The sequence below is a fragment of the Streptococcus sp. KHUD_017 genome (assembly GCF_054861245.1).
Window position 1 is genome coordinate 252,686 of record NZ_CM142175.1, and the last position, 922,746, is coordinate 1,175,431.

The 922,746-nt window shown below is 39.0% G+C and carries 879 protein-coding genes, 26 tRNA genes, 3 rRNA genes, 1 other RNA gene, 16 pseudogenes, 2 riboswitches and 5 other annotated features (2 of these 932 only partly in view); of the genes and pseudogenes, 602 read left to right on the plus strand and 323 right to left on the minus strand.

Translation table 11 applies throughout. The annotated features are described in order from the left end of the window. The 4 genes from ACVAMZ_RS01210 to ACVAMZ_RS01225 all read left to right on the plus strand — a co-directional run. A protein-coding gene (locus tag ACVAMZ_RS01210) for a response regulator transcription factor (protein ID WP_461684807.1) crosses the window boundary here: on the plus strand, positions 1-778 show its 3' portion. The gene continues 509 nt to the left of window position 1, outside the view; the window shows 778 of its 1,287 coding nt (coding positions 510-1,287); its start codon lies off the left edge, out of view; it ends in the stop codon at positions 776-778. A 61-nt stretch (positions 779-839) separates the two neighbouring features. After that, complete coding sequence (locus ACVAMZ_RS01215) at positions 840-1,370, plus strand: ABC transporter permease (protein WP_254730071.1); 531 nt, start codon at positions 840-842, stop codon at positions 1,368-1,370. Positions 1,371-1,445: 75 nt separating this feature from the next. Further along, on the plus strand, positions 1,446-1,913 hold the full coding sequence (nrdI, locus tag ACVAMZ_RS01220; protein ID WP_006154931.1) for a class Ib ribonucleoside-diphosphate reductase assembly flavoprotein NrdI: 468 nt from the start codon (positions 1,446-1,448) through the stop codon (positions 1,911-1,913). Positions 1,914-1,982: 69 nt separating this feature from the next. Further along, on the plus strand, positions 1,983-2,192 hold the full coding sequence (locus ACVAMZ_RS01225; protein WP_178894530.1) for a hypothetical protein: 210 nt from the start codon (positions 1,983-1,985) through the stop codon (positions 2,190-2,192). A gap of 32 nt (positions 2,193-2,224) precedes the next feature. On the opposite strand, the gene ACVAMZ_RS01230 is transcribed toward ACVAMZ_RS01225, so the two are convergent. Both ACVAMZ_RS01230 and argS read right to left on the minus strand, forming a co-directional pair. After that, entirely contained in the window at positions 2,225-2,473 is a 249-nt protein-coding gene (locus tag ACVAMZ_RS01230) for a MarR family transcriptional regulator (RefSeq protein WP_178894531.1), read from the minus strand. A 281-nt stretch (positions 2,474-2,754) separates the two neighbouring features. Next, positions 2,755-4,446, minus strand: a complete 1,692-nt coding sequence (gene argS, locus ACVAMZ_RS01235; protein ID WP_414275128.1) for an arginine--tRNA ligase — start codon at positions 4,444-4,446, stop codon at positions 2,755-2,757. Positions 4,447-4,599: 153 nt separating this feature from the next. On the opposite strand from argS, the gene argR reads away from it, so the two are divergent. Then, entirely contained in the window at positions 4,600-5,046 is a 447-nt protein-coding gene (argR, locus tag ACVAMZ_RS01240; RefSeq protein ID WP_178894533.1) for an arginine repressor, read from the plus strand. 46 nt (positions 5,047-5,092) lie between these two features. Further along, positions 5,093-7,627: a DNA mismatch repair protein MutS gene (gene mutS, locus ACVAMZ_RS01245; protein ID WP_461684808.1), complete on the plus strand. Its 2,535-nt coding sequence runs from the start codon at positions 5,093-5,095 to the stop codon at positions 7,625-7,627. Positions 7,628-7,666: 39 nt separating this feature from the next. Here mutS and ACVAMZ_RS01250 read toward each other — a convergent pair whose 3' ends face one another. After that, entirely contained in the window at positions 7,667-8,125 is a 459-nt protein-coding gene (locus tag ACVAMZ_RS01250; RefSeq protein WP_414272876.1) for a DUF3021 domain-containing protein, read from the minus strand. After that, entirely contained in the window at positions 8,122-8,562 is a 441-nt protein-coding gene (locus tag ACVAMZ_RS01255) for a LytTR family DNA-binding domain-containing protein (RefSeq protein WP_461684809.1), read from the minus strand. The genes ACVAMZ_RS01250 and ACVAMZ_RS01255 overlap by 4 nt, the downstream gene beginning before the upstream one ends. Positions 8,563-8,904: 342 nt before the next feature. Between ACVAMZ_RS01255 and rpsL the strand changes: the two genes are divergently transcribed. From rpsL to ACVAMZ_RS01315, 12 genes are all read left to right on the plus strand, one after another. Next, positions 8,905-9,321, plus strand: a complete 417-nt coding sequence (gene rpsL / locus ACVAMZ_RS01260) for a 30S ribosomal protein S12 (protein WP_001142333.1) — start codon at positions 8,905-8,907, stop codon at positions 9,319-9,321. A gap of 19 nt (positions 9,322-9,340) precedes the next feature. Continuing rightward, positions 9,341-9,811: a 30S ribosomal protein S7 gene (gene rpsG, locus ACVAMZ_RS01265; protein WP_000087873.1), complete on the plus strand. Its 471-nt coding sequence runs from the start codon at positions 9,341-9,343 to the stop codon at positions 9,809-9,811. A 320-nt stretch (positions 9,812-10,131) separates the two neighbouring features. Further along, positions 10,132-12,213, plus strand: coding sequence for an elongation factor G (fusA, locus tag ACVAMZ_RS01270; protein WP_225749971.1), 2,082 nt, complete (start codon positions 10,132-10,134; stop codon positions 12,211-12,213). A gap of 113 nt (positions 12,214-12,326) precedes the next feature. After that, positions 12,327-16,721, plus strand: coding sequence for a PolC-type DNA polymerase III (locus tag ACVAMZ_RS01275; protein WP_414278419.1), 4,395 nt, complete (start codon positions 12,327-12,329; stop codon positions 16,719-16,721). A gap of 37 nt (positions 16,722-16,758) precedes the next feature. Then, positions 16,759-17,436, plus strand: a complete 678-nt coding sequence (locus ACVAMZ_RS01280) for a hypothetical protein (RefSeq protein ID WP_414278418.1) — start codon at positions 16,759-16,761, stop codon at positions 17,434-17,436. 13 nt (positions 17,437-17,449) lie between these two features. Then, a complete protein-coding gene (locus tag ACVAMZ_RS01285) occupies positions 17,450-17,602 on the plus strand; it encodes a hypothetical protein (RefSeq protein WP_223140520.1) in 153 nt (50 codons plus the stop codon). Positions 17,603-17,622: 20 nt separating this feature from the next. Next, entirely contained in the window at positions 17,623-18,864 is a 1,242-nt protein-coding gene (locus ACVAMZ_RS01290) for an aminopeptidase (protein ID WP_461684810.1), read from the plus strand. A 9-nt stretch (positions 18,865-18,873) separates the two neighbouring features. Next, positions 18,874-19,104 (plus strand): GlsB/YeaQ/YmgE family stress response membrane protein, encoded by a 231-nt coding sequence (locus ACVAMZ_RS01295; protein ID WP_045763100.1) that lies wholly within the window; start codon positions 18,874-18,876, stop codon positions 19,102-19,104. A gap of 141 nt (positions 19,105-19,245) precedes the next feature. Then, entirely contained in the window at positions 19,246-20,154 is a 909-nt protein-coding gene (locus tag ACVAMZ_RS01300; protein ID WP_461684811.1) for a LysR family transcriptional regulator, read from the plus strand. A gap of 28 nt (positions 20,155-20,182) precedes the next feature. After that, the gene (queA, locus tag ACVAMZ_RS01305; RefSeq protein WP_461684812.1) at positions 20,183-21,220 is read left to right on the plus strand and encodes a tRNA preQ1(34) S-adenosylmethionine ribosyltransferase-isomerase QueA; all 1,038 of its coding nucleotides are present in this window, start codon (positions 20,183-20,185) and stop codon (positions 21,218-21,220) included. Between the two features lie 185 nt (positions 21,221-21,405). Then, a complete protein-coding gene (locus ACVAMZ_RS01310) occupies positions 21,406-21,969 on the plus strand; it encodes an ABC transporter substrate-binding protein (protein WP_461684813.1) in 564 nt (187 codons plus the stop codon). A gap of 86 nt (positions 21,970-22,055) precedes the next feature. Beyond that, entirely contained in the window at positions 22,056-22,259 is a 204-nt protein-coding gene (locus ACVAMZ_RS01315; RefSeq protein WP_461685185.1) for a hypothetical protein, read from the plus strand. Here ACVAMZ_RS01315 and ACVAMZ_RS01320 read toward each other — a convergent pair. The 4 genes from ACVAMZ_RS01320 to ACVAMZ_RS01335 form a co-directional block, all read right to left on the minus strand. Further along, the gene (locus tag ACVAMZ_RS01320; RefSeq protein WP_461684814.1) at positions 22,252-23,130 is read right to left on the minus strand and encodes an SDR family NAD(P)-dependent oxidoreductase; all 879 of its coding nucleotides are present in this window, start codon (positions 23,128-23,130) and stop codon (positions 22,252-22,254) included. The genes ACVAMZ_RS01315 and ACVAMZ_RS01320 overlap by 8 nt on opposite strands. Position 23,131: 1 nt before the next feature. Next, positions 23,132-23,968 (minus strand): alpha/beta fold hydrolase, encoded by an 837-nt coding sequence (locus tag ACVAMZ_RS01325; RefSeq protein ID WP_461684815.1) that lies wholly within the window; start codon positions 23,966-23,968, stop codon positions 23,132-23,134. 13 nt (positions 23,969-23,981) lie between these two features. Then, entirely contained in the window at positions 23,982-24,986 is a 1,005-nt protein-coding gene (locus tag ACVAMZ_RS01330) for an NADP-dependent oxidoreductase (protein WP_060955224.1), read from the minus strand. Positions 24,987-25,063: 77 nt separating this feature from the next. Continuing rightward, positions 25,064-25,495 carry an Rrf2 family transcriptional regulator gene (locus tag ACVAMZ_RS01335; RefSeq protein WP_461684816.1) on the minus strand — a complete coding sequence of 144 codons (432 nt, stop codon included), beginning with the start codon at positions 25,493-25,495 and terminating at the stop codon, positions 25,064-25,066. Positions 25,496-26,144: 649 nt separating this feature from the next. Here ACVAMZ_RS01335 and ACVAMZ_RS01340 point away from each other — a divergent pair. Both ACVAMZ_RS01340 and ACVAMZ_RS01345 read left to right on the plus strand, forming a co-directional pair. Further along, complete coding sequence (locus ACVAMZ_RS01340) at positions 26,145-27,434, plus strand: hypothetical protein (protein ID WP_075229763.1); 1,290 nt, start codon at positions 26,145-26,147, stop codon at positions 27,432-27,434. A 9-nt stretch (positions 27,435-27,443) separates the two neighbouring features. Beyond that, positions 27,444-28,532, plus strand: coding sequence for an AI-2E family transporter (locus tag ACVAMZ_RS01345; RefSeq protein ID WP_461684817.1), 1,089 nt, complete (start codon positions 27,444-27,446; stop codon positions 28,530-28,532). A gap of 662 nt (positions 28,533-29,194) precedes the next feature. On the opposite strand, the gene ACVAMZ_RS01350 is transcribed toward ACVAMZ_RS01345, so the two are convergent. Next, positions 29,195-30,340, minus strand: coding sequence for a low temperature requirement protein A (locus ACVAMZ_RS01350; protein ID WP_225749989.1), 1,146 nt, complete (start codon positions 30,338-30,340; stop codon positions 29,195-29,197). 163 nt (positions 30,341-30,503) lie between these two features. After that, positions 30,504-31,346 (minus strand): aldo/keto reductase, encoded by an 843-nt coding sequence (locus ACVAMZ_RS01355; RefSeq protein ID WP_369088049.1) that lies wholly within the window; start codon positions 31,344-31,346, stop codon positions 30,504-30,506. Between the two features lie 102 nt (positions 31,347-31,448). Here ACVAMZ_RS01355 and ACVAMZ_RS01360 point away from each other — a divergent pair. Further along, a pseudogene (locus ACVAMZ_RS01360) lies at positions 31,449-31,790 on the plus strand (T6SS immunity protein Tdi1 domain-containing protein); the annotation flags it as partial. A 531-nt stretch (positions 31,791-32,321) separates the two neighbouring features. On the opposite strand, the gene ACVAMZ_RS01365 reads toward ACVAMZ_RS01360, so the two are convergent. The 3 genes from ACVAMZ_RS01365 to ACVAMZ_RS01375 form a co-directional block, all read right to left on the minus strand. Then, a complete protein-coding gene (locus ACVAMZ_RS01365) occupies positions 32,322-32,837 on the minus strand; it encodes a DUF308 domain-containing protein (protein ID WP_461684818.1) in 516 nt (171 codons plus the stop codon). Between the two features lie 350 nt (positions 32,838-33,187). Next, positions 33,188-33,260, minus strand: a tRNA-Lys gene (locus ACVAMZ_RS01370). 262 nt (positions 33,261-33,522) lie between these two features. Then, complete coding sequence (locus tag ACVAMZ_RS01375; protein WP_075565769.1) at positions 33,523-34,794, minus strand: replication-associated recombination protein A; 1,272 nt, start codon at positions 34,792-34,794, stop codon at positions 33,523-33,525. A 115-nt stretch (positions 34,795-34,909) separates the two neighbouring features. On the opposite strand from ACVAMZ_RS01375, the gene ACVAMZ_RS01380 reads away from it, so the two are divergent. The 4 genes from ACVAMZ_RS01380 to ACVAMZ_RS01395 all read left to right on the plus strand — a co-directional run bounded on the left by ACVAMZ_RS01380 (position 34,910) and on the right by ACVAMZ_RS01395 (position 37,651). Beyond that, on the plus strand, positions 34,910-35,380 hold the full coding sequence (locus tag ACVAMZ_RS01380) for a DUF3013 family protein (RefSeq protein ID WP_461684819.1): 471 nt from the start codon (positions 34,910-34,912) through the stop codon (positions 35,378-35,380). Between the two features lie 9 nt (positions 35,381-35,389). Further along, a complete protein-coding gene (locus ACVAMZ_RS01385) occupies positions 35,390-35,818 on the plus strand; it encodes an NUDIX hydrolase (RefSeq protein WP_461684820.1) in 429 nt (142 codons plus the stop codon). 137 nt (positions 35,819-35,955) lie between these two features. Continuing rightward, complete coding sequence (prmA, locus tag ACVAMZ_RS01390; protein WP_461684821.1) at positions 35,956-36,906, plus strand: 50S ribosomal protein L11 methyltransferase; 951 nt, start codon at positions 35,956-35,958, stop codon at positions 36,904-36,906. 1 nt (position 36,907) lies between these two features. Continuing rightward, positions 36,908-37,651: a 16S rRNA (uracil(1498)-N(3))-methyltransferase gene (locus ACVAMZ_RS01395; protein WP_075229768.1), complete on the plus strand. Its 744-nt coding sequence runs from the start codon at positions 36,908-36,910 to the stop codon at positions 37,649-37,651. Between the two features lie 51 nt (positions 37,652-37,702). On the opposite strand, the gene ACVAMZ_RS01400 is transcribed toward ACVAMZ_RS01395, so the two are convergent. Then, a complete protein-coding gene (locus ACVAMZ_RS01400) occupies positions 37,703-38,671 on the minus strand; it encodes a hypothetical protein (RefSeq protein WP_461684822.1) in 969 nt (322 codons plus the stop codon). Positions 38,672-38,862: 191 nt separating this feature from the next. Here ACVAMZ_RS01400 and ACVAMZ_RS01405 point away from each other — a divergent pair, with 191 nt between their 5' ends. Beyond that, entirely contained in the window at positions 38,863-39,525 is a 663-nt protein-coding gene (locus tag ACVAMZ_RS01405; RefSeq protein ID WP_195183590.1) for a hypothetical protein, read from the plus strand. Positions 39,526-39,817: 292 nt separating this feature from the next. Here ACVAMZ_RS01405 and ACVAMZ_RS01410 read toward each other — a convergent pair whose 3' ends face one another. Further along, positions 39,818-40,582: a (S)-acetoin forming diacetyl reductase gene (locus ACVAMZ_RS01410; RefSeq protein WP_074324540.1), complete on the minus strand. Its 765-nt coding sequence runs from the start codon at positions 40,580-40,582 to the stop codon at positions 39,818-39,820. A 246-nt stretch (positions 40,583-40,828) separates the two neighbouring features. Here ACVAMZ_RS01410 and ACVAMZ_RS01415 point away from each other — a divergent pair, with 246 nt between their 5' ends. Further along, complete coding sequence (locus ACVAMZ_RS01415) at positions 40,829-40,933, plus strand: oligoendopeptidase F (protein ID WP_414293983.1); 105 nt, start codon at positions 40,829-40,831, stop codon at positions 40,931-40,933. A 40-nt stretch (positions 40,934-40,973) separates the two neighbouring features. Here ACVAMZ_RS01415 and ACVAMZ_RS01420 read toward each other — a convergent pair whose 3' ends face one another. Next, positions 40,974-41,363, minus strand: a complete 390-nt coding sequence (locus ACVAMZ_RS01420) for a nuclear transport factor 2 family protein (protein ID WP_281137490.1) — start codon at positions 41,361-41,363, stop codon at positions 40,974-40,976. Positions 41,364-41,514: 151 nt separating this feature from the next. On the opposite strand from ACVAMZ_RS01420, the gene ACVAMZ_RS01425 reads away from it, so the two are divergent. Continuing rightward, complete coding sequence (locus tag ACVAMZ_RS01425; protein ID WP_414268785.1) at positions 41,515-41,862, plus strand: winged helix-turn-helix transcriptional regulator; 348 nt, start codon at positions 41,515-41,517, stop codon at positions 41,860-41,862. A 144-nt stretch (positions 41,863-42,006) separates the two neighbouring features. Beyond that, positions 42,007-42,675: an MIP/aquaporin family protein gene (locus ACVAMZ_RS01430; RefSeq protein WP_461684823.1), complete on the plus strand. Its 669-nt coding sequence runs from the start codon at positions 42,007-42,009 to the stop codon at positions 42,673-42,675. A gap of 87 nt (positions 42,676-42,762) precedes the next feature. Here ACVAMZ_RS01430 and trxA read toward each other — a convergent pair whose 3' ends face one another. The 3 genes from trxA to ACVAMZ_RS01445 form a co-directional block, all read right to left on the minus strand. Then, positions 42,763-43,077 carry a thioredoxin gene (gene trxA, locus ACVAMZ_RS01435; protein ID WP_001029584.1) on the minus strand — a complete coding sequence of 105 codons (315 nt, stop codon included), beginning with the start codon at positions 43,075-43,077 and terminating at the stop codon, positions 42,763-42,765. Positions 43,078-43,091: 14 nt separating this feature from the next. After that, positions 43,092-43,313: a DUF4649 family protein gene (locus tag ACVAMZ_RS01440; RefSeq protein ID WP_006150880.1), complete on the minus strand. Its 222-nt coding sequence runs from the start codon at positions 43,311-43,313 to the stop codon at positions 43,092-43,094. A 94-nt stretch (positions 43,314-43,407) separates the two neighbouring features. After that, entirely contained in the window at positions 43,408-43,788 is a 381-nt protein-coding gene (locus ACVAMZ_RS01445) for a MarR family winged helix-turn-helix transcriptional regulator (RefSeq protein ID WP_461684824.1), read from the minus strand. Positions 43,789-43,969: 181 nt separating this feature from the next. On the opposite strand from ACVAMZ_RS01445, the gene ACVAMZ_RS01450 reads away from it, so the two are divergent. Together ACVAMZ_RS01450 and ACVAMZ_RS01455 are read left to right on the plus strand one after the other, a co-directional pair. Beyond that, on the plus strand, positions 43,970-44,344 hold the full coding sequence (locus tag ACVAMZ_RS01450) for a CidA/LrgA family protein (RefSeq protein ID WP_004250774.1): 375 nt from the start codon (positions 43,970-43,972) through the stop codon (positions 44,342-44,344). Then, a complete protein-coding gene (locus ACVAMZ_RS01455; RefSeq protein WP_461684825.1) occupies positions 44,341-45,036 on the plus strand; it encodes an LrgB family protein in 696 nt (231 codons plus the stop codon). Before ACVAMZ_RS01450 ends, ACVAMZ_RS01455 begins: the two co-directional genes overlap by 4 nt. Positions 45,037-45,105: 69 nt before the next feature. On the opposite strand, the gene ACVAMZ_RS01460 is transcribed toward ACVAMZ_RS01455, so the two are convergent. From ACVAMZ_RS01460 to ACVAMZ_RS01470, 3 genes are read right to left on the minus strand one after another with little or no spacing between them, the layout of a single operon-like run. Next, the gene (locus ACVAMZ_RS01460; RefSeq protein WP_320693612.1) at positions 45,106-45,870 is read right to left on the minus strand and encodes a hypothetical protein; all 765 of its coding nucleotides are present in this window, start codon (positions 45,868-45,870) and stop codon (positions 45,106-45,108) included. Positions 45,871-45,885: 15 nt separating this feature from the next. Next, positions 45,886-46,581, minus strand: a complete 696-nt coding sequence (locus ACVAMZ_RS01465) for an ABC transporter ATP-binding protein (RefSeq protein WP_004250779.1) — start codon at positions 46,579-46,581, stop codon at positions 45,886-45,888. A 3-nt stretch (positions 46,582-46,584) separates the two neighbouring features. Continuing rightward, complete coding sequence (locus ACVAMZ_RS01470; RefSeq protein WP_006149409.1) at positions 46,585-46,950, minus strand: GntR family transcriptional regulator; 366 nt, start codon at positions 46,948-46,950, stop codon at positions 46,585-46,587. A 142-nt stretch (positions 46,951-47,092) separates the two neighbouring features. On the opposite strand from ACVAMZ_RS01470, the gene nrdR reads away from it, so the two are divergent. The 24 genes from nrdR (at position 47,093) to ACVAMZ_RS01590 (ending at position 82,642) form a co-directional block, all read left to right on the plus strand. Beyond that, complete coding sequence (nrdR, locus tag ACVAMZ_RS01475) at positions 47,093-47,566, plus strand: transcriptional regulator NrdR (RefSeq protein ID WP_004250782.1); 474 nt, start codon at positions 47,093-47,095, stop codon at positions 47,564-47,566. Further along, positions 47,567-48,736 (plus strand): replication initiation and membrane attachment family protein, encoded by a 1,170-nt coding sequence (locus ACVAMZ_RS01480; protein WP_461684826.1) that lies wholly within the window; start codon positions 47,567-47,569, stop codon positions 48,734-48,736. It begins immediately after the preceding gene. Next, on the plus strand, positions 48,737-49,633 hold the full coding sequence (gene dnaI, locus ACVAMZ_RS01485; protein ID WP_461684827.1) for a primosomal protein DnaI: 897 nt from the start codon (positions 48,737-48,739) through the stop codon (positions 49,631-49,633). Next, entirely contained in the window at positions 49,630-50,343 is a 714-nt protein-coding gene (locus tag ACVAMZ_RS01490) for an NADPH-dependent oxidoreductase (RefSeq protein WP_461684828.1), read from the plus strand. Before dnaI ends, ACVAMZ_RS01490 begins: the two co-directional genes overlap by 4 nt. 13 nt (positions 50,344-50,356) lie before the next feature. After that, positions 50,357-51,667, plus strand: a complete 1,311-nt coding sequence (gene der, locus ACVAMZ_RS01495) for a ribosome biogenesis GTPase Der (RefSeq protein WP_004250788.1) — start codon at positions 50,357-50,359, stop codon at positions 51,665-51,667. A gap of 192 nt (positions 51,668-51,859) precedes the next feature. Further along, positions 51,860-52,699, plus strand: a complete 840-nt coding sequence (locus ACVAMZ_RS01500; RefSeq protein ID WP_461684829.1) for a TPM domain-containing protein — start codon at positions 51,860-51,862, stop codon at positions 52,697-52,699. Positions 52,700-52,737: 38 nt separating this feature from the next. Next, positions 52,738-53,331, plus strand: a complete 594-nt coding sequence (locus tag ACVAMZ_RS01505; protein WP_049495363.1) for a LemA family protein — start codon at positions 52,738-52,740, stop codon at positions 53,329-53,331. Between the two features lie 179 nt (positions 53,332-53,510). Then, positions 53,511-56,024 carry a preprotein translocase subunit SecA gene (gene secA, locus ACVAMZ_RS01510; protein WP_461684830.1) on the plus strand — a complete coding sequence of 838 codons (2,514 nt, stop codon included), beginning with the start codon at positions 53,511-53,513 and terminating at the stop codon, positions 56,022-56,024. An 80-nt stretch (positions 56,025-56,104) separates the two neighbouring features. Then, positions 56,105-57,136 (plus strand): 3-deoxy-7-phosphoheptulonate synthase, encoded by a 1,032-nt coding sequence (locus tag ACVAMZ_RS01515; protein WP_461684831.1) that lies wholly within the window; start codon positions 56,105-56,107, stop codon positions 57,134-57,136. Between the two features lies 1 nt (position 57,137). Next, positions 57,138-58,169, plus strand: coding sequence for a 3-deoxy-7-phosphoheptulonate synthase (locus ACVAMZ_RS01520; protein WP_461684832.1), 1,032 nt, complete (start codon positions 57,138-57,140; stop codon positions 58,167-58,169). Between the two features lie 45 nt (positions 58,170-58,214). Beyond that, a complete protein-coding gene (gene acpS, locus ACVAMZ_RS01525; protein ID WP_025173302.1) occupies positions 58,215-58,577 on the plus strand; it encodes a holo-ACP synthase in 363 nt (120 codons plus the stop codon). After that, a complete protein-coding gene (gene alr / locus ACVAMZ_RS01530; protein ID WP_414275105.1) occupies positions 58,567-59,670 on the plus strand; it encodes an alanine racemase in 1,104 nt (367 codons plus the stop codon). Before acpS ends, alr begins: the two co-directional genes overlap by 11 nt. Positions 59,671-59,694: 24 nt before the next feature. Beyond that, positions 59,695-61,710 (plus strand): ATP-dependent DNA helicase RecG, encoded by a 2,016-nt coding sequence (recG, locus tag ACVAMZ_RS01535; RefSeq protein ID WP_461684833.1) that lies wholly within the window; start codon positions 59,695-59,697, stop codon positions 61,708-61,710. Positions 61,711-62,020: 310 nt separating this feature from the next. Continuing rightward, entirely contained in the window at positions 62,021-63,004 is a 984-nt protein-coding gene (locus ACVAMZ_RS01540) for an acetylxylan esterase (protein WP_461684834.1), read from the plus strand. Positions 63,005-63,354: 350 nt separating this feature from the next. Then, on the plus strand, positions 63,355-67,062 hold the full coding sequence (locus tag ACVAMZ_RS01545) for an SIALI-17 repeat-containing surface protein (protein ID WP_461684835.1): 3,708 nt from the start codon (positions 63,355-63,357) through the stop codon (positions 67,060-67,062). A gap of 291 nt (positions 67,063-67,353) precedes the next feature. Continuing rightward, positions 67,354-68,052, plus strand: a complete 699-nt coding sequence (locus ACVAMZ_RS01550; protein ID WP_414254029.1) for an N-acetylmannosamine-6-phosphate 2-epimerase — start codon at positions 67,354-67,356, stop codon at positions 68,050-68,052. Between the two features lie 116 nt (positions 68,053-68,168). Next, the gene (locus ACVAMZ_RS01555; RefSeq protein ID WP_461684836.1) at positions 68,169-69,485 is read left to right on the plus strand and encodes an ABC transporter substrate-binding protein; all 1,317 of its coding nucleotides are present in this window, start codon (positions 68,169-68,171) and stop codon (positions 69,483-69,485) included. A 236-nt stretch (positions 69,486-69,721) separates the two neighbouring features. Continuing rightward, on the plus strand, positions 69,722-70,588 hold the full coding sequence (locus tag ACVAMZ_RS01560; RefSeq protein WP_053092415.1) for a carbohydrate ABC transporter permease: 867 nt from the start codon (positions 69,722-69,724) through the stop codon (positions 70,586-70,588). Between the two features lie 16 nt (positions 70,589-70,604). Continuing rightward, complete coding sequence (locus tag ACVAMZ_RS01565) at positions 70,605-71,444, plus strand: carbohydrate ABC transporter permease (RefSeq protein WP_004250812.1); 840 nt, start codon at positions 70,605-70,607, stop codon at positions 71,442-71,444. A gap of 442 nt (positions 71,445-71,886) precedes the next feature. After that, positions 71,887-72,339 carry a NanQ anomerase/TabA/YiaL family protein gene (locus ACVAMZ_RS01570; RefSeq protein ID WP_263394386.1) on the plus strand — a complete coding sequence of 151 codons (453 nt, stop codon included), beginning with the start codon at positions 71,887-71,889 and terminating at the stop codon, positions 72,337-72,339. Between the two features lie 20 nt (positions 72,340-72,359). Continuing rightward, positions 72,360-73,010, plus strand: a complete 651-nt coding sequence (locus ACVAMZ_RS01575; protein ID WP_461684837.1) for a YesL family protein — start codon at positions 72,360-72,362, stop codon at positions 73,008-73,010. Positions 73,011-73,173: 163 nt separating this feature from the next. Beyond that, entirely contained in the window at positions 73,174-74,091 is a 918-nt protein-coding gene (locus ACVAMZ_RS01580) for a dihydrodipicolinate synthase family protein (protein ID WP_414259700.1), read from the plus strand. A 15-nt stretch (positions 74,092-74,106) separates the two neighbouring features. After that, on the plus strand, positions 74,107-74,991 hold the full coding sequence (locus ACVAMZ_RS01585; RefSeq protein WP_461684838.1) for an ROK family protein: 885 nt from the start codon (positions 74,107-74,109) through the stop codon (positions 74,989-74,991). A 310-nt stretch (positions 74,992-75,301) separates the two neighbouring features. After that, a complete protein-coding gene (locus ACVAMZ_RS01590) occupies positions 75,302-82,642 on the plus strand; it encodes an alpha-L-fucosidase (RefSeq protein WP_461684839.1) in 7,341 nt (2,446 codons plus the stop codon). 112 nt (positions 82,643-82,754) lie between these two features. Here the strand turns inward: ACVAMZ_RS01590 and ACVAMZ_RS01595 are convergent, their stop codons facing one another. Then, entirely contained in the window at positions 82,755-83,606 is an 852-nt protein-coding gene (locus ACVAMZ_RS01595) for a MurR/RpiR family transcriptional regulator (protein WP_303407270.1), read from the minus strand. Between the two features lie 192 nt (positions 83,607-83,798). Here ACVAMZ_RS01595 and pbp2b point away from each other — a divergent pair, with 192 nt between their 5' ends. The 8 genes from pbp2b to rpsI all read left to right on the plus strand — a co-directional run bounded on the left by pbp2b (position 83,799) and on the right by rpsI (position 91,528). Beyond that, on the plus strand, positions 83,799-85,841 hold the full coding sequence (gene pbp2b / locus ACVAMZ_RS01600; protein ID WP_461684840.1) for a penicillin-binding protein PBP2B: 2,043 nt from the start codon (positions 83,799-83,801) through the stop codon (positions 85,839-85,841). A gap of 10 nt (positions 85,842-85,851) precedes the next feature. Continuing rightward, complete coding sequence (gene recR, locus ACVAMZ_RS01605) at positions 85,852-86,448, plus strand: recombination mediator RecR (RefSeq protein WP_045613513.1); 597 nt, start codon at positions 85,852-85,854, stop codon at positions 86,446-86,448. Between the two features lie 166 nt (positions 86,449-86,614). Further along, positions 86,615-87,658, plus strand: a complete 1,044-nt coding sequence (locus tag ACVAMZ_RS01610; RefSeq protein WP_461684841.1) for a D-alanine--D-alanine ligase — start codon at positions 86,615-86,617, stop codon at positions 87,656-87,658. A 53-nt stretch (positions 87,659-87,711) separates the two neighbouring features. After that, the gene (locus tag ACVAMZ_RS01615) at positions 87,712-89,085 is read left to right on the plus strand and encodes a UDP-N-acetylmuramoyl-tripeptide--D-alanyl-D-alanine ligase (protein WP_461684842.1); all 1,374 of its coding nucleotides are present in this window, start codon (positions 87,712-87,714) and stop codon (positions 89,083-89,085) included. Then, positions 89,072-89,683 (plus strand): NUDIX hydrolase, encoded by a 612-nt coding sequence (locus tag ACVAMZ_RS01620; RefSeq protein ID WP_368910763.1) that lies wholly within the window; start codon positions 89,072-89,074, stop codon positions 89,681-89,683. Before ACVAMZ_RS01615 ends, ACVAMZ_RS01620 begins: the two co-directional genes overlap by 14 nt. A gap of 120 nt (positions 89,684-89,803) precedes the next feature. Next, on the plus strand, positions 89,804-90,511 hold the full coding sequence (locus tag ACVAMZ_RS01625; RefSeq protein ID WP_368910762.1) for a YwaF family protein: 708 nt from the start codon (positions 89,804-89,806) through the stop codon (positions 90,509-90,511). 159 nt (positions 90,512-90,670) lie between these two features. After that, positions 90,671-91,117 carry a 50S ribosomal protein L13 gene (gene rplM / locus ACVAMZ_RS01630; RefSeq protein WP_002876943.1) on the plus strand — a complete coding sequence of 149 codons (447 nt, stop codon included), beginning with the start codon at positions 90,671-90,673 and terminating at the stop codon, positions 91,115-91,117. An 18-nt stretch (positions 91,118-91,135) separates the two neighbouring features. Next, positions 91,136-91,528 (plus strand): 30S ribosomal protein S9, encoded by a 393-nt coding sequence (gene rpsI, locus ACVAMZ_RS01635; protein WP_002893764.1) that lies wholly within the window; start codon positions 91,136-91,138, stop codon positions 91,526-91,528. 107 nt (positions 91,529-91,635) lie between these two features. On the opposite strand, the gene ACVAMZ_RS01640 is transcribed toward rpsI, so the two are convergent. The 9 genes from ACVAMZ_RS01640 to ACVAMZ_RS01680 form a co-directional block, all read right to left on the minus strand. Then, positions 91,636-92,856 carry a site-specific integrase gene (locus ACVAMZ_RS01640; protein ID WP_461684843.1) on the minus strand — a complete coding sequence of 407 codons (1,221 nt, stop codon included), beginning with the start codon at positions 92,854-92,856 and terminating at the stop codon, positions 91,636-91,638. A 41-nt stretch (positions 92,857-92,897) separates the two neighbouring features. Further along, entirely contained in the window at positions 92,898-93,167 is a 270-nt protein-coding gene (locus tag ACVAMZ_RS01645) for a helix-turn-helix domain-containing protein (RefSeq protein WP_268713972.1), read from the minus strand. A gap of 7 nt (positions 93,168-93,174) precedes the next feature. Further along, positions 93,175-93,969, minus strand: a complete 795-nt coding sequence (locus ACVAMZ_RS01650) for a rolling circle replication-associated protein (RefSeq protein WP_461684844.1) — start codon at positions 93,967-93,969, stop codon at positions 93,175-93,177. Positions 93,970-94,136: 167 nt separating this feature from the next. Further along, positions 94,137-94,868: a metallophosphoesterase gene (locus ACVAMZ_RS01655; RefSeq protein ID WP_461684845.1), complete on the minus strand. Its 732-nt coding sequence runs from the start codon at positions 94,866-94,868 to the stop codon at positions 94,137-94,139. Positions 94,869-94,884: 16 nt separating this feature from the next. Continuing rightward, complete coding sequence (locus tag ACVAMZ_RS01660) at positions 94,885-95,199, minus strand: hypothetical protein (protein ID WP_033680730.1); 315 nt, start codon at positions 95,197-95,199, stop codon at positions 94,885-94,887. Between the two features lie 95 nt (positions 95,200-95,294). Further along, positions 95,295-96,614 (minus strand): FtsK/SpoIIIE domain-containing protein, encoded by a 1,320-nt coding sequence (locus tag ACVAMZ_RS01665; RefSeq protein WP_461684846.1) that lies wholly within the window; start codon positions 96,612-96,614, stop codon positions 95,295-95,297. A 74-nt stretch (positions 96,615-96,688) separates the two neighbouring features. After that, a complete protein-coding gene (locus tag ACVAMZ_RS01670) occupies positions 96,689-97,159 on the minus strand; it encodes a hypothetical protein (RefSeq protein ID WP_461684847.1) in 471 nt (156 codons plus the stop codon). A 12-nt stretch (positions 97,160-97,171) separates the two neighbouring features. Further along, positions 97,172-98,038, minus strand: coding sequence for a hypothetical protein (locus ACVAMZ_RS01675; RefSeq protein WP_461684848.1), 867 nt, complete (start codon positions 98,036-98,038; stop codon positions 97,172-97,174). A gap of 79 nt (positions 98,039-98,117) precedes the next feature. Further along, a complete protein-coding gene (locus ACVAMZ_RS01680; RefSeq protein WP_461684849.1) occupies positions 98,118-98,513 on the minus strand; it encodes a hypothetical protein in 396 nt (131 codons plus the stop codon). A gap of 721 nt (positions 98,514-99,234) precedes the next feature. Here ACVAMZ_RS01680 and ACVAMZ_RS01685 point away from each other — a divergent pair. From ACVAMZ_RS01685 to glmS, 33 genes and pseudogenes are all read left to right on the plus strand, one after another. Beyond that, positions 99,235-99,537 (plus strand): TMEM175 family protein, encoded by a 303-nt coding sequence (locus ACVAMZ_RS01685; protein ID WP_004240734.1) that lies wholly within the window; start codon positions 99,235-99,237, stop codon positions 99,535-99,537. Further along, complete coding sequence (locus ACVAMZ_RS01690; protein ID WP_000397556.1) at positions 99,462-99,803, plus strand: hypothetical protein; 342 nt, start codon at positions 99,462-99,464, stop codon at positions 99,801-99,803. The genes ACVAMZ_RS01685 and ACVAMZ_RS01690 overlap by 76 nt, the downstream gene beginning before the upstream one ends. 13 nt (positions 99,804-99,816) lie before the next feature. Next, positions 99,817-100,140 carry a potassium channel family protein gene (locus ACVAMZ_RS01695; protein ID WP_001253404.1) on the plus strand — a complete coding sequence of 108 codons (324 nt, stop codon included), beginning with the start codon at positions 99,817-99,819 and terminating at the stop codon, positions 100,138-100,140. Beyond that, positions 100,137-101,178 (plus strand): annotated as a pseudogene (locus tag ACVAMZ_RS01700) (DUF389 domain-containing protein). Before ACVAMZ_RS01695 ends, ACVAMZ_RS01700 begins: the two are co-directional and overlap by 4 nt. 487 nt (positions 101,179-101,665) lie before the next feature. Next, positions 101,666-102,256, plus strand: a pseudogene (locus tag ACVAMZ_RS01705) (IS256 family transposase); the annotation flags it as partial. A 180-nt stretch (positions 102,257-102,436) separates the two neighbouring features. Then, positions 102,437-102,715, plus strand: a complete 279-nt coding sequence (locus tag ACVAMZ_RS01710) for a DUF6110 family protein (protein ID WP_002893755.1) — start codon at positions 102,437-102,439, stop codon at positions 102,713-102,715. 1 nt (position 102,716) lies between these two features. Continuing rightward, positions 102,717-104,780 (plus strand): heavy metal translocating P-type ATPase, encoded by a 2,064-nt coding sequence (locus ACVAMZ_RS01715; RefSeq protein ID WP_002893754.1) that lies wholly within the window; start codon positions 102,717-102,719, stop codon positions 104,778-104,780. A gap of 299 nt (positions 104,781-105,079) precedes the next feature. After that, entirely contained in the window at positions 105,080-105,694 is a 615-nt protein-coding gene (locus tag ACVAMZ_RS01720) for a CadD family cadmium resistance transporter (protein ID WP_084972499.1), read from the plus strand. An 11-nt stretch (positions 105,695-105,705) separates the two neighbouring features. Beyond that, on the plus strand, positions 105,706-106,044 hold the full coding sequence (gene cadX, locus ACVAMZ_RS01725) for a Cd(II)/Zn(II)-sensing metalloregulatory transcriptional regulator CadX (RefSeq protein WP_461684850.1): 339 nt from the start codon (positions 105,706-105,708) through the stop codon (positions 106,042-106,044). Between the two features lie 43 nt (positions 106,045-106,087). Next, a complete protein-coding gene (locus ACVAMZ_RS01730) occupies positions 106,088-106,222 on the plus strand; it encodes a hypothetical protein (protein WP_002889641.1) in 135 nt (44 codons plus the stop codon). Between the two features lie 69 nt (positions 106,223-106,291). Next, complete coding sequence (locus ACVAMZ_RS01735) at positions 106,292-106,576, plus strand: hypothetical protein (protein WP_014334291.1); 285 nt, start codon at positions 106,292-106,294, stop codon at positions 106,574-106,576. A 541-nt stretch (positions 106,577-107,117) separates the two neighbouring features. Further along, on the plus strand, positions 107,118-107,528 hold the full coding sequence (locus ACVAMZ_RS01740; RefSeq protein WP_461684851.1) for a hypothetical protein: 411 nt from the start codon (positions 107,118-107,120) through the stop codon (positions 107,526-107,528). After that, complete coding sequence (locus tag ACVAMZ_RS01745) at positions 107,521-109,209, plus strand: DUF2974 domain-containing protein (protein WP_461684852.1); 1,689 nt, start codon at positions 107,521-107,523, stop codon at positions 109,207-109,209. The genes ACVAMZ_RS01740 and ACVAMZ_RS01745 overlap by 8 nt, the downstream gene beginning before the upstream one ends. Continuing rightward, positions 109,190-109,504: a hypothetical protein gene (locus ACVAMZ_RS01750; RefSeq protein WP_461684853.1), complete on the plus strand. Its 315-nt coding sequence runs from the start codon at positions 109,190-109,192 to the stop codon at positions 109,502-109,504. Before ACVAMZ_RS01745 ends, ACVAMZ_RS01750 begins: the two co-directional genes overlap by 20 nt. Before the next feature lie 13 nt (positions 109,505-109,517). Then, positions 109,518-109,826: a hypothetical protein gene (locus ACVAMZ_RS01755; protein WP_461684854.1), complete on the plus strand. Its 309-nt coding sequence runs from the start codon at positions 109,518-109,520 to the stop codon at positions 109,824-109,826. A gap of 205 nt (positions 109,827-110,031) precedes the next feature. Then, positions 110,032-110,319: a WXG100 family type VII secretion target gene (locus ACVAMZ_RS01760; RefSeq protein ID WP_461684855.1), complete on the plus strand. Its 288-nt coding sequence runs from the start codon at positions 110,032-110,034 to the stop codon at positions 110,317-110,319. Between the two features lie 69 nt (positions 110,320-110,388). Then, positions 110,389-113,418, plus strand: a complete 3,030-nt coding sequence (esaA, locus tag ACVAMZ_RS01765) for a type VII secretion protein EsaA (RefSeq protein ID WP_461684856.1) — start codon at positions 110,389-110,391, stop codon at positions 113,416-113,418. An 11-nt stretch (positions 113,419-113,429) separates the two neighbouring features. After that, complete coding sequence (gene essA / locus ACVAMZ_RS01770; RefSeq protein ID WP_461684857.1) at positions 113,430-113,894, plus strand: type VII secretion protein EssA; 465 nt, start codon at positions 113,430-113,432, stop codon at positions 113,892-113,894. A 63-nt stretch (positions 113,895-113,957) separates the two neighbouring features. After that, positions 113,958-114,197 (plus strand): EsaB/YukD family protein, encoded by a 240-nt coding sequence (locus ACVAMZ_RS01775; RefSeq protein WP_461684858.1) that lies wholly within the window; start codon positions 113,958-113,960, stop codon positions 114,195-114,197. Next, positions 114,198-115,469 carry a type VII secretion protein EssB gene (essB, locus tag ACVAMZ_RS01780; protein WP_461684859.1) on the plus strand — a complete coding sequence of 424 codons (1,272 nt, stop codon included), beginning with the start codon at positions 114,198-114,200 and terminating at the stop codon, positions 115,467-115,469. Positions 115,470-115,489: 20 nt separating this feature from the next. Beyond that, the gene (gene essC, locus ACVAMZ_RS01785) at positions 115,490-119,890 is read left to right on the plus strand and encodes a type VII secretion protein EssC (RefSeq protein ID WP_461684860.1); all 4,401 of its coding nucleotides are present in this window, start codon (positions 115,490-115,492) and stop codon (positions 119,888-119,890) included. A gap of 15 nt (positions 119,891-119,905) precedes the next feature. Continuing rightward, positions 119,906-120,274, plus strand: coding sequence for a chemotaxis protein (locus tag ACVAMZ_RS01790; RefSeq protein WP_254724900.1), 369 nt, complete (start codon positions 119,906-119,908; stop codon positions 120,272-120,274). Positions 120,275-120,287: 13 nt separating this feature from the next. Continuing rightward, positions 120,288-122,393: a hypothetical protein gene (locus ACVAMZ_RS01795; RefSeq protein ID WP_461684861.1), complete on the plus strand. Its 2,106-nt coding sequence runs from the start codon at positions 120,288-120,290 to the stop codon at positions 122,391-122,393. Between the two features lie 2 nt (positions 122,394-122,395). Continuing rightward, positions 122,396-123,346 (plus strand): hypothetical protein, encoded by a 951-nt coding sequence (locus ACVAMZ_RS01800; protein ID WP_461684862.1) that lies wholly within the window; start codon positions 122,396-122,398, stop codon positions 123,344-123,346. Between the two features lie 32 nt (positions 123,347-123,378). After that, entirely contained in the window at positions 123,379-123,774 is a 396-nt protein-coding gene (locus ACVAMZ_RS01805; protein WP_461684863.1) for a hypothetical protein, read from the plus strand. A gap of 146 nt (positions 123,775-123,920) precedes the next feature. Next, entirely contained in the window at positions 123,921-124,907 is a 987-nt protein-coding gene (locus ACVAMZ_RS01810; RefSeq protein WP_461684864.1) for a hypothetical protein, read from the plus strand. Further along, a complete protein-coding gene (locus tag ACVAMZ_RS01815) occupies positions 124,904-125,299 on the plus strand; it encodes a hypothetical protein (protein ID WP_461684865.1) in 396 nt (131 codons plus the stop codon). Before ACVAMZ_RS01810 ends, ACVAMZ_RS01815 begins: the two co-directional genes overlap by 4 nt. A gap of 192 nt (positions 125,300-125,491) precedes the next feature. Next, the gene (locus ACVAMZ_RS01820) at positions 125,492-126,064 is read left to right on the plus strand and encodes a DUF6287 domain-containing protein (RefSeq protein WP_004250888.1); all 573 of its coding nucleotides are present in this window, start codon (positions 125,492-125,494) and stop codon (positions 126,062-126,064) included. A gap of 210 nt (positions 126,065-126,274) precedes the next feature. Next, entirely contained in the window at positions 126,275-126,961 is a 687-nt protein-coding gene (locus ACVAMZ_RS01825) for a helix-turn-helix domain-containing protein (RefSeq protein WP_461684866.1), read from the plus strand. Between the two features lie 3 nt (positions 126,962-126,964). Continuing rightward, complete coding sequence (locus tag ACVAMZ_RS01830; RefSeq protein WP_461684867.1) at positions 126,965-128,380, plus strand: Y-family DNA polymerase; 1,416 nt, start codon at positions 126,965-126,967, stop codon at positions 128,378-128,380. Then, positions 128,377-128,739, plus strand: a complete 363-nt coding sequence (locus ACVAMZ_RS01835; protein WP_461684868.1) for a hypothetical protein — start codon at positions 128,377-128,379, stop codon at positions 128,737-128,739. Before ACVAMZ_RS01830 ends, ACVAMZ_RS01835 begins: the two co-directional genes overlap by 4 nt. Next, a complete protein-coding gene (locus ACVAMZ_RS01840; RefSeq protein WP_461684869.1) occupies positions 128,732-129,025 on the plus strand; it encodes a DUF5960 family protein in 294 nt (97 codons plus the stop codon). The genes ACVAMZ_RS01835 and ACVAMZ_RS01840 overlap by 8 nt, the downstream gene beginning before the upstream one ends. 249 nt (positions 129,026-129,274) lie before the next feature. After that, positions 129,275-131,083 (plus strand): glutamine--fructose-6-phosphate transaminase (isomerizing), encoded by a 1,809-nt coding sequence (glmS, locus tag ACVAMZ_RS01845; protein WP_461684870.1) that lies wholly within the window; start codon positions 129,275-129,277, stop codon positions 131,081-131,083. A gap of 32 nt (positions 131,084-131,115) precedes the next feature. Here the strand turns inward: glmS and ACVAMZ_RS01850 are convergent, their stop codons facing one another. Further along, positions 131,116-132,591 (minus strand): M protein trans-acting positive regulator PRD domain-containing protein, encoded by a 1,476-nt coding sequence (locus tag ACVAMZ_RS01850; protein WP_461684871.1) that lies wholly within the window; start codon positions 132,589-132,591, stop codon positions 131,116-131,118. Positions 132,592-132,743: 152 nt separating this feature from the next. Next, a complete protein-coding gene (locus ACVAMZ_RS01855) occupies positions 132,744-134,228 on the minus strand; it encodes a DUF1846 domain-containing protein (RefSeq protein ID WP_178894609.1) in 1,485 nt (494 codons plus the stop codon). Positions 134,229-134,377: 149 nt separating this feature from the next. Here ACVAMZ_RS01855 and ACVAMZ_RS01860 point away from each other — a divergent pair, with 149 nt between their 5' ends. The 60 genes and pseudogenes from ACVAMZ_RS01860 to ACVAMZ_RS02155 all read left to right on the plus strand — a co-directional run bounded on the left by ACVAMZ_RS01860 (position 134,378) and on the right by ACVAMZ_RS02155 (position 179,976). Then, entirely contained in the window at positions 134,378-135,988 is a 1,611-nt protein-coding gene (locus tag ACVAMZ_RS01860; protein ID WP_461684872.1) for a glycoside hydrolase family 13 protein, read from the plus strand. A 170-nt stretch (positions 135,989-136,158) separates the two neighbouring features. After that, the gene (locus tag ACVAMZ_RS01865) at positions 136,159-138,126 is read left to right on the plus strand and encodes a peptide ABC transporter substrate-binding protein (RefSeq protein ID WP_461684873.1); all 1,968 of its coding nucleotides are present in this window, start codon (positions 136,159-136,161) and stop codon (positions 138,124-138,126) included. A 161-nt stretch (positions 138,127-138,287) separates the two neighbouring features. Continuing rightward, positions 138,288-140,246: a peptide ABC transporter substrate-binding protein gene (locus ACVAMZ_RS01870; protein WP_461684874.1), complete on the plus strand. Its 1,959-nt coding sequence runs from the start codon at positions 138,288-138,290 to the stop codon at positions 140,244-140,246. Between the two features lie 195 nt (positions 140,247-140,441). Continuing rightward, positions 140,442-141,890 carry an LCP family glycopolymer transferase CpsA gene (gene cpsA / locus ACVAMZ_RS01875; RefSeq protein ID WP_461684875.1) on the plus strand — a complete coding sequence of 483 codons (1,449 nt, stop codon included), beginning with the start codon at positions 140,442-140,444 and terminating at the stop codon, positions 141,888-141,890. Between the two features lies 1 nt (position 141,891). Next, on the plus strand, positions 141,892-142,623 hold the full coding sequence (cps4B, locus tag ACVAMZ_RS01880; RefSeq protein ID WP_461684876.1) for a capsular polysaccharide biosynthesis protein Cps4B: 732 nt from the start codon (positions 141,892-141,894) through the stop codon (positions 142,621-142,623). Between the two features lie 8 nt (positions 142,624-142,631). Further along, positions 142,632-143,324 (plus strand): CspC family polysaccharide chain length determinant protein, encoded by a 693-nt coding sequence (locus ACVAMZ_RS01885; RefSeq protein ID WP_461684877.1) that lies wholly within the window; start codon positions 142,632-142,634, stop codon positions 143,322-143,324. Between the two features lie 10 nt (positions 143,325-143,334). After that, positions 143,335-144,036 carry a tyrosine-protein kinase gene (locus tag ACVAMZ_RS01890; protein WP_461684878.1) on the plus strand — a complete coding sequence of 234 codons (702 nt, stop codon included), beginning with the start codon at positions 143,335-143,337 and terminating at the stop codon, positions 144,034-144,036. Positions 144,037-144,051: 15 nt separating this feature from the next. Continuing rightward, positions 144,052-145,422 (plus strand): sugar transferase, encoded by a 1,371-nt coding sequence (locus ACVAMZ_RS01895; RefSeq protein WP_461684879.1) that lies wholly within the window; start codon positions 144,052-144,054, stop codon positions 145,420-145,422. 4 nt (positions 145,423-145,426) lie between these two features. Beyond that, positions 145,427-146,212 carry a LicD family protein gene (locus ACVAMZ_RS01900; protein WP_461684880.1) on the plus strand — a complete coding sequence of 262 codons (786 nt, stop codon included), beginning with the start codon at positions 145,427-145,429 and terminating at the stop codon, positions 146,210-146,212. Between the two features lie 19 nt (positions 146,213-146,231). Beyond that, positions 146,232-146,954: a WecB/TagA/CpsF family glycosyltransferase gene (locus ACVAMZ_RS01905; protein ID WP_461685166.1), complete on the plus strand. Its 723-nt coding sequence runs from the start codon at positions 146,232-146,234 to the stop codon at positions 146,952-146,954. Further along, positions 146,929-148,014 carry a glycosyltransferase family 4 protein gene (locus ACVAMZ_RS01910; protein ID WP_461684881.1) on the plus strand — a complete coding sequence of 362 codons (1,086 nt, stop codon included), beginning with the start codon at positions 146,929-146,931 and terminating at the stop codon, positions 148,012-148,014. Before ACVAMZ_RS01905 ends, ACVAMZ_RS01910 begins: the two co-directional genes overlap by 26 nt. Next, the gene (gene wecB / locus ACVAMZ_RS01915) at positions 148,011-149,099 is read left to right on the plus strand and encodes a non-hydrolyzing UDP-N-acetylglucosamine 2-epimerase (RefSeq protein ID WP_414272939.1); all 1,089 of its coding nucleotides are present in this window, start codon (positions 148,011-148,013) and stop codon (positions 149,097-149,099) included. Before ACVAMZ_RS01910 ends, wecB begins: the two co-directional genes overlap by 4 nt. A 5-nt stretch (positions 149,100-149,104) precedes the next feature. Next, positions 149,105-150,070, plus strand: a complete 966-nt coding sequence (locus ACVAMZ_RS01920) for a glycosyltransferase family 2 protein (protein WP_195184119.1) — start codon at positions 149,105-149,107, stop codon at positions 150,068-150,070. A 6-nt stretch (positions 150,071-150,076) separates the two neighbouring features. Continuing rightward, a complete protein-coding gene (locus tag ACVAMZ_RS01925) occupies positions 150,077-151,492 on the plus strand; it encodes a flippase (RefSeq protein ID WP_195184118.1) in 1,416 nt (471 codons plus the stop codon). 217 nt (positions 151,493-151,709) lie between these two features. Further along, positions 151,710-152,858 (plus strand): polysaccharide polymerase, encoded by a 1,149-nt coding sequence (locus tag ACVAMZ_RS01930; protein WP_195184117.1) that lies wholly within the window; start codon positions 151,710-151,712, stop codon positions 152,856-152,858. Between the two features lie 126 nt (positions 152,859-152,984). Beyond that, on the plus strand, positions 152,985-154,082 hold the full coding sequence (glf, locus tag ACVAMZ_RS01935) for a UDP-galactopyranose mutase (protein WP_461684882.1): 1,098 nt from the start codon (positions 152,985-152,987) through the stop codon (positions 154,080-154,082). Positions 154,083-154,097: 15 nt separating this feature from the next. Then, the gene (locus tag ACVAMZ_RS01940; protein ID WP_461684883.1) at positions 154,098-155,153 is read left to right on the plus strand and encodes a galactofuranosyltransferase; all 1,056 of its coding nucleotides are present in this window, start codon (positions 154,098-154,100) and stop codon (positions 155,151-155,153) included. 395 nt (positions 155,154-155,548) lie between these two features. Next, positions 155,549-156,740: pseudogene (ftsA, locus tag ACVAMZ_RS01945) on the plus strand (cell division protein FtsA); the annotation flags it as partial. Beyond that, complete coding sequence (locus tag ACVAMZ_RS01950; RefSeq protein ID WP_461685167.1) at positions 156,716-156,916, plus strand: cell division protein FtsA C-terminal domain-containing protein; 201 nt, start codon at positions 156,716-156,718, stop codon at positions 156,914-156,916. The pseudogene ftsA and the gene ACVAMZ_RS01950, both read left to right, overlap by 25 nt. Positions 156,917-156,932: 16 nt before the next feature. Next, complete coding sequence (gene ftsZ / locus ACVAMZ_RS01955) at positions 156,933-158,186, plus strand: cell division protein FtsZ (RefSeq protein ID WP_461684884.1); 1,254 nt, start codon at positions 156,933-156,935, stop codon at positions 158,184-158,186. A 5-nt stretch (positions 158,187-158,191) separates the two neighbouring features. Continuing rightward, a complete protein-coding gene (locus ACVAMZ_RS01960) occupies positions 158,192-158,863 on the plus strand; it encodes a YggS family pyridoxal phosphate-dependent enzyme (protein WP_049495979.1) in 672 nt (223 codons plus the stop codon). Positions 158,864-158,872: 9 nt separating this feature from the next. Then, the gene (locus ACVAMZ_RS01965; RefSeq protein WP_461684885.1) at positions 158,873-159,421 is read left to right on the plus strand and encodes a cell division protein SepF; all 549 of its coding nucleotides are present in this window, start codon (positions 158,873-158,875) and stop codon (positions 159,419-159,421) included. Next, positions 159,421-159,681: a YggT family protein gene (locus tag ACVAMZ_RS01970; protein ID WP_004254129.1), complete on the plus strand. Its 261-nt coding sequence runs from the start codon at positions 159,421-159,423 to the stop codon at positions 159,679-159,681. Before ACVAMZ_RS01965 ends, ACVAMZ_RS01970 begins: the two co-directional genes overlap by 1 nt. Further along, entirely contained in the window at positions 159,678-160,463 is a 786-nt protein-coding gene (locus ACVAMZ_RS01975; protein WP_461684886.1) for a YlmH family RNA-binding protein, read from the plus strand. The genes ACVAMZ_RS01970 and ACVAMZ_RS01975 overlap by 4 nt, the downstream gene beginning before the upstream one ends. A gap of 8 nt (positions 160,464-160,471) precedes the next feature. Continuing rightward, the gene (locus tag ACVAMZ_RS01980) at positions 160,472-160,726 is read left to right on the plus strand and encodes a DivIVA domain-containing protein (protein ID WP_461684887.1); all 255 of its coding nucleotides are present in this window, start codon (positions 160,472-160,474) and stop codon (positions 160,724-160,726) included. A gap of 16 nt (positions 160,727-160,742) precedes the next feature. Further along, positions 160,743-161,549: a DivIVA domain-containing protein gene (locus ACVAMZ_RS01985; RefSeq protein WP_461684888.1), complete on the plus strand. Its 807-nt coding sequence runs from the start codon at positions 160,743-160,745 to the stop codon at positions 161,547-161,549. 255 nt (positions 161,550-161,804) lie between these two features. After that, positions 161,805-164,597 (plus strand): isoleucine--tRNA ligase, encoded by a 2,793-nt coding sequence (gene ileS, locus ACVAMZ_RS01990; RefSeq protein ID WP_461684889.1) that lies wholly within the window; start codon positions 161,805-161,807, stop codon positions 164,595-164,597. A gap of 101 nt (positions 164,598-164,698) precedes the next feature. After that, positions 164,699-165,067 (plus strand): hypothetical protein, encoded by a 369-nt coding sequence (locus tag ACVAMZ_RS01995; protein WP_303407598.1) that lies wholly within the window; start codon positions 164,699-164,701, stop codon positions 165,065-165,067. A 132-nt stretch (positions 165,068-165,199) separates the two neighbouring features. After that, positions 165,200-165,892 (plus strand): phosphoglycerate mutase, encoded by a 693-nt coding sequence (locus ACVAMZ_RS02000; protein ID WP_000240128.1) that lies wholly within the window; start codon positions 165,200-165,202, stop codon positions 165,890-165,892. Positions 165,893-166,012: 120 nt separating this feature from the next. Then, the gene (gene rpmG / locus ACVAMZ_RS02005; protein WP_001809375.1) at positions 166,013-166,165 is read left to right on the plus strand and encodes a 50S ribosomal protein L33; all 153 of its coding nucleotides are present in this window, start codon (positions 166,013-166,015) and stop codon (positions 166,163-166,165) included. Positions 166,166-166,174: 9 nt separating this feature from the next. After that, entirely contained in the window at positions 166,175-166,351 is a 177-nt protein-coding gene (gene secE / locus ACVAMZ_RS02010) for a preprotein translocase subunit SecE (RefSeq protein ID WP_004254104.1), read from the plus strand. 49 nt (positions 166,352-166,400) lie between these two features. Further along, the gene (nusG, locus tag ACVAMZ_RS02015; protein WP_461684890.1) at positions 166,401-166,937 is read left to right on the plus strand and encodes a transcription termination/antitermination protein NusG; all 537 of its coding nucleotides are present in this window, start codon (positions 166,401-166,403) and stop codon (positions 166,935-166,937) included. A 110-nt stretch (positions 166,938-167,047) separates the two neighbouring features. Next, positions 167,048-167,119 (plus strand) — tRNA-Glu (locus ACVAMZ_RS02020). Positions 167,120-167,348: 229 nt separating this feature from the next. Then, positions 167,349-168,897: ribosomal RNA gene (locus tag ACVAMZ_RS02025) — 16S ribosomal RNA — on the plus strand. Positions 168,898-168,947: 50 nt separating this feature from the next. Continuing rightward, positions 168,948-169,020: transfer RNA gene (locus ACVAMZ_RS02030), tRNA-Ala, on the plus strand. A gap of 125 nt (positions 169,021-169,145) precedes the next feature. After that, positions 169,146-172,048 (plus strand): 23S ribosomal RNA (locus tag ACVAMZ_RS02035). A 77-nt stretch (positions 172,049-172,125) separates the two neighbouring features. Continuing rightward, a 5S ribosomal RNA gene (gene rrf, locus ACVAMZ_RS02040) occupies positions 172,126-172,241 on the plus strand. The 16S, 23S and 5S rRNA genes sit together here with 19 tRNA genes alongside, the layout of an rRNA operon. A 4-nt stretch (positions 172,242-172,245) precedes the next feature. Further along, positions 172,246-172,318 (plus strand) — tRNA-Val (locus tag ACVAMZ_RS02045). A gap of 2 nt (positions 172,319-172,320) precedes the next feature. Further along, a tRNA-Asp gene (locus tag ACVAMZ_RS02050) sits at positions 172,321-172,393 on the plus strand. Between the two features lie 18 nt (positions 172,394-172,411). Next, a tRNA-Lys gene (locus ACVAMZ_RS02055) sits at positions 172,412-172,484 on the plus strand. Positions 172,485-172,489: 5 nt separating this feature from the next. Then, positions 172,490-172,571 (plus strand) — tRNA-Leu (locus ACVAMZ_RS02060). Between the two features lie 12 nt (positions 172,572-172,583). Beyond that, positions 172,584-172,656: transfer RNA gene (locus ACVAMZ_RS02065), tRNA-Thr, on the plus strand. A 27-nt stretch (positions 172,657-172,683) separates the two neighbouring features. Next, positions 172,684-172,755 (plus strand) — tRNA-Gly (locus ACVAMZ_RS02070). 7 nt (positions 172,756-172,762) lie between these two features. Then, a tRNA-Leu gene (locus ACVAMZ_RS02075) sits at positions 172,763-172,848 on the plus strand. Between the two features lie 11 nt (positions 172,849-172,859). Next, positions 172,860-172,933: transfer RNA gene (locus ACVAMZ_RS02080), tRNA-Arg, on the plus strand. A gap of 14 nt (positions 172,934-172,947) precedes the next feature. Next, positions 172,948-173,021, plus strand: a tRNA-Pro gene (locus ACVAMZ_RS02085). A 5-nt stretch (positions 173,022-173,026) separates the two neighbouring features. Beyond that, positions 173,027-173,100, plus strand: a tRNA-Met gene (locus ACVAMZ_RS02090). 13 nt (positions 173,101-173,113) lie between these two features. Continuing rightward, positions 173,114-173,187 (plus strand) — tRNA-Ile (locus ACVAMZ_RS02095). A 10-nt stretch (positions 173,188-173,197) separates the two neighbouring features. After that, a tRNA-Ser gene (locus ACVAMZ_RS02100) sits at positions 173,198-173,287 on the plus strand. A gap of 14 nt (positions 173,288-173,301) precedes the next feature. Beyond that, positions 173,302-173,375 (plus strand) — tRNA-Met (locus ACVAMZ_RS02105). Between the two features lie 4 nt (positions 173,376-173,379). Then, positions 173,380-173,452, plus strand: a tRNA-Phe gene (locus ACVAMZ_RS02110). Between the two features lie 17 nt (positions 173,453-173,469). After that, positions 173,470-173,540: transfer RNA gene (locus ACVAMZ_RS02115), tRNA-Gly, on the plus strand. A 32-nt stretch (positions 173,541-173,572) separates the two neighbouring features. Next, a tRNA-Ile gene (locus ACVAMZ_RS02120) sits at positions 173,573-173,646 on the plus strand. Between the two features lie 6 nt (positions 173,647-173,652). Further along, positions 173,653-173,740, plus strand: a tRNA-Ser gene (locus ACVAMZ_RS02125). Between the two features lie 163 nt (positions 173,741-173,903). Then, positions 173,904-175,040: a DUF4767 domain-containing protein gene (locus ACVAMZ_RS02130; RefSeq protein WP_461684891.1), complete on the plus strand. Its 1,137-nt coding sequence runs from the start codon at positions 173,904-173,906 to the stop codon at positions 175,038-175,040. 149 nt (positions 175,041-175,189) lie between these two features. Continuing rightward, positions 175,190-175,894 carry a hypothetical protein gene (locus ACVAMZ_RS02135; RefSeq protein ID WP_414272018.1) on the plus strand — a complete coding sequence of 235 codons (705 nt, stop codon included), beginning with the start codon at positions 175,190-175,192 and terminating at the stop codon, positions 175,892-175,894. A gap of 419 nt (positions 175,895-176,313) precedes the next feature. Then, positions 176,314-176,763, plus strand: coding sequence for a MarR family winged helix-turn-helix transcriptional regulator (locus tag ACVAMZ_RS02140; protein WP_461684892.1), 450 nt, complete (start codon positions 176,314-176,316; stop codon positions 176,761-176,763). A 16-nt stretch (positions 176,764-176,779) separates the two neighbouring features. Then, positions 176,780-177,745: a zinc-binding dehydrogenase gene (locus tag ACVAMZ_RS02145; protein ID WP_461684893.1), complete on the plus strand. Its 966-nt coding sequence runs from the start codon at positions 176,780-176,782 to the stop codon at positions 177,743-177,745. Then, complete coding sequence (locus tag ACVAMZ_RS02150) at positions 177,738-178,466, plus strand: ATP-binding cassette domain-containing protein (protein WP_461684894.1); 729 nt, start codon at positions 177,738-177,740, stop codon at positions 178,464-178,466. Before ACVAMZ_RS02145 ends, ACVAMZ_RS02150 begins: the two co-directional genes overlap by 8 nt. After that, entirely contained in the window at positions 178,459-179,976 is a 1,518-nt protein-coding gene (locus ACVAMZ_RS02155) for an ABC transporter permease/substrate-binding protein (protein WP_461684895.1), read from the plus strand. The genes ACVAMZ_RS02150 and ACVAMZ_RS02155 overlap by 8 nt, the downstream gene beginning before the upstream one ends. A gap of 72 nt (positions 179,977-180,048) precedes the next feature. On the opposite strand, the gene ACVAMZ_RS02160 is transcribed toward ACVAMZ_RS02155, so the two are convergent. Genes ACVAMZ_RS02160 through ACVAMZ_RS02170 form a run of 3 tightly spaced genes read right to left on the minus strand, consistent with a single transcriptional unit; the run spans position 180,049 to position 181,445 of the window. Further along, positions 180,049-180,384 (minus strand): glucuronide permease, encoded by a 336-nt coding sequence (locus tag ACVAMZ_RS02160; RefSeq protein ID WP_461685168.1) that lies wholly within the window; start codon positions 180,382-180,384, stop codon positions 180,049-180,051. A 35-nt stretch (positions 180,385-180,419) separates the two neighbouring features. After that, entirely contained in the window at positions 180,420-180,890 is a 471-nt protein-coding gene (locus tag ACVAMZ_RS02165) for an HXXEE domain-containing protein (RefSeq protein WP_070458035.1), read from the minus strand. 15 nt (positions 180,891-180,905) lie between these two features. Further along, entirely contained in the window at positions 180,906-181,445 is a 540-nt protein-coding gene (locus ACVAMZ_RS02170; RefSeq protein WP_461684896.1) for a TetR/AcrR family transcriptional regulator, read from the minus strand. Between the two features lie 132 nt (positions 181,446-181,577). Between ACVAMZ_RS02170 and ACVAMZ_RS02175 the strand changes: the two genes are divergently transcribed. After that, complete coding sequence (locus ACVAMZ_RS02175; protein WP_461684897.1) at positions 181,578-182,474, plus strand: cation diffusion facilitator family transporter; 897 nt, start codon at positions 181,578-181,580, stop codon at positions 182,472-182,474. Between the two features lie 79 nt (positions 182,475-182,553). Further along, positions 182,554-183,591, plus strand: coding sequence for a zinc-binding dehydrogenase (locus ACVAMZ_RS02180; protein ID WP_461684898.1), 1,038 nt, complete (start codon positions 182,554-182,556; stop codon positions 183,589-183,591). Positions 183,592-183,658: 67 nt separating this feature from the next. Here the strand turns inward: ACVAMZ_RS02180 and ACVAMZ_RS02185 are convergent, their stop codons facing one another. Then, positions 183,659-184,660, minus strand: a complete 1,002-nt coding sequence (locus tag ACVAMZ_RS02185) for a LacI family DNA-binding transcriptional regulator (protein ID WP_424848085.1) — start codon at positions 184,658-184,660, stop codon at positions 183,659-183,661. A 168-nt stretch (positions 184,661-184,828) separates the two neighbouring features. Here ACVAMZ_RS02185 and ACVAMZ_RS02190 point away from each other — a divergent pair, with 168 nt between their 5' ends. From ACVAMZ_RS02190 to ACVAMZ_RS02200, 3 genes are all read left to right on the plus strand, one after another. Continuing rightward, on the plus strand, positions 184,829-186,007 hold the full coding sequence (locus tag ACVAMZ_RS02190; protein WP_461684899.1) for a galactokinase: 1,179 nt from the start codon (positions 184,829-184,831) through the stop codon (positions 186,005-186,007). A gap of 18 nt (positions 186,008-186,025) precedes the next feature. Beyond that, positions 186,026-187,507, plus strand: coding sequence for a UDP-glucose--hexose-1-phosphate uridylyltransferase (locus ACVAMZ_RS02195; protein WP_461684900.1), 1,482 nt, complete (start codon positions 186,026-186,028; stop codon positions 187,505-187,507). A gap of 69 nt (positions 187,508-187,576) precedes the next feature. Beyond that, on the plus strand, positions 187,577-187,981 hold the full coding sequence (locus ACVAMZ_RS02200; protein WP_045763132.1) for a PaaI family thioesterase: 405 nt from the start codon (positions 187,577-187,579) through the stop codon (positions 187,979-187,981). A 106-nt stretch (positions 187,982-188,087) separates the two neighbouring features. Here ACVAMZ_RS02200 and ACVAMZ_RS02205 read toward each other — a convergent pair whose 3' ends face one another. From ACVAMZ_RS02205 to ACVAMZ_RS02215, 3 genes are all read right to left on the minus strand, one after another. Further along, positions 188,088-188,672 (minus strand): helix-turn-helix domain-containing protein, encoded by a 585-nt coding sequence (locus ACVAMZ_RS02205; RefSeq protein ID WP_461684901.1) that lies wholly within the window; start codon positions 188,670-188,672, stop codon positions 188,088-188,090. Between the two features lie 170 nt (positions 188,673-188,842). Further along, entirely contained in the window at positions 188,843-189,229 is a 387-nt protein-coding gene (locus ACVAMZ_RS02210; RefSeq protein WP_461684902.1) for a bleomycin resistance protein, read from the minus strand. A gap of 11 nt (positions 189,230-189,240) precedes the next feature. Beyond that, the gene (locus tag ACVAMZ_RS02215) at positions 189,241-190,068 is read right to left on the minus strand and encodes an exodeoxyribonuclease III (protein ID WP_461684903.1); all 828 of its coding nucleotides are present in this window, start codon (positions 190,066-190,068) and stop codon (positions 189,241-189,243) included. A 262-nt stretch (positions 190,069-190,330) separates the two neighbouring features. Here ACVAMZ_RS02215 and ACVAMZ_RS02220 point away from each other — a divergent pair, with 262 nt between their 5' ends. The 12 genes from ACVAMZ_RS02220 (at position 190,331) to trpA (ending at position 203,965) form a co-directional block, all read left to right on the plus strand. Continuing rightward, positions 190,331-192,076 (plus strand): ABC transporter ATP-binding protein, encoded by a 1,746-nt coding sequence (locus ACVAMZ_RS02220; protein WP_461684904.1) that lies wholly within the window; start codon positions 190,331-190,333, stop codon positions 192,074-192,076. Continuing rightward, positions 192,066-193,808 carry an ABC transporter ATP-binding protein gene (locus ACVAMZ_RS02225; RefSeq protein WP_461684905.1) on the plus strand — a complete coding sequence of 581 codons (1,743 nt, stop codon included), beginning with the start codon at positions 192,066-192,068 and terminating at the stop codon, positions 193,806-193,808. The genes ACVAMZ_RS02220 and ACVAMZ_RS02225 overlap by 11 nt, the downstream gene beginning before the upstream one ends. A gap of 106 nt (positions 193,809-193,914) precedes the next feature. Next, the gene (locus ACVAMZ_RS02230) at positions 193,915-194,607 is read left to right on the plus strand and encodes a sugar transferase (RefSeq protein WP_004251491.1); all 693 of its coding nucleotides are present in this window, start codon (positions 193,915-193,917) and stop codon (positions 194,605-194,607) included. A 39-nt stretch (positions 194,608-194,646) separates the two neighbouring features. Next, a complete protein-coding gene (locus ACVAMZ_RS02235; RefSeq protein WP_461684906.1) occupies positions 194,647-195,873 on the plus strand; it encodes a DegT/DnrJ/EryC1/StrS family aminotransferase in 1,227 nt (408 codons plus the stop codon). A 60-nt stretch (positions 195,874-195,933) separates the two neighbouring features. Beyond that, positions 195,934-196,165, plus strand: a binding site (T-box leader). Positions 196,166-196,227: 62 nt separating this feature from the next. Beyond that, positions 196,228-197,406, plus strand: coding sequence for a tryptophan synthase subunit beta (trpB, locus tag ACVAMZ_RS02240; protein WP_060956118.1), 1,179 nt, complete (start codon positions 196,228-196,230; stop codon positions 197,404-197,406). Then, positions 197,403-197,628, plus strand: a binding site (T-box leader). Its footprint overlaps the gene before it by 4 nt. 71 nt (positions 197,629-197,699) lie before the next feature. After that, on the plus strand, positions 197,700-199,061 hold the full coding sequence (gene trpE, locus ACVAMZ_RS02245) for an anthranilate synthase component I (RefSeq protein ID WP_461684907.1): 1,362 nt from the start codon (positions 197,700-197,702) through the stop codon (positions 199,059-199,061). Then, positions 199,058-199,624, plus strand: a complete 567-nt coding sequence (locus ACVAMZ_RS02250) for an aminodeoxychorismate/anthranilate synthase component II (protein WP_461684908.1) — start codon at positions 199,058-199,060, stop codon at positions 199,622-199,624. Before trpE ends, ACVAMZ_RS02250 begins: the two co-directional genes overlap by 4 nt. Positions 199,625-199,634: 10 nt before the next feature. After that, positions 199,635-200,639 (plus strand): anthranilate phosphoribosyltransferase, encoded by a 1,005-nt coding sequence (gene trpD / locus ACVAMZ_RS02255; RefSeq protein WP_316108495.1) that lies wholly within the window; start codon positions 199,635-199,637, stop codon positions 200,637-200,639. After that, positions 200,636-201,403 (plus strand): indole-3-glycerol phosphate synthase TrpC, encoded by a 768-nt coding sequence (gene trpC / locus ACVAMZ_RS02260; RefSeq protein ID WP_461684909.1) that lies wholly within the window; start codon positions 200,636-200,638, stop codon positions 201,401-201,403. The genes trpD and trpC overlap by 4 nt, the downstream gene beginning before the upstream one ends. Continuing rightward, positions 201,390-201,989: a phosphoribosylanthranilate isomerase gene (locus tag ACVAMZ_RS02265; protein WP_461684910.1), complete on the plus strand. Its 600-nt coding sequence runs from the start codon at positions 201,390-201,392 to the stop codon at positions 201,987-201,989. Before trpC ends, ACVAMZ_RS02265 begins: the two co-directional genes overlap by 14 nt. Continuing rightward, positions 201,967-203,190, plus strand: coding sequence for a tryptophan synthase subunit beta (trpB, locus tag ACVAMZ_RS02270; protein ID WP_414314480.1), 1,224 nt, complete (start codon positions 201,967-201,969; stop codon positions 203,188-203,190). The genes ACVAMZ_RS02265 and trpB (ACVAMZ_RS02270) overlap by 23 nt, the downstream gene beginning before the upstream one ends. Next, a complete protein-coding gene (trpA, locus tag ACVAMZ_RS02275) occupies positions 203,183-203,965 on the plus strand; it encodes a tryptophan synthase subunit alpha (protein WP_461684911.1) in 783 nt (260 codons plus the stop codon). Before trpB (ACVAMZ_RS02270) ends, trpA begins: the two co-directional genes overlap by 8 nt. On the opposite strand, the gene ACVAMZ_RS02280 is transcribed toward trpA, so the two are convergent. Continuing rightward, positions 203,937-204,596, minus strand: a complete 660-nt coding sequence (locus ACVAMZ_RS02280; protein ID WP_461684912.1) for a prepilin peptidase — start codon at positions 204,594-204,596, stop codon at positions 203,937-203,939. The two genes, trpA and ACVAMZ_RS02280, sit on opposite strands and share 29 nt — an antisense overlap. Positions 204,597-204,666: 70 nt before the next feature. Between ACVAMZ_RS02280 and ACVAMZ_RS02285 the strand changes: the two genes are divergently transcribed. From ACVAMZ_RS02285 to ACVAMZ_RS02320, 8 genes are all read left to right on the plus strand, one after another. Further along, complete coding sequence (locus ACVAMZ_RS02285; protein WP_458635751.1) at positions 204,667-205,122, plus strand: GNAT family N-acetyltransferase; 456 nt, start codon at positions 204,667-204,669, stop codon at positions 205,120-205,122. 86 nt (positions 205,123-205,208) lie between these two features. After that, the gene (gene truA / locus ACVAMZ_RS02290; protein ID WP_461684913.1) at positions 205,209-205,958 is read left to right on the plus strand and encodes a tRNA pseudouridine(38-40) synthase TruA; all 750 of its coding nucleotides are present in this window, start codon (positions 205,209-205,211) and stop codon (positions 205,956-205,958) included. Beyond that, positions 205,948-206,721: a bifunctional hydroxymethylpyrimidine kinase/phosphomethylpyrimidine kinase gene (locus ACVAMZ_RS02295; protein WP_461684914.1), complete on the plus strand. Its 774-nt coding sequence runs from the start codon at positions 205,948-205,950 to the stop codon at positions 206,719-206,721. The genes truA and ACVAMZ_RS02295 overlap by 11 nt, the downstream gene beginning before the upstream one ends. Next, a complete protein-coding gene (locus ACVAMZ_RS02300; RefSeq protein WP_461684915.1) occupies positions 206,699-207,166 on the plus strand; it encodes an ECF transporter S component in 468 nt (155 codons plus the stop codon). Before ACVAMZ_RS02295 ends, ACVAMZ_RS02300 begins: the two co-directional genes overlap by 23 nt. A 51-nt stretch (positions 207,167-207,217) precedes the next feature. Further along, positions 207,218-207,442 carry a YqgQ family protein gene (locus tag ACVAMZ_RS02305; protein WP_024053574.1) on the plus strand — a complete coding sequence of 75 codons (225 nt, stop codon included), beginning with the start codon at positions 207,218-207,220 and terminating at the stop codon, positions 207,440-207,442. Between the two features lie 5 nt (positions 207,443-207,447). Then, positions 207,448-207,828 carry a rhodanese-like domain-containing protein gene (locus ACVAMZ_RS02310; RefSeq protein WP_004251440.1) on the plus strand — a complete coding sequence of 127 codons (381 nt, stop codon included), beginning with the start codon at positions 207,448-207,450 and terminating at the stop codon, positions 207,826-207,828. A gap of 92 nt (positions 207,829-207,920) precedes the next feature. Then, positions 207,921-208,148, plus strand: coding sequence for a DUF4190 domain-containing protein (locus tag ACVAMZ_RS02315; protein WP_225750069.1), 228 nt, complete (start codon positions 207,921-207,923; stop codon positions 208,146-208,148). Positions 208,149-208,339: 191 nt separating this feature from the next. After that, positions 208,340-208,585 carry a hypothetical protein gene (locus tag ACVAMZ_RS02320; protein ID WP_225750070.1) on the plus strand — a complete coding sequence of 82 codons (246 nt, stop codon included), beginning with the start codon at positions 208,340-208,342 and terminating at the stop codon, positions 208,583-208,585. A gap of 34 nt (positions 208,586-208,619) precedes the next feature. Here ACVAMZ_RS02320 and ACVAMZ_RS02325 read toward each other — a convergent pair whose 3' ends face one another. Beyond that, positions 208,620-209,345 carry a pseudouridine synthase gene (locus tag ACVAMZ_RS02325; RefSeq protein WP_461684916.1) on the minus strand — a complete coding sequence of 242 codons (726 nt, stop codon included), beginning with the start codon at positions 209,343-209,345 and terminating at the stop codon, positions 208,620-208,622. Between the two features lie 161 nt (positions 209,346-209,506). On the opposite strand from ACVAMZ_RS02325, the gene typA reads away from it, so the two are divergent. Then, complete coding sequence (gene typA, locus ACVAMZ_RS02330) at positions 209,507-211,348, plus strand: translational GTPase TypA (protein ID WP_214261560.1); 1,842 nt, start codon at positions 209,507-209,509, stop codon at positions 211,346-211,348. A gap of 19 nt (positions 211,349-211,367) precedes the next feature. Next, the gene (locus ACVAMZ_RS02335) at positions 211,368-211,616 is read left to right on the plus strand and encodes a DUF3165 family protein (RefSeq protein WP_461684917.1); all 249 of its coding nucleotides are present in this window, start codon (positions 211,368-211,370) and stop codon (positions 211,614-211,616) included. 64 nt (positions 211,617-211,680) lie between these two features. Here the strand turns inward: ACVAMZ_RS02335 and ACVAMZ_RS02340 are convergent, their stop codons facing one another. Next, positions 211,681-212,649 carry an aromatic acid exporter family protein gene (locus ACVAMZ_RS02340; RefSeq protein WP_461684918.1) on the minus strand — a complete coding sequence of 323 codons (969 nt, stop codon included), beginning with the start codon at positions 212,647-212,649 and terminating at the stop codon, positions 211,681-211,683. Positions 212,650-212,866: 217 nt separating this feature from the next. Between ACVAMZ_RS02340 and ACVAMZ_RS02345 the strand changes: the two genes are divergently transcribed. The 22 genes from ACVAMZ_RS02345 (at position 212,867) to ACVAMZ_RS02450 (ending at position 234,450) form a co-directional block, all read left to right on the plus strand. Then, complete coding sequence (locus tag ACVAMZ_RS02345) at positions 212,867-213,433, plus strand: mechanosensitive ion channel family protein (RefSeq protein ID WP_247922231.1); 567 nt, start codon at positions 212,867-212,869, stop codon at positions 213,431-213,433. Positions 213,434-213,484: 51 nt separating this feature from the next. Further along, complete coding sequence (locus ACVAMZ_RS02350; RefSeq protein ID WP_414256766.1) at positions 213,485-214,390, plus strand: magnesium transporter CorA family protein; 906 nt, start codon at positions 213,485-213,487, stop codon at positions 214,388-214,390. Positions 214,391-214,406: 16 nt separating this feature from the next. Then, the gene (locus ACVAMZ_RS02355; RefSeq protein ID WP_414256542.1) at positions 214,407-214,934 is read left to right on the plus strand and encodes a YqeG family HAD IIIA-type phosphatase; all 528 of its coding nucleotides are present in this window, start codon (positions 214,407-214,409) and stop codon (positions 214,932-214,934) included. Between the two features lie 2 nt (positions 214,935-214,936). Continuing rightward, a complete protein-coding gene (gene yqeH / locus ACVAMZ_RS02360) occupies positions 214,937-216,043 on the plus strand; it encodes a ribosome biogenesis GTPase YqeH (protein ID WP_461684919.1) in 1,107 nt (368 codons plus the stop codon). Between the two features lie 209 nt (positions 216,044-216,252). After that, the gene (gene yhbY / locus ACVAMZ_RS02365; protein ID WP_000060171.1) at positions 216,253-216,564 is read left to right on the plus strand and encodes a ribosome assembly RNA-binding protein YhbY; all 312 of its coding nucleotides are present in this window, start codon (positions 216,253-216,255) and stop codon (positions 216,562-216,564) included. 51 nt (positions 216,565-216,615) lie between these two features. Next, positions 216,616-217,245, plus strand: a complete 630-nt coding sequence (locus ACVAMZ_RS02370; protein WP_461684920.1) for a nicotinate-nucleotide adenylyltransferase — start codon at positions 216,616-216,618, stop codon at positions 217,243-217,245. Beyond that, positions 217,245-217,838 (plus strand): bis(5'-nucleosyl)-tetraphosphatase (symmetrical) YqeK, encoded by a 594-nt coding sequence (yqeK, locus tag ACVAMZ_RS02375; RefSeq protein ID WP_461684921.1) that lies wholly within the window; start codon positions 217,245-217,247, stop codon positions 217,836-217,838. The genes ACVAMZ_RS02370 and yqeK overlap by 1 nt, the downstream gene beginning before the upstream one ends. Next, a complete protein-coding gene (rsfS, locus tag ACVAMZ_RS02380; protein ID WP_461684922.1) occupies positions 217,839-218,192 on the plus strand; it encodes a ribosome silencing factor in 354 nt (117 codons plus the stop codon). A gap of 205 nt (positions 218,193-218,397) precedes the next feature. After that, positions 218,398-219,138 (plus strand): class I SAM-dependent DNA methyltransferase, encoded by a 741-nt coding sequence (locus tag ACVAMZ_RS02385; RefSeq protein WP_461684923.1) that lies wholly within the window; start codon positions 218,398-218,400, stop codon positions 219,136-219,138. A gap of 9 nt (positions 219,139-219,147) precedes the next feature. Beyond that, on the plus strand, positions 219,148-220,245 hold the full coding sequence (locus tag ACVAMZ_RS02390; RefSeq protein WP_461684924.1) for a nucleotidyltransferase: 1,098 nt from the start codon (positions 219,148-219,150) through the stop codon (positions 220,243-220,245). 216 nt (positions 220,246-220,461) lie between these two features. Continuing rightward, positions 220,462-222,075, plus strand: a complete 1,614-nt coding sequence (locus ACVAMZ_RS02395; RefSeq protein WP_461684925.1) for a ribonuclease Y — start codon at positions 220,462-220,464, stop codon at positions 222,073-222,075. 136 nt (positions 222,076-222,211) lie between these two features. After that, a complete protein-coding gene (gene gmk, locus ACVAMZ_RS02400) occupies positions 222,212-222,838 on the plus strand; it encodes a guanylate kinase (RefSeq protein WP_000775049.1) in 627 nt (208 codons plus the stop codon). 24 nt (positions 222,839-222,862) lie between these two features. Continuing rightward, complete coding sequence (gene rpoZ / locus ACVAMZ_RS02405; RefSeq protein WP_004251389.1) at positions 222,863-223,177, plus strand: DNA-directed RNA polymerase subunit omega; 315 nt, start codon at positions 222,863-222,865, stop codon at positions 223,175-223,177. Positions 223,178-223,261: 84 nt separating this feature from the next. Then, a complete protein-coding gene (locus ACVAMZ_RS02410; RefSeq protein ID WP_254723942.1) occupies positions 223,262-225,652 on the plus strand; it encodes a primosomal protein N' in 2,391 nt (796 codons plus the stop codon). Positions 225,653-225,663: 11 nt separating this feature from the next. Further along, the gene (gene fmt / locus ACVAMZ_RS02415) at positions 225,664-226,599 is read left to right on the plus strand and encodes a methionyl-tRNA formyltransferase (protein WP_461684926.1); all 936 of its coding nucleotides are present in this window, start codon (positions 225,664-225,666) and stop codon (positions 226,597-226,599) included. Further along, entirely contained in the window at positions 226,592-227,905 is a 1,314-nt protein-coding gene (gene rsmB, locus ACVAMZ_RS02420) for a 16S rRNA (cytosine(967)-C(5))-methyltransferase RsmB (protein ID WP_070677774.1), read from the plus strand. Before fmt ends, rsmB begins: the two co-directional genes overlap by 8 nt. Before the next feature lie 15 nt (positions 227,906-227,920). Then, entirely contained in the window at positions 227,921-228,658 is a 738-nt protein-coding gene (locus tag ACVAMZ_RS02425; RefSeq protein WP_036759242.1) for a Stp1/IreP family PP2C-type Ser/Thr phosphatase, read from the plus strand. Then, positions 228,655-230,532 carry a Stk1 family PASTA domain-containing Ser/Thr kinase gene (pknB, locus tag ACVAMZ_RS02430; protein WP_461684927.1) on the plus strand — a complete coding sequence of 626 codons (1,878 nt, stop codon included), beginning with the start codon at positions 228,655-228,657 and terminating at the stop codon, positions 230,530-230,532. The genes ACVAMZ_RS02425 and pknB overlap by 4 nt, the downstream gene beginning before the upstream one ends. Positions 230,533-230,618: 86 nt before the next feature. Further along, positions 230,619-231,377 (plus strand): threonine/serine exporter family protein, encoded by a 759-nt coding sequence (locus ACVAMZ_RS02435; protein WP_461684928.1) that lies wholly within the window; start codon positions 230,619-230,621, stop codon positions 231,375-231,377. Between the two features lies 1 nt (position 231,378). Then, positions 231,379-231,828 carry a threonine/serine exporter family protein gene (locus tag ACVAMZ_RS02440; RefSeq protein ID WP_461684929.1) on the plus strand — a complete coding sequence of 150 codons (450 nt, stop codon included), beginning with the start codon at positions 231,379-231,381 and terminating at the stop codon, positions 231,826-231,828. Between the two features lie 175 nt (positions 231,829-232,003). After that, positions 232,004-233,176, plus strand: a complete 1,173-nt coding sequence (locus ACVAMZ_RS02445; protein ID WP_461684930.1) for a hydroxymethylglutaryl-CoA synthase — start codon at positions 232,004-232,006, stop codon at positions 233,174-233,176. Continuing rightward, positions 233,176-234,450 carry a hydroxymethylglutaryl-CoA reductase, degradative gene (locus tag ACVAMZ_RS02450; protein WP_461684931.1) on the plus strand — a complete coding sequence of 425 codons (1,275 nt, stop codon included), beginning with the start codon at positions 233,176-233,178 and terminating at the stop codon, positions 234,448-234,450. The genes ACVAMZ_RS02445 and ACVAMZ_RS02450 overlap by 1 nt, the downstream gene beginning before the upstream one ends. 35 nt (positions 234,451-234,485) lie before the next feature. On the opposite strand, the gene ACVAMZ_RS02455 is transcribed toward ACVAMZ_RS02450, so the two are convergent. Together ACVAMZ_RS02455 and ACVAMZ_RS02460 are read right to left on the minus strand one after the other, a co-directional pair. Continuing rightward, complete coding sequence (locus tag ACVAMZ_RS02455; RefSeq protein WP_461684932.1) at positions 234,486-235,451, minus strand: LacI family DNA-binding transcriptional regulator; 966 nt, start codon at positions 235,449-235,451, stop codon at positions 234,486-234,488. After that, on the minus strand, positions 235,432-236,886 hold the full coding sequence (locus ACVAMZ_RS02460) for a sucrose-6-phosphate hydrolase (protein ID WP_461684933.1): 1,455 nt from the start codon (positions 236,884-236,886) through the stop codon (positions 235,432-235,434). Before ACVAMZ_RS02460 ends, ACVAMZ_RS02455 begins: the two co-directional genes overlap by 20 nt. 365 nt (positions 236,887-237,251) lie before the next feature. Here ACVAMZ_RS02460 and ACVAMZ_RS02465 point away from each other — a divergent pair, with 365 nt between their 5' ends. Continuing rightward, positions 237,252-239,156: a sucrose-specific PTS transporter subunit IIBC gene (locus ACVAMZ_RS02465; RefSeq protein ID WP_461684934.1), complete on the plus strand. Its 1,905-nt coding sequence runs from the start codon at positions 237,252-237,254 to the stop codon at positions 239,154-239,156. A 140-nt stretch (positions 239,157-239,296) separates the two neighbouring features. Then, positions 239,297-240,184 (plus strand): fructokinase ScrK, encoded by an 888-nt coding sequence (gene scrK / locus ACVAMZ_RS02470; RefSeq protein ID WP_461684935.1) that lies wholly within the window; start codon positions 239,297-239,299, stop codon positions 240,182-240,184. A 122-nt stretch (positions 240,185-240,306) separates the two neighbouring features. On the opposite strand, the gene ACVAMZ_RS02475 is transcribed toward scrK, so the two are convergent. After that, a complete protein-coding gene (locus ACVAMZ_RS02475; protein WP_461684936.1) occupies positions 240,307-241,557 on the minus strand; it encodes a cation diffusion facilitator family transporter in 1,251 nt (416 codons plus the stop codon). A gap of 270 nt (positions 241,558-241,827) precedes the next feature. Between ACVAMZ_RS02475 and ACVAMZ_RS02480 the strand changes: the two genes are divergently transcribed. The 14 genes from ACVAMZ_RS02480 to ACVAMZ_RS02545 all read left to right on the plus strand — a co-directional run bounded on the left by ACVAMZ_RS02480 (position 241,828) and on the right by ACVAMZ_RS02545 (position 259,073). Continuing rightward, the gene (locus ACVAMZ_RS02480; RefSeq protein WP_461684937.1) at positions 241,828-244,512 is read left to right on the plus strand and encodes a cation-translocating P-type ATPase; all 2,685 of its coding nucleotides are present in this window, start codon (positions 241,828-241,830) and stop codon (positions 244,510-244,512) included. A 106-nt stretch (positions 244,513-244,618) separates the two neighbouring features. Next, a complete protein-coding gene (locus ACVAMZ_RS02485) occupies positions 244,619-245,029 on the plus strand; it encodes a peptide deformylase (RefSeq protein WP_036759218.1) in 411 nt (136 codons plus the stop codon). Positions 245,030-245,148: 119 nt separating this feature from the next. Beyond that, positions 245,149-245,313 carry a hypothetical protein gene (locus ACVAMZ_RS02490; protein WP_006155852.1) on the plus strand — a complete coding sequence of 55 codons (165 nt, stop codon included), beginning with the start codon at positions 245,149-245,151 and terminating at the stop codon, positions 245,311-245,313. 234 nt (positions 245,314-245,547) lie between these two features. Further along, positions 245,548-246,270, plus strand: coding sequence for a peroxide stress protein YaaA (yaaA, locus tag ACVAMZ_RS02495; RefSeq protein ID WP_454378475.1), 723 nt, complete (start codon positions 245,548-245,550; stop codon positions 246,268-246,270). 287 nt (positions 246,271-246,557) lie between these two features. Beyond that, complete coding sequence (locus ACVAMZ_RS02500; RefSeq protein WP_461684938.1) at positions 246,558-247,844, plus strand: homoserine dehydrogenase; 1,287 nt, start codon at positions 246,558-246,560, stop codon at positions 247,842-247,844. Between the two features lies 1 nt (position 247,845). Beyond that, the gene (thrB, locus tag ACVAMZ_RS02505) at positions 247,846-248,715 is read left to right on the plus strand and encodes a homoserine kinase (RefSeq protein ID WP_303942503.1); all 870 of its coding nucleotides are present in this window, start codon (positions 247,846-247,848) and stop codon (positions 248,713-248,715) included. Between the two features lie 124 nt (positions 248,716-248,839). Next, a complete protein-coding gene (msrB, locus tag ACVAMZ_RS02510) occupies positions 248,840-249,778 on the plus strand; it encodes a peptide-methionine (R)-S-oxide reductase MsrB (protein ID WP_461684939.1) in 939 nt (312 codons plus the stop codon). A gap of 204 nt (positions 249,779-249,982) precedes the next feature. Continuing rightward, positions 249,983-251,707 (plus strand): ABC transporter ATP-binding protein, encoded by a 1,725-nt coding sequence (locus ACVAMZ_RS02515; protein WP_461684940.1) that lies wholly within the window; start codon positions 249,983-249,985, stop codon positions 251,705-251,707. A 1-nt stretch (position 251,708) separates the two neighbouring features. Next, positions 251,709-253,457, plus strand: a complete 1,749-nt coding sequence (locus ACVAMZ_RS02520) for an ABC transporter ATP-binding protein (RefSeq protein ID WP_461684941.1) — start codon at positions 251,709-251,711, stop codon at positions 253,455-253,457. 121 nt (positions 253,458-253,578) lie between these two features. Continuing rightward, positions 253,579-254,838: a TRZ/ATZ family protein gene (locus ACVAMZ_RS02525; RefSeq protein WP_254804195.1), complete on the plus strand. Its 1,260-nt coding sequence runs from the start codon at positions 253,579-253,581 to the stop codon at positions 254,836-254,838. A gap of 178 nt (positions 254,839-255,016) precedes the next feature. Further along, positions 255,017-256,112, plus strand: a protein-coding gene (gene prfB, locus ACVAMZ_RS02530) for a peptide chain release factor 2 (protein WP_461684942.1) whose coding sequence is annotated in 2 segments (ribosomal slippage) — positions 255,017-255,088 and positions 255,090-256,112 — 1,095 coding nt in all. Because the reading frame shifts where the segments join, the coding sequence is not laid out codon by codon here. Positions 256,113-256,127: 15 nt separating this feature from the next. After that, the gene (ftsE, locus tag ACVAMZ_RS02535) at positions 256,128-256,820 is read left to right on the plus strand and encodes a cell division ATP-binding protein FtsE (RefSeq protein WP_004251332.1); all 693 of its coding nucleotides are present in this window, start codon (positions 256,128-256,130) and stop codon (positions 256,818-256,820) included. Then, positions 256,813-257,739, plus strand: a complete 927-nt coding sequence (ftsX, locus tag ACVAMZ_RS02540) for a permease-like cell division protein FtsX (RefSeq protein ID WP_004251331.1) — start codon at positions 256,813-256,815, stop codon at positions 257,737-257,739. Before ftsE ends, ftsX begins: the two co-directional genes overlap by 8 nt. 179 nt (positions 257,740-257,918) lie before the next feature. Next, a complete protein-coding gene (locus ACVAMZ_RS02545; protein ID WP_461684943.1) occupies positions 257,919-259,073 on the plus strand; it encodes an MFS transporter in 1,155 nt (384 codons plus the stop codon). Positions 259,074-259,114: 41 nt separating this feature from the next. Here the strand turns inward: ACVAMZ_RS02545 and ACVAMZ_RS02550 are convergent, their stop codons facing one another. After that, on the minus strand, positions 259,115-259,735 hold the full coding sequence (locus ACVAMZ_RS02550; RefSeq protein WP_195183990.1) for a TVP38/TMEM64 family protein: 621 nt from the start codon (positions 259,733-259,735) through the stop codon (positions 259,115-259,117). A gap of 155 nt (positions 259,736-259,890) precedes the next feature. Here ACVAMZ_RS02550 and ACVAMZ_RS02555 point away from each other — a divergent pair, with 155 nt between their 5' ends. The 22 genes and pseudogenes from ACVAMZ_RS02555 to ACVAMZ_RS02660 all read left to right on the plus strand — a co-directional run bounded on the left by ACVAMZ_RS02555 (position 259,891) and on the right by ACVAMZ_RS02660 (position 287,599). Continuing rightward, positions 259,891-262,881, plus strand: coding sequence for a type I restriction endonuclease subunit R (locus ACVAMZ_RS02555; RefSeq protein ID WP_461684944.1), 2,991 nt, complete (start codon positions 259,891-259,893; stop codon positions 262,879-262,881). Positions 262,882-262,902: 21 nt separating this feature from the next. Continuing rightward, positions 262,903-263,754 carry a macro domain-containing protein gene (locus tag ACVAMZ_RS02560; RefSeq protein ID WP_461684945.1) on the plus strand — a complete coding sequence of 284 codons (852 nt, stop codon included), beginning with the start codon at positions 262,903-262,905 and terminating at the stop codon, positions 263,752-263,754. Positions 263,755-263,766: 12 nt separating this feature from the next. Continuing rightward, on the plus strand, positions 263,767-266,457 hold the full coding sequence (locus ACVAMZ_RS02565) for a DUF4062 domain-containing protein (RefSeq protein ID WP_461684946.1): 2,691 nt from the start codon (positions 263,767-263,769) through the stop codon (positions 266,455-266,457). Then, on the plus strand, positions 266,450-267,538 hold the full coding sequence (locus ACVAMZ_RS02570; protein ID WP_461684947.1) for a restriction endonuclease subunit S: 1,089 nt from the start codon (positions 266,450-266,452) through the stop codon (positions 267,536-267,538). Before ACVAMZ_RS02565 ends, ACVAMZ_RS02570 begins: the two co-directional genes overlap by 8 nt. Positions 267,539-267,566: 28 nt before the next feature. Next, on the plus strand, positions 267,567-268,763 hold the full coding sequence (locus ACVAMZ_RS02575; protein WP_414258810.1) for an HAD family hydrolase: 1,197 nt from the start codon (positions 267,567-267,569) through the stop codon (positions 268,761-268,763). Between the two features lie 28 nt (positions 268,764-268,791). After that, positions 268,792-268,980, plus strand: coding sequence for a P-loop NTPase fold protein (locus ACVAMZ_RS02580; RefSeq protein WP_461684948.1), 189 nt, complete (start codon positions 268,792-268,794; stop codon positions 268,978-268,980). Between the two features lie 108 nt (positions 268,981-269,088). Continuing rightward, the gene (locus ACVAMZ_RS02585) at positions 269,089-270,570 is read left to right on the plus strand and encodes a P-loop NTPase fold protein (protein ID WP_461684949.1); all 1,482 of its coding nucleotides are present in this window, start codon (positions 269,089-269,091) and stop codon (positions 270,568-270,570) included. An 18-nt stretch (positions 270,571-270,588) separates the two neighbouring features. Next, positions 270,589-271,344 (plus strand): hypothetical protein, encoded by a 756-nt coding sequence (locus tag ACVAMZ_RS02590; RefSeq protein WP_461684950.1) that lies wholly within the window; start codon positions 270,589-270,591, stop codon positions 271,342-271,344. Between the two features lie 45 nt (positions 271,345-271,389). Further along, on the plus strand, positions 271,390-272,991 hold the full coding sequence (locus tag ACVAMZ_RS02595; protein ID WP_461684951.1) for a type I restriction-modification system subunit M: 1,602 nt from the start codon (positions 271,390-271,392) through the stop codon (positions 272,989-272,991). An 80-nt stretch (positions 272,992-273,071) separates the two neighbouring features. Next, a complete protein-coding gene (locus tag ACVAMZ_RS02600) occupies positions 273,072-273,476 on the plus strand; it encodes a YbgA family protein (protein WP_461684952.1) in 405 nt (134 codons plus the stop codon). After that, positions 273,460-273,828, plus strand: coding sequence for a TIGR02328 family protein (locus tag ACVAMZ_RS02605; RefSeq protein ID WP_461684953.1), 369 nt, complete (start codon positions 273,460-273,462; stop codon positions 273,826-273,828). Before ACVAMZ_RS02600 ends, ACVAMZ_RS02605 begins: the two co-directional genes overlap by 17 nt. 332 nt (positions 273,829-274,160) lie before the next feature. Continuing rightward, a pseudogene (locus ACVAMZ_RS02610) lies at positions 274,161-274,454 on the plus strand (helix-turn-helix domain-containing protein). Between the two features lie 345 nt (positions 274,455-274,799). Further along, on the plus strand, positions 274,800-277,049 hold the full coding sequence (gene metE, locus ACVAMZ_RS02615) for a 5-methyltetrahydropteroyltriglutamate--homocysteine S-methyltransferase (protein ID WP_461684954.1): 2,250 nt from the start codon (positions 274,800-274,802) through the stop codon (positions 277,047-277,049). Between the two features lie 62 nt (positions 277,050-277,111). Further along, positions 277,112-277,972: a methylenetetrahydrofolate reductase [NAD(P)H] gene (gene metF / locus ACVAMZ_RS02620; protein ID WP_096408101.1), complete on the plus strand. Its 861-nt coding sequence runs from the start codon at positions 277,112-277,114 to the stop codon at positions 277,970-277,972. 361 nt (positions 277,973-278,333) lie between these two features. Further along, positions 278,334-280,556, plus strand: coding sequence for a polyribonucleotide nucleotidyltransferase (gene pnp / locus ACVAMZ_RS02625; protein WP_461684955.1), 2,223 nt, complete (start codon positions 278,334-278,336; stop codon positions 280,554-280,556). Positions 280,557-280,570: 14 nt separating this feature from the next. After that, positions 280,571-281,188, plus strand: coding sequence for a serine O-acetyltransferase (cysE, locus tag ACVAMZ_RS02630; protein ID WP_004251281.1), 618 nt, complete (start codon positions 280,571-280,573; stop codon positions 281,186-281,188). A 34-nt stretch (positions 281,189-281,222) separates the two neighbouring features. Beyond that, positions 281,223-281,984, plus strand: coding sequence for a nucleoside phosphorylase (locus ACVAMZ_RS02635; protein ID WP_004251278.1), 762 nt, complete (start codon positions 281,223-281,225; stop codon positions 281,982-281,984). A 43-nt stretch (positions 281,985-282,027) separates the two neighbouring features. Then, the gene (cysS, locus tag ACVAMZ_RS02640) at positions 282,028-283,371 is read left to right on the plus strand and encodes a cysteine--tRNA ligase (protein ID WP_461684956.1); all 1,344 of its coding nucleotides are present in this window, start codon (positions 282,028-282,030) and stop codon (positions 283,369-283,371) included. After that, entirely contained in the window at positions 283,364-283,750 is a 387-nt protein-coding gene (locus ACVAMZ_RS02645) for a Mini-ribonuclease 3 (RefSeq protein ID WP_461684957.1), read from the plus strand. The genes cysS and ACVAMZ_RS02645 overlap by 8 nt, the downstream gene beginning before the upstream one ends. 2 nt (positions 283,751-283,752) lie before the next feature. Further along, a complete protein-coding gene (locus ACVAMZ_RS02650) occupies positions 283,753-284,622 on the plus strand; it encodes a helix-turn-helix domain-containing protein (protein ID WP_461684958.1) in 870 nt (289 codons plus the stop codon). Between the two features lie 112 nt (positions 284,623-284,734). Then, positions 284,735-285,865, plus strand: a complete 1,131-nt coding sequence (locus ACVAMZ_RS02655) for an ABC transporter ATP-binding protein (RefSeq protein ID WP_004251267.1) — start codon at positions 284,735-284,737, stop codon at positions 285,863-285,865. A 66-nt stretch (positions 285,866-285,931) separates the two neighbouring features. Further along, on the plus strand, positions 285,932-287,599 hold the full coding sequence (locus ACVAMZ_RS02660) for an alpha-glucosidase (RefSeq protein ID WP_369606893.1): 1,668 nt from the start codon (positions 285,932-285,934) through the stop codon (positions 287,597-287,599). Positions 287,600-287,926: 327 nt separating this feature from the next. Here the strand turns inward: ACVAMZ_RS02660 and ACVAMZ_RS02665 are convergent, their stop codons facing one another. Next, on the minus strand, positions 287,927-288,205 hold the full coding sequence (locus ACVAMZ_RS02665; protein ID WP_461685169.1) for an LPXTG cell wall anchor domain-containing protein: 279 nt from the start codon (positions 288,203-288,205) through the stop codon (positions 287,927-287,929). Beyond that, positions 288,194-289,486: pseudogene (locus ACVAMZ_RS02670) on the minus strand (zinc carboxypeptidase); the annotation flags it as partial. The pseudogene ACVAMZ_RS02670 and the gene ACVAMZ_RS02665, both read right to left, overlap by 12 nt. On the opposite strand from ACVAMZ_RS02670, the pseudogene ACVAMZ_RS02675 reads away from it, so the two are divergent. From ACVAMZ_RS02675 to dtd, 3 genes and pseudogenes are all read left to right on the plus strand, one after another. Then, positions 289,481-289,741 (plus strand): annotated as a pseudogene (locus ACVAMZ_RS02675) (TOBE domain-containing protein); the annotation flags it as partial. The pseudogenes ACVAMZ_RS02670 and ACVAMZ_RS02675 overlap by 6 nt on opposite strands. Positions 289,742-289,884: 143 nt before the next feature. Further along, the gene (locus tag ACVAMZ_RS02680; RefSeq protein WP_004251252.1) at positions 289,885-292,101 is read left to right on the plus strand and encodes a RelA/SpoT family protein; all 2,217 of its coding nucleotides are present in this window, start codon (positions 289,885-289,887) and stop codon (positions 292,099-292,101) included. 30 nt (positions 292,102-292,131) lie between these two features. Beyond that, positions 292,132-292,575 (plus strand): D-aminoacyl-tRNA deacylase, encoded by a 444-nt coding sequence (gene dtd / locus ACVAMZ_RS02685; RefSeq protein ID WP_461684959.1) that lies wholly within the window; start codon positions 292,132-292,134, stop codon positions 292,573-292,575. Positions 292,576-292,654: 79 nt separating this feature from the next. Here dtd and ACVAMZ_RS02690 read toward each other — a convergent pair whose 3' ends face one another. The 5 genes from ACVAMZ_RS02690 to ACVAMZ_RS02710 all read right to left on the minus strand — a co-directional run bounded on the left by ACVAMZ_RS02690 (position 292,655) and on the right by ACVAMZ_RS02710 (position 296,685). Continuing rightward, entirely contained in the window at positions 292,655-293,305 is a 651-nt protein-coding gene (locus ACVAMZ_RS02690) for a metal-dependent transcriptional regulator (protein ID WP_461684960.1), read from the minus strand. A gap of 238 nt (positions 293,306-293,543) precedes the next feature. Then, the gene (gene tpx, locus ACVAMZ_RS02695) at positions 293,544-294,038 is read right to left on the minus strand and encodes a thiol peroxidase (RefSeq protein WP_373114755.1); all 495 of its coding nucleotides are present in this window, start codon (positions 294,036-294,038) and stop codon (positions 293,544-293,546) included. Between the two features lie 118 nt (positions 294,039-294,156). Next, positions 294,157-295,086, minus strand: coding sequence for a metal ABC transporter substrate-binding lipoprotein/adhesin PsaA (gene psaA, locus ACVAMZ_RS02700; protein WP_254730474.1), 930 nt, complete (start codon positions 295,084-295,086; stop codon positions 294,157-294,159). A 31-nt stretch (positions 295,087-295,117) separates the two neighbouring features. After that, entirely contained in the window at positions 295,118-295,966 is an 849-nt protein-coding gene (locus ACVAMZ_RS02705; RefSeq protein WP_006148893.1) for a metal ABC transporter permease, read from the minus strand. Next, positions 295,963-296,685, minus strand: a complete 723-nt coding sequence (locus tag ACVAMZ_RS02710) for a metal ABC transporter ATP-binding protein (protein ID WP_006148892.1) — start codon at positions 296,683-296,685, stop codon at positions 295,963-295,965. Before ACVAMZ_RS02710 ends, ACVAMZ_RS02705 begins: the two co-directional genes overlap by 4 nt. 180 nt (positions 296,686-296,865) lie before the next feature. On the opposite strand from ACVAMZ_RS02710, the gene ACVAMZ_RS02715 reads away from it, so the two are divergent. Beyond that, positions 296,866-298,758 (plus strand): M13 family metallopeptidase, encoded by a 1,893-nt coding sequence (locus ACVAMZ_RS02715; protein ID WP_461684961.1) that lies wholly within the window; start codon positions 296,866-296,868, stop codon positions 298,756-298,758. Between the two features lie 38 nt (positions 298,759-298,796). Here ACVAMZ_RS02715 and ACVAMZ_RS02720 read toward each other — a convergent pair whose 3' ends face one another. Beyond that, positions 298,797-299,426, minus strand: coding sequence for an MBL fold metallo-hydrolase (locus tag ACVAMZ_RS02720; RefSeq protein WP_461684962.1), 630 nt, complete (start codon positions 299,424-299,426; stop codon positions 298,797-298,799). A gap of 104 nt (positions 299,427-299,530) precedes the next feature. Continuing rightward, positions 299,531-300,607: a DUF2974 domain-containing protein gene (locus tag ACVAMZ_RS02725; protein ID WP_223333176.1), complete on the minus strand. Its 1,077-nt coding sequence runs from the start codon at positions 300,605-300,607 to the stop codon at positions 299,531-299,533. Between the two features lie 95 nt (positions 300,608-300,702). Between ACVAMZ_RS02725 and ACVAMZ_RS02730 the strand changes: the two genes are divergently transcribed. From ACVAMZ_RS02730 to ACVAMZ_RS02750, 5 genes are all read left to right on the plus strand, one after another. After that, positions 300,703-301,380: a response regulator transcription factor gene (locus ACVAMZ_RS02730; protein WP_000548968.1), complete on the plus strand. Its 678-nt coding sequence runs from the start codon at positions 300,703-300,705 to the stop codon at positions 301,378-301,380. After that, positions 301,373-302,347 carry a sensor histidine kinase gene (locus tag ACVAMZ_RS02735; protein WP_461684963.1) on the plus strand — a complete coding sequence of 325 codons (975 nt, stop codon included), beginning with the start codon at positions 301,373-301,375 and terminating at the stop codon, positions 302,345-302,347. Before ACVAMZ_RS02730 ends, ACVAMZ_RS02735 begins: the two co-directional genes overlap by 8 nt. 434 nt (positions 302,348-302,781) lie before the next feature. Then, positions 302,782-303,540, plus strand: coding sequence for an ABC transporter ATP-binding protein (locus ACVAMZ_RS02740; RefSeq protein ID WP_006152604.1), 759 nt, complete (start codon positions 302,782-302,784; stop codon positions 303,538-303,540). Position 303,541: 1 nt separating this feature from the next. Further along, positions 303,542-305,533, plus strand: a complete 1,992-nt coding sequence (locus ACVAMZ_RS02745; RefSeq protein WP_461684964.1) for an ABC transporter permease — start codon at positions 303,542-303,544, stop codon at positions 305,531-305,533. A gap of 682 nt (positions 305,534-306,215) precedes the next feature. Beyond that, on the plus strand, positions 306,216-307,265 hold the full coding sequence (locus ACVAMZ_RS02750; RefSeq protein WP_461684965.1) for a DUF389 domain-containing protein: 1,050 nt from the start codon (positions 306,216-306,218) through the stop codon (positions 307,263-307,265). A 289-nt stretch (positions 307,266-307,554) separates the two neighbouring features. Here the strand turns inward: ACVAMZ_RS02750 and ACVAMZ_RS02755 are convergent, their stop codons facing one another. From ACVAMZ_RS02755 to ACVAMZ_RS02780, 6 genes and pseudogenes are all read right to left on the minus strand, one after another. Then, on the minus strand, positions 307,555-307,749 hold the full coding sequence (locus ACVAMZ_RS02755; protein ID WP_303407027.1) for a hypothetical protein: 195 nt from the start codon (positions 307,747-307,749) through the stop codon (positions 307,555-307,557). 158 nt (positions 307,750-307,907) lie between these two features. After that, positions 307,908-308,132 (minus strand): hypothetical protein, encoded by a 225-nt coding sequence (locus tag ACVAMZ_RS02760; RefSeq protein ID WP_461684966.1) that lies wholly within the window; start codon positions 308,130-308,132, stop codon positions 307,908-307,910. A 348-nt stretch (positions 308,133-308,480) separates the two neighbouring features. Next, positions 308,481-309,026: a DUF6609 family protein gene (locus ACVAMZ_RS02765; RefSeq protein WP_303407029.1), complete on the minus strand. Its 546-nt coding sequence runs from the start codon at positions 309,024-309,026 to the stop codon at positions 308,481-308,483. Positions 309,027-309,114: 88 nt separating this feature from the next. Then, positions 309,115-309,624 (minus strand): annotated as a pseudogene (locus ACVAMZ_RS02770) (DNA alkylation repair protein); the annotation flags it as partial. An 8-nt stretch (positions 309,625-309,632) separates the two neighbouring features. After that, the gene (gene thrS / locus ACVAMZ_RS02775; RefSeq protein ID WP_461684967.1) at positions 309,633-311,576 is read right to left on the minus strand and encodes a threonine--tRNA ligase; all 1,944 of its coding nucleotides are present in this window, start codon (positions 311,574-311,576) and stop codon (positions 309,633-309,635) included. Positions 311,577-311,894: 318 nt separating this feature from the next. Next, positions 311,895-312,266 (minus strand): hypothetical protein, encoded by a 372-nt coding sequence (locus tag ACVAMZ_RS02780; RefSeq protein ID WP_263393348.1) that lies wholly within the window; start codon positions 312,264-312,266, stop codon positions 311,895-311,897. Positions 312,267-312,471: 205 nt separating this feature from the next. Between ACVAMZ_RS02780 and rpsO the strand changes: the two genes are divergently transcribed. From rpsO to ACVAMZ_RS02815, 7 genes are all read left to right on the plus strand, one after another. After that, positions 312,472-312,741 (plus strand): 30S ribosomal protein S15, encoded by a 270-nt coding sequence (gene rpsO / locus ACVAMZ_RS02785; protein ID WP_001018251.1) that lies wholly within the window; start codon positions 312,472-312,474, stop codon positions 312,739-312,741. A 620-nt stretch (positions 312,742-313,361) separates the two neighbouring features. Beyond that, positions 313,362-314,408: a FecCD family ABC transporter permease gene (locus ACVAMZ_RS02790; protein WP_461684968.1), complete on the plus strand. Its 1,047-nt coding sequence runs from the start codon at positions 313,362-313,364 to the stop codon at positions 314,406-314,408. Between the two features lies 1 nt (position 314,409). Next, the gene (locus ACVAMZ_RS02795; RefSeq protein ID WP_461684969.1) at positions 314,410-315,165 is read left to right on the plus strand and encodes an ABC transporter ATP-binding protein; all 756 of its coding nucleotides are present in this window, start codon (positions 314,410-314,412) and stop codon (positions 315,163-315,165) included. Between the two features lie 18 nt (positions 315,166-315,183). Continuing rightward, positions 315,184-316,194 carry an ABC transporter substrate-binding protein gene (locus ACVAMZ_RS02800; protein WP_461684970.1) on the plus strand — a complete coding sequence of 337 codons (1,011 nt, stop codon included), beginning with the start codon at positions 315,184-315,186 and terminating at the stop codon, positions 316,192-316,194. Beyond that, positions 316,175-316,870 carry an alpha/beta hydrolase-fold protein gene (locus tag ACVAMZ_RS02805; RefSeq protein WP_461684971.1) on the plus strand — a complete coding sequence of 232 codons (696 nt, stop codon included), beginning with the start codon at positions 316,175-316,177 and terminating at the stop codon, positions 316,868-316,870. Before ACVAMZ_RS02800 ends, ACVAMZ_RS02805 begins: the two co-directional genes overlap by 20 nt. 152 nt (positions 316,871-317,022) lie before the next feature. Next, positions 317,023-318,366, plus strand: a complete 1,344-nt coding sequence (locus tag ACVAMZ_RS02810; RefSeq protein WP_461684972.1) for a DEAD/DEAH box helicase — start codon at positions 317,023-317,025, stop codon at positions 318,364-318,366. 237 nt (positions 318,367-318,603) lie between these two features. Further along, positions 318,604-319,983, plus strand: a complete 1,380-nt coding sequence (locus ACVAMZ_RS02815) for a VWA domain-containing protein (protein ID WP_461684973.1) — start codon at positions 318,604-318,606, stop codon at positions 319,981-319,983. 136 nt (positions 319,984-320,119) lie between these two features. Here the strand turns inward: ACVAMZ_RS02815 and ACVAMZ_RS02820 are convergent, their stop codons facing one another. After that, entirely contained in the window at positions 320,120-320,329 is a 210-nt protein-coding gene (locus ACVAMZ_RS02820; protein WP_461684974.1) for a hypothetical protein, read from the minus strand. Positions 320,330-320,699: 370 nt separating this feature from the next. Here ACVAMZ_RS02820 and pezA point away from each other — a divergent pair, with 370 nt between their 5' ends. From pezA to ACVAMZ_RS02850, 6 genes are all read left to right on the plus strand, one after another. After that, positions 320,700-321,176, plus strand: coding sequence for a type II toxin-antitoxin system antitoxin PezA (gene pezA, locus ACVAMZ_RS02825; RefSeq protein ID WP_461684975.1), 477 nt, complete (start codon positions 320,700-320,702; stop codon positions 321,174-321,176). Further along, positions 321,176-321,928 (plus strand): type II toxin-antitoxin system toxin PezT, encoded by a 753-nt coding sequence (gene pezT, locus ACVAMZ_RS02830; RefSeq protein WP_461684976.1) that lies wholly within the window; start codon positions 321,176-321,178, stop codon positions 321,926-321,928. The genes pezA and pezT overlap by 1 nt, the downstream gene beginning before the upstream one ends. A 131-nt stretch (positions 321,929-322,059) precedes the next feature. After that, positions 322,060-323,082 carry a nucleotidyltransferase domain-containing protein gene (locus ACVAMZ_RS02835; protein WP_461684977.1) on the plus strand — a complete coding sequence of 341 codons (1,023 nt, stop codon included), beginning with the start codon at positions 322,060-322,062 and terminating at the stop codon, positions 323,080-323,082. Positions 323,083-323,090: 8 nt separating this feature from the next. Next, positions 323,091-324,857 carry a ThiF family adenylyltransferase gene (locus ACVAMZ_RS02840; protein ID WP_461684978.1) on the plus strand — a complete coding sequence of 589 codons (1,767 nt, stop codon included), beginning with the start codon at positions 323,091-323,093 and terminating at the stop codon, positions 324,855-324,857. Next, a complete protein-coding gene (locus tag ACVAMZ_RS02845) occupies positions 324,835-325,299 on the plus strand; it encodes a Mov34/MPN/PAD-1 family protein (protein WP_461684979.1) in 465 nt (154 codons plus the stop codon). The genes ACVAMZ_RS02840 and ACVAMZ_RS02845 overlap by 23 nt, the downstream gene beginning before the upstream one ends. Before the next feature lie 7 nt (positions 325,300-325,306). Then, positions 325,307-326,161: an acyltransferase gene (locus ACVAMZ_RS02850; protein ID WP_461684980.1), complete on the plus strand. Its 855-nt coding sequence runs from the start codon at positions 325,307-325,309 to the stop codon at positions 326,159-326,161. Between the two features lie 928 nt (positions 326,162-327,089). Here ACVAMZ_RS02850 and guaA read toward each other — a convergent pair. Further along, a complete protein-coding gene (guaA, locus tag ACVAMZ_RS02855; protein WP_371500619.1) occupies positions 327,090-328,652 on the minus strand; it encodes a glutamine-hydrolyzing GMP synthase in 1,563 nt (520 codons plus the stop codon). 140 nt (positions 328,653-328,792) lie between these two features. On the opposite strand from guaA, the gene ACVAMZ_RS02860 reads away from it, so the two are divergent. Together ACVAMZ_RS02860 and metK are read left to right on the plus strand one after the other, a co-directional pair. Continuing rightward, a complete protein-coding gene (locus ACVAMZ_RS02860; protein WP_024054207.1) occupies positions 328,793-329,491 on the plus strand; it encodes a GntR family transcriptional regulator in 699 nt (232 codons plus the stop codon). A 236-nt stretch (positions 329,492-329,727) separates the two neighbouring features. Then, positions 329,728-330,918 carry a methionine adenosyltransferase gene (gene metK, locus ACVAMZ_RS02865; protein WP_461684981.1) on the plus strand — a complete coding sequence of 397 codons (1,191 nt, stop codon included), beginning with the start codon at positions 329,728-329,730 and terminating at the stop codon, positions 330,916-330,918. Between the two features lie 46 nt (positions 330,919-330,964). Here metK and ACVAMZ_RS02870 read toward each other — a convergent pair whose 3' ends face one another. From ACVAMZ_RS02870 to ACVAMZ_RS02890, 5 genes are all read right to left on the minus strand, one after another. Then, a complete protein-coding gene (locus ACVAMZ_RS02870) occupies positions 330,965-331,597 on the minus strand; it encodes a GNAT family N-acetyltransferase (protein ID WP_461684982.1) in 633 nt (210 codons plus the stop codon). A gap of 172 nt (positions 331,598-331,769) precedes the next feature. Beyond that, positions 331,770-332,069 carry a DUF1827 family protein gene (locus ACVAMZ_RS02875; protein WP_004253819.1) on the minus strand — a complete coding sequence of 100 codons (300 nt, stop codon included), beginning with the start codon at positions 332,067-332,069 and terminating at the stop codon, positions 331,770-331,772. 63 nt (positions 332,070-332,132) lie between these two features. Continuing rightward, positions 332,133-332,582, minus strand: coding sequence for an NUDIX hydrolase (locus ACVAMZ_RS02880; protein ID WP_006152478.1), 450 nt, complete (start codon positions 332,580-332,582; stop codon positions 332,133-332,135). 89 nt (positions 332,583-332,671) lie between these two features. Further along, complete coding sequence (locus tag ACVAMZ_RS02885) at positions 332,672-334,921, minus strand: ATP-dependent Clp protease ATP-binding subunit (protein ID WP_461684983.1); 2,250 nt, start codon at positions 334,919-334,921, stop codon at positions 332,672-332,674. Between the two features lie 239 nt (positions 334,922-335,160). Next, positions 335,161-335,391 (minus strand): DUF1797 family protein, encoded by a 231-nt coding sequence (locus ACVAMZ_RS02890; protein WP_004253825.1) that lies wholly within the window; start codon positions 335,389-335,391, stop codon positions 335,161-335,163. 202 nt (positions 335,392-335,593) lie between these two features. Here ACVAMZ_RS02890 and ACVAMZ_RS02895 point away from each other — a divergent pair, with 202 nt between their 5' ends. The 6 genes from ACVAMZ_RS02895 (at position 335,594) to ACVAMZ_RS02920 (ending at position 347,281) form a co-directional block, all read left to right on the plus strand. Next, positions 335,594-336,277, plus strand: coding sequence for an amino acid ABC transporter permease (locus ACVAMZ_RS02895; protein ID WP_461684984.1), 684 nt, complete (start codon positions 335,594-335,596; stop codon positions 336,275-336,277). Then, positions 336,277-337,011: an amino acid ABC transporter ATP-binding protein gene (locus ACVAMZ_RS02900; protein WP_414272124.1), complete on the plus strand. Its 735-nt coding sequence runs from the start codon at positions 336,277-336,279 to the stop codon at positions 337,009-337,011. The genes ACVAMZ_RS02895 and ACVAMZ_RS02900 overlap by 1 nt, the downstream gene beginning before the upstream one ends. Before the next feature lie 132 nt (positions 337,012-337,143). Continuing rightward, entirely contained in the window at positions 337,144-338,001 is an 858-nt protein-coding gene (locus ACVAMZ_RS02905) for a bifunctional methylenetetrahydrofolate dehydrogenase/methenyltetrahydrofolate cyclohydrolase (protein ID WP_414275454.1), read from the plus strand. A 236-nt stretch (positions 338,002-338,237) separates the two neighbouring features. Continuing rightward, positions 338,238-345,476, plus strand: a complete 7,239-nt coding sequence (locus ACVAMZ_RS02910) for an SIALI-17 repeat-containing surface protein (protein WP_461684985.1) — start codon at positions 338,238-338,240, stop codon at positions 345,474-345,476. A gap of 128 nt (positions 345,477-345,604) precedes the next feature. Continuing rightward, positions 345,605-346,429, plus strand: coding sequence for a phosphate ABC transporter ATPase (locus tag ACVAMZ_RS02915; RefSeq protein ID WP_461684986.1), 825 nt, complete (start codon positions 345,605-345,607; stop codon positions 346,427-346,429). 3 nt (positions 346,430-346,432) lie between these two features. After that, positions 346,433-347,281 (plus strand): NAD(P)H-hydrate dehydratase, encoded by an 849-nt coding sequence (locus tag ACVAMZ_RS02920; protein ID WP_461684987.1) that lies wholly within the window; start codon positions 346,433-346,435, stop codon positions 347,279-347,281. Between the two features lie 23 nt (positions 347,282-347,304). Here the strand turns inward: ACVAMZ_RS02920 and ACVAMZ_RS02925 are convergent, their stop codons facing one another. Beyond that, positions 347,305-347,490 carry a hypothetical protein gene (locus ACVAMZ_RS02925; protein ID WP_461684988.1) on the minus strand — a complete coding sequence of 62 codons (186 nt, stop codon included), beginning with the start codon at positions 347,488-347,490 and terminating at the stop codon, positions 347,305-347,307. A 121-nt stretch (positions 347,491-347,611) separates the two neighbouring features. Between ACVAMZ_RS02925 and ACVAMZ_RS02930 the strand changes: the two genes are divergently transcribed. From ACVAMZ_RS02930 to pyk, 15 genes are all read left to right on the plus strand, one after another. Next, positions 347,612-350,062 (plus strand): bifunctional DnaQ family exonuclease/ATP-dependent helicase, encoded by a 2,451-nt coding sequence (locus tag ACVAMZ_RS02930; protein ID WP_461684989.1) that lies wholly within the window; start codon positions 347,612-347,614, stop codon positions 350,060-350,062. 33 nt (positions 350,063-350,095) lie between these two features. Next, the gene (locus ACVAMZ_RS02935) at positions 350,096-351,319 is read left to right on the plus strand and encodes an FtsW/RodA/SpoVE family cell cycle protein (RefSeq protein ID WP_461684990.1); all 1,224 of its coding nucleotides are present in this window, start codon (positions 350,096-350,098) and stop codon (positions 351,317-351,319) included. A gap of 10 nt (positions 351,320-351,329) precedes the next feature. Further along, positions 351,330-351,878: a DJ-1 family glyoxalase III gene (locus tag ACVAMZ_RS02940; RefSeq protein WP_178894762.1), complete on the plus strand. Its 549-nt coding sequence runs from the start codon at positions 351,330-351,332 to the stop codon at positions 351,876-351,878. A gap of 110 nt (positions 351,879-351,988) precedes the next feature. Continuing rightward, on the plus strand, positions 351,989-352,552 hold the full coding sequence (locus tag ACVAMZ_RS02945) for an HAD family hydrolase (RefSeq protein ID WP_461684991.1): 564 nt from the start codon (positions 351,989-351,991) through the stop codon (positions 352,550-352,552). Positions 352,553-352,566: 14 nt separating this feature from the next. Beyond that, positions 352,567-354,513 carry a DNA topoisomerase (ATP-hydrolyzing) subunit B gene (gyrB, locus tag ACVAMZ_RS02950; RefSeq protein WP_414272132.1) on the plus strand — a complete coding sequence of 649 codons (1,947 nt, stop codon included), beginning with the start codon at positions 352,567-352,569 and terminating at the stop codon, positions 354,511-354,513. 80 nt (positions 354,514-354,593) lie between these two features. After that, the gene (ezrA, locus tag ACVAMZ_RS02955) at positions 354,594-356,321 is read left to right on the plus strand and encodes a septation ring formation regulator EzrA (RefSeq protein WP_461684992.1); all 1,728 of its coding nucleotides are present in this window, start codon (positions 354,594-354,596) and stop codon (positions 356,319-356,321) included. A gap of 115 nt (positions 356,322-356,436) precedes the next feature. After that, positions 356,437-357,831, plus strand: coding sequence for a peptidoglycan-N-acetylglucosamine deacetylase PgdA (gene pgdA / locus ACVAMZ_RS02960; RefSeq protein WP_461684993.1), 1,395 nt, complete (start codon positions 356,437-356,439; stop codon positions 357,829-357,831). A gap of 88 nt (positions 357,832-357,919) precedes the next feature. Continuing rightward, positions 357,920-358,050 (plus strand) — a sequence feature (ribosomal protein L20 leader region). A gap of 15 nt (positions 358,051-358,065) precedes the next feature. Next, entirely contained in the window at positions 358,066-358,596 is a 531-nt protein-coding gene (gene infC, locus ACVAMZ_RS02965; RefSeq protein ID WP_004253871.1) for a translation initiation factor IF-3, read from the plus strand. A 33-nt stretch (positions 358,597-358,629) separates the two neighbouring features. Further along, positions 358,630-358,830: a 50S ribosomal protein L35 gene (gene rpmI / locus ACVAMZ_RS02970; RefSeq protein ID WP_003003453.1), complete on the plus strand. Its 201-nt coding sequence runs from the start codon at positions 358,630-358,632 to the stop codon at positions 358,828-358,830. Between the two features lie 49 nt (positions 358,831-358,879). After that, positions 358,880-359,239, plus strand: coding sequence for a 50S ribosomal protein L20 (gene rplT, locus ACVAMZ_RS02975; protein WP_000124830.1), 360 nt, complete (start codon positions 358,880-358,882; stop codon positions 359,237-359,239). A 58-nt stretch (positions 359,240-359,297) separates the two neighbouring features. Continuing rightward, positions 359,298-359,678 (plus strand): lactoylglutathione lyase, encoded by a 381-nt coding sequence (gene gloA, locus ACVAMZ_RS02980; protein ID WP_461684994.1) that lies wholly within the window; start codon positions 359,298-359,300, stop codon positions 359,676-359,678. A gap of 209 nt (positions 359,679-359,887) precedes the next feature. Then, positions 359,888-360,319: a hypothetical protein gene (locus tag ACVAMZ_RS02985; protein WP_461684995.1), complete on the plus strand. Its 432-nt coding sequence runs from the start codon at positions 359,888-359,890 to the stop codon at positions 360,317-360,319. 157 nt (positions 360,320-360,476) lie between these two features. Beyond that, entirely contained in the window at positions 360,477-363,578 is a 3,102-nt protein-coding gene (locus ACVAMZ_RS02990; protein ID WP_461684996.1) for a DNA polymerase III subunit alpha, read from the plus strand. An 81-nt stretch (positions 363,579-363,659) separates the two neighbouring features. Further along, positions 363,660-364,667, plus strand: coding sequence for a 6-phosphofructokinase (gene pfkA / locus ACVAMZ_RS02995; protein WP_303407130.1), 1,008 nt, complete (start codon positions 363,660-363,662; stop codon positions 364,665-364,667). A gap of 65 nt (positions 364,668-364,732) precedes the next feature. Beyond that, positions 364,733-366,238, plus strand: a complete 1,506-nt coding sequence (pyk, locus tag ACVAMZ_RS03000) for a pyruvate kinase (protein WP_414311952.1) — start codon at positions 364,733-364,735, stop codon at positions 366,236-366,238. Positions 366,239-366,545: 307 nt separating this feature from the next. On the opposite strand, the gene ACVAMZ_RS03005 is transcribed toward pyk, so the two are convergent. Together ACVAMZ_RS03005 and ACVAMZ_RS03010 are read right to left on the minus strand one after the other, a co-directional pair. After that, positions 366,546-366,618, minus strand: a tRNA-Thr gene (locus ACVAMZ_RS03005). Between the two features lie 106 nt (positions 366,619-366,724). Then, complete coding sequence (locus ACVAMZ_RS03010; RefSeq protein ID WP_371500661.1) at positions 366,725-367,474, minus strand: lysophospholipid acyltransferase family protein; 750 nt, start codon at positions 367,472-367,474, stop codon at positions 366,725-366,727. A gap of 131 nt (positions 367,475-367,605) precedes the next feature. Between ACVAMZ_RS03010 and ACVAMZ_RS03015 the strand changes: the two genes are divergently transcribed. The 5 genes from ACVAMZ_RS03015 to galE all read left to right on the plus strand — a co-directional run bounded on the left by ACVAMZ_RS03015 (position 367,606) and on the right by galE (position 373,742). Then, a complete protein-coding gene (locus ACVAMZ_RS03015; RefSeq protein WP_414277583.1) occupies positions 367,606-369,942 on the plus strand; it encodes a cation-translocating P-type ATPase in 2,337 nt (778 codons plus the stop codon). 101 nt (positions 369,943-370,043) lie between these two features. Continuing rightward, positions 370,044-370,721, plus strand: coding sequence for a tRNA (adenine(22)-N(1))-methyltransferase (locus tag ACVAMZ_RS03020; RefSeq protein ID WP_461684997.1), 678 nt, complete (start codon positions 370,044-370,046; stop codon positions 370,719-370,721). Beyond that, entirely contained in the window at positions 370,708-371,505 is a 798-nt protein-coding gene (locus ACVAMZ_RS03025) for a Nif3-like dinuclear metal center hexameric protein (protein ID WP_461684998.1), read from the plus strand. The genes ACVAMZ_RS03020 and ACVAMZ_RS03025 overlap by 14 nt, the downstream gene beginning before the upstream one ends. Before the next feature lie 16 nt (positions 371,506-371,521). Further along, a complete protein-coding gene (locus tag ACVAMZ_RS03030; protein ID WP_461684999.1) occupies positions 371,522-372,619 on the plus strand; it encodes an NAD(P)/FAD-dependent oxidoreductase in 1,098 nt (365 codons plus the stop codon). Between the two features lie 103 nt (positions 372,620-372,722). Next, positions 372,723-373,742 carry a UDP-glucose 4-epimerase GalE gene (gene galE, locus ACVAMZ_RS03035; RefSeq protein WP_414277086.1) on the plus strand — a complete coding sequence of 340 codons (1,020 nt, stop codon included), beginning with the start codon at positions 372,723-372,725 and terminating at the stop codon, positions 373,740-373,742. A 250-nt stretch (positions 373,743-373,992) separates the two neighbouring features. Here galE and ACVAMZ_RS03040 read toward each other — a convergent pair whose 3' ends face one another. Next, positions 373,993-374,196 (minus strand): ferredoxin, encoded by a 204-nt coding sequence (locus tag ACVAMZ_RS03040; protein WP_461685000.1) that lies wholly within the window; start codon positions 374,194-374,196, stop codon positions 373,993-373,995. A 45-nt stretch (positions 374,197-374,241) separates the two neighbouring features. Between ACVAMZ_RS03040 and ACVAMZ_RS03045 the strand changes: the two genes are divergently transcribed. From ACVAMZ_RS03045 to pdxT, 6 genes are all read left to right on the plus strand, one after another. After that, entirely contained in the window at positions 374,242-374,724 is a 483-nt protein-coding gene (locus tag ACVAMZ_RS03045) for an SAG1386/EF1546 family surface-associated protein (protein WP_414311957.1), read from the plus strand. An 8-nt stretch (positions 374,725-374,732) separates the two neighbouring features. After that, positions 374,733-375,404, plus strand: coding sequence for a (d)CMP kinase (gene cmk / locus ACVAMZ_RS03050; protein ID WP_461685001.1), 672 nt, complete (start codon positions 374,733-374,735; stop codon positions 375,402-375,404). Between the two features lie 138 nt (positions 375,405-375,542). Then, positions 375,543-375,881, plus strand: coding sequence for a zinc ribbon domain-containing protein YjdM (locus ACVAMZ_RS03055; RefSeq protein ID WP_461685002.1), 339 nt, complete (start codon positions 375,543-375,545; stop codon positions 375,879-375,881). Between the two features lie 2 nt (positions 375,882-375,883). Beyond that, entirely contained in the window at positions 375,884-376,516 is a 633-nt protein-coding gene (locus tag ACVAMZ_RS03060; protein ID WP_461685003.1) for a Pr6Pr family membrane protein, read from the plus strand. A 139-nt stretch (positions 376,517-376,655) separates the two neighbouring features. Next, positions 376,656-377,531, plus strand: a complete 876-nt coding sequence (gene pdxS / locus ACVAMZ_RS03065) for a pyridoxal 5'-phosphate synthase lyase subunit PdxS (RefSeq protein WP_006153788.1) — start codon at positions 376,656-376,658, stop codon at positions 377,529-377,531. Continuing rightward, a complete protein-coding gene (gene pdxT, locus ACVAMZ_RS03070; protein ID WP_004253909.1) occupies positions 377,532-378,104 on the plus strand; it encodes a pyridoxal 5'-phosphate synthase glutaminase subunit PdxT in 573 nt (190 codons plus the stop codon). A 31-nt stretch (positions 378,105-378,135) separates the two neighbouring features. Here pdxT and trhA read toward each other — a convergent pair whose 3' ends face one another. Further along, positions 378,136-378,783, minus strand: a complete 648-nt coding sequence (trhA, locus tag ACVAMZ_RS03075; protein WP_004253913.1) for a PAQR family membrane homeostasis protein TrhA — start codon at positions 378,781-378,783, stop codon at positions 378,136-378,138. After that, a complete protein-coding gene (locus tag ACVAMZ_RS03080) occupies positions 378,773-379,228 on the minus strand; it encodes a DUF1836 domain-containing protein (protein ID WP_004253915.1) in 456 nt (151 codons plus the stop codon). Before ACVAMZ_RS03080 ends, trhA begins: the two co-directional genes overlap by 11 nt. A 134-nt stretch (positions 379,229-379,362) precedes the next feature. On the opposite strand from ACVAMZ_RS03080, the gene ACVAMZ_RS03085 reads away from it, so the two are divergent. From ACVAMZ_RS03085 to trxB, 7 genes are all read left to right on the plus strand, one after another. After that, on the plus strand, positions 379,363-379,863 hold the full coding sequence (locus tag ACVAMZ_RS03085) for a GNAT family N-acetyltransferase (RefSeq protein WP_461685170.1): 501 nt from the start codon (positions 379,363-379,365) through the stop codon (positions 379,861-379,863). Continuing rightward, complete coding sequence (locus ACVAMZ_RS03090) at positions 379,856-380,386, plus strand: methylated-DNA--[protein]-cysteine S-methyltransferase (RefSeq protein WP_461685004.1); 531 nt, start codon at positions 379,856-379,858, stop codon at positions 380,384-380,386. The genes ACVAMZ_RS03085 and ACVAMZ_RS03090 overlap by 8 nt, the downstream gene beginning before the upstream one ends. Next, complete coding sequence (locus tag ACVAMZ_RS03095) at positions 380,380-380,736, plus strand: Spx/MgsR family RNA polymerase-binding regulatory protein (protein ID WP_461685005.1); 357 nt, start codon at positions 380,380-380,382, stop codon at positions 380,734-380,736. The genes ACVAMZ_RS03090 and ACVAMZ_RS03095 overlap by 7 nt, the downstream gene beginning before the upstream one ends. Positions 380,737-380,892: 156 nt before the next feature. Continuing rightward, entirely contained in the window at positions 380,893-381,693 is an 801-nt protein-coding gene (locus ACVAMZ_RS03100; protein ID WP_461685006.1) for an amino acid ABC transporter permease, read from the plus strand. Beyond that, a complete protein-coding gene (locus ACVAMZ_RS03105) occupies positions 381,693-382,436 on the plus strand; it encodes an amino acid ABC transporter ATP-binding protein (protein WP_461685007.1) in 744 nt (247 codons plus the stop codon). Before ACVAMZ_RS03100 ends, ACVAMZ_RS03105 begins: the two co-directional genes overlap by 1 nt. A gap of 79 nt (positions 382,437-382,515) precedes the next feature. After that, positions 382,516-382,740 (plus strand): DUF4059 family protein, encoded by a 225-nt coding sequence (locus tag ACVAMZ_RS03110; RefSeq protein ID WP_461685008.1) that lies wholly within the window; start codon positions 382,516-382,518, stop codon positions 382,738-382,740. Between the two features lie 65 nt (positions 382,741-382,805). Beyond that, positions 382,806-383,717, plus strand: coding sequence for a thioredoxin-disulfide reductase (gene trxB, locus ACVAMZ_RS03115; RefSeq protein ID WP_461685009.1), 912 nt, complete (start codon positions 382,806-382,808; stop codon positions 383,715-383,717). Positions 383,718-383,749: 32 nt separating this feature from the next. On the opposite strand, the gene rlmB is transcribed toward trxB, so the two are convergent. Together rlmB and def are read right to left on the minus strand one after the other, a co-directional pair. Continuing rightward, positions 383,750-384,478, minus strand: a complete 729-nt coding sequence (rlmB, locus tag ACVAMZ_RS03120) for a 23S rRNA (guanosine(2251)-2'-O)-methyltransferase RlmB (RefSeq protein WP_414258893.1) — start codon at positions 384,476-384,478, stop codon at positions 383,750-383,752. A 44-nt stretch (positions 384,479-384,522) separates the two neighbouring features. Beyond that, a complete protein-coding gene (def, locus tag ACVAMZ_RS03125; protein WP_006151109.1) occupies positions 384,523-385,134 on the minus strand; it encodes a peptide deformylase in 612 nt (203 codons plus the stop codon). Positions 385,135-385,293: 159 nt separating this feature from the next. Here def and ACVAMZ_RS03130 point away from each other — a divergent pair, with 159 nt between their 5' ends. From ACVAMZ_RS03130 to ACVAMZ_RS03150, 5 genes are all read left to right on the plus strand, one after another. Beyond that, positions 385,294-386,613 carry a CapA family protein gene (locus ACVAMZ_RS03130; RefSeq protein WP_461685010.1) on the plus strand — a complete coding sequence of 440 codons (1,320 nt, stop codon included), beginning with the start codon at positions 385,294-385,296 and terminating at the stop codon, positions 386,611-386,613. A 24-nt stretch (positions 386,614-386,637) separates the two neighbouring features. Beyond that, entirely contained in the window at positions 386,638-387,465 is an 828-nt protein-coding gene (locus ACVAMZ_RS03135) for an HAD family hydrolase (protein ID WP_461685011.1), read from the plus strand. A 1-nt stretch (position 387,466) separates the two neighbouring features. Beyond that, complete coding sequence (locus ACVAMZ_RS03140; protein WP_461685012.1) at positions 387,467-388,102, plus strand: SGNH/GDSL hydrolase family protein; 636 nt, start codon at positions 387,467-387,469, stop codon at positions 388,100-388,102. Positions 388,103-388,162: 60 nt separating this feature from the next. Next, positions 388,163-388,510, plus strand: a transfer-messenger RNA (tmRNA) gene (ssrA, locus tag ACVAMZ_RS03145). 314 nt (positions 388,511-388,824) lie between these two features. Continuing rightward, entirely contained in the window at positions 388,825-390,159 is a 1,335-nt protein-coding gene (locus ACVAMZ_RS03150) for an Nramp family divalent metal transporter (RefSeq protein ID WP_461685013.1), read from the plus strand. A 79-nt stretch (positions 390,160-390,238) separates the two neighbouring features. Here ACVAMZ_RS03150 and ACVAMZ_RS03155 read toward each other — a convergent pair. Next, positions 390,239-390,326: transfer RNA gene (locus ACVAMZ_RS03155), tRNA-Ser, on the minus strand. A gap of 161 nt (positions 390,327-390,487) precedes the next feature. Between ACVAMZ_RS03155 and ACVAMZ_RS03160 the strand changes: the two genes are divergently transcribed. The 6 genes from ACVAMZ_RS03160 to ACVAMZ_RS03185 all read left to right on the plus strand — a co-directional run bounded on the left by ACVAMZ_RS03160 (position 390,488) and on the right by ACVAMZ_RS03185 (position 412,360). After that, positions 390,488-391,228 (plus strand): DeoR/GlpR family DNA-binding transcription regulator, encoded by a 741-nt coding sequence (locus ACVAMZ_RS03160; protein WP_461685014.1) that lies wholly within the window; start codon positions 390,488-390,490, stop codon positions 391,226-391,228. Further along, complete coding sequence (pfkB, locus tag ACVAMZ_RS03165; protein ID WP_461685015.1) at positions 391,225-392,136, plus strand: 1-phosphofructokinase; 912 nt, start codon at positions 391,225-391,227, stop codon at positions 392,134-392,136. The genes ACVAMZ_RS03160 and pfkB overlap by 4 nt, the downstream gene beginning before the upstream one ends. After that, positions 392,133-394,088 carry a fructose-specific PTS transporter subunit EIIC gene (locus ACVAMZ_RS03170; protein ID WP_461685016.1) on the plus strand — a complete coding sequence of 652 codons (1,956 nt, stop codon included), beginning with the start codon at positions 392,133-392,135 and terminating at the stop codon, positions 394,086-394,088. The genes pfkB and ACVAMZ_RS03170 overlap by 4 nt, the downstream gene beginning before the upstream one ends. Before the next feature lie 88 nt (positions 394,089-394,176). Next, complete coding sequence (locus tag ACVAMZ_RS03175) at positions 394,177-396,516, plus strand: DNA translocase FtsK (RefSeq protein WP_461685017.1); 2,340 nt, start codon at positions 394,177-394,179, stop codon at positions 396,514-396,516. Positions 396,517-396,844: 328 nt separating this feature from the next. Next, on the plus strand, positions 396,845-403,696 hold the full coding sequence (locus ACVAMZ_RS03180) for a SpGH101 family endo-alpha-N-acetylgalactosaminidase (RefSeq protein ID WP_461685018.1): 6,852 nt from the start codon (positions 396,845-396,847) through the stop codon (positions 403,694-403,696). Between the two features lie 153 nt (positions 403,697-403,849). Next, positions 403,850-412,360, plus strand: coding sequence for an SIALI-17 repeat-containing surface protein (locus ACVAMZ_RS03185; RefSeq protein WP_461685019.1), 8,511 nt, complete (start codon positions 403,850-403,852; stop codon positions 412,358-412,360). Positions 412,361-412,505: 145 nt separating this feature from the next. Here the strand turns inward: ACVAMZ_RS03185 and ACVAMZ_RS03190 are convergent, their stop codons facing one another. Next, on the minus strand, positions 412,506-412,907 hold the full coding sequence (locus ACVAMZ_RS03190; protein WP_006153423.1) for a DUF6556 family protein: 402 nt from the start codon (positions 412,905-412,907) through the stop codon (positions 412,506-412,508). Between the two features lie 136 nt (positions 412,908-413,043). Here ACVAMZ_RS03190 and ACVAMZ_RS03195 point away from each other — a divergent pair, with 136 nt between their 5' ends. The 10 genes from ACVAMZ_RS03195 to ACVAMZ_RS03240 all read left to right on the plus strand — a co-directional run bounded on the left by ACVAMZ_RS03195 (position 413,044) and on the right by ACVAMZ_RS03240 (position 423,191). Next, on the plus strand, positions 413,044-414,186 hold the full coding sequence (locus ACVAMZ_RS03195; protein WP_461685020.1) for a cysteine desulfurase family protein: 1,143 nt from the start codon (positions 413,044-413,046) through the stop codon (positions 414,184-414,186). Positions 414,187-414,194: 8 nt separating this feature from the next. After that, on the plus strand, positions 414,195-415,409 hold the full coding sequence (gene thiI / locus ACVAMZ_RS03200) for a tRNA uracil 4-sulfurtransferase ThiI (protein WP_461685021.1): 1,215 nt from the start codon (positions 414,195-414,197) through the stop codon (positions 415,407-415,409). 135 nt (positions 415,410-415,544) lie between these two features. Next, a complete protein-coding gene (locus tag ACVAMZ_RS03205; RefSeq protein ID WP_178894803.1) occupies positions 415,545-416,369 on the plus strand; it encodes an alpha/beta hydrolase in 825 nt (274 codons plus the stop codon). Between the two features lie 21 nt (positions 416,370-416,390). Continuing rightward, positions 416,391-417,131, plus strand: coding sequence for an esterase family protein (locus tag ACVAMZ_RS03210; protein ID WP_195184241.1), 741 nt, complete (start codon positions 416,391-416,393; stop codon positions 417,129-417,131). A 12-nt stretch (positions 417,132-417,143) separates the two neighbouring features. Then, positions 417,144-418,310: an ATP-grasp domain-containing protein gene (locus tag ACVAMZ_RS03215; protein ID WP_461685022.1), complete on the plus strand. Its 1,167-nt coding sequence runs from the start codon at positions 417,144-417,146 to the stop codon at positions 418,308-418,310. Positions 418,311-418,467: 157 nt separating this feature from the next. After that, positions 418,468-419,373: an aquaglyceroporin Gla gene (gene gla, locus ACVAMZ_RS03220; protein ID WP_461685023.1), complete on the plus strand. Its 906-nt coding sequence runs from the start codon at positions 418,468-418,470 to the stop codon at positions 419,371-419,373. A 164-nt stretch (positions 419,374-419,537) separates the two neighbouring features. Further along, complete coding sequence (locus tag ACVAMZ_RS03225; protein WP_414293681.1) at positions 419,538-420,071, plus strand: YutD family protein; 534 nt, start codon at positions 419,538-419,540, stop codon at positions 420,069-420,071. 16 nt (positions 420,072-420,087) lie between these two features. Then, positions 420,088-421,173, plus strand: a complete 1,086-nt coding sequence (gene rlmN / locus ACVAMZ_RS03230; protein ID WP_004253810.1) for a dual-specificity RNA methyltransferase RlmN — start codon at positions 420,088-420,090, stop codon at positions 421,171-421,173. Position 421,174: 1 nt separating this feature from the next. After that, complete coding sequence (locus ACVAMZ_RS03235) at positions 421,175-421,648, plus strand: VanZ family protein (RefSeq protein WP_049494596.1); 474 nt, start codon at positions 421,175-421,177, stop codon at positions 421,646-421,648. A 1-nt stretch (position 421,649) separates the two neighbouring features. Beyond that, positions 421,650-423,191, plus strand: a complete 1,542-nt coding sequence (locus ACVAMZ_RS03240) for an ABC-F family ATP-binding cassette domain-containing protein (protein ID WP_049494597.1) — start codon at positions 421,650-421,652, stop codon at positions 423,189-423,191. Positions 423,192-423,293: 102 nt separating this feature from the next. Here ACVAMZ_RS03240 and ACVAMZ_RS03245 read toward each other — a convergent pair whose 3' ends face one another. The 8 genes from ACVAMZ_RS03245 to ACVAMZ_RS03280 form a co-directional block, all read right to left on the minus strand. Further along, the gene (locus ACVAMZ_RS03245) at positions 423,294-424,583 is read right to left on the minus strand and encodes a hypothetical protein (RefSeq protein ID WP_461685024.1); all 1,290 of its coding nucleotides are present in this window, start codon (positions 424,581-424,583) and stop codon (positions 423,294-423,296) included. 107 nt (positions 424,584-424,690) lie between these two features. Further along, the gene (locus ACVAMZ_RS03250) at positions 424,691-424,930 is read right to left on the minus strand and encodes a zinc-ribbon domain-containing protein (protein WP_414293675.1); all 240 of its coding nucleotides are present in this window, start codon (positions 424,928-424,930) and stop codon (positions 424,691-424,693) included. A 25-nt stretch (positions 424,931-424,955) separates the two neighbouring features. After that, positions 424,956-425,762 (minus strand): peptidylprolyl isomerase, encoded by an 807-nt coding sequence (locus ACVAMZ_RS03255; protein WP_461685025.1) that lies wholly within the window; start codon positions 425,760-425,762, stop codon positions 424,956-424,958. A 65-nt stretch (positions 425,763-425,827) separates the two neighbouring features. Next, positions 425,828-426,646 carry an HAD family hydrolase gene (locus ACVAMZ_RS03260; RefSeq protein ID WP_414272454.1) on the minus strand — a complete coding sequence of 273 codons (819 nt, stop codon included), beginning with the start codon at positions 426,644-426,646 and terminating at the stop codon, positions 425,828-425,830. 13 nt (positions 426,647-426,659) lie between these two features. Further along, positions 426,660-427,403, minus strand: coding sequence for a DeoR/GlpR family DNA-binding transcription regulator (locus ACVAMZ_RS03265; protein WP_461685026.1), 744 nt, complete (start codon positions 427,401-427,403; stop codon positions 426,660-426,662). Between the two features lie 112 nt (positions 427,404-427,515). After that, on the minus strand, positions 427,516-427,725 hold the full coding sequence (locus tag ACVAMZ_RS03270) for a hypothetical protein (protein ID WP_461685027.1): 210 nt from the start codon (positions 427,723-427,725) through the stop codon (positions 427,516-427,518). A 199-nt stretch (positions 427,726-427,924) separates the two neighbouring features. After that, positions 427,925-428,149 (minus strand): helix-turn-helix transcriptional regulator, encoded by a 225-nt coding sequence (locus ACVAMZ_RS03275; RefSeq protein ID WP_042769224.1) that lies wholly within the window; start codon positions 428,147-428,149, stop codon positions 427,925-427,927. Between the two features lie 2 nt (positions 428,150-428,151). Further along, complete coding sequence (locus ACVAMZ_RS03280; RefSeq protein WP_461685028.1) at positions 428,152-428,748, minus strand: hypothetical protein; 597 nt, start codon at positions 428,746-428,748, stop codon at positions 428,152-428,154. Positions 428,749-429,217: 469 nt separating this feature from the next. On the opposite strand from ACVAMZ_RS03280, the gene rpsP reads away from it, so the two are divergent. From rpsP to ACVAMZ_RS03315, 7 genes are all read left to right on the plus strand, one after another. After that, positions 429,218-429,490 (plus strand): 30S ribosomal protein S16, encoded by a 273-nt coding sequence (gene rpsP, locus ACVAMZ_RS03285; protein ID WP_004253064.1) that lies wholly within the window; start codon positions 429,218-429,220, stop codon positions 429,488-429,490. Between the two features lie 19 nt (positions 429,491-429,509). Then, positions 429,510-429,749 (plus strand): RNA-binding protein KphA, encoded by a 240-nt coding sequence (gene kphA, locus ACVAMZ_RS03290; RefSeq protein WP_000379617.1) that lies wholly within the window; start codon positions 429,510-429,512, stop codon positions 429,747-429,749. A gap of 42 nt (positions 429,750-429,791) precedes the next feature. Beyond that, complete coding sequence (locus tag ACVAMZ_RS03295; RefSeq protein WP_049494604.1) at positions 429,792-430,124, plus strand: MazG nucleotide pyrophosphohydrolase domain-containing protein; 333 nt, start codon at positions 429,792-429,794, stop codon at positions 430,122-430,124. A gap of 96 nt (positions 430,125-430,220) precedes the next feature. Further along, positions 430,221-431,003: an alpha/beta fold hydrolase gene (locus ACVAMZ_RS03300; RefSeq protein WP_247921944.1), complete on the plus strand. Its 783-nt coding sequence runs from the start codon at positions 430,221-430,223 to the stop codon at positions 431,001-431,003. Between the two features lie 36 nt (positions 431,004-431,039). Next, positions 431,040-431,558: a ribosome maturation factor RimM gene (rimM, locus tag ACVAMZ_RS03305; RefSeq protein WP_461685029.1), complete on the plus strand. Its 519-nt coding sequence runs from the start codon at positions 431,040-431,042 to the stop codon at positions 431,556-431,558. Continuing rightward, positions 431,548-432,267: a tRNA (guanosine(37)-N1)-methyltransferase TrmD gene (gene trmD, locus ACVAMZ_RS03310; protein WP_461685030.1), complete on the plus strand. Its 720-nt coding sequence runs from the start codon at positions 431,548-431,550 to the stop codon at positions 432,265-432,267. Before rimM ends, trmD begins: the two co-directional genes overlap by 11 nt. 12 nt (positions 432,268-432,279) lie before the next feature. Beyond that, entirely contained in the window at positions 432,280-432,618 is a 339-nt protein-coding gene (locus ACVAMZ_RS03315; protein WP_004253071.1) for an ATP cone domain-containing protein, read from the plus strand. A gap of 29 nt (positions 432,619-432,647) precedes the next feature. Here ACVAMZ_RS03315 and ACVAMZ_RS03320 read toward each other — a convergent pair whose 3' ends face one another. Next, positions 432,648-432,968, minus strand: a complete 321-nt coding sequence (locus tag ACVAMZ_RS03320) for a hypothetical protein (protein WP_049494608.1) — start codon at positions 432,966-432,968, stop codon at positions 432,648-432,650. Positions 432,969-433,060: 92 nt separating this feature from the next. Here ACVAMZ_RS03320 and ACVAMZ_RS03325 point away from each other — a divergent pair, with 92 nt between their 5' ends. Beyond that, on the plus strand, positions 433,061-433,276 hold the full coding sequence (locus ACVAMZ_RS03325; RefSeq protein WP_006145796.1) for a YdbC family protein: 216 nt from the start codon (positions 433,061-433,063) through the stop codon (positions 433,274-433,276). Between the two features lie 48 nt (positions 433,277-433,324). Here ACVAMZ_RS03325 and ACVAMZ_RS03330 read toward each other — a convergent pair whose 3' ends face one another. Together ACVAMZ_RS03330 and gor are read right to left on the minus strand one after the other, a co-directional pair. Further along, positions 433,325-433,864: a biotin transporter BioY gene (locus tag ACVAMZ_RS03330; protein WP_461685031.1), complete on the minus strand. Its 540-nt coding sequence runs from the start codon at positions 433,862-433,864 to the stop codon at positions 433,325-433,327. A 139-nt stretch (positions 433,865-434,003) separates the two neighbouring features. Further along, positions 434,004-435,350 (minus strand): glutathione-disulfide reductase, encoded by a 1,347-nt coding sequence (gene gor, locus ACVAMZ_RS03335; protein ID WP_461685032.1) that lies wholly within the window; start codon positions 435,348-435,350, stop codon positions 434,004-434,006. 241 nt (positions 435,351-435,591) lie between these two features. Between gor and ACVAMZ_RS03340 the strand changes: the two genes are divergently transcribed. The 16 genes and pseudogenes from ACVAMZ_RS03340 (at position 435,592) to ACVAMZ_RS03415 (ending at position 448,318) form a co-directional block, all read left to right on the plus strand. Beyond that, positions 435,592-436,779: an efflux RND transporter periplasmic adaptor subunit gene (locus tag ACVAMZ_RS03340; protein ID WP_461685033.1), complete on the plus strand. Its 1,188-nt coding sequence runs from the start codon at positions 435,592-435,594 to the stop codon at positions 436,777-436,779. Beyond that, on the plus strand, positions 436,763-437,464 hold the full coding sequence (locus ACVAMZ_RS03345) for an ABC transporter ATP-binding protein (RefSeq protein ID WP_060955929.1): 702 nt from the start codon (positions 436,763-436,765) through the stop codon (positions 437,462-437,464). The genes ACVAMZ_RS03340 and ACVAMZ_RS03345 overlap by 17 nt, the downstream gene beginning before the upstream one ends. A 1-nt stretch (position 437,465) precedes the next feature. Continuing rightward, the gene (locus tag ACVAMZ_RS03350) at positions 437,466-438,725 is read left to right on the plus strand and encodes an ABC transporter permease (RefSeq protein WP_461685034.1); all 1,260 of its coding nucleotides are present in this window, start codon (positions 437,466-437,468) and stop codon (positions 438,723-438,725) included. A gap of 133 nt (positions 438,726-438,858) precedes the next feature. Then, positions 438,859-440,856 carry a methionine--tRNA ligase gene (gene metG, locus ACVAMZ_RS03355; RefSeq protein WP_461685035.1) on the plus strand — a complete coding sequence of 666 codons (1,998 nt, stop codon included), beginning with the start codon at positions 438,859-438,861 and terminating at the stop codon, positions 440,854-440,856. A gap of 255 nt (positions 440,857-441,111) precedes the next feature. Next, positions 441,112-442,038, plus strand: a complete 927-nt coding sequence (locus ACVAMZ_RS03360; protein ID WP_461685036.1) for an aldo/keto reductase — start codon at positions 441,112-441,114, stop codon at positions 442,036-442,038. Positions 442,039-442,190: 152 nt separating this feature from the next. Further along, positions 442,191-443,225 (plus strand): annotated as a pseudogene (locus ACVAMZ_RS03365) (DNA/RNA non-specific endonuclease). A 106-nt stretch (positions 443,226-443,331) separates the two neighbouring features. Next, entirely contained in the window at positions 443,332-443,568 is a 237-nt protein-coding gene (locus tag ACVAMZ_RS03370; protein WP_000141913.1) for a DUF2829 domain-containing protein, read from the plus strand. Next, complete coding sequence (locus ACVAMZ_RS03375; RefSeq protein WP_461685037.1) at positions 443,561-444,259, plus strand: 3-oxoacyl-ACP reductase; 699 nt, start codon at positions 443,561-443,563, stop codon at positions 444,257-444,259. Before ACVAMZ_RS03370 ends, ACVAMZ_RS03375 begins: the two co-directional genes overlap by 8 nt. Before the next feature lie 36 nt (positions 444,260-444,295). Continuing rightward, on the plus strand, positions 444,296-444,631 hold the full coding sequence (locus ACVAMZ_RS03380) for a hypothetical protein (RefSeq protein ID WP_414253798.1): 336 nt from the start codon (positions 444,296-444,298) through the stop codon (positions 444,629-444,631). An 18-nt stretch (positions 444,632-444,649) separates the two neighbouring features. Continuing rightward, on the plus strand, positions 444,650-445,069 hold the full coding sequence (locus tag ACVAMZ_RS03385) for an SMI1/KNR4 family protein (protein WP_461685038.1): 420 nt from the start codon (positions 444,650-444,652) through the stop codon (positions 445,067-445,069). An 18-nt stretch (positions 445,070-445,087) separates the two neighbouring features. Next, the gene (locus ACVAMZ_RS03390; RefSeq protein WP_461685039.1) at positions 445,088-445,429 is read left to right on the plus strand and encodes a DUF7716 domain-containing protein; all 342 of its coding nucleotides are present in this window, start codon (positions 445,088-445,090) and stop codon (positions 445,427-445,429) included. A 58-nt stretch (positions 445,430-445,487) separates the two neighbouring features. Further along, positions 445,488-445,859 carry an Imm51 family immunity protein gene (locus tag ACVAMZ_RS03395; protein ID WP_461685040.1) on the plus strand — a complete coding sequence of 124 codons (372 nt, stop codon included), beginning with the start codon at positions 445,488-445,490 and terminating at the stop codon, positions 445,857-445,859. A gap of 50 nt (positions 445,860-445,909) precedes the next feature. Further along, the gene (locus ACVAMZ_RS03400) at positions 445,910-446,515 is read left to right on the plus strand and encodes a DUF6707 family protein (protein WP_461685041.1); all 606 of its coding nucleotides are present in this window, start codon (positions 445,910-445,912) and stop codon (positions 446,513-446,515) included. 39 nt (positions 446,516-446,554) lie between these two features. Beyond that, positions 446,555-447,055, plus strand: a complete 501-nt coding sequence (locus ACVAMZ_RS03405; RefSeq protein ID WP_461685042.1) for an NUDIX hydrolase — start codon at positions 446,555-446,557, stop codon at positions 447,053-447,055. Then, complete coding sequence (locus ACVAMZ_RS03410; RefSeq protein WP_461685043.1) at positions 447,033-447,881, plus strand: putative PEP-binding protein; 849 nt, start codon at positions 447,033-447,035, stop codon at positions 447,879-447,881. The genes ACVAMZ_RS03405 and ACVAMZ_RS03410 overlap by 23 nt, the downstream gene beginning before the upstream one ends. Beyond that, entirely contained in the window at positions 447,878-448,318 is a 441-nt protein-coding gene (locus tag ACVAMZ_RS03415) for an ASCH domain-containing protein (protein ID WP_461685044.1), read from the plus strand. The genes ACVAMZ_RS03410 and ACVAMZ_RS03415 overlap by 4 nt, the downstream gene beginning before the upstream one ends. A 189-nt stretch (positions 448,319-448,507) precedes the next feature. Here ACVAMZ_RS03415 and ACVAMZ_RS03420 read toward each other — a convergent pair whose 3' ends face one another. Beyond that, positions 448,508-450,286 carry an LPXTG cell wall anchor domain-containing protein gene (locus ACVAMZ_RS03420; protein WP_461685045.1) on the minus strand — a complete coding sequence of 593 codons (1,779 nt, stop codon included), beginning with the start codon at positions 450,284-450,286 and terminating at the stop codon, positions 448,508-448,510. Positions 450,287-450,511: 225 nt separating this feature from the next. Between ACVAMZ_RS03420 and ACVAMZ_RS03425 the strand changes: the two genes are divergently transcribed. The 3 genes from ACVAMZ_RS03425 (at position 450,512) to ACVAMZ_RS03435 (ending at position 455,172) form a co-directional block, all read left to right on the plus strand. Beyond that, on the plus strand, positions 450,512-453,058 hold the full coding sequence (locus ACVAMZ_RS03425) for a M1 family metallopeptidase (protein WP_461685046.1): 2,547 nt from the start codon (positions 450,512-450,514) through the stop codon (positions 453,056-453,058). A gap of 115 nt (positions 453,059-453,173) precedes the next feature. Further along, positions 453,174-453,845, plus strand: a complete 672-nt coding sequence (locus ACVAMZ_RS03430; protein WP_461685047.1) for a response regulator transcription factor — start codon at positions 453,174-453,176, stop codon at positions 453,843-453,845. Continuing rightward, positions 453,838-455,172 (plus strand): sensor histidine kinase, encoded by a 1,335-nt coding sequence (locus ACVAMZ_RS03435; protein ID WP_461685048.1) that lies wholly within the window; start codon positions 453,838-453,840, stop codon positions 455,170-455,172. The genes ACVAMZ_RS03430 and ACVAMZ_RS03435 overlap by 8 nt, the downstream gene beginning before the upstream one ends. Positions 455,173-455,198: 26 nt before the next feature. Here ACVAMZ_RS03435 and ACVAMZ_RS03440 read toward each other — a convergent pair whose 3' ends face one another. Beyond that, positions 455,199-455,474 (minus strand): DUF3270 family protein, encoded by a 276-nt coding sequence (locus ACVAMZ_RS03440; RefSeq protein ID WP_461685049.1) that lies wholly within the window; start codon positions 455,472-455,474, stop codon positions 455,199-455,201. Between the two features lie 329 nt (positions 455,475-455,803). Here ACVAMZ_RS03440 and ACVAMZ_RS03445 point away from each other — a divergent pair, with 329 nt between their 5' ends. The 6 genes from ACVAMZ_RS03445 (at position 455,804) to deoD (ending at position 461,393) form a co-directional block, all read left to right on the plus strand. Beyond that, positions 455,804-456,733, plus strand: coding sequence for a peptidase U32 family protein (locus tag ACVAMZ_RS03445; RefSeq protein WP_461685050.1), 930 nt, complete (start codon positions 455,804-455,806; stop codon positions 456,731-456,733). Between the two features lie 104 nt (positions 456,734-456,837). Further along, positions 456,838-457,521, plus strand: a complete 684-nt coding sequence (gene rpiA / locus ACVAMZ_RS03450) for a ribose-5-phosphate isomerase RpiA (RefSeq protein WP_461685051.1) — start codon at positions 456,838-456,840, stop codon at positions 457,519-457,521. Positions 457,522-457,544: 23 nt separating this feature from the next. Next, positions 457,545-458,756: a phosphopentomutase gene (locus ACVAMZ_RS03455; RefSeq protein WP_461685052.1), complete on the plus strand. Its 1,212-nt coding sequence runs from the start codon at positions 457,545-457,547 to the stop codon at positions 458,754-458,756. A 1-nt stretch (position 458,757) separates the two neighbouring features. Continuing rightward, positions 458,758-459,318 (plus strand): DUF1697 domain-containing protein, encoded by a 561-nt coding sequence (locus ACVAMZ_RS03460; protein WP_461685053.1) that lies wholly within the window; start codon positions 458,758-458,760, stop codon positions 459,316-459,318. Further along, positions 459,315-460,124, plus strand: coding sequence for a purine-nucleoside phosphorylase (locus ACVAMZ_RS03465; RefSeq protein WP_461685054.1), 810 nt, complete (start codon positions 459,315-459,317; stop codon positions 460,122-460,124). The genes ACVAMZ_RS03460 and ACVAMZ_RS03465 overlap by 4 nt, the downstream gene beginning before the upstream one ends. A 558-nt stretch (positions 460,125-460,682) precedes the next feature. Further along, entirely contained in the window at positions 460,683-461,393 is a 711-nt protein-coding gene (deoD, locus tag ACVAMZ_RS03470; RefSeq protein ID WP_025173256.1) for a purine-nucleoside phosphorylase, read from the plus strand. Between the two features lie 92 nt (positions 461,394-461,485). Here the strand turns inward: deoD and ACVAMZ_RS03475 are convergent, their stop codons facing one another. From ACVAMZ_RS03475 to coaA, 3 genes are all read right to left on the minus strand, one after another. After that, positions 461,486-461,998, minus strand: a complete 513-nt coding sequence (locus tag ACVAMZ_RS03475; RefSeq protein ID WP_461685055.1) for a DNA topology modulation protein — start codon at positions 461,996-461,998, stop codon at positions 461,486-461,488. Between the two features lie 65 nt (positions 461,999-462,063). Then, positions 462,064-462,312, minus strand: a complete 249-nt coding sequence (gene rpsT, locus ACVAMZ_RS03480) for a 30S ribosomal protein S20 (protein WP_006148721.1) — start codon at positions 462,310-462,312, stop codon at positions 462,064-462,066. A gap of 52 nt (positions 462,313-462,364) precedes the next feature. Continuing rightward, positions 462,365-463,285, minus strand: a complete 921-nt coding sequence (gene coaA, locus ACVAMZ_RS03485) for a type I pantothenate kinase (protein WP_006148720.1) — start codon at positions 463,283-463,285, stop codon at positions 462,365-462,367. 123 nt (positions 463,286-463,408) lie between these two features. Between coaA and ACVAMZ_RS03490 the strand changes: the two genes are divergently transcribed. From ACVAMZ_RS03490 to ACVAMZ_RS03530, 9 genes are all read left to right on the plus strand, one after another. Beyond that, a complete protein-coding gene (locus ACVAMZ_RS03490) occupies positions 463,409-463,687 on the plus strand; it encodes a 1,4-dihydroxy-2-naphthoate prenyltransferase (RefSeq protein ID WP_254724063.1) in 279 nt (92 codons plus the stop codon). A 107-nt stretch (positions 463,688-463,794) separates the two neighbouring features. Continuing rightward, positions 463,795-464,385: a class I SAM-dependent methyltransferase gene (locus tag ACVAMZ_RS03495; protein ID WP_134805404.1), complete on the plus strand. Its 591-nt coding sequence runs from the start codon at positions 463,795-463,797 to the stop codon at positions 464,383-464,385. Continuing rightward, positions 464,382-465,665, plus strand: coding sequence for a pyrimidine-nucleoside phosphorylase (locus tag ACVAMZ_RS03500; protein ID WP_461685056.1), 1,284 nt, complete (start codon positions 464,382-464,384; stop codon positions 465,663-465,665). Before ACVAMZ_RS03495 ends, ACVAMZ_RS03500 begins: the two co-directional genes overlap by 4 nt. Before the next feature lie 17 nt (positions 465,666-465,682). Continuing rightward, positions 465,683-466,345: a deoxyribose-phosphate aldolase gene (gene deoC, locus ACVAMZ_RS03505; protein ID WP_461685057.1), complete on the plus strand. Its 663-nt coding sequence runs from the start codon at positions 465,683-465,685 to the stop codon at positions 466,343-466,345. Then, positions 466,332-466,721: a cytidine deaminase gene (locus tag ACVAMZ_RS03510; RefSeq protein WP_004253174.1), complete on the plus strand. Its 390-nt coding sequence runs from the start codon at positions 466,332-466,334 to the stop codon at positions 466,719-466,721. The genes deoC and ACVAMZ_RS03510 overlap by 14 nt, the downstream gene beginning before the upstream one ends. Positions 466,722-466,811: 90 nt before the next feature. After that, positions 466,812-467,867, plus strand: coding sequence for a BMP family lipoprotein (locus ACVAMZ_RS03515; RefSeq protein ID WP_049495883.1), 1,056 nt, complete (start codon positions 466,812-466,814; stop codon positions 467,865-467,867). Positions 467,868-468,007: 140 nt separating this feature from the next. Then, complete coding sequence (locus ACVAMZ_RS03520) at positions 468,008-469,537, plus strand: ABC transporter ATP-binding protein (protein ID WP_223332861.1); 1,530 nt, start codon at positions 468,008-468,010, stop codon at positions 469,535-469,537. Beyond that, on the plus strand, positions 469,537-470,595 hold the full coding sequence (locus tag ACVAMZ_RS03525; protein ID WP_461685058.1) for an ABC transporter permease: 1,059 nt from the start codon (positions 469,537-469,539) through the stop codon (positions 470,593-470,595). The genes ACVAMZ_RS03520 and ACVAMZ_RS03525 overlap by 1 nt, the downstream gene beginning before the upstream one ends. Positions 470,596-470,597: 2 nt before the next feature. Next, on the plus strand, positions 470,598-471,554 hold the full coding sequence (locus ACVAMZ_RS03530; RefSeq protein WP_461685059.1) for an ABC transporter permease: 957 nt from the start codon (positions 470,598-470,600) through the stop codon (positions 471,552-471,554). Between the two features lie 30 nt (positions 471,555-471,584). On the opposite strand, the gene plsY is transcribed toward ACVAMZ_RS03530, so the two are convergent. After that, complete coding sequence (plsY, locus tag ACVAMZ_RS03535; protein ID WP_461685060.1) at positions 471,585-472,226, minus strand: glycerol-3-phosphate 1-O-acyltransferase PlsY; 642 nt, start codon at positions 472,224-472,226, stop codon at positions 471,585-471,587. Positions 472,227-472,442: 216 nt separating this feature from the next. On the opposite strand from plsY, the gene ACVAMZ_RS03540 reads away from it, so the two are divergent. The 30 genes and pseudogenes from ACVAMZ_RS03540 (at position 472,443) to ACVAMZ_RS03685 (ending at position 499,914) form a co-directional block, all read left to right on the plus strand. Then, positions 472,443-473,084 (plus strand): amino acid ABC transporter permease, encoded by a 642-nt coding sequence (locus tag ACVAMZ_RS03540; protein ID WP_316108454.1) that lies wholly within the window; start codon positions 472,443-472,445, stop codon positions 473,082-473,084. A 10-nt stretch (positions 473,085-473,094) separates the two neighbouring features. Then, positions 473,095-473,724 (plus strand): amino acid ABC transporter ATP-binding protein, encoded by a 630-nt coding sequence (locus ACVAMZ_RS03545; RefSeq protein WP_371608010.1) that lies wholly within the window; start codon positions 473,095-473,097, stop codon positions 473,722-473,724. Between the two features lie 9 nt (positions 473,725-473,733). Next, complete coding sequence (locus ACVAMZ_RS03550; protein ID WP_461685061.1) at positions 473,734-474,576, plus strand: amino acid ABC transporter substrate-binding protein; 843 nt, start codon at positions 473,734-473,736, stop codon at positions 474,574-474,576. Between the two features lie 147 nt (positions 474,577-474,723). Continuing rightward, positions 474,724-476,667: a DNA topoisomerase IV subunit B gene (gene parE, locus ACVAMZ_RS03555; protein WP_045615111.1), complete on the plus strand. Its 1,944-nt coding sequence runs from the start codon at positions 474,724-474,726 to the stop codon at positions 476,665-476,667. A gap of 273 nt (positions 476,668-476,940) precedes the next feature. Beyond that, positions 476,941-477,039, plus strand: a pseudogene (locus ACVAMZ_RS03560) (YkvA family protein); the annotation flags it as partial. Positions 477,040-477,157: 118 nt separating this feature from the next. Next, on the plus strand, positions 477,158-477,700 hold the full coding sequence (locus tag ACVAMZ_RS03565; protein ID WP_254729791.1) for a hypothetical protein: 543 nt from the start codon (positions 477,158-477,160) through the stop codon (positions 477,698-477,700). Beyond that, positions 477,690-478,212 (plus strand): annotated as a pseudogene (locus ACVAMZ_RS03570) (aminoglycoside 6-adenylyltransferase); the annotation flags it as partial. The gene ACVAMZ_RS03565 and the pseudogene ACVAMZ_RS03570, both read left to right, overlap by 11 nt. A gap of 91 nt (positions 478,213-478,303) precedes the next feature. After that, a complete protein-coding gene (locus ACVAMZ_RS03575; RefSeq protein WP_254729793.1) occupies positions 478,304-478,678 on the plus strand; it encodes a GNAT family N-acetyltransferase in 375 nt (124 codons plus the stop codon). Positions 478,679-478,744: 66 nt separating this feature from the next. After that, positions 478,745-478,963: pseudogene (locus ACVAMZ_RS03580) on the plus strand (GNAT family N-acetyltransferase); the annotation flags it as partial. A 16-nt stretch (positions 478,964-478,979) separates the two neighbouring features. Then, positions 478,980-479,801, plus strand: coding sequence for an aminoglycoside 6-adenylyltransferase (locus ACVAMZ_RS03585; protein ID WP_461685062.1), 822 nt, complete (start codon positions 478,980-478,982; stop codon positions 479,799-479,801). Between the two features lie 326 nt (positions 479,802-480,127). Further along, entirely contained in the window at positions 480,128-482,608 is a 2,481-nt protein-coding gene (gene parC, locus ACVAMZ_RS03590) for a DNA topoisomerase IV subunit A (protein ID WP_461685063.1), read from the plus strand. A 126-nt stretch (positions 482,609-482,734) separates the two neighbouring features. Continuing rightward, positions 482,735-483,757: a branched-chain amino acid aminotransferase gene (locus tag ACVAMZ_RS03595; protein ID WP_247921418.1), complete on the plus strand. Its 1,023-nt coding sequence runs from the start codon at positions 482,735-482,737 to the stop codon at positions 483,755-483,757. A gap of 21 nt (positions 483,758-483,778) precedes the next feature. Next, positions 483,779-485,746, plus strand: a complete 1,968-nt coding sequence (locus ACVAMZ_RS03600; RefSeq protein WP_461685064.1) for a peptide ABC transporter substrate-binding protein — start codon at positions 483,779-483,781, stop codon at positions 485,744-485,746. Between the two features lie 34 nt (positions 485,747-485,780). Further along, a complete protein-coding gene (locus ACVAMZ_RS03605; protein WP_371499633.1) occupies positions 485,781-486,470 on the plus strand; it encodes a DUF969 domain-containing protein in 690 nt (229 codons plus the stop codon). After that, complete coding sequence (locus tag ACVAMZ_RS03610) at positions 486,467-487,390, plus strand: DUF979 domain-containing protein (protein ID WP_461685065.1); 924 nt, start codon at positions 486,467-486,469, stop codon at positions 487,388-487,390. Before ACVAMZ_RS03605 ends, ACVAMZ_RS03610 begins: the two co-directional genes overlap by 4 nt. A 13-nt stretch (positions 487,391-487,403) precedes the next feature. Further along, positions 487,404-488,048 (plus strand): pyroglutamyl-peptidase I, encoded by a 645-nt coding sequence (gene pcp, locus ACVAMZ_RS03615; RefSeq protein WP_461685066.1) that lies wholly within the window; start codon positions 487,404-487,406, stop codon positions 488,046-488,048. Between the two features lie 125 nt (positions 488,049-488,173). Beyond that, positions 488,174-488,404, plus strand: coding sequence for a DUF2969 domain-containing protein (locus tag ACVAMZ_RS03620; protein ID WP_314946179.1), 231 nt, complete (start codon positions 488,174-488,176; stop codon positions 488,402-488,404). A gap of 49 nt (positions 488,405-488,453) precedes the next feature. Further along, positions 488,454-488,534 (plus strand) — tRNA-Tyr (locus ACVAMZ_RS03625). A gap of 9 nt (positions 488,535-488,543) precedes the next feature. Continuing rightward, positions 488,544-488,615: transfer RNA gene (locus ACVAMZ_RS03630), tRNA-Gln, on the plus strand. Positions 488,616-488,774: 159 nt separating this feature from the next. Further along, positions 488,775-489,977, plus strand: a complete 1,203-nt coding sequence (gene rpsA, locus ACVAMZ_RS03635) for a 30S ribosomal protein S1 (protein WP_006145742.1) — start codon at positions 488,775-488,777, stop codon at positions 489,975-489,977. An 85-nt stretch (positions 489,978-490,062) separates the two neighbouring features. Beyond that, positions 490,063-490,560 carry a GAF domain-containing protein gene (locus tag ACVAMZ_RS03640; RefSeq protein WP_461685067.1) on the plus strand — a complete coding sequence of 166 codons (498 nt, stop codon included), beginning with the start codon at positions 490,063-490,065 and terminating at the stop codon, positions 490,558-490,560. Next, positions 490,560-492,224, plus strand: coding sequence for a DNA polymerase III subunit gamma/tau (gene dnaX, locus ACVAMZ_RS03645; RefSeq protein ID WP_461685068.1), 1,665 nt, complete (start codon positions 490,560-490,562; stop codon positions 492,222-492,224). The genes ACVAMZ_RS03640 and dnaX overlap by 1 nt, the downstream gene beginning before the upstream one ends. 22 nt (positions 492,225-492,246) lie before the next feature. Next, positions 492,247-492,441 (plus strand): DUF3272 family protein, encoded by a 195-nt coding sequence (locus tag ACVAMZ_RS03650; RefSeq protein ID WP_004253242.1) that lies wholly within the window; start codon positions 492,247-492,249, stop codon positions 492,439-492,441. Between the two features lie 152 nt (positions 492,442-492,593). Beyond that, positions 492,594-493,364, plus strand: a complete 771-nt coding sequence (gene sufC, locus ACVAMZ_RS03655) for a Fe-S cluster assembly ATPase SufC (protein WP_000114489.1) — start codon at positions 492,594-492,596, stop codon at positions 493,362-493,364. A 27-nt stretch (positions 493,365-493,391) separates the two neighbouring features. Beyond that, positions 493,392-494,654, plus strand: a complete 1,263-nt coding sequence (gene sufD, locus ACVAMZ_RS03660) for a Fe-S cluster assembly protein SufD (RefSeq protein WP_461685069.1) — start codon at positions 493,392-493,394, stop codon at positions 494,652-494,654. A gap of 10 nt (positions 494,655-494,664) precedes the next feature. After that, positions 494,665-495,891: a cysteine desulfurase gene (locus ACVAMZ_RS03665; protein ID WP_414277687.1), complete on the plus strand. Its 1,227-nt coding sequence runs from the start codon at positions 494,665-494,667 to the stop codon at positions 495,889-495,891. Further along, complete coding sequence (gene sufU / locus ACVAMZ_RS03670; RefSeq protein ID WP_049503779.1) at positions 495,878-496,318, plus strand: Fe-S cluster assembly sulfur transfer protein SufU; 441 nt, start codon at positions 495,878-495,880, stop codon at positions 496,316-496,318. Before ACVAMZ_RS03665 ends, sufU begins: the two co-directional genes overlap by 14 nt. A 57-nt stretch (positions 496,319-496,375) precedes the next feature. Continuing rightward, a complete protein-coding gene (sufB, locus tag ACVAMZ_RS03675) occupies positions 496,376-497,788 on the plus strand; it encodes a Fe-S cluster assembly protein SufB (protein ID WP_004253255.1) in 1,413 nt (470 codons plus the stop codon). Positions 497,789-497,807: 19 nt separating this feature from the next. Then, positions 497,808-498,377: a hypothetical protein gene (locus tag ACVAMZ_RS03680; RefSeq protein ID WP_074324184.1), complete on the plus strand. Its 570-nt coding sequence runs from the start codon at positions 497,808-497,810 to the stop codon at positions 498,375-498,377. A 139-nt stretch (positions 498,378-498,516) separates the two neighbouring features. Continuing rightward, positions 498,517-499,914: an APC family permease gene (locus ACVAMZ_RS03685; protein ID WP_074324183.1), complete on the plus strand. Its 1,398-nt coding sequence runs from the start codon at positions 498,517-498,519 to the stop codon at positions 499,912-499,914. A 28-nt stretch (positions 499,915-499,942) separates the two neighbouring features. Here the strand turns inward: ACVAMZ_RS03685 and pbp3 are convergent, their stop codons facing one another. Continuing rightward, positions 499,943-501,184 carry a D-alanyl-D-alanine carboxypeptidase PBP3 gene (gene pbp3 / locus ACVAMZ_RS03690; RefSeq protein WP_461685070.1) on the minus strand — a complete coding sequence of 414 codons (1,242 nt, stop codon included), beginning with the start codon at positions 501,182-501,184 and terminating at the stop codon, positions 499,943-499,945. 105 nt (positions 501,185-501,289) lie between these two features. On the opposite strand from pbp3, the gene ACVAMZ_RS03695 reads away from it, so the two are divergent. The 13 genes from ACVAMZ_RS03695 (at position 501,290) to ACVAMZ_RS03755 (ending at position 512,931) form a co-directional block, all read left to right on the plus strand. Beyond that, complete coding sequence (locus tag ACVAMZ_RS03695) at positions 501,290-502,390, plus strand: AI-2E family transporter (protein WP_461685071.1); 1,101 nt, start codon at positions 501,290-501,292, stop codon at positions 502,388-502,390. 199 nt (positions 502,391-502,589) lie between these two features. Beyond that, a complete protein-coding gene (gene tuf, locus ACVAMZ_RS03700) occupies positions 502,590-503,786 on the plus strand; it encodes an elongation factor Tu (RefSeq protein ID WP_004253262.1) in 1,197 nt (398 codons plus the stop codon). Between the two features lie 270 nt (positions 503,787-504,056). Next, the gene (gene tmk / locus ACVAMZ_RS03705; protein ID WP_461685072.1) at positions 504,057-504,695 is read left to right on the plus strand and encodes a dTMP kinase; all 639 of its coding nucleotides are present in this window, start codon (positions 504,057-504,059) and stop codon (positions 504,693-504,695) included. Continuing rightward, the gene (locus ACVAMZ_RS03710; protein ID WP_461685073.1) at positions 504,692-505,576 is read left to right on the plus strand and encodes a DNA polymerase III subunit delta'; all 885 of its coding nucleotides are present in this window, start codon (positions 504,692-504,694) and stop codon (positions 505,574-505,576) included. The genes tmk and ACVAMZ_RS03710 overlap by 4 nt, the downstream gene beginning before the upstream one ends. A gap of 35 nt (positions 505,577-505,611) precedes the next feature. Beyond that, positions 505,612-505,929, plus strand: coding sequence for a DNA replication initiation control protein YabA (gene yabA, locus ACVAMZ_RS03715; protein WP_004253267.1), 318 nt, complete (start codon positions 505,612-505,614; stop codon positions 505,927-505,929). A 2-nt stretch (positions 505,930-505,931) separates the two neighbouring features. Further along, complete coding sequence (rsmI, locus tag ACVAMZ_RS03720; protein WP_461685074.1) at positions 505,932-506,810, plus strand: 16S rRNA (cytidine(1402)-2'-O)-methyltransferase; 879 nt, start codon at positions 505,932-505,934, stop codon at positions 506,808-506,810. A gap of 78 nt (positions 506,811-506,888) precedes the next feature. Next, positions 506,889-507,842, plus strand: a complete 954-nt coding sequence (locus ACVAMZ_RS03725; RefSeq protein WP_461685075.1) for a hypothetical protein — start codon at positions 506,889-506,891, stop codon at positions 507,840-507,842. A 157-nt stretch (positions 507,843-507,999) separates the two neighbouring features. Beyond that, positions 508,000-509,334 (plus strand): methylenetetrahydrofolate--tRNA-(uracil(54)-C(5))-methyltransferase (FADH(2)-oxidizing) TrmFO, encoded by a 1,335-nt coding sequence (gene trmFO / locus ACVAMZ_RS03730; protein WP_461685076.1) that lies wholly within the window; start codon positions 508,000-508,002, stop codon positions 509,332-509,334. 83 nt (positions 509,335-509,417) lie between these two features. Continuing rightward, on the plus strand, positions 509,418-510,155 hold the full coding sequence (pyrH, locus tag ACVAMZ_RS03735) for a UMP kinase (RefSeq protein WP_004253279.1): 738 nt from the start codon (positions 509,418-509,420) through the stop codon (positions 510,153-510,155). 8 nt (positions 510,156-510,163) lie between these two features. Continuing rightward, positions 510,164-510,721: a ribosome recycling factor gene (gene frr / locus ACVAMZ_RS03740; protein ID WP_006152642.1), complete on the plus strand. Its 558-nt coding sequence runs from the start codon at positions 510,164-510,166 to the stop codon at positions 510,719-510,721. A gap of 60 nt (positions 510,722-510,781) precedes the next feature. Continuing rightward, a complete protein-coding gene (gene cvfB, locus ACVAMZ_RS03745; protein ID WP_461685077.1) occupies positions 510,782-511,636 on the plus strand; it encodes an RNA-binding virulence regulatory protein CvfB in 855 nt (284 codons plus the stop codon). An 8-nt stretch (positions 511,637-511,644) separates the two neighbouring features. Further along, the gene (locus ACVAMZ_RS03750) at positions 511,645-511,860 is read left to right on the plus strand and encodes a YozE family protein (RefSeq protein ID WP_001232087.1); all 216 of its coding nucleotides are present in this window, start codon (positions 511,645-511,647) and stop codon (positions 511,858-511,860) included. Between the two features lie 84 nt (positions 511,861-511,944). Further along, positions 511,945-512,931, plus strand: a complete 987-nt coding sequence (locus ACVAMZ_RS03755) for a PhoH family protein (protein ID WP_461685078.1) — start codon at positions 511,945-511,947, stop codon at positions 512,929-512,931. A gap of 49 nt (positions 512,932-512,980) precedes the next feature. Here ACVAMZ_RS03755 and ald read toward each other — a convergent pair whose 3' ends face one another. Beyond that, positions 512,981-514,093 (minus strand): alanine dehydrogenase, encoded by a 1,113-nt coding sequence (gene ald / locus ACVAMZ_RS03760; RefSeq protein ID WP_461685079.1) that lies wholly within the window; start codon positions 514,091-514,093, stop codon positions 512,981-512,983. A gap of 176 nt (positions 514,094-514,269) precedes the next feature. Between ald and ACVAMZ_RS03765 the strand changes: the two genes are divergently transcribed. The 13 genes from ACVAMZ_RS03765 (at position 514,270) to ACVAMZ_RS03825 (ending at position 526,150) form a co-directional block, all read left to right on the plus strand. Then, positions 514,270-514,839 carry a GNAT family N-acetyltransferase gene (locus ACVAMZ_RS03765; RefSeq protein WP_461685080.1) on the plus strand — a complete coding sequence of 190 codons (570 nt, stop codon included), beginning with the start codon at positions 514,270-514,272 and terminating at the stop codon, positions 514,837-514,839. A gap of 66 nt (positions 514,840-514,905) precedes the next feature. Then, positions 514,906-515,556, plus strand: coding sequence for a helix-hairpin-helix domain-containing protein (locus ACVAMZ_RS03770; RefSeq protein ID WP_461685081.1), 651 nt, complete (start codon positions 514,906-514,908; stop codon positions 515,554-515,556). Continuing rightward, entirely contained in the window at positions 515,540-517,744 is a 2,205-nt protein-coding gene (locus ACVAMZ_RS03775; protein ID WP_461685082.1) for a ComEC/Rec2 family competence protein, read from the plus strand. The genes ACVAMZ_RS03770 and ACVAMZ_RS03775 overlap by 17 nt, the downstream gene beginning before the upstream one ends. Positions 517,745-517,867: 123 nt before the next feature. Continuing rightward, the gene (locus tag ACVAMZ_RS03780; protein ID WP_000169115.1) at positions 517,868-519,154 is read left to right on the plus strand and encodes a peptidase U32 family protein; all 1,287 of its coding nucleotides are present in this window, start codon (positions 517,868-517,870) and stop codon (positions 519,152-519,154) included. A gap of 13 nt (positions 519,155-519,167) precedes the next feature. Continuing rightward, the gene (locus tag ACVAMZ_RS03785; RefSeq protein ID WP_049495748.1) at positions 519,168-519,479 is read left to right on the plus strand and encodes a CHY zinc finger protein; all 312 of its coding nucleotides are present in this window, start codon (positions 519,168-519,170) and stop codon (positions 519,477-519,479) included. Positions 519,480-519,709: 230 nt separating this feature from the next. Continuing rightward, the gene (locus ACVAMZ_RS03790) at positions 519,710-519,910 is read left to right on the plus strand and encodes a F0F1 ATP synthase subunit C (protein WP_001054551.1); all 201 of its coding nucleotides are present in this window, start codon (positions 519,710-519,712) and stop codon (positions 519,908-519,910) included. Positions 519,911-519,942: 32 nt separating this feature from the next. Beyond that, positions 519,943-520,659, plus strand: a complete 717-nt coding sequence (atpB, locus tag ACVAMZ_RS03795) for a F0F1 ATP synthase subunit A (protein ID WP_461685083.1) — start codon at positions 519,943-519,945, stop codon at positions 520,657-520,659. A gap of 18 nt (positions 520,660-520,677) precedes the next feature. Next, positions 520,678-521,172 (plus strand): F0F1 ATP synthase subunit B, encoded by a 495-nt coding sequence (gene atpF, locus ACVAMZ_RS03800; protein WP_049495741.1) that lies wholly within the window; start codon positions 520,678-520,680, stop codon positions 521,170-521,172. Further along, positions 521,172-521,708, plus strand: a complete 537-nt coding sequence (locus tag ACVAMZ_RS03805) for a F0F1 ATP synthase subunit delta (protein ID WP_254729864.1) — start codon at positions 521,172-521,174, stop codon at positions 521,706-521,708. The genes atpF and ACVAMZ_RS03805 overlap by 1 nt, the downstream gene beginning before the upstream one ends. 14 nt (positions 521,709-521,722) lie before the next feature. Then, positions 521,723-523,228 carry a F0F1 ATP synthase subunit alpha gene (atpA, locus tag ACVAMZ_RS03810; RefSeq protein WP_004253321.1) on the plus strand — a complete coding sequence of 502 codons (1,506 nt, stop codon included), beginning with the start codon at positions 521,723-521,725 and terminating at the stop codon, positions 523,226-523,228. Positions 523,229-523,243: 15 nt separating this feature from the next. After that, the gene (locus ACVAMZ_RS03815; protein WP_004253324.1) at positions 523,244-524,122 is read left to right on the plus strand and encodes a F0F1 ATP synthase subunit gamma; all 879 of its coding nucleotides are present in this window, start codon (positions 523,244-523,246) and stop codon (positions 524,120-524,122) included. A gap of 191 nt (positions 524,123-524,313) precedes the next feature. Beyond that, positions 524,314-525,720 (plus strand): F0F1 ATP synthase subunit beta, encoded by a 1,407-nt coding sequence (atpD, locus tag ACVAMZ_RS03820; protein ID WP_004253325.1) that lies wholly within the window; start codon positions 524,314-524,316, stop codon positions 525,718-525,720. A gap of 10 nt (positions 525,721-525,730) precedes the next feature. Beyond that, positions 525,731-526,150, plus strand: a complete 420-nt coding sequence (locus tag ACVAMZ_RS03825) for a F0F1 ATP synthase subunit epsilon (RefSeq protein WP_006148659.1) — start codon at positions 525,731-525,733, stop codon at positions 526,148-526,150. A 44-nt stretch (positions 526,151-526,194) separates the two neighbouring features. Here ACVAMZ_RS03825 and ACVAMZ_RS03830 read toward each other — a convergent pair whose 3' ends face one another. Beyond that, on the minus strand, positions 526,195-527,208 hold the full coding sequence (locus ACVAMZ_RS03830; protein ID WP_461685084.1) for a lactonase family protein: 1,014 nt from the start codon (positions 527,206-527,208) through the stop codon (positions 526,195-526,197). 187 nt (positions 527,209-527,395) lie between these two features. Between ACVAMZ_RS03830 and ACVAMZ_RS03835 the strand changes: the two genes are divergently transcribed. The 4 genes from ACVAMZ_RS03835 (at position 527,396) to ACVAMZ_RS03850 (ending at position 531,171) form a co-directional block, all read left to right on the plus strand. Then, complete coding sequence (locus ACVAMZ_RS03835) at positions 527,396-528,559, plus strand: AI-2E family transporter (protein ID WP_461685085.1); 1,164 nt, start codon at positions 527,396-527,398, stop codon at positions 528,557-528,559. After that, on the plus strand, positions 528,549-529,781 hold the full coding sequence (locus ACVAMZ_RS03840; protein ID WP_461685086.1) for a tetratricopeptide repeat protein: 1,233 nt from the start codon (positions 528,549-528,551) through the stop codon (positions 529,779-529,781). The genes ACVAMZ_RS03835 and ACVAMZ_RS03840 overlap by 11 nt, the downstream gene beginning before the upstream one ends. Before the next feature lie 170 nt (positions 529,782-529,951). Beyond that, on the plus strand, positions 529,952-530,788 hold the full coding sequence (locus tag ACVAMZ_RS03845; protein WP_461685087.1) for a DegV family protein: 837 nt from the start codon (positions 529,952-529,954) through the stop codon (positions 530,786-530,788). Positions 530,789-530,895: 107 nt separating this feature from the next. Next, the gene (locus ACVAMZ_RS03850; RefSeq protein WP_004253345.1) at positions 530,896-531,171 is read left to right on the plus strand and encodes an HU family DNA-binding protein; all 276 of its coding nucleotides are present in this window, start codon (positions 530,896-530,898) and stop codon (positions 531,169-531,171) included. A gap of 212 nt (positions 531,172-531,383) precedes the next feature. On the opposite strand, the gene ACVAMZ_RS03855 is transcribed toward ACVAMZ_RS03850, so the two are convergent. Next, the gene (locus tag ACVAMZ_RS03855) at positions 531,384-531,626 is read right to left on the minus strand and encodes a type B 50S ribosomal protein L31 (RefSeq protein WP_004253349.1); all 243 of its coding nucleotides are present in this window, start codon (positions 531,624-531,626) and stop codon (positions 531,384-531,386) included. A 92-nt stretch (positions 531,627-531,718) separates the two neighbouring features. Next, a complete protein-coding gene (locus ACVAMZ_RS03860) occupies positions 531,719-532,657 on the minus strand; it encodes a DHH family phosphoesterase (protein WP_254724103.1) in 939 nt (312 codons plus the stop codon). Positions 532,658-532,760: 103 nt separating this feature from the next. Between ACVAMZ_RS03860 and ACVAMZ_RS03865 the strand changes: the two genes are divergently transcribed. The 7 genes from ACVAMZ_RS03865 to ACVAMZ_RS03895 all read left to right on the plus strand — a co-directional run bounded on the left by ACVAMZ_RS03865 (position 532,761) and on the right by ACVAMZ_RS03895 (position 535,616). After that, positions 532,761-533,204 (plus strand): flavodoxin, encoded by a 444-nt coding sequence (locus ACVAMZ_RS03865; protein ID WP_461685088.1) that lies wholly within the window; start codon positions 532,761-532,763, stop codon positions 533,202-533,204. A 115-nt stretch (positions 533,205-533,319) separates the two neighbouring features. Next, positions 533,320-533,586 (plus strand): chorismate mutase, encoded by a 267-nt coding sequence (locus ACVAMZ_RS03870; RefSeq protein ID WP_461685089.1) that lies wholly within the window; start codon positions 533,320-533,322, stop codon positions 533,584-533,586. Continuing rightward, positions 533,583-533,957 (plus strand): fluoride efflux transporter CrcB, encoded by a 375-nt coding sequence (gene crcB, locus ACVAMZ_RS03875; RefSeq protein WP_461685090.1) that lies wholly within the window; start codon positions 533,583-533,585, stop codon positions 533,955-533,957. The genes ACVAMZ_RS03870 and crcB (ACVAMZ_RS03875) overlap by 4 nt, the downstream gene beginning before the upstream one ends. Further along, on the plus strand, positions 533,951-534,280 hold the full coding sequence (gene crcB / locus ACVAMZ_RS03880; protein WP_461685091.1) for a fluoride efflux transporter CrcB: 330 nt from the start codon (positions 533,951-533,953) through the stop codon (positions 534,278-534,280). The genes crcB (ACVAMZ_RS03875) and crcB (ACVAMZ_RS03880) overlap by 7 nt, the downstream gene beginning before the upstream one ends. Before the next feature lie 118 nt (positions 534,281-534,398). Continuing rightward, a complete protein-coding gene (gene rplS / locus ACVAMZ_RS03885) occupies positions 534,399-534,746 on the plus strand; it encodes a 50S ribosomal protein L19 (protein ID WP_001068670.1) in 348 nt (115 codons plus the stop codon). Between the two features lie 42 nt (positions 534,747-534,788). Beyond that, a tRNA-Arg gene (locus ACVAMZ_RS03890) sits at positions 534,789-534,860 on the plus strand. 153 nt (positions 534,861-535,013) lie between these two features. Continuing rightward, the gene (locus tag ACVAMZ_RS03895; protein ID WP_414312041.1) at positions 535,014-535,616 is read left to right on the plus strand and encodes an AbiV family abortive infection protein; all 603 of its coding nucleotides are present in this window, start codon (positions 535,014-535,016) and stop codon (positions 535,614-535,616) included. 46 nt (positions 535,617-535,662) lie between these two features. On the opposite strand, the gene yidA is transcribed toward ACVAMZ_RS03895, so the two are convergent. Next, positions 535,663-536,469 (minus strand): sugar-phosphatase, encoded by an 807-nt coding sequence (yidA, locus tag ACVAMZ_RS03900; protein WP_414312042.1) that lies wholly within the window; start codon positions 536,467-536,469, stop codon positions 535,663-535,665. Between the two features lie 12 nt (positions 536,470-536,481). Then, a complete protein-coding gene (locus ACVAMZ_RS03905) occupies positions 536,482-537,786 on the minus strand; it encodes an HD domain-containing protein (RefSeq protein ID WP_461685092.1) in 1,305 nt (434 codons plus the stop codon). Between the two features lie 72 nt (positions 537,787-537,858). Here ACVAMZ_RS03905 and ACVAMZ_RS03910 point away from each other — a divergent pair, with 72 nt between their 5' ends. After that, a complete protein-coding gene (locus tag ACVAMZ_RS03910) occupies positions 537,859-538,236 on the plus strand; it encodes a YwiB family protein (protein ID WP_461685093.1) in 378 nt (125 codons plus the stop codon). Positions 538,237-538,415: 179 nt separating this feature from the next. Here the strand turns inward: ACVAMZ_RS03910 and ACVAMZ_RS03915 are convergent, their stop codons facing one another. Together ACVAMZ_RS03915 and ACVAMZ_RS03920 are read right to left on the minus strand one after the other, a co-directional pair. Next, the gene (locus tag ACVAMZ_RS03915) at positions 538,416-539,498 is read right to left on the minus strand and encodes a DEAD/DEAH box helicase (RefSeq protein WP_461685094.1); all 1,083 of its coding nucleotides are present in this window, start codon (positions 539,496-539,498) and stop codon (positions 538,416-538,418) included. Then, a complete protein-coding gene (locus ACVAMZ_RS03920; RefSeq protein WP_414286564.1) occupies positions 539,495-540,472 on the minus strand; it encodes a Gfo/Idh/MocA family protein in 978 nt (325 codons plus the stop codon). Before ACVAMZ_RS03920 ends, ACVAMZ_RS03915 begins: the two co-directional genes overlap by 4 nt. Before the next feature lie 146 nt (positions 540,473-540,618). On the opposite strand from ACVAMZ_RS03920, the gene ACVAMZ_RS03925 reads away from it, so the two are divergent. The 10 genes from ACVAMZ_RS03925 to sdbB all read left to right on the plus strand — a co-directional run bounded on the left by ACVAMZ_RS03925 (position 540,619) and on the right by sdbB (position 548,160). Continuing rightward, a complete protein-coding gene (locus ACVAMZ_RS03925; protein ID WP_461685095.1) occupies positions 540,619-541,302 on the plus strand; it encodes a YoaK family protein in 684 nt (227 codons plus the stop codon). Between the two features lie 280 nt (positions 541,303-541,582). Beyond that, entirely contained in the window at positions 541,583-541,897 is a 315-nt protein-coding gene (rplU, locus tag ACVAMZ_RS03930; protein WP_000109141.1) for a 50S ribosomal protein L21, read from the plus strand. Between the two features lie 15 nt (positions 541,898-541,912). Next, a complete protein-coding gene (locus tag ACVAMZ_RS03935; protein WP_000613699.1) occupies positions 541,913-542,257 on the plus strand; it encodes a ribosomal-processing cysteine protease Prp in 345 nt (114 codons plus the stop codon). Positions 542,258-542,273: 16 nt separating this feature from the next. Continuing rightward, positions 542,274-542,567: a 50S ribosomal protein L27 gene (gene rpmA, locus ACVAMZ_RS03940; RefSeq protein ID WP_000916509.1), complete on the plus strand. Its 294-nt coding sequence runs from the start codon at positions 542,274-542,276 to the stop codon at positions 542,565-542,567. A gap of 212 nt (positions 542,568-542,779) precedes the next feature. After that, the gene (locus tag ACVAMZ_RS03945; RefSeq protein WP_074324155.1) at positions 542,780-544,039 is read left to right on the plus strand and encodes a UDP-N-acetylglucosamine 1-carboxyvinyltransferase; all 1,260 of its coding nucleotides are present in this window, start codon (positions 542,780-542,782) and stop codon (positions 544,037-544,039) included. 17 nt (positions 544,040-544,056) lie between these two features. After that, complete coding sequence (locus ACVAMZ_RS03950) at positions 544,057-544,608, plus strand: GNAT family N-acetyltransferase (protein ID WP_006145664.1); 552 nt, start codon at positions 544,057-544,059, stop codon at positions 544,606-544,608. Beyond that, entirely contained in the window at positions 544,601-545,878 is a 1,278-nt protein-coding gene (gene spxR, locus ACVAMZ_RS03955) for a CBS-HotDog domain-containing transcription factor SpxR (RefSeq protein WP_036757618.1), read from the plus strand. Before ACVAMZ_RS03950 ends, spxR begins: the two co-directional genes overlap by 8 nt. A gap of 15 nt (positions 545,879-545,893) precedes the next feature. Continuing rightward, positions 545,894-546,754 carry a methionyl aminopeptidase gene (locus ACVAMZ_RS03960; RefSeq protein WP_045763436.1) on the plus strand — a complete coding sequence of 287 codons (861 nt, stop codon included), beginning with the start codon at positions 545,894-545,896 and terminating at the stop codon, positions 546,752-546,754. Positions 546,755-546,876: 122 nt separating this feature from the next. Continuing rightward, a complete protein-coding gene (gene ccdA2 / locus ACVAMZ_RS03965; RefSeq protein WP_070677276.1) occupies positions 546,877-547,584 on the plus strand; it encodes a thiol-disulfide oxidoreductase-associated membrane protein CcdA2 in 708 nt (235 codons plus the stop codon). 12 nt (positions 547,585-547,596) lie between these two features. Then, positions 547,597-548,160 (plus strand): thiol-disulfide oxidoreductase-associated lipoprotein SdbB, encoded by a 564-nt coding sequence (sdbB, locus tag ACVAMZ_RS03970; RefSeq protein WP_461685096.1) that lies wholly within the window; start codon positions 547,597-547,599, stop codon positions 548,158-548,160. A 62-nt stretch (positions 548,161-548,222) separates the two neighbouring features. Here the strand turns inward: sdbB and ACVAMZ_RS03975 are convergent, their stop codons facing one another. Then, positions 548,223-549,209: an L-lactate dehydrogenase gene (locus ACVAMZ_RS03975; RefSeq protein WP_049496516.1), complete on the minus strand. Its 987-nt coding sequence runs from the start codon at positions 549,207-549,209 to the stop codon at positions 548,223-548,225. Positions 549,210-549,405: 196 nt separating this feature from the next. Between ACVAMZ_RS03975 and gyrA the strand changes: the two genes are divergently transcribed. From gyrA to ACVAMZ_RS04120, 29 genes are all read left to right on the plus strand, one after another. Next, a complete protein-coding gene (gyrA, locus tag ACVAMZ_RS03980; protein ID WP_461685097.1) occupies positions 549,406-551,874 on the plus strand; it encodes a DNA gyrase subunit A in 2,469 nt (822 codons plus the stop codon). Continuing rightward, a complete protein-coding gene (locus tag ACVAMZ_RS03985) occupies positions 551,874-552,623 on the plus strand; it encodes a class A sortase (RefSeq protein WP_461685098.1) in 750 nt (249 codons plus the stop codon). Before gyrA ends, ACVAMZ_RS03985 begins: the two co-directional genes overlap by 1 nt. 287 nt (positions 552,624-552,910) lie before the next feature. After that, positions 552,911-553,987: an aspartate-semialdehyde dehydrogenase gene (locus ACVAMZ_RS03990; protein WP_461685099.1), complete on the plus strand. Its 1,077-nt coding sequence runs from the start codon at positions 552,911-552,913 to the stop codon at positions 553,985-553,987. A gap of 280 nt (positions 553,988-554,267) precedes the next feature. Then, positions 554,268-555,203: a 4-hydroxy-tetrahydrodipicolinate synthase gene (gene dapA / locus ACVAMZ_RS03995; RefSeq protein ID WP_461685100.1), complete on the plus strand. Its 936-nt coding sequence runs from the start codon at positions 554,268-554,270 to the stop codon at positions 555,201-555,203. A 107-nt stretch (positions 555,204-555,310) separates the two neighbouring features. Continuing rightward, on the plus strand, positions 555,311-556,168 hold the full coding sequence (gene dprA, locus ACVAMZ_RS04000) for a DNA-processing protein DprA (protein WP_461685171.1): 858 nt from the start codon (positions 555,311-555,313) through the stop codon (positions 556,166-556,168). Positions 556,169-556,288: 120 nt separating this feature from the next. Next, on the plus strand, positions 556,289-558,376 hold the full coding sequence (topA, locus tag ACVAMZ_RS04005) for a type I DNA topoisomerase (protein ID WP_461685101.1): 2,088 nt from the start codon (positions 556,289-556,291) through the stop codon (positions 558,374-558,376). Positions 558,377-558,484: 108 nt separating this feature from the next. Then, complete coding sequence (locus ACVAMZ_RS04010) at positions 558,485-558,844, plus strand: YbaN family protein (RefSeq protein WP_045614983.1); 360 nt, start codon at positions 558,485-558,487, stop codon at positions 558,842-558,844. Between the two features lie 92 nt (positions 558,845-558,936). Beyond that, a complete protein-coding gene (locus tag ACVAMZ_RS04015) occupies positions 558,937-559,569 on the plus strand; it encodes a copper homeostasis protein CutC (protein ID WP_178894938.1) in 633 nt (210 codons plus the stop codon). Between the two features lie 43 nt (positions 559,570-559,612). Further along, positions 559,613-560,269: an MmcQ/YjbR family DNA-binding protein gene (locus ACVAMZ_RS04020; protein ID WP_178894939.1), complete on the plus strand. Its 657-nt coding sequence runs from the start codon at positions 559,613-559,615 to the stop codon at positions 560,267-560,269. A gap of 314 nt (positions 560,270-560,583) precedes the next feature. After that, positions 560,584-562,146, plus strand: coding sequence for a 2-isopropylmalate synthase (locus tag ACVAMZ_RS04025; RefSeq protein ID WP_461685102.1), 1,563 nt, complete (start codon positions 560,584-560,586; stop codon positions 562,144-562,146). An 11-nt stretch (positions 562,147-562,157) separates the two neighbouring features. Continuing rightward, positions 562,158-563,195 (plus strand): 3-isopropylmalate dehydrogenase, encoded by a 1,038-nt coding sequence (gene leuB / locus ACVAMZ_RS04030; RefSeq protein ID WP_461685103.1) that lies wholly within the window; start codon positions 562,158-562,160, stop codon positions 563,193-563,195. Beyond that, on the plus strand, positions 563,192-563,461 hold the full coding sequence (locus ACVAMZ_RS04035) for a DUF1294 domain-containing protein (RefSeq protein ID WP_461685104.1): 270 nt from the start codon (positions 563,192-563,194) through the stop codon (positions 563,459-563,461). Before leuB ends, ACVAMZ_RS04035 begins: the two co-directional genes overlap by 4 nt. A gap of 3 nt (positions 563,462-563,464) precedes the next feature. Continuing rightward, entirely contained in the window at positions 563,465-564,847 is a 1,383-nt protein-coding gene (leuC, locus tag ACVAMZ_RS04040) for a 3-isopropylmalate dehydratase large subunit (RefSeq protein ID WP_461685105.1), read from the plus strand. 10 nt (positions 564,848-564,857) lie between these two features. Then, positions 564,858-565,451, plus strand: coding sequence for a 3-isopropylmalate dehydratase small subunit (leuD, locus tag ACVAMZ_RS04045; protein WP_461685106.1), 594 nt, complete (start codon positions 564,858-564,860; stop codon positions 565,449-565,451). A gap of 23 nt (positions 565,452-565,474) precedes the next feature. Further along, on the plus strand, positions 565,475-566,254 hold the full coding sequence (locus ACVAMZ_RS04050; protein ID WP_461685107.1) for an L-threonylcarbamoyladenylate synthase: 780 nt from the start codon (positions 565,475-565,477) through the stop codon (positions 566,252-566,254). Positions 566,255-566,406: 152 nt separating this feature from the next. Further along, positions 566,407-568,314 (plus strand): McrB family protein, encoded by a 1,908-nt coding sequence (locus tag ACVAMZ_RS04055; protein WP_461685108.1) that lies wholly within the window; start codon positions 566,407-566,409, stop codon positions 568,312-568,314. Next, complete coding sequence (locus ACVAMZ_RS04060) at positions 568,301-569,596, plus strand: McrC family protein (protein ID WP_461685172.1); 1,296 nt, start codon at positions 568,301-568,303, stop codon at positions 569,594-569,596. Before ACVAMZ_RS04055 ends, ACVAMZ_RS04060 begins: the two co-directional genes overlap by 14 nt. A 182-nt stretch (positions 569,597-569,778) precedes the next feature. Further along, positions 569,779-570,762: a GMP reductase gene (gene guaC / locus ACVAMZ_RS04065; protein WP_045614972.1), complete on the plus strand. Its 984-nt coding sequence runs from the start codon at positions 569,779-569,781 to the stop codon at positions 570,760-570,762. Next, positions 570,756-570,852: riboswitch (purine riboswitch) on the plus strand. (Overlaps the previous gene by 7 nt.) A 75-nt stretch (positions 570,853-570,927) precedes the next feature. Beyond that, positions 570,928-571,509, plus strand: coding sequence for a xanthine phosphoribosyltransferase (locus ACVAMZ_RS04070; protein WP_178894947.1), 582 nt, complete (start codon positions 570,928-570,930; stop codon positions 571,507-571,509). Continuing rightward, on the plus strand, positions 571,509-572,768 hold the full coding sequence (locus tag ACVAMZ_RS04075; RefSeq protein ID WP_461685109.1) for a nucleobase:cation symporter-2 family protein: 1,260 nt from the start codon (positions 571,509-571,511) through the stop codon (positions 572,766-572,768). Before ACVAMZ_RS04070 ends, ACVAMZ_RS04075 begins: the two co-directional genes overlap by 1 nt. A gap of 93 nt (positions 572,769-572,861) precedes the next feature. Continuing rightward, on the plus strand, positions 572,862-574,820 hold the full coding sequence (gene ligA, locus ACVAMZ_RS04080; protein WP_461685110.1) for an NAD-dependent DNA ligase LigA: 1,959 nt from the start codon (positions 572,862-572,864) through the stop codon (positions 574,818-574,820). Positions 574,821-574,927: 107 nt separating this feature from the next. After that, positions 574,928-577,210, plus strand: coding sequence for a type I pullulanase (gene pulA, locus ACVAMZ_RS04085; RefSeq protein WP_461685111.1), 2,283 nt, complete (start codon positions 574,928-574,930; stop codon positions 577,208-577,210). A 284-nt stretch (positions 577,211-577,494) separates the two neighbouring features. Beyond that, a complete protein-coding gene (locus tag ACVAMZ_RS04090) occupies positions 577,495-578,535 on the plus strand; it encodes a DMP19 family protein (RefSeq protein ID WP_263393520.1) in 1,041 nt (346 codons plus the stop codon). 375 nt (positions 578,536-578,910) lie between these two features. After that, on the plus strand, positions 578,911-580,839 hold the full coding sequence (gene glgB, locus ACVAMZ_RS04095) for a 1,4-alpha-glucan branching protein GlgB (protein ID WP_461685112.1): 1,929 nt from the start codon (positions 578,911-578,913) through the stop codon (positions 580,837-580,839). After that, positions 580,829-581,971, plus strand: coding sequence for a glucose-1-phosphate adenylyltransferase (locus ACVAMZ_RS04100; RefSeq protein ID WP_461685113.1), 1,143 nt, complete (start codon positions 580,829-580,831; stop codon positions 581,969-581,971). Before glgB ends, ACVAMZ_RS04100 begins: the two co-directional genes overlap by 11 nt. Continuing rightward, on the plus strand, positions 581,961-583,100 hold the full coding sequence (glgD, locus tag ACVAMZ_RS04105) for a glucose-1-phosphate adenylyltransferase subunit GlgD (RefSeq protein ID WP_254729937.1): 1,140 nt from the start codon (positions 581,961-581,963) through the stop codon (positions 583,098-583,100). The genes ACVAMZ_RS04100 and glgD overlap by 11 nt, the downstream gene beginning before the upstream one ends. After that, the gene (gene glgA / locus ACVAMZ_RS04110; protein WP_461685114.1) at positions 583,097-584,530 is read left to right on the plus strand and encodes a glycogen synthase GlgA; all 1,434 of its coding nucleotides are present in this window, start codon (positions 583,097-583,099) and stop codon (positions 584,528-584,530) included. The genes glgD and glgA overlap by 4 nt, the downstream gene beginning before the upstream one ends. A 62-nt stretch (positions 584,531-584,592) precedes the next feature. Next, positions 584,593-585,234, plus strand: a complete 642-nt coding sequence (serB, locus tag ACVAMZ_RS04115) for a phosphoserine phosphatase SerB (protein WP_461685115.1) — start codon at positions 584,593-584,595, stop codon at positions 585,232-585,234. A gap of 18 nt (positions 585,235-585,252) precedes the next feature. Beyond that, positions 585,253-586,368, plus strand: a complete 1,116-nt coding sequence (locus ACVAMZ_RS04120) for a glycerate kinase (RefSeq protein WP_461685116.1) — start codon at positions 585,253-585,255, stop codon at positions 586,366-586,368. On the opposite strand, the gene ACVAMZ_RS04125 is transcribed toward ACVAMZ_RS04120, so the two are convergent. Beyond that, positions 586,365-586,808 (minus strand): DUF1694 domain-containing protein, encoded by a 444-nt coding sequence (locus ACVAMZ_RS04125; protein ID WP_461685117.1) that lies wholly within the window; start codon positions 586,806-586,808, stop codon positions 586,365-586,367. The two genes, ACVAMZ_RS04120 and ACVAMZ_RS04125, sit on opposite strands and share 4 nt — an antisense overlap. A 162-nt stretch (positions 586,809-586,970) precedes the next feature. Between ACVAMZ_RS04125 and eno the strand changes: the two genes are divergently transcribed. From eno to lacG, 22 genes are all read left to right on the plus strand, one after another. Then, positions 586,971-588,275, plus strand: coding sequence for a surface-displayed alpha-enolase (gene eno, locus ACVAMZ_RS04130; protein ID WP_006151137.1), 1,305 nt, complete (start codon positions 586,971-586,973; stop codon positions 588,273-588,275). 177 nt (positions 588,276-588,452) lie between these two features. Further along, positions 588,453-589,793, plus strand: a complete 1,341-nt coding sequence (gene xseA, locus ACVAMZ_RS04135) for an exodeoxyribonuclease VII large subunit (protein ID WP_461685118.1) — start codon at positions 588,453-588,455, stop codon at positions 589,791-589,793. After that, complete coding sequence (locus ACVAMZ_RS04140; RefSeq protein WP_461685119.1) at positions 589,771-589,983, plus strand: exodeoxyribonuclease VII small subunit; 213 nt, start codon at positions 589,771-589,773, stop codon at positions 589,981-589,983. The genes xseA and ACVAMZ_RS04140 overlap by 23 nt, the downstream gene beginning before the upstream one ends. Continuing rightward, entirely contained in the window at positions 589,980-590,855 is an 876-nt protein-coding gene (locus tag ACVAMZ_RS04145; RefSeq protein ID WP_263393528.1) for a polyprenyl synthetase family protein, read from the plus strand. Before ACVAMZ_RS04140 ends, ACVAMZ_RS04145 begins: the two co-directional genes overlap by 4 nt. Beyond that, a complete protein-coding gene (locus ACVAMZ_RS04150) occupies positions 590,848-591,663 on the plus strand; it encodes a TlyA family RNA methyltransferase (RefSeq protein WP_461685120.1) in 816 nt (271 codons plus the stop codon). Before ACVAMZ_RS04145 ends, ACVAMZ_RS04150 begins: the two co-directional genes overlap by 8 nt. After that, on the plus strand, positions 591,656-592,087 hold the full coding sequence (locus ACVAMZ_RS04155) for an arginine repressor (RefSeq protein ID WP_004253525.1): 432 nt from the start codon (positions 591,656-591,658) through the stop codon (positions 592,085-592,087). Before ACVAMZ_RS04150 ends, ACVAMZ_RS04155 begins: the two co-directional genes overlap by 8 nt. A gap of 6 nt (positions 592,088-592,093) precedes the next feature. Further along, positions 592,094-593,761, plus strand: coding sequence for a DNA repair protein RecN (gene recN, locus ACVAMZ_RS04160; RefSeq protein ID WP_461685121.1), 1,668 nt, complete (start codon positions 592,094-592,096; stop codon positions 593,759-593,761). After that, complete coding sequence (locus tag ACVAMZ_RS04165; RefSeq protein ID WP_461685122.1) at positions 593,762-594,490, plus strand: metallophosphoesterase family protein; 729 nt, start codon at positions 593,762-593,764, stop codon at positions 594,488-594,490. It abuts the gene before it with no gap. Positions 594,491-594,571: 81 nt separating this feature from the next. Beyond that, positions 594,572-596,395, plus strand: a complete 1,824-nt coding sequence (lepA, locus tag ACVAMZ_RS04170; RefSeq protein ID WP_461685123.1) for a translation elongation factor 4 — start codon at positions 594,572-594,574, stop codon at positions 596,393-596,395. 90 nt (positions 596,396-596,485) lie between these two features. Next, a complete protein-coding gene (locus tag ACVAMZ_RS04175; RefSeq protein ID WP_461685124.1) occupies positions 596,486-597,097 on the plus strand; it encodes a hypothetical protein in 612 nt (203 codons plus the stop codon). A gap of 188 nt (positions 597,098-597,285) precedes the next feature. Beyond that, on the plus strand, positions 597,286-597,762 hold the full coding sequence (locus tag ACVAMZ_RS04180) for a PTS sugar transporter subunit IIA (RefSeq protein ID WP_461685125.1): 477 nt from the start codon (positions 597,286-597,288) through the stop codon (positions 597,760-597,762). A gap of 40 nt (positions 597,763-597,802) precedes the next feature. Beyond that, positions 597,803-598,108 (plus strand): PTS sugar transporter subunit IIB, encoded by a 306-nt coding sequence (locus ACVAMZ_RS04185; protein WP_006151856.1) that lies wholly within the window; start codon positions 597,803-597,805, stop codon positions 598,106-598,108. 49 nt (positions 598,109-598,157) lie between these two features. Further along, positions 598,158-599,633 (plus strand): PTS galactitol transporter subunit IIC, encoded by a 1,476-nt coding sequence (locus ACVAMZ_RS04190; RefSeq protein WP_461685126.1) that lies wholly within the window; start codon positions 598,158-598,160, stop codon positions 599,631-599,633. A 95-nt stretch (positions 599,634-599,728) separates the two neighbouring features. Next, entirely contained in the window at positions 599,729-600,622 is an 894-nt protein-coding gene (locus ACVAMZ_RS04195) for an aldose 1-epimerase family protein (RefSeq protein ID WP_461685127.1), read from the plus strand. Positions 600,623-600,881: 259 nt separating this feature from the next. After that, positions 600,882-601,307: a galactose-6-phosphate isomerase subunit LacA gene (gene lacA / locus ACVAMZ_RS04200; RefSeq protein ID WP_000029280.1), complete on the plus strand. Its 426-nt coding sequence runs from the start codon at positions 600,882-600,884 to the stop codon at positions 601,305-601,307. A 29-nt stretch (positions 601,308-601,336) separates the two neighbouring features. Next, positions 601,337-601,852, plus strand: a complete 516-nt coding sequence (lacB, locus tag ACVAMZ_RS04205; protein ID WP_001216925.1) for a galactose-6-phosphate isomerase subunit LacB — start codon at positions 601,337-601,339, stop codon at positions 601,850-601,852. A gap of 10 nt (positions 601,853-601,862) precedes the next feature. Next, a complete protein-coding gene (locus tag ACVAMZ_RS04210) occupies positions 601,863-602,792 on the plus strand; it encodes a tagatose-6-phosphate kinase (RefSeq protein WP_461685128.1) in 930 nt (309 codons plus the stop codon). A 1-nt stretch (position 602,793) separates the two neighbouring features. Continuing rightward, the gene (gene lacD / locus ACVAMZ_RS04215; RefSeq protein WP_368910195.1) at positions 602,794-603,774 is read left to right on the plus strand and encodes a tagatose-bisphosphate aldolase; all 981 of its coding nucleotides are present in this window, start codon (positions 602,794-602,796) and stop codon (positions 603,772-603,774) included. Positions 603,775-604,005: 231 nt separating this feature from the next. Next, positions 604,006-604,842 (plus strand): PRD domain-containing protein, encoded by an 837-nt coding sequence (locus ACVAMZ_RS04220; RefSeq protein ID WP_414266268.1) that lies wholly within the window; start codon positions 604,006-604,008, stop codon positions 604,840-604,842. A 34-nt stretch (positions 604,843-604,876) separates the two neighbouring features. Beyond that, positions 604,877-605,194 carry a PTS lactose/cellobiose transporter subunit IIA gene (locus ACVAMZ_RS04225; protein ID WP_247912375.1) on the plus strand — a complete coding sequence of 106 codons (318 nt, stop codon included), beginning with the start codon at positions 604,877-604,879 and terminating at the stop codon, positions 605,192-605,194. Then, positions 605,194-606,885 carry a lactose-specific PTS transporter subunit EIIC gene (locus ACVAMZ_RS04230; protein ID WP_461685129.1) on the plus strand — a complete coding sequence of 564 codons (1,692 nt, stop codon included), beginning with the start codon at positions 605,194-605,196 and terminating at the stop codon, positions 606,883-606,885. Before ACVAMZ_RS04225 ends, ACVAMZ_RS04230 begins: the two co-directional genes overlap by 1 nt. A gap of 213 nt (positions 606,886-607,098) precedes the next feature. Continuing rightward, positions 607,099-608,505, plus strand: a complete 1,407-nt coding sequence (gene lacG / locus ACVAMZ_RS04235) for a 6-phospho-beta-galactosidase (RefSeq protein WP_461685130.1) — start codon at positions 607,099-607,101, stop codon at positions 608,503-608,505. Between the two features lie 39 nt (positions 608,506-608,544). Here lacG and ACVAMZ_RS04240 read toward each other — a convergent pair whose 3' ends face one another. The 4 genes from ACVAMZ_RS04240 to nrdH form a co-directional block, all read right to left on the minus strand. Further along, on the minus strand, positions 608,545-609,312 hold the full coding sequence (locus tag ACVAMZ_RS04240) for a DeoR/GlpR family DNA-binding transcription regulator (RefSeq protein ID WP_461685131.1): 768 nt from the start codon (positions 609,310-609,312) through the stop codon (positions 608,545-608,547). A 130-nt stretch (positions 609,313-609,442) separates the two neighbouring features. Further along, positions 609,443-610,405, minus strand: a complete 963-nt coding sequence (gene nrdF / locus ACVAMZ_RS04245) for a class 1b ribonucleoside-diphosphate reductase subunit beta (protein WP_006148574.1) — start codon at positions 610,403-610,405, stop codon at positions 609,443-609,445. A 137-nt stretch (positions 610,406-610,542) separates the two neighbouring features. Further along, a complete protein-coding gene (nrdE, locus tag ACVAMZ_RS04250; protein WP_461685132.1) occupies positions 610,543-612,702 on the minus strand; it encodes a class 1b ribonucleoside-diphosphate reductase subunit alpha in 2,160 nt (719 codons plus the stop codon). Between the two features lie 69 nt (positions 612,703-612,771). After that, positions 612,772-612,990 carry a glutaredoxin-like protein NrdH gene (gene nrdH / locus ACVAMZ_RS04255; protein ID WP_036757515.1) on the minus strand — a complete coding sequence of 73 codons (219 nt, stop codon included), beginning with the start codon at positions 612,988-612,990 and terminating at the stop codon, positions 612,772-612,774. Positions 612,991-613,350: 360 nt separating this feature from the next. Here nrdH and ACVAMZ_RS04260 point away from each other — a divergent pair, with 360 nt between their 5' ends. The 3 genes from ACVAMZ_RS04260 (at position 613,351) to udk (ending at position 616,112) form a co-directional block, all read left to right on the plus strand. Further along, a complete protein-coding gene (locus tag ACVAMZ_RS04260) occupies positions 613,351-613,614 on the plus strand; it encodes a phosphocarrier protein HPr (protein WP_000146952.1) in 264 nt (87 codons plus the stop codon). Positions 613,615-613,618: 4 nt separating this feature from the next. Further along, on the plus strand, positions 613,619-615,352 hold the full coding sequence (gene ptsP / locus ACVAMZ_RS04265) for a phosphoenolpyruvate--protein phosphotransferase (RefSeq protein ID WP_036757512.1): 1,734 nt from the start codon (positions 613,619-613,621) through the stop codon (positions 615,350-615,352). Positions 615,353-615,473: 121 nt separating this feature from the next. Continuing rightward, entirely contained in the window at positions 615,474-616,112 is a 639-nt protein-coding gene (gene udk, locus ACVAMZ_RS04270; RefSeq protein WP_004253618.1) for a uridine kinase, read from the plus strand. A gap of 34 nt (positions 616,113-616,146) precedes the next feature. Here the strand turns inward: udk and ACVAMZ_RS04275 are convergent, their stop codons facing one another. The 3 genes from ACVAMZ_RS04275 to coaB are packed head-to-tail and all read right to left on the minus strand — an operon-like array spanning position 616,147 to position 617,946. After that, positions 616,147-616,710 (minus strand): ECF transporter S component, encoded by a 564-nt coding sequence (locus ACVAMZ_RS04275; RefSeq protein ID WP_049496359.1) that lies wholly within the window; start codon positions 616,708-616,710, stop codon positions 616,147-616,149. After that, entirely contained in the window at positions 616,694-617,245 is a 552-nt protein-coding gene (gene coaC / locus ACVAMZ_RS04280) for a phosphopantothenoylcysteine decarboxylase (protein WP_225750295.1), read from the minus strand. The genes ACVAMZ_RS04275 and coaC overlap by 17 nt, the downstream gene beginning before the upstream one ends. A gap of 14 nt (positions 617,246-617,259) precedes the next feature. Continuing rightward, positions 617,260-617,946 (minus strand): phosphopantothenate--cysteine ligase, encoded by a 687-nt coding sequence (coaB, locus tag ACVAMZ_RS04285; RefSeq protein WP_461685133.1) that lies wholly within the window; start codon positions 617,944-617,946, stop codon positions 617,260-617,262. A gap of 141 nt (positions 617,947-618,087) precedes the next feature. On the opposite strand from coaB, the gene ACVAMZ_RS04290 reads away from it, so the two are divergent. From ACVAMZ_RS04290 to ACVAMZ_RS04300, 3 genes are all read left to right on the plus strand, one after another. Next, a complete protein-coding gene (locus ACVAMZ_RS04290; RefSeq protein ID WP_461685134.1) occupies positions 618,088-619,287 on the plus strand; it encodes a hypothetical protein in 1,200 nt (399 codons plus the stop codon). Further along, on the plus strand, positions 619,268-620,743 hold the full coding sequence (locus tag ACVAMZ_RS04295) for a hypothetical protein (RefSeq protein ID WP_461685135.1): 1,476 nt from the start codon (positions 619,268-619,270) through the stop codon (positions 620,741-620,743). Before ACVAMZ_RS04290 ends, ACVAMZ_RS04295 begins: the two co-directional genes overlap by 20 nt. A 169-nt stretch (positions 620,744-620,912) precedes the next feature. After that, positions 620,913-622,583 (plus strand): formate--tetrahydrofolate ligase, encoded by a 1,671-nt coding sequence (locus ACVAMZ_RS04300; RefSeq protein ID WP_461685136.1) that lies wholly within the window; start codon positions 620,913-620,915, stop codon positions 622,581-622,583. 83 nt (positions 622,584-622,666) lie between these two features. Here the strand turns inward: ACVAMZ_RS04300 and lysS are convergent, their stop codons facing one another. The 5 genes from lysS to ACVAMZ_RS04325 all read right to left on the minus strand — a co-directional run bounded on the left by lysS (position 622,667) and on the right by ACVAMZ_RS04325 (position 627,149). After that, positions 622,667-624,157: a lysine--tRNA ligase gene (lysS, locus tag ACVAMZ_RS04305; protein ID WP_254804051.1), complete on the minus strand. Its 1,491-nt coding sequence runs from the start codon at positions 624,155-624,157 to the stop codon at positions 622,667-622,669. Positions 624,158-624,292: 135 nt separating this feature from the next. Next, entirely contained in the window at positions 624,293-624,919 is a 627-nt protein-coding gene (locus ACVAMZ_RS04310) for a histidine phosphatase family protein (RefSeq protein ID WP_461685137.1), read from the minus strand. After that, positions 624,916-625,401 carry an aminoacyl-tRNA deacylase gene (locus tag ACVAMZ_RS04315; protein ID WP_461685138.1) on the minus strand — a complete coding sequence of 162 codons (486 nt, stop codon included), beginning with the start codon at positions 625,399-625,401 and terminating at the stop codon, positions 624,916-624,918. Before ACVAMZ_RS04315 ends, ACVAMZ_RS04310 begins: the two co-directional genes overlap by 4 nt. After that, the gene (locus ACVAMZ_RS04320; protein ID WP_225750300.1) at positions 625,401-626,243 is read right to left on the minus strand and encodes a DUF368 domain-containing protein; all 843 of its coding nucleotides are present in this window, start codon (positions 626,241-626,243) and stop codon (positions 625,401-625,403) included. Before ACVAMZ_RS04320 ends, ACVAMZ_RS04315 begins: the two co-directional genes overlap by 1 nt. Before the next feature lie 105 nt (positions 626,244-626,348). Further along, on the minus strand, positions 626,349-627,149 hold the full coding sequence (locus ACVAMZ_RS04325; RefSeq protein WP_461685139.1) for a glycoside hydrolase family 25 protein: 801 nt from the start codon (positions 627,147-627,149) through the stop codon (positions 626,349-626,351). A gap of 157 nt (positions 627,150-627,306) precedes the next feature. On the opposite strand from ACVAMZ_RS04325, the gene glmU reads away from it, so the two are divergent. The 6 genes from glmU to ACVAMZ_RS04355 all read left to right on the plus strand — a co-directional run bounded on the left by glmU (position 627,307) and on the right by ACVAMZ_RS04355 (position 633,106). Further along, entirely contained in the window at positions 627,307-628,686 is a 1,380-nt protein-coding gene (gene glmU, locus ACVAMZ_RS04330; protein WP_461685140.1) for a bifunctional UDP-N-acetylglucosamine diphosphorylase/glucosamine-1-phosphate N-acetyltransferase GlmU, read from the plus strand. Between the two features lie 9 nt (positions 628,687-628,695). Next, on the plus strand, positions 628,696-629,241 hold the full coding sequence (locus ACVAMZ_RS04335; RefSeq protein ID WP_414277784.1) for an NUDIX hydrolase: 546 nt from the start codon (positions 628,696-628,698) through the stop codon (positions 629,239-629,241). An 11-nt stretch (positions 629,242-629,252) separates the two neighbouring features. Next, positions 629,253-629,564, plus strand: coding sequence for a cell wall synthase accessory phosphoprotein MacP (gene macP / locus ACVAMZ_RS04340; protein WP_045614892.1), 312 nt, complete (start codon positions 629,253-629,255; stop codon positions 629,562-629,564). A 10-nt stretch (positions 629,565-629,574) separates the two neighbouring features. Further along, on the plus strand, positions 629,575-630,270 hold the full coding sequence (locus ACVAMZ_RS04345; RefSeq protein WP_049496322.1) for a 5'-methylthioadenosine/adenosylhomocysteine nucleosidase: 696 nt from the start codon (positions 629,575-629,577) through the stop codon (positions 630,268-630,270). 120 nt (positions 630,271-630,390) lie between these two features. After that, positions 630,391-632,679: a DNA helicase PcrA gene (pcrA, locus tag ACVAMZ_RS04350; protein ID WP_461685141.1), complete on the plus strand. Its 2,289-nt coding sequence runs from the start codon at positions 630,391-630,393 to the stop codon at positions 632,677-632,679. A gap of 166 nt (positions 632,680-632,845) precedes the next feature. After that, positions 632,846-633,106, plus strand: a complete 261-nt coding sequence (locus tag ACVAMZ_RS04355; protein ID WP_006150712.1) for a SemiSWEET family transporter — start codon at positions 632,846-632,848, stop codon at positions 633,104-633,106. 47 nt (positions 633,107-633,153) lie between these two features. On the opposite strand, the gene ACVAMZ_RS04360 is transcribed toward ACVAMZ_RS04355, so the two are convergent. Further along, a complete protein-coding gene (locus ACVAMZ_RS04360; RefSeq protein ID WP_461685142.1) occupies positions 633,154-633,963 on the minus strand; it encodes a Cof-type HAD-IIB family hydrolase in 810 nt (269 codons plus the stop codon). A gap of 117 nt (positions 633,964-634,080) precedes the next feature. On the opposite strand from ACVAMZ_RS04360, the gene rexB reads away from it, so the two are divergent. The 7 genes from rexB (at position 634,081) to ACVAMZ_RS04395 (ending at position 646,411) form a co-directional block, all read left to right on the plus strand. Further along, positions 634,081-637,332: an ATP-dependent nuclease subunit B gene (gene rexB / locus ACVAMZ_RS04365; RefSeq protein WP_461685173.1), complete on the plus strand. Its 3,252-nt coding sequence runs from the start codon at positions 634,081-634,083 to the stop codon at positions 637,330-637,332. Continuing rightward, on the plus strand, positions 637,329-640,979 hold the full coding sequence (gene addA, locus ACVAMZ_RS04370; protein ID WP_461685143.1) for a helicase-exonuclease AddAB subunit AddA: 3,651 nt from the start codon (positions 637,329-637,331) through the stop codon (positions 640,977-640,979). Before rexB ends, addA begins: the two co-directional genes overlap by 4 nt. Before the next feature lie 89 nt (positions 640,980-641,068). Then, positions 641,069-641,566 (plus strand): YkgJ family cysteine cluster protein, encoded by a 498-nt coding sequence (locus ACVAMZ_RS04375; protein WP_254804038.1) that lies wholly within the window; start codon positions 641,069-641,071, stop codon positions 641,564-641,566. Between the two features lie 191 nt (positions 641,567-641,757). Beyond that, complete coding sequence (locus tag ACVAMZ_RS04380) at positions 641,758-642,801, plus strand: glycosyltransferase (protein WP_461685144.1); 1,044 nt, start codon at positions 641,758-641,760, stop codon at positions 642,799-642,801. After that, positions 642,798-643,709, plus strand: a complete 912-nt coding sequence (locus ACVAMZ_RS04385; RefSeq protein WP_461685145.1) for a phosphodiester glycosidase family protein — start codon at positions 642,798-642,800, stop codon at positions 643,707-643,709. The genes ACVAMZ_RS04380 and ACVAMZ_RS04385 overlap by 4 nt, the downstream gene beginning before the upstream one ends. Beyond that, the gene (locus tag ACVAMZ_RS04390; RefSeq protein ID WP_461685146.1) at positions 643,684-644,109 is read left to right on the plus strand and encodes a hypothetical protein; all 426 of its coding nucleotides are present in this window, start codon (positions 643,684-643,686) and stop codon (positions 644,107-644,109) included. Before ACVAMZ_RS04385 ends, ACVAMZ_RS04390 begins: the two co-directional genes overlap by 26 nt. A gap of 217 nt (positions 644,110-644,326) precedes the next feature. Beyond that, the gene (locus ACVAMZ_RS04395; RefSeq protein WP_461685147.1) at positions 644,327-646,411 is read left to right on the plus strand and encodes a glucosaminidase domain-containing protein; all 2,085 of its coding nucleotides are present in this window, start codon (positions 644,327-644,329) and stop codon (positions 646,409-646,411) included. A gap of 156 nt (positions 646,412-646,567) precedes the next feature. Here ACVAMZ_RS04395 and ACVAMZ_RS04400 read toward each other — a convergent pair whose 3' ends face one another. Then, positions 646,568-648,505: an Ig-like domain-containing protein gene (locus ACVAMZ_RS04400; RefSeq protein WP_461685148.1), complete on the minus strand. Its 1,938-nt coding sequence runs from the start codon at positions 648,503-648,505 to the stop codon at positions 646,568-646,570. Between the two features lie 552 nt (positions 648,506-649,057). On the opposite strand from ACVAMZ_RS04400, the gene ACVAMZ_RS04405 reads away from it, so the two are divergent. From ACVAMZ_RS04405 to ACVAMZ_RS04595, 39 genes are all read left to right on the plus strand, one after another. Continuing rightward, the gene (locus ACVAMZ_RS04405) at positions 649,058-649,219 is read left to right on the plus strand and encodes a hypothetical protein (RefSeq protein WP_000623739.1); all 162 of its coding nucleotides are present in this window, start codon (positions 649,058-649,060) and stop codon (positions 649,217-649,219) included. Positions 649,220-649,221: 2 nt separating this feature from the next. Further along, complete coding sequence (locus ACVAMZ_RS04410; protein ID WP_461685149.1) at positions 649,222-650,049, plus strand: replication initiator protein A; 828 nt, start codon at positions 649,222-649,224, stop codon at positions 650,047-650,049. Between the two features lie 371 nt (positions 650,050-650,420). Then, entirely contained in the window at positions 650,421-650,759 is a 339-nt protein-coding gene (locus tag ACVAMZ_RS04415; RefSeq protein WP_084937291.1) for a hypothetical protein, read from the plus strand. Positions 650,760-650,857: 98 nt separating this feature from the next. Further along, a complete protein-coding gene (locus ACVAMZ_RS04420) occupies positions 650,858-651,088 on the plus strand; it encodes a YdbC family protein (RefSeq protein WP_324031325.1) in 231 nt (76 codons plus the stop codon). Between the two features lie 5 nt (positions 651,089-651,093). Then, a complete protein-coding gene (locus ACVAMZ_RS04425; RefSeq protein WP_084937294.1) occupies positions 651,094-651,318 on the plus strand; it encodes a hypothetical protein in 225 nt (74 codons plus the stop codon). 21 nt (positions 651,319-651,339) lie between these two features. Then, positions 651,340-652,071 (plus strand): type IV secretion system protein, encoded by a 732-nt coding sequence (locus ACVAMZ_RS04430; RefSeq protein WP_206284535.1) that lies wholly within the window; start codon positions 651,340-651,342, stop codon positions 652,069-652,071. Between the two features lie 45 nt (positions 652,072-652,116). Beyond that, complete coding sequence (locus tag ACVAMZ_RS04435) at positions 652,117-652,536, plus strand: lactose transporter (RefSeq protein WP_206284534.1); 420 nt, start codon at positions 652,117-652,119, stop codon at positions 652,534-652,536. A gap of 70 nt (positions 652,537-652,606) precedes the next feature. Continuing rightward, the gene (locus ACVAMZ_RS04440; RefSeq protein ID WP_193431237.1) at positions 652,607-652,963 is read left to right on the plus strand and encodes a PrgI family protein; all 357 of its coding nucleotides are present in this window, start codon (positions 652,607-652,609) and stop codon (positions 652,961-652,963) included. Beyond that, the gene (locus ACVAMZ_RS04445) at positions 652,917-655,283 is read left to right on the plus strand and encodes a VirB4-like conjugal transfer ATPase, CD1110 family (protein WP_461685150.1); all 2,367 of its coding nucleotides are present in this window, start codon (positions 652,917-652,919) and stop codon (positions 655,281-655,283) included. The genes ACVAMZ_RS04440 and ACVAMZ_RS04445 overlap by 47 nt, the downstream gene beginning before the upstream one ends. Positions 655,284-655,294: 11 nt before the next feature. Continuing rightward, positions 655,295-657,880, plus strand: coding sequence for a phage tail tip lysozyme (locus ACVAMZ_RS04450; RefSeq protein WP_461685151.1), 2,586 nt, complete (start codon positions 655,295-655,297; stop codon positions 657,878-657,880). A 17-nt stretch (positions 657,881-657,897) separates the two neighbouring features. Further along, positions 657,898-658,524 (plus strand): hypothetical protein, encoded by a 627-nt coding sequence (locus tag ACVAMZ_RS04455; RefSeq protein ID WP_049550425.1) that lies wholly within the window; start codon positions 657,898-657,900, stop codon positions 658,522-658,524. A gap of 24 nt (positions 658,525-658,548) precedes the next feature. Then, on the plus strand, positions 658,549-658,812 hold the full coding sequence (locus tag ACVAMZ_RS04460) for a hypothetical protein (RefSeq protein ID WP_049550426.1): 264 nt from the start codon (positions 658,549-658,551) through the stop codon (positions 658,810-658,812). Next, on the plus strand, positions 658,796-659,734 hold the full coding sequence (locus ACVAMZ_RS04465) for a hypothetical protein (RefSeq protein WP_461685152.1): 939 nt from the start codon (positions 658,796-658,798) through the stop codon (positions 659,732-659,734). Before ACVAMZ_RS04460 ends, ACVAMZ_RS04465 begins: the two co-directional genes overlap by 17 nt. A gap of 59 nt (positions 659,735-659,793) precedes the next feature. After that, positions 659,794-660,726: an LPXTG cell wall anchor domain-containing protein gene (locus ACVAMZ_RS04470; RefSeq protein ID WP_461685153.1), complete on the plus strand. Its 933-nt coding sequence runs from the start codon at positions 659,794-659,796 to the stop codon at positions 660,724-660,726. A 52-nt stretch (positions 660,727-660,778) separates the two neighbouring features. Then, complete coding sequence (locus tag ACVAMZ_RS04475) at positions 660,779-661,318, plus strand: hypothetical protein (RefSeq protein ID WP_461685154.1); 540 nt, start codon at positions 660,779-660,781, stop codon at positions 661,316-661,318. Then, entirely contained in the window at positions 661,319-663,160 is a 1,842-nt protein-coding gene (locus ACVAMZ_RS04480) for a VirD4-like conjugal transfer protein, CD1115 family (RefSeq protein ID WP_461685155.1), read from the plus strand. A 66-nt stretch (positions 663,161-663,226) separates the two neighbouring features. After that, the gene (locus tag ACVAMZ_RS04485; protein WP_461685156.1) at positions 663,227-663,571 is read left to right on the plus strand and encodes a hypothetical protein; all 345 of its coding nucleotides are present in this window, start codon (positions 663,227-663,229) and stop codon (positions 663,569-663,571) included. Continuing rightward, a complete protein-coding gene (locus ACVAMZ_RS04490) occupies positions 663,568-665,295 on the plus strand; it encodes a DNA topoisomerase (protein ID WP_461685157.1) in 1,728 nt (575 codons plus the stop codon). Before ACVAMZ_RS04485 ends, ACVAMZ_RS04490 begins: the two co-directional genes overlap by 4 nt. Next, on the plus strand, positions 665,296-668,664 hold the full coding sequence (locus ACVAMZ_RS04495; protein ID WP_461685158.1) for a PBECR4 domain-containing protein: 3,369 nt from the start codon (positions 665,296-665,298) through the stop codon (positions 668,662-668,664). A gap of 65 nt (positions 668,665-668,729) precedes the next feature. Beyond that, the gene (locus ACVAMZ_RS04500) at positions 668,730-668,990 is read left to right on the plus strand and encodes a transcriptional regulator (protein ID WP_461685159.1); all 261 of its coding nucleotides are present in this window, start codon (positions 668,730-668,732) and stop codon (positions 668,988-668,990) included. Positions 668,991-669,196: 206 nt separating this feature from the next. Then, a complete protein-coding gene (locus ACVAMZ_RS04505) occupies positions 669,197-669,568 on the plus strand; it encodes a plasmid mobilization protein (protein ID WP_461685160.1) in 372 nt (123 codons plus the stop codon). 6 nt (positions 669,569-669,574) lie between these two features. After that, positions 669,575-671,212 carry a helical hairpin domain-containing protein gene (locus ACVAMZ_RS04510; RefSeq protein ID WP_461685161.1) on the plus strand — a complete coding sequence of 546 codons (1,638 nt, stop codon included), beginning with the start codon at positions 669,575-669,577 and terminating at the stop codon, positions 671,210-671,212. Between the two features lie 440 nt (positions 671,213-671,652). Next, positions 671,653-672,237, plus strand: coding sequence for a recombinase family protein (locus ACVAMZ_RS04515; protein ID WP_084937317.1), 585 nt, complete (start codon positions 671,653-671,655; stop codon positions 672,235-672,237). A gap of 122 nt (positions 672,238-672,359) precedes the next feature. Beyond that, positions 672,360-673,157: a ParA family protein gene (locus ACVAMZ_RS04520; RefSeq protein ID WP_000771877.1), complete on the plus strand. Its 798-nt coding sequence runs from the start codon at positions 672,360-672,362 to the stop codon at positions 673,155-673,157. Positions 673,158-673,247: 90 nt separating this feature from the next. Further along, positions 673,248-673,490, plus strand: a complete 243-nt coding sequence (locus tag ACVAMZ_RS04525) for a hypothetical protein (RefSeq protein ID WP_000863487.1) — start codon at positions 673,248-673,250, stop codon at positions 673,488-673,490. A 69-nt stretch (positions 673,491-673,559) separates the two neighbouring features. Next, positions 673,560-674,399: a Fic family protein gene (locus ACVAMZ_RS04530; RefSeq protein ID WP_461685162.1), complete on the plus strand. Its 840-nt coding sequence runs from the start codon at positions 673,560-673,562 to the stop codon at positions 674,397-674,399. Positions 674,400-674,545: 146 nt separating this feature from the next. Further along, on the plus strand, positions 674,546-675,898 hold the full coding sequence (locus ACVAMZ_RS04535; protein ID WP_461685163.1) for an ISLre2 family transposase: 1,353 nt from the start codon (positions 674,546-674,548) through the stop codon (positions 675,896-675,898). A 386-nt stretch (positions 675,899-676,284) separates the two neighbouring features. Beyond that, positions 676,285-676,977 (plus strand): pyrimidine 5'-nucleotidase PynA, encoded by a 693-nt coding sequence (pynA, locus tag ACVAMZ_RS04540; RefSeq protein WP_461685164.1) that lies wholly within the window; start codon positions 676,285-676,287, stop codon positions 676,975-676,977. A gap of 64 nt (positions 676,978-677,041) precedes the next feature. Further along, complete coding sequence (locus ACVAMZ_RS04545; RefSeq protein WP_414277123.1) at positions 677,042-677,797, plus strand: DUF4336 domain-containing protein; 756 nt, start codon at positions 677,042-677,044, stop codon at positions 677,795-677,797. Positions 677,798-677,808: 11 nt separating this feature from the next. After that, positions 677,809-678,462, plus strand: a complete 654-nt coding sequence (locus ACVAMZ_RS04550; protein ID WP_461685165.1) for a uracil-DNA glycosylase — start codon at positions 677,809-677,811, stop codon at positions 678,460-678,462. Between the two features lie 9 nt (positions 678,463-678,471). Continuing rightward, positions 678,472-678,936 carry an NUDIX hydrolase gene (locus ACVAMZ_RS04555; protein ID WP_461684149.1) on the plus strand — a complete coding sequence of 155 codons (465 nt, stop codon included), beginning with the start codon at positions 678,472-678,474 and terminating at the stop codon, positions 678,934-678,936. A 12-nt stretch (positions 678,937-678,948) separates the two neighbouring features. Next, on the plus strand, positions 678,949-680,217 hold the full coding sequence (locus tag ACVAMZ_RS04560; RefSeq protein ID WP_461684150.1) for a dihydroorotase: 1,269 nt from the start codon (positions 678,949-678,951) through the stop codon (positions 680,215-680,217). A 43-nt stretch (positions 680,218-680,260) separates the two neighbouring features. After that, a complete protein-coding gene (locus tag ACVAMZ_RS04565) occupies positions 680,261-681,601 on the plus strand; it encodes an MATE family efflux transporter (RefSeq protein ID WP_461684151.1) in 1,341 nt (446 codons plus the stop codon). 181 nt (positions 681,602-681,782) lie between these two features. Next, positions 681,783-682,751, plus strand: a complete 969-nt coding sequence (locus ACVAMZ_RS04570) for a thiamine pyrophosphate-dependent dehydrogenase E1 component subunit alpha (protein WP_036757432.1) — start codon at positions 681,783-681,785, stop codon at positions 682,749-682,751. A gap of 16 nt (positions 682,752-682,767) precedes the next feature. Further along, positions 682,768-683,760 carry an alpha-ketoacid dehydrogenase subunit beta gene (locus tag ACVAMZ_RS04575; protein ID WP_006152177.1) on the plus strand — a complete coding sequence of 331 codons (993 nt, stop codon included), beginning with the start codon at positions 682,768-682,770 and terminating at the stop codon, positions 683,758-683,760. Positions 683,761-684,298: 538 nt separating this feature from the next. Next, a complete protein-coding gene (locus ACVAMZ_RS04580; protein WP_461684152.1) occupies positions 684,299-685,342 on the plus strand; it encodes a dihydrolipoamide acetyltransferase in 1,044 nt (347 codons plus the stop codon). A gap of 38 nt (positions 685,343-685,380) precedes the next feature. After that, positions 685,381-687,084 carry a dihydrolipoyl dehydrogenase gene (gene lpdA, locus ACVAMZ_RS04585; protein ID WP_414290780.1) on the plus strand — a complete coding sequence of 568 codons (1,704 nt, stop codon included), beginning with the start codon at positions 685,381-685,383 and terminating at the stop codon, positions 687,082-687,084. 58 nt (positions 687,085-687,142) lie between these two features. After that, entirely contained in the window at positions 687,143-688,132 is a 990-nt protein-coding gene (locus ACVAMZ_RS04590; RefSeq protein WP_461684153.1) for a lipoate--protein ligase, read from the plus strand. A 109-nt stretch (positions 688,133-688,241) separates the two neighbouring features. Continuing rightward, the gene (locus ACVAMZ_RS04595) at positions 688,242-688,883 is read left to right on the plus strand and encodes a hypothetical protein (protein WP_461684154.1); all 642 of its coding nucleotides are present in this window, start codon (positions 688,242-688,244) and stop codon (positions 688,881-688,883) included. Positions 688,884-688,968: 85 nt separating this feature from the next. Here the strand turns inward: ACVAMZ_RS04595 and xerS are convergent, their stop codons facing one another. The 17 genes from xerS to ACVAMZ_RS04680 form a co-directional block, all read right to left on the minus strand. Continuing rightward, positions 688,969-690,039: a tyrosine recombinase XerS gene (xerS, locus tag ACVAMZ_RS04600; protein ID WP_263393573.1), complete on the minus strand. Its 1,071-nt coding sequence runs from the start codon at positions 690,037-690,039 to the stop codon at positions 688,969-688,971. Positions 690,040-690,416: 377 nt separating this feature from the next. After that, entirely contained in the window at positions 690,417-692,486 is a 2,070-nt protein-coding gene (locus ACVAMZ_RS04605) for a zinc-ribbon domain-containing protein (RefSeq protein ID WP_461684155.1), read from the minus strand. Between the two features lie 10 nt (positions 692,487-692,496). Continuing rightward, complete coding sequence (locus ACVAMZ_RS04610; protein ID WP_461684156.1) at positions 692,497-693,219, minus strand: hypothetical protein; 723 nt, start codon at positions 693,217-693,219, stop codon at positions 692,497-692,499. Further along, positions 693,212-694,873: a hypothetical protein gene (locus ACVAMZ_RS04615; protein ID WP_461685174.1), complete on the minus strand. Its 1,662-nt coding sequence runs from the start codon at positions 694,871-694,873 to the stop codon at positions 693,212-693,214. Before ACVAMZ_RS04615 ends, ACVAMZ_RS04610 begins: the two co-directional genes overlap by 8 nt. Beyond that, entirely contained in the window at positions 694,873-696,726 is a 1,854-nt protein-coding gene (locus tag ACVAMZ_RS04620; RefSeq protein WP_461684157.1) for a hypothetical protein, read from the minus strand. The genes ACVAMZ_RS04615 and ACVAMZ_RS04620 overlap by 1 nt, the downstream gene beginning before the upstream one ends. A 13-nt stretch (positions 696,727-696,739) precedes the next feature. Next, on the minus strand, positions 696,740-697,996 hold the full coding sequence (locus tag ACVAMZ_RS04625; RefSeq protein WP_461684158.1) for a site-specific integrase: 1,257 nt from the start codon (positions 697,994-697,996) through the stop codon (positions 696,740-696,742). Positions 697,997-698,893: 897 nt separating this feature from the next. Continuing rightward, entirely contained in the window at positions 698,894-700,267 is a 1,374-nt protein-coding gene (locus ACVAMZ_RS04630; protein WP_445285042.1) for a sensor histidine kinase, read from the minus strand. Further along, complete coding sequence (locus ACVAMZ_RS04635; protein WP_414342111.1) at positions 700,258-700,917, minus strand: response regulator transcription factor; 660 nt, start codon at positions 700,915-700,917, stop codon at positions 700,258-700,260. Before ACVAMZ_RS04635 ends, ACVAMZ_RS04630 begins: the two co-directional genes overlap by 10 nt. 25 nt (positions 700,918-700,942) lie before the next feature. Next, entirely contained in the window at positions 700,943-701,680 is a 738-nt protein-coding gene (locus ACVAMZ_RS04640) for a lantibiotic immunity ABC transporter MutG family permease subunit (RefSeq protein ID WP_445285043.1), read from the minus strand. Then, positions 701,681-702,424, minus strand: a complete 744-nt coding sequence (locus ACVAMZ_RS04645; protein ID WP_414342107.1) for a lantibiotic immunity ABC transporter MutE/EpiE family permease subunit — start codon at positions 702,422-702,424, stop codon at positions 701,681-701,683. Beyond that, a complete protein-coding gene (locus ACVAMZ_RS04650) occupies positions 702,414-703,130 on the minus strand; it encodes a lantibiotic protection ABC transporter ATP-binding protein (RefSeq protein WP_414342105.1) in 717 nt (238 codons plus the stop codon). The genes ACVAMZ_RS04645 and ACVAMZ_RS04650 overlap by 11 nt, the downstream gene beginning before the upstream one ends. Positions 703,131-703,376: 246 nt before the next feature. Next, positions 703,377-703,724 carry a hypothetical protein gene (locus ACVAMZ_RS04655; RefSeq protein ID WP_414342103.1) on the minus strand — a complete coding sequence of 116 codons (348 nt, stop codon included), beginning with the start codon at positions 703,722-703,724 and terminating at the stop codon, positions 703,377-703,379. Positions 703,725-703,920: 196 nt separating this feature from the next. Further along, the gene (locus tag ACVAMZ_RS04660; RefSeq protein ID WP_414342101.1) at positions 703,921-704,427 is read right to left on the minus strand and encodes an EXLDI protein; all 507 of its coding nucleotides are present in this window, start codon (positions 704,425-704,427) and stop codon (positions 703,921-703,923) included. A 604-nt stretch (positions 704,428-705,031) separates the two neighbouring features. Continuing rightward, positions 705,032-705,697 carry a PIN domain-containing protein gene (locus ACVAMZ_RS04665; protein ID WP_414342099.1) on the minus strand — a complete coding sequence of 222 codons (666 nt, stop codon included), beginning with the start codon at positions 705,695-705,697 and terminating at the stop codon, positions 705,032-705,034. Beyond that, positions 705,694-706,527, minus strand: a complete 834-nt coding sequence (locus ACVAMZ_RS04670) for an ImmA/IrrE family metallo-endopeptidase (protein ID WP_314794897.1) — start codon at positions 706,525-706,527, stop codon at positions 705,694-705,696. The genes ACVAMZ_RS04665 and ACVAMZ_RS04670 overlap by 4 nt, the downstream gene beginning before the upstream one ends. A gap of 8 nt (positions 706,528-706,535) precedes the next feature. Next, positions 706,536-706,868, minus strand: coding sequence for a helix-turn-helix transcriptional regulator (locus ACVAMZ_RS04675; RefSeq protein WP_414342097.1), 333 nt, complete (start codon positions 706,866-706,868; stop codon positions 706,536-706,538). Positions 706,869-707,530: 662 nt separating this feature from the next. Further along, positions 707,531-707,758, minus strand: coding sequence for a zinc-ribbon domain-containing protein (locus ACVAMZ_RS04680; protein WP_178895009.1), 228 nt, complete (start codon positions 707,756-707,758; stop codon positions 707,531-707,533). Between the two features lie 152 nt (positions 707,759-707,910). Between ACVAMZ_RS04680 and ACVAMZ_RS04685 the strand changes: the two genes are divergently transcribed. Further along, a complete protein-coding gene (locus tag ACVAMZ_RS04685; protein WP_178895010.1) occupies positions 707,911-708,933 on the plus strand; it encodes a hypothetical protein in 1,023 nt (340 codons plus the stop codon). 505 nt (positions 708,934-709,438) lie between these two features. Continuing rightward, positions 709,439-709,762: pseudogene (locus ACVAMZ_RS04690) on the plus strand (transposase); the annotation flags it as partial. A 514-nt stretch (positions 709,763-710,276) separates the two neighbouring features. Here the strand turns inward: ACVAMZ_RS04690 and ACVAMZ_RS04695 are convergent. The 8 genes from ACVAMZ_RS04695 to ACVAMZ_RS04730 form a co-directional block, all read right to left on the minus strand. Next, complete coding sequence (locus ACVAMZ_RS04695) at positions 710,277-711,020, minus strand: CPBP family intramembrane glutamic endopeptidase (protein WP_178895011.1); 744 nt, start codon at positions 711,018-711,020, stop codon at positions 710,277-710,279. A gap of 61 nt (positions 711,021-711,081) precedes the next feature. Continuing rightward, positions 711,082-712,632 carry a ClC family H(+)/Cl(-) exchange transporter gene (locus ACVAMZ_RS04700; protein WP_178895012.1) on the minus strand — a complete coding sequence of 517 codons (1,551 nt, stop codon included), beginning with the start codon at positions 712,630-712,632 and terminating at the stop codon, positions 711,082-711,084. A 15-nt stretch (positions 712,633-712,647) separates the two neighbouring features. After that, positions 712,648-713,427 (minus strand): ribonuclease HII, encoded by a 780-nt coding sequence (locus tag ACVAMZ_RS04705; protein WP_178895013.1) that lies wholly within the window; start codon positions 713,425-713,427, stop codon positions 712,648-712,650. Then, positions 713,414-714,265 carry a ribosome biogenesis GTPase YlqF gene (gene ylqF, locus ACVAMZ_RS04710; protein WP_036754008.1) on the minus strand — a complete coding sequence of 284 codons (852 nt, stop codon included), beginning with the start codon at positions 714,263-714,265 and terminating at the stop codon, positions 713,414-713,416. Before ylqF ends, ACVAMZ_RS04705 begins: the two co-directional genes overlap by 14 nt. A gap of 148 nt (positions 714,266-714,413) precedes the next feature. After that, the gene (pta, locus tag ACVAMZ_RS04715) at positions 714,414-715,388 is read right to left on the minus strand and encodes a phosphate acetyltransferase (protein ID WP_178895014.1); all 975 of its coding nucleotides are present in this window, start codon (positions 715,386-715,388) and stop codon (positions 714,414-714,416) included. Between the two features lie 15 nt (positions 715,389-715,403). After that, entirely contained in the window at positions 715,404-716,303 is a 900-nt protein-coding gene (locus tag ACVAMZ_RS04720; RefSeq protein WP_461684159.1) for an RluA family pseudouridine synthase, read from the minus strand. Further along, entirely contained in the window at positions 716,300-717,118 is an 819-nt protein-coding gene (locus ACVAMZ_RS04725) for an NAD kinase (protein WP_414261846.1), read from the minus strand. Before ACVAMZ_RS04725 ends, ACVAMZ_RS04720 begins: the two co-directional genes overlap by 4 nt. Then, complete coding sequence (locus ACVAMZ_RS04730) at positions 717,102-717,773, minus strand: GTP diphosphokinase (RefSeq protein WP_036754017.1); 672 nt, start codon at positions 717,771-717,773, stop codon at positions 717,102-717,104. Before ACVAMZ_RS04730 ends, ACVAMZ_RS04725 begins: the two co-directional genes overlap by 17 nt. A 133-nt stretch (positions 717,774-717,906) precedes the next feature. Between ACVAMZ_RS04730 and ACVAMZ_RS04735 the strand changes: the two genes are divergently transcribed. The 8 genes from ACVAMZ_RS04735 (at position 717,907) to ACVAMZ_RS04770 (ending at position 723,215) form a co-directional block, all read left to right on the plus strand. Continuing rightward, a complete protein-coding gene (locus tag ACVAMZ_RS04735) occupies positions 717,907-718,476 on the plus strand; it encodes a CYTH domain-containing protein (protein ID WP_247921518.1) in 570 nt (189 codons plus the stop codon). Positions 718,477-718,598: 122 nt separating this feature from the next. Beyond that, positions 718,599-719,549 carry a ribose-phosphate diphosphokinase gene (locus ACVAMZ_RS04740; protein ID WP_214261923.1) on the plus strand — a complete coding sequence of 317 codons (951 nt, stop codon included), beginning with the start codon at positions 718,599-718,601 and terminating at the stop codon, positions 719,547-719,549. A 15-nt stretch (positions 719,550-719,564) separates the two neighbouring features. After that, positions 719,565-720,680, plus strand: coding sequence for a cysteine desulfurase family protein (locus ACVAMZ_RS04745; protein WP_461684160.1), 1,116 nt, complete (start codon positions 719,565-719,567; stop codon positions 720,678-720,680). A gap of 5 nt (positions 720,681-720,685) precedes the next feature. After that, positions 720,686-721,033, plus strand: a complete 348-nt coding sequence (locus ACVAMZ_RS04750; RefSeq protein ID WP_461684161.1) for a DUF1831 domain-containing protein — start codon at positions 720,686-720,688, stop codon at positions 721,031-721,033. 9 nt (positions 721,034-721,042) lie between these two features. Continuing rightward, positions 721,043-721,258, plus strand: coding sequence for a DUF4649 family protein (locus ACVAMZ_RS04755; protein ID WP_004252933.1), 216 nt, complete (start codon positions 721,043-721,045; stop codon positions 721,256-721,258). Positions 721,259-721,340: 82 nt separating this feature from the next. Continuing rightward, on the plus strand, positions 721,341-721,982 hold the full coding sequence (locus ACVAMZ_RS04760) for a redox-sensing transcriptional repressor Rex (protein ID WP_461684162.1): 642 nt from the start codon (positions 721,341-721,343) through the stop codon (positions 721,980-721,982). A 15-nt stretch (positions 721,983-721,997) separates the two neighbouring features. Further along, positions 721,998-722,687, plus strand: a complete 690-nt coding sequence (locus tag ACVAMZ_RS04765) for a gamma-glutamyl-gamma-aminobutyrate hydrolase family protein (protein ID WP_414268213.1) — start codon at positions 721,998-722,000, stop codon at positions 722,685-722,687. 51 nt (positions 722,688-722,738) lie between these two features. Continuing rightward, positions 722,739-723,215, plus strand: a complete 477-nt coding sequence (locus tag ACVAMZ_RS04770) for a hypothetical protein (RefSeq protein ID WP_461684163.1) — start codon at positions 722,739-722,741, stop codon at positions 723,213-723,215. A 2-nt stretch (positions 723,216-723,217) separates the two neighbouring features. Here ACVAMZ_RS04770 and radC read toward each other — a convergent pair whose 3' ends face one another. Further along, positions 723,218-723,898, minus strand: coding sequence for a RadC family protein (radC, locus tag ACVAMZ_RS04775; RefSeq protein ID WP_414268215.1), 681 nt, complete (start codon positions 723,896-723,898; stop codon positions 723,218-723,220). Positions 723,899-723,961: 63 nt separating this feature from the next. Beyond that, positions 723,962-725,242, minus strand: a complete 1,281-nt coding sequence (locus ACVAMZ_RS04780; protein WP_414268216.1) for an O-acetylhomoserine aminocarboxypropyltransferase/cysteine synthase family protein — start codon at positions 725,240-725,242, stop codon at positions 723,962-723,964. Positions 725,243-725,433: 191 nt separating this feature from the next. Here ACVAMZ_RS04780 and ACVAMZ_RS04785 point away from each other — a divergent pair, with 191 nt between their 5' ends. Beyond that, a complete protein-coding gene (locus tag ACVAMZ_RS04785) occupies positions 725,434-726,129 on the plus strand; it encodes a VIT1/CCC1 transporter family protein (RefSeq protein ID WP_461684164.1) in 696 nt (231 codons plus the stop codon). Positions 726,130-726,185: 56 nt separating this feature from the next. On the opposite strand, the gene ACVAMZ_RS04790 is transcribed toward ACVAMZ_RS04785, so the two are convergent. The 3 genes from ACVAMZ_RS04790 to ACVAMZ_RS04800 are packed head-to-tail and all read right to left on the minus strand — an operon-like array spanning position 726,186 to position 729,083. Then, positions 726,186-726,458 (minus strand): PspC domain-containing protein, encoded by a 273-nt coding sequence (locus ACVAMZ_RS04790; protein ID WP_414268221.1) that lies wholly within the window; start codon positions 726,456-726,458, stop codon positions 726,186-726,188. Positions 726,459-726,517: 59 nt separating this feature from the next. Continuing rightward, positions 726,518-726,967, minus strand: a complete 450-nt coding sequence (locus tag ACVAMZ_RS04795; RefSeq protein WP_414268222.1) for a SprT family protein — start codon at positions 726,965-726,967, stop codon at positions 726,518-726,520. Then, on the minus strand, positions 726,954-729,083 hold the full coding sequence (locus tag ACVAMZ_RS04800) for a Tex family protein (protein WP_414268223.1): 2,130 nt from the start codon (positions 729,081-729,083) through the stop codon (positions 726,954-726,956). The genes ACVAMZ_RS04795 and ACVAMZ_RS04800 overlap by 14 nt, the downstream gene beginning before the upstream one ends. A 155-nt stretch (positions 729,084-729,238) precedes the next feature. Here ACVAMZ_RS04800 and ACVAMZ_RS04805 point away from each other — a divergent pair, with 155 nt between their 5' ends. The 3 genes from ACVAMZ_RS04805 to ACVAMZ_RS04815 are packed head-to-tail and all read left to right on the plus strand — an operon-like array spanning position 729,239 to position 731,088. Then, the gene (locus ACVAMZ_RS04805) at positions 729,239-729,370 is read left to right on the plus strand and encodes an SPJ_0845 family protein (protein WP_000268695.1); all 132 of its coding nucleotides are present in this window, start codon (positions 729,239-729,241) and stop codon (positions 729,368-729,370) included. After that, positions 729,371-730,276, plus strand: a complete 906-nt coding sequence (locus ACVAMZ_RS04810; protein ID WP_461684165.1) for a permease — start codon at positions 729,371-729,373, stop codon at positions 730,274-730,276. Then, positions 730,273-731,088 carry a TIGR03943 family putative permease subunit gene (locus tag ACVAMZ_RS04815; protein ID WP_461684166.1) on the plus strand — a complete coding sequence of 272 codons (816 nt, stop codon included), beginning with the start codon at positions 730,273-730,275 and terminating at the stop codon, positions 731,086-731,088. The genes ACVAMZ_RS04810 and ACVAMZ_RS04815 overlap by 4 nt, the downstream gene beginning before the upstream one ends. Before the next feature lie 140 nt (positions 731,089-731,228). On the opposite strand, the gene ACVAMZ_RS04820 is transcribed toward ACVAMZ_RS04815, so the two are convergent. The 19 genes from ACVAMZ_RS04820 to ACVAMZ_RS04910 all read right to left on the minus strand — a co-directional run bounded on the left by ACVAMZ_RS04820 (position 731,229) and on the right by ACVAMZ_RS04910 (position 746,213). Then, complete coding sequence (locus ACVAMZ_RS04820; RefSeq protein WP_461684167.1) at positions 731,229-731,642, minus strand: type II toxin-antitoxin system death-on-curing family toxin; 414 nt, start codon at positions 731,640-731,642, stop codon at positions 731,229-731,231. Then, entirely contained in the window at positions 731,639-731,875 is a 237-nt protein-coding gene (locus ACVAMZ_RS04825) for an AbrB/MazE/SpoVT family DNA-binding domain-containing protein (RefSeq protein ID WP_000260607.1), read from the minus strand. Before ACVAMZ_RS04825 ends, ACVAMZ_RS04820 begins: the two co-directional genes overlap by 4 nt. A gap of 63 nt (positions 731,876-731,938) precedes the next feature. Then, complete coding sequence (locus ACVAMZ_RS04830; protein WP_461685184.1) at positions 731,939-732,061, minus strand: hypothetical protein; 123 nt, start codon at positions 732,059-732,061, stop codon at positions 731,939-731,941. Between the two features lie 8 nt (positions 732,062-732,069). Continuing rightward, positions 732,070-732,846: a nucleotidyltransferase domain-containing protein gene (locus ACVAMZ_RS04835; RefSeq protein WP_461684168.1), complete on the minus strand. Its 777-nt coding sequence runs from the start codon at positions 732,844-732,846 to the stop codon at positions 732,070-732,072. A 109-nt stretch (positions 732,847-732,955) separates the two neighbouring features. Beyond that, positions 732,956-733,831 carry an N-carbamoylputrescine amidase gene (gene aguB / locus ACVAMZ_RS04840; RefSeq protein WP_461684169.1) on the minus strand — a complete coding sequence of 292 codons (876 nt, stop codon included), beginning with the start codon at positions 733,829-733,831 and terminating at the stop codon, positions 732,956-732,958. 9 nt (positions 733,832-733,840) lie between these two features. After that, entirely contained in the window at positions 733,841-734,926 is a 1,086-nt protein-coding gene (gene aguA / locus ACVAMZ_RS04845; RefSeq protein WP_461684170.1) for an agmatine deiminase, read from the minus strand. After that, complete coding sequence (gene nspC / locus ACVAMZ_RS04850) at positions 734,923-736,050, minus strand: carboxynorspermidine decarboxylase (RefSeq protein ID WP_461684171.1); 1,128 nt, start codon at positions 736,048-736,050, stop codon at positions 734,923-734,925. Before nspC ends, aguA begins: the two co-directional genes overlap by 4 nt. Further along, on the minus strand, positions 736,050-737,309 hold the full coding sequence (locus tag ACVAMZ_RS04855; RefSeq protein ID WP_461684172.1) for a saccharopine dehydrogenase family protein: 1,260 nt from the start codon (positions 737,307-737,309) through the stop codon (positions 736,050-736,052). The genes nspC and ACVAMZ_RS04855 overlap by 1 nt, the downstream gene beginning before the upstream one ends. Then, the gene (speE, locus tag ACVAMZ_RS04860; RefSeq protein ID WP_461684173.1) at positions 737,306-738,166 is read right to left on the minus strand and encodes a polyamine aminopropyltransferase; all 861 of its coding nucleotides are present in this window, start codon (positions 738,164-738,166) and stop codon (positions 737,306-737,308) included. The genes ACVAMZ_RS04855 and speE overlap by 4 nt, the downstream gene beginning before the upstream one ends. Beyond that, positions 738,167-739,621: an aminotransferase class I/II-fold pyridoxal phosphate-dependent enzyme gene (locus tag ACVAMZ_RS04865; protein ID WP_461684174.1), complete on the minus strand. Its 1,455-nt coding sequence runs from the start codon at positions 739,619-739,621 to the stop codon at positions 738,167-738,169. It abuts the gene before it with no gap. Between the two features lie 704 nt (positions 739,622-740,325). Continuing rightward, entirely contained in the window at positions 740,326-741,342 is a 1,017-nt protein-coding gene (locus tag ACVAMZ_RS04870; protein WP_461684175.1) for a hypothetical protein, read from the minus strand. After that, positions 741,335-741,802, minus strand: a complete 468-nt coding sequence (locus tag ACVAMZ_RS04875; protein WP_461684176.1) for a hypothetical protein — start codon at positions 741,800-741,802, stop codon at positions 741,335-741,337. The genes ACVAMZ_RS04870 and ACVAMZ_RS04875 overlap by 8 nt, the downstream gene beginning before the upstream one ends. Positions 741,803-741,845: 43 nt before the next feature. Further along, a complete protein-coding gene (locus ACVAMZ_RS04880) occupies positions 741,846-742,640 on the minus strand; it encodes a DUF4261 domain-containing protein (RefSeq protein ID WP_461684177.1) in 795 nt (264 codons plus the stop codon). Positions 742,641-742,688: 48 nt separating this feature from the next. After that, on the minus strand, positions 742,689-743,186 hold the full coding sequence (locus tag ACVAMZ_RS04885) for a hypothetical protein (protein ID WP_461684178.1): 498 nt from the start codon (positions 743,184-743,186) through the stop codon (positions 742,689-742,691). 19 nt (positions 743,187-743,205) lie between these two features. After that, positions 743,206-743,751 carry a hypothetical protein gene (locus ACVAMZ_RS04890; protein WP_461684179.1) on the minus strand — a complete coding sequence of 182 codons (546 nt, stop codon included), beginning with the start codon at positions 743,749-743,751 and terminating at the stop codon, positions 743,206-743,208. A gap of 17 nt (positions 743,752-743,768) precedes the next feature. Further along, entirely contained in the window at positions 743,769-744,251 is a 483-nt protein-coding gene (locus tag ACVAMZ_RS04895; RefSeq protein WP_461684180.1) for a hypothetical protein, read from the minus strand. An 18-nt stretch (positions 744,252-744,269) separates the two neighbouring features. Beyond that, on the minus strand, positions 744,270-745,121 hold the full coding sequence (locus tag ACVAMZ_RS04900) for a CbrC family protein (protein WP_461684181.1): 852 nt from the start codon (positions 745,119-745,121) through the stop codon (positions 744,270-744,272). A gap of 132 nt (positions 745,122-745,253) precedes the next feature. Next, on the minus strand, positions 745,254-745,658 hold the full coding sequence (locus tag ACVAMZ_RS04905; protein WP_247921539.1) for a hypothetical protein: 405 nt from the start codon (positions 745,656-745,658) through the stop codon (positions 745,254-745,256). A 48-nt stretch (positions 745,659-745,706) separates the two neighbouring features. Beyond that, positions 745,707-746,213 (minus strand): YfbM family protein, encoded by a 507-nt coding sequence (locus ACVAMZ_RS04910; protein WP_461684182.1) that lies wholly within the window; start codon positions 746,211-746,213, stop codon positions 745,707-745,709. Positions 746,214-746,332: 119 nt separating this feature from the next. On the opposite strand from ACVAMZ_RS04910, the gene ACVAMZ_RS04915 reads away from it, so the two are divergent. Continuing rightward, on the plus strand, positions 746,333-747,352 hold the full coding sequence (locus ACVAMZ_RS04915; protein ID WP_461684183.1) for a hypothetical protein: 1,020 nt from the start codon (positions 746,333-746,335) through the stop codon (positions 747,350-747,352). A 30-nt stretch (positions 747,353-747,382) separates the two neighbouring features. On the opposite strand, the gene ACVAMZ_RS04920 is transcribed toward ACVAMZ_RS04915, so the two are convergent. The 11 genes from ACVAMZ_RS04920 to ACVAMZ_RS04970 form a co-directional block, all read right to left on the minus strand. Then, positions 747,383-748,189, minus strand: a complete 807-nt coding sequence (locus tag ACVAMZ_RS04920; RefSeq protein WP_461684184.1) for a hypothetical protein — start codon at positions 748,187-748,189, stop codon at positions 747,383-747,385. A 48-nt stretch (positions 748,190-748,237) separates the two neighbouring features. Next, positions 748,238-748,549, minus strand: coding sequence for a hypothetical protein (locus tag ACVAMZ_RS04925; protein WP_000422664.1), 312 nt, complete (start codon positions 748,547-748,549; stop codon positions 748,238-748,240). Positions 748,550-748,553: 4 nt separating this feature from the next. Beyond that, entirely contained in the window at positions 748,554-748,736 is a 183-nt protein-coding gene (locus ACVAMZ_RS04930; protein ID WP_178895047.1) for a hypothetical protein, read from the minus strand. Positions 748,737-748,750: 14 nt separating this feature from the next. Next, on the minus strand, positions 748,751-749,635 hold the full coding sequence (locus tag ACVAMZ_RS04935) for a DUF4300 family protein (RefSeq protein ID WP_461684185.1): 885 nt from the start codon (positions 749,633-749,635) through the stop codon (positions 748,751-748,753). 174 nt (positions 749,636-749,809) lie between these two features. Next, positions 749,810-750,331 carry an RDD family protein gene (locus tag ACVAMZ_RS04940; RefSeq protein WP_461684186.1) on the minus strand — a complete coding sequence of 174 codons (522 nt, stop codon included), beginning with the start codon at positions 750,329-750,331 and terminating at the stop codon, positions 749,810-749,812. A 39-nt stretch (positions 750,332-750,370) separates the two neighbouring features. Further along, positions 750,371-751,252 (minus strand): diacylglycerol/lipid kinase family protein, encoded by an 882-nt coding sequence (locus ACVAMZ_RS04945; RefSeq protein WP_461684187.1) that lies wholly within the window; start codon positions 751,250-751,252, stop codon positions 750,371-750,373. 45 nt (positions 751,253-751,297) lie between these two features. Then, a complete protein-coding gene (locus ACVAMZ_RS04950) occupies positions 751,298-751,684 on the minus strand; it encodes a hypothetical protein (protein ID WP_461684188.1) in 387 nt (128 codons plus the stop codon). 256 nt (positions 751,685-751,940) lie between these two features. Next, complete coding sequence (locus ACVAMZ_RS04955) at positions 751,941-752,183, minus strand: phosphohydrolase (protein WP_461684189.1); 243 nt, start codon at positions 752,181-752,183, stop codon at positions 751,941-751,943. Positions 752,184-752,288: 105 nt separating this feature from the next. Continuing rightward, on the minus strand, positions 752,289-752,855 hold the full coding sequence (locus ACVAMZ_RS04960; protein WP_461684190.1) for a hypothetical protein: 567 nt from the start codon (positions 752,853-752,855) through the stop codon (positions 752,289-752,291). Between the two features lie 100 nt (positions 752,856-752,955). Then, complete coding sequence (locus tag ACVAMZ_RS04965; protein ID WP_414274681.1) at positions 752,956-753,210, minus strand: hypothetical protein; 255 nt, start codon at positions 753,208-753,210, stop codon at positions 752,956-752,958. A gap of 126 nt (positions 753,211-753,336) precedes the next feature. Then, on the minus strand, positions 753,337-753,834 hold the full coding sequence (locus ACVAMZ_RS04970; RefSeq protein WP_461684191.1) for a hypothetical protein: 498 nt from the start codon (positions 753,832-753,834) through the stop codon (positions 753,337-753,339). 269 nt (positions 753,835-754,103) lie between these two features. Here ACVAMZ_RS04970 and ACVAMZ_RS04975 point away from each other — a divergent pair, with 269 nt between their 5' ends. The 3 genes from ACVAMZ_RS04975 to ACVAMZ_RS04985 are packed head-to-tail and all read left to right on the plus strand — an operon-like array spanning position 754,104 to position 756,429. Continuing rightward, positions 754,104-754,898: a MerR family transcriptional regulator gene (locus ACVAMZ_RS04975; RefSeq protein WP_461684192.1), complete on the plus strand. Its 795-nt coding sequence runs from the start codon at positions 754,104-754,106 to the stop codon at positions 754,896-754,898. Between the two features lie 2 nt (positions 754,899-754,900). Next, positions 754,901-755,716 carry an ABC transporter ATP-binding protein gene (locus ACVAMZ_RS04980; protein WP_414259136.1) on the plus strand — a complete coding sequence of 272 codons (816 nt, stop codon included), beginning with the start codon at positions 754,901-754,903 and terminating at the stop codon, positions 755,714-755,716. Beyond that, positions 755,713-756,429 (plus strand): ABC transporter permease, encoded by a 717-nt coding sequence (locus ACVAMZ_RS04985; protein ID WP_461684193.1) that lies wholly within the window; start codon positions 755,713-755,715, stop codon positions 756,427-756,429. Before ACVAMZ_RS04980 ends, ACVAMZ_RS04985 begins: the two co-directional genes overlap by 4 nt. A gap of 227 nt (positions 756,430-756,656) precedes the next feature. Here ACVAMZ_RS04985 and ACVAMZ_RS04990 read toward each other — a convergent pair whose 3' ends face one another. From ACVAMZ_RS04990 to ACVAMZ_RS05005, 4 genes and pseudogenes are all read right to left on the minus strand, one after another. Then, entirely contained in the window at positions 756,657-757,472 is an 816-nt protein-coding gene (locus tag ACVAMZ_RS04990) for an ADP-ribosylglycohydrolase family protein (protein ID WP_414259139.1), read from the minus strand. Positions 757,473-757,493: 21 nt separating this feature from the next. After that, complete coding sequence (locus tag ACVAMZ_RS04995; protein ID WP_461684194.1) at positions 757,494-758,279, minus strand: alpha/beta fold hydrolase; 786 nt, start codon at positions 758,277-758,279, stop codon at positions 757,494-757,496. A gap of 256 nt (positions 758,280-758,535) precedes the next feature. Next, complete coding sequence (locus ACVAMZ_RS05000) at positions 758,536-759,027, minus strand: phosphoribosylanthranilate isomerase (RefSeq protein ID WP_461684195.1); 492 nt, start codon at positions 759,025-759,027, stop codon at positions 758,536-758,538. A gap of 88 nt (positions 759,028-759,115) precedes the next feature. Next, positions 759,116-759,868: pseudogene (locus tag ACVAMZ_RS05005) on the minus strand (lysostaphin resistance A-like protein). Positions 759,869-760,292: 424 nt separating this feature from the next. Between ACVAMZ_RS05005 and ACVAMZ_RS05010 the strand changes: the two are divergent. Genes ACVAMZ_RS05010 through ACVAMZ_RS05025 form a run of 4 tightly spaced genes read left to right on the plus strand, consistent with a single transcriptional unit; the run spans position 760,293 to position 761,537 of the window. Further along, a complete protein-coding gene (locus ACVAMZ_RS05010) occupies positions 760,293-760,538 on the plus strand; it encodes a hypothetical protein (RefSeq protein WP_001813542.1) in 246 nt (81 codons plus the stop codon). Further along, on the plus strand, positions 760,535-760,870 hold the full coding sequence (locus ACVAMZ_RS05015) for a DinB/UmuC family translesion DNA polymerase (RefSeq protein ID WP_000806926.1): 336 nt from the start codon (positions 760,535-760,537) through the stop codon (positions 760,868-760,870). The genes ACVAMZ_RS05010 and ACVAMZ_RS05015 overlap by 4 nt, the downstream gene beginning before the upstream one ends. 12 nt (positions 760,871-760,882) lie before the next feature. Then, complete coding sequence (locus ACVAMZ_RS05020; protein ID WP_000567222.1) at positions 760,883-761,251, plus strand: hypothetical protein; 369 nt, start codon at positions 760,883-760,885, stop codon at positions 761,249-761,251. Then, a complete protein-coding gene (locus tag ACVAMZ_RS05025) occupies positions 761,238-761,537 on the plus strand; it encodes a DUF5960 family protein (protein WP_001072467.1) in 300 nt (99 codons plus the stop codon). The genes ACVAMZ_RS05020 and ACVAMZ_RS05025 overlap by 14 nt, the downstream gene beginning before the upstream one ends. Positions 761,538-761,654: 117 nt before the next feature. Here ACVAMZ_RS05025 and msr(D) read toward each other — a convergent pair whose 3' ends face one another. From msr(D) to ACVAMZ_RS05090, 13 genes are all read right to left on the minus strand, one after another. After that, entirely contained in the window at positions 761,655-763,118 is a 1,464-nt protein-coding gene (msr(D), locus tag ACVAMZ_RS05030; RefSeq protein ID WP_000420313.1) for an ABC-F type ribosomal protection protein Msr(D), read from the minus strand. Positions 763,119-763,237: 119 nt separating this feature from the next. Then, positions 763,238-764,455 (minus strand): macrolide efflux MFS transporter Mef(A), encoded by a 1,218-nt coding sequence (mef(A), locus tag ACVAMZ_RS05035; protein WP_000417519.1) that lies wholly within the window; start codon positions 764,453-764,455, stop codon positions 763,238-763,240. Between the two features lie 385 nt (positions 764,456-764,840). After that, complete coding sequence (locus ACVAMZ_RS05040; RefSeq protein WP_000873143.1) at positions 764,841-765,011, minus strand: hypothetical protein; 171 nt, start codon at positions 765,009-765,011, stop codon at positions 764,841-764,843. 514 nt (positions 765,012-765,525) lie between these two features. Then, positions 765,526-766,881, minus strand: a complete 1,356-nt coding sequence (gene rlmD / locus ACVAMZ_RS05045; RefSeq protein ID WP_461684196.1) for a 23S rRNA (uracil(1939)-C(5))-methyltransferase RlmD — start codon at positions 766,879-766,881, stop codon at positions 765,526-765,528. 74 nt (positions 766,882-766,955) lie between these two features. Beyond that, a complete protein-coding gene (locus tag ACVAMZ_RS05050) occupies positions 766,956-767,930 on the minus strand; it encodes a DUF1002 domain-containing protein (protein WP_461684197.1) in 975 nt (324 codons plus the stop codon). 81 nt (positions 767,931-768,011) lie between these two features. After that, complete coding sequence (locus ACVAMZ_RS05055; RefSeq protein ID WP_461684198.1) at positions 768,012-768,614, minus strand: lysozyme family protein; 603 nt, start codon at positions 768,612-768,614, stop codon at positions 768,012-768,014. Continuing rightward, on the minus strand, positions 768,614-769,588 hold the full coding sequence (locus tag ACVAMZ_RS05060) for a nucleoid-associated protein (RefSeq protein WP_006148471.1): 975 nt from the start codon (positions 769,586-769,588) through the stop codon (positions 768,614-768,616). The genes ACVAMZ_RS05055 and ACVAMZ_RS05060 overlap by 1 nt, the downstream gene beginning before the upstream one ends. Before the next feature lie 6 nt (positions 769,589-769,594). After that, positions 769,595-770,851 (minus strand): serine hydroxymethyltransferase, encoded by a 1,257-nt coding sequence (gene glyA, locus ACVAMZ_RS05065; RefSeq protein ID WP_461684199.1) that lies wholly within the window; start codon positions 770,849-770,851, stop codon positions 769,595-769,597. After that, positions 770,848-771,294: a GNAT family N-acetyltransferase gene (locus tag ACVAMZ_RS05070; RefSeq protein WP_461684200.1), complete on the minus strand. Its 447-nt coding sequence runs from the start codon at positions 771,292-771,294 to the stop codon at positions 770,848-770,850. Before ACVAMZ_RS05070 ends, glyA begins: the two co-directional genes overlap by 4 nt. 1 nt (position 771,295) lies before the next feature. Next, positions 771,296-771,898, minus strand: coding sequence for an L-threonylcarbamoyladenylate synthase (locus ACVAMZ_RS05075; protein WP_461684201.1), 603 nt, complete (start codon positions 771,896-771,898; stop codon positions 771,296-771,298). After that, entirely contained in the window at positions 771,882-772,718 is an 837-nt protein-coding gene (gene prmC / locus ACVAMZ_RS05080; RefSeq protein WP_461684202.1) for a peptide chain release factor N(5)-glutamine methyltransferase, read from the minus strand. Before prmC ends, ACVAMZ_RS05075 begins: the two co-directional genes overlap by 17 nt. Beyond that, on the minus strand, positions 772,718-773,797 hold the full coding sequence (gene prfA, locus ACVAMZ_RS05085; RefSeq protein WP_006148466.1) for a peptide chain release factor 1: 1,080 nt from the start codon (positions 773,795-773,797) through the stop codon (positions 772,718-772,720). Before prfA ends, prmC begins: the two co-directional genes overlap by 1 nt. A gap of 2 nt (positions 773,798-773,799) precedes the next feature. Further along, a complete protein-coding gene (locus tag ACVAMZ_RS05090; RefSeq protein ID WP_461684203.1) occupies positions 773,800-774,384 on the minus strand; it encodes a thymidine kinase in 585 nt (194 codons plus the stop codon). A 121-nt stretch (positions 774,385-774,505) separates the two neighbouring features. Between ACVAMZ_RS05090 and ACVAMZ_RS05095 the strand changes: the two genes are divergently transcribed. Next, positions 774,506-774,688, plus strand: a complete 183-nt coding sequence (locus tag ACVAMZ_RS05095; RefSeq protein WP_001117401.1) for a 4-oxalocrotonate tautomerase — start codon at positions 774,506-774,508, stop codon at positions 774,686-774,688. 126 nt (positions 774,689-774,814) lie between these two features. Further along, positions 774,815-776,188, plus strand: coding sequence for a tRNA uridine-5-carboxymethylaminomethyl(34) synthesis GTPase MnmE (mnmE, locus tag ACVAMZ_RS05100; protein ID WP_461684204.1), 1,374 nt, complete (start codon positions 774,815-774,817; stop codon positions 776,186-776,188). Between the two features lie 445 nt (positions 776,189-776,633). Here the strand turns inward: mnmE and hemH are convergent, their stop codons facing one another. Further along, the gene (gene hemH, locus ACVAMZ_RS05105; protein WP_461684205.1) at positions 776,634-777,728 is read right to left on the minus strand and encodes a ferrochelatase; all 1,095 of its coding nucleotides are present in this window, start codon (positions 777,726-777,728) and stop codon (positions 776,634-776,636) included. 154 nt (positions 777,729-777,882) lie between these two features. Here hemH and pepT point away from each other — a divergent pair, with 154 nt between their 5' ends. Next, entirely contained in the window at positions 777,883-779,106 is a 1,224-nt protein-coding gene (gene pepT / locus ACVAMZ_RS05110; RefSeq protein ID WP_461684206.1) for a peptidase T, read from the plus strand. Positions 779,107-779,132: 26 nt separating this feature from the next. Here the strand turns inward: pepT and ACVAMZ_RS05115 are convergent, their stop codons facing one another. From ACVAMZ_RS05115 to ACVAMZ_RS05170, 12 genes and pseudogenes are all read right to left on the minus strand, one after another. Beyond that, complete coding sequence (locus ACVAMZ_RS05115; RefSeq protein ID WP_461684207.1) at positions 779,133-782,585, minus strand: pneumococcal-type histidine triad protein; 3,453 nt, start codon at positions 782,583-782,585, stop codon at positions 779,133-779,135. Positions 782,586-782,592: 7 nt separating this feature from the next. Continuing rightward, positions 782,593-783,522: a metal ABC transporter solute-binding protein, Zn/Mn family gene (locus ACVAMZ_RS05120; RefSeq protein ID WP_461684208.1), complete on the minus strand. Its 930-nt coding sequence runs from the start codon at positions 783,520-783,522 to the stop codon at positions 782,593-782,595. A gap of 227 nt (positions 783,523-783,749) precedes the next feature. Then, on the minus strand, positions 783,750-786,215 hold the full coding sequence (locus ACVAMZ_RS05125) for a pneumococcal-type histidine triad protein (RefSeq protein WP_461685175.1): 2,466 nt from the start codon (positions 786,213-786,215) through the stop codon (positions 783,750-783,752). 297 nt (positions 786,216-786,512) lie between these two features. After that, a complete protein-coding gene (locus tag ACVAMZ_RS05130; RefSeq protein WP_461684209.1) occupies positions 786,513-787,472 on the minus strand; it encodes a hypothetical protein in 960 nt (319 codons plus the stop codon). 122 nt (positions 787,473-787,594) lie between these two features. Next, the gene (locus ACVAMZ_RS05135) at positions 787,595-788,506 is read right to left on the minus strand and encodes a bifunctional riboflavin kinase/FAD synthetase (RefSeq protein ID WP_247921571.1); all 912 of its coding nucleotides are present in this window, start codon (positions 788,504-788,506) and stop codon (positions 787,595-787,597) included. Between the two features lie 54 nt (positions 788,507-788,560). Beyond that, positions 788,561-789,544, minus strand: coding sequence for a dihydroorotate dehydrogenase (locus tag ACVAMZ_RS05140; RefSeq protein WP_461685176.1), 984 nt, complete (start codon positions 789,542-789,544; stop codon positions 788,561-788,563). Continuing rightward, the gene (locus tag ACVAMZ_RS05145) at positions 789,507-790,307 is read right to left on the minus strand and encodes a dihydroorotate dehydrogenase electron transfer subunit (protein ID WP_461684210.1); all 801 of its coding nucleotides are present in this window, start codon (positions 790,305-790,307) and stop codon (positions 789,507-789,509) included. The genes ACVAMZ_RS05140 and ACVAMZ_RS05145 overlap by 38 nt, the downstream gene beginning before the upstream one ends. 248 nt (positions 790,308-790,555) lie before the next feature. Beyond that, on the minus strand, positions 790,556-791,245 hold the full coding sequence (locus tag ACVAMZ_RS05150) for a sugar phosphate nucleotidyltransferase (protein ID WP_461684211.1): 690 nt from the start codon (positions 791,243-791,245) through the stop codon (positions 790,556-790,558). 116 nt (positions 791,246-791,361) lie between these two features. After that, positions 791,362-791,760, minus strand: a pseudogene (locus tag ACVAMZ_RS05155) (EamA family transporter); the annotation flags it as partial. Continuing rightward, a pseudogene (locus ACVAMZ_RS05160) lies at positions 791,750-792,615 on the minus strand (choline kinase). The pseudogenes ACVAMZ_RS05155 and ACVAMZ_RS05160, both read right to left, overlap by 11 nt. A 12-nt stretch (positions 792,616-792,627) precedes the next feature. After that, positions 792,628-793,650: a ribitol-5-phosphate dehydrogenase gene (locus ACVAMZ_RS05165; protein WP_461684212.1), complete on the minus strand. Its 1,023-nt coding sequence runs from the start codon at positions 793,648-793,650 to the stop codon at positions 792,628-792,630. A 4-nt stretch (positions 793,651-793,654) separates the two neighbouring features. Then, a complete protein-coding gene (locus ACVAMZ_RS05170; protein WP_461684213.1) occupies positions 793,655-794,362 on the minus strand; it encodes an IspD/TarI family cytidylyltransferase in 708 nt (235 codons plus the stop codon). 320 nt (positions 794,363-794,682) lie between these two features. On the opposite strand from ACVAMZ_RS05170, the gene ACVAMZ_RS05175 reads away from it, so the two are divergent. Continuing rightward, entirely contained in the window at positions 794,683-794,982 is a 300-nt protein-coding gene (locus ACVAMZ_RS05175) for a YbaB/EbfC family nucleoid-associated protein (RefSeq protein WP_461684214.1), read from the plus strand. 40 nt (positions 794,983-795,022) lie between these two features. Here the strand turns inward: ACVAMZ_RS05175 and ACVAMZ_RS05180 are convergent, their stop codons facing one another. The 23 genes from ACVAMZ_RS05180 to ACVAMZ_RS05290 all read right to left on the minus strand — a co-directional run bounded on the left by ACVAMZ_RS05180 (position 795,023) and on the right by ACVAMZ_RS05290 (position 813,867). Beyond that, the gene (locus ACVAMZ_RS05180) at positions 795,023-796,786 is read right to left on the minus strand and encodes a glycerophosphoryl diester phosphodiesterase membrane domain-containing protein (protein ID WP_461684215.1); all 1,764 of its coding nucleotides are present in this window, start codon (positions 796,784-796,786) and stop codon (positions 795,023-795,025) included. Positions 796,787-796,794: 8 nt separating this feature from the next. Further along, on the minus strand, positions 796,795-797,385 hold the full coding sequence (locus ACVAMZ_RS05185; protein ID WP_461684216.1) for a 3'-5' exonuclease: 591 nt from the start codon (positions 797,383-797,385) through the stop codon (positions 796,795-796,797). A 69-nt stretch (positions 797,386-797,454) separates the two neighbouring features. Then, positions 797,455-797,946, minus strand: a complete 492-nt coding sequence (locus ACVAMZ_RS05190; protein WP_004252719.1) for a DUF536 domain-containing protein — start codon at positions 797,944-797,946, stop codon at positions 797,455-797,457. A gap of 194 nt (positions 797,947-798,140) precedes the next feature. Next, positions 798,141-799,019 carry a tRNA pseudouridine(55) synthase TruB gene (truB, locus tag ACVAMZ_RS05195; protein ID WP_461685177.1) on the minus strand — a complete coding sequence of 293 codons (879 nt, stop codon included), beginning with the start codon at positions 799,017-799,019 and terminating at the stop codon, positions 798,141-798,143. Between the two features lie 216 nt (positions 799,020-799,235). Beyond that, positions 799,236-800,201: a hypothetical protein gene (locus tag ACVAMZ_RS05200; RefSeq protein WP_461684217.1), complete on the minus strand. Its 966-nt coding sequence runs from the start codon at positions 800,199-800,201 to the stop codon at positions 799,236-799,238. 116 nt (positions 800,202-800,317) lie between these two features. Next, a complete protein-coding gene (locus ACVAMZ_RS05205; RefSeq protein WP_461684218.1) occupies positions 800,318-800,884 on the minus strand; it encodes a hypothetical protein in 567 nt (188 codons plus the stop codon). 157 nt (positions 800,885-801,041) lie between these two features. After that, positions 801,042-801,497 carry a DUF5085 family protein gene (locus tag ACVAMZ_RS05210; RefSeq protein ID WP_461684219.1) on the minus strand — a complete coding sequence of 152 codons (456 nt, stop codon included), beginning with the start codon at positions 801,495-801,497 and terminating at the stop codon, positions 801,042-801,044. Between the two features lie 22 nt (positions 801,498-801,519). Beyond that, positions 801,520-801,948: a hypothetical protein gene (locus ACVAMZ_RS05215; RefSeq protein WP_414259173.1), complete on the minus strand. Its 429-nt coding sequence runs from the start codon at positions 801,946-801,948 to the stop codon at positions 801,520-801,522. Next, entirely contained in the window at positions 801,941-802,666 is a 726-nt protein-coding gene (locus ACVAMZ_RS05220; protein ID WP_461684220.1) for a hypothetical protein, read from the minus strand. Before ACVAMZ_RS05220 ends, ACVAMZ_RS05215 begins: the two co-directional genes overlap by 8 nt. 30 nt (positions 802,667-802,696) lie before the next feature. Next, the gene (locus ACVAMZ_RS05225; protein ID WP_461684221.1) at positions 802,697-803,407 is read right to left on the minus strand and encodes a hypothetical protein; all 711 of its coding nucleotides are present in this window, start codon (positions 803,405-803,407) and stop codon (positions 802,697-802,699) included. Between the two features lie 30 nt (positions 803,408-803,437). Beyond that, positions 803,438-804,148 carry a hypothetical protein gene (locus ACVAMZ_RS05230; RefSeq protein WP_461684222.1) on the minus strand — a complete coding sequence of 237 codons (711 nt, stop codon included), beginning with the start codon at positions 804,146-804,148 and terminating at the stop codon, positions 803,438-803,440. A gap of 98 nt (positions 804,149-804,246) precedes the next feature. Next, positions 804,247-805,008, minus strand: a complete 762-nt coding sequence (locus ACVAMZ_RS05235; RefSeq protein ID WP_461684223.1) for a hypothetical protein — start codon at positions 805,006-805,008, stop codon at positions 804,247-804,249. A 44-nt stretch (positions 805,009-805,052) separates the two neighbouring features. Next, a complete protein-coding gene (locus tag ACVAMZ_RS05240) occupies positions 805,053-805,166 on the minus strand; it encodes a DUF4176 domain-containing protein (RefSeq protein ID WP_461684224.1) in 114 nt (37 codons plus the stop codon). After that, positions 805,166-805,972, minus strand: coding sequence for a hypothetical protein (locus ACVAMZ_RS05245; protein WP_461684225.1), 807 nt, complete (start codon positions 805,970-805,972; stop codon positions 805,166-805,168). Before ACVAMZ_RS05245 ends, ACVAMZ_RS05240 begins: the two co-directional genes overlap by 1 nt. A gap of 3 nt (positions 805,973-805,975) precedes the next feature. Next, entirely contained in the window at positions 805,976-806,791 is an 816-nt protein-coding gene (locus tag ACVAMZ_RS05250) for a hypothetical protein (protein WP_461684226.1), read from the minus strand. An 11-nt stretch (positions 806,792-806,802) separates the two neighbouring features. After that, complete coding sequence (locus ACVAMZ_RS05255) at positions 806,803-807,600, minus strand: hypothetical protein (protein WP_195184436.1); 798 nt, start codon at positions 807,598-807,600, stop codon at positions 806,803-806,805. Next, positions 807,593-808,843, minus strand: coding sequence for a glutamyl-tRNA amidotransferase (locus tag ACVAMZ_RS05260; protein ID WP_461684227.1), 1,251 nt, complete (start codon positions 808,841-808,843; stop codon positions 807,593-807,595). The genes ACVAMZ_RS05255 and ACVAMZ_RS05260 overlap by 8 nt, the downstream gene beginning before the upstream one ends. Next, a complete protein-coding gene (locus ACVAMZ_RS05265) occupies positions 808,840-810,114 on the minus strand; it encodes a DUF2130 domain-containing protein (protein ID WP_461684228.1) in 1,275 nt (424 codons plus the stop codon). The genes ACVAMZ_RS05260 and ACVAMZ_RS05265 overlap by 4 nt, the downstream gene beginning before the upstream one ends. 80 nt (positions 810,115-810,194) lie before the next feature. Further along, positions 810,195-810,992 (minus strand): formate/nitrite transporter family protein, encoded by a 798-nt coding sequence (locus ACVAMZ_RS05270; protein WP_368909736.1) that lies wholly within the window; start codon positions 810,990-810,992, stop codon positions 810,195-810,197. A gap of 255 nt (positions 810,993-811,247) precedes the next feature. Next, a complete protein-coding gene (locus tag ACVAMZ_RS05275; protein ID WP_461684229.1) occupies positions 811,248-812,045 on the minus strand; it encodes a formate/nitrite transporter family protein in 798 nt (265 codons plus the stop codon). Between the two features lie 70 nt (positions 812,046-812,115). Next, complete coding sequence (locus ACVAMZ_RS05280; RefSeq protein WP_461684230.1) at positions 812,116-812,754, minus strand: hypothetical protein; 639 nt, start codon at positions 812,752-812,754, stop codon at positions 812,116-812,118. A 66-nt stretch (positions 812,755-812,820) separates the two neighbouring features. After that, on the minus strand, positions 812,821-813,237 hold the full coding sequence (locus ACVAMZ_RS05285) for a hypothetical protein (protein ID WP_461684231.1): 417 nt from the start codon (positions 813,235-813,237) through the stop codon (positions 812,821-812,823). 120 nt (positions 813,238-813,357) lie between these two features. Then, the gene (locus ACVAMZ_RS05290) at positions 813,358-813,867 is read right to left on the minus strand and encodes a QueT transporter family protein (protein ID WP_461684232.1); all 510 of its coding nucleotides are present in this window, start codon (positions 813,865-813,867) and stop codon (positions 813,358-813,360) included. Further along, positions 813,865-813,962: riboswitch (PreQ1 riboswitch) on the minus strand. (Overlaps the previous gene by 3 nt.) 28 nt (positions 813,963-813,990) lie before the next feature. Between ACVAMZ_RS05290 and ACVAMZ_RS05295 the strand changes: the two genes are divergently transcribed. The 3 genes from ACVAMZ_RS05295 (at position 813,991) to ACVAMZ_RS05305 (ending at position 815,052) form a co-directional block, all read left to right on the plus strand. Then, positions 813,991-814,425 (plus strand): GtrA family protein, encoded by a 435-nt coding sequence (locus ACVAMZ_RS05295; protein WP_414293333.1) that lies wholly within the window; start codon positions 813,991-813,993, stop codon positions 814,423-814,425. A gap of 70 nt (positions 814,426-814,495) precedes the next feature. Then, positions 814,496-814,873: a large conductance mechanosensitive channel protein MscL gene (mscL, locus tag ACVAMZ_RS05300; protein WP_195184293.1), complete on the plus strand. Its 378-nt coding sequence runs from the start codon at positions 814,496-814,498 to the stop codon at positions 814,871-814,873. A 107-nt stretch (positions 814,874-814,980) separates the two neighbouring features. Next, positions 814,981-815,052: transfer RNA gene (locus ACVAMZ_RS05305), tRNA-Arg, on the plus strand. 42 nt (positions 815,053-815,094) lie between these two features. Here the strand turns inward: ACVAMZ_RS05305 and ACVAMZ_RS05310 are convergent. Beyond that, positions 815,095-816,996, minus strand: a complete 1,902-nt coding sequence (locus ACVAMZ_RS05310; RefSeq protein ID WP_195184292.1) for an ABC-F family ATP-binding cassette domain-containing protein — start codon at positions 816,994-816,996, stop codon at positions 815,095-815,097. 152 nt (positions 816,997-817,148) lie between these two features. Between ACVAMZ_RS05310 and ACVAMZ_RS05315 the strand changes: the two genes are divergently transcribed. Further along, positions 817,149-818,867, plus strand: a complete 1,719-nt coding sequence (locus ACVAMZ_RS05315) for a phospho-sugar mutase (RefSeq protein WP_461684233.1) — start codon at positions 817,149-817,151, stop codon at positions 818,865-818,867. A 111-nt stretch (positions 818,868-818,978) separates the two neighbouring features. After that, positions 818,979-819,326 carry a thioredoxin domain-containing protein gene (locus ACVAMZ_RS05320; RefSeq protein WP_461684234.1) on the plus strand — a complete coding sequence of 116 codons (348 nt, stop codon included), beginning with the start codon at positions 818,979-818,981 and terminating at the stop codon, positions 819,324-819,326. Positions 819,327-819,360: 34 nt separating this feature from the next. Here ACVAMZ_RS05320 and ACVAMZ_RS05325 read toward each other — a convergent pair whose 3' ends face one another. The 4 genes from ACVAMZ_RS05325 to mutY all read right to left on the minus strand — a co-directional run bounded on the left by ACVAMZ_RS05325 (position 819,361) and on the right by mutY (position 823,442). Beyond that, positions 819,361-820,170, minus strand: a complete 810-nt coding sequence (locus ACVAMZ_RS05325) for an MBL fold metallo-hydrolase (protein WP_461684235.1) — start codon at positions 820,168-820,170, stop codon at positions 819,361-819,363. Between the two features lies 1 nt (position 820,171). Beyond that, complete coding sequence (gene vicK, locus ACVAMZ_RS05330) at positions 820,172-821,521, minus strand: cell wall metabolism sensor histidine kinase VicK (protein ID WP_461684236.1); 1,350 nt, start codon at positions 821,519-821,521, stop codon at positions 820,172-820,174. Continuing rightward, positions 821,514-822,218: a response regulator YycF gene (gene yycF, locus ACVAMZ_RS05335; RefSeq protein WP_004252689.1), complete on the minus strand. Its 705-nt coding sequence runs from the start codon at positions 822,216-822,218 to the stop codon at positions 821,514-821,516. Before yycF ends, vicK begins: the two co-directional genes overlap by 8 nt. Before the next feature lie 66 nt (positions 822,219-822,284). Continuing rightward, positions 822,285-823,442: an A/G-specific adenine glycosylase gene (gene mutY, locus ACVAMZ_RS05340; RefSeq protein ID WP_004252687.1), complete on the minus strand. Its 1,158-nt coding sequence runs from the start codon at positions 823,440-823,442 to the stop codon at positions 822,285-822,287. Positions 823,443-823,613: 171 nt separating this feature from the next. Between mutY and ACVAMZ_RS05345 the strand changes: the two genes are divergently transcribed. After that, positions 823,614-825,893, plus strand: a complete 2,280-nt coding sequence (locus tag ACVAMZ_RS05345; protein ID WP_461684237.1) for a Xaa-Pro dipeptidyl-peptidase — start codon at positions 823,614-823,616, stop codon at positions 825,891-825,893. 49 nt (positions 825,894-825,942) lie between these two features. Here the strand turns inward: ACVAMZ_RS05345 and ACVAMZ_RS05350 are convergent, their stop codons facing one another. The 38 genes from ACVAMZ_RS05350 to ybeY form a co-directional block, all read right to left on the minus strand. After that, a complete protein-coding gene (locus ACVAMZ_RS05350) occupies positions 825,943-826,104 on the minus strand; it encodes a hypothetical protein (RefSeq protein WP_049495146.1) in 162 nt (53 codons plus the stop codon). Positions 826,105-826,113: 9 nt separating this feature from the next. Next, positions 826,114-827,424: a GTPase ObgE gene (gene obgE, locus ACVAMZ_RS05355; protein WP_033630851.1), complete on the minus strand. Its 1,311-nt coding sequence runs from the start codon at positions 827,422-827,424 to the stop codon at positions 826,114-826,116. A 76-nt stretch (positions 827,425-827,500) separates the two neighbouring features. Further along, complete coding sequence (locus tag ACVAMZ_RS05360) at positions 827,501-827,635, minus strand: DUF4044 domain-containing protein (RefSeq protein ID WP_000863850.1); 135 nt, start codon at positions 827,633-827,635, stop codon at positions 827,501-827,503. 21 nt (positions 827,636-827,656) lie between these two features. Then, a complete protein-coding gene (locus ACVAMZ_RS05365) occupies positions 827,657-827,848 on the minus strand; it encodes a PspC domain-containing protein (protein WP_006148426.1) in 192 nt (63 codons plus the stop codon). Positions 827,849-827,874: 26 nt separating this feature from the next. Then, a complete protein-coding gene (locus ACVAMZ_RS05370) occupies positions 827,875-829,191 on the minus strand; it encodes a glycosyltransferase family 4 protein (protein ID WP_461684238.1) in 1,317 nt (438 codons plus the stop codon). Positions 829,192-829,199: 8 nt separating this feature from the next. Beyond that, the gene (locus tag ACVAMZ_RS05375) at positions 829,200-830,243 is read right to left on the minus strand and encodes a glycosyltransferase family 4 protein (protein WP_016465929.1); all 1,044 of its coding nucleotides are present in this window, start codon (positions 830,241-830,243) and stop codon (positions 829,200-829,202) included. Positions 830,244-830,352: 109 nt separating this feature from the next. Further along, entirely contained in the window at positions 830,353-830,682 is a 330-nt protein-coding gene (locus tag ACVAMZ_RS05380) for a metal-sulfur cluster assembly factor (protein WP_006145447.1), read from the minus strand. Positions 830,683-830,699: 17 nt separating this feature from the next. Next, positions 830,700-831,809, minus strand: a complete 1,110-nt coding sequence (rpoD, locus tag ACVAMZ_RS05385) for an RNA polymerase sigma factor RpoD (RefSeq protein ID WP_004252673.1) — start codon at positions 831,807-831,809, stop codon at positions 830,700-830,702. Positions 831,810-831,811: 2 nt separating this feature from the next. After that, positions 831,812-833,572: a DNA primase gene (gene dnaG, locus ACVAMZ_RS05390; protein WP_461684239.1), complete on the minus strand. Its 1,761-nt coding sequence runs from the start codon at positions 833,570-833,572 to the stop codon at positions 831,812-831,814. Between the two features lie 426 nt (positions 833,573-833,998). Next, positions 833,999-834,484: a hypothetical protein gene (locus ACVAMZ_RS05395; protein WP_461684240.1), complete on the minus strand. Its 486-nt coding sequence runs from the start codon at positions 834,482-834,484 to the stop codon at positions 833,999-834,001. Positions 834,485-834,720: 236 nt separating this feature from the next. Continuing rightward, complete coding sequence (locus tag ACVAMZ_RS05400; RefSeq protein WP_461684241.1) at positions 834,721-835,218, minus strand: hypothetical protein; 498 nt, start codon at positions 835,216-835,218, stop codon at positions 834,721-834,723. A 38-nt stretch (positions 835,219-835,256) separates the two neighbouring features. Further along, positions 835,257-835,361: a TipC family immunity protein gene (locus ACVAMZ_RS05405; protein ID WP_461684242.1), complete on the minus strand. Its 105-nt coding sequence runs from the start codon at positions 835,359-835,361 to the stop codon at positions 835,257-835,259. Positions 835,362-835,377: 16 nt separating this feature from the next. Then, positions 835,378-836,001, minus strand: a complete 624-nt coding sequence (locus ACVAMZ_RS05410; RefSeq protein WP_461684243.1) for a TipC family immunity protein — start codon at positions 835,999-836,001, stop codon at positions 835,378-835,380. 135 nt (positions 836,002-836,136) lie between these two features. Beyond that, positions 836,137-836,847: a TipC family immunity protein gene (locus ACVAMZ_RS05415; RefSeq protein ID WP_461684244.1), complete on the minus strand. Its 711-nt coding sequence runs from the start codon at positions 836,845-836,847 to the stop codon at positions 836,137-836,139. Between the two features lie 86 nt (positions 836,848-836,933). After that, positions 836,934-837,656 carry a TipC family immunity protein gene (locus ACVAMZ_RS05420; protein ID WP_461684245.1) on the minus strand — a complete coding sequence of 241 codons (723 nt, stop codon included), beginning with the start codon at positions 837,654-837,656 and terminating at the stop codon, positions 836,934-836,936. A 267-nt stretch (positions 837,657-837,923) separates the two neighbouring features. Then, the gene (locus tag ACVAMZ_RS05425; RefSeq protein ID WP_461684246.1) at positions 837,924-838,682 is read right to left on the minus strand and encodes an ABC transporter ATP-binding protein; all 759 of its coding nucleotides are present in this window, start codon (positions 838,680-838,682) and stop codon (positions 837,924-837,926) included. Then, positions 838,679-839,545, minus strand: a complete 867-nt coding sequence (locus ACVAMZ_RS05430; RefSeq protein ID WP_036752806.1) for an ABC transporter permease — start codon at positions 839,543-839,545, stop codon at positions 838,679-838,681. Before ACVAMZ_RS05430 ends, ACVAMZ_RS05425 begins: the two co-directional genes overlap by 4 nt. Before the next feature lie 60 nt (positions 839,546-839,605). Next, on the minus strand, positions 839,606-840,604 hold the full coding sequence (gene trpX / locus ACVAMZ_RS05435) for a tryptophan ABC transporter substrate-binding protein (RefSeq protein WP_461684247.1): 999 nt from the start codon (positions 840,602-840,604) through the stop codon (positions 839,606-839,608). Between the two features lie 132 nt (positions 840,605-840,736). Further along, positions 840,737-840,955, minus strand: a binding site (T-box leader). A gap of 94 nt (positions 840,956-841,049) precedes the next feature. Then, on the minus strand, positions 841,050-843,875 hold the full coding sequence (ppc, locus tag ACVAMZ_RS05440; RefSeq protein ID WP_461684248.1) for a phosphoenolpyruvate carboxylase: 2,826 nt from the start codon (positions 843,873-843,875) through the stop codon (positions 841,050-841,052). Positions 843,876-843,898: 23 nt separating this feature from the next. Beyond that, positions 843,899-845,110: a cell division peptidoglycan polymerase FtsW gene (gene ftsW, locus ACVAMZ_RS05445; protein ID WP_461684249.1), complete on the minus strand. Its 1,212-nt coding sequence runs from the start codon at positions 845,108-845,110 to the stop codon at positions 843,899-843,901. A 212-nt stretch (positions 845,111-845,322) separates the two neighbouring features. Continuing rightward, the gene (gene prsA, locus ACVAMZ_RS05450; protein ID WP_049495122.1) at positions 845,323-846,291 is read right to left on the minus strand and encodes a peptidylprolyl isomerase PrsA; all 969 of its coding nucleotides are present in this window, start codon (positions 846,289-846,291) and stop codon (positions 845,323-845,325) included. A 73-nt stretch (positions 846,292-846,364) separates the two neighbouring features. Beyond that, positions 846,365-847,078, minus strand: a complete 714-nt coding sequence (locus tag ACVAMZ_RS05455) for an O-methyltransferase (RefSeq protein ID WP_053092431.1) — start codon at positions 847,076-847,078, stop codon at positions 846,365-846,367. Position 847,079: 1 nt separating this feature from the next. Continuing rightward, complete coding sequence (pepF, locus tag ACVAMZ_RS05460; RefSeq protein ID WP_461684250.1) at positions 847,080-848,882, minus strand: oligoendopeptidase F; 1,803 nt, start codon at positions 848,880-848,882, stop codon at positions 847,080-847,082. 18 nt (positions 848,883-848,900) lie between these two features. Further along, positions 848,901-849,857, minus strand: coding sequence for a competence protein CoiA (locus tag ACVAMZ_RS05465; RefSeq protein WP_461684251.1), 957 nt, complete (start codon positions 849,855-849,857; stop codon positions 848,901-848,903). A gap of 82 nt (positions 849,858-849,939) precedes the next feature. Continuing rightward, on the minus strand, positions 849,940-851,088 hold the full coding sequence (locus ACVAMZ_RS05470; RefSeq protein WP_461684252.1) for a PDDEXK family nuclease: 1,149 nt from the start codon (positions 851,086-851,088) through the stop codon (positions 849,940-849,942). 189 nt (positions 851,089-851,277) lie between these two features. Continuing rightward, positions 851,278-852,138, minus strand: coding sequence for an SAM-dependent methyltransferase TehB (gene tehB, locus ACVAMZ_RS05475; RefSeq protein WP_461684253.1), 861 nt, complete (start codon positions 852,136-852,138; stop codon positions 851,278-851,280). A 14-nt stretch (positions 852,139-852,152) separates the two neighbouring features. Next, the gene (smpB, locus tag ACVAMZ_RS05480; protein WP_461684254.1) at positions 852,153-852,620 is read right to left on the minus strand and encodes an SsrA-binding protein SmpB; all 468 of its coding nucleotides are present in this window, start codon (positions 852,618-852,620) and stop codon (positions 852,153-852,155) included. Continuing rightward, complete coding sequence (gene rnr / locus ACVAMZ_RS05485) at positions 852,583-854,925, minus strand: ribonuclease R (protein ID WP_461684255.1); 2,343 nt, start codon at positions 854,923-854,925, stop codon at positions 852,583-852,585. Before rnr ends, smpB begins: the two co-directional genes overlap by 38 nt. Positions 854,926-855,019: 94 nt before the next feature. Then, positions 855,020-855,253 carry a preprotein translocase subunit SecG gene (gene secG, locus ACVAMZ_RS05490; protein WP_000282517.1) on the minus strand — a complete coding sequence of 78 codons (234 nt, stop codon included), beginning with the start codon at positions 855,251-855,253 and terminating at the stop codon, positions 855,020-855,022. A 39-nt stretch (positions 855,254-855,292) separates the two neighbouring features. Continuing rightward, positions 855,293-855,442: a 50S ribosomal protein L33 gene (gene rpmG, locus ACVAMZ_RS05495; RefSeq protein WP_007519517.1), complete on the minus strand. Its 150-nt coding sequence runs from the start codon at positions 855,440-855,442 to the stop codon at positions 855,293-855,295. 83 nt (positions 855,443-855,525) lie between these two features. Next, on the minus strand, positions 855,526-856,119 hold the full coding sequence (gene coaE, locus ACVAMZ_RS05500) for a dephospho-CoA kinase (RefSeq protein ID WP_461684256.1): 594 nt from the start codon (positions 856,117-856,119) through the stop codon (positions 855,526-855,528). Beyond that, on the minus strand, positions 856,119-856,943 hold the full coding sequence (gene mutM, locus ACVAMZ_RS05505; protein ID WP_461684257.1) for a DNA-formamidopyrimidine glycosylase: 825 nt from the start codon (positions 856,941-856,943) through the stop codon (positions 856,119-856,121). The genes coaE and mutM overlap by 1 nt, the downstream gene beginning before the upstream one ends. Positions 856,944-856,955: 12 nt before the next feature. Next, positions 856,956-857,474 (minus strand): restriction endonuclease subunit S, encoded by a 519-nt coding sequence (locus ACVAMZ_RS05510; RefSeq protein ID WP_461684258.1) that lies wholly within the window; start codon positions 857,472-857,474, stop codon positions 856,956-856,958. Continuing rightward, a complete protein-coding gene (locus ACVAMZ_RS05515) occupies positions 857,467-858,654 on the minus strand; it encodes a restriction endonuclease subunit S (RefSeq protein ID WP_461684259.1) in 1,188 nt (395 codons plus the stop codon). The genes ACVAMZ_RS05510 and ACVAMZ_RS05515 overlap by 8 nt, the downstream gene beginning before the upstream one ends. After that, a complete protein-coding gene (locus ACVAMZ_RS05520; protein ID WP_461684260.1) occupies positions 858,642-860,723 on the minus strand; it encodes an HsdM family class I SAM-dependent methyltransferase in 2,082 nt (693 codons plus the stop codon). The genes ACVAMZ_RS05515 and ACVAMZ_RS05520 overlap by 13 nt, the downstream gene beginning before the upstream one ends. A 56-nt stretch (positions 860,724-860,779) precedes the next feature. Further along, positions 860,780-861,679: a GTPase Era gene (era, locus tag ACVAMZ_RS05525; RefSeq protein WP_414293296.1), complete on the minus strand. Its 900-nt coding sequence runs from the start codon at positions 861,677-861,679 to the stop codon at positions 860,780-860,782. A gap of 17 nt (positions 861,680-861,696) precedes the next feature. Beyond that, positions 861,697-862,092 (minus strand): diacylglycerol kinase family protein, encoded by a 396-nt coding sequence (locus tag ACVAMZ_RS05530; RefSeq protein ID WP_263393703.1) that lies wholly within the window; start codon positions 862,090-862,092, stop codon positions 861,697-861,699. Further along, positions 862,073-862,570, minus strand: a complete 498-nt coding sequence (gene ybeY / locus ACVAMZ_RS05535; RefSeq protein WP_461684261.1) for an rRNA maturation RNase YbeY — start codon at positions 862,568-862,570, stop codon at positions 862,073-862,075. The genes ACVAMZ_RS05530 and ybeY overlap by 20 nt, the downstream gene beginning before the upstream one ends. A gap of 104 nt (positions 862,571-862,674) precedes the next feature. On the opposite strand from ybeY, the gene ACVAMZ_RS05540 reads away from it, so the two are divergent. Both ACVAMZ_RS05540 and ACVAMZ_RS05545 read left to right on the plus strand, forming a co-directional pair. Beyond that, positions 862,675-864,327: an Rqc2 family fibronectin-binding protein gene (locus ACVAMZ_RS05540; RefSeq protein ID WP_461684262.1), complete on the plus strand. Its 1,653-nt coding sequence runs from the start codon at positions 862,675-862,677 to the stop codon at positions 864,325-864,327. 62 nt (positions 864,328-864,389) lie between these two features. After that, complete coding sequence (locus ACVAMZ_RS05545) at positions 864,390-865,250, plus strand: YitT family protein (protein ID WP_461684263.1); 861 nt, start codon at positions 864,390-864,392, stop codon at positions 865,248-865,250. A gap of 58 nt (positions 865,251-865,308) precedes the next feature. On the opposite strand, the gene nox is transcribed toward ACVAMZ_RS05545, so the two are convergent. Further along, on the minus strand, positions 865,309-866,688 hold the full coding sequence (nox, locus tag ACVAMZ_RS05550; protein ID WP_461684264.1) for a H2O-forming NADH oxidase: 1,380 nt from the start codon (positions 866,686-866,688) through the stop codon (positions 865,309-865,311). A 318-nt stretch (positions 866,689-867,006) separates the two neighbouring features. On the opposite strand from nox, the gene ACVAMZ_RS05555 reads away from it, so the two are divergent. From ACVAMZ_RS05555 to ACVAMZ_RS05565, 3 genes are read left to right on the plus strand one after another with little or no spacing between them, the layout of a single operon-like run. After that, positions 867,007-867,927, plus strand: a complete 921-nt coding sequence (locus ACVAMZ_RS05555) for an FAD:protein FMN transferase (RefSeq protein WP_263393708.1) — start codon at positions 867,007-867,009, stop codon at positions 867,925-867,927. Between the two features lie 34 nt (positions 867,928-867,961). Then, positions 867,962-868,567 (plus strand): NADPH-dependent FMN reductase, encoded by a 606-nt coding sequence (locus ACVAMZ_RS05560; RefSeq protein ID WP_461684265.1) that lies wholly within the window; start codon positions 867,962-867,964, stop codon positions 868,565-868,567. 17 nt (positions 868,568-868,584) lie between these two features. After that, complete coding sequence (locus ACVAMZ_RS05565; RefSeq protein ID WP_461684266.1) at positions 868,585-869,826, plus strand: NAD(P)H-dependent oxidoreductase; 1,242 nt, start codon at positions 868,585-868,587, stop codon at positions 869,824-869,826. Between the two features lie 81 nt (positions 869,827-869,907). Here the strand turns inward: ACVAMZ_RS05565 and ACVAMZ_RS05570 are convergent, their stop codons facing one another. From ACVAMZ_RS05570 to rplJ, 10 genes are all read right to left on the minus strand, one after another. Then, a complete protein-coding gene (locus tag ACVAMZ_RS05570; protein WP_000187071.1) occupies positions 869,908-870,165 on the minus strand; it encodes a DUF896 family protein in 258 nt (85 codons plus the stop codon). A 29-nt stretch (positions 870,166-870,194) separates the two neighbouring features. After that, the gene (gene glyS, locus ACVAMZ_RS05575) at positions 870,195-872,231 is read right to left on the minus strand and encodes a glycine--tRNA ligase subunit beta (protein WP_461684267.1); all 2,037 of its coding nucleotides are present in this window, start codon (positions 872,229-872,231) and stop codon (positions 870,195-870,197) included. Positions 872,232-872,437: 206 nt separating this feature from the next. Next, positions 872,438-873,355 carry a glycine--tRNA ligase subunit alpha gene (gene glyQ / locus ACVAMZ_RS05580; protein WP_461684268.1) on the minus strand — a complete coding sequence of 306 codons (918 nt, stop codon included), beginning with the start codon at positions 873,353-873,355 and terminating at the stop codon, positions 872,438-872,440. A gap of 211 nt (positions 873,356-873,566) precedes the next feature. Continuing rightward, a complete protein-coding gene (locus tag ACVAMZ_RS05585; RefSeq protein WP_461684269.1) occupies positions 873,567-873,938 on the minus strand; it encodes a GFA family protein in 372 nt (123 codons plus the stop codon). A gap of 291 nt (positions 873,939-874,229) precedes the next feature. After that, the gene (locus ACVAMZ_RS05590) at positions 874,230-874,652 is read right to left on the minus strand and encodes an SMI1/KNR4 family protein (RefSeq protein WP_461684270.1); all 423 of its coding nucleotides are present in this window, start codon (positions 874,650-874,652) and stop codon (positions 874,230-874,232) included. A 112-nt stretch (positions 874,653-874,764) separates the two neighbouring features. Beyond that, entirely contained in the window at positions 874,765-875,151 is a 387-nt protein-coding gene (locus ACVAMZ_RS05595; RefSeq protein WP_461684271.1) for a barstar family protein, read from the minus strand. 372 nt (positions 875,152-875,523) lie between these two features. Then, a complete protein-coding gene (locus ACVAMZ_RS05600) occupies positions 875,524-876,282 on the minus strand; it encodes a hypothetical protein (protein ID WP_461684272.1) in 759 nt (252 codons plus the stop codon). 249 nt (positions 876,283-876,531) lie between these two features. After that, entirely contained in the window at positions 876,532-876,861 is a 330-nt protein-coding gene (locus ACVAMZ_RS05605) for an immunity protein Imm33 domain-containing protein (RefSeq protein WP_461684273.1), read from the minus strand. A gap of 135 nt (positions 876,862-876,996) precedes the next feature. After that, positions 876,997-877,365 (minus strand): 50S ribosomal protein L7/L12, encoded by a 369-nt coding sequence (gene rplL / locus ACVAMZ_RS05610; RefSeq protein ID WP_001196964.1) that lies wholly within the window; start codon positions 877,363-877,365, stop codon positions 876,997-876,999. 76 nt (positions 877,366-877,441) lie between these two features. Next, on the minus strand, positions 877,442-877,942 hold the full coding sequence (rplJ, locus tag ACVAMZ_RS05615) for a 50S ribosomal protein L10 (RefSeq protein ID WP_001287274.1): 501 nt from the start codon (positions 877,940-877,942) through the stop codon (positions 877,442-877,444). A 38-nt stretch (positions 877,943-877,980) separates the two neighbouring features. Continuing rightward, positions 877,981-878,116, minus strand: a sequence feature (ribosomal protein L10 leader region). 640 nt (positions 878,117-878,756) lie between these two features. On the opposite strand from rplJ, the gene ACVAMZ_RS05620 reads away from it, so the two are divergent. Together ACVAMZ_RS05620 and ACVAMZ_RS05625 are read left to right on the plus strand one after the other, a co-directional pair. After that, positions 878,757-879,284: an ECF transporter S component gene (locus tag ACVAMZ_RS05620; protein WP_074324877.1), complete on the plus strand. Its 528-nt coding sequence runs from the start codon at positions 878,757-878,759 to the stop codon at positions 879,282-879,284. A 10-nt stretch (positions 879,285-879,294) separates the two neighbouring features. Further along, entirely contained in the window at positions 879,295-879,810 is a 516-nt protein-coding gene (locus tag ACVAMZ_RS05625; protein ID WP_461684274.1) for a 3H domain-containing protein, read from the plus strand. Here the strand turns inward: ACVAMZ_RS05625 and ACVAMZ_RS05630 are convergent. The 7 genes from ACVAMZ_RS05630 to uvrB all read right to left on the minus strand — a co-directional run bounded on the left by ACVAMZ_RS05630 (position 879,807) and on the right by uvrB (position 884,995). Continuing rightward, positions 879,807-880,274, minus strand: coding sequence for an 8-oxo-dGTP diphosphatase (locus tag ACVAMZ_RS05630; RefSeq protein ID WP_045615811.1), 468 nt, complete (start codon positions 880,272-880,274; stop codon positions 879,807-879,809). The genes ACVAMZ_RS05625 and ACVAMZ_RS05630 overlap by 4 nt on opposite strands. Positions 880,275-880,286: 12 nt before the next feature. Beyond that, positions 880,287-880,727, minus strand: a complete 441-nt coding sequence (locus ACVAMZ_RS05635; protein ID WP_461684275.1) for a hypothetical protein — start codon at positions 880,725-880,727, stop codon at positions 880,287-880,289. A 2-nt stretch (positions 880,728-880,729) separates the two neighbouring features. Beyond that, positions 880,730-881,230, minus strand: coding sequence for a hypothetical protein (locus ACVAMZ_RS05640; protein ID WP_461684276.1), 501 nt, complete (start codon positions 881,228-881,230; stop codon positions 880,730-880,732). Then, a complete protein-coding gene (locus ACVAMZ_RS05645) occupies positions 881,227-881,778 on the minus strand; it encodes a hypothetical protein (RefSeq protein ID WP_461684277.1) in 552 nt (183 codons plus the stop codon). Before ACVAMZ_RS05645 ends, ACVAMZ_RS05640 begins: the two co-directional genes overlap by 4 nt. Next, on the minus strand, positions 881,775-882,401 hold the full coding sequence (locus ACVAMZ_RS05650) for an NAD(P)H-dependent oxidoreductase (RefSeq protein WP_461684278.1): 627 nt from the start codon (positions 882,399-882,401) through the stop codon (positions 881,775-881,777). Before ACVAMZ_RS05650 ends, ACVAMZ_RS05645 begins: the two co-directional genes overlap by 4 nt. A gap of 93 nt (positions 882,402-882,494) precedes the next feature. Beyond that, positions 882,495-882,992 carry a GNAT family N-acetyltransferase gene (locus tag ACVAMZ_RS05655; protein ID WP_254724286.1) on the minus strand — a complete coding sequence of 166 codons (498 nt, stop codon included), beginning with the start codon at positions 882,990-882,992 and terminating at the stop codon, positions 882,495-882,497. Between the two features lie 14 nt (positions 882,993-883,006). Beyond that, positions 883,007-884,995, minus strand: coding sequence for an excinuclease ABC subunit UvrB (gene uvrB, locus ACVAMZ_RS05660; protein WP_461684279.1), 1,989 nt, complete (start codon positions 884,993-884,995; stop codon positions 883,007-883,009). A gap of 179 nt (positions 884,996-885,174) precedes the next feature. On the opposite strand from uvrB, the gene ACVAMZ_RS05665 reads away from it, so the two are divergent. The 3 genes from ACVAMZ_RS05665 (at position 885,175) to zwf (ending at position 888,995) form a co-directional block, all read left to right on the plus strand. Continuing rightward, the gene (locus tag ACVAMZ_RS05665) at positions 885,175-886,620 is read left to right on the plus strand and encodes an amino acid ABC transporter substrate-binding protein/permease (protein WP_461684280.1); all 1,446 of its coding nucleotides are present in this window, start codon (positions 885,175-885,177) and stop codon (positions 886,618-886,620) included. Then, positions 886,620-887,360 (plus strand): amino acid ABC transporter ATP-binding protein, encoded by a 741-nt coding sequence (locus tag ACVAMZ_RS05670; RefSeq protein WP_049494477.1) that lies wholly within the window; start codon positions 886,620-886,622, stop codon positions 887,358-887,360. Before ACVAMZ_RS05665 ends, ACVAMZ_RS05670 begins: the two co-directional genes overlap by 1 nt. Before the next feature lie 147 nt (positions 887,361-887,507). Further along, the gene (gene zwf, locus ACVAMZ_RS05675; protein ID WP_461684281.1) at positions 887,508-888,995 is read left to right on the plus strand and encodes a glucose-6-phosphate dehydrogenase; all 1,488 of its coding nucleotides are present in this window, start codon (positions 887,508-887,510) and stop codon (positions 888,993-888,995) included. Positions 888,996-889,034: 39 nt separating this feature from the next. On the opposite strand, the gene ftsY is transcribed toward zwf, so the two are convergent. The 7 genes from ftsY to rnc form a co-directional block, all read right to left on the minus strand. Next, positions 889,035-890,393, minus strand: a complete 1,359-nt coding sequence (gene ftsY / locus ACVAMZ_RS05680; protein WP_461684282.1) for a signal recognition particle-docking protein FtsY — start codon at positions 890,391-890,393, stop codon at positions 889,035-889,037. A 3-nt stretch (positions 890,394-890,396) separates the two neighbouring features. Further along, a complete protein-coding gene (locus tag ACVAMZ_RS05685) occupies positions 890,397-891,215 on the minus strand; it encodes a Cof-type HAD-IIB family hydrolase (protein ID WP_074324881.1) in 819 nt (272 codons plus the stop codon). Beyond that, positions 891,215-892,006 (minus strand): Cof-type HAD-IIB family hydrolase, encoded by a 792-nt coding sequence (locus ACVAMZ_RS05690; RefSeq protein WP_070678093.1) that lies wholly within the window; start codon positions 892,004-892,006, stop codon positions 891,215-891,217. The genes ACVAMZ_RS05685 and ACVAMZ_RS05690 overlap by 1 nt, the downstream gene beginning before the upstream one ends. 121 nt (positions 892,007-892,127) lie before the next feature. Continuing rightward, positions 892,128-892,706, minus strand: a complete 579-nt coding sequence (locus tag ACVAMZ_RS05695; protein WP_461685178.1) for an HD domain-containing protein — start codon at positions 892,704-892,706, stop codon at positions 892,128-892,130. A gap of 180 nt (positions 892,707-892,886) precedes the next feature. After that, positions 892,887-893,546: a trimeric intracellular cation channel family protein gene (locus ACVAMZ_RS05700; protein WP_070678091.1), complete on the minus strand. Its 660-nt coding sequence runs from the start codon at positions 893,544-893,546 to the stop codon at positions 892,887-892,889. An 89-nt stretch (positions 893,547-893,635) separates the two neighbouring features. Continuing rightward, entirely contained in the window at positions 893,636-897,175 is a 3,540-nt protein-coding gene (smc, locus tag ACVAMZ_RS05705; RefSeq protein ID WP_461684283.1) for a chromosome segregation protein SMC, read from the minus strand. Then, entirely contained in the window at positions 897,166-897,864 is a 699-nt protein-coding gene (gene rnc, locus ACVAMZ_RS05710; protein ID WP_461684284.1) for a ribonuclease III, read from the minus strand. The genes smc and rnc overlap by 10 nt, the downstream gene beginning before the upstream one ends. 153 nt (positions 897,865-898,017) lie before the next feature. Between rnc and ACVAMZ_RS05715 the strand changes: the two genes are divergently transcribed. From ACVAMZ_RS05715 to ffh, 3 genes are read left to right on the plus strand one after another with little or no spacing between them, the layout of a single operon-like run. Then, entirely contained in the window at positions 898,018-898,350 is a 333-nt protein-coding gene (locus ACVAMZ_RS05715) for a putative DNA-binding protein (protein ID WP_414253518.1), read from the plus strand. A gap of 2 nt (positions 898,351-898,352) precedes the next feature. Continuing rightward, on the plus strand, positions 898,353-898,568 hold the full coding sequence (locus tag ACVAMZ_RS05720) for a 2-oxoglutarate:acceptor oxidoreductase (protein WP_414253517.1): 216 nt from the start codon (positions 898,353-898,355) through the stop codon (positions 898,566-898,568). Positions 898,569-898,585: 17 nt separating this feature from the next. Next, positions 898,586-900,151, plus strand: a complete 1,566-nt coding sequence (gene ffh / locus ACVAMZ_RS05725) for a signal recognition particle protein (protein ID WP_461684285.1) — start codon at positions 898,586-898,588, stop codon at positions 900,149-900,151. A gap of 25 nt (positions 900,152-900,176) precedes the next feature. Here ffh and ACVAMZ_RS05730 read toward each other — a convergent pair whose 3' ends face one another. From ACVAMZ_RS05730 to ACVAMZ_RS05755, 6 genes are all read right to left on the minus strand, one after another. Further along, on the minus strand, positions 900,177-901,067 hold the full coding sequence (locus tag ACVAMZ_RS05730; protein ID WP_461684286.1) for an RluA family pseudouridine synthase: 891 nt from the start codon (positions 901,065-901,067) through the stop codon (positions 900,177-900,179). Further along, positions 901,057-901,518, minus strand: a complete 462-nt coding sequence (gene lspA, locus ACVAMZ_RS05735) for a signal peptidase II (RefSeq protein ID WP_414253514.1) — start codon at positions 901,516-901,518, stop codon at positions 901,057-901,059. Before lspA ends, ACVAMZ_RS05730 begins: the two co-directional genes overlap by 11 nt. Then, a complete protein-coding gene (locus ACVAMZ_RS05740) occupies positions 901,515-902,423 on the minus strand; it encodes a LysR family transcriptional regulator (protein ID WP_414259283.1) in 909 nt (302 codons plus the stop codon). Before ACVAMZ_RS05740 ends, lspA begins: the two co-directional genes overlap by 4 nt. Positions 902,424-902,573: 150 nt before the next feature. After that, on the minus strand, positions 902,574-903,179 hold the full coding sequence (sodA, locus tag ACVAMZ_RS05745; protein WP_461684287.1) for a superoxide dismutase SodA: 606 nt from the start codon (positions 903,177-903,179) through the stop codon (positions 902,574-902,576). A gap of 69 nt (positions 903,180-903,248) precedes the next feature. Then, entirely contained in the window at positions 903,249-904,286 is a 1,038-nt protein-coding gene (holA, locus tag ACVAMZ_RS05750; protein ID WP_461684288.1) for a DNA polymerase III subunit delta, read from the minus strand. 32 nt (positions 904,287-904,318) lie between these two features. After that, positions 904,319-905,254, minus strand: a complete 936-nt coding sequence (locus ACVAMZ_RS05755; RefSeq protein ID WP_303405080.1) for a dihydroorotate oxidase — start codon at positions 905,252-905,254, stop codon at positions 904,319-904,321. A 228-nt stretch (positions 905,255-905,482) separates the two neighbouring features. Between ACVAMZ_RS05755 and gdhA the strand changes: the two genes are divergently transcribed. Then, positions 905,483-906,829, plus strand: coding sequence for an NADP-specific glutamate dehydrogenase (gene gdhA / locus ACVAMZ_RS05760; RefSeq protein ID WP_461684289.1), 1,347 nt, complete (start codon positions 905,483-905,485; stop codon positions 906,827-906,829). Positions 906,830-906,912: 83 nt separating this feature from the next. Here the strand turns inward: gdhA and alaS are convergent, their stop codons facing one another. The 14 genes from alaS to ACVAMZ_RS05830 all read right to left on the minus strand — a co-directional run. Beyond that, the gene (gene alaS, locus ACVAMZ_RS05765; protein ID WP_461684290.1) at positions 906,913-909,531 is read right to left on the minus strand and encodes an alanine--tRNA ligase; all 2,619 of its coding nucleotides are present in this window, start codon (positions 909,529-909,531) and stop codon (positions 906,913-906,915) included. 16 nt (positions 909,532-909,547) lie between these two features. After that, the gene (locus ACVAMZ_RS05770; protein ID WP_461684291.1) at positions 909,548-910,033 is read right to left on the minus strand and encodes an LURP-one-related/scramblase family protein; all 486 of its coding nucleotides are present in this window, start codon (positions 910,031-910,033) and stop codon (positions 909,548-909,550) included. Between the two features lie 296 nt (positions 910,034-910,329). Then, positions 910,330-911,619, minus strand: a complete 1,290-nt coding sequence (gene csm6 / locus ACVAMZ_RS05775) for a type III-A CRISPR-associated CARF protein Csm6 (RefSeq protein ID WP_461684292.1) — start codon at positions 911,617-911,619, stop codon at positions 910,330-910,332. 16 nt (positions 911,620-911,635) lie between these two features. Continuing rightward, the gene (gene csm6 / locus ACVAMZ_RS05780; RefSeq protein ID WP_461684293.1) at positions 911,636-912,793 is read right to left on the minus strand and encodes a type III-A CRISPR-associated CARF protein Csm6; all 1,158 of its coding nucleotides are present in this window, start codon (positions 912,791-912,793) and stop codon (positions 911,636-911,638) included. Then, positions 912,790-913,872 (minus strand): type III-A CRISPR-associated RAMP protein Csm5, encoded by a 1,083-nt coding sequence (csm5, locus tag ACVAMZ_RS05785; protein WP_461684294.1) that lies wholly within the window; start codon positions 913,870-913,872, stop codon positions 912,790-912,792. Before csm5 ends, csm6 (ACVAMZ_RS05780) begins: the two co-directional genes overlap by 4 nt. Continuing rightward, positions 913,869-914,774: a type III-A CRISPR-associated RAMP protein Csm4 gene (csm4, locus tag ACVAMZ_RS05790; RefSeq protein ID WP_461684295.1), complete on the minus strand. Its 906-nt coding sequence runs from the start codon at positions 914,772-914,774 to the stop codon at positions 913,869-913,871. The genes csm5 and csm4 overlap by 4 nt, the downstream gene beginning before the upstream one ends. A 1-nt stretch (position 914,775) precedes the next feature. Beyond that, positions 914,776-915,438, minus strand: a complete 663-nt coding sequence (gene csm3 / locus ACVAMZ_RS05795) for a type III-A CRISPR-associated RAMP protein Csm3 (RefSeq protein WP_461684296.1) — start codon at positions 915,436-915,438, stop codon at positions 914,776-914,778. After that, entirely contained in the window at positions 915,435-915,815 is a 381-nt protein-coding gene (csm2, locus tag ACVAMZ_RS05800) for a type III-A CRISPR-associated protein Csm2 (RefSeq protein ID WP_461684297.1), read from the minus strand. Before csm2 ends, csm3 begins: the two co-directional genes overlap by 4 nt. Then, positions 915,816-918,110, minus strand: a complete 2,295-nt coding sequence (gene cas10, locus ACVAMZ_RS05805; RefSeq protein ID WP_461684298.1) for a type III-A CRISPR-associated protein Cas10/Csm1 — start codon at positions 918,108-918,110, stop codon at positions 915,816-915,818. After that, entirely contained in the window at positions 918,091-918,822 is a 732-nt protein-coding gene (gene cas6, locus ACVAMZ_RS05810) for a CRISPR-associated endoribonuclease Cas6 (RefSeq protein WP_461684299.1), read from the minus strand. Before cas6 ends, cas10 begins: the two co-directional genes overlap by 20 nt. Before the next feature lie 1,253 nt (positions 918,823-920,075). Then, positions 920,076-921,146 carry an ABC transporter substrate-binding protein gene (locus ACVAMZ_RS05815; protein ID WP_461684300.1) on the minus strand — a complete coding sequence of 357 codons (1,071 nt, stop codon included), beginning with the start codon at positions 921,144-921,146 and terminating at the stop codon, positions 920,076-920,078. Beyond that, positions 921,143-921,916 (minus strand): ABC transporter permease, encoded by a 774-nt coding sequence (locus ACVAMZ_RS05820; protein WP_458636128.1) that lies wholly within the window; start codon positions 921,914-921,916, stop codon positions 921,143-921,145. The genes ACVAMZ_RS05815 and ACVAMZ_RS05820 overlap by 4 nt, the downstream gene beginning before the upstream one ends. Then, positions 921,913-922,719, minus strand: a complete 807-nt coding sequence (locus tag ACVAMZ_RS05825) for an ABC transporter permease (protein WP_000754116.1) — start codon at positions 922,717-922,719, stop codon at positions 921,913-921,915. The genes ACVAMZ_RS05820 and ACVAMZ_RS05825 overlap by 4 nt, the downstream gene beginning before the upstream one ends. Then, a protein-coding gene (locus tag ACVAMZ_RS05830; protein ID WP_036754586.1) for an ABC transporter ATP-binding protein crosses the window boundary here: on the minus strand, positions 922,700-922,746 show its 3' end. 1,111 nt of this gene lie beyond the right edge of the window; 47 of the gene's 1,158 nt are visible here — the last part of the coding sequence; the start codon falls outside the window, past its right edge — the gene reads right to left on this strand; the stop codon is at positions 922,700-922,702. The genes ACVAMZ_RS05825 and ACVAMZ_RS05830 overlap by 20 nt, the downstream gene beginning before the upstream one ends.

The following is a 922,746-nucleotide window of genomic DNA, read 5'->3' on the forward strand; positions in this document are numbered from 1 at the left end:
TCTCGGTCAGGACTGGCAAATTGTGATTGCGGACCAGAAATTCAACGGTTTACTCGTTCTGCCTTTTGGGGCACCTTATCAGGCCAACTTTGAGAAATGGAAATTTAATGTAGAAAAAGCACTTTTCTATGGAACTGTAAACCTCGATCAGTCTGAAAGTCTCTTCTCATATTATGAACCCATCTATCGGGTGATTATCCAGGGAAATCTTCAGCAGATTATCGATGAGTTAAACCTACTCGAGAAGATTGTGCTAGAAAACACACCGAGGGTATCCATCACCAAGCAACTCTTTACTCAGTTTGTTATGGATGTCTTCCATCTCTTCGAGCATCTGAAAGCAGACGACATGACAGATATTGTCAAGAGGATTCATGCTATTACTAACTTTGAAGACTTAGTGGCTTATACAAAAGAAACCTTGACGTCCTTCTTTGGTCAATACCGCATGAATGAAAATGTCGTCAGTGTACTCGAAGTCATTGGAAGAGACTATAAAAAAGAGCTTTCTCTCAAGGATATCAGCAAGGATCTCTTTATCAATCCTGTTTATTTAGGTCAGTTAATCAAGAAGGAAACCAATTCAACCTTCGCTGAGCTTCTCAATAAGCAACGTATCAAGGCGGCCCAGCAACTCTTACTATCTACAAATGATAGTATTGAGGACATTTGCTATACGGTTGGTTACAGTAATGTAGGCTATTTCTACAAGGTCTTTCGAAAACTATGTGGAAAGTCTCCTAAGGCCTACCGCAAGCAGATTGAAGTCACCCTCTAACTTTTGTCTTCCATCTTAAAATATGCTATAATAAATTCAAAAATATGAGGAGGTTGCTTTTATGAAAAAGAAACCAATCTATCTATGGGTTTTATTGGTGTTATCAGCGATTAGTTCATTCTTGGCAGTAGTTGGAATACTCACTCCAGTACCTAGTAAGGACGCCCTTCGTGCTAGCCAAGAAAATGTTGGGACACTTAGTGCTCAACAAATAGAAGATGCTGTTAACTATGCCCACCAAGTGTCTGAGTCATCTCACTCTATTTTTAACACGATACTCATTATTCTATCTGCTATCCTAGTTGTAGTAGCCTTTGTTTTCTTAATTCGTAAGAACTTACAGTTGGCAAACTACACTTATGTTGGATATGCCTTGCTAGCCATTGTTGGACTAGTCCATGACAATATGAATCTACAAGATGCTATGCAATTGATTAAAGATGACACCCTTCGTTTAGGAATGGAAGTCATGTCAAAAGTAACCACTATCATATTCATCGTCATCAATGTTATCTTTTTGGGAATCGTCTTTTATAAAATATGGCGTCAGCAAAAAGAACTAACAGAATCTCAAGAGGAAGAACTCGCCTAAGAGTTGACAAAGGATAACTATCAAGATACAATCTTGGTAGTTATTTTTTTGGATTCGAGAAAGAGGGAGGAAAAGATGAAAAAAATTTCCTTAGTTTATATCAGTCTGAGCGGGAACACGGAGAGTTTTGTGACACGTTTGAAAGCTTATTTGTTGGAGCAGTATGCGAATATTGATGTGGAAAAAATTCATATTAAAGACTTGGTCAAGGAAGGAGAAGATTTCTTTGAGATGACCAATCCATATGTGGCTTTTCTACCGACTTACCTAGAAGGTGGCAATGGCGTTGACAATGGAGATGTGGAAATCTTGACCACTCCAGTAGGTGACTTTATTGCTTATGGTGACAATGCTAGCAAGTGTTTTGGTGTCGTAGGATCTGGGAATCGTAACTTCAACAACCAATACTGTCTAACTGCAAAACAATACAGTCAACGCTTTGGTTTTCCAGTCCTGGCTGACTTTGAGATGCGCGGCATGCTAGGAGATATCAAAAAGGTTGCAGGGATTATTGCAGACTTGTATGAATTAGAAGCTTTATAAGAGGCTAGATTTTCTGAGGAAGAGTTTTATTCTATGGATAAAGGATTTACTTCAAAGGGGACAATCGAAATGAGTAAACTACAGAGATCATTTTTAAAGTATATAAAACGCAAACCAAGCTTCAAGGATATTATGCTATGCAGTGCTTTGTTGCTCTTGGCAATTAGTCTGATGATGTTTTCTGATAAAATTTTTGATGAAGATGCGGCACCATTTGGAACCATGGTATCCTTAGGGATTGTTATCCTGGTAGAAATCTTAGCTGTCAGAAATAAATAAAAAGACTCGAGAAATGGTATCTCGAGTTTTTCTTATTTGCGAATTTCGTCAACGATTTCTTTTGAAATGGGAATTCCTAAACGGTAACCTTTGTTAATGTAGTCAATGACATCATTGATGTTTTCTATCGTTTGGATTTTCTCTTTGATAGTTGCACGAAAAGCTTGATCTTTCAATAGTTGGTTCTGAAGCAGTCTTTGAAGTTTCTCTTTTTCATATTTGTTGACAAGAAAGAGAAAAAGAAGACTGATAACAACTAGAATATAAGCATACTGGCTCATAAAAATTCTCCCTAAGTGATAAAGAAGTAGGTGGTAAGATAAAAGCAAAGTTTTTCACTTTTTGAGTGATGATACTGTAAAGCGCCTAGCCAAAGCCCGAATAGGATTTGGCGTTAGTTACTTAGCTTGCTTAGTAATAAATTAAATTAATAGATCACGACATGCATCCAAATAAGTCGATATTATTTATTTGGATGCATTAGTAAGGCGTTTAGGCAAATCGCCCGATAGCGATTGCCGTCAAGAGACTAGGAACTTTAGTTTCAGTCTCTTGTAACGAATCACATCTTATCTGGCGCCTCTACACCCAACAGACGAAGCGCTTCTTTGAGGACAACTGCTGTTGCATAGCTAAGGGCTAGACGGCTGTCACGTTCTGGACTTTCATCTAAGATACGAGTGTGGGCATAGTATTTGTTAAAGGCTTGCGCTAAGCTGATTGCAAATTTAGCGATGATAGAAGGCTCGTAGTTATCAGCTGCACGTTTAATAATACGTGGGAAGTCTTGGATTAGCTTGATGATTTCCCAGCTTTCAGCATCGTTCAAGCTATAGTTGGCACCTGCTTCAGGTTTGAAATCGGCTTTACGCAAGATTGATTGGATACGAGCGTAGGCGTATTGAACATAAGGGCCGGTCTCCCCTTCGAAGGATACCATAGCTTCAAGGTCGAAGTCATATCCATTTGTACGGTCAGTTTTAAGGTCATAGAATTTAATGGCCCCAACTCCAACAGCATGAGCGACCTGGTCTTTGTTTTCAAGTTCTGGATTTTTGGCTTCGATCTGCGCTTTAGCACGGCTGATGGCTTCTGCTACAGTTGGTTCTAGCAAGATAACATTCCCTTTACGAGTAGAAAGTTTTTTCCCTTCTTTTGTAACCAAGCCAAACGGAACATGGACAATATCTTGGCTCCAATCGTAACCCATCTCTTGCAAGACAGCCTTGAGTTGTTTAAAGTGAGCAGATTGTTCTTGACCAACGACATAGATAGATTTGGCAAATTGGTATTCGTTTTTACGGTAAAGGGCTGCAGCCAAGTCACGTGTGATGTATAGAGTTGCGCCGTCAGATTTCTTGATAAGAGCTGGGTGTTCAATTCCATATTTTTCAAGATTAACAACTTGGGCACCTTCTGATTCGACTAATAGTCCTTTTTCAGAAAGGATGTCTACAACTGCATCCATTTTATCATTGTAGAAAGCTTCTCCGTTATAGCTGTCGAATTCAACTTGTAGCTCATTGTAGAGACGGTTAAATTCTACCAAGCTTTCATCGCGGAACCATTGCCAAAGAGCGAGAGCTTCCTCATCACCGTTTTCAAGTTTGCGGAACCATTCGCGTGCTTCTTCATCCAAGCTTGGATCGTTCTCAGCTTCAGCATTAATGCGGACATAGAGTTTGAGAAGTTCATCAATTGGATGTGCTTTGACAGCTTCTTCATTGCCCCATTTCTTGTAGGCAACAATCAACATCCCAAACTGTTTCCCCCAGTCTCCCAAGTGGTTGACCTTGACAGTTTTATAGCCGATTTTTTGGAAGATATGTGACAAGCTATCTCCGATAACTGTTGAACGAAGGTGACCGATTGAAAATGGTTTAGCGATATTAGGGCTAGACATGTCAATGACAACATTTTCTTGATTGCCAATCTCTTGGTCAGCGTAGTGCTCTTTTTCAGTGATAACGTTTTGTAGAACTTGATCAGAAATGGTAGCCTTATCAAGGAAGAAGTTGACGTAAGGACCTGTTGCTACAACCTTTTCAAAAGCTTGACTATTGATCTTTTCAGCGATGTCAGCAGCAATCATTTGAGGAGCTTTACGTTCGACCTTTGCCAATGAGAAGGCAGGGAAGGCGATATCTCCCATATCTGAGTTTTTAGGTGTTTCTAGTAAATTTAAAATAGCCTCTTGGTCCAGGCTATCAATGACGCTAGCCAACTCGCTAGCAATCAATTCTTTTGTATTCATTTAGTGCTCCTTTAGGGCTTTTCTACTATTTTATCACAATTTACTACATTTTTTTTGAAAGAAGAGATATTTTTTGAAATATCCAGTTTTTTTGATATAATGTTCTTACTAAAAAAATGTAAAATGTAATAAATATGCAATCGAAAGGATCTTATGAGAAAAAGAGAACGTCATCAGCTCATCAAGCGAATGATTACAGAAGAAAAATTAGGCACTCAAAAAGAAATCCAGGATCGATTGGAAGCTTGTAATGTCTTTGTGACACAGACGACCTTATCCCGTGATTTGCGAGAGCTTGGCTTAACCAAAGTTAAGAAAAACGATGTTGTTTACTATGTGCTAGCAAATGAGACAGAGAAGATTGATCTGGTCGAATTCCTTTCACATCACTTAGAGGGTGTTGCAAGAGCCGAATTCACCTTGGTTCTCCACACTAAACTTGGAGAAGCATCCGTTTTAGCCAATGTAGTAGATTCAAATAAAGATGAATGGATTTTAGGTACTGTTGCCGGAGCGAATACCTTGTTGGTTATCTGTAAAGATCAACATGCAGCCAAAGTCATGGAAGAACGCTTGCTAGAGTTAATGGAAGATAGATAAGGTCTTGAGAGCTTCTCTCAGGACTGTTTTTACAAGGAGAGAATGAATGACTACTGAAAAATTATCACCGGGTATGCAACAGTATGTGGATATCAAAAAGCAATATCCAGATGCTTTTTTGCTTTTTCGTATGGGTGATTTTTATGAGTTATTTTATGAGGATGCAGTCAATGCTGCCCAGATACTAGAAATCTCATTGACCAGTCGTAATAAAAATGCTGAAAATCCTATTCCCATGGCTGGTGTTCCTTACCACTCTGCCCAACAATATATCGATGTTCTAGTGGAGCGTGGCTACAAGGTTGCTATAGCTGAACAGATGGAAGATCCCAAACAAGCTGTCGGCGTTGTCAAACGTGAGGTTGTCCAGGTTATTACACCAGGGACAGTGGTTGATAGTAGTAAGCCAGATAGTCAAAACAACTTTTTGGTAGCCATTGATCGTGATGGGGCTCAATATGGTTTAGCCTACATGGACCTAGTAACAGGTGATTTTTATGTAACGGGGCTATCGGACTTTTCTCTAGTCTGTGGTGAAATCCGCAATCTCAAGGCCAGAGAAGTGGTGATTGGTTACGAATTATCTGAAGCGGAAGAACAGATTCTCAGTCGTCAAATGAATCTAGTCCTTTCCTACGAACAGGAAGCATATGAAGACCTTCATCTGTTGGGTTCAGGATTGGCGCCTGTTGAACAAGTTGCTAGCAGTAAACTACTCCAGTATGTTCATCGGACGCAGATGAGAGAGTTGAATCACTTAAAACCTGTTATTCGTTATGAAATCAAAGATTTCTTGCAGATGGATTTTGCGACCAAGGCTAGTCTGGATTTGGTTGAAAACGCTCGCTCAGGCAAGAAACAAGGCAGTCTTTTCTGGTTGCTAGATGAGACTAAAACTGCAATGGGGATGCGTCTTCTACGTTCTTGGATCCAACGTCCTTTGATTGACAAGGATCGTATCGTAGAACGTCAGGAAGTTGTACAAGTCTTCCTGGATTATTTCTTTGAACGCAGTGATTTAACGGAAAGCCTCAAGGGAGTCTACGATATCGAACGTCTGGCTAGTCGTGTATCTTTTGGGAAAAGCAATCCTAAAGACCTCTTGCAACTAGCGACTACCTTAGCTAGTGTTCCACGAATCCGCGCAATCTTGGAGGGAATGGAGCAACCAGCCCTCGCCTATCTGATTGAACAACTGGATGCGATTCCTGAGTTGGAAAGTCTCATTAGCGCAGCCATTGCTCCGGAAGCTCCTCACGTGATTACCGAGGGTGGTATTATCCGAACGGGCTTTGATGAGACCTTGGATAAATACCGTCGTGTACTGAGAGAAGGGACCAGCTGGATTGCTGAGATCGAGGCCAAGGAAAGAGAAAACTCTGGCATCCATACGCTCAAGATTGACTACAATAAAAAAGACGGCTACTATTTCCATGTGACCAACTCGCAGCTAGGCAACGTACCAGTCCACTTTTTCCGCAAGGCTACGCTGAAAAACTCTGAGCGTTTTGGGACAGAGGAGTTAGCACGTATCGAAGGTGAAATGCTAGAGGCGCGTGAGAAGTCGGCTAATCTTGAATATGAAATTTTCATGCGTATCCGTGAAGAGGTTGGTAAGTATATTCAACGTCTGCAAGCCCTAGCCCAAGGGATTGCGACTGTTGATGCCTTACAAGGACTAGCAGTGGTAGCTGAAAATCAACACCTGATTCGCCCAGAGTTTGGGCAAGAGTCGCGGATTGATATCCAGAATGGTCGTCACGCAGTCGTTGAAAAGGTCATGGGAGCCCAAACCTATATTCCTAATAGTATCCAGATGGATGAAGACACCAGCATCCAGCTGATCACAGGACCTAACATGAGCGGGAAGTCAACCTATATGCGTCAGTTGGCAATAACAGCAGTCATGGCACAGATGGGGTCTTATGTCCCTGCAGAAAGTGCCCGCTTGCCAATCTTTGATGCAATTTTTACCCGTATTGGGGCGGCAGATGACTTGGTTTCAGGCCAATCTACCTTTATGGTAGAGATGATGGAAGCTAATAATGCCATTAGTCATGCGACAAAGGATTCCTTGATTCTTTTTGATGAGCTAGGCCGTGGAACCGCAACTTATGACGGCATGGCTTTAGCCCAGTCTATCATCGAGTACATCCACGAGCATATTGGAGCCAAGACTCTTTTTGCGACGCACTACCATGAATTAACCAGTCTGGAAGCTAGTCTTGAACATCTAGTAAATGTACACGTGGCTACGCTTGAGCAAAATGGTCAGGTCACTTTCCTTCATAAGATTGAACCAGGTCCAGCAGACAAATCGTACGGTATTCACGTTGCTAAGATTGCAGGATTGCCAGCAGACTTGCTAAAAAGAGCGGATGCGATTCTAACTCAACTAGAGAGCCAAGGTCAGGAAAATCCAATTTCTATCAATCAAAGGAATGTTGTCAATGAGCAAATGTCTCTCTTTGATGAAAAGGAAGAAAATCCTATCCTAGCAGAATTGGCCCAAGTAGATGTGTACAATATGACACCGATGCAAGCCATGAATCTCTTATTAGAGCTAAAACAAAAATTATAAGCAAAAACCCACTCCGTTTTGTGAGTGGGTTTTTAGGTCTTATTTTTTCTTAGCCAATAATTGGTTGATATGGGCAACCTTCTTTGATTCTCTCTTGTAGAGAACGACCCAGATGATGAGGTAGACGATTGCAAACTCTGGGATGAGTTGGAGGATGAAGAGCCAGTTTAATGGGAACCAGCCTGCTAGGATTGCTAAAGGTACAAAGCCTAGTAGCATGAGGAAGAAGTGAGTGACAGTCGCACGAAGAAGGCTCCAATCTTGAGCGAATAGACGGCTACCAAAACTAAAGAGAACTCCAATAGCTGCCCAGATAACCGTAGAGTAAAGCAAGACTAGAGAACCATGGACTTGATGCTCTCTCATGAATTGACCAACGGGCGATTCATAGCTTAGAGGTGCGTAGTAGCTTGGCGAATAGATAAAAGAAAAGATAATAGATAGGGTGAGGCCAATGAGGATACCAGTTGTGGCATCGTGGAATACTTGTTTTTTCATAGTTCTAATTTCTCCTTAATGGTTTTGAGGTAACGGCGAGATGAGTAGGTAAAACTTTCGTTTTTTAGATAAATTTCAATCAAGCCGTTAGAGGTTAGTTTTAGATGACTAATTGCATCAATGTTGACAATTTCCGATTGGGAAATTTGGATAAAGGAAGCAGGTAGAATTTCACTTGCTTGGTAGAGACGAATGTCGAGAGCATAGATTCGACTGTCCGTTTCAGCCAAGACTTTACGATTCTCGATGTAAATCCGTTGAATCTTTTGAATTTCGATAAGAAAAACCTGATCTTGAAATTTTCCTTTAAGTGTTTCTTTTTGATCTAGCGATTGAACAAAGTCTTGAACTTTTTGAACTCTAGGGGACAAAGTTGGTGCTTCTATGATGATTTGTTCTTCAATATACTGCAGATCAATGTCGAGTTTGACTTTCATAATTTCTCCTTTATCTAGTTGTAATAGAGATCTCTTACTTACAAGTCTATTAAACACCATTTTTTTGACAATTACAAGAAGCTTTGTCTATGTGGTCGGTTGAAGAGTCTATCTGGTAGGTGACCGTTTTCAAAGAGATTTTAGAGTAAAGAAGTCAAAAAATAAGAAGAAATATATTGACAAAAATAGAAAAAAAGTGGTACAATGTTAGACGGTACTTTTTACTTTTGGTCTCTCAAGAGTGTACAGGGACGTGCTGACAAATGTTGCAAAAGTACACACAGATGATAGCTGTCACCAAGTGTATCATCACCAAAAATAAAAAAACACAGGAGAATGTAGATGCCTACAATTAACCAATTGGTTCGCAAACCGCGTAAATCAAAAGTAGAAAAATCTAAATCACCAGCTTTGAACGTTGGTTACAACAGTCATAAAAAAGTTCAAACAAACGTTTCTTCACCACAAAAACGTGGTGTAGCAACTCGTGTTGGAACTATGACACCTAAAAAACCTAACTCTGCCCTTCGTAAATTTGCTCGTGTACGTTTGAGCAACCTTATCGAAGTTACTGCCTACATCCCAGGTATCGGACACAACTTGCAAGAGCACAGCGTGGTGCTTCTTCGCGGTGGACGTGTAAAAGACCTTCCAGGGGTACGTTACCATATCGTCCGTGGTGCACTTGATACTGCAGGTGTTAACGATCGTAAACAAGGCCGTTCTAAATACGGTACTAAACGTCCGAAAAAAGCATAAGGAAAGGGGATAAAGAGAAATGAGTCGTAAAAATAGAGCTCCAAAACGTGACGTATTGCCAGATCCGCTTTACAATTCACAACTAGTTACTCGTCTTATCAACCGCGTTATGCTTGACGGTAAACGTGGTACAGCTGCTTCAATCGTTTACGGTGCTTTTGAACAAATCAAAGAAGCTACTGGTAACGATGCACTTGAAGTATTTGAAACAGCTATGGAAAACATCATGCCTGTACTTGAAGTACGTGCACGTCGTGTTGGTGGATCTAACTACCAAGTCCCAGTTGAAGTTCGTCCAGAACGTCGTACAACACTTGGACTTCGTTGGTTGGTAACAATCGCTCGCCTTCGTGGTGAACACACAATGCAAGACCGTCTTGCAAAAGAAATCTTGGATGCTGCTAACAACACTGGTGCAGCAGTTAAGAAACGTGAAGACACTCACCGTATGGCTGAAGCTAACCGTGCCTTCGCACACTTCCGTTGGTAATAAAATGATACCAAGAGCGGCAAAGGCCCAAGGCAAAAATAGGAAACTGATGCAGTGTTCCGTGAACACAAAGCAGTTTATCTTTTTTGCACCGGGCCTCGCTCGGGTTCAAATCAGTTAACTTGAGCTTTTAGCCCGGGTTCAATTGAGCTAATATCGGCTAACTAACTTTAGCCCGAGTTCAATTCAACTTCCCATCTCACAAGTTGAAACCAACTAAACAAGATAAACATTGAGAACGGGTGGGTCCTGCCTATCCGTTTTTATTGAAATCGTGTTATAATAGAATAGAAATAAAAAATATAGGAGAAACAAACCTCATGGCACGCGAATTTTCACTTGAAAAAACTCGTAATATCGGTATCATGGCTCACGTCGATGCTGGTAAAACAACTACAACTGAGCGTATTCTTTACTACACTGGTAAAATCCACAAAATCGGTGAAACTCACGAAGGTGCGTCTCAAATGGACTGGATGGAGCAAGAGCAAGAACGTGGTATCACTATCACATCTGCTGCGACAACAGCTCAATGGAACAACCACCGCGTAAACATCATCGACACACCAGGACACGTGGACTTCACAATCGAAGTACAACGTTCTCTTCGTGTATTGGACGGTGCGGTTACAGTTCTTGACTCACAATCAGGTGTTGAGCCTCAAACTGAAACAGTTTGGCGTCAAGCAACTGAGTACGGGGTTCCACGTATCGTATTTGCCAATAAAATGGACAAAATCGGTGCTGACTTCCTTTACTCAGTAAGCACACTTCACGATCGTCTTCAAGCAAATGCACACCCAATTCAATTGCCAATCGGTGCTGAAGATGACTTCCGCGGAATCATTGACTTGATCAAGATGAAAGCTGAAATCTATACTAACGACCTTGGTACAGATATCCTTGAAGAAGATATTCCAGCTGAATACCTTGAACAAGCTCAAGAATACCGTGAAAAATTGGTTGAAGCAGTTGCTGAAACTGACGAAGAATTGATGATGAAATATCTCGAAGGTGAAGAAATCACTAACGAGGAATTGAAAGCTGGTATCCGTAAAGCGACTATCAACGTTGAATTCTACCCAGTACTTTGTGGTTCTGCCTTCAAGAACAAGGGTGTCCAATTGATGCTTGATGCGGTTATCGACTACCTTCCAAGCCCACTTGATATCCCTGCGATCAAAGGTATCAACCCAGATACTGAAGAAGAAGAAACTCGTCCAGCATCTGATGAAGAGCCATTTGCAGCACTTGCCTTCAAGATCATGACTGACCCATTCGTAGGTCGTTTGACATTCTTCCGTGTTTACTCAGGTGTTCTTCAATCAGGTTCTTACGTATTGAATACTTCTAAAGGTAAACGTGAACGTATCGGACGTATCCTTCAAATGCACGCTAACAGCCGTCAAGAAATCGACACTGTTTATTCAGGTGATATCGCTGCTGCCGTTGGTTTGAAAGACACTACAACTGGTGACTCATTGACAGATGAAAAAGCTAAAATCATCCTTGAGTCAATCAACGTTCCAGAACCAGTTATCCAATTGATGGTTGAGCCTAAATCTAAAGCAGACCAAGATAAGATGGGTATCGCCCTTCAAAAATTGGCTGAAGAAGATCCAACATTCCGCGTTGAAACTAACGTTGAAACTGGTGAAACAGTTATCTCTGGTATGGGTGAGCTTCACCTTGACGTCCTTGTTGACCGTATGCGTCGTGAGTTCAAAGTTGAAGCGAACGTAGGTGCTCCTCAAGTATCTTACCGTGAAACATTCCGCGCTTCTACTCAAGCACGTGGATTCTTCAAACGTCAGTCTGGTGGTAAAGGTCAGTTCGGTGATGTATGGATTGAATTTACTCCAAACGAAGAAGGTAAAGGATTCGAATTCGAAAACGCAATCGTCGGTGGTGTGGTTCCTCGTGAATTTATCCCAGCGGTTGAAAAAGGTTTGGTAGAATCTATGGCTAACGGTGTTCTTGCTGGTTACCCAATGGTTGACGTTAAAGCTAAGCTTTACGATGGTTCATACCACGATGTCGACTCATCTGAAACTGCCTTCAAGATCGCTGCATCTCTTGCACTTAAAGAAGCTGCTAAGACTGCACAACCAGCTATCCTTGAGCCAATGATGCTTGTAACAATCACTGTTCCAGAAGAAAACCTTGGTGATGTTATGGGTCACGTAACTGCTCGTCGTGGACGTGTAGATGGTATGGAAGCACACGGTAACAGCCAAATCGTTCGTGCTTACGTTCCACTTGCTGAAATGTTCGGTTACGCAACAGTTCTTCGTTCTGCATCACAAGGACGTGGTACATTCATGATGGTATTCGACCACTACGAAGATGTACCTAAGTCAGTACAAGAAGAAATCATTAAGAAAAACAAAGGTGAAGAATAATTCACCGTCACTTTAAAAGAAGTCACTTTGTGGCTTCTTTTTCTGTTTGGTAGAAATAGCTAAAATGGCCTCAAATATGGTAAAATAGAAGGAGTATATTGTGAGGAAAATGGATGTCAACCACTTTTGAAATTTTAATGAATCAGTTGGGAATCCCCGCTGACATAAGAAATCATGAGGCCTTCTCCCAGGCTGAAATTGAACAAGTTATTGTACACAAGCAAAGTAATATTTGGGAGTTTCGTTTTGTCTTTGAGAATATCCTCCCCTTTGAACTCTTTTTAGCGTTGAAGAAGGGATTGAAAGAAGAATTTTCAAAAACAGGAAATCAAGCGACTTTCAAAATTAAAACGAAAGATCAAGATTTTTCAAGAGAGCTTTTACAGGCCTACTATCGGGAGGCTTTTTCAGACGGGCCTTGTTCTAGCCAAGGATTTCGGACCATGTATCAGGATTTTCAAGTCCGATTTGAAAATGATCAGTTGATTATTGAGGCTTCTGAAGCAGCAGATACAGAACATTTTAGAAAAAACCACCTACCAAATCTTAGCAAACAACTTGAGCTCTTTGGTTTTCCTAAGTTTACATGCCATTTAGAGAAAAATGAACATTTGACCAAGGAAGAGCAAGAAGCTTTCCATTTGGAAAATCAAATGATTGTTCAGGCTGCTAATGAAGAAACACTTCGGTCCATGGAACAGTTGGAACAGATGGCGCCACCACCTCCAGTAGAGGACAAGCCTGTCTTTGATTTTCAAGCTAAGAAGGCAGCTGCCAAGCCAAAACTAGAAAAGGCAGAAATTACTCCAATGATTGAGGTCAATACTGAGGAGAACCGTCTGGTCTTTGAAGGAGTTGTCTTTGATGTTGAGCAGAAGGTGACTAGAACAGGTCGTGTTTTGATTAACTTCAAGATGACCGACTATACATCTAGCTTCTCCATGCAAAAATGGGTCAAAAATGAAGAAGAAGCTCAGAAATTTGACATGATCAAGAAAAATTCTTGGCTTCGTGTTCGTGGGAATGTTGAAATGAATAATTTCACGCGAGACTTGACCATGAATGTGCAAGATGTGCAGGAAGTTGTCCACTATGAGCGTAAAGACTTGATGCCAGAGGGAGAACGTCGGGTTGAGTTCCATGCGCATACCAATATGTCGACCATGGATGCTCTACCTGAAGTCGAAGAAATCGTTGGAACAGCAGCCAAATGGGGACATAAGGCAGTAGCAATCACAGACCACGGGAATGTTCAATCCTTCCCTCATGGCTATAAGGCAGCTAAGAAAGCTGGTATCCAGCTGATCTATGGGATGGAAGCCAATATCGTTGAAGACCGTGTTCCTATCGTCTATAACGAAGTGGAGATGGACCTTTCTGAAGCTACCTATGTAGTCTTTGACGTGGAAACGACAGGACTTTCAGCTATCTATAATGACTTGATTCAAGTTGCGGCTTCTAAGATGTATAAGGGTAATATCGTCGCTGAATTTGATGAATTTATCAATCCTGGGCATCCTTTGTCAGCCTTTACGACTGAATTGACTGGAATTACGGATGACCATGTAAAAAATGCGAAACCTTTAGTTCAAGTTTTAAAAGAGTTCCAAGAATTTTGTAAGGATACCGTTCTTGTAGCCCACAATGCAACCTTTGACGTTGGCTTTATGAATGCCAACTATGAACGTTATGGACTGCCCAAAATCACTCAGCCTGTCATCGATACGCTAGAGTTCGCAAGAAATCTCTATCCTGAATACAAGCGCCACGGTCTAGGACCTTTGACCAAGCGTTTTGGAGTTGCCCTAGAACACCACCACATGGCCAACTACGATGCGGAAGCAACTGGCCGTCTGCTCTTTATCTTTATCAAGGAAGTGGCAGAAAAACACGGTGTGACAGATTTGGCACGATTAAACCTTGATTTAATCAGTCCAGATTCGTATAAAAAAGCTCGTGTCAAGCATGCGACCATCTATGTGAAAAATCAGGTGGGCTTAAAAAATATCTTTAAGCTGGTTTCTCTCTCAAATACCCAGTATTTTGAAGGAGTTCCACGAATTCCACGTACGGTTCTGGATGCCCATCGAGAAGGTTTAATCTTGGGATCGGCTTGTACGGAAGGAGAAGTCTTTGATGCAGTCGTGTCACAAGGAGTAGATGCGGCAGTCGAAGTAGCTAAATACTATGACTTTATCGAGGTGATGCCTCCGGCTATCTATGCACCTCTGATTGCCAAGGAGCAGGTTAAGGATATGGAGGAACTCCGCACCATCATCAAGAGCTTGATTGAGGTTGGAGAGCGCCTTGGGAAACCCGTTCTGGCGACAGGAAATGTCCACTATATCGAACCTGAGGATGAGATTTATCGTGAGATTATCGTACGAAGTCTAGGTCAGGGAGCTATGATTAACCGGACTATCGGCCATGGAGAAGCTGCCCAACCAGCTCCGCTACCAAAGGCACATTTTAGAACGACCAATGAAATGTTGGACGAATTTGCCTTTCTAGGAGAAGATTTGGCTCGTAAGATTGTCATTGAAAATACCAATGCCTTGGCAGAAATCTTTGAGCCTGTGGAGGTTGTAAAGGGTGATTTGTACACGCCTTTCATTGACAAAGCCGAAGAAACAGTTGCTGAATTAACCTATAAAAAAGCCTTCGAAATCTATGGGAATCCACTCCCAGATATCGTTGATTTGCGGATTGAAAAGGAATTGACCTCTATCTTGGGGAATGGTTTCGCCGTGATTTATCTGGCTTCACAGATGCTAGTGCACCGTTCCAACGAACGAGGTTACTTGGTTGGTTCCCGTGGGTCTGTTGGATCTAGTTTCGTTGCGACCATGATTGGGATTACCGAGGTCAATCCGCTCTCGCCTCACTATGTCTGTGGCCAGTGTCAGTACAGTGAGTTTATCACAGATGGTTCTTACGGTTCAGGATTTGATATGCCAGATAAAGACTGTCCTAACTGTGGGCACAAGCTCAGCAAGAATGGACAGGACATTCCTTTCGAGACCTTCCTTGGTTTTGACGGGGACAAGGTTCCCGATATCGATTTGAACTTCTCAGGGGAGGACCAGCCGAGTGCCCACTTGGATGTTCGTGATATCTTTGGGGAAGAATATGCTTTCCGTGCAGGAACGGTAGGTACGGTGGCTGCTAAGACAGCCTATGGATTTGTCAAGGGTTACGAGCGTGACTATGGTAAATTCTACCGGGAAGCCGAAGTAGAGCGCCTAGCCCAAGGAGCTGCTGGTGTTAAACGGACGACTGGTCAGCACCCAGGGGGAATCGTTGTTATCCCTAACTATATGGATGTCTATGATTTTACTCCAGTGCAGTATCCTGCAGATGATGTGACTGCTGAATGGCAGACCACTCACTTTAACTTCCACGATATCGATGAGAACGTCCTTAAGCTTGATGTCCTGGGACATGACGATCCGACCATGATTCGGAAACTGCAGGACTTGTCTGGGATTGATCCTAATGAAATTCCTATGGATGATGAAGGCGTGATGGCCCTCTTTTCAGGAACTGATGTTCTTGGGGTGACTCCTGAGCAAATCGGTACACCGACGGGGATGCTGGGGATTCCAGAGTTTGGAACCAACTTTGTACGTGGGATGGTAGACGAGACGCATCCGACGACTTTTGCAGAGTTGCTTCAGCTCTCAGGTCTATCCCACGGTACCGACGTATGGTTGGGAAATGCCCAGGACTTGATTAAGGCTGGAATTGCGGACCTATCAACCGTTATCGGATGTCGGGATGACATCATGGTTTACCTCATGCACGCTGGTCTAGATCCAAAGATGGCCTTTACCATCATGGAGCGAGTGCGTAAGGGAATGTGGCTCAAAATCTCTGAAGAAGAGCGTAATGGATATATCGAGGCCATGAAGGCTAATAATGTCCCTGAGTGGTATATCGAATCTTGTGGGAAAATCAAGTACATGTTCCCTAAAGCCCACGCGGCTGCCTACGTTATGATGGCCCTTCGTGTGGCCTACTTCAAGGTTCACCATCCGATTTATTATTATTGTGCTTACTTCTCCATCCGTGCCAAGGCCTTTGATATCAAGACCATGGGTGCAGGCTTGGATGCTATCAAACGCAAGATGCAAGAAATTGCTGAAAAGCGCAAGAACAATGAAGCTTCTAACGTAGAAATTGACCTTTACACAACACTTGAAATCGTCAATGAGATGTGGGAACGTGGTTTTAAATTTGGCAAGTTAGACCTCTATCGCAGTGATGCGACTGAATTCATCATAGATGGAGACACCCTCATCCCACCGTTTGTCGCTATGGATGGTCTAGGAGAGAACGTTGCCAAGCAACTGGTTCGTGCTCGTCAAGAGGGAGAATTCCTCTCTAAAACAGAACTCCGCAAGCGTGGTGGGCTCTCATCAACCTTGGTTGAAAAGATGGATGAGATGGGGATTCTCGGAAATATGCCAGAGGACAACCAGTTGAGTTTGTTTGACGATTTGTTTTAATAGTTTGAAATGTCTTATGTAGGTTTGAGGTTAGTTAATGATGCTAAAGAAAAACAGAGCAACACCTTGGAAACCAGGGAAAGTTATTTCCATACGCTTGCGAAATGGCGTTTACGTATTAGCACAAATGGTGCGTGATCCCTATCTGGTATTTTTCAACCATTTTAACGAAGAAAATAACTGGAAGGGAGTGACCTTGAAAGAGGAAGATATCCTTTTTTGTAAAGCAGTTACTCGTCAGTTTCTACGCTATAGTTCTGTAGCGATTGTCAAAGAAATTAACCCCCTGTTAGATTATGGACTACCCAAAGAATGGATCTATAGCCATATTGGAGGGCATCCTATTACTGTTTCGGTAAAGGGACGGGAGCGCCAAGTAGCTGGTTTTGGTCGACGCTGTTCTTTAGTTCTAGCGGATAAGGACAGTGGTCAACCGGAGGATAATCCACTTATGGGCCTCTTCCAAGCTTATATCATACCAGATATCAAAGAACAGGATTGGGAACGAGTAGGTCAGGCTGAACACATGTCCATTGAAGTATTTCCAACACTCAATGAGCGTCTCTACCTTTGCTATCTTTATGGGAAAAATATAAATCCAGAACAAGATATCTCTTTGGGAAAGCCCCTGCTTGATGACTATGAAACTTATGTAGATATCCTCACTAACAGCCCAGAGGCTCGACGTCTCTATCTAGGAGAGTACGAAGAATAAGAAAGGACTTTTGATGAAACTCAGAATTTTTGCGGAAGACAAACCTGCTCAAAAGGTTTTTGAATATCAGTTAGAGCTTGCTGATCAGACAATTCTTCTATCGACAGCACTCTTGTCGGGTGCTATTGCTTTAGCAGGATTATTTTCTGCTTTGAAAGAAAAATAAAAATAGAAAAGAGAAACAAGATGGTTTTACCGAATTTTAAAGAAAATCTAGAAAAATACGCTAAGCTTTTGGTTGCAAACGGAGTGAACGTGCAACCTGGTCACACTCTGGCTCTCTCTATCGATGTGGAGCAACGTGAGTTGGCTCACTTAATCGTCAAAGAAGCTTATGCACTTGGAGCGCACGAAGTTATCGTTCAATGGGCAGATGACTTTGTAAACCGTGAGAAATTCCTCCACGCGCCAATGGAGCGTTTGGACAATGTGCCAGAATACAAGATTGCTGAGATGGACTACCTTCTTGAAAATAAAGCAAGTCGTCTCGGTGTTCGTTCTTCTGACCCAGGTGCCTTGAACGGAGTGGATGCTGAAAAGCTCTCAGCTTCTGCTAAAGCTATGGGAATTGCCATGAAGCCAATGCGTATCGCAACTCAATCTAACAAGGTTAGCTGGACTGTAGCAGCCGCTGCTGGACTTGAGTGGGCTAAGAAAGTCTTTCCAAATGCTGCGAGTGACGAAGAAGCAGTGGATCTCCTTTGGGACCAAATCTTCAAGACTTGCCGTATCTACGAAGAAGATCCAGTTAAGGCTTGGGAAGAACATGCAGCTATTCTCAAGAGCAAGGCGGAAATGCTCAACAAAGAACAATTCTCAGCTCTTCACTACACTGCTCCTGGAACAGACTTGACACTTGGCTTGCCTAAGAATCATGTTTGGGAATCTGCCGGAGCGATCAATGCTCAAGGCGAAGGTTTCTTACCAAATATGCCAACAGAAGAAGTCTTTACAGCCCCTGATTTCCGTCGCGCAGATGGTTATGTAACGTCTACAAAACCTCTTAGCTACAATGGAAATATTATCGAAGGCATCAAGGTGACCTTTGAAAATGGTCAAATCGTTGATATCACAGCTGAAAAGGGTGACCAGGTTATGAAGGACCTCGTCTTTAAGAATGCTGGTGCGCGTGCCTTGGGTGAATGTGCCTTGGTTCCAGATCCAAGCCCAATTTCACAGTCAGGTATTACCTTCTTTAACACTCTTTTCGATGAAAATGCTTCTAACCACTTGGCTATCGGTGCAGCCTATGCAACGAGCGTTGTTGGTGGAGCAGAGATGAGTGAAGAAGAGCTGGAAGCTGCAGGACTTAACCGTTCAGATGTTCACGTCGACTTTATGATTGGTTCCAACCAAATGGATATCGATGGTATTCGTGAGGATGGAACACGCGTACCACTCTTCCGTAATGGAGATTGGGCAATTTAAGGAGAAACTATGCTTGGAAGTATGTTTGTCGGTCTTTTGATCGGACTATTAGCAGGAGCTATCACCAATCGTGGAGAACGGATGGGATGCTTCGGGAAAATGTTCCTCGGTTGGATTGGTGCCTTTCTAGGACAATTACTCTTTGGTTCTTGGGGGCCAAGCCTAAGCGGTACAGCCATTATCCCATCAGTTTTAGGAGCCATGATTTTATTAGCCATCTTCTGGGAAAGAGGAAGCTAGTTTTAACTTGCTAGAACAGATAAAGAGGTTGGAAATCTTCCAACCTCTTTTTTATGAACTGCAAAAAGACTGATATGCGACTAGTTTGGCTTTCAGTGACTGGTTCTTTTTATATTGCGTCAAGTATGGTACAATAAAAACATGAGAATTCAACAATTACACTATATTATCAAAATCGTAGAGACTGGTTCCATGAATGAGGCTGCCAAGCAACTTTTTATTACACAACCTAGTCTATCAAATGCCGTTCGTGACCTAGAAAATGAGATGGGAATTGAGATTTTTATCCGCAATCCTAAGGGAATCACCCTCACACGTGATGGGATGGAGTTTTTATCCTATGCTCGTCAGGTTGTCGAGCAAACTCAACTTCTAGAAGAACGCTATAAGAACCCAATCGCTCATCGCGAGCTTTTTAGTGTGTCTTCGCAGCACTATGCCTTTGTGGTTAATGCCTTTGTTTCCTTGCTCAAGAAAAGTGATATGGAAAAGTACGAGCTTTTTTTGCGTGAAACCAGAACTTGGGAAATCATCGATGATGTCAAGAACTTCCGTAGTGAAGTAGGGGTCCTCTTTTTAAATAGCTATAACCGAGATGTTCTTTCGAAGATGTTGGATGATAACCATCTCGTTGCCCACCATCTCTTTACAGCACAGCCCCATATCTTTGTCAGCAAGTCTAACCCTCTTGCCAAAAAAGACAAGGTAAAGTTGGCAGACCTAGAAGACTTCCCATACTTGAGCTATGACCAAGGAACCCATAATTCCTTCTATTTCTCAGAAGAGATTTTGTCTCAGGAACACCACAAGAAATCCATCGTGGTTAGTGACCGTGCGACCTTGTTCAATCTCTTGATTGGTTTAGACGGCTATACCATTGCGACAGGTATCCTCAATAGTAATCTTAATGGAGACAATATTGTTTCGATTCCACTAGATATTGATGATCCCATTGAACTGGTTTATATCCAGCATGAGAAAACTAGCCTATCTAAGATGGGTGAACGCTTCATCGAGTATTTGCTTGAAGAAGTTCGTTTTGATAAGTAATTTGAATAAATGAGAAGAGAAAAGAAGAATGACGACATTAAATACAAATGATTTTGACTTTCACTTGCCGGAGGAATTGATTGCTCAGACTCCTTTGGAAAAGCGCGATGCCTCTAAACTCTTGATGGTCAATCGTAAAACAGGGGAATTTCAAGATCGCCATTTTCACTCAATTATTGAAATGCTAGAGCCAGGTGATGCCCTGGTTATGAATGACACCCGCGTTTTGCCAGCTCGACTTCATGGTCAGAAGGAAGAAACAGGTGGTCACGTTGAACTCTTGCTCTTGAAAAATACAGCAGGAGACGAATGGGAAGTCTTGGCAAAGCCAGCTAAGCGTCTCAAGGTTGGTACCCGTGTTGTCTTTGGGGATGGTCGCCTAAGCGCAGTCGTGACCGAGGAATTAACCCATGGTGGCCGTATTGTTCGCTTTAAGTATGAGGGAATTTTCCTAGAAGTGCTTGAAAGTCTGGGAGAAATGCCTTTGCCTCCTTATATCCACGAAAAGTTGGATGACCGTGAACGGTACCAGACCGTCTATGCCAAGGAGAGTGGTTCAGCCGCTGCTCCGACTGCAGGACTACATTTTACCAAAGAACTACTAGAAGAGATCCGGCAAAAAGGAGTTCACCTAGTCTACTTGACCTTGCACGTTGGTCTTGGTACCTTTAGACCAGTTTCAGTCGATAATCTAGATGAACACGAAATGCACTCAGAGTTTTACCAATTATCTGAGGAAGCCGCTTCGACCTTGCGTCAGGTCAAGGAAAATGGTGGCCGTGTCATTGCTGTGGGGACAACTTCTATCCGTACGCTCGAAACCATCGGAAGCAAGTTTGATGGTCAAATCCAAGCCGACTCTGGCTGGACCAATATCTTTATCAAACCGGGCTATGACTGGAAGGTTGTGGATGCTTTTTCTACTAATTTCCACCTGCCTAAGTCTACCTTGGTCATGCTTGTTTCTGCCTTTGCAGGCCGTGAATTGGTCCTCGAAGCTTACCAGCATGCTATCGAGCAAAAATACCGTTTCTTTAGCTTTGGCGACGCCATGTTTATCTACTAAAAAACGAGCAAATCAAAACTAGAAATAAAAGGGCTAATTCCTACTTGGATTAGCCTTTTTCGATGTATGATAGCTGTTGAATTAAAGCAAAATAAATGATACACTGAAGACTACGAGACAGCCGTCAAATATATGCAAAATCTGATGAGCTACTTTTATCTTTGTCTATTCCAAAGGAGATTTTTATGAAAAACAAAACATTGCGCTATACGAGCCTATCAGTTCTGACCTTGTTGACTGCCTTGACCTTGGCTGCCTGTGGTGGAAAGACTGACAAGAACACTTCAGCTTCAAACCAAAAGGAAACAACAAGCAAGATGACTACAGAGTCCGCAAGTAAAACTGAAGCAGGCCAAAAAGAGGAGCAGAAGTCAGAAACAAATAGTGCGACAGAAGCTACAACCACTCAAGCAGAACAAAAGGAAGATAAGCAAAAATCACAAGAGGCTTACGCTAAGTTTGTAGGGACTTGGGAAAACTACGCGGGAACCACTGCAACAGTCACAGCGGATGGAATCGTGACCATTCAAAGCTCAAAAGGCACCTTTAAATATGAGATGGACAAAGTAGAGGAGAAGGACGGTTACTATTTGACAGGAATTCATCTTGTTGGTGGTGGAGAAGGAGCACGCCTTATCTTTACCCCAGCAGGCGTAGCAAATGAATTAACTGGTACGGATGGTAGCCAAGACGTCTTGGCAATCGGCCAATCTGTAAGCGACAAAGATAGTCTTTTTTACCGTAACTAAGAATACCAGTAAGAAGTAAGGGTGTAGAAACGTCCTTGCTTTCTAACCAATTTAAAATATAACAAAGGAAATAGAAAGAGGTAAAGGTGTTTTTTCTAGGACGCCGTCGTGTCTTTATCGGCGAATGCAATGGACAGGCTGTTTATTATGACCAAAAGACAGGAGAGGCTTTAGCTGCTCCAAAGAGTGTCTTGCTCAATACTGCAGGCGCTCGTGACACGAATTCCTTTATCCCTGAATTGGTAGTTCTCTTTCTAGCAAAATGGAAAGAGAATTTTTTTTCTAATTAAGCAGAGCATATTTCTGTTTAAACAACTCAATTTTATCATTGCAGTAATTGATTAAATCTTGTGCTTTTTCAAATGTGTAGCCTTTTTCAGATACAGACTTGACTTTCTTTTCATCAAAATAGTAGCCAGTCAAGCCCCTGACTTCCTCTGATAAGGTGAGATAATAGCCTGTTTCGATTCCCTGATCTAGATCTTTCGAGAGAGACTTCATCAGGCGTCCGAAGAGAGACTTTTTTGTCTTTTCATCACTAGAATTATTCCCCAAGTTAGTCGAGATAAGACCTGGATGGTAGGCATTAATAGTGATATTTGAACCTTTTAAAAAGAAATCTCTTGCTAGATAGCGTGTCATCCAAATAGTGTAAAGTTTGGAATTATTATAGGCCAATCCTGGATTGTATTCTTTCTCAAATCCAAAGTCCAAATCCTTGACCTTGGCAAAATGATGCATATAGGAAGAAGTATTAATGACACGACCGTCAACCGATTTTTCTAACAAGGGGCTTAGCTCAGTTGTTAACAGATAGGGAACGAGAACGGATAACATAAAAGTCAACTCGACATTTTCAGCACTCGCTTTTCGTTCTTTTCCCGCATACAGTCCTGCATTGTTAAACAAAACATCGATACTTTGAAAGTCACGCTTGATTTCCCCTACAAATCGGTAAACATTATCTAATTTTGAAAAATCTGCCAAGTAGCTCGAAACTCTGCCACTCAAGGAAACGGCTCGAACCTCTTGAAGCGCCAATTCCAGCTTTTGAGGATTTCGTCCATGAAGGATAACCTGATGGCCTTCACTGGCTAATTTCTTTGCCAAGTGCTTTCCAATGCCATCCGTAGCACCTGTTATTAGAATGGTTTTGACCATCTTAGTCCTCCAAGAAAGCAATGAGTTCTTTTGAGAATTCCTCTGCATATTGAAAGATCGAACCGTGACCAGCATTTGGATAGATGATAAGCTTACTATCGTTTATTTTCTCATGCATATCATAAGAATTTTCTGTTGGAACCTGCATATCCTTGTCGCCGTTGACGATTAAGGTTAATTGGGTGATAAATCTTAGGTCGTCTTGAGAATCTTTCCCCCAACGTTTAATAGCTTTGAGTTGAGTCAAGAAACCAGGCACACTCATGTCTTTGTCCGCAAATTCCTTGGTGCGCATCCCCATTCGTCCGAGAACTTTCAAGGCTTCGATTTTTCCTTGTTCATTATGGTTATAGAAGATATAGCGTTTAGGATCGATGCGCTCGAGTCCAGCTTTAAACATATAGTTAAATGTTTTCCCTGTGACCTTATCGACCTCTTTTCCACCTCGAGGTCCTGTTCCTGCCAAGATGAGACGGTTGACCAAATCAGGCTTGATTCGGACCATTTCTTGGGCAATCATGCCTCCCATAGAAAGACCTAGGAGATTGATTTTATCGTAACCAAGGGATTTTACAAAGGCAATTGTCTGCTCAGCCATTCCAGGAATGGTTGGGGCCACTTTTCCTTGACTGGCTCCCACACCAGGAAGGTCGACCACAATCACATGGTGCTTTTCAGCAATCAAGTCCAAAAGTTTTGGATCCCAGTTGTCGAGGGTTGCTGCCAAGTGGACCAGCATCAGAAGAGGTAGTTTTGATTTGCCTTTGCTGAGTTCGCGATAGGCAATTTTGTTCCCTTCAACAGTGATGTATTGATTTTTAGTTGTAAGATATGACATTGTCTTTTCCTTTTTATTTCTTAAAGCTGAGGACAGTTTTTCCACGTGAGCGACCATTAGCGACCTTGTCTAAGGCGCTATTCACTTCTTCAAATGGATAGACTGTATCGATAGATGGCTTGATTTCTAATTTGCTAAAGAGGTCAGCTACCTCTTGTAATTGAGCACCATTGCTTTCCACAAAGATAAAATGGTAGTGAACGCCGTATTTGTCAGCCATCTTATCAAATTTGCGACCAGCTAAGCCAAGAATCATCTGTTTCCATTTTGGCAGGTTCATGCGTTTGGCAAAGTCACCATTTGGCATAGCACGGAGGGAAACAAGCTGACCACCTTTTTTCATGATAGACATTTGTTTTTCAGTCTCAGCGCCACCAAGGGTATCGAGGACATAATCAACCTGGCTAACAGTTTTTGTATAATCCTCTGTTTTATAATCGATAAAGCGGTCTGCTCCTAGGTTCAATACACGCTCAGCGCTATCTCCAGCCCCATTGGTAATGACCTTCAAACCTTTAGCCTTAGCAATCGGAATGGCCATACCGCCGACACCGCCTGTACCACCAGAGATAAAGATGGTTTTGCCAGCTTGAGCCCCCATGAGTTCTAAGGCTTGCATAATGGTTAAGGCAGTCAAAGGAACAGCAGCGGCTTCCTCGTCAGACAGATAGTCTGGAACCTTGGCTAGAGCCTGACTATCGACAGCTACGTATTCTGCAAAGGCACCAATATGATTAAGTGGTAAACGCCCAAAAACTCGGTCTCCGACTTTGAGATTTTTGACTTGTCTACCTGTCTCTTCAATGATACCGACCACTTCATTTCCAGCAGTTTGTGGAAGTTTGTAAGGGACGATCACCTTTACTTCACCACGGGAAATCATGTTATCCAGAGGATTAACACCAGCTGCGGTGACTTTGACCAAAACTTCTTTGTCTGTGATGCTTGGTTTTGCGATTTCTGTGATGTTTAGTGTGATATTGTTTTTGTTATAAGTAGTATGTTGTGCGACTTTCATTGTCTACCCTTTTCTATTTTTTGTTGTATCCGATAGAGATACAAGCATAGTCTTTTTAAAACGGATCTGCATGCAAATCAGTTTCGTTTTTGTTTGGCATCTTTATAAAGATTGTTAATGACATCTTCTAAGGTTTGCTGGGCTAGTTCCTTCTCAAGTTGAGCTTCAGCGCTAGCAAATAGTGGCGAAATGGCAGCTTGAATATGTTTCCCTACTGGGCAATCCGGATTGCTATTTTGGTGAACGGGAAATAAGCTGATGTGGTTGACTTCTTGTGTGGAAAAATAAATCTCAAGTAAGGTCACTTCCTTTGGGGACTTACTGAGTTGATAGCCTGTTTTTCCTTGATGGGAAGTAATTAAGCCAGCGTTTTTCAATAAGGCAATCACCTTACGAATATAACTAGCGTTGGTTCCGACGCTCTCAGCCAGAGCTTGTGAACTTAAGGTATCCTTGCTCTCGCTAATCATGGTTAGGATATGTAAGGCTACTGAAAATTTTGTATCCATATAAACTCCTTTGGATAACTTGTATCTAATATGAGAACAAGTATATCACAAATAAAATGAAAAGCAAGACTTTTGTTTTAAATTTTTAAAATATTTTTGAAGAGTGTCATCAGATTAGAGATGTCTGGAAAGGCAGTTCATAAAAAATAGTGAGATAAACTTGTTTTAAAGAAACAGCATCTCCCCTCTCTGCTTGATCAAACATATCTTAGTTTGTGCCTAGTAAACTTTGTTTAATAATCTAATTATATGTTATTTCATTCCGTTTTTTTGTTCTTTTCAAAGCGTTATGAGGACTTGAAACTTCTTTTATGATTTTTAATTAGTAAAATGTTGAACTATAGTGAGTATTGTGTCATAATAGATAGTATATAAATCATTAATAGAATAGAAATAATATTTTCTTACCTTTACAAGTAGTATTGGTTATACATTTTTTCGTCGCAATTGTGTCTATCTCTCGAGTTTAGCTAGTTTTTATAAGCTCTGTTTTCGAATCAATAAAACAAATTTCAGAAGTGCAAAAGACAAGATGGTGACATTGCTACAGTCAGTCGCCATGTCTTGCTGGCACAGGCTGTTTGTGCCGTCAGCTATTTACCAGTCAATTTGATCAAAGGGCTTAATTATTATTTTTGAAAGGTCTTTTATGGAAAAAATTCTTTCTTTAGGTCTGACAGGTAAGAAATTACTTGTTCAGGGTTTCTTGTTTGTTCTGCTAGGTCTTATCTTGATGGTCACGGGAACTTGGTTGCCAGTGACGGTTATTCGACTGGTTCTGTTTTTAGCTTGGATAGCAACGGTCTTAGATTTAGTATTACGTATTTTCAAAAAAAGTCAGTCAACGGACACCTTGGGAGTTGCACTGGTTAAATTGTTAGTGATGGGATATTTGCTAGGCTCGAATCTTGCTACTGATGTGCCAATTTATATTTTGGCTCTTGTGATTGGAATTTCTCAGATTTTTCATGCTAGTATCAACCTTGTCACCTATGTTCTCTACCGCAAAAACAAAATTCGACCTCGTTTTCGTTTCTTACTAGATGGTCTCGTACTAGTTTTTCTTGGTGGGACTAGTCTTTTGTCCTCTACGGGAAATTCTGTCTTTCAACTCTTTGTTTTAGGGGCTTATTTTTGCCTTTATGGTGTGTCCAATATCCGTGACGGTTTCTTATTTGAAAAGGAAATTGGGAAAAACCATCTCAAACGTCGTGTCAGAATGAGCTTACCTATTGCCCTAGCCGCTCTCATCCCTGCAAGTACTTTAGCAAAAATCAATAAATTCATGCAGGAAAATGCTGATGAGGAAGAGGAAATCTATCTTGGAATGGTGAAGTTTGGTAAGACAGCAGATCTTGAAATTTTCGTTCATACAGCGGAGACTTCTCTATTTTCAGCTATTGGTCATGTGGACCTTTGTTATCAAGGACGTGTGATTTCTTATGGAAACTATGATCCGTCATCTGAGACCTTATTTGGTATGGTTGGAGATGGTGTTTTATATTTTTGCGACCGTGATAAGTACATTGACTTATGTAAACGGGAGAGTCAAAAAACGCTATTTGGTTACGGAATAGATTTGACACCGGAAATGGAAGAAGCGGTTCAGGAAAAATTAGCTGAATTAAAACAACTAACGATTCCTTGGGAGCCAAGCGCAGATAAAATTAAAACGGAAGATGGTAAGGAAGACTACACCTACGCTTATAAAATCAGACATGAGACGGATGGGGAACTTTATAAATTTATCAAATCTAAGTTTAAATCCTACTTTGTCTTATCTACAAACTGTGTGCTCTTGGCTGATACCATAGTCGGTCAGGCTGGCACCGATATCCTCTCACCCAAAGGATTTATCGCTCCAGGAACTTACCAAGCCTACCTTAATCGAGAGTTTGAAAAACCAAATAGTATAGTCGTATCTAAACATGTTTATTAAGGAGAATTTATGAACTTAGTAAAAAAATACACCCCGTTAATACTTTTTATAGGGCTGGTTGCTCTTGTAATTCTGAATGCATCGAGCTTTATATCAGGAGCAATCTCTCTCTTTGATGTAATATCAACCTTGATTTATGGTGCTGTTATTGCTTTTGTGCTCAATGTTCCCATGAAAAAAATTGAACAGTACTTAGTTAAATTGAAGGTAAAGGCAGAGTTGCGTCGTCCGATTGCCATGGTACTTGTTTTCCTAGCTCTTATCTTAATCGTGATTGCTCTTTTGGTTTTGGTGCTGCCAACCCTAGCCCAGACTATTAGTCAGCTGGGAACAGTCCTTTCAACAGTCCTTACTCAACTTGGGAAATTGCTAGGCAGCTCGGAATTTGTAACCAAAGACATGTTGTCAACTATCGTATCAGGAATTCAGGGACAGTCTAGCTCTATTAGCCAAGCTTTGATAGGTTTTTTATCAGGTCTGACTAGTAATATCGGCAATATTTTTTCAAGTTTGATGAATGCCTTTTTGATTATAGTCTTCACCTTTTTATTTTTATCCAGTAAGGAACATTTGGCAGCGATGACGAGTCGACTTCTAAAAGTTTTTCTTCCAGAGAAGGTGGTGATAAAGTTGGCTTACATCGGACAAATAGGACTAGAAACTTATGATCAGTTTTTGATGAGTCAGCTGATTGAAGCAGTTATCATAGGAGTTATGATAGCGGTTGGTTACAGCGTGTTTGGGATACCCTATGGAGTAATGACAGGTATCTTTGCAGGAGTGCTATCGTTCATTCCTTATGTAGGGCCTATGATTGCTTGTGTTGTGGGAGCGATTTTTATCTTCACAGTGAGTCCTACTCAAGCCTTACTTTCTCTTCTTCTATATCAAGTTATACAGCTGATTGAAGGAAACCTTATTTATCCTAGAGTTGTAGGTCAGTCTATTGGTTTGCCAGCCCTTTTCACGCTTGCGGCTGCTAGTATTGGAGGCAATCTCTTTGGCTTACTTGGGATGATATTCTTTACACCCATATTTGCTGTTATCTATCGATTGGTTAAAGAATTTGTCGTTGCAAAGGAAAATCAGGTAGATTGAGAAAGACTGAATTTAATAAGATATACTAAGAAGAGAGTGAAAGATTCTCTTCTCTTTTATTTCTAAATGACTTGCTCTTGTTCTGTTGCGAAAATTTATGAATTCATAATAGCCCATTTTAATCTCTATGCGGATTGGCCATGTAATATGGGCACAAATTAGTATAGTTTAGTTAATTATAGACTAGCTCTGTACTGTAAAAAACAGTTGGTCTTATCAAATATTGCTAGCAATTGATTGAGAATAAATGATAAGTTTGATAAGGTTGGAAAACCTTTATAATGATTTGCTACAAAAAGTTATTTGACATCAAAAAAGCCTTGAAATCAAGGCTTTTTCCTGTTGTTTAGATGCCCCCTGCATGAATTTGTAAGAACTTTTCATATTGAAAATAAACAAAAGTGTTGAAATATAGCTGATTTTAGGGAAATACTTTTAGGTGTTTTCAATGTCAGGATTTAAAAATGGGGCAAAAGTGGGGCAAAAACGAATGACTCACATTTGGTTTGAAAACCTATAATACCTAATGATTATGCCATACTAGATATATAGTGTTGTTATAAATAAATGTCAGTGCGAGTTCAAATCGGAGGATAAAATGGAAAAACAAATTAATGAAAAAAAAGCCTTGGTTCCCAAAGCTTTTTAATGTTATAAACTCATTAAAATATCCCCCAGTTAGATTTGGAATATTTTTTATTCTGTGTCATATAAAAATAAATAAAATGAATGGTTATAGCTAGAGCTAAAATGGTTGTTATACTCACTACTATTATAGGATTAGAAGCAAAGATTAAAGAGAGAATCAAGGCAGCCAGATAGAGTGTCGCTTGGACACAGTAGTAACTTTTCGAATAGCGAAGATAGTGTTTGTTATGGGGCCCATTTACTAGGACAGCAGCTTGAAAGAGGCCAAATCCGATATAAGAGAAGCTGGTTGCAAAGAGACGATTAGCTTCAGGATTCAGAAGAAAACTCATCGATACAGTCATCATCATAAGCCCAATGAAAATAGGATAGTGACTGTAAATTAGAAATAGCCCCTTTTGATTAGATTTTTCATCAATAGCATGGTCGAATTGACCAAAATAAAACAAGAACAGAGAAATCATAATAATGAAATAAAGAACCGAATAAATCGAGAAATTCTCGATTGTAAAGAAGTTAGCTAGCTCCGTAATCATCTCTCCAAACATAATAATGACAAGAAGGGAGATGCGCTCGATTAAATGGGGGAGATTTACCTGGTAATGCTTATCTTTATTAAGCAAGATACTTGGCATAATAAATGTTAGCAGAATACTAGCAAATAAGACAGAGACTCCAACGTAAATAGGAAGAAGAGCTGCTAAATAGACTCCTAAACTTCCTAGACCTGTTATCCATAGAAAACCTTTGATACTTTCCCGATGAACATCATCGGTTGATTTTCTAAAAAATTCAACCAAATATTGAAAAAATAAGGTAAGGGTTAATGTACCAATAGCCCAACAGAGATAATGAAAATATTGTTGCCAATCAGGTCCAATCATATTGGCTATAAAGAGTAAAATTCCCATTTTGATAAACATGATTACTATGTTAAATAAAGAGTTCTTTCCATAGCGATTGGTATAATCGGTTTGAATCATCCAGGAATCGATGAGAAGCAAAGAAGCAATGAAAAAATCAAGGAAAGAATTCCAAGTCAAAATACCGTTATGAAGATGGTCAATTAAAGTAGTTACTTTTGAAATTGCAAAAACAAAAACTAAGTCATAAAAAAGTTCTGAAAATTCTACACGTTTATGCTTAATAAGAGTTGTCATATTAATATCTTTCTACTTTAGAAATACAATACATTATAACAGAAAATGGTAATGAAAGAAAAGGATATGCTTAAATAATTTCATGTGGCGCGAATTGTCAAAATCTTGACTTCTTTTGTCATTTACTTGAAAAAGCAACCCTGACGAGTTGATTAAAATCCTATTAAAAATTAACTTTGTCAGGATCATCCTGAGTTTTGATGCCTTGAATCTTATCCAAGACCGCCATATCTTCCTCTGATAAGTCGAAGCCGAAGATATCCAAGTTAGCTTTTATATTTTTAGGTGTCACAGACTTAGGTAGTGGCAAGAAACCTTTTTGAAGGCTCCAACGCAGAGCAACTTGTGCTACAGATTTACCGTTACGTTCAGCCACTGCTTCAACATCTTCATTTCCAAAAATACCACCTGTACCTAGTGGACTATAGGCTTCAAGAAGGATATCGCGCTCTTGGCAATAGGCAACTAAGTCTTCTTGGTCACAACCTGGAGCCAAGAGGATTTGATTGACATGTGGAACAATTTCAGCTGTTTCAATAAGAGCTTCTAGGTGATGTTGCATAAAGTTAGACACACCGATAGCGCGCACCTTACCTTCTTTGTAAGCTTCTTCCATAGCCTTCCATGCACCCGCATTGCCAGCCTTCCAAGCATCATTCTCACGAAGCGCCTTTGGATTAGGCCAATGGATAAGCAAAAGATCCAAATAATCCACACCAAGTCTTTCGAGAGACTCATCGATAGAAGTCTTAGCCAACTCGTAATCGTGCTTATCATTCCAAAGTTTGGTAGTTAGGAAAATATCCTCACGTGCCAAATCACTATCAGCAATCGCCTTACCTACAGAAACTTCGTTACCGTAAATTTGTGCGGTATCAATATGTGTGTAACCCGCCTTAAGTGCGAAGCTAACGCTGTTATAGGCTTCTTCGCCTTCAGCAATTTGCCAAGTTCCAAAACCAATTTTAGGAATAGTAACCCCATTTGCAAGTGTATATGTTTCCATGATTTTCACCTTTTCTTTTTTTAATAGTACTATCTTAAATAAGATAAGGCAAAAATGCAAAGATTTGCTACGGCTATTATTATGAATAGTTCCTTACTTCTTTTTCCGATGTTCGTAACAGCCTTTGGAGATATTATTACTTGGGAAGAGAATGAATTTGTTGGTATTGTAAAATACAATCTTCAAAACTGCGACATTATTATCAAGAGCTTGAAATATTTTCTTCAGTATTTAGATAACTCATATGTGACTGATAACTTTGAACTGGATTTATATAGACAGGCTGTGTTAAAAGATGGTCCCTTGTCTTATAACCAATGTTTCGGTTTTGTTCCTTTACTAGCATTAGGTGCCTTTAAAGATGTGGAACATATGGATAAGCTAAAAACCTTGGAGCACATTTATCTCATGTACCAACTTACAGGCGGAGTAATGGACGATTGATAATAAGTAATCACCGTGAGGTGTTTTTTTCTATTAAATCGAGGTGTTAGATAAATAGCGAGTCTTTGATGAGAGTCGCTTATTTTGTGAATATAAACTTTTTGGTACAAAAAACAAAATGACAAGCAAAAAAGCCTTATAAATCAAGGCTTTTTCCTGTTGTTTAGATGCCCCCTACATGGATTTGTAAGAACTTTTCATATTGAAAATAAACAAAAATGTTGAAATATAGCTGATTTTAGGGAAATACTTTTAGGTATTTTCAATGTCAGGATTTAAAAATGGGGCAAAAGTGGGGCAAAAACGAATGACTCGTATTTTGTTTGAAAACCTATAATACCTAATGATTATGCTATTCTAGATATATAGTTTTGTTATAAATAAATGTCAGTGCGAGATCAAATTGGAGAATAAAATGGAAAAACAAATTTCTACGCAGAATGGAATGCGAAAAAGTGATAATTAAAGAGACAAAAAAGCTGAGAATATGATTTCCCAGCTTTTTTGAATGCGATAGAAATAGCAACTAGACTATTTACGAAAGGCCTCAATAATGTAGGTGAAGCCAGTAACTAAAACTGAAAAGGCAATGACATAAACGACAAAGACACCTGTAGCCACTGGATTGAACAGAATCACTAGACCTAGTAAAAATTCAAGCAAGGCTACCCACGTGATATTGCTACCAATAATAGGGAAAATCAATCTTAGACGATTGCCTTTAAAGAAAGCAATAATGGCTTCTACAATTAACCAAATTCCTACAATGGTCGGAATGACGACCGGCAGGGTCACAAAGCCATAAGCAACGAGGTAAAGAGCTAAGAGAAGACTAACAAATCCTTGGAAAAGATAAACAGGTGAGCGAAGCTCTTTTGGTGCAGAGAAATAGCCTAAAATAGCTGCTATAGAAGAAACCAGTAAACCAAATGAAATCCACCAGCTGTAAGCAACAAGATTAGCTACTGGGTCTGTAAATAGAAAGAGTGCTAAAAGGACAAAAATAACTCCTGCAAGGAATAGCGATAAACGATTAGAAAATTTCATTTCAAGACCATCCTGTTATATAGTATAGTTTAATAGTAAAAATATTATACACCTTTTTAGAGGAAATATCAATAAACTAAATGGAAAATTTGGAAGTTTCAGTCTGATTCATGAAAAGAAAATCAGTTTTTATTATTTTGAAAATAAAAAGAGAAGATAAAATTTGTCTTCTCTACATGAAAATATTGTATGGCATCAAAGCAAAAGTAACTGGCTTTACACTATTTGTTAAGATGTAATTTGATTCAAAAAGAAAAGATAGATTTAAAAGTGGGGCAAATGATGGGGCAAATCAGTTACAGACAAGCAAAAAAGCCTTGTAAATCAAGGCTTCTTCCTGTTGATTTAGATGCCCCCTGCAGGACTCGAACCTGCGACCCATAGATTAAGAGTCTACTGCTCTACCAACTGAGCTAAGGAGGCAAATAAAAAGCTGTATTGGTGCCGAAACTTCACGGTTTGTATTGAACCCGCGCAATTAAGCAGGTGGGCAACTCGCTCTAACTGAAGCTGTTTCCGTGTGAGACGGCCTACATGCTGTTAGAAGACTTTTGTTTCCCTAATAATACAAAAAATAGTCGGTCAACACTTAAATGTGAAGTCGTACACCACAGCGTTTCTATGATTATATGATACCACTTTTTCAAAAAAAATCAAGGGAAAATTAAAAATTTTGAAAAGGATTTCATAAGTTTCGTAATTTATCAATGGTTTCCTTGCGTTGAGCCAGGGCCCGTTCGTATTTTCCACTATCTTCTGGAGAAAAGTAGTGGTGGTCACGGATTTTTTCTGGTAGGTATTCTTGCTTGACCCAGTGACCAGGATAATTATGTGGATAGAGATAATTTTGGGCGTTACCTAATTCCTTGCTGCCGCTATAATGTCCATCTCTCAAGTGACGTGGAATCGGCAGATGCCCCGATGTTTTTAGGTCAGACAAGGCCTTATCTATAGCCACGTAGGCTGAGTTGGATTTTGGAGAAAGGGCCAAATCAATCACAACATTGGCAATGAGGATGCGGGCTTCGGGGAATCCAATCCTCTGTGCTGCATCCAAAGCAGTTACGGTATGAATCTGAGCTTCGGGATTGGCTAGGCCGATATCTTCATAAGCAATCACAGTCAAACGACGAGCTAGGCTAGGAAGGTCACCCGCCTCTATCAAGCGAGCAGCATAGTGGAGACTAGCATCGACATCGGATCCACGGATGGATTTTTGCAGGGCAGATAGAACATCATAGTGTCCGTCTCCATCCTTGTCCATAGTGATGTAGTTTCTCTGAAGACTATTTTCCATGATGTCGAGCGTAATGTGACGGACACCATCATCATTTTCTGGAGTGGAGAGAACTGCCAAATCAAGCGAATTGAAGGCAGAACGGAGATCTCCATTGGTAGATGTTGCGATAAAATCAAGGGCATCATCATCTAACTCAACAGGGAAATCAAAGCCTCGTTCAGGGTCAGTCAGGGCGATTTGAATGGCTCCTTTAACATCTTGGTTAGATAAGGGATCCAACTCAAAAATCTGAACACGACTGCGGATGGCTGGAGTGACAGAAAAGAAAGGATTTTCAGTTGTCGCCCCGATCATGATGACTAGACCACTTTCTAAGAGAGGAAGGAGGAAGTCTTGTTTCGTCTTGTCAAGACGATGAATCTCATCTAGTAGCAGTACAAGGCCACCTGAGAATTTAGCTTCCTCAGCGATTTCTTGGAGACGTTTTTTACTATCAACAGTGGCATTGAAGGTCCGAAAAGCATACTTGGTCGTTCCAGCGATGGCCGAGGCAATACTGGTTTTACCAATTCCTGGAGGTCCGTAGAGGATCATAGAGGATAGGCGATTGGCTTCCACCATACGGCGGATAATCTTGCCAGGTCCAACTAGATGCTCCTGACCGATGACCTGGTCGATGGTTTTGGGGCGCATACGAAGCGCGAGATTGTCTGGCATAGCAGTCCTTTCTAACATGGATTTTCTGATACGAATGTGGTAAGATGGTAGTATCTATTTTAGCATATTTCCGAGTATTCGGGGCGATTGAAGAGTCGTATAGAAAGAGGACAAAATGGCAGCATATGGATTTTTAGATGTTTTACAAGAAGAGTTGGATAAGAACTTTCCTTTTGATTATGAGATTAGCTGGGACAAGCGCAATCATGCGGTTGAAGTGAGTTTTCTATTAGAGGCACAAAATGCTGCAGGGGTGGAGATGTTAGATGAAGACGGAGAGGTTTCGTCAGATGATATCCTTTTTGAAGAAGCGGTACTTTTTTACAACCCTGCCAAGTCAACAGTTAATGCAGAAGACTATCTCACAGTCATCCCTTATCTGCCCAAGAAAGGCTTTTCTCGTGAATTTTTAGCTTATTTTGCGCTATTTCTTAAAGATACTGCAGAGGTTGGACTAGATGCTCTCATGGACTTTTTGGAAGACCCAGAAGCAGAAGAATTCGTCATGGAATGGAACCAAGAAGTCTTTGAAGAAGGGAAAGCAGGCTTGGAAGAGGGAGAATTTTATCCTTATCCGAGATATTAGGAGTCTAGCATGGAAATAGAACTTACTGATTTCCAAGGTTGCAAGATTGCTCTATTTTGCGGAGATAAGCTACTGACCATCTTGCGTGATGACAAGGAAAATATCCCTTGGCCCAATATGTGGGAGTTGCCGGGTGGTGGTCGTGAAGGGGACGAAACTCCTTTTGAATGCGCAGCGCGTGAAGTTTTTGAAGAGTTAGGGATTCATCTAACTGAAGATAACCTGCTTGGGAGTAAGGTCTACCCAAGTATGCTTTTTGAGAGGAAGCAGTCGGTCTTTATGGTTAGTCAGTTAAGTCAAGAACAATTTGACAGTATCGTCTTTGGAGATGAAGGCCAGGGCTATAAATTGATGAGCATTGATGAATTTCTTGGCTCAGATAAGGTTGTACCTCAGTTGCAAGAGAGATTAAAAGATTATTTAAAAGTAAGTGATTAGAAAGGACGGTTCGGTTAAATTTCTAAACTGAACCCGCCCTAAACACTGTGCCAAAAAGATAAACTTCTCTTAAACATAAGTGTCTTAAGAGAGTTTCCTATTTTGGCTTTGTGTTTTATGGGCTTGGTATCTTAATTATGGAAACATGGCAAGAGTTAAAAGTAACGGTTAAGCGTGAGGGGGAGGAGCTAGTCTCTAACCTCCTGATTGAGCTAGGCGCCCAAGGGGTTGCAATCGAAGACAGCATGGACTATGTGGGTAATGTGGACCGCTTTGGTGAGATTTTCCCAGAGGTCGAGCAACAGGAAGAAGTCGTGGTGACAGCCTATTATCCTGAAACGGTTGATGTAGCAGTGGTTGAGGCAGACTTACAGGCTCGCTTAGCAGAATTGACGGATTTTATGGACTTGGGAGAAGTCAAGATGGGGACAACTGCCTTGGCTGAGGAAGACTGGGCGGATAATTGGAAGAAGTATTATGAACCGGCCCGCATTACCCATGACTTGACCATCGTGCCGTCATGGACGGATTATGAGGCGACGGCGGGAGAAAAGATTATCAAGTTGGACCCTGGCATGGCCTTTGGGACAGGTACGCATCCAACCACTAAGATGAGTCTTTTTGCCTTGGAGCAGGTTCTCCGCGGTGGGGAAACGGTGCTAGATGTGGGGACTGGTTCAGGGGTTCTTTCCATTGCTAGCTCACTTCTGGGTGCCAAGGAAATTTTTGCTTATGATCTCGACGATGTAGCGGTTCGTGTCGCTCAGGAAAATATTGAGCTCAATCCTGGTATGGAAAATATCCGTGTGGCGCCAGGTGATTTGCTTAAGGGTGTGGAGATTGAGGCAGATGTTATCGTGGCTAATATCTTGGCGGATATCCTCATTCATCTGACGGATGATGCTTATCGCTTGGTCAAGGATGAAGGCTATCTCATCATGAGTGGCATTATCAAGGACAAGTGGGACATGGTCCGTGAGTCGGCAGAAGCAGCTGGATTCTTTCTAGAAACACACATGATCCGAGGGGAATGGAATGCCTGTGTTTTCAAAAAAACGAAGGATATCTCTGGTGTGATTGGAGGCTAGCATGCAACAGTATTTTGTAAAAGGTTTGGCTAGTTCCCCTGTCACTATCGAGGACAAGGAAACCAGCAAGCACATGTTTCAAGTTATGCGCTTGAAAGAGGATGACCAAGTGACTCTAGTCTTTGATGATGGGATCAAGCGTTTGGCGCGCGTGCTAGATGTCGAGGCTCGTCAGTTTGAATTGGTTGAAGAACTAGCTGACAATGTAGAACTGCCAGTCCAAGTGACCATCGCTTCAGGCTTTCCCAAGGGGGACAAGCTGGAGTTTATCACTCAAAAGGTGACTGAGTTAGGTGCTAGTCAAATCTGGGCCTTTCCTGCCGATTGGTCAGTTGCCAAGTGGGATGGCAAGAAATTGGGTAAAAAGGTTGAAAAACTAGAAAAAATCGCCCTTGGAGCAGCCGAGCAAAGCAAGCGAAATCTTGTCCCAAGTATTACCCTTTTTGAGAAAAAAGCAGACTTTCTAGCTCAGCTGGACCAGTTTGACCGCATCGTGGTAGCCTACGAAGAGTCGGCTAAAGAAGGAGAAAGCGCTGCTCTTGTACAAACTGTAAGTGGTCTTGAAAAAGAAACTCAGTTGCTCTTTATCTTTGGTCCAGAAGGCGGTCTTTCACCTGCGGAAATAGAAGATTTTGAAGCCAAAGGAGCTGTTCTGGCAGGACTTGGTCCTCGAATTTTGCGAGCAGAAACAGCACCGCTTTATGCCCTATCAGCTATTAGTGTTTTGCTAGAATTGGAAAAATAAGAGACTATGAAAAAATCACCTAGAAAAGGTGATTTTTTGTTATGATAAAGCTTACTCAAATTTTCCTTTATTGGCTTCATTTGAAGCCTTCATGCTAATTTGTAAAAGGTTGGCGAGATTTTCATTATCAAGGCTAGCATCTCCGTTGCTATCAACTTTTATCGCTAGATAATGTGGATTTCGATCAAGATAGTCCATTCCTTCTAAATCTACGTAATTGTCTGCATTAAAATCAAGAGCGGCCAATCGATATACAAAACGAATATTCATGGCTTTAGCATAGTCTGTTTCAAGAACCTTTTGTTGTTCTTCCACCAGTCCTTGAAAGAAATCGAAACTGGCTGTGTGATAAGAGGCTTTCACTTCGTATTGGTAGGTGTCTACAGCTGGGGACATAAATTTCAAATAAACCATGTCACCTTCTACTTTATAATCTTCAAGAGTATAGGCTCCGGCTTTTCCTAGAGCATTGGTGTTGACCTTAAAAAACATTGGTGCATAAATTTTGAGAGGATATTTTTCTCCCTTATACTCAAAGACCGTATCATTTGAAAAATTCGGACGGATTTTAGTTAACTCAGGGACTAAATATTCGTTCCAAACCTTATCAAATAACTCTTCTTGATTGCTAGCACCCGCTGCTTTCACAACTAGGTCAAGATTTTCTTGATTGACAAAGACGGCATCCACTAATTTGAGGGCTGTTTGAACCTTAGGCTCCGAAATTTCCTTTTTCTTTTTTTCAAGATTCTCAGCTGCTTCTTTAGTACGGTCTAAAGTTTTATTAAATTGACTGCCACTGTTGGTTTCAACAAAGGTTCTCTCATAGTTCGTAGGTTCAACTTTGGCATTCCAATCAAATGAAGCAGCAGGACCAGTTACATCTTTCTTATGGTATGTGGAAGCCTGATTATTTGAATTATTTGTAGAACTAGTAGATGGCTTTGATGAGCAAGCGCCAAGGGCTAAAGCTAGTGTTGTCACACAAGCTAGGCAACAAAGTCTAAACGATTTTTTCATACATTTCTCCTTTAAGTAATGCTTGTTATTCACTGCCTATTATATCATGACTTTTAGGATTACAGTGCTTTAAAATGAATTAGACAGGGATTCTACGTGAGCGAGGGAACAGTCATATCAGTCTTTTATGATATACTATATGGGAACTACGGTTAGTTGTTTAATTGAATGTTATAAATAAGGAGAAGGTTATGAAAAAACGCATATTTCTCACAATAGTACTTTTAGGAGGATTGATCATGATAGGATTGGCAGGGTGCGGAGAAAATAAGAACAGTCGAGAATGGATTGAGAACAAAGTCTCTGAGATCAGTCGTGTCTATCCAACCGAGAATCTATTTGACTTGTTTAAGCAATTTCCGGAAGGGTTCAAAGTAAATCAAGTATATATAAAACGTGGAACCTATATTATAGAGATAACTTTACAAGGAGATAGTAGTAACCAAACAATTTCTGGAGTTCTAACTAAGACACGTGCTTCTGAAGATATTACTGAAAAGCCCGAAGAAACTATAAAAGTAGATTATATTAACGGGGAATTTATCTTTTCTGATGAGAAGAAGGCGAAAGAACTGTGGCCTTTTGATGGATTTTTATTTCAAAAGTTAACAGTTAATCACTCTTTTCTATCTTCATTGTCTATGAAATCTAAAAATTATAATGGTAATAATGGGGCATTTGATATTGATTATTTAGTTCGGAATCAAACTATCAATCAGTATTTTAAAAAAGATGAAAATGAACAAGCAACATTAAGTTTTGGAAGCTCATACCGAAACGACGATTATTACTATTATTCAATAACTGTTCACTATGATAATGTTTATACATTTATAGAAACGGTATCGAATTAAAAGGAAATAAAATGAAAGATGAAAAATATGTGAACAGTGGAATTGCTACTTTAGATGCAGCAAATATTACTTTTGATGATTTTGAGATGCCCTTTCCTTTGCAAAAAAATGGATATCCAAACTGTTCCTAATCTTGTGCTCTATTAAAACAGGGCAAATCACACTATTTAGAGCAGAGAGTATTCCTAGTCTTGATGAAAGATTAGTTTAACTAACACAAAATGACTCTGGAAATTGGAATCATAGAGATGATAAAAGAGGTTGGATTATTTTCCAACCTCTTTTTTTTATCTTAATGGAATTGCATACCACCATCGACGATAATGGTTTGACCTGTAATGTAGTTTGAATCTGGTCCAGCAAGGAAGCTAACAGCTGCAGCGACATCTTCTGGCTCAGATAGGCGTTTCAATGTAATATCTTTTGCGAATGTTTGCATACCCCATTCGTCGTCTTTTCCTGCATTTTTCCCAACTTCGTGAGCGATATCATACATCATTGGTGTTTTAACGATACCTGGAGCATAAGCGTTAACAGTGATGCCTGAATCAGCTAAATCACGCGCCAATGTTTGAGTAATGCCACGAACAGCGAATTTTGTACCACCATAAACAGTCAAGTTTGGATTTCCAACAACACCTGCTTGAGAAGTAGCATTGATGATTTTACCACCGTGACCAAGTGCTTTGAATTGAGCTTGAGCAGCTTGTGCTCCCCAGATTACCCCACCGACGTTAATAGCAAAGGTACGATTGAACTGTTCTTCTGTAATCGTATCTAGAGGTGTAGTCGGAGCGACACCAGCGTTGTTTACCACAACGTTTAAGTCTCCGAAATGGTCTACAACTTTTTGGAAAGCTGCAGCAACCTCTGCTTGTTTAGACACATCAGCCACAACAGCAAAAGCCTTGTCTGCTGACAATTCAGCAACTGCTTTTTCGGCTGTTTCAGCATTGTAGTCTAATACTCCAACCTTAAAACCATCTTGGACCAAGCGTTTTGCGATTGCAAAACCGATTCCTTGACCTGCACCTGTAACAATAGCTACTTTAGACATATGATTCCTCCTTTGGTATCCGTGATACCATTTCAACGTTCATAAAAGAACAGCAAAGGGTTATAAGTGAGTTGTGATAGACTCTAAAAGAAGTCCTATCGCTTTTTAGTATACAACTTTGTGAAATTTGTGTCAAACAAAGACTGGTTTTGGAAAAAATTAACCCTCTAAGAGTGAAAAAACTATCTGAGACTGGAGCTGAAGACTGGCTCAATCTCCTCAAATCAGGTGCCACTTGAGTCTGCTATGATTATCGGAGCAGATATCTCAACTAATAAACCTCTCCGCGATACCATTCAGTTCTTGTCTAATACTGTTGATAAGATTATCGCCTACAGTGCTGAGTTATGAGTATAAGCAAAACAGATTGGATTTTTCCAATCTGTTTTGCTTATCCCCAAAAGCTATCTTCTTCAGCTTGATCTGAAGAGAAGAGCCAAACTTCTTTGATTTTCCCGTCTTCAATACGGAAGAGGTCAATCCCGTTCATATTGAGTTCAGTACCATCAGCCCGTGTTCCAAGAAAAGTAACATTAGCTGCGATTAAATCCTTATTGTCAGAAACCCAATTTGTTATCACCTTAAAGGTTCCATTAGTTTTCTCAGCAAATGTAGCTAGGTGAGTTCCTAGCTTGTCCTTACCAACAACTGTACCAGATATACTATGAGTACCAGGTTGATGCCAGACAATATCGTCTGCCATCGTTTCAAAGACACCAGGAAAGTCACCAGCAATTAGAGCTTGGTTATAAGTATTGAAAATTTCTAAGTTTGTTGACATATCTATTCTCCATTTCTTTTTTATGATATAATTGTAACAGTTACAATCAAAAAAACAAGTAGACACTTTTTCGATAGCTGGTATCAAAAGTAGTACTATTATTGATACTAAAAGATTAATTTTTTTTAAAAAAATAGAAAGAAGATATTTTATGCCAAATAAAGTGAGTGAGTATGGTATTTGTCCATTTGCGACAACGCAGAGGGTTTTAACGGGGAAATGGGCACTGGTAATCATTTATCAGTTGAGTACGGGTACTAAACGATTTAAAGAATTGCAGAGATTATTGCCTGGGATTACTCAAACTATTTTGACACGTCATCTCCGTCAATTAGAAAAGGATAAGATTATTCAACGAAAGGTCTATGCAGAAGTTCCCCCACGAGTTGAGTACAGCTTAACAGAAATGGGACAGGAATTCAGAGTTGTTTTAGATGCTGTCGAGAAATGGGGTCTGGATTATATCAAGTTGCTAAATGCTAGTGAGATAAGCGACTGATAAGCTCTATAGAGGAAATGTATTTTTCTGTTTAATTCCTCAATTAAAAGATAGTAAGGTAAACCATTATTTTCCAAGCACATTTCTTGAAACCCTTTCCTTCTTCTGATAGACTAATACATAGTTTGAAAAAGGAGACTTATCATGAAAAAATTTGTTGCTGAATTAATCGGTACTTTTATGCTTGTGTTCATCGGAACAGGAGCTGTTGTTTTTGGAAATGGTGTTGAAGGACTTGGGCACCTTGGGATTGCTCTTGCCTTTGGTTTAGCAATCGTAGTCGCAGCCTTCTCAATCGGAACTGTTTCAGGTGCTCACTTGAACCCAGCTGTTTCTATCGCTATGTTTGTGAACAAACGTTTGTCATCTTCAGAACTTGTAAACTACATCCTTGGTCAAGTAGTTGGTGCTTTCCTTGCATCTGCTTCTGTATTCTTCCTCTTAGCGAATTCAGGTATGTCAACTGCAAGTCTTGGTGAAAATGCCTTGGCAAACGGAGTAACTATCTTTGGTGGTTTCTTGTTTGAAACAATCGCAACATTCTTGTTTGTTTTGGTTATCATGACTGTAACATCAGCAAGCAAAGGTAATGGCGCAATCGCTGGTTTGGTAATCGGTTTGTCATTGACAGCTTTGATCCTTGTTGGATTGAATATTACTGGTCTTTCAGTAAACCCAGCTCGTAGCTTGGCTCCTGCTGTATTGGTAGGTGGCGCAGCTCTTCAACAAGTTTGGATTTTCATCCTTGCACCAATCGTTGGTGGAGTTCTTGCAGCCCTTGTTGCTAAAAACTTCCTTGGAACTGAAGAATAATTGAAACTCTAAAAACCTACTCTTCACATTGGAGAGTAGGTTTTTTATATATTCAAATCCCCCACATGAGAAGTGGGGGATTTGTGATTAACTCAATTCAGCAACGATGGCTTTGATTTGTTCTGCAGTGTGGACACCAGCCACTTGTTTAACCACTTGTCCATCTTTCTTGAAAAGAAGAGTAGGGATAGACATAATGCCGAATGAACGAGCTGTATTCGGATTTTCGTCAACGTCCATTTTAACGATCTTCAAGACATCTTCTGAAAGTTCTTCAGACAATTTGTCCAAGATTGGACCTTGCATACGACATGGGCCACACCAAGTAGCCCAGAAGTCTACCAAGACCAATCCGTCTTTAGTTTCTTGTTCAAATGTTGCATCTGTAATTGCTTTTGCCATAGTATTTCTCCTTTTTAGTTATATTGGCTTAAATCTTGTTTCATGAGATAGAAGAAAACATCCCCATAAGTCCCATGGTAGTCCAGAACATGACCATTGTAGGTTAGTTTTTGGACAGGGTAATAGTCTGCGACACCAATCAGGCAGGCATGTTGAGAACGTTCAAATTCTTCGTATGACTCGAAGGTCATTGTTCTCTCTTGCTTGCTGGCATCCAGATAAGTGATTTCAATCATAGGATTCTCCTTTGCTAAATCATGTCTTCATTTTACTCCTTGGAAAAAGGAATGTCAAGAAAATTGATTGCGCACGCAAGTTTTTTTGAAAAATTTAGAACAACCAGTCTGCTTTTGTAGATAGGCTTTCTTCAACAGCTTTTTGTAAGTAGGCGAGAGTCGTCTGTCCTTCGCTAGTGAGGCAGATAAAACTAGCTCGCTTGTCCTGATCGCAGCATCTCCGACTAAGTAAAGCACAGTTTTTTTCTTCTAGGCGTGCCACCATACGTGAGACAGCACTTGGGCTCAGATGGAGTTTGTCAGGCAGGTCGATCTGTCTCAAAGATTTTTCTTGAGATTGATTTAAAAAGTGCAAGAGATAAAATTCCTTGAGCGTAAGACTCTGTTCACTCTGCTCGGCGATCGTTTGTTCTAAAATAGCTTCTAATTCTACTTGTCGGCGGTTGAAGTCAAACCATTTTTCTAAGTAAGTCACGTCAATCTCCTTTCTTCTATAATAGATGTAAATGGATTTTTGCATCTAAGATGCTTGCGCACGCAATTAGTATACAACTTTTTAGATGAGATAGCAAGAAGGATGTTTCTTGTGTATTTCCTTGAAATTTTCTGAAAAAGTAGTAAACTGGTATGCAGAAAGTCTATTTGTGGAGTAAACGATGAAGTTATATGTTCAGTTAATGATTCTCTTTGTCATTTCACTGATTGGTGAGGGAATCTCTAGCTTTTTCCATTTGCCTATCCCTGGAAGCATTATTGGTTTGATTATTTTATTTTTAGCCTTGCAGTTCAAGTGGTTGCGGGTACGTCATGTCAACATGGTTGGGAATTTTCTCCTGGCTAATATGACTATTCTATTTTTGCCTCCTGCAGTTGGGATTATGGAGAAATTTGATGTGATTGCTCCCTATTTATTGCCCATTGTCTTGATTGTCTTTTTCGCGGCGGTTATCAATATTATCCTAATTGCGCTGGTAGTTCAGTTTATCAAGAAGCGTTATGAAGGAGATTACGAAGAAAGAGGTGCCAAATGAGCGAATTTGTATCCAATCCACTGTTTGGGATAGCCTTGTCCATTCTGGCTTACCTTGGAGGCATGATTATCTTTAGAAGGTATCCTCACCCTCTGACAACTCCCTTACTCTTAGCGACTTTATTTATCATTGCTTTTCTAAAATTGACGGGTATTTCTTACGCTGCTTATTATGAAGGTGGGGTTTATCTTAATAACTTGATAGTTCCTTCAACAGTAGCCCTAGGGATTCCTCTTTATAAGAGCTTTCACCTTATGAAGCACCATGTTAGAAGTATTTTACTCAGTAGTTTCCTAGCGGTTGTTGTGAATACCACTTTTACGGCTTTAGTTGCAAAATTCTTCGGTATGGATTTCTTCTTGGCGATTTCGCTTTTCCCAAAGTCTGTAACGACGGCCATGGCAGTTGGAATTACGGATAAGCTACAAGGGATAGCGACGATTACCTTGGTAGTTGTGGTAGCAACTGGCATTTTGACTAGCGTTATTGGACCAACACTTTTAAAATGGCTCAAGATTGACGACCCAGTAGCTGCTGGTCTTGCTCTTGGAGGAACTGGTCACGCAGTTGGGACTGGAACAGCTTTTAGCTATGGACCAGTTGCAGGTGCTATGGGAGGACTAGCCATCGGTGTCACCGGTATTCTCTATGTATTTGTAAGTCCCATAGTAGCAGGTTTGATATTGAGTTAAAAAATAAGAATGTTATATTTCCTTGTGTAAAAAGAAGCCCCTAGCTTTATTTGCTAGGGGCTTCATTCATTATTGTAAGTTTACTTTGTTCTTTAATATATAGTAGGTTCCGAGATAAAAGATAGCTATGAAAATGAGTTCTTCAACAATGCTTACGCTTGCTCCCATATAGAAATTATCATTAAATCCTACAAGTGAATTGACATAGAAGTTAGCACTGGTATTGAAGAAGACTTCTATAACTCCAATGACGATTCGGATACCAATGTAGGCTGCAACAGCGAGTGCAGTACGATATTCATTGAAAAGTTGTCCGATGGATATGGCCAAGTAAATGCAGAGGATCCCTGAAATTGTACTAAGCAGGAAGGATAAGACAGTAAGACCAAAGCCTGTAAAATGTTCTCCAACAAATGATAGAAGAGTAGAAAGTTGAACTTCATAATAATTTGTTGACAGTAGGATAATATAGATACATAGGAGTAAGACAGCAGTGCTAAACATCGACCAGATAAAAGCACCGATTAGTTTGGCTGTGATGATATGGTGTTCAGAAACTGGCAAGGTTAAAGTCAGATAGCCTTGTCGGTCATAGACACTTCCTTTGAATCGTTTAATAATCAAGAAGATAGTTGAAATCACAAGTGTAACCATCAAACTACCAAAGACAGTAGATAGAAAAACAAGTAGAACAGATAGATTTTTTTCAGGTAGTTTGATTAAGGATTGTGTCTGTACCCCGATAAGGGCAGAAAGGATGATCACAGCACCATAGAGGGCTAAATACCACTTGTTAACATTTTTAAATTCATAACGAACTAAATTCCAAAACATAATAATCTCCTTTATCTAGGCTTTGAATTCATGACGGAAGAGCTGGTCGATTGACTCACCTGACTCATAACGAATATCATCCACATTTCCTTGACGGACGACTTTTCCGTCCTTGAGGAAAATAATCTCATCCAAGATTGGTTCGATGTCGGAAATCAAGTGAGTTGAAATCAAGACAGTCGAAGTTGGAGAGTAATTGTTGATGATGGTGTTCAAGATGTAGTCACGAGCTGCGGGATCGACACCACCGATAGGTTCGTCAAGGACATACAAACGAGCATCACGACTCATGACAAGGATCAACTGAACTTTTTCTTTGTTCCCTTTTGAGAGTTTCTTGAAACGGCTATTCTCGTCGATACCAAGGTCACGAAGAAGACCTTGAGCACGTTCCAGATTAAAATCTTTATAGAAGGTCTTGAAAAAGGTAAGAGCTTCTTTGACCTTCATCTGTTCGTTGAGATAGGTCGTATCAGGTAGATAAGAAACGATAGCCTTAGTTGCAGGACTTGGTTCCATGCCATTGATGAGGATACGCCCTTGCTCTGGTTGGAGTAAACCGTTGATTAGTTTAATCAGGGTTGTTTTTCCGGAACCGTTTGGGCCAAGGAGACCCACAATCTTTCCTGCCGGGATTTCAAGGGAAACATTTTGAAGAGCAGGGCTTGCTCCATAGAATTTTGAAACATTTTCAAACGTTAACAAGGTCATAGTCTAAACTCCTTCAATATAATCTCTCAAAACAGTTGGTAGTTCTTCTTTTTCATAGCCAAATTCTACCATGCCTGTTACAAACTGCTGCAGTTGTTCTTCAGATAGTTGTTTCCGGGATTGGAGGATTAGGTCCAAATCCTCGGTGACAAAACGCCCTGCAGTCCTCTTGGTGTATACGAAGCCTTCTCTTTCTAGGTCGGATAGGGCACGTTGGATGGTATTAGGATTGACGCCAGCCTCACTAGCCAGTTCTCTGACAGTTGGAAGTTGTTGGTTGGGTTCTAGTTTATGAGAAACGATTTGCAGTTTGATCTTATCCATTATCTGCAAATAAATGGGTTTGTTGTTATCAAATGTCCAGGACATCACGGTCTCCTTTCAACAATTTCCTTTTGTGTCACTTAAATAATACAACTAAACAAAAAACTTGTCAAGCTAAAAGGAGAATTATTTTGGGAATTGCTTAAAAAATGGTATAATGAAAAGAAAACGACAAGGAGGGGAAGGCATGCGTTGTCCAAAATGTGGCGCTACAAAATCAAGTGTTATCGATAGCCGTCAGGCTGAAGAAGGAAATACGATTAGAAGAAGACGTGAGTGCGAAGAGTGTCAACATCGTTTCACAACCTATGAACGAGTTGAAGAGAGAACACTGGTAGTTGTCAAAAAAGATGGAACTCGAGAACAATTCTCAAGAGATAAAATCTTTAATGGAATTATTCGTTCAGCTCAAAAACGTCCGGTGTCTAGTGATGAGATTGGTATGGTGGTCAATCGTATCGAGCAAAAACTCCTCAGTCGCAATGATAATGAAATTCAAAGTGAAGATATTGGTTCTCTTGTTATGGAAGAGTTGGCTGAACTAGACGAAATCACCTACGTTCGTTTTGCTAGTGTTTATCGTAGCTTTAAAGATGTGAGCGAGCTCGAAAATCTTCTCAAACAAATTACGCAATCTTCAAAGAAGAAAAAGGAAAAATAAATGAAGCCTAATGATCGTTTTTCTTTTCTAAAGAATAATCGGGTGTCGCAAGATCCCACAACTTTGGTGCAGTGCTACCTCCCGATTATCGGTCAGGATGCGCTGAGTCTTTACCTTTATACCTTAGCTTTTTGGGATGATGGACAAAAAGAACACCTGTTTGCAGCTATCCTCAACCACCTCAATTTTGGGATGGACAGACTCTTAAAGGCTTTTAAAATCTTAACAGCCTTCAATTTGGTTACCCTCTATCAAAAGGGTGACGGCTATGAACTTGCTATTCATCCAACACTTTCTCAATCTGACTTCTTGCATCATACAGTGTATCGTACTTTGTTGGAGAAAAGGATTGGCGATACAGCAGTTTCTGATTTACGTCAAGAGGCTGCAGACGGAGAAGCTTTGACGGTTCATTTGAGTCAGGCCTTTCCAGAGATAGAAGAATTGGCTAGTCATGATGAGACACCAGTAAAAGCTGATTTTAAAAATGATTTTGATTTGGAGCATTTTCGTCAGCTCATGGCGAGAGATAATCTCCGTTTCCAAGATGAACAGTCAGATGTTTTAGAGTTATTTAAAATCGCTGATGAGAAAAAATGGACCTGGTTTGAGACCTATCAGCTAGCAAAAGGAACAGCAGTTTCTCAAGTCATTTCTATCAAGCGTATGCGTGAAAAATTAGCGCAAGAGTCTGTTTCATCGGATTTTAGTCCTAAGGAAGCGACCATTATCCGAGAAGCTAAAAGTAAAACGGCCCTAGAATTTTTAGCGGGAATCAAACAAACCCGAAATGCAGGAATTATCCAATCTGAACGCGATTTGCTAAAACAGATGGCAGACCTAGGCTTGCTTGATGAAGTTATCAATGTCGTTATACTTTTGACCTTCAACAAGGTTGATTCGGCCAATCTCAATGAAAAATATGCCATGAAAGTGGCCAATGATTACTCTTATAACAAAGTCAGAACTGCTGAAGAGGCTGTGCTTCGAATTAGAGAAAAAAATCAAAAGGGGCAAGAATCAAAAACAGCGAAGACAAGCCAGGCAAAAACCAATGTTCCTAAATGGAGTAATCCAGAATATAAAAACACGTCATCAGCTGAGGAATTGGAAGAAATGGAACGCCAAACCCTAGAATTATTAGCGAAATTAGATAATGGAGGTGAATAGATGGAAAGTGTAGGAGATGTGCTAAAAGGTCATCCCAGCCGTTTTCAATACCAGGACCTGGTCCATCAGATTGTAAAAGATCCTGATGTTGCGGCTTTTATCCAGAAGGAATCTCTCAGTCAAGAGGAATTGAATCGTAGTATCTCTAAGTTTAACCAATACATCACCGAGCGTGATAAGTTCCTTCGCGGAGATACAGACTATATCGCGCGTGGTTACAAGCCTATCCTGGTCATGAACCATGGTTACGCAGATGTATCCTATGAGGAAACTCCGGAACTGATTGCGGCTGAGAAAGAAGCGGCGATTAAGAAGCGTCTTAACTTAATTAATTTGCCATCTAGCCTGAAAAATGTCAGTTTTTTAGATGTTTATCGTGATGATGTTGCTCGTTTAACTGTTTTAAACAAAATGATAAAATTTGTTAATGACTACCCAAACAACTTAAAAGGTCTCTACCTCTATGGAGACTTTGGAGTTGGGAAGAGCTTTATGGTGGCTGCCCTAGCCCATGATTTGTCTGAAAAACGTGGTGTTTCATCTACCCTTCTTCATTATCCGAGCTTTGTCATTGATGTCAAAAATGCTATCGGTGATGGGAATGTTAAGAATTTGGTGGATGAAATTAAGCAAGCTGAAGTTTTGATTTTTGATGATATCGGTGCTGAGCAATCAACACCTTGGGTACGTGACGAAGTCTTGCAAGTCATTCTCCAATATCGTATGCAAGAAGATTTACCGACCTTCTTTACTTCAAATTTCAGTTTTGAAGATTTGGAAAAACATTTTGCCAAAGGCAAGAATGGAAATGATGAAACCTGGGAAGCCAGACGTGTCATGGAGCGTATCCGTTATTTAGCTGAAGAAACAAGATTAGAAGGAGAAAACCGTCGATGACAGAAACAATTAAATTAATGCAGGCTCATTCGTCAGTTCGTAGATTTAAGGAGCAAGAGATTCCTCAAGAACACTTGAATGAGATTTTGAAAGCTGCCCAAATGGCTTCTTCTTGGAAAAATTTCCAATCTTATTCTGTGATTCTAGTCAGAAGTCAAGAAAAGAAAGATGCTCTTTTTGAGCTGGTTCCTCAGGAAGCGATTCGTCAGTCTGCTGCTTTCCTTCTCTTTGTAGGAGATTTAAACCGTGCAGAAAAAGGGGCTCGTCTCCATACCGATACTTTCCAACCTCAAGGGGTGGAAGGACTCCTCATTACTTCAGTAGACGCAGCCTTGGCTGGGCAGAATACCTTGCTTGCGGCAGAAAGCCTTGGCTATGGTGGAGTAATCATTGGTTTGGTGCGTTACAAATCTGTTGAAATAGCAGAATTGTTCAACCTTCCTGACTATACCTACCCAGTTTTTGGGATTGCACTCGGTGTGCCGAACCAAAAACATGATGTAAAACCAAGATTGCCACTAGAGAATGTTGTTTTTGAGGAAGAATACCAAGAACAAACAGCTGAGGCTATTGAAGCCTATGACCGTGTGCAGACCGAATATGCAGGAGCTCGTGCGACTACCACTTGGAGTCAACGTCTTGCAGAGCAATTCGGTCAGCCTGAACCAAGCTCAACTAGAGAAAATCTTGAACAAAAGAATTTATTGTAGAAAGTGAGAAAACATGGCCTTACCAACTGTTGCCATCGTAGGACGTCCCAATGTTGGGAAATCAACCCTGTTTAACCGTATTGCAGGGGAACGCATCTCAATCGTAGAAGATGTCGAAGGAGTGACACGGGACCGTATCTATGCTACTGGTGAATGGCTCAACCGTTCTTTCAGTATGATTGATACTGGAGGGATTGATGATGTTGATGCTCCATTTATGGAACAAATCAAGCACCAGGCAGAGATTGCCATGGAAGAAGCTGATGTCATCGTTTTTGTAGTTTCCGGTAAAGAAGGCATCACAGATGCTGACGAATACGTAGCCCGTAAACTATATAAAACTCATAAACCTGTTATCCTTGCAGTTAACAAGGTTGACAATCCGGAAATGAGAAATGATATCTATGATTTCTATGCTCTTGGATTGGGAGAACCATTGCCAATTTCATCTGTGCACGGGATTGGTACAGGGGATGTATTAGATGCCATCGTCGAAAATCTTCCACATGAAGTCGAAGATGAAAATCCAGATGTCATTAAATTCAGCTTGATTGGTCGCCCGAATGTCGGAAAATCTAGCTTGATCAATGCCATTTTGGGAGAAGATCGCGTAATTGCCAGTCCTGTTGCTGGTACAACTCGTGATGCCATTGATACACATTTTACAGATGCGGATGGCCAAGAGTTTACCATGATTGATACGGCTGGTATGCGTAAGTCTGGTAAAGTCTATGAAAACACAGAGAAATACTCAGTCATGCGTGCCATGCGAGCTATTGACCGTTCAGATGTAGTCTTGATGGTCCTCAATGCCGAAGAAGGCATCCGTGAGTATGATAAGCGTATCGCTGGATTTGCCCACGAAGCTGGTAAAGGGATGATCATCGTAGTCAATAAGTGGGATACTCTTGAAAAAGATAACCACACCATGAAAAACTGGGAAGAGGATATTCGTGAACAGTTCCAATATCTACCTTACGCACCGATTATCTTTGTTTCGGCTTTGACCAAGCAACGTCTCCACAAACTTCCAGAAATGATTAAACAAATCAGCGAGAGTCAAAATACCCGTATCCCATCAGCAGTCTTGAATGATGTCATTATGGATGCTATCGCCATCAACCCAACACCGACAGACAAAGGGAAACGTCTTAAGATTTTCTATGCGACTCAAGTGGCAACTAAACCACCGACCTTTGTGATTTTTGTCAACGAAGAAGAGCTCATGCACTTCTCTTACTTGCGTTTCTTGGAAAATCAAATTCGCAAGGCCTTCGTCTTTGAAGGAACGCCAATCCATCTGATCGCAAGAAAACGAAAATAAAATGATAAAAAGAAGAAGGTTTACAGACCTTCTTTTTTGTAGAGGATACCAAGAGCGTAGATCTAAATTTGTCATCAAATTAACATCATTTTCCTAGTCCTTGTCACAGTTTTGTAATGGAAACGTACTTTCTTTGTAAGATTCAAAATGCTATAATGCTCTAAACAATTTTCCTTGCATAAGGAGGTTATTATGAAAAAAGATAGATTGTTAAAGAATCCTTTCTTGGTGCGTCTACTTGGATTGCTGATGGCATTTTTCTTCCTATCAGCATTCACTGCACCTGAAAAACCAGACTATGGTATCTATGACCCAAATCATTATTTGACAGAGGAAGTAGTTACTCAGATTCGTGATTTGAATGAAACTAATAGTCAAAAGGCAGAAAAGCTTCAAATAGGTGTCTATATCGTAGATAGTCTGGAAGGAGAAAGCATTGAAACAGTGGCTAATGAAACTGCCAGGGCTTGGAAGATTGGCTATTCAGGAGATAATTTTGGAAGTCTCATTGTAGTAGCCGTTCAAGACCGTAAATCAAGAATTGAAACCAGTAATAACACCGCCATTAGAATAACGGACTATCAAACCAAGCAGATCTTGGCAACCAGCCGTACAGATTTTAAAACTGGTGACTATGGTAAAGGAATTCTAGCGATTGCCAAAGGCTTGGACAATCAGTTTTATAGAGGAAGTGGAACATTTCCATCTGATGACTCCTCTGATATCAAACGTTATTCTGATAGCATCAGTGGTAAAAAATCGAGTCGCAATAGTAGCTCGTCTAGTCATCGTAAGAACAGTGACCCTATGGACAATGTGTTTGGAGTCGGGATAATCATTTATTTCATTATCGTATTTATAGCCATTATTAGAGGAGGAGGCGGCGGACGAGGAGGAGGTTCCTCTGACGGAGGATGGTGGTTTAGTGACTCTTCCGACTCAGGTTCTTCTTGGTCCGACTCAGGATCAGACTCTTCTAGTAGCTGGGACGGTGGTGGCTTCGATGGCGGTGGATCATCCGATGATTGGTAATGTTCGTGCAAAAATTAAGGAAATAAGTAGGTTTAGATATGAAAAATAAAGGAATTATTTATGTGTTGGGCATTTTGCTGGCTATTATCTTGCTTGGCGGTTGCTCAGTAGTAGGCACTTATAACGGACTTGTCTCTGAACAAACCAAGGTCGAACAAGCGCAAGCTGATGTAGCGACAGCTCTTCAACGTCGTTCTGACTTGATTGGAAATTTGGTAGAGTCTGTAAAAGGCCAGATGAACCATGAGACAGAGGTTTTCACCAAGATTGCGGAAGCTCGTGCTAAAATTGGGAATGGCTCCGTAACTTCAAAAGAAAATCAAGAGGCTCAAGGAGAGTTGAGTTCTGCCATCTCACGCTTAATCTCCTTAACAGAAAATTATCCAGAACTCAAGAGCAATCAGAATGTGGAACAACTTATGACAGAACTGGCTGGAAGTGAAAATCGGATATTTGTAGCCCGCAAGGATTACAACAAAGTGGCAACAGAATACAATCAAAAATTAAGAAGCTTCCCAACAGTTCTTTTCGCCAATATGATGAACTTTAAAGAGGCAGAAACCTTTAAAGAAAGCGAAGAAGCTAAGACAGCTCCAAAGGTTGACTTTGGCAATTCTACAACCAAAGAATAGTCTTGAAATTTCTAAAAGAAAATCAATGATTAGCAATAGTTTGAACATTTACAAAAAAAGGCTCTAAATGAGCCTTTTTTAGCTTGTATAAACACGGATTCTTTCTTGAAAAAGCTGGGCAAATATGCTACAATAAAAAGAACATTCTAAAATATTCAGAATTTAAAGTAAGGAAAAAAATGGCAAATTTATTAAAAACAATCATCGAAAATGATAAAGGGGAACTTCGCCGCTTAGAAAAGATGGCTGATAAAGTCCTCAAATACGAAGATGAAATGGCTGCTTTGACAGACGAGCAGTTGCAAGCTAAGACAGAAGAATTTAAGCAACGTTATCAAAATGGTGAAACGCTCGATCAACTCTTGTACGAAGCCTTTGCGGTTGTACGTGAGGGAGCTAAGCGTGTTCTTGGACTCTTCCCATACAAGGTTCAGGTTATGGGTGGTATCGTTCTTCACCACGGTGACGTTCCAGAAATGCGTACAGGTGAAGGGAAAACCTTGACAGCGACAATGCCGGTATACCTTAATGCCCTTTCAGGAAAAGGTGTACACGTAGTTACGGTCAATGAATATCTAACAGAACGTGACGCGACTGAAATGGGTGAGTTGTACTCATGGCTTGGTTTGTCAGTAGGGATCAACTTGGCTGCGAAATCTCCAATGGAGAAAAAAGAAGCTTATCTCTGTGATATTACTTACTCAACGAACTCAGAAATTGGTTTTGACTATCTTCGTGACAACATGGTTGTTCGTGCAGAGAACATGGTTCAACGTCCGCTCAACTATGCCTTGGTCGATGAGGTTGACTCTATCTTGATCGACGAAGCTCGTACACCATTGATTGTTTCAGGAGCTAATGCAGTTGAAACAAGCCAACTTTACCATATGGCTGACCACTTTGTGAAGTCTTTGGATAAAGATGACTATATCATTGATATTCAGTCTAAGACAATCGGTTTGTCTGATTCAGGTATTGACAAGGCTGAAAGCTTCTTCAAACTAGAAAATCTTTATGATATCGAAAATGTGGCTTTGACTCACTTTATCGACAACGCCCTTCGTGCCAACTACATCATGATTCTTGATATTGACTATGTGGTTAGCGAAGAACAAGAAATCTTGATTGTCGACCAATTTACAGGTCGTACCATGGAAGGTCGTCGTTACTCTGATGGCTTGCACCAAGCGATTGAAGCTAAAGAAGGTGTGCCAATCCAAGATGAAACTAAGACATCAGCATCGATTACCTACCAAAACCTTTTCCGTATGTATAAAAAATTGGCAGGTATGACAGGTACTGGTAAAACAGAAGAAGAAGAATTCCGCGAAATTTACAACATCCGTGTTATTCCAATTCCTACTAACCGTCCGATCCAACGTATCGACCATTCAGACCTTCTTTACGCTAGTCTCGATGCAAAATTCAAGGCTGTCGTTGAAGATGTTAAGGCGCGTTACCAAAAAGGTCAGCCTGTCTTGGTAGGTACTGTTGCCGTTGAAACCAGTGATTTTCTTTCTAAAAAATTGGTTGAAGCAGGCGTACCTCACGAAGTATTGAATGCTAAGAACCACTACAGAGAAGCGCAAATCATCATGAATGCTGGTCAACGTGGTGCTATCACTATCGCAACCAACATGGCCGGTCGTGGTACCGATATTAAGCTTGGTGAAGGTGTTCGTGAGCTTGGTGGACTTTGTGTTATCGGTACAGAGCGTCATGAGAGCCGTCGTATCGATAATCAGCTTCGTGGACGTTCAGGTCGTCAAGGTGACCCAGGTGAGTCACAATTCTACTTGTCGCTTGAAGATGATTTGATGAAACGTTTTGGTTCAGAACGTTTGAAAGGTGTCTTTGAACGTCTTAATATGTCTGACGAAGCCATCGAATCTCGTATGTTGACACGTCAGGTCGAAGCAGCGCAAAAACGTGTTGAAGGAAACAACTACGATACTCGTAAACAAGTCCTTCAATATGACGATGTCATGCGTGAACAACGTGAGATTATCTACGCGCAACGTTATGATGTCATCACTGCAGATCGTGACTTGGCTCCTGAGATTCATGCTATGATTCGTCGTACGATTGGACGTATTGTAGATGGCCATGCTCGTTCTAAACAAGATGAAAAACTCGAAGCAATCTTGAACTTTGCGAAGTACAATTTGCTTCCAGAAGATTCAATTTCACTTTCAGACCTAGAAGGTTTATCAGATCAAGCTATCAAGGATGAACTTTACCAACGTGCATTGAAAGTCTACGATAGCCAAGTTGCGAAGCTTCGTGACGAAGAAGCTGTGAAAGAATTCCAAAAAGTATTGATTCTACGTGTAGTTGACAACAAATGGACAGACCATATTGATGCCCTTGATCAGTTGAGAAATGCTGTTGGTCTTCGTGGTTATGCCCAAAACAACCCTGTCGTGGAATATCAAGCGGAAGGCTTCCGTATGTTTAATGATATGATTGGTTCGATTGAGTTTGATGTGACTCGCTTGATGATGAAAGCACAAATTCATGAACAAGAACGACCACAAACCGAACATCATATTAGTACGACAGCAACTCGAAATATTGCTGCTCAACAGAAAAATCTTCCAGCTGATTTGGACCTCAGCCAAGTAAAACGTAATGACTTGTGCCCATGTGGATCTGGTAAGAAATTTAAAAACTGTCACGGTAAACGACGTTAAGAACGACTAATTTTCAGGCGGATGCCTAGTGAAAAGTGAATTTTCGCTTGGCGTCCGTTTGCTTTATAAGGAGATGAATAATGGTATTTACAGCAAAAAGCCCTAAAATTAATATTGATGAAGTTCGTAGTTTGTCTAAACTAGAAGGACAAGTACTTGCGAACAAACTCCAACGTGATCAAGAGCTTGAAGCAATTATTCGTGGGGAAGACCAACGTATTTTGTTGGTAATCGGTCCTTGCTCGTCTGACAATGAAGAGGCCGTTCTTGAGTATGCTAAGCGTTTGTCAGAACTTCAGGAAGAAGTCAAAGACCGCGTCTTTATGGTCATGCGCGTCTATACTGCTAAACCACGTACTAACGGTGACGGATATAAGGGCTTGATTCACCAACCAAATGCCAAAGAAGCACCTAGTCTCATCAATGGGATCAAGGCAGTTCGTCATTTGCACTACCGTGTTATTTCTGAAACAGGAATGACAACAGCAGATGAGATGTTGTACCCAGAGAATCTTCCTTTGGTAGATGATTTGATTTCTTACATGGCAGTTGGAGCCCGTTCGGTTGAAGACCAACAACACCGTTTTGTAGCTAGTGGAGCAGATTTTGCAACAGGTTTTAAAAATCCAACCTCTGGGAATCTCAATGTTATGTTCAACGGTATTTATGCGGCTCAAAACAAGCAGAGTTTCCTTTTCTTAGGGAAAGAAGTCGAAACTACTGGAAATCCTTTATCTCATGCTATTCTCCGTGGAGCTCTTAACGAGTACGGGAAAAACATTCCAAACTACTACTACGATAATTTGATGGATACTATTGCTCAGTATGAAAAGATGGGACTTGAAAATCCATTCATTATTATTGATACCAACCATGATAACTCAGGTAAACAGTATATGGAGCAGATTCGTATCGTTCGTCAGACTCTGATTAACCGTGATTGGAATGAAAAGATTAAAAAATATGTCCGTGGTTTCATGGTTGAGTCTTATCTAGAAGACGGTCGTCAAAATGAACCAGAAGTCTTTGGAAAATCTATCACCGATCCATGTCTAGGATGGGAAAATACTGAAGCTCTTGTTCGCGAAATCTACCAAAGACTAGGAGAATAATATGGCATTTATCGAGAAAGGTCAAGAAATCGATATTGAAGCGATTAAGGCGGAAACACAGCTATCTGCAGAAGCCTTGCAACATAAGGAAAATCGTGATCAAGAATTAGCAGATATCCTTTCAGGTAAGGATGATCGTATCCTTTTGGTCATTGGGCCTTGTTCGTCTGATAATGAAGAAGCAGTACTTGAGTATGCTCGTCGTTTGGCAGACTTGCAGAAAAAAGTGGCGGATAAGATTTTCATGGTTATGCGTGTATATACTGCAAAGCCACGTACCAATGGAGATGGCTACAAGGGCTTGGTTCATCAGCCAGATACTTCGAGGGCTCCAAGCTTGATTAATGGTTTGCAGGCTGTTCGTCAACTTCATTATCGAGTGATTACAGAAACCGGATTGACTACAGCAGATGAAATGCTGTATCCAGCCAATCTGGTCTTAGTTGATGACTTGGTGAGTTATCATGCAGTAGGTGCGCGTTCAGTAGAAGACCAAGAACACCGTTTTGTAGCTTCGGGAATTGACGCACCAGTAGGGATGAAAAACCCAACTTCTGGGAATCTATCTGTGATGTTTAATGCCGTTTATGCAGCACAAAACAAACAAACCTTTCTCTTTCATGGCCAAGAAGTTGAAACCTCAGGAAATCCCTTGGCTCACGTCATCCTTCGCGGTGCTTTGAATGAATACGGGAAAAATGAACCTAACTTCTACTACGAAACTCTTCTAGATGCTATTGGACGTTACGAGTCTATGGGGCTCGAAAATCCCTTTATCATGATTGATACCAACCATGATAATTCAGGGAAACAATATATGGAGCAAGTTCGAATTGTTCGTCAATCTTTGCTCAATCGTGACTGGAATGAAAAAATCAAGAAGACAGTTCGAGGCTTCATGATTGAATCCTACTTAGCAGATGGTCGCCAAAACCAGCCAGAAATCTTTGGACGTTCCATTACAGACCCATGTTTAGGATGGGAAAACACAGTTGCCTTGGTAGAAGAAATCTATACTACCTTAACAAAATAAGTGAAAAGGATGGAGTTGGGGGTATCTCAACTCCTTTTGATAAAAATGATAGTTGGACACGGAATTGATATTGAAGAATTAGCTTCCATACAAAATGCAGTTGAAAAAAGAAAAGGTTTTGCCCAGCGTGTCTTGACAGACAAGGAAATGGAGCGCTTTTCCAGTCTCAAAGGTCGCAGACAGGTCGAGTATTTGGCTGGTCGTTGGTCAGCTAAAGAGGCTTTCTCAAAGGCTATGGGAACGGGAATTGGGAAGTTGGGCTTTCAAGACTTGGAAATCTTGAACAATGAAAGAGGAGCTCCCTACTTCAGCAAATCCCCGTTTTCAGGAAAAGTTTGGCTATCAATCAGCCATACAGATCAGTTTGTGACAGCTAGTGTTATTTTGGAGGAGAATCATGAAAACTAGTCCACATAGACCAACTAAAGCCCTCATCGATCTGGGAGCTATCCGCTACAATATCCAACAAATGGGAGCGCACATTCCCAAAGATACCCTCAAATGGGCAGTTGTAAAAGCCAATGCCTACGGACACGGAGCGGTAGCTGTTGCAACAGCCATTCAGGATGATGTTGACGGCTTTTGCGTTTCGAATATTGATGAAGCCATCGAACTCCGTCAGGCAGGTATCGCTAAGAAGATTCTTATTTTGGGAGTATCTGAGGTTGAATCTCTTTCACTGGCTAAGGAGTATGCTATTACCTTAACAGTGGCAGGATTGGGATGGGTCCAGAAACTCATAGCTACAGAGCCAGACTTAGCTGGTTTAACCGTTCACCTTAAGATTGACTCAGGTATGGGACGAATTGGTTTTAGAAGTGCAAGCGAGGCCGCACAAGCTCAAACTTTACTCAAGGAACATGGAGCAAATGTTGAGGGAATCTTTACCCATTTTGCAACTGCAGATGAAGAGTCAGATAGCTACTTTAAACAACAGTTGGAATGTTTCAAGGGAATAATCGCAGGCTTGCAAGAAGTCCCTGAACTAGTCCATGCGAGTAACTCCGCAACTACTTTATGGCATGCGGAAACGATTTTCAATGCTGTTCGCATGGGGGACTCTATGTATGGTCTCAATCCAAGTGGACAAGTTTTAGAATTGCCTTATGAACTAAAACCAGCCCTGACTTTGGGAACAGCCATCGTTCATGTCAAAACAGTAGAGGCTGGAGCTTGTATGGGCTACGGAGCGACCTATCAGGCAGACAGTGAACAAGTTATTGCCACCTTGCCAATCGGTTATGCGGATGGTTGGACACGAGATATGCAGAATTTCTCAGTGCTGGTGGATGGACAATTGTGCCCCATTGTAGGGCGTGTATCCATGGACCAAATCACCATTCGCTTACCTAAGCTTTACCCATTGGGTACCAAGGTAACTTTAATTGGCTCAGACGGTGACAAGGAGATTACTGCAACAGATGTGGCAGTCTACCGAGGAACGATTAATTATGAGGTAGTTTGTCTCCTCAGTGATCGAGTTCCAAGAGAATATTATTAAGAAACAGAAGGAAAGGAGAGGAGCATGAATTTACATCAACCCTTGCATGTCTTGCCTGGTGTGGGACCAAAATCTGCAGAGAAATATACCAAACTAGGAATTGAAAACCTGCAAGACCTCTTGCTTTACTTTCCTTTCCGTTATGAAGATTTTAAGACCAAGCAGGTGCTAGAGCTAGAAGACGGTGAGAAGGCAGTCCTGTCTGGTCAGGTGGTGACGCCAGCTAGTGTTCAGTATTATGGTTTTAAGCGCAATCGCCTACGCTTTAGCCTCAAGCAGGGGGAGGTTGTGTTTGCCGTTAACTTCTTTAATCAACCCTACCTGGCTGATAAGATTGAGCTAGGAGCGACTCTAGCTGTCTTTGGCAAGTGGGATCGTGCTAAGGCTAGTCTAACAGGGATGAAGGTTTTAGCCCAAGTGGAGGACGACCTTCAACCAGTCTATCGTCTCGCACAAGGTATCAGTCAAGCAGGACTTGTTAAGGTCATCAAGACCGCCTTTGATCAAGGACTGGATCTCTTGATAGAGGAAAATCTCCCTCAGTCTTTGCTAGATAAATACAAACTCATGCCCCGAAGTCAGGCTGTGCGTGCCATGCATTTTCCCAAGGCTTTGGCAGAATACAAACAGGCCCTTCGTCGAATCAAGTTTGAGGAACTCTTTTATTTCCAAATGCAATTACAGACCCTCAAGTCTGAAAATAAGGTTGATGGAAGTGGTCTGGTCTTGAATTGGTCCCAAGAAAAACTAAGGGCAGTAAAAGAAAAGTTACCCTTTGCTCTGACCCAAGCCCAAGAAAAAAGCCTGCAAGAAATCCTAACAGATATGAAGTCGGACCATCACATGAATCGACTCTTACAAGGGGATGTTGGTAGTGGGAAGACAGTGGTTGCAGGTCTTGCCATGTATGCTGCTGTAACGGCAGGGTATCAGTCTGCCCTCATGGTTCCTACAGAGATCCTTGCAGAGCAACATTTTGAAAGTCTAGAAAGTCTCTTTCCTGATTTGAAACTAGCTCTCCTAACAGGTTCATTAAAAGCTGCAGAAAAACGTACGGTTTTGGAAACTATTGCTAAGGGTGATGTTGATGTAATTATCGGTACCCATGCCCTTATACAGGATGGGGTGGACTATGCTAAACTCGGTTTGATTATCATCGACGAGCAACACCGTTTTGGAGTCGGACAAAGGCGTATTTTACGTGAAAAAGGAGAAAATCCAGATGTCCTCATGATGACGGCAACTCCCATTCCACGAACCTTAGCCATCACAGCCTTTGGAGATATGGATGTTTCCATTATTGACCAGATGCCAGCTGGACGTAAGCCAATCGTGACACGTTGGATTAAGCATGAGCAACTGCCACAGGTTTTGACTTGGTTGGAAGGTGAGATTCAAAAAGGTTCTCAAGCCTATGTTATTTCGCCCTTGATCGAAGAATCTGAAGCCCTGGATCTTAAAAATGCCATTGCACTCTCAGAAGAGTTGACGACTCATTTTGCAGGGAAAGCAAAAGTTGCCCTCTTACATGGAAAGATGAAGAGTGATGAAAAAGACCAGATTATGCAGGAATTCAAAGAGAGAAAGACAGATATCTTGGTTTCTACAACGGTTATCGAGGTCGGGGTCAATGTTCCAAATGCAACAGTCATGATTATCATGGATGCTGATCGCTTTGGACTTAGTCAACTTCATCAACTTAGAGGTCGTGTCGGTCGTGGGGACAAGCAGTCCTACGCAGTTCTAGTGGCCAACCCAAAAACTGATTCTGGGAAAGACCGCATGCGTATCATGACAGAAACGACCAATGGTTTTGTCCTTGCAGAAGAAGATTTGAAAATGCGAGGCTCTGGAGAAATCTTTGGGACCAAACAGTCGGGTCTACCAGAGTTTCATGTAGCTGATATCATCGAAGACTTCCCAATCCTTGAGGAAGCTAGAAAGGTAGCAAGCTATATCAGTTCTCTCCCTAACTGGCGAGAGGATCCAGAGTGGCACATGATTGCCTTACATCTAGAAAAGAAAGAATATCTGGATTAAGCATTTTCTAAGATAATATTAAGTTTGCTTTTAGGGTGAGTATCTATACTAGAGTCATCAAAAAGAAACGAGGACTCTCTCATGACAATTGAAGTAAATTACCAAAAGACATTTCAAAAGGAAATTCAACCTTCTCCTAAATACTAAGAAAAGAGCGAAATCGCTCTTTTTTATTTTTTTAAAACTACTTTCAGAGGGATTCTTGCAGGGGTCAGACATTAAATCCACTTTCCGTTTCCCTTTCTTTCTTGCATTGCTTTCCCATATGTGCTACAGTTATGATAACGGTTACAAAGTAAAGGAGGGTTTTATGAGAAATCCAGCATTAGTAGAAGAAATGAAAACATATAAAGGAAGAGATGAAGTTCCACAGGATTTTGATGCTTTTTGGGATGGTGAGATTGACAAGGTTTTGGTCTTGCCAGATTACCAACTAGAGGAACGTGATTTTCATATTCCAAATGTTAAGTGCTATGAGTTAACCTTTAAAGGTACACGTGATGGCCTTGTCTATGCGCGTGTGGTCTTACCAAAATCAGATAAGAAAGTACCAGTTATTTTCCACTTCCATGGCTATATGGGACGTTGTTGGGATTGGACAGATATGCTAGCCTTTACCGTCGCTGGTTATGGGGTTGTATCGATGGATGTTCGTGGGCAATCTGGTTACTCACAAGATGGCTTGCGTTCGCCTCTCGGAAATACAGTTAAGGGGCAAATCATCCGTGGTGCAGTAGAAGGAAAAGAGCAACTCTTCTATAAGGATGTTTATCTTGATATTTATCAATTGATTGAGATTGTAGCTAGTCTCCCGCAAGTAGATGAAGAGCAGTTGGCTAGTTACGGAGCTTCGCAAGGAGGAGCGCTGGCTTTAGTGGCTGCAGGGCTCAATCCACGTATCAAGCGAACAGTTGCCATCTATCCATTCTTGTCAGACTTTAGACGAGTGCTAGAAATTGGCAATACCAGTGAAGCCTATGATGAACTCTTCCGCTATTTTAAGTTTCATGATCCATTCCATGAAACAGAAGAACAAATCATGGAGACGCTTGGTTATATTGATGTGAAAAACCTTGCCCATCGCATTAAAGGTGAGGTGAGAATGATTACAGGGCTTGATGACGATGTCTGCTATCCAATCACCCAGTTTGCCATTTACAATCGTTTGAGTTGTGAAAAGAGCTATCGTCTCATGCCAGAATATGCCCACGAAGCTATGAATGTCCATGTCAATGACCAGGTTTACAACTGGTTGTGTGGTAGTGAGATTCCCTTTACCTATGTAGGTCATTAAAAAAATGAAAAATAGCCCTGCTAAAACAGGGCTTTCTTTGTTGAGGAGTAAAGAAAGTAGTTTCAAAAAGTTTGAAACATAGAAATATATCTGAAAGTAAATTCTATTATAGATTACTAAGGCTAAAACTTGGAATATTTATTATATAATAAGTGTAGTATCAATTTGAAAGGAGTAAAATTGTTGCTTGCTTTAAGATATAAAGTAGAAAAATGCAACAGAAATTCAGATGAAAAGAATGGGAAAAACCCATCAACAATACAGTTTCTTTCTTGCTCAAAGCCCTAGGGGCAAAAATTTTTAAGCAAAAAAGAAAGCGCTTTATTTTTGTGGAAAATGGAAGGAAATATATGACACAGAGAGATTTTGAACGGAAACAACGTTTTGGGATTAGAAAATTTACAGTAGGAGCTGCATCAGTAGTCATTGGGGCAGTTGTTTTTGGTGCTTCACCAGTTTTAGCTCAAGAAGCTCCAGCAACCAGTGGTGAAACAGCTGGACAAGCTTTGCCAGAATTGCCAAAAGAAGTAGAATCAGGAAATCTAGCTAACCTTGATAAGGAACTTGCTGATAAGTTGGCAAAAGCGACGGATAAAGGAACTGAAGTAAACCGTGAAGAGCTGAAAGCAAACCCAGGTTCTGAAAAACCGACAGAAACTGAAAACCCGACAGGAACTGAAACTCCAGCAGAGACTCCAGCAGCTGAAACTGAGAATGAGGAAGTTGGTAGCGTCCCACGTGACTTCTACGCAAGAGAATTAGAAAATGCCAATGTTGTCGTTGAAAAAGAAGATGTAGAGACCAATGCAACAAATGGTCAACGAGTTGATTTGAATGATGAACTTGATAAACTGAAAAAACTTCAGAATGCTACCGTTCATATGGAGTTTAAGCCAGATGCATCTGCTCCACGTTTTTACAACCTCTTCTCGGTTTCTAGTGATACCAAAGTAAATGAGTATTTCACTATGGCCATCCTTGATAACACAGCTATCGTTGAAGGTCGTGATGCAAATGGAAACCAATTCTATGGTGATTATAAAACTGCTCCTTTGAAAATTAAGCCAGGTGAGTGGAACTCTGTAACCTTTACAGTTGAAAGACCAAATGCTGACCAACCAAATGGTCAGGTTCGCGTCTATGTAAATGGTGTCTTGTCGCGCACAAGTCCTCAGTCTGGTCGCTTCATCCAAGACATGCCAGATGTTAATCATGTACAAATCGGAACAACAAAACGTACAGGCAAAAACTTCTGGGGTGCTAATCTTAAAGTCCGTAATCTAACTGTTTATGATCGTGCCCTTTCTCCAGAAGAAGTTAAAAAACGTAGCCAGTTCTTTGAAAGAGGTGAATTGGCGAAAAAACTTCCTGAAGGTGCAGAAGTAACTGAAAAGTTAGATGTATTTGAAGGTGGTGTGAACCGCAAGCCAAATAAAGATGGTATTGCAAGTTACCGTATACCTGCACTTCTAAAGACAGATAAAGGTACCTTGATTGCCGGAACGGATGAAAGACGCTTGCATCACTCTGACTGGGGTGATATTGGTATGGTCGTTCGTCGTAGTGATGACAATGGAAAGACATGGGGAGATAGAATTACCATCTCTAATCCTCGTGACAATGAGAAAGCTAAAAATCCAGAATGGCCATCACCAGTTAATATTGACATGGCTTTAGTCCAAGATCCGAAAACCAAGAGAATCTTCTCAATTTATGATATGTTCCTCGAAGGGAAGGCAGTATTCTCTCTACCAGGGAAAGCACCACAAGCCTATGAGCAAATCGGTGATAAGGTTTACCAAGTCTTGTACAAACAAGGTGATGCGGGACGTTATACTATCCGTGAAAATGGTGAAGTTTTTGACCCTGAAAATAGAAAAACAGAATACCGTGTTGTAGTTGATCCTAAACAACCAGCTTATAGCGATAAGGGTGATCTATACAAGGGTGAAGAACTAATTGGCAATGTCTATTTCGAATACAGTGACAAGAATATCTTTAGAGTTTCAAATACCAACTATCTCTGGATGTCTTATAGTGATGATGATGGGAAAACATGGTCTGCACCTAAAGATATTACATACGGTATTCGCAAGGACTGGATGCACTTCTTAGGTACTGGACCTGGTACAGGGATTGCCTTGCACTCAGGACCTCACAAAGGTCGTCTCGTTATCCCAGTCTATACTACAAATAACGTATCTTACTTGAGTGGTTCTCAGTCTTCACGTGTTATTTACTCAGATGACCATGGTGAAACTTGGCAAGCAGGTGAAGCAGTCAATGATAACCGTCCAGTAGGTAACCAAACAATTCACTCTTCAACTATGAATAATCCAGGTGCTCAAAATACTGAGTCAACTGTTGTTCAGTTGAATAATGGGGATCTCAAACTCTTCATGCGTGGATTAACAGGAGATTTGCAGGTTGCAACAAGTAAGGACGGTGGAGCAACTTGGGAAAAAGATGTAAAACGTTATGCGGATGTTAAGGACGTATACGTTCAAATGTCTGCTATTCATACTGTACAAGATGGTAAGGAATATATTATCCTCAGCAATGCAGGTGGGCCAGGACGTTACAATGGTTTGGTACACTTGGCGCGTGTGGAAGCTAATGGGGATCTAACTTGGCTTAAACATAATCCAATTCAAAGTGGTAAATTTGCCTATAACTCATTGCAAGATCTTGGGAATGGTGAATTTGGCTTACTTTATGAACACGCAGATGCCAATCAAAATGAATATACTTTGTCTTATAAGAAATTCAACTGGGATTTCTTGAGCAAAGATATGGTTGCACCAACTAAAGCAAAAGTAAAAAGTGCAGTAGATATGGGTAACAATATTGTTGCACTAGAATTTGATTCAGAAGTCTTGGTAAACCAAGCTCCTGTTCTTAAATTAGCGAATGGAAACCTAGCAACCTTCTTAACTCAGTACGATACAAAAACACTGCTATTTGTTGTCAAAAAAGAAGATATTGGCCAAGAAGTTACAGAATTAGCTGGTGGTGCAATTGAAAGTATGCATAATTTACCAGTTAGCCTTGAAGATGCAGGAATCCCTGGTGGAATTAATGGTAAAGAACCTGCCATTCATGAAGTTCCAGAGTTCACTGGAGGTGTCAATGGTGACGAAGTGGCAGTACATGAAGTTCCAGAATATAATTCAGTGGAGACCTCAAAAGGGGAACCGGCAGTTCATGAAGTCCCAGAATTCGAAGGTGGCGTAAATGGCGAAGAGGCAGCTGTAACAGAGACACCTGAGTATACAGAAGCTATTGGAACAGCAGGTGAGGAACCAGCACCAACTGTAGAAGTCCCAGAATTCGAAGGTGGCGTGAATGGTGAGGAAGCGGCTGTAACAGAGACACCTGAATATACAGAAGCTATTGGAACAGTGGGCGACGAGCCAGCACCAACAGTAGAAGTTCCGGAATCCACAGGTGGCGTAAATGGTGACGAAGCAGCTGTAACAGAGACACCTGAGTATACAGAAGCTATTGGAACAGCAGGTGAGGAACCATCACCAACTGTAGAAGTCCCAGAATTCGAAGGTGGCGTGAATGGTGAGGAAGCGGCTGTAACAGAGGCACCTGAGTACACAGAACCTAGTGCAACAGTAGGTGACGAAGCAGCACCAACGGTGGAAATCCCAGAATTCGAAGGTGGTGTCAATGCAGTCGAAGCTGCAGTTCATGAGCTTCCAGAATTCACAGGCGGAGTAAATGCAGTTGAAGCGCTCAAAAATGAGCTTCCAGAATTCACAGGTGGAGCAAATGCAGTTCAAGCGCTTAAGCATGAACTTCCAGAATTCACAGGCGGAGTAAATGCAGTCGAAGCAGCCAAGAATGAACTTCCAGAATATAAGGGTGAAGAAAAACCACTTGTCACTTTAGTGGCACAGCAAGATAAGACATATCAAGCTCCAGCAGCACAACCACAACAACCAATCCTCCCAGCAACAGGAAGTGAGGTTTCTACTCCTCTAGTATCTGTAGGAATGGTTGGAATGCTTCTCGGCTTGTTTGGAATGGTTAAGAAAAAAGAAGATTAATGGCAACATTGAATCTAAAAAGTCTCTATAAAAAGGTTTAGACTTATATTAGAAGAGTCTGTAACGTTCATTCGTTACAGGCTCTTTTGTTTGCAGAAAGCGAAGATTCTAGTGGAAATAAGCGGATGAAAGGAGAATTTAACTCGGGCAGTTCTCCCTGAAACTACTTTCAGGAGATTCTGTTTCATAAAATTGTTTTGAAACTTCAATCTATTCTAGTACAAGTTCTTGAAAGCGCTTTAAAAATGATATATAATAGGCTCATAAGAAAAAAGAAAAGGAGGAAAGTAGATGCCACAGATCAGTAAAGAAGCTTTGATTGAGCAGATTAAAGATGGAATCATCGTTTCTTGTCAGGCACTTCCTCATGAACCGCTTTATACAGAAGCGGGAGGTGTAATGCCCTTGCTAGTCAAAGCGGCTGAGCAGGGTGGAGCAGTCGGTATCCGAGCAAATAGTGTTCGGGATATTAAGGAAATCAAAGAGGTCACAAATCTTCCGATTATCGGAATTATCAAACGTGATTATCCACCACAGGAACCATTCATCACTGCTACTATGAAAGAAGTTGATGAACTAGCGGCTCTAGATATTGAGGTGATTGCTCTTGATTGTACCAAGAGAGAACGCCATGATGGCTTGGGAATTCAAGAATTCATCCGTCAAATCAAAGAAAAATACCCAAATCAACTCTTGATGGCTGACACAAGTACCTTTGAAGAAGGGCTTACAGCAGTTGAAGCAGGAATTGACTTTGTTGGAACAACCTTGTCAGGCTACACATCTTATAGCCCGAAATTGGATGGTCCAGACTTTGAATTGATTAAGAAACTTTGTGATGCAGGAGTAGACGTCATCGCAGAAGGTAAGATTCACACACCAGAACAGGCTAAGCAAATCCTAGGTTACGGAGTGCGAGGCATTGTAGTTGGTGGCGCTATTACTAGACCAAAAGAGATAACGGAACGATTTGTTGCGGGTCTCAAATAAGACAATTAAAACACGAGGAGAGTGGTTGATTAGTAAAACAAAATGTAAACGTATACAAAGTTGTCAATACTCATTATCCGTTTCGGATACGCTTATCATCATTTAGGAGAATACTAATGAAATTTAGAAAACTAGCTTGTACAGTACTTGCGGGTGCTGCTGTCCTATCTCTTGCTGCTTGTGGCAAATCAGACGCTAAAAAAGACGCTGCAAGTGATGCAGGACAAACTGAAATCACTTGGTGGGCTTTCCCAGTCTTCACTCAAGAAAAATCTGGTGACGGTGTAGGAACTTATGAAAAATCTATCATCGAAGCTTTCGAAAAAGCAAACCCAGATATCAAAGTTAAACTAGAAACAATCGACTTCAAATCTGGTCCAGAAAAAATTACGACAGCTATTGAAGCTGGAACTGCTCCAGATGTACTTTTCGATGCACCAGGTCGTATCATTAATTACGGTAAAAATGGTAAATTAGCTGAATTGAATGACCTCTTTACAGATGAATTTGTTAAAGATGTTAACAATGAAAACATCATCCAAGCAAGTAAGGCTGGTGATAAAGCATACATGTATCCAATCAGTTCTGCACCATTCTACATGGCTATGAACAAGAAAATGTTGGAAGATGCTGGTGTAGCTGACCTTGTTAAAGAAGGTTGGACAACTGATGATTTTGAAAAAGTCTTGAAAGCACTTAAAGATAAAGGATACACTCCAGGTTCATTGTTCAGTTCTGGTCAAGGGGGAGACCAAGGGACACGTGCCTTCATCGCTAACCTTTACGGCGGTTCTGTAACAGACAAAGAAGTTACTAAATACACAACTGACGATCCTAAGTTCGTCAAAGGTCTTGAAAAAGCAACTAGCTGGATTAAAGATGGTTTGTTGAACAACGGTTCACAATTTGACGGTGGAGCAGACATCCAAAACTTTGCAAACGGTCAAACATCATACACAATCCTTTGGGCACCAGCTCAAAACGGTATCCAAGCTAAATTGTTGGAAGCAAGTAAAGTTGAAGTGGTAGAAGTTCCATTCCCATCTGATTCTGGTAAACCAGCTCTTGAGTACCTTGTAAACGGATTTGCAGTATTTAACAACAAAGATGAAAAGAAAGTTGCTGCTGCTAAGAAATTCATCCAATTCATCGCTGATGATAAAGAGTGGGGTCCTAAAGACGTAGTTCGTACAGGTGCCTTCCCAGTTCGTACTTCATTTGGTAAACTTTACGACGATAAGCGTATGGAAACTATCAGTGGTTGGACTCAATACTACTCTCCATACTACAACACAATCGACGGATTTGCTGAAATGAGAACTCTATGGTTCCCAATGCTTCAATCAGTATCTAATGGTGACGAAGAACCTGCTGCAGCTTTGAAAACATTCACTGAAAAAGCGAATGAAACAATCAAAAAAGCAGCTAAATAATAAGCCCTAAATAAAAGTAAAATCCCCCCTTTTCCCTGTGCACCTCTGTGTACGAAAAGGGGGAGTTTTGTTTAAAAAATGTAAGGAACTGACAGGTCAAAATTAAAATGAAGTTCTTACATAGGCTTTTCTTGGAAAAAATTTCATTTTGATTTTACATCAATGTCAGACAACAATCAAAAAAACAAAAACTATTTGAAAGTGAGGTGCCGACTGTGAAAGTCAATAAAATTCGCATGAGAGAAACAATTGTTTCTTATGCCTTCTTAGCACCAGTATTAATCTTCTTTACCGTCTTTGTCCTAGCTCCAATGATCATGGGATTCATCACTAGTTTCTTTAACTACTCGATGACTAGCTTTGAGTTTGTGGGACTTGACAACTACATCCGCATGTTTAAAGACCCTGTCTTTACAAAATCTTTGATTAATACCGTAATCTTAGTTATCGGATCTGTACCAGTCGTTGTACTCTTCTCACTATTTGTGGCATCACAAACTTACCAACAAAATGCAGTTGCTAGATCCTTCTATCGTTTCGTATTCTTCCTTCCTGTTGTAACAGGTAGTGTTGCCGTAACGGTTGTATGGAAATGGATTTATGATCCTCTATCAGGTATTTTGAATTTCGTGCTTAAGTCAAGCCATATCATTAGCCAAAACATTTCTTGGTTAGGAGATAAAAACTGGGCTTTGATGGCGATTATGATTATTCTTTTGACAACATCAGTTGGTCAGCCAATCATCCTTTACATCGCTGCAATGGGTAATATTGATAACTCTCTTGTTGAAGCGGCGCGTGTCGACGGAGCAACTGAGTTACAAGTTTTCTGGAAGATTAAATGGCCAAGCCTTCTTCCAACAACTCTTTATATCGCAATCATTACAACAATCAACTCATTCCAGTGTTTCGCTTTGATTCAGCTTTTGACTTCAGGTGGTCCAAACTACTCAACAAGTACACTTATGTACTACCTATACGAGAAAGCTTTCCAATTGACTGAGTATGGCTATGCCAATACTATTGGTGTATTCTTAGCAGTTATGATTGCAATTGTCAGCTTTGTTCAATTTAAAGTACTTGGAAACGACGTAGAATATTAATAGAAAGGAGACAGCTATGCAATCTACACAAAAGAAACCTTTAACAGCTTTCACTGTTATTTCAACCATCTTCTTGCTTTTATTGACTGTACTGTTTATCTTTCCATTCTACTGGATTTTGACAGGTGCATTCAAATCACAACCGGATACCATTATGATTCCACCGCAATGGTTCCCTAAAGCTCCAACAATGGAGAACTTCCAACAATTGATGGTGCAAAACCCAGCCTTACAATGGATGTGGAACTCAGTCTTCATTTCATTGGTAACAATGTTCTTGGTTTGTGCAACTTCATCCCTAGCAGGTTATGTATTGGCTAAGAAACGTTTCTATGGACAACGCATTCTCTTCGCTATCTTTATCGCTGCCATGGCTCTTCCAAAACAAGTTGTCCTTGTACCATTGGTACGTATCGTCAACTTCATGGGAATCCATGACACTCTTTGGGCGGTTATCTTGCCTTTGATCGGATGGCCATTTGGGGTCTTCCTCATGAAACAGTTCAGTGAAAACATTCCAACAGAATTGCTCGAATCTGCTAAAATCGATGGATGTGGTGAGATTCGTACTTTCTGGAGCGTAGCCTTCCCTATTGTGAAACCAGGATTTGCAGCTCTTGCAATCTTTACCTTCATCAATACATGGAATGACTACTTCATGCAGTTGGTTATGTTGACATCTCGTAACAACTTGACCATCTCACTCGGGGTTGCGACTATGCAGGCTGAGATGGCAACTAACTACGGTTTGATCATGGCAGGGGCTGCTCTTGCAGCTGTGCCAATCGTAACAGTCTTCCTTGTCTTCCAAAAATCCTTCACTCAAGGTATTACTATGGGAGCCGTTAAAGGTTAATACTCTGCGAAAATTGAATATAGTACAATCTGTTTATCAGTATGCAGAAGTATAGTTGATAGACTAAGAGAATACAGGATATATAAGTGTCTACAAAATGGAGAGGAGTTAGTTGCTTCACGAAGTTTTGTTAGACACTTATAAACTTAATTTTTGACTTTTTAGATACTATTTAGAATAGTTATTTCCCATCTTAGTGGTATTCAAGATAAGTATGTTGTACTTATCTTGGACGGAGTTTTTGAGAGTAAAATAGTTCGGGGAACTATTTTAGCCTGAGCCTAGAAATGAATGAGCGAGGAGTTCAAAAATTAGGTCTTTCATTTCATGGTTTTCTAAAATCATCCACTGGATAATTTAACCTTCCGTCCGCACTATTTAAGGGAAATTATAAAAAGATAAATCAAATTGGAAATAAGCATCAGAAGCGAAGGAAATTACTATGATTTTTGATGATTTAAAAAACATTAGCTTTTACAAGGGAATTCACCCAAATCTGGACAAAGCTATAGATTATCTCTATGAGCATCGTAAGGATACTTTTGAATTAGGTAAATACGATATTGATGGGGATAAGGTCTTTCTAGTTGTGCAGGAAAATGTTCTCAACAAAGAAGAAAATGATCGCTTTGAGCATCATAAAAACTATGCAGATTTGCATTTGTTAGTTGAAGGACATGAGTATTCTAGCTACGGTTCTCGCATCAAAGATGAGGCTGTAGCCTTTGATGAAGCCAGTGATATTGGCTTTGTTCATTGTCACGAACAATACCCACTTTTGTTGGGATATCACAATTTTGCAGTTTTCTTCCCAGGAGAACCTCATCAGCCTAACGGTTATGCAGGTATGGAAGATACAGTTCGCAAATATTTATTTAAAATTTTAATCGATTAGTCAGTTAGGAGGAGCAAACAATGGCACATAAAGGATCTGGATTGATAAAAGCGGCATTCGATACGGATAACTTTCTGATGCGTTTTTGCGAGAAGGTTTTAGATATTGTGACGGTGAACCTACTCTTTGTTGTGTCTTGTTTGCCTATTGTGACTATTGGAGTAGCTAAAATCAGTCTCTATCAGACAATCTTTGAAGTGAAGCGCAACCGTCGCATTCCTGTTTTCAAAATCTATATTAGAGCCTTCAAGCAAAATTTGAAATTAGGTTTTCAGTTAGGTTTGCTGGAATTAGGAATCTTTTTGATCAGTGTGGTTGACTTATCACTATTTTGGAGTCAAACTGGTGTTGCCTTTCAACTCATTAAAGCTATTTGTTTGGGAATTCTTATATTTTTAACACTAGTTATGTTGGCTAGCTATCCAATTGCTGCACGCTATGAATTAACTTGGAAAGAAGTGCTCCAAAAGGGCTTACTTTTGGCAAGTTTTAACTTCGTGTGGTTCTTCTTGATGCTTGCGATTATTTTGTTAATCATTATGCTTCTCTATCTATCAGGCTTTACTCTAGTGCTTGGTGGTTCAGCATTTCTACTCTTTGGCTTTGGTCTTCTTGCCTTTTGCCAAGCTGGATTAATGGAAAAATTGTTTGCTAAATATCAAGCAGATTGAAAATAATATGAAACTACTTTCAAACAAGAAAAGCTATGGGAGATGAATAGAAATTAAAATCTAAGTGGCTGAGATGTATTGAAAGCGCTTTTTACAAGGTGTATACTAAAATTGTAAAAAATCAACTGCTCAAAGCAGAAAAAAGAAATCTTAGGAGAAATCTATGTCAGATTTAAAAAAATATGAAGGTGTCATTCCTGCCTTCTACGCATGTTATGATGATGCAGGTGAAGTTAGCCCAGAACGTACTCGTGCCTTGGTGCAATACTTCATTGATAAAGGTGTTCAAGGGCTTTATGTCAACGGTTCTTCAGGTGAATGTATCTACCAAAGCGTAGAAGACCGCAAATTGATTTTGGAAGAAGTCATGGCAGTAGCTAAAGGCAAGTTGACTATCATTGCTCACGTGGCATGTAACAATACTAAAGACAGTATCGAACTTGCTCGCCATGCTGAAAGCTTGGGAGTAGATGCTATCGCAACAATCCCTCCAATTTACTTCCGTTTGCCTGAGTACTCAGTAGCAAAATACTGGAACGACATCAGTGCAGCAGCACCAAATACAGACTATGTTATCTATAACATTCCTCAATTGGCAGGAGTTGCTTTGACTCCAAGTCTTTACACAGAAATGTTGAAGAACCCACGTGTGATTGGTGTTAAAAACTCTTCAATGCCAGTTCAAGATATTCAAACTTTTGTTAGTCTTGGTGGCGAAGATCATATCGTCTTTAATGGTCCAGATGAACAATTCCTCGGTGGTCGTCTCATGGGTGCTAAAGCTGGTATTGGTGGTACTTATGGTGCTATGCCAGAACTCTTCTTGAAACTCAACCAATTGATTGCAGATAAAGACCTAGAAACAGCGCGTGAATTGCAATATGCAATCAACGCTATCATTGGTAAATTGACTGCTGCACATGGAAACATGTACGGTGTTATCAAAGAAGTCTTGAAAATCAATGAAGGGCTTAATATCGGATCAGTTCGTTCTCCACTTACACCAGTGACCGAAGAAGATCGTTCAGTTGTAGAAGCAGCTGCTCAATTGATTCGTGAAACTAAGGAGCGTTTCCTCTAATCAACAGGAGGCTTTATGACTAATTTCGTTGCAATTGATATTGGTGGAACTAATATCAAATACGGTTTAATTGACCAAGATGGACAACTTGTAGAGTCTAACGAAGTAGCGACTGAGGCTCATAAGGGTGGTCCACACATCTTACAGAAAACAAAAGATATCGTAGCTAGCTATCTAGAAAAAGGACAAGTGTCAGGTGTAGCCATTTCCTCAGCGGGAATGGTTGATCCTGATAAGGGTGAAATTTTCTATGCTGGTCCACAGATTCCAAATTATGCCGGAACCCAATTTAAAAAGGAAATTGAAGCTAGCTTTAATATTCCTTGTGAAATTGAAAATGATGTCAACTGTGCAGGGCTTGCTGAAGCTGTCTCTGGTTCAGGAAAAGGTGCAAGTATTACTCTTTGCTTGACAATTGGGACTGGTATCGGTGGTTGCTTAATCATTGATGGACAAGTTTTCCATGGCTTTAGTAATTCTGCCTGTGAGGTTGGTTATCTGCACATGCAAGATGGAGCTTTCCAGGATTTAGCGTCTACGACAGCTCTTGTTAAGTATGTAGCAGACGCACATGGAGATGAAGTGGAACAGTGGAACGGTCGCAGAATTTTCAAAGAAGCTACCGAAGGCAATAAACTCTGCATGGAGGGGATTGACCGTATGGTGGATTACCTTGGTAAGGGTCTCGCAAATATTTGTTATGTTGCCAATCCAGAAGTTGTCATCCTTGGTGGTGGTATCATGGGGCAAGAAGCAATTTTGAAACCAAAAATCCGTAAGGCTTTGAAAGATTCGCTTGTTCCAAGCTTGGCAGACAAGACTCGACTTGAATTTGCCCACCATCAGAATACTGCTGGCATGCTCGGTGCTTATTATCATTTCAAAACCAAACAGTCCTAAATTGGCTTTGCCAATTTAGGGTTTTTTGGCAGGAAAAAAGCTAGGTAAAAGTTTAATAAAACTTTGGGAACCCTTGCATTTCTTGGGATAATATAGTATATTTATTATACTGAGAAATCTCGAAAAAGCGGTTGTAAAATCAAGTCATTTTTTTATTCAGAAAAATGTAAGCGATTTCTAAAATGAATTTAAACAGAAGATAAGAGTGGGAGGAAGAAGAGTTTTAAAGTAGGTACTGAGAAATAAGATTGTCGCCAGAGAAACTGGGCTCTTGCAGTAGCTGACTGCTTTTGTTCATTAGGAGAATTTGATGAAACAGTATTTTTTTGAAAGAAGTCGTATATTTAGTATTCGTAAACTAACGGTTGGTGTAGCCTCTGTGGCAGTTGGACTGGCTTTTTTTGCATCTGGAAATGTTGCCGCTAACGAAGTTGTGACAGAGCCAAAACTGGAAGTAGAAGGTCAAGCAAAAGAAGTAATCGATGTTGATAAAGAAAAAGCGGAAGCAGTTAAGGAAACTAAAGAAGTAGTGAGTCCTGTTAATGAAGAAGTTGCTAAACAAGCAGCTCCTGCTATAGAAAAAGTAACAGAAGAGGCTAAAACTACTGAAGAGGCTGGAGATTTACTTCCAGAAGAAATTCCTGACCGTGCTTATCCTGATACGCCAGTGAAAAAAATTGATACTTCAACTATTGTATCAGAAAAGGATAGCCCGAAAGTAGAAACTAAGAGTATTCTAAAAGCTGAAGAAGCAAGTGCAACTGGAGGAGAGAAAGAAAATAGAGCCATTATCAATGGTGGTCAGGATCTCAAACATATTGACTATGAAGGACAACCAGCTACATCTGCGACTATGGTTTATAGCATTTTTAGCTCTCCACTTGCAAATGGTGGAAAGCAGGATTATCTCAATTCTGGCTCTGGTATCTTTGTTGCACCAAATATTATCTTGACAGTAGCACACAACTTCTTAGTCAAGGATGCGGATACCAATGCGGGATCTATCCGTGGTGGTGATACTGCTAAATTCTACTACAATGTTGGTTCAAATAGTCCCAAGGTAAGATCTTTGCCAAACTCAGGAAAGACGGTTATTTTCAAGGAAAAGGATATCCATTTTTGGAATAAAGATAAGTTTGGTGAAGGTTACAAGAATGACCTAGCCTTGGTCGTAGCACCTGTTCCACTTCAAATCGCTAGTCCAAATAAGGCCGCAACCTTCACTCCTCTGGCAGAGCATCGGGAATACAAAGCTGGAGAACCTGTTAGTACCATTGGTTATCCTACAGATTCAAGCTCACCAGAATTGAAGGAGCCGATTGTTCCAGGACAGTTGTATAAGGCTGACGGTGTTGTTAAAGGTACTGAAAAATATGATGATAAGGGAACAGTAGGTGTTACCTATCGTTTGACTTCTGTATCAGGCCTTTCTGGTGGCGGTATTATCAACGGTGATGGCAAAGTCATCGGAATTCACCAACGTGGTACTGTTGACAATATGAACATTGCTGAAAAAGATCGTTTCGGAGGAGGTTTGGTCTTGTCTCCAGAACAACTAGCTTGGGCTAAAGGCATCATTGAAAAATACGGTGTCAAAGAAGGCTGGTATCAAGGTGACAACGATAATCGCTATTACTTTGATTCAAAAGGACAATTACTCAGAAATACCACAGCTGTCATCGGTGGAAACAAGTATGCCTTTGATAATAGTGGACTTGCTACCCTAGTTGAAGGTGTTGACTATGGTCGTGTAGTTATCGAACATGTGGACCAAAATGATAACCCAGTCAAAGAAAACGATACTTTTGTAGACAGGGCAGAAGTTGGAGCACAATTCAATTATAACTACAAATCGGAAATTGAAAAAACAGATTTCTACAAGAAGAATAAAGAAAAATATGAGATTGTTTCAATTGGTGATTCTCCAGTCAATAAACAATTGAAAGACGCTTGGGATGAGGATCATAGTGTTGTGAGCAAGGCTCCCGCAGGAACTCGTGTCATTAAAGTAGTCTATAAAGTTAACAAAGGTTCCTTTGAGGTTCACTATCGCTTGAAAGACTCTAATAAAGAGTTAATAACTGCAGATGTGGACAATAACGAAGGCAAGGAGTACGATGTTTCCTTTGTTCATAGATTCCAAGCTAAAGAAATTGCAGGTTATCGTGCAGTCAATGCAAGTCAAGAAGCAACTATACAGCATAAAGGGGTGAATGACGTTATTTTTGAATACGAAAAGATTGAAGATCCAAAACCAGCAACTCCTGTAACTCCAGTGGTTGATCCAAAAGATGAAGAAACAGAAATTGCTGCTTACGGTCCACTTCCAAGCAAGGCTCAATTGGACTACCATAAAGAAGAATTGGCTGCCTTCATCCACTATGGTATGAATACCTATACTAACTCTGAGTGGGGGAACGGTAGAGAAAATCCTCAAAACTTTAACCCGACTAACCTTGATACAGACCAGTGGATTAAGACATTGAAGGACGCTGGATTCAAACGAACAATTATGGTTGTTAAACACCATGATGGATTTGTAATCTATCCTTCTCAATATACAAAACATACCGTAGCTGCTAGTCCATGGAAAAATGGTAAGGGTGACCTTCTTGAAGAAATCTCAAAATCAGCAACTAAGTATGACATGAATATGGGTGTGTACCTATCACCATGGGATGCAAATAATCCAAACTATCACGTGAATACTGAAAAAGAGTACAACGAATACTACCTTAACCAACTCAAGGAAATCCTTGGCAATCCTAAATACGGGAATAATGGTAAATTCATCGAAGTATGGATGGACGGTGCGCGTGGTAGTGGAGCTCAAAAAGTAACCTATACCTTTGACAAGTGGTTCGAGTACATCAAGAAAGCTGAAGGGGATATCGCTATCTTCTCTGCTCAACCGACAAGCGTACGTTGGATTGGTAATGAACGTGGGATCGCTGGAGATCCAGTTTGGCATAAAGTCAAGAAAGCTAAAATCACCGACGATGTGAAGAATGATTATCTCAATCATGGAGATCCAGAAGGAGATATGTACTCAGTTGGTGAAGCAGACGTTTCTATCCGTTCAGGTTGGTTCTACCATGACAATCAACAACCAAAATCAATCAAAGATTTGATGGATATTTACTTCAAGTCTGTTGGTCGTGGAACGCCACTTCTACTCAATATTCCACCAAATAAAGAAGGTAGATTCGCAGATGCAGATGTCGCCCGCTTAAAAGAATTCCGAGCAACCTTGGATCAAATGTATGCGACTGACTTCGCTAAGGGTGCAACAGTTACTGCAAGCTCTACTCGTAAGAATCACTTGTATCAAGCAAGCCACCTAACAGATGGTAAGGATGATACCAGCTGGGCACTAGCAAATGATGCTAAGACAGGTGAATTTACTGTCGATCTTGGTCAAAAGAGACGCTTTGACGTAGTCGAACTCAAAGAAGATATCGCTAAAGGTCAACGAATCTCTGGGTTCAAGGTTGAAGTTGAACTCAACGGTCGTTGGGTACCATACGGTGAAGGATCAACTGTTGGTTATCGTCGCCTTATCCAAGGTCAACCAGTAGAAGCACAAAAAATTCGCGTGACCATTACTGGTGCACAAGCGACACCTATTTTGACAAACTTCTCTGTTTATAAGACACCAAGCAGTATTGAGAAAACAGACGGCTACCCTCTAGGATTGGATTACCATTCAAATACAACAGCTGATAAAGAAAATACAACTTGGTATGACGAATCTGAAGGTATTCGCGGAACATCTATGTGGACAAACCAAAAAGATGCAAGTGTAACCTACCGTTTCAACGGAACTAAGGCTTATGTCGTATCTACAGTGGATCCAAACCACGGTGAAATGTCAGTTTACGTAGATGGTCAGAAGGTTGCAGACGTGCAAACCAATAATGCAGCTCGTAAACGTAGCCAGATGGTTTATGAAACAGGTGATTTGGCTCCAGGTGAACATACCATCAAACTTGTTAACAAGACTGGTAAACCTATTGCGACTGAAGGTATCTACACTCTTAACAATGCCGGCAAAGGTATGTTTGAGATGAAAGAAACAACTTATGAAGTTCAAAAAGGTCAACCGGTTACTGTAACCATTAAGCGTGTTGGTGGTAGCAAAGGAACAGCAACAGTCCATGTTGTAACAGAACCAGGAACAGGGGTTCATGGTAAAGTGTACAAGGACACAACAGCTGACTTGACTTTCCAAGATGGTGAAACTGAGAAAACAATCACGATTCCAACGATTGACTTTACAGAGCAAGCTGATTCAATCTTTGACTTCAAAGTGAAAATGACTAGCGTTTCTGATAATGCCCTCCTTGGTTTTGCTTCAGAAGCTACGATTCAAGTGATGAAGGCAGAACTACTCCAAAAAGACCAGACAAGCTATGACGATCAAGCAACTCAGCTTGACTATAGCCCAGGTTGGCACCGTGAAACCAATTCATCAGGTAAATACCAAAACACTGAGTCTTGGGCATCATTCGGTCGATTGAATGACGAGCAAAAGAAAAATGCTAGTGTAACAGCCTACTTCTACGGAACAGGTCTTGAAATCAAAGGTTTTGTTGATCCTGGACATGGTATCTACAAGGTTACTCTAGATGGTAAAGAACTTGAGTATCAAGATGGTCAAGGAAATGCCACTGATGTAAATGGCAAGAAGTACTTCAGTGGTACAGCAGCTACACGTCAAGGCAATCAGACTCTCGTTCGTTTGACTGGACTCGAAGAAGGTTGGCATGCTGTGACCTTGCAATTGGATCCAAAACGTAATGATACTACGAGAAATATTGGTATCCAAGTTGACCAGTTCATCACTCATGGTGAAGATAGTGCTCTTTATACCAAAGCAGAGTTAATTCAAGCCATGAAGAGCTGGAAGGATGAATTGGCTAAATTTGACCAAACAAGTTTGAAGAACACTCCAGAGGCGCGTCAAGCCTTCAAGTCAAACTTGGATAAATTATCTGAGCAACTTTCAGCAAGTGAAGCCAATGCACAAGAAGTTCTGAAGACAGCAGCAGCTTTACAAACAATCCTTGATAAGGAAGAAAATTATGGCACAGATGATACGCCAACACCAGATCAGCCAGAAGAACCAAACTATGACAAGGCTATGGCAAGTCTGACCGAAGCGATTGAAAGAAAAACAGCTGAGCTCGGTGATGACAAGGAAGCTAAGAAGAAGCTAGTTGCACTAACAGAGCAAGCCTTGGCAGCCATCCAAGAAGCTAAGACTCAGGATGCGGTAGATAAGGCCTTGCAAGCAGCTTTGGCATCTATCAACAGTCTTCAGGCGACTCCGAAAGAGGAGCCGGCTCCAGAAGAACCAAAACAGCCAGAAGAACCAAACTATGACAAGGCTATGGCAAGTCTGACCGAAGCGATTGAAAGAAAAACAGCTGAACTCGGTGATGACAAGCAAGCTAAGAAGAAGCTAGTCGCACTAACAGAGCAAGCCTTGGCAGCCATCCAAGAAGCCAAGACTCAGGATGCAGTAGATAAGGCCTTGCAAGTTGCTTTGGCATCTATCAATGAGCTTCAAGCGACTCCGAAAGAGGAACCAGCTCCAGAAGAGCCAAAACAGCCGGAGGAGCCAAGTAAGCCAGAAGAGTCTAAAGTTGACTACCATAAGGCAATTGCAGATTTGACTGAAGCTATCGAGAAAAAAGCAACAGAACTTGCCGATGATGTAGCTGCTCAGGAAAAACTCGTTGAACTAGGAGAACAAGCTCTTGCAACTATCCAAGAAGCGAAGACCCAAGATGCTGTTGAAAAGGCCTTGCAAGACGCTTTGGTATCCATCAATAAGCTTCAAGCAACTCCAAAAGAGGAGCCAGCTCCAGAAGAACCAACACAACCAGAGGAGCCGGCAAAACCAGAAGAACCAAGCAAGTCAGAAGAACCAACACAGCCAGAGGTACCAAGCAAACCAGTAGAGCCTAAGCTTGACTACGATAAAGCTATGGCAAGCTTGTCCGAAGCCATTAAAAGTAAAACAGCTGAGTTGGGTGATGACAAGGAAGCTAAGAAGAAACTAGTTGAACTAGCAGAACAAGCCTTAGCTGCTATTGAAGAAGCCAAAACTCAGGATGCAGTAGATAAGGCCTTGCAAGCAGCTTTGACATCTATCAACAATCTTCAGGCGACACCAAAAGAGGAACCAGCTCCAGAAGAGCCAAGTAAACCAGAAGAGCCTGCAAGACCAGAGGAGCCAAGCAAACCAGAAGAGTCTAAGATTGACTACGATAAAGCTATGGCAAGCTTGTCCGAAGCCATTAAAAGTAAAACAGCTGAGTTGGGTGATGACAAGGAAGCTAAGAAGAAATTAGTTGAACTAGCAGAACAAGCCTTAGCTGCTATTGAAGAAGCCAAAACTCAGGATGCAGTAGATAAGGCCTTGAAAGACGCTCTGACATCTATCAACAATCTTCAGGCGACACCAAAAGAGGAACCAGCTCCAGAAGAGCCAAGTAAACCAGAAGAGCCCGCAAGACCAGAGGACCCAAGTAAGCCAGAAGAGGAAGTGAAACATTCAAATCTTCCAGCTGAAGGTGTTAAAGAATTGAGTGTAACTCAACCAAGCCTTGAAGTAACGACAGAGCCGATTGCCTTCAACACTATTCGTCGTGAAAATTCTCTTCTACCTAAAGGTAAGGAAAAAGTCGTTTCTGAAGGAAAAGACGGACAAGTAACGACCTATGTAGAAGTTGACGGCAGCGTTCGTAAAGTTGTTAAGGTTGAACGTGAGGAAGCTCAAGACCGCATCGTTGAAGTCGGTACTCAAGAAGGAACTGCTATGCCGACAGAAGGCGTTATGAATTTGGACTTTAATCTACCAAATCTAAAAGTAGAGAAAGAACCAATCGCCTTCAAGACTGTTCGCCGTGAGAATGCTGATTTAGCTAAAGGTAAGGAACAAGTTGTTTCTGAAGGAAAAGACGGACAAGTAACGACTTATGTAGAAGTCGATGGTGACAACCGTAAGGTTCTTAAGGTTGAACGTGAGGAAGCCCAAGACCGCATCGTCGAAGTTGGAACCAAGGAAGAAAGTCCATCAACTGATAGCACATTGAAGGTCTTGAAAGATTCATCAACAAACTTGAAACTGATTGCTCGAGAAGGGGACCTCAATGGTGGTTCTGTTCTAGAGGTCGATAAGGTTGCTAACCAGGTCTTGGAAGGTCGCCGTTTCGATGCTTATCAAATTCAATTGAAGAATGAGAAAGGAGAACTTGTTCAATTGAAAGGTGCAGCCCTTGTTCAAGTTGCTGTGGCGTCTGATGTAGCCAATGTCTATGCTATGAATGCAAATCAAGAATTGCAGGAAGTGAAGTTTGAACAGAAAGGTTCAGCACTTGAATTTGTAGCTCCACACCTAGGTGTCTATGCGGTAGTCTACAAGGATGCAGCTCAACCAAGTGCACCAGCAAATGTAGAAACTCCTGCTCCACAACCTATGGGAGAAGATAAGCCTTTAGCAGAAGCGAAGGGAACTGTAGCAGATTCTGCTAGCAAACAGTTGCCGGCAACAGGAGAAGAAGTAAGTTCAGCTCTCTTGCCTGCCCTCACTCTTGTTTCAGGAATGATGCTATTCTTCTTCAAAAAAGATATGAAGGATTAGCAGAGACTAAATCAAAGAAAGTGTTTTAAACACTAAAAAAGGGAGTCCCATAGTGGACTCCTTTTTGTGGGGAAAAATATTTTAAATAGAAAACCCTGAATGGTTTTCAATTTCAGGGCTTTCTATGTCTTGTGTTTCTACGATAACCATTCAATCTATTATTCTCCCAATAGCTATTAAAGATTTTTTCTTTACTTTCGCGATCGATCTCTAGGAAATAAGCGTAGAGTAAATCAATGATAATCAGCATTGGAATCTGAGCAGAAATTCGTTGAATATAAGATGCTTGGTTTTGGCTTGCGACCAAAATGGTTTCTGTAAATGCTTTAGTATCCTTATTCGGTGAACTTGTAAATAGAACTGTCTTAGCTCCCATATCCTGGGCATCTAATAAACTATCGATGATGGACGGTGTTGTTCCTGAGAGGGAAAAACCAAAGACCAAACATTTTTCATCAATGATACTAGTCGTCCAGGCAAAACCGTCTGGATCTGTTAAGGCTTCACAGACGACACCCAATCTCATAAAACGTAGCTTCATCTCACGTGCGACTAGACCAGAACTCCCAGTTCCGAAAAAATACACTCGTTCTGATTGTTCAATCATCTGAGCTACACGTTCCAACTGCTCATCGTCAATCAATCCTTGAGAAATTTCTCGCACATTTGCATAGCTTCTGAGAACTCGTTGAGTCAAAGGGTTCATATCCTGTTGAGGAGCAGAAAGAGTGTCTTTTTGTTGTTGATATTTGAAGATGAATTCTCGATAGCCCTTAAAACCACACTTCTTGGCAAAACGAGTGAGCGCCGCCTGGGAAATATGAAGTTTTTGCGTGACTTGTTGAGAGGATAAGTCATCGTTTATGGTATCTGCCTGCAGAAAATAGCGAGCAATTTCTTGCTCTAAATCGGTCATTTCTTCAAAGTGAAGCTCAATGATTGTAGAAATATCTTGCTTATTCATGGGACTCCTTTGATAGCTATTTGCCAGAACTTATTTGATAAATCTAACAAATAAAATATCGCTCACTTCCATTATATCATAGAAAATAATTTTTGGACCAAAAAGGGAAAGTCTTTTCTTTTTCCATAATTTTCTACCTAAATTATGGTACAATGAAGAGTGTGATTTTGATTAGAAATGAGATTGATGTGTATGAGAAAATTCAATAGCCACTCGATACCGATACGGCTTAATTTGTTATTTGCAATCGTCATTTTGCTTTTTTTAACAATTATTGGCCGTTTGCTTTATATGCAAGTTCTTCATAAGGATTTTTATGAAAATAAACTAGCTTCTGCTAGCCAAACTCGAGTAACCATGGGTTCCGCTCGTGGAGAAATTTATGATGCAGCAGGAAAACCTTTAGTCCAAAACACCGTTAAACAAGTTGTTTCCTTTACACGAAGCAACAAGATGACTGCGGCTGATTTGAAGGATATTTCTAAAAAATTGTTGACTTATGTCACAGTCACTTCTCCAGAGTTGACGGACCGACAAATGGCAGACTACTACTTGGCGGATGCCGAAACTTATAAGAAAACAGTTGAAGCTCTTCCAAAAGATAAACGGTATGATTCAGATGGCAATCAACTTTCTGAATCTGAACTCTATAACAACGCTGCTAATAGTATTGCAGCTAATCAGATGGACTATTCCGAGGATGAAAAGAAGGCCATCTATCTCTTTAGCCAGCTCAATTCAGTTGGAAATTTTGCTACAGGAAATATTCAAACAGATCCTTTGAGTGATACACAGGTAGCTGTAATTGCTTCTGCTTCAAAGGAATTGCCAGGTATTTCTATCTCTACCTCATGGGATCGAAAGGTCTTAGAAACTTCTCTTTCATCTATTGTCGGAACTGTTTCTAGTGAAAAATCAGGCCTTCCTGCAGAAGAAGTAGATGCTTATTTGAAAAAAGGCTATTCGCTCAATGACCGCGTCGGGACTTCCTATCTTGAAAAACAATACGAAGAAGTCTTGCAAGGGAAACGGACCGTCAAGGAAATCCATTTGGATAAGCATGGAGACATGGAGAGCGTAGAGAATATAGAAGAAGGTAGCAAGGGAAAAAACATCAAATTAACCATTGATTTGGCCTTCCAAGATAGCGTAGACAGCCTCTTGAAGAGTTATTTTAATTCTGAACTTGCAAATGGTGGTGCTAAATACTCAGAAGGTGTTTATGCAGTAGCCCTTAATCCTAAGACAGGTGCTGTATTGGCAATGTCAGGAATGAAGCACAATGTAGAGACTGGAGACTTGACACCAGACTCACTAGGAACAGTGACCAATGTTTTTGTACCAGGGTCTGTCGTTAAGGCGGCAACCATCAGTTCTGGTTGGGAAAATGGGGTCTTGTCAGGCAACCAAACCTTGACAGACCAACCAATCGTCTTCCAAGGTTCTGCCCCTATCAATTCCTGGTATACCCCTTATTACGGTTCCTTTCCGGTTACAGCCGTTGAGGCTCTAGAATATTCATCTAATGCCTACATGCTTCAAACTGCGCTAGGAATGATGGGTCAGACCTATCAACCAGAGATGACAGTCAAAACCAACCAACTGGATTCTGCTATGGGTAAACTTCGTGCTACCTTTGGAGAGTATGGACTAGGAGTTTCTACTGAGATTGACTTGCCAGATGAATCGACAGGATTTATCCCCCAAAAATTTGACTTGGCTAATTATTTAACTAATGCTTTTGGCCAGTTTGATAACTACACACCGATGCAATTAGCCCAGTACGTTGCAACTATTGCTAACAATGGTGTTCGTCTAGCTCCACATATTGTCGAGGGAATATACGACAACAATGATAAGGGTGGCCTTGGGGAATTAATCCAAGCAATAAATACCAAGGAAATCAACAAGGTCAATATTTCTGAATCAGATATGGCAATCTTGCACCAAGGATTTTACCAAGTATCGCATGGAACTAGTCCCCTAACGACAGGACGGGCGTTTTCAGATGGCGCCACTGTTTCTATCAGTGGTAAGACCGGTACAGCTGAAAGCTATGTAGCTGGTGGTCAAAAAGCTAATAATACCAATGCCGTGGCCTATGCTCCAACAGAAAATCCTCAAATTGCAGTTGCAGTAGTCTTTCCTCATAATACCAATTTAACCAAAAATGTTGGGCCAGCAATTGCTCGCGACATTATCAATCTATACAACCAACACCATCCAATGAATTAGAAAGGAAGCCATGCTTTATCCAACACCTATTGCTAAGTTGATTGACAGTTATTCCAAACTTCCTGGTATTGGGATCAAGACAGCAACCCGTCTAGCCTTTTATACTATTGGAATGCCGGATGATGACGTCAACGAATTTGCTAAAAATCTCCTTTCAGCTAAAAGAGAGTTGACCTATTGTTCTATCTGTGGACGTTTAACCGATGAAGATCCCTGTTCTATCTGCACAGATCCAAGTCGGGACCAAACAACTATCCTCGTCCTAGAGGATAGTCGAGATGTAGCTGCTATGGAAAATATTCAGGAATACCATGGGTTATACCATGTATTGCATGGGTTGATTTCACCCATGAATGGAATTAGTCCGGATGATATCAACCTTAAGAGTCTTATGACTCGTCTTATGGACAGTGAAGTTTCTGAGGTCATCGTAGCCACCAATGCTACTGCTGATGGTGAAGCGACCTCTATGTATATCTCTCGACTTCTCAAACCTGCAGGGATTAAGGTTACTCGTCTAGCGCGAGGTCTAGCAGTTGGAGCTGATATCGAATATGCGGACGAAGTAACGCTCTTAAGAGCTATCGAAAATCGTACAGAACTCTAGTCTGTAAGATTAATGATAGAAGCAATTAGCTAGTAGATAAGATTTTAAGAAACATAGAGACTGGATTTGTTTTTAATCCAGTCTCTTTTTTGCTATTCAAGTTTAAAAAAAGAGACAAATGTGATATACTAAAGAGCAAGTATTCTAGTAGAAATAGGACAATCATATGAAACAAACAATTATTTTATTATATGGTGGACGCAGTGCAGAACGTGAAGTGTCTGTATTGTCAGCTGAGAGTGTCATGCGTGCGGTCAACTATGATCGTTTCGCAGTCAAAACCTTCTTTATCAGCCAGTCCGGTGATTTCATCAAAACCCAAGAATTTACCCAAACTCCTGGCCAAGATGAACGTCTTATGACCAATGAAACGATTGATTGGGACAAGAAAGTTGCTCCAAGTGCCATCTACGAAGAAGGAGCTGTTGTCTTTCCAGTTCTTCATGGACCTATGGGAGAAGACGGTTCCGTTCAAGGTTTCCTAGAAGTCTTGAAAATGCCTTATGTCGGTTGCAACATCTTGTCTTCAAGCCTTGCTATGGACAAAATCACGACTAAACGTGTCTTGGAATCTGCTGGGATTGCCCAAGTCCCTTACGTAGCCATTGTTGAAGGAGATGACTTGACTTCTAAGATTGCAGAAGTTGAGGATAAATTAACCTACCCAGTCTTTACCAAACCATCCAATATGGGTTCTAGTGTCGGTATTTCTAAGTCTGAAAATAAAGAGGAACTCCATCAAGCTCTCGAGCTTGCCTTCAAGTACGATAGCCGTGTCTTGGTAGAACAAGGAGTCAATGCGCGTGAAATCGAGGTCGGTCTCTTAGGAAACTATGATGTCAAGAGCACGCTACCTGGTGAAGTTGTCAAAGATGTAGCCTTCTATGACTACGAAGCAAAATACATCGATAACAAGATTACTATGGATATCCCAGCCAAGATTAGTGATGAAGTAGTAGCAGTCATGCGTAAAAATGCAGAAGCCGCCTTCCGTGCTATTGGTGGACTTGGTCTATCACGTTGTGACTTCTTCTACACAGATAAGGGAGAAGTTTTCCTAAACGAGCTCAACACTATGCCAGGATTCACCCAATGGTCTATGTATCCCTTGCTTTGGGACAATATGGGTCTTCCTTACCCAGAACTAATTGAGCGTTTGGTTGATCTTGCTAAGGAAAGTTTTGACAAGCGTGAAGCGCACCTATTGTAAAGACAGACATAAGGGCGGGGAAGGACTCCTTGCCCCTTTTTAAAGGAGTAAACATGAAACTTACGATTCACGAAGTTGCGCATGCCGTCGGTGCAAAAAATGATGTGACAAGCTATGCGGATAACCCGTTAGTCAAGGCAGAGTTTGATAGTCGCTTGATTGGAGCTGGGGATCTATTTGTGCCACTCAAGGGGGCGCGTGATGGTCATGACTTTATTGAGACGGCTTTTGAAAACGGTGCTGCTGTAACCCTGTCAGAGAAGGCAGTAGCAGGTCATCCTTACATTTTAGTAGAGGATGTTTTGACAGCCTTTCAAGCTCTTGCAGCTTATTACCTTCAAAAGACAGGAGTAGATGTCTTTGCTGTTACAGGTTCAAATGGGAAGACAACGACCAAGGATATGTTGGCTCATTTGCTTTCTACAAGCTACAAAACCTACAAAACGCAAGGAAATTACAATAACGAGATTGGCCTCCCTTATACGGTTCTCCATATGCAAGATAATACTGAAAAGCTGGTCTTAGAAATGGGGCAGGATCACCTAGGAGATATCCATCTTTTATCTGAACTCGCTCATCCAAAGACAGCTATTGTAACCTTGGTTGGAGAAGCTCATTTAGCCTTCTTCAAGGACCGTTCTGAGATTGCCAAAGGAAAATTGCAAATCGCTGATGGTATGGAGAAGGGGGCCTTACTGTTAGCACCGGTTGATCCCATTGTTGAGGATTATCTACCTGCTGACCAAAAAGTGGTTCGTTTTGGCCCAGGTGCAGAACTCGAAATTACAGAATTGATTGAGCGTAAGGATAGCTTAACCTTCAAGGCTAATTTCTTGGAGCAAGCCCTTGATTTGCCAGTAACTGGTAAATACAATGCGACCAATGCCATGATTGCATCTTATGTAGCTCTTCAAGAAGGAGTGACTGAGGAGCAAATTGGTCAAGCCTTCCAAAATCTTGAATTGACCCGCAATCGTACCGAGTGGAAAAAAGCTGCCAATGGAGCAGATATCTTGTCAGATGTCTACAATGCTAACCCAACAGCTATGAAGTTGATTTTAGAAACTTTCTCTGCCATTCCAGCCAATGAAGGTGGCAAGAAACTCGCAGTTCTGGCAGATATGAAAGAACTTGGAGACCAGTCTGTTCAACTCCATAATCAGATGATTTTGAGCATTTCACCTGATGTACTTGATACCGTTATTTTCTACGGTGAAGACATTGCTGACTTGGCTCAGTTAGCTAGTCAAATGTTCCCAATTGGTCATGTTTACTACTTCAAGAAAACAGCTGAGGAAGACCAGTTTGAAGCTATGGTTAAGCAGGTCAAGGAAAGTCTTGGTGCACATGACCAGATTTTGCTTAAAGGTTCGAACTCTATGAATCTAGCCAAGCTAGTAGAAAGTTTAGAAAATGAGTGCAACTGATTTCGCTAAAGCTATTCAGAGAATGTTGGCCATTACTGACACTGGACTGACCTATACCAAGGATCCTTTTGAGCGTGAACGTTATGAGGATTTACGGCAGATTTTATCAAGTATCTTGCAGGATCAAACAGAGCTCGATCAAGAGGAATTGACTGCAATTTTAAAACCAACAGGTAGCTATGCAACTCCCTTGATGGATGTGCGGGCATGGATTGTTCAAAATCAGAAGATTTGCCTGGTTAGAGGACAAGGAGAGGATACTTGGGCATTACCTGGTGGCTTTGGCGAGGTAGGATATTCTCCCAAGGAAAATATCCGAAAAGAAGTTCAGGAAGAAACAGGATTTTCGGCAGAAGTAGGTTCTTTATTGGCGGTTTTTGATACCAACCGCTTTCAACTTCAGAACAAACAGTATGCCAAGTTCGTTTTTGACTGTCAGTTATTGGATGGACAATTTCAAGAAAATCAAGAAATTGCAGAACTTGAATTTTTTGATATCAAGAATCTCCCACCCCTATCTGAAAAACGGATAACCCAAGAACAAATGGAAATTCTATGGCAGGTTTATCAGGGTGAGCGGGAACAATATGTCGATTAGAAGCTTTGCTTTATATTAAGATCGACAGTTTCTTTTACACAAAATTATAAGAAATAAATGTAAGCTAGGCTCTATAGAGATGAGTAAGAGGCCTGCTTATATGAAAATGAGGAAAGTTACATGAATGTTTGGGATGCTTTATTTAGCACGCAGCCGACGGAGCCACCCCGATTTGATCTTCTTTGGTATGGAAGTCTATTTAGTTTATTGGCATTGACTGTATTTCTTGCCTATCGCTATGGTGATAAAAAAGTTTGCCAACGATTTTTCCAGATTTTACAGGCTCTGCAGTTAATCCTGCTCTACGGTTGGTATTTGGTCAACCAGATGCCTCTAACAGAAAGTCTGCCCTTTTATCATTGCCGTTTAGCAATGTTTGTAGTGCTTTTGACCCCGGGTGTCTCTAGAGTCAAACAGTATTTTGCTGTTCTCGGAACCTTTGGGACTTTGGCGGCCTTTGTTTATCCAGTGCCAGATCCCTATCCCTTCCCCCACATCGCTATCCTGTCCTTTATTTTCGGGCACTTAGCCCTCTTTGGAAATTCCTTGATTTATCTTTTGAAGGACTATGATGCTAGCTTATTGGACTTCAAACGAATCCTAATCATCACATCTTCGCTTAATGCGCTGATCTTTGTGGTTAATCTAATGACGGGTGGAGATTATGGCTTTTTGACAAAACCACCATTGGTTGGAGACCACGGTCCTTTGATCAATTATTTAGTCGTTACCCTATTCTTGACTTTCGCCATTTACATAGTCTCTAAAGCTTTTCAGACCATGCTTGAGGAGAAGGGTGAAAGAAGATTACGAATCTGGCAGAAATAAAAAAATATTTTCCCAACCGCTTGACTTTTATCTGAGAATTTTGATACAATAGTAGGCGGTATTGTTTACCCCATTTGTAAGGCCCCGGAACCTTTCAAATAACTTGCGGACCGGAACATCCGCCCTGTAAACAAAAACGACATTCATATAGGAGAAATCATGAACAAAACTACATTCATGGCTAAACCAGGCCAAGTAGAACGCAAATGGTACGTTGTTGACGCAACTGATGTACCTCTTGGACGCCTTTCAGCAGTTGTTGCTAGCGTGCTTCGCGGAAAAAACAAACCAACATTCACACCTCACACTGATACAGGTGACTTCGTAATCGTTATCAATGCTGAAAAAGTTAAATTGACTGGTAAAAAAGCAACTGATAAGATCTACTACACTCACTCAAACCACCCAGGTGGATTGAAATCAATCTCTGCTGGTGAACTTCGTTCTAAAAATGCAGTACGTTTGATCGAGAAATCAGTTAAAGGTATGCTTCCACACAATACTCTTGGCCGCGCTCAAGGTATGAAATTGAAAGTATTCGTTGGAGCTGAGCACACTCACGCTGCACAACAACCAGAAGTTCTTGATATTTCAGGACTTATCTAAGGAAAGGAACAATAAAGTATGTCACAAGCACAATATGCAGGTACTGGACGTCGTAAAAACGCTGTTGCACGCGTTCGCCTTGTTCCAGGAACTGGTAAAATCACTGTTAATAAAAAAGATGTTGAAGAGTACATCCCACACGCTGACCTTCGTCTTGTAATCAACCAACCATTCGCAGTTACTTCAACTGCAGGTTCATACGACGTTTTCGTTAATGTTGTAGGTGGTGGATACGCTGGTCAAGCAGGAGCTATCCGTCACGGTATCGCTCGTGCCCTTCTTCAAGTAGACCCAGACTTCCGCGATTCATTGAAACGCGCAGGACTTCTTACACGTGACTCACGTAAAGTTGAGCGTAAGAAACCAGGTCTTAAGAAAGCTCGTAAAGCATCACAATTCTCAAAACGTTAATCAATACGATTATATCAACGTTTCAAAGCACTCACAGGTTTGCCCTATGGGTGCTTTTTTCTATGCTTTCTACGAGAATTTGCCCTAAAAATTGCCCTAAATTTGCACTATTCATTTTTAATGTGTTGATAGGCGACATGTCCAGCAGATAGGGGAACAACGTTTGAAGTATTGACATAAGTCTTGGTTGTAATCGTATCACTATGGGTTAATGCTTCTGAGATAGCTTCTAAGCTCATACCAGCTTTCTTAGCAAGTGTCGCTCCTGTATGTCGCAATTTATGCGGTGTAGCGTGTTTTAACTTTGGGTGTCGCCTTTTTACGGAGTTCATTTTGTTATTGAGATAATCAACATGTAGAGGGCTATTTACATTACCTTTCGTATCTATATAGGTAAAGACTAGTTGATCAGGTGTTTGCATTATACCAAATTTCGCTAACTCGTATTTCTGTTGTTTTTTCCATTCTGAAAGAAGTGATACAAGGTAATTAGGAATTGAAAAAATTGTTTTCTTATTTCCTTTTGTTGACTTTACATTCTTGTATTTGTCAAGTGCATGTCTTAAGTCAATTTGAGCATTTTCCAAGTCTATATTTTTCCAATGTAGAGCATAGGATTCTGATTTTCTATCGCTCAGAATAAAGGTTGTAAAGAATAGGACATAATCTTTCAGTGATAATTTATCGTTCTCCAAATCTTCTCTAAAAGCATCAAACCAGTCTTGTAAATCTTCACTAGACAGATATAGATCTTCCTCATTTTTAGCTTCTTGGAGTTTTAGCTTTTTGGTGTCTTTAATTCGTTTAATTGTCTTGGATAATCGATTTGATTCTATATACTCTAATTCTTCAGCCCAATCGAAAATTGAGTTTACATAGCTTCGAATAACCTTGAAATTAGCATACTCTTCAGCTTTAGCAGTCATTAAGTTTAGGACGACTTGCTTATTCTGATTTAGAAAATTGATTGAATAATTGCCGAACATTGGTAAGATATGCTTTCTAAAAACAGTTTCAGTATTATCAATAGTAACTTGAGTTGGAGGCTTAGTTGTTGAAGTTGTTTGACCAGCTTTGTATGAATCCCACCAAATATTATTAAAGAACTCAGAGAATAGAATATCACTGGTTTTAGAAAGTGGTATATCTTCACCACTTTCAAGTTGATGTATCTTAGTTAAAATCTCTAGTTCAGTTTCTTTAGCCTCCTTTCTTGTTTTATATCGTTTAACAAAGTGATTCCCTTTAATCCCCATTTTAGATCGGATTTCTTTAGGTATATACACTTTAAGATTGTAAGTGTTACTATTTGTTTTTGTAACAGCCATGATGTTCTCCTTTTACGAGCCAGGATATATCATTAGAGATATTATAGCATAGCTTTTCTACAAAGCCATTTATCAATCTCATTTTTATTGAATCGAACAGTCTTACCAATTTTAATAACGGGAAGACCTTTTTGTATCCAGCCATCTAATGTGTTGTTAGAAATACCTAGATATTGGCAAGTTTGTATTTTGTTGAGATAAGGGCTATCTAGTCCCAAATCTTCTTTGAAATGAGAAATCTCATGTTGCAAGAGTTTAGTAATCATCGACTGTATTTCTTGAACTTGTTCTGTTGGTAGAATGACTTGCATTTCTTCGTTACTCCTTACTTAACTTTATTTTTTTGTATTTGACTTTATTATCAATTAAGTGTCCATTACGGAATACTTTGCTAATATAGTTGCTTTCAAATAGGATATCTTCATTTTTAACAAGGTCATCTAAAGATTCACTTGTAAAAAATTTTATCTCTTCAGGCTTTTGTAAATTACGAGAAGAATAAAAAGCCTTTTTTCCTAGACTCTCTAATAATTCCTGTCCTATGCCTTTTTCCATGTATTTTGCAACATAACGGCCAGCATTAGAAGAATCATCTAAGCTATTTAGTTTGTTTATCCGAACTGCACCTAATCCCCAAATTGTCAATAATTCTTTATGAGGGATAAATGGAAAAGAAAAAAGGAGAATGTGTGCATGCCACGCTCCCCTTTTTTGTCGTTCTAATACTGCAATATATTTAATAAGTCTTTTTTTGGAATGGTATATGTGATAGTTTAAACGTTTAATAAATTTATCAAAAAGTAAATTAAATTCATATCTGTTTTGTATATTTTCTTTAGTAGTAAGGGTAAGGAAACTAGTTCTTTCATCAAAATTTGTATCTATTAGGCGTTGAAGTTTCCATTTAGAATTTTTACGAGTATTAGAAATTCTTTTTATTCGTTCATCTTGTTCAGCAGTTGTGAGTTCTTCAAAAGTTCTACGTTTCTTCTTTTCTTTTAATGAAATGTGTTCTTCATCAATTTGAGTAGTGTCATTTGAAAAAATTGGAGATTCGTATTCCCATATTTCAAGGTACGAAGAAGTTCGGATAATTTTGCGATTGTAAGTCACAAAATCATCTCCTTTTCTCGTAATGTTTGCTTATATAATAAATAAACTAGGAGGAGCAAAGCTCCTCTGCACTTCTATCATGTGTTTCTAGGCATCGCTCCACTAAACACGCTTCCAGCTTGCCGACCTCCAGTCGGCAGTTTTGCCTAAGAGCACATGATTAAAAGTTATAGAAAGTGATATTTCTTAGTAATTGTATCATAGCAAAGAACAGGTATTGTTTTGCTATGATTTACATCACCGTCAATGAAGTAATGGCTTTTACTATCAAAGTAAATTTTACCTTGGTAAGTTTTATTTTTAGCTACTTCCCAAGAAGCAACATGACCGGAAATAATATCTTTTAAAAAATCACCAATAGTAATAGGAAATTTATTTGTAAATATCTCAGGACTCGTTAGCTCTTTCCAAAATTTGCCAGCTTCTTCATCAATACCAGCATGAACAAAAATTTGGGTATCAGTTTCATAATAACGTTTATCCTTATATCGTTTTTTTAACCAGTTTATGAATGGGATGAACTTGATATTATTTTTAATTTCATCTCTAACACCTGTTTCAAAGTTGTTAGGATTCGATTTTAAGATATAGTCCAATTCCTCTAGAGAGAAGAAACTCTTTATTGTTTCTGGAAATGCAGAAGAAGTAGGCTTTTCTAAAATCAACCAATCATAAAACCATTCTTCATGATTTCCTAAAAGAGTAATAATTTGATTAGAATAAAGTTCCTCAAGTTCAATTATTTTTGAAATAACTTGAAAAGATTGAAGTCCATTGTCAATATAGTCTCCGATTAGAATAAGACGGTTATTTTTATCAGATAGATCTACTTTACTGAGAGCGCATAAGAACTCATCTAGGTAACCGTGTATATCAGATATTGCAAAAAGTTTAGTCATAAATAGTATCACCGAATTATTTAGAAATAGGGACTACATCGTTACAAGAAAACCATAAATTCCCGTTAAATTGTCCAACTGTTAAATTAGATAATTTAATGGGGCATGTTTTTTTATCTGATAATAATTGAGGAGTAGCCGTAGGAGATAACGTATTAACTTTTATCTGGATCATTTCCATAAAGAAATCAGAATCCTCATCTTGAATTGAAACATTAAGACGTAGTGCTACAGGTTTATTTGTTTCTCTGTCTAAAACTTCTGTATATCCTTTTACTGCCACGAATTTATTTCCTAATAATTCTGGTTTAAGAAAATCGTTAATTTTCATATAATACCTCGTTTCTTTTTGTCATCGCTTAAGCGATGAGGAATAGATATTTTTGCTGAAAATCTATTGAATTTAAGCAAAAATATCTATTGAAATCATTTTGACTTTGTTATGTATAATTGTAGTTCTTTTATAAAATCGAATTGCGTTGTATCAAGATAAGGACTTTCCCAATATTGAGCTTTTTCTTTCCCTGAGCCCTGCATATAAAGATATCCTGCTCCTTTTTCTTCAATAGATTTAAACTTGTCAGGAGTAGCCGTGCCAAATACCATGCGGTATCCCTCTATTGAGTTTTCTCCTAAAGCTATCCTCAGTCCTAAATTATCTCTAAGATCAGTGTTTAGAGTTTCAGCTCTCATTTGTTGAGCAGATATAAGAATAAATACTCCTGCTTGTCGACCTAGTAGGATAATTTGTTTGATACCGTCCATTACTTCGGTGATAACTTCTTTAGATTTTTTATCTGTTGCTGAAGCTTGAAATGCTCCCATCTCATCAAATATAAGCCATACTGGTTTAAAGCCATGGTCGGCAAAATTTGAACCGTAATGAAAGTTTTCACGCATGGTTTGATATCGTTCCTGCATTTGTTCAACTACCAAACGTACAATACGAGCAATATTATTGGGAGTTGTAGCTACATATTTATCGCTTAAATAATGAGATAAACTACCTAAATCACTGTTCTTGGGATCTGCAATATATAGTGTTGAGTTTCTTTTAAGAAGCTCAATAATTAAGAAAGATATAAATATAGATTTTCCACTACCTGTACCACCTGAAACTAAAATATGAGGACATTTTATAGGATTATAAGTTATATCGTATCCTAAGTCTATATCAAGATTATCTATCTCTTTTTTATGACTGTGGGGTGATAATATTAGTCTATCAGGTTTCTTGTAATAAAAGTGATATTCCACAATGTTAGGATGATTAATTTTTTCTTCTAGTTCAAGTTCGAGAACTCCGGCTAATACATCATCAAGTGTTTGAACCTTTTTACTAAATTCGTCACCTCTGATAAGAGCTTTAATAATAATACGACCGTTTTGATTATCTAATTCATATTTTAAAATCGCGCTTCTGATTATTTTTTCGTAACCTGAATTATCCATTTCCGAAGTGTAGAGATGATTTGTATATAAAACAAATAGTAAGCTTTCTCTGATAATTAAATCAAAATCTAGAACGTATCTAAAATCTTTTAATGTATTATTTATTTTATAGATTGCTAGAATACTAAGGACGATACAGAGGATTTGAATAAAAGCAGGTGCTCTAATACTTACTATTAAACCTAATAAAGCAAAGATAGAAAAGACAATTATTATCAGATGTAACCATTTTAAACGTGAACTTGTAATAACATAATTTCTTTTTAAGTTAGCTTCTTTTTTTAGTTTAAACATAAACAAACTCTTTTCTAGTAGTAAAACAACTATACAAATATTTATATAAGGAACCTAAGCAAGATCTGCTTAGGTTATTGTTGTGTCTTCCAATAGGAATATACAACAAGTTTAATGATGTAGCTAAGTCTTGGTAATCTAGTAGCGCCATCTTCTTTCATTAAATGATATCGAAATTCATCAAGACCATTTAGAACATTTTCATCTAAATAGAGTCTAGGGGTTACTGATGTTTCTAGACTAGGATTGATATTTTTGATATCTTTTTCCATTTCTTGACGTAGTTTTTGCCATTTGTCAATGGAGTAATGTTTTGTGTTTCTATATGCTTCTTCAATTACGCTTCCAATAGAAGCTTTCAAAACAATATTGAAAGATACACCATTTAATTCATCGTAATGATTTGATAGAAGTGTTTGTTCTAGTGTACTTAGAAAATTATTTTGATTTAGTTCTTTGATTTTACGTTCTTTATTTTGAATAAGCTCGTCTATCCACACTTTAGCTTCATATGCAAGACGAACACTTTTATATACTCTGACCATAAATCCTCCTTTTTAAAATTCGTTAGAAAATTTTATTGTATCCATATTTTCAATTTCTTTATAGAAATTGAAATCTTTTTGATCTAATTGATCACAGATTTGTTTAATAATAAATTTACCTCGTTCTTCAATTCGCTCATTGACTTTTTTGAGGAAAATTGGAAAATCTGTTTCTTTAGGTAAGAGCTTGTCATCATGATTATCCCAAAATAAATCTACGTTATAATCGCTATTAACATATGGTTGAAGATAGTACATCTTTATGAAGTTTGGCCATGCTTCAGGAGATAAAATATTTAAAAATTCTTGAAGTGACATTAAAGTAATGTCCCAGTAGTCATATAGGCACATGCCTCGGCCGCAATTCATCCAGTTAGGTAAAACAGTGAAATTTCCAATTGTATGAGTCAATTCTGCAAATTTTTCAAAATTATCTTTATTTTGACTCATAATATCAAATTTTTGGTAATTCTCATTATAGTATAAAATTGTGTATTGTTTATTTAGATATTCTTTAGGGTTAATACCAATTTCTTTATATACTTGATCACGATTTGAACTTTTCATAATAGCTTTAGTAAAAGTAGTTGAAAAAGAATTTATAGTTTCTCCTCTAATGATACTATATTGTGACTCTTGCCATCCCAAAAGTTTATATAGATAGAATGCTTCCTTATCGCAGTCGGCAGATTCACCAATTCTGTCTGTTGCTCGAAAAATAGTAGGATTAGTAAGTTCATTATTTCTATATTTTAAAAAGTTTGTTATACTATCTGATGTTAGTTTATCAGAATAACAATTTTTAAAATCCCATTCCCATGGTTTGATATTATTTTCGTCACAATATTTCAACCAATCAATAACTTCTTGATGTTCCATAAGTTTTTCCTTTCAGTTTTATTACGGTAATATTTAATTTTGAGAATCTTAAGCGATTGTTTGAAGAGTATTTTTTACTTTATGATGATCTAGTGCTTACAGCGTAAATGTATGCTAAATAATTGGCGAAATCTCCCTGGCGTTGTCGATCTTCTGTAATTTTATCAAACCAGCTAGTATTTCCTCCTGTAGATTCGATTTCGCTTTTTAGTGCATTCAATTGTATGATGAAAGCATTATGAGAAGAGGTTCTAAGAGTTCCATGCTTATCTTGTTTTTCTTTTGATACTGTTGCTGATTTGACACGAATCTCAGTATACTCTGCAGCTAACTCAATCAACATTGTCCAGTCATCGAGAAAAATTGGATCTTTTATGTCAAATGAACTAATTAGTTCATTATAAATCTTATGTGCATCTTCAAAAGTCAAAGCAGTTTTCTCTTGAAGAAAATCTGAGTAGGTAGAAATTTCCATAAGTAACCTCTCTTTGAAAAAAATAATTTGTCTAACTACGACTATACTTTCATTGTAATCTTATTTGAAAATAAAGTCAAGGATTTTTGTAAGTTTTTTAGCAAAAATTTTTTCAATAGTGATGTATAACTAGTACTGGTTGATTTCACTAGTTAGGGCAAATTTCTGAGATATCTGACTCGTATTTTTTTATTTGATAAAAAAATTTGCCCTATTTAAATGAAATTATTTAAAAATAGATAAAATTTAATTGATAATTGAACGTAAAAAAGTCCTTGTTTATAACTATTTGCGACACTTTATTTTAACAGTTAGCCAAACCAGGCTTGAAAAAAGCTCGTAAAGCATCACAATTTAGTAAACGTTAAAACTTATTTAAACTTATTGAAAGCATTTCGTATCAAAAATACGGGATGCTTTTTCTGTTCACCCCAAATTTTTGTAACTAGGTGATACTTGAAATTAATACAAATTTGGTTGTTTTTGATAAATCTAAGCAACACTAAATGATGAAGTGAAAGGGGATGAATCTTTGATAGTATTCATTTATTGTGAAATATGATATATTTATTAATTAGATGGATGAATACTTCTAGAGTTAAATATAGCATAATAGGGACAGACTTTTTGGTTTATTTTTGTTTGTAGTCGGATTATGAAAGAATATCCAATATTATGCGATAAGATAGAATGTTACAAAAAAGAAAGGGGATGCAATCCGATGAAGAAAGACAGATTAATTGTATTGACAGATGCTGTTCTAGCAATTATTATGACCATCTTGATTTTAGAGTTAGAAAAACCAACAACACCAAGTCTTGAAGCTTTTTGGGATTTACGGCAAAATTTCTTTGCTTGTTTTCTTTCCTTTTTCTGGTTGGGATCGTTATGGATGGCACTAAACACATTATGGGAAAAGGTTGAGAAAATTTCCTCAGAAATTATTTGGTGGAATTTGTTTCTACTCTTGGAGCGGCAGGAGTTCTCTTTGGAGAATTTCATGCCATCCAAGATACCAGTCTGAATGATGTGGTGGACCGGATCTATATAAATGTCAAGGATTTACCGTTTCAGTCCTTGGGAGCTTTAGCTAATATCCTGTCTGATGTTAAGAAGGGACTGATTCAAGACAGTCATATCTGGTCTTTCTTCCAGTCATTTTTCAAACAATATCAGTTGATAATCAGCTTAAATCAGATCTATCAGTTTGTCTATCTTTCTCTGATGGAGATCATGTCCTATCTTCACTTTGATTATTGGAAAAAACGGCTCGGTCAGGAGCTAGTATGAATAAGGAGAACAAATGAGACGTTTAAAAATGTTATGGCATATTATACAGGTTACGGGTTTTACTCGGTTTGCTCTGAGTTTTGTGACCTTTGTTTTTGGGTCAGGAGGCGTGCTTTTCCTAGTTGAACCTGCTATCACAAATTACGGAGACGGTCTTTGGTATGCTTTTGTGACTTCGACGACTGTCGGCTACGGGGATCTCCTAGCTGTGACCTTGATTGGAAGGATTACCAGTGTCTTCTTGACGATTTATGGGCTCATATTTTTTGGCTGTTTATCAGCTGTTATTATTAATTATTATACCGATTTAAATAAGGAAAGAGGAGAGGACAAATGACTGCCAATTATTCAACACGGGAATACCGTGAGAAATTATACGATGACCTTCATGTTCGATTGAGAGATACAGCGATTTTGATGTGTGCAATTTTTATTGCCTCTATCGGTCTAAATATGAATTCAACAGCTGTTATTATTGGAGCCATGTTAATTTCACCTCTCATGACACCGATTGTTGGACTGGGATTCGGTTTAGCTATTTTTGATACGCGTTTAATCAAGCAATCTCTAGAGGTTTTATTGACTCAAGTGTTGGTCAGTTTGCTTGTCTCGACTCTGTATTTCTCCCTTGTCTTATGCAAGTAGCGAGTTGATCGCACGAACCTCTCCAACCATTTGGGATGTTCTCATTGCTATTGCTGGTGGGATTGCTGGTGTGATCGGTTCAAGGAAAAAAGAAGCAAACAATATCGTGCCAGGAGTAGCCATTGCTACAGCTTTGATGCCGCCTATCTGTACTGCTGGCTATGGTTTAGCTAATGGGAATGTACGATTTTTATTGGGGGCTCTCTATCTTTTCTTGATCAACTGTGTCTTTATCATGCTAGCCAACATTGTTGGAACAAGAATTTTGATGAGAAAATCTCCTTTAACTTCATTTAAAGAGCTGAGCATTAAAATGAGAATTGGCTTGATTTCTTTGATTGTATTGTTGATTCTTCCAGCTAGCTATTCGGCAGTTACTCTGACAATAGAACAAGCGCGCAAAGAAGGGATCAAACAGTTTGTAGGAAAAGAGTTCGCCAATTATACGGTTATTAATCAAGTCTACAAGTCAAGTAACAATGAATTGGTCTTGACGGTTGTTGGAGATCCGATTTCAGAAGAAGAATTAGAAACACTCCACCAAAAACAAGCCTCTTACGGTATTCAATCTGTTCAATTGAAAGTGAATCAAGTTCAGAACTCGCCAACATTAGATAGTGAAGCGACCAAGGAATTTTATGAAAACATTGACAAGTATATTGATCAAAAACTCTCTGAAAAAGATTCACAAAACGATCTCGTAAAAGAAAATGAAGCAGACAAGGATTGAGGACAATGAACTGAATCGGTTTTTACGCCGTGTTTTTCTTGTATCTTCCTCTTTCTTACTTATAGCAGGTTGTTTTTGCTTGAATAAGAAATAAATTAGAAGTTCTATCATCTAAGAAAAATGATGAAAAAAATCATTTAACTAATGGTGTGAACGTTTAGTGTTTATCAGCTCCATTCTCTGTAATTTTGGGGGTAAAATCCACACCATTTAGATAAAAATAGTTGAATTTGATTGGAAAAACGCTTTTATAAAAGCGGAGAAAAGTCTTGATATTACGCTGTTTTTAGTCCAACTGAAATTCATACTTTCCAAACCAGGCTTGAAAAAGGCCCGTAAAGCATCACAATTTAGTAAACGTTAATTCGTTACTGGACAGCAGAATACAAACGAAAACACTTTGCATCTTGCAAGGTGTTTTTTTCTATGAGAACTGGCGGTGCGCAATTAGGATAGCTCTAGCGACTTTAGTCGCATAGAGATATGCTATGCACAGTTGCCTCAAGAAAACAATGCTTCTTGGTCCACCCTGTTAGACAAGCTTCAAAACCAAGGAATCCAACAGATTTCTCTTGTAGTTACAGATGGCTTTAAGGGGCTTGAGCAGATTATCAGTCAGGCTCACCCATTAGCTAAACAACAATGTTGCTTAATTCATATTAGTCGAAATCTAGCTAGTAAAGTGAAACGAGCAGATAGAGCGGTTATTCTGGGGCAATTTATAATGATTTATCGTGCTGAAAATTTAGAAATGGCAGGACAAGCTTTAGAGGACTTTCTCGCCGAATGGAAACCAAAGTATAGGAAAGTCATGGAAAGTCTGGAGAAGACGGATAATCTTTTAACTTTTTATCAGTTTCCCTACCAGATTTGGCACAGCATGTATTCGACAAACCTCATTGAGTCTCTTAACAAAGAAATCAAACATCAAACGAAAAAGAAGGTTCTTTTTCCTAATGAGGAGGCTCTGGAACGTTACTTAGTTACGTTGTTTGAAGATTATAATTTCAAGCAAAGTCAACGAATCCATAAAGGGTTTGGTCAATGTTCTGATACACTTGAAAGCTTATTTAATTAACACTCCGTAACTCTACTTAAGTGTTTACACATAATTATTGACAGTATCAAAAAATAAAGTATATTGTTTTCATCATAATATAATTAAATATCAGTATAGAGAATTTTATCTATATATCAGATATCAGCAATTGCTTTTGCTGTCATTTTTCGCTACAATAGTTACAAGGAGGAAATAAACATGTTAAAAGAAGTATTAAACGTCGCAAAAGTTGCGAAAAAATCATCTCTCTTCTTAGGAGGGGTAGCATTTGGGACGCTTGGCTTGAAAGTCTTAGCAAGTAAAGAAGCTAAGAAAGGCTATTCTAAGGCCTTGGCTAAAGCTTACAAATTGAAAGATGGACTGGATGCATCTGTTTCTGTTGTAAAACAACACGGTGATGATGTTTTACAAGACGCTAAATATTTATACGAACAGGAAAAGAAAGAAGAACAATTAGATAGCCTGACAGGTGAATAATATGTCTTTTAAAGTGCTACACAGAGGATATCAACATATCCGATTATCGTCCTCGTTTTCACTGACCTTGGATATTCAAGATTATCTTCGTTCCTTGGCTAAAGATGAAAAAGGGATCGACTCTATTCAGTTTTATATGGATCAGCAGCACTTTACTCTACGTATGAAAGAAGGCTTCTCTGTATTAGAAAATGCAGAGGCCTTTTTAAAAAAAATTGACAAGGGGAAAGTTTCGGACTTGATGACTCTTCCCATTCGTAGAGAAGAGAGTGCTTATTCAATTGTATCGGGTGCAGCGATTAAGCGTTTGCTGTTTCGAAGTTTTGTACCCTACCCTATTCGTTATATTTGGACTTGTTATCAGGCTTTGGGTTATGTCAAAGAAGCCTATCAAACTTTAGCGCGCAAGGAACTAACCATGGAGGTCTTGGACTGTTCGGCCATTTTGTTGTCCTTGTTTATGAACCAATCCAAGACAGCTAGCAACATCATGTTTATGCTTGATTTGGGTAATCATCTGGATCAGTGGTCTTTAAAAAAAACAGCAACAGATTTGGAACAAAGCCTTCTTGCTAAAGAAAGTGATGTTTTCTTAGTGCGGGGAGACATGGTCATCAGCATCAAGAGTTCTGATGTTCAAGTAGGTGATGTATTAGTTGTCTCCCAAGGTAATGAAATCTTGTTTGACGGCCAAGTGGTTTCAGGATTAGGCATGGTCAATGAGAGTTCCTTGACTGGAGAGAGCTTCCCTGTTGAAAAGAAAGAGGGAGATTCTGTATGTGCGAATACTGTTTTGGAAACAGGAGAGTTAAGAATTCGTGTGACTGATAATCAGATAAACAGTCGTATTTTGCAACTCATCAATCTGATGAAAAAATCTGAAGAGAGTAAGAAGACAAAACAACGTCATTTTATTAGGATGGCAGACAAGGTTGTAAAATATAACTTCTTAGGTGCTGGTTTGACTTATCTGTTAACAGGTTCGTTTTCAAAAGCCATTTCCTTTTTATTGGTGGATTTTTCATGTGCTCTAAAAATATCCACACCTGTAGCCTACCTTACGGCCATAAAGGAAGGTCTAAATCGAGAAATGGTTATTAAAGATGGTGATGTATTAGAAAAATATCTGGAAGTGGATACTTTCTTGTTTGATAAAACGGGTACCATCACGACGAGTTATCCTTTGGTTGAAAAGGTTCTTCCTTTCGGAGATTATACTGAGAAAGATATTTTAAGAATAAGTGCATGTTTGGAGGAACATATCTATCATCCTATTGCCAATGCAATTGTTAAACAAGCTGAAATTGAAGGCATTGAACACGAAGAAATGCATGGCAAGCTTCAGTATGTTGCAAGCAAAGGGATTAAATCGCAAATTGATGGTCAATCGGTTGTCATTGGAAATTATGTACTAATGCAAGACGAACAGGTAAGAATTAGTTCTGAGCAGCTGGCCTTGATTGAGCAATATAAGACTCATTACAATTTATTGTTTTTGGCTTATAAGAAAGAATTAATTGGGATGTTTTGTATCCACACTCCCTTGAGAAGCGAGGCGAAAGTTGCATTGAAAAAGCTAAAGCGCCAAGGGAAAAAACTGATTCTGGCAACTGGTGATACGTTGGCTAGAACAGAAGAGTTGGTTAAAGATCTGCCATTTGACAACGTTTATACTGATTTAAAACCAGATGGTAAGTTTCAGTTGGTTCAGGAATTACAGAAAGCTGGCCGAACTATTTTGATGGTTGGAGACGGGTTAAACGACTCTGCTGCCTTGACGCTTGCAGATATTGGGGTTGTGATGAATGAAAGTGCTGATATTTCTAAGCAGATGAGTGATATTTTATTATTAGATAATCGTTTAGATTTCTTCGAGGAATTGAATTCTTTATCTGAATCGTTGCAGAAATTAATTCAAAGAAATATTCAAGAAACAGTTGTAATAAATGGAAGTTTAATTGGATTTGGGTTGTTAAATTGGTTAAGCCCATCTAATCTTTCGATATTGCACAATCTGACTACTTTAAGAATCGTCCTTCGTAGTCTTTCTATTAAAAGTAGGTAAGAGACCGAGAAGCTGAGGTTATAAAAACTAAAAGGAGTTGTCTCATTTGAGAATAACGGCTCTTTGTCAACTGTAGTGGGTTGGTGGAAAATTATACCCTGGAGAGGACCAAATTGGTTCTCTCCTTTTAAATATTGAAAAAACCATTGGCAGTGGACATACTTTAAGACTGTATATTTCTGAAACTAGTTTCACAATACAAATATTGACATGCAATTATTAATTGGTGGATTTTAAGTTGACATCTACAAAGTTTAATGTTAAAATACATTCAAAAATATATTTGAATGAGGTGTTTTATGATTCAAAATGTTGTTACTTCAATAATCCTATATTCTGGGACAGCCGTAGACTTACTTATTATCCTAATGTTATTTTTTGCCAAAAGAAAAAGCAGAAAAGACATCATTAACATCTATTTAGGACAATTTCTAGGCTCTGTTAGTCTAATATTGCTAAGTTTACTTTTTGCATTTGTCTTAAATTATATTCCTAGTAAAGAGATTTTAGGTTTGCTCGGTTTGATTCCAATTTTCCTAGGACTCAAAGTTTTGCTTTTAGGAGATTCTGATGGAGAAGCTATTGCAAAAGATGGTTTGCGCAAAGATGATAAAAACCTGATTTTTCTAGTCGCTATGATTACTTTTGCAAGTTGTGGTGCTGACAATATTGGTGTTTTTGTCCCATATTTTATTACCTTAAATTTAGCGAATTTGATAGTGGCTTTACTTACTTTTCTAGTCATGATTTATCTCCTGGTTTTTTCTGCCCAAAAATTGGCACAAGTCCCTTCTGTTGGAGAAACTTTGGAAAAATATAGCAGATGGTTTATTGCCGTTGTTTATTTAGGATTGGGGATGTATATCCTGATTGAAAACAACAGCTTTGACATGCTAAGGACTGTGTTCGGTTAGGAGAAAAAATTATGAAAAAAGATAGTATATGCCAAGTGAATATTATAAATCAACAAAATGTTACAACCGCAACGAACTACCTTGAAAAGGAAAGAGTCCAAAAATCACTTCGTATTTTATCAAAGTTTACCGATAATAAACAGATAAATATCATCTTTTATCTTCTTGCTGTTGAAGAACTCTGTGTCTGTGATATAGCCTGTTTACTAAATCTCAGTATGGCATCTGCCTCCCACCATCTTCGTAAACTAGCCAATCAAAACATCTTGGATACTAGAAGAGAGGGGAAAATTATATATTATTTTATAAAAGATGAGGAAATCAAAGACTTTTTTAATCAACTAGGATAACAACTATTTTTACTACTTTTCCATGATTATAGGGAGATTATATATGAAATTTTTTGATGAAAATTACTCACAAGAAATACCTACTCGTATTAAATGTTTAAGAAAAAAGTATAATTTAAAGCAAAGCGACCTAGGTAATGCAGGTCAAGTTAGCCAAGTTGAAAAGGGAGGAATTTGAAAGAATTTGTATCTTTTATTTTTTGTTTCATTTATGCCCTATGCTACTGGAATCGTTAGTAGTCATTTCATGAATCATACGGCACAGCTCTTTTATGGACTGATCGTTATTGTTTCAACGGTAGCAAACTGGTTTTTACATAAAGTAATTGATAAACCCAATATAGATCAGAAAGAATTACTTGAAGCTACCGCACAATATAGGAAGTTATTGATACCTGACCTAATAATTAAAGGAGTGGGATTGATTCTGTCCTTAATTCTCTATCCTCCGATTATGATGTATAGTGTTTTAATTGCGGCATTTTACATCATAACTTTAAAAACACTATCCGAAAAAAGAGTGAATAACTAAAAAACGGTGACCAAAGTTAGGTGTATTATTTTAATGCTTAGAGACCTAAACTATTCCCTATTTTAAAAATATTGATTCAGATTTTATGAAATTAAAAAGTAGATATTGTTCAGAAAATCCTTGATATTACGCTGTTTTTAGTCCAACTGAAATCCATACTTTCCAAACCAGGTCTTAAGAAAGCTCGTAAAGCTTCACAATTTAGTAAACGTTAATTCGAAAGAATTACGATACTTACAAAGAGCACCTTTCGGGGTGTTCTTTTTTATGCTTCCATACTAAATTGGTGCAATTGACACAGTTGTTGCGACTTTAGTCGCTTACAAATGTGGCTGCAACCTGACAAAGTCAGTTGCCTCAAAACTTTAATCAATACGATTATATCAACGTTTCAAAACACTTCATGGTTCACACCATGGGGTGTTTTTTTGATGATTACAGAAATTTGACTTCACTGCTCGCCACTATTGACATAGATTGCTTAGAAATTTTTATATTCATGATATAATATACTTAGATTCCACTATATAGGAGGAAAGAGATGAAAAAACGTACTTTACTTTGGCTGGTTTTAGTCCTTGTAGTATTTGGAGGAGGCGCATGGATGGCACAAGAAACAAATTTATTCCTAAGCCCACGGGCTAAGCAGTTGGCTTATCTAAAGGAACATGAAGAGGAAATGGCGAACTTCGTTAAATCTTGGAATTCAAAAGTTGAGAGTGTCCAGTTTGATTGGGATAGTATGAAGGTTGGTCAGATAGGAAATGGAACTCCTCAAGGCGGAGGTTATATGATGACAGTGAACGGTAGAATCAATAATAATAAGGATACTCAATTTACATTAGGTTTTCCACTAAAACGTAATTTAAATGAAATCCCTGAGAAACTTGTTATTATTCAAATGCAGCCTATAAGGATTTTACGCGATGGTGGGTGGTTCTTATATGAGTAATAGTAACTTAAAAACTTTTGATAATTTTTATGCAGATTTAGCACAAGCTGCCTACACTTTTCGACCAAGTAATTTTCCACCACAAAATAATTCGGGAGAATTCAGAGAATTTGATTTCTCAAATGATGTATATATGTTGGATGAGGATGGTAATGTAAAAGAAATCACTCCCGGAGGCAAACATCTTCCTCATGGTGGTAAAGTTTACTTGCAACCGGATCCTGAGTTGCGAGATACTTATAAAGTCACATCGACACCAGTTCCGGATACGAATGGGATGAGGCAAGATACTCACCACAAGCGCTATCAAAAAGGATTGTTAACTGATGATGAAGCTGGTTTTAGTGCCTACTACTTAACGGATACGCCTACCTTAGGGTCAGATACTACGAAAACCTATATGACCATCCGTGGAAGTGATGCTATCAGTATGGAGAATTGGAATGACTGGGTTGACAATGATGCGAAGTTTGCCCTTAACCATATCCATATACCGCAAGCCAAGTTAGCGACGGTAGGTATGAAAGCTAAAATCGCAGAGATGCATGAAAAAGCTCCGCTTGCTACGATGGACATCACAGCTCACTCCCTAGGAACCATTGTCTCTGCGCAAGGGATCGCTGGACTCACTGATGAAGAACTGAAGAAAATCGGCAAAGTTGTTCTCTTTGACGGTCCAGATACGACAAAGAGCTTAAAGAAAATGGGCCTCAGTGATGAGAAAATCCAAAAGATTAGCGAAAAAATCGAGTACTATGTCAATCCTTTCGATATCGTGGGCATGCTCAATCGTGAGCACACCATTACCAAATTACCTGGGGATTCCGATGAACCCCTCAAAAAACCAGTCGGTAAAGTCAATGTCCTTGTCCCCTTGCACTATACCCAGATTTCTGATCCGGAAAGTTCCCATGACTTTGGTGTTTTCCAATCGGATGGAGAGGGGAACTTATTAACTGCTTCAGAGGACTTTCACCCAGAATTGCTCAGGGCAGGTGAAAAGCTAGCTCGGTTGATTGCGACATCTTTGGATTCTCTCAGGGCTTTAGGAGTTGACGAAAATGTAGCAACTAATGTTTTAAATTCCATTATGAGAGGTGAGTTTAAAATAAAGGCAGCTATTGGTTATGCCGTTTACGAGAATTTTACAACTGAATATAGTAAAATCGTCGAAGAAGCCCGTCAGGAATCTATAAAGTGGGATCGTGAGGCTATTCCTCGTTATCAGGAACAACTGAGAAACGGCAATCTTTCAGGAAATCAAAGAATCTTGGTTCGAGCTCAACTGCTTCAGACAGCAGCCCAATTGGCGAATTTTGATATGGAAGATAAAGTTAAAAATGTGAAAACCTTACTTTTAGATGCTAAGGAAGATATTCAAAACATGGTAAAAGAAACAAGACAGACAGCGTTTGACATGGTTGGATACTTGTCAAGTTCAGAAGTTACGAATCTACTTTCTGGATTTGATACTGCAAATTTTTGGGATCAAGGCGTTGCGAATGATACGGAGACAGCAGCAACATCCTTCCTGACACAAATTGAGCAACTGGGGGAAAGCTTGGTTAAAGCTAGTGGCACCTTTAAGACCATAGATACAGATAGTGCTGAGGATTTTAATAATCTATTGGCGGATGTAAAACAAACATGGAGGGGGAAAAATGTTAGTCCTAACGGATGAGGATACTTTAATTACAAGAGAGCAACTCGACAGAGGCTTCAAAGAAAGAATGAAAGAACAAGAGCGGCAAGCAGTCAGGGCCTTGGTAACTGCAAAAGAGTTGTCAATCCTTGCTAAAGGAGCTGAGTTAGCTAAAGAGTTGCAAGAAGCAGCTACAGATATGAAAGAGTATGCTTCTAAGACCTATGTGAACAATATTAAGGGTGGATTTGAGGGGAAAGCGGCAGATGCAGCCGAAACTTACTTGACGCAGACCTTGCAAACACCTACTTTACAAAGTCCAATCAAAAACTAGGAGAAAACTCGTCATGGATAAAAAGGAACTTCAGGAACTAGAGGATGAGCATAATCGTAAATTGCGAGGCTTAGAGCGTTTGGAGATGGATTTAGATGACTATTATCACAAATTTAGCAGGGAAACAGATATGCTCCTAGAGGAACTTTCCAATGCTTGTAAAGATAATAATTTTGCTGAAATCCAACCTTATATTTACGAAATAGAGAACAATTTGGACAGTTATCATCAAGAATATAAGAATCATATTGAGGATGTATTAGAGGCTCGATATCGGGAGAATAAAAACTATTGCAAACAAATGGAAGAAAGAAAAGTCTAAAATAGTTTGTAATAAAATAAGTTGGTTTCTATAGTTTTTAGTTAGAAACAAAAAGTAAGTATGCAAAGAAAAACTGTCAATCGATAGTTTTTTTCGTTTGTGCCAAAATAATTAAAATAAAACAGTATAAAAATGAATAAATGCTTGCAACCGTCAGCATTTATTGATATAATAAACCTATAAAACTAATTTAAAGGAGTTCCACATGGCTTTAATTCAATTAACAACAGAAGAACTACGTACTTCTGCTCAGAAATACACTAATGGTGCTGAGGAAGTGAGACAAGTGCTTCGTACATTGAGTCAAGAACAAGATACTATTCGCGACAACTGGAAAGGTTCTGCTTTTGAGAGTTTTGATCAACAATTTACAGAATTGTCTCCAAAAATTGAGGAGTTTGCTGCTTTGCTCGATGAAATTAATGCACAGTTGAATAAAGTTGCTGAAATTGTTGAACAAAATGACCAGGATCTTGCAGCACAAATTCATTAATTTGTTATAAGTGGCTTTAGGAGGGCGAGAGCCTTCCTATTTTTGTTATGGAGATGATTAAAAGAAAAAATGGGAAAGAATAAGATTTTTAAATATGTAGGAAGTAGTCTGTTAGCACTATTATTGCTCGCTTCGATGATTTTTTTGAATCTGTCTGTTCAAAAAAATACTACTATTAGCAATGAAAGCAATCAAAAAGCAAACCAACAGACTAAATTAAATGTGGCTATCGTAAATGAAGATAAGCCCGTATATATGGATACGAAAGAGTATAATCTAGGTGCGAGTTATGTAAAAAACATTGAGCGGGATAATTCGCAAAATTGGTTCGTTGTACCTCGCGGAACAGCAGATGCTGGATTAGAAAGTGGGAAATACCAACTAGTTTTAACGATTCCTAGTGACTTTTCTGAGAAAGTATTGGATATCAATAAGATTAATGTAGACAAGACCATTATCAATTATAAGATCAATGCACAAGGAAATTTGCAGGTTGAGAATGATGCCAATAAACTAGCAAAAGATATTGTAGCAGATCTGAATAGCCAACTAGTAGATATGTATATGGCTAGCATTTTGAGTAATCTTTATACTGCACAAAAAAATGTCCAAGCTAGCTCACAGATACAAGCGACCAATATCGGAAGTTATCGTACCAACTTATATGGGACAGCTATCAACTCGAAAAATCTTTTTCCAACTCTTTATAGCATGTCTAGTTCTTCAGTAGAATCAAACAATGCTTTAAAGACAGGTTTGGAAAGCTATACGCAAATTTTTGACCGCTATGATGTCTCACAGACTGCTTATGGTAATAAAATTGCTGACTTGCTTAAAGCTAGGGGTTCCGAGAAGGAAAATCATGCGGATGTTATTACGAGATTAATCGGTCAGAGTCACATAGAAGTTCAGAATCAAATTGAAACTTATAAGAAATTAATTGACGCTCAAGGTAGTCTGACTTCTAATATAGATGGAACAACAGCCTCTTCTGATGGTACGTCATCAGGAGTTGGACCTTCCTATAAAACAGTAGCAGAAAACATCAGCAAAGAAATTGATGCACTACAAACTAATTTGACTGAAGAACGAACGAAGTTTGAAAATCATAAGAAGGATATTAATAACTTTATTGATGAAAAATTAGTGGCTTATTACGGAACAACTGAAAAGGGTAACATCACTCTAGCGCAATTCCTAGACAAAGCTGAAAACAAGGATCTAGAAAATGCTGAGAAAACCATTGTAGATTTGTTGGGAACTGCAATATCTGAATTGCCAGCAGAAGATTTTAGTGGAAAAGTATTTGATGGTTTTGGAATTTCACCTGTAACAATACCTTCCCTAGACTATAGCAAATTAAAAAGTTTAGGCACACCTAGTGGGGCAACAACTCTAACGGATTTGAAAAATCTGGAAAGTCAAGCCATTACAAGTACAACTCCTGTAGGTACAACGGGTACAAAAGCCAAAGTTTCATGGAAAGCCGAGACAGGAGTAACTGTTGTATCAGTTACTTATGAAGGCACTCCATTAGTTCTTGGTCAAGAAATTGATTTGAAGACTGGTGGGACCTTCAAAGTAGTGTACAATGTTACGGAAACATCTTCAGCTGCAACTCCAGATCCGACTCCAACTCCAGCTCCAGCTCCAACATCTACACCAAAATCAATCGATATTTCATTGAATGATGTTCAAGCAGTTAGCGCTCCGGTGGATGTGGCAAATGTTCAAAAAGCTGCGGTTTCTTACGGACAAAAGGTTCAGAAAATAGAGTCTACTTATCAAAAAGTGGATTCACTATTAAAAGCACATAATGCTATTAAAGAATTGCGAAACAGTAATGTTTCTACAGCTTTAACAAATATTTGGTACGAAGCGATTACTTCAAATTTGAAGAAATATGAAGATAGTCTATCTACTCCTGCCAGTGCTACAGATACGGATGGTGCTAAGGACAAAGTGGATAAGGCCTTAACAAAATTGACTGAGTTGAAACCTGTATTAGAAAAAAATGTGCAAGATGTCTTGGATACAAACAAGGAGTTGGATACCAAAATCCAGGACCAACTTGAGAAGTACAAACAGTTAGAAAAGGAACTAGAGAATTTGGAAAAAGCTCAAGCAGACGGAAATACTGCTTTTGAGACTACTAATACGCAATTGACAACTCTAAATACTGATTTTGCAGCTCTGTTAGCAGAAACAGCAGGTGTAAAGACTTCTTCTCAAAGCAATGTGAAGGCGGCTGAATCAGTGAATGAGACTTTGAGTAATTTTAACCGTGAATTATCAAATGCGCAAACTAGCACTGAAAAACTTTCGCAGGATGCTGATTCGTTGATGACCCAATTTAACGAGGAATTAACAGCCAATGGCAACTTTGTTGAATCTTTCTTGAAAGTTTTAAATAATGCTTATGAAAATGGAGTGCCAAATGAAGTCTTGCTCAATTTCCTATCAAATCCAGTTGCGCAAAATTCATCTTCTGTAAAAGCAACAGTTAATGTATATCGTCCGTTTACATGGATTCTACTTTTGGAAATTGTGAGTCTCTTTACAGCTTATCTCTTTGCAACTCAAAACATTATTCGTAAGGTTAAAGATAAATTTAAGTTGGATAAACTACATGATACAGATTTTGTGACTGTAACGATCTTATCTGCGCTAAGCCTTGTTGTTGGACTAGTCGTTGGTATCGTTTCAAATATTCAGCTACAAGTTGGTCGTGAGTACCAACCATCATGGGTTTTATTAATTGTTTTAGCGGGATTCGTGCTGATTCAAGGACAATATTTCTTACTGAAACATTTTCGTGTAATTGGTATGGGGCTTGCCTTCTTTATGATGATTAGCTTTGTGTACTTATCAAATGCTATCGGTACAACAGCTAGTCTAACAGGCTTCCCAGCATTTATCAAAAACCTTAATGTTTTATCAATATTAGAAGGCTTACTCTCAGGATATTTTGATGGACACCCAGCCACAATTATAGTTTTTGTCGCAACGATTTTTGTGATAGCAATTCTAATTGTTATGAACGTTTTTATCAAAGCAGGAAGTTTGTGGTTTCAAGTAAATCAAACTGAGAAAGTATAGAAATTAAGAATATGAAAAAAGTATTTCTTTTGCTTCTTACCTTGATAGCGTCTGCAGTAGTTTCAACAGCTACTGCAGATGATATAAAGGATAATAGTCTGCAGCTTGATGATTCTCGACTTGAGAAGAAAGAAGGATTGAAGTTTGGTATTCAGTCCGAACAAGTCAAAGACCTTTTTAATGAAGCGACTCAAAAGAAGTTGCAGGAGATGCAACATTATCAAGAAGAACAGTTGATCACAGAAAGGGGACAACTGTTTTCTGCTATACAGGGACCAGTAAAAAATAATTTGCAAGAACAACTATTTCAACCAAATTCCGGAAAATTATCTAAATTTCAAACAAATTTAGATAAGGGTACTGGAGGAGAATTGAATAATTTTATGCCAGAGATGTTCTATGTAGGAGTCGTTCTATTGCTGATGGGTGTCACTGGTTTGATGAGTTACCGAGTGATGGCAGATAATTTGGATTGATGTTTTAACCGTTCGTCCAAGAAACATAGAAAAAGGATAAATCAGACAGGAGATACAAAAGTAATGGAGCAACATATCAATATTACCCTGCGGTTGAAAGATAGGGATGTGGATGTTCGAATTCCCCGAAAGATTGAAGTACGTCGTCTAATCCGAGAAATTGATACGATTTTTAATCCAGGAATAAAGCGAAAAAAATACCAATTAAGAATAGTCAATAAAGGTTTGTTGATTGATGAAGGAAAATATCTGTCTGATTATCCAATGACGACAGGAGATTTAGTAGAAATTGAGGAAATATAGGTGACTGAAGAAAAATTTGTATTTGGTGGACAACCATTTATCTATGAAAAAAGTGAAACTACCTGGGAATTAAAACTTAAACGTTCAGATGTAGCTAGTCAAGATCTACGAGAGCTTTTGTTGTTGGATTTACACCATCCATTGTTTTTGGAGCAATCCATGGTATCTGATGAGGACAGTGTGACTTTTTCTTACCAAGTAGAGCCTTATGGATTAAGTTATGATGAAGTGAAGAACCGTACAATCTCAGAGAGAATTCGTTTGGCTCTAAACGTTTTTAGTCTAGAGGGAGCTTTAGAGTTACCGGTAACCTTTCTTTTGCATCCATTGAATCTGTTTATTACGAAAGATGCACAAGCTAAAATTGCTTATCGTGGAATTCCAGATTTGATGGTTCCTCAGGCTATATCTCCAGAAGATTTTCTACGTCAAGCCAAGTGTTTTACAGTAACTTTATTTACCGATTTGGACTTTATGGATCTCTACAATGGTTCTCTGGAACTAGAAACTTTACCAGATTTCCTAAATGATTTGTGCCAAGCTAATGATATTGCATCTGCAGTTTCAATTCTTGAAAAATATTATGTCGAGAAATACACGAAAGAACAGGCTGATTTGGTATTGGTTCCAAGTAGAAAACATCGTGTTTTTAAGTTGGCTACAATCTGGTTGTCAGCTAGCGTAGTTTTGTTGGCCATTCCACTTATTTATTTGATTTTTGTGCAAAATCCATTCAAAGAAAAGATGCTACAGGCTGACACTGCCTTTATAAAAGTGGATTATAGTGGGGTTATTACGGAACTGGAGGGTGTTACTCCGTCTAGTTTACCAAATACTCAAAAGTATGAACTGGCATACTCTTATATTCAGGGATTGGAATTTTCTGATGACCAAAAGAAAGTCATTTTGAATAATGTGACTCTCAAGTCAGATGAACTTTATTTGACTTACTGGATCCAAATTGGGCGCAACCGTTTTGAGGAAGCTCTCGATATCGCTAAACGGATTAATGATAGTGACTTGATTCTCTATGCGTTGACTCAAGAAATCAAGCAAGTTCGAGAAGATGATAAGCTATCAGGAAAAGATCGTGAAAGTAAGTTGAATGCATTGGAGAGTGAGTACAAGAAATACTGGGATAGTCGAAGTCAGTTATTGACAAATGATTCTAGTGCTAACAAGTCCACTACTACAAATCAACAAGATAAGACTTCTGAAAGTAAGCCTTCTTCGGAAAAGAAATCTAGTCCTAGCACTTCCTCTAACAATTAAAGGAGACCAAGAGAGAAATTATGAAAAAACAAATCATTTTCTACAGCCAAGGTCTACGTTATGAAGTAGAATTAGGTACGGATAAAACTGTCTTGATTGGTGCAACTGAAAAGGCTCAAGTCTATCTTTCACAACAGGAGATGCCAATTCAACTAAAAGTTGACGGTGACGAAGTGTTTTATCAGTATGGTGACGAAGTAGGCCTACTGAAAAATGCTCTAAGTTTGGGGGTAGTTGTCTTTTATCTCCGAGAAGGAGAAACAAAAATTTATGATCTTTTGGATTTGTCAGAAATTCAGATAGGTTCTCATAAGGGTGCTCTTATTACTCTAGATGCAGAGATTGAGCTATTATTGCAGAAAACTCAAAATCAATGGATTTTGACTCGAATGCAAGGGGAGTTCTATAGAAATAATCATTTGGAGCAAAACGATCAACAACTAATTAGTTTTGGAGATGAATTGAGTTTAGGAGCGGTGACAATTAAACTCTATCCAGATGAGATTTGGATTCAAGGGCCAGCTCAAGTTGGGAAACAATTGACATTGAGAGAGCCATCGCGTTATGCCTTTTATGAAGAGTATCCTGATTATCATCGTTCGCCAAGAATCATCTATCGTGGTAGTGAAGATAAAATCTTGATAAACCCTCCAGGTCAGGAACCAGTTAAACCTAGTGACGAACTATTGAAATTGATCATTCCTCCTCTTATGATGATTGGGGTAACAATCCTGATTACTTTGATTCAACCTCGAGGAATTTATATTCTTGCGACAGTAGGGATGTCGATCACCACAATGATTTTCTCTATCCGAGGCTTTTTCAAAAATCGGAAAAAGTACAAGGCTGATAAAAAAGAGAGAATTGATCTCTATCACCTTTATCTAAAGGACAAGGCCATGGAATTGACTCGTCTGGAGCGGGAACAAAAAGAAGGGATGAACTACCATTTTCCAACTGTTTTGGAGTTGACTGACCTCGTTGAGAGTTATAATCACAGGATCTATGAAAAGACCCCCTTGCACTTTGACTTCCTTTATTATCGTCTAGGATTAGGAAAACTCCCAACTAGCTATGAGTTAAATTATGGGCAACGAGAACGAAGTGGGAAGAAAGATGCTTTAGAGGAAGAGGGATACGCCCTCTATAGTCGACATAAAAAAATCCCGGATATGCCGATTCCAGCCAATCTAAGCCATGGGCCGGTGGGGTATATTGGTCCAAGAAATCTAGTTTTAGAACAACTTCAGTTGTTGGTCATGCAGATAGCTACTTTCCATTCTTATCATGATGTGCAATTTATCACCATCTTGCCTGAAGAGGAAAAAGAACAGTGGTCTTGGATGCGTTGGCTTCCACATGCCAAACTTCAAGAGCTCAATGTGCGAGGATTTGTATACAATCAACGGACACGTGACCAGGTTCTCAATAGTTTGAATCAAATCTTGAAACTACGTCGTAGTCAAAAGGAAGAAACATCACATAAAGAAAGTACACTTTTCCACCCTCATTACGTAGTTTTAGTGACAGATGAAAAGCTAATATTGGACCATGTCATTATGGAATTCTTTACAGAAGACCCAACAGATTTGGGTTGTTCTCTCGTTTTTGTAGAGGATGTGATGAGCTCTTTGTCTGAAAATATCCAGACAGTGATCAACATCAAGGACCGCAATACAGGACAACTTGTCATGGAAGAAGGAGTTTTGAAAGAAACAGACTTCCGCTTGGATCATTTTCCAGTCGATTATGACAAGGAGCGCATTGCTCGAACCTTGGCACCTCTCAATCACCTTCAAAATCTCAAGAGTTCGATTCCGGATTCAGTTACCTTCATGGAAATGTATGGAGCAGAAACATTTGAAGACTTGCAGGTATCTAGCCGCTGGGAAAAGAACGCGCCTTACAAGAGTTTGGCTGTTCCGATTGGTTTACGAGGTCAAGGCGATCTGGTTCAACTCAATCTTCATGAAAAAGCTCATGGTCCTCATGGTTTGATTGCAGGGACGACTGGTTCAGGGAAGTCAGAGACCATCCAATCCTATATCCTGTCTCTAGCTGTTAATTTCCATCCTCATGATGTGGCTTTCTTGCTGATTGACTATAAGGGTGGTGGGATGGCCAATCTCTTTAAAAACCTACCCCATCTCTTGGGAACTATCACTAACTTGGATGGTGCCCAATCCATGCGTGCTCTAGCTTCAATCAATGCAGAGATCCATCGTCGTGAGCGACTCTTCAGAGAATTTGAAGTTAATCATATCAATCAATATCAGAAGAAATTTAAAAATGGAGAAGCGAAAGAACCTCTCCCTCATCTCTTCCTCATCTCTGATGAATTTGCGGAGCTCAAGGCCAACCAGCCAGACTTTATCAAGGAGTTGGTATCTATCGCTCGGGTCGGACGTTCTCTAGGGGTCCACTTGATCCTAGCAACTCAAAAGCCATCAGGAGTAGTAGATGATCAGATCTGGTCCAACTCACGCTTTAAGATTGCCCTCAAAGTGGCGGACCGCTCTGACTCGAATGAAATGCTTCATACGCCTGATGCAGCTGAAATTACGCAGACTGGACGCGCCTATCTGCAGGTCGGAAATAACGAAGTCTATGAACTCTTCCAGTCAGCATGGTCAGGAGCAGATTATCAGCCAGAAAAAGATGATATGGGGATTGAAGACCACACCATCTACCTGATCAATGAATTGGGACAATATGAAATCTTAAACGAAGACTTATCGGGCTTAGAGGATGCGGATGAAATCAAGGAAGTTCCGACAGAGTTAGATGCGATTGTGCACAACATTCAACTCATGTGTGAAGAACAAGAGATTCCTCCAGTACCGCAACCATGGTTGCCTCCGCTCAAAGAGCGAATTACGCTTGAGGAGTTAGAAGAAGTGCAACCGACAGTAGCCTGGGAACAAGAGAAACCACTCTCTGTCCTACTTGGAATGGCAGATATTCCACAGGCGCAGAAACAGGAAGCTGTCTCTATCAATCTCGCCAAGGACGGACATGTCCTTCTCTATGGAAGTCCGGGTACTGGGAAAACGACCTTCCTTCAGTCTGCAGGTATGGACTTGGCTCGTAAGTTCAGTCCGAAGGACCTGACTATGTACTTGATGGACTTTGGAACCAATGGTTTGGCTCCACTATCTAAACTTCCGCAGGTGGCTGATACCATGCTTTTGGACCAAACGGAGAAAATCTCTAAATTTGTACGAATCATGGAGAAAGAACTTAATCGTCGGAAGAAACTTCTCTCTGACTATGGCGTTGGGACCTTGGAACTCTACCGTCAGGCCAGTGGTCAGAAAGAACCAGCTATTGTCATTCTTTTAGATAGCTATGAAGCGATCAAAGAAGAGGCTTATGAGGCGGAACTCTTCAAACTCCTAGTGAGAATTTCCCGTGAAGGTCTCAGCATCGGAGTTCACCTCTTGATGACAGCTGGCCGTCAGACAAACCTGCGAGCTCAGCTCTACTCGAACTTCAAGCACCAGTTGAGCCTGCCACAGAATGAAGCGAGTGAAGTGCGTGTGATTGTGGGAGCTACACCACTCGCCATGACCATGGAGGACATCAAGGGACGTGCGCTTATCAAACGTGAGGAAGTCGATGTCATTCAGTTGGCACTCCCAGTTTCTGGAGCCAATGACACCCAAGTCCTCAATAACCTCCGCCAAACAGTCGCTTCCCTCCAAGAAGCTTGGACAGGACAACGTCCAAGTGCCATTCCGATGGTGCCAGAGGAGTTGACAGAGGCAGACTTCTATAGCCGAGCCAGCGTGCAGACTGCCTATGAACATGGACTCGTGCCATTAGGACTTGACTTGGAGACAGTTGAGCCCGTTACTTGGAACCTAGCTAAAGGAAATCTTCTCTACCTAACAGATAAAGAAGAGCAGATGACAGCTTTGGTGAAACACATTGCCAAAGGAAAACAAAAAGTTATCGTCTTGGCACCGAAGTATCATAATTTGCCTGAAATGGAAGGTGTGACGATTCTCGCAAGTCCAGAGGAATATCTAGAAGGCTTAGATATGATGGAGTTCAAGATTCAGGAACGTTTAGAAGGCAAACAGCGAGAACACGTCGCAACAGTAGTTGTTTACAATTTAACTGAATTGGTGGGAGAATTAAACTCAGAAGCACTTGAGGCTTTGGCTTATGTCCTAGATAAAGGAATTCGAGCTGGATATGGTTCAATTGTAATGAGTTCGTCGTTGATTACTAAACACATTGATGTGGTTTCAAAGGCAGTTCGTACCTATAAGCAGGCTATTGTAGCACTTCGATTAAGTGATCAATCAGTTCTGACAGTAACCAACAGACCTGTTCGTGAGCCGCAATTAGAAGAGCAAGAACACTACTATGTTTCCGATGGGTTAGCAAGTAGAATGAAAGTATTAATGATATAGAAAAGGAGGATAGCTATGGCTAAAGATATTGAAACTATTATAGCGTTGACCAATGCCTTGTATAGCGCTACGTCAGTAACAAGCCAAGCGGCTAGTAGGAAAGCAGAATTAGAAGCAGAACGTAATAATGTTCAAAAGCAGTCTACAGATATCTGGACAGTCTCGTCATTGTCATCTTATATTGCTGGTGAGAAGTATGATGATGAAGAAAAACAAGAACGACAAGATTTGGACAAATTAGAGAAAATGCTGTCTGAAAAAAAGAATGAGATTTTGTCTTTGCTGGATAGTAAGATTTCGGAAGCAGAATCAAATTTACAAAGTGCTCAGTTGGCAGAATCAAATGCCCGGTATGCCTTAAATATGGCTTTAAATGGCAACTAGAAAGGATAGGTAGATGTCGATACAAGTGAAAAATATAGCTGGTTTAAACAGCTATGGAACTAGTATTCATACTTTTGGCGGTCGTTTTGACGAAGCGGCGAGTGATACAGTCCGAGAGTTTAATACTAGCCTTGAAGGTGAAAAGGCAGAGGCCATTAATGCATTCTTTGAGAAGTTGAATAAGATACAAACAACGGTATTTAAAGATGCTCCTAAAGATATCATGACCTATGGTCAACAAGTTTTCACCTTTACGGGAGAATTGAAAGGTCTGGGTTTTTCTACCTTAGCTTATACAGATGATGAATCAATAACAACTTTAACGAACTCTTTGGAAGGTCAACAACGTGATGAGATTAATGGAGTGAAAAGTAAAGTGATACAAACACTCCAGCAAGCCGTTGATGTATTGGGAGAAGGGGATGCCACGATTTCTAATTTTGATCCCACAGTTGAAAACTTGATTTTAGAAGAAGTGAAGCTTAGAAAGGAAACACATGAGGGAATTAAAACTACTCATGAAACTTTAGAGAAAGCTGTTACTAATTCAGGAGAGCGCTTTGAAGCTTTAACAACGATGACTCAAAATGCTAAGGCAATAACTTCTATTCCAGCTTTAAATATTTTGGATGCTATCCAACGAGGTGACTTAAGACAGGATAATGTCAATTATCTTGATGCGGCTTATACCTCTGATGATGTTGAAATCATAAAGGTTTTAATTTCTGAATCTAGATATAAGACAAAACAAGACTTTTTTGAAAAATTAGCTAGGGCGAAAGTAGATAAAGCTAGTATCCCAACAACGATGCTAGTTGCTAGTCGTCTAGAAAAAGCTGCTGATAAAGGTGAAGTTGATGGCTTAGGGGCATTCTTTGAGGTTCTTTCTAATCGAGATGTGAAAGAGGTTCAAGTCTATACAGCGAAATTATCATCTAGTATTGATACTATTGTAGATGGTATTAATGCCAAGGGGCAATCGTTGAGAAAGCCTATGCCAAAAAACTACAATAGTGAAGAGTATCAAGAATGGTTAAATAACGAAGAAGGGGTTAAAGAACGCTTAAAAGCATTAAAGGAAAGCTCCGTTCGCTATGGTCGTCTAAATAATATTTTAACGTATATGAATACTGAAAAAATTGGAAAGGATACCATAACAGTTAAAGATGTCGCCCAAGAAAATGGGAAGACTGGTGACTATACAGCGACGATTACACGAAATATTAAAGCAGGAAGTTTTGCCTCTTCGAAGACTGATGGTGAATATACCTTTACAGTTATAGGAATAGACCATAAGGACGGCTCTGAAACGATTAGTGTAAGTAGTTATAAGGAGAAGAGTCAGATTGGTAATTTAGATACAATGGAAAAACTTAAAGCACAAAAAGAGCGCTTATGGGTGGAATCGGCTTATAATACAACTAAGAACATTGTATCTATGAATCCAGTTACAGGTTTCTTTTGGGATATGGTAGAAGCAGCAGCGACAACCAAAGAGGATAAAAATCTACTTGCTGATGTAGCTAAAAATGGTACAAAGGCACTGAGTGAAACTGATTTCAAAAAATATAAGGCTCTAAAAAATGCTGGTTCGCATGTTGTTGGTGGCGTCATTGAACATTTTGAAAAAGCTCAAAAGATTCAAGAAGAGTTGGAAAAAACTGATAAAGCTCTTTTGAGTCAAGAAATGGATGTTGGTGGTACCGCCATAAAAGAAGGAAATCGCTATAAGCATATTTCTGGTCAAACTCGTTATGACTTCGAGGCCAATCTTCGGATGGCAGACCTCCAGCAGAATGGGATGAAAGGTTATTATTTCCGTAAGATTTTAAAGGAAAACCCAGGTGATATAAAAGGAGCAGTTAATGATTTAGAAATTCTAGAAAAAAAATTGAATGCGATTGAACCATCAGGGGACTATACAGAGGAAGTGAAATCTCTTTTCAGTGGAGACGGTAGCATTTCTCCTGTGCAACTGGGGGGAGAAAAGCTCGTCAAAGGATTGAGAGAATTTGAAAATGTAACACAAAATATTAAAGATTATAATTTTAATTATGATGATTATGGTAAGAATGAGGATCTTTATTTCAATCATTTAGTTGGAATAGGAGGGAACTAATAGTGAACAAACAAGTATTTAAGAATCGGAAGGTCATCTGGTCACTCCTTCTTCTTTTTCTAGTCGTAACGGGCTCTTGTTTCTTACTTTTCTTAAAGCCCGGTCAACCCCAAAAAGAAAAAGAGTATAGAATGAGAACTGCTATGGGAAAATCAGACTTTCAACTATTTGGAGATAAGAATCAATATGTTCTTGCACCTACAAACAAAGGGAGTTTCTTTGTCAGTAAAAAATATGCGATCACTGATGAATATAAGTTCTTTTTAGAAGAGGATAAAATTAACATTCCTCATCACCAGAGGGAGGGAGAGTATTGGAATTTAGTCCTATATAATTTAGACGAGAAGGGATTGCCAGAGCGAAAGATAGACCTGTATCAGGCAGTGCGAAACTACAATCAGAAAAGCATTCCTAGAAATCTGCTCGACTCCTATTACGTTGAGGACACTCACTACTTTGGGTTAGAAATTGTAGATTTATCGGATGAAGAAAATCCAATTTATAAATATGCCTATCTCAATGTGGAGACGGAAGAAGTGGTTGAACTTCCAAAAGATACCAAGTTTGGAATGGACTCTCATATTATTGATACGGAAAGAGCGACAAATTTTGATAAAGTCTTGGATTCTAAGGGTTATTTTCCTCCTTCAAATGAGATACTTGCAGATAATTATGAAGGGAGCATCCCAGACCCTAATATCAACCTCTATAGCCTTTATCCAGATATACAAGATAAACTCATCAACCAGAATTGGTCACTTTATGTCCGTACAGATAAGGTTACTCCGGATGAGTGGTTTGACACCCTTCTTCATTGGTTCGCCCCAAAAGGGGAAGATATCCTCACTGTTTATGGACGTAATGATGATGGGAAAGCCTCAGATGTTCAGATACATAACAGCCAAGAGGCGAATGCCTGGTTGGAACAACATCCAGTCCTTCGGAAAATATAAGAAGGTTGTTAGAAATGATGGAGTGAAATTGAATGAGTAATAAGAAAATTAATCCAGATAATCTCAGCCGGGTGAATGGTGCATTTAAGGATATGAGTGGAGAGTTAGAACATAACGTTTCGGATCTCATTTCTTCAAGTGCCACGGAAAAGCTTCAAGCTGCGACCGATGGTATTAAGAAACTCTCTAAGGAAATGGTGGAGACGATTAGTTCCTTAGATGAGTATCTTGGGGCGGTTGGCGAGGCTTTTAAAAGCGCAGATGCGAGTATGGCTCAGTCCATCGGTCAGAATATGTATACGAAAGCTCCTGAGTCACGAGCAGAACGTAGAGAGCGCTATATCCAAGGAGGAAAAGATTCCAAGGAACGCCACCATCGAAGAAAAATGGCTGATATCGCAGAGAATCAATACAAAGATTTTCCATAATTATAGGAACTCACCTGAATTTATGTTCAGGTGGGTTTCTTTTGTATTTCTCTTCTTCTCACGGTATTACTCATATGGTATAATGGATTAAGGATTAAAACGTATTAAGGATTAAAACGTATTAGGAAATACTTAGGAGAATCATTATGAAAAAATATAGGAAAAGAATACTAATCATTCTGGGAGTTTTAAGCCTCTTAGTCATAACGGGATCTTGTTTCTTTCTTCTCTTGAAGCAAAGTCAGAAACCCAAAGAGCTAGAGTATTTAATGCGAACTGCCAGGGAAAAATCAGATTTTCAACTATTTGGAGATAAGAACCAATATGTCCTTGCGTCTAGAAATAAAGGTAGTTTCTTTGTCAGTAAAACATATGCGATCACAGATGAGTACAAGACTTTTATAGTGAAGGAAGAAGGGAAGATACATGAAACACCTCATCTTCAGATGGAGGGAGAGTATTGGAATTTAGTCCTATATAATTTAGACGAGGAGGGATTGCCTGAACGAAAGATTGACCTTTTTCAGGCAGTGCGAAGCTACAATCAGAAAAGCGTTCCTACAAGACTGATTGACTCCTATTACGTTGAGGACACTCACTACTTTGGGTTGAAAATTATAGATTTAACGGATGAAGAAAATTGGGTAATCAGAACAGTCTATCTCAATGTGGAGACGGAAGAAGTAGTGGATTTTCCAAAAGATACAAAGTTTGGAAGGAACTCTGATATAATCGCTACCGCAAGAATAACAAACTACGATAAGGTTCTAGACTCTAAGGGTTATATTGGTCCTTTGAATGAGATTGTCACAACTAGGTCTGAAGGGCAGGTCCCAGACCCTAACATCAACCTCTACAGTCTTTATCCAGACATCGAAGATAAACTCATCAATCAGAATTGGTCGCTTTATGTCCGTCCAGATAAGGTTACACCGGATGAGTGCTTTGACACCGTGTTACACTGGTTCGCCCCTAAGGGAGAAGACCTTCTAACCGTTTATGGACGTAATGATGATGGGGAAGCCTCAGATGTTCAGATTCATAACAGCCAAGAGGCAAATGCCTGGTTGGAGCAACATCCTGCCCTTCGAAATATAGACTATTATAGACCAGACGGGAGTGATAAAGAGTGAGTAATAAGAAAATTAATCCGGATAATCTCAGCCGAGTGAATGGTGCATTTAAAGATATGAGTGGCGAGTTAGAACATAACGTTTCGGACCTCATTTCTTCAAGTGCGACGGAAAAAATAGGAGCTGCGACAGATGGTATTAAGAAACTCTCTAAGGAAATGGTGGAGACGATTAGTTCCTTAGATGAGTATCTTGGGGCGGTTGGTGAGGCCTTTCGAAGCGCAGACGCGAGTATGGCTCAGTCCATCGGTCAGAATATGTATACGAAAGCTCCTGAGTCACGAGCAGAACGTAGAGAGCGCTATATCCAAGGCGGAAAAGATTCCAAGGAACGCCACCATCGAAGAAAAATGGCTGATATCGCAGAGAATCAATATAAAGATTTTCCATAATTATAGGAACTCACCTAAATTTATTTCAGGTGGGTTTCTTTTATTAATGGTGTGAACTTTTTGGTAAAATCTAGCTCAATTTGTGTATTTTTAGGGTAAAATTCACACCAATAGTCTTTGTCTTATACAAATTCTTCCTAGTATGAATTTAGTATGATATAATTAAATACGAATAATTTAAAGGAGTTATAAATGAAAATAGGAAAAGGCATCAATTGGATTTTGATTCTGTTTAGTTGCTTAAGTGCTATAGTACTGATAAGTTTTGTGTTCTTCTTTAATCATAAGAAGCAAGATGCAGAAGTAGTGAATGCCACAACGGAACAGGTTTCTACTACTAGTACGGCTACGACTAGTTCGACAACCACTAGTTTAACGACTACCCAAGATAGTGTTACGACTACTGAGGAAAAACTCTCGACACAAGAAGAGCAAACGAATGCTAAATCACAAAAAATAGATGAGCAAGCCATTCTAAATGGAGATTTCTCGACTCTAGTTGGAACATGGAGAAATGGACTTGGGCAAGAGTTTACATTCGATAAAAATGGACTAGTAAACAGTGGAAACATTGAAAAAAAGAGAATGGGTAGCCATGGAACGATTGAATTCAGCATTAGAGATGGTATCTCAGGCTATGGAATGAGTATTTATCCTGCTGGACTTATTATGGATGGGTTAGATACTGATTTAACTAAAAATAGGCTTATTGCTGGTCAAGCAGCTCCAACCAGATCAGAACAAGTTTTTTATAAAGTAGACTAAATGATTAACCATCTCATCAAATTTGAGATGGTTTTCTTTTTTATTTGTGAGTCATGATCATTTTATGAAGGTGAAGTAAACAGGGTTTAAAGTTGGATTTTTCCACTAGACATTCGTCTACTTTTTTTATATAATAAAACTAAACCAAAATGGTTGAATTTTGAAAATAGAGTCAACCTATGATGAAAACATCACGCTAGGAGGTAAGTCATGTACCAACCAGAAAAACTCAAGGCTCGGAGAAAAGAGCTAAAGCTAACACAAAAAGAGATTGCAGAGCGACTTGGGATTAGTTTTCAGGCTTATTCGGCTTGGGAGCGTGGAGTCAAGGAGCCTTCCGAAGAAAAGGTTGCTCAGTTAGAAGATCTTTTAAAAGTACCAAAAGGCTATTTTACCCAAATCGAAATTGTCCGTCTCTATAATAGCCTCTCTAATCAAGGGAAAGAGAAGGTGGTGGTCTATGCTCGCGATCTGGCTCAAGAAGAACAAGCCAAGAAGGTGACGGGTATGCCAGAAAAACTTTTCGAGTATCATGTTTATGAACGCATGTCGGCTGGTATCGGTGCTTCGGTTTATGATGATCGTAACTTTGATACGGTTTATTTCAATGAAGAACTGGCTCATGATTTTGCTTCCTGGGTATCAGGGGATTCTATGGAGCCCAAATATCAAAATGGTTCCGTGGCTCTGATTCGAGAGACCGGATTTGATTACGACGGAGCAGTTTATGCAGTGGTTTGCAATAACCAGACCTATATCAAACGAGTCTATCGAGAAGAGGATGGCTTGCGTCTGGTCTCTATCAATCCTAAATACAAGGATATCCTCATTTCTTACGAAGAAGATCCGCGGATTGTGGGCATTATCGTAGGTAACTTTGTACCCATGGAGGGATAGTCTATGGGCTACTTTGATTATTCCAGAGAGCCCAAAAGTGATATTGCCTTTGTCGATATGAAGTCCTTTTATGCCAGTGTTGAGTGTGTGGAAAGAGGACTCCATCCCCTTAAAACCTCCCTTTGTGTTATGAGTCGGGCGGATAATTCTGTTGGGCTTATTCTTGCCTCCTCGCCTATGTTTAAAAAGGTTTTTGGGAAAGCAAATGTAGGCCGTGCCTATGACCTCCCCTTCGATATCAAGACGCGTAAATTTTCCTACTATAATGCCAAGAAACAAGGCTTACGGACAGATCCGGACTATGTGAAATTTATCGAAGATTGGGCTCGGGTGACCGTCATTGTCCCTCCTCGGATGGATAAGTATATCGCAGTCAACATGGAAATTCAGCGCATTTTCCAGAATTACGGCAGTCCAGATGATATTTATCCTTATTCGATTGATGAAGGATTTATTGACCTAACCAGTTCGCTCAATTATTTTGTTCCGGATCAGCAGATTTCTCGCAAAGATAAGCTAGATATGCTTTCGGCTCGTATCCAGAGAGATATCTGGCGGCAGACCGGGATTTACTCGACAGTCGGTATGTCGAATGCTAATCCTCTGCTTGCTAAGTTGGCCTTGGATAATGAAGCCAAGCACACACCGACCATGCGAGCCAATTGGTCTTACCAGGATGTGGAAGACAAGGTCTGGTCTATTCCAAAGATGACCGACTTTTGGGGGATTGGGCATCGGATGGAGAAGCGCTTGAATAGTTTGGGGATTTATTCAATTAAGGAATTAGCCAATAGCAATCCTGATGTCCTGAAGAAGGAGCTTGGTCAAGCTGGACTACGCTTGTGGTTTCATGCCAATGGAATTGATGAGAGTAATGTTCATAAGCCCTATAAAGCCAAATCTCACGGCTTGGGCAATTCGCAAATTTTACCGAGAGATTATGTCAAGCAGCGAGACATCGAAATTATCCTTCGAGAGATGGCTGAACAGGTGGCTGTCAGGCTTCGGCGGGCCAGAAAAAAGACGACAGTGGTGTCTATCCATCTTGGCTTTTCTAAGCAGGAACAAAAACGCTCCATCCATACCCAGATGAAGGTGGAGCCAACCAATAACACCAGTATTTTGGTCGGGCATGTCCTGCAATTATTCCATAGCAAATATACTTCTGGGGCTGTCAGGAGTGTTGCCGTTAGTTATTCAGGTTTTTTGGATGAATCCTTTGCGTTGATTTCCCTTTTTGATGATGTTGATAAAGTAGAAAAAGAAGAAAGGCTCCAGACTGCCATTGATTCCATTCGAGAACAATTCGGCTTTACTTCCCTTTTGAAGGCGACTGCCTTAGAGGATGCATCGAGAAGTATTGCCAGAAGTAAGCTCATCGGAGGGCACTCTGCTGGAGGATTAGATGGATTGAAATGATTGATCGTTCTTATTTGCCCTTCCAATCCGCGAGGGACTATCAAGATCCAGGCATGCAGAAGTGGATGGGCTTTTTTCTATCGGAGCATACGACCTCGCTCAGTGCAGAAAAAAATCGTGTCGATTTATCAACAGATTTGAATCCAGTCGAGAAGTTGTTGCTACTTTCCCAGCTCTACGTTGGACGCCTAAAAGGCTCTTTTGTGGTCAAGGAGAAAAATCATAAAAGCACGATATTGGGTGAAGTAAGAGAATTATCTCCTCAAGAAATCTCTATTAGCACGGATGAAGGCTATCGATTAATCAGGGTAGATGATATTCTCACAATCCAACTTTGTCAGGAGGAAGTTGATGACTAGAAAAGAGTTATATGAAAACAAATTGCAGATGGATTATTTTTCAGATGACTACATTCGTTTTGAGGAAGACTTTCAAAAATACTCTGCCATGAATGTACCCTTGACTTTCTTGATTGATGATATCCTACGAACCATGGCCATTAACCAAAAGGACTACTTTGTCTTAAACAAGGAAAATGCCAAGGACGGAAGGGAACATCGATTTTATTTTAGAGTGAAGATGGAAAAAGATTGTCCACGAACTCGGACTTATGCTTATCTTGGATTTGTGCGAAATCATCAGTAAAGATTCTTGTCTTAGATATATGTTGTTGCAACAATAACAATACAAACAACTATCATTCCTAGCCGTTCAAGAGCTATTTCTTGAATGGTTTTTTGTTTGCTGTTTAAAAACAATTGAACTATACCAATTTTTATTCTTGACAAGTAAAAGAAACAAGTATATACTGTTTTCACTGATTCTAAAAACAGAAAATCAGACTATACCAATTTCGATAAGGAGAAAGCACAGCTTGTCTGTGTCGTATATACTATGTGTGGAATTGTTGGTGTTGTTGGAAACTCAAATGCAACTGATATTTTGATTCAAGGACTTGAAAAACTCGAATACCGTGGTTATGATTCGGCTGGAATTTTTGTTCTAGGTGGTGCTGAAAGCCATCTGGTCAAGGCTGTTGGTCGTATTGCAGAATTGTCTGCCAAGACAGCAGGCGTTGAGGGGACAACTGGTATCGGACATACTCGTTGGGCCACTCACGGGAAGCCAACAGAGGACAATGCTCACCCGCACCGCTCTGAGACAGGACGTTTTGTCTTGGTGCACAACGGGGTGATTGAAAACTACCTTGAAATCAAGGAAGAATACCTTGCGGGTCACCACTTCAAGGGACAAACAGATACAGAAATCGCCGTTCACTTGATTGGAAAATTTACGGAAGAAGATGGCTTGTCAGTTCTTGAAGCCTTCAAAAAAGCTCTTCACATCATCCGTGGTTCTTATGCCTTTGCTTTGATCGACTCTGAAAATCCAGATGTCATCTATGTTGCCAAGAACAAATCACCTCTCTTGATTGGTCTTGGAGAAGGCTACAACATGGTCTGCTCAGACGCCATGGCCATGATTCGTGAAACTAACCAATACATGGAAATCCATGACCAAGAATTAGTAATTGTGAAAGCTGATAGTGTCGAAGTTCAAGATTATGATGGGAATAGCCGTGAGCGTGCTAGCTATACAGCTGAGCTTGACTTATCTGATATCGGTAAGGGGACTTATCCTTACTACATGCTCAAGGAAATCGATGAGCAACCAACAGTTATGCGTAAGCTCATCCAAGCCTACACAGATGAGGCTGGTCAAGTTGTCGTAGATCCAGCTATTATAAAGGCTGTTCAAGACGCGGACCGCATCTACATTCTTGCAGCTGGAACTTCTTACCATGCAGGATTTGCTTCTAAAAAGATGCTAGAAGAATTGACGGATACGCCGGTTGAACTGGGTATCTCCTCAGAGTGGGGGTACGGTATGCCACTTCTCAGCCAGAAACCACTCTTCATCTTTATCAGTCAATCTGGTGAAACAGCGGATAGCCGTCAGGTTTTGGTTAAGTCCAATGAAATGGGGATTCCAAGCTTGACAGTGACAAACGTGCCAGGATCAACGCTGTCACGTGAAGCTAACCATACTATGTTGCTTCATGCAGGTCCTGAAATTGCCGTAGCATCAACCAAGGCTTATACAGCCCAAATCGCAGCCCTTGCCTTCCTTGCAAAAGCGGTTGGTGAAGCAAATGGCAATGAAAAAGCCAAAGCTTTCGATTTGGTTCATGAGTTGTCTATCGTGGCTCAATCTATCGAATCAACCCTTTCCGAGAAAGAATTGATTGACGCTAAGGTTCGTGACCTTCTTGAAACAACACGCAACGCCTTTTACATCGGACGTGGTCAAGATTACTATGTGGCTATGGAAGCTAGTCTCAAACTCAAAGAGATTTCTTACATCCAATGTGAAGGTTTTGCGGCTGGAGAACTCAAGCATGGAACCATTGCCTTGATTGAAGAGGGGACACCTGTTTTGGCCCTCTTGTCAGACCCAGTTCTAGCCAACCACACTCGTGGAAATATCCAAGAAGTGGCAGCGCGTGGTGCTAAGGTCCTCACCATCGCAGAAGAAAATGTTGCCAAAGATACAGACGATATCGTTCTTACGACCGTACACCCTTACCTCTCACCAATCTCAATGGTCGTACCAACGCAATTAGTCGCTTACTTTGCAACCCTACACCGTGGACTCGATGTGGACAAACCACGTAACCTTGCTAAGTCTGTAACGGTAGAATAACAAAAAAGTCTAGTTTAACTAGACTTTTTTTATTATAAATCTTGCATGGAAATCTTATTGAGTTCGTTGACAACTTGCAGAATAGATAGTCGGCTAATGTTCATGATTCGCTTATTATTAATTTCTTTAATATCAAAATTAGTGATAATAGCGTCATAGTCACTTTGCCTAATTTCTTCGATATTTAGGGTTTCTTTATCCCAAGTTTCATACTGGATGTTATTTGCAGTATGGAATTCGTATAGAGATATCAAGAATTCTGGATGAGCAAAGTCATACTCACTGAGAACTAAGACTTTGACTTTCTTTTTATGTTCAAATAATTGATCTGTAAGCCCCTCTGCGTGGGTAAATAGGGTGTAGATTAGGTGAGAAAGAGCAGGTATCTTCTCCTTTTGTCCCATAATATTCTTATAGCGCATCATTTCAAAGACGGTTGCTTCATAAAAATTAGGGAAGAATTTTTTAATCTTTCCAAGTGTATAGTCTTTATTTTGTGAAATGATCGATTCGGAGTTGATTTCTCTTCGCTCAAGCAAGGCAGTGTTATGCAGATTCCAAATCAAGGTATCCGTATTTGAAAATTGAACACCAAATCTTCGAGTCAAGTTGTCCAGAATGTCTCGTGCAGCATGATAGGACAAATTAACTTTTTCGTCAGATTGACGAGCAGCTAGAAAGTCTTCGACTGTGAAGAAGAGGCTAGGTTCAGCAAATGGACTGAAGATTTGATAGAGATTTTCCGGATTGATATCAATGTTAAGTCCTTGGGCCAATTCTTGTAACTGATGCTGAAAATCGGGTAGTTGGTCGAAAATAGGATTTAACCAGGAAATGTTTTGTTCGGATAACTGAACGAAATATCCTCTCTTCATTCGGTGCAAATCGACTGTAGCCTGTGTTCGGATTTGGTAAAGATTTTGATATTTTGCAGGGAATTTCGCCAAATTGATGAAGAAAGAAACAAAATCATTAATATTCTCTTCCTTAACCTCCTCAAAGGGCCAGTCCAGAAAATTATAAGCTTCGTGGAAAAATTGGGAGAAGAAAAATCGAATATCTTTTTCATCTCCAATGATAGATATTGGGGTTACCTTGAGCTTAAAGCGGTAAGTTCCATCAAGTGTCTTATTGATATCCGCAATTTTCTTTCGCAAGGAAGGAAGGGAAATATCCAAAGATTCAGCAAGATGCTCATAGGTAAAGGGGCTGTCCAAAAGGAAAAATGCTTTTAAAATTTGAAAATATTCAGACGTCTGTAAAAAATATTGGTAAATTCGCTCAATGCCATTATTTTTCGTATTCACCATCATTATCCCCGCAGTTGAGTGTCGAATATCAAAATCAGGAAAGATTTCACGTAATTCTTTGATATCACTTTTAATGATGCGAGCATTGTGTCCAATGGTTTTAGATAAATCATCTAGGTAAATCCAGTCAGGATTTTCAAACAAATATTCTAAAATCTTTAATTGCCTTTGCTCTTTTTGACTGAGTAATTCTCTCATTTTTAATAAACTCCCGAAGTAATGTTAGAATAATTAGAAAAGAAGATAGTCGGAAATCGTCAGAATCATAAAATAAAGTCACCCCTTAAGAGAGATTCGAAATCTATCGAAGAGGGGTGATACTTGATAAGAAGTTCTTACTAGTTTTCAATCTACTTACGATATAAACGGTCGTATTGGTAGTAGGGATCAAAGGTTACGTTAATTCCCAATTTACGGAGAACATTCTTATCTTCGTCCGTTAAGATGATCGTAGAATGAGCTTCGCTACCTTTGAGATTTCCGAGTTCTTTCATAGCACGGTCTGCATCAGGATTCTGCATAGCTGTAATTGCAAGAGCGATGAGAATCTCATTAGAATGAAGACGTGGATTGCGACTACCTAAGTGATTAATTTTCAAACCTTGGATTGGTTTCACCACTTCTGGTTCAATTAATTTTGTTTCGGCATCGATGTTAGCTGACTTTTTGATTGCATTGATCACAGCAGCAGCTGTTGGACCAAAGAGTTCCGAGTTCTTACCAGTGACAATTTCACCAGAAGGTAACTCAAGTGCTAGAGCGGGTCCATCTGTTTCTTCAGCTTTTTGTCGAGCAGCAACAGCTACCTTACGGTCAGCTGGTGTGATGCCGAGATCATTCATGAGAAGTTCGATTTTCTTGACAGCAGACTCAGCAACTTTTTCGGCTTTAAAGTCGAGAACTGTTTGGTAGTAGCGACGGATAATCTCTTGTTTTGATGCTTCAATTGCAGCATCGTTATCAGTGATTGCAAAACCAACCATATTTACACCCATGTCAGTTGGAGATGCATAAGGAGATTCACCCAAGATACGTTCGAGCATACGCTTAAGAACAGGGAAAATTTCGATATCACGATTGTAGTTGACTGTAGTTTCTCCATAAGTTTGGAGATGGAATGGGTCAATCATATTGACATCGTCAAGGTCTGCCGTAGCAGCTTCATAGGCTAAGTTAACCGGATGATGGAGAGGGAGATTCCAAACTGGGAAGGTTTCAAACTTAGCATAACCAGATTTGATGCCATTCAGTTGGTCGTGGTACATGTTAGACATACAAGTTGCCAACTTACCTGAACCAGGTCCAGGAGCAGTCACGACAATTAAATTGCGACTAGTTTTGATATAGTCATTTTTCCCCATACCTTCAGGAGAGATGATATGATCCATATCTGTCGGATATCCCTTGATTGGGTAGTGGAGATACGAGTCAATCCCATTTTTTTCTAATTGATTACGGAAGGCATCAGCTGCAGGTTGACCAGCATATTGGGTAATAACCACAGAGCCAACAAAGATACCAAGTTCGTTAAATTTATCAATCAAACGAAGCACTTCTTGGTCGTAAGAGATACCCAAGTCACCACGAGCTTTTGAGTGCTCGATATTGCTAGCGTTAATGGCAATGACAACCTCGACTTGTTCTTTCAACTCTTGCAAGAGTTTGATTTTGTTATCCGGCTCATATCCAGGAAGGACACGGGCGGCGTGGAAATCTTCCAACATCTTGCCCCCAAACTCCAAGTATAGTTTGCCGTCAAATTGATGAATACGCTCCAAAATATGGTCGCGTTGTAAGTTTAGATATTTTTCAGAACTAAAAGCTTGTTTTTTCATTTTTTTACCTCTGTTTTCTATTATATAAAAAAAATAAAAGATAAGAAACTACAGAGTAATAAAAGTAAGAAAAAAGATAGAGCAAACGCTTGCACAAATCATAAAAAAAGTCTATGATGGAGTAAAGTTAAGTTAAAAGAGGTGAAAAGATGCAAGAAAAATGGTGGCATAATGCAGTTGTCTATCAAGTTTATCCAAAAAGTTTCAAGGATAGTAATGGAGATGGGTTTGGTGATTTACCCGGAATAACTAGCAAGTTAGACTATTTAGCTAAGCTTGGGATCACAGCAATTTGGCTTTCGCCTGTCTATGATAGTCCTATGGATGATAATGGTTACGATATTTCAAATTATCAAGACATCGCTTCTATCTTTGGAACCATGGAAGACATGGACCAGCTGATCGCTGAAGCCAAAAAACGAGATATTCGAATCATCATGGACTTGGTTGTCAATCATACCTCAGACGAGCATGCCTGGTTTATCGAAGCGCGTGAAAATCCTCAAAGTCCCGAACGTGACTACTATATTTGGCGAGATAAACCCAATGATTTAACCTCTACTTTTAGTGGTTCTGCTTGGGAATACGATGAAAAGTCTGGTCAATATTATCTGCACTTTTTCAGTAAGAAACAACCAGATCTCAACTGGGAAAACGAAGAGCTCCGTCATAAAATCTATGAGATGATGAATTTCTGGATTGATAAAGGGATTGGTGGATTCCGTATGGACGTTATTGACATGATTGGGAAGATACCTGACCAGAAGGTTGTCAACAATGGTCCCATGCTCCATCCCTATCTCAAGGAGATGAACAAGGCAACCTTTGGCGACAAAGATTTGTTGACTGTTGGTGAAGCCTGGGGAGCAAATCCAGAAGAGGCCAAGCGTTATTCAAATCCAGAAGGTCAAGAGTTATCTATGGTCTTCCAGTTTGAACATATCTGTCTTCAGTATCAAGAAGGACAACCTAAGTGGCATTACCAAAAAGAGTTAAATGTAGGGAAATTAAAAGAGATTTTCAACAAGTGGCAGACAGAATTGGGGGTTGAAGATGGTTGGAATTCCCTCTTCTGGAACAACCATGACCTTCCACGAATCGTCTCTATCTGGGGCGACGAAGACAAATACCGTGAGAAATCAGCTAAGGCTTTTGCGATTTTACTTCACTTGATGAGAGGGACGCCCTATATCTATCAAGGTGAAGAAATCGGTATGACCAATTTCCCATTTGAAAGCTTGGAGCAAGTAGAAGATATTGAATCTATCAACTATGCCAAAGAAGTGCTAGAACAAGGTGTACCGCTAGAGCAAATTATGGATAGCATTCGTGTGATTGGACGTGACAATGCGCGTACCCCAATGCAGTGGGACACGACAGATTATGCTGGTTTTTCAAGTGCAAAACCTTGGCTATCAGTCAATCCAAACTATGCGAAGATTAATGTAGAAGAGGCTTTAGCAAATCCAGATTCTATCTTCTATACCTACCAAAAACTAGTTCAGCTACGCAAGGGAAATAGCTGGTTGGTTCAAGCTGACTTTGAGTTGCTAGAAACAGCTGAGAAAGTCTTTGCCTATATCCGTAAAGAAGGAGACCGTCGTTTCCTAGTGGTAGCCAATTTATCCAACCAGCAGCAAGAGTTTACAGTAGAAGAGCCAGTCAAGTCTATCTTGATTGAAAATACCTCAGTAGAAGATGCTTTAGAGAAACAACTCTTGGCTCCTTGGGATGCTTTCTGTGTCGAATTAGCTCATTAGACCTAAAAAAAACTCAAGTATCTAAGATGCTTGAGTTTTTTCTAAAATAAGTGTAGAAATTTCTTTAAAAAATATTAGTTTGAATTTTCTAAAAAATTCCATGAAAACCCTTGCTTTTATATAAAAATAGGGTATAATGGTGAAAAATAGTATTTTAAAGGAGAATACCGATGAAATCGAAAAAGTGGCTTGCAATAGCAGGGATAACGATGAGCGCAGCTCTTCTTTTGGCAGCTTGTGGCAAGACTGAGAAAAAAGCAGATGCTCCGACAACATTTTCATACGTATATGCCATCGATCCGACAACATTGGACTATAGCATTACTAGTAAAAGTTCAACATCAGACGTCATCGCCAACTTGGTTGACGGACTTTTGGAAAATGACAAATACGGGAACTTGATTCCGTCGCTTGCTGAAGATTGGTCAGTCTCACAAGACGGCTTGACTTATACTTACAAGCTACGTAAAGGTGTCAAATGGTATACTTCTGAAGGAGAAGAGTACGCTGAAGTCAAGGCCCAAGACTTTGTGACTGGCTTGAAGCATGCTGCAGATGGTAAATCAGATGGCTTAACACTTATCCAAGACTCTATCAAAGGTTTGGCAGAGTATGTTAGCGGTGAGACAAATGACTTCTCGACAGTCGGTGTCAAAGCAGTGGACGATTATACAGTTGAGTATACCTTGAACAAGCCAGAAAGTTTCTGGAATTCTAAGGTGACAACAGCGACTATGCTCCCAGTTAATGAAGAATTCCTGAATTCTCAAGGTAAAGATTATGGTGCAGCAACACCTTCAGGTATTCTCTATAATGGACCATATATTTTGAAGAACTTCACTTCAAAATCAGTGATCGAGTACGAAAAAAATCCAAATTATTGGGATAAAGACAATGTTAAGATTGACCACGTCAAATTGACTTTCTACGATGGATCTGACCAAGAATCATTGATTCGTAGTTTCTCATCAGGAGCTTATACAACAGCTCGTCTCTTCCCAACAAGTTCAAACTTTGATTCAACTAAGCAAGAATACGGGGATAAGATTGTCTATAGTCCGCAAGAAGCGACCAGCTATTACTTTACTTTCAACGTGAATCGTCAGTCTTACAATAAAACAGCAAAGACAGATGAAGCGCAAAAGACTTCTACTAAAGAAGCCCTTCTCAATAAAAACTTCCGCCAGGCAATCAACTTTGCTCTTGACCGTCATTCTTACTCTGCTCAGATGAATGGTGAAGAAGGAGCGGACAAGATTATCCGTACCAGTCTTGTACCTTATGACTATGTTCAGGTTGGTGAAAAGACCTTCGGTGAATTGGCTCAAGAACAACTGGTAACATACGGAGACCAGTGGAAAGATGTGGCTTTGACAGATGGTAAAGACACTATTTACAATCCAACAAAAGCAAAAGCTGCCTTTGAAAAAGCCAAGTCAGAATTGCAAGCCAAGGGCGTAACCTTCCCAATCCATTTGGATATTCCAGTTGAACAGACAGATGTCATTGCTGTTCAACAAACCAACTCCCTCAAACAATCTGTCGAAGCAGCGCTTGGAACTGAAAATGTTGTCATCGATGTGCTTCAAATGACAGATAATGAGAAAATGAGTATTACATCTCAAGCCAAGGTTCCTTCTCAAAAAGACTATGACTTGAATGGAACTGGTTGGGGACCAGACTATCAAGATCCAGCTACCTATCTAAATATCTTGGATGCTAAGAAGGGTTCTGCCCTTAAACACTTGGGTATCACAAAAGGTAAAGATCCAGAAGTCATGGCTCAAGTTGGACTTGATGAGTACAAGAAACTCTTGGATGATGCAGCATCAGAAACAACAGACCTTAACAAACGCTATGAAAAATATGCTAAAGCACAGGCTTGGGTATCTGATAGTTCACTTCTCATTCCTGTAGCATCTTCAGGAGGTTCTCCTACAGTTAGTCGTACAGTACCATTCTCGAAAGCCTACTCTCAAGTTGGTATCAAGGGAGATCCGTTTGTATTTAAAGGTCTAGAGTTGCAAAATGATATTGTAACCACTAAAGAATACGAAGAAGCTCTCAAGAAATGGCAAAAAGAGAAACTTGAAACAAACGCTAAATATCAAAAAGAGTTAGCGAACCACGTTAAATAATCTTAAACAACGATGAAAGAAATCTTGATTTTATGCGGGATTTCTTTCTTTTTTTCATATACTGACGAGAGGGCAAATAATTAAATAACTTTACTTTTAGGGTGAAATTTGATAAAATAGACTTATGTCATAAAACCTAACATTTAAGGAGAAAATGAATCATGAAACTCAAAAAACGACTGATTGGAGCGGGGCTGACGCTTGCCGCGGCGGTCTTATTGACAGCGTGTGGGAAGTCAGCATCAGATGTTAAAACCTACTCGTCAACATTTGGTGCCGACCCGACAACCTTCAACTACCTGTTGGACTACTCTGGTGACAATACTAATGTTATTACCAACTTGGTAGATGGGTTGCTTGAAAATGACAATTATGGAAATCTCATTCCTGCTCTTGCAGAAGATTGGAGTGTTTCAAAGGATGGTTTGACTTACACTTATAAACTTCGTCAAGATGCAAAATGGTTCACTGCTGACGGGGAAGAATACGCCCCAATTAAAGCACAAGATTTCGTCACAGGTATCAAGTATGCAGCTGATAATAAGAGTCAAGCTCTCGATTTGATTCAGAACTCAATCAAGGGATTAGATGATTATGTGACAGGCGCAAATGCTGACTTTTCAAATGTTGGTGTGAAAGCTGTAGATGATTACACTGTCCAATACACTTTGACACGTCCAGAACCATTCTGGAACTCTAAAACAACTAATAGTATCCTCTTTCCAGTCAATGAAGAGTTCTTGACTTCTAAAGGTAAAGAATTTGGGGAATTGAAACCAGACAGCATTCTCTACAGTGGTCCTTATTTGTTAAAAGATTTCACATCAAAATCATCACTTGAGTACATGAAGAACCCTCATTACTATGACCAAGAAAAAGTGACGATTGAAAGAGTTAAGTTGGCTTATGTTGATGGTTCTGACCAAGATATGACAATCCGTAATTTCGAAAGCGGAGCCTACTCGTCTGCTGGTGTTTACCCAAATAGTTCAAACTTCGCTAAGACTAAGGAAAAATACAAGGACAACATCGTCTATAGCTTGCAGGATGCGACTTCTTGGTACTATAATTTTAACGTTAATCGCCAAACATACAATCATACAGCTAAGACTAGCGATGAGCAAAAACAAGCTACTCAAGCTGCAATTTTAAATAAAAATTTCCGTCAAGCAATCAACTTTGCCATTGACCGTACAGCCTATTCGGCTCAGTCTAATGGAGAAGAAGCGGCTAAAAACACTCTTCGTAACACACTTGTGCCACCAACATTCGTGCAAGTAGGTGACAAGACTTTCGGTGAGACAGTTTCATCTAAGTTGGTAAACTACGGTACACAGTGGTCAAATATGAATCTTGAAGACGCTCAAGACGGCTATTTCAATAAAGAAAAAGCACAAGCTCAGTTTTCAGAGGCTAAAAAAGAACTAGAAGCACAAGGTGTAACCTTCCCGATTCATTTGGACTTGCCTGTAGACCAAGTTAACAAAACCTTGCTTCCAAAGATTCATTCGCTGAAACAATCTGTCGAATCAACTCTTGGGGCAGAAAATGTAGTGATTGATGTCGTTCAAATTTCAACAGAAGACTATGCCAATGCGACATTCCAAGCGCCAACCATAGCTGATCATGACTATGACTTGAACTTGGATGGTTGGTCTGCAGACTACCAAGATCCATCGACTTATCTTAATCCTTTCAACGCTGAGGATGGATTCTATCTCAAGATTTTAGGACTTGATCCAAGCAAGGATACTGATAAGATTACAAGTATCGGATTGGACCAATATACTCAAAAATTGAAAGCGGCAGATGCAGAAAATACAGACGTAGCCAAACGTTATGAAAATTATGCAGACGCACAAGCTTGGCTGATTGATAGTTCGCTATTGCTCCCTGTAAATTCAAACGGTGGTGGAGCTTCAGTAACACGTGTGACACCATTTACACGAGCTTACTCACTTGTCGGAATCAAAGGTACTGGAAGTAACTACAAGTACATGAAATTGCAAACCGATGTGGTAACAACTGCTCAATTTGACGAAGCTAAAGCCAAATGGGAACAAGAACGTAAAAATTCTGTCGAAAAGAGTCAAAAAGAATTCGAAAGTCACGTTAAATAATAAAAAATAGAGCTTTTAAATAGCTCTATTTTTTATTATAGTTGTATTTTGGAAACACAAAAGGCATCAAAAACAATAATAAACATAAGCAACGAAAATACTTTCCGATAAGTAAGCACTTCCTTAACTAGTATGGATAGCCTTGAGAGACAATTTATGATATAATTAACTTAAAATGTTTAGAAGAGGTATTTCATGAAAAGTAGACGCATTAAAAAAGGTAAATCTAGTAAGTTTCAGCAGAGTTTAAATGTAGGTTTGTTGCTAATCTATGCTGTTCTAGCTTCTTTTTTATTGTTTTTGATTTTTAAATATCAGATTTTAGCGGTCAGTTATTTTAATATTATCTTGGCAGTGGTTTTAGTGCTCGTAGCTTTATTATCCCTCTTGTTGATAGTCAAGCGCAAAGCCAAGATTTTCACTTTGATAGTGCTATTGCTCTCAGTCTTATTCGGCTCGGTAGCTTTGGTAGCTGTAAATCGATTTATAGGACTCGCCAATCAATTCAATGCAACGTCAAATTATTCAAGTTACTCTATGAGTGTGGCAGTACTTGCAGACAGTGAGATTAATAACGTTTCTCAATTATCCAGTGTAACAGCTCCTACTGGAACAGATGCTGAGAATATTCAAAAATTGATAGATGACATTAAAACAACTCAAAGCAAGGAATTGACAGTTGAGGAAGCATCTTCTTACCTAGCATCCTATAAGAGTTTGTTAGATGGAGAAGCCAAAGCAATTGTCTTAAACAGCGTTTTTGAGAATCTGATTGAACAGGAATATCCTGACCATGCTAAAAAGATTAAGAAAATCTATACTAAGGATTTGACAAAGAAAGTGGAAGCACCTAAGGTTGCTACAGGAAATTCTTTCAATGTCTACATCAGTGGGATTGATACCTATGGTCCTATCAGTTCTGTTTCGCGCTCAGATGTCAATATCATCATGACCGTAAATCAAGATACCAAGAAGATTCTCTTGACGACAACTCCACGAGATGCCTACGTTCCTATCGCGGATGGCGGGAATAACCAAAATGATAAGTTGACGCATGCGGGTATCTATGGCGTAGATGCTTCTATCCATACCTTAGAAAATCTTTACGGTATCGACTTGAACTACTATGCTCGACTTAATTTCACCTCTTTCTTGAAGCTGATTGACCTTCTTGGAGGTGTTGATGTCTATAATGATCAAGAATTCACATCGCGTCATGGGCAATACCATTTCCCAGTCGGAAATGTTCATTTGGATTCTGAGCAAGCTTTGGGATTTGTTCGTGAACGCTATTCGCTTGCCAATGGTGACGGTGATCGTGGTCGTAACCAACAAAAAGTCATTGCGGCGATTATCCAGAAATTAACCACGGCAGAATCCTTGAAAAACTATGACAGTATCATTCAAGGTTTGCAGGATTCAATCCAGACCAATATGCCACCAGAAACAATGGTTAGTCTTGTCAATACTCAGTTGGCAAGCGGTGGGAAATATACCGTCACCAATCAAGATTTGAAAGGGACTGGACGTATGGGTCTTCCGTCTTACGCCATGCCTGATAGCAATCTTTACATGTTAGAAATCGACCCAACAAGCTTGGAAACTGTTAAAGCAGCCATTAAGGCTACCATGGAAGGAAAATAAGATGATTGATATTCATTCACATATTGTTTTCGATGTTGACGATGGACCTAAAAATAGAGCTGAGAGCAAGGCTCTCCTAGAGGAAGCTTACGCACAAGGTGTTCGAACCATTGTTTCCACCTCTCATCGTAGAAAAGGGATGTTTGAAACACCAGAAGACAAAATTGCAGCTAATTTTAGTGAAGTTAAACAGTTGGCTCAAGAAATCGCACCGGATTTGAATATCGTGTACGGAGCTGAGATTTATTTTTCTAGCGATGCTTTAGAAAAATTAGAAAAAGCTTTAATTCCACGGATTAATGACACACGCTTTGCTTTGATTGAGTTTAGTATGAATACGCCCTACAGAGACATTCATAGCGCTTTATCCAAAGTTCTCATGTTAGGGATTACACCTGTGGTTGCTCACATTGAGCGCTATCACACCTTGGAAAATGATGAGAAAAAAGTAAGGGAGCTCATCAATATGGGCTGCTATATGCAGATTAATAGTTCGAGTGTATTAAAGCCACGACTATTTGGTGACACCTACAAATTTATGAAAAAGCGTGCTAGGTATTTCTTGGACAAGGATTTAGTACATGTAGTGGCTAGCGATATGCACAATTTGGATAATCGTCCGCCTTATATGAAAGAAGCTTATGAGCTCATTGCTAAAAAATACGGAGCAGGAAAAGCTCGTGAGCTTTTTGAAACAAACCCATCAAACATTATAAATGACCAACTAATTTAGGAGAAATTATGAAAGAACAAGACAAAATTGAAATTGATGTACTGCAATTAGTAAAAGTACTATGGAAACGAAAATTTGTTATCCTGGTGGCTGCATTAGTAGCAGGTTTAGTAGCGTTTGCTTATAGCTCATTTGTGATCAAGCCTCAGTATACCAGTACTACCCGTATCTATGTCGTCAATCGTAACCAGGCAGATAAGCCGGGATTGACTAACCAAGATTTGCAGGCGGGTGCTTACCTGGTAAAAGACTACCGTGAAATCATCCTCTCTCAGGATGTACTTGAAAAAGTAGTAGCTGATCAAAGTTTAACCATTGATGCAAAAACTCTTGGGAAAAAAGTTTCAGTAACAGTTCCTGCAGATACTCGTATCGTATCCATTTCAGTTCGAGATGGCAAGCCTGAAGAAGCAAGTCGTATCGCCAACGCTCTACGAGAAGTAGCGGCTCAGAAGATTATTTCAGTAACGCGAGTGTCAGATGTAACGACACTTGAGGAAGCAAGACCAGCAACATCTCCATCTTCACCAAATATTCGTCGAAACACAATGATGGCTACTGTAGCAGGTGTAGGATTTGTTGTAATTATCGTACTTTTAGTCGAATTATTAGATGATCGAGTGAAACGTCCAGAAGATATCGAAGAAGTGATGCACCTCTCACTTTTGGGTGTTATTCCAAATCTTGAGAAATTAAAGTAAAGAGGGAAATATGGCAAAGTTAGAATTATCACAACAACGATTAAACTCTGTAAAAAAAGCTGAAGAGTATTATAATGCGCTACGTACTAATATCCAATTGAGTGGAGATGGGCTCAAAGTGATTGCACTTTCTTCGGTTAGACCTGGAGAAGGAAAGTCGACAACTTCAACCAATATTGCCTGGGCTTTCGCGCGTGCAGGCTATAAGACGCTTCTTATTGATGCCGATATTCGTAATTCGGTTATGTCAGGTGTCTTCAAATCCAGAGAAAAAATTACAGGTTTGACAGACTACTTGTCAGGAACCAAAGATTTATCCCACGGTTTGTGCGAAACAAACGTAGAAAACTTGTTTGTCATTCAATCAGGAGCCGTTTCACCAAACCCAACTGCTCTTCTTCAAAGTGAAAAATTTGAAGCAATGATTGAGACCTTGCGCAAATACTTTGACTATATCATTGTAGATACAGCCCCTATCGGAGTTGTCATTGATGCAGCGATTATCGTACAAAAATGTGATGCCTCTATCCTGGTGACTGAAGCTTCTGCAACAAAACGGAGAGAAGTTCAAAAAGCTAAAGACCAGCTAGAGCAAACAGGAACACCATTCTTAGGAGTTATTCTGAATAAATTTAATATTAAACTTGAAAAATATGGTACTTACGGTACATATGGCGGATATGGGAATTACGGTGCCTACGGTAAAAAATAAGTTTAGGGAGGAAGTATGGAAGGAAGGGGTTTCTACAACGTAACTTTAGCGTTTTTACAGAGTATTCTGGTCAGTATATTAGCTTATATACTAATCTCTGTATCTGAAACAGAAATTGTTGCAAAAACGGTTTTTGTTCTGTATTTTCTTCATTTTGCAGCTTTCTATATCAGTGGCTACGGTAAGGATTTTTTTAAACGCAGTCAATCCGTCGAATTGATAGAGATAGTAAAATACATCATCTTTTTTGCATTGCTGATTAGTTTTTCTAGTTTTTTCCTGAAAGACCAATTTGTTATTTCAAGGCGTGGTATGATTTACTTCCTATCTTTGTACGGAGTGTTTAATTATATCCTGAGTTTTGTTATCAAAAAATATTGGGTGCAGTTTAATCACAATTTAAAAGGAAGTCGTAAAATTATTTTGATTACTGCGACATCTCGAATTGAAAAGGTGATTGATCGCTTATTGAATGCAAATGACGTTTTTGGGAAACTTGTCGCTGTAAGTGTACTAGATAAACCGGAATTTAAACATGATAAAGTAACGGTTATTCCTCGAGAATATCTCATTAATTATGCAACCCATGAGGTAGTAGATGAAGTGTTTGTAAATCTACCTAGTGAAGATTATGATATTGGTAGCATTATTTCTCAATTTGAAACGATGGGGATTGATGTTACAGTTAATCTAAATGCTTTTGATAAAAATTTAGGTCGAAACAAACAAATTCATGAGATGGCTGGTTTGAATGTAGTAACTTTTTCTACAAATTTATATAAACCTAGTCATATCATTGCCAAGAGAATCATTGATATTCTTGGTGCTATTGTAGGACTAATTATATTTGGTCTTGTAAGTATAGTTCTTGTTCCAATGATTAGAAAAGATGGTGGACCAGCAATCTTCTCTCAAACCCGAGTTGGTAAAAATGGTCGCTATTTCACATTTTATAAATTCCGTTCCATGAGGGTAGATGCGGAAGAAATCAAGCAGCAATTGATGGACCAAAATACTATGCAGGGTGGGATGTTTAAAATGGACAATGACCCTCGTGTTACAAAGATTGGACACTTTATTCGAAAGACAAGTTTGGATGAATTGCCCCAATTTTGGAATGTGTTGATTGGCGATATGAGCTTAGTAGGAACTCGACCTCCAACGGTTGATGAATACGAAAAATACACACCTGAACAAAAACGTCGATTGAGTTTTAAACCAGGTATTACTGGTCTGTGGCAAATTAGCGGTCGAAGCGGCATTACTAATTTTGATGATGTTGTCAAACTTGATGTAGCCTATATCGATGATTGGACTATTTGGAAAGATTTCGAAATTTTATTAAAAACAATAAAAGTAGTGTTGATGAGAGATGGAGCAAAGTGATTCTATGAATAAAGTGAGAGAGATTCAATTAGGAGAGTTAACCCTTTTAGAAAGTTATATCGATCTTTGTAAAAGGCATGATTTGCGATATTATGCCTTGGGTGGGACTTTACTCGGCGCTATTCGTCATAAGGGTTTTATCCCATGGGATGATGATATGGATTTAGGAATGCCCAGAAAAGATTATGAAAAATTCTTATCAATCTGTGAGCAAGAGCTACCTGAAAGTGTTATTTTAAGACTTCACGACGATAATCTGGGGAATACCTCGATTATGGATACGTCAATCCAAATCCAATTTGGGAACGAATGGTGTAGTCCTTTTATTGATATCTTTCCTTTAGATGGTTATCCAGAAGATGGTTTTCACTACTGGTTGCATACAAATAAAATCAAACTTTATCGTGCCTTGTCTAAAATTTCTGTCATCGATCGTTTGCATGAGAGAGATAGGGGTTCGTTCGAAAATGCAATTGTGAAAATTTCAAAACTCTTTAAATTAAATAAGCTCTTAAACACTTCAAAAATTAACAAAAAATTACAAAGTATCATTAAACAATATGATTACGAGACTAGCACTATGGTAGGAAATGTTTTAGGTTCATACCGCGAGCGAGAACTCGCAAGAAAAGAAGTCTTCGGGGAACCGCAATTACTAGAGTTTGAAAACTTACAAATTAGTTGTCATGCAAATCCAGACGAATATTTGACAAAGATATATGGTGATTACATGCAACTACCAAAAGAAGCTGAGCGTAAGGGTCATTTTGAGTCTACGTGGGGAGATTAAATTGAATAGTTTTAATTTAATGGGGGTCAGAATTGACCCCTTAACAATGGACGAAACTGTCCAAGCTGTTGAAAAATTTGTTCTTGAGCAACGCCCACTCCATCTAATGGGGGTGAACGCAGACAAAATTAATCAATGTCAGACAGATGAATCTATTAAAAAGATAGTGAACGATTCTGAAATCATTAATGCAGATGGAGCTTCAGTTGTTCTAGCTTCTCGCTTTTTGGGTTATCAAGTTCCTGAGAGAGTTGCTGGGATTGATTTGATGCAAAAGTTGCTCCATTTAGCCAATGAAAAGTCATATTCGGTTTATTTTTTTGGTGCCAAGGAAGAAGTTTTAATAGATATGTTGGAAATCTTTAAGAAAGATTATCCAAATTTACGAGTCCTTGGACATCGTAATGGTTATTTTTCTGAAGAAGATGAATATGGTATTCAAGAAGATATTCGAGCAAAAAATCCGGATTTTGTTTTTGTCGGGATTACTTCTCCTAAGAAAGAATACATTATCCAAAAGTTCATGGATCATGGTGTAAATTCGGTATTTATGGGAGTTGGAGGTAGTTTTGACGTCCTGTCTGGTCATATCCAACGAGCGCCTCTCTGGATGCAAAAATCAAATCTTGAGTGGTTGTTCCGCGTGGCAAATGAACCGAAACGCCTCTTTAAACGGTATTTCGTAGGAAATGTCACTTTTATTAAGCGAGTTTTAGATGAAAAACGGAAGTCGAAAAAATAATATTTTACATATTTCACGTACCATGGATATCGGTGGTGCGGAACGAATTGTCTACCAGTTGAGTACGGACTTGAAAGATGAGTTTGATAGTGTCCATGTGGCGTCTACTGGTGGGCTTTGGGAGAGTGAGCTTGCTACTCAAGGGATTCAACATCATAAAATTTTAGATATCGATAGTAAAAATCCTTTGACAGTATTAAAGCTTCTCTTTAGCATTCACCAGATTATCAAACAAAAAGGGATAACAATAGTTCATACTCATCATCGGATGGCTGCTTTTTATATCCGTTTATTAAAACTTGTTCATCCAAAATTGATACACGTTTATACAGCCCACAATGTCTTTAAAGATAAACTGCCTCTATATGGATTTGCTTTAAAAAATGCTAAAAGTGTGGCAGTGGGAGAAGCTGTAAATAAAAACTTAAAAGAAGATGTAGGTATTACTGATAGCAGGGTTATTTATAATGGAGTCGTTTTAAAAGAAACGGATGACCAGGTCGATGAGATTATCAGTTATGGTGGGATTAAACTTGGCTGTATTGCTAGGTTATCTGAGCAAAAAGGCTTGACTTATCTCCTTGATGCTATGTCTTTACTGACTATTAAGGATATTCGATTATTTATCGTTGGTGAAGGTGAGCTTCGAGAAGAGTTGGAAAACAAGGTTAAAGAACTAAATCTTCAAGATTCGGTAATTTTTTTAGGATATCGCAAGGATATCGTCGAATGTATCAATAGTTTTGATTTTTGTGTTTTGCCTTCAGTATTTGAAGGATTTGGTTTAGTTGCCATTGAGGCATTTATGAATAGTAAAACCTTAGTTGCGACGGATATACCGGGATTAAACGAAGTTGTAACAAATAAAAATGGGGTTTTAGTCCCAGCAAAAGACCCTGCTGCTCTAGCATCTGCTATTGATAAATTAGCTACAGATGCAACACTAAGACAGGAACTTGCTAGCCAAGCAAAAAAAGACTATGAAAACAGATTTAGTTATCCTATGTTTTTGGAAAACTATCGAGCATTGTATAGAGAAATACAGGGAGAACCAAAATGAAAAAAGTAATGTTGGTTTTTGGGACACGTCCAGAAGCAATCAAAATGTGTCCGTTAGTAAATGAGTTGAAGGAAAATGATTCAATCAAGACTATTGTCTGTGTAACTGGACAACATAAGGAAATGCTGGAGCAAGTTTTAGATGTCTTTAAGGTCGTTCCAGATTATGATTTGGGGATTATGAAGGCCAATCAAACTCTCTTTACAATTACGACTAGTATTCTAGATAAGATTCAAGCTGTGCTTGAACAAGAAAATCCTGATATCGTTCTTGTTCACGGTGATACAACTACGACTTTTGCTACGGCTTTAGCTGCATTTTATATGGGTATCAAGGTTGGGCATGTGGAAGCAGGTTTGCGAACTTATAATCTTCAAAGTCCGTTCCCTGAAGAATTCAACCGCCAAACCACTTCCATTATTGCAGATTATAATTTCGCCCCGACAGAAGTTGCAAAGGAAAATCTGCTAAAAGAAGGAAGAGAGAATATTTTTGTAACAGGTAATACCGTTATTGATGCTTTGAAGACAACTGTCCAGGAAAATTATGACCACCCAATTTTAGAATGGGCTAAGGACAGTAAGTTGATTATGTTGACAGCTCACAGACGTGAAAATCTTGGGCAACCAATGGAGCATATGTTTAATGCTGTTAACCGTATTTTAAATGAATTTGAAGATGTTAAGGTTGTATACCCAATTCATAAAAACCCTAAGGTTCGAGAGTTGGCCAGTAAAGTATTTGGGGATAATGAACGCATGAAAATTATTGAACCTTTAGAAGTCATCGATTTCCATAATTTCATGAACCAAAGCTACATGATTTTAACAGATTCTGGTGGTGTGCAGGAAGAGGCTCCATCCTTAGGGAAGCCTGTTTTAGTCATGCGAGATACAACAGAGCGTCCGGAGGGGATTGCTGCTGGAACATTGAAATTAGTGGGTACGGACGAAGAAAATATTTACTCTAATTTTAAACTTCTTTTAGAAAACCAAACAGAATATAACAAGATGAGTAAGGCTAGCAACCCATACGGAGATGGAAAAGCTTGTGAAAGAATCGTCGATATTATTTTGGAAGGATAGGGATAATGGATAAGGTTTCTATTGTTGTACCTGTGTACAATGTTGAAGACTGCCTGAGTTATTGTGTAGAAAGTCTACGACAACAGACCTATAAAAATATAGAAATTATACTGGTAGATGATGGTTCTACAGATTCTTCAGGAGAAATTTGTGACCAATATGCTCGAGAAGATGAGCGTATTAAAGTACTTCATATTGATAATGGAGGTCAATCTCGTGCCAGAAATATTGGAGTCCAAGCATCATCTTCTGATTGGATTATGTTTTTAGATTCTGATGATTATTACGATTTAAAAGCCGTCGAGTATTTAGTTGCTTTGAGAGATAAATACGTAGTCGATTTAGTCGTCACGTCAATTGTTGAAGTACGAAATTATCAAACAGAATTGAATACTGACGACATTTCTCTTGAAAATAGTGAGAAATTAGATCGTTATACAGGCCTTGTTCGTATGTTTTACGGAAATAGTGTTGGAACACATCCAGGTGGTAAACTCTATAAGAAAGAGATTTTACTTCAGTATCCTTATCCAGAGGGAATGATATACGAAGATTTAGCGATGGCTTACGAGCATATTCATTACTGTACTGAAATTGCGGTTGGGTATAGAAGTGTTTATAAATACTACCGACGCATGGGCAGTACTGTTAATTCGAAGTACAGTGAACGTCTCTTAGATTTTTACAAGGCCATGGAATGGAATAGAAGTTATATCGAACGAGACTATCCTAATGATAAGGAAATGAGAAGAGCTTTAAATGTCCGCTACGTCTTTAATGGTCTACATGTTGTCCATGCTATGCTCAGTTCAGATATGTATTTGGATGTCAATAAAATCAGAAAAGAATACACTAGATATTTTAACGATATTATTCCTAATCCAAATACAACAGGGAAAAATAAAGTGAAATACTTGATGCTTTTGGTTTCTCCAAAACTGTATGAAAAAATTAGAGAGAAGATGGGTTAGGTAAGAATGAAGGTTTTAAAAAATTATGCATATAATCTCTCTTACCAACTACTAGTCATAATTCTTCCAATTATAACGACACCTTATGTGACCCGGGTATTTAGCTCAAATGATTTAGGGATATACGGCTACTTTAATTCAATTGTTACCTACTTTATTCTTTTAGCTACTTTAGGTGTTGCCAACTACGGAACAAAAGAAATTTCAGGCCATAGGAAGGATATCGGGAAAAACTTTTGGGGCATATATACCTTGCAACTTGGTGCCACAATCCTTTCAATCACCTTATACATTATCGTGTGTCTCTCTTTTTCATTTATGCAGAATCCAGTTGCATATATTTTGGGATTGAGCTTGGTATCTAAGGGGATGGATATCTCCTGGCTCTTCCAAGGATTGGAAGACTTTCGTAAGATAACGGTTAGAAATATTACTGTCAAACTTGTAGGTGTTATTTCGATTTTCTTGTTTGTTAAATCAGCAAACGATTTATATTTATATGTTTTTTTGTTGACTATATTTGAGTTGCTGGGGCAGTTGAGCATGTGGTTGCCAGCTAGAGAATTTATCGGGAAACCACATTTTGATTGGACCTATGCTAAACAACACTTGAAACCAGTTATTCTCTTGTTTTTGCCTCAAATAGCTATTTCGCTATATGTTACTTTGGATCGTACTATGCTAGGAACATTAGCTTCAACTAAAGACGTCGGGATTTACGACCAAGCCTTAAAATTGGTCAATATTTTGCTTACACTAGTGACTTCATTAGGAAGTGTGATGCTTCCTCGTGTTGCCAATCTCCTATCTACTGGAGATCACAAGGCTGTAAACAAAATGCATCAGATGTCTTTCTTAATATACAATTTAGTCATTTTTCCTATCATTGCAGGAGTGTTGATTGTTAATGATGATTTCGTCCAATTTTTCTTAGGACAGGATTTCCAAGATGCTAAGTATGCGATAGCAATTATGATTTTTAGAATGTTCTTTATTGGTTGGACAAATATTATGGGTATTCAAATATTGATTCCACATAATAAAAATAAAGAATTTATGATTTCGACAACAATTCCAGCTATTGTGAGTGTCGGTTTAAATTTATTATTACTACCTAAATTAGGTTACATCGGAGCAGCCATTGTTTCTGTATTAACAGAAGCTTTAGTATGGGCTATTCAACTATATTTTACAAGAAACTATTTAAAGGAAGTGCCTTTTCTTGCTTCGACAGTTAAAATTATAGGAGCATCAGCTCTCATGTACGGTGTACTATTCGTTGTAAAAACTACAGTGAATTTTACGCCTGTTATAAATGTTATGGTATTTGCTGTAATAGGAGCGGTGATTTACATTTCTCAAATACTATTCTTAAAAGTAATTAGTCCAAAAGAGTTGAAACGGCAGTTATTGAATAAGTGACATTGTATGGAATAAATAAGAGATCTCAGTAGCTTATAGTTTTATTGTGAAATAAACTCTTGTAAAGATTAAATTCGCTTTGGTTGATTAAATAGTTAGGAAAGGGAGGATAGAAGAGTATAAGTGAACTAGGGGATTAAAGAAATACTATTTTTCTCATTCAATTCGATATTTCTTTTTCTTATAATTCACCCTGTATGATTCTTTTTCAAAAAATATGATAAAAATTAAATTTGAAAACTTACTAGTCAGCATTGTTGTATCTGTAGTGGTGTTTTTTAATACCATATCAACTACGATGCTGGATAGGACTTTTTTTCAAGTTAAACTAAATTTCCTATTTTTAGTTGTATTGCTTTTAGGGCTTCGTTTTTTACATAAAATGCGGGTCTCATACAAATATCTAATATTTTCTATTCTATTGTTGCTTTCGGGGATTTTAGTGTATTTTCAAACGAATAGGCTTAATTTTCTAGTCTATTCGCTGCTACTAGTCCTCTTGGTTAATGTGGATATGAAAGTAGTTTTGAGGAACTATGTAATTGTAGCTGGTGTTCTTGTAGTTGGAGTTTTTCTTTTATCGCTGGTTGGCATTGTTCCTAACCTGCAATATAATCGTGCGGGTGTTATTCGAAATTCGTTTGGGTTTATTTATCCTACCGACTTTGCATCACATTGCTTCTATCTATTTATAGCAATTTCTTATCTTTTAAAAGATAAATTGATATGGTCCAGAACTCTGTTTGGCTTCTTGCTATCAGCTTTTATTATAAAATACTGTGATGCACGTTTAAATGCTTTGTCAATCTTGTTAGCGACAGTTATTTTTACATATTTTTATTATAGCAAGGGGAAAAAATTAAAAATATTTGCCTTGCTACCTTATTCGGCTGTTGTATTCGCTTCAGTTGTTACCTATTTATCATACAAGTTTTCATGGTCTGATCCATTTTTAGTATCGATAAACAAATTAATTACGGGAAGGCTGGCTCTAGGCAGGAATGCATTTACTACATTTGAAGTGCATCTATTTGGGACTAGAAACGTTCAATTTATCGGATCAGGTGGAAAAACAGAATCTGTAATTGGGTATAACTATGTGGATTCTTCTTATGTGCAGATGTTGTTTACATATGGAATAGTTCCTGTAGTCCTATTGATCGTAATTTATGTTGTCGCCTCGAGAAAACAGTATAAGGATGGTCAATATTTATTCGTTGCGATTTTATCATTGATTGCTTTTAACTGTATGATTGAAGCCTTTTGGTTTGTTCCTACATATAATATATTCATGTTTTTGCTATTTACAACAAATACCTTTAGCAAAAAAGAATCAAATGATATTGTTGCATCAAATGAGACTTAGCTCTAGTACAAAATTTTAGGCGGGTCTAATACATGAAATGATACCTTTCTAAAAAAGTAACTAACCTTTGCTGATCCTGAGTCGGCATTAATAAGAAATTGTAGAGTTTATTAACGGAGTTTTAATATGTATGACTATTTAATCGTTGGAGCAGGTTTGTCTGGAGCAATCTTTGCACACGAAGCTACAAAACGTGGCAAAAAAGTAAAAGTGATTGACAAGCGTAATCACATCGGTGGAAATATCTACTGTGAAAATGTTGAAGACATAAATGTCCACAAGTATGGTGCCCACATTTTCCATACTTCTAACAAAAAAGTGTGGGACTATGTGAACCAGTTCGCTGAATTCAATAACTATATCAACTCACCAGTGGCTAACTACAAGGGCAACCTCTACAATCTTCCTTTCAACATGAATACCTTCTACGCTATGTGGGGAACTAAGACACCACAAGAAGTCAAGGATAAGATTGCAGAGCAAACGGCTGACATGAAAGATATTGAGCCTAAGAACTTGGAAGAACAAGCTATCAAGTTGATTGGTCCGGATATCTATGAAAAATTGATCAAGGGCTATACAGAAAAGCAATGGGGACGTTCTGCAACAGACCTTCCTCCGTTTATCATCAAGCGCCTTCCAGTGCGTTTGACCTTTGATAACAACTACTTTAACGACCGTTACCAAGGGATTCCAATCGGTGGCTACAATGTCATCATCGAAAACATGTTGGGCGATGTAGAAGTAGAACTTGGGGTTGATTTCTTTGCTAATCGTGAAGAGCTGGAAAAATCAGCTGATAAAGTTGTCTTTACAGGGATGATTGATCAGTACTTTGACTACAAACATGGTGAGTTGGAATATCGTAGTCTTCGTTTTGAACACGAAGTCTTGGATGAAGAAAATCATCAAGGAAATGCCGTGGTCAACTACACAGAGCGTGAGATTCCTTATACTCGTATCATTGAGCATAAGCACTTTGAGTATGGTACACAACCTAAGACAGTTATCACACGTGAGTACCCAGCCGATTGGAAACGTGGAGACGAACCATATTACCCAATCAACGATGAAAAGAACAATGCCATGTTTGCTAAGTACCAAGAAGAGGCAGCCAAAAATGACAAGGTCATCTTCTGTGGACGCCTAGCAGACTATAAATACTACGATATGCATGTGGTTATTGAGCGTGCTTTGGAAGTCGTAGCAAATGAATTTGATTGAAAGAAACAGTGATTCATGAAGTATTTTCTAAAAGAAGAATTTTTAAAAGATTCTGGCGCTCGAAACGCCGGGAATAAGGCTAGAAATGATGTCGAGGAGATCGTCAAACGAGAAGGTTATCAACCTTTGTTGTTAACAGTTGATGATTGGTATCATATGGGAACCGTTAAAGCCCAACAACACAAGGCGAAAGCTCTAGCTCAAGCTTTCTCTCAGTTGAAATCAGGGGATCAATTATTGATTCAATTTCCCATGCTCCACCATAGTTTTTTCACCACTCGCTTGGTAAGAAAAATCCAGCGGAGAGGGGTGAAAGTTTACTTTATTATCCATGATTTGGAAGCTTTACGATATGCTAATTTGGATACAGTACCTTTAAAACATAAGATTCGAGTTCATCTTCAAGAATCAAGTTTGTTGAAGATAGCTGATGGAGTGATTGCCCACAACCCGGTTATGAAATCTGTTTTAGTGGATAAGGGAATTGAGGGAGATAAGATTGTTAGCCTAGGCATTTTCGACTATCTGATTCCAGATTTCCAAGAGAAGAGCGGTCAAACAAAAGACCAGCCGATGATTGTGGCAGGTAATTTGGCCCAGGAAAAAGCCGGTTATCTTTATACTCTTCCAGAAGCGCCAGCCTATAACCTCTATGGTGTAGGTTTTGACGAGAGCAGAGCTCTTGCGAATGAGACCTACTTTGGTTCTTTTCTACCAGATGAGCTTCCTGCAGCCCTTGAGGGTGGTTTTGGACTAGTCTGGGATGGGGATAGTGCTGAGACATGTAGTGGTGTATTCGGAGAGTACCTCCGTTATAACAATTCTCACAAGGCATCCCTTTATTTAGCATCTGGATTCCCGCTTATAGTGTGGAAACAGTCTGCCTTGTCTCGTTTTGTGCTTGAGAATGGCTGTGGGATTGCAGTAGAATCGCTTCATAATTTAAAAAACACGATCGAAAATCTATCAGATGCAGATTATCAAGAATTGGTTGCTAATGCAAAAAAAATTGGTAAAAAAATACGAGATGGTTTTTATCTAATCAGTGCTCTTAAAAAGTTAATAAAATAAGAAGTCTTTTTGACTTCTTATTTTTGTTACAAAGTTAATCATTCTAGTATAAAAGTTAAAAAAGAAGTGATCTATTTTTAGGGACAATTTAAGTGTTTCATCTTAACGTAAAATTGAAATGAACTTGGCATGAAAATGCTTGGAAAAATATAATGGATTACATCGCATTTTTCAGCTTTCCTGACATTTTCACACTGTTTTTTATAAAAAAAATAAAAAAGAGGGACTTGTAATGGAATATTAAAATAAATTTAATGAAAAACCTTCGATAAAATCACAAAAAATTAGGCACGAATCGGATTTTTGTGATATAATATTCTGTGAATAGCTATGCCTTCTTGTAGCTGTTAAAAAATCAAAGTGTGAAACTTGGAAGATAGAGAGGACGCAATGTAATGACTAGAAATGGTTTCTTTACAGGCTTAGATATTGGAACAAGCTCAATTAAGGTGTTAGTTGCTGAGCTTGTAGATGGTGAAGTAAATGTAATCGGTGTTAGTAACGCCAAAAGTAAAGGTGTCAAGGATGGGATTATCGTTGACATCGAGGCCGCAGCGACGGCTATCAAATCTGCTATTTCTCAAGCAGAAGAAAAAGCAGGGATTTCAATCAAATCAGTAAATGTTGGACTTCCAGCAAACTTGTTGCAAGTGGAACCAACTCAAGGAATGATTCCTGTAACATCAGATACAAAAGAAATTACAGATCAAGATGTCGAGAATGTTGTCAAATCAGCTTTGACTAAGAGCATGACACCTGATCGTGAAGTGATTACGTTTGTGCCAGAAGAATTTGTAGTAGACGGTTTCCAAGGTATTCGTGACCCTCGTGGTATGATGGGTGTTCGGTTGGAAATGCGTGGACTTCTCTATACAGGTCCAAGAACCATTCTTCACAACCTTCGTAAAACTGTAGAACGTGTTGGAGTTCAAGTCGATAACGTGATTATTTCACCACTTGCAATTGTAAACTCTGTTCTTAACGAAGGCGAACGTGAGTTTGGAGCGACTGTTATTGATATGGGTGGTGGCCAAACAAGTGTTGCTACTATCCGTAATCAAGAGCTTCAATACACAAATGTTTACCAAGAAGGTGGCGATTACGTCACGAAAGACATTTCAAAAGTTCTTAAAACTTCTAAGAAGATTGCAGAAGGTTTGAAGCTCAACTACGGTGAAGCTTATCCGCAACTTGCAAGTAAAGAAACTTTCCAAGTTGAAGTGATTGGTGAAGTAGAACCTGTTGAAGTTACAGAAGAATACTTGGCTCAAATTATTTCAGCTAGATTAAAACATATCTTTGAACAAATCAAACAAGATTTGGAAAGAAGACATCTGTTGGACTTGCCAGGTGGTATTGCTCTGATTGGTGGAAATGCTATTCTACCAGGTATCGTTGAGCTTGCCCAGGAAGTACTTGGAGTTCGTGTGAAACTTTATGTTCCAAACCAAGTGGGTATCCGCAATCCTGCATTTGCTCATGTAATTAGTTTGTCTGAATTCGCTGGAAGCCTTACAGAAATTAATGTTTTGGCTCAAAGAGCTATCAGAGGAGATCAAGTTTTGCGTCAACAACCAATTGACTTCAGAACTTCAAGTCAGGAAAAACCTGCAGCTTCTCAACGTTCAGTGTTTGGTACAACTTCAACTGAATCAGCAGAACCAACTTATGCTGCTGACTCAGCAACTTCAACTCAATCAGAAGAAAAACCAAAATTGACTGAGCGATTCCGTAGCTTAATCGGAAGCATGTTTGATGAATAGGATAGAGGAATAAAATATGACATTTTCATTTGATACAGCAGCAGCACAAGGTGCAGTAATTAAAGTAATTGGTGTCGGTGGTGGCGGTGGAAACGCCATTAACCGCATGGTTGACGAAGGCGTTTCAGGTGTTGAGTTCATCGCAGCCAACACAGATGTACAAGCCTTGAGCAGTACAAAAGCTGAAACAGTTATCCAACTTGGTCCAAAATTAACTCGCGGACTTGGTGCTGGAGGACAGCCTGAAGTTGGTCGTAAGGCTGCTGAAGAAAGCGAAGAAGTAATTACTGAAGCTATCAGTGGTGCAGATATGGTCTTCATCACTGCTGGTATGGGTGGTGGTTCTGGTACAGGTGCTGCACCAGTTATCGCTCGTATCGCTAAAGGTTTAGGTGCTTTGACTGTCGGTGTTGTGACACGTCCATTCGGTTTCGAAGGAAGCAAACGTGGCCAATTCGCAGTGCAAGGGATCAACGAACTTCGCGAACATGTTGATACTCTCTTGATTATCTCAAACAACAACTTATTAGAAATTGTTGACAAGAAAACGCCACTTCTTGAAGCTTTGTCTGAAGCAGATAACGTTCTTCGTCAAGGTGTTCAAGGGATTACAGATTTGATTACAAATCCTGGTTTGATCAACTTGGACTTCGCAGACGTGAAGACAGTAATGGCCAATAAAGGAAATGCCCTTATGGGTATTGGTATCGGTAGCGGAGAAGAACGCGTTATTGAAGCGGCTCGTAAAGCTATCTACTCACCACTTCTTGAAACAACTATTGATGGAGCAGAAGATGTTATCGTTAACGTAACTGGTGGTTTGGATATGACTTTGATTGAAGCAGAAGAAGCTTCTGAAATCGTCAATCAAGCTGCTGGACATGGCGTAAACATCTGGCTCGGTACTTCTATTGATGAATCAATGAAAGATGAAATCCGTGTAACGGTTGTTGCTACTGGAGTTCGTCAAGATACAGTCGACAAAGTTGTAGCGCCACAACCAAGACAAGCGTCATTCCGTGAACCAGTAAAATCTGGTCATACTCACACTTATGATCGTCATTTTGATTTGGCAGAAACAGCTGAACTTCCAACTCCTTCACAACGTCATACTGAAGCACCTAAAACATCAGCTTTTGGTGACTGGGACTTGAGACGTGATTCAATTGTTCGTCAAGGTGAATCAGTCGTATCTCCAGTTGAGCGTTTTGAAACACCAGCTTCTGACGAAGACGAGTTGGAAACACCACCATTCTTTAAAAACCGTTAATAGAGATGGATTTAAAAGAAAATACAAATCAGGTATTTCAACAGGTTACAAAAGCAATTCAAGAAACCGGCCGTGAAGACGGTTCGGTTTCTGTAATTGCCGTAACAAAATATGTTGATATTGCAACTGCAGCAAATTTGATTGACCAAGGAGTCAAACACATCGGTGAAAACCGTGTTGACAAATTTCTTGAAAAATATCATGCTTTAAGTGATAAAGATGTTACTTGGCACTTGATTGGTAGCTTACAAAGAAGAAAAGTCAAGGATGTTATTCCTTTTGTTGATTATTTTCACGCTTTAGATTCTTTGAAATTAGCCCAAGAGATTCAAAAACGTGCCGATCGAACAGTTAAATGTTTTTTGCAGGTCAATATTTCTGGAGAGGAAAGCAAGCATGGTTTTTCAAAAGAGGAACTATTGACAGTCTTGCCAGACTTGTCTAGCTTGGATCAAATCGAGTATGTTGGTCTCATGACCATGGCTCCCTTTGAGGCCCAAACAGAAGAGTTGCAAAAAATTTTTAAAGAAACGCAAGAGTTGCAACAATACATTCGTGAACAACAATTCCCCAATATGCCAATGACAGAACTAAGTATGGGAATGAGCCGTGACTATAAAGAAGCGATTCAGTGTGGCTCAACTTTTGTTCGAATTGGTACAGCATTTTTTAAATAGGAAATAATCATGTCATTAAAAGATAAATTTGATAAATTTATAGATTACTTTACAGAAGATGGAGATGAAGTTGCTTCAGAAGTTGTAGCTGCACAACCTGAACGTTCACTAGCTTCGGTTCCTCAAAAAAGAAAATTGCCACAGCAAGCTGCTGCTCAAGATTCTTCTTCAGTCGAAGCAAAAGAGAAAAATATTACAAAACTTCATGCCCGTCAGCAACAACTAGCAATTGAAAGCCATCACTCTACTGAAAAAGTAACCATCGATGTTCGTTACCCACGCCGTTATGAAGATGCAACAGATATTGTTGATTTGTTGGCTGGAAATGAAAGTATCTTGATTGACTTCCAATATATGACAGAAGTTCAAGCTCGTCGTTGTTTGGATTACTTGGATGGAGCACGTCATGTCCTTGCTGGTGAGTTAAGAAAAGTAGCGAACACAATGTATCTTTTGACACCTGTTGGTGTTGTGGTAAACATTGAAGATATTCGTTTACCTGAAGAAGCTCAAAGCGAAGAATACGACTTTGACATGAAGAGAAATAGAGTACGTTAATGTTTCTAATAATTCGTTTTATCCAAAATGCTACAGATATCTATTCACTGATACTTGTAGCTTTTGCTCTATTATCATGGTTTCCAAATGCCTATAACACACAGTTGGGGAAATTTTTAGAGACTTTGTGTAAACCAATTCTTGAACCTCTAAAACGTCTACCTCTTCAAATCGCAGGTTTGGATTTCTCTGTTTGGATAGCTCTAATTCTCTTGCGCATGATTAGTCGCTATCTTATCAATTTGCTAGTCATATTATGAGCAAGGAACTTTACCAACATTTCGCAACGGAGGATATTCCATTCATCGATAAGGGCTTGGAATGGTTGAATCAAGTCGAGGAGCACTATGCACCGATTTTATCTCCTTTTATAAATCCTCACCAAGTATTTATCTTGGAAACTTTAGGAAATAATAGAGGGGTAAAAGTCTTCTCTAGTACGAGTTATATCTCTTCGGAATACGCTAGGGTTATTTTAGCGCCCGAATACTTCACGCCAAGTTTGGAAGATTTTGAAATGACCTTGCTTGAGATCGTGTATCCCAGCAAGTTTCAGCAACTGACCCATTCAAAGATATTGGGTACAGTTCTCAATCGATTAGGTATTGACCGTAAGTTATTCGGAGACATTCTGGTGACAGAAGATAAAGCCCAAATTATTGTCGATCGAAGATTTACCACTCTTTTCCAAGATGGAATTCAAAAGATTTCCAAGTTGCCTGTAAGTTTAGTAGAACGTCCTTTTTCAGATATGATAGAATCCAAAGATGACTATCAAGAAAAAGAAGTCTTGGTTTCAAGTCTTCGTCTGGATACCTTCTTATCTAGCATATTGAAATTATCTCGTTCCCAAACTTCGGCTCTGGTTGAAAAAAAATTGGTTCAAGTCAACTATCATATAGTTGAAAAATCGGACTATCTGGTAAAAATTGGTGATTTAATCAGCGTCAGACGCTTTGGTCGAATTATCTTGCTTAAAGAAAACGGTCAAACCAAAAAGGATAAGAAAAAATTAACAGTCCAGCTACTATTAAGCAAGTGAGAATAAACATGTCGATTACACCACAAGATATTGTTGATAAAGTTTTTTCAACAAAATTCCGAGGCTACGATAAGGAAGAAGTTGACGAATTTTTAGATAAGATTTATATTGACTACGAGGAGTTGGTCCGTTACAAGGATGAGACAGAACGCTATATTAAAAGACTAGAAGAACGTCTTTCCTATTATACGAATGATATTCCTAAGAGAACAGTAACAAACGAGCAGGAACCAGAAGCAATTAATGATTCTATTTTTTATTAAATAAGTGAGGAAAAATATGCCAATTACATCGTTAGAAATTAAGGATAAAACCTTTGGTGTTCAGTTTAGAGGTTTTAACCGTGAAGAAGTTGATGAATTTTTAGATATTGTTGTTCGTGACTATGAAGATTTAGTTCGTAGTAATCATGAAAAGGATCAACATATCAAAAATTTAGAAGAGCGTCTATCTTATTTTGACGAAATCAAAGATTCGTTGAGCCAGTCAGTTTTGATTGCCCAAGACACAGCTGAACGTGTAAAACAAGCTGCGAATGACCGTTCTAATAACATCATTAAGCAGGCTGAGCAAGATGCTCAACGTTTACTTGATGAAGCTAAATACAAAGCCAATGAAATTCTGCGACAAGCTACAGATAATGCTAAAAAAGTTGCTGTAGAAACTGAAGAGTTGAAGAACAAGAGTCGCGTCTTCCACCAACGTTTGAAATCAACTATCGAAAGCCAATTGGCTATTGTTGATTCTTCAGATTGGGAAGAAATTTTGCGTCCGACTGCAACTTATCTTCAAACGAGCGACGAAGCATTCAAGGAAGTCGTTCAAGAGGTTCTAGGTGAAGATGTATCTTCATATCATGATGAAGAACCAATTGACATGACTCGTCAATTTTCTCCAGAAGAAGTTGCAGAACTTCAAGCGCGTATTGAAGCAGCTAACAAAGAATTGTTAGAGGCTGAACAAGCTGCTGAAGAGTCAACTGAAGTTGAAGTTCAGCCAGTTGCTGAAACTCCTGTTGAACCAGCACATGAGGAAGGATCTCAAGATGATGCTGACACTCAACAAGAATCAGTTCTAATTTTATAAGAATCTCATTAGAGAACAAGAATTTATCAAACACATTTCTAGCGAGTAGGAGATGGTGGAAGTCCTACAATCCCTGTTGGTAAATTTATCCTCTCTTAGTATCAAATCTGAAAATAGTAAGATTTGACGTTGCCCACGTTACGGGAAAAGAGGGAAAGAGACTAGGTCTTTTTCCGAACAAAGGTGGTACCACGATTTTCGTCCTTTTTGCGAGTCGTGGTTTTTATATTGTCAATTTACATTAAAGGAGCACTAATGAAACTTAAAGAAACCCTCAATCTTGGAAAAACAGAATTTCCAATGCGTGCCGGTCTTCCTACCAAAGAGCCAGTTTGGCAAAAGGAATGGGATGAAGCTAAACTTTATCAACGTCGTCAAGAATTAAATGAAGGAAAACCGCATTTCACGCTTCATGATGGCCCTCCGTATGCCAACGGGAACATCCACGTAGGACATGCCATGAACAAGATTTCTAAAGATATCATTGTTCGTTCTAAGTCTATGTCAGGATTTTACGCACCATATATTCCAGGTTGGGACACTCATGGTCTGCCAATTGAGCAGGTTTTGGCAAAACAAGGTGTTAAACGTAAAGAAATGGACTTGGTTGAGTACTTAAAACTTTGCCGTGAATACGCTCTGTCTCAAGTAGATAAACAACGCGAAGACTTTAAACGTTTGGGTGTTTCTGGTGACTGGGAAAATCCATATGTAACACTGACGCCTGACTATGAAGCAGCGCAAATCCGTGTCTTTGGTGAAATGGCTAATAAAGGCTATATCTACCGTGGAGCGAAGCCTGTTTACTGGTCTTGGTCATCTGAGTCAGCCCTTGCTGAAGCGGAAATCGAATACCATGACCTGGTTTCAACATCACTTTACTATGCCAACAAGGTCAAAGATGGCAAAGGTGTTCTAGATACTGATACTTATATCGTTGTTTGGACAACAACTCCGTTCACCATCACGGCTTCTCGTGGTTTGACTGTTGGTGCGGATATTGATTACGTCTTGGTGCAACCAGCTGGCGATACTCGTAAGTTTGTGGTTGCTTCAGAATTGTTGAACAGCTTGTCTGAGAAATTTGGTTGGGCAGATGTTCAAGTTTTAGCTACTTACCGTGGTTCAGAATTGAACCAAATTGTGACAGAGCACCCATGGGATACAGCAGTAGATGAACTCGTTATCCTTGGTGACCACGTTACAACAGACTCCGGTACTGGTATCGTCCATACAGCCCCTGGTTTTGGTGAGGATGACTACAATGTCGGTGTTGCCAATGGGCTTGAAGTTGCTGTGACTGTTAACGAGCGCGGGATCATGATGGCCAATGCTGGTGCAGAGTTCGAAGGTCAATTCTACGACAAGGTTGTGCCAACAGTTATTGAAAAACTTGGTGATTTACTTCTTGCTCAAGAAGAAATCTCTCACTCCTACCCATTTGACTGGCGTACGAAAAAACCAATCATCTGGCGTGCAGTTCCACAATGGTTTGCATCTGTATCGAAATTCCGTCAAGAAATCTTGGACGAAATTGAAAAAGTCAAGTTCCACTCAGAGTGGGGTAAAGTCCGTCTTTACAACATGATCCGTGACCGTGGTGACTGGGTTATCTCACGTCAACGTGCTTGGGGTGTGCCACTTCCAATCTTCTATGCAGAAGACGGAACACCAATCATGACAGCTGAAACCATCGAGCATGTAGCTCAACTCTTTGAAGAACATGGTTCAATTATCTGGTGGGAACGTGATGCCAAAGACCTCTTGCCAGAAGGATTTACCCATCCAGGTTCGCCAAATGGTGAGTTCAAGAAAGAAACAGACATCATGGATGTATGGTTTGACTCAGGTTCGTCATGGAATGGTGTCGTGGTTAACCGTCCAGAACTCAAATATCCAGCAGATCTTTATCTTGAGGGTTCCGACCAATACCGTGGTTGGTTCAACTCATCACTCATCACCTCTGTAGCTAACCATGGCGTCGCACCATACAAACAAATCTTGTCGCAAGGTTTTGCTTTGGATGGTAAAGGTGAGAAGATGTCTAAATCTCTTGGAAATACCATTGCTCCAAGCGATGTTGAAAAACAATTTGGTGCGGAAATCTTGCGTCTCTGGGTAACCAGTGTTGATTCAAGCAACGACGTGCGTATCTCAATGGATATCTTGAGCCAAGTCTCTGAAACATACCGTAAGATACGTAACACCCTTCGTTTCTTGATTGCGAACACATCTGACTTTAATCCAGCTGAGGATGCAGTCGCTTACGAAGAACTACGTTCAGTTGACAAGTACATGACCATTCGCTTTAACCAACTTGTTAAGACCATTCGTGACGCTTATGCAAACTTCGAGTTCTTGACAATCTATAAGGCTTTGGTGAACTTTATCAATGTTGATTTGTCTGCCTTCTACCTTGATTTTGCCAAAGATGTTGTCTACATCGAAGGTGCAAAATCTCTTGAACGCCGTCAAATGCAAACTGTCTTCTATGACATCCTTGTCAAAATTACTAAGCTCTTGACTCCAATTCTTCCTCATACTGCGGAAGAAATCTGGTCATATCTTGAGTTTGAAGCAGAAGACTTCGTTCAATTATCAGAGTTGCCAGAAGCACAGACATTTGCGAACCAAGAAGAAATCTTAGACACTTGGTCAGCTTTCATGGACTTCCGTGGTCAAGCGCAAAAAGCCTTGGAAGAAGCTCGTAATGAAAAAGTGATCGGTAAATCTCTTGAAGCTCATTTGACAGTTTATCCAAATGAAGTAGTGAAGACTCTTCTTGGCGCAGTGGATAGCAATGTTGCTCAACTCTTGATTGTTTCAGAGTTGACCATTGCAGAAGGTTCAGCTCCAGAAGATGCAGTGGCCTTCGAAGATGTTTCCTTCACTGTTGAACGTGCAGCTGGTGAGGTTTGTGATCGTTGCCGTCGTATAGATCCAAGTACAGCAGAACGTAGCTACAACGCAACCATCTGTGACCACTGTGCAAGCATCGTAGAAGAAAACTTTGCGGACGCAGTAGCAGAAGGATTTGAAGCTAAATAGTCTAACAAAAATACAGGAGAAATTCCTGTATTTTTTTAAAAAATAAAAACTTTAATAAAAATATGGTATAATATACCTTATTAAAATAAAAGGAGATATTTATGAAGACAAAAACACTAGCACAAGTAGATGGCTTTATTGGTATTATTGCAGGGGCAATTTTAGCTTTCTTACCAATTTTTATGGTATTTCTTGCAGCTATTTCTGAAGACGAAGATGCTGCAGGGCTTATTTTGGGAATTATTTTCGTTGTATTTTCTTTAGTGAAAATTGCAACCCTCATTCTTGGAATCCTCTCACTTGTCTACTATAAGGATGACAATCGTATTTCACTAGCACCATCGATTCTATTTATCGTTGGATCTGTAGTCGCCTTGATTCCTTTCCTTGGGTGGATTGGTGGAATTGTCCTTGTCATTGGTGGGGCTTTGTACCTAGCAAGCTTGAAACAATTTAGAATTGAAGAATAAATTATTTTTTAGGGAAGAGTCCATGAGCTCTTCTCTTTTTCGTTGATTTTAACTAGCTTTTTTGTGAAAAATTGTGTAAAATAGAATAGATAAACGAGGGCAACCTCGAAAAATAAAAGGAGAATCCAACTAATGGTAAAATTGGTTTTCGCTCGCCACGGTGAGTCTGAATGGAACAAAGCTAACCTTTTCACAGGATGGGCTGACGTAGATCTTTCTGAAAAAGGTACTCAACAAGCTATCGATGCTGGTAAATTGATCAAAGAAGCTGGTATTGAATTTGACCAAGCTTACACTTCAGTATTGAAACGTGCAATCAAAACAACTAACCTTGCACTTGAAGCATCTGACCAACTTTGGGTTCCAGTTGAAAAATCATGGCGCTTGAACGAACGTCACTATGGTGGTTTGACTGGTAAAAACAAAGCTGAAGCTGCTGAACAATTTGGTGATGAGCAAGTTCACATCTGGCGTCGTTCATACGATGTATTGCCTCCAGCAATGGATCGTGATGATGAGCACTCAGCTCATACTGACCGTCGTTACGCTTCACTTGATGACTCAGTAATTCCAGATGCTGAAAACTTGAAAGTGACTTTGGAACGTGCCCTTCCATTCTGGGAAGACAAAATCGCTCCAGCTCTTAAAGATGGTAAAAACGTATTCGTAGGTGCACACGGCAACTCAATTCGTGCCCTTGTAAAACACATCAAACAATTGTCAGACGACGAAATCATGGATGTGGAAATTCCTAACTTCCCACCATTGGTATTCGAATTTGATGAAAAATTGAACGTAGTTTCTGAATACTACCTTGGTAAATAATGTAAAATAGAGTCTAGGATTATTCCTAGGCTTTTTTATTTTAAAAATAGGAAAATGCAGAGTGCAATTTAACTTGTCAAAGACAGGGATTCTTGTTATAATAGATAAGATGGAGGCGCTATGGCACTTAAAAAAGCAAGTTTAGCCTGTGCGGTTTGTGGTTCAAGAAACTACTCAATTAAAATTAGTGGGAATCCAAAACCGACTCGCTTAGAAGTAAATAAATTTTGTAAACATTGTGGTAAATACACAACACATCGAGAAACGAGATAGGAGATAAGAATGGGTTTTATTAAGGATATCTTTACACTTCTTAAAGATACAACTTGGCCAACTCGAAAACAAAGTTGGGTAGATTTCAAATCTATCATGGAATACACTGCCTTCTTTGTTGTCATCATTTATATTTTTGACCAGTTAATCGTTAGCGGATTAATCCGATTCATTAACATTTTTTAAGATAGTATAAATAGGCTGAAAGAAGTTTACCATTAAGAAAGGAAAAAAGATGGATAGTTTTGATAAAGGATGGTTTGTCCTACAAACATATTCTGGTTATGAAAATAAAGTAAAAGAAAATCTCTTGCAACGTGCACAAACATATAATATGTTGGATAATATCCTACGTGTGGAAATTCCAACTCAAACTGTACAAGTTGAAAAAAATGGGAAGAGAAAAGAAGTTGAAGAAAATCGCTTCCCAGGATATGTCCTTGTAGAAATGGTTATGACCGATGAAGCTTGGTTTGTGGTTCGTAATACACCAAACGTTACGGGATTTGTCGGCTCACACGGAAACAGATCTAAACCAACTCCGCTTTTGGAACAAGAAATCAGAGATATCTTGGTATCAATGGGACAAACGGTTCAAGAATTCAATATCAATGTTGAAGTTGGTCAAACAGTTCGAATCATTGATGGTGCCTTTACTGATTACACAGGAAAAATCACTGAAATTGATAATAACAAAGTGAAAATGATTATTTCAATGTTTGGTAATGATACTGTAGCAGAAGTAAACTTGAATCAAATTGCTGAATTGTAATAGCAGGTACTAATCTACTTGTAAATCTCGAATCCTGTTGACTAATTTTTAAAAAACTAGTTGACAAGATTGTAAAAGTGTATATAATAGAAAGAGTTGAAAAAGCTCAGGGTCCGTTGGTCAAGGGGTTAAGACACCGCCTTTTCACGGCGGTAACACGGGTTCGAATCCCGTACGGACTATGGGTGTATCGCGGTTAATGGAAATAGGATTTAAAAAAAGTTAAAAAAACCTGTTGACAGAGAAAAGTGACTGTGATATACTAATATAGTTGTCGTAAGCGCGACAAAGACCTTTGAAAACTGAACAAGACGAACCAATGTGCAGGGCACTATAACATTAAGTTGTAGTACTGAACAATGAAAAAAACAATAAATCTGTCAGTGACAGAAATGAGTGAGAACTCAAACTTTTAATGAGAGTTTGATCCTGGCTCAGGACGAACGCTGGCGGCGTGCCTAATACATGCAAGTAGAACGCTGAAGGAAGGAGCTTGCTCTTTCCGGATGAGTTGCGAACGGGTGAGTAACGCGTAGGTAACCTGCCTGGTAGCGGGGGATAACTATTGGAAACGATAGCTAATACCGCATAACAGTAGATATCGCATGATAACTACTTGAAAGGTGCAATTGCACCACTACCAGATGGACCTGCGTTGTATTAGCTAGTTGGTGAGGTAACGGCTCACCAAGGCAACGATACATAGCCGACCTGAGAGGGTGATCGGCCACACTGGGACTGAGACACGGCCCAGACTCCTACGGGAGGCAGCAGTAGGGAATCTTCGGCAATGGACGGAAGTCTGACCGAGCAACGCCGCGTGAGTGAAGAAGGTTTTCGGATCGTAAAGCTCTGTTGTAAGAGAAGAACGAGTGTGAGAGTGGAAAGTTCACACTGTGACGGTATCTTACCAGAAAGGGACGGCTAACTACGTGCCAGCAGCCGCGGTAATACGTAGGTCCCGAGCGTTGTCCGGATTTATTGGGCGTAAAGCGAGCGCAGGCGGTTAGATAAGTCTGAAGTTAAAGGCTGTGGCTTAACCATAGTACGCTTTGGAAACTGTTTAACTTGAGTGCAAGAGGGGAGAGTGGAATTCCATGTGTAGCGGTGAAATGCGTAGATATATGGAGGAACACCGGTGGCGAAAGCGGCTCTCTGGCTTGTAACTGACGCTGAGGCTCGAAAGCGTGGGGAGCAAACAGGATTAGATACCCTGGTAGTCCACGCCGTAAACGATGAGTGCTAGGTGTTAGACCCTTTCCGGGGTTTAGTGCCGTAGCTAACGCATTAAGCACTCCGCCTGGGGAGTACGACCGCAAGGTTGAAACTCAAAGGAATTGACGGGGGCCCGCACAAGCGGTGGAGCATGTGGTTTAATTCGAAGCAACGCGAAGAACCTTACCAGGTCTTGACATCCCTCTGACCGCTCTAGAGATAGAGTTTTCCTTCGGGACAGAGGTGACAGGTGGTGCATGGTTGTCGTCAGCTCGTGTCGTGAGATGTTGGGTTAAGTCCCGCAACGAGCGCAACCCCTATTGTTAGTTGCCATCATTCAGTTGGGCACTCTAGCGAGACTGCCGGTAATAAACCGGAGGAAGGTGGGGATGACGTCAAATCATCATGCCCCTTATGACCTGGGCCACACACGTGCTACAATGGTTGGTACAACGAGTCGCAAGCCGGTGACGGCAAGCTAATCTCTTAAAGCCAATCTCAGTTCGGATTGTAGGCTGCAACTCGCCTACATGAAGTCGGAATCGCTAGTAATCGCGGATCAGCACGCCGCGGTGAATACGTTCCCGGGCCTTGTACACACCGCCCGTCACACCACGAGAGTTTGTAACACCCGAAGTCGGTGAGGTAACCTTTTAGGAGCCAGCCGCCTAAGGTGGGATAGATGATTGGGGTGAAGTCGTAACAAGGTAGCCGTATCGGAAGGTGCGGCTGGATCACCTCCTTTCTAAGGATAAGGAATGCACATTGGTCTTGTTTAGTCTTGAGAGGTCTTGTGGGGCCTTAGCTCAGCTGGGAGAGCGCCTGCTTTGCACGCAGGAGGTCAGCGGTTCGATCCCGCTAGGCTCCATTGGTGAGAGATCACCAAGTAATGCACATTGAAAATTGAATATCTATATCAAATAGTAACAAGAAAATAAACCGAAAACGCTGTAGTATTAATAAGAGTTTATGACTGAAAGGTCAAAAAAGTAAGGTTAAGTTAATAAGGGCGCACGGTGGATGCCTTGGCACTAGGAGCCGAAGAAGGACGTGACAAACGACGATATGCCTTGGGTAGCTGTAAGTAAGCGATGATCCAGGGATTTCCGAATGGGGGAACCCAACAGGTACTACCTGTTACCCATATCTGTTAAGGATATGAGGAGGAAGACGCAGTGAACTGAAACATCTAAGTAGCTGCAGGAAGAGAAAGCAAAAGCGATTGCCTTAGTAGCGGCGAGCGAAACGGCAGGAGGGCAAACCGAAGAGTTTACTCTTCGGGGTTGTAGGACTGCAATGTGGACTCAAAGACTATAGAAGAATGACATGGGAAGGTCAGCCAAAGAGAGTGAGAGCCTCGTATTTAAAATAGTCTTTGTACCTAGCAGTATCCTGAGTACGGCGAGACACGTGAAATCTCGTCGGAATCTGGGAGGACCATCTCCCAACCCTAAATACTCCCTAGTGACCGATAGTGAACCAGTACCGTGAGGGAAAGGTGAAAAGCACCCCGGGAGGGGAGTGAAATAGAACCTGAAACCGTGTGCCTACAACAAGTTCGAGCCCGTTAATGGGTGAGAGCGTGCCTTTTGTAGAATGAACCGGCGAGTTACGATATGATGCGAGGTTAAGTTGAAGAGACGGAGCCGTAGGGAAACCGAGTCTGAATAGGGCGCTTTAGTATTATGTCGTAGACCCGAAACCATGTGACCTACCCATGAGCAGGTTGAAGGTGCGGTAAGACGCACTGGAGGACCGAACCAGGGCACGTTGAAAAGTGCTTGGATGACTTGTGGGTAGCGGAGAAATTCCAAACGAACTTGGAGATAGCTGGTTCTCTCCGAAATAGCTTTAGGGCTAGCGTCGACATCAAGATTCTTGGAGGTAGAGCACTGTTTGGGTGAGGGGTCCATCCCGGATTACCAATCTCAGATAAACTCCGAATGCCAATGAATTATGGTCGGCAGTCAGACTGCGAGTGCTAAGATCCGTAGTCGAAAGGGAAACAGCCCAGACCACCAGCTAAGGTCCCAAAATAATTGTTAAGTGGAAAAGGATGTGGGGTTGCACAGACAACTAGGATGTTAGCTTAGAAGCAGCTATTCATTCAAAGAGTGCGTAATAGCTCACTAGTCGAGTGACCCTGCGCCGAAAATGTACCGGGGCTAAAACAATTTACCGAAGCTGTGGATACCTTTATAGGTATGGTAGGAGAGCGTTCTATGTGTGGAGAAGGTGTACCGTGAGGAGCGCTGGAACGCATAGAAGTGAGAATGCCGGTATGAGTAGCGAAAGACAGGTGAGAATCCTGTCCACCGTAAGACTAAGGTTTCCAGGGGAAGGCTCGTCCGCCCTGGGTTAGTCGGGACCTAAGGAGAGACCGAAAGGTGTATCCGATGGACAACAGGTTGATATTCCTGTACTAGAGTATGTAGTGATGGAGGGACGCAGTAGGCTAACTAAAGCAGACGATTGGAAGTGTCTGTCTAAGCAGTGAGGTGTGAATTGAGTTAAATGCTTAATTCTATAACATTGAGCTGTGATGGGGAGCGAAGTTTAGTAGCGAAGTTAGTGACGTCACACTGCCAAGAAAAGCTTCTAGCGTTTAAACATACTCTACCCGTACCGCAAACCGACACAGGTAGTCGAGGCGAGTAGCCTCAGGTGAGCGAGAGAACTCTCGTTAAGGAACTCGGCAAAATGACCCCGTAACTTCGGGAGAAGGGGTGCTGACTTTAAGTCAGCCGCAGTGAATAGGCCCAAGCAACTGTTTATCAAAAACACAGCTCTCTGCTAAATCGTAAGATGATGTATAGGGGGTGACGCCTGCCCGGTGCTGGAAGGTTAAGAGGAGTGCTTAGAGGTAACTCGAAGGTATGAATTGAAGCCCCAGTAAACGGCGGCCGTAACTATAACGGTCCTAAGGTAGCGAAATTCCTTGTCGGGTAAGTTCCGACCCGCACGAAAGGCGTAATGATTTGGGCACTGTCTCAACGAGAGACTCGGTGAAATTTTAGTACCTGTGAAGATGCAGGTTACCCGCGACAGGACGGAAAGACCCCATGGAGCTTTACTGCAGTTTGATATTGAGTGTCTGTACCACATGTACAGGATAGGTAGGAGTCTATGAGATCGGGACGCTAGTTTCGAAGGAGACGATGTTGGGATACTACCCTTGTGTTATGGCCACTCTAACCCGGATAGGTGATCCCTATCGGAGACAGTGTCTGACGGGCAGTTTGACTGGGGCGGTCGCCTCCTAAAAGGTAACGGAGGCGCCCAAAGGTTCCCTCAGAATGGTTGGAAATCATTCGCAGAGTGTAAAGGTATAAGGGAGCTTGACTGCGAGAGCTACAACTCGAGCAGGGACGAAAGTCGGGCTTAGTGATCCGGTGGTTCCGTATGGAAGGGCCATCGCTCAACGGATAAAAGCTACCCTGGGGATAACAGGCTTATCTCCCCCAAGAGTTCACATCGACGGGGAGGTTTGGCACCTCGATGTCGGCTCGTCGCATCCTGGGGCTGTAGTCGGTCCCAAGGGTTGGGCTGTTCGCCCATTAAAGCGGCACGCGAGCTGGGTTCAGAACGTCGTGAGACAGTTCGGTCCCTATCCGTCGCGGGCGTAGGAAATTTGAGAGGATCTGCTCCTAGTACGAGAGGACCAGAGTGGACTTACCGCTGGTGTACCAGTTGTCTTGCCAAAGGCATCGCTGGGTAGCTATGTAGGGAAGGGATAAACGCTGAAAGCATCTAAGTGTGAAACCCACCTCAAGATGAGATTTCCCATGATTTTATATCAGTAAGAGCCCTGAGAGATGATCAGGTAGATAGGTTAGAAGTGGAAGTGTGGCGACACATGTAGCGGACTAATACTAATAGCTCGAGGACTTATCCAAAGTAACTGAGAATACGAAAGCGTAAGGTTTTCTTGGAATTTGATAGATATTCAATTTTGAGTAGGTATTACTCAGAGTTAAGTGACGATAGCCTAGGAGATACACCTGTACCCATGCCGAACACAGAAGTTAAGCCCTAGAACGCCGGAAGTAGTTGGGGGTTGCCCCCTGTGAGATATGGAAGTCGCTTAGCTCGAGGGAGTTTAGCTCAGCTGGGAGAGCATCTGCCTTACAAGCAGAGGGTCAGCGGTTCGATCCCGTTAACTCCCATAGGTCCCGTAGTGTAGCGGTTATCACGTCGCCCTGTCACGGCGAAGATCGCGGGTTCGATTCCCGTCGGGACCGTAATAACGAAAGTTATTTGACTCGTTAGCTCAGTTGGTAGAGCAATTGACTTTTAATCAATGGGTCACTGGTTCGAGCCCAGTACGGGTCATATTTGCGGGTTTGGCGGAATTGGCAGACGCACCAGATTTAGGATCTGGCGCTTAACGGCGTGGGGGTTCAAGTCCCTTAACCCGCATAATAGAAATCAGCCGGCTTAGCTCAGTTGGTAGAGCATCTGATTTGTAATCAGAGGGTCGCGTGTTCAAGTCATGTAGCCGGCATTTTTTTTAATATAAACCAGAGTCGATGCGAACGTAGTTCAGTGGTAGAACACCACCTTGCCAAGGTGGGGGTCGCGGGTTCGAATCCCGTCGTTCGCTTATAGAGGCCGGGGTGGCGGAACTGGCAGACGCACAGGACTTAAAATCCTGCGATTGGTAACGATCGTACCGGTTCGATTCCGGTCCTCGGCATATATTGAAGAGCACCCTTAGCTCAACTGGATAGAGTACCTGACTACGAATCAGGCGGTTAGAGGTTCGACTCCTCTAGGGTGCATTAAACATTTAATTCGGGAAGTAGCTCAGCTTGGTAGAGTACTTGGTTTGGGACCAAGGTGTCGCAGGTTCGAATCCTGTCTTCCCGATTGATGGCGGTGTAGCTCAGCTGGCTAGAGCGTCCGGTTCATACCCGGGAGGTCGGGGGTTCGATCCCCTTCGCCGCTATAATGATCTTGTTGGACCTTTAGCTCAGCTGGTTAGAGCTCTCGGCTCATAACCGAGTGGTCGTAGGTTCAAGTCCTACAAGGTCCATTGGAATGATGGAGGATTACCCAAGTCCGGCTGAAGGGAACGGTCTTGAAAACCGTCAGGCGTGTAAAAGCGTGCGTGGGTTCGAATCCCACATCCTCCTTTATTTATTATTAACGCGGGATGGAGCAGCTCGGTAGCTCGTCGGGCTCATAACCCGAAGGTCGTAGGTTCAAATCCTGCTCCCGCAATATTGGCTCGGTAGCTCAGTTGGTAGAGCAATGGATTGAAGCTCCATGTGTCGGCGGTTCGATTCCGTCTCGCGCCATATTTTTATATATTTATGCGGGTGTAGTTTAGTGGTAAAACTACAGCCTTCCAAGCTGTTGTCGCGAGTTCGATTCTCGTCACCCGCTTTGAACTTTGTTCATTACCAAGTTTTTAACTTGGGCGCGTAGCTCAGGTGGTTAGAGCGCACGCCTGATAAGCGTGAGGTCGGTGGTTCGAGTCCACTCGTGCCCATTAATAGGAGAATTACTCAAGAGGCTGAAGAGGACGGTTTGCTAAATCGTTAGGTCGGGTAACCGGCGCAAGGGTTCGAATCCCTTATTCTCCGTAATGAAAGAGCTTTTTAGCTCTTTTTTTATTTTCCCATTTTTCATATTTTAAATTAGTTATTGTTTTTTAAGTTTTATTCTTTTATGTTAAAGTTTTTTATATTTGATATAATGTAAGAGAGATTTAAGCATTATTTTTCTGTAACTACTAAGGAGAATGCTATGGAGAATAAAAAAGTATTAGGATCTTTCTTTGTTCTTGTTCTAAGTTTATTTACATTTGGTTGTAGGAGTCAAAATGTTGAAATTTCTAGTAAGGATAGCAGCTTATCGTCTTCTACTAGTCAGTCTACAACGAATGAATCATCTAAGAAAGATTATAAAGAATTATACAAGCCGATTTTTGATGATTACCAAAAAATTCTTTCTACACCTAAGGATACAGCTAAAATTCTAGATCTTTATAAAAATCTGAATACAACTGATCGGCCTATTGATAGTTGGGCACTTGAAAATGCAGTTTATCAAGCGGATAAGATGCGCTATGTCTATACAGATCTTAATCAAGATGGTGTAGAGGAATTGCTAATCGGTGTTGAGCAATCTAGTGGTGGTTATTTTATTTCGGGGCTTTATTATTTAGTAAATGAGAAACCGGTACTTCTAGCAGAAGGTTTTGTAGCAGGTCATGGTGGTGCTAGAAATGCTATGAATATCTATCAGAGCGGTGATATCTTAGAATTAAGTTGGTCCTCTGGAACAGGTGAAGGTAGAGGAGTGCTGTATCATCTAAATGTAAATCGGCAAGCTGCAAGTAAACTACAAGAACAGGATATTCGAGTTCCTGGGAATAAAAGTTTGCACTCTGACTTTGGTAAGACAGAAGCCGAATTAATGAACTTCAAGCAACTATATTGGCAGAAATTTGAAAGCTCTACTAGCACGACAATTTCGGGAGAAAAGCAGAAAGCACCATGGAATCCCAACAAATCTGCCAAACTAGAAGCTTTTATAAAGGGCTGGGGAGAAAGACTAGGACAACCCAATTACCAAAAGGGAATCGCAGGAGGAGATGTGGGGGCTGACCATCTCTATACACTTAGGGATGATGGACCAAGTGAGAAAATGAATGCTGAGTATACGGATACAGGTCTAGGAAATGCCCAGTACCGAATTGTAGAGCGTTATAGTAATTGGGATAAATACCCAGATGTGCATAGTTACTTCTTTGCGATAACTAACACAGGAGAAACGATTGTTTTTCATTCACCAACGACAAATGGTGGAATCATGTACTTAAAACCGACAGAAAATACAGAGATCCAAGCAGAGTTTAAACGTTTGGTAGAAGAAGAGTAAAAGAAAAAGAGTTTAGTTTTGACTAGACTCTATTTTTTAATATCTCTTTCTATCATTTTCATACTCTTTGAGTATTTAATGGTATACTAGGGTTACATAAAATTATAAAGTATTATTTGATGATAGTATAATTTAGGAGAATATGATCTATGATTAAAGGTGTAAAGTTTCGTAGTATTTTTTATAGATATGTTTTATTTATAATTGTTTTGTTTTTTCTAGGCTTTAATCAAATTGTTGGTCGAGGATTTCAAACGATAACATTTTATGATTACACTTTTAGTTTTGATCAAACACAGTTAGTGTATTTCCTTCTTTTATTGCTTTTACTTGGTATCGGCATACATTTTCTTTTTCCTTGGAAATTTTATATTACACAGGAGGGTATTTACCTTAGAAGATTTGATTTATTAGTTCCTTGGAGTGATATCAGTGGAGTTTCCCATGTTTGGATTAACAAAGCGAGTAATTTTAGCAGAGGGCTTGTTTTTTATAACAATAAATGTTTAGTTTTCTATCGCCATGATTACAAGCCAATTTGTATCTATAATATTTCTATATTGGCTTTATTTGCTGTCAAACTCTTTAATCCTCAGATAAAGACGAATATCTTATCGGCTAGTTTTGCTACGGGTTTCAATATTCTATTGAATACATCAATTGTCTGTTACCTTTACTTTCTTGATTTAAAAACTCTTAGTTTTAGTTATTTTTTACTTTTTTGCTTACTCTACTTTATAAAAATTTTTATCATTCCTTTATGCTTGGTTTCTAGTCAAAATTCTAAGTATGGTCCTTATCTGGTCCATAGTAGTTTCTTTAAGAGGAATGCTTCAGATGTGATTCATGTTTAATTTTATAAAAATGATGACTTTCTACTTTTGGGTAGGAAGTTTTTTATTATTTCTATATCGAAATAGTTTACAGATGAAGGTTTTCTTTGACAATGTAATTCAAATAGCTGCGAGGGTTTAGCTTTGTTTAGCCGATCTTGTGCTCATGCAGGAGCACAAGACAGGTTAGGACAAAGGCCTTTAACCTATATTCCGCACAGGAGAAATTGGCTTTTCAAATGAAGAGGTAGCCAAGAGATGGTTATACAGTTTCAGAACTAACTCCCTGATATGACAGTTGTACTCAATATTTTTATGGATTTTAATTATGAGATTTATTCAGACTTATTAAAAAAACATTTCTATATCGAAATAATTGACAGTTGAAAGGGAAAGAGGTAGAATATAGAAAGTTCGATATAGAACAAAAAGGAGACAAAATGGACAAGATGTTAGGTGGCTATCAAGCTCTACAGATTCGCTTGTTGAATGGTCGTATCTTTCAAAAACTCTTGAGCAAGGAACCAGATTCTCAATACAGAAGTGAACAGGGAAAAATTTTAGCGATTTTGTGGAAGCAAGAGTTGGGGTGTGCTACTGCGACCGATATCGCTCTTGCGACGGGTCTAGCCAATAATACATTGACCAGTATGGTTAAGAAATTGGAAGAACAAGGTTTGGTCACGATTCAACCTTGCACGCAGGATAAAAGAAAAAAATATATCTCTTTGACAGACCTCGGTTGGGCACAAAAAGAAATTGGAGACCGTGTCAGTTGGGAACTGGGAGAGATTTTCTACCAAGGATTTTCCAATCAAGAAATTAGAGAATTTGAAGCCTATCAAGAGCGTATTATCACAAATCTAAAAGCTAAAGAAAATGAGATGTAAAAAAGAGGAATACCTTATGAAAGCAGTTGTTGTAAGAACTCCAGGTGGGCCAGATGTATTAGAAGTTGTCGAACGACCAAAACCAGTCCTGAAGGCAGGTTGGACCTTGGTGAAAATTCAAGGATTTGGTATCAATCACAGTGAAATTTTTACCCGTCAGGGTCTATCACCGTCAGTTCAATTTCCTCGAGTTTTGGGGATTGAATGTGTCGGTCTTGTGGAAGAAACGACTCGATCGGATTTGAAGATTGGACAGCAAATCATTTCCATTATGGGGGAGATGGGGCGAGCCTTTGACGGTGGTTATGCCGAGTATGTCTTGCTCCCTGATAGCCAAGTTTATCCAGTAACTAGCAATCTCGATCTGGAGAGTCTGATTGCCCTTCCTGAGACCTATTACACAGCTTTTGGCTCTTTTCTTAATCTCAAAATTGAGGAGAAAGATTGCGTGTTAGTTCGCGGAGCAACCAGTGGTGTAGGAATTGCTTTTGCTAAACTGCTTAAAGGAAAATTTCCTGAGATTCACTTGGTAGGAACTAGCCGAAATTTAGCCAAGGAAGGTCAATTGAAGGCGGTTGGATTTGATCATGTGATTTTGGAGAAGGATGGCGTTTTGCAAAGTGAGGAGTCTTTCACAAAAATTCTAGATCTAGTGGGACCTCGCCATATCAAAGATAGTATCCATCACTTAAGTGAAGGAGGAATTATCTGCTCTTGTGGTCAATTAGGTGGCCAGTGGACCTTGGCTGATTTTGATCCAATTGTTGAATTGGCGAAGAATGTTTATTTAACGACCTTTTATTCGGGGACTGTTTCAAATGAAAAACTCCAAGAGTTGATTGATTTTGTGGAATTGTATCAAGTGGATGTCCGGCCTGAGAAGGTTTATAGGCTAGAAGAGATACAAGAAGCGCACACCTATCTTGAAAGTATCCAGTCCTTCGGGAAAGTAATTGTGAAAATTGAGGAAGAATATGATTGAATATAAAAATGTAGTCCTGCGCTACACGGATAAGGACATTTTAAAAGATGTCAATCTCCGTATTGAAAATGGAGAATTCATGGTGCTAGTGGGTCCTTCAGGATCTGGTAAGACCACCATGATTAAGATGGTGAACCGACTCTTGGAGCCGACAGATGGCAATATCTATATGGATGGAAAACGCATTAAGGACTATGATGAACGGGAGTTACGTCTCAGTACCGGCTATGTCCTCCAAGCCATTGCCCTATTTCCTAACTTGACGGTTGCGGAAAATATAGCTCTCATTCCTGAGATGAAGGGCTGGAGCAAAGAGCAAATCGCTTCTAAAACAGAAGAACTCTTGAACAAGGTAGGCCTGCCTGCTGCAGAGTATGCTCATCGGTTACCAAGCGAGTTATCTGGTGGGGAGCAACAGCGGATTGGGATTGTACGGGCCATTATTGGGGAACCCAAAATTCTATTGATGGATGAGCCGTTTTCAGCTTTGGATGCCATCTCTAGCAAGCAGTTGCAGGCTCTTACCAAAGATTTACATAAAGAATTCGGTATGACCACCATCTTCGTAACACATGATACGGACGAGGCCTTAAAATTAGGGGATCGAATTGCAGTTTTGCAGGATGGAGAAATTCGCCAGGTCGCAGAACCTGAAACAATTTTACAAGCGCCTGCGACAGACTTTGTAGCAAACTTGTTTGGAGGTAGCCTTCATGTCTAATTTGATTTCAACCTTTCAAGAGCGATTTAGTGAATGGGTAACAGCTCTAGGACAACACTTACAATTATCTCTTTTGACCTTATTGGTCGCTATTTTTCTGACCATCCCACTTGCGGTTTATCTAAATGGTCACAAAAAAGTAGCGACCTGGGTGCTACAAGTTGCAGGTATCTTCCAGACCATTCCTTCAATGGCTTTGTTGGGGCTCTTTATTCCTTTCATGGGGATTGGAACCTTACCAGCCCTCACAGCCCTTGTCATTTACGCTATTTTCCCGATTTTAGAAAATACAATCACAGCCCTGAATGGCATTGATCCTAGTCTTGAGGAGGCAGGGATTGCTTTTGGGATGACCAAGTGGGAGCGACTCAAGAAGTTTGAAATTCCACTTGCCATGCCTGTCATTGTATCGGGGGTTCGAACAGCGACCGTTATGATTATTGGGACAGCGACTCTAGCAGCTCTTGTGGGAGCTGGTGGATTGGGCTCCTTTATCCTTTTGGGAATTGATCGTCGGAATGCTAGTCTCATTTTAATCGGAGCAATCTCATCAGCCATCTTGGCCATTCTCTTTAATGTCATACTCAAATGGTTGGAAAAGGCAAAGTTGCGTACGATTGTTTCGACCTTTGCTGTCATGGTCCTTGGTTTGGGAGTTAGTTATGTTCCAAGCATGATTCCACATAATGAGAAAGATAATCTCGTCATTGCTGGGAAGTTAGGACCTGAACCTGAGATTCTCATGAATATGTATAAACTTCTCATCGAAGAAAATACGGATATGACGGTGACGGTTAAACCCAATTTTGGGAAGACAGACTTTCTTTACCAAGCGCTGAAAAAAGGGGATATTGATATCTATCCAGAATTTTCTGGAACAGTGACAGAGAGTCTCCTCCAATCATCTCCACAAATTGGGCATGACCCAGAAAAGGTTTACGAGGTGGCTCGTGATGGTATTGCCAAACAGGATCAACTAGCCTTTCTTAAACCCATGGCTTATCAAAATACTTATGCTATAGCAGTTCCTAAAAAAATTGCGCAAGAATATGGGCTTAAGACGATTTCAGACTTGAAAAAAGTAGAAGGACAGCTCAAGGCGGGATTCACTCTGGAGTTTAATGACCGTGAGGATGGAAACAAGGGCTTGCAGTCTGTTTATGGATTGAATCTCAATGTGGCAACCATGGAGCCAGCTCTTCGCTATCAAGCCATCCAGTCAGGGGACATTCAAATTACAGATGCTTACTCAACAGATGCTGAAATTGCTCGCTATGATTTAGTGGTTTTGGAGGATGATAAACAACTCTTCCCTCCTTATCAGGGAGCACCGTTGATGAAGGAAGAATTATTGAAAAAACATCCAGAATTGGAAGCAGTCCTCAATAAACTAGCTGGTAAAATCACCGAGAGCCAGATGAGTCAGCTCAACTATAAGGTTGGTGTGGAAGGCCAATCAGCTGAAGAAGTGGCACGTGAGTTTTTGGTGCAAGAAGGGATTCTAAAGTAATAAATTCTCAAAGGATTATTGGATTAGTTGATACTCTTAACAGTAAATAAAAAAGGATCAGACGGTCCTTTTTTATTGTATCAAGACTAACAAGATAGTAAGAACCAGTGCGATTCCAATTCGAATAAGATGGTGGGCTGGATGAAAGTTTTCTTTTCGTTTGCCATTCCAATAGGCTCCGTAGCAAATCAAACCACAACCAATCAGCCAAATGAATAAAGCAACAATCGGCAAAAGGAAGTAGAGGATGAGAGATAAGGTCGCAAGGCAACTTCCTATGAACAGAAGTCGATTTCCTAGAGTGTTCTTGCCCTTTATTAATTCTGAAAGGCTGGCCAATAAATGAACAAGAGGAAAGGCAAGGGCTAAGAAGGTTGTGATGATGCTAAAAATAAGATAAAGTGAAATAGATGTTTCCTTTCTAGGATATGATTGCCTGAGTGCTATTTTTTATGACTGATTTTATGAAGAATCATAAATGAAACTACAAGATTTAAAATGATAACCAACAAGGTAAAAAGAGAGTAACCATAAAGTATAATTGGAAATTCATTTTTGAGATTGCATAGAGAAAACAAGCTCGTTAAAATGCCCGTTAACAAGCCAGGCACATATTTTCGAATAACGACTGTCTGAATCAGATGTCCGAAAACATGGTAGATATAAGCAATTACAATGGTTGCGTAAATGGTATAGTTGTTAAACCAGTAACTAAGGAAAAGCGAAAGAAGTAGGATCAAAAATTGCTCTAAGACAATAGCATTGAAAGCAAAAGGCGTGTAATAAGAAAGGATTAGATTATCTGGAAACTGCGCTGATATTTTTTTGACAAAGGATGGCATCCAAACGATTTCTTCGAGTTCGTGAAGCATGAATAGTGATGGAAATAGAAAATAAAATTGCACGCTGGTCATTGAAAATACTCCTTTCTAGTTCGAGCCCACTTTTAAAATCTCCAAATAAAACTGAATCACTTCTTGTTCGTTATAAGCTTTTCCTTTTTTCAACCACCAGCTGAGGGTTTCAATGAAGTGGCTGACGACAAAGTGTTGAAGATAGGAGGATGGAATCTTGGGATGAACTGTTTGCAAGTCTTTTGCGACCATGGGGTAGACGTGGTGTTCTAACTCTCTGTGTAATTGACGGAGGAAGTAGTCATTTTTAGAGAAAAGAAGACTGGTGACGTGGTCCTGGTTTTTCTTGAAATGTGAAAAGATATGGGCCAAATAAGCTTCTGTGGATATATTTTTCTCGCGTTCAAAAAGATGATGAAAGAGATAACGGCAGAGCTCATCTAGGAGTAATTCTTTACTTTCATAATGGCTATAAAAGGTGGAACGACCGACATCTGCTAGGTCTATTACCTCCTGAACGGTAATCGTTTCAAAACTTTTTTTATTTAGTAATTGTAAAAAAGCAGTATAGATAGCTTTTCGAGTCTTGGTAATGCGACGGTCTTGACTAGTCATATGGACACTTTGAACAAACTGTTCAGTAGCTTACAAAGTAAACAGTTTGCTCCTATCCTTTCTGTAATGAATGTTAGATAATGATAATGAACAGGATGTTCATGAATCTATTATATCAGAGGAAACAGGATTATGAAGACAAAACATGCAGTTTGGTTAGCTTTTTTCTTAAATTTGAGTTATGCTATTGTAGAGTTTATCGCAGGAGGAATTTTTGGTTCCAGTGCGGTTCTTGCTGACTCTGTCCATGATCTTGGAGATGCAATCGCAATTGGGGTATCAGCCTTTCTTGAAACTATCTCCAATCGTGAAGAAGACAGCCACTATACCTTGGGTTACAAACGGTTTAGCCTTCTAGGTGCCTTGGTAACGGCTGTGATTCTCATGACAGGGTCCGTTTTGGTCATTTTGGAAAATATAACAAAACTCTTTCATCCACAAGCGGTCAATGATGAAGGAATCCTCTGGTTAGGAATCATTGCTGTTAGCATTAATGTGCTAGCAAGTCTAGTAGTTCGTAAGGGAAAAACCAAGAATGAGTCTATTTTGAGCCTGCACTTTCTGGAAGATACTCTGGGTTGGGTGGCAGTTATCCTGATGGCCATTGTCCTCCGATTTACCGACTGGTATATTCTGGATCCGCTCTTATCTCTTGTCATTTCGATCTTTATTCTCTCAAAGGCTATTCCACGTTTTTGGTCTACACTCAAGATTTTCCTAGACGCCGTGCCAGAAGGAGTGGATATCCAGCGAGTAAAGAGTGATTTGGAGCAACTGGACCACGTTGCTAGTATCAATCAGCTCAATCTCTGGACCATGGATGGTTTGGAAAAAAATGCCATTGTCCATGTTTGTCTAAAAGAAATTGAACAGATGGAGCTTTGCAAGGAATCGATTCGAAGCATACTCAAAGATTGTGGTTTCCAAAATATCACCATTGAAGTTGATGTAGACCTAGCAACTCACCAAGCCCATAAGCGCAAGGTTGAGGAGTTGGAAGTAGATAAAAATCATGAACATCATCATTAATGAGATGTAGTATAAGTGAGCGAAAGCTTCATAAATAGTGTATACTTGAAATAAGTTAGATACAGAGAGGTAAATGCTTATGAAATCAGCAGTTTATACCAAGGCAGGTCAGGTAGGTATTGAGGAAATCAAGCGTCCAAGCATTCAAGAGGCGGATGATGTTATTATCCGTGTGGTTCGTGCTTGTGTTTGTGGTTCAGACCTATGGAGTTACCGAAATCCAGATATTAAAGCGGGTCACAAAAATAGTGGACACGAAGCAATTGGAATCGTTGAAGAAACTGGAGAGGCCATTACAACAGTCAAGCCCGGTGATTTTGTGATTGTACCATTTACTCATGGCTGTGGGGAATGCGACGCTTGTCGTGCTGGATTTGATGGTTCTTGTGACAATCATATTGGAAATAATCTAGGAGGAAATTTCCAAGCTGAATATCTCCGTTTCCACTACGCTAATTGGGCACTTGTGAAAATTCCTGGTCAACCTTCAGATTATAGCGAAGGCATGCTCAAGTCACTTTTGACACTTGCTGATGTCATGCCGACCGGTTACCATGCAGCGCGTGTGGCTAATGTGCAAAAAGGCGACAAAGTTGTCGTTATTGGGGATGGGGCTGTTGGTCAATGTGCTGTCATTGCAGCTAAGATGCGTGGCGCATCCCAAATTGTCCTTATGAGTCGCCACGAAGACCGTCAACAAATGGCCTTGGAGTCAGGCGCGACAGCAGTCGTAGCTGAGCGAGGAGAAGAAGGAATTGCCAAGGTACGTGAAATTCTTGGCGGAGGAGCAGATGCAGCACTTGAGTGTGTTGGTACTGAGGCTGCTGTTGAGCAAGCACTGGGTGTCCTTCATAATGGCGGTCGCATGGGATTTGTAGGAGTTCCACATTATAAGAATCGTGCACTTGGTTCAACCTTTATGCAAAATATCTCTGTTGCAGGTGGAGCAGCTTCTACGACAACATACGATAAACAATTCTTGCTCAAAGCTGTCCTTGACGGTGATATCAATCCAGGTCGTGTCTTTACTTCAAGTTATAAACTGGAAGATATTGACCAAGCCTATAAAGATATGGATGAGCGCAAGACTATCAAGTCTATGATTGTGATGGATTAAAAAAAGAAAATCCTAATAGAGAACTGAAAAGCTCTTATTAGGATTTTTTTATGTTCAAGTGTTGTACTTAATGCAAGGTACTTTCTCTTAACGTCAGTTTGGTTCCAAGCATAGTGAGGCTTGGAATTTTACGGCCGTGAAGGACTTCTCTGTTCAAAATATCCATTCCTGTGCGTCCCATTTCTTCGGTGTAGACTGAGATACTGGAAAGGGGTGGGAACACTTGCTTGGTTAGAATGGTATCATTAAAGGAAATAATGCTGACGCGCTCCGGTATGCTGATGCTGGCTTCTTGAAGGGCGCGAAGGGCACCAATGGCCAAGCTATCACTGGCTGCAAAAAAGGCTTGTGGAAGCTTCTCTCCTAATTTTTCGATAGCTTCTTTCATTAAATCATATCCAGATTGGGCAGTAAATAGTCCTTGGAAAATGAATTTCTCGTTATAAATTCCCTTTTCTTGTGTATAGGATTTAAAGTAACCTAAGCGTTTGTCTGCGATGACTTCTTCTTGGTCAGTAGTAGTTTCAAGGCCGGATAAGATACCAATCTTCTTAATCCCGTGGTCTGTAAAGTAATCGACTACCTGTCTAACAGCATTATTAAAATCTGTAATGACACAGGTGTGTCCCAAGGCTATGGTGTCACTATCTAGAAAAACTAGAGGTTTTTGATATTCTTCAAATGATGCAATCTGTGCTTGGCTAAATTTTCCAATACAAAGAATTCCAATGACTTCTTCGCTAAGCGTAAAAGGTTGATCATTGAAATAGCGTAAGATTTCGTAATCTAATTCTTGTGCCCTATTTTCGATTCCTAGTCGAATCTGGTAGTAGTAGAGGTCTTCCAACTCACCTTGTTCGCTGACCCATTGGATAATGGCAATCTTTTGTTTCAGTTTGTGACTTTCGCCTGTTTTGAGATGTTTGGTATAACCTAGTTCTTCGGCGACAGTTAAAATACGATGTCGGGTTTCTTCTGTGACAGATAGACTCTGATCGCGATTGAGGACACGGGATACAGTTGCGATTGAGACAGAGGCTAACTGAGCAATATCTTTGAGTGTAGCCATAATTCCCCTCCTTTTTAGGTTATTATAGCATATTTTTCTATCTTTTTACTCATAGTTTAGTAAAATATCGGTAAAAATGTTGACCAAAGCAAAACCCTTGGGTACAATAGAAGAAAACGATTACAGGATAAACTTTTTTACCTAATATTTCGTAAAAGGAGAATTCATATGACACAACATCTTACTGCTGAAGCACTTCGCAAGGATTTTCTTGCTGTTTTTGGTCAAGAAGCAGACCAAACCTTCTTTTCACCAGGGCGCATCAACTTGATTGGAGAGCATACTGACTATAACGGTGGACATGTTTTCCCAGCAGCTATCTCACTAGGAACTTATGGAGCAGCACGCAAGCGCGATGACCAAGTGTTGCGTTTCTACTCAGCAAACTTTGAGGACAAAGGCATTATCGAAGTTCCTCTGGCTGACCTTAAGTTTGAGAAGGAGCACAACTGGACTAACTATCCAAAAGGTGTCCTACATTTCTTGCAAGAAGCTGGTCATGTGATTGATAAAGGGTTTGATTTCTATGTCTATGGGAATATCCCAAATGGTGCGGGTTTGTCTTCATCTGCATCCTTAGAGCTTTTGACAGGTGTCGTGGCAGAATACCTCTTTGACCTAAAATTGGACCGTCTAGACTTAGTTAAAATCGGGAAATTGACAGAGAACAACTTTATTGGGGTTAATTCTGGTATCATGGACCAATTTGCTATCGGTATGGGGGCAGATCAACGTGCCATTTATCTGGATACAAATAGTTTAGAATATGACTTGGTTCCCCTTGATTTGAAGGACAATGTTGTTGTTATCATGAACACTAACAAACGCCGTGAACTAGCAGATTCTAAGTACAATGAACGCCGCGCTGAGTGTGAAAAAGCAGTAGAAGAACTCCAAGTGGCCTTGGACATTCAAACCTTGGGTGAATTGGATGAATGGGATTTTGATGAATATAGCTACCTGATCAAAGACGAAAATCGTTTGAAACGTGCGCGTCATGCCGTTCTTGAAAACCAACGTACACTTAAAGCACAAGCGGCTCTTCAAGCGGGAGATTTGGACAAGTTTGGTCGTTTGATGAATGCATCTCACGTTTCTCTTGAGCACGATTACGAAGTAACTGGCTTGGAATTAGATACCCTTGTTCATACAGCTTGGGCTCAAGAAGGTGTTCTCGGTGCTCGTATGACAGGAGCAGGTTTTGGTGGTTGTGCAATCGCCTTGGTTCAAAAAGACGCTGTTGAGTCCTTTAAAGAAGCTGTAGGCAAGCACTATGAAGAAATCGTTGGTTATGCTCCAAGTTTCTATATCGCTGAAGTGGCAGGTGGAACTCGCATCCTTAAATAGTCAGAAGGAGGTTTTCTAGTGACCTTAGTAGAAAATTTTGTGACCAAAGTCATTGCAGAAAGTAGCTTTGAAGAGTTGGATCGGATTTATCTGACCAATCGTGTTTTAGCGCTGGTGGGAGATGGAGTTCTTGAAGTTGAGACTGACCAAGACGATTTGATTGACCTCAAAGATCAGCTTGTCGAGGAAGCCGTTCGATTGGGAACGATTGAAGTTAGTCAGGCTGCACGTGAGATTCTCGGTGCAGACCTCATGGACTTGGTAACACCTTGTCCAAGTCAGGTTAATCGTGACTTTTGGAACACCTATGCCCAGTCACCAGAGCAGGCAATTGCAGATTTCTACCAACTCAGTCAGAGAAATGACTACATCAAACTGAAGGCTATCGCAAAGAATATTGCTTATCGTGTACCGTCTGACTACGGTGAACTAGAGATTACCATCAATCTCTCGAAGCCTGAAAAGGATCCAAAAGAGATAGCGGCAACTAAGTTGGTCAAGTCGAGCAACTATCCTCAATGTCAGCTCTGTATGGAAAATGAAGGCTACCATGGTCGTGTCAATCATCCAGCTAGAAGCAATCACCGGATTATTCGTTTTGATATTTCTGGGCAGGAGTGGGGATTCCAGTATTCGCCTTATGCGTACTTTAATGAGCACTGTATTTTCTTAGATAGCCAACATCGTCCCATGGCCATCAGTCGTCAAAGTTTTGAGCGTTTGTTAGCAATTGTAGAGCAGTTTCCGGGTTACTTTGCTGGTTCGAATGCTGATCTACCAATCGTGGGTGGTTCCATTCTGACGCACGATCATTATCAAGGTGGGCGACATGTATTCCCGATGGAAGTGGCGCCTTTACAAAAGAGCTTTACCTTTGAAGGTTCTGAATCTGTCAAAGCAGGAATTGTTCAGTGGCCTATGTCAGTGATTCGATTAACGTCGGATTCAAAAGACGATTTGACCAATCTTGCTGAGAAAATCTTACTGGCTTGGCGCCAATACTCAGATCCAAGTGTACAGGTCTTGGCAGAAAGTAATGGAACACCGCATCACACTATCACACCGATAGCCCGTAAGCGAGATGGGCAGTTTGAGTTGGACTTGGTTTTGAGAGACAATCAAACATCTCCAGAGCATCCAGATGGTATCTATCATCCCCACAAGGATGTCCAACATATCAAGAAGGAAAATATCGGCTTGATAGAGGTTATGGGATTGGCTATCTTGCCACCACGCTTGAAGGAAGAAGTGGAGCAAGTAGCAGCTTACCTGGTTGGAGAGGATGTTCTAGTAGCAGATTATCACCAAGAATGGGCGGATGAATTGAAAGAATCCCATCCTGGATTGACTGACAAAGACCAAGCTCTTAATATCGTCCAAGAATCTGTTGGAAAAATCTTTGCTCGAGTTTTGGAAGATGCAGGAGTTTACAAGCAAACAGAAGAAGGACAAGTTGCCTTTATGCGCTTTGTGGAGCAGGTTGGGATTTTACCTGAATAAGTGCTTCTCTCTTGCGTAGAGTCTTGAAAAGTAGTATCATAGTGTCGTTTGAAATATCAGGAGGAACGTATGAAAGATTTTCACTTTGACGCTATATCTGCCTTTGAAAACTACGAAATTGAAAAAATGAGAGACGGTCACGTGGTGGTGACAACAAAAGTAGTGGATTCCTCACTCAACTACTATGGGAATGCCCATGGAGGCTATCTCTTTACCCTATGTGACCAAATCAGTGGTCTTGTGGTGATTTCGCTAGGATTAGACGGGGTGACACTCCAGTCTTCTATCAACTACTTGAAAGCTGGAAATCTAGGGGACATTCTTACTATCAAAGGAGAATGTGTCCATCATGGACGCACCACTTGTGTCGTCGATGTTGATATCACCAACCAAGATGGCCGAAATGTCTGCAAGGCAACCTTCACCATGTTTGTCACAGGACAACGATCTGAAGATAGACAGGTGAGGATATAAATTAAAATGAGTAGATAGTTACGCCCTAAAAAACCAGAGTGTGTTCACTATCCACAACTCTATAAATTTTAATACATTTAAAAAGCGAGGTCTGATGACTTCGCTTTTATTTGATAGTAAGTAAGAGCCAATAAAATAGCAGAGCAATAGCGCCAATTCCAAGGCCAAATAGAATGGGAAGGATGATTCTTTGGTAGGGAGCCTTACCCCTTTCTTCAGCTTCTTCAATCTCGCTAAGGTTACGTCCTTGAACATAGGCGACAATCTGTCGATAGGTGCGAAGATTATGCTGTTTCTTGAATTTTTCAATGCGTAGGGCGTAGAACATAGCGATAGCAAAAATCAAGCAACTAATAGCGATACCATACCAATCCAAATAAAGAATTAAGGGTATGCTGATGATAGGAAAACCAAATAGCAGTATGCTAAAGATTATTCCATCTTTTTGATAACGTATAAATTCTTGGTCGTGAATAATTTGTTTCATAGTTTCCAAATCTCCTTTTACTAGTTTGTCTAATGACACTTCAAAGACCTTGCTCAGCAAGAGTAGGTTTTGAATATCAGGGTAGGTCGCGCCACGCTCCCAGTTGGAAATGGATTGGCGACTGACAAAAATTATTTCAGCTAAATCATCTTGAGATAAATTTTTCTTTTTACGATAGTGCTGGATTTGTTTTCCGACTTGCATAAAATTTCCTCGCTTTCTGATTTCATTCTACTCAATTATACAAAAAACGGCTATCAAAGTTCTTTGACATATAGATTTCATAGGTTTTAGCAAAGGTTTTGGTCACTGGATTTACAGGTATGTCAATTCATGTTTACCTACTGAAAAAGAGGCTATCAGCCCCCTTTTTCTTATTCACTAAATCTTAAAAAATAGCCATCTGGATCTAAAACTGCAAATTCATGAGGATAGATATATTGTTCACCAACTCGAAATTCTCTTTTAGTCAAATGACGATGAATAGGATAGTTAGACTCGATTACTTTCTGATAGAGTCTGGGGACATCCTTGATACCAAAGGAAATATTGACACCGCGCCCGAAAGGATAAGTCAGTTGGGCTAATTCTTCTGCGCTGCCTTCTTCTAGCATAAGTTGGCAGTCTTCAAGCGAGAGGAAGAGAAATTTTTCTTCTGGGCGCTCGTATTCAATGGTGAACCCCAGTAAATCACAGTAGAAGGAGCGAGATTTTTCTATATTCGAGACCATAAACTCGGGAATAACGGCGTTGTAGTTCATAAAGAAAATCCTTAAAGTTCAATCTCCAAGACAATCGGTGTATGGTCTTGGCGTGCTCCTGAATCAATCATGTCTGACTTGGTAACCTTGTCTGCTACACGGTTACTTGTGAGCCAGTAGTCGATTCTCCAGCCTGTGTTATTGATTTTTGAAGTCTTGCTGCGTTGTGCCCACCAAGTGTAGCGTTCTGGAACCTCTCCATGGATATGGCGGAAGGTGTCTGTAAATCCTTTCGCCAAGAGGTTTGTAAATCCTTCACGTTCTTCGTCTGTGAAACCTGGTGAACGGCGGTTGCTGGCTGGGTTAGCAAGGTCAATTTCCTTGTGGGCAACGTTGTAGTCCCCAGTTGCTAGGACAGGCTTTTTCTTGTCTAGTTCAGCCAAGTACTCCGCATATTTGACATCCCAGATTTGACGTTCTTCCAAACGTTTGAGGCCATCACCAGCATTAGGTGTGTAGACCTGAGTCACGAAAAATGTATCAAATTCAAGAGTGATGATACGACCTTCGGAGTCCATGGTAGATGGTGCACCGATTTCTGGGAAGCTGATGCTTGGAGTGAGTTCTTTCTTATAGAGAAACATGGTTCCAGCATATCCTTTACGAGCAGGCTCTTGAGAGGAACGCCAAGTATTTTCATATCCAGGGAAGAGTTCTTCTAACACCTCGAGATGTTTCTTTGTAGGTCCTGTAGCTGAAAGCTTGGTTTCTTGGATGGCGATGATATCAGCGTTTTCAGCAACCAAGGTTTGGAGGACGTCTTGTGACAATTTGGCACGCGCAGAGTCGCTCGTGAGTGCAGCGTTTAGGGAATCAATATTCCATGAGATCAATTTCATAATGTTTACCTTTTCATTCAGATTATAGACAATATTATACCAGAAAAAGCGGTAATTCCCCAGCGTATAGTTTGAAAAATCCAGGTCATTCCTATATAATAAAGAATGATTTATGTAAAGGAATGAAAATGAATGAAATGTTTCTCCTATGAATATCTTTATTGATGAGTATGACAACGTTCAAGTAAGTGTTGTCACCTATGAATAAGAAAAACCTGAGGTAGTCGCCTCAGGTTTACATTTGTCATTAGAAAGGAATACTATGTCCATCATCCAAAAACTCTGGTGGTTTTTTAAATTAGAAAAACTCCGTTACTTAGTTGGAATTGTAGCTTTGGTTTTGGTTTCTGTACTAAACCTCATCCCACCTATGGTCATGGGGCGCGTGATCGATGCCATTACTTCTGGGCGATTAACACAAGATGAGCTCTTGCTTCATCTCTTTTATCTCCTGCTAGCTGCTTTCGGGATGTATTATCTGCGTTACGTTTGGCGCATGTATATCCTAGGGACCTCCTACCGACTTGGGCAAATCATGCGTTCAAGACTATTTGAGCATTTTACAAGGATGTCTCCTGCTTTTTATCAAAATTATCGAACTGGGGATTTGATGGCTCACGCAACCAATGATATCAATGCCCTGACTCGTTTAGCAGGTGGTGGTGTCATGTCGGCAGTGGATGCCTCAATTACAGCCTTAGTGACTCTCTTGACCATGCTCTTTAGTATTTCTTGGCAGATGACCTTGGTTGCCATTCTGCCCTTGCCATTTATGGCCTATGCGACTAGTCGTCTGGGGAGAAAGACCCATAAGGCTTTTGGCGAATCGCAAGCAGCCTTTTCTGAACTTAATAATAAGGTTCAGGAGTCTGTATCAGGTATCAAGGTAACCAAGTCCTTTGGCTATCAGTCTGATGAATTGGCATCTTTCCAGGAGGTCAATGATTTGACCTTCCAAAAGAATTTGCAAACCATGAAATATGACAGTCTCTTTGACCCCATGGTTCTGCTCTTTGTTGGTTCTTCTTATGCCTTAACTCTCTTGGTAGGTGCCTTTATGGTGCAAGCAGGACAGGTAACTGTCGGAAATCTAGTCACCTTTATCTCTTACTTGGACATGTTGGTCTGGCCTTTGATGGCGATTGGTTTCCTCTTTAATATCACTCAGAGAGGAAAAGTATCCTACCAACGAATTGAGAGTCTCTTGTCTCAAGAATCACCTGTGAAAGATCCAGAATCTCCACTGGACGGGATTGAAAATGGACGCTTGGACTATGCTATTGAAAGTTTTGCCTTTGAAGACGAAGAGACACTGAAAGATATACACTTTAGTCTCGAAAAAGGTCAAACGTTGGGCTTGGTTGGACAGACGGGTTCAGGGAAAACTGCTTTGATTAAGTTGCTCCTGCGTGAGTATGACGTTAACCAAGGGGCTATTTATCTAAATGGTCACGATATTCGAGCCTATCGACTAGCTGACTTGCGTAGTTTGATGGGATACGTTCCACAGGACCAATTTCTCTTTGCTAGTTCTATCCTAGATAATATTTATTTTGGAAATCCTGACCTACCTTTCTCTGCAGTAGAGAAAGCAACTCAGTTGGCTCAAGTCTATCAAGACATTCAAGCCATGCCTGAGGGATTTGATACAGTTATCGGGGAAAAAGGTGTCAGTCTATCTGGTGGACAAAAGCAACGTCTGGCTATGAGTCGGGCTATGATTTTAAATCCTGATATCTTGATTTTAGATGATTCCTTGTCAGCTGTAGACGCCAAGACAGAGTTCGCGATCATCGATAATCTCAAGGAAACTCGCAAAGACAAAACGACTATCATCACTGCCCATCGTCTCAGTGCAGTTGTTCATGCAGATTTGATTTTGGTCATGCAGGATGGTCGCATCATTGAACGAGGTAGGCATGAAGACTTACTAGCCTTGGATGGTTGGTATGCCCAAACCTACCAGTCTCAACAGTTAGAAATGAAAGGAGAAGAAGATGCGGAATAAACAAGAACAATGGGCTGTATTGAAGCGTTTGTTGTCCTATCTTAAGCCCTATAGTCTCCTAACCTTTTTAGCCCTTGCTTTTCTCCTCGCGACGACTGTTGTTAAGAGTGTTATCCCCTTGGTAGCTTCGCACTTTATCGACCAGTATCTAAACAACCTTAATCAGCTTGCTGTTACAGTTTTGCTAGTTTACTATGGTCTCTACATTCTTCAAACTATTGTCCAATATGTGGGGAATCTCCTTTTTGCGCGCGTGTCCTACAGCATCGTTAGAGATATCCGACGTGATGCCTTTGCCAATATGGAGAAGCTAGGCATGTCTTACTTTGATAAAACGCCTGCAGGTTCTATTGTCTCTCGTTTGACAAATGACACCGAGACTATCAGTGATATGTTTTCGGGAATCTTATCTAGCTTTATCTCGGCAGTCTTTATATTCGTGACGACCCTTTATACCATGTTAGTTTTGGACTATCGTCTGACTGCTTTAGTATTGCTCTTTCTACCTTTGATTTTCCTTTTGGTTAATCTCTACCGTAAAAAATCGGTCAAGGTCATTGAAAAAACCAGAAGTCTACTGTCAGATATTAACAGTAAGCTGGCAGAAAATATCGAAGGAATTCGTATTATTCAAGCCTTTAACCAAGAAAAACGCCTGCAAGAAGAGTTTGATGAGATAAACCAGGAACACCTAGTCTACGCTAACCGTTCAGTAGCCTTGGATTCTCTCTTTTTACGCCCAGCTATGAGTTTGTTGAAGCTGTTGGGGTATGCGGTTTTGATGGCTTACTTTGGCTATCGCGGACTTTATCTAGGAATAACGGCAGGAACTATGTATGCCTTTATCCAGTACATCAACCGTCTCTTTGATCCGCTCATCGAGGTAACGCAAAACTTTTCTACTCTTCAGACATCCATGGTGTCAGCAGGTCGTGTTTTTGCACTCATCGATGAGACCAACTATGAACCGGTCCAAGAAAATGGCCAGGCTGAGATTCAAGAAGGGAATATTCGTTTTGAACATGTGTCCTTCTCTTATGATGGAAAACACCAAATTCTCGATGATATTTCCTTTACTGTCAATAAAGGTGAAACCATTGCCTTTGTTGGACATACAGGATCGGGAAAATCTTCTATCATCAATGTTCTGATGCGTTTTTATGAATTTCAGTCTGGTCAAGTTCTCCTAGATGGTGTGGATATTCGAGAGTATAGTCAAGAGGAACTGAGAAAAAACATCGGTTTGGTTCTACAGGACCCCTTCCTCTATCATGGAACCATTAAGTCCAATATCGCCATGTACCAAGATATCAGCGATGACCAAGTCAAGGCTGCAGCAGAATTTGTCGATGCAGATTCCTTCATTCAAGATCTTCCTTTAGGTTATGATGCCCCTGTATCTGAGCGTGGTTCGAGTTTTTCAACTGGTCAACGTCAGCTTCTTGCCTTTGCTAGAACTGTTGCCAGTCAACCTAAAATTCTGATTTTGGATGAAGCGACAGCCAATATCGACTCTGAAACAGAAGCTCTGGTCCAAAATTCCCTAGCTAAGATGAGACAAGGTCGGACAACCATCGCCATCGCCCATCGCCTTTCTACCATTCAAGATGCTAATTGTATCTACGTTCTTGATAAGGGACGAATCATTGAGAGTGGAACCCACGAGGAACTCCTAGCATTGGGTGGAACCTATTACAAGATGTATAGTTTGCAGGCAGGGGCTCTTTCCTAAGGAAGAATTCCTTTAAAACACAGATTTCTTGCACTGCCTCTTTCATTTTGTGGTATAATGTAGAATGTTAATAAAGATTATATATAAAAAACAGAGGAGAATGTGCATGCTGAAATGGGATGAGCTACCTCAAGAAATGCAATTGAGCGAGGTAAAACCATACTACCAGCTTGTGTCTAGAAGAAAAGGCTCACTGATTTTCAAGCGTTGTCTAGATTTGTTTCTAGCCGTAGTCTTGTTAATCTTGACCTCCCCCTTATTTCTGATTCTAAGCATCTGGATCAAGCTAGATAGCAAGGGTCCAGTTATTTACAAGCAAGTGCGGGTAACCCAGTACAACCGACATTTCAAGATTTGGAAATTCCGGACCATGGTGACGGATGCAGATAAAAAAGGAAGTCTAGTAACTTCTGCAAATGACAGTCGTATCACTAAAGTTGGAAATTTCATTCGACGTGTTCGTTTGGATGAATTGCCGCAATTGGTCAATGTCCTAAAAGGAGAGATGTCTTTTGTCGGAACGCGCCCAGAAGTACCACGCTACACAGAGCAGTATAGCCCTGAAATGATGGCTACCTTGCTCTTACCTGCAGGGATTACATCGCTTGCTAGTATTAACTATAAGGATGAGGATGCCATCATCAGTCAAATGACTGCAAAAGGTATGACTGTTGACCAGGCTTATGTGGAAAGAGTCCTTCCAGAGAAAATGCACTTTAACCTAGCCTACCTACGTGATTTTAATTTCTTCGGAGATATCAAAATCATGTTTCAGACTGTAGTTGAAGTTTTAAAATAAAGTAGTCACAAGAGTGAATACAGTAAAAGGAGTAAAACAATGACAAAATATAATATTCCATTTTCACCACCCGATATTACCGAAGCTGAAATTGTTGAAGTAGCCGATACCCTTCGTTCTGGTTGGATCACAACAGGTCCAAAGACAAAAGAACTAGAGCGTCGTCTGTCCGTCTATACTCAAACGCCTAAGACAGTCTGCCTCAACTCTGCAACAGCAGCTCTTGAATTGATCTTGCGCGTGCTTGAAGTAGGGCCTGGCGATGAGGTCATCGTTCCAGCTATGACTTATACAGCATCATGTAGTGTCATCACTCACGTAGGTGCGACACCAGTTATGGTTGATATCCAAGATGATACCTTTGAAATGGATTATGACAAGCTTGAGCAAGCTATTACTGAGAAGACTAAGGTTATTATCCCGGTTGAACTTGCAGGGATTATCTGTGACTATGACCGTTTGTTCCAAGTTGTAGAAAAGAAACGCGACCTCTTTACAGCTGCTAGCAAGTGGCAAAAGGCCTTTAACCGTATTGTGATTGTATCTGATAGTGCCCACGCTTTGGGTTCAACCTACAAGGGACAACCAGCCGGTTCAATTGCAGACTTCACATCATTCTCTTTCCACGCGGTTAAGAATTTTACAACTGCTGAGGGAGGAAGTGCGACTTGGAAAGCAAATCCAGCGATTGATGATGAAGAAATGTATAAGGAATTCCAAATCCTATCTCTTCATGGTCAAACAAAAGATGCTCTTGCTAAGATGCAATTGGGTTCATGGGAATACGATATCGTAACACCAGCCTACAAGTGCAACATGACGGATATCATGGCTTCACTTGGTCTAGTTCAGCTAGATCGTTATCCTGGCTTACTACAACGTCGTAAGGATATCGTGGATCGCTATGACCATGGATTTGCGGGAACTCGGATTCACCCATTGGCTCATGAGACAGATGCAGTTGAATCTTGTCGTCACCTCTACATCACCCATGTAGAAGGAGCAAATCTCGAACAACGCAACCAAATTATTCAAGAATTGGCCAAGGCAGGAATCGCAAGTAACGTCCACTACAAACCACTTCCGCTTTTGACAGCCTATAAGAATCTTGGCTTTGACATGGCAGATTATCCGCGAGCTTATGCCTTCTTTGTAAACGAAATTACACTGCCACTTCACACGAAATTAACAGATGAAGAAGTAGACTATATCATTAAAACTTTTGTCAGAGTTTCCGAAGAAGTTCTAGGCGCTTCACAAAAATAATTAAAAAAATTAGTAAAAAATGAATGAAAACGGTTGACAAAGAAAAAGCAATAACATATAATTAACTCAACAAATCAGAAAAGTAATTATTTTAGATCTTCAGGGAGCCTGTGGTTGCTGCGAACAGGTGGTTGAAAATAGTGAAATTGGGCTGATTTGAAAAAATGAATTTGAAACAATGAAAATTCGGTGCGCACACCTTACAGTGCAACTTGTTGTTAGACAAGGCAGAGATGTAAAGGGGATATTCTCTTTACAATTGAGGTGGTACCGCGTTACGAACGCCCTCACATGGAGTAGATTCCGTGTGTGGGCTTTTTCATATTTTGGAATAATGGAAAAGAGGAAAAATTTATGACAACTAAAGGATATTTTGGACAATTTGGTGGTAGTTTTGTACCAGAACCAATTCAGGTTTTGCTAGATGAATTGGAAGTGACTTTTGAAAAATACAAGGACGATCCAGAGTTTTTAGCTGAGTTTCGTCATTACTTGAAGGATTATTCAGGTCGCGAGACACCGCTATATTATGCAGAGAGCTTGACAGAGCACCTAGGTGGAGCTAAGATTTATCTCAAGCGTGAAGACCTTAACCACCTTGGATCTCACAAACTTAATAATGTTTTGGGTCAAATCCTTCTAGCAAAACGCATGGGTAAAAAGCGTGTCATTGCTGAGACAGGAGCTGGCCAGCACGGTGTTGCGACAGCTGCAGCTGCGGCCAAATTTGGTATGGCTTGTGACGTCTATATGGGGGCAGAAGATGTGGAGCGTCAACGTCTCAATGTCTTCCGCATGGAGATGATGGGAGCAACTGTTCACGCAGTTGAAACTGGAACTCGTACCCTGAAGGATGCGGTTGATGCAGCCTTTGGAGCATGGATGAATGACCTTGAAGCCTTCTACGTTTTAGGTTCTGCTGTAGGCCCTCACCCTTATCCAACGATTGTTCATGAATTTCAAAAAGTCATCAGTGAAGAATCACGTCGTCAAATCTTGGAAAAAGAAGGGCGTCTACCAGACTACGTCATTGCCTGTGTGGGCGGTGGTTCTAATGCCATCGGTGCCTTTTCACAGTATGTAGCTGATGAAGAAGTAAAATTGGTTGGGGTAGAAGCTGCTGGTCATGGTTTAGATACTGACAAACACGCAGCAACTATGACCAAGGGTAGTGTCGGAATTGTCGATGGAATGAAGACCTATGCAGTCTTTAAGGAAGATGGAGAGCTCGCGCCAGTTTACTCTATCTCAGCAGGTTTGGACTATCCAGGGGTCGGTCCAGAACATGCCTTCTTTAAAGACTCTGGTCGAGTAGAATATGTAGCAGCGACCGACGAAGAAGCTGTTCAAGCCTTGCTTTTATTAAGCAAAACAGAAGGAATCATCCCTGCAATTGAAAGCTCACATGCTATCGCTGAAGCAGTCAAACGCGCACCAAAACTAAGTAAAGATGAGATTATCATCATCAATGTCTCTGGTCGTGGAGACAAGGACGTAGCTGCCATTGCAGACTACCTTGAAGCTAAAAAATAAAAGATGGAAAATATACAGGGATTTCTCTCACAGAGAGCTTGTGGTTGCTGAAAACAAGCAGAGAAAGCTGTAAGGTTGGGTCCATCTGAAATGAGAGAAGAAAACATAATTCTCAAGGGAGTGCCCTTTATCGCACAACCTGTTACAGGAGCTATCTGAGACAGGAATGAGAGATAGGAGAAATCCTATAATTGAGGTGGCACCGCGAATTTCGTCCTCACGCAAGTTATTTTGCGTGGGGATTTTTTGTAGAATAAACACGGGATTTAAGAAGAACTGAAAGGGAAATTACAATGGAACGAATCATTCATGGAGATGTTTTATCACCAATCTTGGCTTATATGCGTTTGAACGGACAACACAAGGTCATACTTGAAAGTATCCCAAGAGAAAAAGAAAATGCTCGTTTTTCTATCTTAGCCTATAATCCAGTTTTTGAAATTAAGTTCGAGAATGGAGTTCTTTATCAAAATGGGCAAGTGATTGATCGTGATCCCTTGGATTTCCTTTATGAAGTAACTCATAAGAGTCAGCACCATTCAGAACTACCCTTTGGTGGTGGAGCTATTGGCTTTGTTGGCTACGATATGATTTCTCTCTACGAAGAGATTGGCCAGCTCCCTGAGGATACGATTGGGACACCAGATATGCATTTCTTCGTATATGAGAGTTATATAGTTTTTGACCATAAGAAAGAAAAAATTCATGTCATCGAGGATGCTCTCTACAGTGAACGTAGTAATGAAGAACTAGAAGTGGCTTTAGATCAGGTTTTAGAAGAGTTGAAAATCCCTGCTCCAAATGAATTTGAAGATTTGGACGTTTCTCCACTTCAGTTTAGACCACATATTGCACCTCAGAAATTTGAAGAAATGGTAGAAACAGCTCGCGACTTGATTCGCAACGGAGATATGTTCCAATGTGTGCTCAGTCAGCGCTTCTCCGCAGAAGTAACTGGAAATTCTTTTGACTTCTACAGAAATCTCCGAGTGACCAATCCATCAAATTACCTCTACTTTTATGACTTTGGAAATTATCAAATTATCGGTGCCAGTCCTGAGAGCTTGGTTTCCGTCAAAAATGGCATTGTGACAACCAATCCAATTGCAGGTACACGACCTAGAGGTACCAATGATGAAGAAGACGCAGCTTTAGCAAATGACCTACTCTCTGATGAAAAGGAAACAGCAGAACACCGAATGCTAGTGGACCTAGGACGCAATGATATCGGTCGAATTGCTGAAACAGCAAGTGTCCAAGTAACCAAGTATATGGAAGTGGAACTTTTCCGCTATGTCATGCATTTGACCAGCGTGGTTAAAGGACGTTTGTTACCAGAACTGACTGCCATGGATGCCTTAAAAGCGACTCTTCCAGCAGGAACAGTATCGGGGGCCCCTAAGATTCGTGCTATGAAACGCATCTATGAGTTGGAAACAGAGAAGCGAGGCGTCTATGCAGGAGCTATCGGTTACCTTTCAGCAACTGGAGACATGGACTTTGCCATTGCAATTCGAACCATGATTCTTAAAAATAAAACAGCCTACGTGCAGGCAGGTGCAGGAATTGTTTATGATTCCATTGCTCAAAATGAATACCAAGAAACCATTAACAAAGCTAAATCTATGACTAGAATGGGAGAACTAAGACCATGATTTTATTGATTGATAATTATGATTCATTTACCTATAACCTAGCCCAATACATTGGGAATTTCGCAGAAGTTCATGTTTTGAGAAATGATGATCCACATCTTTATGAACATGCTGAAAAGGCAGATGGATTAGTTTTCTCTCCTGGTCCAGGTTGGCCAGCTGATGCTGGGAAAATGGAAAAAATGATTCGTGATTTTGCAGGTAAGAAACCGATTCTAGGGATTTGTTTGGGGCACCAAGCCATTGCAGAAGTATTTGGTGGTAAGTTGGGCTTGGCTCCTAAAGTTATGCACGGTAAACAAAGCCAGATTCGATTTGAGACTCCTTCAGTTCTCTATCAAGGAATTGAGGATAATCGTCCAGTCATGCGTTACCACAGTATTTTAATTGAAGAGATGCCAGAAGAGTTTGAAGTGACAGCTCGTTCGACAGATGACCAAGCTATTATGGGGATTCAACACAAAACCTTGCCGATTTATGGCTTGCAGTATCATCCAGAAAGTATTGGAACGCCAGATGGCCTATCTTCTATTCAGAATTTTATCGAGAAAGTTGTAAAGTGAGGAAAATAAAATGAAAGAAATTATTGAAAAATTAGCGAACTTTGAAGATTTATCAAGTGTTGAAATGACAGATGTGATCGAACGTATCGTAACAGGGCGAGTGACAGAAGCACAAATCGCTTCACTCCTTTTAGCCCTCAAGATGAAGGGAGAAACACCTGAAGAAAGAACAGCCCTCGCTCAAGTCATGAGAGGACATGCTCAACACATTCCAACCAACATTCAAGATGCTATGGATAACTGCGGTACAGGTGGAGATAAGTCATTTAGCTTCAACATTTCTACAACTGCAGCCTTTGTCTTGGCAGGTGGTGGCATCCACATGGCCAAACATGGAAATCGCTCTATTTCTTCTAAATCTGGGTCAGCAGATGTCTTGCAAGCTTTGGGAATCAATATTGACCTTAAACCATCACAATTGGGTAAGGTATTTGACCAAACAGGAATCGTCTTTCTCTTTGCCAAAAACATGCACCCAGCCATGAAATACATTATGCCAGCTCGTTTGGAGTTGGGAATTCCAACTATCATGAATTTGACAGGACCGCTCATCCATCCGATGGTTTTGGAAACACAGCTTCTAGGAATCAGTCGTCCTGAACTTCTGGAAAGTACTGCTCAGGTTTTGAAAAACATGGGTCGCAAACGTGCCATTGTAGTAGCTGGTCCAGAAGGATTGGATGAAGCTGGTTTGAATGGTACTACCAGCATTGCCCTTCTTGAAAATGGTGAAATCACTTTGTCAACCTTTACCCCAGAAGATTTGGGAATGGAACGTATTGCCATTGAGGACATTCGTGGTGGAAATGCGCATGAGAATGCAGCCATCCTTGTTAGCGTTCTTAATAACGAACCAAGTCCATTCTTGGAAACAACAGTCTTAAATGCTGGCCTTGGTTTTTATGCCAATGGTAAGGTAGATAGTATTAAAGATGGAGTTGAAATGGCACGCCAAGTGATTGCTAGTGGTAAGGCCCTTGAAAAACTCAGACTATTACAGGAGTATCAAAGATGAGCCAGGAATTTTTATCACGTATCCTAGAGCAAAAGGCGCGTGAAGTTGAAAAGATGGAACGAGAGGAACTTCAGCCCCTGCGAGCAAGCTATCGCTTAGCTGAATATTTGAAAAATCATCAAGAACGTCTGCAAATCATTGCTGAGGTCAAAAAGGCAAGTCCAAGTCTAGGTGATATCAATCTCGATGTGGATATCGTACAACAGGCCCAGACTTACGAGGCTAACGGCGCGGTTATGATTTCTGTTCTGACAGATGAGGTTTTCTTTAAAGGTCATTTGGATTATCTGCGTGAGATTTCCAGTCAGGTAAACATTCCTACGCTCAACAAGGATTTTATTTTCGATGAAAAGCAAATCATCCGTGCTCGCAATGCAGGTGCGACAGTTATCTTACTCATCGTCGCAGCCTTGTCAGAAGAACGACTCAAGGAGCTTTACGACTATGCGACAGAGCTTAGTTTAGAAGTGTTGGTTGAGACCCACAATTTAGCTGAACTAGAAGTGGCCCACCGTCTTGGAGCTCAAATTATTGGTGTCAACAATCGCAATTTAACAACCTTTGAAGTCGACTTGCAGACAAGCGTAGACTTGGCCAAACACTTTAAGGATGATTGCTTCTACATTTCCGAATCTGCTATTTTTACAGAGGAGGATGCAAAACGTGTTGCACCATACTTTAACGGAATTTTAGTAGGAACAGCCCTCATGCAAGCAGAAGATGTAGCCCAGAGAATCAAGGAGTTGCAGATTGACAAAGGTTAAGATTTGTGGACTATCGACCAAAGAAGCCGTAAAAACAGCTGTGTCGGCTGGAGCAGACTACATTGGTTTTGTCTTTGCTCCTAGCAAAAGACAGGTGACCTTGGAACAAGCAGCAGAGCTGGCAAAGCTCATTCCTGTCAACGTTAAAAAAGTTGGAGTATTTGTTTCACCCAGTCGGGCAGAACTGTTAGAAGCGGTAGATAAAGTTGGTTTGGACTTTGTACAAGTTCACGGTCAGGTAGTAGATAAACTATTTGAAAATTTACCTTGTGGCAGTATTCAAGCTGTACAAGTAGATGAGAATGGGCATGTACCCAATTCTCAGGCAGACTATCTACTCTTTGATGCTCCTATTGCAGGGAGTGGACAAACCTTTGACTGGGGGCAACTGGATACGACAGAACTAGCCCAGCCTTTCTTCATCGCAGGTGGGCTAAATGAAGACAATGTAGCAAGAGCAATTCAGCATTTCTCTCCCTTTGCAGTAGATGTATCAAGCGGAGTAGAAACAGACGGACAAAAAGATCATGAAAAGATTAGAAGATTTATAGAGAGGGTTAAGCATGGTATATCAAGAACCAAATAAAGAGGGATTTTACGGGAAATTCGGTGGACGCTTTGTCCCAGAAACATTGATGACAGCAGTATTGGAATTGGAAGAGGCTTATCGTGAAAGTCAGGCAGATCCAAGTTTCCAAGAGGAGTTAAACCAACTATTGCGCCAGTATGTAGGTCGTGAAACTCCTCTTTACTACGCAAAAAACTTGACCCAGCATATCGGCGGAGCCAAGATTTACCTTAAACGTGAAGACCTCAACCATACAGGCGCCCACAAGATTAACAATGCTTTAGGACAAGTTCTCCTCGCTAAACGTATGGGCAAAAAGAAAATTATTGCTGAAACAGGTGCTGGTCAACATGGTGTGGCAACTGCAACAGCTGCGGCACTCTTTAACATGGAATGTACCATCTACATGGGCGAGGAAGATGTCAAACGCCAAGCCCTCAATGTCTTTCGTATGGAACTTTTGGGTGCCAAGGTAGAGGCTGTGACAGATGGTTCACGCGTGCTCAAGGATGCAGTCAATGCAGCCCTTCGTTCTTGGGTGGCAAATATCGATGATACCCACTATATCCTTGGTTCTGCCTTGGGGCCCCATCCTTTCCCAGAAATTGTTCGTGATTTCCAAAGTGTTATCGGACGAGAAGCCAAGCAACAGTACCGTGATTTGACAGGTGAAAATCTGCCAGATGCTCTAGTAGCCTGTGTTGGTGGTGGCTCTAATGCCATCGGGCTCTTCCATCCATTTGTGGAAGATGAGTCAGTGGCTATGTATGGAGCTGAAGCAGCAGGACTAGGTGTGGATACAGAGCATCACGCAGCTACCTTGACCAAGGGTCGTCCAGGTGTTCTTCACGGTTCGCTTATGGATGTGCTCCAAGATACTCATGGTCAAATCTTAGAAGCTTTCTCAATTTCAGCAGGTTTGGACTATCCAGGTATCGGTCCAGAGCATTCCCATTACCACGATATCAAGCGTGCGACTTATGTGCCAGTGACAGATGAGGAAGCCTTGGAAGGATTTCAACTTTTGTCTCGTGTGGAAGGAATTATCCCAGCTTTGGAATCTAGCCATGCCATCGCCTTTGCGGTGAAATTGGCCAAAGAACTTGGCCCAGACAAGTCTATGATTGTCTGCCTATCAGGTCGTGGGGACAAGGATGTAGTTCAAGTTAAAGACCGCTTGGAAGCAGACGCAGCAAAGAAGGGAGAAGCTCATGTCTAAGGCACTAACAGAAAAATTGAACGCTATAAAAGCGACTGGAAAAGGAATTTTCGTTCCCTATATCATGGCTGGAGACCATGAAAAAGGTTTGGATGGTCTTGCTGAAACAATTCACTTTTTTGAAGATTTGGGAGTGTCTGCTATTGAAGTGGGAGTTCCTTTCTCAGACCCAGTTGCAGATGGTCCAGTTATCGAAGAAGCAGGCTTGCGCAGTCTAGCTAGTGGTACTTCTACACAGGCTCTAGTTGAAACTTTGAAGACTATTGAAACAGAAGTTCCACTTGTTATCATGACCTACTTTAACCCCCTCTTTCAGTACGGTATTGAGAAATTTGCCAAAGACCTTTCTGATACAGCGGTTAAGGGATTGATTATTCCAGACCTACCTCATGAACATGCTAATTTTGTAGAGCCCTTCTTGGCAGGTACAGACATTGCTTTGATCCCACTTGTCAGCTTGACGACAGGAATGGAGCGTCAAAAAGAACTCATTGAAGGGGCAGAAGGTTTTGTTTATGCTGTTGCCATTAACGGGGTGACAGGGAAAGCAGGTAATTACCGAGATGACTTGGACAAGCACTTGAATCAACTTCATCAAGTGGCAGATATTCCAGTCTTGACAGGTTTTGGTGTATCCACACAGGCTGATGTAGAACGCTTTAATGCAGTATCAGATGGCGTCATCGTCGGTTCCAAGATTGTTAAGGCTCTACATGAAGGACAAGTAGCAGAAATCGCTGACTTTATCAGACAAGCAGTAGTTTACCAAAAATAATCATACAAGCAGCCAGCAAGAGGAAAGGCACAAAAGGTAGTCTTTCCTTTTTCTTTAATAGGAGAAAGGCTAGAATGCCAGTTGTGGAAGCAAATTGAATTAAAATCAGCATTTCGGTTAGGCTAAAAATAAGTGCACAAGAGGCCAGAAAGAGAAAATCACCTGCACCTATGCGGATATCGATAAAGTGAGCCAAAATTCCCAAGATAAGAAAGAAAACCATGATTAGATTCCAACTAGAGCAAATCATGAGGATTAAGTGAAATATTAGCCAGACGATTAAGGGGTATTCTTGATGTCGAAAGTCATAGATTCCCAAAGTTAAACCGGCAGTGATTAGGATGACTTGACTCAAGGTTAGAATTTTCCAAGAAAAAGCTAGAAAGAGCAGTCCCGAGCCTAACTCAAAGAAAGCATACCAGAAAGGATATCGTACCTTACAATAGCGACAGCGAAAGCGCCCAATTACTTGAGAAACAATTGGAATCAAATCCAGAGGTCTCAAAGGAGTCTGACAAGAATCACAGTGACTTGCAGGAAATACGATGGATTGTTCAGGAAAGCGATCAATGACCAAGCCTAGAAAGGAAGCAAGAATCGTTCCAACAAGAAAAAAGTAAAGATGAATCATACTTATTTATTCGGAAAAAATAAGAGAAAGAGTATAATAGTTGGATATAGGAGAAGTTATAGGAGCAAATATGAAAATTCACTTTGAAAAAGGACTTCAGTTAGAAAATGCCAAACTCATTTGTCAGTGGTCTAATGCTTTGGGAGAAAGTTTTCAGAAGCAATGGATGGGGCCAAAGATTTCTTATCCCTTGATTACCCAATCCTTGCAAAAGATGGAAGGGATTTTTTCCATTTTTGTTGGAGAAGAGTTTGTAGGCGTCATCCAGAAAATCAGGTTAGAAGACAGGAATCTTCATATCGGGAGATTTTTTATCAATCCTCAGAAACAGGGGCAGGGGTTAGGTAGCCAGGCTTTAAGGAAATTTGTTAGTTTGGCCTTTGAAAATGAAGACATAGATACTATTTCTCTAAATGTCTACGAGGCAAATCAAACAGCTTACAATCTTTACCAAAAGGAAGGATTTGAAATCGTTCAAATGGTTGAAGTACCTATACGAAAATACATCATGAAAAAGGTCAGATAGAACATAAATAACTTCGAGGAACTGTCCCCTTACAATTTTTAATTCTCAAACTTGTTGCAGAGAAATTTTCTTGATAAAATAGATACATGACTAGATATAAAGCTGTAATTTCCTATGATGGCTATGCTTTTGCTGGTTTTCAGAGGCAACCACACGCGCGTAGTGTCCAAGAGGAAATTGAAAAAACTTTAACAAAATTAAATAAAGGGCAGGGCATTACCATCCATGGTGCAGGACGAACGGATAGTGGTGTTCATGCGCTAGGGCAGGTTATCCACTTTGATCTTCCCTATCAGATGGATGAGGAAAAGCTTCGCTTTGCTCTCGATACTCAAAGTCCTGAAGATATAGATGTCATTTCGATTGAAATTGTGGCTGATGATTTTCATTGCCGTTATGCTAAGCATAGCAAGACCTACGAGTTTATCGTGGATAGAGGGCGTCCTAAAAATCCTATGAGACGTCATTATGCCACCCACTATCCCTACCCACTAGATGTGGAACGCATGCAAAAGGCTGTAAAGAAATTAGAAGGAACCCATGATTTCACCGGTTTTACTGCTGCCGGAACCAGTGTGGAGGACAAGGTAAGAACGATCACGGAAGCCAGTCTTAGGGTTGACGAGACCGGTCAATTTTTGACCTTTACTTTCTCTGGCAATGGCTTCCTCTATAAGCAGATTCGAAATATGGTTGGGACCTTGCTGAAAATTGGTAATAACAGAATGCCGATAGAGCAGATTGACCTGATTTTGGAGAAAAAAGACAGACAGTTGGCAGGTCCAACTGCAGCACCCAATGGTTTGTATTTGAAGGAGATTCGTTATGAAGAATAATCGTATTTTAGCACTTTCAGGAAATGATATTTTCAGTGGTGGTGGACTAGCTGCTGACCTTGCGACCTATACTTTAAATGGTTTACATGGTTTTGTAGCTATGACTTGCTTGACTGCTTTGACGGAAAATGGTTTTGAGGTCTTCCCAACAGATGAGACTATTTTCCAACAACAGCTGGATAGCCTCAAGAGCGTAGACTTTGGAGGAATTAAGATTGGTCTCTTACCGACTGTTGGTGTTGCTGAGAAAGCTCTTAACTTTATCAAGGAAAGCAAAGGAGTTCCAGTGGTATTGGATCCAGTTCTCGTTTGTAAGGAAACGCACGACGTTGCTGTCAGCGAGCTCTGTCAAGAGTTGATTCGTTTTTTCCCTTATGTGACTGTCATTACACCCAATCTACCTGAGGCAGAATTGCTAGCAGGCCAAAAGATTGAAACCTTGGACGATATGAAGGCTGCAGCTCAGAAGTTATATGACTTGGGTGCACCAGCAGTCATTATTAAAGGTGGGAATCGCCTCAGTCAAGATAAGGCATTAGATGTATTTTATGATGGAAAGAACTTTACAGTTTTGGAAAATCCTGTTATTGAAGGACAAAATGCAGGTGCTGGTTGTACCTTTGCCTCAAGCATTGCTAGTCAGTTAGTCAAGGGAGAGGAGCTATTACCAGCGGTTGAGAGTTCTAAAACCTTTGTTTACCGTGCTATCGCACAAGCAGATCAATATGGAGTAAGACAGTATGAAGCAAACCAAAACAAGTAAAATCGCGCTATTATCAATACTGACTGCCCTATCGGTAGTTTTAGGTTATATTGTCAAAATCCCAACCCAAACAGGAATCTTAACTCTTTTAGATGCTGGTATCTTTTTCACTGCTTTTTATTATGGAAAACGAGAAGGAGCTATTGTGGGAGGTCTAGGAGGTTTCATTATTGACCTGATCTCAGGCTATCCTCATTGGATGTTCTTCAGCTTGCTTTTCCATGGTTTGCAGGGTTACTTTGCAGGTTTTAAAGGAAAATGGAAGTGGCTTGGATTAGTTTTGGCAACTTTTATCATGGTAGCCGGTTATGCATGTGCGACTTCTTGGATGAAAGGTTGGGGTGTAGCTCTGACAGATATTCCTCACAATTTGTTGCAGAATTTTGTTGGAATGATTGTTGGGTATCTTCTCTATCAGAGTATTAAGAAAATTAGTAAGCAGTAAAAAGGAAGTCTTCCCTGGGAACTATTGAAAAAAATCTGATTATTTGCTAAAATGAAAGCTATGAAAACACTCTACGATGTGCAACAATTTCTCAAACAGTTCGGCATTCTTGTCTATATGGGCAAACGTCTTTATGACATTGAATTAATGAAGATTGAACTATCTCGAATCTATGATGCTGGTTTGATGGATAAACTGGATTATCTAGAGGCGGAGGCTGTTCTTCGTAGAGAGCACAAACTAGAATTAGACTATTTAGAAAAAAATGGAGATTAGATATTATGGTAACTTGGGTATTATGGGGACTTGTAGTGGCGATGTTGGCATGGATGGGATACAACTATCTTCGTATTCGCCGTGCAGCAAAAATTGTAGACAATGCAGAGTTTGAATCTTTGATTCGTACAGGTCAGCTAATTGACTTGCGTGAGCCAGCTGACTTCCACAGAAAACATATCCTCGGAGCTCGTAATATTCCTTCAAATCAATTGAAGACAAGTCTTGCAGCTCTTCGCAAGGATAAACCTGTCCTTCTATATGAAAACCAACGTGCGCAACGTGTAACCAATGCAGCACTTTTCTTGAAAAAACAAGGTTTCTCAGAAATTTATATCCTTTCTTACGGATTGGATTCTTGGACAGGCAAGGTTAAGACTAGCTAACAATGTGAAATCAAGTTGTCACATATGTTTAATATAAAGTTTTAGCTTTTTGTGATATAATTAATTTGTATTAAATTTAAGGAGTTTTTATTATGCAAGAAAAGAAAAAAGCATCACTTGTTTTAGGTATCCTATCTATCGTCCTTGGTTTGTTATCTCCAATCGTAGGTCTTGTTTTGGGTATCATTGGTCTTGTCTTGGCTAATTCGCACGAAAAACAATCTGGACTAGTGTATAAAACAGAAAAAATTCTCAATATCGTAGGGCTTGTCATTTCTGTACTTAACTGGATTGCAGCCCTCGTAATGATTTTTGGTTAATCAAAAACAAAAAAGCTTTATGTTTAAAGCTTTTTTTGTTTTATCCACTTTTCGTTAAGTGGTTTTTAATCATTTTTAATTTTTTTTGGTTCAGGGACAGGTTTTCATAGTTCTAAAACTTGTTACCTAATAGATAAATCCGGTTTGTATGGTATAATGAATGCGTAATAAGTTTAAGGAGATTTTAGAGCATGCAAGAAAAGAAAAAAGCATCACTTGTTTTGAGTATCCTGTCTATCATATTTGCCTTTGGATTTCCAGTGTTAAGTATTATTTTTGGTATTTTTGGTTTGATCTTGGCTAATTCACATCAAAAAGAGTCTGGACTAGACTATAAGACAGAAAAAATTCTCTCTATTTTAGGGATTGTGTTAGGGATTGTGATTTCTGCACTTATCTGTATCGTACTTATCTCACAACTTTCGGGAATTCATTAAAACAAAAAAGCTTTAGTTTTAAAGCTTTTTTATTTTATCCACTTTTCTCTAAGTAGTTTTTAATAATTTTCAATTCCCCTTGATTCAAGGGTCGGTATTGACCTTCTGCTAGGTCAGGATCTAATAGAAAATCTCCGAACTGAACTCGTTTGAGGGCAGTGACCTTGACACCAACTGAGAGAAACATTTTCTTGACCTGGTGAAATTTTCCTTCAGAGATGGTGATGGTGGCTCTACTGTGGCTAGGACTTGAGGCTAGAATTTTAAGCTGAGCAGGTTTACAGACGGTTCCATCAAGAAAGACAATCCCATTTTTGAACTGCTGGATGTGATCTGGTGTGAGCAAGCCGTTCACCTCAACTTGATAGGTTTTATCGACATGATATTGAGGATGAAGGAGTTGAAAACCTAGAGGGCCATTATCTGTTAGGAGGAGCAGCCCTGTCGTATCTCTATCCAATCGACCAATAGCGTATAGCTGATCCGACTGGAGATGTTGAGGTAGTAAGTCCATAACCGTTGGGAGCTTCTTGTCCTTGCTTGCTGTCACGACACAATTTGGTTTGTGAAGCATGAGATAGGTGTGCTCATATCCTTGGATTTTTCTACCCTGAAAAATCAACTCTTGTAATCCCGTATCAACATTCTGTGCAAGGGATGTAGCAGGGACTCCATCTATTAAGATTTCTTTTTTGATAAGAGCCTGTTTCATGGCTTTTCGACTGATTTTTTCCTGGGCTAATAAATTATCTAAACGCATACCAGCCTATCTTATCACAAGTCGGGATTTTTGAAAAGAAAAGAGAAGTCATGAATTTTCTTTTGAAAACATTTACACTTACTTGAGTTAAGTCATTTGCTTAAAATTGTGGTATAATCGTTCAGTTAGAAAATAAATTTTTGAATATAACAGAGGAAATCATGACAAAATTAAGAGAAGATATCCGTAATATCGCGATTATCGCCCACGTCGACCACGGTAAAACAACCCTCGTTGACGAATTATTGAAACAATCTGAAACTCTTGACGCGCGTACAGAATTAGCTGAGCGTGCAATGGATTCAAACGATATTGAAAAAGAGCGTGGAATTACCATCCTTGCGAAAAATACAGCCGTTGCCTACAACGGAACTCGTATCAACATCATGGATACACCAGGACACGCGGACTTCGGTGGAGAAGTTGAGCGGATCATGAAAATGGTTGACGGTGTTGTTTTGGTCGTAGATGCTTACGAAGGAACAATGCCTCAGACTCGTTTTGTTTTGAAAAAAGCCTTGGAGCAAGATCTTGTTCCGATCGTTGTGGTTAACAAAATCGATAAGCCATCAGCTCGTCCAGCAGAAGTAGTAGATGAAGTTTTGGAACTTTTCATCGAACTTGGTGCAGATGATGATCAGCTTGACTTCCCAGTAGTCTATGCTTCAGCAATCAACGGAACATCTTCATTGTCAGATGATCCAGCCGACCAAGAAAAGACTATGGCGCCAATCTTTGATACCATTATTGACCACATTCCAGCTCCAATCGATAACTCAGATGAGCCACTTCAATTCCAAGTGTCTCTTCTTGACTACAATGACTTTGTTGGTCGTATCGGTATCGGACGTGTCTTCCGTGGTACTGTTAAGGTCGGAGACCAAGTTACTCTTTCTAAATTGGATGGTACAACCAAGAACTTCCGTGTTACAAAACTCTTTGGTTTCTTTGGTTTGGAACGTCGTGAAATCCAAGAAGCTAAAGCTGGTGATTTGATTGCCGTATCAGGTATGGAAGACATCTTCGTTGGGGAAACAATCACTCCAACAGATGCAGTTGAAGCTCTTCCAGTTCTTCACATCGACGAACCTACTCTTCAAATGACCTTCTTGGTTAACAACTCACCATTTGCTGGTCGTGAAGGAAAATGGGTGACTTCTCGTAAGGTTGAAGAGCGTCTTCAAGCAGAATTGCAAACAGACGTATCTCTTCGTGTAGATCCAACAGACTCACCAGATAAGTGGACAGTTTCAGGACGTGGGGAATTGCACTTGTCAATCCTCATCGAGACTATGCGTCGTGAAGGTTATGAGCTTCAAGTATCTCGTCCAGAAGTTATCGTCAAAGAAATCGATGGTGTGAAGTGTGAGCCATTTGAGCGCGTGCAAATCGACACACCAGAAGAATACCAAGGATCTGTTATCCAAAGCCTTTCTGAACGTAAGGGTGAAATGTTGGATATGATTGCAACAGGTAATGGTCAAACTCGTTTGGTCTTCCTAGTTCCTGCGCGTGGTTTGATTGGATACTCAACTGAGTTCTTGTCAATGACTCGTGGTTACGGGATCATGAACCATACCTTCGATCAATACTTGCCATTGATTCCAGGGGAAATTGGTGGACGTCACCGTGGAGCCCTTGTTTCGATTGATGCTGGTAAGGCTACAACTTACTCTATCATGTCTATCGAAGAACGTGGTACTATCTTTGTTAACCCAGGTACTGAGGTTTACGAAGGAATGATCATCGGTGAAAACTCTCGTGAAAATGACTTGACTGTTAATATCACGAAAGCAAAACAAATGACTAACGTTCGTTCCGCTACTAAGGACCAAACAGCGGTTATCAAGACTCCTCGTATCTTGACTCTTGAAGAATCACTTGAGTTCTTGAACGACGATGAGTACATGGAAGTAACGCCTGAATCTATCCGTTTACGTAAGCAAATCCTCAACAAGGCAGAGCGCGAAAAAGCAAACAAAAAGAAAAAATCAGCTGAATAAGAGCTAGAAAGAGATAAAGATGGTCTATCTAATCATAGGGATTTTATTACTCTTACTCTATATCTTTGCGACACCTCAAAGTATCAAGGGGACGGTCAATGTTGTAATATTAGTCTTTGGACTTGTTGCCCTCGTAATCTTGTTGCTCTTGTCTGCCCTGCAGATTTTCCAACTTCCAGCAGAAATCTTTATTACATTGGGAATGCTGGCTCTTACTTACTTTAGTTTGAGAGATATCAGTCTCATGTCGATTCGAAAAAAGCACTAAAATTAATTCGAATTTAAAAATAAGAAAAAACTTCTATTAGCAACTAAGTTGCCGATAGAAGTTTTTATTTGTCACTATTATTGTCAGAATAACGGTTGTAGAAATCTACTTTTATCTGGATAAAATGTTCTAATTCGCGAAAGAGTTGTAGAAGCGTAGCCCGTGTCTCAAACTCTTCTCTAGTTTTAGGGAGAGAGCGATTGCGAAACACCTCTAGGTAGCTCTCAATATCATTCAATAAGTTGTAGGCTGGATTTGTTTGACTCAGTTGGCTAGCTGTTTTTGAAAAGAGTTGAGCAACAATCAAACTCTCACTAGCGGCTAGTTGGCATGTGTTAATCTGTTGAGCCATATTTCTTAAGATACGCGTTTGTCTTTGTCGCATCTCAAAGTAGTGAATATGATAATCTGTCTGGTGAAAGAGATGGTCAGAGTGATCGAGATAAACTAGCTTAAGAGCATCCTCAAGTAGTTGATCAAGTTCATTTACAAGTTGAGCCTGATTACGGCCATCTCCTCTTTTCAGATAGTAAGAAAGCCGTAGAAGAACATCCCTGAGTTTTTCTTCAACAAGAGTATGATAATGTTGAATTTCTTTTTCTCGTGAAGGCATATAGAGATTGATTAGAAGTGCAAAGCCAGTACCAATCAGGAATAATAGTAATTCATTCACTAAAAGAACTGGAGAAGTTGATTGTTGGATTAATAGATGGCTAACCAAGACGCTACTTGGAGTAATCCCAATTTCCCAACCGAGTTTATAGGCTAGAGGAACGTAGATTGCTAAGTAAAGCCCAAAGCTCCAGATATGATAACCAGTTAGTTGAAAGGCGATAACACCGATTGTCAGAGCTAGCAAGGTTGAAAAAAGTCTATTACGAGCTAGTTTGATAGTGCTTCTTCGCGTATCAGATAGACTTAAGATAGCAATGATACCAGCTGATACAGCTGATGACAAATCAAAAAAGTAGGCTAGTAAACAAGCAAAACAAGTTGCTAGGACTAGTTTTAAAGTACGTTGTGTGATAGACATAGAATACTTCCTTGAGATAAATGCTTTAAAGTTTTAGTAGTAGGTAAGGTAGAAAGGTCTATTCCAAGAGAGTTATTGAGAAAATAATTTGTTCTCCATGTAGTGGTTTGATTATAGTATAAATATGCTTTGAAATCAAGTCTATGTATGTTTGATAGACCTTATGAAGCCAGATACAACTTCGTTTTGTGGTATAATAATTAGAAAGGAGTTTTACATGCAAGAATTTTTTAAAAGTTATTTTAATAAGCTAGATTTAACAACGGTATTTGAGAATCTTTTAACGAAAGTGATTTCTCTTTTAATTTTATTTGTGCTATTTTACATAGCTAAACAGCTTCTCCATGCAGCTGTCAAGAGAATTGTGAAGCCTTCACTTAAGTATTCAAATCGTGATGCAGGACGACAAAAGACAATCTCGCGTTTATTAGAAAATATTTTTAATTACACCCTTTATTTCTTTTTAGTTTACTGCATTTTGTCTATCCTAGGACTACCTGTATCCAGTTTACTAGCTGGTGCTGGGATTGCCGGGGTTGCAATTGGTATGGGAGCCCAAGGTTTTTTGTCGGATGTTATTAATGGCTTCTTTATCCTCTTTGAACGCCAGTTGGATGTAGGGGATGAAGTTGTTTTGACAAATGGTCCCATTACTGTATCGGGAAAAGTAGTTAGTGTCGGAATTCGAACCACTCAACTAAGAGGTGAAGACCAGGCTCTCCACTTTGTTCCCAACCGTAATATTACCGTGGTTAGCAATTTTTCAAGAGATGAGTTGAACTGAAATTTTACTTGATTTATGGTACAATAGAGGGAGTTTGACAGAGGAGAAATGATGGTTTTAGATAAACAATTAGGAAATGGTTGTACCTGGATAAATCTTGATATCGAAAAAATTAAAAATCTTGAAGATTTATCTGAAATCTATGGTTTGGATAAGGAAACCATCGAATATGCTCTGGATAGAAATGAAAGAGCCCACATGGATTATAACCGTGAGAATGGGACTGTGACCTTTATTTATAATGTCCTTGACCTAGAAAAAGACAAGGAATACTATGAAGCCATTCCCATGACCTTTATCGTTGAAAACAAACGAATGATTACCATCAGCAACCATAAGAATGCTTATGTCATTGATCAGATGTTAGCTTATCTGGATAGCCATGAAATTATTTCAATTTACAAGTTTCTCTTTGCTGGTTTAGAGATTATCAGTAACGCTTATTATCCTGTAATTGAAGAGATGGATAAAAGTAAGGACGTAATTAGTGCCTTGCTACGTCAAACTACAACAAAGAAAAATCTCTTCGCCCTCTCTGACTTGGAGACTGGTATGGTTTACTTGACAGCAGCAGCAAAACAAAATCGACTCCTCTTGGAACATATCCAGGGCCATGCTCTTTATCGGAGATTTAATGATGTCGAACGAGAGCAGTTTGATGATGCGATGATTGAAGCCCATCAGTTGGTGTCTATGACAGACTTGATTTCTCAAGTCTTGCAACAACTCTCAGCTTCTTACAACAACATCCTAAACAACAACCTGAATGATAGTTTGACAATTTTGACTATTATCTCCGTCTTACTAGCAGTACTTGCGGTTATTACAGGTTTCTTCGGAATGAATGTTCCTCTACCATTTACAGAAGAGCCAAATGCTTGGATTTATATTTTAATGACTAGCTTGATTTTATGGGCGGCCTTATCTCAATGGCTGAAGAAAATTACTAGAAAATAAAAGAAAAGGAGCCAAAATGGTGATTGAAAACTACATGCCAGACTTTGCTGTAGAAGCAGTTTATGATTTGACAGTCCAAAGCCTGAAAAACCAAGGGATCAAAGCTGTTTTGGTGGATTTGGACAATACTCTGATTGCTTGGAATAACCCTGACGGGACTCCAGAGATGAAACGATGGTTGCATGACCTTCGTGACGCAGGGATTCGCATTATTGTAGTCTCAAATAATTCTAAAAAACGTGTCCAACGAGCAGTTGAAAAATTTGGGATTGATTATGTCTACTGGGCTTTGAAGCCTTTTACTTTCGGGATTGATCGTGCTATGAAAGAATTTCACTATGAGAAAAATGAAGTCGTCATGGTTGGGGATCAGCTCATGACAGATATTCGTGCAGCTCACCGTGCAGGAATTCGCTCGATTTTAGTTAAACCCTTGGTGCAGCACGATTCCATCAAAACGCAAATCAACCGCGCTCGTGAGCGCCGTGTTATGAAACAAATCACTGAAAAGTACGGGCCTATCACATATAAAAAAGGAATCTAACTATGGAAGAAATTCTCTGTATTGGCTGTGGAGCAACCATTCAGACGACAGATAAGAACGGTCTAGGCTTTACGCCTCAGTCAGCACTCGAAAAAGGTTTGGAAACTGGTGAAGTTTATTGCCAACGTTGTTTCCGTCTTCGTCATTACAATGAAATCACAGATGTGCAACTGACGGATGATGATTTCTTAAAACTCTTGCACGAGGTGGGAGACAGTGATGCCTTGGTGGTCAATGTTATTGATATCTTTGACTTTAATGGCTCTGTTATCCCAGGTTTACCACGTTTCGTGTCAGGTAATGATGTGCTCTTGGTTGGAAATAAAAAAGATATCTTGCCTAAGTCAGTTAAACCAGGTAAGATTAGTCAATGGCTCATGGAACGTGCCCACGAAGAAGGTCTACGTCCTGTTGATGTCGTTCTGACTTCAGCCCAAAACAAGCATGCTATCAAGGAAGTCATTGATAAAATTGAGCATTATCGTAAGGGTCGTGACGTCTATGTAGTTGGGGTTACCAATGTTGGGAAATCAACTCTTATCAATGCTATTATCCAGGAAATTACGGGTGACCAGAACGTCATCACAACCTCACGTTTCCCAGGGACAACCTTGGATAAGATTGAAATTCCGCTCGATGATGGTTCTTATATCTATGATACACCGGGAATTATCCATCGTCATCAGATGGCCCACTACTTGACGGCTAAAAATCTCAAGTATGTCAGTCCTAAAAAGGAAATCAAACCTAAAACCTACCAGCTCAATCCTGAGCAAACCCTATTTTTAGGTGGCTTAGGACGCTTTGATTTCATTGCAGGAGAAAAGCAAGGATTTACAGCTTTCTTTGACAATGAACTCAAACTTCATCGTACCAAGCTTAAAGGAGCGAGTGCCTTTTATGATAAGCACCTGGGAACCCTTCTAACACCACCAAATAGCAAAGAAAAAGAAGATTTTCCAAAACTGGTCCAACATGTCTTTACTATCAAAGATAAGACAGACCTCGTTATCTCAGGACTAGGCTGGATTCGTGTAACAGGAACTGCCAAAATAGCCGTCTGGGCCCCAGAAGGCGTCGCAGTCGTCACACGAAAAGCCATTATTTAAAATAAAATCACTGAGCGAACAAAGTGAGCTCATGTAGAGATAGTTATTGCCGTGGTGTGATTGCCAATCTACAGATTGGCAAGGGGCGCAATTGAGACCTAGGCTCAATTGTGAGGTCAGGAAATCCATTTTTCAAAGATGAAATCTTTGGGAAATTAGTTCCGACCGTACCCCACCACCTAAAATAACTATCAAAAAAGGAAGAAATTATGTCATTAACATCGAAACAACGTGCCTTCCTCAACAGCCAGGCACACACCCTCAAACCCATCATCCAAATCGGGAAAAATGGACTCAACGACCAAATCAAAACCAGCGTTCGTCAGGCACTTGACGCCCGCGAATTGATCAAGGTTACTCTCTTGCAAAACACAGATGAAAACATCCACGAAGTAGCTGAAATCTTGGAAGAAGAAATCGGTGTGGATACAGTCCAAAAAATCGGTCGTATCTTGATTTTGTATAAGCAATCAAGCAAGAAAGAAAATCGTAAGATTTCTAAAAAAGTTAAAGAAATCTAAGCATATACTCCCAAAAACTGTATTTTACAGAAGATTAAAGGAGATTAGCCTATGGCAATCGATTTATTAACTCCCTTTACAAAAGTGGAGTTAGAGCCAGAAATCAAGGATAAAAAACGCAAGCAAGTTGGAATCTTAGGGGGAAATTTTAACCCTGTTCACAATGCTCACCTTATCGTGGCAGACCAAGTGCGCCAGCAGTTGGGATTGGATCAAGTTCTGCTCATGCCTGAATACCAACCACCTCACGTAGACAAAAAGGAAACCATTCCTGAACATCACCGTCTCAAGATGCTTGAATTGGCTATCGATGGAATCGAAGGTTTAGCTATTGAGACCATCGAGCTGGAGCGTAAAGGTATTTCCTACACCTACGACACCATGAAGCTTCTAACAGAGAAGAATCCAGATACAGATTACTATTTCATTATCGGTGCAGATATGGTAGACTATCTGCCTAAATGGTACCGAATTGATGAGTTGGTGGAACTAGTTCAGTTTGTAGGGGTTCAACGTCCACGTTACAAGGCAGGGACTTCTTATCCAGTCATCTGGGTAGATGTGCCTCTCATGGATATTTCATCCAGTATGGTACGTGATTTCATTGCTCAAGGTCGCACACCTAACTTTCTCTTGCCAAAACCAGTGCTAGACTATATTGAGAAAGAAGGGCTTTACTGATGGCATACCAAGACTATATCAACTGTTCGCGTGAAGAATTGTTGGAAAAAATGGCAGAGCTCCTACCTGAAAAACGTCTAACCCATTGTCTGGGTGTAGAGCGTGCAGCCATAGAATTGGCTCAGCGCTTTGGTGTGGATGTTGAGAAGGCAGGTCTAGCGGGTCTCCTTCATGACTATGCTAAAAAGCTATCAGATCAAGAATTTTTAAACTTGATAGATCGTTATCAACTTGACTCTAATCTAAAAAACTGGGGTAATAATGTCTGGCATGGAATGGTCGGTATCTACAAGATTCAGGAAGATTTGGATTTGAAAGATTCTGAAATCCTACGAGCTATTGAAATCCATACAGTTGGAGCTGATCAGATGACGGACCTTGATAAGGTTATCTACGTCGCAGACTACATCGAGCATAATCGTGCCTTTCCAGGAGTGGACCAGGCGCGTGAGATTGCAAGTTTGTCACTCAATAAGGCAGTAGCTTATGAAACAGCTCGCACTGTGGAGCATTTGGCTCGCCAGGGATTACCTATCTATCCCCAAAGCCTTGAAACCTATAACGCCTATGTACACTATTTGAAAGAGGACTAAATGAACGAAAAAGAATTACTAGAACTAGTCGTGAAAGCGGCTGATGAGAAACGTGCAGAGGACATCCTCGCACTTGATGTACAAGAATTGACCAGCGTGACGGACTACTTTGTTATCACTAGCTCTATGAATAGCCGTCAATTGGACGCTATCGCTGAAAATATCCGTGAAAAAGTAGCTCAAGCTGGCTTTAAAGGTAGTCACGTTGAAGGCGATGCAGCTGGTGGCTGGGTCTTACTTGACCTTGGTGGAGTCGTTGTGCATATCTTCTCAGAAGAAATGCGTGCCCACTATAACCTAGAAAAACTATGGCATGAGGCGGATTCTGTAGACTTATCTGCAACCTTGGCCTAGTAGATGAACTCAGTTGCAGTCAACTGGGTTTATTTGCTTAATTTAGAAGAAAATCGTTAGAAAGGTGAGAGCGTCGTGTTTGGTAATGTTGAAACTGAACACGAGCTAAAAACTGTGAGAAAGAGAATTACTTCCTTTGTATCTGATGATACGGCAGAAAGATACTTATTTTCTCTTCGTTTTAAACGCTCTTTGTATCTTAATAATGGCAACATACGAGACTTTTGCGGCTGTTTACGATGCTGTGATGGATGATAGTTTATACGATAAATGGACGGATTTTTCCCTCCGTCATTTGCCAAAGACTAAGGAGAGAAAGAAACTCTTGGAATTGGCTTGTGGGACAGGCATCCAGTCCGTTCGCTTTTCTCAAGCAGGTTTTGATGTGACTGGGCTTGATTTAAGTGCGGATATGTTGAAGATTGCTGAGAAGAGAGCGGCTTCAGCCAAGCAAAAGATTGACTTTATTGAAGGCAATATGCTGGATTTGTCCAAGGCGGGGAAATACGATTTTGTGACTTGCTACTCGGACTCAATCTGTTACATGCAGGATGAGGTTGAAGTCGGGGATGTCTTTAAAGAAGTCTATAATGCCCTCAATGAAGATGGGGTCTTCATCTTTGATGTGCATTCGACCTACCAGACAGATGAAGTCTTCCCAGGTTATTCTTATCATGAAAATGCGGAAGATTTTGCCATGCTCTGGGATACCTATGAGGATGCAGCACCACATTCCATCGTGCATGAACTGACTTTCTTTATCAAAGAAGCGGACGGTTCCTTTAGCCGTCATGATGAAGTGCATGAGGAGCGCACTTATGAAGTCTTAACCTATGATATTCTGCTGGAGCAGGCTGGTTTCAAGTCCTTTAAACTCTTTGCGGACTTTGAAGACAAGGAACCAACAGAGACTAGCGCCCGTTGGTTTTTCGTCGCACAGAAGTAGGAGAATATCATGACCATTACAGGTATTATCGCGGAGTTCAATCCCTTTCATAATGGCCATAAATACCTGCTGGAACAGGCAGAGGGACTGAAAATCGTTGCCATGTCTGGGAATTTTATGCAGCGCGGAGAGCCTGCTATTGTGGACAAGTGGACACGGGCTCAAATGGCACTAGAGAATGGGGCGGATTTAGTTGTAGAATTGCCCTTTTTAGTCAGTGTTCAAGCGGCGGACTTTTTTGGTCAAGGTGCAGTGGCTATCTTGGATCATTTGGGGATGGATACCCTAGCCTTTGGGACAGAAGAAGTTCTGGATTACCAGCAAATTGCTAACCTATATACAGAGCGTGGTCAAGAGATGGAACTCTTCATGGAAAACTTACCGGATTCTCTTTCTTACCCTCAGAAAACCCAAGCCATGTGGAAGGAATTTGCAGACCTTGATTTTTCAGGTGATACGCCCAATCATGTCCTTGCTCTTGCCTATGCCAAGGCGGTAGCAGGGCGAAAGATCAAGCTTCATCCAATTCAACGTCAGGGAGCAGGTTACCATTCTGTGGACAAGGATGTTGACTTTGCATCTGCAACAGCCCTCCGTCAGCATCAAACAGATCAGAATTTTCTAGAGCGTTTTATGCCTTCTGTTGAACTTTTTGAAAATGCTAGTAAGGTGAGTTGGGAAGATTATTTTTCACTCTTACGCTATCAAATCTTGTCAAATCCTGACCTAACTAACATTTATCAGGTCAATCAAGAAATGTCGGTGCGCATCAAGGATGCTATTAAGACAGCTCAGTCTGTGGAAGAATTAGTCGAGATAGTTGCTACCAAACGCTACACCAAAGCGCGTGTGCGACGCCTCTTGATCTATATCTTGGTACAAGCTAGAGAAAGTGACCTGCCAGAAGCCATTCATGTCCTTGGTTTTACCGAAAAAGGAAGACAACACCTTAAAACTCTTAAGGAGCAGGTTAATCTAGTTAGCCGAATCGGTAAAGAACCCTGGGATGCTATGACTCAAAAGGCAGACCAGATTTATCAACTGGGACACCCTAGTGTCGTAGAACAAAATTTTGGCAGAGTGCCAATCAGAATCGAAACAAACTAAGTCTACTGAAAGGTAGGCTTTTTTTAGTTTTTTGCAAGAAAATTCTTTTAAAAAATAGTTAGGTTTAAGAAGCTTATTTTACTAAGGAAAATGAAGATATTGCTTCTAAAAATAACTAAAACAACTTCCATTTAAGGTTTGTTAAAAATATTTTTTTGTGGTAAAATGTATAAGAATGCATGTCATTCAGATAAACAAATAAATTGAGGTAAAAACATGGAAATTATGACAATTGTTATAGTTGTTTTTGCCGTCATCATTGGTTTAGTCATTGGATATGTCAGCATCTCAGTCAAGATGAAATCATCACAAGAGGCTGCAGAGTTGATGCTTTTAAATGCTGAACAAGAAGCAACTAATTTACGAGGACAAGCTGAGCGCGAAGCGGATTTATTACTAAATGAAGCCAAGAGCGAAAGCAAATCCCTTAAAAAAGAAGCACTATTGGAGGCTAAAGAGGAAGCCAGAAAATACCGCGAAGAAGTGGACGCTGAATTTAAGTCGGAGCGTCAAGAACTCAAGCAAATCGAAAGTCGTTTGACGGAGAGAGCTACGAGCCTTGACCGTAAAGACGATAATTTGACGAACAAAGAAAAAACACTTGAACAAAAAGAACAAAGTATTTCTGATAGAGCAAAAAACCTTGATGCACGTGAAGAGCAACTAGAGGAAATTGAAAAACAAAAGCAAGCTGAACTTGAGCGTGTCGGAAGTCTGACCCAGTCAGAGGCAAAAGATATTATCTTAGCTCAAACAGAAGAAGACTTGACCAAGGAAATTGCTAGCCGAATTCGTGAGGCGGAGCAAGAAGTCAAGGAACGTTCAGATAAGCTTGCTAAGGATATCCTGTCCCAAGCCATGCAGAGAATTGCTGGTGAGTATGTAGCTGAGTCTACCAACTCGACAGTTCATCTGCCTGATGATACTATGAAAGGTCGTATCATTGGTCGTGAAGGTCGTAACATCCGTACTTTTGAAAGTTTGACAGGGGTTGATGTCATCATTGATGATACGCCAGAAGTGGTAACCTTGTCAGGTTTTGATCCTATCCGCCGTGAGATTGCCCGTATGACGATGGAAACCTTGCTTAAGGATGGACGAATTCACCCAGCTCGTATCGAAGAGTTGGTTGAGAAAAACCGTCAAGAAATTGATAACAGAATTCGTGAATATGGTGAAGCTGCAGCCTATGAAATCGGTGCACCAAACCTTCACCCAGACTTGATGAAGATCATGGGTCGCTTACAGTTCCGTACTTCATACGGACAAAATGTCTTGCGACACTCAATCGAAGTGGCTAAGTTAGCTGGTATTATGGCTAGCGAAATTGGTGAAAATGCAGCTCTTGCCCGCCGTGCAGGATTCCTTCACGATATTGGTAAAGCCATTGACCGAGAAGTAGAAGGTAGTCACGTTGAGATTGGTACTGAATTAGCTCGCAAGTACAAAGAGCATCCAGTTGTGATTAACACGATTGCTAGTCACCACGGAGATGTAGAGCCTGAAAGTGTGATTGCAGTTCTCGTTGCTGCGGCGGATGCCTTGAGTGCTGCTCGTCCAGGAGCCCGTAGCGAATCACTTGAAAGCTACATCAAACGTCTCCATGATTTAGAAGAAATCGCTAATAGCTTTGAAGGAGTTCAAAATAGCTTTGCCCTTCAAGCAGGTCGTGAAATCCGAATCATGGTAAATCCAGGTCAAATCAAGGACGACAAGGTCACAATCTTAGCTCACAAAGTTCGTGAGAAAATTGAAAGCAACCTCGATTACCCAGGAAATATCAAGGTAACCGTGATTCGTGAACTTCGTGCAGTTGATTATGCAAAATAAATAAGAAAGAGCAGTTGAAAAATTACTGCTTTTTTGTTACACTAGATAGAAAGATTGTAGTAAGCAGAAATGCCTTCACAAAGAGAATTCTGAATGAATTTTCAAGGCATTTCACAAACTATCCAAAGGAGACATCATGGCAGACCGTGGCTTACTAATCGTTTTTTCAGGTCCTTCAGGAGTTGGAAAAGGAACGGTTAGACGAGAAATTTTTGAGAGTTCTGAAAACCAATTCCAATATTCTGTATCTATGACAACGCGGGCGCAACGTCCAGGTGAAGTAGACGGAGTTGACTATTTCTTCCGTACGCGTGAAGAATTTGAAGAATTGATCCGTCAAGGACAGATGTTAGAGTATGCAGAGTATGTAGGTAACTACTACGGAACTCCTCTGACTTATGTTAATGAAACCCTTGATAAAGGAATCGATGTCTTTCTTGAAATTGAAGTGCAGGGAGCTCTTCAGGTTAAGAAAAAAGTTCCAGATGCTGTCTTTATCTTTTTGACACCACCAGATTTAGAAGAATTGCAAGACCGTCTCGTTGGTCGTGGTACAGATAGCGCAGAAGTGATTGCACAGCGTATTGAAAAAGCCAAAGAAGAAATTGCTTTGATGCGTGAGTATGACTATGCTATTGTCAATGACCATGTTCCTCTTGCTGCAGAACGTGTTAAACGTGTGATTGAAGCAGAACATTTCCGCGTCGATCGTGTCATCGGTCACTACCAGGATATGCTACCAAAGTCTCCAACTATTCGATAAACTATAGAAAACAGGTACAAACAAATGATGCTTAAACCCTCTATTGATACCTTGCTTGACAAGGTACCATCAAAATATTCACTCGTAATCTTGGAAGCAAAACGTGCTCACGAATTAGAAGCTGGAGCAACTCCAACACAAGAATTCAAATCTGAAAAATCTACACTTCGTGCCTTGGAAGAAATTGAATCAGGGAATGTAACCATCCACCCAGATCCAGAAGGGAAACGCGAAGCTGTTCGTCGTCGTATCGAAGAAGAAAGACGATTGAGAGAAGAAGAAGAAAAGAAAATCAAAGAGCAAATCGCGAAAGAAAAAGAAGAAGGTGAAAAAATTTAAGGTTGGGGGGACTCAATCTTATTTTTTCTATTGCAAGAATACTCAATCAATTGAAACGATTTAAGTAGAGAAGGAGGTGAGGATATGGCTATTGCAAAAATTATTGTGGATGTTCCCTTGATGCAGACTGACCAACCCTATAGTTACAAGATTCCTGAAGAATTTAAAGACATGCTGGAAGTTGGTATGCGGGTTCATGTGCCTTTTGGGAAGGCCAATCGCTTGATTCAGGGAATTGTTCTTGGAATGGAACAAGAATCGGAAATGGCAGATGAAGACTTGAAAGAAATTGCTGAAGTGCTGGATTTTTCTCCTGTCTTAACGAAGGAGCAACTCTGGCTGGCCGAAGAACTACGTAAGTCAGTTTTTTCATACAAGATTTCTATTCTAAAAGCTATGCTTCCGGGATTTTTGAATTCTAGCTATGATAAAATCCTCTATCCTCTGGAAGGTTTGAGTCAGAAAGACAGAGACCGTTTATTCGCTTCGCAAGAGTCCTTAGCATTTTCATCACTTGATTTGAAAAAGCAGGCCGAGATGATGCGATTGACTCGAAAAGGACTTTTGAAGTTAGAGTATCAGGCTATAGACCAGAAGAAGGTTAAAACACAGTCTTGGATTCAAGTGAATCTTGACAAATTAGAAAAGCTAGAAATCTCAAACCGTGCCAAGAAGAAATTGGAACTGCGAGATTATTTATTAGCACATCCAGAAAGTACTCCTTTGGCTGCTTTGTTAGAACATTACTCTCGGCAACAAATCAATTTCTTTGTGGAACAGGGTGCTTTGACGATCCTTCAAAAAGAAGTACAACGTTCAGCTGCCTACTTTGAAGGAATCGAGTCAAATCAAGCCTTAGAGTTAAACCCAGAGCAAAAACTAGCCTGTGAGGCGGTTGTTGGAGCGATTGGGAAGAAACACCCTCCATTTCTCCTTCAAGGAATCACAGGAAGTGGGAAAACCGAGGTTTACCTACAGATTATCCAAGGTGCCTTGGATATGGGAAAAACAGCGATTGTTCTAGTTCCGGAAATCTCTCTGACACCTCAAATGACAGAGCGCTTTATTGCTCGTTTTGGTGAGCAAGTTGCCATCCTCCACTCAGGCTTGTCCAATGGTGAAAAGTATGATGAGTGGCGCAAGGTGGAGCGTGGAGATGCTCAGGTAGTTGTTGGGGCCAGGTCTGCTATTTTTGCACCTTTGAAAAATTTAGGTGTTATCATTATTGATGAAGAGCATGAGGCTAGTTATAAGCAAGATAGCAATCCTCGCTACCATGCTAGAGATGTGGCTCTTTTACGTGCCCAGTACAATCAAGCTGCCCTAGTCCTTGGTTCTGCAACACCGAGTCTAGAAAGCCGTGCGCGTGCTGGTAAGGGTGTTTATCAACATCTACGTCTGACTCAACGGGCAAATCCTTTGGCAAGTATTCCTGAGGTTCAACTGATTGATTTCCGTGATTACATCGGGCAGAATGAAACATCAAACTTTACACCACCACTGATTGAGGCAATTCAAGATCGGCTGGATAAAAAAGAGCAGGTTGTTCTCATGCTCAATCGTCGTGGTTATTCTAGCTTTGTCATGTGCCGGGAATGTGGGACCGTGGATACCTGTCCCAACTGCGATATTTCCTTGACGCTGCATATGGATACTAAGACTATGAACTGTCATTATTGTGGTTTTACGAAGGAAATTCCACATGTCTGTCCAAACTGTCAGAGTCGTAGCATTCGCTATTATGGAACGGGGACACAGAAGGCTTATGATGAGCTAGCGGAACTCTTTCCAGAGGCACGCATTCTACGCATGGATGTGGATACAACTCGTAAAAAGGGCAGTCACCAAGCTTTACTTGAACAATTTGGCAATGGTGAAGCGGACATATTGCTAGGAACCCAGATGATTGCCAAGGGCTTGGATTTTCCCAATGTGACCTTGGTTGGTGTTCTCAATGCGGACACAGCCTTGAACCTGCCTGATTTCCGTTCTTCTGAGAGAACCTTCCAACTCTTGACCCAGGTGGCAGGTCGCGCCGGTCGTGCTGAAAAGGCTGGACAGGTTTTGATTCAGTCCTATAATCCTCAGCATTATGCCATTCGGTTCGCCAAGGATCAGGACTACGAAGGTTTCTATGCCTATGAAATGGGCATCAGACGTCAGTTGGGTTATCCACCTTATTATTTTACTATTGGAATCACCTTATCTCATAAAAAAGAAGAAGAGGTTCTTAGACGTGCTTATCAAGTCATGGAGATTTTGCGGTCAGGTTTATCGGATGCTAGTGTAATTCTAGGTCCGACGCCAAAACCTATCGCTCGTACTCATAACCTCTACCACTACCAAATTTTGATTAAATACCGTTTAGAAGATGAGTTGGCTTCGACCCTTAATCAGGTCTTAGCCCTAACTCAAGAACGTGAAAATAGCGAACTTCGTCTCAGTATTGACCACGAACCGCAACAATTTTTATAGAAGGAGAAAAGATGACAAAACTAATCTTTATGGGAACTCCCAATTTTTCAGCAACTGTTTTAAAGGGGCTTTTGTCAGATGACCGCTACGAGATTGTAGCGGTTGTGACTCAGCCAGACCGGGCTGTCGGCCGTAAAAAAGTTATTCAGGAAACCCCAGTTAAAGAAGCTGCCAAAGAGGCAGACCTACCTATCTACCAACCAGAAAAATTATCAGGTAGTCCAGAAATGGAAGCTATCATGAATTTGGGAGCTGACGGGATTGTGACTGCAGCTTTTGGACAGTTTCTCCCAAGTAAACTCCTTGATAGCATGGATTTTGCAGTCAACGTTCACGCCTCCCTCCTTCCCAAACACCGTGGTGGAGCTCCTATCCATTATGCCTTGATTCAAGGTGATGAAGAAGCAGGAGTAACCATTATGGAAATGGTCAAGGAAATGGATGCAGGAGACATGATTTCTCGTCGCAGTATTCCCATTACTGATGAGGACAATGTTGGAACTTTGTTTGAAAAATTGGCCATTGTTGGGCGTGATTTGCTTTTGGATACTCTACCTGCTTATATAGCTGGCGAGATTCAGCCTCAACCGCAAGATCCAAGCCAAGTAACTTTCTCACCTAATATCAAACCAGAGGAAGAAAAATTGGACTGGAACAAGACCAACCGTCAACTCTTTAATCAAATCCGTGGGATGAATCCATGGCCAGTTGCTCATACCTTCCTCAAGGGAGAACGCTTCAAAATCTATGAAGCCTTGCCTGTAGAAGGGAAGGGGAATCCGGGTGAGATTATTTCCATCGGTAAGAAAGAATTGATTGTCGCGACAGCAGAAGGAGCTCTATCTCTCAAACAGGTTCAACCAGCAGGAAAACCTAAAATGGACATTGCTTCCTTCCTCAACGGTGTTGGACGAAGTTTGGCTGTAGGAGAACGATTTGGTGACTAAAGTAGAAACGGCTAGAAACTTAGCCTTAAAGGTGCTAGAGGATGTCTTTGTCAATCAAGCCTACTCCAATATCGCCTTAAATAAACACCTTAAGGGAAGTCAACTGTCAGCAACTGACAAAGGTTTGGTGACAGAGCTTGTTTATGGAACCGTAGCTCGTAAACTAACTTTAGAATGGTATTTGTCTCACTTTATTGAGGATAGAGACAAGCTAGACAGCTGGCTCTATGTTTTGCTTCTCATGAGCGTCTATCAACTCCAATATTTGGATAAGCTTCCTGATCATGCAGTGGTCAATGAAGCGGTAGAAATTGCAAAACTTCGTAAAAAAGGTAGCGAAAAACTGGTCAATGCAGTCCTTCGCCGTATCTTGCGTGAGAGCTTGCCAGATATTGCCAGTATCAAGCGTAAGAACAAGCGTGATTCTATCGCCTACTCTTTGCCAGTGTGGTTAGTTTCTAAGCTCAAGGAAGAGTATGGAGAAGAGCGAGCGCAAGCGATTTTTGAAAGTCTATTAAAACGTAATAAAGCCAGTATCCGGGTGACAGATTTGAGCCGAAAAGAGGAAATTAAAGCTCTGCTTGATGCAAGTGATTCTGCTTTATCAGCTTCTGGTCTGGTCAAAGAACAGGGGCATTTTGCGGGTCATGACTTGTTTGCTGAAGGGGCTATTACTATCCAGGATGAGTCTAGTCAACTGGTTGCTCCAACTCTTGATTTACAAGGAGAGGAGCAGGTTTTGGATGCTTGTGCAGCTCCAGGTGGGAAAACAGCCCATATGGCATCTTATCTCACGACAGGTCAGGTAACAGCTCTGGATCTCTACGACCACAAACTCACTTTGATTCAAGAGAATGCCCAGCGTTTAGGTGTAGCAGACCGTGTTCAAACACAAAAATTGGATGCCCGAAAGGTTCACGAGTTTTTTGGTAAGAATCAATTTGATAAGATTCTTGTTGATGCCCCTTGCTCAGGGATTGGTCTATTACGTCGAAAACCAGATATCAAATACAACAAAGACACTGCTGACTTCGCGTCATTACAGGAAATTCAGTTGGAAATATTAGGTAGTGTTTGTCAAACGCTACGTAAAGGTGGTATAATAACTTATAGTACCTGCACTATTGTCTCTGAGGAGAACTTTCAAGTGGTTCAAGCATTTTTAGAAAGTCATCCAGAGTTCGAGCAGGTTAAACTAGAACACGAATGCAAGGATATCCTAAAAGATGGCTGCATCCTCATTACTCCTGAATTGTATGGAAGTGATGGATTCTTTATTAGCCAATTTCGTAAGATATCCAATTAGGAAGGAACTGACACAATGGAGATTTCATTATTAACAGATGTGGGTCAGAAACGTACAAATAATCAAGACTATGTCAATCTTTTTGTCAACCGTGCCGGTCGCACGATGATTATCTTGGCTGACGGGATGGGAGGACACCGCGCAGGTAATATTGCCAGTGAGATGGCAGTTACGGACTTAGGTGTTGCCTGGGTAGATACTCAGATTGATACCGTTAATGAAGTTCGTGAATGGTTTGCAGAACATCTAGAGATTGAAAATCAAAAGATTTACCAATTAGGTCGAGATGAAGCATATAAGGGAATGGGTACAACTCTAGAAGCCCTTGCAATCATTGATAACCAAGCCATCTATGCTCATATTGGCGATTCTCGTATCGGATTAGTTCGTGGTGAAGAATACCATCAATTAACGAGTGACCATTCTTTGGTGAATGAATTGCTCAAGGCAGGTCAATTAACACCTGAAGAAGCTGAAGCACATCCACAAAAGAATATTATCACACAGTCTATCGGACAAAAAGATGAGATTCAACCTGATTTAGGAATTGTAAGCTTGGAACCTGGTGACTATATCGTTATGAACAGTGATGGTCTCACGAATATGATTTCAGGAAGTGAAATCTATGACATCGTGACAAGTGATATTTCACTTGAAGACAAGGCGGCAACCTTAGTACGTTTTGCAAACAATGCCGGAGGGCTTGATAACATTACTGTTGCCTTGATTGCGATTGAGGAGGAATCAAAATGATCCAGATCGGCAAGATATTTGCCGGACGATATCGGATTATCAAACAAATTGGCCGTGGAGGGATGGCAGATGTCTACCTGGCCAAAGATTTGATTCTGGATGGGGAAGAGGTAGCGGTGAAGGTCCTGAGGACCAACTACCAAACGGATCCAATCGCTGTTGCACGTTTTCAGCGTGAAGCACGTGCGATGGCGGACCTAGATCATCCTCATATCGTTCGAATTACGGATATCGGTGAAGAAGACGGTCAACAATATCTAGCTATGGAATATGTAGCTGGGCTTGACCTCAAACGTTATATCAAAGAACACTACCCTCTATCAAACGAGGAAGCTGTTCGTATCATGGGTCAAATTCTCTTGGCTATGCGTTTGGCGCATGCAAAGGGGATTATTCACCGTGATTTAAAACCTCAAAATATACTCTTGACTCCTGATGGAACCGCAAAAGTTACTGACTTTGGGATTGCAGTGGCCTTTGCAGAAACCAGTTTGACACAGACCAACTCCATGTTGGGTTCTGTTCACTATCTATCACCTGAGCAGGCGCGTGGTTCTAAGGCGACCATACAGAGTGATATTTATGCAATGGGAATTATTTTCTTTGAAATGTTGACGGGTCATATTCCATATGATGGAGATAGTGCTGTTACGATTGCACTTCAGCATTTCCAAAAACCACTTCCTTCGGTCATTGCAGAAAACCCATCTGTGCCACAATCCTTGGAAAACGTGGTTATAAAAGCGACAGCTAAAAAGTTAACAGACCGTTACCAAACGGTTTCAGAGATGTATGTTGACTTATTGAGCAGTCTTTCTTATAACCGTCGAAATGAACCAAAGCTGGTATTTGAAGATACAAGTAAAGTTGACACAAAAACCTTACCGAAAATTTCACAATCTACTTTAACAGCGATTCCTAAAGTGCAACCAAAGGAAGAAAGTCCTCAGAGCCAAAAGCCGACTCAAAAGGCAACTAGTAAAGAAACTGTTGCAAAACCAGTCAAGAAGCGTCGTTTTAAAGCGAGGTATTTAGTGCTTTTGGCTAGCTTTATACTTGTTTTGGCTTCTCTCTTTTGGATAGTATCCAAAACACCAGCAACTGTTGAAATTCCAAATGTTGCAGGACAAACTGTAGCAGAAGCTAAGGAAAAACTTAAAAAAGCTAATTTTGAAATTGGCGAGGAAAAGACTGAAGCTAGTGATACGGTAGAAGAAGGCCGAGTGATTCGAACGGATCCAGATGCTGGTTCGTCTCGTAAAGAAGGTATTAAAGTCAATCTCATTATCTCTTCAGGTCAGCAATCCTTCAAGCTTGAAAATTATGTTGGTCGTAAATCAACAGATGTTATAGCAGAATTGAAAGGGAAAAAGGTTCCTGAAAATCTCATCAAGGTTGTTGAAGAAGAATCAAGTGAAACAGAGGCAGGCCTTGTTATGAAACAGAGCTTGTCAGAAGGAACCACTTATGATCTCAGTAAGGCGACAGAGATTACTTTGACAGTAGCCAAGAAGGTAACAAGCGTTCCTATGCCAAGTTATATTGGATCAAGCCTTGAATTTACCAAGAATAACTTGATTCAGATTGTAGGTGTAAAAGAGGCTAATATTGAAGTGGTAGAGGTCTCAACAGCTCCTGAAGGAACTGCTGAAGAGACTGTAGTTAGTCAAAGTCCAAAACCAGGTGAAGGTGTAGATTTGAATAAAACTCGGATTAAGATTTCTATCTATAAGCCGAAAACAACTACGACAACAACAAATCCTTCACAAGTAAATCCAAATCGTGGAGAGACAACACCACAGATTAGAGAACCTCAAACTACTACAGCTCCATCATCTAATGTTCCGTCTGAGAATCATAATGGTGATCACTAATCAATCTTTGTCACAGTTTTTGTGGCAAAGATTTTTTTTCCTTAAAATTTATGATAAAATAAAAGAAGTTTAAAAAGGAGGGGAACATGGACGAATCAAGAAAACTGAACGCAGTTATTGATCTCATTATGCTAGCAGGAACGATTCTGCTTCGCAATGGCTCTGAAATTTATCGTGTCGAAGATACTATGATTCGGATTGCACATTCACAAGGCATTATGGATTGTAATGTTTTGGCCATGCCTGCAGCCATTTTTTTCTCCATTGAGAACACAAATATCTCTCGAATGAAACGAGTGACTTCCTCTTCCTATAATATTGAGAAGGTTTGCGATGTCAATCAGATTTCACGGCAGCTTGTATCAGGGCAGCTTGATTTGGAGACAGCCTTTATCCGACTCAAAGAATTGAATACCAAGCCCTCACCTTATACCAATGTTCAATTGACGGTTGCGGCGACCTTTAGTGCTCCCTTCTTCTCGATCATGTTCGGGGGTAATGCCTACGATGCCATTGGTGCAGGAGTAGCAACCATCTTTGCTTTCACCTGTTCTCTTTACGTAGAAAAATTTATCCGTATTCCCTTTATGACAGCTTTTGTAGGAGCTCTTGTTTTTGGTTTGATTGCACAATTTTGGGCGCGCTATTCTGGCTTTCCTTCTACAGCTGATTTGGTCATTGCAGGTGCGGTTATGCCATTTGTACCGGGAATTGCTCTGACTAATGCTGTTAGAGATATTATGACCAATCACATTAACTCTGGTATGAGCAAGATGTTTGAATCCTTGCTGATTACCCTTGCCTTAGGGGCTGGAACATCAGTCGCCCTCGTACTCATGAACTAATATGACTCTAACAACATTTTTATTGCAGGCTCTAGCTAGTCTGCTAGCTATTATCACTTTTTTAATCGTTTTAAACGTCCAACGTTCTATGCTCATTCCTGGTGGAGTTTTGGGAATGTCAATCTGGCTGCTCTATCTAATACTCAAGGAGCCAACCAATGTTATTTTGGCGACCTTTATTGCCGCTGTAATTGGTTCTTGTATCAGCCAGATTATGAGTATTATCTATAAAACACCAGCCGTTGTGTTTGCTTTAGCCATCTTGGCTCCGCTAGTACCAGGGTATCTCTCCTATCGAACAACTTCCTTCTTCGTTACAGGTGACTACGGTCATGCCATTTCTAGTGCCATGCTAGTCATGATGTTGGCCCTTGTTATCTCCATTGGAATGGCCAGTGGAACAGTTTTGTTGAAATTGTATCATTATCTCAAAAAGAATCGAGCTAGCTAAGACTCGATTTTTTATGGCTCTTCAGTTCAGTTTGTTAGAGTATCCTAAAATGAGATAAACTTTTAAAAATGAACTTGATTTGGGGAATCAAGTCTTTTTTCGCTCATTTGACCTCAATTATGATAAAATAGAGGTGAACGAATTTTTACAATGAATGATAAAAATAGAGGTAAATATGAAAATCGGTATTGATAAGATTGGTTTTGCGACCAGTCAATACGTTTTGAAATTACAAGATTTAGCAGAAGCTCGAGGGACTGATCCTGAAAAATTGAGTAAAGGACTCCTTTTAAAAGAATTGAGTATTGCTCCGTTAACAGAAGATATTGTGACCTTGGCTGCTAGTGCAGGAAATTCTATCCTGACTGAAGAAGATAAGCAAGAGATTGATATGGTTATCGTAGCGACAGAATCAGGAGTCGATCAAAGTAAGGCAGCTGCGGTTTTTGTACACGGTTTGCTTGGAATTCAACCTTTTGCTCGTAGTTTTGAAATCAAGGAAGCTTGCTATGGTGCAACTGCGGCTCTTCACTATGCTAAGTTACACGTAGAAAATTCTCCAAAATCAAAAGTGTTGGTACTAGCTAGTGATATTGCAAAATATGGTGTCGAAACTCCTGGTGAACCAACCCAAGGAGCAGGCTGTGTTGCCATGTTGATTAGTCAAAATCCACGTGTTATGGTCTTCAACAACGATAACGTTGCGCAGACTCGTGATATCATGGACTTTTGGCGTCCAAATTATTCAACGACACCGTTTGTGAATGGAGTATATTCAACACAGCAGTATTTGGATAGCTTAAAAACGACTTGGGAAGAGTACCAAAAGCGTTATGATTGCGACTTGAATGATTTTGAAGCTATTTGTTTCCATTTGCCATATCCAAAGCTAGCTCTCAAGGGATTGAAAAAAATTCTTGATAAATCTCTACCTCAAGAGAAAAAGGATTTATTCCAAAAACACTTTGATGAATCCATTGTTTATAGCCAAAAGGTTGGAAATATCTATACGGGTTCACTCTTTTTAGGGCTCTTGTCTCTTCTTGAAAACTCTGATAGTCTCAAGGCAGGAGACAAGATTGCTCTCTACAGCTACGGAAGTGGTGCTGTATCTGAGTTCTTCAGTGTGGAACTGGTTGAAGGATACGAGAAACAGTTACAGAAAAATCGTCTAGAGCTGCTAGATCAACGTCAAGCTTTGACTGTTGCGGACTATGAACGAATCTTTTTTGAGGAAACAAACTTGGATGAGACAGGTTCTGCAACCATGTCAGGCTATGAAGGACAAGACTATGCTCTGGTTGAGATTGTAGAACACCAACGTCGCTACAGCAAGGTTGAAAAATAATGAAAAAAAATTGGAATGGATTTGCTAAAAAATCAGCCCAAGAGCGCCTAGAGCTAGTGAAGTCTCAGGCGCTTACTTCTATAGAGGCGCAGGAAAGTTTAGACCGGAATGAAAATCTCAGTCTAGAAATTGCGGATCAACTGAGTGAAAATGTAGTAGGAACCTTCTCACTCCCTTACTCAGTAGTTCCAGAAGTGTTGGTAAATGGCCAAGAGTACACAGTTCCTTATGTAACAGAAGAACCATCCGTCGTTGCTGCGGCTAGTTTTGCTAGTAAGATTATCAATAGGTCTGGTGGTTTTAGTGCCCATGTTCATCAAAGACTAATGATTGGTCAGGTTGCTCTTTATCAGGTTCCAGATAGGGATAAAGCATGTCAGGCTATTTTGAGTCAGAAAGCAGAGCTACTCGAACAAGCAAACCAAGCCTATCCATCTATTGTCAAACGTGGTGGTGGAGCCAGAGAGCTAACAGTTGAGAAAATTTCTGGTGAGGCTGACTTTTTAGTGGCTTATCTCCATGTGGATACTCAGGAAGCCATGGGAGCTAATATGCTCAATACCATGCTTGAAGCTTTAAAACCAAGTCTAGAGGCTCTAAGTCAAGGGCAAAGTTTAATGGGAATTCTATCCAACTACGCAACAGATTCTCTAGTAACTGCAACTTGTCGGATTGCCTTTCGTTATCTGAGTCGCCAGAAGGATGAAGCACGTGAACTAGCAGAAAAAATGGTTTTAGCCAGCCAGTTTGCTCAAGCAGATCCTTATCGAGCAGCTACTCACAATAAGGGAATCTTTAATGGAATCGATGCTCTCTTGATTGCTACTGGAAATGATTGGCGGGCTATTGAAGCGGGAGCACATGCCTATGCCAGTCATGATGGTTCCTATCGAGGCCTTAGTCGTTGGACGATTGATTTGGAAACAGAGGAACTCGTAGGAGAGATGACCATGCCCATGCCTGTTGCTATGAAAGGTGGTTCAATTGGTCTCAATCCTCGTGTAGTCCTCAGTCATGAGTTGCTAGGTCATCCGTCTGCCAAAGAATTGGCTCAAATCATTGTTTCAATCGGTCTCGCTCAAAACTTTGCAGCTCTTAAAGCTCTTGTCAGCACAGGAATTCAGCATGGACACATGAAACTTCAAGCGAAGTCACTGGCCCTCCTTGCAGGAGCCACAGAGGCTGAAGTGCCTAAGTTGGTAGAAAGCTTGATTGCTGAAAAAACTTTTAACTTAGAAAAAGCACAAACTCTTTTGAAAAAATTAAGATTATAAGAAAAACTCAGACTGATTCAGTCCGAGTTTTTTGTTTAAATACTTTTACCTGGTAAGAGACTAACTGGCAAGAAATAACCAGTGGTAGCAACCTCTTTGCCTTCAATTTTTTGTAAGAGCAAATCAACTGTTAGGCGAGCAATCTCTTCCAAGGGTTGTTTAATGGTAGTGAGGTGAGGGTAGAAATTCTCGATAAAATAAGTCCCGTCATAGCCGATCACTTTGAGTTTTTCAGGAACAGAGAGACCAAGCTCCTGAGCAATTTTAATAACCAAAATAGCAGTCAAATCATCAGAGGCGAAAATCGAATCTGGTTTTTGTTTGGTCAAGATATTTTTAATTTCCATTTCCTTACGAAGGGGTGAAAAGTCACTGGAAACATTGATAATAGGAGCCTTTGGCAAGATTGAAGCAAAACCAGCATGACGAAGTCCAGTTGGTGAATTGGAGTTGTCATTACCTGTAATCATAATGATAGACTTGGCTCCGGTTTTAGCCAAGGTCTGAGCAGCTAGGACACCGCCAGCATAGTTATCAGAAGAAACGACAGGTATGTCTGGTGATAGGTTACGGTCAAATGAAATGATTGGAGCGGTTACGCGATTGTAATCCTCAATCCCAAGGTTATGACTTCCCGAAATGATGCCGTCCACCTGATTAGCTTCTAGCATTTCGATGTATTCGCGTTCTTTTTCTGAATCATGCTCACTATTACAGATGATGGTCTTGTAACCTTTTTTGAAGAGTTCGTGTTCCAATTTGTCAATCAATTCAGCATAGAACACATGGCTGATTTTAGGGAAAATCAAACCGATTAACTTGGCTGATTTTCCTTGAAGACTTCGAGCTAAGTTATTGGGTTTATAGCCCAGCTCACGCATAGCATCATTAACCTTTTGAATGGTTTTTTCTGACAGATAACCCTTTTTGTTGATGACACGTGAAACAGTAGTAGGGCTGACGCCAGCTAATTTTGCGACATCAGTTAGTTTTGCGACCATATTCTAATTCGTAGTATGTTCCAGTTGGGTTTCCAGATTTAATGAGGATTCCATTTTGATCTTCGTGAGGGAAGACACGACCAGAAAATACCTTTTCTCCTTTATTGATGAAAATTTCAAAGACAGAGTTGTCGATGAAGATATTGACAGTAGTTGCTTGATTAGTAACTGAGCAAGAGCGAGTAGTTCCAAATTCTTGAGCATATTGCTCACCTGCTTGGCTGCGGTCAACAGTAACTTGGCCATTGACAAGGTCAAAATTGATAGATAGCCCCTTGCCATCTTTATTAGCAAAAAGGACAATTTCGCTTTGACTATCGGCTTCTAAGTTAAGTTCAAGTTCGTAGGTGTTTTTGGTTTCAGAACGATTTGAAAATTCCTCTCTTGAAGCTCGGAGGTCCTGGATAGCTGCTAAAGGGTACTGATAGAGTTTGCCATCCTTGATTGTAAGTTCCTTGACTAATGAGAAGGTTCCTTGGTGATCAAAGCGATCAGATGGATAAGAAACATCTGGTAACCCAAGCCAGCTGACTGCCAGGGCTCGACCATCAGGAGCGTTAAAGGCTTGAGTAGCATAGGCTTCGAAACCATAGTCTAGATTGTGTAGTTCAGACACATCTACCATTTTGGCATTTTCAGGGTCAAAGGAAGCCCCAATTTTATACATATTTGGAAAGATATTATCGTAGTCTAGAACTTTCTTATCCAATCCTTGTGGGCAGTAGAGAAGGACAGGTTGTTCTCCGACAAAGACAAGATTTGGGCACTCCATCATATAAGCAGTGCGGTCATTGTTGAAGTCAAGGTCTCCGACTTCTTGCCAGTTTGTATAATCATTATCGATAGCCTTATAGAGACGGACAAAACCTTTTTTGTCCAAATCTTGACCACCAACGATAGCGTAGTATTGTCCTTTAAAGTTAAAAATCTGTGGATCGCGGAAGTGGTCAGTAGCATCAGCTGGTTGATCAATCAAGATTTTATCAATCTTTTCGATTTTTCCATCCTTATCCATTAAGGCACCGATTTGATAAGGGTGACGTACCCAGTTTTCGTCACGGACATTTCCTGTATAAAATAGGAACAAGTTATCGCCAAACTGCATAGCAGATCCAGAGTAAGCACCGTGGCTATCCAGAGGAGTATCAGGTAATATTTTTACACCTGTTTCAGTAAAGTGAACCAAGTCGTCGCTTTCAAGCTGAACCCAAGATTTCAAACCGTGAGCTGCACCAAAGGGGAAATTTTGGTAAAAAACAACCCATTTGCCATCAAAATAAGAAAAGCCATTTGGATCATTAAGGAGTCCTTCTTTTGGCTCAATGTGATAGCTGACGTGCCATGGGGATTGTGCCATCTTTTCTTGGATTTCTTTTCTTTCTTCTTGTGTCCAATCTTCATAGCGTCTATAACGACGCTCGGTAGTCCATTCCATTTATATTCCCTCCATAAATTCTACTATCTTTATAGTAAACGTTTCCTTATAAAAAAGCAAGTCTTTTATATCGAATTTAAGAAAAAAATGTCAAACGATTGACAGATAATTAGAAGCCTATTTTTATGAAAATTAATGAAAATATGAAAGTTTTTGAAAATATTCACATAAAATCACGTAGAAACAGGCGTTTTTGAGACGAATTTATCAAGAAAGAAGCAAAAACTATCAAAAATTTTAACAATCAAAAAACTTTTTCTGCAAAACGCTTGACATATTTTTGAAAGATGATAAAATAATACTCGTAGGGCGAGTAAAATCGCTTTCAAACAAGAACAAATTTTTTTATAAGGAGATTTTTGCAAATGACCAATACAGAAATTGCAAAAAAAGTCATCGAAGCCTTGGGTGGACGTGAGAACGTCAACAGTGTAGCTCACTGTGCGACTCGCCTCCGTGTGATGGTGAAAGATGAAGCGAAAATCAATAAGGATGCTATCGAGAACTTGGAAAAAGTTCAAGGTGCTTTCTTTAACTCAGGTCAATACCAAATCATCTTTGGTACTGGTACAGTAAACAAGATGTACGATGAAGTCGTAGCTCTTGGTTTGCCAACTTCATCTAAAGATGAGATGAAAGAAGAAGCAGGCAAACAAGGAAATTGGTTCCAACGTGCTATCCGTACTTTCGGTGACGTCTTTGTACCTCTTTTGCCAGCAATCGTTGCTACTGGTTTGTTTATGGGAATTCGTGGGGCTATTGTTCAAGATCAAGTTTTGGCTTTGTTTGGAACAACTGCAGAAGCTTTTAAAGCAACAAACTTCTATACCTATTCAGTTGTTTTGACAGATACAGCTTTTGCCTTCTTCCCAGCCTTAATCTGTTGGTCAGCCTTTCGAGTCTTCGGTGGAAATCCATTGCTTGGTTTGGTTCTAGGATTGATGATGGTAAACTCATCCTTACCAAATGCCTGGGCTGTGGCCTCTGGTGACGCTCAACCAATCCTCTTCTTTGGTTTTATCAAAGTTGTCGGCTATCAAAACTCAGTTTTACCAGCCTTCTTCGTTGGTTTGACTGGTGCTAAACTAGAAAAGTGGCTCCGTAAGCGTATTCCAGATGTATTAGATTTACTCCTTGTACCATTCTTGACTTTCTTAGTAATGTCTATTTTGGCCTTGTTTGTCATTGGACCTGTATTCCACGAAGTTGAAAGCTATGTCAAAGTCGCTACTGTTTGGTTGCTCAGTCTTCCAATGGGTCTAGGTGGATTAATCCTTGGTGGTGTTCATCAGGTCATCGTTGTTACAGGTGTTCACCATATCTTCAATCTCTTGGAGGCTAACCTTGTTACTTCTACAGGTTCAGATCCTCTTAATGCTATTATTACAGCAGCTATGACTGCTCAACTTGGAGCAACGCTTGCTGTTGGTGTAAAAACAAAGAATCCCAAAATTAAAGCTCTTGCCTTCCCAGCTGCACTTTCTGCTGGACTTGGTATCACTGAACCAGCTATTTTTGGTATCAATCTTCGCTATGGTAAACCGTTTATCATGGGGCTTATCGCCGGTGCTGCTGGTGGTTGGTTAGCAAACATTCTAGGTTTGGCAGGTACTAGCTTTGGTATTACGATCATTCCTGGAACACTTCTCTATATCAACGGTCAACTCCTTAAGTATGTCTTTATGGTCTTAGTTACAACTGCCCTTGGTTTCGGTTTGACATATGCTTTTGGTTACAAAGAAGAAACAGAAGTTGTTGAAGAAACAGTTTCTGAAGAAACTACAGTGGTAAATGAAGAAGTACCAGCAACTCTTCAAGACGAAACAATCCAAACACCAATCGTTGGTGATGTTGTTGCTCTTTCAAATGTGAATGACCCAGTATTCTCAAGTGGAGCTATGGGACAAGGTATCGCCGTGAAACCTAGCCAAGATGTTGTTTATGCACCAGCTGATGCTGAAGTAACAATCGTCTTCCCAACTGGCCATGCTTATGGATTGAGAACAGCTAACGGTGCTGAAATCTTAATTCACGTTGGTATCGATACTGTTTCAATGAACGGTGAAGGATTCAATCATAAAGTTGCCCAAGGTGACAAGGTTAAAGTTGGAGATGTTCTTGGAACATTTGACTCAGCTAAGATTGCCGCTGCAGGACTTGATAATACAACTATGGTTATCGTAACAAACACTGCAGACTTTGCTTCAGTAAATCCAGTTGCTTCTGGATCAGTTGCTAAGGGTGACGCAATCATCGAAGTTAAAGCTTAATAAATCAAAAAAACGAACAAATGTCATGTTTGTTCGTTTTTGTTTAAATGGTAAAATTTACAGAGAAAAAACTAAAAAATAGAGCCGTTTTCAATCTTAAAATATGCTATAATAGAGAAAATAAATACAAGAGGTTTATCATGACAAAACTATACGGAAGCTTGGAAGCGGGCGGTACAAAATTTGTCTGTGCTGTCGGTGATGAAAACTTTAATATTGTAGAAAAAACACAATTTCCAACAACAACTCCTATCGAGACAATCGATAAAACCATCGAGTTCTTCTCAAAATTCGATAATCTTGCAGGACTTGCCATTGGTTCATTTGGTCCAATCGATATCGATAAAAACTCAAAAACTTACGGATTTATCACAACAACTCCAAAACCTAACTGGGCAAATGTAGACTTGCTCGGTGCCCTTCGTCGCGCTTTAAACGTGCCAATGTATTTCACGACAGACGTAAACAGTTCTGCGTACGGTGAAGTGGTCGCTCGTAATAATGCCGGCGGTCGTATCGAAAACTTGGTTTATTACACTATCGGTACAGGTATTGGTGCAGGTGTTATCCAACGTGGCGAGTTTATTGGCGGTGTTGGTCACCCTGAGATGGGTCATTATTATGTAGCTAGACACCCAATGGATATTGAAAAAGAATTTAAAGGTGTTTGTCCTTTCCATAATGGATGTTTGGAAGGTTATGCAGCTGGTCCAAGTTTGGAAGCTCGTACAGGTGTTCGTGGGGAAAACATTGAACTCAATAACTCTGTCTGGGATGTTCAAGCATACTACATTGCTCAAGCTGCAGTGAATGCGACTGTAACTTTCCGTCCAGATGTCGTTGTCTTTGGTGGTGGGGTTATGGCTCAACAACATATGCTTGACCGTGTACGTGAGAAATTCACAGCCCTACTCAATGGCTACCTACCAGTTCCAGATGTACGTGACTATATCGTGACTCCAGCTGTTGCTGGCAATGGTTCAGCTACACTAGGAAATTTTGTTCTTGCTAAGAGCGTTGCAAAATAAGAATAAAAAATTAGAGGCTGGGACAAAAAGTCCTAGCCTCTTTTTGATGTTGGATTGTCGAGCAAGACGCAGTGGTTGAGTGGGCTCTACTACGCTGATTTCATCTACTTTTACAGCCCTACTCAACTGTGCGGAGGTGGGACGACGAAATCGAATTCTAACGAATTACCGATTTCTGTCCCACTCTCTTTTTCTATTTTCGTTTCCTGATGGAAAATATTTTGCCAAGTCTCGTGGCGACGCCAGATGCTGGTATGAATGGTATCACCGACTTGGTAGCGGATGAGTTTAGTCTTTTGGCTGATAGAGGTTAAATGAAGCTCCTTGATAGCAGAGGTTAATTCTTTTTCAGCCGTATAGGCATCCTTGTCCAGTTCTTGTCCGTCCTGGCGAATATAAATGAAGTCTTCTGCAAGTAATTCCTCCAGTTGATTTCCTTGGTCAATTAGTTGCTCTCTCATGAGCAATTTTTTATAGACATTATCTAGAATTTCATCCTCAGGGATTGGTGCTGGTTCGATATGAATGTCTGTATCAAAGACACCAAATCGATCTGATAACATTGATTCAACCTGGTCCGCAATTTCATGACTTTCATAAACAGAGAGATCTGGGTTCATTTCCAGAGTAATGTCCAGATAAATGTTGCTTCCGTAAGTACGACCGCGTTGAGATTTGACCTTGCTAATCTTAGGAATTTCCATGATAGCTTTTTGGTAATCTTCGAGCAAGTGTTCATCAAAACCATCAGAAAGGCTGAAGGATGACTCGATAAAGATATCATAAGCAGTTTTAAGAATAAAGAAGGTAATGATAATCGCGACCAACTTATCCACGATTGGATAGTTGAAGCTACTAGCCAGGATAGCAATAGAAGTTCCAAGAGATGTTACAGCATCTGATAAATTATCCTTAGCGGCTGCCTTGAGGGCCTTTGATTTAGCTTGCTTACTCAGATGGGTATTGTAGAGATAAACGGCAAACATGATGATAGCAGAGATGACTCCCAGAGTCGCACCAAGTGGGTCAATGACCGTTTGTTCTCGGCTGAGTATCTTTTGAATGGTGTCCCGTAGAACATCAAAACCAACGTAAAACATGATGATGGAAGTGATGAGACTTGCCAAGTCCTCTATTTTCCAGTGGCCGAAGCGATGATCTCTATCTGCCGGTTGGCGAGCCAAACGAATCCCGATTAGAAGGGCCACGTTTCCGACGATATCTGAAACGTTGTTAAAACCATCGGCCACCAAACTGGATGAATGGAGGAGGTGGCCAGTTGCTAGCTTAGCTGCAGACAAGAATAGATAGGTCAAAATGCTGATAATGGCACCACGCTCAGCCAATTTTAAGTTTGAAACCGATTGATTCATCTAACTCCCTTTCTAGCACTATCGTATGTTTTCATTATACTGGTTTTCCAAGGAAAATTCAAATGTGGGAAGTAAGTTAAATACACCTCAAAACTTGAAAACTTTTGAAATTCTGATATAATAGAACTACTCAAGGGAGTAGCTGGCGGTTAACCGCGATAGTGTCGTCATTACGAATTATTTCCGGCACTATATTAAACAGCGAGACTTGTTTTTTTAAAAAACAGGTCTCTTTTTTTGTAAAAAGAGGCCAAAAAGGAGGAGACTGTTTTGTCAAAAGAACAAAATAAAGACTTGTTTTACACACAGACCTCAGAAGAAGTCCTAAAGAACTTGGACTCATCTATCGAAGGTTTGTCAACTGCTCAAGCTCAAGAACGACTATCGACTTATGGTCGTAATGAGTTGGAAGAGGGCGAGAAACGTGGCCTACTAGCTAAATTCCTTGATCAATTTAAGGATTTGATGATTATCATCTTGCTTGCGGCAGCGGCACTTTCTGTGATTACAGAAGGAATGGACGGTCTAACGGATGCCATTATCATCTTGGCCGTTGTTGTCTTGAATGCTGCCTTTGGGGTTTACCAAGAAGGGCAAGCAGAAGCAGCCATTGAAGCTCTGAAAAATATGTCTAGCCCGATGGCTCGTGTTCGTCGTGATGGTCATGTGATTGAGATTGACTCAAAAGAATTGGTCCCTGGGGACATCGTCTTGCTTGAAGCGGGAGATGTAGTGCCTGCCGATATGCGTTTGCTTGAAGCGGCGTCTCTTAAAATCGAAGAAGCTGCTCTTACTGGTGAGTCTGTACCGGTTGAAAAAGATGTGACAGGACTTGTTGAAGCAGATGCTGGTATCGGAGATCGTGTTAACATGGGTTACCAAAACTCAAACGTAACTTACGGTCGTGGTATTGGTGTCGTGACCAACACTGGTATGTACACAGAAGTTGGTAAGATTGCAGATATGTTGGCTAATGCCGACGAAACAGAAACACCATTGAAGCAAAGCTTGGAACAATTATCTAAGGCCTTGACTTACTTAATCATTGTTATTGCAGTGATTACTTTCTTGGTTGGTGTCTTTGTTCGTGGCGAACATCCATTAGAAGGCTTGATGGTGGCGGTTGCCCTTGCGGTTGCTGCGATTCCAGAAGGGCTTCCTGCCATTGTAACTATCGTTCTATCTTTGGGAACTACAACACTTGCCAAACGTAATTCGATTGTCCGTAAATTGCCAGCTGTTGAAACTCTTGGTTCAACAGAAATCATTGCATCTGATAAAACAGGTACTTTGACCATGAACCAAATGACGGTTGAAAAAGTTTATACCAACGGTCAATTGCAAAGCTCGGCATCTGAAATTGCTGCTGATAACAATACCCTTCGTATCATGAACTTTGCCAATGACACCAAGGTGGACCCATCTGGCAAGCTGATTGGTGATCCAACGGAGACAGCTCTTGTACAGTTTGGTTTGGACCACAACTTTGATGTTCGTGAAGTCTTGAAGGATGAGCCACGTGTGGCTGAATTGCCATTTGACTCAGACCGTAAACTCATGTCTACCATTCATAAAGAAGCTGACGGTTCATACTTTATCGCTGTTAAGGGTGCTCCTGACCAATTGCTCAAGCGCGTGACTCGTATTGAAGTTAATGGGGAAGTTCGTCCAATCACAGAAGAAGACAAGAATGCTATCCTTGCAACCAACAAAGATTTGGCTAAACAAGCCCTTCGTGTTTTGATGATGGCTTATAAGACAAGCAACGAAATCCCAACCTTGGAATCTGAAATTGTTGAATCTGACCTCATCTTCTCTGGTTTGGTCGGCATGATTGACCCTGAGCGCCCAGAAGCTGCAGAAGCTGTCCGAGTCGCTAAGGAAGCAGGTATCCGTCCAATCATGATTACGGGTGACCACCAAGATACAGCGGAAGCTATTGCCAAACGTCTCGGAATCATCGATCCAAATGATACAGAAGACCATGTCTTCACTGGTGCTGAGTTGAATGAACTCACTGATGAAGAATTCCAAAAAGTCTTTAAGCAATACTCTGTCTACGCGCGTGTATCTCCTGAGCACAAGGTTCGTATCGTGAAAGCATGGCAAAAAGAAGGTAAAGTTGTTGCCATGACTGGTGACGGGGTCAACGATGCGCCATCACTTAAGACAGCTGACATCGGTATCGGTATGGGGATTACAGGTACAGAGGTTTCTAAAGGAGCTTCAGATATGGTCCTTGCTGATGATAACTTTGCAACCATTATCGTAGCGGTAGAAGAAGGACGTAAGGTCTTCTCAAATATCCAAAAATCCATCCAATACCTCTTGTCTGCTAATATGGCTGAAGTTTTCATCATCTTCTTTGCAACATTGTTAGGTTGGGATGTGCTTCAACCAGTGCATCTTCTCTGGATTAACCTGGTAACAGATACGCTACCAGCCATCGCCCTTGGTGTGGAACCTGCTGAACCAGGTGTCATGACCCACAAACCTCGTGGTCGTAAGTCTAACTTCTTTGATGGTGGTGTCTTCGGAGCAATCATTTATCAAGGGATCTTCCAAACCATGCTGGTTCTGGGTGTTTATGGTTGGGCTCTTCTCTTCCCAGAGCACCAAAGTCATACTGAAATCCATGCGGATGCCCTTACCATGGCTTTTGCAACTCTCGGTTTGATCCAATTGCTCCATGCCTTTAACGTTAAGTCGGTTTACCAATCAATCTTTAAAGTGGGACTCTTTACCAACAAGACCTTTAACTGGTCTATCCCAGTTGCCTTTGTCCTCTTTGTGGTGACGATTTTAGTTCCTGGATTTAATAATCTCTTCCACGTGTCACACTTGAGTTTGACTCAATGGATGGTGGTCGCCGTAGGAGCACTTATGATCGTGGTCCTTGTTGAGATTGTTAAAGCAATCCAACGAGCACTTGGAAAAGATAAAAACGCTATTTAAACAATTATGAAAAGTCATCTTCGGATGGCTTTTTGCTTTTATATATGGTAAACAGAGATTGATTTTATGCTATAATCAAGTTGAGAAAAAGATGGAGGAATAGTAGTTGGAAAAGAAAATTGTAAAAGATATCTTGTTTTTGTCGCAGGTATCCCAGCCTGCTAGTCAGGAAGATTTACCCCTAGCAAAGGATTTGCAGGATACCCTATTGGCTAACCGAGAAAGCTGTGTTGGACTAGCGGCCAATATGATTGGGGTACAAAAACGTGTCATTATTTTTAATATCGGAATGATTCCCATGGTTATGTTTAATCCAGTTCTCAAATCTTTTGAAGGACCATACGAGACAGAGGAAGGTTGTTTGTCTTTGACAGGTGTCAGACCTACAACTCGATATGAAAAAATTACAGTAAGCTACAGAGACATCCATTGGCAAGAGCAGACCATTACCCTGACGGGTTTTCCTGCTCAGATTTGTCAGCATGAATTGGATCATTTAGAAGGGATTGTCATATAGGCTTTGTATCCTAGAACAGGGTACATCCTTCAAGCTTAAGGAAACAAACTCGTTTTTCTTGCACTCTTGTTTGAAATTTGTGATAATGAAAGAAAGAATAATAAATGGAGGACAGTCAAATGGGATTTTATCTGATGATTGGTTCGATGTTGCTTGGTCTTTTTGCTTTGAAGATAGGATTTTCTCATCTAAAGGAGAAAAAGTTTAATCTGTCATCTATCTTGGCAAGCTGCCTTGGGACAGCACTAGTTCTCTTTGCAATCTGGTTAGGATTGCCAAAATAAGGAAAGAAGAGGCTGGGACAAAAGTCCTAGCCTCTCAATTGTCTTTGGATTGTCGAGCAAGACGCAGTGGTTGAGTGGGTTATATTACGCTGATTTCATCAGCTTTTATAGCCCTACTCAACTGTGCGGAGGTGGGACAACGAAATCGAATTCTAACGAATTACCGATTTCTGTCCCACTCTCTTTTAAGCTCAAATCCTTGGTAGTCCTAAAAAAATATGCTACACTAACACTATGAAAATTCTAATCCCAACCGCAAAAGAAATGAACACCGAAATCCCTAGTTTAGAGGCTAAACCATTGCGTCCTGAAAGTCAGGCAGTGCTGGATGAATTGGCGACATACTCTGCCCAAGAACTGGAGAGTTTTTACAAAATATCTGCCGAAAAAGCGCAAGAGGAGTATGACCATATCCAGGCCTTGAAAAATGAAACTGCGACAAACTATCCAGCCTTGCACCTCTTTGATGGACTCATGTATCGCAACATCAAACGGGACAATCTAACCAAGGCGGAGCAAACCTATCTGGAGGAACACCTCATGATAACGTCAGCTCTTTATGGTGTGATTCCAGCCTTTGAACCGATTGCGCCTCACAGACTGGACTTTTTGATGAAACTAAAAGTCGCTGGAAAAAGCTTGAAAAGTCATTGGCAGGTGGCCTATGAAGAGTCGATGAAGGGTGAAGAACTAATCTTTTCACTCTTGTCTTCGGAGTTTGAAACTGTCTTCCCTAAAGAAATCCGTGAGAAAATGGTGACCTTCAAGTTTATGGAAGAGCGAGATGGAAAACTAAAAATCCACTCAACCATTTCTAAAAAAGCTAGAGGAGCTTTCTTAACAGCCTTGATGGAAGGTCAGGTAACCTCGGTTGAAGAGATTAAAAAGCTCAGCTTTGCGGGTTTCAGTTATCGAGAAGACTTGTCGAGTGATAAGGAATTGGCTTTTGTGAAATAGATAGAAAATAGAGAGAGTGGGACAGAAATCGGTAATTCGTTAGAATTCGATTTCGTCGTTCCACCTCCGCACAGTTGAGTAGGGCTGTAAAAGCTGATGAAATCAGCGTAGTTAGAGCCCACTCAACCACTGCGTCTTGCTCGACAATCCAAAGGCAATTGAGAGGCTAGGACTTTTGTCCCAGCCTCTTTTTGTGATTTGGTGTTCCTATTTTTAGTTTAGAATGGTAGGAATTTTCTCACAATTTTGGTATAATAGGACTATTAGAAAATTTCGAGGAGACAAACATGTCAGTTAAGATTGCTTTACTTGGATTTGGTACAGTAGCCAGTGGTGTGCCATTCTTGCTAAAGGAAAATAAAGAAAAAATTGTTCAAGCAGCCCAGTCAGAAATTGAAGTAGCTAAAGTTTTGGTCAAAGACGATCAAGAGAAAGCCCGCTTGCTTGAAGCAGGAAATGATTTTAATTTTGTAACAAATATCGATGAAATCTTGTCAGACAAAGACATCACTATTGTTGTTGAGTTGATGGGGCGTATCGAACCTGCTAAAACATTTATTACTCGTGCTTTAGAAGCCGGGAAACACGTCGTGACAGCTAACAAGGATCTTTTGGCAGTCCATGGTGCAGAATTGCTTGAGGTAGCCAAAGCTCACAATGTTGCCCTATACTATGAAGCAGCTGTTGCAGGAGGAATCCCAATCCTTCGTACCTTGGTTAACTCACTAGCATCAGACAAAATCACACGTGTTCTTGGTGTTGTCAATGGAACATCTAACTTCATGATGACCAAAATGGTAACAGAAGGCTGGTCTTATGAAGATGCTTTGGCAGAAGCCCAACGACTTGGCTTTGCTGAAAGCGACCCTACCAATGACGTTGATGGGATTGATGCGGCCTACAAGATGGTCATCCTTAGTCAGTTTGCTTTTGGGATGAATGTCAAGTTTGAAGATGTGGGTCACCAAGGAATTCGCAATATCACTCCAGAAGATGTAGCAGTAGCTCAAGAGCTTGGTTATGTTGTGAAATTAGTTGGTTCTATCGAAGAAACGGCATCTGGTATTGCTGCTGAGGTTACGCCAACATTCCTTCCTAAAGAACATCCACTTGCGAGCGTTAATGGTGTTATGAATGCAGTCTTTGTAGAGTCTATCGGTATCGGGGAGTCTATGTACTATGGACCAGGTGCTGGTCAAAAACCAACTGCAACAAGTGTTGTGGCTGATATTGCCCGCATCGTTCGTCGTTTGAATGATGGAACAATTGGAAAAGCCTTTAATGAATACAGCCGTCCAGTAGTCTTGGCTAAGCCAGAAGATGTCAAAGCTAACTACTATTTCTCAATCTTGGCTCCAGACTCAAAAGGACAAGTCTTGAAATTGGCTGAGCTCTTTAATGCAGAGGATATTTCCTTCAAGCAAATCCTTCAAGATGGTAAGCAAGAAGGCAAGGCTCGTGTTGTCATTATCAGCCATAAGATCAACAAGGCGCAGCTTGAAAATATTACAGACGCTTTGAAGGCGGTAGCCGAGTTTGAACTTCTCAACACCTTCAAGGTTTTAGGAGACTAAGATGAAGATTATTGTACCTGCTACAAGTGCCAATGTGGGTCCTGGCTTTGACTCGGTTGGTGTAGCTGTAACCAAGTATCTAGAAATTCAGGTTTGCGAGGAACGTGAAGAATGGATGATTGAGCACCAATTAGGCAAATGGATTCCACGTGATGAACGTAATCTTTTGCTGAAGATTGCTCTACAAATTGTTCCAGACCTCCAACCTAGACGTCTGAAGATGGTCAGTGATATTCCGCTTGCGCGTGGACTAGGTTCATCGAGTTCGGTCATCGTTGCTGGGATTGAGCTGGCAAATCAACTCGGAAACTTGAAGCTAAGCAAACATGAAAAATTACAATTGGCGACTAAGATTGAAGGGCATCCTGATAATGTTGCACCAGCTATCTATGGAAACCTCGTCATTGCCAGTTCGGTAGAAGGTCAGGTTTCAGCTGTTGTGGCGCCTTTCCCAGAGTGTGCTTTTCTAGCTTATATTCCAAACTATGAATTGCGAACTCGAGATAGTCGTGGTGTCTTGCCTAAGAAACTCTCTTACAAGGAAGCCGTTGCGGCAAGTTCTATCGCCAATGTGGCTATTGCAGCCCTACTGACTGGAGATATGGTCAAAGCAGGCCAGGCGATTGAGAGTGACCTCTTTCATGAGCGTTACCGTCAAGAACTGGTGAGAGAATTTGCGACGATCAAGAAAGTTGCTAAGAGAAATGGTGCTTATGCAACCTACTTGTCTGGTGCTGGTCCGACTGTTATGGTCTTGGCTGATCCTGACAAGATGCCTAAGATTAAGGCAGAGCTTGAAAAGCAACCTTTCAAAGGCAAGCTTCATGATTTGCAAGTAGATACACAAGGCGTTCGCGTCGAAGAAAAATAAATAGAACAATAGGATGTGGAAACTCTCTAGTAGAGGGCTTCCTGTCCTTTTTTTGAAAATGAAACATGGGATATGAAATGATTCCCAGTTTTGTCGACCGACAGACGGTCAAGGAGGATTTGAAATGGCAGAAATATATTTAGCAGGCGGTTGTTTTTGGGGCTTGGAAGAATACTTTTCGCGTATTTCTGGAGTGCTGCAAACCAGTGTTGGTTATGCCAATGGTCAGGTAGAAACCACCAATTATCAACTGATTAAAGAAACAGATCACGCAGAGACTGTGCAAGTCTTCTACGACGAAAAGGTGGTCTCGCTTCGTGAGATTTTACTCTATTATTTCCGAGTTATTGATCCTTTATCTGTCAACCAACAAGGGAATGACCGTGGTCGTCAATACCGTACAGGGATTTATTACCTAGAAGAAGCTGATCTACCAACGATCAATACAGTAGTTCGTGAACAAGAACTCCTCATCGGTCGTAAAATAGCAGTGGAAGTGGAGAAGCTTCGCCACTATATCTTAGCTGAAGACTATCACCAAGACTACCTCAAGAAAAATCCTGGTGGTTATTGCCATATCGATGTGAGGGATGCTGAGAAACCACTGATAGATGCCGCCAACTATGAAAAACCGAGTCAGGCAGTTTTACGAGAAAGTTTATCAGAAGAGTCCTACCGAGTTACCCAAGAGGCTGCGACGGAAGCTCCCTTTAGCAATGCTTATGACCAAACTTTTGAAGAAGGAATTTATGTCGATATCACGACTGGTGAGCCCCTCTTCTTTGCCAAGGATAAGTTTGCCTCAGGCTGTGGTTGGCCAAGTTTTAGCCGTCCTATTTCCAAGGAACTCATTCATTACTACCAGGACTTGAGTCATGGTATGGAGCGAATCGAAGTCCGTTCACGTTCAGGGAATGCTCACTTGGGGCACGTCTTTACAGATGGCCCTCGTGAACTAGGTGGTCTCCGTTACTGTATCAATTCTGCATCCTTACGATTCATTGCTAAGGGTGAAATGGAGAAAGCTGGCTATGGCTACCTGCTTCCATATTTGAATAAGTAGAAAGAGAGAGTGGGACAGAAATCGGTAATTCGTTAGAATTCGATTTCGTCGTCCCACCTCCGCACAGTTGAGTAGGGCTGTAAAAGCTGATGAAATCAGCGTAGTAGATCCCACTCAACCACTGCGTCTTTCTCGACAATCCAAAGACAATTGAGAGGCTAGGACGTTTGTCCCACTCTCTTCATTTTGGAATAGAAGGGACACATGAAACAATTACTTTCTTACTTTAAACCCTACCTCAAGGAGTCTTTCCTAGCACCCTTGTTTAAGCTGCTAGAAGCTGTTTTTGAACTCTTGGTTCCCATGGTGATAGCAGGTATTGTTGACCAATCTATCCCTCAAAAAGATCAGGGCCATCTGTGGATGCAAATGGGACTCCTCTTTGTGTTTGCAGTTATTGGCGTCCTAGTTGCCCTAGTTGCCCAGTTTTACTCAGCCAAGGCAGCAGTCGGCTTCACCAAGGAGTTGACCAATGACCTCTATCGTCATATTCTCTCCTTGCCCAAGGATAGTAGAGACCGTTTGACGACTTCGAGTTTGGTGACGCGTTTGACTTCAGATACCTATCAGATTCAGACAGGGATTAATCAATTCTTACGCCTCTTTTTAAGAGCGCCTATTATTGTTTTTGGTGCCATTTTCATGGCTTATCGCCTCTCGCCTGAATTGACCTTCTGGTTCTTGGTCATGGTTGCCATTTTGACCCTTGTCATTGTCGTTTTATCACGCTTGGTCAATCCTCTCTACAGTAGTTTGAGAAAGAAAACTGACCAGCTAGTTCAGGAGACGCGCCAACAGATACAAGGGATGCGTGTGATTCGTGCTTTTGGCCAAGAAAAACGAGAGATTGAGAATTTCCAACGACTCAATCAAATCTATACGACTATCCAAATGAAAACAGGCTACTGGTCTAGTCTCTTGACCCCCTTGACCTATTTGATTGTCAACGGAACTTTGCTGGTGATTATCTGGAATGGTTATCTTTCTATCCAGGGAGGATGGCTCAGTCAGGGAGCCTTGATTGCCCTGATCAACTATCTCTTACAAATTTTGGTAGAGTTGATTAAACTAGCCATGCTGATTAATTCACTCAACCAGTCTTATATATCAGCTAAGCGTATTGAGGAAGTCTTCGCTGAAAAACCTGAAGATATTCATACTGAACTTAAGGCAGGAAGGGTTTCTGGAAATCAAGTTTTACACGTCCAAGACTTGACCTTTACTTATCCAGATGCAGCTCAGCCTTCGCTAAGGGATATTTCTTTTGATATGCAGCAAGGAGAAATTCTTGGGATCATCGGAGGAACTGGTTCTGGTAAGTCAACCTTGGTACAGGTTTTACTTGGTTTGTACAAACCAGATAAAGGAACAGTGGGCCTCTATCAGGCTGGACATGGCTCTCGGGATCTGGCTCAATGGCGGTCCTGGATGGCCTATGTCCCTCAAAAGGTTGAACTCTTTAAGGGAACTATCCGTTCCAACTTGACTTTGGGTATGGAAGAGACAGTCTCTGACCAAGAACTTTGGCAGGCTTTGGAAATTGCTCAAGCCAAGGACTTTGTTAGTGAAAAGGAAGGGCTCTTGGATGCAGAAGTCCAAGCAGGCGGCCGTAATTTCTCAGGTGGTCAAAAGCAACGCTTGTCGATTGCCCGAGCAGTTTTGCGCCAAGCGCCTTTTCTCATCCTGGATGATGCGACTTCGGCTCTTGATACCATTACTGAGTCCAATCTTTTAAAGGCCATTCAGGAAAAATTGCCAAATACCAGCTTGATCCTAATTTCACAACGAACTTCTACCTTGAAGATTGCAGACCAGATTCTTCTTTTAGAGAAGGGTCAACAATTAGCACTTGGTAATCATGAAGATTTGATGGAGACCAGTCAAGTCTATCGTGAAATCAATGCTTCCCAACATGGAAAGGAGGATTAGAATGAAAGGCAAACATGCAAGTCAAACCCTCAAACGATTGGCGAAAGATTTAGCAAGTCATCCCATCCTCCTTTCCCTGGCTTTCTTGGGTACTATTGCTCAGGTAGCCTTATCAATCTATCTACCAATCTTGATAGGACAGGTGATTGACCAAGTCCTAGTCGATGGTTCATCCCAGCTATTTTGGCAGATTTTCCTCCAGATGATTTTGGTGGTCATTGGAAATACGCTGGTACAATGGGCCAATCCTCTCCTCTATAATCGACTGATTTTCTCCTATACCAGAGATTTACGGGAGAAAATTATTGAAAAACTCCATCGCCTCCCGATTGCCCTTGTAGATAGACAAGGTAGTGGAGAAATGGTCAGCCGTGTAACGACAGATATCGAGCAGTTGGCAGCGGGTCTGAATATGATTTTCAACCAATTTTTCATAGGAGTTTTGATGATTTTAGTCAGCATCCTTGCTATGCTCCAAATCCATCTATTGATGACTCTCTTGGTTCTGCTCTTAACACCTCTATCTATGGTCATTTCACGCTTTATCGCTAAGAGATCCTACCATCTCTTTCAAAAGCAGACAGAGACTAGGGGGATTCAGACTCAGTTGATAGAAGAATCGCTCACCCAACAGACCATTATCCAGTCCTTCAATGCTCAGGAAGAATTTATCGAGAGACTTCATGAGGCAAATGACAACTACGCAGGTTATTCTCAGTCGGCTATCTTTTATTCATCGACAGTCAATCCTTCCACCCGTTTTGTTAATGCCCTCATTTATGCACTACTAGCTGGTGTTGGAGCCTTGCGCATCATGGCGGGTTCTACTTTGACGGTTGGGCGTTTAGTGACCTTTTTGAACTATGTGCAGCAGTACACCAAGCCTTTTAATGATATTTCATCAGTCTTAGCCGAGTTGCAAAGCGCCTTAGCTTGTGCAGAACGTGTTTATGCTATTCTAAAAAGTCCAGAAATTACAGAAACTAGTTTTAAAGAATTGAATAGCGACCAAGTCAAGGGAGCTATTTCCTTTAAACATGTTTCTTTTGGTTACAATCCTGAAAAGATCTTGATTAAGGATCTGTCTATTAATATTCCAGCCGGTAGTAAGGTTGCTATCGTTGGACCAACGGGTGCTGGGAAGTCTACCCTTATCAATCTCCTCATGCGTTTTTACCCGATTAACTCAGGAGATATTTTGCTAGACGGTCATTCTATTTACGACTATACTAGAGCATCTCTTCGACAACAGTTTGGGATGGTGCTCCAAGAAACTTGGCTCAAGCAGGGAACCATTCATGACAATATTACCTTTGGTAATCCTGATGCTAGCCGAGAGCAGGTTATTGCAGCAGCCAAGGCAGCAAATGCGGATTTCTTTATCCAACAATTGCCACAGGGATATGATACCAAGCTTGAAAATTCAGGGGAATCCTTGTCTGTTGGTCAAGCTCAGCTTTTGACCATTGCCCGCGTCTTTCTAGCCATTCCTAAGATTCTGATCTTAGACGAGGCGACTTCATCCATCGATACCCGGACAGAGGTGCTGGTTCAGGACGCCTTTGCCAAACTCATGAAAGGACGGACAAGCTTTATCATCGCCCACCGTTTATCGACCATTCAAGATGCTGATTTGATTCTTGTCTTGGTCGATGGAGATATTGTCGAATATGGCAATCATGAGGAACTCATGACGAGAAAAGGCAAATACTATCAAATGCAGCAAGCAGCAGCTTTTAGCCCAGAATAAATGGGAAAGCCATTATAATGTCAATGAACAAACAAGAAAAGTTGCCTTCGGGTGACTTTTTTGTTACAATAGCTAGAAAAATTATCCCGTATGAATACTTATATAGAAAAGGAGCCTAGGGATGAAAGTCTTTCAGCATGTAAATATCGTGACTTGTGACCAAGATTTCCACGTCTATTTAGATGGGATTTTAGCTATTAAAGAATCCCAAATCGTCTATGTCGGTCAGGAAAATCAAGAGATTCTTAAACAAGTAGATCAAATCATAGACTATCAGGGTGCCTGGATTATGCCTGGCTTGGTTAACTGCCATACTCACTCTGCCATGACAGGCTTGAGAGGCATTCGTGATGATAGCAATCTCCACGAATGGCTGGAGGACTATATCTGGCCAGCAGAAGCAGAATTCACACCAGAGATGACCACAAAGGCTGTCAAAGAGGCGCTAACAGAGATGCTCCAGTCAGGAACGACAACTTTCAATGATATGTACAATCCTAATGGAGTGGAGATAGAAAAGATTTATGAGGCAGTCAAGGCATCCAAGATGCGTTGCTATTTTTCTCCAACCCTCTTTTCTTCAGATGTGGAGACGACGGCTGAAACTATAGCCAGAACTCGATCTGTTATCGAGACAATCAAAGGCTATCAAGACCCAAATTTCAAGGTGATGGTGGCTCCTCATTCGCCCTACAGTTGTAGTCGAGATTTGCTGGAGGCAAGTCTTGAGCTAGCAAAAGAAGAAAACATTCCTCTTCATATCCATGTTGCAGAAACACAGGAAGAGTCAGGCATTATCCTGAAACGCTATGGCAAACGCCCATTAGCCTTTCTGGATGAGCTTGGCTATTTGGACCATAAAGCTGTCTTTGCCCATGGTGTGGAGTTAAATGAAGCAGAGATTGCCCGCTTGGCAGATTCGCAAGTCGCTATCGCCCACAATCCTATCAGCAACCTCAAATTAGCCTCAGGGATTGCACCAGTCGTCCAACTTCAAAAAGCAGGAGTAGCAGTTGGTATTGCGACGGACTCAGTTGCGTCTAACAATAACCTGGATATGTTTGAGGAAGGGCGGACTGCAGCACTCTTACAGAAAATGAAGAGTGGCGATGCCAGCCAATTTCCGATCGAAACCGCCCTCAAGGCCTTGACAATCGAGGGTGCTAAGGTGTTAGGAATGGCAGATGAGATTGGTAGTTTGGAAGTCGGCAAGCAAGCTGATTTCCTCGTCATCCAACCCAAAGACAAAATCCATCTTCAGCCTCAAGAAAACATGCTGTCTCACCTCGTTTATGCCGTCAAATCCAGTGATGTTAATGATGTCTATATCGCTGGTGAGCAAGTCGTGAAAGACGGTCAAGTGCTGACTGTTAACTTGTAAAAAGTAGTATAAATTTACGAAATCTCATAGGAAATTTCTTGTGAGGTTTTTAAATTTTTGCTAGAAATAAGGTCAGTAGATGTCTTGCAAAATATATTGATACTAAATTAGAAAAACACCGATTAGATAAATAAAAAAAATTATGGTATAATAAAACGATACAATTAAAGGAGTATGTATGGACATTTCAGAAATTCGTCAAAAAATTGACGCAAATCGTGAAAAATTAGCTTCTTTCAGGGGGTCTCTTTGACCTCGAAGGTTTAGAGGAAGAAATTGCCATTTTGGAAAACAAAATGACAGAACCTGATTTTTGGAACGATAATATTGCGGCCCAAAAAACGTCGCAAGAATTAAACGAACTCAAAAATACCTATAATACCTTCCACAAGATGGATGAGTTGCAGGATGAAGTTGAGATTTTACTGGACTTTTTGGCAGAGGATGAAACCGTTAAGGATGAGTTAGTTGAAAAACTCGATGAGTTAGATCAGATGATGACTAGCTACGAAATGACCCTTCTCTTGTCAGAACCCTATGATCACAACAATGCCATCCTTGAAATCCATCCTGGTTCAGGGGGGACAGAGGCTCAAGACTGGGGCGATATGCTCCTTCGTATGTATACTCGCTATGGAAATGCCAAAGGCTTCAAGGTCGAGGTCTTGGACTACCAAGCAGGTGATGAGGCAGGAATCAAGTCAGTAACCTTGTCTTTTGAAGGACCAAATGCTTATGGTCTTCTCAAGTCAGAGATGGGAGTTCACCGTTTGGTCCGTATCTCACCATTTGACTCTGCTAAACGTCGCCACACCTCATTTACTTCTGTAGAAGTGATGCCAGAGTTGGATGATACCATCGAAGTTGACATCCGTGAGGATGATATCAAGATGGATACCTTCCGTTCAGGTGGAGCAGGTGGACAAAACGTCAACAAGGTTTCAACAGGTATCCGCTTGACTCACATTCCGACAGGGATCGTCGTAGCATCAACCGTCGACCGTACTCAGTACGGAAACCGTGACCGTGCTATGAAGATGCTTCAGGCAAAACTCTACCAGATGGAGCAGGAAAAGAAAGCTGCTGAGGTAGACTCGCTCAAGGGTGAGAAAAAGGAAATTACATGGGGAAGCCAAATCCGCTCCTATGTATTTACTCCTTATACAATGGTAAAAGACCATCGTACAAACTTTGAAGTAGCGCAAGTAGATAAGGTAATGGATGGAGACCTGGATGGTTTCATCGATGCTTATCTGAAATGGCGTATCAGTTAAAAGAAAGGAAGTCACATGTCAATCATTGAAATGAGAGATGTTGTCAAAAAATACGACAACGGGACAACAGCCCTACGTGGCATCACTGTAAATATCGATGCAGGAGAATTTGCCTACATCGTAGGACCTTCAGGTGCTGGTAAATCAACTTTTATCCGTGCCTTGTATCGTGAGGTCAAAATCGACAAAGGAAGCTTGCAAGTTGCAGGTTATAACCTGGTTAAGATTAAAAAGAAAGATATTCCGTTCTTGCGTAGAAACGTTGGAGTAGTCTTTCAGGATTACAAACTTTTGCCAAAGAAAACCGTTTATGAGAACATTGCTTACGCCATGGAGGTTGTTGGTGAAAGTCGTCGTAACATCAAAAAACGTGTTATGGAAGTCTTGGACCTTGTCGGTTTGAAACACAAGGTTCGTTCATTCCCAAATGAACTTTCAGGTGGTGAGCAACAACGTATCGCCATTGCGCGTGCTATCGTAAACAATCCTAAGGTTTTGATTGCCGACGAACCAACAGGAAACTTGGACCCAGATAACTCATGGGAAATCATGAACCTCTTGGAACGTATCAATCTTCAAGGGACAACTGTTTTGATGGCGACCCACAACAGCCAAATCGTAAATACCTTGCGCCACCGCGTTATTGCCATCGAGAATGGTCGCGTGGTACGTGATGAAGCGAAAGGAGAGTACGGATACGATGATTAGTAGATTTTTCCGCCATCTGTTCGAAGCTTTAAAGAGTTTAAAGCGTAATGGATGGATGACCATTGCTGCGGTCAGTTCAGTAATGATTACCTTGACCTTGGTTGCTATCTTTGCTTCAGTTATCTTCAATACTGCGAAATTAGCAACTGATATTGAAAACAACGTCCGCGTCATGGTTTATGTTCGTAAAGACGTTGAAGACAACAGTGAAACCATTGTAAAAGAAGGCCAAACAGTCACGAACAATGACTACCACAAGGTCTATAACGCCCTTAAAGCTCTGCCAGCCGTTAAAAATGTAACCTTCTCAAGTAAAGAAGAGCAGTACCAAAAGCTGACTGAAACTATGGGTGATGAGTGGAAGGTATTTGAAGGAGATGCAAACCCTCTTCATGATGCCTACATCGTAGATACCAATTCACCAAGTGATGTAAAACCTGTAGCTGAAGAAGCTAAGAAGATTGAAGGTGTCTCTGAAGTTCAAGATGGTGGTGCCAATACCGAACGTCTCTTCAAGTTGGCTTCCTTCATCCGTGTATGGGGATTGGTCATCGCAGGACTCTTGATCTTCATCGCAGTCTTCTTGATTTCAAATACCATCCGTATTACCATCATTTCACGTAGCCGTGAAATCCAAATCATGCGTTTGGTTGGTGCCAAGAACGGTTATATCCGTGGCCCATTCTTGCTAGAAGGTGCCTTTATCGGATTGTTGGGAGCAGCTCTTCCATCAGCATTGGTTTACTTTATCTATAACCGAGTGTTCCAATCTGTCAACCCATCCTTGGTTGGTCAAAACTTATCTTTGATTACACCGAATACCTTTATTCCATTGATGATCGGTCTCTTGTTCCTCATCGGAATCTGTATCGGTTCACTTGGTTCAGGAATCTCAATGCGTCGATTCTTGAAAATCTAAGTCACATAACTGGATAAAACACATAAAAAAGTGGGATGTCATCAAGACTTCACAGCTCTTGATGCCCCGCTTTTTCTTTTGGTCTTGGTGCTCATTCGCTTGCCAATTTTGGGTAAAGAGTGTATGATAGGAAAGGACCTTTTTACTAATATGAAAAATGAACAATGAATGAGGAAAAGATGAAACAATTTTTGGAAAAAGTGAGTATACTCTCCCTATCGTTAGTATTGATCACATCGTTTTCAATTTCGAGTGCCCTACCTGCCATGTTTGACTATTATCAGGGCTATTCGACTGGTCAGGTCGAACTCTTGGTCAGCCTCCCATCCTTTGGGATTATGGCCATGCTTTTATTAAACGGAGTTCTAGAGCGTATTTTTCCTGAACGCCTCCAGTTGACCTTGGGACTCTTGATTTTATCCATCAGCGGAACAGCACCTTTCTGGTATCAGGGTTATTACTTTGTCTTTGCGACACGCTTGCTATTTGGACTTGGAGTTGGGATGCTCAATGCCAAGGCCATCTCAATCATCAGTGAACGTTACCACGGCAAAACTCGTATCCAGATGCTTGGTTTTCGTGGATCTGCCGAAGTCGTAGGAGCCTCTATCTTGACGCTGGCAGTCGGTCAGCTCTTAGCCTTTGGCTGGACAGCAACCTTCCTAGCCTATGCCGCTGGCCTAGTGGTTCTCGTACTCTTCCTTCTATTTGTCCCTTACAACAAGGAAGAAATTCACGAATCCAAGCAACAGACAGAAGAAGCAGCGAAACTGACTCGTTCCATGCTCCAATTGATTTTCTTCCTTGCTATTGCAGCCGCAGTGATTGTATGTACCAATACGGCCATCACCTTCCGTATCCCTAGTCTCATGATTGAGGCAGGATTTGGAGATGCTCAGTTGTCCAGTTTGGTACTTAGTGCCATGCAGTTGATTGGGATTCTAGCTGGAATCAGTTTTTCTTTCCTGATTTCGACCTTCAAGGAAAGACTTCTATTGGTCGCTGGTGTCACTTTTGGTATCGGGCAAATCATCATTGCTCTTTCCCCTTCACTCTGGGTGGTGGTTGCAGGTTCTATTCTGGGAGGCTTTGCCTACAGCATCGCTCTGACGACAGTCTTTCAGTTGATATCTGAACGAATTCCTGCAAAACTCCTCAACAAAGCAACTTCCTATGCTGTTTTGGGATGTTCTTTTGGAGCATCATTAACACCCTTCGTTCTTTCAGGGATTGGCTTGGTGACTATGAATGGTCGAATGACCTTTATCATTCTAGGAGCATGGATGATTGCTACATCAGTGCTTGTTTCCCTTTTATTAAAAAAAGAAGCCTAACAAAGAAAAACTCAAGGATTCATCCTTGAGTTTTTTGTCTATTAGCCAAACATCTGCCAAAAGTAATCGATGATGTAGGTCAAGCCATAGGTGTAAACGACCAGGGTAAAGGGTTTGGTCAGGATGATAATGGTCATATACCGCTTGAAGCTCATCTTGGTCAGAGCAGCCAACATACAGAGAAAATCAGCTGGACTAACTGGCCAAATCATCATAAAGATAAAGAAACGGTCAAAGCGATTGCCCTCATCTAACCAACCGATATACTTGTCATAGGTGCGCTTGCTGACCATGGACTGAACAAAGGGTGCTCCGTAGAGACGCACTAAGTAAAAGATGATGGCACAACCAATAACAATGCCGATATAGTTGTAAATGGTCCCGATGATATGCCCGTAGATAAAGACACCTGCAACGGAGGTCAGAGCACCTGGAATGATAGGAACAACTGTCTGCAAAATCTGTAAAAAGATAAAGAGTGGTGGCCCCCAGATACCCGCCTGTTGTATAAAGGCAGATAGGGTTTCCTTAGAGTGCAGGATACCCGCCTGATAGGCCCAGATACAGAATATTACAGTACCAACTCCACCGACGATGGAGGAAATATGAATGGCTTGCTGTAGAAGGGGAGAAACAGCTTTCATTTCTTTCTCGTGTGACATGTAAACTCCTCTTGTGTAGTATGATTCTACTATACCATATTTTAGGGAGAAAGACTAGATGGTTTTTGGGAAGGAAGTAGGATCTAGAAGGCGTTTTCTGTCTGGGATATGATATAATAATAGGAAGAATGCGGTTTCCAAAAGGAGAAATATAGATGCAGGTAAAACCAGAACTGGAAATAGAAAAACAACTGATTAACCAGCTGGTAACTGGTGAAAGTCAATGGACTTATAGAGAAGACCTAAAAACAGAAGAACAACTATGGGACAATTTCTTTGAGAAACTAGCCCAAAACAACGTTGCTCTGCTAGCAGACCATCCCTTGACTGAGCAGGAGAAACGCCAGATTCAGAACCAACTCAACTTTGTCAGCTACTATGATGCTGCCAAGTGGTTGGTCGGAGAAAATGGCATTGCCAAAGTCGAGGTTCAAAGAGAAGATGCGAGCCTAGGTACCATCCGTTTGTCAGTCATTTGGAGAGACAATATCGCAGCAGGAAAGTCTAGCTACGAAGTTGTCAATCAAGTCCAAAGAGAAAAAGTAAATCCTCTGGACCAAGACCGTAGATTGGATGTTACTCTTCTCATCAACGGCTTACCCATGATTCAAATCGAGCTCAAGAGTTCCCAAGCAGCATTCATAGATGCCTTTCATCAGATTAAAAAATATGACCGTGAAGGGAAATTCCGTGGTATATACTCTAGCTTGCAGATGTTTGTTGTGACTAACAAGGTTGATACTCGCTATATCGCTGCAGCTCGTGAAAATAAACTCAACAAGCAATTTCTAACCAAGTGGGTGGATAAGGACAATCATCCTGTGACAAACCTGACTAGCTTTGCCCACGAAGTCCTTTCTATCCCTCGTGCCCACCAGATGGTCATGCAGTATTCTGTCATTGATGATAGCAAGAAATCTCTCATCCTCTTGCGCCCCTACCAGATCCATGCTATCGAAGCGGTGCAGGAAGCCTCTCGCCAGCAAGCATCAGGCTATGTTTGGCATACGACAGGTTCAGGGAAGACCTTGACTTCTTATAAGGTGGCGAGGAACCTCCTTCAAATTCCTTCTATCCAAAAGACGATTTTTGTCGTTGACCGTAGGGACTTGGACCAACAGACTACATCATCCTTCCTCTCTTATGCGACCAATGATGTCATCGATATCGATGAGACGGACAATACACATGATTTGGTCAAGCGCTTAGGAAGTAATGATAAACGTGTCGTGGTGACAACCATCCAGAAAATCACTACTATGATGCGCAAGTTTGACCAAGGTCTTTACCAACGAGATGCGGACAAAATCAAGGGACTCCGAGTGGCCTTTGTCGTGGATGAATGCCACCGTGCCGTGACACCACAAACACAAAAAGACATTAAAGCCTTTTTCCCTCAGTCTCTCTGGTATGGTTTTACAGGCACCCCCATCTTTAAGGAAAATAAACGCCAGCAAGTCGGCGACCTAGCCCAAACTACCCAGCAACAGTATGGAGACCGTCTCCATGAGTATACAGTCAAGGAAGCCATCCATGACGGAGCTGTCTTAGGCTTTAAGGTGGATTATCGCAATACCCTCATCACAGATCAGGCTGAAAACGACATACCTGATACGGTCTACGAAAATGAGGAACACATGCTGGAAGTCTTGGATGCTATTATCAATAAATCCCGCCAACAGCTAGGCTTCCAAAAAGGAGTGGGCAATACCTACAATGCCATCCTGACGGTCAAGTCTATCCCTCAAGCTCAAGCCTACTATGACCTTCTCAAAAGAGTCAAGGATGGTCAGACACGGGTCAAGGTATCTGAGAGAGTCAAGATGGTTCTTCCAGACTTTCCAAAGGCGACCATCACCTACTCTGTCACTGAAAATGAAGAAGAGTCAAGAGCCAACCAAGACCACATGAAGCAGGTCTTAGAGGACTATAACCAAGAGTTTGATACTCACTTTACTATGGCGGATCTGCGTGGCTTTAACACGGATGTCAATAACCGCCTTGCCCGTAAGCAAGACAAGTATCTCTATCGCAATGAGCAGTTGGACTTGGTTATCGTGGTCAATCGTCTCTTAACAGGATTTGATGCACCTTGTCTATCGACCCTCTTTATCGATCGTAAACCAATGCAACCGCAGGACTTGATTCAGGCCTTTAGTCGAACTAACCGTATCTTTGATTCTAGTAAGACCTATGGTCATATCATTACTTTCCAAAAGCCTATAGCCTTTAAGGAAGCAGTGGATAATGCCCTCAAACTCTACTCAAATGGTGGAGAAAATGATGTCCTAGCTCCTAGCTGGGAAGAGGAAAAGAGAAACTTTTTGAGAAGTTGTAGTGACTTCCAAAATCTCATCACAGATGACCCTGTAGAAGGACTCCAACTCGAACAAATCTCTACGCCACAGTTGAGAAAAATCGCCAAGGCCTATCAAGGATTTGATAAATATCTAGCTTCTATCCGAGTGTATAAAGAGTATGATGAGGACGAAATTTACGCCCAAACGGGACTCAGTGCAGAAGAGTTAGAAGTTTATCTTGGTTTTTATAAAAATATCCTAGCAGAATTGAAAAGTCGTTCTGACGATGATAACGACGATGATGGACCTTTTGATATCCACTATGAACTAGAGTCTATCCAAGTGGATGAGATTAACTATGCCTATATCCTGACCCTGATCCAAAGCCTGCTCGAGCAAGAGCAGAGTCCGGAAAAGAGTCTCAGCGCACAAGACAGAGAAGCGGTGGATACTTATATCCAAAGCCTTGAGAAAACCAATCCAAATCTGGCACAGATCATCTCAGAGCTTTGGCAAGAAGTACAGGCAAATCCTGACCGCTACAGAGGGCAATCCATCGCCAATATCCTTGACCAGATGATTGAAGCAGTCATCCAGCAGCATATCCAAGACTTTAGTAAGAACTGGTATATCGGTGAAGATGAACTCCGCTACTATGTCAATCACTACCGTAAGGGAGCGAAAAAACAACTAGGAGAAAGTCAACTGACCAAGAGTCAGCGCTACAAGGACTATAAAGTTGAGGTGACAGATGCCCTCAACCCACTCTTATATAAAAAACAAATCAAAGAAGCCTATACCCAACTGATCGAAGAAGTGATTGAGCCGTTGAGGGTTGGGAGATAGGAGAAGGGAAGTAAAATTCATTTGATAAAAAAATCATTTAAATTATCGTACAAGTATTTTTTTAGTTTTTTATCCTTGTTATCATTATTGGCGACTTTCATAAATATCAGTGATATTTATGAAAGTAATAATCTAATAAGCCATATATTTAAAGTTATAATAACTTTTTTTGTATTATATTTCTTAAGCTTCGCTTGTGCATTTTTATATTGCTATTTCAAAAGGAGAGTAATATATTTTAAATATAATAAATTTGAAGTTTCAGGAACATATGGGAATATCCTGGATTATATTGGGGATAGTAAAGTTAATTTAATAGTACCTGTAAATAGTTGTTTTGATACTAAAATAGATGATTCACTTATTTCTACCAATTCACTTCATGGACAAGTTATTAAATTTTTATACGATAATAATTTAGTATCACAGACAGAACTTGATAAGAAGATTAAGCATAGTTTGAGAGAACAGAATATATCACCAGTAAATATTGGTAATGATGTAAAACAAGGTGGAAAATCGGTTGGAAATTATAAAAGGTACCCTATCGGAAGTACTGCTTTTGTGGATATTGGTAACGTTAGATATCATTTTATAGCATTATCTATTATAGAAAATAATAAGAATGCTAAAACTAGTAATCAAGATTATCTTATAGTTTTGAATGCAATAGTTGATAATTGTTTTAGGAATTCTAATGGTAATCCGATATATTTACCCTTGGTTGGTTCTGGTTTGTCAAAACTGAATTATAATCATCAGCAACAATTAGAATTTATGGTTAAATACTTCATGCTACGTAAAACAAAATTAATATCTGATGTCGAAATCGTAATCCGAGAGGAAGATGGAGATACAATTTCTATATTATAATTTAGGTGAGAGATGAGTACGAATAAGGTAAAAGATCCGCTTATAGTTTTTATTAGTTCTAAATGTGATGGTAAGTATAGAGAGATGCGTAAAAGACTCTCTAAACTTATTAATGATTCGCCTTTAATGAATTCAATTTGTTATGAAGAAGAGGGAAGTCGCAGTGTTAAATCGGAGGAATTTTATGTAAATCATGTAAAGTCTTGTGACGTATGCTTGATTATAATTGATAATGAAGATGGAATCAGTTCTTCGGTTTTAAAGGAAATTGACACTGCAAAGAGGCATAATAAAAAATGTTTATATTTCTTTTGTACTGAAAATTCTAGTGAAAAGACTCAATTGCAGGAAGATCTTTTTGCAAAAGTAAAGTTTTCAGAAATAGCAGTGTTTGAACAAATCCCGGAAATAGTAATAGACTCAATTACTGGAGATATCATTGATTATTATCGTTATAGAGATAGTGATACTGTCGATTACAAAATTTCTGACATCAATACTGATAAGTATTCTTCAACAATTCTTGATATTTCAAAAGAATCAAAAGTGTTATGTGAATATCTTTTCAAAATATTTCAGTTGAACTTCTCACAAGATGAAAATAAATTATCAAACATTGAGCAAGAGATAATAAAGTTTTTTCAATTTGTTTTTAATAAACATAAATTCTTAGAAATTAATTTTGAAGTTCTAGAGGAGTATTTTGTTTCAAAAACTGAAGAGGAATCAAAAGAAATCCTAACTCAAAGATTCAATGCTTTAAAGTTATACTTTAGGGGTGATCTAAATGGTGCAATATCCATTCTATCTGATAGTTTAGTGAAAGCAACTAAAGATGTAAATATTCCAAAATGGATAGTTAACAATATAGCAATAGATTTAAGAAATGTTCAAAATGAGAAAGGGAATTATGAAAATAGATGGTCAATTTCAAATATTGGTCAGGAGTATATAAATAATTCAAAAGAGCCTCTTTACTTTCCATTGTTAGATAGAAGAGAGAAAATGTTTTTTGAGCAAATAGACAAATTTCAAGCAGATAATTTATATTCAGAATCTGTAAAAAGTTATAATCTATGTAATATCGGCCTATTTCAATGGATATCGGAATCATTTATTTTATCATTGGGTTATGCCTCTATTACTCATATACAATATGCAAAAATTTTGATGAAAGTGCTTTTAAGAACACTTACCGAAATGTATGATGATTATGAATTTAAAATAGAATTATTTGTCTTAGCAGTAACTTCTTCGGACAAAGAACTAGCGAATTTCTTACTTAAATCTAAACAGGTAATAGGTACAATTGGTTCAGAAGAGATTGAGTATACCATAGGATTGATTCGTAATATTGAATTTTTCAATAATCGTTTGCGTTCTCAATGCTACTTATTACGTTATTTTTCAGATTATATAAATGATTCTATAATTTCTTCGTTCCTTATGGAATTTAAAGGAGAAGTCATAAAATGGTTGAATCAAGATAATCGTGAGTTGAACTTGGAAAAGCCAATTTTTGATGCTTTAAAAAAGGTAATAACACGTTTTAATTATGAAGATACTGTTGTAATTTTAAACATAATTTTTGAAAAAAAACTAATTCGGTTTTATGATAGCGCATTTTCTCTATTATGTAGAATGGACTATCGTTGGCTAACAAACCAAACTCAGAAAAAAGTTGGAAATTATTTTATATTTAAAAATAATGAATATCAATTAGATGCATATGGAAGTTATAGCAATGCTTTGATAAATTATGTAAGAAATTCTACTATTGATAATGCCAATTTATTAAGGTATATTGAAGAGAATAATTCTGTATTAATGGAAAAAATCAATCTTGAGTTGGAACACAATACTGTTCCAGAAAAATATATTGATAAATATATTGAGGATATAATCAGTTATAATAGAACTCAAGGAGAAAATGGGATATTCACATTTTCGGCAGTAAATAATTTCCAAACAATATTTAATATTATTAAGATAGATAATGTAAAATTATCTGAAGAGATCTTTAATAGACTTATTGAAGTTTGTAAGCAGACTATTATTTCAAATAATCAAATATTAAGTGATAAATATTCTTCATTTAACCTTTTATTTCAAATTTATTTTTCTCAAATTCATGACCATAATTGGGAAAAACTAACAGATGTATTTCAATCAAATAGAAATACATTACTAGTACATAGTGATTTAACTGACGAAAATCCAATTATTTTATCTATTCAACTGAATGTAATGAAAAGTATTTGTGATGGTAACTATAATCTTGTTATTAACGATATACTTAAACTATCTGATGAAAATATATTTGAAATTAAGAGGCTAGTGTCGTTCCTACAAACAATTTTCGAATTTAATAAGTTTTCTCCGAATAATGAATTTATTATGTTTTGTACTTATTTTTGTTTAAACATGACCAAACATTATTCTAGAAATATTAAGATGAATGCAACAGATTTGTTGATTAAATTAACTAAATATGAAATAGTTAATCAGATTATATTAAATCAACTATCAAATATGATGGATTGTTCTAACTCCGATATCAAGCTAGTTATAGTAAAAAATATAGATAAAATTATTTCAAATGGTGATTATAAAGAATATATTATAGAGAAGGCAAAATTAGATAATCACTATTTAGTAACTAAGTATGCAAATGAATATAGAATGGAAAATTCTAATGAATAATTTTAAAATTCCCAAAATTAGATTTAACAGATTTGAGAGTACTTGGGCAGAAAATAGAATTGCAGATATAGTTAAAATATCTGCTGGTGGTGATGTAGATAAAGAAAGATTGAAGGAAAGTGGGAAATATCCCGTTATTGCGAATGCTTTGACAAACAAAGGAATCGTTGGATTTTATGACGATTATAAGGTGAAAGCTCCAGCAGTGACTGTTACGGGTCGTGGAGATGTTGGATATGCAGTAGCGAGACATGAAAATTTTACACCAGTTGTTAGACTTCTGACTCTTCAATCAGATAATATTGATGTAGATTATCTTGAAAATCAGATTAATTCTATGAAAATTTTAAATGAGTCTACGGGTGTTCCTCAATTGACAGCTCCTCAACTTGGGAACTATAAAGTGTATCATCCTGAAATTGAAGAACAATCCGCCATCGGCTCCCTATTCCGCACCCTCGACGACCTTCTGTCTAGCTACAAGGACAATCTTGCTAACTACCAATCTCTCAAGTCGTCCATGCTCTCCAAGATGTTTCCCAAAGCTGGACAGACAGTTCCTGAGATTCGTCTAGATGGATCTGAAGAGGACTGGAAAAGGAAGAGTTTATCAGAGGTTTGTACTATTAATTCTGGTAGAGACTATAAACATTTAAAGAATGGGGACATTCCTGTATATGGTACTGGTGGTTACATGCTTTCTGTAAATGAAAAATTATCTGATGAGGATGCTATAGGTATTGGAAGAAAAGGAACTATAAATAAACCATATTTATTATCAGCACCTTTTTGGACAGTAGATACTTTATTTTATGTTATATGTAAAGTAGGATATGACCTGAATTATCTTTTCTTAATTTTTCAAAAAATTCGATGGAAGAAATTTGATGAATCTACAGGTGTTCCAAGTTTGTCTAAAAAAACTATTGAAAAAGTAGTTTCAAAATTTCCATCTTATGAAGAACAATACGCTATTGGCACCTATTTCTCAAACCTCGATAACCTCATCAACTTACACCAAGAAAAAATTACTCAGCTAGGAACACTGAAAAAGAAACTCTTGGAGAATATGTTTATCTAACATTTATATTTACAGAAAGGGGTTAACCATGCCAGACACAACTTTTAAACGTGAAAAGAAAACAGACAAACCGGTTATTGCACTTTGCTATGATTTTGATAAAACTCTATCTCCAGATGATATGCAAGCTCAAGGATATATCCAAACAGTACAACCAGAAGGAAGTGATGTAATTGGTGATTTCTGGAAAGAGTCAAATAGTCGTGCTGCAGCAAACAATATGGATAAAAACCTTGCTTATATGTATACCATGAAGAAAAAAGCACGTGGACAAATTGTTTTTACGAAAGAAAAGCTTGCGGATTATGGTTCTAAAGTAGCATTATTCCGAGGCGTTAAGGATTGGTTTAAGCGCATTAGAGATTATGGAGCAAAAAGAGGTATTATTATCGAGCATTATATTATTTCTTCTGGTTTGAAAGAGATGATAGAAGGAACATCAATTGCGAAAGAGTTTAAAGAACTGTATGCAACATCATTCTATTTTGATGAAGACGGAGTAGCTGTTTGGCCTGCTCAAGTAGTGAATTATACTAATAAGACACAGTTTCTTTTCCGTATTTCAAAAGGAGTACTTGATGTAAATGATGATGCTGTTAATGATTCTTTTGCACCTGATGAAATCAGAGTTCCTTTTCGGAATATGGTTTATCTAGGGGACAGCGATACGGATATTCCTTGTATGAAATTGGTAAATTCTCAAGGCGGATATTCTATAGGTGTTTTTAATCCAGATGAAAAAGATAAAGTGAAGGCGAAAAATAAAGTCTATAAAATGATGCGGGATAATCGTATTTCTTATTTTGCCCCTGCAGATTATTCGGAAGGTAGCGAGCTTGATGAACTAGTGAAATTGATAATTGATAAAACTGTGTACAACGAAAAATTGTACAAGAAAAAGTATATTAATCAGAAGGAAGCTATTGAACAAGAAAAACCAAGAGAAGAACAGGAGAAAATAGACTTGATCAACTCTTTGGAAAGTAGCGCTAGTTTCAAAAGTACTCATGCTATTATCGAGAAATTATCAAAAAATACTAGTTGGAAACCAGAAGAAATAGAAGATCTCTTAGAAATTGCAGTGGAAAATACACAGGTATTACATATTTTGAATGACCAAGATATTAAAAAGTTTTACCAGTATCTAATTGAACAACTCGGTAGCAATACTGATGAGTTAATTAGAGACAAAGTTGAAAATATTCAACAAAAATTTGAATCATAAATTCTAGACAAGAATATTTAGGTGAGTTATGACGGAGAATAATTTAATAGAACTAGATAAAATTGATACCTCAACTGCGGCGCAAAATTTTGCAAATTTATTAAAAGAGAATAAGACATATTTTCTTAATGGTCCCTGGGGATCAGGTAAATCTAGTTTTCTTAAAGAAGTTGACGATACAAACCAAATCAAACTAGTTACCATTGATTTTTGGTGATTAAATGACAGTCGCTCGACTCTAGAAACAGTTTTTGCGAAGCTACATCCATATGTTTACTGGGGACTTAGATTAATTGTAATTCTATGCATTGCATTATCAATCCTAATGACTAATGTAGTTGATTTGGGTCTAAGTGTTCTTGTACCTACTTGGGTTATATTGAGTGCAGGAGTGGTTGCTTTAATAGTTGCAATCCATCAGTTTTTGAAAATAAAATCAGATGGAATTTATAGTTGGTTGTTGACGAAAAATTATCCTTCGTTTACGAAGACAGTCTTAGTAGTTGATGACTTTGATAGAATGACCATGGAACAGCAGGAAGCAAGTTATAAACTGTTTAGTTTACTCAAAGGAAAACTTCCGATTATTTTTATTGGAGATATAGATATAATTCATCGAAATGAGAGTAATTATCTCTCAAAAATTATTGATCGACGAATTGAGCTACCATTTGTTCTCCATCCTACAAAAATATGGACTGATTATTTCGAACAATTGGAAAAGAGGCTAGAAATAAAGCTTTCTGATAGATTTAAGAGGGTGTTCATAAAAGATGAAAGAAATTTACGAGACAGAGAACGCTTTAACGATTATGTTAATCTGGAATTGATAGGACGTAATAAAGAGAAATATGTTCAAATTGAGCAACAACTAGTTGTCATATATCTTTTTCTATATTATCCAAGATTTTATGAAAGTTTAAAGACAGATAAAGGATTTATTAAATTAGATTCTAATAAACAGTTAATAAAGGAACTTCATAATATATTGTTTGAAAAAAATAATTCATATCCAAGTTGTTATCTTTCAAATAGGGAAGGATACCTTATAAATGAAGTACCATCAAATAGACGCACTGAAGAATTGATTCAGATTATTGATGAGGAACAACAACTTTCTAATGAAATTTTACTTTCACAGAATGATTTCCTAGATTTTATCAATGGAGAATACGAAAAACTAACAAATCAACAACAAGATTTATTGTTTTCAAACGCTTTAAAATTATCTACTCATAGTGAAGATAACCTGCTAGTAAATCTTATTATACAAAAGGAGGTTAAGACTAAAATTCCTGAATATAGGATAGGGACTCAAGATGTGGATATTGAATTAGTTAGAAAGACTTATTTTTTTGTAGAGAGTGTTTTAGGTAAAGCAGATGTAAGCGAGATATTCTGTTTTATTTTCAAACATAAAATTTTTAGGTATCAAGATATGGTAGGTCTTGATATAGGATTAAGTCCTTACAATAAAGAATTCTCGTCATACAGGTGGAAATATATAATAATAATGATGCACTTGTATGAACTAGATAAAAAACTTCAATATTATGATTGGGACAATACTATCTGGGGAGCCATAATTAAACTAAGTACAGAAGAGTTCCTCCGTTTTTGGCTAGAATTTGGATTTATAAGTAATAAAGATCAGAATAAACCTGGGTATGATTCTAAAAATAAAGAATATATTTTTGTAAAAGATTTTGACACTTATGCTGACGAAGCAGATATTATTTTCTTAAAAGGAAGTATTAAGGAAAGATTAAACAAACTTGAAAAAGAAGGATTCAAATTCGAAGATTAAAAGATAAAAGGAGCATTCATGGTATCTGTAACACAACGTATCAAAGAAATTAACCAACCTCGAGGTGGCTACTTGCCCATCAAGTTATTTTCAGTAGAGCAGTTCGAAGATCACAGAGTTCTGAATCCTGTAGAGTCTGTATCTCCTAGTTTAGTGGGGATTTGTGTGGACTACTTAACCCGTTTTATGAAAGGGGCAGAAGCCAGTGATGCTTTCAGAATATCTCTCATGGGAGCTCATAAGGTTGGCATGGGAGACCTAGCAGAAGCACTTCTTGATTTGGTGACAGGATTGGATGATTTATCGATAGAAAGTGCGTGTCGTTTGGTTTCTTTTGATGTCGTTTTTCGTGCGGGGATTAAGTATTATAAGCCTTTTGAGGAAATTTCAGTGGATGCCGAAACGATAGAGAATATTTGTATCATGGTGGAGCGAAGCCTTTGTTTCTTTGATTTCTATGGTCCTTTGGTGAAAGATGGCTTTAACTTTCTTGGAGGTTATACAGATACGATTGACAAGGGTGATGGAGATTTTCTTACCAAGGATACACTGTGGGATTTTAAGGTGACTAAAACAGCTCCAAATAAAGACCATACGCTACAAGTCCTTGTATACTATATCATGGGTTTACATTCCTATGATCCTGACTTCCTATCTATCGAAAATCTTGGATTTTATAACCCTCGAAAAAATATCGTTTATCAACTTCCTGTCTCTGATATTCCTTTAGATTTGATTCAAACGATTGAGAATGAAGTGATTTGTTATAAATGATTGCTTGTTTAAAAAAATTAATTGCAAAACTTAGAAAGAAACACTATGGAAACAACACAAACGTCCCAGTCGCTCTACCAAGCCCTGTGGAACTCAGCGGATGTTCTCCGCTCCAAGATGGATGCTAATGACTACAAGTCCTATCTCTTGGGCATGGTCTTTTATAAGTATCTGTCAGACAAGATGCTCTTTTTCGTGGCGGAGACTATGGAAGAGGGGACTGATAGCCTTGAGGATGCTCTTGAGGTCTATCGCAACTACTACGAGGATGCGGAGACCCATGAGGATCTGGTCTCTGTCATGAACGATGAGCTCAACTATATCATCAAGCCAGACTTGACCTTTACAGCTCTGGTAGCACGTGTTAATGAGGGGACTTTCCAGCTAGAAGACTTGGCTCAAGGTTTTCGTGATATTGAGCAGAGTGACGACCTCTATGAAAATCTCTTTGAAGATATCGACCTCTACTCTAAAAAGCTAGGGGCAACTCCACAAAAGCAAAACCAAACGGTAGCAGCAGTCATGAAAGAGTTGGCTGTACTAGATGTGGCTGGTCATGCTGGCGATATGCTGGGGGATGCCTATGAGTATCTAATCGGTCAGTTTGCGACTGACTCGGGCAAGAAAGCTGGTGAGTTCTATACGCCTCAGCCTGTTGCCAAGCTCATGACTCAGATTGCCTTTTTAGGTCGTGAAGACCAGGAAGGTTTTACCATCTATGATGCGACTATGGGATCCGGCTCTCTCTTGCTCAATGCCAAGAAATACTCTCATAAACCGCAAACCGTTGTCTACTTTGGTCAGGAGCTCAATACTTCGACCTATAACCTAGCTCGGATGAACATGATTCTACACGGCGTTCCTGTTGAGAATCAATTCCTACACAATGCCGATACACTGGATGAAGACTGGCCAACTCAAGAGCCGACCAACTTTGATGGGGTTCTCATGAACCCTCCATACTCTGCCAAATGGTCAGCAAGTTCTGGCTTTATGGCTGACCCTCGTTTTTCTCCTTTTGGGAAACTGGCGCCCCAATCCAAGGCTGATTTTGCCTTTCTCCTACATGGATATTACCACCTCAAGCAGGATAATGGAGTTATGGCCATCGTCCTTCCCCACGGTGTTCTCTTCCGTGGAAATGCGGAAGGAACCATTCGTAAGGCCTTGTTAGAAGAAGGGGCTATTGACACAGTTATCGGTTTACCTGCCAATATCTTCTTTAATACCAGCATTCCGACTACGGTTATCATTCTCAAAAAGAACCGTACCAATCGTGATGTCTACTTTATCGATGCTTCTAAGGAGTTTGATAAGGGGAAAAATCAAAATATCATGACGGATGCCCATATCGAGAAGATTCTGGAAGCCTACAAGTCTCGTGAGGAGATTGATAAGTTTGCCCACCTAGCAAGCTATGAAGAAATCGTCGAAAATGATTATAACCTCAATATCCCTCGCTACGTAGATACCTTTGAGGAAGAAGAAGTAGAGCCATTGACAGACATCGTCAGCAAGATTAACAAGACAAATGAAGAAATCCAAACCCAAACGGCTTCATTGCTTGAAATGCTCAACCAACTCCACGGAACTACACCGGAAGCCGATGCTGAACTCAAAGAGTTTTTGAAAAACTTTAAAGGGTGATAGGCTTAATTGATTCACTCATTTTATAAAATAACTTTGTTTCCGTATTTCCTGGGAACTAGTAGAAAGTTAGGAGAAATATGGAAAACAACAACCAACGTGCCCTTTGTCAGCACCTCTGGGCGGAAAACAAATACCTTGTTTTGAGCCATTCCAGCAATATTTACAAGGACATTCGCCAGTATCTTAAGCAAGAAGTGGTAGAAGTAAGTCAGGTTCAAGAGATGATTGACCGTGCTTGTCAGATTCCAGAGCACAGGGGTCAGGTTTGCAATGCCTTCCAGCATATTTGGGGCTATTTTAAAAAGCAAGCTAGCCTTGATGAACGCAAAGACTATATGCTCTTGTTGGATCGCTACCGCTTTGCTCAAGCTTCCAAGGAGGACTTGATTGCTAGGACTAGAGACTTGCTTGAGCGTTATCCAAATGTATATCTGCAACATTCTACCTTGCTGAAAGGAGACTCCCATGAGACTTTGGCATGAGGCTTTGATTTCACAACTTCCCCGTCCTCAGCTCTTGGGGCAACATCGAGAGTGTTGTACCCTTCGTGGCAATGGCTGGGGCAGAAAGCATGCGACGGTGGACTATGTCTTTACCCACTCGCCCTATCGTCTCTATGCCTATCATGACTTGATCATGGAGGAGATGGCTAGCCGTGGCTACAAGGTCAGCCCAGAGTGGCTGGACAAGAACTACCGCGGCAAGACCTGCCCTCCTTATCAAGACTTAGCAGAGGAAAAGCTGAACAGTCCTATCTATAGCGAGCATGACCATGCCTACTATGAGGAGTGTCTGGCAAATCTCCGTGACAAGGGGATAGAGTTGGAGTATTAGTAAGGATGATTTCCAATGGTTAACTCTTTTCGTATTTTTCGAATAATAAAAATGAGAGAGTGGGACAGAAATCGGTAATTCGTTAGAATTCGATTTCGTCGTCCCACCTCCGCACAGTTGAGTAGGGCTGTAAAAGCTGATGAAATCAGCGTAGTAGAGTCCACTCAACCACTGCGCCTTGCTCGACAATCCATAGAAAATTGAGAGGCTAGGACTTTTGTCCCAGCCTCTTCTTTTTATAAGTATTTGAATTTACTTTTAATAACTTTTGAGTTATAATTTTAAAAAAGCCAAGCGTGAACTGAAGGACTTAAAAGAAAGAGGGTTAAGTGATGAAAAATAGAGCCATTGGGAGTAATTGGAAGGATGTCCGGTCAGAACTCTTCACCAAGGAGGAAATCCTTGAAAGTGATATGCGAGTGGCAATCATGAGTGAATTGATTGAGGCTAGACGTGAGTAAGGAATTAGTCAGAAAAAGCTAGAAGAGCTCAGTGGAGTGAGCCAGCCTGTTATTGCTAGGATGGAAACAGGTAAGACTAGCCCTCAGTTAGATACCGTCTTAAAAGTTTTAGCCAGTTTAGGCAAGACACTAGCAGTCGTTCCACTTGAACAGGAAAAAGGTTGATAGGGATGAAATGACTTTGTTTGCTAAAATCATCCACTGGATAATTTTACCTCCCGTCCGCACTTTTCAAGGGGAATATCAAAATGAAGAAAAAGACCTATAGTCTTTTCTAATACCAAGCCATAGTCAGCTGTCAATTTACTATTATTTTACGATGATCTAGCAACCTTGAAAGGCAACTAATCTACATCTATCAAAGGATTTGGGGAAACTTCTCTAAATCTTTTTTTGTCTTTTAAATCGAGATATAGTTTCAAACTATATCAAAGCCTAATTTTTTACAATTATACAGACAGTTTCTTTTCTGTTAAGATAGTTTCAACAACAATTTTTGGAGGACAAAACATGTCAACTACAATTATCGGTTTCCCTCGTTTGGGTGAATTCCGCGAATTAAAATTTACAACTGAAAAATACTTTAGAAAAGAAATCTCAGAAGAAGAACTCTTGGCTGCTGCTAAAGAATTGCGTGCGAAACACTGGAACATCGTCAAAGAAAAAGGTATCACTGAAATCCCATCAAATGACTTTTCTCACTATGACAACTTCCTTGATGCTGCTTTCCTTTTCAACGTAGTTCCTGCATCTGTTCAAAACTTAGAATTATCTGATCTTGAACGTTACTTTGCTTTGGGACGCGGTTACCAAGGAGAAAAAGGGGATGTTCGTGCCCTTCCGATGAAGAAATGGTTCAACACTAACTACCACTACATCGTTCCTAAATTTGAAAAAGACACTCAAGTAAAATTGGCTGGTCACAAGATTTTCGATGAGTTCCAAGAAGCAAAAGAACTTGGCCTTAACACTCGTCCTGTCCTTGTAGGTCCATTCACTTTCCTTCAATTATCAGACTATGAAGAAGGTGTGAAAGCAGAAGACTTCGTAGATAGCTTAGTGGCTGCTTACCAAGATGTTTTTGCTAAATTGGCTGAACTTGGTGCGACTCGTATCCAACTCGATGAAGCTGCTCTTGTCAAAGACTTGACTGCTGAAGAAAAAGCTCTCTTCTTGAACCTCTACAACAAGCTTTTGGCTGACAAAAAAGGTCTTGAAGTTTTACTTCAAACTTACTTCGGAGACGTTCGTGACGTCTATGCTGACCTTGTGAAATTGCCAGTAGATGCGATCGGTCTTGACTTCGTTGAAGGTAAGAAAACTCTTGAACTCGTTAAAGGTGGCTTCCCAGCTGACAAGACTCTTTATGCAGGTATTGTCAATGGTAAGAACATCTGGCGCAACAACTATGAAAAGAGCTTGGCTGTTCTTGAGCAAATTCCAGCTGAAAACATTGTTTTGACAAGCTCATGTTCACTTCTTCATGTGCCATTTACAACTGCTAACGAAGAATTTGAACCAGCTATCTTGAACCACTTTGCATTTGCAGTTGAAAAATTGGATGAGATCCGTGACTTGGATGCTATCCGCAATGGTCAAGGTGCAGAAGCTCTTGCTGCTAACAAAGAACTCTTTGCGACTGAACGTGTTGGTGAAAATGCGGAACTTCGTGCTCGTATCGCAGGATTGACTGACGCAGACTACACTCGTTTGCCAGCCTTTGCTGAACGTGAAGCTATCCAAGAAGATGCCTTCAAACTTCCAGCTCTTCCAACAACAACCATCGGTTCATTCCCTCAAACTAAGGAAGTTCGTGCGAAGCGTTTGGCCTTCCGTAAGGGTGAATTGTCACAAGAAGAATACGATGCCTTCCTTGCTGAAACCATCGACGAATGGATCAAGTGGCAAGAAGAAGTAGGATTTGACGTACTTGTACACGGTGAATTCGAGCGTAATGACATGGTTGAGTACTTCGGTCAAAACTTGTCAGGTTACCTCTTCTCTAAGAATGGTTGGGTACAATCATACGGTATGCGTGGGGTTAAACCACCAATCATCTGGGGTGATGTGACTCGTCTCAACCCAATCACTGTGAAATGGTCTAGCTACGCACAAAGCCGTACGGACAAACCTGTTAAAGGTATGTTGACTGGACCTGTTACCATCCTTAACTGGTCATTCCCACGTGAAGACATCTCTATTAAGGATTCTACTCTTCAAATCGCTCTTGCAATCAAGGATGAAGTTCTTGACCTTGAAGCTGCAGGTGTTAAAATCATCCAAATCGACGAGGCTGCTCTTCGTGAGAAATTGCCACTCCGTCGTAGCGACTGGTACGAAGACTACCTTGACTGGGCTATTCCAGCCTTCCGCTTGGTACACTCAACAGTAGCACCAGATACACAAATCCACACTCACATGTGTTACTCAGAATTTACAGATATCATCCCAGCTATCGACAACATGGATGCGGACGTTATCTCATTTGAAGCTAGCCGTTCAAATCTTGAAATCTTGGACGAACTCAAAGCTCAAAACTTCCAGACAGAAGTGGGCCCTGGAGTTTACGATATCCACTCTCCTCGTGTGCCTAACGAAGGCGAAATCGACCACACCATCGAAGCCATCCTTGCTAAAGTACCAAGCAAGAAAGTATGGATCAACCCTGACTGTGGTTTGAAAACACGTGGTATCCCAGAAACGAAAGAAAGCTTGATCCGCCTTGTAGACGCTGCGAAAGCTGCGCGTGAGAAATTGTAAGAAAAGACAATTCTCTCTACACGGTTGATCAGTAAGAAATCAACTAGAAAAGGTTCATACATATGTCACGTCAAACACCGTCCCTCTCATTTGAAGTTTTCCCTCCAAACCCAGAAGTAGGCAATGACAAAATTATCGCAGCCCTGAAAGACATGCAGGGCTTGGCGCCACACTTCATCAGTGTGACTGCTAGTAATAATAAATTTAATATCAAAGAGACGACGGTTCGTTTGGCAGACTATATCCAAAATGACTTGGAGATTCCAACCATTGCTCACTTGCCAGCTATCTATTTGACTAAGGATAAGGTGGCTGAGACCATTGCGGATTTGGATAAAGTTGGTGTTCAGAAAATCTTGGCTTTGCGTGGGGATATCATTCCAGGTGTTGAGCCGCAGAAGGATTTCCGTTACGCAACAGACTTGATTGAGTTTATCACTGAACAGGCACCACACTTTGATATTGTTGGAGCTTGTTACCCAGAAGGGCACCCGGATTCGCCAAACCAAATCTCAGATATCCAAAATCTTAAGAAAAAAGTGGATGCAGGCTGCTCAAGCCTTGTCACTCAGCTATTCTTTGACAATGAGCGTTTCTACGATTTCCAAGATAAGTGTACCTTGGCTGGAATTGATGTTCCCATTCATGCAGGGATTATGCCAATCCTTAACCGTAACCAAGCGCTTCGTCTCTTGAAGACTTGTGAGAATATCCATCTCCCACGTAAATTTAAGGCTATCTTGGACAAGTATGAGAATGACCCTGAGTCACTCAGAGCAGCAGGACTTGCCTATGCCGTAGACCAAATCGTGGACTTGGTAACGCAAGACGTAGCAGGCGTGCATCTCTACACCATGAACAACGCAGACACTGCTCAGTACATCCACCAAGCTACCCATGCCTTGTTCAATCATCAACCTTAAAATAATCAAAAGCAAACCATTCTTCTTTTCATAGCAGAATGGTTCCTTTTTTATAGAAAAGACCGTACTTTTTAAGAAAAATATGATAAAATAGACTCTGTACGTACTTGATACAAAGATGAGGGTATAAACGATGTTTAAGCAGTCTTAATCTTATATCAAAGAGATGTAAGGTAAAGAATCAGACCTAAAGTATTTTCGGAGTTGAACACGGGCTAAATCCCTAGTGAAAAAGATAGATTTCCTGATGTGCATCGCACACTGCGTCAATCTCCTATTTTCATACGGGATTCTTAACGCCCTTTGTATCCTGATTTTTGTAGGCAAGGCGTATAATTTTATCAATCCAAAGGGGATTAAAATGACAAAACATGTGTTTCAAACGACTTTTGCGGGTCGTGAGTTGATCGTAGAGACTGGTCAGGTTGCTAAGCAAGCAAATGGCTCTGTTGTGGTACGTTACGGTGAGTCAACTGTCTTGACTGCTGCCGTTATGTCTAAGAAGATGGCAACTGGGGATTTCTTCCCGCTTCAAGTCAACTACGAAGAAAAAATGTATGCGGCTGGGAAATTTCCTGGTGGCTTTATGAAACGTGAAGGACGTCCTTCAACAGATGCAACTTTGACAGCGCGTTTGATTGACCGTCCAATCCGTCCAATGTTTGCGGAAGGTTTCCGTAATGAAGTGCAAGTCATCAATACTGTTCTTTCTTACGATGAAAATGCATCTGCACCAATGGCAGCTATGTTTGGTTCATCATTGGCCTTGTCTATCTCAGATATTCCGTTTGATGGCCCAATCGCTGGGGTACAAGTGGGTTACGTCGATGGCCAAATCATCATCAACCCAACGCAAGAACAAGCAGAGCAATCGCTTCTTGAATTGACAGTAGCCGGTACTAAGCACGCTATTAACATGGTAGAGTCTGGTGCCAAAGAATTGTCAGAAGAAATCATGTTGGAAGCCCTTCTCAAAGGACATGAAGCTGTCAAAGAATTGATTGCCTTCCAAGAAGAAATCGTTGCGGCAGTTGGTAAAGAAAAAGCAGCAGTTGAATTGCTTCATGTAGATGCTGAATTGCAAGCCGAAATCATCGCAGCCTACAACAGTGACCTTCAAAAAGCAGTCCAAGTAGAAGAAAAATTGGCTCGTGAAGCTGCAACTCAAGCAGTGAAAGACCAAGTAACAGCAGTTTATCAAGAAAAATATGCAGATCACGAAGAATTTGACCGTATCATGCGTGATGTGGCTGAAATCTTGGAACAAATGGAACACGCAGAAGTGCGCCGTTTGATCACAGAAGACAAGGTTCGTCCTGATGGTCGTAAGGTCGATGAAATCCGTCCTTTGGATGCGGTTGTTGACTTCGTTCCCCGTGTGCACGGTTCAGGTCTCTTTACTCGTGGACAAACTCAGGCTCTTTCTATCTTGACTTTGGCACCAATGGGTGAAACGCAAATCATCGATGGTTTGGATCCAGAGTACAAGAAACGCTTTATGCACCACTATAACTTCCCACAATACTCTGTAGGGGAAACTGGACGTTACGGTGCTCCAGGTCGCCGTGAAATTGGTCACGGTGCTCTTGGGGAGCGTGCTCTTGCTCAAGTATTGCCAAGCTTGGAAGAATTCCCATATGCGATCCGTTTGGTAGCAGAAGTCTTGGAATCAAATGGTTCTTCATCTCAAGCATCTATCTGTGCGGGAACACTTGCCCTTATGGCTGGTGGTGTGCCAATCAAGGCACCAGTAGCAGGGATTGCTATGGGTCTCATCTCAGATGGTAACAACTATACAGTATTGACAGATATCCAAGGTTTGGAAGACCACTTTGGAGACATGGATTTCAAGGTTGCAGGTACTCGCGATGGGATTACAGCCCTTCAAATGGATATCAAGATCCAAGGGATTACTGCAGAAATCTTGACTGAAGCTCTTGCCCAAGCCAAGAAAGCTCGTTTTGAAATCCTTGATGTGATCGAAGCAACTATTCCAGAAGTTCGTCCAGAATTGGCTCCAACTGCACCGAAAATTGATACTATCAAGATTGATGTTGATAAGATTAAGATTGTCATCGGTAAAGGTGGAGAAACCATCGATAAGATCATCGCTGAAACAGGCGTTAAGATTGACATCGACGAAGAAGGTAACGTATCTATCTACTCTAGCGACCAAGATGCTATCAACCGTGCTAAAGAAATCATTGCTGGTTTGGTTCGTGAAGCCAAAGTGGACGAAGTCTACCATGCCAAAGTTGTTCGTATCGAGAAATTTGGTGCCTTTGTCAACCTCTTTGACAAGACAGATGCCCTCGTACACATCTCTGAAATGGCTTGGACTCGTACTAACAATGTAGAAGATTTAGTTCAAATTGGTGATTTTGTAGATGTGAAGGTTATTAAGATCGATGAAAAAGGTCGTGTAGATGCTTCTATGAAAGCACTCTTGCCACGTCCGCCAAAACCTGAACGTTCAGAAGAAAAAGGGGATAAAGGTCATCGTCATGGCGATCGTCCTCGTCACCACCACAAGGACCACAAACCTAAGAAAGAAACTACAGAAACACCAAAAGACTCAGAATAAGAAAGGAGAAATGTATGGGATGGTGGCGTGAAACCATTGATATCGTAAAAGAAAATGATCCAGCGGCCCGCACTACCTTGGAAGTCTTGCTGACTTATCCTGGTGTCAAAGCCTTGGCTGCTCACCGTCTCTCTCATTTTCTCTGGAAACATGGCTTTAAGCTTTTAGCTCGTATGCACAGCCAGTTTTGGCGTTTTTGGACGCAGATAGAGATTCACCCTGGTGCTCAGATCGAATCAGGTGTCTTTATTGACCATGGAGCAGGACTTGTGATTGGGGAGACAGCTATCGTTGAAAAAGGTGTTCTTCTCTACCATGGGGTTACTCTTGGTGGGACAGGTAAGGATAGTGGCAAACGCCATCCGACCGTTCGTAAAGGAGCGCTCATTTCTGCTCATGCCCAAGTCATCGGACCTGTAGAAATCGGTGAAAATGCTAAAGTCGGTGCAGCTGCAGTCGTTGTGGCAGATGTTCCTAGTGATGTGACGGTTGTCGGCATTCCTGCTAAGATTGTTCGAGTTCACGGGCAAAAGGATGAACCAACCATTCACGAAGTCGAAGAAAAACGTGAATACTACGTCAATAAACTTGAGCATGCTAGAGAAGCCAGTCACAGGTCGTCTGGTTTGTAATGAGAAGTGACTCTTTAATTAGGAGGTTAGGCCGATGCTATTAGAAGAATTTGAAAATGTACCTGCTGTTATCGAGCCAACTGATCGAAGCCTCCTTAGTGGTGGAGAAATCTGTGATACGATTATTTTATCTTTTAATGGAGAAATCGTTGAACGAGTAAAGCAGTTTGAAGATGTTTACGAAGGTGGCTATCTAACCAATCTAAATGGTAGATTTCCATGGTATATCTATGAAAAAGATGGGAGTAAGGTAGCAGTTGCTATAGCTACGATTGGAGCCCCGATGGTTGTTGGACTCTTAGAAGAACTCAAAGCAAGAGGATTTAAGAACTTTATTGTTTTGGGTTCTTGCGGAGTTCTAGATAAGTCTATTCAGGCAGATAAGATTATCTTACCAAGTTCAGCTCTACGTGATGAAGGTACAAGTTACCATTACGCTCCTGCAAGTGATGAAATAGCTTATGATGAAACTCTACTCTTAACCATAGAAGAAGCTTTAAACAAATCTGATATTGAGCACATTCGAACAAAGGCTTGGACCACAGATGCTTTCTATCGTGAAACAGCTGATAAGGTCAAACGTAGACTAGCAGCAGGTGCGACTGTTGTAGATATGGAAGCCTCAGCAATCATGGCTTGGGCACAATTTCGACAAGCAAAAGTTTATCAATTTTTTTATACAGCTGATTATGTTGACCATCATAATCATGAGTGGGATGCAAGATACGAAGAAAGAAAAGCAGATGCTATGACTTTCTTTGAGATAGCATTAGTAATTGCTAGAGAGTTGGATTGAAACGACTCTTTACGATAAACAAGACACAGAAAGGAGTCAGTGAGTGATTAAAATCTATGACACCATGTCTCGTGATTTGCGAGAATTTGTCCCAATCGAGGACGGCAAGGTTAAGATGTATGTCTGTGGGCCTACAGTTTATAACTATATCCACGTGGGGAATGCCCGCTCAACGGTAGCTTTTGACACGATTCGTCGCTACTTTGAATACCGTGGCTATGAGGTTGCTTATATTTCTAACTTTACAGATGTGGATGATAAGATTATCAACCGTGCCAAGGAAGAAGGTATCACACCTCAGGAAGTAGCGAACAAGTATATCGCTGCCTTCCGTGAAGACGTGACGGCTCTTGGTGTTAAGCCTGCGACTCGTCATCCGCGTGTAGTGGAGTTTATGGCGGATATCATCCGCTTTGTCTCTGACTTGATTGAAAAAGGCTATGCCTATGAGAGTCAAGGGGATGTCTATTTCCGTGTGGAAAAATCCCACAACTACGCTAAGTTAGCCAATAAAACCCTAGAAGACTTGGAGCTAGGAGCTTCAGGTCGGACAGACGAAGAAACAGCTCGCAAGGAAAATCCGGTAGATTTTGCTCTTTGGAAAGCAGCCAAACCAGGTGAGATTTCTTGGGACAGTCCTTGGGGTCCTGGTCGTCCAGGCTGGCATATCGAATGTTCGGTTATGTCAACGGAGATTTTGGGTGATACTATCGATATTCATGGTGGTGGTGCTGACCTTGAGTTTCCACACCACACCAACGAAATTGCCCAGTCAGAAGCTAAAACAGGCAAGACCTTCGCCAACTACTGGATGCACAATGGCTTTGTCAATATCGACAATGTCAAGATGTCTAAGTCTTTGGGAAACTTCATTACGGTACACGATGCTCTCAAAACTATCGACGGTCAAGTATTACGTTTCTTCTTTGCGACTCAGCACTACCGTAAGCCTATCAATTTTACGGAAAAAGCAGTGCGTGATGCGGAGACTAATCTCAAGTATTTGAAGAACACCTATGAACAACCTTTTACTGGAACTGTAGATGCTCAAGAGTTACAGGTATTTAAAGATAAGTTTGTAGCGGCCATGGATGAGGATTTTAATACAGCTAATGGAATCACAGTTGTCTTTGAGATGGCTAAATGGATCAACTCAGGTAACTATGATGCAACTGTCAAGGAAACTCTTGCAGCTATGTTAGAAGTCTTTGGTATTGTTTTTGTCGAGGAAGTTTTGGATGAAGAAATCGAAGCCTTGATTCAAAAACGCCAAGAAGCGCGTGCCAATCGTGATTTTGCGACAGCTGACCAAATCCGTGACCAACTAGCTGCTCAAGGGATTAAGCTACTGGATACCAAGGATGGAGTGAGGTGGACACGTGATTGATGTCAATCTCATTAACGGGATTGCTCTAGCCTTTGAAGGAGATGCGGTGTATTCTATGTATATTCGTCGCCACCTCATCCTAAGAGGTATGACCAAGCCCAATAAACTCCACCAAGAGGCAACCAAGTATGTGTCGGCCAAGGCTCAGGCACGCTTGATTTCCCTTATGTTAGAAGAAGAAGTCCTAACGGAAAAAGAAGAAGAAATCTATAAACGGGGTCGCAATACCAATAGTCATACCAAGGCAAAGAACGCAGATGTTGTTACCTACCGTATGTCTACAGGTTTTGAAGCGGTCATGGGTTATCTTCATATGACCGAAAATGTGGAGCGCCTAGAAACCTTAATTTCTTGGTGTATCCAAAAAGTGGAGGGCTAGGAATGATTGCAAAAGAATTACTAGATTGGTTTCCACAAGCTCAAATCGTAGATCAGCCAATTGATAAGGAAGGTTTTCTTACGCTGCCAGTTTCCTCGCAACAGTGGATTTTACTGGAGGAAATTGGACTAAGTGAACGTGAGAAACAGTTGGTGGCTCTCTTAACCCAGCAGGAACAAACCATCTCTTTAAATCCTTGGTATAGTTATTTGATTGAGGGCAAGGGACAAGCACCGCAAAGTTTTAAAAAGCTACAAGTTGTCTATTGTCACCTTTCCTATTACCAACAGGAAAACTTGACTTCTTGGTTGGATATGATGAGAACCCTCTTTCCTAATTGCGAGACAGTGCTTCAGGTGGGAGCTCAGGATTACCTGTTTGTTCTCCAACAGGACAAATACACTTCTGTTCGGTCTATCTTAACAGATACCTTGGAAGCCGTAGAGTATGACTTTGGGGTTCGCTTATCCATCATGCTGGGCCAGGTTTGGTCGCAAACAGGGAATCAAAGTTTGACAGATCTCATCAAAGCAGAACGTGACTTGTTCAAAAATTGGTGGCGACAAGGACACCAAGGATTCCATACTTTTTCTCAGCTCTACCTTTGGAGTATGGGTGAAAAAATGGTGGATCTTGGTTTGATAAAAGATTATCTCCACCAGATGATTTTGGATCAGGATCAAATTCAGGAAATCATTCTCTCCTTATGGGAAAATAGTGCAGTCCTAACTAAAACAGCACAACAGCTCTATCTACACCGCAATTCTCTCCAATACAAGATTGATAAATGGGAAGAGTTGACAGGGCTTCAGTTGAAAGAATTGACAGATTTGACCTTGTGTTATCAGTTGATTTTACCAGATATTATTTAAAGTTTTGTGCAAGTTGCACAGAACTTTTTTATTTTTTTGGTCATCTTGCCATAGAAATGTAAAGCGTTTTCATCTATAATAAAACTATCAAAAATTAAAGGAGTTCACCGAAATGGTAGAATTAAATCTTAAAAACATTTACAAAAAATATCCAAACAGCGAACACTATTCAGTTGAAGACTTCAACTTGGACATCAAAGACAAAGAATTTATCGTTTTCGTAGGACCTTCAGGATGTGGTAAATCAACTACTCTCCGTATGATTGCAGGTCTTGAAGATATCACAGAAGGTACTGCATCTATCGATGGCGTTGTTGTCAATGACGTAGCTCCAAAAGACCGTGACATCGCCATGGTATTCCAAAACTACGCTCTTTACCCACACATGACTGTATACGATAACATGGCTTTCGGTTTGAAATTGCGTAAATACAGCAAAGAAGACATCGACAAACGTGTACAAGAAGCAGCTGAAATTCTTGGTTTGAAAGAATTCTTGGATCGTAAACCAGCTGACCTTTCTGGTGGTCAACGTCAACGTGTTGCCATGGGTCGTGCGATTGTCCGTGATGCTAAGGTATTCTTGATGGACGAACCTTTGTCAAACTTGGATGCGAAACTTCGTGTATCTATGCGTGCTGAAATTGCTAAAATCCACCGTCGTATCGGAGCTACAACTATCTACGTAACTCACGACCAAACAGAAGCGATGACACTTGCAGACCGTATCGTTATCATGTCAGCTACTAAAAACCCTGCTGGTACTGGTACTATCGGACGTGTTGAACAAATCGGTACTCCTCAAGAAGTTTACAAAAACCCAGTTAACAAATTCGTAGCAGGATTCATCGGAAGCCCAGCTATGAACTTCATCAACGTAAAATTGATCGGTGACCACATCGTTGGTGACGCCTTTAACTTGAAAGTTCCAGAAGGTGCTTTGAAAGTTCTTCGCGATAAAGGTTACGAAGGTAAAGAATTGATCTTCGGTATCCGTCCAGAAGATGTGAACGCAGAACCTGCTTTCCTTGAAACATTCCCAGAATCAGTTGTGAAAGCAACTATCTCTGTATCAGAATTGCTTGGTTCAGAATCTCACCTATACTGCCAAGTTGGTAAAGATGAATTCGTTGCTAAGGTTGACGCACGTGACTACTTGCAAGCTGGTGCAACTGTGGAACTTGGATTTGACTTGAACAAAGCTCACTTCTTTGACGTAGAAACTGAAAAGACAGTTTACTAATACCTACTGACACTGTAGAGACTGATACGATATGTCTCAGTCTCTTTCATTTTAAGGAGACAAAACATGGAAAAAGACTGGTGGAAGGGGAAGGTCGCTTATCAGATCTACCCAAAAAGCTTTAAAGATAGCAATGGTGATGGCGTTGGGGATTTGAAAGGAATCACGAAGAAACTCGATTACCTTCAAAACTTAGGAATTGACATTCTCTGGTTATCGCCTATTTACAAGAGTCCGTTTATTGACCAGGGCTATGATATTTCAGACTACTATGCCATTGATCCTATTTTTGGAACTATGGAAGATATGGAGGAGCTAATTGCTGAAGGTAAGAAGCGGGGCATTTCTATCATTATGGACTTGGTGGTTAACCACTGCTCCAGTCATCACGAGTGGTTCCAAAAAGCTCTAGCGGATCCAGATGGCCCTTATGCGGACTACTTTTACTTCATCGAAAGTGACAAGGAACCCAACAACTGGGAAAGTTACTTTGGAGGCAGTGTCTGGGAACCAGTTCCTGGCACCAACAAATACTATCTCCATTCTTATCACAAGGATCAGCCAGACCTTAATTGGCAAAATCCTGTCTTGCGCGAAGAAATTTACAAGATGATCAACTGGTGGTTGGACAAGGGAATTGCGGGCTTTAGGATCGATGCTATTATCAATATCAAAAAAGATCTAGAATGGCGTTCGCTTCCGTCTGATCGCGAAAATGGCTTGGTCCCAGTACTGGAGTCTCTAGTGAATGCCCAATCGATTGAACCTTTCTTGCATGAGTTAAATGAGCGAACCTTCGCCAAGTACAATGCCTTCACAGTAGGGGAAGTGTTCAATGAAACCGACGAAGAGTTGCATTTCTTCATTGGAAAAGATGGCGTCTTCTCTTCCATCTTTGACTTCAAGCAAACCTGCTTGGGGCAGGAAGGAAAAGGCTGGTTTGACCATAGTCTTCCAACAGCAGATGAACTCAAGGAAAGTATTTTTCAAGCGCATGAGCGCGCGGATAGCATTGGGGTGCTCTCGACCATTATCGAGAATCACGACGAGCCTCGTGGGGTGTCCCACTATATTGCAGAAGGTCCAGTAAACGATACCAGTAAAAAAGCCCTGGGAACCATTCAGGTTTTGCGTAAGGGAATTCCTTTTATCTACCAAGGCCAAGAAATTGGGATGGAAAACCAAGTCTTTGAATCGGTGGAGGACTTTGATGATATCGCAACCATCAATGGCTACCACGTCGCGAAAGAAGCTGGTTTAAGCGAGGAAGAAGCCTTGGCCGCGATTGCCAACTACAGCCGGGACAATGCGCGGACACCCATGCAGTGGTCAGCGGAGCCAGGATTGGGCTTTAGCGATGGAACAGCCTGGTTGATCAGTCCCAAACCAAATGTTGCCATCAATGTGAAAGATCAAGAAAAGGATCCAAATTCCATCTTGAATTACTATCGCCAGTTGACGGCCTTGTATCGCCATCCCCTTTATGGAAATACCATCCGATTCGGAGATATGATCCCAGCGTATCGGGACCGTGAAAACATCATCGCCTTTGAACGCCGTGGGGACAAGCGTCTCTTGGTTGTCAGCAATTTCCAAAATCGCCAGGCCACCTTGGAGTTGCCAGCTCCGATTAAAACAGTCGTTTTAAATAATACAGCAGGATTATTCCAAGAAGGAGACCAAGTGCTAGAATTAGCTCCTTACCAAACGGTTGTGTTGGAATTGGTGGAATAAGGAGAAACTTTGCATCAGTGTTAGGATTTAATGTAGAATAGTATGTTCATTAAATATTCTGGAGAACATTATAAAAGTTTTCTATACTTTAGAATCAGTCAAGTATAAACTGAAACTTTCCGCTGTGAGAAAAGTGTTTGAAACATTATTGTTTCAAACACTCGGGAGTTTTGAGACCTTAGGCTCAAAACTAAGTCATGGAACTTCGAAGAAGTTCGCTGACGTCCGTACTCACCTAAGGAAAGTTTTGAAAGATATTTTATCTCCAAAAAGAACCTTCGCGTCTGCGAAGGTTCTTTTCGTGTCATCCAAGTCTAAACCTGGAACTTACTCAACTTCTTTCTTTTTCAAGAGGAGGAAGCCTCCGCTAACGGCTAACAAGAAGCCTGAAAGAATGAAGTGTGCGGTTGTGTCTTCTCCAGTTTGTGGCAATTGTGCCTTAGCTGGACTTTCTTGGAAGCTTTGTCCTACTTGGTAAGTCAAAGCTTGCACGCTTTCTCCATTTTCCACAGTTGTTTCTTTTTGTGGAAGGAGCACTTTAGGAGTGTCCTTCTTGGCCAAGATTGGCTGTGGATTGCTTGTTTGGTTATGAATTGGAACTACCACTTGATCTGGTTCTTTAGCTGGAACGTAATCCATCAAGCTTGCCAACTTGCTGCCAAAGATCGCATTGGTTACCCAGCGGAAGAAGTGGACAGGGTGTTGACGGTTGGTTGGATTTCCTGCATAGACAAAGAGTGGTTGTCCCATCAGTTCTCCAGAGATGGCCATGACTTTGTTAGCCAGAACATCGTTATGTGGCCACCAACCTGCAATATAATAATCGCTTGGAGCGATGCTCATCAAGGTCTTGAAATGCTCTGGAACCTTTTCAATCCAGTTTCCTGAGTTGGAGTAGAAGAGGGTATTCTTCTTGTATCCGCTGGTCAATGGATCCTGATCATCAATGATCGCTTTCATCAAGCCTTCGTAGTCACTACCGCCTTTTAGTTTTTCAGCGTCAAATCCTGTAAGAACTCCCAATTTTTCCAATTTTTGCATGGCTTCCCCGCCAATGACAAGGGTTGGTTTCTTGCCAAAAATGGAAGCGTCAAAGCGATTGCTTTCCAAAATAACAACATCCGCTTCTTCTGGCGTATTGACGATTTGGAAGCCTAATTTTTCAAGGACCAAACTAGTATGAGCAGGCGCATCTACTCCAGCCCAATTATAGTGGTAGTTTGGAGAGTAGACCTTCATCGGTTTCAAGGTTGGGCCACTAGGCACCTTGTAGAGGGCATCACCATAAATGGCATAGTTTGGTAGGAGCGAAGCAAAGGTATCGCGGTCAACGATGTAGCCATCATCTGTTAGGTAGACAGATTTTCCTTGTGCAATAGCCTGGTTGACAGCTTTAACGGCACTGGCTGAGGTATTTGCGATCACATAGTAAGGAGCTTTTGGATCGATCTCAGAGGTACGAGTGGCGCGGGTGGTGGTGACTTCTCCTAATTTTCCGTTGAAAAGACCATCCGCAAAGACAGGTTCGGACTTGAACCCTCTCATATCTGGGAAGTTTACCAGCAACTCTGCGTACATAGCAGCCCAGGCAGATTCGTTGGAACCCTTGTAGAGAATGTGGTTAGCATAGCCACGTTTGGCTTGGGCCATGTCAATGACTAAGTCCCCTTTTTTATAGTTGCCAATATCTTCTTTGAGTTCCTTGACGAGGACACCATTGCGTTTGAAGTAGTCGATCATATTGAAGGCTTCTTGGGCATCGTTGTCTTTGTCGAGGCTCATTGGGATGACGTAGTAGTCTGGGAAGAATTTCGGACGACCATTTTTCACACGTCCAACGATTTCTCCATTTGGGCCGACCAGTTCATTTTCGGCTTTTGGATCTTCGGTATCCGTCCAGAAGACGTGAACGCAGAACCTGCTTTCCTTGAAACATTCCCAGAATCAGTTGTGAAAGCAACTATCTCTGTATCAGAATTGCTTGGTTCAGAATCTCACCTATACTGCCAAGTTGGTAAAGATGAATTCGTTGCTAAGGTTGACGCACGTGACTACTTGCAAGCTGGTGCAACTGTGGAACTTGGATTTGACTTGAACAAAGCTCACTTCTTCGATGTAGAAACTGAAAAGACAGTTTACTAAGATAGATTTGAATAAAACAACACTACTAGAGTTTTTCTAGTAGTGTTTTTTATAAAGTTTAGAAACTCGGATAGAAGGAGACTTTACTAGTTTTCTTATTGACTAAAAAGTGTTAAAATGGTAGGAAGAACTGGAGAGTATGCATGCCAAAAGAAGTAATTTATTCTGGCGATGAAGTCGTCGCTTTAACGCAAAAATATTTATCGAAAGAAGATGTGGCTTTTGTCCATAAGGCCTTGGTTTATGCTGTAGAGTGCCACAGTGGCCAATATCGTAAATCAGGCGAGCCTTACATTATCCACCCTATCCAGGTAGCAGGTATCTTGGCTAAGCTCAAGTTGGACGCTGTCACTGTTGCCTGTGGTTTTTTGCATGACGTGGTAGAAGACACAGATGCTACTTTGGATGATTTAGAGCGCGAGTTTGGCCATGATGTTCGAGTGATTGTAGACGGTGTTACCAAGCTTGGTAAGGTCGAATACAAGTCTATAGAAGAGCAGTTGGCTGAGAATCACCGCAAGATGCTTATGGCCATGTCAGAGGATATCCGCGTTATCTTGGTCAAGCTCTCTGACCGCCTGCACAATATGCGTACCCTCACGCATCTTCGTAAGGACAAGCAAGAGCGTATTTCCCGAGAAACCATGGAAATCTACGCACCACTTGCTCACCGTCTGGGGATTTCAAGTGTGAAGTGGGAATTAGAAGATCTATCCTTCCGTTACCTCAATCCGACAGAGTTTTACAAGATAACTCACATGATGAAGGAGAAACGTCAAGAACGTGAAGCCTTGGTCGATGAAGTTGTGACGAAACTCGAGGAGTATTCATCTGAGCGCAATCTTACAGGAAAAATCTATGGCCGTCCTAAGCATATCTACTCTATTTACCGTAAAATGCAGGACAAGAAAAAACGCTTTGAGGAGATTTATGACCTGATTGCCATTCGCTGTATCCTAGATACTCAGAGTGATGTCTATGCCATGTTGGGTTATGTGCATGAGCTATGGAAACCAATGCCAGGACGTTTCAAGGATTATATTGCCAATCGTAAGGCCAATGGTTACCAGTCTATCCATACGACTGTTTATGGACCAAAAGGGCCGATTGAGTTCCAGATTCGTACCAAGGAAATGCACGAGGTTGCTGAGTACGGGGTTGCGGCTCACTGGGCCTACAAAAAAGGAATGAAAGGCCAAGTTAATAGTAAAGAATCTGCGATTGGGATGAACTGGATCAAGGAGATGATGGAGCTCCAAGACCAGGCGGATGATGCCAAGGAATTTGTAGATACTGTCAAAGAAAACTATCTGGCAGAAGAGATTTATGTCTTTACTCCAGATGGGGCGGTTCGTTCTCTTCCAAAGGATTCGGGACCGATTGACTTTGCCTATGAGATTCATACCAAGATCGGGGAAAAAGCAACTGGTGCCAAGGTCAATGGCCGTATGGTACCCTTGACTACCAAGCTGAAAACAGGGGACCAGGTTGAAATCATCACCAATCCAAATTCATTTGGACCAAGCCGCGACTGGCTCAACATGGTTAAGACCAGTAAGGCTCGCAACAAAATTCGTCAATTCTTTAAAAACCAAGATAAAGAATTGTCCATCAATAAAGGCCGTGAAATGCTGATTAGTCAGCTCCAAGAAAACGGCTATGTGGCCAATAAATTTATGGACAAGCGCCACATGGATGAAGTCCTTCAAAAAACCAGCTACAAGACAGAAGAAGCCCTTTTTGCAGCCATTGGTTTTGGAGAAATCGGAGCCATTACCGTCTTCAACCGTTTGACGGAAAAAGAACGTCGTGAAGAAGAACGTGCCAAGGCTAAGGCAGAAGCAGAAGAACTGGTCAAGGGTGGCGAAGTCAAGGTAGAGAACAAGGACACGCTTAAGGTGAAGCATGAGGGTGGAGTTGTCATCCAAGGTGCTTCTGGGCTCTTGGTCCGGATTGCCAAATGTTGTAACCCTGTTCCAGGAGATGATATCGTTGGTTATATTACCAAAGGTCGCGGAGTTGCCATCCACCGTGTGGACTGTATGAACCTTCGTTCACAGGAAAACTATGAGCAACGTCTGCTAGATGTCGAATGGGAAGACCAATTCTCAACCAAGGAATATATGGCTCATATCGATATCTATGGACTCAACCGTTCTGGTCTTTTGAATGATATCTTGCAAGTCCTATCAAATACAACTAAGAATATTTCTTCAGTTAATGCCCAACCGACCAAGGATATGAAATTTGCCAATATCCATGTATCCTTTGGAATTTCTAACCTTTCAATGTTGACAACGGTGGTTGATAAGATTAAGAGTGTACCTGAAGTCTACTCAGTCAAACGGACCAATGGTTAAGTATGATCGATACAGTCAGAAAGGATTTCTATGAAAATCATCGTTCAGCGAGTCAAGCAAGCTCAGGTTTCTATTGAGGGGCAGATTCATGCTCAAATCAAACAAGGCCTCTTGCTCCTAGTGGGTGTTGGACCTGAGGATCAGCAAGAGGATTTGGAGTATGCAGTCAGAAAACTGGTCAATATGCGGATCTTTTCAGATGACGAAGGCAAGATGAACCTATCTGTCAAGGATATCCAAGGAGAAATCCTCTCCATCTCTCAATTCACTCTGTTTGCCGATACCAAAAAAGGCAATCGTCCAGCCTTTACAGGCGCCGCTAAACCAGATATGGCTGAGGCCTTCTATCAAGATTTTAACCAGGGACTAGCCAAAGAGGTTCCTGTTGAAACAGGTGTTTTCGGAGCAGATATGCAGGTAGAACTGGTCAATGATGGGCCGGTAACCATCATCCTTGATACAAAAAATAGATAAGAAAAACCAAGCTTGTTAGCTTGGTTTTTGTTTATCTATAAAATCCCTAAAAGACAAAGCTTATAGGGATAAGGGGGGGTCAGTTCATTTTTTCAACATAGAGTTGTTTGGCGATTTCTAGACTTACCAAGAGTTCTTCATTGTTGTGAATCAAAGTAAAGGTATTAGAGAAATCATCAAACTGTTGAACTTGGAGTTTGTCTCCGATATTGATGTCATGTTTTTCCAGATATTTTAGGAGATCAAAACTATCGTGAACGCGAGTCAGGAGATAGGTTCCAGCTTCTTTGGTTTCTGCTAGTGGCAAGTTATTGATTTCAACCAAAAGTTCTCCCTTAGCAGGAATGGTACCACCATGAGGGCAGGTCTTTGGAAAGCCGAGCATACTTTCTAATCTTTCCACAAAAAAGTCTGAAACGGTATGTTCTAATACCTCGGCTTCCTCATGAATTTGGTCGCTGGTATAGTCTAGATGGTGCACCAGAAAAACCTCAATCAAACGGTGTTTGCGATAGAGTTCAGATACAAGTTTTAAACCAATATCAGTCAATAAGTATCCTTTTTTCTTGTCTTTTAAGATGAGATTTTCGGACTGCATGCGCTTGATCATTTCGGTTACAGCTGGAGGAGATACCTGCATTCGAGCAGCAATTTCCTTATTGGTAATCTTAGGAACATCCATGCCAATCTCATAAATACATTTTAAGTAGTCTTCTTTATTTGGTGTCATTCGCATTTCCTTGTTTATTATCTCCATCTAGTATACCAAAAAAGAGGCTGGGACAAAAGTCCTAGCCTCTCAATTTTCTTTGGATTGTCGAGCAAGACGCAGTGGTTGAGTGGACTCTACTACGCTGATTTCATCAGCTTTTACAGCCCTACTCAACTGTGCGGAGGTGGGACGACGAAATCGAATTCTAACGAATTACCGATTTCTGTCCCACTCTCTATTGCTACAAGAGCTGGACTTAGTTGAGTTCTTTTGCAGCTGCAATAGCGGCTTCAAAGTCTGGTTCGCTATTGATATTGTCTACGTATTCAACATAGCGGATGGTGTTGTCGGTATCGAGAACAAAAACGGCTCGAGCAAGCAGATGCCATTCATTGATTAAGAGGGCATAATCGCGTCCAAAGGAGTGGTCGAAGTAGTCTGAGAGCATGATGGCATTTTCAATTCCTTCAGCACCACACCAGCGTTTTTGAGCAAATGGAAGGTCCATTGATACTGTTAGGACTACAGTATTGTCCAAGCTAGCCAGTTCTTCATTAAAGCGACGAGTCTGAAGTGAGCAGATGCCTGTATCGATAGAAGGGATAACACTCAAAATCTTTTTCTTACCTTCAAAGTCAGCCAGTGATTTTTTAGAAAGGTCAGTTGTTGTTAGAGAGAAGTCAAGAGCCTTGTCTCCTACTTGTAGTTGTTTTCCTGTAAAAGTCACAGGATTTCCAAGGAATGTAGTCATAAGCTACTCCAATCTTTTTTCTTTCATTTTACATTGAAACGTCAGATTTTCCCAATAATTTGACCGGAATTTGAATCAAAAAAACGCCAATTCCGTGAGAACGACGTTTTTTAAATGTTTATTTTGCCAATCCTTCAGCAATCTTGTCAAGGTTGTATTTCATCATGTTGTAGTAGCTGTCGCCTTCTTTACCTTGTTCTGCGATAGAGTCAGTAAAGATTTGTGCGTAGATTGGGATGTTTGTGTCTTGTGAAACAGTCTTCATTGGACGATCATCGACACTGGACTCAACAAATAGTGATGGGACTTTCATTTGGCGAAGTTTTTCAACCAAGGTCTTGATTTGGTCAGGAGTTCCTTCTTCTTCAGTATTGATTTCCCAAATATAGGCACTTGGGACACCGTAGGCTTTAGAGAAGTATTTGAAGCATCCTTCACTGGTTACGATGAGTTTTTTCTCAGCAGGAATATTGTCGAATTTAGCTTTAGCTTCCTTGTCAAGTTTGTCTAGCTTATCAGTATATTCTTTGAGATTTTTTTCGTAAAATTCTTTGTTGCTAGGGTCTTTAGCGCTCAATTGTTTTGCGATGTTTTTAGCAAAGATGATCCCATTTTCAAGGTTGAGCCAAGCGTGTGGGTCTTCTTTGCCTTTTTCGTTTTGACCTTCAAGGTAGATAACATCAACGCCTTCGCTGACTGCAAAGTAGTCTTTGTTTTCAGTTTTCTTGGCATTTTCTACCAATTTTGTAAACCAAGCATTTCCACCTGTTTCAAGGTTGATACCGTTATAGAAAATCAAATCAGCTTGAGAAGTTTTCTTGACGTCTTCAGGTAGTGGTTCGTATTCGTGTGGGTCTTGACCAACAGGAACGATACTGTGAAGATCAATCTTGTCACCAGCAATATTTTTAGTAATATCAGCGATGATTGAGTTTGTGGCAACAACTTTTAGTTTTTGACCAGAAGCTGCATCTTTTTTTCCACTAGCACATGCTACAAGAGCAATGACGGAAAGAAAGAGAACGAGTAATGTACCTAATTTTTTCATTAGATCCTCCAATTTATTGGGGCTTTGCCCCTTATTTTAACAAATGTTTATTTTTCAGTTTCAAATATCGTTGTTTTGGAGCGATAAAGAAGCTAATGAGAAAGAAACTAGCAGCTGTAAGCACGATACTAGAACCTGCCGCAACGTTAAAGCTATAGCCGATAAAGAGTCCCAAAACTGAAGCTGTAGCTCCAAAGGTTGAGGAAAGGAAAATCATACTTTTCAGGCTATTAGCATACAGATAAGCAGTTGCAGCTGGGGTAATCAGCATGGCTACAATCAGGATAGTTCCGACACTTTGCATGGCTGTCACAGACACGAGAGTTAGGAGTACCATGAGTAAGTAGTGATAGAAATTGACAGGCATTCCCATGGCTTTAGCCAAGAGTTCATCAAAGGACGTTATCAAGAGTTGCTTGAAGAAAATCCAGATTAACAAGAGAATGGCTGCCCCTACACCCATAGTAATAAACATATCTGTATCTTGAACAGCAAGAATATTACCAAAAAGGATATGGAAAAGGTCAGTTGAACTTTTAGCGACACTAATCAAGATGATACCGAGGGCTAAGAAAGAAGAAAAGGTAATGCCGATGGCGGTATCGCTTTTGACAATCGAGTTTCCCTTGATGTAGGTAATGATGATAGCAGCTAGCAGTCCAAAGACAATGGCTCCGATAAAGAAGTCAATGCCCAAGATGAAGGAGAGGGCTACACCTGGTAAGACAGCATGTGAAATGGCATCTCCCATGAGTGACATCCCACGTAGAATGATGAAACATCCTACAGCTCCAGCTACGACCCCGATAACAATAGCTGTTATCAAGGCATTTTGTAAGAAATGGAATTTTTGCAATCCATCGATAAATTCTGCAATCATAGGTCACCTCCATTGAAAAAGAGTCGATTACCGTAAGCTTCTTTGAGATTGGCTTGGGTAAAGGTTTCTTTGGTCGGACCAAAAGCAATCACTTCTCGATTGACAAGCAAGACTTGATCGAAGTAGTTGGGAACCTTGCTGAGGTCGTGGTGGACGATGAGAACCGTCTTCCCAGCTTTTTTCAGATCTCTCAGCGTATTCATGATGATTTCCTCACTGACTGAGTCAATCCCAACAAAGGGTTCATCTAAGAGGATATAGTCGGCTTCCTGCACCAAACATCTGGCAATCAAGACCCGCTGGAACTGACCTCCAGACAGTTGACTGATTTGACGTTCAGCGTAGTCAGCTAGGTCGACGATTTCAAGGGCCTCTTGCACTTTCTTCCAATGTTTAGCATTTAAACTTCGAAAGAGAGGAATAGAGGGAAATAGTCCTAACGAGACGCATTCCTTGACCTTGATGGGAAAGTTGTAGTCAATATGAATTTTTTGCTCGACATAGGCAACTCGATGTAAGGATTTTTTAACTTCCTTGTCATCGAGAAATGCCTGACCTTGATGTGGGATAATTCCCAGCATACCTTTTAATAATGTTGATTTCCCAGCGCCGTTTGGACCGATGATTCCGGTAATCGTTGGTCCTTGGAGCACTAGTGAAATATCCTTTAGTGCCAACGTTTCTTTGTAGGAGACACTGAGGTTTTCGATACGTATCATACAGTTGTATTCCTCCTGGATTTTAATATACCTTAATTTTATTTTTAAGTCAAGTTAATTTTGGTAAAAATTTAAAATATTAATGATGAAATCAAATAGGAGGAGGCGGCATTTTTAATTGCATTCCCCAGGGATTTTTGCTAAGCTAAGAATAAGTGAAAATAGGAAAGCGAGAACAAGATGACACGTTATCAAGATGATTTTTATGATGCCATAAATGGTGAGTGGGAAAAGACTGCTGTTATTCCAGCAGATAAATCGAGAACAGGTGGTTTTATCGACCTTGACGAAGAAATTGAAGAGTTGATGCTAACGACGACAGACAAGTGGTTGGCAGGAGAAGATGTGCCAGAAGATGCTATCTTGGCAAATTTTGTCAAGTACCATAGTATGGTCAGAGATTTCGATAAGCGAGAAGCAGATGGAATTGAACCAGTCCTTCCTTTATTGAAGGAATACCAGAATTTAGAAAGTTTTGCGGATTTCGCAAGTAAACTAGCAGCATTTGAATTAGCTGGTAAACCAAACTTCCTTCCATTTGGAGTATCACCAGACTTTATGGATGCTAGAACCAATGTTCTCTGGGCTAGTGCTCCAGGAACTATCTTGCCTGACACAACCTACTATGCGGAAGACCATCCTCAGCGTGAGGAATTATTGAATCTTTGGAAAGAAAGTACTTCTAATCTCCTCAAAGCCTATAACTTCTCAGATGAAGAAATCGAAGACTTGCTAGAGAAACGATTGGAATTGGACCGCCGTATCGCAGCAGTAGTCCTCTCTAATGAAGAAAGTTCAGAATATGCTAAACTCTACCATCCATATTCTTATGAAGATTTCAAAAAGTTTGCTCCTGCACTTCCTTTAGATGATTTTTTCCAAGCGGTGATTGGACAAACACCAGACAAGATTATCGTAGATGAAGAACGTTTCTGGCAAGCAGCAGAGCAATTCTATAGTGAAGAAGCTTGGCCTTTGCTCAAGGCAGGCTTGATCTTAGGTGTAGTCAATCTTTCAACGAGCTATTTGACAGATGAGATTCGTATCTTGTCAGGTGCCTACGGACGAGCTCTTTCAGGAGTTCCAGAGGCTCAAGACAAACGCAAGGCAGCTTACCACTTAGCTCAAGGACCATTCAAACAAGCCCTCGGTCTTTGGTATGCCCACGAAAAATTCTCTCCAGAAGCTAAGGCGGACGTAGAGAAAAAAGTGGCGACCATGATTGACGTTTATAAGGAACGTTTGGCTAAAAATGACTGGCTGACTCCTGAAACACGAGAAAAAGCCATTGTCAAACTCAATGTCATCAAGCCTTATATCGGTTATCCAGAAGAATTGCCAGCCCGCTATAAGGATAAGGTAGTGGATGAATCTGCTAGCCTCTTTGAGAATGCCCTAGCATTTGCGCGTGTGGAAATCAAGCACAGTTGGAGCAAGTGGAATCAGCCAGTTGACTATAAAGAGTGGGGAATGCCTGCTCATATGGTCAATGCCTACTACAATCCACAAAAGAACTTGATTGTCTTCCCAGCGGCTATCTTGCAGGCTCCATTCTATGACTTGCACCAGTCATCTTCTGCCAACTATGGTGGTATTGGTGCGGTTATTGCCCATGAAATTTCTCACGCCTTTGATACTAATGGAGCTTCCTTTGATGAAAATGGTAGCCTCAAGGATTGGTGGACAGAGAGCGACTACGCAGCCTTTAAAGAAAAAACACAGAAGGTTATCGACCAGTTTGATGGTCAAGAATCTTACGGTGCAAAAATCAATGGGAAACTAACCGTGTCCGAAAACGTTGCCGACCTTGGAGGAATCGCTGCAGCACTAGAAGCTGCTAAGAGAGAGCCAGATTTCTCAGCTGAAGAGTTCTTCCATAACTTTGCTCGTATCTGGCGTATGAAAGGTCGCCCAGAGTTGATGAAACTCATGGCCAGCGTTGATGTGCACGCCCCAGCTAAACTCCGTGTTAACGTCCAAGTGCCAAACTTTGATGACTTCTTTACAACCTATGATGTCAAAGAAGGTGACGGCATGTGGCGTTCACCAGAAGACCGTGTGATTATTTGGTAATCAAAAAACCAAGGATGATTGTCCTTGGTTTTTATGTTTTAGAAAAATGGATTGAAAGTTTTTTCGTGGGCGATAGTAGTAGCCGGACCATGTCCAGGATAGACATCGTAGTTTGGAAGGGTGAAGAGCTGGGTTTGGACACTATGAAGGAGTTGTTCCATACTACCAGTTGGCAAATCTGTCCGACCAATGGTTTCTCGGAAAAGGGCATCTCCCGTTAAGACCAAGTGTCCATCTGGGAAAACCAATGAAACTCCACCGATAGAGTGGCCTGGCGTTGGTAAGACTGTGAAGCGGAATTCTTCAATCTGGTATTCTTCATGAAAGACATAAGTGTGTTCAGCTGGTTTGCAGATGACATCTGCCATATCGTCATGTCGAGGGAGACCTGAAAGGTTGTCAACAGGAGTATAGAGCCAAGAAGCTTCACTTTCTGCCACATAGACTGGAGGATTTCCATAAGTATCTCTGACCAAGTCAAGACTCATAATATGGTCGTAGTGAGTGTGGGTCAGAAGAATGGCACAGACCGGTTTGTTGATGGTTTCGATAGTCTTGCGAATAGCCTCCCAATGGCTACCAGGGTCAACTATAATCAGGTGTTGCTCCCCTTCAAGATAATAAGTATTTTCATAGGCGACAGGATTCACAGTTTTATGGATTTTCATAGGATTTCCTCTTTCATAGATTTACAGTTTCTAGTATAACACAGAAGAATAAAATAAGGAATCAACAAGAAAGTCCCTCCATAAAGGAAGGGACTTTTAACTTTTTAAAAATGATTTTTCCAGGCTTGGAAACGTGCATCCAGTAGGAGTTGTGTCAGATTTTTTAAGATTTCAACTTGCTCGGGCTCTAGTGTCTGGGCTTGAGAAACAAGTTGTCGAACATGGTCGATAGCATTTCTAGAAGATAAATCATTGATGGAAGTGATTCCAGATTCTAGGATGGTTCCGAAAAAGAGATCAAAGTAGAGCTCTAGTTCTTCATCGGGCACACTGTCCACCCATTCTTTAAGAGTGTCTTTGATTTGGAGACTTTCGCTACTAATTTCCTCTAGTTGGACAAAGTGTTTGTCTTCAACCTGCCAACTAAAGGTGTCATGCTGGGCAAGACCGCCTAAAGCAGTGCTTCGAACGACGATTTTCTTATCAGGGATTTCCAGCATCATCCCGATGATAGAACCTTGTGGGACAAATACTTTTGTTCTTTCCATCATGTTTTGATAGCCAGCTGTTTCGGTCAGTTCCTTGTGAAGTCCAGGCGCATCAAAAGTATAGACGGCGACAATGTTTTTTTGTAAAAGTGGGTCGAGTTGACTGGCAGCATAGACAGCTAAATTGCCCCCTTTTGAGTGTCCTGCTAGGACCACCTTTTGGTTAGGATGTTGAGCAAAAAAGTCCTGTAAATACTGGAGAGCATGTTTTTGAGCTGGAATTTCCTTCATATAGGTCATATGGAAATCTTCTTTCCAACCAATAATACTGTCGTCTGTGCCACGAAAGACAATCAGATAGGTATCTAGGTTCAGACGATAGGTCATAGCAGCGAATTGCTTTTGGAGTTCTTCATCAATATCGTTGACAAAGTTAGAGAGCTTGCTATTTTTAAAACGCTTGTGTGTGGAGAGTTGATCTAAGAGTTGCAGACGTTCTTTATTAGTCAACACGTTAATGTCACGAGGAACACGTGTTGCGACATCTAGTAAGCGATTATCTGATTCGTCTAGTAAGTTATCAAAAGACAGATAAGTCAGCTCAGTCAGAGCAAGTACATCCAGTTCATTTAATGGGATATCATAAAAAGAATCGTATTGAACATCAGTTAGATAGTCAAAAATATTGGCCATGAGAATTCCTTTCTTAACTTTTATCATATCAGATTTACATCAATTTTGCTAGTAGTCAGGAGAATTTTGCTATAATATTAAAAAAGGAGGAGCAGATGCATAAGATTTTACTAGTAGAAGATGATCCAGTTATTCGTCAGCAAGTTGGGAAAATGCTCTCCGAATGGGGATTTGAAGTTGTCATGGTAGAAGACTTTATGGAAGTTCTGACGTTATTTGTTCAGTCTGAGCCTCATCTGGTCCTGATGGATATTGGATTGCCTCTCTTTAATGGTTATCATTGGTGTCAGGAAATTCGCAAGATTTCCAAAGTTCCTATTATGTTTCTGTCTTCAAGAGATCAGGCTATGGACATCGTGATGGCTATTAATATGGGAGCTGACGATTTTGTGACCAAGCCTTTTGACCAGCAGGTCCTTTTAGCTAAGGTACAAGGATTATTACGCCGTTCTTATGAATTTGGAAGGGATGAGAGTCTTTTAGAATATGCAGGAGTTATCCTCAATACCAAGTCTATGGATGTGCATGTCAATGGCAAAGCTATCAGCCTAACCAAGAATGAATTTCAGATTTTGCGAGTTTTATTTGAACATGCAGGAAATATCGTAGCGCGTGATGATTTGATGCGGGAACTCTGGAACAGTGACTTTTTTATCGATGACAATACCTTATCTGTTAATGTCGCTCGTTTGCGCAAGAAACTGGAGGAAGAAGGTTTGATTGGTTTTATCGAAACCAAGAAAGGAATAGGGTACGGATTGAAACATGCTTGATATTAAAAGTTTTTTTCTAGCTTATATCCGTTCGCGTAGCCGTTTTTTTGCTTTTATTCTATCGCTTACAGGTTTGCTTTTTCTCTTTGAAATCTTGTTTGATAAGCAAGGGCCCTACTTTAACTATTTCTTCTTTCTATCTACATTTTTGACATTTTTGTTTTTGATATTTGATTTCTTGATAGAATTGCAACGTTATCGTAAGGAATTACTCTATGGCGAAAGAAAAGCTAAGTCACCAATGGAAGTCCTTTTAACTGAAAAATTAGAGAAAAGCGAATCTGAACTCTATCAAAAGAAATCAGATGCTGAAAACCGCTATAATGATTTGGTGGACTACTATACACTCTGGGTTCATCAGATAAAAACACCAATTGCAGCTAGTAAACTCCTTGTAAGCGAGGTGGCAGATCGCCAACTGAAACAACAGTTGGAGCAGGAAATTTTTAAGATTGATTCCTATACCAATCTCGTACTCCAATATCTACGCTTAGAAAGCTTCCATGACGATTTGGTGTTGAAGAAAGAAAATATAGAAGATCTGGTCAAGGAAGTCATTCGCAAATATGCTATTTTCTTTATCCAGAAAGATCTAAGTATTAATCTGCATGACTTGGACAGAAGGATTGTGACGGATAAAAAATGGCTGTTGGTAGTCATTGAACAAATCCTGTCAAATAGCCTCAAGTACACAAATGAAGGTGGGGTTGAAATCTACATGGATGGTTCAGACCTTTGTATCAAAGATACTGGGATTGGTATCAAAAACAGTGATCGGTTGCGAGTCTTTGAACGTGGATTTTCAGGATATAATGGTCGAATGACCCAGCAGTCATCTGGACTTGGGCTCTATCTAACCCAGAAAATCAGCCAAGAATTAGGACATCAGATTCAAATAGAATCCGAGCTTGGGCAAGGAACAACGGTGAGAATTAAGTTCTCTGAAGTGAATTTACTGATTGAATGAAAAAAATTGTGAAGAGCTTGGAAGAAACCTTTCAAGCTCTTCTTTAGACCTTGATATAGTGAGAAAAAAGGCTTCAATCAGATAATACTCTTCGAAAATCAAATTCAAACCACGTCAGCTTCGCCTTGCCGTACTCAAGTACAGCCTGCGGCTAGCTTCCTAGTTTGCTCTTTGATTTTCATTGAGTATAAAATAGTTTAATCTTACAAAAATGTAAGATTAAAAGCCTCTTTTGTAAGGTTAGGTTATGGCACGTCCTCTTTTTTTGGAGTAAACTTAGAGCATAAAGAAAAAGGAGAGGAACCATGAAAACAATTTTACAAAAGAAACAAACAAGTAAGCCGAGTCCAAAGGATATCGAGCGAGTTCAAATCGGCATCGAAATGATGCAAGCTCAGTTTCAATTAATGGGATATTAAAAAGGAGAAGTTAAAATGACACTATTAGATGTAAAACACGTTCAAAAGATTTATAAAACTCGCTTTCAAGGCAACCAAGTAGAAGCCCTGAAAGATATTCACTTTACCGTTGAAAAAGGCGACTACGTCGCTATCATGGGTGAGTCTGGATCTGGTAAATCTACTCTACTCAATATTCTTGCTATGCTTGACAAGCCAACGCGTGGGCAGGTCTTCCTAAATGGAACTGACACAGCTACCATTAAAAATTCTGAAGCATCAAGCTTCCGTCGTGAAAAGTTAGGCTTTGTCTTCCAAGACTTCAATTTGTTAGATACGCTTTCTGTTAAAGACAATATCTTACTCCCTTTGGTATTGTCTAGAAAGCCTATTACAGAAATGATGAAAAAATTGGTCGTGACGGCCGAAAATCTTGGCATCAATCAATTGCAAGAGAAGTACCCTTATGAAATCTCTGGAGGACAAAAACAACGGGTAGCAGTAGCACGGGCTATCATCACAGAACCAGAAATTCTCCTTGCGGACGAACCAACAGGAGCTCTAGATTCTAAGTCATCTGCAGCCCTCCTTGATATCTTTGATCAGATCAACGAGCAAGGGCAAACCATTCTCATGGTGACCCACTCAACAGCTGCGGCCAGCCGTGCAAAACGTGTTCTTTTCATTAAGGATGGTATTCTCTATAATCAAATCTATCGTGGTGAAAAGACGGATCGTCAGATGTTCCAAGAAATCTCTGACACCTTGACTGTTATGGCAAGTGAGGTGAACTAGTATGTTTCGATTAACCAATAAGTTGGCCATATCCAACTTAATTAAAAACCGCAAACTCTATTATCCGTTTGCTTTGTCTGTCATTTTGGCAGTCACAATTAGCTATCTCTTTTACTCTCTAGCCTTTAATCCTAAAATTGTGGATTTACGTGGTGCATCTGCTATACAATTTACCCTACAACTAGGGCTTGTCGTTGTGACACTTGCATCTGCCATTATCGTTCTTTATGCCAACAGTTTTGTCATGAAAAATCGCTCAAAAGAACTGGGTGTATATGGCATGTTGGGCTTAGAAAAACGCCATTTGATTGGCATGACCTTTAAGGAGCTCTTGATATTTGGGCTAGTAACAGTCACTGCCGGGATTGGAATTGGTGCCCTCTTTGATAATCTCATCTTTGCATTATTGCTTAAACTTGCAAAGATGAAGGTAGAGTTAGTTGCAACTTTCCAATGGTCCGTAGTGCTTTCAATCCTTCTGGTATTTGGTCTTATCTTTTTAGTCATCGTTTTCCTGAACGCTGTACGCATTATCCGTATGGATGCTCTCCAGCTTTCTAGAGAAAAAGCAAAGGGTGAGAAGAAGGGGCGTTTCCTAATTCTTCAGACACTTGTAGGGCTAATGGCACTAGGTGGTGGCTACTACTTAGCACTAAGCGTAACAGATGCATTCAAAGCTGTCGCTACTTTCTTTATTGCGGTTATGTTAGTTATTGTAGGGACCTATCTCTTATTCAATGCTGGTATTACAGTTTTCTTGCAGTTGTTAAAGAAAAACAAGAGATATTACTACCAACCAAATAACCTCATATCTGTTTCTAACCTTATCTTTCGTATGAAGAAAAATGCGGTCGGATTAGCAACCATTGCCATCCTTTCAACCATGGTTTTAATCACTATGTCTGCAGCTACTAGTATCTACAACGGATCTGAGAATATGAAAAAACTCATGTATCCTCACGATTTTGATGTTAAGGGACAACATGTAGAAGTTGAGGATTTAGACAAGCTTTTGACTCAATACGCTAGCGAAAAGAACCTAACCATCAGCAATAAGGACGTCCTCAATTATGCAAGTTTCGGTCTTTCTAGTCAAGAGGGGACCAAATTAACCATCTTTGAAAAAGGGCAAAACAATGTCATGCCTAAGACGGTCTTCTTAGTTTTCGACCAAAAAGATTACGAAAAGTTGACTGGTCAGAAATTGAACCTCACTGGAGATGAAGTAGGGCTATGGGCTCGAAACGACCAACTTAAAGATCAGAAAGCATTTAGTCTGAACAATCAGAACTATACGATTAAGGAAGCAATCCAGCAGGATTTTATTGCCAATCATGTTTCCAATCCCTATGTACTATTGGTATCGGATTATAACTATCTTGTCGTTTCAAATCTTCAAAGTTTTTTGGAGCAGTACCAGGATTCAGCTGTATATACACAGCTCTACGGTGGTATGGATGTAACAGCTAGTCTAGAGGAACAGTTAAAGCTATCTGATGATTTTGAGGAGTTTGTAAATAATTTTAGTCATAATCTCAAAAATGAAGACGGTATGGTTTATGGTGGAGGCACTGCAAGTGACGCAATTGCCCAAATGAATGCTCTCTTTGGAGGAGTTCTCTTTATTGGTATTTTCCTCTCTATCATCTTTATGATTGGAACTGTACTCGTTATCTACTATAAACAAATCTCAGAAGGTTATGAGGATCGTGAACGCTTTGTCATCCTGCAAAAAGTGGGCTTGGATCAAAAACAAATCAAACAAACCATTAACAAGCAAGTCTTGACTGTTTTCTTCCTCCCTGTAATCTTTGCTTTCCTACACTTGGCTTTTGCCTATCATATGTTAAGTTTGATTCTTAAGGTCATTGGGGTAGTAGATACAGCTATGATGTTAAGTGTAACACTTTCTATTTGTGGTATCTTTGCCCTCATCTACGTACTTATCTTTATGATTACTTCAAGAAGTTATCGTAGAATTGTTCAAATGTAAAAACAGAAACATCAAAAAAGAGAGTGGGACAGAAATCGGTAATTCGTTAGAATTCGATTTCGTCGTCCCACCTCCGCACAGTTGAGTAGGGCTGTAAAAGCTGATGAAATCAGCGTAGTAGAGCCCACTCAACCACTGCGTCTTTCTCGACAAACCAAAGACAATTGAGAGGCTAGGACTTTTGTCCCGGCCTCTTTTTTAGTAGCTAGGATTTTGTACCAGGTTTTATCTCTTATTTCTCAACACGTGATTTGTTGGCGATATCAGCTAGGATTGCTGCTACAAACTCATCATCTTTTAAACATTAAAACGGTATCTACTTTCAGAGGAGATATCGTTTTTCTTCTTCGGATAAGGATACAAAAATTTCTTCCTTTCTCTATCTTTTAAATTAATTGATTTCTTCAGAGAAAGACTGTAAAATTTTTGATATAATGTTAAGGATGGACTGATGGATATTTAATACTCTTCGAAAATCAAATTCAAACCACGTCAGCGTCGCCTTACCGTACTCAAGTACAGCCTGCGGCTAGCTTCCTAGTTTGCTCTTTGATTTTCATTGAGTATAAAAGATAATGTTCAAAAGAATTACAGGTAAGAATTAAAAACATGTCAGTTTGGACAGAAGTCTCTACCATCACCCATGCAGAAACAAGATTATATGAAATAAAAGGAGTAACCAATGTCCGGAAACTATTCAACACGTGAATTCCGCGAGAAACTATATGATGACCTTCATGTTCGATTGAGAGATACAGCGATTTTGATGTGTGCAATTTTTATTGCCTCTATCGGTCTAAATATGAATTCAACAGCTGTTATTATTGGAGCCATGTTAATTTCACCTCTCATGACACCGATTGTTGGACTGGGATTCGGTTTAGCTATTTTTGATACGCGTTTAATCAAGCAATCTCTAGAGGTTTTATTGACTCAAGTGTTGGTCAGTTTGCTTGTCTCGACTCTGTATTTCTGGATTTCTCCCTTGTCTTATGCAAGTAGCGAGTTGATCGCACGAACCTCTCCAACCATTTGGGATGTTCTCATTGCTATTGCTGGTGGGATTGCTGGTGTGATCGGTTCAAGGAAAAAAGAAGCAAACAATATCGTGCCAGGAGTAGCCATTGCTACAGCTTTGATGCCGCCTATCTGTACTGCTGGCTATGGTTTAGCTAATGGGAATGTACGATTTTTATTGGGGGCTCTCTATCTTTTCTTGATCAACTGTGTCTTTATCATGCTAGCCAACATTGTTGGAACAAGAATTTTGATGAGAAAATCTCCTTTAACTTCATTTAAAGAGCTGAGCATTAAAATGAGAATTGGCTTGATTTCTTTGATTGTATTGTTGATTCTTCCAGCTAGCTATTCGGCAGTTACTCTGACAATAGAACAAGCGCGCAAAGAAGGGATCAAACAGTTTGTAGGAAAAGAGTTCGCCAATTATACGGTTATTAATCAAGTCTACAAGTCAAGTAACAATGAATTGGTCTTGACGGTTGTTGGAGATCCGATTTCAGAAGAAGAATTAGAAACCATTCGCCAAAAACAAGCCTCTTACGGTATTCAATCTGTTCAATTGAAAGTCAAGCAATTCAACAATTCGACAAAATTAGATAGTGAGACGATCAAGGAATTTTACGAAAATATTGACAAGTATATCGATCAAAAACTCTCTGAAAAAGATTCACAAGATGACATCGTAAAAGAAATTGAGGCAGACAAGGACTGAGGATAGTCAACTTATCTAACTCATGGAAGCAAATCTTGGGAGGATATCCTATATCCAAAAGTTAATGGATAGAAAGAATTGTTGATGAGGATACTATTTGTGGTAGGTTGACCAATTACGATAGCATGTTGAAATATCAAAAAATTGGTGAAATGGATAGCAAATATCCTTTTTTATCTTGTTCTAAATCCGATTTTTGGATGGAATAACAGATGATAAAGCAAATCATTTCGAAAATACAACAAAAAGACAAACGCCAAAAATGACGTTTGTCTACGTTCTGACCACTCTATTCAGAGTGGTTTTTGTATTTTAATTTTCTAAAAATAACTATCAAGATAGCTGAAGCCACAGCTACAAAAAAGAATACCGACAGTACATTCGGATAAACCGGATATAAATCAGGTGCAAAGAAATAAACAACAATTGACAAAAATAAACCTAAAATTGAACCTAAGAAAATCCCATAAGTTAATTTTGACATATTCTATTCCACCTCTTAAACAACGCTACAAAACCTACACTACTTACGACGTAATTGCTTCATCAACTTGCTAACGTGGTAAAATCTCATCATTTATTATTTATCTATACACCAATTATACTCCTAGAAATCATCTGTGAATAGTCCTTCTTAGCAATTTACCGCTTGTCCGATTCTTTATTTTTCTTAGCATCCTCTACTAGGTACATGATCGGGAGAAGGATAAAGATAAATTGGCTTGTGAGTACAGGGATTAATGCTTGGCCTGTAAAAAAGTTTAAAACCAGGTGCATGACAAGGGCTAATGCATTGACGACGAGCGCTACAATCATTAGGTCTTTTGTAAGTTGGTTTGTGTCTTGTTTTTTGATGTTGATTTTCATGTGAATCGCTCCTTAACTGTATTCCTTGTCTTTATTAAACCACTTTAAGGAGTCGTGCAATAGACACTTTGGTCATTGATTTGGATTACTAAAGTCATGGCTTGGTTGATTTCGAAGGAACTGCGGATTCTATAATAGCAGTAACGTGTTACGCATTAAATGTGAATTAGTAGGAGTAGCCCGCTTTCGGGTGTACTCCTACTTTGAAGCTTTAAAGGTGCAAGACGAAGGCTTGCACCGGTGCAACGTTACAGCTATTATGTAGAAATCCGCAAAGTTCCTTCGAAATCAACCTTATCAAAAAAACAGCAAACCAAATTGATTTGCTGTTTGTAAATGGCAATGAATTTATGCTTTGGATGGTTTAGATAAGAAGAATAAGTAAACTCCAAAGGCTAATTTAATAAAGGCATCAATATAAGCGATGGTCACGAGGGATGTTTGCGGAGAAAGGTATCCGAATGCTGCGTTAATCACACATGCCAACCCTAGGAAGATCATTGATTTCCCATGAACGAAGTAGTACGGGAAGAAATGAATTCCTGTCGCAAGGAGTGCGCCTAGCCAGATAAGTCTCCAGTTCTCTGATTCAAAAAACGGACCTCCTAAAAGTACTAGCAAAATAAATAAGAGAATCACCGAGTATAACGACACTTTTCGTTGGAAAGGCGTTGAAGGGCCTTCTGAAAACTTATGAAGGACTTTTTTATTCAGATTAATGGAAAAGAAGCTCACCATATACCCGATACTGAAAACCTGCATATTAATGATTTGTTCGCCACCTACAACTGTCGCAAGTGCAATTACGAATGCGACTGCGATGAGCCATAAGCCACACGCCTTTTTGTAGTTAAATTCTAATGTTTCTCCTTTGTTATAACCTAAAAATGACATACGTATTCCTCCAGTTAACTTTGAAACTTTTAACGACATCCTCTATTTTACTCCTGTAAAAAGCGGATGTCGATCCGTCGCACTTTTGTCATGGATTGCCATTACTAAAGTCATGCTCTTTTGATAAAAACTTGCTCGCCAATTGATACACTTGCTGAATTGCTTTAGAATCGAGAGTCCATGTTTCTAATTCAGCCTTTATGAACGCAGGGTACTTCTTGCTAATATCTCGAAGGGCATTGCCAACAGATTTTCGGACATACTCGCTTTCGTCTTCTTTGAGGGCGGCAATTCTTTGGATGGCTTCATGGGGATGTTCTTTAAAATACGGCCGGCTCGTCCAGATTCGTAAGCCTTCTGTGACCGCTCGTCTTGTATTGGAACGCGGATGGGTTAGCCACTCGTCGATGACGGGAAGTGCTTTTTCATAGCTGACTTTTTTACAGTACTCGTCGAACGCATTCGCTAACACTTCTTTCACTCTCCAGTTATCGTCCTTGGAAACCTCTTCTCTCAAAAAGGTGAGAACTTCCTCTTTCTGTGATAAATAGCCAAAAAGGAAGACTCCGTACATTCGAACCTGATACACCCCAGACTGTGATCGGTTTATTTCTCAACACGAGATTTATTGGCGATATCTGCAAGAATCAATTCTACAAATGCATCTACTGGCATAGTTTCTGTTTCTTTTTGACCATAACGACGGACGTTTACAGCATTCTCGTCCATTTCCTTGTCTCCAACGATCAATTGGTAAGGAATCTTCTGAGTTTGAGAAGCACGAATCTTGAACTGCATTTTTTCATTGCGTTCATCCACGTCTGCACGGACACCACGGTCACGTAGTTTTTTCGCTACCTCCCAAGCGTAGTCCACGTGTTTTTCGTTAGATACTGGGATGAGGGTTACTTGGTGTGGTGCAAGCCATGTTGGGAAGGCACCCTTGTAGTTCTCAATCAAGATAGCTGTGAAGCGTTCCATAGTTGAGATAACCCCACGGTGAATCATAACTGGACGGTGTTCTTCACCATCAGCGCCGATGTATTTAAGGTCGAAGCGTTCTGGAAGCAAGAAGTCAAGCTGAATCGTAGAAAGAGTTTCTTCTTTACCGAGAGCTGTCTTGACTTGAATATCCAATTTTGGTCCATAGAAGGCAGCTTCACCTTCAGCTTCAAAGTAGTCAAGTCCCATGTCATCCATAGCTGATTTCAACATACGTTGAGCATTTTCCCACATTTCATCATTATCAAAATATTTGTGAGTATCTTTAGGGTCGCGGTATGACAAACGGAAACGATAGTCAGTCAAGTTGAAATCTTCGTAAACATCGATAATCAATTGAAGCGTACGTTGGAACTCATCTTTGATTTGTTCAGGTGTTACGAAAGTATGACCATCATTAAGTGACATTTCACGCACACGTTGAAGTCCTGTAAGGGCACCAGATTTTTCATAACGGTGCATCATACCGATTTCAGCGATACGGATTGGCAATTCGCGGTAAGAGTGCACATGGTGTTTGTAAACTTCGATGTGGTGAGGACAGTTCATTGGACGAAGAACAAACTCTTCTCCATCCCCCATATCCATTGGTGGAAACATGTCTTCACGGTAGTGATCCCAGTGACCTGAAGTCTTATAAAGTTCTACAGAAGCAATTGGTGGAGTGTAGACGTGTTGGTAGCCTGCTGCGACTTCTTTATCAACGATATAGCGTTCCAACTCACGACGGATCGTCGCACCATTTGGCAACCAGAATGGAAGACCTTGACCAACTTCTTGAGAAATCATGAACAAATCCAGCTCTTTCCCAAGTTTACGGTGGTCACGCTCTTTAGCTTCTTCACGCATTTGAAGGTAGTTCTTCAAATCTTTCTTATCAAACCAAGCGGTACCGTAAATCCGTTGCATCATAGCGTTATCGCTATTTCCACGCCAGTAAGCACCTGCCACATTCAAAAGGTGGAAGATTTGGATACGACCAGTTGATGGGACGTGTGGGCCACGGCAGAGATCCACGTATTCACCTTGACGGTAGATCGTCAAACCACCTTCGTCTTCAGAGTGTTCTTCGATCAATTCTAATTTGTATGGATCATTCTTAAAGATTTCACGCGCTTCATCCTTGGTCACTTCCTCGCGAATAGATGGGAAGTTTTCTTTAACGATTTTTTGCATTTCTTCTTCGATACGAGGAAGATCTTCGTTAGAGATTTGACCAGCTTGGTTGTCTGTATCGTAGTAGAAACCATCTTCGATAGCTGGACCAACACCCAAGTGAATGTCTGGGAAAAGGCGACGAGCGGCTTGGGCAAATAAGTGAGCAGCTGAGTGACGCAAGATATCCAATGCATCTTCGTGATCAGGTGTCACGATTTCGATGCTTCCATCTTCAGTAATGGCACGAGTAGTGTCGATGAGTTTGCCGTTGAATTTACTAGCAAGAGCTTTTTTAGCTAGGGAATTGCTGATAGATTGGGCAATTTCAAAAGTTGTAACGCCAGATTCGAATTCACGAACAGCGCCATCTGGGAAAGTAATTTGAATCATGATTTTCTCCTTATATTAGTTCTCCATTATTTCTATAGCAGAAGTGTTTCCCTATTTTGCAGTCTTAAATCAAGAAAAACAAAAAGCGACATCCTAAAAAGGACGTCGCAACGTGGTTCCACCTTCATTTATGTTCCTCAAAAAAGAGGGACACCTCTGATTGGCTCTAACGTGGCCACCGTTTTATGTTTGCATAAAAGTCAGTAGAGTAGTATCAATATAGTCTTCCTATGCGTTCTCAGCAACCACGCACTCTCTGGTAGAAAGGGGCTAAGTGACTTGTCTCTATGCATTATTATAGCATGATTGTGAGATTTTTCAAGGATTTTGTGAAAGTTTTTTGTTTTTCAGTTTTTGCATTAGATACCTGATAGCGGCACCAATAACTGTACCTAGTAGAATAAGAATTTCATAGGCTAGGAAATAAACAATGATAAATTCTCTGAAAGGAATGATAGTAAAGCCATAAAGTAAGCAACTACCTAAAAGCCAATGCAGTGAAAAACCAAAACGGTAGCTATAAAGAAGTGAAACTATAAAAACTACAATGGGCGAAATGATGAATATATTTAGAAGATAGAGGCCTGTTAAATCAGGATTCGATGATAGTAGTATAAATAATCCATAAAGTGGACAATAAAAGAAAAATACGACCAGATAGTAGGGGAGATATTTGAAGAATTTACGCATAATCAATCACCTCGTTATAAAACTATCAACTTAGATGTCCTTCCTATAACTATTATAGCATATTTAAGACCTGGATAGTAAATCAGTTGACAAAGATGATTGTTCTTGATAGAATAGGAAATGTCGTAAAGACAAATAACTTCTTCTTGGTTACAGGCATGCCAACCTGTCACTCGGATGAAGCCAAATAAAAAGGAGAAACATCATGGCAATCTCAAAAGAGAAAAAAAATGAAATCATTGCACAATATGCACGTCACGAAGGTGATACAGGTTCAGTAGAGGTTCAAGTTGCTGTCCTTACTTGGGAAATCAACCACCTTAACGAACACATCAAACAACATAAAAAAGACCACGCTACTTACCGTGGATTGATGAAGAAAATCGGTCGCCGTCGTAACTTGCTTGCATACTTGCGTAAAAACGACGTTAACCGTTACCGTGAGTTGATCAACTCTCTAGGACTTCGTCGTTAATCTGCTTTATTTTTCTCTTACATTGCGTTGTCACCTTACCTCGATATACTCAAGTATAATCTTCGGTTACGGTTCCTAGCACTGTAAGGTAAAATAAACCAGAATGATCTCCCTTCGGGGAGATTTTTTGTTTCACTAACATTTTTGTACAATCTTCGGCTTGGCGCCTAGTCTATAAACGTTTTATCCAGCAAGAATCAAGCTCTCTGACTTCAGGGAGCTTTTTATTTTTTGCCAAGTGCTTAGGCCGTGTTCAATTGAGCATATCTTGAGAATTAGGCTACTCTAGTTGAGTAGCTTTTTTGTTTTTGTCACCTTACCTGGGTATACGCAAGTACAATCTTCGGCTTGCCGCCTAGTCTATAACCGTTTTATCCAGCAAGAATCATGATGCTAAGGACGGTAAAAATCCATATGAAAATAGGGAAAGGACACAGTGTTCGATGAACACAAGGAGTTTCATCTTTTTCACTAGGATTTTAGCCCGAGCTCAAATTGGCTCTCTGACTTCAGAGGGCTTTTTTGTGTGCATTTTTCTAGTCTTGTTCCTGATTTAGAAATGTGGTATACTAATTTATGAAAATTGTCTAAATTTTTAATTTTTAATAAGGGAGGGTTTCATGCTTTCCAAATTTTCTGGAAGCCATCAAAACCTGCGATATGTTTTTCTCCTAGCTATGTTGCTCGGAGCTTTGGGTATTTCTTTGTTTCTGGCAGTTTCTATGGGTTCTGTTCAAATCAGCTTGAGTGATACCTATCGAATCATTTTGAGCAAGTTAGGTGCTCCTTTTGATATAGGAGAAATCTCAAAGTCTACGCTTGCTATTGTTTGGAATATGAGATTGCCACGGGTTTTTCTGGGATTGATTGTGGGCGCAGGCCTCTCCATGTGTGGCAGTGTCATGCAGTCAACCGTCAATAATCCAATCGCAGAGCCCTATGTGTTAGGAATTTCCGCAGGGGCAACCTTTGGAGCAACTTTGAGTATTATTCTTGGATTTAAAGTTATGATTGGGCTAGGCTCTTTCCTTGGAGCGATTTTAGCGACCCTTGCAGTTCTTTTCATTGCATCGATGCAGGGTAGGATGACAACTTCCAGCTTAATCTTATCGGGGACAGTTGTGAATGCACTCTTTTTGGCTTTTTCCAACTTTATTATCTCTATTGGGGCTAATGCTGATAGCGTTATGACCATCAAGTTTTGGACCATGGGTTCTTTAGCGGGAACCTCATGGGGACACTTAACCTTGCCAACTATCGTCGTGGGAACAGCCTTTTTATTTTTCTCTACTCAATACCGGGTTTTTAATGCCATGATGATGGGAGATGAGGCGGCTTTGACTTTGGGAATTCCCTTGCGTTTTTATTGGTATCTCTATGTGACGATTGTAGCTGTGATGACAGCTATCTTGGTATCGACCTGTGGAATCATCGGTTTTGTCGGTTTGATTACACCGCATTTGGCTCGAAGTTTGGTAGGTACAAATTATAGAAGGCTTTTCCCAATTGCAACCTTACTGGGTGCCCTTTTTGTCGTCTGGGCAGATGTCTTTGCTCGCATTCTGATTCAAAATGCCGAGCTACCGATTGGAATTTTCACGGCCCTAGTAGGGGCACCTTTCTTTATCTACATGGTTGGAAATAGACGAAGGGAGGTGAAGGTCTGATATGGACTTAATGTGTCAGGATATTCACTTTGGAATCGGAGAAAAAAAGATTCTCAAAGGAGTCTCACTCAAACTGGAGGGCAACCAATTTCATACTATTTTAGGACCCAATGGCAGTGGGAAGACTAGCTTGTTGAAACTTCTCTATCGACAGGAAAAGTCTGATCAGGGCTTGATTTCTCTAGATGGGAAACCACTGGAACAAATGAGCCTGAAGGAAACGGCAAAACAGATGGCCGTCATCACGCAGTTTAATCAACTCCAGTTTGATTGTACGGTTGAAGAAATTGTTATGCTGGGTAGAACGCCTCATCTCTCTTTCTTACAAAAGGAAAAAGAAAAAGACTTTGCTTTGGTTGAGGATGCTCTGGTCAAAGTAGACATGTTCGAAAAGAGAAACCGACTCTACTCATCTCTGTCGGGAGGAGAGAAGCAGCGGGTTCTGTTAGCACGCGCCTTGGCCCAAGAGCCGACCCTCTTGCTCTTAGATGAACCGACCAATCATTTGGATATCAAGTACCAGCTAGACTTGTTAACCATTGTCAAACACCTCCATATCAATGTGTTAGCCGTCTTGCATGATATTCAGCTAGCTTGTCGCTATTCAGACTATCTCTATCTAATGAAAGAAGGGGAGATTGTTTACCAGGGTACTCCAAAAGAGACCATCACACCCGAGTCTTTGCAGGCTGTCTATGGTGTCCAAAGTAAGGTTACTTGGACAGAAGATCAGCAAGCCATGATTCACTATTTATAAAATTTAAAGGAAATTAACATGAAAAAATCACTCAGTATTTTGCTCCTAACAGTAGCTACCTTATCTTTGGCAGCTTGTGGTAACGCATCTAAAGAAACAGCAACTGCACCAGCTACAACAGAAGCTAGTCAAAAAACTACTACAGAAACAAGCTATCCTGTAACCATCAAAACATACGATGCCAAAGGAAACGAAGTCGAGCAAGTCTTTGAAAAGGCTCCTGAAAAGGTCATCACCAACAACCTTTCAACAACTGAAATTCTACTTGAACTTGGTTTGAAAGATAAAATTGCCGGCATGCTCAATCCTGATAATACCGTAACTGGTAAATACAAGGATGCCATTGAAGCTATCCCTCATATTGGGGATAAGAAATCAGTCTCACAAGAAACGGTTCTTTCTTATGAACCAGATGCCTTGATGGGACGCAATATGATGTTCTCTGAAAAGTCAATGGGAACGATTAGCGCTTGGAATGAAAATAAAATCCCAGTTTATACGCAGAAAGCTTCACTATCAACTATCCAACAAGATTTGGGAAATATCGTAGAAGATGTGAAGAATCTTGGTACCATTTTCAATGTCCAAGACAAGGCTAACCAGTACGCAGAACAATTACAAGCTAAAATCGATGCGGTTAAAAAGGCCAACCCAGAAACACAGGGTGAAAAGAAAAAAGCTTTGATTATGGTTGCTTACAATGACGAAACCTTTGGTGCTTACAAGTCAGCCCTTCAAGAAAGCTTGCTTAACCAACTTGGTTATACCAATGTTGCAACAGGAACATCTGGTTTGACCTTGGAAAATCTAGTATCAATGGATCCAGAGTTGATTATCTATGTAACCAGCGACCGCAATCAAAAGTTGGATGAAAAAGCAGTGGATTTGATGAAGGCAAATGCTGTTTTGGAAAATGTACCAGCAATCAAGAATCAAAAAATCATGACCATCTCTTACGATGAGTTGATGGACTACGGTCCTGCAGTGATTGATTCACTTGAAAAAATTAATGACTTTATCAAGAAATAAGGAGTTTAACTGGGAAGGAATTCAGGTTAGGGTCAGCCTTCCTTCAAACTATGACTCTAAACAAGCCTACCCAATTGTACTTCTAAACGATGGGGAACTGGACTATTTGTCAGACCTATCTCAATCTGTGATTTTGGTGGGTTTGATTCCAGAAAGCCGTCTGAATGACTTTACACCTTGGAAAGCTAGTGCTTTAAAAGAAGGGGCTCCGGATTTTGGTGGGAAGGTAGAAGCCTATCATGAGAAACTCTTTCAAGGAATTCTAACAACTCTAAAAAAAGACTACTTGATTGATGAAAATAGGATTGCATATGGTGGTTATTCACTGGGTGGTCTTGCTGCTATCTATAGTCTCTATAGTAGTTATCTTCCTGTGACCTGTATCTTTTCTGTCTGTGGTTCTTTCTGGTATCCAGACTTTACAGAATTTTGTAGGGAACATGACCTGATACAGAGTCAAAGCCTGATTTATCTGCAAAATGGTCAGACAGAAGGTGCCAATCATTCCAACCGCCTATCTAAGGCTCCTGCTTTTGCAAAGGAGCTACATGAACTGATTTCAGAGAAAGTTCCCTCAACATATTCTACATTTGATGCTTATGGGCATCATGAAGCTCTTGACCAACGCTATCATCAGTTTTGTGAATGGCTGAGAGAAGAGTGGAAGCTCAAATAATTCTATAACACTCCTTGTTCATGGTAACTAGGAGTGTTTCTCTTATATGCTGAGTCACTAGAATTTTCAAGTTCTCGTCCTTGACGGAAAGCCATCCCCTGTAATAGACTAAATTATGGTATAATGAATAGATAGATAGAATCGAGGAAATTATGTCATTTACACAATTTAAATTTAAGAAATATATAGAAAAAGCTTTGGAGGAGTTGAAGTTTACGACTCCTACCGAGGTGCAGGAAAAGTTGATTCCTATTGTCCTAGCAGGTCGTGACTTGGTTGGTGAATCAAAAACAGGTTCAGGGAAGACTCATACTTTCTTGTTACCGATTTTCCAACAACTGGATGAAGAGAGCGATAGTGTGCAAGCAGTTATCACAGCTCCTAGTCGTGAGTTGGCGACTCAGATTTACCAGGCAGCTCGCCAGATTGCGGAACATTCTGAAGTAGAAATTCGTGTTGCCAACTATGTTGGTGGAACAGACAAGGCGCGTCAGATTGAAAAACTTGCCTGCAATCAGCCCCATATCGTTATCGGAACTCCAGGTCGTATCTATGATTTGGTAAAATCTGGTGATCTAGCTATTCACAAGGCTAAGATTTTTGTTGTCGATGAAGCTGACATGACCTTGGATATGGGATTCTTGGAGACAGTTGATAAGATTGCAGGAAGCCTTCCAAAAGACTTGCAGTTTATGGTCTTTTCAGCGACTATCCCACAAAAACTGCAACCATTTTTGAAAAAATACTTGTCTAATCCAGTTATGGAAAAGATTAAGACTAAAACGGTTATCTCAGATACCATTGATAACTGGTTGATTTCGACTAAAGGTCGTGATAAGAATGCCCAAATTTATGAATTGACTCAAGTCATGCAACCATACTTAGCCATGATTTTTGTCAATACAAAAACTCGTGCGGATGAATTGCACAGCTACCTAACAGCTCAAGGCTTAAAGGTGGCTAAGATCCATGGAGATATTGCTCCTCGTGAACGTAAACGTATCATGAATCAGGTGAAAAACCTTGATTTTGAGTATATTGTTGCGACTGACCTGGCTGCGCGTGGGATTGATATTGAGGGTGTCAGCCACGTTATCAATGATGCCATTCCACAAGACTTGTCCTTCTTTGTTCACCGTGTTGGACGAACTGGACGTAATGGTCTACCAGGCACAGCCATCACCCTCTATCAGCCAAGCGATGACTCTGATATTCGTGAGTTAGAGAAATTAGGAATCAAGTTTGTACCTAAGGTGGTTAAAGATGGAGAGTTCCAAGACACTTATGACCGTGATCGTCGTGTCAATCGTGAGAAGAAACAGGAAAAACTGGATATCGAAATGATTGGCTTGGTTAAAAAGAAAAAGAAAAAAGTCAAACCAGGCTATAAGAAGAAAATCCAATGGGCTGTCGATGAAAAACGCCGTAAGACCAAGCGTGCTGAAAGTCGTGCCCGTGGACGTGCAGAACGTAAAGCTAAGCGTCAAACTTTTTAAACATCAGACAGTAGAACCAAGTGGTTTTACTGTTTTTTTAAATCTCAATAAGATAAGAATTATAGGAAATGATGCTTTGAAACTTGAAATAAAAATTATCTTTAAATGTTGATACTATTGTTTTTTTTAGTTACAAAGTCTCTCAAGTAAACGCTTGTAAATTATAGTGATTTATGTTATTCTAAAAAAAAACAGATTTTAAAAAAATATTAAATCTGTTAAAGAAAAGAGGTCATTATGGCAAAAGGAATGTTTAAGCAAGAACGTTTTTCGTTTCGTAAAATGAAAGTTGGATTGGCATCTGTGGCTATCCTCTTTGCTTTTGCACAACTTGGACAAGTTTCGGCTGATGAAACTAGTAAAGTTTCGTCAAGTGAAATTACTAAGGTAACTGAGGCACCAAAAGTAGTTGAAGAAGTCAAATCGCCTATTGAAGTTGCAACTGAAGAAATTGCAGCAGAAAGTGAAAAAGCTGTTGTAAAAGAATCAGAAGCAAAACCAGGCGATTTAATTGATGTTTCTACCAAACTATCACCTATTGATGTCAAAGAAAGTCAAGAAGGCAATCAAAAAGTCTATGTAGAAACAGCGACTGCAGAAGTTTCAAAAACAGAAGTGATTGCATCTAAAGATGAGACAATTCCGGCACCAGCAACGACGACTACTGAAGGTACAGTAACTGGCAAGGATGAAAAAGGAAATACATTTACTCAGTACGAACGTGTTGATAAGACGACAACTGTGGAAATAACTAAAACACCACCAACTGTTAAAAAAGCAGGAGCAGCTGATATTGTTTTTGTTGTTGACCGTTCAGGATCTATGGGTGGAACCATTAATACTGTTCGTAAAAATGTCAATGAGTTTGCAAGAAATCTTGCCAAAGATGGAGTAGCGGCACGTTTTGGATTAGCTACATATAGTGATGAAGTATACGGACGTCGATTAGGAAAAACTGACGAAGATACAATTCTAACGAAATTTGGTGAGACTTATTTTACAACAGATCCAGTTGAACTTGAAAAAGCTTTAGAAAAAATTAAGATTGCACATGGGGGAGATTCTCCTGAAACAGCAACTCCTGCTCTAACACAAATTGTTTCAACCTATGACTGGTCTAAGTCACCAAAAAATAAAAAGTTTGTGGTGTTGTTAACAGATGCTAGGATGAAAGAAGATCCGTCAATTCCATCTATCGCTGAGACATTAACAACTCTGAAAAAAGCTGGTATTGATAGAATCGTAGCGACAACCTTTTATAATCAACGAAACTATAAAGATTTTGTGTCTGAGGGACGTTTAATGGATATTGATCGTAACTTGGCTGACTCTTTAACTAAGGATGCAGCTTCATGGATTGTGGAAACAGTCGGTGAAGGCCGTCAATACAAGGTAACAAAAGACAGCTACCAATTCTACTTGGAACGTCGTACAACTGTGCCAGTTTTGGAACAGAAAGAAACTCCTAAACCAGCACCTACTGCTTACAAACCAGAACCGGCTAAACTTCCTGAAACAGGAAGCAATGATACAAGAAATCAAAGTCTCATGGGACTTGGTCTATTGTTCGCTGGACTTGGATTAGCCCTAGGAAACAGAAAATCAAAAGGACAGTAGTATAAAGTAATAAAAAAACACTTGATGTGGGCTATATGCTTTCCGCTCAAGTGTTTTTTTCTTATAATATGAGAGCTGTTAGAATTAGACTAAAGTAGGTGTGGTTCAAATATTCTGATGGGATTTTTATGTTTCTTTACGATGATTTCCAGAAAAATTTCCTATAAATTTTAGCAATCGTTAAAACGATAACGTAAACGATACCCAAGATGGTTAAAACAAATTTTCCAGGACTCACTTCTGATCGGATAATAAAGATATGAAAGAGAGGAGCGAGGCCAATGCACACGGATATCAGATAAGTAACAAGGTTTAATTCACCAAATCCCGCAAAAAAATCCCTCATTTAAATTCTCCTTCAATATACTTTTAATATGAGTATACTATAAATAAAAGAAAAGAACAAAAGATAAATCAATAAAAATAAAAGACCTGAATTAGAGTTATATAGGCTTTTATCAGGTGTTTTTTGATGAAGATATCTTAAAATGAAATAAACACACTGAGACAAGTATTTCAGTGTGTTTTTGTGGTAAATTTGTCTTTAAAATAGATAAGATAGATTATTTGATAAAGCCATTGTATTAGATGATTGGTTTGCCATCGATGTAACAGATGGAATATTTCATTCAGCTAGAGCGATAGAATTAATGCACCATTTTTGGTGCGTTTTTATTTTTTGTGCTATAATAGAAATAAATAAAAGGAGGAGTTACATGATTGGAGAAAATATAAAAACGTTACGTAAAGCACATAAATTAACGCAGCCTGAGTTTGCAAAGATTGTTGGTATCTCTAGAAATAGTCTGAGTCGTTATGAAAATGGGACAAGTTCAGTTTCGACAGAATTAATCGATCGTATCTGCAAAAAATTTAATGTTTCCTATGTCGATATTGTAGGGGAGGAAAAAATGCTCACACCAGTAGAAGATTATCAGTTAACTCTGAAAATTGAAGTGATTAAAGAACGAGGGGCGAATATCTTAGCGCAACTTTATCGTTTTCAAGATGAACAAGGAATTGCATTTGACGATGTTTCTAATCCTTGGGTTCTAATGAGCGATGATCTTTCTGATTTGATTAACACGAAGATTTATCTTGTTGCAACTTTTGAGGATGTGGAGCGATATAATGGCTATTTGGATGGTATTGAACGTATGCTAGAACAAGCTACTCATCTGGTGGTGGCTTAATGAAACTAGAAGAATTTAGTCAAGATAATTTTGAACAAGCCTCCAAACGGCTTATCCGTTCTTTAACTCGTGGAAAAACAAGCTTATCTCATCCTAAGGCTATCTTGCTAGGTGGACAGAGTGGTGCTGGAAAAACAACGATTCATCGTATTAAACAAAGGGAATTTCAGGGTAATATCATTATCATTGATGGAGATAGTTATCGCTCTTTTCATCCGAACTACCTTGGTCTACAGGAAAAGTATGGCAAAGATAGTGTGGATTATACCAAAGTATTCGCGGGACAAATGGTTGAATATCTCGTAGATGAATTGAGTAAACAAGGTTATCATTTGTTAATCGAGGGCACCTTGAGAACAACACAAGTTCCTAGAAAAACGGCACAATTATTGATAACTAGAGGATATCAAGTCTCACTTGCACTAATTGCGACCAAGCCTGAATTGTCCTATCTCAGTACCTTGATACGTTATGAAGAGCTCTATGCTATAGATCCTAGTCAAGCTAGAGCGACTCCCAAAGAACACCATGATGGAATTGTAGAACATTTAGTTGATAACTTACGAGAGTTAGAAAATGACAATATTTTTAATCAAATTCAAATTTATCAAAGAGACCAATCGTGTGTTTATGATTCGGAAGTAGATCAAATCTCAGCAGCAGAAGTTTTACAAGAATGCCTCTTCGGAAAATGGAGTAAGGTGGAGGAAGAGATGTTGAAGATGAGTCAGGAACGGTTGAGAGAGTTGTGATGGAAGAACGGTAATAGTGGTATTTTCTAAAACTATATTTAGATAAGATAATTAATTGGAAACTCAAGAAATAATCATATAAAGTGATATAATAAAAGTTAGATATAACAATTTAATTTAAGGAGGGATTCATGCCAACTATACAGTCACAGTTTATTAAATTTCACGATACCATTAAGCTAGACGCTGACGACAAAAAGGTATTAATTGACAAACGTACAGAGGTTGAAGAAGCAATAAATAAAGGTGTTTCAGAATTTGGAAAAAGCTTTTTCAATCAAGGAAGTTACTCAACTCACACGGGTATTTTGCCAATTGATGAAGGGGATTATGACTTAGATAGAGGTTTAAAAATCGATGCTGATAGATATTCGTATTCTCCTAAAGAGGTAAAGAATTTTATTTTTGATGCATTAGTCTCCGAATTTGGTGAAAATAGAGTTAAAGTAAAAAATCCATGTGTGACAGTATCATTTCCTGAAGATAGTGTTCATATTGATATAGCGGTGTATTGTACTGAAAATGATAACTATTTTTTAGCCAGGGGAAAACTGAATAGTACTGATGAAAACATTAAATGGGAGGAAGCGGATCCTGTAGAATTAACGAAAAAAATTAATAATGCTATGGAGAACTCCGAAGACAGAAACCAATTTCGGAGAGTAATTCGTTACTTAAAAAGATGGAAAGATCTCAAATTTAAAAATCAAGATAATAGACCGACAGGCATTGGGATTTCAGTTTTTGCTGTCAATAATTTTTCTGTAAGCAAAAAAGTAGACTATTTATCTGGTAACACTACTTATGATGATATTTCAGCTTTAAGAAATTTAGTAAATACTATGATTAATTCATTTTCAAATACTTATGATGTTGATAGAAACTTATTTTATCCGAGATTAGAGGTTTTCTTACCGGTTAAGCCATATACTGATGTATATGAAAGGGTATCAAATATACAAATGGAAGCCTTTAAGAATAAATTAGAAAAATTGAGAGATTCACTAGACGAAGCAATAGATTCTACTGATTTAAGTGAGTCTACAAAAATATTGAGTAAACAGTTTGGTGATGATTTTCCTGTTATTGAACAAAAAGAGACAGCAGAAAACTTTGGAACTCGAGCTATAATCAGTGATTATCCGAGTGCTTAGAGGCGCGTATGTTAGAAAAAGAAGAAATATTCCAGATGTACTTTGACGAAATACCTTCAGAGAACTTGGAGTCCGAAGATAAGGAATGCTATTTTTATCAATACAAAAAATTTACCTTAAAAATCATCGTTTCTAATGACTTTCCCCACTCACTTCCTGAAATATACCTTTCAAATTATAAGGGTTTTAATAAATGGTATAGCCATGTCGGTTCCGAAGGGAAATTGTGTTATATTTCAGAAGATAATTTAATTTGGGATTTTAATAATCCACTTGGATTATTAAAAGATTGCTGTGAAAAAGTAAAGGAATTACTAGATAGTTGGGATACACCAAAAATGACCGAAGAGCTCAGGAAAGAGTTTCTGTCATATTGGTATATCAGTTGTTTGAAGTCAAAAACAAAATATATAGAGATTCGAAGTTACTTATCCAAGGTCAGTACATTTGAGGAATATGAATTAGTCTTGTCGAATCAGAAATTCCATCTTTTTAATTATGGTTCACAACTCAAAGGGAGTGTTGCGCCACATTCTAAAAAAAGTAGAGATGTTTACATACTTCCACTTAAAGATTCGAATTCTGTGATTCCTCCTAATCCCCTGAATGAACTAACAGAAGCAACGTTTAAGAAAATGATCACAGGAAATCTATCTTCGGGCGTTAGACGCCGCTTCCAAAAGTGGTGTAAAACGAAACGAAAGTCATTCATATTAATTTTATCACTTCCTATATCTGATAATGATTATGTTTTGTTTGGTGCGCTTTTTGAGTCTAGAACTTCCAAATATCCATTTAAAATTGATAATAAGGTACCACAAAAAAATAAAGATAGAAAAAAAATTGGTTCTAAGGCTAAAAAATCAAAAAATGGGAGTTTCAATATTACTCCAGTATATATTACAAGATTCGACAAGGAGTTTAGAGTGAGTAGGACATCCCAAGAATATGATTTTCTGAATAAAAAAGTTGTAATTGTTGGACTTGGATCTGTAGGATCATTTGTTGCAAACAATTTATCTAAAATGGGTATAGAGAAACTTCTTTTAATAGATCCTGATTTTTTAACGGTCGATAACATTTCAAGACACTACTTAGGTATGGATAGTATAATAGATAATATTCAAAAAGTAGACGCTTTAGAAGATAGATTGAAAAAAGAAAATCCTGATTTAGAAATTGAATGTGAGGGTATCCGATTTCAAGAAATAGTTCGGAAGAATCCAAATTTATTTTATGAATATGATTTTGTTTTTTCTTGTGTCGGAGATACTAAAACTAATTTTGAAATTAATCATTTTTTCAGAAAGATTGGAAAAACGGTATTGTATTGCTGGTTAGATCCATATGGAGTTGGGTATCATAACCTACTAGTTTCTCCACAAAATATCGGATGCTATATGTGTATGAATTATGAAGATGGGCATCTTGTTAATAATAGAGCCTCTTTTGCAGAGAAAAATCAAATATTTGAAAAGCGTCTAGCTAGCTGTTATTCTTCATTTATTCCTTATAATGTTATTGCGCCTAGTTCTTTGGCAAATAAAGCTATAGAAGTATATTTACAGTACTTGTCTGGAGAATTTTCTTCTGAAAACAGATTAGTATCAGAAATTGGTTCAGATAAACAGTTTGGAAAAGAAGGGTTTACGTATAGTGTTCGATACTACAATTGTTTAAAAAATAGTGATTTATTAAATGTTGCTTTAAGAACAAATACATCTTGTCCAGAGTGTAACGGAGAGTATAAAGTTGATATATGTAAATCTGAATAATAAATATCAAATTGTAATACCATCTGATATTTTAAATTCATTACTAGAGTTTAGGCAACTGGGTTTTGAACCTGAAGCAGGTGGTATTTTTGTTGGTAAGAGACTTTTAAATAATTCGATACTTATTGTAAATTTTTCAAGACCACAGGATAATGATGTAAGAAGTAGATATAAATTCTCAAAGACTTCTCCAAACCACCAGAAATTTGCAGATGATTATTTTGGTAAAAGTTCAGGTTTTATAAGTTTAATTGGAGAATGGCATACCCATCCTGAAGATATACCTACTGCATCTAATGTTGACATTCAATCATGGGAAAAAATTATCTCAGATAATGATGACAGATTATTCTTTTTGATAATTGGGCTTCAGGCTGGTAGATTCTACTTTAGGGAATCAAATGAGTGGCAATCTACTCTAATCTATTTTAAGGATGTATAGAATACGTATGAATCGAAAAAATAAATTATTTAAGAAATGTTTTTTTTGGTCTCAAAAATTTTGTTTACCATTAGTTTTGATTTTTCTATTTCCAATTCTTATTTGCTATTTAATTGGGAAGAGTTTGACGCTAGTTGAAGTTGAAAAAATATCAAATACCAATTTTTTTACAAGAACTATTTTTGAAATAATTCCTGATAATTCTATCGCTACTTATATAGTTCTTTATTTATTAATCTTTACTTCATTATTGATGATTTTTAGAAAAAACAATGCGGAACGAATATTTAATGATGGTCATTCTGTATATCTTCATAACTGTTATAAGAGACTGTGGATCGCAGCAAATATATTAGGTTATCGAAAGTTACAACTTATAGGTGTCTCAATACCAATGCAGTTTGAACTTATTATTAATGGAGTTTTTTCAGAGTTTATCTCCGAATCATCTGTTGTGCAATACGACGAATTTCAAGGAGAAATTATTGTTGAGTATCCAATTGAAAACAAAAAGAATAAGGTTGTCAATTTATTAGTGTGTGATACATATGATATTCCTTTAGAAAAATTAGCAGCTGACTATTTGGAAAATACAACAGTAAAAATTTCATCACAACGAAAGTATAGTGGTAACAGATATAACAATCCTAAATTAGTTAGTACAGTTCGAGAAGAAACGCAAAAAATAGTTAACGCCTATAAAGAGGTTAATCTTTTTATGACAACAAATCCTTTAAATACACAAAAAATTGTAGGGACTTCATTCTTAACATTAGATAGATCAAGTTTTGATAGAGTATCGGTTATACAGATGGATGAAACAAAGATTTATAAAGATCAATTTATAATATACAAAAGATAACATGATGGGGCATTATAATATTCCAATTAATGTTTGATAGCATTCTAACTTCTTGAACTTGCCTGCCTATCCCTTATTGTCTTAATGTTGATAATTCAATCTGAATCATACCACTATAAATCCAATTGTAAATTGTTTTAAAAGTCACTGTCTGTCTATTATTTAATTTTAAAAAATCCTGTATCTGTTTTTGGAGACTATTAAGCTTTTAGAGTAGTCCCTATTTCTCTTTTAGTTTCGGCATTCAAGATGCTTTTCTTAGCTAAACCTTCATAAGATTTTTAATCTCTTTGAGCTAAATACTGTCTTGAACAACGTTTCACCATTCTACTGATAATAAAACGATGGCTACCAATCTTAGTTGCAATTTGAAAAAATTTCTCCCTAATTCCACATAGGTATCTATCTTAATCTGTTCCTTTGGTAAGATGATAGTAGCATATAGAATCTCATGTTTTTTTGTCAGTGTACTTACTTACAGTTTGCACTATTTTAGGTCTCATGAGTTTTTTGTTGTACTATATTTTAGAATTTATCTATTAAAAATGTACAAAACAATAACAATTTAAATGGTGTGAACTTTTTGGTAAAATCTAGCTCAAATTGTGTATTTTTAGGGTAAAATTCCCACCATTCAAATGAAAGTTATTCAAATGATATGAAATTGTTCTTTCTGAAAATGTGGGAAAACATTGATTTTAAGCGAATATTAAAATTTATTCAAATAAAAATGTTTCCAACTAGGTCTTAAGAAAGCTCGTAAAGCATCAAATAATAGAAGAATAAAATTTAATATAAAAAATCCCATCAGAATATTTCTGGTGGGATTTTTGGTGGGGAACCAATCAATTTTGATTTATTTTTAACCTTTTATAATAACTGAAAATGCTGTTAAATCAACCATTTCACTTCAAATCATGTTTATTAATCATTCCCACTCAACGGTTGCAGGTGGTTTACTTGTAATATCATAGACGATGCGGTTAACGTGGTCAACTTCGTTTACGATACGAACAGAGATTTTTTGGAGAACTTCCCAAGGGATCTTAGCGAAGTCAGCTGTCATACCATCGATAGAAGTGATAGCTCGGATGGCAATGGTGTAGTCATAAGTACGACCGTCGCCCATAACACCAACTGAACGAACGCCAGTATTAACAGTGAAGTATTGCCAGATGTCACGGTCAAGGCCAGCTTTAGCGATTTCTTCACGAAGGATAGCATCTGACTCACGAACAGTTTCAAGTTTTTCTTCAGTGATTTCTCCCATGACACGGATAGCAAGTCCTGGTCCTGGGAATGGTTGGCGCCATACGATGTGGTCTGGCATACCAAGTTCCGTACCAAGGGCACGAACTTCATCTTTGTAAAGAGTGTTGAGTGGCTCGATCAGTTCAAACTGCATGTCTTCTGGGAGTCCACCAACGTTGTGGTGAGACTTGATGGTTTGAGCAGTATCCGTACCAGATTCAATCACGTCAGTATAGAGTGTCCCTTGAGCAAGGAATTTCACATCTGTTAGTTTGCTTGCCTCATCGTCAAAGACATAGACAAATTCGTTACCGATAATCTTCCGTTTTTGTTCAGGGTCAGAAACACCAGCCAATTTATCAAGGAAACGTTTGGCAGCGTCTGCCTTAACGATATTGAGACCAAACTTACCACCAAGCATATCCATAACTTGGTCAGCTTCCCCTTTACGGAGAAGACCGTGGTCTACAAAGATACAGATCAATTGATCGCCGATTGCTTTTTGGAGAAGAACCCCAACAACAGAAGAGTCAACACCACCAGAAAGTCCGAGAAGAACACGTTTATCTCCAACTTTTTCACGGATTTGTTTGATTTGCATCTCGATGAAGTTATCCATAGTCCAGTCACCTTTGGCACCACAGATATTCAAAGCAAAGTTACGCAAAATATCATAACCGTGAACTGAGTGGCGAACTTCTGGGTGGAATTGGATACCGTAAATTTTCTTATCAGGGTTTTCAATAGATGCATAAGGACAGTCTGCAGAAGTTCCAGTACGAACAAAGTCAGCAGGAATTTCTGTAACAGCATCTCCGTGGCTCATCAAGACAAGTTGTTCTTCTGGAGTTCCAGCAAAAAGAGCAGATTCTGTGTGAGTCAATGTTGATTGACCGTATTCACGGTTACCAGCATCGCCTGCAGGAACAACCTTTCCTCCAAGTTTGTGAGTCAAAAGCTGCATACCGTAGCAGATTCCTAAAATTGGAATACCCAATTCGAAAATTTCTGGATCAATATCAAACGATCCTTCTTCGTAAACAGAGTTTGGACCACCTGAAAGTACAATCCCGATAGGATTGATAGCACGGACTTCGTCAGCCGAAATCTTGTGACTTTTTAGTTCTGAAAAGACACCAATCTCACGGATACGACGTGAGATAAGTTGGTTATACTGGCTACCATAGTCAAGTACGATGATCTTTTCGACATCTTGCAAATCAGTTGAAATGTTGCTCATCTTTTCCCTTTCTTAAAAGAAATATCTTCTTGAATATTCTATCATAAAAGGGTTAGAATTACCAACTAAACAAGTGCGGTTTGACTTTTCCCTATGAGTTACGGTACAATGGAAAAAATAAAGAAAAGAAGTGATCAAGCATGTTACCAGCTTATATGAAAATCCACGACCAAATCAAAAAAGACATTGATGAGGGAAGTTGGAAAATTGGGGAAAGACTTCCAAGTGAGCGAGATTTAGCAGAAGAATTTGCCGTTAGCCGCATGACCTTACGTCAGGCAATCTCTCTTTTGGTTGAAGAAGGGGTTTTGGAACGACGTGTAGGTAGTGGGACCTTTGTTTCAAGCACACGTGTTCAGGAAAGAATGCGTGGAACAACTAGTTTTACGGAAATTGTTAAAGCTCAAGGGAAAACTCCGTCTAGTCACTTGATTTCTTATCGTCGAACCATTCCAAATGAGCAAGAAGTGGCTAAACTTGGTTTACTGCCAACTGATAACATCATTCGTATGGAGCGTGTTCGCTATGCCGACAAAGTCCCTGTTGTCTATGAAGTGGCATCGATTCCTGAGAAATTTATCAAAAATTTCAAAAAAGAAGAAGTAACCAAGCACTTCTTTCAAACCTTGCAAGAGCATGGTTATCGAATTGGTAAATCTCACCAGACCATATACGCACGTTTAGCAAAAGAAAAGATAGCTCATTACCTAGAAGTTGAAAAAGGGCATGCTATTTTAGGTTTGACTCAGGTTTCTTATTTTGATGACGGAACGGCTTTTGAGTATGTAAAGAGCCAATACGTCGGAGAACGGTTTGAATTTTATCTAGAAAATAATTAGTTTATAACATCACTCTTAAAGTTGAAACTCATCTATTTTAAGAGTTTTTATTTGGTTATGATTAGAAAACATTTTCCTAATAAGAAAAATAGCAATCATACGAGTATTTTTCAAAGATTCGTGTTATAATAGATAGGTTATATGGTCCCGATAAGGTGGTGGGATTGATTGTAAATACTCTTCCTACCAGTTCTTTGTAACTCTATAACGAATATTTTTTAAGGGGGGACATTTTTATGTCAGAACGTAAATTATTCACGTCTGAATCTGTATCTGAGGGGCATCCGGATAAGATTGCAGACCAAATTTCAGATGCTATCTTGGATGCTATTTTAGAGCAAGATCCAGAGGCCCACGTTGCTGCTGAAACAGCTGTTTATACTGGTTCAGTTCATGTTTTTGGTGAAATTTCAACCAATGCCTATGTAGATATTAACCGTGTGGTACGTGATACCATTGCAGAGATTGGCTATACCAACACTGAGTACGGATTCTCAGCTGAAACAGTAGGAGTTCATCCATCATTGGTAGAGCAATCTCCTGATATCGCCCAAGGTGTTAATGAAGCCTTGGAAGTTCGTGGAAATGCGGATCAAGACCCACTTGATTTGATTGGAGCAGGAGACCAAGGTCTCATGTTTGGTTTTGCGGTGGATGAGACAGAAGAACTCATGCCATTGCCAATTTCACTTAGTCACAAGTTGGTTCGTCGTTTGGCAGAGCTCCGCAAATCTGGTGAAATTAGCTATCTTCGTCCAGATGCTAAATCTCAAGTCACTGTTGAATATGATGAAAATGACCAGCCAGTGCGCGTGGATACAGTCGTTATTTCAACCCAACATGATCCAGAAGTGAGCAATGAGCAAATCCATGAAGATGTGATTAACAAGGTTATCAAAGAAGTCATTCCAGCTTCTTACCTGGATGATGATACTAAATTCTTTATCAATCCAACAGGTCGTTTCGTTATCGGAGGACCTCAAGGAGATTCAGGTTTGACTGGTCGTAAAATCATCGTGGATACCTATGGTGGTTATTCACGTCACGGTGGTGGTGCCTTCTCTGGTAAGGATGCGACTAAGGTTGACCGTTCAGCTTCTTATGCAGCTCGCTACATTGCTAAAAACATTGTTGCTGCAGGTCTTGCTAAGAAAGCAGAAGTGCAATTGGCTTACGCGATTGGGGTAGCTCAACCTGTATCTGTCCGTATCGATACTTTCGGTACTGGAACAGTAGCTGAAAGTAAACTTGAAAAAGCAGCGCGTCAAATCTTTGACCTTCGTCCTGCAGGAATCATCCAAATGCTTGACCTCAAACGTCCAATCTACCGTCAAACAGCGGCTTATGGACATATGGGACGTACAGATATTGATCTTCCATGGGAACGTTTGGACAAGGTAGAAGCCTTGAAAGAAGCCGTTAAGTAAACTAAAAAAAGATTGGTCTAAGGACCAATCTTTTTTATGTTTAAAATTAGTTATCCAGGATTTTTACAAAAGCCCAGTTTCCAATAGATTTTGTTCCGTATTCTAACATCATCGAATCTAGTAATTCATACTTGTTTTTTTCATAGAAACAAACATTTTTTTCAGTACTAGTAATCAAGCCCAAGCGTTTGCAGCCTTTGGATTTAAGATAAGGTTCAACACCTTCTTGTAGAAAAGCACTCCCGATTCCTTGGTTTTGGATTGAAGAGTTGACTCCTAGCATCATCAAGTACCAATCAAAGTTCCCAGATTTTTTCAAATGTTGTTCAGAGCGATCAACTAAATCTAGATACTTCAAGAGATTGCGGGGGGTAATAAAGCGGAAAAGCTTGATAATACCGTTCAGCAGATAAGATAGAATAGAAAAATCCTTTTGTTGCAAGAGGGCAACAGCCATGATTTCCCCGTCTTGTTCAGCAACAAGACAGGTTTCTCCTTTGATATAGAGTCTGGTCAGAAGGCTATCCAATAATTCTAAGAATTCTGAGTAATATTCTGGTTTCTTTAAATCATCTTTGATAAGAGTCATGAAAGGGTAGTCCATAAAGGCACCAGCCAACACTTTTCCAATTTTTTGATATTCATCTAGCCTGGCTTCTCTGTATACTATTTCTTTCATATCAAACTCCTTCATTAAAATCTCTCTATCTATTATAACGAAATTTCTCACATTTTTCGATTGAAATGTGAAATTTTCACAAAAAAGCTTTATTAACAATAATTTATTTAAAGATATAAACAAGAAAAGGTATTAAAAAACCCCGCAGTTTTAACTGTAGGGTAGATTAATTCTATTTTGTAGGGATTGAAATCTCAATCAATTTATCAGAATAGAGGGTTTTAATATTTGCCTTATCAATAGCCTGTTGATTAATTTTACGACTGAGGAAAAATTCTTTGATTATTTCCATTTCTTTTTCACGGATTGCCCGATGTTTATTGGAAATGAGGATTTCGTAATGAAGTGGAGCCTGAGTAAAAATAACATCTGTATTTCCCGCAGAATAAACCTCTACAAGCGTTGCGTCGGTACTTTCTAGCTGACTTTTAACAAGTTGCGAGTGTGAATTTGTAGTATTGATAAGCTTCATAGGGTTTCCTCCTGTATTTCTATGTCTATTATAGCACTTTTTGGGAAATTTGGTAAAGATAGTTTAAATTTGATGTTGTTTTTTCCAAGCTTCGATCGCCCATTTGTGACTTCCGCGTTTTAAGTTAGCAATAGCTTCATCGATTGGGAACCAAGCTAAGTGATTGAAGTCCTCGAGAGGTTTTTGGATTTCTTGGTAAGAAGTGGCTTCGTAGAGATAGGCTGGATTGTAGTAGTAGGTATCACGATGTCTAGAATAAAAATATTCATCAGCTTGCCCGTAGTAGGTGCCGATTTCAGCTGTAAATCCTAATTCTTCAATCAATTCTCGTTTGAGAGCTTCGAGATGGTTTTCGCCTTCTTCAATTTCACCTCCTGGTAAGAACCATGCACCATTTGGAGCTTGTACGAGGATAATCTTTTCATGGTTTGCATCAGGTATGACTGCATAAACGCCATATCTATTTTTGTAGGTTACTCCCTCTTTTTTTTCTCCAAATGTTGGATTTGCCATAAAGTTCTCCTTCGTGAGTGCGCTTTCTTTCTATAATAGTAAAGAATGCTCTCACTGTCAAGCAAGAACATTCTTTTGTATGTGAGGAACTAGTCGTTTGACTCGACTGTTTCCGTTTTGTTTTTGGACTTAATCACGATTTTACCTTTACTTGTCATGACTGCCTTGAGGTCTTTTTCACTTGGATTTTCAAGGTAGTAGTCCGTAATCGCATCTTCGATATAGTCTTGAATCGTACGACGGAGTGGACGAGCTCCCATTTTTGGATCGTAACCAAGGTCTACAAGTTTTTCTTTCACCTTATCTGTTACATCTAAATGGATGTTGTTGCTTGAGAGTCGTTTATTTACATCATCCAACATAAGATCAACGATTTGTAGGAGATTTTCCTTGCTGAGAGCTTTGAATTCGATAATCCCATCAAAGCGGTTCATGAATTCTGGACTAAAGAAGTTACCTAATTCTCCAAGGACAGAGTTGGTACGACCTTCTCTAGCAGCACCAAAACCAACACTAGCTTCAGCCTTGCCTGTACCTGCATTTGAGGTCATGATAATGATGGCATCCTTAAAGCTAACAGTTCGACCTTGACCATCCGTTAAACGGCCATCATCCAATACTTGAAGGAACATATGCATAACATCTGGATGGGCTTTTTCAACCTCGTCCAAGAGGATAAGTGAGTAGGGGTTACGACGAACCTTTTCAGTCAATTGTCCAGCTTCATCATAGCCTACGTATCCTGGAGGGGCACCGACGAGTTTGGCAACGCTATGTTTTTCCATGTATTCGCTCATATCAAAGCGAATCATGCTATCAGCAGAACCAAAAAGCTCAATAGCCAGTTGTTTAGAAAGTTCTGTCTTACCGACACCAGTAGGACCAACAAAGAGGAAGCTACCGATTGGACGGTTTGGAGTTCCAAGCCCAACACGGTTACGGCGGATAGCCTTAGCAATCTTATCAACTGCATCATCTTGACCGATGACATTAGCCTTGAGGTCGTCTGCTAGGTTGATGAGTTGAGACTGCTCTTTTTCTTTCAAATCACCAACTGGAATATTAGTCTTTTGCTCAATAATGTGTTCAATCGTCTTTTCGCTGATGATTGGAGTATCCTGATCCGTTACCTTGGTCTTTTGCATTTCCTTATATTTAGCAATCTGGTCACGGAAGTAGGCTGCTTTTTCAAAATCTTCATCTCGAGTTGCTTGAGCCTTGAGATTTTCTGCTTCGATTAAGCGTTGGTCGATAACCTTTGGATCCACAAAATTCAAAGTTAAGTTCATTTTTGAACCAGCTTCATCTAAAAGGTCAATAGCCTTATCTGGCAAGAAACGATCTTGGATGTAGCGGTTAGAAAGAGTAGCAGCGGCTTCAATAGCAGCGTCTGTATAATGAACGTGGTGATAATCCTCGTATTTCTTTTGAATACCTTTGAGGATAGTGATAGTTTCTTCCACTGTTGGTTCATCAACTTTGACAGGTTGCATACGGCGCTCAAGGGCTGCATCCTTTTCGATGATGCGATATTCATTGAGGGTAGTAGCACCCACTAACTGAAGTTCGCCACGAGCAAGGGCAGGTTTGAGGATGTTTCCTGCATCCATATTACCGTCTCCAGCAGAACCAGCACCAACGATTTCATGAATTTCGTCGATAAAGAGGATAATATCCTCACGTTTTCGGATTTCCTCCATGAGTTTCTGCATACGCTCTTCAAACTGGCCACGAATTCCTGTGCCTTGGACAAGGCTAACAACGTCTAAGCGGATGACTTCTTTCCCTTGAAGTTTATGAGGGACATCTCCATCTACAATTTTTTGAGCGAGGCCTTCGACAACGGCTGTCTTACCAACACCAGGCTCTCCGATAAGGACGGGATTGTTTTTGGTTCTACGGTTGAGAATTTCAATGACACGGATGATTTCTTCGTCACGACCGATAACAGGGTCGACATTTCCACGACGGGCAATCTCAGTTATATTGATACCATATTCTTCCAAGAGTCCTTTTTCTTGACTAGGAGGAGGTGTTTGAGCTGGCCCGCGATTTTGGGAACCATAACCACCATTGCCGCCATAACCACCACCTGACTGAGTTGGAGGAACATTGTTATTTGAAGAAGGTCTAAAGTTGTTCAGATCGTTAAAGAAGTCTCCAAAGGGATCAAAATCACGGTTGTTTAAATCTGTAATTCCTTTAAATAAGCTATTGTTAGGATCTGTTTTGATAATTTTGTAGCAATTTTGACAAAGGTCAATTTGCTTTTGTTGTCCATTAAGATTGGTGTAAAGATGGATTGTTGAGTCATTGATTTTACAATTTTGACAGAGCATACCTCTACCTCGTTTCTTTCTTGGCTTTGACTAAAAAAGAAAGGTCAAGAATAGTCAAAGTTCTTTAGTCTCATTATATCATGATTGAAGGGGAAAGCAAGTAAAAAGATTGAGTCTTAGAACTCATGATAAAAGAGTTTTGTAGATGAAATATAGGGATAAAAAGAAAAATCCTATTTGTCATGCAAAAAGGATTTTCATTGGTCAAAGCAGGAGACTTTCCCGCCTCTATTCAACTATTAGTATAAAAGTTCGTAGATTTCCATTGCAATCAAGTCAATGCTATCAAATGTATACGTTTCACGAGCTTCAACATCACGAAGTGTAAAGAGTGGTCCGTTTTCTTCGTCATGGTTAAAAGCAACCTCTGCGACAACAACTCCTTCGCGTTCAAAGTTACGTTTCAAGTTACCACCATCTTTTGTCATTGCTTCTAAGCGATTGATGATTCTAACCAAATGTGATTCCATTTTGATTCTCCTCCATTTCTTATCTTTACTATTTTACCATAAACAGACTCTACTTGACTAGAAAAAACTTAGATTTCTCGCTATTTCCCTCGTCTTTGAAAATTTATTGAAAATATCAGGTAAGGATGTTGCATTTTTATACAAAATATGTTATCCTTATACAAGTTTTAAGTTTAAATTAAATGTAGAAAGTAGAGCATCCATGAATTTTTCTTTTTTACCGAAATATTTGCCATATTTTAACTACGGCGCTATTGTTACCATTATCATTTCTATCTTAGTGGTCTTTTTAGGGACTATTCTAGGAGTGTTGTTGGCCTTTGCACAACGTTCGAAGATTAAACCACTTGTTTGGTTTGCTAATCTTTACATCTGGGTCTTCCGTGGGACACCGATGATGGTGCAGATTATGATTGCCTTTGCCTTGATGCATATTAGTGCTCCGACTATTCAAATTGGAATCTTAGATGTTGATCTGACTCGTTTGATCCCAGGGATTATCATTATCTCTATGAATAGTGGTGCCTATGTATCAGAAACTGTTCGTGCTGGGATTAATGCAGTGCCAAAAGGACAACTAGAAGCAGCCTATTCACTAGGTATTCGCCCTAAAAATGCTATGCGCTATGTCATTTTACCACAGGCTATCAAGAATATTTTACCAGCCTTGGGGAATGAGTTTATTACCATTATCAAGGATAGCTCGCTCTTGTCAGCTATCGGGGTTATGGAGTTGTGGAATGGAGCTACTACGGTGTCAACAACCACATACTTACCTTTAACTCCACTTCTATTTGCAGCCTTTTACTACTTGATTATGACCTCTATCTTGACGCTGGCCTTGAAAGCTTTTGAAAATCGTATGGGACAAGGAGATAAAAAATAATGACTGAAACACTTATAAAAATTGAAAACCTTCATAAAAGTTTTGGCAAAAATGAAGTTTTAAAAGGGATTGATCTTGAAATTAAAAAAGGGGAAGTAGTGGTCATTATTGGACCATCTGGTAGCGGTAAGTCAACCCTCCTTCGCTCGATGAATCTCCTTGAAGAAGCTACAAAAGGAAAGGTTATCTTTGAGGGTGTTGACATTACGGATAAGAAAAATGACCTTTTTGCCATGCGCGAAAAGATGGGAATGGTTTTCCAACAGTTCAATCTCTTCCCGAATATGACAGTCATGGAAAACATTACACTTTCTCCGATTAAGACTAAGGGAGAAAGTAAGGAAGTGGCTGAGAAGAGAGCGCTTGAGCTCTTGGAAAAGGTTGGATTGCCAGATAAGGCCGATGCCTATCCACAAAGCTTGTCGGGCGGGCAACAACAGCGTATCGCTATCGCGCGTGGTCTTGCTATGGAACCAGATGTCCTACTCTTTGATGAACCGACTTCTGCCCTAGACCCAGAAATGGTAGGGGAAGTACTAGCAGTTATGCAAGAACTTGCCAAGTCAGGTATGACCATGGTCATCGTAACACATGAGATGGGCTTTGCGCGTGAAGTAGCAGACCGTGTTATTTTTATGGCTGACGGTGTAGTTGTCGAGGATGGAACACCTGAGCAAATTTTTGATCAAACACAAGAACAAAGAACCAAGGATTTCTTGAGTAAGGTTTTGTAAGAATATGATGAAAAGCTCCAAGAGGGCTTTTTCTTATAGTTTCAGACTATAGGGTATCTTAGGTAAGAAGTGTTAGAAGGTCGAGCGATTTTTTGTTATAATAGAGGATATTTGTTAGAAAAGAGAAAATACATGACACAGATTATTGATGGGAAGGCTTTAGCAGCCAAGCTACAAGGACAACTGGCTGAAAAAACAGCTAAACTAAAAGAAGAGACAGGCTTGGTGCCTGGCTTAGTTGTCATTTTAGTCGGAGAAAATCCAGCCAGCCAAGTTTACGTTCGTAACAAGGAACGTTCAGCTATCGCAGCGGGCTTCCAAAGTGAAGTTGTACGTGTTCCGGAGACCATTACTCAAGAGGAATTGTTGGAGTTGATTGCCAAATACAACCAAGATCCAGCATGGCATGGGATTTTGGTCCAGCTTCCATTACCAAAACACATCGATGAAGAAGCTATTTTACTAGCTATTGATCCAGAAAAGGATGTGGATGGTTTCCATCCTCTCAACATGGGACGCCTCTGGTCTGGTCATCCAGTTATGATTCCTTCAACACCTGCAGGAATTATGGAAATGTTTCATGAATATGGGATTGACTTAGAAGGTAAAAATGCGGTCGTAATTGGTCGTTCCAATATTGTCGGGAAACCCATGGCTCAGTTGCTGTTGGCTAAAAATGCAACTGTAACCTTGACCCACTCTCGCACCCACAATCTAGCCCAAGTAGCTTCTAAAGCCGACATTTTGGTCGTAGCTATCGGTCGTGCTAAGTTCGTGACTGCTGATTTTGTCAAACCTGGGGCAGTTGTTATTGATGTGGGGATGAACCGAGATGAAAATGGCAAACTCTGTGGAGATGTTGACTATGATGCTGTTGCACCAGTCGCTAGCCATATCACACCTGTACCTGGTGGAGTAGGACCTATGACCATTACTATGCTGATGGAGCAGACTTATCAGGCGGCTTTAAGAACGCTGGATAAAGATTAATCATCTCTGTAATTATTAATAGAACTTTAAAAGCAAGTTATTTTTAGAACTTGCTTTTTTCTTGCTCGATTTCTACTAAAATTCCAGTAAAACTTCTACAAATTATTGAAAAAACTCTACTATTTTGATATATTAAAAGTAACAATATGTATATGTAAATGAAGTAAGCGTCTAGAGGGAGGTTTATTTTTTGAAGCAAAATGTAATCGCTTACTATAACTTAGAAAGGAACCATAATGGATAAGAGATTTTTTGAAAAACGGTGTCATTTTAGTATTCGTAAGTTTGCAATTGGTGCGGCTTCAGTTATGATTGGAGCTAGTATTTTTGGTCTTCAGGTAGCGCAAGCAGCTGAAGCAGAAACAGCTAGTCCTAGCGAAGAAACAATTCATCAAGTTCAACCTTTAGATAAACTTCCAGATGATCTTGCTGCAGCCATTGCAAAAGCTGAGCAAAACAGTCCACAAGATTCTTCTACTTATAAAGAAGAAAAGGATAAGGTGGAAACTGAAAAACCAGCAACTGAAGAAAAGGCGACTGAGGCAACAAGTCCTAAGGAAGAAAAGGAAGCAGAAGTAGTCACCCCTAAGGAAGATAAAGCTGAAAAACCAGCAACTGCAGTGGATGAAAAAGCGCCTACAGTTTCAGAAGCTAGTTCTGAAAAGCCAGCAGTTTTGGAAGAACATACTGCTGAAGCAAATCAGAATAAACCAGTAACTAGTCATAAAGTTAAGGAGGAAAATACTTCTGCAACAGACTTACCTCAAGTTACCAAAGAGAAAGAAAAAGAAGACCAACTGTTACAAGAAAGAAAACAAAATTTTAACAAAGATTGGTATTTTAAATTAAATTCTCAGGGTGATTTTTCTAAGAAAGACGTGGATGTTCATGACTGGTCTAAGTTGAACCTTCCTCATGACTGGAGTATCTATTTTGATTTTGATCACAAATCTCCTGCTCGAAACGAAGGTGGTCAATTAAACGGGGGTACTGCATGGTATCGTAAGACCTTTACTGTAGACGAAGCTGCCAAGGGCAAAGACGTTCGTATTAATTTTGATGGAGTTTACATGGACTCTAAGGTCTATGTCAATGGTCAATTTGTAGGTCATTATCCAAGTGGTTACAACCATTTTTCATATGATATTACTGAATTTTTAAATAAAGATGGCAGTGAGAATACCATTGCTGTTCAAGTGACTAATAAGCAACCAAGTAGTCGTTGGTACTCAGGAAGTGGTATTTATCGTGATGTGACGCTTAGCTATCGTGATAAGGTGCAAGTGGCTGAAAATGGAAATCATATTACAACTCCGAAATTAGCTCAACAAAAAGATGGCAATGTTGAAACACAAATCCAAAGCAAGATCAAAAATACTGCCAAGACTCTAGCCAAGGTATTTGTGGAGCAACAGATTTTTACTAAGGAAGGTAAGGTTGTTTCAGATTTAGTTCGTTCTGTAACTAAGACTCTATCAGGAAATGAGACAGCTGACTTTAAGCAAACGATTTTGGTTAACAAGCCAACTCTCTGGACAACAAAAAGCTACCATCCTCAGCTCTATGTTCTAAAAACCAAGGTTTATAATGAAGGTCAGCTAGTTGATGTAACAGAAGATACTTTTGGTTATCGTTATTTCAACTGGACAGCTAAAGAAGGCTTCTCACTGAACGGTGAGAGAATGAAATTCCACGGAGTTAGTATCCACCATGATAATGGTGCCTTGGGGGCAGAAGAAAATTATAAGGCAACCTATCGTAAATTAAAACTCCTGAAAGATATGGGAGTTAACTCTATCCGTACGACTCACAATCCAGCAAGTCCACAGTTACTAGATGCTGCTGCTAGTCTAGGACTCTTGGTCCAAGAAGAAGCCTTTGATACTTGGTATCGTGGCAAGAAAACGTATGACTATGGACGTTTCTTTGACCAAGATGCAACCCACCCAGAAGCCAAGAAGGGTGAGAAGTGGTCTGATTTTGACCTGAGAACCATGGTCGAACGTGATAAAAATAATCCATCCATCGTCATGTGGTCACTCGGTAATGAAGTGGATGAAGCAGATGGTGGGGAACGTTCACTAGAAACAGCTAAGCGCTTGAAAGCTATCATCAAAGCAATCGATACAGAGCGCTATGTGACCATGGGTGAGAACAAATTTAGTAATAGGTCTACTGGAGAATTCTTGAAATTGGCAGCAATTATGGATGCTGTCGGTATGAACTATGGTGAACGGAATTATGATGCTGTTCGTAAAGCGCATCCAGACTGGTTGATTTACGGTTCTGAAACTTCTTCAGCGACTCGAACTCGAGATTCTTATTTTGATCCTGCTCATTTACTCTGGCACGATAATCGTCCAAATCGTCATTATGAACAATCTGACTATGGTAATGACCGTGTAGCTTGGGGTAGAACAGCTACTGAATCTTGGACCTTTGACCGTGATCGTGCTGGCTATGCAGGTCAGTTCATCTGGACTGGTTTCGACTATATTGGTGAGCCTACACCTTGGCATAACCAAGATCATACACCAGTGAAAAGCTCTTACTTTGGTATTATTGATACAGCAGGCTTGCCTAAGAATGATTTCTATTTATACCGTAGTGAGTGGTATAGTGCTAAAGAAAAACCAACTGTTCGTATCATGCCTCACTGGAATTGGACAGAAGAAACGCTCAAGGAACGTAATATGCTCATCAATGGCAAGGTTCCAGTTCGGACCTTCTCAAATGCTGCTAGCGTAGAATTGTTCTTGAACAACGAGTCCCTTGGTAAGAAGGAATTTGTTAAGAAAACAACTGAAGATGGACGCCCTTATCACGAGGGTGCTAAACCAAGTGAATTGTATCTTGAGTGGTTGGTGGACTATAAACCAGGCACCTTAACTGCTATTGCTCGTGATGAAAATGGTAAAGAGATTGCGCGTGATAGTGTAACAACGGCTGGAGAGCCAGCTAGAGTTCGTCTCACCAAGGAAGAACATGTCATCACTGCAGACGGCAAAGATTTGTCTTATATCCATTATGAAATCGTTGATGAAGATGGCAATGTTGTACCAACTGCCAATAATCTTGTTCATTTCAATCTTCATGGGCAAGGTCAGATTGTCGGTGTGGATAATGGGGAACAAGCTAGCCGTGAACGTTATAAAGCTCAGAAAGATGGCACATGGCAGAGAAAAGCCTTCAATGGTAAAGGTGTTGTCATTGTTAAATCCACTGAAAAAGAAGGGAAATTTACTCTTTATGCTGATTCTGCAGGTTTAGCTTCTGATCAGGCGACGGTTATAACCGTTTCAGGCAAAAAAGAAAATCGTCATTTTGTCGCTTTTGCCCCTGTGAAGGCGACTACAGATGTTAGCGAAAATCCTAAATTGCCAAAAACTGTGACAGCTATTTATAGCGACGGCAGTGTTGAAGAAAAATCTGTAACTTGGGATATACCAGATGATCTCCTTACTAGTGCAGGGGAGAAAAAAGTTCTTGGTAGCGTGGAAGGTCTCGAAGCTAAGGCTGAAGCCCTTGTTAAGGTCATTGCTCTTGATAAGTGGTTGCCTAAAGTTGCAACTGTACCAGTTGGTACAGCTACAGAGGATTTGGATAAAACGGTAACGGCTGTTTTGTCAGATGGTAACTTGGTTGATGCGGATGTCGTTTCTTGGACCTTGAAAGATCCTTCTGCCTTGACAAAAGAAGGTGGACGTACGGAAGCAACTGGTAAATTGGAAGGCAATGACTACGAGGTTACGGCAACCTTTATCGCAAGTGACAAGGAAACAGAAAACACTGTTACAGGACTCACGGTTGGAGATAAGTCTCTTGAAAACTTTGAGCCTGGAAAGACCTACTACCGAGTATCCCTTCCTTACAGTGCTGAAATTCCAAGTGTCGGAGCACAGACAAGAGGCTATCAGGTAACAGTTCAACAAGCTTCAGCAGCTAATGATTATCAGGCTTCTGTATTCTTGAGTGACCAAAAGGGCGATTTGGTTCAAACTTACTTGATTCAATTTGTGAAAGAAGCCCCTGCCTTGACACGCTTGGAAGTAAGTGTAGAAGGAAAAGAGACTGCAACAGAAGATCAAGTCCTTCCTTATCATGTCATTGGGCATTACGAAGATGGTTCACAGACTGAATTTTCAGCATCAGATATTCACTTGGATGCTAGCTCTACTGATGGTGGGCATCTTGAAGTAAACGGACAGAACTTGCTACTTTACACTAAAGGTAGTGTGACGCTCACACCTCGTATTGACAATCAAACTGATAAGACTCAATCTGTAGCCACCGTAGTGGTCATCAAAGAAAACAAAGTAGTTAAGAAAATTGTTAAGCTTCATCCTGTTTCTATCTCTACAGATATCAATCAGCAACCGAATTTGCCTGATAAAATCGGAGCAGAATTTGACAAAGGTTTGCCTCGTAAGCTAGCTGTAACTTGGGACAAGGTGGATGCAAAAGAACTCGCTAGTTATCATAGCTTTACCTTAAAAGGTCATGTAGAAGGTACAGACATTGAAGCTATTGCAAATGTGACTGTTGAAGGATTGCAGGTTGCAGAAGAAATCAGCCTCACTCTTCCTAAGGGTGAAACGGTTCAATTGCCAGCTAACGTTCGTGCCTACCATTCTAATGGAACAACTGTCTATAATGATGTCGTTTGGGATAAGGTGCCAGCTAACTTTAGTCAAACTGAAGGAATCTTTGAAATCAAAGGTCAATTGGTTGGTAGCTCTCTGACTACCAAGGCTCATGTTCGTGTTTCCAGTCAGGTTGTTGCGGGAAATAATATCTCGAAACAATGGACAGGTTCACAATTGCCAGCAGCTATCGTATCCAATACTGGTGGAGATGATTCGGCCAATACTCTGAATGACTTGACCGTTTCAAGAGCCAATACAGATGTCAAGAATAGATGGACTACATGGCAAACAAATACTGATAACGATTGGGCGTCTATCTTATTTGGTAATTCGGGAGATTTAACCAAACGCTTTGTCGACAATCTTTCAGTTGATTTCTATACAGATGGTGCGATTGGACTTCCAAAAGAATATGTCATCGAGTATTATGTTGGTCAAGAAATTCCAGATTTACCAACTGATGTCAATCATGCTCAAGGAGATGCCAAGCATCCATTTAACAATGCTACCAACTGGAAAGAGGTTGAACATCTCAAAGCTCCAGGACGATTATCTGCAAGCCAAACTAACCACTTTACATTTGATAAGGTTGAGACCTATGCAGTTCGTATTCGCATGAAGAAAGCAAATGGTACGGCTGGTGTCGGTTTGACCGAAATCACTATCTTAGGAAATAAAGTTCCAAGTGCTTCAAGTTCAGAGATTTCTATCCAAGTAGATGGCAAGAGCCTTGAACATTTCAATCCAGCTAAGACAGACTATCATATTCCTCAAGCTAGCAAAGTGATTACTGCAACAGCAAGCGACAATGGTGTGGTAACGATTGTCCCTGCTACAAGCCCAGAAGGAGCAACACGCCTCATTTTGAAGGCAGAAGACGGAAGCATCTTGAAAGAGTATCGCATTTTCCGTGATGGTAAAAAAGAATCTACACAACCAGTAGCTGCCGAAAATGCTGCCATGACATTGAGTGTTGGCGATAAGCTTCAATTACCTACAGAATTGACAGTATACTATCCAACAGAAACAGATTGGACTACAGATAAACTAGCCGTAGAATGGGATGCAGTGGCTGAACATGCGACAGACCAGGAAGGCACCTTTGAAGTGCTTGGTCATATCCTAGGAACAGACCTGACAACTAAGATGCAAGTAACCGTTCTGGCAAGAGGAAATCAAGTTATCTCTGAGAATGCAAGCAATAATGCGACTGACTCTAAAGCCTTTGCCTCTACTACAAACGATACCGATGCCGCTTCTAATGATAAAATCTTCTATATCAACGATGGTCGATTTAATGAGGATAATCGTTGGACAAACTGGTCTCGGACTCCAAAAGATCAAGAAGTGTCCGTGGGAGTTCTCTTTAAGAAGAACGGTCAGATTACACCTCAGTCTGTTGGAAAAGTAGCAATCCAATTCTTCAAAGACAGTGGAACAGATGCACCAGCGACAATGGTACTCGAAAGATACGTTGGACCAACTTATTCTGAACCAAGCACCATTTCACGTTATGAGGAAAATGCGGATCATCCGTTTAACAAGGCAGAAAATTGGGAAGAAATTCCTTATAAAGCATCTGGAGCAATCGTGGCTGGTAAGCCAATCGAATTTACCTTTGATCCGATTCAGACATCTGCTATTCGCGCACGTATGACTCGCAAATCAACAACCAATGGTCTTGCAATGGTCGAGTTTAGTGCCTATTCTCCAGCCAAAGCAAGTGATTCAAAAACACCTGCAGTGACTATTTCAGTTGCTGGAAAAGCATTGGAAAACTTTGATCCTACTGTTTCAGAATATCGATTGACTTCAAATGGAGCGAAACCAAAAGTGACTGTCCAAACAAGTGGTCATGCTGTAGCGACTGTCGTTGAGTCAAGCCAAGACAATCTTCCAACACTTGTTCGACTTCTTGCTAAAGATGGTAGTCTCGTTAAAGAATATCGTCTATACTTCCAAGCTGGTTCTGAAGCTAGTCATGCAGTAGATGATCAAGCTCTTGTCTTAGATCGTCCAAGTCTGGAAGTTGAGAAATCTGTCATTCCATTTAAGGAAATTATTCGTGAGAATAGTGATTTAGCTAAAGATGAACGTCGTATCGTATCAGAAGGCAAAAATGGAGAAAAAGTAGACTATGTCGAAGTTTTAGGAACAAGTCGTAAAATTGTTCACACTGAAACAAGTGATGCAAAAGATCAAATTGTTGAAGTAGGAGTAAAAGCACTTGTTACAAGTAGCAAGGGTGATGAGCCGGCTCCTGTTCTTGAAATTCCAGAATACACAGCCCCTATTGGAACTGTAGGTGAGGATCCTGCCCCAGTAGTAGAAGTCCCAGAATATAGCGGCTTTATCGGTACTGCAGGTGACCAAGCAGCCCCAATCGTTGAAGTTCCAGAGTTCAAGGGTGGAGTTAATTGGGTCGAAGCCGCTAAAAATGAAGTTCCAGAGTTCAAGGGCGGAGCTAATTGGGTTGAAGCTGCTAAAAATGAAGTGCCTGAATTCAAGGGTGGAGTCAATGCTGTGCAAGCAGATAAGAACGAGCTCCCAGAATACACAGGTCCTTTAGGTACCTCAGGGAATCAAGCAGCTCCAACAATCGACAAACCTGTTGCCGATATTCGAGGTTTATCTGATAAACCTTCAGAAACTCAGGCTTCTGCTAAACAGACCCAGGGTTCACAAGTCCTTGAAAATACTTCAGGGAAAGCAGACTCAGCAAGACTTCCAGAAACTGGTGAAAGTCAATCTGATACAGCAATTTTCCTAGCAGGTCTCAGTCTAGCCTTATCAGCAGCATTCCTAAATGGGAAACGCAAGGAAGAATAATGACTCATAACTCATTATTCTTAAAAGGCTAATCATTATGAAAAAAGGAGAAGACTATATAGTCTTCTCCTTTATTAATTGGGTAGTGAGGTGTATAATGAAAGTAAGAGAATGTGAGGAGAAGGACCATGATTGTAAAAGTTTGTAATGCAGATTTTAGTCTCCAGTGGGATGGGATATATCAATTTGCTCTTGAAAACTATCCTAAGATTAAAGAATGGGAATTGGAGAAGCTAGCAAAGTTTATTGCTTACGAACAGGACCATCATCGTCAGACCATTGTGGAATGTGAGAATCATGAATTAAATATACAAATTCATGATTATTTGCAAGACCATAGCTATTTTCCTCCCTACAGACCAAGTCATCGCCTTGTAGCTTCTACCTATGATATCCAGAGGAAGTTGGTTACTTCCAATTATTGTAGTCATACTTGTACAGTTGAGGCGGCTCAGGATATTTTTCAGACTGGAAAAATCATGTCGGCGGTAAAAGTATTTGGTAAAAGTGGGGCTGAGCTAGTTACAGATAGTCGTAATGCAGCTTCTGATCCAGCAGACTATTTTGACTATATCATGTTCGGATGGTCTAATACGACTTCGGGTTACCGACTCGCTATGGAGCGTTTGTTAGGACGTGCACCGTCTGAGGAGGAATTGCAAGAAAAGTTCATTCCTGGAGTTAGTTTTCATTTTCTTTATGAAGAATTGATTCAAGCACCAGGTTATATATTTGATGGCTATCATGTTGCGAAGGTAAAAGATAGTTTAGATTTGAATACCTTTCTTTATTTGTGTGTTATTCCTTCAAAAGATAAGGCTTGTTTTGAAGGTTTGATTCCCAGTCAATTACAAGATAGAGTGCTGTACCTAGACTATGAGGGAGAAGGGTTACAGGCTTGGAATACTAAGGTTACTCAAGTACTACATGGTAAGGATAAGTTGAAGGAGTAGTGTATGAAAGACATTGATCAAGCTCTACTAAAAAAAGTGATCATCGAGCGTCCTCGTTCTAGTCATAAGGGAGACTACGGTCGTCTTCTCTTGATTGGTGGAACGTATCCTTATGGTGGAGCGATTATTATGGCTGCCTTAGGGGCTGTTAGAAGTGGTGCAGGCTTAGTGACCGTAGCAACGGACAAGGAGAATATTCCAGCTCTGCATAGCCATCTTCCAGAGGCTATGGCTTTTGACCTTGATGATAAACAATTACTTGAGCAACAGTTAGAGAAAGCGAATGTTGTCTTGGTTGGACCTGGATTAGTGGATGATGAGCGTGGAGAAGAACTTCTCCAAACGGTCTTTCATCATTTAAGTCAAAACCAGACTCTCATACTGGATGGTGGTGCCCTATCTATTTTTGCTAGAATGGAGTTGAAATTTCCTAAAGCCCACCTTGTTTTAACTCCACATCAAAGGGAATGGCAAGTCTTGTCAGGCTTAGATTTTACTTTCCAAGGAGCTGAGGAAACAGGAGAGACTTTGAAGAGTTTTCCTTCAGGGATGATTCTAGTTCAAAAAGGTCCTGCGACTCGAATCTGGCAAGCTGGTCAAGCTGATTTTTATCAGTTAGAGGTTGGAGGTCCCTATCAGGCAACTGGGGGTATGGGAGATACTCTAGCTGGGATGATTGCTGGCTTTGCTGGTCAATTCCCACAAGTTAGTCTCTATGAAAGAGTGACGGTAGCGACATATCTGCATTCAGCAATTGCCCAAGAACTAGCTGAGGACAACTTTGTAGTTCTGCCAACCATGATTAGTCAACATATTCCTGCATTCATGAAAAAAATACAAAAAGACACCTGATTTTTTCAGGTGTCTTTTGATGATTAGAAGAGGTCTTTGACCTTATATACAAGACCGTCAAGCCCTTCTGAGCCTGAAACCAATGCTTGCGCTTGGCTAAGGTAGTCTCCTAGTTGATCCTTGTTTTCTTCAACAAATGTTTTTGCTGCAGAAAAATCTTTGTTCTCAACGAGTTCCTTTACTTGGTTAAAGAAATCTAATGGGTTCATGAGTTCCCTCCTTTTCTACCATTTTATTCAATCATTTTTGTTTAAATCTTGCAAGAAAATTGACTCTTCAAATAAAGTTCATGGGTGTCAAATGGTGTAAATTTTGATATAATTTTTAGTGATGAATTTTAGAAATGATCGGTATGTGGTTGTAGATTTAGAAGCAACAAGTACCGGAAGCAAGGCAAAAATCATCCAAGTGGGAATTGTAGTCATTGAAGATGGTGAGATTGTTGAGCAATATGCCACTGATGTCAATCCGCATGAACACTTGGATTCTCATATCAAAGAATTAACGGGTTTGACTGATAAGCGTTTAGCAAAGGCTCCAGAGTTTTCCCAGGTAGCTGGAAAGATTTTTGAACTGGTCAAAGACGGTATTTTTGTTGCGCACAATGTTCAGTTCGATGCCAATTTGTTGGCAGAATTCCTATTTTTTGAAGGTTATGAATTACGCACCCCTCGTATCGATACGGTTGAGTTGGCTCAAGTCTTTTATCCTCAGCTTGAGAAGTATAATCTTGGTATTCTTTGCCAAGAGTTGGGAATTTCCTTGGAGCAAGCTCATACAGCCCTTTCTGACGCCCAAGCAACTGCAGAACTCTTTCTTTGTATGAGACAAAAGATGTTTCAACTTCCAAAAGGTTTGTTGGAGCGCTTATTAAGTCTGGCTGATAGCTTATTGTACGAATCATACATGGTCATCGAGGAAGTTTATCAGAAACAGTCTCTCTTAGTTGAACATGACTTGGTCGAGGTGCAAGGTCTATTTTTGAGAAAAGAAAAATCAGCCCTTTCTCCACGAAAACTATCTAAAGATTTCCAAACCAATATTGCCTTGTTGGGGTTGGAGGAGAGAAACTTGCAAGAACGCTTCGCACAAAAGGTTCAAGAGTGCTTGCAAGGGGAAGACATTTCTTTTATTCAGGCTCAAACTGGGATTGGAAAAACCTATGGCTATCTCCTGCCAGCCTTGTCTCTTGAGAATGAAGGGGGGATCCTACTTAGTGTTCCAACTAAAATCCTTCAAAATCAGGTAATGCATGAGGAGGCTAAAAAACTCGAAGAGATTTTCCATATCTCTATTCATAGTCTCAAAGGACCACAGAATTACTTGAAGTTAGATGCCTTTCATGCAGTGCTAGAGGAAGAAGAATCCAATCGTTTGTATACGCGTTTCAAGATGCAACTCCTAGTTTGGCTGACTGAGACAGATACTGGAGACTTAGACGAGATTGGTCAACTTTATCGCTACCAGCAATTTTTACCAAACTTGGTGCATGATGGAAATCTTCACAAAGATTCTCTCTTTTGGTTAGAGGATTTTTGGAGACGTGGTCAGGAAAAAGCGCGTTCTTGTAAGTTGCTAGTGACCAATCATGCTTACCTCGTTACTCGACTTGAAGATGATCCTAGTCTCTTAGAAGGGCGTCTCTTGATTTTAGATGAAGCCCAGAAAATCTTGTTGACATTGGAAAATCTTTCTCGTAAAACTTATTTGTTAACAGATTTGGTGGAGCAACTAGATCAAGCTCTATCTAAAGAAGAAGGTATGCTTCAAAGACGCTTGCTAGAAAGTATTCGTTTTGAAGTTTCTTACCTACTCGATCAGTTTCTATCTGGTAAACGGAGGATGTGTCCAGCTAGTAGCGTTGACAAGCTCCACCAAGATTTTTCTGAGTTGAATTTACCAGAATTTAAAGACTATCAGAGATTTTTTACATCTGAGGGAGAATTTTGGTTATCGACTTCAGATGTGTCTAGTAAGAAGGTTGAAATCACTTCTAGTCGCAATCATCGTTTTCTCTTTTCTCAGATTTTCCCAGAATCCTGTCAGCTATTAGGAATCTCTGCAACCCTTGAAATTAGTAGTAGGGTTTCTTTACCAGAATTGTTAGGTTTTCCTCAAGCTGCCTTTTACTGCATGGACGAACAGTTTCAGGAAAATCAGGAAATCTTGTTGGTGAAGGATTTTCCGTTGGTGACAGAAATTTCATCTGAGGAATATGCACAAGCAATTGTAGAAGTTCTAGAAGAATTATTCCAGCTTGAAGAACCCATTCTAGTCTTATTTACTGCAAAAGATTTATTGTTGCAAGTTTCAGATGCTTTGAGGGTTTCCCATCTGGCCCAGTACAAGCACGGAGAACCAGCCCAATTGAAAAAACGCTTTGAAAGAGGCGAGCGTGAGCTCTTGCTTGGGGCGGGAAGTTTTTGGGAAGGTGTCGATTTTTCAAGACATCCTCGAGTGATTGAAGTGGTGACTCGTTTGCCTTTCCAAAATCCAGAAGATCCCTTTACTAAAAAGATGAATCAAGAACTTCGTTTGGAAGGAAAAAATCCTTTTTACGATTATCAGCTACCTATGGCCATTATTCGACTTAAGCAAGCGATTGGACGAACCATGCGCCGAGTTGGTCAACGCTCCGCAGTTTTGATTTTAGATAGCCGTATGTCAAGTAAACGATATGGCAAACAAATCAGCAAGGCTCTGTCTCGTACCAGTCGAGTAAGGAATATTAGCCGAGAGCAAGTATTCTCAAAAGTTCAAGAATTTTTAAATAAACAATGAAATGAATACCTGAAAGAATGAAGGAGGCCTTTTATGAAACGTTCTCTCGACTCTAGGGTCGATTATAGTTTAATATTACCAGTATTTTGTTTGTTGGTGATTGGAGTTGTAGCTATTTATATAGCAGTTAGTCATGACTACCCAAACAATGTTTGGTCCATACTTGGACAACAACTGGCTTGGATATCGCTAGGGATTGTTTTTAGCTTCATAGTCATGTTTTTTAACACAAAATTTCTCTGGCAGTCCACGCCTTATTTATATGGACTCGGTCTAGCCTTGATGGTCTTGCCTTTAGTCTTCTACAACCCGAGTTTAGTAGCTGCAACTGGTGCGAAAAACTGGGTGTCAATCGGTGGTTATACACTTTTTCAACCCTCCGAATTCATGAAGATATCTTATATTTTGATGCTGGCATACGTTATCGTAACCTTTACCAAGAAACATAAAGATAAAGAACGAACCGTTGGCTTAGATTTTCTATTGATTTTGTGGATGATCGTTTTCACAATGCCTGTTATGGTTTTGCTAGCCTTGCAAAGTGACCTTGGGACAGCTATGGTTTTTGTCGCAATCTTTGCAGGACTTGTCTTATTGTCTGGTGTTTCTTGGAAGATTATTATTCCAATTTTTGTAGCAGTTGTATCGGCGATTGCAGGCTTCCTAGCAATCTTTATCACAAAAGACGGGCGTGCCTTTATGCACCAAATTGGGATGCCGACATATCAGATTAACCGTATCCTTGCTTGGCTCAATCCGTTTGATTATGCCCAAACGACTACCTATCAACAGGCGCAGGGTCAAATTGCGATTGGTAGCGGTGGAATTTTTGGCCAAGGCTTTAATGTGTCTAATCTCCTTATTCCGGTCCGCGAGAGTGACATGATTTTCACAGTAATTGCGGAAGATTTTGGATTTATTGGTTCAGTTGTAGTGGTTGCACTCTATCTACTGCTCATCTATCGCATGTTAAAGATTACCCTAAAATCCAATAATCAATTTTATACCTACATCTCAACTGGATTTATCATGATGCTCTTGTTCCATATCTTTGAAAATATAGGTGCGGTTACTGGTCTTCTGCCTCTGACAGGGATTCCTTTGCCCTTTATTTCTCAAGGGGGATCAGCTATTATCAGTAATCTTATTGGTATAGGTTTGCTTTTATCGATGAGCTACCAAACTCATTTAGCTGATGAAAAGAGTGGCCGAACAAGATTCAAACGTAAAAAAGTTGTACTGAAGAAAGTGAAATAAGGAGGTCGCTATGCCTAAAGTTGCAGTTATCCTAGCAAATGGCTTTGAAGAAATTGAAGCCTTGACTGTCGTAGACGTCTTGCGTCGCGCAAATATCACCTGCCATATGGTAGGATTTGAAGATACAGTGACAGGTTCACATGCCATTCAAGTTCAAGCTGATCGAGTGTTTGATGGTAATTTATCAGAGTATGACATGATTGTTCTTCCAGGAGGTATGCCTGGTTCTGCCCACTTGCGGGACAATGAACAATTGATCACTGAACTTCAAAAATTTGAGAAAATCGGTAAGAAGGTAGCAGCCATTTGTGCGGCTCCAATTGCATTGAATCAGGCAGGTCTACTAGAAGGTAGAAACTTCACCTGCTATGATGGAGTTCAAGAACAAATTGCTGACGGTCACTACCATAAAGAAACAGTAGTCGTAGATGGAAATATCATTACGAGCCGTGGGCCAGCAACTGCTTTAGCCTTTGCTTACTACCTGGTTGAAACACTGGGCGGAGATGCTGAGTCTCTAAGAAATGGCATGCTCTACACAGACCTATTTGAAAAATAATGAACAAACTGAGGAGAATCTTTCTTGATGGAGAAGATTCTTCTCTTTTTTAATGGCAAAAACCAAGGTAAACATCGCTTTTTTTATAAAAAAATGGTATAATGAAGGGTATGAAATATCACGATTACATCTGGGATTTAGGTGGAACCCTGCTTGATAATTATGAAACTTCTACAGCAGCTTTTGTAGAAACATTAGCAGAGCTCGAGATTGAGCAGGAACACGATAGTGTTTACGAAGCTTTGAAGGTTTCGACTGCCTTTGCTATCGAAAAGTATGCTCCAGGTATTGAAAACTTTCTTGAAAAATATAAGGAAAATGAAGCCCGAGAGCTCGAGCATCCTGTTTTGTTTGATGGGATCCCTACTCTTTTAGAAAACATTTGGGACCAAGGTGGCCGTAACTTCTTGGTTTCTCATCGAAACGATCAAGTATTGGAAATTCTAGCGAAAACTGAGATAGCTCCTTACTTTACAGAAGTAGTGACGGCTAGTTCAGGTTTTAAACGCAAGCCTAATCCTGAATCGATGATTTATTTACGTGATAAGTATCATATAACGTCAGGTCTAGTCATTGGTGACCGAACCATTGATGTAGAAGCAGGACATGCTGCAGGCTTAGATGCCTATCTCTTTGAGGATGTTGTGTCCTTAAAACAAGCAATAGACATGTAAGAAAAAGGGGAAAAATGACAGAAGATATTAAAAACCAACAGGCACAAGATTATGATGCCAGTCAAATTCAAGTTTTGGAAGGTCTGGAAGCTGTTCGTATGCGTCCAGGGATGTATATTGGTTCAACTGCCAAAGAAGGTCTTCACCACCTAGTCTGGGAAATTGTAGATAATTCTATCGATGAGGCCTTGGCAGGATTTGCTAGTCATATCGAGGTCTTTATTGAACCGGATGATTCAATTACAGTTATCGATGATGGTCGTGGAATTCCAGTTGATATCCAAGAAAAAACAGGACGTCCTGCCGTTGAAACAGTCTTTACTGTTCTTCACGCTGGAGGGAAATTCGGCGGTGGCGGATACAAGGTATCTGGTGGACTCCATGGTGTAGGGTCATCAGTTGTAAATGCTCTTTCAACACAGTTGGATGTTCGCGTTCATAAAAATGGAAAGATTCACTACCAAGAATACCGTCGTGGACATGTTGTTGCAGACCTTGAGGTGATAGGGGATACGGATAAAACAGGAACAATCGTTCACTTTACTCCAGACCCAGAAATTTTTACTGAGACAACGACATTTGATTTTGATAAATTGAATAAACGGATTCAAGAGTTAGCCTTTTTGAACCGCGGGCTTCAAATTTCTATTACTGACAAACGTGAAGGACTTGAACAAACCAAGCATTATCACTACGAAGGCGGGATTGCGAGCTACGTTGAGTACATCAACGAAAACAAGGATGTTATCTTTGATACACCAATCTACACAGATGGTGAAATGGATGATATTACAGTGGAAGTTGCGATGCAGTACACAACGGGTTACCACGAGAATGTCATGAGTTTCGCCAACAATATTCATACCCATGAAGGTGGAACACATGAGCAAGGTTTCCGTACAGCCTTAACTCGTGTTATTAATGACTATGCTCGTAAAAACAAACTTCTAAAAGATAACGAAGATAACCTAACAGGTGAGGATGTCCGTGAAGGATTGACAGCCGTTATCTCTGTGAAGCATCCAAACCCTCAGTTTGAAGGACAAACTAAGACCAAACTTGGAAATAGTGAAGTTGTGAAGATTACCAATCGCCTCTTCAGCGATGCATTTTCTGACTTCCTTTTGGAAAATCCACAGATTGCTAAGCGCATCGTTGAAAAAGGGATTTTGGCTGCCAAAGCGCGTGTTGCTGCCAAGCGTGCGCGTGAAGTTACACGTAAGAAATCTGGTTTAGAAATTTCAAATCTTCCAGGAAAATTAGCGGACTGTTCATCAAACAATCCAGCTGAAACTGAACTTTTCATCGTCGAAGGAGACTCTGCAGGAGGTTCTGCAAAATCAGGACGTAATCGTGAGTTCCAAGCCATCTTACCAATTCGTGGTAAAATCCTTAATGTTGAAAAAGCGAGCATGGATAAGATTTTAGCTAATGAGGAGATCCGCAGTCTTTTCACAGCTATGGGAACAGGATTTGGGGCTGAGTTTGATGTTAGCAAAGCTCGCTATCAAAAACTGGTAATCATGACAGATGCCGATGTCGATGGAGCACATATTCGTACTCTTTTGTTAACTCTGATTTATCGTTATATGAAACCCGTTCTAGAGGCAGGTTATGTTTATATCGCTCAGCCACCAATTTACGGTGTCAAAGTCGGTAGTGAGATTAAAGAATATATTCAACCAGGCGCAGACCAAGAAATCCGCCTACAAGAAGCCTTGGCTCGCTACAGTGAAGGTCGTTCCAAACCAACCATCCAACGTTATAAAGGTCTTGGAGAGATGGATGACCACCAACTTTGGGAAACTACGATGAATCCTGACCATCGTCTCATGGCTCGTGTATCAGTAGACGACGCTGCAGAAGCAGATAAGATTTTTGATATGCTCATGGGTGATCGAGTAGAACCACGTCGAGAATTTATCGAAGAAAACGCTGTTTACAGTACTCTTGACGTATAAAAATATTGGGAAATAGTTCCCAAGGTTTGAAAAATATGATATAATCATTACAATTGTGTCATGTATAAAAGGAGTTTGATATGTCAAATAATCAGTTGATTATTACTTTGATTGGAATTGCTGTCCTGCTTCTTATTGCCTTTGCAGTGGCTATTTTGCTACGTAAACGTAATGAGAGTAGACTTGCAGCGTTAGAAGAAAGAAAAGAAGAATTATATAACCTTCCTGTTAATGATGAGGTAGAGGTTGTTAAAAACATGCATCTGATTGGTCAAAGTCAGGTTGCTTTTAGAGAATGGAACCAAAAATGGGTAGATTTATCTCTGAACTCTTTTGCAGATATTGAGAATAATCTCTTTGAAGCTGAAGGATACAATAACTCATTCCGTTTCTTGAAAGCTAAGCACCAGATTGATCAAATTGAAAGTCAGATTGAACTTGTTGAAGAGGATATTACAGCAATTCGTAATGCCTTGTCTGATTTGGAAAAACAAGAATCAAAAAATAGCGGACGTGTTCTGCATGCCCTAGATTTATTCGAAAAACTACAAAATACGGTAGCTGAAGATTCTGAAAAATATGGTCAAGCTCTTCCGGAAATTGAAAAACAATTGGAGAACATTCAATCTGAGTTTTCTCAATTTGTAACCTTGAATTCTTCAGGGGATCCGGTTGAAGCAGCAGGGATTTTAGATAACGCTGAAAATCATATTTTAGCCTTGACACATATCGTTGAAAGAATTCCAGCTATTGTAACCAAGCTTACGACTGAATTGCCAGAACAACTTGAAGATTTAGAAGCAGGTTACCGTAAGCTACTCGATGAGAACTATCATTTTGTAGAAACAGATATCGAATCTCGTCTTCAACTTCTCTATGAAGCCTTGAAGAATAATCATGAAAATATCCGTACATTGGAATTGGATAATGCAGAGTATGAAAACACTCAAATCCAGGAAGAAATCAATGCACTTTATGATATTTTCACTCGTGAAATTGCAGCACATAAAGCTTTTGAGAAATTGGTAGCTACCCTTCCTACTTACCTTAACCACTTGAAAGAAAATAACCAGGTCTTGGTTAAAGATATTGAACGTCTTGGAAAAAACTACCTGATTTCTGAAAGTGATGTCAATCGAGTTCGTCGTCTTCAAGGAGATATCTCAGCTTTGAGTGCTACAATCGAAGAGTTAACAAACAACCAAACAGAAGTTTCAGAAGCATATTCTGTATTACAAGAACGTTTGGAAAATGTTCAATCTACATTAAAAGATATCGAAGAAGACCAAATCGGTGTTAGTGAGCGTCTCGTTCAGATTGAAAAAGATGACATTAATGCTCGTCAAAAAGCAAATGTATATGTTAACCGTCTACATACGATTAAACGCTACATGGAGAAGAGAAATCTTCCAGGAATTCCACAAAAATTCTTGAAGCTCTTCTTTGATGCAAGTCACAGTACAGAAGACTTGATGGCTGAGTTGGAACAAGCTAAAGTGAATATCGAATCTGTTAATCGCATCCTTGAGATTGCGACAAATGATATGAATATGTTGGAAGAAGAAACATACAGTATTGTTCAAAATGCAACCTTGACAGAACAATTGCTTCAATATTCGAACCGTTACAGATCATTTGATGATCGTATTCAACAAGCTTTCCAAGAAGCTTTGAATATCTTTGAAACAACATTTGATTACCAAGCGTCTTTCGAAAAAATCTCTCAAGCATTAGAAGTTGCTGAGCCTGGTGTTACCAATCGCTTCGTTACTTCTTATGAAAAAACAAGAGAAAGTATCCGTTTCTAATTTATAAAAGAATCCTAGATTTTCCTAGGATTCTTTTACTTTTCTTTACCTTTTTCAAATATTTTTATGCCATGTTTTCATTGAAATTATAGCTCGTATTTGATATGATAAGACTATGACAAAAAAGAGATTACCCCAGAATAATGTAAAGAAGAAAAATAATAAAAAGCTTGGCACTCTTGTCTTGCTTTTATTTCTAACAGTGTTAGCACTCGGTAGTGTGATTACCTATAAAGTGATGAACAAACAAGCCTTTGAACAGAAAATTGAGAGCCTCAAGAAGGAAAAAGATGGTGCCTACTCCCAAGGAAGTCAAAAAGAGCATTTCCGCAAAGAGAAAACAGAAATTATCACCTATTATCCACTAGTTGGAGACAACGTTATCACCTCTGTCAAGGATGTCATCGTAAAAGACATCACTGACAAAGTAGAAGGTAAAGAACAGTTGATCTTTTATTACTCAGAAAAAGGGGATTCCTCTTTGACTGGGGTTGAAAATCGTTTGATCAAAAAGCAAGCCTATGACTTGGCCAATTCTAATGTTGTTGAAATAGAAAATACTACTTTAGATCAGCTGTATCTTAAAGAAGATGGTTCTGTCTTTACCCTGGATCAACTTTTTACAGACTCATCCACGGCAAAAGAAAAATTGCTTGAGGGAGTTAAGTCAACTCTTCAAGCTAAAAAAGTAGAGCAATCTGTTGTTGATCAAGTTTCAGCTGATTTCTCTGCTGCAGAATTGTCAAGCTGGAAGTTTGCCTATAAAGATAGTCAATTAGTTCTTTATCCATTCAAAGCAACGACTAATGTTGAAGAAATAGCGATGCCTATTTCAGATTTCTTTGATTTTATTCAGACATCCTATCTAACAGAAAAAGATGCTGAACTTTATAAAAAAGTTCAAGCAGAGAAACATAAAAAAGTTGTAGCCTTAACCTTTGATGACGGTCCCGATGGCAATACAACACCACAGGCCTTGGATATTTTAGCTAAGTACAAAATCAAAGCGACTTTCTTTGTACAAGGAAAAAACATTGCAGGTAATGAAGCTATCCTCAAACGTATGCAGGCTGAGGGGCATGAAGTTGGAAACCATAGTTGGAACCATCCCGTTTTAACACAACTTTCATTAGAAGATGCTAAAAAACAAATTACGGATACAGAATCAGCAATCACGAGTGTTCTAGGAAAGAGTTCAAAATTGATGCGTCCACCATATGGTGCGATCTCAGATGATATCCGTAATAGTCTCGATTTGAGCTTTATTATGTGGGATGTAGATAGTTTAGACTGGAAGAGTAAAAATGAAGCAGCGATTTTGACAGAAATTCAACGTCAAACAACTGATGGTTCTATCATCCTCATGCATGATATTCATCAGACGTCAGTAAATTCACTACCAAGGGTTATCGAGTATTTGCAGGGACAAGGCTATAGCTTTGTGACCGTATCAGAACTACTCAATACAGGTTTAAAACCACATGGTATTTACTATTCTCGTAACCAATAGTTGGGATTAAAATCAAATATTAGAAAAAAACAAAAAAAGATTATTTTTATCTTGACAAGTAGGGAAAAACTTGATATCATATACAAGATGAGAAAAGCAGAAGTGAGAACTTCTCGCCTTGCGACTAACGTTGTCTGGCCCCTACAGATCAAGTTTCAGAAATGAAATATAATCATGTAGAGCGGATTTGCGTTAGCAAGTCCGCTCTTGTTTTTCTCTAAACTAAAAAAAGAGGTGAAAACCATAGCAAAGCAAGACTTATTCATCAATGATGAAATTCGTGTACGTGAAGTTCGCTTAATCGGTCTTGAGGGCGAACAATTGGGTATCAAACCACTTGGTGAAGCGCAAGCACTTGCGGACGACGCTAATGTGGACTTGGTTCTCATTCAACCTCAAGCTAAACCTCCTGTTGCGAAAATTATGGACTACGGTAAGTTCAAATTTGAGTACCAGAAGAAACAAAAAGAACAACGCAAAAAACAAAGCGTTGTGACCGTGAAAGAAGTTCGATTGAGCCCAGTTATTGATAAGGGTGATTTCGATACGAAACTTCGCAGTGCTCGCAAGTTCCTTGAAAAAGGGAACAAAGTGAAGGTTTCCATTCGCTTTAAGGGTCGTATGATTACCCATAAAGAGATTGGAGCAAAAGTTTTAGCCGATTTCGCTGAAGCAACTCAAGATATTGCTATCATCGAACAACGTGCTAAAATGGATGGTCGTCAAATGTTCATGCAGTTGGCCCCAGCAACTGACAAGAAATAATCTGTCAGAAAGTTAAAAAAAGGAGAAAATATCATGCCAAAACAAAAAACACACCGCGCATCAGCTAAACGTTTCAAACGTACAGGTTCTGGTGGACTTAAACGTTTCCGTGCTTACACTTCTCACCGTTTCCACGGAAAAACTAAGAAACAACGTCGTCATCTTCGTAAAGCATCTATGGTGCATGCAGGAGATTTCAAACGTATCAAAGCAATGCTTACTCGCTTGAAATAATCGCGTATTTGTAAGTTAAGAATTCTAGGAAATATTGGAGGAAATATAAATGGCACGTGTTAAAGGTGGCGTTGTATCACGCAAACGTCGTAAACGTATTTTAAAATTAGCAAAAGGTTACTATGGAGCTAAACACATCTTGTTCCGTACTGCAAAAGAACAAGTAATGAACTCTTACTACTATGCATACCGTGACCGTCGTCAAAAGAAACGTGACTTCCGCAAATTGTGGATTACACGTATCAATGCGGCAGCTCGTTTGAACGGACTTTCATACTCACAATTGATGCATGGTTTGAAATTGGCTGAGATCGAAGTAAACCGTAAAATGCTTGCTGACTTGGCTGTTAACGATGCAGCAGCTTTCACAGCTCTTGCTGATGCAGCCAAAGCAAAACTTGGTAAATAATTATTCATAAGACTGGTGCAAGTTTGTCCCAGTCTTTTTTAAAACAAAGGAGAAAAAAATGGCTTCAAAAATGTTACATACCTGCTTGCGAGTCGAAAATCTTGAAAAATCAATCGCTTTTTATCAGGATGCTTTTGGTTTTAAGGAATTGCGTCGTATGGACTTTCCAGAACATGCTTTTACCATTGTTTATCTAGGTCTTGATGGTGATGATTATGAATTGGAGTTGACATACAACTATGATCACGGACCTTATGTTGTTGGTGACGGTTTTGCTCACATCGCCCTAAGTACACCTGACCTTGAGGCTCTTCACAAAGAACATAGCGACAAAGGCTACGAAGTAACAGCGCCTAATGGGCTTCCAGGGACTCAACCAAACTATTACTTTGTTAAAGATCCAGATGGCTACAAGGTAGAAGTGATTCGCGAAAAATAATAAAAACTCCTCATTTATCAAATTGAGCGAGACAATTTCACCTGATTTAGAAAAATTTGATAGAGAGCAGTGTAGGTCATTTATGTTAGTTCTTTTCAGATAAATGTTAGCGTTTATCTGAGACTAATATAGATGGCTTTTTCTATCTAGCTTAATGTGACAAATTGGGATATAATAAAAATAATTAAACAAATTAGTGGGAGAAAAAAATGTCAGACCAAAATCCAAATGTAGAGCTAAACAAAGAAGATAAACTAATTGTAGAAAATAATTCGGTGAAAGATATGCAGAATTGTCCAAAAGCTGTCAAGAAACCTTCGGCTCTTCTATCTTTCTCATTTTATTTGGCACTTACCTATATTCTTCTATTTATAACTCTTGCTTTAGTTACTGCTCCATGGGGAATTGTATTCTTGATTTTTCTAGGTCCTAATTTAATTGCTTACGCTATAGCAACTTTTTTAACTCGGATAGGAATTAAGAAAGTAAATAGAAATTTCTTGTATGCGAGTGCAGGATTTTATTTGCTCTCAGGACTTTTGGCATTCGACCCAGATTGGGAGATGTTTAGGGTCTTTCCTTATCTCTCACTAGTTCTAGTTTTAATCGGAATATTTTTAACGAAAGATACAAGTAACTAAGTTAAAAAAGCTAGGCGCAACTCTTCTTCGAACTTATTTCATATCATAAAACCATAGCCTTTAAGGCTGTGGTTTTTTAGTTTAATGATTAGAAAGAAATTGTGTTTCTATTTTTTAAAATGGTATAATAGAAAAAGAAAAAGGGAGGTGAGAAAGAATGATTGCCCAACTGGATACGAAAACTGTCTATAGTTTCATGGAGAGTATGGTTTCAATCAAGAGATATGTCAGCCTTGGGAAGGAATATGGCTATTCATCACTTGGAATCATGGATGAAGATAATCTCTATGGAGCCTATAATTTTATCAAAGAATGCCAAAAACAGGGGATTCAGCCTTTATTAGGTCTTGAGATGACTGTTCATCATCAAGATGAATGGATCAATCTACGTTTTTTAGCCCTGTCAAACCGAGGTTATCAAAACCTGATGAAGTTGTCGTCTCTAAAGATGACAGGTAAAAAAGAATGGACTGATTTTTCTTCTTACCTAGAGGATATTTGTGTTATTGTTCCCTATTATCCTGAAATTGCTGGTTTAGATTTAGGGCATGACTACTATATCGGAGTGTATCCAGATACACCTCAATCCAATTTTTCTCAACCAATTCTCCCTCTTTATCGTGTTAACTCTTTCGGATCTGATGATTTAGAAGCTCTACAGATGCTTAAAGCGATTAAAGAGAACGTGACCTTGAGAGAGGTTGATGTTCAATCTCAACAGGGCTTGTTTTTGCCTGCTGACCGTTTAGAACAGGTTTTTGTAGAGAAGTTTCCACAAGCACTCGAAAACCTAGCAAGATTGACCAAGGGGACTTCCTACGAGATTGATAGTAGTCTCAAGCTTCCTCGTTTTAATCCGGAGAGACCAGCTGTTGAGGAATTAAGGGAGAGAGCTGTTAAGGGCTTGGAGCAAAAAGGCTTACTAGATTCAGTCTATCAGGAACGTTTAGAAGAAGAACTGTCTGTGATTCATGATATGGGGTTTGATGACTATTTCTTAGTTGTCTGGGATCTCTTACGTTTTGGTCGTTCTCAAGGCTATTATATGGGTATGGGACGTGGGTCAGCAGTTGGAAGTTTAGTAGCCTACGCTTTAGATATCACTGGAATTGATCCTGTAGCTAAAAATCTTATCTTTGAGCGCTTCTTAAATCGTGAACGTTACACCATGCCAGATATAGATATTGATATCCCAGATATCTATCGCCCTGAGTTTATTCGTTATGTTCGCGACCGTTATGGTAGTATCCACGCTGCGCAGATTGTCACTTATTCGACCTTTGGAGCCAAGCAAGCCATCCGAGATATCTTCAAACGTTATGGTGTCCCTGAGTATGAGTTGACAGCTATTACAAAAAAAATTGGTTCTAAAGATACTCTAACGACAGCCTATGAAGGCAATCTAGGTTTTAGACAACTCATTCAGAGTAAGATTGAGTACCAAAAGGCTTTTGAAATTGCCAAAAAGATTGAAGGTTATCCACGACAGACTTCCATCCATGCAGCTGGTGTCGTTATTAGTGATAAAAATCTAACAGATTATATCCCTCTAAAGTTTGGAGAGGATATGCTCATTACCCAATATGATGCGCATGGAGTTGAAGGAAATGGCCTGCTCAAGATGGATTTCTTGGGCCTACGAAACTTAACCTTCGCTCAAAAAATGCAGGAGCTCTTATATGAAACTCAAGGTATTTCACTAAGAATTGAGAATATTGATCTTGAAGATAAGGAAACCTTAGCCCTCTTTGCTACAGGTAAGACCAAGGGAATCTTTCAGTTTGAACAACCTGGGGCCATACGATTATTGAAACGCGTGAAACCACAAAATTTTGAAGAAGTAGTGGCAACGACTTCCCTCAACAGACCGGGGGCGAGTGACTATATCGATAACTTTGTGGCTCGAAAACATGGTAAAGAAAAGGTGACGGTTCTGGACCCTGTTTTAGAAGATATTCTAGCTCCGACTTATGGTATTATGCTCTACCAAGAGCAGGTGATGCAAGTAGCTCAGCGATATGCTGGTTTTAGCCTTGGGAAGGCCGATATTTTACGTCGTGCTATGGGGAAAAAGAACGCAGCTGAGATGCACCGAATGGAAGAAAGTTTCATCCAAGGTGCACTCGAAAAAGGACATAGCAAAGAACAGGCGCAAGAAGTTTTTTCTGTAATGGAGAAATTCGCCGGTTATGGCTTCAACCGTTCGCATGCTTATGCTTATGCGGCTTTAGCTTTTCAACTTGCTTACTTTAAGACACATTTTCCAGCCATTTTTTATCAAGTCATGCTCAATTATGCGAGTGGAGATTATATTCTCGATGCACTTGAAATGGGATTTGAACTAGTACCGCTTTCGATCAATACAATTCCATATCAGGATAAATTAAAGGATAAGACGGTTTATTTGGGTCTTAAAAGTATTAAGGGAATACCTCGCGACTTTGCTTATTGGATAATCGAGAATCGTCCTTTTAGCAGTGTTGAAGATTTTATCACACGATTACCCAAAAATTATCAAAAGATTAGCCTCTTAACCCCTTTAGTGGAAGTAGGACTTTTTGATGGATTTGATAAAAATCGTCAAAAAATCTTAACCAATCTACCAACTTTGTTTATCTTTGTGGATGAGTTAGGCAGTCTCTTTGCAGATTCTAGTTATAGCTGGACAGATACAGAGGACTTTTCAAATATTGAAAAATTCCAAAAAGAGCAAGATTGGTTAGGCGTTGGAATTAGTCAACACCCATTGCTAGTTTTAGCGAAGAACCCTTTGTATCCAATCGTGAGTTTATCTGAGCTTTTCGAGGGACAGACAGCTACAGTGCTCGTTGAGATTCAGTCTATCCGAGTGATTCGAACAAAAAAAGGTGAAAACATGGCCTTTTTGAAAGTTACTGATAGTAAAACAAGTCTGGAGGTCACTATTTTTTCTGAACAGTACCGCCAATTTAAAAATCTCTTGCACGAAGGAAGTTTCTATTACCTAAATGGAAAAGTGCAATCCAGAGATGGTCGTCTTCAATTAGTGTTAAATAATCTGAAAGAAGCAGTGAGTGAGCGTTTTTGGATTCAGGTAGCTAATCATGACCACGATTCTGAAATTTATCATATTTTAGATCAGTATAAGGGGCAAATTCCTGTTGTCATCCGTTATGAAAATGAACAAAAAAATGTTCTTTTGCCTGGTTATTTAGTTGCAAAAGACGCTGGCTTACAAGAATCTTTAAGTCAAATGACAATGAAAACGATTTATCGTTAAAAATCAATGAAAATAAAAGAATTTTAACTTTAAATATGGTATAATCAGTTAGAATGTTAAAAGAAAAAGGAGCAAAACCAAATGAAACGTATTGCTGTTTTGACTAGTGGTGGGGACGCCCCTGGTATGAATGCCGCCATCCGTGCAGTTGTTCGTCAAGCAATCTCAGAAGGAATGGAAGTATTTGGTATCTATGATGGATACGCTGGTATGGTTGCTGGTGAGATTTATCCACTTGATGCTGCTTCAGTAGGAGACATCATTTCACGTGGTGGTACTTTCCTTCACTCTGCTCGTTACCCTGAGTTTGCAAAACTCGAAGGTCAACTTAAAGGGATTGAGCAATTGAAAAAACACGGTATCGAAGGTGTCGTAGTTATCGGTGGTGACGGTTCTTATCATGGAGCTATGCGCTTGACTGAACATGGATTCCCTGCTATCGGACTTCCAGGAACAATTGATAACGATATCGTAGGTACAGACTTTACAATCGGATTTGACACTGCAGTAACAACTGCTATGGATGCGATCGATAAGATTCGTGATACATCGTCAAGTCACCGTCGTACTTTCGTTGTTGAAGTAATGGGACGTAATGCAGGTGATATCGCTCTTTGGGCAGGTATTGCAACAGGTGCTGACGAAATCATCATCCCTGAAGAAGGTTTCAAATTTGAAGATATCGTAGCAAGCATCAAAGCTGGTTATGAACACGGTAAAAAACACAACATTATTGTTTTAGCAGAAGGTGTTATGTCAGCGGCTGAATTTGGTCAAAAACTAAAAGAAGCTGGCGATACAAGCGACCTTCGTGTAACTGAACTTGGTCACATCCAACGTGGTGGTTCACCAACAGCTCGTGACCGTGTATTGGCGTCACGTATGGGTGCACATGCTGTTAAACTCCTTAAACAAGGAATCGGTGGTGTTGCTGTCGGTATTCGTAACGAGAAAATGGTTGAAAATCCAATTCTTGGAACTGCAGAAGAGGGAGCTTTGTTTAGTTTGACAGCTGATGGTAAGATTGTTGTTAATAACCCTCATAAAGCTGATATTGAACTCTCTGACTTGAACAAGAGCTTGTCATAATCAACTTTAACTAATCTGGTAAAATGACCATAAAAGGTCGAATTATATAAAGGAGTCACAAAATCATGAACAAACGTGTAAAAATCGTTGCAACTTTGGGTCCTGCGGTAGAAATCCGTGGTGGAAAAAAATTCGGTGAAGATGGATACTGGGGTGAAAAACTTGACGTTGAAGCTTCAGCTAAAAACATTGCTAAATTGATTGAAGCAGGAGCTAACACTTTCCGTTTCAACTTCTCACACGGTGACCACCAAGAACAAGGTGAACGTATGGCAACTGTTAAACTTGCAGAAAAACTTGCAGGTAAAAAAGTTGGTTTCCTTCTTGATACTAAAGGACCAGAAATCCGTACTGAATTGTTCGAAGGTGAAGCTAAAGAGTACTCATACAAAACTGGTGAAAAAATCCGTGTTGCAACTAAACAAGGAATCAAATCAACTCGTGAAGTGATTGCTTTGAACGTTGCAGGTGCGCTTGACATCTATAATGACGTTGAAGTTGGTCGCCAAGTATTGGTTGACGATGGTAAATTGGGTCTTCGTGTTGTAGAAAAAGACGACGCAAGTCGTGAATTTGTCGTTGAAGTTGAAAACGACGGTGTTATCGCTAAACAAAAAGGTGTTAACATCCCTAATACTAAAATTCCTTTCCCAGCTCTTGCTGAACGTGATAACGACGATATTCGTTTCGGTTTGGAACAAGGTATTAACTTTATTGCGATCTCATTCGTACGTACTGCAAAAGACGTAAACGAAGTTCGTGCTATCTGTGAAGAAACTGGTAACGGTCACGTTCAATTGTTCGCTAAAATCGAAAACCAACAAGGTATCGATAACTTGGACGAAATCATTGAAGCCGCTGATGGTATCATGATCGCTCGTGGTGACATGGGTATCGAAGTACCATTCGAAATGGTTCCAGTTTACCAAAAAATGATCATCACTAAAGTAAATGCTGCTGGTAAAGTTGTTATCACTGCAACAAACATGCTTGAAACAATGACTGAAAAACCACGTGCAACTCGTTCAGAAGTATCAGACGTATTCAACGCTGTTATCGACGGAACTGACGCTACAATGCTTTCAGGTGAGTCTGCAAATGGTAAATACCCACTTGAGTCAGTTACAACAATGGCTACAATTGACAAGAACGCTCAAACTCTTCTTAACGAATACGGACGTTTGAACTCAGATTCATTTGAACGTAACTCTAAGACAGAAGTTATGGCTTCAGCAGTTAAAGATGCTACAAATTCAATGGACATCAAATTGGTTGTAACTCTTACTAAGACTGGTCACACAGCACGTTTGATCTCTAAATACCGTCCAAATGCTGATATCTTGGCATTGACATTTGACGAATTGACAGAACGTGGATTGATGTTGAACTGGGGTGTTATCCCAATGTTGACAGAAGCTCCATCATCAACTGATGACATGTTTGAAATTGCTGAACGTAAAGCAGTTGAAGCAGGTCTTGTACAATCTGGTGACGATATTGTTATCGTTGCAGGTGTGCCACTTGGTGAAGCAGTTCGTACAAACACAATGCGTATCCGCACTGTACGTTAATCTAACATTAAAAACCTATCATATCAGGCTTTATAGCTTGTATGATAGGTCTTTTTTTGTTTCATAAGGTCCAGACCCTATTCGTTTAAGAAAAGAAAAAACTCTCTGGTTTTCCAGAGAGTGTGAGAGGCATCTCCATGTGAGAAACTGGTTCACACAATTTCTCAAGGTCCGCTCCTGCGTTATGACCTCCTTTGCGCAATTGTAGCTCTTGCTACATATCGACTCATCGCAGACTTTATTGTACTATAGGGGGTAATAGTTTGTCAAGAAAAAAACAGTCCCTAAAAAAGGAACTGATGAATGATGCTAATTGCCGGGATCGAACCGGCGACCTCATCCTTACCATGGATGCGCTCTGCCTACTGAGCTAAATCAGCTTACTTTGAAAGTATACTATAGATTTAAGCTTTTGTCAATATGCTAATTAGTATGCTAACTCATTGGAAAAGCCCAAGTAATAAACTTGGGCTTATGAAAATTAGACTATTGTAATTGCTCTCTCTTTTTATCTGGGTTCCAAACAAAACTTGCAACAAAGGTAAAGAGGATTGTCAGAATTCCGATTATAATTGCTAGAATCAAGGCAGGGATACGGATGAGCCACCACAGTGGATTTGGCTTTTTATTGTTGTGCCACTGTTTTGTTTCCTCATCCAGGCGTTGAAATTCAGATTGGATACGGTCTGCAACCATCTCAATTCCCTCATCATTCATCTTTTTAATATCTGAGATATCAATCGGATTTCCAAAATTCATATCAATTCGCTCGCGGCTGATGAGTCCTTTTAGAGTCATAGGGCCAGTATAAGTAACTGGCATGATGCGAACCTTAGCCATCTTCGCGATGAGGGCAACACCACCCTTAACATCGTTAGAATGACGACTACCACTTGGAAACATAATCAGTGAGCGATTGCTCTTTTTTAGAACATTAATTGGATATTTGATAGCAGAAGAACCTGGGTTATCACGGTCGATAGGGAAAGCACCACACATGCGAATCCACCAACCAAAGATGCGATTTGAAAAGAGTTCTTTTTTTGCCATAAAGACAAATTGCTTTGGTTTTGTTGCAAAAGCCATATATACTGGATCCCACCAGGTACGGTGTGGCGCAACAAGGATATAGTTTTCATCTAAACTTGGAATTTTTTCAGTATTGTGAAAGTGAGCATTTCCATTGATTGACCATAGAATCAACATAACCAGCCCACGCAGATAAGTATAAAACATGATGTCTCCTTCAGTTCTCTTTCTTTTATTATACCTTATCATACTAGGACAGGCAAATGTTTTTTGTTTAGGCGGAACAGCTTTTTATATGAAATTAGAAATATTCAAAAAAAAATGATATGATAGAATTTATGGATAAAAATAAAATTATGGGCTTAAGCCAATCAGAAGTTAAAGATCGTCAGAAACAGGGACAGGTCAATGATTTCCAAGCTTCAGCTAGTACGAGTACATGGCAGATTGTGAAGAGAAATGTCTTTACTTTATTCAATGCTTTAAACTTTGCTATTGCCTTAGCGCTCGCCTTTGTTCAAGCTTGGAGCAACCTAGTTTTCTTTGCGGTTATCTGTTTTAATGCATTTTCTGGGATTGTAACCGAGCTACGTGCCAAACATATGGTTGATAAGCTCAATCTCTTGAATAAAGAAAAGATTATCACTATTCGTGATGGACAAGAGATCGCTCTGGATCCTGAGGAGCTTGTTTTGGACGATGTGATTCGCTTGTCAGCAGGGGATCAGATTCCAAGTGATGCCATTGTATTAGAAGGTTTTGCAGAAGTCAATGAAGCTATGTTAACGGGTGAGAGCGACTTGGTGCAAAAAGAAGTAGAAGACTTAATGTTGTCGGGTAGCTTTCTTGCGAGTGGGTCTGTCCTTGCTCAGGTTCATCATGTAGGGGCAGATAATTATGCTGCTAAACTCATGCTTGAAGCTAAGACAGTGAAGCCAATTAACTCTCGTATCATGAAATCGCTAGACCGGTTAGCTGGCTTTACTGGGAAAATCATCATTCCTTTTGGTATTGCTCTCTTGCTTGAAGCCTTGGCCTTAAAAGGTCTGCCACTCAAGTCTTCTGTAGTCAATTCATCTACAGCTCTTTTAGGAATGTTGCCTAAGGGAATCGCCCTTTTGACCATCACTTCTCTCTTAACTGCTGTTATCAAGCTTGGGTTGAAAAAGGTTTTAGTGCAGGAGATGTACTCTGTTGAAACCTTGGCGCGCGTAGATATGCTCTGCTTGGATAAGACAGGGACAATCACCCAAGGGAAGATGCAGGTTGAGACGGTCCTTCCTCTTACTCCAGCTTATAACAAAGATACCATTGCTAAAATACTAACTAGTTATATGGCACACAGTGAGGATAAAAATCCAACTGCCCAAGCTATTCGAAAGCGTTTTGCGGGAGAGGTAGCTTATCAGATGATTTCTAGCCTTCCATTTTCAAGTGATCGAAAATGGGGAGCAATGGAGTTGGAAGGTCTAGGAACTGTTTTCCTAGGCGCACCGGAGATGTTGTTGAATGCTGAAGTTCCTGAAGCTAGAGAAGCTCTTGAACGAGGATCTCGTGTCTTGGTGTTAGCGCTCAGTCAAGAAAAACTTGACCATCACAAGCCACAAAAGCCATCTGATATTCAGGCTTTGGCTTTGCTTGAGATTCTAGATCCGATTCGAGAAGGTGCTGCTGAGACGCTAGACTATCTTCGTTCTCAGGAAGTAGGGCTGAAAATTATCTCTGGTGATAATCCAGTCACTGTTTCAAGTATTGCTCAAAAAGCAGGTTTTGCAGACTATCAGAGTTATGTAGATTGTTCGAAAATTAATGATGAAGAATTGATAGCCATGGCTGAGGAAACAGCCATTTTCGGACGTGTTTCACCTCATCAAAAGAAACTGATCATCCAAACTCTGAAAAAAGCAGGACATACTACAGCAATGACCGGAGATGGTGTCAATGATATTCTAGCTCTGCGTGAGGCAGACTGTTCCATTGTTATGGCTGAAGGAGACCCAGCAACTCGTCAGATTGCAAATCTGGTCCTCTTGAATTCAGATTTCAATGATGTTCCTGAGATTCTCTTCGAAGGTCGTCGTGTGGTCAATAATATTGCCCACATTGCTCCGATTTTCTTGATTAAGACAATCTATTCCTTCTTGCTAGCAGTTATCTGTATTGCCAGTGCTTTGTTGGGACGTACTGAATGGATTTTGATTTTTCCATTCATTCCGATTCAGATAACTATGATTGACCAATTTGTGGAAGGATTCCCACCGTTTGTATTAACTTTTGAACGAAATATCAAACCTGTGGAACAAAACTTCCTCAAAAAATCCATGCTTCGAGCTTTACCAAGTGCCTTGATGGTAGTTTTTAGTGTTCTCTTTGTTAAAATTTTTGGAACCAGTCAAGGCTGGACAGCCATTGAAATTTCGACACTTTTGTATTATCTATTGGCATCGATTGGTTTCATGTCTGTAGTTAGAGCTTGCTTGCCATTTAGCTTGTGGCGTGTGCTATTGATTATTTGGTCAGTTGTAGGTTTCCTTGGAACAGCCCTATTTCCAAGAATCCAAAAATTGCTTGAAATTTCAACACTTACAGGTCAAACATTGCCTATCTATGGCATTATGATGCTCGTCTTTATTGTGATTTTCATACTGACAAGTCGTTATCAAGTTAAAAGATAAAGAAAGACTGCAATCCATGATTGCGGTCTTTTTTAGGTGCAGGATTGCCAGATAAAATATGGTATAATAAAGGGAAATAGAGTTTTTGAAAGTGAGAGAAGATGATTTCAAAGAGATTAGAAACAGTAGCTTCTTTTGCCCCCCAAGGAGCTGTTTTGCTGGACGTCGGTAGCGACCATGCTTATTTACCTATTGAATTAGTTGAAAAAGGTCATATTGAAGCTGCCATCGCGGGTGAAGTTGTAGAGGGACCCTATCAATCTGCAGTTAGAAATGTTGAAAATCATGGCTTGGCTGAGAAAATTCAGGTTCGTTTAGCCAATGGTTTAGCAGCTTTCGAAGAGAATGACCAGGTCTCTGTTATCACTATTGCAGGAATGGGTGGTCGTTTGATTGCTACAATATTAGAAGAGGGTTTGGACAAACTAGCCAATGTTGAGCGATTGATTCTTCAACCTAATAATCGTGAAGATGAGTTACGTAGTTGGTTACAAGAGCATGGATTTCAGATTGTAGCTGAAAGTATTTTAGAGGAAGCTGGAAAATTTTACGAGATTCTAGTAGTGGAAGCTGGAGAAATGAAATTGTCAGCAAAAGATACCCGTTTTGGTCCTTTTCTATCTAAAGAACTTAGCCCCGTATTTGTCCAAAAGTGGCAAAGAGAAGCAAGTAAGCTCGAATTTGCCCTTAGTCAAATTCCAGAAAAAAATCATGAAGAACGTCAAGTTTTAGTAGATAAAATTCAAGCCATCAAGGAGGTGCTCCATGAAAGCAAGTGAAGTGATTAAGCGTTATGAAACCTATTGTCCTCAAGAATTTTCTATGGAGGGCGATAATCGTGGACTGCAGATCGGAACTTTAGACAAGGACATCCAAAAAGTCATGGTTGCCCTTGATATACGTGAAGATACAGTGGCAGAAGCTATTGAAAAGGGTGTAGATTTGATTATCGTTAAGCACGCCCCTATCTTCCGTCCGATAAAGGACTTGGTAGCTAGTCGCCCTCAAAATCAGATTTATATTGATCTTATCAAGCATGATATTGCAGTCTACGTTAGCCATACCAATATTGATATTGTTGAAAACGGCCTTAATGACTGGATCTGCCAACTATTGGATATTAAGGATACAACTTTTCTACAGGAAACAGGTCCTGAACGTGGCATCGGGCGTATTGGCAATATTAAACCTCAAATGTTTGAAGAATTTGCTAGTCATGTTAAGGAAGTATTTGGTCTAGATAGCCTTCGTATGGTGTATTATAAAGAGACTGATTTGCAAAAAGTAATCTCAAGAGTAGCTATTTGTGGTGGCAGTGGGCAGTCTTTCTACTCTGATGCTTTAGCAAAAGGAGCAGATATTTACATTACTGGTGACATCTATTACCACACTGCCCAAGATATGTTGTCAGACGGCTTGTTGGCTCTGGATCCAGGACACTATATTGAAGTTCTCTTTGTTGAAAAAATTGCATCGTTCCTGAATGAATGGAAGGAAGAGAATGCTTGGTCTCTAGAGGTTATCGCAAGTCAAGCGTCCACCAATCCATTCCATCATATCTAGTTAGAAGGTAAAGACAATGAAAAAAGTTGCCATTGTAGGTGCAGGAATTGTAGGGGCCATAGCTGCCTACTATCTTTCTAAGGAAGCTGATATCGAAGTAACTGTTTTTGATTTTGGACACGGCCAAGCAACCAAGGCCGCGGCAGGAATTATTAGTCCCTGGTTTTCTAAACGACGCAATAAGGCTTGGTATAAGATGGCGCGCCTAGGAGCTGATTTCTATGTAGATTTGTTAGCTGACCTAGAAAAATCGGGTCAAAAAGTTGATTTTTACCAAGGTTCTGGTGTCTTTCTTCTTAAAAACGATGACTCTAAGCTAGAGGAGCTCTATCAACTGGCTCTGCAACGTAGAGATGAATCTCCCTTGATTGGAGAATTAGTCATTTTGGACCAAGCGACTGCTAGTAACTTATTTCCCGGTCTAGAGGGATTTGAACGTTTACTCTATGCTTCTGGTGGAGCTCGAGTAGATGGGCAACTCCTAGTGACTCGCTTACTGGGAGCCAGTCAAGTGAAGGTCATAAATAAAGAGGTCAGTCTAACCCCTCTATCATCGGGCTATAAGATAGACAATCAAATGTTTGACCAAGTCATCTTATCCACAGGAGCTTGGCTTGGCCACATCTTAGAGCCCTTAGGATATGAGGTAGACGTTCGTCCTCAAAAGGGGCAACTCCGAGATTACCAAGTGCCACAAGACATGGGAGCTTACCCTGTAGTTATGCCGGAAGGTGAGTGGGATTTGATACCATTTCCCGGTGGTAAGTTATCTCTAGGAGCTACCCATGAAAATGATATGGGATTTGACCTAGCCGTTGATGAGAATTTGCTCCAACAAATGGCTGAAGCAGCAAGTTCGTTTTATCCTAGCTTAAAAGATGCAATGATAAGTGGTGAACGTGTGGGGATTCGTGCTTATACGAGTGATTTTTCGCCGTTTTTCGGACAGGTGCCAAACTTGTCAGGAGTATTTGTTGCGAGTGGATTAGGATCTTCAGGGTTAACGACTGGTCCTATTATCGGTTATCATCTAGCTCAAATGCTTCAAGGGAGAAAAGGAGTATTGGATCCAGCAGATTATCCGACTGAAAGATACATTAAAAAGAAACAATAGTATACCTTTTACCTAGTTTTTACGATAGTCTTAGGAAAGTAAATGACTTTCCCTATCAAAAATGGTAAAATGAAAAAAATAATTCAAGAATTGAGGAAAAATGATGCAAGAAAAGATTTTGGTAACAGGTGGAGCAGGTTTTATCGGAACTCACACTGTCATCGAACTGGTCCAAGCTGGACATCAGGTTGTTGTGGTGGATAATTTGGTTAACAGTAGCCGTAAAAGTTTAGAAGTAGTGGAAAGAATTACAGGAGTAGAGATTCCTTTTTATGAAGCTGATATCCGAGATACGGATACACTTCGCGATATTTTCAAACAGGAAGAGCCAACAGGTGTGATTCATTTTGCAGGTTTGAAGGCAGTTGGTGAGTCAACTCGTATCCCTCTTGCCTACTATGATAACAATATTGCCGGTACAGTTAGCCTTTTGAAGGCAATGGAAGAAAACAACTGTAAGAACATTATCTTCAGTTCATCAGCAACAGTTTATGGAGATCCACATACTGTTCCAATCCTAGAAGATTTCCCACTTTCAGCTACCAACCCTTATGGCCGTACCAAGCTTATGCTGGAAGAAATCTTGACAGATATCCATAAAGCAGATTCAGAATGGAACGTTGTCTTACTTCGTTACTTCAACCCAATTGGGGCGCATGAGAGTGGTGACCTAGGAGAAAATCCAAACGGCATTCCAAATAACCTTCTACCGTATGTAACACAAGTCGCAGTTGGTAAGTTAGAACAAGTTCAAGTCTTCGGAGATGACTACGATACTGAAGATGGAACAGGTGTTCGTGACTATATCCACGTCGTTGACTTAGCCAAAGGACACGTTGCCGCCCTTAAGAAGCTTCAAAAAGGCTCTGGACTCAATGTGTATAACCTTGGTACTGGAAAAGGCTACTCAGTCCTTGAAATTATCCAAAATATGGAAAAAGCAGTTGGTCGCCCAATTCCATACCGTATTGTTGAACGCCGCCCTGGTGATATTGCAGCCTGCTACTCAGACCCAGCAAAAGCTAAGGAAGAGCTAGGTTGGGAAGCTGGACTTGGTATTACAGAAATGTGTGAAGATGCATGGCGTTGGCAGAGCAAGCATCCAAATGGATTTGAAGACTAATCGTTTGATTAAACAAAAAAAGAGGAAGTAATTCCTCTTTTCTTATAACTTTATATGTGGTTGAAATAAAAAATTTGCTTAGTGATTATGTGATAGAAAACGTCTTAAAAGAACACTTTATTTATTATTAAAATATCAGAAAAAATAAAAGTGAAATTGTATAAAAATAGCTAGCAAAAGACTATAATTTTCTAGAAAAATATGCTAAACTAGAAGGAGTGGAAATTAGAGATCAATGTTCCACCAAATTTTAAGATTCATCTATAATCAGAGCACGAGTAGGGCAATTTTTAACGGCTTCTAAAACATCGTCGCTACAAGAAATTTCTCTTTCTGATTGCTTATGATCATCGAAAAAACGGACAATACCATTATCATGGTAATCAAATAATTCTGAATAAGTTTGGCAGAGCCCACAAGCGATGCAACGTTCAGGTATAAGTCTAATCTTCATGTTTATATTGTAATAAGAAACTAAAAAAAACTCAAGGAGTAAGGTATGGAAAAGGAACCGTGGCAAGAAGATATTTATGAAAACCAAGAAGAGGAATCAAGAACAGAACGCCGTCAACGAAACAAAAATGATTCAGGTGTCATTGCGAATCGTATTTTAACTGTTTTGGCTGTTCTTTTCTTTGTCATTGTTGTTGGTATGGTAGTTGTATTAGTCTACTTGTCATCAGGTGGAAGCAACCGTACTTCAGCTCTGAAAGATTTTTATGATTCTTCAGCTCCAAAAGTAGAAGAAGTTACAACAGTTGCTACAACTACTCAGTCAACAGAAGCAGAGACAACTCAACAAGAACATACAGAGGCGCATACTGATTCTGAAGGAACAATTACAGTCTTGCCAGGAGAGGGTGAAGCAGCCATTGCTGCTCGAGCTGGAATCTCCATTGCTCAACTTGAAGCTTTAAACCCTGGTCATATGTCTACTGGAACTTGGTTTGCAAATCCTGGTGATGTCCTTAAGATAAGATAGGAGTGACGATGAAAACAATTCAGATTGCTATTGATGGGCCAGCTTCCAGTGGTAAGAGTACGGTAGCTAAGATTATCGCTAAAGATTTTGGCTATACTTATCTGGATACGGGTGCTATGTATCGTGCTGCCACTTACATCGCTTTGAATAACCAAATAAGTCCAGAGGAGTCTTCACGACTTCTTGAATTACTGGAACAATATCCGATTAGCTTTGGTCGCGCTGAAACAGGAGAACAGCTTGTTTTTGTTGGAGATGTCGATGTAACGAATCCAATCCGAGAAAATGAAGTAACCAATGCTGTTTCTGCCTTTGCTGCTATTCCAGCTGTTCGTGAAAAATTGGTAGCCCTTCAGCAAGAAATTGCCCGACAAGGTGGTATCGTTATGGATGGCCGCGATATTGGAACAGTAGTCTTGCCTCAGGCTGAATTGAAGATTTTTCTAGTAGCATCTGTAGATGAGCGTGCGGAACGTCGTTACAAGGAAAATCTTTCAAAGGGAATTGAAACAGATTTGGAAATTTTGAAAGAGGAGATTGCTGCGCGTGATTACAAAGATAGTCATCGTGAAACTTCACCTCTCAAGCAAGCTGATGATGCAATCTATTTGGATACGACTGGACTCTCTATTTTAGAAGTCGTTGAAAAAATTAAATCAGAAGCTCAAAAACATTTATAAGAACTATAAAAACGATGAACTGAATTTCGGTTTGTCGTTTTTTATCATTATTTGTCAAATAGTCTGTTTTAAGGTATAATAGTTGCTGTTGAAGAAAATTTGACATTCAAATAATCATAAATTTTTTAAGGAGATAACATGAATCAATTACCAAATTGCCCAAAATGTAATTCAGAATATGTATATGAAGATGGTGCACTTCTTGTTTGTCCAGAATGTGCTTACGAGTGGAATCCTGCTGAGCAAGTTGAATCAGAAGAAGGCATTGTTGCTATCGATGCTAATGGAAACAAACTAGCTGATGGAGATACAGTAACCTTGATTAAAGATTTGAAGGTTAAAGGGGCTCCTAAAGACCTCAAACAAGGAACTCGTGTAAAAAACATCCGTATTGTTGAAGGTGACCACAACATTGACTGTAAGATTGATGGTTTTGGTGCTATGAAGCTTAAATCAGAATTTGTGAAGAAGATTTAATCATGATTAAAAATGAAAAAGTAATATTTTATAGTCGTATCTTTTTATTTATAGCAGCCTTTACCGGTGTATACTTGGAGATTACCAAACGTGGTGGTTTAGGGATGTTGCTTTACTACACAGTACTTTCTAACCTTTTGGTTGTACTTTTTACAGGATATCTTTTGATAAAGATGCGTAGTGGAGGTGATAGTTGGCAGAGTTCTGGTATCCTTCGTCTCAAAGGTGGCGTCACTATGAGTATTATGATTACTTGTGTCATCTATCATTTCATGCTAGCTCCCTTGACGACAGATTTTTACCGTTTGGAAAATTTCCTTTGCCATTATATTGTCCCTCTCTGGTTTTTAGCAGATACAATTATTTTTGATAAGAGTCGTCAATATAAGTTAGTTGATCCCATGCTTTGGACTAGCCTTCCTTTGCTTTATATGATTTTTGCCCTCTTAAATGGTTTTGTTCTAAAGATGGATGTCCCTAATGCTAAGGATAGTCCCTTCCCTTATTTCTTTTTGAATGCTACCAAACATGGTTGGGGCTTTGTCTTTAAATGGGTAGCAACTATCTTTGTTGCCTACATGGTTTCAGGATATCTCTTTTATCTTGTGAAAAGTATTAAAAAATCTAAGAAATAAAAGTATCCAATGTGGGTGCTTTTTTTTGTAGTAGAGATAATTGTACCCGGACAAATCAATTTATTTTATCTTGTTATGCAGTCTTTTATACCTTACAATAAAACTGTAGCTACCAATACAACTATTGAGGATGAAAAAAATGACTGAAAATCGTTATGAATTAAATAAGAATTTGGCACAGATGCTTAAGGGTGGCGTCATCATGGATGTTCAAAATCCCGAACAGGCAAGAATTGCTGAGGCTGCAGGTGCGGCAGCAGTTATGGCTTTGGAACGAATCCCAGCTGATATTCGTGCAGCGGGAGGTGTCTCTCGTATGAGTGATCCAAAGATGATTAAGGAAATCCAAGAAGCGGTCAGCATTCCAGTTATGGCTAAGGTTCGAATTGGGCATTTTGTTGAAGCTCAGATTTTAGAAGCTATCGAGATTGACTATATCGATGAGAGCGAAGTTCTATCTCCGGCTGACGATCGTTTCCATGTGGACAAGAAAGAATTTCAAGTTCCTTTTGTCTGTGGTGCTAAAGACCTAGGAGAAGCCTTGCGTCGTATCGCTGAAGGAGCTTCTATGATTCGTACAAAAGGGGAACCAGGAACAGGAGACATCGTTCAGGCGGTTCGTCATATGCGTATGATGAATCAAGAAATTCGCCGCATTCAAAACCTCCGTGAGGACGAGTTATATGTTGCTGCAAAAGAACTCCAAGTACCTGTAGAATTAGTTCAATATGTCCACGAACATGGAAAATTACCTGTTGTTAACTTTGCGGCTGGAGGGGTTGCAACACCAGCGGATGCTGCTCTTATGATGCAGCTAGGTGCAGAAGGTGTCTTTGTTGGCTCAGGGATTTTCAAGTCAGGTGATCCTGTTAAACGTGCAGCAGCCATTGTCAAGGCTGTTACCAATTATCAGAATCCTCAAATTCTGGCTCAAATCTCGGAAGACTTAGGAGAAGCCATGGTTGGTATCAATGAGAATGAAATCCAAATTCTCATGGCAGAGCGAGGAAAATAGATGAAAATCGGAATCTTGGCCTTGCAAGGTGCCTTTGTAGAACACGAGAAAATGCTTGCTCAACTAGGAGTTGAAAGTATTGAACTACGAAACCTAGAAGATTTTCAGCAACATCGAAGTGAGCTATCAGGTTTGATTTTGCCAGGAGGTGAGTCAACGGCCATGGGGAAACTGTTGCGAGATCAGCAGATGCTAATTCCTCTAAGAGAGGCTATTCTCAATGGTTTACCAGTCTTTGGAACTTGTGCGGGTTTAATTTTGCTAGCAAAACAAATCACTTCTCAAGAGGAAAGCCATCTAGCGACCATGGACATAGTAGTAGAGCGCAATGCCTATGGACGTCAGCTAGGAAGCTTTTATACAGAAGCTGACTGCAAGGGTGTTGGTAAAATTCCAATGACCTTTATCCGTGGCCCAATTATCAGTAGTGTTGGTGACAGTGTTGATGTTCTAGCGATTGTGAACAATCAAATCGTTGCGGCTCAAGAAAAGAGTATGCTGGTAACCTCCTTTCATCCTGAATTGACAAATGATCTTCGTTTGCATCAGTACTTTATGAATATGTGTAAATAAAAAAAGAGGTTGGGATTTTCCAACTTCTTTTTTACATGTAATAAACAATAGCAATATATTGGAGAGCAGAGGCTGCTAGGATAAAGAGATGCCAAATCATATGGAAGTATGGTTTCTTTTTAGCGTAGAATCCAGCGCCAACTGTATAGCAAAGGCCACCTGATACCATAAGACTCCAAAACATTGGACTTGTCTGACTGATGATTGCTGGTAAGATAGCCAATACAAGCCATCCCATGATGAGGTAAAGGATGAGACTGAATTTTTCATTGACCTTCTTGGCAAAGATTTTATAAAGAATACCGAAAATAGTTGTCCCCCATTGGATAGCAATAATGAGATAACCAAACCAATTATTCATCAGGGTTAAAACCACCGGGGTATAAGAACCTGCAATCGCAACATAAATCATAGAATGGTCGATGATACGAAGCACGTACTTATGAGTTGAACCATAAGCCATAGAATGATAAATAGTTGATGATAAGAACATGAGAAAGAGGCTGATGACGAAGATGGAAACACCGATAGACGATAAGAAACCATGGGCCTCATAACTGTAAGTAGATGAAATGGGAAGTAGGATGAGCATGATAAATGCTCCTACAGCATGGGTGACACTGTTGGCAATTTCTTCTCCAAAACTAAGTCGTTTACTAAGTTTGAAACTAGTATTCATTTGTTTCCTCCTCTTCGGTTTCTGTATAGACTAGTGCAAGTGTTTGATGATAGAGTTTGACCGTTTGGCAGCTGGCCTGGATAATGGGATTAGCTGGATCAATATCTTCATTCATATAGTCCACAAAAGCATTATAAAGTTCTTCTGAATTAGTGTCTGTGTGAAGGGTATTAAGGGTTTGAGCAATTTCTTGGATAGAAAAAACAGACTTGAGAGTGGTAATAGCAATCAATCGTGCGATTTGTTTGCGTTGATATTTTTTCTTTTCAGGTTTACTGATATAACCGTGTTTGACATAGTTGTTCACCATGGATGCTGTCAAACCTTTCTCCTTGTCAGGAGAAGCTGGAGGACAGATTTGATTGACATAGAGCAGAACCTGGTCCAGATAGAGATTGATACTTGGAATTTCTTCCCATTTTGGATAGGAAAAAGTGGTATTCATTTTCAACTCCTTTTTATCTAGTTTTAATAACTAGATTATAAAATATTAGAAATAATAAGTCAAGTTTCAAGTGCTTGTAGAAAGAAATATTTTATGCTATGATGAAAGAAAATAGTATGAAAAGAGGATAAATGATGGAGATTCGCTTAGCCTTTCCAAACGAAGTTGATGCAATTATACAAGTGATTGAGGGAGCCAAGAAATGTTTGGCAGAAGCTGGTAGCACTCAGTGGCAAAACGGCTACCCAGATGCAGATACCATTATTGAAGATATCATCTCTGGTCAAGCTTATGTAGCCCTAGACGAAGGTGATCTCTTAGCCTATGCAGCAGTGACTAAGAGCCCCGAAAAAGCTTATGAAGCAATTTATGATGGTAACTGGGAGGGAAATGAAGCAGAATACTTAGTATTTCACCGTATTGCTGTTGCTAGAGATGTGCAAGGTCAAGGTGTTGCTCAGACCTTCTTGGAAGGCTTGATTGAAGGCTTTGATTACCTAGATTTTCGTTCAGATACGCATGCTAAAAACATAGCCATGCAGCATATCTTTGAAAAACTTGGCTTCAAACAGGTTGGTAAAGTTCCAGTAGACGGGGAACGCTTGGCCTATCAAAAATTAAAATCAAATGCCTAAAAAGTATGCAAAGATGTTATACAAGTCTCCGATTGGGACCTTATCTCTGGTTGCAGATGACCATTATCTCTTTGGAATATGGGTTGATGGACAGAGCCATTTTGAGAGAGGCTTGTTGACAAATGATATAGTAGTTGTAAACAGTCATCCTGTTTTAAATCAGATTGCTAGCTGTTTAGATGCTTATTTCAAGGGACAGGTTCAAGACTTGTCTGAGTTGCCATTGGCTCCCCTTGGAACCGACTTTGAAAAAAGAGTCTGGAACTACTTGCGTGGAATTCCTTTTGGACAGACTGTTACCTATGGACAAATAGCTAAGGACTTGCAAGTGGCTTCTGCCCAAGCAATTGGAGGAGCAGTAGGGCGCAATCCCTGGTCTATTCTTGTCCCCTGTCACCGTGTACTAGGTGCTGGAGGACGTCTGACAGGCTATGCTTGGGGACTTGATAAGAAGGCTTGGCTCTTAAATCATGAAGGTGCAAGTTATCAAGAAAATAAAAAAAAGAAAGAGAAAATATGTTAGAATTTATCGAATATCCAAAATGTACAACTTGTAAAAAAGCTAAGAAAGAATTAGATCAACTTGGACTAGAATATAAAGACGTTCATATCGTTGAAGAGACTCCGAGTGAAAAGGTCATTTTAAACTGGCTCGAAACTTCGGGATTTGAATTGAAGCAATTTTTCAATACTAGTGGCATAAAATATCGTGAACTCGGATTGAAAGATAAGGTTGAGACATTGTCAAACAAAGAAGCAGCCAAACTCTTAGCTAGTGATGGTATGCTATTGAAACGTCCGATACTAGTTGAAAATGGTCTTGTAAAACAAATTGGCTATCGTAAAACATACAATAACTTGGATTTGAATTAGTTTTTTTCTATCTCCTTGATAGATAAAATATATAACCTCCCACTTTTAAAGTATGATAAACTAGAAGGTAGATGAAATCTGATATGCTCGTAGCAAATATTTTTAATTAGAGCATAAGTATGATAGAATGAATCATTATCTTGAGAGGATGTTTCTATGAATGTTACAACGATTTTAGCATCTGATTGGTATCAAAATTTGATGCAATATATCCCAGACGGCAAACTCTTTAGTTGGCGTTCAGTCTTTGATGGGATTCCAAGAATAGTACAGCAATTACCGACGACTTTGATGTTGACAGTATTTGGTGCTTTTTTTGGAATTATGCTAGCCCTGCTTTTTGCTATTGTAAAAATTAATCGCGTTAGAATTCTTTATCCATTACAAGCTTTTTTTGTTAGTTTCTTAAAAGGAACTCCTATTTTAGTACAACTCATGTTGACCTATTACGGAATTCCTTTGGCACTTAAAGCATTGAATCAACAATGGGGAACTACATTTAATATCAATGCGATTCCAGCTGCAGCGTTTGCGATTGTAGCCTTTGCCTTTAACGAGGCAGCCTATGCTAGTGAAACCATCCGTGCAGCCATTCTTTCTGTAAATCCTGGTGAGATTGAAGCTGCTCGCAGTCTTGGGATGACACGTGCACAAGTTTATCGCCGTGTGATTATTCCAAATGCAGCAGTGGTTGCAACACCAACCTTGATTAACTCCCTCATTGGATTAACCAAGGGAACTTCTCTAGCATTTAGTGCAGGGGTTGTAGAAGTATTCGCCCAAGCTCAGATATTGGGTGGTGCGGACTATCGTTACTTCGAACGTTTCATCTCAGTAGCTCTAGTTTATTGGGTTGTAAATATTGCCATTGAAAATCTTGGTCGTTTCATTGAAAGAAAAATGGCGATTTCAGCACCAGATAATGTTGAGACAGATGTGAAAGGAGAGCTTCGCTAATGATTAAAATCTCAAATTTAAGCAAATCCTTTTCAGGTCAGACTGTTTTGGACCATCTGAACTTAGATATTCAAAAAGGAGAGGTCGTTGCTCTTATTGGCTCTTCAGGAGCGGGGAAATCAACTTTTCTTCGTAGCCTAAATTATCTGGAAACTCCTGATAGTGGATCTATTCAGATTGATGATTTCAAAGTGGATTTTTCTCAAATTACCCAAGAGGAAATTCTAACTCTTCGTCGCAAACTATCGATGGTGTTCCAACAGTTCAATCTGTTTGAGCGTAGAACGGCCTTAGACAATGTCAAGGAAGGTTTGGTAGTAGTTAAAAAACTATCAGATGAAGAAGCGACTAAGATAGCCAAAGAAGAGTTGGCTAAGGTTGGTCTATCTGATCGTCAACAGCACTATCCTCGCCACTTGTCAGGTGGACAAAAACAACGGGTAGCCTTGGCGCGTGCTTTGGCTATGAAACCGGACGTCTTACTCTTAGATGAACCAACTTCAGCACTGGACCCAGAATTGGTTGGTGAGGTAGAAAGATCTATCGCCAATGCCGCTAAATCAGGCCAAACCATGATTTTGGTGAGTCATGATATGTCCTTTGTCTCTCAAGTGGCTGATAAGGTTTTATTCTTGGATAAAGGAAAAATTATCGAGACTGGAACTCCTGATGAAATTATTAACCATCCAAAAGAAGAAAGAACAAAAGAGTTCTTTGCTAGTTACAAACGGACCTATATCTGATATAATAGAAGATAAGAAAAACTCAGTTGGCTAAGCTAACTGGGTTTGCTCTTTAAAAATAATAGAAATGAGAGAGAGCATGCTAGTTCAGCTATTTGCTTTGTATTTAGAGAGTTTGGTTTTGACGATTTTACTAGTCTTGGTTGTCTTAGGGATTTGGATTGGTTTTAGAGCCCTGTCAGGTGTGGATAAAACTGCCAAGGAGCGTCAGGCTCATCTCTATGATATGATTATGATTGGAGTTCTAACAATTCCAGTATTGTCTTTTGCAACCATGAGCATCTTGTTGGTTATCAAGGCTTAATAGTTGTCAAATAAGATTTTACCCGTTAGTATAAAAATAGTTACAACAAGAAAGAAGGAAAGAGAATGTACGATACGATTATTATCGGTGCAGGTCCTGCAGGGATGACTGCAGCCTTGTATGCAGCACGCAGTAATCTGAAAGTTGCTTTGATTGAAGGTGGTCTTCCAGGTGGTCAGATGAATAACACTTCTGATATTGAAAACTACCCAGGTTACGCCAATATCAGTGGACCTGAGTTAGCAGAAAAGATGTTTGAACCTCTTGAAAATCTTGGTGTTGAGCATCTTTATGGCTTTGTTGAAAATGTTGAGGACCACGGCGAATTTAAAAAAGTCATAACAGACGACCAAGTTTATGAAACTCGCACAGTTATTGTAGCGACAGGTTCTAAGCACCGTCTCTTGGGAGTTCCAGGTGAAGAAGAACTCAATAGCCGTGGTGTTTCTTACTGTGCAGTTTGTGACGGAGCCTTTTTCCGTGACCAAGATTTGTTAGTTGTAGGTGGTGGTGACTCAGCAGTTGAGGAAGCAATCTTCTTAACACAGTTTGCCAAAACTGTAACCATCGTTCACCGTCGTGATGAGCTCCGTGCTCAAAAAGTCTTGCAAGACCGCGCCTTTGCTAATGAAAAAATCAACTTCATTTGGGATTCTGTTGTCAAAGAAATCAAGGGTGAAAACCGTGTGGAGTCAGTTGTCATTGAAAATGTTAAAACTAATCAAGTGACTGAACATGCCTTTGGTGGCGTATTTATCTACGTTGGTTTAGATCCAGTTAGTGATTTTACAAAGGATTTACAAATCCAAGATGAATCAGGTTGGATTGTGACAGATGACCATATGAAAACAAGGGTTGCAGGAGTCTTTGCAGTTGGGGATGTTCGTCAAAAGGACCTTCGTCAAGTTACAACAGCAGTTGGAGATGGCGCCATTGCAGGTCAAGAAGCCTATAAATATATTACTGAACACAGTTAAAAAAAGTTTCCAATCAAGTGATTGGAAACTTTTTATAATCGATTGCGGAACACTTCGTACATAAGAATAGCAGCAGCAACACTGGCATTGAGACTTTGTACGTGACCATTCATTGGAATAGTAATCATCTCGTCCACTTGCTTTTTGATGTTACTTGAGATACCTTTTCCTTCATTTCCGATAATGAGAGCAACTTTGCCACTTGTGTTCCATTTATGGCAAGGAGTCCCGTTCATATCAGTCCCAAATGTCCAAAAGCCTTCTTCTTTAAGTTTATCCAAGGTTTGGCTGAGGTTGGTCACGCGAGCGATAGGCACATGTTCGATGGCACCCGTTGCTGTTTTAGCAACGACAGGAGTAACACCAACAGCTCGGTGCTTAGGAATAATGACACCTGAAACATTGGTTGCATCGGCTGTTCTTAGGATAGAACCTAGGTTGTGAGGGTCAGTTAGTCCATCGAGAATCAATAGTAGTGGGTTTTCTTCTTGACGGGTCTTTGCAAGAATCTGCTCAAGTTCAGTATAGGCAAATTCAGAAACACGTAAAACAAAACCTTGGTGGACAGCACCTTCAGTCATTTCGGAAAGAGATTTTTTTGAAGTCCAAGAAATGGATACTTTCTTTTCGGTAGCTAGTTCCTTAACTTTTTCTACGTTTTTTCCTCGTAAATCATCCTGGAGATAGAGTTTATTTCCAGTATTTGCTAAAAGTGCTTCAGTGACGGCGTGAACGCCATAGACGATATCATTTGTTTTCATGGCTCTATTATAACATAAAACCCCGTCTTGCAACGGGATTTTCTTTATTCGAGAATGAGCAGGCCTTCTTTGATTTCAAAGGGATCTTTTTCGTTAATTCGATCGTAAAACATAATACCATTTAAGTGGTCAATTTCATGTTGGACAACGATTGAGTTGTAGCCTTTTAGCTTGATACGATGTTTTTCGCCATCCTTGTCAAAGTAGTCAACAGTCACTCGAGCATGACGGATAACATAACCAGGTACAGCTCGATCGACTGATAGACAACCTTCTCCCTCGCCTAGAGCAGCATCTTGAACTGAGTGTGAAACAATCTTAGGATTGTACATAACAGCTTGTAAATCATAGGCTTCCTGAGGTGTTTCACCATCCTCAGTGATATTTGGAACCAAAACAGCGATGATGCGTTTTGAGATGTCCAATTGTGGTGCTGCAAGTCCAACTCCTCCACGTAGTCCAAGTTTTTCAGCCATAACTGGATCTTGTGAATGTTTCAAAAATTGCATCATTTTCTCACCGAGGATAATATCTTGATCACTCAATGGGAAAGTGACCTCCTCAGCAACAGCACGTAGGGTTGGATTGCCCTCGCGAATAATATCTTTCATATCGATTAAATGAGAAGCTTTTGTAATACGTTCTATAGCAGACATGTTCTCTCCTTCCTTCCATTACAATTACATGATAACACAAAACAGATGAGAAAGAAAGTGACAGAAGCCGTTAAAAAATAATAGAATAAAAGGAAATACATATTTGTCTGTGGTATAATAAGATAAGGAGACTTGCATCAAAAAGCAAGGAGAAAAAAGATGGAAAAACGCAGTAGTAGAAATCAAAATGGTCCTCTCTTTCGGCTTGTCGGGAAATTGATTCGATTTCTTAGGAACTATCACCAATGGAGTAATAAAACCTTTATCGCTGTTTTGTTGATTGCCGTTGCAATCTCAATGGCTTTGACTTTATTAGCCGAGGGGCTAAAGGGATTTCCATTGACCAGTAGTAGTACAACTGTCGTAAGTCAGACAGCTGATTCTAAGGAGAAAACTACGGCAACAGAGCAAGAAACAAGTGCTCGGATCATGGCCAATGGTGATTTGCTCTATCATGACATAATTTATATTTCAGCAAAAAAGGCAGATGGCACCTACGATTTTCATGAAAACTTTGAATACGTAAAGCCTTGGCTTAAGCAAGCTGACTTGGTCATTGGTGATTTTGAAGGAACTGTAAATAAAGATCACTATCTTGCAGGTTACCCCTTATTTAATGCACCTGGTGAAGTCATGGACGCTATAAAAGATGCAGGCTATCAAGTGCTAGACTTGGCTCATAATCATATCTTGGATTCTCAAATTGAGGGAGTCGTTTCAACCGCAGATGCGATTGAAAAAGCTGGAATGACACCAATCGGAGTCTACACTCATGAACCACGAGATAAAGCACCTATTGTCATCAAGGAAGTCAATGGGATTAAAGTTGCCCTTTTAGCTTATTCCTATGGTTTTAACGGAATTGAACAAAGCATTTCTCAAGAGGATTATAATCGTTATCTTTCAGACTTAGATGAAGATAAAATGAAGGCTGAAATTGAACGAGCAGAGAAGGAGGCGGATATTACAATTATCATGCCTCAGATGGGAGTTGAGTATCAAATTGAGCCGACTGAGGAGCAAAAGAAACTTTATCATAAAATGATTGATTGGGGAGCTGATATTATCTTTGGTGGTCACCCTCACGTTGTTGAACCAGCTGAAACGGTTGAAAAAGACGGTGATAAAAAGCTTATCATTTACTCTATGGGGAATTTTATCTCAAATCAACGGATTGAAACCATGCAGGATGTTGAAAATGCCAAGTGGACGGAACGTGGAGTCCTCATGGATGTGACCATTAAGAAAAAATCTGGTAAAACAACTATCGAGACGGCTCAAGCACATCCAAGCTGGGTGAGTCGGACTCCTAAGGGAGGTTATTCTCCAGAAGGATACCCACTCTATCTATACCAAACCTATATCTTGGAAGATTTTATAGAGGGTGGGAAATATCGTGATCAGTTAGACGAGGCGACCAAGGAACGGATTGATACAGCCTATAAAGAAATGAATGAACATGTAGGTTTGAAGTGGTAGTGATTCGAACCTCAAGGAGACACAATGGAAATTAAGATTATTGCAACAGATATGGATGGTACTTTGTTAGATCCAAGAGGTCAACTAGACCTTCCTCGCTTAGAGAAAATTTTGGATAAGCTGGACCACCGTGGCGTTCGGTTTGTCATTGCGACTGGAAATGAAGTTCATCGTATGAGACAATTACTGGGACATCTAGCAGAAAGAGTCGTTCTTGTAGTTGCTAATGGTGCTCGTATATTTGAAAATGATGAATTGCTTCAAGCACAAACTTGGGATGATGCCATGGTTGATAGGGCTTTGGACCATTTTAAAGGTAGGGAATGTCAGGATCAGTTTGTCGTAACTGGTATGAATGGTGGCTTTGTAAAGGAAGGTACTGTCTTTACAGAACTAGATAAATTTATGACTCCGGAGATGATTGAGAAGCTCTATCAACGAATGCATTTTGTTGATGAATTTGACTCCAGCCTTTTCGGTGGTGTTCTCAAGATGAGTATGGTAGTTGGTGAAGAACGATCCGATTCGGTTTTACAGGAGATTAATGACTTATTTGATGGGCATGTGCGAGCTGTCTCTAGTGGATATGGCTGTATTGATATCTTACAGGACGGGATTCATAAGGCGTGGGGCCTAGAAGAATTGCTCAAACGTTGGAACTTAAAACCTGAACAAATCATGGCCTTTGGTGATAGTGAAAATGACATTGAAATGTTAGAGTTGGCAGGTATTTCATATGCCATGGAAAATGCAGAAGAGTCTGTTAAAGAAGTAGCTACAAAAATAGCCCCAGCTAACAGTCAGGCGGGTGTTTACCAAGTTTTAGAAAACTGGCTAGAAAAAGGAGAATAACTTGGCAGTACAACTATTAGAAAATTGGCTCTTAAAAGAGCAAGAGAAAATCCAAACCAAGTATCGTGAACTTAATCAAATCTCAGTAATTGAACCCAATATCATTTTTATCGGTGATTCTATTGTTGAGTATTATCCCTTGCAGGAATTGCTAGGGACAGCCAAGACCATTGTGAACCGAGGTATTCGTGGTTATCAGACTGGACTTTTGCTAGATAACCTAGATGCTCATCTCTATGGTGATACGGTGGATCAGATTGTGCTTTTGATTGGGACCAATGACATTGGGAAAGATGTCCCGATGAGTCAAGCATTAGGGAACCTTGAAAGTGTGATTCAAACCATTTCTCGTGACTATCCGCTGTCACAGATAAAGCTAGTTTCCATTTTGCCGGTCCATGAAGGTGATGAATACAAACATACCGTTTATATTCGTACAAATGAGAAGATAAAGGCCTGGAACCAAGCCTATCAAGAGCTATCTTCTGCTTATATGCAGGTAGAATATGTGTCTGTTTTTGAAGAGCTACTAGATCAGGAAGGTCAACTCAAATCAGACTATACAACAGATGGGCTTCACCTCAGTGTTTCTGGCTATCAGGCCCTATCAGATGCCTTAAAAACTAGTCTTTTCTAGCTATCTACTTGCTTTTTTGCTTTTTTCACTTAGATAAGGTATAATATCTTTATAGTCTTTGGGGTCGTTACGGATTCGACAGGCATTATGAGGCATATTTTGCGACTCGTGTGGCGACGTAAACGCTCAGTTAAATATAACTGCAAAAAATAACACTTCTTACGCTCTAGCTGCCTAAAAACCAGCAGGCGTGACCCGATTCGGATTGCTCGTGTCTGATGATAGGTCTTATTATTAGCGAGATACGATCAAACTTTGTCTAGCAGTTTGATAAGAGATTGATAGACTCGCAGTTCCTAGGCTTGAGTTATGTGTCAAGGAGCTGTTAAAACAATACATAACCTATGGTTGTAGACAAATATGTTGGCAGGTGTTTGGACGTGGGTTCGACTCCCACCGGCTCCATTATTCTTTTGCATTCTTTTGCATTCCTTTCTAAAACGTTGTTAAAACAACGTTTTTTATTTTTCTCTTTTATATTCCTTAGTATTGTTTTTTAAAAAAGGGAGTCACAAAAGGATACAACATTTCGTTGTATCTTAAACAGTTAATCAAGTCCAGAATTTTCTAAGATTTTATGTTATAATTAAGGTATGTTAAAAAATGGTGAAAACAATCAATTAGTTTTCATTTAGTTTTTAATATTTTATGAATTAAGGATTATCTTATTTTTTTATCATAAAAACAAATGAAAAGGTAGGGTTAGAAAGAGGTAGTGAGAAATGTCATCTCATAAAAAAGTTTCACTTTCTGAGATTAATCAGTCTATCGAGACTCCAAACAATAATTATTTCTTGCAAAATTTAAAGGCTTTTTTAGGTCCGGGTGCCCTTGTAGCTGTTGGTTATATGGATCCAGGGAACTGGATAACCAGTGTTGTCGGTGGGGCTTCCTATAAGTATAGTCTCTTGTTTGTTATCTTGATTTCATCTCTAATTGCCATGCAGCTTCAGCAGATGGCAGGAAAGCTTGGGATTGTAACCCAGATGGACCTGGCTCAAGCAACGGCTCATCATTCACCTAAATGGCTTCGTTATAGCTTATGGGTGATTTTAGAATTAGCCTTGATGGCGACAGACCTGGCAGAAGTTCTCGGTTCAGCCATTGCTCTCAATCTTCTCTTTAAGATTCCGATTATGATAGCCATCCTTTTGACGGTTCTAGATGTCTTTCTCTTATTGCTTTTGATGAAATTTGGCTTTAAGAAGATTGAAGCTATCGTTACAACACTCATTTTAACCATTCTAGCAATCTTTACTTACCTAGTAGCCTTGTCACATCCAAGTTTCCAAGGAATCGCTGAGGGTTATTTACCCAATGCAACCTTATTTGAAAGTCCTTTGCCAGGACATGAAAGTCAATTAACATTAGCTCTGGGGATTGTAGGTGCGACGGTTATGCCCCATAACCTCTATTTGCATTCTTCCTTGTCTCAAACTCGGAAAATCAATCATAAGGACAAGAATGATGTTCGAAAAGCCGTGCGCTTTATGACCTGGGATTCTAATCTCCAGTTATCCTTGGCCTTTGTTGTTAACTCCCTACTTTTGATTTTAGGGGCGGCCCTCTTCTTCGGACATGCATCTGAAATTTCTGCTTTTTCTCAAATGTATAATGCCTTGCAAGATTCTACCATTGCGGGAGCAATAGCTAGCTCAACCTTGTCAACTTTATTTGCCTTGGCCCTATTAGCCAGTGGTCAAAATTCGACTATTACGGGTACCTTGACAGGACAAATCGTTATGGAAGGTTTCTTACATATGAGATTGCCACAATGGTTTATTCGTTTGGCGACTCGTCTCTTTGCCTTGCTCCCTGTCATCATAGTAGCAGTTTTGTTTGGTCATCAGGAAAAAACCTTGGATCAGTTGTTGGTTTATTCACAGGTCTTTCTTTCTATTGCTCTTCCATTTTCAATTTTCCCTCTGATTTACCTAACTTCTAAGAAATCACTGATGGGAGAATTTACCAATGCCAAATGGAATACTATCCTTGGTTATATCGTTTCCATTATCTTGACCATCCTCAATGTGAAATTGTTATTTGATATTTTCTAAGAAATTCACCCGAGTTCTAAAACAAATATAAAAGAAAAAAGATACCCAAGATTTATTGGGTATCTTTTTTGAATATAAACGGAAGACATGGGATTCGAACCCACGCACGCTTTAACACGCCTACCGCGTTTCCAACACGGCCTCTTAAGCCTCTTGAGTAATCTTCCATTGTTTACTCACCTAGTCTACCATAAAGCTTTCTTTCTTGCAAATTTATTTGAAGTTGAGAGGGCAGTGACAAAAAATGAAAGAAAATGACAAAAAATGCTTGACTTTGATATTTTTTATGATAGAATGAATAATGTAATCGTTAACAGGAGGTGGGTTCGTGCTAAAAAGCGAGAGAAAAAAGTTGATTTTAGAAGAGTTAAGTAAGCATAAAATCGTCTCTATAGAGAAATTAGTAGGCTTGTTAGATACTTCGGAATCAACAGTTAGACGTGATTTGGATGAATTGGAGTCTGAAAATAAACTTCGTCGAGTGCATGGAGGAGCTGAGTTGCCTCACTCCTTGCAAGAAGAAGAAACCATTCAAGAAAAATCTGTCAAAAACCTTCAAGAGAAAAAGTTGATTGCGCAAAAAGCAGCTTCCCTCATCAAAGAAAAAGATGTTATCTTTGTGGATGCAGGAAGTACGACAGCCTTTCTCATTTCGGAATTGGAGCGAAAAGACATTACAGTGGTAACCAATTCCATTCACCATGCGGTACAATTAGTGGATAAGCAAATCCCGACAGTCATTATTGGTGGTGGTGTTAAAATGACAACTGATGCCAGTATCGGAGGAGTAGCTCTCAATCAGATTAACCAGCTTCACTTTGATCGTGCCTTTATTGGTATGAACGGGGTAGATGAAGGTTACTTTACAACTCCGGATATGGAGGAAGGAGCGGTTAAGCGTGCTATCTTAGAAAATGCTAAACAGACTTATGTTCTAGCAGATTCATCTAAGATAGGTCAGTCTTGTTTTGCTAAGGTTGCCCCTATAAAACGTGCTATTGTCATTACAAGCAAGGGTCATGAACTCTTGTCAGCTATCAAAGAGAAAACGGAGGTAATAGAAGTATGATTTATACAGTCACACTCAATCCATCTATAGACTACATTGTCCGTTTAGACAAGGTGAAAGTTGGTAGTGTTAATCGTATGGATAGTGATGATAAGTTTGCTGGTGGTAAGGGAATCAATGTTAGCCGTGTCTTGAAACGCTTGGATATTCCAAATACAGCGACAGGCTTCATCGGAGGTTTTACTGGTAAATTTATCACAGATACTTTAGCTGAAGAACAAATTGAAACGCGATTTGTCCAAGTGGCAGAAGATACGCGTATCAATGTCAAGATTAAAGCAGATCAAGAAACAGAGATAAACGGAACTGGTCCTAATGTTGCGCCCGAACAACTTGAAGAGTTAAAAGCCATTCTTTCAAGTCTGACAGCAGAAGATACAGTTGTATTTGCGGGTTCGAGTGCTAAAAACTTAGGCAATGTCATCTATAAGGAGTTGATTGCTTTGACGCGTCAGACGGGCGCTCAAGTAGTCTGTGACTTTGAAGGTCAGACCTTGATCGATAGTTTGGATTATCAACCACTTTTGGTTAAACCAAATAATCATGAACTGGGAGCTATCTTTGGAGTGAAGCTCGAGAGCTTAGATGAGATTGAAAAATATGCTCGAGAGTTGCTGGCTAAAGGTGCTCAAAACGTAATTATCTCTATGGCTGGTGATGGTGCCCTTCTGGTAACATCCGAGGGAGCCTACTTTGCTAAACCAATCAAGGGAACCGTGAAAAACTCAGTTGGTGCTGGTGACTCTATGGTTGCTGGATTTACAGGTGAGTTTGTCAAATCAAAAGACGCAGTGGAAGCCTTCAAATGGGGAGTGGCTTGTGGAACAGCAACAACCTTCTCAGATGACTTGGCGACTTCAGCATTTATTAAAGAGACTTATGAAAAAGTTGAGGTAGAAAAAAGATGAAAATTCAGGATTTACTGAGAAAAGATGTGATGTTGCTTGATTTGCAAGCAACTGAAAAAACAGCAGCTATCGAAGAAATGATTCATAGCTTGGTAGAGCACGGATATGTGACAGATTTCGAAACTTTCAAAGAAGGAATCTTGGCGCGTGAAGCTTTGACTTCTACAGGTTTGGGTGACGGTATCGCAATGCCTCACAGCAAAAATGCTGCTGTTAAGGAAGCAACTGTTCTCTTTGCTAAGTCAAACAAGGGTGTTGACTACGAAAGTTTAGACGGGCAAGCAACTGACCTCTTCTTTATGATTGCTGCTCCAGAAGGTGCCAATGATACTCACTTGGCTGCCTTAGCAGAATTGTCACAATATTTGATGAAAGACGGATTTGCTGATAAGCTTCGTCAAGTAACATCAGCTGATCAAGTCATTGAACTCTTTGACCAAGCTTCAGAAAAAGCTCAAGAACCAGTTCAAGCTTCTGCAAATGAATCTGGTGACTTTATCGTAGCAGTTACAGCTTGTACAACAGGAATTGCCCACACATACATGGCCCAAGAAGCACTTCAAAAAGTGGCTGCAGAAATGGGTGTTGGTATCAAGGTTGAAACCAACGGTGCCAGCGGTGTTGGCAACAAATTAACAGCAGAAGATATCCGCAATGCTAAAGCTGTCATTATTGCCGCTGATAAGGCTGTTGAAATGGATCGTTTCAATGGTAAACCATTGGTGAATCGTCCAGTTGCAGACGGTATTCGTAAGACAGAAGAGTTGATCAACTTGGCTCTTTCTGGAAATGCTGAAGTGTACCGTGCTGCTAATGGAGCGCAAGCTTCAACAGCATCTAACGAAAAACAAAGTCTAGGTGGTGCCTTCTACAAACACTTGATGAGTGGTGTATCACAAATGTTGCCATTCGTTATCGGTGGTGGTATCATGATTGCCCTTGCCTTCTTGATTGATGGGGCTTTAGGTGTGCCTAATGAGAGTCTTGGAAATCTTGGTTCTTACCATGAACTCGCTTCGATGTTCATGAAAATCGGTGGATCAGCCTTTGATTTGATGCTTCCAGTGTTTGCTGGATATGTTGCTTACTCAATCGCTGAAAAACCAGGTTTGGTAGCCGGTTTCGTAGCTGGTGCTATCGCTAAAGAAGATTATGCCTTTGGTAAAATCCCTTACGCTCAGGGCGGTGAAGCAACTTCAGCTCTTGCAGGGGTATCATCAGGTTTCCTTGGAGCTCTTGTTGGTGGATTTATCGCAGGTGCCTTGGTGCTCTTGGTTAAGAAATACGTGAAGGTTCCTCGCTCGCTTGAAGGTGCTAAATCAATCCTTCTCTTGCCACTTTTTGGAACAATCTTGACAGGATTTGTCATGCTTGCTGTTAACATCCCAATGGCAGCTATTAACACTGCTATGAACGACTTCCTTGGCGGTCTTGGAGGCGGATCAGCTGTCCTTCTTGGTATCGTTCTTGGAGGAATGATGGCTGTCGATATGGGTGGACCTGTCAATAAAGCAGCATATGTCTTTGGTACTGGTACTCTTGCAGCAACAGTGGCAACAGGTGGTTCAGTAGCCATGGCAGCAGTTATGGCAGGAGGAATGGTTCCACCACTTGCAATCTTTGTCGCAACACTTCTCTTCAAAAATAAATTTACAAAAGAAGAACGTAACTCAGGTTTGACGAACATTGTTATGGGATTGTCATTCATCACTGAAGGTGCGATTCCATTTGGTGCAGCTGACCCAGCTCGTGCTATTCCAAGCTTTATCCTTGGTTCAGCAGTAGCAGGTGGACTTGTTGGTCTTGCAAATATCAAACTCATGGCACCACATGGAGGAATCTTCGTTATCGCCCTTACAACAAATGCCCTTCTTTACCTTGTCTTTGTCTTGATAGGAGCACTTGTTAGTGGTGTGGTTTATGGTTACCTTCGTAAACCATTAGAAAAATAATTACAATAGATTCAAATGACTGAACACAAAAGTGTGCAGTCATTTTTTAACCCCTCGAAAAGTTTCTGAAATATGTTATAATAGAAGCATGGCAAACAAGAATACAACTAAAACAAGACGCAGACCGTCTAAAGCAGAATTGGAAAGAAAACAAGCGATTCAACGAATGTTGATTTCCTTAGCTTTGGCTATCTGTTTAATTTTTGCAGCCCTCAAATGGGGAGCTGTCGGAATCACTGTTTATAACCTGATTCGCTTACTCGTAGGGAGTTTAGCATACTTAGCTATTTTCTCTCTCTTGATTTATCTATTCTTCTTTAAGTGGATTCATAAACAAGAAGGCTTGCTAGCAGGTTTCTTCTTTATTTTTGCAGGCTTGCTCCTCATCTTTCAAGCTTATCTTGTCTGGAAGCTTAGCATGGCAAATGCTATTTTTCAAGGAACGATTGGACAAATCTTTAAAGATTTAACCAGTTTTCAAGTAACCGGTTTTGCAGGGGGAGGCTTGTTAGGGGTAGGGCTCTACATTCCGGTAGCCTTTTTGTTCTCAAACATCGGTACCTATTTCATCGGGGCAATCTTAATCCTAATCGGAGCTCTTTTAATGAGTCCATGGTCTATCTATGATATTGCTGATTTTCTTTCAGCTCGATTTACTATCTGGATGGAACGCCGTGAACAGAGAAAACAAGAACGCTTTATCAAGCGTGAAGAAGAAAAAGCACGAAGAGAAGCAGAAGAGCAAGCAAGACTTGAAAAAGAAAGAGAAGAGCAGGCTTTGCTTGACATGCAGCCTGTAGATATGGAAACTGGAGAAATCTTATCAGACGAACCACTGCAAGCATTTCCTCCACTTCCAGAGGAGGAATGGCTAGAACCTGAGATTATTCTCCCGCAAGCTGATTTTGATTACCCTGAAGAAGGGGACTATCCAGAAGAAGAAGTTTTCTCTGAAGAAGATGATGATGATGACGAAGAGGTTGAAGTAGATTTTTCTGCTAAAAAGACCTTGGAGTATAAGCTTCCAAGCTTGCAACTCTTTGCGCCAGATAAACCAAAAGATCAGTCAAAAGAAAAGAAAATCGTTCGAGAAAATATTAAAATTTTGGAAGAGACCTTCGCAAGTTTTGGTATCAAGGTAACAGTTGAGCGTGCTGAAATCGGTCCGTCGGTGACCAAGTATGAGGTTAAACCTGCAGTTGGTGTCCGTGTCAACCGTATTTCCAATCTAGCAGACGATTTAGCTTTGGCTTTGGCTGCTAAAGATGTCCGTATCGAAGCACCGATTCCTGGGAAATCCTTGGTAGGTATCGAAGTTCCTAACTCAGAAATTGCAACTGTATCCTTCCGTGAGCTTTGGGAACAATCTCAAACAAAACCTGAAAATCTTTTAGAAATTCCTCTTGGGAAGGCCGTTAACGGAACAGCTCGTAGTTTTGATTTGGCAAAAATGCCTCACTTACTTGTAGCTGGTTCTACAGGTTCTGGTAAATCCGTTGCAGTTAATGGTATTATCGCAAGTATTCTGATGAAGGCTCGCCCAGACCAAGTCAAATTTATGATGGTGGACCCTAAGATGGTTGAGCTATCCGTTTACAACGATATCCCTCATCTCTTGATTCCAGTTGTGACCAACCCTCGTAAGGCCAGCAAGGCCCTTCAAAAAGTCGTTGATGAGATGGAAAACCGCTATGAACTTTTCGCCAAAGTCGGAGTTCGAAATATTGCTGGTTTCAATGCTAAAGTTGAGGAATTCAACGCTCAATCAGAGTACAAACAAGTACCTCTACCTTTAATTGTTGTGATTGTGGATGAGTTGGCTGACCTCATGATGGTTGCTAGCAAGGAAGTAGAAGATGCCATTATCCGACTTGGACAGAAGGCGCGTGCGGCTGGTATTCACATGATTCTTGCAACCCAGCGTCCTTCAGTGGATGTTATCTCTGGTTTGATTAAGGCAAATGTGCCTTCACGTGTAGCATTCGCGGTTTCTTCAGGAACAGATTCACGTACAATTTTGGATGAAAATGGTGCGGAGAAATTGCTTGGTCGAGGGGATATGCTCTTTAAACCAATTGATGAAAACCATCCTGTTCGTCTCCAAGGTTCCTTTATCTCAGATGATGATGTGGAACGCATCGTAAACTTCATTAAGGCGCAAGCTGATGCGGATTATGATGAAAGCTTTGATCCTGGAGAAGTATCTGAGACAGAAGGTGAGTTTAGTTCTGGAGATGATGGTGGAGATCCACTTTTCGAAGAAGCCAAGGCGCTTGTTATCGAGACACAAAAAGCAAGTGCATCCATGATTCAACGTCGTCTATCAGTTGGTTTTAACAGAGCAACTCGACTGATGGAAGAATTAGAAATGGCTGGTGTTATCGGTCCGGCTGAAGGAACAAAACCTCGTAAAGTCTTACAACAGTAAATTGTTTGAAAATAGAATAAAAATTCAAGAAATCACCTTTAGGAAATTGGAATAATCTTCTCTAATTTTTCGAAGGTGGTTTCTTTCTTTTTGCCTAGGATTATAAGTATTTTTGTTCTAAAAAGACTTTCAGGTTGGTCCGATCTTTAGATTTTACTTTTACTAATTTTAACTAATAAAGTATTGATTTTTAAACTAGGTTTTGATATATTAAAATGGTATAAGAAATATTTAAATGTTTAAAAAATAAGCGAAAAAAATGAAGGGGGTTATTTTTTTAAGGATAAATGCAAACGCTTACTTTTTAAGCAGAAAGGATTAAAAACTAATGGATAAAAGGTTATTTGAAAAACGTTGTAAATATAGTATTCGGAAATTTTCATTAGGTGTTGCCTCTGTTATCATTGGTGCTACATTCTTTGGAACAAGCACTGTTTTAGCAGATACAGCCCAAACTGGATCTACCGCAAATATGCCAGCTGATTTAGCAGCAGCTCTGGCCAATGCAAAAGATGATAATGGTCATGATTTTGAAGCACCGAAAGCTGGAGAAGATCAAGGTTCTCCTGAAGTTACTGATGGACCAAAAACTGAGGAAGAATTACTAGAGAAAGAAAAAGAAGCTGTAGCAACTTCAGCAACTGAAAATGAACTTCCTAAAGATCTGCGTGAAAAAGTCGATAAAGCTGAAGACAGCGGTCATTCTGCTTCAAAAGAAGATTTGGAAAAAGAAGACAAAAGTTTAGTTCCAGCAGAAGTTGCTAAGACAAAAAATGGTGAATTGAACTACGGTGCTACAGTTGAAATTAAGAGTGATGCTGGTACTGGTAGTGGTATTGTTATTGGAGAAAATCTTGTCTTATCAGTATCTCATAACTTTATCAAAGATGTTCCAGACGGGAACAATCGTAAAGTAGCTGATAACATTGATAGTGATAAAGATGTTTATACAGTTTCTTATGAAGGTGCACCAGACGTTAAGTTCAGTAAAAATGATGTAAAACACTGGGATCGTGAAGGCTTCCTGAAAGGTTATAAAAATGACTTAGCCATTGTCAAGCTTCGCAGTCCTCTTGCAAATGCTCCAGTTGAAGTTGCGGATAAACCATCAACTATCAAGAAAGGAGATAAGGTTCATGTATTTGGATATCCAAAAGGTGAACTCGATCCAATCCTTAATACCACTGTCGAAGATATTAATGACCATGGAGAAGGCGTTCGTGGAATTAGCTACCAAGGAAGTGAACCTGGTGCAAGTGGCGGTGGAATCTTTGATGAAAACGGAAAATTAATTGGGATTCATCAAAACGGTGTATCTGGTAAACGTAGTGGTGGTATTCTTTTCTCACCTGCTCAGTTAGAGTGGATTCAAAACTATATCAAAGGCATTGAAACAACGAAACCAGCTGGTCTAGATGCACTTGATAAACAAGTTGAAGATAAAGAAGAAAAACCAAAAGAGGACAAACCTCAGGAAGAAAAACCAGTTGAAAACAAACCAGCAGAAAACAAACCAGCTGAAGCAGCAACGGGAGGAACTAGCGACGCTACTGCCGAAGTGAAAAAAGAGTGGGACTCAGTAAGCCGTGTGAAAGGAAATGTTGAAGTCGTTGAAGAAGGCGGAGTACGCTACAACAAATTAACTTCAACAACAGCTAACGACAATGGAGCAAACGAAGCTTTATTTGAAAAAGCTGGATTACAGGCGGATGCGGAAGGAAATGTAAGCGTTGACTTAACGTTCAAGGCAAATACTCCTCCAGCTGAAACACGCTTTGGGGTATATCTAAAATATAAAGATAATGACAATAACATCTTTGTTGGGTATGACAAGGGCGGTTGGTTCTGGCAATACAAAGGACCAAATGTAAACACTTGGTATAGTAAGACTCGTGTAGAAGCACCAAATGTAGGTGAAGAAAACCACCTATCTATCGTTTACAAAAAAGACGGTCAATTAAATGCTACAAATAATGGACAAAATTTATTTAGCACAGAAGTTGTTCCAGAAGTTGTCAAGAACGCTTTAGCTGATGTGAATAAAGTTTACCTCAAAGCTGGTACTTACGGTACAGAATTATCTTCTGTATCGATAAAAGCGGATAACCAAGATAACATCAAACCTGAAGAAGAAACTCCAGCTGTGGATGATGGGTTACGTCGCAATGACCAAGATGTTCACTATGAAACTTTACAATCAGAACAATTAAAAGCGATTATCGACACAGCGTTTCCACGTGTTAAAGAATATGAATTAGATGGAAAAACGTTAACAGGTCAAGTTCAAAAATTAGATAAAATGTCAATCAACGGTGTATTAGTCACTCCAGAAGTTCAATACCGTAAGATTGATGACACTACTGCAGAATATGTAATGAAGGTGAGAAACGATGATGAATTCATCAACGCTGAAATCACTGTAAAATTACAATTAGTCGGCAACGAAATGCATTTCGATGTCACTAAAGTAGTGAACAAAAACAATGTCGAAATGGGTAAACCAGTCGACAATGTTCGCAAATTAATCCAAACCATTGAATTTCCAGGAAACACACTTGTTTCTGTTGGTTCTAATAAACAAGGTGCAAAATTCGACGGAGCTCAAATGTCTACAAACACACATAACCGTGGAGACTATCATTTAGACTTGAAAGAAGGCAAGATGAATGAATATACTTACGGCTTCATGTATGGGTTTGTTTCTTCTAACGAATTGGCAGCGTCTGTTTGGAGTAACTCTCAATTTACTTACAAAGGAAATGACTTTGCACGTTTAACAACAGCGTTAGAACGTGTTGAAGGCGTAAACTACTTGGGTATCCAAAGCTCACCTTACTGGTACCAACGTGCTTATAAGAACTTAGTATTCCCAGAATACACATTAGAATTACCAAGTTCTAAAGTAGTCATCACAAAAGATTTAAACAAAGATAATGTTGTGGACTGGCAAGATGGTGCGATTGCATATCGTAATATCATGAACAATCCTAAAGGAGCAGAATCTGTTCCAGATTTAGTAGCCTATCGTATTGCGATGAACTTTGCATCTCAAGCGCAAAACCCATTCTTAATGACATTAGATGGTATTAAGAAGATTAACTTACACACAGATGGTTTAGGCCAATCAATCCTACTTAAAGGGTATGGTAGTGAAGGTCACGACTCAGGTCACTTAAACTATGCAGATATCGGTAAGAGAATCGGTGGCGTTGAAGACTTCAAGAAATTATTAGCGAGAGCAAAAGAATACGGAGCTAAAGTCGGTATTCACGTAAACGCTTCTGAAACATATCCTGAATCTAAATACTTCAGTGAAGCCATTTTACGTAGAAACTCTGACGGAACATATATGTACGGTTGGAACTGGTTAGACCAAGGTATCAACATCGATGCAGAATATGACTTGGCTCATGGGCGTTTGGATCGTTGGAAAGAATTAAGAGAAAAACTTGGTGGCGATTTAGACTTCATCTATGTGGACGTTTGGGGTAACGGACAATCAGGAGATAACACTGCTTGGCCAACTCACGTACTTGCTAAAGAATTAAACTCTCAAGGCTGGCGTATGGCTATCGAGTGGGGCTTCGGTGCGGAATATGATTCAACATTCCAACACTGGGCAGCTGACTTAACTTACGGTGGATACACACTGAAAGGTATTAACTCAAACATTACTCGATTCATCCGTAACCACCAAAAAGACTCATGGGTGGGTGACTATCCAAGCTACGGTGGTGCCGCTAACTATCCATTACTTGGTGGATATAACATGAAAGACTTCGAAGGATGGCAAGGTCGAAGCGACTACGAAGGATATATTCGTAACCTCTTCGAAAACAACATCATGACGAAGTTCTTCCAACACTACAAAGTTTCTAAATGGGTGAACGGTGACCCAGTTGCGATGAGCGACAACGGTCAAAACTACAAGTGGACTCCAGAGATGGAAGTACATTTAACAAATGACAATGGAGACGAAGTGAAGATTGTTCGTCAATCGAACGATCCTAATAGCCCAGACTACCGTAAACGTGTAACTACACTAAACGGTCGTGTTATTGAAAATGGCGGAAGCTATTTAGTACCATGGAACTGGGATGAAAATGGTAAAGCTTTAACAGGCGACAAAGAAAAGATGTACTTCTTTACCAATACTGCTGGAACAACTGAATGGACACTTCCAGAAGATTGGACTGGAGATAAAGTATACCTTTACCGTCTAACAGACCAAGGTAAGAAAGATGTTGTAGAATTAACAGTCGGCGCAGACCGTAAGATTCAAATTACGGGAGATGCGTACCAACCATATGTACTTTACAAAGCTCCTCAAGGCAAGAAGACAATGGTATGGAGTGAAGGACTACACATCTATGACCAAGGTTTCAACAGCGGAACATTAGATCATTGGGAAAAAACTGGTGACAGCGAACATGCTGAAATTGTGAAATCTCAAGGGGCTAACGAAATGTTACGTATTCAAGGAAACACTGAACGTGTGACATTGAAACAACGCTTAACAGACTTAAAACCTAATACAAGATATGCTGTTTATGTAGGTGTAGATAACCGAAGCGATGCACGTGCGGATATCACAATCCGTGTTGGAGATAAAGTGATTTCTAACTACACAAACAAATCAATTGCGAAGAACTATGTCCAAGCACATGCGCATAACACACTTAAGAAGAATGCGACAGTGGATAATACAAGTTACTTCCAAAACATGTATGTATACTTCACAACAGGTGAAGATGTTTCTAACGTGACATTAGAACTTGGACGTGATGCAGATGCAGCAGCAACTTACTTCGATGAAATTCGTGTGTTTGAAAATCAATCTGTAATGTACAACGAAAAACACGACACAGGAAATGGTAAATTCAAACAAGACTTTGAAGAAGTGCCTCAAGGTATCTTCCCATTCGTAGTCGGCGATGTTGAAGGCGTACAAGATAACCGTACTCACTTATCTGAGAAACACGAACCATATACACAACGTGGATGGAATGGTAAGAAAGTCAACGATGTTATCGAAGGCAATTGGTCATTGAAGACGAACGGTTTATCAGGTTATGACAAACTCGTTTACCAAACAATTCCACAAAACTTCCGCTTCGAAGAAGGTAAGACTTATAAAGTAACCTTCGAGTATGAAGCAGGTTCAAATGGAGCATACTCATTCGTTATCGGTAATGGCGAAAATTCTCGTCGTAGTAAATTAACGAAATACGACTTAGAAAACACTTGGGAAAATTCATCAACTCCTAAGAAAGTAAGCTTCTATGTTACTGGTGAAAAGGGTGGAAACACTTGGATTGGTATTTACTCAAATGCGCGTGGTGCCGATACCAAAGGAGATACAGATAACAACGAAATCAACTTCAAAGGTTATAAAGACTTTATGTTAGATAACCTTGAAATTGAAGAAATTAAGTTAACTGGTAAGATGATCATCGATGAAGCATACGAAAAGAATACTCCAATCGTAAATGGCAACTACAAACAAGATTCATTAAATGCTTATAAAGACGCTGTAGCAGCTTTATTAGAAGCAGACGATGATATTAGTGTGGATGATGCTAAAGCTCTTGTAGAACGCGTTAACGAGGCTAAAGAAAAACTTGCTGTGAAACGTAGCGCTCCAGATTGGGACGATATTCATGATCTTGATGCTCCTTATGAGGAAGCAGATAATGTATGGTATGCATTTGATGGAAATACAAATACTTTATGGCATACACCTTATGGAGTGAATAGCTTAGGAAAACCATTAACAGTAGAGTTCAATAATCCGATGGAATCAACTCGCTTTGAATATGTTCCTCGTCCTTCAGGTTCAAACGGACGTGTGATGAGCGGTAGCCTTACAGTGATTGATGAAAAAGGACAAGAACATAACTTTAACTTTACTGGATGGGCAAATGATGCGAAGACAAAAGTGATTAACTTCGATGCTCCGATCAAAGTGAAGAAAGCAATCTTTACTGGTAACGAAACATACGGTGATCCTGGACATATTTCAGCAGCGGAATTACGCTTCGTCCTTCCAATTGAAGATGATAAACCATTAGATGAAGCCGCATACAATGCTGAAGTAGAACGTGTTCGTAAGATTGATCGTCAAGATGCGAAAGAATACTTGGCGGCTGTTGAAGCGTACAAGAATGGTCTTGCAGAACATAACTTATTAACTCCAAACGGACTTAATAAATTGGTAGAAGGCTTGAAAGAAATTAAAGAAACTGCAGAGCCAACTACAGATCCGAAACCAACTCCAGATCCAGAGCCAACTCCAGATCCAGAGCCAACTCCAGATCCGAAACCAACTCCAGATCCAGAGCCAACTCCAGATCCGGAGCCAACTCCAGATCCAAAACCAACTCCAGATCCAGAGCCAACTCCAGATCCAAAACCAACTCCAGATCCAGAGCCAACTCCGGATCCAGAGCCAACTCCAGATCCGAAACCAACTCCAGATCCAGAGCCAACTCCGGATCCAGAGCCAACTCCAGATCCGAAACCAACTCCAGATCCAGAGCCAACTCCAGATCCAAAACCAACTCCAGATCCAGAGCCAACTCCAGATCCAGAGCCAACTCCAGATCCGAAACCAACTCCAGATCCAGAACCAACTCCAGATCCAGAGCCAACTCCAGATCCAAAACCAACCCCAAATCCAAAACCAACTCCTGAACCTGAAGTACTATCAAGTAAGGGAGATCAGCAACCACCAGTAGTTGAAATTGCTGAATTTACAGGTGGAGTTAATGCTGCAGAAGCAGCTGTTTATGACATTCCAGAGTTCAAGGGTGGCGTTAATTGGGTTGAAGCGGACAAGAATGAGCTCCCAGAATTCAAGGGCGGCGTTAATTGGGTTGAAGCGGACAAGAATGAGCTCCCAGAATTCAAGGGTGGCGTTAATTGGGTTGAAGCTGCTAAGAATGATGTTCCTGAGTATAAAGAAACATTAGGTTCAGGAGACAATCAGACAAGTCCAGTTGCAGAAAAACTTGATCAGAAAGCAGCTCTTACACCAACACCTGCTATGCAAGAAGCACAAAAAGAAGCAGATCAGTCCAAACTTCCTGAAACAGGTGAAGGCGCAACTGAACACATCTTCCTAGCTGGTCTTACATTAGCAATGTCTGTTCTATTTCTTCAAAAAAGAAAAGAAGATTAAAATATAATTGAGTTTTATACTATGAAAACTCAAACTCCTAACTTATTGTAATGGAGAAAACCAAACACCTAGAGAGGACCTCTTGGTCCTCCCTTTTTAAAAGGGAAATGAGAACGCTTACCCAATTTAAGCGTTGGAAAGGAAATAAAGAAAATGGGAAAACATTTTTTTGAGAGACGGTGTCATTACAGTATACGTAAGTTTGCAATAGGCGCTGCTTCTGTCATGATTGGTGCAAGCATTTTTGGTGCTGGTATGGTTCAAGCAGCAGAAACAGAAGGGCCTGCAGAGACAGAAGGCGCGGTGACACAGGTTCAGCCCCTAGATAAGTTACCAGCGGATATAGCAGCAGCTATTGAAAAAGCTGAATCAGCAAAACCAACTGATCCTACTGAAACGAATCCGACTGATGCGGAAGCTCAGCCTGAAAATACTGGAGAAGTAGCTCCAAAACCAGCTGAAACTCCAGTTCCTAAGGAAGAAGCAACACCAAAACCAGCTGAGACTCCAAAAGAAGAAGCAGCACCAGTAGCTAAACCAGCAGAAAAGCCAGTTACTAAAGATTTGGTTGAAACTCCAGATGTCAATCATTTGGAAAAGGCTACTGCGACAGCATCAAACCATGAAGCGAACACACCATTTACTGCTGAGAAGGCGATTGATGGAAATCCAGATACTCGTTGGGCAACTGACCGTGATGTTGTGAAACCAACAATCGAATTTAAGCTTGAAAAGACAACCTTAATCAAGCATGTGGAAATTGATTGGGATCGTCGTGTTCGTGGCGAGCAAAATGATCCAAACATCAAATCTTGGAATCTCTATTATGCAGGTCAAGACGAAGTAAATGGATCAGGTCCTGGAGAATGGAAGTTGGCTCATCAACGAACAGGGACTCCGGTTCTAGATGAAAAAGTTGACTTAAAAGAAGCCGTTCAAGCTAAGTATCTTAAACTTGAAATTACAGATTATCAAGCCGGTACTATGCAATGGAAAAATGTGGGTATTCAAGAAATTCGTGCCTACTCAAATATTCCAGACACCAGCAAACCAACAGATATTCGTCAAGTTACAGAAATAGCGGTTGCTGAAGACGGAAAATCACTTGTATTGCCTAAATTACCTGGTCAAGTTAGCTTGATTGGAAGCAATAAGCAAGGTGTTATCGACCTAAATAATAAAATCTACACACCACTGACAGAACAACATGTCAAAGTGATGGTCCAACAAACCAATGATAACCATACCTTCACAAAAGAATTTGAAGTTGTCATTAAAGGCTTGCACGCTGATGAAGGCGTTGGGACCAAACCTGCAGTTGCCCCAGCAGTTCAACAATGGTACGGCACTGAAGGTAAAACTTCTATTACTTCAGAAACTATCATTTCCGTTGGGAATTCTGGATTTGATAAGGAAGCTAAGTTCTACCAAACTGACCTTGAAAATCGTGGTTTGGAAGTCGCAACCGGTGGTCAAGAAGCGCAAAACCGTATTGAGTTTAAAAAGGTTGAAGACAAGGGTTATGGCAAAGAAGGCTATGGTATCACCATTAAAGATGGAGTTATCACTGTAGAAGCTGCGACCAATGCAGGAGCATTTTATGCTACACGTACCCTTCTTCAGTTGGGAGAAAATGACCTACAGAACGGTGAAATCCGTGACTTCCCAAGCTTTAGCCACCGTGGATTTATGCTAGACACTGGTCGTAAGTTTATCCCTTATGACACGCTTGTAGATATCATGCTCAACATGGCTTACTACAAGATGAACGATCTTCAATTGCACTTGAACGACAACTATATCTTCCTCGATAAACACGTGGAAGGTAAACATCTCAGCCAACAAGAAGAATTGAATTATGTTCTAAAAAATGCCAAGACAGGCTTCCGTGTAGAGACTGATGTTGTCGGTGAAAATGGTGAAAAATTAACATCTGACGAGCATTATACCAAGGAAGAAATGCAAGAAATTATCAAGTTAGCTAAAGCTTTGCATATCAACCTTGTTCCTGAGATTGACACACCAGGTCATGCTTTGTCCTTTGTTAAGGTACGTCCAGACTTGATGTATCAAGGACGACTAAGTGCTAACAAGCATAATGTAGAGCGTGTAGCGATGCTAGACTTGGATAACAAGTACGAAGAAACCCTCGCTTTTGTTAAATCTGTTTATGACAAATTGCTCGATGGTGAAGACGCACCTCTTCGTGGCGTTTCAACAGTTCATATCGGTACAGATGAGTACTATGGAAGTCCTGAAAGTTATCGACGCTATGTCCATGATATGATCCAGTACATCAAAGGTAAGGGCTTAACACCACGTATTTGGGGTTCACTCACTGCTAAGCAAGGAAATACACCAGTCGATTGGAATGGTGTAGAAGTGGATATCTGGAGCCTTGGTTGGCAAAATCCACAGGCAGCGATTGCTCAGGGTGCTAAGATTATCAATATCTTGGATGTACCAACCTATAGTGTTCCAAGCGGTAGCAACAGTCAGGGACCTTACAGCGACTATGCTAACTATGAAATGCAATACAATGGTTGGGCACCAAATGACTTTACTGCTCGAAGAGGACCACGCCTAGAAGCATCTAATCCAAATGTCATCGGTGGTGGTCATGCAGTTTGGAATGATAACATCGACCTCCATGAAACAGGACTTACATCTTTTGATATCTTTAAACGCTTCTTCAAGAGTATGCAATCAACCGCAGAACGCACTTGGGGTTCAGATCGTGCAGCTAAGACCTATGCAGACCGTATCCAGCCAACTAGTGTTTATGCACCACAATCCAATCCAGATAAGACAGTAGAAGAAAGCGACTTGTTCAAGATTAATCCTGAAACTATCAAAGAATATCTTGCTAAGAAAGTACAGAAGAATGAAGCAGGTCTGAACTTCGAAAAAGATAGCACTATCGAAGGTCTTGTTGGTGATGTTGGTCCGAGTCATGTTTTGAAATTGGATGTAACTGTTACAGGTGATGGAGAGCAAGTCTTCTCTACAAGTGGGGACAACCAACTTTATCTTGCAGACAAGGATGGCTATCTTGCTTATAAATTTGAACAATTCCATATTCAATTCAACAAGAAGCTAGAGAAGAATAAACGTTATCAAATCTCTGTTGTTACGAAACCACAAAAAACAGAAGTTTATGTAGACGGTGAAAAGGTTGAGCGTATTGCAAATCCAGCTCATCCGCGCTTGGCTCACAATAGCTTGGTACTTCCACTTGAAACAATCGGTGGCTTCCAAGGAATCTTGCATAGTGCAGAGTTGTCGAATGAAGCATTTGTAAACCCACGTTTAATCCCAACAGATCATTTCACAGTTTCTGCAACTAGTCAGGAAACACCAGGAACAGAGACTGAAGGACCAGTTGAAAAAGCTTTCGATAATGATCCGAATACCTTCTGGCATTCTAAATGGACTGGAGACCGTGCTCCATATACAGTTGCAATGAATTTGAATGCTCCTGAAAAAGTCAATGGTTTGACTTATCTTCCACGTCCAGGTGGTGGTAACGGAGTCGTGACTTCTTATGAAATCTATGCTCAAAAAGATGGTCAAATGGTTAAGGTTGCATCAGGAACTTGGGAAAATAATACTAAAGAAAAAACTGTTAATTTTGCGGCAGTTGAAACTAATAAGGTAGAATTTAAAGTTCTGTCAGGTGTCGCAGGATTTGGTAGTGCCGCAGAAATTCAACTACTCAAGCCACTTTCTGATAGTGAAACAGAAGAACCAGTTGTTCCAGAAAAACCTGTAACTCCCGAGAAACCGGTGACTCCAGAACAACCAAGAGTTGAAGAAGTGGGCGATGGTACAACTGAACTTGCTGATAGCTTTGTAGCTACAAAACCAGCCAGTGATGATGCGATTGCTGCTGCAGCACAAAGCCAAGACTATCTCAAGAAAGAATACAAGGTATTCCCAACACCACAAAAAGTCACTTATGGTGAAGGTGTCACTAAACTTCAAAAACAAGTGAATCTTGTCATGGGTAATCAGCTAGATATTTATACTCGCAACCGCTTGAAGAGTGTACTACAAGATCATCAAATCTCTTACACAAGCAGTCGAGCAGCAGTAGCAGGTGCTACAAATATCTATCTTGGTGTTCATGGTCAACATTCACAGGCAGAAAAAGAAATATCTGGTATTTCTCAAGGACTCTTTGATAAGATTGATGCTTATGCTTTGTCAATCAAGAACAATACAATCTCTATCGTCGGTAAAGATACAGATGCTGTCTTCTATGGATTGACGACTCTTAAACACATGCTTAATGAAAGCGAAGCTCCAGTTTTACGTAATGTAACTGTTGAAGACTACGCTGAAATTAAGAATCGTGGTTTTATCGAAGGTTACTATGGAAATCCATGGAGCAATGCTGATCGTGCTGAATTGATGCGCTTTGGTGGTGACTTGAAGTTGACCCAATACTTCTTTGCACCAAAAGATGACCCATACCACAACAAGAAATGGCGTGAACTCTATCCAGAAGAAAAATTAGCTGAAATCCGTGAATTGGCGCGTGTCGGAAACCAAAACAAGACTCGTTATGTTTGGACCATCCACCCATTCATGAACAACCGTATCCGTTTTGGCAACGATGCTGATTACCAAAAAGACCTTGAAACTATTAAGGCTAAATTCACTCAGTTGATGGATGTCGGTGTTCGTGAGTTCGGTATTTTGGCAGATGATGCTCCAAGTCCAGTTGGTGGCTACAATAGCTACAACCGCTTGATGAAGGACATGACAGATTGGTTGACTGAAAAACAAGCAACTTATGTTGGCCTTCGTAAGGAAATGATTTTTGTCCCAGGTCAGTATTGGGGTAATGGTCGTGAAGATGAGTTGAAATCTCTAAACGAAAATCTTCCAACTTCAACTTCTATGACCCTTACTGGTGGTAAGATTTGGGGTGAAGTATCTGAAAGCTTCCTTTCAAACCTTAAGAATAATCTGTCTGCAGGAGGTAAGACCTACCGCCCAGTTTCTCTATGGATTAACTGGCCTGTTACAGATAACTCTAAACAACACTTGATTTTGGGTGGCGGTGAGAAATTCCTTCATCCAAATGTGGACCCAAGTCTCCTTTCAGGTATCATGTTGAATCCAATGCAACAATCTGAGCCTTCTAAGATTGCACTCTTCTCAGCAGCTCAGTACGCATGGAAACAATGGAAGTCTGAAGAAGAAGCTAAGAAAGTAAATGACATCGCCTTTAACTTTGTTGAAACAGGTAAGTTTACTGACAGTGAAACATCTGTTGCCTTCCGTGAACTTGGTAAACATATGATCAACCAAAACATGGATGGTCGTGTTGTGAAGTTAGAAGAGTCTGTTGAACTCGCACCAAAATTGGCGGCCTTCATGTCTAAGTTGAAAGCTGGTCAAGATGTCAATGCAGAGCGTCAAGAATTGCGTGCAGAATTTGCTAAAATAAAAGCTGCAGCACAACTTTATAAAGCATCTGGTGACGAAAAGATGCGTGCTCAAATCCACTATTGGTTGGATAATGCTATTGACCAAATGGATGCTTTGAGTGCTTTCCTAGATGGATCAGAAGCTATTGAAAACAATGATTCTGCTAGACTTTGGGATAGCTATTACAAGGGCTTGAAACTTTATGAACAATCACAAACTTATACTTTCCATTATGTAGACCATGATGAAAGAGCTGAGTTGGGTGTACAACATATCCGTCCATTCTTGCTTGGCCTTCGTGAAGTATTGGCAACTGAAGTTCAAAAAGCCCTACACCCAGACCAAGTAATCAGCACCTTTATCACAAACCGTACAGGTGTAGAAGGTGGACTTGCTGAAGTCACTGACGGAGATTTAGGAACACATGCTCTTATCAAATCACCAAACAGCATCCAAACTGGTGACTATATTGGTTTGAAATTTAATAAAGCTGTTCCAATTCAAAACTTGACATTTGCAATGGGAACTCAAGCAAATCCACGCGATACCTTTAACAATGCTAAGGTTGAGTACCTCAATGAAAATGATGAGTGGGTAACACTTTCAGAACCAAGCTACACTGGTAATGAACCTCTTCTTAAATTTGAAAATCTCAATATCAATGCTAAAGCTGTTCGAATGATTGCAACTTCTGATCGTGAGAACACTTGGTTTGCTGTACGAGAAATCGCTGTTAACCGTCCTGTAGAAGTAAGTCGTCCTAAACAGGCAGCTACAGTGACCATCAGTCCAAATCTTATGTACAAGTACAATACGACAGTTGCTCAGATTACAGATGGTCGTGACAATACTGAAGCCATGCTTGCAAATGCTGATCGAACAGATACAACTCCAGTCGGTGGTTGGGTTCAACTAGACTTGGGTGGAGTCAAACCTGTAACTAAGGTCCGCCTCGTTCAAGGATCAGGAGATAAATTGGCAGAAGGTGTTCTTGAGTATTCTACAGATGGTACTTCATGGCAAGAATTGGATCGTTTAGCTGGTGAACAAACCAAAGAAATTGAAACTCCAATTTCAGCTCGCTACATCCGTGTTCGTAACACCAAGAATATCAATCTGTGGTGGCGTATCGCTGACTTCTCAGTTGAAACACGTGCTGGCAATAGCGAGATGACAGATACCAATGTTGAAAGTTTGAAATCAACTCCAGTATATGACAGTCTCGGTCGTTATGACATGCAAATTCCAAGTGGAACTAAGCTTCCAGCTCATAGCTACTTGGGTATGAAGCTAGACCGTCTACACCAGGCTGAAAGCATTCAGGCTATTGGTATTGGAAATCCAGCCCTTGACTTGGAATTCTCTCCAAATGCACAAGAATGGTATCCAGCTAGCCAAGTAACTGATAAGTCCTTGGTGCGTTATGCTCGTTTGGTTAATAAGACTGATCAAGAACAAGCAGTGACAGCAACATCTCTACTCGTTAAGACAAAAGAAGTGGAGCCAACTAAACTTGATTCTACTTCTATGGGAATTGATGCCTACTATGGTGCAAATGATGTTCGCAAGATCAAGAATTTGGATCAGTTGTTTGATGGTGTTTACAATAACTTTGTAGAGTTCTCTGACTATGCACGTAAAGATGGTCACATAACATTGAAACTTGGTAGTGAACGTGAAATCAAGAAGATTAGAGCCTATATCCAAGATGGTACGAAGAACTATCTTCGTGATGGTAAGATTCAGGTTAGCCAAGACGGCAAGACATGGACAGATGTTGTGACAGTAGGTGATGGTGTCGCTAATGAAATGCGCGATGATTCATTGACAGATGGATGGACACATGATTCTAAGATGCCTGGAAATCGCTACATCGAAGGTGAACTTGCAAGTCCAGTTAAAGCTAACTATCTCCGTGTTCTCTTCACTGCTAATTACGATGCTCGTTTTGTTGGATTTACTGAGTTAGTTATCAATGATGGCGAATTTGTGAAACCTATCAACGACCCAACTGTTCAAGGAAACGGTGGAGAAAGTAGAGGCAACCTTTACACAAATCTTGTAGATGGCAAAGTCTTGACAAGCTATAAGGCTGAGAAAAACCAAGGTGAGTTGGTTTACCACTTGTCAGAACCAACAGACGCTAACCACATCCGACTTGTTTCTAGTCTGCCTCAAGGAGTAGCAGCGCGTCTACTTGCTCGCACTCTGAAAACAGACAGAGACGGTGCTTGGACAGATTTGGGAGCAATTACTTCAAGCTTCCAAACATTTGCAGTCAGAGATAAGGCTCCGTTACTTGATGTCAAACTCATTTGGGAAGGTGGCAAGCCAGAGTTCTATGAAATGACGACTTACTACCAAGAACTTTCAGAAGAACCTGAGCCAACTCCAGATCCGAAACCAACTCCAGATCCAGAACCAACTCCAGATCCAGAGCCAACTCCAGATCCAGAGCCAACTCCAGATCCGAAACCAACTCCAGATCCGAAACCAACTCCGGATCCAGAACCAACTCCAGATCCAGAGCCAACTCCAGATCCAAAACCAACTCCAGATCCAGAGCCAACTCCGGATCCGAAACCAACTCCGGATCCAGAACCAACTCCAGATCCAGAGCCAACTCCAGATCCAGAGCCAACTCCAGATCCAGAACCAACTCCAGATCCAGAGCCAACTCCAGATCCGAAACCAATTCCAGATCCGAAACCAACTCCAGATCCGAAACCAACTCCAGAACCTGAAGTCCTTTCAAGTAAGGGAGATCAGCAACCACCAGTAGTTGAAATTCCTGAATTTACAGGTGGCGTTAATGCAGCAGAAGCAGCTGTTCATGACATTCCAGAGTTCAAGGGTGGCGTTAATTGGGTTGAAGCTGCTAAGAATGAGGTTCCAGAGTTCAAGGGTGGAGCTAATTGGGTTGAAGCGGACAAGAATGAGCTCCCAGAATTCAAGGGTGGCGTTAATTGGGTTGAAGCAGCTAAGAATGAGGTTCCAGAATATAAAGAGCCTGTTGCAAACTCAGTTACACCAATTGCGGATCACAAGCAACCTTCAAGTTCAACAAACCAAAAACAAGAACCAGAAGGACCAAATGCACCAGCGACTGAAGCTAAAGGTCAACTTCCAGCAACTGGTGAGCAAGATTCAGTAGGCTTAGCCTTCCTAGCTAGTCTTGGATTGGTCCTCTCTGCAACCTTTATCAAAAAAGGGAAAGAAGACTAAGTACGAATCTTCATTCGATGCAGAATATCTTGTTTTAAAAAAGAAAAACCAGGGACATTAGTTCCTGGTTTTTTTGTGATAAAAATGAAATGAAAAACTAGCAAATAAAAACACCAACGAAGTAACCGTTGGCGTTGAGCAATGTTTAGGATGCTCCGTTATTAGCGCTAACTCCTGCTTCAGTAGTTGGAGTATTTGATGAAGAATCAGATTGCTCATTTTTCTGAGAATTGTCATCTGATTTTGTATCTTCCTTCTTGCTAGGTGTTTGAACTTCTTCTTTTTGAGTTGTTTCTTGATTATTAGACTGACTTTGTGCAGGTGCATTGGATTCAGCGGGAGCTTCCTTTTGAACTTCCTTGATAATGGTTGTTTGTGGAGTCGTATCTTTATGATCCTTGTTTTTATCTAAAGCATTCATGATAGTGATACTAGCTGTAATCAAACCAAGGATACTGGCTAAAGTTGCAATTGTTTTTTGAAAGACGGTAAAGCCTTTTTTGATATGTTCAGTTTTAGGTTTTGATTTTCTGCGATAGTTAGACATAATTTCTCTCCTTTACCATGATTCATTATACCCAAAATCTTTAAAAAAAACTTAAATGAACCTGAACGGCATTTCTTGTCGCCTGAACTGTTTCGTGTTACAATAGAAGGAGTGATTTTAGAAAGTGTGAGAAACAATGATTTACTTTGATAATTCGGCCACGACCAAGCCTTATCCTGAAGTACTTGAAACTTACATGCAGGTGTCTGCAAAAATTATTGGTAACCCATCTAGCCTTCATCGTTTGGGTGATCAGTCTACCAGAATTTTAGAAGCTTCTCGTCAGCAGATTGCAGATTTAATTGGTAAGAAAAGCGAAGAAATATATTTTACCTCTGGTGGTACTGAAGGAGATAACTGGGTTATCAAAGGTGTCGCTTTTGAAAAAGCTCAGTTTGGTAAACACATCATCGTGTCAGAAATTGAGCATCCAGCGGTTAAGGAGTCTGCTCTTTGGCTTCAGATTCAAGGATTTGAGGTGGATTTTGCACCAGTAGATGAAAAAGGATTTGTAGATGTAGCTGCTTTAGAAAATCTACTTCGTCCTGATACAACGCTAGTCTCTATCATGGCAGTCAACAATGAAATTGGCTCAATCCAACCTATTCAAGCGATCTCAGAACTATTAGCAGATAAACCAACGATTTCCTTCCATGTTGATGCTGTTCAAGCTTTAGCTAAGATTCCGACAGAAAAGTATTTGGCTGACCGAGTGGATTTTGCGACCTTCTCTAGTCATAAATTCCACGGAGTTCGTGGTGTTGGATTTGTCTATATCAAGTCTGGCAAGAAAATCACCCCCCTATTAACTGGTGGTGGCCAAGAGCGTGACTATCGTTCAACTACTGAGAATGTAGCAGGAATTGCAGCGACAGCCAAGGCTCTGCGTCTAGCCATGGAAAAACTGGATTTGTTTACAAGCAAAACAAGTCAGATGAAGGCAGTCATCCGTCAAGCTCTACTCGAATATCCAGATATTTTTGTTTTCTCAGGTGAGGAAGACTTTGCCCCTCATATTCTGACCTTTGGGATTAAGGGTGTTCGTGGTGAAGTCATTGTTCATGCCTTTGAAGACTATGATATTTTCATTTCCACAACCTCTGCTTGTTCGTCCAAGGCTGGAAAACCTGCTGGAACCTTAATTGCTATGGGTGTTGATAAAGATAAGGCCCAGTCAGCAGTTCGTCTCAGTCTAGACCTAGAAAATGATATGAGTCAAGTTGAGCAATTTTTGACTAAACTAAAATTAATCTACAATCAAACTAAAAAAGTAAGATAGGAGTATTCATGCAGTATTCAGAAATTATGATTCGCTATGGAGAGCTTTCAACAAAAGGTAAAAACCGTATGCGTTTCATCAATAAACTTCGTAATAATATTTCAGATGTCTTGTCCATCTATCCTCAAGTCAAAGTTACAGCAGACCGCGACCGTGCCCATATTTATCTTAATGGAGCCGATTATGCAGCAGTAGCTGAATCCCTCAAACAAGTTTTCGGAATTCAAAACTTTTCACCAGTATACAAGGTTGAAAAATCTGTCGAGGTTCTTAAGTCTGCTGTCCAAGATATTATGAAAGATATCTACAAGGAAGGGATGACCTTTAAAATCTCAAGCAAGCGTAGTGACCATAACTTTGAGTTAGACAGTCGTGAGTTGAATCAAACGCTTGGTGGAGCTGTATTTGAAGCCATTCCAAATGTGCAAGCACAAATGAAAAGTCCTGACATTAATCTGCAAGTGGAGATTCGTGAGGAAGCGGCCTACCTTTCTTATGAAACGATTCGTGGTGCGGGTGGTTTGCCAGTTGGAACTTCTGGGAAAGGCATGCTTATGTTGTCAGGGGGAATTGATTCGCCAGTAGCTGGTTACCTAGCCCTGAAACGTGGGGTGGATATCGAGGCTGTTCACTTTGCTAGCCCTCCATACACAAGTCCAGGTGCCCTCAAGAAAGCTCAGGATTTGACCCGTAAATTGACTAAATTTGGTGGCAATATCCAGTTTATCGAAGTACCATTTACTGAGATTCAAGAAGAAATCAAGGCTAAAGCGCCAGAAGCCTATCTGATGACCCTGACTCGTCGCTTTATGATGCGCATTACAGACCGTATCCGTGAGGTACGAAATGGTTTGGTCATCATCAATGGTGAAAGTCTTGGTCAGGTGGCAAGCCAAACCCTTGAAAGTATGCAAGCCATCAATGCTGTCACAAATACGCCAATCATTCGTCCAGTTGTAACTATGGACAAGCTAGAAATCATTGATATTGCTCAGGAAATTGATACCTTTGAAATTTCCATCCAGCCATTTGAAGACTGTTGTACGATTTTTGCACCTGAACGTCCCAAAACAAATCCAAAGATTAAGAATGCGGAGCAGTATGAAACACGTATGGACGTTGAAGGATTAGTTGAGCGAGCAGTAGCAGGAATTATGATTACTGAAATTACCCCTCAAGCTGAGAAGGATGCGGTTGATGAGTTGATTGATGATCTCCTTTAATCAGAAAAACCAGAGGAAATGATAAAATAAGTAAAAAAAGTTAGTTTATTGTCCTAAATTTGGACGGAAACTGACTTTTTTTCTATTTTTATGATATAATTAGGTAAAATTTTGAATATAGAGAGTTTTCTGACAATGAATCAATCCTACTTTTACCTAAAAATGCGAGAGCATAAACTCAAGGTTCCATACACAGGCAAGGAGCGCCGTGTACGTGTTCTCCTCCCGAAAAATTACGAGAAAGACACGGATCGAACTTATCCGGTTGTCTATTTCCATGATGGTCAAAATGTCTTTTACAGTAAAGAATCTTATGTCGGTCATTCATGGAAGATCATTCCTACCATTAAACGGAATCCAGATATCAGCCGTATGATTGTAGTGGCCATAGATAATGATGGTCTAGGACGGATGAATGAGTATGCTGCATGGAAATTCCAAGAGTCTAATATTCCCGGTCAACAGTTTGGTGGAAAGGGAGTCGAGTACGCTGAGTTTGTCATGGAAGTGGTCAAACCCTTTATTGATGAAAACTATCGTACAAAATCAGACCGCAAGCATACTGCTATGGTTGGTTCTTCTCTAGGCGGCAACATTACCCAGTTTATTGGCTTGGAGTATCAGGATCAGATTGGGTGTTTGGGAGTGTTCTCATCAGCCAACTGGCTTCACCAAGAGGCCTTTGATCGCTATATGGAGCGTAAAAAACTATTACCTGATCAACGAGTCTTTATCTATGTTGGGACGGAAGAAGCAGATGACACGGATAAGACCCTCATGGCTGGTAATATTAAGCAGGCCTATATTGACTCTTCTCTTCGCTATTATCATGATTTGATAGCAGGAGGAGTTGAGTTGGAAAATCTCTCACTCAAGGTTCAAGCCGGGGCTATCCACCATGAAATTCCATGGGCAGAAAATCTTCCAGCTTGCTTACGCTTTTTTGCAGAAAATTGGTAAATAGTATAAAGGAGACAGGATATGCATATTGAACATCTAAGCCACTGGAGTGGTCATCTTAACCGTGAAATGTATGTCAATCGATACGGACATGGAGGCATCCCAGTTGTTGTCTTTGCTTCCTCAGGTGGTAGCCACAATGAGTACTATGATTTTGGAATGATTGATGCTTGTGCATCCTTTATTGATGAAGGTAGCGTGCAGTTCTTTACCCTTTCAAGTGTAGATAGTGAGAGCTGGCTTGCGACTTGGAAAAATGGGCATGATCAAGCTGAGATGCACCGTGCCTATGAACGATATGTGATTGAAGAAGCTATTCCTTTTATCAAGCACAAGACAGGCTGGTTTGATGGTATGATGACAACAGGATGCTCTATGGGAGCTTACCATGCACTTAACTTTTTCCTTCAGCATCCAGATGTCTTTACCAAGGTAATTGCCCTCAGTGGTGTCTACGATGCTCGTTTCTTTGTTGGAGATTACTACAACGATGATGCTATCTATCAAAATTCACCAGTAGACTATATCTGGAATCAAAATGATGGTTGGTTTATTGATCGTTACCGTCAGGCTGAGATTGTGATTTGTACTGGACTAGGTGCTTGGGAACAGGATGGCCTTCCTTCTTACTACAAGTTAAAAGAAGCCTTTGACCAAAAACAAATTCCTGCCTGGTTTGCAGAATGGGGGCACGATGTTGCCCATGACTGGGAATGGTGGCGCAAACAAATGCCTTATTTCCTCGGTCATATGAGTCTATAAAAGGAGTTGCTTATGAATTATCTTGTAATTTCACCCTATTACCCACAAAATTTTCAGCAATTTAGTATTGAGCTAGCCAATAAAGGCATCACAGTTCTAGGGATTGGGCAAGAACCCTACGAACAACTAGATGAACCATTGCGCAATAGCTTGACGGAGTATTTCCGAGTTGATAATCTTGAAAATATTGACGAAGTCAAGCGTGCAGTTGCCTTTCTTTTCTACAAACATGGACCCATTGACCGCATCGAATCTCACAATGAATACTGGCTGGAGTTGGATGCCGCTCTTCGTGAACAGTTTAATGTCTTTGGTGCCAAGCCAGAAGACCTTAAGAAGACTAAGTTCAAGTCTGAAATGAAGAAACTCTTCAAAAAAGCGGGAGTTCCCGTGGTGCCAGGTGCTGTTATTGAAACAGAAGCAGATGTTGATAAAGCTGTGAAAGAAATCGGCCTTCCCATGATTGCAAAACCTGATAACGGAGTAGGAGCAGCAGCAACCTTTAAGCTTGAAACAGAAGAGGATATCAATCACTTTAAGGCTGAATGGGACCATTCAACTGTTTATTTCTTTGAAAAATTTGTAACTTCAAGTGAAATCTGTACTTTCGACGGCTTGGTAGATAAAGACGGAAATATTGTCTTCTCGACAACATTTGACTATGCCCATACACCACTAGATCTCATGATTTACAAGATGGACAATTCTTATTATGTTCTTAAAGAGATGGATCCAAAACTTCGCAAGTATGGTGAGGCTATTGTTAAGGAATTTGGTATGAAAGAACGTTTCTTCCATATTGAGTTCTTCCGTGATGGTGATGATTACATTGCCATTGAGTACAATAATCGTCCTGCTGGTGGTTTCACAATTGACGTTTATAACTATGCGCATTCTTTCGATTTGTATAAGGGTTATGCGGCTATCGTTGCGGGTGAACCATTCCCAGAGTCACCATTTGAAACTCAGTATTGTCTTGCAACATCTCGTCGGGCCAACGCTAACTATGTATATTCAGAGGAAGAATTGCTCGCCAAATACGGTCATCAATTCAAGGTCAAAAAAATCATGCCAGCTGCTTTTGCTGAATTGCAAGGAGACTATCTCTATATGCTAACGACACCAAGTCGTGAGGAAATGAATCAGATGATTAAGGACTTTGGTCAGCGTCAAGAATAATCGAAATCAGGACTTAACAAACTCTCTTTGTTAAGTCTTTTTTTAAAGCCCTAAATAAAAGCGTTTTCCATAGGATTCTTTTAGAAAATCTGTTGCTAAAAGCCTTAAAAATTGATAGAATAGGGATTGTCAAAAAAATATTAAGGAGAATCTATCAATGGATTTCACATGGGCAGTCAAATATGCCACTGAATTTTTGGGAACAGCAATCTTGATTATCTTGGGTAATGGTGCAGTTGCCAACGTTGAACTTAAAGGTACGAAAGGTCACCAAAGTGGCTGGCTCGTTATCGCTGTTGGTTACGGTATGGGGGTTATGATCCCTGCCTTGATGTTTGGTAACGTTTCTGGTAACCACATCAACCCAGCCTTCACACTTGGTCTTGCTGTTAGCGGACTTTTCCCTTGGTCACAAGTAGCTCAATACATCATCGCTCAAGTTTTGGGAGCAATCTTTGGACAATCCTTGGTTGTTGCAGCTCACCGTCCATACTACTTGAAGACAGAAAACCCAAACAACATCTTGGGAACTTTCTCAACAATTTCAAGTATCGACCACGGAACAAAAGAATCACGCTTTGCAGCTTCAGTTAACGGTTTTATCAACGAGTTCGTTGGTTCATTCGTACTTTTCTTTGCAGCACTTGGTATGACAAAGAACTTCTTTGGTGCTGAATTGCTTTCTAAAGCTCAAGGAATGATTAATGATCAAGTTGCACAAGCGACTGCTCAAGGTCAAACAATTCCTCAAGAACAAGTTACTGCAGCTCTTGAACAAGCAAAAACTCAAGTAGCTCCGTTCTTGTCACCAGGTCTTGCTGTTGCACACTTGGCTCTTGGTTTCCTTGTAATGGCCTTGGTTACTTCACTAGGTGGACCAACAGGGCCAGGTTTGAACCCAGCTCGTGACTTTGGACCACGTCTTCTTCACGCAGTACTTCCAAAATCAATCCTTGGCGAACACAAGGGTGATTCAAAATGGTGGTATGCTTGGGTACCAGTAGTTGCACCGATTGCAGCTGGTATTGCCGCAGTAGCACTCTTCAAATTACTTTACATGTAATCATTAAAAAACTGGGAATTCCCAGTTTTTTCTTTTTTGTACAGTTGTGTCTTTTAGAATTAAAGGGTGAAATCGTCAGACTTTTTTCATTTTAAATCAAAAGATGTAAATATGGCAAAAATATGGTAAAATAGAGTATTAAGTAAACGTTAAAAAGGAATATTATGCGTAAAGAAATTGCACCTGAATTATATAATTACAATAAATTCCCTGGTCCTGAATTTCATCTATCTGGTGATAAAGTCGAAGCTGAAGGGTTTACCTTTACTTTGGTTGAAAATAGCAAGGATGCTTTTGATGCAACGGCATTTACTCAACGCTTTTCGGAAGTTTTAAACAAGTATGATTATATTGTAGGAGACTGGAGCAATGAGCAGCTACGCTTACGTGGTTTCTACAAAAATGAGAGAGCTGAAGAGTCTCTCGAGAAAATCAGTCGTTTACAAGATTACCTACTCGAGTATTGTAGCTATGGATGTGCCTACTTTGTCTTAGAAAATGAGACTCCTAAACGAGCACCATTTGACCAAAAAATGCGCAAGAAAGAAGAAGAGAAAGACAACCGTAAAGGGAAAAAGTCTTCTCAAAATAAGAAAAGAAATCATACGGACAAGAGAAATAGACGTCGCCGTAAAGAACAGAAACCTCAGAATGAAGAAAAGGGACAACGTCATTTCGTCATCCGTAAGAAAGACTAGAAAATAAGGAGAAAAGATGAAACCGTCGATTTATAGTTTAACTCGTCAAGGAATGCAAGAATGGGTCTTAGAGCAAGGAGAAAAGAAATTCCGAGCGGATCAAATCTGGGAATGGCTTTACCGTAAACGTGTTCAGACATTTGAAGAAATGACTAACTTGTCTAAGGATTTGATTGCCAAACTCAACGAGCAGTTTGTAGTCAATCCCTTGAAACAACGTATCGTTCAAGAGTCAGCCGATGGTACTGTGAAGTATCTCTTTGAGTTGCCAGATGGTATGTTGATTGAGACAGTGCTGATGCGTCAGCACTACGGTTTATCAGTCTGTGTAACAACTCAGGTAGGATGTAATATCGGTTGTACCTTCTGTGCATCAGGTTTGATCAAGAAGCAACGTGACCTCAATAACGGAGAAATTGTAGCTCAAATTATGCTTGTTCAAAAGTATTTTGACGAACGTGGTCAAGATGAACGTGTTAGCCATATCGTTGTTATGGGTATTGGAGAACCATTTGATAACTACAATAACGTTTTGAACTTTATCCGTACCATCAATGACGATAAGGGAATGGCAATCGGTGCTCGTCATATCACCGTATCAACCTCTGGCTTGGCTCATAAGATTCGTGAGTTTGCCAATGAAGGAGTACAGGTTAACCTTGCTGTTTCTCTTCATGCTCCAAACAATGAACTGCGTTCAAGCATTATGAAGATTAACCGTGCCTTTCCAATTGAAAAACTCTTTGCAGCGATTGAGTATTACATCGAAACAACCAACCGCCGTGTAACTTTTGAGTATATCATGCTAAATGAAGTCAATGACGGAGTCGAACAAGCACTTGAGTTGGCAGAATTGCTCAAGAACATTAAGAAATTGTCATATGTCAACTTGATTCCTTACAACCCTGTTAGTGAGCATGACCAATATAGTCGTAGTCCGAAAGAGCGTGTCATGGCCTTCTATGATACGCTCAAGAAAAAAGGCGTCAACTGTGTTGTTCGTCAAGAACACGGTACAGATATCGATGCCGCATGCGGACAATTGCGTTCAAATACCATGAAACGTGATCGCCAAAAAGCAGTAGCTGAAGTAAATCCATAAGATGAATCGAAAAAAATTACTAAGCCTGGGAATCGTGTTATACAGTCTTTGTATCGTCTGTTTTTGTTTTACTCCCCAGCCTCAATTTCCTACAGGAGTGGAAACTCCAGGTATTCAAACTATTGGACGCCTGGTTTTTCTTTTGACGCCTTTTAACTCCCTTTGGAATCTGGGAGAAGTAACTAGCCCTTTACAGCTGTTTTGGATCTTTTTACAAAACGCCTTAAATGTCCTCCTGCTCTTCCCATTAGTTTTCCAGCTTCTCTATCTTATACCTGCACTAAGAAAAACGAAGAGAGTGATTTTGTTAAGCCTTTTATTGAGCTTAAGCATCGAGTGCACACAGCTAGTTTTAGACTTTTTCTTTGATTTTAATCGGGTCTTTGAGATTGATGATTTATGGACCAATACTTTAGGTGGCTACTTAGCCTGGGTCCTTTATAAACTACTACATAAAAACAAGATAAGGAATTAAAATGAGTATCTTAGAAGTAAAAAATTTAAGTCACGGTTTTGGTGACCGTGCGATTTTTGAAGACGTATCCTTCCGTCTCCTCAAGGGTGAACACATCGGACTAGTTGGTGCTAACGGTGAAGGGAAATCAACCTTCATGAGCATCGTGACTGGTAAGTTGGTACCTGATGAAGGCAAGGTGGAATGGTCCAAATATGTGACAGCAGGTTATCTGGACCAGCATGCAGTTCTCAAAGAAGGTCAAACCGTGCGTGACGTTCTTCGCACTGCCTTTGACGAATTATTCAAAGCTGAAGCACGTATCAATGATCTTTATATGGAAATGGCAGAAGAAGGCGCTGATATTGATGCCCTAATGGAAGAAGTTGGCGAACTTCAGGACCGTTTGGAAAGTCGTGACTTCTATACCTTGGATGCTAAGATTGACGAAGTCGCGCGTGCTCTTGGTGTCATGGATTATGGTATGGATACGGACGTAACAGCCTTATCTGGTGGACAAAGAACCAAGGTACTCTTAGCTAAACTCCTCCTTGAAAAGCCAGATATCCTACTTCTTGATGAGCCAACCAACTATTTGGATGTGGAGCATATTGACTGGCTCAAGCGTTATCTTCAAAACTATGAGAATGCCTTTGTTCTTATCTCTCACGATATTCCATTCCTCAATGATGTGATCAATATCGTCTATCATGTAGAAAACCAACAGTTGACACGCTACTCTGGCGATTACTACCAGTTCCAAGAAGTCTATGCCATGAAGAAATCGCAGCTGGAAGCAGCCTATGAGCGTCAACAGAAAGAAATTGCTGATCTCAAGGATTTCGTAGCCCGTAATAAGGCGCGTGTTGCTACCCGTAATATGGCCATGTCTCGCCAGAAGAAATTGGATAAGATGGACATTATCGAGCTTCAAAGTGAGAAACCAAAGCCGTCCTTTGATTTTAAACCAGCTCGTACACCTGGACGCTTTATCTTCCAAGCCAAAGACTTACAGATTGGTTACGACCGCCCACTTACAAAACCATTGAATCTTACCTTTGAGCGCAATCAAAAGGTTGCCATCATCGGTGCCAATGGTATCGGTAAAACAACTCTATTGAAGAGTCTTTTGGGCATTATTCCACCCATTGCTGGTGAAGTTGAACGCGGTGATTACCTAGAACTCGGCTACTTTGAGCAAGAAGTGGAAGGTGGCAATCGTCAGACACCTTTAGAAGCAGTTTGGAATGCCTTTCCGGCCCTCAACCAAGCAGAAGTCCGTGCAGCCCTTGCTCGCTGTGGCTTGACGACTAAGCACATCGAAAGCCAAATTCAAGTCTTATCAGGTGGGGAACAAGCCAAGGTTCGTTTCTGTCTCTTGATGAATCGTGAGAACAATGTCCTTGTTCTAGACGAGCCTACCAACCACTTGGATGTGGATGCCAAGGACGAGCTTAAACGAGCTCTAAAAGAGTATAAGGGCTCTATCCTTATGGTCTGCCACGAACCAGACTTCTATGAAGGTTGGATGGATCAAATCTGGGATTTCAATGAACTAACATAAATAGCCATAAAAAAGCCAAGTCTATATGACTTGGCTTTTTTTACGAGGGTTACAAATAATAGAAGTCGTGCTGCTATCAACTTGTTTTAGTATCAAAAATAACTAATTTGTTTGATTTTCCACGATTTCATCCTCTTCAAAGTGTCCCACACCATCTTCAACAACAAATGGGCAAGTAACTTTTTTTTTTATTCCATTTTCATCATAAGAACAACTGATGTTATAGATTCCATCGGAAAATGAATTTTTTGGTAAAGATAAGATTTTTTCCTTAAAGGCATCTAAAGGACTACCATTTTCTGCCTTGATTTTCGTAAGGTCACAATCAAAATCGAGAGTGATACCCTTGTTTTTCATGAGATCTTTTGTTGTAATATTATAAAAACCAGCTGCGTCAGAATCCCCTTTTTCTCGATTGCTGATAGCCTGTGCAATAATTGCAATATAGTAGTTTTCTATTGGATATTTTCCAAATTTAAAACTAGAAGCTATTGGTGTCGCAAAGAGTTTATTTATTTTGTCAGCAGTAGCATTTTTGATACTATCTTCTTCTTGTTGTAGATTCGGCCTTTCTCTATATACATCCAGTAAGAAACTGAACTCATCTTGTTTGACAGTAGTAAATAGTGCCTTTTCTTTGTCGTTAAGAAGTGTTTCAAGATCTGTTCCTGAAAGAAGAAAGAAATTTGATAAATGTTCTCCATTCATTTTATGAATTTTTGCGTCAGTATATTTTTTTAAAATAGTTCCATCCGATAAATTTTCGGTGTATCTTAACTCATATATTGTTCCATTAAACATTTCAATCTCTCTATGTTGGTCAATTACCTCAACTTTACCCTTAAGCCCAAGTGATTGAAATTCTTCAGCGAAAGAAGGAGTGGTGGATTTAATGGATGGCGAATAGGAAGAAGTTGTGAGCAGTGCTATGCTAGTAAGAAAAATTACCGTAGCCCCAAAGATAAAACCAAGTATAGCTAAAATATCTTTTCCCTGACCTAGCTTTATTATCTGATAAATACCGATAAGGAGAACGATAGAGTACACAATACTAGCGCTAACTAGTAGTGGATAATTATCAATGTAATTAAGTGGAGCCCCCTTAAAACCTACTATTTGCAGGAAAGCTCCAATTGTAGCTAATACTAACTGTATAGTAGAAGTCTTTTGAATCAAGTCATTGTCTTTGAAGGCAGATTTTAATTTTGAGATGTCTCGAAATATAAAAATATTTCCAACTACAATTGCCACATATGATAAGAAAAATACTGGCCACAAGATTATTAAAGCAAGTCCTGCAGAGTCATAAACAATCGAATATACAACATTAAAGACTAAATATGTTGGCAATAGTAAACCAAGCCGGAATAGGTTGATTTTATAGGGTTTCATAGGAAAATCTCCTCGTTACTATTGACTAAATTATATCATATTTGAAACAAAAAAGAGAGCGTTTACATAAAAGTGTAAATAAAAAAGATAGAGAATGACCTATCTTTTTAGTAGTTGAGATATTGTTCAATCTCAGATTTTTGGATTTCTTTGCCATAATGACAAATCGGGCAAGAAACGAAATAAGTTTTACCGTAAGGAAAGAGTGGGATCCAGTAAAGGGTAAACTTACGTCCAGTTTCTGTAATTTCCCAATTACCGACATTGTTACAGTGTCCACACTCAAGAGTAGTTTGAGTATGTCCGAGCACTTTTTGGTAACCTTTTGAACCCCAAAGTAAAAGCATTTTAAAATCTCCTTAAAGCAATCTTTTATTGTTTACTGAAATCGTAGTCTTTAACAATTTCGATACTATCGATAGTGATAGCAGTAGTTGGTTTGTCCTTTGTATCTTTTTCTGCTTTGGCAATCTGATCTACTACGTCCATCCCATCAATTACCTGACCAAAGACGGGGTGTTTCCCATCGAGAGTAGGATTTCCACCTTCTTTGTAGGCTTCGATAATTTTCTTAGGATAGCTACTTGTAGGAAGTTTAGCAGAATAATCTGTTGTACTTTGGTTAATAAAGAATTGGCTACCATTTGAGTTTGGTTGACCAGTATTAGCCATAGATAGGGAACCACGGATATTATAGAGGTATGGAGAAATTTCGTTTTTGAAACCTGTTCCCTTGTCCTTGGTTTTATCCTTATCATGCCAGATAGATTCACCACCTGTTCCATCTCCCTTAGGATCCCCAGTTTGAACCATAAATCCATCGATTACACGGTGGAAAGTCACACCATTGTAGTAACCTTCTTTAGCATGAGTAAGGAAGTTTTCAACTGCAAGTGGTGCTAACTTTGGAAAGAGTTTGATACGAATATTACCCAAACTTGTGTGAAGGATAGCTTCAGCTTCGTCTTCAGCTACTTCCTTAGAAAGTTGAGGGAAGTTAGCATTTTCATTTGTTAAGGCGTCTTTCAAATCTTTTTCTGCTTGAGTAGCGGCTTTAGAACTTTCTTCAGCAGCAATTTTAGAATCTACGTAATCATCACCACGAAGTGCACGTTGGATGCTTGTACATCCACCAAGAGCAAAAGTTGAAATGAGTAGTAGTGTAGCTAATTTTTTCATATTAGTCCTTTCAAAAATCATTTTTACCATTGTACCCTAAAAGGAAGTGGATTTCAAATATTCAATTAAGAATATTTATCTAACACATGCAACTTTATAGCTTTACTTACACCATTTTGTTCATTAGAGTCAGTAACTGCTTTTGCACAAGTTTTGACATCTCTAGGAGCATTCCCCATTGCTATACCTAGCCCTGCGGTTTCAATCATGGGAATATCATTATAATTATCTCCAATGGTCATAATTTCATTAAGTGATAGTTGATAATACTTGGCTAATTCTAACAGAGCTTGTTTTTTGGATACTTGATTATGTGTGACTTCAAGATAGTTATCTTTAGAGAGATAGAAGTCGGTTTGAGGGAAATCTATTGAGGATAAGTTTTTTTGAAGTTTCTGTATGGTATCCGTATTATCTATCAGCAAAAGTTTATGAACAAGAGTTTTCTCGTCTCTTATAAAATCTGCTAAAGATGTAACTTTTGGACTTTCTCCAGTAATAGTTGCTTCGATTTCTACCCATTCATCAATAGTATTCACAAGCCAATCTTTTCCAGAATAAACATTTATAGAAACTGTCGGGAATTCTTTTTTCAAAAAGTCATGAAGTAAGAGCAATTCGCTTTTATCAATAGAATGCTGACTTAGGATTTTATCTCCTAAACTGATGAGTGCTCCATTATAGCAGGCAATAGGAAAGTCGGTGATGCCAAGTTCTTTAGAAATTGGCGCTATACCGAGAGGAGACCTAGCAGAAGCTAAAACAAAAGGAATATCACGTTGTTTTAAAAGCGGCATCAGTTCTATCAAATAAGAATCTAATTGGTGATTTTTATCCAAAATAGTGCCGTCAATATCACTCATAATTAATTTAATTCTTGACATATTTTGCTCCTTTTTAAAATAGTATTGTTGTTCTACCATCTAAAGATTCTTGTATTTCTACATCAGGCTCTTTATCTGTAATCCAGTAATCAAAATCAGCTAGTTCAGAAAGTATAAAATGAGAGTGTTTGTTTATCTTTCCTGTTTCAGCTAGCAAAACACGAATAGCACTTGTTTTAAATGCTCTTTTTTTCATGAGAACATCTTCTTGATCCTCAAAGCTAACTTGTCCGTCTGAAAGACTAGCAGCACCAAAAAATGCTACATCAAATCTAATTCCCTTTAAAGTGTTGGATTCTTCTAATGAATAATAAAAACGATTCTGTCTATGAAATTTTCCACCGAGAATATGAAAATCGACATTTTCATTATTTCCTAAGATAATTGCGTTATCTAATGAATGACTGAAAATAGTAACTTTTTTATCTATAATTTTTGCTAACTCAAGTATAGTGGTTGAAACATCAAAGAATATCAGTTGTGAATCGGAAATGAGTTCATTGGCTAAGTGAGCGATTTTTTCTTTTTCTTTATTAGATTTAGCTGCTCGTCCTTGAAAATCAAGAATGATTTGTTTTTTTATTGGCAACAAACCTCCGTGAGTTCGTTGCGCTCGCTTTTCCTTTGCAAGAATGGAAAAATCTCTCCGGATAGTATCCTTGGATACTTGGAAATAGTCAACCATTTCTCTTGCCGATAGACTTCCTCTATCTTCTAAAAGTTTTATGATTTCTTCTAATCGTTGTTCTTGGTACATAGGAATTCCTCCTTTTTTTAATACTATACTCTTTTTATAAGTATTTGTCAATAATTGTAATGATTTGTAAGTGTTTTAAAAAATTACAAAAAAATCAACCAGTATTGGTTGATTAAAGATTCTTTTTAGGATGGCGGTCAATGATTGCCTGATGGTCTTTGAGCGCTTGTTCCCCTTTAGGGGTCAGTTTATAGCCACGGATGGAGAAACACTGGGATAATTCTTCTTCTGAAAAATGGTCATGAAGTGCTTGATTCAATTCGGTGGCCTTCATCTTGGAGAGTCCAGTAACACCCTTCTTTTTAAGGATACTCTTTTTCATAGTAGCATTTAGATGGTAAAGCGAGTCAAAGGCGGTTTTGATAATAGCATATCCTTTTTCAACAAGCGTATCTAAATGTTTTGGGATATCAATGCCATAAGAATTACTATATTTTAAAAGAGCACATTTTCAAAGGATTTTTTCTTTTGGCTTCAATTCCTAATTAAGCAATGAACTTAATGATAGGTCTCGAAAAGAATTATGCTTCCTCTTTCTGTCTGAGTTCAAAGAGGTCTTCTACTTTCAGATTAAAAACTTGAGCAATTTTAAGAGCCATTTCCAGCGAAGGATTGTAACGGTTATTTTCCAAGTGAAGAATTGTCTCACGTCGCATGCCGATGAGATCGGCTAACTCCTGCTGGGTCATGCCTGTGGACTCACGAACAGATTTGAGATTAGTAATAATATTGCTTTCTTTGGCCATGCTTATCCTCTCCGTTCCAAGATAAGATAGACAACCGCAAAGATGCAAATCAAGGCAGCTATGCTAAAAAATATCTGTCCCATGTAAAGAGTGAGAGACCCTATATACCCAATGATAACTGCTAGGATCATCAGTGCGCCTAGTATAAAAACAAACATCAAGCTAGCTGCCTTGGCTAAATTAGCATAAAAGCGTTCGTCCGGAGTTTCCTTGACATTTTTCAAACAGAAAAAAGCAAATAAAATCACTTCAATAACGAGGCCAATTCCCAAAATCCATTCTTTAATACCAGAACTTAAGCTTGGGGTCGCAACCCAAATTCCTAATGTATAAAAAATACTTGCTGCAAACAAAAGTATCGTGTAAAGCTTAGCAGACAAGTCAAAAATAATCTTCCCCTTTTCTTTCTGACTCTTATGAGGCCGTGGTTTCATATGTAGCCAGCTCCAAATAGCTATAATTTGACCTGACACTGAAATACCAGTAATAACTAACTTGGGTCCCCAACTAAGATTAGAACCAAATAAAACAGTAAAATCAATAAAGAGAGCTACGGCAATCATTGCAATGAGGCCACGCATTTTTTGACTTTTTTTCATGATAGACTCCTTTTTTGTGTTATAAATATATAACATTTAAATGTTATGTTATAAATATATCACACTTAAATTTGGAAAGCAAGAATTTATGTGTCAATGTGGCAATTATTTGAAAAAATTATTTAATAAAAGCCTTTGCTAGTTAAACAACTAAAGAATTCTTTGAAGCAATGTTTGGATAGTTTCGTTAATAGTATTTGTTGATAAAGAATTTTTGGAAAATCTAGATACTGTATGAATCTCTGCTTTTTTTCTTAGACTGTTATAAAGTCTGTCAGAATAAGGTTTGTAGGTGTAGAAGTTAATTTTTTCTTTCTAATTTATCCCTATTAGTCTAAAAAATTTAAAAATTTTAAACTCTGTCAAGTTTTTTTCTTGACACCTCTCAGAAATCTGCTATAATAGAACATGTGCTAAATAGCTTAGCTATTTCACCGAACTAAAAAATAAAAGAAAAGAGATATTAAAAATGGCAGTTAAAATCCGTTTGACTCGTATGGGTTCTAAGAAAAAACCTTTCTACCGTATTAACGTAGCAGATTCACGTTCACCACGTGACGGACGTTTCATCGAAACAGTTGGAACTTACAACCCACTTGTTGAAGAAAACCAAGTAACTTTGAAAGAAGACCGTATTCTTGCATGGTTGGCTGATGGAGCTCAACCTTCAGATACAGTTCGCAACATCCTTTCAAAAGAAGGCGTATTGAAGAAATTCCACGATTCTAAATTCTCAAAATAAGTTTAAAGTAGGTTGACAGATGGATACAATTGAAAATCTCATTATTGCAATTGTGAAACCTTTGATTTCACAACCAGATGCCTTAACTATCAAGATTGAAGATACACCAGAATTTTTGGAGTATCATTTGGATCTTGACCAAAGCGATGTGGGTCGTGTAATCGGTCGTAAGGGTCGCACTATTTCTGCGATAAGAACGATTGTCTACTCTGTCCCAACTGAAGACAAAAAAGTAAGAATCGTTATTGACGAAAAATAAGAAAAGCGGGACATGGTCTCGCTTTTTTTGCAAGGAGAAGGAATGAGAGATTTAACAGTTAGACAACTAGAGGAATACTTACTTGACCATTATCAACAATCTAGGACAGAAGAAGGACTCTTTATAAAACTAGTTGAAGAAGTTGGAGAAGTCGCTGAGGTTTTAAATGGACGTTCCGGTAGAAAAGAGGGTGTCCAAGATTCAAACGAGGAATTGGCAAAGGAGTTGGCAGATATCATTCACTATACAGTGGCAATTGCAGCTATCAACGATATTGACCTAACGAAGACCATTTTTGAAAAAGACAAAAAGGCATCCATCAAGTATCAGCATGTACAAGATTTGGAAAGCTTTTTAGATAAAAACCTTCCATAGTTCTCCTTTTCTCCAACTTGTGAAAATCCCTGTAACATGATAAAATAAAGGGTAAGGGTATATAATAAATCATTGTATAGAATGAGTGGTTTCTTTATGAAGAGGTTTGAAGTATCTACAGAAATTGGTAGTCTCTCTGTTACTTATCAAAAGCAAAAGAAAGTGCTAGTTTGTTTAAGTGGCGCAGGTTTGCTACCTAGTTATGAAAATTTTTCACTTATACTTGAAAAACTTCCTCCCACAATTGGTTATTTGACAATTGATTTTCCAAACACAGGTAGGAGTCTGATTTATAACCAAGCTGGAAAAAATCTAGATAATCTTACAGATGCGGTTTATGAAGTACTTGAAGAGTTGGAGATTTCTGAATATATACTTTGTGTACATAGTTTGAGTGGAATTGTAGCTTGCAAATTACTCAACAAACCAATTAAGTGTCGGGCCTTAGTAGCGATTGAACCAACAACTAAAAAAGTAATGTTTGCTGATTTTTCAGAAAATCCTTATCCAGAAATGGAAGAGCAGATGAGACTGATTGAAGAATTCGGTCCTGAACTTTATTTTAAGAACTTAATTCAAGCCACATTTAGCCCTGAAACTAACAAAGAAATTTGGAAATTAATGCAAGAAAAAGGCTCAGAGTTGGAACATCAAGATCCAGAGTTTCAGGTATCTGTTGAGATCACCGAGGAAGATTTTGAGGATATGTCAATAGCAGATCGTATCCCTGTATTTATTTTTTGTCAGGCTTATAGAGAAAAAGAGTACAGAGAATCAGAATATTGGACTTCCAGTACCAAACTCATTTTAGGAGGGAATCACCATTATTTACAGTGGTCTGAATCAGAGAAAATTGTAGATATTATTAAAAAATTGTAAGAAGAAAATGGAGATAAGGAAATTACAGGAGATCAAATGAACTATTTTAACGTTGGGAAAATTGTCAATACCCAAGGCTTGCAAGGTGAGATGCGAGTCTTGTCAGTGACAGATTTTACTGAAGAACGCTTTAAAAAAGGGGCAGAGCTTGCCTTATTTGATGAAAAAGATCAATTTGTGCGAACAGTGGTCATTGCAAGCCACCGTAAACATAAAAACTTTGATATCATCAAGTTTAAAGATATGTACCATATCAATGACATCGAAAAATACAAGGGTTACAGTCTGAAGGTTGCTGAGGAGAATCTCAATGACCTCGATGAGGGTGAGTTTTACTACCACGAGATTATCGGTTTAGAAGTCTATGAGGGAGATAACTTGATTGGAACTATCAAGGAAATCCTTCAGCCAGGGGCCAACGATGTCTGGGTAGTCAAACGTAAAGGAAAACGTGATTTGCTCTTGCCTTATATCCCACCGGTTGTGCTGAATGTAGATATTCCAAATAATCGTGTGGATGTAGAACTCTTAGAAGGGTTAGACGATGAAGATTGATATTTTAACCCTCTTTCCTGAAATGTTCTCACCCTTAGAGCATTCCATCGTTGGAAAGGCACGTGAAAAAGGACTCTTAGATATCCACTATCATAATTTTCGTGAATATGCAGAGAAGGCGCGTCATGTAGATGATGAACCCTATGGTGGTGGTCAAGGAATGTTGCTCCGAGCACAACCCATCTTTGATGCCTTTGATGCCATTGAAAAAAAGAATCCGCGCGTGATTCTATTGGATCCAGCCGGTAAGCAGTTTGATCAGGCTTACGCTGAGGATTTGGCGCAAGAAGAAGAACTCATCTTCATCTGTGGTCACTATGAGGGCTATGATGAGCGTATTAAGACCTTGGTAACCGATGAGATATCTCTTGGAGATTATGTCTTGACTGGTGGAGAACTAGCAGCGATGACCATGATTGATGCGACGGTTCGCTTGATTCCAGAAGTTATCGGCAAGGAAGCAAGTCACCAAGATGATAGCTTTTCATCAGGACTCTTGGAATATCCTCAGTACACAAGACCTTACGATTATCGTGGAATGCTAGTTCCAGATGTTCTTATGAGTGGACACCATGAAAACATACGTCAATGGCGACTCTATGAAAGTCTCAAGAAAACCTACCAACGTAGACCTGATTTGCTGGAAGAGTATGAACTGACAGCAGAAGAAGAGAAAATGTTAGCAGAAATTAAAGAAAATAACAATTAAAAGGAGAAAACTATGCAAGTAATTAAACGTGATGGACAAGTCGCTGATTTTGATCCAGATAAAATCTACCAAGCTATCCTTAAGGCGGCTCAGACAGTCTATGTTTTGACTGACGATTTGCGCCAGAACCTAGCTCAAGTTACTAAAAAGGTTGTTTTGGATTTGGAAGAAGCAAAAGTAGAACGTGCGACTATCAGTATGATTCAATCAATGGTTGAGCACCGCTTGCTTGGTGCTGGCTACATTACAATCGCAGAACACTATATCTCTTATCGTTTGCAACGTGATTTGGAGAGAAGTGGTTACGGCGACCACATCGCTGTTCACCTTCATTTTGAACAAATTCGTTAATAGAAAAAGAGTGAGATGATAAAAGCATCTCACTCTTTCTTAAATCTTCTTTTTTGGGCCGTTTGGATAGTAGAGGGAACGAAAGTTACCCTTCGAATATCCGACACTCGAATAATACGGCTGACGTTTTTGGCGAAATTTTTAACAATAATTTGTTGGCGGTCAGTATCATACTTGATAATATCGCCTGTAAAACTCGTTTCCGCAAAGATGATATGTACAGCCTTTTTTTGGGCTAGGGCTTCTTCAAGTCTAGCAATTAGGGGATCGCTTTTTTCAGGAATGGAATCTTCATGTCCATTGACAAAATCATGGACTTTTTGCAAAGCCTGTTTTAATAAATCTTTCATTCCGGCCTCCCTTCTTTACATCATTATATAAAAATTTTATGAAATCTACAAGATTTTTCGAATAATCAATTGAGAACAAAAAGGAGAAGAACATGGCAGAATTTACATTTGAGATCGAAGAACACTTACTCACTCTATCTGAAAACGAAAAAGGATGGACCAAAGAAATCAATCGTGTCAGCTTTAATGGTGCACCAGCAAAGTTTGACATTCGAAGCTGGAGTCCCGACCACACCAAGATGGGGAAGGGAATTACCCTATCAAACGAAGAGTTTCAAGTGATGGTGGATGCCTTCAAGAATCAATAAGCATTTATGTAAAAATAATCCAAAAAAAGCTGGGGGACCAGCTTCTTTTTATTTGCTTGAAAAATAGGATTGAGTACGGAGACGTTGAAGTAGTGCTCGACCGATAAAACTGATGGCAACGATTTTTGCAAGATCAGGAATGATAAAAGGAATGACACCGACAGACAGTGCTTTATCAAAAGGCATCCCAGCTAAGAAGTGAAGACTGAGGATCCCACCTACAAAGACTAGAGAATCTCCCAAGAGATTTGCAAAGAAAATACGTAAGACGCCACTATTTGAGTGAATGAGATAGGAAGTAAGTCCCGCATAGACAAGGTCGAACCAAAGATAACCAGCGCTTGGCCCTACCAAAACATGAAAACCAGCTCCTCCGCTAGCAAAAACCGGAAGGCCAATAGCTCCAAGCAAGAGATAGAGACCGACAGAAAGAACGGCTTCCCTTGGTCTAAAAACAGTAGCAATGAGTCCGATCGCAAAGTTTTGCAGAGTGAATGGAACTGGACCAATCGGGATACTAATCTGGGCCAATACCGCAATAAGAGCAGCCCCGATAGCTGGGATAGCGTAAATATGTGCTTTTTTCAAAATAGTTAACCTCTTCTATAATTTATAGTAACTATTATACTGGAAGAGTATTAAATGTCAACCTATTTTAAAATAAAAGGTTACAAATCTGTAACGGCCGATTTAGAACAAAACAGAGACCCAGAGGTCTCTGTTTGTTTTAACGCATAGTCACAAATTCTTCAGAACCTGTTGGATGGATAGCGACAGTAGCATCAAAGTCTGATTTTGTAGCTCCCATCTTGATAGCAACTGCAAAACCTTGAATCATTTCGTCAACTCCGTAGCCGATTCCATGAAGGCCAACTACCTTCTCGTCTGCACCGGCAGTCACGAGCTTGAAGCGGGCTTCTTGACGGTGACTAGTAACTGCAGAATACATAGATGCGAATTTTGAAGTATAGACTTTAATGTTTTCTTGTCCATATTCTTTGATAGCCTCTTCCTCAGTAAGACCGACAGTTCCGATAGCTGGGTGTGAGAAGACAACAGTTGGAATAGTAGTGTAGTCCATTTTGGCATTGGTCTTACCGTTGAAAAGTCTTTCGGAGAGTGTACGACCAGCCTTGATAGCGACAGGAGTCAACTCCTTTTCACCTGTGACGTCTCCAAGAGCATAGATACCGTCAACGACAGTGTTTTGGTATTCATCAACTTGAATAAAACCACGTTCATTGAGAGTAACACCTGCTTTTTCAAGCTGAAGTCCTTCAACATTTGGACGACGACCAGTTGCCCAGATAACTTGACTAGCAGTATGAGTGCTACCATCTTCAAAATGAATCCGAATGCCTTGTTCAGTTTCTTCAAGTTTAGCCGGAACCTTATGGGTGTGTAAGTTTAATCCAGTATTTTCCATTTCTTGAATCAGACTCTCAACGATATAACTATCAAATCCACGTAGTGGACGTTCACGACGGACGAATAAATCTGTCTGTACACCAAGTGTATGGAGTACACCAGCCAATTCGACAGCAATGTAACCTGCCCCAAGAATAGCTACAGATTCAGGTAACTCTTCCCAGGCAAAGACATCATCAGAACTACCACCTAACTCAGCCCCAGGAATGGCCGGAATATGAGGATGGGCACCAGTTGCAATCACGATGTGCTTAGCGCGGATCAATTCTCCATTAACGCTTACAGTATGAGCATCAACAAATTCGGCGCGTCCTTCAATCAAATCAACCCCGTTACGTTTGAAGCTACCGTCGTAAGAGGAGCGAGCACGATCGATGTAGGCTTCACGATTTTTACGAAGCCTTGCATAATCAAATTCATTCCCAGTACTTGTAAAACCATAGTCAGGTCCATATTTGTGAATACTCTCTGCAATTTGCGCCCCATACCACATGATTTTCTTAGGCACACAGCCCAAATTTACACAAGTCCCCCCTAATTTCTTTTCCTCAATAACTGCGGCTTTGGCTCCGTGTTCACCCGCACGATTCATAGTAGCAATACCTCCGCTACCACCTCCGATGGCGATAATATCATATTCTCTCATAGAAAGCTCCTTTGCTTGTTTTCTAGTCATATTCTATCTTTTTTTGGAGGTCAATGCAAAAATTTGCTACGCTTAAAATTTTTAAGAAAATGCTTGCAAAAATAAAAAAGAAAGTGTATTATATAACTAATACAACAATAAAAGGATTTTACAAATAAATTTGGATTGTTAGAAATAAATTGTCCATTTTTAGGATGTGTGCTATAATCTTAACATATATATTTATAAAAGGGGTATTGCTATGAAAAAAAAGTCAAAAGCTAAGAAATGGCCTTTATTTACTGCTATTGGAGTTGCATCAGTACTTGTAGTGGGAGCAGCAGCTGTTCTTCTATTGAGACAACCAAATCAAGCTGCAGCAAAAGATGAAACTGCTAAGATCGTCCTTGCCAAAGAGGGTTCAGTAGCATCTTCTGTTCTCCTATCGGGGAGTGTTACTGCCCAAAATGAACAATACATCTATTATGATGCAAGCAAGGGTGACTTGGATGAGGTCTTGGTCTCTGTTGGTGATCAGGTCAGCGAAGGACAGGCTCTCGTCAAGTATAGTAGCACAGAAGCCCAGGCTGCCTATGATGCTGCCAGTCGTGCTGTTGCTAAAGCTAACCGTCATATCAATGAACTGAATGAGTCTCGAAATACCGCCGCAGCAACACCTAGCCTTCCGCAAGCAGGTCTAGAAGGAGCAACTGGCCAAGCGCCAGCTCAGTCATCAGGTTCTGCCACAGCTGCTATTGATTCTCAAATCAGCGACGCTCGTGATGTGCGTGCAGATGCAGAAGCGCAACTCGAAAAAGCTCAAGCTCAGTTGAATGCTGCTACGGTATTGAGTACGGTGGAGGGAACAGTTGTTGAAGTGAATCGTAACGTTTCAAAATCTCCAACAGGAAATAGTCAAGTTTTGGTTCATATCGTAAGTAACGATAACTTGCAGGTCAAGGGAGAGCTTTCTGAGTACAACCTTGCCAATCTATCTGTCGGCCAAGAAGTCACTTTCACTTCCAAGGTTTACCCAGATAAAACTTGGAATGGTAAGATTAGCTATATTTCAAATTATCCAAAAAATAACAGTGAAGCAAGTAGTAGCTTAGCTGCTTCAAACACAGGTTCAAAATACCCGTATACAGTCGATGTAACTAGCGAAATTGGTGGTTTGAAACAGGGCTTTACAGTCAGTGTCGAAGTGAAAAGCATGAGTAAAGCATTGCTTGTTCCTATTACAAGTATTGTCATGGAAGAAGATAAAAACTATGTTTGGATTCTTGATGAAAATCAGAAGGCCAAAAAAGTTGAAGTTGGATTGGGTAATGCAGATGCAGAAAACCAAGAGATCACATCTGGTCTGACAGATGGAGCAAAAGTCATCAGTAATCCGACAGCTTCCTTGCAAGAAGGAAAAGAGGTGAAGACTGATGAAGCAACTAATTAGCCTCAAAAATATCTGTCGTAGCTATCGCAATGGTGATCAAGAACTACTAGTCCTCAAGAATATTAACCTAGAAGTTCATGAGGGAGAATTTGTAGCAATCATGGGACCATCTGGTTCTGGGAAATCTACCCTCATGAATACCATTGGGATGTTAGATACCCCTTCGAGTGGGCAGTATTTTCTAGATGGAAAAGAAGTAGCTGGTTTGGGTGAAAAACAATTAGCCAAGGTTCGAAATCAGGAAATCGGCTTCGTCTTTCAACAATTCTTTCTCTTGTCCAAGCTCAATGCTCTTCAAAATGTAGAACTGCCTTTGATTTATGCTGGAGTTTCAGCTTCAAAACGTCGCAAATTAGCAGAAGAGTATCTGGAAAAGGTTGAACTGACCGAGCGTAGCCATCATTTACCTTCGGAGTTGTCAGGTGGTCAGAAGCAAAGGGTTGCCATTGCGCGTGCTTTAGTCAACAATCCTTCTATCATTCTAGCAGACGAACCGACTGGGGCACTTGATACCAAAACAGGAAATCAAATCATGCAACTCTTGGTTGAATTAAACAAAGAAGGAAAAACTATTATCATGGTTACGCATGAGCCTGAAATTGCTGCCTATGCGAAACGTCAAATCGTCATCCGAGATGGCGTCATTTCATCTGATAGTGGTTTCGTAGAAAAGGAGGAAAACTAAGATGCAGAATCTGAAATTTGCCTTTTCATCCATTATGGCCCACAAGATGCGTTCTTTCCTCACCATGATTGGGATTATCATAGGTGTATCCTCTGTTGTCGTTATCATGGCCTTGGGCGACTCTATGTCTCGCCAGGTCAATAAAAACATGACCAAGTCCCAGAAAGATATCCATGTCTTTTTCTCACCTACCAAGAGTAAGGACGGTTCCTTTACACAAAGACAATCTGCATTGACCTTGTCTGGTGGTCAAGAAGAAAATTTTGTTGAACCACCAAAACCTCAAGAAGCATGGGTCAAGGAAGCTGCTAAGCTCAAGGGAGTGGATAGTTATTACGTAACCAACTCAGCCAATGTGACCTTGACTTATAAGGATAAAAAGGTCGAACACGCTAACATGACGGGTGGGAATGTCACCTATATGGATGCGGTCGAAAATGAAATCATTGCAGGTCGTGGCCTTAGAGCGCAAGATTATAAAGATTTTGCAAGTGTGATCATTTTAGATGAAGAGCTTGCCAATAGCCTTTTTGGTTCAGCGCAAGAAGCTCTCAACCAAATTGTTGAAGTAAATGAAATCAGTTACCGTGTTATTGGTGTTTATGCAAGTAAAGAAGCTAAGGCTGCGAAAACATTTGGTGTTGGAGGACTTCCAATTACGACCAATATTTCCTTGGCAGCTAATTTTAACACAGACGAGATTTCAAATATTGTCTTTCGTGTCAATGATACTAGCTTGACTCAGACTTTGGGTCCAGAGTTGGCAAGAAGAATGACAGAGATTGCAGGTCTTCAACAAGGGGAATATCAAGTTGCAGATGCGTCTGCTGCCTTCCAAGAAGTTCAACAACTCTTTGGCTTCATAACAACGATTATTAGTGCTATTGCAGGGATTTCCCTCTTTGTTGGTGGTACTGGTGTTATGAATATTATGCTTGTTTCTGTGACAGAGCGTACCCGTGAGATTGGTCTACGCAAAGCGCTAGGAGCAACACGGGCTAATATCCTAGTTCAGTTCTTGATTGAATCCATGATTTTAACCTTATTAGGTGGATTCATTGGTCTACTGCTTGCTGCAGGGGTGACTATGCTTGCAGGTGTTCTTCTTCAAAACATGATTGCAGGAATCGAAGTTGGTGTATCCATCCCAATCGCTCTCTTTAGTCTAGCGGTCTCAGCAGGTATCGGTATGATATTCGGTGTTTTACCAGCCAACAAAGCCTCTAAGCTGGATCCAATCGAAGCTCTTCGCTATGAATAATTTAAAAGATAAAAAACGAGATAGACATTTGTCTGTCTTGTTTTTGTATGGATTTCTCTATCGAAAATCACTAAAAATGTGGTATAATGAAGTGTTAGAAAAACAGGTTTCATTAGCCTGGAAAGGAAATATTATGTCTGAAAAGAATTTTTATATTACAACACCGATTTACTATCCATCTGGTAAACTTCATATCGGTTCTGCCTATACAACCATCGCCTGTGATGTCCTAGCTCGCTACAAACGTCTGATGGGCTACGATGTCTTTTATCTGACAGGTCTTGATGAACATGGTCAAAAGATCCAACAGAAAGCTGAAGAAGCTGGGATCACACCTCAAGCCTATGTTGACGGTATGGCAGTTGGAGTTAAAGAACTCTGGCAATTGCTTGATATCTCATACGATAAATTTATCCGTACCACAGATGACTACCATGAAAAAGTAGTGGCTCAAGTCTTTGAACGCTTGCTTGCTCAAGATGACATCTACCTTGGTGAATACTCTGGTTGGTATTCAGTTTCAGATGAGGAATTCTTTACAGAAAGTCAACTTGCGGAAGTTTTCCGTGATGAGACTGGCAATGTAACAGGTGGTATCGCTCCATCAGGTCACGAGGTTGAATGGGTTTCAGAAGAGTCTTACTTCCTTCGCCTCAGCAAATACCAAGACCGTTTGGTCGAATTTTTCAAATCTCATCCTGATTTCATCACTCCAGATGGTCGTCTCAATGAAATGTTGAAAAACTTTATCGAGCCAGGATTGGAAGACTTGGCAGTATCACGTACAACCTTTACATGGGGTGTGCCAGTTCCATCAAATCCAAAACACGTTGTTTACGTTTGGTTTGATGCCCTTCTAAATTATGTGACAGCTCTTGGCTACGATCAAGAAGAACATGGCAACTTTGACAAGTTCTGGAATGGAACAGTCTTCCACATGGTAGGGAAAGACATCCTTCGTTTCCACTCAATTTACTGGCCAATCCTTCTCATGATGTTGGATATCAAATTGCCAGAACGTTTGATTGGGCATGGCTGGTTTGTCATGAAAGACGGCAAGATGTCTAAGTCTAAAGGGAACGTTGTCTATCCTGAAATGTTGATAGAGCGTTTTGGTCTCGATCCACTTCGTTACTACCTCATGCGTAGCCTTCCAGTCGGTTCAGACGGAACCTTCACTCCAGAAGATTATGTAGGCCGTATCAACTATGAACTAGCCAATGACCTCGGAAACCTCCTCAACCGTACGGTTTCCATGATTAACAAGTACTTTGATGGACAAATCCCTGTCTATGTAGAGGGTGTGACAGACTTTGACAATGCTCTTGCTGACGTTGCAGCACAATCAATCGCTGACTACCACACCTACATGGAAGCAGTTGACTACCCACGTGCGCTTGAAGCAGTCTGGACCCTCATCTCACGTACTAACAAATACATCGATGAGACAGCTCCATGGGTCTTGGCTAAGGATGAGGCTCTCCGTGACCAATTGGCAAGTGTGATGAGCCACTTGGCAGCTAGCCTTCGTGTCGTAGCGCACTTGATTGAGCCATTTATGATGGAAACCAGTCGTGCAGTCTTGACACAACTTGGTCTCGCAGAAGTTTCTAGCCTTGAAAACTTGAGCCTGGCTGATTTCCCTGCAGGAGTAACAGTAGTTGCTAAAGGAACACCAATCTTCCCACGTCTCGATATGGAAGAAGAAATCGCCTATATCAAGGAACAAATGGAAGGCAACAAGCCAGCAGTTGAAAAAGAGTGGAACCCAGATGAAGTCGAGCTCAAACTCAACAAGGAAGAAATCAAATTTGAAGACTTCGACAAGGTTGAAATCCGTGTCGCAGAAGTCAAGGAAGTTTCTAAAGTGGAAGGTTCTGATAAGTTGCTTCAATTCCGCCTCGATGCTGGTGATGGTGAAGATCGTCAAATTCTCTCAGGAATTGCAAAATACTATCCAAATGAACAAGAATTGGTGGGCAAGAAAGTCCAAATCGTTGCCAACCTCAAACCACGTAAAATGATGAAAAAATATGTCAGCCAAGGGATGATCCTCTCAGCTGAACATGACGGCAAATTAACTCTTCTCACAGTTGATCCAGCTGTACCAAATGGAAGTGTGATTGGATAAGATTTAAAGAGGCTGGGACAAAAGTCCTAGCCTCTCAATTGTCTTTGGATTGTCGAGCAAGACGCAGTAGTTGAGTGGCCTCTACTACGCTGATTTCATCAGCTTTTACAGCCCTACTCAACTGTGCGGAGGTGGGACGACGAAATCGAATTCTAACGAATTACCGATTTCTGTCCCACTCTCTTTCTTTTGTAAGGTATCAGTTGATAAAAGTGGCATTCTGCTTTATAATGAAGAAAAACGGAGGAAATTGCCATGAAATACATTCCATTTGGTCAAGAGAAAAGAGAATTGTCCGAAATCGTTCTCGGCATGATGCGAATCAGTGACAAGTCGGTTAAAGAGGTTGAGGAGTTGGTTGAAACAGCCCTATCTGTAGGAATCAATGCCTTTGACTTGGCAGATATCTACGGTGGTGGATGTTGCGAAGAATTACTAGGTCAAGTGTTATACAATCGTCCTGACCTGCGAGAAAAGATGTGGATCCAGTCCAAGTGTGGCATTCGCATAGAAGAATTTACCTATTTTGATTTTTCAAAAGATTATATTTTAGAATCAGTAGACGGGATTCTAAAAAGATTGCAGGTTGATTATATAGATAGCTTGCTTCTCCATCGCCCAGATGCCTTAATGGAGGCTGATCAAGTGGCTCAAGCCTTTGAAATTCTACACAAATCAGGTAAAGTTCGAGACTTCGGTGTGTCCAATCAAAATCCTATGATGATGGAATTACTGAAGAAAGAAGTCAACCAACCTTTATCTATCAATCAATTACAGCTAAGCGCAGCTTTCACGCCAGGATTTGAATCAGGTTTCCATGTCAATATGGAAGGTGAAAAGGCAGCTTTGCGTGATGGTAGCGTCTTTGAATACTGTAAATTAAACGACATGGTTATTCAGGCCTGGTCAGTCTTGCAGTTCGGATATTTCAAAGGGAATTTTGTCGGCAATGAGAATTTCCAACAACTAAACCAAGTCCTAAATCGACTAGCCTTAAAATACGGTGTAAGCCAATCAGCTATTGCTATTGCTTGGGTGTTACGCTATCCAGCCAAGATGCAGGCAGTAGTAGGAACAACTAACCCTAAACATTTGATAGAAGCAAGCCAAGCAAGTCATGTCAACCTGACTCGAAAAGAATGGTATGAGGTTTACCTCGCAGCAGGGAATGATTTGCCTTAGAAACTAAAGAAATATTTTATCAAGAGCGAGGTGATACCTCGCTCTTTTTATATTTATTTAAAAATTTATATAATTGTTTGAAGATGCAAATTATTAATGATAGAATAAAATAACAATATAATAAGAAATCTATAAAATTAGGAGCATTTGAAATGAAAAAAATAGTTTTGACTTCTGTTGTTTTACTTTCACTTTTGACATCTGTTGGTTGCTCGAAGCATAAAGATGAGGCGAGAGCGGCTGAGCCTGTTACGACTGAACAGACTACGCAGGATAATAAAAAGCTATACAAAGAAGCTGGTCTACTTACTTTTAAGAACGAAAAGCAGCTAGAACTCGGGGAACTTGATTCTAAATCTCGCGCAACTTATGCTCATATTCAGCTGAAAGATAGTGATGAACCCAAAGATAAGCGAGAAGCGAAATTAAAGTTTAATCCGGTTGGATGGCATAACTATAAATTTTACTTTGGTGATGGTACAAAGGAAGCCTGGTTGATGAATCGTGGGCATTTAGTTGGTTATCAATTTAGTGGACTCAATGATGAAGGTCGCAATCTTGTTCCTATGTCAGCCTGGTTAAATACAGGTGCCTTTACTGGAACGGATGATAAAAATCAAAGTAGCATGCTCTATTATGAAAATGGACTCGATTCATGACTTGCAAACCATCCTAATTATTATCTTGACTATAAGGTAACAGCAGTTTATAAGGATGATGAATTGATTCCGAGACAGATTGTCCTTCAGTACGTAGGGATTGATTCGGATGGGAATTTACTTGAGATTAAATTAGGTAGTAGTAAGGAAAAACTTGTTAAGTATTCCGTGACCCATGTGACTTTAGAGAATGTTTCAGCAAATGCAGAGATAAATTATGCTGACGGTACTGCAAAGAACACAGTCAAATCAGCTGAGGAACGCGCCGCTGAGCAAAAGGCAGCCGAGGAAAAAGCAAAGAAAGAGGCTGAAGAAAAAGAAGCGCAAGAAAAAGCTAAAAAAGAAGCAGAGAAGAAGGCAACAGAAGAAACGACTCAGCAAGAAACTGAAGCACCAGCACCTGCAGAAGAAGAACCACAAAGTAGTAATACAGGTGGTTACTTTAAAGATAGAAAAGGAAGATGGCATCGACCAAATGGGAAATTTGCCTCTAAAAAAGAAATCAGAGAAGCCGGATTACAGTGGTGATTTAGTAAACCTGGAGAAATCATGAAAAATAAATGTCAAAAAGCCGTTGGTAAACAGTTTTTTGTTATAATGAAATTAAGATTTATAGATAACAAAGGAGAAAAACATGACATTTGAAGAAATTTTACCAGGCTTAAAAGCAAAGAAAAAGTATGTGCGTACTGGTTGGGGAGGAGCTGAAAACTATGTCCAGCTTTTTGATACCATCGAGCAAAACGGGGTTGCCCTTGAAGTGACACCTTATTTCCTCATCAACGTATCTGGAGAAGGGGAAGGTTTTTCTATGTGGAGTCCAACCCCTTGTGATGTCCTAGCAACAGACTGGGTGGAAGTCCATGACTAAACGTGTACTCATTACGGGTGTTAGCTCAGGGATTGGCCTAGCACAGGCTCGACTCTTTTTAGAAAAAGGTTATCAGGTTTTCGGAGTGGATCAGGGTGAAAATCCTGACTTACAAGGCGACTTTCACTTTTTACAACGTGATTTAACGCTTGACTTGGAACCAATTTTTGACTGGTGCCCTCAGGTGGATATTTTGTGTAACACAGCTGGGGTTTTGGATGACTACAAGCCCTTACTAGAACAAACAGCCCAAGAAATCCAAGAGATTTTTGAAATCAACTATGTGACTCCAGTAGAGCTGACGCGATATTATCTTACTCAAATGCTGGATAATAAAAAAGGAATCATTATCAATATGTGTTCCATTGCTTCAAGCCTAGCTGGGGGTGGTGGTCACGCCTATACCTCGTCTAAACACGCCTTGGCTGGTTTTACCAAGCAATTAGCTCTAGACTATGCCGAAGCTGGTATTCAGGTCTTTGGAATCGCACCTGGTGCAGTCAAAACTGGTATGACCGCTGCGGACTTTGAACCAGGCGGACTGGCAGACTGGGTAGCAAGCGAAACACCTATCAAACGCTGGATAGAACCAGAGGAAGTGGCAGAAGTCAGCCTCTTTTTAGCAAGCGGAAAGGCAATCGCCATGCAGGGACAGATTCTGACGATTGATGGTGGTTGGTCTTTGAAGTAATATAGTTGATACTCAATGAATATGTGGAGGTGAACTATGAAAAGAGATGAGTTTGGATTTGTCTTGCCCAATCTCTACTATCAGTTTTTAACGGAGTGGAAAGAGATTGACCCCTATGAAATTGGAGATTCAGGCATCTGTTTGTATGCCAAGGAGGATCTACAGGAGCGTAATGAGACTTATCAGATTGAGGAAGTAGAGCCAGATTACTTTATGATTGGACAGGAAGGAGATTTGGCTTACTTTATTAAGAAAAATTCTGATGATTGCATTTATGAAAATGACTTGGGAGCTTTAGGTTCCTTAGAAATGCAAAAAGTTGCTAAAAACATCAATGACTTTATTGATAAGGTATTGGAAGAAGAATTGTAGAAAACTGAGGGAGTAATCATGTTTAGGATGCTTGATGAAGATTCACCGATTTCAAAAGAAGAATTTTTACAATTTGAGGAGATTCTTGGAAAGAAATTGCCAAAAACTATGTTGGACTTTTATCTCAAGTACAACGGTGGCCAGCCCCAAGTAAGGGGGGTCCACGATGAACATCACGTCTTTCCTTTCAATTCCTTTAATTCACTTGAGGAGATGAGGAAGTCTCTTACATGGTATGACGATGAGGCTATGCCTGCAGGATTTAGGGCTACAGACCTTCTCCATTTCGCCTATGATCCTGGTTCTGGCAATTACGCTCTTTCTCTAAGGGAAGAAGATTATGGTAAGGTGTATTTCTATGTCTTAGAAGAAAAAGCTGAGATCTATGGTCAATGGGCTTCTTTTGAGGAATTTTTGAACTCTTTTGTTGAAGAGTGAGATTAAAAAGGAGACGGGATGCGAAAACACCAAGAACTTTCACTAGAGCAGATAATTGAGCAGGTGCGCGTAGATCAATTGGTATCAGATGATTTTTGCCTCTATGGCAAGGAGGATGGAGAACTGGCACTGGAAAAGCTCTATTGGGTATCAGATTATCCAGATGTTGTGGAAGATCGTGATGTCTACCCAGCTGATGCAACGGATCAACATCTCCAGCTAGTCTACTATGGAGAGCAGTTGATTGATGCCCTTGCAGTCGCACTTGAGGAAAAGCCAGATGCAAGTCCCCAAGACTTGGTAGAGGCTTTGAAATATTATCAGCGGCATGATAGTTTTATGCCTTTTGATGCTGAGTAGATCTACTAGATTTATGAAGTCCTGTTACCAATAAACGCGTTCCATAAGGAGTTTAAAAATGATGGATTACGAAAAAATAAATGTAAAAATTGCCCCTTTTAGCCTGCTTGTATATGATGAGGATCCTAAAAATGTTCGAGGGTCGCTCATTTATTACCCTGATGGAGAATACAGACAGGAAGTGTTTGACACTCGAGAAGAGGAGGGATTTGAAGGAAATGGCTACGATTGGGCATCCCTAGCTTGGGTATTTTTGGAGGAAAAAATGCCTGAATTAAGCGATGCTATAGACTTTGATCCTGAAGGAAGTATGTTTTGCGCCTATTCTTCCAAGGTGGACGCCTTGGCTAAATTCGCTTTAGGATTTAAAGAATTTTGCGATGATATCGAAGCTATGAAAGACTTGTTCAGTAGAGCAGAGTTGGATTAGTTGACTAAAATCTCTTTAAATTTTTTAAAAAAGAATAGAAAGGATTTCAAATGAAGCTACCAGAAGTAGTTGAACAACTGGAAAAACATCCAGACCTACATCTCTATTTAGATAAAATTTTAAAAAAGAATAAGAAAACTCAAGCTAGCTATCTCGAATCGCTGAATCATCTGGCCTATTTACTTTATCTGGATGGTCAAGAGGAAATGACTAAAAAATTATTAGATAGGATCATACAAGTTCCATTTGAAGGGAATTATAACATTTGGACCTTTGTTGATAGCTCTCTGGTTTTATTGGCCTATCTGGAAAGAGAAAAAGAAAATCAGGTACTCGTCTATAAAAAACTCCTTTTGTCTCCGTTAGAACAAGGGGAGGAATCCACTCAAAACATAAGAAAGAGAGTTCATCAGAGATTTTTGAATGGTGATAGCTTGGAGCAAAAGCTTGCAAAAATCGAGCAAGCTTCAAGTCCTGAATCTGAGATGGAACGTCGTTTGCTATACTTGACAGATCTATTGAAGATTCACCTCTTTATTGCTGAGTCAACTTGTGAAGAGACAGATATCCAAGCAAAAATCGAAGAGAATATGGAGATACTGAAGAAGTATATCAAAGAGTATGAAATCTATAGCCTCTTTCCTTTTAAGGGATAAGGTGAGATAACAATCTTGGAGATTAAGAAAGAATAGAATATGGAAATCAAAAATCACTTTGGTGTATATGGAATCTGTCTACAAGACGGGAAATTGCTTTGCATTGAGAAAACGAGAGGACCTTATCAGCATCGTTTTGATTTACCGGGTGGTAGTCAAGAACCAGGTGAGGGGCTGACAGAAACCCTCAAGAGGGAGGTTCTGGAGGAGACAGGCTATACGCTTAGCCGTTATTCAAATCCTAGGATGTATGATGTGCTGGTTCAAGAAGAAGGGCAAGACTTCGCAGTACATCATATCATGGCCTTTTATGATATCGTACTCGATTTCGAGAGCTCTCAACAATCCCTTCCTCAGGAGGTTCTTGATGGAAGAAATGATTCAGCAAATGCAATTTGGGTCCCTATTGAGCAGATGACCCAAGAAAATGCCTCGCCTTTAGTATTAAAAGTGAGGGCAGAGTTACGAGGATTTGCAGAATTGGATATGACAAGCTATAAGAATTGGAAGGTAAAACATGCAAAATCAACTAGCTCTTAGTGGCGAAAAAATTGTTGAAAAAGTTTATCCCCATTTATTGCACCACGTCGGCTTGATTCGTGGGGAATACTTGTTGAGAGAACTAAACCAAAACATACTATTACCAAATTGTCAGCAATTTGTAAAAGATTATCTAGATACCATTTGCTCCTTGTACTCAGATGAAGAGGTTTGGTATCGTTTTTCAGAGTTAACAAATACAGAAGCTAATTGTTTAGAGGGGACTAAAGAGCATTTTGATGAAAATCATCCCCTATTTGGATATAGAGGAACTAGGCGTTTATTGGCGTGTCCGAATGAATTTCAGGCTGAGGCAAATGTCGTTACAGAAGTTTATCAAACAAATCCCAATCTGTCTGTTATTTTTCCTTTTGTCAATGATGCTGAGCAGTTAAAGCAAGCTATTAGAGTATTGCGTGAGCATGGTTTTACTGGAAAAGTCGGCACAATGATTGAATTACCGTCAGCTTATTTTGACTTGGACAGGATACTGGAAACTGGTATTACAAAGATTGTAGTGGGAATGAATGATTTGACTTCTTTTGTTTTTGCCACTGTGAGAAATAGTCAATGGCATGATATGGAAAGTCCCATTATGTTAGAAATGCTGAGACAGATGCAAGATAAAGCAAGGACGAAAAAGATAGATTTCGCCGTAGCAGGATATCTGAATGCTTCTTTCATACAAAAAATGAATCAAATGGATATCAAATGTATTATCCATTACAGTTCTATTCCAGAGATTTTTAATTTAGAGATTGACTATCCAGATCATCTCAAACGTGTAAAAGAAGAAAGTAAAAAAATACAAAGGAGCAACTTATGACACCTCAAGAAATGTGGAATGCCTACAAGCAAATTACCCCCTCTATCGGATATGAGATAGATGCCTGGGCTTTTGGGGTGGAAGCAGATCTCTTGGCAGACTTGGTTCTAAGAGGCGAAAAAACAGCAACAGCCTCAGCCTATGACCTCTACGCACTAGAGGACGAACCCCTTCCACAAGAAGGGACTTTCGATGTCATTTTAGACAGTCAAAACCAGGCTGTCTGCATTGTCGAAATTACCAAGGTTTCTGTTCAGCCCTTCTATCAAGTGTCTGCTGAGCATGCCTACAAGGAAGGCGAAGGTGACAAATCTCTGGCCTATTGGCGTCAGGTTCATGAAGACTTTTTCAAAGACTGCTTAGGAGAAGCAGGTCTGACGTTTACACCTGACAGTAAGGTGGTTTTAGAAGAATTTCGTAAGGTCTACCCCTTGTAAAAAGCAGACATAAGAAAGTTTTGGAAATCATTATTCAAAGCTTTTTCTGACTTTAAATGATAAAACGAGCAAACAAAAAGCGGACAATCATGTCCGCTTTTTTGAATCTAGCAAGTGAAGTTCTGGATAAAGTATATCAAAGATGTTTATCTTTTGAATCCCTATTCATATCCCTTCTACATTGGTTGATTATTTTTTACGATAATGTAAAACTGTTCCTACAGCTACGATAAGCATTGCAACACCAGCAACAGAAACAATTAGGCTATTACGTTCACCAGTGTTCGGAAGTCCTGGTTTGTCCCCAGTTGTTGAAACTGTTGTAGGTTCTCCAGTAGTTGTAGTGGTTGTTGAACCATTAGCTTCAGGAGTTGTTGTTTTCGAAGTTGAAGCTGTTGTATCTGCAGTTGGAGCTGTTGTCTCTGAAGTTGAACTTTCAGTAGTTGAAGTTGTTGTAGAGCTTGATTCTTCACTACTATTTTGACTAGTTGGCTCTTCAGGAGTTGTAGTAGTTGAAGTTGAAGTCTTAGGCTCTTCAGTCGTAGTTGTAGTGGATGAAGTTGTAGACTCAGGAGTCGTAGTTGTAGTAGATGAAGTTGTAGACTCAGGAGTCGTAGTTGTAGTGGATGAAGTTGTAGACTCAGGAGTCGTAGTTGTAGTAGATGAAGTTGTAGACTCAGGAGTCGTAGTTGTAGTAGATGAAGTTGTAGATTCAGGAGTCGTAGTTGTAGTAGATGAAGTTGTAGACTCAGGAGTCGTAGTTGTAGTGGATGAAGTCGTAGACTCAGTAGTTGTAGTAGTAGATGTCGTAGTCGTTGTTGAAGTTGTTGAAGTTGTTGTGGTAGTAGATGTAGTCGTTGTTGTAGTTGTTACATCACTATTGTAGACTTGTGCATCTGCTGAAGCAGCTTTGTTAACCCAAGTGTTTTCTTTGGTTACAGCTGTTTTGTGTTGATCGCTTGTAAGAGAAGCAACGTTTGTTACGCTCTTGATTTGATCAGCATGTTGTAGAAGTGTTTGATATGATAGGGTAATTTCGTCTGTAGATGTAACTTTAAATTGGTCGCTGACCTTAGTCAAATCAAGTTTAAATCCATGTTCTGTCCACTCAATGTATGGTTCTAATGCAAGACCAGACATTGATACTCCGTTGACAACTAGAGTTTTACCATTGACTTTCAAGTCAAATGATGCTGGAAGGTAAGTTCCACCTTTGAAGTATTGAGACACATCTTGACCTTTGGCAGATTTAATACGGCTATAGTCAAGTGCAGGAAGGTTGGGCATTTGGTCAGTAAAGATGATGCTTGAAGCAGCTTCTTTCTTGTCAACAGCATTGTTTACTGATATGTGCCAGAACAAGAAACCATCAGTAGTCTTATCAGTTACTTCTAGGGTATCTCTCCAGTCTGGAATTCCTGTAGGTCCCCAAATTTTTTGAGCATGTTGCAAGTTAGTGTTATCTGTACCACCAGAATTATACTTCTTAATCGGAAGTAGGACTGGTACTGGACCTTGTCCAGAACGTTTGACAATTGCAGATTCTGAACCGATTTTAATGGAGCGTTCTTGGTCTTGACCAGTGGTATTATCTCCATCCCATTTATACCAGAATGATACGTTTCCTTCGGCCCCTTTATTTCCTCCTTTTACAAAGGTGATAGTCAGAGTCTTACCATCATCTGATACTTTTCCTGTTGCAATTTCTTCGCCACTAGCGTTTTTCATTGAGCTAAAAGCAGAAGAAGCAAACTTAACGTCCTCTGGCATAGAAATCTTGAATGTATCTCCGACTTCCACACCTGAATCAATTTCCCAGTGATATGAAATCTTTTCGCCTTCAGTTTTCACTTGAGAAATCTTCACTTGGCTGGTTAATTCTTTTGCTTGGGTACTATATGCACCAATAGAAATTAGAAGTGCTAGGGCCGCAAACGCAGAAATAACAGCAAAAAATAACTTTTTCATTGTTCCTCCTTTTTATAGTTGATTTACCAAACAAGACAATTTTAGCACTAACATATTAAGCGGTCAAATAATACGACTTAACAATTTTTATAAAACATCTATAGAGTTACGTGAGATGAAAATATTGTAAAAATCATTTCAATCCTTCTTTCTATTTAAAAATATGATAAAATAGGTATGTTTGAACTAGAGCATTCGCTCAGAAATTTAGAATAGGAGAATATGATGCAAGCAGTAGAACATTATATTGAAAAATTTGTTCCTGAACATTATGATTTGTTTTTAGACTTGAGTCGTGAGACCAAGACTTTTTCAGGAAAAGTAACTATTACTGGTCAAGCTAAAAGTGACCGTATTTCCCTTCACCAAAAGGATTTGGAGATTTCTTCAGTTGAAGTAGGAGAACAAGCTCGTCCATTTACAGTTGATAACGAAAATGAAGCCCTTCATATCGAACTTGCAGAAGCAGGTTCAGTTGAATTGGTTATCGCTTTTTCAGGTAAAATCACAGACAACATGACAGGAATCTATCCATCATACTACACAGTTGATGGAGTTAAGAAGGAAGTTTTGTCGACTCAGTTTGAGAGCCACTTTGCCCGTGAAGCCTTCCCATGTGTGGATGAGCCAGAAGCTAAAGCAACCTTTGATCTAGCACTTCGCTTTGACCAAGCAGAAGGCGAACTTGCCTTGTCAAACATGCCTGAGATTGATGTTGAAAATCGCAAGGAAACTGGCATCTGGAAGTTTGAAACTACACCTCGAATGTCCTCATACTTGCTAGCCTTTGTAGCTGGTGATTTGCAAGGGGTAACTGCTACAACTAAAAACGGTACTCTCGTTGGTGTTTACTCAACCAAGGCACACCCACTTTCAAACCTGGAGTTTTCACTAGACATCGCTGTTCGTTCTATCGAATTTTACGAAGACTATTACGGAGTTAAGTATCCAATTCCTCAATCTCTTCACATCGCCCTTCCTGACTTCTCAGCAGGTGCTATGGAAAACTGGGGTCTCGTAACCTACCGTGAAGTCTACTTGGTTGTAAATGAGAACTCTACTTTTGCCAGCCGTCAACAAGTAGCTCTTGTCATTGCCCACGAGCTTGCTCACCAATGGTTCGGTAACCTCGTAACTATGAAATGGTGGGATGACCTCTGGCTCAACGAAAGCTTCGCCAACATGATGGAATACGTCTGTGTGGATGCGATTGAGCCAAGCTGGAATATCTTTGAAGATTTCCAAACAAGTGGAGTGCCAGCCGCTCTTAAACGTGATGCGACTGATGGTGTTCAGTCTGTTCACGTCGAAGTCAAACACCCAGATGAAATCAATACACTCTTTGACTCTGCAATCGTTTATGCTAAAGGAAGCCGTCTCATGCACATGCTTCGTCGTTGGCTAGGAGATGCTGATTTTGCTAAAGGCTTGCACGCTTACTTTGAAAAACACCAATACGGAAACACTATTGGTCGTGACCTTTGGAATGCCCTTGGTCAAGCATCAGGCCGTGATGTAGCAGCCTTTATGGATTCTTGGTTGGAGCAACCTGGTTATCCAGTTTTGACTGCTACAGTTGAAAATGATGTTTTGAAGATCTCACAAAAACAATTCTTCATCGGTGAACACGAAGACAAGAACCGTCTCTGGGTTGTGCCATTGAATACCAACTGGAAAGGCTTGCCTGATACACTTGAAACTGAAAGTATCGAAATCCCTGGCTACGCAGCTCTTCTTGCTGAAAATGACGGTGCTCTTCGTCTCAATACTGAAAATACAGCCCACTATATTACAGACTACCAAGGAGACTTGTTGGATGCTATTCTTGCTGACCTAGTTGAGCTTGATAACACAAGTAAACTGCAAATCGTTCAAGAACGTCGTTTGCTTGCAGAAGCAGGGCACATTTCTTATGCTGACTTGCTCCCAGTCCTTGATAAACTTGCTAAGGAAGAATCTTATCTTGTTGTTTCAGCTGTTTCTCAAGTAATTTCTGCCCTTGAACGCTTTATCGATGAAGGAACAGAAGCTGAAACAGCCTTCAAAGCATTGGTTGCTAAATTGGCTCGTCATAATTATGACCGTCTTGGTTTTGAAGCTAAAGATGGCGAATCAGATGAGGATGAATTGGTTCGTCAGTTGGCTGTTTCTATGATGATTCGCTCAAATAATGCAGAAGCTAGTCAAGTCGCTAGCCAAATCTTCGCGGCTCACAAGGATAATCTTTCAGGACTTCCAGCAGCTATTCGTTCACAAGTTCTCATCAATGAAATGAAACACCATGAGACTAAGGAATTGGTCGCAACTTATCTCGATCTTTATACTCATGCCACAGATGCCGCCTTTAAACGCCAATTGGCAGCTGCTCTTGCTTACAGTACAGATGCGAACAATATCCAAACCTTGATTGCTTCTTGGAAGGACAAATTTGTGGTTAAACCACAAGACTTGTCTGCATGGTATTACCAATTCCTAGCTCATCAAGCAACTCAGGAAACAGTTTGGTCTTGGGCGCGTGAAAACTGGGCTTGGATTAAGGCAGCCCTTGGAGGAGATATGAGCTTTGATAGCTTTGTTATCCTTCCTGCGCATGTATTTAAGACTCAGCAACGTTTGGCAGAGTACAAGGAATTCTTTGAACCGCAACTTTCTGATCTTGCTCTCAGCCGTAACATCGGTATGGGAATCAAGGAAATCGCAGCTCGTGTTGAATTGATTAAGCGTGAGAAAGCAGCGGTTGAAGCAGCTGTTGCACAATATGGCAAGGCTTAAAAACTTCTTGACTAAATAGTATATAAAAACTCAACTTTCTCATAGAAAAACAAGGAAAGTTGAGTTTTTTTTAAGATATTTTTGCTATAATGGATATAATAAGGAGGAATTTTTGATGATTAAAATTCTATTAGTGGAAGATGACCTAGGCCTGTCAAATTCAGTCTTTGATTTTTTGGATGATTTTGCAGATGTTATGCAGGTATTTGATGGCGAAGAAGGTCTCTACGAGGCTGAAAGTGGCGTTTATGACTTAATTCTATTGGACTTGATGTTGCCAGAAAAAAATGGTTTCCAAGTCTTGAAAGAATTGCGTGAAAAAGGTGTTTCGACCCCAGTTCTCATCATGACAGCCAAGGAAAGTCTTGATGACAAAGGACATGGCTTTGAGCTTGGGGCTGATGATTATCTAACCAAACCATTCTACCTAGAAGAACTCAAGATGCGTATCCAAGCCCTTCTCAAACGTTCTGGGAAATTTAACGAAAATACCTTGTCATACAGTGACTTGACAGTCAATCTATCTACCAATGAAGTGAAGGTTCAGGGTGCCTCTGTTGAGCTACTCGGTAAAGAATTTGAACTCTTGGTTTATTTCCTCCAAAACCAAAATGTCATCTTACCAAAAACTCAAATCTTTGACCGTTTATGGGGATTTGACAGCGACACAACTATTTCCGTTGTAGAAGTTTATGTATCAAAAGTTCGTAAGAAATTGAAAGGTTCAGCCTTTGCTGAAAATCTCCAAACTTTGCGTAGTGTTGGGTATATTTTAAAACATGTTTAAGAAATTAAAAAAGAATTGGTACGCAGAAGATTTCAGCTACTTTATCCGTAATTTTGGTGTTTTCACGCTGATTTTCTCTGCCATGACCTTGATTATCCTGCAGGTTATGCACTCTAGTCTCTACACATCAGTGGATGAGAAACTGCTATCTCTCAGCAAAAATCCTCAGGATATCATTCAATTGGCGGTCAATCGTGCAACTGAGGACGTAAAGGATTTGGGTAGTGGCAGTGTCACTTCAGCTTCTGATAAAAAGCCAAATGTGAGTTCCAATACTGAAGTGATTTTGCTCGATGCAAATTTGAATCAATTAGTGACTGGAAATCGCTTCTTAGGATTAGACAGAATCACTTTCAATAAAAAGGATTTAAACCATATTCGCCAACTTCATGTTATGAATAGTTACGGTCAGGATGAGATTTATCGTGTTGTCTTGACAGAAATGAATATTGATTCGGTTTCGACCAATATCAAGTATGCTGCTATCCTGATTAACACGAGCCAACTCGAGCAGATTAGTCAAAACCACGAACAGTTAATCGTGGTGGTGATGGCAAGTTTTTGGATTCTATCTATCTTGGCCAGTCTTTATCTTGCTCGTGTCAGTGTGAAACCCTTGCTTGAAAGTATGCAAAAGCAGAAGAGCTTTGTGGAAAATGCCAGTCATGAATTACGGACGCCTTTAGCAGTTCTTCAGAACCGTCTGGAAACTCTTTTTAGAAAACCAGAGGCTACCATTCTGGAGTCAAGTGAGAGCATCGCTTCTAGTTTGGAAGAAGTTCGAAATATGAAGTTTCTAACGACTAACCTCCTTAATCTAGCGCGTAGAGATGATGGAATCAAGCCAGAGTTTGGGGAAGTAGAACCTGACTTCTTTAATACTACCTTTACCAACTATGAAATGATTGCCTCCGAGAATAATCGTGTTTTTCGTTTTCAAAATCGTGTTCATCGCACCATTATCACAGATAAACTCCTTCTCAAGCAATTGATGACCATTTTGTTTGACAATGCGGTCAAGTATACAGAAGAAGAAGGCGATATTTATTTTGAGATTTCAACGACTGAACGCAGCCTCTATCTAACGGTAGCGGATAATGGTATCGGTATTTCTGCAGCCGATAAAAAGAAAATCTTTGATCGCTTTTATCGTGTTGATAAGGCCCGGACACGTCAAAAGGGTGGTTTCGGTTTAGGCTTGTCTTTAGCGAAGCAAATCGTCGATGCCCTCAAAGGCTCTATTAGTGTTAAAGATAACAAACCTAACGGAACAATTTTTGAAGTCAAGATAGCTATCTCAACACCGTCAAGACGAAAGAATAAATAAAAAAACCTTCGATTCATCGAAGGTTTTTATTTGAATTTTTTCTTGATAAAAGTGCGCTGCAATTGTAAAGCGAAAAGACTGAGGCCGATAGCCAAAGCAAATGATAAAACAGTGTTCAATTTTAGCGATAAGAACATAAAACTAAAGATAGCTAAAAAGACACAGAAGCAAGCAATGTTTACAAAAAATAGGACTTCCTTTACACTAGCAACAGAAGTACTTTCTGGAACATAATCTTGAAACTGAGCAGTTTTTATACTTTCTTGTTCTAACTCATACGGGTGTAGTTTTCTTGCGGGCATATTTCTCTCCTTAACAGTACATTACTATTTTATCATTTTTTAAAGAGAGAATTATTACAGAATGGTTACAAATTGCATAAAATCTGTTATCAAGCCAATTTCGGTTTTCTTGACATGCTTATGGGAAAATGATAGGATGAGTAAATCGTTTAACCTTTATCATTTTTTTCTATCTGATACGAGGAAAAATTTGATGATTGAAACGAATAAAAATCATACACAGATGCAAATAAATTCAATTTTCAAGTAAGGACAGAATTTTTTTAAATTGTCATCAGTCTCACTTTCCTATGTAGCTGATTTTTTGGAAATGTGGTATAATTTTCTCTATGGAAAAGATTATCATTACAGCAACTGCTGAAAGTATTGAACAAGTAAAACAGCTACTTGAAGCTGGTGTCGACCGCATTTATGTCGGTGAGAAAGATTTTGGTCTTCGTTTGCCAACGACTTTTAGTCATGATGAATTGCGTGAAATCGCAAAAATCATTCATGATGCCGGTAAGGAATTAATCGTAGCGGTCAATGCTCTTATGCACCAAGACATGATGGACCGTATCAAGCCCTTCTTGGACTTTTTAGAAGAAATCAAAACGGACTATATCACAGTTGGGGACGCAGGTGTCTTTTATGTGGTAAACCGTGAGGGCTATTCTTTCAAAACCATCTACGATGCTTCAACCATGGTCACAAGCAGTCGTCAGATTAACTTCTGGGGACAAAAGGCAGGAGCGTCAGAAGCCGTCTTGGCGCGTGAAATCCCGTCTGCAGAACTTTTCAAAATGCCTGAAATTTTAGAAATTCCAGCAGAAGTTTTGGTATATGGTGCTAGTGTGATCCACCATTCTAAGCGTCCGCTTTTGCAAAACTACTATAATTTCACTCAAATTGATGATGAAAAATCTCGTCAACGTGATTTGTTTCTAGCTGAGCCAAGTGACCCAGAGAGTCATTACTCTATTTTTGAGGACAATCATGGAACCCACATCTTTGCTAACAATGACCTTGATTTGATGACTAAGTTGACCGAATTAGTAGAGCATGGGTTTACCCACTGGAAACTGGAAGGTCTCTACACTCCAGGACAAAATTTTGTGGAAATCGCAAAACTCTTTATCCAAGCGCGCAATTTGATTCAAGAAGGGAACTTTACTCATGACCAGGCCTTCTTGCTTGATGAAGAAGTTCGCAAGCTCCATCCTAAAAATCGTTTCTTGGATACTGGTTTTTACGATTATGACCCTGATATGGTTAAGTAAACATCACAAAACCCGACATAAATTGTTCGGGTTTTTCTAGTGCAAGGATGAATTTGAAGCGTATTCATGATATAATGGAAGTAGCTCTATTTGGAGGTGTATAAGTGGAAAATCTGAAAAAAATGGCAGGGATTAAAGCTGCCGAGTTCGTCAAAGATGGTATGGTTGTCGGGCTTGGAACAGGCTCAACTGCCTACTATTTCGTAGAAGAAATAGGTCGTCGTATCAAGGAAGAGGGCTTACAGATTACAGCTGTAACGACTTCTAGTGTGACCAGCAAGCAGGCAGAAGGACTCAATATTCCTCTTAAGTCAATTGATCAAGTGGATTTTGTAGACTTAACCGTTGATGGTGCTGATGAAGTAGATAGTCAGTTTAATGGCATTAAAGGTGGTGGTGGTGCCCTTCTCATGGAGAAAGTTGTCGCAACTCCATCTAAAGAATATATCTGGGTAGTTGATGAAAGTAAGCTAGTAGAGAAACTTGGTGCCTTTAAATTACCTGTAGAGGTCGTTCAGTATGGTGCAGAACAGGTCTTTCGTCGATTTGAGCGAGCTGGCTATAAACCAAGTTTCCGTGAAAAAGATGGCCAACATTTTGTGACCGATATGCAGAACTTTATCATTGACCTAGCCTTGGATGTCATTGAAGATCCAATTGCCTTCGGGCAAGAATTGGACCATGTCGTTGGTGTCGTTGAGCATGGCTTGTTCAACCAAATGGTGGATAAGGTCATCGTTGCTGGACGAGACGGGGTTCAGATTCTAACTTCAACAAAAGCAAACTAATCAACATAATAAGGAGATACACTATGTCAAAATTTAATCGTATTCACTTGGTGGTACTGGATTCCGTGGGAATCGGTGCTGCACCAGATGCCAATAACTTTGTCAATGCAGGGGTTCCAGATGGAGCTTCTGACACACTAGGACACATTTCCAAAACAGTTGGTTTGAATGTGCCAAACATGGCTAAAATCGGTCTAGGAAATATTCCTCGCGAAACGCCTCTAAAGACTGTACCAGCTGAAAGCAATCCAACAGGATATGCAACAAAATTGGAAGAAGTATCACGCGGTAAAGATACCATGACTGGACACTGGGAAATCATGGGACTCAACATTACCGAGCCTTTCGATACTTTCTGGAACGGATTCCCAGAAGAAATCTTGACAAAGATCGAAGAATTTTCAGGACGCAAGGTCATTCGTGAAGCCAACAAACCGTACTCAGGTACAGCTGTTATCGATGATTTCGGACCTCGTCAGATGGAAACTGGGGAGTTGATTATCTATACTTCAGCTGACCCTGTTTTGCAAATTGCTGCCCACGAAGACATTATTCCTTTGGATGAATTGTACCGTATCTGTGAGTACGCTCGTTCAATTACCCTTGAGCGCCCAGCCCTTCTAGGTCGTATCATTGCCCGTCCATATGTTGGTGAACCAGGTAACTTCACTCGTACGGCAAATCGTCGTGACTTGGCCGTTTCTCCATTTGCACCAACTGTTTTGGATAAATTAAACGAAGCTGGTATCGATACTTACGCTGTTGGTAAAATCAACGATATCTTTAATGGCGCTGGTATCAATCATGATATGGGCCACAACAAGTCAAACAGCCACGGAATTGATACATTATTGAAGACCATGGGACTTGCTGAGTTTGAAAAAGGATTCTCCTTCACAAACTTGGTGGACTTTGATGCCCTTTACGGCCACCGCCGCAATGCTCATGGTTACCGTGATTGCTTGCATGAGTTCGATGAGCGCTTGCCTGAAATTATCGCAGCTATGAGAGAGGATGACCTTCTCTTGATTACTGCTGACCATGGAAATGACCCAACCTATGCAGGAACAGACCACACTCGTGAATACATCCCACTTTTGGCATACAGTCCAGCCTTCAAAGGAAATGGTTTACTTCCAGTTGGACATTTTGCAGATATCTCAGCGACAGTTGCGGATAACTTTGGTGTTGAAACTGCCATGATTGGTGAAAGTTTCTTAGATAAATTGGTATAAGATGACGCGCTATGCTTTACTGGTAAGGGGCATTAATGTCGGTGGGAAGAATAAGGTTGCTATGGCGCAACTTCGTCAAGAACTGACAGAGTTGGGACTGGAAAAGGTTGAAACCTACATCAACAGTGGCAACATTTTCTTTACTTCGACAGCTCCCAAAGCCCAATTGGTTGAAAAGTTAGAGACTTTCTTTGAAGTCCATTATCCATTTATTCAGAGCTTTTCTTTGCTGAGTCAGGAAGATTATGAAGCAGAGCTGAAGAATCTGCCAGATTGGTGGACCAAAGACCTAGCTCGAAAAGATGTCCTCTTCTACACGGAGAGCTTGGATGTGGATCAAGTCATCGAGAAAGTGAACAGTTTGGAACTGAAAGATGAAGTGGTTCATTTTGGAAAACATGGGATTTTCTGGGGGAAATTCTCTGAAGAATCCTACTATGCAACTGCCTATCATAAGTACTTGCTCAAGATGCCTTTTTATCGCAACATCACCATTCGCAATGCTAAAACTTTTGACAAAATCGGTCAAATGCTAAAAAATAATAAAGGAGACACAGAATGACATTTTTAGATAAGATCAAAGAAACAGCTGCTTTCCTGAAAGAAAAAGGAATCCAAGCGCCTGAGTTTGGTTTAATCCTTGGATCAGGACTTGGAGAATTGGCTGAAGAAATCGAAAATCCTGTTGTAGTAGACTATGCAGATATTCCAAACTGGGGCCGTTCGACAGTAGTCGGTCACGCTGGGAAATTGGTATATGGCGACCTTGCAGGTCGAAAGGTCTTGGCTCTTCAAGGTCGCTTCCATTTCTACGAAGGAAATCCTCTTGAAGTCGTGACTTTCCCAGTACGTGTGATGAAAGTTCTCGGATGTGAAGGTGTCATTGTAACCAATGCAGCTGGCGGTATTGGTTTCGGTCCTGGTACTTTGATGGCTATCTCAGACCATATCAATATGACGGGGCAAAACCCATTGATGGGTGAAAACTTGGATGATTTTGGTCCACGTTTCCCAGATATGTCTAAAGCCTACACTCCAGAATACCGTGCTACTGCCCATGAAGTGGCTAATAAACTTGGTATCAAGCTTGATGAAGGTGTCTATATCGGTGTAACCGGTCCGACTTATGAAACACCTGCAGAGATTCGTGCCTATAAGACATTGGGAGCAGATGCAGTTGGTATGTCCACTGTTCCTGAAGTGATTGTGGCCGCTCACTCAGGCTTGAAAGTTCTAGGAATTTCATGTATTACGAACCATGCTGCTGGATTCCAAGAAGAACTCAATCACGAAGAAGTTGTGGAAGTAACAGAACGTGTCAAAGGTGACTTCAAAGGTTTGCTTAAAGCGATTCTTGCTGAATTGTAATCAATACTTATTATAGAAAGGTAGAGTGAAGTGTTCTGATTTGAACACGAGCGGAAAATTTTTCTAAAAAAATTGAAAGGTAGGTAGTTTGGGTTTAAATTGAGCCCGTGCTGTTCACCTATTTGTCATCAAAATTAAGAAAGAAAGGAATTGAACCCACCCTAAAAGCAGTGGGAAAAAGACAGTTGGTCTAGTGAGCATCGCACACTGCACCCAACTCCAATTTTCCCTTCGCTTTTTGACGGGTTTGGTATCTTTCTAAATATCAAATATAAATTAAAGAAAGGATGGGCTCCTTGTATTCGCTGAACTGAATACGGGCGGAGAACTGTGTAAAAAAGATAAACTGTCTAACATCTGCGATGTGTCGTCAGTTTCCTATTTTTCCTTTGTTCTCTGTCGCCTGTCCTATTAATAAAAAAGAAAGGTAGAGTGAAGTGTTCTGATTTGAACACGAGCGGAAAACTCGGAAAATAGATAATCTGACTGAAAAATCAGGATTTCTCGTCAGATTCCTAATTTTCAGTCGTTTTCTTCTCGCTCTTTGTATCATAAACTATGTCTATCCATATTGCTGCTAAGCAAGGTGAAATTGCTGATAAAATTCTTCTTCCTGGGGATCCTCTTCGTGCCAAGTTTATTGCTGAGAATTTCCTTGAAGATGCTGTTTGCTTTAACGAAGTGCGTAACATGTTTGGCTACACAGGCACTTATAAAGGTCATCGTGTATCTGTCATGGGGACCGGAATGGGGATGCCATCCATTTCGATTTATGCACGCGAGTTGATTGTTGACTACGGTGTGAAGAAATTAATCCGTGTGGGAACGGCTGGATCTTTGAATGAGGATGTTCACGTCCGTGAATTGGTCTTGGCTCAAGCAGCTGCAACCAACTCAAACATCATCCGCAACGATTGGCCTCAATACGATTTCCCACAAATCGCAAGTTTTGACTTGCTAGATAAGGCTTACCATATTGCTAAAGACCTTGGCATGACTACACACGTCGGCAATGTCTTGTCATCAGATGTTTTCTACTCAAACTACTTTGAAAAGAACATTGAGCTTGGTAAATGGGGTGTGAAAGCCGTGGAAATGGAAGCAGCAGCTCTTTACTATTTGGCAGCTCAACACCATGTGGATGCCCTTGCCATCATGACAATTTCTGATAGCTTGGTTAATCCAGATGAAGATACGACTGCTGAAGAACGTCAAAATACTTTCACAGATATGATGAAAGTTGGTCTTGAGACCTTAATTGCTGAATAAAAGGGAACACAAAAGGAAGATTTTCTGGATGAAAATCTTCCTTTTTTAGTTATTCAGTCCATACTGACCTTAATGGAATGTTACTCTATCGTCTATTTTTTAAGAGATTGCAAGAAATAATCAATCTCTGCTTGAGAATGGAGAATATGCATCTTTTCAGGGTAGGTATCACTTAATTTTTGGTATCTTACCTTAGCATTTTTTGTTCGTCCGTCCCAGAGAATCCAGCGTATAAATTCCCAGTTAAATTGTTCAGGACAACCGTCTGCCATACTTTCTCTAACTTTTCCTCTGTATTGTAGATAACGCATAAAGGCTCTAAACAAGCAGTTCCAGGCTGAAAAGTTTAGAAAGATAATCTGATCAGCTTGCTCCATTCTTTCCTCGTAGCAACACCATGTATAGTTGCCGTCGATAACCCAATCCTCATGTTTAGAAAGGAAAGTCTTCATCTCTTTTAACATCCAATCGTGGTCGCTATCTTGCCACCCAGGCTGAAATTGCAATCGGTCTATATGGAGTTTGGGAATGGAGTAGTAGCTGGAAAGTTTTTCTGCCAGAGTAGATTTACCTGAGCCTGAATATCCTATAACAGCAATTTTCATGATAACCTCCAGAAAAATGTGTACAAAAAAAGCTCCGAAGAGCTCATTTTGTATCCAGTTAAAGATTAACCAAGTTTAGATGCAAGACGTGCTTTATCACGGTTAGCTTTATTCTTGTGGATCAAACCTTTAGTTTCTGCTTTATCGATGGCTGAGCTAGCAGCACGGTAAAGTTCTTCAGATGGGTTTGCTTCAAAAGCTTTGATAGCAGTACGCATAGCTGATTTTTGAGCTGAGTTCTTTTCGTTTTGTTTAACGTTCAATTCAGCGCGTTTGATAGCTGATTTAATGTTTGCCAATGTTCTTACCTCCATATTTACTAACTATACCATTATATCTGAAAACTATTATTTTGACAAGGGGAAATCACTTTTTTAAATAAATTTCATCAATTTCATGATTTTTAGATTTATGAAGAATGACTTCTGCCCGATTTCTGGTTGGTTCGATGTAGTTTTGTAGATTGGTCAAATTAATACTTGTCCAAACCTGATGGGCAAAATCTTTGACTTCACTAATTGGTTGCTGGGTGAAACGATAGTAATAGTTGTTTGGATCATCTTGTGCAAAGCTAAGGAGTTTCAAGAAACGGTCCAAATACCAGCTCTCGATATCCTCGACTGCAGCATCTACATAGATTGAAAAATCGAAGAAGTCTGTAATATAAAGACGGCTGTTATGTGGTGTTTGAAAGACATTAATACCTTCTACAATGACAAAATCTGCTGCTTGAACTCTTTGTGTTTTATCAGGTACGATATCGTAGATTTCGTGAGAATAAACGGGGATATCTACATCCTGACCGTTTTTAAGTTGATCAAGGAAATCGAGCAAGCTTTCCATATCATAACTCTCAGGGAAACCTTTTCGGTTTAGGATGTTTCGCTCATTTAAGATGCTGTTAGGATACAGAAAGCCATCAGTTGTCACTAATTCAACACTTGCTTCTGGAAAAATACGGGAAAGCAAAATTTGTAAGAGTCGGCTAGTAGTTGATTTGCCAACAGCGACACTACCTGAAATTCCGATAATAAATGGCTGATTTTTACTCTCCCTTTGGAGGAAAATCCCTTTTGAAAAGGCTAGGTCTTCTTTGGAGCGTTTGTAGATTTGAATCAGATGAGCTAGCGGCAGGTAAATATCTGTTACATCTTGGAGACTAATCTGGTCATTAAAACTCTTAATCGAATCCAATTCCTCCTCGGTTAAAGGAGGTGTTGTCTTACGATGTAAAGATTGCCAAGTTCCGCGACTGATTTTTTCATAATGTATAAATTCGTTGGTCATAAAATTTCCTCGTTTGATATCTCAGTATACCATAATTTACAAAGAAAGACATCTGAATCATTTGAGAAAAAGCGCTTTCTTTGTTAGAATAGAGGTAGAATAAACATCAAAAGAGGTGATGTTATGAGACTAGTGGTGAATGATAAAATCCTAAAACTGACTAGCTTACTGATTGTGATTCTGTGGTTATCTCCGACTTTAATTGAGTTTACTGTGAGTTTAGGAAGTCAAACCTGTAGTTGGTCTGCCTTTGTCTTGTTGTTCTTGCTACCAATCATTGGTTTTATCTACTTGATTCTCGCCATTTTAACAAGAAAATGGTGGCTTTTCTTGTTTGGTCTAGCCTGTATTTTTTCCTTTGCTATCACTATGGCATTGGGTTCTTACTTGCTCGGTCCCTAAAAGGAAATTCAACTTATATTATTTTCCTACGAATTAATGACAAAGAGAAGCCTTGGTTGTCATGTAAACGATTTACAATTAACTTATTTATGTGGTAAAATGAAACTATGAGTAAAATGTATTATGCAGAAAATCCAGATGCAGCCCATGATGTTCATGAACTTAGAGTTGAGCTACTTGGGCAAAAGATGACCTTTTTGACAGATGCTGGTGTCTTTAGTAAAAAAATGATTGATTTCGGAAGTCAGTTATTGTTAAGGTGTCTAGATGTCGAAAAAGATGAAAAAATCCTTGATGTTGGTTGTGGCTACGGTCCAATAGGTTTGTCTTTGGTTAAAGCTTATGGTGCCCAAGCGACCATGGTGGATATCAATAATCGTGCCCTGGATTTAGCCCAGCAAAATGCAGTAAAAAACAATGTTCAAGCGACTATCTTCCAGTCCAATATTTATGAGCAGGTAGAAGGTCAATTCGATCATGTCATTTCGAATCCGCCCATTCGTGCAGGCAAGCAGGTCGTTCATGAAATCATCGAGAAAAGTATTGATTATCTTATGGATGGTGGAGATTTGACCATTGTTATCCAGAAAAAACAAGGAGCTCCTAGTGCCAAAAACAAGATGGAAGAAGTCTTTGGTAATTGTGAGGTTGTGAAGAAAGACAAGGGATATTATATCCTTAGAAGTGTGAAAGAATGAGAGCAGTAGATCTAATCCAGAAAAAAAGAGACGGACAAGAACTCAGTTCCAATGAAATCCAATGGTTGGTAGAAGGCTATGTAGCTGGAACTGTTCCAGATTATCAAATGTCTGCTTTTGCTATGGCTGTATATTTTAAAGGTATGACCACTAGAGAGATTTCCGATTTGACTATGAACATGGTGAAGACAGGTCAGGAATTTGATTTATCTGCTATTGAAGGTATCAAGGTTGATAAACACTCTACCGGGGGAGTAGGAGATAAGGTTACCTTGATTTTAGCTCCATTAGTCGCTAGTTTTGACGTACCAGTTGCCAAGATGAGTGGTAGAGGTCTGGGGCACACCGGAGGTACTATCGATAAATTAGAATCTATCAAAGGTTTTCAAGTCGAACGCAGTCAGGATGACTTTATCAAACAGGTTCAGGATATCGGGGTTTCAGTTATTGGTCAATCTGACCAACTAGTCAAAGCGGATAAACTGCTCTATGCACTACGTGATGTGACAGCAACAGTTGATACCATCCCCTTGATTGCTAGTTCTGTCATGAGTAAAAAGATTGCAGCTGGGTCGGATGCTATTTTGCTGGATGTTACTGTCGGTGAAGGTGCCTTTATGAAAACAGTCGACGAGGCGCGAGAACTGGCTCAAACCATGGTGAATCTCGGGAAAGCTGTTGGTCGTAAGACTGTAGCAGTCATTACGGATATGAGTCAACCTTTGGGACGTGCCATTGGGAACCGCTTGGAAATTCTAGAAGCACTAGAAATTCTTCAGGGTAAAGGACGCGAGGATATTAGTCACTTTATCTGTGAGTTAGCTCAGATTATGCTTTCTCTGGCAAATGTTGAAAAAACAGTCGAGGAAGTAAGGCAACATCTTGAAAATGGTCAGGCACTCAAGAAATTCGAAGAGATGGTTCTAGCTCAGGGTGGAGATTTAGAAGATCTTTATCGACCTGTAACAGTTGATCATGTGGTAGATATTCCTGCTCAAGAGGATGGTATTATCGCAGAACTTCCAGCCATGGAGTTTGGTCTTTTTGCCATGAGATTAGGTGCTGGTCGTGCAGTCAAAACAGATGCTCTTGATTATGAAACAGGAATTGTTTTTGAGAAGAAAGTTGGAGAATCAGTCAAAAAAGGTGAAATTGTCGCAAAAGTATATGCAAATGGCAAAATTTCTCCGGAACTAGTTACAGATTTCCAAAAATATGTTAAAATTAAAATGAGTGATGAAACGCTAAAAATGCGTGAAATCATCGAAATTATCTCCTAATTTAAGGAAAATCCGAAATGAAATTAAATAAATACATTGACCATACGCTTTTAAACCAAGATGCAACCGAACAACAAATCGATCGTTTGCTATCTGAAGCAAATGAGTACGATTTTGCCAGTGTTTGTGTGAATCCTTGCTGGGTTTCGCATGCAAAAGCGGGTCTAACAGATACTGATGTCAAGGTTTGTACAGTTGTAGGTTTTCCTCTTGGAGCTACAACTTCAGCTGTCAAAGCCTATGAAACCAAAGAAGCCATCCAAAGTGGTGCTGACGAAATTGATATGGTTATCAACGTTGGTGCACTAAAATCAGGAAATATTGCATTAGTTGAGACAGACATTCAAGCTGTTGTTGAAGCAAGTGGAGACAAATTGGTTAAGGTTATTATTGAAGCTTGTTTGTTAACGAATGAAGAAAAAGTTCTGGCTTGCCAACTTGCTCAAAAAGCTGGTGCAGACTTTGTCAAGACTTCTACAGGTTTCTCAACAGGTGGAGCAACTTTGCCAGATGTTCAATTAATGCGTCAGACAGTTGGTCCTGATATGGGGGTCAAAGCAGCTGGTGGAGCTCGTTCTTATGCAGATGCAGTTGCCTTTGTTGAAGCAGGAGCTACTCGTATTGGAACATCTTCTGGTGTTGCAATCTTAAAAGGAGAATTAGCTGATGGCGACTACTGAGTTGATTGAATTAGCAATTGAAACTAGTAAGAAAGCTTACGTTCCCTACTCACATTTTCCGATTGGCGCTGTTTTGGTAGCCAAGGACGGAAGTATCTATACAGGGGTTAACATTGAAAATGCTAGCTACCCCTTGACCAACTGTGGCGAAAGAACTGCAATCTTTAAGGCGGTCTCTGAAGGACAACGAGACTTTTCAGAATTGATTGTCTATGGTCAAACTGAAAAACCAATTTCGCCTTGCGGTGCTTGTCGGCAAGTTATGGTCGAATTTTTTAAACCAGATCTAAAGGTGACTCTAGTCGCCAAAGATAAAACGACGGTCGAGATGACGGTCGGGGAATTACTTCCATATTCTTTTACAGACTTGCAATAGTCTGTGTCACTCTCTGAGTGGCAAGGGTCCTCGTGACCAATCAATCCATACTTGCAACTTAGTTGCGCATCTTATTTAGGAGGTTCAGTAATGAACAAGAAACAATGGCTAGGCCTTGGTCTAGTTGCAGTAGCAGCATTTGGACTTGCTGCATGTGGCAATCGCTCTTCTCGTAACGCAGCTTCATCTTCTTCTGATGTGAAGACTAAAGCAGCTATCGTTACAGATACTGGTGGTGTTGATGATAAATCATTTAACCAATCAGCTTGGGAAGGTCTTCAAGCTTGGGGTAAAGAACACAACCTTTCAAAAGACAATGGTTACACTTACTTCCAATCAACAAGTGAAGCTGACTACGCTAACAACTTGAACCAAGCAGCTGGAAGCTACAACTTGATTTTCGGTGTTGGTTTTGCTCTTCACAACGCTGTTGAAGAAGCAGCAAAAGAACATTCAGATAAAAACTATGTTTTGATTGACGATGTGATTAAAGATCAAAAGAACGTTGCTAGCGTTACTTTCGCAGATAACGAAGCAGCTTACCTTGCAGGTGTTGCAGCTGCTAAAACTACAAAAACTAAACAAGTTGGTTTTGTAGGTGGTATGGAATCTGAAGTTATTTCTCGTTTCGCAGCTGGTTTTAAAGCTGGTGTTGAGTCAGTTGACCCATCTATCAAGGTTCAAGTAGACTATGCTGGATCATTTGGTGATGCGGCTAAAGGTAAAACAATCGCTGCAGCTCAATACGCTGCAGGTGCAGACGTTATCTACCAAGCAGCTGGTGGTACTGGAGCAGGTGTCTTCTCTGAAGCTAAATCATTGAACGAAAGTAAAAATGAAAACGAAAAAGTTTGGGTTATCGGTGTAGACCGTGACCAAGTTGATGAAGGTAAATACACTTCTAAAGACGGTAAAGAAGCTAACTTCGTGCTTGCTTCTACATTGAAACAAGTTGGAACAACAGTTCAAGATATCTCAAACAAGGCTGAAAAAGGGGAATTCCCTGGTGGTCAAGTTATCGTTTACTCATTGAAGGATAAAGGTGTTGACTTGGCAGTGACAAACCTTTCTGAAGAAGGTAAAAAAGCTGTTGAAGATGCAAAAGCTAAAATCCTTGATGGTAGCATCAAAGTTCCTGAAAAATAATTGAAGGAAGTCATTTCTTAGGAAGCGGCCAGTGGCCGCTTCTTTAAGGATTGAGACAAATGGTTTTGTCTCAATAGAGCTTGCTAAGTTTCTTTAGCAGGTTTTATTGAAACAAAATATAATTCTGAAAGGAAGAGCACATGGCACACGAAAATGTCATTGAGATGCGTGAAATTACCAAAGTTTTTGGTGAATTTGTCGCTAACGACAAGATTAACCTTGAACTTCGTAAAGGTGAAATTCATGCACTTTTAGGAGAAAATGGAGCTGGTAAGTCCACTCTTATGAACATGCTAGCGGGGCTTCTAGAACCAACTAGTGGTGAAATTGTGGTCAACGGTCAAGTTGTAAAGCTAGATTCGCCATCAAAAGCGGCTAGCTTAGGAATTGGGATGGTCCACCAACACTTTATGTTGGTAGAAGCTTTCACTGTTGCTGAAAATATCATTTTGGGGAGTGAATTGACCAAAAATGGTGTGCTAGATATTGCTCGTGCAACTCGAGAAATCAATGAGTTGTCTGAACGTTATGGTCTTGCTGTGGATCCTTCTGCCAAAGTTGCAGACATCTCTGTCGGCGCTCAACAACGTGTTGAAATCCTAAAGACACTTTATCGTGGAGCTGATATTCTTATCTTTGACGAACCTACTGCTGTTTTGACGCCATCAGAAATTGATGAGTTGATGGCTATCATGAAGAACTTGGTTAAAGAAGGTAAATCAATTATCTTGATTACCCATAAGTTGGATGAGATTCGTGCTGTATCAGATCGTGTTACAGTTATCCGTCGTGGTAAATCTATTGAAACAGTTGAGATTGCTGGTGCGACTAATGCTGACTTAGCTGAGATGATGGTAGGACGTTCTGTTTCCTTTAAAACTGAGAAACAGGAAGCTCAACCTAAAGAAGTTATTCTGTCTATTAAAGACCTAGTAGTAAACGAAAACCGTGGTGTTCCTGCTGTTAAAAATCTCTCACTCGATGTTCGAGCTGGTGAGATTGTCGGAATTGCCGGTATTGATGGAAATGGTCAATCTGAATTAATCCAAGCTATCACTGGTCTTCGTAAGATTGAGTCTGGTAGCGTGGAGTTGAAAGGCCAGTCTATCGTAGGTTTACACCCTCGTCAAATTACAGAAATGAGTGTAGGCCACGTTCCAGAAGATCGCCACCGTGATGGTTTAGTTTTAGAAATGATGATTTCTGAAAATATCGCTCTTCAAACCTACTATAAGGAACCTCTTAGCAAGAAGGGAATCTTAAACTACACCAATATCATCGGGTACGCTAAACAGTTAATGCAAGAATTCGATGTGCGTGCTGCTAGTGAGATTGTTCCAGCATCAGCTCTTTCTGGAGGAAATCAACAAAAAGCAATTATCGCTCGAGAAGTCGATCGAAATCCTGATCTCCTAATCGTCAGTCAACCTACTCGTGGTTTGGACGTCGGTGCTATTGAGTACATTCACAAACGCTTGATTCAAGAACGTGATAATGGGAAAGCTGTCCTTGTAGTCAGCTTTGAACTAGATGAGATTCTAAATGTCTCTGATAGAATTGCTGTTATCCATGATGGTAAGATTCAAGGGATTGTAACGCCAGAAACAACCAACAAACAAGAGCTTGGTGTCTTGATGGCTGGTGGTGAATTGGAAAAAGGAGAAGAGTGATGTCTAAAAAATTACAACAAATTTCGGTTCCTTTGATTTCTGTTATTTTAGGAATTCTACTCGGAGCCATCGTCATGTGGATTTTCGGCTACGATGCTATCTGGGGCTATGAAGAACTATTCTACACAGCATTTGGTAGTGTTCGTGGAATCGGTGAAATCTTCCGTGCTATGGGACCTTTAATTCTGATTGCCCTTGGATTTGCAGTTGCAAGTCGTGCTGGTTTCTTTAACGTTGGTCTTCCAGGACAAGCTCTCGCAGGTTGGGTTATGAGTGGCTGGTTCGCCCTCTCTTTCCCAGATTTGCCACGACCATTGATGATTCTTGCGACGATTGTAATTGCTTTAGTTGCGGGAGGGATCGTTGGTGCTATTCCTGGTATCTTAAGAGCCTACCTTGGGACATCTGAGGTTATCGTAACCATTATGATGAACTACATTGTTCTTTATGTGGGGAATGCCTTTATCCACAGCTTCCCTAAAGAAATTATGCAAAGTACGGATTCGTCTATTCGTGTTAGTGCAAATGCAACTTATCAAACACCTTGGCTTGCTGAGCTAACAGGAAATTCTCGTATGAACATTGGGATTTTCTTTGCGATCATAGCTGTTGCGGTTATCTGGTTCATGCTTAAGAAGACAACTCTCGGTTTTGAGATCCGTGCAGTTGGTCTAAATCCAAATGCTTCTGAATATGCAGGTATTTCTGCAAAACGCACCATTATTCTATCCATGATTATTTCGGGTGCCCTCGCAGGACTTGGTGGAGCAGTAGAAGGACTTGGTACCTTCCAAAACGTCTACGTTCAAGGTTCATCATTGGCAGTCGGATTTAACGGTATGGCAGTAAGTCTACTTGCGTCAAACTCCCCAGTTGGAATTCTATTTGCAGCCTTCTTATTCAGTGTCCTACAGGTTGGAGCACCGGGTATGAATGCTGCACAAGTACCATCTGAGCTTGTAAGTATCGTTACAGCCTCAATTATCTTCTTTGTCAGCGTTCACTACATCATCGAACGCTTTGTCAAACCAAGAAAACAACTTAAAGGAGGTAAATAAGGATGTCGATTACAACAATGTTAACCCTTATGGTTTCGTCCATGTTGATTTATGCAGCACCACTTATTTTCACAAGTATCGGAGGAGTTTTCTCTGAACGTGGAGGAGTTGTTAACGTTGGTCTTGAAGGAATCATGGTCATGGGTGCCTTTTCTGGAGTTGTTTTTAACCTTGAATTTGCTCAAGATTTGGGAGCATTAACTCCTTGGTTAGCTCTTCTAGTTGGTGGATTAGTCGGAGCTATCTTCTCGATCATTCATGCAGTAGCTACAGTTCATTTCCGTGCAGACCATGTTGTCAGTGGTACTGTACTTAACTTGATGGCGCCAGCCTTGGCAGTTTTCTTGGTGAAGGTACTTTATAATAAGGGACAAACGGATAACTTAACACAAACTTTTGGTCGTTTTGACTTCCCGGTATTAGCTAATATCCCTGTTATCGGAGATATCTTCTTCAAGTCAACTAGTCTACTAGGTTACCTAGCAATTGCTTTCTCATTCCTAGCTTGGTTTATCCTCTTTAAGACTCGCTTTGGACTTCGCCTTCGTTCAGTTGGTGAACACCCACAAGCAGCAGATACTTTGGGTATCAATGTCTACAAGATGAGATATCTTGGAGTTGTGATTTCAGGCTTCCTTGGAGGAATCGGTGGAGCTATTTACGCTCAGTCAATCTCCGTCAACTTCTCAGTTACAACGATCGTCGGACCTGGATTTATCGCTCTTGCAGCCATGATCTTTGGTAAATGGAATCCTGTTGGTGCTATGCTTTCAAGTCTTTTCTTTGGGCTATCACAAAGTTTGGCAGTTATCGGTTCTCAGCTTCCTTTCTTGCAAGGAGTTCCAGCAGTTTACTTGCAAATCGCACCATATCTCTTGACCATTGTCGTTCTAGCGGCCTTCTTTGGTAAAGCTGTTGCGCCGAAGGCAGATGGTATCAACTATATCAAGTCTAAATAACATAAAAAAACGTCAGTTGAAACTGACGTTTTATTTTTTTGGTTCTTGGTGTGTTATGTTAAGTCCCCAAGGAATGAGATTTTCTGTTTTATTTTGGATCCGTTTGATATTGTCCTTGTGTCGCACAATCACTAGACTAGCAAGAGCAATAATTATCACAGTAAAAAGTAGGTCATAACTACTCAAGATAAATCCAAAAAGAGGAAATAGAAGGACTCCAATAATCGCAGCAATAGCAGCTGAAATACTAGAGAGGGAAATCATACTTCCCAGATAAAGGATTCCAAAGAAAATGACTGCTAGATAAAGGCAAAAGAGAGGAGCAAATCCAAAAATAACTCCTGCGCTGGTAGCGACAGCCTTGCCACCCTTGAATTTGGCAAAGATTGGGAAGGTGTGGCCAATGACTGCTAAAAGCCCAAAGACGATTGGTGAAACTCCCTGTACATGGAAGATTAGTGGAAGTAGAGTGGCCAAAGTACCTTTAAAGAAATCAATTACAAAGGTTGCCATTCCAGCTTTCTTTCCTAGGATTCGGAAGGTATTGGTCGTCCCAGTATTACCAGATCCATGTTCTCTTAGATTGATGTTAAAGAAGATTTGTCCAATCCACAAGCCTGAAGGAATTGAACCTAATAAATAAGCTAAAATTAATAATACTATTGTCATCATGTATCTATTATACCATGAAATGAGAGAGAATCCGAACTAAATTTTTTTCAAACTGTGACATCTGATACTTTATGCAACTAGAAATTTTTTAGATAAACGCTTTGGTTAATTCAAAAACCAAGGAAAAGTTTTAAAAATTCATGGAAATTTCTGAAAATCCTTGATTTTGTGTTTATTTATGCTATAATAGGAACAATTATTTTTAGGAGGTGGAATATGTCTTACTTATTTGAGATATTACCAAGTTTATTGAGCGGTGCGACAATGACTTTACAAGTTTTTGCACTGGTCTTACTCTTTTCAATCCCTTTAGGCATTTTGGTTGCCTTTTGCTTACAGGTGCATTGGAAACCCCTCCATTACATGATTGATGTTTATATTTGGGTGATGCGCGGAACACCCTTGCTCTTGCAACTAATTTTTATTTATTATGTTCTACCAAGTATTGGGATTCGATTGGATCGAGTGCCTGCAGCGATTATTGCCTTCACGCTTAATTATGCAGCCTACTTTGCTGAAATTTTCCGTGGAGGGATTGCAACCATTCCTCAGGGGCAATACGAAGCAGCTAAGGTTTTGAAATTTAATCCTATTGATACCGTTCGTTATATCATTTTGCCACAGGTGACCAAGATTGTCCTACCAAGTGTATTTAACGAGGTTATGAGTTTGGTTAAGGATACTTCTCTGGTCTATGCGCTCGGTATTTCAGATTTAATCCTAGCTAGTCGTACTGCAGCCAATCGTGATGCTAGCTTGATTCCAATGTTTCTAGCAGGAGCTATTTATCTGCTTATGATTGGTATCGTTACAATTTTAGCTAAGAAACTTGAGAAAAAATTCAGCTACTATAGATAGGAGGTTATCCATGTTAGAGTTAAGAAATATCAGCAAAAAATTTGGAAAAAAAGAAATTTTATCCAATTTCAGTTTAACAATTCCTGAAAAGCAGATTTTGGCTATCGTTGGTCCTTCTGGAGGTGGAAAGACAACCTTGCTTAGAATGTTAGCTGGACTTGAAACTATTGATTCAGGAGAGATCTTTTATAATGGAGCATCCCTACCATTGGATGAACTTGAAAAGCGCCACTTGTTGGGATTTGTTTTTCAAGATTTTCAGCTTTTTCCTCACTTATCCGTTATGGAGAACTTGATCTTGTCACCTATTAAGACTATGGGAATGTCTGAAGTAGACGCAAAGAAGAAGGCGGCTGACTTACTCGCTCGTCTAGGGCTCGAAGCTCACGCAGATGCTTATCCATACTCATTATCTGGTGGTCAAAAGCAACGGGTTGCCTTAGCACGTGCAATGATGATAGATCCAGAAGTGATTGGATATGATGAACCAACTTCTGCCCTTGATCCAGAGTTGCGTCTCGAAGTTGAAAAACTGATTTTACAAAATCGAGACTTAGGCATGACGCAGATTGTCGTGACCCACGATCTCCAGTTTGCAGAAAATATTGCTGACCAGATTCTCAAAGTAGAGCCTAAGTAGGAGGTGTCTATGAATCGAAAGAAAATCAGCCTTGTTTTGGTATTCTTTCTTGCTTTTTTCCTGGTAGGATGCACGCAAAAAGCTAGCAATCCTAAAGTAGATAATTGGGAAAAATACCAACAACAAGGAAGCATTACTATTGGATTTGACAATACCTTTGTTCCTATGGGCTTTGAAGAAAAGAATGGGCAATATGCTGGATTTGATATTGATTTAGCCCAAGCCGTTTCTGAGAAACTGGGGTTCAAGGTACAGTTTCAACCCATTGATTGGGATATGAAGGAAACAGAACTTCAAAACGGCACTATTGATGCTATCTGGAATGGATATTCAGCAACAGATGAACGCCGTGAAAAGGTTGCTTTTACAATTCCTTATATGGAGAATCAGCAGGTTCTAGTCTCAAAAAAATCGCAAAATATCCAGTCGGTTTCGGATATGAAAAATAAGATTTTGGGAGCCCAAGCAGGTTCTTCTGGTTATCTAGATTGTGAAGCTCAGCCTGACCAGTTGAAAAATATCGTAAAAGATCAAAAAGCAAACCAGTATCAGAGCTTTAATGAAGCCTTGATTGACTTGCAAAATGATCGGATTGATGCTCTTTTAATTGACCGTGTTTATGCCAATTATTATCTTAAAACGAAAGGGATATTAGACCAGTATGAGATTTTCTCAGCTGGTTTTGAGAGTGAGTCATTTGCGGTCGGAGTAAGACCAGCGGATAAGACCTTATTAGCCAATTTGAATAAGGCTTTTGTGGAATTGTATCAAGAAGGAAAATTCCAAGAAATTAGCCAAAAATGGTTTGGTGAAGATATTGCAACAAGTCAAGTTAAAGGAAAAGAAAACTGAGACTCTCGTCTTGGTTTCTTTTTTTAGGGCGGGAATGAGTGATTTTTTTACTAAATAGGACTTGTGAATAGGCTTTTAACTTGAAAATTTTGCAAAATCCTTAGAAAACCTGTAAAATAGAAAAGATGAACAAATAGGAGGTTCCTTGTGTCAAAAAAGGAAATCAATATTAACAATTATAATGATGACGCCATTCAGGTGCTAGAAGGGTTGGATGCGGTCCGTAAACGGCCAGGGATGTATATCGGATCCACCGATGGTGCTGGTCTCCATCACCTGGTCTGGGAAATTGTCGACAATGCAGTCGATGAAGCCTTATCTGGATTTGGTGATCGCATCGATGTAACGATTAATAAAGATGGAAGTTTAACGGTTCAAGACCACGGACGTGGGATGCCAACTGGTATGCACGCTATGGGAATTCCAACGGTTGAGGTCATCTTTACCATTCTCCACGCTGGAGGAAAATTCGGTCAAGGTGGTTACAAGACTTCTGGTGGTCTTCACGGAGTTGGTTCTTCTGTCGTGAACGCCCTTTCTAGTTGGCTTGAAGTAGAAATTACGCGTGATGGTGCTGTTTACAAGCAACGCTTTGAAAATGGTGGTAAGCCAGTAACAACTCTTGAAAAGGTTGGCACAGCACCTAAGTCTAAGACAGGTACCAAAGTGACCTTTATGCCGGATGCTAGTATCTTTTCTACGACTGACTTTAAATACAATACCATTTCAGAGCGTCTCAATGAGTCAGCCTTTCTCTTAAAAAATGTAACCTTGTCATTAACAGACAAGCGAACAGACGAAGCGATCGAGTTCCATTATGAGAATGGAGTTCAGGACTTTGTTTCCTACCTCAACGAGGACAAGGAAACCTTGACGCCTGTCCTATACTTTGAAGGCGAAGACAATGGTTTCCAAGTAGAAGTAGCCCTCCAGTATAATGATGGATTTTCAGATAACATCTTGTCCTTTGTTAATAATGTCCGTACCAAAGACGGTGGAACGCATGAGACAGGGCTTAAGTCTGCCATTACCAAAGTCATGAACGACTATGCGCGAAAAACTGGCCTTCTCAAAGAAAAAGATAAAAATCTTGAAGGATCCGATTACCGTGAAGGTTTATCAGCTGTTCTTTCTATCCTAGTTCCTGAAGAACATTTACAATTTGAAGGACAGACTAAGGACAAACTAGGAAGTCCACTTGCTCGTCCCGTTGTAGATGGGATTGTAGCTGATAAGTTGACCTTCTTCCTCATGGAAAATGGGGAGTTGGCTTCTAATCTGATTCGCAAAGCCATCAAGGCTCGTGATGCCCGTGAAGCGGCTCGTAAGGCGCGTGATGAGAGTCGTAATGGCAAGAAAAATAAGAAAGATAAGGGCTTGCTGTCTGGGAAATTGACCCCAGCCCAGTCAAAAAATCCAGCTAAGAACGAACTCTATCTGGTCGAGGGGGACTCTGCCGGTGGTTCTGCCAAACAAGGTCGTGACCGCAAGTTCCAGGCTATCTTGCCTCTTCGTGGTAAGGTGATCAATACAGCAAAGGCCAAGATGGCAGATATCCTCAAAAATGAAGAAATCAACACCATGATTTATACCATCGGTGCTGGTGTTGGGGCAGACTTCTCGCTTGAAGATGCCAACTATGACAAAATCATTATCATGACCGATGCCGATACCGACGGTGCCCACATTCAAACACTTCTCTTAACCTTCTTTTACCGCTATATGCGTCCGCTAGTTGAGGCAGGTCATGTTTATATCGCCCTTCCACCTCTTTACAAGATGTCAAAAGGGAAAGGTAAGAAAGAAGAAGTGGCCTACGCTTGGACAGATGGTGAGCTAGAAGAACTACGTAAGCAGTTTGGTAAAGGTGCTACCCTCCAACGCTACAAGGGACTTGGTGAGATGAATGCGGACCAACTATGGGAAACAACCATGAACCCAGAAACTCGTACCCTTATCCGTGTTACGATTGAAGACCTAGCCCGCGCAGAACGTCGCGTCAATGTCCTCATGGGTGACAAGGTTGAACCACGCCGTAAGTGGATCGAAGACAATGTCAAGTTTACACTGGAAGAAGCGACTGTGTTTTAAAATTAGGATATAAATACAAATGGAGGACAAGATATGTCTGAAAATCTAAGTGAAGAGCAAGTTAAAGAAGCTCTTGAAAGTGGCTATGCGCAATCTGAGGCCTTATTAAACGATAAAGATGAATTAGATGATTTTTTGTACCGTTTGGAGCAAAAAATAAAAGAGATGCCATTGGTTGGTAAGAAATTTACAATGATCCCAGTCATGATTTCTTTAGTGAAAAATTATGTTCAAGGAAAATATACCACGGTTCCTTATGGGACTATTTTAGCTGTTTTAAGCGCACTTATTTATTTCCTTTCCCCAATTGACATTATTCCAGATTTTATTCCGTTAGCAGGCTACTTGGATGATATGGCTGTTGTAGGACTTTGTATGAATATGGTCAAAATAGACATTGAAACCTATGATAAATGGCGTCAGTCTCAAGGATTGATCTGAAAAATCGTCTATATTTCTTAATTTTAGCTCTCTAAAAGAGGTATACATCATGATAAGTTTATTGTATCATACTCCTTTTCTTGCGATAGTTTTGGCTATGGTTGCAGTTATGTTTATAACAGCTAAACAAGGAAAACCTGAGAAAATTCGCTTTCTTGAATTCTTACTATTAGCTATAGTAACCGCCTGTGTCTTTTTATTTGATAATCCTTTTAGATCCAATCCTTATGCAGGTTTGCTATTCTATACTTTTGACATTTTTATTTTCACACCAGCTAGCTTAGCTTTTGGATTCACAGCTATTTATAAGAGCAATAAACATCTCAAACATTATCCTAGTAGTTACTCAAAACTTCTTAGGCTAAATGCCTGGTTTTTAGAAATATTTTCAGTTATTAATTTCCTATTTTTAATGCTGACGGAAGAAATGGGAATTATGTTGCTGCTACCTTTTTTTGGATTTAGTTCTATCATTCAATTTATAGTCGGAGAGCTTGAAAGAAAAAGAGTTCAGAAGCTTCTTCAGCAAAGAAATGAAGATGCTGTTATTCAACCCCTAGAGACCACTGAGGAAGAACCACATGAGAACTGACCAGGAAATACTTGAACTAATTTTAGAAACAGCTAAAAAGTTACAGGTTGATGTTGTGGCGCTATCTGGTTCACGTACTGATACAAAAGCACCAAAAGATAAGTTTCAGGATTACGACGTAGTCTATGTTGTGGACGACTTAGATAATCTGACAAATGACCTTTCTTGGTTGGACCAGTTTGGCAAACGAATCATAGAGCAAGAGGTTACTCTTGGACATCGTCGTCTTTACCTCATACTTTTTGAAGATGGTAACCGCATTGATTTAACCCTCTGTCCTAAAGATCATATCAACGAGTGGGTGGATAGTGAGGCAGGATTTACAGTTTTAAAAGACGAAAAAGGTTTGTTTGAAGCGTATCTGCCTAATCCTAAGCTCTACTGGACTGCTCCACCCTCAGAAGAGGAATTTACAGCATCCTGCAATGAATTTTGGTGGGTGTCAGCTTATGTGGTCAAAGGAATTTGTCGCAAGCAAGTCATCTATGCGACAGACCACCTCAAAACCATCCGCAGCCGCTATAAAAAACGCAAACCTGCTATGAAGGTAACGGAAGCAGTGGGGAGTGTTAATTAAGTCTGACAGATTTGGAGGAATAGAAGATGATTATCAGACCTGCAAGCAGAAAAGATTGTCAAGCTATTTATAGCCTTTATCAAAGTGAAAAATGGCTTTCTTTTACAGAGGAAAAAGTGACATCTCTATTTTCAACAAATCTGTCTCATTACTTGGTGCTTGAAGAGGACCAGAAAATCCTTGGCTTTGCCCGTTATCTGACGGATGAAGTGATGACGACCTTTTTAGCTGAAATAATTATTGATAAATCCCACCGCAAAAAAGGACTGGGACAGCAGCTGATTGAGGAGATCCACAAAAAATATCCTTTGACACGGATTGAATTAATATCTGAAGCAGATGGATTTTATCGGTCAATAAGTTTTAAGCCTGTTGGTACAGGATTTAGAAAATCTGAATGAAAGGAGACAGCCAATGACGCTTGACAACAAACTGGGTCTGACAGATTCGCTTGAACTAGCCAAGATGGTTATGCGACGGAGGCTGCCCAAGTCTGTCTAGACTTTGCTTTTCAGCAGGCTGGCTTGTCAGAAGTTTACTCTTTTACATCCTTACTCAATCAACTTTCGCAAAAAGTTATGCAAAAACTGAGCATGGAATTTGTCAAAGAATTTGATAATTAAAAAGTTCCAGCAGACAGTCCACTTTATAGACATGTCCTCTACAAAATCAAGAGTTTCCACTAAAAAGGCAGGTATTCCCATGAGAACTGAAACAGAAATACTAAATTTGCTCTTACAAGTTGCGAAAACCTTAAAAGTCGAAGCCGTGGCTCTATCTGGTTCACGAACTGATACAAAAGCACCAAAAGACGAGTTTCAAGACTATGATGTTGTTTATGTCGTGGACAACTTAGATAATTTGACGAGTGACCTTGCTTGGTTAGACCAGTTTGGCACACGTATCATTGAGCAACATAATCTTCTAGGCAACCGTCGTCTCTATCTCATGCTATTTGAAGATGGGAATCGCATTGATCTAACCCTCTGTCCCAAAGCACATATCCAAGAATGGGTGGATAGTGAAGCTGACTTCACAGTCTTAGTAGATGATAAGGGCTTGTTTGAGTCCTATTCTTCCAGTCCAGAGCGTTTCTGGATACATCCGGCTAGTGAGACGGATTTTAAAAAAGCCTGCAATGAATTTTGGTGGGTGTCAGCTTATGTGGTCAAAGGAATTTGTCGCAAGCAAATCATTTATGCGACGGACCATCTTTACGGTATTTGCCAGCAAGAGTTGTTAAAAGTCTTGTCTTGGCAGGTAGCAAGTGATAGAGGAACAGTCGTCATCGGTAAAAATTACAAGTATCTCTTTAACTACTTGCCTGCTGAGACGGAGAAGGACTTCTCAAATCTGCTTGATTTCTCGAGTTTAGACAAAATCATTCAGTCTTTATTGGCTACGATGCAACTTTTCCACCAAGAAGCTCAATGCCTTACTAAAAAGATGGGGTTTGACTACGATAAAGAAGTGGCTGAGAAGATGATTCAGTATGCTGAGGAAAAACTTCAAAACACTAATTAAATAAAGAACATAATTCATAACTTTAAACTACAGCAAGGATAGTTTGGTTATTTATAGTAACTGAACACCTTGGTCTATAAAAAAACTACTCTACATTCTTTGAAAGGAGTTGAACACGCCCTAAATACTGTGTGAAAGCTCCTGATGCATTTTTTAAAACGTATTTTAAACTACAGAAAGGATAGTTTGGTTATATAAAATAACTGAACACGGGACTAATTTCTTATGAAAAAAGATAAATCGTCTGGGGCTCATCGAACCCTGCATCGATTTCCTATTTTTCTACAGAAATTTTCGGCAAGCCGAAACGTCCCTTTGTATCTTATATGAGTAATATCCAAAACATGTCCTTAGAGGACATCATGGGAGAGCGCTTTGGGCGCTACTCCAAATACATCATTCAAGACCGGGCTTTGCCAGACATTCGTGATGGATTGAAGCCGGTTCAACGCCGTATTCTTTATTCGATGAATAAGGATGGCAATACTTTTGATAAGAGCTACCGTAAATCAGCCAAGTCTGTCGGTAACATCATGGGTAATTTCCACCCACACGGAGATTCTTCTATCTATGATGCCATGGTTCGTATGTCTCAGGACTGGAAAAATCGTGAGATTCTAGTTGAAATGCACGGTAACAATGGTTCTATGGACGGAGATCCGCCTGCAGCTATGCGTTATACCGAGGCCCGTTTGTCAGAGATTGCAGGTTACCTTCTTCAAGATATCGAGAAAAAGACAGTTCCCTTTGCTTGGAACTTTGACGATACCGAAAAAGAGCCAACTGTCTTGCCAGCAGCCTTTCCTAACCTTTTAGTCAATGGTTCTACAGGTATTTCAGCTGGTTATGCCACTGATATTCCACCGCATAATTTGGCCGAAGTTATTGAAGCTACGGTTTATATGATTGATCACCCGACTGCTAAGGTTGAAAAGCTCATGGAATTCTTGCCTGGGCCAGATTTCCCTACTGGTGCCATTATCCAAGGTCGTGACGAAATCAAAAAGGCCTATGAAACTGGTAAAGGGCGCGTGGTTGTTCGTTCTAAGACAGAAATTGAGAAGCTTAAAGGTGGTAAGGAACAAATCGTTATCACTGAGATTCCTTATGAAATCAATAAGGCTAACTTGGTCAAGAAAATAGATGAAGTCCGTGTCAATAACAAGGTGGCAGGTATCGCTGAGGTTCGTGATGAGTCTGACCGTGATGGTCTTCGCATCGCTATAGAACTCAAAAAAGATGCGAACACGGAACTTGTTCTCAACTACCTTTTCAAATACACTGACTTGCAAATCAACTACAACTTCAACATGGTGGCGATTGACAATTTCACACCTCGTCAGGTTGGGATTGTGCCAATCTTGTCTAGTTATATTGCCCACCGTCGTGAAGTTATATTGGCACGTTCTCGCTTTGATAAGGAAAAGGCTGAAAAACGTCTCCATATCGTGGAAGGTTTGATTCGCGTTATCTCTATTTTGGATGAAGTCATTGCCCTTATCCGTGCTTCTGAGAATAAGGCTGACGCCAAGGAAAACCTCAAGGTCAGCTATGAATTTACGGAAGAACAAGCTGAAGCTATCGTTACTTTGCAACTTTATCGTTTAACGAATACAGACGTGGTTGTCTTGCAAGAAGAAGAAGCAGAACTTCGTGAGAAGATTGCTATGCTTGCAGCTATCATCGGTGACGAACGAACTATGTACAATCTCATGAAGAAAGAACTCCGTGAGGTCAAGAAGAAATTTGCGACTCCACGTTTGAGTACTTTAGAAGATACAGCAAAAGTCATCGAGATTGATACAGCTAGTCTAATCGCTGAAGAAGATACTTACGTCAGCGTGACTAAGGCAGGCTATATTAAGCGTACTAGTCCTCGTTCTTTCGCAGCTTCTACCTTAGAAGAAATTGGGAAACGGGATGATGACCGATTGCTATTTGTTCAATCAGTTAAAACCACTCAGCACCTCTTAATCTTTACAACGCTTGGGAATGTCATTTACCGACCAGTCCATGAGTTGTCAGACATTCGTTGGAAGGATATCGGGGAGCACTTGAGTCAAACGATTACCAACTTTGAAACCAATGAAGAAGTACTTTACGTCGAAGTTGTGGATCAGTTTGAGGATGCGACAACCTACTTTGCAGCAACTCGCCTTGGACAAATCAAACGGGTAGAACGCAAAGAATTCTCTCCATGGAGAACCTATCGTTCTAAGTCTGTCAAGTATGCTAAGTTGAAGGACGATACTGACCAGGTTGTAGCTGTTGCACCAATCAAGCTTGATGATGTTCTATTAATCAGTAAAAATGGCTATGCCCTTCGCTTTAATATCGAAGAGGTTCCAGTTGTCGGAGCCAAGGCTGCAGGGGTCAAAGCTATGAATCTGAAAGCAGATGATGAACTTCAATCTGCCTTTATCTGCAATACTTCATCCTTCTATCTGTTAACGCAACGTGGAAGCTTGAAACGTGTTTCAACAGAAGAAATTCCAGCAACCAGTCGTGCTAAGCGTGGCCTTCAGGTTCTGAGAGAATTGAAGAGCAAACCACATCGTGTATTTGTGGCTGGTGCGGTTTCTGAACAAGGATTTATCGGAGATCTCTTCAGTACAGAAGTAGAGGATGGAGAACAAACTCTAGTTGTTCAATCAAATAACGGAACAATTTATGAGTCAATCCTGCAAGATTTGAATCTATCAGAACGTACTAGCAACGGAAGCTTTATCTCAGATACTATTTCTGATGAAGAAGTTTTTGATGCATACATCAAAGAAGTCTTTAAAGAAGAAAAAGATAATTCATAAGAAAATCAGTCCTAGTGACTGATTTTTTATAAATAAAATTTTCAGAAAATTACAAATAATACTTGAATTTTTAGGAGAATAGTGTAGAATAGAACTCAAAGCCTGATTAGAATAAAGGAGAAATGGATGACAGTTACAATCGATTGGGAAAATCTCGGTTTTTCCTATATGAAACTACCTTATCGTTATATCGCTTATTTTAAAAATGGACAATGGACTCAAGGAGAATTAACAGAAGATGCAACCTTGCATATTTCAGAATCATCTCCAAGTCTTCACTATGGACAACAAGCATTTGAAGGATTAAAAGCCTATCGTACAAAGGATGGCAGTATTCAACTCTTCCGTCCAGATGAAAATGCCAAACGTCTCCAACGTACCTGTGATCGTCTCTTGATGCCTCAAGTGCCAACAGAAATGTTTGTAGAAGCATGTAAAGCAGTTGTTCGTGCCAATGAAGAATACGTACCACCTTATGGAACTGGTGGAACCCTCTACCTCCGTCCGCTCTTGATTGGTGTCGGAGATATCATCGGGGTAAAACCAGCCGAGGAGTATATTTTCACCATCTTTGCCATGCCAGTTGGAAACTATTTCAAGGGTGGGTTGGTTCCAACAAACTTCTTGATTCAAGATGAGTATGACCGTGCTGCGCCAAATGGAACAGGAGCTGCCAAGGTCGGTGGTAACTATGCCGCTAGTCTTTTGCCAGGAAAAATGGCTAAATCCCGTCATTTCTCAGATGTTATTTATCTAGACCCATCAACCCACACTAAGATTGAAGAAGTTGGTTCAGCAAACTTCTTTGGAATTACAGCTGATAATGAGTTTGTAACCCCATTGAGTCCATCAATCTTACCATCTATTACCAAGTACTCATTACTTTACTTGGCAGAGCATCGTTTGGGCTTGAAGCCTGTTGAGGGAGATGTACCAATTGACAGCCTTGATCGATTTGTAGAAGCAGGTGCCTGTGGAACAGCAGCAGTAATCTCACCTATTGGGGGAATCCAACACGGTGATGATTTCCATGTTTTCTACAGTGAAACAGAGGTTGGTCCAGTGACTCGTAAACTATACGATGAATTGACAGGTATCCAGTTTGGTGATATTGAAGCACCAGAAGGCTGGATTGTAAAAGTAGATTAAAAATTATTATAGGAGATCTTTATGAAAACGAAAAAGTGGATGTTAACAGCAGGAGTTGTCCTGAGTACAGCAGTTCTTCTTGTGGCTTGTGGTAAAGCTGACAAGGAAGCAGATGCTCCTACAACTTTCTCTTATGTATATGGAGTAGACCCATCATCTTTGGACTACAGTATTGCAACTCGTACTTCAACAACGGATATTATTGGTAACGTTGTTGATGGATTGTTGGAAAACGATGAATATGGAAATTTGGTTCCTTCACTAGCAGAAGACTGGAGTGTCTCACAAGACGGTTTGACTTATACTTATAAACTTCGTAAAGGAGTTAAATGGTATACCTCAGAGGGTGAAGAATACGCTGAAGTAACTGCGCATGACTTTGTTACTGGATTAAAACATGTAGCAGATGGTAAATCAGACGGTGTCACTCTTATTCAAAACTCCATTAAGGGCTTGAATGAATATATGACTGGTGAGACTAATGACTTCTCTACAGTTGGGGTTAAGGCATTGGATGACTACACAGTCCAGTATACTCTTAATGCACCTGAAAGTTTCTGGAATTCAAAAGTGACTTCAGCAACCATGTTGCCGGTAAACGAGGAATTCCTCAAAGCTTCAGGTAAGAATTACGGAGCAGTAAGTCCATCTGGTATTCTTTATAACGGTCCGTATATCCTGAAGACATTGACTTCAAAATCTTTAATCGAATACGAAAAGAATCCAAATTATTGGGATAAAGAGAAGGTTAAAATTGAGAAGGTTAAATTGACCTACTATGATGGATCAGACCAAGAATCCTTGATTCGTAGTTTCTCATCAGGTGTTTATACAACAGCTCGTATCTTCCCAAGTAGCTCAAACTTTGCTTCGACTTTAGAACAATACGGAGATAAAATCACATACAGTCCACAAGATTCAACGAGTTATTACTTTACCTTTAACGTAAACCGTCAATCATACAATAAGACTGCGAAAACAAGTGAAGAAGAAAAAACTTCTACAAAAGAAGCGATGTTGAACAAGGACTTCCGCCAGGCAATTAACTTTGCTTTCAACCGTCATTCTTATGCTGCTCAGCTTAATGGTGAAGATGGTGCGGACAAGATTATTCGTAACAGTCTAGTCCCAGATAACTTTGTACAATCTGGCGGTAAAAACTTTGGTGATATCGCTCAAGCAGAACTGGTAAACTATGGAGACCAGTGGAAAGGCGTTGAGCTGGTAGACGGAAAAGATACCATCTACAATCCGGACAAAGCCAAGGCTTCATTTGAAAAAGCCAAGAAAGAATTGGAATCAAAAGGTGTAACCTTCCCAATTCACTTGGATGTTCCAGTTGAACAGACAGATACAATTGCCGTTCAACAAAGCAATTCCTTCAAACAATCAATCGAGTCAACTCTTGGTTCTGAAAATGTCGTGATTGATGTCCTTCAGATGACCGATAACGAAAAGGAAAGCATTACATCGCAAGCGCGTGTTCCAGCTCAAAAAGACTATGACTTGAACAGTACTGGATGGGCTCCAAGCTACCAAGACCCAGCAAGTTATCTTAATATCATGGATCCTAAGACTGGTTCTGCTATGAAACACCTTGGTATTACGAAAGGTAAAGACAAGGAAGTAGTAGCTCAACTTGGTCTGGACGAATATAAGAAACTCTTGGATGATGCAGTTTCTGAAACAAACGATTTGGACAAGAGATATGAAAAATATGCTAAAGCTCAAGCATGGCTCACTGATAGTTCTCTCTTGATGCCAACCGCTTCATCAGGTGGTTCACCAGTTGTCAGCAACGTCGTTCCATTCTCTAAACCATACTCACAAGTGGGTATTAAGGGTGATCCATATATCTTCAAGGGAATGAAATTGCAAAAAGAAATTGTATCTGCTAAAGAATATCAAGCAGCTCTTGAAAAATGGCAAAAAGAAAAATTGGAATCAAACAGTAAATACCAAAAAGAACTAGAAAGTCATGTCAAATAAAACAGACTAGTATTTTTGGAATAAAGGAGCCTATATGGAATGGATTAAACTAATAGGGATAGTTATCATAGTGGTTGGTTTTATCTATAAATTAGATACCATCGCAACGGTAGTCTTAGCTAGTTTAGTTACAGCTCTAGTTTCCGGAGTTTCTCTTGTTGAGTTCTTGGAAATTTTAGGAAGAGAATTTAGCAATCAACGAGTTCTTACGATTTTTATGGTAACCTTGCCCTTGGTTGGTTTATCTGAAACTTTTGGCCTCAAGCAACGTTCGATTGACTTGATTCAAAAGATTAAAGGACTGACCGTAGGAAGTTTTTATACAATTTATTTCTTTTTTCGGGAACTCGATGGGTTCTTTGCCATTCGTCTAGGAGGGCAGCCGCAGTTTGTAAGGCCTCTGGTTCAACCCATGGGACAAGCTGCGGCAGAGTCACAATTAGGTAGAAAATTAACGGAGCAGGAGAGCGAAGCGCTAAAAGCGCGTGCAGCAGCAAATGATAATTTTGCAAATTTCTTTGCTCAGAACACTTTCGTTGGTGCAGGTGGTGTCCTCTTAGTTGGGGGCACTCTGGACCAATTAGGTTACGAAAGTAATTATGCAGGGATCGCTTCGGCTTCTCTTATTGTTGCAGGAGTTGCCTTACTTGTGGTAGGGCTTTACAATTACTTATTTGATAGAAAATTGCTAGCAAATAAGCTTAGTAAAGGAAAAGAAGAATGACCAATCTAGCAAGACAGTTATTAGAGTTAACCTATATTGTGATCGGTTGTCAATTTCTTCACACGGCCTATTGTAGCTATAAAGACAAAACAAACCCAGTTCGATATGGAACAGCTGGGTTTTGGACTTTATTGGGAATCAGTTTTATTGGTGGTTCCTATCTACCATCTATCTGTATTGGAATTATCGTAGTGCTCTTAGCCTTACTAACGCTCTTTAAACAGGTTCGTATCGGAACCTTACCGTCTCTGGATGAAGTCAAGGCAAATATTGAAGCCAAACGACTAAAGAATAAAATTTTTATTCCGGTCATGCTGATGGCTTTGATTGCTTTGGTATTAGCAAAAATGATTCCTGAGTTTAGTAAGATTGCTATCAGCCTTGCTGCATTTTTCGCAACCATCTCTCTCTTATTGATTACCAAAAGTTCTCCTAAAAGCTTGTTAGCAGAAAATAATCGCATGGTCCAGCAAGTTTCAACCAGTGGGATAGTTCCTCAACTTTTAGGGGCTTTGGGAGCGATTTTTACCGTAGCAGGAGTTGGTGATTTAATGTCACATCTGATAAGTGGTTTTGTGCCTTCTGGGAGTCGGTTGATGGGTGTAGTGGCTTATGTGTTGGGAATGGTTCTATTTTCAATGATTATGGGTAATGTTTTTGCCGCCTTTACTGTCATTACTGCTGGAATTGGTGTTCCCTTTGTATTTTCCTTGGGAGCAGATCCAATCGTGGCGGGTGCTCTTGCTATGACAGCAGGTTGTTGTGGGACTCTATTAACACCAATGGCTGCTAATTTCAATACTCTACCTGTAGCCCTTTTGGATATGAAAGATCCAAATGGTGTTATCAAAGCGCAAGTAGGAGTAGCTATTGTCATGATTGTCATACATGTATTTCTGATGTACTTTTTGGCATTTTAGTAAAGGAAATAAAATGAAAATATTAGTTACAGGATTTGATCCTTTTGGTGGTGAAAAGGTCAATCCAGCTCTAGAAGCTGTTAAATCATTACCGTCTGAAATCAATGGTGCAGAGCTCCATTGGGTAGAAATTCCAACAGTCTTTTATAAATCAGCAGAGGTTTTAGAAGCAGAAATAAATCGATACCAGCCAGATGTTGTGCTTTGCATCGGACAAGCAGGAGGAAGAGCGAGTTTAACTCCTGAGAGAGTTGCTATCAATCAAGATGATGCTAGAATTCCAGATAACCAAGGAAATCAACCGATTGACACTCCCATTCGCCTAGATGGAGAAGCTGCCTACTTTAGCACACTTCCTATCAAAGCAATGGTACAAGCCATAAAAGAAGAAGGGTTACCTGCTTCAGTATCCAATACAGCTGGAACCTTTGTTTGCAACCATTTGATGTATCAGGCACTCTATTTAGCGGATAAGAAATTTCCACATATGAGAGCAGGCTTTATGCATATTCCCTATATGACAAAACAAGTGGTAAATAAGCCTAATACTGCATCCATGTGCTTAAGAGATATTGTCCGAGGTATCGAAGCTGCGATTGTTGCTATTGTGGACCATAAAGATAAAGATTTGAAATTAGTCGGAGGGGCGACTCACTAATGATTCAATTTTCAAATTAAAAAATATTCCTTAAACTCTCTGTCAAGATAAGCTTGATAGAGAGTTTTTTTCTTGCTAGATTAGGGAATTTCTTGTAAAATAGAAAAAGTGAAAAGAGGTATGGTATGAGCAAAAAAGATAAAAAAATTGAGATTCAATTATCAGATGCTAAAGTAGCAGTTGGAAAAGATAAGTACGATGGGTATACTTTAATGATTGGTAAAAAGTTAATCGGTGAAATTGCCGAACTAGATGACCAATTTGCCATCATAAAGAATGGAAATGTCGATAGTTTTTACAAGAATCTTGAAAAAGCTGTGGAAATATTGATTGAGAACTATAATTTAGCAAAATAATGCTTGTTTTTTGCAAATTTTCATGATATAATAGTTTTCGTTGATTGTCGGAGAGATAGCGAAGAGGCTAAACGCGGCGGACTGTAAATCCGCTCCTTCGGGTTCGGGGGTTCGAATCCCTCTCTCTCCATATCATCAATGGGGTATAGCCAAGCGGTAAGGCAAGGGACTTTGACTCCCTCATGCGTTGGTTCGAATCCAGCTACCCCAGTTCTTAGGTAATAAATTCAAGATAAAAAGAAAAATATCTTAGGGTATTTTATTTTTATAATTGAAGGACGTTCGAGATGTTCATGTCGTTGCGGGTGCTTAGGAAAAAAATTATAAGTATGTCAAGTTAAAAAGACTTGATTGTTGGAGGATTTTTTAGATGAATGAATTTGAAGATTTGCTAAATAGCGTTAGCCAAGTTGAACCTGGTGATGTTGTTAGTGCTGAAGTATTGACAGTTGATGCTAATCAAGCTAACGTTGCAATCTCTGGAACTGGTGTTGAAGGTGTCTTGACTCTTCGCGAATTGACAAACGATCGCGATGCTGATATCAATGACTTTGTAAAAGTAGGTGAAGTATTTGATGTTCTTGTACTTCGTCAAGTAGTTGGTAAAGATACTGATACAGTAACATACCTTGTATCTAAAAAACGCCTTGAAGCTCGCAAAGCATGGGACAAACTTGTAGGACGCGAAGAAGAAGTTGTTACAGTTAAAGGAACTCGCGCTGTTAAAGGTGGACTTTCAGTAGAATTTGAAGGTTTGCGTGGATTTATCCCAGCTTCAATGTTGGATACTCGTTTCGTACGTAACACTGAGCGTTTTGTAGGTCAAGAATTTGAAGCTAAAATCAAAGAAGTTGACCCTAAAGAAAACCGCTTCATCCTTTCACGTCGTGAAGTTGTAGAAGCAGCTACTGCAGCAGCTCGTGCAGAAGTTTTCGGTAAATTGGCTGTTGGTGATGTAGTAACTGGTAAAGTTGCTCGTATCACAAGCTTCGGTGCTTTCATCGACCTTGGTGGTGTTGATGGATTGGTTCACTTGACTGAATTGTCACACGAACGTAACGTTTCACCAAAATCAGTTGTAACTGTTGGTGAAGAAGTAGAAGTGAAAATCCTTGACCTTAACGAAGAAGAAGGACGTGTATCACTTTCACTTAAAGCAACAACACCTGGACCATGGGATGGCGTTGAGCAAAAATTGGCTAAAGGTGACGTTGTAGAAGGTACAGTTAAACGTTTGACTGACTTCGGTGCATTTGTTGAAGTATTGCCAGGTATCGATGGACTTGTTCACGTATCACAAATTTCACACAAACGTATTGAAAATCCAAAAGAAGCTCTTACAGTTGGTCAAGAAGTTACTGTTAAAGTTCTTGATGTTAACGCTGATGCAGAACGCGTTTCACTTTCTATCAAAGCTCTTGAAGAACGTCCAGCTCAAGAAGAAGGACAAAATGAAGAAAAACGTGCTCCACGTCCACGTCGTCCAAAACGTCAAGAAAAACGTGACTTTGAACTTCCAGAAACACAAACTGGATTCTCAATGGCTGACTTGTTCGGAGACATCGAACTTTAATCAATTAGATTTAATTACAAATCCTTTGTTGTTAAAACAAGGGATTTTTCTTTTTTCAACTAGTATTTTTTGATATAATGGTTTTATGTTATATTCCGAAAAAGAATCAATTTATCAAATGGTCAATGCTCAGCTCACGGCACTTATAGAAGGTGAGACCAATGTGTTGGCTAATCTATCAAATGCCAGTGCTCTCTTAAAAATGAACTTTCCTCGTACTGTCTTTGCAGGTTTCTATTTATATGACGGAAATGAGCTTATTTTAGGGCCTTTTCAAGGTGGAGTTTCATGTGTTAGAATCGCACTCGGAAAAGGAGTTTGCGGGGAGTCAGCAGCTAGCCGTCAAACGGTTATCGTTGGCGATGTCAAGACTTATCCAAATTATATTTCTTGTGATAGTAGTGCTCGTAGTGAGATTGTTCTTCCAATGGTAAAAGATGGACGTCTTCTTGGAGTATTAGACTTAGATTCTTCTCGTGTTGATGATTATGATCATATTGATCAACAGTATTTAGAAGAGTTTGTTGCCATTTTGTTAGAAAAAACAGAATGGACATTTTCAATGTTTGAGGAGAAAGCATAATGTATCAGGCGCTTTATCGAAAATATAGAAGTCAAAATTTTTCACAGTTAGTGGGCCAGGATGTTATTGCTCGAACACTTAAACAGTCTGTGGAGCAGGATAAGATTAGTCACGCCTACCTATTTTCAGGGCCTCGTGGAACTGGTAAGACTAGTGTGGCTAAGATTTTTGCTAAGGCTATGAACTGTCCTAATCAAGTAGGGGGAGAACCTTGTAATAACTGTTACATTTGCCAGGCTGTTACGGATGGAAGTTTAGAAGACGTTATCGAAATGGATGCTGCTTCTAATAATGGGGTTGATGAAATTCGTGATATTCGTGATAAATCAACTTATGCTCCAAGTATAGCTAAGTACAAGGTTTATATCATTGATGAGGTTCATATGCTTTCGACAGGTGCCTTTAATGCCCTTTTGAAAACACTGGAAGAACCAACTCCAAATGTAGTCTTTATTTTGGCAACGACTGAGCTTCATAAAATTCCTGCAACTATTTTGTCTCGTGTTCAACGCTTCGAGTTTAAGTCTATTAAGACGCAGGATATTCGTGATCATATCTTCCAGATTTTAGAAAAGGAAGGGATTGATTACGAAATAGAAGCTGTTGAAATTATTGCTCGACGAGCTGAAGGTGGGATGCGGGATGCCTTGTCAATTCTAGACCAAGCATTAAGCTTAACACAAGAAACTACTCTTACAACAGCTGTTTCAGAAGAAATTACGGGTACTATTAGTTTAAGTGCCTTGGATCATTACGTAGCTGCTTTAGCTCAAAAGGATGTACCGGGAGCCCTTCAAAATCTTGATCTGATTTTTGAGAATGGAAAGAGCATGACACGTTTTGTAGTCGATTTGCTGCAATATCTCCGTGATATCTTAATTGTTCAAGCAGGCGGCGAAAATACACATCATAGTGATGTATTTGAGAGAAACTTAGTTCTTCCGCAGGATGTCTTGTTTGAGATGATTAGTCTTGCTACTAGAAGTCTAGCTGATATTAAGGCTAGCCTACAACCTAAAATTTATGCCGAAATGATGACTATTCGTTTAGCAGAAATTGATTCTCAATCAGAGCTTTCAGGTGAGGTGGCTGAGGAATTGTCTTCTCTTCGAGAAGAAGTTGTACGATTGAAACAAGCTCTTGCCAATGTTGGTTCTAATCCCAAACAAACTGTTTCTACACCAAGTCGTCCGACTAACAGTAAGTCAATCTATCGTGTAGACCGAAATAAGGTGCAGTCTATTCTTCAAGAAGCAGTAGAAAATCCAGACTTAGCTCGTCAAAACTTAATCCGTCTTCAGAATGCTTGGGGAGAAGTCATTGAAAGCTTATCTGGTCCAGATAAGGCACTCTTGGCTGGTTCTAAACCAGTTGCTGCTAATGAACATCATGCGATTTTGGCATTTGAATCTAACTTCAATGCTGGTCAAACCATGAAACGAGACAATCTTAACACCATGTTTGGCAATATTCTTAGTCGTGCTGCTGGATTTTCTCCAGAGATTCTTGCTATTTCTATGGATGAATGGAAGGAAGTTCGAGCTGCATTTTCAAGCAGAGCTAAAGGTTCTCAAGAACAGATCAATAAGGAAGAACCCGAAGAATCCATACTTCCTCAAGGCTTTGAATTTTTAGCAGATAAAGTGACCATAGCAGAAGACTAATAGGAAGTTGTGGTAAAAGACTATGAACAGACAACAATTTATTATCATGGCCTTATTTACTGCTGCTGAGACTTATTTCTTTAATGAATCCATCATGGAGCAACGGTATATCGTGGCCTTGCTTTGGGCTATTTTGATCCTGAGAAATTTTCGCGTGAGCTATATCATGGGTAAAATTGTGAGCGCTATAGATGATCATTTTCAAGGGAAGAAGTAGCTCCTAGCTTCTAGACAAAATCAAAGCCTTTTAGGCTTTTTTTTGTTATACTATTAAAGTATATTTATTGACATTTTACTGTATTTTCTAAGACTTTAAAAAGTTGAATTTTAGTGGATACTGTAAAAAGGATTGAAAAGAAAGGAATTATTATGTCAGTATTAGAGATCAAAGATCTTCACGTTGAAATTGAAGGAAAAGAAATTTTAAAAGGAGTCAACCTGACTCTTAAAACAGGGGAAATTGCAGCTATCATGGGACCAAATGGTACCGGTAAGTCTACTCTTTCAGCTGCAATTATGGGAAACCCGAACTATGAAGTCACTAAAGGTGAAGTCTTGTTTGACGGTGTAAATATCCTTGAATTGGAAGTGGACGAGCGTGCTCGCATGGGACTTTTCCTTGCTATGCAATACCCATCAGAAATTCCAGGAATTACCAATGCTGAGTTTCTTCGTGCAGCTATGAATGCTGGTAAAGAAGATGATGAGAAGATTTCAGTTCGTGAATTTATCACTAAACTAGACGAAAAAATGGAATTGCTCAACATGAAAGAAGAAATGGCTGAGCGTTACCTTAACGAAGGATTCTCTGGTGGTGAGAAAAAACGTAATGAAATTCTACAACTCTTGATGTTGGAACCAACTTTTGCCCTTCTTGATGAGATTGACTCTGGTCTTGATATTGATGCTCTTAAAGTTGTATCTAAAGGTGTTAATGCTATGCGTGGCGAAGGCTTTGGTGCAATGATCATTACTCACTACCAACGTCTCTTGAACTATATCACTCCAGATGTAGTACACGTTATGATGGAAGGTCGTGTTGTTCTTTCTGGTGGTCCAGAATTGGCTGCACGCTTGGAGCGTGAAGGATACGCAAAACTAGCTGAAGAACTTGGCTATGACTACAAGGAAGAATTGTAATTCCCTCGTATCTTTTAGGAGAAGTAAATGACTAAAGAAACTATTAAACTTTTTTCAGAAATGCATGCTGAACCAAGCTGGTTGGCTGATCTCCGTCAAAAAGCTTTTGACAAGATTGAGAGCTTAGAATTACCAGTTATTGAGCGTGTCAAATTTCACCGTTGGAATCTGGGTGATGGAACTATTACAGAAAGTGAACCGTCAGCAAATGTACCTGACTTCACTGCTCTAGACAATCACTTGAAGTTGGTGCAAGTTGGAACTCAAACAGTTTTTGAGCAAATTCCAGTTGAGTTGGCTGAACAAGGAGTGGTCTTTACAGACTTCCACTCAGCTCTAGAAGAAATTCCAGAACTCGTAGAAGAATTTTTCATGTCATCAGTAAAATACGACAATGACAAGTTGGCTGCTTATCATACTGCTTACTTTAATAGTGGTGCTGTTCTCTATATTCCAGACAATGTCGAAATCACAGAACCAATCGAAGGAATTTTCTACCAAGACAGTGATAGTGATGTGCCATTTAACAAGCATATTCTGATCATTGCAGGTAAAAACTCTAAAATCAGCTACCTCGAACGTTTAGAATCACGCGGTGAGGGTAGTGCTAAGGCGACTGCTAATATCACTGTTGAAGTTATTGCACGTTCTGGTGCTCAAGTGAAATTTGCTGCAATTGATCGTCTTGGTGAGAATGTTACTGCCTACATTAGCCGCCGTGGTAAATTGGGCAACGATGCAAGTATTGACTGGGCCATCGGTGTCATGAACGAAGGAAATGTTGTCGCTGACTTTGATAGTGACTTGATTGGTAATGGTAGCCATGCAGACCTCAAGGTCGTAGCTCTTTCAAGTGGTCGTCAGGTGCAAGGGATTGATACTCGAGTAACTAACTATGGTTGCAACTCTATCGGTAATATCCTTCAACATGGGGTTATCCTTGAAAAAGCAACTTTGACTTTCAATGGTATTGGCCACATCATCAAGGGTGCTAAGGGAGCAGATGCCCAACAAGAAAGCCGTGTTCTCATGCTTTCAGACCAAGCACGTTCCGATGCCAACCCAATTCTTTTAATTGATGAAAATGATGTTACTGCAGGGCATGCAGCGTCTATCGGACAAGTGGATCCAGAAGATATGTACTACCTTATGAGCCGTGGATTGGACAAGGCAACTGCAGAACGTTTGGTTGTTCGTGGTTTCCTTGGATCCGTTATCGTTGAGATCCCTGTCAAGGAAGTTCGTGATGAAATGATTGCGACGATCGAAGAAAAATTGTCAAAACGCTAAGGGGAAGCCTATGTTAGATGCAGAAGCTATTCGCAAGGATTTTCCAATTTTAGATCAGATTGTCAATGACGAACCTCTGGTTTATTTGGATAATGCTGCGACGACACAAAAACCACTAGCTGTTCTGGAAGCCATTAACCGCTACTATGAACAGGATAATGCAAATGTTCACCGAGGGGTTCACACCTTGGCAGAGCGTGCGACAGCATCTTATGAAGCTGCTCGTGAAACCATTGGTAAGTTTATCAACGCAGGTTCGACAAAGGAAGTACTCTTCACTAGAGGAACTACGACTAGTCTCAACTGGGTGGCACGTTTCGCTGAGGAAATCTTGACTGAGGGAGACCAGGTCTTGATTTCAGTCATGGAACACCATTCCAATATTATTCCATGGCAGGAAGCTTGCCGAAAGACTGGGGCAGAGCTTGTTTATGTCTATCTCAAAGATGGAGCTCTGGATATGGGTGACTTGCGTACTAAATTGACTGACAAAGTTAAATTTGTTTCACTAGCTCACGCATCAAACGTTCTTGGAGTGATTAATCCTATCAAAGAAATCACACAAATGGCTCACCAAGTTGGAGCCATCATGGTGGTAGATGGTGCTCAATCTACGCCTCATATGAAGATTGATGTACAGGATTTGGATGTGGACTTCTTTGCCTTTTCAGGTCACAAGATGGCTGGTCCGACTGGTATTGGCGTCCTTTACGGTAAAGAAAAGTATCTGGAACAAATGTCTCCAGTAGAATTTGGCGGCGAGATGATTGATTTTGTTTACGAGCAATCTGCTAGTTGGAAGGAATTGCCTTGGAAATTCGAGGCAGGAACTCCCAATATGGCTGGTGCTATTGGACTTGCAGCTGCCGTGGATTATCTTGAAAAGATTGGCATGGATGCCATTGAAACCCATGAACAGGAATTGATTGCATACGTCTTTCCAAAATTGCAGGCAATTGAAGGTTTGACCATTTACGGTTCGCAAGATGTGGCACAACGTTCAGGTGTCGTTGCCTTTAACCTTGGCGATCTTCATCCTCATGACCTTGCAACTGCTCTGGATTATGAAGGAGTAGCAGTTCGTGCGGGTCACCATTGTGCGCAACCTTTGCTCCAGTATTTGGAAGTCCCTGCAACAGCTCGCGCTAGTTTTTATATCTACAACACCAAGGCAGATTGCGACAAGTTGGTAGATGCCCTACAAAAGACAAAGGAGTTTTTCAATGGCACTTTCTAAACTAGATAGCCTTTATATGGCAGTGGTAGCAGACCATTCGAAAAATCCTCATCATCAAGGAAAGTTAGAAGATGCTGAGCAAATCAGTCTCAACAATCCAACCTGTGGTGATGTCATCAATCTATCTGTCAAGTTTGATGCAGATGATCGTTTGGAAGATATCGCTTTTCTAAACTCTGGTTGTACGATTTCAACTGCCTCTGCTAGTATGATGACAGATGCAGTTTTAGGAAAGACCAAGCAAGAAATCCTAGAGCTTGCGACCATTTTTTCTGAAATGGTTCAAGGTCAAAAGGATGAGCGTCAAGACCAACTTGGAGATGCAGCTTTCTTGTCAGGAGTTGCCAAATTCCCTCAACGAATCAAATGCGCAACCCTAGCTTGGAACGCCCTTAAAAAAACAATTGAAGATCAAGAAAATAAATAAGACAAGCTTTCTTTGTCTTATAAATCATTAGAAATAAAGAATGAAAGAAAGGATATTATGGCTGAAGAAAGAGTAGAACCAAAACCAATTGACCTTGGTGAATATAAATTTGGTTTCCATGACGATGTAGAGCCTGTCCTATCGACAGGAAAAGGATTGAATGAAGATGTCATTCGTGAACTATCAGCAGCTAAGGGAGAACCTGAGTGGATGTTGGAATTCCGTTTGAAATCTTATGAAACCTTCAAAAAAATGCCCATGCAAACTTGGGGAGCAGACTTGTCAGAGATTGACTTTGACGACTTGATCTACTACCAAAAACCATCTGATAAACCAGCCCGTTCTTGGGATGACGTTCCTGAAAAAATCAAAGAAACCTTTGAACGAATCGGGATTCCTGAAGCTGAGCGTGCCTATCTAGCTGGAGCTTCTGCCCAGTATGAGTCAGAAGTGGTCTACCATAACATGAAGGAAGAATTTGAGAAGTTAGGAATTATCTTTACAGATACAGATTCTGCCCTCAAGGAATACCCAGACTTGTTTAAGCAATACTTTGCTAAGTTAGTACCGCCGACAGATAACAAGTTGGCTGCCCTCAACTCAGCAGTATGGTCTGGTGGAACCTTTATCTATGTACCAAAAGGTGTCAAGGTAGATATTCCGCTTCAAACCTATTTCCGTATCAATAACGAAAATACAGGTCAGTTTGAACGTACCTTAATCATCGTTGATGAGGGAGCAAGTGTCCACTACGTAGAAGGATGTACAGCGCCAACATATTCAAGCAACAGCTTGCATGCTGCTATTGTAGAAATATTTGCTTTGGACGGAGCTTATATGCGTTATACGACTATTCAAAACTGGTCTGATAACGTCTATAATTTGGTTACAAAACGTGCTAAAGCTTTGAAAGATGCGACTGTTGAGTGGATTGATGGAAACTTAGGTGCCAAAACAACTATGAAATATCCATCAGTTTACCTTGATGGAGAAGGAGCGCGTGGTACCATGCTTTCGATTGCCTTTGCTAATGCAGGGCAACACCAAGATACTGGTGCTAAGATGATCCACAATGCTCCACATACGAGCTCGTCTATTGTCTCTAAATCAATCGCTAAAGGTGGAGGTAAGGTAGACTACCGTGGACAAGTAACCTTTAATAAAAACTCTAAGAAATCTGTTTCTCACATCGAGTGTGACACCATTATCATGGATGACTTGTCAGCGTCAGATACCATTCCATTTAATGAAATCCACAACTCACAAGTTGCATTGGAGCACGAAGCCAAGGTTTCTAAGATTTCAGAAGAACAACTCTATTACCTTATGAGTCGTGGCTTGTCAGAGACCGAAGCAACTGAAATGATTGTCATGGGATTTGTAGAGCCATTTACAAAAGAACTTCCAATGGAGTATGCAGTTGAGCTTAACCGCTTGATTAGCTATGAAATGGAAGGATCGGTAGGATAAGGGAAAAAAGGAGAAGCAAATGGGATTCTTAAAAAAATTATTTGGTAATATCGAGAAAGCGAATAAAGGCGAAATTTCTGCCGAGGGAATTGTTCCACCTTTCACAATTGATTTAGTAGAAGAAGCTGATGATTATTGGAGACAAATGGAACAAAACCTCTTGATAAACGCTATCAAGGCTGTTGGTGGTCCCGATGCGGTAGAACGTGCTTTTATTCTTACCAATTTTAAGAAAAATCAAGAAACCTTTGAGCTCTTTTATCAGGTAGATGGTCATTTACTTTCTTGGCGAGAGATGGATGCAAGTGTTGTAGATAAAATCAGCGATCAACTTCTTCCACAAGCAACAGAAGTTGCCCAAGCAGTAAATGAGAATTATGAAGAGGCAAATGTACCGGTAATCGACTACGCTATGCTTCAGTTTGAAACTGCAACCATGGCTTGGTTTGGACGGAAGCTTACAACAGCTTCTCCTGAAACCAAATTGACTTTTGAAGAATTGGTATCTGGTTGGCGCGCTATTTTGGAAAAAGAAGTACCAAATCGTCCATTAGATAGTGACCGTCCTTTCCCATACTACGAAGTATAATAATTGTTGAATTTTAACTATAAATAAAAACTGAGCAAATATTACATTTGTTCAGTTTTTTTAGATATAATTTTATAAATATTCACAAAATACATTATCTGTGGTAAAATAAAACAATTATTGTTAGTGGAGATCAAGAATGAATATTTTTAGAACAAAAGACTTCAGTCCAAGTAAAACAGAAATGCATCGTCATTTGAAATTATGGGATTTAATTCTTTTAGGAATTGGTGCTATGGTGGGAACAGGTATCTTTACCATTACAGGAACAGCTGCAGCAACACTAGCAGGACCTGCTCTTGTGGTATCTATCGTGATTTCTGCGATCTGTGTTTCCTTATCGGCGCTCTTTTTTGCAGAATTTGCTTCTCGTGTTCCAGCAACTGGTGGGGCATATAGTTATTTATATGTGGTTTTGGGAGAATTTCCAGCTTGGATAGCTGGTTGGCTAACTATCATGGAATTTATGACAGCAGTCTCTGGTGTGGCTTCAGGTTGGGCTGCCTATTTTAAGGGTTTGCTTAGTCATTACGGAATTACCTTGCCACAAGCCTTGAATGGAACTTTTAATCCTGAGCATGGTACTTATATTGATTTTTTGCCAATTTTAGTAATTATGCTTGTTACAGCAGTCGTCCTCATGAATTCGAAAGCAGCTCTTCGTTTTAATTCTATTCTTGTTGTTTTAAAATTTTCTGCTCTTGCCTTATTTATCCTAGTTGGTATTTGGTACATTAAACCTGAAAATTGGTCAGATTTTGCACCATTTGGTTTTGGTCAGATTTATGGAGGAAGCACTGGAATTATGGCAGGTGCTTCACTCATGTTCTTTGGATTCTTAGGTTTTGAGTCCATTTCTATGGCAGTTGATGAAATTCAAAATCCACAAAAGAATATTCCACGTGGGATTGTTTTATCCTTAATCATTGTAACTATTCTATATGCCATGGTTACCTTGATATTGACAGGTATCGTTCACTATAGCAAGCTCAATGTTGATGATGCAGTGGCTTTTGCGCTGAGAAGTATCGGTATTGGTTGGGCAGCTAATTATGTTTCACTTGTTGCAATTTTTACCTTGATTACGGTATGTATTTCAATGACCTATGCCTTGTCACGAATGATTTATAGCTTGGCCCGCGATGGACTATTGCCTCAAAGCTTCAAACAAGTAACCAAGACTAGTCGCGTTCCAAAGAATGCAACCATTTTAACAGGTGGAGTTTCAGCGATTGCAGCGGGTGTCTTCCCTTTGGCAAGTATCGCAGCTTTTCTCAATATCTGTACCTTAGCCTATCTTATTCTCTTAGCCTATGGAATTATCAAATTGAGAAAAGATAAGGGTATGCCCAAAGAGGGAGAATTTAAAACGCCCTTGGTTCCTTTTCTACCAATCTTATCAATTCTGATTTGTCTGTCCTTTATGCTTCAATACAATCTTGAAACTTGGATAGCATTTGTATTAGCCTTAGTAGTAGGAGTTATTACTTACTTTACTTATGGCTATAAGCATTCGATTTTAGCTGAAAATGAATAAAGAAAAATCGCGAGTTATCGCGATTTTTTTATAATTTTTCATTGACGAATCGGATGAAGCGATTCCACCAAACTTTTAAGAAGAAGGCTTTCTCTACATTTTTATCAGAAATCATTTCAAAGGTTGGTTTGTCAGTGGTGATATAACCTTGACCAACTAAGTCCTTGTCATCATAGGTCAGATGTCCAACGACTGTACCTGCTTCAAGTGGTGCAGTATGCTCAGTACTATCAGGTGTGTAAGTAACAGATGACTGTGCTCGACTACCGAGACGCTGAACAATTTTTATATCTTCTTTAGCAACTGCTGTAACCGTATCTTGCTTTCCGTCATAAACTGGAGATTTGCTATCTTGGTAGCTTTCTCCTTGATTGACGATTGTTTGAAGAGCGAAATTAGATGAGATATAATCTAGAAGAGCTGAAGTTGCTGTGAAACGAGCGTAGGGATTGGTATCTTGGTTGTCAGCGTTAAGGACAACTGTAATGATTCGCATTCCTTTTTCTACAGTTGTTCCGACAAAAGAAGCTCCTGCTTTATCAGTTGTTCCAGTCTTAAGACCATCTATACCACCACGATAGGCAGGCATTCCATCTAACATATAGTTTGTAGAATGAATGGTCACCCCAGCGAAAGTAGAAGAAGGTTTCTTAGTGATTTCTAGAACCTGAGGATACTTGAGGATAAGATTACGTGCAACGACAGCCACATCATAGGCACTCATCTTGTTTTCGTCATCTTTCTTAGAACCAGGATAGATATTATTCCCAAGAGTTTCATTATTTAGACCAGTTGTATTGACTAGGGTCGCATCTTGGATTCCCCATTCAAGCAGTTTAGCCTTCATCATGTCAACAAAGTCTTTTTCGGATCCAGCAATCTTTTCTGATAAAGCGATAGCTGCACTATTGGCACTAGATACCAATGTTGCTTCAAGCAATTCTTCAACAGTATAGTTACGAGCTTCCATAGGAACGTTACTTGCTTCGGAGTTAGTCGTGAGCTGGTAAGGATAATCAGATATTTCTACCGGAGTGGAAAGAGTGATTTTACCTTGTTCTAGGGCCTCATATACCAAGTAAACAGTTAGCAACTTACTGATAGAGGCAATCTCTACAGGTTGAGTAGCATCTTTTTCATATAAAATCTTACCAGTATTAGCTTCAACAGCGATGGCGTGTTTTGCAGCAACATCAAAATCCTGAGCAAATACAGTTGTAGTCGAACCAAATGAAATAAGTGTTAGTATTGTTAAAAATATTTTCTTCATAGTAATTGTATTCTATCATAAAGACAAAAAATATTCTTGTTTTTATAATGTAGGTTATCAATCTTTTTCGAAATATGGTAAAATAGGAAAAAGAGGAGGTGGCTTATGTTTCGGAGAAATAAATTATTCTTCTGGACCACTGAGATATTATTAATAACCTTAATCTTCTACTTATGGAGAGAAATGGGTGCTATTATTACACCATTTGTAAGTGTCGTAAATACAATCATGATTCCCTTTTTATTAGGAGGATTTCTCTACTACTTAACAAATCCAATCGTTATCTTTTTAGAGAAAGAGTGTAAAATCAACCGAATTATTGGGATTTTGTTAACACTTTGTGCTCTCTTCGGGTCCATAGTGATAGCTGTCGTCTATCTCTTGCCGATTTTAATCAATCAGTTGAGTAGCTTGATTAATTCTAGCCAAGATATCTATTCTCGAATCCAAGATTTAGTGATAGAATTATCGAAATATCCTACTTTCCAAGAGCTAGATATTCAACAAACAATCCAACAATTAAATCTTTCTTATGTCGATATTTTACAAAATATCTTAAATAGTGTGACAAATAGTGTGGGAAGTGTCCTTTCAGCTTTGGTAAGCACTGTTTTAATTATCATTATGACACCGGTTTTCTTGATTTATTTCCTTTTAGATGGTCATAAATTCTTACCGATGCTAGAAAGAACTATTTTAAAGCGAGACAAACTCAATATATCTGGTTTAATAACAAACTTGAATGAGACTATTTCCCGTTACATAAGTGGAGTATCAATCGATGCATTTATTATCGGGTGTTTGGCTTTTATCGGTTATAGTGTAATTGGTTTAAAATATGCTTTAGTTTTTGCTATTTTCTCAGGTTTAGCAAATTTGATTCCTTATGTTGGACCGAGTATTGGACTAATTCCGATGATTATTTCAAATCTATTTACGGATCCTCAAAAGATGATTATAGCAGTTATCTATATGCTGATTATCCAACAAGTAGATGGGAATATCCTATACCCTCGTATTGTTGGTGGAGTCATGAAAGTTCATCCGATTACAATTCTCGTGCTATTATTGTTGTCAAGTAATATCTATGGTGTCGTAGGTATGATCGTTGCCGTTCCTACCTACTCAATTCTCAAAGAAATATCCAAATTCCTAGTCCGACTTTATGAAAAACATAAAGAAGTACAAGAAGTGGGAGAAAAATAAAGATTTTAAAAAGAAACGGATTCATCTGTTTCTTTTTTTATCAATAAATCGACAACTTATAGTAAGAATAAGAATAATTAATAAAAACTTTGTAAAAGACTTGCAATTTAGCTAAAATTTGATAAAATAGTAAGGAAAGTTAGACTGTATTGCCTACTGTCTATCTATAAAATATATTTTATTGGAGGCTTTTACTCAAATGGCAAAAGAAAAATACGATCGTAGTAAACCACACGTTAACATTGGTACTATCGGACACGTTGACCACGGTAAAACTACCCTAACTGCAGCTATCACAACTGTTTTGGCACGTCGCTTGCCTTCAGCAGTTAACCAACCTAAAGACTATGCGTCTATCGATGCTGCTCCAGAAGAACGCGAACGCGGTATCACTATCAACACTGCGCACGTTGAGTACGAAACTGAAAAACGTCACTACGCTCACATCGACGCTCCAGGACACGCGGACTACGTTAAAAACATGATCACTGGTGCCGCTCAAATGGACGGAGCTATCCTTGTAGTAGCTTCAACTGACGGACCAATGCCACAAACTCGTGAGCACATCCTTCTTTCACGTCAGGTTGGTGTTAAACACCTTATCGTCTTCATGAACAAGATCGACTTGGTTGACGACGAAGAATTGCTTGAATTGGTTGAAATGGAAATCCGTGACCTTCTTTCAGAATACGACTTCCCAGGTGACGATCTTCCAGTTATCCAAGGTTCAGCTCTTAAAGCTCTTGAAGGTGACTCTAAATACGAAGACATCATCATGGAATTGATGAACACTGTTGATGAGTACATTCCAGAACCAGAACGTGACACTGACAAACCATTGCTTCTTCCAGTCGAGGACGTATTCTCAATCACTGGACGTGGTACAGTTGCTTCAGGACGTATCGACCGTGGTACTGTTCGTGTCAACGACGAAATCGAAATCGTTGGTATCAAAGAAGAAACTTCAAAAGCAGTTGTTACTGGTGTTGAAATGTTCCGTAAACAACTTGACGAAGGTCTTGCAGGAGATAACGTAGGTGTCCTTCTTCGTGGTGTTCAACGTGACGAAATCGAACGTGGACAAGTTATCGCTAAACCAGGTTCAATCAACCCACACACTAAATTCAAAGGTGAAGTTTACATCCTTACTAAAGAAGAAGGTGGACGTCACACTCCATTCTTCAACAACTACCGCCCACAATTCTACTTCCGTACTACTGACGTTACAGGTTCAATCGAACTTCCAGCAGGTACTGAAATGGTAATGCCAGGTGATAACGTGACAATCGACGTTGAGTTGATCCACCCAATCGCCGTAGAACAAGGTACTACATTCTCTATCCGTGAGGGTGGACGTACTGTTGGTTCAGGTATGGTTACAGAAATCGAAGCTTAATTCGATTTAGTTCCCAGAAGAACAATTATTTAAGTCAGACATTAAAAGAATCTTGCTATGCAAGGTTCTTTTTTTCTAGTTATACAAAGACAAAATAAGAAAGTATGGTAGTTGATTAGGAATATAGAAACGTTATTAAATCATTATCTTATTTATTAACGAATGTATATCCTAGTTTTTCAGAATAAATTTTTATTAGGTTAAAAAGCTTTTCACAAATGCCTGTTTTTTTGATAGAATAGAAGGAAGAAAAAAAGAAATGAGTTCGTCATGTCAAAAGGATTTTTAGTCTCTTTAGAGGGGCCAGAGGGAGCTGGTAAAACGAGTGTGCTTGAAGCTATCCTCCCTTTGTTAGAAGAAAAGAATATTGAGTTTTTAACAACACGTGAGCCAGGTGGTGTTTTGATTGGTGAGAAGATTCGAGAAGTCATTTTAGATCCTAGTCATACTCAGATGGATCCAAAGACAGAGTTGCTTCTCTATATTGCAAGTCGTAGACAGCACCTAGTAGAGAAGGTCTTGCCAGCACTTTCAGCAGGAAAATTGGTCATCATGGATCGTTTTATTGATAGTTCAGTTGCTTATCAAGGCTTTGGTCGTGGTTTGGATATTGAAGCTATTGACTGGCTCAATCAATTTGCGACAGATGGTCTCAAGCCGGATTTGACACTTTATTTTGATATTGAAGTAGAAAAGGGGCTTGAAAGAATCGCGGCAAACAGCGATCGCGAAGTCAACCGTTTGGACTTGGAAGGTTTAGACCTACACAGAAAAGTTCGTCAAGGCTATCTTTCCCTTCTTGAGAAAGAAGGTGAGCGTATAGTTAAAATCGATGCGAGTTTACCACTAAGTCAAGTGGTTGAAAATACTAAACAAGTTTTATTTGACAGAATGGGGCTGACAGAATGAATCAAGAGCAATTAAGAGCTTGTCAACCCCAGCAATTTGACCGTTTTGTTCACATCTTAGAACAAAGACAGCTGAATCATGCCTATCTCTTTTCAGGGTATTTTGGAAGTTTAGAGATGGCCTTATTTCTTTCTAAGAGTTTGTTCTGTACAGAAAAACAAGGTGTCTTGCCTTGCGAGTCTTGCCGAAATTGTAAGTTGATTGATCAGGAAGAATTTCCTGATGTCACCATTATTCGTCCGATGAATCAAATCATTAAAACGGAACGAATCCGAGAATTAGTTGGCCAGTTTTCTCAATCAGGAATCGAAAATCAACGTCAGGTTTTTATCATTGAACAAGCAGAAAAAATGCATGCCAATGCCTCCAATTCACTACTAAAGGTCATTGAAGAACCGCAAAGTGAGATTTATATTTTCTTCTTAACCAATGATCAAGAGCAGATGTTACCAACTATTCGAAGCCGGACTCAAATTTTCCAATTTAAGAAGCAAGTCGAAAGCCTTAGGAATCAACTTGAACAAGCAGGATTGGTCAAAAATAAAGCAAGGCTTTTAGCTGAGTTCACTCAATCGCAAGCAGAAGCCGAAAAACTGACAAATCAAACAAGTTTTTGGACTCTACTTGAAGAAAGTGAGCGATTCTATACTTGGTTAGATGCTGGGAAAAAGGAATCTTATTTACAGGTCGCAAAATTAGCTAGTTTAGCAGATGACAAAGAAAAACAAGACCAAGTCTTTAGAATTCTAGAAGTATTAGCAGGTCAAGAGATTCAAAAAAATGCAGCACGTACAATCTTGCAAAACCTTCTCGAAGCCAGAAAAATGTGGAAAGCAAATGTGTCTTTCCAAAATTCTTTGGAATACCTAGTTTTACAATAAAATGAACATGAAAACAGAAAAAGAAAGGGCTGTTCATGAACAAGAAAGAATTATTTGATGCCTTAGATGATTTTTCTCAACAGTTGTTGGCAACCTTGGCAGATGTCGAAGCCATCAAAAAGAATCTCAAGAGTGTTGTAGAAGAGAATACAGCTCTTCGTTTAGAAAACGATAAACTGAGAGAGCGCTTGAGTGAGGAAGAAGAAACAGCTCCAACTAAGACCAAGCATGTTAGAGAAAACGTGAGCCGAATCTATGATGACGGTTTTCATGTGTGTCGCGATTTTTACGGCCAACGTCGTGAACAAGATGCAGAATGTATGTTTTGTGATGAATTGTTGTTTAGGGAGTAAGCATGCAGATTCAAAAAAGTTTTAAAGGTCAGTCACCTTATGGTAAGTTATATCTTGTTGCAACTCCGATTGGGAATCTAGAAGATATGACCTTTCGTGCTATTCAGACTTTGAAAGAAGTGGACTGGATTGCTGCCGAGGATACTCGTAATACTGGTCTATTGCTGAAGCATTTCGATATTTCAACCAAACAAATCAGTTTTCATGAGCATAATGCCAAGGAAAAGATTCCAGATTTGATTGGTTTCTTGAAAACAGGACAAAGTATTGCTCAAGTTTCTGATGCGGGTTTACCAAGTATTTCAGACCCCGGTCATGATTTAGTCAAGGCTGCAATTGAAGAAGATATAGCAGTTGTCACAGTTCCAGGTGCTAGCGCAGGAATTTCTGCCTTGATTGCCAGTGGTTTAGCTCCACAACCCCATATTTTTTATGGATTCTTACCTCGAAAATCGGGACAACAAAAGCAATTTTTCGAATCAAAAAAAGATTATCCTGAGACCCAGATTTTCTATGAATCTCCACATCGTGTGGCTGATACTCTAGAAAATATGCTAGAGGTCTACGCTGATCGTTCAGTTGTCTTAGTTCGAGAATTGACTAAGATTTATGAAGAATACCAACGGGGGAAAATCACTGAGTTGCTTGAAAGTATCTCTGAAACTCCACTTAAGGGGGAGTGTCTTCTGATTGTAGAAGGTGCTAGTCAACAAGTAGAAGATAAGGATGAAGAGGATTTATTCTCAGAAATACAAGAGCGCATCCAACAAGGTGTTAAGAAAAATCAAGCCATTAAGGAAGTCGCTAAAATTTATCAGTGGAACAAAAGCCAGCTCTATGCATCTTATCATGAATGGGAAGAGAATCAATCGGATGACTAAACAGGGAAGTTTGCCTTCTTCCCGAAATAGAAATAACAATCATAAGTATTTTACTACGAATGCTTAATTGGAGGGGTAATGAAAAGCAAAGTGTTGAAGAAAGTAATTGGTTTACTGTTTCCTATTCTCGCATTATTTATTTTGTCAGCATGTAACAAAGTTGATCGTGATTTAGCTAAAACAGCTATTTCAAACATCCGTTCCGTAGTAGAAGCTGCAGGGTTAGAAGCAGAAGGATACTCGACAGCTGATACCTTTGGTTATCAGGGATCTCCAATTTACATTAAAGGAACGGAACAATTTGTTGATGTCTATGTGGATTTTGAAAAAGACTATGTTGAGAAGACTCCAGTCCTTAGATACAATACGCGACTTAAAGAAGTTGAAAAGAAAATTTTCTTTGGTTTTTCCAAGAAAACAGTCTATCGTTTAGAAATGGAGTATGTTTCTAATGATGATAACTATGACCGACTTAAGGAAGCTTACAATAGGATACTTCAAAGTGATAGTTTGACTTCTACATATTTAAAGGATAATCAGCTTAAGAAGCTTTATATTAAAAACTCAGTTGAATTGAAATCTTTTGACTCCTATTATTCTATAGTTCCAAAAGAAGAATACAGTGGTAACCCTAATACTCGTCTTAAAGAGCAAGAAAAAAGAGAGGCAATTTTGAAGACGGATGTAGAAGAACTAACTCCCTTAATCGAGGACTTAGACCCAAGTAGAGTCAACAGTCTAGATGAAGATGTGCTTGTTCGCAATCGAGATCTACTTTTAAAAAGGGTTGCTGATAATCGTTCGACCTTTAGTATTTATATAAAAACTGATATTGAACAGGTACGAAAACAAAATCTACAATTAGCTAATGAGGATATTGACAATTGGACTGATTCTGATTTTCAATATTTACTTGCTCAAATAGTTGAAATTGAAAACTTGCCTAGAAATACAGAAGTAGGCTTTAGCATAACTTACAAAGACAAAAGTAATCGGTATGCTTTTAAATCTTTCAGTTTCAATAAAGAATAATTTTTGAAAGACATTCAGGAATTCTCCTGTCTGTCTTTTTACTTAGCTTTTTGGTATAATGAACCAAGTAATAATTTAGAAAGATTTGTGGGTGTCAAACAGTCCAGTAGCTTGTTTTGATATGAACTTAGGTTCCACCCAAAGAGGTATTAGTGTCATGTCTCAATCTTATATCAATGTTATCGGTGCTGGTTTAGCAGGTTCGGAAGCAGCTTACCAAATCGCAGAGCGTGGTATTCCAGTTAAACTTTATGAAATGCGTGGTGTCAAATCAACACCTCAGCATAAAACAGATAATTTTGCAGAATTAGTGTGTTCCAACTCATTACGAGGGGATGCTCTTACAAATGCTGTCGGGCTCCTCAAGGAAGAAATGCGTCGTCTTGGTTCTGTGATTTTAGAATCAGCAGAAGCAACCCGTGTTCCTGCAGGTGGAGCGCTAGCGGTTGACCGTGACGGTTTTTCTCAAATGGTTACTGAAAAAATTGCCAATCATCCTTTAATTGAAGTGGTTCGTGATGAAATTACAGAATTGCCGACAGATGTTATTACGGTTGTCGCTACTGGTCCCTTGACTAGCGATGCCCTGGCTGAGAAAATTCATGCCCTTAATGACGGCGATGGCTTTTATTTCTACGACGCGGCAGCGCCTATTATCGACGTCAACACCATCGATATGAGCAAGGTCTATCTCAAGTCTAGGTATGACAAGGGAGAAGCTGCCTACCTCAATGCTCCGATGACCAAGCAAGAGTTTATGGATTTCCATGAAGCCTTGGTCAATGCAGAAGAAGCACCCCTTAATTCTTTTGAAAAGGAAAAGTACTTTGAAGGGTGTATGCCAATTGAAGTTATGGCTAAACGTGGCATTAAAACTATGCTCTATGGCCCTATGAAACCAGTTGGTCTAGAATATCCGGATGACTACAAGGGACCTCGTGATGGTGACTTTAAAACTCCTTATGCAGTCGTTCAGCTTCGTCAGGACAATGCGGCTGGAAGTCTTTATAACATCGTTGGTTTCCAAACTCACCTCAAATGGGGAGAGCAGAAGCGTGTCTTCCAAATGATTCCAGGTCTTGAAAATGCTGAGTTTGTCCGTTATGGTGTCATGCATCGTAATTCCTATATGGATTCGCCAAATCTTCTTGAACAGACATACCGTTCTAAGAAACAGCCAAATCTTTTCTTTGCTGGTCAGATGACTGGTGTAGAGGGTTACGTTGAGTCGGCTGCTTCAGGATTGGTTGCTGGAATCAATGCTGCTCGTCTTTTTAAAGGAGAAAGCGAGGCTATTTTCCCAGAGACTACAGCTATCGGTAGTTTAGCTCATTACATCACACATGCTGATAGCAAGCATTTCCAACCCATGAATGTCAACTTCGGGATTATCAAAGAGTTAGAAGGTGAGCGTATTCGTGATAAAAAGGCTCGTTATGAGAAAATTGCAGAACGTGCCTTGTCTGATTTAGAGGAATTTTTATCTGTCTAATTTTTTTGAAAGAATTGTTCATGATACTATAAAAATCCTTGAAATTGTGATAAAATAGGTAGGATGAAAAAAGGAGAGAGAAAATGGTAGAACCTAAGTATAAACGTATCTTAATCAAGCTATCTGGTGAAGCCCTTGCTGGCGAACGTGGTGTCGGTATTGATATCAAAACCGTCCAAAGTATGGCCCAAGAAATCAAGGAAGTTCACGAGCTAGGAATTGAAATCGCTTTGGTTATCGGTGGTGGAAACCTTTGGCGTGGAGAACCTGCAGCAGAAGCTGGTATGGATCGCGTTCAAGCGGATTACACTGGAATGCTTGGGACAGTCATGAATGCTCTGGTGATGGCAGATTCATTGCAACAAGCCGGTGTTGATACTCGTGTACAAACAGCTATTGCCATGCAACAAGTAGCAGAGCCTTATATTCGTGGACGTGCCCTTCGCCACCTTGAAAAAGGACGTATCGTTATCTTTGGCGCGGGAATTGGTTCACCTTACTTCTCTACAGATACAACAGCGGCTCTTCGTGCAGCTGAGATTGAGGCGGACGCTATTTTGATGGCTAAGAATGGTGTAGACGGTGTCTACAATGCGGATCCTAAGAAAGATAAAACGGCTGTTAAATTTGAAGAATTGACTCACCGTGATGTTATTAATAAAGGTCTCCGTATCATGGACTCAACAGCTTCAACTCTATCTATGGATAACGATATTGACTTGGTAGTCTTTAATATGAACCAACCTGGCAATATCAAACGTGTTGTATTTGGTGAAAATATCGGAACAACTGTTTCAAACAATATCGAAGAAAAGGAATAAGAAAAATTATGGCTAACGCAATTGTAGAAAAAGCTAAAGAGAGAATGACTCAATCTCACCACTCACTTGCTCGTGAATTTGGTGGTATCCGTGCAGGTCGTGCAAATGCTAGCTTGCTTGACCGTATTACTGTTGAATACTATGGTGTCGAAACACCTCTTAACCAAATCGCTTCTATCACAATTCCTGAAGCGCGTGTCTTGTTGGTAACACCATTTGATAAATCTTCATTGAAGGATATCGAGCGTGCTTTGAACGCTTCAGATCTTGGTATTACACCAGCTAACGATGGTTCTGTTATTCGCTTGGTAATCCCAGCTCTTACAGAAGAAACTCGTCGCGACCTCGCTAAAGAAGTGAAAAAAGTTGGTGAAAATGCTAAAGTAGCGATCCGTAATATCCGTCGTGATGCTATGGATGAAGCTAAAAAACAAGAAAAAGCTAAAGAAATCACTGAAGATGAATTGAAGACTCTTGAAAAAGATATTCAAAAAGCGACAGACGATGCTGTTAAACACATCGACGACATGACTGCCAATAAAGAAAAAGAAATCTTGGAAGTCTAAGAAATAAACAGAAAAACTCAGTTGGCATTGCTGGCTGAGTTTTATTCGAAAGAAGGAAACATGAATACAAATCTTGCAAGTTTTATCGTTGGACTCATCATCGATGAAAATGACCGTTTTTACTTTGTCCAAAAGGATGGTCAAACATACGCTCTTGCCAAGGAAGAAGGTCAGAATACAGTTGGTGATACGGTCAAAGGTTTCGCCTACACAGATATGAAGCAAAAACTTCGCTTGACTACCCTAGAAGTGACTGCGACTCAGGATCAATTTGGTTGGGGAACTGTAACAGAAGTGCGTAAGGATTTGGGTGTTTTTGTTGATACAGGGCTTCCTGACAAGGAAATCGTTGTGTCACTTGATATCCTACCTGAACTAAAAGAGCTCTGGCCTAAGAAGGACGATAAACTTTATATTCGTCTAGAAGTAGACAAGAAAGATCGTATCTGGGGAGTTTTGGCTTATCAGGAAGACTTCCAACGTTTGGCACGTCCAGCATACAACAACATGCAAAATCAGAACTGGCCTGCAATCGTTTATCGTCTTAAGTTATCAGGAACTTTTGTCTATCTACCAGAAAACAACATGCTTGGATTTATCCATCCAAGTGAGCGCTATGCAGAACCTCGTTTGGGGCAAGTGTTAGATGTGCGTGTCATTGGTTTCCGTGAAGTTGACCGAACGCTGAATCTATCGCTAAAACCTCGCTCTTTTGAGATGTTAGAAAATGATGCACAAATGATTCTGACTTACTTGGAAAGTAATGGTGGATTTATGACCTTAAATGATAAATCTTCACCAGATGACATCAAGGCTACCTTTGGTATTTCTAAAGGTCAGTTTAAAAAAGCGCTTGGTGGTTTAATGAAAGCTGGAAAGATTAAACAAGACCAGTTTGGTACTGAGTTAATTTAGGGAGGCTTATGCGAAAATCATTTTATACTTGGCTTATGACAGAGCGTAATCCTAAAAGTAATAGTCCCAAAGCAATTTTAGCGGATCTTGCCTTTGAGGAGTCAGCCTTCCCAAAACATACGGATGATTTCGATCAGGTGAGTCGATTTTTAGAAGAACATGCTAGTTTTTCCTTTAATATGGGAGACTTCGATCGTATCTGGCAAGAATATTTAGAACATTAAAGATACCATAGGTGTTAGGGATAGCAATTTCTAATTGCCTTTGCTATAATAAAAAGAAATTAAAGAGTTAGAGAGGTTCTTTATTTGAAGGAACATTCAATAGACATTCAGTTAAGTCATCCAGATGACCTGTTTCATCTTTTTGGTTCCAATGAACGCCATCTTCGCTTGATGGAGGATGAGTTAGATGTTATCATCCATGCTCGTACAGAGATTGTACAAGTCTTGGGAGAGGAGTCTTCTTGTGAAGAAGCACGGCAAGTAATTCAAGCCTTGATGGTCTTGGTCAATCGTGGCATGACAGTAGGAACTCCGGATGTGGTGACAGCCATCAATATGGTTAGAAACAATGAAATCGATAAGTTTGTTGCCCTCTATGAAGAAGAGATTATCAAAGACAATACTGGTAAGCCGATACGTGTAAAGACACTGGGTCAAAAACTTTATGTAGATAGTGTTAAGAACCATGATGTGACCTTTGGAATTGGTCCAGCGGGTACAGGAAAAACTTTCCTAGCAGTGACATTGGCTGTTACAGCCCTCAAACGTGGTCAAGTCAAGCGTATTATCCTGACTCGTCCAGCAGTAGAAGCTGGGGAAAGCTTAGGATTTCTACCAGGAGATTTGAAAGAAAAAGTGGATCCTTATCTTCGACCAGTCTATGATGCTTTATATCAGATCTTAGGGAAGGACCAAACAACTCGTCTCATGGAGCGAGAAATTATTGAGATTGCGCCTTTGGCCTATATGCGTGGACGTACCTTGGATGATGCCTTTGTTATTTTGGATGAAGCCCAAAATACAACCATCATGCAGATGAAGATGTTCTTGACACGTCTTGGATTCAATTCTAAAATGATTGTCAATGGGGATATTAGCCAGATTGACCTACCGCGTAATGTTAAGTCAGGTTTGATTGATGCCCAGGAAAAACTTAAGAACATTTACCAGATCGACTTTGTACACTTCTCAGCCAAGGATGTGGTTCGCCATCCAGTCGTTGCTCAGATTATCAGAGCCTATGAACCTCGAACTGTCAAAGCTGAAGAAAATCAAGAAGAAACAGAATAAAGAAAAAGAGCAGTTGAAAAACTGCTCTTAATTTTTTTTGAATTTCTTATTAGACAAGTTCACTGATAGGTGTGAAGTCACGTTCTAAACCTTCAGCAACTGGTTGGCTGGTGAGTTGACCTTGGTAAGTTGTTACACCTTCAAGCAAGCCTGCGTCTTCAAGGATTGCTTTCTTAAATCCTTTTCCTGCCAAGGCTTCGATATATGGAAGAGTCACATTTGTAAGGGCGATAGTAGAAGTACGAGCAACTGCTCCAGGAATGTTAGCAACCGCATAGTGAAGGACACCGTGTTTTTCATAGACAGGCTCATCATGGGTTGTAACACGGTCAGCTGTTGCAATAACACCACCTTGGTCTACAGCAACGTCTACGATAACAGAACCAGGACGCATTTGTTGAACCATGTCATCTGTCACTAATTTTGGAGCTTTGGCACCAGGAATCAATACTGCACCGATAACAACGTCTGCTTCACGCACACTTGCTTCGATATTAAATGGGTTAGACATGAGTGTTTGGATTTGGTGACCAAAGACATCTTCAAGTTCAGAGAGACGTTTAGCGCTGATATCAAGAATAGTTACTTGAGCTCCTAAACCAAGAGCGATACGTGCTGCGTGTGTACCAACGACACCACCACCGATAATGGTTACTTTTCCTTTTGGTACACCTGGGACACCACCTAAAAGAACTCCAGAACCACCAGCTTGTTTCGTCAAGAAGTGAGCTCCGATTTGGACAGCCATACGACCTGCAACCTCACTCATTGGAACCAATAGAGGAAGTTGGCCTTCAGTATTGCGTACAGTTTCATAAGCAACACCAGTTGTTTTCGCTGCAAGCATAGCATCCGCTAATTCTGGGGCTGCTGCCATGTGCAAGTAGGTGAAGAGAAGTAAATCGTCACGCAAGAACTGGTACTCACTAGCAAGGGGTTCCTTGACTTTAACAACTAACTCTGCAGACCAGGCTTCAGCAGCAGTTGTGACAATCTCAGCTCCTTGCTTTTCATAGTCAGCATCAGCAAAACCAGATCCAAGTCCCGCATTTGTTTCGATGAGGACACGGTGACCACGACCAACAAGACTCTGTACACCAGCAGGTGTCAAAGCAACACGATTTTCATTATTTTTAATTTCCTTTGGAATTCCAATTAACATAGAGATTAGCTCCTTATTTAACATCTAGGTTCTTATACAAAATCATCACAGGAAGAACCCAGTCATTTCTTGTGATGTTCTTATTTTATATGAAACCGCTATAAATTGCAAGAAAAACTTGTAAACCTATTTCTTTTATGTTAATCTTTTAGCAACCTATTTTAGGAGGTACAATCATGGAATCACTATTTATCAAACTAGCGAAGCATCAAATTATCGAAACAGAACGCTTAGTACTTAGACCAGTAACACTTGATGATGCAGAAGCCATGTTTGAATATGCTTCAGACAAGGAAAATACACGCTACACTTTTCCAACCAATCAAAGTCTGGAGGAAACCAAGAATAATATTGCCCAGTTTTATTTAGCCAATCCATTGGGCCGATGGGGAATTGAACTAAAAAGTACTGGAGAGTTTATCGGAACTATTGACCTGCACAAGTTGGATGCTGTTCTTAAGAAGGCAACCATTGGTTATATTATCAATCAAAAATATTGGAATCAAGGTTTGACAACTGAAGCCAATCGAACTGTAATTGAACTGGCTTTTGAAAAGATAGGAATGAATAAGTTAGATGCCTTTCATGATAAGGATAATCCCGCATCAGGAAAGGTCATGGAGAAATCAGGAATGCGTTTCTCTCACGAAGAACCATATGCTAGAATGGATAAAAATGAACCTGGAAGATTCGTAACAGATGTCCATTATGTCTTAATCAAGGAAGAATATTTTGCAAATAAGTAAGCAGTTGAAAAGATTTTTCAGCTGTTTTTTTCTTTCTCTTACGAATAAGCTAAGAGAGGAGAAAATATGGAAGAATTTATTGAGAAAATCAAAGAATATAAAATCATTGTTATCTGTGCTAGTTTGGGCTTGGTCTTAGGCGGATTTTTCCTCCTAAAGCCAGTCGCTCAAACACCGGCTAAGGAAAGTAATTTGCAAACAGAAGTTACAACTGTTTCAAAGGATTCAGCAAGCGAAAAAGAGGAGAAGAGCCAGAAATCGGAAACAGAAGAAGCGGAGGAGAAAGATCTGATTACTGTCGATGTCAAAGGTGCCGTCAAATCACCTGGAATCTATGATTTGCCAGTTGGAAGTCGGATCAATGATGCTGTTCAAAAAGCGGGTGGACTTACAGAAAATGCTGACAGTAAGTCTATCAATCTCGCCCAGAGAATTAGTGACGAAGCACTTGTTTATGTTCCGACTAAGGAAGAAACTACTAGCCAAGAGACTCATTCAAATACTTCCAACACCAAAGAAAACAAGAAAGTCAATCTCAATAAAGCCAGTTTAGAGGAGCTAAAACAGGTTAAGGGCTTGGGAGGAAAACGTGCTCAGGACATCATCGATCACCGCGAAACCAATGGTAAGTTCAAGTCTGTTGATGACCTCAAGAAAGTGTCGGGGATTGGTGCTAAGACAGTAGAAAAGTTAAAAGAATATGTCACAGTGGATTAGTCGCATACCCATCCCCAAGATCTATCTTAGTTTTCTACTATTATGGCTCTACTATGCAATATTTTCAGCAAGTGTGTTGGCGCTTTTGGGTTTTGTCTTTTTACTATTCTGTCTTTTTTTCCAATTCCCATGGAGGACTGTGACCAAGGTCCTCTTGATTTGTGGACTGTTTGCTAGCTGGTTTTTATTTCAAAAATGGCAGCAAGAAGCAGCTAGTCGTAACCTTGTCGCCTCGATTAATACAGTGCGAATATTACCTGATACCATCAAGGTGAATGGTGACAGTCTATCCTTTCGTGGAAAGGCTGATGGTAGGCTCTATCAAGTCTATTATAAACTCCAGTCAGAAGCTGAAAAGGAAAAATTTCAAGACTTATCTGACTTGCACGAAATGGTCGTAAAAGGGAAATTAGCTAGTCCTCAAGGGGCAAGTAATTTTGCGGGATTTGATTATCGAAACTATCTCAAAACTCAGGGAATTTATCAGACCTTGACCATATCTGAAATTGTCGAATCAAGGAAAATATCTAGTTGGGATATAGGGGAAAATCTATCAAGCTTGCGAAGAAAAACAGTTGTTTGGATAAAAAGGAATTTTCCTGCTCCTATGAATAACTATATGACTGGGCTTTTATTGGGACATTTAGATACAGACTTTGAGGAAATGAATGAACTCTACTCAAGTTTAGGAATTATTCATCTTTTTGCTTTGTCAGGAATGCAGGTTGGTTTTTTCATGGATGCTTTTAAGAAGTTACTGTTGCGTTTGGGCTTGACTCAAGAAATGTTCAAATGGATAGCCTATCCATTTTCCTTAGTTTATGCAGGTTTGACAGGGTTCTCTGCTTCTGTTATTAGAAGCCTCTTACAAAAACTCTTGGCTCAACATGGTTTCAAGTCACTCGATAATTTTGCTCTAACAGTCCTGGTCTTGTTCATAGTGATGCCGAATTTCTTCTTAACTGCTGGTGGAGTGCTCTCCTGTGCCTATGCCTTTATCCTGACCATGACTGGCGAAGAAGTAGAAGGAATAAAAGGTCTAGTTAGAGAGAGTTTCATTATTTCCCTAGGTATTTTGCCGATTTTGTCCTTTTACTTTTCTGAATTTCAACCGTGGTCTATCCTATTGACCTTTGCTTTTTCATTCTTATTTGATATGGTCTTTTTGCCACTCTTATCGATTCTCTTTTGTCTGTCATGTATCTATCCTATTACCCAGTTCAACTTTCTCTTTGAATGGCTAGAAAGCATCATTCGCTATGTTTCTCAGCTATCTACTAGGCCCTTAGTTTTTGGCCAACCGAGTCTTTGGGTTCTGGTATTTCTGTTAATGTCTTTGGCTCTAGTCTATGACTATCGTAAAAATTTGAAAAAAATACCAATCATTGTCCTATTTGTCCTAGCCCTCTTTTTAGGAACCAAACACCCACTGGAAAATGAGATCACGGTCTTAGATATGGAGCAGGGACAAAGCATTTTCCTAAGAGACATGACAGGAAAGACCATTCTACTGGATGTCGGGGAAAAGTCTGAAGTTGAAAAGAAAGAAGCCTGGCAGGAGAAAGTCACTACGAGTAATGCTAAGCGTAGTTTAATTCCTTATCTAAAAAGTAGAGGAGTCGCAAAGATTGATCAGCTTGTGCTAACGAACAGTGAAACTAAGCAATTAGACCATGTGTTAGAAATCAGTAAAACCTTCGTGATAGGAGAAATTCTAGTAACTGAAGAAACTCTGTCTCAAAGAGATTTTATTGATAAGTTAAAAGAAAGTAACTTGAATGTACGACCTCTTAAAACTGGAGATAGCTTATTTGTTTTTGGGAGTCATTTGGAAGTAATCATAACTCAAAACAAGGATAGTAAAGCCTCAATAGCAATGTATGGAAAACTACTAAATCAAACTTTTCTAGTCACTGGAAATATAGAGGAGAAGTTCTTAAACAAGTCTTATCCAAAAATCCAAGCAGATGTAGTGCTAACTCATCAGCAAGCATCGAAGAAAACGACAGATGTCGAAGTCTTCGAAATCTTTCAGCCTAAAATCACTGTCATTTCTGTAGACAAGAAGAAAAAATTTAAAGTAATTAACCAAGATAAAGAAGTTGAGAATGCAATCTACAAAACGGATAAAAAAGGAGCCATTCGTTTCAAAGGCTGGAGCTCTTGGAAAATAGAAACAGTTCGATGAATTTGAACTTTAGAAGAAAATTAAAATTGTCTAAACAATCAATCAAAACTTGATTTTAGAACCTTTTTGCTATAAAATGGTAAAGATTAGTGTCAAACTTTTATATTGCAAATAGGAGAAAACATGACAAAAACTTTGAAACGTCCTGAGGTTCTATCACCTGCAGGAACACTTGAAAAACTAAAAGTAGCTGTTCAATATGGAGCAGATGCTGTCTTTATCGGTGGTCAGGCCTATGGTCTTCGTAGCCGTGCAGGGAACTTTACTTTCGAACAAATGGAAGAAGGGGTTCAGTTTGCGGCCAAATATGGCGCTAAAGTGTATGTAGCAGCCAACATGGTTATGCACGAAGGAAATGAAGAAGGCGCTGGAGAATGGTTCCGTAAATTACGTGACATTGGTATTGCAGCCGTTATCGTATCAGATCCAGCCTTGATTATGATTGCAGCAACAGAAGCACCAGGACTTGAAATCCACCTGTCAACACAAGCTAGTGCAACTAACTACGAAACTTTAGAATTCTGGAAAGAACTTGGCTTGACTCGTGTCGTTTTGGCGCGTGAGGTTTCCATGGAAGAATTGGCAGAAATTCGTAAACGTACAGACGTGGAGATTGAAGCCTTTGTCCACGGAGCGATGTGTATCTCTTACTCTGGTCGTTGTACCCTTTCTAACCACATGAGTATGCGTGATGCTAACCGTGGTGGATGTTCACAATCTTGTCGTTGGAAATACGATCTTTACGATATGCCATTCGGTAAGGAACGTAAGAGCCTCAAAGGAGAAATTCCTGAAGAATTCTCCATGTCAGCTGTTGATATGTCGATGATTGACCATATTCCAGATATGATTGAAAATGGTGTGGACAGTCTTAAGATTGAAGGCCGTATGAAGTCAATTCACTACGTTTCAACAGTAACAAACTGCTACAAGGCTGCTGTTGATGCCTATCTTGAGAGTCCTGAAAAGTTTGAAGCGATCAAGCAAGACTTGATTGATGAAATGTGGAAGGTTGCCCAACGTGAGTTGGCTACAGGTTTCTACTACGGAACACCATCTGAAAATGAGCAACTTTTCGGTGCTCGTCGTAAGATTCCAGAATACAAGTTTGTTGCTGAAGTTGTAGCTTATGATGATGCAACACAAACTGCAACTATTCGTCAACGTAACGTTATAAACGAAGGTGACCAAGTTGAGTTCTACGGTCCAGGTTTCCGTCATTTTGAGACTTATATTGAAGACCTTCACGATGCTAAAGGAAATAAAATCGATCGTGCACCAAATCCAATGGAACTTTTGACTATCAAGGTTCCTCAACCTGTTCAAGCTGGTGACATGGTACGTGCTTTGAAAGAAGGTCTCATCAATCTCTATAAAGAAGATGGGACAAGCGTCACAGTTCGTGCCTAGATAAGGAAAAAGAATGGTTCAAGCTCAGGGCTTACTAGTAGATCATGAAAGCAGATGTGTTCATTACCATAGTGATAAGGATATTGTAGCACTTCAGTGCTATGAGTGTCAGAAATACTATGCCTGTTATCAGTGTCATAATGAACTGGAGTCGCACATATTTTCTCCCTATCCTTTAAATCTGAAAGAGGATAGACCTGTCTTATGTGGATCCTGTGGGAAAACACTAACGTATGAGGAGTATACAGAGACGGGCACTTGTCCATTTTGTAATGCTGCATTTAATCCAGCTTGTCAAAATCATTACTCAATTTATTTCAGATAAGAACTGACAAATCCGAGTTGTAAAACTCGTTTTTTTTATTTTCAGAAAACAAGGAAAGGTAGCGAAAGTGGTATGAAAAGACAATAAAATTTTCTATATAATTGTCTTGAAAATCGTAAAATTAGAAATAAATGATTCGAAACGCTTTCATTACTAGTAAAAAGTTGACAAAAGCAAATTTTAGGACTAAACTAGGGAGGTAAATTTAATTTAAAAAAGGAGAATTCGTCATGAATTTAACATTTTTCGGTCTATGTCTTGCCTGTATGGGTGTATCTCTTGCAGAAGGATTTTTGATGAACGGTTTGTTCAAATCTGCAGCACGCCAACCAGATATCATCCCTCAATTGCGTAGTTTGATGATCATGGGGATTGCCTTTATCGAAGGAACATTCTTTGTAACCCTAGCGATGTCATTTGTCATTAAATAGACAACTCTATTTAGAAATGGAGGTGTCAAACCATGGAAGAAAGTTTGAATCCAACCGTTAATATTGGACCAATATCCTTTGATTTGACCCTGCTTGCCATGTCTCTTGTAACTGTTTTGATGGTTTTTGCCTTTGTCTACTGGGCAAGTCGAAAAATGACCATCCGTCCAAAGGGCAAACAAAATGCTCTTGAGATGATTTATGACTTTGTGATTGGTTTTACCAAACCAAACATTGGAGAATCATACATCAAGGACTATTCCTTGTTTCTGTTTTCTCTATTTCTGTTTATCTTGGTAGCCAACAATATTGGCTTAATGGCAAAAGTACAAACAACAAACGGTTATAACTTGTGGACTTCCCCAACAGCTAACCTTGGATACGATTTATCCCTCTCATTATTGATCACTTTGATCGCTCATGTAGAAGGAGTTCGTCGTAGAGGCGTTAAAGAATATTTGAAAGCATTTGTTACACCTGGCTTTATGACTCCGATGAACATTTTAGAAGAGTTCACCAATTTTGCTTCCTTGGCGATTCGGATCTACGGAAATATTTTTGCCGGTGAGGTCTTAGCTGGATTGCTATTGACCTTGTCACAAAATGCTTTGTATTGGTATCCTTTTGCCTTTATCGCAAACATGTTATGGACAGCTTTTTCAATTTTCATTTCATGTATTCAGGCTTATGTATTTACCATGTTGTCATCAATGTACATTGGTAAAAAAATAAACGAAGGGGAAGAGTAAGTAGAGGAGGATTAGAAGATGGATTTAACTATTAGTACCATTATCGGTGACTTTATTCTTATCGCTGGTTCCTTCCTTTTATTGATCTTTTTAGTGAAGAAATATGCTTGGGGAAATATTTCCAGCATCTTGGATGAACGTGCTGGAAAGATTTCTTCAGATATTGATGGTGCCGAGGAAGCCCGTAAAAAGGCTGAGGAACTAGCTAGCAAACGTGAAGCTGAGTTAGCAGGTAGCCGTACCGAAGCTAAAACGATTATCGAGAATGCAAAGGGAACTGCTGAGAAAAGTAGAGCCGATATTTTAGCCGAAGCTAAACTTGAAGCAGGGCGCTTAAAAGAAAAAGCCAACCAAGAAATTGCTCAAAATAAAGCTGAGGCTTTACAAAGTGTTAAGGGAGATGTGGCAGACTTGACAATCAGTCTAGCTGAGAAAATTCTCTCTAAAAACCTTGACAGTCAGGCCCATAAAGAACTCATTGATCAGTATATCGATCAGCTAGGAGAAGCTTAATGGACAAAAAGACTCTAAAGGTAATTGAAAAATACAGCATGCCTTTTGTCCAATTGGTGATTGAAAAAGGAGAAGAGGACTCTATTTTTTCAGACTTGTCTCAAATCAAGCAAGTAGCTGAAGAAACAGGCTTACCTTCCTTTTTAGCTCAGGTGGCAGTAGATGAGTCGGATAAAGAAAAAACGGTTCGTTTTTTCCAAGACTCTGTGTCACCTTTAGTACAAAACTTTATCGAGGTTCTACTTTACAATCACAGATCAAACCTGTTTTATGATGTGATTGTAGATTGCTTGAATCGTCTTGAAAAAGAAACCAATCGTTTTGAAGTGACTATTTTGTCTGCACATCCTTTGACTGGTGAACAGAAAGAACGACTAATTCCTCTCATCGAGAAAAAGATGTCTCTAAAAGTTCGTAGTATTAAGGAAAAAATTGACGATAGTTTAATCGGTGGTTTTGTTATTTTTGCCAATTACAAGACAATTGATGTGAGTATTAAACAACAACTTAAAGTTGTTAAGGAAAATTTGAAATAGAAAGTGGTGTTCTTTTGGCAATTAACGCACAAGAAATCAGCGCTTTAATTAAGCAACAAATTGAAAATTTCAAACCCAATTTTGATGTGACTGAAACAGGTGTTGTAACATATATCGGTGACGGGATTGCGCGTGCTCATGGTCTCGAAAATGCCATGAGTGGTGAGCTGTTGATTTTTGAAAATGGCTCTTATGGTATGGCGCAAAACTTGGAATCAACAGATGTCGGTATTATCATTCTTGGAGACTTTACAGATATCCGTGAAGGCGATACAATTCGTCGTACAGGGAAAATCATGGAAGTTCCAGTTGGTGATAGCTTGATTGGACGTGTTGTCGATCCCCTTGGTCGTCCTGTAGACGGTTTGGGACCAATCAACACAGATAAGACTCGTCCAGTTGAAGCACCAGCTCCTGGTGTCATGCAACGTAAGTCTGTCTCAGAACCATTGCAAACAGGTTTGAAAGCTATTGACGCCCTTGTTCCAATCGGTCGTGGTCAACGTGAGTTGATTATAGGTGACCGTCAAACAGGGAAAACTACCATCGCAATTGACGCTATCTTGAACCAGAAAGGTCAAGATATGATTTGTATCTATGTTGCGATTGGTCAAAAAGAATCAACAGTTCGTACACAAGTAGAAACACTTCGTCAGTACGGTGCCTTGGATTACACAATCGTTGTGACAGCCTCAGCTTCACAACCTTCTCCATTGCTCTTCCTTGCTCCTTACGCAGGGGTCGCTATGGCAGAAGAGTTCATGTACCAAGGGAAGCATGTGTTGATCGTTTATGATGACCTATCTAAACAAGCGGTAGCTTATCGTGAACTTTCTCTCTTGCTCCGTCGTCCACCAGGTCGTGAGGCCTTCCCAGGGGATGTCTTCTACCTTCACAGTCGTCTACTTGAGCGTTCTGCTAAAGTTTCAGATGAGCTTGGCGGTGGATCTATCACGGCTCTTCCATTTATCGAGACACAAGCAGGAGATATCTCAGCTTATATCGCCACAAACGTAATCTCTATTACGGATGGACAAATCTTCCTAAGTGATAGTCTCTTTAATGCGGGTATTCGTCCAGCTATTGATGCGGGTTCTTCTGTATCTCGTGTTGGTGGTTCAGCTCAGATTAAAGCCATGAAGAAAGTTGCTGGTACTCTTCGTATCGACCTTGCTTCATACCGAGAGTTGGAAGCCTTCACTAAATTTGGGTCAGATTTGGATGCAGCAACACAGGCTAAATTGAACCGTGGTCGTCGTACTGTAGAAGTATTGAAACAACCAGTTCATAAACCACTACCTGTTGAGAAACAAGTAACCATTCTGTATGCCTTGACTCATGGATTCTTGGATACTATATCAGTTGATGATATTGTTCGTTTTGAGGAAGAATTCCATGCCTTCTTTGATGCGCAACATCCAGAGATTTTGGAAACTATTCGTGAAACAAAAGACTTGCCAGAAGAAGCAGTCTTGGATGCTGCGATTACTGAGTTTCTCAACCAATCCAGCTTCCAATAAGAATAGAGGTGTCAGATGGCAGTATCTCTAAATGATATTAAAACAAAAATCGCCTCAACGAAAAATACTAGTCAAATTACTAACGCCATGCAGATGGTTTCTGCAGCTAAGTTAGGTCGTTCTGAAGAAGCTGCACGCAACTTCCAGATTTATGCTCAAAAAGTCCGTAAACTCCTTACAGACATCCTTCACGGGGATGGTGCTGGCGGATCAACAAATCCAATGTTGATTAGCCGTCCGGTCAAGAAAACAGGCTATATTGTCATTACATCTGACCGAGGTCTTGTTGGAGGATATAACTCTTCAATCTTGAAGGCAGTCATGGAACTTCAACAAGAATACCATCCTTCAGGTGATGATTTCGAAGTCATCTGTATCGGTGGTATGGGAGCAGACTTCTTTAAAGCTCGTGGTATTCAGCCAATTTATGAATTGCGTGGTCTAGCCAGTCAACCAAGCTTCGATGAAGTTCGTAAGATTATTTCAAAAACCATTGAAATGTATCAAAATGAACTTTTCGATGAGCTCTATGTTTGCTACAACCACCACGTGAATACACTGACAAGTCAAATGCGTGTGGAGCAGATGCTTCCAATTGTCGACTTGGACCCAAATGAAGCAGATGATAACTACAGCTTGACATTTGAGCTTGAAACAAGTCGTGAAGAAATCTTGGATCAACTATTGCCACAGTTTGCAGAAAGTATGATTTACGGTGCCATAATTGATGCCAAGACAGCTGAAAATGCGGCAGGTATGACGGCAATGCAGACAGCGACAGATAATGCTAAAAAAGTTATCAATGATTTGACTATCCAGTATAACCGTGCCAGACAGGCGGCGATTACACAAGAAATTACAGAAATCGTAGCAGGAGCTAGTGCCTTAGAATAGGCTCTAGTCCAGCTCGTATGAAAATGAACTTATACTCAATGAAAATCAAAGAGCAAACTAGGAAGCTAGCCGCAGGCTGTACTTGAGTACGGTAAGGCGATGCTGACGTGGTTTGAATTTGAGTTTCGAAGAGTATTAGGACCTAGTTGAGCTAGGAACCGACAGTATCTTATACAGAATAGGAGAAGTAGATGAGTTCAGGTAAAATTGCTCAGGTTATCGGTCCCGTTGTAGACGTCATGTTTGCAGCAGGTGAGAAACTACCAGAGATTAATAATGCACTTGTCGTCTACAAAAATGACGAAAGAAAAACAAAAATCGTCCTTGAAGTAGCCTTGGAGTTGGGAGATGGTATGATTCGTACCATCGCTATGGAATCAACTGATGGCTTGACCCGTGGTTTGGAAGTATTGGACACAGGCCGTCCAATCTCAGTACCAGTTGGGAAAGAAACTCTAGGACGTGTCTTCAACGTTTTGGGAGATACCATTGACTTGGAAGCTCCTTTTGGTGAAGATGCAGAGCGTCAGCCAATTCATAAAAAAGCACCAACTTTTGATGAATTGTCTACCTCTTCAGAAATTCTAGAAACTGGGATCAAGGTTATCGACCTTCTTGCCCCTTACCTTAAAGGTGGTAAGGTCGGACTCTTCGGTGGTGCCGGAGTTGGTAAGACCGTATTGATCCAAGAATTGATTCACAACATTGCCCAAGAACACGGTGGTATCTCAGTATTTACTGGTGTTGGGGAACGTACTCGTGAAGGGAATGACCTATACTGGGAAATGAAAGAATCAGGCGTTATCGAAAAAACAGCCATGGTATTTGGTCAGATGAATGAGCCACCAGGAGCACGTATGCGTGTTGCCCTTACTGGTTTGACAATCGCTGAATACTTCCGCGATGTAGAAGGTCAAGATGTTCTTCTCTTCATTGACAACATTTTCCGTTTCACACAAGCTGGTTCAGAAGTATCTGCTCTTTTGGGTCGTATGCCATCAGCCGTTGGTTATCAGCCAACCCTCGCAACAGAAATGGGTCAATTGCAAGAACGTATCACGTCAACCAAGAAGGGTTCTGTAACCTCTATCCAAGCCATCTACGTGCCAGCGGATGACTATACTGACCCAGCGCCAGCCACAGCCTTCGCTCACTTGGACTCAACAACTAACTTGGAACGTAAATTGGTTCAATTGGGTATCTACCCAGCCGTTGACCCACTTGCTTCAAGCTCACGTGCCTTGGCACCTGAAATTGTTGGAGAAGAGCACTATGCAGTAGCTGCTGAAGTGAAACGTGTTCTTCAACGTTACCATGAATTGCAAGATATTATTGCCATCCTTGGTATGGATGAACTTTCTGACGAAGAAAAGACTTTGGTTGCTCGTGCACGTCGTATTCAGTTCTTCTTGTCACAAAACTTCAACGTTGCGGAACAATTTACTGGTCAACCAGGTTCTTATGTTCCAGTAGCTGAAACAGTTCGTGGCTTCAAAGAAATTCTTGACGGTAAACACGATCATCTTCCAGAAGATGCTTTCCGTGGAGTAGGTTCAATCGAAGACGTTATTGCTAAGGCTGAAAAAATGGGATTTTAAGAGGTGATCTATGGCTCATTTAACTGTCCAGATCGTGACACCAGATGGCCTCGTCTATGATCACCATGCCAGCTTTGTATCGGTACGAACTCTGGATGGTGAGATGGGGATCTTGCCACGACATGAAAATATGATTGCGGTTTTAGCGGTTGATGAAGTAAAGGTCAAACGCATCGATGATGATACTCATGTGAACTGGATTGCAGTAAACGGAGGAATCATTGAGATTGCTAATAATGTGATTACCATTATTGCTGACTCTGCTGAACGTGCACGTGATATCGATGTTAGTCGTGCTGAACGTGCTAAACTTCGTGCTGAACGTGAAATCGAAGAAGCACAAGACAAACACTTGATTGACCAAGAACGCCGTGCTAAAATTGCATTGCAACGTGCCATTAACCGTATCAATGTCGGAAATAAATTATAAAATAAAAAATGAACTTGCTTTGACAAGTTCATTTTTTTTATTTCTTAGTTAGAAAAACGAATGCAGACTGCCTCAGGAACCTGGAATTCATTAGAGAGTTCTGCCAGTCTTCCAGTTTCAGGATTGCGCTTAAAGACTGTCGCGTTATCAGAATCCTGGTGAACAGCGATAAGGAATTCTTGGTCAGGCGACAAATCAAAATCACGTGGATTTTTCCCATTGGTTGGAACAATCTCTAATAATTCCAAGCTTCCATCTGCTAAAATGCTATAAACAGCGATAGAATCATGGCCTCGATTAGAAGCGTAGAGGAATTTGCCATCTTTAGAAAGACAAATAGCCGCAGTACCATTAAAGCCACTATAGTCATCTGGTAAGGTTGAAATGACCTGCATTTGTTCAAATTCTCCGACTCCATCGTAAATCAATACTTCAATCGTACTATTGAGTTCACAGATGAGATAAGCAATTTTGTAGTGGTGGTGGAAAACAAGGTGACGAGCACCAGCGCCAGGATTACAATTATAAGTTGCTAGTTTAGTCAACTTTCCTTCTAGATTGACATCATAGGTAATGACCTCGTCAGTACCTAAGTCACAAGTTACCAAATATTGGTCTGGTGTTAAATCGGTGTAGTGTACGTGGGGAGAAGCTTGGTTTTCATGTGGACCATGGCCAGTGTGTTGAACTTTGTCTGCCAATTCAAGACAGCCATCTTCTTTACGTTTATAGACTAGAACTTGACCTTTATGATAGTTGGCGCCATAAACTAGACTCCGTTTCTCATCAACTGCAACATAGCAGTGAGGAGCCCCTTCTTCAACGACGTGATTCAGGAGGACACCATCAGTTTTGTATGCTGCGATTCCACCTTTGTCATCATGGCTTCCGACAGTATAGAGATGCTGATACTGATCAAAGGCTAGGTAGGTTGGACTTGGCTCGGTTGCAAATAGTTCTAGATTTGAGAGTTTGCCAGTCTCAGTATCAAAATCAGCCTTGTAAATCCCTTGAGAAATACGTCGTGTATAGGTTCCAAAATATACTATTTCTTCCATATTCATACCTCTAGAAAAAGATAATTCAATTATAACATAAAAAGGCCTGCTTGATGAAAAATCTAAGTCAGTAAAATAGCTCTTCCCTTGTCAAGAAGACAAATTTATACCTTGCTAAAAGACTATAAAAAACCCTTATTTTTCTTAAAACATGGTATAATGTTAGGACAAAGGAAAGGAAGAAAAAATGGAACAAAAAGAGAAACACTTTACCTTATCTTGGTTTTTTAAATGGTTTTTAGACAATAAAGCGATCACTGTTTTCTTGGTGACCTTGTTATTAGGTCTCAATATTTTTATTCTCAGTAAAATTAGCTTTTTATTTTTCCCAGTTATAGACTTTTTATCAGTAGTGATGTTGCCGGTTATCTTATCGGGTCTACTTTTTTACCTCTTAAATCCACTAGTAGATCTGATGGAGAAGTACAAGATTAACCGTGTCTTAGCCATTAGTATTATCTTTATCATTATTGCAATACTCTTGATTATTGGACTAGCCGTTGCAATTCCAAACCTTCAACGTCAAGTAGTAATTTTTGCGCAAAATGTCCCAAGTTATCTCGAGGATGCTGATAGAGTCATTGATGACCTTGTAACCAAGCGTTTGCCAGATGACTTTAGACCCCAACTGGAACAAGTTTTAGCTAATTTTTCAACACAAGCAACTGCTTGGGCAAGTAATATTTCTTCTAAGGCTGTTAACTGGGTAAGTGCTCTTATCAGTGCAACGTCACAGGTCATTGTCGCTCTGATCATCATGCCATTTATGCTCTTTTATCTCCTTCGAGATGGAAAAGGACTTAGAGACTATATTACTCAATTCTTACCAAATAAATTGAGAGAACCAGTTGGTAAGGTTCTATCAGATGTGAACCAACAACTTGCTAACTACGTTAGAGGACAAATTACGGTCGCTGTAATCGTAGCTATCATGTTTATTATCTTCTTTAAGATAATTGGGCTTCGATATGCAGTAGCGCTTGGTGTTACTGCAGGTATTCTCAATTTAGTTCCTTATCTAGGTAGTTTTCTTGCAATGATTCCAGCCCTTGTTTTGGGTTTGATTGCTGGTCCTGTTATGCTCTTAAAAGTTATTATCGTTTTCATTGTAGAGCAAACTATTGAAGGACGTTTTGTTTCTCCACTGATTTTGGGTAGTCAATTAAATATTCACCCAATTACCATTCTTTTTGTACTATTAACTTCAGGATCCATGTTTGGTATTTGGGGTGTATTGCTAGGTATTCCAATCTACGCTTCCGCAAAAGTAGTCATCTCAGAAATTTTTGATTGGTATAAAGGAGTTAGTGGACTTTATGAACCAGTAGAGGAGACTGATTGTGAACAATAGTCAACAAATGCTCGAGGCCTTGGAGCAACAAGATTTATCAAGAGCTGAATCTTTTTTCCAAAAAGCTTTAGAAGAAGATTCAGATGAAGTTCTTCTTGAACTATCTGCATATCTCGAAGGGATTGGTTTCTATCCACAGGCAGCACAAATCTATGAGAAACTAGCACCGAAATTTCCAGAAGTCTACATCAATCTAGCTGCTATTGCTGGTGAAGATGGACTTATCGAAGAAGCTTTTGATTATTTAGAGAATATTGGTCCGGAAAGTGAATGGTACGTATCAGCTCTTGCCTTAAAAGCAGATTTATATCAGATGGAAGGATTGACAGATGTTGCGCGTGAGAAGCTCTTAGAAGCTCGTAGCTACTCTGATGATCCTCTCCTGATATTTGGACTAGCTGAGCTAGATAGTGAGCTAGGAAACGATTTAGAAGCCATTAAAGGCTATGCTCAACTAGATAATCGAGTTATCTACGATCAAACTGGAATTTCGACCTATCAGAGAATTGGTCTTGCTTATGCACGTTTAGGTAAGTTTGAATCTTCAATAGAATTTTTAGAAAAAGCCTTAGAATTAGAATATGATGACCAAACAGCCTTTGAGCTTGCAAGTCTCTATTTTGACCAAGAAGACTACCAGAAAGCCATACTATACTTTAAACAACTAGACACTATTTCTCCAGATTTTGAGGGTTATGAGTATGGTTATAGTCAAGCAATGCATAAGGAGCATCAGACAGAAGAGGCTCTTAAAATAGCTCAACAGGGCTTGTCAAAAAATCCTTTTGAAACTCGGCTTTTACTCCTTGCATCTCAGCTATATTATGAGTTGCATCAACCTGAGCAAGCAGAAGCTTATCTGATTCAAGCACAAGAAAATGCTGATGACCAGGAAGAAATCTTGCTACGCTTAGCTACCATCTACCAAGAACAAGAAAGATACGAAGATATTCTAGCTTTAGCAGTCTATGAACCTGAAAACCTCTTGACTAAATGGATGATTGCTAGAAGTTATCAAGAGACTGAAGAATTGGATGTAGCCTATGATCTCTATAAGGAACTTGCCACTGAACTCAAGGATAATCCAGAGTTTTTGGAACAGTTTATTTATTTGTTAAGAGAGTTAGGTAAGCTAGAAGAAGCAAAAGACTACATTCAATCCTATCTACAATTAGTACCCGATGATTTACAAATGCAAGATTTGTATGATTATTTATCTTAAATACAAAAGATAATCACCAAGCATAGGTGATTTTCTTTTTTTATTAAAAAGAAGTATAAATTGCTTTAAATTTAGGTGGATTGAGTATGAACTTTTAGTTTTTTTTTGATATAATTGTTATAGTTATAAGTTGAATAATCAACAATAGTAAAAATAGAAAGATTGGCAAAATGACAAAAGTAAAAATTGTAACGGATTCTTCGGTTACTATTGAACCGGAAGTGGTTAAAGAATTTGATATTACTGTTGTTCCACTATCTGTAATGATTGATAGTGTCCTTTATTCAGATGCAGATCTTGAAGAAGGAGAATTTCTTCGCTTGATGCAAGCTAGTAAAAATCTTCCTAAGACTAGTCAACCACCAGTGGGACTCTTTGCAGAAATTTTTGATGATTTGGGTAAGGATGGTAGTCAGATTCTAGCAATTCACATGTCCCATGCTTTATCAGGAACTGTTGAAGCGGCTCGTCAAGGAGCAAGTTTGTCAACAGCAGATGTCACTGTTTTGGATAGTTCATTCACAGATCAGGCATTGAAGTTCCAAGTTGTGGAAGCTGCTAAACTAGCTCAAGAAGGAAAAGACCTTGAAACTATTCTAACCCATGTAGAGGACGTAAAAAATCACACTGAACTCTACATCGGTGTTTCAACTTTAGAAAATCTTGTAAAAGGTGGTCGCATTGGCCGTGTTACCGGTTTGCTGAGCTCTTTACTGAATATTCGAGTAGTTATGCAAATGAAAGACCATGAGCTTCAACCGATTGTCAAAGGACGTGGTTCAAAAACCTTTAAGAAATGGTTGGATGAGTTAGTAGCCACTCTTTCAAATCGTTCAGTAGCTGAGATTGGTATTTCATATGCAGGTACAAATGAATTTGCAAACGAGATGAGAGCTGTTCTACAACCTTACGTTGAAAAACCGATTTCAGTCCTAGAAACAGGCTCAATTATCCAAACTCACACCGGGGAAAACGCCTGGGCGATCTTAATTCGCTATAATTCCTAAAAAAATTGAGAAAAATCAATAAAAACGTGTTTTTGACTTGACCTAAAAGGAATTTTAGGTTATGATTATAAGTGTTAATTAGAAATAATTTTGGAGGATTCATTAACATGGCAAACAAACAAGATTTGATCGCTAAAGTAGCAGAAGCTACAGAATTGACTAAGAAAGATTCAGCAGCAGCAGTTGACGCTGTATTCGCAGCTGTAACTGAATTCCTTTCAGCTGGTGAAAAAGTTCAATTGATCGGTTTTGGTAACTTCGAAGTTCGTAAACGTGCAGCTCGTAAAGGTCGCAACCCACAAACTGGTAAAGAAATCAAAATCAAAGCTTCTAAAGTTCCAGCATTCAAAGCTGGTAAAGCTCTTAAAGAAGCAGTTAAATAATGATTTTATAAAAAACCTATTAATCAAGCGTCAAGCTTGGTTAGTAGGTTTTTTTGCTTTATAGAGGAATTGTAACGAAAGTAGAAGTAGAAATAAGAATTGGGACTATTATAAGCTATAAAAAAATTAAAGCTTGAAAAAATAAAAGAAACAAAAAAACAACTCCGAATCGAAGTTGTTTTCGTTTGACCGTATACAAGTGATGCGGTTGATTATTTGAGACCGTATTTTTTGTTGAAACGATCCACGCGTCCATCTGCTTGAGTGAACTTTTGACGTCCAGTGTAGAATGGGTGTGAGTCTGATGAAATTTCCACACGGATCAATGGGTAAGTTTCGCCTTCGAACTCAACTGTTTCGCTAGAGCGTTTTGTTGAACCGCTAAGGAATTTGTAACCAGTAGTTGTGTCCATGAAGACAACTGGGCGGTATTCTGGATGGATATCTTTTTTCATTTTGCAATATTTCCTTTCTGCCATGGTCTCTTTGCGAGCCATAGATTGTTACCATACTAGTCTATCAGATTCTGAAAAGTTTGGCAAGCTTTTTATCTATTTTTCAGCAAGTTTTTTAATTTTTGGTAGATGAGCTCGTTCTCTTCTAAACTATACGAATTTGCCCCACTAGCAAGAGGATGGCCACCGCCATCATGTTCTTTTGCGACACCATTGATAGGGACAAATTTACTGCGAAGACGTACGCGGTAGTGACCATCTGCTTGCTCCACAAAGATTCCCCAAAGGCTAATAGTATCGATACGGCCCGGAGCTCCAACGATGGCTGCTGTTTCCGCATCAGTAACGTCGTATTTCTTCAAGATTTCTTGGGTGAGAGTGATACGAGCAGCACCATTTTCATCAACTTCTAAGTGATCATAGACATAACCCTGGAGTTTGGCAATCTTAAAGCTTATAGTATCCATTTTACGAGTTAATTCAGCGTAGTCAAAGTTATGCTCTCTGAGTTGACTTGCCATACGAAGCGTGCGTGCAGAAGTAGAAGGGTAGAGAAAACGGCCGGTATCACCAATAATTCCAGCGCAGAGCATTTTAGCAGCGTAGTCGGATAATTCTAAGTTAGTTGCTTCAGCAAAAAGAGCAATCATCTCACTCGCACTACTAGAGTTCGTATCTACCCAAACAAGATCGCCGTAAACTTCGTCATTTGGATGGTGGTCAATTTTGATAATTGTCTCAGCATTAAGATAACGTTTATCATCAATACGTGCTGTGTTTGCTGTATCACAGATAATGGCAAGTGCACCTTGATAGTCTGTGTCCTCTACCTGATCCATTTTAGCAAGCCAAGTTAAGGTTGGTTCATTAAAACCAACTACTTTTATCGTTTTTTCTGGAAAATGATGCTCAAGCAAGGCTTTTAAACCTACCTGACTCCCCAAAGCGTCAGGATCTGGTTTCATATGACGATGGATGATAATAGTATTATATGCTTTGATTTTTTCTAAAATTTGGTGACAAATTTCCATAATGAACCTCAATTCTTTCTCATTTCATTGTAGCACAAGAGTTTTTATTTTTAAAATGAAAAAGATGTGATATAATGGAGAAAGATTAATTGAGGAGGACCTTATGGCATTAGCAAAAATTGTATTTGCCAGTATGACCGGTAATACTGAAGAAATCGCTGATATTGTAGCAGATAAATTAAGAGAATGTGGATTAGATGTCGATGTTGATGAGTGTACAACAGTTGACGCTTCTGACTTTTTAGAAGCAGACGTCGCCATTGTCGCAACCTACACCTACGGAGATGGAGAATTACCAGACGAAATGATGGACTTCTACGAAGATCTAGCAGACCTCAACTTGAGCGGTAAAATCTATGGTGTAGTCGGATCAGGTGATACTTTCTATGATGAATTCTGTAAAGCAGTTGATGACTTCGACCGAGTATTTATCGCTACTGGAGCTGAAAAGGGTTCAGAGTGCGTTAAAGTTGACCTTTCTGCCGAGGAAGAAGACATTGAACGTTTGGAGCAATTCGCAGAGGAATTAGCTGCTAAAGTAGGATAAGCATGAAGTTGCACTGATGATAGTTGTCAGTGCAGTTTTTATTAACTAGAATTAGGCTTTTAGTAGCCTATTTAGTGCTTTTTTGGTAGAATAATTCAAATAAAAAGGAGACTCAATGGATTTAGATATTATTAGACAAGAAATTGATCAAATTGATGATCAAATCGTCCAACTTTTAGAAGAAAGAATGCATCTAGTTGAGGGTGTAGTTGCTTATAAAAAGTCTACAGGAAAACCAATCTTGGATACCAAAAGAGAAGAAGCTATCTTTGAAAAAGTCAGAAATCGCGTCAGCAATAAAAAGTACGAAGAAACAATTGTTGAGACTTTTTCAGATATTCTCAAACGTTCCCGTGATTATCAAGATAGGAATATCAAATGAAAAAAGAACAATTCTATCCACTAGGAATCTTTCTAGCTGGTATGCTAGGAGGATTAGTCCGTTTTCAGATTACAAGATACTTACCAGCTAGTCCAGACTTCCCATGGGGGACATTGATTGTCAATTATCTAGGGATTTTCTGTCTAGTGTATCTTGTAAAGGGGTATCTAGTTTATAAGGAAAGCAGTAAAGGTGTCATTCTAGCGCTTGGAACGGGATTTTGTGGTGGCTTAACGACATTTTCTAGTCTCCTATTAGATGCAGTGAAATTGTTGGACACAGGGCGATATCTTAGCTTAGTCATCTATTTACTTTTGAGTATTGGTGGTGGACTTCTATTTGCTTATTGTCTAGGGAGGAAGAAATGGTAGTAATCTATCTAGCACTTGCTTGTGGACTGGGTGCCCTTGTCCGTTATTTCTTTTCACGTTATAATCAGGGTTCAGTACTGCCACTAGGAACTCTCATAGCCAATATTTTAGGCTGTTTTCTGATTGGCTTATTTTACAATCATGTGGAGTCGAAAGAAATTTACTCTGTACTTGCAACTGGTTTTTGTGGTGGCTTGACCACGTTTTCAACCTTGAATGATGAACTCCAAAGACTGATCAATGACAAGAAGGCATTTTATAGTTATTTATTATTAACCTACTTGCTTGGTTTTCTTGCAATTTTTTTGGGAATTTTGCTTTAAATTTCTTTACTTTTTCTAGGAATTTTGATAAACTGTATCTTGTGTGTAATGGACGCACAAAAATACAGTTTATCCGCTGAGGAAGTTTCCTCAAGATTGACAAAGATAGGAGAATAAAATGAATCCATTAATCCAAAGCTTGACTGAAGGTCAACTTCGTACAGATATCCCTTCATTCCGTCCTGGTGACACTGTTCGTGTACACGCGAAAGTTGTCGAAGGAAACCGTGAACGTGTTCAGATCTTTGAAGGTGTTGTTATTGCACGTAAAGGTGCTGGCATCTCAGAAAACTACACAGTCCGTAAAATCTCTAACGGTGTAGGTGTTGAACGTATCTTCCCAATCCACACTCCACGTGTTGAAAAGATCGAAGTTGTTCGTTACGGTAAAGTACGTCGTGCGAAATTGTACTACTTGCGTGCTCTTCAAGGTAAGGCAGCTCGTATCAAAGAAATCCGTCGTTAATTCGATGATAAAAACTCTGCTGCAAGGCAGGGTTTTTCTCTAGCTCCCTTAGTTCAATGGATATAACAACTCCCTCCTAAGGAGTAGTTGCAGGTTCGATTCCTGCAGGGGGTATAGAAACTATTGATTTTACTGGGTGTTTGAGGTGTTTCACCCCAAATTCGCTCCTAAATTACAAGAATTATATAAAGTGTTGACATAGGTTTGATAAGCAACCTCTAGAATTACTTTGACAAATTATCATGAATTATAAAATTTGGAGTACTAATGGTCGATAAAGATTTTTCTTTTGATAAGATAGAATCTATCTTAAACGGAACTAGCAATTTTTATATTTCTTCAAATGAAGAATTGAATAAATGCTTAGATCATGTTGTTCAGTTGATTTCGGATTCATATGTTTTATATATAAATAATTCATATACCTCCTCCTCTTTTTTAGCTATTAGTGTGCTAGAAGAGGTTGGAAAAATTCAAATGGGAATATTTATTAAAGGTTCAGATTCCTATGTGAGAAAAGATAAATTAAGAAATCATAAGTCTAAACAAATTGTTGGAGCGAGCTACACTATTTGTATGGGCGAAAGGATTAAAAATGCAATTTCTAATGAAAATTTGGAGAAGATTTTTAAATTTATTTATTCTGGTGAATTAAAAGATTTAAGAGAAAAAGCAATTTATTGTGATAGAAAAAATAACAATATTGTGATACCAAAAGATTTAATTACTCAAGAACTTGCAAGAAACCTACTTTTATTTGCGATAGAATCATTTGATGATAATCTAGTGGGCTGGACGAATTACTCAATAGAGTTATCAAAGAAAACTGATTTATTTTTTGAAATTATTGCTAATTCTAAGATGAAATAGACAAAAACCGCTCAGCTGAGCGATTTTTGTCTATTTTTACCTTTTGCTACAAGACCCAAGTTCGAATGGCATGGGCAACGCCTGATTCATCATTTGTTTTGGTGATGTATTTGGCGATTTTTTTGAGTTCTGGGTTTCCGTTTTCCATAACAACGGGATTACCAACGACTGCTAGCATGGCACGGTCATTTTCTTCATCCCCGATCGCCATAGTTTCATCCTTACTTAGTCCAAGTTTCTCAGCTAGGTGAGTGATAGCAGATCCCTTGTCTACATCCTTTTTAAGGAGTTCTAGGTAAAATGGAGCAGATTTGTTAATAGAGTAGCGCTCGTAAAATGTTGCCGGAATCTTTTCAATCGCAGCATCGAGAATCTCAGGTTCGTCGATAAACATACATTTGACGATTTCTTTATCAGCCATCTCTTCAGGAGTACGGTAAAAAATTGGCATGCTGACGAGGGTTGATTCGTGTACGGTGTATTTTCCGATATTGCGATTGGCAGTGTAGATGCCGTTCTTGGTAATAGCATGCATATGGACTCCCAGTTTACGGCTGAGAAATTCCATATCCAGATAGTCCTCGTAAGTTAAGGATTCGCTGATAATCTCATGGCCATTAGCGGTTTCTTGGACAAGGGCACCATTGAAGGTCACAACATAGTCCCCTTCGTCTCTCAACTGCAAGTCGTCAAGCAGTTTGGCAACACCAGCGATGGGGCGTCCTGTTGCAATGACCACCTTGACTCCAGCTGCTTTGGCATCTTGGATAGCTGCAAAAACTTCTGGAGTAATTTCTTTTTTACTATTAACTAGGGTACCATCAATATCGACGGCGATTAGTTTTATACTCATAAATTTCCTCTGTTATTTCTTGTCTGGAGTAAAATGATCATTCTCAATCAGTTTTGAAAATTGTTGAATGATATTCGTGAAAATACTGTTTTGCTTAAGCATTTCTTTAGGGAAGTAGAAACGGTTGTCACCATGACGGCTTCCTGCAAGAGATTGAACGATAGGAGATAGGCTAGAAAGTTCTGCCAACTCGCCATTTTTTTGGACAATCTCAATTTGTGTTCTTGGATTTTCAGACTCTGGTCGATAAATATCGTAAGGAAGGTCGAAATTCTTATGAATGGCAGTATAGTAGTTAGGGTCAAAACCGATTTCTTCTACTAAATTCCTCATGATTTCAAGTTTGTCTTGGTCTTCTTGAGAAAAAGTAATAGATTTAAAAACCTTACGATTGATAAAACGCTGCGAAAGATCAGCTAAGATTTTGTCCGTACTTGTCATCCAGAGCTGGAAGTAGGTATTCATAACCCCGTCATCTAGTGCTAGATAGTCAGACAAGCTAACGTTTTTCTCAAAAAATGGCAGTAGATGTGGGGATGTAAGGGCAAAGAAGTCCTTATTTTCAGGATAGAGCTCCTTAGCACGTTTGAGAAGATTTTGCAGAAGGACTTCCATGGCGCGTGTGGCTGGGTGGAAATAAACTTGCATATACATCTGGTAACGACTGAGTACATAATCCTCGATGGCATGCATCCCATTACGCTGAAAGGCAATGCCATTTTCAACAGGACGAATGACACGAAGAATACGTGTCAGATCAAACTGGCCATAAAAAGCACCGGTGAAGTAGGAGTCGCGAAGGAGATAGTCCATACGGTCTGCATCAATCTGACTCGAAATGAGCTGAACAACTTGTTTGTTGGGATAAGTGTGATCGATAACGCTGGCTACTTTTTTTGGAAAGTCCGGTGCAACCTGCAAAAGAACCTGATGAATCTCTGTATCAGGGCTTTGGATAATTTCCTGGGTAATGGCCTCGTGGTCGGTGTCAAAGAGATTTTCAAAAGTATGAGAGTAGGCACCGTGTCCGAGATCATGTAGAAGAGCCGCAGTCATGGTTAATAGTGACTCGTTAGAATCCCATTCCTCAGGATATTTCTCCTCAAAAATCTCCGTGATTTGACGGGCAATTTCGTAGACACCCAAACAGTGAGAAAAACGACTATGCTCTCCACCGTGGAAAGTATAGCTAGATGTCCCAAGCTGTTTGATGCGACGGAGCCGCTGAAATTCTTTGGTATTGATCAGGTCATAAATGACTTGATTATTAACGTGGATATAGTTGTGAACTGGGTCACGAAATACTTTTTCATTCATAAGACCATTATAGCAAATTCCTTGCCTTTTTGGTAAAATAGTAGGGATAAGTGAGAAGAAAGAGGAATAGATGTGAAGATTAGAATGAGAAATACCATCAAGTTCGATGAACAATTGGAAGTAATCGACCAACTTTATGATGTTGAATTACGGGAAAAGGGAGATTTTTCCTATCTCCTTTTTTACAATGAGGAGCAAGAAAAAGTGGTTTTGAAATTTAATGGAGAGGAACTGGTCATGTCACGTTTCTCAAATCCCAAGACCATCATGCGTTTTCTTAAGGGTTCTGATAGTTTAGCCTATATTCCAACACCTATGGGCCTGCAGGAGTTTATTATCCAAACAAGCAACTATGAAGTTAGTGAAGAGAAGATTGAACTAGCCTATCAACTACAAAACAAAGAAGGAGTTCCATTTGCCAACTACCGTTTAGAAATTACTTGGGGATAAGAAAAAGAGGCTGGGACAAAAGTCCTAGCCTCTCAATTGTCTTTGGATTGTCGAGCAAGACGCAGTGGTTGGGTGGGCTCTACTACGCTGATTTCATCAGCTTTTACAGCCCTACTCAACTGTGCGGAGGCGGGACGACGAAATCGAATTCTAACAACTTACCGATTTCTGCCCCACTCTCATTTGATATACAGTTCCTGATTTTTCAAGACGATTTCACGTACACTTGCGAATTTCTTCAGTTTTTTTAGCTCTTCTGGATGTGTCACAAGAGTGATGACATAGCCTTCTTTACCCATGCGTCCTGTACGACCCGCACGGTGAGTGTAAGTTTCCGTGTCTCTAGGGACGTCAAAGTTAATCACGCATTCCAAGCTATCAATGTCGATACCACGAGCGAGAAGGTCTGTGGCAAGAAGTAGTGTCAGTTGATTATCTTTGAATTTTTCTAAAATAACTTTTCTAAATTTAACGTTGACATCGCTAGCTAGCGAAACTGCTAAAACATCACGATATTGTAATTTTTCCTCTGCACTTCCAAGGTCTGACAAGCTATTAAAGAAGACAAGACCACGGAAATCTTCAACCTGTGCCAGTTTTCGAAGCATATCTACTCTGTGACGTTGGTCTACTTGCATGTAGAAGTGTTGGATGTTGTCTAACTTTTGGTCTGATAGATCAATGATGCGTGTGTTAGGTGCAATCTTATCTTGGTCAAATTTGGTAGTGGCACTCATGTAAATAAGTTGATGGTCACGAGGTGCATAGTTGGTAATTTTTTCAACAAAATGAATTTGAGAATCATCAAGGAGTTGGTCGAATTCATCAAGAATGATTGTTTCCACGTTCATCATCTTGATTTTTTTCAATTTAATGAGTTCAAAGATACGACCAGGTGTTCCAATTAGAATTTCTGGTCCTTTTTTAAGTCGTTCAATTTGACGTTTCTGACTCGAACCGGATAGAAATAGCTGAGCTGTTAATCCGATGGCCTCACCCCAGGTTTTAGTGACTTCAAAAATTTGTCCAGCAAGCTCAGTATTAGGTGCTAAAATCAATAATTGTTGGGCTTTTTTCTTTTGCAATTTGAGAAGACTAGGTAGGAGATAGGCTAAAGTCTTCCCTGTACCAGTTGGACTGACTCCAAGCAGGTTTTCACCTTCTGTTATAGGTTCAAAAAGTTGAGTTTGAATGGGGGTAAATTCTTGGAAACCAAGTTGGTCAAGGAGTTCAAGCCATTCGGTAGGTAGTTTGGTTTTCATTTTTCTGCCTCAAATCTAATGCCAGCATTCTGGCGCATGGTGTAAAGTAGGTTGTGGACATGTGTCGCATCATCAATCCAAGATTGGTAGAGAGTCAGGTCTGCTTGCTTGATCATGTTTGCAAAAGCAGCAACTTCCTCAGTCATGGTGTGAGGAGCCTGCTGGATAGGAAGTTGAACTTCATTTCCTTGATGGTCTGTAAAAGTAGCTGATTGGACATGCTCGATTGTATTAAGTGTCAGGGTTCCATCAGTAGTATAAATCTCACAAGGAAGATTAGAAGTGATATTCTTTCCTGCTTTGATATGTACTTGATAGTTAGGATATGAGAGAATACCATCTCCATTTAAATCGATACTATTATCTAGTTTCTGAGCTTGATAGGTTGCATGAGTCGGTTTTCCAAACAAGCGAACAGCTGCATAAATAGGATAAATACCCAGATCCATAAGTGCACCACCAGCAAAACGGTCTGAGAAAACATTAGGAGTATCGCCAGCAAGTAGGTTAGGCATCTTAGAAGAGTATTTAGCGTAGTTAAAGTCTGCACCAAGAATTTGTTTGTTCGCAAGAAAGTCTTTGATTGTGGCAAAAGCATCTTCGTGATAGTTTCTTGCTGCTTCAAAGACAAAACATTTATTATCTTTAGCCGTTTGAACTAAATCTTGCCATTCTTGTGGTTGAGTGACAGCTGGTTTTTCAAGGATAACATGTTTTCCAGCAGATAAAGCCATCTTTGCTTGACTAAAATGCAGGGAATTCGGACTAGCAATGTATACCACATCGAATGAATCCTTAAAGAAATCATTTAGCTGATCAAATAGCTTAACGCCTTGATACTGTTCAACAAACTTTTCTGCGGTTTCTATTTTTCTAGAATAGACTGCACCCAGTTGAAATTTCCCGCTAGTATGGGCAGCCTCTAGAAAATGATGGCTGATTGAACTAGTTCCTATGATACCAAGTTTTAGCATAGTTACTCCTTTTCCACAAGTAATGATTGATTTCATTATATCATAGAAAGAGCCAACTCGTTACCTTGAGATAATTCTTTTGCTTTGATACTTCGAAATTTCTAGAAAAAATGGTACAATAGCTACAGTATATTTAGGAGATTAGTATGAGATTATTACCTATGAGAAAAATTTCTCGTCATTCAAAAAGATTGGCGCTTTTTTTGACTTTTTGTGCTGGTTATGTAGATGCCTATACCTTTATTGTAAGAGGAAATACCTTAGTTGCTGGGCAAACGGGGAATGTGGTATTTCTATCAGTCGGAATCGTTCAGAGAAATTTGGCTGATGCTGAAATAAAGATATTGACACTTTTATCTTTCATGTTAGGCGTTTTTTTGCTTACGATTTACAAGGAAAAACTTCGCATTGTTAAAAAACCCATTCTATCACTTGTTCCATTAGCTATTTTATCATTGATAATCGGCTTTGTTCCATTGAGTGTTGATAACATGTTTATTATTCCTCCTCTGGCTTTTTGTATGGGTCTGGTTACAACAGCTTTTGGAGAGGTTTCTGGAATTGCCTATAATAATGCCTTTATGACGGGAAATATCAAACGCACCATGTTAGCTTTTGGCGAATATGTTCGGACCAAGCATACAGCCTTTTTGATGGAGGGATTGATTTTTGTGAGCCTACTTGTTAGTTTCATTCTAGGAGTAGTATTTTCAGCTTACTTAACGATTATCTTCAACGAAAAAACGATTTTAGGTATCCCTATCATGATGAGTATTTTTTATCTAAGTATGCTTTTATCTTCTTTGCGAAAAAGTCTAATAAAAGGCTGAATTTTGAGTGAAAATACTTGTCAAAAATTTGGAATCATGCTATACTTGTAGAGTTGACTATGCACGATCCTGTGCAACCGCACGAACATCGTTGCTCGTCGTATAACAAATTTAAACTTTGTCATTATCGCCTTGCCTAACATAAGTTATGTCTTCGGCTCAATTCCTAGTTTATTCTTTGTTATACTAAGAGCTCTTCTTTTAAGTGGTTCGTCCCACGATGCTAGGCGAGTCTTCACAAAAATTCGGGGAAACCCCAAAAAATCATAGGAGGTGCATAATGAGCACATACGCAATTATCAAAACTGGCGGAAAACAAGTTAAAGTTGAAGTTGGTCAAGCAGTTTACGTTGAAAAATTGAACGTTGAAGCTGGTCAAGAAGTTACTTTTAACGAAGTTGTTCTTGTTGGTGGTGAAAACACTGTTGTCGGAACTCCACTTGTTGCTGGAGCTACTGTAGTTGGAACTGTTGAAAAACAAGGAAAACAAAAGAAAGTTGTTACTTACAAGTACAAACCTAAAAAAGGTAGCCACCGTAAACAAGGTCACCGTCAACCATACACTAAAGTTGTCATCAACGCAATCAACGCTTAATTTTAAGGAGAACACATGATACAAGCAGTCTTTGAGAGAGCCGAAGATGGCGAGCTGAGGAGTGCGGAGATTACTGGACACGCCGAGAGTGGCGAATACGGCCTAGATGTCGTGTGTGCATCGGTTTCTACGCTTGCCATAAACTTTATCAATTCCATTGAGAAATTTGCAGGCTATGAACCAATCTTAGAATTAAACGAAGATGAAGGTGGCTATCTGATGGTTGAAATTCCAAAAGATCTTCCTTCTCATCAGAGAGAAATGACACAATTATTCTTTGAATCATTTTTCTTAGGTATGGCAAACTTATCGGAGAACTCTTCTGAGTTCGTCCAAACCAGAGTTATCACAGAAAACTAACACGGAGGAAAACATTATGTTAAAAATGACTCTTAACAACTTGCAACTTTTCGCCCACAAAAAAGGTGGAGGTTCTACATCAAACGGACGCGATTCACAAGCTAAACGTCTTGGAGCTAAAGCAGCTGATGGACAAACTGTAACTGGTGGATCAATCCTTTACCGTCAACGTGGTACACACATCTATCCAGGTGTAAACGTTGGACGTGGTGGAGACGATACTTTGTTCGCTAAAGTTGAAGGCGTAGTACGTTTCGAACGTAAAGGTCGCGATAAGAAACAGGTTTCTGTTTACCCAATCGCTAAATAAACATTAAATAAGGCTTTCCAAGATTCTTGGAAAGCTTTTTTTCTTGAACAATATTAGAATCAGTTATTTTTAAGTTTACTTCAGAAACTATTCTCACTCAATAAAATCTTAAGGAACTTATTTGATTTATTATGATAGATAATAAGAAGGAAATATGGTATAATATAGGGTGAGACCTTATGAATAAATAGTGAAAGAGTATAAAAAAAATAATGAAAAAAATAGTCATTAACGGTAGACGTCCATTAAAGGGTGAGATAACCATTAGCGGAGCAAAAAATAGTGTAGTTGCTCTGATTCCTGCTATTATTTTATCAGATGATGTAGTTATTTTGGATTGTGTTCCAGATATCTCCGATGTCGCTAGTTTGGTTGATATTATGGAAATTATGGGTGCGAGTGTTAAGCGCTATGATGACGTTCTAGAAATTGATCCTCGTGGTGTTCAAAATAAACCAATGCCATACGGTAAGATTAACAGTCTTCGCGCATCCTATTATTTCTACGGTAGTCTTCTTGGACGTTTTGGTGAAGCAACAGTAGGTTTGCCTGGTGGATGTGACTTGGGTCCTCGTCCTATTGACTTGCACTTGAAAGCTTTTGAAGCTATGGGTGCTAAGACAACCTATGAGGGAGATAATATGAATCTCTCAACTAATGGTTCTAAGTTACAGGGTGCTAGTATTTATATGGATACTGTAAGTGTAGGAGCAACTATTAATACGATGCTTGCAGCAGTAAAAGCTCAAGGACGTACAGTCATTGAAAATGCTGCTCGAGAGCCTGAAATTATTGATGTAGCTACTTTGTTAAATAATATGGGAGCTCATATTCGTGGTGCAGGTACGGATATGATTACTATCGATGGTGTTGAATCTCTACACGGCACACGTCATCAAGTTATTCCAGATCGTATCGAAGCTGGTACTTATATTTCTTTAGCTGCTGCTGTGGGACAAGGAATTCTTATTAACAATGTACTTTATGAACATTTAGAAGGTTTTATTGCGAAACTTGAAGAAATGGGTGTTCATATGACTGTTTCTGAAGATAGTATCTTTGTTGAAGAGCAGAAAAATCTAAAAGCTGTTAATATCAAGACTGCTCCATATCCAGGATTTGCTACAGACCTTCAACAACCGATTACACCACTTTTGTTGAAAGCAGAAGGACGAGGAACACTGATTGATACCATTTATGAAAAACGTGTGAACCATGTCTTTGAATTAGCTAAAATGAACGCAGATATTTCAACAACAAACGACCACATCCTTTATAAGGGTGGAAATCCTTTGCAGGGTGCAAAAGTTAAGGCGACAGACCTACGTGCTGGAGCTGCCTTGGTTATTGCTGGCTTGATGGCTGAAGGAAAAACAGAGATTACCAATGTTGAATTCATCCTACGAGGCTACTCAAATATTATTGAGAAATTACGTAAGCTTGGAGCAGATATTGAGCTAATCGAAGATTAGCCATTTTGAGGAACACAATGAATATCTGGACAAAATTAGCAATGTATTCTTTCTATGAGACGGAACGTTTGTATTTCCGTCCATTCTTTTTTACGGATGTAGATGACTTTCATGCTCTAGCATCAGACCCTGAAAATCTCCAATTTATTTTTCCTACGCAAGCCAGCATTGAGGAAAGTCAATATGCTCTTGCTAACTACTTTATGAAATCACCTTTGGGAATTTGGGCGATTTGTGATAAGAAAGCACAGAAGATGATTGGAGCCATCAAGTTTGAAAAGCTGGATGAAATCCGTAAAGAAGCAGAAATTGGCTATTTTTTAAGGAAAGATTATTGGTCTCAAGGATATATGACGGAAGCAGTGACTAAATTACGCGATTTGTCTATGGATCAGTTTGAATTAAAGCAACTTTCTATTGTGACGCATTTAGAAAATAGTGCTAGTCAAAAGGTTGCACAAAAATCAGGCTTCGTTCTATATCGTCGTTTCAAGGGTAGTGATCGATATACTCGTAAGATGCGGGATTATCTAGAATTTCGCTATACAAAAGGAGAGCTAAATGAGTAAACACCAAGAAATTTTAGCTTATTTAGAAGAATTACCAGTCGGAAAACGGGTCAGTGTTCGAAGTATTTCAAATAGGCTGGGAGTGAGTGATGGTACAGCTTATCGTGCTATCAAAGAAGCTGAAAATAGAGGATTGGTTGAAACACGTCCTCGAAGTGGAACTGTCCGTGTCAAGTCCAAAAAAGTTGCCATTGAGAGATTAACCTTTGCAGAAATTGCAGAAGTCACTGGTTCAGAAGTTTTAGCTGGCCAAGCAGGTTTGGAGAGAGAATTCAGTAAATTCTCCATTGGAGCCATGACAGAAAAAAATATTCTTTCTTATCTTCATGATGGTGGTCTACTTATTGTCGGTGATAGAACACGGATCCAATTATTGGCACTTGAAAATGAAAATGCTGTCTTGGTAACGGGTGGATTTGAAGTTCATAAAGATGTTTTGGATGCTGCTAATAAGAAAAATATCCCAGTGTTACGCAGTAAACATGACACATTTACCATTGCAACCATGATTAACCGAGCTTTGTCAAATGTACAAATAAAGACAGATATTTTAACGGTTGAAAAAATCTATCGCACTTGTCATGAATATGGTTTTTTACAAGAAACGGATACTGTAAAAGATTATTTAGATTTAGTTCGTAAGAATAGAAGTAGTCGATTCCCTGTTATCAATCAGCACAAGGTTGTTGTTGGTGTCGTGACCATGCGTGATGCTGGAGATAAGTCACCAGGGACTACCATTGATAAGGTCATGACAAGAACGGTCTATATGACAGGCCTAGCAACGAATATTGCTAACGTGAGCCAGAGAATGATTGCAGAAGATTTTGAAATGGTACCTGTTGTACGGAGCAATCAAACCTTGCTTGGTGTCATTACTAGACGTGATGTTATGGAAAAAATGAGTCGTTCTCAGGTCTCAACTTTACCAACCTTTTCAGAACAGATTGGACAGAAGTTATCTTATCATCATGATGAAGTTGTTATTACAGTCGAACCCTTTATGTTAGAAAAAAATGGTGTTCTGGCTAATGGTGTTCTTTCAGAAATCTTGACTCATATGACGCAAGACTTGGTCGTTAATAGCGGTCGTAACCTCATCATTGAACAAATGTTGATTTACTTCTTACAGGCTGTTCAGATTGATGATGTTCTACGGATTCAAGCTAGAATTATTCATCATACGAGACGATCGGCTATTATTGATTATGACATTTATCTCAATCATCAAATTGTATCAAAAGCAAATGTAACTGTAAAAATTAATTAGAATCTAGGAGAAAACATGATTACATTAAAATCAGCTAGAGAAATCGAAGCTATGGATAAGGCTGGTGATTTTCTTGCAAGTATCCACATTGGCTTGCGTGATATCATTAAGCCAGGTGTTGATATGTGGGAAGTAGAAGAGTATGTTCGCCGTCGTTGTAAAGAAGAGAATTTCCTTCCACTACAGATTGGTGTTGATGGGGCAATGATGGACTATCCATATGCAACCTGCTGTTCGCTCAATGACGAAGTAGCACATGCCTTCCCTCGTCATTATATCCTCAAAGAGGGTGACCTCCTCAAGGTTGATATGGTTCTTGGTGGGCCAATCGCGAAGTCTGACCTCAATGTTTCTAAACTCAATTTTAACAACGTTGAGCAGATGAAAAAATATACTCAAAACTTTACGGGTGGTTTGGCTGATTCTTGTTGGGCATACGCAGTTGGTAAACCATCAGAAGAAGTTAAAAACTTGATGGACGTGACCAAGGAAGCTATGTATAAGGGGATCGAACAAGCTGTTGTTGGCAATCGCATCGGCGATATTGGTGCAGCGATTCAAGAATATGCTGAAAGTCGTGGATACGGCGTTGTTCGTGATCTTGTAGGACACGGTGTTGGACCAACCATGCATGAAGAACCAATGGTTCCAAACTATGGTATCGCAGGTCGTGGCCTTCGCCTTCGTGAAGGTATGGTTTTGACAATCGAACCTATGATTAATACAGGTGATTGGGAAATTGATACAGACATGAAAACAGGCTGGGCTCACAAAACTATAGATGGTGGTCTATCATGTCAGTATGAGCATCAGTTTGTTATTACCAAGGATGGACCTGTTATCTTGACAAGTCAAGGTGAAGAAGGAACTTATTAATCAAAAGGGAGCTGAGCTCCTTTTTTTCGTTTTAGTTGAAATCAAATTTGCGTAGCAGATATCTTACAAACGTTTTCTTTTATAGTAAAATATAAGATGACTATATGAAAGAAGGTTCTTAATTGGAAAGTATTATATTTTTTATTTCTGTCTTTATAGCTGGGGTCTTGTCATTCTTTTCTCCCTGTATTTTTCCCTTGTTACCAGTCTACGCAGGTGTTCTGCTAGATGATCAAGAGGAGTCAAGGACATTTCGTTTTTTGGGTAAAGATGTTGCCTGGTCAGGATTGATTCGGACACTCTGTTTTATCGCAGGTATCTCTCTAATTTTCTTTATTCTAGGGTTTGGAGCAGGATTTCTTGGGAATTTACTTTATGCCGACTGGTTCCGTTATGTCATGGGAATCATGATTGTTATACTGGGTTTGCATCAGATGGAAATTCTTCACTTACAAAAATTAGAGGTACAAAAAACAGTAACATTTAAGCAAAAACAGTCTAGCAAATATTTGTCGGCCTTTTTACTGGGTATCAGCTTCAGCTTTGGCTGGACTCCATGTATAGGCCCAGTTTTAAGTTCTGTTTTAGCACTGGCTGCCTCAGGAGGAAATGGAGCTTTTCAAGGGGCTTTATTAACCCTAATTTATACACTTGGAATGGCGCTTCCATTTTTAGTATTGGCCTTGGCATCAGGTCTGATCATGCCTTATTTTAGTAGAATTAAATCTCACCTACTCTTATTGAAAAGAATTGGTGGTTTACTAATTATTCTCATGGGAATTTTATTAATGTTGGGACAGTTAAATGTCTTATCTGGAATATTAGGATAAAAGGAGTAATCTATGAAAAAAACAATCTATTTTGGACTTAGTTTCTTATCTATCTTTCTTTTGATTGCTTGTGGCAAGGAAGAGAAGGAACCAAGTCAGGAAAATCAAACGACTCAAGCACAGCAGCAAGCAACGGTTAAGCAAATAGCTGTAGGAGCAGAAGCACCGGATTTCACGCTCCAATCTATGGATGGAAAAGAAGTGAAATTATCAGATTATAAAGGAAAGAAAGTTTATCTTAAATTTTGGGCTTCTTGGTGCGGACCTTGTAAAAAAAGTATGCCTGAATTAATGGAACTTGCTGCAAAAGAAGATCGTGATTTTGAAATTTTATCTGTTATTGCACCAGGTCTTCAAGGTGAAAAAACGATTGACCAATTTCCAAAATGGTTTGAGGACCAGGGCTATAAGGATATACCTGTCTTATATGACACTAAGGGAACAACCTTCCAAGCTTATCAGATTCGAAGTATCCCAACTGAATACCTAATTGATTCAAATGGTAAAATTGCTAAGATTCAGTTAGGTGCAATTAGCAATGCAGAAGCTGAAGCAGCTTTTGCACAAATGGATTAACGTTATAAAAAATGTCTAGACTGTTTTGTCTAGACATTTCTTTTTTTTAAAATTAAATTGAATTAGTTTTTAGAAGCAGCTTGGAATTCTGGGTTTTTCCATGCTTCGTCAATAATTTCTTGCAATTCACGAGCAGAAAGTTGCATTTTTTGAGTTTCAGCGTCGTTCAATGGGATGTTAACTGGGCGAACGATACCATGCGCACCAACGATAGCTGGTTGACCGATAAAGACGTTTTCAACTCCGTATTGTCCTTCTTGGAAGACTGAAAGTGGAAGAACCGCATTTTCATCATCAAGGATAGCTTTTGTGATACGAGCAAGAGCAACTGCGATACCGTAGTATGTAGCACCTTTTTTGTTGATGATTGAGTAAGCAGCGTCACGAACTGAGATGAAGAGCTCAACAAGATCTGCTTCATTCAAGTCACGGTTAGCTTGTAACCATTGTTCCAATTTAACACCGGCAACGTTAGCGTGTGACCAAACTGCAAATTCAGAGTCACCGTGCTCACCCATGATGTAAGCGTGAACTGAACGAGCATCAACACCAATAGTTTCAGCAAGTGCTTGACGGAAACGAGCTGAGTCAAGTGAAGTACCTGAACCGATAACACGTTCTTTAGGGAATCCTGAGAATTTCCAAGTTGAGTAAGTTAAAATGTCAACTGGGTTAGCAGCAACAAGGAAGATACCGTCAAAACCAGACGCAACAACCTGTTCAACGATTGATTTGTTGATAGCAAGGTTTTTGCCAACAAGATCAAGACGAGTTTCACCTGGTTTTTGTGGAGCACCAGCAGTGATTACTACAAGGTCCGCATCCGCACAGTCTTCATACTTAGCAGCATAAATTTTCTTAGGCGAAGTAAAAGCAAGCGCGTGGCTAAGGTCTTCAGCATCACCAACTGCTTTTTCAAACAATTGAGGAATTTCAATGATACCAAGTTCTTGAGCAATACCTTGGTTAACAAGAGCGAAAGCGTAAGATGAACCTACGGCACCGTCACCAACGAGGATAACTTTTTTGTGTTGTTTAGTAACTGTCATTTGTCTAAACATCTCCTTTGTTTTTTTCAGGGGGGATTCCCCATTTGATTTCATTCTATCACTTTTGCTAAGCTTTGTCACGGATATACCTTCGGGATAAATATGTAAACGTTTTACACGTGTTGTTAGACTGTAAAATAGTCCAAACTATGGTATAATATATCTAGTTACTAATAGTGAAATGAGGCATTTTTTAATGCAAGATAAAAATCTAGTGAATGTCAATCTGACAAAGGAGATGAAGACTAGCTTTATCGACTACGCCATGAGTGTAATCGTATCGCGTGCTCTTCCTGATGTTCGTGATGGGTTGAAACCTGTTCATCGTCGTATTTTGTACGGAATGAATGAATTAGGAGTTACGCCTGATAAACCTCATAAGAAATCTGCCCGTATTACAGGGGACGTAATGGGTAAATACCACCCACACGGGGATTCATCTATCTATGAAGCTATGGTTCGTATGGCTCAATGGTGGAGCTACCGCTACATGCTTGTAGATGGGCACGGTAACTTTGGTTCTATGGACGGTGATGGCGCTGCCGCGCAACGTTATACTGAAGCACGTATGAGTAAGATTGCTCTTGAAATGCTTCGCGATATCAATAAAAATACCGTTGACTTTGTTGATAACTATGACGCCAATGAACGAGAACCTGTTGTTTTACCAGCTCGTTTTCCAAATCTTTTGGTCAATGGTGCCACAGGTATTGCCGTTGGTATGGCGACCAATATTCCACCTCATAATTTGGGTGAAACCATTGATGCTGTTAAACTCGTCATGGATAATCCTGAAGTTACTACTAAAGATTTGATGGAAGTTTTGCCTGGTCCAGACTTCCCAACTGGTGCCCTAGTTATGGGGAAATCAGGTATTCATAAGGCTTACGAGACTGGTAAAGGATCTATTGTTCTACGTTCTCGTACGGAAATTGAAGAAACTAAAACAGGTCGCGAACGTATCGTTGTTACTGAATTCCCATATATGGTCAACAAAACCAAAGTACATGAACATATTGTGCGTCTGGTTCAAGAGAAACGTATCGATGGAATTACTGCTGTTCGTGATGAATCTAACCGTGAAGGTGTTCGCTTTGTTATTGAAGTTAGACGCGACGCATCAGCTAATGTTATTTTGAACAACTTATTCAAGATGACTCAGATGCAGACTAGCTTTGGTTTTAACATGCTTGCTATCCAAAATGGTGTTCCAAAGATTTTATCGCTTCGCCAAATCTTGGATGCATACATTGAGCACCAAAAAGAAGTTGTGACTCGTCGTACTCAATTTGATAAAGAGAAAGCCGAAGCACGCGCACATATCTTGGAAGGTTTGCTGATTGCACTAGACCACATCGACGAAGTTATTCGTATTATCCGTGCCAGTGAAACTGATGAAGAGGCTCAAGCAGAATTGATGAGCAAGTTCAAGCTTTCTGAACGTCAAAGTCAAGCAATCCTAGACATGCGTCTCCGTCGTTTGACAGGTTTGGAACGTGATAAGATTCAGTCAGAGTATGACGAATTGATTGCTTTGATTGCTGATTTAACTGATATTCTTGCAAAACCAGAACGCGTAGCACAAATCATCAAAGAAGAATTGGATGAAGTCAAACGGAAGTTTGGAGATAAACGCCGTACTGAGTTGATGGTTGGTGAAGTCTTGACACTTGAAGATGAAGACTTGATTGAAGAGTCTGATGTTCTCATCACTTTATCAAATAAAGGCTACATTAAACGTTTGGACCAAGACGAGTTTACTGCCCAAAAACGTGGTGGACGTGGCGTTCAAGGAACTGGAGTTAAGGACGATGACTTTGTGCGTGAATTGGTTTCAACCAGCACTCACGATCATTTGCTATTCTTTACTAATAAAGGACGTGTTTATCGTCTTAAGGGATATGAAATTCCAGAATACGGTCGTACAGCCAAAGGTTTGCCAGTTGTCAATCTTTTGAAACTGGATGAGGGTGAAAGCATTCAAACCATTATCAATGTTGAATCAGAACGTAGTGATGATGCCTATCTCTTCTTTACAACTCGAGCAGGTATTGTCAAAAGAACTAGTGTCAAAGAATTTGCCAACATTCGTCAAAATGGTCTAAAAGCCTTGAATTTGAAAGATGAGGACGAATTGATTAATGTTCTTCTGACTCAAGAAGATACTGATATCATCATTGGTACTAAATTGGGATATGCAGTTCGTTTCAATCAATCATCCGTTCGTAGCATGAGTCGTAGTGCTACAGGTGTTAAAGGAGTAAATCTTCGTGAAGGAGATGCTGTAGTTGGTGCTAGAGTGATTACCGATCAAGACGAAGTTCTTATCATTACTGAAAAAGGATACGGTAAGCGTACAGTTGCTACTGAATATCCAACTAAAGGTCGTGCTGGTAAAGGTATGAAAACCGCTAATATTACTGATAAAAACGGTCAACTTGCCGGCCTACTCACAGTAAAAGGTGACGAAGACTTGATGGTCATCACAGACACTGGTGTTATGATTCGAACAAATGTTGCCAATATTTCTAAGACTGGACGTTCAACTATGGGAGTTAAGGTTATGCGTCTAGATGAGAACGCTAAGATTGTAACCTTTACAACAGTTGCGGCAGCTGAGAAAGAAGAAGTTGGGGCAGAAAACGAAACAGAAAGTGAAGAATAATGTCTCAAAAAAGAACCAAAAGTAAAAAGAATAAGCGTAAAAATCTTCTGATTAATATTTTTTCTGGTTTTCTAATTCTTTTGTCGCTAGCTTTGATTTTTAACTCGAAGATACGTGATGTAATTATGATTTGGAATACCAATAAATATCAAGTAAGTCAGGTATCAAAAGAGAAAATAGAAGAAAATAAAAGTGCTGCTGGAAATTTTGATTTTGACTCTGTAAAATCCTTATCTTCAGAGGCAGTACTTTCAGCTCAATGGAATTCCCAACAACTTCCAGTGATTGGTGGTATTTCTATTCCAGAACTTGAAATGAATTTGCCTATTTTTAAGGGGCTGGATAATGTGAACCTTTTCTATGGTGCTGGAACCATGAAAGCTGATCAGGTTATGGGACAGGGAAATTATTCGTTAGCAAGTCACCGTATTTTCACTGGTAAAGATGCAGATCAGAAGCTATTTTCACCCTTAGCACGAGCTACTAATGGAATGTTCATTTATCTGACAGATAAAGAAAAAGTTTATAAATATGAAATAGTAGAAGTTAAAAAGGTAACTCCAGATCGCATCGATGTTATTGAAGACAGAGAAGGGATTGACGAGCTGACTTTGGTAACCTGTGAAGATGCTAATGCTACAGAACGGATAATTGTTAAAGCAAATTTGAAGGAAGTTAAAAACTATTTAGAAGCTTCTCCAGAAATATTGCAATCATTTAATAAACCATATAAACAATTTTATGAATAGTAGAAGAGGTTGGGACAAAAGAGCCCGACCTCATTTTTTATTAGCAATCAAACTTTGACGCGGTAGCTGATTGAACTTTTTGTTCGTCTTTTAGACTCCAAAAAGCTCCTAATCATCCTCGCGGGGCTGGGACTACGAAATCGAGACTTTGTCTATCGATTTCTGTCCCACCGCCTTTTCTTGTCAATTTCAGAAAATAGATAAGGTAAAGACTTTTCATTTTTTCTAAAAAGTAGTATAATATTTCTATTATAGAAATTTTTAGAAAATTCCAAAAGAGGTTTGTTATGGGATACACAGTTGCTGTTGTCGGTGCTACAGGTGCCGTTGGTGCTCAAATGATCAAAATGTTGGAAGAATCAACTCTTCCAATTGATAAGATTCGCTACCTTGCTTCTGCACGTTCTGCAGGAAAGGTCTTGAAATTCAAGGGTCAAGATGTGACTATTGAAGAAACAACAGAAGAAGCTTTTGAAGGAGTTGATATTGCTCTCTTCTCAGCTGGTGGTTCAACTTCTGCAAAATACGCACCTTATGCTGTTAAAGCGGGGGCAGTAGTAGTAGATAACACTTCTTATTTCCGTCAAAATCCAGATGTGCCATTAGTCGTTCCTGAAGTAAACGCCCATGCTCTTGATGCTCACAACGGGATCATTTCATGTCCTAACTGTTCAACTATTCAAATGATGGTAGCTCTTGAACCAGTTCGTCAAAAATGGGGCTTAGACCGTATCATCGTTTCAACTTATCAAGCTGTTTCAGGTGCAGGTATGGGAGCCATTCTTGAGACACAACGTGAATTGCGTGAAGTATTGAATGATGGTGTAAATCCACGTGATTTGCATGCGGAAATCTTGCCATCAGGTGGTGATAAGAAACACTATCCAATTGCTTTTAATGCCCTTCCTCAAATTGACGTCTTCACTGATAATGACTACACTTATGAAGAAATGAAGATGACAAACGAAACTAAGAAAATCATGGAAGACGATAGCATTGCCGTTTCAGCAACTTGCGTGCGTATTCCTGTCTTGTCAGCTCACTCTGAGTCAGTCTATATTGAAACAAAAGAAGTAGCACCAATCGATGAAGTCAAAGCTGCTATTGCTGCCTTCCCAGGTGCAGTTCTTGAAGACGATGTTACTCACCAAATCTATCCTCAAGCAGTCAATGCTGTCGGTTCACGCGATACATTTGTCGGACGTATTCGTAAAGACTTGGATGCAGAAAAAGGTATTCATATGTGGGTAGTATCTGATAATCTTCTTAAAGGTGCAGCTTGGAACTCAGTTCAAATCGCAGAAACACTTCACGAACGTGGTCTAGTACGCCCAACAGCTGAATTAAAATTTGAATTGAAATAGGGAGCAAAACAGAAATCAGTAACTCGAAGAGTTTGATTTTTTCTTCGCTTTTATAATTTAAGGCTCAGGCTATAAAAGTCCACCGGACTTTTATACTCCCCCCGCACAGTTGATTAGTAAGTACGAATGTTGTAAACATGAGTAGTTCCAATCAACCACTGCGTTACGATTCAGAAATCAGTAACTCGAAGAGTTTGATTTCTTCCTCTTATTTTATGTACAGAACAGGAGGCAAAGGCAAGTATGCCCCAGCCTCTTTCTTATAGAGAAAGGTTTTCCGATGTCTTATCAAGATTTAAAAGATTGTAAAATTATTACGGCCTTTATTACTCCTTTTCATGAAGATGGCTCAATCAATTTCGATGCCATTCCGAAGTTGATCGAACATTTATTGGCTCATCATACAGACGGAATTCTCTTGGCGGGTACGACTGCTGAAAGTCCGACTCTTACTCACGATGAGGAGTTACAGTTATTTGCAGCTGTTCAGAAGGTTGTTAATGGACGTGTTCCCTTAATCGCTGGTGTTGGTACTAATGATACACGCGACTCTATTGAGTTCGTCAAAGAAGTGGCAGAATTTGGCGGTTTTGCAGCTGGTCTTGCTATTGTTCCTTACTATAATAAACCATCCCAAGAAGGTATGTACCAGCACTTTAAAGCTATTGCAGACGCTTCTGATTTACCAATTATTATCTATAATATTCCGGGTCGTGTAGTAGTTGAATTGACGCCTGAGACCTTGCTTCGCCTAGCAGAACATCCAAACATCATTGGTGTCAAAGAATGTACCAGTCTTGCGAATATGGCCTATTTGATTGAGCATAAACCAGAAGAATTCTTGGTATACACAGGTGAAGATGGAGATGCTTTCCATGCAATGAATTTGGGAGCAGATGGTGTTATCTCAGTTGCTTCTCATACTAATGGTGATGAAATGCATGAAATGTTCACTGCGATTGAAGAGAGTGATATGAAAAAAGCAGCAGCTATTCAGCGTAAATTTATTCCTAAAGTTAATGCTCTATTCTCTTACCCGAGTCCGGCACCTGTTAAGGCAGTACTCAACTATATGGGATTCGAAGCTGGGCCTACTCGTCTACCTTTGGTTCCTGCGCCTGAAGAAGATGCTAAACGCATTATCAAGGTTGTTATTGACGGAGACTATGAAGCGACTAAAGCGACTGTCACTGGAGTTCTTCGTCCTGATTACTAACATCATAAACATAGATAGAAACTTCCTAACAAGTAAAATTGTTGGGAGTTTTTTTCTTTTTCTACGAATATATAAATAGAGAGAGAAAAAAGGAGTCGATCATGAAAATTAAGATTGATAATTTCGAGATTTATAAGTTAAAGCAAGCAGGTTTAAGTAATCAGCAGGTTCTAAAAGTACTTCAATACGGAGAAATTTATGATCAGGAATTGAGTTTAGAGACTATCGCTGAAGCATCTGAGTGTCGTAATCCAGTCGTTTTTATGGAGCGGTATCATAAACTGACTTTTGAAAGCATGGAACGCCTGAAGAAAGATTTTGAAAAGTTCCCATCATTTTCAATTTTGGATGATGTTTATCCCATTTCACTCAGTGAAATTTATGATGCACCTGTATTGCTTTTTTATAAAGGAGATTTAAATCTCTTGAAATTACCAAAGGTTGCTGTTGTTGGTAGTCGCTCTTGTAGTCAAATAGGAACCAAATCAGTCCGTAAAATCATTGAAGAATTGGAAAATGAATTAGTTGTGGTGAGTGGACTTGCTAGGGGAATTGATACAGCTGCCCATATGTCTGTTCTACAAACTGGGGGCAAAACGATTGCAGTGATTGGGACTGGTTTAGATGTCTATTATCCCCGCTCCAATAAACGCCTTCAAGAATACATTGGAGAACAACATTTGCTTCTAAGCGAGTACGGTCCAGGAGAAGAACCATTAAAATATCACTTTCCTGCCAGAAATCGAATTATTGCAGGATTGTGTCGAGGAGTCATCGTTGCAGAAGCTAAAATGAGGTCTGGTAGCTTAATCACTTGTGAGCGTGCCATGGAGGAAGGTAGAGATGTCTTTGCGATTCCAGGTTCCATTTTAGATGGACGCTCAGACGGCTGTCATCATTTAATCCAAGAAGGAGCAAAACTAGCAACATGTGGGCAGGATATACTAGCAGAATTTGAATTTTAATGAATGAAATGATTTCATTTAGCAAACTTTTCTTCTATTATATGGGTGTTATGTCTTGACAGGTTTTTAAAAATGGTTTACACTTTATAAAGTTTAATTACTTTGAGAAGGTGTGATACTGTGGTAACGGCAACCAAAAAGAAAAAATCAACAAGTAAAAAAAATCTTGTAATCGTGGAGTCGCCTGCTAAGGCGAAAACGATTGAGAAATATCTAGGACGTAATTATAAGGTTTTAGCCAGCGTAGGACATATTCGTGATTTGAAAAAATCAAGTATGTCAGTTGACGTGGAAAATAATTACGAACCGCAATATATCAATATTCGTGGGAAAGGTCCTCTCATCAATGATTTGAAAAAAGAAGCTAAGAAAGCCGATAAAGTCTTTCTTGCAAGTGACCCGGACCGGGAAGGGGAGGCTATTTCATGGCATTTAGCGCATATTTTAGATCTAGACGAGAATGATACCAACCGTGTTGTTTTCAACGAGATTACCAAAGATGCAGTAAAAAATGCCTTTAAAGAACCTCGTAAAATCAATATGGATTTGGTCGATGCCCAACAAGCCCGTCGTGTTTTGGACCGTTTAGTGGGGTATTCAATTTCACCAATTCTTTGGAAAAAGGTTAAAAAAGGCTTATCAGCAGGACGTGTTCAGTCTGTTGCTCTTAAGCTAATCATTGATCGTGAAAATGAAATCAATGCCTTCCAACCAGAAGAATATTGGACGATTGATGGTGTCTTTAAAAAAGGTACCAAGCAATTCCAAGCTTCTTTTTATGGAATGAATGGCAAGAAGATGAAGTTGACTACCAATGAAGAAGTCAAAGAAGTTTTATCTCACCTTAGCAGTAAAGACTTTACTGTTGATCAAGTAGATAAAAAGGAAAGAAAGCGCAATGCTCCTCTTCCATATACAACGTCTTCTATGCAGATGGATGCTGCTAACAAGATAAATTTCCGTACTCGCAAGACTATGATGGTTGCTCAGCAACTCTATGAAGGAATCAATATCGGTACAGGTGTCCAAGGTTTGATCACCTATATGCGTACGGATTCTACTCGTATCAGTCCAGTTGCTCAGAATGAAGCTGCTAGCTACATCAATGAACGTTTTGGTAGTAAGTATTCTAAACATGGTAGCAAGGTGAAAAATGCCTCTGGCGCTCAAGACGCCCACGAAGCTATTCGTCCTTCAAGTGTCTTTAATACTCCTGAAAAAATTGCTAAGTATTTGGATAAAGACCAGCTTAAACTTTATACCCTTATCTGGAACCGCTTTGTAGCGAGTCAAATGACGGGTGCTATCTTTGATACTATGGCTGTTAAACTTTCGCAAAATGGAGTTCAATTTTCTGCTAATGGTAGCCAAGTTAAGTTTGATGGTTATTTGGCGATTTATAACGATTCTGATAAGAATAAGATGCTACCCGATATGAAAGTAGGAGATGTGGTCAAACAGGTCAGTAGCAAACCTGAACAACATTTCACACAACCGCCTGCACGATATTCAGAAGCAACACTGATTAAAACTTTGGAAGAAAATGGAGTTGGACGTCCATCTACCTATGCTCCAACCATTGAAACAATCCAAAAACGCTACTATGTAAGACTTGCTTCTAAACGCTTTGAACCAACTGATCTAGGTCAAGTTGTTAACAAGCTGATTGTTGAATACTTCCCAGACATTGTAAATGTGAAATTTACCGCTGAAATGGAAGGTAAACTGGACGATGTTGAGGTCGGAAAAGAAGAGTGGCAACGGGTTATTGATGAATTTTACAAACCATTCTCTAAAGAGGTTGCAAAAGCTGAAGCAGAGATGGAAAAAATTCAAATAAAGGATGAGCCAGCTGGATTTGACTGTGAAGTTTGTGGCAGTCCTATGGTGATTAAGATTGGACGCTTCGGTAAGTTTTACGCATGTAGCAATTTCCCTGATTGCCGACACACACAAGCCATTGTAAAAGAAGTTGGTGTTACATGTCCAAATTGTCATCAAGGGCAAATCATCGAACGCAAAACCAAACGTAATCGTATTTTCTATGGATGCAATCGTTATCCAGAATGTGAATTTACCTCTTGGGATAAACCTGTTGGACGTGATTGTCCTAAATGTGGTCACTTCCTCATGGAGAAAAAAATCCGTGGTGGTGGGAAACAAATTGTATGTAGCAATGGTGACTACGAAGAAGAAAAGATTAAATAAAAATAATTAGGGCTGAAATGATAATTTCAGCTCTTTTTAATTTAAACTTGACAGATTTTATCTTTTTATGCTTAACTAGAAGAAGATTATTCTTACTTAGGAGTAGATATGCGCATTATTTATCTTAGCATTGGCTTTATTTCATTAGCATTGGCTATCGTTGGAGTTGCCTTGCCACTATTACCGACAACACCCTTTCTCTTGTTGTCAATAGCTTGTTTTTCAAAATCTTCTAAACGTTTTGAAGATTGGCTCTATCATACCAAGCTTTATCAAACCTATGTTGCGGACTTTAGAGAAACCAAGTCCATTGCGCGTGAACGCAAGAAAAAAATCATTGTTTCGATTTATATCTTAATGGGAATTTCGATTTATTTCGCTCCGCTTCTGCCAGTAAAAATTGCTTTAGGATGTTTAACAATATTTATAACCTATTATCTCTTTAAGGTGATTCCAGATAAGGAATAGCTAAAAAAGTAATGATTTTCCTTGATAAAAAGTAGGGGTTACTTAAAACAATATGATATAATAATATCAAATAAATCGTCAAGGAGAATCAAATGATTTACGAATTTTGTGCTGAAAATGTAACCTTGCTTGAAAAAGCTATGCAGGCAGGAGCTCGCCGTATCGAGCTCTGTGACAATCTAGCAGTTGGTGGAACAACTCCAAGCTACGGAGTGACCAAGGCAGCTGTGGAACTGGCTGCCGACTACGATACGACCATTATGACTATGATTCGACCACGTGGTGGTGATTTTGTCTACAATGACCTCGAGATTGCTATTATGCTCGAGGATATTCGTCTAACTGCTCAGGCAGGAAGCCAAGGCGTTGTCTTTGGTGCATTGACTGCTGATAAGAAGTTGGACAAGGCCAATCTTGAAAAATTGATTGCTGCATCTAAAGGTATGGAAATTGTTTTCCATATGGCTTTTGATGAATTGAGCGACCAAGATCAGTTGGAAGCCATTGATTGGCTAAGCCAAGCTGGAGTGACACGCATCCTGACTCGTGCTGGTGTATCTGGCGACTCGTTAGAGAAACGCTTTGCTCACTATCACAAAATTTTAGAACACGCTGCAGGAAAGATTGAAATTTTACCTGGTGGAGGGATTGACATGGACAACCGTCAAATCTTTATTGACCAACTGGGCGTGACACAATTACATGGAACTAAGGTTGTCTTTTAAAAAATAGAAAGGAACTGCTAGCTTTTGGTAGCAGTTTTCGCTTATGTTTGAAATTTTTAAAGCCTATCAATTTAATAGTAAAAAGTCTAAAGAGTATGGATTTATAGAAAATCAAGGTGTATGGACTTATAGTTCGACTATCTTGCAGGGAGATTTTCTCATGATGGTTACAGTTGAGGATGGGGACTTAAGTTTTCAAGTTTATGACCAAGAAACTGGTGACCTCTATCCTCAAGTTCATATGGAAAGTATGAGAGGTACTTTTGTCGGAAGCATTCGAGAGGCTTGTTTAGAAGTTCTTTATGGCATTCGAAAGGCTTGTTTTGAGGTACAGGAATTTCTCTGTCCTCAGACAAAAAGAATCTTGACTCGTGTTCAAGAAAAGTATGAGAATCAATTAGAATACTTATGGGAAAAATCACCTGATACGGCGGTTTTGCGTCATGAAGATAATCAGAAGTGGTATGCGGTTCTAATGAAGATTTCCTGGGAAAAACTAGATAAAACTCAAGAAGGGCTAGTAGAAGTCGTTAATCTTAAGCATGATCAAGTAGCTGATTTATTAGTAGAAAAAGGCATTTACCCAGCTTTTCATATGAATAAGCGCTATTGGATAAGTCTTCCACTTGATGATACTCTAACTGACGAAAAGGTGCATGAATTATTTGATAGAAGTTACTTTTTGACTTCTAAGAAATGAAGGTAGCTATTTGATTTTTTAAATACGTTCAATTCGCAAAATATTCTTTATTGAAGAAATTTTCAGAAAATATTGGATTTTTTCTTGACAAGTAATTTTTCCTATGCTAGAATACTAAACAAGACATCAAACAAAGGAGAAAGCCAAACATGAAAACAGCTAAGTTTAATCAATTTGCTTTGTTGTTGAGGTACTCGGACTAGTGCAATAGCATTAGTCCTGTTTGGCTTACCAAGCGGGAGTAAATCAACATCTCGCTTGGAACTCCGAGCGAGATGTTTTTTATATATCGAAAATGTGAAGGGAGAATTCTCATGCGTGTAGTTGAGTTTTTAGATACCAGTCTCCGAGATGGTGAGCAGACACCAGGTGTCAATTATTCTATTAAGGAAAAGGTTGCTATAGCAAAACAGCTTGAGAAATGGGGAATTTCAGCAATCGAAGCTGGTTTTCCAGCTGCTAGTCCAGATTCATTTACAGCTGTTCAAGAAATTGCTAAAGCCATGAAAAAAACAGCCGTGACAGGCTTAGCTCGTTCTGTTAAATCAGACATTGACGCTTGTTATGAAGCACTTAAAGATGCAAAGTATCCACAGATTCACGTCTTTATCGCTACCAGTCCAATTCACCGTAAGTATAAGCTCAATAAGAGTAAAGAAGAGATTTTGGAAGCAATCACTGAGCATGTTTCTTATGCACGGAGTAAGTTTGAAGTGGTAGAATTCTCTCCTGAGGATGCGACTAGAACTGAGCTGGACTTTCTCCTACAAGTCGTTCAAACTGCGGTCGATGCAGGTGCGACTTATATCAATATTCCTGATACAGTTGGTTTTACTACACCAGAGGAATATGGAAGTATCTTTAAATATCTGATTGAGAATGTCAAGACTAATCGTCAGATTATCTATTCTTCTCACTGTCATGATGACCTCGGAATGGCAGTAGCAAATAGCCTTGCTGCTGTAAAGAATGGTGCAGGACGTGTCGAAGGAACCATTAACGGGATCGGAGAACGAGCTGGGAATGCTGCTTTAGAAGAAATAGCAGTAGCTCTCAATATTCGCCAAGATTATTACCAAGCAGAGACAAGTATCGTCTTAAACGAAACGATTAATACGTCCGAAATGGTCTCTCGCTTCTCAGGGATTCCAGTCCCCAAAAATAAGGCAGTTGTCGGTGGAAATGCCTTCTCTCATGAATCAGGTATTCACCAAGACGGAGTTCTTAAAAACCCACTTACCTATGAAATCATCACACCAGAATTGGTGGGTGTAAAGAGTAATAGTCTTCCGCTTGGAAAATTATCTGGTCGCCATGCCTTTGTAGAAAAACTGAGAGAACTGGCCTTAGACTTCACAGAAGAAGATATTAAGCCACTCTTTGACAAATTCAAATCACTTGCAGATAAGAAACAAGAAGTCACAGACGCGGATATTCGTGCTCTGGTAGCTGGAACCATGATTGAAAACCCAGAAGGTTTCCACTTTGATGATTTACAACTTCAAACCCATGCGGAAAATGAAATTGAAGCGACTGTCAGATTGGCCAATTTGGATGGTGAGGAAGTCGACTTTAATGCGACTGGACAAGGTTCTGTTGAAGCTATCTTTAACGCTGTTGACAAGTTCTTTAATCAATCTGTTCGCCTGGTATCCTACACCATTGATGCGGTAACGGATGGTATAGACGCTCAGGCGAGAGTCTTAGTTACTGTTGAAAATAGAGAAACAGAAACAATCTTTAACGCAGCCGGAATTGATTTCGATGTGTTGAAGGCTTCAGCTATTGCCTACATCAATGCCAATACTTTTGTTCAAAAAGAGAATACCGGAGAGATAGGTCCAAATGTTTCCTATCGCGACATGCCTAGTCTTTAAAGGAGAATACCATGACAAAGAAAATTGTTGCTCTAGCAGGTGATGGGATTGGACCAGAAATCATGGAAGCTGGTTTAGAAGTTCTAGCATCTATAGCCAAAAAAACAGACTTTGACTATGAGATAGATAGAAGACCTTTTGGAGGTGCAGGTATTGATGCTGAGGGCCACCCCTTACCTGACAAAACCCTCAAGGCATGTAGAGAAGCAGATGCTATCCTCCTTGCTGCAATCGGTAGTCCTCAGTATGATAATGCTACAGTTCGACCCGAACAAGGGCTTTTGGCACTCCGCAAGGAACTTAATCTTTATGCCAATATTCGTCCAGTTAAAATTTTTGATAGTCTTAAGCACTTATCGCCTCTCAAACCTGAACGAATTGCTGGTGTTGACTTTGTTGTAGTGCGTGAGTTGACAGGTGGGATTTACTTTGGTGATCATATCCTTGAAGACCGAAAAGCGCGTGATATCAATGACTATAGCTATGAGGAAGTAGAGCGGATTATTCGTAAGGCTTTTGAAATCGCAAGAAGTCGCAGAAAAATCCTTACCAGTATTGATAAGCAAAATGTGTTAGCAACATCAAAACTTTGGCGAAGAGTGGCTGAGGAAGTAGCAAAAGATTATCCCGATGTAACTTTGGAGCACCAGCTAGTCGACTCAGCTGCCATGCTCATGATTACCAATCCAGCCAAGTTTGATGTTATCGTGACAGAGAATCTTTTCGGAGATATTCTCTCAGACGAATCAAGTGTTCTATCTGGCACACTGGGTGTTATGCCATCAGCCAGTCATTCTGAGAATGGACCGAGTCTCTATGAACCCATTCATGGTTCGGCGCCTGATATAGCAGGCCTAGGAATCGCCAACCCTATTTCTATGATTTTATCAGTTGCTATGATGTTGCGAGATAGTTTTAGACGATATGAGGATGCGGAGCGTATCGAGCGTGCTGTTGAACAAACTTTAGCAGCAGGAATTTTAACAAGAGATTTAGGAGGACAGGCTTCGACCAAGGAAATGACGGAAGCCATCATTGAAAGATTATGAAGATAAATCAAGGAATTACTTTTGCTCTATTGTTCTGGAATCTTTTGACTTTTATCATCTATGGAATTGACAAATCCAGGGCAAAGAGAGGTGCTTGGCGCATCCCTGAAAAATACTTATTATCATTTGCTTTCTTATGTGGTGGTTTTGGTGCTTGGTTGGCAGGTGTTACCTTTCATCACAAGACCAGGAAGTGGTATTTTAAAACAGTTTGGTTTCTAGGAATAGTGACTACAATAGTAACTTTGTATTTTATATGGAGGTAATGAATGGCAGGAAAATCGATTTTTGATAAATTATGGGACCTCCATGTGATTACAGGAGAAGAAGGACAGCCTCAACTCATGTATGTAGATCAGCACTATATTCACGAGGTGACCAGTCCTCAAGCTTTTCAAGGATTGCGAGATGCAGGACGTAGATTGAGAAGACCAGACTTGACATTTGGTACCTTTGACCACAATGTCCCGACGGTCAATATATATGATATTCGAGATGTAATCTCCAAAGCACAGATTGATAAGTTAGCTGAAAATGTTGAAGAGTTTGGAATCGAACATGCTGCCCACGGTTCAGAAAAACAAGGTATCGTTCATATGGTTGGTCCAGAAACAGGAAGAACACAACCTGGGAAATTCATTGTCTGTGGTGATAGCCATACTGCAACTCACGGAGCTTTTGGAGCGATTGCCTTCGGTATTGGAACCAGTGAGGTCGAACATGTCTTTGCAACCCAAACCATTTGGCAGGTTAAACCCAAGAAAATGTTGGTGGAATTCACAGGAGTTCCTCAAAAAGGGGTTTATGCCAAGGATTTCATACTAGCCTTGATTGCCAAGTACGGTGTTGCTTGTGGTGTTGGCTACGTGGTAGAGTATCGAGGTCAGGCTATTGATGCACTGAGCATGGAAGAACGAATGACTATCTGCAATATGTCCATCGAGTTTGGCTCTAAGATGGGAATTATGAATCCAGATCAGAGGACTTATGATTATTTGAAGGGACGAGAGTGTGTTCCCAAGGATTTTGATGCAGCAGTAGCTGATTGGAAAAGACTGGTTAGTGATGAAGATGTCGTTTATGATAAGGTTATCCAGATGGATGTCTCTGACTTGGCACCCATGGTGACCTGGGGAACTAATCCTGCTATGGGTGTTGACTTTGACAGCAACTTCCCAGAAATAAAGGATATGAATGATGAACGAGCCTACAATTACATGGAGTTACAACCAGGTCAGAAGCCGGAAGATATTGAACTAGGCTATGTCTTTATTGGTTCTTGTACCAACGCTAGACTTAGTGATTTGCAACTGGCTGCTCGATTTGTCGAAGGGAAGAAAATTGCTCCCAACCTGACAGCAATCGTGGTACCTGGTTCTCGACCAGTCAAGCGAGCTGCTGAAAAGTTGGGATTGGATAAGATTTTCCAAGATGCTGGCTTTGAGTGGCGAGACCCAGGTTGCTCTATGTGTCTAGGGATGAATCCTGACAAGGTACCAGATGGTGTTCACTGCGCCTCAACTAGCAATCGTAACTTTGAAGATAGACAGGGTTTTGGTGCTAAGACTCATCTTTGCAGTCCAGCAATGGCAGCTGCAGCAGCTATCGCAGGACGTTTTGTAGACGTTCGGCAAATGCCAGAGGCCCAGTAAGGAGAGGGATATGGAAAAATTTACAGTTTATACAGGAACAACGGTTCCTCTTATGAATGATAATATCGATACCGACCAAATCCTACCCAAACAGTTTCTGAAGTTGATTGATAAGAAAGGTTTTGGAAAATATCTCATGTATGCTTGGCGTTATGTTGATGATCAGTATACTGAGGATCCAGACTTTGTCTTTAACCGACCTGAATATCGCAACGCCAGTATTCTCATCACAGGAGATAATTTTGGGGCTGGTTCTTCGAGGGAACACGCTGCTTGGGCACTTGCAGACTATGGCTTTAAGGTCGTGATTGCTGGTTCTTTTGGAGATATTCATTACAATAATGAGCTCAATAATGGTATGTTGCCTATTGTTCAGCCTAGGGAGATTAGAGAAAAGCTAGCCCAACTTAAACCGACTGACCAGGTAACTGTGGACTTGGAACAACAAACAATCATCACACCAGTTGGAGAATTCACTTTCGAAATTGATAGTGAGTGGAGACACAAGCTCTTAAATGGTTTAGATGATATCGGTATTACCTTGCAGTATGAAGACTTGATTGCTGCTTATGAAAAACAACGACCAGCCTACTGGCAAGAATAAAAAATAGAAAAGGAAATAGAACTATGACAAAACACATTCAATGGAACGGAACACTTTCACAAGAAGGTTATGACATTTTAAAAGGTGAGGGCGGATGTATCGTTTGCCCTACAAAAGTTGGTTACATTATCATGACTAGTGACAAGGCAGGACTTGAACGTAAGTTTGAAGCCAAAGAACGTAATCGTAATAAACCAGGTGTAGTCCTATGTGGTAGCATGGATGAGCTTCGTGCTTTAGCACAACTCAACACAGAAATTGAAGCCTTCTATCAAAAACATTGGGATGAAGACATTCTTCTTGGTTGTATCCTTCCATGGAAACCAGAAGCCTTTGAGAAATTGAAAGCATACGGTGATGGACGTGAAGAACTTATGACTGACGTGCGTGGTACTAGCTGTTTTGTTATCAAATTTGGTAAAGCTGGTGAACAATTGGCATCTAAACTCTGGGAAGAAGGAAAAATGGTCTATGCCTCATCAGCTAACCCATCAGGAAAAGGAAATCGTGGTAAGGTTAAAGGAATCGGTCAACGTATCGAAGGGGCAGTGGATCTTGTCATTGAAGCTGACGACTATGTTGCATCTATCCAACCAGACAAAACGATTGAAACTCGTTACGAGCAAGGTGTGATGGTATCTATGGTTGATAAGGATGGCAAACTCATCCCAGAACAAGGTGGAGCACGTTCAATCTCACCAGCTCCAGTTGTGATCCGTAAAGGACTGGATATTGATAAAATCATGATGCATCTATCAGATACCTTTAACTCATGGGATTATCGTCAAGGGGAGTATTATTAATATAGAAAAGAAGTCTAGTGTTAAGAGACATTGAAGCTCCTAACGCTGGGCTTTTTCTTTAGAAATTCTTTTCATTTTTTATAGGATATGATATTCTATATATGAAATATATAGTTTTTTATTCGAACATTATTATAAAAGGAGTAAGATTGATGCTAAAAAGAAAAGTCAGTTTGGAAGATTTTTATGCTTGGTACCAAGAAAATAAAATAAGATTAAGAGAAGATGCATCTAAATATAGTATTTACAATGAACAATTACGTGAAGAATTTCTTAAAGAGTGGCCACTTGATAGAATTTTAACACTATCTATCGATGAATACGTCATTGGGAAAGGAGCTCAAAGTAATTCTTTTTGCTACGGTCTTGAGAGGGGAAAATACAAATCTTTATTTATGGGAATTGGAGGCGGAGGTTCTTCAAAATTTGGTATTTATTGGAATGAAAAAACAAAGAGTTATAAAGATCAAGCTAATAAAGTCATTCCTCTTTCAGAGTTGGATCATCGATTTACTAAATTAAAAACAGATTTGTACGAAATTATTAAAGAAGGTATTCATTTCAAATTTGATAATGCTATCTTTGATATGAAAAAGTCAACAAATGAATTTATTGGTCGTTCTGCGGTGGTGACAAAATTACTTTGTATTTATTCTGAGAATCATTCTTTTTTAGGGGTAAATATGAATAGTCAAAAGAGATTCTGGAACAAGCTACTTCCTCAAAAAAATCAAGGGGGGCCTTATCTTCAGAATCATGAGATTTGTCAACTCGTATTGCAAAAATATCCTGAGCTGGAACCATCATTGTTGGGAAGTATCTTATTTGAATATTCAACACAATTTTTAGACGAAAAAGAAAAGAAAGAAGAAAAAATGTCTCTAGAATATAAGGTTTATTATCCATTAAGTCAAACTCTACTACAATCCAAAAACCTCATCCTTCGTGGTGCACCTGGTACAGGAAAAACTTATCTTGCTAAAGAAATTGCCTTAGAATTAACAGGTGGCAATGAAGATCAAATAGGCTTTGTGCAATTCCACCCATCTTATGACTATACGGATTTTGTTGAGGGGTTAAGACCGGATTCAAATGAGGATGGAACTATTGATTTTAAACTACAAGATGGTATTTTTAAGAAGTTTTGTCATTTAGCTAAAGAAGCTCAGAAGATCGGGGGGCAAGATAATTTTGACCAAGCTTGGGATTCTTACTTAGAATATATAAATGTTGCTGAAGAAAAAGAATATATAACAAGAACATCTTACTTATCTGTTAATAGTAGACAAAATTTGTCAGTAAATTATGATAGTGGTGTTCCAGGATGGTCAATACCTCGTAAATATGTTTATGAGTTGTATAAAGATAAAAATTATAATAAGCAAGAATACTACAAAAGTGGTGGGAAAACTGTCCTAGAAAGATTGAGAAAGAGATTTGGTTTGAAAGACTATATTTCCCCAACAGAAATTGATACTAATAAGAAATTCGTCTTCATCATTGATGAAATTAACCGAGGTGAGATTTCTAAGATTTTTGGAGAGCTCTTTTTCTCTATTGACCCTGGCTATCGTGGTGAAAAGGGAAGTGTTTCTACTCAATATGCAAATTTACACGAAACTGATGACAAGTTTTATATCCCTAAAAATGTCTATATTATCGGAACTATGAATGATATTGACCGATCAGTGGATACCTTTGATTTTGCTATGCGTCGACGTTTCCGTTTTATTGAAGTTACGGCTGAAAGCCAACTAGGAATGCTGGATGATGTTCTTGGCGATAAAGCTGAAGAAGCGAAGGCGCGTCTAAGAAACTTGAATGCCGAAATTGAGAAAGTTCAGGAATTAAATAGTCATTACCATATCGGACCAAGTTATTTCCTTAAACTAGAAGAAGTAGACTTTGACTATGAGTTACTCTGGTCCGATTATCTTAAACCACTTTTGGAAGATTACCTGCGTGGTTCTTATGAAGAAGATACGACACTGATTACTTTGAAAAAAGCGTTTGATTTGACAATTCAGCAAGATATTGGTGATGACGATGCAGTTAACTGATAATCAACAGAGCATAAGCAAAGAAGAGTTTATCGCAAAGTATCCTAAAATTAGTCAAGTTCTTTTAGATAGAACCCTAGATAATCTCTCTCAAGAAGATAGTATCTTTATATTTCCAAATGACCTGAAAAATTCACTTGATTTGGATAAGGACCTAAAGATTTTGGAAACAGTCAATCAGAAAATTAAGACAGGAAATGTGATTGGTTTTCTGGGTTGTGGCCAGGAGAGATTAACGATTTCATCTCGCTTTTCGAGTAAAAGTGATGACTATTTTTTGCATTATCTATTGCAGAAAGTTCTAAATATCAATCTCACTAGCTTAGATGTAGGGTTATCGTATGAGGATAGACTCTATCAACTTTTAATTTACCTCTTTCCAAAGTATCTGGAAGGTGCTATGCGAAAGGGACTTTATAAGGAATACCAGAGGTTTTCTCATAATGATAGCCATATTAAGGGAGTGATTGATGTAAGAAACCATCTCAAGAAAAATCTTCCTTTCACAGGTAATATTGCTTATACAACCAGAGAGTTTACTTTTGATAATCCAATAATGCAGCTGATTCGTCATACGATTGAGTACATTAAAAATCAGAAATCTCTAGGGAGAAGTATTATTGATAGTAATCGCGAAAATATTACAGAAATAATTCGTGTAACCCCATCTTATAAACTAGCTGATCGTGCTAAGATTATTCGACGAAATCAAACTAACCCCCTTCGTCATGCCTACTTTCGAGAATACAGAAAGTTGCAAGAGCTGTGTCTGATGATATTAAACAGAGAAAAGCACGGTTTAGGATATCAAGAGCAAAAAATTCATGGCATTCTCTTTGACGTTGCTTGGCTTTGGGAAGAATATGTTCATACCTTGTTGCCAAAAGATTTCATACATCCACGCAATAAAGAAAAGAAAGATGGTATCTCTGTATTTTCTGGTGGGAAACGAAAGGTATATCCAGATTTTTATAATAGGGAATTAAAGACTGTACTAGATGCTAAATATAAAAAACTAGAATTGACTGAAAAAGGAATCAATCGTGATGATCTATTTCAATTGATTTCTTATGCTTATATCTTACAAGCAGAGAAAGCTGGCTTGATTTTCCCTAGCATAGATCAGACAGTAAGTAGTGAAATAGGAACGGTTGTAGGTTATGAGGTCTTGCTTAAAAAGTGGTCTATCCAAATTCCTCAGAAGGCTTCATCCTACAGCGAATTTTATGAAATGCTGGGGATATCAGAAAAAATTTTTCAAGATAATATAAAACAAAAATAGAGAGCTCATAATCTCTCTATTTTTTATGAAATCACAAGTAAAATCCGAACATAATAATTTTAATGTTTCAAAATGTTTGACAAAAACTTTACCTTAGTTTATAATCGTTAGAGGAAACGTCGGAAAAGACGTAGCGATGCGAAAGCATAGGTAGGTCATTATAAAAGAAACGAGACATCGAAATGTTAAACGAATTTCCGATCTTTGACTATGAAGATATTCAGCTAATTCCTAACAAGTGTGTCCTTAAAAGCCGAGCTGAAGCCGATACACAAGTGACACTCGGGAAGCACACCTTTAAATTACCAGTTGTTCCTTCAAATATGCAAACAATCCTAGATGAAGATGTTGCTGAACAACTTGCAAAAGGTGGTTATTTCTATATCATGCATCGCTTCGATGAAGCTGGACGCATCCCTTTTGTGAAACGCATGCATGATAAGGGCTTGATTGCTTCTATTTCTGTTGGTGTTAAAGATTATGAGTATGACTTTGTTAGTCAATTAAAGGAAGATGCTCCAGAGTACATTACTATTGATATTGCTCATGGTCATGCAGACAGTGTGATTTCAATGATTCAGCACATCAAGAAAGAATTGCCAGATACCTTTGTCATCGCTGGTAACGTTGGTACTCCAGAAGCTGTTCGTGAACTTGAAAATGCTGGTGCAGATGCTACTAAGGTCGGAATCGGTCCAGGTAAAGTATGTATCACTAAGGTCAAAACCGGTTTTGGTACTGGTGGTTGGCAGTTAGCTGCCCTTCGCTGGTGTGCGAAAGCTGCTCGTAAACCGATTATTGCCGATGGTGGTATCCGTACACACGGAGATATTGCCAAGTCAATCCGCTTCGGTGCAAGTATGGTTATGATTGGTTCTTTATTTGCAGGCCATATCGAAAGCCCTGGTAAAACTGTCGAAGTCGATGGTAAACAATTTAAAGAATACTATGGTTCTGCTTCAGAATACCAAAAAGGTGCCTATAAGAATGTTGAAGGTAAGAAAATTCTTCTTCCTGCCAAAGGACATTTACAAGATACCCTAACTGAGATGGAACAAGATTTGCAAAGTTCAATTTCTTATGCTGGAGGTCGTAAAGTAGCTGATCTTAGACATGTAGATTATGTAATTGTGAAGAACTCTATCTGGAATGGAGATGCTCACTAAAAAATATCATTACTTATTTATGCCGCGAATTGGCGTGGCGTTTCTACAAGGTACCGTAAATACCTAACAATGAGTAAGTCAAGAGAGATAAAAGAAGCAGAGATATCTGTTTCAATCTTTCTAAGGGGCTTACTTTGTAAGTCCCTTTTTATTTCGGAGGTTAATGTGAAATTACTAGAGGAACGTATTTTAAAAGATGGGAATATTCTAGGTGAGAATATTCTTAAGGTGGATTCCTTCTTGACCCACCAAGTTGACTATTCCTTGCTGCGTGAGATTGGTCGTACTTTTGCAGAGCATTTTAAAAATGCTGGCATTACAAAAGTTGTAACCATTGAAGCATCTGGAATTGCTCCAGCTCTATATGTTGCAGAACAATTAGATGTACCCATGATTTTTGCTAAGAAGGCAAAAAATATTACCATGAATGAAGGAATTTTAACTGCAGAAGTATTTTCTTTCACGAAACAAGTTACTAGCACTGTATCTATTGCAGGGAAATTCTTATCTCCAGGAGATAAAGTATTAATTATTGATGATTTCTTGGCTAATGGTCAAGCAGCTAAAGGTTTGATTCAGATTATCGAGCAAGCTGGTGCTACAGTTGAGGCCGTCGGAATTGTGATTGAAAAATCCTTCCAAGATGGTCGTGAGCTGTTAGAAAAATCAGGTCATCAGGTAGTATCACTTGCTCGTTTAGAGCGTTTTGAAAATGGAAGAGTTATCTTCAAGGAGGCAGACATCTAATGAAACAACAGGAAAAACACTCACAGGCAGCCGTTCTTGGTTTGCAACACTTACTTGCTATGTACTCAGGTTCAATCCTAGTACCCATCATGATTGCAAGTGCTTTGGGGTATTCAGCTCAACAGTTGACCTACCTTATCTCTACAGATATCTTTATGTGTGGGGTTGCAACTCTCCTACAATTGCAACTCAATAAACACTTCGGTGTTGGTTTGCCTATTGTTCTTGGGGTAGCCTTCCAGTCTGTTGCTCCACTTATTATGATTGGACAAAGTCATGGTAGTGGTGCCATGTTTGGTGCCTTGATTGCTTCAGGGATTTATGTTATCCTGATTTCAGGTATCTTCTCTAAGGTTGCCAATCTTTTCCCTGCAATCGTAACTGGTTCTGTTATCACAACTATCGGATTGACCTTGATTCCAGTTGCTATCGGAAATATGGGAAATAACGTTGAAAAACCAACTGGACAAAGTCTAGCCTTGGCAATGATTACTGTTCTCATCATTCTTTTGGTCAATATCTTTACAAAAGGATTCATTAAATCAATTTCAATTCTGATTGGTTTGATTGCTGGTACCATCATCGCTTCGACTATGGGCTTGGTTGATTTTTCTCCAGTAGCGCAAGCTCCACTCGTTCATATCCCAACTCCATTCTACTTTGGTGCGCCACAATTTGAAATTTCTTCTATTATAATGATGTGTATTATCGCTACCGTATCAATGGTAGAATCAACTGGTGTATATCTTGCCCTTTCTGATATTACTAAAGATCCAATCGACAGCACTCGTCTCCGCAATGGTTATCGTGCTGAAGGTCTTGCTGTTTTACTTGGTGGGCTTTTCAATACCTTCCCTTATACAGGTTTTTCACAAAACGTAGGTTTGGTGAAACTTTCAGGTATTCGTACACGTTTGCCGATCTACTATGCTGCAGGTTTTCTTATCTTACTTGGTCTCTTGCCTAAGTTCGGTGCCTTAGCACAGATTATCCCTAGCCCTGTTCTAGGTGGAGCCATGCTGGTCATGTTCGGTTTCGTTTCACTTCAAGGGATGCAAATCTTGTCTCGTGTGGATTTCGAACATAATGAACATAACTTCCTCATTGCAGCAGTTTCTATTGCTGCTGGGGTTGGATTAAACGGAAGCAACCTCTTCAATACTCTACCAACAGAATTACAAATGTTCTTCTCAAATGGTATTGTCATTGCAAGTACAGTAGCCATCGTCTTGAATGCTATTTTGAATCGTAAAAAATAAAAATAAGTGAGAAGTGATAGAAATATCCTTCTCATTTTCTTTTTTAGAGCTTCTGTATTGTTCCTATAGTCCTTTTTATGGTAAAATGGTTTTATGAATGAAAGAATGAAAGAGCTCGTTGAGTTGCTCAATCGCTATGCGACAGAGTATTATACAAGTGATAACCCATCTGTATCTGATAGTGAGTATGATCGTCTCTATCGTGAATTAGTAGAGTTAGAAAAAGCTCATCCAGAGCAAGTCTTGCCAGATAGTCCAACCCACCGTGTTGGCGGTAAGATTCTAGATGGATTTGAAAAATATAGTCATCGGTATCCTCTCTATAGTTTGCAGGATGCTTTTTCACGTGAAGAACTCGATGCCTTTGATGCGCGTGTTCGTAAAGAATTAGATGAAGTTACTTATATTTGTGAGTTAAAAATTGATGGTTTATCGATTTCCTTGATTTATGAGCAAGGAATTTTTGTTGCTGGTGCTACTCGTGGTGATGGTTCAGTCGGTGAGAATATCACAGAAAATCTCAAACGTGTCAAGGACATCCCTTTATCCTTACCAGAGAAATTAGATATCACTGTTCGTGGTGAATGTTATATGCCAAGAGCTTCTTTCAATCAAGTCAATCTTGCTCGTCAAGAAAACGGGGAGCCGGAGTTTGCTAATCCAAGAAATGCTGCTGCAGGAACACTTCGCCAGTTAGATACAGCAGTAGTAGCCAAACGTAATCTTGCAACTTTCCTTTATCAGGAAGCTAGTCCTTCAACTAGAGACAGCCAAGAGAAGGTTTTAAATCATCTGGAACAGTTGGGCTTTGTGGTTAACCCTAGACGACTATTAGCTCATAGTATGGATGAGGTTTGGGCGTTTATTCAAGAAATTAGTCAAGAAAGAGATCAGTTGCCTTATGATATCGATGGAATTGTGATTAAGGTCAACGACCTAGCTGGTCAAGAGCAACTTGGTTTTACAGTTAAAGCGCCTAAGTGGGCAGTGGCTTATAAGTTTCCGGCAGAAGAAAAAGAAGCAAAGCTTCTTTCTGTTGACTGGACAGTTGGGCGAACAGGAGTTGTAACTCCGACTGCCAATCTTACTCCGGTGCAATTGGCAGGTACAACAGTTAGTCGTGCAACGCTTCATAATGTTGACTATATCGCTGAAAGGGATATCCGCAAGGATGATACTGTCGTCGTTTATAAGGCGGGAGACATCATTCCTGCTGTTTTACGTGTCGTAGAATCAAAGCGTGTGTCTGAGGAGAAACTAGATATCCCAACAAACTGTCCAAGTTGTGACAGTAAGCTTTTGCATTTTGAAGATGAGGTGGCTCTTCGTTGCATCAATCCTCGATGTCCTGCTCAGATTAAGGAAGGCTTGATTCACTTTGCATCTCGTGACGCCATGAATATTGCTGGTCTTGGACTATCTATCGTCGAGAAACTATTTGCTGCCGATTTGGTTAAAGATGTTGCGGATATTTATCGTTTAACTGTAGAAGATTTGCTCTTGCTAGATGGCATCAAGGATAAATCGGCTCAAAAACTTTATCAAGCTATCCAATCATCTAAGGAAAATTCTGCAGAAAAACTCTTATTTGGTTTAGGGATTCGTCATGTTGGTAGCAAGGCAAGTCAACTACTCTTACAACATTTCCATTCGATCGAATCACTTGCTCAAGCAAATCCTGAAGAAGTAGCAAGTATCGAAAGTCTAGGGAGTGTTATTGCTCAAAGTCTTCAATCCTATTTTGAGTCTGAGGGTGCTCAACTACTTTTAAGAGAATTAAAAGAATTAGATGTTAATCTAGATTATAAAGGACAGATCGTTGCGGCAGATGCAGCCTTATCTGGTCTGACTGTTGTACTGACAGGAAAGCTAGAGCGTTTAAATCGTTCAGAAGCTAAAAATAAACTAGAAAGTTTAGGTGCCAAGGTAACTGGCAGCGTATCGAAAAAGACCGATCTTGTGGTAGCAGGAGCAGATGCAGGGAGCAAACTCCAGAAAGCGCAGGAATTGGGAATCGAGATTCGAGACGAAGCTTGGCTTGAAAGTTTGTAAGGAATACACAGTCTAGAATACTCATCTATCATTTCTTGCTTCTATCCAATTATTATAATCAAGAAATGCTACTATATAAATTTAACAATTAGAAATTAGGAAAAAACATGTATCATTATCCTGTACTTATTCATTATCATCGTAAAGATGACGCTTATAAGGCATGCAGTTTCAATAAGAATCCTCTAGATTCAGTAGAGTTTATCAAAGAAGAAGAATACTTTGGAGAAAAATTTTCATTTACTCAACTAAGTGAAACACCTCTCGAACAAATGCTGTTTACAGTTGAAAAAAATGGAGTCAGCAAAGAATATCCTATCCGATTCAATCATTATCCACTCTTAACAGAGGTTTGGATTTTAGATGGGGATGATACCGTGTATTATTCTGAAAATCCAGCTATCGCAAGTCCACACTATAAAGATCAAAATCCATTTGCTTTTGATAAAGCGATTAACAGTGCTAGTTTTGACCATCACTGGGGTTACCAAGGAGAGTTGGGATGCCAGGTTTCCGAAGAAGAAACAAGCTTTAAACTTTGGTCGCCAACAGCAACAACTGTACAAGTTGTAGTTTATGAATCAGCAAGTAATGATGCGCCTATCCTAAAGACTTATGAAATGCAACGTGGTAACAGTTATTCATATAGTCACAAGGATAATACAATTGGCGTTTGGGATTTGACAGTTCCTGAAAGTCTTGTTGGTCGTGCCTATCAATATCAGATTAATTTTCCACATCATCAATCATTGACACGTGATCCATATACCATTGCGACAAGTCCAGATGGCAAACGTTCAGCGATTCTTTCAGAAAATGAACGTCAAGTTGAAGGTTTTGAAGTTAAGAATGGGGCGGAAGCAAATTGGCGATTGGAAAATCCTTGTCAAGCGGTTGTTTACGAAATGCACATTCGTGACTTGACCAAGTCTAAAACTTCTGGTGTTGCTCCAGAATTAAGAGGAACATTCTTGGGTGCTGCCCAAACTGGAACAGTCAATCATTTCGGTCAGTCTACTGCATTTGACTACATCAAGGAACTTGGTGTGAACTATGTTCAACTGCAACCAATTGCTGATCGTCACAAAGAATATGATGCAGACGGAAATGTGACCTATAACTGGGGCTATGACCCACAAAACTACAATGCACCAGAAACCAGCATGTCTACGAATCCAAATGATCCAGGTCAAGTTATCCGCGATTTGAAGACGATGATTCAAGCCTATCATGATGCTGGTATTGGTGTCATCATGGACGTTGTATACAACCATACGTTTTCAACTGTTGATGCCCCATTCCAAACAACAGTCCCAGACTATTATTACCGAATGAATCGCGATGGAAGTTATCAAAATGGTACTGGTGTAGGAAATGAGACGGCTAGTGAACACGAAATGTTCCGTAAGTACATGATTGATTCACTGCTTTATTGGGTGAATGAGTTTAATATTGATGGTTTCCGTTTTGATTTGATGGGAATTCATGATGTTAAAACCATGCAGATGATTCGTTGGGCCATGGATGAAGTCGATCCTAAAATTATCCTTTATGGAGAAGGCTGGGATATGGGAACTGGTCTTGCTCCTTATGATAAGGCTAAGAAAGACAATGCCTATCAATTACCTAATATTGGCTTCTTCAATGATGATCAACGTAATGCGGTAAAAGGTGCTGAAGTTTATGGTGATATCAAAACAGGCTTCGTAAGTGGTGCTGCTACTGAACCAATTGTTGCAAAAGCGATCCTGGGTAGCCATGAACTAGGTTCTTATCTCAGTCCTAATCAGGTTGTCAACTACGTAGAAGCCCATGATAATTATAACTTGCATGATTTGCTAGCGACTCTTCATCCAACAGAAGACGAGACAAGTATCATGAAAAAAGTAGAAACAGCAACTGCAATGAACCTACTTATGCAAGGTATTTCCTTTATGGAACTTGGTCAAGAATTCGGTCGTACAAAACTAGTAGCTACAGGCGAAAATGGTGACCTGACTCATGATGACCGAGAACGAGCTATGAATAGTTATAATGCTCCAGATGCTGTGAACCAAGTAAATTGGGACTTAATTAATGAGCATCAGGATAGTATTGAATTTATCCGTCAGATCATTCAACTTAAAACAAAGAGCAGTGCTTTTTCATATCCTACATACGAGGAAGTATACCGTCATGTCTTTGTTCATACAGCGATTGAAAACAGTGGCTGGATTGTCTACGAAGTTCAAGGAGATGACGAGCATTTCTTAGTGGTCTTTAATGCTAAAGGAGAATCCCAGTATTATGAAAATGCGGGTAACCTTGAAATGCGAATCACTAACAGCCGTTCAAAAAATGAAAATACAATTGACAATGTTAGTGTGGCAGTCTTGAATGTTTTAGCGTAAGTCTTAGATTGAAGACGAAGTCAATGAAGTGTAGGATAAAACGCTCTTGCAGAGTCCAATGAATCAATAAAAATGTTTCAAAGACTCAATTCTACTAAAATGCGAGGTCGGGATTTTGATCCCGGCCTATACTTCTAGAAAGTCTCATTTGAAGTCGAAAGTAAAACTAAAATTTTCAGAAAAAGCAGTTCATTTTCAAGTCCTAGACAGATAGAAAAAGCAGAAGTTTCATTACTAATTGAATTAAAGTTAGAAAAGTTCATTGCTTTTAGCGGGAGAAACCTATGAATATTAATACAATTACTCTGGAAAAATTCATCACCTTAAATGAAGAGGAGAAACTTCAGTGTCTTAAAGACATTAAGCATACCTACCAATTCGAAAATATAAAGGAAATCCTCTCAGAGCTTGGTTTAGAAAATTTAAGTGGTCAAGTACTTAGTGAACTAGCCAAAGTTTGTAATAATTGGAGTCAATTTGAAGAGGCAAAAACAGTTTTAGAGATAGTCTCTGAAGAAGATAGGGATGCTATTTGGTATTATAGAAATGGTTTTACCCATTGGCGTTTATCTAGTGACCCGAAGAATGACTTTGAAACTGAAGCTAATCAGGCTCTAGCTTTATTAGAAAATGCTATCAAAAATGCTGATTCCTCAACAAATCCAGTCATTGAATGGTGTATTGAGTTGGTTAAAGTAGGTTCTCTAAAGGAAGTTTTTGAAGCTAAGCCAGCAGATTATCCCTTGCTAGAAAAATACTATTTTGAAGATGTTAATGAAACTAATCAAGAAATGACAATTGCGCAGAATAAGAAATTATACAAGAATATTACGGTAGAAGATGTTCAAAAGGCAAAAGACTCATGGGATATTATTAAACCAGTATACGAAACTGTTAACATCTATAACACCTATGAAGACTATCTCGATTCTGCAAAAATTTTTACTTTAGAACAAAGATACCTTCTGGCGATTATCTGGTATTTTATTGAAGTAAACAATGGAGGCCACTATCAATTTTTCGATAATTCGACAGGGATTGTCTGGGAAGATACTTTAAAGGGATTGGAACTATTTGGAATGACGGAGCATGCTATTAATTTCAAAAATCTTCTTGCATTCTTTGGTGGAGCTATCTCCTTTGTTAGAGAAGAGAGATCGGAGATGCTAGCACAGATGGAAGAAGAGTATGGTGATGCTTTTTATCAGAAGTTGGATGAAGCTGATGATTTTGTTTATGATTATGATGGAAATGAGAATGAGCTAAGTTTTATCAAAAAATATCCAGAGAAATTTATTTTTCAGGGAAATGCAGATAAATCGTAAAGAGTAGTAAATAAAGACAGAGCAGATTGGAAGATCTGCTCTATTTTTTAAGGGAAAATTCTTGCTTTCTGAATAATTTCAATCTAAGTTGAATACCACAAACACTATTTTTACGGATTTTGAATATATTTTTCAAAAATATCAGGCTAAAAATTGCTAAAAACCGAATATTTTGTTACTATTATATAAAAATGTAAGAAAATGAAAAGAGGCAAAGATAAATCAGAAAATTAAAATGATTTTCCCAGGCTGCATCAGAGAATTATTTTCAGATTTTCAAAATATTTTTTAGAAATATAGTAATTTACTTGAAACTTATCTAAAAAGGTAGTATAATAAAAATTAAGAAAACGCTTACAATATAAAGGGGGATTTATGGATACATTAGAAGCTTTAAGAACTTTTACAACAGGCGAAAATTTCCATCTTCAGCACTATTTGGGCGCACATCGTGAGGAGAAAGACGGGGAATGGGGTTACACATTCCGTGTTTGGGCTCCAAATGCGCAGGCTGTTCATCTAGTCGGTGATTTCACGAATTGGGTTGAAAATCAAATCCCTATGGTTCGAAATGAATCTGGAGTATGGGAAGTTTTTACAACTTTTGCCCAAGAGGGTCAGATTTATAAATATCATATTACACGGGCTAACGGTCATCAACTTATGAAGATTGATCCTTTAGCTGTTCGGTATGAAGCACGTCCAGGCACAGGTGCTGTGTTAACAGAAATTCCAGAAAAGAAATGGAAGGATGGACTTTGGTTAGCTCGTAGAAAACGTTTGGGATTCTTCGAAAGACCAGTTAATATTTACGAAGCACACGCTGGTTCCTGGAAACGAAATCCAGATGGAACTCCTTATAGTTTTGCTCAATTAAAAGAAGAGTTGATTCCTTACTTAGTTGAAATGAACTACACTCATATTGAGTTTATGCCTTTGATGGCTCACCCGCTAGGTTTGAGTTGGGGATATCAACTGATGGGATATTTCGGTTTAGAACATTCTTACGGAAGACCAGAAGAGTTTCAAGACTTTGTTGAGGAGTGTCATTTAAACAATATCGGTGTTATCGTGGACTGGGTTCCAGGTCACTTTACAATCAATGATGATGCCTTAGCCTACTATGATGGAACTCCGACTTTTGAATATCAAGACCATAACAAAGCTCATAACTATGGTTGGGGGGCATTAAACTTCGACTTAGGTAAAAACGAAGTACAATCTTTCCTAATTTCTAGCATTAAGTTCTGGATTGATTTTTATCATTTAGATGGTATCCGTGTAGATGCCGTAAGTAATATCCTTTATCTTGATTATGATAATGCACCTTGGACACCAAATAAAGACGGTGGAAATCTTAACTACGAAGGTTACTATTTCCTTCAGCGTTTAAATACTGTTATTAAGCTAGCTCACCCTGATGTCATGATGATTGCAGAAGAAAGCTCTTCGGCAACTAAAATAACAGGTCCAAAAGAGATTGGTGGTCTTGGATTTGACTACAAGTGGAACATGGGCTGGATGAATGACATCCTTCGCTTCTATGAGGAAGATCCAATTTACCGCAAGTATGATTTTAACCTAGTAACCTTCAGTTTTATGTATGTCTTTAATGAAAATTATCTTCTACCATTCTCACATGATGAGGTGGTTCATGGTAAGAAGAGTATGATGCATAAGATGTGGGGAGATCGCTATAATCAATTTGCAGGCCTTAGAAATCTTTATACTTATCAAATTTGTCATCCTGGTAAAAAATTACTCTTTATGGGTAGCGAGTTTGGACAATTCTTAGAGTGGAAATCAGAAGAGCAATTAGAGTGGTCAAACCTTGAAGATCCAATGAATGCCAAGATGAAATACTTCACATCTCAACTGAATCAACTTTATAAAGACTATCGTTGTCTTTGGGAAATTGATACAAGTTATGATGGAATTGAAATCATCGATGCTGATAATAGAGATCAGAGTGTTCTATCCTTTATTCGTAAAGGAAAGAAAGGCGAGATGCTAGTCTGTGTCTTTAATATGGCACCAGTCGAACGTCCTGATTTCACAATTGGACTGCCAGTTGCTGGTGTCTACGAAGAAATTTGGAATACAGAGTTGGAACAATGGGGAGGTGTTTGGAAAGAACACAATCAAACCGTTCAAACTCAAGAAGGATTATGGAAGGATTATGAGCAGACTTTGACCTTTACTTTGCCAGCTATGGGGGCAAGTATCTGGAAAATAAAACGTCGCTTGAAACCCGCTAAAAAAGAATCAAATAAATCTCAAAAAGGAGTAGAAAATGAAGAATGAAATGCTAGCTTTAATCCTTGCCGGTGGGCAAGGAACTCGTCTCGGTAAACTCACTCAAAGCATTGCAAAACCTGCTGTGCAATTTGGTGGGCGCTACCGTATCATTGACTTTGCTCTTTCTAACTGTGCCAACTCTGGTATCCACAATGTTGGGGTTATCACACAGTATCAGCCTCTTGCTCTTAACAATCACATCGGAAACGGTTCTAGTTGGGGTCTTGATGTAATTGATTCAGGTGTTTCTATCCTTCAACCTTACTCTGCAAGTGAAGGAAATCGTTGGTTCGAAGGTACAAGTCATGCCATTTACCAAAATATCGACTATATCGATAGCATTAATCCTGAGTATGTTTTGATTCTTTCAGGAGACCATATCTACAAGATGGACTATGATGATATGCTCCAATCACACAAGGATAACAATGCCAGCTTGACAGTTGCTGTTTTGGATGTACCACTAAAAGAAGCTAGTCGTTTCGGTATCATGAATACAGATGCTAATAATCGCATTGTTGAATTCGAAGAAAAACCAGCTGAGCCAAAATCAACCAAGGCATCAATGGGTATTTATATTTTCGATTGGAAACGTCTACGCAATATGCTAGTTGCAGCTGAAAAGAATAATATTGACATGTCAGACTTTGGTAAGAATGTTATTCCTAACTACCTAGAGTCTGGAGAAAGTGTCTACGCCTATGAATTCAGTGGATACTGGAAAGATGTTGGTACCATAGAATCACTCTGGGAAGCAAATATGGAATACATCTCTCCAGAAAATGCTCTAGATAGCCGAAATCGTCAATGGAAAATTTATTCTCGTAACCTTATCGCTCCACCAAACTTCCTTGGAGAATTTGCTCAAGTAGAAGACTCTCTAGTAGTAGATGGATGTTACGTGAATGGTACTGTAAAACATTCCATTCTTTCTACAGCTGCTCAAGTTCGTAAGGGAGCAGAAGTTGTTGATTCTGTCATCATGAGTGGAGCAGTTATCGGTACAGGTGCTAAAATTACACGTGCAATCATCGGTGAAGGTGCAATTATTGCCGATGGTGTTGAAATTGATGGTACAGAAGAAGTACAAGTAGTCGGATATAACGAAGTAGTGGGGGTAGCAACAGATGAAGATTGATAAATATTCAGCGATTTTAGGAAACACTGTTGGTTTTCATGATATGTCAACCTTGACGAGTAATCGTCCTGTGGCGAGTTTGCCATTCGGAGGAAAGTATCGCTTGATTGACTTCCCACTCTCAAGTTTAGCAAATGCTGGTGTTCGTAGTGTCTTTGGAATCTTCCAACAAGATAATATCAGCTCAGTTTTCGACCACATTCGTTCAGGTCGCGAGTGGGGCTTGAATACACTACTTAGTCACTACTATTTAGGTATTTACAATACACGTGTAGAAAGTAGCACAGTCGGTAAAGAGTATTATCAACAACTCTTGACTTATTTAAAACGTTCTGGATCTAACCAAACTGTTTCCTTGAACTGCGATGTTTTGGTAAATATTGATCTTGCTCAGGTTTTCCATTTGCACAATACTACCAAATCTCCTATCACAGTTGTTTATAAGAAACTACCTAAGCAGGATATTTCAGAAGTAAATGCAATCCTTGATATCGATGAAACTGACCATGTACTTTCTCACAAGCTCTTTGATAAAAAATTAGACCAAAATCTTTACAACATGTCTACCGATATCTTTGTCGTTGATACCCCATGGTTGATTGAACGTCTTGAAGAAGAAGCTCAGAAAGAACATCCAGAAAAACTTCGCTATGTTCTTCGTGATTTGGCAGCTAAAGAAGGTGCTTTTGCCTACGAGTATACTGGCTATTTGGCAAATATTCATTCTGTAGAAACTTACTACCAAGCGAATATTGATATGCTTGATCAGCATAAATTCTACTCTTTGTTCTCTCCAAATCAAAAGATTCATACAAAGGTGAAAAACGAAGAACCAACTTATTATGCACCTGGTTGTGAAGTAAATACTTCGCAGTTTGCTTCTGGTAGTATTGTCGAAGGTAAAGTTGTTCGTTCAGTTATTTCTCGTAATGTTCAAATTCATAAAGATAGCTTAGTTAAAGAATCTATTGTTTTCCCTCGTGTTATCATTGGTGAAGGCGCTCAAGTTGAGTATGCAATTATTGATAAGGGTGCTGAAGTAGCTGATGGAGTTGTTATTCGTGGTACAGCAGAAAATCCTGTTGTCATCAAAAAAGGTGAAAAAGTAACAGAGGACATTCTTTCATGAAAATTTTATTTGTAGCAGCCGAAGGAGCCCCTTTCTCTAAAACAGGTGGCTTGGGAGATGTTATCGGGGCTCTTCCAAAATCATTAGTTAAAGCTGGTCATGAAGTTGCTGTTATCTTGCCATACTATGACATGGTGGAAGCCAAGTTTGGTGATCAAATTGAAGATGTTCTTCAATTTGAAGTATACGTTGGTTGGCGTAGACAATTTTGTGGCATTAAGAAGACAGTTTTAAATGGTGTTACATTCTACTTTATTGACAACCAGTATTATTTCTTCCGTGGTCATGTGTATGGGGATTTTGATGATGGTGAACGTTTTGCCTTCTTCCAACTTGCGGCTCTAGAAGCTATGGAGCGAATTGGATTTATCCCTGATGTCCTCCATGCTCATGACTACCATACAGCTATGATCCCTTTCTTATTGAAGGAAAAATACAGATGGATACAGGCCTACCAAAACATTAAGACTGTCTTAACTATACATAATTTGGAATTCCAAGGTCAGTTCTCCGAGGGTATGCTTTGGGATTTGTTCCGAGTTGGTTTTGAACGCTATGCGGATGGTACTGTTCGTTGGAATGATTGCCTTAACTGGATGAAGGCTGGTATCCTCTATGCAGATCGTGTTTCGACCGTATCACCAAGCTATGCTTATGAAATTATGACACCAGAATTTGGATGTGGTTTGGATCAGATTCTTAGAATGGAGTCTGGTAAGGTTTCTGGTATTGTGAACGGGATAGATACTGATCTTTACAATCCAGAGACGGATCCTTTATTGGATTACCATTTTAATAAATCTGATCTGTCAGGAAAAGCTCAGAATAAAGCTAAACTTCAAGAAAAAGTTGGTCTTCCAGTTCGTCCCGATGTTCCAATGATTGGTATTGTGTCGCGTTTGACAAGACAGAAAGGTTTTGATGTCGTTGTTGAAGGTTTGCATCGCATGCTTCAAGAAGATGTTCAAATTGTTCTCTTGGGTACAGGTGATCCTGGTTTTGAACAAGCCTTCTCATGGTTTGGTCAAGTATTCCCAGATAAACTTTCTGCAAATATTACCTTTGATGTCAAGCTAGCACAAGAAATTTATGCAGCCTGTGATATTTTCCTCATGCCAAGTCGTTTTGAACCTTGTGGACTTTCTCAAATGATGGCTATGCGTTATGGAACATTACCACTTGTTCATGAGGTAGGCGGGTTGAGAGATACTGTCCAACCATTCAACCCAATTGAAGGAACAGGTACAGGATTTAGTTTTGATAACTTGACTCCATATTGGCTTAACTGGGCTCTACAAACTGCCTTGGATGTTTACTATAATCATCCAGATGTTTGGAAAAATCTTCAAGTTCAAGCTATGGAATGTGACTTCTCTTGGGATACAGCTTGTCAGTCTTACCTTGATTTGTATCACAGTTTAGCAAACTAAATAGTTAAAATCGTATGAAGTTTTCATACGATTTTTTGAGATAATGAAAGTAAGGAAGATAGATGAATAAAGCTAGAGGTCTCTGCGTCCTTGATGTTGATGGGACACTGATAGAAGAAGAAGTCATTGATTTATTGGGGAAAGAGGCAGATTGTGAAAAAGAAGTAGCTCAGCTAACAGCTCAAGCGATGAGAGGGGAATTAGACTTTGAATCGAGTCTGAAAAAACGTGTCTCCCTCTTAAAAGGACTTTCTATAGATGCCTTTGATAAGATTTATCATGAACTTCACCTTAGTAAAAATGCTGTGCAGTTTATTAAAACTCTCAAAGAAAGTCAGATTGAAGTTGGTTTGGTTTCAGGTGGATTTACTACAATTGTTGAAAGATTAGCAAAGGATTTAGGACTTTCATTATTTGCTGCTAATCAACTAGAAACCAAAGATGGGTATTTAACTGGAAATCTGTCTAGTCCAGTCATAACTAGAGAAGTTAAAGAAGAAACTCTAGTAAGATGGGCTGATCAATTAGAGGTACCTTTCGAGAGTACGATAGCTATCGGTGATGGAGCTAATGACTTAAAAATGCTTAAAAGTGCAGGACTTGGTATAGCCTTTTGTGCCAAGGATATTGTGAAAAAGGAAATAAATCTTCAGGTAGATGAGAGAGATTTTGGGAAAGTTTTGGAAATGATAGACTTCCTTTAGATAGAAAGAGAAATCAAGATGAAAATTATTATTGCACCTGACTCTTTTAAGGAGAGTCTCCCTGCTAACCAAGTGGCTGAAGCTATAAAACGGGGCTTTAAAAAAGCTCTGCCTGATTCAGAATGTGTACTTTTGCCTGTAGGCGATGGAGGAGAAGGAACCGTTGCTGCTATAAATAATTCTTTAGGTCTTGAAGAACATACAAGTCAGGTAACAGGACCTTTTGGTGATGAGGTTCAAATGCCCTATTTTCAAAAAGGTCAACTAGCTCTATTTGAAGTTGCTGATTTGGTGGGCCTTGCTAAGATACCTTATGAAAAACGAAATCCACTTGAGATTCAAACAAAGGGAATTGGACAGCTAATTCTACACTTAATAGAGCAAGGTATAAAAGATATCTACATCGGTGTCGGTGGAACAGCTAGTAACGATGGAGGCATTGGTATTGCTTCAGGTCTGGGTTATCAGTTTTATGATGAACACGGAATTGAGCTTAAAGCTCGTGGCCAATCCTTGTTTGAAATCAGTGAGATTTTGGATAGTCGTGTTAGTCTCATTCCTGATGATATCCAAATCAAAATTTTAGCGGATGTAACCAATCCCCTATGTGGACCTCATGGCGCCACCTATACATTCGGAAAGCAAAAAGGGTTGGAACCAGCTAAATTCCAAGACGTTGATATTGCTATTGAAAACTTTTACCACAAAGTTGCACCTGAGATTTTAAAAATAGAAGGTAGTGGTGCTGGTGGTGGGATTGCTGCGGGTTTGTGTGTCTTTGCTGATGCAGAAATTGTTTCTGGAATACAAACGTGTTTAGATTTGATAAACTTCGATGAACAGGTCGCAGATGTAGATCTCGTTATCGTTGGTGAAGGTAGATTAGACTCTCAAAGTCTGGCTGGCAAGGCTCCAATCGGAGTAGCAAAAAGAACACCTAAGGGTGTTCCGGTCATTGCTATTTGTGGTTGTTTAGATGAGGATTTACCCCCATTACCGTTTGAAAATATCATCGCTGCATTTTCGATACTCGAAAAAAGCGAGCCATTGGAAGATAGTCTAAAAAATGCAGCCACCTACTTAGAACATACAGCTGCAAGCCTCGCTCAAATCCTGTCTTTAAAAAATAATTAACCAAACCATTTTTTCCAGAGAGAAGTTGGTGCTTTAGTTTCTTTTTCTTGCCACAAATCTGAAAAGGCCTTTCGGAGGTCTTTTTCACTGGCTTGGACAGGAATATCGCTATGAATAACTAGTCCAAAAGGAGAAGAATTATGATCTTCAGAAACGATGGTTGCTTGGCAGTCAGCATCTTTGGATTGTTTTAGATAATAAACCTGCTTTTCAAACTCTACTTGAGGAGAAATCTTGACAAAAAGAGGTTCAGTTTCTTTTTTTAAGCACATTAAAATGTTCAAAAAACCTTTTTGGAATTTGTCATCATTTGCAGTCTCAAGATTAGCATAACCAAGTACACGCTCCTCAAAAGTACCGAGAAAACGCCTTTGTTCGTCTGGATTTAATTTAAGCCCGCCATGAGCTTTTTCTAATAGTTGTTTAGATACGTCTGTCATAAAAATAGTATATCACAAAATTATTCAAACAAGCGAAAAAGAAAGCGATTTCTTCATCGACTTAAGGAAAATTTGCACAAAGATAACGTTTTTTCTTGAAAAAGGTATCTTTTTGATGTATCATAGAGGTGTAAAATAATTTAACTCAAAGGAGAGTAAAAAATGTCAATTATTACTGATGTTTACGCTCGCGAAGTCCTAGACTCACGCGGTAACCCAACACTTGAAGTAGAAGTTTATACTGAATCAGGTGCTTTTGGACGTGGTATGGTTCCATCAGGAGCTTCTACTGGTGAACACGAAGCAGTTGAACTTCGCGACGGTGACAAATCTCGTTACGGTGGTCTTGGTACACAAAAAGCTGTTGACAACGTAAATAACATCATTGCTGAAGCAATTATCGGCTACGATGTACGTGACCAACAAGCTATCGACCGTGCTATGATCGCTCTTGACGGTACTCCTAACAAAGGTAAATTGGGTGCAAACGCAATTCTTGGTGTGTCTATCGCTGTTGCTCGCGCTGCTGCTGACTACCTTGAAATCCCACTTTACAGCTATCTTGGTGGATTCAACACTAAAGTTCTTCCAACTCCAATGATGAACATCATCAACGGTGGTTCTCACTCAGACGCTCCAATCGCTTTCCAAGAATTCATGATCGTACCTGCTGGTGCGCCTACATTCAAAGAAGCTCTTCGTTGGGGTGCTGAAATCTTCCACGCTCTTAAGAAAATCCTTAAATCTCGTGGTCTTGAAACAGCCGTAGGTGACGAAGGTGGATTCGCTCCTCGTTTCGAAGGAACTGAAGACGGTGTTGAAACTATCCTTGCTGCTATCGAAGCTGCTGGTTATGTTCCAGGGAAAGACGTATTTATCGGATTTGACTGTGCTTCATCAGAATTCTACGATAAAGAACGTCAAGTATACGACTACACTAAATTCGAAGGTGAAGGAGCTGCTGTACGTACTGCTGCAGAACAAATCGACTACCTTGAAGAATTGGTAAACAAATACCCAATCATCACTATCGAAGATGGTATGGATGAAAATGACTGGGACGGATGGAAAGCTCTTACTGAACGTCTTGGTGGTAAAGTTCAATTGGTTGGTGACGACTTCTTCGTAACAAACACTTCATACCTTGAAAAAGGTATCGCAGAAGGAGCTGCTAACTCAATCCTTATCAAAGTTAACCAAATCGGTACTCTTACTGAAACATTCGATGCTATCGAAATGGCGAAAGAAGCTGGTTACACTGCCGTTGTATCACACCGTTCAGGTGAAACTGAAGATTCAACAATCGCTGACATCGCAGTTGCAACAAACGCAGGACAAATCAAGACTGGTTCACTTTCACGTACAGACCGTATCGCTAAATACAACCAATTGCTTCGCATCGAAGATCAACTTGGTGAAGTAGCTGAATACCGTGGATTGAAATCATTCTACAACTTGAAAAAATAATCTAGTTCAGTGAACTAATGAAAGCCCTTGGATTTTTCCAAGGGCTTTTGTATATTATAAGACAAGCTCAAAGAATTCCAGTCTTGTTTTCGTATTCTAGAGGTGAAATGAGAGATTTTTAAACGGTTTTTTGGTATAATAATACCCAGGAAAAACTAGAGAAAGAAGGAGGTTGAGATGGAAAAGTATTTGTCGGTAACAACTTTGACTAAGTATCTGAAAATGAAATTCGATAAAGACCCATACTTGGAGAGGGTTTATTTAACTGGTCAGGTTTCTAACTTCCGGAAGCGTCCAACTCATCAATATTTTTCTCTAAAAGATGATCGAGCTGTAATCCAAGCGACTATTTGGTCAGGTATTTATCAGAAACTAGGTTTTGATTTAGAAGAAGGGATGAAGATCAATGTTATCGGTCGTGTCCAAGTCTATGAACCAAGTGGGAGCTACTCTATTATCATTGAAAAGGCAGAACCAGATGGGGTTGGGGCGCTGGCTATCCAGTTTGAACAGCTCAAGAATAAATTAAGTCAAGAAGGTCTGTTTCAAGATCGTTTCAAGCAAACCATTCCGCAGTTTTCAAAACGCATCGGAGTGGTGACTAGTCCTAGCGGAGCTGTTATCCAGGATATCATCACAACCGTAAGCAGACGCTTTCCTGGTGTGGAAATTGTCTTATATCCTACAAAAGTTCAGGGTGAAGGGGCTGCAGAGGAGATTGCTCGTAATATTGCTAGAGCTAATGAACGAGAGGATTTAGATGTACTTATCATCGGTCGCGGTGGTGGCTCAATTGAGGATCTTTGGGCCTTTAACGAAGAAATCGTTGTTCGTGCCATTTTTGAATCACGGCTCCCCATCATTTCAAGTGTGGGGCACGAAACTGATGTAACTTTGGCTGATTTTGTAGCAGATAGGAGAGCAGCTACACCGACGGCTGCGGCAGAACTCGCAACTCCTGTTACCAAGTTGGATCTTCTAACCTACTTTCAGAATCAAGAGAAAAGAATGGCTACTGCAGTACAAAATATCCTATCTAAGAAAGAGAAAGCTTTACAGGTCCTAAGTCAGTCTGTTATTTTTAGGCAACCTGAACGCTTGTACGATGGTTACTTACAGCGATTGGATCAGTTACAACTTCGTCTCAAACAAAGTGTCAGTTCAGAACTTGTTAGACAACAACAAAGAGTCTTGGAACAAGTTCATCATTTAGAACAATTATCGCCTATCAATAAGATCCATCGTTACCAGGACCAACTGCTACAATTAAAAAAATTACTTCGTAGTCAGATGGCTGTTACATACGATGCCAAGGTTGCTGAGGTGAAACGTTTGTCAGAAGCGCTAGTGATGTTAGATACTAGCAGAATTGTGGCAAGAGGTTTTGCCATTGTTAAAAAAGAAGATGCTGTGGTATCTTCAGCAAAAGATTTGAAAGTAAATGACCAAGTTATGCTGATGATGCGAGATGGTCAGGTAGAATTAGAGGTGAAAGATGTCAAAACAAAAGAAATTTGAGGAAAATTTAGCAGAACTTGAAACCATTGTTCAGAGTTTAGAAAATGGTGAAATTGAACTAGAAGATGCCATTGCTGCTTTTCAAAAGGGAATGATCTTATCAAAAGAATTGCAAGCTACACTTGATAAGGCTGAAAAGACCTTGGTTAAAGTCATGCAAGAAGATGGAACAGAAAGCGAACTCCTATGAACAAGCAGGAAAAATTAGCTTTGGTCGAGTCAGCACTAGAAGAGTTCTATGGCGACCAGCAATTTGCAACAAACTTAAGAGAAGCCGTTCTTTATTCCATACATGCTGGTGGTAAAAGAATTCGCCCCTATCTACTTCTAGAAGTTTTGGAATCTTTGCAAGTGTCTATCGCACCAGCCCATGCTAAGGTTGCAGCGGCGCTTGAGATGATTCACACTGGAAGTTTGATCCATGATGATCTTCCTGCAATGGATAATGATGATTTTCGACGGGGACGTTTGACCAATCACAAAGTCTATGGAGAAGCCCTAGCTATTTTAGCAGGAGATGCGCTTTTTCTGGATCCCTATGCCTTGATAGCGCAAGCAGATTTGCCTAACCAAACTAAGGTAGATTTGATAGCAAACTTATCACTTGCTTCCGGAAGTATGGGGATGGTAGCCGGTCAAGTTTTAGATATGGAAGGTGAAGGCAAACACTTAAACTTAGAAGAACTTCAGACCATCCATGCTAACAAGACTGGAAAGCTCTTGGCTTTTCCATTTCAAGCAGCTGGAATCATTGCAGGATTGGATAAAAACCTTCAAACACAACTAGAAACAGTTGGAGAACTGATTGGGCTTGCTTTTCAAATTAGAGACGATGTCCTTGATGTTACGGCTAGTTTTGAAGAAATCGGTAAAACACCTCAGAAAGATTTGCAAGCTGAGAAGTCGACTTATCCTGCTTTGTTAGGATTGGATGATGCAAAAGTTTTTTGCAATCACACCTTGGATCAGGCGAATACAAAGCTAGAAGAGATTAGTCAATTAGTTGAGTTTGATAAAGAACCAATTGTAAAAATAGTAGAAAGTTTGAGAATTGATGGCTAAGGAAAGAGTAGATGTACTTGCCTACAAACAGGGATTATTTGAAACAAGAGAACAAGCTAAGCGCGGCGTAATGGCGGGTTTGGTTGTCGCTGTTCTAAACGGTGAGCGTTTCGATAAGCCAGGAGAAAAAATCCCAGATGATACAGAATTGAAACTCAAAGGTGAGAAACTTAAGTATGTGAGCCGCGGAGGCTTAAAACTTGAAAAAGCCTTAGAGAGGTTTGAGATATCAGTTGAAGGTAAAACAACCATTGATATTGGCGCTTCAACAGGAGGCTTTACGGATGTCATGCTGCAAAATGGTGCAAAACTGGTTTATGCCGTTGATGTTGGGACCAATCAGCTAGCCTGGAAATTACGCCAAGATGAGCGTGTCGTTAGCATGGAACAGTTTAATTTTCGTTATGCTGAAAAGACTGATTTTGAACAAGAACCTAGTTTTGCAAGTATAGACGTGAGTTTTATTTCTTTGAGTCTCATTTTACCAGCTCTACATAGAATATTGGCCAATCAAGGGGAAGTTGTTGCACTTATAAAACCACAGTTTGAAGCAGGGCGAGAACAAATTGGAAAAAATGGTATTATCAGAGATGCCAAAGTTCACCAAAATGTTTTAGAATCAGTTACTAAAATGGCAGTTGATGAAGGATTCTCAGTCTTAGGATTGGATTTCTCTCCTATTCAAGGTGGACACGGAAATATTGAGTTTCTTGCTTATTTACGTAAAGAAGAACATACAAGCAACCAAGTAGTTTCTGAAATAGAACAAGTAGTAGAAAAAGCACATAGAGAGTTTAAAGATGAATAAAAAAGAAAGACTTGAAAAGATTAGAAGATTTGTGACTGACTATCAAATCGGTACACAAGAAGAAATCGTTGAACACTTGAGAGAAGCAGGCATCTCTGCTACTCAAGCAACTGTTTCACGTGATATCAAAGAATTAGGGATTGTAAAAATTCCTTTGAAAGACAATACATATGTCTATGAATTACCAAAGTCAGTAGTTAAAAGTTTACAGTTAGCTGAGAACAATATCGAAAGTTTCGAAAGAATGGGTAATCTCATCAACTTAGATGTTATTCCTGGGAATACAATTTTTGTTAAAAGTCAATTGACTCAAACATTTTCGGATATGATTTTTAGCTGTTTAGCAGATGATAACTCAATTTTAATTGTGGCGCGAACTGAAGAAGCAGCTGTAGAGATTGTTGAGCAAGTTAAAAAGTGGTAGGACCTTATGTTACTTGAAATTTCAATTAAAAACTTTGCCATCATTGAGGCTATTTCACTTAATTTTGAGAAGGGGATGACAGTTCTGACTGGAGAAACCGGTGCTGGGAAGTCTATCATCATCGATGCTATGAATATGATGCTGGGCGCCAGAGCTACAACGGACGTCATTCGTCATGGTGCTCCTAAGGCTGAAATCGAAGGTCTTTTCTCGGTTGAAAACAGTCATGCTTTGCAAATGATTTTTGATGAGCAAGGAATAGAGTTAGGTGATGAAATCATCATCCGTCGTGAAATTTTACAAAACGGGCGAAGTGTTAGTCGAGTCAATGGACAGATGGTTAATCTTTCAGTTCTGCGCTCAATCGGACAGCATTTAGTAGATATCCATGGTCAGTATGACCAAGAAGAGTTAATGCGACCACAATTGCACATTCAGATGCTAGATGGGTTTGGTGATGCAGCGTTTCTTGAACTTAAACAAGCTTATCAGACCAACTTTGAAGCTTATCGCAACATGCGCAAGCAACTTCTTGAGATTAAGAAAAATCAAGAAGAGCACAAGGCTCGTATTGAAATGTTGGAATTTCAGATGGCTGAAATTGAATCTGCATCCTTACAGCCAGGTGAAGACCTCAAACTAAACCAAGAACGAGATAAACTTCTAAATCATAAAAATATTGCTGATACGTTGACTAATGCTTATACAATGTTAGATAATGAAGAATTTTCAAGTCTAGCTAACGTACGTTCAGCTATGAATGATATGGAAAGTATAGAAGAGTATGATGTAGAATATCGTGAAATTTCTACTTCCTTATCTGAATCTTATTATGTTCTAGAAGATGTTACCAAACGTTTAGAGGATATTATTGAAGATCTTGATTTTGACGGTAATCGTCTAATGCAGATTGAAAGCCGTTTGGATCTCATTCACGCCATCACACGTAAGTATGGTGGAAATGTCGATGATGTCTTGATGTACTTTGCTAAAATCACAGAAGAATACAACCTTCTGACTGGCAATAACTTATCTTCAGATGATATGGAAGCAGAACTCAAAAAGTTGGAAGTAAGTCTAGTTGACTTAGCAACTAATCTTGCATCTGCTCGACATAACTTAGCTCAACAATTAGAAACTGAGATTCAGCAAGAACTCAAAGACCTTTATATGGACAAGGCTCGATTTCAGGTTCAATTTACTAAAGGTAAGTTTACTCGTGAAGGAAATGAAAGTGTTGAATTTTACATCTCCACCAACCCTGGAGAAGACTTTAAACCATTGGTTAAAGTAGCTTCTGGAGGAGAGTTGTCTCGCCTCATGTTGGCGATTAAGTCTGCTTTTTCTCGTAAGGAAGGTAAGACCAGTATTGTATTCGATGAAGTGGACACAGGAGTTTCAGGTCGTGTGGCTCAAGCAATCGCTCAAAAAATTCATAAACTTGGTCAGAATGGTCAAGTATTAGCTATATCTCATCTTCCTCAAGTCATTGCGATCGCAGATTATCAGTTCTTTATTGAAAAGATTAGTAATGACCATTCAACTGTTTCAACAGTTCGCTTGTTGACAGTTGAAGAAAGGGTGGAAGAAGTTGCTAAAATGTTGGCTGGTGAGAATGTGACTGAAGCGGCACTTAGTCAAGCGAGAGAATTGTTACAAAGTAAGGAGAAATAAATGACAGACTATTATGTAATTGGAGATGTTCACGGAAAAGCAGGAATGCTTGAAGACCTTCTAAAAACATGGGATGGTAAGACTCAATTACTCTTTCTTGGAGATTTGATTGATAGAGGAGAAGATAGTCGACGTGTTCTTGAAATGGTCAAGGACTTGGTAGAAAATCAAGGAGCGATTTGCATATCAGGAAATCACGAGTACATGTTTTTAACTTGGTTGGATAATCCTGAAGAAAGCTATGACCACTATCGTCGTAATGGTGGTGATACAACTATTAATTCTATTTTGGGGCGTCCACTGGATGCACCAGTCGATGGAGTAGAAGATGCTAAACGTGTAGAAACTGAAGCAGCAGACTTGGTTGCTTTTATCCGACAAATGCCATTCGTGATTGAAACAGATAAGTATATCTTTGTTCATGCAGGAATTGATTTAACTTTGGATGATTGGCATGAAACTACAGATTACAAGAAAGTCTGGCTCAGAAAACCATTCCACGAGGCACCGAATCACACAGGAAAAACGATCGTCTTTGGTCATACACCAGTCTACGGTTTATTAGATCAAAAACCAGGAACTGCAGAACTTTGGATGACAGAAGATGGAAAAATCGGGATGGATGGAGGAGCTGTCTATGGTGGTGTCCTTCATGGAATTGTCTTTACTGACCAAGGTATGACAGACCACTATTTCATCGAAAATGACGGCTTTGTTGCTGAAGATTAATACTCTCTACAGGGTATTATGGTCTTGTCAAAAACATAAAAACAATTTATAATTAATAGATACCCTGAAAGGAAGAGAATCTTGAATTTAGAAGAATTGAAAAAACGTCAGGAGAAGATCCGAAACTTTTCCATTATCGCGCATATTGACCATGGGAAGTCAACATTGGCGGACCGTATTTTGGAGGCTACAGAGACGGTTTCTAGTCGTGAAATGCAAGCTCAGCTTCTTGATAGTATGGACCTAGAGAGAGAGCGTGGGATTACTATCAAACTGAATGCCATCGAGCTTAATTATACTGCCAAAGACGGCGAAACCTATATTTTCCACCTGATTGACACACCAGGACACGTGGACTTTACTTATGAGGTATCACGTTCTCTAGCTGCCTGTGAGGGCGCAATTTTGGTCGTTGATGCTGCCCAAGGGATTGAGGCTCAAACATTAGCTAACGTTTACCTTGCCTTAGATAATGATTTGGAGATCCTTCCAGTTATTAACAAGATTGACTTGCCTGCTGCAGATCCAGAGCGCGTGCGTACAGAAATTGAAGGTGTCATCGGACTGGATGCTAGTGAGGCTGTATTAGCTTCAGCAAAAGCTGGGATTGGAATTGAAGATATTTTGGAGCAAATTGTAGAAAAAGTTCCAGCACCAACTGGTGATGTATCAGCACCATTAAAAGCTTTGATTTTTGACTCAGTTTACGATGCTTATCGTGGTGTTATCCTCCAAGTTCGTGTCATGGATGGAGTTGTTAAGCCAGGTGATAAGATTCAGCTCATGAGCAACGGTAAAACCTTTGATGTTACTGAGGTCGGAATATTCACACCTAAAGCAGTAGGACGTGACTTCCTTGCGACAGGTGACGTTGGTTATATTGCAGCATCTATCAAGACTGTTCAAGACACTCGTGTCGGTGATACAGTTACCTTGGCGACAAACCCTGCTTCAGAGCCCCTATCTGGATACAAGCAGATGAATCCGATGGTTTTTGCAGGTCTTTATCCAATCGAGTCAAATAAGTACAATGACCTTCGTGAAGCTTTAGAAAAATTGCAACTCAATGATGCTAGTTTACAGTTTGAGCCTGAAACATCGCAAGCACTCGGTTTTGGCTTCCGTTGTGGATTCCTGGGACTTCTACATATGGATGTTATCCAAGAGCGTCTAGAACGGGAATTTAACATTGATCTTATTATGACTGCACCATCCGTTATTTACAAGGTCAATCAGACTGATGGTGAGTCTATGGATGTATCGAATCCATCCGAGTTTCCAGACCCTACTAAGATTGCAACGATTGAAGAACCTTATGTTAAAGCACAAATCATGGTTCCACAGGAATTTGTAGGAGCGGTTATGGAACTAGCTCAGCGCAAACGTGGTGACTTTGTGACAATGGACTATATCGATGATAACCGTGTCAATGTCATCTATCAAATCCCACTTGCTGAAATTGTATTTGATTTCTTTGACAAGCTCAAATCTTCAACACGTGGCTATGCAAGCTTTGACTACGAATTGTCAGAGTATCGTCCATCTAAGCTGGTGAAAATGGATATCCTTCTCAATGGAGACAAGGTCGATGCTCTCAGCTTTATCGTTCACAAGGACTTTGCTTATGAACGTGGGAAACTCATCGTTGATAAACTCAAGAAAATCATTCCTCGTCAACAGTTCGAAGTTCCTATTCAGGCAGCTATTGGGCATAAGATTGTGGCACGTACAGATATCAAGGCTCTTCGTAAAAACGTCCTTGCTAAATGTTACGGTGGTGACGTTTCCCGTAAACGTAAACTCCTTGAAAAACAAAAAGCTGGTAAAAAGCGCATGAAAGCAATTGGATCAGTAGAAGTTCCTCAAGAAGCCTTCCTCAGCGTTTTGAGTATGGATGAAGAATAATTTTGTCTATGACTCAGGTTTCATAGAATACAGTTTTCTTTTGACACCTATCTTTTCTTTCATTAGAATAGAAGTGAAAGGAGAATGATTATGAAAAAAATCATCAGCTTATCTACACTTTTAGTGTGTTGCCTTTGCCTCGCTGCTTGTAATAGTTCAAAAACTAAAAAAGAAGTAGCTTCAGAAACAACAACAATTCAGGAAAGTACCACAACACAAGATACAACAACTGTAGCCGAATCAACGATAAAAGATACACAGGTGATTGGATCAGATGCATATGGTTATGTAAAGGTTCCAAAATCATGGATTCATTTTACAGAAGTTGAGGGTGGTGATGATATTCAGTACTGTGATGGTACTGACATCAATATTGTAACCTTAAATACATTTAAACCAGAACATCTAGGCGTTAGTGAAAGTGAATATGCTGCTCTTGATCCTGTTCAAGTTTCTACGAGTGTCTATCAAACCAAACAACAAAGTAAGGATTTCTCTAAAGTTTGGGGGTCTAAGTCAAAAATCGGCGGTTATGATGCCTATGTTGTGAACTGTATTGCAAAAAATGGAAAATATCTAGTTATCTGGATCTTTAAGTCAGATGACGGTAAGTTTAGATACGTTTCTCTAGAAGGAACACCTGAAGTCTTGAAAGATATGCTTCCTTTGATTGAACAAAGTTGGACTACGAAAAAAGATTAATAGACAAAAAACAGGATCTGTATCCTGTTTTTTTATTTACCTTTACTTAAATCTATGTGTAATAGTTTTTTTGTTCAAAATCAAACAAAAAAAATAAAAATCAAACAAAATACAACAAAAAATATTGACAACGGTTTCATATAGTGTTATACTTGTATCATAAAAGTTAGATATGAAAGGAGAAGGTCATGGGATTAGATCATTTCTTCAGCAAAGACTTAGTCTTTTGTCTAGAAGCGGATAATCAAGAGCAGCTATTTGATCAAGTTGCAACCCTATTAGAAGAAAAGAAAGTTGTTACGGATACCTATCGATCGGCATTGATTGAACGTGAAAAAATGTTCCCAACCGGTTTAGATATGGATTTTCTTGGGAAGGACTTGCCGAATGTAGCAATCCCTCACACAGACACGATTCATAATTTAACTGAAAACGTTGTTGTGGTTCGCTTAGCGAAACCAGTAACATTCCACAATATGATTGCTCCTGACAAGGAAGTAGAAGTATCATTACTCTTCTTTATCATCAATAATTCAAGTTCAAGTCAAACAAATATTCTTGCTCAATTGATGGACTTCTTTACAGGTGACGGTCATCTTGAAGCACTGTCTAAAATTACAGAGCCTGAAGCTATGTTCCAATATATCTTAGAAGCAACTGCTTAATTTATTAATAAATAGAAAATAAAAAATGGAGGAAATCCAAATGATTAAAATTCTTGCTGCATGTGGTGCAGGTGTTAACTCAAGCCACCAAATTAAAAGCGCTCTAGAAGAAGAGCTTTCAAGCCGTGGATACGACGTACAGTGTGACGCAGTTATGGTTAAAGATGTCAACGAAGACTTAATTAAAGGTTATGATATCTTCACACCTATCGCTGCGACTGATTTAGGTTTTGATCCTGGTATTCCAGTTGTTGAAGCTGGACCTATCTTGTTCCGTATTCCAGCGATGAGCGCTCCAGTCTACGACAATATTGAAGCAGCAATCAAAGAACACGGATTAAGTTAATTATAATTTTGTTAATATTCCATAACACATCATAAAGGGAGGAAAAATTATGGATTTCATTATTGAGTTGGCCAATAAAGTATTCAAGCCAATCTTGGATATGGGTGGCCCAATCATCATGCTGATCATTTTGACAGTATTGGCTTTACTATTTGGAGTGAAATTCTCCAAAGCACTTGAAGGTGGTATTAAACTTGCCATCGCCCTTACTGGTATCGGTGCTATCATCGGAATGCTTAACGGAGCTTTCTCAGCTTCTCTTGCAAAATTCGTTGAAAATACTGGTATTCAATTGACCATCACTGACGTCGGTTGGGCACCACTTGCTACAATCACTTGGGGTTCTGCCTGGACACTTTACTTCTTGCTTGTGATGTTGATCGTCAACGCTGTGATGCTTGCAATGAAGAAAACTGATACACTTGACGTTGATATCTTCGATATCTGGCACTTGTCTATCACAGGTCTTTTGATTAAATGGTATGCTGACAACAATGGAGTTAGCCAAGGAGTTTCGCTCTTTATCGCGACTGCAGCAGTTGTTCTTGTTGGGGTTCTTAAAATCATTAACTCTGACTTGATGAAACCTACATTTGATGACCTACTTAACGCACCAAGTTCATCACCAATGACTTCAACTCACATGAACTACATGATGAACCCAGTTATCATGGTTTTGGATAAGATTTTTGACAAACTCTTCCCAGGTCTTGATAAATACGACTTCGACGCTGCTAAACTAAACAAGAAAATCGGTTTCTGGGGTTCTAAATTCTTCATCGGTTTCATTCTTGGTATTGTTATCGGTTTGATGGGAACTCCACATCCAGTTGCTGGTGTAGAAGGCGCTGATAAATGGGAACTTGTTATTAAAGGTTGGTTGTCACTTGGTTTGATTGCCGGTGTCTGCTTGGAGCTATTCTCACTCATCGGTTCATGGTTTATCGCAGCCGTAGAACCACTTTCACAAGGTATTACAAACGTTGCTACTAAACGTCTTCAAGGACGTAAATTCAACATCGGTCTTGACTGGCCATTTATCGCTGGTCGTGCTGAAATCTGGGCTTGTGCGAACGTACTTGCACCAATCATGTTGGTTGAAGCAGTACTTCTTTCAAATGTCGGAAATGGTATCTTGCCACTTGCTGGTATCATCGCAATGGGTGTGACTCCAGCTCTCTTGGTAGTTACTCGTGGTAAATTGCTCCGTATGATTATCTTTGGAACACTCTTGTTGCCACTCTTCCTTCTTTCAGGTACACTTATCGCACCATTCGCAACTGAACTTGCTAAAGGTGTAGGAGCCTTCCCAGAAGGTGTAAGCCAAACTCAACTCATTAGTCACTCAACTCTTGAAGGACCAATCGAAAAACTTCTTGGTTGGGCAATTGGTAACGCTACAACTGGTGATATCAAAGCTATCCTTGGCGCATTAGTATTCCTTGTATTCTACGTTGGTATCTTTGCATGGTACAGAAAACAAATGATCAAACGTAACGAAGAATACGCAGCAAACGCAAAATAATTTGCTCCTAAAAATGTAAATTGTAAAAACTAGGTTGTCAGTTTCCACTATGGAGCAGTCAGCCTAGTTTTTTTAAAAAAATGGAGGTAAGACTTATGATTGTATTAAAATCAGATCATTTAGATGTTGAGTTTCAAACTCTTGGAGGTGCCCTTTCTTCCATAAAGGACAAGGAAGGCGTAGAGTATTTGTGGCAGGGAGATCCAACTTATTGGAGTGGTCAAGCTCCTGTTTTATTTCCAATTTGTGGGTCTGTTAGAAATGATACGGTCCTTTATGATAAGGAAGATGGTAGTCAAAAAGAAGGAAAAATCCCTCGACATGGCTTAGTAAGAAAAAAAGAATTTACATTAGTAGAACAAACAGAACATTCTGTGACTTTTGCTATTGAAGATGACGAAGAAATGTATGCAAATTACCCTTATCATTTTCGTTTAGAAATAACTTATACAGTGACAGGTAAAATCATACGTACACAGTATAAGATCTATAATAAAGAATCTGAAAAGAGTATGCCATACTTTATCGGTGGACACCCTGGTTTTAATTGTCCATTACTTGAAGATGAGGTATATGAAGATTACTATCTTGAATTTGAAAAGCCAGAAACTTGTACAGTTCCCAAACCATTCCCAGAAACAGGAATGCTAGATTTTAAAGATAGAAGTTCTTGGTTAGAAAATCAAAAAGAAATAGACTTAAATTATGACTTCTTTAGCTACGATGCTGTCACTTTAGACAATTTAGAATCTCGTTCTGTATCCTTGAAGTCTCGCAAACATGATAAAGGTTTAAAACTACATTTTGAAGAGTTTCCAAATTTAATCGTATGGTCAACTCTTAATAAAGGTCCTTTTATTGCCTTGGAACCATGGTCAGGTTTGTCTACTTCGCTCGAAGAAGGAGATAGACTGGAAGATAAGAAAGATGTTAAAGTTCTGAAACCTGGCGAATTTGATCAGCTTGGATTTGATATCGAAATTTTATAAAAAATAAACAAAAACAAACATAAAATGTTGACTTTTCCAACTAATAGTAGTATATTATGTTTATAAAGAACAATTTGTGTTTATTTTAACAAATTTATTGTTTTAGTTTTTCTCTGAAGAAAACTCGTTAAGAATGAAAGAAGTATTCATTCTTAATTTAAAATAGTGTCAAAAAAACTACTAGTGATTTTTTGAAAAGGTGATTTTAACTGAATTCAAAAATTTTTACTAGTCTATAATAAAAAAAGGAGTATACAATATGTCTATTGTTATTGGTGCAGATGCTGCAGGTTTAAGATTGAAAGAGGTTGTAAAAGACTTCTTGGAAAAAGAAAACTTCCACGTTGTGGATGTCACAGCAGAAGGTCAAGACTTCGTTGATGTAACTCTTGCAGTTGCTGAAGAAGTCAAGAAAGAAGAACAAAACCTTGGTATTGTAATCGATGCTTATGGTGCAGGTCCATTTATGGTAGCGACTAAGATTAAAGGAATGGTTGCTGCAGAAGTTTCTGACGAACGTTCAGCTTACATGACTCGCGGTCACAACAACTCACGTATGATTACGATGGGAGCTCAACTTGTTGGGGACGAATTGGCTAAGAACATTGCTAAAGGCTTTGTAAATGGTAAGTACGACGGAGGTCGTCACCAAATTAGGGTCGACATGTTGAACAAAATGTGCTAATTTTTATATTGAATGAAAGGTAAGATAAAATGAGAATTGCAATTGGATGTGACCACATCGTAACAAATGAAAAAATGGCTGTTTCAGAATTTTTGAAATCAAAAGGACATGAAGTTATCGACTTTGGTACTTATGACCACGCTCGTACCCACTATCCAATCTTTGGTAAAAAAGTTGGTGAAGCAGTAGTTAGTGGCCAAGCTGATCTTGGTGTATGTATCTGTGGTACTGGTGTAGGTATCAATAATGCTGTTAACAAGGTTCCTGGTGTTCGTTCTGCTTTGGTTCGCGATATGACAACAGCTTTATATGCAAAAGAACAATTGAATGCCAATGTTATCGGATTTGGTGGTAAAATCACTGGTGAATTGCTCATGTGTGATATCATTGAAGCTTTCATCAACGCTGAATACAAACCATCAGAAGAAAACAAAAAATTGATCGCTAAAATCCAACACGTTGAAACTCATAACGATCATCAAACTGATGCCAACTTCTTTACAGAGTTCCTTGAAAAATGGGATCGTGGTGAATACCACGACTAAGAGGTGACTTATGATTTTAACAGTCACAATGAACCCATCCATTGATATTTCCTATCCTTTGGATGAACTGAAAATCGACACTGTCAACCGTGTGGTGGATGTCACTAAAACGGCTGGTGGTAAAGGTCTTAACGTTACTCGTGTCCTATCGGAATTTGGTGACTCCGTAGTCGCAACAGGACTTGTCGGTGGTAAACTTGGTGATTTTTTAGTAGAAAATATTGATGATAAAGTAAGCAAACGTTTCTTCTCTATTCAAGGTGAAACCCGTAACTGTATCGCAATTCTACATGGAGAAAACCAAACAGAAATCCTAGAAAAAGGTCCTGAAGTTCAAGAAAAAGAAGGTCAAGATTTCTTGGCTCATTTCAAAGAACTTTTAGAGACTATAGAGGTAGTGGCTATTTCAGGTAGTCTACCTGCAGGACTTCCAGTTGATTACTATGCTAGTTTAGTTGAACTTGCGAACCAAGCTGGTAAACCTGTTGTCTTGGACTGTTCAGGAGCTTCACTTCAAGCGGTTCTTGAATCTCCACATAAGCCAACAGTTATCAAACCAAATAATGAAGAATTATCTCAACTTTTAGGAAGAGAAATTTCTAAAGACTTGGATGAATTAAAAGAAGTCCTTCAAGAACCACTATTTGATGGAATCGAGTGGATTATCGTTTCCTTAGGTGCTAACGGAGCATTCGCTAAACATGGTAACACTTTCTACAAAGTAGATATTCCAAGAATTCAAGTAGTAAATCCAGTCGGTTCTGGCGATTCTACAGTGGCAGGTATTGCTTCAGGTCTTTTCCATAAAGAAATGGATCAAGAACTATTGATCAAGGCAAATGTCCTTGGTATGCTTAATGCTCAAGAAAAAATGACCGGTCATGTCAATATGGCTAACTATCAAGGTCTATATGACCAATTAATTGTAAAAGAGGTATAAAATGGTTTTAACAGAAAATAAACGCGCTTGTATGCAAAAACTCTCTGATGAAAATGGTATCATCTCAGCTCTCGCCTTTGACCAACGTGGTGCTTTGAAACGCCTCATGGCTCAATACCAAACAGAAGAGCCAACAGTTGCTCAAATGGAAGAACTTAAAGTATTGGTAGCAGATGAATTGACTAAATATGCTTCATCTATGCTACTTGACCCTGAGTACGGACTTCCAGCTACAAAAGCTCTTGATCCAAATGCTGGTCTTCTCCTTGCTTATGAGAAAACAGGATACGATACAACAAGTACAAAACGCTTGCCAGACTGCTTGGATGTTTGGTCTGCAAAACGTATCAAAGAAAAAGGTGCAGATGCCGTTAAATTCTTGCTTTACTATGACGTAGATAGCTCTGACGAACTCAATCAACAAAAACAAGCCTACATTGAACGTATTGGTTCTGAGTGTGTAGCTGAAGACATTCCATTCTTCCTTGAAATCTTGGCTTACGATGAAAAGATTGCGGACGCAGGTTCTGCAGAATACGCTAAAGTAAAACCACGCAAGGTTATCGGTGCTATGAAGGTCTTCTCAGACCCACGCTTTAATATCGATGTCTTGAAAGTGGAAGTTCCAGTTAACGTGAAATACGTTGAAGGATTTGGCGATGGCGAAATCGTTCACACACGTGAAGAAGCAGCAGACTTCTTTAAAGCTCAAGACGAAGCTACTAACTTGCCATACATCTACTTGAGTGCAGGTGTATCAGCTAAGCTTTTCCAAGAAACTCTTGTATTTGCGCACGAATCAGGTGCAAACTTCAATGGTGTTCTTTGTGGACGTGCAACATGGGCTGGATCAGTTGAAGCTTATATCAAAGACGGTGAAGCAGCTGCTCGCGAATGGCTTCGTACAACTGGTTTTGAGAACATCGATGAACTCAACAAAGTTCTTAAAACAACAGCAACTTCATGGACCGAACGTGTGTAAATTTCCACCCTTTTTATGTTCTAAAACCCAGCAAAAAACTTTTAAAAAAAGTTGTATGTAAAGGTTTACAAAACAAAAATCTTGTGCTATACTTAAGTCACAAGTTAATAAGAGTGAGTGTTACTAAGTAATATTAGGCATGATCACAGATGACTCAGAAATTTATTTTCAGGGTCATTTGTGGTCATTTTTTATGCTCTAGCTCTTAAATGAGAGAACAAGGAGGTCGACATGTATCGGATATTAAATCCAATGAATAACAATGTTTCTCTTGTGCGGAATAGCAAGGGAGAGGAGTTGATCGTAGTCGGTAAGGGTATTTCGTTTGGTAAGAAGAAGGGAGATTTGATTTCTGAGGATCAGGTTGAAAAAGTCTTTCGGATGAAGACTGAAGAATCTCGAGAAAATTTTATGACTCTACTCAAGGATGTTCCGTTAGACTTTATTACCGTTACTTATGAAATTATCGATAATCTTTCAAAAAAATACCAATATCCTATTCAAGAGTACCTCTACGTAACCTTGACAGACCATATCTATTGTTCTTATCAAGCGATTAGCCAAGGACGTTATAAGGATAGTAATTTACCTGATATTTCAAAGGAGTATCCTATTGCTTTTCAAATAGCTCAAGAGTCTTTTGAAATCTATAATAGTAAACTATCTGGTAATTTACCAAAGGATGAAATAAAAAGAATAGCCTACCACTTTATTAATGCCGAGGGTGAGAATGAGGTAGAAGTTGCAGAAGCTATTGATAAGAGAAAGGAAATCATAAAGAGGGTTGAGAGTCTTCTCAGGAGCTATGACATTCAAAGAACCCATGAAAATAATAATTTCTACGATCGTTTTATGATTCATCTAAATTATTTCTTGGATTACCTTGATCGAAGTCGGGATGATAATCAATCCTTGCTTGATATGGAAGAACATATCAAAACTACATATCCAAAAGCATTTGAAATTGCTAGCAAAATTTATGAAGTCATTGCTCAGGAAACTGGGGTAGACCTTTATAAGAGTGAACGAGTTTACCTTGTTCTACATATTCAACGTTTATTGTCATAAAATTTACTAAAAATTATATAAGGAGAAATCTATCATGAATAGAGAAGAAGTAACATTGTTAGGTTTTGAGATTGTTGCCTATGCTGGCGATGCTCGTTCAAAACTCTTAGAAGCTCTGAAAGCTGCTGAAGCTGGTGATTTTGCAAAAGCGGACGCTCTGGTAGAGGAAGCTGGTAGCTGTATTGCTGAGGCCCACCACGCGCAAACAAGTCTATTGACTAAGGAAGCTGCAGGTGACGATTTGGCTTATAGCGTGACCATGATGCATGGCCAAGATCACTTGATGACAACTATTTTGCTAAAAGATTTGATGCATCATTTAATTGAACTTTATAAAAGAGGAGCTAAATAATGAATAAGTTAATTGCCTATATCGAGAAAGGAAAGCCTTTCTTTGAAAAACTATCTCGAAATATCTATCTTCGTGCTATTCGTGATGGATTTATCGCTGGAATGCCTGTCATTCTATTCTCAAGTATTTTTATCTTGATTGCCTTTGTGCCTAATTCATGGGGATTCCAGTGGTCAGATGATGTAGTGGCACTATTGATGAAACCTTATAGCTATTCAATGGGTATTCTCGCACTTTTGGTTGCTGGTACAACTGCTAAATCTTTAACAGACTCTGTTAACCGTAGCATGGAAAAAACTAACCAAATCAACTATATGTCAACTCTATTAGCTGCTATTGTTGGGTTATTGATGTTGGCAGCTGACCCAATTGAAGGGGGCTTTGCAACAGGTTTCCTCGGAACAAAAGGTTTGCTTTCAGCTTTTCTAGCAGCCTTTGTGACTGTAGCAATCTATAAGGTTTGTGTGAAGAATAATGTTACTATTCGAATGCCTGACGAAGTTCCACCAAATATCTCACAGGTCTTTAAAGATGTTATTCCATTTACGCTTTCTGTCGTTTCCCTATACGGTCTTGACTTACTTGCTCGTCATTTTGTTGGTGCAAGCGTAGCAGAATCAATCGGTAAATTCTTTGCGCCTCTATTCTCAGCAGCAGACGGTTATGTTGGTATTACGATTATTTTCGGTGCCTTTGCATTCTTCTGGTTTATTGGTATTCACGGCCCATCTATCGTTGAGCCTGCGATTGCAGCGATCACTTATGCAAATGCTGAAGTCAACTTGAACCTTCTTCAACAAGGTATGCACGCTGATAAGATCCTTACATCTGGTACACAAATGTTTATCGTTACTATGGGTGGTACAGGGGCAACTCTTGTGGTTCCATTCATGTTTATGTGGTTATGTAAATCGAAACGAAATCGTGCTATTGGACGCGCTTCAGTAGTTCCTACATTCTTTGGTGTAAACGAACCAATCTTGTTTGGTGCACCACTTGTTTTGAACCCGATCTTCTTTATCCCATTCATCTTTGCACCAATTGCAAACGTATGGATCTTTAAGTTCTTTATTGAAACACTTGGCATGAACTCATTTACTGCCAACCTTCCATGGACTACACCAGGACCTCTTGGTATTGTTCTTGGTACAAACTTCCAGTTCTTATCATTCGCTCTTGCAGCATTGTTAATTGTAGTAGATATTGCTATCTACTATCCATTCCTCAAGGTTTATGATGAACAAATTCTTGAAGAAGAACGTTCAGGTAAAGCTAATGATGAATTAAAAGATAAAGTAGCTGCAAACTTTAACACTGCAAAAGCAGATGCTATTCTTGCAAAAGCTGGAGTAGAACCAGCACAAAATACTATTACTGAAGAAACAAACGTCCTCGTTCTTTGTGCGGGTGGAGGAACAAGTGGTCTTCTTGCCAATGCTTTGAATAAAGCCGCAGAAGAGTATAAAGTTCCAGTTAAAGCTGCAGCAGGTGGCTATGGAGCCCACCGTGAAATGTTACCAGAGTTTGATCTTGTTATCTTAGCACCACAAGTTGCTTCAAACTTTGAGGATATGAAAGCTGAAACTGATAAATTAGGTATCAAACTTGCTAAGACAGAAGGTGCACAGTACATCAAGTTAACACGTGATGGTAAAGGCGCTCTCGCATTCGTTCAGGCGCAATTCGATTAACGATAGGGACTGTGAAACAGTCTCCTATCGTAACGGAAATCGCTATGGCGATTTTCCTAATCGCCTTGTTAATTCGTCGGTAAAAATATATCGTTTTTACCTCCTCATGTCACAATTCGGTGGCTTGGAACAAAAAGTGAGATGGAGATGGATGGCTCACTAACTCCTCTCCCCTCACTTTTCATTTTATCCAATCAAGAAATAGGTGAAAAAATGACAAAAACACTTCCTAAAGATTTTATTTTTGGTGGCGCAACTGCAGCTTATCAGGCAGAAGGTGCGACTCATACAGACGGTAAAGGACCTGTTGCATGGGACAAATACTTAACTGACAACTATTGGTATACTGCTGAACCAGCAAGTGATTTCTACCATAAATATCCAGTAGACTTACAGTTGGCTGAAGAATATGGCGTAAACGGAATTCGTATTTCTATTGCTTGGTCACGTATTTTCCCAACTGGTTATGGTGAAGTTAATCCAAAAGGGGTAGAATTCTATCATAAGTTATTTGCAGAATGTCACAAGCGCAATGTAGAACCTTTTGTAACCCTTCATCACTTCGACACACCAGAAGCTCTTCACTCAAATGGAGATTTCTTGAATCGTGAGAATATGGACCATTTCGTTGATTATGCAGCCTTCTGTTTTGAAGAATTCCCAGAAGTCAACTACTGGACAACCTTCAATGAAATTGGCCCAATAGGTGATGGTCAATACTTAGTAGGAAAATTCCCTCCAGGGATTCAGTATGATCTTGCTAAAGTTTTCCAATCACACCACAATATGATGGTTTCTCATGCGCGTGCTGTGAAATTGTACAAAGACAAAGGGTATGAAGGTGAAATTGGAGTTGTGCACGCTCTTCCAACTAAGTATCCTTTGGATCCAGAAAATCCAGCAGACGTACGTGCGGCTGAATTGGAAGATATCATCCACAACAAGTTTATTCTAGATGCAACCTACCTTGGACACTATTCAGGTGCAACCATGGAAGGTGTAAACCACATTCTTTCAGTTAATGGTGGTGAATTGGATCTTCGTGACGAAGACTTTTCAGCGCTTGAAGCAGCTAAAGATTTGAACGACTTCCTTGGAATTAACTACTACATGAGTGACTGGATGGAAGCCTTTGATGGTGAAACTGAAATCATCCACAATGGTAAAGGGGAAAAAGGAAGCTCTAAGTACCAAATTAAAGGTGTTGGACGTCGTGTAGCTCCTGACTATGTACCTCGTACTGACTGGGACTGGATTATCTACCCTCAAGGTTTGTATGACCAAATCATGCGCGTCAAGAAAGACTATCCAAACTACAAGAAAATCTATATCACAGAAAACGGACTTGGATATAAAGATGAATTTGTGGACAACACTGTTTACGATGATGGCCGTATTGATTATGTGAAACAACATTTGGAAGTATTGTCTGATGCGATTACCGATGGTGCAAACGTCAAAGGATACTTCATCTGGTCACTCATGGACGTCTTCTCTTGGTCAAATGGTTACGAAAAACGTTATGGACTCTTTTATGTAGATTTCGAAACTCAAGAGCGTTATCCTAAGAAATCAGCTCATTGGTATAAGAAAGTAGCTGAAACAGGCCTTATTGAGTAGATTTAACGATAAAAAAAGTCTCACCAATGGTGAGACTTTTTAAGGTGTCGATTTAATAATCTTTGTTTGTTTGGACAAAGTTTTTAGGGTTTCTTGGCTAAGTTTTGAATCTGAAATAATCGTATCAATATCAGCGATATTATAGAAAGTATAAAAATCAAACTTATTAAATTTACTGTGGTCAGCAAGAAGAATCTTTTTATTAGCATTATTTAATGCTAGCTTTTGGACTTCGCCTTCATCTTCGCTAAAAGTAGCGATAGCATGATCTTTTATACCATTGCAACTAACAAAAGCTTTAGAGTATTGAAGACTTTCGATATCTTGGAGCGTTAAGGTTCCGACAAAGGCACCGGTGATTTCTCGATAATTTCCACCAATCAAAATTAAATCAGTCAGTTTTCGTTCATTCAAGATAATGAAAACAGGAAGGCTATTTGTTACCACACGAATATTATCTATCGGAAGTTCACGCGCAAAGGACTCAAGAGTAGTACCTGGACCGATAAAAATCGTTTCTCTTTCTTCGACTAAATGACCAGCAAATTTTGCAATTTCTTGTTTTTCAGCAATCTGAAGACCTTGTTTTTCGACATTCGAGCGTTCATTTGCTAATAGAGAACCAGAACGAAGTTTTTCAGCACCTCCATGCACTCGAACAAGTAGATCCTTGTCAGCTAACTCTTGCAGATAACGTCGAGCAGTCATATCAGAAATATCTAAACGATTCATTATTTCTTTGACTGTGATGGTTCCTCTTGTATTGACAATCTCTAAAATCATATCTAGTTTTTCTTGTTTTAGCATTGAATCACCCCCATATCCAATAACATTTTATCACATTTTAAACATCTAAGCAACTTAAATAAAACAAAAATAAACAAAAACAAAAAACATCTGTGTTTGTTTTTAACTCAGATGTTTTTATATTTTTTAATTAGTCTAATCCGTAATTATAATCATCGTCCTGCATAGCTTCAACTTCACCAAGTAGATATCCGTTACCAACTTGAGAGAAGAAGTCGTGGTTGGATGTACCAGTTGAAATCCCGTTCATAACAATTGGGTTTACATCGTCAGCTGAGTCAGGGAAGAGAGGATCTTGTCCTAGGTTCATAAGAGCTTTATTGGCGTTGTAGCGAAGGAAAGTTTTCACTTCTTCAGTCCAACCAACACCATCATATAAACTCTCTGTATAACCTTCCTCATTTTCATAAAGTGTGTAAAGAAGGTCGTACATCCAGTCTTTTAACTTTTCTTGCTCTTCTTCTGGTAATTCGTTGAAACCAAGTTGGAATTTATAACCAATATATGTTCCGTGAACTGACTCGTCCCGAATGATGAGTTTGATGATTTCAGCAACGTTTGCCAACTTGTTATTTCCTAGATAGTAGAGTGGAGTGAAGAAACCAGAGTAGAAGAGGAAGGTTTCAAGGAATACACTAGCTACTTTCTTTTCAAGTGGTGTTCCGTTAAGGTAAATCTCATTGATGATTTGTGCCTTTTTCTGAAGATATGGGTTTGTATCAGTCCATTCAAAGATTTCTTCAATCTCAGTCTTTGTATTCAAGGTTGAGAAAATAGAAGAATAAGATTTAGCGTGGACAGATTCCATAAATTGGATGTTGTTAAAAACAGCTTCTTCGTGAGGAGTACGAATATCAGCGCGAAGAGCATTTACCCCTGTTTCAGACTGCATGGTATCCAAAAGTGTCAAACCGCCAAAGACTTTTCCTACCAAGTCTTTTTCTTGATTTGATAACTTTCTCCAGTCATCTAAGTCATTAGATAAGGGAATACGTGTATCCAACCAAAATTGTTCAGTTAGTTTTTCCCAGGTTGATTTATCGATGACATCTTCGATAGCATTCCAGTTAATGGCTTTGTAGTAAGTTTCCATTACAAATCTCTTTCTTTTGATTTTATTAAAATAGTGATGAATGTTCTATCCTTGTGTGATTGGGTTACCGCACAAAAAGTCGGTACTCCGACTTTTTGATGTTACCTTATCTTTGTAAACAAGATTTTAGTGAGATTTTAAATCACACAGCTTTCACATTGGTTAGCACCAACTTCACCGCCGTCATCTGTGTAGGTACGAACGTAGTAGATAGACTTAATGCCCTTGTTAAAGGCGTAGTTACGAAGGATAGATAGGTCACGTGTTGTTTGTTTGTTCTCTTTCTTCCATTCGTAAAGACCTGTTGGGATATCACTACGCATGAAGAGAGTAAGTGAAAGCCCTTGGTCTACGTGCTCAGTTGCAGCAGCATAGACATCGATAACTTTACGCATATCCATGTCATAGGCAGAAGTGTAGTAAGGAATAGTTTCAGTTGATAATCCTGCAGCAGGATAGTAAATCTTACCAATTTTCTTCTCTTGACGTTCTTCAATACGTTGAGTAATTGGGTGGATAGAAGCAGACACGTCATTGATGTAGCTGATAGAACCATTCGGCGCTACAGCAAGACGGTTTTGGTGGTAAAGTCCATCTGATTTAACTTTATCACGAAGTTCAGCCCAATCAGCTGCAGACGGGATAAAGATTCCTTCAAAGAGTTCTTTAACACGATCAGATTTTGGAACAAATTGACCAGACGTGTACTTATCGAAATAAGAACCATTTGCATAGTCTGATTTCTCAAAGTTGTGGAAGGTAATACCACGTTCACGTGCAATATTGTTTGATTCTACCAAAGTCCAGTAATTCAAAAGCATAAAGTAGATGCTTGTAAATTCAACAGACTCAGGAGATCCATATTCGATTAATTGCTGAGCAAGATAGCTGTGAAGCCCCATAGCACCAAGTCCAAATGTATGAGCTTGGTTATTTCCGTGGTCGATAGTTGGAACAGCAACGATGTGAGAGCTATCTGTTACAAAGGTCAAAGCGCGAACCATTGCACGAATAGAACGTCCAAAGTCAGGTGATGTCATCATATTTACAACGTTGGTTGAACCAAGGTTACATGAAACGTCAGTACCCATTTGAAGGAATTCTTGCGCATCGTTGATAAGACTTGGTTCTTGGACTTGAAGAATTTCTGAACACAAGTTACTCATGATAATCTTACCATCGACAGGATTTGCACGGTTAGCAGTATCGATATTGACTACGTAAGGATAGCCAGATTCTTGTTGCAATTTAGAAATTTCTGTTTCCAAATCACGGGCCTTAATTTTTGTCTTACGGATGTTTGGATTTGCCACCAATTCATCGTATTTTTCTGTGATATCGATGTAGTTAAAAGGTACACCATACTCTTTTTCAACAGAATAAGGACTGAAGAGGTACATTTCCTCGTTCTTACGTGCTAATTCGTAGAATTTATCTGGTACCACAACACCAAGTGAAAGAGTCTTGACACGAACTTTTTCATCAGCATTTTCTTTCTTAGTAGAAAGGAAAGCAATAATGTCTGGGTGGAAGACGTTAAGGTAAACAACCCCAGCCCCTTGACGTTGACCAAGTTGGTTAGAGTAAGAGAAGCTGTCTTCGAAAAGCTTCATAACTGGTACGACACCAGAAGCAGCACCTTCATACCCTTTGATAGGCGCTCCAGCTTCACGAAGGTTGCTGAGGGAAATTCCGACCCCACCACCGATACGTGAAAGTTGAAGAGCAGAGTTGATAGAACGTCCAATAGAGTTCATATCATCTGTTACCTGAATCAAGAAACAGGATACCAATTCACCACGACGTGCACGGCCTGCATTCAAGAAAGAAGGTGTAGCAGGCTGGTAACGCTGGTGGATGATTTCATTGGCAATATCAATTGCGATAGCTTCGTCACCATCAGCAAAGTAAAGAGCGTTAAAGAAGACACGGTCTTCCATGCTCTCAAGATAGTACTCTCCATCATTAGTTTTCAAGGCATATTGATTGTAAAACTTGTATGCTGCCATGAAAGACTTGAATTGGAAGTTTTGATCCTTAATAAATTGGTAAAGCTCTTCTAAGAATTCTGGACGATATTTCTTGATAAACGCTGTTTCGATATAGTCTTGTTTAATAAGGTAATCGATTTTATCAGTGATAGAATCAAAAACCATAGAATTTGGTACAACATTTTCTTTAAAGAAAGCATCCAAGGCTTCTTTATCTTTGTGGAGCATGATTTGTCCATTAACAGGACGGTTGATTTCATTATTTAGGCGGAAGTAAGTTACATCCTCAAGTTGTTTTAATCCCATAAAATTTCCTTTAATTCATTACAAAAGAAAGGCTTCTAAGATTGACATAGAAGCTTTTAATCCTGATACTTAAGCAAGTTCTTTAAGTTTTGCTGGTTGGAAACCAGAGAAAACTTCAGTTGGTGTTTGAATGATAGGAGCAGCATTGAAGCCTAGCTCTTTAACTTGTTCAATAAATTCAGGTTGTTCATCAAGATTGATTTCGCGATATGCGATCTTGTTACTATCTAAGAATCGTTTGGTCATTTTACATTGAACACAATTGTTTTTAGAATAAACGGTTACCATTCTGTAACTCCTCTTTCAAAATTTAATTACTTCTTAAGTATATCAGAAAAAAAATCTTTGTCAACGAAGAAAAACTAAATATTGTAGATTTTTTTCAGATGAGAGTTATCCAAACACAATATATAGTAATTGTAAAAAATAAAACCCATAAATAACAGCGTTTTCTTAATGTTAAAATTACAAAAAACTACATGATGTATTTTGATACATAAAATAGAAGATTTTCAGCAAGTTATCTGAAAGGAAAAAGAAGAAATCCCATAAAATACTTGAAAAAAATCCTAGAAGGTGATATAATACCAAATTGTAAGGGTTATCAGATATAACTCAAAAAGAAAACATTTAAAGGAGAGTCAAATTATGGCTTCTAAAGATTTCCACGTAGTGGCAGAAACAGGTATTCACGCACGTCCAGCAACATTGTTGGTACAAACTGCTAGCAAATTTGCTTCAGATATTACTCTTGAGTACAAAGGTAAATCAGTTAACCTTAAATCTATCATGGGTGTTATGAGCCTTGGTGTTGGTCAAGGTGCTGACGTTACAATCACTGCTGAAGGTGCAGACGCTGATGACGCTATCGCTGCTATCTCAGAAACAATGGAAAAAGAAGGATTGGCATAAGGATATGACAGAAATGCTTAAAGGAATCGCAGCATCTGATGGTGTTGCAGTTGCTAAAGCATATCTACTCGTTCAACCGGATTTATCATTCGAGACTATTACAGTCGAAGATACAAATGCAGAAGAGGCTCGTTTGGATGTTGCTCTTGAAGCTTCTCAAAACGAGCTTTCTCTTATCCGCGAGAAGGCTGTAGGTACGCTTGGTGAAGAAGCGGCGCAAGTATTTGACGCTCACTTGATGGTTCTTGCTGACCCTGAATTGATCGGTCAGATTAAAGAAACAATTCGTGCTAAGAAAGTAAATGCAGAAGCAGGTCTGAAAGAAGTTACAGACATGTTTATCACAATCTTTGAAGGCATGGAAGACAACCCATACATGCAGGAACGTGCAGCGGATATTCGCGACGTTACCAAACGTGTTTTGGCAAATCTTCTTGGCAAGAAACTGCCAAACCCAGCTTCAATCAATGAAGAAGTGATTGTGATTGCACATGACTTGACTCCGTCTGATACTGCTCAATTGGACAAAAACTTTGTAAAAGCTTTTGTAACAAACATTGGTGGACGTACAAGTCACTCAGCTATCATGGCTCGTACACTTGAAATTGCAGCTGTATTGGGTACAAACAACATCACTGAACTTGTAAAAGATGGTGACATTTTGGCTGTTTCAGGTATTTCAGGTGAAGTTGTTATCAACCCAACTGAAGAACAAATTGCAGAATTCAAAGCAGCTGGTGAAGCTTACGCTAAACAAAAAGCTGAATGGGCTCTTTTGAAAGATGCTAAAACTGTTACTGCTGATGGTAAACACTTTGAGTTAGCAGCTAATATCGGTACACCTAAAGACGTTGAAGGTGTGAACGAAAATGGTGCTGAAGCTGTTGGTCTTTATCGTACAGAATTCTTGTACATGGATTCTCAAGATTTCCCAACAGAAGACGACCAATACGAAGCTTACAAAGCAGTTCTTGAAGGTATGAACGGTAAACCTGTTGTCGTTCGTACAATGGATATCGGTGGGGATAAAGAACTTCCTTACTTCGATCTTCCTAAAGAAATGAACCCATTCTTGGGTTACCGTGCTTTGCGTATCTCTATCTCTGAAACTGGTAACCAAATGTTCCGTACACAATTGCGTGCATTGCTTCGTGCATCTGTTCACGGTAAATTGCGTATCATGTTCCCAATGGTTGCTTTGTTGAAAGAGTTCCGTACTGCTAAAGCTATTCTTGAAGAAGAAAAAGCAAAATTGGTTGCTGAAGGTGTTGCTGTTGCGGATGATATCCAAGTTGGTATCATGATTGAAATTCCTGCTGCAGCTATGCTTGCAGACCAATTTGCTAAAGAAGTTGATTTCTTCTCAATCGGTACAAACGACTTGATCCAATACACAATGGCTGCTGACCGTATGAACGAACAAGTTTCATACCTTTACCAACCATATAACCCATCGATTCTTCGTTTGATTAATAATGTTATCAAAGCAGCTCACGCTGAAGGTAAATGGGCTGGTATGTGTGGTGAGATGGCTGGTGACCAAACTGCTGTTCCACTTCTTGTCGGAATGGGATTGGACGAGTTCTCAATGTCAGCTACTTCAGTACTTCGTACACGTAGCTTGATGAAGAAACTTGACACAGCTAAGATGCAAGAATACGCTAACCGTGCTCTTACTGAATGTTCAACAATGGAAGAAGTTCTTGAACTCTCTAAAGAATACGTTAACTTTGATTAAAAACATTAAAACCTTGTAGAACTAAACTACAAGGTTTTTTTGTACTATTATTTAAAAAGTCCACCTGTAAAATTTTCTAAAAATATGGTAAAATAGACAAAGGAAAAATACGGAGGCAACTATGCAAAACAGACCAATCATTATCGGAGTAACAGGGGGATCTGGTGGAGGAAAAACCAGTGTTTCTAAAGCAATTTTATCGCATTTTCCCAACGAAAAAATTGCCATGATTGAGCATGATTCCTACTATAAAGATCAATCTCATTTAACCTTTGAAGAACGTATTAAGACTAATTATGACCATCCTTTTGCTTTTGATACTGACTTGATGATTGCGCAAATCAAAGAATTGTTGGCGGGGCGTCCTGTTGATATTCCTACATATGATTATGCTGCCCATACAAGAAGCTCGAAAACCTATCGTCAAGAACCTCAAGATGTCTTTATTGTTGAAGGAATTTTGGTTTTGGAAGACAAACGTCTTCGTGATTTGATGGATATCAAGATTTTCGTTGATACAGATGATGATGTCCGTATCATTCGTCGTATTAAGCGTGATATGGAAGAGCGTGGTCGTAGTTTGGATAGCGTTATTGATCAGTATCTTGGCGTCGTAAAACCTATGTATCATCAATTTATCGAGCCAACAAAGCGTTATGCAGATATCGTTATTCCAGAAGGAGTGACAAATACAGTAGCTATTGATTTATTGACAACAAAGATTGAAAAGATTTTAGAAGAAGCTCGTTTAGCCCAGTAATAGAAATAAAAAACTGTATCTCTTGATACAGTTTTTATTGTTTAATTTTTTCAAGTCTCGGAACAATGACGAGAGTTAAGAGGGCTGAGATAATTAATTCTGCGATTGAATTTGTTGAGATAACAGTCGCTAATAGTTTTTGAATATTTCCGTCAAAAACATTACCAAAGAGAAAGAAGATACCGCCTAAGACAAAAACTGTATTCGTGAGTGAACCAAGTGCACCTGCAAAGATGAGTCCAGCTCTTCCCTTTAGTAGTTTATAGACGAAATAAGGGGTCAAACCGATTAAGATACGAGGAACAATTGCGATCACAACTGAATAGAAGTTACCATTTGGTACAAATGGTGAGAAGAGATAGCTTGTTGGCAGGATTGTGAGAGTATTAACCGTTAAGCTAAGCATTCCCATCAAGAAACCTAAGGTTGCGCCGATTCTTGGTCCGTAGATAATACTTGCAATAATTACTGGAATGTGAACGATGGTTGGTTTGATTGGAAAGGGAAGTACATTAAATAAAATCGAGCTTAGTAAATGAATAACAATCATAATAGCAAAAAAGATAGCGATTGGAGCAATATTAGAGCGTTTGTTCATGAATTTTATCCTTTATTTCTTGTAAAATAGTTTCGAGATCAGCGAGAGCACCACGACCTGTATCCCCACAGGCCAGTAGAGAATCTTTGGGAGAAATAATTGTATAACCATAATCTTCTAAAGTTTTAAGATTAGCTTGGGTCGCAGGGTGGTCATACATCTTTGTGTTCATAGCTGGAGCCAATAGTTTGGGTACAAAGTGTGGCAAAGCAAGAGCTGTAGCAGTCACCATATTGTCAGCAAAACCGTGAGCTAATTTAGCGATTGTATTGGCTGTCGCAGGAACTACGATAAATAAATCTGTTTCTTTTCCTATTTGAATGTGATTCACTTGATCTGGAAAAGGTTCGTGCATGACATCGAGATGTACAGTATTTTGAGATAGTACTTGTAAAGTTAATGGCTGAATGAATTCTGTTGCTGACTGAGTCATAAGAACAGTAACAGAATGCCCCTGTTTTTTTAAAGAACTAACTAGGTCAACTGTCTTGTATGCAGCAATAGATCCTGTAATAGCGAGTGTAATACGGGCCATAAAATCCCTTTCTTTTAGTCATAACTTTTGATTTTCTCGAGGAGTAAATCAGCAATTTCATGTTTACTCATAGCAGTTTGGAAAGAATTTTTTTCAACTAAGTAAGCCTTATGTTGCTCGCTACTAATCTGAGTAAGGTCGTTTGCGACAATTAAATCAGCTTGGTTCTTTTCAAGACTTTCCCGAGCAATTTGAATCAGATGTTCCTGGCTGACATCAACCAGTAATTTAAATCCAATCAGATGAATGTTAGGATTCCATTCTTTAACCAGAGATATGATTTTTGGATTTTTCTTGAGAAATAGAACCTGAACGTCTTCCTTAGATGAGATTTTTGTTTCCTGATTTTTCTTATCTAAAAACTCCGTTAAATCTTGACTAGCTTCAATCTCATTAAAACTAGCCATATAGACAGGAGTGTAATCTGATACAGCCATAGAATGGATTAAGACTTGGTAATCCGTAACCTTATCTTTCATGACTTGCAGCAAATCATCTGTATTTTTAATTTCGATGATGGTCAAGTTTGGATGACTAACTGGCTTAACTGCCTGAAGAGTGGTAATCAAACAAACTTCATGGCCAGCCTTTAGAAGAGTTTCGGTGATAATTTTTCCAAGTTTACCGGAAGAGTGATTGGTAATAGAACGAACTCTATCAATTTTTTCACTTGTACCACCAGAAGTAACTAAAATTTTCATAGAACTATTGTACAAAAAAATGAGCATTAAGTAAAATGAAAGCGATGTAATATAATTAAGAATTATAACTATATTATTATTGACAATTAATTTAATATATAAGATAATTATTTTAGTTATATTTGAAGAAGGGAAGCCGTTATGGACTTTTTTAAATTTGCAGATAATATTGTTAAAGAAGCTAGTAAAGTAATTGATGATGCTAGTAAGACAACTGGTAGCGTACTTAATGAAGCTGGTAAAGCTTTAGAAAGTACTGGAAAAGTTACAGGAGAGTTATTATCAGACTCTGTAAAAGTAATAGGAGATGTATCAAATAAGGTAGGAAATGTTGTTTCAGATGTTTCAGGTCAAGCTACAATAGTAGCGAAAGATGCTTTTCAACAAGTAACTGAGGTAACATCTGACACATTTAATCAAGCTGGTAAAGTTGCAACTGAGGCAAAATCACAAATTGATTCAATAGATCTTTTTAATGACAAATTAAGGTCCGAAGCTGTTGCGAATTATCATGAATCTATTCAAATATATAATGAAAAAGCCACAGAACTGACGAACAAATCGACTGACCTTTATCAAACTAGAGACAAAGCAATTAAAGTTGTAAAAATCGTTGAAGAGAGAATTAGTAAGTTAGCTAATAAACCGAAAGAATTCGAAACAAAATTAGAAGAAATTAATATTGAAATTCAAAATTTTGAAGATAAACAGTTAGCTATTACTCAAGCTATCAAAGAAGCAGAATTAGCAAGCGGTAGTACGGCAGCTACGGCTTCTTTAAGTGCTTTAGGGGTCACAGTTGCAACTTTAGGTCCTACTGCAGCTATGGGAGTCGCAACTACTTTTGGAGTCGCATCAACAGGGACAGCAATTTCGAGTTTGACTGGTGCAGCAGCAAATAGCGCAGCATTAGCTTGGTTAGGGGGAGGAAGTATAGCAGCAGGCGGAGGAGGCATGGCTGCAGGTAATGCTTTTCTAGCTATGGCGGGTCCTGTTGGTTGGGGGATTGCTGGTTTAATGTTAACAGCTTCTGTCGGAGCAGGTGTTTTTGCTAATAAAAAAAATGAAGAAGTAGCTAAAGAAGCACTTGATGAACAAAAGAAAATTGAGTTATTAATTAGACAAACTGATAAATCAATAATAGAAATTAGTGAATTAAATAATTTAATTGAAAAGCAAACTGAGGGGATTTATTTAGCTAATCTTTCTTTAATTGGAAAAGATTATAACTTATTTACAGATGATGAAAAGTATCAAGCAGGTAGTTTGGTAAATTCAACCCTTTCTCTGACTGAAATGATCAATAAGGAAATTAAAGTAAATGATGGTTCAAGTTGCTAATAGGGCATTCTATCAAGGTATAGGAGCATACGTAAATTGTCTAAATAATCTTAGAATTCAAGACTTACAAATTGCAATGAAGATAATAGAGGATGAAGCACGCAAAGTCGTCTTAAACAAGGACAATGCTTCAAAAATCTTAAACTATACTAAAGACAACATTGAAGACGTTATTCTAAAGAAGCGTGGGGGAGACTACGGTGGTCACGGGTTTATAGCTGAATTTGCAGAAGCAGGAATTGTAAATGCAAGAAGAGCTATTGAAGGATTAAATCCTATTATAAAAGTATTGAATGATAATGGGCCAGCCGATTTATTAATTGGCAGAAATACCATTCAAATGAAGTTTTATAATAATTTACGTGATGAACTAGCTCAATCATTTCATTACAGTGAAAAAATGAAAATGATGTTTCCAAAAGATCACGTGTTAGTATACGAAAAAATTATGACTGGCGCCAAAGAAGTTGAATTTAATGGTAAAAGATTGTCTGTTAAACAAATTACGGATATACGACAAATGATTAATGATATTACTAAAAGCAAGGGACTTACTTCATATAAATATTGGATGAAATCATCTGTTTTAAATTATGATGATGCTCAAAAAAATTCAATTAACTCTCTTTTAGATTCTGAAGAAAAGAATATTCGTAAAACAGTTAGACTTAAACAACAAGAATTAAATAAAAAACGATTAGTAGCGCAAAAACATGCATTACCAAATTTAAAAGAAGCTACTAAGGTTGCAAGAAACGCAGCTTTTTTGCAAGGTGGTTTAGCTCTGTTGTCAAGTGTGTATGGAAAATGTAAAGAAGGAAAAAGTATTTTTGAATTCGAACAATCAGATTGGTTAGATTGTGGATTGAATTCATTACAAGGAGTTGCATGTGGAGCGATAACAGGATATTCAATTTACGGATTAACTAATATTTTTGGTATTAGCGCTCCAAATGCAAGTGCTTTAGTAATGGCTACTTATGGGATGATAGATGTCATTTTGAGATTCAGATCTTCTGAAATAACTCAAGATGAACTTATGAATCTTTTGACATTAAATGTAATAGATTCTTCTTTTGCTGCAATTGGAGCTTGTGTTGGTCAGATTATGATCCCAATACCAGTTCTAGGTTCTGTAGTTGGTTCAATAGCTACTTCAATAATTTGGGAAATAGGCAAAGGGTTTCTAAGTGACAGGGAACAGGAATTAATTCAAAATTACAGGGAAAACTTAGATAGCCATATCAAAAACTTAGATGATAAATACAAGATTATTTTTAATGATATTATAGATAAATATCATAAACTAGGACGATTACAGGATTATTCATTTGATTTATCCCTTAATACTCGTCTCCGCTTTGAGTATTCAATTGAATTAGCTGAAAACTTAGAAATCTCTGATAATCAAATTTTGCATAACTTAGACGAAATTGACAACTATTTTCTAAATTAGAAAAATTTTTATAATAGTTAAAATCTATAAAGGCATATAAAAATTTAAATAGAGATAAAGAAAGTCTGTTATTTAGCGATATTCACGAACGTTACTAATCATAATGACTGTTAAAAATCTTGTTTTATGATATAATGAATTAACACATTAGAGGCTAGAGGAGTTTTTTATGAAAACAGATATTGAAATTGCACAGAGTATTGAGTTAAAACCGATCGTTGATGTTGTTGAGAAACTTGGGATTTCTTACGATGATTTGGAGTTGTATGGAAAGTACAAGGCTAAACTAAGCTTTGACAAGATTCGTGAGGTTGAGTCAAATCCAGTTGGTAAGTTAATTTTGGTTACAGCTATCAACCCAACTCCAGCAGGTGAAGGGAAATCAACCATTACCATCGGTCTTGCGGATGCTTTGAATAAGATTGGTAAGAAAACAATGATTGCTATCCGCGAACCTTCTCTTGGACCTGTTATGGGTATCAAAGGAGGTGCAGCTGGTGGTGGTTATGCTCAAGTATTACCAATGGAAGACATCAACCTTCACTTTACGGGTGATATGCATGCTATTACAACTGCAAACAATGCTCTCTCTGCCTTGATTGACAATCATTTGCACCAAGGAAATGAGCTAGGAATCGACCAACGTCGTATTCTCTGGAAACGTGTTGTTGACTTGAATGATCGTGCGCTTCGTCACGTAACTGTTGGTCTTGGTGGTCCACTTAATGGTATTCCACGTGAAGATGGTTTTGATATCACAGTTGCTTCAGAGATCATGGCTATCCTTTGCTTGGCAACGGATATTGAAGATTTGAAACGTCGTTTGGCTAATATCGTTATTGGCTACCGTTATGACCGCACACCAGTTTCAGTTGGTGATTTACAGGTTGAGGGTGCCTTGGCATTGATTTTGAAAGATGCTATCAAACCCAACTTAGTTCAAACAATTTATGGTACACCTGCATTCGTACACGGTGGCCCATTTGCCAATATTGCCCACGGTTGTAACTCTGTATTGGCAACGACAACAGCACTTCACTTAGCTGATTACACAGTAACTGAGGCTGGCTTTGGTGCAGATCTTGGTGCAGAGAAGTTCCTGGATATCAAGACTCCAAACTTGCCAACAGCTCCAAGTGCAGTAGTCATTGTAGCAACTCTTCGTGCCCTTAAAATGAATGGTGGAGTTGCTAAAGATGCTCTGACAGAGGAAAATGTGGAAGCAGTACGTGCTGGATTTGAAAACTTGAAACGCCACGTTGAAAATATTCGTAAGTTCGGTATTCCAGCGGTTGTTGCTATCAATGAATTTGTTTCTGATACAGAAGCTGAAATCGCAGCCTTGAAAGAACTATGTGCTTCAATTGATGTTCCAGTCGAATTGGCTAGCGTATGGGCTGATGGAGCTGAAGGAGGCGTTGCTCTAGCTGAAACTCTCGTAAAAACAATCGACGAAAACCCAGCAAACTACACACGTCTCTATGACAACGAACTTTCTGTTCAAGAAAAAATTGAAAAGATTGTGACTGAAATCTACCGTGGTAGCAAAGTAAACTTCGAAAAGAAAGCTCAAACCCAAATCGCACAAATCGTACAAAATGGTTGGGATAAACTGCCAATCTGTATGGCCAAAACTCAATACAGTTTCTCAGATAACCCTAACGCTCTTGGAGCACCTGAAAACTTTGAAATTACTATTCGTGAATTGGTACCAAAATTGGGTGCAGGCTTCATCGTTGCTCTTACTGGTGACGTTATGACCATGCCTGGTCTTCCAAAACGACCTGCCGCTCTCAACATGGATGTTGAAAGTGATGGAACTGTTTTAGGTCTATTCTAATTCAAACACAAAAGACAACCTCTTTGATAAGGTTGTCTTTTTAACTACAAAAAACTCCTAGAAATCATCTAGGAGTTTAGTTTTTATTTCATAGTTGGGAAAAGAAGTACATCACGGATAGTAGTAGTATCAGTGAGGAGCATGCAGAGACGGTCGATACCGATTCCCAAACCACCTGTTGGAGGCATACCATATTCAAGTGCTTCAATGTAGTCGTAGTCGATACCAGTCGCTTCGTCGTCACCAAGTTCTTTTGCTTTAGCTTGGGCTTCAAAACGACTAAGCTGGTCGATTGGATCGTTCAACTCAGTAAAGGCATTTCCGTATTCTTTGGTCATGATAAAGAGTTCGAAACGGTCAGTAAAGCGTTCATCTTCAGGGTTCTTCTTAGCAAGTGGAGATACTGCTACTGGATGTCCATAAACAAAGGTAGGTTGAATCAACGTTTCCTCAACGAATTCTTCAAAGAAAGCATTGATGATATGACCAACTTCTGTGTAGTGTTTTTCAACTGGAACTTTCTTCTCAGCAGCGATGGCTTTAGCTTCTTCGAAGGTCATGTCTTGCCAGAAATCTACACCTGTAATCTCTTTGATAGCATCAACCATGTGAACACGTTTGAATGGTTCGTTAAGTTTAATCTCAGTTCCTTGATAGATAACTGGAGCGTCGCCTTTAACAGCTTTTGCAACGTGTTGGATAATACCTTCAGTCAAGTCCATGATATCTTGGAAGTCTGCATAAGCTTGGTAAACCTCGATAGAAGTGAACTCAGGGTTGTGTGTAGCGTCCATACCTTCGTTACGGAAGATACGTCCGATTTCGTAAACACGTTCCATACCACCGACAATAAGTCGTTTCAAGTGAAGCTCAGTCGCGATACGAAGCACCATGTCAATGTTTTGGGCATTGTGGTGAGTGATAAACGGACGAGCAGCAGCACCACCAGCTTCGTTGTGAAGAACAGGTGTTTCAACTTCTAGGAAACCTTTTTGATCAAGATAACGACGAATTTCAGAGATGATTTTTGAGCGAGTAACAAAGCGTTCAAAGCTTTCACGGTTTGAAATCAAATCAAGGTAACGTTTACGGTAAATAGTTTCAACGTCTGTTAAACCGTGGAATTTTTCTGGAAGCGGACGAAGGGCTTTAGACAAGTGAGTGATGTGAGTAGCCTTAATAGAGAGTTCTCCCATATCGGTACGCATGACTTCACCTTCGACACCAAGGAAGTCTCCGAGGTCAGCTTTTTTGAAGATTTCGTAGTTTTCTTCACCAACTTCATCTTTACGAACGTAGATTTGGATTTGACCTTCACGGTCTTGAAGGTGAGCAAAACCAACTTTCCCTTTTCCACGTTTAGTCACCAAGCGTCCAGCGATAGTGGCAGTTTCATTTAGTTCGTGTAGTTGTTCTTTATCTAGCTCAGCAAATTTATCTTTTAGTTCTTGAGAGTTGGCAGTACGTTCAAAACGTTTACCGAAAGGATCAATTCCTTGTTCACGGAGCGCAGCCATTTTTTCACGGCGAACGATCTGCTGGTCATTCAATTCTTCCATATGTTCTGTTGACATGTGTTCCTCCTAATGAAATTCAAATTTTGAAATAATAAATCAATTTTTCACGGTACTCCCATTTTATCATAAAAAGCTAAGAAATTCACGGATATTCTATAAAAACTAAAAAGAACTTGACGTAATAGATCAAGTTCAATTATTTTTTTGATAAGAGGTATCGTTCCAAGTCTTAAGAGTAAATTTTTCAAAGTCGTCAGTCTCTAAAATTGTTAGACTTGCATTAGCCAAACCTCCGTCTTTACGAAGCAGAGCTTCCTGATAGCCTATAAGCGTTCGAAGACTAGCAGTAAGGTTCGCTCCATGACCGACTAGTAATAGGTGCTCTGCCTTAGAATTTTTTAAGGATCTGATAAATTGTATGGTGCGATGAGTTGTAGTGTAGAGTGATTCAGCTTCAAACATGCGAGTATCAAACTTAGCTAAGTTTGTTTTAAAAGCTTGAATTTGCTGAGGGCAGATAGCATTTAAAGTCGCAATTTTTAGACCTTCCAGTTTACCGAGGTGCCATTCTCTGAGTTCAGGAACACTTTCTAAAGGACAAGGATTTGTCAGTTGACTTTGGATAATCTCAGCTGATTTTACCGCTCTTGGTAAATCACTCGAATAGATCTTGTCAAAAGGGATATCTTTAAGATACCGGCCCAGGTCTTTTAAAGTTTCAATAGATTCAGGAAGAAGTGGTGAATCTCCGCCAGCCCCTTGAAAACGACCTTCTAGATTCCAGACTGTTCGACCATGGCGGACAAAGTAAAGTTTCATGAGTTATTTTCCTCCAAGATATCAACAAAGTTTGCTTTTACAAAGTTTGCCAGATCTTTAGGTGCGATGATGATACTGTGTCCTACCTCACCAGCAGAGACAATCATTTTTTCTAATTCTAAAGCTGTTTCATCAATAAAAATAGGGTAGTTGTGTTTTTGACGGATACCTACAGGGTTATTAGCTCCATGGATATATCCAGTAGTTTTTTCTAAATCCTTTTGAGGAATCATGCCCACTTTTTTATTTCCAGAAATCTTTGCTAATTTCTTTTCAGAAAGGTGTTCGGTGATAGGAACAATTCCTATTACCGGACCAGTCTTATCACCCAATAATGCTAAGGTCTTAAAGATATGATTTCTATCATAACCAGAAGGAAGTTCTCCTTCTAAAGCATTAATTTGAACGCCTTGATGATCAACACCTGCCTTAGTCAAAATTTGCTCTACTAAGGTTTTTTTAACTTTAACTTTCTTAGCCATTATTTGTATTTATCCTCCAACTGACTCATCCAAATACCTAACCAAATGCCAAGAGCAAAAAAGAAGGCAACAATCACATAAGACACAAGAGATAAACCACTGTAGTTAATGCTTTCAGCATTACCCGCATTTGGAATCAATATCAAGAGTGTACTTGAAAGAACGATTGCAATGATGAAGTGATAAACACGAGAGTGATACTCTCGAAGAGCGTAATCCATCAATTTTGAAAAAATAATAAGAGTAGCAGCAGCTCCAATTCCTATTGGAAGGAAGGTTCCAAATAAATCAAAAGTTTTAAATCCAGTCAACATTGGGGTATAAAGACCTAAAATCAATAGTAGATTTGAGGGACTTAAGCCTGGAACCAAAATACCTAGAGCAAGAAGAGCACCAGCTAGGATAAAACTTGTGAAACTTGCGTTTAGTGAACCAACCACAAAGTTTAAAGCGTAAAGACCAATTCCAGAAACAATAAAGGTCACCCAAAACCAGATAAGATCGACTTTGTCTCTTTCAGAATCTTGAGTAGCCTCTTTTACAAGACTAGGGACTGTACCAATAATAGCACCCGCAAAACTCCATAAAACATAAACTTGATAATGCTCTAGTAAGTACTCAATTGGATAAGAAAATAGCCCAATACCTAGTAACATACCGATAGCAACAGGTAAGAAATAAAGAATATCTTCTTTTAGGTTTTTAAATGGATGGGCAAGAAAACGAATCATTCTCTCATAGATACCCAAAATAGCCGCTAGAACACCACCAGAAATACCTGGTAAAATAAAACCAAGTGCGATAACAATACCTTTAATTATTTTTGAAATCCAAGATAACATAAACTCTCTCCGTATTTATTCTCTAAAATTCTCTTCTTGTATTATATCACAAAGTAAGAGAAATAAAAAAGCAAGCAGAAGTAATATCTGGCTTGCTAAATAAATTTAAGGTTTTAAGAATAATTTTCTAAACGTCTCTTGCTTATCTTTTGACAAAGAAATAAGATTTAGGTCTAGATGGTGTTCAAATCCAACCAGTTTACCCTTTGAGGTGTATTGATGAAGATCAAAGTCAAGGTCTGTATTTGGTGAACTTTCAAAGTAGCCTGAGTCAAGTCCGTAGGATGGAATCCAAATAGCAGAAAACTTATCTGTACTGATGCTATGTTCTTTCATGAAGTAAACACCAATGTATATACCAATATTTTTAGCACCAAGTGATTCTAACTTAGCACGGAATGCCTCAACTCCTTGGTTCATATCTGACATTGTTTTTTCTTCAACGTCTAACCAATAGTAACTTGGGTTGTACGGCGAAGCTGAATTATAAAATGATTCAGCAGCCTTTTCCATATCCTCTACACTTTTTCCAGATACATAGGCATATACAGCAACTGGAACATTTCTCTTTTGAAACTCAGCGATATGACTTTTATAAGCTTTATCAATACCGTTTGTATAAGATGCATCGTTCTCAGTGGTAATCTGATTTCCTCCGTGGACTCGAACAATGACACCAGAGATATTTTGAGATAAAATATCGTAATTGATTTCCGATGGTCTCTGCCAACCAGAGATATCGATGATAGGCTTATCCAAGTTATGTAGAGCTTGTGTTTCTATTTGAACTGGATTTTGTTTGGTTTTTACAGGATGTTCTTCGAATCGTGGACGATTTAGAATCAAGAGTCCTATAAAAGCAGCAAATATAATAACTATAAAAGCTGGGCGAATTTTATTTCTCATACTCCTATAGTTTATCGTAATTTGTAAAAAAAATCAAAAAATTTACTCAAAACGGAGTAGTGACAGTCATTAGCGTTAGGTTGAGGTCAGCAAATTTGTGTATCGTGAAGTAAATTGTGGTATAATAATAAAGAATTTCTATAGAAAAGAGAAAAATATGGCAAATTATGCAATTATTTTAGCAGCGGGTAAGGGTACCCGTATGAAATCAGATCTACCTAAAGTTATGCACAAGGTTGCAGGAATTTCTATGCTTGAGCATGTTTTTCGTAGTGTAGGAGCAATCAAGCCTGAAAAAACAGTAACGGTTGTTGGTCATAAGGCAGAGCTAGTTGAACAAGTTTTAGCTGGTCAAACTGATTTTGTGAGACAGTCCGAACAATTAGGAACTGGTCATGCGGTTATGATGGCCGAGCCGATTCTTGAGGGCCTTTCTGGACAAACATTGGTTATTGCAGGTGATACACCATTAATCACGGGTGAAAGTTTGAAAAACTTGATTGATTTTCATGTGAATCATAAGAACGTAGCCACTATCCTTACCGCAGAAGCTGAAGATCCATTTGGTTATGGACGTATTGTTCGTAACGAAAATGCCGAAGTTCTTCGTATTGTTGAACAAAAAGATGCGACTGATTTTGAAAAACAAATCAAAGAAATTAATACAGGAACCTATGTTTTTGATAACGCTCGTCTCTTTGAAGCACTTAAGAATATTAATACCAACAACGCTCAAGGTGAATACTATATCACGGATGTGATTGGAATATTCCGTGAAGCTGGAGAAAAAGTTGGAGCTTATACTCTGAAAGACTTTGATGAAAGTCTCGGAGTTAATGACCGTGTGGCACTCGCTACAGCAGAAGCTGTTATGCGTCGCCGTATTAACCAAGCTCATATGGTCAATGGAGTAAGTTTTGTAAATCCAGATGCGACTTATATTGATGTGGATGTTGAGATTGCTCCAGATGTTCAAATTGAAGCGAATGTAACCCTCAAAGGTTCTAGTAAGATTGGTTCAGAGACTGTTTTGACGAATGGAACTTACATTGTCGATAGTACTATCGGTTCAGGTGCAGTGATTACCAACTCAATGATTGAGGAGAGCATGGTTGCTGATGGTGTTACAGTCGGACCTTTCGCTCATATTCGTCCAGGGTCTAGCCTAGCTAAGGATGTTCATATCGGAAACTTTGTTGAGGTGAAAGGTTCTTCTATTGGCGAAAATACTAAAGCAGGCCATTTAACATACATTGGAAACTGTGAAGTTGGTAGTGACGTCAACTTTGGTGCTGGTACTATAACAGTGAACTATGATGGGAAAAATAAATTCAAGACAGTCATCGGCAACAATGTCTTTGTTGGTTCTAATTCAACCATCATTGCTCCTGTTGAACTAGGGGATAACTCTCTTGTTGGTGCGGGTTCAACAATTACTAAAGATGTGCCTGCTGATGCTATTGCCATCGGACGAGGTCGTCAAGTTAATAAGGACGAATACGCAACTCGTCTCCCTCACCATCCTAAAAACAAATAGGAGCTAATCATGGAATTTGAAGAGAAGACGATTAGTCGAAAAGAAATCTATAAAGGTCCTATTTTCCAATTAGTTCAAGACCAGGTTGAACTTCCTTCAGGGAAAGGGACGGCTCAACGCGATTTGATTTTTCATAACGGTGCAGTATGTGTTCTTGCAGTTACTCAAGAAAACAAGATTGTCTTAGTGAAGCAATATCGCAAGGCGATTGAAAAAGTTTCTTACGAAATTCCTGCTGGAAAATTAGAAGTTGGCGAAAATGCAGATCCAGAAGCAGCAGCTCTTCGTGAATTAGAAGAAGAGGCAGCCTATACCGGCACATTAAGCCTTCTTTATGATTTTTACTCTGCGATTGGATTTTGTAACGAGCGCTTAAAACTTTATTTGGCAAGTGATTTGAAAAAGGTTAAAAATCCTCGTCCACAGGATGAAGATGAAACATTAGAACTACTTGAAGTTAGTCTTGAACAGGCTAAACAACTGATCCAGTCTGGTGATATCTGTGATGCCAAGACTATCATGGCTATCCAGTATTGGGAATTACAAGAAAAATAGAGGAGGAACCCATGGGAAAACCTTTATTAACAGACGAAATCATTGAGCGTGCGAATCGAGGTGAAGATATCTCTGGTCCTGCTTTAGTAGATGATCAAGAAACGAAGATATTGTCAACTTCATCTCAATATGATGGATATTCACGTTCAAGTGACCATGGATTTAGTCAGGATACTTTAACGATTGAGGTTGAACCTCAAATCCATAAGAGTCGTCGAATCGAAAATACCAAGAGAAATGTCTTTAACTCTAAATTGAATAAGATTCTATTTGCTGTTATTCTTCTCTTGATTCTGCTAGTTTTAGCAATGAGATTTATTTAAGGGGAATGTCATGAAAATTGGAATTATAGCAGCTATGCCAGAAGAGCTAGTTTATCTGATTCAACATTTAGAAAACGCTCAAGAAGAGACGGTATTAGGAAATAAGTATCATACGGGTATAATTGGTTCAGTTGAGCTTGTCTTGGTGGAGAGTGGTATCGGTAAAGTCATGTCTGCTATGAGTGTTGCAATCCTAGCCGACCACTTTGAAGTAGATGCTGTCATCAATACGGGTTCAGCGGGTGCCCTTGCTGAAGGTATCTCAGTAGGAGATGTAGTGATTGCTGAAAAACTAGCCTACCACGATGTTGATGTGACTGCTTTTGGTTATGAATACGGTCAAATGGCCCAACAACCACTCTATTTCGAATCTGACAAGAAGTTTGTCAGTTTGATTCAAGAGAGTTTGTCTAAACTTAAACAAAAATGGCATTTAGGTTTGATTGCGACCGGTGATAGTTTTATTGCAGGTGAAGATAAGATTAAAGCTATAAAAGAACATTTTCCTCAAGTTCTTGCTGTTGAGATGGAAGGGGCGGCAATTGCTCAAGCAGCTCACGCGCTTAATCTACCTTTCTTAGTTGTCCGGGCCATGAGTGATAATGCTAACCACGAAGCTTCTATTTCATTTGATGAATTTATCGTAGAAGCAGGACGCAAATCGGCTCAAGCCTTGTTGACACTTTTACAATCTATTCATGATTAATATAAAAAGAACACTTGTTAGTGTTCTTTTTTTAGAAAAAAGGAAGCTTGTCTCTAATAGAGTTATTTTCAGTCTTTTTTGATATAATAGAAACATTGATTTGAAGAATAGGAAGAGAAAATGAATCCTTTATTACATGGTATGAATGACAAACAGGCAGAAGCGGTTCAAACAACAGAAGGCCCACTGCTGATCATGGCAGGGGCTGGTTCTGGTAAGACACGAGTCTTGACTCACCGTATTGCTTACTTGATTGATGAAAAGATGGTCAATCCTTGGAATATCTTGGCTATTACCTTTACCAATAAGGCTGCGCGTGAGATGAAAGAGCGGGCTTACGGACTTAATCCAGCTACTCAGGACTGTTTGATTGCGACTTTTCACTCTATGTGTGTGCACATCTTACGTCGTGATGCAGACCATATCGGCTACAATCGTAATTTCACGATCATCGATCCAGGTGAGCAGCGAACACTGATGAAACGTATTCTAAAGCAGTTAAACTTGGATCCAAAAAAATGGAATGAACGGACTATTTTGGGGACCATTTCTAATGCTAAGAATGATCTGATTGACGATGTTGCTTATGCTGCACAAGCAGGAGATTTATATACAAATATTGTTGCTAAGTGTTATACGGCCTATCAGAAAGAACTTCGTCAGTCAGAATCTGTTGACTTTGATGATTTGATTATGCTGACCTTACGTCTCTTTGATCAAAATCCTGATGTTTTGACTTACTATCAGCAAAAGTTCCAATATATCCATGTTGATGAGTACCAAGATACCAACCATGCCCAGTATCAACTGGTCAAACTTTTGGCTTCACGCTTTAAAAATATCTGTGTTGTTGGGGATGCTGATCAGTCTATTTACGGATGGCGTGGCGCTGATATGCAGAATATCCTTGATTTTGAAAAAGATTATCCAGATGCCAAGGTTGTTTTACTGGAGGAAAATTACCGTTCTACCAAAACTATCCTCCAAGCGGCTAACGATGTTATTAAAAACAATAAAAATCGTCGTCCGAAAAATCTCTGGACCCAAAATGTTGATGGGGAACAGATTATTTATTACCGTGCAAATGACGAACAGGACGAGGCTGTTTTTGTAGCCAAAACCATCGATGAACTTGGTCGTAGTCAAAACTTCCTTCATAAAGACTTTGCAGTCCTTTACCGTACCAATGCCCAGTCACGTACTATTGAGGAGGCCCTTCTCAAGTCTAATATTCCTTATACTATGGTTGGTGGTACAAAATTCTACAGCCGTAAGGAAATCCGTGATATCATCGCTTACCTCAATCTCATTGCCAACCTAAGTGATAATATCAGTTTTGAGCGTATCATCAATGAACCAAAGCGTGGAATTGGCCCAGGTACTGTTGAGAAGATTCGTGATTTTGCTAATTTGCAAGAAATGTCCATGCTGGATGCTTCAGCCAATATCATGTTATCAGGAATTAAGGGTAAGGTAGCCCAGTCAATCTGGGACTTTGCCAATATGATTCTGGATTTGAGGGAGAAACTGGACCAATTAACAATCACAGAGTTGGTTGAGGCTGTCCTTGAAAAAACAGGTTACGTTGATATTCTAAATGCACAAGCTACCTTGGAGAGCAAGGCTCGGATTGAAAATATCGAGGAATTCCTCTCTGTTACCAAAAACTTCGATGACAATCCTGAAAGCCAAGAAGAGGAAACAGGACTAGATAAACTTAGTCGTTTCTTGAATGATCTTGCTTTGATTGCAGATACTGACTCTGGTAGTCAGGAGACGTCAGAAGTAACCTTAATGACCTTACACGCTGCCAAAGGACTCGAGTTTCCAGTTGTCTTTATTATCGGTATGGAGGAGAATGTCTTTCCGCTTAGTCGTGCCTCTGAAGATCCAGATGAATTGGAAGAAGAACGTCGTTTGGCCTATGTAGGAATCACGCGCGCCGAGAAAATTCTCTATCTAACCAACGCCAACTCTCGCTTGCTTTTCGGGCGTACAAGTTACAATCGTCCGACCCGTTTTATCAACGAGATTAGTTCAGATTTGTTGACCTATCAAGGTTTGGCTCGTCCAGCTAATACAAGCTTTAAAGCATCTTACAGTAGTGGTGGTACTACATTTGGTCAAGGAATGAGTCTGGCACAGGCTTTTCAAGAACGAAAACGGAATACTGCGCCTACATCTATCCAATCAAGTGGTTTACCATTTGGACAATTTGCATCTACTAGTAAATCTTCTTCGAGTGAGACAAATTGGTCAATTGGTGATATTGCCCTTCATAAAAAATGGGGTGAAGGAACTGTGCTTGAAGTTTCAGGTAGCGGATCAACTCAGGAATTGAAAATCAATTTCCCAGAAGTCGGTCTGAAAAAACTTTTGGCTAGTGTAGCACCGATTGAGAAAAAGTAAGTTTCTAATCGAATAAAATATCCTCTTGAAATAGCAAGAGGGTATTTTTTTTGATTCTCTTATCACAAGATTGTGATAGTTTACAAGTTTTTAACAAATAGCTTTTTAAACTTCACCATCTAAAAAAATAGTGTATAATTGAAAATGTTTTTGAAAGGAGAAGAAAATGACTGAAAAACAAATGAAAACATTGGGTTGGATTGCAACCTTTATGTCTGTTATGATGTATATCTCATATATTCCACAAATTATGAACAACCTTGCGGGTCAAAAAGGAAACTTTATCCAGCCAGCAGTAGCTGCAATTAACTGCAGTCTTTGGGTTTACTACGGACTCTTTAAAAAAGAACGTGATATTCCTTTGGCAGCAGCCAATGCACCAGGTATCGTTTTTGGGATTATCACAGCTTTGACAGCTTTATTCTAAAAATAAAAAGCAACTAGCAGAATGTTCTGCTGGTTGCTTTTATTTGTTTACAAAATATATTTCTCAATGGCGCGTGCAACGCCCTCTTCTTCATTACTAGTAGTTACAGCATCTGCAAGTGATTTGACATGGTTGCTGGCATTTCCCATAGCAATCCCTAACCCTGCAAACTCCAACATCTCAATGTCGTTATTGGCATCACCCATTGCCATGATTTCAGAAGGTTGGATATCCAAAATCTCAGCCAAACGAGAAAGAGCAGAAGCCTTGGTTGTGCCAAGTGGCATTGCTTCATAGATAACAGGTTGAGAACGAACACCGCTAAAACGTTGACAAAGTTCTTCAGCAAACCGTTGTTCAAAGTCATCCGTTTGTTCTTTTGTGCCTAAGAACATGCCTTGGAACATACGATATTTACCGCTAGTAGCTTCTTCCAGTGAGATTTCAGTCAGATTAGCAAAGACAAGTGTCGCATCATATTGAACGATAGGATTTGGTTTGCCTCCGAGAACGAAATAGTGCTCTTCATCAAAGAGAGTCAACTGGACTTCACTCTTTTCAGCAAGGTCATTGAGGTATTCGATGTCAGATTTGCTAAGTTCCCGCCAGTCGACAAGGCTCCAGTCGCTGGTTTGGTGGGTAGAACAACCATTATTGACAATAACGTATTCATTTTGCAAATCAAGACCGAGTTTCTTGTAATAGGGAAGAACCCCAAAGAGAGGTCGTCCAGTACAGAGAACTAGTTTGACACCTTTTTCGATAGCCTTATGAATGGCATCAATATGAGCTTGAGGAATTTCCTTGGCTTCGTTAAGTAGAGTACCGTCCATATCAAGAGCAAGTAGTTTAATCATAGTATTTCCTTTTCACGTGTTTTGCCTATATTATAGCATATTTTGGGAATCAGAGGCAGAATCTTCTGTTAAATCATGGTATAATATAGAGTAATGACAAAAACAAATGAGGCAGAGATGAAACTACTTTATACCGATATTCGGACTTCTTTGACAGAAATCCTAACTAAGGAGGCTCAGGGACTAGTTGACCAAGGGAAACGAGTCTTTTATATCGCTCCTAACTCTCTTTCTTTTGAAAAGGAACGTGCCGTGCTGGAGTGCTTGAGTCAGCAGGCTTCTTTTGCTATCACAGTCACGCGCTTCGCTCAAATGGCTCGCTATCTGGTTTTAAATGATATTCCTGAGAGGTCAAGTCTCGATGATATCGGTCTTGGTATGGCTTTCTATAAATGTCTGTCCGAAATTGACCCTAAGGATTTACGTGTTTACGGGGCTATTAAACAAGATCCTCAATTCATCCAGCAACTGATTGAGATTTATCATGAAATTTCAACTGCAAATATGAGTTTTTTGGACTTGGAAAGTTTGACAGATGCTGATAAACGATCTGATTTACTCTTAATTTTTGAAAAGGTAACAGCTTATTTAAATCAAGGTCAAGTTTCACAAGGAAGTCCATTATCCTATCTGATTGATGCTATCGAAGAAAACAAGGTAAGTAGTGATTTTAGTAAGATTGCCCTAGTCATTGATGGTTTCACCCGTTTTTCTGCAGAAGAGGAACACCTAGTGGATTTGCTTCATCGCAAGGGTGTTGAAATTATCATTGGTGTATATGCGACTAAGAAAGCCTACACTAGCCCTTTTAGTGAAGGGAATCTCTATCAAGCCAGTGTTGAGTTTCTACGTCATTTAGCCTTTAAATATCAGACCAAGGCAGAAGACGCATGTCAAGAACATAAAAATCTTGATGCTTTTGCCAAGGCTTCAAAATTACTGGAAAGTGCTTATGATTATTCTGAAATTAGCTTAGAAGTGGATGCTAAGGATAGAGAAGACTTGCAAATCTGGTCTTGTCTGACACAGAAAGAAGAGCTGGAACTAGTTGCTCGTAGTATTCGCCAAAAATTGCACCAAGAGCCAGAACTAAGCTATAAGAATTTTCGTATCTTACTAGGAGACGTAGAGTCTTATAAACTGTCCTTGCAGACAATTTTTAATCAATATCAGATTCCTTTCTATCTGGGGAGAAGCGAGTCTATGGCTCATCATCCTTTGACTCAATTTGTAGAATCTGTGGGACGTCTCAAACGGTACTATTTCCGTCAAGAAGATTTGATTAACCTCTTACGAACTGGCTTATATACCGACCTTAGTCAAGAGGAAATCGATAGCTTTGAACAATATATCCGCTATTTAGGTATTGATGGTCTTTCTAACTTTAAACAAGAATTTACAAAAAATCATCATGGAAAATTTGATTTAGAAAAATTAAATGAGCTGCGTGTCCGTGTCCTAAATCCACTAGAAACTTTATTATCCAGTCGTAAACAAAAGACTGAAAATATCCTTACAAAATGGAATAACTTTTTGAAGGATGCATCTGTTACCAAGCAATTACAATCCTTATCTGAAACGATGGATGCGACAGAGCAAGAAAGACAAGAGGAGGTCTGGAAAGCATTTTGCCACGTAATGGAGCAATTTGTGACCGTATTTGAGGGAACTCAGGTTGCTTTAGATGATTTCTTGGCTCTTCTTCATTCAGGGATGTCCTTATCAAATTATCGTACAATCCCAGCAACGGTAGATACGGTTCTGGTGCAAAGTTATGATTTGATTGCGCCTTTGACTTCTGATTACATCTATTCACTTGGCTTAACCCAGGACCATCTACCTAAAATCACCCAAAATACTAGTCTTTTGAGTGATGAAGAAAGAGAAGTTTTAAACCGAGGTACTGAAGAAGGCTCTCAATTATTGATTGCTAGCCATGAAAATCTTAAGAAGAATCGCTATACCATGCTTTCTTTGGTAAATTCTGCCAAGAAGCAATTGGTCTTATCGGCACCAAGTTTACTCAATGAAAATGAGAGTAAAGAGTCAGTTTATCTGAAAGAATTGCAGGATTTTGGTTTTACCAAGATTGAAAAGAGAATCGATCGAAAAAACCTATCAAAGGATGATATTGGTTCTTATCACAGTCTTTTGTCTAGTCTTGTTGCTTATCACCAGCAAGGTGAGTCGGAGACAAGTGAGCAGGACTTAACCTTTATTAAGGTTCTAGCTCGTGTCATGGGGAGAAAATTAGAAGATCAAGGTCTTGATAATCCTGTCCTACCGACAAGTCCAAAAAGTAAGACCTTAGCTACTGAAACTTTAAAAGCCTTGTATCCTCAAGATCAGGATTTCTATCTATCAACTTCTGGATTAACAGAGTTTTATCGTAATGAATATAGCTATTACCTTCGTTATGTCTTAGGCTTGCAGGAAGAATTACGTTTGCGACCTGATGCACGAAGTCATGGGAATTTCTTGCATCGTATTTTTGAACGCGCTATGAAACTTCCTGCTGATACACCTTTTGATCGTCGTTTAGAACAAGCAATCTCTGAAACCAGTCAAGAGAGAGAATTTCAAGCGATTTATCAAGAAAGTTTGGAAGCCCAATTAACCAAGGAAGTTCTTTTGGATGTTGCTCGTGCAACTGGGCACATTCTTCGTCACAATTCTGAAATTGAAACAATTCAGGAAGAAGCAGTCTTTGGTGACAAGGAACAAGCTTTTGTTCAGTTAGAAAACGGCAGAAATGTCTATGTCCGTGGTAAAGTTGACCGTATAGATCGCTTAAAGACAAGTGAAGCTATTGGTGTTGTCGATTACAAATCTTCTCTAACTCAGTTTAACTTCCCTCTATTTTATAATGGCCTTAATTCACAGTTACCGACCTATCTTGCTGCTCTTAAGAAAGAAGGAAATAACGATTTCTTTGGTGCTATGTATTTAGAGATGGCTGAGCCAGTTCAGTCTATACAAACAGTTAAAACTCTTTCAAAGGCTTTGGCAGAAACGACTAAGAGTATGAAATATCAAGGGCTATTTCTTGAAAAAGAAATAAAGAATCTTGGGGAACTATATAATAAAAACAAGACCTATCAGTTGTCTGATGAGGAATTCCAGTTATTGCTGGACTATAACGCCCTTATCTATAAGAAGGCGGCAGAGAAGATTTTATCTGGTAGGTTTGCTATCAATCCTTACACAGAAGACGGCAGAAGTATTGCTCCTTATGTCCAACAATATCAGTCGATAACTGGTTTTGAAGCTAATTACCATTTAGGTCAAGCTAGATTGTTAGATAAGATCGCTAAGAGCAATGATAAAGAAACATGGTTTAATAAAATAAGAGAGGAGTTGGAGCGATGAAATTTTTATCCCAAGAAGAAATTGAAAAGTTGCAAATAGAAGAAGCTCAATCTGACAAGAAACCAAAGAAAACTGCTGAGCAAATCCAAGCTATCTACAGTTCTGGTAAAAACATTCTGGTCTCAGCATCAGCTGGCTCAGGAAAAACCTTTGTCATGGCTGAACGAATTCTTGATCAACTAGCGCGTGGAGTAGAAATTCGCCAACTCTTTATCTCAACCTTTACGGTAAAGGCAGCAACCGAGTTAAAAGAACGCTTGGAAAAGAAAATCAGCCAACAAATCCAAGAGACTCAAGATATGGAGCTAAAAAAGCATCTTGGAAGACAATTAGCTGATTTACCAAACGCTGCTATTGGAACTATGGACTCTTTTACTCAGAAGTTTCTAGCCAAACATGGCTATCTTCTAGATCTTGCTCCAAACTTCCGCATTCTTGAGAATGAAAGTGAGCAACTCCTCTTAAAGAATGATGTGTTTCGACAAGTTTTCGAAAGTCACTACCAAAGTAAGGAACAAGTCAAGTTTAGTCAGCTAGTCAAAAACTTTGCAGGAAAAAGCAAGGATGCGCGTGGTTTGCGTAAACAGGTCTATATGATTTATGACTTTTTGCAATCTACAAGTAATCCTCAGGCTTGGCTACAGGAATCTTTCTTAAGAGGATTCGAAAAGGCCGATTTTACAAGTTCTAAAGAAAAGCTGGCTCAAGACATTCAGCAAAGACTCTGGGAATTGGAAAGTTTCTTCCGTTACCATCTAGAGAATGATGCTAAGGAATTTGGGAAAGCAGCCTACTTAGAAGCTGTCCAACAAGTTCTTGATGAAATTGGAGCTTTAACCAGCGAATCAACTTTTAATCAATATCAAGAAGTCCTAGAGCGAGTTGTGAGTATTTCTAAGGATAAGGGTGGCCGTGCTCTCACAAATGCTAGTCGCAAGGCTGAACTCCTAGAACTGAAAGAAGCGTACAACCAAGAGAGAAAAGATAAGTTTGAAAAGTTAATTGCATTAAATGACCAACTTACTTTATTGAAATTCCAGGAAAAATATCATCAAGAGTCTTGGGACTTAGCAAAGACTTTTCAAGTTTTCATGAGTGATTTTGTTGATGCCTATCGAAAGCGTAAGCGTGAAGAAAATGCCTTTGAATTTGCGGATATTAGTCACTATACCATTGAGATTCTGGAAAACTTCCCTCAAGTTCGAAAAGAGTATCAGGAACGTTTCCACGAAGTCATGGTCGATGAGTACCAAGATACCAACCATATCCAGGAAAGAATGTTGGAACTCCTTTCTAACGGGCATAACCGTTTTATGGTGGGAGATATCAAGCAGTCTATTTATCGTTTTAGACAGGCAGATCCCCAAATCTTCAATGAAAAATTCCACAGTTTTGCTCAGGATAGCAAAGAAGGTCAGTTAATACTGCTCAAGGAAAATTTCCGTAGTAGTTCTGAAGTACTAAATGCTACCAATGACGTCTTTATGCATCTCATGGATGAGGAAGTTGGAGAGATTTCTTATGACGGCATGCATCAACTTGTTTTCGGAAATACTGATTTACACCCTGATCAAGAAAACAAGGCAGAAGTCCTCTTGTATGATAAGGATGTTGATGGTGATTCTAAGGAAGAGGAAGAGTTTTCGTCCAACAAACTGACTGGTGAAATGCGAATGGTTATTAAGGAGATATTGCATCTTCATAATGATAAAGGGGTTCCTTTCAATGACATTGCTCTCTTGACTGCCAGCAGAAGCCGGAATGACCAGGTTCTACTTGCTTTGTCAGAATATGGGATCCCAGTTAAAACTGATGGTGCTCTAAACAATTATTTGCAATCTTTAGAAGTACAGGTTATGTTGGATACTCTTCGTGTTATCCATAATCCTCTGCAAGACTTTGCTTTAGTAGCTCTAATGAAGTCTCCGATGTTTAGCTTTGATGAAGATGAATTGGCTCGTTTAGCTCTTCAAAATTCTGAGGATAAGGTTCAAGAAAACTTTTATGAAAAAATAGTCAATGCTCAAGCACAAACTAGTATCCAAAAGGATTTAATAAAATCTGAACTCCATAAAAAGCTTAACTTTTTCTTGGAAACTGTTAATGCTTGGCGTTTGTTCTCAAAAACGCATTCGCTTTATGACCTTATTTGGAAAATCTATAGCGAACGTTTCTACTATGATTATGTTGGTGCTTTACCAAATGGTCAGGCTAGACAGGCCAACCTCTATGCCCTAGCACTACGAGCTGACCAGTTTGAAAAGAGTAATTTTAAAGGCTTATCACGTTTCATAACTATGATTGATCAAGTCTTGGAAGTTAAGCACGACCTTGCCAGTGTCACTGTAGCTCCACCTAAGGATGCTGTGGAGCTTATGAGTATTCATAAGAGTAAAGGGCTTGAGTTCCCTTATGTCTTTATTCTCAATATTGATCAGCAATTTAACAAGCAAGATTCAATGTCTGAAGTTATCCTAAGTCGTAAAAACGGTCTTGGTCTTAAGTACATAGCTAGAATAGCCACAAATGCAAAAGAGGAATATGTTCCATCTACAATTAAGTTATCCATTCCAAGCTTGACTTATAGTCAAAATGAGGAGGAGCTCCAATTAGCAAGCTATTCTGAGTTAATGCGTTTACTGTATGTAGCCATGACTCGTGCTGAGAAAAAACTTTATCTAGTCGGAAAGGGATCGAGAGAAAAGCTAGAGTCTAAAGAATACCCGACAAATGGGCAAGGTCTCCTAACTCGTCAAACCAGGTTAGATGCTCAAAATTTCCAGGACTGGATTTGGGCCATCTATCAAGCTTTTTCTAAAGAGAACTTATACTTTAGTGTTCGTTTCGAGGGTGAAGAACAACTGACAGAAGAAGCTATCGGTAAATTGGAAACTAAAAGCCAGCTCCAAGATCTTTCTCAGGCAAGCAACCGTCAGTCTGATGCCATTAAGGAAGCTTTACAAATGCTGAAAGAAGTGGAAGTATATAATGAAATCCACCGTGCAGCGATTAATCTTCCGAGTGTTCAGACCCCAAGCCAGATTAAGAAGTTTTATGAACCAGTCATGGATATGGAAGGTGTAGTAGTAGCTGGTCAATCTAAACCAAAAGAAACTATTATTCAGTTTGAACTTCCAGACTTCTCCAAGACAGAAGAAGTCACTGGAGCTGAAATTGGTAGTGCTACTCATGAATTGATGCAACGAATTAATCTCGCTAAGAAACCCACTTTGGAAACCTTGACAGAAGCCTTGGAGCAAGTTCAGGCAACTTCAGCTGTTAAAGATAAAGTTAATCTAGAAAAAATCTTATCCTTCTTTGATACAGCTCTTGGTCAAGAGATTCTTGCAAATCAAGATAAACTTTATCGAGAACAACCCTTCTCTATGTTAAAACGGGATGATAAGAGTCAGGAGGACTTTATTGTCCGTGGAATTTTAGATGGTTATCTCCTTTATGAGGATAAAATTGTTCTCTTTGACTACAAGACAGATCATTATGAATATCCAAGTCAACTGATTGAACGTTATAGAGGTCAATTATCTCTATATGCAGAAGCCTTGTCTCGTTCTTACCAAATAAATCAAGTTAAAAAATATTTAATCTTACTTGGAAAAGATATGGTTGAGGTGGTCGAAGTTAACTAATCTTGTAAAAACTATTGCCTTAATGGCAGTAGTTTTTATTTATTTTCAGTTATGGTATACTAGTTTCAGAAAAGGATGTTAAAGAATCTATGTCAAAAGAAATCGATATCGAATACTATCACCAATTAGCTTTACAAAAGCAAAAAGAACATCGGAAATTTCTTGGAAATCTGAAAAAGAAAGCTCCAAAAAACCTAGATAAGATTGCCCTTGAAATTCACCAGGAAGTTTTTGAAGAAATTGATTGTACAGCCTGTGCCAACTGCTGCAAGAGCCTTGGACCAGATTTTAAAGAAGCAGATATCACACGAATTGCCAAGTACTTTAAAATGAAATTACCAGCCTTCGAAGATGAATTTCTACAGGTAGATGAAGACGGTGATAAGATCTTTAAGTCAATGCCATGTCCATTTCTCGGTGGCGATAATCTCTGTTCCATCTATGATGTCCGTCCCAAGGCTTGTAGAGAATTTCCACATACCGACCGTAAAAAGATTTATCAAATCAATAATCTGACTATCAAAAACACTTTAACCTGTCCTGCGGCCTATCTCTTTGTTGAGAAATTAAGAGAAAAAATAGAATAAAACAGTACTTATAATATATTTCTCCCCTAAAGACCGCTTTAGGGAATTTTTGTATATTTATCCCATGTAATTCTTAAAATCTCTTTTAAAACCTTAAATTTATCTGAACTTTATCTTAAAGAAAACTGATATAAGGTATCTTTAAGCGATGTTCTGTATAGTTATACCATCACTAAGAAAGGAGTGCCGGTATGAACTATATAGTAATTCCAGCTTATCAACCTGATAATAAACTTATCAAACTCATCGAAAAAATTCACGAAAAGAGTGATTTTCATATTCTAGTTATCGACGACGGTAGTTCATCAAAGTGTCAAAATATCTTTGATAAAGCACAACAATATGCTACGGTGCTCCGTCATCAAGTGAATCAAGGTAAAGGCCAAGCACTTAAAACGGCCTTTACTTATATCCAACAACAAAATAGCTATGGAACGGTTGTAACGGCAGATGCAGATGGACAGCATAAGATTTGGGATATTTTTCGTACGGCTAAGAAAGCTTCTGAAAATCCTAATAAGCTAATCTTGGGTGTGCGGGCCTTCACAGGTAAAGTACCCCTTCGTAGCCGTTTCGGAAATAGCTTGACAAAAGCACTCTTTAAACTACAAACAGGAGTAGGTGTAACAGATACACAAACTGGACTTCGAGCTTTTACAACAAATCTCATTCCTTTTATGCTAAAGATCGAAGGACAACGTTATGAATATGAAATGAATATGCTACTTGAGGCTACTAAAGAATATCAAATTTTAGAAGTTCCCATTGAAACTGTCTATATCAATGATAATGAGGATTCACACTTCCGACCAATCAGAGATGGATTAATGATTTATAAAAATATCTTTAAATTTGCCTTGTCATCTCTCAGTAGTTTTGTTGTAGACTATATCGTTTACGCTATTGCAATCTTGTTTTTACCAACAGCGCCAACAAGTTTCCGAATTTTCCTAGCTAACGGACTAGCTCGTGTGACAAGCTCCGTTTTTAACTACTCTACAAATAAGAAACTAGTCTTTAAAAACGAAGATAGCCTTGTGAAAACAGGGATGGGGTACTTTGGTCTAGCAGTCGGTCTCTTTGTCTTAGACACGCTACTAATTCGTCTCTTCTATACAGTCTTTGGTATCAACCTTCTGATTGCCAAAGTTATCGTCGGCATCCTTCTCTTCGCTGTCTCTTGGACAGTGCAAAAGAAATTGATTTTTAAGGAAAGGACATCTACGGTACTATGAAATTTTTAAAGAAACCATATGCTTATGCTTCGGTTCTCGGTTTACTCTTGACAGGATCCTTTAGTTACTCAATGTTGAAGACTTTTGTACTCGCTGAAACTATTTCGACAGTAGCAACAACTAATACAAGTTCCAATACAGCTCAAGCTAGTCAAGCAGCTAAAACAGCAACAGTAACTAACTCAAGTTATAAGGACGAGAATATCTCTATCAATTTGACTGAAACGACGGTTAATCATACCCAAGTGTATGTTGCAGATGTTACAGTAAGTTCATCAGAATATCTAAAAACAGCATTTGCTCAAAACTCATTTGGAACAAACGTAACAGATAAAACATCTGTCACTGCTGCAGATAATGATGCAATTTTAGCAGTCAATGGCGACTATTACGGTGCCAACTCTTCGGGTTATGTTATCCGTAATGGAGTTGTCTATCGTGATACTGTCCGTGAAAATTCTAATAATGGTGATTTAGCCATTTATAAAGATGGTTCTTTCAAGATTATTTACGAAGATCAGATTTCAGCTGACCAACTAGTCAAAGACGGAGTTGTTAATCTCTTAGCTTTTGGTCCTGCCTTGGTCGAAAATGGTGAAATTGCAGTAGGAAAAAACCAAGAAGTTGGACAAGCTATGGCTTCGAATCCACGTACAGCTATTGGGATTATCGACGAAAACCACTACATTATTGTAGTTTCTGACGGACGTACTTCTGAAAGTGAAGGTCTCTCTCTTTATCAGCTTGCTGAGGTCATGAAATCATATGGTGCAAAAACTGCCTACAATCTTGATGGTGGGGGATCCTCTACACTTTACTTCAACGGTCAGGTTATCAATAAACCAACGACTGGAGGAAACAAAATTTCAGAAAGGGCGGTGAGTGATATTGTCTACATTGGTTACTAATCTTGGTAAAAAACGTTTTAAGAAAACAGTCATCTCTTATACACTAATTACGATTTTCTTCTTTGCCTTCTCTAGAATTTATGAAGCATTCAGTTTTGGAGAGACATCAGTTCATATGCATTACTTGTTTGCTGTACCTCTGGTGGGTGGGATAATACTAGCAAACTTGCTCAAAGTCCTTCCATATTTTTCCAGAATTAGCCTTAATTTATGGAATTCGGCTATAGCTATTATTACAACAGGGACACTATTCCGCGGAATTGTCAATCTATCTGGTCGTTCAACCACACTTGATGTACCATACTGGTATGTCGGTATCAGTTTTGCGGCCCTTGCTATTTTATCTATCTTTATAAAACCGTTTCTAACTAATAAGCGTACCAAAGTAATAGAAGGTTAATTATCAGAATAAAAAAGTAGTCGTTCAGATATTGTTCGACTACTTTTTGTTGACTTTTATTTCTAAATTGTTTTAACAATATTACAACTTTCTTTCTTCTTAAAGACCTTACTTTTATAATTAAAATTATATTGTATAATAAAGTGGATAAATGTCGTCTTTAAAACGATAAGTAAGAAGTATAAAATATAGGGAATATAAAATTGAAAGGATAAAAATGAAAAAGATATTACTAGCAAGTACTGTTGTTCTTTCCATAGCCGGAATTTCTAAAACAACTGTATTAGCAGAGGAAAACCAAGCTACAAACAAAGTACAAAGTTCAGAAAAAACTGTAGCAAATGGAACGATTAAGGAAGCTAAAGAGAAAAAGCAAGCTCAAGGTCAAGAGCAGAAGGATAAGCAGAATCAAAACGAAACACAAATCAAGGCAGAAAAGGATTCTTCTCAATCTGAACAGAAACAAGAAACAGCCCTTACCAAGGATAACTCTTCAACAGAAGAAATTACTGAAGAGGTCAACAAAGAAGGTTGGCAAAAAGAGAATGGTCAATGGCGTTATTATGAAAATAAAAAGGCTGTTACGAATTGGAAAAAAATAGCTGGCCACTGGTATTATTTTAACCAGGATGGTATCATGCTTAGCAATACAGTTTATGATGACTATCTCTTTAATAAAAGCGGCGCTATGGTTGAAACTTCTTGGGTAAAAATAGATGAGAAGTGGTTTTATGTCACAGAATCAGGAAAGATTATCCGCAACAAATGGGAAAAAATCAACGGTTTTTGGTATCGTTTCGACGAAACTGGTGCCATGTTAACCAAAACCATTTATAATGACTACCTTCTTGAGACTAGTGGAGCTATGCACGAAAATGGTTGGGTAAAAATGGATGAAAAGTGGTATTATTCCACAGAATCAGGAAAGATTATCCGCAACAAATGGGAAAAAATCAACGGTTTTTGGTATCGTTTCGACGAAACTGGTATCATGTTAAGCAAAACCATTTATAATGACTATCTTCTTCAGACTAGCGGTGCTATGGCTGAAAAGAACTGGGTAAAAATGAATGAAAAGTGGTACTATGCTACTGATTCAGGAAAAGTCGTTCGTAATAAGTGGGAAAAGATTAATAGCTCTTGGTACTTATTTGATAAAGACGGGGTTATGTTGAGTAGTCAATGGAAAGATAAATACTACCTAAAAGATAGTGGCGCCATGGCTCAAAACGAATGGTTCTTTGATAAAAAATACAATAGTTGGTTCTACTTAAAATCAGATGGTTCTTATGCTGAAAACCAATGGCAAGGGTCCTACTATCTCAAATCATACGGTTATATGGCCAAGAATGAGTGGATCTTTGATAAGAGTTACAATGCTTGGTATTATCTAAAAGAAGATGGACTATATGCTACTGGAACACTCAAAATCAATGGTAAAAATTATAGCTTTGAAAATAACGGGAAGTGGATCTCTAACCCATCTAGTTATTATAAAGTAAAACCAATAACAGCCTATGTTTATAGTGCTTCTGGAGATAGACTTAGCTATATTTCTCAAGGTACTATAGTTGCTGTTTCTGACTCAGAGTCTCAAGGTGACAGACTCCCAGTCCAAATTTCTGGACTTTCAGGCTTTATGAATAAGAGTGACCTTGTAGCTGTTAACACTAATAATGAGTTTATTCCTCATTACACAAGTGATGGTCGTTACGTTTATCACGAGTTATCACCTTATACAAGTATTCGTGTAGCACCTCATAGTTCATCTATGGCTATTGGTACAAAATACTATTCAGCAGATGGCATTAACTTTGATAACTTTAAAGTTGAGAACCCATTCCTCTATAGAGATCTAAGAAAGCCAACAAATTATACAGCAGAAGAATTGAATAAGGTTTATTCTCTTATGAATATTCAGGGCAGCCGCCTTGCAGGTAAAGGAGAGGTTTTCAAAGAAGCGGAGAAACGCTATCAGGTGAATGCACTTTATCTAATGGCGCACAGTGCTCTAGAAAGTGCATGGGGACGTAGTCAGATTGCTAAGGATAAGAATAACTTCTTTGGTATTGCTGCTTATGATACTACTCCATATGATTCTGCAAAAAGTTTCGACAATGTTGATAAGGGAATCCTAGGGGCAGCTAAATGGATCCGAGAGAATTATATTGATGAAGGTAGAACCCATCTTGGTAATAAATCATCTGGAATGAACGTTCTTTATGCTTCTGATCCGTATTGGGGTGAAAAGATTGCAAGTATCATGATGACCATCAACAGTAAACTAGGTGAAAAAGACTAAAAATATATTTAAAATCGATGACTATAAAATGGTTATCGATTTTTGTTTGTCTTAATGATCATGAAACAAAAAGAGGATTTACCTTTTAGTAAACCCTTTTTTTGTTTATGAACTTAAATCATCTAAAATAGACCACTTTAATTTTGTTCATTAAAATTAGTTATTTTTAGATTTAAGTGAGTTTCTAACAACTAGAATTGATGAAACAAGGATGAGAGTACCAAGAATTGTTACAAATGTTCCTTTTCTTTCACCAGTGTCTGGAAGCCCTGGTTTATCCTTAGTTGTAGTTACTGTAGATTTAGGCTCTTCAGTTGTAGTTGTTGTAGTTGTTGTAGTTGTTGTGCTTGAAGTAGTCTTAGGCTCTTCAGTTGTAGTTGTTGTGCTTGAAGTAGTCTTAGGCTCTTCAGTTGTAGTTGTTGTGCTTGAAGTAGTCTTAGGTTCTTCAGTTGTAGTTGTTGTAGTTGAAGTAGTTGTAGACTCTTCAGTTGTTGTTGTAGTTGAAGTAGTTGTAGACTCTTCAGTTGTTGTTGTAGTTGAAGTAGTTGTAGACTCTTCAGTTGTTGTTGTAGTTGAAGTAGTTGTAGGCTCTTCAGTTGTTGTTGTAGTTGAAGTAGTTGTAGGCTCTTCAGTAGTAGTTGTAGTTGAAGTAGTTGTAGACTCTTCAGTTGTTGTTGTAGTTGAAGTAGTTGTAGACTCTTCAGTTGTTGTTGTAGTTGAAGTAGTTGTAGGCTCTTCAGTTGTTGTTGTAGTTGAAGTAGTTGTAGGCTCTTCAGTAGTAGTAGTAGTTGTAGTAGTTGTTGTTTCTTCTTTTGGATTTACGATTGTTTTAGTTGCTGAACGATCAGCTCCAAAATCGTCAACATTAACTTCTGTATCTGCTACTTTGATGACATAACCGGATGGTGCTTCTGTTTCTGTCAAGATATATTTATCTTTTAATAATGCATTAACAGTAATTTTACCATTTTCATCTGTTTCGTATTCACCGATCACTTGATTGTTGGCTTCACGTACTACTTTAAATTTAGCACCTTTAAGCGGTTGATTCTCATTATCAACTTTTTGGATATTGATTGAGTAAACATAACCAAGACCAGCACCACCAGCAATTTGAACTAAAGCAGCATTGGTTACTTCTTTAACAACAACACCTTTACCTTTTAATGTAGCGTCATTCTTCAATAATTCGCCATCAACGGGTTCATAATTTAAACGTACGTTATAAGAAATACGATATTGGTCTTCTTCTGTCATGTCCCCTAATTCGACAACAAAAGATTGTCCATCTTCACTAACTGTAATCTTGTGTTGGTCAGTTACATCAACACGGTCAGAGAATTGCCATTCTCCATCTACGAATGCAAATTTACCTTTGATAACTTTAATACTATCTTTTACATAGCTAGCATTTGTAAATTTCAAGTGGTCCTCAATCGTTACACCTTGAATATTCTCTTTTGTACGATTGACTGAAATAGTGTATTGGACCTCTCTTTTATCACCTTCATTAACCCAACTAGTCTTTGATAAAAGTTTTGGATCACCATCACCGATACCTTTAAATGTAACCTTACCAGCAGGTTTTGTTTCTTTGTTTATCGTAATTTCAACTGGGATTTCTCCTTGTTGAGGGTGTTTTTTGAAATCGACACGAGCATAGAAGAAGAAAGATCCTTCAGTATCTGAGTGTTTTTCAGCATAATCCGTATAAGTTAAAGTAATGGACTTGTTATCAGCACTTAGTTTTGCATTTGCAATCACCTCATTTGTATTGATATCCTTGATTTCAATATTATCAGAGTTAATCATTAGAGCATCAGGCACCGTAATTATCGTTTGATCTCCTGCCTTAACATCTTTTCCTAATTTAAAATCTGCATTAAGACGGAATGTAGCCCATTGCGCTAAATCCCAAGTTAGATCTCCACCTTCATTATTTGATACCTTAACATTTGTGATTGTATCTACAATTTTTCCAGATGCTGAAACCTCAGGGGTTTCAGCAAATGTCTTATTCAAACTAAATACAAAGACAGTTGTCAATAAGCAAATAATAAAAGAAAAGATTCCCAATTTCTTTTTGTTCTTCATTATTTTCCTTCCCTTTTGTAAGATTGGTATTCTTAAGATACAAAAAAATATTGCACTTTAAGTAATACTCCCTAAGTAAATTATTATATATAGGATGATTTTATAGATACCCTTATTGCTGTCCTCCTCCTAGTCTTTTACTAAAACTATCCTATAAGCGAATTATATCACATTATAATGTCTACATCAATAATATATATGCGGAATTTACTATAAATTAAAAAAATCACAAAGAATTAGAATTTATCTGTTTTTTAAGAAATAAAATGATAGAAAAACGTTTACATTCTTTGTTATATCAGATTTGAATTTTTAGTGTTTTATCTAATGATAAAAAAATCATTTGAACAATTTACACAAATCTAAGAATTATCTATTTTTGAATACTGGAAATTTTATATTAAATTTTATTATTTATTATATTTTTAAAATTAGTTATTGGAAAATCAATCGTGTATGTGTCCTAAATTGGGAGAATTGAATAAATAACATTGAGAGAACGTGAATAGCGTTCTCTTTTGTTTTTCTCAATTTAATCTCAGGAGGTCACAAATGATATCAAAAGAAAAAGAAACACGTGAATTGATTATTTCATTCTTGATGAAACAGACAGGGATAACCCGTCAAGAATCAATAGACAACATTAAAGAACTAGAATCTTTTGGATTGATTGCTTTTAATTCAAAAGGTGATCTTAGATTTAGGGAGGTTTAGGTATGGAAAGAATCTCACTTGCACAGGTTAATAACGGAGAAAGATTCTTCCGTGTACCAAAGTTACTTTTTGAGTCTGAACTCTATAAAAAGATGTCTGCTGAATCTAAATTGCTTTATGCCATCCTAAAGGATAGATTTGAGTTATCAGTAAAAAACAACTGGATTGATGCTGATGGAAATATCTATTTCATCTTTACCGTTGAAGAAATTGGAGAGATGTTAGGTTGCGGAAAAGATAAGGTTATTAAGCTGAAAAAAGAGCTGAAAAAATATGACCTACTCGAAGAAGTTCGCCAAGGTTTAAACAAACCCAATTTGATTTATCTTGGTTCTTTAAAGGTTGAAAATGAGGCTAAACCCTTTATGCCAGCGGAAGTCGGAAAATCAGAATTCCGGAAGTCGGAAAATCAGAATTCAAGAACTCTGGAAAACAGAAGTCAAGACTTCGGAATTTCAGAACCTAATGATACTGATTCTAGTGAGCCTGAGTTTAGTGATACTGATTTTAGTTTAGAGGAGGAAGAAGAGAAAGCCCCTCAAAATCCTGAAGGAAAAAATAAGGGCAACCTTTCTCGAAAAGTTGATAAGGCGACTAAGTACGACCGAGATTATATTTGGAACTTGGTTCATGACCAGTTACTAAAAGAAAACTTCTCACAGGCTACCGCAGATTATGCGATGATACATTTTGATGATCGCTATGAATACGCTTTAGAGAATATGAGGTTTGCCCGCTCGTCTGAAATGGTTGCTGAGTATGTCTTTAATGGCATAGTTTCTGAATGGAATCGAAACATAAGGAAACAACAAGCAGAAGGAATGAGCTGATGGGAACGGAGAAACTTACAGAAGAAAAATGGCAAAAGCTATGATTGCCAGTCATCCTTATAAGTTCAATTTGTTGAGTACAAGCCATTTAAAGATGCTGATTAAAATTTATATTTGACCCAAGCAAGTCGTTAAACTACTTACTGCCCATTGACAACTGAATACCCCCTCTGCCCTGATACAGCGTGACTATGAGATACAAAATTGGGGGCGGAGTGTAAAGCTAGTAATCTAGTCTCAGTCACAATTCGCATTTCGCGGGTTTGTCGTTTTGACCATAAACGGTGCGCAAGAAATACAGATATAACCAAAAGGAGGTTATACAGCATGGGTGTAAATCAACCTAAATTTATTCGAGAAGGAGAGAAAGAATGAATAAATTTGAAGATCTTGCAAATAATGACGTTTGCATCAGAGACTTAAAACAATTAGGACGTGAAGGTGGCGCTTCTGCTTATCTTGATAGTGGTGAAATACTGAAGTTAAAACCAAAGTATGGCACAGTATCAAGAAAAGCCTATGTCGCAGGAAAGCCTATGTACGTTGAGCTAAAGATTGAATACAAAGACGTTTTTTCCGCAATTCGCACAATAGAACGAAATGGAATTTTGGTTGCGAGAAGATGTCGATTTGGAATGACCAACGTGCTTAGACTTACAGGGACGGGCTATCACCGCACTAGAAAACGAACCACAGGAGGAAATTTATGACGGATTGGGAAAATGACAAAGGTTGGAAAGACAGTTTTGAAGACCAACAAAAGAAAATCCAGTCCAACCGTCAACCAACAAAAGATAATAATGAGCCTATACGCTTTAAAATCATTGAGACGATTGCCGTCCTATCAAAGAATGACAGAGGGTGGCAAAAGGAACTAAACATTATTTCATGGAATGATGCCGAGCCAAAATATGATATACGGTCATGGAAAGATGACCATTCACGAGTTGGCAAGGGTGTCACACTTTTTGAGGACGAAATGGTCGTCCTTGCAGATGCAATTAAACATTTACAAATTACAAAAAAGAAAGAGGATTAAATCTTATGGATACAGCAGTTAAAGTTTTTCAAATTGTTCAAGCAGTCGTTGGTATTACAGGACTTGTATGGGTTCTTACAGGAGTTATTGACTTCTTTGGTGGTCGTAACAACAATGACTCTATGCGCCAGGAAAAAGGGGCAAATGGCATGATTAACGGTGGCGCTATCGGTGTTATCGGGGTGGCGGTCTGCCAAGCAATTATTGCAGCGCTTCACGCCATCAGCTAAACCTGAAAGGAGCTAGAGTGAATGGATAATATCACAAATTCTCTAGCTGAGTATAGTTCAACAGTCAATCATTACGCTGATAAGATTAACGGGGCTTTATTGCCAGTCGCTTCAATATTGATTCTCACCTTCTTTCTCTTTGATATTTTTTCATGGAATAGACGGTTAGGACAAGAGGGCGGTGGCTTAACGGTTCAGCTTTGGATGGAAGTAGCTCTTGGATATGCTATTGCATTTCTATTGGTTTATAACATTTCAGAAATCTTTGATTTTATCGTATTTGTCTTTAACAGGGGAATTGCTCTTGTCGATGGCGTGTTACCGAATAAAACATTTAAGTCTGATATGGATACTTCAGGTGTAAGTGGATGGATAGCCAAACAGATTGTAAATATCGTAGGTAACTTTACTGAGCTAATAGCTGATGTATGTGCGAAATTACTTGTCTTTATGAGATTTTTCCAAATGTATCTCTTGAAGGCAGTCGCTCCGCTAATTGTGGCTTTCTTCATGTCTGAACAGACAAAGCCAGTAGCCATCAACTTCTTAAAACACTTTTCAGCTTACGCCTTACAAGGGTTATTGCTTGTCATTATTGTCAGACTTTACCCTGCTTTGGTAACGGATGACTTATTTAAAGCATCATCAGGAGATTGGGCGACTGCTTTTGCATCTATCGCAAAAAGTATTGTCTATATTGTCGCCTTGTTCGGTAGTCAGCGCTTGGCAAAAACACTTTTAAATGCCATGTAAAAAAGCAATAAATTTGATAAAATAGTTCTATAAGGAGGTGAGTTCATGTCAGAAAAACGATACTATATCAAGCGAGAAGGAAACCATTTCAAATTGTCTCCTCAATCGCAAGAGGAACCATTAGAAACCCCTACACCAGTTCAATCAAACGCCCCTAAACGAGTGAAACGCTCCATTTGGTCAATGATTGGCAACTTCTTTAGTCTGATTTTATCAGGTCTGATTATGATTATTGGATTTCTGATTGCAACTCCATTTTTCCTTTTAAGTGTCCTTTGGAATTGGATAATCATGTTTATTGGTCTATCTATTTTTTGGAGTATTGCAGGAGTTATTTACTATGGGACGATTTTAGATTACGAAGTTAATACCAACCTTATATTTAATAATACTTCGATACCAATTCTTTTGATTGTGGCTTTAATTGGTGCTGTCATGTCAACGATTGGACGCATGAGAGACTAACAAAATTGAAACTGTTGAACAAACACTTTGCCAGAGCAAGGTGTTTTTATTGTAGCTAGAAAGAGGTTGTATGAACAAATTAGGAAGTGAGTTCCTCAAGCAGTTTGACAACTACGAAAGACCCGTCGCCTTTGGGATGACCAAACGTCTTTTAGTCATGTTGCTTGGGATTGGGATAGTGGTGTCACTCACTATCACCATTTCCTTAATGGGACTATCAGATATTTTTATGTACCTTGTGGCAATCCTCATTGCCCCTCCCTTTATCATTTACGGGCTAGGCTTTGATGAAACAGTCAAAGACAAGGTCATGTTTAATCTAAAAGTTCAGAAGCGAGCTTTTATTACAGAATTTGAGGAAGGAGAGGAGTTCACAAAAGATGATTTTAAATCTTGGAAGAAAGTCAAAGAAGTTGACGAAGGCTGAAAAGGAACGTAAGGCACGCCTAAAACGCTCCTTGAAGGCTTCAACACAAAATACCATTAAATACAATAACCTATTTGAAAATGGGCTGATGCACATTGCCAAAAACGAATGGTCAAGAACCTATCGCTTGGGTGATGTCGCCTATCTATCCGCTAATCAGGAAGAAAAGATTGACGTGATTGATACACACGCTGAAGCGCTCAATTCGCTTGATGCAGGCTCTACTTATCAGCTCCTGGTTATCAATCGGAAAATCGAAGACAACGTTGTTGACCAAATTAAGTATGATGAAGTTGGTGACGGCTTTGATAATTTCCGTAGGGAATACAATGAAATGATTGAAAGTAGTTTCTCAAGTGACTCAAAGAATTTCAAGGTTGAAAAATATGTGACCTTGAAGACAGAAGCCTATAATCGAGGGCAAGCGGATGCCAACTTAAGCGAGCTAGGCAACTCACTTGAAAATCAATACTCTCAAATGGATATTACCTTTGAAGAAATGGATGGGAAAGAACGTCTTGACGTGTTTGCGGAGTTGCTCCTGGGCAAACACAAACTCCCTTATAACTTCAGGGATATTGCCCTTTCAGAATTACATACAAAAGATTTCATCGCCCCTAACAGGCTTCATTTCTTGGAAAATCGTTTCCGTATCAATGAAGGGGTCGTAAAGGTCATGTATGCTAGAAACTTCCCAACTTTTTTAACAGATCGACTGATTAAGAGTTTAACGGATATAGGCGTTGAGCTGGCTATCACGGTTCATGCTGAGCCTTATGAGCCATCTAGCTTTATGCGTAAGATTAACAATGCGGATACAACTATCAAAGCTGAAATGGTCAAGGCTCAACGGTCAGGTGCTCAAGAAGGGGTTGACCAGGATCTGGCTGTCTCAGGTCGAGCACGTGAAATTTCTGAGTCAACGAGACGATGGAAAGAAGAGATTGACGACAATGACCAAAAAGCCTTTTCAGGTTTGATCGCTCTTTACTTCAAGGCTGAGGATGAGGAGGAGCTGGCAAGTATCACAGATAAAGTCTTGACCGCTTCACGTAAGGTTGGCGTTGATTTTCAAGAGTGTTACTATTACCAGGAAGAAGGACTTAATACCATCCTTCCTATTGGTCACACCTTCTTAAATGTGAAACGTCGCTTTATCCGTGATATGACCACAGCTAACTTGGCTACACAAGTTCCTTTTATGAACGTTGACCTGAAGTCAGATAGTGAGAGGGCGCTCTATTACGGTCAAAATCAACTATCTAACAATGTGATTACGGTTGACCGTAAAGCAGACCTGAACACTGGTTCGGGCGTAGTTCTTGGCTCTTCAGGTTCAGGAAAGTCTGTTACTGTAAAAACCATGGAAATCATACCAACTTATCTGAAGAACCCTGAAGACCGTATCATCATTGTTGATCCTGAAGATGAATATTCCGATATTGGACGTGAGTTCGGGGCGCAGTTGGTTGATATTTATATCGGTTCTAAGTCACACCTAAACTTGATGGACTTGCCTGATTCGAGTCAACTGAAGGATGAAGATGATGACCCTATCGGGGATAAGTCAAACCTTCTCATGGGGCTCTTTGAGTCTATTCTTGATGAAGTCGGTGACGTGCAATATACCATTATTGACCGTGTCACCCGTGAAACTTATAAACGGTTTGCGGATGAAGATAGAACGCCAACGCTTGCAGATTGGCACGATGTTTTGCTTGAACAAGAAGAACCTGAAGCCCAGGAATTGGCGCTCAAGTCTGAAATCTATGCCAAAGGGTCACAAAGTATCTTTGCACACGAGACCAACGTTGATATTACAAACCGCTTTGTGGTCTTCAACTTGAAACGCTTGTCAGGAAAACTCAAGCCTTTTGCGATGATGGTTATTCAGGACTATATTTGGAATCAAGTTGTCGCTTCCCAAGGGAAACTCACTACTCGCATTTATTTTGACGAGGTACAGCTCTTCTTCAAAGAAGAAGCCCAGGCTATCTTCTTTACAGAGTTGTACTCACGGGTTCGTAAATATGGGGCGATTGCCACAGCCATCACACAAAATATTGAAACCCTGATGAACAAAGAAGAAGGGCGCAAGTTGGTATCTAATAGTGAGTTCATGATTCTCTTGAAACACAAGAAATCAGACTTATTGGCTCTTTCTAAAGCTATTACACTTACTCCAACCCTTATCAGGTATATTGAAAAGCCAAAAGCAAAAGGAACGGGCTTGATTGTCGCAGGGCAAGTGGTTGTACCTTTTGAAAATCCTATCCCAAGACACACAAGACTCTATGAGCTTGTCACTACAGATGCTTAGGAGGTGTTACGTTGTCGAGAAAAACAAGACGTGATCTCCGTGATGCCAAACGTGAGTACAAGGAAGCCAAGTCTGACCTCAAGACAACGAAAAACAGCTATAAACAAGCTGAAAAGAGAGAAGCTCGGCTCTTAAACCCCAAGACAGATGCCGAAAAGCGTTACCTGGGGCAGAAACAAAAGGCAAGACGGACGGTCGCTAGTAAAGAGATTGAAACGCTCAAAGAGCGTAAGAAGACCGCTAAAGCAAAGAAACGCCAAGCCATTCAGCGTAACGGTGGAACAAAGGCTCAAAAGCTGGGGCGAGTTACTCATCACCAGGCTTCTCATTTTGTGGATTCGGCTTTTCAGGATAATGATGTGCTTGAAGATATTGCTTCAGCACGTCAGACTATCCGTAGAACACACGCTGAAGTAAGACAAGCTAAGAAGCTAGGCAATTATACCGTCAAGATTGGTAAAGGGGCAACTAGGGTCGTATATGGTGCAGGAAATCGCACCTATAACCTTGTCCGTGGTCGTAGTTTTACCAGGACTCCTGTTGCCAATCGATGGGAAACGAAAGTTACTAATAAATACGAACGTTTACGGGCGAGATTAAGAACTTCAAAGGCAGGTAAGACCGCTAGTGCTACTAAAAAAGTAGCCGTAAAAGTTGGGAAGCCTATCTTGGCAGTTCTTAAAAATCCCTTATCAGCTAAAGCCTACTTGATTATGTTTTTAGGAGTTCTGATTATTGCCTTGTTAGGAGTCGTGACAGGTGGAGGAACTTCAACTGTAGCACAAAACGAGTTTGATCTTACAGAAGCTTGGACTCATATTTCAAAAATTGATAGAGAAAAATCAACAGATAAGGTTGATTATTGGACAAATATTGATGAAATAATGATGTTCATGGGTTACAAATATGAAGATTACAAGCTAGATTCACCCTATAATACTGATAAGAAGTGGTGGGAATTAAATAAACCTTATAAAGATCTTTTATCAACAATTTGGGATGATTTAAACAAGGATAAAGACAACCTTAAAACAATGGCTGATATTTATACTTCTTCAGATAATAAATATCTTAAATTAAGCGAATCTGAGTTGAAAGAGTATAATGAAGTTTTAGAGCAAGCTAAACAAGTTGGTTATTATGTAACCTACAACGATTTATCGAATCCCTTTAATGCTGAAGCAAATGATGAAAAATTAGATCCAATACGGATTGATAAACGGTTTGGCTATGTTTCAAAAACAGAGATATATAATGGTTCTGTTTTGCAAGCGAATCAAGGGTCAAAACTTTATGCTGTAATGGATGGTACAATTTCTATAAAAGAGCAAGATGTGATTATATCATCAGAAACGGCAGAGTTTACTTATAAGAATGTGACTCGTGTTCGTGTTAATGATGGTGATAAGATTAAAGTCGGGAGTGAAATTGGTGAGGTAAGTGATGTAGGAGGGCAAGAAGTTTACTATAGAAAACTCAAAAACAAGAAAAAGAAAGAATGGGTTTGGGTAAATGTTGGTTTCTATCTTCCAAAAGTTGAATACAATCAGACTACTTCAGTAATTTCAGATATGAACCTAGACGGTGATATTGGTAAAAAAATAAATGATATATACAACTTCTTCAAAAAACAAGATAGTAGCGTAACTTTAAATGGTATTTCAGCAATTTTAGGAAACTTTTGGACAGAATCTTCAATAACAGCAAAACGGGCTGAAGGAGATTATCTGAATCCTCCCGTGGGAGCTTCAGCTAGCTCTTGGGATGATCCTAACTGGTTGAATATGGGGAATATTGAAATCTATGGAGGAAAATATCCAAATATTGTTCATAGAGGAATTGGACTTGGACAATGGACTGATACCCGTGATGGTTCGATTAGACATACAATGTTATTGAACTATGCAAAGGAAAAAGGAAAAAAATGGTATGATCTTGAACTTCAACTTGACTTCATGCTAAATGGTGATTCTCCTTACTATATTGAACATTTAAAGAATATCCTTCATTCAAACGATGATGTAGATTATTTAACTAATAAATTCCTGGTTAATTGGGAAGGGAACGAAGGAGACAAAGTAAAAGAACGGCAACATAATGCTCAACAAGTTTTATCGTATCTCAAAAATCCTAGAGGTCACACTAGAGGGGGAAGCTCAGTTCTTGAAAGTTCCTGGGGATTTCCTCCTGAATATTCATCTAAAATTAAAAGTTATCCGTCAGGAGCGACAGTTTCCTCTAATTTAAATGGCAATACCTATCCTCCAGGACAATGTACTTGGTATGTATATAATCGTTTAGTAGAAGCGGGAGCTCCCCACTATAACTGGTTAGGGGATGGGCAAAATTGGGTTAGAGGATTGACTGCGAGAGGTTGGACATACAGTTCAACACCAGTTGCAGGAGCAGTTATGTCAATTCAAGGTGGATTTTGGAATACACCTGAAGAACATGGCCATGTAGCATATGTTGAACATGTAAATGATGATGGTACTTTTCTAGTATCAGAGTGTAATATTAGAGGGGTTCAAGATCAAATTCATTGGACAGTTTGGACTAACCAAAGTTATTTAACATTTGCAATACCACCAAAATAAAATAAGATTGGAGAATTATGTTAGATTTAGCAAAAATTAAAGCACTAAAAATTATTGGTTACATTCTACTTCTGATTGTTGCAGTAGTGATTGGAGTAGGAGTTGGACAATCAATGACAACAAGTGAACAGAAAAAGGAAAATGCAAAAAACCAAGAAGAAAAATCCGAGCAAGTTCTTACACAGGAACAGGTTAAGGAGTTTTTGTTAAACTACTATACTAAAAAGGATCTTGGCGAAAATAGAAATCGTTATAAAGACTTCATGACAGATGGTCTCTATAAACAACAGATTGCTAAAGAAGAAGAGCCTGTTAATCAAACTTACAAAGGTTTTGTTATTGACTTTAAATTTAAGAGTGCAGAAATTTTTATTAATCAGGAAAAATTACAAGTTATCACTCAAGTTAATTATGTAAATACTTTACTTGATGATAAAAAAAACCTAGAGACTGCACAACGAGATATTTTAAACAAAAAGACATTACGCTTGAGTTATATTAATGATAAAGGTACATTAAAAGTTAATAAGATTGAGTCAATCATTTTAACTGACCAAACAGGCGATTATGGAATCTTAGATAGTTCTAAGTCATCTGAAGAACAATCTAAAGAAACAAGTGAACAGAAAAAAGAATCTAACTAGATACCGAAAAGGAGTAAAAAAAGAATGGTTACTAGAAAATCTCAAAGTGAAATATTAAAGGGTAAAATTGAAAAATACCAACTAGAACTTGAAAAAATTCAGGATCAGAAAACTAAACTTTTAGGAAAAGAGAGAAAACTTACCCAAAATTTAAACACCGCTCAGGCTGATTATATTGTTGCTTTAATGAATGAATCAGGCAAATCAATAGAAGAATTAGAAAGATTTGCAAAAGAAACAAATATAGTTTCTAAGACTGGTGGTGATAGCAATGTTCAAAATTACTAACACACAAACTCAGCAACAAGAATTGTGTCAAAATAGGGATGAACTTCTCTCTTTAATTAATGAAAAATCAGTTTGGGCTGAAGACAGAGGAGAGTTTCTGAAATTACAGGTTGAACACTTAGGTGAAGAATCTAAAATTTTGGATAGTATAAATTTGACACTCCCTCTCGAGTCAATTGTTGAGGAAGCTTTTTCAGGATTTGGTTTTAAAAAAGAGAAAAAGTCTTTTAGTTTTCTGAATCGTGGTAAAGGGAAAAAATCAAAAGAGAAAGTCTTGACAGATCAGCAAACTACAGAACCCACCTCAGAACAAGAAACTCCATCTCCAATTGCACCATCTGATCCTAGTTCAAATGTTCCCTCTACTTCGTCAGAAGAATTTCAAGTTTCCCAGAAAACAAACAAGATTCAAAAAACTAAGAAGGTTTCTCAAAAAAAAGTAGAGAAGCAAGTTAAAAATAAAAAACTATCTCTAGTCTCGCTTATTTCCTTGTTCTTAGTTATATGTACAATAGCCTTTTCTATAACAACTTTTATGTTGTTACAAAAGCAAAACAGGAAAATTGTGGAACTTGAAAACCGAATCAGTCTTGAAGAGAAACAAGGGAAAATTGAAGTAGTTGGAAGGTTTTTTATTGCAAACTATTATTCAGGAAAATCAGATAACCTGGTTAATTTTCTAAATAAGGATTCAAAATTAAAAGGACTTGAGACCCCAAAAGGATCCCAGGTGCAATCAACCATTTATGAATCTTTATCTGAAGTTGATAACACAATTTATGTTACATTTGTAGTGACAACAAAAGAAGAAAATTCAAAGATTAAAACAGTTCGCCTAACGCTTCCTTTTCAGGTCGCAGATGGTTCTACCTATGGTTATGTTCTAGTGGATCAACCAAAAATATCTAATTTCACCGAATAATACACATTATAATCAATATAAATATAAATATAAAAGTCAACATTAAAAGGAGAAATAAAATGACTAAATTTAATAAACTAATCACTCTTTCATCATCAGTAGTACTACTTGCATCAGTAAGTCCTCAATTAACATTTGCAGATACTACATCTCCTGCATCAACAGACGTACCTGCTGTAGTAGCTCCAAATTCAGAACCTTCAACAGTTCCATCAAGTGATACTGAAGTTCCTGCTGTAGTAGCCCCAAATTCGGAATCTACAACAGTTCCATCAAGTGATACTGATGTACCTGCTGTATCAACGACACCTTCAGAAACTACCTCAGAACAAGAAACTCCATCTCCAATTACACCATCTGATCCTAGTTCAAATGTTCCCTCTACTTCGTCAGACTCAAATGAGGTTAAACCATCTTTAGAGAACGGTGCAACAACAAATCCATTAACTAATGCAACCACAAATTCATCAGACAAGGATAAAGTGGGTACACAAACAACTACACCTGAAAAAAAAGAAGATACTGATAAGGACAAGAAAGAAGATACTGATAAGGACAAGAAGGTAGTGGTTCCAACTATTGATGGAGGAACAACTTCTCTTACTCCTGACGTGACAGTTCCAACAAATAATCCCAATGTATCAGCTCAAACAGCAGCTGATGCAGGAGCTTCTCAAGTTGGGACAACTTCACAAATCACAGGTCAAGTCGTTGAAGAAGTAACTCCTCAAGCACCAGTTCAAACAAATACAGGAGACTCAATTGTTAGCACCAAAGATGGTAACGTTGTCCTCTCAGATGGTTCTGTAGTAGCCCCTGAGGCAGTTGGGGGAACAGTTAATGAAGATAAGACTATCTCGGTTACTGACAAAGATGGTAAACTCAAAACACTTCCAAATACTGGTCTTAAAGAAAGTATATTACTAACATTTGCAGGTTTTGGACTATTGGCTATAGTCGTGAGTTTTTTCTTAAAGAAACGCTCAAATTAAGGAATAAGATAAAAGCACTCTTTTGAGTGCTTTTTTAGAAAGGAGGATAAAAATGGATCAGGAGAGAATAGGAATGAAAGTAGCCGATATATATAAATTAACAGGCGAAATGTTTCTAAAATCAATGTATTATGCACTTGAAGAATCGTATCACAAACTTAATCATTATCTTGAAAATAAGACATATACGGATAAAACCAACTGGAATCAGTTTATGGCAACAAAGGATACAAAACATTTTGAAACGTTTCTGAACTCTGAACTGAACTCAGAACGTTTGGAAGAATACTTAAAAGGTTACAATGTGGGATTTTCCATTATGGATAACAAGGACGGTACAAGTACAGTTGCCATCGATGCAAAGAACGTACAAGCCTTGGAAGCAAGTTTCAAAGGGGTCATCAATGATTTAACCGAACCTGAAAAGGCAGAAAAGCTTACTAAAAATCTTATCAAAACACCAAAGACCATGACTTTAAAGGAAAAATTGATTTACTACAAGAAAAAGGTTACCGCAGAAATCAAAGCTAAAGATAAGGTTAAAACACCAACGCCTAAGAAGGCTATCGCGAAAGATGAAAAGGGGTTATAGATGGTTACAGAACAGAAAAAACGTCGCTTTCTCCCTTATTTGATTGTGGGTCTTATCCTTTTCTATGCTGTGCATTGGTTGGTCAAGCTTTATGCCATAGCACCTGCAACTGAAGGAGTTACCTTTATAGATAATGCCCGTTTGGATTGGATGATGGAGAATTGGGCAAGTAAGTCTTTTATTGACTTTAACTTCACTCAAGCTAGTCTATATGGTGGCGGTTTAGCTCTCTTTGTTGTCTTGATGTTTTACTTTCGAGTTGGCGACAAAGGGCGCTACCGCTACGGGGAGGAATATGGGTCGGCACGGTACGCCACGAACAAGGAAATAGCTTCTTTTCGGGATAAAGAGCCTGAAAATGATATGATTTTCAGCCAAAATGGACGAATGGGGCTTTTCAATAAACGCCTTCCTTTCAACCGTCAATTAAACAAAAACACGCTGACAGTCGGTTTACCAGGGGACGGGAAAACTTTCACCTTTGTGAAACCTAACCTGATGCAAATGAATAGTTCATTTGTTATCACTGACCCGAAAGGTCTTCTTGTCCGTGAGACAGGAAAAATGCTTGAAGACCACGGCTACAAAATCAAAGTCTTTGACTTGGTCAATCTGACCAACTCTAATCAGTTCAACGTCTTTCACTATATGCACGATGAGCTAGATATTGATAGAGTTGCTGAAGCGATTATCGCAGGGACAAAACGGTCAGATAACACAGGTGAGGATTTTTGGAATCAGGCTGAAATGCTTTTGATGAGGGCGTTGATTGGGTATCTCTACTTTGACGGAAAAGTCCTGAAGAAGTATGAGCCAAATATCGCTCAGGTTGCAGACCTTTTAAGAAATATCAAGCGTGAGGATGAAGATACTCCAAGCGTGGTTGAAAGACTGTTTGAAGAATTAGAAGAAGAAATGCCTGGGAACTACGCTAACCGACAATGGGAGCTATTTAATAGCAATTTTGAAGGTAAAACAATGACCTCAGTCTTATCTGTGGCTTCTTCACGTTTTGCTGTCTTTGATCATGATGCGGTTAGAAACCTGACCGCCCGTGACTCAATGGAAATGGAAAAATGGCAGACAGAAAAAACAGCCGTCTTTATCGCTATTCCTGAAACAGATAAGTCTTTCAACTTTATTGCAACGACTATGTTTACCATGATGTTTAGGCAACTACCAAAGACAGCAGATGAAATCCTTCAGGGAGACCATCCAACGTGCAAACCTGAAGACTTGTTACATATCAGACTTATCTTAGATGAGTTTGCCAACTTTGGACGTTTCCCAAACTTCACGGAAACACTCTCTTCAGTTCGCTCCCGTGAGATTTCAATTGATATTATCATTCAAGCCATCAGTCAATTGAAGGCACTATATAAAGACCAATGGGAGACCATATTCAATAACTGTGCTACCCTGGTTTACTTGGGGACGAATGATAAGGAAACAATGAACTATTTCTCAATGCGAAGTGGTAAGCAAACTATCAATGTTAAGAATCAGTCGCAAACAAGAGGAGCGCAAGGGTCAAGCAGTCAGTCTATTCAGACCATTCAGCGTGACCTTCTCACACCTGATGAGGTGGCTCGTATTGGGGTTGATGAAGCCTTAATCTTTATCTCTAAACAAAATGTCTTCAGAGATAAGAAAACTAACGTTCTTCAGCATCCACGTGCTAAAGAACTGGCGAATAGTCCAAGTGATACGAACTGGTATCGTTATATCCGTTCCATGTCTGATATGGATGACTGGGATGCCAACGTCAACCATGATAGGGTGCTAGAAACAACTAGCGCAAAGGTGCTAGAAGTAAAATTACCATTTGAGGAAGTGGCTTAACCAAAAGAAAACCTGTTAGGATTGCCTACCAGGTTTCTTTTGTATTTTAAGGAAATGGAGAAAGACATGACACAAACAACTAATATGAGGGGGATAGGTTACTTTGATACCCTCTTTTCAGCCGTTGAGATGTCAACGATGGCGGAAGCACTCAAACAGTTTGCACTTGATCATCAAGTGACGGAAAAGAGCAACCAGGGGGAGGTCTTAAATGACTTTGTCAGCATTTTGATTAAGACGTTAGACGTTGAAGATTTTCAAGCAGTCTCTACACAGCTTTTTAGCTACCCTAAACGGTATAGAGGAGTGCTTGAAGTTGAGGAGATTGAACCTTCTAAGGAAAAGCTGATTTACTTAAAAGCTAGTATTGATAGCTTGCTTCAGGAAGAAATAGAGGTAAACCCGTCATGAAATACCTGGTATTGGCAGAAAAGCCTGACCAAGCCAAGAAGTACGCTCAAGCCTTGGGTCAAGCAAAGAATGAAAAAGGGGCTTGGAAAGTCAAGACAGACCTGCTAGATGGTCAAGTGACAGTCGTTTCTGCGATTGGTCACCTGGTCGAGATAAAGAATCCTTATCAGAACTATGAAAATTGGGACTTAGCCAATCTTCCTGCTTTTCCTGAAGCTTTCGAGTATGAAGTCAAAGCTGATAAGAAAAAGCAGTTTAATTTGATTAAGCGAGAGATCAATCAAGCAGACTGTATCATCATTGGGACGGATGCTGACCGTGAAGGTGAATCAATTGCCTATCTTATTTTGAGGCTGATACCAAATGCACTTAAGAAAGTGAAGTATCGTCTTTGGGTCAATTCATTGACGGATGCAGGCATTATTAAAGCCTTTAAAAACTTAAGACCTGCGGAGGAAACCCGTCAATATGCGGAAGAAGCAGAAGCACGTGCAAAGTCAGATTGGTTGGTAGGGTTTAACTTTAGCCCCTGGACTTCCTTGAAACTTCAGGAAATGGGCTACCTTGGCGAGAAGGACAAGAAATTTTCGGTTGGTAGAGTACAAACGCCTATTGTGTCTTTAATAGTCGAGAATGACCTAGCGATTGACTCTTTTATACCTGTCCCGTTTTGGAAAATTGAGTTAATAGATGATTCAGGAACAGTCTTCAAAAACAAGGTCAAGTTTGACACGCTAGAAGACGCTCAGAAGGCTTTAAATACTCTTGGGGGTCAATCGGTCGTCCAAACGATTCAAAGCGAAAATAAGGTGGTTTCTGCGCCAAATTTATACCATTTGACAAGCCTTCAGTCAGAAATGAGTAAGAAATATCATTTTGATTCAGCTTATACGCTTGAGGTGGCTCAAAAACTCTATCAAAAGGGGGTAACGTCTTATCCCCGTACTGACCATAAGTTAATAACCCCTAACGAGTTTGATTATTTGGTGAAACACCTTGACGATTATAAGCAAGTCCTGGGCAACGGTGCAGACCTTCCCAATACACAGCCTAGAAGAAAGTACGTGCAAGATAAGCAGATGGAACACTATGCTATTATTCCAACGGAAAACACGGCTGACGTGGTTTCTCTTGAGGGGGATGAGAAGACCCTTTACCTAGAAATTCTTAAGCGAACACTCCTGATGTTTGCGCCTGACTATCGCTATCAAGCAACGGAAGTCATTCTTGATAATAACGGACAAACCTTCAGCGCTAAAGGTAACGTCATGACCTCTGAAGGTTGGACACGCCTAGCGGACAAAGAAAATAAAGATTCAGTCCTACCTGTTTACCAGGAAGGGGCTAGATTGGTCACACAGTCTCAAATTCAAGAAGATGAGACCAAGCCCCCTGCCCGTCTAACTGAAAGTAGCCTACTTGATAAGGTTCTTCCAAAATACAACCTTGGAACACCTGCAACCAGGGCAGGTATTATTAAGACGATTATTGACCGTGACTATATCACCAGGGATAAGAAGACGGGACAACTCTTCCCAACGGATAGGGGAAAGATGCTTGTCTTATTTCTAGATAATTTAGAAGTGATGTACACCAACCCTGAAACCACGGGGAAATGGGAGACAGCCCTTCAGTTAATAGGTCAAGGTCAAAAGTCTAAAGAGTGGTTCATCGAGCAGACCAAAAAAGCCATTACGGCACAATTAGAGAAAGGAGTAGGGTAGATGGCAAGTATTGAAGAACTCAAAGCCCTGTCAATCCTAGAGGTGGCAGAAAGCTTGGGCATGAGTTTACAGCGTACAGGAAGTTATACTTACGCTTGGGAAGAACATGACTCTTTCACTATCAATGTTAGGGAAAACTATTTCAATTGGTTTGCCCGTAGCAATGGCGGTGATGTGATTAAAATGGTTCAAGTCGTTCAGGAAGAATTGACAGGGGAGAAGCTTTCTTTTAAGCAAGCAAAAAACTTCTTGGAAAAAGGTAGTTTTGACGTGGTCGATGTGACCAACGTTCCTGAAAAAGAACCCTTCAGCTATTACCTTGAGCCTTATGAAACTAAGTTCATAGAAGCCAGGGAATATCTGAAGGATGTCAGGGGCTTGTCTGATGAGACGATCGATTTTTTTGGAGAAAAAAACGTCTTATCACAAGCCACTAAAAAGACAGGGGACTACTATGAACCTGTCATTGTTTTCAAGAGTTTAGACAACCAAGGAGAGGTTATAGGCGCTTCTCTTCAAGGTATTAAGGAAAATCATGATCTTTACGAGAGAGGGCGCTTAAAACAGATTATGAGGGCTTCTGATGGTATGACGGGAATGCACGTTGATATTGGAACACCTAAACGATTAGTTTTTGCGGAAGCTCCTATTGATTTGATGAGCTATTATGAGCTTCACAAGGATAGGCTTGAAGACGTCCGCCTGGTTGCGATGGATGGCTTAAAAGAATCAACGGTGAGCCGTCACGTGGCAGAGCTTTTATCTGAGACGGGCGCTATCAATGGAGATGTTGAAGAAGCTAAACTACCAACTTTTCTTGCCAATATGGCTGTTGTCACGACTTTCTTTCACGATAACAAACACCAGGACTTAATTACCTTAGCGGTTGATAATGACGATGCAGGAAGAACCTTCATCGAGCGTCTGGAAGGAAAAGGGATAGGCTTGACTCAAGACCTCCCACCGTTAAGACAAGACCAGGACAAGATGGACTGGAATGATTACCTGAAGGAAAGCAAAGAAAAAGCCCTTGACCGAAGTCAAGAGCCACTTAATAACATTGGGGGCGAACTAATCAATCGCAATTCCGGTTATTTAGAAGGCGAACCTTCAAGGACAGCACCACAGCCTGAAGAGTCAAAGACTCAACCTGATTTTCCTGCCAATGTTCAATTACATTCTAACATAGATAAGGTTTCAGAGCAACAAAAAAAGGAGAGGACGTATCTACACATGGGTTATTTACAGCCTAAAGCTGAAGGTAGTACCGCACCCGTACTTGAAACAAGTACCTTTGAACGCTCTGTTACCAGTCGCCCTACAATATCCTCTCAATATCTACATTTTAGCATAACTGATGACCTAAAGTCAAGAAGAACACGTCTTGAACATTCGGTTACTAGACATGATTTAGCTAAAATAAACAGACGTGGACACGATATTCAGGAAGCTGCTCGATTTTATCGGGATGAGCTAGCAAATTCTACTATCAGCTATTTTACGTCTGATGGAAATGTCGTTCAAGTCAATTTTCAAGAGAAGAATTTCATGCATTTGACAGGTCTTAAACCACTTGGAGAAGGACAGACACCTGAAAAGACTTTGTATGATTTTGCAACTGGTGGGGAGCTTACTTATGATGATCTGTTGTTGTCAAATGATAATTCAACTCTTAATAAAATCAAGGTACTTCCTGATCTGAAAGTAGCCCTGGAGCTGAATTCATTTTACTTTAATGATTTACAAAATATAGATCGTTATAAAGGACGTTTTGATAGCCTTATTAAAGCTGATGATAAAGATATTATGCTTTTGTTTAGATCTAATACAGAAGATGGAACAGTCCCTGTTTCGGTGTTCAAAGCTAGAAAAATTCTCAATACAGAGCTTAAACAAGCAACTAAGAATGAAATTATTGGGATATACCGTGAACGTGATGGAGTGATTGAAAAGATTGCTTTGAATCATGAAAAGGTTATTGACAATGGAAGAGCAATGGTAGAAACTTTGAAAGAACTTCAAAAAACAGAACATGTCAAAGAAGGATCAAATTTACAAAATGGAGGAGACCTAATGTCAGAAAAACAAGAATCTTTCTTAGAAAAGATAGAACGTATTCGTAAAGAAGATGAAGAGAAAAAACAAGCTGAAGCACGAAAAGAAGAGCTTGAACGTGATTCAGATGGTGATGGTATTCCTGATGAAGTTGAAAAAGCTCAAGGGACAAGTCCTTTTAATGCTGATACAGACGGTGACGGAAAGTCAGACCAGGAAGAGGTCAGTTATGGGTCAAACCCGATTGACAGCAATCATCCAAATAATCAAACTCAACCTTCACCTGAACCACAAAAAAGCGTTGAAGAATTGATTCAGGCAAAAGACAGTAAGGGGCTTTCTCAACTTTTGAAGGATGGCGTTAAAGACTATTTTCAGTCTGACACTTACAAACAATACTTGACCACAATGAGTAAATTTCACAATTACTCACCGAGAAATATTCAGTTGATTTTAATGCAAAACCCTGAAGCTTCTCACGTGGCATCCTTCAAAAAGTGGAAGGATGAATTTGAGAGAAGTGTCAATAAGGGAGAAAAGGCATTGCGGATTTTTGCCCCTATGACTCTAAAAAGACGAGACCCTAAAACTAATGAACCACTCTTAGATGAGAATGGAAATGAACAAACATTCACATCTTTCAAACTTGTCCCAGTCTTTGATGTCTCACAGACAGATGGAAAAGAATTACCCAAACCAATCTATGAACTTGAGGGGACTTATGAAGATTATGGCAATCTTTACAAGTCAGCTAAAGAGGTATCTGAAGCTAATGGTGTTCCCCTTTCATTTAGCAAAGACACCAAAGGCTCTAACGGTTTTTATTCCGTAACTAACAATGAAATTGTAATTAAGCAAGGGATGTCTGAGCAACAAACACTAAAAACAATCTTTCATGAAATGGCACATTCTGACCTACACAATATGGAGAAATTACAAGAAACTCCTCTTAAAAGAAGTACCGCAGAATTACAAGCTGAGTCAGTTGCTTTTGTGGTAGCTAGTCATTATGGGTTAGATACAAGTGAGTACAGTTTTGGCTATTTGGCAACATGGACAGATGACCCTGACGGACTATCTGACCTAGAAGGTCAAATTAAAATTGTACAAAAAGAAGCAGATAGTTTGATTTCAAGAATTGATAAAACTCTTGAAAAGTATCAAACTAAAGAACTGACCAAGGATGCCTTTCAAGAAAAACTTGATCGCTTGAAAAACCAATCTAAAGAAAAAGAGGTTGACCCTAAAGAGAAAGAGCAGGCGAAAGATGCTCCAAAAAAAGAGCAGAAGAGCGACAACGAGATGAGCCTGTAAAAGACCTTGTCGCTCAATTATCCGCAGGCTTTATGAGTCGCAGAAAACAAACGGAGGACTAAAACATGAATGACACTATTGAAACAACATTACTTCTCAACTTGTTCTATTTTGAGAATGGGACGTACACAAGAAATGAAAGCTTTATTGAAGCCAAGCGCAGAAAAGCCATCGCCCTTTTAGATGAAGATGCGGACGAACTCAAAAGCATTGACCCTGACTTAGCTGAAGAATATCAAGAAACAATTTCCTATCTTGACTCTCTTTCAGATGAGGACTACCAGTCCTTAAAAGAGGAGTTGCTTCAACAATTTGAAGTCAACTAAGGTCTGAAAGACGACTAAGGGGCTTGGGGATTTTCCCCAAAACTTTGAAAGATTTACCAACCCCAAATTGGCAGAATTGCCAGTATTGGGGATTGGTAAAATCTTTTAAATTTCGCAATTGGGTACCCAAATGCTATGCTTGCCAGTTTGAAAAGTATAGAGGGATACGGCAAAGATGTCAAGAAAAAAGAATGAGGTAAAAATCAATGATAGAAGAAAAACGGTATCGTGAAATTCAGCGAAAAATGAGAGTTACGCCAAGAGAAAATGAATTGATTAAAGAACGGATGGAACTTCACGGATTTAAAAATTTCAATACCTATGCACGTTATATACTTTTGACAGGCGAGGTCGTAACCGTTGATTATTCAGAGCTGATAAAATTAAGAACGGAGATAAATCGTATTGGTACAAATATCAATCAGCTTGCAAAGTACGTCAATACAAATGAAGAAATTACACTTGAAAACTTTCAAAATTTGCAGGATTCACTTGCAGAAGTTAAGCGGTTGATGGATGACAATTTTGATAAAGAAGTGGCTATGATTGAAAAAATGATGAGAGATAGAAGGGAGTAAATTGACTTGGTTGTTACAAAAGTTAAGCAGATAAAATCGGTCAACAAGTTAGCTGATGGTATCAAGTATATTGAAGATGGTGCTAAGACTATTGGAACAGAATTGATTGATTCTGATTTGAACTTTCCTGTAAAGATTGTAGATGGTCAGATAGTCTCTCAGCTAGTTTCGGGAAATTTGGTGATTGATGTTGAGTCTGCTCATTCAGAATTTATGATGTTAAAGCAACTTGCCAATTTGGAAAAAGGAAGACCAATCAATAATGAAGAGTTGGTCAAAAATGATGTTTTGGCACACCATATCATTCAGTCTTTTTCCCCTGAAGACAATTTGACACCTGAGCAAGTACATGAGATAGGACGGAAGACAGCTCTTGAATTGACAGGTGGCAGTTATCAATTTGTCATTGCAACTCACATGGATAAGGGGCATCTTCACAATCACATTTATATCAATTCCACTAACTCGGTCACACTCAATAAATTCAGATGGCAAAAAGGAACAAAGAAAGCCCTTGAACAAATTTCTGACAAGTATGCAGACCTGGCAGGGGCAAAAATTCTTGATCGTCAAAATCAATTCGGACACAAAGAATATTCAGCTTACCAAAAAGAAAATGTTTTTAAGTTAGAAATTAAATCACGGCTTGAGTTTCTCCTGAAGCATTCAACCAACCTTTCAGATTTTCAAGAAAAGGCAAAGGCGTTAAGTCTTGCTGTTGACTTTTCGGGGAAATATGCCAAGTATAAATTGCTTGACAAAGACCAAAAAAGAAATACCCGTGACAGCACTTTATCAAAAAAGGGGAGGTATTCCTTAGAGCAAATTAAGGAGCGCCTGGATAAAAATGAAATCGTCTATCCGTTAGAAAGTATCAAGAGTGAGTATGACACCTTACAAGCTGAAAAGGCAGAAGATTTTGAAATACGGGTCAAGATTGAACCGTGGCAGGTCGAGCATGAGACGGACACAGGTATCTATCTTCAAATGCAATACGGTATTGCCAACCAAGGTACGGTCAAAATTCCTAGTCGTCTTGTTGATAAACAAGAGGACGGCAGTTTTGATATTTTTATCAAGAAGTCAGATTTTTTCTATTTCATCAATCCTGACAATTCAGCAAGCAATAAATTCATGAAAGGGTCAACGCTTATCAATCAACTTGCCTACGAAAGCGGAGAATATATCTTAACCAAGAACCCTAACATTTCTAAGTTGGATTTGTTGGTCAAAGAATATAATTACCTGGTTAGTCACGGGATATCCAATTCAGATCAATTCCATGAGTTACATGACCGCTTCCTGGGACAGATTGAAGAAACACAAGAGTCACTTGATAGATTGGATGAGAAGATCGAGCGACTCAATAAAATTGCTTCAGCGCTTGAAGATATTTACGCAGACAATTCGATTGATTCCAAAGTAGCTTATCAAATTTTGGAAGAATTGAACATTTCACCTTCAGTCAATCCTAAAGAAATTGAAAAGCAGGTGGTCGAGGTTTCCATCGAGCGGAAAGCACTTAAGGAAAAATTTGATAGTATCGTTAAAGATTTTACAAATTATCAAAAACTAGAACAAAACGCTGAAGCAAGACGTCAAGATGTTAAAAGTCATTATGAAACAAGTATGGATGAAATTTAATTTTGAGACTAATTTTTATTGAAATTTGAAACTAAAAATAGTATAATAATTCTGCTAATATAGACCTTAGCGGATGATTACTCTTGTGCTAAAGTGTGTATTAGTATGTAGTGTTTTAGGGATAAACTTGGACATATCGCTTCTTTGTGATTTAATTCAAACCTATATTGCTATTTCTAGCTTGAAAAGAGGTATATCTATGAAGTTGTCTATTTCAAACTTGGTGGTTAATGGTGCTGTTGGAGTGACCATTGAATTGTTTATCCTAATTACAGAAAGTACCAAATAGCGCCTAGAGGGTTCGAATCCCTCACACTCCATAAAAACCACTTTACTACAAGCGGTCAATAGGCTATAGCCTATTGACCGCTTGCCGTTTTCTTGATTTTAAAGGGATGAGGAGGCGGACAATAGGGTTAGGCAAAATAGAAAGGGGAAATATGACAAAAATTGGGTATGCAAGGGTCAGCACGACTGACCAAAACTTGGATAGGCAACTGGATCAACTGAAGCACGTTGACAGGCTCTTTCAGGAAGCGGTCAGCGGTGTCAGCAAAGACCGCCCACAGTTGAAAGCCATGCTTGACTATATCCGTGAAGGGGATATAGTCGTTGTGACAGAGCTAGAACGACTTGGAAGAAATAACCAGGAGCTAACTGAAGTCATGAATCAGATACAAACTAAAGGGGCTACCTTGGAAGTGTTAAACCTTCCAACCCTTCGAGGGATTGAAGATGATAACTTGAGACGGCTTCTAAACAACTTAATTTTAGAGCTATACAAGTACCAGGCACAAGCTGAAAGGGAACGAATCAAGGAACGTCAAGCCCAAGGGATAGCTATTGCAAAAACTCAGGGCAAATACCAGGGCAGAAAGTCACTCTTTACTGAAGACGATAGCAGACTAAAACACGCCTTCGAGCTTTACCTTTCAGGAATGTCTGATAAAGACGTGGCAGGCTTAACAGGCATAAACGAGCGAACGTTTAGGCGCTACCGTGAAAAATATCAGATAAAAAGATAGTGATTTATATCATGATTTTAATAGTGATAAAAATATTTATTAAAATCATGATTTTTATATTGATTTTTATCATGATGTATATTATAATAGAAGTATAGAAAAAGGGAGGAGAAAAGAAATAAATGAAATTACTCAGCTTTGTTGCCATCAAGGGTGGAGTCGGAAAAACAACTTTAGCCCTTCTAACAGGTCAGTATTTAGCTAGTCAAGGTCATAGAGTTTTATTTATTGATCTAGACCATCAAAGCAACCTAACACACTTTTATGACGTTTACGAGGATTCAGGAACAGTTGCTAATGTCTTTACTGGTTCAGGAGACGTGACCATTTTATCGGTTGCGCCTAACATTGATTTAATTGCAGGTTCTATGAGACTAGATGAAGCTGAAAGAAGACTTGAAACCAATCCTAATCAGAATATGTTTCTGTATGACTGGCTAGGTGAAAACCTGGAAGCAAAGAACCTGGCACAATACGACTATGTGATTTTAGATTGCAGACCTGACTTCGGGATTGCTACAAGAAATGCTATCGCTGTTAGTCATGCTCTTTTCAGTCCCATTACGCCAAGCGATTTTGCTTTTGAAGCGAAACAAAATCTTGAAGTCCGTCTTGACGAGTACAGAAAAACAGAAATTGTCCGTCCAAGCCGTGAGTCTCTAATTACTGCTAAACTCTACTTTTTGCCTAACATGATAAAGCATAATACGGCAAAATCGAAAGAGTTGTTATCTGTCCTTGAAAATGATGACAATGTTGTTGGTCAAATTCCTCAAAAGGAATTGTTTAACCGTGCATCAAAAGACAATACTGTTATTGACATCATGGCTGACCAAACATCACGAAACGAACACAAGGCTTTCTTTTCAGCTTTGGAAGAAACACTGATCCAAATTCAGACCGTGTCGGATAACTCCTAATATCAATCAATATAAAAACCATGATTTTAATAAATATTTTTATCACTATTAAAATCATGATATAAATAGCTATTTAAAAAGAGGTATGCAATGGCTTTTGAAATCAAAAAGGACAAAATTAGTAAAGCGTTAGGCGAGACAATACCGTCAGTCCCTAAGGCAAAATCACAAGGGCGAAGAGCAGGTCGCCCATCAGGGAAGACCAAACATCCTTATCAGTTCACCTTGAAGCCCCAAAATCGAGAAAAGCTAGATAGGATTGCGGAGCAAGCAGGATATAGCGGAGCATCAACTTTCCTTGATAATTGGATTGAGAGTTATGAAGAAGAATAATCGTCAATATTTTTATCACTATTAAAATCATGATAAAAATCACTATAATATTATTTACGCAGGTGACCTATGCAACCAACCTATGAAATTGATAACCCCAACCTTTCCTATCAGACTAAACTTGACTTATGGCAGACTGGCTTTGGTCTTCAGCAAGTAGACGGTCTTGAGCCATCACGCTATATGGTTGAATTGGCTAAAGAGCAGATTGAAGGTAAGATTGAGTATCAACAAATTTATGACCAAATTACCAAATACCATGAAGAGACCGATGATAGCACGAAAGAAGCTGATATTGTCTCTTTAAGGATCGTAGAGCTGTTATCAAGCAACGCCTTCAAGTTTGCCCCAACCACTCTAAAATCAATCCATAAAGAGCTATTCTTTGGCGTTCTAAGCCAAGGTATCCCTTTAGGAGAATATCGCCATTATAACATCACTAAAAAAGAGCCGATTTTAGGGGGAGATAGCGTTATCTATGATCATTATCAAACTATCTCGGCTAGCTTAACCTATGATTTTGACCAGGAGTCACAATTTGACTATCGAGGGAAGATACCTGAAGAAATGGTCAAGCACTTGAAAAAGTTTGTATCGGGAATTTGGCAAATCCATCCGTTTGGAGAGGGCAACACCCGAACTGTTACGGTCTTCATGATTAAGTACCTACGTTCACTAGGCTTTGAAGTTGATAATAGCCCGTTCAAAGAGAATGCACGTTACTTCAGGGATGCCCTAGTTTTGGACAATGCAAAATTGCTGAAGAAAAATCCTGAATACCTGGATAGATTTTTTGAAAATCTATTGTTAGGTGGTCAACATGAGCTATCTCTGAAGAAAATGTATCAAGAGGTTTTGCCAACTGCATCCGCTCCAAAGAACCAAAAAGACCAAGGTTTATCACTTTAGATATTGATTTTAATCACTATTAAAATCATGATATAAACCAATATTAAAATCACTATAAAAATATAGACCCTTCCGTTTGGAGAGGTCTTTCTTCTTGTCTTGTTTTTGGGGTATAATAGGCGGTAGCGAAGATTGAGGTGACAAAAATGGATATAACCGTGTTAGACGAAAGAGAATTTTCAAGGCAGTTGAACCAAAATAATCAACGGGCTTTTCTGAAGATGATTAAAAACTATGAAAAATTCATTGCCCCTAGTATGCGAGCGCAGGGGTACAAAAGAATCAATCAAAAAGAGCGGACAGTTATTTTTTCTTTTGGAGAAATGACCTTTTCACGTAGCAGATGGAAGAAAGATGACACCATCCGAATCCCTGTTGATGAAAAGCTAGGACTAGAACCAAGGTCGAGGTTTTCTCAGGAGCTACTTTACCAGGTGACCAAGCTTGCTAATTTTATGCCCTATCGTAAAGTTGTATCGGTGATGGAAATGTTAAAGGAAATCTATATCACCAAGAATACAGTTCAGCACGCTTTAGACGTGGCAGGTGAACTCCTAGCTGAAAAAGAGGAGTACGACTCCTTATCAGCTTCAGACTGGTCTGAAGATAACCAGGACAAAGTGAGAGCAAAGAAAGTCTATATTGAAGGTGATGGGGTTTGGGTCAAACAGGCAATGCCTGACAGGAAAAAGAAGTCTATTGAGTTAAGTCATTTTGTCGTCCATACTGGAAGCAAGAAGGGGAAGAGGAATATCTTAAAAGACAAGATAGAAGTTATCTCTACACGCTATCATAAAGCCAAAGATAGACTAATGGATTTGTTGACTAGGCATTTTGAAATTACTCCCGAAACGGTCATTGTGACTAATTCTGATGGTGGTAAAGGCTATTCTCCTACGGACTTTAAGGACTTAGTTAGTGCTTTTAAGCCTAAAGAGCATTTGCACTTTTGGGATGCTTTTCACGTGAATCAAGCCCTGAAAAAGAATTTACGTACTTTTCCTTTAGTGCTGACCAAACAAGCCTTTGAAGCGGTCAAGAGCCGAGATAAGGGGTTACTAAAAACGGTACTTGATACGGCTGAATCTTTGATTAAATCAGACAAAAAATTAGAGTCTTTTCAACGCTTCAGAAGACAACTTCTGAAAAACTTTAAATATACTGATCATCCTGAGAGCTTTGGACTCAGTAGCAAGGGTATTGGTATCATGGAATCTCAGCATCGAAAAGTGACGTATCGAATGAAAAATAGAGGTATGTATTGGAGTGAGAAAGGCGCTGATACTATGAGCCAAACCATTCTTTTAAACCATACAGGAGAATTGAGAGACCTCTTTTTCGGAGATTGGAGGAAATCCTACCAAACAATAAAAGACCAGGAAAAAGATTATCCTGGTCACTTTCAACATACTCAAAAATCAGATTATACACTACCACAGGTCAATCTCTCAAACCGAAAACCGAAGTATTGGGGAGCTCTTACCGATGAAAGGGATTGAAAAACAGATGAAACTATGATTTGTCAAGCCTTTTAGAAAAAAAAGTTTGGGAAAATGCTTGCATTCCCCTCCCAAAGTGGTATAATGGAATTATAAAAAAACACGAACAAAAGGCGCTGAGTGTTAGTAGCACTCAAACGCCCACCGATTAAACAACCAACACTTGTTCAATCAGTTTAAAGCTATTGTATCATCAAAAGAACAATAAATCAAGACTGGGACAGGAAAAAGTTGAAAGTTTCGGTCTTGATTTACGTTCTATTGGTGATTTTTCATTTTCTCCCAAAAACAGACACACTCATCAATCGTGTTAGGATTTATTATTCTATTTGTTTGTGCTATACTTTGAAGTATATAAAGACTATTGAATACAGGACAATAAATTAATGACTTATAAATTTTTACTCTTTGACCTCGATCATACCTTGCTTGATTTTGATACTGCTGAGGATGTCGCTCTAACGCAACTTCTAAAAGAAGAAGGTGTTGAGGATATCCAAGATTACAAAGATTATTATGTACCTATGAACAAATCACTTTGGAGGGATTTGGAACAGAAAAAAATTACAAAGGCTGAGTTAATTAACACACGTTTTTCAAAATTGTTTGCTCATTTTGGCATTGAAAAAGATGGTTCCTACTTAGCAGAGCGCTACCAGTTTTTCCTATCAAAACAGGGACAGACTTTCCCAGGTGTGGAAGATTTATTAAAATATTTGATACATCAGGAATATGAACTCTATGCTGCGACAAATGGAATTACCTTTATTCAGACAGGTCGTTTGGAACAATCTGGAATTGCACCTTTTTTCAAGGAAATCTTCATTTCAGAGCAACTCCATACCCAAAAACCAGATGCAGCATTTTATGAGAAAATTGGAGCCCGAATCCCTAACTTTGATAAAAATCATGCCCTTATGATTGGAGATTCCCTAACAGCAGATATTCAGGGTGGGAATAATGCTGACATCGATACCATCTGGTATAACCCTAATCACCTCGAAAATCACACACAAGCCCATCCGACTTACGAAGTTGACTCTTATCAGGCTCTGCTAGAACTCTTAGATAAACTGTAAAAAGTGGTTTCCATAGCCACTTTTTGCTATAATAGAGGCAGTAAAAATGAAGGAGTAGTAAATGATGTCTAGGCCACCTCTTTCTCTTTATGAACCATTGTATTTACTAAAGAAAGTTGATCAAAATATCTGGATAGTAGATGGTGATTTGATACAAATGGATATGAAGGTCTTCAAACTTCCTTTTCAGACACGTATGACGGTGATTAAGTTAAATGATGACAAACTTTGGATTCATTCTCCTATTGCTCCAAATGAAAAACTTTTTACTGAACTGGACGCTTTGGGCAAAGTTGCTTACCTGATATCACCAAATAAGATTCACTACGCCTATATTGCAGATTGGAAACAAAGATATCCTCATGCGCAAGCATGGTCTAGTCCAGGAGTAGAAGAGAGAGCGAAAAGTCAGAAAGTCAAGGTTGTATTTGATGCTCCCTTAACAGATAAGGCTCCTGACTTATGGTCTGATGAGATTGAACAACTCATTTTTAAGGGAAGTTCAGTCATTGAAGAGGTGGTATTTTTTCATAAATCAACTAAAACACTGATTGTGACAGACCTCATAGAGAATTTTGAACCAAAAAAGATAGCTAGTCCAATCCGCAGAAGATTCTATCGTTTAGCTCGTGTAACAGCCCCTGATGGTCAAACTCCTATTGACTATCGGATGACTTTTTTAGGAAGACAAAGGGAAGCAAAGGTTTCCTTTTCCCTTATGTTAAACTGGAAACCGGATAAAATCATACTTGCACATGGTTTATGCTTTTTTAAAAATGGTACGGATGAATTAAGACGTGCTTTTAGATGGATACGATAAAGGAGAGAAAGATGCAACACTCATCTTGGCATGCTTTGATTAAAGAGCAATTACCGGAAGGTTATTTTGGGAAAATTAATCACTTTATGGAACAGGTTTACGCTCAAGGAACTGTATATCCTCCTAAAGAAAAGGTTTTTCAGGCTCTTTTGACAACTCCTCTTGAAGAGGTTAAAGTGGTGATTCTTGGTCAGGATCCTTATCATGGTCCTGATCAGGCTCAAGGTTTGAGTTTTTCTGTTCCGGATAATATCCCAGCGCCACCTTCCTTGCAAAATATTCTTAAAGAGCTTGCTGATGATATTGAGGTAAAACCGTCACATGACTTGACCTCTTGGGCTGAGCAGGGAGTTTTACTTCTCAATGCTTGCTTGACTGTTCCTGCAGGGAAGGCCAATGGTCATATTGGGCAGATATGGGAGCCTTTCACGGATGCCGTGATTAAGGTTGTCAATAATTTAGATAGACCAGTAGTATTTGTTCTCTGGGGTGCTTATGCACGCAAGAAAAAATCGTTGGTGACCAATCCTAAGCATTTGATTATCGAATCAGCCCATCCAAGTCCCTTATCCGTTTACAGAGGATTTTGGGGTTCCAAGCCTTTTTCCAAGGTTAATACATTCTTAACAGAGACAGGACAAGAGCCAATTGATTGGCTTAGATAAGGAGAAAATATGCCTCAGTTAGCGACGATTTGCTACATTGATAACGGGAAAGAGCTACTCATGCTTCATCGTAATAAAAAGTCTAATGATGTCCATGAAGGGAAATGGATCGGTGTAGGTGGAAAGTTAGAGCGTGGAGAAACTCCACAAGAATGTGCTGCTCGTGAGATTTTAGAAGAAACTGGTCTAAAAGCAAAACCAGTATTAAAGGGAGTTATCACCTTTCCTGAGTTTACACCAGACCTGGACTGGTACACCTATGTATTTAAGGTGACTGAGTTTGAGGGGGAATTGATTGATTGTAATGAAGGGACTTTAGAATGGGTTCCTTATGATGAGGTTTTGAGCAAACCAACCTGGGAAGGAGACCACACTTTCGTAGAGTGGCTTTTAGAAGATAAACCCTTCTTTTCAGCTAAGTTTGTTTATGATGGTGATAAATTATTGGACACTCAAGTGGATTTTTACGAATAAAGGAGAAAGCAGATGTTACTAATTAAAAATGGTCGAGTAATGGATCCTAAGTCTGGTTTGGATCAAGTGTGTGATGTATTGGTTAAGGATGGAAAGATTCACAAAATTGCACCACAAATTAGTGAAGAAGATGCAGAGGTCATTGATGCAACTGACCATGTAGTTGCACCCGGCTTGGTGGATATCCATGTTCATTTCCGTGAACCTGGTCAAACTCATAAAGAAGACATCCACACGGGGGCACTCGCTGCCGCTGCAGGTGGATTCACAACTGTTGTGATGATGGCTAATACTAATCCAACGATCTCCGATGTTGAGACTTTGCAGGAAGTTCTTCAATCTGCGGCAAAGGAAAAAATTAATGTTAAGTCTGTAGCAACGATTACCAAGAACTTTAATGGTCAAGACTTGACTGACTTTAAGGCGCTTTTAGAAGCTGGAGCCGTTGGTTTTTCAGATGATGGTATTCCACTTGAAAGCAGTAAAGTGGTCAAGGAAGCTATGGAAGAGGCTAAAAAACTCAACACTTTTATCAGTCTGCACGAAGAAGATCCTGGACTGAATGGTACGCTAGGTTTTAATGAAAATATTGCTAAAGAACATTTCCATATTTGTGGTGCTACAGGGGTTGCAGAGTATGCAATGATTGCACGTGATGTCATGATCGCCTATGCAACAAAAGCCCATGTTCATATCCAACACTTGTCCAAGGAAGAAAGTGTTAAGGTTGTGGAGTTCGCTCAAGGTTTGGGAGCAAACGTAACTGCAGAAGTAGCACCGCAACATTTCTCTAAGACTGAAGCGCTTCTCTTGACCAAGGGAAGTAATGCTAAGATGAATCCACCACTTCGCTTGGAGTCTGACCGCCGTGCAGTTATTGAAGGTTTGAAATCAGGAGTCATTTCCGTGATTGCGACTGACCACGCGCCTCACCATGTAGACGAAAAGAATGTCGAGGATATCACCAAAGCTCCTTCAGGTATGACAGGACTGGAAACTTCATTGTCACTCGGTTTAACTTACTTAGTCGAAGCTGGTGAGCTAAGCTTGATGGAGTTGTTAGAAAAAATGACAGTAAACCCTGCTAAATTGTATCATTTTGAAGCAGGTTATTTGGCTGAAAATGGTCCAGCTGACATTACCATTTTCGATGATAAAGCTGTCCGAATTGTAGATACACATTTTGCTTCTAAAGCAGCTAATTCACCATTTATCGGTGAAACTTTAAAAGGGCAGGTAAAATACACTATTTGTAATGGACAGATTGTCTATAAATACTAGATGAAATACTGCTCTATAAAATTTAAATTTAGAGAGAGTCTGTATGTATCCAACCCGTCGTTTTAAAGACAAGTTCATTTTATTTCTTAAGATTTTCTTCCCTATTTTGGTTTATCAATTCGCCAATTATTCGGCTTCCTTTGTTGATACGACCATGACCGGCCAGTATAATACTATTGATTTAGCTGGTGTTTCAATGGCTACTAGCTTGTGGAATCCTTTCTTTACTTTTTTAACAGGTATTGTTTCTGCCTTAGTCCCTATAGTTGGACATCATTTAGGACGTGGAAAAAAAGATGAAGTGGCTTCTGATTTCTATCAGTTTCTTTATCTTTCGCTTGGCTTATCCATTTTTCTATTTGTTTTAGTTTTTCTGGTTGCTCCTCTAGTTCTAAATAATATGGGATTAGAAGCGGCGGTAGCAAATATAGCAGTTCGTTATCTATGGTTTTTAGCAATAGGGATTATTCCTCTCTTACTCTTTAGTGTTATCCGTTCATTACTGGATGCGCTTGGGTTAACAAGGTTGTCCATGTATTTGATGCTTTTATTGCTCCCTCTCAATAGTGGTTTTAACTATTTATTGATTTATGGTGCCTTTGGTTTTCCTGAGTTGGGAGGAGCTGGAGCGGGACTTGGGACCTCTATGGCTTATTGGGCCTTGTTGGGTATATCTATACTAGTACTTCTTAAACAAGAAAAATTAAAAGAACTACATTTAGAAAACCGACTACCTTTAGATAAAAATAAAATAAAAGAAGCGATAAAACTGGGGTTGCCTATTGGTGGAACTGTTTTTGCAGAAGTTGCTATTTTTTCAGCCGTTGGCTTGATTATGGCGAAGTTTTCATCATTGATAATAGCTAGTCATCAGTCTGCTATGAACTTTTCATCTCTCATGTACGCTTTTCCTATGAGCATTTCAACAGCAATGGCTATTGTTGTTTCTTACGAAGTTGGTGCTAAACGTCTAGAGGATGCTATGAAATACATAAAAATCGGACGACTATCAGCTATGGCATTCGCAATTTTAACACTTTCTTTTCTGTATGTTTTTAGAGAAAATGTTGCCAGTCTCTATGGTCATGATCCAGAGTTCGTTCAACTAACTGCTAGTTTTATGACCTATAGCTTATTTTTCCAGTTAGCTGATACATTTGCGGCACCATTACAAGGGATTTTACGAGGCTACAAAGATACTGTCATCCCTTTCTACCTTGGTATCCTTGGATACTGGGGAGTTGCTATACCTCTTGGTTTGTTTCTAGATTATTCAACAAATCTTGATGCTTATTCATATTGGATAGGTCTTATCGTAAGTTTAGTTGTCAGCGGATTACTCTATCAGTGGCGTTTACAAGTTATTATGAAAAGATTCAAATAATTTGTTGAAAATATCCATGGAAATCAGTTTGTGAAATAGCCATTTTACATAATGAAAAGTCTTGATTTCATTGACTTTTCTTTTTTTATATTGTGAAAAAATATCAAGCATAATCTTTGACTATAGTTAACCTATAAGTTAGAATAGAACTATAAGAAATTAAACTTAGAAAGGCAAGATTATGTCAACTTTAGATAAAAATCTTTTGCTTGAGATGTTCCGTAAGATGGAAGAAATTCGTCGTATGGATTTAAAAATTGCTCAATTAGTAAAAAAAGGGAAAGTGCCAGGTATGACGCACTTTTCTGTTGGTGAGGAAGCTGCAAACGTTGGGGCTATGTTAGCTCTAAACGAAGACGACCTCATAACATCGAACCACCGTGGTCACGGACAAGCCATTGCTAAAGGAATCGACCTTAATGGTATGATGGCTGAAATCCTTGGTAAGTATACTGGAACTTGTAAAGGTAAAGGTGGATCAATGCACATCGCCGACCTAGATGCGGGTAACCTTGGTGCTAACGGTATCGTAGGTGGTGGTATGGGAATCGCAGTAGGTGCAGCCCTTACTCAACAAATGAAAAACACTGGCAAGATCGTTGTCTGCTTCTTTGGTGATGGAGCGACGAATGAAGGTGTATTCCACGAAGCTGTTAATATGGCTTCAATTTGGAATCTACCAGTTATTTTCTACTGTATCAATAACGGTTATGGAATCTCTGCCGATATTAAGAAAATGACAAATGTCAAGCATATCCATGAGCGTAGTGCTGCTTACGGTATTCCTGGAATGTTTATCGAAGACGGTAACAATGTTATCGATGTCTACGAAGGATTTAAGAAAGCAGTTGACCATGTTCGTTCTGGTAAAGGTCCTGTCTTAATCGAAAGTGTAACTTACCGTTGGCTTGGTCACTCATCATCAGACCCTGGTAAATATCGTACACGTGAAGAAGTCGATGAGTGGAAAGAAAAAGATCCAATCGAAAACCTTCGCAAGTACCTTGTTGAAAATAAAATTGCTAGTGCAGAAGAACTCGAAGAAATTCAGGCTCAAGTCAAGGAAGCAGTGGAAGCATCTGTTAAGTTTGCAGAAGAAAGTCCATTCCCTCCACTAGAATCAGCTTTTGAAGATATTTACGCAGACTAAGGAGAAGTAGAGAAATATGGAAACAAAATTAATGTCTTTCCGCGATACCATTATCCTTGCAATGTCTGAGGAAATGCGTCGCGACGAAAATGTACTCTTGATGGGGGAAGATGTAGGTGTCTTTGGTGGAGACTTTGGTACATCTGTAGGTATGCTTGAGGAATTTGGACCAGAACGTGTTCGAGACTGTCCGATTTCTGAAGCAGCTATTTCTGGAGCAGCTGCTGGTGCTGCTATGACTGGACTTCGTCCAATCGTTGATATGACTTTCATGGACTTTTCTGTTATTGCCATGGATAATATCGTCAACCAAGCAGCTAAAACTCGTTACATGTTTGGTGGTAAAGGTCAAGTACCAATTACAATCCGCTGTGCCGCTGGTAATGGAGTAGGTTCTGCAGCTCAGCACTCACAATCATTGGAATCTTGGTTTACTCATATCCCAGGATTGAAGGTTGTAGCTCCAGGTACACCAGCTGATATGAAGGGACTTCTTAAGTCTTCTATCCGTGACAACAACCCTGTTATCATTCTTGAATACAAATCAGAATTTAACCAAAAAGGTGAAGTTCCTGTTGATCCAGACTATACTATCCCACTTGGTGTCGGAGAAATCAAACGCGAAGGAACTGATGTAACAGTAGTAACATACGGTAAAATGCTTCGTCGTGTCATGCAAGCAGCTGAAGAATTGGCTGAAGAAGGCATCTCAGTAGAGGTAGTTGACCCACGTACTTTGGTTCCACTTGATAAAGACATCATCATTAATTCAGTTAAGAAGACTGGAAAAGTAGTTCTTGTCAACGATGCCCACAAGACAAGTGGTTTTATCGGTGAAATTTCAGCTATTATCTCAGAATCAGAAGCATTCGATTATTTAGATGCACCTATTCGTCGCTGTGCAGGGGAAGATGTACCGATGCCTTACGCACAAAATCTTGAAAATGCAATGATTCCGACAGTTGAAAGCATCAAAGATGCAATCCGTAAAACTCACAACAAACAATAATACATAAAATAAATTATGCAAAAAAATTTTTTGAGATACTTTTTGTATCCAAGTAAGTCGAAAAGTTGCGACAGGAGAGAGTCGGGTCGATATTAACCGACGAACGACTTAGTAAGTCTGCTAGGTGACCGCTTAACAGCGGCAACCGTAGTAACTTGAGATACGTTTCGTATCCAAGTTACTTGTAGAGTTGAACTCGGGCTAAAGTCTGTGTGAAAAAGATAAACTTTCCTAGAAACTAAAGTTTCTTCGTCATGTTTCCTATTTTCACTTTGACTTTTAACGCCCTTAGTATCTTAGATTAGAGCACGGGCTAAAAGCTCGGAAAAAAGATAAATCTCCTTGACTTCATCGAAGTCTACGTTGATTTCCTATTTTTCGGTCGCTTTTAAACGCCCTTAGTATCATGTAATTGAATTCGGACGGAGGTCTGTGAAAAAAAGATAGATTTCCTTGTGTTCATCGAACACATCGTCAATCTCCTATTTTTTCATTGCCCTCTTCGTCCTTAATATCTTAGTATAGAATAGGAGAGGTCATGGCTGATGATAAGCTAAGAGCGACTCCTGCAGCTAGAAAATTAGCGGATGATTTAGGAATTAATCTCTACGATATTTCTGGCTCAGGCGCAAACGGTCGTGTCCACAAAGAAGACGTGGAAACATATAAAGACACAAACGTGGTTCGCATTTCGCCACTTGCAAAACGAATTGCCCTTGAACATAACATTGCATGGCAAGAAATCCAAGGAACTGGTCATCGTGGCAAGATTATGAAGAAGGATGTTTTAGCTTTCCTTCCGGAAAATATTGAAAACGATACGATTAAATCACCTGCTCAAATCGAGAAAGTGGAAGAAGTTCCAGATAACATAACTCCTTATGGGGAAATCGAGCGTATTCCAATGACACCAATGCGTAAGGTTATTGCTCAACGTATGGTTGAGTCATACTTGACTGCACCAACCTTTACACTTAACTACGATGTCGATATGTCTGAAATGCTTGCCCTTCGTAAGAAAGTTCTTGATCCAATCATGGAAGCAACTGGTAAGAAAATCACTGTTACAGACTTGCTTTCACTTGCGGTTGTTAAAACTCTTATGAAACACCCATACATTAACGCTTCATTGACTGAAGATGGTAAGACAATCATCACTCACAATTATGTCAACCTTGCGATGGCGGTTGGTATGGATAATGGATTGATGACACCAGTTGTCTATAATGCAGAAAAAATGAGCTTGTCTGAGTTGGTAGTTGCATTTAAGGACGTTATTGGACGTACCTTGGAAGGTAAACTAGCTCCTAGCGAATTGCAAAATTCAACCTTCACCATCAGTAACTTGGGAATGTTTGGTGTTCAATCATTCGGTCCAATCATTAACCAACCGAACTCAGCAATCCTTGGGGTTAGCTCAACAATTGAGAAACCTGTTGTAGTAAATGGTGAAATCGTGATTCGTCCAATTATGAGTCTTGGTTTAACAATTGACCACCGTGTCGTAGATGGTATGGCTGGTGCTAAGTTTATGAAAGACTTGAAAGCTTTAATTGAGAATCCAATCTCAATGTTGGTTTAAAATATTTGTTTTAGAAATATAGATAGAGGAAGTAAGATATGGCCTTAGAAGTAATTATGCCAAAAGCCGGCGTGGATATGACAGAAGGACAAATCGTCCAATGGAATAAAAAAGTCGGAGAATTTGTAAAAGAAGGAGAAATCCTTTTGGAAATCATGACTGACAAAGTCAGCATGGAATTGGAAGCAGAAGAAGACGGTTACTTGATCGCTATCCTGAAAGGGGACGGCGAGACTGTTCCTGTTACTGAAGTTATCGGTTATCTTGGTGAAGAAGGGGAAAACATCCCAACAGCTGGAGCAGCTGCACCAGAAGCTAGTCCAGCACCTGCAGCAAGTGCTTCAAATGATGATGGTAAGAGCGATGATGCTTACGATATCGTTGTTATTGGTGGTGGACCTGCTGGTTATGTTTCTGCCATTAAAGCAGCTCAATTAGGTGGTAAGGTTGCTCTTGTTGAGAAATCTGAACTTGGTGGAACATGTTTGAACCGCGGATGTATCCCAACTAAAACTTACCTTCACAACGCTGAAATTATTGAGAATATTGGTCACGCTGCAAATCGTGGTATCGTAATTGAAAATCCTAATTTCACAGTTGATATGGACAAACTTTTAGAAACAAAATCTAAAGTTGTGAATACTCTTGTTGGTGGGGTTGCAGGACTTCTTCGTAGCTATGGAGTTGATGTTCATAAAGGTATCGGTACTATTACTAAAGATAAGAATGTCTTGGTAAATGGTTCTGAATTGCTTGAAACTAAGAAGATCATCCTTGCTGGTGGTTCAAAAGTAAGCAAAATCAATGTTCCTGGTATGGAATCATCTCTTGTAATGACTAGTGATGACATCCTTGAAATGAATGAAGTACCAGAAAGTCTTGTGATCATTGGTGGTGGAGTTGTCGGTATCGAGCTTGGTCAAGCCTTCATGACATTTGGTTCAAAAGTTACTGTTATCGAAATGATGGATCGCATTGTCCCAGCAATGGATGCGGAAGTATCTAAGAACCTTCGCTTGATTCTTGAACGTAAAGGTATGACGATCTTGACAGGTACTAAACTTCAAGAAATCATTGAAGAAGATGGCAAACTTCGTATCAAAGTTGAAGGAAAAGATGATATCATCGCAAATAAAGCTCTTCTTTCAATCGGTCGTGTTCCAGATCTTGAAGGAATCGGAGAAGTTGAGTTTGAGTTAGACCGTGGTCGTATCAAGGTTAATGAATACATGGAAACTTCTGTTCCAGGTATCTATGCACCAGGTGACATCAACGGTACTAAGATGTTGGCTCACGCTGCCTTCCGTATGGGTGAAGTTGCTGCTGAAAATGCTCTTAAAGGAAACCATGCTGTTGCTAAATTGAACTTGACTCCTGCAGCCATCTATACACTTCCAGAAGTAGCAGCAGTTGGTTTGACTGAAGAACAAGCTCGTGAGAAATATGATGTCCAAATCGGTAAATTCAATTTTGCCGCAAACGGACGTGCAATTGCATCAGATGCTGCTCAAGGATTTGTTAAAGTCATTGCAGACAAGAAATATGGTGAAATCCTTGGTGTTCACATCATTGGTCCTGCAGCTGCAGAATTGATCAACGAAGCGTCAAGTATCATCGAAATGGAAATCACTGTTGAAGAAATGCTTAAGACAATCCACGGTCACCCAACATACTCTGAAGTTATGTACGAAGCATTTGCTGATGTTCTTGGAATGGCCATCCATTCACCTAAGAAAAAATAAAAATAGATAGACTAGACTGGAATTATTTTCCAGTCTCTATCGTATTAGAAGGTATCTTATGAAATACATTATCAATCATTCAAACGACACTGCCTTTAATATTGCTTTAGAGGAGTACGCTTTTAAGCATCTTCTTAATGAAGATCAAATCTTCCTTCTTTGGATCAACAAACCATCTATCATTGTAGGTCGTCACCAAAATACCATCGAAGAAATTAACCGTGACTATGTACGCGAAAACGGTATTGAAGTAGTGAGACGAATCAGTGGTGGTGGGGCTGTTTACCATGATTTGAACAACCTTAACTATACCATCATTTCAAAAGAAGATGAAAACAAGGCCTTTGACTTCAAGAGCTTCTCTACTCCGGTTATCAATACCTTGGCTGAACTTGGTGTTAAAGCTGAATTTACAGGCCGTAACGACTTAGAAATAGACGGTAAGAAATTCTGTGGGAATGCACAAGCCTATATCAATGGACGCATCATGCACCATGGTTGTCTTCTCTTTGACGTGGATTTGTCAGTCCTAGCTAACGCACTTAAAGTGTCTAAAGATAAGTTTGAATCAAAAGGGGTTAAATCAGTCCGTGCTCGAGTAACTAATATTATCGACGAGTTGCCAGAAAAGATCACTGTTGAAGAATTCCGTGATTTACTCTTGGAATACATGAAAAAAGAATACCCTGAGATGACTGAGTATGTATTCTCAGATGAAGAATTGGCTGAAATCAATCGTATCAAAGATACTAAGTTTGGAACTTGGGACTGGAACTATGGGAAATCACCTGAATACAATGTCCATCGTGGAACTAAATTCCCAAGCGGTAAGGTTGAAATCTTTGCGAATGTTATTGAATCAAAAATTCAAGACATCAAGATTTACGGTGACTTCTTTGGTATTGAGGACGTAGCAGCAGTAGAAGATGTCCTTCGTGGCGTTAAATACGAACGTGAAGATGTTCTTAAAGCCCTTCAAACCATTAACTTAGGCCGTTACTTCGCAGGAATTACTGCAGAAGAAATTTCTGAAGCAGTGGTGGAATAAAGTAAAAGATATCCATTTAATATGGATATCTTTTATCTTAGACTTGATATTCAAAAATAATGAGAGTAGAATAAAGAGGAAATCTGAACAAAAAAGGGGATCATATTCGATGATGAAAATTCCAGTGGAAAAACTTGGTCTATTTGAACAGTTAGATCGTATAGTAGTGGCTTTTTTTAGCAAGCAACAACCTTCAAGTCCATATGATTTGAATATCAGTATTACACAAGAACACCTTGACCAGAAAAAGCAAGAGCTAGAACCATTAGGCTACCAAGCTGTCCAACTACCATTAGGAATGGCTTTAGATAATATCATTCAGCAACCTCATTATAAAAACTTAATCATTGGTGGGCTTGCTCCCGACGAAATTATAGTCAGCAAAGAAGAATTAATGCCTATGAAAGATATTGTGGACAGTTTTTGTATTATGTACGCTGCAGCGAATAACAGACTGGAAAATAGTAAGGCTTATGAATTAATGAAAGATAAGACGGTTTATTTTATTGGTAAACTATTTACAGATATTCCAAAAGACGGTGATGAAATTGCTTATTTAGGAATTGATCGAATAGCGAGCGATGGTACACCATATGAAGCTGTTAAATGCTTTCTAACGGAGGAGAGTGCAGAGAGATTCAATGATGAAAAAAGACCGGTCACCCCTGCAAACTTGGCCTATCTAAAATCATTTTGGGGAAAACCAGTCATTATTGAGCCGCACCGTAATTATTGGATCGAATTTTTATAGAAAGAATAAAAGAGCGTAAGATTCCATAAAAAATCCTACGCTCTTTTATTAATACTAAAACATTACATAATTTATATTATGTATCTCACAAACTATCCAAGGCATTTTTTTGCTCATCATTAACGATATGGGTATACAGGTCCGTTACTTGTGTGCTAGCATGTCCTAGTTGATGACTGACCAAAACTTGGGATTTGGTGGCATCATAGAGACGGGTAGCAAGAGTATGGCGGAGTTTGTGGGGTGTCACCCGGACTTTGAAGTCTTCTGAATACTTGGCCACCATCTTTTCAACACTAGAAGCATCAATACGGTTAGGAACACCTCGGTACAAGGTTAAGAAAAGGGCTGTATCGGTTTTTTCTGTCTTATAACGTTTGTCTCGAATAGCGAGATATTGCTCTAAATAAGGCTTAGCAAAGGCAGCGACATTAACCGAGTCTCGTTTTCCACCTTTTCGAGTGACATCAATCACCATCATTTTAAGATTGAGATCTCGAAGATCTAGGTTTACTGCTTCAGAGAGACGAACACCAGAGGCAAGAAGGAGTGCGATAATGGCTAAATCTCGTTCTTTATTCTTATTAAAGGAAGATAAGGCGCGATTTGAAAGTGTTTGAGGGTATTCCTGGTCGATATAGTTCAGGAAACCTTCTGTCTCATCACCTAAAAAGAGCTTTTGCTTGATATTCTCAGCACGAGCCGCCAAGGTTTCCTTCTTTTTCTTGGTTGCAACCTTCTTCATAACATTACGGTAGAAATAAGGCTCCCCTTGCTCATTTTCAACTTCCTCAGTCAAATACTTATAAAGACTAGAAAGTGCAGAAAGGGTACGGTTAATGGTTGTTTGAGAAACCCCATTTTTTGTCGTATTGGCATTGAGCAGAGGACGTTCACGCAAGTAAAGAATAAAAGATTCCATGTCTTTCTTGGTCATGTGTTCCAGAACGTCTAAGGGAATATCGGCCATGGTGTCAGCATCTGATATGCCAGATTCCAAGACCCAGGTGAAAAATCGATCGTATTCCTTTAAGTATTCGTACAAGGTCGTAAAACTGTATGGAACAGCCAGTTTCGATTGATAGTATTCTAGAACATACCAGGGCATGACTTGTTTGAGTTTATCGATACGTTCTAATAAGATCTCGCGTTTCATGTTTTTCTCCAAATCTTTCTATACTAGTAGTATAGCATAGCTATATATTTTTTTCAAGAAAATTATAGTTTTTCGGAAAGATGTTATAGAGGAGATTTAGGAATGAGCTAGTATAACTAAAAATTTTTTTCGAACAAAAATTGGTCCAAAATGTACTTTATTCCCGTGAAAACTGGAAATTTCAACCACCCTCAATTCATGCGAAAATGTACTTTATTTAAGTGAAAACTAAAAATTTTTTCAATTGTCGATAACCCCCAAAATGTACTTTTTAAAATTAATTTTTTGAGAATTCAAAGTATTTTTATGTAGCTGCTGGGTTTGTTGAAATTGTCTAAAACTAAAAAACCAAGCTACTTTTTAGCAACCTGATCTTCCTAAATATTCTTGAAAGGCACAAAATGTTGCCTTTTTCTTCTCCGTCCTTTACAAATTAAACATGGTTCTTTGTGACGTTTCTCAAATAAAACTCTATTATATAAGAACATCTTGTACCTATGTTCACCATTATTCTTGCAAGTCCACCACACATTGATCCGACTCTTTTCACTGACTTCACTAGGGTTTGCTAATAGAATATTATTTAAGTAATCCCATTCCTGAACTAAGATTGGCTGCGTAACATCAAATGAATTATATCCTGGTAGTACTTTTCGTCCAAAACAGTAAGGACAGCAATTATCGTTTTCTTCACGTTCACAGATTCTAGCTTCAAATTCCCCCTGACACCTTCTACACTTCCAATTAACTTTTGCTGTAGAGGATGGAAAGACTGCTGAAATGCTCCCATAGATATCCGACTGCCATTCTTCAATAAGGAGTGGTTTTACTACGTCTATTGATTCTGTTTTGGGGTTTGGGAGCAGATGTGTGCAATAGGGGCAAATATCTTTTAGACTTTTGGTTTCCGAGGTTAAATAACGTTTTAGCACGGTATTCATTCTTTCTTTAAAGTCTAAATTACAGCTATTGCAATGCCACATAAAAGTCCGTTTTTCAACTTCATTGGGAACTATAGAATCTGTTTGCTCCTGATTTTTAGGACTCCAAATACTTACTAATTCAGGGTAAGCATCTAAAAGTGTGTTATAGCCCTTGAGGGGGGTCTCCTTGTTGCAATAAGGACATGGGTTAGCTGAGGCTCTTCGAATAGGAATAGAGCACTGATAATCTCCTTGGCAGGTTGAGCAATGCCACCAATATTTCTTGGTCTCGATTGTCGTTTGAGCTAGATAGATTGGAACATCGTTTTTATCGCTCCACTCTTTAACCAACTCAGGTTCGCTATAAAAGATTTGATTTTGGAACACTTCAGTATTCCAATCGCATAAGTTGGGACATGTTTGAAAGACTTGATTTTCGAAATTAGTGCGAAGAACCATCTCTTGGGGACTGCACTGAAAAACAATTTGGCAACAAGGGCATAGCCAAGTTAGTGGCTCGGTAGAATATTGCCAGTAATCAGTCAAGCTACCATCATTGTCAGAAGACCAGAATATATCAAGATAGGCATGAGTTTTATCAAGTGTGTTAAAGCCACTTAACAACTGTCTATTTGAACAAAATGGGCAACTCTCCTGATTCTTTTCTCGAACTAAACACGCATACTCTCCATGGCATACTGAGCAGGTCCATAGGGCTTCTATATTTGACAAGTTATCTACTTGTTCTACGGCTATATTGTTATTAGTTGACCATTCGTCTAAGTAAGATGGTGTTAAAAAGGATAATGGCTCATAATTGACATTGTCATCCAGTGGCATATCAAATGAGGCCTGACAGTTCGTACAATAATAGCCATTTCGCTTGATACGATTAAATAGTTGATCAATGGATAACTCGAATTGACTATTGCAGTGGTCACATTTCCATTGAACAGGTAGGGTGACGTTGTGATGAAGTTGTAACTGGGCAAACGAAATTTGGTTGCTATCATCACTATAAATCTTAGCAAGGTTTGGATATACCTCATGATAATAATAGTGATAACCCCATTCATTACAATCTAAATGAAAGAGCTCTTTGTCCTCTGATTGAAATAAGCGAAGATTCATTACTGTGTCGCGCCAACTAACCCGACAAGTAGGACATTTTAAGTGGAAAACACGCTTTGAATTAAACTTTTCATTCCAAAGCTCTTCTAGGATGGTATCCTTGTTTTCATGGTGAAAATTGATATAGTTTTCGAAATCAGGAAAGACGGCAGGAATGCTATTCTTTTCTTTGACCAATAATTTCCCTAGCTGACAACAAGGGCAAAATGCCTTACTGTTCAAGCTACTTCTGTACACATCATAAACCTTTGCTTCCCAACTGTAAGAACAATCAGGACAAATCCAATGAGCACATGCTCGTCGATTTATTTTTGTCGTTTCAATATCAAGATGATTTAATTTGAAGTCCCAATACATCAAAAGTAAAGGGCAATCTTTTATCACATCTATCATTAAAACCTCCTTAGTAATTGGTTTTACTATCCAGTAAATCTTTGATTGCTACTACCTTTTTAGGTTTTCTTATGTCGCCTTTATCATCTTTACTGTTAGTAGTATCAGAATGAAAGTTAATTTCTGAATCAGCAGTGAGAATATTATTCACCATAAACTCATTTGTAATCACTTGTTGCTCAGATTGAAGTATTCCCTCTTCTTTCAATAATTCATTTGCAATCTCAGGATATACACTTGATTTAATTAGAGCACGTAGCTTTATATTTTCCGTTTCTAAAGCTTTTCGACTTGTTTCCTTCTGGAGCAATTGTTGAATTTGCTCCTTCAGTTCTTCATTCTCATCTTGGAGTTTCACATTTTCATTTTTAAACTCAAGAGCAGCTTCTGCAACCTTCTTGTAGTATAGATTCAATTCAGATAAACCAGTGCGGATAGCATTAGGTGTCCGATTTGTCGCCATGAAACTATCAACATCAATAGTCTTATAAGTGATGACAGTTCGATACTCTTCCTCCTCGTCGTATTTAGCTTTTCTTTCGGCAAGCACCTCTCTAAAGCTAGTATTTCGTCTTAAGGTTGTGTCTGCAACACTTGGAAAGCCATTCTTTCTAAGATAGTCGCCGAATCTAGGTATTTTAAAAAGAGATACATTATTCGAACATTCTTCTTGCAAATATTTTTCAAAGTGCTCTATGATTTCAACGTCTTCTATATGTTTTCTTCTAGCCATTTGATTCTTCCTCTAACGATAGCTGTTTTGCTTTTAAATACTCTTGATACGAGTGACTAACTGATTTTAGCTTTAGTAAAGCCTCTCCAATATCCTCCACATGACCTTTACCTTCTCGAACTCGTTTTATTGCTTCATCAACACTCAGTGCCTCCTCGTCAATGGCCCTTTTATAACTTTTGTCCATGGTGAAATAGTCTTTTCCAGCCTTACGGTAAAACGGGCAACTGGTACAAGCTCCAAGCTCTGCATGTGAGCTGATCACTTTGAGGCAATCTGAAAAATCACCTTTAGCGTAACATGGAGAATAACATCGACCTTTGTTGTCTAAGGTGACATAATCCTTTCCAATGGTGTATTGACGTTGAGCTTTACTTACAGCATAGTTGGTCTGAGAACTGGTAAGTTTTCGATAAACTTGATAACTACTACATTCAATGAATTGACTAAGATTTGAGAAATAATGGGATGAAGTCGCCACATTGTCATGTCCTGCCAATAACATTGCTGTCACTGGACTAGCTCCTTCTGCAATTAAGTTAATCATAGCAATGTGCCTAGTGTCACCAATATGAATAAAGTTAATTTCATTATCCTCTAGCTTTGTAGGGGAGTTTAGATAGTAAACTTGATAACCATATTGTTCAGTAATTATCTCATTGTAGAAATACTTGAGGATGGTATTAAGGTTGGTATAGGTCAAGAAACGATTGTTTACCCCAGTCCTACGTTCCCACCGTTTGTAGTGAGAATCAGTGACAAAGAGTGTGTTGAGCTTTGTTGCTGATTGACTATTTGTTAAGTTTAGATAATCTTGTATGTCCATAGCCAATCTTTTAGGAATCTCATAAGTGGTCTTATAATAATCCTCGGAAATCTTGTGAGATACCGATTTCTCTTTTCCCTTTAAGTTATTACGTCTAAGTGTGAGAAAATACTTACCATCTTTTTCAGACAAGCAATCCCTTTGAGTTAGCAAAAATTCTCTGGGTCTTAGTGGAATCACAGCTGTAATTTGCCACCAAAGATAGAGTGGGAAGTAAAAGAGCCTTTGTTCTTGAGATAAGGCTTGACCCCAATAATCCGCTAATATATCATTGAATGCAAAATAGGACTGGAACTGAGCCAATTGTCGTTGTTGTTTGGGCTTGTTTTGGTAGACAATAGTCATCGCATTATCTAGCTGCTCAAGAAGCTGGCTCACTTCACTATCATCTGGATAGGGAAGACTGGCTAGAAAATCAATACAAAGACTAGGAGAGCTGATTTTAATGACTTCAATGTCTAAAAGAATATCCCGCTTCGTCTCCTTGATCATACGCTTTATATCTCGTAAAAAAGCTTGTAAAGAGCCCAGTACATGTTGATCCATGGACAGCACAATAAAGCTTTTAAGATAAGCGATAAATCCTTCATAATCTATACCAAAGAGAGGCTGATAGAACCGTTTGTATTGAAAGGTATTGACGTTGAATAAAAAGGTAACATTAGCATATTCATTGGTAGTCTCCCATTTATGATGATCAAAGTCATAACTGAGGATAATCCCCTTCTCTATGTAATCATCAAAAACCTCTCTGGCATGACCAATCAGATTGTTGTCGAAAATGGTAAAGTCTGTCACAGTTCGAAATAACTTAGTTGGATCACTCATCATTTAATTAACTCCTTTATAATCTCTTCATAGTCGTTTAGCACATTCTCTCCATATTGTTCAGCTAGTGCCTGTAGCATTTCAGTCAAGCAAGGTTTGAGCTGTTTTTCTATAATCGCTCGGATTTTACCTTTTTCTAGATTGCTTTGCACTTTGACATATTTTTTATTCAATCTGTTAAACTCACCAACAAGTAGTAACAGGGTGGATTTTGTCTGGAGCTCATACTGACAGCCTACACAGTGCATTCTGTCATTATAGGGACAAAACTTGCCCAGGGCGGACAAGAGACACATGCTTTCTCCCTGTTTAGAAAAAGCTTCACCATTACCAATACGATGGCAAACTGTAAGTAGTTGGTCAGGGTTCATATCCTCTCTCACGACTGTTTGGAGGGCTTTTTGAGCCTTTGAATCTGCTCTAATACTCAACTCCAGCGTTTTTTCAATCTCACTAGGTGTTAGATCTAGTTGTTGAATCATTTGAGTTTGCTGGCTAGGGCTTAACTCCTTATACTTACCTCTGGTTACTATCGTTAACAGCATGGATGGAATCATAGATAAAACACCACGTTCGAAGAGTTCTTTTGCAACCATCTCAGGCTGTAATTGACCAAGTTGAGCATCCTTCAAATAAGCAGTTGTAGTTTGGGCAAATTCATTGTAAGTGCCTTTATGACTTCTAGCTAAAGCTGCTAAGAAATAGCCTTTTATATTCAATTCCGATTTTTCCTCTAGAACATCATCTGCCAACATGGCAACAGCTTGTAAGTAAGACTTATTGGCTGATCGACTACTGAAGTCCCGCTCAAGGAAGAGAGAACCAATCTCATCACCCATGTACTTACAAATCCGTTCGTAATCATTGATTTTACGGATAAGAGGCTCTTCGCTATCTGTGTTATTTCCTAATTGATAATGAGATTCACAGATAGCCAATAAGGTTCCGATGAGGACCTGACAACTCTCAGGAACATGGAATTTTAGCTGACTAACATTGGAAGATCGTTTTGTTTTATTAGGTCTAACATTGAGATAGGTTAAACGTGTGGTGATACTAAGAAGGGTTCGTCTTGCCTCACTACTACTCCATGTCCCATTCTGAACGGCTTCTAGCACCCCTTTGGGCTCTCTAGGCAGTTCTGGATGGCCAAGACGTTCAAGGTCTGTTGTTCGCAAGGCACAAATGAAATGAAGGGCTAAGTATAGCCAAGTATCGGCATAGTTCTTTGAAGAAGCTGCATGATAGAGCATATCCTGCTTTTCAATATAGGCATCGTTGAAGAGGTAATACATGAGTTCTAGATAGTCATCTAACTCATATGCCCCATTTTTATCCTCTAAGGTGTATCTGGCCGTCATTTCAAAGCTCTTACGATAATGAGTAATGCCTTTAGCCATCATCCATCTGATAAAGTCGTTTAACTCTTCACCATAGGATTTACTGAGCACTTCTGTTGCCTCTTGAACCAGCCGTTCTATTTCACTATCACTGTAAAGAAACAAATCCTTGGTTAAATCATAAGCAAGAAAATCTTGAAGGTAGAATCTACTACTTCTGGACAACTTTTGCTCTTTTGAGAAATCTTGAAACAGCTCAAATGTCATTGGGAACTTCTGTTTAAAAATAGGCTGTAGGCCCGTTAAACCCACTGGACCAGATAGGAAAGTCTTTATTTTGTCAGTCAATAAATGGGCATCTGATTCTGATATGCTAAGGTTTGTCATATCTACCTTAATACCAAACCAAGCGTTATCAAGTAAAAACTGACTGATGACTTCTCTGTTCTCAGATGTATCAGCATTTAGTTCTGCTAAACTCTTCTCCAGAATATCCTTCACCAAATAAGCCATTGCTACTCCTTATCTATTTACCATACATTTCACTTGCTCGCCAGTTCATATAGTCAAAAACCCCGTCATTGACTTGTCCATATTGTTTTGCAATCTCTCCCTTGTTTTGCAGGTAAACCCATGCACTCTCAGGCGATTTGTCACCTCTTGCTGACATGAGCTCACTGATTTCAGAAACTCCTGATAAGACTAACTGTGTCGTGTACCAATGTCTAAAGATATGCGGAGAGATATTGTGCTCTTGTAAAAGCCTGCCAAAGAAAACAACCTCTTCATCGTCAGCATTGAGATAAAGAGGAATCATCTCTTCACGAATGATTTTACGGAATCGTTGGTAGTACACGTCATAGGTTAACGCCTTGCCTTGTTTATTCAGATTGAGTGGCCCATAGTCCTTCTCATACTTCTTACCTTCCAGATAACTCATATAGTCATTGTAGGTGTCTAAAAAGACCTCTAAGAAGATATAAGGTACTGCTTGAAGTCTTTCCTTTTTAATCCGTCCAGTCGGCTTTAAATCGCTTCTTAAAGGTATTTCTTTTCGTAAGTCAATTTCAATCTTAAATACTTGACCATCACTTTGGTGGAATAAAATACCTGGTCCTAGAGGACTATCTTCACGTCTTACGTTACATACTTCTGATGGTCTTAAGCCTACAAAGGCTCCCAAAGCCACAACCATGAGTAAATCCTTATGATAGTGTGCAATGTGAGAAAACAACATCTCAAAAGCACTATTTGGCATATCACGAAAAATAGCTTTCTCAGTGTTGCTATCATCCACGTAGATTTCAAAATTTGGTTCTTTACGTTTTATAACCCGTCCTCTACTATTCGTAAAGGTTGTCGTAGAATATAATTCTTCTGCTTTTAACTTAGCCTTCTCCTTTCGCTCACTTAAATAAAGAGTCAAGAAGTCAAGAACTGCATTTACGCATTTTTCAACGGTACTTTTCTTTCTTTTTCCGTTATCCCCTGGTAACTGAGATAATCCATAAAGCGTAAGAAACTCTCTGACCATCTCAAGTGTAAGTTGATCTACACTTTTAAGTCCAAGAGTACCAAATATGAAATTAAGAAACTTAACAACGTAAGAAAAGCGTTTATTCCCATCATCCGAAATCGACTTGATTCTTGAAGTAGATTTAACATAACGATGAAAATCAGTAAATTGTAAGTTGCCGTCATCGTGTTTCAGAACGATAAATTGCTTTGTCACGATGTTGTTATCACCTAAAACCAGTGAATGTTTATATACAACAAATCTCATGTTATCTCCTTGTTTAATATGACTGAAGGTTCTGACTGGGGTTTAGGATGTCAATACACAAAAAAACGATCAAATCAGTACCATTTTCCTTTGTGCTCTAAACTGCATAAAGGGAATATCGATGAGTACTTTCATTGATCGTTATTATTATTTAAATTAATTCAATAATAAAAGTAACTTCATCAAAGTAATAAGAGCAATTAATTAGCTCAGCAACAACGATAACCACAGCAACTCCTTCTAAACGATGAAAGGAATATCCGCCGTGGCTATCTATTTACTTTTTTTCTTTTACTTTTGTAAGTTACTTTTGTTATTTTTACTTTTTCTGTATTATATCATATTTTGATTAAATTGTCATCTGAGATAGTGATTTTAAAAAAGCTGGAATTTTTTTCAATTGTATATTTTGACAATAAAAAACACTTTAATATCAATTTAATGATTTTAGAGCGTTTTTAGCTTATTTGATTTTAAAGTTGTCGTCTATTCCTCAGAATTACTTGAAGAACAGGAAAAATTCGACAACAAAGTAAGTCGATCTATTCAGTTATAAAACCTATGAAGGTCTTTCTGCTGGAACTAGCCACTCCTACTTTGGAGATGTAGATTATACTCTTACTTATTCAACTGATAATATCCCTCATGATTTCTCCTCATGATGGGTCTGTGGGACTCAAAAGGTTTGGGAAACCTTTTGAGGATTAGTTTCGTTTCACTAACAAACTCACACACTCCACATGTGGTGTTAGCAAACTTCTATATTATAGAACGAAAGTGATAGAGTTGTTGTTTAAAATTAAACTTTAGAATGAAAATATATTATAGTTCCCTTTTTTCAACTTTATAGCTGATAATTGAAAGCATTTTTTTGTCTCAATCCAAAGCTCGTTGATTCTATTCACTTGACAAAGGAAGTTTCATCACTACAATCGCTCCTTGTCCATTCTCACTGTTCTTCAGTAAAATCTCGCCATGATGAAATTCCATAATCTTTTTCGCAGAATATAAACCAATTCCATGATTCTTCTGCGATTTTCTACTCTTATCACCTTGATAGAAAAGTTCTGTTGCATGTGTTAAATCTTCTTTCGTGAATCCAATCCCATTATCTTTTATTTCTATATAAAAGTAATAACTGTCTGTTTCCAATTTTAGTTCTAGCAATGGCCTTTTTTTAGAATGTTCTATCGCATTGCGAATGACATTTAAAACTGCCCTTTCAAGAAGTTTCAAATCTACATTCATGATTCTGTGTTCCACTTGAATACTTTCTTTGATCGTAAGAGAATTCGTGTCTGCAATCTCACGAGCAGCTTCTTGAATACTCGCTGTAACATCTTCTACAGAAATCTCTTGTAGCAAACCATCTTCCCACCGATCAGACTGTCCTACTAAAGTCAGTGTCTGTGCATAATCAGAAATCCGGCTGGCATTTTTCAAAATAAAATCCACATACATTTTCTGTTCACTTGTCAAAGGCGTATTCTTCAGCAATTCTGCATTGCCTTGCACAATAGAAATAGGCGTTTTTAAATCGTGTGTTAAAGCAGATATTTGATTCCTTCGATTTTCTTCCTGCACCCAGTTTTCCTTTAAAGAATTACCTAGTGCAACTTTCATTTCATCCATACTACATAGGACATGATTAAATTCCTTGATATTTGAACTGCCAATTTCAAAATTAAGATTTTGTTTGGCAATTTCTTCTGATGCAATCAACATTGGAACAAGCTGCTTCGATAACCTCTTAGCCCAAACAAAAGTAATGAAAACAATACTGGTAAAACTAAATACGATCAGCAAGATACCGAAAACCGTATTGAGTTTCGGAAAGTATCGCTCCATCCACGAATTGACATATTGAGGTTCAAGGGAGTATTGAACTATCAAATAACCATCTATCCTTTTTATTTCCATAAATGCGGATGAGGCAGTAGAATATACTTCCCGATTATGAAACTGTAATGCTTTTTCTTTTAAGGCTTGATCCATATCCGAATCCATCACCTGTCCATCCTCAGAAAGAAGTAAAAATTTTGTATTATCTGGTAGTACAGAGGAGTCAAAAGGATCGGATTGCGATAGAACTGTCTTGCTCTCCGATATCTGCTTTTCCATGTGATCTGCTGGAAGCACAAAACTGGAGACAGAAAACAGGAAAAAGGAAAGTACGGCCAATCCTAAAGCCAGCAAAAGCCCACCACCTACACTTACTAAATATTGAATGAAAACAAATTTCAATGATTTGCCCTTATGATTTATTCCCATTTATATCCAATCCCCCATACAGTCGCAATCGGAGACTCACCAAACTGTTGGAACTTTGCTCTGATATTCTTAATATGCTCCGAAACAGCGGAAGGAGATCCAATCCCATCGAATCCGAAAACCATCTCGTAAATTTGTTCTCTGGAAAAAACTTGTCCTTTTCGCTTAGCTAAAAGCTCAGAAATCTGATATTCCGACTTTGTAAACGACATTTTTATATCCTTTACGTAGATTTCGTTTGCAGATAGGTCAAAACGAATATTACCCAGATGTAAGCTGGAGTGCCTTTCTCTTTTTTCCCTGCGAAGATGAGCTTGAACTCTTGCGAGTAATTCGTTCATTCCAAATGGTTTCGTAATATAATCATCTCCACCACTTACTAACCCTTCAACAATATCAGACTCTAATGACTTTGCTGTTAAAAACAAAATCGGACAATCTACCATGCTGCGAATTTGCTTGCAATAAGAAATTCCATCTAAATCAGGCATCATAATGTCTAATAAGATCAAATCATAGCTAGCCAGCTTACGCTGATCAATCTGAGCAGGGCTTAGACAGCAGTCAACAAGATATGACTGCGTCCGCAATACATTTTTAACGAGTTCAAGCATATCCGGATCATCATCTACCACTAGAATTCTTGTCATATCCCATCCTCCTTCCTACTAAAATTTATTCATTGATTGTTCTACCATTCCACCATTTAAACCAAGCCAGTGATCCAATCATCAATACAAGCAACATTGGAATTGCAACATAAGACCATTTTATCAACTCCATGTACATCAAGCTTTGATCGGTCATTTGTTTAGACAAAAGAAAGGTGGAAGTCAATCTTGTTGGCCAAGCACAAGGTAAGAAATACCAGATTTTATCGCCTAGTCCTGTCATGCAAAGAAATGCAAGTAACATCTCAATAAATCCAAGACCAATAGAAGCACTCCCACTTATTGCAAGGGACAACCATAAGTGAATGAGATATACCGAAATGATCCCTACAAAGAGCAAAAGAATTTCTGCAACCCCATCGGCTAAGGTTTGGTTTCCAAATAACAGTGTAAATATTCCAATCGACAATGTGATTGCTACAAAACTTCCAAGCAGCAGCACACTGAGTTTACCTAAATACGATTGACTTCTTCGTTTTGTTCCTGCAAGCAAAACTTGAAATCGACCAGCTTCAAATTCCATATCAATCATTTTTGCTGTAAGCAATCCAATAATTGTTGGCAAAAGTCCACCTAAAATTGAAGCATAGCTTTGATAAATCTCTGCAATCGGAAAATTTTTTAGGGTAGTTACCTTAGCAGCTCCCCAAAATAGAAGTGCATAAATAATTGGCAGTAGAATATGAATCCAAGGAACCCATGTATGTTTTAACTTATATAGTTCTGATTTTATCACATTCATTTACTTCACCTCAATCCTTGAAAACCACTTGGCAGTAATCATTGTAATTAGCCCGAACAAGACAACTGAAGAGATAACAGGAATAAGAATGGAAGTATTTTCAATAAGTGGATGATTGGCGGTTACCGGAAGCCCATTTGGTAACACCTTAAGAATCGGAATCATCAATCGAATTCCCCATGTATATGGACATAGCATCCATAAAGAAGAATCTGCAAAAACGACTCCTAAACCTAATCCGATGATGACATTACTTGCTACACCAACAATAAACCCCAGTTTTTTCACCAAGAAAAAGCAAAATGGAATTTGCCATAGATAAGTAATCACAAGCAGCACACTTGCACTGAACAAAGTAGGGAATACATAACTTGATGTAAGTTGTTTTCCTACTGCAAATTGAAGAATATAAACTGCAAATAGATGAACCAAAGCAGCAACCACAATGTACAAAAGCGCTGTTAAAACCTTTGCAATCCACACCTTCGTTAAACTTACGGGAAGCGAATAGATTGCTTGATACTTTAACTTTTTATCTTCTTTTCTATGCATTAAACCTGGAATCAAGGCGAAGGTTACAGGCATGATCATCGCATACCACCAATTAAATGCATTGATTGTAAAATATGATTGCATTAAAACAAAAGAAAACAATACCGTAACTAGAGGAAGAATAAGCATTAGTTTCTTTAAATTACTATGCTTATGTTTTAGATTTTCAGCAAGCATATATTTATAAAGCATGTTCGTTTTCCCTCCTTCCCTTCTTTACAACATTCATGAATAATTCTTCAAGGTTTTCCTGATGGTTGATTGCATTTTGATATTCCAAACGCCCATTGTTTATAATCCCAATGTGGTCTGCAATTTGCTCAACTTCCGCCAGAATATGACTAGATAGGATAACGGTAATTCCTTGTTCAGGAAAACTTTTTATTAAATCCCGTAATTCTTGAATCCCCAATGGATCTAGCCCATTTGTTGGTTCATCCAAAATAAGCAAGCGTGGATGATTTAATAATGCAATTGCTATACCTAATCTCTGCTTCATTCCGATAGAGAACTGCCCACTTTTCTTTTTTCCAGTATTCTTTAAATCAACGATTTCAAGCACTTCTTTGATTCTGGAATCCGGCAGTCCAAGAAGTAATGTTCTTACCTTTAAATTTTCCCACGCTGTCAGATTGTCATAAAGAGGGGGCATTTCAATTAACGCACCTATCTTTTCTAAATCTGCTCTGCTCCATGGCTTATCCTCAAATAAAATTTCACCGGAAGTCTTATGAAGCATTCCCGTAATCATTTTTAAAGTCGTAGATTTACCGGAACCATTGGGTCCCAATAATCCATATACTGAGTTTTTTTTAATCTGTAGGGAAAGATTAGCAACTGCTTTTTGTCTGCCAAATTTTTTTGTCAGTTCCTTTGTTTCTAAAATATATCTATTCATTATGAAATCCTCCTTTTAATGAAAATATAAAACATAATTTTAAGGATTTCATAAGGATGGAAGTGATTTTGCAAGAATTTGTTTAAAGTACATCTCCTTTAGTAACGACTTAAATTTTATGTTCTTGAGATACTCAAAAAGAGATGCAGCTCCCATATTTTTTTCTAGTGCTTAACTCATAAAAAAATGGACAGCTCATACCGTCCACATTACGTAGCTGTTCTTGGTTCTGCCATTCATATATATTTATTTAAACGGTAATTCATATACGGAATTACCCTGCTCTGAGCCTCCAAAAGTAACAACCACAGAATTCATCTTCCACTCAACTCTATACCATCCATATCCGCCATCATCAGCAACATCTACATAAAAGTCCGAAGGCCCAAATACTTTATAATGAGCATTACCAAAAGGCCAATCTGGTTCTCCAATTTCATATATAATGATGCTTTGACTGCCATCTTCTGATGATTCACGGTAAACTTCCCTTAGTTTTCCATTATTTTGAAAAATGAATATTTCCATACCAAAAACTACTAGCAATACAAGTGTTTCTATGATTAGCAAAACCACTAAAATGTTCTTTCTCATTTTGGTGTTTCCCTTTCTATGAGAGCTAATTTAAGGGAAGGATTATATCTGCGTTCTCTAAATAAACGATTGTTTCCCGTCTCCCCTCCCACAATCTCTGCCAGCTCATCTACACCTTCCTTCTTATATTTTCTGATCATTACCTCTTGATATAGAAAAAGCAACAAACAGGAACGTCATTATAACCATATTTACTCTAAATATCTAAAAACTCATAAGGCTTTGCCGAAAGAGAAGATTCACAGCACTCGGCAAGATACGTATCCTTCTCCTTTAGGCTCTCTATGTCCGGATATACGTTTAACACTCTGTCACCCAGATTCCAAAAATCATGTGACCAAGACTGCGGGTTTTCCCATACGTGTGGATTCCCTTTCGCCCAATTAGGAAGCTCCTTGCGAACCTTGGTTGCCACTGCAAGCTGTCCTTTTGCAGTTTTATAAATCGTGTCAATCCTTATTCCACCGTCTACCGGACGTTCTACACGAGTAATCTCCATACCATAGAACATTACCTTTCTTCTTACCCCTTTTTCATAGAGGTTTAACTCAATCTTATCATATCCTTCGCTTTTGTTGCGTTGAACACTTAGAAAGTCCTGAAGTGCTTGTATCACAGCAGCAGAAATACTTCCGGCGTACTTGGCAGCATCATCAAATAGGTGTAGATCTGCTTCTGCAACATAAATATTTTTTGTGACCATAACCATACCTCCTTATTTTTTGTAACTTGTATCTGAAGTTTAGTATCTATATGATTATGAACATAATTATAACCATATAGAGGTATTTTGTCAAGATAGACTGTCTTTCCATCATTATGATGTTGAAGACTGTGATTCTTCACTGATACTGGGAGCCTAATCTCAAAATGCGATATATAAAGTTCTTCGTTTTTGCACAAAAAAATAGAGGATGATTCTGCAACCATCCCCCATTACTGTAATAAAGTACTTCCTCAAATAGTAATAGAAAAATAAAAGATTACCTTCCTACGCAAAAATTCCTCTTTGAAAAAATTAAAAAAAGAATCGATGACAAAAATGATAAAGTGAAAATAATTCTTACTCGCTCCTTTGCAAAATGGTACGAAGCCATTGAAGGTTTACGAGATTATAAGTATTGTTATGAAGTTAATAACACTAGGAATTTTTCACTAAACCCAGCTCAGATATATAAAGTACATAGAGAGTCTGTTGAAGATAAGTTAAAAAGCATAATTTTAAAATAATACAAAAAAAAGAATCGACTGATTCTTTTTTTAGATTAAAAGAAGTAAAATTACTTATTCAATAACAAGGTTTATTGCTATTGGTTATTTGTTTTTAAAGATTGTTGCATATTTAGTATTTTATTTTTTAGGCTAACTTTTTGTTCCTTTAACGCCTTATCGAGCCACCTAGCATCTTTACTATCCTGATTTAGGGTAAACCGTCTTAAAAAATTTTTTAGCTGTGTTTCAAAATTCCAATTCATTGTTGATGTAATATTGATTTTATCAAAATACGATATTGCTTTAGAAGCGTCTATTGTTCCAAAAATATAATAGAGAATAATAACTTCCGCAAATGTAAAAGGCATAACTTCATCATCATATTGCAAAAGGCTTTTATACGGTCCTTTGTATTTTGTATCATCAGTGACTAAACAGCATGTACCTAGTGTTTTTGCTAAAGCGATAGCATGTGCCTCGCCTTTATCCCCCACATTATACATCATTTCTTGAACTTTAGCGTGTCCTTCAAAAATCTGGAAAATTCCTTCTCTAGCCATTTTTTCCTGTGAAAATAATTCCAGCTTCCCTGCTTGAATATCTAAGTTTACATTAGGGAGAATATCTTGCCCATGGTTTTTTAATTCAATTAAATAGACTTGGTCACAAATATAGATAGAATCAAAATACCCAAAAAGAATATTTTGACATCCTGCTCTATAAAAATGAATAATAGTATTTGTATCCAGTGAAGCGTTCAATCACTTAATCCTCCAATTAAATCATCCAAATTTATATCCTCTGCATCATCTTCCTGACTAAAAGCATTATTTTGTTCAATTTCATCCTCAAAATCTTCAAGTGAAAGATGATAATATCCTAAAACTTTTTCCAATGTTTCTTTCGGCATTGCCCCATTATTAAAGTTATAGATTGCATACTGTGAGTACTCTTCAGGAATGACTATTTCCTCGCTAGGACGATTTAAAGCAGAACCACCATCAACTGATTTAATAAGATTCCCTACTTTGGCTTCTACTTTAGCAACATTTAATAACGTTTTTTTATGTTCATCAATGAACTGCAAACTACATAATCTATTAACTACCATGTCAAAGCTAACGTTAAACTCCACCATCATTTTTGCTATATCTCTTGCTGAAATATTTTCACTATCCTCAATTTCGAAATAAATATAACCTTCCACTTTTTCTTGTGGCATCAATAGGCAAGCTGCAAAATAATTTGCTTCGTGTTCTTTTTCATCAACGTCTGAATCTGAAAAAGTTGAATTATTATCAAAAAAAGCTTCCATATTTTCAAAATGGAGAACAGCATGGCCAATTTCATGAGCAAGTGTAAAAATTTCCCTTGAAAGACGAATACTTGTATTCGTAAAAATAATAGTATCATTGTCTCTTTTTAATGTAAAACCAAGATCTGCATCCTCACCCATAGGATAGCGAAAAAGCTTGATGTTAAAATTTTTACAGTCTCTGAAGAGATTTACAATACCATACCTTGTCGTGGTACACTGTTCTCTGATCTCATTTGCCTTCCTTCGGATCTCTTTTTCTCGTAATTTATTCATTGAGTTACCTACTCCTTATCCTGATAAGTTAATTTTTCATACAAACGCTTGTTTGCATAGAATAAATCAATCATATAGAGCATGTCACGTGTTGATTTTTTTTGTTCTCCTGATCTATAAGCTACAGATACTTCTTGATCAAGTACTTTTGTAATATCCTTAACAGTGACATCAAAAGCATCAGCAAGTTTTACAAGAATTTCTAATGTTACACTATTAATGCCGTTTTCAATTCGAGCATATTTTTGTCTACTTATTCCAATTCTTTCAGCTACTTGTTCTTGAGAAAAAGATTTAGCGCTTCTTAACTCTGCTATTCTGTTACCAATTTGTTTATTCATCTCCTATACCCTTATATTTCCTTTCTAACCTTATTTTATCACGATAACAACTCATTTTCAAGATACTTGTCACAAAACTATAACTTTCTGTTTTCATTTGCTCAAAAAAATAACAAGAAAGTTCAAAGTTTTATTGACTATTAATATTCTGTAACTTACTCTCAATAGGAACATAAATAAGCTGCAAAAAATGTACAATTGAACCACCACTTCTTCTGCTATTGCTTGAGTATAAAATGTACAAATCAATTCCTTAGATTAGAGAATATTATGTACTAGAAAACATACAAAATACCACTCCATAATAATGTACAAAACAAAAATAAAGTACACTTTTTAACGAATGTACTTTATGCTTCTAATTCAGTTGTATCAATAGTTTAGCTCTAGTTTAGTTAATTGTACATAAATTTTTAGTTTTTATGCAATATCTAAATCTTTGCTAGTATAACCAAAAATTTTTTTAGAGCTAATTATTCTTAATTATGTACTTTATTTAAGTGAACACTGAAAATTTTGACTACTCTCAATTCAGACGAAAATGTACTTTATTTAAGTGAAAACTAAAAATTTTTAAAATGTACATTTTGACAACAAAAAACACTCTATAATCAATTTAATGAACTTTAGAGTGTTTTTACTTTGTTTTATTTTAGTATTCTCTAGTATATCTTTAATCTAACAAAATGCTCCTGTTTTCTTCTTAAACCTTTGCAAATTGGGCAACTTATTAATGAGCGCTTTTTATACTTAATTTTTTCATTAATTTTAAGTTTGTATCGATGATTTGAGTTTTCTTTACATATCCACCATACATTAGTATTACTTAATTCAGTTATTTCAGTTGGATTTGCTATTAGGAGGTTATTTAAATAATCCCACTCATGCATTAGAGTTTGTTGTGTCGTTGCTAAGTCGTTAAATCCTTTTAAAACTTTTTGATTCGTGCACAAGTATGTAAATATTGTAAAACAATTTCAAAATGTGGTAGACTAGATATGAATTTTGATGAACGATAATTAGGTCAGAGAAAAGGTTACAGATGGAAAGATTAGTTTTTATTGGGTTGCTAGTGTTCTTGGCAGTTGTGTTTATTGGAATATTGTTTTGGCTGCGTTTTAGAATGAAGAACACCTTTGAGAACGGTGTTCCAGTGTACGATGCCCCAGCAAATAATCAGACTAGGACGAGTAAGCTAAGCGTAGGAGAGTATGCAGTGCACATAGTTTTAATACTAATTAGCGCTGTAATTGCCTTTAAGGTCATGGGCATGTTCCGTCATGGGGCGGCGCCAATTGGTGCTGCTATAATCACGCCTTCTATAATGGCGCTTTTCAATGCACGAAAGAGAACCGGGAAATCTTGGATAGGTATCGTTGCAGTTCTTATGATATTCGTGTTTTTGATGTTTGTATATATAATTATAGGTCTACCTGATAACGCACCTCCACTTAAAATTGACAGAACTGAAATTCATCTTACAGAGACTAAGATTTCGGATTTGATAGACCAGGGGTTTGAAATCTATGTGTCAAATGGTAGACATGATTATCCTAATTATAATGAGCTTTTGACATCGGGAAGCTATTATAAATACCAAGGTTCCGGTGTAACAGTGCCAAGCGGATTTAAGTCATATGACTCTGCAGTCACACGATCGACTTATCTTCTTGTAAAGAAGAATGTAGTAGTTGGCTGCATAGGTGTTTACGGGCATAAAAAGAGGTATGAGGAACTGAAGGACTGTGTAGTTACGCAGGTTTGCTTCGATTCTGAATGCACAGCTGCTGCTAAAGAATATGGAATCTCATATAATATAGATGGTATAGATTTGCTAGAGAAGCTTGATGAAAATAAGTTTAAGGAAGTATTTGGTAAAAAAATATGGCTGACTCCAAGCAATCCGAGAGGTGAATATTTGGGACATTACGGTGTGCAGTGGGGAGCAGGTAACAATGAATTCTTTTGGAATCATTATTTTATGAATTTAGACCTTGATTCGAATAATAATATAGTTAATTTTAGTTTTAAAGTTCATATTGCAGGTGAACGAGAGAATAATTAGCAAGGATAGTTAGATAAAATGAAAAAGAAAAAAATACTGAGCAAGACAAAGTATGCTATTTATCTTCTAGTGGTCCACCTTATATGCATACTTTTCACTATAAGCAAAATAATGATACCTTCATGGGGGCACTGGTTAGAGACGACACGCTTTCTTTGGACAAGCTTTCCTACCTATGTATGCGTGTTAATAGCCGTTTTCCCAATGATATGCTTTTGGCCATATTTGATTAGTGCAGATTTTAAGCCGGGTACAGCAAATACCTTGCTTGCGACTTTTGGTCTAATAGTAGGTAACGTGACTCTGATTTTGATATATACGACTATTTTGCACAAGGTATTATAGGTATAAAAAAATCCCTTTATAGGGATTTTTTGATTGCTTCAACTAGCTCGTCATATTCTTCAAATGCTGGAACCTCTGGGTGATCCTTCTTGATTGATTCGATGCTTCTAAACAAGAATCCTTGTGGGTGTCTCCTTGAAAGAAGTCGGTTTAATCGACGGTCAAGGCAGTTGATGACTTACTAGAAAATTGTTCTCAACCCTATGTTTTAGCTGATTTAGCTTATCTTAGCTATGAACTCAGAGAACAGTTGAAACAGAAAGGTTACCATCTTTGGACGCCTTTACGTCAAAATATGGCAAGAGCTAAACAACATAATCATTGGAAACTAATGGCTATGAGACGGATTATTGAAACTCGATTTTCAGAACTTTGTGCTTTTTTTGATGTCGAACAAACACTAGCTAGAGGCTTTACAGGATTGCAGTTGAGAATGGAGCAAATTGTACTGACTTATAATCTGAGATACTTTGAGATTAACTAGCACCACGAGTAAAAATCTATATCTTACTATCAATAAGTCCTTAAATGAGTAGCCAAAAATGTACAATTGAACCACTACTTCTTCTGCACCTATTAGAGTAAAAATGTACAAATCAATTCCTTAAATCAGATGATGTTATGAACTAGAAAATATACAAAATAACACTTCAAAATAATGTACAAAATAAAAATAAAGTACACTCCTTAAAGAATGTACTTTATGCTTCTAATTCAGTTGTATCAATAGTTTAGCTCACGTTAAGCCAATTGTACATAAACTTTTAGTTTTGCTAGTGTATAGTTTGTAACCAAAATTTTTTAGTTTTTCTTTTAATTAATTTATTATGATTAAAATTTTTTATACTTTTTGCTAAATGCTCCTCCGTCGATCTTCAACTCTAGTAAATGTAATTCAAGTAAAATTTGATTCTTATTATCATAAAAACCAAATCATATTTGATTTGGTTTTGGAGTTTTATATTTCATTTTATTAAGATGAAAGTTTACTAATACAATCAGTTACGACTATACTCTTCTTTTTTATTCATTACCATATAGCACGAAACTAAGATGACGAAGATTTTTATCAAGTAAGTTTCGTATTGATTAGTATCTATGGTTAGTTGAGACAAGACATTAATAATTGAATGAGTCATTACACAAATCCAGAGATTGTTTGTTTTAATATATAGTGCTGATAGTATGAAAGAATTTGTCAGTAATCCAATTAAAAACGGCGTCAATTGTAATATTGCCAGAGAACCATCTATGTAAAAGTACAACAGATGCCAAATAGCCCAACTAAAAAAGGTTAAGATTGTTGAGAGGAAATACGGCAAATTTTCTTGTAAAATTGGTTGAAATACATATCGCCATCCAATCTCTTCTATTCCTCCAAATAAAATAAATTTGAAGAACATCAAAAAAGGGAGATACCAGTTAAATTCTAACATTTTCCCACCAAACAATATGAAAGAAAAATCAAATATAATTAGGAAGAAAGATAATAAATAGTGTTTATAACTAGTATGAATGTTAAAAAAATCTTTTAAAATCTTCTTAAAATGAATATGAAAATATCGATTAGCAACAATTATTCCCCAAAGAGCTGAAGAAATTCCACCTAGAATGATTCCTGAAATAGTTAATACATTAGACTGAACAGAATAACGATTCAATAGAAAGAAAACTAGACAAACTGATACTAATTGGATAAATGTTCCTAGCAAATATACCAAAATTGCCTTATTTTTTTTCATAGAGAAACCTTTCAAAATATATTATAACTTTTCGTAATAAAAATTATGTAAATCAACACTTCTATAAAAGCAAATCTTTTACTTTTCCAATTTCACTTTTTGGAATCACGAGATGAATCATATCACCTAGATACATCCTTGTGGATCCATTAACTGTTTTACTTTTACCGTTATGTACTTGGGTTGTGATGAGGACATTATGAGGTAAATTGAGTTCATGTACCTGCTTACCAGCTATCTTATCAGAAACCGGGATTTCTATCAGTGTAACTTCTCCATCATCAGTTGCTGATTCAGGTAGCATTTTTTCTAGCATGGCTTCGTAAACAGGTGCTCCTTTGAGCATATCCATGACAATATAGGCAACTAGGGTCACCATGCCTAAAGGCATGAGATTTCGGATGTCACCAACCATTTCAGTCACAAGTATCATAGCTGTCAAAGGTGCTTTTGAGATAGCCCCAAAATAACCGCTCATTCCAAGAATTACAAATATAGGAAATTGCTGTTGGGTAACAAGGCCAAGATTGACACAAATAACGCCTACTAGGGCACCAAGTAAGGATCCTAAAGCTAAAATCGGTAAGAAAATACCACCTGGCAGTCCACTTCCGTAACTGATCATGCTCCAGATAAAGCGAATGATAAAGTAAATTAAGAGAATTTGAAAACTATAATCTTGTTCTGTTAAGGATAAGACAACCTGATTGCCCCCACCAAGTATTTGTGGTAGAAATATTCCTACTGGAATGATTAGGATAAAAGCAAAAATTGGATGATAAGCTTTATTAATGTGAACCTTTTGGCCAATCCAATCATAGACTTTTCCGACATTCAGAACGGCTTTTTCATAAAGGAAACCTGAGAGTCCAAGAAAAATCCCCATAACAAGATAAATCCAATATTGACTCAAACTCATGAGAGGGATGTCATCCGGCATATCCAAAACAGGTGTTAAGCCAAAGATGAGAAGGGAAACGAAGTTTGCTACTAGACTAGCAGCCAAGGTAGAAACCCAGAAGAATCGTGAAAAATGGTGATACACTTCTTCTACTACAAATAATAACCCCGCAATCGGTGCATTAAAGGCTGCAGCAAGACCAGCCGCAGCTCCGCTAGCAATCAAAGAACGCTCCTCAACAGGGCTAGACTTGAGCCATTTGGCAATTCCTTTTCCTCCAGCGGCACCTAGCTGAATACTGGGACCTTCACGCCCTAACATGAGTCCACTAGCAATTGCTAAAATACCAAGAATATATTTCTTCCAGAGGACACTCCACCAGTTGAGAGACATGAGACCTTTTAACTCGGCTTCAACTTGAGGAATACCAGAACCTTTGATATCTTTTTCTGAACGTGTTAATTTGGCACTAAGTAAGCAAATGAGGATATAAAACAATAAAATAATCAATAGATTCCGTATCAGATTCACTTGGTCTTGATAAAATCCTTGAACGATATGAAAGCCTTTTTCGATCAAAAATCGAAATGATCCGACAATAATTCCTACGACTAATCCGACAATAATACCTCGCCCTACTTGAGCTAAGATCGTACTGGACGCGAAGGCAAATTCTTTCTTGGAACTAAGTATTTCCGATTGTTCCTCCATAATTCTCTCCTTTAATTATCTTTTACTAGTTTCTGAAACGATCGTTTTAATCGGTTCAAAACTGGTGCGATGAATAGGTGTGACACCGTGCTTTTCAATTCCTACGAGATGCTTAGCAGTTCCATAGCCAGCATTTTGAGCAAAATCATAGCCTGGAAATTCTTCGTCATAGTTAGCCATGATCTTATCTCTGGTAACTTTAGCTATAATCGATGCTGCTGCAATAGATAAGGAATTCGCATCTCCTTTGATGATGGATGTCTGAGAAATCGGCAAGTCCAACTTCATAGCATCAATCAAGAGGTGCTCTGGTTGAGGTTCAAGTTGAGAGATAGCTTCCTTCATGGCTAGTTTCGTCGCTTCGTAGATATTGACTTGATCAATGACTTGATTGTCCATAATTCCAATACCGATTGCTAGTGCATTGTCCTTAACGGCCTGAAAAATCTCTTCATGTTTTTTCTTGGGAATCTTTTTACTGTCATTCAAGCCTTTAATTTTACAATTTTGAGGTAAAATCACTGCAGCAGCCACCACTGGACCAGCTAGCGGACCACGTCCAACCTCATCTACACCTGCAATTAGAGATATCCCTTTACTATATAGATCTTTTTCATAGCGAAGCATGGCTTCTAAGCGAAGATTTTCATCAATTTCTGCTTGAAGGGCTTTTTTCCGCTTTTCAATTTCTTTTTGGACACCTGAACGAGAATCTTTTTCAAATTCCTTAAACAAAGGACTTTCAAGATCAGTTATCTTTGCTAATTCTTCTTTGATTTCTTTAATCGTTGCCATTAAGATCATCCAATGTATCTAAGGTATAGTTACCAAGTTTTCCATCACGAACTTCTTTGACAAAGAGGTTGTAAAAACGGTCGTAATCATCACGAAAACCAAGGATACGCGTCATATCCATAATAATTTCAGGAGCTTCATCGTCCAGATTCATTTGTTTGAAACGTTCTTGAAGCTTTTCAGGATAATGCGTTTTAAAGTAATTGAGACCGAAAATCGTTACCTCATCCATTGGAAGTAACTGATCCTTGATTGCTCCCGTAAGCGCAAGTTTGAGTGCTACGGTTTCATCTTCAAATTTTGGCCATAGAATCCCTGGAGTATCCAAGATTTCCAAATCTTTATTTGTTTTGAGCCATTGTTGGCCTTTTGTCACACCAGGTTTATTACCAACTACAGCAATTTTCTTACCTGCCAAACGGTTCATCAGCGTTGATTTACCAGCGTTTGGAATCCCGATAATCATGGTGCGTAAGGTTTCAATTTGAATCCCACGTTCCTTTTGACGAGCTATCTTATCTGCCATAAGTTTCTTGGCGGCATCCGTTACGACTTTTACAGTAATTTGTTCTTTAGAATTAATGGCCAGTGTTTGAATGCCTTGTGATTCAAAATGTTGACGCCATTCTTTTGTTAATACTGGATCTGCAAGGTCTGCCTTGTTCAAAATTAATAGTCTTGGCTTATCTCCGATGATTTTAGTCAGCATCGGATTTTGACTAGACAAGGGCAAACGTGCATCAACTAAAACCGTCACAAAATCAACAAATTTTAAATTTTCCTGAACTTGACGACGCGCCTTAGACATATGTCCAGGAAACCATTGAATAGTTGCCATTTTATTTCCTTTTCTTCATACAAACTTATTCTATAAAACAAAGATGATTACTGACTATTTTACCATATTTTGGCTATTTTTGCAGTTGAATGATATCTCAATAAAAGGGAAATCCCCCTTTACCAAGAGGAAAAGAGGGATAAAATTCTTATTGATGAACAGCTTGAGCTGCTGTGATTAGAGTTAGTTTATAAACATCGTCAGAGTTACATCCGCGAGAAAGGTCATTTACAGGTTTGTTAAGTCCTTGCAATACAGGTCCAACTGCAGCAAATCCGCCAAGACGCTCTGCCATCTTGTAACCAATGTTACCAGCTTCAATACCTGGGAAGATAAAGACATTAGCTTGTCCAGCTACATTACTTCCTGGTGCTTTAAGAGCTGCAGTTTCTGGAACGAAGGCAGCATCAAATTGCAATTCCCCATCAATTTCAAGGTCTGGACGAAGCTCATGAGCGATTTTTGTTGCTTCAACAACCTTATCAACACTTTCACCAAAACCTGAACCTTTAGTTGAATAGCTAAGCATAGCAATTTTAGGTTCGATACCAAACATCTTAGCTGTGATAGCTGAGTTAATCGCAATTTCAGCTAGAGCATCAGCATCTGGGTTGATGTTGATAGCACAGTCACCGAAAAGGTATCGTTCTGTTCCACGAACCATAAGGAAGGCACCTGATGTACGGCTAACATTTGGACGAGTCTTGATAATTTGAAGAGCTGGACGAACTGTTGAAGCTGTAGAGTGAATAGCACCTGAAACCATACCATCAACCAAGCCCATATAAACTAACATAACACCAAAATAGTTTACATCGTTGCTGAGCACTTCTCTCGCTTCTTCTTCAGTCATTTTTCCTTTACGACGTTCAACAAGTGAAGCTACCATATCTTCAAATTGAGGGTAGTGTTCTGGATCGATGACTTCGTAACCCTCTGTAATTCCTTCGATTTCGAGATAGATTTTAATCTTATCAGGGTTTCCTAGGAGTACAGGGATAACTTCTGTTTCTTTAACCAAACGCTTCGTTGCTTGTAGGATACGTGGTTCTTCACCTTCAGGTAGAACGATGCGAGCATTTTTACCAACTAGGTTGGCTTTCAAACTTTCAAAAACTTCCATGAGTTTTGACTCCTTTTAAGATAAATTATTATTTGATAACTGTGTAATAAGTGTGTCGAAATCATCCGGCAGTGGGCATTCTAGCTCTAACTGCTCTTCTAAGAAAGGATGATAAAACGATAAGTAATGGCAATGTAGAGCCTGGCGCTCGATGCCATGTTCTAAACTTCCCCCATAAAGATCATCTCCAAGTAATGGAAAACCAATATGCGAGAAATGAACCCGAATCTGGTGAGTTCTCCCGGTGTGGAGACGAATATCAACTAAGTGAATATTCCCATAAGATGCCACGATTTGATAGGACGTATGGGCATATTTTCCACCCTTTGCTACTCGTCGAGTGATGATAGAATCTTCATCTCGGGCTATTGGAGCTATGATTTCTCCCTGAGGTTCCAGATGACCATCTCCCTTGACTAAGGCATAATAACGCTTTTCAATAGCTTTTCTTTGCAATTGCTTGTCTAACCTAGCATGCGCATAGCCGTGTTTAGCAAAAAGCATCAAACCTGATGTATCTCTATCAAGCCTCGTCACAATGTGGACCTGCTGATTCTCATAGTTTTGTTTTACATAGTAGCCCTTAATAAAGTTGGCAATGGTATTGGAATGATTGACACTAGGGATTGAAGCGACTCCAAAGGGTTTGTTGATAATCAAGAAATGATCATCTTCAAATAGAATATCTAGAGGATAATCAATTGCTTCAAGTGTCTCGAATCCTTCCTCTGGCGGAATATCAATGACGACTTCATCTCCGATATCTAAGAGATAGGTTGCATTCTGCGGATGCCCGTTTACTCGAATATCACCACCTCGAAACTTAATCTTGGCAAGTAACCCTTTTGAAACTTCATGTTTTTTCAGAAAGGTTTTGACCTTGACATGTTCGTCGGCAATAAACTGAAACCTCATTCGTCCACCTCACCAATAAAGGCATCTTTAACACGATTCCAAAAACTGGTGTGGCTCGGCGTGGCTACAAAATGAATCTTGTGGTGATCAATCTGATACTCTATTTTCTCAATATTTCGGAAAGAATAAATACTATTATCGATTGAGATTGTGTGATAGTCATTTCGAGTCGGTATCAATTCTATCTTGTCTTTTTTTGGAACAATGATTGAAGAACCAAGTGTGCGGTAGATTCTGTTGTTCAAACTAGCAATTTCAGCTAATTGTAGGGCCTCTATGGTCGGGTGCAGTACTGCTCCACCAAGTGATTTATTATAAGCAGTACTTCCAGTCGGCGTTGAAACAGTTAGGCCGTCACCACGAAAGCGTTCGAAGGGAACATGGTTAATAATGACATCGGCAACCATTGTACGATCCGCTCGACGAATGCTAGCTTCATTTAGTGCTCGGAAAGACTTGACTTCACCGTTTTCGAGAAAGATTTTAACACTTAATAGTGGATAAGAAACACGAGCTCCATTATCCAATTGTAAATTTGTGACCAATTGGTCCAACTCATAATCACGATAATCCGTATAAAAACCTAAATGTCCAGTATGCACTCCAATAAATCGAACCTTATCCAGTTGATTTTCATACTTGTGAAAGGCAGACAACAACATGCCGTCCCCGCCAATAGAAACGACAATATCTGGATTTTTGTCATTCAGGATAAAATTATTCTTTTTTAATCGGTCTTTTAACTCGAATAGAACTTTCTGACTCTGAGGTTTACGGTTGGCAATTAGGTCAATTCGTTTACCTGTATTCTTCATCGGTATCGTCACTGTTTCCTACCCCGTCATTTAACTTTCTGTGCAAAGGATCAAAGAGCGCTTGTGCTTCCTGGATATCAGCCCGTATTTTACTCATTTCTTCGTCTAGCTGATGAGAAATTCTGGCAGTAATCTCAAGTCTTTCTTTGATTTCCTCTGGGAAATCTCCTTGATATTTATAGTTGAGTGAATGTTCAATTGTCGCCCAAAAGTTCATAGCTAAGGTACGAATTTGAATCTCAACTAGAATGGTTTTTGCACCGTAAATGGTATCAACCGTATACTCAATAATCACATGGTAAGAACGATAACCCGATGCCTTTCGATGAGTAATATAATCACGTTCTTGAACAACTCTCATATCCTGTCTTTTACGAAGAATAGAAACAACCTCGTTTACGTCGTCTACGAATTGAACCATGACACGTAAACCTGCAATATCTTGCAAATCTTGTTCAAGTGTGTCGTAGCCAATACCCCGGCGTGCCATTTTTTCTTTGATACTTTCAATCGGTTTCACCCGACCTGTAACAAACTCAATGGGAGAATGGCGGTTTTGTTTTCTATATTGTTTTCGAATTCCTCGGAGTTTTATTTTTAGCTCTCCGACAGCTTGAATGTAAGGATCTAAAAATTCTTCCCATTCTGTAATCATATAACTATTACATCCAATTCTTTAAGCAGTTTCATTCATCTAGTTTTTGATTTTCTCATGAAAATCATATACAATAAATACAATGCTTATTATACCATAAATCGCTTTCAAATATAAAGAAAAGGTTGAAAAAATGAAACATTTAGAAATTGAAATGAAAACACTTCTCAGTGAAGAAGAATATAACCGATTGCAAGCTCAATTTTTAGAAGTCACACCAATTACACAAAAAAATTACTACCTGGACACACCTGATTTTTATCTTCGCCAACATAAAATCGCTATGCGCATTCGTACCTTCGATACAAGCGCTGAATTGACCATTAAAATCCCTCAAGAGGTTGGAAATATGGAATACAACCAAGCGCTTACTCTTGAGGAAGCTAACGATTGTCTCGAAGAATGTAAACTCCCTCAGGGCATGATTATGGACGAACTAAAAAATCGAGGACTCTCACCAAATGGTTGGGTAGTTTTAGGTTGCCTAACTACTGTTCGTTACGAAAAAGAAACAGCTATTGGGCTCATGGCTCTTGATCAAAGCCACTACTTCGATATTGTTGATTATGAACTTGAACTGGAAGTAGAAAACGGCGTCCAAGGAAACCTTGATTTTCAAGAGTTTTTACGAGCAAATGAAATCCAATATAAGAAGGCTCCTTCAAAATTAGTACGATTTATAGAAAATATGAAAAAATACTGAAATAATCTTCTTTTTTTGATAAAATAGAAGGGATAAAAAATAATAGAATCTGTGAAAGAAAACACTTTCCTTTAAAAATGTTTTTTCACCGATTTACTTAGTTTATAGAGGACGGTTTATCAATGTCAGATACAAAAAATATGAAGCTTTTTTCTCTTTCATCCAATCATGAAATAGCTCAAAAAATTGCAGATGCTGCAGGTGTTCCACTTGGGAAATTATCTTCTCGTCAATTCTCTGATGGTGAAATCCAAGTTAACATTGAAGAAAGTGTACGTGGATATGATGTTTACATCATTCAGTCTACTTCTTATCCCGTTAGCAATCATTTAATGGAGCTTTTAATCACAGTCGATGCTTGTGTTCGAGCTAGTGCAAATACAATAAATGTTGTCATGCCTTATTTTGGTTATGCACGTCAAGACCGTATTGCTTCTTCTCGCGAGCCTCTTACAGCTAAACTTGTTGCGAATATGTTGGTAAAAGCTGGAGTTAGTCGGGTATTAACTCTTGATCTTCATGCTGTTCAGGTTCAAGGTTTCTTTGATATTCCTGTAGATAACCTCTATACAATCCCACTATTTGCAAAACACTACTGCGATAAAGGGTTGACTGGTTCAGATGTGGTTGTTGTTAGTCCTAAAAACTCTGGTGTAAAACGGGCTCGTAGTCTTGCAGAATACCTAGATGCACCAATTGCTATCATCGACTATGCTCAAGATGATTCTGAACGTAGCCAAGGTTACATTATCGGTGATGTTGAAGGTAAGAAGGCAATCTTGATTGATGACATTCTTAACACCGGTCGCACTTTCTCTGAAGCTGCTAAAATTTTAGAACGTGATGGAGCAACAGAAATTTACGCAGTATCTAGTCATGGACTGTTCGTTAACGGTGCTGCGGAGTTGTTGGATGCTGCTAATATCAAGGAAATTCTGGTTACAGATTCTGTATCAACAGAAAGTAAAAAACCTCAAAACGTTCAATACATCACTGCAAGCGAATTGATTGGTGATGCAATGGTTCGTATTCACGAAAGAAAACCAGTTAGTCCGCTATTTAAATTTAAATAGAAATTAGGTGAGTTTTTGATTTATTTAGATAATGCTGCTACGACACCGATGTCATCTGCAGCTATCTCAGCAATGACTCAAGTCATGCAAGAAACTTATGGCAACCCTTCTAGTATTCATGGCCATGGGCGTCAAGCAGGCAAATGTTTACGTGAAGCACGTCAAGAATTAGCAGGGTTACTAGGTACAAAGCCCCAACACATTTTCTTTACTTCTGGTGGGACTGAGAGTAATAATACAGCTATTATCGGCTACTGTCTCCGTCATCAAAATCGTGGAAAACATATTATCACTACTGCTATCGAGCATCATGCAGTTCTTGAGCCAATCGAATATCTGGTAGAAAATTTCGGATTTGAAGTAACGATTTTAAAACCTGAAAATCAAGAAATTACAGCAGACCAGGTAAAACATGCACTGCGTGAAGAGACCATTCTAGTTTCAACTATGTATGTCAACAACGAAACTGGTACTCTATTGCCAATAGCTGAGATCAGTGAAGTTCTAAAAGAACATCCAGCAGCTTATCATGTAGATGCTGTCCAGGCAATTGGAAAATTGGAGATTTTTCCTGAAGAATTAGGAATTGATTTTCTCAGTGCTTCCGCCCATAAATTTCACGGTCCAAAGGGTATCGGTTTCCTATACGCTGCTTCTACAGATTTTGATCCTTATCTACATGGTGGAGATCAAGAACAGAAAAAAAGAGCAGGGACAGAAAACCTTCCCGCAATTATAGGGATGGTTGCAGCTCTTAAGGATGATATAGATCATCTAGAGGCTAACTTTAATAAAGTTCAAAAACTACAGAAAGTTTTTCTAACTGAAATGGCTGGATCAACCTATTATCTCAATCAAGGTAAAGAGCAACTCCCTTATGTCCTAAATATCGGATTTCCAGGACAACGCAACGATCTACTACTGCTTCGTTTAGACCTTGAAGGTATTTCTATATCATCAGGTTCTGCTTGTACAGCTGGTGTTGTTCAGGTCAGCCATGTTCTTCAAGCCTTCTACGGAGAAGAATCCCCTCGCTTACACGAGTCTGTACGCGTCAGCATTTCACCTCAAAATACAGAACAAGAAATGATAACTCTTGCTAAAACTCTTAAAAATATCATCGGAGGATAAACTTAATGGCATTTGAACAAATGATTAAACTTAAAAATTGTCGTTACGAATACACACTTAGTCCAACTGTTAAAAAATTTACGCTTAAAGATAATACTTTTTTTGAAACTAAAGTTGGGAACTATGAATTAACGCGTCTACTTGAAAAAGTTCCAAATAGTGGAGAAGGTTTCCAACTTAAGATTATCATCAACAAAGACTTAACTGGTGTAAAAATCAATATCACTGATAAATTTGGTCTACGTTTAGTTGATATCTTCAAATCAGAAGAAACTCATATCCACCAAGAGAAATTCTACTTTTTGATGGATAGCTTGGTTGAACGTGGCGTATTTACAAAAAGCGAAAGATAGAAGGTCATTATGTTTCGATTAACTTACAAGGACTCTTATCAAGTGGAGCGTGTGCAAGAATATGAAGACTATGAAGCTCTTATGCTCTCTCTATCGGGTTGTGTAACTCTCCCTGATACTACTCATATTACTTCATTAACACATGATGGAGTTGAAATCTATCAAGGACTTCTAGGTAACCTCTACCGCTTTTTAAGAACTTACCACGAAACGAAGATAAACTAAGATTTTTCTTAGTTTTTTTTTCGTTATTGTTGCAATTTTCACAAGCTTTCTATAAAATAGTAGATAGAAAGGTTGTGATTTTGTGAAAGAAAAACAGTCTGCTATTCCTAAAGCAACAGCAAAGAGACTTTCTCTCTATTACCGTATTTTTAAAAGATTTAATGCTGAGAAAATTGAAAGAGCCAATTCAAAACAAATTGCAGAAGCGATTGGAATTGATTCTGCCACTGTTCGCCGTGATTTCTCTTACTTTGGGGAACTTGGACGTCGTGGATTTGGCTACGATGTCAAAAAGCTCATGAACTTTTTCGCTGATCTTTTAAATGATAATTCTATAACTAATGTTATGTTGGTAGGTATCGGAAATATTGGGCATGCCCTCCTCCACTACCGTTTTCATGAGCGTAACAAGATGAAAATCATCATGGCTTTTGACCTAGATGATCATCCTGAGGTTGGTACCCAAACTCCTGATGGTGTTCCAATCTATGGAATCTCACAAATAAAGGACAAAATCAAGGATAGTGATGTTAAAACTGCTATTCTTACTGTTCCTAGTGTTAAATCTCAAGAAGTTGCAGAACTATTAGTCGACGCCGGTATCAAAGGTATTCTTAGTTTTTCTCCTGTTCACCTACATCTTCCTAAAGACGTAGTTGTTCAATATGTCGATCTTACAAGCGAACTTCAAACCCTCCTCTATTTCATGCGTAAAGAGGATTAGAAAGTGTAAATATTTATGAATAAACCAGTTATTGGGATTACAGGAAATGAAACCCCGCATCCAGATGATGATCTTATGATGAGTTATGCTGCCAAAGGCTTTGTTGAAGGAGTTAAGGAAGCTGGAGGTATCCCCATTATCCTACCAATTGGTGATGAAGAAATGGCCAGTTACTACATTAGTTTAATTGATAAACTTATTCTAACTGGTGGACAAAACGTTGACCCTAAATACTATGGTGAGCCAAAAGCCATTGATAGCGACGACTACCACCTTCAACGTGATATTTTTGAGTTAGCACTCATTAAAGAAGCAATCAAGCAAAATAAACCAATTTTTTCTGTCTGTCGTGGTACTCAACTTTTTAACGTAGCCATGGGTGGGTCTCTTTATCAAGATATCGAAGATCATTGGCAAGATACTTCCGCTGAATACACTACTCAGCGGCTTGTCACCGAACCAGATACTATTCTAAGAGAAATCTATGGAGAAATCTCTCATATCAATTCTTTCCACCATCAGAGCATCAAAGATTTAGCCCCTAATCTTAAGGTTGTAGCACATGATCCTAAAGATGGTATTATCGAAGCTGTTACAACTACGGACGGCTTCCCTTATCTTGGTGTTCAATGGCATCCTGAATTTCTCTTCGAAAATCGCCCCAAAGATAAAACACTTTTCGACTATGTCGTCAATGAATTATAAATTAGTTAATTAATTATGAATGAACTTACCCCACCTTCTACTCATGACCTTTTGAGAGATTTAGATGTTAATGTTTTCTCATCTGTTAAGAGCAAGGAAATTGACCATTTCTTAACCTATAAGGAAAAGAAAATAGAAGTTTATTTTCAACTTTCTAATCTATATAGTCTTTTAACGGCAGAAAGTTACCAATCATTTTCTAAGAATAAAGAGTATCTCGACAAACTCTCTCTAAAAGACAAACAAAAAGAACTGAAAAAAATGTCTAAAAAGGCAAAACCATTTTGTAAAAAGGCAGATGCTAAATTTAAAGGCAGATTTCGTTCTTCGCTTGTCTTTTACAGAGATATCTTGATCCACTCAAAAAAGTATTATAAAATTGAAGACTTCAATGCTATTATTGACTTTATCGTACAAGAAAAGTTGCTAGTCCCTACAATTGATCCTCTTCCTAAAATTGATATGAACGAAGTTGAGTCCTATGCTTTACAAGCGTTTGAGCAGGGGCCTCTAAACTTCAAAAAATAATCCTATATCAGGTCCGTCTTCTCGCGGTAACTAAAATAATCAGAATGAGAGACGATTAAATGGTCCAATAAGACCAATCCCATTAATTCGCAGGCTTCTTTAACAAGTTTCGTAACCTGGTCATCATTGGGGCTAGGAACTACTGCTCCTGATGGATGATTATGAACCAAAATCACAGATGTTGCCATATGCTTCAAAGCATAGTGGAGAATTTCTCTGGGTTCAGCAATGCTTCTCGTGGCAGACCCGATAAAAATAGTCTGCTGGTGAATGATTTGATTTTGAGTATTCAGATAGAGCGCCACTAGGTGCTCTTGTTTTTTATCTCCAAGCTCAGACTGCATCTTTTTAGCTAATTTACGACTGCTAAGAATACTCTCCATTTCCACTGTTTCCCTTTTATGGATACGGTAGCCTAATTCAATAACGGCTTGTAATTCGATAGCCTTTACACGTCCAATACCCGATAGAGTCTGCAATTCCTGTAGACTCATTCTTTTGAGGTCAGTTAAACATGTCAGCTGATTTAAGACCTTCTGTGCTATTTCAAAAACATTGGCCCGTTTTGTGCCTGTCCTTAGTAATATTGCCAGTAATTCTTGGTTGCTGAGCGCTTCTACTCCTTCTTTTACTAGTCTCTCTCTTGGTAAAAGCGAATCTTCTTGAAATGAAATGCTATACATAAAAATCCTCCTCACTTTATTATTCGTGAGAAGGATGCTTAATTTCATAAAAACTAGATATTTTTAGATTTTTTCAAGTGCAAGACGCAAATCTTCAATCAAATCATCGACATTTTCTAGTCCAATTGATAGACGAATTTGATTTTTAGTTACTCCTGCTGCTTCTAGATCAGAGTCAGACAATTGAGCATGGGTTGTAGTTGCCGGATGAACGACCAATGATTTGGCATCTGCTACGTTTGCAAGGTTTGAAAAGATTTCTAAGCTATCAATCACCTTACGAGCTTCTGCTTCTCCACCTTTAACATGGAAGGTAAAGATTGAACCAACACCTTTTGGTAAATATTTCTCCGCCAAGGCATGGTAAGGGCTATCAGCTAATTTTGGATAATTAACTTTTTCAACTTTTGGATGGTTCACAAGGAAATCAACGATTTTCTCAGCGTTTTGCACATGGCGTTCAACACGGAGAGATAGTGTTTCAAGACCTTGTAGGAGCAAGAATGAGTTAAATGGTGAAAGGGCAGCTCCCATATCGCGAAGCAATTGAACACGAGTAGCAACGATAAAGGCTGCAGCACCTACATCTCGAGTATAGCTCAAATTATGGTAGCTTGGATCTTCATTAACGAATTGAGGGAATTTCCCTGAAGCAGCCCAGTCAAATTTACCGCTATCAACAATGACACCGCCAATAGTTGTACCGTGTCCACCGATAAATTTAGTTGCCGAGTGAACTGAGATATCTACACCGTGTGAAAAGACATTAATGAGATATGGTGTTGCAAATGTATTGTCAGAAACTAAAGGAATTTGGTGTTTGTGAGCAATTTCAGCTATTTTCTCGATATCAGGAATGTTTATAACTGGATTACCCAAAGTTTCAATCAAGACAAGTTTGGTATTATCTTTAATCGCTGCCTCTACTTCTTCTAGATTATCAATATCAACAAAAGTTGTGGTGATTCCGTATCGAGGAAGGGTTTCTTTCAAAAGGTTAAAGGTCCCACCGTAGATAGTTGAAGCTGCAACCACGTGGTCTCCTGCGTGAGCAAGTCCAAGGATAGTATAAGTAAGAGCTGCCATTCCAGAAGCTGTGGCAAGAGCACCAACACCTCCTTCAAGAGCCGCAATACGCTCTTCAAAGGCTGAAGTTGTTGGGTTAGTAATACGAGTATAGATATTACCAGCCTTCTGAAGTGCAAAAAGGTCTGCACCTTCCTGTGTATCTTCAAATACAAAGGATGTTGTTTGATAAATTGGTACAGCACGAGACTTGGTAGTAGCATCTAGCACTTGTCCTGCATGCAATTGTAGGGTTTCAAATTTAAATTCACGAGTCATCATCAGACCTCCAAAGATTTCATTAAATTAATTGTATCATCAATGACAGTCAGTTACAAATACAACTTTATTATATATAGGCATAAGCAATAGCTATGGCTATTATTAAAATTGTAGAACTTTTTTCAGATAGTTTAAAAAGTTTGTATTCGTTATTCCTATACTTTATAATGAATATGAAGGAGAAGACTATGTCAGAAATTACACATGAAATTGATACAAACTTCACCGGCCGTTTAAATATTTTACGTGCTGGTGTGCTCGGAGCCAATGACGGGATCATTTCCATCGCTGGAGTTGTTATCGGGGTTGCCAGTGCAACCAGCAATATCTGGATTATCTTTCTCTCAGGTTTGGCTGCCATCTTAGCGGGTGCCTTCTCTATGGCTGGAGGTGAATATGTTTCAGTATCCACTCAAAAAGACACAGAAGAAGCCGCTGTAGCTCGTGAGCAATTACTTTTGGATAAAGATATCGAAGCTGCAAAGAAATCGCTCTATGCAGCCTATCTTCAAAATGGTGAGTGTGAAACTTCAGCTCAACTATTAGTCAATAAAGCCTTTTTAAAAAATCCACTGAAAGCTTTGGTTGAAGAAAAATACGGAATCGAGTATGAAGAGTTTACAAATCCTTGGCATGCTGCAGCATCTAGCTTTATCGCTTTTGTTCTTGGTAGTTTACCACCAATGCTCTCCATTACCATCTTTCCAAGTGACTACCGAATCCCTGCTACTGTTGTTATTGTAGCGATTTCTCTATTAGTTACCGGCTACACCAGTGCTACACTTGGGAAAGCTCCAACCAAAACAGCTATGATTCGTAACCTTTGTATTGGTCTTTTAACCATGGGAGTTACCTATCTATTAGGTCAATTGTTTAGTATTTAAAAAAGATACCTTGCGGTATCTTTTTTACTTATCAAAATGTTAAGATTAAAAACTAATTACCAAAACCAACCTTCGTCATCTTTGATTGGTTCAGCTTCTTTTATTTTGCGTGGTCCTGTTCCGTACATTTCTGCTTCGATATCTTCCTTGGTTGGCAAGATAGAGGCTAGGATGATGTAGATGATGATTCCAAGTCCGAAGTTTGCGATTGTAAAGATCGCAAAAATGAAGCGTACAAGAGTAACATCAAGATCCCATTTATCAGATAGTCCAGCAAGTACACCTGATATCATACGATTTCGTCTCATTTTATAAAATTTTGTATTCATGATTTCTACCTCTTTCGCTATTCTTGAAATCAGTATAACATGAACCAAAACTACTTGCATCAGTCCTTAGGCGTATTTTGCAAAATGAGTTTACCACGACAGAGACCACAACGATAGCGTTTGATATCAATTCGTCTCTTTCGTTGATAGGTTTGGTGACAAGTCTGACAAGTATAGACTAGAACGGGTGTTTGACTGACACTTGATAAGGGTGGAACAAAGCGGAGCCCGTCTACTTCTTTTAACAGTTTCTTAAAGACTACATCTTTATGTTTATACCCTTTGCCCTCATAGTATAGATGATAATGACAGAGTTCGTGACGGACAATTTTCCGAAAAACCTCTAAACCAAGTTCTTGATAGACTTTGGGATTAAAATCCAAATGCCCATCCTTTGGAAAGAATCGCCCACCTGTCGACCGTAGGCGAGTATTCCATTGAGCTTGGTGTTTGAAAGGTTTTCCAAAGTCTTCTAAAGAAACTTGTCGAACGTAATTAGTTAGATTCATCTGGTGCAAGGAGCGACAGATTTACTTTTTCTCGTTGGACATCAATCTTCTTCACCCAAACAGTTACCAAATCACCAACTGAAACGACTTGACTCGGATGTTTGATGAATTTCTTGCTCATATGAGAGATATGAATCAGGCCATCCTCGTGAATACCAATGTCAACAAAGGCACCGAAGTCAACGACGTTACGAACAACTCCCTCAAGTTTTTGTCCAACTTTTAAATCCTTGATATCCAAGACATCCTGACGAAGGACTGGAGCATCAAAAGAATCACGGAAATCACGTCCTGGTTTTAAAAGATCTGCAATAATATCTTTGAGAGTTTCTTGACCGAGGTCTAATTCTTGGGCCATTTCCTTGATTGAAATAGATTTGAGTTTGGCTTGCGCTTCTTCATTTAGGTCTTTAATGTCCAAACGTTTGAAGAGTTCCTTAACAGCAGCATAGTTTTCTGGGTGAACACCTGTATTGTCAAGGATATTGCTACTTTCCGGGATACGGAGGAAACCTGCAGCCTGTTCAAACGCTTTAGCACCTAAACGAGGAACTTTCTTGATTTGGGCGCGTGAAGTGATTTTTCCTTCTTCTTCACGGTACTTGACGATATTTTCAGAGATTGTTTTGTTAAGCCCAGCTACGTGCGAAAGTAAGGCTGGACTAGCTGTATTGACATTGACACCGACTTGGTTAACTACTGTATCAACAACAAAGTCCAGACTTTCAGACAGTTTTTTCTGACTAACATCGTGCTGATATTGACCGACACCAATCGATTTGGGATCAATTTTAACCAACTCAGCAAGTGGGTCTTGCAAGCGACGAGCAATAGAAATAGCAGAACGTTTTTCAACAGTTAACTCTGGAAACTCTTGACGAGCAAGTTCACTAGCTGAGTAGACAGATGCCCCGCTCTCATTTACAATGACATAGCTAACCTCAGGAAAATCTTTAAGTACTTCAGCGACAAAGGCTTCGCTCTCACGACTAGCAGTACCATTACCGATGGCAATGATTTCCACGCCATATTGACCAATCAAATCTGCCAAATCTTTCTTTGCTTCTTCAATCTGACGAGCTGAAGCTGGTTTGACGGGATAAATGACTTGCGTTGTCAACATCTTTCCAGTCGCATCAACAACTGCAAGCTTGGCACCCGTACGAAAGGCAGGGTCAAATCCAAGGACCACGCGCCCTTTAAGAGGTGCGACAAGGAGAAGATTTCTAAGGTTTTCTGAGAAGAGTTGAATAGCTCCTTCTTCTGCCTTTTCTGTTAATTCTGTACGAATACGTCGCTCAATAGCTGGTAATACTTTTTTCTTAACAGATTGCTGAACGACTTCATCAATATAGGCATTCTTAACCTTGAAACGAGCAGCAAAGAAAGATTGGATACGATCAGTCGCATGCTCAAAGCCAATTTTCAAAATGCCTAGCTTCTCACCACGATTAAGGGCAAGCGTACGGTAACCTTGCATGTTTGCAACTGTTTCTGAGAAATCGTAATAAATCTGAAAGACTTGCTTTTCATCAAGACTCTCATCTTTGACTTGAGAAGTAATCTTAGACCGTCTAAGTACCTCTTGATATGTCATTGAACGTAAATGAACATCCTCGGATAGTGCTTCAACCAAGATGTCTACAGCCCCAGCCAAAGCTTCTTGAGGAGTTTCGAAACCTTCACGGACAAATGCTTCTGCTTCTTTTTCTAGATTAGAAACATTTTGTAAAATTAAACGAGCAAGTGGAAAAAGTCCAGCCTCACGCGCAATCGTTGCCTTGGTCCGACGTTTCTCTTTATAGGGAAGATAGAGTTCTTCTACATCAGCTAGTTTTTCAGCTGCTAAAATAGCTTCTTCTAACTCCTTAGTTAGCTTGCCTTGTTCTTTGATTTTGGCTAAGACAGCTTCTTTACGATCATTAAGAGCAGTTAGACTTTTATCAAGGTCTATAATAGCCTTAATGGCCACTTCATCCAAGCTACCAGTCATGTCTTTCCGATAACGAGCGATAAAAGGAATAGTTGCTCCTTCTGCTGTCAAAGACAAGACAGTATCAATCTGCTTTAAAGTTACACCCAAATCTTGGGAAATTTTTTCATATTTTTTATCCATGAAACTATTATACCATAAGGAAGAAAGCTTGTTTTCATTAATTTGATGCTTTCATTCAACTTTATAAAGATAAAAGCCATGTTTATTTTAAAATCCAAACATTTCTTAGAAATAATAGTATAATAGTCTTAACTAAAAGAATCGAGGTATGCCTTATGGCTGTTAAATTTACAAAAACTGATGACTTAGATAAGATGTTCGAAGAATTCGCTAAACTCCCTGACTTGAAGCAAGTAACATTTCCAGATGACAAAGAAAAGAAAGATAAGGCAGAAAAGAAAAAATAGATGACACTCTTTCAAAGTTTCCCTTCTAGTGTGCTACAAGCTGGCGCCATCTTTCTTTCAATTATCATTGAAGCTTTACCGTTTGTCTTAATCGGTAGCATCATCTCTGGTGCCATTGAAGTCTATGTCACACCTGAGAATGTTTATAAGTTTCTCCCTAAAAATCGCTTGGGGAGAATCTTTTTTGGTAGCTTCATTGGTTTTCTCTTTCCTTCTTGTGAATGTGGAATCGTTCCTATCATCAATCGCTTTTTAGAAAAGAAGGTTCCAAGCTATACAGCTGTTCCCTTTCTAGTAACCGCTCCTATCATCAATCCCATCGTACTTTTTGCGACTTATTCAGCCTTTGGTAATTCATTTAAAATGGTTTTTCTAAGAGCTTTGGGCGCTATTCTAGTTGCTACTATATTGGGTATCTTTCTTGGATTTTTCTGGGAGGGACCTATCCAAAAGGAAAATAGATTGGCTTGCCATGAGCATGATTTTTCTCACTTGAGTAAAAGTCAAAAAATCCTTCAGGTATTCATTCAAGCTATTGATGAATTCTTTGATATGGGACGTTATTTGGTCTTTGGCTGTCTTTTTGCAAGTATAGTCCAAGTCTATGTTCCAACTCGTATCCTGACATCCATCAGTGCGACACCACTGCTCGCTATTGTTCTTTTGATGGTCTTGTCCTTTCTTCTATCACTCTGTAGTGAAGCGGATGCCTTTATCGGATCTTCGCTTCTCTCTAGTTTTGGCTTTGCTCCAGTGCTTGCCTTTCTGGTTATAGGTCCCATGCTTGATGTCAAGAACCTACTCATGATGAAGAATTATCTTAAAACGCGATTTATTTGGCAATTCATGGCAATTGTAACTCTTGTTGTTCTTGTCTATTCTTATCTAGTCGGGGTGATGCTATGATTCGATTTTTTATCTTATTTGGCTATTTTATCTTAACCCTTTATCTGCACCTATCAGATAAGCTCAATCAGTATATAAACCTCCACTACTCTTATCTGGCTTATATCAGCATGGTTTTGTCATTGTTACTAGCCATCGTTCAAGCCTATATTTGCTTCAAGCGTTTGAAAGAACATAGTCACTTACATAGTTTTTCAGCCAAGCTTGCTAGTTTTGTCCTCTTAAGTTTTCCCTTGTTAGTTGGATTTACCTTTCCAACCGTCACTCTGGATTCACAAACAGTATCGGCAAAAGGATATTATTTTCCTTTGTCGGAAGGAACTGACAAGGCAATCCAAGCAAGTGAAGGAACGAGCAGTCAGTATCTTAAGCCGGATACTAGCAGATTTTATTCAAAAACTGCTTATGAAAATATTGTTAGGAAGACTGCTGATAAATACTTAGGCCAATCAAGCATTGTCATCAAGGATGAGAATTACTTGGAAGTCATGGAGGTCATCTATGATTTTCCAAATGAATTTGAAGGTAAGGAGATTGAGTTTACTGGTTTTGTCTACAATGATCCCAATTACGCCAATAGTCAATTTGTCTTTCGTTTTGGTATCATGCACTGTATTGCTGATTCGGGTGTTTTTGGTCTCTTGACTACAGGAAATAGCAATCAGTATGAAAATAACACCTGGGTCAGAGTCAAAGGTAAGATTAGCAATCACTATCACAAAGAACTCAACCAAGTCCTCCCAACCCTTGAAGTCCAGTCCTTTATCAAAGTAGACAAACCCGAAAATACTTATGTTTACAAAGAATTTTAAAAAGTAGCCTGAGAGGGCTACTTTTTCTTGTTTAGTAAGATTGAATGTTTGACGTATTCAAAAGATTAGTTTTCTGAATTACAGAATTCTAATACTATCTGTTTATCTATTTTTTACTTATAGGATTTAAATATCCAATCTTAAATTTGGCCATTAGCTCTAAATGAATGTTCAGAGATCCATTTGGTGTAGCTAGCTAACCTTTCATCTGTTAAGGATTCTACTGCGATAGTTACACACATATCGACCGCTTCTTCAACTGTTACAGAAAAACGATAACCATTTAACTGTAGAAATTTCACCAAAACAAAGAAAGCAGTTCGTTTATTAGCGTTAGCAAAAACATGCTTCTTGATCAATTGGACAAATAGTATCGTTGCCTTATCAAAAATTGTTGGATAAAGAGGTTTACCGAAGACAAATTGTTCTGGTAAATTGACAATCATATTTAAGGCAGAAGGACTAACTGTTTGAATTTTTTCATTAGGTGAATACCGTTGAATTGCTAAAGCATTGATTTTTTCAATTTGTCTTTCTGTCAGATAGACTGTCATTTTTCCACCAAAGCTTTGAAAACATCATCGTATTCGTCAAAAATTTTGTCCAAATTTAAGTCAAAGGCATCATCAGATACATAAGAAATCTGATGTCCAGACTCTTCGGGAGTAAAGATAATTTCACCACTTGGTAACAATTTTGCTTCGTATTTAACACCACTTGGAATATTGAATTCGCTTGGAATGGTGATGGTGATTGAATTTCCTTGTTTTCTTGTTTTTACTACCATCTGATTTCCTCCTTTGAAGTATTATAACAAATAATTACCGTAATTACAATGACAGAATATCAGTTAAAATAATTCAGCTTGAGAAATTTCTGCTAAGAACTCATCCGAATAAACCGAATAAGCATTTGGATCAGGCGCTTGGTGGTCGTTCATTGCTTGACCATATCTACAAGTCCATTTTCCCATAATTAACCTCAGTCACGACTTAATTCTTCAAGGAAAAATTGATTGAGAGCTTTCCAGTCTTTCTTTTCCTCTGTAACACTTTGGACGTAGTCATCCAGCTCTTGGATATTTTTGATGATAAAGTCCTGAATTGGCTCTATCGGCTCAATTTCCATTCCTTCAGGTCCCTTTAACTTGATATCAAGCAATCTAGACACATGCTCTTTCATTTCATCAGGGAGGAGTTCTTTGACCAAATCATCAAACAAAATCGGTGGAACAGAATGATGTTTTTCAATCCAACGACAAGCTAAAATAGGACGTAGAGCATAGAAGTACTTTTTAGGTTTGACCTTATCTCCTGAAAGATACTTATTCATTTGAGTTCTAGCAGTATTCAAGTAATGGTGGAGCATCTTTTTCTCGGAAAAATACTGACTGACAAGCGGACGGATACGGTTAATAAAATCTGCATCTTGCTGGTAAACGATTGGCGACTGTAACCACTCAAAGAGGGTTGGATTTGACTTATAAAGCAACTTTAAAGCCTTGTCCAAATCCCAGCCACTCACATCCCAAGTATCGTCAATTGGTAGTTCGATGACATCGCGATGATCGTTCAAGCTTAGATAAAAATCTTGCTTATGCTTGTATACAAAACGCACATCAAAATCACTATCCGGAGACTCAAAGCCCCAAGCGCGACTACCAGACTCAATTGCCCACAAAACAGTAACATCATAATCACGCTCAATTTCTGCTAGTTTTTCAGGTACTAGCACATTCATTTCTTCTGGTGTTTGCATGGTGGTTCTCTTTCCTATTAACTTCTTATACCCCATTTTATCAGATTTCTAATACATTATCAAAAATTATTATAGTATATATAGAAAAAAGCCTATAGTAGGCCTTTTCTCATCTGACAATATCTTTATACATGTCTGGTCTTCTGTCTCTAAACAAGCCCCAGTTTAGGCGTTCATTTGCTCCCTTGTCAAGGTCATAAGTTGTTAACAAGATAGCTTCGCCTTGTCGTTCTGCTTGAATCAAGATAGCTCCTGTTTCATCGGTCATAAAAGAAGAACCGTAAAAGTTAAGGCTAGAACTTTGACCACCGTTTTCCTCGCAAGGTTGTACTTCTTCCAAACCATAACGATTGGCAGCAATAACTGGGACAATATTTGCTGCTGCGTGCCCTTGCATGGTACGTTGCCAATGACCACAACTATCTGTATCCAAAATTGGTTCCGAACCAATGGCTGTTGGATAAAAGAGAAATTCTGCACCATTTAAGGCAAGGCAACGGGCTGTTTCAGGGAACCACTGATCCCAACAGATCCCAATACCGATTTTCGCATAGCGAGTATCCCAAACTTTGAATCCTGTGTTGCCAGGCGTGAAATAAAACTTTTCTTGATAATAATGGTCATCTGGTATGTGTGTCTTCCGATAAACGCCTAGCACTTCTCCATCTGCATCAATGACAGCTATCGAATTATATAAGACATTACCATCTTTTTCATAGAAACTGATTGGTAAAACGACCTTTAATTCCTTGGCAATCACTTTGAAATGCTGAATTGCCGTATTTTCTGACACCGACTGGGCATACTGGTAGTAGTCATATTGACGTTCCTGACAGAAATAGGGACGTTCAAACAACTCAGGTAAGAGAATAATTTGCGCACCTTGATCTGTAGCTTGACGGACCAAACGTTCAGCTGTTTGGATATTCGTTTCCACATCCTTAGCGCATTGCATCTGAATAGCTGCAACCTTTACATTTCTCATCTTTTTCTCCTATTCTGGAATTTGTTGGGTAATACAGTGGATATTTCCACCACCTAAAAGAATATCTCTTGCAGGGATTCCGACAACTTCACGGTCTGGGAAACACTTACTCAGGATATCCAAGGCCACTTGGTCGTTTTCATCCTGAAATTGTGGCACCAAGACAGACTTATTAGCAATATAGAAGTTCACATAGGATGCTGCTAAACGCTCACCAGCATAGCGTTCCTCTTCGCCTTCTTCATAAGTATAGCCCGGCAAATCTTCTTCCGTCACTACTTGATGGATAGCTGGAATCGGAAGTTTATGAATGGTAAAGGAACGCCCCTTTGCATCTGTTTCCGTCTCTAAAAGAGCTAAATCGGCCGCAGACATGGCATACTGGGGATCGTCTTGGTCGTCCGTCCAAGCTAAGACAATCACTGCTGGGCCAACAAAAGCTGCTACATTGTCGACGTGTTCATTGGTTTCGTCCTGATAAATACCGTAAGGTAGCCAGATGACTTTTTCAGCTCCAAGGCTCTCTAGTAAGGTATTTTCAATCTCTTCTTTAGTCATATGAGGATTGCGACCCGGACTGAGCAAGCAGCTTTCTGTGACAAGTATGGTTCCTTGACCGTCACTGTGTATAGCTCCACCTTCTAGTACAAATGGTTTTGCATCGTAAACAGGTACCTCTAAGAATTCTGCAAAACGCCTGGCCACTTGGTCATCTGCTTCATAGTCTTGATAGAGTCCATCCACAGAACCTCCCCAAGCATTGAAAGACCAATCTACCGCTAATTTTTCCCTTTTATCATTAAGGAGAATAGTTGGACCTGTATCACGAGCCCAGGCATCATTTGTCGGAATATCTAAATAAACAACCTGGTCTCCTAGATAGGATTGCGCTTCAGATAGATAATCCTGGTCTACTAAAAGGTAGACTGTTTCCCCTTGGGCAATGGTTTTGATAATCTGGCTAAATGCTTGTTTTGCAGCCTTTCCTTGAAAAGGCCAAGATCCGGGTCGAGTTGGCCATATCATGAGAGTTCCATGATGGGGTTCATACTCTGCAGGCATACGATAACCTAATTTCTTTGGACTGTCCATCATGATAATCTCTCCTTAAAGTCTCGGTAGCCAAATTCTTTGACTAGACTGCACTCACCTTCTTTATCCATGAGATACAAACTTGGAAGCCCAATGCCGTTAAAGGTATTATTTTTGACAAATGAGTAAATAGCCATGTCTTCAAAATAGAGGCGATCGCCGATGTGAATCGGTTTTTCAAAGCTGTAATCCCCAATGATATCCCCTGTCAGGCAAGTATTTGAAGAGAGTCTATAAGTATAAGTTTTTTCTTGCGCTTCAAATCCATCTCTTAATGGTGGGCGATAAGGCATCTCAAGAACATCTGGCATATGGCAACTTGCTGAAGCATCTAACACCAAGGTCTCAATCCCATTTTCCACTATATCTAAGACTTCAGTAGCTAAATAACCCGCATTAAGTGCAATGGCTTCTCCTGGTTCAATATAAACGTCAAGGTTATAGGTTTCTCGAATACGCTTGATTTCAGAAATCAGCAAATCCACATCGTAATCTTCTCTTGTAATGTGATGTCCGCCGCCCATATTGAGCCATTTAAGGTGATGCAAATAGGTTCCAAACTGCTCTTCGACTGCTTTCAAAGTCGTTTGTAAATCATCTGCCCCCTGCTCACAGAGAGTATGAAAATGTAGTCCGTCAACCAAATCCAACAAATCACTTGGTATCTTGTCTGAAGTCACTCCAAAACGTGAACCAGGAGCGCAAGGGTCATAGAGCGCGTGGTCACCTTGCGTTGAACATTGAGGATTGATGCGCAGACCCACACTAATACCAGCATCACGACAAAGTTGACCATATTTGCGTAGTTGTCTCTCTGAGTTGAAAACAATATGATCCGATATTTGCAGTAGCTCTTCCATATCTGATTCCTTGAAAGCGGGCGCAAATACATGAACTTCTCCCGGGAACTCTTCTCTAGCTAGCTTAGCTTCAAAGAGTCCACTAGCTGTCGTACCTGACAGATACTGACTAATCAAAGGATAGGTTTTATAGAGGGAATAAGCTTTTTGAGCTAGCAAAACCTTACAACCAGCCTTTTCCTGAACCTCTTGTAGAATGCTACAATTTTCTTCTAGTTTAGCTAAGTCAATGATATAAGAAGGCGTTGATACTTGTTTTAACTTCATTAGTCCACCATTTGTGGATTTTCAACCACAACCCATGGCAAACCGTATTTATTTAAAGCATCCATGAATGGATCTGGGTCCAATTCTTCAAGGTTATAAACTCCTGGTTGTTTCCAAGTGCCATCCAACACTAATTTTGTCCCAATCATGGCAGGAACACCTGTTGTGTAAGAAATGGCTTGTGAACCAACCTCTGCGTAGCATTCCTGATGGTCGCAAACATTGTAGATGTAGATTGTCTTTTCAACGCCATCTTTGACACCAGTAAAGATACATCCGATATTTGTTTTTCCAACAGTGCGTGGTCCAAGGCTTGCAGGATCTGGAAGCAAGGCTTTCAAGAATTGGATTGGAACGATTTCTTGTCCGTTAAAGTTAATAGCATCTGTACGAAGGAGACCAACGTTTTCCAAGCATTTCATATGCGTTAGATAAGATTGGCCAAAAGTCATAAAGAAACGAATACGTTTAACACCGGGAATATTCTTTGCTAATGATTCAATTTCTTCATGGTGGAGGAGATACATGTCTTTTTGACCAACTTGAGGGAAATCATACTCACGTTTGATAGACATAGCTTCGACTTCTACCCATTTTCCATCTTCCCAGTAAGAACCTGGTGCAGAAACCTCACGCAAGTTGATTTCTGGGTTAAAGTTTGTAGCAAATGGATAACCGTGGTCACCACCATTACAGTCTAAAATATCGATATAGTGGATTTCGTCAAAGTAATGTTTGAGTGCATAAGCTGAAAAGACGCTGGTTACACCTGGGTCAAAACCAGAACCCAGAAGAGCGGTCAAGCCTGCTTCTTTGAATTTCTCTTGATAAGCCCATTGCCATGAGTAGTCAAAGTAAGCTGTAAAACCAAGTTCCTTACAACGTTTCTCATAAATAGCACGCCATTCAGGGTCTTCTGTGTCCTCAGCCTCATAGTTGGCTGTATCGATATAGTGGACTCCTGTTGCTAAACAAGCATCCATGATGGTCAAGTCTTGGTATGGTAGAGCTACGTTCAAAACAGCTTCTGGTTTGTAGCTTTCAATCAAGGCAATCACTTCTTCTACCTTGTCTGCATCAAGAGCAGCTGTTTCAATCTTAGTATTTGTTTTGCCTTCTAATTTAGCCTTCAAGTCATCACATTTTGACTTGGTACGGCTAGCAATCATAATTTCTTTAAACGTTTCGCTATCTTGGCAAATCTTTGAAATAGCAACTTGGGCAACTCCCCCACATCCAATAACTAATAAACGACTCATTTTTTTCCTTCCTCTTCTTCTAAAATGTCTTCTACATACTTAGGCAACTTGAAGGCCCCCTCATGTAAATTTGCAGTGTAGTATTCCGTAAATAACTGACGTTTTTTCCAGCCTTCCTTGTCAAAATCTTTGACAGGGTGATATTTTTTCGATGCAAATCCAAACAACCAATAGCCAGCTGGGCTAGTTGGAATATGGGCCTGATAGACCCGACTGATTGGAAAGGCTTGATTGACCTTGCGGTGCATGCTTCGGCAAGCTGACTCATCTTCGTCAAAGAAGGGACTACCATGCTGATAAATCATGATTCCGTCCTCTTTGAGAGCACGGTAACTATTGCCGTAAAATTCCTTGGTAAAGAGCCCTTCCGTATGGCCAAATGGATCTGTCGCATCGTTAATGATAATGTCGTAATCATCTTCACAATTTCTCAAAAATCTCAGTCCATTTTGGTAGTAAATGGTGACGCGAGGATCATCAAGTCCTGCAGCAAAGTCTGGAAAATATTCTCGACAAACCTCAACCAGCATCTCATCTGGTTCTACAATATCGATTTGTTCCAATTCTGGATAGAGTGTTAATACTTGGGCAACACCACCGTCACCACCCCCAATAACCAAGACTTTCTTTGGATTGGGATGGACAGCCATAGGAACGTGAACTGTCATTTCGTTGTAGACGAAATCATCCGCATCTGAGAATAAGACATGCCCATTTAAAATTAACACTTTCCCAAAAGCTGGGGTGTCCAGAACCTCGATATCCTGCCATTCACTTTGACCAGAATAAAGCTGTTTGGCTGTTCTCATCGTTAACTTAACATCTGGAGTATGAACTTCAGAAAACCATAAATCCATCTAGTTCTCCTTTCTCTCAATAACATTGATGTGATTGACCTCTGGATCTTCCGTACCTTGGAGGGAACAACCACGTTCTTTTGCAAATTGGATATAATCGACAATTTCTCGTGTAATCCGTTCACCTGGCGCTAGAATTGGAATACCTGGAGGATAGCACATGACAAATTCCCCACATACTTGGCCAATGGACTCGTCTAATGTTAAGCTTCTTCTCTCTGCATAGAATGCTTCCTGAGGAGACAGCACCAACTCTGGTTGGATATATTCTCCAGCAATCAAGTCCTTCCCATCTCGTGAATAGAGTCTCTTGATATCAGCTAAAGCACCAACCAAGCGTTCAATGTCTTGGATACGGTCACCAATCGAAATGTAGGCTAAGATATTCCCGATATCACCAAACTCAATTTGAATGTCATACTCATCTCGTAAGAGGTCATAAACCTCGATACCTGTTAAGCCAATACCCTGAGTGTAGACTGACAACTTAGTCACATCAAAATCACAAACTGATACCCCATCTACTAGTTCTTTTGAATAGGCATAGTAGCCACCGATGGCATTTATTTCACGACGTGCGTACTCAGATAGCTCAATAACTTTCTCAAAGGACTCCTTACCACGAAGGGCTAGGTTTCTACGAGAAACATCTAGACTAGCCATTAGCAAGTAGGATGCTGATGTTGACTGTGTCAGATTAATAATCTGGCGTACGTACTCAGGATTCATCTGATTGCCAACGAGAAGGAGCGAGCTTTGAGTCAAGCTGCCACCGGACTTATGCATGGATACAGCTGACATATCTGCTCCTGCGTCCATAGCAGACAGAGGAAGTTTATCTGTAAAGTGCAGATGAGCACCGTGCGCCTCATCTACTAAGACTTTCATTCCTGCGGCGTGAGCCATCTCTGTTAATCCCTTAAGATCTGAACAAATCCCATAATAGGTTGGATTGTTTATTAGGATAGCCTTGGCGTCCGGATGGTCCTTAATAGCTCGCGTCACACGCTCATTTTCAAGCCCCAAAGCAATACCGATTTTTGGATCAACACTCATCTCTATATAGATAGGAATAGCACCGCATAAAACGAGTGCATTAATAGCTGATTTATGGACATTTCGAGGAAGGATGATTTTATCACCTGATTTACAGGTAGAAAGAATCATGGTCTGCACGGATGAAGTTGTCCCACCAATCATCAAAAAGGCATGAGCAGCACCAAAAGCTTCTGCCGCTAGCTCTTCCGCTTCTCTAATAATCGAAATAGGATGTCCTAGATTGTCCAAGGGCTTCATAGAATTGACATCAATACCAACGCATTTTTCCCCTAAAAGTTCCACTAATTCTGGGTTACCACGGCCACGCTTATGACCTGGTACATCGAAAGGTACAATTCTTTTTTTTCGTAACTTGACCAGTCCCTCATAAATAGGAGCTTGGTTTTGATTTAACATTATAGAGACATACTCCTTTATCATAGTTTTTTTCACCTTGTGTAAGGCTCTAAAGGATACTTATGAAAAAAGAGCAGGTTGGCACCTGCTCTACAATCTACTGACGTGTTTATGTTTGTTTCTTTTGAGTATGTCTGTTCCTGATGTTTCCTAACTCTCTAGTAGCAAATATTACGTACTTTATTGATCGTTTCACAAGATGACGTGTGCTTTCACCACACTAACAAATGTATACGAATTAGAACTAATGTCCTAACATCAACTTATAAAAGTAGGCTTTTAACCCTATCAATAATATGGCTTTTCAACCACGCTTCGGCATTCAACCCTGCCTGTCCGTAGGCATTTTTTACTCGGGTTTATATTTGCTAGAAAACATCATCTCATTTTCTAAGCTTTATTACTATATCATGTTTTCATTATCTTGTAAAGTTTTTTTAGAACTTTTTTAAAATGATTTATTATTTAGTTCGTCTAATTTGTTTAACCAAGAAATGGAAATCGTTTTAAATTAAAATCTAATAATAAAAAAAGGAACTAATACTCAATGAAAATCAAAGAGCAAACTAGGAAGCTAGCCGAAGGCTGTACTCGAGTACGGCAAGGCGAAGCTGACGTGGTTTGAATTTGATTTTTGAAGAGTATAAATAAATTACTTCCTTTAGATAGTCATAAGCAAATTCAACTATTCAAAATCGTATTTACTACTCATCACGCGCCACTTTGGCAGCTAGTTCAAAATCAGTCATCAAATAATTTTCATCTAGACGGATGAGACTATAATATTCATTCCAAAATAGAGAGTCACTGTTGCTAACCCATTGTAATCCATACCATAGTTGAGTGACATCACTTGTATTTGTTGGTGGAATTGACCATAGATGCTTTTTAAAAGTTTCTTGAACAAGCGGGATATCAAGTCTAGTAGTCAAGTCGAGTTCATCTAACTTGAAAGTGATAGAATGTTTTTTAGCTGCCTCAATACTTTCCTTGTAAAATCGAACCTGAATAATCTTAGAATCTTCTAAAGCCACATTCTGGTCCTCAGCACCGTAAAAGGAAATACTCCCCAGTACTATGCCGTCTTTTGCTAGGATATAGGGAGCGTAGGGGACAGCATTGCTGTCAAGCCTGAAGCCTTTTTCAATGGTGACCGATTTATCTCCTGCATACTTTTGGAAATTGCCATCTGTCAGGAGGTCTTCATAGTCGCTACCACCATCACCCTGTTTTACATAGATATCAAATCCAGCTTCCATCAGACCACTTGCTTTGGTTTCTGCTAACGTAATTTTACTTTCATTAATTTGCAAAATTGGTGTTTGAGGTGGCAAACCAATCGTGAGATTAAACATGACTCCTACTAGAAAGACCATCAAGGTTATAAGGAGGGCAAGCATAGACTTCCCAGTCCTTTTTCGAGCATTGAAAAGAGCCATTATAGCTGGGAGGAGGATCATTTTAGCTAAAATAGAATTCCCCACACCACCTCTATTTAAGGTCTGAAAAGCAAACATCCCTGCGATTGCAATCAGTGTCAGGTAGACTAAAATCTCACCTAAACCCAGTTTTTCTGTTCGAGTTTGTTGATTTACAGGAGTTTCGTACAAGGACTGCCCATTCTCTTTCCTCTTTTTTAGAAAGAGATAAAAGCCCAGACCGAGTAGCAGATTAAAGATTGTAAAAACTATTAAAGTACTTATAATCACCGTTCTACCCATGACTCTCTACTCCTTTATGCTCTCTCTCAAATCTTATCTTTCTCTTTAATTCCCAATTCCCAACTAATAAAACCATCAAGAAGAAGGGGCCGCCTTCTATTAGTACAATCGGTAAAGCCAGGATAGCAAACATCAAAAAACTAGCTTTCTTTTGCCGCCAACTACCGCCCCATTTTCCGTTTATCAGTTGTCCCAAATAGTCGATATAGTCAGTAAACACCATAAACAAAGGATTTTGAAAATCACTTATCCTTAGGTAAATGAAGAGGACTGAATTTAAAAGGATGTAGAGAATTCCAAGAACTAGAATAATCTTTTGACTAGTTCGAGTAGCCTCTAGAACGATTTTTTCTCTCTTCTCTGGCTTTATTTTTTTTAGACTTGCATTCTTACAAGAGAGTTTTTCAAATCTATAGACCAGAAATCGGTAGAGATAATACTTCTTTATATCACGCTTCATAAAACCACCAATCTAGGAAGGACACTCAATTATAAATCATGGTTTAAACATCTATTTTCAAGGAATTTCCTTCCAAATAGACGGCTTTTGACTCAGTGATTTTGATTTTTTGATCTTCTGAAAAGCCAATGGTTTCACCGTCCTTTAAGATGACATCACTGCCTAAAACATACTGAAGAATAGACAGGAGGAAATAATATAAGTCATCGCTATTCATAGGAGACTCGATAATTTCAATCTCAGTTTTTCCAAACTCTTTCAAACCATAAGTGTAAATACTAGTTTTATCTCCCTGGTTGATAATTCCCATATAAATCCAGAGTTGAAGGGGAAGCATTTCTTCTTTCAAAAGGTCAGCCAGGTCTAGATAAAGATCTTTGGGTAAGAGCAAGGTGGCAGAACCCTGATAAATACCCATAGCTGATGGACTTGTTTTTAGGATAGAGGCATTGACTTTAGTTAATAGGGAATAGGTTTCTACTGGCGAAAGATTGTCAGACAAAATAGAAACAATAGCATGCTGTGTGTGCTCCTGTGTATCCTTCTCAACATCCTGCCAGAGGTAAGAATAGGCATACAATTCTTCAAATTCTTGACTTGGGATAGGCAAATCCATTAAAGCCAGCGCAACGAGAGCACCATCAATCACAAAGGTTGCACTAGAATCATCCCCAGAAACTTCAGAAATTTCAAGCGCCCAGTGAGATTTCAATTCCTGAACGACCTGGTCTAAAGAATAGGCCTGCTTGCCTTTGAAGAGGGGCATGGACAAAATCAGTTGTTTTTTCTTCTCTGACTTTTCTTTCTTACTAGTAAATAGATTTTTTAAAAAATTCACAGGACTTCTCCTTTTTCTCATATCATTTGGAAAGCAAAGCTCTCTTACTCAAAGTAAGTCGCCATACCAAGTTTCCTCATCCTCAAAACCGTAAAATTTCTCATCAAGTAGCCAATTTCCATCCACCAATCTAAGTACAAACTGATGCTTCATGTCTAAAGCTTCTTGATAATGAGTGATGACTCTTGCTTCTTCAGCTTTTGTCATGATAAAATCTATAGAAAAATCATTCCTTTTAACATAGTTATACTCACTTGGGGAGCTATAAGAAATTCGAACTCCTCCTTCCAAGTAATTTTGAGTCACTCGTCCAGTTAGAAGTTGCATTTGCCTCTGAAAATAATCATCCATAAGTTCATTCCACTTTGGATGAATTTGATTTGCTGGGATGCCAAGGCCTTCTTTTTCCTTATCCAGTGCTCTGTTACGCTCAAAAATTTCCTCTTCTAACAAGGTTAAACTTTTGAGTAAATCAAGCAAGGGTGGGATGATTATTTGCACCATAGCTCGATAGTTTTCAGGGGTATTTTTATAGTTCACTCTCATGATTACTCTCTTAACTCTCCTAGATTAATTGCTCTAATTCTATTTCTGAAAGAAATCCTTCCTTGTAGAGTTTTCTCAGTAAGTCTTCATCAACTGTAATTTCATAATAGTCAGTCACAAACTCATGAAATCTCTCAAAGTTATCAAAAAGGTAAGAAAGCAACCATTCTCCACCATCCTGATCTTGGTAAGTCTGTTGATGCGCGTGACCGTCATACCAGATAAAGAAGGTTGTTTCATCTTTTTGTTCTTCTGAATAAAGTGAGACATACTTTTCATCCAGTCCTTTATAAAAACTATCGATGATATCTTGATTCCACTCGTCAGCAGCAAACTGGCTTAAACTACTTTCATGATCAAAGCCTTTTATAAGGATCATTTTATCAGTCAAAATCACATCTAAAGAATCACCAGAGCCATTGTCAATAAGATATCGGACTCCATAGTCTTCCTCAATCTTAATCACAAGTCTGAGCCAATCCTCACTCGGATCTGTTAGATACTCATCAATGACCAGCAAGGCATCTAAGCGAGTCTTTATCTTGTCCCAATCAATCTTTCTCATCTCTAAAAACCTCCATCTTATTCTTTTAATTTATCAAGATCACAAGCTCTATAACGAGCTGTTAGATAGCCTGAAAAGCTAATCTGAGGGATATTCCACTCATTAGGCAAATAAATGGAACAATCTACCTGATCTCCAAGAGGAGAACTTGCTGAGAAGACATATCTTCCCAAATCCTCATTATTAGGATTTCTTTCAACTTGACCCAATCTGCTAGTATTGAACCAGTCTTTAAACAGTAACCAGATTTGCTCTGCATCTTCGTTTAATAGGGAGACTTTCAAGTTGTAGCTAATTCCGACCCTACATCTTTTTTTGAATCCTGATTCATCAGCTTTACAAACTTTTATCGATCCCTTATCATACTGCCAGTTATCACTATCTAACAGGGGAAATTGAACAGATAGATTGTCTTTAAATCCCTGCATAGTATCAAATAAATCTTTGGAGGCAGCTTCGAATAATTCTAGTTCTTCCATAGTCTTCTCTTTAATTTTCATAGCTAATCACATTTCGATTTAATCTGCATCAACCCAGATTTGGTATTTTTGACAATGGAGACATCTAAACAAATAACCACAGATAGGCCCGTCTTTGACCAAGTAGTCTTCTACCTCTTGATATTCTTCACGCGCTTCATAGTCTGCCAAGACTTGCTCAGCGATTCCCATGGCCTTCAATTCTCGAGTTCCAACTGTACCCAAGTAAGCACAATAATCTTGGCAACAAGAAAGCCAATATTCTCCCTGCCAACTAGAGTAGCCTGGGGTCTGACAAAAAAGCAGCTGATTCTTTTCTGGATCCAATTCACCCTGCCACTCGGCATCTTGGATAAATTCTGCATCAAATTTTTTAGCTGCTTGACCATTTGCAATGCACATTGGGCAAAGGTATTCTATATCCTCGATACAATAAGGGATCAAGTCATAATAAATATTGCTTTCTTTCCCACAAGATGGACAAAGCTTGGCTTCTCCTTCAACAAATGAACCTGTAGCCAACGGATCTGGATAATAGATAAAATGTGGTAAAGACTGTAATAGCTTCTGTCTTTGCTTCTTCTCTTCTTTTCTTAGAGGACGAGGAAGGGCAAAACGATCGCCATGACTCTGACTCATTTCTTGTAAACGGCTCAGTTTCTTTATCTGTTTTCGTTCAGGTTTGTCTAAGATTTCGGTAAATAAGCTATAGGCACTAGTGTAGAGACCCAATTGTTCATAGAGGTCAACTAAGACTTTCTTAGCTTCTAAATCATCAGACTTAGCTAATTCATCAGTTAAATCATAAAGGGCTGCAACACTTGAAGGATTTCCATCTTTAGCATGGTATTCCCTTGTCCGGGTGATATATTCTTGTAAATATGGATTCATCTGACTACCTTTTCTTACATGGATAAATTCTGATTAACAAATGGTAATAAGGACAATACCATTTAAGCCTAACATTGCTTTATATAAATCATTCATTTCATCACCTGATTTTAACCTCTTATTGTCAGACAGTTAGTAAATTTCATACACAAGCTCTCTATCAGCTTGAAAATATTTGTCGAATTTCACTAAAAGATAAAGGGATCCAGCTGGAGAGACACCGGCATCATAACCTAGAGCAAATTCGCCATAAGAACTACTTTTATCCAAGATTAACTCCTTTAATTCCAGTTCTGTAACTGCTTTATCAGGCCAATTATCATGGATAACCTTTTGAGCTTTTTTATCAAGGTTTTCTAAGTTTCTATATAAACTAGTCATCAAATCATCTGATAATAAGACTAAATCCTGTTCACAGTAACCTGTAAAATAAATATTTATGTCTTTATTTAGATATCGCCCTAGAAAATAGATCCCCGAGTCATGTTTTTCCCAGTTTATTCCCTTCCATAATGCCAATAAATCTTCTTTGTTCATTTATTACCTCAAGCAGTTTTATTCTTTTAGAAATGTTTAATAAACTTTCTAACAAATAGTGACCAGGACATTTCCATTGAGCTCCAGAATCTTTTTGTAAAAGTCTTTCATTTTGACAAAGCAGGTTAAAATATCATCCTTGATTTCTTCCTCTTCCTCAAGATAATCCCAAATATCAGGATACAAGTCGGCCTTCTTACAAGCTTCCATACTAAAGTTAGCCATAGCACTGTCCATGTCAAATTCTTCTAAAGCTTGACGGATAGCCGCAATTCTCGATTTTTCAGTATAGGCGATATATTCAGATACATCCTCTAGAGGAGTCACCCCTAAAACAGCCTCTCTCAAGGGATTGTCATCCAAAAATTCTGAACTACTAAATCCTGTCATTACAAAAACCAAGACATCCCACATTTTGTCAATATCTATTAAGATATCATGACTATCAGTGGAATCCTCGGAAAAATCTAATAAGTCATCTTCTTGATTGGAAAGACCTTTTATTTGTTCTAATTCATTGTCTGGTAAATATTGATAATTGGCAATCATTCCCATGATTTTACTCCTTTTAATCAGTTAGTATCATACGGATATTTTTAGCTCTATTTCCCTAGAAAATGCTATAATGGAGCTAAGAAATTGTTTTATTGAATGTTAAATAGGGGGAAATAGTCATGTCCACTAGTATTGTTTTGGGTTTTTATGCTCTTTTCTTTCTATCCTTGTCCTTTACTATCTATCTCTATATTAGACTTGTAGTTGCGGTTAAAAAAGGCAAAGACATTCCCAAATGGATTTATAAACTTGGCCATGCTGTTCAAGGAAGAATTCACGTTGACTATGAAGAAATCACTGATGCTAATGCCCTTAAAGAGATTCATTGGTTCTTGCTGATCTATTTAATCGTAAATCTACTCACATTGGCTGGATTCTACTATCATGGCAATAGCTTCCCGCAAGCAGTTTATGAATGTTTGAAAAAACAATTTTTCATCGTGCTTGTTAGTATGATTATAAAAAGTCTTGGAAAATTTGTTGTACTAGCTATAAGAAAAAACTTTCATAACAGTCATGCCTATGCTTCAACCAACGCTTTTGTCGGGACAGCTTTTTTAACGAGTTATGTTTTTATGTTTTGCATGATGATGAGTGGCCTTCCAGCGCAACCTGTTCCAGTAACCATTAAAGATACCACTGTCATTGTCGGGGAGACCAAGGCTTCCGAGCTTTTAGAGCATGGGTTCACCTTCGCAGATAAAGGTGCAGATAGTCCTATTACCAATCCAAAAAACGACCACTTCTACTACGGTCAGCTTCTTGAAGTCAAGCGGGATGATCAGTCCTATGGCTTTATGACCCTTACTCCCACAGGTAAAGATACAGATCAGCTCAAAAACTGCGTCATTACCTACTACAGAACACCTAAGGATAACAATCAACTAGAAGAAATTTCCGTCAATCATGTCAAGCTAGCCAATCTCAAGCTTCAAGATTTTCAAACACGAAAGTTAATCGATATCTTTGAAGTCAATCCTGCTGATTATAATGTCTCTGATAAGGATAACAACTTTATCCTAACCATTCAAACAGCAGACTACGACCTCTGGAAAAGGTACCGTATTGAATCCAAGTTCAATTCAGATGGTTCCCTAGATAGCTATGGTGTTAGAGCCCAGCACAGCATGTGGGAATGATTGACCATCTCCCCCTTTATCACATAAGCATTAAACTGGAAAAATATCGTCGACAAGTTTATAGGTTTCGATGAATCGAATGCCAGAGGAACCTTTATCTCTAGTGATTTCTTGATAAATATCTTCTAAATTTTGGGCAGGTGCCAGCATCCAAAGACTAAAAGGTCTAAGTTTCACCTGTCCAATTTTTTCAATATTTTCTAATAATTGCCCTAAATCTTTGTGATTGAACCAGCAATCTGTAACGAGAGCAAACTTTGTATTGTCCATCTTACAGGAGATTTGACTGGTCAAAAAATCATCTATGAAGGGCTTTTTTGTTTGTAAGAGGCGTGTGCAAGCCAAATGATACTCAAGCTTTCTAGGACTCTGCTCAACCATAGATACAAAGACAAGACCATACTCATCTTGGAACTTAACAGCAAGGAGATCTCCTTCTTCAAAATAAGGTTTGCGTTTAGTTTTGGCTTTAGGGACCTTTAGAGGCCTAGGATTTTCAGTTAGCAACAGGATAGCAAGTTTATCCAAGACCTTTTGCCTTTGCTTCAAAGCCTTTGGATCTATTTCCAACCAAAATGGATCCGCCCCTTTTTTGATAAGCTCCAAGGTTTTATCTCTGATATCGTCTGTCAGGTGACCAATCTTCCACAGTGAGTAGGCAAGAGCTGTCCAATAAATTTCTGTAAAAAAGTCTGTTTGACAGTAATCTTTTTCCGCATCGAGAATATCCTTGATGATATTCGCTACATGTTCACCGTCTCTATAGCGACCGACTACTTCATTGTAAATGTCATAACCTTGATCACTGTCAATGATTTTAACGCCATCAATAGCCATTCTCAACTCCTAATGTTCAATCGACATCTTATCTCTAAAACTCAACGCTTACTTAATCTTATGCTTGTTCATTTTCTCTTGGAAAATATCTGTAAGAATTTGTTGCAATTCTTGAGCTTCCTTTTCAGGAAGTTGGCCTTCTTGTTCAGCTACAGCATACAATTCTGGATACTCAAGTGAAATTCTCTTGACTGTACGTGTAATGGCATGTTTTCTAACAAAAAATGGAATTCGTTTAATCATATCTTCAGGAATTAAGGCGATAATCTTATCGGCAGTTTCCTTATCGTTAAGCTTAGAGAATGTTAGTCCCTTTTTAATCATTTCTTGTTCTTTTTCTGTAAAATCTTGTAATTCCATATGTCTACTCCTCATCTTCTGTCACTTCCCAAACTTCAGCTTGGTAAGGTTCTCCATCTTCATCGTATCGATTGATATAACCAATAAACCTCTCATTTTTTCTTGGTCTCTGCTGATTTCCTTTGATAACCCAAACAGCCCATACTCCGACTAGGACAAAAATTATGAATGTCAGTACTTCTTCCAATTCAGTGCCTTCCTTTAAAATTGAACCCACTTATCATTATCCATAATAAATGGCTTCGCTAGACCTTCTCCTGTATAGTTTTCGTATTTTGTATCTAGATATTTGTAGCAATCTTCCTTGGTCGCAAATTTGATGGCTTGATAAGGTTCCTCAAAGGTCAACTTTTCAACAAAGAGATAGCCGTCCTCACTTGGTACAAGTATCCCGACATGGCCAATAAAGAGGGAATGACCATCCAAGTCATCATGAACTACAACAGATAGCATTCTTGCATTTTCATTAAACTTAAATTGAGAGAGGAAGTTTTCCATCTTCGCTGCATGAACCTTAACATCTGTCGTTGCATCGGTCTTGACTCTTGAGAATAAGATATCAAAGGCGTCCTTATCTTCTGTACCAAAGACCTTTCCTTTATCAATGGCGTCATTATCGACAAATAATAGGGAATCATCTTTTTCTAACTTAGGAATTTCGATGGAATTTTTTAATAAGCAAAAACTGTTAATACGACAGTTAGTACCGACAAAATCACCTTTTTTGGGAGTCCATAGGTGACTAATTTTTTCCACATCATAGTCTGTTTTTGTAAAGGTAGAAAAATCTCCAGTTAATCCAACTGAACCGACAGTATTGTTATAATCATTTACAAGGTTGAAAAATGCATCCACACTGTCCTTATCCAAATGCGCAGCCAAGGCTTTTAGAACTTCTTCTGCACTTTCCTTGCTATTGAGATTGCTATAGGTTCCTTTGTGGCTTTCTTTATCTGAGCTAACCAACTTAGTATTTGAACTATTCTGTTGTTCCATAGATTGGTTTTCGTTTGTACCACAGGCAGCTAAAGTAAAGATAGCTAAACCACAGCAGCTCATTAATCTAATTTTTTTAGATACTTTCATAAAATGTTTCCTTTTTAACTAGGATTTTTCAAGTCGATTAGCTTCTCCTATATTATAGTTCAAATTTATTTTAAGTCCAAGCATTTTGCTAAGAAAGTAATTTTAAATCATTAAAAAGGAAGCTGGCACACAGCACGCTCCCTAATAATTGAAATAACTATGAAATATTTAATTTTAATCACCTTTTAGCTGTACCTGTGTATGAGCTATAAGGTCACCTAGATGTCGCTTATCTTTCCTGAAAACCATCATTGCTAGTAAGGCAACTGCGAGGAGAGTAGCTAAAAACGAGAGGATAACAGATAAGAAATCAAAATCACTATAGAAACCATGTATCGTGCCCATATGACCTATTTGCCAAGGTAAAAATTTAATGGTGTTTCTAATCAAGCTAGCTTGCACTGTTTTTTTCTTGTAAACCAATTGAAGTCCTGCTTTCGCCTTCCCAAAACTCCCATTCTTTGTATAATCTAAGAATGTAAAAAGTAGAGTGATTGGCAAAACAGAGGTAAAAAAAACAAGACACTGCGACTGAATTTCTGTGAACTCTGGGACGCCATTAAAAAGAATAATGTAAATAAGCATCGAACCTAAAAACAGAAGTACTAAATAAGCTAGAATGAAAAGATAATCAAATAGTAATTCAATCATTCTTTTTTTAAACGAAATAGAATTAATTACTAAAATCTTCATCATCATCAGCTCCTTTATTATCTACTATTCTTTTCAAAAGTTTTATTCTTTCGGTTGAGAATAAACTTCGATATGCTGCCCTAGTACCTTAATTTCTACTGGTAAGTCATCAGATTTATCACCGTCAACATCCGTTTCCAATTCACTATCTGAAGAGATTTTGATGTGACGAGCTTTCATATATTCGATATTCTCATTCACGACAACATCCCCTTTTAATAAATCAGGGATAACTGACAATTTGGTAAGAATAGATGCATCTTTTAAAATCAAAATATTAGCATAACCATCTTTGTCCTCATCAAAGATTTTTTTGTCAGCGAAATAATTGGTGAGAAGAACTAAGACATGACTTGCTGGGCCCATGTAATTTCCATTCTCAGTCTCAACTTTAATGTTAAATGCTTGATCTGTAACCACAGACTTCATGGTATTAATCGCATAGGCAAGCATGCCAAATTTTGTTTTATCCTCTATCCCAACGTTATGGATGGCTTCTGGTAGTGAACCAATACTAAAAATATAGCCAAAATAGTTTCCATTTGATTTTCCGATATCAATCTTATTGGTAGAACTAAAATCAAGCTCGTCAATCGCACCGTCAATATCTTGATCGATTTCTAATAGTTTCGTAATGAGATTTCCAGTTCCTCCTGGAATAATCGCAAGTTTTGGAATGTAGTCTTTTTCCGCGATACCAGAAATTACTTCATTAACAGTACCATCTCCACCGAATACAAGAACTGCATCAAAGTGCTCCCGAGACGCTTCTTCTGCAAAGTTTGTGGCGTCTTGCGCTTTTTCCGTAATTTTAATCTCCACATCTTCAAAATAGTCTCTAGCTTTATTCTCCAGCTTCACCTTATAATCCAAAGCTTTTTCGCCACCAGAGGTTGGATTGATGATTACCATGATTTTATTCATTTATAATTCTCCTGTCATTAGATTTCCTTACTTTAACTAGCTTTCTTAAGTTTCTTCAAGATACATTTTGACTGCTAGGTATTCCTGTTCTTTAGCATAGGCAAATATTTCTGAATTTCTAATGTAGTCAAAAATATTTTCCTCTAAATCCTCATCCCAGGTTGATTCATGAAATATTTCATTCTCTTGACATGCTTCATAGAAAACATCGAGGTGAACCTGATAAAACTCTTCATCCTCATCAGGGACTTGCCTTACTAATGATAGTTGAAACAAGGGTTTATCAGATATACTTGTAAATGTCCCTACTTCAAACAAAATCATTTCATCATCAATTGGCTCACGACACAAATCTTCAAAGATTGCGACCATATCCTCCAAGGGCATTTTATCGGTGATTCTTTCTCTTAAAAATTCAAGTGATTGCTTCATATTTTTTCTCTTTCTAAATGTTTTCGTTCTTAGAATAATCCTATTAAAAAATTGAATTCCTACCCCCTTTATTATACTACAATAACAGAAAAAAAGACTGAACCAGATGGCTTTCAGCTTGGTTTCAGTCTAGTTTTTTTATAACAAAAAGTCTCAATGAAGACTCTATTTCAAATATAAACCCTTAACTTAAAAATGATTCATTAGGTCTAAGTTTAATTTAAAACTTACAGATACAATTTTCATCTCACATTCTTTAGAAATTCTCATGAGCGACTTCTTCAAGATAGTCTTCAAGATGATGGTAGATTCGCATATCTTCTTCTGAACTATCTTGCAAAACTGCAAATACCTTCACTTTATCATCATTGACAAATACGAAATTATGTTCACCAAAATAAGCCTGATAACCCTTGTCAAGTAAGGTCCAAAGTTCATCTTTTTTTAAACCAAAAATATCTTTTTTTACAAGATAGGTTTTCCCGATTTCCATTTTCATGATAGATATTTCTCCTTAAGAAGCTAGATAGTACTAGATGTTTCTCTTTACTGCTCAATCCGTCTACTCAAGCAGTGGCATACACTCACAAGGAACTTTGATTGACTATTGAATATCTTCCATCACTTCTTTCACATATTCTTCGACATCTTCAAACTCTACAAACAGCGGGTCTAAGTGGCATAAGAAGTGCCAATCTTCGGTGCTGCGTTTTCTGTAGAGAATCGCTTCGCCGTCTTCACTTCCGAAAAAGCTTCTGTCGACTTCGTACCCTTTGCTTTCTAAGAAAGCTTTTGCCTTGCGGAAGTTTGCTTCTCTTGAATTGATATAAGCTTTGACTTCATCGTTCTTCACGACATACGCGTCGACTTTTGTAGCTCCTTCAATCACTTTATCGTTTGGTTCGGATAGATTCGAAATTTCTTTCCAAATAATCTCGACATTTTCTTCAGGTTCAAATGAGAATCCAGATAAAGGGACAATATTCCCATTGAAAACAATTTCCATATAATCGGGCAAGTGTTTAGGGTTAAAAAACTCAACTTCAAACTCATCTTCTGTTTCTAAAGTATATCCAGGGATTTGAGCTACAAAGGCTTTCCCCTCCTCTAAAGAATCAAACACGACTAAATCTTTAGAAAAATCATTTTGGTACAATTCCAATATAACCATCTATCATCCTCAAATCTTAACTGTTTCTATTAATTCTGATCATTTTTACGTTATTACTCATTCTCAGGTGGTACTACTGTTGAAAAATAAAAGTAAGACATTAAATTTTGTCAATCTCCTTCTTAAACTTTAATTCAAGTATTTTATTATAACCTTCATAAAAACGATCTCTTGTTACCACTTCACCTGGATATTTCTCTTCTAGAAGTTCATAAATTTCAATTGGTCTAATCCCTTCTTCCGCCAAATCTTGAAGGAATGGACTGCATAGCCTCATCTCACCTTTACTCGATTGTTTTAATAAAACTCCGTATATAGGAATTTTAGTTAATAGATTATAGGTACTCTTTTTCATAATATTTATCTCCCACATAAATTTGGATTAATTAGCAAGCCTACTTGACAAAATGATCCTGCTCATAGCTTGACTTAATATTAGAAAAGAGGCCAGTAACAAACTTAAGCCCAGCCTCTTAGATAATCATTTTTCTTTGTAGCAAATAATGTATGCTTTGATGAAATCACTACCCACGACAATGGTTAACGGAACACTCAAAACAACTTCATCAGTTTTGCCATTCTCATACTCTTGTCTTTCTTCAGGAGAGTATAGGTACATAGCTATTGAATAGGTGTTCCCAGCCTCCAAGTCAAGATCCATACTGATATTTTCTGATTTGATATTGATTGTTTGATTCAGTCGATTCTCAGTCGTTTTATAAACGCCCTCAATTGTATATCTCCCTGGAACTAAAGCAACTACCTTTTCTAGGTTTTCTCCAGTTATTGGATTAAAGTCAGCAAGATTCTGTCCATTAATTTTAGTTTTTGAACAGTATAAATGAACAATAGCTTTATCACTATTATCACTAACAAAGCTAACAGCTTTTTTCTTTCTATTACCATTTGCAATCATAAAAACAACAAATAGCAAGAACCAAAAAACAACAAATCCTACGATAATATACATTGTATTCATCATCTATCTCCTATGTTTTCTTTACTTTTTAACTACATTATAGCACCAATCATTGAACAAAGCAAAAAGATATACTAAATGCAAGTAATTGTTTTGGTTCTTCTCTTTCAACTCCTTTTTGTCACTTTTAAATAGCTCTTTTCAGAAGCATTTTTATTTATATTAAGTAAACGAGAACACTAGAATAAATCTTTTATCAATAATTTTTATAAAGCGCTTGCTCATGACCTTACGTCATGATGTATAATATATATTAGGAGGTGAGAATGATGGCAAAATTCAGAGCAATCCCAGAAGGGTTTATGACAGTTGGGGAAGTTGCCAAGAAAATGGGAGTTACAGTCCGAACTCTACAATACTACGATAAAGAAGAATTGCTTTCCCCGTCTGCAGAAAGTGAGGGAGGACGTAGACTTTATACTGATAAAGATCTAGTCATGCTTCATCAGATTATATCCTTGAAATCACTTGGTTTTTCTCTCAAGGACATAAAGGGGCGTTTGAACTCTTTGAAAACTCCAGCTGAAGTTGCAAATGCTCTTACAGAGCAAGCAGATGATATTCGCCAAAAAATAGAACAGCTTCAGGCATCATTGTCAGAAATAGAGCAGTTAAAAGTTGAAGTTTTACAAATACAGACGGTTGACTTTAAGAAGTATGCAGATATTATTGTCAATTTACAAATGAAGAATGAATCTTACTCTCTGATTAAACGTTTTGATGATGATACGCTGGATCACATACGAAGTCGATTTGACAAGAAAAGCGGAGTAGACTTTATGGACAGATTTAATCGCCTAAGTGATGAGATTGTGCGACTCCAAAAAGAAAAGGTGCCCGCTGAAAGTGAACAGTGCCAACAAGTTGTACAAGAATACTGGAGCTTGATCATGGAGTTTACAAATGGAGATTTGACTATGCTTCCGAAGTTGATGGAAGTCGGTAATATTGACACCGCTACTAACGCTTGGGAGGAAAAGCAAAAAATCGTTAACTCATATTTAGAGCCCGCTTTGCAAGTTTATTTTTCAAGACTTGGAACCAATCCCTTTGAGGAGGTATAGGCATGAAATACGCAATAGAGGTTCGTGGATTAGAGAAAAACTACGGAAGTAAGATGGTCCTAAAAGGTCTTAATCTTCAAATCGAAAAAGGAGAAATTTTTGCTCTGCTCGGTGTGAACGGAGCTGGTAAAACAACAACGCTTGAATGTATTGAAGGTATGAGAAAATATGATGGAGGCAATGTTATTGTAAACGGTAAAATGGGAATTCAACTGCAGTCATCTTCTTTGCCAGCTCATATCAAACCTATGGAGGCGATAAAGCTCTTTGCAAAATGGAATCAGACAAGCATTAATAATGCCATGCTGAAGGCTCTTGGAATAAAGGAAATTGAAAAATCACAATATCTGCAATTATCCACAGGACAAAAAAGAAGACTACATCTCGCCCTTGCACTTATCGGAAATCCCGATATTATTTTCCTCGATGAACCGACAGCGGGACTTGATGTTAAAGCAAGACTAGCCCTGCACGAACAAATACGGAATCTCAAATCACAAGGGAAAACAATCGTTTTGGCAAGTCATGATATGGCTGAGGTTGAGGCCTTATGTGACCGCATTGCTATTTTGAATAGTGGAAAGATTGTCTTTTGTGGTTCTCCTTCAGAACTGACAGACAGGTTGGGAAGAAAATATTTCATCCATTTAAAGACCCGGAACGGAGAGGAATCTTTTGAAACAGATACGATCGAGGACACTTTGATTTCATTATTGAAAGAATGCAAACAGAAACATATTCAGATACTGAATATTAAAGTTGATCGTGGCACACTGGAGCAGCATTTCATCGAAATGGCAAGGAGGGGATCGGAATGAATGGATTCTTATATAGCCTAGCATTACAGTGGAAATTGGACATACGAAGTAAGTCTCTCTTGGTTACTTACTATATTGTACCGCTTATTTTCTTTCTTCTCATGGGTGGTATTTTTACTTCTGTTATGCCTGAAATGCGAACCACACTCATACAATCTATGATAGTCATGAGTGTCTCAATGGGGGCCTTTCTTGGCTTGCCACCTTCATTGGTTGAAATTTATGGAAGCGACATAAAAAAGATTTATAATGCTAATGGTGTCCCTATTTATTTAGGATTGGTGAGCATACTTCTCTCTGCCTTTGTTCATCTGATGTTGACCTGCATTGTGATCCTGCTACTGGCCCCTATTTTATTTGAAGCAAGGCTGCCGACACAACTTCCCTTATTCTTTCTTGCGCTGTCCATCTACATGATTGTGTCATTATGTATTGGTAGTTTACTAGGGCTTACTTTAAAAAACCAAGCAAAGCTGACCATGATAGCGCAACTTGTATTTTTACCTTCAATTATGCTTTCGGGGATTATGTTTCCTATTAGCTTACTACCCGATTTTCTCCAAATATTAGGGCGTGTTTTCCCAGCTTATTGGGGATACAGATTGATTCTAGAGAATGATTTTAGTCTTGAAAACCTGTGGTATCTAATTCTTTTATCTTGTATTACAGTAATGACCTGTATCCTCCTCTTGAATAAACAAGAATCTGAGTAAGTACCTGAATAGGGCAACATGAATCCATGGCAACATTAACTTTAAAGAAAAAGCGACGAGATTGTTTCTTATCTCGTCGCTTTGCTATTTTTCAATGGTCAGGCTCAAGTTTTTGTCAAGTTTGTTTCCAACTTTTCTTCTAGTAAGACGCTAACTCTTTACCCGAGGATTTGCTCAACTTCCTTAACCTTATCTTTCATAGTTTGATATTGACTAGTTAGTATCCATTATGATATTGAAACTTCTTTCTCCCATCGTCTGAGCACGTCTTTTAAGGGCTCATCTAGATAGGTATAGGCCTTTTCCTTAATCCAATCAGGTATACCATAAGCAGCTTCGGCTATACTTCCTGTGATAGCAGCAAGAGTGTCACTATCACCGCCGAGAGAAATAGCATTTCTGATAGCATCTTCGAAGTCTGTACTTTCAAGAAAGGCAACAATTGCCTGAGGAACGGTATCCTGACACGTTTCATTAAAACGGTACGTAGGACGAATTTCATCCAGCGTTTTAGAAAGGTCATATCCATATTCTTTCTCGATGTGTTCCTTAACACGTCTTTTAATCTCCGTAGGGTTATTACTATCGAAGAAACAACGGCACATATAGATTGCATCCGCTGTTGCCATAGCTCCTTTAACCCCTTCTGGATGGTTATGCGTCACCTCTGAAGAAAGTTGCGCCAGACGTTTCCCCTCGGACGGCAACTCGTCTGTTGTAGCCTCCATCACCCAAGCGCACGGAGAAACGCGCATCGCAGAACCATTCCCAAAACTATTGTAAGGCTCACGGTTGTCGGTCATAAGCCACCGGTTAAACCTGGCACCGTAATCCGCGTTTGGATACATTCTACCGTACTTCTTCATGGCATCGATGAAGTCATCCTTCTGTCCGCCATTCATGATGGCTTCCGCCACAGCACAGGTCATCACCGTGTCGTCTGTAAAAAAACAATCCTCACGAAATAATGGGAAATTCTTGGTTTTAATATTGTCCCATTCATAAACAGAACCTACAATATCTCCAACTATTGCTCCTAGCATAAGATTCCTCCTTACAGCATATCAGATTTCCAATGGATCACTCTTTAAAAACGGCTCAACCAAATCGATCCATTCTTGAGGCAGGTAAGCTGATAGATAACCATGGTTATAGCCCTTTGCTTCATACAAAATTGTATTTGGATGTAGCTGCTGAAATAATTTCGCCGAAGCTTTCACACAGTTCAATTCTTTTTCACCATAGATATACAGAACCTGCGCCTTGCTAGCAGAAATTGTGTCCTTGAGCCTGTATCGCCCCATATAGGTTTTGTAAATGGTCACCAATGTTTTGATAGGTGTCCTTGGTAGATCCTCTAGATAATAAGCTTTTATTTCCTCTGGATAAGCTAGTTTAGGATAGAGTTTGTTCATCATGCTTAATTGAAGTTTACAAGAGAATTTACTGAACATCAATTTACCAAATAGGGATACTAGAAAGATGCTGAGTTTAGCTAACCCTGGTTGAGGAATACAGAGGCTTCCGTCTATAATGGCCTTCTCAGCAATTTCGCCATCTAAGGACAAAAGCTCCATAGCAATTTGACCACCAAGTGAAACGCCACCTATTGCAAACAATTTCCCACCACAGTTTGCTTTGATATAGTCTAGAATCTCCAAAGCAGAATCTTCAGTAGAAACATAATCAAATTGATATTCTTCACCGTGGCCATTCAAGGTGGGTAGAATGACACGGTATTCTTCTGACAAGATCCGTGCTTGACAAAGATAATTCCACCAAGAACTGCCACCGCCATGTATCAGCAAGATAGAAGGCAAATTCTTATCACCAAATTCATGGAATTTCATATTTAAACTCCTTACTGTAAGACATTCCTAGCTACATCTTTGTTTAATCTGTTTGAACAAGCTGTGATACCACTTTAAACAGACAATCTCTAACATCGATTATCTAGATAGAATGTTACCTTCAATAATGGATATCCTGATTTAAAATTTAAAATATATTTTTCTGACTAATTCTATTACTCGCCAATATAGTATAAATTAAATAACAAATAAAAAAGCAACCAGTCTTACAACTTACTACTGTTCATATGATAATTTACAAATGTCTTTCCAGCCACTCGATCTTTTTAAAATCCTTATTGTTATTGTGATCATTTCGATAGGAGTCTTGAGAAGAAGCTTTGTAAATACTTAGATACTGCTCCATACTTGGAAGACGAAAAGTGATGCCTTCAATGTGAATAAGCTCTATATTCGATTCCGAAACTCCTGCAAAATCAGGTAAGGAATCGATACTTCCAAATTCAACACTCACTCTATCCTTTTGGAATTCATGCTCATGAATATCTATTAAGACGTAGCCTAAGTCTTTCATCACTTTCATTATCTTGTCCCAGTCATAAATTCTGAGATGATCAGGTACTTCCCAACCTCTAGGGTCACCAGGCACATGAATGTCAATGTCAGACGGCTCCCAATTTTCTTTCGTTCTAAACTCAAATCCCAAAGAGCCCATCAGTGTCGGTGTAATTCCGACTCGATTTAAATGGAAACAAATGGTTTTAAATTCTTCAAATAAGAGACTCATATTTACTCTAAACCTTTCATATAGATTTTCGTTATTTCTACTATATAACCTTGAACAAAATCATCTTCATTTTCTAGAGTGTATCCATTTATTTTGGATACAAATTCTTTTGCTTACTAATTCTATTACTTGCTAATATTGTATAAATTAAATAAGCTATAAAAATGATAATAAAAGAAAGATTAATCTTCAACACAAAATAGAGATTTAACAAATTTGCGAACGCATGAAATAATATGCAGTAACCGACAGATTTCGTTTGACGGTAAAGAAGTCCTAAAACAAAACTTAAAAATAACGTATATATAAAAAATAAAATAAAAGGAAATGCTTGATGACTTTCTCCAACTATAAACCATAAAGGCAGATGCCAAATTCCCCAGATTGAACCTACAATCAAATTAGATTGCCAATAAGTATATTTTTTATCAAGTAAGGGTTGTAATATTCCTCTCCATCCTAGTTCTTCATGTCCACCACCGAAAAAAATTAATTGAATAAAGAATAGTGGCATTAGATAAATTGATACTTCATTTAATTCTAAGGAAGATACAGAAAATAGTATCAAAATTGCTAACAAATGAATAATGAAATAAATACTACTATTTTCTTTCTTACTAAATAGAAAATGTTTAAATTTTATATTATTCCTTTTCAAATAAAAACCACTTGCAATAGCTGGACCAAGTGCACCTACTATATGTAATGTTCTTCCTATAATTGTTTCTAATCCAAAAATATGAGATTGCGTAAAGATGGCAAGAATCCCTCAAGCTATATAAGTAATTCCAAATGTACAATAAAGATAATTTTTTAAATTCTTTTTGTCAATTTCTGTCATTTTATCTTCCTAATCATGATTATTCTATGTATAATATTTTTTTACTGCTTCTTAGTTACTCTCGATTATAACTACCTATATTCTATCACAAAAATGCAAAAAAAGCCTTACAATCAAGGCTTTTCATTATTGATTCATACCAAGCTTTCTAGGCTTTTACCAGCAAAGCAACACACTCAACATGTGCTGAGAGCTTTCTTCTATACTAATAGACGAAAGGGTGTGAAAATGATTTTTAAATGATACTGTGGAACGGAACAGTAGCCCTAGTATTGACTACTGTCGTTTCTATTCATATTGGCTATTCTAGGACTGAGATGAAAAAATCTATAAATGCTCAGAATAAAATTGAACCCGCAAATCTCCCCAAAACAATGGTGAGTCATGTACTTGTATTATTCCGAAAAAATACACCTCTGGTGCAGTGAGACAAATTGGTGTATCTTATAGTGGCTTCGTAGATGAAAGCTATACTCTACTATCACTCTTTGATGATGTAGAACAAATTGAAAAAGATAATAGACTTCAGACAGCTATTGATGTTGTCAGAGAACAGTTTGGTTTTTTAGCCATACAAAAAGGAACCGTCCTAACTGAAGGTTCCAGAAATATTGAACGCAGTAAACTTATCGGTGGTCATTCCGCGGGTGGATTGGAGGGATTAAAATGAAACAAGAAAAAAATACAGTACAATTTTCAGAAATCCGTAGCAAAGGATGTAATGATATTGAAATGCTTGAAAGATTTTTACATGGAATCGTTGAAACAGCAACTTCAAAACTTCGTCAGAGAAAACTCAAAACAACTGAAATATCGATACGACTAGTACATGCTAAATCTGAAAACCGATTACCATTGGAATTTACATTTAGCATTAAGCCAACAAGCTCATCTGTGATAATCTATACTGAGGTAATCAATCGCTTTAAAGAATGTTACACAGGTGGGGGAATTCAAGGTTTTACGATTCAATTTGATAAAAATACCCTTGCCTCTGCATAGAAAGGATTTGATATGATTGACCGTTCATATTTACCATTTCAATCAGCAAGAGAGTACCAGGATACAAAGATGCAAAAATGGATGGGCTTTTTCCTATCTGAACATGCATCAGCACTCTCTGATGATACAAACAAAGTAACGTACATGTCTGACTTATCACTAGAGAAGAAATTATTACTCCTCAGTCAAGTATACGCCGGGCAGCTACGCACACGCATTCAAGTGATTGAAAAAAACAAGCGTGTTTCCTACACTGGAACAATACCAAGTCTGACCAAAGATTTCATTTTGATAAAAACTACAACAGGTCACATCAATTTGAAATTAAAAGACATTATTAGTATTGAACTTGTCGAGGAGGTGCTCTATGAATCAGCTTGAGTTTCAGCGTAATCACCTACAAATGGACTATTATAGCGAGAGCTACCAAGATTTTGAACGTGACTTCTACCGCTACTCTAACATGAATATTCCATTGACCTTCCTAACTGATGATATCCTAAAAACAATGGCGACTTCACGTAAGAATTACTTTGTCCTCAATAAGGAAAAGTCCAGAGATAACCGCGATCACTTCTTCATATTTGAAGTAAGTACCGTAGATGAGAATCCGCTAATCTATCATTATACATATAAGAAAACTACAATATATTTAGCAGAAAAATAGGAGCAGTTCAATTGACTGTTCCTATTTTTAATATTCATAAAATCTAAAGTCTTTATACTCTTTAACAATGGAGTCGCCAACCAGAACAGACTATACTGACCAGCGACTACCTTAAATTTAATGTTTCAGATTTATTTTCTTATCTCTAATTTCATAAACTACATCTGCTACATTTTCGAGTAATCGTTTATCGTGGGTGATAAACACGATAGTTCCGGTGTACTCCTTCATTAGTATTTCCAAAGCCTCTAAACTTGGTATGTCAAGGAAGTTACTGGGTTCATCCATTATTAGGATGTTATATCTACCCATGAGCATTTTAGCAAGCAACAATTTTATAATTTCTCCACCGCTTAAAACAGATAAACTTTTTCCAATATCGTTCTGTTTGAACCCCATAGATGCTAGCACTGAACGAATTTCTGATATATTGTAGTCACAATCCTTCTGCATAAACTCCATAACATTCTGATTACTGTTGTACTTGTAACCATTCTGTGCAAAGTAACCTATTTTTGCCTTAGGCGAAATAGAAATTCCTTCTTCATGGTTTAAGATCATTTGGATTAAAGTTGTTTTTCCGATTCCATTACCACCAGTTAACGCCACTTTTGCTCCTAACGGAATTTGAAAAGATGCATTTTCAAACAGAGCCTTATCCCCAAATACTTTATTAATTTCTGCACCGACTATAGGGTATGGATTATGGAGCTCCAATGCTTTACTTTGCCTGAAACGAATTCTGCGAATGCCTTCCGGAGCTTCTACTTTTCCTAAGGCCGCAATCCTGTGCTCTAGGGTTTTAGCAGCATTATACATCTTTTTTTCCTTACTTCCTATTGATTTTTGATGAGCTAAACGCCCTCCGTCTTCAGTACTTTTTTTCTTTGAAGAACCTTTTGCCTTCTGTTCTATTTTACGAGCCTGTTTTCGCTTTTCCTCCGCAGCCCTTTCCAATCGGGCACGTTCCGCAATAAATTGTTCGTATTCTGCAGCTTGGCTCTTACGTTCTTCCTCTTTCTGACGAAGATAATCAGAATAGTTTCCCCAATACTCAGTGATTTTGCCATCTTTCAGTTCCCATATTTTATCTACTATTTCATCAAGAAAATAGCGGTCATGGCTAATAACTAACAGTGCACCTGTAAAATATTTTAGCTGTCCTATTAGAAAATCAATTCCTTCACGGTCTAAATGGCTCGTAGGTTCATCCGCTAAAATACCATGAACCTGTGCCGATAAGGCCTGTGCTATTTTAAGCCTTGTTTCTTCACCACCGCTCATAGTCTGTATATTTAATTGCTCAACACCTAGCTTGCCTACAAGTGCAAAATCTTTTTCCTCCTGCAGAGTTACTTCGTCCAACTGGGGAATATAGGCAAGTTCACCCAGACGATTCATTTTACATCCTGGGGGAGTTAATTCTCCTAAAAGTACCCTGAGTAAAGTGCTTTTTCCAGCACCATTTGCTCCTACTAAACCAATACGGTCATAATCATATACTTCTAATTCATTTATATCTAAAACATCGCGTCCTTTGAATTCCACACGAATGTCTTTTGCTTTTAATATTAATTCCATAACATTTCCTCCTGTCTATAATCGCATGCTTTCATTTGCTTGTATGCAGGGAAAACCCTGCGATTTTAGCAGGAAGAGTTACATGAAAATAAGATACATAAATATTCCTCCAATATTGTTTATTTTAAATCTAATTTTCTAACCTCAGTTATCATTTGGCAAACTATAGCAATGCCAATAATTAAAATACCTGATAGTAAAAACCAATGATTTACACCGATTTTATCAGCAAAGAATCCAGAAAGAATTAACCCAATTGGCATAGCAAGTGACATGATACTTCCGATCAAAGAAAATACACGTCCTAAATATTCAGGCTTAATTTTCTCCTGAAAAAGAGCTGTTTGCACACCGCTATAAAATGGCACCGAAAGCCCCATTATTGCACAGCAAACTACGAATATTACAAATCCATTTGGAGGAAGTATTCCCGAAACGGCTAAACTGGTCCCCATTATAAAAAATGAACTTGTTATTAGTAATACATGCTTTTCGAAGCCCCCTAATCTTCCTAATAATAAGCCTCCTGCTAGCATCCCAAATGCAAAGGAAATTTCCGTAATAGAAATATGCACAGGTGTTCCATTAAAGTGTTCCATGCTTATTAAAGGAAATAGTGCATTGATTGGCATATAAACAAAAGTATATAGTGTTCCTAAGAGTAATAAGGCAAACAATCCTTTGTTTTGTCTCAGAACCACAACTCCTTCTTTCATCTCCCTTATGAAATTTGGTTCTAAACTTTGCACTTGATTACCCAGCTTAGGTATACGTACAATTGCTACCGTAATAGATGCAATCACAGCACCCAATACGTCGATGGCAATAATAGCATTTAAATCCCAAACGGAGTATAAGAGTGCTGCAACTGCCGGACTAACAATATAGCTTATAGACTGCAAAGACTGACTATAGCCTGCGCATTTCGTTAGCTGTTCTTCTGGTACTAAAAGTGGTGTAACCGCATTGAGTGCTGGGGTATGAAAAGCTGTTCCAATGCTACGGATAAACAATACTATCATAATCATCCAGACAGGTAGCTCCATACAGAATGCAACAATAGCAAGCACTGCACCAGCTGCTGCGATAATTAAATCGGCACCAATCATTATCTTCTTCCTATCATGACGATCCACTAGCACACCAATGGCAGGTCCCAAAATCGCATAGGGTAAAAAACCTACTAATGAAGCCATAGACAAGACCATCGCAGATCCTGTTTTTTCTGTAAGGTAAAAAATAATCGCCATTTGCAGGATGGCACTAGTGATTAATGATACTGCTTGCCCTGCCCATATTGCATAAAATTTTCGTTTCCAATTGTTGTATTTTTCCATTTATATTATCTCCTGCATATTATTTTGCTTGAATTTCTATTTTGAATAGCATTCTAGGCAATAAAAAATGCAGGCCAAACCCCACAATGTGGCTTTTGGTCTGCATACATACAATTTGGAAACATTCATATTAAAGACATAGTTAAATAAAGGTATAGTTAAATAACCAATATCCTCACCGTAACTAATGAATGCTCAATATCGTATAAATAAGCACAACAAAAAAGCCTATCATCGGGTATAGATTCTGCTTTTTTTATTGCCAGCTTATCTTAAACGCATTGAGGCTGTCATAGTTTCGGTTCCTCCTACATCTTTGTTTATATCAATTTATAGTATAACACAACAAGATGATATGTTCAATATAAAAGTTATGGAATGAGACTCATACTTCCAATTCGATGCCAGATTTAAAGGATATGACGAAGTTTTCTTCATAGACTGTAACGCTCTGGATTATCTTCCTTAGTAGCAAGCGATTAGCTTTCACAAAATCTTCTGTTTGTAGTTTTAAAAATTCATCAGGATTTTCTAACTCAACCTCAAAATATTTCATTTTACATTCCCTCATTTCATTTATTGATAAATTGAGTTTGCAAAAAAGAGTGGACAATTTTTGTCTACTCTTAACCTTTAAAATAGTTTTTTTTAATCGATTTGAAGTTGCCTAAATTATTACTTATTCGGTAAAATGAAGTATTGCTTTCAACAGATTTCCTTCAACTACACTTCACTTGATTCAAACAAGGTGGGTACATTTCTATTCCCACAAACTCCTTGTCAATGGAAACAAACACGTACCCACAGGGTAAATGGAAATAGAAACTGATAATTTCTAGCTATCACTTCTACTCATTCCAAAAATTTTCTCACTCTGATACTTACCCACCATAAAGCAAAAAGCCTTGCAATCAAGGCTTTCATTATCCCTTTCGTTCAAAGGTTTCTAAGCTTTTACGAGCAGAGCGACACACTCAGCGGTTCGCTATCTCCGTTCTGTCTGCGTGCTAGCACTTGTCAATCACGGACAGCTATCGCATGGGCGGAAGTAAATGCTAATCTTCGTCGTTTTACTCCTTGACTAGCAAACTTACCGCCTCAACATGATGCGTTTGCGGAAAAAGGTCCACCGGCTGGACTTTCTTCAACTCGTAGCCCAACTCTTGATAGAGTTTGATATCACGCGCCATGGTTGCGACATTACAGGAGATATAAGCAATGCGGTCAGCTCCTGTTTGAGCGCTTGCTTTGATAAAGCTTTCGGTCAAGCCCTTGCGTGGTGGGTCGACCAGGATGGCAGTTGATTGGATACCTTCCTTGAGCCAATTCTTCATGGCATTTTCAGCTGTGTCACAGACATAGTGGGCATTGTCGATACCGTTCAATTCTGCGTTTTTCTGGCTATTTTCTACTGCTTCTGGGATAACTTCCACTCCGTAGACTTCCTTGACATGTTTAGCGACAGATAATCCAATAGTCCCGATTCCTGAGTAGGCATCGATCACTACATCATCTTCTTTTAACTCCGCAAAGTCAATGGCTGTCTGATAAAGCTTCTCTGCCATTTCTGTATTGACCTGATAAAAGGCTGGTCCAGAGATTTGGAAGCTATTCCCCAACATTTGGTCCGTAATGTAATCTTGACCATAGAGAACCTGCCATTCTTTTCCAAAAATGGCATTGGTATTCTGGTCATTGATATTTTGCATGACAGACACAATCTCTGGGAACTGCTTAATGACTTGGTCAATCAACTGTTCAACTCGGAAAATTTTAGGACGAGTTGTCACCAAAATAACCATGATTTGACCTGAATGATGGCCACGACGTACAACAAGGTTACGAATCAGACCAGACTGTTCCTTCTCATCATAGGGTTTTAAGTCATAGCGACGAAGCAAATCACGTAGTGCAAGAATAACCTGGTCAATGACTGGATCCTGGATATAAAAATCTTCCAAGGGCATGAGATCATGAGAATTCTTACGGAAGAAACCAGTCTCTAGAACACCATTAACGCGACGAACAGGAACCTGAGCCTTGTTGCGATACTTGATAGGATTTTCCATACCAAGTGTATCTGAAACCTCTACATCCGTGATTCCAGCAATCTTATAAAGACTATCTTTTACTTGCTTGGTTTTGAACTTGAGTTGCTCTGGATAGGCTAAGTGACCTAAGTCTGCAATCCCAGAACGCAAGTAAGCCAAATCTAAGTCTTGATTACGATGTGGAGATTGCGTAAGATATTCCTCGACTTTACCAAAGCCAATCTTCTTGTTGACTTTAAGGACTCGCATAAGGATTTTTTCTGTTGGTAAAGCATTCTCCACAAAAAAGACCAAGCCATCTACCTTGGCAACTCCTGCTCCCTCATGGGTCAAATCGACAATCTCTACTTCTACAATATCATTTTTCTTTAACATATGTTTCACTTTCTATGAGCCGACAAAAAAAGACGGCAACAATCCTGTTACCATCTATTATACCATGAATTGACCTAAGCACCAAAACTCTTGAAGAAATCAAGGATGGCTTGCCAAATAGAGCTGAGGATATTCCCACCGTCTTGAATAGCTTTATTGGCGTCAAAGTTAAGGTCGATATTGCTGAAACTGTCACCAGCTTGAGCAACAATGCTTTGTTTCAAATCTTTTAGAGTCTTTGTAAAGTCCTCGTTGTTAAGAATATCGCTCTTTGAAAGATTAAAGGCAAAGTTGATGATGACATTGACTTGGTTGCCTGTAACAACTTGATCCAGTTTATAGTTCTTTAAAGTATCTTCGACAATCTTACGAACATCATCTTCTGTAAGTTCACCCTTAGACTCTTTAGCCTTAGCGACTGCAGCCTTTATATCAGCAAGGGCTACGTTCAGTTTATTGGCATCAAAGCCTGATTTGTCCTTGTTTTCATCGTTAATATCTGACAAGGCCTTGAGCTCTTCCTGAGCCAAGTCTTTATTTTCCTGAGGTAATTTTACACCATTTGACTCAAGGGAATAGTAAATGCCTGCTAGGGCACTTTCACCAGTAACTGGAATTGGGGCCGCAACGGTGATACGCGCGTGCTCCACACCCAAGGTAACAGCCGCATTACGGTACATATCTTGCGTCACTTTAGTGATATTTTCAGGTGTTTCAATCTTGACCTCAAGGGGAGATTTTTCTCCTAATTTTTGAATTTTTGCTGATGAATAAAGTTGAAGACTTGAATCGTTTGCGACATTCATAATTTTTGAGTAGACCTCTGGTGTCATAGTCTTCAAATCTTTAGTATCTTTTGAGGCATCATAGCCAAGTTTTTTAAGTGTTTGATTTTTTTGATCTTCCGTTAATGAAGAACCCAAGACGTACTCAGGTTGAACATAGGTTTCATCAATTACTTTTTGAACATCAGTTGCTGCTTGAACGTTTTGCAATGTTGCAACCGCCAAAAGAACTGCAGCACTCGTCAGAAAGAATTTCTTTCGCATGAGACGTTCCTCCTTTTCCACTCTAGCATATTAAAGTATCCTTAAAGAAAACTTATAAAAAGCACCTAGAAATTCTAGATGCTAAAATAGATTAAAAATTTTGATGATATAGAGATTTAGTTGAACCTGTCTAGAGTAATAATAGTTTCCCCCATCGACATAGAGTTCTCCCCCCTGAAAAATAGAAATGGGATTGATGTAGCGATAGGTTTTCCCTGTTGTATTTCCTAATATAGGCGCAACTGTATCTCTGGAGTATTGCTTAGCTAGGACAAGAGTATTCTTTTTCCCATTCTGGGCGATAAAATCGATATAAGCAGGTCCAAAGTTATAAGCTTGAATGGCTGTCCAGACATCCACTCCTTTTTCTTGAGCTAAATAGAGATTTTCTGTCAAAGTTTGAACCCCTTGCCGAATACTACTTGCATTATCGTTTATGGTATCAGTAGAGCCACTAGCAGATTCACTTGACTGCATCACGTCTCCTTCTTTACCCTTAGTTTCTGTATAAATCATGGCGAGCACAAGCTCTTCGTTTGCTGGGGTATCTCCTTCATTCAAGATTTCGCGAACCATGGGTTGGTAGGTCATGACTTGTTTGACATCCTGACGAATCAGATAAGCTTTATATCCAGCGAAAAGGAAGACTGCTAGTACCAGCATTCTTCGTATAAGTTTAAACATTATTTATTTTGTATATCCTCGATGTTTTTGATTAAGATAGAATAGGTTCCATTATCGTTTTGAATGAACTCAACTGATTCCGCATCTTGATAGACATTGTTTGGTACGATGAGTTCAATTCCGTTTGACAAGGAAAGTTTCTGATTCTCAAATCTCTTTAACTGACGACTGGCATCAATCTCATCAAACTGTACTGGCTCTGGTACTGCTTCTTTAACCTGGTCAATGAAGCTAAGTCGAGCAGTAAGATTATTGTCAAAAAGATCATTGGCTAATTTTTCTGGAGAGAGCTCATTATTCTCTTCAAGATTATTGAAAATTGCTGATTTAACTTTAGATTGGAATTGAAAATCATCTGTGTTAAAGGTTTCGGCAATCTTTTGAGCCGTTTTTTCTAGTTCCTTAATGGATTTCTTAGGTGAAATCTTTGGTTGTGCTTGAATAAGATTCTCAGAAAAATAGTTTAAAAAGGCTCCATTATACTTGATGCGTTTTTCAATCAAGTGATACTTGCGACTTTGAAGATTAACAACTAGTGCTTCGTCTGCTCCAGTTCCAAACCCAGGTAAGTTATTTTGAGTCAGTTTGATTGGATTGTCAACCTCGCCACCCAAGTGTGTCAAGGTTTCACGCAATGCAATTCGTAGAAAGGCAAAGTGGTCTACTCCCTCTTTTGAAAACTGGACAAAAACCAAGTCATTAGTCTTTTGGTTTTCAGATACAGAGAATTCCTCTTTCCAGAGATTAGCAATTGTAACAGATGTTTCCATTAAATCTTCTGTGATGTGATTGAAAAAAGGATTATCCTCTTCAAAAATACCAGTTTTGGCATCATCCGAATATACACGCTCCACTTTTTTACGCAAGTATTCCTCGATTTTAGGAGTGATATTGAGAAACTTATCCGCCAAGAACAACTCTGTGTCATCAGGGCTGAACTGATGGATAATGGCTTTCTTAATATAAATATCCATAAAATATTAGTCCTCATATAATGGGAAGGCATCTGTCAAGGATTTGACTGCACTTCTCACTTCTTCTAAGACAGCTTCGTTTTCTGCATTCTTAAGGGCTTTAATAATAAGTTCAGCAACTTGACGGCTTTCTTTTTCACCAAAACCACGAGCAGTAATTGCTGCCGCTCCGATACGAATACCACTTGTCTTGAATGGTGACAATGTTTCGTAAGGGATTGAGTTTTTATTTAGGGTAATATTAACTTCGTCCAACAAGTTTTGAGCTACTTTTCCGTTCTCTACTACCTTAGTCACATCAACAAGGAAGAGGTGATTTTCAGTACCACCAGAGATAATGCGGAAATCAGGATCTTGCAAGAATACCTCCGCCATGGCTTTGCTGTTCTTGATAACATTGGCAGCATATTCTTTGAAGGCTGGATCCAATACTTCTTTGAATGAAACAGCCTTAGCTGCAATAACATGCTCTAATGGTCCACCTTGAATACCAGGGAAAATAGCAGAATTGATTTTTTTAGCAAGATCTTCGTCATTAGTCAAAATCAAACCACCACGTGGCCCACGAAGGGTTTTGTGGGTCGTAGTCGTTGTGATATGTGCGTATGGTACTGGACTTGGATGAAGACCAGCAGCAACCAAACCAGCAATGTGAGCCATATCGACCATCAATTTAGCACCTACAGCATCTGCGATTTCACGGAATTTTGAGAAATCAATAATGTGAGAATAGGCTGAGGCACCAGCAACGATAAGTTTTGGTTGCACTTCCTGGGCTTGTTTCAAGATGGCTTCAAAGTCCAATAGCTCTGTCTCCGGATCAACGCTATATGAAACGAAGTTATAGGTTTGACCTGAGAAACTTACAGGAGCTCCGTGAGTCAAGTGCCCACCCGCAGCTAAATCCATCCCCATAACTGTATCACCTGGTTCAATCAAGGCCATGTATGCTGCACAGTTAGCTTGACTTCCTGAGTGAGGTTGGACATTGGCAAATTTAGCACCAAAGATTTCTTTCGCACGTTCAATAGCTAGACTTTCGATAACATCCACTACATCAGTACCACCATAGTAACGACGTCCAGGATATCCTTCAGCATATTTATTAGTCAAGATAGAACCTTGCGCTGCCATTACAGCCTTAGATACAACGTTCTCTGAAGCGATTAATTCAATATTATTTTGTTGGCGTTCTTCTTCTTTAGCAATAGCATTCCAAAGTTCTGCGTCATAAGCTTTAAAATCATCTTTATCAAAAATCATAGCTTTTCTCCTTTAATTAACTTAATAAATCGTTTCTGCATCTTATCACAAGTATAACCAACTTTTTCATAAAATGCATGCGCACCAATACGATGGTCTGCAGAATTTAAACGTATAAATTTGTAGCCACGTTTTTCTGCTTCTTGCTCTAATCCTTGGAGCAAAGTTTTCCCGATGCCTTTACATTGTGTTTGAGGCAAAACAGCTAAAGCTAGGATGTTAAAACCTGCTTTTGAATAAAGGGATTCATAAACCTCAGCATGAACATAACCTAGTAAGTCATGATTGGTTGAATCCTCGAAACCTAGCAGGAAGTGATGGGAATCTTGAGACAACTTAGCTAGTTGACTAGCCGTTTCCTCTGGACTAAAATCATAACCTAAAGCCTCTTTGTTAATCTCATAAATAGATGCAACATCTGTTGGTTTCAAAGCACGTAGCATATCATACCTCCTCAAAAGGAATTTCGGGAATCTTGGCAAGGATATCTTCTCGTGTAATCGCTCCTTGACGTAAAATTTTCACCTTGGCACCAGATAAGTCTAAAATAGTCGAATCTTGACCAGTTAAAAAAGCATCATCTTCCAAACCTAAAACATTTTGGTTAAAATCCTGCAGAATTTCCTTATAGGTCACACCGCTATCCTGTCCTGAAATGTTAGCAGACGGGCCGATTAAGGGACCAAACTCACGAATCAATTCTAGAGTGACGGGATGACTTGGCATGCGAAATCCAACAGTCGTCAAGTCTGAATTGACCCAGTAAGGGACCTTGTCATTAGCTTCTAGGATAATGGTTAAAGGCCCTGGCAAAAAACTTTTAACAAGTTGTTGTAAACAAGGTGGCTGATTCTTGGAAAAGTTCAAGATATCGTCTAAACTAGCAACATTGAGATTGAGAGCCTTATCTCTAGGGCGACGTTTGAGCCGATAAACATGGTCAACAGCCTTCTCATCCAAAGCTTTCGCAAAAAGGCCATAAACTGTCTCAGTTGGCAAAACTACTGCTCCACCCTTTTCCAACTCTTGCTTAATTTTCTCCATCATCAATGACAACCATCCTATCTTGGCCAAATTGGTCTTTGAGCGTTCGAACTCGTTTCTCAGGAAGATTTTCCATAAAGAGAGCGGGTACACTTTGACCTTGTTTGTAGCCAATTTCAAGATAAATCTTACCACCATCAGTTAGATGGTCCTTTGATTCTTCCGCGATTCTGCGATAAATCGCTAGACCTTCCTCGTCTGCAAAAAGGGCTAAATGCGGCTCTGAATGCAGAACATTCAAACCAACTTCTTCCTCATCTGCTCGAGAAATGTATGGTGGATTGGATACAATTATATCATATTTTGAACAAATTTCGGAGAAACAGTCAGATTTGATAAATGTGATCTCTAAATCTAAACGCTCTGCATTCTCCGATGCTAGGTCTAATGCATCTTGTGAAATATCAGCAGCTGTGACTGACCAATCTGCTCTATTTTTAGCTAAAGCAAGGGCAATTGCACCATTTCCTGTACCAATATCCAAGACCTTGAGATTTCCATCAGGATTTTCAGCTAGGATAAGCTCAACTAACTCTTCTGTTTCAAGTCGTGGTATCAAGACCCGCTCATCTACTTTTAACTGCATCCCAAAGAATTCAGCATGACCTATAATGTACTGGGCAGGTATATGATTTGCCAGTTTCGTGTAAATTTCTTCTACGAAGTGTTTATCTTCCTCAGTTACCTCTTGCTGGAGAGTAAAGACAAAGTTTGTAAAAGAGAGATTTTTTAAGCTACGATAGACAAAAGAGAGGCTTTCTGCTTCCTCTCCTTGTGCTATTAACTTTTCCTCAAAATCTTTAAATATTTGAGCTAATTTCATTATTTGTTTAATTCTTCCAATTTTTGTGTTTGGTCGTAGAGTACCAAGGCATCTACAACTTCATCCAATTTACCAGCTAAAATTGTATCAAGTTTTTGTAGAGTCAAGCCGATACGATGGTCCGTCACGCGGTTTTGTGGGAAGTTATAAGTACGGATACGCTCTGAACGGTCACCAGTACCGATTGTAGACTTACGCTCAGCATCTTGCTCATCTTGGGCAATCTGTGCAAAGTGGTCTGCCACACGCGCACGAATAATCTTCATGGCCTTCTCACGGTTCTTCTGCTGCGTACGTTCTTCCTGCATCTCAACCTTGATGTTTGTTGGCAAGTGAACGATACGAACGGCAGTCGCTACCTTGTTGACGTTCTGTCCACCAGCACCTGATGCGTGGTAGATATCAACACGAAGGTCTTTTGGATCAATATCGTACTCTACTTCTTCTACCTCAGGCATGACAAGAACTGTCGCTGTAGAGGTATGAACACGACCTTGGCTTTCTGTCACAGGGACACGTTGCACACGGTGGGCACCTGATTCATACTTGAGTTTAGAGTAAACTGACTGACCAGAAACCATGGCAACGACTTCTTTGAAACCACCGACACCGTTCATAGATGCTTCCATAACTTCAAAGCGCCAGCCTTGGGCTTCAGCATATTTTTGGTACATGGTTAGCAAATCTCCAGCGAAAAGTGCTGCCTCATCTCCACCAGCTGCTCCACGGATTTCAAGGATGATGTTCTTGTCATCGTTTGGATCTTTAGGAAGGAGCAAGATTTTCAGTTTTTCTTCATACTCTTCTTTTTCAGCCTTAGCATCCTTGAGTTCTTGCTTGGCCATTTCTTCCAAGTCCGCATCTCCGCCAGACTCTTTAATCATTTCTTCAGCATCAACAATGTTTTGGAGGACTTGTTTGTATTCACGGTAGGCAGTTACGGTATCACGAGTTGAAGCTTCTTCTTTTGAAAGCTCCATGAAACGCTTGGTATCAGAGACCACATCAGGGTCGCTCAGCAATTCTCCCAACTCTTCATAACGGTCTTCTACAGCTTGTAGTTGATCATAGATATTCATTCTTACTCATTCTCCTTATTGATTTCAGGGGCAAAATAATGTTTACGGCAAACCGAGATATAGGTTTCATTACCACCTATCTGGATTTGTTCACCTTCATAAGTAGGTTTTCCATCTAGCGTACGTAGTACCATGGTCGCCTTTTTCTTACAATACTGACAGATGGTTTTGATCTCATCAATTTTATCTGCTAATAACAATAGATGTTTAGATCCTTCGAACAGCTCATTGCGAAAGTCATTCTTCAAACCAAATGCCATAACAGGTATGTCTAACTCATCGACGACACGAGCTAAATCGTAAACATGATGACGCTTCAGAAACTGGGCCTCATCGACCAAAACACAGTAGGGCTTTTCAGGTAAGTCTCGAATAAACCCAAAAATATCCGTAGTATCATCGATAGCTATGGCTGGTCGCTTCATGCCAATCCGACTCGACACATAGCCTATACCGTCTCTTGTATCCAGAGCCGAAGTCATAATCACAACTCCCTTTCCTTGCTCCTCATAGTTATAGGCTACCTTGAGAATCTCGATGGTCTTTCCTGAATTCATGGTCCCATAACGATAATACAACTGTGCCATGTTTCTATTTCACGTCCATTCTAATTTTCTGCTACATTCTAGTATATCATATTTTCCAAAAGCTTTAAACGGCAAAATGTGGTAAAATAGAAGAAATCAAAAACTAGTGGAGGAAGCTATTATGCCATTTGTACGCATCGATTTATTTGAAGGGCGCACGCTCGAGCAAAAGAAAGCCCTAGCAAAGGAAGTAACCGAAGCTGTGGTTCGTAACACTGGTGCACCACAATCTGCTGTTCATGTCATCATCAACGATATGCCTGAAGGAACTTACTTCCCGCAAGGGGAAATGCGCACTAAGTAAAGCTTAAGCGATCTGCTTAGGCTTTTCTTTATAAGTGGCATCCGTTGAATAAAAAACTTTATTTTGTTACAATTTTAAGAGATATTAGTCTATAAAAACAAACGAATAAAATTTAAAGGAAATAAAATGATTACTCGAGAATTTGATACCATTGCCGCAATCTCGACACCGCTTGGTGAAGGGGCTATAGGTATTGTCCGCCTAAGCGGAACAGACAGTTTTGCTATTGCTCAAAAGATTTTTAAAGGCAAGGACTTGAGCAAGGTTGCTAGCCACACGCTTAACTACGGCCACATTATCGATCCTTTGACTGGTAAAGTTATGGACGAGGTAATGGTAGGTGCTATGAGGTCTCCTAAGACCTTCACTCGTGAGGATATTATCGAGATTAACACCCACGGTGGGATTGCCGTAACCAATGAGATCCTCCAACTAGCTATCCGTGAAGGGGCACGTATGGCAGAGCCGGGTGAGTTTACTAAACGTGCCTTCCTCAATGGTCGTGTAGACTTGACTCAGGCTGAAGCTGTTATGGATATCATCCGTGCTAAGACTGACAAGGCTATGAATATAGCAGTCAAACAACTTGATGGTTCCCTGTCTGACCTCATTAATAATACTCGTCAGGAAATTCTCAATACCTTGGCTCAAGTTGAGGTCAATATTGACTATCCTGAGTACGACGATGTGGAAGAAGCCACTACTGCTGTTGTCCGTGAAAAGACCTTAGAATTTGAACAACTTTTGACCAATCTTCTAAAAACAGCCCGTCGTGGCAAAATTCTCCGCGAAGGGATTTCAACTGCTATTATTGGTCGCCCAAACGTTGGGAAATCAAGTCTCCTCAACAACCTCCTTCGTGAAGATAAAGCCATTGTAACGGATATTGCAGGGACTACTCGAGATGTTATTGAAGAATACGTCAATATCAATGGTGTTCCACTGAAGTTGATTGATACTGCTGGTATTCGTGAAACAGATGATGTCGTGGAACAAATCGGGGTTGAACGCTCCAAAAAAGCCCTCAAGGAAGCTGACTTAGTTCTACTAGTACTAAATGCTAGTGAACCTCTGACCACTCAAGACCGACAACTTCTTGAAATCAGCCAAGATACCAACCGTATTATCCTACTGAATAAAACTGACCTACCAGAGGCCATCGAAACTGAAGAACTTCCAGAAGATATTATCCGGATTTCAGTCCTCAAGAATCAAAACATTGATAAGATTGAGGAACGAATCAATGAGCTCTTCTTCGAAAATGCAGGCCTTGTTGAGCAAGATGCTACCTATCTATCAAACGCACGTCATATTTCATTAATTGAAAAAGCAGTTGAAAGCCTACAAGCTGTTAATGAAGGCTTGGAACTCGGTATGCCAGTTGATTTACTTCAAGTTGATTTGACCCGTACTTGGGAAATCCTCGGAGAAATCACTGGTGATGCTGCGCCAGATGAGCTTATTACTCAATTGTTTAGCCAGTTTTGTTTGGGTAAATAACATAAAAACTAGTTCAAAAGAATGCTAGTCACCTAAAAAGAGGCTGGGACAAAAGTCCTAGCCTCTCATTTGTCTATGGATTGTCGAGCAAGACGCAGTGGTTGAGTGGGCTCCACTACGCTGATTTCATCAGCTTTTACAGCCCTACTCAACTGTGCGGAGGTGGGACAACGAAATCGAATTCTAACGAATTACCGATTTCTGTCCCACTCTATTTTTCTTACACCTTCTAAATTAGATCCTACCTTAGCAGATAGCTGAAACAAACATTATACTCAATGAAAATCAAAGAGCAAACTAGGAAACTAGCCGCAGGTTGCTCAAAGCACTGCTTTGAGGTTGTAGATAGAACTGACGAAGTCAGTAACATATATACGAAAAGGCGACGTTGACGCGGTTTGAATTTGATTTTCGAAGAGTATTACTAGTTCTTTCCTATTTTCACTTAGTCTTTAGGTAATTTGCCAGCTTTTTCAAGCATTTTTTTGATTAAATAAGGCATCTTGACATTTTCACGACCTTTTTTCTCAATCAATTTTTTAACAAATTCTGGCATTTGTAAGTCTTGTGATTCATCTAGAATATTCTTAGTTTCCTCCGAAGGAACTAATTCATCAAAGGTTTCTTCTTCTGGGAGGAATTCTCTAAATTCTTTATGTTCGTTAGCTCGGACAGTATTAACCAAGGCATCAATCAAACGAGAATCTGTATTTGGCATTGGTGGACGATGGTAGTTCACCCCCAATTCCTGACACAATTCATAACATTCCACATCGTTGTCAAACAAGACTTCAATGTGCTCACTGATAAAACTAATAGGTACAAAAATATAATGATTTGGATGTTCTTTCTGTTCTCTGAGATACTCCAAAACATCTGGCTTAATCCACGGAATACCAATATCACTTTCGCTCTGCCAAGTGTTGGTATATTGCCCTGGATCCAAGTCTAATTTCTTCGCAATTAACTTGCTATTTTCAAAAATTTGATCGATATAGGGATCACCAAAATCCAAGGCAAAAATGGGCACACTGTGGGCAGAAAAGATGACTTTAAAGCTATCCTGTTTCACCTTTTCTTTTAAAATCTTAGCAATTTCAGCTGTCCAATAGTTTAATAGTGCCTCTTCTTGATACCAGTCCTTAATAACTAAAAACTGAATTTGTTTACTTTCTAGAAACTTTTCGTACCCCATGACAGAGTAAAAGGAATAGTGTGGCTCCAAAATCAAGCAAATACACTTTTCAATTCCATCTGCTTCCATTTGCCGAATTACATCTGGAATAAAAGGGGTTGAAAATTTATTGGCAAAATAGACACTATATTCATTACCTAACCTAGCTTCTACCAAAGAAACTTCTTCACGGGTAATTTTTTGAAGTGGAGTTCCTCCAATTCGAACATAATTATCATAAAGGGTTTGAATTTCGTGGTCTTGAGGTCGAACTCCTCGACGAATGTTGGTAAAAAAGTCGGCTACTCCTTCAAAGGTAATCTCTTCTGGTGAACCAAATGTCATCATTAAAATTGCTTTTTTCATCTCTGCATCCTTGTGATATTTTTATCTTTTTTATTGTATCACTAAAGAAGCTATAAGTAAACGCTAATATAAGGATTTTATCTCCCTTTTGACTTTTGTTTTTCTCTTCTTTCTATGATACAATGGTTTTAAAAGAAGGAAAAAAGGAGTTACGATGAAATATCCAACATTGTTGGAGCGTTTTTTGACTTATGTCAAAGTCAATACACGTTCTGACGAACATTCAACTACTACACCAAGTACTCAAAGTCAAGTAGACTTTGCCACTAATGTTCTCATCCCAGAGATGAAGCGTGTCGGTTTGCAAAATGTCTATTATTTGCCAAATGGTTTTGCTATCGGTACACTTCCAGCTAACGATCCAAGTTTAACTCGCAAGATTGGTTTTATCTCCCACATGGATACAGCTGATTTTAATGCTGAAGGTATCAATCCACAAGTAGTTGAAAATTACGACGGTGGCCTTATCGAGCTTGGTAAATCTGGTTTCAAGCTCGATCCAGCTGATTTCAAGAGTCTTGAAAAATACCCTGGTCAAACTTTAATTACTACAGACGGGACAACTCTTCTCGGTGCTGACGACAAATCAGGTATCGCCGAAATCATGACAGCCATCGAATACTTGACTGCTCATCCTGAAATTAAGCACTGCGAAATTCGTGTCGGCTTTGGACCTGATGAAGAAATCGGTGTTGGTGCCAATAAATTTGATGCAGAGGATTTCAATGTTGACTTTGCTTATACAGTTGACGGTGGACCTCTTGGTGAACTTCAATACGAAACCTTCTCTGCTGCAGGTGCAGAACTTCACTTCCAAGGTCGTAATGTTCACCCAGGAACAGCTAAAAGACAAATGGTTAACGCCCTTCAATTAGCGATTGACTTCCACAATCAACTCCCAGCTGGTGACCGCCCAGAATTGACTGAGGGCTATCAAGGTTTCTACCACCTCATGGATGTATCTGGTAGTGTTGAGGAAGCGCGTGCTAGCTATATCATTCGTGACTTCGAAAAAGAAAACTTTGAATCGCGTAAAGCTGCTATGCAAGCTATCGCTGATAAGATGAACCAAGAACTTGGTAGCAATCGTGTAACCTTGACTTTGACAGACCAGTACTACAACATGAAGGAAGTCATTGAAAAGGATATGACTCCAATCACCATCGCTAAATCAGTAATGGAAAGTCTTGATATCACACCTATTATCGAGCCTATTCGTGGTGGAACAGATGGTTCTAAGATTTCCTTTATGGGAATTCCAACGCCAAATATCTTCGCTGGTGGTGAAAATATGCATGGCCGTTTTGAATATGTCAGCCTTCAAACCATGGAACGTGCAGTTGATACCATCATTGGTATCATATCTTACAAAGACTAAAAAAGAAGTAGCAATGCTACTTCTTTTTAATTTACTTCTTTGTCACTTGTTTCAGGACTTGTAGTTGTTGAATGTGAACTTGATTCTTCACTTGTTTGTTCAGTGCTAGTTTCGGCAGGCTTGACTTTAGATTGAAACTCTTGGTTTAATAAAACAATTTCTTGAGCAAGAGCTAGAAGAGCTTGCTTATCTTTGCTTGCTGCACTTAGTTTATCAAACAGGGCATCTACTTTATCAAAGTCCGCATCAGAACCATTATTCATTTCCAAATAAGTATGGAGAGCAATGATACCGTTATAGAGTTTTTGGTAAAGAACTAAAACCTCTGGGTCTTGTTTCGAATTATCACGTTCATTTTGGATTGTTAGTGAAATACGTTTCAAAAGATCTTGAACCTGTGTATTTAATTCATCAAGGTCTGCGTCTTCTTTCTCCAAAGCAGCCTTCAGATTTTTCACTTCGTCAGAGAGTGAAGCTTTAACCCCCTCCTCATTGACTTGATTCACTAATTCTTCAGCTTTTGTTAGTAACTCTTCTACTTGCCCTTTTAAGACATGGTTACTTTGTTCCTCAGGTTTAAGATCATCATACAAACCTTTCAAGAACTCATAGACTGCAGTTTTAGCACTATGGCCATCCACTTTTTCTGTATCTAAGATTGTTTCAGAAGCCTTGCTTGCAACCGGCTCATTTTTCAGTGCTTCTTCTACTTCCAGTTTTGTTTGGTAGATTTCCGGGAAGAGTTTGTTCAAGTCAGTCGCCTTAAGGAAGGATTGTGATTGATAAAGTGTCCAAGTTAAGTTCGCAACTTTATTTCTAAGAGTGTCATTTAAGTGATTATCAGATAAATGTTGATAGAAATACTTAATGTACTCGACTGTTGTAACTCCAGTACGATCATTGAAGTCCTGCAAGGCTTCTAGTTTAGCTTCAACTGCATCTAAACCTGCTTCATCTTGGGCTAGTTTATTTTCTTGAAGCTGAGTTAATAAATCCTTCTTAGGAAGTCCATAAGCATCTGTGTCTAAGGTATTAATCTTATCTACTAAAGCTTGATATTTCTTGTCTAAAGGACTGATTTCTGTTGGTTTGACACTTGAGTCAATGTGAATATACTGTTTATCAAACAAATCCAAAGCTGCCAAGTATCCTGCAGTTGAGTTGGTTGAGAGCTTCTTCATATTCTCAGAAAATTGTCCCAAGGCAAGCTCAATTTGTCTTTGTAAAATTGGTTTATCTTTATAGACTTCACGACTTTCTGCTAGAAGTTGATCAATCTTATTTTGAACAGTAGCTTCATCAAAGGCTCCTGGTTGGTAGTTAGATTGCAAGGCAGGAATCTTGTGTTTCAAAGCCACTTCATAGCCTTTAGTTTGCACTTTGATGTAGTGATTATGATCACCGTGAGGAATGACGAAGCTACCATTTTCAACCTGCAAACTATAAGGAGAAACGCCATCACGTAAAGCAGTTGTATAGAGTTCGTTTAGGAAATCAAGCTCTGCATCACCTGTTTGGAGAGGAATACGAACGTGTTCCTTTCGAACTGCATAAGGGTGAATGTGAGTTGGGTCATAAGCCTGGTCTGGATTTCCAAATACAAAGAATCCATTTGAAATTCGGATCGCTTCAAGCGGAACACCATAGGTTTTAGAGATATAAGCTATCTTTTCTTCATCGCTGGCATCTCGAGAGAAACTTTCAACCGTCTTGGCAAGAGGTTTTACAGACTCAGTTTTATGACTGTTTAAATGTTCTTGAGCAGCTTTAATCTGATCTTTTGTTAAATCTTTTTTAAAGAAATAGTGGTTGTGATCTCCATGAGAAACGACAAATCCTTTTTCATCTTCACTTATCACTCGATCTGCTGCAAAGCCATGATCGTGCTCTTCCTCATGATGGTGTTCTTCTGGTTTACTACTGTGGTTATCTGGGCTAGTTTCTGATTGTTTATTTCCGTACAAGTGATCCTGCGCGGCCTTGATTTGATCAGGGGATAAATCTTTTTTAAAGAAGTAATGATTGTGATCTCCATGAGAAACGACAAATCCTTTTTCATCTTCACTTATCACTCGATCAACTGCAAAGCCATGATCGTGCTCTTCCTCGTGATGGTCTCCATGGTTATCATGATGGTGTTCTTCTGGTTTACTACTGTGGTTATCTGGGCTAGTTTCTGAATGTTTATTTCCGTATAAGTGATCTTGAGCAGCCTTGATTTGATCAGGTGATAAATCTTTTTTAAAGAAGTAATGATTGTGGTCTACATGTGAAACTACGAAACCTTGGTCGTCCTCGCTAATCACTCGATCAATAGCAAAGCCATGATCGTGGTCTTCACCGTGTCGATGATTAGCATGATCGTGGTCATGGTCTTCTTCGTGTTGATGATCAACATCTTCGTGGCCATGGTCGTGATCATGATCTTCGTTTGGTTTACTTGGAGTTTCTACAGGATTTGATGGTGTTACTAGACCTGAAAGTGGTATCAAGCGTGCAATCTTTTGTTCCAAAGCAGATAAACTACTATAAGGGATGAAATGGTAATGATTTCCATGAGGGATAGCAACTCCATTAGGCGTACGACTGGTAATTTTAGCCGGGTCAAATACCAAACCATCAGATTCTTTATAGCGTTGACTAACTGGTAAAGCGTAAAGTTGTTCAAGAAGTTTTTGAAGATTATTTTCTTCTTGTACTGGATTGCTTGTAGCCGGTTTCTCTACTTGATGACTTGGTTCAACACTTGGAATCGGTTTGTAGTCTGTTAGACTTTGTTGACTTCCTCTTCCAGCAAGGTAAGCTTGAGCGGCAGCCAATTCACTTGAAGATAGAGCACTCTTAGGAACGTAATGATAATGGCCACCATGAGGAACGATATAAGCGTCACCTGTATCTTCAATAATATCTGCAACATTAAAGACGTAACCGTCATCAGTTGTATATCGACCTTGTGCTCTGGCAGCAATAACTTCATTACTTGTACTACTATCTGATGTGTGTTCTTGTTTTTGTTTCTCGATTTGGTCTTTGGTACGAATATTATCTGCGTGACTAGCATCTTTAAGATAGACATAATATTTGCCATCCACCTTGATGATATAGCCACCTTTAATCTCATTAACAATATCTCCATCACTTAGTTGATAGTTTGGATCTTTCATGACCAATTCTTCACTAAAGATGGCATCAAAAGGCACCTTACCATTGTAGAAATGGAAATGGTCACCGTGGGAAGTCACATAGCCTTGATCTGTAATCTTAGTAACAATCTGTTCAGCTTCTATTCCTTCTTTTTGGTTAACTTGATCAGGTGTCAGATTTTCATTCTTTTTAGCATCAGACTCTTTCCCATCAACATAGGATACACGGTTAGTTTCTTTGTTCTCAGGCGCTTGATGTTGATTTAAAGCGTAAGCGCAGACACTTAATGCAAGGACCACTGCAGATCCTGCTAAATATTTTTTATTAATTTTCATAAACTCCTCATTTCAATTCTTCAGCTAAAATAGCTATATTGTCTTCTAAATTTTCCAAGTAGGACTTATCATTTTGTGGGTCGGCCTCTAAAGGATTGAGTGTTTTAAGGCTCACACCTGTTGATTTGACAAGTGTATCAGCAACTTTAGACGAAGCATTGCTCTCTGTAAAGATAGTTTTGACCTTATAATTTTTTACAAATTCTTGAATTTCGGTTAACTGTCTCGGGCTTGGTTCTTGGTCTGGTGAAATACCAGCTATTCCAAGTTGATTTAATCCAAAGCGTTTAGCTAAATATGAAAAAGCTGTGTGTTGAGTTACAAAATTTCTTTGATTGACTTTTTCAAAAATGGGTTGGTATTTCTTGGTCAAATCATGAGCTTTGGCACTAAAACTTTGTGCGTTTTTCTGATAAGTATCCTTGTTAGCACTGTCTAGTTCGGATAACTTATCAGCGATAATCTGGGCTTCTTCAGCAACCTTTTCAGGATCAAGCCAAGTATGAGGATCATACAAGGTCTTCTCATCAATCCCTTCTCCAGCTTTCATATCCTCTAATCCAGGCACGCGCTCCAAGGTCATACCTTCAGATGCTTCTAAGACCTTTACCTTAGACTTTTGCAGGCTTGGATCCAAACTTCCCGCCCATGACTCCAAGGTATGAGAATGATAAACGAAAACATCTGCATCATAAATGGCTGCAATGTCATTCGCAGAAGGTTCAAATGAATGGATACCTGAACTCGACTGTATCATCCGAACATCATTTAGGTCACCAGAAATTTCTTTGACCATAGCATAGACAGGATAAAAACTAGTCACAATCTTCATTCCCTTAGTTTCATTACGATTGTCTTGACTAGTCTTTTGTCCACATGCTCCTAAAACGAGAACAAAGAAGGCCAGCATGAGCCCTAGGATACTTCTTTTTTTCATAACAACTCCTTAACTAGTATTTAACCATTTAATTAACTAGTAAATAGTTTATCTTTTTTTATTTATTAAGTCAAGACTTTTTGTTGTAAAAATAAAATCATTGTTTTAGAACTCCTTGATTCATTTTTTAAGACAGCAAATTTCAGTTTTTTAACAAATAAAAGGACATTATTCAATCAAAAATCGAACAATATCCTTTCGAGTACATTATAATTAATAAAAATATTTTAAGGCTTTACTTGTTTTAGTGTCTTAATGTCATACATCACTAATTCACCATTTTTATTGTAAAACTGAACACCTTCTGGCTGAAAAATTAGAAACTTAGGATCGATTTGTGCAATTTTTGCTAACTTTTCTATATGTTCATTTAAAGTTACTTTATCCAATCCGTAGTCTGGTAAATCATCGTCACTTTCTTCTTTGGGGTTTTCTTTATCTTCAACCTTGTTTTCTGAAGGAATTTCGTTGGTTGTACCAGTCTCATTTACGCCTGTATTATTCTTCGGTTGCTCCTCAGTTTTATCTACACCAGTCTTATTTTTATCACTATTTTCAGTATTGTTTGAATCAGGTTTTAATTCTTCATTATTATTCGTAAACGTCCCATTTTGGGATTCTTTTTCTTTTATTCTTTTTTCTATTAAGTCTTGTGCTTGTTTCCATTCTACTTCTGATAAGTCGGATTTAGTGATACTTCTCAATGAACCACCTCCCGCTCTTGGAATACTGAATGATTTGTCTTCCCATACAAAAGTTTCTTTTGCCAATACATCTTTCGGATCAAAAATATAACCATCTGGAGTTGCAAAACGACCTTCTGCAAGAGCTTTCTGAACTTCTTCAGCAGAATGGATAATTTGCCAATTCTGCATTACAGCACGTTTTTCAAGAGGAGTCACATTAGCAATAACGGAACCTGAGTCCTCGTGACCCGGCTTAGACCAAACTTCAGGACGAACCTCAGGGTGTTGCATGACATATTTAATAGTCGCAATTTGATCAGGCTCTAACCATGAGTAAGGAACAACGTGAATATGATCAATGTGTGGAATAATGAATGAACTTCCAGTATCATAAGTAGTATTTGCTGCATGCATCGGCAAACTTGAGACATCTACAGCTAATCTTGGTTTAATCCCTGTGTCTACTATATCATAGCGATAATGATCTCGATCCTTCAGCATGAGTTCTTGCTCAGAAAAAGCAATTTGAGTAAGATCAAGTTCGTCTCGAGAATAGAAGTATTCTTTTCCGTTTTCTTTAAGAACATAACCAACTTTACCATCTTTGGTAACTTTACTAGTCACTCTTTTTGAATCAAATTTTGGTTTTTCTACGTTATTCATTTTCTCTGAAGGAATAATACTATCATTAGCTTGACCTTTTTCCTTCATCCACTTGCTAACTTCATCTAATTCAAATTGTTCTAACTCTCCAAATCCCACATAATGGAAATGATTACCATGTCTCGCTATAATGCCTGATTTATCAACTGAATAGATAGAATCTTTACTGAATACATATCCATCACTAGTATCGTATGGTTTGCCATCCAGACCCTTACCATAAGCTTTAATTGAATTTCCTAAAAACGTATGCTCAACTGTACTGTTTGTTGGCTTTTGGGCATTTACTGGCTTGTTGTTTCCATTATTTTGTCCTTTTACTGGAATAATCCGTGCAATCTTTTCTTCCAAAGCTGACATTTGACTATAAGGGATAAAATGATAGTGATCCCCATGTGGTACTGCTACCCCATTTGCTGTTCTTTTCGTGATTTGGGCAGGGTCAAAGAGCAAACCATCGGATTCCACATGACGTTGTTGGATAGGCAAAGAGTAGAGTTCTTGAAGAAGACTGTTCAAATCCTCAACTTTTCCTGGCTTATAGCTGGAAGTACTAGGTTGTCTTTGAATTGATGGCGTGTCAGTATTTAAAATGCTTGGGTGAGTTGTTGGATTAGGAACATAAGTCGGTTGAGTAACCAGCTTATAATCTTTCCCAGCTAAGAAGACCTGAGCAGCAGCTAGTTCGCTAGCTGATAAATCACTTTTTGGAATATAATGAAAGTGATTGCCATGTGGAACGATGTAAGCATCACCCGTGTCCTCAATAATATCACTAGCATTAAAAATATAACCATCATCCGTCGTATAACGTCCCTGAGTTCTTGCTACAGCGACTTCATTACTAACCTTTACTCCGCCACCATGTCCATGTTCCTGCTTCTGACGATTAATCTCATCCTTACTACGAATATTTTCGGAATGTGAAGCATCTTTGAGGTATACATAATAGCGACCATCAACCTTAATGACATAGCCACCCTTGACTTCGTTGACAATATCCTCATTTCGAAGTTGATAATTCGAATCTTTCATCAAGAGTTCTTCACTAATAATAGCGTCATAAGGAACCTTACCATTAAAGTAATGATAATGGTCTCCATGTGAAGTTACGTAGCCTTGATCGGTAATCTTAACGACTATCTGTTCTGCATTGATTCCTTCTCGCTGACTCACCTCATCTGGCGTCAAATTTTCAGTCTTAGTACTAGCCTGATTTCCATCTATATAAGCCACACGATTAGACTCTTTGCCAGTCTGTACTGCTTGGTAACGCCCTAATTCATAACTTGAAAGGCTTAAGGCTAAAAGAGCTACGGAACCAAGAACATATTTTTTATTGATTTTCATCTAAACACACTTTCTATTTTCACTACTAAATATAAGATTTAGGCAACATTATAAGTTCTGTGTTATTAACCAGTTAAGTTTATAAATAGAAATATTTATAAAAACAATTTATATGTTCTAATCCTTTTTATAGGTTCCTAGTATTGTTTAGTCAGATATATTGGATTTATAAACTTAACCATTTAATTAACCAGTAAATATTCTACTCCTTAACATTTAAGATGTCAAGTTATAAATTCACTTTTTTCCAAAATTTTACCCAAAAGAAAAAGCACCCTAAAAGATGCTTTCTTATAAACTACCAATGTTGATCTCAGGAAATTTTTTTGGAAGGAGATTCCAGAATTCTTCTAATTGTTCTTCTACTCTATTAGTATTTCGAATAGTTAAGCTATATTTCTTAGAACTATCTTTTCGAGTATATACAAACTGATAAACTTTTGTAAAACGGCTATAACTTGTACGTACTAAATAGATCCTCCACACATCTCTAAGATCTATAGCTTGTGTCCCTTTGTAATAAGTAATGAGATGGTTTTTATACAAAATAACTTTCAAGTTCTGATCGTAAAATTCAGCTTGAGTATCAAGCAGCTCAAGATTTCCTTCTAATTCAGGGTACAGACGATACAGCTCTTTGAATGAATCAACTGTTTTCTTTCGTATGATAAAGGCTGCGATTAAAGTCATTAGCCCCATGCCGGAAAAAATCACAATACCAAAAATATAGCTCAGGCTGTCTCGTGAATATTCACTGAGACTGAGATAAATTCTTGTATTCATATTACGAGCGACAACCGATTTAGCAGGAAGAATAGAGCTAATAAATTCATCAAGATTGATAATCTTAGTGTTCTTCGAAGTATTGACAAAATTGGTATCAGTGAGGGGTTCTAACTGTATACCTGTTAGAGTTGCAGGATTATCAGCAAGACTGTCTGTGTTCTCAAGAAGTTTATTAATTGACTCATCTTTAACTTTAGACTCAACTACAGCAAACTTTCCTTCACCTTCCTTGCTATATTGCACAATATAAACAACAGTTCCACCATCAACTTCACCGACAGGTTCTGGATAGATTCCGTAGACTGACATAGTAACTTCTTTTCCAGTATCAGTCGCATCTGCAAACCTCTCTGTAGGCTTCTTGTGCATTTGACCTAAGAATCCTGAAATAGAAGCAATCGCAAAGAATACTAGCGAAAGCATCAGTACAGAAATAAAACCCTTATTTCTTTTTTCTTTAAACATCATAATCTCCCTTAATCTCTTATTAGAATTATACCAGACTTAAGTTTATATCTCATCTCTTATTCTAGTTTTTCTAAGATTTTAACAAAAAAAAAGCTCGAATTTTCATTCGAACTTCATTTTTATTTTCTTGCAGCTTTTTCATCTTCTTCGAGTTGTTTGACCAGTTGTTCAATGCCGTCAAATTTCACCATATCTCGGATACGATCTAACCAATAGACGGTCACTGTTTCGCCATAAATATCTTCATCAAAATCAAAGATATTCACTTCAAAACGCTCTTCCTCTCCATCAAAAGTTACGTTCTTCCCGACACTAGCCATTCCTCGATAGAGTTTTCTCTTGATTTCGATATCAACGGTATAGACACCATCTGCCGGCATATAAGTACGATCCAAGAGCACCAGATTGGCAGTTGGATAACCGATTGTTCGACCACGAGCATTGCCGTGTACGACTATTCCTCTTGTAGGAAGTGGACTTCCAAGCAGCTGACCTGCTTCTTTCACATTCCCTTCAAGGATAGCTTGTCGAATACGTGTAGAGCTAATCTTTCCTTTTTCATCTTCTACAGCAGGAACTACAACTACTTCTCCATCAAAGATTTCTTTTAAATCTTCTGCTGATTTTCTATCAGAACCTAAACTATAGTCAAATCCAACTACGATGGTATCTGCTTTAACTTCTTTGACAAAAGTATCTACAAACTCTTGAGCTGTCATATTAGCGATACGACTTGAGAAGTCCATTAAATAAAGATTTTCAACACCAGCACGTTTAAACTTTCGTTCACGTTCTTCTGCATTCAGGATATGAAGTAAATTTTCTGGTGAATAGGGTTTTAAGGTTAATTTTGGTGATTCATGAAAGGTAATTAAAGCAACACTCAATCTCTTCTTTGCAGCAATTTCACCAGCAATACTAAATAATTTTTGATGTCCAAGGTGGATACCATCAAAATATCCTAAAACAAGGACTGTTGGTCCTGGTGTTGCAATGTCTTTTTCAGTTTTTATAGGTATTGTTACAATCATAGTCATATTATACCAAAAAGAAGAAGGCATTCAAAATATTACGAATTTAAAAAACTATAAGCTACTTTTTACTTCTTTTCTCAATTGCTCCAGAGTTTCGATATTATATTTGTCCATGACTTTTGGTAGGTTATCAATGATATCAGGACAGGCATAAGGATTGGTAAAGTTTGCTGTACCGACTCCTATTGCTGACGCACCCGCCAAATACATTTCTATAGCGGATTCAGCTGAATCAACTCCTCCCATACCAATGATTGGAAGATTAGTTGTTTGAGCTACTTGACGTATTAGTTTAAGAGCTACCGGAAAGACTGCAGGACCAGACATTCCACCAGTACCATTGGCAATGATTGGTTTTCTAGTTTTGAGATCAAAGCGCATACCAACAAGGGTATTGATCATAGTGAGACCACTAGCACCAGCATCTTCTACTGCTTTTGCAATAGTCACGATATCCGTCACACTAGGCGTTAATTTTACATAGACAGGAACTGATGATGCCCCTACGGCTGCTTTTACCACATCATAAGCTAAATCTGGGTCTTGCCCAATCAAAAGTCCGTGATTCCCATGATCGACGTTTGGACAAGAAATATTGAGCTCAATGGCTTTCACGTTAGGTGCCTTGGAAATACCACTAGAAACTGCTGCGTATTCTTGCTTTGAGAATCCAGCAACATTGGCAATGATTGGAAGATTCGGATATTCCCTTTGCAACCAAGGTAACTTTTCAGAGAGTACGACATCTAAACCAGGATTTTGTAGACCAATGGCATTCAGCATACCAGCAGGTGTTTCAGCCACTCGAGGAGTTGGATTACCAAAACGTGGTTCAAGGGTTGTAGCCTTAATCATGATAGAGCCCAAGAGATCCAAATCATAATATTTGGCATACTCTTGTCCGAAACCAAAACAGCCTGAAGCAGGAATGATAGGATTCTTTAATTCTAAGCCTGGTAGAGAAACTTGTAATCGATTTGTAGTCATGACACTCTCCTTATAAAACAACAGTTCCTGTTTTAAATACAGGCCCATCTTCACACACACGTTGACTAACTGTTTCACTATCTGGTACTTTCAATACGCAAGCGTAGCAAGCCCCCATGCCACAAGCCATACGAGATTCTAGGGATAGGTAAGCTCTGGGATGGTCATGGAAGGTTTGATTGATATATTTCATCATACCAGGTGCACCGCAAGAGTAGATGGCATCAAATTCTGTGTCAAATTCATTAATCACTACTGATACATTTCCTTTAATACCATAAGATCCATCATCAGTCGTTACAAAAACCTGACTAAATCTGGATAATTCATCATCCAAAATAACAGCTTCTTTAGTAGCGAATCCTAAAACAGTTGTTATTTCAACACCACGCTCATTCAGTTGTTTAGCTACTTCGAGTAAGGGCGGCACTCCGATTCCACCACCAACTATAAGAACATGATTCTGCTTGTCTAAATCAGATAAATCAAAGCCATTTCCTTGAGGGCCCATAACATCTATGCTATCACCTGTTTTTAATCTTGAAAAGATTGCTGTCCCTGCTCCTTCAACTCGATAGATAAGTCTGCATTGCTTAGCCGCCTTATCTATTGATGAAATCGAAATTGGACGACGTAAGAGATGGGCATCATCAGGTACACGCAAATGAAGAAATTGGCCCGCTTTCATAGCTTCGACCATTTCTCCTTCAAGTACAAGCTCAAAGATTGCTGGCGCGATTTCCTCCTGAGATACAACTCTCATAACTTCCAAGCGAATGGCACCCATTCGTTTTTTACAATTTGGATTCATAACCTTTCCTCCTTAAATTTTAAGGGGATCAGATAAAGAAAAACCTTGCACTTGCAAGGTTTCAGTTAAGATATTTACACAAAAGTAGCAAATAAGCACTTGCTTACTTGTTTCCATTGTAGCTTCTTTTCTCTGACACCTTGTGAGTCTCTCTGGACTGCCCTTAAAGGTTAAATTTTCACTAGTATACTGTATCAAACATAAAAAGTCAAGTAAAAATAGGTAAGGTATCAGTTCATAAAAGTCGCTTATTTTTGTGAAGAAAGAATCTTTTCTAATTTTTGATAATCTTTTACACTGTCGATTTCATAGATAGAGTTTTCTTCCAACTCTTCAACATATACATCTAGTTCTTTGATATTATCTTTGACCATGTTATCCCAATAGAGGTCCACAAACTCGCCACTTGCATATGCCTTGTCAATAAATCCAACAATTTTCTCAGCTGTTGGAGCATCCCAGAATGATACACCACTCAAGATGCGTCCATTTTTGCTATCTACAATGATATCTTGAACTTTGTAATCATCTCCGTAAACTAGAAACCACTCATTATCACAATCTTCACGATAAACACTGAAATAAGTTGAACGTTCGATATCATTACGGAACATATTTTTGAAAAGATAGTTATCCGCATCGATAACATAGCTGTTGGCCAAATCTTCTTTTACCAGGTAAAGAGAGTAAAAGTTATTGTAATCAGCATACTTATCATTGAAGACTAAACGTACACCGTACTTTTCTTTAAGATAGTCGAATTGCTCTTTTAAATAACCAACAACGATGATAATGTCATCAATTCCACGTTCTTTCAAAAATTCGATTTGATATTCAAATAAAGGTTTTTCTTTAACCTTGACCAAGGCTTTGGTAGTAATTTTGGTCATGGGTCTCAAACGAGTTCCCAATCCGGCTGCTAAAATAATCGCTTTCACTCGTTTTCTCCTTTATTCTTTAATAATAATATAAACACCAGCCATTACGATAAGGGAAGTAATAATGGTCAGTAAATTAAGGGGCGAGCCCAAGAAAATCGCTGCAATGATTAAAAAATACCAAACACTGTATTTTTTGAAATTTTGTTCTTTAAAAAGAAAAAGGCAAGCAAGACTGAAACAGCAGGATAAATAGCTGAAATCGATGATGCCAAAGAACTACCAATATACTTGACTGCATAGAGATTGGCCTGCATGCCAATCGGCCCAGCTAATAGAGCTCCAATAATGACACTGACATTTCGAATGTTCAGGAAGATTGAAAAACGTACTTTCCCTTCTTTAACGAGTAGATATCCTAGCAGGATAAACATACTAAGAAAGTCGTGCGCTGCTGCTACTACAAAAGGTGATAAGTCAGTAAATATAGAGAAGATATATGCACTAATGGTTAGCCCTAATCCCCAAAAAATACCTGATATAAGTCCAAAGGAAACTCCATTTTTAGTTTTCATCTAAATCTCCTTCAGACTCTAATTCTTTTATAGCTCTATTGTAACGAGAGATTCCATAATCTCCGAAATCTGCACCATTTTCTTCTTTGTAAATAGTCCAAAGACTCCAAATAATGTCTTGTAAAATCTTATAGATACGAATTTTCTCTCTCGAAACAGGAGTCTTGTCATCCTCGTAATAAACTAGAAAGTCTGCCTCTTCTTCCTGTGTAAATTCAGATTCTAGAAAGAGTGCTGCAAGGTCCCACATAGGATCGTTCATGGAAGAATATTCCCAATCAGATAAAGATGTCCGTCTGGTCCTTCAATAAAGTTTTCTGGAACCAAATCAATATGACATGATTTCTTATCAACTCCGATTTTTTCAAGCTCATTTTTTAAAGAAAGAACTGATTTTCTGACAGTTTCATAGTTTGGATAAGAAATCTCCCCTTGAATCAATGATTCATATTTTTTGATTTCCTCAAAAGGAGCAAACTCTCCTTTTTATTTTTTTCCAGAAGTATGGATCGTTTGTAGAATTGGAGCAATTTTTTCAAATTTAGCTTTAATAGTATTTGAATCAAGTGTCTCAGCATTTTTAATGTATTAATTAATTTTGATACCAGCTTCAATATCAAAAAGATAATTCTCTACATCTAATTTCAAATCTTTCAACAATTCAAGATTGAACTTTTCATTCTGGCGGTCGATTAATTTATCCGTACCTTTACCGAAAAACTTAACGATGTACTGATTTGAGGATGTTTTAACCAAATAGTTTTGATTAGTCATTCCACCCGACTGTTCAACGCTCTGAATTTCTTCGTCACCAGATAATAAAGAAGCAATCTTTTCTTTAACGATTTCCTTCACAATCATCCTCCATTAGACTTCCCACTTAAATACTGTCTTAAAGGCAGTATTAAGGTCAGTTGCAAAAACTCGATGAATATCCTTAATCTCTCTTACTGGTTCTTCTAGACAAATGATATTCTTCAAACGATTGGCAAACTTCTTTATCTCCATCATTTGGATAGTATTTTCAAAGTCAACTCTTCCAGAACGAGAAGATCCAACTAATAACAAGCCTTTTTCCAATGAATCACGAGTATTGATATTAACTTTATACTCACTAACACCCATCATCAAAATGGTACCTTGTGGTTTAATGTAGCGAATCAAGTCATTAATAGCAGGTCCACATCCATCACCACCACAGCATTCGAAACCATGGTCAAAACTAAGATCCTCTGGAATGCTATCAGTAATGTAGAGCTCTTTTGCAAATGAGAATAATTCTAATTTCTCCCAATGACGTCCGATAACAATAATCTCAGCTTCAGGCAAGGTGTAGTTGATAATATTGGCCATGACAAAAGCTAAACTTCCATCACCAATGACAGCGATGCGTTGACGTCTGCTGTGAGATACCGTCATGAAACGATTCATAGCATGCATGCCAACACTGACAAACTCTGTAATGGCAGCAACTGTATCTTCGATTTCTTCGTAAGCTACCACACGATCCTTAGGCAGAGAAACGAATTCTCGCATAAACCCATCATAACCACTTGATAAGAAATATGTTCCAGTCATGTAATTTTCATAGAATTCCTCATCACTTTGCATAGGTGGTTGATTTGGAATCATAACAACCTTCTGACCAACTTTGTAAGTACCTGTTGGATCAGAAATGACTGTACCACAAGACTCGTGAATCATAGCCATTGGTAGTTTTTTCGCTAAAATTTTTGGATCACGTTTACCTTGGTAGTAACGTTGATCCGCGTGACAAACCGCCATGTAATTTGGTCGGATGAGGATATGATTCTCTTGATCAATTTCTTCTTCCTGATATTTAATATTAATAAACTTTGGTTTTGTCAGTTGATAAATTTGATTAATCATGTCTCTAGTCTTTCTCAATCATGCTTTTAGCAATCTTCAAGTCTGTAACTGTTGTAATTTTAAGGTTTGAGTATTCGCCTTTTGCCAATGCTACATCTTTACCCTTAATGACAAAGATTTTACATGCATCTGTTAAAATTTCTTTTTCTTCTGCTGATAAAGAACCATACAAATCAATAAAGTCTTTACAACGGAAGGTTTGTGGAGTCTGTCCTTGGTATAGATGAGCACGATTTGGAATATCTGTGATGAACTGACCATTTGTACTTTCAACGATGGTATCCACCGCTTCAACCACGGTATCTACCGCATCATGGTTTTTAGCGAGAGCAATGTTATCTTGAATCATTCGAAGTGTGATAAAAGGACGAACTGAGTCATGTGTGACCACGATATCATCTTCCGTAATTGGACGATAAGCATCGATAGCTTCAATAATTTTTTCAATACTAGAATTACGGTCCGCCCCACCTTTTGTGATGATGATACGGTCCTTGTGGAGTGGAAGGAATTTTTCAACTAAGTCTTCTGCGTGTGTCACCCAGTCTCCGTGAACTCCAACCACAATCTTTTCGATACTTGGCTCTAAGACAAATTTTTCAATTGTATGGATTAGGATTGGGCGATCTCCCAACTCAAGAAATTGTTTGGGTAGGTTACTAATACCCATGCGCGTGCCGGTTCCACCTGCTAAAATTCCAGCGTAAATCATATCGATTCTCCTTTAGTTTGTTCTAAAAACTCATTCCTTACTATTATATCATAATCTAGCGTTATCTTGAAATAAATACTAGTTCTCTCCATTTAGAAACTGATGGCGAGAGCACTTTAGGTTTTGAACATTAAAAAATTTAATCCTTGCATTCTTATTTCTCGATTAAAATAGAGTTCTTCAGAATAATATAGAAAGCTTAAAGAAACCTTAAATCATTGGTTGATATGTATAGAGAACCTGAAATTTTAATTAGACTTTTCCAATTAAAATTGTTAAAATAAAATAGAAAATAAAAGAAAAGGAAGCTAACTACCGCCATGATGAATATGCAAAACATGATGCGTCAAGCTCAAAAACTTCAAAAACAAATGGAACAAAGTCAAGCTGAGCTTGCTGCTACTGAATTTGTTGGAACTTCTGCTCAAAATCTGGTAACTGCAACATTAACTGGTGATAAAAAAGTCGTTAAGATTGATTTTGATTCAGCAGTCGTAGATCCAGAAGATATTGAGACACTATCTGATATGACTGTCCAAGCACTCAATGCTGCTCTCGAGCAAATTGACGAAACTACTAAGAAGAAACTTGGTGCATTCGCAGGTAAATTACCTTTTTAATATCGTACAAAAAGAGGCTGGTTAACAGCCTCTTTTTTGATTAGAATGCAAAGAATTCAGTTGCCTTTTTTAAAAGCAAGTCTGTATACTCAGGATCTTCCTGAGCTGTTTCTAGTTCATCTTTAATCATTTTCAAGTTATCCGTTATCATGCCGTTGACACCTAAGCGGAAAGACTTATCAAATGACTCAGAACTATTGATTGTCCATACATAGAGTTTCTGCTCTGTATTCCAAAGTTTGGTTACAAAGTATTCATCCAATGTAGAGTACTCCATAGTATAACCCGTTGCATTCGTTCTCGGAAAAACAGAATTGTAAGGAAGAATAAAGTAGATTGGAATATCCTTGTCATACTGAGTTACTTTCTCAACAACATGGTAATCCAAGGATTGCATTTGATGACCATAAACCTTAATTTTTGCAGCATACTTTTCGAGAAAATGATCCATCATTTGCGGACTATCTTTGTGGCTAGTCTTAATTTCAATAAGAAGTTTCTGATGCAATTCATTTGCGCGATTCAGGTAATCATCAAAACTCGAAATCTTCGTCGTATAACCATTCTCGTGTATGTCGATCTGTTGTAACTCTTCCAGAGTCAAATCCTGTGGCGTCTTATTCAAACCTGCTAATCCTCTAAGATTTGCATCGTGCATCATGACAAATTGACCATCCTTGGTTTCCTGGATATCCATTTCTATTAAATCCGGTTTTAATTGAGCAGTTTTTTCCAAGGATTGGATTGTATTTTGTACACCATTGCCATTTGATACGCCACGATGTGAAATTACAAGTGGCGGATTGACTACAGGAGCTTCTAGATAATTATATCCTTCAATTGCAAAGAAAATACTTGCGCAAACCATGACCCCCCATCTCATGATATGGTCCTTCTCCCGTCTTGGCATAATGTCAAGTTCTTCTCCTGTTAGAAAAGAAGAGAATTTAATAAGGAAATAGGTTAATGCCATATAGTGAAAATTCTTGATGAGAGCAAAGTTAATAATAGCAAGAACTAGGGATTCTTTCTGTGTTATGCTATCCACTATAAACTGAATTGATAATATAGGGATGAGAGGTAGGTAAAAGAATAGGTTTGTCTTTACAATAATTAAGAATAAATGCCAGGCATAAAACCAAAAGTTATTCTTGGTTTTTTCAAGACTATAAAGAACGGAGTCCTTAACTGACATCTTTTCGTAAAAGACTTTTGGTAATGCGAACATCAACCGAACCGAAACATAGAAGAATAAAAGCGATAAGCTAATAATAGCTACCCACCACATCCAATATTTATCTTCCATGTAAGTTTGGATAAACTCCGGAATCACTATCTTATTGAAATAATAAATCTTAAATATCTTTCTGATAAAAGGAAATAGCATTGCTACAAATAAAAAGATAAACAAAGCTTTTGAAATAGTCATCTTCTTCATAAAAGCAAGGCTTTCACGAAATACTTTTCGACTATATTCTATAAGAGTCCTTTTTTCGTGATATAGGAGGTGGCGAGCTCCAATAAAGAGAATACTAAGTTGAAAATAGGCTACCAGCAGATTGATGGCTATTAAGATTACGAAGCCTAGACTGACTATAGGTGCGTTTTTTATAATAGCAAAAATATTGTTGTAGGATATAAACAAATATCCTGTTTGACTCAATAAAAATCCAGCTATCACTGAGTTTAGTGGCAACCAAATATAGTCAACCAACATAAAAATTAAAAAGAATAGAAAGAGGATTTTATCTAGATTTAGGTAAATCTTTTTAAAACCCAATTTTTTCGGTTTTTCAGGTTTCATAAAAACTCCTAATCAAAAAGTTGTGATAAATCCAAAGCACCAAATGGATTCGAATTGAGACTAGTCTGAGAATTTAGTAAAAGTCTACTCTCATCCGACTCCAAAAAAGCTTCATAAATTCGGGCAGTCATTCGTGCATCTTCTAGACTATTATGAGATTGCCCTTTAAAACCCAGAAAGCTAGCGACGGTTTGTAATTTTAGATTAGCGATTCCATGGAGATCGGTACTGCGTCTCTCTAGGGCTTCATTATAGACGTCAACTAGATATTGATGACTATAGTCAAATCCATGCTCTAGTAGAATCGGTAAATCACTTTTGGCTGCATTATAGCCAATAAGGGGCAAGTTCCCAACGAAGGCTTGAAATTTTTGCAGGACTTCTTCTACTTTTGGTGCGCCTTTCAGAGTCTCGGAAGTAATCCCCGTCAAACCATTAATAAAACTCTTCAAAGGAACATCCGTGTATACATAAGAGTCAAATGCTCCTACTTCTTCACCTTCTTTAAAATGCACTGCTGATACTTGAATCAAATGAGTCTTATCCTGGTGTTTGTTGAATTCTAAGTCAAATGAGATATAATCTCTTACTGTTTCCATCTTATCATTCCTTATTGATTTGTAAAAAGAAACCACCTGGTCTAATTATAGAAACCAAGCAGTTTTTTCTTATTTTCCAAATAAGCGAGCAAAGAATCCTTTCTTCGATGCTTGTACTTCTTGCTTAGCTTGATCCAACTCCAGCTGAAGAGTTTCTTGATCCTTCATAGCCTGAAGGGTTAACTGTTGTTGTTGGTCCAATTGCTTATCTTTTTCAGCGATTTGGCGGTCTTTAACACGCATCTGTTCATCTTTTTCAGCCAGTTGTTTATCTTTAGCTTTCAGTTGCTCATAAAGACGGATGATTTCAGCGTTCTTTTCATCAACAAGAATCTCCATGAGCTCTCGTTGCTTAACTTCATCACTAACTGGTTCATCTTCAAAGATAGTCTTTTTGTAGATTTCTTCAAGTTTGATCAATCCACTACGGGTAACAACGGTGACACCTTTGTCGTTTTTTGTAATATCTTCTTCAGGTAATTCTTTGACACGATTATTGATTGCTTGTCGGGATAGCCCCAAGACCTCAGCAATCTCACTGACAGTCATTTCAATACTCATAATATCCTCTATTTTTCTCTAGCTTTTCTTAAATTAAATCTTATCATAAGTAATTCAAACTGTCAAATAACACTGTATTTTCAATGGTTTTTTAGGACATAAAATTTTAAAACTATTTATCTGCAAATATTTTAAAAAGATGAGAAAATCTCATCTTTGGACTAGTAGATAAAAATCATTGGTTTGTCAAATACTTAAGAGAAAACCTTTCTAGGTTTGTAAAGATGATCTCGTTTTTCCAATATAGCAAGAAGCTTCTCACCTTCAAAGCTAGCCAATTCCTTCTCAGTTTGTTCCAATTCAATAAAGCGACCAAAACGCACTTCTTCAGCCTGCTCTGGAGTCAAATAAACCTTGACTAAGTCACCTGTCCCAATCTCAATTGGATGGAGAAAGTCCAGTTGCCCAGCATCTACTTTTTGAGTAATTTCATCCAAGGTCAAAGCATTCTCTAGCTGTAACCCTGCAGCACTAGTCCGTGTCAGATGGGACATATGGGCCGCGTAACCAAGCTTCTCTCCCAAGTCGACTGACAAAGTACGGATGTAAGTCCCTTTACTGCATTTTACACGAAAAGTGAATCGTGCAAGATGCCCATCATAAGAAATCGGACTCGTTCTTTCAAAGCTATAAATCGTAACCTGACGCTCTGGACGCTCCACTTCCTGACCAGCACGCGCATACTCATAGAGCTTGCGACCATTAACCTTGACAGCAGAGTACATAGGCGGAATCTGAGTAATCGGACCAGTTAGACTAGCAATGGCTTCATCGACAAGTTTCTCATCCAGTGGAGCTAAAACAGGAGTTTCTGCAACTACCTCACCACTAGCATCCTCGGTTGTTGTTGAATATCCAAGAGTGATTTCTCCTTCATAGACTTTACCCTCGTCCTGCATAAACTCCACCATACGAGTCGCCTTACCGACGGCAATCGGCAAAACACCGACAACATCAGGGTCTAAAGTCCCTCCATGACCAATCTTCTTAGTCCCTAAAATCTTACGCAATTTAAAAACCGCATCATGCGAGCTCATCCCTGCTTCTTTCTTTAAGTTGATAATACCGTTCATGTCTTGCTTTCTATTTTCCTTTCTCATTTTTTGCTCAATTAAATCGAACTAATTACATTTTATATTATTTATAACAGTATTAGATTGACAAGTATCATAAATGATTGGTTTCTATCACTACTATTGTTACGAGTTTCCCAACTGTTTAAATATGAAACATTTTAATTATTTGTAATAAAATTAATGATTTTCAATGTTTAATTCTACTTTTTAAATTCATTTTTTGAATCCAGTTTTTAATCTTTTCATCATAGATAGAATAAAGCTCCCCAAAATATCCAATCCTATCAAAATTATAAATATTCTCCCAAACCAAATAAGCCAAAGGGGGGTGTATGAACTAGGACTAAAATAGCCTATATTATACATAATACCTAGGAATATTGAACAAAACAAAATCTCAAGGAAAATTCTAATCTTTGCTTTCTTCAAACTGAAATCCTTAAATAAATTTCGAAAAGTCTCTTTTTTCTTAGGTACATCTTCCCAATACTCCTTGCTTTGAGTTTTTAGATATAAAAGATAGGCGACTTCTGTGATCAGTTGGGAGAAGCCATAGCTAAAAAGTACAGCTGTTAGAATTCCTAAAACTAGCGCAAACTTACCAGAAAGAACACCGCCTAGCATGGAAACTGTAAAAATAATGAGAAGAGAATTATTATTGTGGGCACTAGATTTCGCAAAATAATTACCCATTGTTCTATTGGTAGAAAAACCTTTTTTTAACTCTCTTTTTAGCCAAAAATAGTGATAAACAAAACCAACAACTGTACAGATTAACAAAAAAGGAATGGTGTATAATGAACGTTCGTTATATTCTTGCAAATTAGTCCCTGAATAAACAAGAATAATATAGGATATAAGTATCAAGGATAAAAAAATACCTATATAAGATAAAAGTAATAATATGGTTGATAAAATCTGTCTATGATAAATAAATGTCATTCCTAGCGGAATAAAGGTTGCCACGACAAGATAAATAATATAAATCAAAATAAAATCAAAAAAGTAATTTTCCAAAGGATTTATTCCGTAGCCTTTAACAAAATAAAAATATTGGAAAAGCAGAAACAATGCCAAAGCGAAGGCTCCTGCAAATGAAATAACCATCATCGTCGCAGATGCCCGAGTATTCGCTAAGCTTTTAAAATATGCTTTATTTAATTCTTCAACTTCTTTCACTTTAATCTCCTAAATTGACATAGCTCTATGCACGTTTAATTATAACTCGTAGCTTAATCTGCTTATTCTTAATTTTGAATAAATTGATTAATATCTCTAGAAATCAATTTTTTTAATTAAATATCTTTTTTTTCTAATTCTTTGTTTAACTGTCTAAATAAGTTATTAATTATTTTTCCTCTTTGGAATACTTTATTATAAAAGAACATAAAATATATAGTCATAAATAAAACTGAAACAACTCCCCACGGAAGATTGCCATATGTGATAAAGAGGTATGCAAAGAATATTATAATTAGTGGGAATATGATAAGAGATAAATAGGTAAAGAAGACATTTTTTCGCTCTCTTAACACAAAGTCCCTCATTGCTTTTTCCTCTAATTGAAGTTCTTCCACTTCTCTATCACGATGGAAGGTCGCATAACAAACAACAAAGGCTGTTATAAAGGAAATCAGGATGCCTATCATTAAAAATTGATATCTTCCCAGAATGGTTAAATAGTATTTGGAATTGACTTTTCCAATTATGCCATAAATAATCATGATCATGCTACTGCCAGCAGTTTCCAAAAAAGAAGTCTTTTTTCTTGCTATGTATAAACTAGAATCTTTTTTATCAAAATAAACTGGATTTTTATCAATTGTTCCTATCGGAACCATATTTTTTAAATATTTTTTCATATACCATTTTTCTTTTTATCTTCATTATAACATTTTCTCACCATATAGAAAATCCTAGAATGAAATTCTAGGATTTGTGTGTCATTTTATAAGTTCTACAAAGAAACGAACATGAGTAGTTTTAAGTCTCTTTATTTCCTTAAGTTTTCTATTATCCTCAATTCATTTTATCTCGAACCCCTACCATGATATCTGTATATAAAACATCATTTATCTTGCTAGAAATATAAAATACCGGTGTAGATTCTTCTAAGTCATTATCAATCAATAAATTGGTTAAACCGTATATAGCCTTATCAAAGTTGACTGCTTCCTCCCCAGTAACTCTAGCTCCTACCATTCTAGGAACTAAAAAATAACTGTTATAGGCTGTCACTTCCAGTAATTCATTCTCTCCTAAATAATCCTCATGGACAGGAAGATAGACTGTGATGTTGTATGTCCCATCATCCAACTCTCCGATATGAGGGCATGAGTAAAATGGATTACTTTTAGGTGTATATCCAGCTGCTACGGCTGTTTGAACCATATCTTGAAAGGCTACTGCAATTTCATCACCAGTAATGTTGTAATCGACACTTAAGACATTACTCATCATTAATGATTGATTCATACCATATGTAATTTCTGCCATTTTACTTCTCCACTGGGATAATCAAATCTACAAACAAATCATCATAAACTGGAATCAAGACAAGATACAACTTATCTTGCAACTCCCAACCATGGTCTCTGATGTAATCCTTCATCTCGTAGATGGACTGGTCCAAGCCATCCTCAAAAGGTACACGTTTGCTGATACCCTCAATACTTAAACTAGCTTGATACCTTAGTTGGCTCGTTGAGTTTGTTTCTGAAATGACCGGTATATAAATGGTAACGTCCTGTTCTTCTTCGTCAAACTGAGTTGGAGTCATTTCAAAAATGGTCGGACCATCTTTATAGATGCCATCAGTATAGGGAAGGAGTTCTGTATGAACAAATAACTCCAATAGTTCGTCCGCTTGAATCTGGACCTGGTCTGTCATCAAATGTTCCATATGAATCTGGATTTCTTTAATCATGTTTCTTTTCCTTTTTAAATCTATTTTTATCAAATTCTTTATTTTGAATCAAATCCGAAGACACTTCTATATGCTTGATTGGTCTTGTTTCCTCAATATCATGACGATGTTGGTAGGCATAGATAATATAAAACCATGTTTGGTATAAAGCAGAGCCAAAAATCATTAACAATAAGGATACTCCCCAGCCCATTAAAAAATCATATCCAATGATAGCTAGAAAAATAAAGCAAAGAGATAAAAGTATTATCGGTCCCACTACAAAATTAAGCATAATTTTTCCAGCCTTCTCCGGGATAATTTCTTCAGAGTCCAAGTCAACCAAACAGCTCATGACGATAATAATTACAATGGCATAGATAAGGGGGAGAGATAACTTTAGAACAATAAAGTTATGGTCCCCACTCAAACTACTAAATCCAATAATAGTATAAACATGACCAGTCAAATACATGAGATAGGTTCCAAAACTGGTTAAAATCCCTCTCTTAAGATCTAGTAAAAATACTAAATTTAAAACCCAAACAACAATCCCTGAAATAAGCAGTCCTTGATATAAGTCCTCATTTTTTAGAACCTCTAACCCTCCTGCAAGAAAAAACAAAAATGCCAAAGGATATAAAATAAAAATCCCATTTAACACTCCCCAAAGAGGAACTGGTCCCTTTATTCTACTTCTTTGAAACTCAAAATATTTTTTGATTCTTTCAATAATCATTTAAACCATCCTCTCATGCCTTTGAAAACTTTACTTTTTAAATCTATCTCTGTCAAATTCTTTATTTGAAAATATATCTGGGTTCACTTTTATATGCTTGATTGGTCTTGTTTCCTCAATATCATGACGATGTTGGTAGGCATAGATAATATAAAACCAAGTTCGGTATAAATAAGGCCCCATAATCATGAATAATAAAGATACTCCCCATCCCATAAAATGATCGTATCCAATGATAGCTAAAAAAATAAAGCAGAGAGATAAAATTACAGGAGGTCCAAATAAAAAATTATAGACATTTTTGACAGCCTTATCTGATAAAATTTCTTCAGAATCTAGGTTGACTAGACAGGTCCCAACAATAACAACTATAATAGCAAAAATAAGGGGGAGGAAAATTTTCAAACCAATAAAACTATAGTCACCGCTCATAGCACTAAAGCCAATAATGGCATAAATATGACCAGTCAGATACATGAGATAGGTTCCAAAACTAGTTAAAATTCCTCGTCTAAGATCCAGTAAAAATACCAGATTTAAAATCCAAACAACAATCCCTGCAATAAGAAGCCCTTGATATAAGTCCTCATTTTTTAGAACCTCTAACCCTCCTGCAAGAAAAAACAAAAATGCCAAAGGATATAAAATAAAAATCCCATTTAACACTCCCCAAAGAGGAACTGGTCCCTTTATTCTACTTCTTTGAAACTCAAAATATTTTTTGATTCTTTCAATAATCATTTAAACCATCCTCTCATGCCTTTGAAAACTTTACTTTTTAAATCTATCTCTGTCAAATTCTTTATTTGAAAATATATCTGGGTTCACTTTTATATGCTTGATTGGTCTTGTTTCCTCAATATCATGACGATGTTGGTAGGCATAGATAATATAAAACCAAGTTCGGTATAAATAAGGCCCCATAATCATGAATAATAAAGATACTCCCCATCCCATAAAATGATCGTATCCAATGATAGCTAAAAAAATAAAGCAGAGAGATAAAATTACAGGAGGTCCAAATAAAAAATTATAGACATTTTTGACAGCCTTATCTGATAAAATTTCTTCAGAATCTAGGTTGACTAGACAGGTCCCAACAATAACAACTATAATAGCAAAAATAAGGGGGAGGAAAATTTTCAAACCAATAAAACTATAGTCACCGCTCATAGCACTAAAGCCAATAATGGCATAAATATGACCAGTCAGATACATGAGATAGGTTCCAAAACTAGTTAAAATTCCTCGTCTAAGATCCAGTAAAAATACCAGATTTAAAATCCAAACAACAATCCCTGCAATAAGAAGCCCTTGATATAAGTCCTCATTTTTTAGAACCTCTAACCCTCCTGCCATAAACATAAAAAAGGCTATAGGATATAAAATAAAAATCCCATTTAATACGCCCCAAAGTGGAACTGGTCCATGGACACTCCTTCTTTGAAACTCAAAAAATTTTTTGATTCTTTCAATAGTCATTTAAACCATCCTCTCATGCCTTTGATCAGGCTATTGGCGCCTTTTTAAAGATTCCTTTTAATGCAGTATCAATACTAAATCAATAGGTAAATAATCTACTATTCACCTCTGTCTCTCCAATTCTTTATGATAGTATAAATAAAATGTATCAGTATTGCTACTAAAAATGCGAATAAAGGGCGTAATGATACCAAGCTTACACCCACAACAAGGAAGGCTGATAAAAAATAGATGATAAACGCCTCTAACTTAGAAGGTCTTCTCTCCTCTGGAAGCATATCTAAATGTTCCTTCGTTAAAGCTGAGCGATCATTGAATTGATAAAAGAAACGATATCTTGCAGATAAAGAATCAATATCTAAAAAGTCATATCCCCTAATATAATCAATTACGTAAAACATCAGTAAATTGTCAATTTCGTCAATATTTTCAGTATAGAGAGAAAAGTTTCTCTTTCCAGCAATTGCAATATTACTTGCAGCATAAACGGCAATCGGAATGCCATCTTTTGTGACAGGTGAAATATCTCCTTTACTACCTGAACCTACACACGTCATTTCATAGTTATTTAAATTGAATTGAAAAACTCCATGCCAGTATGCTTGTTCCCATAAATGTTCAAATCTTTCTTCTTCAAAATAAATCAAATCCTTATTTAACCCTCTTGCGACTATTCTTTTTCTTTTAGAAATATATTCTGATACTTTCAAGACTAGAATTTCTACATCTTTTGCATATAGACGATAACCTGCCTCTTCTTGAACGATTTCAATTCTTTCAGTCCAATGTTCATCATCAGGTAATTTTGACTCAAGGATAAATCCTTCTGAGTTTCCACGTAATTTTAATTGTATTTCCATGTTTTACCCCCCTATTAATAAGCCCAATCCAAATTGTCCTAGTTTCATTTTTGCCTCTGCTTTTTAGTATCTGGACAATGATTAACAATCATGACAGGCTCCACACCTTCTCTCACTCGAACAACACTCCCAATCGGTAAAGTAGTACGTTTTGACATCACTTTTCTCCTTCTAAATATTTCTTCGCTTCCTGAACATAAAAGAGTTCTGGATTTTCATGAGCTATGCTTTCAAACAAACTACGGGCACGCTCTTCATCTCCTTTTAGCTGGGCATTGAGAGCGCCGTAATAAGAGAACATGATTCGGGCTAGCTTATTTTCTGGTTCTGTGGTATCGAAGTAGTCGTTCACTTCTTGATTAAATACAATATCTTTTATGGCTTGAGTTTGGGCGACTAGTTTAGCTTTGTCTCCTTTAAAATCTGGCGCCTTGGACAATTGTTCCTCAAAGAAAGCAATATCTTGCGCATCTTGAAGATAGATGGAAACTAGCAATTGACCATAAGTTAACCTTAGGAATATGTATGTAGTAAATCTCTTCCAAACTTTTTTTAAATTAATTTTTTCAAAATTTTCTTTCGCAGATTGGAAATCTCCTTTTAGGAAACTGACTTGACCCTTAACAAAATGGAAATTTTCTTGGTACGTTGCTCTATAAATCTTAATAGATTTTTCTGATTGAACTCTGAACATGTCCACATAGAGCTTAAGATTAATAGCATCGTTTAACATTAGATAAATAACTTTGCTAGATATAAATCTTAAATAAAATACAAAGACAAGAGCGAAAAAGTCAATAACTAATAATATGAGTCCCAATATTTCCAAATTACTTTGCAATACTAAACACACTGCCATCACATCAACAACCAAGACTAAAAATAAGCAAATTAGAATAGCCCTATCAAGTTGTAGAAGAGTGTTTTCTGTCGCCCTACTAACTATTTTTTCAATCAATTTCATATGTTACTTCCCTAAGTTTTCTCCTTCTAAATATTTCTTCGCTTCCTGTACATAGAAAAGCTCTGGATTTTCATGGGATATGCACTCAAACAAACTACGAGCACGAGCTTCGTCTCCTTTTAATTGGGCATTGAGAGCTCCATAATAAGAAAACATGATTCGAGCTAACTTACTTTCTGGCTCAGTGGTGTCGAAGTAGTCGTTCACTTCTTTATTGAACACAATATCTTTTATGGCTTGAGTTTGGGCGATTAGTTTAGCTTTACCACCTTTCGAATCTGGCGCCTTGGACAATTGTTCCTCAAAGAAAGCAATGTCTTGCGCATCTTGAAGATGGATGGAAACTTTTAATAGTTCATAGGTTGATATTAAAAATGTATAGTCTCTTAATCTACCCCAAATTTTTTTCAAATTATACTTGGACATAATTTCCTTGGCAGATTGAAAATCTCCTTTTAGATAAGCTACTTGACCTTGGATAAATTGGTAATACTCACGATATGTTGGCCTAAAAGGCTTAATAGATTTTTCTGATTGAACTCTGAACATGTCCACATAGAGCTTAAGATTAATAGCATCGTTTAACATTAGATAAATAACTTTGTTTAGGACAAAACGTAAGTATAAAACTAGACTAGCAAATAGTACTACTACTACTAATAATATTACTCCCCACTTTTTCGTATCACTTTGGAAAATTAAAAACACAGCCAACACATCCAAAACAAGTGTAATAATTGAGCTAATTTGACTAATAGTCTCTATTTGTAGAAGAATATTCTCTGTCGCCCTACTTACTATTTTTTCAATTAATTTCATATATTACTCTCTTATTCCTCTGCTCCTAAATATTTCTGCGCTTCCTGTACATAGAAAAGCTCTGGATTTTCATGGGATATGCTCTCAAACAAACTACGAGCACGATCTTCGTCTCCTTTTAGCTGAGCATTGAGAGCTCCGTAATATGAGAACTTGATTCGAGCTAGCTTATTTTCTGGTTCAGTTGTATCGAAGTAGTCGTTTGGTTCTTTGTTAAACACAATATCTTTTATGGTTTGGGCTTGTGCAACGAATTTAGCCTTACCACCTTTACAATCTGCAGCCTTGGACAATTGTTCCTCAATGAAAGCAATACCTTGCGCATCTTGAAGATGGATAGAAGATAGAAATTCATAATATAATTTCTTAAATTCAAATATTTTTCTATTTTTTTTAGAAATATTAGAAAGATTGATATTTGAATATTGACTAAGTGCTAATAAAAAATCTCCTCTGAGGTAAGATAATTCTCCTGTGATTAATTCAAAACTTACTTCATTGAATTTCTTATTAAACTTATTGGAATGACTAACACTGTGTTCAAAGAAAGATTGATATTTCTTAAAGTCAATCAAAGTCTCCTTCAAATATAGGAGAACTTTCCAAGTCAATAAATTTAAAAAGATGCCAATAACTATAAATAATACCGACAAAAATAACAGATAACGTACTGCAATAATATTTTGTTTAAACAATAAAAACAATCCCAAAATTGCTATATAAACTGCAACAACTACTAAATATGAAGATAATCGAATACAAATATTATAAAGAAGTTTTACATCTTTATTTGCTAATAATTTAATCAAGCTTTTCAATTTTATAAAAATCCTCCAAATAAAATGGTTTACTAGATTCTCTAGGTAAAAAATTTTCAAAATCACCTTCATCTTCAACTATTTTATACGTTCCATTAATAACTATAAAATAGTCATTATTAATCATGTAGTGTCCATCAGAAAGTCCTGAAAAATCAATGTCTTCTAACTTCAATTTGTCACTTCCACTAAGTGTTAAACGTAAACGAAGGGCTCCCTCTTTCATATAGTCTTTAAGAGAAATTGCTGCATATCCTCCAAATGCTTGTTTTTCAAGACTAGATGAGTTTTGATTTTGAACTGCTTTTTCTTTAATAAAAGAAGTGATTCTAAATGAACGTGATATTTGAAAACCTGGGCTAGCTAATGGCTGATCTTCAGCATCAAATACAGATAAATCATAGCCTTTCTTTTTAATAGCATCTTCTACTACAGTCCTAAAATCTTTTAGAACTATTTGAGCTTCATCACTTGAAATAGTATTTTTTATAAATTCCTTTAGGCCATATTCTTGATCAATGAAAGTAACATATTTCAATTTTTGACGCGTGTACTTAGCACCCACTCTTATGGTAACTCCATTGTCGGAAACATCAAAAACACCAACATCAGTAATATTGCTATCATAGTATGTAGACTTAAGTGTTAATTCGTAGTTCAAGCCCCTAGAATGATAAAACTCTTGTAATTGTTGTACTTTGGCATTATTTCTCAAGTAAGTTTGAATTTCACTACCTAGAAATGGAGAAAAAATTCCCGATAAAAGAATAATGATTACAATTCTACTCACTTTTTGATTGTATTCAACATTTTGATAAATCCAATCTAAATACGGAAATAAAAATAAAGAAAAAATGAAACTCCAAAGATCCAGATCTTTTATAAAGTCAAAGGAAACAATCATTTTAAATTTTAGCAAAAACATCAGAAAAATTGCTAAAAAAACGTTGCCAATCAATATGAAAGCAATCATACGTTTCGATTCATTTTTTGCCTTTATCACATAAGTTATACCTACAATAAGATTGGCAAGAAAGCTAAAAATATACCCAAAAATAGTTGGAAGAAGGCCAATTACACCAAAAAGCAAGTCATATCTAGATCTTTCGTCAGAAACTGTTGAGCCTTCTAAGTTCAAAAAGCCGTATAAAAAATTGAGCAAAAAAACAACCAATGGTAAATAGGCAATATATACATCCGTAAATTTTAGAGTCTTTTTGATAGTCAAGGTCACTCCCCCTTCAAAGCATCAAACTTTGCTTTCATAGTTGGATTCTTCCGAGTCAATTTTTTTACAGAAACATCATCCAACTTATTGTTTGCGAGGCGGAGTTGGTTTTCTGATGTTGTTAGGAATTTCTTGACTTCTTCCATCCTTTTGATGGCCTTGTCGATTTCATCAATAGCCTTGCCGAAGTTGACTGAAGCTGAATTGTAGTTTTTAGCAAAGGCCACTTTGAAAGCATCTAGGTCTTCCTCGAAATGGGTAATATCAATGTTTTGTTCTCGGATAAGTGCTAATTCTTGCTTGTATTTTAGAGAGTTAAGAGCCGCATTCCGCAAAAGACCAATCAACTGAATAAAGAACTGAGGGCGTACGACATACATCTTTTCATACTCATGGCTGACATCGACTATCCCTGTGTTGAAGTAGTCATTATCGGATTCTAACATCGATACCAACACAGCATACTCACAGTTCTTCTCACGACGATCCTTGTCCAACTCCTTGTAGAAATCGGCATTCTTATGCTTCTTCTCAGTACCGTCAGCTTCATTTTTCATCTCAAACATGATGGAAATGAATTCTAGCCCATTTTCATCAAAGTCACGGAAAATAAAATCGCCCTTAGAACCACGAGCGGAGACCTTGTTGTCCTTTTCAAAGTAAGCATTTGGAAAGGCAAAACTACGAATTTTATTGAACTCATTTTCCGCATATTTCTCCAAGCTTTCCCCAATGGCCTTGGTCGACTGTTGGGCCTTGAAATTTTTGTAGCGCTCAATCTCTTCATTAGCTTCCTTAAGCTGGGCTTCATAATTTTGCTTGACAGAAGTCAGAGAAAGCTCGTTTTCTTTTTCTTGTAAAAGGAGCTGATTTTTGACCTGATTTCTTTCTTTCTCTATGTCAGATAGTGTTTTTTGCAGTTGGTTCTCATGCTCTAAGCGCAAGGTAGCCAACTGATTCTCCAGTACTTGAACTTCTTTTTCTTTCTCTAGCAGACTTTGACTAGCACTTTGCTCTACTTCCTTTTTGACCAATTCTTTTTCGGTATCAAAATTCTGGATTTGACTTTGTAGCTGGGCAATTTCTTGGTCTTTTTGCGCTAGTTTTGTTTGCTGTTCATTCATGGCTTTTTGCTCAGCCAAGGCCAGCTCTTGCTTCATGCGTTCATGCAATTCCTTATCAAACTCTACAGTGCGAACTTGAGAAATCAGTTCTGCATATTGACTTTCATTAACTGTAAAAACTTCCCCACAATTTGGACATTTAATTTCGTTCATGATTTTCCTCTATATTTAACATTACTACTTTCATTATAGCATGGAAAAACAAAAAGAAAAAGTTGGAATCAATCCAACTTTTAGTCTACGTATGTATCTTCGTTCTTGTTTAAGAAGGCATAAGGCAATCCAATCAGTAGACCACCTCCTATAAAGTTACCAATAAAGGTTACCCCCCAGTGACGAAGAATATTTCCAATACCGAAGTTTGCGATTGAATCAGCAGCAACACTGAACTTCACAATTGCAAATGAAGCAAAGTTTGCGGCGATGTGCTCGTTTGTTAAGAATACAAACATGTAAATGGCTGATAGAACCAACCAAAGTTTTGCGCCACCATCCTTAACTAAAACAAATGAAAGAATGGCGATGTTTACAAAGATATTCGCTAGAATACCTTCAAGTAAAACTAGTTCATTAGAGCGTCCCAACTTCATTTCTACAACTCCAGAAATAAAGCTATCATGTGTTAGATTAGCGTAAGCTGCTGAATGAGCAAATCCCCAACCAGCGATAAGGGCACCGATTAAGTTAAAGAAAGTACAATATAGAAGAATTTCAGCTGTTTTTCTCCAGCTAATTTTTTTCAAAAAGCTACCAGCTGTCAAGAACATCATGTTAGATGTTACCAATTCAGCATTTAAGAAGACAATGTAGGCCAATCCCCAAGCGAAAACAAATGGGAAAAGGAAGCGTCCGCTACCAGGAGCGATTTTATTGATCAAGTCAGCACCAACAGCTCCAGCAGCTGTACTGAAGGTAAGGAAAGCACCTGCAAACATTGAACGGATAGCATACTTGAATTTGCTATTTGAATAAAGACTTTCTTTCTTTTTACAAGCAAATTCAATTTTTGAAATAAATTCTGATGAGACCATATAAACTCCTAAAACTTTTATTTGTGAATATTATAACATAAAATCGATATAATGGGAAGGCTTTCCTAAATCAATCACTAATAATTTTTAAAAATATCGGAATCGTTTACACTCTTTTAGTTTTAAGGTTTTACACTTCAAATATCTCTGAAAACAATTCCTGAACTTCTAGAGCTATTTATTATAATTAATATAATTTTTACTAAAATAAAAAGAGAGAAACCTAGCATTTCTCCCCACTTCAATTGATAATTTTTAGTCTACATAAGTCTCTTCATTTTTATTTAAAAAGGCATATGGTAATCCAATCAAGAAACCACCACCTATTAAGTTAGCAACTAAAGTGACACCCCAATGACGGAGAATATTTGCGATTTCGAAATGCTGAACTTCATTAGCAACAATGCTAAATTTAACAATACTAAATGATGCAAAATTTGCAGCAATATGCTCGTTTGATAAAAATACAAACATAGAAATTGCTGACAATATAATCCAAAGTTTTGCAGACGCATCCTTGACTAAGATTGAAGACAAAATAGCGATATTAACAAACACATTGGCAAGAATACCTTCAAGTAAAACTAATTCGTTCGGACGAGCCAACTTCTTAGCTACAAGTTTTGGTAAAAAACTATCATGGGTCAGATGTGAAAATGCTGAAGAATTCGCAAAGAACCATCCAGAAATCAAAGCTCCAATAAGATTAAATAGCGTACAGTAAAGCAGAATCAGCATCGTTTTTTTCCAGGAAATTTTCTTTAAAAAACTTCCGGCAGTTAAATACATCATATTAGATGTTACTAATTCGGCATTCAAAAAAACGATATAGACAAGACCCCAGGCAAATACGAATGGAAATAGAAAATAACCTGAACTTGGTACAATGGTGTTCATTAAATCTGCACCGATCGCACCTGCAGCGGTACTAAAGGTTAAAAAAGCACCTGCAAACATCGAACGTATAGCATATTTGAACTTGCTTTGATCAAAAAGACTTTCCTTCTTACGACAATAATAATCTATCTTCAAAACGAACTCTGAAGAACTCATAAAAACTCCTTAAAATATCTCTGTTAACATTATAACATAAAATACTTTAAGTGGAATAAATTCTTGTTCTTTACATTTGAATGTTAGCAAAAGATTCAATTTCTTCTGCAGTCAATCCTACCAGCTCTGAAACCCACAAGCCGACAATATCTGATAAAACAGAATCGCAGACATATTCATTCTCACCATGACCATATTTACAAGTGAATAGAGGGGTTCTTATCGCTGATTGATAAAAATTGAACGCTAACTCTTGCAGTTTCTCTGGCTGAAATTCGAGTCCCAACTCTTGTGCAAGTCCAGCTCTCACTTTATCCCACTCTTCGCCTTTTGACTGGTAGTTTTCTCGTGCTTTATTGAGAAATCCTTGACAGAATTTTGCCAACAAATCCTTGTTTTGATAGAGTAAACGACAAGAAAAATCAGTGATAGAACCAGCATGGAGTAAGAAGGTAAGCAAGTCATCAAGGCTTTCTGCTACCCGACCAACTTGGCCTTCACTCCCTATAAAGCCGATACTCTCATCCTCAAGAATTACATATTCTCCCCCACTACCATCTTTAGCAAAGGCTATGGGCGATAGAGAATAAACTTCATTGTTCTGAGAAAATTCAACCTCTTTCAACTGGTCATAAAAGAGAATATCGCATTCTTTCATCAATAAGTTTCTCAGTTGATTATCTTCTCTTATTACTTGTAGTTGATTCATATTAGCTACTCTCCTGGCTTTGACAATTGTCACAAGTGACAACAATTCAATTTTAGCAATCGACTCTTAATAATAATAATATATTTTAATATGGCACTTCTTGGCCACATTGGCAAGATTTTTCAATAACTCCTCGTTTCTTTTGCTTTTTCCAAAATGAAAAGTAAAAGATTTTCCATCTTTCTTTGTAAAGTACAGATGATACCTGTCCCCATTCATTCTTCTCCCTCGAACGTAATCAATATCAATCTGTCTAATTTCAGCTAGAGGAACAATCCTTTTTCTAAAAAGAATAATCGTGTGAATGTATAATCTTCCCTTTGCAATATGAAAAGGATCCAACATACTCCCACCACTTTTTAAGGATGTCTTAACTCTTTGGAAAAAAAGATAGAAATAAAATAGTGCTAAAAAAATTAACAAAAATCTAATGACCTGATTTTCCCAAAGGACTTCAAAAACTGAAATACGATAACTATACATATTAAAATAATCCCTTTTTTCTTTATTATACCACTTTTGTTGAGAGTCTGGGTCTATAGAAAAATAAGAAAAAGACTGAACAGAGTTCAGACCTTTTCATGAATACTTGATGTGATTTCATTATCTAGTCAAATCAAGACGTTTACCGATTTTTCCAATAAGAATAGCACCAACAATTAGTGAAGCGAATTCTCCGATACCAGTAGTGAACCATGTAAAGAAGAATGGTGCTTCTGCTACAATGTTCAATTCAGCAGCAATAGTGATCATTGAAATTGAAAATAGAATTGAAAAGAAGAAATGATCTTTACGAATCAATCCATTAAAAAGATAGTCTTGGCTGTATTTGCTGAACAACCATACTCCCAGGCTAAGGAATACCAGTGTAGAACCGCCTCCAACAGCGACATCAATAATTCCAAAACTGAAGAAATTAGCAATCATACATCCAAGAGTAACACCGATAATGTACTTAGGATTATAAAAAGCTAAGAAGTTCATCATTTCAGAAATACGGAACTGATAGGCGCCATAACTGATGGCATTGAGTGGTGGTGTGATTGTCAAAACGACATAAATTGCTGCGACAATGGCAATGTCAGCCAAATCGCGGACAGTAAGTTTTTTCATGTTTTCTCCTTTAGCGGCTCCCCCGCGTTTAATATGCTTGGTGAAAGAAGCTAAGCACCAAGGGTTGAACAAGTCAACTTTATTAGTATAGCACATTTAAAGGCTTTATGCTATACTAATCTTATGAAAAGATACATTAAAAAATTCTTCGATAACGAAATTTTATCTTATTTATTTTTCGGCGTTGCTACTACAATTGTTTCTGTAGGGACTCGCATGATTATTTTTTACTTGACACAGCAAGAATTAACAGCAACTGCTCTAGGTAATATAACAGGTATTCTATTCGCTTTCTTCACGAATGACACTATTGTTTTTAAACAAAAACGAACAAATTGGTTTAGACGTCTTATCAAATTCTCAGGAGCTAGACTTTTTACCTTCTTACTTGATATGGTATTAACCTTTATCTTTGTCACTGAATTTCCTCATATTATTGGTCAATTTGTAGGCGATGATATTAATATAATTAACACAATTGAAATAGGGTTTGCTCAAGTTACAATTGTTGTTTTAAATTACCTATTTAGCAAGCTTTTTGTTTTTAAAAATAAATGAGCGCTTTTCTTGCATTCAACATAGATTTACGATATAATTTAGACTGAAAAATTTCGAAAGGAAAAAGATTATGTTAAAGGATCTTAAAGAATTTTTGCTCCGCGGTAACGTCGTAGACCTTGCTGTCGGTGTGATCATTGCTACTGCTTTTGGTGCTATCGTAACTTCATTCGTTAACGATATCATCACTCCACTACTATTGAACCCAGCTTTGAAAGCTGCGAAAGTTGACCGCATTGCTGAACTTTCATGGAACGGTGTTGCTTACGGTAACTTCTTGAGCGCTATCATCAACTTCATAGTAGTTGGTACTGTTCTTTTCTTTGTAGTTAAAGGAATTGAGAAAGCTCAAAACCTTCGTAAGAAAGAAGAAGTTGAAGCAGCTCCAGCTGGTCCAACTGAATTGGAAGTTCTTCAAGAAATCAAAGCACTTCTTGAAAAAAACTAAAAACGTAAAAGGATTTAGATATTGTCTAAATCTTTTTTTTCTTCCTCTTTTTACATTGGTTTTAGTCTTGAGTAAAACTCCTATTTTTGATATAATGATGAGAGTTTCCACCCTTAGTGTAATGGATATCACGTAAGATTCCGGTTCTTGAGATGGGGGTTCGATTCCCTCAGGGTGGATAGATTTAAACGAAAAAGCAACAAACCTGTTGCTTTTTATTTTTAAATTTTTTCTGACAATTCTTCCCACTCTAGCATAGCTTCTTCCTGGCGCTGACTAATCTTATCTAGTTCTGCTTGCAATTGCATGAGTTCATCCGCATCATTGGTAGTATGCATTTGTTCAGAAATGACTTGGGACTGAGTTTCCAGTTCTTCGATTTCTGCCTCAAGACTTTCAATTTGTCTCATCAACTTACGAAGTTCTTTTTGATTTTCCTTTTGAGCTTGGTAGTCATTAACTGGAGAAATCTCTTTTTCTTGGCTATAAGCTGCCGCTTTTTCCTCTTGACTAGCTGCCAGCTCTGTTTTTTTCTCAACGTAATAGTCATAATCACCCAAATAGAGGGTAGAACCATTTTCAGACAATTCTAAAATATGAGTAGCCACACGGTTAATAAAATAACGGTCGTGGCTGACAAAGAGCAAAGTTCCATCAAAGTCAATCAGGGCATTTTCTAAAACTTCCTTGCTATCGATATCTAAGTGATTGGTAGGCTCATCGAGAATCAAGAAGTTGTTGTTTTCCATGGAAAGTTTAGCCAGTAGTAAGCGAGCTTTCTCTCCTCCTGACAGCATCCCAACCGATTTCTTAACATCGTCCCCTGAGAATAGGAAGGCACCTAGACGATTACGTATTTCAAGTTCAGGGGTTAATTTGAAATCATTCCAAAGCTCATCTAGCACTGTATTGATGGGCGTTAGCTTACTTTGAGTCTGGTCATAATAACCAACTTCGACATTGGCACCAAAACGCTTCTCACCCTTGATAAAAGGAATCTGATCAACAATAGACTTGATAAACGTTGTCTTTCCAATCCCATTCGGACCTACAACTGCTACGGCATTCATCTTACGAAGATCAAGGTTGATGGGTTCTGATAATATTTCTCCATCATATCCAATGGCAGCATTCTCAACTGTCAGCACAATATTACCAGAAGTTTTATCAGAGTGAAAGGTCATATTGGCTGATTTACTTCTTGCTTCAGGCTTATCCAAACGCTCCATCTTTTCCAGTTGTTTACGACGAGATTGAGCACGTTTGGTTGTCGATGCTCGAACGAGATTTCGGTTAACAAAGTCTTCTAAAGCAGCAATTTCCTTCTGTTGCTTTTCGTAGTTCTTAGCTTCAGTCAGTAATTTCTGCTCTTTCTGCTCCACAAAGCTTGAGTAGTTTCCTACGTATCTATCTAAAGAATGTTTGGTTAAGTCGAGCGTTATGGTTGCTACCTTATCGAGGAAATAACGGTCGTGACTAACAATTATCAAGGCACCACTGTAATTAACCAGATAGTTTTCTAACCAGGCAATGGTTTCAATATCCAGGTGGTTGGTCGGCTCATCCAAAACCAAGAGATTTGGCTTTTCAAGAAGCATTTTTGCCAGTGCTAATCTAGTATTTTGACCACCAGAAAGCTCAGCAATTTTCATCTGCCACATAGACTCGTCAAACTTGAAACCATTTAAGATAGAGCGAATATCAGCTTCATAGGTAAATCCTCCAGCCTGACGGAATTCTTCAGATAGACGATCGTAGTCTGACATGAGCTTATCGAGATCTGCGCCTGTCTTTTCACCCATCTCCAGTTCCATTTGGCGAAGTTGTCTTTCAGTAGTACGTAAGTCGTCAAAGACGTGAAGCATCTCGTCATAGATAGTATTTTCGGATTCAAATCGACTATCCTGTGCTAAGTAAGAAAGGGAAATATCTTTTTTCTTGTTAATTTCACCAGAAGTTGGCTCTTCTTCCCCGACTAATATCTTTAATAGCGTCGACTTACCTGCTCCATTTTTCCCAACGAGAGCAATACGATCTCTTTCATCTACTTGTAGATTTATATTTTCAAATAGAACATCGCCTGCAAAAGAACGTTCGATTTTATTAGCTTGTAAAATAATCATACAGTTAGTATAGCATGTTTCGGTAAGCCGTTCAAGACTTGTGGTTTGGGTATATTTCATAACTTTTTCAGAAACTTATGCTAACGTTTTACTAAAACTTTAAATCGTGGTATAATGAAGGCGATTAGATTATATATTAAAGGAGATATCTTATGACTTACCAAGAAAACTACCAAAAATGGGTTGATTTCGCAGATCTTCCAGACTATCTTCGCCAAGATTTGGAAAGCATGGATGAAAAAACAAAGGAAGATGCCTTTTACACAAATCTTGAATTCGGTACTGCTGGTATGCGTGGTTTGATTGGTGCTGGTACAAACCGCATTAATATCTACGTTGTTCGTCAAGCAACTGAAGGTTTGGCTCGATTGATTGAATCAAAAGGTGGAAATGAAAAAGCACGTGGTGTTGCCATCGCTTATGATAGTCGTCACTTCTCTCCAGAATTTGCCTTTGAGTCTGCAGCAGTTCTTGCTAAACACGGGATTAAATCATATGTTTTTGAAAGTCTCCGTCCAACTCCAGAACTTTCATTTGCCGTTCGTCACCTCAACTGCTTTGCAGGTATCATGATTACTGCTAGCCACAACCCAGCTCCATTTAACGGATACAAAGTTTATGGTGAAGATGGTGGTCAAATGCCTCCACACGATGCAGACGCTTTGACAACTTATATTCGTGCTATTGAAAATCCATTTGCAGTTGAAGTTGCTGATGTGGAAGCTGAAAAAGCTTCAGGTTTAATCGAAGTTATTGGTGAAGCAGTCGATGCAGAATACCTCAAAGAAGTTAAAGATGTAAACATCAACCCAGCCTTGATTGAAGAATTCGGTAAAGACATGAAGATTGTCTATACTCCACTTCATGGTACTGGTGAAATGTTGGCTCGCCGTGCTCTTGCGCAAGCAGGATTTGATTCAGTTCAAGTCGTTGAAGCTCAAGCAACACCAGATCCAGACTTCTCTACTGTGAAATCTCCAAACCCAGAAAATCAAGCAGCCTTTGCTCTTGCTGAAGAACTTGGACGCCAAGTTGGGGCAGATGTTCTTGTTGCGACTGACCCTGATGCTGACCGTGTTGGTGTTGAAGTTCTTCAAAAAGATGGTAGCTACCTCAACCTTTCAGGTAACCAAATCGGTGCTATCATGGCTAAGTACATCTTGGAAGCCCACAAGAATGCTGGAACTCTTCCAGAAAACGCAGCTCTCTGCAAGTCTATCGTTTCAACTGACTTGGTTACTAAGATTACTGAAAGCTACGGCGCAACCATGTTTAATGTTTTAACTGGTTTCAAATTTATCGCTGAAAAAATCCAAGAATTCGAAGAAAAACACAATCACACTTACATGATGGGATTTGAAGAAAGCTTCGGTTACTTGATTAAACCATTTGTGCGTGATAAAGATGCTATCCAAGCCGTTCTTGTCGTTGCTGAGCTTGCTGCCTACTACCGTTCTCGTGGTTTGACTCTTGCAGATGGTATTGAAGAAATCTATAAAGAATACGGCTACTATGCTGAAAAGACTATTTCTGTAACTCTTTCAGGTGTTGACGGAGCTGAACAAATTAAAGCTATTATGGCTAAATTCCGCAACAACGCACCAAAAGAGTGGAACGGAACAGCTATCTCAGTTATTGAAGATTTCAAAGCACAAACATCTACTGCTACAGATGGCACTGTTACTGCTTTGACTACTCCTCCAAGTGATGTATTGAAATACACACTTGCAGATGGTTCATGGATTGCCGTTCGCCCTTCAGGTACAGAACCAAAAATCAAGTTCTACATTGCAGTTGTAGGTGAAACTAACGAAGAATCACAAGCTAAGATTACTAACATCGAAGCAGAAATCAATGCCTTTGTAAAATAAAGCCCTATAAAAGATGAGACAAATCAATCTCATCTTTTTTTCGTATCAAATCTAAGCATTTTTGGAAACTTTATGGCATACTAGACTTATCAAAAAAAGCGAGGTAATCTCATGGAACAATTTTTAGAAAACATTAAAGATCTTGAAGTTACAACTGTTGCGCGTGCCCAAGAAGCTCTTGATAAAAAAGAAACAGCAACCTTCTTTATCGGCCGCAAAACTTGTCCTTACTGCCGTAAATTTGCTGGCACATTGGCTGGTGTGGTAGCTGAAACCAAAGCACACATCTATTTCATCAATAGTGAAGAACCAAGTCAACTTGAAGCTTTACAAGATTTCCGTTCACGCTATGAAATCCCAACTGTACCAGGTTTTGTTCATGTTGAAAATGGAGAAATCAAGGTTCGTTGTGACTCTTCTATGACAGCACAAGAAATCAAAGATTTCGCTGGATTGTAAAAACCATAAAAAAAGAAGGCGAGGCCTTCTTTTTTTATATATCAGTTAGTGGAGTTGCAGTGTCTGGAGACGTATCGTAAACTTGAAAATCAACTCCCACTCCCAAGTCTGCTTGGGCAAGCTGATTAACCATAGTCATGTGGGCTAGCTCCTTAATGTTGTTCTCTTTAGATAGATGTCCTAGGTAAATCTTTTTGGTACGATTCCCAAGTGTGCGAATCATGGCATCTGCTCCATCCTCATTTGAGAGATGGCCAAGATCGGACAGAATCCGTTGTTTGAGTCGCCATGCGTAAGATCCAGCTCGCAGGATTTCAACATCATGATTTGACTCAATCAGATAGCCATCTGCATTTTCAACGATACCAACCATACGATCACTGACATAACCTGTATCAGTCAGCATGACAAAACTTTTATCGTCCTTCATAAAGCGATAAAACTGCGGAGCTACTGCATCGTGACTAACGCCAAAACTCTCAATGTCGATATCTCCAAATGTTTTAGTTTTCCCCATTTCAAAGATATGCTTTTGTGAAGAGTCAACTTTACCTAGATACTTACTATTTTCCATAGCTTGCCAGGTTTTATCATTGGCGTAAAGATCCATGCCATATTTACGGGCTAATACTCCAACACCATGTATATGGTCAGCATGCTCATGCGTAATCAAAATAGCATCCAAATCTTCTGGCTTACGGTTAATTTCCCCCAATAAGCTTGTAATTTTTTTGCCAGATAATCCTGCGTCTACTAAAATCTTTTTCTTAGGGGTTTCTAGATAAAAGGAATTTCCACTAGAACCCGATGCTAAAATACTATATTTAAAGCCTGTTTCACTCATTCTAGTCTTCTACTTCATCCTCCCATACTTCTTCTTTTACAGCATCATTATCATAAGGAAGAACAATGGTAAAGGTAGAACCCTTGCCATATTCACTCTTGGCCCAGATAAATCCATTGTGTTGCTTGATGATTTCTTTTGCTATCGCAAGACCTAAACCAGTCCCACCTTGGGCACGACTTCTAGCCTTATCAACCCTGTAGAAACGGTCAAAAATCTTCGGTAAATCTTCTTTAGGAATTCCAAGTCCTTGATCCGAAATAGATAAAATCATCTGATCATCAGTGGTTTTCATGCTAACCGTAATTTTCCCACCATCAGGCGAATACTTGATGGCATTGTTAAGAATATTATCGATTACCTGAGTCATCTTGTCTGTATCAATTTCAATCCAGACCGATGTAATCGGATAATCTCGAACCAACTCATATTTCTTTTCTTGATCCTGGGATCGCATCTTATCGAAACGGTTTAGGATAAACGTAATGAAAGCTGTAAAGTTAATCAATTCAACATCTAAATGGCCACTTGCATTATCAATACGCGAAAGATGCAAGAGGTCCGTTACCATTCGCATCATACGGTTGGTCTCATTTAGAGATACTTTGATAAAATCAGGAGCAACAGGTTCATATAATGCACCCTCATCCAAGGCCTCTAGGTAAGATTTGACACTGGTCAATGGAGTTCGCAATTCATGACTAACGTTTGAAACGAATAGTCTTCTCTCGCGTTCTTCCTTCTCTTGTTCAGTCGTATCATGTAGAACTGCTACCAAACCAGAGATAAAGCCGGATTCTCTACGAATCAAGGCAAAACGCACACGCAAACTAATATACTCCCCATTTACATTTTGGGAATAAATCATCATTTCAGGACTTTGCGTAATTAAGTCTCTAAGCTCGTACTCATCTTCGATCTTGAGCAACTCTAAAATGTTTTGATTGAGCGCGTCATCACTTTCAACTCCAAGTTGTCTTTTAGCCATATCGTTAATCATAGTGATTTGACCACGACGATTGGTTGCAAGAACCCCATCAGTCATGTATGACAAAATACTATGCAATCTTTTACTTTCCTGCTCAAGGTTTTCCTGAGTTAGACGAATAACTTCAGACAAATCATTTAAGTTATTCGTAATGTTAGTGATTTCAGTATTCCCCTGCATATCCAGTACTTGAGAATAATCACCAGCAATTAAATCTTTAATCTTTTGATTTAACTGTTTGAGTCGGATATTATCTCTACGGCCTTCAAGCAAGAGAAAGCTAACAAGCATGATAAAACCAATTAAAATGAGTACAAAGACGAAATCTCTGGTTAAAATTGTTTGTCTAATTACTTCAATCATTATTTCTCATGTAATAACCAACACCACGACGAGTTAAGATATATTCAGGTCTACTTGGTGTGTCTTCAATCTTCTCACGTAGACGTCTAATAGTGACATCGACAGTACGAACATCACCAAAATAATCATAACCCCAAACAGTCTCAAGGAGGTGTTCACGGGTAATAACTTGACCAAGATGAGAAGCTAAGTGATGCAACAACTCAAACTCTCTGTGAGTTAAGTCCAATTCTTCTCCATATTTTTTGGCTACATAAGCATCTGGAAGAATCTCTAAATCTCTAATTTGAAGACTTTGCAATTTAGTATCTTCCTCTTGGTTGTCAACTGCAACTAACTCCGTACGACGAAGAAGAGCCTTAACACGCGCTTGTAGCTCACGGTTTGAAAATGGCTTGGTCACATAATCATCTGCACCAAGTTCAAGACCAATAACCTTGTCAAACTCACTATCTTTTGCTGAAAGCATGATAATTGGAACACTACTTGTCTTGCGAATTGTTTTAGCCACTTCAAGACCATCAATTTCTGGAAGCATCAAATCCAAGATAATAATATCTGGTTTCTCAGCCTCAAACAATTCAATCGCTTCACGTCCATTAAAGGCTGTAACAACTTCATAGCCTTCCTTGGTCATATTAAACTTAATAATATCTGAGATTGGTTTTTCATCATCTACAATCAATATTTTTTTCATATAGTCACCTTTTTCCTTGTATCAATTATACCAAAAAATTGCAAAGAAGACACGCAAGACTAGTGGTCAGCATCTTTTTGAATACTCTTGCCAAATTTTTTGTTGAGGTTTTGCTAGTGGGTAGAGGTCAAAATCTTCAGGAGTTAACCAAACTACCTCTTTATCACAATATTCTTTGCTATCAACTACTTGCCCGGATAGGATTCGTACATGCCACTTTCGATGGCTAAAGATATGTTTGACTTCTTCGAAATGACTATCCTGCCACTCAACTTCTAAATCATAATCCTGCTCAAAACTTTCTTGCGGTGATGGCCCAAGTTGAATAGATGGTTCAGCTACCTGATTAAAGAGATTTAGTTCTTCATTTTTCGAAAATTCATCTACCTCAATCAAGGGAAAATGCCAAAATCCAGCAAGTAACTTTTCACTTTCATTCTTTTCTAGTAAAAACTGTCCTTTAGCATTTTGAACAACTAAAGCATTAAGATAGACGGGAACTGGCTTTTTCTTTGCCGCTTTAATCGGATAGCAATCCATTGTTCCATTTTTATAGGCAGCACTAAAATCTTTAACTGGACTATCTTCTGGCTTCGGATTAACGGGTGCCTCAATATCTGAACCCAAATCCATCAAGGCTTGATTGAAATCACCTGGACGTTCTGGATCAATCAAAATTTCCATCATAGCTTGAAATATCTTGCGATTACTTGGATTACCAATGTCGTGATTGACTTCAAATAAACGAGCCAAAACACGCATGACATTCCCATCAACTGCTGGTTGTGGTAGATTAAAGGCAATACTTGAAATAGCTCCGGCTGTATAGGGACCTATCCCTTTCAAGCTTGAAATACCTTCGTAAGTTGAAGGAAATTCTCCATTTAATTCATTCATAATCTGCTGAGCTGCAGTTTGCATATTGCGAACACGCGAATAATATCCAAGACCTTCCCAAACCTTTAATAAACGTTCTTCAGGTGCATTTGCTAAAGTCTCTACAGTTGGAAAGCTTTCTAAAAAACGTTCATAATAGGGAATAACTGTATCAACTCTGGTCTGCTGCAACATGATTTCAGATACCCAGATATGGTATGGATTTTTAGTCCTTCTCCAAGGTAGGTCCCGCTTATTTTCATCATACCAAGCTAAAAGTTTTTGACGGAAAGAGAGAATTTTCTCCTCTTCCCATATGGTCACACCGTATTTCTCCAAATCTAACATATATCTAGTATAGCATATCCTTATAGGATACTCAAAAAATGAAAATTGTCCTTGTTTTGGTATCAGCTCTCTTATCATACCTGACTATAAGTCATATCTCTACTCTTTCTGTTATTTTCTATGATTTTTTGATATAATGACTCTTGAATGATTCTTTAAAAGGAGATATCCATGCGTTTTAATCAATTTAGTTATTATCCCGTTACACCCCAACAAGCTTTACAAGAATTATCTGAGCTCGGATTCAAGCTTGATCTTTCAGCTTCACATAAAGAACAGTTTGAAGCTTTTGTTAGGACTTGTTTTTTTAATTACACAAATACGGATTATCCCCTTACTACTTTAGCAGTTGATAAAGAAACAGATTTACTCACTTTCTTCAATTCAGACCTTGAATTGACAGCAGAAATTTTCTACACTGTTGCCTTTCAATTGCTTGGATTCAGTTACTTAGTAGACTTTGAAGATGGTCTTGCTTTTCACAAAGAAACAGCGTTTCCGATCGTTTACGGAGATTTGATTGACAATCTCTATCAACTCCTTAACACACGCACTAAAAAGGGAAATACCTTGATTGATCAGCTAGTTAGTGATGGTTTTATTCCTGAGGACAACTCTTACCACTACTTCAATGGTAAGAGTTTGGCAACCTTCTCTGCAAACAATGTCATTCGTGAAGTTGTTTATGTAGAAACTCGCGTTGACTCTGACAAGGATGGTCTGCCTGATCTCATTAAGGTAAACATTATTCGTCCAGCATACAATGGGAAGATCCCATCTGTTATGACGGCAAGTCCTTACCATCAAGGAACCAATGATAAAGCAAGCGATAAAGCTCTTTACAAAATGGAAGCTGTGCTAGAAGTCAAGGAACCACATAAAATTACGCTAGATAAGCCAACCCTAGACTTGGTTGAACCAGTTGGTGACGCAGCACTCGTTTCTGATGCTGAAGAAAAACTCACTCATATCAATAGCAGCTACACACTTAATGACTACTTCCTTCCAAGAGGATTTGCAAATATCTATGTATCAGGTCTTGGTACCAAGGATTCACAAGGTCTGATGCCAAATGGTGACTACCGACAAGTTGAAGCTTATAAAAATGTCATTGATTGGCTCAATGGCCGTTGCCGTGCCTTCACAGACCATAGTCGTAAACGTCAAGTAAAGGCAGACTGGTCAAATGGTAAAGTCGCAACTACTGGTCTTTCTTACCTAGGAACAATGTCCAATGGTCTTGCTACTACAGGAGTTGATGGTTTAGAGGTCATCATTGCTGAAGCAGGGATTTCATCATGGTACAACTATTACCGTGAAAATGGTCTTGTCACAAGCCCTGGAGGTTATCCAGGTGAAGACTTCGATTCATTAGATGAATTAACTTATTCACGCAATCTCCTAGCTGGTGACTATATTCGTGGAAATGAAGATCACAAAGCTGCCATAAAAGAGCTTAAGAAAAATCTAGACCGTAAGACTGGTGATTATAACCAATTCTGGCATGACCGCAACTATCTGCTCAATGCCCATAAGGTCAAAGCCGAGGTTGTCTTCACACACGGGTCACAAGACTGGAATGTAAAACCACTTCATGTCTATCAAATGTTCAATGCTCTTCCAAGTCATATTAATAAACATCTCTTTTACCATAACGGCGCCCATGTTTATATGAACAACTGGCAGTCTATTGATTTCCGTGAATCCATGAATGCTCTTTTGACGCAGAAATTATTGGGGCAAAAAACTGACTACCAACTTCCAAAAGTCGTTTGGCAGGACAATACTGCTACTCAAACATGGCATAAACTAAATGACTTTGGAAATCAAAGTGAACATAAAACTTTCTCTTTAGGTACTGAGGAAGCTGTCATTGAAAACCAATACCAAGATTCTGACTTTGAACGATTTGGAAAGACTTACCAAACCTTTAATAATGAATTGTATCAAGGTAAGGTGAATCAGATTACCATTGATCTTCCAGTGACTGATGATCTTCATATCAATGGTCGTGTTAAACTAAACCTTCGTCTCAAGTCAAGTACCAATAAAGGTCTTCTCTCTGCTCAACTTCTCGAACTTGGTCAAAAGAAATATCTTCAACCTTATCCTGGAGTCTTGGCTGCTCGTACTATTGATAATGGTCGTTACCATATGCTGGAAAACCTTTGCGAGCTACCATTTAGCCCAAATGCCCAACGTGTTATTACCAAAGGCTACCTCAACCTCCAAAATCGTCATGATTTATTAAAAATTGAAGAAGTTAAACCAGATGAATGGATGGAATTCCAATTTGAATTACAGCCAACTATTTATAAACTAAAAGAAGGCGATACTCTCCGTCTCGTTCTTTATACTACTGACTTTGAGATTACTATACGTGACAATACAGACTATCGATTAACTGTAGATCTTGCTAATTCTAATCTAGAGATTCCATATCAAAAATAGTTAGTAAACTTAAAAACCCGTGATAAAAATATCACGGGTTCTTTTATTCTTATTTTTTTTCTTCGGCTTGTTTCTTCATTCTCGCAAGTCTCAAAGCTCTATTTGGATTGAGGCGATTAAAAAGTTCTTCTAATTTCTTTTCATTCCAGACGTCTGCAGCAGAAACAAAATTTCCATCAGCATCTCGGAAAGATATTGGTTTATCACCCATAGCTATCTCCTAGTCTACAAACTCAAACTCAAATTTTCCAATACGGACAAGATCCCCGTCCTTAGCGCCACGAGCACGAAGAGCTTCATCAACTCCCATACCACGTAACTGACGCGCAAATTTCATGACAGACTCATCACGGTCAAAGTTAGTCATGTTAAAGAGTTTCATGAGTTTTTCACCTGAAAGAACCCATGTTGCATCATCGTCACGACCAATCTCAAATGGTTTTTCTTCCTCATCGAAGCCATAGTAAGCCTCTTCTTCCATCTCTGACTCATCATAAAGAAGGAATTCTGGCGTTTTATCAAGAAGCTCAGCCGTTGCATCTAATAGCGGTGCAAGTCCTTGCTTAGTCAAACCTGAAATTGGGAAGATTGGTGGTAATTCTTCAAATTCATCATAATTAGCAGCCAATTTTTTCTTGAACTCTTCGAGGTTTTCTTGACTCTCAGGCATATCCATTTTATTGGCAACAATAATCTGTGGACGCTCCATAAGACGAAGGTTATAAGATTCAAGTTCCTTATTGATTGCTAAATAGTCCTCATAAGGATCACGTCCTTCACTAGCTGACATGTCAATGATATGAAGAATAACGCGAGTACGCTCGATATGGCGAAGGAACTGGGTCCCTAAGCCAACACCTTGGCTGGCACCTTCAATCAATCCAGGAAGGTCTGCAACGGCAAAGGATTCACCAGACTGGGTACGGACCATACCAAGATTTGGTACAATTGTCGTAAAGTGGTAGGCACCGATTTTAGGTTTTGCAGAGGTAATCACGCTAAGAAGTGTTGATTTACCTACAGATGGGAAACCAACTAAACCTACATCTGCAAGAATTTTAAGTTCTAACTGTAATTCACGCTCCTGACCAGGTTCTCCATTTTCTGAGATTTCTGGAGCAGGATTTTTTGGTGTTGCAAAACGGATATTTCCGCGACCACCACGACCTCCATGAGCAACGATGAACTCTTGTCCGTTCTCTATCAAATCAGTGAGAACTTTTCCAGTCTCCGCATCACGCACGGTTGTCCCTTGAGGTACACGGACAATCAAGTCTTCTGCACCTCTACCATGCATTCCTTTTGTCATTCCTTTTTCACCTGATTGGGCCTTGAAATGACGATTGTAACGAAAGTCCATAAGGGTACGCAAGCCTTCGTCTACAACGAAAACAACGTTACCACCACGTCCTCCATCACCGCCCCAAGGTCCACCGTTAGGGACGTATTTTTCACGACGAAAGGCAACCATGCCATCGCCACCATTACCAGCCTTTACTTTAATCTTGGCTGTGTCTAAAAACATACTCATATTCTTTTCTCACTTTAAAAAGGGCTGGGAAAATCCCAGTCACCAACTAATACAATTTGATCCTCTAACCAGTATTTTAAAATCTGCTGAATACACCAATTGCAGTCGCAAAAATACCGGCTAAAGTAACAAACAACATGATTAATACGACAAACATTGTAAGTTTTTCAAAGAATGTTTTTTTACGTTTACCATTATCACCGAATGCCATGTTTTCTCCTTTACTCTAATATTAATACTCATCAGATACAGGAGCGATTGCCCACAAGATCAAGTAAGCAATAAGTCCTGCACCATAACAGAAAGCCAAAACTCCCCAAATAACACGTACGATTGTAGGGTCAATATCAAAATAATGTGCTAAACCAGCGCATACACCACCGATTTTTTGATCTCTACCACTTCTCATAAATTTCTTTTGCATATATTTATTTCCTTTCTTTGATTTGATTAATCATTTAAATATTTTCTTAAATTTCTTAATTGTTTTCTAGATGCCTTAAGCATACGCTTCGAACCTTTAACTGGCATAGTAACAGCCTGTTGCGGAATGTAGAAGACTGTCTTTAAAATACGTTTTGTAACCGGTTCGTCAACCCCTGTTTCTTTGGCAAAATTATTTGAAATAATGACGTCTAGATAAAATTCATGGACTCTTCTACCAAAATTCTCAGCAGAAATTTCATATAATTTTTCAGCCAAGTGTTTTTCATCCATTGTCGGTGTAGCAAGTAAAGCCTCAAGAATCGCTCCTGCCAAGTCTCTTTCCTCATAATAAAGGGTTCCGAACATTTTATCATTGATGAGATTATCCAAATAAGGATTACCATGAGCAATAACAGGTGTCTTACTAGCTAAACTTTCCAGATAAGTCAATCCCTGAGTTTCACTTGTAGAAGCTGATATGAAGAAATCAGCTGCCTTATAATAGAGGGCTGTCTCATTTGGCGGAATCATACCTGTAAAGATAACAGAATCTTGAATTTTTAAATCTTCTGCTTGCTCCTTAAGGTTGTCTAAATAAGGTCCATCTCCAGCTACAACCAGTTTAACATTTGGTTCTTCTTTTAGGACATCTGGTAAAGCTTTAAGAACTGCTTGAATGTTCTTCTCGTAAGAAACTCGAGAAAGACTTAGAAGCATCTTTTCGTCTTGTTGGATCCCTAGTTTATCCCGTAAGTCACTAATGTGTTCAGGACCAATCTCAGGGCGTTCAAATTTGGCAAGTTCAATTCCAGTTGGAATGACACGCTTTTCAACTTTTACCTTATAGTCAGATAAAAGGTCGCGCACAATTTCACTCGGACATATAACTCCATCAACATCATGCAAAAAACCTCGAACAAGATATTTGACCATACTTGGACGAATCAACATTCCCTTAGCAATATAGTGAACATAATCCTCGTACTGGGTATGATATGTATGAATGACTGGAATTTTCAATTCTCGTGCAATCCATATTCCTAACAAACCTAGAGAAAACTCTGTTTGCGTATGAATAATATCGAGTTTGTATTGTTTAGCAATCTCAAGAGCTTTCGTAAATCCACGGTAAGCGAAACGACGGTCTTTAAAGGCAAAGAAAGGAACACTAGGAATACGAATAATCTGCCAGTCTTCATAACGATTGACATCCTTATCGGTTGTCGTGAAGATAAAGACTGCATGTCCTTGCTTTTCAAGCTCTGTTTTTAAGGTTCGAATACTGGTTGCAACACCCGAAACCTGTGGGAAATAAGTATCTGTAAATAATCCAATTCGCATATACTACCTCATTTTTTTCCTAAAGCCGCTTGCTCCCGATAGAATTTTAGCCATATTTCAAGGAGATGCTCCTCTGAGTATTCTCTTGAAATAGCCTTGGCCTTTTCTTTTAACTCTTTCAAAGCTTCTGGATGCTCTCTATATTCCATAATAGCTTGTTTCATTTCTTCCACATCGGTGGTTGGTCTGTAATTGCCTTCTAGAATCACCTTATAAAGATCTAAGTCCCGAAGCATAATGGGAGCTTCACAACTCGCAGCTTCTAGAATAGTCATCGGAAAGAGCTCATTATAGCTAGGAAGTAAGAACAAATCTGCCAAAGCATACAGTTCTTTCATCCGTTCTGGCTCAACAATTCCAGGGAAAATCAGATTCTCTGGAGGATTATCCATGATTTTTTTATAGCGTTCATAACCATCTGTAATCCCACCAAATGAGAAGCCTCCAGCCCAAATAAAGGTGATGTCCGGTAGTTCCTCAGCAAGAGTGATGAAATCATCGATACCCTTACGCTTCTGAACCTGTCCAGCTCCTACTACTACAAATTGATTTTCACTCAACCCCATATCTTGTCGAAGTTGACTTACTTTTTCTGCAGAAAGTGGGTGCCATTTTTCTTTGTTAACAAAGTTAGGGATATAGGTCACCTTTTCACGAGGAATACCAGCTGCAACCAAATCTTCGATAAAAGTAGGATTGACCACAACTAAATGCTCCATACGGTCATAAAAAGAAAACACATAGCGCTTAACAATCCCTTTTAGAAAGAATGGAATCTTCAAACTACCTTCTAAGGTATCAGGTAGGAAGTGGACATAACCAATTCTACGACCTGAACGCTTCTTTTGAAAAGTTGACAGATAATAAGGAAGGTCGATTGTATGAAAATGAGTAACATCAGCTTCTACAGGAAGATTCTCCGTTACAATTAGTTGGTCTTTCGCATCACGTTTCAAAAGTTGCACAAGTTCACGGTAAGCTCCAGAAACTCCTTGTCCTGCTACCTTTTCACTCGAACTTAGCATGTTGATGCGTAATTTCTCTTTTTCCATACTATCCATTATATCATTTTATTAAAAGAAAATCAGCAAATTAAAAAAGAGATAGCATAAAAGCTAGGGAATTTCCTAACACTTATACTATTTCTTTTTTTCTATCATTCTATTTAATACCTAAAGCGATACGTGCATAGCGACTCATTTTTTCAACCGTCCAAGCTGGATACCAAACTAATTTCACTTCAACGTTAGTAACCTCTGGTACATCTGTCATAGCATCATAAATTTGATCGGTCAAGAGGTCTGCTAATGGACAACCCATAGTCGTTAAGGTCATATCAATCTCAGTATCACCGGTATCACCATCAAATCGAATCTCATAAATCAGACCTAGGTTGACGATATCGATTCCTAATTCTGGGTCGATAACTTCTTCTAGAGCTGTCAAAATCCGTGTTTTGATGTTTTCAATTTGCTCTTCTGTGTAAGCCATATTCAGTCTCCTCTATCTTAATCCTCGATAAAGTCACGAAGCGGTTTGCTTCTACTTGGTTGGCGAAGTTTTCTCAATGCTTTTGCCTCAATCTGACGAATACGCTCACGAGTGACATTGAAAACTTTACCCACATCTTCTAGCGTACGCATTTTACCATCATCAAGTCCGAAACGTAGACGAAGAACATTTTCTTCACGGTCAGTCAAGGTGTCTAGCACTTCGTCCAACTGCTCACGCAAGACGATACGAGTTGTATAGTCAACCGGATTTTCAATCACTTCATCTTCGATAAAGTCACCAAGGTGGCTATCGTCCTCTTCACCAATAGGTGTTTCAAGAGAAACTGGTTCTTGCGCAATCTTTAAAATTTCACGAACCTTGTCAGGTGTCATATCCATACGTTCAGCGATTTGCTCAGGGGTAGGATCTTGTCCCAATTCTTGAAGAAGGTTACGTTGCTCGCGAACAAGCTTGTTGATTGTTTCTACCATGTGAACTGGGATACGGATGGTACGAGCTTGGTCAGCAATAGCACGTGTGATAGCCTGACGAATCCACCAAGTTGCATAAGTTGAGAATTTGAATCCTTTAGAGTAGTCAAACTTATCAACTGCCTTCATCAATCCCATATTTCCTTCTTGGATCAAGTCAAGGAACTGCATACCGCGTCCAACATAGCGTTTCGCGATAGATACTACCAAACGAAGGTTAGCCTCTGCTAGACGTTGTTTCGCTTCAACATCTCCTGCTTCAACGGCAAGAGCCAATTCTTTTTCTTCTTCGTTAGTAAGAAGAGGTACGACACCAATTTCCTTCAAGTACATACGAACAGGATCATTGACTTTGGCAGATGTTGAACCAATTAAGTCTTCGTCGCTAAGTTCTGGTTCTTCCTCTGTACTTAAGACACGTTCACTCGGATTTCCTTCGTTATCAGTGATTGCAATACCTGCATCTTGAATCCGTTGCAAAAGGTTCTCAATGCCTTCTACATCAAGAGCAAAAGGAATTACAAGGACATTGTTAATTTCATCATCTGTCGCAGTACCAGTTTTCTTATGGTTACGAATAAATTCTGCAACTTGGACATCAAAAGTTGTTACTTCTTTTTGTTTTTTTGCCATTCTTACTCCATTCTTCTTTTTTGGGAAATTAAGCGTTCAAGCTCTTCTAAAGCAGTATCTGTGTCGCCTACATGACTAGCTTCCTGAACTTTCTTTTTAATTTGCAAGTTTTGTTGATTCAAAAGAGCACGATTACGAGACTCCTCCACTTCCTTTAATTCTTCCGGAGACATTTCAGAAGGTAGATCTAAGGTTAACACCTGGTACCAAGCATTTTCAACTTCTCTAGTCTGATTTGCCAAGTCTTCAGAAGAAATCGAACCATTATCAATCAAGAGTCCATACAAGGTCTGAAACTCTGGAGTTTCAAATACAAAATCATCTCTCAAACGATAATCATTCAACACAAGGGGGTGCTCCATCATACGATAAAGAATATGTGCTTCAGCTCTCATGACTGCCGTCAATTGTTTAGAAACCGACATAGTAATTGGTGTCGGATTAACAACCTGCTTCACTTTTTCTTGTCTTTGTCTGACACGACTTTCATTGATAATGTGCTCAACTTGTTGATAATCAAAAGATGGTAAATGATCCGTCAACAAATGAATATAGGTGTTCTGGGCTGTGATAGAAGGTTCTTTGACGATAAGAGGTGCAATTTTCTCAATGAACTCAATCTGTGCTTGGAGATTTTCACTATTACTAGGTTTGTAATGATGGATATAAAACTCAATTGGACTGATTCGAGTATTGGATAAAAGATAAGCCAAATCCTCTGGAGAATTCTTTTGTAAATACTCATCAGGATCCATTGCATCAGGAATCTGGACTACTTGTACAGGTAGATCTTTAAGCTGGTCCAAAGCTTTAGCGGTTGCAGCTTGTCCTGCCTTATCACCGTCATAAGTGATAATCACTTTTTTTGTAAAGCGTTTGAGATGTTCGACGTGTTCAGCAGTCAAGGCTGTTCCCATGGAAGCTACTGCATTTTCAATACCAGCACGGTAGGCTGCAATAACATCCATAAAGCCTTCCATCAGGTAAATTTCAGGAGCCTTACCTGAGCCTTTTTTTACCCTATCCAAATGATATAATTCGTAACTCTTGTTAAAAATCGCCGTCGCTCGACTATTTTTATACTTGGCAGTTTGAGAATCTTTCTCTTGCCAAATCCGTCCAGAGAAAGCAATTACCTTTCCTTGGTCGTTTGAGAGTGGAAATATAATCCTGTTATGGAAAGTATCAAAAAATTGGTTACTCTCAGATAGATAAAATAGACCTGAATCCAGCAAGTCCTTCTCACTATAATCGTCTGCTAAACGCTGATAAAGATAAGAGCGTTCTGCTGGAGCTAGACCAATCATAAAGTGTTTAATGACATCATCAGTCAAGCCACGTTTATAGAGATAGTTTCTCGCCTCCTCACCCATTTTAGTCGTCATTAGGATTGCATGATAAAAGCGTGCAGCCCTGTCATGCATATCGTAGAGATTTTGATGGGGTGACGTGTGTGGGACAGAGTTATGTGCAGGAGCTTCCAGGTGCATTCCGAGTCGTTCGCCCAACATCCTTACCGCATCCGCAAAAGTTACTTGTTGATACTCCTCTATAAACTTAAAGACGTCTCCGGAACGACCACAACCAAAACAGTGGTAAAATTGCTTATCTTCGACCACGTTAAAGGAAGGGGTCTTTTCACCATGAAAAGGACAGAGCCCCAAAAAGTTCCGTCCAGATTTTTGTAAAGAAATCACTTCTCCTATGATTTCGACAATATTGGTATTGTTTTTGATTTCTTCGATGACTCTCTTGTCAACCATAGACAATACCTCCATTTTATCACAGTTTACTTTATATAGTATACTTTATTTCTGAAAAAAAGTAAACCATTTCATACCTTTTACATGCTTCTATTTCATATATTTCCACCTATCATGTAAAAGTGGATCTTCTGAGAAAAAAATTCTAATATTTGTTAAAAAAAATTGGAAAGCTGGTCATAGCTGTAACGGTTCTGACTGAGAGGATCCGTGTCCTCACCTGGATAACTATCCTCTGTTAAGAAAGTACCTCCCTGATTATCAAAATATCTTGCTCGTAAATAGTCAATATCTCATATTTCTTAACTTTAATACATTCTAATTTTCTAAAACAGGGCTAAATTCATTGAGCTAACCCTATTTTGAAACTATGTTATGAAGTTCTATAATTCAAATTTGAATGAAACTAACAATCTTTTACTTGCTTTAGTCATAAGTCACTTCTATTTTAAACTCAATCCTTGTATCCGATACATTCTTAATTTTAATCTTGAAATCTTTCTTTGAAGCAAACGAAAAAAGTGCATTTTGAGGTGGATCCATGATAATACCTTCGCGGTCGACTCCAATGCCATTATGAGGATTCTCTAACATCGTTACATCCCAGCTTTGTGTTTTTTCATTGTAATCATAGGTCTCAATCCGAGAATCCTTAATATTATATCCAATTCCTTTTTCAGGTTCAAACCAATCATCGCCTCGCAAAAGCTTTATCTTTCCATCTGTAGTAACGGGAATTACTCTCACATGAATGATAGAATCCAAACTCTTGGAGTGTCCTCTGACTGTTACACTTGCTTCTTCATTTGGGAGTATAATAATTGTATCTCTTTTAAAGACACTTCTCAAGACTAATATAACTGGTAGTGTTAATAGCAAAATGATTAAAATCATTAAATTTGATTTTTTCATTTTATCTTCCTCCTTCACGATTATTTAGGTGATACCTCACTTTTTTGCTTACTATTATAAAATGAAGTTGAGACAGTATTTCTCAACTTCATCTATATTATTTTTGCTTCCCGAATTGCATTATACCTAATTGTATCCCTTTTAAAAATGTTTCTCAAGACTAATTGCACTAATAGAATTAACTATAATATAGTTACAATTACTAAATTTGATTTCTTACTTGATCCCAGGCTCTATTATTTATAATCAACTTCCATTTTAAAAACTATAAATTTATTTGATAAATTTTTTACTTTAATATTAAAATCAATTTTGGAGTTAAACGTAAAAAGAAAAGCTTGAGATGTTTCCATAATAATACCTTCGTGATCAACACCAATGCCATTATAAGGATTCTCTAACACAACGATTTTTGTTGTTTCTGTTTCCGAATCGTATTTCCAATGTTCAACCTGACTTTTCTCAATATTATAATGTATACTATTATCATAGTCAGACCAACTCCTCCCGTATGATAACTTTACCTTACCATCTGTACTTAGACGAGTTAATTGAATATCCGTATAAGAATCTAAGCTTATTGAATTCCCCTTAATTACTATATCTTTTTCAGAGTTTGGCAATAAAATATTATATCCCCTTGTTAATTCCTTAATAATCATGACTATTACTATTATTATCAATAAAAGAATACATTTTTTTCTCATTCGTTTTTTTCCTCTATCTGGCTTCAAATTATCTATCTAGTCTTTAAAAAATCTGTTTAATTCAATTAAGAAAAATTTAGTGGCACAATCTCTACATCCCCAAGATTATCAACTGAGTAACGTTGACTACCATTTTTAAACCAGAGTTCTAGAACGACATCATAGAGCATGAAGTGGGATTTTTCTTTAATCCAGTATGTATTCGGAAATAACTTTTACATTCCCCCAATTATTCTTTGAAAATTGACTAGGATAGACGGAAAGCCAGTCTGGAATAATCTTATTTCGTAATAATTCTTCACTTTTAGTAAAGTATGGTGAAAGATTAATTTTTTTCTCCTGTGCATACTCCATAATTTGATTGGGTTCTGTCAACCATTTTTCATCAATAACGCTTAGTAACTGAACCAATTCATCAGATTTGTGATTATACTTATAATAAATATCTATAATCACTCCACTACTATGCATGAATCGAAAGTTTATAGACATTTCTCCACTATCTAGTTTACCATCTGGATAATAAAAACTGTACGAAATCCCATCAACTCCTGTAGGTAAAACTTCTGAACGATACTTTTCTATAGTTGAACCGTAAAGTAGACCTCCTGTTCTATTTACTTCCATATCTGGCACCCTATTTAAAGTAGAATTCGTACGTAAAAAAGAAGATGTAGCATGATGGTACTCGTCATGATAAATTTCTTCAAAAACATTACTATATCGTGGCTTAAAAAAAATGAAAGCGAGCGGTAGTAGCATGATTACAAATGCCCCTATAGATGAGGTATAAAACATTTTTTTATTCACTTAGCATCCTCTTTCTTGTTAATCAATATAATCGTGCAAATCAGATTTTAATATAAGGATTTGAAAAATTCTTATAACTCCTACTACCACATTTTATACTTGATAGAAAGTACTTTTTTGCATCAGTAAGCTATTCTATTCTAAAAAATTCAGTGGCACAATCTCTACATCCCCAAGATTGTCAACTGAGTAACGTTGACTACCATTTTTAAACCAGCGTTCTAGAACGACATCACAGAGCATGAAGTGGGATTTTTCTTTAATCCAAGCTTCATCAATCCCATGAGGTTTTAAATACTCTAGTACTTCGTTTGGATTAGTTAAGTAAAAATTTGGTTTTTCCACAGTGCCCGCTCTCTTAAAATACGACTCCAAATTTATCTCTCCGCTATCCTTATTTCTTATATTATACCCAGCTAAGTAGTATGCCAGTGAACTTTTAGAATCTGAAATTTCGATAGTTTGATTAAGATTTTTATTCTTATAATTGTATCTAATAAATAGATATCTCCCATCAGATAATAGTTGCTGGTATTCAATAATAAAAGTTTCTTCAAAACCTACAATCACTTCTAACCTTTCATTTTCAGACAAGCCTGCATCAAGTCCTATGGGAATTATCCAGTCTGGATCTCTAAACGACTGACTTCCATCAACGGCTTTGCTAAAATCAGCGAGACAAGGCAAAATACCACTATGGGTTTCTGCATAGTTCATCTCTAAAAAGACATTACTTAAAGATTCATACACTCCTTTAAAATAATTCTTTTGATAGACACGATATAGACCAAACAAAGTTAGAAAAACTAATATCGTTATGACTAGAATTTTTAAAATTTTTTTCATTGACATTTTTCCTTACTTAAATCTTGGATAAACTGATAAGCAACATTGTTCTTCTCTTTTAACAGCTCCATTGCTTGGGCATCATCCTATTCAGAAAAACTTAGTGTCACAATCTCTACATCCCCAAGATTGTCAACTGAGTAACGTTGACTACCATTTTTAAACCAGCGTTCTAGAACGACATCATAAAGCATGAAGTGGGATTTTTCTTTAATCCAAGCTTCATCAATCCCATAAGGCTTTAAATACTCTAGTACTTCGTTTGGATTTGTTATCTGAAAATTTGGTAAGCCTTTAGTCGAACTAAAACTATAGGAACTTTTTAAATGTAGCTCTAAATCAGATTCTTTTCCACTCTTCACTTCTATATTATAACCAATTAACCCGTAAGCTAATGATTGATCAGATTCAGAAACCTCAATAGTTTGTTTGAGTATTTTAGCGCTATAATCATAGTCAATAAAAAGATATCTACCGTCAGGTAACGTCCGCCTATACTCAATTAGAAATGTTTCTTCAATACCTACATACACTAATATAATTTCACTTTCAGATAAGCCTGATTCAAGCCTCATACCAACTGTAATATCCTTATCGCGATATGATTGGCCTCCGTCAACGGCTTTACTAAAATCAGCAAGTCCAGGTAAAACACCACTATGGGTTTCTGCATAATTCATTTCTAAAAAGACATTGCTTAAAGACTCATATACTCCCTTATAATAATTCTTTTGATAGGCACGATACAGACCGAACAAAGTTAGAAAAACTAATACAGTTATGACTAGAATTTTTAAAATTTTTTTCATTGACATTTTTCCTTACCTAGAACTTATATGCTCTTTGCTGTCAAAATATATTTTTAACGTCTTATTTTAAAGACGAGATAACATTCAGACGATACAATCTTTTTAGAAATTTTATTTCTCTAGGTACCATTTCCTTAGAATCATTATACTATAAAATGTTAGATGGTGACAATAAGACTAGTTTTTGACAAACTCCCTTTAACACAAAAAAACTAGAAGTAGAAATCCTACTTCTAAGTTTTTAATGATATATGTTTTAAAAATTATCTATTCAAATAACTGATAGTAATCTGAAATCTTCATCTTGGCTTTTTCATCCTTATTCAAATCTTGGATGATTCGGCCTTCTTTCATAACAATCAAACGATTTCCGTACTTGAGAGCATCTTCCATATGGTGGGTAATCATCAGAGCAGTAAGATGGTCCTTACTGACAAAGTCATCTGTCAATTCCATCAAGGCCACACTTGTTTTAGGGTCAAGAGCAGCTGTATGTTCATCCAACAAAAGGAGTTCTGGACGCTTCAAGGTTGCCATCAAGAGGCTCAAGGCTTGCCTTTGTCCACCTGATAAGAATTCAATCGGGGTGTCCAAGTGTTTCTCTAGTCCATTTCCGACTTTCTCAATGGTTCCTTGAAATTCTTCCTTATAAGCTGATAGTCTTCTTGGAAATAGACCACGTTTTTCTCCACGAAACTTAGCAATCAAGAGATTTTCTGCAACGGTCATACGAGGGGCAGTTCCCATCTTGGGATCTTGGAAAACACGAGAGAGGTACTTGGCACGCTTTTCAGGACTGAAATGAGTCACATCCTCCCCCATGATTCGAATACTACCACTAGTTAAAGGTAAAGTTCCCGCAATGCTATTAAAGAGAGTTGATTTCCCCGCACCATTTCCACCCAAAATTGTGATGAAGTCATGTTCATAGATATCAAGTGAAACATCGTTTAGGATAATCTTTTCTTCGTCAAAGCCATTTGTCACAATTTTTGTGGCATTTCTTAATTCTACAATTGCTGTCATTTGCTTAACTTGACTCCTTTCAAGTATTTATCCTTAAGTGTTGGAATTACAAGACATGTTGCTAGGATAAGGGCACTATATAGTCGAAGGTAGCTTGTGTTAAAGCCGAGAGCAATGACTCCCCATACTAGGAATTGGTAGCTAATTGAACCAACGACAATAGTAACCAAACGTTCTGCTAGGGTCAAACTCTTAAAGAGTACTTCTCCGATAATCAAGCTAGCAAGCCCAACTACGATAACCCCGATACCACGAGAAACATCCGCATAGCCTTCTTGTTGAGCGATAAGAGCGCCAGCAAGTGCGATCACACCATTTGACAAGACCAAGCCCATCAACTCCATACGTCCAGTATTGATACCAAAACTACGAGCCATATCTGGATTATCTCCTGTTGCGATATAAGCTTGTCCCAATTTAGTATCTAGGAAGAAAAGCATAAGAAGGATAACCAAAGTCACAAAAATCAAACCTGTAAATAATTGATTAACCTCAGATGAGAAAGGAAGAACGTCCTGGATTTGTTTAGTTCCTAAGAGCCCAAGGTTTGCCCGTCCCATAATCATGAGCATGATAGAATGGCAAGAAGTCATCACCAAAATACCAGACAAGAGTGTTGGAATCTTTCCTTTCGTGTAAAGAAGACCAGTCGCTAAACCTGCAAGACAACCTGCTCCAACAGCTACTAATGTAGCAAGAAAAGGATTGACACCTTGTGTAATTAGAGTTACTGCTACCGCTCCTCCAAGAGGGAAGGAACCCTCGGTTGTCATATCTGGAAAGTTGAGGATTCGAAAGGTCATAAAGATTCCCAAACCTAGAATAGCCCAGACAAATCCTTGTGAAATTATCGATACTATCATGTTACATTCATTTCCTTCTTTTAAATATTGGAGGAGATGTCTCCAACTCCTCCTTCATTCTTATTCGATTACTTGACCAGCTTCTTTAAGAACTGATTCAGGTATAGTGATTCCAAGTTCTTGAGCCACTTTTTTATTGATAACTGATTTACCAGTTGAGAAGACATTGACTGGTGTATCTGCTGGTTTTTCACCCTTCAAGACTTTGGCAATCATCTTACCAGTAGCAACACCAAGATCGTGTTGGTCCACAACGACTGATGCCAAACCACCTGCTTCTACCATGGCAGTTGCACTTGGGTAGATTGGTTTTTTAGCTGTTTGGTTACTTGATACTACAGTTGAGAACGCAGATGCGATTGTGTTGTCAATTGGAACCCAGATTGCATCTACTTTTCCTGTCATAACGTTAACTGTAGAAGCAATTTCGTTAGTTGAAGGAACTGCAAAAGTCTCTACTTTCAAACCAGCTTTTTCAGCGTAAGCTTTGAACTCTTCAACTTGTGATTTAGAGTTATCTTCACTACTTGAGTAAAGAGCTCCAACTGTTTTGACATCAGGAGTCAATGTTTTAATCAATTCAACCTGTTGTTCAGCAGGGTTATGGTCAGATACCCCTGTGATGTTTCCACCTGGTTTTTCCAAGTTTTGTACAAGGTTAGCTCCAACTGGGTCTGTAATAGCTGCCATGATAACAGGAAGGTCTTTTGTTGCACTTGCTAGACCTTGAGCTGCAGGTGTCGCAATTCCGACAACAACATCATTTCCATTTGACACCAATTGTTTACTCATTGTGGCAACCTTACTTTGGTCACCTTCTGAATTCATAAAGTCGATTTTAACTTGGTCGCCTTTATAGCCTTCTTCAGCAAGCCCATCTTGGATACCTTGGTAGATTAAGTCAAGCGATGGGTGACTGACGAACTGTAGAACACCAACCTTAGCCGTTTTGTTAACTGTCTCAGTTTTAGTATCTTGTTTCGTTAAGTTAGAGTAGACCAAGCTTCCTCCAACTACAAGTGCTAGTGCTGCAATAATACCAATTAAACGTTTATTCATATCTATTTCTCCTTATTTCACTTAAACTTCGTCATGTTCATGTCACTTTCAATATAACTTTACCAAGCGTCGCCATCGTTTAAATTCCATCATATACCTCCCCATAGAAAAAGTCCTCACACAAAAAACTTGTGTGAGGACGTCGATGCGCGGTGCCACCTCAATTATAGGGAATCCTCCCTATCTCTCAATCTCGCTTCACGAGTTGCACTGTAAGGTGTGCGCACCGAATTCTTATGATTTCAAATTCTTTATAACATTCAGCCCAATTTTCATCATCTCCATCTATCTGTTTCCACCAACCACAGACTCTCTAAAAAATTTTAATGATTACTTTCTGAATGCTTAAATTATATCATTTTAAAAATGCTTGTCAAGTTATTTTATGAATTATTTTTTTAAAAATGTAAAATTCTTACGGACTTTATAAAAAAATATTTTAAAATTAACCCGAATTACGTAATCCTGTAGCAATTCCGTTAATGGTCGTATGAATCAATCTTTCTTCATGTGAGGACAACTCTCCGCGACGTTGACGCTTAATCAACTCTAACTGAATATAGTTAAGAACATTGAAATAAGGCATGCGGTAATTTAGACTATCTCTCAAATAAGTGTTTTCTGCCAAGAGTTCTTCATGACCTTCGATAGCCAGGATAACATTCTTAGTCAATTGCCATTCATCCAAAATTATATAGTAGATTGCTTGCACTTCTTCACTTTCACAAAGTTTAGCATATTCAAAAGCAATATTCATATTTGATTTTGATAGAACCATATCAACGTTAGATAGGAGTGACTGGAAGAAAGGCCAGTTCTGATACATGTCACGAAGGTATTCAATATTTTTTGGATCTTGATCAATAAATTCCTTGAAGCTTGAACCAACACCATACCAACCTGGGAACATGACACGACTTTGTGACCATGAGAATACCCAAGGAATGGCACGTAGACCACCAATTTCAGTGATTGTTTTACGTGCTGCTGGACGAGAACCAATATTAAAGCTTGAGATATTCTTGATTGGACTAGATTCAAAGAAATAATCGTAGAAATGATCATTTCCAAATACTAGTTCACGGTAGATATCATAGCTACGACTGACTACTTGGTCCATAATCGCCTCATAGCGATTTGATGTATTAGTATCGCTCTTTTTCTGTGTAATCATACGGTTGATAGCCGCTGATACCAACATTTCTAAGTTATAGTATGCTGCATCCTTGTTTCCGTATTTATTTCCGATAACTTCACCTTGTTCAGTTAATCGAATACGGTCCTTGATTGATTTGAGTGGTTGAGAAGCAATGGCGTCATAAGTAGGGCCACCACCACGACCAACAGTACCACCACGACCGTGGAAGAAGGTTACTTTGACTCCAAATTCATCACCAATAGCGGTTAATTGTTGTTGAGCTTTGTATAGAGTCCAACAAGATGATAGATAACCACCATCCTTGTTACTATCAGAGTAACCTAACATGATTTCTTGATAATTATCTTTTGAAGCAATCCACTTCTTAGCAAGCGGTAAAGAGAAATACTTTCTCATAGTCTCTTCGGAATGATCCAAATCCTCAATTGTTTCAAAGAGAGGCACGATTTGAACACGTGCTTTTTTAGCATCCACAAGACCGACTTCTTTCAGCATAATCGCCAATTCTAACATATCAGACACGCTGGTTGCATGAGAAATAATCGTTTGACGAATGACGTCTTCTCCCAAACGATCTTTTAATTCACGTGCAGTTTGGAAAATGGCTAATTCTTTTTCAAGAAGTTCAGACTTTTCAGCATGAGTAGCTGACAAGATTCGAGGGTCTTCTAATAGTTCATGTAAAAGCAACTCGCACTTCTCATCTTCTGAAAGATCGCTATAATGGTCATTAATTCCAGCAGATGCTAACAATTCAGCAACACAGGCTTCATGAACACTTGAGTCTTGGCGCATATCGATAGATGCCAAGAAGAAACCAAAGACTTCAACAGCCTCCAAAAGCTCGGCAAACTCTCCAGTAAGCAAAGCTTCTGCCTTATTTTCAAGCAATGAATCTTTAATGATAGCTAAGTCTTGTTTAAATTCTTCAATTGTTTCGTAGTAGGGAGGACGATCTTCAGCCAATTCTTGAATGGCTCCTGAGAGACGATTACTAATATAGTCAGTAACCACTCCTTGTTGATGTCCTTGAGTTCCAAAGAGTCGTTCAATGTGATGGCGTTCATCTGCTGATGAGCCGACAAGAGCCCACTCTTTTAAATTTAAAAGAGTTTGAATTAATTTCGATTGAATAAAGTGAAAAGCTCGACGATAAGGTTCTTTCTCGCGGAAAACAGAAGTATCTTGAGATTGAGCTGCCATTTCTTCAACAGCCTTACTTGTCTTAGATAAATTAGTAGAAAGAGAGAAAGTACGGTAGAGACTAGAAATCTTACTGATGTAGTAGTTTAAGATCACTTCACTTTGAATGGTAGCAGAACGCATGAGTGTCTCAGCAGTTACAAATGGATTGCCATCACGGTCTCCACCAATCCACATTCCCATGGTGATAGGTTTTGCTTGTTTTAGGTCAATTCCCTGCTCTTTTGCAAGACGCTTATACTCTAACATTAGATTTGGTACAGCTTGTAGGAAAGAACTATTGTAATATTCCATCACGTTTGTGATTTCATTCGTTACTTTTAGCTTCTTCTCACGAATCATATCCGTCTGCATGATAATCTCAATGTAGCGACGAAGATCATTGTGCCATTTTTCTTTGTTAATAAGCCCCATTCTCACGTCACGGTATTTACGCAAGAGAGTATGGATATGATTAGTCAAGTCCAGCATACTCTTACGTTGAACCTGAGTTGGATGGGCTGTTAATACTGGCACAACGTTCAGATGTTCAAGAATTTCAGCCGCATTTTCTTTTTCAGCAACCATTTCAATGGTTGTTGACAATTTACCAAGATAATCTTGATCAATATTGTTTAGATGGTTAATCTCATAAGCTAAGTCTACGTCTTCGGAGATGTTAATCAAAAGTGGTAAAATAGAGAAATATCTAGAGATGTAGACCATTTCATCATTTGAAAGGTTTCTCACTACCTTATCTAGTCCTTGATAGTCTAGATTTGATGATAGTTTCTTCAACTGCATAATCTTGTTAAAAGTCTCAGCAGGAAGCATATTTTTCGTGATATCTTCAAGTAAATCTGTCAAGATTTGAACTTCTTCTTGGACTACAGTTTTGTTTCTGTTATTTTCTAGTTTTTGAAGAGACATATTTTTCTCCTTGTCACATTTTCTTAGAGCTGTGCTTCATATTCGCTGTAGAGTTTTGCACGTTTTTCACTAGCATCGATATTTAACACAAAGGCGATAGCTACTGATAGAACCAGGAGACTATTCCCCCCTTGTGAAAGGAATGGGAAGGTTACACCTGTTGAAGGAATCAATCCTGAAATCCCTCCGATATTAACGAATACCTGAATTAAAATCATTCCACCAATACCGATTGCTACCATAGAGTTGAACGGATCTTTTGCTCGTACCCCCACTAAAATAATACGAAGAATTAGGAAGAATAATAGAGCTAAGATAAGACTGGCACCGACAAACCCAAACTCTTCAATCACAATAGAGAAAACAAAGTCTGTGTGTGCTTCAGGTAGATAGCCTCGTTTTTCGATAGAGTTTCCTAATCCTAGCCCAAACCATCCTCCATTTACCATAGCATAGTATGAATTCGCCAACTGGTGTCCTGCACCAGCGACATCATCAAAGGGATTAAAGAAAGCACTGAATCGTTTAGCTACGTATCCAAATACTGGAATCTTAGAAAACTTATCAACACCAACAAGCTTAATGGTTGATAGAGAAACAAAGGATAAACTGGTCAATACTCCAAGAATAGTTGCAAACCATCGGTGAGCTATCCCACTAACTGAGTACATCAACAATGCTACCAAAAAGAGAATTGTAGCATTTCCAAGGTCAGGGAAAATAGCCAAACTTCCAATCATGACTAGAAGTACAAACCGCCAATCGTTAAACGCTCTAGGAAACCATTGGTTTTGAGTTAAAACTTGGAAATCATAAACGGCAATTTCTTCTTGTTGTTTTGAAAAACGTTGAGCCAAGTACCAAATGATGATAATTTTCAAGTATTCCGCAGGCTGAACAGTAATAGGTCCTAATTTGATCCAACCGTAAGCACCATTGATGGGAATCCCAATCAAACGAGCTAAAGCTAGTAACACTAACTCAGCAAACATAACAATAAATAACAAACGTTCGTTTCGAAGAAAACCAAGTTTCAACTTATAGATTACTGCAATAAGCAACAAACTAACGATCCAAAACAAGCCCTGATTTCGAACTAATTGAAAGGCGCTCTTACCCTCCTGAATCAAGGATGCACTCGTTGTCGAATATATCACTATCAGTCCCAAAACAGACAAGAGAATATAGGGCACTAAAATAGAGTAATTCAACAGGTGCCTTTTACTAATTTTCATATTTCACCATCTACTAAATTTTTAATTTTCTATTCATTCTAGTTTTACTAGCTATTATACCATTTTTTAAACTAGAAAAAAACTCTTATCCGTTAAAGCCTAGAATTTGTACTTGGAGAATTCACAAATCATTTATCTACATTTTCAACTTTTAGTTAAGAAAGCTTCAAAAAACTCTACCTTTCAAGAGTAGAAAGATAGAGTTTTCATCTTTAGTTTGAAGATGTTGTTGTCGTTTCAGTTGCTGCTGATGTAGTTGTCGTTTGAGCTGTTGTATCACTTTGGATGTACTGAGTAAAGATATTTTGGAATGCTTGGTCTTTGACCTTGATATTTGCTGCTTGCAATTCTTTACTAATAATGCCTTGAACAAAAGTAGCATCATTTTGTTTTTGAGTCAGGATAACTGTCTTCAATTTTTCTTTATAATCTTCCCAGTTAGAAGATTTTTCTGTTTTCTTAGTCAATTTCACAATATAGAAGCTGTTTGAATAAGCTTGTGTACCTGGCGCTGTGATCACATCTGAAATACCATCTACATCAAGAGCAAATGCAGCTTTTTTAACAACGTCTGGCAATTCTGTTGATGCAGAGTCAAAAGTGATTTCTCCACCATTTGCTTTTGTCTTTTCGTCAGTTGAATTATCTTTAGCCAATTGTGCGAAGTCAGCTCCAGATTCTTTAGCTTTAGCAAGTACTTCTTTAGCCTTATCTTCACTGTCAAGTTTAATAATTTGCGCAGTTACTTCTGGTGTGTACTCATCGTAAGCTTTTTTGTAGTTCTCATCTGTCAATTCAGCTTCTGCAGCTTTCTTAACAGCATACTCAACTAGTTTACTTGTACGAATTTGAGCTTTACGACTTTCTGCTGTCATACCAGCACGAGAAAGAACGATTTGATAGCTATCACCATATTTCTTCTGTTCTTCTGCTACCGCATCTTCTACTTCTTTGTCACTTACTTCAGATCCATATTGTTTTTCAAAAACTTTTTGAATAGTCATGTTAAGTAATACTTGTTGTGCAGTTGGGTTGTTTTTCACTTCTTCATAAAATTGGTGCTCAGTGATGACATCACCCTTCATACTGATGAGGTCAGCTCCTTGAGAACTATTTGAACAAGCAGCCAAAGTAGCTACTGATAACAAAGTGATGGCACCAGCCAATAATTTTTTCTTCATGTTTACTCCTTTTTATCACTAGATAAATGTTCACCTTATCTATTTTACTAAATTGTCTTAAAAATATCTGAAACTAATCAACATCAGGCAGTTCTACTTCTGCTTGATTCTTTCTTAGCATCAATATTCCATCTCCAAGAGGAACCAAAGTAGCGGTTAATCCTGGATTGTCCAAAGTCGCATCAAAGAGTCGTTGCAAGCCCCGATAAATCGTCCGTTGTCCACGTCGGACTTCCATAATATCCTTAGCAATATCTCCACCTTGGAAAATATCATCCAAGACAACTACTCCACCAACCTCAAGGTGTTTGAGTATTTCTGGTAGAAAGATGATGTATTTGGACTTAGCAGAATCCATAAAAACAAAATCATAGGTCTCTGTCAATATTGACAAAACGTCTACCGCATCGCCTTCCAAAAGAGTGATTTGTTGGCGATTATCAAACTTGGCGAAATTTTCCTTGGCAAAACCAATCATTTCAGGATTTCTGTCAATGGTTGTTATTTTTGCATTTGGAGCATGATTTGCCATTAAAAGAGCTGAAAATCCAATTGCCGTTCCAATTTCTAAAATATTCTTTGGTTGAATTGTTTCCATTAGGAAACGGAAATAAGCGACTGTTTCATGAGGAATGATAGGAATATTCTCCTTGCGAGCAAAGTTTTCTAGTTCTTTTAAAGAACCAGTCACCTGCTCTTGTCTGTGGCGCATAAATTCCACAATCTCATCCTTAACAACAGGCCGTCGCATGTTATGGTTAGCATTTTTACTGTATGACTCAACCATTTTATGCTAATCCTAATTTTTCAACAAGGGCTTCGAACTCATCCAAACGGCGTTCAAAGACTGCAAAGGCATCATTAAGATAGTCTTCTTTTTCCATATCAACACCAGCTTTTCGCATGATATTTAGAGGATAGTCTGACTTCCCAGCCTTGAGGTAATCAATATAACGGTTACGATCATCTTGACTACCGTGAACAATCTTTTCAGCCAAGGCTGAAGCTGCTGCAAAGCCTGTTGAATATTGATATACATAGTAATTATAGTAGAAATGAGGGATACGAGCCCACTCGTACTGAATTTGAGGATTGTCTTCCTTGCTTAAGCCATAATATTCTTGGTTCAAGTCAGCATAGAGATTGTTTAAGAACTCGCTTGTCAAGACTTCACCATTTTGATCGGCTTGGTGAATAGCATGTTCAAATTCAGCAAATTGAGTTTGGCGGAACACTGTTCCACGGAAACCATCCAAGAAGTTGTTTAGAATAGCGAAGCGTGTTGCGTCATCTTGAACTTCTTGCAATAATTTTTCAGTTAAGATATTTTCATTGGTTGTTGAAGCAATTTCTGCCAAGAAGATTGAATAATCTCCGTATACATAAGGTTGGGTTTCACGCGTGTAGCTTGAATGCATACTATGACCTGTCTCATGTACAAGAGTAAAGAGATTATCTAGGTTATCTTGCCAGTTAAGGAGCATGAAGGCGTTAGTATCGTAGGAACCACCAGAGTATGCACCTGAACGCTTGCCTTGGTTTTCATACACATCAATCCAACGTTCGCTAAAGGCGCGTTTAACACGACTCAAGTAATCCTCACCAAGAACAGCCAAAGCTTCCTCTGCCTTCTTCAAGGCTTCCTCATAAGTAAAGCTGTATTCTACTGAAGACAGTGGTGTATAGACATCGTACATTTTAAGGTCTGGAATACCCAAGATTTTTGAACGAAGTGAGAGATAACGATGCAATAATGGCAAATGCTTACGAACAGCAGATACTAAGTTGTCATAGACACTTTCTGGAACAAAGTTCGCTGCAAGAGCTGCTTCACGCGCACTCTTGTAGTTCCGAACTTTTGCACGGTAGTTTTGTACTTTTACATTGGTCTGCAAGGTTTTAGCGTAAGTGTGCTGGTATTGCTCATAGGTAGAGTATAGTGCTTCATATGCACCACGACGAACTTCACGATTTTTAGATTCTACCAACCGCATATAAACACCGTGTGATAATTGCACTTCATTTCCATCTTCATCTTGAACAAATGGAAAGACGATATCTGCATTATCTAAGATAGCAAAGGTTTCACTAGCTGCCCCGAAGATTTCACCAGCACCTGCAAGCAACTCTTCTTCACGTTGTGAAAGGACATGTTCCTTATTTTGCAATAGTTTATCAAAGAAATGTTTATAAGGCTGGAGTTTTGGTTCTTCTGCTAGAAAGTTTTGATACTGCTCTTCTGTGATAGCCATAAATTCTGGCTCATAGAAAGAGAAGACCTGGTCTAGTTGACTATAAAGAGCCATTGCTTTTGCGTAGTATTCTTGATACTTAGCTACTCGTGTGTCTTGGTCGTTTTTCATATGTGCATAAACATAAAGTTTTTCAAGACGACGACTCAAATCTAGATAACGCTCTGTAATATTTAATAGGCTCTCTGCGCTATCCAAAAGATGTCCTTCAAGGCTAGCTGCTTGTTTTGTATCCTCGGTTAATAGGGCTAATTCTTCTTCCCATTTTTGGTCTGTTTCAAAGATCGTTGATAGATCCCATGTATCTTTTTCATTGATTTCATTTCGTTGTAATACCATAAATTTCCTCCATCCTTTCTATTTTACCATATTTTTCGAGAAATAATGCTGATAAAAGGCAGGTGGATAGAGCTTTTGTTGCTGATTTTGTGGATTCAGTTCATAATAAGCCTGAAAGTTGCGGTAATAATCATATAGATTTTGACTTATCTGACAAAAATGACCACGTTCTATCGGCCTTACTTGGGGATACCAGTCCTGTTTTTTTAGATTTAAAAGATTTTCTCCTCTTAAGTAAGCTTGAGCTTGTTGTTTCATCCAATAGGGGTTTTGATAGTAAAGCTGTTTTTGAATGTAACGACAAATATTCTTGTCCTGTTCGACAGAAAAAGCAGTTAGCTCTTGCTGCTGGTAGGGACTACGTAAAATTTCTAGGAGATTTCCTTTGCCATAAGAAAATTCCTTGAGCTGATAATGGAGTTTCCCTTTCAAATCTTGATGAAGGAGGTACTTGAGCCTCAAAATTTGTCTTTTATGGTCTAACTCCCAAAGATAAAATCCCATATTATGACTAAAATAAAGAAAATCTCTTTGAAGTTTAGTTAGTCGCTCTTTTAGCCAGAGCTTTTCTCCCAATAGCCAAAGAACTTGAATTCCCAAACTTCGATAACCATTGCTTCTCTCCCGTAAAAGTTCGCAAGAAATAGGACTACATTGAACTTCCAGTGCTAATTGCTTATTGATGAGGATATCTGCGATTTGCTTAAGTTCAGGAATCGGATATTCCATTTCTACTTCAGCATCTTTCTTAGCCCAATTAAAAAGTGCCACCTTATTCTCTAAATGTTCTGGTCCTTCATTCTCATGATAAAAATCACAACTTTTTAAACTTTCATGCGCAAAATGAGTTCTTACATTTTTCCCTTTTTTCAAGCGAACACTTGTTCCGCAAGCTGGACAATAATAAGCTTGTTTCTTTACTTCATTCTCTAACGCGTTGATTAAATGACCTTTTTTATCTCTAGCTAAAAACATAAACTCTCCTTTTCTAATCCATTCGAAAAGAAAGAGAAGAAAAAGGCTGACCAACTCAACCTTTTTCACATTTAATTTTCAACTATTTCATATGTTTTCGAATATATTTCCGTAACATGGGAATAAGATTCTGTATTTGATCCTGCTTTATCACCATTACACCATATTCTTGACAACGATGACTGTAAACGGGGTTAATCTTGCCTGAGCAAACAATCATCTTCAAACAATTGTCACCCGCAAAATGATTGGCATATACTTCAAGTTCGTTGATAGCTTCAACTGAAAGATCAGTCATTTTACAAGAAATGAAAACTACAGAGTGACTTTTACGAAGAATAACATCAATCTCATTTTGAACATTGTCAGCCTCAGGGAAAATCCCATTCCAGTCAATTTCAGTACCAATCATACATTCATCAAAATACTCCGACTCGAGGGCTAGTAAATAGATATACAATTCTAAAATATGCCCTTTTGTTCGACATAACAGATGTGCTTCTGGTGTTGGGAATGTATAAGTGACAGTATCTGTTGTTTCCTCTTCTACTTTCAATAAATTAGCTTTTGTGAACAAAGGAATCAAGCTACTGGGATAAGAATAATTTTTTCCATTACTCTCCAAAATTTTTGCTGTTTCAGCATGAAAATCAGTTGTTTTTGCCAGTGCAAAGAATTGGGTAATCTGATACCATTTTTCAGGATTTTCGATAGCATATTTGGCCAATTTTTTAATAGCTAGCACTTGCTTATTAGAATGCTGAGGTCTTCTTGATTTAAGGACTTTGCCACCACGTAAAGCTATCAATTGTTCAATGGATAAACTAGGAATCTCTAACTGTTTATCATAAATCTTATTCCTTTCCCAGGCATACTGCTTTCCTTGTTCAACATCCATAGCAATAATGGGAATACCTTTCTCCAAACCATACTGATATAGAACTATTGCTAATAGATTATCTCCACCAAAAACATCGATGGTCACTGTCTCAAAATCATTGATAAATACGTCTAATTCCTGGCAGATTTTTTCTAGGTGAAATTGTCGAAAATGTACTTGTTTTAAGTGTGGAACTTGTTCCATTAGAAAATGCTTCAAGGATAGCTTATCTTCCTCAGCAATTTTTCTTGTAGAAAGGTATAAAATCTCATCACAATCACTGACAAAAGCTTGGTAGACATTTTTCTCAATGGTATGACGATCGTATAGTTCAATTAAAAGACTAGTCATCTTAAGACCTCCTAGACAAAAATGTCTGAAAGGATGGTGGTCGATCAGAATCGTTTTAAAACTATCACAATTCTGTTTAATTTCATCGACTTCTCCTACTTCTAGTATAGCATAAATTGAGATTTCCCTTTCTTATTAGGGTAACAAATAAGGAATAGAAAACGACCGCTCTCTATCCCTTTTATTCATTTATTTTACTTTTTTAGCCAACATTGTTGCAAAACGTAGTTGGATACGATTTCCGTTTTCATCACGACGGTGGAGATGGCCAGGATTTTCATTGTACTTGACCAACTCCCAATCCTTGTAGTAATTTGCCAACTCACCCTCTTTAAAGGTAAATGGGAAGTTGACTGAGCAAGGATAATCTTCTGTATCCATAGCACACACTATCAAATTGTAACCTCCAATTGAGGTTTGTTCCTGCATGTTTTTGATAATTGCAGGAATGCGATCTGCTTGTAAAAACATCAGAACAACCGTTGATACGATAAAATCATAAGTTTGTCCAATGCTAGCTGAATTGATATCGTAGATACCGACAGGCATTTCTAAATCTTCTTGCTCCACAATGCTTTGCAAGATTTCAAGAGATAGCTCATTTTGATCTACAGCTGTGACATCAAATCCATGTTGAGCTAGAAAGAGTGCATTTCTTCCTTGACCACATCCTAGGTCTAGTGCCTTACATGGTTTTACTGTATCCATAGCTTCTAAAACTTCCGAATGAACTGGATTAGTATTGTATTTCTTGGGGAAATAATCCTCTGCTTTACAATAAAATTCCAAGTACCATTCCACATCGTCTGTTGCGGCCTCTACTCGGTGCCAGGCTTGAGGTTGTGCCATAGGATTATCAGCACCTGCTTCAAAAAAGTGCTCGGCTAAAACTTCCCCGTCTTCAGTCAACTCAATAAACTTAAGAGTCCCTTTTAATACGGTAATCTTGCCCCAAGTACCGACCTTAGTATTGTGTTTTCTTTGAACAGCTTCTGGCATGGTGTCTTTATTCCAGACAGGCATGCGTTTGTAGGCAACTAGTTTTTCCATATTCTTCACTCTTTCTATCGGTGGTTAACAGCTTTTATAACACGTTCAATATCACGATCTTGCTCACGTCGTTTGATAGACTCACGTTTATCATAATCATGTTTCCCTTTTGCAAGTCCTAAAAGTAACTTGGCATAGCCATCTTTGATATAAACTTTAAGAGGAACCAAGGTCATCCCTGTTCCTTTTGTTTCTTGCTCCAATTTCTGGATTTGTTTTTTATGAAGGAGGAGTTTACGACGACGTTCGGGTTCCTGATTCCAGATATTTCCTTCTTCATAAGGAGCGATATGGACATTACTCAGCCAAACTTCCCCATTCTTAACCTGGGCAAACCCATCTTTCAGATTGATGCGGGCTGCTCGAACACTCTTGATCTCAGTTCCTGTCAGGACCATTCCTGCTTCTAGCGTATCTACGATTGTATAGTCGTGGTGCGCTTTTTTATTTTGCGCGACGACCTTTCCCTCGCCCTTTGCCATGCTTGGCTCCTTTCTTTGCTACTTCTTTGTAAAAAGGTTTCTTGCTTTTTTTCTTCTTGTCTTTTGGAGAATGCTTGTGCTTATCACCTAAGCGACCAGCTTTTCTCTTGTCTTCTTTCCTGTCTGAACGACGCCCTCTATCCTTACGACCAGAGCCTTTCAGACCTTTTTCAATGACATCAAATTCACTTGGAATAAAGGAGAAATCGATTTCACCAGTCATCTTATCCGCTCTTTCGACACGAATACGGATCTGCTGCCCCACTCGGAAAGTAATTCCTGATTTCTCCCCACGGAGGGTTAAATCGCGTTCATTAAAATGGTAAAATTCAGGTAGATTGGTAATGTGAATCAATCCTTCAACTGTATTTGGTAATTCAACAAAAAGACCAAATTTAACGATACTTGAAACAACTGCATCATACTCTTCGCCAACATACTCTTCCATGTACTCAGCTTTTTTCATGGCTTCGACTTCACGCTCAGCCTCGATAGCTCGGCGCTCACGGTTGGAAGAATGGGTGGCAATCTCAGGAATGACCTGTTCAAAATGATCTGCTACATCCTTAGAACGTCCATAGTCACGAATCATACGATGAACAAGAAGGTCAGGATAACGACGAATTGGGCTGGTAAAGTGAGTGTAGTAGTCTGCAGCTAATCCATAGTGACCGTGATTATACTCAGAATAACGAGCCTGCTGCATCGAACGGAGAAGCATCATGGACAATACATCCGCATATGGCTCGCCTTCAACAGCACTCATGATGTCTTGGAGTACTTCCTGGCTAATCTCACTGGCAGTCCCATAAATTCGCAATCCAAAACTTGAAGCGTAATCAATAAACTTCTGAACTTTCTCAGCTTTAGGCTCCTCATGGATACGATAGATAAAAGGTAGGTCCAGCTTGCTAAAGTGCTCGGCAACCGTTTCGTTAGCAATCAACATAAAGGACTCAATCATACGTTCAGCAACGCCACGATGACGAAGAACAATATCAACTGGCTTGCCTTTTTTATCTACCAAAATCTTAGCTTCATTGGTATCAAAATTTAAAGCACCACGCTTAATTCGCATACTTTCCAAAGTCTCATGGAGCTTGGCCATAAGTTCGATACTAGGAACAATTTTCTTATAGTCTCGTCTCTTCTCCTCATCACCTGCTAGGATGTCATTGACATCACTATAGGTCATACGGAAACTTGTCTTGATAACAGTCTGAGTAATCGTATAATTACGAACACGACCATTTTTATCAATCTCCATAATAGCGGATTGAGTCAAGCGGTCCACTTGAGGGTTAAGAGAACAGATTCCGTTTGAGAGGCGCTCTGGCAGCATTGGAACTACACGGTCTGTCACATAGACAGAGGTCGCACGATTGAGGGCTTCCTTGTCAAGAGCAGAACCCTCTGTCACATAGTAGGAGACATCGGCAATGTGAACACCTAGTTCGATATTTCCATTTTTCAATGGTTTGATATGAACAGCATCATCCAAGTCTTTTGCATCAGCTCCATCAATGGTAAAAGTAATTTCATCTCTTAAGTCTAGACGACCTTCCAGATTTTTCTCTGATGGTGCATCGGGAACCTTTTCTGCTTCTTTAAGAGCAGCCTCTGGAAACTCAGATACAATGTCCATTGACTCCAAGACCTCAAGAACGTCAATCCCCGCATCTGTTGAATGTCCAACCACATCTAGGACACTAGCGACAAAGAAATCGTGTTTCTTACTTGGGTACTTATCGATAAAGACCTTGAGAACTTCTGTACCGTCTAATTGAATAGCTGGCTTCTTAACGTAGATTGGTTGACTAATCTTTTGATTTTTTGAACGGATGTAACCTGCATACTTGGGTTTTTCCTCATCAAGAACGATTTGACCAACAACTGTCGTCAAACTGTGTTCTAAAATATCGATAATCTTTGCTTCAGCTGCAGTTCCTTTTTGGCGGTCCGCAACCTTCTTGATTACAATTTCAACCGTATCGCCATCAATGGCATAGTTAACATCATTTTTTCCTACAAAAAGATCGTCTTCCTCGCCTTCAAGACTAACAAAGCCGAAGCCATTTTTATGGGCATGAAAAGTTCCTTTAAGGGTAATCTCGTGTTTCTTCTTTTGGTCCAAGGTGAGACTACCATCTTCTTCAAAGCGAATTTGGTGCTTTCTCTCCATCAGTGAAAGAGTTTTGATTAACTCACGGAAGTCCTTAGAACCATCCTTTCCGAGAGCTTGAGCCAAGTCATTTACAGTGACTCGCCCCTTTTCTTTTAAATATTCTTTTATTCTATCTTTCATGTTTTCTTTCTAGATTGTTAAATTTTTTTGGTGTAAAATCTTATTTCTTTAAAAAATAAAAATAGGCAAAGACCTAGTCTCGCCCATTATTTTCTTATCTACTTGATAATACCGTCAATGCTAAGGCAATGGCTAGCCAGAAAAAGACTAAGATTCCTGTCAAACGTTGCATTACGGCTTCAAAACCACGCGCTTTGCTGCGTTCAAACAAATCACCTGAGCTGGCATCGAATACATTGCTAGATTGATTTTTAGTTGGTTGCATAAAAATTGCAATCACAATCACAACAGATAATACTAATAAAATGGTTAATAATAGGTTATACATATCAAACTCCTTAAAATCCCTATTATTCTACCATAATTTCTACTTAGATTCAAGATGTAGAGTCACTTTTCTTTCTTTGGGACAATACTTTAAGACTTCAATCTTATCTGGATGTGTTTTGGAGTTCTTACTGGTTAGATAATTCATGCTGCCACAAGAGGAGCATTTTAGATTAATTTTTACACGCACTAGATTTTTTGTATTTGATACTATTTCAATCTAAGATGATTTGAACAAACAATACCAAAATTCTCCTTCCTAACAATGTTAATTTATAGACACATTTCTTCAAGCAACTGAACTACTTGAGCTATCAACTGTCCTTGGTTTCCATTATTATCTAGACTGTGACTAGCCAGACTAATTTTTCTTTCTAAAGGCCATTGAGAGTTTAAACGGGATTCGGCTGCTTCTTTTGAAATTTGGTCCCGTTTCATTAATCGCTCCAATTGAACATCACGATTTACATAGACTAGCCAAGTTTCGTCAAACCATGAAGCATAGTCTTGCTCAAAAAGTAGGGGGATATCCATGAAAAAGAGAGCTTCTGTCTGAGCAAACTGATTTCGTAATGCAGCTAACTCCTCACGAATAATCTCACCCTGGGTTCTCTTAGACCATTCTTGCTCTTCTGGCTTTGAAAAAATAAGGCTAGCAAGCAAGGGGCGATTCAGTTCACCATTTTCAAGAAGGATTTTCTCCCCAAAATGCTTCACTAAAACCTGATAGAGTCGTCCACCAGGTTTTTGTAGTTGGTGGACGACTGCATCCGCATCTACAACTTGAAACCCTTTTTGTCTTAAAAATTCTGTGACAGTGGACTTGCCTGACGCAATACCACCAGTGATTCCGATTATTTTTCCCATCACTTTCTCCTTTGACACTTGGGACAAAAGTGGGTTCCACGACCACCTAGTTGAATTTTTTCGATGATGGTTTCACAACGCGAACAAGGTTGACCTACCTTGTCGTATACTTGATGGAATTCCTGCATGGTGCCATCTTCTCCAAATGCATTGGTATAAGTACGAATTGTTGAACCACCCTTTTCAACCGCCTGACCTAAAACATTGATTGTTTCATCATGTACTTTTCTAGCCTCTTGTGCTGTTAAACTATTAGAGGTTCTAGAAGGATGGACTTTCGCTCTCCAAAGTACTTCATCAACATAGATATTACCTAATCCGGCAACCAAAGTCTGGTCGAGAAGATGCGATTTGATTGGTTTTTTAGATTTTTTCAAGGCAAGTTTAAAACTTCCTAAATCAAAATCCTTATCAGTTGGTTCCGGACCAAGTTTTTTTGAAATAAAGTAAGAATCCAAGAGTTCGGGTGCTAACAGTTCCAAGGTACCAAATTTACGGACATCCTCATAGACTAAAGTTCCGTCATCCTCAAAATGAATCAAAACATGGGCGTGTTTACGTTCTGGAACTTGGTCTGGGTAATAAAAATACTTGCCTTCCATTCTCAAATGAGAGATTAGAACTTTGTCGGATAAATAGAAAAGCAGATACTTGCCACGACGTCCCATTGTTTGAATGACTTGACCAGGCATTTCCTTCTGAAATTCATTCAAATCGGTTTTTATCATCTTGGGGTAACAAATGTCAATGTTTGAAATCTTCTTCCCCAGAATTAATTTTTCCAGACCACGTCGGACAGTCTCAACTTCTGGTAATTCAGGCATAGCTTCTCCTTCTTAAAATTTCAATTCAAATTGCAATAATTTTTCAACTTCTTCTCCTAAGACGGTTTTTATATTTTTTAATTTATAATTTTTTTCTACTATATCCTTTTGTATCTCTAAATCAATTTCACCAAAGCGATTAAAAGGAATAGGAATTTTAGTATCCAAAATTACATTTCTTTCTATTTTGGTATACTCATTTCTACCATTTTCACCACTTCTTCCCTTAACCTGTTGTCTTAAAAGAGGTTCTAAATTATAAGCAATATAATCAATGTTTGTTTTTTCCTGTTTAGGAATTAAAATCATTCTATCCGCATTCAAAGAAAACTTATTATCTATTAAAGTTATCTTTCCTGCTATACCATTGACAGAGATTGTAGCATAACAACCATCAAAATCAAAATCATTTCGGTAGCCAAGGGGAACAGAATTATTAGCTGAGTAGACAGGATACTTCCCCTTGTTATCCAAGCAATATTTTTTCGTATACTTACTAGAACCACGTTTCAAATCAAACAAATTAGCCAAGGTTATATATATATATATATGGAACGCCGTTCGAATTAAAGTCCAGATTCGATTGAATAAACTGATATCCTTGCTTCTCAATATTTTTTTTCATTTCAAGGATTGTTTGAGAATTTTGTACAATCTGATTTTGCTTTTCAAGGTCAATTTTTCCTGAAGAGGTAAGAGGAAGCACGACCTCTAAATTTTTTATCATAGAGGTATTTAACTTTGTATACTCATTTTTACCATTTTCTCCTTTTCTCCCTTTAACATGGGAACGAAAAATTGGTTCTAAAACTTGTTTCAAGTATAAAGGGTTAACCTCACTCGCATATTCTTCTCTTATAACTAACGGGCGTACTTTTTCACTTAAACTAAAACGACCCTCGTGATAAAAAATATAACCTGCAAGACCATCTATATTGTAAGTCAAGCAGTTTTCAAAATAGCGAACAGGAAATTCACGTTTTCCATCTCTGTCCACAATTACAGCATTGTCTTTCACATAACCATAACTTGGTAAGTTATCACTACTAGCACCATAAACTGGTATATCGCCTGGATTTTCTTTCACAAATGTCTTCGTAAATTTTGAAGAATTTGTTGATACAGTCAAGTCAAACAAATCTGCAACTTTAATTGAGGTATTCTTAGGAGTCTCTCCTGACATAATATCCACATCTACTGACTTGATCGCTTCAATCTTTTCAGCTAATTCTTCTTTGCGTGCTTCAATTAATTCAAACTTACGAACAATTTCTTCTTGTTTTTTAAGGTCGAATTCTCCATCTTCAGTAACTGGAATGCTAACTCTTATATCTTTGATTTGAGACCAAGCTAATGATGGAACATCACCACGTTTTACAGAATTATAGAATATACTTTGAAAAACATATCTACAATAAGATAAGGATAAATTATCCACTTTACTTATTAAAATAGCTCTGTGTCCCCCAACATTGTATTTACCTTGTAAAATTTCCAGAGTTCCTGCATACTCTCCATCTGTTGTATAGGTTAAATGAGGAGATTCATATTCATAAGTATCTATAAATCCAAAGGAAGTTTTAGTTGAACCAGTGTAAACTTCAAACTCACCAGTATTTTTATTAACGTAAGCTTTCGTATACTTACTATTTCCTCTTTTATTGGTAAATAGTTCTGAAAGTGTTACAAGTTTGCTTCTTATTTCAACCATTCTAACTCCTCCTTGAAATCTTGCATAAGAGAAATCATATCATCAATCATTGCTTGGAATTCATCAATCGAAACGACTTGTCTTTCTTTTTTTAGACCAATAGCAATCTTTTCTTCCTCAGACCACCAATTTTCAATAATCCAACTCTTCTTACTATCTAATTCCTCAATCGGAATTAATTTTAGTCTAGAGTCATTTAAAAGATGGGATTTAATCGGTTCTTGTAGATTATTTCTATCTTGATGTTGGCGATAAAAATTATACATGATGACAGCTTGCTTTAAGTCATTTTCTTCAGAATCAAATCGATAAACATCTAAGGTTTCACCAATACTACCTGCAATGTAGGTAAAAACAGGATAATCTTGTACGATATTATTTTCAATCTCAATCTCTTTTTTCTTACGAATGGTCAAAATGTAGGTTTTTTTAGGTGTGTTAAAAAAAGCGTTGACTGGTAAAGAAATCAAAGCGTCGATAAAAAAGAGTTCTTTTAACTTTTCTTTTAACTTTTTATTTGCATGATTAGAAAAAATACCATCCGGTAAAACAATATTGGCTACACCACCATGTTTTACGGAACGCATAATCCACTCTAAAAAGAGAGCTTCAACACCACTACCACCATACTTATAAATATCCCTAGCTTTGGCAAGTTCTGACATTTCCTTACTTTGATAATAGGGAGGATTTGCTAAAATTAGGTCGTATTTATTTTTTTCAAAATTTTCCAGAGTACCTAACATACTCTTATGTAAGTAAAATGAATCATTTAATAGTGTTTTCGCAATTGTTTGTACATCTTTAAAACTATTATTTTGCTGGAATAATTCAGAAAAATAAATTAACGTATTAGCTTTAGCAAGAATAATTGTGATATCGTCTTTTTCAGACATCATCTTGTCATAGCCAAAAAATCGAATTTTAGAGTCTAACTTTCCTTTAGAATAGCTATAACTGTCTTCTATACGTTTTTCAACTGCTTCAAGCAAAAACTTACCAACACCACAAGCAGGATCACAAATAGTCATTCCCTCAGAAATATCTACCATCGAAACCATTTCGTCTACTATTTTTAATGGTGTAAAAAACTGCCCCATATCACTCTTGTCATCACTATTTTTCATAAAGGTTTCAAAGAGTTTTGACTTGAAGTCTTTACTTATATTTAAGAATTTCCCATATTTTTTATCGTATTTTTCAAATTCTAAAATAACAGATTTAAATACTGTATCCGTATTATCTACGCTGACAAATTCGTTTTGTTCATCTCTTTCAATATGAAAAACTTGACCATTGATAATGCTTGTCCCATCTATACCTTTTGGAAACAATTTAACCATCGTCTCTCTAGCACCTTCTAGGTATTTTCCTAAAACATAGGCGGTAGAATATCCTTCCTTTTCATATAAAGAAACAATGTATTCAAAACTATTTTCGCCATTTAAAACACCAATATCTGATAAATATTTAAAGAGAAACAACTCAACAAAAGTATATAAAGACATCTTTGCTGATGCAAAAGTTAAATTTTTTAAAATTCTATTAATCTTTTGAGCTAAATCAGTAGGATCCAAAAATTCCTTTTTCAATATCTGATTATTTGTTTCAGAAATAGATAATGAAATATCATTAATGAACTTGACAATTTGTTTGCCATTTTCTTTTGGCTTTATCGCTAAATTAATTTCATTTCCATTCTCATCTAAAATCTTTGCCCCGGTTTTAGGATTAATCCAGATAAAAGAATCACCGTCGCTTACAATATAAATAAGTGCACCCAAAGCTTTAGCGACATCTATCTCTTGTTTAATCGCTTCTTCAATATCCTTATCACTCTTAAATTTACTTGGTATCTTTTGCTCAACATAGATAATTACGTTTTTATTATCATCTAGAATTAAAACATCTGGTTTTTTATTCCCAAGACTTCTCTTTAGATTTACATTTTTGATAATATTTGATTTTATCAAATTATTAACGGTTGTTGCACCAATACTATAACATTCATATTTATCAAATATTACTGGTGTGGAAAAAATACTATTTTGAATTAACTGCTCTGACATTTATTATTCTCCATTATTATTCAGTTATACTAAAAAACTCTCTTAAAGAGTTTTTTTTAATATTCTTTTTCGTTATAACCAAAATCGGCAAGATCTAATTTCTTATCGCGCCAATTTTTCTTAACCTTAACCCACGTTTCTAGGAAGACCTTGTCTCCTAGCATGAGTTCGATATCTTTACGAGCCATGGTTCCAATTTTCTTGAGCATGGCACCGCCTTTACCGATGATAATCCCTTTTTGGCTGTCACGCTCGACCATAATGGTTGCTCGGATATGAACCTTGTCAGTCTCTTCATCTCGTTTCATAGAATCAACCACTACTGCAACTGAGTGTGGAATTTCCTCACGCGTTAAGTGTAACACTTTTTCACGAATCATCTCTGATACTAGGAAACGTTCTGGGTGATCGGTGATTTGATCTGACGGGAAATATTGGAAACCTTCTTCTAAGTTTTCGCTCAAAATATCAATCAAACGCGAAACATTATTTCCTTGTAGAGCTGAAATCGGTACAATTTCCTTAAAGTCCATCTGATTACGGAAATCATCGATTTGAGCCAAAAGTTGGTCTGGGTGCACCTTGTCAATCTTGTTGACCACTAGAATCACAGGAACCTTAGCTACTTTAAGACGTTCGATGATCATATCGTCACCCTTCCCACGTGGTTCATCTGCTGGCACCATAAAGAGAACCGTATCGACTTCCCGAAGAGTGCTATAGGCTGACTCCACCATGAAATCTCCAAGGGCAGTCTTAGGCTTATGAATCCCTGGGGTATCGATAAAGACGATTTGTTCCTTATCCGTGGTGTAGATTCCCATAATCTTGTTGCGCGTCGTCTGCGCCTTATCACTCATGATGGCAATCTTTTGCCCCATGACATGATTCAAAAAAGTTGACTTCCCGACGTTAGGACGTCCTAAAATGGCTACAAAGCCTGATTTAAATGTCATAGTTACCTCTATAATGTTTAAAATAGCAAATCCCAAATCCTAGGGATGAAAATGATAAGTCCAGTCACTGCAGCAAATAAAGACACAACAAGAACTGCACCTGCAGCCATGTCTTTAGCCTTCTTTGCAAGCATATCGAAGTGATAATGGCTAGCCAAATCCACTACATTTTCAATAGCAGAATTCAAAATCTCAAAAGCAATGACTAAAAAAATGCTTAATAGGAGAAAGAGCCATTCAATTCTGGAAACTTGAAAAACAATGCCTGCAAGTAGAACTAAGAGAGAAGTCACTGCATGCTTTCTCATATTACGCTCTTCTTTTACGGCAGTAAAAATACCTGTCAGGGCAAAATCTAAACTTGAGAGCAAGTCGCGATTCTTCCATTTTCGTTTATTGTCTTGTGAGTCCATAGGCTGTTAAAATTTCTTCTTGTAAACCGAACATCTCCGCTTCTTCTTCCGGAGTGTAGTGATCATAACCGTTTATGTGTAAAAAACCGTGCACAGCTAAAAAGCCCATTTCACGTTCGAAACTATGACCGTACTCTTCAGCTTGCTCATGTGCTTTATCAATTGAAATGAATAACTCGCCGATATAAGAATCAAATTCTGACATCATTTCTGCTAAGTCAGGATCTTCTACCAAATCCTCTTCGTCAAAGGTAATCTCTAATTCAGGTTTGTATTCAAGGCTAATAACATCTGTTGGACGGTCAGTATCACGAAACTCTAGATTGAGTTCATGACTGCGTTCATTGGTCACAAAAGTGACTACCATCTCCTTGTCTTCTTTTCCAATCTTTTTCGCAGCAAATTCCAAAATTTCTTGTGTTTGCTTTAAAATTTCTTTAGAAACCTGACCAGTTTCATCTACCATTTCAATATACATGTGCTTCTCGATTCTCTTTACTTGGCTTTATTATACCATATTTCTATGATTTTATTCTACCTTTTTGATATAATACTATGGAATACATTCATAAGGAGAGAACCATGTCATTTGATGGATTTTTTTTACACCACATGGTTGAGGAATTGCGAGCTGAATTACTAAACGGTCGCATTCAAAAAATTAATCAACCCTTTGACCAAGAATTGGTCTTACAAATCCGTAGCAATCGCCAAAGTCATCGTCTGCTCCTTTCTGCTCACCCTGTTTTCGGACGCATCCAGTTGACAGAAACGACCTTTGAAAACCCTGCTCAACCTTCTACCTTTATCATGGTTTTGAGGAAATATTTACAGGGTGCTGTTATCGAGTCTATCGAGCAGATTGAAAACGATCGAATCGTTGAAATCACTGTTTCTAACAAGAATGAGATTGGAGACAATATCCAAGCCACCCTCATCATTGAGATTATGGGTAAACATAGTAATATTCTCCTTGTAGATAAGTCTAGCAATAAAGTTCTTGAGGTTATCAAACACATTGGTTTCTCTCAAAATAGTTACCGTACACTCCTACCTGGTGCAACGTACTTAGCACCACCAAGTACGGAGGCTCTCAATCCTTTTACCATCAAGGATGAAAAACTTTTTGAAATCCTACAAACACAGGAATTGACAGCTAAAAATCTTCAAGTTCTCTTTCAAGGTTTAGGCCGTGATACGGCATTTGAATTAGAAAATTTATTAACTATTGAAAGACTTTCCAATTTCCGTAACTTTTTTAATCAAGAAACAAATCCATGCTTAACTGATAAGTCTTTTTCTTGTGTCCCTTTTTCAACTAAAATTGAAGGACATTTTTCAAGCTTATCTCAACTTCTTGATGTTTTTTACAAAGATAAGGCAGAACGTGATCGTGTCAAACAACAGGCTAGTGAACTCATTCGTCGTGTTGAAAATGAACTACAAAAAAATTGTCAAAAACTGAAGAAACAAGAAAAAGAACTTCAAGCTACCGAAAACGCTGAAGAATTTCGTCAAAAAGGCGAATTACTAACGACTTTTCTTCATCAAGTTCCAAACGACCAAGACCAAGTCATATTAGATAACTACTACACCAATCAGCCTATCACAATTGCACTTGATAAGGCTTTAACACCAAACCAAAACGCTCAAAAATACTTCAAACGTTATCAGAAGTTAAAAGAGGCTGTCAAATATCTGACTGAACTAATTGAAGAAACCAAGGCAACAATTCTTTATTTGGAAAGTGTAGAGACAGTTCTCAGCCAAGCTGGGTTAGATGAAATTGCTGAAATTCGTGAAGAATTAATTCAAACAGGCTTTATTAGAAGACGCCAACGCGAGAAAATTCAAAAGCGTAAAAAGCCAGAGAAATATCTAGCTAGCGATGGTAAAACCATTATTCTCGTTGGACGAAACAATCTTCAAAACGAAGAGTTGACCTTTAAAATAGCACGCAAAGAGGAACTTTGGTTCCATGCTAAGGATATACCAGGAAGCCACGTTGTCATCTCAGGAAATCTGAATCCTTCTGACGAAGTCAAGACGGATGCTGCAGAACTAGCTGCCTACTATTCGAAAGGACGCCTTTCCAATCTTGTTCAAGTTGATATGATTGAGGTTAAAAAGCTAAATAAACCAACTGGTGGAAAACCTGGTTTTGTTACCTATACCGGTCAAAAAACTCTTCGTGTTACACCTGATTCCGAGAAAATTGAATCCATGAAGTTGTAATATCAGTCTTATTTAAAAAATATTATTACTTCACTTTTACAAAAAAATAGGAGGGGAGCTCAATGCTACGGCATTTTAAATCAACTATAACTATTATATTCGGAGCTGCTATCTTCGCCTTCGGACTTACTTATTTTGTTGTACCACATCACTTGTTTGAAGGTGGAGCAACAGGGATAACCTTGATTACGTATTACCTCTTTAATATCCCTATTTCGCTGATGAATATCTTGATTAATATCCCTCTCTTCCTACTAGCTTGGAAAATATTTGGATTAAGATCACTATATTCCAGTCTACTTGGAACCATTGCCGTCTCCGTCTGGTTAGCTATCTTTGAGAAGATTCCTCTTCAGTTTAACCTTGAAGGTGATTTGGTTGTTGTCGCTCTAGTAGCTGGTGTCCTCCTAGGTGTTGGACTCGGAGTTATTTTCAACGCGGGTGGAACAACTGGTGGAACCGATATTGTCGCTCGTATCCTTAATAAATACACCAATATTTCTGTCGGTAAATTACTTTTTGGACTTGATTTTCTAATTCTGATGTTGATTTTAATCATCTTCCAAGACCTACGTCTTGTAACCTATACTCTCTTATTTGACTTCATCGTTTCAAGAGTTATTGACCTAATCGGTGAGGGTGGATATGCTGGAAAAGGATTTATGATTATCACTCAAAAACCGATGGAATTAGCCGATAAAATTAACAAAGAACTCGGTCGTGGTGTTACCTTTATCTCAGGGCAAGGTTACTATAGCCAAAAGGACTTAAAGATTATTTACTGTATTGTCGCAAGAAATGAAATTGTCAAGATGAAAGAAATGATTCATACAGTTGATCCGATGGCCTTTATCACTATCACGGAAGCTCACGAAATCCTTGGAGAAGGGTTTACTTTCCCAGCAAGAGACGAGGTTTCTTAACCTTAAAATAAAAAAGTAACTTCAATAGTTGAAGTTACTTTTTTTGTCATATCATCAATTATTTTTCTGCTGTAAGTGCAGCCATTGTGATGTAGTTGTATGGTTTATTGAAGTGTGGCAAGAAGAATAGGTCTGTCAATGCTAATTTATCAATTGTAACGTGTTCTTGAATTGCAAGTGAGAACATGTGAATTCCCATGCTAATTGCTGAATCACGAGATACCATTTGAGCACCAAGGATTTCACGGCTGTCTTTATCAAAGACAATCTTGATAGCTACTTCATAGTTGTCATGCTTCATAAATTCTGGTTTTTGAAGGTCGTTAAATCCAGTTTCAGTTGCGTTGTAACCAGCAGCTTTTGCTTTTTCAAGTGTCAAACCAGTTGAAACCATGTGAAGACCATAGATTGAGATACCGTTTGATCCTTGAACACCGATTCCTTCAAGCTCATGTCCACAAGCGTTGTAAGCACCAACGATACCAGTACGAACAGCGTTTGATGCAAGAGCGATGTAGCTAGTGTCTTTACGAGCATTGTCATAAACAGTCGCACAGTCACCAACAGCGTATACACCTGGAATTGAAGTTTCTTGTTTCTTGTCTACAAGGAAGGCACCGTTACGGAAGAGTTCAATCTTACCGTCAGCAAGAGCTGTGTTTGGACGGAATCCAACTGCAAGAACAACCATATCCACATCAAATGTTTCTTTGTCAGTTACCAAGCGTTCTACTTTACCGTCACCTTCGATAGCTTTAACAGTTTGACCAAGTGCCAAACGGATGTTGTGGTCTTCCAAGTTTTTAGCCATCATTTGTGTGAAGTCTTTGTCATAGTATCCGTTCAATACTGTGTCAACGATATCAACAAGGACAACTTCTTTTCCAAGACGTTCGAAAGCTTCAGCAAGCTCAACACCGATGTAACCACCACCTACAACAACGATACGCTCAAGGTGTTTGCTCTTATCAGCAAGTTTGTTGATAACTTCTTCAGCATTTTGGTACAATTTAACGAATTGTACGTTTTCAAGAGTTGCTTTGAACTCACGGTTACCTTTAACAATTTCAACACCTTCGATTGGTGGCAAGATTGGAGTTGAACCAGTAGCGAAGATCAATTTATCATAAGATTCTTTGTGTTCTTTACCGTCAACTTCTGCAGTAACAACTTTGTTGTCGTAGTCGATTGAAAGAACTGGTGAGTTCATATAAACTTTAGCACCTTTTGCTTCCAATTTTTCTTTGTCAGAGTAGAACAAACCTTCAGGTCCGTCAATTTGTTCACCGATCCAAAGTGCCATTCCGCATCCAAGGAATGAAATGTTTGAGTTTTGGTCAAATACAACGATTTCGTTTTCGTTTCCAAAATTATCCAACATAGTGTTGATACATGCAGTTCCAGCGTGGTTAGCACCCACAACTACGATTTTACTCATAAGATAAATCCTACCTTTATTTTTTTATTTACCTTTCAAGTATACCATTATCTGTGAACGTTTTCAAGACTTTTGACTAGTTTGATGCTATTTAAGAAAGTTTTTGAAAGATATATTAATTTGTTTTCAAAGGGTCCTCATTGATTTGGAGGTGTTTTTAATTTTTTAAGCATATTTCTTGACTTTTTGTAAAAAATGATTTGTGAAAACGCTGACTTTATGATATTCTATTTATATGGAAATAAATTATAAATTCTTAATTTCTTATTCATTCAAGATTTGTAGCTATTTCCGAGTGATTTGAAGGGAGCTGATTCTTTGCCTCTTAGTTCATTATCTGAGAGATTAATGGGAACTACGATTACTATTTCCTTAGTACATGAACAAGCCGATAATCTTCTCCGTCAAGCTTTTGATTTGCTCAAGGAACTTGAATTCCGCTTCAATGCTAACAGTACTGAATCCGAATTAATGGAAATTAACTATCAGGCAGGTATTGCCCCAGTTAAGGTCCACACTGATTTATTTGAACTGATTTCATTAGGTCTAGAACACAGTCTAGCACCTAAAAGTCATCTCAATATTAGTATCGGGCCTTTGGTTCAAACCTGGCGTATTGGTTTTTCCGATGCAAAGGTTGCAAGCCCTGAAGAAATTGCTTCAGTCTTACCACTAATAGACCCTCATTTTATTAGACTCGATTCAATCAATTCTACGGTTTTCCTAGAAAAAAAGGGAATGAAAATTGACTTAGGCTGTTTAGCAAAGGGATACAGTGCAGATAAGGTTGCTGCTTTCTTGAAAGAAAATGGCGTCACTTCTGCTCTTATCAATCTTGGAGGAAACATCCTCACAATTGGGAACAACCAATCAAAAGATGGACGTCCGTGGCAAATCGGTATTCAAGACCCAAATAATCCACGAGGTAATCACCTGATGACCTTGTCTATTACTGGAAAATCAGTTGTTACATCTGGGATTTATGAACGACATCTTGAAATCAACGGCAAGGATTATCATCACATTTTTGATAGTGAGACAGGTTATCCCATTGAAACGGATTTAGCCAGTTTAACCATTGTATCTGACCGCTCAGTCGACGGTGAGATATGGACCACTCGTTTGTTTGGAGAGCGAAGCGCCTCTATTATGTGGCAAGTCGAAAATATTGATGGTATCGAAGCCATCCTCATTGACAAAGATGGACGCTTAGCTTGTTCATCTGGTATCCAACGATAAATCATTAATAATGCAAAAAGAGAAAGGAAAGCCCATGCTTAAACTTATTGCTATTGTAGGAACTAACTCAAAACGTTCCACAAACCGCCAACTGCTTCAATATATGCAGAAACACTTTGCTGATAAAGCAGAAATCGAATTGGTAGAAATTAAAGATCTACCTGTATTTAACAAACCAGCTGACAAACAAATCCCAGCTGAAGCTACGGAAATCGCTGCTAAAATCGAAGCTGCTGATGGAGTTATTATCGGTACTCCAGAATACGACCACTCAATCCCAGCTGTTCTTATGAGCGCTCTTGCTTGGATTTCATATGGTGTATTCCCGCTTTTGAACAAACCTGTCATGATTACAGGTGCTTCATATGGTACACTCGGTTCATCACGTGCTCAATTGCAACTTCGTCAAATTCTTAATGCTCCTGAGATTAAAGCAACAGTTCTTCCTGATGAATTCTTACTTTCTCACTCTCTTCAAGCATTTGATAAGAACGGTGACTTGGTAGATCTCGATGTCATTAATAAATTGGATGCCATCTTTGATGACTTCCGTATCTTTGTTAAAGTTACTGAAAAATTGCGTAACGCACAAGAGCTTCTTCGCAAAGATGCTGAAGATTTTGATTGGGAAAATTTGTAAGATAGGAGATCGAAAGAATGAAATTTATTGGACTTGTTGGATCAAACTACGATCAATCATATAACCGCAAACTCTTGGAGTTCATCCGCCGTCAGTTTAAATTTAAATTTGAACTAGAAGTTTTGGAAATCGATGAAGTTCCAATGTTTAACCAAGACGAAAAATGGGATGACAGTTTCCAGTTGCGCCTTCTTTACAACAAAATTACTCGCGCTGATGGTGTGATTATTGCTACTCCTGAGCACAACCACACTATTTCTGCTTCACTTAAGTCTGTACTTGAGTGGCTTTCATTCGAAGTTCATCCATTTGAAAACAAACCAGTCATGATTGTGGGTGCTTCATACTATGACCAAGGAACTTCACGTGCTCAAGTTCACCTTCGTAAGATTCTTGACGCACCAGGTGTTAATGCCTACACATTGCCAGGTAATGAGTTCCTTCTTGGAAAAGCTAAAGAAGCTTTTGACGCAAATGGAAACATTATTAACGAAGGAACTGTTAAATTCCTTGAGTCTTGCTTAGATAACTTTGTCAAATACGTAGGAGTCGTTTCTAAATTGAAAAAACCAAAACCAATTGAACCAGAAGATTTGGATTGTGGAAAACCAATTGCCACAACTATTACAGAGGTCGACCCTGATGATCCAGAATGGGTTGAAAAAGTAGCAGAAATTACAGGTGCTGTTTCAGGTGATACATATGTTAAACTTGACCATGGTATCTTGACAGTTAACCAGATTGATATGTTCTTGAAAGCTATGCCTTTTGAACTAACATACGCTGACGATAACAACCAATTCCTTTACTACAACAATGCTCACCAGGATCCTGACACAATGTTTGCAAAACGTGTCCCATCTCAATCTGGTAGCCGTATGTCAACAGTTCACGGATCACTTCCACCAGCACGTATGAAAAACGTTGAGTGGGTAATCGGAACTCTTCGTAACGGAAACCAAGAATACGTACGTACAATTGTTCCTGGTTCACCTGCAGGTGTTATCAATACTCACAACTACCAAGCTATGTACTATCCCGATGGATCATATGCTGGTATCAATGAAATTGTCTTTAACTTCCAACCATGGCTTGACTGGTACTTGAAAGAAACTGGTCAACGTTTGGTAGGCGGTAGCGGACCTTTTGCTCCTGCTGCTGGAGGTCACGGAGATGCCGATGCTACTTCTGGCGCTTCTGACTCAGCCGATGGCGGCCACGGTGGTGGCGCAGATGCTACTTCTGGTGCTAGTAACTAATAACTAACCAAAAGGAACCATTTTGGGTTCCTTTTTAATAATAGAAATCTCGGTTCGCACACAAACCGAGATTTTTTTTATTTATGAATTCGGATCATCAAGACTACGGCCGTGTAAACCTTTTTCTCGTTGCACTTGACGAAGTTTTTCAGGAGTCACATCATTACCATCTTCATCTACGATTTTGATTCCTTCAATGTGGTGACGTACTGAACGACGATAGCCTTCGATATATTCTTCACGAAGTTTGGCTTGTTCTACTTTTTCTTCCGCAGTCAAGCCTTCTGTTTTTTTCTTTTTAGCAAGTTCATTAATACGAGCGATTTTTTCTGGTGTCATATTTGGACCTCCAATCTATTTTTCAATTACTATTTTGTATTAAGAAGGTTAAAAGCAGCCACTGTTTTTGCTTTATTGACAAGTTCAGCTAGAATAGCCAAACGATTATTCTTAACATCAATATCCTCTGCCATAACCATGGTATTGTCAAAGAATGCATCAATAACTGGACTAAGAGCAAATAATTGCTCTAATTTATCACTAGCTGAACCTTTCAATTCTAAGCTTTCTACAGCTTGAGCTAGTTCTTTTTCCTGCTCATTTTCAAAGAGACTTGCATCAACTTTGACTGAACCTTCTGCCTTTTCTGCTAGGTTAAAGGCACGAGATAATGACTCAACTGATGATTTGTAATCTTCAGTTTTCGCAGCTTCTGAAAGAGCTTCTGCTGCTTCAATCATATCAGAGACAACAAAGTTTGAACTTGCGAGAACAGCTTCTTTAATATCTTTTGCAGTAGAACCCATCATCTTATCAACACGAGCTTTGATGAAGTTAAGCACTTCTTCTTGGTTATCGTAAGTTAAACTATCAAACGATAAAGCATAAAGACTCGCAATCAACTCGTCCATTGAAATATTCCAACCGAAGTCTTCTAAGATTCGAACAATCCCTTGTGTTGCACGACGAAGGGCATAAGGGTCGTTTGAACCAGATGGAATCAAACCAACAGAGAAGAAAGATAAGAGAGTATCTAATTTATCGGCTAGTGCAAGTATTGCTCCAACTTTAGATTCAGGAAGAGCTCCGTCTGCTGAGTCTGGAAGGTAGTGTTCACGGATTGCTTGTGCCACTGCAGCATTTTCACCTGCAAGAAGCGCATACTTCTCACCCATGATCCCTTGAAGCTCATCAAATTCACCAACCATACCGGTTAAGAGGTCAAATTTATAAATGGCTGCAGCACGAGCAAGATCAATAGATTCATCAACTGATAGACCAGCTTTTTCAGCTAGCAGGATAGCAATTTGTCCTGTACGAATCATGTGTTCACGAAGTGAACCAATCTTTTCATGGAAGGTAACGTGTGAAAGTTTAGCAACTAAATCTTCAATTTTAAGTTTTTGGTCTTCACGCCAGAAGAATTCTCCATCTTCCAAACGAGCAACCAAAACTTTCTCATTTCCTCGAATGACATTTTCCAAGTGTTCAGCATTTCCGTTACGAACTGAAATGAAGTTTGGTCTTAGGTTTCCATCAAGATCACGGACAACAAAATAACGTTGATGAGTTTCCATTGAAGTAACCAAAACCTCTTCTGGAACTTCTAGGTATTTAGGATCAAAATTACCCATAAAAGCGGTTGGATATTCGACCAAGTTTAAGACTTCGTTTAAAAGTCCTTCGTCAATCTGTACTTGAACGCCTTGTTCTGCTTCAATTTCCTTAATTTGTTCACGAATCATATTTTCACGTTCAATACTATCAGCAATGACATAGACTTTTCGTAAGTCCTCTTCATAACTATCAGCATGACGGATTTCAACTTCATGTCCAAGGAAGCGATGTCCTCGACTCACTCTGCCTGAATGAATATCTAAGAAATCTAGTTCAAGAGCTTCATCATCCAAAAGCACTGTCAAAGTGTGGACTGGACGGATATATTCAAAAGTATTGTTTGCCCAACGCATGCTAACAGGGAAACTTAAGCTAGCCAAGACTTCGGGAATTCCAGTCAGAACTTCTTCCGCTGGTTTTCCAGCTTCATGTTTCGTTACATAAACATATTCTTCACCTTTGATTTCACGGAATTCAATGTCATCTACAGTCAAGCCTTTTCCACGGACAAAACCTTGGGCCGCTTTAGAGAAATTTCCTTCTGCATCCAAAGCAATTTTCTTAGAAGGTCCTTTAAAATCTTCAGTCAAATCTGTTTGTTGGTCTGCTAAACCAAGTACACGAACAGCCAAACGACGTGGAGTTGAAAATGTTTGAATCCCTTCATATGAAAGGCGGTTGTCATCCAAGAAGGCTGCCATTTTTTCGCCGAGTTGTTTTTCACTTGGTGTGACAACGTAGGCTGGTAACTCTTCGAGTCCTAGTTCTACTAATAAGTTTTTTGTCATGTTTTTTCTCCGAAAAATATCTTTTTTTCCAGTTTGCCTTATGTGATTGGCACGCAAGCAACCGACTGCGTCGTTTCATTGCTAAAATTGGAGCCTAAGGTCTCCAATTTTGCCTGGTATCGTTAGTTTCTCTAACGATACCTCTATCACTGCGGCAACTGGTCCTGTAGGATTGCTCTATCAACCAATCCTATCTAATACATTATTTATTCTTCCTCTTCTGCTAGGAGTTTTGCGCGTGTGGCTTCATCTAGAAGTGGGTAACCGAGTTTCTTACGTTCTGCGACGAAGGTTTTGGCTACGACACGGGCCAAGTTACGGATGCGGGCAATGTAACCGGCACGTTCTGTAACTGATACCGCTCCACGAGCATCAAGCAAGTTGAAGGTATGTGAACATTTCAAAACGTAGTCATAGGCTGGGTGCACAAGGCCTAATTCCAAAGCACGTCCAGCTTCTTTTTCAAATTTTTCAAAGTTTTCAAGAAGCATGTCTTGGTCAGAAACTTCAAAGCTGTATTTTGAATGCTCATATTCTGGTTGAAGGAAGATTTCTCCGTATTTAACACCTGGAGCCCACTCAATATCGTAAACTGAGTCTACTTCTTGGATATAAGAAGCTAAGCGTTCCAATCCGTAGGTAACCTCAGCAGTAACAGGTCCTGTTGCTAAACCACCGACTTGTTGGAAGTATGTAAACTGAGTGATTTCCATACCATCAAGCCACACTTCCCATCCAAGACCAGCTGAACCAGTTGATGGGTTTTCCCAGTTGTCTTCAACGAAACGAATATCGTGTTCCAATGGGTTGATGCCCAATTTTCCCAAAGACTCAAGGTAGAGCTCTTGGATATTTGATGGAGATGGCTTCATAACCACTTGGAATTGGTGGTGTTGGTAGAGACGATTTGGGTTTTCTCCGTAACGACCGTCAGCAGGACGACGTGATGGCTCTACATAAGCTGCATTCCATGGCTCAGGACCAATGGCACGAAGGAAAGTATAAGGACTCATAGTTCCCGCACCTTTTTCGTTATCATAAGCCTGCATAAGCATACAACCCTGATCATTCCAGTATTGTTGCAAAGTCAAAATTATTTCTTGAAATGTTAATTTCTTAGACATTGAATACTCCTTAATTAAAAATGATTTCTTGCGACACGAGTCTGCCTCGTCGATTATACGAGGCAAGACGAGTTAGTACTGCGTCTAGCTCAGGCACCTTAGTGCTGAGCGTGGGGCAGTCCGACTGTAAGGAGGTCTCTGCCACTGACACAGTGGAAAGTCAATTTTTTAGACATTGTTTACTCCTTTAATTTATATTATCTTCTTATATTTATTTATCAAGCAACCAAGAAAAGGCTGGGTCCTGAAAAATATGACGTTTAGGAACAGTTTGTAAATTCTGATCGCATTCATCTATTGTACCTAATTTCAAAGCACAGACTTCTAGTATATTTTCTTGAACAGTGAAAATTTGACTATGACAGTTCTGGCAGTAATAACGCTGTTTTCCTGGAGAAGAACTATACGTAACAAGCTTTTCTTTTCCATGCAATACTAGATTTTTACTACTAACTTTGGCATTAACTGTATAGGCAGACGCAGTTGCTTTCCGACAGAATGAACAGTGGCAAAAAACTAATTCAGATAATTCCTCATCCAGAGTGTAAGTCACTGCTTTACATAAACAAGATCCTTTAAGCATTGTACTCCTTTCTACTTAGGCATTAGACGAATTCAAAAAGAACCGAATTTCAACACCCAAGCCTTGCGACTAGGGGCGTCAGAAACGCGGTTCCACCCTAATTTATTACTTCATTGTTTTTGAAAATACTACCAAAAGCGCCACACTTATCTCTCAACCACCTGACTCTCACTATCTCAGGCTCGCTTAGGATTTACCGATAAGATATTCTTTCTTGGGTCTATTATAACAAAATGAAATTAAAAAGTAAAATTATTTTATACTAAAGAATAGACAAAGAAAAACCGCTAATCAGCCGTCTATTCTTTTTATGAGAAATTCAATAAAATCGCTAGCATAGTATTCTCCATCTCTAAAAACTGCTAACTCATTGGTCAAACTTTTCTGTTTTTGAAAATAAAACATGCCATCTTCCCCTTCACAGATGACTAATTGATCAGAGTTACTAAACCCTTCTTCTCGGTTCAGTTCATTTATGTATACGATATCCCCGCCTACAACAATATCAAAATCTAATCCATAGATACTGAAAATTTCTTCTCCGTAAATTTCTCCACCCATGTAGTTTTTAAGCCACCATTTATAGGTGTCAGGAAAAATAAAATGTAATCTTTCCTCAGCTTTTGTAATCCATTCATCAGAAATACCCTCTCCAAATGGTTCAAAGTCCACACCCTTGGTAGAAGCAATCTTCTTTTTCAGTTCATCAATCATAATCCACCTATATTTATTTAAATTTTTTGAACTATTAGCGTTTGTCCAACTTGTTTAGCTATTATCTTCTTCACAAAAATGTTTATATTTCTATCATATCAAACAATTAGTATTAATCTAGCAGATATACATAGAATGTTTTTCTTTTTCCATCAACTATATATCTTTCAACATCTTCTCCCCACCATGAAACTGTATCAGATAATATTTCTAAAAAAGTATTTTTAGAGTTTGCATCCTTGATAAAAAGATCATTTGAATTGTTAAGAAAAATATTAATTCTCTCTGGATGCATATAATTAGAACGTTGAAGGCGGTCAAATAATGCATCCCAATTACCATCTTGGAGATCATTAATATTAAAACTGTTCGCTAATATCTCTATCGCATCTCTTTCACTTTGTACTTTTTTTCCATCAATATTTAGATTGAAATCATTAGAGCACTTAACCATTAAATAGTTTTTCTCTAACTTTGTTATTCTTCTATAAACATTCACTTAAAGTTCCCCTCATAAACTGTTTAAAAAGTTTTTTTCAAATTCATACTAGTATCACTTTTTTATCCAGCACTCCACAACTCTAGTAGTTCTTGTTGGCCTTTCTCCATCCCCATTCAAGCATTACTTTATACATTTTTGGGCATAATCTAATGGTTTACATTTGATAAAAGAATGAGCCTCTAATAATAACTTAGCCATTCTTAAACTCTTACTAATACCCTATTTGCCCTTGAACTTAGATGCGTGTGACAAACTAATGTACTTAACGATAACAGTTCTAGATACCAGTTTTTGTTGGCTTGCTTGCTGAACTATCCTAACTAAAGTATGTAAGTCCTTTACCAGAATCTCTGTTTTTTAACAATTTGGTTAGTCTTGAGAATCGCGCTCATAAACTAATAAATAGGCATTGTAATTCAAAGTATTTATAATCTTATAACTAGAAAAAATAGATTGGGCAAGCCCCATAAATCCGCCGTTTAAGACTTGATAAACAAAATGATTTTCGAGATGTATAGTAGCTATTTCTAACTCATATTCCGATTCAAGTGATCGTAAATCCAGTCCTTCATCAATCAATCTAAAAGCAACATAATCGTCACATTTTATAAGTTTATCACTGATTTTAAAATAGAGTTCACCATCATTAGTTAAACTAGCTTCTAAATAATACAAACCCCTATCGATGTTTTCTACTTCACTTATTTTAAAGGGAAGGCCAGAGATTTTTTTCAATTCAGTAGCTGTTTTTTCTAATTTAAATGTCAAGGAAACATTTATGAGTATTTCCATCATACCTTTATTAGAAAGGAAAACATAATGATTAAAATCATCAGCTGACCATATACCACAAGATCGATAACTAACTTCTTTCGATAATTTACTATCAAAAACTTGGTAGATTCCATAGCCATCAAGTTCATATTCTTTATTATATAGTTCACTATACTTTTTACTAACAAACGATAGATACTTAATATAATTAACTGATAAATTGAATGTCTGGATTCCATCATATACCTGAACTATATCTGCATCTTGAGTTTCATGAGCAATCTGAAAGGCAAAATCCATGTACTCTGAAGAAATCGTATCCGTAAATAATTTTATTACTCTACACACTTTCATACCTCAATATCTCATTTTTATATCTCAATCGTCAATTTTGCTAGATTATCTGATATCTAAAAAAGTAAATCAGTTCTCCGACTATCATAATAACTTGTACATAAATTGTCAAGTTTATTTCGCTCTCAGACTTCTTCTTTATGGAAAAAAATTTAAGCTATAATTAATCTAGAGTTGTAGAATACTAGTATCGCTTTAGAAAATTCATAATTATATGAAGGATGAGTAAATGAAGTAAACTTTAAATTCCTACTGAGATAATTTCTGACCAGTAATTGTATCTAAAAAATACACTCTCTCTTCTTCATAAATCATTGTAAGTTCTGTTCCAATAGGCATATTAAAAATTGATAGTACTGCAGGTTCTATATCAATAATTGTACTCCAGTCACATATCGACATATTTTCAGCATGTGATAAATATTCTTCTGTATCTATTTCGGATAAAAAACGCCATCCGTTATCTAACTCATTAACACTGCTCTCGCGTAATATCCATTTTATATTCGCCTTATTTTCTAAAATATTATTCGATACTATTGAAGCACCTAATCCCATTCCTTTATTACTCACATTCATAACCTCTATTTGTTCTAGTTAGTTCTCCACTTGAATTAGATAAGGCAAACAACTCAGATCCACCCCCTATGTATTCTATATATGATAAAAAAACCGAAGCGTAAGCTCCGGTTTTCATTTTTTATGGAAACTCTATTATTTAAGAGTAACTGAAGCTCCAGCTTCTTCCAATTTAGCTTTGATTTCTTCAGCTTCTGCAGTTGGAACGCCTTCTTTGATGACACCTGGTGCACCATCAACAAGTTCTTTAGCTTCTTTAAGTCCAAGACCAGTGATTTCACGTACAACTTTGATAACGCCAACTTTTTTGTCACCAGCAGCTGTTAATTCAACGTCAAATGAGTCTTTAGCAGCACCAGCGTCAGCAGCACCAGCTGCAGCAACAGCTACAGGAGCAGCTGCAGTTACACCAAATTCTTCTTCGATAGCTTTTACAAGGTCGTTCAATTCAAGGATTGAAGCTTCTTTAATTTCAGCAATAATGTTTTCAATGTTCAATGCCATTGTTATTTCCTCCAAAATAAGTTTAATTTTAATTTTTATAATTTTTTGTAGCTAGGCTACGCTGCGTAGCTTATGATTAAGCTGCGTCTTCTTTGTTGTCTGCAACCGCTTTGACTGCAAGAGCAACGTTGCGAACTGGCGCTTGAAGTACAGAAAGGAGCATAGAAAGAAGTCCTTCGCGGTTTGGAAGAGTTGCAAGAGCAACGATTTCTTCTTTTGATGCGACAGCGCCTTCGATTGCACCACCTTTGATTTCAAGTGCTTCAGCGTTTTTAGCAAAGTCGTTCAAGATTTTCGCTGGTGCGATAACATCTTCGTTAGAAAATGCTACTGCAGATGGTCCAACAAAAACAGATGCAAGATCTTCAAGACCAGCTTTTTCAGCTGCACGACGTAAGATTGAGTTTTTAATAACTTTATACTCAACTTCGCTTCCACGAAGCTCACGACGAAGAACTGTATCTTGTTCAACTGTCAAACCACGAGCGTCTACAACGACGATTGATGCAGCAGCTTTCATTTTCTCAGCTACTACGTCAACTAGTTCCGCTTTCTTAGCAATAATTGCTTCACTCATTAGTGTGTTCACCTCCGTAATTATTTTGCTTGGGGAATTTTTCCAAAAGAAAAACGCGCCCAAACCTAGACACGAAAGTACAATACGCTTCTTTTTACATGATACGTTTTGTCCTCGGTAGGATATTTATGAGTCTAGCTCCCCTACTGTCTTAGGCAGTTTTTTCAAACCGTTTATAAGTATATCACAAGAATTCTATCAAAGCAAGTATTTTTTAAAAAAATTTGAGTTTTTTCTCAATTCTACTGCCACTTAGAGAAGAATATTTAAATATTTTCTCAGTAAATGGAAAAGATTGGTACCAAGGTATTATAGATTAAGAGCGCTTGAAAGATCAACATTAACACATGAAATATGAATGGAGTATTTTCCGTGGTTTGAATGCCCTGATTAGATTTTTGACTGTCTAAGAAAAAAGTTAATGACAAGAAAAGTAGGATTATGCCATAAATAATGCTAATGTGATAAAGAATGAGCCCTATGATACTGAAATAGAGGAAACCGAAAATGGGAATCGAGAAAACAATCAGAGCTAAGGAACCAAATGCGATTCTTATTATCGAAATCATTAAGAAACTATAGGCTGAAAATGGAGTAAATTTTGATACTTGGAATCCTGTTTTTTTCTGCTTGGATAAATAATGAATGATAAAAATCGGATAGAGAATATCTATCATCTTGACTCTCTCCTCTTTCTAAGATACTTTACTCTAATTTATTTTACCTATTTTTCCAACAAAATTCAATTTCTCTCTTGACGGATAATATTATTTAGTGTACTATACAACTGTATATACACAAAAAAGGAGTTATTATGAATATACAAAAGAAAACCCAATTCATGACTTTAACCGCATTGCTAACCGCTATCGCTATTTTAATTCCCTTGGTGATGCCCTTCAAGATTGTTATTCCGCCCGCTTCTTACACTCTAGGAAGCCACGTTGCAATCTTTATCGCTATGTTCCTTTCTCCTTGGATGGCAATCTTTGTCATTATAGCTTCTAGCCTAGGATTCCTCATGGCTGGTTATCCAATTGTCATTGTACTTCGAGCTTTCTCCCATATCTTTTTCGGCACTTTGGGCGCCTTCTATCTGCAAAAACATCCTCAAACCTTAGATAATCCAAAATCTTCATTGATTTTTAACTTTGTACTTGGTTTAGTACACGCTATTGCCGAAGTCTTTGCTTGTATTATCTTCTATGCTAGTACAGGAACAGACCTAAAAAATATGTTCTACGTTCTCTTTGTATTGGTTGGTTTTGGAACTATTGTTCATAGTATGATAGACTATTACTTAGCATTAGCTGTTTATAAAGCACTAAAAAAACGCCATTAAGAAAGAGACTATGACAAAAAATAGAAAAGAAACCCTTTTACAACTCTTAAAAGAAGCTCAAAAACCTCTAAACGGACAAAGCTTAGCAGAACATTTTCATGTAACTCGTCAGATTATTGTTCAGGATATAGCTGTGCTTCGTGCAGATGGTGCTCCTATCCTATCAACCAATCGTGGCTATATCTATAAAGAAAACAAAGCCAATTCTTTTGTTCATAAACTCTTTAAGGTCAAACATAAAGAGGAAGATATGGAACAAGAATTACTTGCTATCGTTGATAACGGAGGACGGGTTCAAACTATCCTTATTGACCATCCTGTCTACGGGGAAATCGAAACCCTCCTCAAACTAAGTTGTAGACGCGATGTGGAGCACTTTTTAAACCAAGTTAAGACGTCTGATTTTCGCCCCCTATCTGAATTGACAGATGGTATCCATTATCACTTAATTGAAGCAGAAAATAAACAAGACCTCCTCTATATTGAGAAGGCCTTGGACCAGCTTGGTTATTTAGTAAAAGATTAGAAGGTTTTCTTTTCCCACCCGTCCTCTGTACGGTGACGGTAGAAAAATTCAGACTTGTCTGGAGCTTCCATCATCTCCATCAAAGGTAACATATCATAAGCCAGATCCAAATTTGGAATCTGGTCTTTTTGTACCCAGGAAACTTCTCCTTCATCTGAAGAACGAAGGGTACCAGAGAACTCAGTAGCCTTATAACAAAAGACAATATAACGCTCACCTGTATCTAACGGCCAATTTTTAATGCCGACAAGTTGAGGATTTTGAACCGTTAGACCTGTTTCCTCATAAATTTCACGAATAACAGATTCTGCAAAAGCCTCTCCATTTTCAACATGGCCTCCTGGAAAGGCATAGCCAGACCAATGGTTGCTTTCGGGTGATCGATACTGCATAACCACGCGCTGCTTTTCTAGATCTTCAATCATACAAATATTTGTTAAAATCGTTAATTGTGCTCGAGACATAGGATTCACTTTCTAAGGGTTATTTTCTATCATGTACTTAACTTTAGATTTCATAATCAAAGGATTAATCCAGTCGTGATACTCTCGAATATCATCAAGAAAAAATCCTCTATTAATCCTTATCTCTTTGTCTTTACTATTAACTTGATAGTCTATACTGATAGGCATGGCTGAGTCTGGAATAAAAGATAGGAAAAAGAATATCACTAACCAGATTAAAAGAGCGAAAAAGCCACTGAGAGTCTGAAAAATTAAATGATGCCATTGAAAGATTCTAGTTTTATAGAAGATAGTCCATGGATGAATAAATAAAGTAAGGCAAAGACTAAATAACCAGATGTTCCACACAATAGGTGTAAAAGCAAAACCGAACAAGCCTAAGATAAAATGAATCAGGACAAATACAAGAAACATAAGGTAAAGAATCCTAAATATAGTTAGATGTTTTAGCATGATTAACTCCTTTTCTTTTTAATATATTTGGAAATTAAAATAATCAAAGTAGCCACTAAGAAGAAGGTTATATAAGTAAGAATTGGAAACCAGATGTAGCGGTGATCTAGAGATAAGAGAGAAGGTAAAACCCCTTTACTATTTTTCCCACCAATCCCAATAAAGAGATGAACTATTAAACCGATACTATTAAGATAGATAAATAAATCTGCATATCTTTTTATCGTCATTCTTGTCCTAGTCAAGTCTAGGAACCAATAGTCAAATAATCTATAGACCAGACAAAAAAGATTTATATATATTGGAAAACTATAGTTGATATCTCTGTAGGGCAACGGAATAGGAAGACTTTTAAAAATAAGATCGATACCTAGTCCTATTGCTAGGATAAGACCGAGGATCAAGAAGAATCCTAAAAATTTATGAGCATCTAGCCAGAGCTGAAATCTTTCTCTCCTTGATAGATTCTTTTTTGTATTTGAATTTCTTTTATTTTTTTTCATTTGAGTGAATTTTCCCTATTTTCTTCTTTTCCATTTTTCTTATCAATATGCTTGGAAGTAATAATTATCACAATAGGCATTAGAAAGAAAATAAAATAAGTAACGAGGGGAAACCAGATATAGCGATAGTCTAATGCCCATATCGGAAGTAATCTTGTTCCTCTTTTAGAGGTCATCCCAATCGTTAACTGGAATACACAAGCAATTCCGTTAGGATATAAAAACATATCTGCAAAATTTCGCAAGGAAATCCAGTCTTTTCTAAAGGTACGAAAGAAAGTATGATAAGATGCATTCACCAATACAAAAAGATTTAAAAAAAGTGGAAAACTATAATGCAGTTCCCGATAGGAACTTGGAATAAGGGTTGTTCCGTACAATAGACATAATATTCCTAGAGTAGAAAACAAAAGAACGCTTGCATCAAGGATCCAGGCAATTGTTGAATGTTGCATAAACCACAGATTCATGCGGTCCAGTAGACCAATCTTTCGCTTTGATTTCTGGTGTTTTTTTGATTTTTTCTGACTCTTATTTTCTTGTTTCATGATAGTTTCTTCACTTCTGCTGCGACCTTTTTGAGATGCTGTTCCCGCATACTAGCGGTATTCACATCCCGGCCGACTTCTCCTAAGATACACACGCGCTTGGTTTTGATTCCACAATGGTTCAAGACGGCATTCTTCAAAACAGAGATACCATAACTATCAGGAATGTTGAGAGGGCCCGAAAAGATCTTGTACCACCAAGTAGGCGCCATGGAGGTTGCGTAAATACTGGCTGTTTTCCCTTTTAATAACTTTTTAAACTGCTTGCCTCTAAGGTAATTCCAGATAAAACTCCCCTGATCATTGGCAGAGTATGCAATTCCAGGTGTAAAGACCCGATCAATCCAGCCTTTCATAAGGCTAGGCATACTACTCCACCAGATGGGATAAACAAAGATGAAATGATCTGCCCACTTTATTAATTCCTGAGAACGAAGGATAAAAGAATCTTCTTCCATACGTTTTCGATAGCCATAACGTAAAACAGGATCAAAGTCCTCTTCATTAAGGTTGATGACTTCAAGTTCATGGCGACCTGAGTCAATGTTTTCTACAATCGTTTGAAAAATAGCCTGACAGTAACTTTCCTTATCAGGGTGTCCATTGATGACTAGAATTTTCATTCGTCTTCTCCTTCATTTCTTTGGTTCATTCTATCTCTTTTAATTTTTTACTTGATTAATTGATAATGATTCAAAGATCGATAGATACGTCCTTTAGGAATCTTTATTTGAAGAACACACCATCCGCAATTCCTTAACAGATTTTCCAAGTTCAAGTATTTTTTCTGGGCCATCAACAGTAAAACCCATTTTTTGATAGAAAGCAATGGCTCGCTTATTATCTTTCAATACCCATAAATAAATTTCAGAGAAATGATCAAGAGCAGCAAATGCAGCATGCATTAACTGTTTACTCACACCTTTTCCATAGTAATCTTTTAAAACATATAAGGCTATGATTTCACCAGCTTGAATGGCTTCATCACGAAAATTTCCATAGCTGATAAATCCAACGACCTTCTTTCCATCCATCGCAATCAAGGTATTCTCTGGATATTTTTGACTAAAGAATCGACATTTTTCTAATGTCATCGTCTCCTGAAAATCCGCGGGTAAAAGATCGTCATAAGCCTCTCTCCACGTTTGCCAATGAACGAGAGATTTTCCTTCTATCTCTTCAGGAGTTTCCATTGTTTTAATGATAATCTTCATTCGCTTTCTCCTATCTAATCCAAGGCCTTGACTTCCAACATCATATCACGGATTTGAGCTGCGAGTTCAAAGTCAAGCACTTCGACGGCTTCTTGCATTTGCTTTTCCAGTTTCTTAACCAATTCTTTACGTTCTTGTTTGTTAAGGTTATTGATATCGACTTCTTTATCCTCTTCCTTAGCCACAGCTTTTGTGACAGAAATAAGGTCACGGATTTCTTTCTTAATGGTTTGTGGAACAATGCCGTGCTCTTCATTATAGGCCATCTGGATTTTACGACGGCGAGCCGTTTCATCAATGGCACGTTGCATAGACTGAGTCATAGTGTCTGCATACATGATGACATGCCCCTCGCTATTACGGGCAGCACGCCCGATGGTCTGAATAAGTCCACGCTCATTACGAAGGAAACCTTCCTTGTCAGCATCAAGAATAGCAACTAGACTAACTTCTGGAACATCAATCCCTTCACGAAGGAGGTTAATCCCAACTAAGACATCAAAGACTCCTAAACGCAGGTCACGGATAATCTCTGTCCGCTCCAAAGTCTTGATATCTGAGTGCATGTATTTGACCTTAATCCCCATTTCTTTGAAGTAGTCAGTCAAGTCTTCAGCCATTTTCTTGGTCAAGGTTGTAATAAAGGTCCGTTCATTCCTTTCAACACGGGCGTTGATTTCACCTAAGAGATCATCAATTTGTCCCATAGTCGGACGCACTTCCACTTCTGGATCCAAAAGACCAGTGGGACGGATGATTTGCTCAATCACAGTGTCTGTTTGCTCCATCTCGTAATCACCTGGCGTCGCTGAAACGTAGACAATCTGATGAACATGACTTTCAAATTCTTCACGACGAAGAGGACGGTTATCCAAGGCAGACGGCAAACGGAAACCGTAGTTAACTAACATTTCCTTGCGCGAACGGTCTCCATTATACATCCCCTTGATTTGTCCCATGGTCATGTGGCTCTCATCTATCATAATCAAAAAATCATCAGGGAAGAAATCAAGAAGCGTATACGGAGGCTCTCCTTCGCTTCGTCCATCCATGTGACGGGAGTAGTTTTCGACACCATTGGTATAACCCATCTCACGCAGCATCTCAATATCGTACTCTGTCCGTTGTTTCAAACGTTGCGCTTCGAGGAGTTTACCTTCCTTTTCAAAGAGAGCTAACTGCTCCTCCAACTCAGCCTCAATCTTAGCAATAGCTACTTCCATGTGGTCGTCATTGGTCATAAAGTGAGTGGCTGGGAAAATCGCCAAATGATCCACTTCGCCCAGAACTTGACCAGTTAGAGCTTCGACTTCACGGATGCGATCGATCTCATCGCCGAAAAACTCTACCCGAAAAGCATGCTCATCACGCGAAGCTGGGAAAATCTCGACCACATCCCCACGAACACGGAATCTTCCACGCTGAAAATCGATGTCGTTGCGTTCAAACTGAATGTTAACCAAATCATTTAAAAGTTTGTCACGAGAAATCTCAAGACCTGGACGCAAACTTACTACGCTATCAGCATATTCCTTCGGAGAACCCAAACCATAGATACAAGAAACAGAAGCTACAATAATGACATCATTACGCTCCAAAAGAGCTGATGTAGCGGAGTGGCGAAGTTTATCAATCTCATCATTGACCGAACTATCTTTTTCGATATAGGTATCGCTAGAGGGCACATAAGCTTCTGGCTGGTAGTAATCATAGTAAGAAACGAAGTACTCAACAGCATTCTCTGGGAAAAATTCCTTGAACTCTCCATAGAGCTGGCCTGCTAGTGTCTTATTGTGGGCAATGACCAAGGTTGGCTTATTAACCTGTGCAATCACCTGACTCATGGTATAGGTCTTTCCCGTACCAGTCGCCCCCATCAGGATTTGGGCTTTCTCGCCCCCCTCGATGTTATCAACCAACTGCTCAATAGCCTGCGGTTGATCCCCAGACGGTTGGTATTTGGATACTAGTTTAAATTTGTTGTCTGTAATTCGATTTATCATAATAGCCTCATATACATTTTCTATCCTTCTATTTTACCATAAAAAGGAAATAGTTTCTGTTTCTCAAAAGACCACCTCGCCTTGTTGTATGTTATATCTTCTAACATCTAAATATAAAATATTTGCCGTTCTTCAACTTTTTTGATATAATTTAAAAATATCTTGAAAGGAGACATCACATGAAGAAAAAAATTTTAGCATGTTTGCTTATTTTATTTCCTATTCTTTCATTAGGACTAGTAAAAGCTGACACAGAAAAAACCAAGTATGTTATCGCCAGTGACTCATCTTTTGCGCCATTTGTTTTCCAAGACTCAAGCAATCAATACACTGGTATCGATATGGATCTAATCAAGGCAATCGCTGAAGACCAAGGTTTTGAAATCGAGATTACCAATCCAGGTTTTGATGCTGCTATTAACGCAGTCCAATCTGGACAAGCAGACGGTATCATTGCAGGTATGTCAGTAACTGATGCTCGTAAAGAAACTTTTGATTTCTCTGATTCTTACTATACAGCAAATACTATTCTTGGTGTTAAAGAATCAAGTACCATTTCTTCTTATGAAGATTTGAACGGTAAGACTGTAGGTGTGAAAAATGGTACTGCTTCACAAACCTTCCTAACAGAAAATCAAAGTAAGTACGGTTACAAGATCAAAACTTTTTCAGATGCTGCATCTATGTATGATAGCTTAAACACTGGTTCAATTGATGCTGTTATGGACGACGAACCTGTTATTAAATACTCTATTAGTCAAGGTCAAAACTTAAAAACACCAATCGAAGGTACACCAATTGGTGAAACTGCTTTTGCAGTAAAAAAAGGAAGCAATTCAGAATTGCTAGAGAAGTTTAACAAAGGGCTTGCAAACCTTAAGGCAAATGGAGAATTCCAAAAAATCCTGGATAAGTATCTAGCTAGCGATTCTACTACTACAAGTTCAACCGCTGATGAAACAACTATCTGGGGCTTGTTGAAAAACAACTACAAACAACTTCTCAGCGGACTTGGAATTACCCTCTCATTAGCCCTTATTTCATTTGTAATTGCGATTTTCATCGGAATTATCTTCGGTATGTTTAGTGTCAGCCCTTATAAATCACTCCGTTTGATTTCAGAGATTTTCGTTGACGTTATCCGTGGTATTCCACTCATGATTCTTGCAGCATTTATTTTCTGGGGAATTCCAAACTTTATCGAATCCCTCACAGGTCAACAAAGTCCCATTAATGACTTTGTCGCTGGTACTATCGCACTTTCCCTAAACTCAGCTGCCTACATTGCTGAAATTGTTCGTGGTGGTATCAAGGCCGTACCTGTTGGACAAATGGAAGCCAGTCGAAGTCTTGGTATTTCATATGGAAAAACCATGCGTAAGATTGTCTTGCCACAAGCAACCAAGCTCATGCTTCCAAACTTCGTCAACCAATTTGTTATCGCTCTTAAAGATACAACGATCGTATCTGCAATCGGTTTGGTAGAACTCTTCCAGACTGGTAAGATTATCATTGCTCGTAACTACCAAAGTTTCAAGATGTATGCAATTCTCGCAGTCTTTTACCTTGTGATTATCACTCTTCTAACTAGACTAGCAAAACGCTTAGAAAAGAGGATTCAATAATGGCAAAATTAAAAATTGACGTTCATAACTTACATAAACAATATGGTAAAAACAAAGTCCTTAAAGGAATTTCAGCGAAATTCTACGAAGGAGATGTTGTTTGTATCATTGGACCTTCTGGTTCAGGTAAGTCAACTTTCTTGCGTAGCTTAAATCTCCTCGAAGAAGGAACAAAAGGAAGCATCACAGTTAACGGCTATGATTTGACGGATAAATCTACCAACGTAGACCATGTTCGTGAAAATATCGGAATGGTGTTCCAGCACTTCAATCTCTTTCCACATATGACCGTATTGGAAAATATCACTTTCGCTCCTGTAGAACATAAGTTAATGACTAAGGCTGAAGCAGAAAAATTGGGTATGGAACTCCTTGAAAAAGTTGGGCTTGCTGACAAGGCCAATGCCAATCCTGAAAGTTTATCCGGTGGTCAAAAACAACGTGTGGCTATCGCTCGCGGTTTAGCAATGAACCCTGATATCATGCTCTTTGACGAGCCAACTTCTGCCCTTGACCCTGAGATGGTCGGTGATGTTCTGAACGTCATGAAAGAGTTGGCTGAACAAGGCATGACCATGATTATCGTAACCCACGAAATGGGATTTGCTCGTAAGGTTGCCAATCGAGTTATCTTTACAGCAGACGGTGAATTCCTAGAAGATGGGACACCTGATCAAATCTTTGACAACCCACAACACCCTCGTCTAAAAGAATTTTTAGACAAGGTCCTCAACGCTTAAAAAACTGCAAGGTTTCCCTTGCAGTTTTTTCTCACTTGTATTTGAATTTTGGATTTTTTAGAAAATTATGATAAAATAAAGGGTATGAAAATGGGGATTCCTCATGCCTAGGATATCTAGGAAAGTAAATAGAAATTAGGTAGCTGGATGTCATCTAAAGTTATTGTTACAATTTTTGGTGCTAGTGGAGATTTGGCTAAACGCAAGCTCTACCCTTCACTCTTTAGACTTTATAAATCAGGTAATTTGTCTGATCATTTTGCTGTTATTGGAACTGCTCGTAGACCTTGGAGTAAGGAATATTTCGAATCTGTTGTTGTCGAATCTATTTTAGACTTGGCAGATAGCGCAGAAGAGGCTCAAGCTTTTGCTAGTCATTTTTACTATCAAAGTCACGATGTTAATGACACTGAGCACTATATCGAATTGCGCAAGCTTCAGGCTGAGTTAAATGAAAAGTATCAAACTGAACACAACAAGCTCTTCTTCCTCTCAATGGCACCACAATTCTTCGGTACCATCGCTAAACACCTCAAGTCTGAGCAAATCGTTGATGGTAAGGGCTTTGAACGTTTGATTGTTGAGAAGCCTTTCGGTACGGACTATGAAACTGCAAGCAAACTAAACGAAGAGCTTCTAGCTACTTTTAACGAAGAGCAAATCTATCGTATCGACCACTATCTTGGTAAAGAGATGATTCAGAGTATTTTTGCCATTCGTTTTGCCAATATGATCTTTGAAAATGTTTGGAATCGGGAACATATTGATAATGTGCAAATTACCTTTGCAGAACGTCTAGGTGTTGAAGAGCGTGGTGGCTACTATGATGAGTCTGGCGCCCTTCGAGACATGGTTCAAAACCACACACTTCAGCTTCTGTCACTCCTTGCTATGGACAAGCCTGCAAGCTTTACAAAGGATGACATTCGCACAGAGAAAATCAAGGTCTTCAAGAACCTTTACCACCCTACAGATGAGGAACTTAAAGAGCACTTCATCCGTGGTCAATATCGTTCTGGTAAAGTTGATGGCATGAAGTACATTTCTTACCGTAGCGAACCAAATGTCAACCCAGAATCAATGACAGAAACCTTTGCTTCAGGTGCCTTCTTTGTTGAGAGTGACCGTTTCCGTGATGTACCTTTCTTCTTCCGTACAGGTAAACGAATGACTGAAAAGGGAACGCATGTCAATATCGTCTTTAAGCAAATGGATTCAATCTTTGGAGAACCACTAGCACCGAATGTGCTTACCATCTACATCCAACCGACGGAAGGATTCTCTCTTAGCCTTAACGGTAAGAAGGTAGGGGAAGAGTTTAGCCTCGCACCAAATTCGCTTGACTATCGAACAGATGCGACTGCAACAGGTGCTTCACCTGACCCATATGAAAAACTAATCTATGATGTTTTGAACAATAACTCAACAAACTTTAGCCACTGGGATGAAGTGAGTGCATCATGGAAATTGATTGACCGTATCGAGAAGCTTTGGGCTGAAAACGGTGCTCCACTTCATGACTACAAGGCTGGTACAATGGGACCTCAGGCTAGTTTTGATCTCCTTGAAAAATACGGAGCCAAATGGACATGGCAACCAGATATCGCCTATCGTAAAGATGGTCGTTTAGAATAATCAAAAACAATCCTGCAAGAATTCTTGCAGGATTTTCTTTTATATCAAACCTTCTAGAAGGCCCTTCATAAAGTTTTCAGAGTTAAACTCACCGATATCATCAATTTTTTCACCAAAACCAATTAGCTTAACAGGGATATTGAGTTCCTCACGGATAGCAAGAACAACCCCACCTCGGGCAGTTCCATCAATCTTGGTTAAGACAATCCCTGTAACAGGAGTAATTTTTGAGAATTCTTTAGCTTGTACAAGAGCATTTTGACCAGTTGATGCGTCAAGAGCTAGGAAGGTTTCATGAGGTGCTTCTGGCACTACGCGTTTGATGATACGACCAATCTTTTCCAATTCTGCCATTAAGTTTTCTTTGTTTTGCAGACGGCCAGCTGTATCAATCATGAGAATATCAATACCTTCTGCTACTGCTCGTTCCATCCCATCAAAGACAACGCTAGCTGGATCTGCTTTCTCAGGACCAGTAACGACAGGAACATCTACACGACGCCCCCATTCTGCTAACTGAGCAACCGCACCCGCACGGAAAGTATCCGCAGCAACAAGCATAACCTTTTTACCAGCTTGTTTGTATCGATTAGCCAATTTACCAATTGAAGTTGTTTTCCCGACCCCATTAACTCCAACAAAAAGCATAACTGTTAATCCATCTTGGAAGTTAATATTTTCATTATAAATGCCATCCTTTTCGTATAGCTCCACCAATTTTTCGATGATAACACGGCGAAGGGCATCAGGTTTCTTAGCATTCTCAAGCTTGGCTTCATAACGCAATTCTTCCGTAAGATTTGAAGCCACCTGCACACCAACGTCACTCATGATGAGCAGTTCTTCAAGTTCCTCAAAGAAATCTTCATCGACTGAGCGGAAGTTTGCAAAGAAAGCATTCAAACGGGCACCGAATCCAGTACGCGTTTTCTTAAGACTACGGTCATATTTTTCTTGTTCAGTCTCTTGGACTTGAGGAGTTTCTTCGATTGCTTGGTTTGCTTCCTCTTCTTCAAAAAACTCTGTTTCTGCTTCGTCTGATTGAGGCTGAACAATTTCTTCTTCGTCACTAGCATTTGAAGTTGCTTCTTCAGCATGAGTCAATTCCTCTTGAGGACTATCTGCTTCTTGGACTTGATTTAACTCTTCTTCAGAAACCTTCACTTCATCAACTGATTCGACAATAGTTTCCTCATTAACCTCTGCTTCAAATAATTCTTCATCATTTTCTTCGGCTACGACAGTCCCATCTTGCTCTTTGACTTCGATATTTTCAGATTCTAGCGTCTCAGTTTGCTGGCTATCATCCGATAAATCAATGTTTTCTAGAGCTTCTTTGACAACATCTTCAATTTTCGGTTCTTCTATTTTTCCAAATAAACGGTCAAATAATCCCATTCTTTAGTTCTCCTTCAGTACATATTTTTCAATTGCCCAGGCAACAGCTTCTTCGTCATTAGTCATTGGTGTTACCACATTTGCCACAGCCTTAACTGCTGGCACAGCATTTTGCATAGCGACACCGAGACCGGCCCACTCAATCATCGAAAGGTCATTAGCCTCATCTCCACAGGCCATAACCTGACTTTGGTCAATTCCCAGGTGTTCAATTAGTTTAGATAATCCTGTCGCCTTATGAACATTCTTTGGTGACCATTCTAGCAAGAGTTCACGTGATTTAAAAATTTCATATTGGTCGTATAATTCTGGTGAAATCTTTTGAATAGCCGCATCCAAAGGTTCCTGAGGAAAGGCAGTCACACATTTATTGTATGTTACCTGACTAGACAAATCTTCAAAAGTAGTTGGAACAAAAGTTAGAGCTGGGTTAAACTGAGCATATAAACTTTCTTGGTCAGACTGAATCTGGTAAACTGTTCCTTCTGAAATTGCATCTAAGGGGATTCCTAATTTTTCAGTTTCTTCATAAATACGGCTCACATCATCAATTGAAAAGACTGTCTTATCAAGAATCTCACCTGTATTTTTCTGAACCAATCCACCGTTGAAAGTGATAGTATATTCGTCATCATGACCGTCTGTTCCAAGCTCTTTAAGGAAGAAATCCATAGCCTTGAGAGGACGTCCAGTTGTTAGGACTACCTTGACCCCTTGTTCACGCGCAGCCTTTAAAGTTGCCTTGGTACGATCAGTCAATTTCTTGTCTGTCGTCAGCAAGGTTCCATCTAAATCTAGGGCAATTAATTTAATATCTGCCATTATAACCCCTCCATATAAGCGATAACAGATTGGTCCTTATGGTGACCGATAACTGTTTCAGCTAGTTCCAAAATCTCTGGACGGGCATTTTCAGGTGCGACTGGGTGCCCTACAACTTGCATCATGTGAAGATCATTAAGATTATCACCAAAAGCCATCACTTGGTCCATATCTAGATTTAACTTCTTAGCCAATTCGACAATCGCAACTCCCTTATCCACATAATCAAGAACAATATCAATGGATTCAAAACCTGTCGTCATTGCCTTAACACCAGGCACATGTTCATTAACCCAAGCTTCGCCAGCTTCTACTGTCTCTTCTGTAAAGTTAGTTGTGAATTTGAAAATTTCATCGGTGATATCTTCAAGTTTGGCTACTTTTTGAATATTCTCATTGTAATGATGACTAAACATGAGATAGGTTTCATCAACCGTATCTAGAACATAGCATGCTTTTTTACCTGTTAGGAGCATCTTCTTTTCATCAAAATAAGGTGATGTCTTTAGCTTTTCAAAAGTTGATAGGTAAAAATCTCTAGGCATGGTCGCTTCATAGAGGTCTTGTCCATGAAAACGAACCAGACTCCCATTTTCAGCAATGAAAATAATCTCATCTTTGACATCCGAAAAATGCTTTTCAAGCGACAAAAGACCGCGGCCAGAAGCTACAGCAAAGTAAATCCCTTTTTCTTTATAAGAATGGAGAAGCTTTTTTAAACGTTCCATATCAAATTGGCCAGCTTCATCCAGAAAAGTCCCGTCCATATCAGTTGCGACTAGTTTAATCATAAATCCATCTATTCTCCAGTTATAAATCTATCTTCTATTATACCATAGAAAAAGTAAAAAAAGACGTGCTGAATTGACACGTCCTTGTATTCTATAAATCTATCCGTAGGGCCAATTGTTATTATAAATATAAGCCCCTTTCCACACTTTCCTGAATCAAATCTTCCGTCAGTTTCCATAATTCTTCTGATTCACTTTTTATGAACTTTTTCTTTTCTAATACCATGTCTGCACTGATATTATCAGGGTTATAATTTAATTGTGACACCTCTAAGTGATTTATCAGTGGTACCAATGCATCGATTACTCTTGCATATCTTGATTCAGCACTCTGTCCTTTTTCAAATTCCAACCACAAATTTTTCATATTCAAATATTTATCTTCTGGAAGGAGGCTCATTGTTTTTTCTATAGATTCTAACTCTCTATCATGAGAATGAATCTTTTTTTCATCATCAAAAACCCAAGTATCTCCGGCATAAATCTCACCTAAATCATGAATCAATAACATAGAAATAACTTTTTCCATTTTTAACTTTTCAGGATAATAATCTTGAAGAACTATAGCAGCTATAGCACCTTGCCAAGAATGCTCGGCACTATTTTCAAATCTTCCATCAAGAGTTCTATTAAATCTTGTTACTGACTTTAACTTCTCTATTTCTTTAATAAAATCGACTGAATTCTTTAAATTACTCATTGTAGCTCCTATCTTATTTAAAATTTTAGATATAATACCAAAAAATATTAATTTCATCAAATATTTCCCGTATTTGCAAAAAATAAAATAGCGCCTAATCCATATGAGATTAGACGCTTGATTAAACTTGTAATTTATAAAATATTTATCAATCGAGTGATTGAACTTTCCTACCATCAATCAATTCCAAGTCTTTTTATCCATATTTGGCAAAGAGAGCTTAAACTTAATAATACAGAGTCGAATCACAAAACCGACAATTGAGAGAATGATAAAAGCAGTGATTCTTGGAAAGTGAAGGACAAAGGCTAACCAGTAATAAATAATGCCAATTACAAAAGATAGAAGGGCATAGATGTCCTCTTTTAGAACACTTGGGACTTCATTAATCAAGAGATCTCGGATGATACCTCCGCCAGCTCCTGTTAAACAGGCTAAAATCCCTGCAGACATCAAGTTCAATTTACTATCAGCTAAGGCGGTAGCTCCAATCAAGGAAAAGATGATTAAGCCAATCGAATCAAAGATAAGATAAGCTTCTCTCAGCCACTTATAGAATTTTTTTTCTTGACTAGCATTGGCTTGTTTTGATGTCACAAAGGCATACATAATAACAGCTACTAGAATAGAGACATAAATCGGTCCAGGATCTGCGAGAGCGGATGGAAAACGACTGATAATAGAATCTCTTAAAATACCCCCACCTACTGCTGTTACAATTGCCAATAAACTAATTCCAAAAATATCTAAACGTTTACCAAATCCTTTAATGGCACCTGACGCCGCAAAGGCAATAGTCCCAATATAATTACAAATCATTAGGAATAGGTCAAAATCCATGTAAGCTCCTCAATTTATTTTTGTAACCTTTCCGACTTCTTGAAGGTCATTCTACATGCTCTAGCTTGAAATGTTATATTGAAAACAAACTAAGCATCCATATTTTCTAAATCTTTTAGTTTAACAGAGACAATCTTAGAAACACCAGATTCTTGCATAGTTACTCCATAAATAGAGTCTGCGGCTGCCATGGTTCCCTTACGGTGGGTAACAACGATAAACTGGCTATCCTTGTCAAATCGGTTAAGATAATCCCCAAAGCGTTTAACGTTAGCTTCATCGAGTGCAGCCTCTACTTCATCCAAAATAACAAATGGAATGGTCTTGACACGAATGATTGAGAAGAGCAAAGCAAGAGCTGACAAGGCCTTCTCTCCACCACTCATGAGGTTGAGAGATTGGATTTTCTTACCAGGCGGTTGAACAGAGATTTCAACACCTGCTGTCAATAAATCTCCCTCGGTCAGGATTAGGTCCGCTTGACCACCACCAAACATCTGCTTGAAGGTCACCTTGAAGGATTCACGAATAGCTTCAAAGGTTGATTTAAACCGTTCCTTCACTTCATCGTTCATCTCTGTAATGGTTTCAAGAAGAAGATTTTTGGCAGAAAGAATGTCATCACGCTGACTATTTAAGAATTCCAAGCGTTCGTGAACTTCGTCAAACTGTTCAATGGCATCCAAATTAACTGGACCAAGTGAACGGATAGATTTTTCCAAATCCTTGACCTCTTGTTCAGCCATAGCTAAATCTTCTAACGGATTGGCTTTTTCTAAAGCTTCCGTATAACTAATCTGATATTCTTCTGTCAGTTGACCTTGAAGATAGCGAAGGCGGTCCGTAATCTTCTCTTTGGTTGCTTCTGCACGTGTTTGCTTACGAATCCATTCTTCATTTTGCTGACGGGCTTGTTCTAAATGACTAGCAATATCATCCAATTGACCTTCAATATCATCCAGCTCAAACTGCTTACGAATAAGCCCCTGTTGAATTTCTTCCTTCTGACTCTTAGCTTCTGTTTCCTGCTTGGTCAAAAGTTCCGTATCAACCTTTTCAAGATTGTCTACCTTTTCTTGGAGAAGGCGTTCGATTTCATCTTGCTCCATATCAAGGTATTCAAGCTCTTTGTTAATCCGTTCAATATCCGCAACTTCGTAACGTTTTCGCCCTATCATTTCTGTTTTGAGAAGACGTTCTTGGGACAGTTTTTCCTGTAAGTTTTGGTAACGTTCTTGAATCGCATTTTTATTGGACTTGATTTCTTCAATCTCAGACTCCAGCTTTTGCTTTTCGGTTGAAATAACTGCAAGACGTTCTTGGCATTTTTCTTTTTCAGCTTGCCAATCTCCACCTCTTAGATTAGTTAACTCTTGCTCCTGAAGTTCTAAAAGTGTTTCGAGTTCTTCGACTTGTTGGCAAGTTTGTTGATAAGCCAGATATAAGCCTTGCTCCTCTATTCGAGCTTGCTCTCCTTGGGACTTAATGATTTCCAAAGTTTGAGCGAGAGCAGTCAAGTTTTCTTGAAGTGATTTCAGATTTTCTTCTTCCTGACCAAGAATCTTCTCTTCCTTAGCAATTTCTTTTTGCAATTGCTCCAATTCAGGCTTGATGAAAATACTGTTATTTTGACGATTGGCACCACCAGCATAAGAACCACCTGTTCGCAATTCTGTACCATCGAGGGTTACCATCCGAACCTGATAGCGTACCTTACGAGCTGCATCACGCGCATGCTCTACCGTATCAAAGATTGCAGTTGTAGCAAGCAAGTTTTTAAATATAGCTTCATGCTTAGCATCAAAAGTAACCAATTCATCTGCCATTCCAAGAAAACCTGGACTTGAGGCAATCACATCTTGGTTCTGACTAGAAATGCTACGAGCCTTAATAGTTGTTAAAGGCAGGAAGGTCGCACGACCAGCTCGGTTTCGCTTAAGGAAATCAATAGCTTTAGTCGCTGCCTGTTCATCTTCAACGATGATATGTTGGCTACTTGCCCCGAGGGCAATTTCAAGAGCTGTTTGATAACGAACATCAAAAGTTAAATGTTCACTGACCGCTCCGACAATACCGCCCAGGCGATTTTTTTCTTGTAGAACACTCTTAACACCTGCATAGAAATTACTATGGTTTTTAAGAATGTTTTCCAGACTTTGCGCCTTGGCCTGCTTGTTTTTCAGACTATCCAAACGGTCAAAAAGTTGACTTTGCTGACTTTGATAAACCTGCTTTTGTTCTTCTTCCTGTTTAGCATTCGTCTGATAGTCAGCAAGTAAGTTCTGTACTTTTTCTTTTGCTGATTTAAGAGCAGTTTCTTGCTCACTAGCCTTAGATTTAGCAGAAGCTAATTGTTCCTTCAAGGACTCCAATTGTTCTTCTTTCTTTTGAGTCTGTTGGCGACTATTTTCAAGGTCATTTTCAATCCGTGTCAATTGATTAGACACATCCGCTTCTTCCTGCAAGAAAGCAACAAAGCGCTCACGCAATTGCTCAATCATCTGATCTGGATCATCAGAAAATGCTACTAACTCAGCTTCTAAACGATTGATCTCCTTGGTATTGACTGCAAGATTTGCTTCTAACTGACTGAGATTTGCTTCTTTTTCTTCCTTCTCTTGAATAAGAACATTTCTCTTTTCATCCAAACTAGCTAAACGAGCTTGAGCCTCTTGTTGATTGAGAGCAACCTGCTCTGTCTCCAGTTTAGACAAGGCCAATTTCCGTTCTAAATCACTGATTAGAGCAGTCAAATCCATCAAACTAGTTTGATCTTTAGCCATCTCTGCTTGTAAATCTTGTCTCTGCTTCTTGAGAGATTGATTTTCAAGTTCTAGTGACTCGCGTTTTTGATAATAACTAGTCAACAGTTCTTGAACTTGGTTTAATTCTTCTTCTGTTAGATTCAATTCAGCCTTATTGGCTTGAATTTGTGCAACTAAAACATCTAAGTAGATGCCTTTACGCTGACTGTCCAAGTCTATAAATTTACGAGCTGTTGCTGCTTGCTTTTCTAAGGGCTTGATTTGATTGTCTAACTCATAGATGATATCTTCCAAGCGGTCTAAATTGTCTTGAGTTTGTTGAAGTTTGCTTTCCGTCTCTTTGCGACGAGTTTTATATTTTAAAACTCCGGCAGCTTCTTCAAAGATTGCGCGACGTTCCTCAGGTTTAGAGTTGAAGATTTCTTCAACCTTCCCTTGGGAAATAATAGAGAAGGAGTCGCGACCAAGTCCGGTATCTAAGAAAAGATCATGAATATCACGAAGACGGACTTTTTTCCCATCAATCTTGTATTCACTATCTCCCGTACGATAGATGTGACGCTCCACCTTGATTTCCTGTCCTGAATCCTTGATGAAACCATCCTGGTTATCTAGAGTAACAACTACAGAAGCATAGTTTAATGGTTTTCTACTTTCTGTTCCTGCAAAGATAACATCTGGCATCTTCCCGCCACGAAGACTTTTGACACTGGATTCCCCAAGAGCCCAGCGTAAACTTTCTGTGATGTTAGATTTTCCAGAACCATTTGGTCCTACAACCGCTGTTACTCCTTGGTCAAAAACAACCTTGGTCTTATCAGCAAAGGACTTAAACCCCTGAATCTCAATTTCTTTTAAATACATGAATCCAGTCCTTCCTCAACTGCATTTTTAGCGGCTTCCTGTTCGGCCAATTTTTTAGATCGTCCTTGACCCCTACCTAAACTTTGACCCTCGACGAGGACTTCAACCTCAAACATCTTATCGTGGGCAGGTCCGATCTCTGAAATCACCTGATAACGAATATCAACATCACCATTGACTTGGAGTAATTCTTGAAGGTGGGTCTTGTAGTCTTTAATCATCTCAAAATCACCAGCCTCAACCTTCGGTATCATTACCTGGTAGATAAAGTTTTTTACCGTAAGCAAATCTTTATCTAAAAGGAGGGCACCCAAAAAGGCTTCAAAGGCATCTCCCAAGATGGTATCACGATTGCGACCACCTGATTTTTCTTCTCCTTTGCCTAGCTTGATAAACTGATCAAACTGGCAATCACGGGCAAAACCAGCCAAACTCTCCTCACGGACAATCATAGCACGAAGTTTAGATAGATCACCTTCTGGTTTTTTAGGATATTTCTTGTACAGATATTCTGAAATCAATAATTGTAGAACAGCGTCTCCTAAAAATTCCAAGCGTTCATTGTGTGAAATTTTTAAGAGGCGGTGCTCGTTTGCATAACTAGTGTGAGTAAAAGCTGTTTCAAGTAATTGTTTATTTGAAAAAACAAGCTCAAAACGTTGCTCTAACACGGTTTCTAATTCTTTCATAAGAACCTCTTTCTAAAACATTATAATACATTCCATTATACCAAAAAAAGGATTCATAGTCAGAAAATAACCGTTAAAACGACTTTTTCTCACTTATCTCTAAAATCAATCCATTACTAGCAGTTCAGGCTATTTTTTGGTATAATAAATCTTATGGAAATTGAAAAAACCAATCGAATGAATGCTCTGTTTGAATTTTATGCAGCTCTTTTGACTGATAAGCAGATGAACTATATCGAACTCTACTATGCAGATGACTATAGTTTGGCTGAAATCGCTGAAGAGTTCGGCGTTAGTCGCCAGGCTGTTTATGACAATATCAAACGTACAGAAAAGATACTGGAAGATTATGAAATGAAGCTTCATATGTACTCTGACTACATTGTCCGCAGTCAGATTTTTGATCAGATTTTGGAGCGTTATCCAGAAGATACTTTTCTACAAGAGCAACTTGAGATTTTAACAAGTATTGACAATCGGGAGTAATTATGGGCAATCTCGTCATTTATCAAGGAATACCTTGCAAACTATTAGCAGCTGAGGAACCATTTCCTAGTCGACTACAGATTATCTCGCCCAATGATATCTCCAAAGCTATGCAAATAGGTTTTAGCTGTTGGGGATATCCAAATGAAATCATGAAAGAAGCCACACCCGAAGAACTAGAGTGTTTGCAACATTTCGGACGATTTCCACTGAATTGAGTAAATAGGAGAAAAATATGGCATTTGAAAATTTAACAGAACGTTTGCAGAACGTCTTTAAAAATCTACGTAAAAAAGGAAAAATCACAGAGAGTGATATTCAAGAAGCAACCAAGGAAATTCGTCTGGCTCTTTTAGAAGCCGACGTTGCTTTGCCAGTGGTTAAGGACTTTATCAAAAAAATTCGTGAACGCGCGATTGGGCACGAAGTCATTGATACCCTTAATCCTGCTCAACAAATCATCAAGATTGTTAATGAAGAGTTGACGGAAGTTCTTGGTTCTGATACAGCTGAGATTATTAAGTCTCCAAAAATCCCAACCATTATCATGATGGTCGGTTTGCAGGGTGCTGGTAAAACAACCTTCGCAGGAAAGCTCGCTAACAAACTCAAAAAGGAAGAGGATGCTCGTCCTTTAATGATTGCGGCCGACATCTATCGTCCTGCTGCTATTGACCAGCTCAAAACACTGGGACAACAAATTGATGTTCCTGTCTTTGCTCTTGGGACTGAAGTGCCTGCAGTTGAGATTGTTCGCCAAGGTTTGGAGCAAGCTAAAGCCAACCATAACGACTATGTCTTGATTGATACAGCCGGTCGTTTACAGATCGACGAGCTTCTCATGAATGAGCTTCGTGATGTTAAAGCCTTGGCTCAACCAAATGAAATTCTCTTGGTCATCGATGCCATGATTGGTCAGGAAGCTGCCAACGTTGCACGTGAATTCAACGCACAATTAGAAGTTACTGGGGTTATCCTTACTAAGATTGATGGGGATACTCGTGGTGGTGCTGCCCTTTCTGTTCGTCATATCACTGGTAAACCAATCAAGTTCACTGGTACTGGTGAAAAGATTACCGATATTGAAACTTTCCACCCAGACCGTATGGCTAGCCGTATTCTCGGTATGGGAGATATGCTGACTCTGATTGAGAAAGCTTCCCAAGAATACGATGAGCAAAAAGCCCTTGAAATGGCTGAAAAAATGCGTGAAAACACCTTTGATTTCAACGATTTCATTGATCAGTTGGATCAGGTACAAAATATGGGACCAATGGAAGATTTGCTCAAGATGATTCCTGGTATGGCCAATAACCCTGCCGTCCAAAATATGAAGGTAGACGAAAAACAAATTGCTCGTAAACGTGCCATCGTATCTTCTATGACTCCGGAAGAACGTGAAAATCCAGACTTGCTCACGCCAAGCCGTCGTCGTCGTATCGCTGCTGGTTCTGGTAATACCTTTATCGATGTCAATAAGTTCATTAAAGACTTTAATCAGGCCAAACAACTCATGCAAGGTGTCATGTCTGGTGACATGAACAAGATGATGAAACAAATGGGCATCAACCCTAACAACCTTCCTAAAAATATGCCTGGAGGCATGGATATGTCCGCCCTTGAGGGAATGATGGGACAAGGTGGCATGCCTGATATGTCTGCTCTCGGAGGAGCTGGTATGCCTGATATGAGCCAGATGCTCGGTGGAGGCCTCAAAGGTAAAATCGGTGAATTTGCCATGAAACAATCCATGAAACGCATGGCCAATAAAATGAAAAAAGCTAAGAAAAAACGCAAATAAAAAAGGGGCTCAGTTGAGTCCTTTTTTAGTTATTTCGAAGTTTTTCCAAAGTCTCTTTAAAGATAGCTGGGATATCGGAAGTAAATTCCATAGTTTCACCAGTTCTAGGATGGGTAAAACCTAGAGTTTTAGCATGTAGAAATTGCCCATGTCCTTTCAAGGTTTTACGAGGACCATAGACCTCATCTCCAGCAACAGGATGACCGATGTATGCCATATGGACACGAATTTGATGAGTCCGCCCTGTTTCCAGTTGTAATTCCAGCAATGTATAATCACCAAAGCGTTCCAAGACTTGGAAACGTGTCACTGCTGGTTTCCCTTTAGCGGTAACAGCTTGTTTCTTGCGGTCTTTTTCACTACGTCCGATCGGCGCTTCAATGACTCCACGATCATTCGGGAGATTACCGTGAACGATAGCCCAATACTTACGAAGAGATTTCTTGTCCTTCAATTCTTGAGCAAGTGCCATATGAGCTTCATCGTTTTTGGCAATCATCAAGAGACCTGAAGTATCCTTATCAATACGATGGACAATCCCAGGGCGCAGCACACCATTAATGCCTGATAGGTCCTTGATATGGTACATGAGGGCATTCACTAAGGTACCACTGGTATGACCAGCGCTTGGATGAACAACCATCCCCTGAGGTTTGTTAACTACTGCTACATCCTCATCTTGATAAATGATTTCTAAAGGAATATCTTCAGCTACATACTCTAAAACTTCTGGTTCTGGAACTTGATAAGTGATAACATCCCCTTCTTGAACCGAGTACTTAGCTTTTTTTACCTGACCATTGACCAAGACCTGACCAGACTTGATTTGTTCATTGGCAAGACTACGGGACAGTTCTGTCAAATCTGACAAAGCCTTATCTAAGCGTAGTCCGCCTGTTTCAATTTTAATTTCCATTCATTTCCTCTTTTAGCATTGCAAGCAATAACACAACTACTCCTACAGTCAGATAACTATCGGCTACATTGAAAATTGCGAAATTAATAAAGTCTAAGTGGAACATATCCACGACAAATCCTTGACTGATGCGATCGATAAAGTTCCCAAGACCACCTGCAATAATCAAGACCAATCCAAAGACTGTCCAGAAGGAATCCTCTATATGCTTATGAAGATACCAGATAGCCCCTGCCATTACTACTAGAGTAATCACCGCAAAAAACCACTGTTGATCTTGAAGCATAGAAAAAGCTGCCCCCCTATTTTGCAGATAGGTTAAACTAACTAGATTTGGGACCCATGATTTGATTTCACCAAGAGCAATATTCTGAACGACATAAGCCTTTACCAATTGATCTAAGACAATCAAGGCTACTATAATCCCTGCTACTATTCCTCTTTTTTTCATGCTTTCCTCTTCTGATCAAAATACTCTTGCATAACCGCTACAAATAAGGTTCCCGCTTGGCTCAAGTCTACTTCTTCACGTTTCACATAAACCATGCGATTATTGAGATTATCATTTAATGGAATAACCGTAATTCCGTTCACACTATCGCTATCTAAGAATCCAGAACCAGTCGCATAAGCATCTGTTCTTTCAAGAATCCCATTTAAGGTAGCACGGTCAGTTACATTAAACATTTGAGAGCTAGCACTGGTATCCACAAAATTCTCTGAGTAATAAAGATATTCATCTTTTTCCTGTGTGAATCGCACTGTTGGTAAATCTACCAAATCCTCCATAACCAACTCTTTTTTCTTGGCTAAGGGATGTCCTTCACGTAGATAGATATGAGTTTGGAAAGGAATTAATTCAATCACTTCAAGTCCTAGCTTTTCAACCCGTTGCATGATTCCCTTTTGGTTTTGATTGTTGAGATAGATAATCCCAATCTCACTATGTCCTTGGGCTACTTCATCCAAAATTTGAACAGTTGTAGATTCAAAAATACGGAAATTCTTATATTCAGGGTATTGTTGCGAAAAAGCTGTAATGGTTGGTGGCAAGAAATCATAGTGCTGGCTGGCTATTGAAAACTCATCCTTTTCCTCTTCAGGATTGGCATACTGGTTCTGGAAAACATCAAATCCTTTGACCAATTCTTGTGCCTTTTCATAAAATTCCATACCGCGACGAGTAAGGAAAGTTCCAGAACTGGTTCTGCGAAAAATCTTGAAACCGAGCTCTTTTTCCAAGTCTCTTACAGAAATAGATAGACTGGGTTGGCTAACGTACATCTTCTCAGCTGCTTCACGAAAAGTACCACTATTAGCAATAGCCACAACGTAGCGTAATTGTTGAATATTCATGATTTCTCCTTCGATTTCTATCTTATCATTATACCATAAATCAAGCCTATCCAACAAAGGAAAATCATGAGACAGTCACTTCTAATCCAAGCAAACAAAAAACACCTTTCAAGTTAGATAAAATTCTAACCAAAGGTGTTAGTGTTCATATTATTTAGCTACTGCGTAAAGTTCATCTACTTTATTCCAGTTGATCACTGAGAAGAAAGCTTTGATGTAATCAGGACGAACGTTGCGGTATTTTACGTAGTAAGCATGTTCCCAAACGTCCAAGCCCAAGATTGGTTTCTTACCTTCTGAGATTGGTGTGTCTTGGTTTGCAGTTGAAGTCACTTCAAGTTTACCTTCTTTGTTAACAACCAACCATGCCCATCCAGAACCGAAACGAGTCGTTGCTGCTGCAGTGAAAGCTGCTTGGAATTCTTCGAATGAACCAAAAGCTTCATCGATTGCTGCTGCAAGTTCTGCTGAAGGAGCTGTTTTTTCAGGAGTCATCAATTCCCAGAAAAGAGCGTGGTTCAAGTGTCCACCACCGTTGTTGATAAGCGCTTGGCGGATATCAGCTGGGATAGACTCTACGTCAGCAAGCAAAGCTTCAAGGTCTTCACCAATTTCAGGGTGTTTTTCAAGAGCTGCGTTTGCATTGTTAACGTAAGTTTGGTGGTGTTTGTCATGGTGCAAGTGCATTGTTTCAGCATCGATGTATGGTTCCAATGCATCGTAAGCGTATGGAAGATCTGGTAAGATAATAGCCATCTGTAATACCTCTTTTTCTTTTTATATAAAAATGATAACGCAAACAACCTATTTTTTCAAGTTATTTGCTCAATTTGACTGGCTTGCAATTTGCAACAAAGCCTTCTCAAACAGGTAGCCTTTTTCGTAAACACCAGTCTTAATTTGATAATCTGCTTGAATAAGATAACGGATAGAATCCTGTAAGAAATTCAAGGACAAAGCTCGTGTGTCACGAAGGGCAAATTTGATTTGGTAAGGATTAGGATTGCGACCAAGATAGTGACCTAAACTGCTGACCATCTGAGATTCTGTCTGACCAAACTCTTGCAAAATTTTAACCTGTGTGTAGAGTCTGAACTGCCCCAGCATTATGGCAATCAGTTTAATCTCATCTTCTCCCTGTAAGGTCAAGTCCTTGACTAAATCACGTGCCTGATCGATTTTCTTCCCTAAAATCAATTGGGTTAAATCAAAGATATTATCCTGCAAAGTCTTTGGTATGGCTTCAACAATGTCTTCTTCTGTAATGACACCATTATCCTTGTAGGCCTGTAGGAAGAGTAGATTTTTTTGAATTTCACTGAATTGAAAACCTGATTTGATAAGCAACTGTTCGAAGGATTTTCCAACAAAGGTAAGTCCTAATTCCTGAGCCCACTTTTGAAAATAAGCTCGTATTTCTTGCTCTTTTGGCTCGATGGCTTCAAAAACTGTCGCATCCCGCTTGAGCAATTTGACCAAACGTCTCTTACTATCCAACTTCCCTTCAGCAAAAATGACTAGTTTACTAGAAGGTAAAGGATTTTCTAGATAGTCTTCAAAAGACTTAAGTTCATCATCAGTTAGATAACGTTTTTTAGCTGTCGTTATATCGACAAAATGATCTAAAATAACAATTTTTTCATCCGCAAAGAAAGGAAGACTGACCAACTCTAGCTCCAAGTTTTTGTAGTCTACTTCTTTCATATCAAAATAAGCAAAGTTCAAATCTGCAGGATCGTAGCCGATTTGCTTGAGAACCTGTGTTTTCATGACGTCATACTGACCTTGATCGACCCCTGTAAACAGGGTCAAACTCGGAAGGTTCGCTAAGGACAGTTTTCGGCTTTCTTCTATGGCTAGCATCTATTCTCCTTTCTTTTTAGTTTCGCTTTTATTTAATCAATATAATGTAATTTACCACGGAAATCATCTAGGCTTTGATAACCTTTTTCCACCATAATTTCTTTGAGTTCCTTGGTAATACGCTCAAAAGCACCTACTCCTTCTTTATGAAGAGTAGTTCCTACCTGCACCATGCTAGCACCACATAAGATATGTTCAAAAGCATCACGCCCTGTTAATACTCCACCAGTTCCAATGATTTGAATTTCTGGATTTAAGCGTTGATAAAAGGCATGGACATTGGCAAGGGCAGTTGGTTTAATGTATTCTCCACCAATTCCACCAAAGCCATTCTTAGGACGAATCACGACCGACTCATCTTGAATATAAAGACCATTTCCAATAGAGTTGACACAATTGACAAATTTGAGCGGATATTTGTTAAAAATAGCTGCAGCCTGGTCAAAGTGAACTATATCAAAATAAGGTGGTAGCTTAATTCCTAGAGGTTTTGTAAAATACTCAAAGACTTCTGACAAGATACGGTCTGTTGTTTCAAAATCATAGGCAATCTGAGGTTTTCCTGGAACATTGGGACATGAGAGATTGAGTTCAGTTAGACCACGAAAATCACTTTCTTGCACCTTCTTCAAAATGGTATGAGTTTCCTCTGGAGACATTCCAACTAAAGATAGAAAGAAGGTACGATTTGGTTCCTTTTCTTGTAATTCCAAAAGGTAGTTCAGGTAATAGTCTAAACCATTATTTGGCAGACCCATAGAGTTGATAGAGCCAAGTGGAACATCTTGGTAGCGTGGTTCAGGATTTCCCTGACGAAATTCCAAGGTTGCTGTTTTTGTGACAAAGGTTCCTGCTGCTGAGTTTTTAACACCTTCCAATTCCTCAATGGTCATACAAGCAACTCCTGCCGCATTCATCAAGCAATTATCAAATTCAAAACCAGCAATCTGTGTTTTAGTTGATACCATGATTCTATTCCTCCAGATTCCTTTATATCTCCATTATTATACCATACTTTGATAGGACTCTTTTAATAAAACTAACCTCATAAAAATGTTGGCTTTTTTTGCTGAAAAATAGAGCTGTTGCTAAATTGAAAGAATTTTTAGAAAATTTGTGTTTTTTCCTTTACAGTGAAAAATTTTTCTGCTATAATGTCTCATGTAATAAAATATGACAACAAAAAGGAGAACGATATGACATCTGCTAAAGAATATATCCAAAGCGTGTTTGAAACTGTAAAAGCTCGTAACGGGCATGAGGCTGAATTTCTCCAGGCGGTTGAAGAATTCTTCAGCACTTTGGAGCCTGTCTTTGAAAAACACCCTGAGTATATTGAAGAAAATATCTTGGCACGTATCACTGAGCCTGAGCGCGTAATTAGCTTCCGTGTTCCTTGGGTTGACCGTGACGGAAAAGTTCAAGTTAACCGTGGTTACCGTGTTCAATTCAACTCAGCTGTTGGACCATATAAAGGCGGACTTCGTTTCCACCCAACTGTTAACCAAGGGATTTTGAAATTCCTCGGATTCGAACAAATCTTTAAAAACGTTTTGACTGGACTTCCAATCGGTGGAGGTAAAGGTGGATCAGACTTTGATCCTAAAGGCAAAACTGATGCTGAAGTGATGCGCTTCTGCCAAAGCTTCATGACTGAATTGCAAAAATACATCGGACCATCTCTTGATGTACCTGCTGGTGATATCGGTGTAGGTGGACGTGAGATTGGTTACCTTTACGGACAATACAAACGTCTCAACCAATTTGATGCTGGTGTCTTGACTGGTAAACCTCTTGGATTTGGTGGTAGCTTGATTCGTCCAGAAGCAACTGGTTATGGATTGGTTTACTACACTGAAGAAATGCTCAAAGTAAACGGAAACAGTTTTGCAGGTAAGAAAGTGGTTGTTTCTGGTTCTGGTAACGTTGCTCAGTTTGCCCTTCAAAAAGCAACTGAACTTGGTGCTACAGTTATTTCTGTATCTGACTCAAATGGTTATGTCATTGATGAAAATGGTATCGACTTCGACCTTTTGTCAGATGTTAAAAACAACCGTCGTGCTCGTTTAACTGAGTACGCTGCAGAAAAACCAACTGCTACTTACTACGAAGGTTCTGTATGGACTTACACTGGTAACTACGATATTGCTCTTCCATGTGCGACTCAAAATGAGATCAATGGTGAAGCTGCGAAACGCTTGGTTGCTCAAGGTGTTATCTGTGTGTCTGAAGGTGCTAACATGCCTAGCGACCTTGAAGCTATCAAAGTCTACAAAGAAAACGGAATCCTTTATGGACCTGCCAAAGCTGCCAATGCTGGTGGTGTCGCTGTATCTGCTCTTGAAATGAGCCAAAACAGCCTTCGCCTTTCATGGACACGTGAAGAAGTTGACGGTCGCTTGAAAGATATTATGACTAACATCTTCAACACAGCTAAAACAACTGCAGAAACATACGGTCTTGGTACTGACTACCTTGCAGGTGCCAATATCGCAGCCTTTGAAAACGTGGCAAATGCTATGATTGCCCAAGGGATTGTTTAATTCTAAAAAATGAACTCCTCACTATTCGTGGGGAGTTTTTCTAATGCCAAAAAAACCTATCCAAATGGATAGGTATTTTTTGATTACAATTTACCTGCTACTGCATCCAATAATTCTTGGATCTTGGCTTGGTTGCTTCCTCCTGCCATGGCAATGTCTAGTTTACCACCACCACGTCCATCAACGATTGGAGCTAATTCTTTAACCAAGTTACCTGCGTGTATGTCTTTTGTCTTGCTGGCTACAAGAAGGTTGACCTTGTCATCGATGGCTGCGACAAGAACAAGCACATCCGAATAGTCTTTTTGCTTCCAGTTATCTGCAAAGGTACGAAGAGCACCTGCATCTGATACAGAAACTTGACTAGCAATGTAACGGTGGCCGTTTGCTTCTTGAACATTCTTGAAGACATCGCCGGCTGCCGCTGCTGCCGCTTTTTCCTTCAATTCTGCATTTTCTTTTTGCAATTGACGGAGTTGTTCTTGAAGTCCTTCAACCTTGTGAGGTACTTCTTTGAGTTGAGGAGCTTTCAAGGTTGCTGCGACTGCTTTCAGTGCATCTTCTTGTTCACGATAAGCTTCAAAGGCTTCCTTACCAGTCACTGCCAAGATACGACGAGTTCCTGATCCGATCCCTTCTTCCTTGACAATCTTGAAGAGACCGATTTCAGAAGTGTTACCTACGTGAGTACCACCACAAAGTTCAACTGAGTAGTCACCAATGGTCACAACACGGACTTCCTTACCATATTTCTCACCAAAGAGGGCCATCGCTCCCATTTCTTTGGCTGTGTCAATGTCTGTCTCAACTGTTTCCACTGCGATGGCTTCCCAGATCTTTTCATTGACTTGTTGTTCAATGGCGCGCAATTCTTCAGGAGTTACCGCTTGGAAGTGAGTGAAGTCAAAGCGAAGGAATTCCACTTCATTCAGAGATCCTGCTTGAGTAGCATGGTGGCCAAGGATATTATGAAGAGCTGCATGGAGCAAGTGAGTTGCTGTGTGGTTCTTCATGACACGATGACGACGATTGCTATCGATAGCCAAAGTGTATTCTTGGTTCAAAGCAAGTGGCGCAAGAACTTCAACGGTATGGAGTGGTTGTCCGTTTGGTGCTTTTTGAACATCTGTCACTGTCGCTACAACATTTCCTTGAGCATCCATGATTTGACCATGGTCCGCAACCTGTCCACCCATTTCAGCGTAGAAAGGTGTCTCTGCAAAGATAAGTGACGCAGTTCCTTCAGCTACACCTTCTACTTCAACATTGTTAGCTACGATAGCCACCAACTTAGAAGACAATTGGCTAGCATTGTAGTTGAAGACACTCTCAACTGTAATGTTTTGAAGGGTTTCATTTTGCATCCCCATAGATCCGCCTTTAACAGCAGACGCACGCGCACGTTCTTGCTGCTCTTTCATGGCTGCTTCAAAACCTTCACGGTCTACGGTCATTCCAGCTTCTTCAGCAATTTCTTCTGTCAATTCCACTGGGAATCCGTATGTATCGTAGAGTTTGAAGACATCTGAACCAGCGATAACTGTTTGGCCTTTTTCTTTCAAGTCTGCTACGATAGTTTCTGCAAAGTGTTGACCTGAGTGAAGGGTACGAGCAAATGACTCTTCTTCGCTCTTAACGATTTTTTCAATAAAGTCACGTTTTTCAAGAACTTCTGGGTAGTAGCTTTCCATGATCTTACCAACAGTTGGAACGAGTTTGTAAAGGAAAGGCTCGTTGATTCCCAATTTTTGACCATGCATAGAGGCACGACGGAGGAGACGACGAAGGACATAACCACGACCTTCATTTCCAGGAAGGGCACCATCCCCAATCGCAAATGAAAGCGAACGGATGTGGTCTGCAATAACCTTGAAGCTCATGTTGTCGCCATCTTGGTCGTAGACCTTACCAGATAATTTCTCCACTTCACGAATAATTGGCATGAAGAGGTCTGTTTCAAAGTTTGTCTTGGCCCCTTGGATCACTGCTACCAAACGCTCCAAACCAGCGCCTGTATCAATGTTCTTGTGTGGCAATTCCTTGTATTCGCTACGAGGTACCGCAGGGTCTGCGTTAAATTGTGACAAGACGATGTTCCAGATTTCGATATAACGGTCATTTTCAATATCTTCTGCAAGAAGGCGAATACCGATATTTTCTGGGTCAAAAGCTTCTCCACGGTCAAAGAAGATTTCTGTATCAGGTCCAGAAGGTCCCGCACCGATTTCCCAGAAGTTGTCTTCGATTGGGATCAAGTGGCTTGGGTCCACTCCTACTTCAATCCAGCGGTTGTAAGAATCTGTATCATCTGGATAGTAGGTCATGTAGAGTTTGTCTTTAGGGAAGTCAAACCACTCAGGACTTGTCAAAAGCTCATATGCCCAAGTAATGGCTTCGTCACGGAAGTAATCTCCGATGGAGAAGTTCCCCAACATTTCAAACATAGTATGGTGACGAGCAGTCTTCCCTACGTTTTCGATATCATTGGTACGGATGGCTTTTTGCGCATTGGTAATACGTGGATTTTCAGGTTTGATAGTTCCATCAAAGTATTTCTTAAGGGTTGCGACCCCTGAGTTGATCCACAAAAGTGTTGGGTCGTTTACTGGAACTAAACTTACTGATGGTTCTACTGAGTGGCCTTTTGTAGCCCAGAAATCAAGCCACATTTGGCGGACTTGTGCACTAGATAATTGTTTCATTTGTATCTCCTTTTTACTAATTTGATTGGCTTTCTAACATTTCCACATAGTCGATAGCGACACAGAGGGAAATGACTAGGTCTGCATAAGATTCGTCATAGACGGTTACGGTATAGGTAGAGGTTAAATGGAAGAGTTCCTTGGCGATTTCCGCAATCACTTGATCACGGTCATCCAGAAGTTTAAAGTTTAAATCCCAGATATTTCCCTCAATGCGAAGACCTAGGTTGTCAAATTCATACTTATCTCTAAAGAAAGTCAACTTCTTTCGGATATAAAAACTATCTCCATTACTGAGTTGAATCTCAAAGCGTGGCATGAAGGTCAACATTTCTTTACTAATCACACTAACCTGTTCACCAGAATTATCAAAAATGGTAAAGGTCTTAGGAATCTTAAAAAATGAACCTTCAACCTGATAGGCGACATTCCCCATTTCATCTTTGATATCAAAGCGTTCACCACCTAGGCGAAATTTTTGTTTGACAAGAAAACTTCTCATAAGCACCTCCAAAAATAAAAGACAAATCCATATCACGAAGGGCGAAAAACCGCGGTACCACCTTCATTCAATGAACTTGTCATTCTTGATTCTTATGCAATTGTTACAATCGAGTAGCATGATTTTCTATCTTAGATGGCTTGCAGCACCGCCAATTCTCTGAACTAAGATGGAGAGAAAATCAATTCTCAACTTTCTTATTATATCGTTTTTTGGGTTCTGCGTCAACTAGGAAAGCAAGCACTTGCAATCACATTATATGTATCATCAGCAAATCGATTTATTGATAAACTATATTATTGACGAAGTAAATCAAGCATTTCATTATTGAGTGTTTGATAACAAGAGAAATAGCTATCATCAATCTCAAATGTATCTTGTAAAATAAAGCGCAAGGTATCTATTGTCTGTTGCAATTTTCTAGAATTGACTAGTTTACTATCAATCTCTGACAAGCCATGTGCCACCTTATTTCTCTCACCATTTAAGCTATTTATTAACTTTATGGACTTAAGTAATTCAGGAGAAACTTGATAATAAGATAGAATATTTTCATATGACAAGAGATTTAAGGTTGACTGAGGGGAATAGATTCTTTCCTTCTCATCTTTTATACCTTTGGCTTTCTTAAATTCTATGTCAATGAAATCTAAAATAGCTTCAAAATCCTTGTATTCTTCATTTAACTTTGGAAAAGTTGCATCATATTTGATCAAATCTGGATAATCTTTCTTTATCTTTTCCTCGATGATATATTCAACATAAGACTTTGATTTGATTAAGACATCAGCAACCTGCCCTCTCTCTTTCAAAACTTCAATCATTAAAAAGTAATTAAGAGCTTTTTTCTCAACTTCTGTGAGTGAATATCCCTGAATATCTTTTAAAATCGCTTGGGTTTTAAATACTTTTACAAAATCATTTAATATGTCTCTTAAACGAGCTAATTTCTTTTTAGAAAGTAATTTATTGTATTCTTTTCTAGTAACTAATTCTTCCGCAGCAAGATAATCATAAGAAGAGATTAAATTTCTTAAGTGTCGCTTGATAAGAGACTGGTTAAATTTTTCAGCTTCATCTTTGATTGTACGATCTTCGTAATCCTTTTGGTTATCCTCGTTCTCGTCAAAAAGCTTCTGTTCATCTTCACTTGACAGTGGCACATACTTTCTGTTTGCAGATTTGTTAGGAGTTGCAACCTGTATGGCTTGCGTATTATAATCATTAATTCGATTTAAGGCAAATAAAGCAGAAATAATCTGAGGTGTCCCTGAGGAGAGATTCAAGATTAATTGATGATCTGCTCCAGAATATTTTTCGATAATCTGTCCCATCACTTCATACATTTTATCAAATAGATAGACTTCATCATTTTTCAATATGATTGATTCAATAACCACCTTAGGATGATAACCCTCTATTGAACATAATGCTTTCTCAACAAGAGCTTTTTTTACTAACATTTCTTCACTATAAACCAAAACAATTTGTTCAGGTCTGTATGTTCGAGCAATATGTAATAAAGCTGCATCTCGATTATTGCTTATCGGATCTGTCGTTCCAACTGCTGAAATCAAAATTTCCAAGATATTCTACCTCTCATTATTTCAGTAATTCTAATAATTCCTTATTTAAGTCCTTGTAAAAATCAAAATCTTTCTCAGTGAATTGATACTGTTCCTTGACTAGTCCCTTTAAGGTTTTTAGAACAGGACCTAACTGTTTTAAGTCTTCAGCTTTTATAGAATCTAATCGATGGGCTACTGTATTTCGTGTTTTGTTTATTCTCAAAATCGGTTTGATTTTGTCATACAATGTCCGATCTTTTATTTGAAGAATCTTATTATAATCCTGAATCCCGAGGTAATATTTCTCTGATTCATTCACGTAATTATCCAGAAATTCTGGATAACGATTTCCGATATAGTCTTCTAAGATAAACTCTGTAAGGTTTTTAATTCTAATCAGACCTTCACTATAATTCCCACGTTCTTTTTGCAAATCAATAGTCAAATAAGCATTTAGTACTTTTTTCTGTTCTTCACTCCATTTTTTCTTTTGGAGGAGTTGAGGTATATCTTGCCTATCTAATGAATCCACAATATCTTGTAACTTTTTGCGACAATCTTTCAATCCAGGGAAGTCAGGCAACTGATTTGCTATCTCTAAACTAGCTTTATAATCATATTTCTTAATAAAATCACGTAAAGTTTTTTTTATTAAGCCTTGTTTAAACTTATCTGAAGTATCTTCAATAGTTCGATCGACATAGTCCTGCTTATTATCCATATTTGTATCGATTAGTACATCAATATCTTCCGAATCATCATGCCTAACGCCAGCGTTCGATTTTTTTTCAGGACTTGGAACTTGTACTGCCTTGACATTGATTTCACTTAGTCTGTTAAGAACAAATAAAGCTGATTTTATTTGAGGAGTTCCACTTGAAAGATTAAGAATAAATTCGTCGTCTTTTGTATAATACTCTCGTATAATATCATCAAATTGATCAAACATAGTATCAAAAATATGTACTTCATTGTTTAAAATGATTGGTTCATGGTATACAATCTCTGGGAGGTATTCAGAATCAATAGAACGAATTACTTTCTCAATATCATCTTTCTTACGAATCAGTTCCTCAGAAAAAACAATAATAATCTTATCTGGACGGTATTTTCTCGCAATATGTACTAAAGCTCCATCGTGAAAATTACGGATTGGATCCGTATTCCCCACTGCTGAAATCAAAACCTTCATTTAGTAATCTCCTTAATTATGAAATTAGCTTTGCCCATTTCATAGAAAGACTCATCATTCATTATCAGTTTTCGAGTTGCTTGTGTTGTTTTAACACTTTTCATTGGTGCTTTTGTTAATTTCAACACTCCCTTACCAACCATCTTAGTCGTTCGGCTCTTCTGATAAAGTTCTTGTATAATTCCATCTGCTTGTTTAAATATTGTTTTTGTCCAAACTCCACTACCAGCACCCAAGTATATAGGATAGTCTATATTATCTTGAATCTTATCGTCCGGAAAATCTTTTAGGAAAAAGGTTTTATATTCTTTGTATAAAGCTTGCGCTCTCTGTCCTAATTCTTCAATTAAGATTCCAGCTTCCTTAGTAGTTGTAGTAATGGTGAAATTGATTTTAGTTAAGGGTGCGATGGCTTCTCTATATAAAGGAAGAGGCTTGGCAGTTAAAGACTCGGCTGAATAATCCCATTTTTGAACTAGAATAATCTGCTCATTGTTAAATGGCTTACTATCAATAACACGAATGGCATTAAATAAGTTATTGAATTCTTTACCCTTCTTAGGCTCCCAAGGAATCATATTTTTATTTTCCTTAGGATGCTTACCCTTAGTATCAACCACATTTTTATTGTTCCAGTCAGGATTGGTATTCATTAAAATGGTCCGAATAGCCCCCTTTAGTGAACTTCCAGGAATATAGGGATTACCAAAAGCATCTCTCATAAATTTTGTCACTTCATTTATCGTTCCTAATTTGGAATCGCGATTATTCTTTTCAATTTCCAAACCTGTCTCTTTAATCCTATACCCACCAAAATCACGGTCAGAAATACGGTTATCTTCTAAAAAGGAAATCAACCTATTATTACTATCACTTGCCATTCTCTCTTGTAAAAAGCGCTCAAACTTCTGATCGTATCCTTTCTCCACCATGCGATTATAAAACTTACCCATATCAGGGAAATAAAAGTAGCTATTTTCATAGATAAATTCACGAGAAGTGTACTTATCACCACTGCCAATATGGATAGGAGCCATAGAAAGAAGGCTGAATTGAAAGGTTCTATATTCTGTTTTCATCTTTCTCCCTCCATCTTAAAAAATAGTGGTTTAGCATAATTTAATACTTCATGTGGGAAATCAAGAGGTCTTACATCCACAATCTGTCCTGTAAAGGTTTCAGAGAAAGTAGAGCCAGAAGTAAACTTATATAAATCCTGCTTACGGTAATTTTCATTGGTTTCTGTACTAAAAGCAAAACCACTTGATTTACTTAGTAAATAGGAACCAGTTTCCATAGCATATTCAAGTTCCTTTTCGACTGGTAGAGAAGTCGTCAAGGTCATAACAGGTCCTTGATGGACCTTGGTAAGACGATTTTTGAAACCATCTGGTAAATCTAATATAGTCAAATCAAATTGTCCATAGCCACTGGAACGTTTGCCACCAATTCCTGTATACTGCAAGCTTGCCATGAGTTCATTCAAGAGCTCAGACTCGTTTGCAATCACATAAAGTGAAGAGTCATCTCTAAATCTAACAGTAGACACTTGAAAAAGATTCCCGTCCACATGAGGTTGGTTTTTAGTGACGATATTTGTTACTGCATGTTCTGCATCTTTAAAAAGTTTCCCATTTACATAAGATTCAAATCTCTCTAAGGGGATAAACTGAAGTTTCTTCGCCATTTTCGCTTGACGTCTTACTTCTTTAACATCCGTTGTTAAGTCTGGCTGATCAAACTTTGGAAATCCTATTGGCTTAGGTAAAAATGGTTCTGATTTATAAGGAAAGGCATCAGTCAAAACAAATTCATCTTGACCCGCTATTGACACGAATTCCTCCATTTTCCCCATTTTTTTTGCTTCTAAGACCAGAGCTGAAAACAATCGTTCAGCTGCAAAAGTCATTTTAGAACTATCCAATTTACCTGCCCCAAAGTGAGCAGTATGGAAGTTCATAATATACATCTTATAGGTCATACTAGACCTCCGTAGTTAAAAGTTCATTCAATCTACTAACATCATAGTTTCCGAAAACTGTATTTGCTTTAAGATTCTCAAAAGCAACCTTACCATATCCACGAGAGCCTGAACCACCTAAATAATCAAGTTCCAACAGTTTTAATCCATCAAGAATCACTTTGAAGTCTTCTTCTACTTGAGATTGACTCCTGTCTGTCACCTCATAGATCAACTCAAATCCAAAGACACTATCTCGGATGGCACGTTCAATTTGTCTAGGTTTAGCTACAGCAGAGATACGATCAATGGTATTTTCAAATTTTACTTCAGTATAAATCTTTGCTCCTAAGCTATCAAGTTCATCTTTATTAGATAAAAAAGCATCTCTAAAAATTAAGCGACCTATTTTATCGCGCTTAGATGAGCTATTTCCAAATAGTCGACTTAGAATTTCCCCATCTTCTCCTGGTGCTTTTGCTGGTCTAGAATTATATACTTTTGCCAGAAGGGTACGCATTTTCCCTTTGATACTAGATCCTGGAATAATGGGTAAGTTTGTAATTGGATCTTTAATTACAGGTGAGTCCATAGCCCCAATTGCTGCAAAGGCATTGTTTGTCCCAATATGAAGTCCTGTCTCTAGACGAATTTGTGCTGTTACTTGAATTTTTGCAAATGTCATGAATCTTCTCCTCCGTAAAATCTAAAATAGGCCACTAAAGCTTCCATATAACGGCAAAAGCGTTGGAGACTTTCCTTATTGTTTATTTCTTTTAAAGCGGCTAATATTTCAGCTTTTCTTACTAAGTCTTTAACAGAAGGTTCTCTTCCTGCTTGATAAACAAACTGCACTCTCAAATAAGCGATTTTATCAGCCAATTCCTTATACTCTCTAACCTTACTTTCATCAAAAAGATTACTAGTTAAATTTAATAGATTTCGAATTTTAGTAGTTGTTAAAAAAAATCTATTTTTATTATTTCTATCTTTAGTTTGATTTAAAGATTTAATAGCCTTCTCTGCCTTATCTACGTAATTATCATCTTTTAAAATTGCCATCTATGAATCCTTTCTAATCTCATAAATATATAGAAGTAAAGCTATCTCTGCTTCCTTACGTTCATTATCGCTACCTGTATACCAAGAAAAGAATAAATCTTTAAACTCTTTAAACTCTTCTTTTTTATCCTTAGAAGTTTGATCTTCTAAGCGAGTTAAATAATAGGCTAATCGAGCAATATTCATACGATCGTAGTTGCGAAGGAGCTCAATAAGTCTATATACAAAGCTCTTTCCGCGCTCATCTTGAATATTAAAGTAGTAACGAATGCTCTTCAGTTTCCCATTATAGACATTGTCAATAAATTGGTCGAACTTCAAGGTATAATTTCTTTCAGAATCGACATTGCCAAAAGATTGGTCCAACTTCAAGGTATTACCTCCTTTAAAAAGGGAAATACTATCCTTGTCGTTATCTTTGGCTGCTGCTTCTAGATTACCAGTCTCTTCAGCCATGAGGCTAACTGGGGTTTTATCTGGAAAGAGGCCAATCCCTGCTGATAGGGTTAATTTACCATTTGTCCACTTGATAAAGTTTTGTCTGAGACAAATAGTAAACTCAATAATATCCTGCCAGGAACCGATAGCAAATACATCATCTCCACCAGCATAAATGATCGATAGTTTTTTCTCTTTGGCAAACTGGTTGATATAGACCTTAAAGAAGAGACTCATACTTCTAGAGAAGGTCGCTGAACGTGCCAGAGTATTATACTTGCCACCATCTTGATAAGAGAACCCAGCCATAAAGGCTGCTCCTAGGTCATCCACATCTAGTCGAACGACTGCCAGACGCTTGATTCCTTGTCCAGTTTTACTATCCTGAGATAGTTTGGCATACTGGTCAATCTCAGCATATTTGTAATCTCCGACAAAGACATGGGTTGCTTTTAGAATATCTGTACTATAGCTATTCTTTACATAAACACGGTCCCACTCTTCATTAGCGAGATCGGCTTTGGAAATACCACTAATATAGGCTCCTGGACCTATCGGCAGGCCTTTTTCTTTTGTCACAATATAGTAGTTTTCTTGTATCTCCTTAGCAAAGCGATACATCCCAGCACAGATATGGCAGACCTCTTGATCTTTATACTTGGTAAGCTTTTCAACTGAGTGGCAAATAGCACATTCTTTCTGAGAACTTTTTCCTCCTTGGTTGAGTTCAAGGAGAGTTTTGGCATCATAACGAGAAATTTTCTTTTGGGAAATCATCCGACTAGTTGTTTGATAGACTTTTCGATAGTCGGCCAGTGTCGTTGTCATATCATTGGCAGAAAACGGACTCCAACCAAATGCTACGTATAAGCCTGTCTGGAAATGCTTGACCAAAAACTGATTGAATTCTGCTTCAAAGTTAGCCAAGCTCTCTCTAGTTTTTTCGGTGTTTGGAAGGATAAAGTAGGCATGCCCGCCACCAACGTAGAGGAGATTAGCCCTCGTAAGCTCTAACTTCTCCAGTAAGCTGTCAGCGATATGTTCTCCCATAAAATCTAGATACAAGGAACGTGCTTTTAGTTGCTTGGCTGCACCAGCTGTTGCGATATTGTAGATAAAATCCTGAATCCCTGACAAGTCAAAACTTGCTAATAAAAAGACCTTCTCGCTATAAAAAGCTTCTAAATCTTGCCCCAGTACCTTCTCATAGTCACAGCAATTCTTGTCTGCTAAATAGTCTTCTATGGCTAGGGCAAAGCCAGCTGTCAGACGACTGTAGGTTGCTAGAGAAATATCCGATAATTCCTTGGTCCTTGTAGAAACAGGCACATAGGAAAGAGTAGACTCAAGGAGATTCAAAAGGGTATCTATCTCAGATTGGCTAAAGTCCAATCGCTCAAACTCTTTTTCTAAGGTTTCTACTATCAAGTCATAATCTGACTGGTCAGACGGCTCACTCGATTCCTTAGCATAGTTTGGTTCCCCGTCAAGCTCTAATGGTCGTGCATCGAGATAACGTTGACTAGGGCTATCTGAAAATACATTGAAGATATCCGATTGTTTGCTTAGGAAATCTTCTTTACCTCCATGAGCATCTGCTGCTCCTTTTAGGCCTGAAGCAATCTTTGCGGCAGCTGACGTGATATAGACCAAACTATCAGGAGCCAAGTCCGTCGGCAAATCACTAGAAGTCGCATTGGCTATCTGCTGGGCTATTTTTTCATTATCCGAAAAGCGTCTAAACCATTCGGACCCAATGGTACCTAGGTCTTTCTCATCATACCTGGAACCTTGAATCACCTTGCCGATAGCGTGCAAAAGCGATCCATAAACTAAATCAATTTTTTCTTTCTTCAAGTTCTAAACCTCCCATCCCTAAGCTAGTTTTCATACCGAGACCTGAGTACTCCCCAAATTTTAGAAGCATATTGGCATATGCTTTCAAGGTATTTGGACCTGTAATCTTAAAGGTCAATTTCCCCCTGAAACCAGGGATTTTTTTGCCATGGACCTTAAAATAGCTGGACTCCAATCGATAGCTGGTAACCCTACTATGCTTGACCAAGTAGTCCAAGGTTTCCTCTTCGATGTCCTGACGATTCTCGACCAGACGTGCATACTTCATCATCAAACTCTGAAAGATGAGACGCATGGTCGGAAAGAGCACGTACTCTCCCTGGGAGCGAAATCCTGTCGGAGTTTGAAAATGAATGGTGTAGAGTGACCGATCTTGGTTTTCATTAAAAAACTCAAAGAGTTGCTCCGAACTGAGATCTTGCATGGACACAGACTCTACCATGAGAGTCGGTAAATCATGAAGTTCTACTTTCTTGAGCTCCAAGAGAACAGGCAAAATCTGTTTGACGGCCTCATCCGTCAGGAGATGAAGGGACCATAGGGTCTTTTCCTTTTGATGGATGATTTTTAGTGAGTAGGGGTTTGTCTCCTGTTCATGTAACCAAGTCACATAGTCTGGTTCTAGCTTTTCCATGAGAAAACCTTGGAATTTTGTCGATAGGTCACTCGGTGATTGGTCAATCCGCTTAAATGATAGTTCGATGCGTTTCATATGCCTCCTTTATTGACACAATTGCGCTTTTGCTTTCTCATGAGCGCTTTTTTCTTTCACTTTTGGAATCCTTTTCCCTTATGAGACTGTCCCCTCTCGAGGTAGATAGGTATCTATACGCTAGGGCCCTGCACAATCCGTATCACTAGCTGTTTCCGTCCCCTCTCGAGGTAGATAGGTATCTATACAGGATATAAAATGGCTTTTGCAAACTTTACTGGGTGTTTCCGTCCCTCTCGAGGTAGATAGGTATCTATACACTCTGCACTCAAGCAGGCGAACAAAGGCTTGAAAGAAGTAGTTTCCGTCCCCTCTAGAGGTAGATAGGTATCTATACTATGAAAACTACAATAAAGCTCGGTCTAACTGACCGTTTCCGGCCCCTCTCGAGGTAGATAGGTATCTATACAAATAGAAAGATAAAAGAAAGCCCAAAAGGGTTCGGAGGAGTTTCCGTCCCCTCTCGAGGTAGATAGGTATCTATACGAAAAATGAAATCAATTTTAGTAAGAAAAATTCGTAGGTTTCCGTCCCCTCTCGAGGTAGATAGGGAGCTATACCAAACGCAAGACGTAATCTTTCCAACAGAACAATTGTTTCCGGCCCCTGACGAGGTAGATAGGAAGCTATACACAAAATCAACGTTATCGGTCGTCCAGAAATCACAGTGTTTCCGTCCCCTCTCGAGGTAGATAGGTATCTATACAATGAATATCATTTGCAATGTGATAATTACGGATATGTTAAGTTTCCGTCCCCTCTCGAGGTAGATAGGTATCTATACGGTGACCGAAGCTAATCCGTATAATGACGGTGACTGTTTCCGTCCCCTCTCGAGGTAGATAGGTATCTATACTTTTAGCTACAAAAGGAGGAAACACATGGGAGTTGATACAAAGTTTCCGTCCCCTCTCGAGGTAGATAGGTATCTATACGGTAATAGAAAGAAGGAATTTGTTTAATGACAAAAAAAGTTTCCGTCCCCTCTCGAGGTAGATAGGTATCTATACCCCATATCTTGTATGTAAACCTATAACAAGCACTAGATATAACCTATTGGAAACTACTACTAGTATATCATACTTTGTAAGAGTTTTCATTTCTGAATACCAAATAAATCACATATTTTTTTCCTCCTAAATGTATAAAGGATACTATTTTATCATTAAAATTCCTTTTGTCAAGCCCAAATATAAATTTTTTTAAACAAAAAACGAACCAGCTTAACTGATTCGTTTTCTTTATATCTACTCCTACTTCCGATACATCTTAAACTGTAGGAAGAGGTCACTATAGATTCCTGTCCATTTATGGTCAAATTTTTCATAAACTTCGAGGTGTTTCATAGTGTCTGCATCTGGATAGAAGGACTTGTCCTCTTTTGTCTCCTCTGGGAGCATTTCCTTAGCAGCATTGTTTGGTGTTGAATAGCCCACATACTCTGCATTCTTAAGAGCATTTTCAGGCTTCAACATGAAGTTGATAAAGGCATAAGCTGCATCTTGGTTCTTGACAGTTTTAGGAATAACCATGTTATCAAACCAGAGGTTACTTGCTTCTGTCGGCACGACATATTTGAGGTTAGGATTCTTTTCCAACATCTGGCTAGCTTCCCCTGAGAAGGTCACACCGATAGCAGCATTGTTCTGAATCATGTAACCCTTCATCTCATCCGCCACAATTGCCTTAATATTAGGAGTTAGCTCATACAGTTTATCAACCGTTTGTGATAGTTGTTGAGGATCTTTTGAGTTGAGGCTATAGCCTAATGAGTTAAGACCTAAACCAAGCACTTCACGCGCCCCATCAAAGAGCATGATCGAATCCTTGTATTCTGGTTTCCAGAGGTCGTCCCAATGTTCAGGCGCTTCTTCCACCATGGTTTCATTGTAGACAATTCCCAGAGTTCCCCAGAAGTATGGTATAGAATATTCATTGTTTGTGTCAAAGGACTGGTTGAGAAATTCTGGACCAATATTCTCAATTCCCTCAATTTTACTATAATCTAGTGGAACCAAGAGGTCTTCATCCTTCATTTTGTTAATCATGTACTCACTTGGGATAGCAATATCATAGGTTGTCCCACCCTGCTTGATTTTCGTGTACATGGCTTCGTTGGAATCAAAGGTCTCGTACTGAACTTGGATTCCTGTTTCTTCTGTAAATTTCTCTAGAAGTTCAGGGTCGATATAATCTCCCCAGTTGTAGATAACCAATTTTTGGCTGTCACGACTATTGATTTTGCTATCAAGATGATAGGAAATTCCCCATAAGACAAGGATAATGGCTAAAATTCCTGCTAAAAATGAATAGAGTCGTTTCATGCTTGCTCCTCCTTCTCACGTGAAATGAAGTAATATCCAACTACTAGAATAATACTAAAGAGAAAGACCAAGGCTGAAAGAGCATTGATTTCAAGCGAAATTCCCTTACGAGCTCGAGAGTAGATCTCGACTGACAAGGTTGAAAATCCATTACCCGTTACAAAGAAGGTTACGGCAAAGTCATCTAGGGAATAGGTGAAAGCCATGAAGTAACCTGCAATGATAGAAGGCGTTAGGTAAGGAAGCATGATTTCCTTGAACATTTGGAACTGGCTAGCTCCAAGGTCATAGGCCGCATGAATCATATCTCCATTCATCTCTTTCAATCGTGGCAAGACCATAAGCACTACGATAGGAATCGAGAAGGCCACGTGACTGGACAAGACTGTCAGAAAACCAAGCGAAAACTTGAGTTGGGTAAAGAGAATCAAGAAGCTAGCACCAATCATAACGTCGGGTGCAACCATCAAAATGTTATTAAGAGATAGAAAGGCTTCTTGGTACTTTTTACGTGATTGATAGATGTAGATAGCACCAAAGGTACCAATCACTGTCGCAATCAAAGCTGATAGAAAAGCTAGTAAAAAGGTTTGAACCAAGATGAGCATGAGCCTTCCATCACCAAACATGGTTTCAAAGTGAGACAAACTAAAGCCTGTAAAGCTGTTCATATCATCCCCGGCATTGAAGGCATATCCGATCAGGTAAAAGATTGGCAAATAAAGGACGATAAAGACAAAGGCTAGATAGAGATTTGCAAACTTTTTCATCGTTCTCTCCTTTCCTTAGTCACCCACATAGTGATAAACATGGTTAGGATAAGAACAACACCGATAGTTGAACCCATACCATAGTTGTCATTGGTCAAGAAGTTCTGCTCGATGGCAGTCCCCAAAGTAATCACTCGGTTCCCCCCAATCAAACGCGTCAACATGAAGAGACTCAAACTTGGGATAAAGACAGATTGGACTCCGCTTCGCACCCCGTTCATAGACAGAGGGAAGATGACATGACGGAAGGTTTCCCACTTGGTCGCACCGAGGTCATAGCTGGCATTGATGAGATTATTATCCATATCATCCAAAACATTGAAGATGGGCAAAATCATAAATGGAAGCTCGATGTAGCTTGCTACAAAGATAAATGAGAAATCTGTAAATAGCAACTGCTGAGAACCAATTCCGATGAATTCTAGAAATTGATTAATAGAGCCATTTTGACCAAAAATCCCGATAAAGGCATAAGCCTTAAGGAGTAGGTTGATCCAAGTTGGCAAAATGATTAGCATGAGCCAGAGTTGACGGTGTTTGAGACGAGTCAAAAAGAGGGCTGTTGGATAGCTGATGAGAAGCGTCACTAAAGTCACAATCCCTGCATAGAGCACTGAGTTAAAACTCATTTTAAGATAGGTTAAGTTTTGTGACGCAAAATAGGATTTATAGTTTTCTAAACTAAACTGACCTTCGATGTTGAAAAAGGATTGTCCAAAAATCAAGACCAAGGGTGCCAATACAAAGAGTGCAATCCAAAGCATGTAGGGCACTACAAAGAGTTTAGAGGTTGTTTTCTTCATCTCTTTCCTCCTCAATAGCGTTAATTA

Bases quoted from the DNA above. Each gene is read 5' to 3' on its own strand.
- ACVAMZ_RS01215 (WP_254730071.1), top strand. From the start codon at position 840: ATGAAAAAGAAACCAATCTATCTATGGGTTTTATTGGTGTTATCAGCG.
- nrdI (WP_006154931.1), top strand. From the start codon at position 1,446: ATGAAAAAAATTTCCTTAGTTTATATCAGTCTGAGCGGGAACACGGAG.
- ACVAMZ_RS01225 (WP_178894530.1), top strand. From the start codon at position 1,983: ATGAGTAAACTACAGAGATCATTTTTAAAGTATATAAAACGCAAACCA.
- ACVAMZ_RS01230 (WP_178894531.1), bottom strand. From the start codon at position 2,473: ATGAGCCAGTATGCTTATATTCTAGTTGTTATCAGTCTTCTTTTTCTC.
- argS (WP_414275128.1), bottom strand. From the start codon at position 4,446: ATGAATACAAAAGAATTGATTGCTAGCGAGTTGGCTAGCGTCATTGAT.
- argR (WP_178894533.1), top strand. From the start codon at position 4,600: ATGAGAAAAAGAGAACGTCATCAGCTCATCAAGCGAATGATTACAGAA.
- mutS (WP_461684808.1), top strand. From the start codon at position 5,093: ATGACTACTGAAAAATTATCACCGGGTATGCAACAGTATGTGGATATC.
- ACVAMZ_RS01250 (WP_414272876.1), bottom strand. From the start codon at position 8,125: ATGAAAAAACAAGTATTCCACGATGCCACAACTGGTATCCTCATTGGC.
- ACVAMZ_RS01255 (WP_461684809.1), bottom strand. From the start codon at position 8,562: ATGAAAGTCAAACTCGACATTGATCTGCAGTATATTGAAGAACAAATC.
- rpsL (WP_001142333.1), top strand. From the start codon at position 8,905: ATGCCTACAATTAACCAATTGGTTCGCAAACCGCGTAAATCAAAAGTA.
- rpsG (WP_000087873.1), top strand. From the start codon at position 9,341: ATGAGTCGTAAAAATAGAGCTCCAAAACGTGACGTATTGCCAGATCCG.
- fusA (WP_225749971.1), top strand. From the start codon at position 10,132: ATGGCACGCGAATTTTCACTTGAAAAAACTCGTAATATCGGTATCATG.
- ACVAMZ_RS01275 (WP_414278419.1), top strand. From the start codon at position 12,327: ATGTCAACCACTTTTGAAATTTTAATGAATCAGTTGGGAATCCCCGCT.
- ACVAMZ_RS01280 (WP_414278418.1), top strand. From the start codon at position 16,759: ATGATGCTAAAGAAAAACAGAGCAACACCTTGGAAACCAGGGAAAGTT.
- ACVAMZ_RS01285 (WP_223140520.1), top strand. From the start codon at position 17,450: ATGAAACTCAGAATTTTTGCGGAAGACAAACCTGCTCAAAAGGTTTTT.
- ACVAMZ_RS01290 (WP_461684810.1), top strand. From the start codon at position 17,623: ATGGTTTTACCGAATTTTAAAGAAAATCTAGAAAAATACGCTAAGCTT.
- ACVAMZ_RS01295 (WP_045763100.1), top strand. From the start codon at position 18,874: ATGCTTGGAAGTATGTTTGTCGGTCTTTTGATCGGACTATTAGCAGGA.
- ACVAMZ_RS01300 (WP_461684811.1), top strand. From the start codon at position 19,246: ATGAGAATTCAACAATTACACTATATTATCAAAATCGTAGAGACTGGT.
- queA (WP_461684812.1), top strand. From the start codon at position 20,183: ATGACGACATTAAATACAAATGATTTTGACTTTCACTTGCCGGAGGAA.
- ACVAMZ_RS01310 (WP_461684813.1), top strand. From the start codon at position 21,406: ATGAAAAACAAAACATTGCGCTATACGAGCCTATCAGTTCTGACCTTG.
- ACVAMZ_RS01320 (WP_461684814.1), bottom strand. From the start codon at position 23,130: ATGGTCAAAACCATTCTAATAACAGGTGCTACGGATGGCATTGGAAAG.
- ACVAMZ_RS01325 (WP_461684815.1), bottom strand. From the start codon at position 23,968: ATGTCATATCTTACAACTAAAAATCAATACATCACTGTTGAAGGGAAC.
- ACVAMZ_RS01330 (WP_060955224.1), bottom strand. From the start codon at position 24,986: ATGAAAGTCGCACAACATACTACTTATAACAAAAACAATATCACACTA.
- ACVAMZ_RS01335 (WP_461684816.1), bottom strand. From the start codon at position 25,495: ATGGATACAAAATTTTCAGTAGCCTTACATATCCTAACCATGATTAGC.
- ACVAMZ_RS01340 (WP_075229763.1), top strand. From the start codon at position 26,145: ATGGAAAAAATTCTTTCTTTAGGTCTGACAGGTAAGAAATTACTTGTT.
- ACVAMZ_RS01345 (WP_461684817.1), top strand. From the start codon at position 27,444: ATGAACTTAGTAAAAAAATACACCCCGTTAATACTTTTTATAGGGCTG.
- ACVAMZ_RS01350 (WP_225749989.1), bottom strand. From the start codon at position 30,340: ATGACAACTCTTATTAAGCATAAACGTGTAGAATTTTCAGAACTTTTT.
- ACVAMZ_RS01355 (WP_369088049.1), bottom strand. From the start codon at position 31,346: ATGGAAACATATACACTTGCAAATGGGGTTACTATTCCTAAAATTGGT.
- ACVAMZ_RS01365 (WP_461684818.1), bottom strand. From the start codon at position 32,837: ATGAAATTTTCTAATCGTTTATCGCTATTCCTTGCAGGAGTTATTTTT.
- ACVAMZ_RS01375 (WP_075565769.1), bottom strand. From the start codon at position 34,794: ATGCCAGACAATCTCGCGCTTCGTATGCGCCCCAAAACCATCGACCAG.
- ACVAMZ_RS01380 (WP_461684819.1), top strand. From the start codon at position 34,910: ATGGCAGCATATGGATTTTTAGATGTTTTACAAGAAGAGTTGGATAAG.
- ACVAMZ_RS01385 (WP_461684820.1), top strand. From the start codon at position 35,390: ATGGAAATAGAACTTACTGATTTCCAAGGTTGCAAGATTGCTCTATTT.
- prmA (WP_461684821.1), top strand. From the start codon at position 35,956: ATGGAAACATGGCAAGAGTTAAAAGTAACGGTTAAGCGTGAGGGGGAG.
- ACVAMZ_RS01395 (WP_075229768.1), top strand. From the start codon at position 36,908: ATGCAACAGTATTTTGTAAAAGGTTTGGCTAGTTCCCCTGTCACTATC.
- ACVAMZ_RS01400 (WP_461684822.1), bottom strand. From the start codon at position 38,671: ATGAAAAAATCGTTTAGACTTTGTTGCCTAGCTTGTGTGACAACACTA.
- ACVAMZ_RS01405 (WP_195183590.1), top strand. From the start codon at position 38,863: ATGAAAAAACGCATATTTCTCACAATAGTACTTTTAGGAGGATTGATC.
- ACVAMZ_RS01410 (WP_074324540.1), bottom strand. From the start codon at position 40,582: ATGTCTAAAGTAGCTATTGTTACAGGTGCAGGTCAAGGAATCGGTTTT.
- ACVAMZ_RS01415 (WP_414293983.1), top strand. From the start codon at position 40,829: ATGATTATCGGAGCAGATATCTCAACTAATAAACCTCTCCGCGATACC.
- ACVAMZ_RS01420 (WP_281137490.1), bottom strand. From the start codon at position 41,363: ATGTCAACAAACTTAGAAATTTTCAATACTTATAACCAAGCTCTAATT.
- ACVAMZ_RS01425 (WP_414268785.1), top strand. From the start codon at position 41,515: ATGCCAAATAAAGTGAGTGAGTATGGTATTTGTCCATTTGCGACAACG.
- ACVAMZ_RS01430 (WP_461684823.1), top strand. From the start codon at position 42,007: ATGAAAAAATTTGTTGCTGAATTAATCGGTACTTTTATGCTTGTGTTC.
- trxA (WP_001029584.1), bottom strand. From the start codon at position 43,077: ATGGCAAAAGCAATTACAGATGCAACATTTGAACAAGAAACTAAAGAC.
- ACVAMZ_RS01440 (WP_006150880.1), bottom strand. From the start codon at position 43,313: ATGATTGAAATCACTTATCTGGATGCCAGCAAGCAAGAGAGAACAATG.
- ACVAMZ_RS01450 (WP_004250774.1), top strand. From the start codon at position 43,970: ATGAAGTTATATGTTCAGTTAATGATTCTCTTTGTCATTTCACTGATT.
- ACVAMZ_RS01455 (WP_461684825.1), top strand. From the start codon at position 44,341: ATGAGCGAATTTGTATCCAATCCACTGTTTGGGATAGCCTTGTCCATT.
- ACVAMZ_RS01460 (WP_320693612.1), bottom strand. From the start codon at position 45,870: ATGTTTTGGAATTTAGTTCGTTATGAATTTAAAAATGTTAACAAGTGG.
- ACVAMZ_RS01465 (WP_004250779.1), bottom strand. From the start codon at position 46,581: ATGACCTTGTTAACGTTTGAAAATGTTTCAAAATTCTATGGAGCAAGC.
- ACVAMZ_RS01470 (WP_006149409.1), bottom strand. From the start codon at position 46,950: ATGTCCTGGACATTTGATAACAACAAACCCATTTATTTGCAGATAATG.
- nrdR (WP_004250782.1), top strand. From the start codon at position 47,093: ATGCGTTGTCCAAAATGTGGCGCTACAAAATCAAGTGTTATCGATAGC.
- ACVAMZ_RS01480 (WP_461684826.1), top strand. From the start codon at position 47,567: ATGAAGCCTAATGATCGTTTTTCTTTTCTAAAGAATAATCGGGTGTCG.
- dnaI (WP_461684827.1), top strand. From the start codon at position 48,737: ATGGAAAGTGTAGGAGATGTGCTAAAAGGTCATCCCAGCCGTTTTCAA.
- ACVAMZ_RS01490 (WP_461684828.1), top strand. From the start codon at position 49,630: ATGACAGAAACAATTAAATTAATGCAGGCTCATTCGTCAGTTCGTAGA.
- der (WP_004250788.1), top strand. From the start codon at position 50,357: ATGGCCTTACCAACTGTTGCCATCGTAGGACGTCCCAATGTTGGGAAA.
- ACVAMZ_RS01500 (WP_461684829.1), top strand. From the start codon at position 51,860: ATGAAAAAAGATAGATTGTTAAAGAATCCTTTCTTGGTGCGTCTACTT.
- ACVAMZ_RS01505 (WP_049495363.1), top strand. From the start codon at position 52,738: ATGAAAAATAAAGGAATTATTTATGTGTTGGGCATTTTGCTGGCTATT.
- secA (WP_461684830.1), top strand. From the start codon at position 53,511: ATGGCAAATTTATTAAAAACAATCATCGAAAATGATAAAGGGGAACTT.
- ACVAMZ_RS01515 (WP_461684831.1), top strand. From the start codon at position 56,105: ATGGTATTTACAGCAAAAAGCCCTAAAATTAATATTGATGAAGTTCGT.
- ACVAMZ_RS01520 (WP_461684832.1), top strand. From the start codon at position 57,138: ATGGCATTTATCGAGAAAGGTCAAGAAATCGATATTGAAGCGATTAAG.
- acpS (WP_025173302.1), top strand. From the start codon at position 58,215: ATGATAGTTGGACACGGAATTGATATTGAAGAATTAGCTTCCATACAA.
- alr (WP_414275105.1), top strand. From the start codon at position 58,567: ATGAAAACTAGTCCACATAGACCAACTAAAGCCCTCATCGATCTGGGA.
- recG (WP_461684833.1), top strand. From the start codon at position 59,695: ATGAATTTACATCAACCCTTGCATGTCTTGCCTGGTGTGGGACCAAAA.
- ACVAMZ_RS01540 (WP_461684834.1), top strand. From the start codon at position 62,021: ATGAGAAATCCAGCATTAGTAGAAGAAATGAAAACATATAAAGGAAGA.
- ACVAMZ_RS01545 (WP_461684835.1), top strand. From the start codon at position 63,355: ATGACACAGAGAGATTTTGAACGGAAACAACGTTTTGGGATTAGAAAA.
- ACVAMZ_RS01550 (WP_414254029.1), top strand. From the start codon at position 67,354: ATGCCACAGATCAGTAAAGAAGCTTTGATTGAGCAGATTAAAGATGGA.
- ACVAMZ_RS01555 (WP_461684836.1), top strand. From the start codon at position 68,169: ATGAAATTTAGAAAACTAGCTTGTACAGTACTTGCGGGTGCTGCTGTC.
- ACVAMZ_RS01560 (WP_053092415.1), top strand. From the start codon at position 69,722: ATGAGAGAAACAATTGTTTCTTATGCCTTCTTAGCACCAGTATTAATC.
- ACVAMZ_RS01565 (WP_004250812.1), top strand. From the start codon at position 70,605: ATGCAATCTACACAAAAGAAACCTTTAACAGCTTTCACTGTTATTTCA.
- ACVAMZ_RS01570 (WP_263394386.1), top strand. From the start codon at position 71,887: ATGATTTTTGATGATTTAAAAAACATTAGCTTTTACAAGGGAATTCAC.
- ACVAMZ_RS01575 (WP_461684837.1), top strand. From the start codon at position 72,360: ATGGCACATAAAGGATCTGGATTGATAAAAGCGGCATTCGATACGGAT.
- ACVAMZ_RS01580 (WP_414259700.1), top strand. From the start codon at position 73,174: ATGTCAGATTTAAAAAAATATGAAGGTGTCATTCCTGCCTTCTACGCA.
- ACVAMZ_RS01585 (WP_461684838.1), top strand. From the start codon at position 74,107: ATGACTAATTTCGTTGCAATTGATATTGGTGGAACTAATATCAAATAC.
- ACVAMZ_RS01590 (WP_461684839.1), top strand. From the start codon at position 75,302: ATGAAACAGTATTTTTTTGAAAGAAGTCGTATATTTAGTATTCGTAAA.
- ACVAMZ_RS01595 (WP_303407270.1), bottom strand. From the start codon at position 83,606: ATGAATAAGCAAGATATTTCTACAATCATTGAGCTTCACTTTGAAGAA.
- pbp2b (WP_461684840.1), top strand. From the start codon at position 83,799: ATGAGAAAATTCAATAGCCACTCGATACCGATACGGCTTAATTTGTTA.
- recR (WP_045613513.1), top strand. From the start codon at position 85,852: ATGCTTTATCCAACACCTATTGCTAAGTTGATTGACAGTTATTCCAAA.
- ACVAMZ_RS01610 (WP_461684841.1), top strand. From the start codon at position 86,615: ATGAAACAAACAATTATTTTATTATATGGTGGACGCAGTGCAGAACGT.
- ACVAMZ_RS01615 (WP_461684842.1), top strand. From the start codon at position 87,712: ATGAAACTTACGATTCACGAAGTTGCGCATGCCGTCGGTGCAAAAAAT.
- ACVAMZ_RS01620 (WP_368910763.1), top strand. From the start codon at position 89,072: ATGAGTGCAACTGATTTCGCTAAAGCTATTCAGAGAATGTTGGCCATT.
- ACVAMZ_RS01625 (WP_368910762.1), top strand. From the start codon at position 89,804: ATGAATGTTTGGGATGCTTTATTTAGCACGCAGCCGACGGAGCCACCC.
- rplM (WP_002876943.1), top strand. From the start codon at position 90,671: ATGAACAAAACTACATTCATGGCTAAACCAGGCCAAGTAGAACGCAAA.
- rpsI (WP_002893764.1), top strand. From the start codon at position 91,136: ATGTCACAAGCACAATATGCAGGTACTGGACGTCGTAAAAACGCTGTT.
- ACVAMZ_RS01640 (WP_461684843.1), bottom strand. From the start codon at position 92,856: ATGGCTGTTACAAAAACAAATAGTAACACTTACAATCTTAAAGTGTAT.
- ACVAMZ_RS01645 (WP_268713972.1), bottom strand. From the start codon at position 93,167: ATGCAAGTCATTCTACCAACAGAACAAGTTCAAGAAATACAGTCGATG.
- ACVAMZ_RS01655 (WP_461684845.1), bottom strand. From the start codon at position 94,868: ATGACTAAACTTTTTGCAATATCTGATATACACGGTTACCTAGATGAG.
- ACVAMZ_RS01660 (WP_033680730.1), bottom strand. From the start codon at position 95,199: ATGAAAATTAACGATTTTCTTAAACCAGAATTATTAGGAAATAAATTC.
- ACVAMZ_RS01665 (WP_461684846.1), bottom strand. From the start codon at position 96,614: ATGTTTAAACTAAAAAAAGAAGCTAACTTAAAAAGAAATTATGTTATT.
- ACVAMZ_RS01670 (WP_461684847.1), bottom strand. From the start codon at position 97,159: ATGGTCAGAGTATATAAAAGTGTTCGTCTTGCATATGAAGCTAAAGTG.
- ACVAMZ_RS01675 (WP_461684848.1), bottom strand. From the start codon at position 98,038: ATGGAACATCAAGAAGTTATTGATTGGTTGAAATATTGTGACGAAAAT.
- ACVAMZ_RS01680 (WP_461684849.1), bottom strand. From the start codon at position 98,513: ATGGAAATTTCTACCTACTCAGATTTTCTTCAAGAGAAAACTGCTTTG.
- ACVAMZ_RS01685 (WP_004240734.1), top strand. From the start codon at position 99,235: ATGAAGAAAGACAGATTAATTGTATTGACAGATGCTGTTCTAGCAATT.
- ACVAMZ_RS01695 (WP_001253404.1), top strand. From the start codon at position 99,817: ATGAGACGTTTAAAAATGTTATGGCATATTATACAGGTTACGGGTTTT.
- ACVAMZ_RS01710 (WP_002893755.1), top strand. From the start codon at position 102,437: ATGTTAAAAGAAGTATTAAACGTCGCAAAAGTTGCGAAAAAATCATCT.
- ACVAMZ_RS01715 (WP_002893754.1), top strand. From the start codon at position 102,717: ATGTCTTTTAAAGTGCTACACAGAGGATATCAACATATCCGATTATCG.
- ACVAMZ_RS01720 (WP_084972499.1), top strand. From the start codon at position 105,080: ATGATTCAAAATGTTGTTACTTCAATAATCCTATATTCTGGGACAGCC.
- cadX (WP_461684850.1), top strand. From the start codon at position 105,706: ATGAAAAAAGATAGTATATGCCAAGTGAATATTATAAATCAACAAAAT.
- ACVAMZ_RS01730 (WP_002889641.1), top strand. From the start codon at position 106,088: ATGAAATTTTTTGATGAAAATTACTCACAAGAAATACCTACTCGTATT.
- ACVAMZ_RS01735 (WP_014334291.1), top strand. From the start codon at position 106,292: ATGAATCATACGGCACAGCTCTTTTATGGACTGATCGTTATTGTTTCA.
- ACVAMZ_RS01740 (WP_461684851.1), top strand. From the start codon at position 107,118: ATGAAAAAACGTACTTTACTTTGGCTGGTTTTAGTCCTTGTAGTATTT.
- ACVAMZ_RS01745 (WP_461684852.1), top strand. From the start codon at position 107,521: ATGAGTAATAGTAACTTAAAAACTTTTGATAATTTTTATGCAGATTTA.
- ACVAMZ_RS01750 (WP_461684853.1), top strand. From the start codon at position 109,190: ATGTTAGTCCTAACGGATGAGGATACTTTAATTACAAGAGAGCAACTC.
- ACVAMZ_RS01755 (WP_461684854.1), top strand. From the start codon at position 109,518: ATGGATAAAAAGGAACTTCAGGAACTAGAGGATGAGCATAATCGTAAA.
- ACVAMZ_RS01760 (WP_461684855.1), top strand. From the start codon at position 110,032: ATGGCTTTAATTCAATTAACAACAGAAGAACTACGTACTTCTGCTCAG.
- esaA (WP_461684856.1), top strand. From the start codon at position 110,389: ATGGGAAAGAATAAGATTTTTAAATATGTAGGAAGTAGTCTGTTAGCA.
- essA (WP_461684857.1), top strand. From the start codon at position 113,430: ATGAAAAAAGTATTTCTTTTGCTTCTTACCTTGATAGCGTCTGCAGTA.
- ACVAMZ_RS01775 (WP_461684858.1), top strand. From the start codon at position 113,958: ATGGAGCAACATATCAATATTACCCTGCGGTTGAAAGATAGGGATGTG.
- essC (WP_461684860.1), top strand. From the start codon at position 115,490: ATGAAAAAACAAATCATTTTCTACAGCCAAGGTCTACGTTATGAAGTA.
- ACVAMZ_RS01790 (WP_254724900.1), top strand. From the start codon at position 119,906: ATGGCTAAAGATATTGAAACTATTATAGCGTTGACCAATGCCTTGTAT.
- ACVAMZ_RS01795 (WP_461684861.1), top strand. From the start codon at position 120,288: ATGTCGATACAAGTGAAAAATATAGCTGGTTTAAACAGCTATGGAACT.
- ACVAMZ_RS01805 (WP_461684863.1), top strand. From the start codon at position 123,379: ATGAGTAATAAGAAAATTAATCCAGATAATCTCAGCCGGGTGAATGGT.
- ACVAMZ_RS01810 (WP_461684864.1), top strand. From the start codon at position 123,921: ATGAAAAAATATAGGAAAAGAATACTAATCATTCTGGGAGTTTTAAGC.
- ACVAMZ_RS01820 (WP_004250888.1), top strand. From the start codon at position 125,492: ATGAAAATAGGAAAAGGCATCAATTGGATTTTGATTCTGTTTAGTTGC.
- ACVAMZ_RS01825 (WP_461684866.1), top strand. From the start codon at position 126,275: ATGTACCAACCAGAAAAACTCAAGGCTCGGAGAAAAGAGCTAAAGCTA.
- ACVAMZ_RS01830 (WP_461684867.1), top strand. From the start codon at position 126,965: ATGGGCTACTTTGATTATTCCAGAGAGCCCAAAAGTGATATTGCCTTT.
- ACVAMZ_RS01835 (WP_461684868.1), top strand. From the start codon at position 128,377: ATGATTGATCGTTCTTATTTGCCCTTCCAATCCGCGAGGGACTATCAA.
- ACVAMZ_RS01840 (WP_461684869.1), top strand. From the start codon at position 128,732: ATGACTAGAAAAGAGTTATATGAAAACAAATTGCAGATGGATTATTTT.
- glmS (WP_461684870.1), top strand. From the start codon at position 129,275: ATGTGTGGAATTGTTGGTGTTGTTGGAAACTCAAATGCAACTGATATT.
- ACVAMZ_RS01850 (WP_461684871.1), bottom strand. From the start codon at position 132,591: ATGAGAGAATTACTCAGTCAAAAAGAGCAAAGGCAATTAAAGATTTTA.
- ACVAMZ_RS01855 (WP_178894609.1), bottom strand. From the start codon at position 134,228: ATGAAAAAACAAGCTTTTAGTTCTGAAAAATATCTAAACTTACAACGC.
- ACVAMZ_RS01860 (WP_461684872.1), top strand. From the start codon at position 134,378: ATGCAAGAAAAATGGTGGCATAATGCAGTTGTCTATCAAGTTTATCCA.
- ACVAMZ_RS01865 (WP_461684873.1), top strand. From the start codon at position 136,159: ATGAAATCGAAAAAGTGGCTTGCAATAGCAGGGATAACGATGAGCGCA.
- ACVAMZ_RS01870 (WP_461684874.1), top strand. From the start codon at position 138,288: ATGAAACTCAAAAAACGACTGATTGGAGCGGGGCTGACGCTTGCCGCG.
- cpsA (WP_461684875.1), top strand. From the start codon at position 140,442: ATGAAAAGTAGACGCATTAAAAAAGGTAAATCTAGTAAGTTTCAGCAG.
- cps4B (WP_461684876.1), top strand. From the start codon at position 141,892: ATGATTGATATTCATTCACATATTGTTTTCGATGTTGACGATGGACCT.
- ACVAMZ_RS01885 (WP_461684877.1), top strand. From the start codon at position 142,632: ATGAAAGAACAAGACAAAATTGAAATTGATGTACTGCAATTAGTAAAA.
- ACVAMZ_RS01890 (WP_461684878.1), top strand. From the start codon at position 143,335: ATGGCAAAGTTAGAATTATCACAACAACGATTAAACTCTGTAAAAAAA.
- ACVAMZ_RS01895 (WP_461684879.1), top strand. From the start codon at position 144,052: ATGGAAGGAAGGGGTTTCTACAACGTAACTTTAGCGTTTTTACAGAGT.
- ACVAMZ_RS01900 (WP_461684880.1), top strand. From the start codon at position 145,427: ATGAATAAAGTGAGAGAGATTCAATTAGGAGAGTTAACCCTTTTAGAA.
- ACVAMZ_RS01905 (WP_461685166.1), top strand. From the start codon at position 146,232: ATGGGGGTCAGAATTGACCCCTTAACAATGGACGAAACTGTCCAAGCT.
- ACVAMZ_RS01910 (WP_461684881.1), top strand. From the start codon at position 146,929: ATGAAAAACGGAAGTCGAAAAAATAATATTTTACATATTTCACGTACC.
- wecB (WP_414272939.1), top strand. From the start codon at position 148,011: ATGAAAAAAGTAATGTTGGTTTTTGGGACACGTCCAGAAGCAATCAAA.
- ACVAMZ_RS01920 (WP_195184119.1), top strand. From the start codon at position 149,105: ATGGATAAGGTTTCTATTGTTGTACCTGTGTACAATGTTGAAGACTGC.
- ACVAMZ_RS01925 (WP_195184118.1), top strand. From the start codon at position 150,077: ATGAAGGTTTTAAAAAATTATGCATATAATCTCTCTTACCAACTACTA.
- ACVAMZ_RS01930 (WP_195184117.1), top strand. From the start codon at position 151,710: ATGATAAAAATTAAATTTGAAAACTTACTAGTCAGCATTGTTGTATCT.
- glf (WP_461684882.1), top strand. From the start codon at position 152,985: ATGTATGACTATTTAATCGTTGGAGCAGGTTTGTCTGGAGCAATCTTT.
- ACVAMZ_RS01940 (WP_461684883.1), top strand. From the start codon at position 154,098: ATGAAGTATTTTCTAAAAGAAGAATTTTTAAAAGATTCTGGCGCTCGA.
- ftsZ (WP_461684884.1), top strand. From the start codon at position 156,933: ATGACATTTTCATTTGATACAGCAGCAGCACAAGGTGCAGTAATTAAA.
- ACVAMZ_RS01960 (WP_049495979.1), top strand. From the start codon at position 158,192: ATGGATTTAAAAGAAAATACAAATCAGGTATTTCAACAGGTTACAAAA.
- ACVAMZ_RS01965 (WP_461684885.1), top strand. From the start codon at position 158,873: ATGTCATTAAAAGATAAATTTGATAAATTTATAGATTACTTTACAGAA.
- ACVAMZ_RS01970 (WP_004254129.1), top strand. From the start codon at position 159,421: ATGTTTCTAATAATTCGTTTTATCCAAAATGCTACAGATATCTATTCA.
- ACVAMZ_RS01975 (WP_461684886.1), top strand. From the start codon at position 159,678: ATGAGCAAGGAACTTTACCAACATTTCGCAACGGAGGATATTCCATTC.
- ACVAMZ_RS01980 (WP_461684887.1), top strand. From the start codon at position 160,472: ATGTCGATTACACCACAAGATATTGTTGATAAAGTTTTTTCAACAAAA.
- ACVAMZ_RS01985 (WP_461684888.1), top strand. From the start codon at position 160,743: ATGCCAATTACATCGTTAGAAATTAAGGATAAAACCTTTGGTGTTCAG.
- ileS (WP_461684889.1), top strand. From the start codon at position 161,805: ATGAAACTTAAAGAAACCCTCAATCTTGGAAAAACAGAATTTCCAATG.
- ACVAMZ_RS01995 (WP_303407598.1), top strand. From the start codon at position 164,699: ATGAAGACAAAAACACTAGCACAAGTAGATGGCTTTATTGGTATTATT.
- ACVAMZ_RS02000 (WP_000240128.1), top strand. From the start codon at position 165,200: ATGGTAAAATTGGTTTTCGCTCGCCACGGTGAGTCTGAATGGAACAAA.
- rpmG (WP_001809375.1), top strand. From the start codon at position 166,013: ATGGCACTTAAAAAAGCAAGTTTAGCCTGTGCGGTTTGTGGTTCAAGA.
- secE (WP_004254104.1), top strand. From the start codon at position 166,175: ATGGGTTTTATTAAGGATATCTTTACACTTCTTAAAGATACAACTTGG.
- nusG (WP_461684890.1), top strand. From the start codon at position 166,401: ATGGATAGTTTTGATAAAGGATGGTTTGTCCTACAAACATATTCTGGT.
- ACVAMZ_RS02130 (WP_461684891.1), top strand. From the start codon at position 173,904: ATGGAGAATAAAAAAGTATTAGGATCTTTCTTTGTTCTTGTTCTAAGT.
- ACVAMZ_RS02135 (WP_414272018.1), top strand. From the start codon at position 175,190: ATGATTAAAGGTGTAAAGTTTCGTAGTATTTTTTATAGATATGTTTTA.
- ACVAMZ_RS02140 (WP_461684892.1), top strand. From the start codon at position 176,314: ATGGACAAGATGTTAGGTGGCTATCAAGCTCTACAGATTCGCTTGTTG.
- ACVAMZ_RS02145 (WP_461684893.1), top strand. From the start codon at position 176,780: ATGAAAGCAGTTGTTGTAAGAACTCCAGGTGGGCCAGATGTATTAGAA.
- ACVAMZ_RS02150 (WP_461684894.1), top strand. From the start codon at position 177,738: ATGATTGAATATAAAAATGTAGTCCTGCGCTACACGGATAAGGACATT.
- ACVAMZ_RS02155 (WP_461684895.1), top strand. From the start codon at position 178,459: ATGTCTAATTTGATTTCAACCTTTCAAGAGCGATTTAGTGAATGGGTA.
- ACVAMZ_RS02165 (WP_070458035.1), bottom strand. From the start codon at position 180,890: ATGACCAGCGTGCAATTTTATTTTCTATTTCCATCACTATTCATGCTT.
- ACVAMZ_RS02170 (WP_461684896.1), bottom strand. From the start codon at position 181,445: ATGACTAGTCAAGACCGTCGCATTACCAAGACTCGAAAAGCTATCTAT.
- ACVAMZ_RS02175 (WP_461684897.1), top strand. From the start codon at position 181,578: ATGAAGACAAAACATGCAGTTTGGTTAGCTTTTTTCTTAAATTTGAGT.
- ACVAMZ_RS02180 (WP_461684898.1), top strand. From the start codon at position 182,554: ATGAAATCAGCAGTTTATACCAAGGCAGGTCAGGTAGGTATTGAGGAA.
- ACVAMZ_RS02185 (WP_424848085.1), bottom strand. From the start codon at position 184,660: ATGGCTACACTCAAAGATATTGCTCAGTTAGCCTCTGTCTCAATCGCA.
- ACVAMZ_RS02190 (WP_461684899.1), top strand. From the start codon at position 184,829: ATGACACAACATCTTACTGCTGAAGCACTTCGCAAGGATTTTCTTGCT.
- ACVAMZ_RS02200 (WP_045763132.1), top strand. From the start codon at position 187,577: ATGAAAGATTTTCACTTTGACGCTATATCTGCCTTTGAAAACTACGAA.
- ACVAMZ_RS02205 (WP_461684901.1), bottom strand. From the start codon at position 188,672: ATGCAAGTCGGAAAACAAATCCAGCACTATCGTAAAAAGAAAAATTTA.
- ACVAMZ_RS02210 (WP_461684902.1), bottom strand. From the start codon at position 189,229: ATGAACTACAACGCCGTTATTCCCGAGTTTATGGTCTCGAATATAGAA.
- ACVAMZ_RS02215 (WP_461684903.1), bottom strand. From the start codon at position 190,068: ATGAAATTGATCTCATGGAATATTGATTCCCTAAACGCTGCACTCACG.
- ACVAMZ_RS02220 (WP_461684904.1), top strand. From the start codon at position 190,331: ATGTCCATCATCCAAAAACTCTGGTGGTTTTTTAAATTAGAAAAACTC.
- ACVAMZ_RS02225 (WP_461684905.1), top strand. From the start codon at position 192,066: ATGCGGAATAAACAAGAACAATGGGCTGTATTGAAGCGTTTGTTGTCC.
- ACVAMZ_RS02230 (WP_004251491.1), top strand. From the start codon at position 193,915: ATGCTGAAATGGGATGAGCTACCTCAAGAAATGCAATTGAGCGAGGTA.
- ACVAMZ_RS02235 (WP_461684906.1), top strand. From the start codon at position 194,647: ATGACAAAATATAATATTCCATTTTCACCACCCGATATTACCGAAGCT.
- trpB (WP_060956118.1), top strand. From the start codon at position 196,228: ATGACAACTAAAGGATATTTTGGACAATTTGGTGGTAGTTTTGTACCA.
- trpE (WP_461684907.1), top strand. From the start codon at position 197,700: ATGGAACGAATCATTCATGGAGATGTTTTATCACCAATCTTGGCTTAT.
- ACVAMZ_RS02250 (WP_461684908.1), top strand. From the start codon at position 199,058: ATGATTTTATTGATTGATAATTATGATTCATTTACCTATAACCTAGCC.
- trpD (WP_316108495.1), top strand. From the start codon at position 199,635: ATGAAAGAAATTATTGAAAAATTAGCGAACTTTGAAGATTTATCAAGT.
- trpC (WP_461684909.1), top strand. From the start codon at position 200,636: ATGAGCCAGGAATTTTTATCACGTATCCTAGAGCAAAAGGCGCGTGAA.
- trpB (WP_414314480.1), top strand. From the start codon at position 201,967: ATGGTATATCAAGAACCAAATAAAGAGGGATTTTACGGGAAATTCGGT.
- trpA (WP_461684911.1), top strand. From the start codon at position 203,183: ATGTCTAAGGCACTAACAGAAAAATTGAACGCTATAAAAGCGACTGGA.
- ACVAMZ_RS02280 (WP_461684912.1), bottom strand. From the start codon at position 204,596: ATGATTCATCTTTACTTTTTTCTTGTTGGAACGATTCTTGCTTCCTTT.
- ACVAMZ_RS02285 (WP_458635751.1), top strand. From the start codon at position 204,667: ATGAAAATTCACTTTGAAAAAGGACTTCAGTTAGAAAATGCCAAACTC.
- truA (WP_461684913.1), top strand. From the start codon at position 205,209: ATGACTAGATATAAAGCTGTAATTTCCTATGATGGCTATGCTTTTGCT.
- ACVAMZ_RS02295 (WP_461684914.1), top strand. From the start codon at position 205,948: ATGAAGAATAATCGTATTTTAGCACTTTCAGGAAATGATATTTTCAGT.
- ACVAMZ_RS02300 (WP_461684915.1), top strand. From the start codon at position 206,699: ATGAAGCAAACCAAAACAAGTAAAATCGCGCTATTATCAATACTGACT.
- ACVAMZ_RS02305 (WP_024053574.1), top strand. From the start codon at position 207,218: ATGAAAGCTATGAAAACACTCTACGATGTGCAACAATTTCTCAAACAG.
- ACVAMZ_RS02310 (WP_004251440.1), top strand. From the start codon at position 207,448: ATGGTAACTTGGGTATTATGGGGACTTGTAGTGGCGATGTTGGCATGG.
- ACVAMZ_RS02315 (WP_225750069.1), top strand. From the start codon at position 207,921: ATGCAAGAAAAGAAAAAAGCATCACTTGTTTTAGGTATCCTATCTATC.
- ACVAMZ_RS02320 (WP_225750070.1), top strand. From the start codon at position 208,340: ATGCAAGAAAAGAAAAAAGCATCACTTGTTTTGAGTATCCTGTCTATC.
- ACVAMZ_RS02325 (WP_461684916.1), bottom strand. From the start codon at position 209,345: ATGCGTTTAGATAATTTATTAGCCCAGGAAAAAATCAGTCGAAAAGCC.
- typA (WP_214261560.1), top strand. From the start codon at position 209,507: ATGACAAAATTAAGAGAAGATATCCGTAATATCGCGATTATCGCCCAC.
- ACVAMZ_RS02335 (WP_461684917.1), top strand. From the start codon at position 211,368: ATGGTCTATCTAATCATAGGGATTTTATTACTCTTACTCTATATCTTT.
- ACVAMZ_RS02340 (WP_461684918.1), bottom strand. From the start codon at position 212,649: ATGTCTATCACACAACGTACTTTAAAACTAGTCCTAGCAACTTGTTTT.
- ACVAMZ_RS02345 (WP_247922231.1), top strand. From the start codon at position 212,867: ATGCAAGAATTTTTTAAAAGTTATTTTAATAAGCTAGATTTAACAACG.
- ACVAMZ_RS02350 (WP_414256766.1), top strand. From the start codon at position 213,485: ATGGTTTTAGATAAACAATTAGGAAATGGTTGTACCTGGATAAATCTT.
- ACVAMZ_RS02355 (WP_414256542.1), top strand. From the start codon at position 214,407: ATGGTGATTGAAAACTACATGCCAGACTTTGCTGTAGAAGCAGTTTAT.
- yqeH (WP_461684919.1), top strand. From the start codon at position 214,937: ATGGAAGAAATTCTCTGTATTGGCTGTGGAGCAACCATTCAGACGACA.
- yhbY (WP_000060171.1), top strand. From the start codon at position 216,253: ATGTCATTAACATCGAAACAACGTGCCTTCCTCAACAGCCAGGCACAC.
- ACVAMZ_RS02370 (WP_461684920.1), top strand. From the start codon at position 216,616: ATGGCAATCGATTTATTAACTCCCTTTACAAAAGTGGAGTTAGAGCCA.
- yqeK (WP_461684921.1), top strand. From the start codon at position 217,245: ATGGCATACCAAGACTATATCAACTGTTCGCGTGAAGAATTGTTGGAA.
- rsfS (WP_461684922.1), top strand. From the start codon at position 217,839: ATGAACGAAAAAGAATTACTAGAACTAGTCGTGAAAGCGGCTGATGAG.
- ACVAMZ_RS02385 (WP_461684923.1), top strand. From the start codon at position 218,398: ATGGCAACATACGAGACTTTTGCGGCTGTTTACGATGCTGTGATGGAT.
- ACVAMZ_RS02390 (WP_461684924.1), top strand. From the start codon at position 219,148: ATGACCATTACAGGTATTATCGCGGAGTTCAATCCCTTTCATAATGGC.
- ACVAMZ_RS02395 (WP_461684925.1), top strand. From the start codon at position 220,462: ATGGAAATTATGACAATTGTTATAGTTGTTTTTGCCGTCATCATTGGT.
- gmk (WP_000775049.1), top strand. From the start codon at position 222,212: ATGGCAGACCGTGGCTTACTAATCGTTTTTTCAGGTCCTTCAGGAGTT.
- rpoZ (WP_004251389.1), top strand. From the start codon at position 222,863: ATGATGCTTAAACCCTCTATTGATACCTTGCTTGACAAGGTACCATCA.
- ACVAMZ_RS02410 (WP_254723942.1), top strand. From the start codon at position 223,262: ATGGCTATTGCAAAAATTATTGTGGATGTTCCCTTGATGCAGACTGAC.
- fmt (WP_461684926.1), top strand. From the start codon at position 225,664: ATGACAAAACTAATCTTTATGGGAACTCCCAATTTTTCAGCAACTGTT.
- ACVAMZ_RS02425 (WP_036759242.1), top strand. From the start codon at position 227,921: ATGGAGATTTCATTATTAACAGATGTGGGTCAGAAACGTACAAATAAT.
- pknB (WP_461684927.1), top strand. From the start codon at position 228,655: ATGATCCAGATCGGCAAGATATTTGCCGGACGATATCGGATTATCAAA.
- ACVAMZ_RS02435 (WP_461684928.1), top strand. From the start codon at position 230,619: ATGGACGAATCAAGAAAACTGAACGCAGTTATTGATCTCATTATGCTA.
- ACVAMZ_RS02440 (WP_461684929.1), top strand. From the start codon at position 231,379: ATGACTCTAACAACATTTTTATTGCAGGCTCTAGCTAGTCTGCTAGCT.
- ACVAMZ_RS02445 (WP_461684930.1), top strand. From the start codon at position 232,004: ATGAAAATCGGTATTGATAAGATTGGTTTTGCGACCAGTCAATACGTT.
- ACVAMZ_RS02450 (WP_461684931.1), top strand. From the start codon at position 233,176: ATGAAAAAAAATTGGAATGGATTTGCTAAAAAATCAGCCCAAGAGCGC.
- ACVAMZ_RS02455 (WP_461684932.1), bottom strand. From the start codon at position 235,451: ATGGTCGCAAAACTAACTGATGTCGCAAAATTAGCTGGCGTCAGCCCT.
- ACVAMZ_RS02460 (WP_461684933.1), bottom strand. From the start codon at position 236,886: ATGGAATGGACTACCGAGCGTCGTTATAGACGCTATGAAGATTGGACA.
- ACVAMZ_RS02465 (WP_461684934.1), top strand. From the start codon at position 237,252: ATGACCAATACAGAAATTGCAAAAAAAGTCATCGAAGCCTTGGGTGGA.
- scrK (WP_461684935.1), top strand. From the start codon at position 239,297: ATGACAAAACTATACGGAAGCTTGGAAGCGGGCGGTACAAAATTTGTC.
- ACVAMZ_RS02475 (WP_461684936.1), bottom strand. From the start codon at position 241,557: ATGAATCAATCGGTTTCAAACTTAAAATTGGCTGAGCGTGGTGCCATT.
- ACVAMZ_RS02490 (WP_006155852.1), top strand. From the start codon at position 245,149: ATGGGATTTTATCTGATGATTGGTTCGATGTTGCTTGGTCTTTTTGCT.
- yaaA (WP_454378475.1), top strand. From the start codon at position 245,548: ATGAAAATTCTAATCCCAACCGCAAAAGAAATGAACACCGAAATCCCT.
- ACVAMZ_RS02500 (WP_461684938.1), top strand. From the start codon at position 246,558: ATGTCAGTTAAGATTGCTTTACTTGGATTTGGTACAGTAGCCAGTGGT.
- thrB (WP_303942503.1), top strand. From the start codon at position 247,846: ATGAAGATTATTGTACCTGCTACAAGTGCCAATGTGGGTCCTGGCTTT.
- msrB (WP_461684939.1), top strand. From the start codon at position 248,840: ATGGCAGAAATATATTTAGCAGGCGGTTGTTTTTGGGGCTTGGAAGAA.
- ACVAMZ_RS02515 (WP_461684940.1), top strand. From the start codon at position 249,983: ATGAAACAATTACTTTCTTACTTTAAACCCTACCTCAAGGAGTCTTTC.
- ACVAMZ_RS02520 (WP_461684941.1), top strand. From the start codon at position 251,709: ATGAAAGGCAAACATGCAAGTCAAACCCTCAAACGATTGGCGAAAGAT.
- ACVAMZ_RS02525 (WP_254804195.1), top strand. From the start codon at position 253,579: ATGAAAGTCTTTCAGCATGTAAATATCGTGACTTGTGACCAAGATTTC.
- ftsE (WP_004251332.1), top strand. From the start codon at position 256,128: ATGTCAATCATTGAAATGAGAGATGTTGTCAAAAAATACGACAACGGG.
- ftsX (WP_004251331.1), top strand. From the start codon at position 256,813: ATGATTAGTAGATTTTTCCGCCATCTGTTCGAAGCTTTAAAGAGTTTA.
- ACVAMZ_RS02545 (WP_461684943.1), top strand. From the start codon at position 257,919: ATGAAACAATTTTTGGAAAAAGTGAGTATACTCTCCCTATCGTTAGTA.
- ACVAMZ_RS02550 (WP_195183990.1), bottom strand. From the start codon at position 259,735: ATGTCACACGAGAAAGAAATGAAAGCTGTTTCTCCCCTTCTACAGCAA.
- ACVAMZ_RS02555 (WP_461684944.1), top strand. From the start codon at position 259,891: ATGCAGGTAAAACCAGAACTGGAAATAGAAAAACAACTGATTAACCAG.
- ACVAMZ_RS02565 (WP_461684946.1), top strand. From the start codon at position 263,767: ATGAGTACGAATAAGGTAAAAGATCCGCTTATAGTTTTTATTAGTTCT.
- ACVAMZ_RS02570 (WP_461684947.1), top strand. From the start codon at position 266,450: ATGAATAATTTTAAAATTCCCAAAATTAGATTTAACAGATTTGAGAGT.
- ACVAMZ_RS02575 (WP_414258810.1), top strand. From the start codon at position 267,567: ATGCCAGACACAACTTTTAAACGTGAAAAGAAAACAGACAAACCGGTT.
- ACVAMZ_RS02580 (WP_461684948.1), top strand. From the start codon at position 268,792: ATGACGGAGAATAATTTAATAGAACTAGATAAAATTGATACCTCAACT.
- ACVAMZ_RS02585 (WP_461684949.1), top strand. From the start codon at position 269,089: ATGACTAATGTAGTTGATTTGGGTCTAAGTGTTCTTGTACCTACTTGG.
- ACVAMZ_RS02590 (WP_461684950.1), top strand. From the start codon at position 270,589: ATGGTATCTGTAACACAACGTATCAAAGAAATTAACCAACCTCGAGGT.
- ACVAMZ_RS02595 (WP_461684951.1), top strand. From the start codon at position 271,390: ATGGAAACAACACAAACGTCCCAGTCGCTCTACCAAGCCCTGTGGAAC.
- ACVAMZ_RS02600 (WP_461684952.1), top strand. From the start codon at position 273,072: ATGGAAAACAACAACCAACGTGCCCTTTGTCAGCACCTCTGGGCGGAA.
- ACVAMZ_RS02605 (WP_461684953.1), top strand. From the start codon at position 273,460: ATGAGACTTTGGCATGAGGCTTTGATTTCACAACTTCCCCGTCCTCAG.
- metE (WP_461684954.1), top strand. From the start codon at position 274,800: ATGTCAACTACAATTATCGGTTTCCCTCGTTTGGGTGAATTCCGCGAA.
- metF (WP_096408101.1), top strand. From the start codon at position 277,112: ATGTCACGTCAAACACCGTCCCTCTCATTTGAAGTTTTCCCTCCAAAC.
- pnp (WP_461684955.1), top strand. From the start codon at position 278,334: ATGACAAAACATGTGTTTCAAACGACTTTTGCGGGTCGTGAGTTGATC.
- cysE (WP_004251281.1), top strand. From the start codon at position 280,571: ATGGGATGGTGGCGTGAAACCATTGATATCGTAAAAGAAAATGATCCA.
- ACVAMZ_RS02635 (WP_004251278.1), top strand. From the start codon at position 281,223: ATGCTATTAGAAGAATTTGAAAATGTACCTGCTGTTATCGAGCCAACT.
- ACVAMZ_RS02650 (WP_461684958.1), top strand. From the start codon at position 283,753: ATGATTGCAAAAGAATTACTAGATTGGTTTCCACAAGCTCAAATCGTA.
- ACVAMZ_RS02655 (WP_004251267.1), top strand. From the start codon at position 284,735: ATGGTAGAATTAAATCTTAAAAACATTTACAAAAAATATCCAAACAGC.
- ACVAMZ_RS02660 (WP_369606893.1), top strand. From the start codon at position 285,932: ATGGAAAAAGACTGGTGGAAGGGGAAGGTCGCTTATCAGATCTACCCA.
- ACVAMZ_RS02680 (WP_004251252.1), top strand. From the start codon at position 289,885: ATGCCAAAAGAAGTAATTTATTCTGGCGATGAAGTCGTCGCTTTAACG.
- dtd (WP_461684959.1), top strand. From the start codon at position 292,132: ATGAAAATCATCGTTCAGCGAGTCAAGCAAGCTCAGGTTTCTATTGAG.
- ACVAMZ_RS02690 (WP_461684960.1), bottom strand. From the start codon at position 293,305: ATGACACCAAATAAAGAAGACTACTTAAAATGTATTTATGAGATTGGC.
- tpx (WP_373114755.1), bottom strand. From the start codon at position 294,038: ATGACTACATTCCTTGGAAATCCTGTGACTTTTACAGGAAAACAACTA.
- psaA (WP_254730474.1), bottom strand. From the start codon at position 295,086: ATGAAAAAATTAGGTACATTACTCGTTCTCTTTCTTTCCGTCATTGCT.
- ACVAMZ_RS02705 (WP_006148893.1), bottom strand. From the start codon at position 295,966: ATGATTGCAGAATTTATCGATGGATTGCAAAAATTCCATTTCTTACAA.
- ACVAMZ_RS02710 (WP_006148892.1), bottom strand. From the start codon at position 296,685: ATGATACGTATCGAAAACCTCAGTGTCTCCTACAAAGAAACGTTGGCA.
- ACVAMZ_RS02715 (WP_461684961.1), top strand. From the start codon at position 296,866: ATGACACGTTATCAAGATGATTTTTATGATGCCATAAATGGTGAGTGG.
- ACVAMZ_RS02720 (WP_461684962.1), bottom strand. From the start codon at position 299,426: ATGAAAATCCATAAAACTGTGAATCCTGTCGCCTATGAAAATACTTAT.
- ACVAMZ_RS02725 (WP_223333176.1), bottom strand. From the start codon at position 300,607: ATGGCCAATATTTTTGACTATCTAACTGATGTTCAATACGATTCTTTT.
- ACVAMZ_RS02730 (WP_000548968.1), top strand. From the start codon at position 300,703: ATGCATAAGATTTTACTAGTAGAAGATGATCCAGTTATTCGTCAGCAA.
- ACVAMZ_RS02735 (WP_461684963.1), top strand. From the start codon at position 301,373: ATGCTTGATATTAAAAGTTTTTTTCTAGCTTATATCCGTTCGCGTAGC.
- ACVAMZ_RS02740 (WP_006152604.1), top strand. From the start codon at position 302,782: ATGACACTATTAGATGTAAAACACGTTCAAAAGATTTATAAAACTCGC.
- ACVAMZ_RS02745 (WP_461684964.1), top strand. From the start codon at position 303,542: ATGTTTCGATTAACCAATAAGTTGGCCATATCCAACTTAATTAAAAAC.
- ACVAMZ_RS02750 (WP_461684965.1), top strand. From the start codon at position 306,216: ATGTCCGGAAACTATTCAACACGTGAATTCCGCGAGAAACTATATGAT.
- ACVAMZ_RS02755 (WP_303407027.1), bottom strand. From the start codon at position 307,749: ATGTCAAAATTAACTTATGGGATTTTCTTAGGTTCAATTTTAGGTTTA.
- ACVAMZ_RS02760 (WP_461684966.1), bottom strand. From the start codon at position 308,132: ATGAAAATCAACATCAAAAAACAAGACACAAACCAACTTACAAAAGAC.
- ACVAMZ_RS02765 (WP_303407029.1), bottom strand. From the start codon at position 309,026: ATGTCATTTTTAGGTTATAACAAAGGAGAAACATTAGAATTTAACTAC.
- thrS (WP_461684967.1), bottom strand. From the start codon at position 311,576: ATGATTCAAATTACTTTCCCAGATGGCGCTGTTCGTGAATTCGAATCT.
- ACVAMZ_RS02780 (WP_263393348.1), bottom strand. From the start codon at position 312,266: ATGCGTAAATTCTTCAAATATCTCCCCTACTATCTGGTCGTATTTTTC.
- rpsO (WP_001018251.1), top strand. From the start codon at position 312,472: ATGGCAATCTCAAAAGAGAAAAAAAATGAAATCATTGCACAATATGCA.
- ACVAMZ_RS02790 (WP_461684968.1), top strand. From the start codon at position 313,362: ATGCTTTCCAAATTTTCTGGAAGCCATCAAAACCTGCGATATGTTTTT.
- ACVAMZ_RS02795 (WP_461684969.1), top strand. From the start codon at position 314,410: ATGGACTTAATGTGTCAGGATATTCACTTTGGAATCGGAGAAAAAAAG.
- ACVAMZ_RS02800 (WP_461684970.1), top strand. From the start codon at position 315,184: ATGAAAAAATCACTCAGTATTTTGCTCCTAACAGTAGCTACCTTATCT.
- ACVAMZ_RS02805 (WP_461684971.1), top strand. From the start codon at position 316,175: ATGACTTTATCAAGAAATAAGGAGTTTAACTGGGAAGGAATTCAGGTT.
- ACVAMZ_RS02810 (WP_461684972.1), top strand. From the start codon at position 317,023: ATGTCATTTACACAATTTAAATTTAAGAAATATATAGAAAAAGCTTTG.
- ACVAMZ_RS02815 (WP_461684973.1), top strand. From the start codon at position 318,604: ATGGCAAAAGGAATGTTTAAGCAAGAACGTTTTTCGTTTCGTAAAATG.
- ACVAMZ_RS02820 (WP_461684974.1), bottom strand. From the start codon at position 320,329: ATGAGGGATTTTTTTGCGGGATTTGGTGAATTAAACCTTGTTACTTAT.
- pezA (WP_461684975.1), top strand. From the start codon at position 320,700: ATGATTGGAGAAAATATAAAAACGTTACGTAAAGCACATAAATTAACG.
- pezT (WP_461684976.1), top strand. From the start codon at position 321,176: ATGAAACTAGAAGAATTTAGTCAAGATAATTTTGAACAAGCCTCCAAA.
- ACVAMZ_RS02835 (WP_461684977.1), top strand. From the start codon at position 322,060: ATGCCAACTATACAGTCACAGTTTATTAAATTTCACGATACCATTAAG.
- ACVAMZ_RS02840 (WP_461684978.1), top strand. From the start codon at position 323,091: ATGTTAGAAAAAGAAGAAATATTCCAGATGTACTTTGACGAAATACCT.
- ACVAMZ_RS02850 (WP_461684980.1), top strand. From the start codon at position 325,307: ATGAATCGAAAAAATAAATTATTTAAGAAATGTTTTTTTTGGTCTCAA.
- guaA (WP_371500619.1), bottom strand. From the start codon at position 328,652: ATGAGCAACATTTCAACTGATTTGCAAGATGTCGAAAAGATCATCGTA.
- ACVAMZ_RS02860 (WP_024054207.1), top strand. From the start codon at position 328,793: ATGTTACCAGCTTATATGAAAATCCACGACCAAATCAAAAAAGACATT.
- metK (WP_461684981.1), top strand. From the start codon at position 329,728: ATGTCAGAACGTAAATTATTCACGTCTGAATCTGTATCTGAGGGGCAT.
- ACVAMZ_RS02870 (WP_461684982.1), bottom strand. From the start codon at position 331,597: ATGAAAGAAATAGTATACAGAGAAGCCAGGCTAGATGAATATCAAAAA.
- ACVAMZ_RS02875 (WP_004253819.1), bottom strand. From the start codon at position 332,069: ATGAAGCTTATCAATACTACAAATTCACACTCGCAACTTGTTAAAAGT.
- ACVAMZ_RS02880 (WP_006152478.1), bottom strand. From the start codon at position 332,582: ATGGCAAATCCAACATTTGGAGAAAAAAAAGAGGGAGTAACCTACAAA.
- ACVAMZ_RS02885 (WP_461684983.1), bottom strand. From the start codon at position 334,921: ATGCTCTGTCAAAATTGTAAAATCAATGACTCAACAATCCATCTTTAC.
- ACVAMZ_RS02890 (WP_004253825.1), bottom strand. From the start codon at position 335,391: ATGGAATCACATTTGGTTAGAATCATCAATCGCTTAGAAGCAATGACA.
- ACVAMZ_RS02895 (WP_461684984.1), top strand. From the start codon at position 335,594: ATGAATTTTTCTTTTTTACCGAAATATTTGCCATATTTTAACTACGGC.
- ACVAMZ_RS02900 (WP_414272124.1), top strand. From the start codon at position 336,277: ATGACTGAAACACTTATAAAAATTGAAAACCTTCATAAAAGTTTTGGC.
- ACVAMZ_RS02905 (WP_414275454.1), top strand. From the start codon at position 337,144: ATGACACAGATTATTGATGGGAAGGCTTTAGCAGCCAAGCTACAAGGA.
- ACVAMZ_RS02910 (WP_461684985.1), top strand. From the start codon at position 338,238: ATGGATAAGAGATTTTTTGAAAAACGGTGTCATTTTAGTATTCGTAAG.
- ACVAMZ_RS02915 (WP_461684986.1), top strand. From the start codon at position 345,605: ATGATTGTAAAAGTTTGTAATGCAGATTTTAGTCTCCAGTGGGATGGG.
- ACVAMZ_RS02920 (WP_461684987.1), top strand. From the start codon at position 346,433: ATGAAAGACATTGATCAAGCTCTACTAAAAAAAGTGATCATCGAGCGT.
- ACVAMZ_RS02925 (WP_461684988.1), bottom strand. From the start codon at position 347,490: ATGAACCCATTAGATTTCTTTAACCAAGTAAAGGAACTCGTTGAGAAC.
- ACVAMZ_RS02930 (WP_461684989.1), top strand. From the start codon at position 347,612: ATGAATTTTAGAAATGATCGGTATGTGGTTGTAGATTTAGAAGCAACA.
- ACVAMZ_RS02935 (WP_461684990.1), top strand. From the start codon at position 350,096: ATGAAACGTTCTCTCGACTCTAGGGTCGATTATAGTTTAATATTACCA.
- ACVAMZ_RS02940 (WP_178894762.1), top strand. From the start codon at position 351,330: ATGCCTAAAGTTGCAGTTATCCTAGCAAATGGCTTTGAAGAAATTGAA.
- ACVAMZ_RS02945 (WP_461684991.1), top strand. From the start codon at position 351,989: ATGAAATATCACGATTACATCTGGGATTTAGGTGGAACCCTGCTTGAT.
- gyrB (WP_414272132.1), top strand. From the start codon at position 352,567: ATGACAGAAGATATTAAAAACCAACAGGCACAAGATTATGATGCCAGT.
- ezrA (WP_461684992.1), top strand. From the start codon at position 354,594: ATGTCAAATAATCAGTTGATTATTACTTTGATTGGAATTGCTGTCCTG.
- pgdA (WP_461684993.1), top strand. From the start codon at position 356,437: ATGACAAAAAAGAGATTACCCCAGAATAATGTAAAGAAGAAAAATAAT.
- rpmI (WP_003003453.1), top strand. From the start codon at position 358,630: ATGCCAAAACAAAAAACACACCGCGCATCAGCTAAACGTTTCAAACGT.
- rplT (WP_000124830.1), top strand. From the start codon at position 358,880: ATGGCACGTGTTAAAGGTGGCGTTGTATCACGCAAACGTCGTAAACGT.
- gloA (WP_461684994.1), top strand. From the start codon at position 359,298: ATGGCTTCAAAAATGTTACATACCTGCTTGCGAGTCGAAAATCTTGAA.
- ACVAMZ_RS02985 (WP_461684995.1), top strand. From the start codon at position 359,888: ATGTCAGACCAAAATCCAAATGTAGAGCTAAACAAAGAAGATAAACTA.
- ACVAMZ_RS02990 (WP_461684996.1), top strand. From the start codon at position 360,477: ATGATTGCCCAACTGGATACGAAAACTGTCTATAGTTTCATGGAGAGT.
- pfkA (WP_303407130.1), top strand. From the start codon at position 363,660: ATGAAACGTATTGCTGTTTTGACTAGTGGTGGGGACGCCCCTGGTATG.
- pyk (WP_414311952.1), top strand. From the start codon at position 364,733: ATGAACAAACGTGTAAAAATCGTTGCAACTTTGGGTCCTGCGGTAGAA.
- ACVAMZ_RS03010 (WP_371500661.1), bottom strand. From the start codon at position 367,474: ATGTTTTATACTTATCTGCGTGGGCTGGTTATGTTGATTCTATGGTCA.
- ACVAMZ_RS03015 (WP_414277583.1), top strand. From the start codon at position 367,606: ATGGATAAAAATAAAATTATGGGCTTAAGCCAATCAGAAGTTAAAGAT.
- ACVAMZ_RS03020 (WP_461684997.1), top strand. From the start codon at position 370,044: ATGATTTCAAAGAGATTAGAAACAGTAGCTTCTTTTGCCCCCCAAGGA.
- ACVAMZ_RS03025 (WP_461684998.1), top strand. From the start codon at position 370,708: ATGAAAGCAAGTGAAGTGATTAAGCGTTATGAAACCTATTGTCCTCAA.
- ACVAMZ_RS03030 (WP_461684999.1), top strand. From the start codon at position 371,522: ATGAAAAAAGTTGCCATTGTAGGTGCAGGAATTGTAGGGGCCATAGCT.
- galE (WP_414277086.1), top strand. From the start codon at position 372,723: ATGCAAGAAAAGATTTTGGTAACAGGTGGAGCAGGTTTTATCGGAACT.
- ACVAMZ_RS03040 (WP_461685000.1), bottom strand. From the start codon at position 374,196: ATGAAGATTAGACTTATACCTGAACGTTGCATCGCTTGTGGGCTCTGC.
- ACVAMZ_RS03045 (WP_414311957.1), top strand. From the start codon at position 374,242: ATGGAAAAGGAACCGTGGCAAGAAGATATTTATGAAAACCAAGAAGAG.
- cmk (WP_461685001.1), top strand. From the start codon at position 374,733: ATGAAAACAATTCAGATTGCTATTGATGGGCCAGCTTCCAGTGGTAAG.
- ACVAMZ_RS03055 (WP_461685002.1), top strand. From the start codon at position 375,543: ATGAATCAATTACCAAATTGCCCAAAATGTAATTCAGAATATGTATAT.
- ACVAMZ_RS03060 (WP_461685003.1), top strand. From the start codon at position 375,884: ATGATTAAAAATGAAAAAGTAATATTTTATAGTCGTATCTTTTTATTT.
- pdxS (WP_006153788.1), top strand. From the start codon at position 376,656: ATGACTGAAAATCGTTATGAATTAAATAAGAATTTGGCACAGATGCTT.
- pdxT (WP_004253909.1), top strand. From the start codon at position 377,532: ATGAAAATCGGAATCTTGGCCTTGCAAGGTGCCTTTGTAGAACACGAG.
- trhA (WP_004253913.1), bottom strand. From the start codon at position 378,783: ATGAATACTAGTTTCAAACTTAGTAAACGACTTAGTTTTGGAGAAGAA.
- ACVAMZ_RS03080 (WP_004253915.1), bottom strand. From the start codon at position 379,228: ATGAATACCACTTTTTCCTATCCAAAATGGGAAGAAATTCCAAGTATC.
- ACVAMZ_RS03085 (WP_461685170.1), top strand. From the start codon at position 379,363: ATGGAGATTCGCTTAGCCTTTCCAAACGAAGTTGATGCAATTATACAA.
- ACVAMZ_RS03090 (WP_461685004.1), top strand. From the start codon at position 379,856: ATGCCTAAAAAGTATGCAAAGATGTTATACAAGTCTCCGATTGGGACC.
- ACVAMZ_RS03095 (WP_461685005.1), top strand. From the start codon at position 380,380: ATGTTAGAATTTATCGAATATCCAAAATGTACAACTTGTAAAAAAGCT.
- ACVAMZ_RS03100 (WP_461685006.1), top strand. From the start codon at position 380,893: ATGAATGTTACAACGATTTTAGCATCTGATTGGTATCAAAATTTGATG.
- ACVAMZ_RS03105 (WP_461685007.1), top strand. From the start codon at position 381,693: ATGATTAAAATCTCAAATTTAAGCAAATCCTTTTCAGGTCAGACTGTT.
- ACVAMZ_RS03110 (WP_461685008.1), top strand. From the start codon at position 382,516: ATGCTAGTTCAGCTATTTGCTTTGTATTTAGAGAGTTTGGTTTTGACG.
- trxB (WP_461685009.1), top strand. From the start codon at position 382,806: ATGTACGATACGATTATTATCGGTGCAGGTCCTGCAGGGATGACTGCA.
- rlmB (WP_414258893.1), bottom strand. From the start codon at position 384,478: ATGAAAACAAATGATATCGTCTATGGCGTTCACGCCGTCACTGAAGCA.
- def (WP_006151109.1), bottom strand. From the start codon at position 385,134: ATGTCTGCTATAGAACGTATTACAAAAGCTTCTCATTTAATCGATATG.
- ACVAMZ_RS03130 (WP_461685010.1), top strand. From the start codon at position 385,294: ATGGAAAAACGCAGTAGTAGAAATCAAAATGGTCCTCTCTTTCGGCTT.
- ACVAMZ_RS03135 (WP_461685011.1), top strand. From the start codon at position 386,638: ATGGAAATTAAGATTATTGCAACAGATATGGATGGTACTTTGTTAGAT.
- ACVAMZ_RS03150 (WP_461685013.1), top strand. From the start codon at position 388,825: ATGTCATCTCATAAAAAAGTTTCACTTTCTGAGATTAATCAGTCTATC.
- pfkB (WP_461685015.1), top strand. From the start codon at position 391,225: ATGATTTATACAGTCACACTCAATCCATCTATAGACTACATTGTCCGT.
- ACVAMZ_RS03170 (WP_461685016.1), top strand. From the start codon at position 392,133: ATGAAAATTCAGGATTTACTGAGAAAAGATGTGATGTTGCTTGATTTG.
- ACVAMZ_RS03175 (WP_461685017.1), top strand. From the start codon at position 394,177: ATGGCAAACAAGAATACAACTAAAACAAGACGCAGACCGTCTAAAGCA.
- ACVAMZ_RS03180 (WP_461685018.1), top strand. From the start codon at position 396,845: ATGGATAAAAGGTTATTTGAAAAACGTTGTAAATATAGTATTCGGAAA.
- ACVAMZ_RS03185 (WP_461685019.1), top strand. From the start codon at position 403,850: ATGGGAAAACATTTTTTTGAGAGACGGTGTCATTACAGTATACGTAAG.
- ACVAMZ_RS03190 (WP_006153423.1), bottom strand. From the start codon at position 412,907: ATGTCTAACTATCGCAGAAAATCAAAACCTAAAACTGAACATATCAAA.
- ACVAMZ_RS03195 (WP_461685020.1), top strand. From the start codon at position 413,044: ATGATTTACTTTGATAATTCGGCCACGACCAAGCCTTATCCTGAAGTA.
- thiI (WP_461685021.1), top strand. From the start codon at position 414,195: ATGCAGTATTCAGAAATTATGATTCGCTATGGAGAGCTTTCAACAAAA.
- ACVAMZ_RS03205 (WP_178894803.1), top strand. From the start codon at position 415,545: ATGAATCAATCCTACTTTTACCTAAAAATGCGAGAGCATAAACTCAAG.
- ACVAMZ_RS03210 (WP_195184241.1), top strand. From the start codon at position 416,391: ATGCATATTGAACATCTAAGCCACTGGAGTGGTCATCTTAACCGTGAA.
- ACVAMZ_RS03215 (WP_461685022.1), top strand. From the start codon at position 417,144: ATGAATTATCTTGTAATTTCACCCTATTACCCACAAAATTTTCAGCAA.
- gla (WP_461685023.1), top strand. From the start codon at position 418,468: ATGGATTTCACATGGGCAGTCAAATATGCCACTGAATTTTTGGGAACA.
- ACVAMZ_RS03225 (WP_414293681.1), top strand. From the start codon at position 419,538: ATGCGTAAAGAAATTGCACCTGAATTATATAATTACAATAAATTCCCT.
- rlmN (WP_004253810.1), top strand. From the start codon at position 420,088: ATGAAACCGTCGATTTATAGTTTAACTCGTCAAGGAATGCAAGAATGG.
- ACVAMZ_RS03235 (WP_049494596.1), top strand. From the start codon at position 421,175: ATGAATCGAAAAAAATTACTAAGCCTGGGAATCGTGTTATACAGTCTT.
- ACVAMZ_RS03240 (WP_049494597.1), top strand. From the start codon at position 421,650: ATGAGTATCTTAGAAGTAAAAAATTTAAGTCACGGTTTTGGTGACCGT.
- ACVAMZ_RS03245 (WP_461685024.1), bottom strand. From the start codon at position 424,583: ATGAAACCCTATAAAATCAACCTATTCCGGCTTGGTTTACTATTGCCA.
- ACVAMZ_RS03250 (WP_414293675.1), bottom strand. From the start codon at position 424,930: ATGCTTTTACTTTGGGGTTCAAAAGGTTACCAAAAAGTGCTCGGACAT.
- ACVAMZ_RS03255 (WP_461685025.1), bottom strand. From the start codon at position 425,762: ATGAAAAAATTAGCTACACTACTACTCATTTCAACTTTTGCTCTTGGT.
- ACVAMZ_RS03260 (WP_414272454.1), bottom strand. From the start codon at position 426,646: ATGTCAAGAATTAAATTAATTATGAGTGATATTGACGGCACTATTTTG.
- ACVAMZ_RS03265 (WP_461685026.1), bottom strand. From the start codon at position 427,403: ATGTACCAAGAACAACGATTAGAAGAAATCATAAAACTTTTAGAAGAT.
- ACVAMZ_RS03270 (WP_461685027.1), bottom strand. From the start codon at position 427,725: ATGAAAAAGAGTATCCTTAAAAAGAAGGGTGTTACTGGACTCTCCAAG.
- ACVAMZ_RS03275 (WP_042769224.1), bottom strand. From the start codon at position 428,149: ATGGCCAAAGAAAGCAATATTATTACTAATCTCAAATCTGTTCGTGAG.
- ACVAMZ_RS03280 (WP_461685028.1), bottom strand. From the start codon at position 428,748: ATGAAAAAAAGTCAAAAAATGCGTGGCCTCATTGCAATGATTGCCGTA.
- rpsP (WP_004253064.1), top strand. From the start codon at position 429,218: ATGGCAGTTAAAATCCGTTTGACTCGTATGGGTTCTAAGAAAAAACCT.
- kphA (WP_000379617.1), top strand. From the start codon at position 429,510: ATGGATACAATTGAAAATCTCATTATTGCAATTGTGAAACCTTTGATT.
- ACVAMZ_RS03295 (WP_049494604.1), top strand. From the start codon at position 429,792: ATGAGAGATTTAACAGTTAGACAACTAGAGGAATACTTACTTGACCAT.
- ACVAMZ_RS03300 (WP_247921944.1), top strand. From the start codon at position 430,221: ATGAAGAGGTTTGAAGTATCTACAGAAATTGGTAGTCTCTCTGTTACT.
- rimM (WP_461685029.1), top strand. From the start codon at position 431,040: ATGAACTATTTTAACGTTGGGAAAATTGTCAATACCCAAGGCTTGCAA.
- trmD (WP_461685030.1), top strand. From the start codon at position 431,548: ATGAAGATTGATATTTTAACCCTCTTTCCTGAAATGTTCTCACCCTTA.
- ACVAMZ_RS03315 (WP_004253071.1), top strand. From the start codon at position 432,280: ATGCAAGTAATTAAACGTGATGGACAAGTCGCTGATTTTGATCCAGAT.
- ACVAMZ_RS03320 (WP_049494608.1), bottom strand. From the start codon at position 432,968: ATGAAAGATTTATTAAAACAGGCTTTGCAAAAAGTCCATGATTTTGTC.
- ACVAMZ_RS03325 (WP_006145796.1), top strand. From the start codon at position 433,061: ATGGCAGAATTTACATTTGAGATCGAAGAACACTTACTCACTCTATCT.
- gor (WP_461685032.1), bottom strand. From the start codon at position 435,350: ATGAGAGAATATGATATTATCGCCATCGGAGGTGGTAGCGGAGGTATT.
- ACVAMZ_RS03340 (WP_461685033.1), top strand. From the start codon at position 435,592: ATGAAAAAAAAGTCAAAAGCTAAGAAATGGCCTTTATTTACTGCTATT.
- ACVAMZ_RS03345 (WP_060955929.1), top strand. From the start codon at position 436,763: ATGAAGCAACTAATTAGCCTCAAAAATATCTGTCGTAGCTATCGCAAT.
- ACVAMZ_RS03350 (WP_461685034.1), top strand. From the start codon at position 437,466: ATGCAGAATCTGAAATTTGCCTTTTCATCCATTATGGCCCACAAGATG.
- metG (WP_461685035.1), top strand. From the start codon at position 438,859: ATGTCTGAAAAGAATTTTTATATTACAACACCGATTTACTATCCATCT.
- ACVAMZ_RS03360 (WP_461685036.1), top strand. From the start codon at position 441,112: ATGAAATACATTCCATTTGGTCAAGAGAAAAGAGAATTGTCCGAAATC.
- ACVAMZ_RS03370 (WP_000141913.1), top strand. From the start codon at position 443,332: ATGACATTTGAAGAAATTTTACCAGGCTTAAAAGCAAAGAAAAAGTAT.
- ACVAMZ_RS03375 (WP_461685037.1), top strand. From the start codon at position 443,561: ATGACTAAACGTGTACTCATTACGGGTGTTAGCTCAGGGATTGGCCTA.
- ACVAMZ_RS03380 (WP_414253798.1), top strand. From the start codon at position 444,296: ATGAAAAGAGATGAGTTTGGATTTGTCTTGCCCAATCTCTACTATCAG.
- ACVAMZ_RS03385 (WP_461685038.1), top strand. From the start codon at position 444,650: ATGTTTAGGATGCTTGATGAAGATTCACCGATTTCAAAAGAAGAATTT.
- ACVAMZ_RS03390 (WP_461685039.1), top strand. From the start codon at position 445,088: ATGCGAAAACACCAAGAACTTTCACTAGAGCAGATAATTGAGCAGGTG.
- ACVAMZ_RS03395 (WP_461685040.1), top strand. From the start codon at position 445,488: ATGATGGATTACGAAAAAATAAATGTAAAAATTGCCCCTTTTAGCCTG.
- ACVAMZ_RS03400 (WP_461685041.1), top strand. From the start codon at position 445,910: ATGAAGCTACCAGAAGTAGTTGAACAACTGGAAAAACATCCAGACCTA.
- ACVAMZ_RS03405 (WP_461685042.1), top strand. From the start codon at position 446,555: ATGGAAATCAAAAATCACTTTGGTGTATATGGAATCTGTCTACAAGAC.
- ACVAMZ_RS03410 (WP_461685043.1), top strand. From the start codon at position 447,033: ATGCAAAATCAACTAGCTCTTAGTGGCGAAAAAATTGTTGAAAAAGTT.
- ACVAMZ_RS03415 (WP_461685044.1), top strand. From the start codon at position 447,878: ATGACACCTCAAGAAATGTGGAATGCCTACAAGCAAATTACCCCCTCT.
- ACVAMZ_RS03420 (WP_461685045.1), bottom strand. From the start codon at position 450,286: ATGAAAAAGTTATTTTTTGCTGTTATTTCTGCGTTTGCGGCCCTAGCA.
- ACVAMZ_RS03425 (WP_461685046.1), top strand. From the start codon at position 450,512: ATGCAAGCAGTAGAACATTATATTGAAAAATTTGTTCCTGAACATTAT.
- ACVAMZ_RS03430 (WP_461685047.1), top strand. From the start codon at position 453,174: ATGATTAAAATTCTATTAGTGGAAGATGACCTAGGCCTGTCAAATTCA.
- ACVAMZ_RS03435 (WP_461685048.1), top strand. From the start codon at position 453,838: ATGTTTAAGAAATTAAAAAAGAATTGGTACGCAGAAGATTTCAGCTAC.
- ACVAMZ_RS03440 (WP_461685049.1), bottom strand. From the start codon at position 455,474: ATGCCCGCAAGAAAACTACACCCGTATGAGTTAGAACAAGAAAGTATA.
- ACVAMZ_RS03445 (WP_461685050.1), top strand. From the start codon at position 455,804: ATGGAAAAGATTATCATTACAGCAACTGCTGAAAGTATTGAACAAGTA.
- ACVAMZ_RS03455 (WP_461685052.1), top strand. From the start codon at position 457,545: ATGTCAAAATTTAATCGTATTCACTTGGTGGTACTGGATTCCGTGGGA.
- ACVAMZ_RS03460 (WP_461685053.1), top strand. From the start codon at position 458,758: ATGACGCGCTATGCTTTACTGGTAAGGGGCATTAATGTCGGTGGGAAG.
- ACVAMZ_RS03465 (WP_461685054.1), top strand. From the start codon at position 459,315: ATGACATTTTTAGATAAGATCAAAGAAACAGCTGCTTTCCTGAAAGAA.
- deoD (WP_025173256.1), top strand. From the start codon at position 460,683: ATGTCTATCCATATTGCTGCTAAGCAAGGTGAAATTGCTGATAAAATT.
- ACVAMZ_RS03475 (WP_461685055.1), bottom strand. From the start codon at position 461,998: ATGAAAATTGCTGTTATAGGATATTCAGGCTCAGGTAAATCTACTCTG.
- rpsT (WP_006148721.1), bottom strand. From the start codon at position 462,312: ATGGAGGTAAGAACATTGGCAAACATTAAATCAGCTATCAAACGCGCT.
- coaA (WP_006148720.1), bottom strand. From the start codon at position 463,285: ATGACCAACGAATTTATACATTATGAAAAAATCAGTCGCGGAACTTGG.
- ACVAMZ_RS03490 (WP_254724063.1), top strand. From the start codon at position 463,409: ATGAGACTAGTGGTGAATGATAAAATCCTAAAACTGACTAGCTTACTG.
- ACVAMZ_RS03495 (WP_134805404.1), top strand. From the start codon at position 463,795: ATGAGTAAAATGTATTATGCAGAAAATCCAGATGCAGCCCATGATGTT.
- ACVAMZ_RS03500 (WP_461685056.1), top strand. From the start codon at position 464,382: ATGAGAGCAGTAGATCTAATCCAGAAAAAAAGAGACGGACAAGAACTC.
- deoC (WP_461685057.1), top strand. From the start codon at position 465,683: ATGAAATTAAATAAATACATTGACCATACGCTTTTAAACCAAGATGCA.
- ACVAMZ_RS03510 (WP_004253174.1), top strand. From the start codon at position 466,332: ATGGCGACTACTGAGTTGATTGAATTAGCAATTGAAACTAGTAAGAAA.
- ACVAMZ_RS03515 (WP_049495883.1), top strand. From the start codon at position 466,812: ATGAACAAGAAACAATGGCTAGGCCTTGGTCTAGTTGCAGTAGCAGCA.
- ACVAMZ_RS03520 (WP_223332861.1), top strand. From the start codon at position 468,008: ATGGCACACGAAAATGTCATTGAGATGCGTGAAATTACCAAAGTTTTT.
- ACVAMZ_RS03525 (WP_461685058.1), top strand. From the start codon at position 469,537: ATGTCTAAAAAATTACAACAAATTTCGGTTCCTTTGATTTCTGTTATT.
- ACVAMZ_RS03530 (WP_461685059.1), top strand. From the start codon at position 470,598: ATGTCGATTACAACAATGTTAACCCTTATGGTTTCGTCCATGTTGATT.
- plsY (WP_461685060.1), bottom strand. From the start codon at position 472,226: ATGATGACAATAGTATTATTAATTTTAGCTTATTTATTAGGTTCAATT.
- ACVAMZ_RS03540 (WP_316108454.1), top strand. From the start codon at position 472,443: ATGTCTTACTTATTTGAGATATTACCAAGTTTATTGAGCGGTGCGACA.
- ACVAMZ_RS03545 (WP_371608010.1), top strand. From the start codon at position 473,095: ATGTTAGAGTTAAGAAATATCAGCAAAAAATTTGGAAAAAAAGAAATT.
- ACVAMZ_RS03550 (WP_461685061.1), top strand. From the start codon at position 473,734: ATGAATCGAAAGAAAATCAGCCTTGTTTTGGTATTCTTTCTTGCTTTT.
- ACVAMZ_RS03565 (WP_254729791.1), top strand. From the start codon at position 477,158: ATGATAAGTTTATTGTATCATACTCCTTTTCTTGCGATAGTTTTGGCT.
- ACVAMZ_RS03575 (WP_254729793.1), top strand. From the start codon at position 478,304: ATGATTATCAGACCTGCAAGCAGAAAAGATTGTCAAGCTATTTATAGC.
- ACVAMZ_RS03585 (WP_461685062.1), top strand. From the start codon at position 478,980: ATGAGAACTGAAACAGAAATACTAAATTTGCTCTTACAAGTTGCGAAA.
- parC (WP_461685063.1), top strand. From the start codon at position 480,128: ATGAGTAATATCCAAAACATGTCCTTAGAGGACATCATGGGAGAGCGC.
- ACVAMZ_RS03595 (WP_247921418.1), top strand. From the start codon at position 482,735: ATGACAGTTACAATCGATTGGGAAAATCTCGGTTTTTCCTATATGAAA.
- ACVAMZ_RS03600 (WP_461685064.1), top strand. From the start codon at position 483,779: ATGAAAACGAAAAAGTGGATGTTAACAGCAGGAGTTGTCCTGAGTACA.
- ACVAMZ_RS03605 (WP_371499633.1), top strand. From the start codon at position 485,781: ATGGAATGGATTAAACTAATAGGGATAGTTATCATAGTGGTTGGTTTT.
- ACVAMZ_RS03610 (WP_461685065.1), top strand. From the start codon at position 486,467: ATGACCAATCTAGCAAGACAGTTATTAGAGTTAACCTATATTGTGATC.
- pcp (WP_461685066.1), top strand. From the start codon at position 487,404: ATGAAAATATTAGTTACAGGATTTGATCCTTTTGGTGGTGAAAAGGTC.
- ACVAMZ_RS03620 (WP_314946179.1), top strand. From the start codon at position 488,174: ATGAGCAAAAAAGATAAAAAAATTGAGATTCAATTATCAGATGCTAAA.
- rpsA (WP_006145742.1), top strand. From the start codon at position 488,775: ATGAATGAATTTGAAGATTTGCTAAATAGCGTTAGCCAAGTTGAACCT.
- ACVAMZ_RS03640 (WP_461685067.1), top strand. From the start codon at position 490,063: ATGTTATATTCCGAAAAAGAATCAATTTATCAAATGGTCAATGCTCAG.
- dnaX (WP_461685068.1), top strand. From the start codon at position 490,560: ATGTATCAGGCGCTTTATCGAAAATATAGAAGTCAAAATTTTTCACAG.
- ACVAMZ_RS03650 (WP_004253242.1), top strand. From the start codon at position 492,247: ATGAACAGACAACAATTTATTATCATGGCCTTATTTACTGCTGCTGAG.
- sufC (WP_000114489.1), top strand. From the start codon at position 492,594: ATGTCAGTATTAGAGATCAAAGATCTTCACGTTGAAATTGAAGGAAAA.
- sufD (WP_461685069.1), top strand. From the start codon at position 493,392: ATGACTAAAGAAACTATTAAACTTTTTTCAGAAATGCATGCTGAACCA.
- ACVAMZ_RS03665 (WP_414277687.1), top strand. From the start codon at position 494,665: ATGTTAGATGCAGAAGCTATTCGCAAGGATTTTCCAATTTTAGATCAG.
- sufU (WP_049503779.1), top strand. From the start codon at position 495,878: ATGGCACTTTCTAAACTAGATAGCCTTTATATGGCAGTGGTAGCAGAC.
- sufB (WP_004253255.1), top strand. From the start codon at position 496,376: ATGGCTGAAGAAAGAGTAGAACCAAAACCAATTGACCTTGGTGAATAT.
- ACVAMZ_RS03680 (WP_074324184.1), top strand. From the start codon at position 497,808: ATGGGATTCTTAAAAAAATTATTTGGTAATATCGAGAAAGCGAATAAA.
- ACVAMZ_RS03685 (WP_074324183.1), top strand. From the start codon at position 498,517: ATGAATATTTTTAGAACAAAAGACTTCAGTCCAAGTAAAACAGAAATG.
- pbp3 (WP_461685070.1), bottom strand. From the start codon at position 501,184: ATGAAGAAAATATTTTTAACAATACTAACACTTATTTCATTTGGTTCG.
- ACVAMZ_RS03695 (WP_461685071.1), top strand. From the start codon at position 501,290: ATGTTTCGGAGAAATAAATTATTCTTCTGGACCACTGAGATATTATTA.
- tuf (WP_004253262.1), top strand. From the start codon at position 502,590: ATGGCAAAAGAAAAATACGATCGTAGTAAACCACACGTTAACATTGGT.
- tmk (WP_461685072.1), top strand. From the start codon at position 504,057: ATGTCAAAAGGATTTTTAGTCTCTTTAGAGGGGCCAGAGGGAGCTGGT.
- ACVAMZ_RS03710 (WP_461685073.1), top strand. From the start codon at position 504,692: ATGAATCAAGAGCAATTAAGAGCTTGTCAACCCCAGCAATTTGACCGT.
- yabA (WP_004253267.1), top strand. From the start codon at position 505,612: ATGAACAAGAAAGAATTATTTGATGCCTTAGATGATTTTTCTCAACAG.
- rsmI (WP_461685074.1), top strand. From the start codon at position 505,932: ATGCAGATTCAAAAAAGTTTTAAAGGTCAGTCACCTTATGGTAAGTTA.
- ACVAMZ_RS03725 (WP_461685075.1), top strand. From the start codon at position 506,889: ATGAAAAGCAAAGTGTTGAAGAAAGTAATTGGTTTACTGTTTCCTATT.
- trmFO (WP_461685076.1), top strand. From the start codon at position 508,000: ATGTCTCAATCTTATATCAATGTTATCGGTGCTGGTTTAGCAGGTTCG.
- pyrH (WP_004253279.1), top strand. From the start codon at position 509,418: ATGGTAGAACCTAAGTATAAACGTATCTTAATCAAGCTATCTGGTGAA.
- frr (WP_006152642.1), top strand. From the start codon at position 510,164: ATGGCTAACGCAATTGTAGAAAAAGCTAAAGAGAGAATGACTCAATCT.
- cvfB (WP_461685077.1), top strand. From the start codon at position 510,782: ATGAATACAAATCTTGCAAGTTTTATCGTTGGACTCATCATCGATGAA.
- ACVAMZ_RS03750 (WP_001232087.1), top strand. From the start codon at position 511,645: ATGCGAAAATCATTTTATACTTGGCTTATGACAGAGCGTAATCCTAAA.
- ald (WP_461685079.1), bottom strand. From the start codon at position 514,093: ATGTTAATTGGAATTCCAAAGGAAATTAAAAATAATGAAAATCGTGTT.
- ACVAMZ_RS03765 (WP_461685080.1), top strand. From the start codon at position 514,270: ATGGAATCACTATTTATCAAACTAGCGAAGCATCAAATTATCGAAACA.
- ACVAMZ_RS03770 (WP_461685081.1), top strand. From the start codon at position 514,906: ATGGAAGAATTTATTGAGAAAATCAAAGAATATAAAATCATTGTTATC.
- ACVAMZ_RS03775 (WP_461685082.1), top strand. From the start codon at position 515,540: ATGTCACAGTGGATTAGTCGCATACCCATCCCCAAGATCTATCTTAGT.
- ACVAMZ_RS03780 (WP_000169115.1), top strand. From the start codon at position 517,868: ATGACAAAAACTTTGAAACGTCCTGAGGTTCTATCACCTGCAGGAACA.
- ACVAMZ_RS03785 (WP_049495748.1), top strand. From the start codon at position 519,168: ATGGTTCAAGCTCAGGGCTTACTAGTAGATCATGAAAGCAGATGTGTT.
- ACVAMZ_RS03790 (WP_001054551.1), top strand. From the start codon at position 519,710: ATGAATTTAACATTTTTCGGTCTATGTCTTGCCTGTATGGGTGTATCT.
- atpB (WP_461685083.1), top strand. From the start codon at position 519,943: ATGGAAGAAAGTTTGAATCCAACCGTTAATATTGGACCAATATCCTTT.
- atpF (WP_049495741.1), top strand. From the start codon at position 520,678: ATGGATTTAACTATTAGTACCATTATCGGTGACTTTATTCTTATCGCT.
- ACVAMZ_RS03805 (WP_254729864.1), top strand. From the start codon at position 521,172: ATGGACAAAAAGACTCTAAAGGTAATTGAAAAATACAGCATGCCTTTT.
- ACVAMZ_RS03815 (WP_004253324.1), top strand. From the start codon at position 523,244: ATGGCAGTATCTCTAAATGATATTAAAACAAAAATCGCCTCAACGAAA.
- atpD (WP_004253325.1), top strand. From the start codon at position 524,314: ATGAGTTCAGGTAAAATTGCTCAGGTTATCGGTCCCGTTGTAGACGTC.
- ACVAMZ_RS03825 (WP_006148659.1), top strand. From the start codon at position 525,731: ATGGCTCATTTAACTGTCCAGATCGTGACACCAGATGGCCTCGTCTAT.
- ACVAMZ_RS03830 (WP_461685084.1), bottom strand. From the start codon at position 527,208: ATGGAAGAAATAGTATATTTTGGAACCTATACACGACGTATTTCTCAA.
- ACVAMZ_RS03835 (WP_461685085.1), top strand. From the start codon at position 527,396: ATGGAACAAAAAGAGAAACACTTTACCTTATCTTGGTTTTTTAAATGG.
- ACVAMZ_RS03845 (WP_461685087.1), top strand. From the start codon at position 529,952: ATGACAAAAGTAAAAATTGTAACGGATTCTTCGGTTACTATTGAACCG.
- ACVAMZ_RS03850 (WP_004253345.1), top strand. From the start codon at position 530,896: ATGGCAAACAAACAAGATTTGATCGCTAAAGTAGCAGAAGCTACAGAA.
- ACVAMZ_RS03855 (WP_004253349.1), bottom strand. From the start codon at position 531,626: ATGAAAAAAGATATCCATCCAGAATACCGCCCAGTTGTCTTCATGGAC.
- ACVAMZ_RS03860 (WP_254724103.1), bottom strand. From the start codon at position 532,657: ATGGAAATTTGTCACCAAATTTTAGAAAAAATCAAAGCATATAATACT.
- ACVAMZ_RS03865 (WP_461685088.1), top strand. From the start codon at position 532,761: ATGGCATTAGCAAAAATTGTATTTGCCAGTATGACCGGTAATACTGAA.
- ACVAMZ_RS03870 (WP_461685089.1), top strand. From the start codon at position 533,320: ATGGATTTAGATATTATTAGACAAGAAATTGATCAAATTGATGATCAA.
- crcB (WP_461685090.1), top strand. From the start codon at position 533,583: ATGAAAAAAGAACAATTCTATCCACTAGGAATCTTTCTAGCTGGTATG.
- crcB (WP_461685091.1), top strand. From the start codon at position 533,951: ATGGTAGTAATCTATCTAGCACTTGCTTGTGGACTGGGTGCCCTTGTC.
- rplS (WP_001068670.1), top strand. From the start codon at position 534,399: ATGAATCCATTAATCCAAAGCTTGACTGAAGGTCAACTTCGTACAGAT.
- ACVAMZ_RS03895 (WP_414312041.1), top strand. From the start codon at position 535,014: ATGGTCGATAAAGATTTTTCTTTTGATAAGATAGAATCTATCTTAAAC.
- yidA (WP_414312042.1), bottom strand. From the start codon at position 536,469: ATGAGTATAAAACTAATCGCCGTCGATATTGATGGTACCCTAGTTAAT.
- ACVAMZ_RS03905 (WP_461685092.1), bottom strand. From the start codon at position 537,786: ATGAATGAAAAAGTATTTCGTGACCCAGTTCACAACTATATCCACGTT.
- ACVAMZ_RS03915 (WP_461685094.1), bottom strand. From the start codon at position 539,498: ATGAAAACCAAACTACCTACCGAATGGCTTGAACTCCTTGACCAACTT.
- ACVAMZ_RS03920 (WP_414286564.1), bottom strand. From the start codon at position 540,472: ATGCTAAAACTTGGTATCATAGGAACTAGTTCAATCAGCCATCATTTT.
- ACVAMZ_RS03925 (WP_461685095.1), top strand. From the start codon at position 540,619: ATGAGATTATTACCTATGAGAAAAATTTCTCGTCATTCAAAAAGATTG.
- rplU (WP_000109141.1), top strand. From the start codon at position 541,583: ATGAGCACATACGCAATTATCAAAACTGGCGGAAAACAAGTTAAAGTT.
- ACVAMZ_RS03935 (WP_000613699.1), top strand. From the start codon at position 541,913: ATGATACAAGCAGTCTTTGAGAGAGCCGAAGATGGCGAGCTGAGGAGT.
- rpmA (WP_000916509.1), top strand. From the start codon at position 542,274: ATGTTAAAAATGACTCTTAACAACTTGCAACTTTTCGCCCACAAAAAA.
- ACVAMZ_RS03945 (WP_074324155.1), top strand. From the start codon at position 542,780: ATGAAAAAAATAGTCATTAACGGTAGACGTCCATTAAAGGGTGAGATA.
- ACVAMZ_RS03950 (WP_006145664.1), top strand. From the start codon at position 544,057: ATGAATATCTGGACAAAATTAGCAATGTATTCTTTCTATGAGACGGAA.
- spxR (WP_036757618.1), top strand. From the start codon at position 544,601: ATGAGTAAACACCAAGAAATTTTAGCTTATTTAGAAGAATTACCAGTC.
- ACVAMZ_RS03960 (WP_045763436.1), top strand. From the start codon at position 545,894: ATGATTACATTAAAATCAGCTAGAGAAATCGAAGCTATGGATAAGGCT.
- sdbB (WP_461685096.1), top strand. From the start codon at position 547,597: ATGAAAAAAACAATCTATTTTGGACTTAGTTTCTTATCTATCTTTCTT.
- ACVAMZ_RS03975 (WP_049496516.1), bottom strand. From the start codon at position 549,209: ATGACAGTTACTAAACAACACAAAAAAGTTATCCTCGTTGGTGACGGT.
- gyrA (WP_461685097.1), top strand. From the start codon at position 549,406: ATGCAAGATAAAAATCTAGTGAATGTCAATCTGACAAAGGAGATGAAG.
- ACVAMZ_RS03985 (WP_461685098.1), top strand. From the start codon at position 551,874: ATGTCTCAAAAAAGAACCAAAAGTAAAAAGAATAAGCGTAAAAATCTT.
- ACVAMZ_RS03990 (WP_461685099.1), top strand. From the start codon at position 552,911: ATGGGATACACAGTTGCTGTTGTCGGTGCTACAGGTGCCGTTGGTGCT.
- dapA (WP_461685100.1), top strand. From the start codon at position 554,268: ATGTCTTATCAAGATTTAAAAGATTGTAAAATTATTACGGCCTTTATT.
- ACVAMZ_RS04010 (WP_045614983.1), top strand. From the start codon at position 558,485: ATGCGCATTATTTATCTTAGCATTGGCTTTATTTCATTAGCATTGGCT.
- ACVAMZ_RS04015 (WP_178894938.1), top strand. From the start codon at position 558,937: ATGATTTACGAATTTTGTGCTGAAAATGTAACCTTGCTTGAAAAAGCT.
- ACVAMZ_RS04020 (WP_178894939.1), top strand. From the start codon at position 559,613: ATGTTTGAAATTTTTAAAGCCTATCAATTTAATAGTAAAAAGTCTAAA.
- ACVAMZ_RS04025 (WP_461685102.1), top strand. From the start codon at position 560,584: ATGCGTGTAGTTGAGTTTTTAGATACCAGTCTCCGAGATGGTGAGCAG.
- leuB (WP_461685103.1), top strand. From the start codon at position 562,158: ATGACAAAGAAAATTGTTGCTCTAGCAGGTGATGGGATTGGACCAGAA.
- ACVAMZ_RS04035 (WP_461685104.1), top strand. From the start codon at position 563,192: ATGAAGATAAATCAAGGAATTACTTTTGCTCTATTGTTCTGGAATCTT.
- leuC (WP_461685105.1), top strand. From the start codon at position 563,465: ATGGCAGGAAAATCGATTTTTGATAAATTATGGGACCTCCATGTGATT.
- leuD (WP_461685106.1), top strand. From the start codon at position 564,858: ATGGAAAAATTTACAGTTTATACAGGAACAACGGTTCCTCTTATGAAT.
- ACVAMZ_RS04050 (WP_461685107.1), top strand. From the start codon at position 565,475: ATGACAAAACACATTCAATGGAACGGAACACTTTCACAAGAAGGTTAT.
- ACVAMZ_RS04055 (WP_461685108.1), top strand. From the start codon at position 566,407: ATGCTAAAAAGAAAAGTCAGTTTGGAAGATTTTTATGCTTGGTACCAA.
- ACVAMZ_RS04060 (WP_461685172.1), top strand. From the start codon at position 568,301: ATGCAGTTAACTGATAATCAACAGAGCATAAGCAAAGAAGAGTTTATC.
- guaC (WP_045614972.1), top strand. From the start codon at position 569,779: ATGTTAAACGAATTTCCGATCTTTGACTATGAAGATATTCAGCTAATT.
- ACVAMZ_RS04075 (WP_461685109.1), top strand. From the start codon at position 571,509: ATGAAACAACAGGAAAAACACTCACAGGCAGCCGTTCTTGGTTTGCAA.
- ligA (WP_461685110.1), top strand. From the start codon at position 572,862: ATGAATGAAAGAATGAAAGAGCTCGTTGAGTTGCTCAATCGCTATGCG.
- pulA (WP_461685111.1), top strand. From the start codon at position 574,928: ATGTATCATTATCCTGTACTTATTCATTATCATCGTAAAGATGACGCT.
- ACVAMZ_RS04090 (WP_263393520.1), top strand. From the start codon at position 577,495: ATGAATATTAATACAATTACTCTGGAAAAATTCATCACCTTAAATGAA.
- glgB (WP_461685112.1), top strand. From the start codon at position 578,911: ATGGATACATTAGAAGCTTTAAGAACTTTTACAACAGGCGAAAATTTC.
- ACVAMZ_RS04100 (WP_461685113.1), top strand. From the start codon at position 580,829: ATGAAGAATGAAATGCTAGCTTTAATCCTTGCCGGTGGGCAAGGAACT.
- glgD (WP_254729937.1), top strand. From the start codon at position 581,961: ATGAAGATTGATAAATATTCAGCGATTTTAGGAAACACTGTTGGTTTT.
- glgA (WP_461685114.1), top strand. From the start codon at position 583,097: ATGAAAATTTTATTTGTAGCAGCCGAAGGAGCCCCTTTCTCTAAAACA.
- serB (WP_461685115.1), top strand. From the start codon at position 584,593: ATGAATAAAGCTAGAGGTCTCTGCGTCCTTGATGTTGATGGGACACTG.
- ACVAMZ_RS04120 (WP_461685116.1), top strand. From the start codon at position 585,253: ATGAAAATTATTATTGCACCTGACTCTTTTAAGGAGAGTCTCCCTGCT.
- ACVAMZ_RS04125 (WP_461685117.1), bottom strand. From the start codon at position 586,808: ATGACAGACGTATCTAAACAACTATTAGAAAAAGCTCATGGCGGGCTT.
- eno (WP_006151137.1), top strand. From the start codon at position 586,971: ATGTCAATTATTACTGATGTTTACGCTCGCGAAGTCCTAGACTCACGC.
- xseA (WP_461685118.1), top strand. From the start codon at position 588,453: ATGGAAAAGTATTTGTCGGTAACAACTTTGACTAAGTATCTGAAAATG.
- ACVAMZ_RS04140 (WP_461685119.1), top strand. From the start codon at position 589,771: ATGTCAAAACAAAAGAAATTTGAGGAAAATTTAGCAGAACTTGAAACC.
- ACVAMZ_RS04145 (WP_263393528.1), top strand. From the start codon at position 589,980: ATGAACAAGCAGGAAAAATTAGCTTTGGTCGAGTCAGCACTAGAAGAG.
- ACVAMZ_RS04150 (WP_461685120.1), top strand. From the start codon at position 590,848: ATGGCTAAGGAAAGAGTAGATGTACTTGCCTACAAACAGGGATTATTT.
- ACVAMZ_RS04155 (WP_004253525.1), top strand. From the start codon at position 591,656: ATGAATAAAAAAGAAAGACTTGAAAAGATTAGAAGATTTGTGACTGAC.
- recN (WP_461685121.1), top strand. From the start codon at position 592,094: ATGTTACTTGAAATTTCAATTAAAAACTTTGCCATCATTGAGGCTATT.
- ACVAMZ_RS04165 (WP_461685122.1), top strand. From the start codon at position 593,762: ATGACAGACTATTATGTAATTGGAGATGTTCACGGAAAAGCAGGAATG.
- ACVAMZ_RS04175 (WP_461685124.1), top strand. From the start codon at position 596,486: ATGAAAAAAATCATCAGCTTATCTACACTTTTAGTGTGTTGCCTTTGC.
- ACVAMZ_RS04180 (WP_461685125.1), top strand. From the start codon at position 597,286: ATGGGATTAGATCATTTCTTCAGCAAAGACTTAGTCTTTTGTCTAGAA.
- ACVAMZ_RS04185 (WP_006151856.1), top strand. From the start codon at position 597,803: ATGATTAAAATTCTTGCTGCATGTGGTGCAGGTGTTAACTCAAGCCAC.
- ACVAMZ_RS04190 (WP_461685126.1), top strand. From the start codon at position 598,158: ATGGATTTCATTATTGAGTTGGCCAATAAAGTATTCAAGCCAATCTTG.
- ACVAMZ_RS04195 (WP_461685127.1), top strand. From the start codon at position 599,729: ATGATTGTATTAAAATCAGATCATTTAGATGTTGAGTTTCAAACTCTT.
- lacA (WP_000029280.1), top strand. From the start codon at position 600,882: ATGTCTATTGTTATTGGTGCAGATGCTGCAGGTTTAAGATTGAAAGAG.
- lacB (WP_001216925.1), top strand. From the start codon at position 601,337: ATGAGAATTGCAATTGGATGTGACCACATCGTAACAAATGAAAAAATG.
- ACVAMZ_RS04210 (WP_461685128.1), top strand. From the start codon at position 601,863: ATGATTTTAACAGTCACAATGAACCCATCCATTGATATTTCCTATCCT.
- lacD (WP_368910195.1), top strand. From the start codon at position 602,794: ATGGTTTTAACAGAAAATAAACGCGCTTGTATGCAAAAACTCTCTGAT.
- ACVAMZ_RS04220 (WP_414266268.1), top strand. From the start codon at position 604,006: ATGTATCGGATATTAAATCCAATGAATAACAATGTTTCTCTTGTGCGG.
- ACVAMZ_RS04225 (WP_247912375.1), top strand. From the start codon at position 604,877: ATGAATAGAGAAGAAGTAACATTGTTAGGTTTTGAGATTGTTGCCTAT.
- ACVAMZ_RS04230 (WP_461685129.1), top strand. From the start codon at position 605,194: ATGAATAAGTTAATTGCCTATATCGAGAAAGGAAAGCCTTTCTTTGAA.
- lacG (WP_461685130.1), top strand. From the start codon at position 607,099: ATGACAAAAACACTTCCTAAAGATTTTATTTTTGGTGGCGCAACTGCA.
- ACVAMZ_RS04240 (WP_461685131.1), bottom strand. From the start codon at position 609,312: ATGCTAAAACAAGAAAAACTAGATATGATTTTAGAGATTGTCAATACA.
- nrdF (WP_006148574.1), bottom strand. From the start codon at position 610,405: ATGGAAACTTACTACAAAGCCATTAACTGGAATGCTATCGAAGATGTC.
- nrdE (WP_461685132.1), bottom strand. From the start codon at position 612,702: ATGGGATTAAAACAACTTGAGGATGTAACTTACTTCCGCCTAAATAAT.
- nrdH (WP_036757515.1), bottom strand. From the start codon at position 612,990: ATGGTAACCGTTTATTCTAAAAACAATTGTGTTCAATGTAAAATGACC.
- ACVAMZ_RS04260 (WP_000146952.1), top strand. From the start codon at position 613,351: ATGGCTTCTAAAGATTTCCACGTAGTGGCAGAAACAGGTATTCACGCA.
- ptsP (WP_036757512.1), top strand. From the start codon at position 613,619: ATGACAGAAATGCTTAAAGGAATCGCAGCATCTGATGGTGTTGCAGTT.
- udk (WP_004253618.1), top strand. From the start codon at position 615,474: ATGCAAAACAGACCAATCATTATCGGAGTAACAGGGGGATCTGGTGGA.
- ACVAMZ_RS04275 (WP_049496359.1), bottom strand. From the start codon at position 616,710: ATGAACAAACGCTCTAATATTGCTCCAATCGCTATCTTTTTTGCTATT.
- coaC (WP_225750295.1), bottom strand. From the start codon at position 617,245: ATGGCCCGTATTACACTCGCTATTACAGGATCTATTGCTGCATACAAG.
- coaB (WP_461685133.1), bottom strand. From the start codon at position 617,946: ATGAAAATTTTAGTTACTTCTGGTGGTACAAGTGAAAAAATTGATAGA.
- ACVAMZ_RS04290 (WP_461685134.1), top strand. From the start codon at position 618,088: ATGGACTTTTTTAAATTTGCAGATAATATTGTTAAAGAAGCTAGTAAA.
- ACVAMZ_RS04295 (WP_461685135.1), top strand. From the start codon at position 619,268: ATGATGGTTCAAGTTGCTAATAGGGCATTCTATCAAGGTATAGGAGCA.
- ACVAMZ_RS04300 (WP_461685136.1), top strand. From the start codon at position 620,913: ATGAAAACAGATATTGAAATTGCACAGAGTATTGAGTTAAAACCGATC.
- lysS (WP_254804051.1), bottom strand. From the start codon at position 624,157: ATGTCAACAGAACATATGGAAGAATTGAATGACCAGCAGATCGTTCGC.
- ACVAMZ_RS04310 (WP_461685137.1), bottom strand. From the start codon at position 624,919: ATGAAACTTTACTTTGTCCGCCATGGTCGAACAGTCTGGAATCTAGAA.
- ACVAMZ_RS04315 (WP_461685138.1), bottom strand. From the start codon at position 625,401: ATGGCTAAGAAAGTTAAAGTTAAAAAAACCTTAGTAGAGCAAATTTTG.
- ACVAMZ_RS04320 (WP_225750300.1), bottom strand. From the start codon at position 626,243: ATGTTATCTTGGATTTCAAAAATAATTAAAGGTATTGTTATCGCACTT.
- ACVAMZ_RS04325 (WP_461685139.1), bottom strand. From the start codon at position 627,149: ATGAGAAATAAAATTCGCCCAGCTTTTATAGTTATTATATTTGCTGCT.
- glmU (WP_461685140.1), top strand. From the start codon at position 627,307: ATGGCAAATTATGCAATTATTTTAGCAGCGGGTAAGGGTACCCGTATG.
- ACVAMZ_RS04335 (WP_414277784.1), top strand. From the start codon at position 628,696: ATGGAATTTGAAGAGAAGACGATTAGTCGAAAAGAAATCTATAAAGGT.
- macP (WP_045614892.1), top strand. From the start codon at position 629,253: ATGGGAAAACCTTTATTAACAGACGAAATCATTGAGCGTGCGAATCGA.
- ACVAMZ_RS04345 (WP_049496322.1), top strand. From the start codon at position 629,575: ATGAAAATTGGAATTATAGCAGCTATGCCAGAAGAGCTAGTTTATCTG.
- pcrA (WP_461685141.1), top strand. From the start codon at position 630,391: ATGAATCCTTTATTACATGGTATGAATGACAAACAGGCAGAAGCGGTT.
- ACVAMZ_RS04355 (WP_006150712.1), top strand. From the start codon at position 632,846: ATGACTGAAAAACAAATGAAAACATTGGGTTGGATTGCAACCTTTATG.
- ACVAMZ_RS04360 (WP_461685142.1), bottom strand. From the start codon at position 633,963: ATGATTAAACTACTTGCTCTTGATATGGACGGTACTCTACTTAACGAA.
- rexB (WP_461685173.1), top strand. From the start codon at position 634,081: ATGAAACTACTTTATACCGATATTCGGACTTCTTTGACAGAAATCCTA.
- addA (WP_461685143.1), top strand. From the start codon at position 637,329: ATGAAATTTTTATCCCAAGAAGAAATTGAAAAGTTGCAAATAGAAGAA.
- ACVAMZ_RS04375 (WP_254804038.1), top strand. From the start codon at position 641,069: ATGTCAAAAGAAATCGATATCGAATACTATCACCAATTAGCTTTACAA.
- ACVAMZ_RS04380 (WP_461685144.1), top strand. From the start codon at position 641,758: ATGAACTATATAGTAATTCCAGCTTATCAACCTGATAATAAACTTATC.
- ACVAMZ_RS04385 (WP_461685145.1), top strand. From the start codon at position 642,798: ATGAAATTTTTAAAGAAACCATATGCTTATGCTTCGGTTCTCGGTTTA.
- ACVAMZ_RS04395 (WP_461685147.1), top strand. From the start codon at position 644,327: ATGAAAAAGATATTACTAGCAAGTACTGTTGTTCTTTCCATAGCCGGA.
- ACVAMZ_RS04400 (WP_461685148.1), bottom strand. From the start codon at position 648,505: ATGAAGAACAAAAAGAAATTGGGAATCTTTTCTTTTATTATTTGCTTA.
- ACVAMZ_RS04405 (WP_000623739.1), top strand. From the start codon at position 649,058: ATGATATCAAAAGAAAAAGAAACACGTGAATTGATTATTTCATTCTTG.
- ACVAMZ_RS04410 (WP_461685149.1), top strand. From the start codon at position 649,222: ATGGAAAGAATCTCACTTGCACAGGTTAATAACGGAGAAAGATTCTTC.
- ACVAMZ_RS04415 (WP_084937291.1), top strand. From the start codon at position 650,421: ATGAATAAATTTGAAGATCTTGCAAATAATGACGTTTGCATCAGAGAC.
- ACVAMZ_RS04425 (WP_084937294.1), top strand. From the start codon at position 651,094: ATGGATACAGCAGTTAAAGTTTTTCAAATTGTTCAAGCAGTCGTTGGT.
- ACVAMZ_RS04430 (WP_206284535.1), top strand. From the start codon at position 651,340: ATGGATAATATCACAAATTCTCTAGCTGAGTATAGTTCAACAGTCAAT.
- ACVAMZ_RS04435 (WP_206284534.1), top strand. From the start codon at position 652,117: ATGTCAGAAAAACGATACTATATCAAGCGAGAAGGAAACCATTTCAAA.
- ACVAMZ_RS04440 (WP_193431237.1), top strand. From the start codon at position 652,607: ATGAACAAATTAGGAAGTGAGTTCCTCAAGCAGTTTGACAACTACGAA.
- ACVAMZ_RS04445 (WP_461685150.1), top strand. From the start codon at position 652,917: ATGATTTTAAATCTTGGAAGAAAGTCAAAGAAGTTGACGAAGGCTGAA.
- ACVAMZ_RS04455 (WP_049550425.1), top strand. From the start codon at position 657,898: ATGTTAGATTTAGCAAAAATTAAAGCACTAAAAATTATTGGTTACATT.
- ACVAMZ_RS04460 (WP_049550426.1), top strand. From the start codon at position 658,549: ATGGTTACTAGAAAATCTCAAAGTGAAATATTAAAGGGTAAAATTGAA.
- ACVAMZ_RS04465 (WP_461685152.1), top strand. From the start codon at position 658,796: ATGTTCAAAATTACTAACACACAAACTCAGCAACAAGAATTGTGTCAA.
- ACVAMZ_RS04470 (WP_461685153.1), top strand. From the start codon at position 659,794: ATGACTAAATTTAATAAACTAATCACTCTTTCATCATCAGTAGTACTA.
- ACVAMZ_RS04475 (WP_461685154.1), top strand. From the start codon at position 660,779: ATGGATCAGGAGAGAATAGGAATGAAAGTAGCCGATATATATAAATTA.
- ACVAMZ_RS04480 (WP_461685155.1), top strand. From the start codon at position 661,319: ATGGTTACAGAACAGAAAAAACGTCGCTTTCTCCCTTATTTGATTGTG.
- ACVAMZ_RS04485 (WP_461685156.1), top strand. From the start codon at position 663,227: ATGACACAAACAACTAATATGAGGGGGATAGGTTACTTTGATACCCTC.
- ACVAMZ_RS04490 (WP_461685157.1), top strand. From the start codon at position 663,568: ATGAAATACCTGGTATTGGCAGAAAAGCCTGACCAAGCCAAGAAGTAC.
- ACVAMZ_RS04495 (WP_461685158.1), top strand. From the start codon at position 665,296: ATGGCAAGTATTGAAGAACTCAAAGCCCTGTCAATCCTAGAGGTGGCA.
- ACVAMZ_RS04500 (WP_461685159.1), top strand. From the start codon at position 668,730: ATGAATGACACTATTGAAACAACATTACTTCTCAACTTGTTCTATTTT.
- ACVAMZ_RS04505 (WP_461685160.1), top strand. From the start codon at position 669,197: ATGATAGAAGAAAAACGGTATCGTGAAATTCAGCGAAAAATGAGAGTT.
- ACVAMZ_RS04515 (WP_084937317.1), top strand. From the start codon at position 671,653: ATGACAAAAATTGGGTATGCAAGGGTCAGCACGACTGACCAAAACTTG.
- ACVAMZ_RS04520 (WP_000771877.1), top strand. From the start codon at position 672,360: ATGAAATTACTCAGCTTTGTTGCCATCAAGGGTGGAGTCGGAAAAACA.
- ACVAMZ_RS04525 (WP_000863487.1), top strand. From the start codon at position 673,248: ATGGCTTTTGAAATCAAAAAGGACAAAATTAGTAAAGCGTTAGGCGAG.
- ACVAMZ_RS04530 (WP_461685162.1), top strand. From the start codon at position 673,560: ATGCAACCAACCTATGAAATTGATAACCCCAACCTTTCCTATCAGACT.
- ACVAMZ_RS04535 (WP_461685163.1), top strand. From the start codon at position 674,546: ATGGATATAACCGTGTTAGACGAAAGAGAATTTTCAAGGCAGTTGAAC.
- pynA (WP_461685164.1), top strand. From the start codon at position 676,285: ATGACTTATAAATTTTTACTCTTTGACCTCGATCATACCTTGCTTGAT.
- ACVAMZ_RS04545 (WP_414277123.1), top strand. From the start codon at position 677,042: ATGTCTAGGCCACCTCTTTCTCTTTATGAACCATTGTATTTACTAAAG.
- ACVAMZ_RS04550 (WP_461685165.1), top strand. From the start codon at position 677,809: ATGCAACACTCATCTTGGCATGCTTTGATTAAAGAGCAATTACCGGAA.
- ACVAMZ_RS04555 (WP_461684149.1), top strand. From the start codon at position 678,472: ATGCCTCAGTTAGCGACGATTTGCTACATTGATAACGGGAAAGAGCTA.
- ACVAMZ_RS04560 (WP_461684150.1), top strand. From the start codon at position 678,949: ATGTTACTAATTAAAAATGGTCGAGTAATGGATCCTAAGTCTGGTTTG.
- ACVAMZ_RS04565 (WP_461684151.1), top strand. From the start codon at position 680,261: ATGTATCCAACCCGTCGTTTTAAAGACAAGTTCATTTTATTTCTTAAG.
- ACVAMZ_RS04570 (WP_036757432.1), top strand. From the start codon at position 681,783: ATGTCAACTTTAGATAAAAATCTTTTGCTTGAGATGTTCCGTAAGATG.
- ACVAMZ_RS04575 (WP_006152177.1), top strand. From the start codon at position 682,768: ATGGAAACAAAATTAATGTCTTTCCGCGATACCATTATCCTTGCAATG.
- ACVAMZ_RS04580 (WP_461684152.1), top strand. From the start codon at position 684,299: ATGGCTGATGATAAGCTAAGAGCGACTCCTGCAGCTAGAAAATTAGCG.
- lpdA (WP_414290780.1), top strand. From the start codon at position 685,381: ATGGCCTTAGAAGTAATTATGCCAAAAGCCGGCGTGGATATGACAGAA.
- ACVAMZ_RS04590 (WP_461684153.1), top strand. From the start codon at position 687,143: ATGAAATACATTATCAATCATTCAAACGACACTGCCTTTAATATTGCT.
- ACVAMZ_RS04595 (WP_461684154.1), top strand. From the start codon at position 688,242: ATGATGAAAATTCCAGTGGAAAAACTTGGTCTATTTGAACAGTTAGAT.
- xerS (WP_263393573.1), bottom strand. From the start codon at position 690,039: ATGAAACGCGAGATCTTATTAGAACGTATCGATAAACTCAAACAAGTC.
- ACVAMZ_RS04605 (WP_461684155.1), bottom strand. From the start codon at position 692,486: ATGATAGATGTGATAAAAGATTGCCCTTTACTTTTGATGTATTGGGAC.
- ACVAMZ_RS04610 (WP_461684156.1), bottom strand. From the start codon at position 693,219: ATGGCTAGAAGAAAACATATAGAAGACGTTGAAATCATAGAGCACTTT.
- ACVAMZ_RS04615 (WP_461685174.1), bottom strand. From the start codon at position 694,873: ATGAGTGATCCAACTAAGTTATTTCGAACTGTGACAGACTTTACCATT.
- ACVAMZ_RS04620 (WP_461684157.1), bottom strand. From the start codon at position 696,726: ATGGCTTATTTGGTGAAGGATATTCTGGAGAAGAGTTTAGCAGAACTA.
- ACVAMZ_RS04625 (WP_461684158.1), bottom strand. From the start codon at position 697,996: ATGAGATTTGTTGTATATAAACATTCACTGGTTTTAGGTGATAACAAC.
- ACVAMZ_RS04630 (WP_445285042.1), bottom strand. From the start codon at position 700,267: ATGGGAATAAATCATAAGGGCAAATCATTGAAATTTGTTTTCATTCAA.
- ACVAMZ_RS04635 (WP_414342111.1), bottom strand. From the start codon at position 700,917: ATGACAAGAATTCTAGTGGTAGATGATGATCCGGATATGCTTGAACTC.
- ACVAMZ_RS04640 (WP_445285043.1), bottom strand. From the start codon at position 701,680: ATGAATGTGATAAAATCAGAACTATATAAGTTAAAACATACATGGGTT.
- ACVAMZ_RS04645 (WP_414342107.1), bottom strand. From the start codon at position 702,424: ATGCTTTATAAATATATGCTTGCTGAAAATCTAAAACATAAGCATAGT.
- ACVAMZ_RS04650 (WP_414342105.1), bottom strand. From the start codon at position 703,130: ATGAATAGATATATTTTAGAAACAAAGGAACTGACAAAAAAATTTGGC.
- ACVAMZ_RS04655 (WP_414342103.1), bottom strand. From the start codon at position 703,724: ATGAGAAAGAACATTTTAGTGGTTTTGCTAATCATAGAAACACTTGTA.
- ACVAMZ_RS04660 (WP_414342101.1), bottom strand. From the start codon at position 704,427: ATGGTCACAAAAAATATTTATGTTGCAGAAGCAGATCTACACCTATTT.
- ACVAMZ_RS04670 (WP_314794897.1), bottom strand. From the start codon at position 706,527: ATGAATAAATTACGAGAAAAAGAGATCCGAAGGAAGGCAAATGAGATC.
- ACVAMZ_RS04675 (WP_414342097.1), bottom strand. From the start codon at position 706,868: ATGAATAAACAAATTGGTAACAGAATAGCAGAGTTAAGAAGCGCTAAA.
- ACVAMZ_RS04680 (WP_178895009.1), bottom strand. From the start codon at position 707,758: ATGCATGAGTGGGATTATTTAAATAACCTCCTAATAGCAAATCCAACT.
- ACVAMZ_RS04685 (WP_178895010.1), top strand. From the start codon at position 707,911: ATGGAAAGATTAGTTTTTATTGGGTTGCTAGTGTTCTTGGCAGTTGTG.
- ACVAMZ_RS04695 (WP_178895011.1), bottom strand. From the start codon at position 711,020: ATGAAAAAAAATAAGGCAATTTTGGTATATTTGCTAGGAACATTTATC.
- ACVAMZ_RS04700 (WP_178895012.1), bottom strand. From the start codon at position 712,632: ATGGAGGAACAATCGGAAATACTTAGTTCCAAGAAAGAATTTGCCTTC.
- ACVAMZ_RS04705 (WP_178895013.1), bottom strand. From the start codon at position 713,427: ATGGCAACGATTAAAGAAATCAAAGAAGAATTAGCAAAGATAACTGAT.
- ylqF (WP_036754008.1), bottom strand. From the start codon at position 714,265: ATGGCAACTATTCAATGGTTTCCTGGACATATGTCTAAGGCGCGTCGT.
- pta (WP_178895014.1), bottom strand. From the start codon at position 715,388: ATGGAAGTTTTTGAAAGTTTGAAAGCCAACCTAGTTGGTAAAAATGCT.
- ACVAMZ_RS04720 (WP_461684159.1), bottom strand. From the start codon at position 716,303: ATGAGGTTTCAGTTTATTGCCGACGAACATGTCAAGGTCAAAACCTTT.
- ACVAMZ_RS04725 (WP_414261846.1), bottom strand. From the start codon at position 717,118: ATGAAGAATACAGGTAAACGAATTGACCTAATTGCCAACCGTAAACCT.
- ACVAMZ_RS04730 (WP_036754017.1), bottom strand. From the start codon at position 717,773: ATGATTACAGAATGGGAAGAATTTTTAGATCCTTACATTCAAGCTGTC.
- ACVAMZ_RS04735 (WP_247921518.1), top strand. From the start codon at position 717,907: ATGAAACATTTAGAAATTGAAATGAAAACACTTCTCAGTGAAGAAGAA.
- ACVAMZ_RS04740 (WP_214261923.1), top strand. From the start codon at position 718,599: ATGTCAGATACAAAAAATATGAAGCTTTTTTCTCTTTCATCCAATCAT.
- ACVAMZ_RS04750 (WP_461684161.1), top strand. From the start codon at position 720,686: ATGGCATTTGAACAAATGATTAAACTTAAAAATTGTCGTTACGAATAC.
- ACVAMZ_RS04755 (WP_004252933.1), top strand. From the start codon at position 721,043: ATGTTTCGATTAACTTACAAGGACTCTTATCAAGTGGAGCGTGTGCAA.
- ACVAMZ_RS04765 (WP_414268213.1), top strand. From the start codon at position 721,998: ATGAATAAACCAGTTATTGGGATTACAGGAAATGAAACCCCGCATCCA.
- radC (WP_414268215.1), bottom strand. From the start codon at position 723,898: ATGTATAGCATTTCATTTCAAGAAGATTCGCTTTTACCAAGAGAGAGA.
- ACVAMZ_RS04780 (WP_414268216.1), bottom strand. From the start codon at position 725,242: ATGACTCGTGAATTTAAATTTGAAACCCTACAATTGCATGCAGGACAA.
- ACVAMZ_RS04785 (WP_461684164.1), top strand. From the start codon at position 725,434: ATGTCAGAAATTACACATGAAATTGATACAAACTTCACCGGCCGTTTA.
- ACVAMZ_RS04790 (WP_414268221.1), bottom strand. From the start codon at position 726,458: ATGAATACAAAATTTTATAAAATGAGACGAAATCGTATGATATCAGGT.
- ACVAMZ_RS04795 (WP_414268222.1), bottom strand. From the start codon at position 726,967: ATGAATCTAACTAATTACGTTCGACAAGTTTCTTTAGAAGACTTTGGA.
- ACVAMZ_RS04800 (WP_414268223.1), bottom strand. From the start codon at position 729,083: ATGGATAAAAAATATGAAAAAATTTCCCAAGATTTGGGTGTAACTTTA.
- ACVAMZ_RS04805 (WP_000268695.1), top strand. From the start codon at position 729,239: ATGGCTGTTAAATTTACAAAAACTGATGACTTAGATAAGATGTTCGAA.
- ACVAMZ_RS04810 (WP_461684165.1), top strand. From the start codon at position 729,371: ATGACACTCTTTCAAAGTTTCCCTTCTAGTGTGCTACAAGCTGGCGCC.
- ACVAMZ_RS04815 (WP_461684166.1), top strand. From the start codon at position 730,273: ATGATTCGATTTTTTATCTTATTTGGCTATTTTATCTTAACCCTTTAT.
- ACVAMZ_RS04820 (WP_461684167.1), bottom strand. From the start codon at position 731,642: ATGACAGTCTATCTGACAGAAAGACAAATTGAAAAAATCAATGCTTTA.
- ACVAMZ_RS04825 (WP_000260607.1), bottom strand. From the start codon at position 731,875: ATGGTAGTAAAAACAAGAAAACAAGGAAATTCAATCACCATCACCATT.
- ACVAMZ_RS04830 (WP_461685184.1), bottom strand. From the start codon at position 732,061: ATGGGAAAATGGACTTGTAGATATGGTCAAGCAATGAACGACCACCAA.
- ACVAMZ_RS04835 (WP_461684168.1), bottom strand. From the start codon at position 732,846: ATGCAAACACCAGAAGAAATGAATGTGCTAGTACCTGAAAAACTAGCA.
- aguB (WP_461684169.1), bottom strand. From the start codon at position 733,831: ATGAGAAATGTAAAGGTTGCAGCTATTCAGATGCAATGCGCTAAGGAT.
- aguA (WP_461684170.1), bottom strand. From the start codon at position 734,926: ATGATGGACAGTCCAAAGAAATTAGGTTATCGTATGCCTGCAGAGTAT.
- nspC (WP_461684171.1), bottom strand. From the start codon at position 736,050: ATGAAGTTAAAACAAGTATCAACGCCTTCTTATATCATTGACTTAGCT.
- ACVAMZ_RS04855 (WP_461684172.1), bottom strand. From the start codon at position 737,309: ATGAGTCGTTTATTAGTTATTGGATGTGGGGGAGTTGCCCAAGTTGCT.
- speE (WP_461684173.1), bottom strand. From the start codon at position 738,166: ATGGATTTATGGTTTTCTGAAGTTCATACTCCAGATGTTAAGTTAACG.
- ACVAMZ_RS04865 (WP_461684174.1), bottom strand. From the start codon at position 739,621: ATGTTAAATCAAAACCAAGCTCCTATTTATGAGGGACTGGTCAAGTTA.
- ACVAMZ_RS04870 (WP_461684175.1), bottom strand. From the start codon at position 741,342: ATGGGTAGAACGGTGATTATAAGTACTTTAATAGTTTTTACAATCTTT.
- ACVAMZ_RS04875 (WP_461684176.1), bottom strand. From the start codon at position 741,802: ATGAAGCGTGATATAAAGAAGTATTATCTCTACCGATTTCTGGTCTAT.
- ACVAMZ_RS04885 (WP_461684178.1), bottom strand. From the start codon at position 743,186: ATGAGAGTGAACTATAAAAATACCCCTGAAAACTATCGAGCTATGGTG.
- ACVAMZ_RS04890 (WP_461684179.1), bottom strand. From the start codon at position 743,751: ATGAGAAAGATTGATTGGGACAAGATAAAGACTCGCTTAGATGCCTTG.
- ACVAMZ_RS04895 (WP_461684180.1), bottom strand. From the start codon at position 744,251: ATGAAAATTAAAGAGAAGACTATGGAAGAACTAGAATTATTCGAAGCT.
- ACVAMZ_RS04900 (WP_461684181.1), bottom strand. From the start codon at position 745,121: ATGAATCCATATTTACAAGAATATATCACCCGGACAAGGGAATACCAT.
- ACVAMZ_RS04905 (WP_247921539.1), bottom strand. From the start codon at position 745,658: ATGAACAAAGAAGATTTATTGGCATTATGGAAGGGAATAAACTGGGAA.
- ACVAMZ_RS04910 (WP_461684182.1), bottom strand. From the start codon at position 746,213: ATGGGAATGATTGCCAATTATCAATATTTACCAGACAATGAATTAGAA.
- ACVAMZ_RS04915 (WP_461684183.1), top strand. From the start codon at position 746,333: ATGTCCACTAGTATTGTTTTGGGTTTTTATGCTCTTTTCTTTCTATCC.
- ACVAMZ_RS04920 (WP_461684184.1), bottom strand. From the start codon at position 748,189: ATGGCTATTGATGGCGTTAAAATCATTGACAGTGATCAAGGTTATGAC.
- ACVAMZ_RS04925 (WP_000422664.1), bottom strand. From the start codon at position 748,549: ATGGAATTACAAGATTTTACAGAAAAAGAACAAGAAATGATTAAAAAG.
- ACVAMZ_RS04935 (WP_461684185.1), bottom strand. From the start codon at position 749,635: ATGAAAGTATCTAAAAAAATTAGATTAATGAGCTGCTGTGGTTTAGCT.
- ACVAMZ_RS04940 (WP_461684186.1), bottom strand. From the start codon at position 750,331: ATGATGAAGATTTTAGTAATTAATTCTATTTCGTTTAAAAAAAGAATG.
- ACVAMZ_RS04945 (WP_461684187.1), bottom strand. From the start codon at position 751,252: ATGAATAAAATCATGGTAATCATCAATCCAACCTCTGGTGGCGAAAAA.
- ACVAMZ_RS04950 (WP_461684188.1), bottom strand. From the start codon at position 751,684: ATGAAGCAATCACTTGAATTTTTAAGAGAAAGAATCACCGATAAAATG.
- ACVAMZ_RS04955 (WP_461684189.1), bottom strand. From the start codon at position 752,183: ATGAAAATGGAAATCGGGAAAACCTATCTTGTAAAAAAAGATATTTTT.
- ACVAMZ_RS04960 (WP_461684190.1), bottom strand. From the start codon at position 752,855: ATGGTTATATTGGAATTGTACCAAAATGATTTTTCTAAAGATTTAGTC.
- ACVAMZ_RS04965 (WP_414274681.1), bottom strand. From the start codon at position 753,210: ATGAAAAAGAGTACCTATAATCTATTAACTAAAATTCCTATATACGGA.
- ACVAMZ_RS04970 (WP_461684191.1), bottom strand. From the start codon at position 753,834: ATGAATACAATGTATATTATCGTAGGATTTGTTGTTTTTTGGTTCTTG.
- ACVAMZ_RS04975 (WP_461684192.1), top strand. From the start codon at position 754,104: ATGGCAAAATTCAGAGCAATCCCAGAAGGGTTTATGACAGTTGGGGAA.
- ACVAMZ_RS04980 (WP_414259136.1), top strand. From the start codon at position 754,901: ATGAAATACGCAATAGAGGTTCGTGGATTAGAGAAAAACTACGGAAGT.
- ACVAMZ_RS04985 (WP_461684193.1), top strand. From the start codon at position 755,713: ATGAATGGATTCTTATATAGCCTAGCATTACAGTGGAAATTGGACATA.
- ACVAMZ_RS04990 (WP_414259139.1), bottom strand. From the start codon at position 757,472: ATGCTAGGAGCAATAGTTGGAGATATTGTAGGTTCTGTTTATGAATGG.
- ACVAMZ_RS04995 (WP_461684194.1), bottom strand. From the start codon at position 758,279: ATGAAATTCCATGAATTTGGTGATAAGAATTTGCCTTCTATCTTGCTG.
- ACVAMZ_RS05000 (WP_461684195.1), bottom strand. From the start codon at position 759,027: ATGAGTCTCTTATTTGAAGAATTTAAAACCATTTGTTTCCATTTAAAT.
- ACVAMZ_RS05015 (WP_000806926.1), top strand. From the start codon at position 760,535: ATGAAACAAGAAAAAAATACAGTACAATTTTCAGAAATCCGTAGCAAA.
- ACVAMZ_RS05020 (WP_000567222.1), top strand. From the start codon at position 760,883: ATGATTGACCGTTCATATTTACCATTTCAATCAGCAAGAGAGTACCAG.
- ACVAMZ_RS05025 (WP_001072467.1), top strand. From the start codon at position 761,238: ATGAATCAGCTTGAGTTTCAGCGTAATCACCTACAAATGGACTATTAT.
- ACVAMZ_RS05040 (WP_000873143.1), bottom strand. From the start codon at position 765,011: ATGAAATATTTTGAGGTTGAGTTAGAAAATCCTGATGAATTTTTAAAA.
- rlmD (WP_461684196.1), bottom strand. From the start codon at position 766,881: ATGTTAAAGAAAAATGATATTGTAGAAGTAGAGATTGTCGATTTGACC.
- ACVAMZ_RS05050 (WP_461684197.1), bottom strand. From the start codon at position 767,930: ATGCGAAAGAAATTCTTTCTGACGAGTGCTGCAGTTCTTTTGGCGGTT.
- ACVAMZ_RS05055 (WP_461684198.1), bottom strand. From the start codon at position 768,614: ATGTTTAAACTTATACGAAGAATGCTGGTACTAGCAGTCTTCCTTTTC.
- ACVAMZ_RS05060 (WP_006148471.1), bottom strand. From the start codon at position 769,588: ATGGATATTTATATTAAGAAAGCCATTATCCATCAGTTCAGCCCTGAT.
- glyA (WP_461684199.1), bottom strand. From the start codon at position 770,851: ATGATTTTTGATAAAGATGATTTTAAAGCTTATGACGCAGAACTTTGG.
- ACVAMZ_RS05070 (WP_461684200.1), bottom strand. From the start codon at position 771,294: ATGCTACGTGCTTTGAAACCAACAGATGTTGCATCTATTTATGAGATT.
- ACVAMZ_RS05075 (WP_461684201.1), bottom strand. From the start codon at position 771,898: ATGATGGAGAAAATTAAGCAAGAGTTGGAAAAGGGTGGAGCAGTAGTT.
- prmC (WP_461684202.1), bottom strand. From the start codon at position 772,718: ATGAAATTAGCTCAAATATTTAAAGATTTTGAGGAAAAGTTAATAGCA.
- prfA (WP_006148466.1), bottom strand. From the start codon at position 773,797: ATGAATATCTATGATCAACTACAAGCTGTAGAAGACCGTTATGAAGAG.
- ACVAMZ_RS05090 (WP_461684203.1), bottom strand. From the start codon at position 774,384: ATGGCACAGTTGTATTATCGTTATGGGACCATGAATTCAGGAAAGACC.
- ACVAMZ_RS05095 (WP_001117401.1), top strand. From the start codon at position 774,506: ATGCCATTTGTACGCATCGATTTATTTGAAGGGCGCACGCTCGAGCAA.
- mnmE (WP_461684204.1), top strand. From the start codon at position 774,815: ATGATTACTCGAGAATTTGATACCATTGCCGCAATCTCGACACCGCTT.
- hemH (WP_461684205.1), bottom strand. From the start codon at position 777,728: ATGAAAAAAGCAATTTTAATGATGACATTTGGTTCACCAGAAGAGATT.
- pepT (WP_461684206.1), top strand. From the start codon at position 777,883: ATGAAATATCCAACATTGTTGGAGCGTTTTTTGACTTATGTCAAAGTC.
- ACVAMZ_RS05115 (WP_461684207.1), bottom strand. From the start codon at position 782,585: ATGAAAATTAATAAAAAATATTTAGCAGGATCTGCAGTGGTCCTTGCA.
- ACVAMZ_RS05120 (WP_461684208.1), bottom strand. From the start codon at position 783,522: ATGAAAAAAAGAAGTATCCTAGGGCTCATGCTGGCCTTCTTTGTTCTC.
- ACVAMZ_RS05130 (WP_461684209.1), bottom strand. From the start codon at position 787,472: ATGTTTAAAGAAAAAAGAAATAAGGGTTTTATTTCTGTACTGATGCTT.
- ACVAMZ_RS05135 (WP_247921571.1), bottom strand. From the start codon at position 788,506: ATGATTGTAACAATACCTATAAAAACTGAAAAAGACATTGCAACACCA.
- ACVAMZ_RS05140 (WP_461685176.1), bottom strand. From the start codon at position 789,544: ATGGGCCTGTATTTAAAACAGGAACTGTTGTTTTATAAGGAGAGTGTC.
- ACVAMZ_RS05145 (WP_461684210.1), bottom strand. From the start codon at position 790,307: ATGAATCCAAATTGTAAAAAACGAATGGGTGCCATTCGCTTGGAAGTT.
- ACVAMZ_RS05165 (WP_461684212.1), bottom strand. From the start codon at position 793,650: ATGATTAATCAAATTTATCAACTGACAAAACCAAAGTTTATTAATATT.
- ACVAMZ_RS05170 (WP_461684213.1), bottom strand. From the start codon at position 794,362: ATGATTTACGCTGGAATTTTAGCAGGTGGAACCGGCACGCGCATGGGT.
- ACVAMZ_RS05175 (WP_461684214.1), top strand. From the start codon at position 794,683: ATGATGAATATGCAAAACATGATGCGTCAAGCTCAAAAACTTCAAAAA.
- ACVAMZ_RS05180 (WP_461684215.1), bottom strand. From the start codon at position 796,786: ATGAAACCTGAAAAACCGAAAAAATTGGGTTTTAAAAAGATTTACCTA.
- ACVAMZ_RS05185 (WP_461684216.1), bottom strand. From the start codon at position 797,385: ATGGAAACAGTAAGAGATTATATCTCATTTGACTTAGAATTCAACAAA.
- ACVAMZ_RS05190 (WP_004252719.1), bottom strand. From the start codon at position 797,946: ATGAGTATTGAAATGACTGTCAGTGAGATTGCTGAGGTCTTGGGGCTA.
- truB (WP_461685177.1), bottom strand. From the start codon at position 799,019: ATGAACGGTATTATCAACTTAAAGAAAGAAGCAGGGATGAGCTCGCAT.
- ACVAMZ_RS05205 (WP_461684218.1), bottom strand. From the start codon at position 800,884: ATGAAAAAATATTTAAAAAATATGGTTCCGATAGGAACAATTGATAAA.
- ACVAMZ_RS05210 (WP_461684219.1), bottom strand. From the start codon at position 801,497: ATGAATCAATCATTAATGATGAGTAATGTCTTAAGTGTCGATTACAAC.
- ACVAMZ_RS05215 (WP_414259173.1), bottom strand. From the start codon at position 801,948: ATGATTAAAGAAATCCAGATTCATATGGAACATTTGATGACAGACCAG.
- ACVAMZ_RS05220 (WP_461684220.1), bottom strand. From the start codon at position 802,666: ATGATTATTGAAAGAATCAAAAAATATTTTGAGTTTCAAAGAAGTAGA.
- ACVAMZ_RS05225 (WP_461684221.1), bottom strand. From the start codon at position 803,407: ATGATTATTGAAAGAATCAAAAAATATTTTGAGTTTCAAAGAAGTAGA.
- ACVAMZ_RS05230 (WP_461684222.1), bottom strand. From the start codon at position 804,148: ATGACTATTGAAAGAATCAAAAAATTTTTTGAGTTTCAAAGAAGGAGT.
- ACVAMZ_RS05235 (WP_461684223.1), bottom strand. From the start codon at position 805,008: ATGGAAATACAATTAAAATTACGTGGAAACTCAGAAGGATTTATCCTT.
- ACVAMZ_RS05240 (WP_461684224.1), bottom strand. From the start codon at position 805,166: ATGTCAAAACGTACTACTTTACCGATTGGGAGTGTTGTTCGAGTGAGA.
- ACVAMZ_RS05245 (WP_461684225.1), bottom strand. From the start codon at position 805,972: ATGAAATTGATTGAAAAAATAGTTAGTAGGGCGACAGAAAACACTCTT.
- ACVAMZ_RS05250 (WP_461684226.1), bottom strand. From the start codon at position 806,791: ATGAAATTAATTGAAAAAATAGTAAGTAGGGCGACAGAGAATATTCTT.
- ACVAMZ_RS05265 (WP_461684228.1), bottom strand. From the start codon at position 810,114: ATGAACGAAATTAAATGTCCAAATTGTGGGGAAGTTTTTACAGTTAAT.
- ACVAMZ_RS05270 (WP_368909736.1), bottom strand. From the start codon at position 810,992: ATGGTCTCATCAGAATTTATTTCAAAAATTGAATTTGCTTGTAAAAAG.
- ACVAMZ_RS05275 (WP_461684229.1), bottom strand. From the start codon at position 812,045: ATGAGTTCTTCAGAGTTCGTTTTGAAGATAGATTATTATTGTCGTAAG.
- ACVAMZ_RS05280 (WP_461684230.1), bottom strand. From the start codon at position 812,754: ATGAATCAACTACAAGTAATAAGAGAAGATAATCAACTGAGAAACTTA.
- ACVAMZ_RS05285 (WP_461684231.1), bottom strand. From the start codon at position 813,237: ATGTATAGTTATCGTATTTCAGTTTTTGAAGTCCTTTGGGAAAATCAG.
- ACVAMZ_RS05290 (WP_461684232.1), bottom strand. From the start codon at position 813,867: ATGAAAAAACTTACTGTCCGCGATTTGGCTGACATTGCCATTGTCGCA.
- ACVAMZ_RS05295 (WP_414293333.1), top strand. From the start codon at position 813,991: ATGAAAAGATACATTAAAAAATTCTTCGATAACGAAATTTTATCTTAT.
- mscL (WP_195184293.1), top strand. From the start codon at position 814,496: ATGTTAAAGGATCTTAAAGAATTTTTGCTCCGCGGTAACGTCGTAGAC.
- ACVAMZ_RS05310 (WP_195184292.1), bottom strand. From the start codon at position 816,996: ATGATTATTTTACAAGCTAATAAAATCGAACGTTCTTTTGCAGGCGAT.
- ACVAMZ_RS05315 (WP_461684233.1), top strand. From the start codon at position 817,149: ATGACTTACCAAGAAAACTACCAAAAATGGGTTGATTTCGCAGATCTT.
- ACVAMZ_RS05320 (WP_461684234.1), top strand. From the start codon at position 818,979: ATGGAACAATTTTTAGAAAACATTAAAGATCTTGAAGTTACAACTGTT.
- ACVAMZ_RS05325 (WP_461684235.1), bottom strand. From the start codon at position 820,170: ATGAGTGAAACAGGCTTTAAATATAGTATTTTAGCATCGGGTTCTAGT.
- vicK (WP_461684236.1), bottom strand. From the start codon at position 821,521: ATGATTGAAGTAATTAGACAAACAATTTTAACCAGAGATTTCGTCTTT.
- yycF (WP_004252689.1), bottom strand. From the start codon at position 822,218: ATGAAAAAAATATTGATTGTAGATGATGAAAAACCAATCTCAGATATT.
- mutY (WP_004252687.1), bottom strand. From the start codon at position 823,442: ATGTTAGATTTGGAGAAATACGGTGTGACCATATGGGAAGAGGAGAAA.
- ACVAMZ_RS05345 (WP_461684237.1), top strand. From the start codon at position 823,614: ATGCGTTTTAATCAATTTAGTTATTATCCCGTTACACCCCAACAAGCT.
- ACVAMZ_RS05350 (WP_049495146.1), bottom strand. From the start codon at position 826,104: ATGGGTGATAAACCAATATCTTTCCGAGATGCTGATGGAAATTTTGTT.
- obgE (WP_033630851.1), bottom strand. From the start codon at position 827,424: ATGAGTATGTTTTTAGACACAGCCAAGATTAAAGTAAAGGCTGGTAAT.
- ACVAMZ_RS05360 (WP_000863850.1), bottom strand. From the start codon at position 827,635: ATGGCATTCGGTGATAATGGTAAACGTAAAAAAACATTCTTTGAAAAA.
- ACVAMZ_RS05365 (WP_006148426.1), bottom strand. From the start codon at position 827,848: ATGCAAAAGAAATTTATGAGAAGTGGTAGAGATCAAAAAATCGGTGGT.
- ACVAMZ_RS05370 (WP_461684238.1), bottom strand. From the start codon at position 829,191: ATGCGAATTGGATTATTTACAGATACTTATTTCCCACAGGTTTCGGGT.
- ACVAMZ_RS05375 (WP_016465929.1), bottom strand. From the start codon at position 830,243: ATGGAAAAAGAGAAATTACGCATCAACATGCTAAGTTCGAGTGAAAAG.
- ACVAMZ_RS05380 (WP_006145447.1), bottom strand. From the start codon at position 830,682: ATGGCTTACACAGAAGAGCAAATTGAAAACATCAAAACACGGATTTTG.
- rpoD (WP_004252673.1), bottom strand. From the start codon at position 831,809: ATGGCAAAAAAACAAAAAGAAGTAACAACTTTTGATGTCCAAGTTGCA.
- dnaG (WP_461684239.1), bottom strand. From the start codon at position 833,572: ATGGTTGACAAGAGAGTCATCGAAGAAATCAAAAACAATACCAATATT.
- ACVAMZ_RS05395 (WP_461684240.1), bottom strand. From the start codon at position 834,484: ATGAAAAAATCAAATTTAATGATTTTAATCATTTTGCTATTAACACTA.
- ACVAMZ_RS05405 (WP_461684242.1), bottom strand. From the start codon at position 835,361: ATGCTCTATGATGTCGTTCTAGAACTCTGGTTTAAAAATGGTAGTCAA.
- ACVAMZ_RS05415 (WP_461684244.1), bottom strand. From the start codon at position 836,847: ATGAAAAAAATTTTAAAAATTCTAGTCATAACGATATTAGTTTTTCTA.
- ACVAMZ_RS05420 (WP_461684245.1), bottom strand. From the start codon at position 837,656: ATGAAAAAAATTTTAAAAATTCTAGTCATAACTGTATTAGTTTTTCTA.
- ACVAMZ_RS05425 (WP_461684246.1), bottom strand. From the start codon at position 838,682: ATGACAGCAATTGTAGAATTAAGAAATGCCACAAAAATTGTGACAAAT.
- ACVAMZ_RS05430 (WP_036752806.1), bottom strand. From the start codon at position 839,545: ATGATAGTATCGATAATTTCACAAGGATTTGTCTGGGCTATTCTAGGT.
- trpX (WP_461684247.1), bottom strand. From the start codon at position 840,604: ATGAATAAACGTTTAATTGGTATTATTGCAGCACTAGCACTTGTAGTT.
- ppc (WP_461684248.1), bottom strand. From the start codon at position 843,875: ATGTCTCTTCAAAAACTAGAAAATAACAGAAACAAAACTGTAGTCCAA.
- ftsW (WP_461684249.1), bottom strand. From the start codon at position 845,110: ATGAAAATTAGTAAAAGGCACCTGTTGAATTACTCTATTTTAGTGCCC.
- prsA (WP_049495122.1), bottom strand. From the start codon at position 846,291: ATGAAGAAAAAATTATTGGCTGGTGCCATCACTTTGTTATCAGTAGCT.
- ACVAMZ_RS05455 (WP_053092431.1), bottom strand. From the start codon at position 847,078: ATGGTTGAGTCATACAGTAAAAATGCTAACCATAACATGCGACGGCCT.
- pepF (WP_461684250.1), bottom strand. From the start codon at position 848,882: ATGGTATTACAACGAAATGAAATCAATGAAAAAGATACATGGGATCTA.
- ACVAMZ_RS05465 (WP_461684251.1), bottom strand. From the start codon at position 849,857: ATGTTTTTAGCTAGAGATAAAAAAGGTCATTTAATCAACGCGTTAGAG.
- ACVAMZ_RS05470 (WP_461684252.1), bottom strand. From the start codon at position 851,088: ATGACTAGTCTTTTAATTGAACTATACGATCGTCATACCATTGAGAAA.
- tehB (WP_461684253.1), bottom strand. From the start codon at position 852,138: ATGGAAAAACTAGTTGCCTACAAACGCATGCCTGTCTGGAATAAAGAC.
- smpB (WP_461684254.1), bottom strand. From the start codon at position 852,620: ATGGCAAAGGGCGAGGGAAAGGTCGTCGCGCAAAATAAAAAAGCGCAC.
- rnr (WP_461684255.1), bottom strand. From the start codon at position 854,925: ATGAAAGATAGAATAAAAGAATATTTAAAAGAAAAGGGGCGAGTCACT.
- secG (WP_000282517.1), bottom strand. From the start codon at position 855,253: ATGTATAACCTATTATTAACCATTTTATTAGTATTATCTGTTGTGATT.
- coaE (WP_461684256.1), bottom strand. From the start codon at position 856,119: ATGGGAAAAATAATCGGAATCACTGGTGGTATTGCGTCAGGCAAGTCC.
- mutM (WP_461684257.1), bottom strand. From the start codon at position 856,943: ATGCCTGAATTACCAGAAGTTGAGACTGTCCGACGTGGTCTGGAAAAA.
- ACVAMZ_RS05515 (WP_461684259.1), bottom strand. From the start codon at position 858,654: ATGGTTGAAATAAGAAGCAAACTTGTAACACTTTCAGAACTATTTACC.
- ACVAMZ_RS05520 (WP_461684260.1), bottom strand. From the start codon at position 860,723: ATGTCAGAGCAGTTAATTCAAAATAGTATTTTTTCCACACCAGTAATA.
- era (WP_414293296.1), bottom strand. From the start codon at position 861,679: ATGACATTTAAATCAGGCTTTGTAGCCATTTTAGGACGTCCTAACGTC.
- ACVAMZ_RS05530 (WP_263393703.1), bottom strand. From the start codon at position 862,092: ATGGACTCACAAGACAATAAACGAAAATGGAAGAATCGCGACTTGCTC.
- ybeY (WP_461684261.1), bottom strand. From the start codon at position 862,570: ATGTATATTGAAATGGTAGATGAAACTGGTCAGGTTTCTAAAGAAATT.
- ACVAMZ_RS05540 (WP_461684262.1), top strand. From the start codon at position 862,675: ATGTCATTTGATGGATTTTTTTTACACCACATGGTTGAGGAATTGCGA.
- ACVAMZ_RS05545 (WP_461684263.1), top strand. From the start codon at position 864,390: ATGCTACGGCATTTTAAATCAACTATAACTATTATATTCGGAGCTGCT.
- nox (WP_461684264.1), bottom strand. From the start codon at position 866,688: ATGAGTAAAATCGTAGTTGTGGGTGCTAACCACGCTGGAACTGCATGT.
- ACVAMZ_RS05560 (WP_461684265.1), top strand. From the start codon at position 867,962: ATGCTTAAACTTATTGCTATTGTAGGAACTAACTCAAAACGTTCCACA.
- ACVAMZ_RS05565 (WP_461684266.1), top strand. From the start codon at position 868,585: ATGAAATTTATTGGACTTGTTGGATCAAACTACGATCAATCATATAAC.
- ACVAMZ_RS05570 (WP_000187071.1), bottom strand. From the start codon at position 870,165: ATGACACCAGAAAAAATCGCTCGTATTAATGAACTTGCTAAAAAGAAA.
- glyS (WP_461684267.1), bottom strand. From the start codon at position 872,231: ATGACAAAAAACTTATTAGTAGAACTAGGACTCGAAGAGTTACCAGCC.
- glyQ (WP_461684268.1), bottom strand. From the start codon at position 873,355: ATGTCTAAGAAATTAACATTTCAAGAAATAATTTTGACTTTGCAACAA.
- ACVAMZ_RS05585 (WP_461684269.1), bottom strand. From the start codon at position 873,938: ATGCTTAAAGGATCTTGTTTATGTAAAGCAGTGACTTACACTCTGGAT.
- ACVAMZ_RS05590 (WP_461684270.1), bottom strand. From the start codon at position 874,652: ATGATTGATGAACTGAAAAAGAAGATTGCTTCTACCAAGGGTGTGGAC.
- ACVAMZ_RS05600 (WP_461684272.1), bottom strand. From the start codon at position 876,282: ATGAAAGTGTGTAGAGTAATAAAATTATTTACGGATACGATTTCTTCA.
- ACVAMZ_RS05605 (WP_461684273.1), bottom strand. From the start codon at position 876,861: ATGAATGTGAGTAATAAAGGAATGGGATTAGGTGCTTCAATAGTATCG.
- rplL (WP_001196964.1), bottom strand. From the start codon at position 877,365: ATGGCATTGAACATTGAAAACATTATTGCTGAAATTAAAGAAGCTTCA.
- rplJ (WP_001287274.1), bottom strand. From the start codon at position 877,942: ATGAGTGAAGCAATTATTGCTAAGAAAGCGGAACTAGTTGACGTAGTA.
- ACVAMZ_RS05620 (WP_074324877.1), top strand. From the start codon at position 878,757: ATGAATATACAAAAGAAAACCCAATTCATGACTTTAACCGCATTGCTA.
- ACVAMZ_RS05625 (WP_461684274.1), top strand. From the start codon at position 879,295: ATGACAAAAAATAGAAAAGAAACCCTTTTACAACTCTTAAAAGAAGCT.
- ACVAMZ_RS05630 (WP_045615811.1), bottom strand. From the start codon at position 880,274: ATGTCTCGAGCACAATTAACGATTTTAACAAATATTTGTATGATTGAA.
- ACVAMZ_RS05635 (WP_461684275.1), bottom strand. From the start codon at position 880,727: ATGCTAAAACATCTAACTATATTTAGGATTCTTTACCTTATGTTTCTT.
- ACVAMZ_RS05640 (WP_461684276.1), bottom strand. From the start codon at position 881,230: ATGAAAAAAAATAAAAGAAATTCAAATACAAAAAAGAATCTATCAAGG.
- ACVAMZ_RS05645 (WP_461684277.1), bottom strand. From the start codon at position 881,778: ATGAAACAAGAAAATAAGAGTCAGAAAAAATCAAAAAAACACCAGAAA.
- ACVAMZ_RS05650 (WP_461684278.1), bottom strand. From the start codon at position 882,401: ATGAAAATTCTAGTCATCAATGGACACCCTGATAAGGAAAGTTACTGT.
- ACVAMZ_RS05655 (WP_254724286.1), bottom strand. From the start codon at position 882,992: ATGAAGATTATCATTAAAACAATGGAAACTCCTGAAGAGATAGAAGGA.
- uvrB (WP_461684279.1), bottom strand. From the start codon at position 884,995: ATGATAAATCGAATTACAGACAACAAATTTAAACTAGTATCCAAATAC.
- ACVAMZ_RS05665 (WP_461684280.1), top strand. From the start codon at position 885,175: ATGAAGAAAAAAATTTTAGCATGTTTGCTTATTTTATTTCCTATTCTT.
- ACVAMZ_RS05670 (WP_049494477.1), top strand. From the start codon at position 886,620: ATGGCAAAATTAAAAATTGACGTTCATAACTTACATAAACAATATGGT.
- zwf (WP_461684281.1), top strand. From the start codon at position 887,508: ATGTCATCTAAAGTTATTGTTACAATTTTTGGTGCTAGTGGAGATTTG.
- ftsY (WP_461684282.1), bottom strand. From the start codon at position 890,393: ATGGGATTATTTGACCGTTTATTTGGAAAAATAGAAGAACCGAAAATT.
- ACVAMZ_RS05685 (WP_074324881.1), bottom strand. From the start codon at position 891,215: ATGGCAGATATTAAATTAATTGCCCTAGATTTAGATGGAACCTTGCTG.
- ACVAMZ_RS05690 (WP_070678093.1), bottom strand. From the start codon at position 892,006: ATGATTAAACTAGTCGCAACTGATATGGACGGGACTTTTCTGGATGAA.
- ACVAMZ_RS05695 (WP_461685178.1), bottom strand. From the start codon at position 892,706: ATGAGTAATTTAAAGAATTCAGTCGATTTTATTAAAGAAATAGAGAAG.
- ACVAMZ_RS05700 (WP_070678091.1), bottom strand. From the start codon at position 893,546: ATGGATTTTGACCTATTCCTAATGATTTGTAATTATATTGGGACTATT.
- smc (WP_461684283.1), bottom strand. From the start codon at position 897,175: ATGTATTTAAAAGAAATTGAGATTCAGGGGTTTAAGTCCTTTGCTGAT.
- rnc (WP_461684284.1), bottom strand. From the start codon at position 897,864: ATGAAAGAATTAGAAACCGTGTTAGAGCAACGTTTTGAGCTTGTTTTT.
- ACVAMZ_RS05715 (WP_414253518.1), top strand. From the start codon at position 898,018: ATGGAAATTGAAAAAACCAATCGAATGAATGCTCTGTTTGAATTTTAT.
- ACVAMZ_RS05720 (WP_414253517.1), top strand. From the start codon at position 898,353: ATGGGCAATCTCGTCATTTATCAAGGAATACCTTGCAAACTATTAGCA.
- ffh (WP_461684285.1), top strand. From the start codon at position 898,586: ATGGCATTTGAAAATTTAACAGAACGTTTGCAGAACGTCTTTAAAAAT.
- ACVAMZ_RS05730 (WP_461684286.1), bottom strand. From the start codon at position 901,067: ATGGAAATTAAAATTGAAACAGGCGGACTACGCTTAGATAAGGCTTTG.
- lspA (WP_414253514.1), bottom strand. From the start codon at position 901,518: ATGAAAAAAAGAGGAATAGTAGCAGGGATTATAGTAGCCTTGATTGTC.
- ACVAMZ_RS05740 (WP_414259283.1), bottom strand. From the start codon at position 902,423: ATGAATATTCAACAATTACGCTACGTTGTGGCTATTGCTAATAGTGGT.
- sodA (WP_461684287.1), bottom strand. From the start codon at position 903,179: ATGGCTATTATCTTACCAGATCTTCCATACGCTTACGATGCATTGGAA.
- holA (WP_461684288.1), bottom strand. From the start codon at position 904,286: ATGCTAGCCATAGAAGAAAGCCGAAAACTGTCCTTAGCGAACCTTCCG.
- ACVAMZ_RS05755 (WP_303405080.1), bottom strand. From the start codon at position 905,254: ATGGTATCAACTAAAACACAGATTGCTGGTTTTGAATTTGATAATTGC.
- gdhA (WP_461684289.1), top strand. From the start codon at position 905,483: ATGACATCTGCTAAAGAATATATCCAAAGCGTGTTTGAAACTGTAAAA.
- alaS (WP_461684290.1), bottom strand. From the start codon at position 909,531: ATGAAACAATTATCTAGTGCACAAGTCCGCCAAATGTGGCTTGATTTC.
- ACVAMZ_RS05770 (WP_461684291.1), bottom strand. From the start codon at position 910,033: ATGAGAAGTTTTCTTGTCAAACAAAAATTTCGCCTAGGTGGTGAACGC.
- csm6 (WP_461684293.1), bottom strand. From the start codon at position 912,793: ATGAAGGTTTTGATTTCAGCAGTGGGGAATACGGATCCAATCCGTAAT.
- csm5 (WP_461684294.1), bottom strand. From the start codon at position 913,872: ATGAAAACAGAATATAGAACCTTTCAATTCAGCCTTCTTTCTATGGCT.
- csm4 (WP_461684295.1), bottom strand. From the start codon at position 914,774: ATGACCTATAAGATGTATATTATGAACTTCCATACTGCTCACTTTGGG.
- csm3 (WP_461684296.1), bottom strand. From the start codon at position 915,438: ATGACATTTGCAAAAATTCAAGTAACAGCACAAATTCGTCTAGAGACA.
- csm2 (WP_461684297.1), bottom strand. From the start codon at position 915,815: ATGGCAATTTTAAAAGATGATAATTACGTAGATAAGGCAGAGAAGGCT.
- cas6 (WP_461684299.1), bottom strand. From the start codon at position 918,822: ATGAAACGCATCGAACTATCATTTAAGCGGATTGACCAATCACCGAGT.
- ACVAMZ_RS05815 (WP_461684300.1), bottom strand. From the start codon at position 921,146: ATGAAACGACTCTATTCATTTTTAGCAGGAATTTTAGCCATTATCCTT.
- ACVAMZ_RS05820 (WP_458636128.1), bottom strand. From the start codon at position 921,916: ATGAAAAAGTTTGCAAATCTCTATCTAGCCTTTGTCTTTATCGTCCTT.
- ACVAMZ_RS05825 (WP_000754116.1), bottom strand. From the start codon at position 922,719: ATGAAGAAAACAACCTCTAAACTCTTTGTAGTGCCCTACATGCTTTGG.